Annotated in this window: 815 protein-coding genes, 4 tRNA genes, 5 rRNA genes, 1 other RNA gene, 7 pseudogenes and 2 riboswitches (1 of these 834 cut by a window edge); of the genes and pseudogenes, 428 read left to right on the plus strand and 404 right to left on the minus strand. The window is 59.9% G+C overall.

Going from position 1 to position 922,746, the window contains the following annotated elements:
* Both MHH62_RS21550 and tyrS read right to left on the minus strand, forming a co-directional pair.
* A 16S ribosomal RNA gene (locus MHH62_RS21550) occupies positions 1-675 on the minus strand (it extends 862 nt beyond the left edge of the window).
* 495 nt (positions 676-1,170) lie between these two features.
* On the minus strand, positions 1,171-2,370 hold the full coding sequence (gene tyrS / locus MHH62_RS21555; protein WP_038451711.1) for a tyrosine--tRNA ligase: 1,200 nt from the start codon (positions 2,368-2,370) through the stop codon (positions 1,171-1,173).
* 209 nt (positions 2,371-2,579) lie between these two features.
* On the opposite strand from tyrS, the gene MHH62_RS21560 reads away from it, so the two are divergent.
* Positions 2,580-3,992: a peptidoglycan DD-metalloendopeptidase family protein gene (locus tag MHH62_RS21560; RefSeq protein ID WP_014720159.1), complete on the plus strand. Its 1,413-nt coding sequence runs from the start codon at positions 2,580-2,582 to the stop codon at positions 3,990-3,992.
* Between the two features lie 3 nt (positions 3,993-3,995).
* Positions 3,996-5,087: an anhydro-N-acetylmuramic acid kinase gene (locus MHH62_RS21565; protein WP_339231863.1), complete on the plus strand. Its 1,092-nt coding sequence runs from the start codon at positions 3,996-3,998 to the stop codon at positions 5,085-5,087.
* Positions 5,088-5,152: 65 nt separating this feature from the next.
* Here MHH62_RS21565 and erpA read toward each other — a convergent pair whose 3' ends face one another.
* Entirely contained in the window at positions 5,153-5,503 is a 351-nt protein-coding gene (erpA, locus tag MHH62_RS21570; protein WP_003176443.1) for an iron-sulfur cluster insertion protein ErpA, read from the minus strand.
* Positions 5,504-5,668: 165 nt separating this feature from the next.
* On the minus strand, positions 5,669-6,703 hold the full coding sequence (gene argC, locus MHH62_RS21575; protein WP_014720162.1) for an N-acetyl-gamma-glutamyl-phosphate reductase: 1,035 nt from the start codon (positions 6,701-6,703) through the stop codon (positions 5,669-5,671).
* A gap of 134 nt (positions 6,704-6,837) precedes the next feature.
* On the opposite strand from argC, the gene hemJ reads away from it, so the two are divergent.
* The 6 genes from hemJ to coq7 all read left to right on the plus strand — a co-directional run bounded on the left by hemJ (position 6,838) and on the right by coq7 (position 11,245).
* Positions 6,838-7,266, plus strand: a complete 429-nt coding sequence (hemJ, locus tag MHH62_RS21580) for a protoporphyrinogen oxidase HemJ (protein WP_103452374.1) — start codon at positions 6,838-6,840, stop codon at positions 7,264-7,266.
* Positions 7,267-7,290: 24 nt separating this feature from the next.
* Positions 7,291-8,253 carry a nitronate monooxygenase family protein gene (locus MHH62_RS21585; RefSeq protein ID WP_014720163.1) on the plus strand — a complete coding sequence of 321 codons (963 nt, stop codon included), beginning with the start codon at positions 7,291-7,293 and terminating at the stop codon, positions 8,251-8,253.
* A gap of 68 nt (positions 8,254-8,321) precedes the next feature.
* Positions 8,322-9,278, plus strand: a complete 957-nt coding sequence (locus MHH62_RS21590; protein WP_032903899.1) for a DUF805 domain-containing protein — start codon at positions 8,322-8,324, stop codon at positions 9,276-9,278.
* Positions 9,279-9,339: 61 nt separating this feature from the next.
* A complete protein-coding gene (locus tag MHH62_RS21595) occupies positions 9,340-10,128 on the plus strand; it encodes an SDR family oxidoreductase (RefSeq protein ID WP_003194680.1) in 789 nt (262 codons plus the stop codon).
* 45 nt (positions 10,129-10,173) lie between these two features.
* Complete coding sequence (locus tag MHH62_RS21600; protein WP_003194682.1) at positions 10,174-10,512, plus strand: histidine triad nucleotide-binding protein; 339 nt, start codon at positions 10,174-10,176, stop codon at positions 10,510-10,512.
* A gap of 85 nt (positions 10,513-10,597) precedes the next feature.
* Positions 10,598-11,245 carry a 2-polyprenyl-3-methyl-6-methoxy-1,4-benzoquinone monooxygenase gene (gene coq7 / locus MHH62_RS21605; RefSeq protein WP_003194684.1) on the plus strand — a complete coding sequence of 216 codons (648 nt, stop codon included), beginning with the start codon at positions 10,598-10,600 and terminating at the stop codon, positions 11,243-11,245.
* A gap of 47 nt (positions 11,246-11,292) precedes the next feature.
* On the opposite strand, the gene MHH62_RS21610 is transcribed toward coq7, so the two are convergent.
* Positions 11,293-11,715, minus strand: coding sequence for an OsmC family protein (locus MHH62_RS21610; protein WP_003194686.1), 423 nt, complete (start codon positions 11,713-11,715; stop codon positions 11,293-11,295).
* A 245-nt stretch (positions 11,716-11,960) separates the two neighbouring features.
* Here MHH62_RS21610 and crp point away from each other — a divergent pair, with 245 nt between their 5' ends.
* On the plus strand, positions 11,961-12,605 hold the full coding sequence (gene crp / locus MHH62_RS21615; protein WP_014720166.1) for a cAMP-activated global transcriptional regulator CRP: 645 nt from the start codon (positions 11,961-11,963) through the stop codon (positions 12,603-12,605).
* Here the strand turns inward: crp and MHH62_RS21620 are convergent.
* The 4 genes from MHH62_RS21620 to MHH62_RS21635 all read right to left on the minus strand — a co-directional run bounded on the left by MHH62_RS21620 (position 12,602) and on the right by MHH62_RS21635 (position 15,926).
* Positions 12,602-13,297: a lipoate--protein ligase family protein gene (locus tag MHH62_RS21620; protein WP_014720167.1), complete on the minus strand. Its 696-nt coding sequence runs from the start codon at positions 13,295-13,297 to the stop codon at positions 12,602-12,604. The two genes, crp and MHH62_RS21620, sit on opposite strands and share 4 nt — an antisense overlap.
* A 143-nt stretch (positions 13,298-13,440) precedes the next feature.
* Entirely contained in the window at positions 13,441-14,277 is an 837-nt protein-coding gene (trpC, locus tag MHH62_RS21625) for an indole-3-glycerol phosphate synthase TrpC (RefSeq protein ID WP_014720168.1), read from the minus strand.
* Complete coding sequence (trpD, locus tag MHH62_RS21630; RefSeq protein ID WP_003194694.1) at positions 14,274-15,323, minus strand: anthranilate phosphoribosyltransferase; 1,050 nt, start codon at positions 15,321-15,323, stop codon at positions 14,274-14,276. Before trpD ends, trpC begins: the two co-directional genes overlap by 4 nt.
* Positions 15,324-15,332: 9 nt before the next feature.
* A complete protein-coding gene (locus MHH62_RS21635) occupies positions 15,333-15,926 on the minus strand; it encodes an aminodeoxychorismate/anthranilate synthase component II (RefSeq protein WP_339231867.1) in 594 nt (197 codons plus the stop codon).
* 412 nt (positions 15,927-16,338) lie between these two features.
* On the opposite strand from MHH62_RS21635, the gene estP reads away from it, so the two are divergent.
* Complete coding sequence (gene estP / locus MHH62_RS21640; protein ID WP_339231869.1) at positions 16,339-18,261, plus strand: esterase EstP; 1,923 nt, start codon at positions 16,339-16,341, stop codon at positions 18,259-18,261.
* Between the two features lie 122 nt (positions 18,262-18,383).
* Here estP and trpE read toward each other — a convergent pair whose 3' ends face one another.
* The 4 genes from trpE to MHH62_RS21660 all read right to left on the minus strand — a co-directional run bounded on the left by trpE (position 18,384) and on the right by MHH62_RS21660 (position 22,654).
* On the minus strand, positions 18,384-19,865 hold the full coding sequence (gene trpE / locus MHH62_RS21645; RefSeq protein ID WP_020302182.1) for an anthranilate synthase component I: 1,482 nt from the start codon (positions 19,863-19,865) through the stop codon (positions 18,384-18,386).
* Between the two features lie 66 nt (positions 19,866-19,931).
* Positions 19,932-20,750, minus strand: a complete 819-nt coding sequence (locus MHH62_RS21650; RefSeq protein WP_020302181.1) for a phosphoglycolate phosphatase — start codon at positions 20,748-20,750, stop codon at positions 19,932-19,934.
* Complete coding sequence (gene rpe / locus MHH62_RS21655; protein WP_003194703.1) at positions 20,747-21,421, minus strand: ribulose-phosphate 3-epimerase; 675 nt, start codon at positions 21,419-21,421, stop codon at positions 20,747-20,749. Before rpe ends, MHH62_RS21650 begins: the two co-directional genes overlap by 4 nt.
* An 84-nt stretch (positions 21,422-21,505) precedes the next feature.
* Positions 21,506-22,654 (minus strand): iron-containing alcohol dehydrogenase, encoded by a 1,149-nt coding sequence (locus tag MHH62_RS21660; RefSeq protein ID WP_014720173.1) that lies wholly within the window; start codon positions 22,652-22,654, stop codon positions 21,506-21,508.
* 213 nt (positions 22,655-22,867) lie between these two features.
* Between MHH62_RS21660 and MHH62_RS21665 the strand changes: the two genes are divergently transcribed.
* Positions 22,868-23,842, plus strand: a complete 975-nt coding sequence (locus tag MHH62_RS21665) for an alpha/beta hydrolase family protein (RefSeq protein ID WP_020302179.1) — start codon at positions 22,868-22,870, stop codon at positions 23,840-23,842.
* A gap of 76 nt (positions 23,843-23,918) precedes the next feature.
* Here MHH62_RS21665 and MHH62_RS21670 read toward each other — a convergent pair whose 3' ends face one another.
* The 3 genes from MHH62_RS21670 to MHH62_RS21680 are packed head-to-tail and all read right to left on the minus strand — an operon-like array spanning position 23,919 to position 26,384.
* The gene (locus MHH62_RS21670; protein WP_014720175.1) at positions 23,919-24,686 is read right to left on the minus strand and encodes a TerB family tellurite resistance protein; all 768 of its coding nucleotides are present in this window, start codon (positions 24,684-24,686) and stop codon (positions 23,919-23,921) included.
* Between the two features lies 1 nt (position 24,687).
* On the minus strand, positions 24,688-25,362 hold the full coding sequence (gene murU, locus MHH62_RS21675; protein ID WP_014720176.1) for an N-acetylmuramate alpha-1-phosphate uridylyltransferase MurU: 675 nt from the start codon (positions 25,360-25,362) through the stop codon (positions 24,688-24,690).
* Positions 25,359-26,384 carry a phosphotransferase gene (locus MHH62_RS21680; RefSeq protein WP_014720177.1) on the minus strand — a complete coding sequence of 342 codons (1,026 nt, stop codon included), beginning with the start codon at positions 26,382-26,384 and terminating at the stop codon, positions 25,359-25,361. Before MHH62_RS21680 ends, murU begins: the two co-directional genes overlap by 4 nt.
* A gap of 130 nt (positions 26,385-26,514) precedes the next feature.
* Here MHH62_RS21680 and MHH62_RS21685 point away from each other — a divergent pair, with 130 nt between their 5' ends.
* The 11 genes from MHH62_RS21685 to MHH62_RS21735 all read left to right on the plus strand — a co-directional run bounded on the left by MHH62_RS21685 (position 26,515) and on the right by MHH62_RS21735 (position 40,658).
* Complete coding sequence (locus MHH62_RS21685; RefSeq protein WP_339231873.1) at positions 26,515-29,292, plus strand: LPS-assembly protein LptD; 2,778 nt, start codon at positions 26,515-26,517, stop codon at positions 29,290-29,292.
* Positions 29,273-30,607 carry a peptidylprolyl isomerase gene (locus MHH62_RS21690; RefSeq protein ID WP_137271085.1) on the plus strand — a complete coding sequence of 445 codons (1,335 nt, stop codon included), beginning with the start codon at positions 29,273-29,275 and terminating at the stop codon, positions 30,605-30,607. The genes MHH62_RS21685 and MHH62_RS21690 overlap by 20 nt, the downstream gene beginning before the upstream one ends.
* The gene (gene pdxA / locus MHH62_RS21695) at positions 30,604-31,593 is read left to right on the plus strand and encodes a 4-hydroxythreonine-4-phosphate dehydrogenase PdxA (RefSeq protein ID WP_003194722.1); all 990 of its coding nucleotides are present in this window, start codon (positions 30,604-30,606) and stop codon (positions 31,591-31,593) included. The genes MHH62_RS21690 and pdxA overlap by 4 nt, the downstream gene beginning before the upstream one ends.
* The gene (gene rsmA, locus MHH62_RS21700) at positions 31,590-32,402 is read left to right on the plus strand and encodes a 16S rRNA (adenine(1518)-N(6)/adenine(1519)-N(6))-dimethyltransferase RsmA (RefSeq protein WP_014720181.1); all 813 of its coding nucleotides are present in this window, start codon (positions 31,590-31,592) and stop codon (positions 32,400-32,402) included. The genes pdxA and rsmA overlap by 4 nt, the downstream gene beginning before the upstream one ends.
* 237 nt (positions 32,403-32,639) lie before the next feature.
* Entirely contained in the window at positions 32,640-33,020 is a 381-nt protein-coding gene (gene apaG / locus MHH62_RS21705; protein WP_003194726.1) for a Co2+/Mg2+ efflux protein ApaG, read from the plus strand.
* Positions 33,020-33,871 (plus strand): symmetrical bis(5'-nucleosyl)-tetraphosphatase, encoded by an 852-nt coding sequence (locus MHH62_RS21710; protein WP_020302175.1) that lies wholly within the window; start codon positions 33,020-33,022, stop codon positions 33,869-33,871. Before apaG ends, MHH62_RS21710 begins: the two co-directional genes overlap by 1 nt.
* 9 nt (positions 33,872-33,880) lie before the next feature.
* On the plus strand, positions 33,881-34,210 hold the full coding sequence (gene glpE, locus MHH62_RS21715) for a thiosulfate sulfurtransferase GlpE (RefSeq protein WP_014720183.1): 330 nt from the start codon (positions 33,881-33,883) through the stop codon (positions 34,208-34,210).
* Positions 34,211-34,495: 285 nt separating this feature from the next.
* Complete coding sequence (locus MHH62_RS21720; RefSeq protein ID WP_003194732.1) at positions 34,496-36,418, plus strand: PrkA family serine protein kinase; 1,923 nt, start codon at positions 34,496-34,498, stop codon at positions 36,416-36,418.
* A 113-nt stretch (positions 36,419-36,531) separates the two neighbouring features.
* Positions 36,532-37,803 carry a YeaH/YhbH family protein gene (locus MHH62_RS21725; RefSeq protein WP_003194735.1) on the plus strand — a complete coding sequence of 424 codons (1,272 nt, stop codon included), beginning with the start codon at positions 36,532-36,534 and terminating at the stop codon, positions 37,801-37,803.
* Positions 37,800-39,365 (plus strand): SpoVR family protein, encoded by a 1,566-nt coding sequence (locus MHH62_RS21730; protein ID WP_003194736.1) that lies wholly within the window; start codon positions 37,800-37,802, stop codon positions 39,363-39,365. The genes MHH62_RS21725 and MHH62_RS21730 overlap by 4 nt, the downstream gene beginning before the upstream one ends.
* Positions 39,366-39,428: 63 nt before the next feature.
* Positions 39,429-40,658: a multifunctional CCA addition/repair protein gene (locus tag MHH62_RS21735; protein ID WP_198833711.1), complete on the plus strand. Its 1,230-nt coding sequence runs from the start codon at positions 39,429-39,431 to the stop codon at positions 40,656-40,658.
* A 118-nt stretch (positions 40,659-40,776) separates the two neighbouring features.
* Here the strand turns inward: MHH62_RS21735 and folK are convergent, their stop codons facing one another.
* Complete coding sequence (gene folK, locus MHH62_RS21740; protein ID WP_339231877.1) at positions 40,777-41,295, minus strand: 2-amino-4-hydroxy-6-hydroxymethyldihydropteridine diphosphokinase; 519 nt, start codon at positions 41,293-41,295, stop codon at positions 40,777-40,779.
* Positions 41,286-41,639, minus strand: a complete 354-nt coding sequence (folB, locus tag MHH62_RS21745; protein ID WP_014720186.1) for a dihydroneopterin aldolase — start codon at positions 41,637-41,639, stop codon at positions 41,286-41,288. Before folB ends, folK begins: the two co-directional genes overlap by 10 nt.
* Before the next feature lie 74 nt (positions 41,640-41,713).
* Between folB and plsY the strand changes: the two genes are divergently transcribed.
* A complete protein-coding gene (plsY, locus tag MHH62_RS21750; protein ID WP_014720187.1) occupies positions 41,714-42,283 on the plus strand; it encodes a glycerol-3-phosphate 1-O-acyltransferase PlsY in 570 nt (189 codons plus the stop codon).
* Between the two features lie 31 nt (positions 42,284-42,314).
* Here plsY and tsaD read toward each other — a convergent pair whose 3' ends face one another.
* The gene (gene tsaD / locus MHH62_RS21755; protein ID WP_003194748.1) at positions 42,315-43,340 is read right to left on the minus strand and encodes a tRNA (adenosine(37)-N6)-threonylcarbamoyltransferase complex transferase subunit TsaD; all 1,026 of its coding nucleotides are present in this window, start codon (positions 43,338-43,340) and stop codon (positions 42,315-42,317) included.
* Between the two features lie 203 nt (positions 43,341-43,543).
* Here tsaD and rpsU point away from each other — a divergent pair, with 203 nt between their 5' ends.
* The 14 genes from rpsU (at position 43,544) to pqqE (ending at position 61,079) form a co-directional block, all read left to right on the plus strand.
* Entirely contained in the window at positions 43,544-43,759 is a 216-nt protein-coding gene (gene rpsU / locus MHH62_RS21760; protein WP_002551877.1) for a 30S ribosomal protein S21, read from the plus strand.
* Positions 43,760-44,201: 442 nt separating this feature from the next.
* Positions 44,202-46,181: a DNA primase gene (gene dnaG / locus MHH62_RS21765; RefSeq protein ID WP_108538135.1), complete on the plus strand. Its 1,980-nt coding sequence runs from the start codon at positions 44,202-44,204 to the stop codon at positions 46,179-46,181.
* A gap of 67 nt (positions 46,182-46,248) precedes the next feature.
* Positions 46,249-48,096: an RNA polymerase sigma factor RpoD gene (rpoD, locus tag MHH62_RS21770; RefSeq protein ID WP_020302171.1), complete on the plus strand. Its 1,848-nt coding sequence runs from the start codon at positions 46,249-46,251 to the stop codon at positions 48,094-48,096.
* A 134-nt stretch (positions 48,097-48,230) separates the two neighbouring features.
* Positions 48,231-51,974 carry a bifunctional diguanylate cyclase/phosphodiesterase gene (locus tag MHH62_RS21775; RefSeq protein WP_020302170.1) on the plus strand — a complete coding sequence of 1,248 codons (3,744 nt, stop codon included), beginning with the start codon at positions 48,231-48,233 and terminating at the stop codon, positions 51,972-51,974.
* Between the two features lie 15 nt (positions 51,975-51,989).
* Positions 51,990-52,066 (plus strand) — tRNA-Ile (locus tag MHH62_RS21780).
* A 111-nt stretch (positions 52,067-52,177) separates the two neighbouring features.
* Positions 52,178-52,624 carry an Lrp/AsnC family transcriptional regulator gene (locus MHH62_RS21785; protein WP_003194755.1) on the plus strand — a complete coding sequence of 149 codons (447 nt, stop codon included), beginning with the start codon at positions 52,178-52,180 and terminating at the stop codon, positions 52,622-52,624.
* Positions 52,625-52,771: 147 nt separating this feature from the next.
* Positions 52,772-54,475 carry an NAD(P)/FAD-dependent oxidoreductase gene (locus MHH62_RS21790; protein WP_014720191.1) on the plus strand — a complete coding sequence of 568 codons (1,704 nt, stop codon included), beginning with the start codon at positions 52,772-52,774 and terminating at the stop codon, positions 54,473-54,475.
* A gap of 10 nt (positions 54,476-54,485) precedes the next feature.
* A complete protein-coding gene (locus MHH62_RS21795; protein WP_020302169.1) occupies positions 54,486-55,280 on the plus strand; it encodes a carbon-nitrogen hydrolase family protein in 795 nt (264 codons plus the stop codon).
* A 48-nt stretch (positions 55,281-55,328) separates the two neighbouring features.
* Positions 55,329-57,704 carry a pyrroloquinoline quinone biosynthesis protein PqqF gene (gene pqqF, locus MHH62_RS21800; protein ID WP_339231881.1) on the plus strand — a complete coding sequence of 792 codons (2,376 nt, stop codon included), beginning with the start codon at positions 55,329-55,331 and terminating at the stop codon, positions 57,702-57,704.
* Positions 57,705-57,862: 158 nt separating this feature from the next.
* The gene (pqqA, locus tag MHH62_RS21805; RefSeq protein ID WP_003194766.1) at positions 57,863-57,937 is read left to right on the plus strand and encodes a pyrroloquinoline quinone precursor peptide PqqA; all 75 of its coding nucleotides are present in this window, start codon (positions 57,863-57,865) and stop codon (positions 57,935-57,937) included.
* A 71-nt stretch (positions 57,938-58,008) separates the two neighbouring features.
* Positions 58,009-58,920, plus strand: coding sequence for a pyrroloquinoline quinone biosynthesis protein PqqB (gene pqqB, locus MHH62_RS21810; RefSeq protein WP_014720194.1), 912 nt, complete (start codon positions 58,009-58,011; stop codon positions 58,918-58,920).
* A gap of 11 nt (positions 58,921-58,931) precedes the next feature.
* Positions 58,932-59,684 (plus strand): pyrroloquinoline-quinone synthase PqqC, encoded by a 753-nt coding sequence (pqqC, locus tag MHH62_RS21815; protein WP_019817401.1) that lies wholly within the window; start codon positions 58,932-58,934, stop codon positions 59,682-59,684.
* Positions 59,681-59,956, plus strand: coding sequence for a pyrroloquinoline quinone biosynthesis peptide chaperone PqqD (gene pqqD / locus MHH62_RS21820; RefSeq protein WP_003194772.1), 276 nt, complete (start codon positions 59,681-59,683; stop codon positions 59,954-59,956). Before pqqC ends, pqqD begins: the two co-directional genes overlap by 4 nt.
* Complete coding sequence (gene pqqE / locus MHH62_RS21825) at positions 59,928-61,079, plus strand: pyrroloquinoline quinone biosynthesis protein PqqE (protein ID WP_339231884.1); 1,152 nt, start codon at positions 59,928-59,930, stop codon at positions 61,077-61,079. Before pqqD ends, pqqE begins: the two co-directional genes overlap by 29 nt.
* Before the next feature lie 5 nt (positions 61,080-61,084).
* Here the strand turns inward: pqqE and MHH62_RS21830 are convergent, their stop codons facing one another.
* The 4 genes and pseudogenes from MHH62_RS21830 to MHH62_RS21845 form a co-directional block, all read right to left on the minus strand.
* Positions 61,085-61,243: a YqaE/Pmp3 family membrane protein gene (locus MHH62_RS21830; RefSeq protein ID WP_003194776.1), complete on the minus strand. Its 159-nt coding sequence runs from the start codon at positions 61,241-61,243 to the stop codon at positions 61,085-61,087.
* A gap of 93 nt (positions 61,244-61,336) precedes the next feature.
* Entirely contained in the window at positions 61,337-61,654 is a 318-nt protein-coding gene (locus MHH62_RS21835) for a DNA-binding transcriptional regulator (RefSeq protein ID WP_014720197.1), read from the minus strand.
* Positions 61,638-62,003, minus strand: a pseudogene (locus MHH62_RS21840) (type II toxin-antitoxin system RelE/ParE family toxin). The gene MHH62_RS21835 and the pseudogene MHH62_RS21840 overlap by 17 nt, the downstream one beginning before the upstream one ends.
* 226 nt (positions 62,004-62,229) lie before the next feature.
* Complete coding sequence (locus MHH62_RS21845) at positions 62,230-63,492, minus strand: aminotransferase class III-fold pyridoxal phosphate-dependent enzyme (RefSeq protein WP_336826806.1); 1,263 nt, start codon at positions 63,490-63,492, stop codon at positions 62,230-62,232.
* Between the two features lie 209 nt (positions 63,493-63,701).
* Between MHH62_RS21845 and MHH62_RS21850 the strand changes: the two genes are divergently transcribed.
* Positions 63,702-64,601: a LysR family transcriptional regulator gene (locus MHH62_RS21850; protein ID WP_014720200.1), complete on the plus strand. Its 900-nt coding sequence runs from the start codon at positions 63,702-63,704 to the stop codon at positions 64,599-64,601.
* Positions 64,602-64,827: 226 nt separating this feature from the next.
* Here the strand turns inward: MHH62_RS21850 and MHH62_RS21855 are convergent, their stop codons facing one another.
* From MHH62_RS21855 to bioB, 10 genes are all read right to left on the minus strand, one after another.
* Positions 64,828-66,606, minus strand: coding sequence for an acyl-CoA dehydrogenase C-terminal domain-containing protein (locus MHH62_RS21855; protein ID WP_019817407.1), 1,779 nt, complete (start codon positions 66,604-66,606; stop codon positions 64,828-64,830).
* Between the two features lie 247 nt (positions 66,607-66,853).
* The gene (locus tag MHH62_RS21860) at positions 66,854-68,623 is read right to left on the minus strand and encodes an acyl-CoA dehydrogenase C-terminal domain-containing protein (RefSeq protein ID WP_103451776.1); all 1,770 of its coding nucleotides are present in this window, start codon (positions 68,621-68,623) and stop codon (positions 66,854-66,856) included.
* A 90-nt stretch (positions 68,624-68,713) separates the two neighbouring features.
* Entirely contained in the window at positions 68,714-70,003 is a 1,290-nt protein-coding gene (locus MHH62_RS21865) for a GGDEF domain-containing protein (protein WP_014720203.1), read from the minus strand.
* 220 nt (positions 70,004-70,223) lie between these two features.
* Positions 70,224-72,029, minus strand: a complete 1,806-nt coding sequence (locus MHH62_RS21870) for a phenylacyl-CoA dehydrogenase (protein ID WP_003194790.1) — start codon at positions 72,027-72,029, stop codon at positions 70,224-70,226.
* A gap of 322 nt (positions 72,030-72,351) precedes the next feature.
* On the minus strand, positions 72,352-72,633 hold the full coding sequence (locus MHH62_RS21875; RefSeq protein ID WP_020302162.1) for a hypothetical protein: 282 nt from the start codon (positions 72,631-72,633) through the stop codon (positions 72,352-72,354).
* A gap of 106 nt (positions 72,634-72,739) precedes the next feature.
* Positions 72,740-73,420 (minus strand): dethiobiotin synthase, encoded by a 681-nt coding sequence (gene bioD, locus MHH62_RS21880; RefSeq protein ID WP_014720205.1) that lies wholly within the window; start codon positions 73,418-73,420, stop codon positions 72,740-72,742.
* Positions 73,417-74,229, minus strand: a complete 813-nt coding sequence (gene bioC, locus MHH62_RS21885; RefSeq protein ID WP_339231889.1) for a malonyl-ACP O-methyltransferase BioC — start codon at positions 74,227-74,229, stop codon at positions 73,417-73,419. Before bioC ends, bioD begins: the two co-directional genes overlap by 4 nt.
* Complete coding sequence (locus MHH62_RS21890; RefSeq protein ID WP_014720207.1) at positions 74,222-74,953, minus strand: alpha/beta fold hydrolase; 732 nt, start codon at positions 74,951-74,953, stop codon at positions 74,222-74,224. The genes bioC and MHH62_RS21890 overlap by 8 nt, the downstream gene beginning before the upstream one ends.
* Positions 74,946-76,127: an 8-amino-7-oxononanoate synthase gene (bioF, locus tag MHH62_RS21895; protein WP_014720208.1), complete on the minus strand. Its 1,182-nt coding sequence runs from the start codon at positions 76,125-76,127 to the stop codon at positions 74,946-74,948. Before bioF ends, MHH62_RS21890 begins: the two co-directional genes overlap by 8 nt.
* Positions 76,128-76,192: 65 nt before the next feature.
* On the minus strand, positions 76,193-77,248 hold the full coding sequence (gene bioB / locus MHH62_RS21900; RefSeq protein ID WP_014720209.1) for a biotin synthase BioB: 1,056 nt from the start codon (positions 77,246-77,248) through the stop codon (positions 76,193-76,195).
* Positions 77,249-77,340: 92 nt separating this feature from the next.
* On the opposite strand from bioB, the gene MHH62_RS21905 reads away from it, so the two are divergent.
* The 5 genes from MHH62_RS21905 to rarD all read left to right on the plus strand — a co-directional run bounded on the left by MHH62_RS21905 (position 77,341) and on the right by rarD (position 83,107).
* Positions 77,341-78,078, plus strand: coding sequence for a ComF family protein (locus MHH62_RS21905; protein ID WP_073451751.1), 738 nt, complete (start codon positions 77,341-77,343; stop codon positions 78,076-78,078).
* A 58-nt stretch (positions 78,079-78,136) separates the two neighbouring features.
* Positions 78,137-78,901 carry a TOBE domain-containing protein gene (locus MHH62_RS21910; protein ID WP_069868804.1) on the plus strand — a complete coding sequence of 255 codons (765 nt, stop codon included), beginning with the start codon at positions 78,137-78,139 and terminating at the stop codon, positions 78,899-78,901.
* A gap of 79 nt (positions 78,902-78,980) precedes the next feature.
* The gene (locus tag MHH62_RS21915; RefSeq protein ID WP_020302158.1) at positions 78,981-80,879 is read left to right on the plus strand and encodes a PhoX family phosphatase; all 1,899 of its coding nucleotides are present in this window, start codon (positions 78,981-78,983) and stop codon (positions 80,877-80,879) included.
* A gap of 161 nt (positions 80,880-81,040) precedes the next feature.
* Positions 81,041-82,015 (plus strand): serine/threonine protein kinase, encoded by a 975-nt coding sequence (locus tag MHH62_RS21920; RefSeq protein WP_003194811.1) that lies wholly within the window; start codon positions 81,041-81,043, stop codon positions 82,013-82,015.
* Between the two features lie 207 nt (positions 82,016-82,222).
* On the plus strand, positions 82,223-83,107 hold the full coding sequence (gene rarD, locus MHH62_RS21925) for an EamA family transporter RarD (protein ID WP_020302157.1): 885 nt from the start codon (positions 82,223-82,225) through the stop codon (positions 83,105-83,107).
* Positions 83,108-83,329: 222 nt separating this feature from the next.
* Here the strand turns inward: rarD and MHH62_RS21930 are convergent, their stop codons facing one another.
* Positions 83,330-83,842: an ACT domain-containing protein gene (locus MHH62_RS21930; RefSeq protein ID WP_003194815.1), complete on the minus strand. Its 513-nt coding sequence runs from the start codon at positions 83,840-83,842 to the stop codon at positions 83,330-83,332.
* Between the two features lie 320 nt (positions 83,843-84,162).
* On the opposite strand from MHH62_RS21930, the gene MHH62_RS21935 reads away from it, so the two are divergent.
* Positions 84,163-86,340 (plus strand): malate synthase G, encoded by a 2,178-nt coding sequence (locus MHH62_RS21935; protein ID WP_019817415.1) that lies wholly within the window; start codon positions 84,163-84,165, stop codon positions 86,338-86,340.
* Positions 86,341-86,499: 159 nt separating this feature from the next.
* Here the strand turns inward: MHH62_RS21935 and MHH62_RS21940 are convergent, their stop codons facing one another.
* Positions 86,500-86,946, minus strand: coding sequence for a response regulator (locus tag MHH62_RS21940; RefSeq protein ID WP_019817416.1), 447 nt, complete (start codon positions 86,944-86,946; stop codon positions 86,500-86,502).
* A 246-nt stretch (positions 86,947-87,192) separates the two neighbouring features.
* Here MHH62_RS21940 and MHH62_RS21945 point away from each other — a divergent pair, with 246 nt between their 5' ends.
* The 8 genes from MHH62_RS21945 to MHH62_RS21980 all read left to right on the plus strand — a co-directional run bounded on the left by MHH62_RS21945 (position 87,193) and on the right by MHH62_RS21980 (position 96,230).
* Positions 87,193-89,115: a putative nucleotidyltransferase substrate binding domain-containing protein gene (locus tag MHH62_RS21945; protein ID WP_032902344.1), complete on the plus strand. Its 1,923-nt coding sequence runs from the start codon at positions 87,193-87,195 to the stop codon at positions 89,113-89,115.
* Entirely contained in the window at positions 89,112-89,819 is a 708-nt protein-coding gene (locus MHH62_RS21950) for a 3'-5' exonuclease (protein ID WP_014720216.1), read from the plus strand. The genes MHH62_RS21945 and MHH62_RS21950 overlap by 4 nt, the downstream gene beginning before the upstream one ends.
* A gap of 154 nt (positions 89,820-89,973) precedes the next feature.
* Positions 89,974-90,492, plus strand: a complete 519-nt coding sequence (locus tag MHH62_RS21955; RefSeq protein WP_019817419.1) for an RNA polymerase sigma factor — start codon at positions 89,974-89,976, stop codon at positions 90,490-90,492.
* The gene (locus MHH62_RS21960; RefSeq protein ID WP_072435419.1) at positions 90,489-91,457 is read left to right on the plus strand and encodes a FecR family protein; all 969 of its coding nucleotides are present in this window, start codon (positions 90,489-90,491) and stop codon (positions 91,455-91,457) included. Before MHH62_RS21955 ends, MHH62_RS21960 begins: the two co-directional genes overlap by 4 nt.
* Before the next feature lie 207 nt (positions 91,458-91,664).
* On the plus strand, positions 91,665-94,094 hold the full coding sequence (locus MHH62_RS21965) for a TonB-dependent siderophore receptor (RefSeq protein WP_339231894.1): 2,430 nt from the start codon (positions 91,665-91,667) through the stop codon (positions 94,092-94,094).
* 62 nt (positions 94,095-94,156) lie between these two features.
* Positions 94,157-95,260, plus strand: a complete 1,104-nt coding sequence (locus MHH62_RS21970; RefSeq protein ID WP_020302152.1) for a PepSY domain-containing protein — start codon at positions 94,157-94,159, stop codon at positions 95,258-95,260.
* The gene (locus MHH62_RS21975) at positions 95,257-95,439 is read left to right on the plus strand and encodes a hypothetical protein (protein WP_014720221.1); all 183 of its coding nucleotides are present in this window, start codon (positions 95,257-95,259) and stop codon (positions 95,437-95,439) included. The genes MHH62_RS21970 and MHH62_RS21975 overlap by 4 nt, the downstream gene beginning before the upstream one ends.
* 161 nt (positions 95,440-95,600) lie before the next feature.
* Positions 95,601-96,230: a glutathione S-transferase gene (locus tag MHH62_RS21980; protein ID WP_339231897.1), complete on the plus strand. Its 630-nt coding sequence runs from the start codon at positions 95,601-95,603 to the stop codon at positions 96,228-96,230.
* Positions 96,231-96,437: 207 nt separating this feature from the next.
* On the opposite strand, the gene creD is transcribed toward MHH62_RS21980, so the two are convergent.
* The 4 genes from creD to MHH62_RS22000 are packed head-to-tail and all read right to left on the minus strand — an operon-like array spanning position 96,438 to position 100,455.
* A complete protein-coding gene (gene creD, locus MHH62_RS21985; protein ID WP_014720223.1) occupies positions 96,438-97,787 on the minus strand; it encodes a cell envelope integrity protein CreD in 1,350 nt (449 codons plus the stop codon).
* 51 nt (positions 97,788-97,838) lie between these two features.
* Positions 97,839-99,278 (minus strand): two-component system sensor histidine kinase CreC, encoded by a 1,440-nt coding sequence (gene creC, locus MHH62_RS21990; RefSeq protein WP_019817424.1) that lies wholly within the window; start codon positions 99,276-99,278, stop codon positions 97,839-97,841.
* Positions 99,278-99,946 carry a two-component system response regulator CreB gene (gene creB / locus MHH62_RS21995; protein WP_019817425.1) on the minus strand — a complete coding sequence of 223 codons (669 nt, stop codon included), beginning with the start codon at positions 99,944-99,946 and terminating at the stop codon, positions 99,278-99,280. The genes creC and creB overlap by 1 nt, the downstream gene beginning before the upstream one ends.
* A gap of 8 nt (positions 99,947-99,954) precedes the next feature.
* Positions 99,955-100,455, minus strand: a complete 501-nt coding sequence (locus MHH62_RS22000; RefSeq protein WP_038451777.1) for an ATP-dependent zinc protease — start codon at positions 100,453-100,455, stop codon at positions 99,955-99,957.
* A 171-nt stretch (positions 100,456-100,626) separates the two neighbouring features.
* Here MHH62_RS22000 and MHH62_RS22005 point away from each other — a divergent pair, with 171 nt between their 5' ends.
* The gene (locus MHH62_RS22005; RefSeq protein ID WP_020302148.1) at positions 100,627-101,523 is read left to right on the plus strand and encodes an acyltransferase; all 897 of its coding nucleotides are present in this window, start codon (positions 100,627-100,629) and stop codon (positions 101,521-101,523) included.
* Positions 101,524-101,556: 33 nt separating this feature from the next.
* On the opposite strand, the gene MHH62_RS22010 is transcribed toward MHH62_RS22005, so the two are convergent.
* Both MHH62_RS22010 and MHH62_RS22015 read right to left on the minus strand, forming a co-directional pair.
* A complete protein-coding gene (locus MHH62_RS22010; protein ID WP_133633502.1) occupies positions 101,557-101,835 on the minus strand; it encodes a hypothetical protein in 279 nt (92 codons plus the stop codon).
* 173 nt (positions 101,836-102,008) lie between these two features.
* Positions 102,009-102,581, minus strand: a complete 573-nt coding sequence (locus tag MHH62_RS22015) for a DUF2780 domain-containing protein (protein ID WP_020302147.1) — start codon at positions 102,579-102,581, stop codon at positions 102,009-102,011.
* A 136-nt stretch (positions 102,582-102,717) separates the two neighbouring features.
* Between MHH62_RS22015 and MHH62_RS22020 the strand changes: the two genes are divergently transcribed.
* Positions 102,718-103,176 (plus strand): anti-sigma factor, encoded by a 459-nt coding sequence (locus MHH62_RS22020; RefSeq protein WP_019817428.1) that lies wholly within the window; start codon positions 102,718-102,720, stop codon positions 103,174-103,176.
* Positions 103,177-103,371: 195 nt separating this feature from the next.
* On the opposite strand, the gene fdhA is transcribed toward MHH62_RS22020, so the two are convergent.
* The 8 genes from fdhA to MHH62_RS22060 all read right to left on the minus strand — a co-directional run bounded on the left by fdhA (position 103,372) and on the right by MHH62_RS22060 (position 113,330).
* Positions 103,372-104,571, minus strand: a complete 1,200-nt coding sequence (gene fdhA / locus MHH62_RS22025; RefSeq protein ID WP_339231902.1) for a formaldehyde dehydrogenase, glutathione-independent — start codon at positions 104,569-104,571, stop codon at positions 103,372-103,374.
* A gap of 183 nt (positions 104,572-104,754) precedes the next feature.
* Positions 104,755-105,612 (minus strand): formyltetrahydrofolate deformylase, encoded by an 858-nt coding sequence (gene purU / locus MHH62_RS22030; RefSeq protein ID WP_014720231.1) that lies wholly within the window; start codon positions 105,610-105,612, stop codon positions 104,755-104,757.
* A gap of 125 nt (positions 105,613-105,737) precedes the next feature.
* On the minus strand, positions 105,738-106,370 hold the full coding sequence (soxG, locus tag MHH62_RS22035; protein ID WP_014720232.1) for a sarcosine oxidase subunit gamma family protein: 633 nt from the start codon (positions 106,368-106,370) through the stop codon (positions 105,738-105,740).
* 136 nt (positions 106,371-106,506) lie between these two features.
* Positions 106,507-109,524: a sarcosine oxidase subunit alpha gene (locus tag MHH62_RS22040; protein WP_198833696.1), complete on the minus strand. Its 3,018-nt coding sequence runs from the start codon at positions 109,522-109,524 to the stop codon at positions 106,507-106,509.
* Positions 109,521-109,823: a sarcosine oxidase subunit delta gene (locus MHH62_RS22045; RefSeq protein ID WP_003194855.1), complete on the minus strand. Its 303-nt coding sequence runs from the start codon at positions 109,821-109,823 to the stop codon at positions 109,521-109,523. Before MHH62_RS22045 ends, MHH62_RS22040 begins: the two co-directional genes overlap by 4 nt.
* A 15-nt stretch (positions 109,824-109,838) precedes the next feature.
* Entirely contained in the window at positions 109,839-111,089 is a 1,251-nt protein-coding gene (locus tag MHH62_RS22050) for a sarcosine oxidase subunit beta (protein WP_003176546.1), read from the minus strand.
* Positions 111,090-111,111: 22 nt separating this feature from the next.
* Positions 111,112-112,365 carry a serine hydroxymethyltransferase gene (gene glyA / locus MHH62_RS22055; RefSeq protein WP_017738444.1) on the minus strand — a complete coding sequence of 418 codons (1,254 nt, stop codon included), beginning with the start codon at positions 112,363-112,365 and terminating at the stop codon, positions 111,112-111,114.
* Between the two features lie 236 nt (positions 112,366-112,601).
* Positions 112,602-113,330 carry a TraX family protein gene (locus MHH62_RS22060; protein ID WP_014720234.1) on the minus strand — a complete coding sequence of 243 codons (729 nt, stop codon included), beginning with the start codon at positions 113,328-113,330 and terminating at the stop codon, positions 112,602-112,604.
* A gap of 90 nt (positions 113,331-113,420) precedes the next feature.
* Here MHH62_RS22060 and MHH62_RS22065 point away from each other — a divergent pair, with 90 nt between their 5' ends.
* From MHH62_RS22065 to MHH62_RS22075, 3 genes are all read left to right on the plus strand, one after another.
* A complete protein-coding gene (locus MHH62_RS22065) occupies positions 113,421-114,461 on the plus strand; it encodes a low specificity L-threonine aldolase (RefSeq protein ID WP_014720235.1) in 1,041 nt (346 codons plus the stop codon).
* A gap of 193 nt (positions 114,462-114,654) precedes the next feature.
* Complete coding sequence (locus tag MHH62_RS22070; protein WP_014720236.1) at positions 114,655-114,855, plus strand: hypothetical protein; 201 nt, start codon at positions 114,655-114,657, stop codon at positions 114,853-114,855.
* Between the two features lie 131 nt (positions 114,856-114,986).
* Complete coding sequence (locus MHH62_RS22075) at positions 114,987-115,520, plus strand: transposase (protein WP_072435407.1); 534 nt, start codon at positions 114,987-114,989, stop codon at positions 115,518-115,520.
* A 490-nt stretch (positions 115,521-116,010) separates the two neighbouring features.
* On the opposite strand, the gene gbcB is transcribed toward MHH62_RS22075, so the two are convergent.
* A complete protein-coding gene (gbcB, locus tag MHH62_RS22080; RefSeq protein ID WP_014720237.1) occupies positions 116,011-117,111 on the minus strand; it encodes a glycine-betaine demethylase subunit GbcB in 1,101 nt (366 codons plus the stop codon).
* Positions 117,112-117,393: 282 nt separating this feature from the next.
* Between gbcB and gbcA the strand changes: the two genes are divergently transcribed.
* The 3 genes from gbcA (at position 117,394) to MHH62_RS22095 (ending at position 121,028) form a co-directional block, all read left to right on the plus strand.
* On the plus strand, positions 117,394-118,689 hold the full coding sequence (gene gbcA / locus MHH62_RS22085) for a glycine-betaine demethylase subunit GbcA (protein ID WP_032902310.1): 1,296 nt from the start codon (positions 117,394-117,396) through the stop codon (positions 118,687-118,689).
* Between the two features lie 854 nt (positions 118,690-119,543).
* On the plus strand, positions 119,544-119,756 hold the full coding sequence (locus tag MHH62_RS22090) for a prepilin-type N-terminal cleavage/methylation domain-containing protein (RefSeq protein WP_014720239.1): 213 nt from the start codon (positions 119,544-119,546) through the stop codon (positions 119,754-119,756).
* Positions 119,757-119,807: 51 nt separating this feature from the next.
* A complete protein-coding gene (locus MHH62_RS22095) occupies positions 119,808-121,028 on the plus strand; it encodes a lytic polysaccharide monooxygenase (RefSeq protein WP_339231905.1) in 1,221 nt (406 codons plus the stop codon).
* Between the two features lie 73 nt (positions 121,029-121,101).
* On the opposite strand, the gene MHH62_RS22100 is transcribed toward MHH62_RS22095, so the two are convergent.
* From MHH62_RS22100 to MHH62_RS22125, 6 genes are all read right to left on the minus strand, one after another.
* On the minus strand, positions 121,102-121,878 hold the full coding sequence (locus tag MHH62_RS22100) for an electron transfer flavoprotein subunit beta (protein WP_165901703.1): 777 nt from the start codon (positions 121,876-121,878) through the stop codon (positions 121,102-121,104).
* Positions 121,879-121,882: 4 nt separating this feature from the next.
* Positions 121,883-123,103 (minus strand): electron transfer flavoprotein subunit alpha/FixB family protein, encoded by a 1,221-nt coding sequence (locus MHH62_RS22105; RefSeq protein WP_014720242.1) that lies wholly within the window; start codon positions 123,101-123,103, stop codon positions 121,883-121,885.
* Positions 123,103-125,046: a dimethylglycine demethylation protein DgcB gene (gene dgcB / locus MHH62_RS22110; protein WP_019817451.1), complete on the minus strand. Its 1,944-nt coding sequence runs from the start codon at positions 125,044-125,046 to the stop codon at positions 123,103-123,105. Before dgcB ends, MHH62_RS22105 begins: the two co-directional genes overlap by 1 nt.
* A 137-nt stretch (positions 125,047-125,183) precedes the next feature.
* Positions 125,184-127,244 carry a dimethylglycine demethylation protein DgcA gene (gene dgcA, locus MHH62_RS22115; RefSeq protein ID WP_003194876.1) on the minus strand — a complete coding sequence of 687 codons (2,061 nt, stop codon included), beginning with the start codon at positions 127,242-127,244 and terminating at the stop codon, positions 125,184-125,186.
* A 15-nt stretch (positions 127,245-127,259) separates the two neighbouring features.
* Positions 127,260-127,790, minus strand: coding sequence for a DUF5943 domain-containing protein (locus tag MHH62_RS22120; protein WP_008033249.1), 531 nt, complete (start codon positions 127,788-127,790; stop codon positions 127,260-127,262).
* Positions 127,791-127,868: 78 nt separating this feature from the next.
* The gene (locus MHH62_RS22125; protein ID WP_032879065.1) at positions 127,869-128,846 is read right to left on the minus strand and encodes a dipeptidase; all 978 of its coding nucleotides are present in this window, start codon (positions 128,844-128,846) and stop codon (positions 127,869-127,871) included.
* A 218-nt stretch (positions 128,847-129,064) separates the two neighbouring features.
* On the opposite strand from MHH62_RS22125, the gene MHH62_RS22130 reads away from it, so the two are divergent.
* On the plus strand, positions 129,065-129,466 hold the full coding sequence (locus MHH62_RS22130; RefSeq protein WP_014720247.1) for a lysozyme inhibitor LprI family protein: 402 nt from the start codon (positions 129,065-129,067) through the stop codon (positions 129,464-129,466).
* A gap of 43 nt (positions 129,467-129,509) precedes the next feature.
* Here the strand turns inward: MHH62_RS22130 and MHH62_RS22135 are convergent, their stop codons facing one another.
* Entirely contained in the window at positions 129,510-130,472 is a 963-nt protein-coding gene (locus tag MHH62_RS22135; protein ID WP_032902308.1) for a tyrosinase family protein, read from the minus strand.
* Between the two features lie 190 nt (positions 130,473-130,662).
* Between MHH62_RS22135 and MHH62_RS22140 the strand changes: the two genes are divergently transcribed.
* A complete protein-coding gene (locus MHH62_RS22140; RefSeq protein WP_014720249.1) occupies positions 130,663-131,079 on the plus strand; it encodes a DUF3010 family protein in 417 nt (138 codons plus the stop codon).
* A 31-nt stretch (positions 131,080-131,110) separates the two neighbouring features.
* On the opposite strand, the gene MHH62_RS22145 is transcribed toward MHH62_RS22140, so the two are convergent.
* Together MHH62_RS22145 and MHH62_RS22150 are read right to left on the minus strand one after the other, a co-directional pair.
* Positions 131,111-132,289: a hypothetical protein gene (locus MHH62_RS22145; protein ID WP_339231907.1), complete on the minus strand. Its 1,179-nt coding sequence runs from the start codon at positions 132,287-132,289 to the stop codon at positions 131,111-131,113.
* A gap of 68 nt (positions 132,290-132,357) precedes the next feature.
* A complete protein-coding gene (locus tag MHH62_RS22150; protein ID WP_019817453.1) occupies positions 132,358-133,302 on the minus strand; it encodes a GlxA family transcriptional regulator in 945 nt (314 codons plus the stop codon).
* Between the two features lie 195 nt (positions 133,303-133,497).
* Here MHH62_RS22150 and MHH62_RS22155 point away from each other — a divergent pair, with 195 nt between their 5' ends.
* The 5 genes from MHH62_RS22155 (at position 133,498) to MHH62_RS22175 (ending at position 137,611) form a co-directional block, all read left to right on the plus strand.
* A complete protein-coding gene (locus MHH62_RS22155; RefSeq protein ID WP_032902304.1) occupies positions 133,498-134,442 on the plus strand; it encodes a choline ABC transporter substrate-binding protein in 945 nt (314 codons plus the stop codon).
* An 88-nt stretch (positions 134,443-134,530) separates the two neighbouring features.
* On the plus strand, positions 134,531-135,418 hold the full coding sequence (locus tag MHH62_RS22160) for a 3-keto-5-aminohexanoate cleavage protein (protein ID WP_058410796.1): 888 nt from the start codon (positions 134,531-134,533) through the stop codon (positions 135,416-135,418).
* Positions 135,419-135,561: 143 nt separating this feature from the next.
* Positions 135,562-136,527 (plus strand): L-carnitine dehydrogenase, encoded by a 966-nt coding sequence (locus MHH62_RS22165; protein ID WP_014720254.1) that lies wholly within the window; start codon positions 135,562-135,564, stop codon positions 136,525-136,527.
* Between the two features lie 102 nt (positions 136,528-136,629).
* Complete coding sequence (locus tag MHH62_RS22170) at positions 136,630-137,124, plus strand: thioesterase family protein (RefSeq protein WP_014720255.1); 495 nt, start codon at positions 136,630-136,632, stop codon at positions 137,122-137,124.
* Between the two features lie 223 nt (positions 137,125-137,347).
* Positions 137,348-137,611 carry a hypothetical protein gene (locus MHH62_RS22175; protein ID WP_014720256.1) on the plus strand — a complete coding sequence of 88 codons (264 nt, stop codon included), beginning with the start codon at positions 137,348-137,350 and terminating at the stop codon, positions 137,609-137,611.
* 87 nt (positions 137,612-137,698) lie between these two features.
* Here MHH62_RS22175 and MHH62_RS22180 read toward each other — a convergent pair whose 3' ends face one another.
* Together MHH62_RS22180 and MHH62_RS22185 are read right to left on the minus strand one after the other, a co-directional pair.
* Positions 137,699-138,802, minus strand: coding sequence for a GlxA family transcriptional regulator (locus MHH62_RS22180; protein ID WP_003194907.1), 1,104 nt, complete (start codon positions 138,800-138,802; stop codon positions 137,699-137,701).
* 528 nt (positions 138,803-139,330) lie between these two features.
* Positions 139,331-140,707: an L-serine ammonia-lyase gene (locus MHH62_RS22185; RefSeq protein WP_014720257.1), complete on the minus strand. Its 1,377-nt coding sequence runs from the start codon at positions 140,705-140,707 to the stop codon at positions 139,331-139,333.
* 416 nt (positions 140,708-141,123) lie between these two features.
* On the opposite strand from MHH62_RS22185, the gene MHH62_RS22190 reads away from it, so the two are divergent.
* From MHH62_RS22190 to choV, 3 genes are all read left to right on the plus strand, one after another.
* A complete protein-coding gene (locus tag MHH62_RS22190) occupies positions 141,124-142,071 on the plus strand; it encodes a choline ABC transporter substrate-binding protein (protein ID WP_019817457.1) in 948 nt (315 codons plus the stop codon).
* A 69-nt stretch (positions 142,072-142,140) separates the two neighbouring features.
* Entirely contained in the window at positions 142,141-142,986 is an 846-nt protein-coding gene (gene choW, locus MHH62_RS22195; protein ID WP_003194913.1) for a choline ABC transporter permease subunit, read from the plus strand.
* Positions 142,983-144,161, plus strand: coding sequence for a choline ABC transporter ATP-binding protein (choV, locus tag MHH62_RS22200; RefSeq protein WP_014720259.1), 1,179 nt, complete (start codon positions 142,983-142,985; stop codon positions 144,159-144,161). The genes choW and choV overlap by 4 nt, the downstream gene beginning before the upstream one ends.
* A gap of 157 nt (positions 144,162-144,318) precedes the next feature.
* On the opposite strand, the gene MHH62_RS22205 is transcribed toward choV, so the two are convergent.
* A complete protein-coding gene (locus tag MHH62_RS22205; RefSeq protein WP_224796996.1) occupies positions 144,319-146,253 on the minus strand; it encodes a BCCT family transporter in 1,935 nt (644 codons plus the stop codon).
* Positions 146,254-146,642: 389 nt separating this feature from the next.
* Between MHH62_RS22205 and betI the strand changes: the two genes are divergently transcribed.
* The 10 genes from betI (at position 146,643) to yccS (ending at position 161,403) form a co-directional block, all read left to right on the plus strand.
* A complete protein-coding gene (betI, locus tag MHH62_RS22210) occupies positions 146,643-147,236 on the plus strand; it encodes a transcriptional regulator BetI (RefSeq protein ID WP_003194919.1) in 594 nt (197 codons plus the stop codon).
* A 110-nt stretch (positions 147,237-147,346) separates the two neighbouring features.
* Positions 147,347-148,819: a betaine-aldehyde dehydrogenase gene (betB, locus tag MHH62_RS22215; protein ID WP_014720261.1), complete on the plus strand. Its 1,473-nt coding sequence runs from the start codon at positions 147,347-147,349 to the stop codon at positions 148,817-148,819.
* 154 nt (positions 148,820-148,973) lie between these two features.
* Positions 148,974-150,677: a choline dehydrogenase gene (gene betA / locus MHH62_RS22220; RefSeq protein ID WP_339231911.1), complete on the plus strand. Its 1,704-nt coding sequence runs from the start codon at positions 148,974-148,976 to the stop codon at positions 150,675-150,677.
* 351 nt (positions 150,678-151,028) lie between these two features.
* Complete coding sequence (locus MHH62_RS22225; protein WP_339231912.1) at positions 151,029-152,471, plus strand: TldD/PmbA family protein; 1,443 nt, start codon at positions 151,029-151,031, stop codon at positions 152,469-152,471.
* On the plus strand, positions 152,471-153,787 hold the full coding sequence (locus MHH62_RS22230; RefSeq protein ID WP_339231914.1) for a TldD/PmbA family protein: 1,317 nt from the start codon (positions 152,471-152,473) through the stop codon (positions 153,785-153,787). Before MHH62_RS22225 ends, MHH62_RS22230 begins: the two co-directional genes overlap by 1 nt.
* A 72-nt stretch (positions 153,788-153,859) precedes the next feature.
* On the plus strand, positions 153,860-154,750 hold the full coding sequence (locus MHH62_RS22235) for an alpha/beta hydrolase (RefSeq protein WP_339231916.1): 891 nt from the start codon (positions 153,860-153,862) through the stop codon (positions 154,748-154,750).
* A 36-nt stretch (positions 154,751-154,786) separates the two neighbouring features.
* On the plus strand, positions 154,787-156,214 hold the full coding sequence (mdtD, locus tag MHH62_RS22240; RefSeq protein ID WP_333959097.1) for a multidrug transporter subunit MdtD: 1,428 nt from the start codon (positions 154,787-154,789) through the stop codon (positions 156,212-156,214).
* A gap of 130 nt (positions 156,215-156,344) precedes the next feature.
* Complete coding sequence (gene dbpA, locus MHH62_RS22245) at positions 156,345-157,682, plus strand: ATP-dependent RNA helicase DbpA (protein ID WP_229999345.1); 1,338 nt, start codon at positions 156,345-156,347, stop codon at positions 157,680-157,682.
* A gap of 150 nt (positions 157,683-157,832) precedes the next feature.
* A complete protein-coding gene (locus tag MHH62_RS22250) occupies positions 157,833-159,011 on the plus strand; it encodes an NAD(P)/FAD-dependent oxidoreductase (protein WP_058410843.1) in 1,179 nt (392 codons plus the stop codon).
* Between the two features lie 208 nt (positions 159,012-159,219).
* Positions 159,220-161,403 (plus strand): YccS family putative transporter, encoded by a 2,184-nt coding sequence (gene yccS, locus MHH62_RS22255; protein ID WP_014720269.1) that lies wholly within the window; start codon positions 159,220-159,222, stop codon positions 161,401-161,403.
* A 106-nt stretch (positions 161,404-161,509) separates the two neighbouring features.
* Here the strand turns inward: yccS and MHH62_RS22260 are convergent, their stop codons facing one another.
* Complete coding sequence (locus MHH62_RS22260; protein WP_014720270.1) at positions 161,510-162,247, minus strand: transporter substrate-binding domain-containing protein; 738 nt, start codon at positions 162,245-162,247, stop codon at positions 161,510-161,512.
* A 197-nt stretch (positions 162,248-162,444) separates the two neighbouring features.
* Here MHH62_RS22260 and MHH62_RS22265 point away from each other — a divergent pair, with 197 nt between their 5' ends.
* Positions 162,445-162,897 (plus strand): GNAT family N-acetyltransferase, encoded by a 453-nt coding sequence (locus MHH62_RS22265; RefSeq protein WP_014720271.1) that lies wholly within the window; start codon positions 162,445-162,447, stop codon positions 162,895-162,897.
* Positions 162,898-162,995: 98 nt separating this feature from the next.
* Here MHH62_RS22265 and MHH62_RS22270 read toward each other — a convergent pair whose 3' ends face one another.
* From MHH62_RS22270 to MHH62_RS22280, 3 genes are read right to left on the minus strand one after another with little or no spacing between them, the layout of a single operon-like run.
* On the minus strand, positions 162,996-163,292 hold the full coding sequence (locus tag MHH62_RS22270; protein WP_014720272.1) for a winged helix-turn-helix domain-containing protein: 297 nt from the start codon (positions 163,290-163,292) through the stop codon (positions 162,996-162,998).
* Between the two features lie 17 nt (positions 163,293-163,309).
* A complete protein-coding gene (locus tag MHH62_RS22275) occupies positions 163,310-163,810 on the minus strand; it encodes a M48 family metallopeptidase (protein ID WP_014720273.1) in 501 nt (166 codons plus the stop codon).
* 42 nt (positions 163,811-163,852) lie between these two features.
* Positions 163,853-165,958: an EAL domain-containing protein gene (locus MHH62_RS22280; protein WP_020302128.1), complete on the minus strand. Its 2,106-nt coding sequence runs from the start codon at positions 165,956-165,958 to the stop codon at positions 163,853-163,855.
* 312 nt (positions 165,959-166,270) lie between these two features.
* Here MHH62_RS22280 and MHH62_RS22285 point away from each other — a divergent pair, with 312 nt between their 5' ends.
* The gene (locus MHH62_RS22285) at positions 166,271-166,936 is read left to right on the plus strand and encodes a polysaccharide lyase family 7 protein (RefSeq protein ID WP_014720275.1); all 666 of its coding nucleotides are present in this window, start codon (positions 166,271-166,273) and stop codon (positions 166,934-166,936) included.
* 482 nt (positions 166,937-167,418) lie between these two features.
* Complete coding sequence (locus tag MHH62_RS22290; RefSeq protein ID WP_020301872.1) at positions 167,419-167,712, plus strand: hypothetical protein; 294 nt, start codon at positions 167,419-167,421, stop codon at positions 167,710-167,712.
* 59 nt (positions 167,713-167,771) lie between these two features.
* Here MHH62_RS22290 and fba read toward each other — a convergent pair whose 3' ends face one another.
* The 6 genes from fba to tkt all read right to left on the minus strand — a co-directional run bounded on the left by fba (position 167,772) and on the right by tkt (position 173,986).
* On the minus strand, positions 167,772-168,836 hold the full coding sequence (gene fba / locus MHH62_RS22295) for a class II fructose-bisphosphate aldolase (RefSeq protein ID WP_003177554.1): 1,065 nt from the start codon (positions 168,834-168,836) through the stop codon (positions 167,772-167,774).
* A gap of 124 nt (positions 168,837-168,960) precedes the next feature.
* Entirely contained in the window at positions 168,961-169,293 is a 333-nt protein-coding gene (locus tag MHH62_RS22300; protein ID WP_014720277.1) for an MliC family protein, read from the minus strand.
* A 61-nt stretch (positions 169,294-169,354) separates the two neighbouring features.
* Positions 169,355-169,582 (minus strand): hypothetical protein, encoded by a 228-nt coding sequence (locus MHH62_RS22305; RefSeq protein ID WP_003194953.1) that lies wholly within the window; start codon positions 169,580-169,582, stop codon positions 169,355-169,357.
* 31 nt (positions 169,583-169,613) lie between these two features.
* Positions 169,614-170,777: a phosphoglycerate kinase gene (locus tag MHH62_RS22310; RefSeq protein ID WP_003194956.1), complete on the minus strand. Its 1,164-nt coding sequence runs from the start codon at positions 170,775-170,777 to the stop codon at positions 169,614-169,616.
* Positions 170,778-170,794: 17 nt separating this feature from the next.
* Entirely contained in the window at positions 170,795-171,850 is a 1,056-nt protein-coding gene (epd, locus tag MHH62_RS22315; protein WP_003194958.1) for an erythrose-4-phosphate dehydrogenase, read from the minus strand.
* Positions 171,851-171,988: 138 nt separating this feature from the next.
* A complete protein-coding gene (gene tkt, locus MHH62_RS22320) occupies positions 171,989-173,986 on the minus strand; it encodes a transketolase (RefSeq protein WP_019817446.1) in 1,998 nt (665 codons plus the stop codon).
* A 260-nt stretch (positions 173,987-174,246) separates the two neighbouring features.
* On the opposite strand from tkt, the gene MHH62_RS22325 reads away from it, so the two are divergent.
* From MHH62_RS22325 to MHH62_RS22345, 5 genes are all read left to right on the plus strand, one after another.
* Positions 174,247-175,242, plus strand: a complete 996-nt coding sequence (locus MHH62_RS22325) for a metalloregulator ArsR/SmtB family transcription factor (RefSeq protein WP_003194962.1) — start codon at positions 174,247-174,249, stop codon at positions 175,240-175,242.
* A 19-nt stretch (positions 175,243-175,261) separates the two neighbouring features.
* Positions 175,262-176,452 (plus strand): methionine adenosyltransferase, encoded by a 1,191-nt coding sequence (metK, locus tag MHH62_RS22330; protein ID WP_003194964.1) that lies wholly within the window; start codon positions 175,262-175,264, stop codon positions 176,450-176,452.
* Between the two features lie 212 nt (positions 176,453-176,664).
* Entirely contained in the window at positions 176,665-177,015 is a 351-nt protein-coding gene (locus MHH62_RS22335; protein ID WP_014720281.1) for a DUF1090 family protein, read from the plus strand.
* A 96-nt stretch (positions 177,016-177,111) separates the two neighbouring features.
* The gene (gene ligB / locus MHH62_RS22340) at positions 177,112-178,776 is read left to right on the plus strand and encodes an NAD-dependent DNA ligase LigB (RefSeq protein ID WP_339231922.1); all 1,665 of its coding nucleotides are present in this window, start codon (positions 177,112-177,114) and stop codon (positions 178,774-178,776) included.
* Positions 178,777-178,814: 38 nt separating this feature from the next.
* Complete coding sequence (locus tag MHH62_RS22345; protein ID WP_014720283.1) at positions 178,815-179,210, plus strand: DUF1090 domain-containing protein; 396 nt, start codon at positions 178,815-178,817, stop codon at positions 179,208-179,210.
* A gap of 6 nt (positions 179,211-179,216) precedes the next feature.
* On the opposite strand, the gene MHH62_RS22350 is transcribed toward MHH62_RS22345, so the two are convergent.
* Complete coding sequence (locus tag MHH62_RS22350; RefSeq protein ID WP_019817443.1) at positions 179,217-179,666, minus strand: cytochrome c; 450 nt, start codon at positions 179,664-179,666, stop codon at positions 179,217-179,219.
* A gap of 129 nt (positions 179,667-179,795) precedes the next feature.
* Between MHH62_RS22350 and MHH62_RS22355 the strand changes: the two genes are divergently transcribed.
* Complete coding sequence (locus tag MHH62_RS22355) at positions 179,796-180,989, plus strand: MltA domain-containing protein (RefSeq protein ID WP_020301867.1); 1,194 nt, start codon at positions 179,796-179,798, stop codon at positions 180,987-180,989.
* Between the two features lie 208 nt (positions 180,990-181,197).
* Here MHH62_RS22355 and MHH62_RS22360 read toward each other — a convergent pair whose 3' ends face one another.
* Together MHH62_RS22360 and MHH62_RS22365 are read right to left on the minus strand one after the other, a co-directional pair.
* Complete coding sequence (locus MHH62_RS22360; RefSeq protein ID WP_014720286.1) at positions 181,198-181,584, minus strand: MAPEG family protein; 387 nt, start codon at positions 181,582-181,584, stop codon at positions 181,198-181,200.
* 29 nt (positions 181,585-181,613) lie between these two features.
* A complete protein-coding gene (locus MHH62_RS22365; RefSeq protein ID WP_339231925.1) occupies positions 181,614-182,174 on the minus strand; it encodes an EamA family transporter in 561 nt (186 codons plus the stop codon).
* Positions 182,175-182,277: 103 nt separating this feature from the next.
* On the opposite strand from MHH62_RS22365, the pseudogene MHH62_RS22370 reads away from it, so the two are divergent.
* Positions 182,278-182,790: pseudogene (locus tag MHH62_RS22370) on the plus strand (cation:proton antiporter); the annotation flags it as partial.
* 153 nt (positions 182,791-182,943) lie between these two features.
* On the opposite strand, the gene MHH62_RS22375 reads toward MHH62_RS22370, so the two are convergent.
* From MHH62_RS22375 to MHH62_RS22385, 3 genes are all read right to left on the minus strand, one after another.
* Entirely contained in the window at positions 182,944-184,071 is a 1,128-nt protein-coding gene (locus tag MHH62_RS22375; protein ID WP_095023257.1) for a hypothetical protein, read from the minus strand.
* On the minus strand, positions 184,055-184,699 hold the full coding sequence (locus tag MHH62_RS22380; protein WP_095023256.1) for a hypothetical protein: 645 nt from the start codon (positions 184,697-184,699) through the stop codon (positions 184,055-184,057). The genes MHH62_RS22375 and MHH62_RS22380 overlap by 17 nt, the downstream gene beginning before the upstream one ends.
* Before the next feature lie 326 nt (positions 184,700-185,025).
* Positions 185,026-185,280 carry a hypothetical protein gene (locus MHH62_RS22385; RefSeq protein ID WP_011167585.1) on the minus strand — a complete coding sequence of 85 codons (255 nt, stop codon included), beginning with the start codon at positions 185,278-185,280 and terminating at the stop codon, positions 185,026-185,028.
* Between the two features lie 774 nt (positions 185,281-186,054).
* Between MHH62_RS22385 and MHH62_RS22390 the strand changes: the two genes are divergently transcribed.
* Entirely contained in the window at positions 186,055-186,876 is an 822-nt protein-coding gene (locus MHH62_RS22390; RefSeq protein WP_070414817.1) for a hypothetical protein, read from the plus strand.
* A 270-nt stretch (positions 186,877-187,146) separates the two neighbouring features.
* Here the strand turns inward: MHH62_RS22390 and MHH62_RS22395 are convergent, their stop codons facing one another.
* From MHH62_RS22395 to arsN2, 5 genes are all read right to left on the minus strand, one after another.
* On the minus strand, positions 187,147-187,899 hold the full coding sequence (locus MHH62_RS22395) for a hypothetical protein (protein WP_153338151.1): 753 nt from the start codon (positions 187,897-187,899) through the stop codon (positions 187,147-187,149).
* A gap of 423 nt (positions 187,900-188,322) precedes the next feature.
* Positions 188,323-188,754, minus strand: coding sequence for a hypothetical protein (locus MHH62_RS22400; RefSeq protein ID WP_227496826.1), 432 nt, complete (start codon positions 188,752-188,754; stop codon positions 188,323-188,325).
* Between the two features lie 75 nt (positions 188,755-188,829).
* The gene (locus MHH62_RS22405; protein WP_131670581.1) at positions 188,830-190,002 is read right to left on the minus strand and encodes a DUF3800 domain-containing protein; all 1,173 of its coding nucleotides are present in this window, start codon (positions 190,000-190,002) and stop codon (positions 188,830-188,832) included.
* Between the two features lie 61 nt (positions 190,003-190,063).
* Complete coding sequence (locus tag MHH62_RS22410) at positions 190,064-190,432, minus strand: hypothetical protein (RefSeq protein WP_131670582.1); 369 nt, start codon at positions 190,430-190,432, stop codon at positions 190,064-190,066.
* Positions 190,433-190,504: 72 nt separating this feature from the next.
* Complete coding sequence (arsN2, locus tag MHH62_RS22415; protein ID WP_131670583.1) at positions 190,505-190,957, minus strand: arsenic resistance N-acetyltransferase ArsN2; 453 nt, start codon at positions 190,955-190,957, stop codon at positions 190,505-190,507.
* Between the two features lie 140 nt (positions 190,958-191,097).
* Here arsN2 and MHH62_RS22420 point away from each other — a divergent pair, with 140 nt between their 5' ends.
* The 7 genes from MHH62_RS22420 to MHH62_RS22450 are packed head-to-tail and all read left to right on the plus strand — an operon-like array spanning position 191,098 to position 195,983.
* Positions 191,098-191,520, plus strand: a complete 423-nt coding sequence (locus MHH62_RS22420; RefSeq protein WP_131670584.1) for an arsenate reductase ArsC — start codon at positions 191,098-191,100, stop codon at positions 191,518-191,520.
* An 8-nt stretch (positions 191,521-191,528) separates the two neighbouring features.
* Entirely contained in the window at positions 191,529-191,873 is a 345-nt protein-coding gene (locus MHH62_RS22425) for a metalloregulator ArsR/SmtB family transcription factor (RefSeq protein ID WP_007247283.1), read from the plus strand.
* Positions 191,874-191,897: 24 nt separating this feature from the next.
* The gene (locus MHH62_RS22430; protein WP_339231935.1) at positions 191,898-193,181 is read left to right on the plus strand and encodes an arsenic transporter; all 1,284 of its coding nucleotides are present in this window, start codon (positions 191,898-191,900) and stop codon (positions 193,179-193,181) included.
* Positions 193,182-193,197: 16 nt separating this feature from the next.
* Positions 193,198-193,668: an arsenate reductase ArsC gene (locus MHH62_RS22435; RefSeq protein WP_131670586.1), complete on the plus strand. Its 471-nt coding sequence runs from the start codon at positions 193,198-193,200 to the stop codon at positions 193,666-193,668.
* Positions 193,669-193,715: 47 nt separating this feature from the next.
* On the plus strand, positions 193,716-194,429 hold the full coding sequence (arsH, locus tag MHH62_RS22440; protein WP_131670587.1) for an arsenical resistance protein ArsH: 714 nt from the start codon (positions 193,716-193,718) through the stop codon (positions 194,427-194,429).
* A 20-nt stretch (positions 194,430-194,449) separates the two neighbouring features.
* A complete protein-coding gene (gene arsC / locus MHH62_RS22445; RefSeq protein ID WP_131670588.1) occupies positions 194,450-194,872 on the plus strand; it encodes an arsenate reductase (glutaredoxin) in 423 nt (140 codons plus the stop codon).
* A gap of 37 nt (positions 194,873-194,909) precedes the next feature.
* Positions 194,910-195,983: an ArsO family NAD(P)H-dependent flavin-containing monooxygenase gene (locus MHH62_RS22450; protein WP_131670589.1), complete on the plus strand. Its 1,074-nt coding sequence runs from the start codon at positions 194,910-194,912 to the stop codon at positions 195,981-195,983.
* Positions 195,984-196,009: 26 nt separating this feature from the next.
* Here the strand turns inward: MHH62_RS22450 and MHH62_RS22455 are convergent, their stop codons facing one another.
* Complete coding sequence (locus tag MHH62_RS22455; RefSeq protein ID WP_131670590.1) at positions 196,010-196,561, minus strand: arsinothricin resistance N-acetyltransferase ArsN1 family B; 552 nt, start codon at positions 196,559-196,561, stop codon at positions 196,010-196,012.
* Between the two features lie 808 nt (positions 196,562-197,369).
* Between MHH62_RS22455 and MHH62_RS22460 the strand changes: the two genes are divergently transcribed.
* Entirely contained in the window at positions 197,370-198,998 is a 1,629-nt protein-coding gene (locus tag MHH62_RS22460; RefSeq protein WP_153428071.1) for a methyl-accepting chemotaxis protein, read from the plus strand.
* 323 nt (positions 198,999-199,321) lie between these two features.
* On the opposite strand, the gene chrA is transcribed toward MHH62_RS22460, so the two are convergent.
* A complete protein-coding gene (gene chrA, locus MHH62_RS22465) occupies positions 199,322-200,539 on the minus strand; it encodes a chromate efflux transporter (RefSeq protein WP_131670591.1) in 1,218 nt (405 codons plus the stop codon).
* Between the two features lie 594 nt (positions 200,540-201,133).
* Between chrA and MHH62_RS22470 the strand changes: the two genes are divergently transcribed.
* The 3 genes and pseudogenes from MHH62_RS22470 (at position 201,134) to MHH62_RS22480 (ending at position 204,110) form a co-directional block, all read left to right on the plus strand.
* Positions 201,134-202,621 carry a SulP family inorganic anion transporter gene (locus MHH62_RS22470; protein WP_131670592.1) on the plus strand — a complete coding sequence of 496 codons (1,488 nt, stop codon included), beginning with the start codon at positions 201,134-201,136 and terminating at the stop codon, positions 202,619-202,621.
* Between the two features lie 11 nt (positions 202,622-202,632).
* Positions 202,633-203,484, plus strand: coding sequence for a universal stress protein (locus tag MHH62_RS22475; RefSeq protein WP_131670593.1), 852 nt, complete (start codon positions 202,633-202,635; stop codon positions 203,482-203,484).
* 92 nt (positions 203,485-203,576) lie between these two features.
* Positions 203,577-204,110: pseudogene (locus MHH62_RS22480) on the plus strand (NUDIX domain-containing protein).
* A 112-nt stretch (positions 204,111-204,222) separates the two neighbouring features.
* On the opposite strand, the gene nhaA reads toward MHH62_RS22480, so the two are convergent.
* The 6 genes from nhaA to MHH62_RS22510 form a co-directional block, all read right to left on the minus strand.
* Positions 204,223-205,425: a Na+/H+ antiporter NhaA gene (gene nhaA / locus MHH62_RS22485; RefSeq protein ID WP_106115699.1), complete on the minus strand. Its 1,203-nt coding sequence runs from the start codon at positions 205,423-205,425 to the stop codon at positions 204,223-204,225.
* Between the two features lie 310 nt (positions 205,426-205,735).
* Positions 205,736-206,266, minus strand: a complete 531-nt coding sequence (gene ppa, locus MHH62_RS22490; protein ID WP_131670594.1) for an inorganic diphosphatase — start codon at positions 206,264-206,266, stop codon at positions 205,736-205,738.
* A 2-nt stretch (positions 206,267-206,268) separates the two neighbouring features.
* Positions 206,269-206,622: a DUF190 domain-containing protein gene (locus MHH62_RS22495; RefSeq protein WP_131670595.1), complete on the minus strand. Its 354-nt coding sequence runs from the start codon at positions 206,620-206,622 to the stop codon at positions 206,269-206,271.
* 10 nt (positions 206,623-206,632) lie between these two features.
* Positions 206,633-207,016, minus strand: a complete 384-nt coding sequence (crcB, locus tag MHH62_RS22500) for a fluoride efflux transporter CrcB (protein ID WP_017337059.1) — start codon at positions 207,014-207,016, stop codon at positions 206,633-206,635.
* Positions 207,017-207,154: 138 nt separating this feature from the next.
* A riboswitch (Fluoride riboswitch) is annotated at positions 207,155-207,216 on the minus strand.
* 144 nt (positions 207,217-207,360) lie between these two features.
* Complete coding sequence (locus MHH62_RS22505) at positions 207,361-207,696, minus strand: hypothetical protein (RefSeq protein ID WP_339231939.1); 336 nt, start codon at positions 207,694-207,696, stop codon at positions 207,361-207,363.
* Positions 207,697-208,169: 473 nt separating this feature from the next.
* Positions 208,170-208,652, minus strand: a complete 483-nt coding sequence (locus MHH62_RS22510) for a helix-turn-helix transcriptional regulator (RefSeq protein WP_131670597.1) — start codon at positions 208,650-208,652, stop codon at positions 208,170-208,172.
* 230 nt (positions 208,653-208,882) lie between these two features.
* Between MHH62_RS22510 and MHH62_RS22515 the strand changes: the two genes are divergently transcribed.
* From MHH62_RS22515 to MHH62_RS22525, 3 genes are all read left to right on the plus strand, one after another.
* Entirely contained in the window at positions 208,883-209,275 is a 393-nt protein-coding gene (locus MHH62_RS22515; protein WP_131670598.1) for a hypothetical protein, read from the plus strand.
* Positions 209,276-209,316: 41 nt separating this feature from the next.
* Entirely contained in the window at positions 209,317-209,763 is a 447-nt protein-coding gene (locus MHH62_RS22520) for a hypothetical protein (RefSeq protein WP_131670599.1), read from the plus strand.
* Between the two features lie 90 nt (positions 209,764-209,853).
* Complete coding sequence (locus tag MHH62_RS22525; protein WP_131670600.1) at positions 209,854-210,237, plus strand: hypothetical protein; 384 nt, start codon at positions 209,854-209,856, stop codon at positions 210,235-210,237.
* 41 nt (positions 210,238-210,278) lie between these two features.
* Here MHH62_RS22525 and MHH62_RS22530 read toward each other — a convergent pair whose 3' ends face one another.
* Positions 210,279-210,887 carry a hypothetical protein gene (locus MHH62_RS22530; protein WP_131670601.1) on the minus strand — a complete coding sequence of 203 codons (609 nt, stop codon included), beginning with the start codon at positions 210,885-210,887 and terminating at the stop codon, positions 210,279-210,281.
* The gene (locus MHH62_RS22535) at positions 210,877-212,007 is read right to left on the minus strand and encodes an XRE family transcriptional regulator (protein WP_131670602.1); all 1,131 of its coding nucleotides are present in this window, start codon (positions 212,005-212,007) and stop codon (positions 210,877-210,879) included. The genes MHH62_RS22530 and MHH62_RS22535 overlap by 11 nt, the downstream gene beginning before the upstream one ends.
* A 235-nt stretch (positions 212,008-212,242) precedes the next feature.
* On the opposite strand from MHH62_RS22535, the gene MHH62_RS22540 reads away from it, so the two are divergent.
* Complete coding sequence (locus MHH62_RS22540) at positions 212,243-214,231, plus strand: ATP-binding protein (protein WP_131670603.1); 1,989 nt, start codon at positions 212,243-212,245, stop codon at positions 214,229-214,231.
* A gap of 126 nt (positions 214,232-214,357) precedes the next feature.
* Positions 214,358-215,005 carry a transglutaminase domain-containing protein gene (locus tag MHH62_RS22545; protein ID WP_131670604.1) on the plus strand — a complete coding sequence of 216 codons (648 nt, stop codon included), beginning with the start codon at positions 214,358-214,360 and terminating at the stop codon, positions 215,003-215,005.
* A 31-nt stretch (positions 215,006-215,036) separates the two neighbouring features.
* Here the strand turns inward: MHH62_RS22545 and MHH62_RS22550 are convergent, their stop codons facing one another.
* From MHH62_RS22550 to MHH62_RS22560, 3 genes are all read right to left on the minus strand, one after another.
* A complete protein-coding gene (locus tag MHH62_RS22550) occupies positions 215,037-215,513 on the minus strand; it encodes a hypothetical protein (RefSeq protein WP_131670605.1) in 477 nt (158 codons plus the stop codon).
* Positions 215,510-215,719 (minus strand): hypothetical protein, encoded by a 210-nt coding sequence (locus MHH62_RS22555; protein WP_127649286.1) that lies wholly within the window; start codon positions 215,717-215,719, stop codon positions 215,510-215,512. The genes MHH62_RS22550 and MHH62_RS22555 overlap by 4 nt, the downstream gene beginning before the upstream one ends.
* 191 nt (positions 215,720-215,910) lie before the next feature.
* Positions 215,911-216,591 carry a competence protein CoiA family protein gene (locus tag MHH62_RS22560; RefSeq protein ID WP_033898335.1) on the minus strand — a complete coding sequence of 227 codons (681 nt, stop codon included), beginning with the start codon at positions 216,589-216,591 and terminating at the stop codon, positions 215,911-215,913.
* A 547-nt stretch (positions 216,592-217,138) separates the two neighbouring features.
* On the opposite strand from MHH62_RS22560, the gene MHH62_RS22565 reads away from it, so the two are divergent.
* The 4 genes from MHH62_RS22565 to MHH62_RS22580 all read left to right on the plus strand — a co-directional run bounded on the left by MHH62_RS22565 (position 217,139) and on the right by MHH62_RS22580 (position 220,774).
* A complete protein-coding gene (locus tag MHH62_RS22565; protein WP_038448081.1) occupies positions 217,139-217,546 on the plus strand; it encodes a hypothetical protein in 408 nt (135 codons plus the stop codon).
* An 18-nt stretch (positions 217,547-217,564) separates the two neighbouring features.
* Positions 217,565-217,780, plus strand: a complete 216-nt coding sequence (locus MHH62_RS22570) for a hypothetical protein (RefSeq protein ID WP_007246723.1) — start codon at positions 217,565-217,567, stop codon at positions 217,778-217,780.
* Between the two features lie 518 nt (positions 217,781-218,298).
* Positions 218,299-218,466: a hypothetical protein gene (locus tag MHH62_RS22575; RefSeq protein ID WP_010203399.1), complete on the plus strand. Its 168-nt coding sequence runs from the start codon at positions 218,299-218,301 to the stop codon at positions 218,464-218,466.
* Positions 218,467-218,560: 94 nt separating this feature from the next.
* Entirely contained in the window at positions 218,561-220,774 is a 2,214-nt protein-coding gene (locus MHH62_RS22580; RefSeq protein ID WP_010203400.1) for a hypothetical protein, read from the plus strand.
* A 336-nt stretch (positions 220,775-221,110) separates the two neighbouring features.
* Here MHH62_RS22580 and MHH62_RS22585 read toward each other — a convergent pair whose 3' ends face one another.
* Positions 221,111-221,662 carry a hypothetical protein gene (locus MHH62_RS22585; protein WP_007246725.1) on the minus strand — a complete coding sequence of 184 codons (552 nt, stop codon included), beginning with the start codon at positions 221,660-221,662 and terminating at the stop codon, positions 221,111-221,113.
* Positions 221,663-222,334: 672 nt separating this feature from the next.
* On the opposite strand from MHH62_RS22585, the gene MHH62_RS22590 reads away from it, so the two are divergent.
* The 5 genes and pseudogenes from MHH62_RS22590 to MHH62_RS22610 all read left to right on the plus strand — a co-directional run.
* Positions 222,335-223,747 (plus strand): site-specific integrase, encoded by a 1,413-nt coding sequence (locus tag MHH62_RS22590; RefSeq protein ID WP_103452362.1) that lies wholly within the window; start codon positions 222,335-222,337, stop codon positions 223,745-223,747.
* A 326-nt stretch (positions 223,748-224,073) separates the two neighbouring features.
* Positions 224,074-225,666, plus strand: a complete 1,593-nt coding sequence (locus MHH62_RS22595) for a hypothetical protein (RefSeq protein WP_227496829.1) — start codon at positions 224,074-224,076, stop codon at positions 225,664-225,666.
* The gene (locus MHH62_RS22600; RefSeq protein WP_131670606.1) at positions 225,666-227,624 is read left to right on the plus strand and encodes a tyrosine-type recombinase/integrase; all 1,959 of its coding nucleotides are present in this window, start codon (positions 225,666-225,668) and stop codon (positions 227,622-227,624) included. Before MHH62_RS22595 ends, MHH62_RS22600 begins: the two co-directional genes overlap by 1 nt.
* On the plus strand, positions 227,621-228,019 hold the full coding sequence (locus MHH62_RS22605; RefSeq protein ID WP_095023237.1) for a hypothetical protein: 399 nt from the start codon (positions 227,621-227,623) through the stop codon (positions 228,017-228,019). The genes MHH62_RS22600 and MHH62_RS22605 overlap by 4 nt, the downstream gene beginning before the upstream one ends.
* A gap of 444 nt (positions 228,020-228,463) precedes the next feature.
* A pseudogene (locus MHH62_RS22610) lies at positions 228,464-229,195 on the plus strand (cation:proton antiporter); the annotation flags it as partial.
* Here MHH62_RS22610 and MHH62_RS22615 read toward each other — a convergent pair.
* Positions 229,179-230,054, minus strand: a complete 876-nt coding sequence (locus MHH62_RS22615) for a LysR substrate-binding domain-containing protein (RefSeq protein ID WP_020301866.1) — start codon at positions 230,052-230,054, stop codon at positions 229,179-229,181. The pseudogene MHH62_RS22610 and the gene MHH62_RS22615 sit on opposite strands and share 17 nt — an antisense overlap.
* A 92-nt stretch (positions 230,055-230,146) precedes the next feature.
* Between MHH62_RS22615 and MHH62_RS22620 the strand changes: the two genes are divergently transcribed.
* On the plus strand, positions 230,147-230,560 hold the full coding sequence (locus tag MHH62_RS22620) for a VOC family protein (RefSeq protein WP_019817440.1): 414 nt from the start codon (positions 230,147-230,149) through the stop codon (positions 230,558-230,560).
* 34 nt (positions 230,561-230,594) lie between these two features.
* Positions 230,595-231,884, plus strand: a complete 1,290-nt coding sequence (locus tag MHH62_RS22625) for a cation:dicarboxylase symporter family transporter (RefSeq protein ID WP_236598433.1) — start codon at positions 230,595-230,597, stop codon at positions 231,882-231,884.
* Positions 231,885-231,903: 19 nt separating this feature from the next.
* Here the strand turns inward: MHH62_RS22625 and MHH62_RS22630 are convergent, their stop codons facing one another.
* The 3 genes from MHH62_RS22630 to MHH62_RS22640 all read right to left on the minus strand — a co-directional run bounded on the left by MHH62_RS22630 (position 231,904) and on the right by MHH62_RS22640 (position 235,287).
* On the minus strand, positions 231,904-232,794 hold the full coding sequence (locus MHH62_RS22630; RefSeq protein ID WP_014720292.1) for a formate/nitrite transporter family protein: 891 nt from the start codon (positions 232,792-232,794) through the stop codon (positions 231,904-231,906).
* A gap of 71 nt (positions 232,795-232,865) precedes the next feature.
* On the minus strand, positions 232,866-234,782 hold the full coding sequence (locus MHH62_RS22635) for a patatin-like phospholipase family protein (RefSeq protein WP_339231946.1): 1,917 nt from the start codon (positions 234,780-234,782) through the stop codon (positions 232,866-232,868).
* 100 nt (positions 234,783-234,882) lie between these two features.
* Positions 234,883-235,287: a hotdog domain-containing protein gene (locus MHH62_RS22640; RefSeq protein ID WP_003194988.1), complete on the minus strand. Its 405-nt coding sequence runs from the start codon at positions 235,285-235,287 to the stop codon at positions 234,883-234,885.
* A gap of 199 nt (positions 235,288-235,486) precedes the next feature.
* Positions 235,487-235,593: riboswitch (S-adenosyl-L-homocysteine riboswitch) on the plus strand.
* Between the two features lie 21 nt (positions 235,594-235,614).
* On the opposite strand from MHH62_RS22640, the gene ahcY reads away from it, so the two are divergent.
* The 5 genes from ahcY to MHH62_RS22665 all read left to right on the plus strand — a co-directional run bounded on the left by ahcY (position 235,615) and on the right by MHH62_RS22665 (position 242,183).
* Positions 235,615-237,024 (plus strand): adenosylhomocysteinase, encoded by a 1,410-nt coding sequence (gene ahcY, locus MHH62_RS22645; RefSeq protein WP_003194990.1) that lies wholly within the window; start codon positions 235,615-235,617, stop codon positions 237,022-237,024.
* Between the two features lie 178 nt (positions 237,025-237,202).
* A complete protein-coding gene (metF, locus tag MHH62_RS22650) occupies positions 237,203-238,048 on the plus strand; it encodes a methylenetetrahydrofolate reductase [NAD(P)H] (RefSeq protein ID WP_014720294.1) in 846 nt (281 codons plus the stop codon).
* A gap of 79 nt (positions 238,049-238,127) precedes the next feature.
* Entirely contained in the window at positions 238,128-239,210 is a 1,083-nt protein-coding gene (locus tag MHH62_RS22655; RefSeq protein ID WP_019817436.1) for a hypothetical protein, read from the plus strand.
* Between the two features lie 63 nt (positions 239,211-239,273).
* Positions 239,274-240,077, plus strand: a complete 804-nt coding sequence (locus MHH62_RS22660; protein WP_339231948.1) for a transporter substrate-binding domain-containing protein — start codon at positions 239,274-239,276, stop codon at positions 240,075-240,077.
* 222 nt (positions 240,078-240,299) lie between these two features.
* The gene (locus MHH62_RS22665) at positions 240,300-242,183 is read left to right on the plus strand and encodes a DEAD/DEAH box helicase (RefSeq protein WP_014720297.1); all 1,884 of its coding nucleotides are present in this window, start codon (positions 240,300-240,302) and stop codon (positions 242,181-242,183) included.
* A 142-nt stretch (positions 242,184-242,325) separates the two neighbouring features.
* Here the strand turns inward: MHH62_RS22665 and MHH62_RS22670 are convergent, their stop codons facing one another.
* A complete protein-coding gene (locus tag MHH62_RS22670) occupies positions 242,326-242,925 on the minus strand; it encodes a YceI family protein (protein WP_014720298.1) in 600 nt (199 codons plus the stop codon).
* Between the two features lie 32 nt (positions 242,926-242,957).
* Positions 242,958-243,509 (minus strand): cytochrome b, encoded by a 552-nt coding sequence (locus MHH62_RS22675; RefSeq protein ID WP_014720299.1) that lies wholly within the window; start codon positions 243,507-243,509, stop codon positions 242,958-242,960.
* A 272-nt stretch (positions 243,510-243,781) separates the two neighbouring features.
* On the opposite strand from MHH62_RS22675, the gene MHH62_RS22680 reads away from it, so the two are divergent.
* Entirely contained in the window at positions 243,782-245,188 is a 1,407-nt protein-coding gene (locus MHH62_RS22680; RefSeq protein WP_032902293.1) for an adenosylmethionine--8-amino-7-oxononanoate transaminase, read from the plus strand.
* A gap of 88 nt (positions 245,189-245,276) precedes the next feature.
* Positions 245,277-245,996, plus strand: a complete 720-nt coding sequence (locus tag MHH62_RS22685) for a 16S rRNA (uracil(1498)-N(3))-methyltransferase (protein ID WP_014720301.1) — start codon at positions 245,277-245,279, stop codon at positions 245,994-245,996.
* A gap of 135 nt (positions 245,997-246,131) precedes the next feature.
* Here MHH62_RS22685 and MHH62_RS22690 read toward each other — a convergent pair whose 3' ends face one another.
* The 3 genes from MHH62_RS22690 to MHH62_RS22700 are packed head-to-tail and all read right to left on the minus strand — an operon-like array spanning position 246,132 to position 248,662.
* Positions 246,132-247,034 carry a transporter substrate-binding domain-containing protein gene (locus tag MHH62_RS22690; protein ID WP_339231949.1) on the minus strand — a complete coding sequence of 301 codons (903 nt, stop codon included), beginning with the start codon at positions 247,032-247,034 and terminating at the stop codon, positions 246,132-246,134.
* 25 nt (positions 247,035-247,059) lie between these two features.
* Entirely contained in the window at positions 247,060-247,410 is a 351-nt protein-coding gene (locus tag MHH62_RS22695) for a RidA family protein (protein WP_020301903.1), read from the minus strand.
* A gap of 10 nt (positions 247,411-247,420) precedes the next feature.
* Entirely contained in the window at positions 247,421-248,662 is a 1,242-nt protein-coding gene (locus tag MHH62_RS22700) for a D-amino acid dehydrogenase (protein ID WP_014720304.1), read from the minus strand.
* A gap of 108 nt (positions 248,663-248,770) precedes the next feature.
* On the opposite strand from MHH62_RS22700, the gene MHH62_RS22705 reads away from it, so the two are divergent.
* Positions 248,771-249,673 (plus strand): LysR family transcriptional regulator, encoded by a 903-nt coding sequence (locus MHH62_RS22705; protein ID WP_014720305.1) that lies wholly within the window; start codon positions 248,771-248,773, stop codon positions 249,671-249,673.
* A gap of 17 nt (positions 249,674-249,690) precedes the next feature.
* Here MHH62_RS22705 and MHH62_RS22710 read toward each other — a convergent pair whose 3' ends face one another.
* Positions 249,691-250,308, minus strand: coding sequence for a hemolysin III family protein (locus MHH62_RS22710; protein WP_014720306.1), 618 nt, complete (start codon positions 250,306-250,308; stop codon positions 249,691-249,693).
* Positions 250,309-250,452: 144 nt separating this feature from the next.
* On the opposite strand from MHH62_RS22710, the gene MHH62_RS22715 reads away from it, so the two are divergent.
* Positions 250,453-251,367 carry a LysR substrate-binding domain-containing protein gene (locus MHH62_RS22715; protein WP_060766828.1) on the plus strand — a complete coding sequence of 305 codons (915 nt, stop codon included), beginning with the start codon at positions 250,453-250,455 and terminating at the stop codon, positions 251,365-251,367.
* A gap of 124 nt (positions 251,368-251,491) precedes the next feature.
* Here the strand turns inward: MHH62_RS22715 and madM are convergent, their stop codons facing one another.
* The 10 genes from madM to MHH62_RS22765 form a co-directional block, all read right to left on the minus strand.
* The gene (madM, locus tag MHH62_RS22720; RefSeq protein ID WP_003195023.1) at positions 251,492-252,256 is read right to left on the minus strand and encodes a malonate transporter subunit MadM; all 765 of its coding nucleotides are present in this window, start codon (positions 252,254-252,256) and stop codon (positions 251,492-251,494) included.
* Positions 252,257-252,261: 5 nt separating this feature from the next.
* A complete protein-coding gene (madL, locus tag MHH62_RS22725; RefSeq protein ID WP_019817741.1) occupies positions 252,262-252,654 on the minus strand; it encodes a malonate transporter subunit MadL in 393 nt (130 codons plus the stop codon).
* 67 nt (positions 252,655-252,721) lie between these two features.
* Complete coding sequence (mdcH, locus tag MHH62_RS22730) at positions 252,722-253,621, minus strand: malonate decarboxylase subunit epsilon (RefSeq protein ID WP_020301909.1); 900 nt, start codon at positions 253,619-253,621, stop codon at positions 252,722-252,724.
* The gene (locus MHH62_RS22735) at positions 253,618-254,214 is read right to left on the minus strand and encodes a malonate decarboxylase holo-ACP synthase (RefSeq protein WP_020301910.1); all 597 of its coding nucleotides are present in this window, start codon (positions 254,212-254,214) and stop codon (positions 253,618-253,620) included. The genes mdcH and MHH62_RS22735 overlap by 4 nt, the downstream gene beginning before the upstream one ends.
* The gene (mdcE, locus tag MHH62_RS22740; protein WP_019817744.1) at positions 254,208-254,978 is read right to left on the minus strand and encodes a biotin-independent malonate decarboxylase subunit gamma; all 771 of its coding nucleotides are present in this window, start codon (positions 254,976-254,978) and stop codon (positions 254,208-254,210) included. The genes MHH62_RS22735 and mdcE overlap by 7 nt, the downstream gene beginning before the upstream one ends.
* The gene (locus MHH62_RS22745) at positions 254,975-255,817 is read right to left on the minus strand and encodes a biotin-independent malonate decarboxylase subunit beta (protein WP_014720311.1); all 843 of its coding nucleotides are present in this window, start codon (positions 255,815-255,817) and stop codon (positions 254,975-254,977) included. Before MHH62_RS22745 ends, mdcE begins: the two co-directional genes overlap by 4 nt.
* Positions 255,810-256,109: a malonate decarboxylase subunit delta gene (locus tag MHH62_RS22750; protein ID WP_014720312.1), complete on the minus strand. Its 300-nt coding sequence runs from the start codon at positions 256,107-256,109 to the stop codon at positions 255,810-255,812. The genes MHH62_RS22745 and MHH62_RS22750 overlap by 8 nt, the downstream gene beginning before the upstream one ends.
* On the minus strand, positions 256,109-256,942 hold the full coding sequence (locus MHH62_RS22755) for a triphosphoribosyl-dephospho-CoA synthase (RefSeq protein ID WP_019817745.1): 834 nt from the start codon (positions 256,940-256,942) through the stop codon (positions 256,109-256,111). Before MHH62_RS22755 ends, MHH62_RS22750 begins: the two co-directional genes overlap by 1 nt.
* On the minus strand, positions 256,943-258,613 hold the full coding sequence (mdcA, locus tag MHH62_RS22760; RefSeq protein WP_339231952.1) for a malonate decarboxylase subunit alpha: 1,671 nt from the start codon (positions 258,611-258,613) through the stop codon (positions 256,943-256,945).
* A gap of 266 nt (positions 258,614-258,879) precedes the next feature.
* Positions 258,880-259,116, minus strand: coding sequence for a DUF6124 family protein (locus tag MHH62_RS22765; RefSeq protein WP_020301912.1), 237 nt, complete (start codon positions 259,114-259,116; stop codon positions 258,880-258,882).
* Between the two features lie 377 nt (positions 259,117-259,493).
* Here MHH62_RS22765 and MHH62_RS22770 point away from each other — a divergent pair, with 377 nt between their 5' ends.
* Together MHH62_RS22770 and MHH62_RS22775 are read left to right on the plus strand one after the other, a co-directional pair.
* Positions 259,494-259,772: a type II toxin-antitoxin system RelE/ParE family toxin gene (locus tag MHH62_RS22770; RefSeq protein ID WP_056783018.1), complete on the plus strand. Its 279-nt coding sequence runs from the start codon at positions 259,494-259,496 to the stop codon at positions 259,770-259,772.
* A 14-nt stretch (positions 259,773-259,786) separates the two neighbouring features.
* Positions 259,787-260,074, plus strand: coding sequence for a HigA family addiction module antitoxin (locus MHH62_RS22775; RefSeq protein ID WP_020301914.1), 288 nt, complete (start codon positions 259,787-259,789; stop codon positions 260,072-260,074).
* A 136-nt stretch (positions 260,075-260,210) separates the two neighbouring features.
* Here the strand turns inward: MHH62_RS22775 and MHH62_RS22780 are convergent, their stop codons facing one another.
* The 6 genes from MHH62_RS22780 to pilG form a co-directional block, all read right to left on the minus strand.
* The gene (locus MHH62_RS22780) at positions 260,211-260,666 is read right to left on the minus strand and encodes a chemotaxis protein CheW (protein ID WP_003195048.1); all 456 of its coding nucleotides are present in this window, start codon (positions 260,664-260,666) and stop codon (positions 260,211-260,213) included.
* Positions 260,659-266,478: an Hpt domain-containing protein gene (locus tag MHH62_RS22785; RefSeq protein ID WP_339231955.1), complete on the minus strand. Its 5,820-nt coding sequence runs from the start codon at positions 266,476-266,478 to the stop codon at positions 260,659-260,661. Before MHH62_RS22785 ends, MHH62_RS22780 begins: the two co-directional genes overlap by 8 nt.
* 175 nt (positions 266,479-266,653) lie before the next feature.
* Positions 266,654-268,705: a methyl-accepting chemotaxis protein gene (locus MHH62_RS22790; RefSeq protein ID WP_038451842.1), complete on the minus strand. Its 2,052-nt coding sequence runs from the start codon at positions 268,703-268,705 to the stop codon at positions 266,654-266,656.
* A complete protein-coding gene (locus MHH62_RS22795; RefSeq protein WP_020301917.1) occupies positions 268,702-269,226 on the minus strand; it encodes a chemotaxis protein CheW in 525 nt (174 codons plus the stop codon). The genes MHH62_RS22790 and MHH62_RS22795 overlap by 4 nt, the downstream gene beginning before the upstream one ends.
* Positions 269,227-269,237: 11 nt before the next feature.
* Positions 269,238-269,603 (minus strand): twitching motility response regulator PilH, encoded by a 366-nt coding sequence (pilH, locus tag MHH62_RS22800; RefSeq protein ID WP_014720320.1) that lies wholly within the window; start codon positions 269,601-269,603, stop codon positions 269,238-269,240.
* 46 nt (positions 269,604-269,649) lie between these two features.
* On the minus strand, positions 269,650-270,057 hold the full coding sequence (gene pilG, locus MHH62_RS22805; protein WP_014720321.1) for a twitching motility response regulator PilG: 408 nt from the start codon (positions 270,055-270,057) through the stop codon (positions 269,650-269,652).
* Positions 270,058-270,296: 239 nt separating this feature from the next.
* On the opposite strand from pilG, the gene gshB reads away from it, so the two are divergent.
* From gshB to MHH62_RS22840, 7 genes are all read left to right on the plus strand, one after another.
* Complete coding sequence (gshB, locus tag MHH62_RS22810; protein WP_020301918.1) at positions 270,297-271,250, plus strand: glutathione synthase; 954 nt, start codon at positions 270,297-270,299, stop codon at positions 271,248-271,250.
* A 77-nt stretch (positions 271,251-271,327) separates the two neighbouring features.
* Complete coding sequence (locus tag MHH62_RS22815; protein ID WP_014720322.1) at positions 271,328-272,233, plus strand: energy transducer TonB; 906 nt, start codon at positions 271,328-271,330, stop codon at positions 272,231-272,233.
* A 173-nt stretch (positions 272,234-272,406) separates the two neighbouring features.
* The gene (locus tag MHH62_RS22820) at positions 272,407-272,976 is read left to right on the plus strand and encodes a YqgE/AlgH family protein (protein WP_019817750.1); all 570 of its coding nucleotides are present in this window, start codon (positions 272,407-272,409) and stop codon (positions 272,974-272,976) included.
* The gene (gene ruvX, locus MHH62_RS22825) at positions 272,976-273,413 is read left to right on the plus strand and encodes a Holliday junction resolvase RuvX (protein ID WP_003195067.1); all 438 of its coding nucleotides are present in this window, start codon (positions 272,976-272,978) and stop codon (positions 273,411-273,413) included. The genes MHH62_RS22820 and ruvX overlap by 1 nt, the downstream gene beginning before the upstream one ends.
* A 132-nt stretch (positions 273,414-273,545) precedes the next feature.
* On the plus strand, positions 273,546-274,052 hold the full coding sequence (gene pyrR, locus MHH62_RS22830) for a bifunctional pyr operon transcriptional regulator/uracil phosphoribosyltransferase PyrR (RefSeq protein WP_019817751.1): 507 nt from the start codon (positions 273,546-273,548) through the stop codon (positions 274,050-274,052).
* 24 nt (positions 274,053-274,076) lie between these two features.
* Positions 274,077-275,081, plus strand: a complete 1,005-nt coding sequence (locus MHH62_RS22835; protein WP_014720325.1) for an aspartate carbamoyltransferase catalytic subunit — start codon at positions 274,077-274,079, stop codon at positions 275,079-275,081.
* Positions 275,078-276,349, plus strand: coding sequence for a dihydroorotase (locus MHH62_RS22840; protein WP_014720326.1), 1,272 nt, complete (start codon positions 275,078-275,080; stop codon positions 276,347-276,349). Before MHH62_RS22835 ends, MHH62_RS22840 begins: the two co-directional genes overlap by 4 nt.
* Before the next feature lie 132 nt (positions 276,350-276,481).
* Here MHH62_RS22840 and MHH62_RS22845 read toward each other — a convergent pair whose 3' ends face one another.
* Entirely contained in the window at positions 276,482-276,910 is a 429-nt protein-coding gene (locus tag MHH62_RS22845) for a TM2 domain-containing protein (protein ID WP_003195076.1), read from the minus strand.
* Between the two features lie 249 nt (positions 276,911-277,159).
* Between MHH62_RS22845 and MHH62_RS22850 the strand changes: the two genes are divergently transcribed.
* The gene (locus tag MHH62_RS22850) at positions 277,160-277,798 is read left to right on the plus strand and encodes a C40 family peptidase (protein WP_339231959.1); all 639 of its coding nucleotides are present in this window, start codon (positions 277,160-277,162) and stop codon (positions 277,796-277,798) included.
* A 148-nt stretch (positions 277,799-277,946) separates the two neighbouring features.
* Here the strand turns inward: MHH62_RS22850 and MHH62_RS22855 are convergent, their stop codons facing one another.
* Positions 277,947-278,981 (minus strand): type IV pilus twitching motility protein PilT, encoded by a 1,035-nt coding sequence (locus tag MHH62_RS22855; protein WP_032902279.1) that lies wholly within the window; start codon positions 278,979-278,981, stop codon positions 277,947-277,949.
* Between the two features lie 57 nt (positions 278,982-279,038).
* Between MHH62_RS22855 and MHH62_RS22860 the strand changes: the two genes are divergently transcribed.
* From MHH62_RS22860 to MHH62_RS22900, 9 genes are all read left to right on the plus strand, one after another.
* Positions 279,039-279,725 (plus strand): YggS family pyridoxal phosphate-dependent enzyme, encoded by a 687-nt coding sequence (locus MHH62_RS22860; protein ID WP_014720328.1) that lies wholly within the window; start codon positions 279,039-279,041, stop codon positions 279,723-279,725.
* Between the two features lie 34 nt (positions 279,726-279,759).
* Positions 279,760-280,578: a pyrroline-5-carboxylate reductase gene (gene proC, locus MHH62_RS22865; protein WP_032902278.1), complete on the plus strand. Its 819-nt coding sequence runs from the start codon at positions 279,760-279,762 to the stop codon at positions 280,576-280,578.
* A gap of 25 nt (positions 280,579-280,603) precedes the next feature.
* Positions 280,604-281,191: a YggT family protein gene (locus MHH62_RS22870; RefSeq protein ID WP_003195087.1), complete on the plus strand. Its 588-nt coding sequence runs from the start codon at positions 280,604-280,606 to the stop codon at positions 281,189-281,191.
* 255 nt (positions 281,192-281,446) lie between these two features.
* Positions 281,447-282,586, plus strand: coding sequence for a homoserine O-acetyltransferase (locus MHH62_RS22875; protein ID WP_020301923.1), 1,140 nt, complete (start codon positions 281,447-281,449; stop codon positions 282,584-282,586).
* A gap of 7 nt (positions 282,587-282,593) precedes the next feature.
* On the plus strand, positions 282,594-283,214 hold the full coding sequence (gene metW / locus MHH62_RS22880; RefSeq protein ID WP_003195091.1) for a methionine biosynthesis protein MetW: 621 nt from the start codon (positions 282,594-282,596) through the stop codon (positions 283,212-283,214).
* Positions 283,215-283,235: 21 nt separating this feature from the next.
* Positions 283,236-283,670, plus strand: a complete 435-nt coding sequence (locus tag MHH62_RS22885; RefSeq protein WP_014720331.1) for a DUF4426 domain-containing protein — start codon at positions 283,236-283,238, stop codon at positions 283,668-283,670.
* Positions 283,667-284,263 carry an RdgB/HAM1 family non-canonical purine NTP pyrophosphatase gene (rdgB, locus tag MHH62_RS22890; protein ID WP_032902276.1) on the plus strand — a complete coding sequence of 199 codons (597 nt, stop codon included), beginning with the start codon at positions 283,667-283,669 and terminating at the stop codon, positions 284,261-284,263. The genes MHH62_RS22885 and rdgB overlap by 4 nt, the downstream gene beginning before the upstream one ends.
* Complete coding sequence (gene hemW, locus MHH62_RS22895; protein WP_032902275.1) at positions 284,260-285,462, plus strand: radical SAM family heme chaperone HemW; 1,203 nt, start codon at positions 284,260-284,262, stop codon at positions 285,460-285,462. The genes rdgB and hemW overlap by 4 nt, the downstream gene beginning before the upstream one ends.
* 19 nt (positions 285,463-285,481) lie before the next feature.
* Positions 285,482-285,805, plus strand: coding sequence for a DUF3392 domain-containing protein (locus tag MHH62_RS22900; RefSeq protein WP_003195099.1), 324 nt, complete (start codon positions 285,482-285,484; stop codon positions 285,803-285,805).
* A 138-nt stretch (positions 285,806-285,943) separates the two neighbouring features.
* On the opposite strand, the gene trmB is transcribed toward MHH62_RS22900, so the two are convergent.
* From trmB to MHH62_RS22920, 4 genes are all read right to left on the minus strand, one after another.
* Positions 285,944-286,669, minus strand: coding sequence for a tRNA (guanosine(46)-N7)-methyltransferase TrmB (gene trmB, locus MHH62_RS22905; protein ID WP_003195101.1), 726 nt, complete (start codon positions 286,667-286,669; stop codon positions 285,944-285,946).
* 9 nt (positions 286,670-286,678) lie between these two features.
* A complete protein-coding gene (locus MHH62_RS22910) occupies positions 286,679-287,473 on the minus strand; it encodes a thiazole synthase (RefSeq protein WP_014720334.1) in 795 nt (264 codons plus the stop codon).
* 54 nt (positions 287,474-287,527) lie between these two features.
* Positions 287,528-287,728: a sulfur carrier protein ThiS gene (thiS, locus tag MHH62_RS22915; protein WP_019817757.1), complete on the minus strand. Its 201-nt coding sequence runs from the start codon at positions 287,726-287,728 to the stop codon at positions 287,528-287,530.
* Positions 287,729-287,807: 79 nt separating this feature from the next.
* Entirely contained in the window at positions 287,808-288,182 is a 375-nt protein-coding gene (locus tag MHH62_RS22920) for a DUF423 domain-containing protein (protein WP_014720336.1), read from the minus strand.
* 74 nt (positions 288,183-288,256) lie between these two features.
* Here MHH62_RS22920 and mtgA point away from each other — a divergent pair, with 74 nt between their 5' ends.
* Complete coding sequence (mtgA, locus tag MHH62_RS22925; RefSeq protein ID WP_014720337.1) at positions 288,257-288,979, plus strand: monofunctional biosynthetic peptidoglycan transglycosylase; 723 nt, start codon at positions 288,257-288,259, stop codon at positions 288,977-288,979.
* Positions 288,980-289,167: 188 nt separating this feature from the next.
* Here mtgA and rpoH read toward each other — a convergent pair whose 3' ends face one another.
* The 4 genes from rpoH to ftsY form a co-directional block, all read right to left on the minus strand.
* Positions 289,168-290,022, minus strand: a complete 855-nt coding sequence (gene rpoH, locus MHH62_RS22930; RefSeq protein WP_003176698.1) for an RNA polymerase sigma factor RpoH — start codon at positions 290,020-290,022, stop codon at positions 289,168-289,170.
* 130 nt (positions 290,023-290,152) lie between these two features.
* Positions 290,153-291,175, minus strand: a complete 1,023-nt coding sequence (ftsX, locus tag MHH62_RS22935; protein ID WP_014720338.1) for a permease-like cell division protein FtsX — start codon at positions 291,173-291,175, stop codon at positions 290,153-290,155.
* Positions 291,172-291,843 (minus strand): cell division ATP-binding protein FtsE, encoded by a 672-nt coding sequence (ftsE, locus tag MHH62_RS22940; RefSeq protein ID WP_003195112.1) that lies wholly within the window; start codon positions 291,841-291,843, stop codon positions 291,172-291,174. The genes ftsX and ftsE overlap by 4 nt, the downstream gene beginning before the upstream one ends.
* Positions 291,840-293,240 carry a signal recognition particle-docking protein FtsY gene (gene ftsY / locus MHH62_RS22945; protein ID WP_032902274.1) on the minus strand — a complete coding sequence of 467 codons (1,401 nt, stop codon included), beginning with the start codon at positions 293,238-293,240 and terminating at the stop codon, positions 291,840-291,842. The genes ftsE and ftsY overlap by 4 nt, the downstream gene beginning before the upstream one ends.
* A 232-nt stretch (positions 293,241-293,472) precedes the next feature.
* Here ftsY and MHH62_RS22950 point away from each other — a divergent pair, with 232 nt between their 5' ends.
* From MHH62_RS22950 to MHH62_RS22965, 4 genes are read left to right on the plus strand one after another with little or no spacing between them, the layout of a single operon-like run.
* Complete coding sequence (locus tag MHH62_RS22950) at positions 293,473-294,828, plus strand: pitrilysin family protein (RefSeq protein WP_014720340.1); 1,356 nt, start codon at positions 293,473-293,475, stop codon at positions 294,826-294,828.
* On the plus strand, positions 294,821-296,311 hold the full coding sequence (locus tag MHH62_RS22955; RefSeq protein ID WP_019817760.1) for a pitrilysin family protein: 1,491 nt from the start codon (positions 294,821-294,823) through the stop codon (positions 296,309-296,311). Before MHH62_RS22950 ends, MHH62_RS22955 begins: the two co-directional genes overlap by 8 nt.
* The gene (gene rsmD / locus MHH62_RS22960) at positions 296,311-296,928 is read left to right on the plus strand and encodes a 16S rRNA (guanine(966)-N(2))-methyltransferase RsmD (protein ID WP_014720342.1); all 618 of its coding nucleotides are present in this window, start codon (positions 296,311-296,313) and stop codon (positions 296,926-296,928) included. Before MHH62_RS22955 ends, rsmD begins: the two co-directional genes overlap by 1 nt.
* A 51-nt stretch (positions 296,929-296,979) precedes the next feature.
* Complete coding sequence (locus tag MHH62_RS22965; RefSeq protein ID WP_020301929.1) at positions 296,980-297,978, plus strand: hydrolase; 999 nt, start codon at positions 296,980-296,982, stop codon at positions 297,976-297,978.
* 116 nt (positions 297,979-298,094) lie between these two features.
* Here the strand turns inward: MHH62_RS22965 and MHH62_RS22970 are convergent, their stop codons facing one another.
* Together MHH62_RS22970 and MHH62_RS22975 are read right to left on the minus strand one after the other, a co-directional pair.
* The gene (locus MHH62_RS22970; RefSeq protein WP_198832952.1) at positions 298,095-298,949 is read right to left on the minus strand and encodes a sulfurtransferase; all 855 of its coding nucleotides are present in this window, start codon (positions 298,947-298,949) and stop codon (positions 298,095-298,097) included.
* Positions 298,950-298,982: 33 nt separating this feature from the next.
* Positions 298,983-299,654, minus strand: coding sequence for a TetR/AcrR family transcriptional regulator (locus MHH62_RS22975; RefSeq protein ID WP_005792294.1), 672 nt, complete (start codon positions 299,652-299,654; stop codon positions 298,983-298,985).
* 145 nt (positions 299,655-299,799) lie between these two features.
* Between MHH62_RS22975 and MHH62_RS22980 the strand changes: the two genes are divergently transcribed.
* From MHH62_RS22980 to MHH62_RS23000, 5 genes are all read left to right on the plus strand, one after another.
* Positions 299,800-301,227, plus strand: a complete 1,428-nt coding sequence (locus MHH62_RS22980; protein ID WP_014720345.1) for a coniferyl aldehyde dehydrogenase — start codon at positions 299,800-299,802, stop codon at positions 301,225-301,227.
* Between the two features lie 29 nt (positions 301,228-301,256).
* A complete protein-coding gene (locus MHH62_RS22985; RefSeq protein ID WP_339231966.1) occupies positions 301,257-301,802 on the plus strand; it encodes a twin-arginine translocation pathway signal protein in 546 nt (181 codons plus the stop codon).
* 53 nt (positions 301,803-301,855) lie between these two features.
* Positions 301,856-303,451, plus strand: coding sequence for a GMC family oxidoreductase (locus MHH62_RS22990; protein WP_198832950.1), 1,596 nt, complete (start codon positions 301,856-301,858; stop codon positions 303,449-303,451).
* 103 nt (positions 303,452-303,554) lie between these two features.
* Complete coding sequence (coaD, locus tag MHH62_RS22995; RefSeq protein WP_003195136.1) at positions 303,555-304,034, plus strand: pantetheine-phosphate adenylyltransferase; 480 nt, start codon at positions 303,555-303,557, stop codon at positions 304,032-304,034.
* Between the two features lie 102 nt (positions 304,035-304,136).
* Positions 304,137-304,388, plus strand: coding sequence for a YfhL family 4Fe-4S dicluster ferredoxin (locus MHH62_RS23000; protein WP_003195146.1), 252 nt, complete (start codon positions 304,137-304,139; stop codon positions 304,386-304,388).
* Between the two features lie 123 nt (positions 304,389-304,511).
* On the opposite strand, the gene mutM is transcribed toward MHH62_RS23000, so the two are convergent.
* The gene (mutM, locus tag MHH62_RS23005; RefSeq protein ID WP_003195148.1) at positions 304,512-305,324 is read right to left on the minus strand and encodes a bifunctional DNA-formamidopyrimidine glycosylase/DNA-(apurinic or apyrimidinic site) lyase; all 813 of its coding nucleotides are present in this window, start codon (positions 305,322-305,324) and stop codon (positions 304,512-304,514) included.
* Positions 305,325-305,345: 21 nt separating this feature from the next.
* Positions 305,346-306,158 carry an HDOD domain-containing protein gene (locus MHH62_RS23010; RefSeq protein WP_177324614.1) on the minus strand — a complete coding sequence of 271 codons (813 nt, stop codon included), beginning with the start codon at positions 306,156-306,158 and terminating at the stop codon, positions 305,346-305,348.
* 277 nt (positions 306,159-306,435) lie between these two features.
* Between MHH62_RS23010 and MHH62_RS23015 the strand changes: the two genes are divergently transcribed.
* The 3 genes from MHH62_RS23015 to ilvD all read left to right on the plus strand — a co-directional run bounded on the left by MHH62_RS23015 (position 306,436) and on the right by ilvD (position 311,019).
* The gene (locus MHH62_RS23015; protein WP_005792302.1) at positions 306,436-307,632 is read left to right on the plus strand and encodes a class I SAM-dependent rRNA methyltransferase; all 1,197 of its coding nucleotides are present in this window, start codon (positions 306,436-306,438) and stop codon (positions 307,630-307,632) included.
* 125 nt (positions 307,633-307,757) lie between these two features.
* Entirely contained in the window at positions 307,758-308,948 is a 1,191-nt protein-coding gene (locus tag MHH62_RS23020) for an MFS transporter (protein ID WP_339231969.1), read from the plus strand.
* Between the two features lie 229 nt (positions 308,949-309,177).
* Positions 309,178-311,019 (plus strand): dihydroxy-acid dehydratase, encoded by a 1,842-nt coding sequence (gene ilvD, locus MHH62_RS23025; protein WP_003195159.1) that lies wholly within the window; start codon positions 309,178-309,180, stop codon positions 311,017-311,019.
* Between the two features lie 191 nt (positions 311,020-311,210).
* Here ilvD and MHH62_RS23030 read toward each other — a convergent pair whose 3' ends face one another.
* Positions 311,211-312,272, minus strand: coding sequence for a haloacid dehalogenase-like hydrolase (locus MHH62_RS23030; RefSeq protein ID WP_232104037.1), 1,062 nt, complete (start codon positions 312,270-312,272; stop codon positions 311,211-311,213).
* 242 nt (positions 312,273-312,514) lie between these two features.
* On the opposite strand from MHH62_RS23030, the gene MHH62_RS23035 reads away from it, so the two are divergent.
* A complete protein-coding gene (locus MHH62_RS23035) occupies positions 312,515-313,906 on the plus strand; it encodes an L-cystine transporter (protein ID WP_014720352.1) in 1,392 nt (463 codons plus the stop codon).
* Between the two features lie 85 nt (positions 313,907-313,991).
* On the opposite strand, the gene MHH62_RS23040 is transcribed toward MHH62_RS23035, so the two are convergent.
* Positions 313,992-314,504, minus strand: coding sequence for a dihydrofolate reductase (locus MHH62_RS23040; RefSeq protein WP_020301935.1), 513 nt, complete (start codon positions 314,502-314,504; stop codon positions 313,992-313,994).
* 69 nt (positions 314,505-314,573) lie between these two features.
* Between MHH62_RS23040 and MHH62_RS23045 the strand changes: the two genes are divergently transcribed.
* The gene (locus MHH62_RS23045; protein ID WP_339231972.1) at positions 314,574-315,953 is read left to right on the plus strand and encodes a DUF2868 domain-containing protein; all 1,380 of its coding nucleotides are present in this window, start codon (positions 314,574-314,576) and stop codon (positions 315,951-315,953) included.
* Complete coding sequence (locus MHH62_RS23050; RefSeq protein WP_103452186.1) at positions 315,946-317,313, plus strand: DUF3482 domain-containing protein; 1,368 nt, start codon at positions 315,946-315,948, stop codon at positions 317,311-317,313. Before MHH62_RS23045 ends, MHH62_RS23050 begins: the two co-directional genes overlap by 8 nt.
* Here MHH62_RS23050 and MHH62_RS23055 read toward each other — a convergent pair.
* The 7 genes from MHH62_RS23055 to MHH62_RS23085 form a co-directional block, all read right to left on the minus strand.
* A complete protein-coding gene (locus MHH62_RS23055; RefSeq protein WP_020301844.1) occupies positions 317,310-317,867 on the minus strand; it encodes a phosphonate degradation HD-domain oxygenase in 558 nt (185 codons plus the stop codon). The genes MHH62_RS23050 and MHH62_RS23055 overlap by 4 nt on opposite strands.
* Positions 317,864-318,994: a TIGR03364 family FAD-dependent oxidoreductase gene (locus MHH62_RS23060; protein ID WP_020301843.1), complete on the minus strand. Its 1,131-nt coding sequence runs from the start codon at positions 318,992-318,994 to the stop codon at positions 317,864-317,866. Before MHH62_RS23060 ends, MHH62_RS23055 begins: the two co-directional genes overlap by 4 nt.
* 123 nt (positions 318,995-319,117) lie before the next feature.
* Entirely contained in the window at positions 319,118-320,131 is a 1,014-nt protein-coding gene (locus MHH62_RS23065; RefSeq protein ID WP_020301842.1) for a putative 2-aminoethylphosphonate ABC transporter substrate-binding protein, read from the minus strand.
* 23 nt (positions 320,132-320,154) lie between these two features.
* Positions 320,155-321,867 carry a putative 2-aminoethylphosphonate ABC transporter permease subunit gene (locus MHH62_RS23070; RefSeq protein ID WP_339231975.1) on the minus strand — a complete coding sequence of 571 codons (1,713 nt, stop codon included), beginning with the start codon at positions 321,865-321,867 and terminating at the stop codon, positions 320,155-320,157.
* A gap of 1 nt (position 321,868) precedes the next feature.
* On the minus strand, positions 321,869-322,933 hold the full coding sequence (locus MHH62_RS23075; protein ID WP_003195180.1) for a putative 2-aminoethylphosphonate ABC transporter ATP-binding protein: 1,065 nt from the start codon (positions 322,931-322,933) through the stop codon (positions 321,869-321,871).
* A 236-nt stretch (positions 322,934-323,169) separates the two neighbouring features.
* On the minus strand, positions 323,170-324,033 hold the full coding sequence (locus MHH62_RS23080) for a LysR family transcriptional regulator (protein ID WP_038451885.1): 864 nt from the start codon (positions 324,031-324,033) through the stop codon (positions 323,170-323,172).
* 16 nt (positions 324,034-324,049) lie between these two features.
* Entirely contained in the window at positions 324,050-326,338 is a 2,289-nt protein-coding gene (locus MHH62_RS23085; RefSeq protein WP_339231977.1) for a heavy metal translocating P-type ATPase, read from the minus strand.
* 85 nt (positions 326,339-326,423) lie between these two features.
* Here MHH62_RS23085 and cadR point away from each other — a divergent pair, with 85 nt between their 5' ends.
* Complete coding sequence (gene cadR, locus MHH62_RS23090) at positions 326,424-326,864, plus strand: Cd(II)/Pb(II)-responsive transcriptional regulator (RefSeq protein WP_003195185.1); 441 nt, start codon at positions 326,424-326,426, stop codon at positions 326,862-326,864.
* Between the two features lie 129 nt (positions 326,865-326,993).
* Here cadR and MHH62_RS23095 read toward each other — a convergent pair whose 3' ends face one another.
* Both MHH62_RS23095 and lgt read right to left on the minus strand, forming a co-directional pair.
* Positions 326,994-327,827, minus strand: coding sequence for a thymidylate synthase (locus MHH62_RS23095; protein WP_014720362.1), 834 nt, complete (start codon positions 327,825-327,827; stop codon positions 326,994-326,996).
* Between the two features lie 51 nt (positions 327,828-327,878).
* Positions 327,879-328,691, minus strand: coding sequence for a prolipoprotein diacylglyceryl transferase (gene lgt / locus MHH62_RS23100; RefSeq protein ID WP_003195189.1), 813 nt, complete (start codon positions 328,689-328,691; stop codon positions 327,879-327,881).
* Positions 328,692-328,907: 216 nt separating this feature from the next.
* Between lgt and MHH62_RS23105 the strand changes: the two genes are divergently transcribed.
* Positions 328,908-329,654, plus strand: a complete 747-nt coding sequence (locus MHH62_RS23105) for an NRDE family protein (RefSeq protein ID WP_073843842.1) — start codon at positions 328,908-328,910, stop codon at positions 329,652-329,654.
* Between the two features lie 230 nt (positions 329,655-329,884).
* Here MHH62_RS23105 and ptsP read toward each other — a convergent pair whose 3' ends face one another.
* Positions 329,885-332,164 carry a phosphoenolpyruvate--protein phosphotransferase gene (ptsP, locus tag MHH62_RS23110; RefSeq protein ID WP_014720364.1) on the minus strand — a complete coding sequence of 760 codons (2,280 nt, stop codon included), beginning with the start codon at positions 332,162-332,164 and terminating at the stop codon, positions 329,885-329,887.
* A 22-nt stretch (positions 332,165-332,186) separates the two neighbouring features.
* Positions 332,187-332,666: an RNA pyrophosphohydrolase gene (locus tag MHH62_RS23115; RefSeq protein WP_003176750.1), complete on the minus strand. Its 480-nt coding sequence runs from the start codon at positions 332,664-332,666 to the stop codon at positions 332,187-332,189.
* Positions 332,667-332,809: 143 nt separating this feature from the next.
* On the opposite strand from MHH62_RS23115, the gene MHH62_RS23120 reads away from it, so the two are divergent.
* A complete protein-coding gene (locus MHH62_RS23120; protein WP_339231980.1) occupies positions 332,810-333,466 on the plus strand; it encodes an HAD family hydrolase in 657 nt (218 codons plus the stop codon).
* A 94-nt stretch (positions 333,467-333,560) separates the two neighbouring features.
* Here the strand turns inward: MHH62_RS23120 and MHH62_RS23125 are convergent, their stop codons facing one another.
* Positions 333,561-333,974, minus strand: a complete 414-nt coding sequence (locus tag MHH62_RS23125) for a DUF2269 family protein (RefSeq protein WP_014720366.1) — start codon at positions 333,972-333,974, stop codon at positions 333,561-333,563.
* 40 nt (positions 333,975-334,014) lie between these two features.
* Positions 334,015-335,529, minus strand: a complete 1,515-nt coding sequence (gene ilvA, locus MHH62_RS23130) for a threonine ammonia-lyase, biosynthetic (protein ID WP_020301835.1) — start codon at positions 335,527-335,529, stop codon at positions 334,015-334,017.
* 138 nt (positions 335,530-335,667) lie between these two features.
* Between ilvA and rpiA the strand changes: the two genes are divergently transcribed.
* Both rpiA and MHH62_RS23140 read left to right on the plus strand, forming a co-directional pair.
* Positions 335,668-336,339 (plus strand): ribose-5-phosphate isomerase RpiA, encoded by a 672-nt coding sequence (rpiA, locus tag MHH62_RS23135; protein ID WP_003195201.1) that lies wholly within the window; start codon positions 335,668-335,670, stop codon positions 336,337-336,339.
* 333 nt (positions 336,340-336,672) lie between these two features.
* A complete protein-coding gene (locus MHH62_RS23140; protein WP_339231982.1) occupies positions 336,673-338,619 on the plus strand; it encodes an autotransporter domain-containing protein in 1,947 nt (648 codons plus the stop codon).
* On the opposite strand, the gene MHH62_RS23145 is transcribed toward MHH62_RS23140, so the two are convergent.
* The 4 genes from MHH62_RS23145 to MHH62_RS23160 all read right to left on the minus strand — a co-directional run bounded on the left by MHH62_RS23145 (position 338,620) and on the right by MHH62_RS23160 (position 342,903).
* The gene (locus MHH62_RS23145; RefSeq protein WP_014720369.1) at positions 338,620-339,528 is read right to left on the minus strand and encodes an SdiA-regulated domain-containing protein; all 909 of its coding nucleotides are present in this window, start codon (positions 339,526-339,528) and stop codon (positions 338,620-338,622) included.
* Between the two features lie 121 nt (positions 339,529-339,649).
* A complete protein-coding gene (locus MHH62_RS23150; protein ID WP_014720370.1) occupies positions 339,650-340,573 on the minus strand; it encodes an SdiA-regulated domain-containing protein in 924 nt (307 codons plus the stop codon).
* A 247-nt stretch (positions 340,574-340,820) separates the two neighbouring features.
* A complete protein-coding gene (locus tag MHH62_RS23155) occupies positions 340,821-341,486 on the minus strand; it encodes a fumarylacetoacetate hydrolase family protein (RefSeq protein WP_014720371.1) in 666 nt (221 codons plus the stop codon).
* 22 nt (positions 341,487-341,508) lie between these two features.
* Positions 341,509-342,903 carry an FAD-binding oxidoreductase gene (locus tag MHH62_RS23160; protein ID WP_005792341.1) on the minus strand — a complete coding sequence of 465 codons (1,395 nt, stop codon included), beginning with the start codon at positions 342,901-342,903 and terminating at the stop codon, positions 341,509-341,511.
* A gap of 205 nt (positions 342,904-343,108) precedes the next feature.
* On the opposite strand from MHH62_RS23160, the gene serA reads away from it, so the two are divergent.
* Positions 343,109-344,338 (plus strand): phosphoglycerate dehydrogenase, encoded by a 1,230-nt coding sequence (serA, locus tag MHH62_RS23165; protein WP_003195214.1) that lies wholly within the window; start codon positions 343,109-343,111, stop codon positions 344,336-344,338.
* Between the two features lie 67 nt (positions 344,339-344,405).
* Here serA and MHH62_RS23170 read toward each other — a convergent pair whose 3' ends face one another.
* Positions 344,406-344,846 (minus strand): DUF4399 domain-containing protein, encoded by a 441-nt coding sequence (locus MHH62_RS23170; RefSeq protein WP_014720373.1) that lies wholly within the window; start codon positions 344,844-344,846, stop codon positions 344,406-344,408.
* A 134-nt stretch (positions 344,847-344,980) separates the two neighbouring features.
* Here MHH62_RS23170 and MHH62_RS23175 point away from each other — a divergent pair, with 134 nt between their 5' ends.
* Entirely contained in the window at positions 344,981-345,454 is a 474-nt protein-coding gene (locus MHH62_RS23175) for a transporter substrate-binding domain-containing protein (protein ID WP_198832944.1), read from the plus strand.
* Positions 345,455-345,562: 108 nt separating this feature from the next.
* Here MHH62_RS23175 and MHH62_RS23180 read toward each other — a convergent pair whose 3' ends face one another.
* Positions 345,563-346,045, minus strand: a complete 483-nt coding sequence (locus tag MHH62_RS23180) for a DUF523 domain-containing protein (RefSeq protein WP_032902258.1) — start codon at positions 346,043-346,045, stop codon at positions 345,563-345,565.
* A 2-nt stretch (positions 346,046-346,047) separates the two neighbouring features.
* Positions 346,048-346,680: a 2OG-Fe(II) oxygenase gene (locus MHH62_RS23185; RefSeq protein ID WP_003195222.1), complete on the minus strand. Its 633-nt coding sequence runs from the start codon at positions 346,678-346,680 to the stop codon at positions 346,048-346,050.
* Between the two features lie 131 nt (positions 346,681-346,811).
* Here MHH62_RS23185 and MHH62_RS23190 point away from each other — a divergent pair, with 131 nt between their 5' ends.
* The gene (locus MHH62_RS23190) at positions 346,812-347,564 is read left to right on the plus strand and encodes a DUF2059 domain-containing protein (RefSeq protein ID WP_003195224.1); all 753 of its coding nucleotides are present in this window, start codon (positions 346,812-346,814) and stop codon (positions 347,562-347,564) included.
* Between the two features lie 86 nt (positions 347,565-347,650).
* Here the strand turns inward: MHH62_RS23190 and MHH62_RS23195 are convergent, their stop codons facing one another.
* Positions 347,651-348,592, minus strand: coding sequence for an alpha/beta hydrolase (locus tag MHH62_RS23195; RefSeq protein ID WP_014720378.1), 942 nt, complete (start codon positions 348,590-348,592; stop codon positions 347,651-347,653).
* A gap of 98 nt (positions 348,593-348,690) precedes the next feature.
* Between MHH62_RS23195 and MHH62_RS23200 the strand changes: the two genes are divergently transcribed.
* Together MHH62_RS23200 and MHH62_RS23205 are read left to right on the plus strand one after the other, a co-directional pair.
* The gene (locus tag MHH62_RS23200; protein ID WP_020301831.1) at positions 348,691-349,266 is read left to right on the plus strand and encodes a DUF6436 domain-containing protein; all 576 of its coding nucleotides are present in this window, start codon (positions 348,691-348,693) and stop codon (positions 349,264-349,266) included.
* A 26-nt stretch (positions 349,267-349,292) separates the two neighbouring features.
* On the plus strand, positions 349,293-351,647 hold the full coding sequence (locus MHH62_RS23205) for a penicillin acylase family protein (RefSeq protein ID WP_339231984.1): 2,355 nt from the start codon (positions 349,293-349,295) through the stop codon (positions 351,645-351,647).
* Positions 351,648-351,766: 119 nt separating this feature from the next.
* Here the strand turns inward: MHH62_RS23205 and MHH62_RS23210 are convergent, their stop codons facing one another.
* Positions 351,767-352,732 carry a GlxA family transcriptional regulator gene (locus MHH62_RS23210; protein WP_014720381.1) on the minus strand — a complete coding sequence of 322 codons (966 nt, stop codon included), beginning with the start codon at positions 352,730-352,732 and terminating at the stop codon, positions 351,767-351,769.
* Positions 352,733-352,980: 248 nt separating this feature from the next.
* Between MHH62_RS23210 and MHH62_RS23215 the strand changes: the two genes are divergently transcribed.
* Entirely contained in the window at positions 352,981-353,622 is a 642-nt protein-coding gene (locus MHH62_RS23215) for an HD domain-containing protein (RefSeq protein WP_014720382.1), read from the plus strand.
* 138 nt (positions 353,623-353,760) lie between these two features.
* Here MHH62_RS23215 and MHH62_RS23220 read toward each other — a convergent pair whose 3' ends face one another.
* The 7 genes from MHH62_RS23220 to MHH62_RS23250 form a co-directional block, all read right to left on the minus strand.
* The gene (locus tag MHH62_RS23220; RefSeq protein WP_003195236.1) at positions 353,761-354,645 is read right to left on the minus strand and encodes an ABC transporter permease subunit; all 885 of its coding nucleotides are present in this window, start codon (positions 354,643-354,645) and stop codon (positions 353,761-353,763) included.
* Positions 354,642-355,562, minus strand: coding sequence for an ABC transporter permease subunit (locus MHH62_RS23225; RefSeq protein WP_003195238.1), 921 nt, complete (start codon positions 355,560-355,562; stop codon positions 354,642-354,644). Before MHH62_RS23225 ends, MHH62_RS23220 begins: the two co-directional genes overlap by 4 nt.
* Positions 355,559-356,701 carry a polyamine ABC transporter ATP-binding protein gene (gene potA / locus MHH62_RS23230; protein ID WP_003195240.1) on the minus strand — a complete coding sequence of 381 codons (1,143 nt, stop codon included), beginning with the start codon at positions 356,699-356,701 and terminating at the stop codon, positions 355,559-355,561. Before potA ends, MHH62_RS23225 begins: the two co-directional genes overlap by 4 nt.
* Before the next feature lie 66 nt (positions 356,702-356,767).
* The gene (locus MHH62_RS23235) at positions 356,768-357,862 is read right to left on the minus strand and encodes a polyamine ABC transporter substrate-binding protein (protein WP_014720384.1); all 1,095 of its coding nucleotides are present in this window, start codon (positions 357,860-357,862) and stop codon (positions 356,768-356,770) included.
* 211 nt (positions 357,863-358,073) lie between these two features.
* Positions 358,074-359,168 (minus strand): polyamine ABC transporter substrate-binding protein, encoded by a 1,095-nt coding sequence (locus MHH62_RS23240; protein ID WP_019817783.1) that lies wholly within the window; start codon positions 359,166-359,168, stop codon positions 358,074-358,076.
* A gap of 183 nt (positions 359,169-359,351) precedes the next feature.
* Positions 359,352-360,716, minus strand: a complete 1,365-nt coding sequence (locus MHH62_RS23245) for an aspartate aminotransferase family protein (protein WP_014720386.1) — start codon at positions 360,714-360,716, stop codon at positions 359,352-359,354.
* A gap of 57 nt (positions 360,717-360,773) precedes the next feature.
* On the minus strand, positions 360,774-362,132 hold the full coding sequence (locus MHH62_RS23250; protein ID WP_003195249.1) for a glutamine synthetase family protein: 1,359 nt from the start codon (positions 362,130-362,132) through the stop codon (positions 360,774-360,776).
* 597 nt (positions 362,133-362,729) lie between these two features.
* Here MHH62_RS23250 and MHH62_RS23255 point away from each other — a divergent pair.
* Positions 362,730-364,106 (plus strand): glutamine synthetase family protein, encoded by a 1,377-nt coding sequence (locus MHH62_RS23255; protein WP_003195252.1) that lies wholly within the window; start codon positions 362,730-362,732, stop codon positions 364,104-364,106.
* A gap of 244 nt (positions 364,107-364,350) precedes the next feature.
* Entirely contained in the window at positions 364,351-364,980 is a 630-nt protein-coding gene (locus MHH62_RS23260; protein WP_032902255.1) for a TetR/AcrR family transcriptional regulator, read from the plus strand.
* 122 nt (positions 364,981-365,102) lie between these two features.
* On the opposite strand, the gene MHH62_RS23265 is transcribed toward MHH62_RS23260, so the two are convergent.
* The 8 genes from MHH62_RS23265 to MHH62_RS23300 all read right to left on the minus strand — a co-directional run bounded on the left by MHH62_RS23265 (position 365,103) and on the right by MHH62_RS23300 (position 372,345).
* The gene (locus MHH62_RS23265) at positions 365,103-365,318 is read right to left on the minus strand and encodes a TOBE domain-containing protein (protein WP_003176783.1); all 216 of its coding nucleotides are present in this window, start codon (positions 365,316-365,318) and stop codon (positions 365,103-365,105) included.
* A 19-nt stretch (positions 365,319-365,337) separates the two neighbouring features.
* On the minus strand, positions 365,338-366,144 hold the full coding sequence (gene ssuB / locus MHH62_RS23270; protein WP_032902254.1) for an aliphatic sulfonates ABC transporter ATP-binding protein: 807 nt from the start codon (positions 366,142-366,144) through the stop codon (positions 365,338-365,340).
* Complete coding sequence (ssuC, locus tag MHH62_RS23275; RefSeq protein ID WP_003195258.1) at positions 366,141-366,926, minus strand: aliphatic sulfonate ABC transporter permease SsuC; 786 nt, start codon at positions 366,924-366,926, stop codon at positions 366,141-366,143. The genes ssuB and ssuC overlap by 4 nt, the downstream gene beginning before the upstream one ends.
* A 9-nt stretch (positions 366,927-366,935) precedes the next feature.
* The gene (gene ssuD / locus MHH62_RS23280; RefSeq protein ID WP_003195260.1) at positions 366,936-368,084 is read right to left on the minus strand and encodes an FMNH2-dependent alkanesulfonate monooxygenase; all 1,149 of its coding nucleotides are present in this window, start codon (positions 368,082-368,084) and stop codon (positions 366,936-366,938) included.
* 26 nt (positions 368,085-368,110) lie between these two features.
* Complete coding sequence (locus tag MHH62_RS23285) at positions 368,111-369,079, minus strand: sulfonate ABC transporter substrate-binding protein (RefSeq protein ID WP_106110880.1); 969 nt, start codon at positions 369,077-369,079, stop codon at positions 368,111-368,113.
* A 97-nt stretch (positions 369,080-369,176) separates the two neighbouring features.
* The gene (gene ssuE, locus MHH62_RS23290) at positions 369,177-369,770 is read right to left on the minus strand and encodes an NADPH-dependent FMN reductase (protein WP_014720392.1); all 594 of its coding nucleotides are present in this window, start codon (positions 369,768-369,770) and stop codon (positions 369,177-369,179) included.
* Between the two features lie 318 nt (positions 369,771-370,088).
* The gene (locus MHH62_RS23295) at positions 370,089-370,727 is read right to left on the minus strand and encodes a peroxiredoxin (protein WP_003195267.1); all 639 of its coding nucleotides are present in this window, start codon (positions 370,725-370,727) and stop codon (positions 370,089-370,091) included.
* 274 nt (positions 370,728-371,001) lie between these two features.
* The gene (locus MHH62_RS23300) at positions 371,002-372,345 is read right to left on the minus strand and encodes an OprD family porin (RefSeq protein WP_034128998.1); all 1,344 of its coding nucleotides are present in this window, start codon (positions 372,343-372,345) and stop codon (positions 371,002-371,004) included.
* Positions 372,346-372,715: 370 nt separating this feature from the next.
* On the opposite strand from MHH62_RS23300, the gene tauA reads away from it, so the two are divergent.
* Positions 372,716-373,702: a taurine ABC transporter substrate-binding protein gene (gene tauA, locus MHH62_RS23305; RefSeq protein WP_339231989.1), complete on the plus strand. Its 987-nt coding sequence runs from the start codon at positions 372,716-372,718 to the stop codon at positions 373,700-373,702.
* Positions 373,703-373,815: 113 nt separating this feature from the next.
* On the opposite strand, the gene argA is transcribed toward tauA, so the two are convergent.
* Complete coding sequence (gene argA, locus MHH62_RS23310; protein ID WP_014720395.1) at positions 373,816-375,114, minus strand: amino-acid N-acetyltransferase; 1,299 nt, start codon at positions 375,112-375,114, stop codon at positions 373,816-373,818.
* 133 nt (positions 375,115-375,247) lie between these two features.
* The gene (gene argE, locus MHH62_RS23315) at positions 375,248-376,396 is read right to left on the minus strand and encodes an acetylornithine deacetylase (RefSeq protein WP_014720396.1); all 1,149 of its coding nucleotides are present in this window, start codon (positions 376,394-376,396) and stop codon (positions 375,248-375,250) included.
* Positions 376,397-376,554: 158 nt separating this feature from the next.
* Between argE and MHH62_RS23320 the strand changes: the two genes are divergently transcribed.
* On the plus strand, positions 376,555-377,922 hold the full coding sequence (locus MHH62_RS23320; RefSeq protein ID WP_020301821.1) for a CYTH domain-containing protein: 1,368 nt from the start codon (positions 376,555-376,557) through the stop codon (positions 377,920-377,922).
* A 72-nt stretch (positions 377,923-377,994) separates the two neighbouring features.
* Here the strand turns inward: MHH62_RS23320 and MHH62_RS23325 are convergent, their stop codons facing one another.
* Entirely contained in the window at positions 377,995-378,465 is a 471-nt protein-coding gene (locus tag MHH62_RS23325; protein WP_003195279.1) for an Lrp/AsnC family transcriptional regulator, read from the minus strand.
* 127 nt (positions 378,466-378,592) lie between these two features.
* On the opposite strand from MHH62_RS23325, the gene MHH62_RS23330 reads away from it, so the two are divergent.
* The 6 genes from MHH62_RS23330 (at position 378,593) to MHH62_RS23355 (ending at position 383,849) form a co-directional block, all read left to right on the plus strand.
* Positions 378,593-378,931: a hypothetical protein gene (locus MHH62_RS23330; RefSeq protein WP_032902253.1), complete on the plus strand. Its 339-nt coding sequence runs from the start codon at positions 378,593-378,595 to the stop codon at positions 378,929-378,931.
* A gap of 79 nt (positions 378,932-379,010) precedes the next feature.
* Positions 379,011-380,705 carry a GspE/PulE family protein gene (locus MHH62_RS23335; protein WP_339231992.1) on the plus strand — a complete coding sequence of 565 codons (1,695 nt, stop codon included), beginning with the start codon at positions 379,011-379,013 and terminating at the stop codon, positions 380,703-380,705.
* A 76-nt stretch (positions 380,706-380,781) separates the two neighbouring features.
* Positions 380,782-381,702: an SPFH domain-containing protein gene (locus tag MHH62_RS23340; protein WP_003195285.1), complete on the plus strand. Its 921-nt coding sequence runs from the start codon at positions 380,782-380,784 to the stop codon at positions 381,700-381,702.
* Between the two features lie 10 nt (positions 381,703-381,712).
* Positions 381,713-382,159, plus strand: coding sequence for an NfeD family protein (locus MHH62_RS23345; protein WP_014720400.1), 447 nt, complete (start codon positions 381,713-381,715; stop codon positions 382,157-382,159).
* 68 nt (positions 382,160-382,227) lie between these two features.
* On the plus strand, positions 382,228-382,542 hold the full coding sequence (locus tag MHH62_RS23350) for a DUF2388 domain-containing protein (protein WP_003176799.1): 315 nt from the start codon (positions 382,228-382,230) through the stop codon (positions 382,540-382,542).
* A 164-nt stretch (positions 382,543-382,706) separates the two neighbouring features.
* On the plus strand, positions 382,707-383,849 hold the full coding sequence (locus tag MHH62_RS23355) for a DegT/DnrJ/EryC1/StrS aminotransferase family protein (RefSeq protein WP_014720401.1): 1,143 nt from the start codon (positions 382,707-382,709) through the stop codon (positions 383,847-383,849).
* A 130-nt stretch (positions 383,850-383,979) separates the two neighbouring features.
* Here the strand turns inward: MHH62_RS23355 and gcvH are convergent, their stop codons facing one another.
* The 9 genes from gcvH to MHH62_RS23400 all read right to left on the minus strand — a co-directional run bounded on the left by gcvH (position 383,980) and on the right by MHH62_RS23400 (position 393,377).
* Entirely contained in the window at positions 383,980-384,363 is a 384-nt protein-coding gene (gene gcvH / locus MHH62_RS23360; protein WP_020301818.1) for a glycine cleavage system protein GcvH, read from the minus strand.
* A gap of 52 nt (positions 384,364-384,415) precedes the next feature.
* The gene (gene gcvT, locus MHH62_RS23365; RefSeq protein WP_003195295.1) at positions 384,416-385,498 is read right to left on the minus strand and encodes a glycine cleavage system aminomethyltransferase GcvT; all 1,083 of its coding nucleotides are present in this window, start codon (positions 385,496-385,498) and stop codon (positions 384,416-384,418) included.
* Positions 385,499-385,654: 156 nt separating this feature from the next.
* Positions 385,655-387,271, minus strand: a complete 1,617-nt coding sequence (locus MHH62_RS23370) for an iron ABC transporter permease (protein WP_020301817.1) — start codon at positions 387,269-387,271, stop codon at positions 385,655-385,657.
* Positions 387,272-387,421: 150 nt separating this feature from the next.
* On the minus strand, positions 387,422-388,426 hold the full coding sequence (locus MHH62_RS23375) for an extracellular solute-binding protein (RefSeq protein WP_339231995.1): 1,005 nt from the start codon (positions 388,424-388,426) through the stop codon (positions 387,422-387,424).
* Positions 388,427-388,588: 162 nt separating this feature from the next.
* Positions 388,589-389,806, minus strand: a complete 1,218-nt coding sequence (locus MHH62_RS23380) for a 2-octaprenyl-3-methyl-6-methoxy-1,4-benzoquinol hydroxylase (RefSeq protein WP_175556219.1) — start codon at positions 389,804-389,806, stop codon at positions 388,589-388,591.
* An 8-nt stretch (positions 389,807-389,814) separates the two neighbouring features.
* On the minus strand, positions 389,815-390,300 hold the full coding sequence (locus MHH62_RS23385) for a DUF4442 domain-containing protein (protein WP_019817788.1): 486 nt from the start codon (positions 390,298-390,300) through the stop codon (positions 389,815-389,817).
* Entirely contained in the window at positions 390,293-391,480 is a 1,188-nt protein-coding gene (gene ubiH, locus MHH62_RS23390; protein ID WP_339231997.1) for a 2-octaprenyl-6-methoxyphenyl hydroxylase, read from the minus strand. Before ubiH ends, MHH62_RS23385 begins: the two co-directional genes overlap by 8 nt.
* The gene (pepP, locus tag MHH62_RS23395) at positions 391,477-392,799 is read right to left on the minus strand and encodes a Xaa-Pro aminopeptidase (RefSeq protein ID WP_014720408.1); all 1,323 of its coding nucleotides are present in this window, start codon (positions 392,797-392,799) and stop codon (positions 391,477-391,479) included. Before pepP ends, ubiH begins: the two co-directional genes overlap by 4 nt.
* A gap of 20 nt (positions 392,800-392,819) precedes the next feature.
* Entirely contained in the window at positions 392,820-393,377 is a 558-nt protein-coding gene (locus tag MHH62_RS23400) for a YecA family protein (protein ID WP_014720409.1), read from the minus strand.
* A 138-nt stretch (positions 393,378-393,515) separates the two neighbouring features.
* Here MHH62_RS23400 and MHH62_RS23405 point away from each other — a divergent pair, with 138 nt between their 5' ends.
* The 4 genes from MHH62_RS23405 to MHH62_RS23420 all read left to right on the plus strand — a co-directional run bounded on the left by MHH62_RS23405 (position 393,516) and on the right by MHH62_RS23420 (position 394,939).
* Positions 393,516-393,725 carry a TIGR02449 family protein gene (locus MHH62_RS23405; RefSeq protein ID WP_003177365.1) on the plus strand — a complete coding sequence of 70 codons (210 nt, stop codon included), beginning with the start codon at positions 393,516-393,518 and terminating at the stop codon, positions 393,723-393,725.
* On the plus strand, positions 393,722-394,039 hold the full coding sequence (locus tag MHH62_RS23410) for a cell division protein ZapA (RefSeq protein WP_014720410.1): 318 nt from the start codon (positions 393,722-393,724) through the stop codon (positions 394,037-394,039). Before MHH62_RS23405 ends, MHH62_RS23410 begins: the two co-directional genes overlap by 4 nt.
* A gap of 30 nt (positions 394,040-394,069) precedes the next feature.
* A non-coding RNA gene (gene ssrS / locus MHH62_RS23415) (6S RNA) lies at positions 394,070-394,248 on the plus strand.
* A gap of 58 nt (positions 394,249-394,306) precedes the next feature.
* Positions 394,307-394,939 (plus strand): 5-formyltetrahydrofolate cyclo-ligase, encoded by a 633-nt coding sequence (locus MHH62_RS23420; RefSeq protein ID WP_014720411.1) that lies wholly within the window; start codon positions 394,307-394,309, stop codon positions 394,937-394,939.
* 9 nt (positions 394,940-394,948) lie between these two features.
* Here MHH62_RS23420 and MHH62_RS23425 read toward each other — a convergent pair whose 3' ends face one another.
* The gene (locus tag MHH62_RS23425) at positions 394,949-395,098 is read right to left on the minus strand and encodes a hypothetical protein (protein ID WP_010207387.1); all 150 of its coding nucleotides are present in this window, start codon (positions 395,096-395,098) and stop codon (positions 394,949-394,951) included.
* Positions 395,099-395,293: 195 nt separating this feature from the next.
* Between MHH62_RS23425 and MHH62_RS23430 the strand changes: the two genes are divergently transcribed.
* Entirely contained in the window at positions 395,294-395,743 is a 450-nt protein-coding gene (locus MHH62_RS23430) for an EVE domain-containing protein (protein WP_014720412.1), read from the plus strand.
* Between the two features lie 115 nt (positions 395,744-395,858).
* On the opposite strand, the gene MHH62_RS23435 is transcribed toward MHH62_RS23430, so the two are convergent.
* Complete coding sequence (locus MHH62_RS23435) at positions 395,859-396,266, minus strand: flagellar basal body-associated protein FliL (protein ID WP_014720413.1); 408 nt, start codon at positions 396,264-396,266, stop codon at positions 395,859-395,861.
* Positions 396,267-396,416: 150 nt separating this feature from the next.
* Between MHH62_RS23435 and MHH62_RS23440 the strand changes: the two genes are divergently transcribed.
* Positions 396,417-397,394, plus strand: coding sequence for an NADPH:quinone oxidoreductase family protein (locus MHH62_RS23440; protein ID WP_019817790.1), 978 nt, complete (start codon positions 396,417-396,419; stop codon positions 397,392-397,394).
* Between the two features lie 291 nt (positions 397,395-397,685).
* Positions 397,686-399,023, plus strand: coding sequence for a glycerol-3-phosphate transporter (gene glpT / locus MHH62_RS23445; protein ID WP_014720415.1), 1,338 nt, complete (start codon positions 397,686-397,688; stop codon positions 399,021-399,023).
* Here glpT and MHH62_RS23450 read toward each other — a convergent pair.
* Both MHH62_RS23450 and MHH62_RS23455 read right to left on the minus strand, forming a co-directional pair.
* The gene (locus MHH62_RS23450) at positions 399,020-399,673 is read right to left on the minus strand and encodes a gamma-glutamylcyclotransferase (protein WP_014720416.1); all 654 of its coding nucleotides are present in this window, start codon (positions 399,671-399,673) and stop codon (positions 399,020-399,022) included. The two genes, glpT and MHH62_RS23450, sit on opposite strands and share 4 nt — an antisense overlap.
* A 27-nt stretch (positions 399,674-399,700) precedes the next feature.
* Positions 399,701-402,088, minus strand: coding sequence for a TonB-dependent receptor (locus MHH62_RS23455; RefSeq protein WP_339231999.1), 2,388 nt, complete (start codon positions 402,086-402,088; stop codon positions 399,701-399,703).
* Positions 402,089-402,415: 327 nt separating this feature from the next.
* On the opposite strand from MHH62_RS23455, the gene MHH62_RS23460 reads away from it, so the two are divergent.
* Positions 402,416-402,898: a hypothetical protein gene (locus MHH62_RS23460; protein ID WP_014720418.1), complete on the plus strand. Its 483-nt coding sequence runs from the start codon at positions 402,416-402,418 to the stop codon at positions 402,896-402,898.
* Between the two features lie 121 nt (positions 402,899-403,019).
* Here the strand turns inward: MHH62_RS23460 and MHH62_RS23465 are convergent, their stop codons facing one another.
* The 6 genes from MHH62_RS23465 to MHH62_RS23490 form a co-directional block, all read right to left on the minus strand.
* Positions 403,020-403,988, minus strand: a complete 969-nt coding sequence (locus tag MHH62_RS23465; RefSeq protein ID WP_339232001.1) for a CDP-6-deoxy-delta-3,4-glucoseen reductase — start codon at positions 403,986-403,988, stop codon at positions 403,020-403,022.
* Positions 403,988-405,454: a 4-hydroxy-3-polyprenylbenzoate decarboxylase gene (gene ubiD / locus MHH62_RS23470; RefSeq protein WP_003195329.1), complete on the minus strand. Its 1,467-nt coding sequence runs from the start codon at positions 405,452-405,454 to the stop codon at positions 403,988-403,990. The genes MHH62_RS23465 and ubiD overlap by 1 nt, the downstream gene beginning before the upstream one ends.
* A 59-nt stretch (positions 405,455-405,513) precedes the next feature.
* On the minus strand, positions 405,514-407,496 hold the full coding sequence (locus MHH62_RS23475) for an acyltransferase family protein (RefSeq protein WP_020301811.1): 1,983 nt from the start codon (positions 407,494-407,496) through the stop codon (positions 405,514-405,516).
* A gap of 156 nt (positions 407,497-407,652) precedes the next feature.
* On the minus strand, positions 407,653-408,912 hold the full coding sequence (gene rho / locus MHH62_RS23480; protein WP_003176825.1) for a transcription termination factor Rho: 1,260 nt from the start codon (positions 408,910-408,912) through the stop codon (positions 407,653-407,655).
* 234 nt (positions 408,913-409,146) lie between these two features.
* Positions 409,147-409,476 (minus strand): thioredoxin TrxA, encoded by a 330-nt coding sequence (trxA, locus tag MHH62_RS23485; RefSeq protein WP_014720421.1) that lies wholly within the window; start codon positions 409,474-409,476, stop codon positions 409,147-409,149.
* A gap of 120 nt (positions 409,477-409,596) precedes the next feature.
* Positions 409,597-410,292: an FCD domain-containing protein gene (locus MHH62_RS23490; RefSeq protein WP_014720422.1), complete on the minus strand. Its 696-nt coding sequence runs from the start codon at positions 410,290-410,292 to the stop codon at positions 409,597-409,599.
* A 256-nt stretch (positions 410,293-410,548) separates the two neighbouring features.
* On the opposite strand from MHH62_RS23490, the gene MHH62_RS23495 reads away from it, so the two are divergent.
* The 4 genes from MHH62_RS23495 to MHH62_RS23510 are packed head-to-tail and all read left to right on the plus strand — an operon-like array spanning position 410,549 to position 413,388.
* Positions 410,549-411,334: a transporter substrate-binding domain-containing protein gene (locus tag MHH62_RS23495; protein ID WP_014720423.1), complete on the plus strand. Its 786-nt coding sequence runs from the start codon at positions 410,549-410,551 to the stop codon at positions 411,332-411,334.
* Positions 411,335-411,348: 14 nt separating this feature from the next.
* On the plus strand, positions 411,349-412,017 hold the full coding sequence (locus MHH62_RS23500) for an amino acid ABC transporter permease (protein WP_014720424.1): 669 nt from the start codon (positions 411,349-411,351) through the stop codon (positions 412,015-412,017).
* A complete protein-coding gene (locus MHH62_RS23505; protein WP_020301810.1) occupies positions 412,014-412,664 on the plus strand; it encodes an amino acid ABC transporter permease in 651 nt (216 codons plus the stop codon). The genes MHH62_RS23500 and MHH62_RS23505 overlap by 4 nt, the downstream gene beginning before the upstream one ends.
* A complete protein-coding gene (locus MHH62_RS23510; protein WP_032902243.1) occupies positions 412,651-413,388 on the plus strand; it encodes an amino acid ABC transporter ATP-binding protein in 738 nt (245 codons plus the stop codon). Before MHH62_RS23505 ends, MHH62_RS23510 begins: the two co-directional genes overlap by 14 nt.
* Here the strand turns inward: MHH62_RS23510 and MHH62_RS23515 are convergent.
* The 4 genes from MHH62_RS23515 to MHH62_RS23530 all read right to left on the minus strand — a co-directional run bounded on the left by MHH62_RS23515 (position 413,360) and on the right by MHH62_RS23530 (position 417,864).
* Positions 413,360-413,869 carry a hypothetical protein gene (locus tag MHH62_RS23515; RefSeq protein WP_050587221.1) on the minus strand — a complete coding sequence of 170 codons (510 nt, stop codon included), beginning with the start codon at positions 413,867-413,869 and terminating at the stop codon, positions 413,360-413,362. The genes MHH62_RS23510 and MHH62_RS23515 overlap by 29 nt on opposite strands.
* A 31-nt stretch (positions 413,870-413,900) precedes the next feature.
* Complete coding sequence (locus MHH62_RS23520; RefSeq protein ID WP_339232006.1) at positions 413,901-416,402, minus strand: fimbria/pilus outer membrane usher protein; 2,502 nt, start codon at positions 416,400-416,402, stop codon at positions 413,901-413,903.
* Between the two features lie 7 nt (positions 416,403-416,409).
* The gene (locus MHH62_RS23525) at positions 416,410-417,039 is read right to left on the minus strand and encodes a fimbria/pilus chaperone family protein (RefSeq protein WP_014720429.1); all 630 of its coding nucleotides are present in this window, start codon (positions 417,037-417,039) and stop codon (positions 416,410-416,412) included.
* A 177-nt stretch (positions 417,040-417,216) separates the two neighbouring features.
* Positions 417,217-417,864: a DUF1120 domain-containing protein gene (locus MHH62_RS23530; RefSeq protein WP_014720430.1), complete on the minus strand. Its 648-nt coding sequence runs from the start codon at positions 417,862-417,864 to the stop codon at positions 417,217-417,219.
* Positions 417,865-418,342: 478 nt separating this feature from the next.
* On the opposite strand from MHH62_RS23530, the gene ppx reads away from it, so the two are divergent.
* The gene (gene ppx, locus MHH62_RS23535; protein ID WP_003195352.1) at positions 418,343-419,845 is read left to right on the plus strand and encodes an exopolyphosphatase; all 1,503 of its coding nucleotides are present in this window, start codon (positions 418,343-418,345) and stop codon (positions 419,843-419,845) included.
* Positions 419,846-419,973: 128 nt separating this feature from the next.
* On the opposite strand, the gene ppk1 is transcribed toward ppx, so the two are convergent.
* On the minus strand, positions 419,974-422,196 hold the full coding sequence (gene ppk1, locus MHH62_RS23540) for a polyphosphate kinase 1 (protein WP_014720431.1): 2,223 nt from the start codon (positions 422,194-422,196) through the stop codon (positions 419,974-419,976).
* 18 nt (positions 422,197-422,214) lie between these two features.
* Positions 422,215-423,228, minus strand: coding sequence for a porphobilinogen synthase (hemB, locus tag MHH62_RS23545; protein WP_019819828.1), 1,014 nt, complete (start codon positions 423,226-423,228; stop codon positions 422,215-422,217).
* A gap of 208 nt (positions 423,229-423,436) precedes the next feature.
* Here hemB and MHH62_RS23550 point away from each other — a divergent pair, with 208 nt between their 5' ends.
* Positions 423,437-424,072: a DedA family protein gene (locus MHH62_RS23550; protein ID WP_014720433.1), complete on the plus strand. Its 636-nt coding sequence runs from the start codon at positions 423,437-423,439 to the stop codon at positions 424,070-424,072.
* On the opposite strand, the gene MHH62_RS23555 is transcribed toward MHH62_RS23550, so the two are convergent.
* Complete coding sequence (locus MHH62_RS23555; protein WP_339232009.1) at positions 424,053-425,288, minus strand: sterol desaturase family protein; 1,236 nt, start codon at positions 425,286-425,288, stop codon at positions 424,053-424,055. The genes MHH62_RS23550 and MHH62_RS23555 overlap by 20 nt on opposite strands.
* Before the next feature lie 115 nt (positions 425,289-425,403).
* Here MHH62_RS23555 and elbB point away from each other — a divergent pair, with 115 nt between their 5' ends.
* Positions 425,404-426,069, plus strand: a complete 666-nt coding sequence (elbB, locus tag MHH62_RS23560; RefSeq protein ID WP_014720435.1) for an isoprenoid biosynthesis glyoxalase ElbB — start codon at positions 425,404-425,406, stop codon at positions 426,067-426,069.
* A gap of 34 nt (positions 426,070-426,103) precedes the next feature.
* Here the strand turns inward: elbB and MHH62_RS23565 are convergent, their stop codons facing one another.
* From MHH62_RS23565 to MHH62_RS23585, 5 genes are all read right to left on the minus strand, one after another.
* The gene (locus tag MHH62_RS23565) at positions 426,104-426,559 is read right to left on the minus strand and encodes a YaiI/YqxD family protein (protein ID WP_014720436.1); all 456 of its coding nucleotides are present in this window, start codon (positions 426,557-426,559) and stop codon (positions 426,104-426,106) included.
* 1 nt (position 426,560) lies between these two features.
* Positions 426,561-428,456, minus strand: a complete 1,896-nt coding sequence (locus MHH62_RS23570; protein ID WP_014720437.1) for an FTR1 family protein — start codon at positions 428,454-428,456, stop codon at positions 426,561-426,563.
* Between the two features lie 200 nt (positions 428,457-428,656).
* Positions 428,657-429,289, minus strand: coding sequence for a LysE family transporter (locus tag MHH62_RS23575; RefSeq protein ID WP_005792425.1), 633 nt, complete (start codon positions 429,287-429,289; stop codon positions 428,657-428,659).
* 96 nt (positions 429,290-429,385) lie between these two features.
* Positions 429,386-429,952 carry a mechanosensitive ion channel family protein gene (locus MHH62_RS23580; protein ID WP_003195372.1) on the minus strand — a complete coding sequence of 189 codons (567 nt, stop codon included), beginning with the start codon at positions 429,950-429,952 and terminating at the stop codon, positions 429,386-429,388.
* The gene (locus tag MHH62_RS23585) at positions 429,952-431,862 is read right to left on the minus strand and encodes an ATP-binding cassette domain-containing protein (protein WP_020301803.1); all 1,911 of its coding nucleotides are present in this window, start codon (positions 431,860-431,862) and stop codon (positions 429,952-429,954) included. Before MHH62_RS23585 ends, MHH62_RS23580 begins: the two co-directional genes overlap by 1 nt.
* A 50-nt stretch (positions 431,863-431,912) precedes the next feature.
* Here MHH62_RS23585 and MHH62_RS23590 point away from each other — a divergent pair, with 50 nt between their 5' ends.
* The gene (locus tag MHH62_RS23590) at positions 431,913-432,377 is read left to right on the plus strand and encodes a TIGR02444 family protein (protein WP_019819821.1); all 465 of its coding nucleotides are present in this window, start codon (positions 431,913-431,915) and stop codon (positions 432,375-432,377) included.
* Here MHH62_RS23590 and MHH62_RS23595 read toward each other — a convergent pair.
* Entirely contained in the window at positions 432,374-433,564 is a 1,191-nt protein-coding gene (locus MHH62_RS23595) for an AlgP family protein (RefSeq protein WP_339232013.1), read from the minus strand. The two genes, MHH62_RS23590 and MHH62_RS23595, sit on opposite strands and share 4 nt — an antisense overlap.
* Positions 433,565-433,756: 192 nt before the next feature.
* Between MHH62_RS23595 and MHH62_RS23600 the strand changes: the two genes are divergently transcribed.
* Positions 433,757-434,434, plus strand: a complete 678-nt coding sequence (locus tag MHH62_RS23600; protein WP_014720441.1) for an FKBP-type peptidyl-prolyl cis-trans isomerase — start codon at positions 433,757-433,759, stop codon at positions 434,432-434,434.
* 54 nt (positions 434,435-434,488) lie between these two features.
* Here the strand turns inward: MHH62_RS23600 and MHH62_RS23605 are convergent, their stop codons facing one another.
* The 7 genes from MHH62_RS23605 to MHH62_RS23635 all read right to left on the minus strand — a co-directional run bounded on the left by MHH62_RS23605 (position 434,489) and on the right by MHH62_RS23635 (position 440,877).
* Positions 434,489-434,947 carry an Rsd/AlgQ family anti-sigma factor gene (locus MHH62_RS23605; protein ID WP_014720442.1) on the minus strand — a complete coding sequence of 153 codons (459 nt, stop codon included), beginning with the start codon at positions 434,945-434,947 and terminating at the stop codon, positions 434,489-434,491.
* Between the two features lie 209 nt (positions 434,948-435,156).
* Positions 435,157-435,678: a disulfide bond formation protein B gene (locus MHH62_RS23610; RefSeq protein WP_014720443.1), complete on the minus strand. Its 522-nt coding sequence runs from the start codon at positions 435,676-435,678 to the stop codon at positions 435,157-435,159.
* Positions 435,679-435,914: 236 nt separating this feature from the next.
* On the minus strand, positions 435,915-437,156 hold the full coding sequence (locus MHH62_RS23615; protein ID WP_032901898.1) for a heme biosynthesis protein HemY: 1,242 nt from the start codon (positions 437,154-437,156) through the stop codon (positions 435,915-435,917).
* 5 nt (positions 437,157-437,161) lie between these two features.
* On the minus strand, positions 437,162-438,277 hold the full coding sequence (locus MHH62_RS23620; protein ID WP_339232016.1) for a uroporphyrinogen-III C-methyltransferase: 1,116 nt from the start codon (positions 438,275-438,277) through the stop codon (positions 437,162-437,164).
* An 18-nt stretch (positions 438,278-438,295) separates the two neighbouring features.
* Complete coding sequence (locus MHH62_RS23625; RefSeq protein ID WP_014720446.1) at positions 438,296-439,054, minus strand: uroporphyrinogen-III synthase; 759 nt, start codon at positions 439,052-439,054, stop codon at positions 438,296-438,298.
* Positions 439,051-439,992 carry a hydroxymethylbilane synthase gene (hemC, locus tag MHH62_RS23630; RefSeq protein ID WP_019819816.1) on the minus strand — a complete coding sequence of 314 codons (942 nt, stop codon included), beginning with the start codon at positions 439,990-439,992 and terminating at the stop codon, positions 439,051-439,053. Before hemC ends, MHH62_RS23625 begins: the two co-directional genes overlap by 4 nt.
* A gap of 138 nt (positions 439,993-440,130) precedes the next feature.
* Positions 440,131-440,877, minus strand: a complete 747-nt coding sequence (locus MHH62_RS23635) for a LytTR family DNA-binding domain-containing protein (protein WP_198832935.1) — start codon at positions 440,875-440,877, stop codon at positions 440,131-440,133.
* A 501-nt stretch (positions 440,878-441,378) separates the two neighbouring features.
* Here MHH62_RS23635 and argH point away from each other — a divergent pair.
* Positions 441,379-442,773, plus strand: a complete 1,395-nt coding sequence (gene argH, locus MHH62_RS23640; protein WP_032901897.1) for an argininosuccinate lyase — start codon at positions 441,379-441,381, stop codon at positions 442,771-442,773.
* A 96-nt stretch (positions 442,774-442,869) separates the two neighbouring features.
* Here argH and MHH62_RS23645 read toward each other — a convergent pair whose 3' ends face one another.
* Positions 442,870-443,529, minus strand: coding sequence for a glutathione S-transferase (locus MHH62_RS23645; RefSeq protein ID WP_073452479.1), 660 nt, complete (start codon positions 443,527-443,529; stop codon positions 442,870-442,872).
* Between the two features lie 125 nt (positions 443,530-443,654).
* On the opposite strand from MHH62_RS23645, the gene MHH62_RS23650 reads away from it, so the two are divergent.
* The 3 genes from MHH62_RS23650 to MHH62_RS23660 all read left to right on the plus strand — a co-directional run bounded on the left by MHH62_RS23650 (position 443,655) and on the right by MHH62_RS23660 (position 447,297).
* Entirely contained in the window at positions 443,655-443,939 is a 285-nt protein-coding gene (locus MHH62_RS23650) for a hypothetical protein (protein WP_014720450.1), read from the plus strand.
* Positions 443,940-444,034: 95 nt separating this feature from the next.
* Positions 444,035-444,289 carry a TIGR02647 family protein gene (locus MHH62_RS23655; protein ID WP_014720451.1) on the plus strand — a complete coding sequence of 85 codons (255 nt, stop codon included), beginning with the start codon at positions 444,035-444,037 and terminating at the stop codon, positions 444,287-444,289.
* Between the two features lie 167 nt (positions 444,290-444,456).
* Positions 444,457-447,297 (plus strand): class I adenylate cyclase, encoded by a 2,841-nt coding sequence (locus MHH62_RS23660; protein WP_339233040.1) that lies wholly within the window; start codon positions 444,457-444,459, stop codon positions 447,295-447,297.
* Here MHH62_RS23660 and rnk read toward each other — a convergent pair.
* From rnk to cyaY, 3 genes are all read right to left on the minus strand, one after another.
* Complete coding sequence (gene rnk / locus MHH62_RS23665; protein WP_014720453.1) at positions 447,294-447,707, minus strand: nucleoside diphosphate kinase regulator; 414 nt, start codon at positions 447,705-447,707, stop codon at positions 447,294-447,296. The two genes, MHH62_RS23660 and rnk, sit on opposite strands and share 4 nt — an antisense overlap.
* A gap of 131 nt (positions 447,708-447,838) precedes the next feature.
* A complete protein-coding gene (locus tag MHH62_RS23670) occupies positions 447,839-448,057 on the minus strand; it encodes a DUF1289 domain-containing protein (protein ID WP_032873896.1) in 219 nt (72 codons plus the stop codon).
* Positions 448,058-448,059: 2 nt separating this feature from the next.
* On the minus strand, positions 448,060-448,392 hold the full coding sequence (gene cyaY, locus MHH62_RS23675; protein WP_014720455.1) for an iron donor protein CyaY: 333 nt from the start codon (positions 448,390-448,392) through the stop codon (positions 448,060-448,062).
* Between the two features lie 238 nt (positions 448,393-448,630).
* Here cyaY and MHH62_RS23680 point away from each other — a divergent pair, with 238 nt between their 5' ends.
* Genes MHH62_RS23680 through MHH62_RS23705 form a run of 6 tightly spaced genes read left to right on the plus strand, consistent with a single transcriptional unit; the run spans position 448,631 to position 453,218 of the window.
* Positions 448,631-448,798, plus strand: a complete 168-nt coding sequence (locus MHH62_RS23680; RefSeq protein WP_003195417.1) for a lipoprotein — start codon at positions 448,631-448,633, stop codon at positions 448,796-448,798.
* Positions 448,799-448,812: 14 nt separating this feature from the next.
* Positions 448,813-450,060 carry a diaminopimelate decarboxylase gene (lysA, locus tag MHH62_RS23685; RefSeq protein WP_003195418.1) on the plus strand — a complete coding sequence of 416 codons (1,248 nt, stop codon included), beginning with the start codon at positions 448,813-448,815 and terminating at the stop codon, positions 450,058-450,060.
* A 3-nt stretch (positions 450,061-450,063) separates the two neighbouring features.
* On the plus strand, positions 450,064-450,894 hold the full coding sequence (gene dapF / locus MHH62_RS23690; protein ID WP_014720457.1) for a diaminopimelate epimerase: 831 nt from the start codon (positions 450,064-450,066) through the stop codon (positions 450,892-450,894).
* Positions 450,895-450,907: 13 nt separating this feature from the next.
* Positions 450,908-451,624 carry a DUF484 family protein gene (locus MHH62_RS23695; protein WP_014720458.1) on the plus strand — a complete coding sequence of 239 codons (717 nt, stop codon included), beginning with the start codon at positions 450,908-450,910 and terminating at the stop codon, positions 451,622-451,624.
* A gap of 2 nt (positions 451,625-451,626) precedes the next feature.
* Entirely contained in the window at positions 451,627-452,526 is a 900-nt protein-coding gene (xerC, locus tag MHH62_RS23700; RefSeq protein ID WP_339232022.1) for a tyrosine recombinase XerC, read from the plus strand.
* Positions 452,523-453,218, plus strand: a complete 696-nt coding sequence (locus tag MHH62_RS23705; protein ID WP_014720460.1) for an HAD-IA family hydrolase — start codon at positions 452,523-452,525, stop codon at positions 453,216-453,218. Before xerC ends, MHH62_RS23705 begins: the two co-directional genes overlap by 4 nt.
* A 127-nt stretch (positions 453,219-453,345) precedes the next feature.
* Here MHH62_RS23705 and sutA read toward each other — a convergent pair whose 3' ends face one another.
* From sutA to glnK, 4 genes are all read right to left on the minus strand, one after another.
* The gene (gene sutA, locus MHH62_RS23710) at positions 453,346-453,678 is read right to left on the minus strand and encodes a transcriptional regulator SutA (RefSeq protein WP_014720461.1); all 333 of its coding nucleotides are present in this window, start codon (positions 453,676-453,678) and stop codon (positions 453,346-453,348) included.
* A 102-nt stretch (positions 453,679-453,780) separates the two neighbouring features.
* Positions 453,781-454,206, minus strand: a complete 426-nt coding sequence (locus tag MHH62_RS23715; RefSeq protein ID WP_003195429.1) for a secondary thiamine-phosphate synthase enzyme YjbQ — start codon at positions 454,204-454,206, stop codon at positions 453,781-453,783.
* 209 nt (positions 454,207-454,415) lie between these two features.
* Complete coding sequence (locus tag MHH62_RS23720; protein WP_020302863.1) at positions 454,416-455,753, minus strand: ammonium transporter; 1,338 nt, start codon at positions 455,751-455,753, stop codon at positions 454,416-454,418.
* A gap of 34 nt (positions 455,754-455,787) precedes the next feature.
* A complete protein-coding gene (gene glnK / locus MHH62_RS23725; protein ID WP_002555808.1) occupies positions 455,788-456,126 on the minus strand; it encodes a P-II family nitrogen regulator in 339 nt (112 codons plus the stop codon).
* A gap of 423 nt (positions 456,127-456,549) precedes the next feature.
* Here glnK and MHH62_RS23730 point away from each other — a divergent pair, with 423 nt between their 5' ends.
* Both MHH62_RS23730 and MHH62_RS23735 read left to right on the plus strand, forming a co-directional pair.
* Positions 456,550-456,813: an accessory factor UbiK family protein gene (locus MHH62_RS23730; protein ID WP_003195432.1), complete on the plus strand. Its 264-nt coding sequence runs from the start codon at positions 456,550-456,552 to the stop codon at positions 456,811-456,813.
* Between the two features lie 155 nt (positions 456,814-456,968).
* Complete coding sequence (locus tag MHH62_RS23735) at positions 456,969-458,465, plus strand: YifB family Mg chelatase-like AAA ATPase (RefSeq protein WP_019819814.1); 1,497 nt, start codon at positions 456,969-456,971, stop codon at positions 458,463-458,465.
* A gap of 27 nt (positions 458,466-458,492) precedes the next feature.
* On the opposite strand, the gene MHH62_RS23740 is transcribed toward MHH62_RS23735, so the two are convergent.
* Together MHH62_RS23740 and MHH62_RS23745 are read right to left on the minus strand one after the other, a co-directional pair.
* On the minus strand, positions 458,493-460,469 hold the full coding sequence (locus tag MHH62_RS23740; RefSeq protein ID WP_014720464.1) for a methyl-accepting chemotaxis protein: 1,977 nt from the start codon (positions 460,467-460,469) through the stop codon (positions 458,493-458,495).
* 176 nt (positions 460,470-460,645) lie between these two features.
* Positions 460,646-461,566, minus strand: coding sequence for a LysR substrate-binding domain-containing protein (locus MHH62_RS23745; protein WP_014720465.1), 921 nt, complete (start codon positions 461,564-461,566; stop codon positions 460,646-460,648).
* Between the two features lie 152 nt (positions 461,567-461,718).
* Here MHH62_RS23745 and MHH62_RS23750 point away from each other — a divergent pair, with 152 nt between their 5' ends.
* On the plus strand, positions 461,719-463,122 hold the full coding sequence (locus tag MHH62_RS23750; protein ID WP_019819813.1) for a NorM family multidrug efflux MATE transporter: 1,404 nt from the start codon (positions 461,719-461,721) through the stop codon (positions 463,120-463,122).
* A gap of 64 nt (positions 463,123-463,186) precedes the next feature.
* On the opposite strand, the gene MHH62_RS23755 is transcribed toward MHH62_RS23750, so the two are convergent.
* Positions 463,187-464,851 (minus strand): bifunctional diguanylate cyclase/phosphodiesterase, encoded by a 1,665-nt coding sequence (locus MHH62_RS23755; protein WP_020302860.1) that lies wholly within the window; start codon positions 464,849-464,851, stop codon positions 463,187-463,189.
* A 266-nt stretch (positions 464,852-465,117) separates the two neighbouring features.
* Here MHH62_RS23755 and rep point away from each other — a divergent pair, with 266 nt between their 5' ends.
* Both rep and MHH62_RS23765 read left to right on the plus strand, forming a co-directional pair.
* On the plus strand, positions 465,118-467,127 hold the full coding sequence (rep, locus tag MHH62_RS23760; RefSeq protein WP_005792464.1) for a DNA helicase Rep: 2,010 nt from the start codon (positions 465,118-465,120) through the stop codon (positions 467,125-467,127).
* 58 nt (positions 467,128-467,185) lie between these two features.
* Positions 467,186-467,758 (plus strand): xanthine phosphoribosyltransferase, encoded by a 573-nt coding sequence (locus MHH62_RS23765; RefSeq protein WP_003195447.1) that lies wholly within the window; start codon positions 467,186-467,188, stop codon positions 467,756-467,758.
* Positions 467,759-467,874: 116 nt separating this feature from the next.
* Here the strand turns inward: MHH62_RS23765 and MHH62_RS23770 are convergent, their stop codons facing one another.
* The 6 genes from MHH62_RS23770 to dadA form a co-directional block, all read right to left on the minus strand.
* Positions 467,875-469,797, minus strand: a complete 1,923-nt coding sequence (locus tag MHH62_RS23770) for an acetyl-CoA hydrolase/transferase C-terminal domain-containing protein (protein WP_014720468.1) — start codon at positions 469,795-469,797, stop codon at positions 467,875-467,877.
* Positions 469,798-469,935: 138 nt separating this feature from the next.
* On the minus strand, positions 469,936-470,346 hold the full coding sequence (locus MHH62_RS23775) for a c-type cytochrome (RefSeq protein WP_019819811.1): 411 nt from the start codon (positions 470,344-470,346) through the stop codon (positions 469,936-469,938).
* Between the two features lie 182 nt (positions 470,347-470,528).
* Complete coding sequence (locus MHH62_RS23780) at positions 470,529-471,077, minus strand: cupin domain-containing protein (RefSeq protein ID WP_014720470.1); 549 nt, start codon at positions 471,075-471,077, stop codon at positions 470,529-470,531.
* A 116-nt stretch (positions 471,078-471,193) separates the two neighbouring features.
* The gene (gene alr / locus MHH62_RS23785) at positions 471,194-472,267 is read right to left on the minus strand and encodes an alanine racemase (RefSeq protein WP_339232027.1); all 1,074 of its coding nucleotides are present in this window, start codon (positions 472,265-472,267) and stop codon (positions 471,194-471,196) included.
* 80 nt (positions 472,268-472,347) lie between these two features.
* Positions 472,348-472,701: a RidA family protein gene (locus tag MHH62_RS23790; protein ID WP_014720472.1), complete on the minus strand. Its 354-nt coding sequence runs from the start codon at positions 472,699-472,701 to the stop codon at positions 472,348-472,350.
* Positions 472,673-473,974 carry a D-amino acid dehydrogenase gene (gene dadA, locus MHH62_RS23795; RefSeq protein WP_014720473.1) on the minus strand — a complete coding sequence of 434 codons (1,302 nt, stop codon included), beginning with the start codon at positions 473,972-473,974 and terminating at the stop codon, positions 472,673-472,675. Before dadA ends, MHH62_RS23790 begins: the two co-directional genes overlap by 29 nt.
* Positions 473,975-474,130: 156 nt before the next feature.
* Here dadA and MHH62_RS23800 point away from each other — a divergent pair, with 156 nt between their 5' ends.
* Positions 474,131-474,619 carry an Lrp/AsnC ligand binding domain-containing protein gene (locus tag MHH62_RS23800; RefSeq protein ID WP_003176896.1) on the plus strand — a complete coding sequence of 163 codons (489 nt, stop codon included), beginning with the start codon at positions 474,131-474,133 and terminating at the stop codon, positions 474,617-474,619.
* Positions 474,620-474,690: 71 nt separating this feature from the next.
* Here MHH62_RS23800 and MHH62_RS23805 read toward each other — a convergent pair whose 3' ends face one another.
* Positions 474,691-475,044 carry a YkgJ family cysteine cluster protein gene (locus MHH62_RS23805; protein ID WP_003195461.1) on the minus strand — a complete coding sequence of 118 codons (354 nt, stop codon included), beginning with the start codon at positions 475,042-475,044 and terminating at the stop codon, positions 474,691-474,693.
* Between the two features lie 115 nt (positions 475,045-475,159).
* On the opposite strand from MHH62_RS23805, the gene MHH62_RS23810 reads away from it, so the two are divergent.
* Positions 475,160-476,452 (plus strand): FAD-binding oxidoreductase, encoded by a 1,293-nt coding sequence (locus tag MHH62_RS23810; protein ID WP_058410134.1) that lies wholly within the window; start codon positions 475,160-475,162, stop codon positions 476,450-476,452.
* Here the strand turns inward: MHH62_RS23810 and MHH62_RS23815 are convergent, their stop codons facing one another.
* A complete protein-coding gene (locus MHH62_RS23815) occupies positions 476,453-476,677 on the minus strand; it encodes a DUF1127 domain-containing protein (RefSeq protein ID WP_198832929.1) in 225 nt (74 codons plus the stop codon).
* A gap of 166 nt (positions 476,678-476,843) precedes the next feature.
* Here MHH62_RS23815 and MHH62_RS23820 point away from each other — a divergent pair, with 166 nt between their 5' ends.
* Together MHH62_RS23820 and MHH62_RS23825 are read left to right on the plus strand one after the other, a co-directional pair.
* On the plus strand, positions 476,844-478,268 hold the full coding sequence (locus MHH62_RS23820; protein ID WP_003195467.1) for a PLP-dependent aminotransferase family protein: 1,425 nt from the start codon (positions 476,844-476,846) through the stop codon (positions 478,266-478,268).
* Between the two features lie 61 nt (positions 478,269-478,329).
* On the plus strand, positions 478,330-479,898 hold the full coding sequence (locus MHH62_RS23825) for a phospholipase D family protein (protein ID WP_032901893.1): 1,569 nt from the start codon (positions 478,330-478,332) through the stop codon (positions 479,896-479,898).
* A gap of 125 nt (positions 479,899-480,023) precedes the next feature.
* Here MHH62_RS23825 and MHH62_RS23830 read toward each other — a convergent pair whose 3' ends face one another.
* Both MHH62_RS23830 and MHH62_RS23835 read right to left on the minus strand, forming a co-directional pair.
* Entirely contained in the window at positions 480,024-481,166 is a 1,143-nt protein-coding gene (locus MHH62_RS23830; RefSeq protein ID WP_019819806.1) for an MFS transporter, read from the minus strand.
* A 177-nt stretch (positions 481,167-481,343) separates the two neighbouring features.
* Entirely contained in the window at positions 481,344-482,837 is a 1,494-nt protein-coding gene (locus MHH62_RS23835) for an aldehyde dehydrogenase (protein ID WP_003195472.1), read from the minus strand.
* Positions 482,838-483,067: 230 nt separating this feature from the next.
* On the opposite strand from MHH62_RS23835, the gene MHH62_RS23840 reads away from it, so the two are divergent.
* A complete protein-coding gene (locus MHH62_RS23840; RefSeq protein ID WP_014720478.1) occupies positions 483,068-483,430 on the plus strand; it encodes a cupin domain-containing protein in 363 nt (120 codons plus the stop codon).
* Between the two features lie 129 nt (positions 483,431-483,559).
* Here the strand turns inward: MHH62_RS23840 and rpmG are convergent, their stop codons facing one another.
* Positions 483,560-483,715 carry a 50S ribosomal protein L33 gene (gene rpmG, locus MHH62_RS23845; RefSeq protein ID WP_003176906.1) on the minus strand — a complete coding sequence of 52 codons (156 nt, stop codon included), beginning with the start codon at positions 483,713-483,715 and terminating at the stop codon, positions 483,560-483,562.
* Positions 483,716-483,726: 11 nt separating this feature from the next.
* Positions 483,727-483,960, minus strand: a complete 234-nt coding sequence (rpmB, locus tag MHH62_RS23850) for a 50S ribosomal protein L28 (protein WP_003176907.1) — start codon at positions 483,958-483,960, stop codon at positions 483,727-483,729.
* A 457-nt stretch (positions 483,961-484,417) separates the two neighbouring features.
* Between rpmB and MHH62_RS23855 the strand changes: the two genes are divergently transcribed.
* Positions 484,418-486,010, plus strand: coding sequence for an ABC transporter substrate-binding protein (locus MHH62_RS23855; RefSeq protein WP_339232031.1), 1,593 nt, complete (start codon positions 484,418-484,420; stop codon positions 486,008-486,010).
* Between the two features lie 54 nt (positions 486,011-486,064).
* On the opposite strand, the gene radC is transcribed toward MHH62_RS23855, so the two are convergent.
* Positions 486,065-486,739, minus strand: a complete 675-nt coding sequence (gene radC, locus MHH62_RS23860; protein WP_339232032.1) for a DNA repair protein RadC — start codon at positions 486,737-486,739, stop codon at positions 486,065-486,067.
* Between the two features lie 142 nt (positions 486,740-486,881).
* On the opposite strand from radC, the gene coaBC reads away from it, so the two are divergent.
* The 4 genes and pseudogenes from coaBC to argB all read left to right on the plus strand — a co-directional run bounded on the left by coaBC (position 486,882) and on the right by argB (position 491,138).
* Positions 486,882-488,090, plus strand: coding sequence for a bifunctional phosphopantothenoylcysteine decarboxylase/phosphopantothenate--cysteine ligase CoaBC (gene coaBC, locus MHH62_RS23865; protein ID WP_003195481.1), 1,209 nt, complete (start codon positions 486,882-486,884; stop codon positions 488,088-488,090).
* Positions 488,091-488,095: 5 nt separating this feature from the next.
* The gene (gene dut, locus MHH62_RS23870; RefSeq protein WP_014720481.1) at positions 488,096-488,551 is read left to right on the plus strand and encodes a dUTP diphosphatase; all 456 of its coding nucleotides are present in this window, start codon (positions 488,096-488,098) and stop codon (positions 488,549-488,551) included.
* A gap of 248 nt (positions 488,552-488,799) precedes the next feature.
* Positions 488,800-490,212, plus strand: a pseudogene (locus MHH62_RS23875) (phosphomannomutase/phosphoglucomutase); the annotation flags it as partial.
* A 20-nt stretch (positions 490,213-490,232) separates the two neighbouring features.
* Positions 490,233-491,138, plus strand: a complete 906-nt coding sequence (argB, locus tag MHH62_RS23880) for an acetylglutamate kinase (protein WP_003213275.1) — start codon at positions 490,233-490,235, stop codon at positions 491,136-491,138.
* A gap of 166 nt (positions 491,139-491,304) precedes the next feature.
* Here argB and pyrE read toward each other — a convergent pair whose 3' ends face one another.
* On the minus strand, positions 491,305-491,949 hold the full coding sequence (pyrE, locus tag MHH62_RS23885; RefSeq protein WP_014720483.1) for an orotate phosphoribosyltransferase: 645 nt from the start codon (positions 491,947-491,949) through the stop codon (positions 491,305-491,307).
* A gap of 82 nt (positions 491,950-492,031) precedes the next feature.
* On the opposite strand from pyrE, the gene MHH62_RS23890 reads away from it, so the two are divergent.
* The gene (locus MHH62_RS23890) at positions 492,032-492,811 is read left to right on the plus strand and encodes an exodeoxyribonuclease III (protein ID WP_003195493.1); all 780 of its coding nucleotides are present in this window, start codon (positions 492,032-492,034) and stop codon (positions 492,809-492,811) included.
* Between the two features lie 59 nt (positions 492,812-492,870).
* On the opposite strand, the gene MHH62_RS23895 is transcribed toward MHH62_RS23890, so the two are convergent.
* On the minus strand, positions 492,871-493,239 hold the full coding sequence (locus MHH62_RS23895) for a DUF4870 domain-containing protein (protein ID WP_003195495.1): 369 nt from the start codon (positions 493,237-493,239) through the stop codon (positions 492,871-492,873).
* A gap of 22 nt (positions 493,240-493,261) precedes the next feature.
* A complete protein-coding gene (gene rph, locus MHH62_RS23900; RefSeq protein WP_003195497.1) occupies positions 493,262-493,984 on the minus strand; it encodes a ribonuclease PH in 723 nt (240 codons plus the stop codon).
* 286 nt (positions 493,985-494,270) lie between these two features.
* Between rph and MHH62_RS23905 the strand changes: the two genes are divergently transcribed.
* From MHH62_RS23905 to MHH62_RS23930, 6 genes are all read left to right on the plus strand, one after another.
* Positions 494,271-495,134, plus strand: a complete 864-nt coding sequence (locus tag MHH62_RS23905) for a YicC/YloC family endoribonuclease (protein WP_014720484.1) — start codon at positions 494,271-494,273, stop codon at positions 495,132-495,134.
* Positions 495,135-495,144: 10 nt separating this feature from the next.
* Positions 495,145-495,765, plus strand: a complete 621-nt coding sequence (gmk, locus tag MHH62_RS23910) for a guanylate kinase (protein ID WP_019818119.1) — start codon at positions 495,145-495,147, stop codon at positions 495,763-495,765.
* A 167-nt stretch (positions 495,766-495,932) separates the two neighbouring features.
* Positions 495,933-496,196, plus strand: a complete 264-nt coding sequence (rpoZ, locus tag MHH62_RS23915; protein ID WP_003195508.1) for a DNA-directed RNA polymerase subunit omega — start codon at positions 495,933-495,935, stop codon at positions 496,194-496,196.
* 60 nt (positions 496,197-496,256) lie between these two features.
* Positions 496,257-498,362 (plus strand): bifunctional GTP diphosphokinase/guanosine-3',5'-bis pyrophosphate 3'-pyrophosphohydrolase, encoded by a 2,106-nt coding sequence (gene spoT / locus MHH62_RS23920; protein WP_003195510.1) that lies wholly within the window; start codon positions 496,257-496,259, stop codon positions 498,360-498,362.
* Positions 498,363-498,386: 24 nt separating this feature from the next.
* Complete coding sequence (locus MHH62_RS23925; RefSeq protein WP_003176922.1) at positions 498,387-498,767, plus strand: RidA family protein; 381 nt, start codon at positions 498,387-498,389, stop codon at positions 498,765-498,767.
* 56 nt (positions 498,768-498,823) lie between these two features.
* Positions 498,824-499,564 carry a hypothetical protein gene (locus MHH62_RS23930; protein ID WP_014720485.1) on the plus strand — a complete coding sequence of 247 codons (741 nt, stop codon included), beginning with the start codon at positions 498,824-498,826 and terminating at the stop codon, positions 499,562-499,564.
* A 125-nt stretch (positions 499,565-499,689) separates the two neighbouring features.
* On the opposite strand, the gene MHH62_RS23935 is transcribed toward MHH62_RS23930, so the two are convergent.
* Positions 499,690-500,541 (minus strand): SDR family oxidoreductase, encoded by an 852-nt coding sequence (locus tag MHH62_RS23935; protein WP_014720486.1) that lies wholly within the window; start codon positions 500,539-500,541, stop codon positions 499,690-499,692.
* A 188-nt stretch (positions 500,542-500,729) separates the two neighbouring features.
* Here MHH62_RS23935 and exbB point away from each other — a divergent pair, with 188 nt between their 5' ends.
* The 6 genes from exbB (at position 500,730) to MHH62_RS23965 (ending at position 507,527) form a co-directional block, all read left to right on the plus strand.
* Positions 500,730-501,713, plus strand: coding sequence for a tonB-system energizer ExbB (gene exbB / locus MHH62_RS23940; protein WP_032873316.1), 984 nt, complete (start codon positions 500,730-500,732; stop codon positions 501,711-501,713).
* A gap of 6 nt (positions 501,714-501,719) precedes the next feature.
* Positions 501,720-502,145 carry a TonB system transport protein ExbD gene (gene exbD / locus MHH62_RS23945; protein WP_003195519.1) on the plus strand — a complete coding sequence of 142 codons (426 nt, stop codon included), beginning with the start codon at positions 501,720-501,722 and terminating at the stop codon, positions 502,143-502,145.
* Complete coding sequence (locus MHH62_RS23950) at positions 502,142-502,888, plus strand: energy transducer TonB (RefSeq protein WP_003195521.1); 747 nt, start codon at positions 502,142-502,144, stop codon at positions 502,886-502,888. Before exbD ends, MHH62_RS23950 begins: the two co-directional genes overlap by 4 nt.
* Positions 502,889-503,044: 156 nt before the next feature.
* On the plus strand, positions 503,045-503,965 hold the full coding sequence (locus tag MHH62_RS23955) for a hydrogen peroxide-inducible genes activator (RefSeq protein ID WP_003195523.1): 921 nt from the start codon (positions 503,045-503,047) through the stop codon (positions 503,963-503,965).
* Between the two features lie 8 nt (positions 503,966-503,973).
* Entirely contained in the window at positions 503,974-506,049 is a 2,076-nt protein-coding gene (gene recG, locus MHH62_RS23960) for an ATP-dependent DNA helicase RecG (RefSeq protein ID WP_339232038.1), read from the plus strand.
* A gap of 77 nt (positions 506,050-506,126) precedes the next feature.
* A complete protein-coding gene (locus MHH62_RS23965; RefSeq protein ID WP_014720489.1) occupies positions 506,127-507,527 on the plus strand; it encodes an aminoacyl-tRNA deacylase and HDOD domain-containing protein in 1,401 nt (466 codons plus the stop codon).
* 129 nt (positions 507,528-507,656) lie between these two features.
* Here the strand turns inward: MHH62_RS23965 and MHH62_RS23970 are convergent, their stop codons facing one another.
* From MHH62_RS23970 to tagH, 13 genes are all read right to left on the minus strand, one after another.
* The gene (locus MHH62_RS23970; protein WP_003195530.1) at positions 507,657-508,031 is read right to left on the minus strand and encodes a hypothetical protein; all 375 of its coding nucleotides are present in this window, start codon (positions 508,029-508,031) and stop codon (positions 507,657-507,659) included.
* 124 nt (positions 508,032-508,155) lie between these two features.
* The gene (tagQ, locus tag MHH62_RS23975) at positions 508,156-509,079 is read right to left on the minus strand and encodes a type VI secretion system-associated lipoprotein TagQ (protein WP_060766894.1); all 924 of its coding nucleotides are present in this window, start codon (positions 509,077-509,079) and stop codon (positions 508,156-508,158) included.
* Between the two features lie 84 nt (positions 509,080-509,163).
* Positions 509,164-510,876, minus strand: coding sequence for an SUMF1/EgtB/PvdO family nonheme iron enzyme (locus tag MHH62_RS23980; protein ID WP_020302847.1), 1,713 nt, complete (start codon positions 510,874-510,876; stop codon positions 509,164-509,166).
* On the minus strand, positions 510,869-512,053 hold the full coding sequence (locus MHH62_RS23985; RefSeq protein WP_166406486.1) for an ABC transporter permease: 1,185 nt from the start codon (positions 512,051-512,053) through the stop codon (positions 510,869-510,871). Before MHH62_RS23985 ends, MHH62_RS23980 begins: the two co-directional genes overlap by 8 nt.
* Positions 512,053-512,757 carry an ABC transporter ATP-binding protein gene (locus MHH62_RS23990; RefSeq protein WP_014720492.1) on the minus strand — a complete coding sequence of 235 codons (705 nt, stop codon included), beginning with the start codon at positions 512,755-512,757 and terminating at the stop codon, positions 512,053-512,055. The genes MHH62_RS23985 and MHH62_RS23990 overlap by 1 nt, the downstream gene beginning before the upstream one ends.
* Entirely contained in the window at positions 512,757-515,735 is a 2,979-nt protein-coding gene (locus tag MHH62_RS23995; RefSeq protein WP_339232042.1) for a serine/threonine-protein kinase, read from the minus strand. Before MHH62_RS23995 ends, MHH62_RS23990 begins: the two co-directional genes overlap by 1 nt.
* Positions 515,732-516,451: a protein phosphatase 2C domain-containing protein gene (locus tag MHH62_RS24000; protein ID WP_339232044.1), complete on the minus strand. Its 720-nt coding sequence runs from the start codon at positions 516,449-516,451 to the stop codon at positions 515,732-515,734. Before MHH62_RS24000 ends, MHH62_RS23995 begins: the two co-directional genes overlap by 4 nt.
* Positions 516,452-517,105 carry a type VI secretion system-associated protein TagF gene (gene tagF, locus MHH62_RS24005; protein ID WP_014720494.1) on the minus strand — a complete coding sequence of 218 codons (654 nt, stop codon included), beginning with the start codon at positions 517,103-517,105 and terminating at the stop codon, positions 516,452-516,454.
* Complete coding sequence (gene tssM, locus MHH62_RS24010) at positions 517,102-520,602, minus strand: type VI secretion system membrane subunit TssM (protein WP_339232045.1); 3,501 nt, start codon at positions 520,600-520,602, stop codon at positions 517,102-517,104. The genes tagF and tssM overlap by 4 nt, the downstream gene beginning before the upstream one ends.
* Positions 520,599-521,888 carry a DotU family type VI secretion system protein gene (locus MHH62_RS24015; protein ID WP_014720496.1) on the minus strand — a complete coding sequence of 430 codons (1,290 nt, stop codon included), beginning with the start codon at positions 521,886-521,888 and terminating at the stop codon, positions 520,599-520,601. The genes tssM and MHH62_RS24015 overlap by 4 nt, the downstream gene beginning before the upstream one ends.
* Before the next feature lie 6 nt (positions 521,889-521,894).
* Positions 521,895-523,229, minus strand: a complete 1,335-nt coding sequence (gene tssK, locus MHH62_RS24020) for a type VI secretion system baseplate subunit TssK (protein ID WP_094774016.1) — start codon at positions 523,227-523,229, stop codon at positions 521,895-521,897.
* Positions 523,230-523,247: 18 nt separating this feature from the next.
* Positions 523,248-523,757, minus strand: a complete 510-nt coding sequence (tssJ, locus tag MHH62_RS24025) for a type VI secretion system lipoprotein TssJ (RefSeq protein ID WP_019818127.1) — start codon at positions 523,755-523,757, stop codon at positions 523,248-523,250.
* Positions 523,758-523,814: 57 nt separating this feature from the next.
* Positions 523,815-525,143, minus strand: coding sequence for a type VI secretion system-associated FHA domain protein TagH (tagH, locus tag MHH62_RS24030; protein ID WP_032901887.1), 1,329 nt, complete (start codon positions 525,141-525,143; stop codon positions 523,815-523,817).
* Between the two features lie 393 nt (positions 525,144-525,536).
* Between tagH and tssA the strand changes: the two genes are divergently transcribed.
* The 12 genes from tssA to MHH62_RS24090 all read left to right on the plus strand — a co-directional run bounded on the left by tssA (position 525,537) and on the right by MHH62_RS24090 (position 543,072).
* Complete coding sequence (gene tssA / locus MHH62_RS24035) at positions 525,537-526,556, plus strand: type VI secretion system protein TssA (RefSeq protein ID WP_014720499.1); 1,020 nt, start codon at positions 525,537-525,539, stop codon at positions 526,554-526,556.
* A 54-nt stretch (positions 526,557-526,610) separates the two neighbouring features.
* Complete coding sequence (gene tssB / locus MHH62_RS24040) at positions 526,611-527,117, plus strand: type VI secretion system contractile sheath small subunit (protein ID WP_003195557.1); 507 nt, start codon at positions 526,611-526,613, stop codon at positions 527,115-527,117.
* Between the two features lie 2 nt (positions 527,118-527,119).
* The gene (tssC, locus tag MHH62_RS24045) at positions 527,120-528,616 is read left to right on the plus strand and encodes a type VI secretion system contractile sheath large subunit (protein ID WP_003195559.1); all 1,497 of its coding nucleotides are present in this window, start codon (positions 527,120-527,122) and stop codon (positions 528,614-528,616) included.
* A 155-nt stretch (positions 528,617-528,771) separates the two neighbouring features.
* Positions 528,772-529,260: a type VI secretion system tube protein Hcp gene (locus tag MHH62_RS24050; RefSeq protein ID WP_003195562.1), complete on the plus strand. Its 489-nt coding sequence runs from the start codon at positions 528,772-528,774 to the stop codon at positions 529,258-529,260.
* Between the two features lie 72 nt (positions 529,261-529,332).
* Positions 529,333-529,848 carry a type VI secretion system baseplate subunit TssE gene (gene tssE, locus MHH62_RS24055; RefSeq protein WP_003195563.1) on the plus strand — a complete coding sequence of 172 codons (516 nt, stop codon included), beginning with the start codon at positions 529,333-529,335 and terminating at the stop codon, positions 529,846-529,848.
* Positions 529,845-531,704, plus strand: coding sequence for a type VI secretion system baseplate subunit TssF (tssF, locus tag MHH62_RS24060; RefSeq protein WP_339232050.1), 1,860 nt, complete (start codon positions 529,845-529,847; stop codon positions 531,702-531,704). Before tssE ends, tssF begins: the two co-directional genes overlap by 4 nt.
* A complete protein-coding gene (gene tssG, locus MHH62_RS24065; protein ID WP_014720501.1) occupies positions 531,668-532,711 on the plus strand; it encodes a type VI secretion system baseplate subunit TssG in 1,044 nt (347 codons plus the stop codon). The genes tssF and tssG overlap by 37 nt, the downstream gene beginning before the upstream one ends.
* The gene (gene tssH / locus MHH62_RS24070) at positions 532,704-535,364 is read left to right on the plus strand and encodes a type VI secretion system ATPase TssH (protein ID WP_032901883.1); all 2,661 of its coding nucleotides are present in this window, start codon (positions 532,704-532,706) and stop codon (positions 535,362-535,364) included. Before tssG ends, tssH begins: the two co-directional genes overlap by 8 nt.
* A gap of 156 nt (positions 535,365-535,520) precedes the next feature.
* Positions 535,521-537,467, plus strand: coding sequence for a type VI secretion system Vgr family protein (locus MHH62_RS24075; protein ID WP_339232052.1), 1,947 nt, complete (start codon positions 535,521-535,523; stop codon positions 537,465-537,467).
* Positions 537,468-537,482: 15 nt separating this feature from the next.
* A complete protein-coding gene (locus tag MHH62_RS24080; RefSeq protein ID WP_339232054.1) occupies positions 537,483-537,917 on the plus strand; it encodes a DcrB-related protein in 435 nt (144 codons plus the stop codon).
* A 14-nt stretch (positions 537,918-537,931) separates the two neighbouring features.
* On the plus strand, positions 537,932-542,314 hold the full coding sequence (locus MHH62_RS24085; RefSeq protein WP_038452012.1) for an RHS repeat-associated core domain-containing protein: 4,383 nt from the start codon (positions 537,932-537,934) through the stop codon (positions 542,312-542,314).
* Positions 542,311-543,072 (plus strand): pentapeptide repeat-containing protein, encoded by a 762-nt coding sequence (locus MHH62_RS24090; RefSeq protein WP_169855613.1) that lies wholly within the window; start codon positions 542,311-542,313, stop codon positions 543,070-543,072. The genes MHH62_RS24085 and MHH62_RS24090 overlap by 4 nt, the downstream gene beginning before the upstream one ends.
* A gap of 222 nt (positions 543,073-543,294) precedes the next feature.
* Here the strand turns inward: MHH62_RS24090 and MHH62_RS24095 are convergent, their stop codons facing one another.
* The 4 genes from MHH62_RS24095 to MHH62_RS24110 form a co-directional block, all read right to left on the minus strand.
* Positions 543,295-544,389 carry a type III secretion effector protein gene (locus tag MHH62_RS24095; protein ID WP_081036796.1) on the minus strand — a complete coding sequence of 365 codons (1,095 nt, stop codon included), beginning with the start codon at positions 544,387-544,389 and terminating at the stop codon, positions 543,295-543,297.
* Between the two features lie 274 nt (positions 544,390-544,663).
* A complete protein-coding gene (locus tag MHH62_RS24100) occupies positions 544,664-544,939 on the minus strand; it encodes an HU family DNA-binding protein (RefSeq protein ID WP_003195589.1) in 276 nt (91 codons plus the stop codon).
* Positions 544,940-545,129: 190 nt separating this feature from the next.
* A complete protein-coding gene (locus tag MHH62_RS24105) occupies positions 545,130-546,278 on the minus strand; it encodes an FAD-dependent oxidoreductase (protein ID WP_019818134.1) in 1,149 nt (382 codons plus the stop codon).
* A gap of 36 nt (positions 546,279-546,314) precedes the next feature.
* A complete protein-coding gene (locus MHH62_RS24110) occupies positions 546,315-546,482 on the minus strand; it encodes a rubredoxin (RefSeq protein ID WP_014720509.1) in 168 nt (55 codons plus the stop codon).
* Between the two features lie 195 nt (positions 546,483-546,677).
* Here MHH62_RS24110 and MHH62_RS24115 point away from each other — a divergent pair, with 195 nt between their 5' ends.
* Both MHH62_RS24115 and ubiA read left to right on the plus strand, forming a co-directional pair.
* Positions 546,678-547,241, plus strand: coding sequence for a chorismate lyase (locus MHH62_RS24115; protein WP_058410132.1), 564 nt, complete (start codon positions 546,678-546,680; stop codon positions 547,239-547,241).
* On the plus strand, positions 547,241-548,131 hold the full coding sequence (gene ubiA, locus MHH62_RS24120) for a 4-hydroxybenzoate octaprenyltransferase (RefSeq protein ID WP_014720511.1): 891 nt from the start codon (positions 547,241-547,243) through the stop codon (positions 548,129-548,131). Before MHH62_RS24115 ends, ubiA begins: the two co-directional genes overlap by 1 nt.
* A 121-nt stretch (positions 548,132-548,252) precedes the next feature.
* On the opposite strand, the gene MHH62_RS24125 is transcribed toward ubiA, so the two are convergent.
* A complete protein-coding gene (locus MHH62_RS24125) occupies positions 548,253-548,630 on the minus strand; it encodes a hypothetical protein (protein WP_014720512.1) in 378 nt (125 codons plus the stop codon).
* Positions 548,631-548,781: 151 nt separating this feature from the next.
* Between MHH62_RS24125 and phoB the strand changes: the two genes are divergently transcribed.
* The 3 genes from phoB to MHH62_RS24140 all read left to right on the plus strand — a co-directional run bounded on the left by phoB (position 548,782) and on the right by MHH62_RS24140 (position 552,436).
* On the plus strand, positions 548,782-549,471 hold the full coding sequence (gene phoB / locus MHH62_RS24130; protein WP_003195617.1) for a phosphate regulon transcriptional regulator PhoB: 690 nt from the start codon (positions 548,782-548,784) through the stop codon (positions 549,469-549,471).
* Positions 549,472-549,552: 81 nt separating this feature from the next.
* A complete protein-coding gene (phoR, locus tag MHH62_RS24135; protein WP_178123077.1) occupies positions 549,553-550,839 on the plus strand; it encodes a phosphate regulon sensor histidine kinase PhoR in 1,287 nt (428 codons plus the stop codon).
* A gap of 256 nt (positions 550,840-551,095) precedes the next feature.
* Positions 551,096-552,436, plus strand: coding sequence for a hemolysin family protein (locus MHH62_RS24140; protein ID WP_003195620.1), 1,341 nt, complete (start codon positions 551,096-551,098; stop codon positions 552,434-552,436).
* 132 nt (positions 552,437-552,568) lie between these two features.
* Here MHH62_RS24140 and MHH62_RS24145 read toward each other — a convergent pair whose 3' ends face one another.
* The 7 genes from MHH62_RS24145 to MHH62_RS24175 all read right to left on the minus strand — a co-directional run bounded on the left by MHH62_RS24145 (position 552,569) and on the right by MHH62_RS24175 (position 562,061).
* On the minus strand, positions 552,569-553,468 hold the full coding sequence (locus tag MHH62_RS24145; RefSeq protein WP_339232059.1) for a response regulator: 900 nt from the start codon (positions 553,466-553,468) through the stop codon (positions 552,569-552,571).
* Between the two features lie 164 nt (positions 553,469-553,632).
* Positions 553,633-554,394: a phosphate signaling complex protein PhoU gene (phoU, locus tag MHH62_RS24150; protein WP_003195624.1), complete on the minus strand. Its 762-nt coding sequence runs from the start codon at positions 554,392-554,394 to the stop codon at positions 553,633-553,635.
* A 70-nt stretch (positions 554,395-554,464) separates the two neighbouring features.
* Positions 554,465-555,298: a phosphate ABC transporter ATP-binding protein PstB gene (pstB, locus tag MHH62_RS24155; protein ID WP_003195626.1), complete on the minus strand. Its 834-nt coding sequence runs from the start codon at positions 555,296-555,298 to the stop codon at positions 554,465-554,467.
* A gap of 163 nt (positions 555,299-555,461) precedes the next feature.
* Entirely contained in the window at positions 555,462-557,132 is a 1,671-nt protein-coding gene (gene pstA / locus MHH62_RS24160) for a phosphate ABC transporter permease PstA (protein ID WP_020302831.1), read from the minus strand.
* A gap of 15 nt (positions 557,133-557,147) precedes the next feature.
* Complete coding sequence (locus tag MHH62_RS24165) at positions 557,148-559,181, minus strand: ABC transporter permease subunit (protein ID WP_172832677.1); 2,034 nt, start codon at positions 559,179-559,181, stop codon at positions 557,148-557,150.
* Positions 559,182-559,665: 484 nt separating this feature from the next.
* Entirely contained in the window at positions 559,666-560,652 is a 987-nt protein-coding gene (locus MHH62_RS24170) for a phosphate ABC transporter substrate-binding protein PstS (protein ID WP_003195633.1), read from the minus strand.
* Between the two features lie 119 nt (positions 560,653-560,771).
* Positions 560,772-562,061 (minus strand): MFS transporter, encoded by a 1,290-nt coding sequence (locus MHH62_RS24175; RefSeq protein ID WP_014720517.1) that lies wholly within the window; start codon positions 562,059-562,061, stop codon positions 560,772-560,774.
* Positions 562,062-562,467: 406 nt separating this feature from the next.
* Between MHH62_RS24175 and MHH62_RS24180 the strand changes: the two genes are divergently transcribed.
* Positions 562,468-562,872: an acyl-CoA thioesterase gene (locus MHH62_RS24180; RefSeq protein ID WP_003176975.1), complete on the plus strand. Its 405-nt coding sequence runs from the start codon at positions 562,468-562,470 to the stop codon at positions 562,870-562,872.
* 58 nt (positions 562,873-562,930) lie between these two features.
* Complete coding sequence (locus tag MHH62_RS24185; protein ID WP_020302830.1) at positions 562,931-563,830, plus strand: D-hexose-6-phosphate mutarotase; 900 nt, start codon at positions 562,931-562,933, stop codon at positions 563,828-563,830.
* A gap of 116 nt (positions 563,831-563,946) precedes the next feature.
* On the opposite strand, the gene MHH62_RS24190 is transcribed toward MHH62_RS24185, so the two are convergent.
* From MHH62_RS24190 to MHH62_RS24210, 5 genes are all read right to left on the minus strand, one after another.
* Positions 563,947-564,483, minus strand: a complete 537-nt coding sequence (locus MHH62_RS24190) for a DUF3299 domain-containing protein (protein ID WP_050585631.1) — start codon at positions 564,481-564,483, stop codon at positions 563,947-563,949.
* A 77-nt stretch (positions 564,484-564,560) separates the two neighbouring features.
* Positions 564,561-564,806, minus strand: a complete 246-nt coding sequence (locus MHH62_RS24195; RefSeq protein ID WP_005792540.1) for a GlsB/YeaQ/YmgE family stress response membrane protein — start codon at positions 564,804-564,806, stop codon at positions 564,561-564,563.
* 105 nt (positions 564,807-564,911) lie between these two features.
* Complete coding sequence (locus tag MHH62_RS24200) at positions 564,912-565,997, minus strand: 5-(carboxyamino)imidazole ribonucleotide synthase (protein ID WP_339232060.1); 1,086 nt, start codon at positions 565,995-565,997, stop codon at positions 564,912-564,914.
* An 11-nt stretch (positions 565,998-566,008) separates the two neighbouring features.
* Positions 566,009-566,500 (minus strand): 5-(carboxyamino)imidazole ribonucleotide mutase, encoded by a 492-nt coding sequence (gene purE / locus MHH62_RS24205; RefSeq protein WP_003195648.1) that lies wholly within the window; start codon positions 566,498-566,500, stop codon positions 566,009-566,011.
* Positions 566,501-566,831: 331 nt separating this feature from the next.
* The gene (locus MHH62_RS24210) at positions 566,832-567,740 is read right to left on the minus strand and encodes a LysR substrate-binding domain-containing protein (RefSeq protein WP_014720521.1); all 909 of its coding nucleotides are present in this window, start codon (positions 567,738-567,740) and stop codon (positions 566,832-566,834) included.
* 181 nt (positions 567,741-567,921) lie between these two features.
* On the opposite strand from MHH62_RS24210, the gene aspA reads away from it, so the two are divergent.
* The 8 genes from aspA (at position 567,922) to MHH62_RS24250 (ending at position 585,034) form a co-directional block, all read left to right on the plus strand.
* Positions 567,922-569,346 carry an aspartate ammonia-lyase gene (gene aspA / locus MHH62_RS24215; protein ID WP_003195657.1) on the plus strand — a complete coding sequence of 475 codons (1,425 nt, stop codon included), beginning with the start codon at positions 567,922-567,924 and terminating at the stop codon, positions 569,344-569,346.
* Positions 569,347-569,738: 392 nt separating this feature from the next.
* Positions 569,739-571,184 (plus strand): alanine/glycine:cation symporter family protein, encoded by a 1,446-nt coding sequence (locus tag MHH62_RS24220; protein WP_014720535.1) that lies wholly within the window; start codon positions 569,739-569,741, stop codon positions 571,182-571,184.
* Positions 571,185-571,260: 76 nt separating this feature from the next.
* Positions 571,261-572,238 (plus strand): asparaginase, encoded by a 978-nt coding sequence (locus MHH62_RS24225; protein WP_020302827.1) that lies wholly within the window; start codon positions 571,261-571,263, stop codon positions 572,236-572,238.
* Positions 572,239-572,288: 50 nt separating this feature from the next.
* Positions 572,289-573,281: an AraC family transcriptional regulator gene (locus MHH62_RS24230; RefSeq protein ID WP_014720537.1), complete on the plus strand. Its 993-nt coding sequence runs from the start codon at positions 572,289-572,291 to the stop codon at positions 573,279-573,281.
* A gap of 132 nt (positions 573,282-573,413) precedes the next feature.
* Positions 573,414-574,448: a histone deacetylase family protein gene (locus MHH62_RS24235; protein WP_020302826.1), complete on the plus strand. Its 1,035-nt coding sequence runs from the start codon at positions 573,414-573,416 to the stop codon at positions 574,446-574,448.
* Positions 574,445-575,536 carry a polyamine ABC transporter substrate-binding protein gene (locus tag MHH62_RS24240; protein WP_019818144.1) on the plus strand — a complete coding sequence of 364 codons (1,092 nt, stop codon included), beginning with the start codon at positions 574,445-574,447 and terminating at the stop codon, positions 575,534-575,536. Before MHH62_RS24235 ends, MHH62_RS24240 begins: the two co-directional genes overlap by 4 nt.
* A gap of 139 nt (positions 575,537-575,675) precedes the next feature.
* Entirely contained in the window at positions 575,676-580,274 is a 4,599-nt protein-coding gene (locus MHH62_RS24245) for a DUF6543 domain-containing protein (RefSeq protein ID WP_339232061.1), read from the plus strand.
* Between the two features lie 149 nt (positions 580,275-580,423).
* Complete coding sequence (locus tag MHH62_RS24250; protein ID WP_339232062.1) at positions 580,424-585,034, plus strand: DUF6543 domain-containing protein; 4,611 nt, start codon at positions 580,424-580,426, stop codon at positions 585,032-585,034.
* Positions 585,035-585,038: 4 nt separating this feature from the next.
* Here MHH62_RS24250 and MHH62_RS24255 read toward each other — a convergent pair whose 3' ends face one another.
* Positions 585,039-586,577: a PLP-dependent aminotransferase family protein gene (locus MHH62_RS24255; RefSeq protein ID WP_019818147.1), complete on the minus strand. Its 1,539-nt coding sequence runs from the start codon at positions 586,575-586,577 to the stop codon at positions 585,039-585,041.
* Positions 586,578-586,664: 87 nt separating this feature from the next.
* Between MHH62_RS24255 and MHH62_RS24260 the strand changes: the two genes are divergently transcribed.
* The 3 genes from MHH62_RS24260 to MHH62_RS24270 are packed head-to-tail and all read left to right on the plus strand — an operon-like array spanning position 586,665 to position 588,428.
* Complete coding sequence (locus MHH62_RS24260) at positions 586,665-587,303, plus strand: FMN-binding negative transcriptional regulator (RefSeq protein ID WP_116668494.1); 639 nt, start codon at positions 586,665-586,667, stop codon at positions 587,301-587,303.
* Positions 587,300-587,746: a GNAT family N-acetyltransferase gene (locus MHH62_RS24265; RefSeq protein WP_014720543.1), complete on the plus strand. Its 447-nt coding sequence runs from the start codon at positions 587,300-587,302 to the stop codon at positions 587,744-587,746. Before MHH62_RS24260 ends, MHH62_RS24265 begins: the two co-directional genes overlap by 4 nt.
* A 10-nt stretch (positions 587,747-587,756) precedes the next feature.
* Positions 587,757-588,428, plus strand: a complete 672-nt coding sequence (locus tag MHH62_RS24270) for a GNAT family protein (protein WP_014720544.1) — start codon at positions 587,757-587,759, stop codon at positions 588,426-588,428.
* Between the two features lie 115 nt (positions 588,429-588,543).
* Here the strand turns inward: MHH62_RS24270 and MHH62_RS24275 are convergent, their stop codons facing one another.
* Positions 588,544-589,446: a homocysteine S-methyltransferase family protein gene (locus tag MHH62_RS24275; protein WP_014720545.1), complete on the minus strand. Its 903-nt coding sequence runs from the start codon at positions 589,444-589,446 to the stop codon at positions 588,544-588,546.
* 114 nt (positions 589,447-589,560) lie between these two features.
* On the opposite strand from MHH62_RS24275, the gene MHH62_RS24280 reads away from it, so the two are divergent.
* Complete coding sequence (locus MHH62_RS24280) at positions 589,561-590,382, plus strand: ABC transporter substrate-binding protein (RefSeq protein ID WP_014720546.1); 822 nt, start codon at positions 589,561-589,563, stop codon at positions 590,380-590,382.
* Positions 590,379-591,149, plus strand: coding sequence for an amino acid ABC transporter permease (locus tag MHH62_RS24285; RefSeq protein WP_014720547.1), 771 nt, complete (start codon positions 590,379-590,381; stop codon positions 591,147-591,149). The genes MHH62_RS24280 and MHH62_RS24285 overlap by 4 nt, the downstream gene beginning before the upstream one ends.
* 3 nt (positions 591,150-591,152) lie before the next feature.
* Here the strand turns inward: MHH62_RS24285 and MHH62_RS24290 are convergent, their stop codons facing one another.
* The gene (locus MHH62_RS24290) at positions 591,153-591,431 is read right to left on the minus strand and encodes a helix-turn-helix transcriptional regulator (RefSeq protein ID WP_014720548.1); all 279 of its coding nucleotides are present in this window, start codon (positions 591,429-591,431) and stop codon (positions 591,153-591,155) included.
* Complete coding sequence (locus MHH62_RS24295) at positions 591,428-592,768, minus strand: HipA domain-containing protein (protein ID WP_019818154.1); 1,341 nt, start codon at positions 592,766-592,768, stop codon at positions 591,428-591,430. The genes MHH62_RS24290 and MHH62_RS24295 overlap by 4 nt, the downstream gene beginning before the upstream one ends.
* Before the next feature lie 223 nt (positions 592,769-592,991).
* On the opposite strand from MHH62_RS24295, the gene MHH62_RS24300 reads away from it, so the two are divergent.
* Together MHH62_RS24300 and MHH62_RS24305 are read left to right on the plus strand one after the other, a co-directional pair.
* Positions 592,992-595,958 carry an autotransporter outer membrane beta-barrel domain-containing protein gene (locus MHH62_RS24300; RefSeq protein ID WP_020302820.1) on the plus strand — a complete coding sequence of 989 codons (2,967 nt, stop codon included), beginning with the start codon at positions 592,992-592,994 and terminating at the stop codon, positions 595,956-595,958.
* 109 nt (positions 595,959-596,067) lie between these two features.
* The gene (locus MHH62_RS24305) at positions 596,068-597,369 is read left to right on the plus strand and encodes an autotransporter outer membrane beta-barrel domain-containing protein (protein WP_339232063.1); all 1,302 of its coding nucleotides are present in this window, start codon (positions 596,068-596,070) and stop codon (positions 597,367-597,369) included.
* A gap of 84 nt (positions 597,370-597,453) precedes the next feature.
* On the opposite strand, the gene oadA is transcribed toward MHH62_RS24305, so the two are convergent.
* Both oadA and MHH62_RS24315 read right to left on the minus strand, forming a co-directional pair.
* Positions 597,454-599,262, minus strand: a complete 1,809-nt coding sequence (gene oadA / locus MHH62_RS24310) for a sodium-extruding oxaloacetate decarboxylase subunit alpha (protein ID WP_339232064.1) — start codon at positions 599,260-599,262, stop codon at positions 597,454-597,456.
* Positions 599,263-599,273: 11 nt separating this feature from the next.
* Positions 599,274-600,689 (minus strand): acetyl-CoA carboxylase biotin carboxylase subunit, encoded by a 1,416-nt coding sequence (locus MHH62_RS24315; protein ID WP_003195732.1) that lies wholly within the window; start codon positions 600,687-600,689, stop codon positions 599,274-599,276.
* 196 nt (positions 600,690-600,885) lie between these two features.
* On the opposite strand from MHH62_RS24315, the gene MHH62_RS24320 reads away from it, so the two are divergent.
* Positions 600,886-601,860 (plus strand): LysR family transcriptional regulator, encoded by a 975-nt coding sequence (locus MHH62_RS24320; RefSeq protein ID WP_014720552.1) that lies wholly within the window; start codon positions 600,886-600,888, stop codon positions 601,858-601,860.
* On the opposite strand, the gene MHH62_RS24325 is transcribed toward MHH62_RS24320, so the two are convergent.
* The 3 genes from MHH62_RS24325 to MHH62_RS24335 form a co-directional block, all read right to left on the minus strand.
* On the minus strand, positions 601,790-601,987 hold the full coding sequence (locus MHH62_RS24325; RefSeq protein WP_020302818.1) for a hypothetical protein: 198 nt from the start codon (positions 601,985-601,987) through the stop codon (positions 601,790-601,792). The genes MHH62_RS24320 and MHH62_RS24325 overlap by 71 nt on opposite strands.
* A gap of 205 nt (positions 601,988-602,192) precedes the next feature.
* Positions 602,193-603,059: a transcriptional regulator HexR gene (hexR, locus tag MHH62_RS24330; RefSeq protein WP_003177007.1), complete on the minus strand. Its 867-nt coding sequence runs from the start codon at positions 603,057-603,059 to the stop codon at positions 602,193-602,195.
* Positions 603,060-603,221: 162 nt separating this feature from the next.
* Positions 603,222-606,095 (minus strand): EAL domain-containing protein, encoded by a 2,874-nt coding sequence (locus MHH62_RS24335; RefSeq protein WP_014720553.1) that lies wholly within the window; start codon positions 606,093-606,095, stop codon positions 603,222-603,224.
* 278 nt (positions 606,096-606,373) lie between these two features.
* Here MHH62_RS24335 and uvrD point away from each other — a divergent pair, with 278 nt between their 5' ends.
* The 3 genes from uvrD to MHH62_RS24350 all read left to right on the plus strand — a co-directional run bounded on the left by uvrD (position 606,374) and on the right by MHH62_RS24350 (position 610,184).
* Entirely contained in the window at positions 606,374-608,557 is a 2,184-nt protein-coding gene (gene uvrD, locus MHH62_RS24340; RefSeq protein ID WP_014720554.1) for a DNA helicase II, read from the plus strand.
* A gap of 217 nt (positions 608,558-608,774) precedes the next feature.
* A complete protein-coding gene (locus MHH62_RS24345) occupies positions 608,775-609,641 on the plus strand; it encodes a Tim44 domain-containing protein (RefSeq protein ID WP_003195740.1) in 867 nt (288 codons plus the stop codon).
* 135 nt (positions 609,642-609,776) lie between these two features.
* The gene (locus tag MHH62_RS24350; protein ID WP_014720555.1) at positions 609,777-610,184 is read left to right on the plus strand and encodes an SMI1/KNR4 family protein; all 408 of its coding nucleotides are present in this window, start codon (positions 609,777-609,779) and stop codon (positions 610,182-610,184) included.
* Between the two features lie 69 nt (positions 610,185-610,253).
* On the opposite strand, the gene MHH62_RS24355 is transcribed toward MHH62_RS24350, so the two are convergent.
* Complete coding sequence (locus MHH62_RS24355) at positions 610,254-612,014, minus strand: cation:proton antiporter (protein WP_103452133.1); 1,761 nt, start codon at positions 612,012-612,014, stop codon at positions 610,254-610,256.
* A gap of 282 nt (positions 612,015-612,296) precedes the next feature.
* On the opposite strand from MHH62_RS24355, the gene MHH62_RS24360 reads away from it, so the two are divergent.
* Positions 612,297-612,782 (plus strand): acyl-CoA thioesterase, encoded by a 486-nt coding sequence (locus MHH62_RS24360; protein WP_003195747.1) that lies wholly within the window; start codon positions 612,297-612,299, stop codon positions 612,780-612,782.
* 133 nt (positions 612,783-612,915) lie between these two features.
* On the opposite strand, the gene pdxY is transcribed toward MHH62_RS24360, so the two are convergent.
* Positions 612,916-613,788: a pyridoxal kinase PdxY gene (pdxY, locus tag MHH62_RS24365; protein ID WP_020302048.1), complete on the minus strand. Its 873-nt coding sequence runs from the start codon at positions 613,786-613,788 to the stop codon at positions 612,916-612,918.
* A 117-nt stretch (positions 613,789-613,905) separates the two neighbouring features.
* On the opposite strand from pdxY, the gene MHH62_RS24370 reads away from it, so the two are divergent.
* Entirely contained in the window at positions 613,906-614,301 is a 396-nt protein-coding gene (locus MHH62_RS24370) for a DUF3301 domain-containing protein (protein WP_003195752.1), read from the plus strand.
* Here the strand turns inward: MHH62_RS24370 and MHH62_RS24375 are convergent.
* Genes MHH62_RS24375 through dksA form a run of 4 tightly spaced genes read right to left on the minus strand, consistent with a single transcriptional unit; the run spans position 614,295 to position 617,583 of the window.
* Complete coding sequence (locus MHH62_RS24375) at positions 614,295-615,257, minus strand: CobW family GTP-binding protein (RefSeq protein ID WP_339233041.1); 963 nt, start codon at positions 615,255-615,257, stop codon at positions 614,295-614,297. The two genes, MHH62_RS24370 and MHH62_RS24375, sit on opposite strands and share 7 nt — an antisense overlap.
* A gap of 44 nt (positions 615,258-615,301) precedes the next feature.
* Positions 615,302-615,946 carry a DUF1826 domain-containing protein gene (locus MHH62_RS24380; RefSeq protein WP_032901865.1) on the minus strand — a complete coding sequence of 215 codons (645 nt, stop codon included), beginning with the start codon at positions 615,944-615,946 and terminating at the stop codon, positions 615,302-615,304.
* Entirely contained in the window at positions 615,946-617,151 is a 1,206-nt protein-coding gene (gene zigA, locus MHH62_RS24385) for a zinc metallochaperone GTPase ZigA (protein WP_019818158.1), read from the minus strand. Before zigA ends, MHH62_RS24380 begins: the two co-directional genes overlap by 1 nt.
* Positions 617,152-617,178: 27 nt before the next feature.
* Positions 617,179-617,583: an RNA polymerase-binding protein DksA gene (dksA, locus tag MHH62_RS24390; protein WP_003195761.1), complete on the minus strand. Its 405-nt coding sequence runs from the start codon at positions 617,581-617,583 to the stop codon at positions 617,179-617,181.
* Between the two features lie 126 nt (positions 617,584-617,709).
* On the opposite strand from dksA, the gene MHH62_RS24395 reads away from it, so the two are divergent.
* Positions 617,710-618,078, plus strand: a complete 369-nt coding sequence (locus MHH62_RS24395) for a hypothetical protein (protein ID WP_019818159.1) — start codon at positions 617,710-617,712, stop codon at positions 618,076-618,078.
* On the opposite strand, the gene MHH62_RS24400 is transcribed toward MHH62_RS24395, so the two are convergent.
* Positions 618,075-619,286, minus strand: coding sequence for an N-acetylmuramoyl-L-alanine amidase (locus MHH62_RS24400; protein ID WP_032901864.1), 1,212 nt, complete (start codon positions 619,284-619,286; stop codon positions 618,075-618,077). The two genes, MHH62_RS24395 and MHH62_RS24400, sit on opposite strands and share 4 nt — an antisense overlap.
* A gap of 128 nt (positions 619,287-619,414) precedes the next feature.
* Between MHH62_RS24400 and folE2 the strand changes: the two genes are divergently transcribed.
* Genes folE2 through MHH62_RS24430 form a run of 6 tightly spaced genes read left to right on the plus strand, consistent with a single transcriptional unit; the run spans position 619,415 to position 624,623 of the window.
* Entirely contained in the window at positions 619,415-620,305 is an 891-nt protein-coding gene (gene folE2 / locus MHH62_RS24405; RefSeq protein WP_020302044.1) for a GTP cyclohydrolase FolE2, read from the plus strand.
* Positions 620,302-620,970, plus strand: coding sequence for an ATP-binding cassette domain-containing protein (locus MHH62_RS24410; protein ID WP_014720564.1), 669 nt, complete (start codon positions 620,302-620,304; stop codon positions 620,968-620,970). Before folE2 ends, MHH62_RS24410 begins: the two co-directional genes overlap by 4 nt.
* Entirely contained in the window at positions 620,971-621,837 is an 867-nt protein-coding gene (locus MHH62_RS24415) for a metal ABC transporter permease (protein ID WP_014720565.1), read from the plus strand.
* 9 nt (positions 621,838-621,846) lie between these two features.
* Entirely contained in the window at positions 621,847-622,725 is an 879-nt protein-coding gene (locus tag MHH62_RS24420; protein WP_014720566.1) for a metal ABC transporter substrate-binding protein, read from the plus strand.
* Positions 622,722-623,282, plus strand: a complete 561-nt coding sequence (locus MHH62_RS24425) for a DapH/DapD/GlmU-related protein (protein WP_005792581.1) — start codon at positions 622,722-622,724, stop codon at positions 623,280-623,282. Before MHH62_RS24420 ends, MHH62_RS24425 begins: the two co-directional genes overlap by 4 nt.
* A gap of 3 nt (positions 623,283-623,285) precedes the next feature.
* Complete coding sequence (locus MHH62_RS24430) at positions 623,286-624,623, plus strand: dihydroorotase (protein WP_032901862.1); 1,338 nt, start codon at positions 623,286-623,288, stop codon at positions 624,621-624,623.
* On the opposite strand, the gene MHH62_RS24435 is transcribed toward MHH62_RS24430, so the two are convergent.
* Entirely contained in the window at positions 624,620-625,141 is a 522-nt protein-coding gene (locus MHH62_RS24435) for a DUF3617 domain-containing protein (RefSeq protein WP_014720569.1), read from the minus strand. The two genes, MHH62_RS24430 and MHH62_RS24435, sit on opposite strands and share 4 nt — an antisense overlap.
* Before the next feature lie 130 nt (positions 625,142-625,271).
* Between MHH62_RS24435 and cls the strand changes: the two genes are divergently transcribed.
* Positions 625,272-626,711 (plus strand): cardiolipin synthase, encoded by a 1,440-nt coding sequence (gene cls / locus MHH62_RS24440; protein ID WP_020302042.1) that lies wholly within the window; start codon positions 625,272-625,274, stop codon positions 626,709-626,711.
* A gap of 131 nt (positions 626,712-626,842) precedes the next feature.
* On the opposite strand, the gene cfaB is transcribed toward cls, so the two are convergent.
* The 8 genes from cfaB to MHH62_RS24480 all read right to left on the minus strand — a co-directional run bounded on the left by cfaB (position 626,843) and on the right by MHH62_RS24480 (position 636,025).
* Positions 626,843-628,027: a C17 cyclopropane fatty acid synthase CfaB gene (cfaB, locus tag MHH62_RS24445; protein WP_014720571.1), complete on the minus strand. Its 1,185-nt coding sequence runs from the start codon at positions 628,025-628,027 to the stop codon at positions 626,843-626,845.
* 87 nt (positions 628,028-628,114) lie between these two features.
* On the minus strand, positions 628,115-628,903 hold the full coding sequence (locus MHH62_RS24450) for a DNA-binding domain-containing protein (RefSeq protein WP_032901861.1): 789 nt from the start codon (positions 628,901-628,903) through the stop codon (positions 628,115-628,117).
* Positions 628,894-629,739 carry a DUF692 domain-containing protein gene (locus MHH62_RS24455; protein ID WP_014720573.1) on the minus strand — a complete coding sequence of 282 codons (846 nt, stop codon included), beginning with the start codon at positions 629,737-629,739 and terminating at the stop codon, positions 628,894-628,896. The genes MHH62_RS24450 and MHH62_RS24455 overlap by 10 nt, the downstream gene beginning before the upstream one ends.
* 67 nt (positions 629,740-629,806) lie before the next feature.
* Positions 629,807-630,058 (minus strand): membrane protein, encoded by a 252-nt coding sequence (locus MHH62_RS24460; protein ID WP_003195792.1) that lies wholly within the window; start codon positions 630,056-630,058, stop codon positions 629,807-629,809.
* A gap of 116 nt (positions 630,059-630,174) precedes the next feature.
* A complete protein-coding gene (locus tag MHH62_RS24465; RefSeq protein WP_032901860.1) occupies positions 630,175-632,061 on the minus strand; it encodes a cation-translocating P-type ATPase in 1,887 nt (628 codons plus the stop codon).
* The gene (locus MHH62_RS24470) at positions 632,058-633,092 is read right to left on the minus strand and encodes a protease modulator HflK (RefSeq protein ID WP_014720575.1); all 1,035 of its coding nucleotides are present in this window, start codon (positions 633,090-633,092) and stop codon (positions 632,058-632,060) included. The genes MHH62_RS24465 and MHH62_RS24470 overlap by 4 nt, the downstream gene beginning before the upstream one ends.
* On the minus strand, positions 633,089-634,090 hold the full coding sequence (locus tag MHH62_RS24475) for a protease modulator HflC (RefSeq protein ID WP_165901698.1): 1,002 nt from the start codon (positions 634,088-634,090) through the stop codon (positions 633,089-633,091). The genes MHH62_RS24470 and MHH62_RS24475 overlap by 4 nt, the downstream gene beginning before the upstream one ends.
* A 9-nt stretch (positions 634,091-634,099) precedes the next feature.
* The gene (locus tag MHH62_RS24480; protein WP_020302039.1) at positions 634,100-636,025 is read right to left on the minus strand and encodes a protease modulator HflK; all 1,926 of its coding nucleotides are present in this window, start codon (positions 636,023-636,025) and stop codon (positions 634,100-634,102) included.
* Positions 636,026-636,335: 310 nt separating this feature from the next.
* Here MHH62_RS24480 and MHH62_RS24485 point away from each other — a divergent pair, with 310 nt between their 5' ends.
* The 6 genes from MHH62_RS24485 to MHH62_RS24510 are packed head-to-tail and all read left to right on the plus strand — an operon-like array spanning position 636,336 to position 642,013.
* Positions 636,336-636,956 (plus strand): CDP-alcohol phosphatidyltransferase family protein, encoded by a 621-nt coding sequence (locus MHH62_RS24485; protein WP_014720578.1) that lies wholly within the window; start codon positions 636,336-636,338, stop codon positions 636,954-636,956.
* Between the two features lie 10 nt (positions 636,957-636,966).
* Positions 636,967-638,715, plus strand: coding sequence for a bifunctional alpha/beta hydrolase/class I SAM-dependent methyltransferase (locus MHH62_RS24490; RefSeq protein WP_060766921.1), 1,749 nt, complete (start codon positions 636,967-636,969; stop codon positions 638,713-638,715).
* Positions 638,716-638,717: 2 nt separating this feature from the next.
* Positions 638,718-640,016 carry a phosphatase PAP2/dual specificity phosphatase family protein gene (locus MHH62_RS24495; protein ID WP_339232066.1) on the plus strand — a complete coding sequence of 433 codons (1,299 nt, stop codon included), beginning with the start codon at positions 638,718-638,720 and terminating at the stop codon, positions 640,014-640,016.
* Positions 640,006-640,449, plus strand: coding sequence for a hypothetical protein (locus tag MHH62_RS24500; RefSeq protein ID WP_014720581.1), 444 nt, complete (start codon positions 640,006-640,008; stop codon positions 640,447-640,449). Before MHH62_RS24495 ends, MHH62_RS24500 begins: the two co-directional genes overlap by 11 nt.
* A 9-nt stretch (positions 640,450-640,458) precedes the next feature.
* On the plus strand, positions 640,459-641,079 hold the full coding sequence (locus MHH62_RS24505) for a lysophospholipid acyltransferase family protein (RefSeq protein ID WP_032901856.1): 621 nt from the start codon (positions 640,459-640,461) through the stop codon (positions 641,077-641,079).
* 1 nt (position 641,080) lies between these two features.
* Positions 641,081-642,013 (plus strand): phosphatidate cytidylyltransferase, encoded by a 933-nt coding sequence (locus MHH62_RS24510; protein ID WP_014720583.1) that lies wholly within the window; start codon positions 641,081-641,083, stop codon positions 642,011-642,013.
* A 167-nt stretch (positions 642,014-642,180) separates the two neighbouring features.
* Here the strand turns inward: MHH62_RS24510 and MHH62_RS24515 are convergent, their stop codons facing one another.
* From MHH62_RS24515 to mnmG, 17 genes are all read right to left on the minus strand, one after another.
* Positions 642,181-642,546: a hypothetical protein gene (locus MHH62_RS24515; RefSeq protein WP_014720584.1), complete on the minus strand. Its 366-nt coding sequence runs from the start codon at positions 642,544-642,546 to the stop codon at positions 642,181-642,183.
* Positions 642,547-642,630: 84 nt separating this feature from the next.
* On the minus strand, positions 642,631-644,463 hold the full coding sequence (glmS, locus tag MHH62_RS24520) for a glutamine--fructose-6-phosphate transaminase (isomerizing) (RefSeq protein WP_014720585.1): 1,833 nt from the start codon (positions 644,461-644,463) through the stop codon (positions 642,631-642,633).
* Positions 644,464-644,473: 10 nt separating this feature from the next.
* Complete coding sequence (locus MHH62_RS24525) at positions 644,474-645,241, minus strand: DeoR family transcriptional regulator (protein WP_032901516.1); 768 nt, start codon at positions 645,239-645,241, stop codon at positions 644,474-644,476.
* Between the two features lie 238 nt (positions 645,242-645,479).
* Positions 645,480-646,847 carry a bifunctional UDP-N-acetylglucosamine diphosphorylase/glucosamine-1-phosphate N-acetyltransferase GlmU gene (gene glmU, locus MHH62_RS24530; RefSeq protein WP_014720587.1) on the minus strand — a complete coding sequence of 456 codons (1,368 nt, stop codon included), beginning with the start codon at positions 646,845-646,847 and terminating at the stop codon, positions 645,480-645,482.
* 122 nt (positions 646,848-646,969) lie between these two features.
* Complete coding sequence (locus tag MHH62_RS24535) at positions 646,970-647,386, minus strand: F0F1 ATP synthase subunit epsilon (RefSeq protein ID WP_003195825.1); 417 nt, start codon at positions 647,384-647,386, stop codon at positions 646,970-646,972.
* Between the two features lie 44 nt (positions 647,387-647,430).
* A complete protein-coding gene (gene atpD / locus MHH62_RS24540) occupies positions 647,431-648,807 on the minus strand; it encodes a F0F1 ATP synthase subunit beta (RefSeq protein ID WP_339232068.1) in 1,377 nt (458 codons plus the stop codon).
* A 27-nt stretch (positions 648,808-648,834) separates the two neighbouring features.
* Entirely contained in the window at positions 648,835-649,695 is an 861-nt protein-coding gene (gene atpG / locus MHH62_RS24545; RefSeq protein ID WP_003195829.1) for a F0F1 ATP synthase subunit gamma, read from the minus strand.
* A gap of 50 nt (positions 649,696-649,745) precedes the next feature.
* Entirely contained in the window at positions 649,746-651,290 is a 1,545-nt protein-coding gene (gene atpA / locus MHH62_RS24550; RefSeq protein ID WP_003195831.1) for a F0F1 ATP synthase subunit alpha, read from the minus strand.
* Between the two features lie 21 nt (positions 651,291-651,311).
* Positions 651,312-651,848: a F0F1 ATP synthase subunit delta gene (locus tag MHH62_RS24555; RefSeq protein ID WP_003195833.1), complete on the minus strand. Its 537-nt coding sequence runs from the start codon at positions 651,846-651,848 to the stop codon at positions 651,312-651,314.
* Positions 651,849-651,860: 12 nt separating this feature from the next.
* Entirely contained in the window at positions 651,861-652,331 is a 471-nt protein-coding gene (locus tag MHH62_RS24560) for a F0F1 ATP synthase subunit B (RefSeq protein ID WP_003195835.1), read from the minus strand.
* Between the two features lie 55 nt (positions 652,332-652,386).
* Positions 652,387-652,644 (minus strand): F0F1 ATP synthase subunit C, encoded by a 258-nt coding sequence (gene atpE / locus MHH62_RS24565; protein WP_002555987.1) that lies wholly within the window; start codon positions 652,642-652,644, stop codon positions 652,387-652,389.
* 133 nt (positions 652,645-652,777) lie between these two features.
* Entirely contained in the window at positions 652,778-653,647 is an 870-nt protein-coding gene (gene atpB / locus MHH62_RS24570; RefSeq protein ID WP_014720589.1) for a F0F1 ATP synthase subunit A, read from the minus strand.
* Positions 653,648-653,663: 16 nt separating this feature from the next.
* Positions 653,664-654,071: a F0F1 ATP synthase subunit I gene (locus tag MHH62_RS24575; protein ID WP_010565865.1), complete on the minus strand. Its 408-nt coding sequence runs from the start codon at positions 654,069-654,071 to the stop codon at positions 653,664-653,666.
* A 148-nt stretch (positions 654,072-654,219) separates the two neighbouring features.
* Positions 654,220-655,092 (minus strand): ParB/RepB/Spo0J family partition protein, encoded by an 873-nt coding sequence (locus tag MHH62_RS24580; RefSeq protein WP_003195890.1) that lies wholly within the window; start codon positions 655,090-655,092, stop codon positions 654,220-654,222.
* 9 nt (positions 655,093-655,101) lie between these two features.
* Complete coding sequence (locus MHH62_RS24585) at positions 655,102-655,899, minus strand: ParA family protein (protein WP_003195891.1); 798 nt, start codon at positions 655,897-655,899, stop codon at positions 655,102-655,104.
* Positions 655,900-655,917: 18 nt separating this feature from the next.
* On the minus strand, positions 655,918-656,562 hold the full coding sequence (rsmG, locus tag MHH62_RS24590) for a 16S rRNA (guanine(527)-N(7))-methyltransferase RsmG (RefSeq protein WP_020302581.1): 645 nt from the start codon (positions 656,560-656,562) through the stop codon (positions 655,918-655,920).
* Entirely contained in the window at positions 656,559-658,451 is a 1,893-nt protein-coding gene (mnmG, locus tag MHH62_RS24595) for a tRNA uridine-5-carboxymethylaminomethyl(34) synthesis enzyme MnmG (protein WP_014720591.1), read from the minus strand. The genes rsmG and mnmG overlap by 4 nt, the downstream gene beginning before the upstream one ends.
* A gap of 541 nt (positions 658,452-658,992) precedes the next feature.
* On the opposite strand from mnmG, the gene MHH62_RS24600 reads away from it, so the two are divergent.
* The 3 genes from MHH62_RS24600 to MHH62_RS24610 all read left to right on the plus strand — a co-directional run bounded on the left by MHH62_RS24600 (position 658,993) and on the right by MHH62_RS24610 (position 662,969).
* A complete protein-coding gene (locus tag MHH62_RS24600) occupies positions 658,993-659,499 on the plus strand; it encodes a sigma-70 family RNA polymerase sigma factor (RefSeq protein ID WP_032901518.1) in 507 nt (168 codons plus the stop codon).
* Positions 659,499-660,443, plus strand: a complete 945-nt coding sequence (locus MHH62_RS24605) for a FecR domain-containing protein (RefSeq protein WP_339232070.1) — start codon at positions 659,499-659,501, stop codon at positions 660,441-660,443. Before MHH62_RS24600 ends, MHH62_RS24605 begins: the two co-directional genes overlap by 1 nt.
* Before the next feature lie 135 nt (positions 660,444-660,578).
* The gene (locus tag MHH62_RS24610) at positions 660,579-662,969 is read left to right on the plus strand and encodes a TonB-dependent siderophore receptor (protein ID WP_339232072.1); all 2,391 of its coding nucleotides are present in this window, start codon (positions 660,579-660,581) and stop codon (positions 662,967-662,969) included.
* A gap of 18 nt (positions 662,970-662,987) precedes the next feature.
* Here MHH62_RS24610 and mnmE read toward each other — a convergent pair whose 3' ends face one another.
* The 5 genes from mnmE to rpmH form a co-directional block, all read right to left on the minus strand.
* Positions 662,988-664,358, minus strand: a complete 1,371-nt coding sequence (gene mnmE / locus MHH62_RS24615; RefSeq protein WP_020302577.1) for a tRNA uridine-5-carboxymethylaminomethyl(34) synthesis GTPase MnmE — start codon at positions 664,356-664,358, stop codon at positions 662,988-662,990.
* A 79-nt stretch (positions 664,359-664,437) separates the two neighbouring features.
* Positions 664,438-666,120: a membrane protein insertase YidC gene (gene yidC, locus MHH62_RS24620; RefSeq protein ID WP_014720596.1), complete on the minus strand. Its 1,683-nt coding sequence runs from the start codon at positions 666,118-666,120 to the stop codon at positions 664,438-664,440.
* Between the two features lie 2 nt (positions 666,121-666,122).
* Positions 666,123-666,368 carry a membrane protein insertion efficiency factor YidD gene (yidD, locus tag MHH62_RS24625; protein ID WP_019816912.1) on the minus strand — a complete coding sequence of 82 codons (246 nt, stop codon included), beginning with the start codon at positions 666,366-666,368 and terminating at the stop codon, positions 666,123-666,125.
* Positions 666,361-666,765, minus strand: a complete 405-nt coding sequence (rnpA, locus tag MHH62_RS24630) for a ribonuclease P protein component (protein ID WP_003177079.1) — start codon at positions 666,763-666,765, stop codon at positions 666,361-666,363. The genes yidD and rnpA overlap by 8 nt, the downstream gene beginning before the upstream one ends.
* 16 nt (positions 666,766-666,781) lie before the next feature.
* Positions 666,782-666,916, minus strand: coding sequence for a 50S ribosomal protein L34 (gene rpmH, locus MHH62_RS24635; RefSeq protein ID WP_003213577.1), 135 nt, complete (start codon positions 666,914-666,916; stop codon positions 666,782-666,784).
* A 585-nt stretch (positions 666,917-667,501) separates the two neighbouring features.
* On the opposite strand from rpmH, the gene dnaA reads away from it, so the two are divergent.
* The 4 genes from dnaA to gyrB are packed head-to-tail and all read left to right on the plus strand — an operon-like array spanning position 667,502 to position 673,710.
* Positions 667,502-669,022, plus strand: coding sequence for a chromosomal replication initiator protein DnaA (dnaA, locus tag MHH62_RS24640; protein WP_032901521.1), 1,521 nt, complete (start codon positions 667,502-667,504; stop codon positions 669,020-669,022).
* Between the two features lie 38 nt (positions 669,023-669,060).
* A complete protein-coding gene (dnaN, locus tag MHH62_RS24645) occupies positions 669,061-670,164 on the plus strand; it encodes a DNA polymerase III subunit beta (RefSeq protein ID WP_003187250.1) in 1,104 nt (367 codons plus the stop codon).
* A 20-nt stretch (positions 670,165-670,184) separates the two neighbouring features.
* Positions 670,185-671,288 (plus strand): DNA replication/repair protein RecF, encoded by a 1,104-nt coding sequence (gene recF / locus MHH62_RS24650; protein ID WP_003187251.1) that lies wholly within the window; start codon positions 670,185-670,187, stop codon positions 671,286-671,288.
* 4 nt (positions 671,289-671,292) lie between these two features.
* Positions 671,293-673,710 (plus strand): DNA topoisomerase (ATP-hydrolyzing) subunit B, encoded by a 2,418-nt coding sequence (gene gyrB, locus MHH62_RS24655; protein WP_003187253.1) that lies wholly within the window; start codon positions 671,293-671,295, stop codon positions 673,708-673,710.
* Between the two features lie 105 nt (positions 673,711-673,815).
* On the opposite strand, the gene MHH62_RS24660 is transcribed toward gyrB, so the two are convergent.
* Positions 673,816-674,538 carry a response regulator transcription factor gene (locus tag MHH62_RS24660; protein ID WP_014716281.1) on the minus strand — a complete coding sequence of 241 codons (723 nt, stop codon included), beginning with the start codon at positions 674,536-674,538 and terminating at the stop codon, positions 673,816-673,818.
* A gap of 410 nt (positions 674,539-674,948) precedes the next feature.
* Here MHH62_RS24660 and MHH62_RS24665 point away from each other — a divergent pair, with 410 nt between their 5' ends.
* Positions 674,949-677,228: a CHASE2 domain-containing protein gene (locus MHH62_RS24665; protein WP_020302120.1), complete on the plus strand. Its 2,280-nt coding sequence runs from the start codon at positions 674,949-674,951 to the stop codon at positions 677,226-677,228.
* Positions 677,229-677,409: 181 nt separating this feature from the next.
* Here MHH62_RS24665 and MHH62_RS24670 read toward each other — a convergent pair whose 3' ends face one another.
* The 4 genes from MHH62_RS24670 to glyQ all read right to left on the minus strand — a co-directional run bounded on the left by MHH62_RS24670 (position 677,410) and on the right by glyQ (position 681,806).
* Entirely contained in the window at positions 677,410-678,180 is a 771-nt protein-coding gene (locus MHH62_RS24670; protein WP_003187258.1) for a lysophospholipid acyltransferase family protein, read from the minus strand.
* An 82-nt stretch (positions 678,181-678,262) separates the two neighbouring features.
* On the minus strand, positions 678,263-678,802 hold the full coding sequence (gmhB, locus tag MHH62_RS24675; RefSeq protein ID WP_173877514.1) for a D-glycero-beta-D-manno-heptose 1,7-bisphosphate 7-phosphatase: 540 nt from the start codon (positions 678,800-678,802) through the stop codon (positions 678,263-678,265).
* Positions 678,802-680,856, minus strand: a complete 2,055-nt coding sequence (glyS, locus tag MHH62_RS24680) for a glycine--tRNA ligase subunit beta (RefSeq protein ID WP_014716283.1) — start codon at positions 680,854-680,856, stop codon at positions 678,802-678,804. The genes gmhB and glyS overlap by 1 nt, the downstream gene beginning before the upstream one ends.
* A complete protein-coding gene (gene glyQ / locus MHH62_RS24685) occupies positions 680,853-681,806 on the minus strand; it encodes a glycine--tRNA ligase subunit alpha (RefSeq protein ID WP_003187265.1) in 954 nt (317 codons plus the stop codon). The genes glyS and glyQ overlap by 4 nt, the downstream gene beginning before the upstream one ends.
* Before the next feature lie 81 nt (positions 681,807-681,887).
* On the opposite strand from glyQ, the gene tag reads away from it, so the two are divergent.
* The gene (gene tag / locus MHH62_RS24690) at positions 681,888-682,445 is read left to right on the plus strand and encodes a DNA-3-methyladenine glycosylase I (RefSeq protein ID WP_014716284.1); all 558 of its coding nucleotides are present in this window, start codon (positions 681,888-681,890) and stop codon (positions 682,443-682,445) included.
* A gap of 40 nt (positions 682,446-682,485) precedes the next feature.
* A complete protein-coding gene (locus MHH62_RS24695) occupies positions 682,486-683,373 on the plus strand; it encodes a lysophospholipid acyltransferase (RefSeq protein WP_014716285.1) in 888 nt (295 codons plus the stop codon).
* A 131-nt stretch (positions 683,374-683,504) separates the two neighbouring features.
* Here the strand turns inward: MHH62_RS24695 and MHH62_RS24700 are convergent, their stop codons facing one another.
* From MHH62_RS24700 to def, 5 genes are all read right to left on the minus strand, one after another.
* A complete protein-coding gene (locus tag MHH62_RS24700) occupies positions 683,505-683,816 on the minus strand; it encodes a tetratricopeptide repeat protein (RefSeq protein WP_014716286.1) in 312 nt (103 codons plus the stop codon).
* 134 nt (positions 683,817-683,950) lie between these two features.
* Complete coding sequence (gene trkA, locus MHH62_RS24705; RefSeq protein WP_014716287.1) at positions 683,951-685,324, minus strand: Trk system potassium transporter TrkA; 1,374 nt, start codon at positions 685,322-685,324, stop codon at positions 683,951-683,953.
* A gap of 22 nt (positions 685,325-685,346) precedes the next feature.
* Positions 685,347-686,657: a 16S rRNA (cytosine(967)-C(5))-methyltransferase RsmB gene (gene rsmB, locus MHH62_RS24710; RefSeq protein WP_014716288.1), complete on the minus strand. Its 1,311-nt coding sequence runs from the start codon at positions 686,655-686,657 to the stop codon at positions 685,347-685,349.
* Positions 686,654-687,607 carry a methionyl-tRNA formyltransferase gene (fmt, locus tag MHH62_RS24715; protein ID WP_014716289.1) on the minus strand — a complete coding sequence of 318 codons (954 nt, stop codon included), beginning with the start codon at positions 687,605-687,607 and terminating at the stop codon, positions 686,654-686,656. The genes rsmB and fmt overlap by 4 nt, the downstream gene beginning before the upstream one ends.
* A 69-nt stretch (positions 687,608-687,676) precedes the next feature.
* On the minus strand, positions 687,677-688,183 hold the full coding sequence (gene def, locus MHH62_RS24720; protein ID WP_003187273.1) for a peptide deformylase: 507 nt from the start codon (positions 688,181-688,183) through the stop codon (positions 687,677-687,679).
* 135 nt (positions 688,184-688,318) lie between these two features.
* Here def and MHH62_RS24725 point away from each other — a divergent pair, with 135 nt between their 5' ends.
* From MHH62_RS24725 to MHH62_RS24735, 3 genes are all read left to right on the plus strand, one after another.
* A complete protein-coding gene (locus tag MHH62_RS24725; RefSeq protein WP_014716290.1) occupies positions 688,319-689,095 on the plus strand; it encodes a hypothetical protein in 777 nt (258 codons plus the stop codon).
* A 63-nt stretch (positions 689,096-689,158) separates the two neighbouring features.
* Positions 689,159-690,262 (plus strand): DNA-processing protein DprA, encoded by a 1,104-nt coding sequence (gene dprA / locus MHH62_RS24730; protein WP_020301424.1) that lies wholly within the window; start codon positions 689,159-689,161, stop codon positions 690,260-690,262.
* A 73-nt stretch (positions 690,263-690,335) separates the two neighbouring features.
* Positions 690,336-690,893 carry an L-threonylcarbamoyladenylate synthase gene (locus tag MHH62_RS24735; RefSeq protein WP_014716292.1) on the plus strand — a complete coding sequence of 186 codons (558 nt, stop codon included), beginning with the start codon at positions 690,336-690,338 and terminating at the stop codon, positions 690,891-690,893.
* Positions 690,894-691,003: 110 nt separating this feature from the next.
* Here MHH62_RS24735 and MHH62_RS24740 read toward each other — a convergent pair whose 3' ends face one another.
* Positions 691,004-691,981, minus strand: coding sequence for a quinone oxidoreductase (locus MHH62_RS24740; RefSeq protein ID WP_339232075.1), 978 nt, complete (start codon positions 691,979-691,981; stop codon positions 691,004-691,006).
* A 178-nt stretch (positions 691,982-692,159) separates the two neighbouring features.
* On the opposite strand from MHH62_RS24740, the gene hemF reads away from it, so the two are divergent.
* Together hemF and aroE are read left to right on the plus strand one after the other, a co-directional pair.
* Complete coding sequence (hemF, locus tag MHH62_RS24745) at positions 692,160-693,092, plus strand: oxygen-dependent coproporphyrinogen oxidase (protein ID WP_014716294.1); 933 nt, start codon at positions 692,160-692,162, stop codon at positions 693,090-693,092.
* Complete coding sequence (aroE, locus tag MHH62_RS24750) at positions 693,092-693,910, plus strand: shikimate dehydrogenase (protein WP_014716295.1); 819 nt, start codon at positions 693,092-693,094, stop codon at positions 693,908-693,910. Before hemF ends, aroE begins: the two co-directional genes overlap by 1 nt.
* Positions 693,911-694,038: 128 nt before the next feature.
* Here aroE and MHH62_RS24755 read toward each other — a convergent pair whose 3' ends face one another.
* From MHH62_RS24755 to betC, 3 genes are all read right to left on the minus strand, one after another.
* On the minus strand, positions 694,039-695,607 hold the full coding sequence (locus MHH62_RS24755; RefSeq protein WP_019816916.1) for a SulP family inorganic anion transporter: 1,569 nt from the start codon (positions 695,605-695,607) through the stop codon (positions 694,039-694,041).
* A gap of 222 nt (positions 695,608-695,829) precedes the next feature.
* Entirely contained in the window at positions 695,830-696,744 is a 915-nt protein-coding gene (gene choX, locus MHH62_RS24760) for a choline ABC transporter substrate-binding protein (protein ID WP_014716297.1), read from the minus strand.
* Positions 696,745-696,762: 18 nt separating this feature from the next.
* Complete coding sequence (betC, locus tag MHH62_RS24765) at positions 696,763-698,277, minus strand: choline-sulfatase (RefSeq protein ID WP_130174808.1); 1,515 nt, start codon at positions 698,275-698,277, stop codon at positions 696,763-696,765.
* 103 nt (positions 698,278-698,380) lie between these two features.
* On the opposite strand from betC, the gene MHH62_RS24770 reads away from it, so the two are divergent.
* From MHH62_RS24770 to MHH62_RS24795, 6 genes are all read left to right on the plus strand, one after another.
* A complete protein-coding gene (locus MHH62_RS24770; protein ID WP_339232077.1) occupies positions 698,381-699,331 on the plus strand; it encodes a LysR family transcriptional regulator in 951 nt (316 codons plus the stop codon).
* A gap of 30 nt (positions 699,332-699,361) precedes the next feature.
* A complete protein-coding gene (locus MHH62_RS24775; RefSeq protein ID WP_339232078.1) occupies positions 699,362-699,688 on the plus strand; it encodes a DOPA 4,5-dioxygenase family protein in 327 nt (108 codons plus the stop codon).
* A gap of 176 nt (positions 699,689-699,864) precedes the next feature.
* Positions 699,865-700,824: a 2-dehydro-3-deoxygalactonokinase gene (locus MHH62_RS24780; protein ID WP_038448344.1), complete on the plus strand. Its 960-nt coding sequence runs from the start codon at positions 699,865-699,867 to the stop codon at positions 700,822-700,824.
* Between the two features lies 1 nt (position 700,825).
* On the plus strand, positions 700,826-701,446 hold the full coding sequence (locus MHH62_RS24785) for a 2-dehydro-3-deoxy-6-phosphogalactonate aldolase (protein ID WP_014716302.1): 621 nt from the start codon (positions 700,826-700,828) through the stop codon (positions 701,444-701,446).
* Positions 701,447-701,494: 48 nt separating this feature from the next.
* Positions 701,495-702,643: a galactonate dehydratase gene (dgoD, locus tag MHH62_RS24790; RefSeq protein WP_003187297.1), complete on the plus strand. Its 1,149-nt coding sequence runs from the start codon at positions 701,495-701,497 to the stop codon at positions 702,641-702,643.
* 161 nt (positions 702,644-702,804) lie between these two features.
* Positions 702,805-704,109 (plus strand): MFS transporter, encoded by a 1,305-nt coding sequence (locus MHH62_RS24795; protein ID WP_038448346.1) that lies wholly within the window; start codon positions 702,805-702,807, stop codon positions 704,107-704,109.
* Between the two features lie 32 nt (positions 704,110-704,141).
* Here the strand turns inward: MHH62_RS24795 and MHH62_RS24800 are convergent, their stop codons facing one another.
* The 3 genes from MHH62_RS24800 to trpB form a co-directional block, all read right to left on the minus strand.
* A complete protein-coding gene (locus MHH62_RS24800; protein ID WP_339232080.1) occupies positions 704,142-705,800 on the minus strand; it encodes a BBE domain-containing protein in 1,659 nt (552 codons plus the stop codon).
* A gap of 184 nt (positions 705,801-705,984) precedes the next feature.
* A complete protein-coding gene (trpA, locus tag MHH62_RS24805) occupies positions 705,985-706,794 on the minus strand; it encodes a tryptophan synthase subunit alpha (protein ID WP_014716305.1) in 810 nt (269 codons plus the stop codon).
* Complete coding sequence (gene trpB / locus MHH62_RS24810) at positions 706,794-708,020, minus strand: tryptophan synthase subunit beta (RefSeq protein WP_014716306.1); 1,227 nt, start codon at positions 708,018-708,020, stop codon at positions 706,794-706,796. The genes trpA and trpB overlap by 1 nt, the downstream gene beginning before the upstream one ends.
* 108 nt (positions 708,021-708,128) lie before the next feature.
* Here trpB and MHH62_RS24815 point away from each other — a divergent pair, with 108 nt between their 5' ends.
* Positions 708,129-709,025, plus strand: coding sequence for a LysR family transcriptional regulator (locus MHH62_RS24815; protein ID WP_014716307.1), 897 nt, complete (start codon positions 708,129-708,131; stop codon positions 709,023-709,025).
* 8 nt (positions 709,026-709,033) lie between these two features.
* On the opposite strand, the gene MHH62_RS24820 is transcribed toward MHH62_RS24815, so the two are convergent.
* Positions 709,034-709,360, minus strand: coding sequence for a DUF883 family protein (locus tag MHH62_RS24820; RefSeq protein WP_003187304.1), 327 nt, complete (start codon positions 709,358-709,360; stop codon positions 709,034-709,036).
* 157 nt (positions 709,361-709,517) lie between these two features.
* Here MHH62_RS24820 and MHH62_RS24825 point away from each other — a divergent pair, with 157 nt between their 5' ends.
* Together MHH62_RS24825 and MHH62_RS24830 are read left to right on the plus strand one after the other, a co-directional pair.
* Entirely contained in the window at positions 709,518-709,733 is a 216-nt protein-coding gene (locus tag MHH62_RS24825; RefSeq protein ID WP_005783406.1) for a dodecin, read from the plus strand.
* A gap of 116 nt (positions 709,734-709,849) precedes the next feature.
* Positions 709,850-710,077, plus strand: coding sequence for a DUF1161 domain-containing protein (locus MHH62_RS24830; protein ID WP_014716308.1), 228 nt, complete (start codon positions 709,850-709,852; stop codon positions 710,075-710,077).
* 137 nt (positions 710,078-710,214) lie between these two features.
* Here MHH62_RS24830 and MHH62_RS24835 read toward each other — a convergent pair whose 3' ends face one another.
* A complete protein-coding gene (locus tag MHH62_RS24835; RefSeq protein ID WP_014716309.1) occupies positions 710,215-711,216 on the minus strand; it encodes an LLM class flavin-dependent oxidoreductase in 1,002 nt (333 codons plus the stop codon).
* A 218-nt stretch (positions 711,217-711,434) separates the two neighbouring features.
* Here MHH62_RS24835 and MHH62_RS24840 point away from each other — a divergent pair, with 218 nt between their 5' ends.
* Both MHH62_RS24840 and MHH62_RS24845 read left to right on the plus strand, forming a co-directional pair.
* A complete protein-coding gene (locus MHH62_RS24840) occupies positions 711,435-711,866 on the plus strand; it encodes an OsmC family protein (protein ID WP_003187311.1) in 432 nt (143 codons plus the stop codon).
* Positions 711,867-712,078: 212 nt separating this feature from the next.
* Positions 712,079-712,318, plus strand: a complete 240-nt coding sequence (locus tag MHH62_RS24845; protein WP_020301418.1) for a DUF1161 domain-containing protein — start codon at positions 712,079-712,081, stop codon at positions 712,316-712,318.
* 1 nt (position 712,319) lies between these two features.
* Here the strand turns inward: MHH62_RS24845 and MHH62_RS24850 are convergent, their stop codons facing one another.
* Positions 712,320-712,742, minus strand: a complete 423-nt coding sequence (locus MHH62_RS24850; protein ID WP_014716310.1) for a hypothetical protein — start codon at positions 712,740-712,742, stop codon at positions 712,320-712,322.
* Between the two features lie 110 nt (positions 712,743-712,852).
* Between MHH62_RS24850 and MHH62_RS24855 the strand changes: the two genes are divergently transcribed.
* Positions 712,853-713,896: an aminopeptidase gene (locus MHH62_RS24855; protein ID WP_014716311.1), complete on the plus strand. Its 1,044-nt coding sequence runs from the start codon at positions 712,853-712,855 to the stop codon at positions 713,894-713,896.
* Between the two features lie 95 nt (positions 713,897-713,991).
* On the opposite strand, the gene MHH62_RS24860 is transcribed toward MHH62_RS24855, so the two are convergent.
* Positions 713,992-714,651, minus strand: a complete 660-nt coding sequence (locus tag MHH62_RS24860; RefSeq protein ID WP_020301417.1) for an HAD family hydrolase — start codon at positions 714,649-714,651, stop codon at positions 713,992-713,994.
* Positions 714,648-715,190: a gamma carbonic anhydrase family protein gene (locus MHH62_RS24865; protein ID WP_003187318.1), complete on the minus strand. Its 543-nt coding sequence runs from the start codon at positions 715,188-715,190 to the stop codon at positions 714,648-714,650. Before MHH62_RS24865 ends, MHH62_RS24860 begins: the two co-directional genes overlap by 4 nt.
* A 101-nt stretch (positions 715,191-715,291) precedes the next feature.
* Between MHH62_RS24865 and prlC the strand changes: the two genes are divergently transcribed.
* Together prlC and MHH62_RS24875 are read left to right on the plus strand one after the other, a co-directional pair.
* A complete protein-coding gene (prlC, locus tag MHH62_RS24870; protein ID WP_032901551.1) occupies positions 715,292-717,343 on the plus strand; it encodes an oligopeptidase A in 2,052 nt (683 codons plus the stop codon).
* Positions 717,340-717,615 (plus strand): YheV family putative zinc ribbon protein, encoded by a 276-nt coding sequence (locus tag MHH62_RS24875; protein ID WP_014716315.1) that lies wholly within the window; start codon positions 717,340-717,342, stop codon positions 717,613-717,615. Before prlC ends, MHH62_RS24875 begins: the two co-directional genes overlap by 4 nt.
* A gap of 35 nt (positions 717,616-717,650) precedes the next feature.
* On the opposite strand, the gene MHH62_RS24880 is transcribed toward MHH62_RS24875, so the two are convergent.
* On the minus strand, positions 717,651-718,301 hold the full coding sequence (locus tag MHH62_RS24880) for a dual specificity protein phosphatase family protein (protein ID WP_032901552.1): 651 nt from the start codon (positions 718,299-718,301) through the stop codon (positions 717,651-717,653).
* A gap of 275 nt (positions 718,302-718,576) precedes the next feature.
* Between MHH62_RS24880 and MHH62_RS24885 the strand changes: the two genes are divergently transcribed.
* The 6 genes from MHH62_RS24885 to MHH62_RS24910 all read left to right on the plus strand — a co-directional run bounded on the left by MHH62_RS24885 (position 718,577) and on the right by MHH62_RS24910 (position 726,155).
* Complete coding sequence (locus tag MHH62_RS24885) at positions 718,577-719,329, plus strand: gluconate 2-dehydrogenase subunit 3 family protein (RefSeq protein ID WP_032901553.1); 753 nt, start codon at positions 718,577-718,579, stop codon at positions 719,327-719,329.
* A 2-nt stretch (positions 719,330-719,331) separates the two neighbouring features.
* Positions 719,332-721,116 carry a GMC family oxidoreductase gene (locus tag MHH62_RS24890; protein WP_014716318.1) on the plus strand — a complete coding sequence of 595 codons (1,785 nt, stop codon included), beginning with the start codon at positions 719,332-719,334 and terminating at the stop codon, positions 721,114-721,116.
* Positions 721,117-721,128: 12 nt separating this feature from the next.
* Positions 721,129-722,427: a cytochrome c gene (locus MHH62_RS24895; protein ID WP_020301413.1), complete on the plus strand. Its 1,299-nt coding sequence runs from the start codon at positions 721,129-721,131 to the stop codon at positions 722,425-722,427.
* Between the two features lie 82 nt (positions 722,428-722,509).
* Entirely contained in the window at positions 722,510-723,568 is a 1,059-nt protein-coding gene (locus MHH62_RS24900; RefSeq protein WP_014716320.1) for a PA0069 family radical SAM protein, read from the plus strand.
* Between the two features lie 228 nt (positions 723,569-723,796).
* Entirely contained in the window at positions 723,797-724,528 is a 732-nt protein-coding gene (locus MHH62_RS24905; RefSeq protein ID WP_003187331.1) for a carbonic anhydrase, read from the plus strand.
* An 85-nt stretch (positions 724,529-724,613) separates the two neighbouring features.
* Entirely contained in the window at positions 724,614-726,155 is a 1,542-nt protein-coding gene (locus tag MHH62_RS24910) for a SulP family inorganic anion transporter (protein WP_014716321.1), read from the plus strand.
* A gap of 68 nt (positions 726,156-726,223) precedes the next feature.
* On the opposite strand, the gene MHH62_RS24915 is transcribed toward MHH62_RS24910, so the two are convergent.
* A complete protein-coding gene (locus tag MHH62_RS24915) occupies positions 726,224-726,871 on the minus strand; it encodes a hypothetical protein (protein ID WP_003187334.1) in 648 nt (215 codons plus the stop codon).
* A gap of 369 nt (positions 726,872-727,240) precedes the next feature.
* Between MHH62_RS24915 and coxB the strand changes: the two genes are divergently transcribed.
* The 4 genes from coxB to MHH62_RS24935 all read left to right on the plus strand — a co-directional run bounded on the left by coxB (position 727,241) and on the right by MHH62_RS24935 (position 731,620).
* Positions 727,241-728,368 carry a cytochrome c oxidase subunit II gene (coxB, locus tag MHH62_RS24920; protein WP_014716323.1) on the plus strand — a complete coding sequence of 376 codons (1,128 nt, stop codon included), beginning with the start codon at positions 727,241-727,243 and terminating at the stop codon, positions 728,366-728,368.
* Positions 728,369-728,426: 58 nt separating this feature from the next.
* Complete coding sequence (gene ctaD / locus MHH62_RS24925; protein ID WP_003187339.1) at positions 728,427-730,010, plus strand: cytochrome c oxidase subunit I; 1,584 nt, start codon at positions 728,427-728,429, stop codon at positions 730,008-730,010.
* A gap of 135 nt (positions 730,011-730,145) precedes the next feature.
* Positions 730,146-730,697 (plus strand): cytochrome c oxidase assembly protein, encoded by a 552-nt coding sequence (locus MHH62_RS24930; RefSeq protein ID WP_339232083.1) that lies wholly within the window; start codon positions 730,146-730,148, stop codon positions 730,695-730,697.
* A gap of 35 nt (positions 730,698-730,732) precedes the next feature.
* The gene (locus MHH62_RS24935; RefSeq protein ID WP_014716325.1) at positions 730,733-731,620 is read left to right on the plus strand and encodes a cytochrome c oxidase subunit 3; all 888 of its coding nucleotides are present in this window, start codon (positions 730,733-730,735) and stop codon (positions 731,618-731,620) included.
* A gap of 6 nt (positions 731,621-731,626) precedes the next feature.
* Here the strand turns inward: MHH62_RS24935 and MHH62_RS24940 are convergent, their stop codons facing one another.
* Positions 731,627-731,830 (minus strand): twin transmembrane helix small protein, encoded by a 204-nt coding sequence (locus tag MHH62_RS24940; RefSeq protein WP_339232084.1) that lies wholly within the window; start codon positions 731,828-731,830, stop codon positions 731,627-731,629.
* A gap of 31 nt (positions 731,831-731,861) precedes the next feature.
* On the opposite strand from MHH62_RS24940, the gene MHH62_RS24945 reads away from it, so the two are divergent.
* The 5 genes from MHH62_RS24945 to MHH62_RS24965 are packed head-to-tail and all read left to right on the plus strand — an operon-like array spanning position 731,862 to position 735,785.
* Positions 731,862-732,626, plus strand: coding sequence for an SURF1 family protein (locus MHH62_RS24945; RefSeq protein ID WP_336827182.1), 765 nt, complete (start codon positions 731,862-731,864; stop codon positions 732,624-732,626).
* Complete coding sequence (locus MHH62_RS24950; protein ID WP_014716327.1) at positions 732,592-733,176, plus strand: hypothetical protein; 585 nt, start codon at positions 732,592-732,594, stop codon at positions 733,174-733,176. Before MHH62_RS24945 ends, MHH62_RS24950 begins: the two co-directional genes overlap by 35 nt.
* Before the next feature lie 10 nt (positions 733,177-733,186).
* Entirely contained in the window at positions 733,187-734,266 is a 1,080-nt protein-coding gene (locus MHH62_RS24955) for a COX15/CtaA family protein (protein ID WP_339232086.1), read from the plus strand.
* Complete coding sequence (cyoE, locus tag MHH62_RS24960; RefSeq protein ID WP_020301410.1) at positions 734,254-735,153, plus strand: heme o synthase; 900 nt, start codon at positions 734,254-734,256, stop codon at positions 735,151-735,153. The genes MHH62_RS24955 and cyoE overlap by 13 nt, the downstream gene beginning before the upstream one ends.
* The gene (locus MHH62_RS24965) at positions 735,150-735,785 is read left to right on the plus strand and encodes an SCO family protein (protein WP_168224387.1); all 636 of its coding nucleotides are present in this window, start codon (positions 735,150-735,152) and stop codon (positions 735,783-735,785) included. The genes cyoE and MHH62_RS24965 overlap by 4 nt, the downstream gene beginning before the upstream one ends.
* Positions 735,786-735,914: 129 nt before the next feature.
* Here MHH62_RS24965 and MHH62_RS24970 read toward each other — a convergent pair whose 3' ends face one another.
* From MHH62_RS24970 to MHH62_RS24980, 3 genes are read right to left on the minus strand one after another with little or no spacing between them, the layout of a single operon-like run.
* Positions 735,915-736,685, minus strand: coding sequence for a MetQ/NlpA family ABC transporter substrate-binding protein (locus MHH62_RS24970; RefSeq protein ID WP_014716331.1), 771 nt, complete (start codon positions 736,683-736,685; stop codon positions 735,915-735,917).
* 51 nt (positions 736,686-736,736) lie between these two features.
* On the minus strand, positions 736,737-737,411 hold the full coding sequence (locus MHH62_RS24975; protein WP_003187354.1) for a methionine ABC transporter permease: 675 nt from the start codon (positions 737,409-737,411) through the stop codon (positions 736,737-736,739).
* On the minus strand, positions 737,411-738,418 hold the full coding sequence (locus MHH62_RS24980; protein ID WP_014716332.1) for a methionine ABC transporter ATP-binding protein: 1,008 nt from the start codon (positions 738,416-738,418) through the stop codon (positions 737,411-737,413). The genes MHH62_RS24975 and MHH62_RS24980 overlap by 1 nt, the downstream gene beginning before the upstream one ends.
* 265 nt (positions 738,419-738,683) lie before the next feature.
* Here MHH62_RS24980 and katE point away from each other — a divergent pair, with 265 nt between their 5' ends.
* Positions 738,684-740,825, plus strand: coding sequence for a catalase HPII (gene katE, locus MHH62_RS24985; protein WP_060766945.1), 2,142 nt, complete (start codon positions 738,684-738,686; stop codon positions 740,823-740,825).
* Between the two features lie 86 nt (positions 740,826-740,911).
* On the opposite strand, the gene MHH62_RS24990 is transcribed toward katE, so the two are convergent.
* The 4 genes from MHH62_RS24990 to MHH62_RS25005 are packed head-to-tail and all read right to left on the minus strand — an operon-like array spanning position 740,912 to position 743,714.
* Positions 740,912-741,631 (minus strand): PA5502 family lipoprotein, encoded by a 720-nt coding sequence (locus tag MHH62_RS24990; protein ID WP_020301406.1) that lies wholly within the window; start codon positions 741,629-741,631, stop codon positions 740,912-740,914.
* A gap of 37 nt (positions 741,632-741,668) precedes the next feature.
* Entirely contained in the window at positions 741,669-742,457 is a 789-nt protein-coding gene (gene znuB / locus MHH62_RS24995) for a zinc ABC transporter permease subunit ZnuB (RefSeq protein ID WP_014716335.1), read from the minus strand.
* A complete protein-coding gene (znuC, locus tag MHH62_RS25000; protein WP_003187361.1) occupies positions 742,450-743,220 on the minus strand; it encodes a zinc ABC transporter ATP-binding protein ZnuC in 771 nt (256 codons plus the stop codon). Before znuC ends, znuB begins: the two co-directional genes overlap by 8 nt.
* Positions 743,220-743,714, minus strand: coding sequence for a Fur family transcriptional regulator (locus MHH62_RS25005; RefSeq protein WP_169921969.1), 495 nt, complete (start codon positions 743,712-743,714; stop codon positions 743,220-743,222). The genes znuC and MHH62_RS25005 overlap by 1 nt, the downstream gene beginning before the upstream one ends.
* 46 nt (positions 743,715-743,760) lie before the next feature.
* Here MHH62_RS25005 and MHH62_RS25010 point away from each other — a divergent pair, with 46 nt between their 5' ends.
* Positions 743,761-744,690, plus strand: a complete 930-nt coding sequence (locus tag MHH62_RS25010) for a zinc ABC transporter substrate-binding protein (protein ID WP_003187364.1) — start codon at positions 743,761-743,763, stop codon at positions 744,688-744,690.
* A 107-nt stretch (positions 744,691-744,797) separates the two neighbouring features.
* Here MHH62_RS25010 and MHH62_RS25015 read toward each other — a convergent pair whose 3' ends face one another.
* Entirely contained in the window at positions 744,798-745,751 is a 954-nt protein-coding gene (locus tag MHH62_RS25015; protein WP_014716337.1) for a homoserine kinase, read from the minus strand.
* Positions 745,752-745,807: 56 nt separating this feature from the next.
* On the minus strand, positions 745,808-746,098 hold the full coding sequence (locus tag MHH62_RS25020) for a DUF2782 domain-containing protein (protein ID WP_014716338.1): 291 nt from the start codon (positions 746,096-746,098) through the stop codon (positions 745,808-745,810).
* Positions 746,099-746,172: 74 nt separating this feature from the next.
* On the opposite strand from MHH62_RS25020, the gene polA reads away from it, so the two are divergent.
* Complete coding sequence (gene polA, locus MHH62_RS25025) at positions 746,173-748,968, plus strand: DNA polymerase I (protein WP_054920911.1); 2,796 nt, start codon at positions 746,173-746,175, stop codon at positions 748,966-748,968.
* 271 nt (positions 748,969-749,239) lie between these two features.
* On the opposite strand, the gene yihA is transcribed toward polA, so the two are convergent.
* Positions 749,240-749,881: a ribosome biogenesis GTP-binding protein YihA/YsxC gene (gene yihA / locus MHH62_RS25030; RefSeq protein WP_003187369.1), complete on the minus strand. Its 642-nt coding sequence runs from the start codon at positions 749,879-749,881 to the stop codon at positions 749,240-749,242.
* A gap of 192 nt (positions 749,882-750,073) precedes the next feature.
* Between yihA and MHH62_RS25035 the strand changes: the two are divergent.
* The 6 genes and pseudogenes from MHH62_RS25035 (at position 750,074) to MHH62_RS25060 (ending at position 755,556) form a co-directional block, all read left to right on the plus strand.
* Positions 750,074-750,281: pseudogene (locus tag MHH62_RS25035) on the plus strand (cytochrome).
* A 33-nt stretch (positions 750,282-750,314) separates the two neighbouring features.
* A complete protein-coding gene (locus tag MHH62_RS25040) occupies positions 750,315-750,941 on the plus strand; it encodes a cytochrome c4 (protein WP_014716340.1) in 627 nt (208 codons plus the stop codon).
* Positions 750,942-751,108: 167 nt separating this feature from the next.
* Positions 751,109-751,744, plus strand: coding sequence for a thiol:disulfide interchange protein DsbA (gene dsbA / locus MHH62_RS25045; RefSeq protein ID WP_014716341.1), 636 nt, complete (start codon positions 751,109-751,111; stop codon positions 751,742-751,744).
* 10 nt (positions 751,745-751,754) lie between these two features.
* Positions 751,755-752,633, plus strand: coding sequence for an endonuclease/exonuclease/phosphatase family protein (locus MHH62_RS25050; RefSeq protein WP_003187377.1), 879 nt, complete (start codon positions 751,755-751,757; stop codon positions 752,631-752,633).
* Positions 752,630-754,690: a diguanylate cyclase gene (locus MHH62_RS25055; protein WP_014716343.1), complete on the plus strand. Its 2,061-nt coding sequence runs from the start codon at positions 752,630-752,632 to the stop codon at positions 754,688-754,690. Before MHH62_RS25050 ends, MHH62_RS25055 begins: the two co-directional genes overlap by 4 nt.
* Before the next feature lie 89 nt (positions 754,691-754,779).
* Entirely contained in the window at positions 754,780-755,556 is a 777-nt protein-coding gene (locus MHH62_RS25060; protein ID WP_014716344.1) for an N-acetylmuramoyl-L-alanine amidase, read from the plus strand.
* Positions 755,557-755,588: 32 nt separating this feature from the next.
* Here MHH62_RS25060 and MHH62_RS25065 read toward each other — a convergent pair whose 3' ends face one another.
* Complete coding sequence (locus tag MHH62_RS25065; protein WP_038448375.1) at positions 755,589-757,376, minus strand: ATP-binding protein; 1,788 nt, start codon at positions 757,374-757,376, stop codon at positions 755,589-755,591.
* A 10-nt stretch (positions 757,377-757,386) separates the two neighbouring features.
* A complete protein-coding gene (gene algB, locus MHH62_RS25070) occupies positions 757,387-758,733 on the minus strand; it encodes a sigma-54-dependent response regulator transcription factor AlgB (RefSeq protein WP_014716346.1) in 1,347 nt (448 codons plus the stop codon).
* 389 nt (positions 758,734-759,122) lie between these two features.
* Here algB and MHH62_RS25075 point away from each other — a divergent pair, with 389 nt between their 5' ends.
* The 5 genes from MHH62_RS25075 (at position 759,123) to MHH62_RS25095 (ending at position 763,490) form a co-directional block, all read left to right on the plus strand.
* A complete protein-coding gene (locus MHH62_RS25075; RefSeq protein WP_014716347.1) occupies positions 759,123-759,407 on the plus strand; it encodes a hypothetical protein in 285 nt (94 codons plus the stop codon).
* Positions 759,408-759,484: 77 nt separating this feature from the next.
* Complete coding sequence (locus MHH62_RS25080) at positions 759,485-759,649, plus strand: DUF1328 domain-containing protein (RefSeq protein ID WP_003187386.1); 165 nt, start codon at positions 759,485-759,487, stop codon at positions 759,647-759,649.
* Between the two features lie 2 nt (positions 759,650-759,651).
* Complete coding sequence (locus MHH62_RS25085) at positions 759,652-760,119, plus strand: inhibitor of vertebrate lysozyme family protein (RefSeq protein WP_014716348.1); 468 nt, start codon at positions 759,652-759,654, stop codon at positions 760,117-760,119.
* Between the two features lie 712 nt (positions 760,120-760,831).
* A complete protein-coding gene (gene gltP, locus MHH62_RS25090) occupies positions 760,832-762,163 on the plus strand; it encodes a glutamate/aspartate:proton symporter GltP (RefSeq protein ID WP_003187390.1) in 1,332 nt (443 codons plus the stop codon).
* A gap of 97 nt (positions 762,164-762,260) precedes the next feature.
* Positions 762,261-763,490 carry a spore maturation protein gene (locus MHH62_RS25095; protein ID WP_014716349.1) on the plus strand — a complete coding sequence of 410 codons (1,230 nt, stop codon included), beginning with the start codon at positions 762,261-762,263 and terminating at the stop codon, positions 763,488-763,490.
* Positions 763,491-763,582: 92 nt separating this feature from the next.
* Here MHH62_RS25095 and lptE read toward each other — a convergent pair whose 3' ends face one another.
* The 19 genes from lptE to MHH62_RS25190 form a co-directional block, all read right to left on the minus strand.
* The gene (gene lptE / locus MHH62_RS25100; protein WP_102665870.1) at positions 763,583-764,194 is read right to left on the minus strand and encodes an LPS assembly lipoprotein LptE; all 612 of its coding nucleotides are present in this window, start codon (positions 764,192-764,194) and stop codon (positions 763,583-763,585) included.
* Positions 764,191-765,129, minus strand: coding sequence for an MlaD family protein (locus tag MHH62_RS25105; RefSeq protein WP_003187394.1), 939 nt, complete (start codon positions 765,127-765,129; stop codon positions 764,191-764,193). Before MHH62_RS25105 ends, lptE begins: the two co-directional genes overlap by 4 nt.
* A 1-nt stretch (position 765,130) precedes the next feature.
* Positions 765,131-765,934, minus strand: a complete 804-nt coding sequence (locus tag MHH62_RS25110; RefSeq protein WP_014716351.1) for an ATP-binding cassette domain-containing protein — start codon at positions 765,932-765,934, stop codon at positions 765,131-765,133.
* Positions 765,931-767,079, minus strand: a complete 1,149-nt coding sequence (locus tag MHH62_RS25115; RefSeq protein ID WP_198832892.1) for an ABC transporter permease — start codon at positions 767,077-767,079, stop codon at positions 765,931-765,933. The genes MHH62_RS25110 and MHH62_RS25115 overlap by 4 nt, the downstream gene beginning before the upstream one ends.
* Positions 767,080-767,133: 54 nt before the next feature.
* Positions 767,134-768,165, minus strand: a complete 1,032-nt coding sequence (locus MHH62_RS25120) for a DUF5924 family protein (RefSeq protein WP_003187399.1) — start codon at positions 768,163-768,165, stop codon at positions 767,134-767,136.
* A 68-nt stretch (positions 768,166-768,233) separates the two neighbouring features.
* The gene (locus tag MHH62_RS25125) at positions 768,234-769,616 is read right to left on the minus strand and encodes a pitrilysin family protein (protein ID WP_198832891.1); all 1,383 of its coding nucleotides are present in this window, start codon (positions 769,614-769,616) and stop codon (positions 768,234-768,236) included.
* 58 nt (positions 769,617-769,674) lie between these two features.
* Positions 769,675-771,333 (minus strand): Na/Pi cotransporter family protein, encoded by a 1,659-nt coding sequence (locus tag MHH62_RS25130; RefSeq protein ID WP_198832890.1) that lies wholly within the window; start codon positions 771,331-771,333, stop codon positions 769,675-769,677.
* A 272-nt stretch (positions 771,334-771,605) separates the two neighbouring features.
* Positions 771,606-772,373 (minus strand): TerC family protein, encoded by a 768-nt coding sequence (locus tag MHH62_RS25135; protein ID WP_014716354.1) that lies wholly within the window; start codon positions 772,371-772,373, stop codon positions 771,606-771,608.
* 67 nt (positions 772,374-772,440) lie between these two features.
* Complete coding sequence (locus MHH62_RS25140; RefSeq protein ID WP_003187405.1) at positions 772,441-773,748, minus strand: CitMHS family transporter; 1,308 nt, start codon at positions 773,746-773,748, stop codon at positions 772,441-772,443.
* 370 nt (positions 773,749-774,118) lie between these two features.
* Positions 774,119-776,080, minus strand: a complete 1,962-nt coding sequence (locus MHH62_RS25145) for a DUF4105 domain-containing protein (protein WP_019816933.1) — start codon at positions 776,078-776,080, stop codon at positions 774,119-774,121.
* Positions 776,077-776,397 carry a DUF2388 domain-containing protein gene (locus MHH62_RS25150; protein WP_003187408.1) on the minus strand — a complete coding sequence of 107 codons (321 nt, stop codon included), beginning with the start codon at positions 776,395-776,397 and terminating at the stop codon, positions 776,077-776,079. Before MHH62_RS25150 ends, MHH62_RS25145 begins: the two co-directional genes overlap by 4 nt.
* A 39-nt stretch (positions 776,398-776,436) precedes the next feature.
* Entirely contained in the window at positions 776,437-776,745 is a 309-nt protein-coding gene (locus MHH62_RS25155; RefSeq protein WP_014716356.1) for a DUF2388 domain-containing protein, read from the minus strand.
* Positions 776,746-776,851: 106 nt separating this feature from the next.
* Complete coding sequence (locus MHH62_RS25160) at positions 776,852-777,172, minus strand: DUF2388 domain-containing protein (RefSeq protein ID WP_020301396.1); 321 nt, start codon at positions 777,170-777,172, stop codon at positions 776,852-776,854.
* 330 nt (positions 777,173-777,502) lie between these two features.
* Positions 777,503-777,718: a DUF1127 domain-containing protein gene (locus MHH62_RS25165; RefSeq protein ID WP_003187413.1), complete on the minus strand. Its 216-nt coding sequence runs from the start codon at positions 777,716-777,718 to the stop codon at positions 777,503-777,505.
* A gap of 318 nt (positions 777,719-778,036) precedes the next feature.
* Positions 778,037-779,530 (minus strand): acetyl-CoA hydrolase/transferase family protein, encoded by a 1,494-nt coding sequence (locus tag MHH62_RS25170; protein WP_020301395.1) that lies wholly within the window; start codon positions 779,528-779,530, stop codon positions 778,037-778,039.
* A gap of 236 nt (positions 779,531-779,766) precedes the next feature.
* Positions 779,767-781,203: an NAD(P)(+) transhydrogenase (Re/Si-specific) subunit beta gene (locus MHH62_RS25175; RefSeq protein WP_014716357.1), complete on the minus strand. Its 1,437-nt coding sequence runs from the start codon at positions 781,201-781,203 to the stop codon at positions 779,767-779,769.
* On the minus strand, positions 781,203-781,523 hold the full coding sequence (locus MHH62_RS25180) for an NAD(P) transhydrogenase subunit alpha (RefSeq protein ID WP_003187417.1): 321 nt from the start codon (positions 781,521-781,523) through the stop codon (positions 781,203-781,205). Before MHH62_RS25180 ends, MHH62_RS25175 begins: the two co-directional genes overlap by 1 nt.
* 15 nt (positions 781,524-781,538) lie before the next feature.
* Positions 781,539-782,660, minus strand: a complete 1,122-nt coding sequence (locus MHH62_RS25185; protein ID WP_003187419.1) for a Re/Si-specific NAD(P)(+) transhydrogenase subunit alpha — start codon at positions 782,658-782,660, stop codon at positions 781,539-781,541.
* A gap of 452 nt (positions 782,661-783,112) precedes the next feature.
* Positions 783,113-784,012: a LysR family transcriptional regulator gene (locus MHH62_RS25190; protein ID WP_339232091.1), complete on the minus strand. Its 900-nt coding sequence runs from the start codon at positions 784,010-784,012 to the stop codon at positions 783,113-783,115.
* Positions 784,013-784,169: 157 nt separating this feature from the next.
* Between MHH62_RS25190 and MHH62_RS25195 the strand changes: the two genes are divergently transcribed.
* The 9 genes from MHH62_RS25195 (at position 784,170) to MHH62_RS25235 (ending at position 794,757) form a co-directional block, all read left to right on the plus strand.
* Positions 784,170-785,351 (plus strand): acyl-CoA dehydrogenase, encoded by a 1,182-nt coding sequence (locus tag MHH62_RS25195; RefSeq protein ID WP_003187423.1) that lies wholly within the window; start codon positions 784,170-784,172, stop codon positions 785,349-785,351.
* A gap of 13 nt (positions 785,352-785,364) precedes the next feature.
* Positions 785,365-786,585, plus strand: coding sequence for a CaiB/BaiF CoA-transferase family protein (locus tag MHH62_RS25200; protein WP_014716358.1), 1,221 nt, complete (start codon positions 785,365-785,367; stop codon positions 786,583-786,585).
* A 568-nt stretch (positions 786,586-787,153) separates the two neighbouring features.
* A 16S ribosomal RNA gene (locus MHH62_RS25205) occupies positions 787,154-788,690 on the plus strand.
* A gap of 124 nt (positions 788,691-788,814) precedes the next feature.
* A tRNA-Ile gene (locus MHH62_RS25210) sits at positions 788,815-788,891 on the plus strand.
* 10 nt (positions 788,892-788,901) lie between these two features.
* Positions 788,902-788,977 (plus strand) — tRNA-Ala (locus tag MHH62_RS25215).
* Positions 788,978-789,214: 237 nt separating this feature from the next.
* Positions 789,215-792,106 (plus strand): 23S ribosomal RNA (locus MHH62_RS25220).
* 156 nt (positions 792,107-792,262) lie between these two features.
* Positions 792,263-792,378: ribosomal RNA gene (rrf, locus tag MHH62_RS25225) — 5S ribosomal RNA — on the plus strand.
* 109 nt (positions 792,379-792,487) lie between these two features.
* A 5S ribosomal RNA gene (gene rrf / locus MHH62_RS25230) occupies positions 792,488-792,603 on the plus strand.
* A 273-nt stretch (positions 792,604-792,876) separates the two neighbouring features.
* Positions 792,877-794,757: a methyl-accepting chemotaxis protein gene (locus tag MHH62_RS25235; RefSeq protein WP_339232092.1), complete on the plus strand. Its 1,881-nt coding sequence runs from the start codon at positions 792,877-792,879 to the stop codon at positions 794,755-794,757.
* Between the two features lie 63 nt (positions 794,758-794,820).
* Here MHH62_RS25235 and MHH62_RS25240 read toward each other — a convergent pair whose 3' ends face one another.
* From MHH62_RS25240 to MHH62_RS25255, 4 genes are all read right to left on the minus strand, one after another.
* Positions 794,821-798,198 (minus strand): amino acid adenylation domain-containing protein, encoded by a 3,378-nt coding sequence (locus MHH62_RS25240; protein WP_339232093.1) that lies wholly within the window; start codon positions 798,196-798,198, stop codon positions 794,821-794,823.
* Entirely contained in the window at positions 798,195-799,142 is a 948-nt protein-coding gene (locus tag MHH62_RS25245) for a diiron oxygenase (protein WP_339232094.1), read from the minus strand. Before MHH62_RS25245 ends, MHH62_RS25240 begins: the two co-directional genes overlap by 4 nt.
* Positions 799,139-799,897, minus strand: coding sequence for a DUF3050 domain-containing protein (locus MHH62_RS25250; RefSeq protein WP_014716362.1), 759 nt, complete (start codon positions 799,895-799,897; stop codon positions 799,139-799,141). The genes MHH62_RS25245 and MHH62_RS25250 overlap by 4 nt, the downstream gene beginning before the upstream one ends.
* Positions 799,898-800,274: 377 nt before the next feature.
* The gene (locus MHH62_RS25255; RefSeq protein ID WP_339232095.1) at positions 800,275-800,985 is read right to left on the minus strand and encodes a GntR family transcriptional regulator; all 711 of its coding nucleotides are present in this window, start codon (positions 800,983-800,985) and stop codon (positions 800,275-800,277) included.
* A 250-nt stretch (positions 800,986-801,235) separates the two neighbouring features.
* Between MHH62_RS25255 and lapG the strand changes: the two genes are divergently transcribed.
* Together lapG and lapD are read left to right on the plus strand one after the other, a co-directional pair.
* Positions 801,236-801,928 (plus strand): cysteine protease LapG, encoded by a 693-nt coding sequence (lapG, locus tag MHH62_RS25260; protein WP_014716364.1) that lies wholly within the window; start codon positions 801,236-801,238, stop codon positions 801,926-801,928.
* A gap of 14 nt (positions 801,929-801,942) precedes the next feature.
* A complete protein-coding gene (lapD, locus tag MHH62_RS25265) occupies positions 801,943-803,889 on the plus strand; it encodes a cyclic di-GMP receptor LapD (RefSeq protein WP_339232096.1) in 1,947 nt (648 codons plus the stop codon).
* A 124-nt stretch (positions 803,890-804,013) separates the two neighbouring features.
* Here lapD and MHH62_RS25270 read toward each other — a convergent pair whose 3' ends face one another.
* Together MHH62_RS25270 and MHH62_RS25275 are read right to left on the minus strand one after the other, a co-directional pair.
* Entirely contained in the window at positions 804,014-804,352 is a 339-nt protein-coding gene (locus MHH62_RS25270; RefSeq protein WP_014716366.1) for a hypothetical protein, read from the minus strand.
* Between the two features lie 150 nt (positions 804,353-804,502).
* Positions 804,503-821,590 carry a retention module-containing protein gene (locus tag MHH62_RS25275; protein WP_339232097.1) on the minus strand — a complete coding sequence of 5,696 codons (17,088 nt, stop codon included), beginning with the start codon at positions 821,588-821,590 and terminating at the stop codon, positions 804,503-804,505.
* 336 nt (positions 821,591-821,926) lie between these two features.
* Here MHH62_RS25275 and MHH62_RS25280 point away from each other — a divergent pair, with 336 nt between their 5' ends.
* The 11 genes from MHH62_RS25280 (at position 821,927) to MHH62_RS25330 (ending at position 837,257) form a co-directional block, all read left to right on the plus strand.
* Positions 821,927-823,282: a TolC family outer membrane protein gene (locus MHH62_RS25280; protein WP_014716368.1), complete on the plus strand. Its 1,356-nt coding sequence runs from the start codon at positions 821,927-821,929 to the stop codon at positions 823,280-823,282.
* Between the two features lie 40 nt (positions 823,283-823,322).
* The gene (locus MHH62_RS25285; RefSeq protein WP_019819525.1) at positions 823,323-825,479 is read left to right on the plus strand and encodes a type I secretion system permease/ATPase; all 2,157 of its coding nucleotides are present in this window, start codon (positions 823,323-823,325) and stop codon (positions 825,477-825,479) included.
* Complete coding sequence (locus tag MHH62_RS25290) at positions 825,469-826,833, plus strand: HlyD family type I secretion periplasmic adaptor subunit (protein ID WP_014716369.1); 1,365 nt, start codon at positions 825,469-825,471, stop codon at positions 826,831-826,833. Before MHH62_RS25285 ends, MHH62_RS25290 begins: the two co-directional genes overlap by 11 nt.
* 215 nt (positions 826,834-827,048) lie before the next feature.
* Complete coding sequence (locus tag MHH62_RS25295; RefSeq protein ID WP_339232098.1) at positions 827,049-827,921, plus strand: TauD/TfdA family dioxygenase; 873 nt, start codon at positions 827,049-827,051, stop codon at positions 827,919-827,921.
* 60 nt (positions 827,922-827,981) lie between these two features.
* Positions 827,982-828,902: a LysR family transcriptional regulator gene (locus MHH62_RS25300; RefSeq protein ID WP_003187445.1), complete on the plus strand. Its 921-nt coding sequence runs from the start codon at positions 827,982-827,984 to the stop codon at positions 828,900-828,902.
* Positions 828,903-829,128: 226 nt separating this feature from the next.
* Complete coding sequence (locus MHH62_RS25305; protein ID WP_236466536.1) at positions 829,129-830,664, plus strand: MFS transporter; 1,536 nt, start codon at positions 829,129-829,131, stop codon at positions 830,662-830,664.
* A 15-nt stretch (positions 830,665-830,679) separates the two neighbouring features.
* Positions 830,680-831,738, plus strand: coding sequence for an HlyD family secretion protein (locus MHH62_RS25310; RefSeq protein WP_014716373.1), 1,059 nt, complete (start codon positions 830,680-830,682; stop codon positions 831,736-831,738).
* On the plus strand, positions 831,735-833,180 hold the full coding sequence (locus MHH62_RS25315; protein WP_014716374.1) for an efflux transporter outer membrane subunit: 1,446 nt from the start codon (positions 831,735-831,737) through the stop codon (positions 833,178-833,180). The genes MHH62_RS25310 and MHH62_RS25315 overlap by 4 nt, the downstream gene beginning before the upstream one ends.
* A gap of 74 nt (positions 833,181-833,254) precedes the next feature.
* Positions 833,255-833,764: a sigma-70 family RNA polymerase sigma factor gene (locus tag MHH62_RS25320; RefSeq protein WP_019819531.1), complete on the plus strand. Its 510-nt coding sequence runs from the start codon at positions 833,255-833,257 to the stop codon at positions 833,762-833,764.
* On the plus strand, positions 833,761-834,711 hold the full coding sequence (locus MHH62_RS25325; protein ID WP_014716376.1) for a FecR domain-containing protein: 951 nt from the start codon (positions 833,761-833,763) through the stop codon (positions 834,709-834,711). Before MHH62_RS25320 ends, MHH62_RS25325 begins: the two co-directional genes overlap by 4 nt.
* Before the next feature lie 92 nt (positions 834,712-834,803).
* Positions 834,804-837,257, plus strand: coding sequence for a TonB-dependent siderophore receptor (locus MHH62_RS25330; protein ID WP_339232100.1), 2,454 nt, complete (start codon positions 834,804-834,806; stop codon positions 837,255-837,257).
* A 62-nt stretch (positions 837,258-837,319) separates the two neighbouring features.
* Here the strand turns inward: MHH62_RS25330 and MHH62_RS25335 are convergent, their stop codons facing one another.
* The 4 genes from MHH62_RS25335 to MHH62_RS25350 all read right to left on the minus strand — a co-directional run bounded on the left by MHH62_RS25335 (position 837,320) and on the right by MHH62_RS25350 (position 841,241).
* Entirely contained in the window at positions 837,320-837,844 is a 525-nt protein-coding gene (locus MHH62_RS25335; protein WP_239688365.1) for a HipA domain-containing protein, read from the minus strand.
* A gap of 68 nt (positions 837,845-837,912) precedes the next feature.
* On the minus strand, positions 837,913-838,272 hold the full coding sequence (locus MHH62_RS25340) for a helix-turn-helix transcriptional regulator (RefSeq protein ID WP_014716379.1): 360 nt from the start codon (positions 838,270-838,272) through the stop codon (positions 837,913-837,915).
* A gap of 105 nt (positions 838,273-838,377) precedes the next feature.
* A complete protein-coding gene (locus tag MHH62_RS25345) occupies positions 838,378-839,082 on the minus strand; it encodes a DUF3142 domain-containing protein (protein WP_038448399.1) in 705 nt (234 codons plus the stop codon).
* Positions 839,079-841,241, minus strand: a complete 2,163-nt coding sequence (locus tag MHH62_RS25350; RefSeq protein WP_336827197.1) for an outer membrane assembly lipoprotein YfiO — start codon at positions 841,239-841,241, stop codon at positions 839,079-839,081. The genes MHH62_RS25345 and MHH62_RS25350 overlap by 4 nt, the downstream gene beginning before the upstream one ends.
* Positions 841,242-841,422: 181 nt before the next feature.
* Here MHH62_RS25350 and MHH62_RS25355 point away from each other — a divergent pair, with 181 nt between their 5' ends.
* The 25 genes and pseudogenes from MHH62_RS25355 to MHH62_RS25475 all read left to right on the plus strand — a co-directional run bounded on the left by MHH62_RS25355 (position 841,423) and on the right by MHH62_RS25475 (position 876,734).
* A complete protein-coding gene (locus tag MHH62_RS25355) occupies positions 841,423-843,003 on the plus strand; it encodes a glycosyltransferase family 39 protein (RefSeq protein WP_339232102.1) in 1,581 nt (526 codons plus the stop codon).
* Between the two features lie 32 nt (positions 843,004-843,035).
* Positions 843,036-843,281, plus strand: a complete 246-nt coding sequence (locus MHH62_RS25360) for a DUF2789 domain-containing protein (protein WP_014716383.1) — start codon at positions 843,036-843,038, stop codon at positions 843,279-843,281.
* Positions 843,282-843,437: 156 nt separating this feature from the next.
* Positions 843,438-844,373, plus strand: a pseudogene (locus MHH62_RS25365) (Fic family protein); the annotation flags it as partial.
* Positions 844,374-844,811: 438 nt separating this feature from the next.
* Positions 844,812-845,231 (plus strand): MarR family transcriptional regulator, encoded by a 420-nt coding sequence (locus MHH62_RS25370; RefSeq protein WP_003187465.1) that lies wholly within the window; start codon positions 844,812-844,814, stop codon positions 845,229-845,231.
* Entirely contained in the window at positions 845,228-847,306 is a 2,079-nt protein-coding gene (locus tag MHH62_RS25375; RefSeq protein ID WP_032902117.1) for an FUSC family protein, read from the plus strand. Before MHH62_RS25370 ends, MHH62_RS25375 begins: the two co-directional genes overlap by 4 nt.
* On the plus strand, positions 847,303-847,512 hold the full coding sequence (locus MHH62_RS25380) for a DUF1656 domain-containing protein (RefSeq protein ID WP_003187469.1): 210 nt from the start codon (positions 847,303-847,305) through the stop codon (positions 847,510-847,512). Before MHH62_RS25375 ends, MHH62_RS25380 begins: the two co-directional genes overlap by 4 nt.
* Positions 847,509-848,399, plus strand: coding sequence for an HlyD family secretion protein (locus MHH62_RS25385; RefSeq protein ID WP_032902118.1), 891 nt, complete (start codon positions 847,509-847,511; stop codon positions 848,397-848,399). Before MHH62_RS25380 ends, MHH62_RS25385 begins: the two co-directional genes overlap by 4 nt.
* Positions 848,396-849,838 (plus strand): efflux transporter outer membrane subunit, encoded by a 1,443-nt coding sequence (locus MHH62_RS25390; protein ID WP_339232104.1) that lies wholly within the window; start codon positions 848,396-848,398, stop codon positions 849,836-849,838. The genes MHH62_RS25385 and MHH62_RS25390 overlap by 4 nt, the downstream gene beginning before the upstream one ends.
* Positions 849,839-849,919: 81 nt before the next feature.
* Positions 849,920-850,552, plus strand: a complete 633-nt coding sequence (locus MHH62_RS25395) for a hypothetical protein (RefSeq protein ID WP_019819550.1) — start codon at positions 849,920-849,922, stop codon at positions 850,550-850,552.
* A gap of 147 nt (positions 850,553-850,699) precedes the next feature.
* Positions 850,700-852,196: a YdgA family protein gene (locus tag MHH62_RS25400; protein WP_339232105.1), complete on the plus strand. Its 1,497-nt coding sequence runs from the start codon at positions 850,700-850,702 to the stop codon at positions 852,194-852,196.
* Between the two features lie 337 nt (positions 852,197-852,533).
* Positions 852,534-855,014, plus strand: a complete 2,481-nt coding sequence (gene pgaA, locus MHH62_RS25405; RefSeq protein ID WP_339232106.1) for a poly-beta-1,6 N-acetyl-D-glucosamine export porin PgaA — start codon at positions 852,534-852,536, stop codon at positions 855,012-855,014.
* A 12-nt stretch (positions 855,015-855,026) separates the two neighbouring features.
* Positions 855,027-857,024, plus strand: coding sequence for a poly-beta-1,6-N-acetyl-D-glucosamine N-deacetylase PgaB (gene pgaB / locus MHH62_RS25410; protein ID WP_339232107.1), 1,998 nt, complete (start codon positions 855,027-855,029; stop codon positions 857,022-857,024).
* A 2-nt stretch (positions 857,025-857,026) separates the two neighbouring features.
* A complete protein-coding gene (pgaC, locus tag MHH62_RS25415; RefSeq protein ID WP_014716391.1) occupies positions 857,027-858,367 on the plus strand; it encodes a poly-beta-1,6-N-acetyl-D-glucosamine synthase in 1,341 nt (446 codons plus the stop codon).
* 2 nt (positions 858,368-858,369) lie between these two features.
* On the plus strand, positions 858,370-858,846 hold the full coding sequence (pgaD, locus tag MHH62_RS25420; protein ID WP_003187480.1) for a poly-beta-1,6-N-acetyl-D-glucosamine biosynthesis protein PgaD: 477 nt from the start codon (positions 858,370-858,372) through the stop codon (positions 858,844-858,846).
* A 492-nt stretch (positions 858,847-859,338) separates the two neighbouring features.
* Positions 859,339-861,060 carry a ShlB/FhaC/HecB family hemolysin secretion/activation protein gene (locus tag MHH62_RS25425; RefSeq protein WP_339232108.1) on the plus strand — a complete coding sequence of 574 codons (1,722 nt, stop codon included), beginning with the start codon at positions 859,339-859,341 and terminating at the stop codon, positions 861,058-861,060.
* Between the two features lie 30 nt (positions 861,061-861,090).
* Positions 861,091-870,132 carry a filamentous hemagglutinin N-terminal domain-containing protein gene (locus tag MHH62_RS25430; protein ID WP_339232109.1) on the plus strand — a complete coding sequence of 3,014 codons (9,042 nt, stop codon included), beginning with the start codon at positions 861,091-861,093 and terminating at the stop codon, positions 870,130-870,132.
* Positions 870,132-870,755, plus strand: coding sequence for a hypothetical protein (locus MHH62_RS25435; protein ID WP_014716394.1), 624 nt, complete (start codon positions 870,132-870,134; stop codon positions 870,753-870,755). Before MHH62_RS25430 ends, MHH62_RS25435 begins: the two co-directional genes overlap by 1 nt.
* Positions 870,756-870,852: 97 nt before the next feature.
* A complete protein-coding gene (locus tag MHH62_RS25440; RefSeq protein WP_014716395.1) occupies positions 870,853-871,230 on the plus strand; it encodes a hypothetical protein in 378 nt (125 codons plus the stop codon).
* 222 nt (positions 871,231-871,452) lie between these two features.
* Complete coding sequence (locus MHH62_RS25445) at positions 871,453-871,944, plus strand: pentapeptide repeat-containing protein (protein ID WP_339232110.1); 492 nt, start codon at positions 871,453-871,455, stop codon at positions 871,942-871,944.
* A gap of 297 nt (positions 871,945-872,241) precedes the next feature.
* Positions 872,242-872,838: a hypothetical protein gene (locus MHH62_RS25450; protein WP_019819566.1), complete on the plus strand. Its 597-nt coding sequence runs from the start codon at positions 872,242-872,244 to the stop codon at positions 872,836-872,838.
* A gap of 167 nt (positions 872,839-873,005) precedes the next feature.
* Positions 873,006-873,701, plus strand: coding sequence for a hypothetical protein (locus MHH62_RS25455; protein ID WP_019819568.1), 696 nt, complete (start codon positions 873,006-873,008; stop codon positions 873,699-873,701).
* 116 nt (positions 873,702-873,817) lie between these two features.
* The gene (locus tag MHH62_RS25460) at positions 873,818-874,261 is read left to right on the plus strand and encodes a hypothetical protein (RefSeq protein ID WP_072435749.1); all 444 of its coding nucleotides are present in this window, start codon (positions 873,818-873,820) and stop codon (positions 874,259-874,261) included.
* A gap of 210 nt (positions 874,262-874,471) precedes the next feature.
* Entirely contained in the window at positions 874,472-874,849 is a 378-nt protein-coding gene (locus tag MHH62_RS25465; RefSeq protein WP_081088332.1) for a hypothetical protein, read from the plus strand.
* A 668-nt stretch (positions 874,850-875,517) separates the two neighbouring features.
* Positions 875,518-875,925 carry an Imm63 family immunity protein gene (locus MHH62_RS25470; RefSeq protein ID WP_020302870.1) on the plus strand — a complete coding sequence of 136 codons (408 nt, stop codon included), beginning with the start codon at positions 875,518-875,520 and terminating at the stop codon, positions 875,923-875,925.
* Positions 875,926-876,068: 143 nt separating this feature from the next.
* Entirely contained in the window at positions 876,069-876,734 is a 666-nt protein-coding gene (locus MHH62_RS25475; RefSeq protein ID WP_032901603.1) for a hypothetical protein, read from the plus strand.
* A gap of 264 nt (positions 876,735-876,998) precedes the next feature.
* Here the strand turns inward: MHH62_RS25475 and MHH62_RS25480 are convergent, their stop codons facing one another.
* On the minus strand, positions 876,999-877,256 hold the full coding sequence (locus MHH62_RS25480; protein WP_005783616.1) for a hypothetical protein: 258 nt from the start codon (positions 877,254-877,256) through the stop codon (positions 876,999-877,001).
* A 474-nt stretch (positions 877,257-877,730) separates the two neighbouring features.
* Here MHH62_RS25480 and MHH62_RS25485 point away from each other — a divergent pair, with 474 nt between their 5' ends.
* From MHH62_RS25485 to MHH62_RS25520, 8 genes are all read left to right on the plus strand, one after another.
* Positions 877,731-878,123 (plus strand): DUF2846 domain-containing protein, encoded by a 393-nt coding sequence (locus MHH62_RS25485; RefSeq protein WP_171905465.1) that lies wholly within the window; start codon positions 877,731-877,733, stop codon positions 878,121-878,123.
* A gap of 73 nt (positions 878,124-878,196) precedes the next feature.
* Positions 878,197-878,889 carry a hypothetical protein gene (locus MHH62_RS25490; protein WP_166405487.1) on the plus strand — a complete coding sequence of 231 codons (693 nt, stop codon included), beginning with the start codon at positions 878,197-878,199 and terminating at the stop codon, positions 878,887-878,889.
* A gap of 1,019 nt (positions 878,890-879,908) precedes the next feature.
* Positions 879,909-880,589, plus strand: a complete 681-nt coding sequence (locus tag MHH62_RS25495) for a CsgG/HfaB family protein (RefSeq protein WP_005783620.1) — start codon at positions 879,909-879,911, stop codon at positions 880,587-880,589.
* Positions 880,590-880,618: 29 nt separating this feature from the next.
* Positions 880,619-880,981 carry a DUF4810 domain-containing protein gene (locus MHH62_RS25500; protein WP_005783622.1) on the plus strand — a complete coding sequence of 121 codons (363 nt, stop codon included), beginning with the start codon at positions 880,619-880,621 and terminating at the stop codon, positions 880,979-880,981.
* Positions 880,978-881,628 (plus strand): DUF799 domain-containing protein, encoded by a 651-nt coding sequence (locus MHH62_RS25505; protein WP_005783625.1) that lies wholly within the window; start codon positions 880,978-880,980, stop codon positions 881,626-881,628. The genes MHH62_RS25500 and MHH62_RS25505 overlap by 4 nt, the downstream gene beginning before the upstream one ends.
* A gap of 200 nt (positions 881,629-881,828) precedes the next feature.
* Positions 881,829-883,469 (plus strand): VWA domain-containing protein, encoded by a 1,641-nt coding sequence (locus tag MHH62_RS25510; protein WP_339232112.1) that lies wholly within the window; start codon positions 881,829-881,831, stop codon positions 883,467-883,469.
* A gap of 148 nt (positions 883,470-883,617) precedes the next feature.
* The gene (locus tag MHH62_RS25515) at positions 883,618-884,190 is read left to right on the plus strand and encodes an RNA polymerase sigma factor (RefSeq protein WP_034134586.1); all 573 of its coding nucleotides are present in this window, start codon (positions 883,618-883,620) and stop codon (positions 884,188-884,190) included.
* Positions 884,187-884,774 (plus strand): hypothetical protein, encoded by a 588-nt coding sequence (locus tag MHH62_RS25520; RefSeq protein WP_339232113.1) that lies wholly within the window; start codon positions 884,187-884,189, stop codon positions 884,772-884,774. Before MHH62_RS25515 ends, MHH62_RS25520 begins: the two co-directional genes overlap by 4 nt.
* A gap of 49 nt (positions 884,775-884,823) precedes the next feature.
* On the opposite strand, the gene MHH62_RS25525 is transcribed toward MHH62_RS25520, so the two are convergent.
* On the minus strand, positions 884,824-885,855 hold the full coding sequence (locus MHH62_RS25525) for an SDR family oxidoreductase (RefSeq protein WP_339232114.1): 1,032 nt from the start codon (positions 885,853-885,855) through the stop codon (positions 884,824-884,826).
* A gap of 116 nt (positions 885,856-885,971) precedes the next feature.
* On the opposite strand from MHH62_RS25525, the gene MHH62_RS25530 reads away from it, so the two are divergent.
* Positions 885,972-886,871 (plus strand): LysR family transcriptional regulator, encoded by a 900-nt coding sequence (locus MHH62_RS25530; RefSeq protein ID WP_339232115.1) that lies wholly within the window; start codon positions 885,972-885,974, stop codon positions 886,869-886,871.
* A gap of 298 nt (positions 886,872-887,169) precedes the next feature.
* Here the strand turns inward: MHH62_RS25530 and MHH62_RS25535 are convergent, their stop codons facing one another.
* Positions 887,170-887,820 (minus strand): hypothetical protein, encoded by a 651-nt coding sequence (locus tag MHH62_RS25535; RefSeq protein WP_339232116.1) that lies wholly within the window; start codon positions 887,818-887,820, stop codon positions 887,170-887,172.
* Between the two features lie 916 nt (positions 887,821-888,736).
* Between MHH62_RS25535 and MHH62_RS25540 the strand changes: the two genes are divergently transcribed.
* Positions 888,737-891,325 carry an N-6 DNA methylase gene (locus MHH62_RS25540; protein ID WP_339232117.1) on the plus strand — a complete coding sequence of 863 codons (2,589 nt, stop codon included), beginning with the start codon at positions 888,737-888,739 and terminating at the stop codon, positions 891,323-891,325.
* Positions 891,326-891,818: 493 nt separating this feature from the next.
* Here the strand turns inward: MHH62_RS25540 and MHH62_RS25545 are convergent.
* Positions 891,819-891,895, minus strand: a tRNA-Arg gene (locus MHH62_RS25545).
* Positions 891,896-892,091: 196 nt separating this feature from the next.
* On the opposite strand from MHH62_RS25545, the gene MHH62_RS25550 reads away from it, so the two are divergent.
* From MHH62_RS25550 to MHH62_RS25600, 11 genes are all read left to right on the plus strand, one after another.
* A complete protein-coding gene (locus MHH62_RS25550; protein WP_032904913.1) occupies positions 892,092-892,808 on the plus strand; it encodes a Crp/Fnr family transcriptional regulator in 717 nt (238 codons plus the stop codon).
* Positions 892,809-892,895: 87 nt separating this feature from the next.
* Positions 892,896-893,438: a sigma factor-like helix-turn-helix DNA-binding protein gene (locus tag MHH62_RS25555; RefSeq protein ID WP_177336910.1), complete on the plus strand. Its 543-nt coding sequence runs from the start codon at positions 892,896-892,898 to the stop codon at positions 893,436-893,438.
* A gap of 103 nt (positions 893,439-893,541) precedes the next feature.
* Positions 893,542-893,769 carry a RebB family R body protein gene (locus MHH62_RS25560; RefSeq protein WP_003187543.1) on the plus strand — a complete coding sequence of 76 codons (228 nt, stop codon included), beginning with the start codon at positions 893,542-893,544 and terminating at the stop codon, positions 893,767-893,769.
* A gap of 18 nt (positions 893,770-893,787) precedes the next feature.
* The gene (locus MHH62_RS25565) at positions 893,788-894,360 is read left to right on the plus strand and encodes a hypothetical protein (RefSeq protein ID WP_339232118.1); all 573 of its coding nucleotides are present in this window, start codon (positions 893,788-893,790) and stop codon (positions 894,358-894,360) included.
* Between the two features lie 82 nt (positions 894,361-894,442).
* Complete coding sequence (locus tag MHH62_RS25570; RefSeq protein WP_014716414.1) at positions 894,443-895,069, plus strand: hypothetical protein; 627 nt, start codon at positions 894,443-894,445, stop codon at positions 895,067-895,069.
* Positions 895,070-895,109: 40 nt separating this feature from the next.
* A complete protein-coding gene (locus MHH62_RS25575) occupies positions 895,110-895,421 on the plus strand; it encodes a hypothetical protein (protein WP_014716415.1) in 312 nt (103 codons plus the stop codon).
* 79 nt (positions 895,422-895,500) lie between these two features.
* Entirely contained in the window at positions 895,501-895,815 is a 315-nt protein-coding gene (locus MHH62_RS25580; RefSeq protein ID WP_003187550.1) for a RebB family R body protein, read from the plus strand.
* A gap of 50 nt (positions 895,816-895,865) precedes the next feature.
* A complete protein-coding gene (locus tag MHH62_RS25585) occupies positions 895,866-896,180 on the plus strand; it encodes a RebB family R body protein (protein ID WP_003187551.1) in 315 nt (104 codons plus the stop codon).
* A gap of 296 nt (positions 896,181-896,476) precedes the next feature.
* Positions 896,477-897,919: an NADP-dependent succinate-semialdehyde dehydrogenase gene (gene gabD / locus MHH62_RS25590; protein ID WP_003187552.1), complete on the plus strand. Its 1,443-nt coding sequence runs from the start codon at positions 896,477-896,479 to the stop codon at positions 897,917-897,919.
* 177 nt (positions 897,920-898,096) lie between these two features.
* The gene (gene gabT, locus MHH62_RS25595) at positions 898,097-899,374 is read left to right on the plus strand and encodes a 4-aminobutyrate--2-oxoglutarate transaminase (RefSeq protein ID WP_014716416.1); all 1,278 of its coding nucleotides are present in this window, start codon (positions 898,097-898,099) and stop codon (positions 899,372-899,374) included.
* A gap of 222 nt (positions 899,375-899,596) precedes the next feature.
* Positions 899,597-900,799, plus strand: a complete 1,203-nt coding sequence (locus tag MHH62_RS25600; protein WP_058410244.1) for an HDOD domain-containing protein — start codon at positions 899,597-899,599, stop codon at positions 900,797-900,799.
* A 99-nt stretch (positions 900,800-900,898) separates the two neighbouring features.
* On the opposite strand, the gene MHH62_RS25605 is transcribed toward MHH62_RS25600, so the two are convergent.
* On the minus strand, positions 900,899-901,900 hold the full coding sequence (locus MHH62_RS25605) for a sensor domain-containing diguanylate cyclase (RefSeq protein ID WP_014716418.1): 1,002 nt from the start codon (positions 901,898-901,900) through the stop codon (positions 900,899-900,901).
* 187 nt (positions 901,901-902,087) lie between these two features.
* Positions 902,088-903,272, minus strand: coding sequence for a delta-9 fatty acid desaturase DesA (desA, locus tag MHH62_RS25610; protein ID WP_003187559.1), 1,185 nt, complete (start codon positions 903,270-903,272; stop codon positions 902,088-902,090).
* A gap of 166 nt (positions 903,273-903,438) precedes the next feature.
* Between desA and dibA the strand changes: the two genes are divergently transcribed.
* The 6 genes from dibA (at position 903,439) to MHH62_RS25640 (ending at position 909,797) form a co-directional block, all read left to right on the plus strand.
* The gene (gene dibA / locus MHH62_RS25615; protein ID WP_019819917.1) at positions 903,439-905,355 is read left to right on the plus strand and encodes a phosphodiesterase DibA; all 1,917 of its coding nucleotides are present in this window, start codon (positions 903,439-903,441) and stop codon (positions 905,353-905,355) included.
* Positions 905,356-905,651: 296 nt separating this feature from the next.
* Positions 905,652-905,834, plus strand: coding sequence for a sulfur starvation response protein OscA (oscA, locus tag MHH62_RS25620; protein WP_003170956.1), 183 nt, complete (start codon positions 905,652-905,654; stop codon positions 905,832-905,834).
* A gap of 64 nt (positions 905,835-905,898) precedes the next feature.
* A complete protein-coding gene (locus tag MHH62_RS25625) occupies positions 905,899-906,909 on the plus strand; it encodes a sulfate ABC transporter substrate-binding protein (protein WP_014716420.1) in 1,011 nt (336 codons plus the stop codon).
* A 199-nt stretch (positions 906,910-907,108) separates the two neighbouring features.
* Entirely contained in the window at positions 907,109-907,927 is an 819-nt protein-coding gene (gene cysT / locus MHH62_RS25630; protein ID WP_003187564.1) for a sulfate ABC transporter permease subunit CysT, read from the plus strand.
* Positions 907,928-907,940: 13 nt separating this feature from the next.
* Entirely contained in the window at positions 907,941-908,813 is an 873-nt protein-coding gene (cysW, locus tag MHH62_RS25635; protein WP_014716421.1) for a sulfate ABC transporter permease subunit CysW, read from the plus strand.
* A 3-nt stretch (positions 908,814-908,816) separates the two neighbouring features.
* A complete protein-coding gene (locus MHH62_RS25640; protein ID WP_014716422.1) occupies positions 908,817-909,797 on the plus strand; it encodes a sulfate ABC transporter ATP-binding protein in 981 nt (326 codons plus the stop codon).
* A gap of 127 nt (positions 909,798-909,924) precedes the next feature.
* Here MHH62_RS25640 and MHH62_RS25645 read toward each other — a convergent pair whose 3' ends face one another.
* A complete protein-coding gene (locus MHH62_RS25645) occupies positions 909,925-910,449 on the minus strand; it encodes an Mpo1-like protein (RefSeq protein ID WP_058410246.1) in 525 nt (174 codons plus the stop codon).
* Positions 910,450-910,532: 83 nt separating this feature from the next.
* On the opposite strand from MHH62_RS25645, the gene MHH62_RS25650 reads away from it, so the two are divergent.
* Positions 910,533-911,219, plus strand: a complete 687-nt coding sequence (locus tag MHH62_RS25650; protein ID WP_032901753.1) for a Crp/Fnr family transcriptional regulator — start codon at positions 910,533-910,535, stop codon at positions 911,217-911,219.
* Here MHH62_RS25650 and uraH read toward each other — a convergent pair.
* The 3 genes from uraH to MHH62_RS25665 all read right to left on the minus strand — a co-directional run bounded on the left by uraH (position 911,214) and on the right by MHH62_RS25665 (position 913,339).
* Complete coding sequence (gene uraH / locus MHH62_RS25655) at positions 911,214-911,624, minus strand: hydroxyisourate hydrolase (protein ID WP_014716425.1); 411 nt, start codon at positions 911,622-911,624, stop codon at positions 911,214-911,216. The two genes, MHH62_RS25650 and uraH, sit on opposite strands and share 6 nt — an antisense overlap.
* Positions 911,625-911,651: 27 nt before the next feature.
* Positions 911,652-912,125 carry a heme-binding protein gene (locus tag MHH62_RS25660; RefSeq protein WP_166405700.1) on the minus strand — a complete coding sequence of 158 codons (474 nt, stop codon included), beginning with the start codon at positions 912,123-912,125 and terminating at the stop codon, positions 911,652-911,654.
* Between the two features lie 209 nt (positions 912,126-912,334).
* Positions 912,335-913,339, minus strand: a complete 1,005-nt coding sequence (locus tag MHH62_RS25665) for an AraC family transcriptional regulator (RefSeq protein ID WP_339232119.1) — start codon at positions 913,337-913,339, stop codon at positions 912,335-912,337.
* A gap of 101 nt (positions 913,340-913,440) precedes the next feature.
* Here MHH62_RS25665 and MHH62_RS25670 point away from each other — a divergent pair, with 101 nt between their 5' ends.
* Positions 913,441-914,511, plus strand: coding sequence for a fatty acid desaturase (locus MHH62_RS25670; protein WP_339232120.1), 1,071 nt, complete (start codon positions 913,441-913,443; stop codon positions 914,509-914,511).
* Here the strand turns inward: MHH62_RS25670 and MHH62_RS25675 are convergent.
* Both MHH62_RS25675 and MHH62_RS25680 read right to left on the minus strand, forming a co-directional pair.
* Complete coding sequence (locus MHH62_RS25675; RefSeq protein WP_339232121.1) at positions 914,498-915,313, minus strand: ABC transporter ATP-binding protein; 816 nt, start codon at positions 915,311-915,313, stop codon at positions 914,498-914,500. The two genes, MHH62_RS25670 and MHH62_RS25675, sit on opposite strands and share 14 nt — an antisense overlap.
* Entirely contained in the window at positions 915,310-916,908 is a 1,599-nt protein-coding gene (locus MHH62_RS25680; RefSeq protein WP_038448453.1) for an ABC transporter permease, read from the minus strand. The genes MHH62_RS25675 and MHH62_RS25680 overlap by 4 nt, the downstream gene beginning before the upstream one ends.
* A gap of 279 nt (positions 916,909-917,187) precedes the next feature.
* On the opposite strand from MHH62_RS25680, the gene MHH62_RS25685 reads away from it, so the two are divergent.
* On the plus strand, positions 917,188-918,189 hold the full coding sequence (locus MHH62_RS25685; protein ID WP_020302215.1) for an ABC transporter substrate-binding protein: 1,002 nt from the start codon (positions 917,188-917,190) through the stop codon (positions 918,187-918,189).
* 104 nt (positions 918,190-918,293) lie between these two features.
* Here the strand turns inward: MHH62_RS25685 and MHH62_RS25690 are convergent, their stop codons facing one another.
* Positions 918,294-919,214 carry a LysR family transcriptional regulator gene (locus MHH62_RS25690; RefSeq protein ID WP_019819896.1) on the minus strand — a complete coding sequence of 307 codons (921 nt, stop codon included), beginning with the start codon at positions 919,212-919,214 and terminating at the stop codon, positions 918,294-918,296.
* A gap of 184 nt (positions 919,215-919,398) precedes the next feature.
* Here MHH62_RS25690 and MHH62_RS25695 point away from each other — a divergent pair, with 184 nt between their 5' ends.
* The gene (locus MHH62_RS25695; protein ID WP_019819893.1) at positions 919,399-920,304 is read left to right on the plus strand and encodes a TauD/TfdA family dioxygenase; all 906 of its coding nucleotides are present in this window, start codon (positions 919,399-919,401) and stop codon (positions 920,302-920,304) included.
* 126 nt (positions 920,305-920,430) lie between these two features.
* Here MHH62_RS25695 and MHH62_RS25700 read toward each other — a convergent pair whose 3' ends face one another.
* Positions 920,431-922,038, minus strand: coding sequence for an alkaline phosphatase family protein (locus MHH62_RS25700; RefSeq protein ID WP_339232122.1), 1,608 nt, complete (start codon positions 922,036-922,038; stop codon positions 920,431-920,433).
* A gap of 242 nt (positions 922,039-922,280) precedes the next feature.
* A complete protein-coding gene (locus tag MHH62_RS25705; protein WP_058410252.1) occupies positions 922,281-922,742 on the minus strand; it encodes an HIT family protein in 462 nt (153 codons plus the stop codon).
* Between the last annotated feature and the right edge of the window lie 4 nt (positions 922,743-922,746).

Below are 922,746 nucleotides of genomic sequence, written 5' to 3' on the forward strand. Positions count from 1 at the left end.
GGAAATTCCACCACCCTCTACCATACTCTAGTCAGTCAGTTTTGAATGCAGTTCCCAGGTTGAGCCCGGGGATTTCACATCCAACTTAACAAACCACCTACGCGCGCTTTACGCCCAGTAATTCCGATTAACGCTTGCACCCTCTGTATTACCGCGGCTGCTGGCACAGAGTTAGCCGGTGCTTATTCTGTCGGTAACGTCAAAATTGCAGAGTATTAATCTACAACCCTTCCTCCCAACTTAAAGTGCTTTACAATCCGAAGACCTTCTTCACACACGCGGCATGGCTGGATCAGGCTTTCGCCCATTGTCCAATATTCCCCACTGCTGCCTCCCGTAGGAGTCTGGACCGTGTCTCAGTTCCAGTGTGACTGATCATCCTCTCAGACCAGTTACGGATCGTCGCCTTGGTGAGCCATTACCTCACCAACTAGCTAATCCGACCTAGGCTCATCTGATAGCGCAAGGCCCGAAGGTCCCCTGCTTTCTCCCGTAGGACGTATGCGGTATTAGCGTCCGTTTCCGAACGTTATCCCCCACTACCAGGCAGATTCCTAGGCATTACTCACCCGTCCGCCGCTCTCAAGAGAAGCAAGCTTCTCTCTACCGCTCGACTTGCATGTGTTAGGCCTGCCGCCAGCGTTCAATCTGAGCCATGATCAAACTCTTCAGTTCAAACATCTTTGGGTTTTTAAGAAACCCTAAACTTGGCTCAGCAATCGTTGGTTACATCTTTGATTTCTCGCGGAGTAACTTGTGATGCTGATAATCTTGTTGACTATCAGTCTGACTCCACAAGCACCCACACGAATTGCTTGATTCAGTTGTTAAAGAGCGGTTGGTTAAGATCTTTCGTCTCAACCGAGGCGCGCATTCTACAGCAGCCTCATTTGCTGTCAAGTGGTTATTTTCAGAAGTTTTCGAAGATTTCTTCAACAACTTCAACCACTTGCACTTGCGATCTCTCGTAAGCGGGAGGCGAATTCTACAGCGTTACACGCTGCTGTCAACACCTCTTTTTCAACTTCCTTTTGGCCTCAATGAACTGAAGCAACTTGCTGTCGAGAACTGCGTAACTCATTGTTTACCAAGAAGTTTTCCGTTTCGACTGCGCCGGAAGTGGGGCGAATTATAGACAGATATAATTCGCCGTCAACACCTATTTCAGACTTATTCGGATTTGAGCGTAATTCGCGCAAATGCCTTCTTGCCCGCCTGGCAAACGTGAGTGGCGCCCAGCTCGTATATAAAGGTGCGATCAACCACCTCACCATCTATACGCACACCGCCGGCCCCCAAAAGATCACGCGCGACCGCTGAATTCTTCACCAGGCCAGCTTTATTAAGCACAGCGGCAATCGGCATCGCCTCGGCAGCAGTCAGCTCAATCTCGGGCAGATCGTCAGGCAGCTCGCCATCTTTCATGCGATTACCTGCCGCACGGTGAGCGTTGGCCGCAGCCTCCTCACCATGGAAACGCGCAACGATTTCTTCAGCCAGCTTAATCTTCACATCGCGAGGATTAGCGCCCGCCTCGACATCCGCACGCAGCCCATTGATCTCGTCCATCGAGCGGAAGCTCAACAGCTCGAAGTAGCGCCACATCAGCGCATCCGGAATAGATACTAGCTTGCCGTACATCACACCCGGCGCTTCCTGGATACCGACATAGTTACCCAGGGACTTGGACATCTTCTTGACGCCATCCAAGCCCTCCAGCAATGGCATGGTCAGAATGCACTGAGCCTCCTGACCATAGGCGCGCTGCAATTCACGCCCCATCAGCAGGTTGAACTTCTGATCGGTGCCACCCAGCTCGACATCCGCACGCAGCGCCACCGAGTCGTACCCTTGAACCAGCGGGTAAAGGAACTCATGAATGGCGATTGGCTGATTGGTCGAGTAGCGCTTGTCGAAGTCATCGCGCTCGAGCATGCGCGCCACAGTGTACTGGGACGTCAGGCGAATGAAATCTGCCGGCCCCATTTTGTCCATCCAGGTGGAGTTGAACGCCACCTCGGTCTTGGCCGGGTCAAGAATCTTGAATACCTGGGTCTTATAGGTCTCGGCATTATCGAGCACCTGTTCGCGAGTCAGCGGCGGGCGCGTAGCGCTCTTGCCGCTTGGATCACCGATCATCCCGGTGAAGTCACCTATAAGGAAGATGACCTGATGGCCCAACTCCTGGAACTGACGCAGCTTATTAATAAGCACGGTATGACCCAGGTGCAGATCCGGCGCGGTCGGATCAAAGCCAGCCTTGATACGCAGGGGTTGGCCACGCTTGAGCTTTTCGATCAGCTCGGCCTCGACCAACAGTTCTTCCGCACCACGTTTTATCAGCGCTAGCTGCTCTTCAACCGACTTCATAACAGACCCGCAAGGCTCAGATTCAAAAGGGAACCAACCATACAAGATCAGGGACTAATTACAAGTTTTGCCCTGCGCACGGACACCGTTCAGCAAGCCCAGCGTTCGCGAGCTTGCGCCACAGATGATTTGGTTATATTTTATACAGTTATTTCATCTTCATCATGTCATTCATCTTTTCCATTTCATCTTCAAAGTCAAAATTACTTATGACCACTGAACCGTCTAAAGCGCCGCCGCTTTACCCGAAGACCCACCTGCTCGCCGCAAGTGGTATCGCCGCCCTTCTCAGCCTGGCACTGCTGGTATTCCCTTCCAGTGACGTTGAAGCCAAACGAACATCCCTGAGCCTCGATCTGGAAAGCCCAGTTGAACAACTGACACAAGATCAAGACGCTTCCGACGCTCAACAAGCCACAAACACAGCAACTGAGTCACCTTTCGCACAGATCGAAAGCACTCCCGAAGACACCCAGCAAGCCGCCCAGGAAGCACCTGCAGCAGCCGCAGCCAAGAATCCCCAGCATCGCGAAGTCATCGTGGGCAAAGGCGATACACTATCTACCCTGTTCGAAAAGGTTGGGTTGCCTGCCGCCGCTGTAAATGAAGTGCTCGCCAGCGATAAGCAAGCCAAGCAATTCACTCAGCTCAAACGTGGCCAGAAGCTTGAATTTGAGCTGACGCCAGACGGCCAGTTGAACAACCTGCACACCAGCATCAGTGACCTGGAAAGTATCAGCCTGAGCAAAGGCGCCAAAGGCTTCGCATTCAACCGAATCACCACCAAACCCGTCATGCGTTCCGCCTACGTACACGGCGTGATCAACAGCTCCCTGTCGCAATCGGCCGCGCGTGCGGGCCTCTCGCATAGCATGACCATGGACATGGCCAGCGTATTTGGCTACGACATCGACTTCGCTCAGGACATCCGTCAAGGCGACGAATTCGACGTGATCTACGAGCAGAAAGTAGCCAACGGAAAAGTGGTCGGCACTGGCAACATTCTGTCTGCACGCTTCACCAACCGTGGCAAAACCTACACCGCCGTGCGCTACACCAACAAACAGGGCAACAGCAGCTACTACACAGCTGATGGCAACAGCATGCGCAAGGCCTTCATCCGTACCCCCGTTGACTTTGCCCGTATTAGCTCGCGTTTCTCCATGGGCCGCAAGCATCCAATTCTGAACAAAATTCGCGCGCACAAGGGTGTCGACTATGCCGCGCCGCGTGGCACGCCAATCAAAGCGGCAGGCGACGGCAAGGTCTTGTTGGCGGGGCGTCGTGGTGGTTACGGCAATACGGTGATCATCCAGCACGGCAACACGTACCGCACGCTGTACGGCCACATGCAAGGTTTTGCCAAGGGCGTCAAGACTGGCGGCAACGTGAAACAGGGCCAAGTGATCGGTTACATCGGTACCACCGGCCTCTCCACCGGCCCGCACTTGCACTATGAGTTCCAGGTCAACGGCGTACACGTCGACCCACTGGGCCAGAAGCTCCCAATGGCTGACCCGATTGCCAAGGCCGAACGCGCGCGCTTCATGCAGCAGAGCCAGCCGCTGATGGCACGGATGGATCAAGAGCGCTCCACCTTGCTGGCTTCGGCGAAGCGTTAAGGTATGCCGCTCTATATCGGTGTGATGTCCGGGACCAGCCTCGACGGCCTGGATATCGCCCTTATCGAACAAGGCGCGGCGATCAATCTGATCGCCACTCGCTATATCCCAATGCCCGACGCCTTGCGCACAGAACTGCTGAGCCTATGCGCCAGCGGCCCGGATGAAATCGCCCGTTCGGCAATTGCCCAGCAGCAATGGGTGACGCTCGCTGCACAAGGGATCATCGCCTTGCTGGAGCAACAAAACCTCAAGCCTCAGGACATTCGGGCGATTGGTAGTCATGGCCAGACGATTCGCCATGAACCCGCCCGAGGTTTCACCGTTCAGATCGGCAACCCTGCCCTACTCACCGAACTGACAGGCATCACCGTCGTCAGCGACTTCCGCAGCCGCGATGTCGCTGCCGGCGGCCAAGGCGCTCCTTTGGTTCCAGCCTTTCATGAAGCCTTGTTCGGCGAGCAGACGGGCAATCGCGCGGTATTGAATGTAGGCGGGTTCAGCAACCTCAGCCTGATCGAGACGGGCAAGCCTGTCGCCGGTTTCGACTGCGGCCCGGGGAACGTGCTGCTCGATGCCTGGATTCACCTGCAGCGCGGCGAACACTTTGATCGGGACGGGCAATGGGCGGCCAGCGGCAAGGTCCAGCCCCAGCTGCTCAATACGCTGCTCAGCGATCCGTTCTTCATGACCAAAGGCCCGAAAAGCACGGGCCGAGAGGTGTTCAACCTGGCCTGGCTGCAGCAGCACCTTGGCCGTTTGCCCACCTTTGAACCCCAAGACGTACAGGCCGCCCTGCTGGAGCTGACGGCCCTGACCATCGTCGAGTCCCTGCAAAGCGCCCAGACTGACACAACAACCTTGCTGATCTGCGGCGGCGGCGCCCATAACGGGGCACTGATGGGCAGGCTGAGAACGTTGCTGCCTTCCACCCATGTCAGCACTACAGCGGCCTATGGCGTAGACCCTGACTGGGTAGAGGCAATGGCCTTCGCCTGGCTGGCCCATTGCTGCCTTGAAGGCATTGCCGCCAATCGTCCCAGCGTCACTGGCGCACGTGGGCTTCGAGTGCTTGGCGCGATCTACCCCGCCTGAACCCCAGACAGCAAAACGCCGCTTGGCCCATAAAAGCCAAGCGGCGTTTTTGTATCTGCTACCGATCAGATCGAGAACGAAGACCCGCAACCACACGTCGTGGTGGCATTAGGGTTCTTGATCACGAAACGCGAGCCTTCCAGACCTTCCTGATAATCCACCTCGGCACCTGCCAGGTATTGGAAGCTCATCGGATCCACGACTAGGCTTACACCCTCGCGCTCAACGATAGTGTCGTCATCGGCCACATCTTCATCGAAGGTAAAACCGTACTGAAACCCTGAACAACCGCCGCCCGTAACGAATACGCGCAGCTTCAAGCGATCATTACCCTCTTCATCGACCAGGCTCTTCACCTTGTGCGCAGCACCGTGGGTGAATTGCAAAGCCGTGGGGGTGAAGGACTCAACGCTCATGCTGATAATCTCCCGGCGTAGCGCCGCCATATGCGTAATGGCGGGTATTATCCGCTTCTCCTAGAAAAGCGGTCAACTATTGTTACGGTATATCAATCCGCCCAGCGACCATTAAAAATGCAAAAGGCCCGATCAAAGGGCCTTTTGCGCAACGGTGATCCCGCGTTAAGGCAACATCCCCGCGTGGGACAGGCCCAACTTCTCGTCCAGGCCGAACAGGATATTCATGTTCTGCACCGCCTGGCCCGAAGCGCCCTTGACCAAATTGTCGATCACCGACAACACCACCACCAGGTCGCCATCCTGCGGACGATGCACCGCAATACGGCACACATTGGCACCACGCACGCTGCGCGTTTCCGGATGGCTGCCGGCCGGCATCACATCGACGAACGGCTCATTGGCATAACGTTTTTCAAACAACGCCTGCAGGTCTACCGAGCGATCAGTGACAGTCGCATACAGCGTGGAGTGAATCCCGCGGATCATCGGCGTCAGGTGCGGCACGAAGGTCAGACCCACATCCTGGCCGGCAGCGCGGCGCAGGCCCTGGCGAATTTCCGGCAAGTGACGATGACCTTTTACCGCATAGGCTTTCATGCTTTCCGACGTTTCGGAGTATAGAGAACCGACCGCTGCGCCACGGCCCGCACCACTGACGCCCGACTTACAGTCGGCGATCAGCCGCGACGCATCCGCCAGGCCAGCTTCCAGCAGTGGCAGGAAGCCCAATTGCGTCGCCGTCGGATAGCAACCCGGCACCGCAATCAGGCGTGCTTGCTTGATCTGCTCGCGATTGACTTCCGGCAGGCCGTAAACCGCCTCTTCCAACAGCTGCGGCGCACCATGGGGCTGGCCGTACCACTTGGCCCACTCATCGGCGTCTTGCAGGCGGAAGTCTGCCGACAAGTCGATAACCTTGGTACCGGCCGCCAGCAACTCACCGGCCAGAGCATGGGCGACACCGTGAGGCGTGGCGAAGAACACCACGTCGCAGGCACCCAGGGTTTTGGTGTCCGGCACACTGAACGCCAGACCGTCATAGTGGCCTCGCAGGTTCGGGTACATATCGGCCACGGCCAGCCCGGCTTCGGATCGGGAAGTGATGACCACCACCTCAGCTTGCGGATGCTGAGCCAACAGACGCAGCAATTCGACACCGGTGTAACCCGTGCCGCCGACGATACCGACCTTGACCATAAACCTGCCCTCAACGAACCCACTGGAAAGCCGTCGATAATAGGGGCCGTATCGTCCTGCGACAACCGTCAACGTGACGTACGGGCGCATGAGCCACTACTATCTTCGCTACCGTGAACCTGGGAATAACTAAAATGCTCTATCTATGGGTCAAAGCCTTCCATATCGTCAGCATCGTTTGCTGGTTTGCCGGGCTGTTCTACCTGCCGCGCCTGTTTGTCTACCACGCCCAAAGCGAAGACACCGTCAGCAAGGAACGCTTCAGCATCATGGAGCGCAAGTTGTACCGGGGCATCATGGGCCCTGCGATGGTTGCCACACTGGTTTTCGGCATCTGGATGCTGGCCCTCAACCCCGGCATTTTCCAGTCGGGCGCCTGGATCCACGCCAAGTTGACCCTGGTCGTCCTGCTGATTGGCTACCATCACATGTGCGGCGCACAGTTAAAGCGCTTCGCCCGTGGCGAAAACACCCGCAGCCATGTCTTTTATCGCTGGTTCAATGAAGTCCCGGTTCTGATATTGCTGGCTATCGTAATTTTGGTCGTGGTCAAACCGTTCTAACGTCAATTACTCGGGGAACCTCCAATGTCGCTGCCCGCTCTGCTGGAACAACGTCTGCGCCTGCCCGTGGTGGCCGCGCCGATGTTTCTGATCTCTAATCCGCAACTGGTCCTGGCCTGCTGTCGCAACGGGGTAGTTGGGAGTTTCCCGGCGCTCAACCAACGCGAAAGCAGTGGCTTCAAGGCCTGGCTGGAAGAAATCGAAGCGGGCCTGGCTCAGTTGGACAACCCTGCGCCCTATGCCGTGAACCTGATCGTGCACAACAGCAACCCGCGCCTGGAGGCAGACCTGGCGATCTGCGTCGAGCACAAGGTGCCCATCGTCATCACCAGTCTCGGTGCGGTAAAGGAGTTGGTGGACGCGGTTCATAGCTACGGCGGCCTGGTATTTCATGACGTCACTACCCGACGCCATGCCGAGAAAGCCGCTGAAGCGGGTGTTGATGGCCTCATTGCCGTCGCCGCTGGTGCGGGTGGCCACGCTGGCACCTGGAGCCCCTTTTCACTGATTGCCGAAATTCGCCAGTTCTTCGACAAAACCCTACTGCTGGCGGGCTGCCTTAACCATGGGCACGAAATCCTCGCCGCCCAGGTGCTGGGGGCAGACCTGGCATATTTCGGCACGCGCTTTATCGGCACCACCGAAAGCCAGGCACCGGATGCGTATAAGGAGATGCTGCTCACATCGCGCGCCGCCGACATCGTGCACACTCCAGCAGTCTCCGGCGTACCTGCCAGCTTCATGCGCCAGAGCCTGGAAAATGCCGGGTTTGACCTCGCTGCGCTTCAAGGCAAAGGTGAAGTCAACTTCGGTTCCAAGCTCAAGCCATTGAGCGATGAGGCCAAAGCGTGGAAAACTGTATGGTCTGCTGGCCAAGGCGTCGGTGAGATCAATGATGTACCCAGTGTGGATGACCTCGTTGCCCGCCTGGATGCCGAATACCGCAAAGCACGCGAGCACGCCGCGCAACTGCGCTGGCCACGCTGACCCACTGGCAGGCCTGCCGATTGGACAGGCCTGCATACTCTCCCTGATTAAGTGACAAGGATGCCCGCATGAGCGACAGCCGTTTCAAGATTGTGTTTGACGGAGCCTTGCGCCCAGGTGTCGAAAGCACCACCGCCAAGCTGAACCTCGCCGAGTTATTCAAAAGCGATGTTGAAGCGATCGAAAAGCTCTTCACCGGCCGCCCCGTCGCGCTCAAGCGCGACCTGTCCCACCCCGACGCGCAAACTTACCTCACGGCACTGCACAACGCCGGGGTCGACGCTCGCATCGAGGCCGAACAACCTGTGGCATTCAGCCTGGCAGAAACCCACGAAACAAGCTCGTCAACCGCTGACCGCGCCGCCGCCTCACCTTATGCTCCCCCACGCGCTGCCGTTGGCGACGACCTGCCGGAGTTCGCAACCCTCAAGGTCTTCACCATCCACGGGCGCATCGGGCGCCTGCGCTACCTGGCCTGGACGCTGGCACTGACCGTCGCGATGTTGGTGGCAGCGGGCATCATCAGTACGGTGGGCTTCGCGGTGGCGACAGCCTCGCCAACCATCGCCATCATTATTGGCTCACTGCTGGGTTTCGCGCTGTTTGTGGCACTGGTAGTGGTGAGCGTGCAAATCGGCGTGCAGCGCCTGCATGACCTGGGCTGGTCTGGCTGGCTTTACCTGCTCAACCTGGTTCCGCTGGTTAACAGTGTTTTCCCGCTGCTGTTGCTGGTATTGCCAGGCAACACGGGCGCCAACCAATACGGCGCGCCACCACCACGCAACTCCACTGCGGTGAAAATCCTGGCCTCGCTGTGGCTGGCGTTCATTCCCTTGATGCTCATCATCGTCGTCACCCTGGGCATGAACGGCTACCTGGACCAGCTTGAAGCCAACATGGACAGCAGCTACGAAAGCAGCTCCATCACCTCCGATGCAGACGCCGATCAAAGCGCTATCGTTGACGAAGCCGCAGCGCAAAGTGCTGACGATGCAGCCGAACCTGTAGACTCTCCAGAACAGTGAAGAAACGCCGGCCGCCTGTGACGCACTGTCATGGGCCGGCGGCGTTGCGATGGAGAAAGGCATGACCCGTTACGCTCTGATCACCGGCGCCTCCAGTGGCATCGGCCTGGCATTGGCCGAAGCCTTGGCACGGCGTGGCCGTAGCTTGATCCTGGTGGCCCGCCAGCGTGATCAGTTGGAAAGCATTGCATTGGAATTGACCCAACGCTTCGGCGTCGAGGTACTGTTTCGCGCCTGTGATTTGGGCGAGCCGCTGCGCTTGTCCGGCTTTTTGCTGGAGCTCGAAGAGGGTGAGCGACAGATCGACCTGCTGGTCAACTGCGCCGGCATCGGCACCAGCGGGCCGTTCCTGGCCCAGGACTGGATGACCGAGCAGGACCTCATCGAAGTCAACATCCTGGCCTTGACCCGCATGTGCCACGCACTGGGCAATGCCATGGCCCTGCATGGCGGCGGGCAAATCCTCAATGTGGCTTCGGTCGCGGCCTTCCAGCCTGGGCCGTGGATGAGCAGCTACTACGCCAGCAAAGCCTACGTGCTGCACTTCTCCGAAGGGTTGCGCGAGGAATTGAAGACCTGCGGCATCAAGGTTTCAGTGCTGTGCCCTGGCCCTACGCGCACCGCATTCTTCGGCACCGCGCAGATGGATACGGCGAAACTCGACCGCAGCCAGCAACTGATGAGCCCGGAAGAAGTCGCGCTCTACACCGTGCGGGCGCTGGAAAAGAACAAGGCCATCATCATTCCCGGGCGCCGCAATCGTTGGCTGACGTTCAGCCCACGCCTGAGCCCCCGCTGGCTGACCCGCAAAATTGCCGGTGCCATCAACAAGGCCTATTGCCCGCGCTGACGGCCTACGTACACTTACCTCACTTTTCACGATGGAGATACAGCTGTGGATACTCTGTTCACCAAGATCATCAACAGGGAAATACCGGCGAAGATCATCTATGAAGATGACCAAGTCCTGGCTTTTCACGATATCGCCCCCCAGGCACCAGTGCATTTCCTGGTTATCCCGAAAAAACCCATTCGTACCCTCAACGACCTGACCGAGGACGATAAGGCGCTGGCCGGCCATATCCTGTTCACCGCCCAACGCCTGGCCGTGGAACAAGGCTGCGAAAAAGGCTTTCGTGTGGTGATGAATTGCAATGAAGACGGCGGGCAAACCGTTTACCACATCCATATGCACGTGCTGGGTCAGCGCCAGATGAACTGGCCACCGGGCTGAGTGCACAAGGGCAAATTGACTCAGCACAAACGCTGGACGCTCTCTTGCGGTAAACTGGCCGCCGAGATTCTTCCCGGAGGTCAGCATGACTACCCAACGTCACTACTCGCCAATTGACCGTCTGTTGCTGCAAGCCGACATGGCCATGCGCACCCTGCTGCCGTTCAGTGGCCAGCCCTACCGCCCATCGCCCGCCATCGTGCAGCCGGATGTACAGTTGAGCGAGACCGACACCCGTCACGTCGCAGGCCTGATGCGCATCAACCATACCGGCGAAGTCTGTGCCCAGGCGCTGTACCAGGGCCAGGCGCTGACCGCCAAGTTGCCACAGGTACGCACGGCGATGGAGCATGCGGCCGAGGAAGAGATCGACCATCTGGCCTGGTGCGAACAACGCATCCGCCAGTTGGGCAGCCATCCCAGCGTGCTCAACCCACTGTTTTATGGCTTGTCGTTTGGTATCGGCGCGGCTGCCGGGCTGATCAGTGACAAAGTCAGCCTGGGGTTTGTGGCCGCGACAGAACATCAGGTGTGCAAGCACCTGGATGAACACCTGGAGCAACTGCCGGCCGAAGACGAAAAGTCACGGGCCATTCTTGAGCAGATGCGCATTGACGAAGAGCACCATGCAGAAAGCGCGCTGGACGCGGGCGGCTTCCGCTTTCCAGCCCCGGTACGGTTCGGCATGAGCCTGTTGGCCAAGGTCATGACCAAAAGCACTTATCGAATCTGAACCGAAAAAAAGGGCGCCCGAAGCGCCCTTTCTTTTGCCTGCTGCAATCAACCCAGCTCGATGATTTCGTAGTCGTGGGTAATGACCACGCCCGCGGCCCCCAGCATGATCGATGCTGAGCAGTACTTCTCTGCCGACAGCTCGATGGCACGCTTGACCTGGGCTTCTTTCAGCGCCCGGCCCTTGACCACGAAATGCATATGGATCTTGGTAAAAACCTTGGGGTCTTCAGTGGCGCGTTCAGCTTCCAGGAAGGCTTCGCAGCTTTCTACGGCCTGGCGGGACTTCTTCAAGATGCTGACCACGTCAAAATTGCTGCAACCACCCACACCCAGCAGCAACATTTCCATGGGGCGTACACCCAGGTTACGACCGCCGGCTTCCGGCGGACCGTCCATGACCACCACATGGCCGCTGCCCGACTCACCGAGGAACATGGCTTCGCCCGCCCATTGGATGCGTGCCTTCATCGCCCAGACTCCACTGCTAAAAAAGGGTCGCCAGCTTAGCACAGGGCCTTGAAACAACAGCGCTCTGCATAAATTCGATAAATGACAGCGTTTGCCGCTAAATTGGCTAATCGCGACAGAAGGTGTCTGGTAAGCTGGCGCCAAATGAATGGCGCATTGCCATGACTTGTACAGCGTATATCAATGAGATGCCGCTGGATAAAAACAACGCCAACTACACCGCGCAGTCTTTTCGGGATACAACCATGGTTGCTCTTACTCCCACACCCAAGATCAAGAACCTCGACAAGCTGTTGCTGCATTGCCAGCGCCGACGTCATCCGGCCAAGCACAACATCATCTGCGCCGGCGAGCGCTCAGAAACCCTGTTTTTCATCATCAAGGGCTCAGTCACCATCCTGATCGAGGATGAGGATGGCCGTGAGATGATCATTGCCTATCTCAACGCCGGAGACTTCTTCGGGGAGCTGGGTTTGTTTGAACAAGCAGGCAAAGAGCAGGAACGCAGTGCTTGGGTACGAGCCAAAGTTGAGTGCGAAGTGGCCGAAATCAGCTATGCAAAATTTCGCGAATTGGCCCAGCATGATCCGGACATCTTGTACGCCCTGAGCGGTCAGATCGCCCAGCGCCTGCGCGACACCACCCGCAAAGTCGGCGACCTGGCGTTCTTTGATGTCACCGGCCGCGTCGCTCGCTGCCTGTTGGACCTATGCAAGCAACCCGATGCCATGACCCATCCCGACGGCATGCAGATCAAAGTCACGCGCCAGGAGATCGGACGTATTGTCGGGTGTTCACGAGAAATGGTCGGCCGCGTGCTCAAGGACTTGGAAGAACGCAACTTGGTGCACGTCAAAGGCAAGACGATGGTGGTGTTCGGTACCCGTTAAACCGGCAGGAAGCCAGCCAGCATCTGACGGTACAACGTGTCGAGCCGACGGATCGCATCCGGCGCCGTAAACGCTTCGTGCAGTGCGATATGGCTATCGGCGCGAACCCGCTGCTCCAAACCGCAGGCTTGATTGAAGCGGTTGACCGCCGCAATCAATTGCTCACGATCATTCTCCAGCAACATCGCCCCGTGCACCAACCCGACCGGGCGGCCACCGCTTTGTCGCCAACGCTGGGCAGTGCCCACCATTTTGCGGCCATTGAGGTTGACGTTGTAACGGCCGTCGCAAAAGGCACCGTCAATTTCGCCGACGGACGCATCGCCACCCAACTCGATCAACAGATCACAAATCGGTTGGCACAAGCGCTGATAGCCGGTTTCGATGCGCCCCTGGTCGCTTTCACTGCGCGGTGGGGCATAGACCAGGGCGATATTGACCGTGGCGCCGGACTGCGGCACCGGCTCACCACCGGTTTCACGCAGCAATACCGGCCAACCCGCATCGGCCGAAACCTGGCTCGCCACCGCGAATGCCGGCAGCCGGCTCAAACGGCGCGGCATGACCAGTGCTTGGTCACTGGGCTGCCAGAACAGCAATCCGAATGCCTGCTCACCCGCGCAAACGGCTGCCAATAGGTCTTGCTCGGCGGCAAGGCCTGCTTCGACAGTCATGATCACGGGCTGGAGCATCGAACACCTACCTACCTGAATAAACACAAAACCAATGTGGGAGCTGGCTTGCCTGCGATAGCGGTGTGTCAGCTACACAGAGGTTGGCTGACCCGCCGCTATCGCAGGCAAGCCAGCTCCTACAGTTCCGAGCGTATTTCAAATCAGTCTAGTGTCGAACCGCTGATCGTCGTACCGCGCTCCGGGAAGAACAAGCGCTGCAGCTCCGCCCCCGGGTTCTCTGCGCGCATAAACGTCTCGCCCACCAGGAACGAGTACACGCCACTGATTTCCATCAGTTCCACATCGGCGCGGTTGACGATGCCACTCTCGGTAATCACCAGACGATCGCGCGGGATACGCGGCAGCAGGTCGAGGGTGGTTTCCAGGCTGACGTCGAAGGTATGCAGGTTACGGTTGTTGACGCCCACCAGCGGAGTATCGAGGGTCTTCAATGCGCGCTCCAGTTCGTCGCCGTCGTGTACTTCGACCAGCACGTCCAGGCCGACGCTTTTGGCCACGGCCGCCAGCTCGGCCATCTTCACGTCATCCAATGCGGAGACAATCAGCAACACGCAGTCGGCACCCAAGGCTCGGGCTTCAACGATCTGGTACGGGTCCACCATGAAATCCTTGCGGATCACCGGCAACTTGCACGCGGCGCGCGCCTGTTGCAGAAACAGGTCTGAACCTTGGAAGTAGTCGATATCCGTCAGTACGGACAGGCAAGTCGCCCCACCCTTCTCATAACTGGCGGCGATCTCGGCGGGTACAAAGTTCTCGCGAATCACCCCCTTGCTCGGCGAGGCTTTCTTGACCTCGGCGATCACGGCCGGCTGCTTGAGCTTGGCCTGGGCGATCAAGGCATTGGCAAAGCCGCGTGGCGCATCGGCGCTTTTCGCCTGGGCTTCCAACTCGGCCAGGCCCACGCGGGCGCGGCGCTCGGCCACTTCTTCAGCCTTGCGGGCCAGGATCTTTTCCAGAACGGTTGGCACACTCATCCTTCATTCTCCATCTTGAATACGGCGGTGAATGCTCCCAGCTCTTCGAGCTTCTCACGAGCCAGGCCGGTGTGCAGCGCATCGTGGGCCAAGGCGACACCTTCCTTGAGACTATAGGCATGGTCGGCGGCGTAAAGTGCTGCGCCAGCGTTGAGCACAATCATTTCCGCAGCTTTCTGACCGTTTTCGGTCTTGCGACGCCCCAGAGCATCACGAATCAACTCCAACGAAGCCGCCGGGCTTTCCACCGCCAGGCCGTGCAAGCTCTGGCTTTTCATACCCAGGTCTTCAGGTTCGACCCAATATTCGGTGACCTCGTCGTTCTTCAGCTCCGCCACGAAGGTCGGCGCCGCCAGGCTGAATTCGTCGAGGCCATCCTTGGAGTGCACCACCAGCACGTGCTTGCTGCCCAAGCGTTGTAATACTTCGGCCAGCGGCCGGCACAGCGCCTGGCTGAACACGCCCACCACCTGATGCTTCACACCGGCCGGATTCGTAAGCGGGCCGAGCATGTTGAACAGGGTACGCAGGCCAAGGTCCTTGCGCGGGCCGGCAGCGTGCTTCATCGCGCCGTGATGGGACTGAGCAAACATGAAGCCAATGCCAACGCTGTCGATGCAGCGCGCTACTTGCACCGGCGTGAGGTTCAGGTAAATACCGGCAGCTTCCAGCAAGTCGGCACTGCCGCTCTTGCCAGACACCGCGCGGTTCCCGTGCTTGGCGACGGTGCAACCAGCGGCGGCCACCACGAAGGATGAGGCGGTCGACACGTTGAAAATATTCGCACCGTCACCGCCGGTGCCCACTACATCGACGACGCCGTCGAGGGTCTTGAGTTCGACCTTGTCCGCCAGCTCACGCATCACCGACACCGCACCGACGATTTCGTCGATGCTTTCGCTCTTCATGCGCATCGCCATCATAAAAGCGCCGATCTGAGCATCGGTGCATTGACCGGTCATGATCTCGCGCATCACATCGCTCATTTCCGCGGTGCTCAGGTCCAGATGGCCGACGATACGGCTCAGGGCAGTCTTGATATCCATGAAAAGTCCTTAGCGCGTGCCGCCGCTCTGCTTGAGAAAGTTGGCGAACAGCTCGTAGCCCTGCTCGGTCAGGATTGATTCAGGGTGAAATTGCACCCCTTCGACGTTCAGTGTCTTGTGGCGCAGGCCCATGATCTCGTCGACCGAGCCGTCTTCCAATTGGGTCCAGGCGGTCAGTTCCAGGCATTCGGGCAAGGTTTCACGCTTGACCACCAGAGAGTGGTAACGGGTCACGGTCACCGGCAGGTTCAAGCCATTGAATACACCCAAATCCCGATGGAACACCGGGCTGGTCTTGCCGTGCATGACCTCGCGCGCGCGCACCACATCACCGCCAAACGCCTGGCCGATGGACTGATGGCCCAGGCAGACGCCCAGGATCGGCAGCTTGCCGGCGAAATACTGGATAGCTTCCAGAGAGATGCCCGCCTCGGTCGGCGTGCACGGGCCAGGCGAAACCACGATGCGCTCGGGGTTCAGCGCAGCGATTTCAGCAACGGTAAGTTCATCGTTGCGCACCACCTTGACCTCGGCACCCAGTTCGCCCAGGTACTGCACAACGTTGTAGGTAAAGGAGTCGTAGTTATCAATCATCAGCAACATGTGGGTTCAAACCTCTTGAATTCACTGATTTCAAATGACCGCCTTCCAAGCGTGTGACCCGCTGCCAGACGCACGTTCCGGTTGCCAGGGTGAGTTGGCAAGGGGCGTCAGACAACGGGTGAAGAAGGCAAATCGGTACAGGTCCGGCCAGGCCGGCAGAGAAAAATGTCAGGCGCGCCAACGCCAACGGGCGTGTGCCTTGACTACTCGCATCAAGAGTTTGCTGATGATCAACACGGGGAGGGTCTCATTCATACGTTCAGGCACAGTAACGTAGGCTCGCCAGCGGTGCAATATGGAGCCGCAAATACGGGGACGCAACGTAGGTGGATTCCGGATTTCCCTACAGAAAATGCCAGAAATTTTGCTAGTGTTTCACTTCCGACATAAAAACAACCCAATGGAATCTTGCATGCTCAGACCAGCGTTTTTCGCGCCCCTTGCCGGCTGCCTCCTATCATTGGCCTGCGCCCAGGCGTTCGCAGCCCCGTCACCTTATTCAACCATGGTGGTTTTCGGCGACAGCCTGGCGGATGCAGGCCAGTTTCCCGACGGTTCGGCCGGCGCCACATTGCGCTTTACCAACCGAACCGGGCCGACCTTCCAGGGTGAATACGGCCTGGTCTCATCGACCCTGCTGGGCACGAAACTGGGCGTCACTCCCAACGACCTGAATGCTTCCACCTCACCGGTCCGCGCAGCCCAGGGTTTGCCAGACGGCAACAACTGGGCAGTGGGTGGCTACCGTACCGACAATATCCTCGACTCCATTACCTCAGTCTCCAATGCTGCGATTCCCCCAGGCAACCCCGGGGGCGGCACTGTGTTGCGCAGTCGGCAGGGCTATCTGCCGGCTAATGGTGGGAGAGCCGACCCGAACGCACTTTACTTCCTTTCCGGTGGCGGCAATGACTTCCTGCAAGGCCGGGTACTCAGCCCCGCTCAAGCGGTCGCCGCCGGTGGCAGGCTGGCGGACAGCGCCCAGGCCCTGCAACAAGCCGGCGCGCGTTACATTATGGTGTGGATGCTACCCGACCTGGGCCTGACGCCGGCCATCAACGGCACCCCACAGCAAGCAGCGACTTCGGCCCTGAGCACTATTTTCAACCAGTCCCTGGTACAGCGTCTGTCACAAGTGGATGCGCAGGTTATCCCGCTGAACATCCCGCTGCTGTTGAACGAGGCCTTCGCCGATCCAGCGCGCTTCGGCCTAGCCACCGAGCAGAACCTGACGGGCACCTGCTTCAGCGGTAACAGTTGCACCGCCAACCCAACCTATGGCATCGGCGGCACCAACCCGGACCCAACCAAGCTGATCTACAACGACTCGGTCCACCCTACCGTGGCCGGGCAACGCTTGATTGCCGACTACGCCTATTCGCTACTCGCCGCGCCGTGGGAACTGACCTTGCTGCCGGAAATGGCCCAAGGCACATTGCGCGCCCACCAGGACGAGCTGCGTAACCAATGGCAAGCAGACAACGGCAGCTGGCAAGCCGTCGGCCAATGGCGCGCCATAGTGGCCGGCGGAGGCCAACGCCTGGATTTCGATGATCAGAGCAGCTCGGCCAGTGGCGACGGCAGCGGCTATAACCTGAATATCGGTGGCAGCTACCGGCTCGATGAAAACTGGCGCGTAGGCGTTGCCGCCGGCCTGTATCGGCAGACTCTCGAAGCCGGCGCCAATGATTCGGACTACAAGCTCAACAGCTATATGGGCACGGCATTCGCTCAGTATCAGCAGAACCACTGGTGGGCCGATGCCGCATTGACCGGCGGCAAGCTGGACTTTGACAGCCTCAAACGCAAGTTTGCGCTGGGTGTCAGCGAAGGCTCGGAGAAAGGTGACACCGATGGCTGGCTCTGGGCCCTGAGCGGCCGCGTGGGGTATGACATCGCCGCGCCGGGCAGCGACTGGCACCTCTCGCCGTTCATCAGCGCCGATTACGCGCGGGTTGAAGTCAATGGTTACTCGGAGAAAAGCAGCCGCTCCACCGCCCTGACCTTTGACGATCAACAACGCGACTCCAAACGCCTGGGCGTCGGCCTGCAAGGCAGCTACCGCATCACGCCGCAAACCCAGGTTTTTGGCGAAGTGGCCCACGAGCATGAGTTTGAAAATGACACCCAGAAGGTGAACATTTCGCTCAACAGCGTGCAGGGGATCGACTTCAAGCTCGACGGGTATACGCCTCGCAGTAATTCTGACCGCTTGAGCCTGGGTGTCAGCCACAAGCTGACTCAGGACCTGGCACTGCGCGCGGCGTATAGCCTGAGGAAGGACGACAATTTGACCCAGCAAGGCATCAATGTCGGGGTCAGTCTGGATTTCTAAATACTGCGCAAAACAAATGTGGGAGCTGGCTTGCCTGCGATGGCGGTGGATCAGTCACTGAATATCTCAAGTGACACACCGCCATCGCGGGCAAGCCAGCTCCCACATTTTTTATTCCAGCTTCAGTCTTGTGGAGTTTGCTCTGCCAATGCCACGGCACGGAACATCGCCCGACGCTTGTTGAGGGTTTCTTCCCATTCAAGGGCCGGCACCGAGTCTGCCACAATCCCGCCACCAGCTTGCACATGCAGCTCGCCGTTCTTGATCACCGCCGTGCGGATCGCAATGGCGGTATCCATATTGCCGTTCCAGGCGAAATACCCGACGGCGCCGCCATAGACACCGCGCTTGACCGGCTCCAGTTCGTCGATAATTTCCATCGCACGGATCTTCGGCGCCCCCGACAATGTGCCCGCCGGCAAAATCGCTCGCAGGGCGTCCATCGCCGTCAGCCCGGCCTTCAGCTCGCCGGTGACGTTGGACACGATATGCATCACATTGGAATACCGCTCGATAACCATCTTCTCGGTCAGTTTCACCGAGCCGATTTCCGAGACACGCCCGGTGTCGTTGCGCCCCAGGTCGATCAGCATCAGGTGTTCGGCAATTTCCTTTTCGTCGCTGAGCAGGTCTTCTTCCAGCGCCACGTCGGCTTCTTCGGTCGCCCCACGGGGGCGCGTGCCGGCAATCGGGCGCACGGTGATCAGGTTGTCTTCAACCCGCACCAGCACTTCCGGCGAACTGCCCACGACGTGGAAGTCGCCGAAGTTGAAGAAGTACATATACGGCGTCGGGTTGAAGCAACGCAGTGCGCGGTATAGGTCAATCGGCGCCGCCTTGAAGTCGATGGACATGCGTTGCGACGGCACCACTTGCATGCAGTCACCGGCAAGGATGTATTCCTTGATGGTATCGACGGCGCGCTCGTAGTCATCCTGGGTAAAGCTGGAGCGGAACACCGGGTCGGCCGCCGGGGGGCGGCTGAGGTCCAGGCCGCGACGCGGGGTGATCGGCTGGCGAAGTTTTTCCAGCAACGCTTCCAGGTTGGCCTGGCCTTGTTCGAAGGCATCAGCCTGGGCGGGGTCGGCGAGGACAATCGCATGCATCTTGCCGGCGAGGTTGTCGAACACCACCACCGCGTCGGACACCATCAGCAAAATGTCCGGCACCCCCAGCGGGTCCGGGTTCGGGCATTTGCCCAGGCGTTTTTCCACATAGCGCACGCAGTCATAGCCGAAGTACCCCACCAGGCCGCCATTGAAGCGCGGCAGGCCAGCAATGGTCGGCACGTTGTAGCGCGCCTTGAAGGTTTCGACAAAGGCCAGCGGGTCTTCTACGTCATGGCTTTCGATCTCCACGCCGTCATGGGTGATGCTCACATGATGGTCGTGCACCCGCAGCACCGTGCGGCATGGCAGGCCAATGATCGAGTAACGGCCCCACTTCTCGCCGCCTTGTACCGACTCAAGCAGGTAAGAGTTGGGCTCATCGGCCAGCTTCAGGTAGATCGACAGCGGCGTATCGAAGTCGGCCAGGGTTTCGCAAGCCATGGGGATACGGTTGTAGCCGGCAGCGGCCAAACGCAGGAATTCTTCGCGGGTCATGAGGTGCCTCGTGGTGTGAGGGTCAAGTCAGGTAGGCAAACGTGCCGCACACGCGGCCTGGATCAGTCAGGCGCGCCAACGCCAGCGGGCCAAGGCCTTGATGACTTTCATCCAGAGTTTGCGAGTGACCACCACGATGGAATTTCCAGAAGGGGACGAATCAATGTCGGGCAACGTTATCTCAGCGCCCGCGCCCAAGCAACCGGGGATTAGCAGTCGCAGGTCATCAATGACCAGAGCGGGGGACTCCTCCGCAATCGGCCGGCCATGGTTGTAACCATAACTCAAGGCCACGCACTGCACGCCCGCCGCTTTAGCCGCCAACACATCACTGCGCGAATCGCCGACAAACAGCGACTGAGACGCCGGAATATTGGCCATTTTCATTACGAAAAACAGGGCCGCAGGGTCTGGTTTTTTCTGCGGCAAGGTATCGCCGCCGATGATCCAGCGGAAGTAGCGCCCGATTTTCATCTGGTCCAACAACGGCGCAACGAAGCGCTCCGGCTTGTTGGTGATCAGGGCCATTTCCACGCCCTGCTTGCTCAACCACTTGAGGGTGTCACGCACGCCGGGGTAAACCACGGTCAGTTCGTGGCTGCTTTCGTAAGCGGCATTGAACAGCTCCAAGGCATGTTCTGCCTCGGCCTCATCCACGCCCGTGGCATCGATGTCGTTGGCCAGGGCCCGGCGCACCAACATCGGCGCGCCATTGCCGACCCACTTGCGCACTGACTCGATGCCTGCCGGTTTGCGCCCCAGCTTGAGCAGCATCTGGTCCACCGCGGCCGCCAGGTCGGGCACCGAGTCGATCAAGGTACCGTCCAGATCGAACATCACCAGCCGTGGCAATTTGCCGGGGAACAACTGCTCAAAACCGCTCATGGACGCGCCAGCGCCAGTTCGGCACGCATCTTGTCAATGACGGCCTGGTAGTCCGGGGCATTGAAAATCGCCGAGCCGGCCACGAAGGTATCGGCACCCGCTGCGGCGATCTCACGGATATTGTTGACGTTAACGCCGCCGTCAATCTCCAGGCGAATGTCACGCCCCGACGCATCAATCAGCGCACGGGCCTCACGCAGCTTGTTCAAGGTGCCAGGGATGAACTTCTGCCCGCCGAAGCCTGGGTTGACGCTCATCAGCAAGACCATGTCGACCTTGTCCATCACGTACTCAAGCACGCTCAGCGGAGTGGCCGGGTTGAATACCAGGCCCGCCTTGCAGCCGCCTTCGCGGATCAGTTGCAAGGTGCGGTCAACGTGCAATGTAGCTTCCGGGTGGAAGGTGATGTAAGTCGCACCCGCCTCGATGAAGTCACCGACGATACGGTCTACCGGACTGACCATCAGGTGCGCATCAATCGGCGCGGTGATGCCGTACTTGCGCAACGCGGCGCACACCATCGGGCCGATGGTCAGGTTGGGTACGTAGTGGTTGTCCATGACATCGAAGTGCACGAAGTCGGCACCGGCGGCCAACACCTTGTCCACTTCCTCACCCAGGCGGGCGAAGTCGGCAGAGAGAATCGATGGAGCAATGACGAAGGGCTGCATGACGCACCTTTTTTGAGCTAAATCACGATGGCGCGCATTGTATACCTCATGCTTTGCTGCGCGCACCGTGACCTATCTCAACGGTTAGTAAGCTGCCCGGTAGATTTTTTCGATATCGGCGGCGCTGAGCTTGCGCGGGTTGTTACGCATCAAGCGTTCAATGCCTGCAGCTTCGCTGGCCATGGCCGGGATGGCGTCCTCGGGCACGCCGAAACTGCGCAGGCCGGACGGGATCTCCACTGCCGCACATAACCGCGTCATCGCCTCTACAGCCTGGTCGGCAGCGTCATTCACACTCAGCCCGGCGATATTGACGCCCATGGCCTGGGCGATGTCCTGCATACGCTCGACGCAGGCCAATTTGTTCCAGTGCATGACATACGGCAGCAACAGCGCATTACTGACGCCATGGGCAATATTGAAGCGCCCACCCAACGGGTACGCCAGCGCATGCACGGCACCGACGCCCGCGTTGCCAAAGGCCATGCCGGCCATCAGGCTGGCGGTGGCCATGTCGTCACGGGCCTGCAGGTTGGCCGGGTTGGCGTAAGCCTTGGGCAACGCGCTGGCAATCAATCTGATCGCACCGATGGCCAGGGCGTCGGTAATCGGCGAGGCATGCAGCGACAGGTAGGACTCGATGGCATGCACCAAGGCGTCCACGCCACTGGCGGCCGTGACACCTCGCGGGCAGGTCAAGGTCATTTGCGGGCTGATCAGCGCGACATCCGGCAGCAAGTAATCGCTGACGATGCCTTTTTTCAGCTGTGCAGCCTTGTCGGACAGTATCGCCACATTGGTCACCTCCGAGCCGGTACCGGCCGTGGTGGGGATGGCGATCAACGGCGGGCCTTTGCGCGGCACCTGATCGACGCCAAACAAGTCCGCCAGCGCGCCGTGATAACCGGCATAGGCCGCCACGCTCTTGGCGATGTCGATGGCACTGCCGCCGCCCACACCGATCAGGCCGTCATGCCCCCCTTCGCGGTACGCACGCATGCAGTCTTCGACGATGGCAATTTCCGGATCGGGCAGCACGCGGTCGAAGATTTCGTAGGCTCGATCACCCAGATGCTCCAAGGCCAGCGCCACGGTACCGGACTGGACCAGCGCGGCGTCAGTGACGATCAGTGGGTTATCCACATCCAGGCGCGTGAGTTCGGCAGCCAGTTGTTCGATGGCACCTGCACCGGTCAGCAGTTTGTGGGCGATCTTGAATGAGGAAGTACTCATGTGCGCGGCCTCTTATGAATGATGGGCTGGCACAAGAATAGCTGCCCCTGGCGTGTTGTCTGCCATTCATTGGTTGAATGGCCGCGCCGCGACCATCAAGACAGCTAACAAACCGCCGATAGCCTGTCGGTAGCGAGAACCGCGCCTCATACCCCTGACAAATACCGACCAACCCATTAGGCTGCTGGAATCACTTCTGGCCGGGAATCAACGATGCTTTTTCTTCACCGTTCGGCACTGCCAGCATTGTGCCTGTCACTGCTGTTTACCAGCGTCTTGCCTGTTCAGGCCGAGGATGCACCCTCGCCTGCCGTCGAAAAACCGGCTGAACGCCAGGCCTTGCCCGAGCGTAGCCAGCAAGAAGCCAGTGCGCTCGAACGGCAGGTGCCGCAGCAGGAGCAACAGCAATTGCAAGCTGGTAGCGATTCGTTCCTGGCGCTATGGAAACCCGCCAACAGCGCCGAAGCCGAGGGTGTGGTGATTCTCATACCAGGTGCCGGGGAGAACGCGGACTGGCCGCAGGCCATCGCGCCTCTGCGGCGCAAGTTACCGGACGCCGCCTGGGGCACCCTCAGCCTGTCATTGCCTGACGTCAGTGTGGACACCCTGCCGCCACGGCTCATCGAACCGCCGAAAGCGGCGGTCGATACCAGCAGCAAGGAAGGCAGCACCGCTGCCAAGCCGGTCGAACAGGCCGCCAGTGCCGAGGCCGAAGGCACTGACCCGGCGGTGGTGCCGGGGGCGGATGAGCAGGACAAGACCGACGCCAAGCGCATCTTCGACCGTATCGACGCCGCCGTCGCCTTCGCCCAGACCCAAAGCGCCCGCAGTGTGGTGTTGCTCGGCCATGGCACCGGGGCCTGGTGGGCGGCACGCTACCTCAGCGAGAAACAACCCTCCCAGGTGCAGAGGTTGGTGATGGTGGCCGGCAAGACGCCTGCGGCTCGCCAACCGGACCTGCAGCAACTGGCGCCGGCCTTGAAGGTACCCACGGCGGACGTGTTCTATCAAGAGGGCGCCCAGGATCGCAAGAACGCCCTGGAGCGACTCCAGGCGGCCAAGCGCTCGAAGAATGACAGCTATAAGCAGGTGTCGCTCACGGCGTTACCCGGCAATAGCGCGGCGGAGCAAGAGCAGTTGTACCGCAGGGTTCGCGGGTGGCTGAGCCCGAAGGGCAGCGCAGACTGATCACATAGTCGACCATGTCGCACAACGATGTGGCAGGGGCAAGCCCCCTCCCACATGGCGTTGAGTGGCGATAATCTCAACGAAAATCCCGCCGCTCGCGAATCAGCGCATAGGCGTTATGCAACTCTCGGGTTCGTTCGGTCGCCTCCCGCACTTGCGCGGGGCTGGCACCCGTGCCGGCGATCTTGTCCGGATGGTGACGGCTGAGCAGGCGGCGGTAGGCGCGCTTGATCACCGAAGGCTCAGTGGTTGCCGTCACCCCCAGGATACGCAACGCCTCCTGATAGGCACCGCCACGATTGGCCAATGGCTTGCGCTCCGGCGCGTAATCGGTCGCCAATGCCTGAAGCTGCTGTGGCGTCCAGCCCAACCACTTGCCCCACTGGTCGATCAGGTCGCGCTCGGCAGCATCCGCTCGACCGTCCGCCCACGCCATGCGCCAACAGGCGCGCAGCACGCCTTCCGCCGCATGGGGCTGCGTCTTGAGCACCCGCAGGTAACGGCGAACCCGGTCGCTGCCGGACTTGCCACGGTTGAAGGCGCTGATCGCGCGGCGCTGGGCCGGCTCACTCATGTCCAGTGCGCGCATCTCCTGGCGCGCTTGCTGGATATGTCCGTCGACAACCCGGCCATTACTCTTGGCCAGGCGTCCCAGCAGCACAAACAACAGTTCGTCGTTGCGCAAGGCCGGGCGCCCACCCAAGCGTTCACGTAACTGCGCCCAACTGTGCAGTTGCAGACGGCGATCCAGCGCCTGCCCCAGCAATGCCCCCAACAGAGCCCCCGGAATACTGGCAATGGCAAAGCCAGCCCCGGCGCCGATCAGCGTCCCTGGCCACAACATCCTACTGCCCCGCTGTCAGCAAGGTTTCGACCTGCGCCAGTCGCTCCAGCGTCCCCACATCCACCCAGCGTCCTGCCATGTGCTCCCCCGTTACCAAACCTTTGGCCATGGCCTCGCGCAAAAGCGGGGCCAGCTTGAAGGCACCGGCGCTGCAACCCGCGAACAACTTGGGGTCGAGCACTGAAATGCCACTGAAGGTCAGGTTATCGGCACCGGGCGCGGCATCATGAAGCACACCGTGATCCAGGTAGAAATCCCCGCCCGACGGGTGGTGCGCAGGGTTGTCGACCATCACCAAGTGCGCCAGGCCCCGGATCGGCTGCTTGAGCTGGATGAAATCGTAGTCGGTCCATATATCGCCATTGACCACCAGAAACGGTTCGTCGCCCAGCAGCGGCAACGCCTGGAATATCCCGCCCCCCGTTTCCAGCGGTTCACCCTCCGGCGAGTAGCGGATGCGCAGACCGAATTGGGCACCGTCGCCCAGGTAGCTTTCGATCTGCTCGCCGAGCCAGGCGTGGTTGATCACGATCTCGGTAAAGCCGGCCTTCGCCAAGGCTTCAAGGTGATACTCGATCAGCCGCTTGCCGCCGGCTTGCACCAGCGGCTTGGGCGTATGCAGGGTGAGCGGGCGCATGCGCTCGCCCTTGCCCGCCGCCAGGATCATCGCCTTCATACGCTGGCCTCGGCAGGTTCGCGCAGGCTGGCGAGTAACTCGCCCAGGTCACTCAACTCGGGTCGGTCGGCCAGCACCGCTTCTATATAAGCAAAGAAACGCGGCACGTCGGCTAGGTAGCGTGGTTTGCCGTCGCGGTGGCAGATACGCGAAAAGATGCCGATAACCTTGAGGTGACGCTGCACGCCCATCAGGTCGCTGGCACGCAGGAACTCCTCAAAGTCGTCCTGTACTGGAATCCCCAATTGTCCGGCACGCTGCCAATAGCCACGCTGCCATTCGCGCACGCGGGCCTGGGGCCAACTGAGGAAGGCGTCCTTGAACAGGCAGGTGATGTCATAGGTCACCGGGCCGTAGACCGCGTCCTGGAAATCCAGCACGCCAGGGCTTGGCTCACTGATCATCAGGTTGCGCGGCATGTAGTCGCGGTGCACCAGCACCTTGGGCTGGGCCAGGGCGCTGTCGATCAACTGCTGGCTGGCACGTTGCCAGAGGGCTTGTTGCTCAGGGTCGAGGTCGATGCCCAAGTGACGGCGCACATACCATTCCGGGAACAGCTCCAGCTCGCGACGCAATAAAGCAACGTCATAGCTGGGCAACGGTGCATCCATCGGCAATTGCTGGAAAGCCAGCAGCGCGTCGATGGCATCGGCAAATAATTGGTCGGCATTTTCACCGTCAATCACGTCCAGATAGGTTTTTGTGCCTAGGTCATTGAGCAAAAGAAAGCCACGGGGCAAATCTTCTGCATAAATTTTTGGCACATTTATTCCTGATTTCGCGAGCAAATGCGCAATATCGACGAAAGGTTTGCAGTTTTCCTGGGGGGGTGGCGCGTCCATGACGACGAACGTATGGGCACCGCCCTCCCATCGGAAGTAACGCCTGAAACTCGCGTCGCTGCTGGCCGCGGTCAATGTGGCCGGGGGCACGGGCCCCCAGTCCTGAGCGTTGAAAAGAATCGGCAACTGCTCATCCAGCCAGACTTCCAGCTGTTGTAAACGTAGATCGTGCTCGGGCATTACAAGGGTCTCCGACGGCGCTAGCCGTCAAGCGGGGCATGCTTTATTATCACGCATCTTTTTCAGACCATCGAGAGGCGTGCGGCCCAAACCGCGGGCAGATGGCACGCAGGAAGCCCGGACTAATAAGATGGCATTGAAATCCCCCGCGTTTCGTAGAAAATTTCCGTTGCTGGTAACCGGCAGTCTGCTGGCCTTGCAACCTTTCGCCACCTCATTCGTGGTCGCCGCGGAACAGTATGACTGCTCAGTCTCTGCTTCGGGTGCCTGGGATTGTGCGCCGAAGACGGCCTCCGCCCCATTGCCACCGCGCCCGGTGCATGACGGTGCTGCCGTCAGCTCGGCCAACAGCACGCCGCAAGGCAAAGCTGGCGGCAGCGTCGACGCCGAGCCCAAGACCATGCTGGTCACCGAAGCCAAGGGCCGTGGCCTGCGCTCGCGCAGCGCCGACTACAGCCACCTGGACTGGGTACCTCGCGACAAGCTGACCGCAGCACAGTTGGCCGAAACCGGCCCTTACTGCGGCGGCGCGTACATCGAGCCGACTCGTCCTGGCATGAACGACAAGACGAACAAGAGCGATGCGCCGACCTTCATCGGCGCCAAGGCCTCGCGTTACGAGCAGGAGCAGCAAGTCGCTACCCTGGCCGGTGACGTGGTCATGCGCCAGGGCAGCATGCAACTGGAAGCGGACGAAGCCAGCCTGTACCAGGCTGAGAACCGTGGCGAACTAAATGGCAAGGTGCGCCTGCGCGACAACGGCGCCCTGATCGTGGGTGACCACGCTCAAGTCCAGCTCGACACCGGCGCCGCCCAGATCGATAACGCCGAATACGTGATGCACAAGTCACGCATCCGCGGTAACGCGCTGTACGCCAAGCGTGCAGAGAATGCGATCATCCGTCTCAAGGACGGTACGTACACCACCTGCGAGCCGGACAGCAACGCCTGGCAGCTCAAGGGCAACAACATCACGTTGAACCCGGCCACCGGTTTCGGTACGGCGACCAACGCGACGTTGCGGGTCAAGAACATCCCGATCCTGTACACCCCGTACATCTACTTCCCGATCGACGACCGTCGCCAATCCGGCTTCCTGCCGCCGAGCTTCAGCACCGGTGGGGAAACTGGCTTTACGCTGGTAACACCGTACTACTTCAACCTGGCGCCGAACTACGATGCCACGTTGTACCCGCAGTACATGACTAAACGTGGCTTGTTGATGGAAGGCGAGTTCCGCTATCTGACCAAGTCGAGTGAAGGGCAGTTTGGTGGGGCGTACCTCAACGACGATAACGACGAGCGGAAGAACCAGACTGATTACGAAAAGACCCGCTATATGCTCAATTGGCAGCATAAGGGTGGGTTGGATTCACGTCTGACGTCGCAGGTGGATTACACCCGGATCAGCGATCCTTATTACTTCCAGGATTTGAAGTCGTTTGAGGAAGGGGTTGAGAGCCAAGACGCTCTGAACCAGCAGGGATCTTTGACATATCGGGGCGATTCTTATCAGGCCCGTTTGAATGTCCAAGCCTATCAACTGGCGACAATCACTCAGATCACACCGTATGACCGGTTGCCGCAACTCACACTGAATGGCCAACTGCCATTTCATCCGGGCGGGCTGGATTTCAGTTATGAAACCGAAGCCGTACGCTTTGATCGAGACTTGGAGAACGGTAACTTTACGGACGAAAATGGCTTGGTTTCGCGTCGTCTGGATACCAACGTTACCGGCCTGACCCGTGCAAACGGCACTCGTCTGAACCTTGCGCCAGCTGTCTCTTATCCGATGAACTGGTCCTACGGCTTTTTGACGCCGAAGTTGAAGTACGTTTATACCAAGTACGATCTTGACCTTGACGGTACAGGCAAGAGCCAAATGGCTGCAGGAGGTCAAACCTTCAATAGCTCACAGGACCGCTCAGTACCTATTGCAAGCATCGACAGCGGCCTGTACTTCGACCGTAAAACCAATTGGTTCGGCAAAGACTACAACCAGACCCTCGAACCTCGTGCGTTCTACCTCTACGTACCGAATAAAGACCAGACCGAGATCCCTGTCTTCGACACCAGCGAGAACTCGTTCAGCTACTCCTCGTTGTTCCGGGATAACCGCTTCAGCGGTTCCGACCGCATCGGCGACGAAAACAAGCTGTCCTTTGGTCTCACCAGCCGCTGGATTGAAGAGAACGGTTTCGAACGTCAACGCGCTTCCATCGGCCAAGCGGTGTACTTCAAGGATCGTGAAGTTCAATTGCCTGGCATCGACGCCAAGACACGTGATGACGCCCACTCGAACGTATCTCCTGTTGCACTGGAGTACGAGTTCCGCTTCAACCGCGACTGGCGCGCCACAGCCGACTACAACTGGGACACCGAGAGCCATAGCCCTCGCTCCGGCAGCGCGATGTTCCACTACCAGCCGGAAGACAACCCGAACAAGGTCGTCAACCTGGGCTACCGCTATCGCAACGACCAGGTTGTCTACAACCAACTGACCGGTAAATGGCAGTTCGGCGGAGACTTCGGCAGCCCGGGCCAAGAGAACTACGTGAAGGATTACTACAAAATCCAACAACACGACTTCTCGATGATGTGGCCGATCATTCCCCAGTGGAACCTGATCACGCGCTGGCAGTATGACTATGCTCGCAACCGTACCCTGGAAGCCTTTGGTGGTTTCGAGTACGACAACTGCTGCTGGAAACTGCGCGTCATCAACCGTTACTGGGTTTCCAACGACGAATACACGCAGATCGCCCCTCAGAACGAAAAGGGTGACCACGGGCTCTTCTTCCAGATCGTCCTTAAAGGACTCGGCGGCCTGACCGGCGCCAAGGTAGAGAGCTTCCTCGACAAAGGCATTGAAGGTTATCGTGAACGTGAAGACAAAGCTTTCTGAGTGTTTGCGCCCGCTAGTGCTGGGCGCGCTGTTCCTGGGTACTGTTTCGGCACACGCCGCAGTTCAACAGCTGGATAAAGTAGCGGCCATCGTCGACAACGACGTGATCATGCAGAGCCAGCTGGACCAACGGGTCAAGGAAGTTCAGCAAACCATCGCCAAGCGTGGCGGTGGTGTGCCACCGAGCAGCGTCCTGGAACCCCAGGTGCTGGAGCGTCTGATCGTCGAGAACCTGCAATTGCAGATTGGCGACCGTTCTGGCATCCGTATTTCAGACGAAGAATTGAACCAGGCCGTTGGCACCATCGCCCAGCGTAACAACATGAGCATTGATCAGTTCCGCGCCGCCCTGGCTCGCGATGGTTTGTCCTACGAGGACGCCCGTGACCAGATCAAGCGCGAAATGATCATCAGCCGTGTGCGCCAGCGCCGTGTGGCCGAGCGGGTTCAGGTGTCCGAGCAGGAAGTGAAGAACTTCCTGGCCTCGGACCTGGGCAAGATGCAGCTCTCCGAAGAGTTGCACTTGGCCAATATCCTGATCCCAACCCCGGACGGAGCCAACTCTGAGCAGCTTAATGCCGCCGCCGCTAAAACCCAGGCGATCTATGAGCGCCTGAAAGCGGGTGCAGATTTTGCCCAGATGGCCATTGCTCAGTCCGGCAGCGACAACGCCCTCGAAGGCGGTGACATGGGCTGGCGTAAAGCCGCTCAATTGCCACCTCCGTTTGATCGCGAATTGAGCGCCATGGAAGTCGGTGGCATTACCCAGCCAGCCCGCACCCCGGGTGGCTTCATCATCCTGAAGCTGCTGGAACGTCGCGGTGGCGAGACTTCGCTGAAAGACGAAGTCCATGTTCGTCACATCCTGGTCAAACCGAGCGAAATCCGCACCGAGGCACAAACCAAGGAACTGGCCCAGAAGATCTACGACCGCATTGAAAGCGGTGAAGACTTCGCCACCCTGGCTAAAAGCTTCTCGGAAGACCCAGGTTCTGCCCTTAACGGCGGCGATCTGAACTGGATCGACCCGAAAGCTCTGGTGCCTGAGTTCCAGCAGGTTATGGCCGAGACACCGCAAGGCGTATTGTCCAAGCCGTTCAAGACTCAGTACGGCTGGCATGTGCTGGAAGTGCTTGGCCGTCGCGCCACGGACAACACCACCCAGGCCCGCGAGCAGCAAGCCCTGAGCGTACTGCGTAACCGCAAATACGACGAAGAGCTGCAAACCTGGCTGCGTCAGATCCGTGACGAAGCGTATGTAGAGAACAAGCTGCCAGGCGCCGAGCAAACAGGCACCGACCAGGCACCCCAGTGAAACCCCAGCGTTTCGCGGTGACACCCGGCGAGCCAGCCGGCATTGGTCCAGACCTGTGCCTGCTGCTCGCCTCGCAACCCCAGCCACACCCCCTGATTGCCATTACCAGCCGCGACCTGCTCCTTGAGCGGGCCGCGCAACTGGGTGTGGCCGTCAACCTGCTGGACGTGGCGCCGGGCAACTGGCCCGACCTGCCGGCCCCCGCCGGCAGCCTGTATGTGTGGGACACCCCGCTGCAAGCCAAAGTGGTTGCCGGGCAGTTGAATACGGCCAACGCGGCATTTGTGCTGGAGACGTTGACCCGTGCGGGCCAAGGCTGCATCGACGGCGACTTCGCCGGCATGATTACCGCACCGGTGCACAAAGGTGTGATCAACGAATCCGGTATCGCCTTTTCCGGCCATACCGAATTCCTCGCGGAACTGACCCATACCGCTCAAGTGGTGATGATGCTCGCCACCCGCGGCCTGCGTGTGGCGCTGGTGACCACCCACTTGCCGCTGCGTGAAATCGCCGATGCCATCACTGCCGAGCGTGTGGAGCGTGTCACGCGCATCCTGCACAGCGACCTGCAACACAAATTCGGCATTGCCCAACCGCGTATCCTGGTCTGTGGGCTTAACCCCCACGCCGGTGAAGGCGGCCACTTGGGCCATGAAGAAATCGACATCATTGAACCGACATTAGAGCGCCTGCGCCAAGAAGGCATGGACCTACGCGGCCCATTGCCTGCAGACACTCTGTTCACCCCCAAATATCTGGAGCACTGCGACGCAGTGCTGGCGATGTACCACGACCAGGGGCTGCCCGTGCTGAAATACAAAGGCTTCGGCGCCGCAGTCAACGTGACACTGGGCCTGCCGATCATCCGCACCTCCGTCGACCATGGCACCGCCCTGGACCTCGCAGGCAGCGGCAAGATCGATACCGGCAGCCTGCACGTGGCCCTGGAAACCGCCTATCAGATGGCCGAGACCCGTATATGACTGAGCATTACCAACACCGGGCGCGCAAGCGCTTCGGGCAGAACTTCCTGCATGACGCTGGCGTAATCGATCGCATCCTGCGCTCCATCCATGCCAAGCCAGAAGACCGCCTGCTGGAAATCGGCCCGGGCCAGGGCGCACTGACACAAGGCCTGCTGGCCAGCGGTGGGCAACTGGACGTGGTGGAACTGGACAAGGACTTGATCCCGATCCTCAACCAGCAGTTCGCCGGCAAGTCCAACTTCAATCTGCACCAGGGCGATGCGCTGAAGTTCGACTTCAATAGCCTCAATGCCGCGCCCAATAGCCTGCGGGTGGTGGGTAACCTGCCGTACAACATTTCCACGCCGCTGATTTTTCACCTGCTGAACAACGCCGGGATCATCCGCGACATGCACTTCATGCTGCAAAAGGAAGTGGTGGAGCGCCTGGCCGCAGGCCCTGGCGGTGGTGACTGGGGCCGCTTGTCGATCATGGTCCAGTATCACTGCCGCGTAGAGCACCTGTTCAACGTCGGCCCGGGCGCGTTCAACCCGCCACCGAAGGTCGATTCAGCCATCGTGCGCCTGGTGCCGCATGCCGTACTGCCGCACCCGGCCAAGGATCACAAACTGCTGGAACGTGTGGTACGCGAAGCGTTCAACCAACGCCGCAAGACCTTGCGTAACACACTCAAAGCCCTGCTGAGCAATGCTGAAATCGAAGCCGCCGGCGTCGACGGCGGCCTGCGCCCCGAGCAACTGGACCTGGCCGCGTTCGTGCGCCTGGCTGACCAGCTTGCCATCCAGCCAGCGCCAACAGCGCAATAGGGTTCAACACCCTCCAATGTGGGAGCGGGCTTGCTCGCGAATGCGGTGGATCAGTTATAGATCAGTTGACTGACGCACCGCATTCGCGAGCAAGCCCGCTCCCACAGGTTTAACCGCGTTACGTTGATAGAGTCGTTTCATCAAGTTCAAGAGCCCAGACAGCATGTCTGGCCTAGTGCCCACCTCTTGGCCTAGACTGACCCGCATCTGCTGTCCTTCGCTTTTAAGGCCTCTTGCATGTCCGATCCTCGCTATCAGATAGACGTCAGCGTCGTCACCCGCTTCCTGGCGGACCAGTCGCAACCCGAACATAACCGCTTCGCCTTTGCCTACACCATTACAGTGAAGAACAACGGGCTGGTGCCGGCCAAGCTGCTGTCGCGCCACTGGGTCATCACCGATGGCGACGGCCAGGTCGAGGAAGTGCGCGGGGCAGGCGTTGTCGGCCAGCAACCGTTGATCGACAGCGGCGCCAGCCACACTTATAGCAGCGGCACGGTAATGACCTCCAAGGTCGGCACCATGCAAGGCTCGTATCAAATGAAGGCCACCGACGGCCAACTGTTCGATGCAATCATCAAGCCCTTCCGCCTGGCTGTGCCAGGAGCCCTGCACTGATGGCAACGTACGCGGTCGGCGACCTGCAAGGCTGCCTGGACCCTCTCAAGCGCCTGCTGGAGCGCGTAGCCTTCGACCCGGCAAATGATCGCTTGTGGTTGGTGGGAGACTTGGTTAACCGGGGCCCACAGTCCCTGGAAACCCTGCGCTACCTCTATGGCCTGCGTGATTCCTTGGTATGCGTGCTGGGCAACCATGACCTGCATCTGCTTGCGGCCGGCAACAATATCGAGCGCCTCAAAAAAGGCGACACCCTGCGGGAAATTCTCGAAGCCCCAGACCGCGCTCAACTGCTCGACTGGCTGCGCCGGCAAAAACTCATGCACTACGACGAGGATCGCAACATGGCCTTGGTGCATGCCGGTATCCCGCCGCAGTGGACGCTGAAAAAAGCCCTCAAGTGCGCCGCCGAAGTTGAAAGTGCATTGGGTGATGACAACCTGTACACCGCTTACCTCGACGGCATGTACGGCAACGACCCAGTGAAGTGGGACAACGACCTCACCGGCGTGGCCCGCCTGCGAGTCATCACCAACTACTTCACGCGGATGCGCTTCTGCACGGCCGAAGGCAAACTGGACCTCAAAAGCAAGGAAGGCGCCGACACCGCCCTGCCCGGCTACAAGCCCTGGTTCGCCTACAAGGAACGCAAGACCCGAGACACAAAGATCATCTTTGGCCACTGGGCCGCGCTGGAAGGCAAGTGCGATGAACCCGGCGTGTTCGCCCTCGACACCGGTTGCGTGTGGGGCGGTGCCATGACCCTGATGAACATCGACACGGGCAAGCGCCTCGACTGCCAGTGCGAATCGCCCCTTTCCATTACCCTGCCGGCCACCGCCAAGCAATAGGAGCCCGCCATGACCGAATTCAAACGTATCCCTCCCCAAGAAGCACAGACCCTGCGCGAGCAAGGTGCCGTAGTCGTCGACATCCGCGACCAGCCTACTTATGCCGCCGCTCACATCACCGGCGCCCAGCACTTGGACAACGTCAACATCGCCGACTTCATCCGCGCCGCCGACCTCGATGCACCGCTGATCGTCGCCTGCTACCACGGCAATTCCAGCCAGAGTGCAGCCGCGTATCTGATCAGCCAGGGTTTCTCTGACGTCTACAGCCTGGACGGCGGGTTTGAGCTGTGGCGTACGACCTATCCCGCGGAAATTTCCTCGGGCGATTCGCAATAATTTTTTTCACACCCCGCTACCCCGCGTGACGCTTGGGCTTGCGCCGTTTCTGACGAACGGCGCGGCTAAACTAATTGCGCATCGCGCCTTGACCTCCCGGATTCCGAACTATCCTTAAGCGCAGGCCATCCGAATCAGGGGAGAGCCGGTACACCGGCGTACGGGTCATCGGTAGCGTTTCAGGGTGTTCTGGGGGGAAAACAGCCATTGGCGTGCGTCAATGACTGCCAGCATCGACTGATTGATCCGGCGTCGGCTCCACGTATCGAGCGAGGTGACGACGTCATGAGTATCTTTAGCCACTTCCAACAACGCTTCGCGTCCACACAGCAGGAAGAACTCACGCTTCAGGAGTATCTCGAGCTGTGCAAACAGGACCGCAGCACCTACGCTTCTGCCGCCGAACGCTTGCTATTGGCGATTGGCGAGCCAGAACTGGTGGAAACCGCCAATAATTCGCGCCTGTCGCGGATATTTTCCAACAAGGTGATCCGCCGCTATCCGGCCTTTGAAGACTTCCATGGGATGGAAGAATGCATCGACCAGATCGTTTCCTACTTCCGCCATGCCGCCCAAGGCCTGGAAGAGAAGAAGCAGATCCTCTATTTGCTCGGCCCGGTCGGCGGCGGCAAATCGTCCCTGGCGGAAAAGCTCAAGCAATTGATCGAGAAGGTGCCCTTCTATGCGATCAAGGGCTCGCCCGTCTTCGAGTCGCCCCTGGGCCTGTTCAACGCCACGGAAGATGGCGCGATCCTCGAGGAAGACTTCGGTATCCCGCGGCGCTACCTCAACACCATCATGTCGCCCTGGGCCACCAAGCGCCTGGCCGAGTTCGGCGGTGACATCAGCCAGTTCCGGGTGGTGAAACTCTACCCGTCGATCCTCAACCAGATCGGCGTGGCCAAGACCGAACCCGGCGATGAAAACAATCAGGACATTTCGGCACTGGTGGGCAAGGTCGATATCCGAAAACTGGAAGAGTTTCCGCAGAACGATGCCGATGCCTACAGCTATTCGGGCGCATTGTGCCGGGCCAACCAGGGCCTGATGGAGTTCGTGGAGATGTTCAAGGCACCGATCAAGGTGCTGCACCCACTGCTCACCGCTACCCAGGAAGGTAACTACAACAGTACCGAAGGCCTGGGGGCGATTCCATTTACCGGGATCTTGCTGGCTCACTCCAACGAATCGGAATGGCATACCTTCCGCAATAACAAGAACAACGAAGCCTTCATCGACCGGATCTATATCGTCAAGGTGCCGTACTGCCTGCGGGTCAGTGACGAAATCAAGATTTACGACAAACTGCTGTTCAACAGCTCCCTGGCCAAGGCCCATTGCGCCCCCGACACCCTGAAAATGCTTGCCCAGTTCACCGTACTGTCGCGCCTCAAGGAGCCGGAGAACTCCAATATCTATTCGAAGATGCGCGTCTACGACGGCGAAAACCTCAAGGACACCGATCCCAAGGCTAAGTCGATCCAGGAATACCGTGATACAGCCGGTGTGGACGAGGGCATGAACGGTCTGTCGACGCGCTTTGCGTTCAAGATCTTGTCCAAGGTCTTCAACTTCGATCCCCACGAGATTGCCGCCAACCCGGTGCACTTGCTCTATGTGCTGGAACAACAGATTGAACAGGAGCAATTCCAGGCCGAAACTCGTGAGCGCTACCTGCGCTTCCTCAAGGAATACCTGGCGCCGCGCTACATCGAGTTCATCGGCAAGGAAATCCAGACCGCTTACCTGGAGTCCTACAGCGAATACGGCCAGAACATTTTCGACCGCTACGTCCTGTACGCCGATTTCTGGATCCAGGATCAGGAATACCGCGACCCGGAAACCGGCGAAATCCTCAATCGCGTGGCCCTCAACGAAGAATTGGAAAAAATCGAGAAACCCGCCGGCATCAGCAATCCGAAGGACTTCCGCAACGAAATCGTCAATTTCGTACTGCGCGCCCGTGCCAACAACAACGGCAAGAACCCCACTTGGCTCAGCTACGAGAAGTTGCGGGTGGTCATCGAGAAGAAAATGTTCTCCAACACCGAGGACCTGCTGCCCGTCATCAGCTTCAACGCCAAGGCCAGCAAGGAGGATCAGCAAAAACACAACGACTTCGTCACACGCATGGTCGAGCGAGGCTACACCGACAAACAGGTACGACTGCTCTCCGAGTGGTACCTGCGGGTTCGCAAATCGCAGTAAGGCAGCGGCAAGCGCGCACTGCCAGGCATCCGGCCTGGCAGTTGACCGCTTGTCTCTAAGCTTCCAGCCCGCGGCTTGAAGCTTGTAACGTGAAGCTGCCCGGAGGGCTCCCCATGAGCTATGTGATCGACCGACGCCTCAATGGCAAGAACAAGAGCACGGTAAACCGCCAGCGTTTCCTGCGGCGTTACCGTGACCACATCAAAAAGGCGGTAGAAGAGGCCGTCAGCCGCCGTTCCATCACCGACATGGAGCATGGCGAACAAATCAGCATTCCCGGACGGGACATCGACGAACCGGTACTTCACCATGGCCGCGGCGGCAAACAGACCGTGGTGCACCCGGGTAACAAGGAATTCACCACTGGCGAACATATCCAGCGCCCACAAGGCGGTGGCGGCGGCAAAGGCCCGGGCAAAGCCGGCAACTCTGGCGAAGGCATGGATGAATTCGTATTCCAGATCACTCAGGAAGAATTCCTCGAATTCATGTTCGAAGACCTCGAACTGCCCAACCTGGTCAAACGCAACCTGACCGGCACCGATACCTTCAAGACCGTACGTGCAGGGATCAGCAACGAGGGCAACCCGTCGCGCATCAACATCATCCGCACCCTGCGTTCAGCCCACGCACGGCGTATCGCCCTCTCCGGCAGCAGCCGCGCCAAACTCAAGCAGGCCAAGGAAGAGTTGGCACGCTTGAAGCGCGAAGAACCGGATAACTTCGGCGATATCCAGGAAATCGAGGCGGAAATCGAAAAACTCAGCGCGCGCATCCACCGCGTGCCGTTCCTCGATACCTTTGACTTGAAATACAACCTGCTGGTCAAGCAACCCAACCCCAGCTCCAAGGCGGTGATGTTCTGCCTGATGGACGTTTCCGGCTCCATGACCCAGGCCACCAAGGACATCGCCAAGCGCTTCTTTATCCTGCTGTACCTGTTCCTGAAACGGAACTACGACAAGATTGACGTAGTGTTCATCCGCCATCACACCAGCGCGCGAGAGGTGGACGAAGAGGAGTTTTTCTATTCGCGGGAAACTGGCGGCACCATTGTTTCCAGCGCACTGAAGCTGATGCAGGAGATCATGGCCGAGCGCTACCCCGCCAACGAGTGGAACATCTACGCCGCCCAAGCCTCCGACGGCGACAACTGGAACGACGACTCGCCGATCTGCCGGGACATTTTGATCAACCAGATCATGCCGTTCGTGCAGTACTACACTTACGTCGAAATCACCCCCCGTGAGCACCAGGCCCTCTGGTTCGAATACGAGCGCATCGGCGAAGCCTTTGCCGACACGTTCGCCCAGCAGCAACTGGTCTCGGCCGGCGATATCTACCCGGTCTTCCGTGAACTCTTCCAGCGCAGGTTAGTGACATGACCGCCAAAAAAGAGAACAAGCGCCAACCCATTTCCACCGGTTCCGAGTGGACCTTCGAACTGATCCAGGCCTATGACCGGGAAATCAGCCGTATCGCGGCGGGTTATGCCTTGGACACCTATCCCAATCAGATAGAAGTCATCACCGCTGAACAGATGATGGATGCCTATGCCTCGGTGGGCATGCCCCTGGGCTATCACCATTGGTCCTACGGGAAACACTTTCTCAGTACCGAGAAGTCCTACACACGCGGCCAGATGGGCCTGGCCTACGAGATCGTGATCAACTCCGACCCGTGCATCGCGTACCTGATGGAAGAAAACACCATCTGCATGCAGGCGCTGGTAGTGGCCCATGCCTGCTATGGGCATAACAGTTTCTTCAAGGGCAACTACCTGTTTCGCACCTGGACCGATGCCAGTTCGATCATTGATTACCTGGTGTTCGCCAAGCAATACATCATGCAGTGCGAGGAGCGCCACGGTATCGATGCGGTGGAAGACCTGTTGGACTCCTGCCACGCGCTGATGAATTATGGGGTCGATCGCTATAAGCGTCCCTATCCTATTTCCGCCGAAGAGGAACGCCTGCGCCAGAAGGAGCGCGAGGAGCACCTGCAGAAACAGATCAACGACCTGTGGCGCACCATCCCCAAGCGCGCCGACAAGAACAGCGACAAGGACAATGCCCGCTTCCCCGCCGAACCGCAGGAAAACATCCTGTATTTCCTCGAAAAGCACGCACCGCTGCTGGAGCCCTGGCAGCGCGAAATCGTGCGTATCGTGCGCAAGATCGCGCAATATTTTTATCCCCAGCGCCAAACCCAAGTAATGAACGAAGGCTGGGCAACCTTCTGGCATTACACCCTGATGAACGACCTGTACGACGAAGGCCTGGTCACTGACGGCTTCATGATGGAGTTCCTCACGTCCCATACGAGCGTGGTCTTCCAGCCAGGCTTCGACAGCCCGTACTACAACGGCATCAACCCCTATGCACTGGGTTTTGCCATGTACCGCGATATCCGCCGCATGTGCGAGCACCCCACGGAGGAAGACCGCCGCTGGTTCCCGGAAATCGCCGGCAGCGACTGGCTATCGACCATCAAGTTCGCCATGAGCAGCTTCAAGGATGAGAGTTTTATCCTGCAGTACCTGTCGCCTCAGGTGATCCGCGACCTCAAGTTGTTCAGCATCCTGGACGACGACCTCAAGGATGACCTGGTGGTGCCTGCCATCCACGACGAACCCGGCTACCGCATCATTCGCGAAACCCTGGCCGCGCAATACAACCTGGGTAACCGCGAGCCTAACGTTCAGATCTACAGCATTGATGTGCGTGGCGACCGTTCGCTGACCCTGCGTCACCAGCAACACGACCGCAAACCCTTGGGCGAATCCACTGAGGAAGTGCTCAAGCACCTGCATCGGCTCTGGGGTTTTGATATTCATTTGGAAACCCTGCAGGGCGACCAAGTGATGAAGACCCACCATGTACCACCGCGCAGCGATCATAACGACAACGACTATGGCCGCCTGGACATGGCCGTCGTGCATCTCTGAAACAGCAAAGCCTCCATTGGCCAGGCTCAGGCGTTATCCTGTGCCGCTAATGGAGGCTTTTTCATGAAAATCTACAAAGTCGGCGGCGCCGTGCGTGATCGCCTTCTGGGCATCGAGGTCACCGATATAGACCGCGTCGTCGTTGGCGCGACGGCTGAAGAGATGCTCGCCAAGGGTTATAAACCGGTGGGCGCCGATTTTCCGGTGTTTCTCGATCCGAAAAACGGTGACGAATACGCCCTCGCTCGCACCGAACGCAAGAATGGCCGGGGTTACGGTGGCTTTATATTCCATGCGAGCCCCGACGTTACGCTGGAAGAAGACCTGATCCGGCGTGACCTGACCATCAATGCCATGGCGGAGGATGACGAGGGTAACCTGACTGATCCTTATCAGGGACAACGCGATCTTGAAGCGCGTCTTTTACGGCATGTTTCTCCCGCGTTCGCCGAAGATCCCCTCCGCGTACTACGCGTTGCGCGTTTCGCCGCGCGCTATGCGCCTCTCGGCTTCACAGTCGCCCCTGAGACCCTCGAATTAATGCGCCAACTCAGTGAGTCCGGCGAGTTGGAGGCCCTTACCCCCGAGCGCAGTTGGAAGGAAATCTCACGGGCGCTGATGGAAGATCAACCCCAGGTATTTATCCAAGTACTGCGTGACTGCGACGCACTGAAAACCTTGATGCCGGAGGTGGATGCGCTGTTCGGCGTGCCGCAGCCCGCAGCTCACCACCCGGAAATAGACACCGGCGTGCATACCTTGAGCGTGCTGCAGCAAGCAGCCCTGCACAAGCAACCGCTGAGCGTGCGCTGGGCCTGCCTGCTGCACGACCTGGGCAAAGGCCTGACGCCTGTGGATAAATTGCCGCAGCACATTGCCCACGAACATCGCGGCTTGAAGCTGATCAAAGCGGTGAACGAGCGTTTCAAGGTGCCGAGGGATTGCCAGGAGTTGGCCTTGCTGGTGGGGCAATATCATACTCACGGGCATCGCGCGCTTGAACTCAAGGCCTCGACATTGCTGGAGTTGCTGCAAAGCTTCGACGTGTACCGTCGGCCGCAACGCTTTGAAGAGTTCGTGGCGGCCTGCGAAATGGACGCTCGTGGCCGCGAGGGTTTTGAGCAACGCAGTTATCCACAGGCCGATTATTTGCGCGGAGCGGCAAAGGTGGCACGCGAAGTGCCGGTCGCGCCGCTGCTAGAAAAGGGTTTCAAAGGCCCCGAACTGGGCGAGGCGCTCAAGCGCGAACGGCTCAAGGCGCTCAAAGCCTACAAGGAAAATCCCTCACCCTAGGCGATGGCCGTTGTGGCGAGGGAGCTTGCTCCCGCTGGAGTGCGAAGCGCTCCCAAGATAGTGGGGCTGCTGCGCAGCCCAGCGGGAGCAAGCTCCCTCGCCACAACAAGCTCGGCTCCTACAAAAGAGCTTGTGGCGTGAGTGGCTGACCCTGCCACTCGAACGCCACAGGCGCCAATACCTGATCAATTTGCGCGTCTCGCCACAACTCGGCCATTGTCTTGCCCGCCTCCGGGTGCAGACGCTCCGGCGCCATCATCGACAGCGGCCACAACACAAAGGCGTTTTTCAGAGTTTCGGCTCGCGGCAAGATCAAGCCATCGAAATTGCCCACCCAATCGCCATACAACAACACATCGATATCCAGCGGCAGGCCTTTGCGGTCGGGCGCGTAGCGGCCGTTGTCGGCCTCGATGGATTTCAACCGGCGATCGAGTTCCATCAACGGCAGGTCGGTATAAGCCGACACCACCAGATTGAAAAACGGCCCACTTTTGATCCCCACCGGCTGGCTTTCGAACACCGCCGAACAGCGCATATCCGTCAAGAAGCCCGCCAACGCATCCAAGCCGGCGCATAGACGAGCCTCGCGGTCGATATTGCTGCCAAGCCCGAGGTAAACCTGAGTCAACGACATCCGCGCTCGATCTCCACGCCCACGCCCTTGGCAGCCGGTACCGCGCCGGGCTTGGTCAACTTGAGGTGCAGCCAGGGAATCTGGAACTCACTCATCAGCACTTCGGCCAGACGCTCGGCAAAGGTTTCCACCAGTTGGTACTGGGAATGCTCGGCAAAGGCCTGGATACGCGCAGACACCCTGGCGTAATCCAGTGCCAGGGTCAGGTCGTCACCTGCCGCAGCTGGGCGATTATCCCAGGCGAAGCTCAGGTCCAGGCGCAGGCATTGCCGGATTCCGCGCTCCCAGTCGTAAGCCCCGATCACGGTGTCGACTTCCAGGCCTTCGATAAACACTCTGTCCAAGCACTTTTCTCCGCAGCACGACAAGGGCGCGATGCCCCGTTAGAATCAGGGCGTCCTCGCCCGGAATAGTTAGCATGTTTTGGTCACTGGCGATTTTCGCCTACCTGCTCGGCTCGCTGTCCTTCGCCATTTTGCTCAGCCGCTTGACGGGAAATCCCGATCCGCGAATGAGTGGCTCAGGCAATGCCGGCGCCACCAATATGTTGCGCCTGGCCGGCAAGAAACTCGCCGTCCTGACCTTGCTGGGCGACGTCTGCAAGGGCCTGCTGCCCGTGCTCATCGCCAGCCTCGTCGGCCTTAGCTTGCAACAGCAAGCCTGGGTGGGCCTGTGTGCCGTCCTGGGCCACCTGTTCCCGTTGTACTTCCGCTTTCGCGGCGGCAAGGGCGTCGCCACGGCGGCCGGCATGCTGCTGGGCATTTACCCCCCTGCGGCGTTACTGGCCATGCTCGCCTGGCTGCTGACGTTCTACCTGACCCGCACCAGCTCGCTGGCCGCGCTGATTGCCACGCCGCTGACCCTGCCGCTGCTGGCCTGGCAGGAACCAGAAGCGCTGCTACCGATGAGCGTGCTGACACTGCTGATCGTCTGGCGCCACCGCGGCAATCTACGCGACCTGTTTGCCGGGCGCGAACGGCATTTTTAAATACCCCGCCTGGACCCGGTGCCCTTGAACCTTACAACGGCGGCAATTGCTCCATCGGCCAGCGCGCCTGCACGCTGATCGCCAGACTTTCGTGCTGCCCGGCCTGCAAGCGCTGGCAACCGGCGTAGGCAATCATCGCGCCGTTGTCAGTGCAGAACTCAGGGCGTGCGTAAAACACGTTGCCATTCATGTCGCCGAGCATTTTTTCCAGGGAACTGCGCAACGCCTTGTTGGCGCTGACGCCGCCTGCGATCACCAGCCGCTTCATGCCCGCCTGTTTCAGGGCGCGCTTGCACTTGATGGTCAAAGTCTCCACCACAGCCTGCTGGAACGCCAGCGCGATGTCGCAACGGGCTTGCTGGCCGTCGTCCCCGGCGCTGACGCTCTGCTGCCAGGTGTTCAAGGCAGAGGTTTTCAAACCGCTGAAACTGAACATCAAGCCAGGACGATCACACATCGGGCGCGGGAAGGTGTAGCGACCGGCAACGCCGTTTTCGGCAAGGCGGGCGATTTCCGGCCCCCCCGGATAATTAAGCCCCATCATCTTCGCGGTTTTGTCGAACGCTTCACCGGCGGCATCGTCCAGCGACTCGCCCAACAGTGTGTATTGACCGATCCCATCCACCTGAACCAGCTGCGTATGCCCGCCCGAAACCAACAAAGCGACGAACGGGAACTCCGGCGGTGTTTTTTCCAGCATGGGCGCCAATAAGTGGCCTTCCATATGGTGCACACCAAGAGCAGGAATACCCCAGGCAAAGGCCAGCGCCTGGGCGCAAGAGGCCCCAACCAGCAGGGCTCCGACCAATCCGGGCCCTGCCGTATAGGCAATGGCATCGATCTCGGTTGCCACACAACCGGCCTCATCCAGCACCTGGCGGATCAATGGCAGCATGCGCTTGACGTGATCGCGGCTGGCAAGCTCCGGCACCACGCCGCCATAGGCGCGATGCAGGTCGATCTGACTGAACAGTGCATCGGCCAAAAGCCCGCGTTCACTGTCGTATAGTGCGACTCCGGTTTCGTCGCAGGAGGTTTCAAGTCCCAGTACTAGCATGGGTTTGCGCCTTGTAGAGGCTGAATTCGAAGGCGCGCATAATAGTCGCCACTCCCCCTCCCGACTAGCGGTTTTCGATCAGAGGCTTTGCATTCCGGGCAATGAGGGGTTAACATCCGCAACCCTTAAAAACCGACGACCTCAGCCGCGAATTTTTTGCGACGAGAACGTTGATTCCCGGTAATGAAAGAAGGTAGCTCTGGATGCCAGCCGTCAAAGTAAAAGAGAACGAACCCTTCGACGTAGCTCTGCGTCGTTTCAAGCGCTCCTGCGAAAAAGCCGGTGTTCTGGCTGAAGTTCGTAGCCGCGAATTTTATGAGAAGCCAACTTCTGAGCGTAAGCGCAAAGCAGCAGCCGCTGTTAAGCGTCACGCTAAGAAAGTTCAGCGCGAACAGCGCCGCGCCGTTCGTCTGTACTAATACACAGACGTTCGTAGCAAGCTTCTGCCAAGCCCGGCCCTCAGCCGGGCTGTTGGCATTTGCGGATATCGCTTGATGCTTCACCGTCGACGCCGCACACGCGACCGAGACACTGCTTCACACGTCAGGGCTGGCTCTTTTGCCAGCGGTGCACGTCTCTTCTGACGAGCCTAACAAGGCTACTGACGAGCACACCTATTCTTCAAACAGACGATCAACCGTGTCGGCTGTGCCCATCGATGCGTTTCCGAGGCTGCCATTGGCCAAGACCGGACGCCCGGGCAACATTTCCATGCCGAAGACTGATCAGAAACTACCCTCAGTGAATATTCGGCAGATACACTTCCTGATGACCCATGCAGACGATGATGATCAAGCCCCCTATACGTGCGCTTGAACACCTCACGGGTCCTCATTTACACGCAGTGATGACGAGAACGCCATGGCCGGGCTGATTCCCCAGAGCTTTATTGACGACCTTCTGAACCGCACCGACATCGTCGATGTTGTCAGCTCACGCGTACAGCTGAAAAAAGCCGGCAAAAACTACACCGCCTGCTGCCCGTTCCATAAAGAAAAAACCCCATCCTTCAGCGTCAGCCCCGACAAGCAGTTCTATTACTGCTTCGGTTGCGGGGCGGGCGGGAATGCCCTGGGTTTCCTGATGGACCACGACAACCTGGACTTCCCCCAGGCTGTCGAGGACTTGGCTAAAGCCGCAGGAATGGAAGTGCCCCGCGAAGAAAGTGGCCGCCCGCACAAACCCCGGCAACCCACCGATTCGCCGCTGTACCCGCTGCTTACCGCTGCCGCCGACTTTTACCGCCAGGCACTCAAGAGCCATCCGCAGCGCAAGGCCGCTGTCGACTACCTCAAAGGCCGCGGCCTCACCGGCGAAATCGCTCGGGACTTCGGTCTCGGCTTCGCTCCGCCGGGCTGGGACAATCTGTATAAACACCTTAGCAACGACACCCTCCAGCAAAAGGCCATGATCGACGCCGGCCTGCTGGTGGAAAACGCCGAGACCGGCAAGCGCTATGACCGCTTCCGCGACCGCGTGATGTTCCCGATCCGCGACAGCCGTGGCCGCATCATCGCCTTTGGCGGCCGCGTGCTTGGTGATGACAAACCCAAGTACCTGAACTCCCCGGAGACCCCGGTGTTTCACAAAGGCCAGGAACTCTACGGCCTGTTCGAAGCGCGCAAGAACAACCGCAACCTCGACGAAATCATCGTGGTTGAGGGTTATATGGACGTGATCGCCCTGGCCCAACAAGGCCTGCGCAACGCGGTCGCGACCCTCGGCACCGCCACCAGCGAAGAACATCTGAAGCGCCTGTTCCGTGTCGTGCCCAGCGTGCTGTTTTGCTTCGACGGCGACCAGGCTGGCCGCAACGCCGCCTGGCGCGCGCTCGAAGCCACGCTGTCGAGCCTGCAGGATGGGCGTCGCGCACGCTTCCTGTTCCTGCCCGAAGGCGAAGACCCGGACACGCTGGTGCGCTCGGAAGGTACCGATGCGTTCCGTGCACGCATCAATCAACATGCACAGCCGCTGGCGGATTATTTTTTCCAGCAACTGACCGAAGAAGCCGACCCGCGCTCCCTGGAGGGCAAGGCCCATATGGCAACCCTTGCGGCGCCGCTGATCGACAAAGTCCCCGGCGCCAATTTGCGCACACTGATGCGCCAGCGCCTGCTGGAGATCACCGGTTTGAGCGGTGAAGCCGTCAGCCAGCTGGTGCACAGCGCCCCGCAAGAGGCGCCGCCAGCCTACGACCCCGGCATGGATTACGACGCCATGCCGGACTACGCTGACTTTCACCAACCTCAGGAGGCCTTCGCGCCCCAGCAGGAGTGGACGCCAAAGAAGCCCGGCGCAGGTGGCAAGAAGTGGGATAAAAAGCCGTGGAGCAAAAACGGCAAGCGCGGTGATCGCGATGATCGCGATGAAGCCTACGCGCCACGCACGCCCGTAGCGGTGGAAGCCCCCACACTGATTGCACTGCGCACACTGATTCACCACCCGCAATTGGCCGGCAAGGTTGAAAGTGCCGACCACTTTGCCAACGAGAGCAATACCTATGCTCAGGTGCTTATTGCACTGATCGAAGCCGTGCAGAAAAACCCTAAGCTAAACTCAATCCAGTTGATGGCTCGCTGGCATGGCACGGAACAGGGCCGTTTATTGCGGGCACTGGCGGAAAAGGAGTGGCTAATTGACGGCGACAACCTTGAACAACAGTTTTTAGACACCATTAATAGGTTATCCGCGGGTCAACACACTCAGACCCTCGACGAACTTATCAAGAGAGCAAGGCAGCCGGGATTATCGGCTGAAGAGCAAATTCAGATAGCAAAACAGATGCGCGACCTCTTAAAACAGAATGTTTACGCATCAAACCCGACCTCAGCTGGCGTGTGAGGTCATAGCTCGGGTATAATCCTCGGCTTGTTTTTTGCCCGCCAAGACCTTCAGTGGATAGGGTGTTATGTCCGGAAAAGCGCAACAGCAGTCTCGTATCAAAGAGTTGATACTTCTTGGTCGTGAGCAGGGTTACCTGACTTACGCGGAGGTCAACGACCACCTGCCTGAGGATATTTCAGATCCTGAGCAGGTGGAAGACATCATCCGCATGATTAACGACATGGGGATCAACGTATTCGAAACTGCGCCAGATAAGGATTCCCTTATGCTGGCCGACGCCGATACCGACGAAGCCGCCGCTGAAGAAGCTGCCGCCGCGTTGGCTGCGGTGGAGACCGATATCGGTCGCACGACAGACCCGGTGCGCATGTATATGCGCGAAATGGGTACCGTCGAGCTGCTGACACGCGAAGGCGAGATCGAAATCGCCAAGCGTATCGAAGAGGGCATCCGTGAAGTGATGGGCGCCATTGCGCACTTCCCTGGCACGGTTGACCACATTCTCTCCGAGTACACTCGCGTCACCACCGAAGGTGGCCGCCTGTCTGACGTCCTGAGCGGTTATATCGACCCGGACGACGGCATTGCGCCGCCTGCCGCCGAAGTACCGCCGCCTGTTGATGCGAAAGCCGCAAAAGCGGACGACGACTCCGACGACGACGAAGCTGAAAGCAGCGACGACGAAGAAGAAGCCGAAAGCGGTCCAGACCCGGTCATCGCTGCCCAGCGCTTCGGTGCGGTTTCCGATCAAATGGAAATCACCCGCAAGGCCCTGAAGAAGCACGGTCGTGGCAACAAGCAGGCGATTGCCGAGCTGGTGGCCCTGGCTGAGCTGTTCATGCCGATCAAGCTGGTGCCCAAGCAATTCGAAGGCCTGGTTGAGCGTGTTCGCAGCGCCCTTGAGCGTCTGCGTGCACAAGAGCGTGCGATCATGCAGCTCTGTGTGCGTGATGCGCGCATGCCGCGTACCGATTTCCTGCGCCAGTTCCCGGGCAACGAAGTTGACGAAAGCTGGAGCGACGCACTGGCCAAGGGCAAGGCGAAATACGCCGAAGCCATCGGTCGCCTGCAGCCCGATATCATCCGTTGCCAGCAGAAGCTGACCGCGCTTGAGACCGAAACCGGCCTGACCATTGCAGAAATCAAAGACATCAACCGTCGTATGTCGATCGGTGAGGCCAAGGCCCGCCGCGCGAAGAAAGAGATGGTTGAAGCGAACTTGCGTCTGGTGATCTCCATCGCCAAGAAGTACACCAACCGTGGCCTGCAATTCCTTGATCTGATCCAGGAAGGCAACATCGGCTTGATGAAGGCGGTGGACAAGTTCGAATACCGTCGCGGCTACAAGTTCTCGACTTATGCCACCTGGTGGATCCGTCAGGCGATCACTCGCTCGATCGCCGACCAGGCCCGCACCATCCGTATTCCGGTGCACATGATCGAGACCATCAACAAGCTCAACCGCATTTCCCGGCAGATGTTGCAGGAAATGGGTCGCGAACCGACCCCGGAAGAGCTGGGCGAACGCATGGAAATGCCTGAGGATAAAATCCGCAAGGTATTGAAGATCGCTAAAGAGCCGATCTCCATGGAAACGCCGATTGGTGATGACGAAGACTCCCATCTGGGTGACTTCATCGAAGACTCGACCATGCAGTCGCCAATCGATGTCGCCACTGTTGAGAGCTTGAAAGAAGCGACTCGCGACGTACTGTCCGGCCTCACTGCCCGTGAAGCCAAGGTACTGCGCATGCGTTTCGGCATCGACATGAATACCGACCACACCCTTGAGGAAGTCGGTAAGCAGTTTGACGTGACCCGTGAGCGGATCCGTCAGATCGAAGCCAAGGCGCTGCGCAAGTTGCGCCACCCGACGCGAAGCGAGCATCTGCGCTCCTTCCTCGACGAGTGATACCAGAACCCCCGGCCCAGGCCGGGGGTTTTGCTTTCTACCGATTGCTTTGCACAGATTAACTGCCTCGCACACCCCGCCCTCGCAATGCCCGTCTACACTCGAGACATTCCCCGTGCCATAACGAGACCGTTATGCCCAGATTGCCGACCGTGATACTGCTGTCGCTGCTGACCTGGACCGCAACGGCTGGCGCGTTGACTCTTACGGATGATGAGCGTAGCTGGTTGGCGGACCATCAGGAGCTGCGCCTAGGCGTGGATGCGTCTTGGCCACCTTTTGAATATCGCGATGAAAATGGCCGATATCAGGGCTTGGCAGCCGATTACGTACGCCTGCTCCAGGACCGCCTGGGTGTGCGTATCAAACTGATCGAACCGGTTAACTGGACTGCGGTGCTTGAACAAGCCCGCAATAATCAGCTCGACCTGCTGCCTGGCATCATGTCCACCCCCGAACGCCAAAACTTCCTGGCGTTCACACGCCCCTATCTCGACTTTCCCATCGTCATCCTGGCCCATGAAGGCGGCGCGAAACCACGCAGCCTCAAGGATCTGTACGGGCTTAAAATTGCCGTGGTGGAAAACTACGCGCCCCATGAATTGCTCCGCACCCACCATCCGGACCTGAATCTGGTCGCCCTGCCCAACGTCAGTTCGACGCTGCAAGCCCTGGCCACCGATGAAGTGGATGCCGTGGTCGGCGACCTCGCCTCCAGCGTCTGGAGCCTGCGCCAACTCAAGCTCGACGGTTTATACGTCAGCGGCGAAACGCCCTACCGCTACCAACTGGCGATGGGTGTCCCGCGGGATGAAAAAATCCTGGTGGGCATCCTGGACAAAGTCCTCGCCGACCTCAGCTCAGCCGAAACGGATGCAATCCAGCAACATTGGGTCGGCAGCTTCACCGATCACCGCACCTTCTGGGCTGACTTGCTCACGTACGGCCTGCCAGCGGTGCTGCTATTGAGTACGGTGCTGGCCATCGTTATTCGGATCAATCGCCGGCTCAGTTCGGAAATTTCTCGCCGGGTCGCCCTTGAACAAGAACTGCGAAGCAGCGAGTACCACTATCGCGGCTTGGTGGAGAGCTTGTCCGCCATCGCCTGGGAAGCAAGCATCAGCGATTTCACCTACAGCTACGTGTCGCCCCATGCCGAAGACCTGCTCGGTTATCCCCGCGCCCATTGGCTGATTCCAGGCTTCTGGCGCAACATCATCCACCCCGCCGACCTGACCCGCGCCGAGGCCTATTGCTATCGGGAAACTCGCGCTAACCGTGATCACAGCATTGATTACCGGGTCATCACCGCTGATGGCCGCTGCCTGTGGGTACGTGACATTGTCAGCCTGATCGAACACGGCCACGAGCCAGTGCTGCGCGGCCTGATGATCGACATCAGCGAAGCCAAGCGCACCGAGGAAGCCCTGCAACTGTCCGAGCAGAAATTTGCCTCGGTGTTTCAGCAGTGCCCAGACATCCTGGTGATTGCCCAGTTGTCTGATGGCTGCCTGCTGGAGGTCAACAAGGCATTCGAGGACCAGATTGGGCTACGCGCCGACGAGGTGGTAGGCAAAACCGCCTCAGATCTGAATATATGGGGCATTCAGGGCGTCGGTCCGGATTTGCTGCAGCGGGTACAGACCACCAGTATCCGTAACCTGGAAATGTCCTTTCTGCGCAGCAATGGTCAGGCATTTACCGGGCTGATCTCAGCTGAGCCGTTCCAACTCGATACCACTGAAGCCCTGGTGGTGGTGGTGCGCGATATCACCGAGCTCAAGGAAACCCAACAGCAGCTGCAAACCTCCGAAGAGAAATTCGCCAAGGCATTCCATGCTTCCCCTGACGGTTTACTACTGAGTCGCCAAAGGGATGGCCTGCTGATTGAAGTGAACGAAGGTTTCAGCCACCTGACCGGTTTCACCAGCGCCTCCTCACTTGACCAATCAACCCTGGACCTAGGCATCTGGGTCGACCTCAACGAACGCAAGCACATGCTGGAGTTGATGCAGCGCGACGGCTTTGTGCGCGATTTCATCTGTCATATCCGTCGTGCCGACGGCCAGATTCGCCTGTGCGAAGTGTCCAGCCGCCCACTGCCGATTGGCGACGAAGATTGCATGCTGACCATCGCCCGGGACATCACCGAACGCCAGTTGATGCAGGAAAAACTGCAGCAGGCCGCCACGGTGTTCGAAAGCACCGCCGAAGGCGTCTTGATCACCGACACACGGCAGAACATCAGCGCCGTCAACCGCGCCTTCACTGAGATAACCGGCTACAGCGAGGTTGAAGCCCTTGGCCATACCCCGCGCCTGCTCGCCTCCGGCCTGCATGACAGCGCGTTCTATGCGGCGATGTGGCACCAGTTGACGGCCCACGGTCATTGGCAAGGAGAGATCTCCAACCGCCGAAAGAACGGCGAGGTGTATCCGAGCTGGCTGACCATCAGCGCCGTGCGTAACCGCGAGCAATTGGTCACCCACTTCGTTGCCGTGTTCGCCGACATCTCCAGCCTCAAGCTGGCCCAGGCACGCCTGGATTATCAGGCCCACCACGACCCATTGACCGGCCTGCCCAACCGCACCCTGTTTGAAAACCGGCTGCAGGCCGCCCTCAACGGCCAGCAGGAAAGTGGTAAACAGGGCGCGGTGTTGTTTCTCGACCTTGATCGCTTCAAACACATCAACGACAGCCTCGGCCACCCGGTCGGCGACCTGCTGCTCAAAGACATCGCCGTACGCCTCAAGGAGCAGTTGCGGGACGTGGACACCGTTGCTCGCTTGGGCGGCGACGAATTCATCATCCTGTTGCCCGGCTTGCAACAGGCCAGCGACGCCCAGCACTTGGCGAACAAACTGCTCGACTGTTTTACCCCGCCATTCCAAGCCGGCGAGCATGAGTTCTTTATCAGCGCCAGTATCGGCACCAGCCTGTATCCGCAAGACGGTACCGACGTCGCCACCCTGGTCAAAAATGCCGACGCCGCAATGTATCGCTCCAAGGCCAAGGGGCGTAACCGGGTCGAGCGCTATACCCGCGACCTGACTGCCCAAGCCAATGAACGCGTAGCGCTGGAGCACGAACTGCGCCGCGCCATCGAACGTGAAGAATTGAGCCTGTATTACCAACCCAAGCGCAACCTGGTCACCCAACAACTGATCGGCGCCGAAGCCTTGATCCGCTGGCACCACCCGACTCTGGGCGACGTCCCGCCCGAACACTTTATCGCCTTGGCCGAAGAGAACGGCATGATCCTGCAAATCGGCGACTGGGTACTGGAACAGGCCTGCCGGCAACTGCACGCCTGGCAAGCGGCTTTCGAGGATTTCGGCCCCCTGTCCGTCAACCTCGCAGGCGCGCAACTGCGTCACCCCAACCTGCTATCACGCATCGAACAACTGCTGCACGATTACCGCCTCGAACCCGGCTGCCTGCAACTGGAAATCACCGAAAACTTCATCATGAGCCAAGCCGAAGAAGCGCTCGCGGTGTTGCACCAACTCAAGCGCCTGGGCGTCCAATTGGCGATCGATGATTTCGGCACCGGCTACTCGTCCCTCAGCTACCTCAAACGCCTGCCCCTGGACTTCCTCAAAATCGACCAATCCTTCGTGCGCGGCTTGCCCGACGACCCTCACGATGCAGCCATCGTGCGCGCCATCATCGCCCTCGGCCACAGCATGCAATTCACCATCATCGCCGAAGGCGTGGAGACTCCGGCGCAACAAGCATTCCTCGCAAGCGAGGGGTGTGAACAGATGCAAGGCTACATCGTCAGCCTGCCCCTCCCGCCGGAGCTTTTTGCCGCCAGCTTCCTTCGTACACGGCACAAGGATTTTTCGGATGGCACAGTGAACAAACCATCGCTATAATCCGCGACCTACTGAGGGCCTATAGCTCAGTTGGTTAGAGCAGGGGACTCATAATCCCTTGGTCGTAGGTTCGAGTCCTACTGGGCCCACCACACAAAAAAAGCCGCGCATTGCGCGGCTTTTGCGTATCTGGCATCACGGTTCTTTCAGCCAGGCCAAGCCTGTACCATGCTTGCTCATTGCCCCCGCACTGGAGCCCCCCCTTGCCCGCCCTAGACGAAATCGACCGCCAACTGATCGCCGCCCTGCAGCTCAACGCCCGTGAAAGCGTGGCCATGCTCGCCAGGCAGTTGGGCATCGCGCGCACCACCGTCACGTCGCGTCTGGCCCGCCTGGAGAAAACCCAGGTCATCACCGGTTACGGCGTGCGCCTGGGCCAGCGCGTTGCGGATGGGGGGTTGCAAGCTTATGTGGGCATTACCGTGCAACCCCGTTCGGGCAAAGAGGTGTTGCGCAGGCTGAGCGCCATGGCGCAAGTGCAGCAGTTGTGCGCGGTAAGTGGAGAGTTCGATTACGTGGCTTGGCTGCGCACCGATTCGCCAGAGCAACTGGACCAATTGCTGGACCAGATCGGCAGTGTTGACGGCGTGGAAAAAACCACCACCTCGATCATCCTCAGTAACAAATTGGATCGCGGACAACCAATCTGATCACTACCTTCGTCATATTGACTAAAACCAGTACAATCCGACGACACATTGCGTCTTATTAACGAGCGCAACGCCCCCTAAACTGGCTGCCATCTTTTCCTATACTCAACGGGCCCTCCTCCCGCCGAGCCGTCAGTAAGGTCAGCCATGAGCATTCCGTCCAGCACCCTCAGCAAGCCCAATCGCCACCCGGGCGACGGTAAGAAACCCATCACCATTTTCGGCCCGGACTTCCCGTTTGCCTTTGATGACTGGATCGAACACCCCGCCGGGCTGGGCAGTATTCCTGCGGCCAATCATGGCGCCGAAGTGGCGATCGTCGGCGCCGGGATCGCGGGCCTGGTTGCGGCCTACGAGCTGATGAAACTCGGGCTCAAGCCCGTTGTGTATGAAGCCTCGAAGATGGGTGGCCGCTTGCGCTCGCAGGCCTTTGAAGGCGCCGAAGGCATCATCGCCGAGTTGGGCGGCATGCGGTTCCCGGTATCGTCCACGGCGTTCTACCATTACGTGGACAAACTTGGACTGGAGACCAAGCCCTTTCCCAACCCGCTGACACCGGCGTCCGGCAGCACCGTGATCGATCTGGAAGGCCAGACTCACTATGCGCAAAAACTCTCCGATTTACCGGCACTGTTCCAGGAAGTCGCCGATGCCTGGGCCGACGCCTTGGAGGCCGGTTCGCAGTTCGGCGATATCCAGCAGGCAATCCGCGACCGCGACGTGCCACGGCTCAAGGAACTGTGGAACAAGCTCGTGCCGCTGTGGGATGACCGTACCTTCTACGACTTCGTCGCCACCTCCAAAGCCTTCGCCAAATTGTCCTTCCACCACCGCGAGGTGTTTGGCCAGGTCGGTTTCGGCACCGGCGGTTGGGACTCTGACTTTCCCAACTCCATGCTGGAAATCTTCCGTGTGGTAATGACCAACTGCGATGATCATCAACACCTGATCGTCGGTGGCGTGGCACAAGTGCCCATGGGCATCTGGCGCCATGTGCCAGAGCGCTGCGCCCATTGGCCGGCCGGCACCAGCCTGAGCTCGTTGCATAGAGGCGCACCACGGGCAGGCGTGAAGCGCATTGCCCACGCCGCCGATGGCCGCTTTGCTGTTACCGACAACTATGGCGACACGCGCGAATACGCGGCGGTGCTGACCACCTGCCAAAGTTGGCTGCTGACCACACAGATCGAATGCGACGAAACCCTGTTCTCACAAAAAATGTGGATGGCCCTGGATCGCACTCGCTACATGCAGTCATCGAAAACCTTCGTGATGGTTGATCGCCCATTCTGGAAAGACAAAGACCCGCAAACCGGCCGCGACCTGATGAGCATGACCCTCACCGACCGCCTGACCCGGGGCACCTACCTGTTCGATAACGGTGACGACAAGCCGGGGGTGATCTGCCTGTCCTACTCGTGGATGAGCGACGCACTGAAGATGCTGCCCCAGCCTATCGACAAGCGGGTGAAACTGGCCCTCGATGCGCTGAAGAAGATCTACCCCAACGTTGATATCAAGGCGCGCATCATCGGCGACCCGATCACCGTGTCCTGGGAGGCCGATCCGCATTTCCTCGGGGCCTTCAAAGGCGCCTTGCCCGGTCACTATCGCTATAACCAGCGGATGTATGCGCACTTCATGCAGAAGGATATGCCCGCCGAACAACGCGGGATCTTCATCGCGGGTGATGATGTATCGTGGACGCCCGCCTGGGTCGAAGGCGCGGTACAAACCTCGCTCAACGCGGTATGGGGCATCATGAATCACTTCGGTGGCAGCACCCACCCGGAGAACCCAGGCCCAGGCGACGTGTTCGATGAAATAGGGCCAATCGCCCTGGCAGAATAAGGAGTTGAGCATGCGTGTCGCCCTGTACCAATGCCCGCCGCTGCCGCTGAATGTGGCCGCTAACCTGCAGCGCCTGCATCAACTGGCCCATGAGGCACACGGCGCCGATGTGCTGGTGCTGCCAGAGATGTTTCTCAGCGGCTATAACATTGGCGCCGAAGCCGTTGGCGCACTGGCAGAGGCACAGGATGGGCCATCGGCGCAGGCGATTGCCGAACTGGCGCAAAGTGCCGGGCTGGCGATCCTGTATGGCTACCCGGAGCGGGCCGAAGACGGCCAGGTCTACAACGCCGTGCAGTTGATCGACGCCCAGGGCAAGCGCCTGTGCAACTACCGCAAGACCCACTTGTTTGGCGATCTTGACCACTCAATGTTCAGCGCCGGCCCCGATGATTTCCCGGTGGTGGAATTGAACGGGTGGAAGGTGGGCATGCTGATTTGCTACGACCTGGAGTTTCCGGAAAACACCCGGCGCCTGGCCCTCGCCGGTGCCGAACTGATTCTGGTGCCCACCGCTAATATGGTGCCGTTCGACTTCGTTGCCGACGTCACCGTGCGGGCGCGAGCCTTTGAAAACCAATGCTTCGTGGCCTATGCCAACTATTGCGGGCACGAAGGCGAGATTCACTACTGCGGGCAAAGCAGCATTGCCGCGCCGGACGGCCAGCGAATTGCCCAGGCCGGCCTGGATGAAGCCTTGATCGTCGGCACCCTGGATCGCCAATCTATTGTCGACGCCCGCGCCGCCAACCACTACCTGCAAGACCGTCGCGCCGAACTCTACGGCGCACTGCACAAGCCCTGACCCATTGGGTTTGCTAGCATAGGCACTTCCCACGCCTCGGAAGTGCCCATGCCTGCGCCGGTTCACCCTCATCCCCTTCACCTGACTCTCGCTAATGGCCTGCGGGTTTGCCTGCGCCATGCGCCACGCTTGAAGCGCTGCGCCGCCGTTTTACACGTGGCTGCCGGCAGCCATGACGTGCCATTGGCCTGGCCTGGCCTGGCGCATTTTCTTGAGCACTTGTTGTTTCTCGGTACCGAACGTTTCCCAGTCGGCGAAGGGCTGATGGCCTACGTGCAGCGCCACGGTGGGCAGGTCAACGCCAGCACCCGTGAGCGCACCACCGAGTTCTTCTTTGAACTGCCGGTGCCGGCTTTTGCAGACGGGCTGGCGCGTTTGGCGGATATGCTGGCTCACCCGCGCCTGGCCCTCGACGATCAACAACGTGAACGCGAAGTGCTGGAGGCGGAGTTCATCGCCTGGTCCCAGGATGCCAAGGCCCAACAGCAAGTGGCGCTGCTGCAAGGCTTGGCGGCGGATCATCCTCTACGAGGTTTTCATGCCGGCAACCGCGACAGCCTGCCGGTGGAAAGCGACGAGTTTCAGCACGCCTTGCGAGGGTTCCACGCACGCTTTTATCAAAGCGGGCAGATGACCCTGAGCCTCGCCGGTCCACAATCGCTGGCCGACCTGCAGGCCTTGGCCCAGCAGTTCAGTGACCAACTGACGCCCGGCCCATTGCACCCGCAGGCCGCTCCACCGGCCTTGATGCCTGGCCCGGCGCGCCGTTATCAGCACGTCGCCGGCCAACACCTGCATCAGGTCATTACGTGTAACGCGCCACGGGAAGCGCTGGCGTTTCTCTGCACCTGGCTCAACGCCTCGGCCCCCGGCGGGTTGCTCGCTGAACTGCAAGCGCGACGACTGGCCGCCGCGCTGCAGGCGTCCGTGCTGTACCAATTCGCGGATCAAGCCGTGCTGGATATAGACTTCACCCTCGCCAGCGAACGCGAACCGGCTACGCAGATTGAAGAGTTGCTGCACGACTGGCTGGGTTTCTTCGCACACAGCGACTGGACAGCGTTACGCGAAGAGTTCGCCTTGCTCAATGCTCGCCAGCAACAGGTCCAAGGCGCCCTGGCGTTGGCGCGCAACGATGCCCAAGACCTGTCGGAACAAGGCGTCGTAGCCCTCAAGGCCATACTCGATTCACTGCACCTGCCCGCCTCCCGGCACCCTTGGCAACTGCCGCCCAATAACCCCTTGCTTCGTGCGCCCGCCAAGGAAGAACGCGCTGGCCTGATTCGTGGCCAAACCAGCGCCCACCGTGGCTTGCGCACCTTTGCCCAGGATCGCTCACGGGGCCGACGGGAGCTGTCAGCGTTGACCTTCAGCCAGGCGTTGGCGGATGACACTGGCGAAGGCGCGCTGTACCTGCACTGGCGGTTTGACTCGGCGGTACCCAGCGGGCTGGAAAGTCTGTTGCGGCCGTTGCGCGAGCAGGCACGCCAGGCCGGCGTCGAGTTGTCTTGCGAAACCTGCGCCACGGATTGGCAGGTGAAGATGCACGGCCTCCACGAGCCCATGCCGGCGGTGCTCGAAGCGTTGGCGCGGTGTCTGAGTGACTCGGATGAACCTTTGCCACCGACCGCTCCCGTGCCGATGATCGCCATCCGGGAACTGCTCAAGGCGTTGCCCGCTTGCTGCGCGGGTGTTCAGCCCCAGCCTCAGGAGACGACAGCATCATGGGCTACCGCGCGCTGGCAGGCGCTGGGCGCAGGCCTGCCACCCGCCTGTGAAGCCGCGATCAAAGCCGCAGCGGTCCGGCTGCCTGGGCAACCGGCAAGCGTGCCTTCTACACCTCAGTCCCTTGACGGACGAAAGCGCTGGCACGCAGTCAGCACCGAATCAAGCGAAGCAGCGCTACTGCTATTTTGCCCAACGCCGACTCAATCCCTCGCCGATGAAGCCCACTGGCGGTTGCTCGGGCACGTGCTCCAGGGGCCGTTCTACCAGCGTTTGAGAGTCGAACTGCAAATCGGCTACGCCGTGTTCAGCGGCATCCGACATATCAACGGCCAAACCGGCCTGCTGTTTGGGGTGCAATCGCCGAGCGCCTCCCTGGACGGCATCGTCCAACAGTTGCAGGCCTTCCTGGGGCAACTGCCGTCGTTGATCGAACGCAGCCCCGACTTGGGTAACCAGGCCCTCGCACAGCAGTTCGCGGCCCAGACGCTGCCCATCAACGAAGCTGCCGACTTGCTGTGGCATGCGCACCTGGCAGGTCATTCGTCGGGGTATCTGGATCAGCTTCAACAGTTGATCCAAGCGTGCACACGCGAGGATGTGCAGCGCGCCGCGCAACAACTCAATGACGCCGCAGGCGGCTGGCAATGCGTGGCCAACGGGCCGCGTATCAGCGACGACTGGCAAGCAGCGCCGTGATCATTGCCAACCCTGCAACAGGCTTTCTCCACCGAGACAGCGCTAACTTGAATAAAATTGCGTAACATTGCGCAGCAATATCTGAACATCTCCAACAGGAGGTGGACTATATGTATTACTTGGTAGTGAACGTCCCATCCCTTGATAGGAGTAAGAATATGACCTGGTCCAAACCTGCTTACACTGATCTGCGTATTGGTTTCGAAGTCACCATGTACTTCGCCAGCCGTTGATTGGCTGAGTGATACAACGCCTCGGTTCGCCCGGGGCGTTTTTGTTTTGAGCTGTGCTTGATGGAGCGATCATGTTTGTCCAGATTCTAGGTTCCGCCGCCGGCGGTGGCTTCCCTCAGTGGAACTGCAACTGCGTGAACTGCGCAGGTTTTCGCGATGGCAGCCTGCGGGCCCACGCGCGTACCCAGTCGTCCATCGCGATCTCCGACGATGGCGTGAATTGGGTGCTCTGCAATGCCTCGCCGGATATTCGCGCGCAACTCCAGGGCTTTGCGCCCATGCAACCGGGCCGCGCCCTGCGCGATACCGGCATCAGCGCAATCATCCTGATGGACAGCCAGATCGACCACACCACTGGCCTGCTGAGCCTGCGCGAAGGCTGCCCGCACCAGGTGTGGTGCACCGACATGGTCCACGAAGACCTGAGCACCGGTTTCCCGTTGTTCACCATGCTGACCCACTGGAACGGTGGCCTGGCCTGGAACCGCATCGAGTTGGACGCCAGCTTCACCATCCCGGCCTGCCCCAACCTGCGCTTCACCCCGCTGCCGTTGCGCAGCGCCGCACCGCCCTATTCGCCGCACCGTTTCGACCCGCACCCCGGTGACAACATTGGCCTGATCGTCGAAGACCTGCGCACCGGCGGCAAATTGTTCTACGCCCCGGGCCTGGGCAAGGTCGACGCACCGCTGCTGGACATCATGGCCGGCAGTGACTGCCTGCTGGTGGACGGCACGATGTGGGACGACGATGAAATGCAGCGCCGTGGCGTCGGCACCCGCACCGGGCGTGAGATGGGCCACCTGGCACAGAACGGCCCCGGCGGCATGCTTGAAGTGCTCGAGCAACTGCCCAAACAGCGCAAAGTGCTTATCCACATCAACAACACCAACCCGATCCTCGATGAAGACTCCCCCGAGCGAGCGGAGCTGGTGCGGCGCAATGTCGAAGTGGCTTACGACGGCATGAGCATTGAATTGTAGGAGCGATCGAAATGACCGACACACCGTTGAGCAAGGCTGAGTTCGAAGCCGCCCTGCGCGCCAAGGGCGCCTTCTACCATATCCATCACCCCTACCATGTGGCGATGTACGAAGGCCGCGCCAGCCGTGAGCAGATCCAGGGCTGGGTCGCCAATCGCTTCTACTATCAAGTGAATATCCCGCTGAAAGACGCGGCGATCCTGGCCAACTGCCCAGACCGTGAAATCCGTCGCGAATGGATCCAGCGCCTGCTCGACCACGACGGCGCGCCCGGTGAAGACGGCGGTATCGAAGCCTGGCTGCGCCTGGGCCAGGCTGTGGGCCTGGACCCCGACCAACTGCGTTCCCAAGAGTTGGTGCTGCCCGGCGTACGCTTCGCCGTGGACGCCTATGTCAACTTCGCCCGCCGCGCCAGCTGGCAGGAAGCCGCCAGCAGCTCGCTGACCGAGCTGTTCGCGCCGCAAATCCACCAGTCGCGCCTCGACAGTTGGCCGCAGCACTACCCGTGGATCGACCCGGCCGGTTACGAGTACTTCCGCACCCGCCTGGGCCAGGCCCGGCGCGATGTGGAACACGGCTTGGCGATCACCCTGCAGCACTACACCACCCGCGAGGGGCAGGAGCGCATGCTGGACATTCTCCAGTTCAAACTGGACATCCTCTGGAGCATGCTGGACGCCATGAGCATGGCCTACGAACTCAAACGCCCGCCGTATCACAGCGTGACCGAACAGCGGGTATGGCATAAAGGGATTACCCTATGAGCTTTGATCGCAGCAAAAAACCGACCTGGCGCCAGGGCTATCGCTACCAGTACGAGCCTGCACAGAAAGGCCACGTGTTGCTCTACCCCGAAGGCATGATCAAGCTCAACGACAGCGCCGCATTGATCGGCGGCCTGATCGACGGCGAGCGCGACGTGGCGGCCATCATTGCCGAGCTGGACAAGCAGTTCCCCGGCGTACCGGAGCTGGGTGACGACATCGAGCAATTCATGGAGGTCGCCCGTGCTGAGCACTGGATCACCCTTGCCTGAAAAACCCGCCATCGGCCTACCGCTGTGGCTGCTGGCCGAGCTGACCTATCGCTGCCCGTTGCAGTGCCCGTATTGCTCCAACCCGCTGGATTTCGCCGAGCAGGGCAAGGAGTTGAGCACCGAACAATGGATCAAGGTATTTCGCGAAGCCCGTGAAATGGGTGCTGCGCAGCTGGGGTTTTCCGGCGGTGAGCCGCTGGTGCGCCAGGACTTGGCCGAACTGATCGGCGAGGCTCGCAAGCTGGGTTTCTACACCAACCTGATCACCTCTGGCATCGGCCTCACCGAACAAAAAATCAGCGACTTCAAGAAAGCCGGCCTGGACCATATCCAGATCAGCTTCCAGGCCAGTGACGAACAGGTGAACAACCTGCTGGCCGGCTCCAAAAAAGCCTTCGCGCAAAAACTGGAAATGGCCCGAGCCGTGAAAGCCCAAGGCTACCCGATGGTGCTGAACTTCGTCACCCACCGGCACAATATCGACAAGATCGACCGCATCATCGAGCTGTGCATTGCGCTGGAAGCAGATTTCGTCGAGCTCGCCACTTGCCAGTTCTACGGCTGGGCACAGCTCAATCGCGTGGGTTTGCTGCCCACACGCGAGCAGTTGGTGCGCGCCGAACGCATCACCAATGAGTACCGCGCCAAGCTGGAAGCCGAAGGCCACCCGTGCAAGCTGATCTTCGTGACACCGGATTATTACGAGGAGCGCCCCAAAGCGTGCATGAACGGCTGGGGCAGCATCTTCCTGACAGTCACACCCGACGGCACCGCCCTGCCTTGTCACGGCGCAAGGCAAATGCCCGTACAGTTTCCCAATGTGCGCGACCACAGCATGCAGCACATCTGGTACGACTCGTTTGGCTTCAATCGCTTTCGTGGTTACGACTGGATGCCTGAGCCATGCCGTTCATGCGACGAAAAAGAAAAGGACTTCGGCGGCTGCCGTTGCCAGGCCTTCATGCTCACTGGTGACGCCAGTAATGCCGACCCTGTATGCAGCAAATCCGAGCAGCACGGCATCATCCTGCAAGCGCGGGAAGAGGCCGAACATGCCACCCAGACCATCGAGCAACTGGCTTTTCGCAATGAGCGCAACTCAAGGCTCATTGCAAAAGGCTGAGGGCCTCAACGCTTGGCGATGATGTACACCGCGTGGATGATGCCAGGGAAGTAACCGCACAGGGTCAGCAGGATATTCAGCCAGAATGCACCGCCGAAACCTACTTGCAGGAACACACCCAATGGCGGCAGCAGAATGGCGATGATGATACGAATGATGTCCATGGGTCAGCTCCAGAAAATCGGCTCGTGTGAGCCGTGTAGCTAATCGACCTTGGCGGTTCGTGAGGGTTCAGTGGATTCTGGCATTGGGCCATCTCAGGCCAGAATCTGCAGGCCATGCTTTTGCACGATGCTCAATAATTTGAGCGCCATGCCGCTAGGCCGTTTCTCTCCCGACTCCCATTTTTTGACGGTGGACGCGCTGGTGTTCAGGTAGCGGGCGAACACAGGTTGGCTGACATGGCTGCTTTCACGTAGTTGCTTGATCTGTTCGGCAGGTATTTGGTCTGGCATGGATAAGCACGCCTCATCATATTCTCGCAGAGTGGTTTTGCTGATGGCGCCGACAGCATGAAGTGCCTTGGCTGACTGGTGAATGGACTCAAACGCCTCGCTTTTATACTTCTTGGTCATGATGTATCTCCACAAACTCCTTGAGATCCAGCATTTGCTGAATCTGTGCTTCGTTTAACCTTTCATAAGTTTTGGCCAGTGATCGAAACCAAACAAGTTCGCTCTACGTAATGTTGCCTTGATCCTTCTTGGCGAACAGCAACTGATAAACCCAATAGTGCCTACCCTTGGCCAATATGATTGAACGATGTCGATTTTGGTTGAGGCGTTTTTTCCAGACACCACCGCCCAGATTATCTGCCTGCCCCCTCAGCATTTCGCCAAACGCCTCCCTCAACTCCGAATCGCAGATCCAGGCTTTGTTGGCCGCCTCGGCAAATCGCCGTGTTTTAAACAACCTGAGCTTCATGGAGGTCCCTTCACAAAAACATACCACCCAGTGGTATAGATTAAAAGTCGAGCACGCTGTGCCCCATCGGCGGTCCTTGCCGACGTCCGCTAAGAAACCACTGTTCCCAGGGAGGCTCAATCAACGTTTTCACACCAGAAATTACCCAGACAAAAAAAACGCCCCCAGCCAAAAGAATCAGGCTGGAGGCGCCGCGTATGCCGCGAGACGGTTCAGGAAACTGGGGTCAAACGGCGATGCCCTTGCGGCATTGCACTTGAGCGGTGCGCACCCGAGAAAAGGCGCGGGCAAGCCGCAGCAGCATTTCGTCGATGTGGGTTTTGCTGATATTCAGCGCAGGGGTAAAGCGCAGGCAGTCAGGTTGTGAGGAGGTGAGAATCAGGCCTTCGAGCAGCGCGGCCTTGACCACTGCTGCGGCGCAATCGTCCGACAGTGTCAGGCCCCAAAGCAGCCCGTTGCCGCGCAAGGGCCCATGGTCGTAACGGTAGGCAAGCCGGGCAAGGCCTTCTGCGAGGTACAAGCCGGATTCGCGTAGGTGCTCGAGAAAGCCGTTCTCCAATAGAGCGTCGAGTACGGCGATACCCGCAGATGCCATCAGTGCATTGCCGTGATGTGTACCGTCCAGCTCGCCCGGTTCGAAGCAACAGGCATTACCACGCGCCACCAGCGCCGCCAAGGGCACACCGCCGCCCAGGCCTTTGCCCAGGGCAATGATGTCGGCGCGCACGCCGTATTGCTGTTCGGCGAGCAGGCTGCCGCAGCGGCCGATACCGGTTTGCACTTCGTCGAAGATCAGCAGGATCCCGAGCTCACGGCACAGGCGTTCGACGCCTTTGAGGTAATGTTCTGTCGCAGGGACGACACCGCCGCCGCTTTGTATCGGCTCCAGCATGATGGCGACGGTCTGCGCATCGACCGCTGCATGCAGGGCCGGCAGATCGTTAAACGGCACCTGGCTGAAACCTGGCAGCTGCGGTTCGAACCGGTTTTCGCAGGCCATGGCCGACGCCGACATCGCCCCAAGGCTCCGGCCGTGGCAGCCATTGCTTACCGTGAGGATGTGGTAAGCGCCGCCACGATGCAACTGGCCCCACTTGCGTGCCAACTTGATGGCCGCTTCACAGGCTTCGGCACCCGTGTTGAGCAAGTAGGCCTGATCACTGCCGGTGTGGTGGCACAGACGGTCGACGAGGTCCAGTTGCGCGCGGTTGTGCAAACCCAGGCCAGGGTTGATCACGGTATGCATCTGTTCGGCAATGGCGTCGCGCACGGCCTGAGGACTGTGGCCCAGGCTGTTGGCGCCGCCGCCTTGACTGAAATCCAGATAGGCGCGGTCGTCAGCGTCCGAAAGCCAGGAGCCCTGCCCCTGCACAAACACCTGGGGCGGGCGCGCCACAGTGGGCATCAGGCACTGGCTGGAAACCTCTGCACGCGGGGCATGCACAAGCAGGTCATCCAGACTCGGCGCGAAGCGACGGAACAAGTTCACACTTCACCTCCGTTGGCAACCTGACCTTGGTCGATGCCGCCTGCCAATAAGGCCTTCAGATTTTTTGCGTTGCCTATGTAAACGCTATCAACAAAAACGCTGTTCATTGTCCGATCCGGCCCTGTAAGCCCTGCGAATAGGCGCTAGACTAGGCGCCTCGGGGGCCAGCGGCCATTTCGATTTTCCAGCTTTTTCGATAAGCAAACCTTATGGATTTCAAGCAGCTGCGTTATTTCGTCGCGGTGTATGAGGAAGGCCATGTAGGCCGTGCCGCGGAGCGTCTGTCGATCTCCCAGCCAGCGTTGTCGCAACAGATTCGCCAACTGGAACAGAACCTTGATGTAAGTCTGTTCGAACGTAGCAGCAAGCGTCTGCTGCCAACGCTGGCGGCGCACACTTTATACAACCACGCGTTGCCGCTCATTGATGGGATGCAGCAAGCCGTGGAGGCACTGCGCAACTTCAAGGGCCAGGCCATGCGCACCCTGGCCATCGGCGTGCTGCAAACCGTGCACACCAGCCTGGTACCGCAGATGCTTGAGCGCGTGCGCAAGGCCCAGCCCCATCTGGTGGTGCAGATCTACGAGCTGACCGGGCTTGAGATTGAGCGGCGGTTGCTCAATGGCTCACTCGATATCGGCATCAGCTACCTGCCACCCCGTCAGCCGGGCCTGCACGGCGTGTTGCTGTATGAAGACGAGCTGAAGGTGGTGATACCCGAAGATCATCCGTTGCGCGAGTTCAAGAAAGTCTCGCTCAAACAAGCCGCCGAATTACCGATGTTGCTGCTGGGGGAAGAGTTTCAGGTTCGGCAGATCTGGCAAGGCCAACTGTCCAACCTCGGGCGGCGTCCGCAAGTGCAGGCGGAACTCAATACCATGGTGGGCATTCTCGACAGCCTGCCTCACACCCGTTTGGCGACCGTGCTGCCTGGGCGGTCCCAGGATGAACACAACAGCAAGGCGCTGCTGTGGAAACCCTTGAGCGAGCCCAGGGTACCGCTGAAAGTAGGATTGGTATGCCGCGATGTGCAACGCCAGCAGGCGACGGTGGCGTTGCTGCGCACCCTGCTGGAAGACGTGATGAATGCCCCGTCGACAACCGCCTGACTTTTTCGCGGGCAAAAGAAAACCCCGCCGAAGCGGGGCTTTGCAGACTGTTTCCCTGACATCCATTTCACTCCGCCGTCCTGGCAGAATCCTACGTGTCCGTGTTGTTGCTTTGCGCTTCCTGCGCGACGTCCATGTGAAGTAGATTAGCCGTGGATCCAATGTGGCGATAGAGGACGATTAGCAGCACGTCATGTAAGAGAATGCTTACACGCCCTCCTCGCCCTTAAAACAGGGCTTCATCCATCAGGAACAGTGATTCGCTGCCGGCTTTTACCGATGCACTCAACGAGTGGATACGCGGCAACAGTCGGGCAAAGTAGAAACGCGCAGTTCCCAGTTTGCTGGCGTAGAAATCCTCTTCGCCTTCTTTGCCCCACGCCGCCTTGGCCATGCGCGCCCACATATAGGCATAGGCCATGTAGCCGAACGCATGCAGGTATTCCACCGAGGCCGCACCGATTTCATTGGCATTGCTCTTGGCGCGGTCCAGCACCCAGGCCGTCAACTCATCCAGGTTATCCACTGCCGCACTTAGCGGTTTGGTGAATTCGGCCAACTCAGGGCCCGATGCGGCGATGAACTGGCGGATCTCATCAGCGAACAAGGTATAGAACGCACCGCCGCTGCCAACGATCTTGCGGCCCATCAGATCCAGGGCCTGAATGCCGTTGGTGCCTTCGTAGATCTGAGTGATGCGCACGTCACGCACCAATTGCTCCTGGCCCCACTCGCGGATGTAACCGTGGCCACCAAACACCTGCTGGCCAAGTACGGTGGTTTCCAGGCCCAGGTCGGTGAGGAACGCCTTGGCCACCGGCGTCAGCAACGCCACCAGGTTATCGGCACGCTCGCGCGCCTGGGCATCGTCGCTGAACTTGGCGATGTCCAACTGCGTCGCCACGTAGGTGGAGAACGCCCGGCCGCCTTCGTTCGCCGCCTTCATGGTCAGCAACATGCGGCGGACATCCGGATGCACGATGATCGGGTCTGCCGGCTTGTCCTTGGCCTGCGCGCCCAGCGGGGAACGGCTCTGCAGACGGTCGCGGGCATATTCAATCGCGTTCTGATAGGACCGCTCACCCGACGCCAAGCCCTGAATGCCAACACCCAGGCGCTCATAGTTCATCATGGTGAACATCGCCGCCAAGCCACGGTTGGGCTCACCGACCAGGTAACCCACGGCTTCGTCGAAGTTCATCACACAGGTAGCGGAGGCCTGGATGCCCATCTTGTGTTCAATGGAGCCGCAATTTACCGGGTTACGCGCGCCCAGGCTGCCATCGGCATTTACCAGGAACTTCGGCACCAGAAACAGCGAGATGCCCTTGGGCCCGGCCGGTGCGTCCGGCAGTTTGGCCAGCACCAGGTGGATGATATTTTCGGTGAGGTCGTGCTCGCCACCGGTGATGAAGATCTTGGTGCCGCTGACCTTGTAGGAGCCGTCCGCCTGAGGCTCGGCCTTGGTGCGGATCATCCCCAGGTCGGTACCGGCATGGGCTTCCGTCAGGCACATGGAACCGGCCCACTCACCGGAATACATCTTCGGCAGGTAGGTAGCCTTGAGTTCTTCACTGGCGTGGGTGTTGATCGATACACAGGCGCCGGAGGTCAACATCGGGTACAGGCCGAAAGCCAGGCTCGACGAGTTGATCATCTCTTCAACCTGCGCCGACACGGCCTTGGGCATGCCCATACCGCCGTAGGTCGGGTCGCCGCCCACACCGACCCAGCCGCCTTCGGCGTAGGTGCTGTAGGCCTGGGGGAAACCGTCGGGAGTCGTCACGGCGCCGTCCGCCCAGTGGCAGCCTTGCTCATCGCCGCCGCGGCTGAGCGGGGCAATGGATTTGGCGGTGACCTTGCCCGCCTCTTCCAAAATCGCCTCGACGGTTTCGGCGTCAACGCTGTCTGCCAATGCCGGTAACTGGGCCCAAGTATCAGCGACCTCAAACACTTCGTTGAGGACGAAGCGCATATCACGCAACGGCGCTTTGTAATCAGCCATGGCAAACCTCGTGAGAACGTGAAAAGTAATTCGATAGGATCGGTTTTACAGACCCCGAGTGTACCCGAACAACTTTTCAGACACATAGGGTCAGTTCGTGACCGCTAAGTATTTATAAGTCACATAAACTCATTGTGGGAGCGGCCTTGGTCGCGAATGCGGCGTGCCAGTCGGTACATCTTTGACTGGATCAGCGCATTCGCGGGCAAGCCCGCTCCCACATTTTGCCCCGAGCAATCAGTGACCTCTACAGTGCGAAGGCCTGCGCTGGTAATTTCATCAGGCATTCGCTCCCTGCCTCTACCGCAGCACGGTGCATGGCCGTACGCGGCAACAAGCGCTTGAAATAAAAGTCGCAGGTCGCAAGCTTCGCCTGGGCAAACCCTTCGTCATCCTGCGCGTGCGCCGCGATCGCCATGCGCAGCCACAGGTAGGCAAGGATGATGTAACCGCTGTACATCAGGTAATCCATCGCCGCCGCGCCCACTTCGTCAGGGTTTTTCATCGCTGCCGTGCCGACCTTCAGGGTCAGTTCTCCCCATTGCTGGTTCAGTTCATTGAGTTGCGCCACATGGGCCTTGAGTTGCGCATGCTCGGCATTGACCGCGCAGAACTTATGCACAATCTTGGTAAACCCACGCAGCAACTTGCCCTGGCTGCCCAGGACCTTGCGCCCAAGCAGGTCGAGGGCCTGGATGCCGTTGGTGCCTTCATAGATCGGCGCAATCCGTGCGTCACGGGCCAGTTGCTCCATGCCCCACTCTCGAATATAGCCATGGCCACCGAATACCTGCATGCCGTGGTTGGTCACCTCCAGGCCGGTTTCGGTCATGAAGGCTTTACAGATCGGCGTGAGGAAGGCTAACAGGTCCTCGGCTTCCTGGCGTTGGCCAGCGTCGCGGCCCAGGTGCGCGGTATCGAGCAGTTGCGCGGTGAAATAGGTCAACGCGCGGTTGCCCTCGTTGAAGGCTTTCATGGTCAGCAGCATGCGGCGTACATCGGCGTGCACGATGATCGGGTCGGCAGCTTTCTGCGGAGCCTTGGCGCCGGTGAGCGAACGCATTTGCAGGCGGTCGTTGGCATATTTGATCGCGCCCTGGAAGCTCGCCTCGCCGTTGCACAGGCCCTGCATGCCGGTGCCCAGGCGTGCGTGGTTCATCATGGTGAACATGCAGTTGAGGCCCTTGTTCGCCTCGCCAATCAAATAGCCTTTGGCGCCATCGAAGTTCAACACGCAGGTGGCCGAGGCCTTGATGCCCATCTTGTGTTCGATGGAGCCGCAGTGCACCGCATTGCGCTCGCCGGAGTCGGCATGGAACTTGGGCACGATAAACAACGAAATGCCCTTGGTGCCCGCCGGCGCATCCGGCAGTTTGGCCAGCACCAGGTGGATGATATTGGCGCTCATGTCGTGCTCGCCGGCCGAGATGAAGATCTTGCTGCCGGTGACCGCGTAACTGCCGTCTGCCTGCGGTACGGCGCGGGTCTTGATCAAGCCCAGGTCGGTGCCGCAGTGGGCTTCGGTCAGGCACATGGTACCGGTCCATTCGCCGGCGGTGAGTTTGCTCAGGTAAGTGGCTTTCTGTTCGTCGGTGCCGTGGGCGTGGATGGCGGACATCGCACCGTGGGTCAGGCCAGGGTACATGCCCCAGGAGGTGTTGCTGGAACCGATCATCTCGCTCAGCACCAGGCCCAGGGAATGGGGCAGGCCCTGGCCACCGTAGGCTGGGTCTGCCGCCACGCCGTGCCAGCCGCCTTCCACATACTGGGCAAAGGCTTGCTTGAAGCCTTTGGGCGTGGTCACCACGCCATTATCGAAATGGCAGCCCTCTTCATCGCCGCTGCGATTGAGCGGCGCGAGTACGTTTTCGCAGAATTTGGCGCCTTCTTCGAGGATCGCACTGACCATGTCCGGGCTGGCATCCGTGGCGCCCAGGGCCGCGTAGTGGCCGTGGAAATCGAATACGTTGTCGATCAGAAAGCGCATGTCGCGCAGGGGAGCTTTGTACTCAGGCATGGCAATGTCTCCGGCAGCAGATAGGGTTAACCTACTGCCGGCCATGGCCGTGGACAATCACTGTAGCGCTGCTGAATACAGCGCCATTACTCAACCGGCAGCGCTCTCCATGCGCACCGCGCCACGGCGGGTTTGCCCGGCTGCGACCACACAGTTACGCCCCGCGCCCTTGGCGGTGTAAAGCGCCTGGTCGGCGGATTTGAGTACCTCGTCGGGGCTGCGTTGCTCGGCCTGGCGCTCGGCCACGCCGATGCTTACCGTCACCGACACGCTGGACGCGCCGCTGCCCGCACGGCGCTGGCGGCCTTGATGATCGTCCTGGGGGCGGTCCGGGTTGCGCAACTTGATGTCGTAGCTGGCGATGATCTCGCGGATCTCCTCCAGGTGCGGCATGCACTCATCCAGGGTCTTGCCGGCAAACACCACGGCAAACTCTTCACCGCCGTAACGGTAGGCCCGCCCGCCTCCATTGACCTTGGACAACTTGCTCGCCACCAGGCGCAGCACCTGGTCGCCCACGTCGTGGCCGTGGGTGTCATTGAAACGCTTGAAGTGATCGACGTCGCTCATCGCCAGCACATAGTTGCGACCTAGCCGCTGCATGCGCTCGTTGAGGGCACGGCGCCCCGGCAAGCCGGTGAGTTCATCACGGAACGCCATTTGATACGCCTCGTGCGCCACGCCCGCAGCGATCATCAGCATCACTTGGCTGCACATGATGTTGAGGGTGAACGGCAGGATGAAAGTTTGCGGCAACATCCAGAACATGCCCAGCAGCCCCACCAGTTGTGCGGCGTGCAGCGGGCGCGGCTGGTACCAGTATTGAGCGGCCAGGGTGAGAAAGCCGATCAGGAACATTGGGTACGAGAGTTGGATCAGGCTCATCCAGGCGCCATGCAGCATCGGCCAGCGAATCTCCGCTAGCCAGCCCAGCAAGGCTTGGGGGAAGCTTTGTTCCAGGGCCAGAGCCACACTGCCCACCGCCAGCAGCACCGCGCAGCGGGCGACGAAGTCACGAAACAGATGGGTTTTTTCCTGCCACAGCGCATAAATGCTGAACAGCAAGGGCAACAGCAGGCAACACAGGTGGAACACCACCGCAGCGTCTTCACGCACGCGGCCATTGTCGCGGTAGAAGTCGGTCTGGGTGTCCAGCAGGAAATAGGCGACGTACACCGTGACCATCAGGAACAGCTCACGCTGGCGTCGATACACCGCGCAATAGGCGCCGCCGAGCAACAGCACCAGGGTGGGCAGCACGTTAAACAGCGAGGTGAAGAAGACGCTGAGGTCCTTGACGTACGCAGCCGAGAGCCCGGCCAGCAACAGCAGCAGCGACGGTAGGAAATGGCTGAAACGTACAGCGGACACGCGTGACAAGGGTAAAGCTCCGACCCGCAAACAAATAATGGCACTGTGTTTCTAGGCGGTCAGTTAAGCACAACCGACCGGGCATGTATCACATTGCCATCACTGTAACGGCAGCTCATCGCAATCCCTGAGTGCATTGCTGTGGTTTTTTAGACTCGCGCCTACACACGTACAAAAAAACCGCCGCGTCCCGAAGGAGGCGGCGGTTTTCAGAAGAACCCGGTAAGGCTTAGTAAGCCAGGCCGAAGTCTTCTTCTTTCATGTCCATCAGGTTGTTGGCGCCCGACAGCATGGTTGCCACGTGGGTGCGGGTACGCGGCAGGATGCGCTGGAAGTAGAAGCGCGCAGTCTGCAACTTGGCGGTGTAGAACGCCTCTTCGCTGGTGCCAGCGGCCAGTTTCTCGGCGGCCAGGCGTGCCATGTCGGCCCAGAAGTACGCCAGGCACGCGTAGCCGGAGTACATCAGGTAGTCCACCGAAGCAGCACCGACTTCTTCACGGTCTTTCATCGCGGCCATGCCGACCTTCATGGTCAACTCGCCCCACTCTTTATTCAGTGCCGCCAGGGGTGCCACGAACTCGTTAACCGCTTCGTTGCCTTCGTTGGCCTGGCAGAACTTGTGCACGATCTTGGTGAAACCCTTGAGCGCTTCGCCTTGGGTCATCAGCACTTTACGGCCGAGCAGGTCCAGCGCCTGGATGCCGGTGGTGCCTTCGTACAGCATAGAAATGCGGCTGTCGCGAACGTTCTGCTCCATGCCCCACTCAGCGATAAAGCCGTGGCCACCGTAGATCTGCACGCCGTGGTTGGCCGATTCAAAACCGACTTCGGTCATGAATGCCTTGGCGATCGGGGTCATGAAGGCCAGCAGGGCATCTGCCTGTTTCTTGGCTTCGTCGTCGGTACCGTACTTGACGATGTCCACTTGCTTGGCAGTGAAGTACACCATCGCACGGTTACCTTCGGCGAAGGCTTTCATGGTCAGCAGCATGCGGCGTACGTCAGGGTGCACGATGATCGGGTCAGCAGCTTTATCTGGCGCTTTCGGGCCGGTCAGGGAGCGCATTTGCAGGCGATCACGCGCATATTTCAAGCCGCCCTGGAAGCCGATCTCGGCGTGAGCCAGGCCTTGCAGCGCGGTGCCCAGCCGAGCGGTGTTCATAAAGGTGAACATGCAGTTCAGGCCTTTGTTCGCCGGGCCGATCAGGAAACCGGTGGCCGCGTCGAAGTTCATCACGCAGGTGGCGTTGCCGTGGATGCCCATCTTGTGTTCCAGGGAGCCACAGGTGACCGCGTTGCGCTCGCCCACCGAGCCATCGGCGTTGGGCAGGAACTTGGGCACGATAAACAGCGAGATGCCTTTGGTGCCAGCCGGTGCATCCGGCAGGCGGGCCAGTACGATGTGGACGATGTTGTCGGCCATGTCGTGTTCACCGGCCGAGATGAAGATCTTGGTACCGGAGACTTTGTAGGAACCGTCAGCCTGAGGCTCGGCCTTGGTGCGCAGCATGCCCAGGTCGGTGCCGCAGTGTGGCTCGGTCAGGCACATGGTGCCGGTCCATTCGCCCGACACCAGCTTGGTCAGGTAAGCGTCTTGCTGCTCGGGAGTGCCGTGCTCGGAAATGGTATTCATCGCGCCATGGGACAGGCCAGGGTACATGCCCCACGACCAGTTGGCCTCGCCGACCATTTCACTCACAGCCAGGCCCAGGGATTCCGGCAGGCCTTGGCCACCGTGCTCCACGTCGTGGGCCAGGCTTGGCCAGCCGCCTTCGACGAATTGTTTGTAGGCCTCTTTGAAACCCGCAGGGGTCTTAACGCCTGACTCACTCCAGGTACACCCTTCGATGTCGCCCACGCGGTTCAACGGTGCCAGTACTTGCTCACAGAACTTGGCGCCTTCTTCGAGGATGGCGTCGACCATGTCCGGGGTAGCGTCCTGGCAAGCCGGCAGGCTCTGATAGTGCGCTTCATAACCGAGCAGTTCGTCACGAACGAAGCGAATATCACGCAAGGGGGCCTTGTAGTCAGGCATAGCGATAAACCTCTGCTGATGTAACTGGGATGAACAACCGCGTGGATTTGTTATGGCGGTCAAACAGGTGTTTGAAACATACGTTTACCACCCAGGGTTGTCAAGCGTCGGCCAGATGCCGTTTGTCTTGACGCAGGTCAGCCAGGCACGACAAGGCCTGCGGCGGGATGCCTCATGATTTAAAGAAAGCAGAATGTCGCGGAACGACTGTGGGAGCTGGCTTGCCTGCGATGCAGACGCCAGGGTGTATCAGGCAGTACGCGTTGATGCTCTCGCAGGCAAGCCAGCTCCCACAGAGAGGAGCGGGCAAGCGATAGAGAAGTTAAGCGTAGGTATCGATCAAGGTACCGAGCATTTCGTCCGAAGCCTTGGCGACTTTCGCCCCCAGCTCGACTTGAAACTTGCCCTGGGCCATTTCCACCATGTTGCTCGCCGAGTTGGACGCTTGGGCGCGGTCATTGGCTTGCAGACGGTCGCTTTGCGCGGCCGAAGGCTGGGTGGTCGCGGCGCTGGCAATCTTGCCGGCCGCCTGGTCGACGCGGTTCTGCCCGGTCTGAATAGTGCTCAGGCCCGAATAAAACGCGCTGCTTCCAGAGATGTCCATGGCGTAAGCCTGCCTTTAGAGAATCGTGAAGCCCGATTGAACCAGACATCCTGGCAAAAGGCCCGTCAAAAACACTAATGGCATATTGCCTTAGCGATAGCCAAAATCAGTCAAGCAGGTCCAGCTCCAAGTACTCGGCCACCGCGGCAGCCCCGGCATGCTTGAGTTTAGGCACTCGCCCCAGGCAAGGCGCGGGCAGGCGCTCAGCCAGGGTGGCGAGGTTTTCTTCCAGACGAGAGGTCTTGGGGTCGATGATATTTGCCACCCAGCCCGCCAGCGGCAAGCCATCCCGTGCGATGGCTTCGGCGGTGAGCAACGCGTGGCTGATGCACCCAAGGCGCACGCCTACCACCAAGATCACCGGCAGCTTGAGCGCCATGGCCAGGTCCGACAGGTTGGCCTGGTCGGCCAAGGGCACGCGCCAACCGCCTGCCCCTTCGATCAAGGTGAAGTCCGCGCCCCGTGCCAGGATCTGCTGCATCGGCTTGAGCAGCGATTGCACCGTGAGCCCGACGCCCGCCTCGCGCGCTGCCAGATGCGGCGCGATAGCTGGCTCGAAGGCCACCGGGTTGACCTCGGCATAACTGAGCGGCACGGAACACTCGGCCAGCAACGCCAACGCATCGGCATTGCGCAGGCCCTGGGCCGTCAGTTGGCAGCCCGACGCCACCGGCTTTCCGGCGGCCGTGCTTTTGCCGCAAAGCCTGGCCGCATGCAACAGGCCGGCGGCGATGGTGGTCTTGCCAACATCGGTGTCTGTACCGGTGATGAAGTAAGCGGCGCTCATAACGGTTTCTCCAGTACGGCATACACCACCTGGTACGTGGCGGGCAGGCCCTGGGCCTGGCGGAACTGCTCGTAGGCCTCTACCAGCGCGACAATCCGCGCACGGCCCGTCAACCCTCCCGGGCGGCCTGGGTTGAGGTTATGGGCGCCCAGTGCCTTGAGTTCATGGGTCAGGCTGCGCACATCCGGGTAATGCAATACGTGGGGCTTTCGCTCCAGGCTGATCACGCGCAAACCACTGGCCGCACACAGTTGCTGATAAGCCTCGAAGGTGCGGAAGCGATTGACGTGGACCAGGCCGTCCGCCGCCCGCCAACTCTCGCGCAACTCATCCAGGGTGCCTACGCACAGGCTGGCAAAGGCCAGCACGCCACCTGGTCGCAGCACACGTGTGGCTTCACTGAGTACCGCATCAAAATGGGCACACCACTGCACCGCGAGACTGGAGAAGAACAGCTCGAAGCTGTCAGCTGCAAGCGGCAAGCGTTCTGCATTGCCGGCTATAAAGTGCGCAGCGCCACCCAGTGGACGCGCGTGGTTGAGCATGCCCTCGGCAATATCCAACGCCACACCCTGGCTACCGGGCAAACGCTCGCCCAATACGCGGCTGAAGTAACCCGTGCCACAGCCCATGTCCAGCCAACGCTGGGGCACCAGGCCGTGCGGCAAGCGGCTGAGCAGTTCATGCCCGACCGCACGCTGCAACTCGGCCACGCTGTCGTAACTGGCCGCCGCACGGGAGAACGAGGCTGCGACCTGGCGCTTGTCCGGCAAGCCCCCAGGCAAGGGCGGGTGGGATAGGTCAGTCATCGACACACTCATGCAAAAAAGCCTGGATAGCCCCGGCTACTCCGTGAGGGTCTTCCAGAAGAAACGCGTGACCGGCCTGTTCAATCAGGCCGATTTCTACATCGGGGAGCAAGGCCAGCAGATCACTGGCGGCTTCGGCAGGCACCAACCCGTCCAGGCCGGCAAACAGGTGCAACTGCGGCCCGCGAAAAGCCTGCAAGGCCGCCCGCGTATCCAGTTGGGCCAGCAGCTCCAGGCCGGGCATCAAGACGCTGGGGGAGGTATTCGGCGCACCGCTGACCAACAACCGCGACAAGCCGCGCGGGTCTTCGGCACCCTTGGCGCACAACAGGCCAAAACGCTTGAGCGTGACCTGGGAGTCGGCGTGGCAGCCGGCCAGAAATGCATCGAAGGTTTCAGCAGGCATCCCATGGGGCCAGCCGTCATGGGCGACGAAACACGGGTTGCTCGCCAGGGTCAGCAAGCCGCAGCACCGCTCGCCACGGCGCGCCGCCAACTCGGACGCGAGCATGCCGCCCAGCGACCAGCCCCCGAGCCAGGCATTGTCCGGCAGCGTCGCATCGAGTTCATCGAGCCACTCACCGAGTTCGCTGGCTTGCAGCGCCGGCAAGGGTTCGATCTGTACCTGCAAATGCTCGTTCAGGCCGTGCAGCGCAGCGGCCAACGGTTCCAGCGGGGACACACCCAGTCCCCAGCCCGGCAGCAATATCAGTCGATTACGCATGGCCGGGCTCCGAGGCGTCTAACAAGCGAAAACACGCTTGCAACCCATCTAACAATAGCTGCACCTGCGCCTCGCTGTGGGCCGCCGTCAATGTCACCCGTAGACGGGCACTGCCGGCGGGCACGGTCGGTGGGCGAATGGCAGTCACCATCAAGCCACGCTCGCGCAGCATCTGCGACAGGCGCAGTGCCCGGGCGCTGTCGCCAATCAGGATCGGTTGGATCGGCGTAAAGCTGTCCATCAAGCCCAGGCCGATCTGCTCGGCGCCATGACGGAACTGGCGGATCAACGCGTTGAGGTGCTCGCGTCGCCAATGTTCGCTGCGCAGCAGTTCCAGGCTTTTGAGGGTGGCGCAGGCCAGTGCCGGTGGTTGGCTGGTGGTGTAGATATACGGGCGGGCGAATTGGATCAGGCTCTCGATCAAGTCCTCACTGCCGGCCACGAAGGCCCCGGCGGTGCCGAACGCTTTGCCCAAGGTGCCAACCAGCACGGGCACGTCGTCCTGGCTCAAGCCGAAATGCTCGACGATACCGCCGCCATTGGCGCCCAGCGGGCCGAAGCCATGGGCGTCATCCACCATCAGCCAGGCACCTTTGGCCCGGGTTTCACGGGCCAGCGCGGGCAGGTCGGCAAGGTCGCCGTCCATGCTGAACACACCGTCGGTGACCACCAAGGTATTGCCGGTGGCTTTCTCCAGGCGCTTGGCCAGGCTGCCTGCGTCGTTATGCAGGTAGCGGTTGAAACGCGCACCGGACAGCAAACCAGCATCCAGCAAGGACGCGTGGTTAAGCCGGTCTTCCAATACCGTATCGCCCTGCCCCACCAGCGCCGTGACCGCGCCGAGGTTGGCCATGTAGCCGGTGGTGAACAGCAAGGCACGCGGGCGACCGGTCAAGTCAGCCAGAGCTTCTTCCAGCTCATGGTGCGGGGTGGCGTGGCCCACCACCAAATGCGAAGCGCCACCGCCCACGCCCCAGCGGGACGCACCGGCGCGCCAGGCTTCGATCACTTGCGGGTGATTGGCAAGGCCCAGGTAATCGTTATTGCAGAAGGCCAACAACGGTTGCCCGTCCACCACCACATGCGGGCCTTGGGGGCTCTGCAGCAAGGGGCGCTGGCGGTAAAGATGGTCGGCACGGCGAACAGCGAGGCGCGCGGCGAGATCGAAAGACATGCTGGCCTCGATTTAACAGGTTCAACTCAATCCACTGGAGGAGCTGGAATGCATTCCAAAGGTGGTTACACCACAGCGTTGTAGAACTGCTCGCTGCTCTTTTGCTCCACCAACGCCTGCTCGATCGCCGCCTGGTGCACTTCATCGGCATGCTCTTCACGGGCTTCGGGCAGGATGCCCAGGCGTGCGAAGAGTTGCATGTCCTTGTCAGCCTGGGGGTTAGCGGTGGTCAGCAGTTTGTCGCCGTAGAAGATCGAGTTGGCGCCGGCAAAAAACGCCAGGGCCTGCATCTGCTCGTTCATGGCTTCGCGGCCGGCCGACAGGCGCACGTGGGACTGCGGCATCAGGATGCGCGCCACCGCCAGCATACGGATGAAATCGAAGGGGTCGATGTCATCGGCGTTTTCCAACGGCGTGCCCGCTACCTTCACCAGCATGTTGATCGGCACCGACTCCGGATGCTCCGGCAGGTTGGCCAGTTGGATCAGCAAGTTGGCACGGTCGTCGAGGGACTCGCCCATGCCGAGGATACCGCCCGAGCAGATCTTCATCCCCGAATCACGCACATAGGCCAGGGTTTGCAGGCGCTCGCTGTAGGTGCGGGTGGTGATGATCGAGCCGTAGAACTCCGGCGAGGTGTCGAGGTTGTGGTTGTAGTAGTCCAGGCCGGCCTGGGCCAGGGCTTCGGTCTGGTCCTGGTCGAGGCGACCGAGGGTCATGCAGGTTTCCAGGCCCATGGCCTTCACGCCTTTGACCATTTCCAGCACGTAGGGCATGTCTTTGGCCGACGGATGTTTCCATGCCGCACCCATGCAGAAACGCGTCGAACCGATGGCCTTGGCACGAGCGGCCTCCTCGAGGACCTTCTGCACCTCCATCAACTTCTCTTTTTCCAGGCCAGTGTTGTAGTGGCCCGACTGCGGACAATATTTGCAATCTTCCGGGCAGGCGCCGGTCTTGATCGACAGCAGGGTCGAGACCTGCACGCGGTTGGCGTCGAAATGCGCGCGGTGCACGGTCTGCGCCTGGAACAACAGGTCGTTGAAGGGCTGCACGAACAGGGCTTTGACTTCAGCTAAAGACCAATCGTGACGCAGGGTGGCAGAGGTGCTGGCGCTCATGGGCGATTCCTTGATTATGCTTTGGCAAGCGCTGTGGGAACGGCAATATCCACAGGCACGACACGGATGCTCGGCATATTTAAGGAAGATTCATGCACTGTCAACCTGAGCACAAACACCAAGTTTACATCTGGTTAAAAAGCATACAGACCTGTTTGATTTGCGATGAGTGCACCGACTCGGCCGAGGCCGTGTGCAACGCCTGCGAAACAGAATTGCCATGGCTGATGGAACAATGCGAGCGCTGCGCACTGCCCTTGCCCATGGATGGGTTGATCTGCGGCCAGTGCCAAAAACAGCCTCCGGCCTTTCACCAAGTGATCGCGCCATGGACCTATAGCTTTCCAGTGGACACCCTGATCAGCCGCTTCAAGCATCAGGCGCGTTGGCCGCTGGGGCATCTGTTGGCGCGCCTGCTGGGGCAGCACTTGCAGCATCGCTTCGATAACGCCGAACTGGAGCGCCCCGACTGCCTGCTGCCCGTGCCCATGGCGCGTAAACGCCTGCGCGAACGCGGCTTCAATCAAGCGTTGATGCTGGCCCGCTGGCTCAGTCACGCCTTCGACATTCCCTTTGATGAGCATGCGCTGTTGCGCCCCCATGAAACCGTGGCGCAGCAAGACCTCGATGCCAAGACCCGCAAACGCAACCTGCTCAACGCCTTCGCACTGGCCCCCGGCATCGGAGTTGCCGGGCAACATGTGGCGCTGGTAGACGACGTCCTCACCACCGGCGCCACCGCCCACAGCCTTGCGCGCTTGTTGATAAATGCCGGCGCACGCCAGGTGGACGTGTATTGCCTGGCCCGTACGCCCAAACCCGGCAGCTGACTTGACTCCCCTGCGCCAGCGCGGCAACGTCGGCGCATCTCACCCAAGCGTATCTGCCATGTCTGTGCCCAGCCCTCTCAGCCAACACATCATCCGCCGCCCCCAGCGTATTGCCTTGCTGGGGCATATCGCCGAGCAGGGCTCCATCACCCGTGCGGCCAAGAGTGCCGGGTTGAGTTACAAGGCCGCCTGGGACGCCATTGATGAGCTGAACAACCTGGCGCAAAAACCGCTGGTGCAACGCAGCGTCGGTGGCAAGGGCGGTGGCGGCGCCAAACTGACGCAGGAAGGGGAACGGGTCCTGCGCCTTTATCAGCGCCTGCAACTGCTTCAGGCCGAGATCCTTGGCTCGGACGAAGCGGCCAGCGACTTCAACCTGCTGGGCCGCTTGATGCTGCGCACCAGCGCGCGCAACCAATTGCACGGCCAGGTCAGTACCATAGAGAGCCATGGCCACAACGACATGATCCGCCTGCAATTGGCCGGCGGCCTGCACCTCGACGCACAGATCACCCACGACAGCACCCTGCGCCTGGAACTGCAGACCGGCGTGGAAGTAGTGGCCCTGATCAAGGCCGGGTGGCTTGAATTACTGGTGGACGGGCAAGCTGAAACACTTGGACACAATTGCCTGGAAGGCAGGATCGAGACCATTCTCGCCGCCGAAGACGGCCCCAGCGAGGTGCGTATTGCCCTGCCCAACGGCCAAGTGTTGTGCGCGCTGGCGCCGCCCGTCGCGCTCAAGGCCATTGATGCAGCGCAAGGCCAGCCGATCCGCGTGCAGTTTGCACCCAGCCATGTATTGCTTGGCACCCCGGTGTAACGGGCGCGCGTCTTCAAGCTGCAACAATTCGGTCACAAGCGCTGCTTAAGGTGTCTGCAAAAACCTTAAGGAGCCTGTGATGAGCCTATTAGAAGAAAACCAAGCCACCGACCTTGAACAGATGGTGGGCCTGACCCGCCGTCGCTTTATCGGCGCAGGCGCCCTGTGCGGCGCCGCGATGTTCCTCGGCGGCAACCTGCTGAGCCGCAGCGCCCTGGCCGTGAATGCCGCTACCGCCAGCCCGTTGCTGGGGTTCACCAGCATCGCCGCCGCCACCAGCGACACCATCACCCTGCCACCGGGCTACAGTGCTTCGGTGTTGATCAGTTGGGGCCAGCCCCTGCACAAGAACGCCCCGGCTTTCGACCCGTCCGGCCATGGCACCGCCAAGGCTCAGGAACAACAGTTCGGCGACAACAACGACGGCATGAGCCTGTTTCCATTCCCCGGTGACGACAACCGCGCGCTGATGGCGATCAACAACGAATACACCAACTATCGCTACCTCTACGCCCACGGCGGCGCGCCACAATCGGCCGAAGACGTGCGCAAGGCCCTGGCCAGCGAAGGCGTGTCGGTGATCGAAGTACGCCGCAAAGGCGACACCTGGCAATTCGTCCAGGATTCACGCTACAACCGGCGCATCCACGGCAATTCGCCGATCCGTTTGAGTGGCCCTGCCGCCGGCCATGACTGGCTGAAAACCACCGCCGACAAGAGCGGCAAAAAAGTCCTCGGCACGTTCCAGAACTGCGCCAACGGCAAGACCCCGTGGGGCACCTACCTGACCTGCGAAGAAAACTTCACCGACTGCTTCGGCAGCAGCAACCCGCAGCAAACCTTCGACGCAGGGCAGAAGCGCTACGGCGTGGTGGCCGCCAGCAAGGACATTAACTGGCATCAGCACGACCCGCGCTTTGATATGGCCAAGAACCCCAACGAACTCAATCGCCATGGTTGGGTGGTGGAAATCGACCCGTTCGATCCGCAATCCACCCCGGTAAAACGCACGGCCTTGGGCCGCTTCAAGCACGAGAACGCGGCCCTCGCCGAAACCCGTGACGGCCGCGCCGTGGTGTACATGGGCGACGATGAACGCGGTGAATTCATCTACAAGTTCATCAGCCGCGATCAGATCAACCACAACAACCCGAAGGCCAACAAAGACCTGCTCGACCACGGCACCTTGTACGTGGCGATCTTCGACGCGGGCGACGGCAACGCCGACCACCCCAAGGGCAAAGGCCAGTGGGTCGAACTCACCCATGGCAAAAACGGCATTGACGCCAGCAGCGGTTTCGCTAACCAGGCCGAGGTGCTGATTCATGCGCGCCTGGCCGCCAGCGTGGTGAAAGCCACACGCATGGACCGCCCGGAATGGATCGTGGTCAGCCCTACCGATGGCCAGGTCTATTGCACCCTGACCAACAACGCCAAGCGCGGCGAAGAGGGCCAGCCGGCGGGCGGCCCCAACCCACGGGAGAAAAACGTCTACGGCCAGATCCTGCGCTGGAAAGCCGACGCCGATAACCACGGTGCCACGGACTTCACCTGGGACCTGTTCGTGGTGGCCGGCAACCCCGGCGTGCATGCCGGTAACCCCAAGGGCGGCTCGTCCAACATCAACCCGCAAAACATGTTCAACAGCCCCGACGGCCTGGGCTTCGACAAAGCCGGGCGCCTGTGGATCCTGACCGATGGCGACTACAGCAACGCCGGCGACTTTGCGGGCATGGGCAATAACCAGATGCTGTGCGCCGACCCGAGCACGGGTGAAATCCGTCGCTTCATGGTGGGGCCGGTGGCGTGTGAAGTGACGGGGATCAGCTTTTCGCCGGACCAGAAAACCTTGTTCGTGGGCATTCAGCACCCAGGGGAAACCGGTGGTTCGACCTGGCCGGAACACCTGCCCAATGGCAAACCCCGGTCTTCGGTGATGGCGATTCGGCGGGATGATGGCGGGATCGTAGGCGCCTGATAGACCGCTATCGCAGGCAAGCCAGCACCCACATTTCGATGTGTAAATACATGCCAGTGTGGGAGCTGGCTTGCCTGCGAAGGCGTCCGCACAACCACCGGCTATCTATGCTGTTACCATACCCGGCCGGACGCGGCGCCCTGCTGCGCGCAGGAGTTCGCATGGCCCACCCGTTTGAAACACTCACCCCAGACCTGGTGCTCGACGCCGTCGAAAGCATCGGTTTCCTCAGCGACGCGCGGGTTCTGGCGCTCAACAGCTACGAAAACCGCGTGTACCAAGTGGGCATCGAAGACGCCGAACCGCTGATCGCCAAGTTCTATCGCCCCCAGCGCTGGACCAACGAGGCGATCCTGGAAGAACACCGCTTCACCTTCGAACTGGCCGAGTGCGATGTACCGGTGGTCGCCCCCTTGGTCCACAACGGCGAGAGCCTGTTCGAACATGCAGGTTTCCGCTTCACCCTGTTCCCCCGCCGTGGCGGCCGGGCGCCGGAGCCAGGCAACCTCGATCAGCTTTACCGGCTCGGGCAACTGCTGGGGCGTTTGCACGCGGTGGGCTCCACCCGCCCGTTCGAACACCGCGAAGCCCTGGGGGTGAAGAATTTCGGTCACGACTCCCTCACCACCTTGCTTGAAGGCAACTTCATTCCCAAAAGCCTGTTGCCGGCCTACGAATCCGTGGCCCGCGACTTGCTCAAGCGTGTGGAAGAGGTTTACAAGGCCACACCGCACAAGAACATCCGTATGCACGGTGACTGCCACCCCGGCAACATGATGTGCCGCGACGAGATGTTCCATATCGTCGACCTGGATGACTGCCGCATGGGCCCAGCGGTGCAAGACCTGTGGATGATGCTGGCTGGTGACCGCCAGGAATGCCTCGGCCAGCTCTCGGAGCTGATGGACGGCTATCAGGAATTCCACGACTTCGACCCGCGCGAACTGGCGCTGATCGAGCCGCTGCGCGCCCTGCGCTTGATGCACTACAGTGCCTGGCTCGCACGACGCTGGGACGACCCGGCGTTTCCCCATAGCTTTCCGTGGTTTGGCAGCGAACGGTATTGGGGTGACCAGGTGCTGGCGTTGCGCGAGCAACTGTCGGCGCTCAATGAAGAACCGCTGAAGCTCTTCTGACCTGGCCCTGCCTCCTGTGGGAGCTGGCTGTCCATGCTCGCCCCCACGCTCTGCGTGGGCGCGCATCCTGTGACACTCCGCGTCACGATTTAAGAGCAGACGCAGAGCGTCCAAGGCGGCGTTACCACGCAGAGCGTGGGAACGAGCGTTGTCTGACAAATATCCTTACAATTGCGCTTTGTTAGCTGCCTGAGCAAGGATTCTGCAATGCAAGCCGCCAACCCCCGCAAGGGGTACATCCTGGGCCTGAGCGCCTATGTCATCTGGGGTCTGTTCCCGCTCTACTTCAAAGCCATCGCCAGCGTGCCCGCCGCCGAGATCATCGTGCACCGCGTGTTGTGGTCGGCCCTGTTCGGTGGGCTGTTGCTGATGGTGTGGAAACATCCCGGCTGGTTTCGCGAACTGCGCGACAACCCCAAGCGCCTGGCGATCCTGGCCCTCAGCGGTTCGTTGATCGCCGCTAACTGGCTGACCTATGTGTGGTCGGTGAACACCGGGCGCATGCTTGAAGCGAGCCTGGGTTACTACATCAACCCACTGGTGAATGTGCTGCTGGGCATGCTGATCCTCGGCGAGCGCTTGCGCCGTTTGCAATGGGTAGCGGTGGGGTTGGCAGCGATAGGTGTGGCGCAGCAGGTGTGGCAAGTCGGTAGCCTGCCGTGGGTGTCGCTGGCGCTGGCGCTGACGTTCGGCTTCTACGGTTTGATCCGCAAGCAGGCGCCGGTCAAGGCGCTGCCAGGGCTGGTGGTGGAAACCTGGATGCTGGTACCCATTGCGGTCGCCTGGTTGTTGTTCAACCCGACCGCCCACAGCGCGCAACTGGCGTTCTGGAGCACCTCAGAGGCCTGGTGGCTGGTGGCCGCAGGCCCGGTGACGCTGATTCCCCTAGTGTGCTTCAACGCCGCTGCACGGCATTTGCCCTACACCGCCCTGGGCTTTTTGCAGTATGTGGCGCCGACGCTGGTGTTGCTCGAAGCCGTGCTGTTGTTCGGTGAACACCTGGCGCCGAGCACGCTGATCGCCTTCGCCTTTATCTGGGCCGGGTTGGTGGTGTACAGCCTGGATGCCTGGCTGACCGTGCGTAAACGCTGATCAAATAACGTACAAACCTCTACAAGCCACGGCTTTCGTGGCTTGTAGCGTTCGACCCCAAGGTTATCCACAACCTGATCCCCGCCATTTGTGCACAAGCCCTTGAAACTGCTCGTTTTTTGCTCAACTTGCGCAGAAGGCCGGCGGACGTGGCCTGGCGTCGGGTCTCTACAGGTTATCCACAGGCCCATGCAAGATTTCCCTGCATAACCTTGCGGATCGTTATTCCTCCTGACGCAACTCCACCATCAAGTCATCGGCCAAGGTTTCCAAAGCCTCTTGCAGGGTTTCCAGCGATAGCGTGGCCGGCACTTGCAACAACGCCTCGGCGTTGAACAGCGGATCACCGCTCATGGGCGCCGGGCGCACATCGGTGCTCAGGCGTTCCAGGTTGACGCCCTGCTGGCTCAGCAGCGCGGTGATCTCACGCACGATGCCCGAGCGGTCATTGCCCACCAGGGTCATCAGGATCGGCTTGGACGCCGATGCCTGGCCGCTGCTGCCCTCACCCACCAACACGCGAATGCCATGGGTGGATAAATCCTCCAATGCCCCCACCAATGCCTGGCGCTGCTCGCTCGGCACGCTGACCCGCAGGATCCCGGCAAACTGCCCGGCCATGTGCGCCATGCGGCTTTCCAGCCAGTTACCACCATGACTGGCAATGTTCTGCGCGATGCGTTCAACCAGGCCGGGTTTGTCGGCGGCGATAATAGTGAGTACAAGATGGTCCATGGCGCAGTCCCTCGGTTGGTTGATCCTCGATTATAGACATGCCGCGTTTATCCAGAAGGGACGCGTGATCGTTAACGTCCATGGCAGGCAAACCAGCTCCCCCAGACAAATCGTGTACCATTTTTATATTTATCTGGAACAATCCAATAGTTTTTTGAGAACATCTGGTTCTCCGCTGTGACCGTACGACCAAAGTGGGTCGCTAAACGACGTATTTAGTCTAATTTTCACAACCGCAAGTCATCATGTAGTATGCCCAACCGTGCACTACATAATGAAAATCTGATAAAGCGCATAAGCTCCGCAGAGTGAGGCAAGCAATGACTGAACACGTTCAAGTCGGTGGCCTGCAGGTCGCCAAAGTCCTGTTCGACTTCGTGAACAACGAAGCCATTCCCGGTACCGGCATCACTGCCGACCAGTTCTGGGCCGGTGCCGACAAGGTCATCCATGACCTGGCCCCGAAGAACAAAGCCCTACTCGCCAAACGCGACGACTTCCAGGCGCGGATCGATACCTGGCACCAGACCCACGCCGGCCAGGCCCATGACCCGGTGGCCTACAAAGCCTTCCTGCAAGACATCGGCTACCTGTTGCCAGAAGCCGCAGACTTTGAGGCCTCGACCCAAAACGTCGATGATGAGATCGCACGCATGGCCGGCCCACAGCTGGTCGTGCCGGTGATGAACGCCCGCTTCGCCCTCAATGCCTCGAATGCGCGCTGGGGCTCGCTGTACGACGCGCTCTATGGCACCGACGCCATCAGCGAAGCCAACGGCGCCGAGAAGGGCAAGGGCTATAACAAAGTGCGTGGCGACAAGGTCATTGCCTTCGCCCGCGCTTTCCTCGACGAGGCCGCACCGCTCAGCGCCGGCAGCCATGTCGATTCCACCGGCTACAAAATCGTCGACGGCAAGCTGATCGTCAGCCTCAAAGGCGGCAGCAACAGCGGCCTGCGTGACGATGCCCAGTTGATCGGTTTCCAGGGCCCTGCGGCCGAGCCGATTGCGATCCTGCTCAAGCACAATGGCCTGCACTTCGAAATCCAGATCGACGCCAGCACCCCAGTCGGCCAAACCGACGCCGCAGGCGTCAAAGACGTGCTGATGGAAGCCGCGCTGACCACCATCATGGACTGCGAAGACTCTGTGGCCGCCGTCGACGCCGATGACAAAGTGGTGATCTACCGCAACTGGCTCGGCCTGATGAAGGGCGACCTGGCCGAAGAAGTGGCCAAGGGCGGCCAGACCTTCACCCGCACCATGAACCCTGACCGCGTCTACACCGGCGTGGATGGCAGCGACGTGACCCTGCACGGCCGTTCGCTGTTGTTCGTGCGCAACGTTGGCCACTTGATGACCATCGACGCGATCCTCGATAAAGACGGCAACGAAGTACCCGAAGGCATCCTCGACGGCCTGATCACCAGCCTGGCGGCGATCCACAGCCTCAACGGCAACAACACCCGCAAGAACAGCCGTACCGGTTCTGTGTACATCGTGAAACCGAAGATGCACGGCCCGGAAGAAGCCGCGTTCACCAACGAACTGTTCGGTCGCATCGAAGAGGTGCTGAACCTGGCGCGCAATACCCTCAAGGTCGGGATCATGGATGAGGAGCGCCGCACCACGGTCAACCTCAAGGCCTGCATCAAGGCGGCCAGCGAGCGCGTGGTGTTTATCAACACCGGTTTCCTCGACCGCACTGGTGATGAAATCCACACCTCCATGGAAGCCGGCGCGATGGTGCGCAAGGCGGCCATGAAGGCGGAAAAATGGATCGGCGCCTATGAGAACTGGAACGTCGATATCGGCCTGAGCACCGGCCTGCAAGGGCGTGCACAGATCGGTAAAGGCATGTGGGCCATGCCCGACCTGATGGCTTTGATGCTTGAGCAGAAAATCGCCCATCCGTTGGCCGGTGCCAACACCGCCTGGGTACCGTCGCCGACCGCTGCGGCCCTGCATGCGTTGCACTACCACAAGGTTGATGTGTTTGCCCGCCAGGCCGAACTGGCCAAGCGCGAGCGCGCTTCGGTGGACGATATCCTCACCATTCCTCTGGCCAGCAACACCGATTGGTCCGAAGAAGAGATCCGCAACGAACTGGACAACAACGCCCAGGGCATCCTCGGCTATGTGGTGCGTTGGATCGACCAGGGTGTGGGCTGCTCCAAGGTGCCGGACATCAACGATGTCGGCCTGATGGAAGACCGCGCCACCCTGCGCATTTCCAGCCAGCACATCGCCAACTGGCTGCGCCACGGCATCGTCAACGAAGCTCAAGTGATGGACAGCCTCAAGCGCATGGCGCCGGTGGTGGACCGCCAGAATGCCGGGGATGCGTTGTACCGCCCACTGGCTCCGGACTTCGACAGCAACATCGCGTTCCAGGCAGCGGTGGAGTTGGTGATTGAAGGGACCAAGCAGCCCAATGGCTATACCGAGCCGGTGTTGCATCGCAGGCGTCGGGAGTTCAAGGCCAAGAACGGCCTGTAATGGAAAAAAGCCCTGATCGAAAGATCGGGGCTTTTTTATCAGGTGTGTCAGTTAGACCGCGTTGCCTGAATCGCAGGCAAGCCAGCCCCCACAGGGGGATGCATTTCAAATGTGGGAGCCGGGCTTACCCGCGAAGAGGCCAGGCCAGTCACCCCACACTCAGGGCACCATCCCCAACTCCCGCTTTACCAACTTCGCCAACTTCACGCTATCAATCGGCTTGAGCAAGAAATCCACCACGCTCAAATGCATCGCATCAATCACATCCGGCGCTTCCGCGTCTCCAGACATGATGATGATCGGCAACGCCGCACGGGTGGACTCACGCACCTGGCGGATCAATTCCAGGCCATTGCTGGGCGCCATGCGCAGGTCGGTGATCAGCAAACCGATGGAACTGCTCGTCTTCAACAAATCCCACGCAGCCTCGCCACTTTCGGCAGTCATGCAGCGAATACCATCGAGCCCAAGGATTTCCGCCAGCAATTCACGCGCGTCCTTGTCGTCGTCCACGATCAAAACGCGTTGGGGGGGTAAATCGGGCTCCAGCATCACGGCGCTCAGCGCCTCGCGCTCGGCATCACTCAAAATATCGTGGTCGGACATACGTTTCTCAGCAGTTCTCATCAATCTCCCAGCACACTCGTCAGACATCTGCGGAAGGGCGAACAATGTGCACTTCGTCGGAAAGTTTGCCTAGTGGGCTTTCTACGGGTTTTGGACGATTGTCATGTAAGGTTTTTCCCTAGTTTTGCGCGGTATTCCTCGACCTAGACTTACGTCCAATGGGCACCCACTGCGCAGGAGTCGACCATGCAGCACGATAACGACAAAAACACTGCGGTCACTGTTATGAGTAAAGCTGATGCATTCGCACAGGCGGGTAAAACCGCGGTGTTGCAGAACATCCACGGCACCCTGCAATTCCTGCAACGCTTCCCGCCGTTCAACCAGATGGAACAGGCGCACCTGGCCTTCCTGGTGGAACAGTGCCAACTGCGTTTCTACGGCCCCGGCGACAGCATCCTCAAACCGTCGGGCGGCCCGGTCGAGCACTTTTATATCGTCAAGCAGGGGCGGGTCGTGGGTGAGCGGCCAGACTCGGCAGACACCACCTTTGAAATCGCCACCGGCGAATGCTTCCCCCTCGCCGCCTTGCTGGGTGAGCGCGCGACCCGTACAGAACACAAAGCCGCTGAAGACACCTTTTGCCTGCAATTGAACAAACCGGCCTTTATCAAGCTGTTCGCCCTGTCCAGCCCGTTTCGTGATTTCGCCTTGCGCGGGGTCAGCAGCCTGCTCGACCAGGTCAACCAGCAGGTACAGCAAAAAGCCGTGGAAACCCTCGGCACCCAATATTCCTTGAATACCCGCCTGGGTGAATTGGCCATGCGCCACCCGGTCACCTGCAGCCCGCACACAGCGTTGCGCGAAGCGGTGACCTTGATGCACGAACAGCAAGTCGGCAGCATTGTGATCGTCAACGAACACAAAGCGCCCCTGGGCATCTTCACCCTGCGCGATCTGCGCCAGGTGGTCGCCGATGGCACCAGCGACTTCAGCCAGAGCATTGCCGGGCACATGACCCAGGCGCCGTTTTACTTGAGCCCGGAGCACAGCGCTTTCGACGCAGCCATCGCCATGACCGAGCGGCATATCGCCCATGTGTGCCTGGTGCAAGACCAGCGCCTGTGTGGCGTGGTCTCCGAGCGTGACTTGTTTTCCTTGCAGCGTGTGGACCTGGTGCACCTGGCCCGCACCATCCGCAACGCGCCCCGGGTGGAAAACCTGGTGGCGATTCGCGGTGAAATCGGCCAGTTGGTGGAGCGCATGCTCGCCCATGGCGCCTCATCCACCCAGATCACCCACATCATTACGCTGCTCAACGACCACACCGTGTGCCGGGTGATCGAGCTGACCCTCGCGGAAAAAGGCGACCCCGGCGTGCCCTTCAGTTGGCTGTGTTTTGGCAGTGAAGGCCGCCGCGAACAAACGCTGTACACCGACCAGGACAACGGCATCCTGTTCGAGGCCAAGGACGCCGTCGAAGCCGCCGAAAGGCGTGAGCGCTTGCTACCGCTGGCGCAGCACATCAACCAAAGCCTGGCGCTGTGCGGCTTCAGCCTGTGCAAGGGCAATATCATGGCCGGCAACCCCGAGCTGTGCTTGTCCCGCGTGGAGTGGGCGCGGCGCTTCGGCGCGTTCATTCGTGAGGCGACGCCGGAAAACCTGCTGGGCTCAAGCATCTATTTTGACTTGCGCGTGGTGTGGGGCGAAGAGCGCGGTTGCGAGCAACTGCGCCAGGGCATTCTCGATCAGGTGGCGGATAACCGCTTGTTCCAACGGATGCTGGCCGAAAATGCACTATTGCGACGCCCGCCGGTAGGGCGTTTTCGCGAGTTCGTGCTGACCCGCAAAAATGGCGAAAAGGCCACCCTCGACCTCAAGGTGCAGGGCCTTACGCCTTTTGTAGATGGCGCGCGCCTGTTGGCCCTGGCCAATGGCATCCACGCCAACAACACCCTGGAACGCCTGCGCCAGTTGGTGGACAAGGCCGTGATCGAACCCCTGGATGGCGCCGCCTATGAAGAGGCCTACCACTTTATCCAGCAGACCCGCATGCAGCAGCACCAATTGCAGACCCGCGAGAACCTGCCCTATTCCAACCGCGTCGACCCCGACAGCCTCAACCACCTGGACCGGCGCATCCTGCGTGAGTCCCTGCGCCAGGCCCAACGCCTGCAAAGCAGCCTGAGCTTGCGGTATCAGCTATGAGTTTGTTTGGCTGGCTGCGCGCGAAAAAGCCCGGGCTCAACGCTGCGCAACAGCAGCGCCTGGAGCATTTACCCAAGCCCGCCGAACTGGGCAACGGCCCATTGCGCAGCCAGCGCTGGGTAGTGGTGGACCTGGAAACCAGCGGCCTGAACCTTCACCGCGACCAGGTGCTGTCCATCGGCGCCGTGGTCATCGAAGACGGTGCGGTGGATTTCTCCCAACTGTTCGAACGTACCCTGCAGCGCACCGACACCAAGCTCAGCCCCAGTGTGCTGATCCACGGGCTGGGGCCCAGTGCAATTGCCGCCGGCAGCGACCCGGCCGAGGCGTTGCTGGATTTCATGGCGTTCGTGGGCGACAGCCCTCTGCTGGCTTTTCATGCGCCGTTTGATCAACACATGCTGTGCCGGGCGCTCAAGGACAGCCTGGGGTATCGCCTGGCCCATCCATTCCTGGATGTGGCAGACCTGGCTCCGCTGTTGTGCCCTGAGGCGCATATCCGCGAGGCCGGGCTGGATGATTGGCTCAACCACTTCAGGCTACAGGCTGGCGAACGCCACCATGCCAGCGCCGATGCACTGGCGACGGCAGAGCTGATGCTGATCCTGTTCAGCCGTGCGCGGCAGCAACAGATAGACACGCCCCAGACGCTGCAAGAGCGTTTGGCCCAATGGAAACGGCGCAAACAGTCCCCTTCCCTTTAACGCTTCGCGCCCGACGCGGAGCATCGCGGGATGCATTCCCACGCCGAGCGTGGGAACGATCACCCGACAGACGCCAATTGCGCCCACCCCACGCCTCTGCGACAATCGCGAATAATTCTCGTTAGTTTAAACCTCTTGTTTATTCGGTGATGCCTTGTCGTCGGTCCAGACCCCACGCAGTGAGCTTGTTGGTGCGTTGTATCGCGACCACCGTGGCTGGCTGTTGGCTTGGCTGCGACGCAACGTGGGGTGCCCAAGCCGCGCCGAAGACCTGAGCCAGGACACCTTCATGCGCCTGCTGGGCCGTGACGAGTTGCGCGAGCCCCGCGAACCGCGGGCGTTCCTGGTGGCCATCGCCAAGGGTTTGCTGTTCGACTATTTCCGACGTGCGGCCCTGGAACAGGCCTACCTCACCGAATTGATGCTGATCCCGGAAAGCGAACAGCCTTCGCCGGAAGCCCAGCAACTGATCCTCGAAGACCTCAAGGCCATCGACCGCCTGCTCGGCAAACTGTCGAGCAAGGCCCGCGCCGCGTTCCTCTATAACCGCCTCGACGGCCTGGGCCATGCCGAAATCGCCCAGCGCCTGGGCGTGTCGGTGCCCCGCGTGCGCCAATACCTGGCCCAGGGCATTCGCCAGTGCTACATCGCACTGTATGGCGAGCCGTCGTGACCGCGATCGGCTCCAAACCGGTGTCGTCGCGCGTGCTGGATGCCGCGATTGCCTGGCAGCTGTCCCTCGACTCGGGCGACGGCAGCGCGGTGGAACAGGAAGAGTTCAGCAAGTGGCTGGCCAGTGATGAGGAACACGCTCGCGCCTGGCGCCAGTTGGGCATGCTCGACCAGCGTTTCAGCGTGGCCTCGGGCCCGGCTCGGGCGGCGCTGCTGCAGTCGCGCCACGGCATTCGCCAGCGCGTGCGCAAACTGGGCCGGGGCCTGGCCAGTATCGTGCTGGTGTGCGGCCTGGCGCTGTTTGCCGGTGAGCGTTACGTGCCTATTCACTATTGGCTGGCCGACCAGCGCACCGCCACCGGTGAACAGCGCACGCTGAAGCTGGCGGATGGCACGCGGATCAACCTCAACACCCACAGCGCCATTGATGTGCGCTTCGACGAAACACGCCGCTTGATCGTGTTGCAGGCAGGCGAAATTCTCGTCGAAACCGGCCACGATGATTCACGCCCTTTCTACGTGCAAACCCGCGACGGCAGCCTGCGGGCGCTGGGTACTCGGTTTATCGTCAAGCGCGAAGACGACGCTACGCGCCTGAGTGTGTTGCAGTCAGCCGTGGCCGCCCAGCCCGAGGCGTTGCACCACGAACAGGTGTTCAAGGCGGGCCAGCAGGTGCTGATGCGCAGCGACGGCCTTGGCCCGTTGCTGGCCGTCACCCCGGCCACCGATGCCTGGACGCGCGGCATGCTGGTAGTGGACAACGCTCGGCTGGGGGATGTGATCGAGGAGTTGGCGCGCTATCGCACCGGCTACCTGGGGGTGGATAACAACGTGGCCGACCTGCGCATCACCGGCAGTTTCCCGCTGCATGACACCACGTTGGCATTGAATGCGCTGTTGCCGACCTTGCCGGTGCAGATTGAGCAGCACACGCCGTGGTGGGTGACCGTCAAGGGTAAGCCTTAGGTTCTGCAGCGCCTGGGCGATTGCTATCGCAGGCAAGCCAGCTCCCACATTTCGAATTGCGAACACCTTCAACTGTGGGAGCTGGCTTGCCTGCGATGAGGCCCTCAAGCACACCTGCGAAAAATATTTTCACTCCCCCCTATCACTTTTCGATTCTCGCTCGGCACCTAGGCAATTGAGAAATATTTCCATTCAGGAGCCGCCCTTATGTCCCGCACGCTAGACACCTTGTTGCGCCCCAGCCTGTTAGCCATGGCGATCGCCCTCAGCGCCCCGCTCGCCAGCACCCCGCTGATCGCCGCCGAACAAGCCTCCAGCGTGCGCGCCTATAACCTGCCCGCTGCGCCCCTGGCCACCACCCTGAACCAGATCGCCAGCCAGGCCGGCCTGGCGCTGACCCTCAACCCCGCACTCGCCGCCGGCAAGACCTCGGCACCGGTCAAAGGCCAGTTCGATGCGCAGGGCGCGTTGCGGGAAGCCTTGCGGGGGACGGGGTTGCAGTTGGAGCAGAGCAGTGCGGGCACTTACACCCTGATGCCGGTCCCGGAGGGCGTCGTTGCCTTGCCGACCACCAACATCACCGGCCAAGGCAGCTATGAAAGCGCTTGGGGGCCGGTGGAGGGATATGTTGCAAAGCGCACCGCCGCCGGCACCAAAACCGATACTGCGCTGGTCGAGGCACCACGCTCGATCTCGGTAGCCACCCGCGAGCAAATGCAGGACCGTAACGTGCAGAACCTCGACGATGCGGTCAAATACATGCCCGGTATCGTGTCTGCCAGCTACGGCAGCGACACCCGTTACGACTGGATGCGCGTACGCGGCTTCGAGCCGACGCAATTCCTCGATGGCCTGCCACTGCCCCGTGGCGTGTACGCCAACCCGAAAGCCGAAACCTGGAACCTCGACCGCCTCGCCCTGCTGCGCGGTCCGGCCTCGTCAGTCTATGGCCAGACCCCTCCGGGCGGCCTGCTGGATATGGTCAGCCGCCGCCCCAGCGCTGAATCGCGCCACGCCATCCAGATGCAATACGGCAGTGACAACTATCGCCAGATCAATTTCGAAAGCACTGGCAAGATCGATGATGAGGGCCAGTTTCTCTACAGCGTTGGCGGCGTGGTGCGCGATGCCGGTACCCAGGTCGATCACATCGACAACAAGCGGTACAACATCGCACCGAGCTTGACCTGGAATATCGACACCGATACCAAGTTGACCTTGCTGTCGCAGTTCACCCGCGACGATACCGGGGCGACCAGCCAGTTCCTGCCGATAGTCGGCACCAAGATCAAGTCGCCACTGGGTGACGTTTCGCATCATAAAAACCTGGGCGATCCGGACTACGAGTTCTACGACCGTACCTATTACGCACTCGGCTACGCATTCGAGCACCGCTTCAACGATACCTGGCAGTTCAAACAGAATCTGCGTTACACCAAATCAGAATTGTCGTTCCAACAATTGACCGTGGGCGCCTTTGCCTGGGCACCGGTCGACGCCGAAGGCAATATGGACCGTTCTTCGACCAACGTGGACGAGAACATCGGACAATTGGCGGTAGATAACAACTTTCAGGCCGACTTCTCCACCGGCGACGTCACCCACACCCTTCTACTCGGGCTTGACCACCAGCGTACCGATACCTCGTACCTGTCGATTTACGGACAGGCCGGACGAGTCAACATCTTCAACCCGGTCAACACCACGCCAGTTGAACGCCCCGCACGCTCCGGCGCTTTCTACGACTACAATCAGAAAACCGTCCAGACCGGCCTCTACGTCCAAGACCAGATGGCTCTTGATAACTGGCGCTTGACCCTGGGTGGCCGTGAAGACTGGGTGCACCAAGGCACTACGTACCTCAACAAAAACGACGCGACCAATACTGACCGCAGCAAGAATTTCAGCGGTAACGCGGCACTGAGCTATGTGTTCGACTCGGGCTTCGTACCGTATATCTCCTACGCCGAATCTTTCCAGCCGGCGAGCAACGCCAGCGCCTCTCCTACAGAATCCTATAAGCCCACCGAAGGCAAGCAGTGGGAATTGGGGATCAAGTACCAACCGCCGGGTTCGAACACGCTACTCAGTGCCGCGCTGTATGACCTGACCCAGAAGAACGTTCTGGTCAGCAGCTTCCAGTCCGGTGGTGTTTCTGTCACCGACCAGACCGGCGTAGTGAAAGTCAAAGGCCTGGAGCTGGAAGCCGTATCTGACGTGACCGAAAACCTCAAAGTGATCGCTGCCTACACGTTGGCCAAATCCGAAGTGCAAAAAGGCGAGTTCAAAGGCAACCGCCTGCAACTGATGCCTAACCAACAAGCGTCCTTGTGGACCGACTACACCTGGCACACCGGCGCGCTCGACGGTTTCGGTATCGGCTTCGGCGCCCGCTACACCGGCAACACCTACGGCGACCAGGCCAATACCTGGGCCGGCAAGGCCAACGCCTACACCGTCTTCGACGGCGCGCTGCACTATGACCTCGGCCGCCTGGACAACAGCCTCAAGGGCGCGTCGGTGAAAGTGAACGCGACCAACCTGTTCAACAAAGACTACATTTCCACCTGCGATGGCTCCTATTGCTACTTCGGCGACCAACGCAGCGTAGTCGCCAGCGCCACCTACCAGTGGTAATCAGCTGAGCTAACCACCAGGCCGCCCAACAGGGCGGCTTTGGTGCATCTGAAGGCTAGACAATGAAAAGCAAAACCATCCGCCGCTGGTCCTTCATCCACACCTGGACCAGCCTGATCTGCACCGTATTCCTGCTGCTGCTCGCCCTCACCGGCCTGCCGTTGGTGTTTCACCACGAGATCGACCACCTGCTGGGCAATGAACCCGAACTGGCGCAGATGCCTGCCGATACGCCCCGGCTCAACCTTGAGCAGCTTGTGGCTAAAGCCCAGGCCCATCGCCCCGGCGAGGCCATGCAGTACCTTGCCTGGGACGAAGACGACAAGAACGGTGTGATCGCGATCATGGCGGCCACAGCCGGCACTGAGCCGAACTCGTCGCACACCTTCATGCTCGACGCCCGCACTGGCCAAGCAGTGGAAACCCCCGCAGCCAATGGCGGGCTGACCCTGTTCCTGCTGCGCCTGCATGTGGATATGTTTGCCGGGTTGCCGGGCAAGTTGTTGCTGGCGTTCATGGGCCTTCTGTTTGTGCTGGCGATTATCTCGGGCACGGTGTTGTACCTGCCGTTCATGCGTCGCTTGAAGTTCGCCACGGTGCGCCAGGACAAGTCCACTCGCCTGCGCTGGCTCGACCTGCACAACCTGATCGGCGTGGTCACTTTGACCTGGGCGTTGGTGGTGGGGGTAACCGGCGTGATCAGCGCCTGCGCCGACCTGATCATCGCCGCCTGGCGCCAGGACAGCCTCAGCGCCATGATCGAACCTTACAAGAACGCCCCGCCGCTGACCCAACGCGCGCCCGCCACCGAGTTGTTGAGCATTGCCGCCAAGGCCGCTCCGGGTATGGAGCCAGACTTTATCGCCTTCCCCGGCACGCGTTTTTCCAGCGAACATCACTACGCCGTGTTCATGAAGGGCAGCACCCACCTGACCTCCCATTTGCTGACCCCGGTGCTGATCGACGCCAGCACCCTGGCCGTCACCGCCATCGCCGAACGGCCTTGGTACATGGACGCCATGGGCATGTCCCAACCCCTGCATTTCGGTGATTACGGCGGCATGCCAATGAAGGTCCTGTGGGCGGTGCTGGATGTGTTGACCATCATCGTGCTGGTGAGCGGCATTTACTTATGGATCGTACGGCGCAAGGCGGCCAAGGTATGAAGCCGCGGCAGTCGAATGTCTGGAAGGTCTTTGCCATACCGCTGGGGATCGGCCTGCTCAGTGCTGCCGGGTTGTTTGCGGCGTTGCTGGGCGATGGGTGGTGGGATTCGTTGAGTTGGATCGGGCTCGGGATACCGGCAATGATGGGGGTATGGGGGTTGGTTAAGCGGCGCGCCTGAGGTCGCTATCGCAGGCAGGCCAGCTCCCACATTTTGACCTGTGAACACAGTCCAATGTGGGAGCTGGCTTGCCTGCGATGAGGCCCGCAAAAACAACGCGGCCCCTCGCCAGGCACCGCACAACCCTCTAGGCTAGCCACACTTCACCTCGAGGAATGCCCATGTCCGCCCCCAGCATGACCTTGTTCCACAACCCCGCTTCGCCCTTCGTGCGTAAAGTGCGCGTGCTACTGATCGAGACCGGCCAGCAGGATCGTGTGGCCCTGCACGCGTGCCTGCCCACTCCGGTCAACCCGGATGCCGAAGTGCTGCAAGGCAACCCCGTGGGCAAGATCCCGGCCCTGCGCCTGGCCGACGGCTCGGTATTGCACGACAGCCGGGTGATTCTCGATTACCTCGACCACCAGCATGTCGGCAACCCGCTGATCCCCCGCGACGGCTCGGCCCGCTGGCGGCGCCTGACCCTGGCCTCGATGGCTGACGGCATCATGGATGCCGCCGTGCTGGTACGTTACGAGACCGCCATGCGCCCGCCAGAAAAACACTGGGCTCCCTGGCTGGATGAACAGCGCAACAAGATCCGCCGCGCCCTCGCCGAGCTGGAGCGGGACGCCATTGCTGAACTGGCCAGCTACTTCGACGTCGCCGCCATCAGCGTGGCCTGTGCCCTGGGCTATATCGACTTTCGCCACCCGGATATTCAGTGGCGCTCGGACACTCCCAAGCTCGCCGCCTGGTACGCCGAAGTCAGCCAGCGGGCTTCGATTCAGCAGACCCAACCCCCGGTTTGACCAGCCCCCTGTAGGAGCGAGCTTGTTGTGGCGAGGGAGCTTGCTCCCGCTCGACAGCGCAGCTGGAGCCGGCTTTATCAGGGGCGCTTCGCACCCCAGCGCAAGCAAGCTTGCTCGCCACCACAAGCTCGCTCCTACAGTGAGAGGCGGTGTGATTGAGGAAGTTGACCATCCTCGCTTTCATCCGCTGATCTTCGCGCAGCCCGATCATTGCACTTCCCCCACCTTACGCTTGCCCACCCCATACCAATCCAGTTTGCGCGTCAGCACCATCACCGTACCCAGCAGGCCAAACAGCAGCAGCGAGCCCATCAACAGTGCGTAATCCTCGGCACTGAGCAAGCCGTACAGCAAGCCATACAACGCCGCCAACCCTGCCGAAAACCCCAGGCCGTGGGCGACGCTGCGCAGCACATGGCACACGTAGAAGCCGATCAACACCACACAGGCGCTGGCCGATATCAGATAGGCCAGGGCAAAGCCCAGATGCTCGGACAACGACAACAGCAACAGATAGAAGAACGCCAGCGCCACGCCCACCAAGGCGTACTGAATCGGGTGCACCGCCAGACTCTTGAGCACTTCGAACAGAAAGAAACCAGCGAAGGTCAGCGCGATAAACAACAGCGCGTATTTGATCGCCCGGTCGCTCTTGAGGTATTGGTCTACCGGGTCGATGAAATTCACCCCGAAGCTGCGGTTGTTGAAGTCGTCACAACCCTGCCCGTCCAGGCAGTTCTGCAGGGCTTGTTCCAGGTTGGTGGAGAAGAAGGACGTCTGCCAGTTGGCGCTGAAGCCTTGGTCGGTAACTTCACGCTGAGCCGGCAGGAAGTTGCCGATAAAACTCGGGTGCGGCCAGTTGGACGCCAGTGATACCTGGCTGGTCTTGCCCACGGGCACCACTTGCAGTTGTTCGGTACCTTGCAGGCGCAGGTCGAAGGCGAAGTCCAGCACGGCCGCTTTCTTGCCGTCTTGCGCAGGCAACGTCACATGCACGCCCTCACCCAGCCAGTCCACTTGCGAACCCGGCGAGAACTCCAGGCGCTGATCGCCCAGTTCCAGCTTCAACGCGTTTTCAATACCACGAATATCGCTGATCCCCACCGCCAGAAACGCCGGCTCAAAGCGGTAGTCGGCAAAGTCTTCGGTGATCCCCAACTGCGCCGGCAACTCGAAACGCCCGCTGATACGGTTGTCGGCATGGAACAGCCGCGCCTGGTAAATGCCCCGCGCACGCAGTTCGGTTTGCACTTTGCCGTCGAGCTCAAAACGGTCCGGCAGGAAATACAGACGGCCGCGTTCTTCACGGGTTTCTTCGTAGCGCTTGTTGAGCTTCTCATTGAGCTTCCACTCGCGCACCGTCTTGCGAAACGGCACCACCATCACCGGCCCGGTGAGGCGCTGGGCAAAGCTTGAGCTGCGGGCAATGTCCATCAGTACGCCGTCGCGCAGTTGCTGACGGTCGCTGATGATGCCGTTGATCATCAACAATGGAATCAGCAACAGCAGGATCAGCAGCGCAATCGCGCCCAATTTGAAAAGCAGGTTGCGGTTCATGGGTCTCTCCCTGTTTTGATGGGGAGAGTCTGCCCAGTCGGTATGGGGGATTTATGTGGGCAATGTGGAGACTGTGTGGAGATGCAGCACCGCTTGCACGCCGCCCGGTACGTTGCCGATCTGCAACGAGCCGCCGTGCAGCTTCATCACCTCCTCGACAAAGTTGAGCCCCAGGCCCGTACTTTTGCGCCCGCTGGCCGGGCGCGGCAGCGAGTAGAAACGCTCGCTCAGGCGCGGCAAGGCGTAGTCGGGAATCGCCTGCGCCTGGTTGAACAGGCTGACCTGCACCTCGTGATGCCGCACCAGCGCGCTGAACCTCAGCGTGCCGCCGGGTGGGGTGAAATCCAGAGCGTTGTCGAGCAGGTTGCCCAGGGCCTGGCGCAGCAGGAAAGGTTCGCCAAATACCCGCACATCGGCGGCGATGGCCTGCTCGACGTGCAAGCCGGCGCCTTCGACCCGCGCACATTGAGCCTTCAACACATCCTCAACCAGGGCTGCCAAAGAAATGCTCGACTGCTCTTCCAGACCTTGGCGCTGTTCCACCTGGGCCAGGTTCAACAGGCGCTCGATCAGCTGTTGCAGGCGCGCACTTTCGCTGTCGATATTGCCGACAAACCGCTGCTGCTGCTCACGGCTCATGTCGCCCTGCAACAGCTCCGCCGCACCCCGAATCGCCGCCAGCGGGCTCTTCAATTCATGGGTCAGCGTATGCACGTAGCGCTCTACGTAAGCCTTGCCTTCCAGCTGCGTGCGCATGTGTTCCACGGCGCTGGATAACTGCTTGAGCTCGCCGCCGCGATAATGCGGCAACTCGGCGCGGCGGCCCTCGCTCACGGCTTCGGCATAGGCGGTAAGGCGTCTGAGGGCCGCCGTCAGCCACCACGACAATAGCGCGCCCAGCAGCAGCCCGAGGGTGACCAGCCCGGCGCCGTACCACAGCAGGCGCCGCTCGGTGCGATCCACGTAGGGTTGCAACGAGCTGTTGGGCTTGGCTACGGTGACCACGCCGATGATCTGCCCGTTGTCACGAATCGGCGCCCCCACGTGCATCACCGATGAGGTGGGGTCGTCTGCGTCGCTGCGGGTGGAGCGCGCACCGTATTCGCCGCGCAGGGTCAGGTACACGTCGTTCCATTTCGAATAGTCCTGGCCGACTGCTTCACCGCTGGAGTCGAGCAATACCCTGCCTGTGGCGTCGGTCACGTAGATGCGATGGTTGACCTGGTTTTTCGGCAGGCCCCAGATCGTCGCTCCCGGCTGGCGACTGCCATAAGCCTTGAGCAATTCGGGCCAATGGCTCTGGCCGAGGGTGCCGTTTTTAACGTCTGCACGCAGGATTTCAGCCAGCAGGTTGGCGGTGTCCACCAATGTTTCTTCGGTGGACTGGCGCACGCCGGGGCGGATTTCCTTCATCACGGTGTTGAGCACGAAGTAGCCGGTCAGGCCGATAAACAGCGCATACACCAGGAAAATCCGCAGCCCAAGGCGCATCAGCTGTGGCTCGGGCTGTAGCTGTAGCCGAGGCCGCGATGGGTCTGGATCGGCTCGGCATCCGCCGCCACACTCCTGAGCTTGCTGCGCAGGCTCTTGATATGGCTATCGATATTGCGCTCATAACCGGCATCAAAGGGTACGCCCACCGCATCCAGCAGTTGTTCGCGGCTGAACACGCGCTCGGGTTGGTCCAGCAGACTTTGCAGCAGGCGGAACTCATGCCGCGTGAGGCTCAAGGGTTGGCCGCGATAGAGAATCTGCATGCGTTCCAGATCCACTTGGAACAGGGTTGGCGCCACACCCGGGCCGACCCGCTTGAGAATCGCCCTGACCCGCGCCGCCACTTCCCGCGGGCTGAAAGGCTTGACCACATAATCGTCGGCACCGATCTCCAACCCCACCACCCGGTCGATCTCGGCATCCCGCGCACTGAGGAACATCACCGGCACTTCACTGAAGCGGCGCAATTGCTTGCAGGTTTCAAAGCCGGTGATGTCCGGCAGGCCGATGTCGAGGATGATCAGGTCAGCCGGGGTCTGGCGCTGATGCTCCAGCGCCGCCTGGCCGAGCGTCAGCCAAGTGGTGGTGAAGCCCTCGCCTTGCAGGGCAAAGATCAGCGTGTCGGCTATCGCCGCTTCGTCTTCGACAATCAGGATGTGCGGCATGGGTTCAATCAGCAGTCCGGTTTGTCCGCAGTGTAGCGACGTGCCGGGTTTACCGCAGCGCCAAATTCACGCAAGGCCTTGGCGCCGATCAGCAGCGGGTAGTTGAAGCTGCTGCGGTCGGTGAGGTTGACCTCGACGGTGCGCTTGACGTCGCCCAGGCACATCTCCAGATCGATCACCGGGCGCTTGGCCACGCTGGCTTCGTCCTTGTCATCGTCTTCGTCGGCGCGGCTCTTGATCTTGCTGATGCGCGATACCTTGTGCTCGTAGACCTTGTTGCCAGCGTCCTTGCCGCCGAGGCGGAAGCGCACCCAGTCGTCGCCATCACGGGTGAAGGTTTCGATGTCGCGGGCCGACAGCGAGGCGGTCAGCGCGCCGGTGTCCATCTTGGCCTTGAAGGTTTCGCCGATCTCCGGCAACTGGATGTATTCGTAGCGACCGTAGAGCGTGGGCTCGGCCGCCATGACAGGGACGGCAACCAGAGCGAACGCAGCAAGGAGTAATTTCACGGCAGGATTTCCTCGAAAGAAGTGGGCGGAGTCTAGACCGCAAACACGGCACTTAGTTGGCTGAGCGAGCATATCGCGCACAGTGTGAAACATTCGTGCGGCATTTTGCGATTTGGCCTCTAGACTCACCTTGCTTATCATGGCCCGCCCACAGAATTCCAAGAGTTGCTTATGCGCCGCCTGCTCACCGGCTGTCTGGTTACACTGCTGCTGTTACTCAACACGCTGATCCTGATCGGCCCCTTGATGGTCTTCGCCCTGCTCAAGCTGGTGGCGCCGGGCCGCTCGCGTGACTATGCGTCCTGGGCGGTGATGTGGATCGCCGAGACCTGGGCCGAGATCGACAAGCTGATCTTCTCGCTGTGCATTCCAACCCAATGGGATATTCGCGGCGGTGAGGACCTGCGCAGGGACACCTCCTACCTCGTCATCAGCAACCATCAATCCTGGGTGGATATCCCGGCGCTGATCCAGGCGCTGAACCGGCGCACGCCGTTCTTCAAGTTCTTCCTGAAAAAAGAACTGATCTGGGTGCCCTTCCTCGGCCTGGCCTGGTGGGCGCTGGATTACCCCTTCATGAAGCGCTACACCAAGGCATTCCTGGCCAAGCACCCGGAGCTGGCGGGGCAGGATCTGAAAATCACCAAAGAGGCCTGCGAGCTGTTCAAGCGTCAGCCGGTGACGGTGGTCAATTACCTGGAAGGCACGCGGTTCAGCGAGGCCAAGCGTGCGCAGCAAAGTTCACCCTTTACTCGACTACTCAAGCCCAAGGCAGGCGGCGTGGCGTTTGTGCTGGCAGCAATGGGTGAACAGCTGGACGCGGTACTCGACGTGACCGTGGCCTACCCACAACAAAAGATTCCAGGGTTCTGGGACCTGATCAGCGGCGCGGTGCCGAAGGTGATCGTGGATATCCGCACCCGCGAGCTGGACCCGGCGTTGTGGCAAGGGGATTACGAGAACGATCCGGCGTTTCGCCAGACCCTCCAGAACTGGGTCAACCAGCTCTGGAGGGAAAAGGACCGTCGAATTCACGAACTGCTGGAAAACAGTGGGGAGCAACGATGACCGCCTGGCCCCGCAAGATGCTACGAAACCTGACTATAGACAGCGGAAAGCGTGCTTTCGGGCAAGGCCGTTGAACAGAGCTGTCGCTGACCAAGCATTATCAATTCCACCCAGCACAATAGAACGAAGCCCAGGCGACAGATCTTCGACATTTTTTTTGAAGCGACTCGCCGATGCTGTGTAGCTGTCAGAGTGAATCCCCATCTCTTCCAGGCGCGAGCGCAACGCTTGATCATCAGCGCCACTGCGTGAAAGAGGAGGCGGACTGAAATAGTTTTTGATGTCTGGAGTTTGTGTCCCGTTGATATTCAAAACGCCACCACTCATAGGTCATTAATGAAACCTCCCAAGGTCGTCGTAAACGAGACCTTGGAAGGTACCTTTATTGTGGTGTCTTGCTTCTTACGGTTCCCTACAACCTTGTGATATTTACCGGTATGACATTTCAGTCTTGCTCGTTATAAAAACGACCTTTGCGCAGGTAACTAGCTACCGGTTCCCCAGGCTTGAGCCAATTTGCCCAATACGGAGCTGCTGGCGCCCTCGCCGCCGAGGTATTTCAGGATTACCGGGGCAAACTGGCCGATCATGCCGCTGTCCATGCCCAAGGCGCTGAAGGCGGTGTTCAAGTCATTGGTGCTTTTCACATTGCCCAATAGGCCGTCCAGGCCGCTGGTCTTGCTGCCGCCGGTTTGGCCGAGCATCCCGCTCAGGGCACCGAGGCTGCCCAATGCGTTATTACCTGACAACTTGTCGAGACCCGGCACAGTGCTGCTCAACTGCGAGAAGTCGTTGCCGCTGAGTTTGTTCTTGGCCAGGCCCAGCATGGCGCCCGTGCCGCCCACCGCTTGCTCGGGGGTGATGTTCAGTTGCGAGGTCAAGGCCGTCAGCAGGTCGGCCGTCTCCGACGTAGGCGCGGCGGCAGCGGCCTTGTTGTTGCCACCCTGCATGCCGGAAATGGCGTTGGCTGCATCGCCAAGGCTGAAACCTGCTGCGAACACCGGGCCAGCGGCCACGGTCAACAGGCAGGACAGGGCAAAACCGCGTGAAATCTTCATCGAAACAACCTCTGGGTATAGGGGTAAAAGCAGGCGTTGGACTGGGTAACCCGTCGGTTGTTCCGGAGCCCCTCAGGAACCCATCGAGGATAAGCGGGTCCATGAACTGACTATAGAATTTGTCGAGAAGAGACTTATGACTGCGATCCAACCCCCAGTGATTGAGCACAAGCCTGCGTTCTGGAGCCGCCCTCGCCTGTTCATCGGCGCCTGCGTGGTGGTGGTTGCCGGTATCGGCGGCGCGCTCTACACCCAGGACAGCGTCAAATCCGCGGCGACATTGGTGACCACGACCCAACAGCCGGCCGCACAGATCATGGCCCACAAGGACTACCTGGAAGTAGAACCGATTGCCTCCACGGCACCAGCACCGGACCAGAGCCTTGAACTCTGGGCGATTCCCAAAGACGGCACACCGGTGTCCCTTGGACTGTTGCCGGAGGATGGCAAAGGCATCATCGGCCTGAACCCACGCCAACAGGAAACCATCAGCAAGCCGGTGGAATTGATGGTGAGCTCGGAAACCAAGGGTGGTTCGGTGAGCAAGCAGCCAACAGGCCCGACCGTCTACCAGGGTGCATTGGCCACTCGCTGATCGGGCCGCACACTCGTTTCAAACTGTGGGAGCGGGCTTGCCCGCGATTGCGGTGGGTCAGCGACATAGATGTCGACTGATTAGCCGCTATCGCGGGCAAGTCCGCTCCCACATTGGCTCATCAGTGCGTTGAAAATTGGCTCCAGGCAACGAATAAGGGCGACCCATGGGTCGCCCTTTTCATTTGGCCAATGCTTATGCAGCGCTGAACAACTTGTGCGGATCAATCACAAACTTCTTCGGCACACCCGCATCGAACTCGCCATACCCGCGTGGCGCATCATCCAGGCTGATCACCTGCACACCGACGATTTCGGCGATGTTGATACGGTCCCACATGATCGCCTGCATCAGTTGACGGTTGTACTTCATCACGGGCGTCTGCCCGGTATGGAAGCTGTGGGATTTGGCCCAGCCCAGACCAAAGCGGATGCTCAGGCTGCCCATTTTCGCGGCGGCATCGACCGCACCTGGATCTTCAGTCACGTACAGACCTGGGATACCGATCTTGCCCGCCACGCGCACCACGCCCATCAGCGAGTTGAGCACCGTGGCAGGGGCTTCGGCCTTGACGCCGTCGTGGCCGTGGCCGCGTGCTTCAAAGCCCACGCAGTCAACGGCGCAGTCCACCTCCGGCTCGCCGAGCAACGCGGCGATCTGTTCGTGCAGCGGGGTGTCAGTGGACAGGTCGACCACTTCAAAACCCTGGGCCTTGGCGTGGGCCAGACGGATCGAGTTGACGTCGCCGATGATCACCACCGCTGCACCCAGCAAGCGAGCGGAGGCGGCAGCCGCCAGACCCACCGGGCCGGCACCGGCGATATAGACAGTGCTGCCTGGGCCGACGCCGGCAGTAACAGCGCCGTGGTAGCCGGTGGGCAGGATGTCGGAGAGGCAGGTCAGGTCACGGATTTTCTCCATGGCCTTGTCGCGATCCGGCAGTTTCAGCAGGTTGAAGTCGGCGTACGGCACCAGCACGTACTCGGCCTGGCCACCGGTCCAGTCGCCCATGTCGACGTAGCCATAGGCACCACCGGCACGGGCCGGGTTGACGGTCAGGCACACGCCGGTGTGTTGTTCCTTGCACGAGCGGCAGCGCCCGCAAGCAACGTTGAACGGCACGGAGACCAGGTCACCGATTTTCAGGTTCTCTACGTCGCTGCCCTTCTCGATCACTTCACCGGTGATTTCATGCCCCAGCACCAGGCCGGTCTGGGCCGTGGTGCGGCCGCGCACCATGTGTTGGTCGGAGCCGCAGATGTTGGTGGAGACCACGCGCAGGATGACGCTGTGCTCAATCTTCCTGCCGCGCGGGTCCTGCATTTTGGGATAGTCGATTTTCTGTACTTCGACCTTGCCGTTGCCGAGATACACGACACCACGATTACCAGACATGCTTTCACCTCGCTGTTGTTTTTATGGAACTGCGTTGCCCTTGGGGCAGCGCGTTAAGTGCTCGGGTACAGATGCTGTTTCTTGTGTTGCTTGTAAGGGCCTCATCGCAGGCAAGCCAGCTCCCACCGTGGATCGGGTTCACACATCCAGGAATGTGGGAGCTGGCTTGCCTGCGACAGCGATCTAGAGAACGACGGTGCGATTGGCATTCAGGAACACCCGCCGCTCGATGTGATACCCCACCGCCCGCGCCAATGTGAGCCCTTCGATATCCCGCCCCTTGGCAATCAAATCTTCGGGATAGTGGCTGTGATCCACCACCTCCACGCCTTGGGCGATGATCGGCCCTTCATCCAGATCGTTGTTGATGTAATGCGCCGTGGCGCCCACCAATTTCACGCCCTTGTTGTACGCCTGGTGATAGGGCTTGGCGCCCTTGAAGCCCGGCAGCAACGAGTGGTGAATGTTGATGGCCTTGCCGTCCAGCTTGCGGCACAGCTCTGGTGACAGCACTTGCATGTAGCGCGCAAGGATCACCAATTCGGCGCCGGTGTCTTCAATCACCTGCCACACCTGACGTTCCTGGGACGGTTTATCGTTGGGGTCCAGTGGGAAATGGTAGTAGGGAATCTGGTGCCAGTCGGCCAACGGTTTGAGATCAGGGTGGTTGGACACCACCGCGACCACGTCCATCGACAATTGGCCGATGCGCTGGCGATACAGCAGGTCGTTCAGGCAGTGATCGGCCTTGGAGACCATGATCACCACTTTGGGCCGGTAGTTCGGCGCCGTCAGTTCGAAGATCATGCCAAACGCTTCACCACGGGTCGCCAGACCTGCGCGAAAGGCTTGCTCGTCGAAACCGTCGGGCTGGCGGAACTCCACACGAATGAAAAACCGGCCAGAAAGGCGGTCATCGAACGAATGGTGCTCGGTGACGTAACAGCCCTGCTCGAACAGGTAGCGGGTGACCGCGTCCACCGTGCCGAGCACGCTTGGGCAGTCGGCGGTCAAAATCCATGTATCGGGTGCGCGGCTCATGGGTCACTCCTCAGGCTGATCGTTCCCACGCTTTGCGTGGGAATGCCGCCATGGACGCTCTGCGTCCGCTTTTGGGACGCGGGGCGTCCCGGTATGCATTCCCACGCGGAGCGTGGGAATGATCATCATGCGACAACGCTCAGGCCGAACTCAGCCGAGGCATCCTGCAACCACAACCACCAGTAATCCGAGAAGCTGCGGCGGATCAGCAGTTCCCAGGTGTCTTCAGCCGTATGACGGATCACCAGTTGCGACTTGGCGAACACCGTACCCACGGCTTTGCCAACCGGAAAGTTGTTGGGGTGTACGTCGTAGCTGGTGGACTTCATCAGCACATCGCGCACGTTAGGGCCGCTCAGTTCAAGAATCTGCTGGCCGCCGCTGACGTTGACGATCTGAATATGCAGGTCGCCCAGGGCGGCACGCAGGTTCTGTTCGGCGGCGAATTCTTCACCGCTCGGCACGATCAACAGCCACTCGTCCGGGCCGAGCCACTGAAGGCTGGTTTCACCTTTGAAGACCACACTCAACGGGCCGGGCAGTTCAATGCCGACGGCCTTGTGTACGCCAGCGGCGAAGGCGGCGTCGTGGCCATCGCCACGGATAGTCAGGTGGCCGAGGAGTTTCTTTTCACGCACGGTCACGCCGGCATTCTTGCGGCCCTTGCCGACCAGGCTGGCGAGGTCGGCATGGTGCAGCGACGACTCGGCCTTGGCGCCGGTGGTGGGGCGTTGTTGGTAAACATTGGCTGCTGTCATAAAGCACCTGTTCTGAATTCTGTTGATCGTTCCCACGCTCTGCGTGGGAATGCCGCCATGGACGCTCTGCGTCCGCCCTTGGGGCGCAGAGCGCCCCGGAATGCATTCCCACGCAGAGCGTGGGAACGATCAGGTGTCAGACGTTCTGCCGATCACCTTTGGGGTCAAAGAACACCGAAGACACAATCTCGGCTTCGATCACGCTGCCATCCGCTTGCGGCGAGAACACTCGCTCACCGATGCGCTTCAAGCCGCCCTTCACCACACCCATGGCAAACGAATAGCCCAGGGAGTTATGCGCATAACTTGAGGTAACGTGACCCACCATCTTCATCGGAATCGTCTGCTTCGGATCGAACACCAACTGCGCGCCTTCCGGCAGCCACACGTTCGGGTCGATCGGCTTGAGCCCCACCAACTGCTTGCGCTCTTCACGCACGCAGTCTTCACGGTTCATCCCGCGCCAGCCGATCCACGAGAACGGCTTGGTCCGGCCAACGCACCAGCCCATGTTCAGGTCGTCCGGGGTCATCGAGCCGTCGGTGTCTTGCCCGACGATGATGAAGCCCTTCTCGGCGCGCAGTACGTGCATGGTCTCGGTGCCGTACGGGGTCAGGTTGTACTGTTTGCCGGCCTCGACGATTTTTTCCAGCACGCCCATGGCGTAGTCGGCCTGCACGTTGACCTCATACGACAACTCACCGGTAAACGAGATACGGAACACCCGTGCCGGCACGCCACCCACAAGGCCTTCCTTCCAGGTCATGAACGGGAAGCCGTCCTTGTCCAGGTCGATGTCGGTGACTTCACTGAGCAGCTTGCGGCTGTTGGGGCCCGACAGGGTCATGGTTGCCCAATGGTCGGTGACCGAGGTGAAGTACACCTTGAGGTCCGGCCATTCGGTCTGCTGGTAGATTTCCAGCCACTGCAGCACGCGGGCGGCGCCGCCGGTGGTGGTGGTCATCAGGAAGTGGTTGTCGGCCAGACAGGCAGTGACGCCGTCGTCGAAGACCATGCCGTCTTCCTTGCACATCAGGCCGTAGCGCGCCTTGCCCACGTCGAGCTTGGTCCAGGCGTTGGTGTAGATACGGTTGAGGAACTCGCGGGCATCCGGGCCCTGAATGTCAATCTTGCCGAGGGTGGACGCGTCCAGCAGGCCGACACTGGCACGCACGGCCAGGCATTCGCGCTTCACCGCGGCGTGCAGGTCTTCACCGTTGCGCGGGAAATACCATGGGCGTTTCCACTGGCCGACGTCCTCAAACTCGGCGCCGTTCTTCACGTGCCAGGCTTGCAGGGCGGTGTAGCGCACCGGCTCGAAGATATGCCCACAGTGACGGCCCGCTACGGCGCCGAACGTCACCGGCGTGTAGTTGGGGCGGAACATGGTGGTGCCCATCTGCGGGATAGTCACGTTCAACGAACGGGCCGCGATGGCTAGGCCGTTGACGTTACCCAGCTTGCCCTGGTCGGTGCCGAAGCCCAGCGCGGTGTAGCGTTTGACGTGTTCCACCGACTCGAAACCTTCGCGGGTCGCGAGTTCGATGGCGGCCGCGGTGACGTCATTCTGAAGGTCGACAAATTGCTTCGGCGCCCGTGCAGTGGCTTTTTCGTGGGGCACCTGGAACAGCGCCAGGGTCGGTTCTTCCAGACGGCTCAAGGCTTTTGGCAGCGTGCCTTCAACCGGGGCAAAACCGGCTTCGCTGGCCGCACGCACGCCGCCTTCAAAGCCATCGGCGAGGGAATCGCCAAGGCCGTAGACACCGTTGATGCCGCCCACGCACACGCGTTTTTGCGGTGCTTCGCCCGGTACAAACCCGAGGATATCTTCACGCCAGGTCGGTTTGCCGCCCAAGTGCGAGGCCAGGTGCACCACCGGGCTGTAACCGCCGGAGCTGGCGACCAGGTCGCAGTCCAGCCACTCGCCGGGGCTGGTGACTTTATGCGCCTTGACGTCGATGGCTGCCACGCGGGCACCGGTCACGTGCTTACTGCCACGGGCCTCGATCACGGCGCTGCCGGTGAGGATGCGAATGCCTTTGGCGCGAGCTTCTTCAACCAGTGCCCCGCGTGGGTTGTGGCGCGCATCGGCCACCGCGACAACGGTGAGGCCCGCATCGAACCAATCCAGCGCAACGCGGTAGGCATGATCGTTGTTGGTCGACAGCAGCAGCTTTTTACCCGGTGCCACGCCGTAGCGACGCACGTAGGTAGACACCGCACCCGCGAGCATATTGCCCGGCACATCGTTGTTGCCGTACACCAGCGGACGCTCGCACGCACCGGTGGCCAGCACCACACGCTTGGCGCGTACGCGGTGAATACGCTGACGCACCACGCCAATCGGCGCACGGTCTCCCAGGTGGTCGGTCAGACGCTCGTGAATGGTCAGAAAGTTGTGGTCGTGGTAACCGTTGACGGTGGCGCGGGGCAGCAGCACCACGTCCGGCAGGGCTTTCAATTCGGCAATGACGCCGGCAACCCATTCAGTGGCGGGCTTGCCGTCGAGGCTTTCGCGGGAATCGAGCAGCGAACCACCGAACTCTTCCTGCTCGTCGGCGATGATCACCCGAGCACCGCTGCGCGCAGCGGCCAGCGCAGCCGCAAGGCCCGCAGGGCCTGCGCCCACGACCAGCACGTCGCAATGACGGTTGAAGTTGTCGTAGGTGTCCGGGTCGTTCTCGGTGGGCGAGCGGCCAAGGCCCGCCGCCTTGCGGATGTACTTCTCGTAGGTCATCCAGAACGATTGCGGGTACATGAAGGTTTTGTAGTAGAAACCCGGCGGCATCAGCTTGCCGCCGACCTTGCCGAGAATCCCCATCATGTCGTTGTTCACGCTCGGCCAGCCGTTGGTGCTGGTAGCAACCAAGCCCTGGTACAGCGCCTGTTGGGTGGCGCGCACGTTGGGGATCTGCGTGGCTTCGGTGGCGCCGATCTGCAGCACCGCGTTCGGCTCTTCGGCGCCCGCGGCAAAGATGCCCCGTGGGCGCGAATATTTGAAGCTGCGGCCAATGATGTCGACACCGTTGGCCAGCAGGGCGGCAGCCAGGGTGTCGCCTTCAAAGCCCTTGTAGCTCTGACCGTTGAACGTAAACGTCAGGACTTTATTACGGTCGATGCGGCCACCGTTGGACAGGCGATTGATCTGGCTCATACCTTCTCTCCAGAGGCCTTGGCGGTGAACTGAGGCTTCTCACCGATCTTGTAGGTTTCAAGAATTTCGTAGGTCACAGTGTCGCGGGTGGCGTTGAAATACTGGCGGCAACCGGCGGCATGGATCCACAGTTCGTGGTGCAGGCCGCGCGGGTTATCGCGAAAGAACATGTAGTCGCCCCACTGCTCGTCGGTGCAGGCATTCGGGTCTAGCGGGCGCGGGATGTGCGCTTGGCCGGACGCGTGGAATTCCTCTTCGGAGCGCAGTTCGCCACAGTGAGGACAGAAGATATGCAACATAGGGAATTTCTCCTGTTAGTGGGCGACGGCCGCAGCGCCGTGTTCGTCGATCAACGCACCGTTGTGGAAACGGTCGATGGAAAAAGGTGCGGCCAGTGGGTGCATTTCACCCTTGGCCAGGCTGGCGGCAAACACGTTGCCTGAGCCTGGGGTGGCCTTGAAGCCGCCCGTACCCCAACCGCAGTTGAAGAACATGTTCGGTACCGGGGTCTTGGAGATGATCGGGCAGGCATCCGGCGTGGTGTCGACGATGCCGCCCCACTGGCGGTTCATGCGCACCCGTGACAGCACCGGGAACATCTCGACGATGGCCTGGATGGTGTGCTCGATCACCGGGTACGAACCGCGCTGGCCGTAACCGTTGTAGCCGTCGATACCGGCGCCGATCACCAGGTCGCCCTTGTCGGATTGGCTGATGTAACCGTGCACGGCGTTGGACATGATCACGCTGTCGATAATCGGCTTGATCGGCTCCGACACCAGGGCTTGCAGCGGGTGGGATTCGATCGGCAGGCGGAAGCCCGCCAGCGAAGCCATGTGCCCGGAATTACCGGCAGTCACCACACCGACACGCTTGGCGCCGATAAAGCCCTTGTTGGTTTCCACGCCGATGCACACGCCGTTTTCCTTGCGGAACCCGATCACTTCGGTCTGCTGGATCAGGTCCACGCCCAAGGCATCGGCAGCACGGGCAAAGCCCCAGGCCACGGCATCGTGACGGGCCACGCCGCCGCGACGTTGCACGGTGGCGCCGAGCACCGGGTAGCGGGTGTTCTTCGAGCAATCCAGGTACGGAATCTCGTCGGCCACTTGCTGGGCATTCAGCAGCTCGCCGTCCACACCGTTGAGGCGGTTGGCACTCACGCGGCGCTCGGAATCACGGATGTCCTGCAGGGTGTGGCACAGGTTGTACACGCCACGCTGGGAGAACATCACGTTGTAGTTCAGGTCCTGGGACAAACCTTCCCAGAGTTTCATGGCGTGTTCGTACAGGTGCGCCGACTCGTCCCACAGGTAGTTGGAACGCACGATGGTGGTGTTGCGCGCGGTGTTACCGCCGCCCAGCCAGCCTTTCTCGACCACCGCCACGTTGGTGATGCCGTGTTCCTTGGCCAGGTAGTAAGCGGTCGCCAGACCATGCCCGCCGCCGCCGACGATGACCACGTCGTAGACCTTTTTAGGGGTCGGCGTGCGCCACATCTTCTGCCAGTTTTCGTGATGGCTGAGGGAGTGCTTGAAGAGGCCGAAGCCTGAGTAGCGTTGCATAGTCATTACTCCAAAACCGCGCTCAGCGATAAACCGGGAAATCAGCGCACAGGGCAGACACGTGCTTGGCCACGTTGGCCTCGACATCGGCGTCGCCGAGGTTGTCGAGGATGTCGCAGATCCAGCCGGCCAGCTCGATGCATTGCGGCACTTTGAAGCCACGGGTGGTCACCGCCGGGGTGCCGATGCGCAGGCCCGAGGTCACGAACGGCGACTGCGGGTCATTCGGCACCGCGTTTTTGTTGACGGTGATGTGGGCGCGACCCAGAGCGGCATCCGCCTCTTTGCCGGTGAGGCCTTGGCGGATCAGGCTGACCAGGAACAGGTGGTTGTCGGTGCCGCCGGAGACCACATCGTAGCCACGCTTGATGAACACTTCGGCCATGGCCTGAGCGTTATCGATCACTTGCTGCTGGTACGCCTTGAAGCCGGGCTCGAGCGCTTCCTTGAAGCACACGGCCTTGCCGGCGATCACGTGCATCAGCGGGCCGCCCTGGGCGCCGGGGAATACCGCAGCGTTGAGTTTCTTTTCGATTTCTTCGTTGGCCTTGGCCAGGATCAGGCCGCCCCGTGGACCGCGCAGGGTTTTGTGGGTGGTGGTGGTGACCACGTCGGCGTAAGGCAGCGGGTTCGGGTACAGGCCAGCGGCAACCAGGCCGGCAACGTGGGCCATGTCGACGAACAGCAGCGCGCCTACCTTGTCGGCGATCTGACGGAAGCGTGGGAAATCCAGGGTCTTGGAGTAGGCCGAGAACCCTGCCACGACCATCTTCGGCTTGTGCTCGACCGCCAGGCGCTCGACTTCGTCGTAGTCGATCAGGCCCGTGTCGGTATTGATGCCGTATTGCACCGCGTTGTACAGCTTGCCCGAGGACGACACTTTGGCGCCGTGGGTCAGGTGACCGCCGTGGGCCAGGCTCATGCCCAGGATGGTGTCGCCGGCATTGATCAGCGCCAGGTACACGGCGCTGTTGGCGGAGGAACCGGAGTGCGGTTGCACGTTGGCGTAATCGGCGCCGAACAGCTGCTTGGCGCGTTCGATGGCCAGGGCTTCGACCTTGTCCACATGTTCGCAGCCGCCGTAGTAGCGCTTGCCCGGGTAGCCTTCGGCGTATTTGTTGGTAAGGCCACTGCCTTGAGCTTCCATCACGCGCTTGCTGGTGTAGTTCTCCGACGCGATCAGCTCGATATGATCTTCCTGGCGCTGCTCCTCGGCATTCATCGCCGCCAGCAGTGCGTCGTCATATCCCTGGATCTGGTCTTGTTTGCTGAACATCGCGTCTCTCCCAGCCTTTCGTATTGTTGAGGCCCTCGCAGGACCCTTTGATGCGATGGTAGGGCTGGCGCGTGCGGGCCAAATGCCTGCGCACGCCACGCAAAGGTGCGTTTACGACATGGACTGAAGAATGTGCAAACGCTTGTGTGGGAGCTGGCTTGCCTGCGATGGCATCGCTGCGGTGCAACTGGCAGACCAAGGTGTGTGCATCGCAGGCAAGCCAGCTCCCACAGGGGTTAGGCGATGATCTGGCGGATGAGTAGCAGCAGCAAGAAATGCAGTGGATATAAGGCATAGGCCCAACGCCGCATCGCTGGTGGCGAGACATTTTTGGCATGTCGCAACAAGACCAAACCCACCCATGGCGCAATCAGGCATGTTGCCAACCCCAACAGCGCCACCGGTGTGCCGCTATTCAGCAAAATCTGCCATTGGTTGGCGGCAACACAAACCAAGCCTGGAAGCACACTGAAATACCAAGGGCGACTGAACACCAGCAACATCGCCACAGGCAGCAACACACCGAAAAAACCGAACATCAAATGTGTCGCAAACGCCCCCGCGATACTGAGCGCTAACAGCGCTAATCCTCGATCAAAAAGCGCCTTTTGCTGCCAACCTCGGGCAACCAGCAAACCTAACACCAAAGTCGGCAGCACATTCAACGTATCGGCGTCCTCGATAAATAGCCGATACGGCACTTCGCTGATCACGCTGAACAACAGCAACCAACCCAGGTAGCGCCAATGGCCGGTCACTGGGACGTAACGGACACGATGCACATTGGCCGCAATCGCCAGGCAAAACCATGGAAACGCCAGACGCCCCGGCACGTATAGCCCATCCAGGCTCAGCCCCACATAGCGCAGGTGATCGAGCACCATACTCAACAGCGCCAACCACTTGAGCAGATCCAAAGCGCCATCTCGGACAGGTCCGACAGGCAAGGTGTGAGTACCGTGCATAATTCCCCAACGACTTTGCATTTACAGTGCGTGCGTGCCCCCGGCAATCTTGGGTAAAGTGCGCACCAACATCGACCACAGGAACGGGCCATGACCGACAAGAGCCAACAATTTGCCAGCGACAACTATTCCGGCATCTGCCCGGAAGCCTGGGCCGCCATGGAACAAGCCAACCAGGGCCATCAACGCGCCTACGGCGATGATGAATGGACCCACCGCGCCGCCGACGGTTTCCGCAATCTGTTCGAGACCGACTGCGAGGTGTTCTTCGCCTTCAACGGTACGGCTGCCAACTCCCTGGCGCTGTCCTCGTTGTGCCAGAGCTACCATAGCGTGATTTGCTCGGAAACCGCCCACGTCGAAACCGACGAATGCGGCGCGCCGGAGTTTTTCTCCAACGGCTCCAAACTGCTGGTTGCCCGTACCGAGAACGGCAAGCTGACCCCGGAGTCGATCCGCGAAATCGCCCTCAAGCGCCAGGATATCCATTATCCCAAGCCGCGCGTCGTGACCCTGACCCAGGCCACCGAAGTCGGCAGCGTGTACACCCCGGAAGAAATCCGCGCCATCAGCGCCACCTGCAAGGAACTGGGACTGAACCTGCACATGGACGGCGCACGCTTCGCCAATGCCTGTGCATTCCTGGGCTGCTCACCGGCCGACCTGACCTGGAAAGCCGGCGTCGACGTGCTGTGCTTTGGTGGTACCAAAAACGGCATGGCGGTAGGTGAAGCCATCCTGTTCTTCAATCACAAACTGGCTGAAGACTTTGACTACCGCTGCAAACAGGCCGGTCAGTTGGCGTCGAAAATGCGCTTCCTTTCTGCGCCATGGGTGGGCCTGCTGGAAAATGACGCGTGGCTCAAGCATGCACGCCACGCCAACCATTGCGCGCAATTGCTCAGCAGCCTGGTGTCGGATATTCCCGGCGTGGAATTGATGTTCCCGGTACAGGCCAACGGCGTGTTCCTGCAACTCTCGGAACCCGCGATTGCAGCGCTGACCGCCAAGGGCTGGCGCTTCTACACCTTCATCGGCAAAGGCGGTGCGCGCTTCATGTGTGCGTGGGATACCGAGGAAGAGCGTGTGAGGGAATTGGCTGCCGATATTCGGGAAGTAATGAACGCTTAACGTACGAATTCGGCCAGTTGGTACTGGCCGATTGCCGAGACTGTTTTTTGATATTTCCGACCGCTACGTAGCTCGCTTTCATTGTCTAGCCTCTTGTTACCCGCAAGGAAAACGCAGCGATAACTGCCGCCTTTCGGGTTTCATCGCCAGCCGAATAATCGGCCGCAAAGGCACATCAATGGAGAGTTTTATCATGGAATATCAAAGTAATGGCAACACACTGCAAAGCGGCGGCGGCACTAGCACCACGGTCATAGACTGGGACGAGTTCAGGAAACACGCCAAGATCGGGGACACCATTCAGGAGCCCTCAAGGACGTTGACCATCTACGACAAAGCCTACGAATTGACAAACTCAGGCCAGCACTTCGTTGTTCATATCTATGCCCAATAACTGTTAACGCCTAAGCGCCGCGTCGCAGATTCATGGCCTGCGACGCGACGCTGAATCATGATCGTTCCCGCGCTCCGCGTGGGAATGCCTCCTCGGACGCTCCGCGTCCACCCGAAATCAAGGATGAACACGTGGGCAGAAGCCGCTATGTCATCACCGAACCCGAAAAACCCCACTTCCTCACCTGCACTGTCATGGAATGGCTCCCCCTCTTCACCTGCAACTACCTGGTGGACCATCTTCTGGATTGCTGGCGATATCAACAAAGCAACCACGCTTTAAACTTGTTTGGTTACGTCATCCTGGAAAATCACTTGCACTTTATTGCTCAAGCGCCAGATCTGGGAAAGTGCGTCAGCCAATTCAAATCCTTCACCGCCCGAACCATCATTGACGACCTGCAAAGCAAAGGCGCGGAGCGGGTATTGCAGCGCCTGCGTTTCTGCAAGCGTGCACATAAGACAGATCGTGTTTATCAACTGTGGCAGGAAGGCTCACATGCGCAATTGGTTTACAGCGAGGCAGTCATGCGCCAGAAGCTTGATTACATCCATCACAACCCCATAAAGCGAGGCTATGTGGACCTGGCTGAACACTGGCGTTACTCCAGCGCGCGCAACTATGCAGGTATGCCAGGCCTGATCGACATCCAACCTTGGCTCTGAAGATCCGCGTGCCCCTTCCCTTACGACGGGACGCGGAGCGTCCCAGGTGGCGTTACCACGCAGAGCGTGGGAACGAGCATGTGCCTGCTGCCGGGAAGATCGCTCCCGCGCTCCGCGTGGGAATGCAGCCCGTGACGCTCCGCGTCACACCCTCAATGCGGCCGGACGCGGAGCGTCCTGGGCGGCGTCACCACGCAGAGCGTGGGAACGAGCATGTGCCTGCTGCCGGGAAGATCGTTCCCCGCGCTCCGCGTGGGAATGCAGCCCGTGACGCTCCGCGTCACACCCTCAATGCGGCCGGACGCGGAGCGTCCCAGGTGGCGTTACCACGCAGAGCGTTGGGAACGAGTATGTGCCTGCTGCCGGGAAGATCGTTCCCGCGCTCCGCGTGGGAATGCAGCCCCGTGACGCTCCGCGTCACACCCTCAACGCGGCCGGACGCGGAGCGTCCTGGGCGGCGTTACCACGCAGAGCGTTGGGAACGAGCAGATCAGAATTCGATGCGTACATCACCCTTCGGCACACTGCAGCACGACAGGATGTAGCCTTCAGCCTCGTCTTCTTCGGTAATCCCGCCGTTGTGCTCCATCTCCACTTCGCCGCCCAGTTTCATCACCTTGCACGTACCGCAGATGCCCATGCCGCAGGCCTTGGGGATCAGCAGGCCGAGCTTGGCCGCCGCGGCATGCACCGTTTCCCCCGGTGCCACGCGAATGCTTTTGCCGGACGCGATAAATTCCACTTGATGCAGGTCTGCCAGGTCGATCTCCGGCGCATCCGCCGCTTGCTCGGCCTGCTCCACCGCATCGGCACGGGCTTCGGGCGGCGTCGCGCCAAACGATTCCTCGTGATAACGCGTCATGTCGAAACCGGCAACTTCCAGCAAACGCTTCACCGCGTTCATGTACGGCGTAGGGCCGCAGCAGAACACTTCGCGCTCCAGGAAGTCCGGCACCATCAGCTCCAGCATCTTGTGGTTCAGATAGCCGCGATACCCGGCCCAGGGTTCGCCCAGGCCGTGTTTTTCGCAAATCAGGTGCAGGCTGAAGTTGTCGATCCGCGACGCCATGTGCTCCAGCTCGCGGTGATAGATGATGTCCTTGGGCGAGCGGGCGCTGTGGATAAACGTCATGTCGACGTTCGCGTTGGTGTCGTAAAACCAGCGCGCCATGGACATGACCGGCGTGATCCCAACGCCGCCGCTGAGGTACAGCACTTTCGGGCTTGGGAAGTCGATGGCATTGAACAGCCCGACCGGGCCGTGCACCGCCAACTCCTGGCCTTCGTGCAAAGTGTCGTGCAGCCAATTGGAAACCCGGCCGCCCGGTACGCGCTTGATGGTCACCGAGAAGCTGTAAGGCACCGACGGTGAGCTGGAAATGGTGTACGAACGCATGATCGGCTGGCCTTCGATTTCCAGCTCCAGGGTGACGAATTGCCCCGGCTTGAAAAAGAACAGGATCGGCTGATCGGCCATAAAACAGAAGGTGCGCACATCCCAGGTTTCCTGGATGACTTTGACGCAGCGGACGATGTGCCGACCATTGGCCCAGGTCTGGGTGGTTACCGGATTCAGGAAATTATTGGACATGTTGTTCTCCACCGCCGACGTCGGCCTTATGGTGGCGATTCTGCGTAACGCGAGAACCACCCATTTACCTATCTGCGACATTCACATACTTACGGCGACCAGCCCCCAAAGACAGGGGCTTGCGCGTCGGGATCAGATTGGGCCATGTCGCCCATGGATAAGGTTCGACGTTACGCCGGGCCCACACTCGCTCCCAACAAAGACGCGTTCTTTACGCCTTGCACAGCACCAACCGTAGCCACTATTCGCCGGCCACACAGAATGGCCATGAGGACACACACGATGGACGTCACCGCAACCTTAAGCTTGGGCGATCCGCTGGAACCCGCACGCAAGGCCACCGCGCAAATGCTGCAAGAGCGCGAGCGCACTTTTTCGCTGCCGCAGCCGTTCTACTCTGATGAGCGGCTGTTCGATATCGACATGCAGGAGATCTTCCAGAAAGAGTGGTTGATCGCCGGCATGACCTGCGAAATTCCTACCAAGGGCAACTACCTGACCCTGCAAGTGGGCAAGAACCCAATCATCGTGATCCGGGGTGCCGATGGCGTGGTGCATGCGTTTCACAACGTGTGCCGCCACCGTGGTTCGCGCTTGTGCACCAGCGAAAAGGGCAAGGTCGCCAAGCTGGTTTGCCACTACCACCAGTGGACCTACGAGCTGGACGGCCGCCTGCTGTTCGCCGGCACCGAGATGGGCGCCGATTTCGACATGAAGCAGTACGGTTTGAAGCCGGTGAACGTGAAGACCGCTGGCGGCTATATCTTTATCAGCCTGGCCAAAAACCCGCCGGCCATCGATGACTTCCTATCGACGCTCAGCCATTACATGGAGCCCTACGACATGGAGAACACCAAGGTGGCGATCCAGACCACCTTGTTCGAAAAAGCCAACTGGAAGCTGGTGCTGGAAAACAACCGCGAGTGCTACCACTGCAACGCCTCGCACCCGGAACTGCTGAAAACCCTGCTGGAATGGGACGACGTTACCGACCCACGTGCCGACCAGGCGTTCAAGGACCACGTAGCCGCCTCCGCCGCCGCCTGGGATGCCGAGAAGATCCCTTACGCCCACGCCAGCTTCGGCCTGCGTAACCGGATTGTGCGCATGCCGCTACTCAAGGGCACCGTGTCGATGACCCTGGATGGCAAACAAGGTTGTGCCAAGCTCATGGGCCGCATCAAGAACCCGGACCTGGGCTCGATGCGCATCCTGCACCTGCCGCACTCCTGGAACCACTGCATGGGCGACCACATCATTGTGTTCACCGTGTGGCCCATCAGCGCCCAGGAAACCATGGTTACCACCAAGTGGATCGTGCACAAGGACGCCGTGGAAGGCGTGGACTACGACGTGGAACGCATGCGCCAGGTGTGGGACGCCACCAACGACCAGGACCGCCGCCTGGCCGAAGAGAACCAGCGCGGGATCAACTCCACCGCCTACCAACCCGGCCCGTACTCCAAGACCTATGAATTTGGCGTGGTGAATTTTGTGGATTGGTACAGCGAGCGCATGCTGAGCAACCTGGGTGCGGCGCCGGCGCCTTATCTCAAAGGCGTAGCTGCTCACGAATAACGCTTGTTTGGGAGCGGGCTTGCCCGCGATGGCATGGTGTCTGTCAAAGTCTGTATTGGCTGATAGACCGCTATCGCAGGCAAGCCAGCTCCCACATTAGGACAGATTAGCTGTTCAAAATTCGATCAGCTCTGATACAGCCCTTTACCACCCTGCCCTCCAGCCTTTACCCAACAACTTATCCACAAAGCCACCCACAGCAATTGTGGGCAATTGCGTCGTGGACGAAAATTAAATCAAGAAAATCCGTGACTTATTCAAACTTCCGGGTTTCAGCTCAAGCTGATCATTTATTGATCAAACCTCCAAGAGCCTTGTTTGGCGTGGCTTGCAGCGGTAAGCGAACACCTTATCCACAGATGCGCCAACAGACTTTGGGGGCAACTTTGTCTGGGCTGTGGAAAACCACCTAAAGTCGCTATTTCCGCGGGTCATGAGACGTTTTAAGGGTTAAATACAGTGTTTTGGTGATTTTTTAACCAACCCTCTGTAGGCCTCGTATTACCTGGCCTACAACGGATAGCGAACATCTTATCCACAGATCCGCCAACAGACTTTGGGGGCAAGTTATAAAATCCGCTTAGCTTTATCCACAGCAAAACCCTAGAGAAAACCGCCACTTAGCCTGATCATTTTTCAGCCAATAGCGCACAGGCCTTTAAATACGTGCCCTGCGGACAAACACAAACACCTTATCCACAGGCACGTGCACAGCGATTGTGGGTAATTGCCCGCTTGTCCGTTCCTTGCGCGGAAACGCTCAAATTTAAACTTCATCTACACTCTTTCTTGCAGTTATATCCATTGGCCCAGGTGAGTACAGAAGTCCTTGGCGCAAAAGAGGAGATAGACCGGTGACGTGGCAGGGCAATCCCAGCCATCACCGCGCCAAAGGTTTTACGCTGATTGAATTACTACTGACGCTGGCCTCACTGGCCACGCTTTCGACAGTGGCTTATCCGCTGACGGCGCTGATGGGTCAACACATTCGGGAACTCGACTTGCAGCGTTCGCTGCGAGACATTCGCTATGCCATCGATGCTTACAAAACGCTAACAACACACTGAGCGTTCCAGCAGTTCGGAACTTGTTTGTCTGAATTGAAGGTGGACTAGAGCATGAATAATTTACAGCAACATACGAACGTTCTCATCAAGTGGCTGCTGGCAGCGGTGCTTCTGGCCCCCCTGTTGGTCATGGCACACGGTGCCGTCGATGAGCCGGTATCACGCCAGGTTCATTGCAAAGCGCTTCCAGATTTCTGGTCGGGAAACCCCAGCGATCCAGGATGCGCGGCGTTAGCCAAAACAAGCGGACAGTATCCAAGCCAGCAATGGAATGAAGTTGCCCATTTAATTGCTGCCCCGGGGTATAACGACCCGGAAATCGTTAAAAAAGCAGTTCCAGATGGGCAACTATGTTCAGCAGGTGACAAGAAGAAAGACGGCCTTAACTTGGTGTCAAATGATTGGTACCGGACGGACGTCACGCCTCACGACGGTAAAATGAACGTTCGCATCATCGGTACGGCCCCTCACGTCCCCAGTTTTGCAAAGGTATTCCTGACAAAACCTGGCTTTGATCCGACCACAGCACCGCTGACCTGGAATGATTTGGTCCTTATCCATACCGAGCAACTGACAGTCGCTCAAACCGACTGGGGCACCAGGCCGCCTGCCATTTCGTCTTCGGGGTACTTCAGATTTCCAGTGCCTATCCCTGCAGAACAATTCGGCAACGCGACCCTCTTCGTGCAATGGCAACGAATTGACCCGGCCGGGGAAGGATTCTACAACTGCAGTGATATCAATATTATCGGGGCAGGCGTTCCCGAGCGGTGGTTTGATCTGGGGCAATTCATCGATGCCGTCATGAAAGACCTCACCCCAGGAAACGCCGTTCACTTCCGTATTCTGGACAACACGCCACAAGCGAAAGAGGTCGTAGACATTACCCTGCCCATTGACGCAAACAATCTGGACGCGAAGATATGGGGCCCGCAACTGGCCAATCAAATCCCTTCAAGCATCGCCAAAGTAGGGGAAAAAGACGGCAATGACATTGTGTTCAACACGGCTGATCCGCAGGTCAATTCGGTATTCGTACAGGTCAAGGGTTACTCCAAGGCCATGGCGATAGTCGAAGCGGGCGGTGGGGAATACCCCGCGTACGTGCCGAACAAGAGCCCCCCTTACAAGCCACGTGACGTTGTATCTAACAAGGGCGCCAATTATGTGTGCAAACCCTACCCAAATAGCGGCTGGTGCTCGCAATCACCCAGCTATTACGAACCTGGTGTAGGCAGCCAATGGAACGATGCGTGGGATAAGAAAGACTGAGAAGTAAAATGTCTGTTGCGAGACAAACGCTGTGGTGTATACAGCGTTTGCCTCGCTATCTTTTCAGACGAGCTTAGCGAACCACGCCTTCCTCTATCAGCAACTTGAGAATCGCCTGCGCGCCCTCTTCGGCGCTGACGCCCTTGAGCACCTGCCCCCCACCCCCACTGGCCTTGGCTGTGGCAGCTTTCATACGATCGGCGCCGCTCTTGGCCTTGATCACCTTGAGGCGCTTGGGCCGCGGTTTGGCCGGTTGCAGCAGTGCGTCTGTGAATAACTCATCCTGTTCAATCTCGACGTCATGGGCTGCCAACTCACCCCGTTGCGCCGGGCCGTAGGCGCTCTGGCGTGGTTTGGGCGCGGCGTTATCCACAGTGGCAAGAAACGGCAGGCGCACCTTCAAGCGCCGCCGCTGGCCGCGAGGCAGCGCCTGCAGCACCAGGGCTACGCCGGCGTCGATGGACTCCACCTGCGCCAGCCCCACAATCAGCGGCCAGCCCAGTTGTTCGGCCAACAGGAACGGCAGCATCCCCGAACCTTCGCCGGTTTCTGCCTGGCTTCCGGTCAGCACCACTTGGGCGCCCGCGTCGCGCAGATACTCGCTGAGCACCGGCAACGCATCGGCGCCCGCCGGCTGTTCGAGTACCTGCAGTTGCGGCAGGCCCATGCCCAGGTAGCTGCGCAGGGTCGGCTCGCTGACATCACCCGCGTGCAGCACCTGCAACTTATCCCCAGCCAGTTGCAGCCCCAACTCTACCGCGCGCGCGTCCTGCTCGGCACGGCGTGGACGCCCGGAGGTGGGGTGAGCGCCGATGGACACCAGGCTGAATACAGTGTTGGTCATGGTCATATCCTCAGGCTGCATCGCGCTTGGCGCCGTTGCGGTAGGTCTCGACCGCCGCGATCAAGGCGTGCAGTATCGCGGCGCTTTCGCCGATCACCGACAGGTCGGCACGCTTGATCATGTCGCACCCTGGGTCGAGGTTGATCGCCACCACCTTGTCGCAGGCACCGATGCCTTGCAGGTGCTGGATCGCCCCGGAAATCCCGACGGCCACGTACACCCGCGCAGTGACCCAGGTGCCGCTGGCGCCGACCTGGCGATCGCGCGCCATGAAGCCATCGTCCACTGCCACCCGCGAGGCGCCTTCGGTGGCGCCCAGGGCCGCGGCGGTCTGGTGGAATAGCGCCCAGTCCTTTACGCCGTTGCCACCGGAGAAAATGAACTCTGCCTCGGCCATCGGAATCGCTGCCGGGTCGACCGCCACCGCGCCGAGATCTTCGATACGCGGCAAACTGCGCGCCAGGCCTGTGGATAACTCCACGGGCAAGACTTCGTGGCGGGTTTCGCTGACCGGATCGGCACATTCGGCGGCGGCGAGGATCAGACGGGGCAACGGTCGCGCCAGGTCTTCCTGGCCGGCACCGGCACGGCCGATGCACTCCTCGCCCTTGATCTGCCACACCCGCGTCGCCGGGCGTTCCTTGAGGCTGGCGGCAAAGCGTCGCCCCAGTTCGCCACCACCGCTGCGGCTATCTGGCAGCAACCAGTGGCGCGGGCTGAATTGGTTATCCACAGCGCGCAGGCCCTGCACCCGTTGCTCCGGTGCATAACCCTCGAACTCATGCCCCTCCAGCACCAGCAGACGGTCGACGCCGGCCGTGGCAAAGGCGCTTTCCTTGTGTTCACCGAATACCACCGCCAATACCGCGCCGTCACTGCCAGCCAACTGGCGCGCCAGGCCAAGCAGGTCACGGTCGTGGCTGCTCAGACGGCCACCGACCATGTCCGGCACCACGTTGATGTAGAACGCCGGGGTCGGCACCTGATGCAGCGGCAATTGCACTTGCACTGCCGCGCTGCGCTTGGCCGCGCCGCCCTGCTGGGCACCGCTGCGGTCGATGCGCTTGATGCCGTTGGGCCCGATAAAACCAACACCATGCACGTTTTTGCGAATGATACCGTTGGGCCCCATCCAGCTGTGTTGCACCGGCTGCATCGCCGCGTGCAACGGGTGCAGGCGGTTACGGGCGATCCATTCGGCCCGGGGGTCGCGGCGGATAATATCGCTCATCAGTGCACCTCCGCAGGTTCACGCTTGAGGGGGACTTTGGCCGGCGCGGCGTCTTCAAGCAACGCGTCGGCTACCAGTTCGGCGATGTCTTTGATCAACGGGCGCGGTTCGACCACGCCTTCAAGCATCGCGGTGCATTGCGGGCAACCCACGGCCACCAGTTCGGCACCGGTCTCGCGGATGTCGTCCATGCGCATATCGGGGATACGTTGCTTGCCGGGGATGTCTGTGATCGGCGCGCCGCCACCGCCACCGCAGCAGCGTGAACGGAAGCCCGAGCGTTGCATTTCCTTGACCTCGATACCCAACGCCCGCAGCACTTGGCGCGGCGCCTCGTATTCACCGTTGTAGCGGCCCAGGTAGCAGGGGTCGTGGTAGGTCACGCTGTTGCCTTTGTGCTGGCCCAGGTTCAGCGCGCCCTCGCCAATCAGCTCGGCCATGAAGGTGCTGTGGTGCTGCACCCGGTAGTTGCCGTTGAAGGCACCGTATTCGTTTTTCAGCACATGGAAACTGTGCGGGTCGCAGGTGACGATGCGCTTGAAGCTGTACTTGGCCAGGGTCTGAATATTGCGCGTGGCCAGCAGCTGGAATGTCGCCTCATCGCCGAGGCGCCGCGCCACGTCACCGCTGTCGCGTTCTTCCAGGCCAAGCACGGCGAAGTCGACCTTGGCGGCCTTGAGCACTTTGACGAAGGCGCGCAGGGTACGTTGGTTACGCATGTCGAAGGCGCCATCGCCGACCCAGAACAGCACATCGCAACTGCCTTTGTCGCTGAGCAACGGCAAGTTCAGGTCTGCCGCCCAGTTCAGACGACCACCGGGTGCGAAACCGCCGGGGTTGTCGGTAGCGATCAGGTTTTCCAGGACTTCGGCGCCCTTGTTCGGCGTGGCGCCTTTCTCCAGGGTGAGGTGGCGACGCATGTCGACGATGGCGTCTACGTGCTCGATCATCATCGGGCACTCTTCCACGCAAGCGCGACAGGTGGTGCACGACCACAGGGTCTCGGCGTCCACCAGGCCGTTGACGATCGGCTGGTGCGGGTTGCCGCCGTGTTCGCCCACCGGTTTGCCGGGGTACGGGCTGCCGGCGAACTTGGCATCGGTGCCACCGGCCAAGCCGACCACCATGTCCTGGATCAGCTTTTTCGGGTTCAGTGGCTGGCCGGCGGCAAACGCCGGGCATGCTGCTTCGCACTTGCCGCACTGCACGCAGGCGTCGAAGCCGAGCAGTTGGTTCCAGGTGAAGTCCTTGGGTTTTTCTACGCCCAGCGGCGCGGTTTTATCACTGAGGTCCAGCGGCTTCAGACCGGTGGAGCGGCCACCGCCAAAGCGCTCGGCGCGACGGTGCCAGGCCAGGTGCAGGGCACCGGCGAAGGCGTGTTTCATCGGCCCGCCCCAAGTCATGCCGAAGAACATTTCGGACACGCCCCACAGCACGCCCACGCTCAGCAAAGCCGCGAGCAGCCAGCCGCCGAAATCGGCGGGCAGAATCCCGGCCACCGGCAAGGTCACCAGGAAGAAGCTCACCGAGAACGCCATCAGGCTTTTCGGCAGGCGCATCCACGGGCCTTTGGACAAGCGGGCAGGCGGATTGCGGCGGCGCAGGTACATGAAGATCGCGCCGACAAACATCAATGTCGATGCCAGCAGCAGCGCATAGCCAAGAATGCGGCTCTGCAGGCCGAAGCCGTGCACCAGGATCGCCAGCAGCGCCGACAGCACAAAGCCGAGCGCCGTGGCTACGTGGGTGTTGGCGATGTATTTGTCACGGGCGACCACGTGGTGCAGGTCGACCATGTAGCGCTTGGGCATGGCCAAAAGGCCGCCCAGCAGGTCGACTTTGGACGAGCGGCCACGGCGCCACATGTTCACCCGGCGCAAGGCGCCGAGGACGGCGAGGCCCAGGGCGGCAAAAAGCAGGATGGGAAGAAGGGTATTCAGCATGGTGAAGCTCCCACTAAGATCGTTCCCACGCTCTGCGTGGGCATGCATCCTGTGACGCTCTGCGTCACGACCTTAAAAGCAGACGCGGAGCGTCCAGGGCGGCATTCCCACGCAGAGCGTGGGAACGATCAGGTGCGTCAGAAATCCTTGCACAAGCGCAGGGCGTCATAGATGGCGGCGTGGGTGTTGCGCTGGGCCACACAGTCACCAATGCGGAACAGCAAGTACCCCTCGCCCGCCTCGCTCAGGCATGGCTGCGGCTTGATCGCAAACAGCGCTTCAACGTCGATCTGGCCCTTGTTGCGCGAACCTTCCTTGAGCCCGTAGTAAATGGCCTCGTCCGGACGCACGCCGTTCTCCACCACCACCTGGTCCACCACCCGCTCCTCTTTGGCGCCGGTGTATTCGTTTTCCAGCACGGCCACCAGCTTGTCGCCCTCGCGGTAGACCTTTTCCAGCATCATGTCGCCGGTCATGATCACTTCCTTGGGGTACATGCTGCGGTAGTACGTGGGGAACGACGTACCGCCGATTGCCACGCCTGGCTTGATGTCGTCGGTGACGATCTCCACCTGGCTGCCTTTGTCGGCCAGGAAGTCGGCCACCGACATCCCGGTGAATTCACAGATGGTGTCGTACACCAGCACGTTCTTGCCAGGCAGCACCTTGCCGTCGAGCACGTCCCAACTGCTCACTACCAAGCCTTCGGCGGCGCCCCAGTGTTCGTTCTGCTCGATGAACGGGTGCCCGCCCACCGCCAGCACCACCACGTCCGGACGCACGTCCAGGATGGTCTCGGCATCGGCTGCAACACCCAGGCGCAGGTCGACTTTCAAACGCGCCAGCTCCAGTTGATACCAACGAGTGATACCGGCGATCTGGTCACGTTGCGGCGCTTTCGATGCCGTGGTGATTTGCCCGCCGATAAACTCCTTTTTCTCGAACAGCGTCACGTCGTGGCCACGTTCAGCCGCCACGCGCGCGGCTTCCATCCCGGCCGGGCCGGCCCCCACCACAACCACCTTGCGCTTGGGCCCGGTGGACTTCTCGATGATGTGCGGCACGCCCATGTATTCACGGGAGGTCGCAGCGTTCTGGATGCACAGCACATCCAGGCCCTGGTACTGGCGGTCGATGCAGTAGTTGGCGCCCACGCACTGCTTGATCTGGTCGATCTGGCCCATCTTGATCTTGGCGATCAGGTGCGGGTCGGCGATGTGCGCACGGGTCATGCCGACCATGTCCACATAGCCGCCCTCCAGAATACGCGTGGCCTGGTTCGGGTCCTTGATGTTCTGCGCGTGCAGCACCGGAACCTTGACCACTTCCTTGATGCCGGCCGCCAGGTGCAGGAACGGTTCCGGCGGGTAGCTCATGTTCGGGATGACGTTGGCCAGGGTGTTGTGGGTGTCGCAACCCGAGCCCACCACGCCGATGAAATCGAGCATGCCGGTGTCGTCGTAATACTTGGCGATTTGCTTCATGTCCTCGTGGGACAAGCCGTCCGGGTGGAACTCGTCGCCGCACAGGCGCATGCCCACGCAGAAGTCATCCCCCACTTCGGCACGCACGGCCTTCAACACTTCCAGGCCGAACTTCATGCGGCCCTCGAAGCTGCCGCCCCACTCGTCGGTACGCTTGTTGACCCGCGGGCTCCAGAACTGGTCGATCATGTGCTGGTGCACAGCCGACAACTCCACCCCGTCCAGGCCACCGGCCTTGGCCCGACGCGCAGCCTGGGCGTAGTTGCCAATCACACGCCAGATTTCTTCCGGCTCGATGGTTTTGCAGGTGGCACGGTGCACCGGCTCACGCACGCCGGACGGCGACATCAGGGTCGGCCAGTTGAAGCCGTCCCAACGCGAGCGCCGGCCCATGTGGGTAATCTGGATCATGATCTTGGCGCCATGCTTGTGCATGGCATCGGCCAGATTCTGGAAGTGCGGGATGATGCGGTCGGTGGACAGGTTCACCGACGCCCACCATTCCTGCGGGCTGTCGATGGCCACCACGGAGGAGCCACCGCAGATCGCCAGGCCAATACCGCCCTTGGCTTTCTCTTCGTAGTACTTCACATAGCGGTCGGTGGTCATGCCGCCGTCGGTGGCATACACCTCGGCATGCGCAGTGCTGAGCACCCGGTTGCGGATGGTCAGTTTGCCGATCTGGATCGGCTGGAACATTGCTTCGAAAGCCATGGCACGGTCCTCGGCTTACAACGGTTTGACGGTGAACAAACCATCATCGTGGCCCTCTTCGGAGCCTCCGTAGACTTGTTCGGCGACAGTGCGAATCTTGCTGCCACGCGCTTGAAGGATCTGGTCCATGGCGCCGGCAAACCAGCCGGTGAACATGTAGTCCACCTTGCGGCCGACCTTGCCGTACACGTAGACGAACGCCGAGTGTTCCAGCTTGACGCTAGCGGTGCCTTTATCCAGGTCGATGTCCTGGATCTTGAACAGGCCCCAGCCGCGTTGCGACAGGCGCTTCATGTAGTGCTCGAACACCGCGACGCCTTCCAGGCCGTGGCATTCAGCTTCTTTTTCACACCAGTGCCAGGCGGACTTGTAGCCGGCCTTGTAAAGGATCTCGGCGTAGGCATCAGCGCCCAGCACTTCTTCGATACCCATGTGGTTGTTGACGAAGAAATGACGCGGCACGTACAGCATCGGCAGGGCGTCGGAGGTCCAGACACCGGTTTCGCTGTCGACTTCAATTGGCAATTGCGGGGCGATCTTGGCCATGGAAACTTAACTCCAGAAAATTCGTTTTGATGCCCGCCACGCGGATGGCGGCGGGTGAAGGATTAAGCGAGCAGTGGCTTATTCGCCCCAGACGTCCTTGAGCACGTTGACCCAGTTCTCGCCCATGATCTTGCGCACCACGCGCTCGCTGTGGCCGCGCTTGAGCAGGGTCTCGGTGAGGTTGGGGAACTCACCCACGGTGCGGATGCCAAGCGGGTTGATGATCTTGCCGAAGCTGGTCAGGCGGCGGGCGTAACCCTTGTCATGGGTGAGCATTTCGAAGAAATCCTGGCCATGGCCCTGGGTGAAGTCGGTGCCGATGCCGATCGCGTCTTCGCCGACGATGTTCATGGTGTATTCGATGGCTTCGGCGTAGTCGTCGATGGTCGAGTCGATGCCCTTGGCCAGGAACGGCGCGAACATGGTCACGCCGACAAAACCGCCATGGTCGGCGATGAACTTCAGCTCTTCATCGGACTTGTTGCGCGGGTGTTCTTTAAGCCCGGACGGTAGGCAGTGGGAGTAGCACACCGGCTTTTTCGATTCGAGGATGACCTCTTCGCTGGTCTTGGAGCCCACGTGTGACAGGTCGCACATGATGCCGACGCGGTTCATCTCGGCGACGATCTCGCGACCGAAACCCGACAGGCCGCCATCACGCTCGTAGCAGCCGGTGCCCACCAGGTTCTGGGTGTTGTAGCACATCTGCACCACCCCCACGCCGAGCTGCTTGAAGATCTCGACATAGCCGAGCTGGTCCTCAAAGGCATGGGCATTCTGGAAGCCGAAGATGATGCCGGTCTTGCCCTGCTCCTTGGCGCGGCGGATGTCGGCGGTGGTTTTCACCGGGATCACCAGGTCGCTGTTCTCACGGATCAGGGTCTGGCTGGCGACAATGTTATTGATCGTGGCCTGGAAGCCTTCCCACACCGACACCGTGCAGTTGGCGGCGGTGAGGCCACCTTTGCGCATGTCTTCGAACAGGTCGCGGTTCCACTTGGCAATAATCAGACCGTCGATAACGATGCTGTCGGCGTGCAACTCGGCTGGGCTCATCAGGCGTCCCCTTATTGGCGATTCATGCGCCGAATCGTCTGCCGGCGCTTTGGGGCCAGCATATGCCCAGGGACCGACGGAGCCGGGTGCAAAAACGACAGGGGAATTGCCGAAAGCGTCAATCCGCGACAAAGCCTGCGAAGACAGGCCCCACGGTCGGCTGTTCTTTGTCTTACGCTTGAGCCAGAATTGCGCATCACGTGATATGAGACGGCGCAATGAAATCGATTTTCCTGGCTTTGGCACTCATCGCAACCACCGCCCACGCGGCCGAAGACACCGACAGCACGCCGTGCGACGGTATCGAGAACGACCAGCAAACCTTGGAATGCGCCACCTACAACAAGACCACCGCCGAGCAATTGCTCAAAGATAACTATCAGGGGTTGCTGGAGCGCATGGGTTCGACCTACGGCAGCGACAAGACCAAACTGGCGGACATTACCGCCCGTCTGAAGGACGCGCAGCAAAAGTGGGAAAAACTGCGGGATGCCGATTGTGCGGTGGACACCTTCCCGGCAGTGACCGGCACCAAGGCCTATGCGATTGCGCACAACGACTGCCTGGCGCGGATGAGTGATGAGCGGTCGGAGTTTTTGGAGTCGATTGGCCAGGAGTAAACACCCTTCACGCGACCAGGCCGCGCAAAGGGCTGCGCCACGCTCAAGCCATGAAAGGTGACTTGAACGGCCTTTTGGTCAAGGGTGAGGCTGGCTCGTAGGCATACCCCAGCGCGGTGATATCCATCACCTCACGGATACGACGAGTCCAGGGCTTGATCACATCATCGTAATTATGCCCGGTGGGGCCATCCTGCATCGGGCAGTAATGAGGCGCCAGTGCGGGCTTATCCAGCATCATTTGCGCCTGCCAGTCGGCCCAGATTTTGTCGATGAAACAATGATGCAGAAAAAATACTGGATCTTCGGGCGAGGTCATCGCCAGCATGTTGCCGCCAATCCATAAATGGACGCGGTTGTGCAATTGAGAACCAGGGGTGGTGACTTGCGGATCGCCCTTCTGAGTGATCCAGCCTTCGAGTCGGTTTCTAAAGCCTCTATTGAACGGACTCGACGTGTAGTTCGGCTCGTCATACAGCTCTTCATTCATTGCCATCTGCAAGTCCGCGGCCGTCGGCAGCGAGTTGACCAAACGTGAGAACTGGCGCTTCAACCCCGCCCCCGGCAGCCCATCTTCCGGATAGGCAGGCACCGGCCAATTGCCGTATCGGTACGCGAAGGGTCCATCCTGCACCCTGAATTCATCGGCAGCGTCACCGTCCCCCCCCAGCAGGCTTTGCTCCCACACCGGCGAATTCGTCGGGTCTGCCGCGTCCAATGTCCAATCCCAGTAAGGCAGCGTGATACCGGGCGTGATGGCCTGAAGGTCGGCTTCCAACTGCAACAACATTTCACGATGCCAGGGTAAAAAAGCCGGCCCCAAGTGGGCGCCATTACGATAGTCGGGATCTTGGGGTTCATCAGGGTGAACGGTAGGTACCATCACTGCGTGATGCCAATGCACATACTTGTCGTATCCGCCATTACCCTTAAGGGCCAACAGCGTATTGGTAAACGCTAGCCGTTCAGGCCCGCTCAGTTTTCGAATTTCCTTGCGAATATTCATTGCCCGCCCCCCTCGTCGCAAAAACATGGGACCGCGTGCCGGCCCCTGCTGCGAATCTAGTTGGGGAACCCATCAAGATCTACTGTCAGATCTGACAGTATCAGCACTATCTCCGACGGATGGTCAGCTCCTCTCGAACGAACCGAGCCTGTTACCATCCGTGCCCTCTTTTCCTGCTCAAGGCAACGCCATGATTATTTGCGGCATCGAAATCAAAGGCAGCGAAGCCATCATCGCCCTCGCCGCCCTGGACAACCAGGCGCTGACCCACGTCGCCCTGGCGACCAAGAAAATCGCCCTCGACGATGACGATGAAGCGGCCAACGTCAAAGCCTTCGCCGCTCAGGTGAAAGCGTTTGTGCAGGACAACGCCATCACTCGCATCGCCATCAAGAAGCGCAGCAAAAAAGGTGAATTCGCCGGTGGCCCAACGACGTTCAAGATTGAAGGGGTGCTTCAACTGCTGGAGGGGGTGGAAGTGACGCTGTTGTCGCCGCAGACCATCAATGCGCAGAACAAAAAGCACACCTTTGATCTGCCAGCGACGCTTAACAAGTACCAGCATGAAGCCTACAAGGCGGCATGCTCGGCCCTGGTAAAGAAATAAACCACCTCCGCTCTCTTTAGAAGCCGGCCTTTTAGCGCGGTGTAAGGCTCTTGTGTTGCAGCCAATCACCGAAGGTGTTGTCCTCCAGGGCATAGCCGCCTCGGCTCGACTTCCACACCAGTTCCTTGTCGCGCAGGGCATCGATGCAGGCCTGGATGGTCTGGGTACCCGGCACCACGTCGCTACCCATCTTTTCCAGCGCCTTGCTGACCGCCGTGAGGGTGCTATCGGTGAATGGCGCGAAGGGTTCGTTGTTTTGAGAACGCTCCACCATCACCTCCAGCACGGCGCGCTGCGGGATGGTCAGGGCGTTCCAGACGCTTTCGAACTCGGTCCATACACCCGCGCGCAGCAGTTCTGCGCGACTGTGCAGCAGTTGGCCAAGATTGCTCGCCTCGCCCAACTCCAATGCGACTTCACCGATGATCGTGCGCAACATCTCGGGACGCCGACCTACCCGCTCAAACGCCTCATCAATATCAGCCGCGTTGAATTGGTTGTTCTGGGCCAGGTGCGCGTTGAGGTGCACGGTGTAGGCCTGGGTGAACGCTTTGCCCAGCAGCGGAAACGGCGTGATGCTGGAACCGAAGAATGGCTGGCTTTTACCCAGTACCAAATGGGCGAGTTTGTCGCGATTGGATCCGGTAAACACCAGGCGCAAACCGCTGCCCTCCTCGTCACGGCCTTGGTTGAGCTGATCCCGGGCAGCCTTCAACGCGAACATCGCATTGATACCTGACTCGGTGGTTATTGCGTGCTGTGCTTCGTCAATCACCAGTACAACGGGTTTTTCTGCAGCCCTGTGGAGCAATTCCAACGCTTGGGTCAGCGTCGCACCGACAGGCAATTGTGGCTTGGTAAAGTCCCAGGAAAGCGTACGCAGAAAGCTTAGTTTCTCGATGCCAATGTTCTTTGCCAGTTTGCGAATGCCCTTTTCAAACGGCACCAATGCCCCCGCAATGGCACTCGCAATCAGCTCGGCGGGGTCTTTTTCCTTGTCGGCCCACAGGTCGACATACACCGCCAGCCAGCCCCGCAGCTGACATTCCGGAATCAGGTCTTCGCGCAGAAAAGTGCTTTTGCCCGTGCGTCGGGGCGCCGCGAGAAACAGGCCGGAGGTGAAATCCTGAATACCGGCCCCCACCAGGCCATCGGCAATACTGCTTGCCAGGGTGGGGCGGCGAAACACAAAGCCGCTGTGCTTGGACATGGTTTTATACTCAATTATGGAAATGACTATAAATTATAGCCAAGAGTATAATTGACTATAATTGTCCGTCAAACCACCTCCCGTCGCCGATCCTCCCGCGGGCATTTGGCAAACCTTGCACGATAGCTCCTGGTGAAATACGACGGTGACTCAAACCCGCACGCAATACTCACTTCCAGCACGCTCATGTCGCTCTGGCGCAGCAGTTTTCGGGCTTTTTCCAGGCGCAGGCCCAGGTAGAAATTACTGGGGGTGTCATTCAGGTGCAGGCGAAACAGCCGCTCCAGTTGGCGTCGGGTGACCTTGATCGTTTCGGCCAGGGCCAAGGTGCTCAGGGGCGGTTCGGTGTGCTGTTCCATTTCGCCGATCACCTGCACCAGTTTCTTGTTATTGATGCCGTAGCGCGTGGCGATCTGCATGCGCTGGTGGTCCTTGCGGGGGCGGATGCGGCCAAGTACGAATTGCTCGGAAACCTGGATCGCCAGCTCCGGGCCGTGGGCCTGGGCGATGAGATCGAGCATCAAGTCGATGGACGCGGTCCCGCCGGCGCAGGTGATGCGGCGCCGGTCGATTTCGAACAGTTCCTGGGTCACGCTCAGGTGCGGATAGGCTTCCTTGAAGGCGTCGATGGCTTCCCAGTGCAAGGTCAGGCGGTGGCCGTCAAGCAGGCCCGCTTCGGCCAACACGCAGGCGCCGGTGTCGATGGCACCGAGGGTCACACCCTCATGGTCGAGGCGGCGCAGCCAATGCTCCAGGGCGGGCGTGGCGAACTGCAGGGGTTCGAAGCCAGCCACCACCAGTAAAGTCGCGCCTTTTTTCAACGGTTCCAGCGCGGCATCGGCGTTGACCGACATGCCGTTGCTCGCCAGTACCGCGCCGCCATCGGCACTCAAGATGTGCCAGCGGTACAGCTCGCCGCGAAAGCGATTGGCCACGCGCAACGGTTCCAGCGCGGAGATAAAACCGAGGGCCGAGAAACCCGGCATCAGCAAGAAATAGACATCCTGGGACATGGTGGCGCTCTCGTCGGACGGGCAGCGTGGTCACTGTGATACGCCAGTTCAACCGGCCATTCAAGAGCACAGGTCGCTGCAGTGCAAGAGCGGGTCGCCGCCGTGCGCTTTGCGGGGCGCCAAGCTGCGTAACGTGATCCCACGGCGCACAAAGACGCCGGCACCCACAATAACGACCTGCCGAGGGCTCCACCCATGAACCGACTGATCAGCCGCTGCGCACTCGCACTCAGCGCCAGCGCCATCTTGAGTAACACCGTCATGGCAGCGGACGCCGCTTCTTGCCAGAACGTGCGCATGGGCGTGGTGAACTGGACTGACGTCATCGCCACCAGCGCCATGGCTCAAGTACTGCTCGACGGCCTGGGCTATAAAACCAAACAAACCAGCGCGTCCCAGCAAATCATCTTTGCCGGTATACGTGATCAGCGCCTGGACCTGTTCCTTGGCTACTGGAACCCGCTGATGACCCAGACCATCACACCGTTCGTCGACGCCAAGCAAGTCAAGGTCCTCGAAAAACCCAGCCTGCAAGACGCCCGCGCCACCCTGGCAGTACCCACCTACCTGGCGGACAAGGGCCTGAAAACCTTTGCCGACATCGCCAAGTTCGAGAAAGAGCTGGGCGGCAAGATTTATGGCATCGAGCCGGGCTCGGGCGCCAATACGCAGATCAAGGCGATGATCGCCAAGAACCAGTTCGGCCTGGGCAAGTTCCAGTTGGTGGAGTCCAGCGAAGCCGGCATGTTGGCGGCCGTGGACCGTGCCGTGCGCCGCAAGGAAGCCGTGGTGTTCTTTGGTTGGGCGCCGCACCCGATGAACGTGAATGTGGCGATGACTTACCTCACCGGCAGCGAAGATGCCCTGGGCCCGAACGAAGGCATGGCCACCGTATGGACCGTGACCGCGCCGGCCTACGCCGAGCAGTGCCCCAACGTGCATAAGTTGCTGACCAACCTGACGTTCACCGCCGCCGACGAGAGCCGCATGATGCAACCGCTGCTGGATCACAAGGACGCCATCGAGTCCGCCAAGCAGTGGCTCAAGGATCACCCACAAGACCAGGCGCGCTGGCTGGAGGGTGTGACCACCTTCGACGGCAAGCCGGCTGCTGCCAACCTGCAACTGACCCGCAAATAACCCTATTTGGACCACCGTGTCGCAGCCGCTCCAGGCCGCGACACGGCGCCCTGCGCCTTGAAATCACCCGCCTGTAAGGAACCGCCTCATGAACCACGACGTCATCATCACCTGCGCACTCACCGGTGCTGGCGACACGACCGCCAGAAGCCCCCACGTGCCGGTCACACCCAAACAAATCGCCGCCGCTGCCGTGGAGGCCGCCAAGGCCGGCGCCACGGTCGTGCATTGCCACGTACGCGACCCCGAGACCGGCAAGTTCAGTCGCGACGTCGCGCTGTACCGCGAAGTGATGGAGCGCATCCGCGAGGCCGACATCGACATCATCGTCAACCTCACCGCCGGCATGGGTGGCGACCTGGAGATCGGTGGCGGCGAGAATCCCATGGAGTTCGGGCCCAATACCGACCTGGTGGGCCCGCTGACCCGCCTGGCCCATGTTGAAGAACTGCTGCCGGAAATCTGCACCCTGGACTGCGGCACGCTGAACTTCGGCGATGGCGACACCATTTACGTGTCCACCCCGGCGCAACTGCGGGCTGGCGCCAGACGTATCCAGGAATTGGGCGTAAAGGCTGAGCTGGAAATTTTCGATACCGGCCACCTGTGGTTCGCCAAGCAGATGATCAAGGAAGGACTGCTGGATAACCCGCTGTTCCAACTGTGCCTGGGCATTCCCTGGGGCGCACCGGCCGACACCACCACCATGAAAGCCATGGTCGACAACCTGCCCGCCGACGCGGTGTGGGCAGGGTTCGGGATTGGTCGCATGCAAATGCCAATGGCCGCGCAAGCCGTGCTGTTGGGGGGCAACGTACGGGTGGGCCTGGAGGATAACCTGTGGCTGGACAAGGGCGTGCTCGCCACCAATGGCCAACTGGTGGAACGCGCCAGTGAAATTCTCAGCCGGTTGGGCGCACGGGTCCTGACCCCAGCCGAAGGCCGCATCAAGATGGGCCTGACCCCACGCGGCTAACACAGACACCACACAACCCTGTGGGAGCCGGGCTTGCCCGCGATGAGGCCAGTAAATCTGCCACATCTTTGTAGCCTGCAATGCCGCCATCGCGGGCAAGCCCGGCTCCCACAAAGGCCCATCGAACACTTTAGGAATATGCCATGCGCTTTATCACCGAAATCAAAACCTTTGCTGCGTTGGGCAGCGGTGTCATCGGCAGCGGCTGGGTATCCCGTGCTCTTGCCCATGGCCTGGATGTAGTGGCCTGGGACCCCGCCCCCGGTGCCGAGGCGGCCTTGCGTAAACGCGTCGCCAACGCCTGGGGCGCCCTTGAACAACAGGGCCTGGCGCCCGGCGCCTCCCAGGACCGCCTGCGCTTTGTCGCTACCATCGAAGACTGCGTAAAAGACGCCGACTTCATCCAGGAAAGCGCTCCCGAACGCCTGGAGTTGAAGCTGCAATTGCACAGCCAGATCAGCGCCGCGGCCAAGCCGAATGCCTTGATTGGTTCGAGCACCTCCGGGCTGTTGCCCAGCGAGTTCTATGAGGGCTCTACCCACCCGGAACGCTGCGTAGTCGGACACCCCTTTAACCCGGTCTACCTGTTGCCGTTGGTAGAGGTAGTGGGCGGTAAAAACACCGCGCCAGAGGCGATCCAGGCAGCAATCAGCGTGTATGAATCCCTCGGCATGCGCCCGCTGCATGTACGCAAGGAAGTGCCTGGGTTTATTGCTGACCGCCTGCTGGAAGCGCTGTGGCGAGAGGCGCTGCACCTGGTCAATGACGGGGTGGCGACCACCGGCGAAATCGACGATGCCATTCGTTTTGGTGCCGGGTTGCGCTGGTCGTTCATGGGCACCTTCCTCACTTACACGCTGGCGGGCGGCGATGCTGGCATGCGCCACTTCATGGCCCAGTTCGGCCCGGCGTTGCAGTTGCCGTGGACTTATCTACCGGCGCCTGAATTGACTGAAAAGCTGATTGATGATGTGGTCGATGGCACCGCTGAGCAGTTGGGTAACCGCAGCATCTCGGCGCTGGAGCGCTATCGTGATGACTGCCTGCTGGCGGTGCTGGAAGCCGTAAAAACAACCAAGGCCAAGCACGGCATGAGCTTCGCCGAATAACCCTGTGGGAGCTGGCTTGCCTGCGATGGCGGTGGCCTCACCCTTGCTATCGCAGGCAAGCCAGCTCCCACATTTGACCGCATACCAAATTGGATTCATGCCATGCCCGCACTGACCACCTACACCACCAAAATCCTGCCCGACTGGGTTGACTACAACGGCCATCTGCGTGACGCGTTCTACCTGCTGATCTTCAGCTACGCCACCGATGCGCTGATGGACACCCTGGGGCTGGACAGCGAAAACCGCGAAGCCAGCGGCCACTCGCTGTTCACCCTAGAGTTGCACCTGAACTATCTGCATGAGGTAAAGCTCGGCGCCGAGGTTGAGGTGCATACCCAACTGATCGCCCACGACGCCAAGCGCCTGCACCTCTATCACAGCCTGCACCTTGTGGGCGAAGAGCGCGAGTTGGCGGGTAACGAACAGATGCTGCTGCATGTCGATCTGGCCGGGCCGCAGTCGGCGCCGTTTGCCGGCGCGACCCTGGAAAAACTCATCGCTCTCAGCCAGGCACACGCCGATCTACCCCGGCCAGCCCTACTCGGCCGGGTGATCGGGCTGCCCGCGCAAAAAAAAGCCCCGATCCAGCCGTGACGGGATCGGGGCAGAGTGCTTTGTGTGAGCCGTGCATTTCGAGGGTGACCAAACCTTCAAGCTGCGTGCCTGGGTTCAGTGTGCCCGTTACGGGCCGGGTCAAGCACCTCGAAAACGACCTGTTCATAGCCATCCGAGCCATCGGTGGATTCTGCCCTTGCCGCCAGTCCTGGGGCCTACCAGAATCCAAGTCATTCCCGCTCCCTACACCAGGATGACCGTCATGATGCACGCGGATTTGATTGACCAGGATGACCTGCTGAGCCAACTGCGCTCCCTGGGTTTTGACGTGTCCAGCGGCGCTACCGCCGAGCAGGCCTGCGAATGTGCGGTGCGCGGGTTGAGCGAAGCGCGGGCCAAGGCGCTCAAGGGCATGGTGGAACAGATGTACAGCGGCAGCGCGACGATTTTGCCGGCGGTGAGGCAGGCGATCGACAAACAGTTGCTGCCGGCGCTGATGCAGTTCAAACAGAACTCTGGCGCCTGAAACTCCGCCATCGCAGGCAAGCCAGCTCCCACAGGGGAACGCATTCCAAGGTGGGAGCTGGCTTGCCTGCGATGCAGACGGCTCGGTTTAGAGCCTTACACTGGCAAAGGTCGACTCATTGCGCGCCTGGCTCAACGCCGACATCGGCCCCGACAACGGTGACAACACCAGTGCCGGCGGAATCGGCATCATCGCCACTTGCTGGGTGGTGTTGGAGCCTACGCGTTCATCCCGTGGCGGAATGCCGAAGTATTCGCGGTAGCACTTGGAAAAGTGCGGCGTGGACACAAACCCGCACACCGACGCGACTTCGATGATCGACATGGGGGTCTGCTTGAGCAGCTGCCGTGCACGAATCAGGCGCAGCTTGAGGTAATAACGCGACGGCGAGCAGTGCAGGTATTTCTGGAACAGCCGCTCCAACTGCCGGCGCGACACGGCGACATACACCGCCAGTTCGTCCAGGTCGATCGGCTCTTCGAGGTTGGCTTCCATCAGCGCGACGATTTCTTGCAGCTTCGGCTGGTTGGTGCCAAGCATGTGCTTGAGCGGCACACGCTGGTGATCCTGTTCGTTGCGGATGCGTTCGTACACGAACATCTCGGAGATGGCGGCCGACAATTCACGGCCGTGGTCGCGGCTGATCAGGTGCAACATCATGTCCAGGGGCGCGGTGCCACCGGAGCTGGTGAAGCGGTTGCGATCGAGGGTGAACAGACGCGTGCTCATGGCCACCCGCGGGAAGGCTTCCTGCATCGACGCCAGGCATTCCCAGTGCACGCTGCAATCAAAGCCATCGAGCAAGCCGGCGCAGGCCAGGGCCCAACTGCCGGTGCACACCGCGCCAAGGCGACGAGACTGGCGTGCCTGGCTTTGCAGCCACGACACATGTTCACGGGTGACGGTGCGCTGGATACCGACGCCGCCGCACACGATGACCGTGTCCAGGACGGGGGCTTTGTGCATGGAGGCATCGGGTGTGATTTGCAGGCCATCACTGGCCCACACCTGGTTGCCGTCGACACTCAGGGTTGTCCAGCGATACAGCTCGCGGCCGGACAGCTGGTTGGCCATGCGCAGTGGCTCCACGGCTGACGCCAGGGAAATCAGCGTGAAATTGTCCAGCAGCAAAAAGCCGATGGATTGAGGCGCACGGTTCTGGGGTTGGGCCCCGGAGTTGGTCGACGTCATCGCGGTATCTCCTCACATCACACAAAGCGGGTGGTGGCCTCAGGCGAGGCTCTTGTTATTGCACTCGTCCTGGAAAGGCGAGGCTTTGAAATTGATAGAGCAAATGCCATGCCTAAAATTGAATGGCTATTCAAGAACTCCTGAAAACGACCTGTTTATGCGTCTATATGAGCCCACGCGTGAAGTGCGGGATATGACGCATAACGGGCGAGGTTCAAGGGGGGTGAGCAGATCGGTAGCACTTGTGGGAAGGCGCTTTGCGGGCGTAGGAGAAGTCTGTCACCCAAAGCACATCAGGCGTGTGATCGTGGAGGAATTCGTTCGGAAGCTACTTATCTATTTGCGACGCGCTAAAAGGTGGCGATTTTGGCTGGGGTGTTCACTTTGTGAGCAATGATGCTCCTCTGTTCAGCTCGTTCCCACGCTCTGCGTGGGCATGCATCCTGTGACGCTCTGCGTCACCCCTGGGACGCGGAGCGTCCGGGGCGGCATTCCCACGCGGAGCGCGGGAACGATCATGTCACTGACTCAACATTCAACCGCACTCACCGCCAACCCACCTCGTGATGTCTCTTTGTACTTGTCATGCATATCGGCCCCGGTATCACGCATGGTGCGGATCACCCGGTCCAACGAGATGAAGTGCTGGCCATCGCCCCGCAACGCCATTTGCGCCGCATTGATCGCCTTCACCGCCGCAATTGCATTGCGCTCGATACACGGCACTTGCACCAGGCCGCCCACCGGGTCGCAGGTCAGGCCGAGGTTATGTTCCAGGCCGATTTCGGCGGCGTTGCACAGTTGCTCCGGCGTGGCGCCGAGGATTTCAGCCAACCCGGCTGCTGCCATGGCGCACGCGGAACCGACCTCGCCCTGGCAACCGACTTCGGCACCGGAAATCGAGGCGTTCTTTTTACACAGGATGCCCACCGCCGCCGCGCCCAGCAGGTAGTCGACCACGTTGGCTTCGGTGACTTCTTCGCTGAACTTCATAAAGTAGTGCAGCACCGCCGGGATGATTCCCGCCGCGCCGTTGGTGGGCGCCGTGACCATGCGCCCACCGGCGGCGTTTTCTTCGTTGACCGCCAGGGCGAACAGGTTGACCCATTCCATGGCGCTCAAGGTCGAGCCGATCACATTGGGCTTGTTCAGCTCCTGCAAGCTGCGGTGTAACTTGGCAGCGCGACGGCGCACGTTCAAGCCGCCGGGCAGGATACCTTCGTGCTTGAGGCCCTGCTCCACGCAATCTTGCATGGCGCGCCAGAGTTTCATCAGGCCGCTGCGGATTTCTTCTTCGCTGCGCCAGGTTTTTTCATTCGCCAGCATCAGTTCGGCAACGCGCAGGTTGTGGGTCTTGCACAGCTGCAACAGCTCCACGGCACTGGAAAAATCATAGGGCAGCTCGGTACGGTCCATGTCCGCCACACCGCTTTGGGCCTGGGCTTCATCCACCACGAAACCGCCACCCACCGAGTAATAGGTGTCGCGGTGCAGCTCGCCGTTTTCGCCAAACACCACCAGGGTCATGGCGTTGGGATGGAACGGCAGGTTTTCGTCGAGCAAGCGCATGTCCCGCGCCCACACAAAGGGCACCGGCAAACGCCCGTCCAGCAGCAGCGTGTCGGTTTCGCGCAGGGTGTGAATGCGGGCGCCGATTTGCGTGGGGTCGATTGCGTCTGGCCATTCGCCCATCAGGCCCATGATGGTGGCGGTGTCGCTGCCGTGGCCGATGCCGGTGGCCGACAGCGAGCCGTACAGTTGCACTTCGACACGCTGCACCTGTTCCAGCCACCCACGCTCACGCAACCCTTGAACGAACAACGCCGCGGCGCGCATGGGCCCCACGGTGTGCGAACTCGAAGGCCCGATGCCGATCTTGAACAGGTCGAAAACGCTGATAGCCATTAACGTGAAACTCCTCGATAAGCACGGGCCGGGCTTGAACGAGGTGCTACGCTCAGATCGCCCAGATGGCGGCATCATCAAGCTTTTATTCGTCATCACGGCGTCTCACACCGACGCACTCATGCTCACCAGCGGCGCTCGCGTGCGAACGCCAGTTTTGGCCGTTTTTTGCGGTGCAGACGGGTAAAAACAGCAGTTTTACCTTAGGAAAAACCTGTAAGCGACGTCATCGGTACTGGATGCGACCCTCCCTGTACTGGATACGACGCCCCCTGTAGGCGTCAGATTTTCACTGGTACATGATCAGTCTCGACTCGTTTGCAAGGCACCGCGCCAGAGCTGTTGTCGCACGCTCCAACCGCAACACTTATAAAGCGCGGCGAATGCCGCCAGAAAAGACACAGGAGTCTACCCACATGAAAGGTTCACCCTCGTTGTTGTTGGCCGCCATGCTGAGTCTGCCAGTCGTGGCATACGCCGCAGAACCGGAACAGTGCAAGACCGTCAACTTCTCCGATGTCGGCTGGACCGACATCACCGTCACCACCGCGACCACCAGCGAGATCCTCAAGGGCCTGGGCTACAAGCCGCGCACCACGATGATTTCGGTACCTGTGACTTACAAGTCCCTGGCCGACGGCAAGAACATGGACATTTTCCTCGGCAACTGGATGCCGACCATGGAAAACGACATCAAGCAGTACCGTGATGCCGGCACCGTGGAAACCGTGCGCGCCAACCTGGAGAACGCCAAGTACACCCTGGCGGTCCCAGAGGCGCTGTATGAGAAGGGCCTGAAAGACTTCGCCGACATCGCCAAATTCAAGGATGAGCTGGGCGGCAAGATCTACGGCATCGAGCCGGGCAACGATGGCAACCGCACCATCCAGACACTGATCGACAAAGATGCCTTCGGCCTGAAAACCGCCGGCTTCAAGGTGGTCGAATCCAGCGAAGCCGGCATGCTCTCCCAGGTTGAACGCGCTTCCAAGCGCAACCAGGCCATCGTGTTCCTCGGCTGGGAACCGCACCCGATGAACACCCGCTTCAAGATGAAGTACCTGACCGGTGGTGACGACTCGTTCGGCCCCAATTACGGCCAGGCCACCATCTACACCAACACCCGCAAAGGCTACACCCAGGAATGCAGCAACGTCGGCCAGTTGCTGAAAAACCTGGTGTTCACCCTCGACATGGAAAGCACCCTGATGGGGAACGTCCTGGACGACAAGATGAAGGCCGACGCTGCCGCCAAGGCCTGGTTGCAGAAGAACCCGCAAGTGCTCGACACCTGGCTCGCCGGTGTCACCACCGTTGATGGCAAACCAGGGCTCGATGCCGTTAAAGCTTACCTCGCCAAATAGCACCCGCTGACCCCAGGCCGGTGCGCTGGCCTGGGATGTTTTCCCCTTCGCATGTGGACATTCACTACCATGCTGACTGAACAGAAAATCCCACTAGGCCAGTACATCGCTGCCTTCGTCGACTGGTTGACCCAACACGGTGCCAACTACTTCGACGCAATCGCATCGACACTGGAAACGATGATCCACGGCGTGACGTTTGCGCTGACCTGGTTCAATCCACTGGCATTGATCGGTCTGATTGCGCTGCTGGCTCACTTTATTCAACGTAAATGGGGACTGACTGTTTTTGTCATCGCCTCCTTCCTGCTGATCCTCAACCTGGGGTACTGGCAGGAAACCATGGAAACCCTCGCACAGGTGCTGTTCGCCACCCTGGTCTGCGTGGTCATCGGTGTGCCGCTGGGCATTGTTGCCGCGCATAAACCAATGTTCTACACCATGATGCGGCCGGTACTCGATCTGATGCAGACCGTGCCGACCTTCGTCTACCTCATCCCTACCCTGACCCTCTTCGGGCTGGGTGTGGTGCCTGGGTTGATTTCCACGGTGGTGTTCGCGATTGCCGCGCCGATCCGCCTGACCTACCTGGGTATCCGCGACGTCCCGCAAGAATTGATGGACGCCGGCAAGGCCTTTGGCTGCTCGCGCCGCCAGTTGCTCTCGCGCATTGAACTGCCCCACGCCATGCCGAGCATCGCCGCCGGCATTACCCAATGCATCATGCTGTCGTTGTCGATGGTGGTGATCGCGGCCCTGGTAGGCGCCGACGGCCTCGGCAAGCCGGTGGTCAACGCACTCAACACCGCCGATATTGCCCTGGGCTTTGAAGCGGGCCTGGCCATTGTGTTGCTCGCCATCATGCTCGACCGTATCTGCAAACAACCCGACGCTAAAGTAGGGGGTGATGCATGAGCATTATCCGATTCGACAAAGTCGACGTGATCTTTTCCAAAGACCCACGCGAAGCGCTCAAGCTGCTGGACCAGGGCATGAGCCGTAACGAAATTCTGAAGAAGACCGGGCAGATCGTCGGCGTCGAGAACGCCAGCCTGGATATCGAGAAAGGCGAGATCTGTGTGCTGATGGGCCTCTCGGGCTCAGGCAAATCCAGTTTGCTGCGCTGCATCAACGGCCTCAATACCGTCAGCCGTGGCCAGCTGTTTGTGGAGCATGAAGGGCGTCAGATCGACATCGCCTCCTGCACCCCCGCCGAACTGAAAATGATGCGCACCAAACGCATCGCCATGGTGTTTCAGAAGTTCGCCCTGATGCCTTGGTTGACGGTGCGCGAGAACATCAGCTTCGGCCTGGAAATGCAGGGCCGACCGGAGAAAGAACGGCGCACGCTGGTGGACGAGAAACTCGAACTGGTGGGCCTGAGCCAATGGCGCAACAAGAAGCCCGACGAGTTGTCCGGCGGCATGCAGCAGCGCGTCGGCCTGGCCCGCGCCCTGGCGATGGACGCCGATATCCTGCTGATGGACGAACCCTTCTCGGCCCTCGACCCGCTGATCCGCCAAGGCTTGCAAGATGAACTGCTGGAACTGCAACGCAAGTTGAGCAAGACCATCGTGTTCGTCAGCCACGACCTGGATGAAGCGCTGAAACTGGGCAGCCGTATCGCGATCATGAAAGACGGCAAGATCATCCAGTACAGCGTGCCGGAAGAAATCGTACTGAACCCGGCAGACGACTATGTGCGCACCTTCGTCGCGCATACCAACCCGCTGAACGTGCTGTGCGGACGTAGCCTGATGCGCACGCTGGACAACTGCAAGCGCGTGAACGGTTCGGTGTGTCTTGATCCGGGTGGCGACTCCTGGCTGGACCTGGCCGAAGGCAACACCATCCAGGGCGCACGCCAGAATGGCGTGGCGATGAACCTGCAAAACTGGGCGCCAGGGCAGGCCGTGGAAGGCTTGGGCCGCGTACCGACGCTGGTGGACTCGAACATCGGTATGCGCGATGCACTGCAGATTCGCTACCAGACAGGCAACAAGCTGGTGCTGCACGACAACAACAAGGTGGTGGGGATACTGGGGGACAGTGAGCTCTACCATGCCCTCTTAGGCAAGAACTTGGGCTAAGGCCCCAACTGAAGGAATGCGGTCAATGTGGGAGCTGGCTTGCCTGCGATAGCTATGCTGGATTCACCCTTGCTATCGCAGGCAAGCCAGCTCCCACATTCGACCGCATTCAATGCTTGCAACAGCGGCGCCAGTGAGGGCGCCGCCAGCTCAACTATCAGCTATAGACCCGGCCAAGGAGCTGCCGATGGCTTTCAAACTGATCGAGCACATCCCGGGTGATCTGTTCCTGGGTGAAGCCCATCAGGTCATACTCCTGCGGCCCGTTGTGCAGGTACACCTCGGCACGGTAGTAACGGGTGCGCTCTTCTTCAGGCAGGTCAGCCGGCGCCGCCGAGTAGCCATCCAGGCTCACTTCGTAGACAAACGGGTTACCCTCGTCCATCTCGATCCGCACGCCGATGCAGCGTTTGGATTTGCCCAGCAGGGTCTGCACTTCCAGGCCCTGATCACGCAACGCACTCGCGGCTTCTTCCAACGCCGGCGTTACGTGCTTGTCCATAAAGCGCTGCACGGTGGCCTGGCTCGGTTGCAGGTCCAGGGCGCTCAAGCGCTCGCTGAAACCACGACGCCCGCGTTCAGCCAATTGCGCCTGCTCCTGTTCGATGGCCACGTCCTGGCGCATGGCCTTGTGCAAACCGAACATAAAGAACACCAGCACCACCGAGAACGGCAGCCCCGCCAGCACCACCATGGTTTGCATGGCTTCGAAGTTACCGGCAAACAGCAGACCGATGGTCACCAGGGTGATCACCGCCGACCAGAAGATACGCAACCAGTGCGGCGCATCTTCATCCACGTTGCCGCCCTTGCAGGACAGGTTGGCCATCATCACCGCGCCGGAATCCGCCGGGGTCAGGAACAGCACAAAGCCCACGAAGATCGACACGCCGATCACCACTTTCGACGCCGGGTAATGCTCAAGCAGTTGGTAGATGGCCATGGACGGTTGTTCCAGCGCCGTCTTGCCCAACTCCACCGCCCCATGGTTCAACACCAGGTCCAGGGCCGAGTTGCCGAAGATCGACAGCCACGCCAGGGTAAAGCCCAGCGGGATCAGCAATACGCCAGCCACCAGCTCGCGCACGGTACGACCACGGGAAATACGCGCGATGAACATGCCCACAAATGGCGCCCAGGAAATCCACCAGGCCCAGTAGAACAGAGTCCACAGACCCATCCAGCGTTCGGTCTTGGCACCGTCGCCTTCGTACACATACAGGTCGAAGGTTTTCAGCACGATACCGTTGAGGTAATCACCGGTGTTCTGCACCAGGCCATTGAGCAGGTGCAAGGTAGGGCCGAACAACAGCACGAAGATCAGCAAACCGCTGAACAGCACGATGTTGAGGTTGGACAGGCGGCGAATACCGTTTTCCACACCCGACACGGCGGCGATGGTCGCCACGGTGCTCATCACGATGATCACTATCAGCAGGTTGGTATTGCTGTGCTCCATGCCGAACAGGTTTTCCAGCCCCGACGACACCTGCATCGAGCCGATCCCCAGGTTGGTCACCAGGCCCAGCAGGGTCACGAACATGCCGAAACCGTCTACCGCGTGGCCGGCCGCGCCCTTCACCCAACGCTCGCCCACCAGCGGGTACAGCGCCGAACGCAGTGCCAGCGGTTGGTTGTGACGGTACGCAAAGTACGCCACGGCCAGGCCGACCAGCGCATAGATCGCCCAGCCGTGCAGGCCCCAGTGCAGGAAGGTCAGTTGCAGCGCCTGGCGTGCCGCGCCATTGCTGGCGGCAGCGCCTTCGGGCGGGTTGAAGTAGTGGTCCAACGGCTCGGACGCACCGAAATACAACAGCGAGATGCCGATACCGGACGAGAACAACATGCCGGCCCAGGCGCCATAGCTGAAGTCTGGGGTATCGTCCTTCGCACCCAGCTTAAGTTTCCCATAGGACGAAAACGCCAGGCCGACCACAAACACCAGGTAGGCGGCGATGACCACCATGTAGTACCAGCCAAAGCTTTTCGACAGCCAGGCCTGTGCGACACCGAGCAGGCGCCCGGCCTCCTGCGGGGCGACGATCAGAATGGCGGTCAACAACAAAATCAGCGCGGTGGAGGTGTAGAACACCCAACCGTTGACCCGGACCTTTTCCGGTGGGGTCTTTATAAGAGAGGCAGAACTCATGGCGCAGATGCTCCAGGCAGTGCGAGAGAGAAACACAAGGCAACGGTTATCCCGGGACATCGATTTTTCGGCAGTCGACGGACGGGTGTTATAAAGACACCCCAAAATTCTTGAGCCCGCCTAAGCGGTGATCAGGCTCTGAAGTGGCCTGTTTCAAGGGTTTTTGCAGGTGTCGAAGGTTGCGGCTCGCAGGTAGGAAACATCTGTAGGCAGCGACCATTTGTCGCAGATCTTATTCTTTGTTGATTGAACGTTCAATCAAAACAAAATAGACTGGCCCTCAAGCCGACGGACGTGGATCGCCCATCGGCAGGCCTAAGGAGAGGTGCTACATGCCCAAGGTCGGTATGCAACCCATACGCCGCCAGCAGTTGATCGAAGCCACGTTGACGGCCATCGATCGGGTCGGGATGGGAGATGCCAGCATTGCGCTGATCGCCCGTCTGGCCGGCGTCTCGAACGGCATCATCAGCCACTACTTTCAGGACAAGAACGGCCTGATCGCAGCGACGATGCGCTACCTGATGAATGCGCTGATCGAGAACGTGCAAGAACGCAGGCGTGCCTTGAAGGATGACAGCCCACGGGCGCACCTTCAGGTGATCATCGAAGGCAACTTCGACGCCAGCCAGGTCAATGGCCCGGCAATGAAAACCTGGCTGGCCTTCTGGGCCACCAGCATGCACCACCCGTCATTGCACAGGTTGCAGCGGATCAACGATCAACGTCTGTATTCCAACCTGTGCTGCCAGTTCCGCCGAGTGCTGCCGCTGCCGCACGCACGCAAAGCAGCCCGAGGCCTGGCGGCCCTGATCGACGGTTTGTGGTTGCGCGGCGCCCTGTCGGGAGACGCTTTCGACACGGAGCAGGCGCAACGGATCGCTTACGAATACATGGATTTCCAATTGGCCAAGCAGGTGAGTTAGAGCACACATAACCGCTCAACCCCTGAACGTCCGCCGCTCAGTGTTGCCACACCCCCATGGCCCACTGTTCGGCGGGTAACGCCAACCACTTATGCACTTGCGAGGACTTTATGGCCCGTTTCGACCTGCAAAAACTCTACATTGACGGCGGCTACAGCGACGCTGGCAGCGATGCCACCTTCGAAGCCATCAACCCGGCTAACGGTGAAGTTCTCGCCCAAGTGCAACGCGCCACCAAAGATGACGTTGAACGTGCCGTGGTCAGCGCTGAAAAAGGCCAGAAAATCTGGGCCGCCATGACCGCCATGGAGCGTTCGCGCATCCTGCGTCGTGCCGTGGACATCCTGCGCGAGCGCAACGATGAACTGGCCGCCCTGGAAACCCTGGACACCGGTAAAGCCTTCTCGGAAACCAAGTACGTCGACATCGTCACCGGCGCTGACGTGCTGGAATACTACGCCGGCCTGGTGCCAGCCATCGAAGGTGAGCAGATCCCACTGCGCGACACTTCCTTCGTCTACACCCGCCGCGAGCCACTGGGCGTAGTCGCCGGTATCGGCGCGTGGAACTACCCGATCCAGATCGCCCTGTGGAAATCCGCACCGGCCCTGGCCGCCGGTAACGCGATGATCTTCAAGCCAAGCGAAGTCACCTCGCTGACCACTCTGAAACTGGCCGAGATCTACACCGAGGCTGGCGTTCCAGCGGGCGTGTTCAACGTACTGACCGGCAGCGGCCGTGAAGTCGGCACCTGGCTGACCGAGCACCCGCGCATCGAAAAAGTCTCCTTCACCGGCGGCACCGACACCGGCAAGAAAGTCATGGCCAGCGCGTCGAGCTCCTCGCTCAAGGACGTGACCATGGAGCTGGGCGGCAAGTCCCCGCTGATCATTTTCGACGACGCCGACCTCGACCGCGCCGCCGACACCGCCATGATGGCCAACTTCTACAGCTCCGGTCAGGTCTGCACCAACGGCACCCGCGTGTTCGTGCCCAAGCACCTGCAAGCCGCGTTCGAAGCCAAGATCGTTGAGCGTGTTGCGCGTATTCGCATCGGCAACCCGGAAGACGAAAACACCAACTTCGGCCCGCTGGTCAGCTTCGCCCACATGGAAAGCGTGCTGGGCTACATCGCCAAAGGCAAAGAGCAAGGCGCCCGTCTGCTGTGCGGCGGCGACCGCCTCACCGAAGGCGACTTCGCCAAAGGCGCCTTCGTGGCCCCGACCGTGTTCACCGACTGCACCGATGACATGGTGATCGTGCGTGAAGAAATCTTTGGCCCGGTGATGAGCATCCTCACCTATGAAACCGAAGAAGAAGTGATCCGCCGCGCCAACGACACCGACTTCGGCCTGGCCGCTGGCCTGGTCACCAAGGACCTGAACCGCGCCCACCGCGTGATTCATCAACTGGAAGCCGGTATCTGCTGGATCAACGCCTGGGGCGAGTCCGACGCGAAGATGCCGGTTGGCGGCTACAAGCAGTCGGGCGTGGGCCGTGAGAACGGCATCAGCTCGCTGAACAACTTCACCCGCATCAAATCGGTACAGGTTGAATTGGGCGATTACGCCTCGGTGTTCTAACACCCGAGCCTTGTATTGCCCGTGAGGCCATCGCGGGCAAGCCCGGCTCCCACATTTGTTCTGTGTGAACCCGATCAAATGTGGGAGCTGGTTTGCCTGCGATCGAGTGCTAAGCACTCGCCAGACCTGACCACACTTCAAAGAGGGTACATTCATGTCCCAAGAATACGATTACATCATTGTGGGTGCCGGCTCTGCCGGTAACACCCTGGCGACCCGTCTGACCGAAGACGAAGGCGTCACCGTTTTGCTGCTGGAAGCCGGTGGCCCCGACTACCGCCTCGACTTCCGCACCCAGATGCCAGCCGCCCTGGCCTTCCCGCTGCAAGGCCGCCGCTACAACTGGGCCTACGAAACCGATCCAGAGCCACACATGGACGGCCGCCGGATGGAATGCGGTCGCGGCAAGGGCCTGGGTGGCTCTTCCCTGATCAACGGCATGTGCTACATCCGTGGCAACGCCATGGACTACGACAACTGGTCGAAGCTGCCGGGCCTGGAAGACTGGACCTACCTGGACTGCCTGCCGTATTTCCGCAAAGCCGAAACCCGCGACATCGGCCCCAACGATTGGCACGGTGGCGATGGCCCAGTCAGCGTGACCACGCCGAAAGCGGGCAACAACCCGCTGTTCCACGCCATGGTTGAAGCGGGCGTACAGGCCGGTTACCCACGTACCGAAGACTTGAACGGCTACCAGCAAGAAGGCTTCGGCCCGATGGACCGTACCGTTACGCCGAACGGCCGTCGCGCCAGCACCGCACGCGGTTACCTGGACACGGCAAAAAAGCGTTCGACCCTGACCATCGTCACCCATGCCCTCACTGACAAAGTGTTGTTCGAAGGCAAGCGTGCGGTCGGTGTGCGTTACCTGATCGGCGCCGCCGAAGAGCGTGTTGAAGCCCGTGCGCGCAAAGAAGTGCTGGTGTGCAGCGGCGCAATCGCTTCGCCGCAACTGCTGCAACGCTCCGGTGTCGGCCCGGCCAAACTGCTGGAAAGCCTCGATATCCCGGTGGTCCACGACCTGCCGGGCGTGGGTGAAAACCTGCAGGACCACCTTGAGCTGTACCTGCAATACGCGTGCACCCAGCCAGTGTCGCTGTACCCGTCGCTGCTCTGGTACAACCAGCCGGCAATTGGTGCCGAATGGCTGTTCAACGGCACCGGCATCGGCGCCAGCAACCAGTTCGAAGCGGGCGGTTTCATTCGTACCCGTGAAGAGTTCGAGTGGCCGAACATCCAGTACCACTTCCTGCCGGTGGCGATTAACTACAACGGCAGCAACGGTGTGAAAGAGCACGGTTTCCAGGCGCACATGGGCTCCATGCGTTCGCCAAGCCGTGGCCGTATTCAGCTGAAGTCGAAGAACCCACGGGACTACCCGAGCATCCTCTTCAACTACATGGCCACCGAGCAGGACTGGCAGGAGTTCCGCGACGGCATCCGCCTGACCCGTGAAATCATGCAGCAGCCGGCACTGGACCCGTACCGTGGCCGCGAAATCAGCCCGGGTATCGAAGTGCAAACCGATGAGCAGTTGGACAAGTTCATCCGCGAGCACGCCGAGACCGCGTTCCACCCGTCCTGCTCGTGCAAGATGGGCACCGACGAGATGGCCGTAGTCGATGGCGAAGGCCGCGTACATGGTGTGCAGGGCTTGCGGGTGGTCGATGCCTCGATCATGCCGATCATCACCACCGGCAACCTGAACGCGCCAACGATCATGATCGCCGAGAAAATCGCCGACAAGATCCGTGGCCGCAAGCCACTGCCGCGCAGCACTGCGGATTACTACGTGGCAGGCGATGCGCCGGTGCGTGGCAAGCCGTTGCGTGAAGTGGGGCCGTTGGCGCAGTAACTCCAGCACCGCGGCGCCTGCATCGCAGGCAAGCCAGCTCCCACAGTTGACCGAGTTCGCCTGAACAACTCGGTCAACTGTGGGAGCCGGGCTTGCCCGCGATGAGGCCCGACCAGACACCGCAAAATTACCCGCCGACACTTTCCTTGATGATCGTTCCCACGCTCCGCGTGGGAACGCATCCTGTGATGCTCTGCGTCACGCCCTTCAAGAGCGGACGCAGAGCGTCCAGGGTGGCATTCCCACGCAGAGCGTGGGAACGATCACACAACAAAACCTCCCTTGATCAGCTCCTCGCCCAGGCCTACTCTGTTCGCCTGCCCGCGCCGAGCCGCCCACAAGGAAGGCCCCATGTTCGAACACCACGCCACGCTCAAGAAACACTTCGGTGCCCTGCGCACCACCGCCGAATTTTTCTCCCTGCGCTACGTGCGCGAATCCGGCCAGTACCTGTCGGTACGCAAGAACGTCGCCGAGCCGCCTCACCTGGGCCATGATGAAGGCGCCATGCTCACCGTGCGTCTCAACGGCGTGGAAGCCTACGCCGCGACCAACGATATTTCCCTTGCCGGTCTGCAGGCCGCCCTTGAGCGCGCTGAACAACAAGCCAGGCTTATCAAGCCCCACGCCCTGCTCGACCTGCACCAGCAACCGGTGTCCAGCGACGTCGCCGACTACCTGTCGCCCGACCTCGACCAGCCCTTCCCGTCCCTGAGCGACTGCTACCAATTGCTCGGCGATGAGTCCGCCGCCGTGCCCGAGGATGAGCGCCTGGTGAGCTGGGAAGTCAGCCTGGGGACCACGCGGGTTGAACAGATCTACCTCAACAGCGCCGGCGCCCAATTGCGTCAGGCCCAGCGCTTTGTCTTTCCGGGCCTGAGTGTGACCGCCTTCGACGGCAACGACAGCCAGACCCGTACCCTGGGCGGTACCAACTTCGGCCAGCAAGGCAGTGCCGGGGTGATCCAGCGTTTTGGCCTGGTGGGCGCCGCCCGCAAGGTGGCCGACGAAGCCCTGCAATTGCTGCTCGCACCGAATACGCCCCACGGCCCGCGTGACCTGCTGCTGATGCCCGACCAGATGATCCTGCAGATCCACGAGTCCATCGGCCATCCGCTGGAGCTGGATCGCATCCTCGGTGACGAGCGCAATTACGCCGGCACCAGTTTTGTGAAAGCCAGCGATTTCGGCCACCTGCAATATGGCTCGCCGCTGCTCAACGTCACTTTCGACCCGGACATCCCCGAACAGCTTGCCAGCTACGCTCATGACGACGACGGCACGCCTGCCAGCAAGCAATTTCTGATTCGCGAGGGCCTGCTGCTCAAGCCCTTGGGCGGGGCCTTATCGCAATTTCGCGCCAACCTGCCAGGCGTCGCCAACAGCCGCGCTTGCGGCTGGAACCGTGCACCCATCGACCGCATGGCCAACCTGAATATCGAGCCTGGGGATAAAAGCCTCGCGCAATTGGTGGGCGGCATTGAGAGCGGCATCCTGATGTCGACCAACCGCTCGTGGTCCATCGACGATGCGCGCAACAAGTTCCAGTTCGGCTGCGAGTGGGGCCAGTTGATCGAAAACGGCGAGCTCAAGGGCGTGGTGAAGAACCCCAACTACCGGGCGATTTCCGCGCAGTTCTGGCGCAAGCTCAGCGCGGTGGGCGACGCCAGCACCTTCAAGGTCTTGGGCACGCCGAACTGCGGCAAGGGCGAACCCAACCAGGTGATCCGTGTCGGCCATGCGTCGCCGGCCTGTGTATTCAGCAATGTGGATGTATTTGGGGGCGATGCCTGATGAACCATTTCAAGGCACTGGTGGACTGGCTCAAGCAGGCGGTCACCGATCAAGAACAATTTCACCTCGGCTACGCGGATGAGGCGTCCGAGTTCGTGCGCTTCAACCACGCGCAGGTACGCCAGGCCGGGCAGGTACAGCAGGCCAGCCTGAACCTCAAGCTGATCAACGATGGGCGCCACGCCGACCTGGGCATCACCCTGTCGGGCGAGGCGCAGCTGGATCGCCAGCGCCTGGCGAATGGCCTGCAACAACTGCGCGAAACCTTGCCGCTGTTGCCGCCTGACCCGTACCTGCTGCTGAACCCCGACGCCTGGCACAACCATAACGAACAGCTGCGCCCGCTGCCGGAACTGGCCCAAGTGCTGGACGATATCAGCCGGGCCGCCGATGGCGTGGACCTGGTTGGCTTCTACGCCTCCGGCCCGATCAGCCGCGGTTTCGCCAGCTCATTGGGTGCGTTCGGCTGGCACCGGGCTAACAGCTTCAATTTCGACTTCAGCCTGTTCCACGCCAATGGCGAAGCGGTAAAAGCCAGCTACGCCGGGCACACCTGGAACAGCGTCGAATTCGCCGCCCGTTTCCAACAGGCCCGTGAGCAACTGGCGTTTCTCGGTCGCCCGCTCCACACCCTGGCACCCGGCCAATACCGCGCCTACCTGGCGCCGGCAGCGCTGGAAGAAATCATCAGCATCATCACCTGGGGTGGTTTTTCGGCCCAGGCCATCGCGAGCAAAGGCAGTTCGTTGCAACGCCTGTACGCGGGTGATCAGTCACTGAGCCCGCTGGTGACGGTGGATGAGCAGATCAGCGGCTCCCTGAGCCAGGCGTTTTCCACTGAAGGCTACCCGCGCAAGGATGTCACCCTGATCAACGCAGGCAAGGCCGAGGGCCAGTTGATCAACTCTCGCAGCGCCGCCGAATACGGCTTGAGCACCAACGGCGCCAGCAGCGACGAGTCGCCCAGCGCCTTGCAAATGGCCGCAGGCAACCTGGCCCAGGCCGATATTCTCAAGCAGTTGGGCACAGGGCTGTATATCAGCAACCTCTGGTACCTGAACTACTCCGACCTGCCGGCAGCGCGCCTGACCGGCATGACGCGCTTTGCGACCTTCTGGGTGGAGAATGGCGAAATCAAGGCACCGGTCAGCACCATGCGCTTTGATGACAGTGTTTACAGCCTGCTTGGCTCACAGCTTGAAGCGTTGACCACTGATCGAGAACTGCTGCTGTCGCCCAGTACCTACAGCCAGCGTAATACTGCCTCCAACCTATTGCCGGGAGCCTTGATCAAGCGTTTGACCCTGACCTTATAAATCTTGCCACCCGCCCACGTGCCTGCACGTGATGCATGACCTTGCCTGGACTGGGCAAGCTGGAGTCTTGAGATGAACCATGGAAGTTTCGTCATAGAAAAACTGTTCAAGCAATACAACGTTCACGTGGAGCAACTTAGTAACGACCCACATAGAAAAACCGTACTGATGGTCAATGGCGCGTTATCCACCACGCGCTCCTTTGCCCGTACCAGCAAATGCCTGGCCGAGCACTTCAATGTGCTGCTGTTCGACTTGCCCTTCTCTGGCTTGTCACGCGAGCACAACACCGAACTCGACCTGGTCACCAAGGACGACGAGGTGCAAATCCTGCGTGCCTTGGTGGATCGCTTTGAGGTCAACCATCTAGTCTCGGCCTCCTGGGGCGGCATCTCCACGCTGTTGACCCTGGCGCATAACCCGCCCTCCATCGAAAGCTCGGTGGTGATGGCGCTGGCGCCCAACCTCAACCAGGCGATGCTGGAGTATGTCGAGCGTGTGCGTGTGCTGATCGAGGCCGATGACAAGTCGGCGGTCGGCCATCTGCTCAACGAAACGGTGGGCAAATACCTGTCGCCGCGCCTCAAACGCAATAACCATCGGCACCTGTCGACCATGGCCACCACCGAGTACCGCCAGGCGCGCTTTCATATTCATCAGGTGCTGGGCTTGGGTGATGGCAATTACCTGCCGGCGCTCAAGCAGATTGAAACACCGGTGCACTTTCTCAACGGCGCACTGGACGAATACACGCCGGCTGACGAGGCCCAGCTGTTCAAACACTACGTAGGCCGCAGCAGCTTTGCGGTGGCCGAACACACCGGCCATCTGCTCGACCTGGAGTCCCGCGAATCCGCGCTGGCAGTGCATCGGGCGTTGCTGGATTTCCTGGTGGGCGAACATGTGACATTGTCAGCTATAGACGAACCGCCAGTGGGAAAAGGCGCGACGGATGGCGCATAATCGCCGACACATAGCCTGCTAATTAAAAGGGATCCCATGCCGAATCGTGCCCCTCTCGATGCCAAGACTGCCCGCTGGCTCCCCTGGGTGGTAGCGATTGCCTTCTTCATGCAGTCGCTGGACGGGACGATTCTCAACACCGCGCTGCCGGCCATGGCGCAGGACCTCGCGGAAAACCCGCTGCGCATGCAAGGGGTGGTGATCGCCTACATGCTCACCGTTGCCTTGCTGATTCCGGCATCGGGCTGGATCGCTGACCGCTTTGGCACCAAGAAGATTTTCTTTGGCGCGATCATGCTGTTCAGCATCGGGTCGCTGCTGTGTGCGCTGTCCAGTAGCTTGAGCATGCTGGTGGGCGCACGGGTGATCCAGGGCCTGGGCGGTGCGCTGATGCTGCCGGTCGGGCGGCTGGTGGTACTGCGCGCTTATCCGCGTTCCGAGCTGGTGCGGATCATGGGCTTCATCACCATTCCCGGCCTGCTCGGCCCCTTGCTTGGCCCGACCATGGGCGGCTGGATGGTGCAATACCTGACCTGGCACTGGATCTTCCTGATCAACCTGCCGGTGGGCATGATCGGCTGCTATGCCGTGTGGAAATTCATCCCCGACCTGCGCGGCAGCGAGCGCACGCGCTTCGACGGCCTGGGCTTTCTGCTGTTCGGCGCGGCGATGGTACTGATCACCATCGCCATGGAGGGCCTGGGCGAACTGCACCTGCCGCACCTGCGGGTGATGTTGCTGTTGTTCGGCGGGCTTGCCTGCCTGGCGGCGTACTGGCTGCGCGCCGGGCACATCGACAACCCGCTGTTCTCGCCGGTGCTGTTCAAGACGCGCACCTTTGCCGTGGGGATCCTCGGCAACCTGTTTGCGCGCCTGGGCAGCGGCGCACTGCCGTTCCTGGTGCCGCTGCTGTTACAAGTGGCGCTGGGCTATTCGCCGTCAGAAGCCGGCATGAGCATGCTGCCGCTGGCGGCGGCGGCAATGTTCGCCAAATCCATCGCGCGCCCGCTTATCGAGCGCCTCGGCTACCGCATCGTCCTGACCGGCAACACCCTGGCCCTGGGCCTGATGCTGGCGAGCATGGGCCTGGTCAGCGAACAAACGCCCTACCCGCTGCTGTTGGCCATGCTGGCGGTACTGGGGGCCATCAACTCCCTGCAATTTACCGCGATGAACACCGTCACCCTGATCGACCTCGACGACGCCCAGGCCAGCAGCGGCAACAGCTTGCTGTCGGTGGTGGCGCAGCTGTCCCTCAGCCTCGGCGTGGCCTGTGCCGGCGCGTTGCTTGGCGGGTTTACTGCCGAGGCCGGCAATGACGGTGTGGAAAGTGTCCTCGGCGCGTTCCAGCTGACCTTCCTCACCGTGGGCATCATGGCGATGCTGGCGGCGGCGATCTTCCTGCAACTGTCGCCTAAAGACGGCAAACGGGTGGTCAGCCGCGAGCACGATATCGAGCACTAACGGGCGTCTCGTCGAGAACTTGCGAGGAAAATCCCACGAGACTGGTACACTGCGCGACATTTTGTTTTGCAGAGCCAGTCCCGTGACTACCATCGCCACCGCTTTTAATACTTTGCCCCTGTCCGCCGCCATGCTGGCTAACCTCGACTCGCTGGGTTACGTCGAGATGACGCAGATCCAGGCGCAAAGCTTGCCGGTGATCCTCAAAGGGCTGGACCTCATTGCCCAGGCCAAGACCGGCAGCGGCAAGACCGCCGCCTTCGGCATCGGCTTGTTGAACCCGATCAACCCGCGCTACTTCGGTTGCCAGGCGCTGGTGATGTGCCCGACCCGTGAGCTGGCCGACCAGGTCGCCAAGGAAATCCGCCGCCTGGCCCGTGCCGAAGACAACATCAAGGTACTGACCCTGTGCGGCGGCGTGTCCCTCGGCCCGCAGATCGCCTCCCTGGAGCATGGCGCCCACGTTATCGTCGGCACCCCGGGACGCATCCAGCAGCACCTGCGTAAAGGTTCTCTGGTGCTGGACGGCTTGAACACCCTGATTCTCGACGAAGCCGACCGCATGCTCGACATGGGCTTCTACGACGCCATCGAAGACATCATCAGCAAGACCCCACCGCGCCGCCAGACCCTGCTGTTCTCGGCCACCTACCCGGTGAGCATCAAGCAACTGGCCTCCAAGTTCATGCGTGCGCCTCAGCAAGTGAAAGCCGAAGCGTTCCACTCCGACGACCAGATCGAACAACGCTTCTACGAGATCTCCCCGGAAGAGCGCATGGACGCCGTGACCAAGGTGCTGGCGCACTTCCGCCCGGCCTCCTGCGTGGCGTTCTGCTTTACCAAGCAGCAAGTGCAGGAAACCGTCGACCACCTGACGTCCAAGGGCATTTCCGCTGTTGGACTGCATGGTGACCTGGAACAGCGCGACCGTGACCAGGTACTGGCGATGTTTGCCAACCGCAGCACCTCGGTGCTGGTGGCCACCGACGTCGCCGCTCGAGGCCTGGACATCGACGCCCTGGACATGGTGATCAACGTCGAACTGGCCCGCGACTCGGAAATTCACATCCACCGTGTAGGCCGTACCGGCCGTGCCGGTGAGACCGGCATCGCCATCAGCCTGGTGGCGCCGTCCGAAGCCCACCGCGCCCAGGCCATTGAGCAACTGCAGAAGTCGCCGCTGAACTGGGACCAACTGGACAACCTCAAGCCGCAAAGCGGTGGCCCGCTGTTGCCGCAGATGAGCACCCTGTGCATCGCTGCCGGGCGTAAGGACAAGGTTCGCCCAGGCGACATCCTCGGCGCATTGACCGGTGAAGCCGGCATTCCGGGTGCCCAGGTCGGCAAGATCGCTATCTTTGATTTCCAGGCCTTCGTGGCCGTGGAACGCGGCATCGCCAAGCAGGCGTTGCAGCGTTTGAATGACGGCAAGATCAAAGGCCGTTCGCTGCGCGTGCGCATTTTGTAATAACACCGAGTTCCCATTACAGGAACCGAATGAATGTGGGAGCTGGCTTGCCTGCGATAGCGACGGTGAATCCACTACCGCTATCGCAGGCAAGCCAGCTCCCACAGGGTTGATGGCATTTCAAATCAATAGTTTTGTGAGGACATGGCTGTGCGCTCGACCGAAGTTGTGATCATTGGCGCCGGCGCCGCAGGCTTGATGTGCGCGCTGACCGCCGCCGGGCGTGGGCGCAAGGTGATGTTGATCGACCACGCCAACAAGGCCGGCAAGAAAATCCTGATGTCCGGTGGCGGCCGCTGCAACTTCACCAACATGTACACCGAGCCGGCCAACTTCCTCTCGCACAACGCGCACTTCTGCAAATCGGCCCTGGCCCGTTATACACAGTGGGATTTTATCGGGCTGGTGGCCAAACACGGCGTGCCGTACCACGAGAAGAAACTCGGCCAGCTGTTCTGCGACAACAAGTCCAGCGACATCCTCGGCATGCTGCTCGACGAGTGCATCCAGACCGGCGCGAGCCTGCACCTGGACACCTCCATCGAGGCAATCGCCAAGCTCGAAAGCGGCTATCAACTGCAAACCACCCTGGGTGAACTGCGCTGTGAATCCCTGGTGATCGCCACGGGCGGTTTGTCGATCCCGACGCTGGGCGCCACCGGTTTCGGTTACCAAGTGGCCAGGCAATTCGGCCATGAACTGCTGCCAACCCGCGCCGGGCTCGTGCCGTTCACCATCACCGACCAGCTCAAGGAGTTGTGCGGCGAGTTGTCCGGCACCTCGGTCGACTGCCTGGTGAGCTGCAACGGCCAGAGTTTTCGCGAGAACATCCTGTTCACCCATCGCGGCCTGAGCGGGCCGGCGATCTTGCAGATTTCCTCGTATTGGCACCCCGGCGACACGGTGGAAATCAACCTGCTGCCCGACCACGACGCCCATGCCTGGCTGCAACAGCAACAGGCCGAACACCCCAACAGCGAGTTGAAAACCCTGCTGGGCGAGATCTTCACCAAGAAGATGGCCAACCTGCTGGCCCAAAGCTGGTTCGAATCCAAACCGATGAAGCAGTACACCCACGCTGAAATGGCCGATATCGCGCAAAAGCTGGGGAGCTGGCAACTGGTACCGGCCGGCACCGAGGGTTATCGCACTGCCGAGGTGACATTGGGCGGGGTGGATACGCGGGAAGTGTCGTCCAAGACCATGGAATCGCTGAAAAGCCCCGGCCTGTACTTTATCGGCGAAGTGCTGGATGTGACCGGCCACCTGGGCGGGTTCAATTTCCAGTGGGCCTGGGCCTCGGGTTACGCGGCCGCGCAATACGCCTGATGTGCACCTTGAGATGCAATCCCCCTGTGGGAGCTGGCTTGCCTGCGATAGCGGCAGTGAATCCCACATCGTTATCGCAGGCAAGCCAGCTCCCACATTGGTTTTGCAGTGATCCTGAAAATTTTGCTGTCCGATGTGATCGCCACGCTTGCCGTGGCGTCATTACTGGCTCAATTTAGCGACAACGTCCCGGAAGACTCCAGACTTCATGTCATCGACCTCGTTCAAGCAGTCCATGCGGCGCCTGTGGGCGCTGGATAAATTCAGCTACAGCGTACGGGTGTTCATCGCCCTCACCGGCAGCATGGCATTGTGTTGGTACCAGGATGAAATGACGCTGCTGATCCCGCTGTTCCTGGGGATTATCGCCAGCGCCCTGGCCGAGACCGATGACAGCTGGCAAGGCCGTCTCAATGCGCTGGCGGTGACACTGGTGTGTTTCAGCATCGCCGCGCTGTCGGTAGAACTGCTGTTCCCCTACCCCTGGATATTTGCCGTCGCCCTGGCCGTGGCCAGTTTCGGCCTGACCATGCTCGGCGCACTGGGCGAACGCTATGGCGCGATTGCCTCGGCCACCTTGATTCTGTCGGTCTACACCATGATCGGCGTGGACCAGCGCGGCGGCGCCGTCACGGATTTCTGGCATGAGCCGCTGCTGCTGGTCGCCGGTGCCGCCTGGTACGGCGTGCTGTCCGTGCTGTGGCAGGCGCTGTTTTCCAACCAGCCGGTGCAGCAGAGCCTGGCGCGGTTGTTCCGCGAGCTGGGGCGTTACCTCAAGCTCAAGTCATCGTTGTTCGAACCGATCCGGCAGCTGGATGTGGAAGCGCGACGCCTGGAATTGGCCCAGCAAAATGGCCGAGTAGTGGCTGCACTGAATGCCGCGAAGGAAATCATCCTGCACCGCGTCGGCAATGGCCGACCGGGCTCGAAGGTCAGCCGCTACCTGAAACTGTACTTCCTGGCCCAGGACATCCACGAGCGCGCCAGTTCCTCCCACTACCCCTACAACGCCCTTACTGAAGCCTTCTTCCATAGCGATGTGCTGTTTCGCTGCCAGCGCTTGCTGCGCCAGCAAGGCAAGGCCTGCCAGACCCTGGCTGAGTCGATCCAACTGCGCCAACCGTTCATCTATGACGACAGCTTTGCCCAAGCCCTGGGCGACCTCAACGCGTCCCTGGAGCACCTGCGCATCCAGAGCAACCCAGCCTGGCGTGGCCTGCTGCGTTCACTTCGAGCCTTGGCGGCCAACCTGTCCACCCTCGACCGCCTGCTGGGCGACGCCAGCAACCCCGATGCCCTGGCGGACGCCACCGACAGTAACCTGCTGGACCGCGCCCCGCGCAACCTCAAGGAAATGTGGACGCGCCTGCGCACCCAACTGACGCCCACCTCGCTGCTGTTTCGCCACGCCCTGCGCCTGTCCCTGGCGTTGACCGTCGGCTACGCCACCCTACACGCCATTCACGCGTCTCAGGGTTACTGGATCATCCTCACCACCCTGTTCGTGTGCCAACCGAGCTACGGCGCCACCCGGCGCAAGCTCGGCCAGCGGATTATCGGCACCGCCATCGGCCTCACCGTGGCCTGGGCGCTGTTTGATCTGTTCCCCAACCCAGTGGTGCAGTCGATGTTCGCTATCGCCGCAGGCCTGGTGTTCTTTATCAACCGCACCACCCGCTACACCCTGGCGACGGCGGCGATCACCCTGATGGTGCTGTTCTGCTTCAACCAGGTGGGCGATGGCTACGGGCTGTTCCTGCCGCGCCTGTTCGATACCTTGCTCGGCAGCCTGATCGCGGGCCTGGCGGTGTTCCTGTTCCTGCCGGACTGGCAAGGCCGACGCTTGAACAAAGTGCTGGCCAATACCCTGACCTGCAACAGCATCTACCTGCGCCAGATCATGCAGCAATACGCCGCCGGCAAGAGTGACGACCTGGCTTACCGCCTGGCCCGCCGCAACGCCCACAACGCCGATGCCGCGTTGTCCACCACCCTGGCGAATATGCTGATGGAGCCGGGGCACTTCCGTAAGGAAGCCGACGTGGGCTTCCGCTTCCTGGTGCTGTCTCACACCTTGCTCAGCTACTTATCCGGATTGGGTGCACACCGCGATACTCAGCTACCGACCGACGTACGCGAGCACTTGATCGAAGGCGCGGGCAACAGCCTGGCGGCGAGCATCGATGAGATCGCCACCGGCCTGGCCAATAAACAGCCGATTGCGATCCAGAGTGATGCCGAGGAAGGGTTGGCGGCCGAGCTGGAGCAAATGCCCGATGAGATCGATGAGGCGCAGCGGTTGGTGCAGACGCAGTTGGCGTTGATTTGCCGGCAGTTGGGGCCGTTGCGTACGTTGGCGGCGCATCTGATCAAGGAGACCGGCGCGGCTTAGACCGCTATCGCAGGCAAGCCAGCTCCCACATTTGACCGAGTTCCAATATAAGAAGGCGGGCAAAATGTGGGAGCCGGGCTGGCCCGCGATGAGGCCCGCAAGCACGCTACATCCCATGCGCCTTCATCAAGCGCGCATAACTGCCATCAGCCTTCATCCTGGCAATCTCCCGATCAAAGCTGGCAACGATTTGCGCATGCTCGGGGTTCTTCAAACTGACCAGAATATGCAGGCTGTTCTCGCTCAACGGCTTGCCCACAAACGCCACGGCATTGCGCACCCGCGGCGACTCCCGAGCCAGGTAATAGCGCGCTACGTATTCGTCTTCCAGCGTCAACCGCACACGCCGCGCCGCGAGCATGCGCACCGCCATGGCGAAGTTGTGCACCGGTACTTTCTGTAGCTGGGTGTCTTGATCGAACGCAGCCGAGTAAGCGTAACCGCGTACCACGGCGATGGTCTCGTCGTGCAGTCGGGCCAGGTTCTGATAAACGATGTCATCGTCGCTGCGCTTGAGAAAGCGCACACGGTTAAGCAGGTACTCAGCAGAAAATTGGCCAAACTGCGTGCGGGCCTCGTCGTACCAGGCGTTGATCAGCACATCGTAGCGCCCATCGCCCACGCCCTTGAGCGCACGAGCCCAAGGCACCTGTTCAAAATCACTCGCGTACCCCGCACGGGCCAGGGCCGTGCTGACGATATCCGTGGCCAAGCCGCCATTGATCAAGGTGGCATCGGTGAATGGCGGCCAGCCATCCGCCACCAGACGCAGACGCTGTGCCAGCACTGGTTGGGCCAGTAGCAGCACTGCGATCAAAGCAACGGCACGAGTCAATCGCGGCATGCTCAAAGTCCTTGGCGGGCAGGCGGTGGCCTGATAACAGTAGCTCATCAATAAGCTTGCATTGCAGATTACACAAAGAAGCCAACGGCGCACGCACTGAATGATGGCAAATTGACGCCATTCACACATTTGTCAATTTTAGACAGCGGCGCCCGTCACGCTTACTATCCAGGCACGTCTTTATAAGAGCACACATCATGACGGTTGATTGGGTTTGCAAACATCACGACGACTTGGGCAAGGACCAGCTGTATGCCGTCCTGCGCTTGCGCAGCGAGGTATTCGTCGTCGAGCAGAAATGCGCGTATCAGGACATCGACGGGCAGGACCTAGCGGGGGACACCCACCACCTGATGGCCTGGAATGATAACGAGCTGGTGGCTTACCTGCGGCTGCTGGACCCGGAGACCCAGGGCGGCGATGTGGTGATTGGCCGCGTCATCGTTTCGCCAGCGGCACGGGGCACCGGGCTGGGGCATCAAATGCTGGAAGAGGCGCTTGAGCGTATTGAGGATATCTGGCCGCAAACGCCGATTTTTCTCTCGGCCCAGGCGCACTTGCAGGGGTATTACGGGCGGTATGGGTTTGTGGTGGCGGGTGAGGAATACCTGGAAGATGATATTCCACATATTGGTATGCGGCGCCTCTGAGCGCGCCATCGCAGGCAAGCCAGCTCCCACATTGGAACGCATTCAACTGTGGGAGCCGGGCTTGCCCGCGATAGCGTCAGTCCTGCCAAAGCCGACCTTCAGGGATAGCCCAACACCTGCTTGATCGACGCCAGATTAGCCTCGATCCACCCCCGATCAATCGCCCCCCAGTCCCGGATCCGATAGCGCCCGGCATGGTGACGCGCACCGTCCTCCTGCTCGAACTCACACACAATATCCAGGTCGGCCAACGCCGCAATGGTGTCCTGGGCGGTACGCCGAGGCATGCCGGTGGCCTCGGTCAGCGCCGGGACGCTGCTGGCCAGTTGGCTGTCGATCAAGTACGCCACGTACAGGCGGCGGTAGAAGCTGCTTTTGGTCTTGCTCACATCCATGGTCAGTCGCCTTGGGGTTAGGGCTTGCCCTGCAAATCGCGCCAGGTGAGGTACACACGCAGGTCGAATTCCACCTGATGGTAGCCCGGCATCATGTATTGACAGAGTTTATAGAACGCCTTGTTGTGGTCCGACTCCTTGAAGTGAGCCAACTCGTGTACCACGATCATGCGCAGAAACTCCGGGGCCGCCTCCTTGAACAGCGACGCGATGCGAATCTCTTTCTTGGATTTGAGATTACCGCCTTGCACCCGGGAAATCGTGGTGTGCAAACCCAAGGCACGATGGGTCAGGTCCAGGCGGTTGTCGAACAGCACCTTGTCGATAGACGGCGCGTTACGCAGGTGCTCCTGCTTCAAGGCCAGGGCATAGGCGTACAGGGCCTTGTCGCTCTGCACCCCATGGCGTTCGGGGTAGCGCTGTTCCAGGTAAGCCCCCAACTGGTCCTTGGCGATCAGTTGGCGCACTTGCTCCTGGAGCGCGGCGGGATAGGCCTGGAGGTATTTCAACGCGGTCATGGGCTCTGCAACGCAATTGGGACGGGCGCCAGTGTAGCGAATTCAAAGCGCGCGAGGGTAAGACCAGCCGGCAACGTCTTCGGCCATCAACGGCAGCGCCGCCCACGGCCCCTGGATATACGCGCAGCCATTGGCCTTTAGCCACTGTGTTTGCTCAAGGGTCTCCACGCCTTCGGCGATCACCAGCACACCAAAATGCTCACACAGTTGGATGATGCTGCGCGCCATCGCCCCATCCCGCGCCGAGCCAGGCAGGCGCGCCACTAATTGAGGGTCAAGCTTGAGGGTATCGAATGCCAGGTCGCGCAAATGGGCCAGGGAGCACTGGCCGCAGCCAAAATCGTCCAGGGCAATCCGCACCCCGATCCGGCGCAGTAACTGGAGTTGCTTGGTAGACTCGGCAAGATTACTCATCAAGCAGTCCTCGCCGATTTCCACCTCCAGTTGCCGCGCCTGTAATCCATGCCGCTCCAGCATCTGCTGCAGTTGGTTGGCCAGGTTGGGCATGTTGAACTGGCTGCTGCTCAGGCTCACGCTCAACACCAGTTCGGGGTCGAAGGTGGCTTGCCAGGCCTGGCGCTGGGCAGCGACTTGCTGGTAGATCCAGGCACTCAACTGGTTGATCAACCGCGCCTCTTCCAGCAGCGGCAAGAACAGGCCCGGCGGCACATCGCCGACGCTGGGATGCTGCCAGCGCAACAGCGCTTCGACGCCGCGCAAACGCCCGTCTTCCAGGCAAACCTGAGGCTGGTACACCAAGGTGAAGTCCTTGTTGGCAATGGCGGTACGCACACTGTCTTCCAGCATCAACCGCGAGCGGGCGCGGCCGTTCATTTCCTGGTCGTAGTAACGATACTGCTGACGGCCGGCGCGCTTGGCTTCGTACATGGCAATATCCGCCGCCCGCAGCAGGCCGCTCAAGTCCGAGCCGCAATCCGGGAAGGTCGCGATGCCGATACTGACCCCAAGCATCACCTCCAGCCCATCGACCTGCTGGCACACAGAAACCCGCTCGATGAGCTTTTCCGCGATCTTCGCCGCCTGTTCGGGAAACTCCAGCTCCAGCAACGCGGTGAACTCATCCCCGCCCATGCGCCCCAGAATGTCGTAGGAACGCAGGCACGCCTGCATTTGCTCCGAAACCCAACGCAGCACGCGATCCCCGGCGTCATGGCCCAACGTATCGTTGACCCGCTTGAAGCCATCCAGGTCCAGGTACAGCAATACCAGCGCCTGCTCGCTACGTTCGCTGCGCAGCAACGTATTCTCCATCGCCTGATGGAAACCGCGCCGGTTCAGCAGCCCGGTCAACGGGTCGGTCACGGCCTGGAACTCCAGTTGCTGGTGCAGATGCCGTACTTCGGACATGTCCAGCACCGTCACCACCATCGCCTTCTGCTCCACAGGCAAGGGCGCGCAGGACAACGCTACCGGCACCTGCTGGCCCCGACCGGTGCGCAAAATGGCGTCGTGTTGGCGCCACGTCTCGCCCCGGCGATACGCCTCGTACATGGGGAAGCCCAACCAGGCTGGCACATGGGGCTTTTGCAGGAAACTGAGGAAACTCTCGCCCTGCAACTCAGCCATCGTCGCATTCAACAGCCGGGAAATGGCCGGGTTGGCGTACTCGATCACACTGTTTTCGCTCACCACTAAAATGCCCTCGGCGGCGTTATCCAGCACCGAGGCATTAAAAGCGCGGGCCAACTCCAGGTCATGGCTCAGGCGCTGCAAGGCACGGCGATTGCGCTGATGCTCGAGCAACGCCTGCACCTTGGGCTTGAGGATGTGCGGGTCAAAGGGCTTGAACAGATAGTCGATCGCCCCACTGGCGTAGCCTTCAAGCACCGCGTCGGGCGAATGGGCGGTGGCGGTCAGAAAGATAATCGGCGTCATGCGCGTGCGCTGGCTGCCCCGCATCAGGCGCGCGACCTCAAAGCCGTCCATGCCCGGCATGCGCACGTCCAGCAGCACCAAGTCGACGTCATGGGCCAGCAGTAACTCCAAGGCTTCCAGGCCAGACGCAGCAGTGATCACCCGCCAGTCGTCACGCTGCAACAGCGCACGCATGCTGACGAGGTTTTCCGGGTAGTCATCGACCACCAACAGAACCGAAATTGCATCGTCGTGTTGCGGAGCGCCATCCATGCTACGTCTCTTCCTTAGGGAGCTGCACCGGTCACTTTTGCTACCAAGGCCGGATAAACACTGAGGGCTCACTCTAGCCGCGCGGCCAAAAAAGCAGAAGTGACGTGGGTGCCCTCATTGTGCCAAAGACTAGGAAGCCGACTAACGGTAAGGCCCTGTAGCCCGCGGTTCACGGGCAACATGGCTTTTTGGCATTCCTCTGACGCCAATAAATTGCCAGCAATTGTTTAACAATCTCACCCGCACCGCCTATAAAGAACCTGGAAGGCCCTTTGGGCCAATGCCTACACCCTCTGTAAAAAGGCCAACACCATGATCGACCTTTCCACCTGGAACCTGAGCATCCCGGTCGGCTCCCCACCCACGACCATTGAAACGCCAAGGCTGATGAGCGGCTTCAACGATCAATACTTCCAGGCCGAAGGCAGCGATGTGCAGTTCTGGACGCCTGTGACGGGCTCGCGCACCGAAAACGCCATCTACCCACGCAGCGAATTGCGTGAAACCTACGCCGACGGCCGCCTGCGTAACTGGACCTACCCCGAAGCCGACAACTTCCTGCGCGCAACCCTCACCGTCAACCAGGTGCCCTCCTCCGGCAAGATCGTGATCGGCCAGATCCACGCCTACGACAGCCAGAAACCGTTGATCAAGCTGGAGTACCAATTCAAGGAGAAAACCCAGACCGGCAACATCGTCGCCAAAGTGCGCATGCGCCCGGACGAAGCCGAAAGCCAGGTGATCATCGTCGCCTCCAATGTGCCACTGCAGAAGAGCTTCACCTACGTGATCAACCTCAACAAAGCCGGGCTGCTGAGCGTGTATGCCGCCGACAGTGAGTGGAATGAACGCATAGGCGCGGCCTGGGGTGACAAGCCGTTGTACTTCAAGGCGGGGGTGTACGTGCAGGACAATTCGGGCGACACCAATGAGGGCGCGCGGGTGACGTTTGCGAAGTTGGATATTGATCATGAGTGAATCGTCCCGTGAGACACCGGATTTTTCCCAGATAAATCCAAAGCCTTAAACACACCGCCGCCCCCTGTGGGAGCCGGGCTTGCCCGCGATGGCGGCACATCAGCCACTATCCTAGGCGCCTGACACACCGCCATCGCGGGCAAGCCCGGCTCCCACATTGACCATGCATCGACTTCAAGGTCCGGTGTGAGTCCTACAGCACCGTTGCGGCCAGCCACATCGCCGCTTATAGTTCGCCCCGTCGCTGGCATTGATCGGCGATAGGGTTTCGCAGCCCTAACGATACGTGTGTAACCAAGCATCATGAATACAACGATGAGCGCTTCGGCGCCCGTCGTCTGTTTAATGGTGGCTGTGTGTGGGAGACCTTCGGGTCTGCCGGGTTCCTCGTATCCTCGGTCTGCGAACCTGCACACAGCTACCACCCACTTCGTTTCGCAGCGAATGGCGGTAGTCCTTTTCAGATACGAGGAATATTTGCCATGACCCAACAGCTTCCACCCCGCCGCTTTAGCCCCTGCACAGAAACCGCCACCGACTACCCCGTGCTGCTGATCGACAGTGAAGCCCCACTGCTCGAACTCCACGCCTGCCTGCGCGAACGCCTCAACGCCGCTCTGGAACACCTCAACCTGATGGCTTGCTCCAGCCTGCCGGATTTTGCCGAGCGCGACCTGAACAACATGGCCAATACCGCACGCATTCTGGTGCAGGACGTGAGTGATGTGTTTCGGGTCATTGAACACCGTGGTTTCGGCGCTTCATCTGCAAGTTGATTAAATGGTGTCCATAAAAAAGCCCGCATCGCTGCGGGCTTTTTATTAACACTTGAGGCTCAGTTCACCTTAGCGTTCAACTCACCTTTCAAATACCGCTGGTACATCGCTTCCAGTGAGATCGGCTTGATCTTCGAAGCATTACCCGCCGTACCAAACGCTTCATAACGTGCGATACACACATCACGCATCGCCGTCACGGTGGCGCCGAAGAATTTACGCGGGTCGAACTCGCTCGGGTTGGTGGCCATCAGGCGACGCATCGCACCGGTGGAGGCCAGGCGCAGGTCGGTGTCGATGTTGACCTTGCGCACGCCGTACTTGATGCCTTCGACGATTTCTTCAACCGGTACGCCGTAGGTTTCTTTGATGTCGCCGCCGTACTGGTTGATGATCGCCAGCCACTCTTGCGGTACCGAGGAAGAACCGTGCATCACCAGGTGGGTATTAGGGATGCGCTTGTGGATTTCCTTGATGCGGTCGATGGCCAGCACGTCGCCGGTAGGCGGCTTGGTGAACTTGTAGGCGCCGTGGCTGGTGCCGATGGCGATGGCGAGGGCGTCGACCTGGGTCTTCTTGACGAAGTCGGCCGCTTCTTCCGGGTCGGTCAGCATCTGGCTGTGATCCAGCACGCCTTCGGCGCCGATGCCGTCTTCTTCGCCGGCCATGCCGGTTTCAAGCGAACCCAGGCAGCCCAGCTCGCCTTCAACCGAAACGCCGCAGGCGTGGGCCATGGCCACGGTTTGTTGGGTGACGCGTACGTTGTACTCGTAGTCGGTTGGGGTTTTGCCGTCCTCACCGAGGGAACCGTCCATCATCACCGAGCTGAAGCCCAGTTGGATCGAGCGCTGGCACACGTCAGGGCTGGTGCCGTGGTCCTGGTGCATGCACACCGGGATGTGCGGGAATTCTTCGATGGCAGCGAGGATCAGGTGACGCAGGAACGGGGCGCCAGCGTATTTGCGAGCACCGGCCGAAGCCTGGACGATCACGGGGGAGTCGGTCTTGTCAGCGGCTTCCATGATGGCGCGCATCTGCTCAAGGTTGTTGACGTTAAAGGCTGGGACGCCGTAGCCGAACTCGGCTGCGTGGTCCAGCATTTGACGCATGCTGATAAGTGCCATTGTGTTGTCTCTCCCGGTCGAGGGTCGTTAATCGTGCAAGCCTGCCGTAGCGGCGGCTGCTATTCAAGTTATTGCAGATCAAGGGGTTGAGCCTTGTGCTGCTGAATCGTTATTGCTGTTGGGTTCAGTTGGCTTTGCAGCCGCGCCCAATCAAATCATCCGTCGCCACCCAGTACACCAGGCCTTCCTCACCTTTGGTGTGAAATGCCAACTGGCCGTCGCTATACAGCACGCCGGAGGCGGCTACCTCTTGCTTGAGCCGATAAACCTGGTCCGAACCGCCGAGGCGTACATCCACTTCGGAACGGGCCTGGTTGGCAAAGCGCCAGTTGACCTCGGCCTTGCTGTCGCAGGTCCAGGTGGTCCATTTGTCGGCTGGCTCTGCCTTGTTGAACAGGTTCATGCTGCTGCAGCCGGCCAACAGGGCCAGAGCTGCCAGGGCGAAAACGCCTTTCATTGCCAATCCTCGCAGGGAGGCCTATGGGCCGCCGTTGCTGTCGGTTAGTGGATCAGACCCGTCATGGGCAACCCTGTTCCTGACCGTTGGGCGCGGAGTCGTATTTCTCCAGCCGTTCGTTGCCGATGCGCTTGTTGATCACCGGCATGGTCTCGGCTTGCCAGTCAGCCTGGTAACAGCTTTTTCTCAACGGTGCCTTGGCATTATCCGCCTCGGGCGCCGCGCTGGGTGTGCTGCCGCAGCCGGCCAACAGGCCCGCTGCGATCACCAGTGCCAACGACTTGATCATGGGAACGCTCCTTTTCCTGATCACGCGAGCCTTAACCTTTGGCTCGGGTTTCCAGCACTTCCACGGCTGGCAACACCTTGCCCTCGACGAACTCGAGGAAAGCGCCACCACCGGTAGAAATGTAGGAGATCTGATCAGCCACACCATATTTATCGATTGCCGCCAGAGTATCGCCACCGCCAGCGATGGAGAACGCCGAGCTTTCAGCGATCGCTTTAGCCAGCACTTTGGTGCCGTTGCCGAATTGGTCGAACTCGAATACGCCCACCGGGCCATTCCACAGGATAGTCTGGGATGCCTTGAGCAGCTCGGCGAAGTTGGCTGCCGTTTGCGGGCCGATGTCCAGGATCATGTCGTCGTCGGCCACGTCAGCGATAAGCTTGACGGTCGCCGCGGCGCTTTCCGCGAATTCCTTGGCAACCACCACGTCCACCGGCAACGGCACGCTGACCTTGGCGGCGATGGCGCGGGCGGTGTCGAGCAGGTCTGGCTCGTACAGGGACTTGCCCACCGGGTGGCCGGCAGCAGCCAGGAAGGTGTTGGCAATGCCGCCGCCGACGATCAGTTGGTTGCAGATCTGGCTCAGGCTGTTGAGCACGTCCAGCTTGGTGGACACCTTGGAGCCGGCAACAATGGCCGCCATCGGTTGGGCCGGAGCGCCCAGGGCCTTGCCCAGCGCATCCAGCTCGGCAGCCAACAACGGGCCCGCCGCGGCGACCTTGGCGAACTTGGCCACGCCGTGGGTCGAACCTTCGGCGCGGTGGGCGGTGCCGAACGCGTCCATCACAAACACGTCGCACAGGGCGGCGTATTGCTGGGCCAGTTCGTCGCTGTTCTTTTTCTCGCCCTTGTTGAAGCGCACGTTTTCGAACAGCACGATATCGCCGGCTTTCACGTCCACGCCGCCCAGGTAGTCTGCGACCAATGGCACGTCACGGCCCAGGGCCTTGCTCAGGTACTCGGCGACCGGCTTGAGGCTGTTTTCGGCAGAGAACTCACCTTCGGTCGGGCGACCCAGGTGGGAGCAGACCATCACGGCCGCGCCTTTTTCCAGGGCCAGCTTGATGGTCGGCAGCGAGGCCAGGATTCGCGCATCGCTGGTGACAACACCGTCCTTGACGGGGACGTTGAGGTCTTCGCGGATCAGTACGCGCTTACCTTGCAGATCGAGGTCGGTCATCTTCAACACGGTCATGGGTCGCAGTTCCTGAATTACTGTTGAGGTTGTTTAGAAGCGATGTGCAGATAGTGTTCGGCAACATCCAGCATGCGGTTGGCAAAGCCCCATTCGTTGTCGAACCAGGCCAGAATGTTCACAAGCCTGGGGCCGGAAACGCGGGTCTGGCTGGCATCGACAATCGCCGAATGCGGGTCATGATTGAAATCGCAACTGGCGTGGGGCAGCTCGGTGTAGGCCAACAGACCTTTGAGCGGGCCGCTGGTGGCGGCGTCGCGCAGGATCCGGTTGACTTCGGCCGCGTCAGTGTCACTGACGGTTTGCATGGTGATATCCAGGCAAGACACATTCACCGTCGGCACCCGTACGGCTTTGGCCTGGATTCGCCCGGCAAGTTCCGGCAGCAGTCGCTCGATGCCACGCGCCAGGCCGGTGGACACCGGAATCACTGACTGGAACGCCGAACGCGTGCGCCGCAGGTCTTCGTGGTGATAGGCGTCGATGACCGGCTGGTCGTTCATCGCCGAGTGAATCGTGGTGATCGACACGTAATCCAGGCCGATCGCCTGGTCCAGCAGGCGCAGCAACGGCACGCTGCAGTTGGTGGTACACGACGCGTTGGACACCAGCAGCTCATCGCCGGTCAGGCAGTCCTGGTTGATGCCGTAGACGATGGTGGCGTCGACATCCGCCTCGCTGGCCATCGGCTGGGAAAACAGCACACGCGGTGCGCCGGCGTCGAGAAAACGCTGGCCATCGGCACGGGTGTGATAAACACCGGAGCATTCCAGCACCAGGTCGACGCCCAGTGCTTTCCAGTCGATGCCTTCGGGGGTGGCACTGCGCAACACTTGCACGCAGTTGCCATTGATATGCAGACAATCGCCTTCAACCCGCACTTCGCCAGGGAAACGGCCGTGGGTGGAGTCAAAGCGTGTCAGGTATTCGATGCTGGCCATGTCGGCCAGATCGTTGATCGCAACAATTTCAAACCCGGCCGCCGCCCCTCGCTCGAACAGAGCACGCAAGACGCAACGACCAATGCGGCCGTAGCCGTTGAGTGCAACTTTGTAGGGACGCGGTTGGGGCATGGGGTTCTCGATCAAGGTTAGTTCAGTGATGAATGTACTGGCGCCATCGCGGGCAAGCCCGCTCCCACAGTGGACCGCGATCCAAATGTGGGAGCGGGCTTGCCCGCGATGGCGCCAGTACAGACAACGCAGACTGACTTAGTCTTCCAGCAACTCTTCAGCCTGACCCAGGATGTTTTCCAGGGTGAAACCGAACTCTTCGAACAAGGCTGGCGCCGGTGCCGACTCACCGTAGGTGGTCATGCCGATCACGCGGCCTTCCAGGCCCACGTACTTGTACCAGTAGTCGGCGTGAGCCGCCTCGATGGCGATACGCGCACTGACCTGCAACGGCAACACCGATTGCTTGTAACCGGCGTCCTGGGCTTCGAACACGCTGGTGCAGGGCATGGACACAACGCGCACGTTGCGGCCTTGCTCGGTCAGCTTGTCGTACGCCTGAACGGTCAGGCCCACTTCGGAACCGGTGGAGATCAGGATCAGCTCCGGCTCGCCGATGCAGTCCTTGAGCACATAACCGCCACGGCTGATGTCGGCGATCTGCGCGTCGGTACGCACCTGGTGTTGCAGGTTCTGACGCGAGAAGATCAGCGCCGAAGGGCCGTCCTTGCGCTCGATGGCGTGCTTCCAGGCCACGGCGGATTCCACCGCGTCGGCTGGGCGCCAGCAATCGAGGTTCGGCGTGGTACGCAGGCTGGTCAGTTGCTCGACCGGCTGGTGCGTCGGGCCGTCTTCGCCCAGGCCGATGGAGTCGTGGGTGTAGACGTGGATCACGCGCTTCTTCATCAGCGCCGCCATACGTACGGCGTTACGTGCGTATTCCATGAACATCAGGAAGGTCGCGCCGTAAGGCACCAGGCCACCGTGCAGGGACACGCCGTTCATGATGGCGCTCATGCCGAACTCGCGCACGCCGTAGTACATGTAGTTGCCGCTGGCGTCTTCGGCAGAGACACCTTTGCACCCCTTCCACAGGGTCAAGTTGGAACCGGCCAGGTCAGCCGAACCGCCGAGGAACTCAGGCAGCAACGGGCCAAAGGCGTTCAGGGTGTTCTGGCTGGCTTTACGGCTGGCGATGGTCTCGCCCTTGGCCGCGACTTCAGCGATGTAGGCCGAGGCCTTTTCCGAGAAGTCGGCAGGCAGGTCACCGGCCAGGCGGCGTACCAGCTCGTTGGCCAATTCCGGGAATTCGGCGGAGTACGCAGCGAAACGCTGGTCCCACTCGGATTCAGCCGCCAGGCCTTTTTCCTTGGCATCCCATTCGGCGTAGATATCGGCCGGGATTTCGAACGGGCCGTGGTTCCACTTCAGTGCTTCGCGGGTCAGGGCGATTTCCGCGTCACCCAGTGGGGCGCCGTGGCAGTCTTCTTTACCCTGTTTGTTCGGCGAGCCGAAACCGATGGTGGTCTTGCAGCAGATCAGGGTTGGCTGCGCGCTCTTGCGAGCGGTGTCGATGGCGGTCTTGATCTCTTCCGGATCGTGGCCGTCGACGTTGCGGATCACTTGCCAGTTGTAGGCTTCGAAACGCTTAGGCGTGTCGTCAGTGAACCAGCCTTCGACTTCGCCGTCGATGGAGATGCCGTTGTCATCGTAGAAGGCAATCAGCTTGCCCAGGCCCAGGGTGCCGGCCAGGGAGGCGACTTCGTGGGAAATGCCTTCCATCATGCAGCCATCACCCAGGAATACGTAGGTGTGGTGGTCAACGATGTCGTGGCCAGGGCGGTTGAACTGCGCGCCCAGGACTTTTTCCGCCAGGGCGAAACCAACCGCATTGGCCAGGCCTTGGCCCAGGGGGCCGGTGGTGGTTTCCACGCCTGGGGTGTAGCCGAATTCCGGGTGGCCCGGGGTACGGCTGTGCAGCTGACGGAAGCTCTTGAGGTCGTCAATGGTGACATCGTAGCCGGTCAGGTGCAGCAGCGAATAAATCAGCATCGAGCCGTGGCCGTTGGACAGCACAAAGCGGTCACGGTCGGCGAACGACGGGTTGCTCGGGTTGTGTTTCAGGTAGTCACGCCAAAGTACCTCGGCGATATCCGCCATGCCCATCGGGGCACCGGGATGGCCGCTGTTGGCTTTTTGCACGGCATCCATGCTGAGGGCACGAATGGCGTTGGCACGCTCACGACGGCTGGGCATCGCTGATCTCCTGGAGTTTGCTTATAAAGAAACGGAAAAAAGGACCGGCATTTTCCCTCAGCCACCGCCTGCGGGCAATGACAGATAGTTACTTGTGGGCGTTTTTCCTGTGCTTTGGGCACCAATCCCTTGCAGAAACCTTTAACCGGTTCGTCTAAAGGTTATAGCGATGGCTTATAACCGCCACTTATCGATCAATATCAAAACTTTTTGATATTGGCCTTGCGGGGATCTACACCCGTCACTAGACTGCTGGCCTTATGAACCTACCCGTGCCCTCCCTGCGTCCTGATGACGGCGATGAACTGGCTGCCTTGTGCAAGGCCGCTGGCGATCCCTTGCGCTTGAACGTACTGCGCGCACTGGCCAACGATTCTTTCGGGGTACTGGAGCTGGCGCAGATCTTCGCCATCGGCCAGTCCGGCATGAGCCACCATTTGAAGGTGCTGGCCCAGGCCGACCTGGTGGCTACCCGTCGCGAAGGCAATGCGATTTTCTACCGGCGTGCCCTGCCCCATACCGAACTGCTTGGCGGCAAATTGCACGCTGCCCTGCTCGACGAAGTGGATAACTTGTGCCTGCCCGGCGATGTGCAATCGCGCATCGGCCAGGTGCACGGACAACGCGCCGCCGCCAGCCAGGATTTTTTCTCACGGGTGGCCGACAAGTTTCGCGCCCAGCAGGATCTGATCGCCGGCTTGGCCCAGTACCGCGAAAGCGTACTGGCGCTGCTGGACAAGCTGAGCTTCAGTGAAGAGGCCACGGCCTTGGAAGTCGGCCCTGGCGACGGCGGTTTCCTGCCCGAACTGGCGCGCCGCTTCGAGCAGGTCACCGCGCTGGATAACAGCCCGGCGATGCTTGAACTGGCGCGCCAACTCTGTGAGCGCGAAGCCTTGGGCAATGTGCGCCTGCAGTTGGCCGACGCCCTGAGTGACACCGGCCTGCGAGCCGATTGCGTGGTGCTGAACATGGTCTTGCACCATTTCGCCGCCCCGGCAGAAGCTCTCAAGCAAATGGCCGGGTTGCTGCACCCCGGCGGTAGCCTGCTGGTTACGGATTTATGCAGCCACAACCAGAATTGGGCCAAGGAGGCCTGCGGTGATCTCTGGCTGGGTTTTGAACAGGACGATCTGGCCCGTTGGGCCACCGCTGCGGGACTCGTTCCCGGGGAAAGCCTCTATGTAGGTTTACGTAATGGTTTCCAGATTCAGGTCCGCCATTTTCAGCGACCGGCTGGCGACACTCACCATCGGTAAATATCAGGAAAACATCGAGATGAGCGAATACTCCCTTTTCACCTCCGAGTCCGTGTCTGAAGGGCATCCGGACAAAATCGCCGACCAGATTTCTGATGCGGTGCTGGACGCTATCATCGCTGAAGACAAGTTCGCCCGTGTGGCGTGCGAGACGCTGGTGAAAACGGGCGTGGCGATCATCGCCGGCGAAGTTACCACCACTGCCTGGGTCGACCTGGAGCAGATCGTGCGTGACGTGATCACCGACATTGGCTACAACAGCTCCGACGTCGGCTTTGACGGCGCAACCTGCGGCGTGATGAACATCATCGGCAAGCAGTCCCCAGACATCAACCAGGGCGTTGACCGGGCCAAACCTGAAGACCAGGGCGCCGGCGACCAGGGCCTGATGTTCGGCTACGCCAGCAACGAAACCGACGTACTGATGCCCGCGCCGATCACCTTCTCGCACCAGCTGGTACAACGCCAGGCCGAGGCGCGCAAATCCGGCGTACTGCCATGGCTGCGCCCGGACGCCAAGTCCCAGGTGACCTGCCGCTACGAAGGCGGCAAAGTGGTGGGCATCGACGCCGTCGTACTGTCGACCCAGCACAACCCGGATGTGTCCTACGCCGACCTGCGTGAAGGCGTGATGGAACTGATCGTCAAGCACGTGTTGCCTGCCGAGCTGCTGACCAAGGACACCCAGTTCCACATCAACCCGACCGGCCAGTTCATCATCGGTGGCCCCGTGGGCGACTGCGGCCTGACCGGCCGCAAGATCATCGTCGACAGCTACGGCGGCATGGCCCGTCACGGCGGTGGTGCATTCTCCGGCAAGGACCCGTCCAAGGTTGACCGTTCTGCGGCTTACGCCGGTCGTTATGTGGCCAAGAACATCGTGGCTGCCGGCCTGGCCGAGCGCTGCGAAATCCAGGTTTCCTACGCCATTGGCGTCGCCCAGCCTACGTCGATCTCGCTGAACACCTTCGGCACCGGCAAGATCAGCGATGACAAGATCGTCAAGCTGGTGCGTGAGATCTTCGACCTGCGCCCTTACGCGATCACCACCATGCTCGACCTGCTGCACCCGATGTACCAGGAAACCGCAGCCTACGGCCACTTCGGCCGCACCCCGGCGCAGAAGACTGTGGGTGATGACACCTTCAGTACCTTCACCTGGGAAAAAACCGACCGCGCCAACGACCTGCGTACCGCCGCCGGCCTGTAATCGTTCGCGGTAAATAGAGCCCCGCCAGGTCTGCCTGGCGGGGCTTTTTGTTGCCTGCAGGGCCTCTTCGGGCTTTTTTGGATCCAAGGCTTGCAGGCAAAATGATGGCCCACTAGAATCCGCGCCCTCTCGGGCCCTTCACCTTATTTGGATATTGCACTGCGCCCGCCCGGGATGGATAAGCGCGCAGGCAATCGAACATTGAGGTTTTCATGCGCATTTCCACGCTCGCCCCTGCCGCCCTTCTGCTCAGCCTGTTCACCCTGTCGGCCCAGGCCGCTGACCTGAACGCGCTGAGCGGCGCCCTGAGTGCCCAGCTCGGTGGCGGCAACGCCGGCGACTGCCAGCAGCAACCCAAAGACCTGCAAGCCAAGATCGACGCGGCCAATGCCAAGAACGATCTGTTGAAAGTGCGGGCATATGAGGCTGCGCTGGAGCAGGTCAACAAAGCTTGCAACAAACTCGCCGACAGCCAGGCAAAAGTCGACGCCAAGCAGCAAAAACAGCAGGCCAAGGCTGAAAACAACGACGCTGTGAAGGCCTTGGGCGGCCTGTTCAAGTAAACAGAAATACCCGGTAAAAAGCCCCGCTCGGTCGGGGCTTTTTTGTGGGCGCGTGGATCACTTAGGCTGGGCGTCCCCTTTCGAGCAAGGATGCTCATGATGCACGTATTACTGGCTGCTCTCATAAGCGCCCTGCCAGCCTGGGCCTGGGCCGAAGCCTGTCCGGATAACGTTCACTTGCAGTTGGAAACCCTGTCCAGGCAAATCCAGCAGTGGGACGACAGCTACCATCGGCAGGGCCAATCCCTGATCAGCGATGAACTCTACGACCAGGCCCGCAAGCGCCTCGCGCATTGGCAAGAATGCGCCCGCCAGCAGCCCCCCAAGGCTGATAACCCGCTAGCCAGTGCGCGCGGCACCCTACGTCACCCGGTCGCGCACACCGGTCTGCAAAAGCTGCCGGGCGAGCCTGCCGTCAGTGACTGGCTTAGCACACGCCAGGATGTATGGGTCCAACCCAAGGTCGATGGCGTCGCGGTGACCCTGGTGTATCGCCAGGGCCGCTTGCACCAGCTCATCAGTCGGGGCGACGGCCTGCTGGGGCACGACTGGTCAGCCTCCGCCGCCAAGATCCCCGGCATTGTCCAACAGTTGCCCGACGCCGTTGACGTGGTGCTGCAAGGCGAACTCTATTGGCGCCTCAATCACCATGTGCAAGCGCTCAAGGGCGGGCTCAATGCACGCAGTAAAGTGGCTGGCCTGATGAACCGTCGCCAATTGAGCGACGCCGAGGCGGCAGGGATCGGCCTGTTCGTATGGGCATGGCCCGACGGCCCGAAGGACTTCACCGAACGCCTGGCCACCCTGGCGCGCTGGGGGTTTAGCGACAGCCAGCAGTACAGCCAACCCGTCGCTTCCATTAGCGAAGCTGCGCATTGGCGCACGCACTGGTACAACGCGGCATTGCCTTTCGCCAGCGATGGCGTGGTGCTGCACCAGGCTGCGCGAGCGCCCGCCGAGCGCTGGCAAGCCAGTGCGCCGTATTGGTCGGTTGCCTGGAAGTACCCTGCCATCAAGGCCCTGGCCCTGGTACGCAATGTCCAGTTCAGGGTGGGGCGCACCGGGCGCATTACTCCAATCCTCGAACTGGAACCCGTGCGGCTGGATGATCGGCAGATCAGCCGGGTCAGTGCCAGCTCCCTGAAACGCTGGCAAGCCCTGGATATCCGCCCCGGCGATCATGTGTCGATCAGCCTGGCGGGCCAGGTGATACCGCGACTGGACGAGGTGATCCTGCGCAACGAGACGCGCGTGGACCTGAAGGTACCCGACCCTCAAGACTTCCACGCTTTGAGCTGCTGGCAACTGGACCCCGGCTGCGAAGATCAGTTGCTCGCCCGCCTCACCTGGCTGAGCGGCAAACACGGCCTGGCCTTACCCCATATGGGCCGTGAAACCTGGAACGTATTGATTCAGGCCGGTCTAATCGCAGGCTTTCTCGATTGGTTGACCCTGGATGCGGCCGAGCTTGCTACCATTGAGGGCTTAGGCGAGCGGACCCGTGCGCGGGTGCTCGACAGTATTCAAAGCGCCCGGCAACGCCCTTTTTTACAATGGCTCCGCGCCTTGGGCATACCGCCAGCGGCGCGCAACAACCTGGAAGGTAACTGGCAGACGCTGGTCGCCAAAGACCCCCAAGCCTGGCTGGCCTCAGACGGCATTGGTCCGGGACGCGCGGCGCAACTCAGCGCTTTTTTTCGCGACCCGCAGGTACAAGCCTTGGCTGAAACATTACGCGTAGCCGGGATAGATGGGTTTTGAACACCCCCGGCCACCTGATTGCGAACTTGGAGCTTTATATGAAATTTCTCGCCCCCTTTGCCTTGCTGACCGTCGCAAGCTTCATGGCCACGCCGCTGTTGGCCGCCGAAGACGTACAACCCCTCACCGGCTGCGCCGCCAAGCGCCAGGCCATCAGCAGCCAGATCGAACAGGCCAAGGCCCACGGTAACCGCGCCCAGCAGGCCGGTCTGGAAAAAGCCTTGGACGAAGTCACTACCCACTGCACCGATGCCGGCTTGAAGAAAGAACGTGAAAACAAAGTGCTCGACGCCAAGCACGAAGTCAGCCGCCGTCAGGCCGACCTCGACAAGGCTATGAAAAAAGGCGACCCGGACAAGATCAACAAGCGTAAGGAGAAGCTGGCCGACTCGCGCAAAGAGCTGCAAGACGCGGTGGAAGAACTTGACCAGTAAAACCGGTCAATGATCGCGGAACTGTTTATGGCAGGCGCTGCAGGCATCTTCAACTTTTTGCACCGCAGGTTGCAGGCTGCTGGCCTTGTAGGGCTGCACTTGGCTGGCGATCACCAATTCACCGGTGGCCGCCTCAAGATCGCGGGCCAATTGTTGGAACTGCGCCTGTTTTTGCCACACATCATCTTTGGCACTGGTGTGGTCTTCTTCGCGCACGCTCGGGAAATGCTTCCACGGCTCATGGGACAACGCATCCAGTTTGACCGCACCCTCGGCGAACTTGGCGCCGTCAAATGGGATACGCCCGCGCAGCATCCCGCCCAGGTCTTCACCAGTCTTGAGCATCTGCTTGAAGATCGCCTTGCGCTGGCCCAGGGGGGAATTGGGATCAACACCGCCACAGGCAGACACTGCCAGGCAGGCCAGCAATACAACGGTCAATTTTTTTAACATCATCATGGCTTCAAGGTCACGGGAAACGGCGGCCAGTATCCTCGCACCGCCCGCAAAGACCAATAGCCCTATTAATAATAAGGGTTGCCCGAATGCAGTGAAGCACGGGCAATCGTTTCAGGAATTGCTTGCATGAATGTCACCTTCAAACCCTGGGGCCGGCGCCTGGCGTGGGCTCTGCCAATGTTCGCGCTACTGGCCGGCTGCGATGCCGGTAAAGACGCCGGCAAAGAAGCTGCCCAGGAACCCACCAAACCTCACGCCGTTGCCACCTACGTGAGCGCACCGTGGGAAGCCTTGCCGAGCGTTTCCGACAGCGACTTGCTCGCCGGCTTCGAATCCTGGCGCAGCGCCTGCCAGCGCCTCAAGGCCGACCCGATCTGGGGCCCGACCTGCGCGGCAGCGACCAGCGTTCCGGGCGATGCCGTGGCGGTTCGTGGCTTTCTCAAGGAACACCTGGATGTCTTCGGCCTGCGTTCGGCGGACAACACGCCAAACGGCTTGATCACAGGTTATTACGAGCCGGTCTACCCCGGCAGCCTGACCAAGACCGCCACCGCCCACGTGCCGGTATACGGCGTGCCGGACGACCTGATCATCGTCAACCTCGACAGCATCTACCCGGAACTCAAGGGCAAGCGTCTGCGCGGGCGCCTGGAAGGTCGTGTGCTCAAGCCGTATGACGACGCCAGCACCCTCAACAGCCAAGGCTCCACCGCCAAGCCGATCGCCTGGCTGACCGACCCGATGGACCTGCAATTTCTGCAGATCCAGGGCTCGGGGCGTATTCAACTGGCCGGTGGGCGCCAACTGCGTGTGGGTTACGGCGACCAGAACGGCTACCCGTACCGCCCCATAGGCCGTTGGCTGGTGGAACAAGGCGAACTGAAAAAAGAAGACGTGACCATGGCCGCCATCAGCGCCTGGGCCAAGGCCCACCCGCAGCGCATTCCAGAACTGTTGGCGAGCAACCCCAGCTACGTATTCTTCAGCGCCCGCCCCGACAGTAACGAAGGCCCGCGCGGTTCGCTGAACGTGCCATTGACCGCCGGCTACAGCGTGGCGGTGGATCGCAAGGTGATTCCGCTGGGCAGCCTGTTGTGGTTGTCGACCACCAAGCCGGACGGCACGCCACTGGCACGCCCGGTCGCCGCGCAGGACACCGGCGGCGCAATCACCGGAGAAGTGCGCGCAGATCTGTTCTGGGGCACAGGCAATGCCGCAGGCGAGTTGGCGGGGAACATGAAACAGCAAGGGCAGATCTGGATGCTGTGGCCCAAAGGCGTGGCGTTGCCACAGGTGCCGGATGCGCCTGCCGGCACCTGACAACCTCTGATAGTCAATGTGGGTGGGGGCTTGCCCTGATCCCAGCCAGTTATCGCAAATCCCCTGTGGGAGCGGGCTTGCCCGCGAAGGCGGTGTGTCAGTCAGTGCATCTGTTACGGCACGACCGCTTTCGCAGGCAAGCCAGCTCCCACATTTAATTGATCAACAGCAGGGCTTGCTCCCTCCCGCATAGCGACGGCGTCATCCCTCAGATCGAGACGAAGAAGAAACTCGCAATCAACGCCATACCCACGGCCCACACCAGCGAACGCAAGATCGCCCAGTCCGCCAGGTAGCAAATGATGTACAGCAGGCGGCTGGTGATAAACAGCACTGCCAGCACGTTGATCGTCACCAGTTCGGCGTTGCCGGCCAGGTGCGCAATGATGACTGCGGCGGCAAACGCCGGGGTCACTTCGAAACTGTTGAGTTGCGCGCTATGAGCACGCTTGGCGACGCCTTCCAGGCTCTCGAGGAAGGCACGCGGGTCGTGGTTATCCCGTGGCCCGAACTTGCCTGTACTGAACTTGGCCACACCGGTGCAGATGTACGGCAGAAAGATTGCGATCAACACACACCATAAAGCGACTGTCATCACCGATTCCTTTTAGTTTTATCCGACGGTTAGAGTTTCATCACCAACATGCCAATCAACACCAACCCACAGGCTATGAGCCGTGGACGGCCAAAAGGTTCTTTCAAGTAACGCATACCGAACAGCACCACCAGAATCACACTGACTTCGCGCAGCGCGGCGGCTTCGGCAATCGAGCCCAACTGCATGGCCCAAAGTACCAAAGCGTAGCTCAACAACACGCATAACCCCACGCTCAACCCCAACCGCCACTGGGTGCGCCAGAACAGGCTGAAGGCTGCACGCTTGCGCACCAGCACCACCAGCGGCGACAAACCGCGCATCAACGGATATACCAGGCCCAAGTCACCCACCCGATAGGCCTGGATCAACAAATAGCGATAGAGCAATTCAAACAGCGCCGAGGCAACGAGCCACGGCCAGAGTTCCAGCGGCGGCAAAGACACGAACCCCACCGCCAATACCACGAACAGCAGCGCCACACTGTCCATGCAAGCGATGACTAAAAGGCGCTCGCCACTGAACTTGATCAAGGCGTTCCACGTCGCATGCAACAGCGCCGCTACCAGCACCAGGGCTGTCGCTACCACCAGAACCTCCTTAATTGATACGTCATGTAACAGCACCTGTTTATACTAAACCCCGATTCGACGCACCCCGTGCGCCTATATTTCCCTGCTCCAAGGACCCCGGATGCTTGAACTTGTCGCCGCTTTCATCTGCCTCACCACCCTGCTCACTTATGTGAACTTCCGTTTTATCGGCCTGCCGCCCACCATCGGCGTGATGGTCACCGCACTGCTGTTCTCGCTGATCCTGCAAGGCCTGAGCGTGCTCGGCTACCCAGGCTTAGAGGAACGCGTCCAACAGCTGATCGGCCAGATCGACTTCGGCGATTTGCTGATGAACTGGATGCTGTCGTTCCTGCTGTTCGCCGGCGCCTTGCACGTCAACTTGAACGACTTGCGCAGCTACCGCTGGCCCATCGGCCTGCTGGCAACCTTTGGCGTGTTGATCGCCACCGTGGTGATCGGCAGTCTGGCGTACTACATCTTCGCCCTATTTGGCTGGCATGTGAGCTTCCTTTACTGCTTGCTGTTCGGCGCGCTGATTTCCCCCACCGACCCCATTGCGGTGCTCGGCGTGCTGCGGACCGCCAATGCCTCCAAACCGCTGAAAACCACCATCGTCGGCGAGAGTCTTTTCCCCCCATATGGCCGTATGGACAGACACCTGAACGTCCCGTTTTCATTGGCCTGCGTCTAAATAGGCACTGTCCATACGATATTTGGTTTCTATGGACACCCGTCGTTGTCTCAAGGTTGCGTGCATGCTTCCTCAATTCCCCACTGACTGCCTTTAAAAAATTAGCGCGTTGGTCACCGCTGCCCTACTGGCATCCAAGAGTGGTTTCTCGGATAAGCTCAGCAGGAAGCTTTGCTCTTTAGCGACCTCCCGAAGGAGACTGTCCATGGCCACGGAGAGATGCATCAAGCCGTTAAACTTGTCTTCCGTGTTAAATATAAAGCGAGATCCATCTGGCACTATCAGTCGCCTCGCTTCTTCCTTGTTGTTCCACAAGTAATCCAAATATCTTTGGGTCTCAGCTAATATCGCTAATTCATAGTAGGCGCCAACGGAGAGACTATGCATGTTGGCGTGGTACATTATTGAGGCAATATCAAAGCTGGAGATCGTTACAGCTTTTCCTTCCGCCTCGAGATCTGCCTTTATGTTTTTACATAATCTTATTGATTTGCGGAGCCCGCCACTCGTGGTTTCACATCGTTCTCGTATTTTTTTGATGTGCAGGAAAGGCCAGTTTTCAATCGTGGTGTTTTTATGCGAATCTAGGATGGTGACAGCACGGTCGTGTTTCTGACCAGATGCTTGATAACTAATAGTGTCATGCCAGTGGGAAGGCACGACATCAACTGGACGCGCTAACGACCCTCCTTGCAATTTAATGGCCTTGGAGCCAGAGGTGTCAATTGTCGCTGCGGGAAACGCATCGCGAAGAGCTTTACTAATTTCCCCCCTGCGAGCAGTCAACACGCCAACTGAGGTGCGTGAGGTCGGTGAACGATACTGACCCGATGTACTCATGTACCCACGCGCATCATAGGTATGAAAGTCAGCTTCTATCGCTAAAAGGTCGACATCACTGACCCCTCGAATATGGACATTAAGCGGTACTGAACCCTGTAGCTCGAATTCAAGATTGCCGCTTGTCCTCTTCGACAACTGGTTGCTAACCCGTTCTGCGGTTTCGATGCTGATGCGTGTGTAGGTAGGGTCTACCTCTTGCATAGCGCCTAAAGCAAATGTTGTATTCGGCTTGTCTTTAACCCTATGTTCCCACGCCTCTTTTGTAAGGCTTCGGTTCACGATGAAATCCTTCGCATCCATCGCGATTACAGCGGATCTATCAAGGCCCGAGCGTCTGGAGCGCAGACGATTGATTCGTTCGTTAATTGGTGTGTTCATTTTTTCTCCTAAGCTCCATTCGCCCATAGGTGGGCCGACCGTAACCGTTAAAATAGTCACCCTTTGCGCAATCTAGTGATTTAGCAAACAAAAGGTTTGCGCTGCCAACATGTCCCCGAAGCTCAGGTTCGCCGGGGTTAGGATCATTCTGGTAGTTATAAAGAAGGCGGTATCCGTCAGCTTCATCGTGAACCAATGCCGCAGTGATACTGTTGGAGCCTGATTGATGTGTCTTCAATCGCACTCTAATCTTGTCCCAAGTTTGACAAATATATACATCGGCTTGCCAAGAACGAATCGGATTTCCTTCGGTGTCCAGTGTTGTTCCAGTGCACTGCCACTCTCCCGAAAGATCAGGAACTTTTAGATATTTAACTGCCCAGCGCCATTTCCAAACTGTCTTATTGAATAGTGCGTACAGCAGGGCAAAAACTATACCTGCGCCAATTAGTGACAGGGCTGTCGGTGGAAGATTTACAGGCAGGTCATACTTTTTAGCCAAATCTTCAGCTGACAGCAGCAAAAAAACCGCAATGCCGGAAATCGCGCTTGCCAGTAGTGTCAAGTACCGGCCAATCAGAGCTCGATTTACCCCGCCCAATAGGCTGTATTCATGATCGTGAATCATTAGACGCAACCTTCATCAGACGCAACTTTGAATAGACTTAATGTCCCGGAAGCCCATTAACCTGCAGAAGATGGGCAGCAGCAAAGCCGCCCAGAGCTTCCGATGAGACTTCAAAAATTACTGGGTATGGCATACCGAGGAACACGTCCGGCAACCGTTCGACTGCTGGTAGGTGTTGCGAGCCTGGCGAACAGCGGTCACACAGGTGGTGTGATAGCCAAGATCAAGGCGGTTATGGAGTGCCGGCAAATAGATGCACGTACTGGTATGCACCTCGTGGTCACCATTGGTCTGTGCATTACGGTTCACGAAATACTGAGCCATTTTTACTCACCCCGCTCTTTGTTCGATTGGGCGAGTACCGAGGCCGCTAGGGTCTTGGTGGTGGCGTTGTACTTGTTGCTGTCGAGGACATGACTGGCTTTAGTCTCCATATCGGCACCGGTTTGCTTGCCGGTCGAAGCTTGAGCCATGGCCGACCCTGCCAATTCCTTCTGGATGGCCGAGGAGCTATCACTACGCAGGATTTTGGAGGCCAAGCTGGCCACGTGAGACGAAGTTTGTTTAGGATTTTTCGGCACGATTAGGTGCTCCTGTATCTAGAAAAAATCGAGTAGGCAGGAGCAACCCTTGAGCGGAAAGCCGAGCTGAATGGTTGACATCCAAAGTCGGTTTTTCTCTAATGCGCGTCCCACCAATGTCCGCATTGGCTCAGGGATTGGCGGGTATGTGTGCTCGGCGTCCAAACTTTGCACGCATACCCGCTGTGTTCACTGAAACCTCAGCCTCTCGCCAAAAACACAACATGTAGTGTTGTTGTCGAGATGACCTACAAGATAATGGGGTCAAAATGACATTGCAAGGCAACAAGCCTGTGGATAACTTGTGCGCAAATCAGTGGTTGGATCCACTTTGCCCCTGTATGCATGCCCAGCCCTTCTAAATCGCGGGCTACGACGTTTCGTTCTTGAAATATTTTGAAACACACTCATTTCGCATGTCTCTGTTCACTCTCGAACAGTGCCCCTCAGCGTTTAAAAGTGACAATCTAGTGGCGTCATTTCTTCGTTAAATCTAGTTTGGTTTTACCATCAGTTGCTGTTCTTGAACTCTTTCCACTGCCAGTAGGTGACGCTAAAAAACCGTCCATTGAAAACATTCGGGCGGGGTATTGCGGGGCTATTTCCTCTGACCTATGATCCCAATAGGCGGTGATGGTCGCCTGGCGCCTGTTTCGCGAAGCAATAGCCCATCTGTGACACCCTTCAGTTTTACATCGGCATGTCCCTAACCAGACGCTGCCCGGTGAACAGGCAATCGGACACCTAAGCGTCGTAGATTTAGGAACCATTGCCATGTCTGATTTTTCCCCGCTAAACATCTTTAAATCCCAAGCTAAACAGCTTGCTCGTGATCAGGGCCTGAAGCTTTCTGTCGCTCAAGAAACCCTTGTGCAAAAAGCGGGCTTCGCTGATTACCATGAGTTTTCTGTCGTCGCCCAACGGAACCTCAAGGATCCGCGTCTGATGTTGGCCGTTTTTGGGATCAAAGACTTTTCCCAAGCGATCCATGAGGATGATGTCTACGCCAACCTGGATCTAGAATTGGAGGATCAGCTCTCCGGCGCGATTGCGGATACCAATGCGAGTGGATTCACTATTGATGCTCTTGAAGTTGAAACCGCTGACTACAGCGACGCAACCGGGAAGCTTTCTTTAGAGGTTTCCCTGACCTACCAGGGGCAGCAAGATCAGGAGAGGATGTATCACGGTGCAGCGTTCTATCTCAAAGCCACGGTCGAATTGCTACGCCGTGATGGTATATGGCTGCTTGCTGAGAAAGGTGTGGTCATCTCCAGCGGTGAATCTGATGCTGACCGCGACCGTAGATCTGAGCAGGAGTATTGGGCAACCGTGGAAGAAGCCCGGAGTAGTAACCGGATGTCCATGGCTCAAGCGCTTGCTATTGAGCTGGGGATATCTGTCGATGACGCCGAGCTTTTGTCCGGAGCAGAGATCACGACTAACGAATCGGATGACGGGCTCGTATATAGCTACTGGATCAATCTCGAACCGGAAGCTGAAGGCGAGCTGAGAGCAGACCTGCTTGCGCGATTCGGCTCTCTGGAGTACGAGTTAGACCCAAACTTCTTCGATGATGTTGAGCACGAGTTCTGAAATCAATGAGGAAGTGGCCAGCTGAAAGCTGGCCATTCAAAACAACCTCACTCACATCTCTGCTCACAAAAAATGGCCCCTCTTTACCGGATTTACCTATCTTCTGGCCGACAGCCAGCAGATAGTGATCGACCTTTCGTGAGCGTTCCACGCAGCAGATTCTGCCAATGCGCTGAAGGGCTGTGTGAGCGCTTCGATCCTGTCCACGGGAGACACCATCGACGCTTCCCGTCGTAACAAGAAACCGGCCCGGTAGACCGGCTTCCTGAGTCATCTAAACTTTACGAACTGGGGATGAGCTTGCTGAAGGTAGTCTTTGACAAGACCCGTGATGAACTGATGGCCTTCATCAATCGTCATTGATACCTGCGCGGGCTGTTGCATCATTTCTTGAAAGCCGTGCCTAGCATCGAACCCGTTCAAACTGAAATTGTTGGCTGAACAGGTGAATTTCTTCTCTTTTCGCTTGCTTCTAAAAGCCTTTAGACCCTTCCGCCTTTCCCATGTCTCAAGAGTGTCCAGTATCTTGTAGTAGGTGATCCAACTGCTGTCTTGGTCGAGAAATTTGAGGAAGAGGTAAATATCCTCATGCTCAGCGGCCAGCATCATAAGGCTGATTTTCTGTGATGTGCCAAGAGCCTTCCTGAGATCATCGGCCCAAGCTTGGCTGGAGACAGCAGGCTTGGTAAGCATCCCCGGAATGTTCCTTTTTTCTTGCCTAGCGAGCTCGCCCCCCTCAAGCAGGATCTTGTAGATACTCAGCTTGTATGGTTCGCGCTCCAACAGCGTCGATGCACCATTGAAAAGACTCAAAAGCTCATAGGTGATCTGCCAGACTCCTTCCTGAGTTTGACCCTCGAACAGATTTGAATTAAATCGGAAGTCGTCGTTAGGGCAGTCGTTCCAGTCATCTACTCCCCCCCAGAGCCTGAAGTAATTGATGCTGTGCCCCCATGTGCAAAGCTGCCTGATCTCCTGCGGGTCGCCGTTGAGCAACACTTCCCAATCACCTTGCATTTGCATCAGATCCCCCCAAACTTGAGATCCAGATGCTAGCAAAAAAAGCAGTCAGTAACCGGCCCTCCTGGGCTCCCAAAGTTATCCGTAGCTGGCAACCGGAGATGATTGATCAAGAGCATCCCGTTTCCCGAAGCACATTGGATTGGATGCAAGCTATCTAACCGCGCACCTTGAAATCAGGCTTCGGTCTGGTGTTGTTTGGTTAGGTGAGATGCCAGCTGAGCAGTCATGGTGCAGGTCGCAGCTGGTGAGGGATGTGAAGCCTTCCTCTCATCGTAGTCTGCATTCCGTCGCTCAGCTTAATGTGCCCAAATAGGGTCATTAAGCCTAAAAATTGTGGTTAATGTGCCGTATTAGGGACATTAGCCTGGCTCGTCACACGGGGCATATCCACAGCATTCTGCGTCCAGACGGCGGTTAATACTCTTAGTCGCTAGGCTCATGGCGAGCCCAGCGCAACGTAGCTATCGACATGAATTGCCTAATAGCCAACGCACCACGTTCATTTCTGGCTTTCGACCCAGGCACGGTCAGCGCTGCCTCTACCTTGGCACGACTTGCTTCGTACATTGCAAATGCGTTGAACTCAGAATCAAGCAGTACCAAGAGCACAGTATCAAAGGGTTGTCGTAGATCAATTGCACCCATACGGCCCGTAATCTTTTGCGGGTTCAGGATACAGCGCCCCTTGATCTTGATTCTCGCGACGCCAACTTCCAGCGTCTCTGTAGCGTCGTAACCTGCCTGCCTTGCAGGATGTAGTAACAGGCCGAGTCTAGTGGCAGCTTCGTACTCTGCGATCTCGCCTGTCACGCCCAGCGGCTTGCCGGTCAGGCGATAGAATCTACGCGCGAGCACCTGGCCTCTTTCAAGATCTCTAGGATTTCATCCTGGATCAATGCAGCCTGCTGAGGTTCGTTGCCATGACTGAGCTCAGTCATCTGCAAACGCCTCGAGCGCAGTGAGCAGCTTGGCAAGCTCAGTCAGGTTGGCTGCAGTCACGATGTCATATTCTCCTCGACTACTCAGCCGATACACCTCTCGAGCCTTTTTGACACGTTCCAGCAGAGGGACGACTATGCCTGACGCCCTTTCCAGAAACTCGTTGATGTCAGCCCGTGTCTGAGGAATTTTGTAGCCTTTGGCCGCGCTTGTGATAATCACGTCCGAATCGCGAAGCTTGGCGATGCCGCTGGAGCGGATCCTCTGGTCGTTGATATCTCCGAAGCCGCTATCTTTTAGGTGGCCGACTATTTCTGCGGTTGGCACGTAGTCTTTGGTGACGAATTCGCTTTGGAATCTCAGGAACCGCAAGATGCTCAGCTGCAGGCGCTCATCCTCATTAGGGTGCTCACCAGCCCGTTCGCTAAAAAGGTCAGCCTGGCGGAGAGCTTCTTGGTGTACCTGGTAGTCTGCATACCCAGATTCATCCGCCGGCGGCGGCAGAAGAGACTGGTACTTGGATGGCCACTCAAGCATTCCAAGGGTCAGGCTTCGTAGAATCTTTTTGTAGGCAAGAACTGCTTCTTCCGATGCTTTCTCTTCGTAGATCTGAGCGACTGAGCCAGCAAAAAAATCTGCAACCTGAACCAAGACGTTGTCCTTACTGGCCATCGTCTGGAAGGCATCCTTATCGCCAAATAGGTCGTCCACGAATCGTTCTGCAACGTAGCTTTTGAGGCTCTCCTGAAATTCCTGGCCACCATGTTCGTCTACGACCATCTGGAGGTCAGGGTATGCGCGGAACAAACGTTCATAGAGCAACCCGTTCACGTATTTTATGAACGAGGTCTTGATACGGAGGCCGCCGTCTTTGTGAATTCGAGACTTATCAACGACGGTGAAATAGAGCTTGAATGGCAGCTCAGCTAGCTCGTTGAGGATTCGGGCACGGCGATCTGAATCTTTGGGCTTCAGATTGCTAGATTTGATCTCGCCTGTTTGAAAATGACGCATGCGGAGTGCTTCAGCTTGGGCATAAGCAGCTTCCAGATCTTTCTCTGCCACCAGAATGGAGCACACGATGAAGAAGCCCGAGCTTCCTCCCTTTGACGTATCAAGGTCGGAATTCCCGGACTCATCCACGAATGCATACGTTCTGTCCATGAGCTTGCTCCATCAACAACGTACTGAGTGCGGTGGGTCGCCCAATGGCAAGGTGGCGAACTTAGTTCGTCGCAGTGGTACTGCCTGGAGCGGGGCCTTCGCTGAACGTGTAGTTGATGACCACGTCATTTCGGATCAAGACGTCGAGAGTTTTCTGGGTGCCCCTAGTCGTCACCTTCATGGTGACCACGTAGCTTTGAGCATGGGCTGAGCCATTGGTGTAGGTGTAGATCCACTTTTCGTCAGTCTCGCTGACTGCGCTCTTGGCGTAGGGCTCACCAAACAGGGACTTCAACTCGGTAGTCGTCGTTTTGCCTTTGGTGATGCTAGCTACACTGGCCGACGGAAAGTCTCGTCCTGCGGTGTAGTGGGACGTAGCGCAACCGCCGAGCGCGACACACACACCCATTACTGCGATGAGCTTTTTCATATCCTTCCTTGATCGTAGAAAGCTTTAAATCTAGCTGGCATCGAGGCTAAAAGCCATCACCAAGGTGATCAGCTACTTTCGTGCATTCGCAGATAATGCTTTGCACATGTAGCAAGCCGAGCCAGGGCAAAGCCCCCTGAACTGCTCCGTCTGAGAAATAAGAGGTGGCGCAGAGCCTTGTTGATTTACTGCATAGCCCTGCTGCTTAAAAAAGCCTGAAGCAGTTGTTGTCAGCAAATGAAATCGAGCGATTCCCTGCTCGGCGGCTTTCGCTTCAATGACCCGAAGCACCGCGACACCGACCCCCTTCGATCTGAATGTCGACACTACGACCAGAGAACGCAACAACCCGTCCGTACCATGCGTTTCGAATCCTCCCCATGCGACCGTCTCGCTATCCAGTGTGAACTCAAAAAAGGTTCGGCCTGGAAGATCAATATCGCCTGCTGGAAGGTCAGCAGATTTCAGTGCATCGCGAAAGCGCTGCGACTGCCCTCCGGCTATTTCCGTTGCCTGGATCATCATACCCCCTCCCTCCTCTGATCACCGTTATGCCGACACGCATGGAACGTTAGAGCACATGCCGAAACAGCAGACATCATATTCGCTTTACCGAATATTCGCCAAAGCGTATATTCGATTTTCCATATGCGTCGAGTTCCACAATGAGCCCTGCTATCAAAGTGCTTTTCGTGTGCGTTGCCAACTCAGCCCGCTCCTTGCTTGCAGAGGCTTTGCTGCGGCACACCGACCCGCGCTTCGAGGCCTTCAGCGCAGGGTCTGAACCGTCTGAGGTTGATCCGCGCACGACTCAGGCATTGGAGGCAGTTGGAGCCGATGCAACGGGCCTGCGCAGCAAGTCCCTCAGCGAGTTTCAAGCTGATCGATTCGATTACGTAATCACTCTTTGTGATAAATCCGCAAGCGAGTGCCTACCAATGCCTAATGCAGGTGAAATCATTGCCTGGGATTTTCCTGACCCAGTAACCAGCGATGATCCTGGCGCATTTCGCCACACGCTCCACGACATCCACGAGCGCATCAAGCTCTTCGTTTTGGTCAAGACCAAACACCTGGAGGATCTGTGACAGAACCTATGAACCCCACCACCTTATTCAAGTGCCTGGCGGATGACACCCGAGCAAAAATTTCGCTGCTTGTCGTGAGTGAAGGTGAGCTGTGTGTTTGCGAGCTAACGGCAGCACTCGACCTGAGTCAGCCAAAGATTTCTCGTCATTTGGCGCTGCTGCGCTCTGCCGGTTTGCTGTTGGATCGTCGCCAAGGCCAATGGGTGTACTACCGGCTGAATCCTGATTTGCCCACGTGGGTGACTGCAGTTTTGAAGGAAGTGGTAGACGCCAATCAGCAATGGCTGGAAACCGAGGCTAAGCGCCTCTGCGGCATGAACGACCGTCCGATCAACCAAGCCGTGTGTAGCTGATTCACGCCCAACCGGATTAATGAAATGCTGATTGCCGTATTGATCTTTATCGCCACCATCGTCCTTGTCATCTGGCAGCCCAAGGGGCTTGGGGTGGGCTGGAGTGCGATGTTCGGTGCCATCGTGGCGTTGCTGGCAGGTGTCGTTACCCTTGCCGACATACCAGAGGTTTGGCGCATTGTCTGGAATGCCACTGGGACTTTCATCGCGGTCATCATCATTAGTCTGCTGCTTGATGAGGCAGGTTTTTTCAAGTGGGCTGCGCTGCATGTGGCCCGATGGGGAGGCGGGAGCACCCGCAAGCTGTTCGCATTTATCGTCCTGCTGGGCGCAGCGGTGTCGGCCCTGTTCGCCAATGACGGAGCAGCATTGATCCTCACACCCATTGTGATCGCGATGTTGCTGGCGTTGCGTTTTTCTCCTGCGGCCACTTTGGCATTCGTCATGGCAGCTGGTTTTATCGCCGATACGGCGAGCTTACCGCTGGTGGTTTCCAACCTGGTCAACATCGTCTCTGCCGACTACTTCGATATCGGCTTCAACGAATATGCTTCGATCATGATGCCGGTAAACATCGTCAGCGTGGCGGCGACATTAGCCATGCTGTTATGGTTTTTCCGCAAGGATTTACCAAAGACGTATGACCTCAACCAACTGGACAATCCGGACGAGGCAATCCACGACCGGGCCACTTTCGTAGCTGGCTGGTGGGTGTTGGCACTACTCCTGATCGGCTTCTTTGTCATTGAGCCACTGGGGGTGCCAATCAGCGCCATTGCAGCAGTCTGTGCATTCATTCTTTACATCATCGCGGCTCGTGGTCACGCCATCAATACAAGCAAGGTACTCAAAGAGGCGCCATGGCAGGTAGTGATCTTTTCTTTGGGTATGTACCTGGTTGTTTATGGTCTGAAGAACGCCGGTCTGACCGACCACATTGCACAGATCCTGAACGTGTTCGCCGGTTATGGCGTTTGGGGCGCGTCCCTTGGTACAGGGCTGCTAACAGCGTTGCTGTCTTCGATCATGAACAACATGCCCACCGTTCTGGTAGGTGCCTTATCCATTCATGCCGCTGAAGTCGATGGTGTAGTCCAGCAAGCGATGGTTTACGCCAACATCATCGGCTGCGATTTGGGCCCGAAGATCACTCCAATTGGGAGCTTGGCAACTCTGTTGTGGCTGCACGTGCTCGCCCGGAAAAACATAACGATCAGTTGGGGTTACTACTTCAAGACTGGGATCGTGCTGACCGTACCCATCCTCGTCGCCACATTGTCCGCCCTGGCACTGCGCCTCAGTTTCTGAATCAAGGAATCGTCTGATGAAAGTCTTGTTCATGTGCACCCACAACAGCTGCCGCAGCATTCTGTCCGAGGCGCTTTTCAACCACTTGGCGCCCGAGGGTGTAGAAGCAGTCAGCTCAGGAAGCTTTCCCAGTGGCCGGGTGAATCAACGGGCATTGCAAACGCTGGAGGCGGCGGGTATCTCCACGGCGGGCTTGAGCAGCAAGGCTTCGGATGCTTTTGAAGGCTCACCTCCAGACATCGTGATCACTGTCTGTGACCGGGCAGCGGGTGAGGCATGCCCAATCTTCTTTGGGCCAGCTTTGAAGGCGCATTGGGGTCTGGCCGACCCGTCTGACGCTAGCGGTTCGCAAGCCGAGATCACCGCAGCGTTTGAAACCACACTCGCCAAAATTCACGAGCGCGTGAGCGCGTTTCTTGCGCTGCCACTGAAGACCATCAGCGCTGAACAGTTGAAAGCTGAACTGAACCGCATCGGTTCGCTTTAAAGATCAACCGAGGCGGCACCCAACCAGGCGCCGCCTTAGGAGTTTATATGCAAGACACATTGCCGAACGTACACGCCGACCTGATCGACATTCCGTCGCTGGAGCAACTGTCGCCTCGCACGCCTTCGCTCCATAAACCTCGCATTCTTCTGCTGTATGGATCAACGCGAGAACGCTCATTTAGCCGATTAGTCACGCAAGAGGCGGCACGCCTGCTGAATGAGTTTGGTGCTGAAACCAAGATCTTTGACCCAGCGGGTCTGCCGCTGCCGGATGACGCTCCCGACACACATCCCAAGGTCGCTGAGCTGCGCGAGCTGATGCAATGGTCTGAGGGGCAGGTATGGTGCTCCCCTGAGCGTCACGGCTCCATGAGTGCAGTATTCAAAGCCCAAATTGACTGGGTTCCGCTGGCGATAGGTGCTGTACGACCTACGCAAGGAAAGACCCTTGCAGTGATGCAGGTATGCGGTGGCTCGCAATCTTTCAACGTGGTTAATCAGCTGCGCGTACTGGGCCGATGGATGCGGATGTTCACCATCCCAAACCAATCTTCGGTTGCCAAGGCATTTACCGAGTTCGACGAGGCAGGTCGTATGAAGCCGTCCTCGTACTACGACCGTCTCGTGGACGTGATGGAAGAGCTGATGAAGTTCACCCTGCTTTTGCGGGATCGCCAGGATTATTTGGTTGATCGGTACTCCGAGCGTAAAGAGTCCGCCGAAGAGCTTTCCAAACGCGTCAACCAGCGCTCCATCTAACGTCATTACGAGGAAGCGATATGAGCCAGATCACGATCTACCACAACCCAGAATGCGGCACCTCTCGCAACACCTTGGAGTTGATCCGTAACAGCGGGGAAGAACCGACGGTTATCGAGTACCTGAAGACCCCGCCTGATCGCACCACACTTGCAAGGCTCATCGGGGATATGGGTATCGGGGTGCGGGCTCTTTTGCGTATCAAAGGAACTCCGTACGAAGAGCTGGGATTGGGTGAAGCTTCGCTGACGGACGAACAGCTCATCGATGCCATGATGGCTCACCCTATCCTGATCAATCGCCCCATCGTCGTGACGCCTTTGGGGACGCGTTTGTGTCGTCCGTCAGAAGCTGTGCTCGATTTGTTACCGCAAGAGCAGCATGGGAGTTTCGCCAAAGAGGACGGCCAAGTGGTCATTGATGAGCACGGTCGCAGAGTCTGATACGACGACGGTGAGGTGCCGCGATTGAGCCTGGAGGATGCTGGTGAGTCAGAATTCGAAACTTGATGTTGTGGTCATTGGCGGTGGTCAATCAGCGCTCACAGTCGCCTATTTTTTGAAGCGGTCAGGCTTGTCTTACGTGCTGCTCGATGCGGAGTCGGCACCAGGAGGAGCCTGGCGGCATGGCTGGGACTCGCTGCGACTCTTCTCTCCATCGGCGTGGAGCTCGATTGCGGGCTGGCCGATGCCTGCCGTATCAGAAGAAACGCCTCAACGTGATGATGTTATCGACTATCTGACTCTGTACGAGCGTCGATATGACTTCCCCATCATCCGATCCACCAGGGTGACCCGTGTCGAGAAAATCGAAGAAGGATTACGGGTTGTCTCCGGGGATAGATACTGGGATGCCAAAGCAGTTATCAGTGCAACAGGCACCTGGAGCCGCCCATTTACCCCAAGCTATCCCGGACAGGAGTTGTTCGTAGGGCAGCAGCTTCATTCCGCTCATTACGTTGGGCCGGATGAGTTTGAGGGGAAAACCGTCCTTGTCGTGGGTGGCGGCAACTCGGGAGCCCAGATTTACGCCGAGGTATCTAAAGTGGCTCAGGCAACCTGGGTGACTCAAGAGGCTCCAAAGTTTCTACCTGATGAGGTTGATGGGCGCGTCCTGTTCGAACGAGCTACTGCTCGATTGAAGGCGCAACAGGAAGGTGTGGAGCCTGAACAACCCGCTGGGGGGCTGGGCGACATCGTAATGGTGCCATCGGTGAAGGACGCTCGTGAACGCGGTGTATTGAGCGCAGTACGGCCATTCACGCACTTCACTTCAACAGGCGTTGTCTGGTCATCAGGAGGCGAAACAACGGCGGATGTCGTCATCTGGTGCACTGGGTTTTCCCCAGCGCTCGACCACCTAAACAGCTTGGGCATTGTAGGCCAGGATGGCAAAGTGGCTGTGAACGAAAACCGGAGTGTTGCTTCACCCAATCTGTGGCTGGTGGGTTACGGCGATTGGACGGGGCTCGCCTCTGCGACATTGATCGGAGTAACCCGCACCGCTCGAGATGTAGTCAAGCAAGTGCAAAGCTATCTCATAAGCGAATCCTAGTGGCTCGCAACGCAAATCGAGTGAGCCTACTGTAATGCGACTTCCAGCTGGGGGAAGAGAATAGGCTCCAGTGGCGGAGTTGCCTGGCACAGTCCGAGCCGCCAGTAGCCGACGTCGTGCCATTTCCCAAGCTTGAAGCCAACCTCCGGATATGTACCGATATGGACGAATCCCAGCGACTCGTGCAGACCCACACTGCCTTCATTGGGCTGAGCAATTCCAGCGTAAGCTGCGCGAAATCTCTGTTTTTCAAGTATAGGAAGCAAAGTCTCATAAAGCTTACGGCCAACGCGCTGTCGGCGAGCCGATTCAGCTATGTATACCGTCACGTCCACCGCCCACCTGTAGGCCGGACGTGCGCGGTGCTGGCTGGCATAGGCGTAGCCCTTGATCTCCCCACCGTCTTCGGCCACAAGGTAGGGATATGTCTGAAGCGTTGTAGCTATTCGCTGAGCGATTTCCTCAGCGCTTGGCGGAATCTCTTCGAAGGAGATCGCTGTTTTAGAAACGATGGGGGCGTAAATGCGCTGTATGGCTACAGCATCTGCTACCGCCGCCGTACGGATTTTCAAAGCCATGTATGTCGTCCCTGATTCGAAAGCTGAACATTACCCTTTTTAGATCAGCCTTGGACATGCTCGAGATAGAGAAATGTTACGGGCGCTGCCATTCGCCTAAGTAGGGCAGATGGGGCGTCTGCAACGATTTGGTCGGAACTACGTCCACATACTTGCATTTCTTCTTAGTAGCCTTTAGAGCCGCTTGCCCAGCAATCAACGAGATCAACGTATCAGCCTAGTGAATCAACTCAATAATTTCCCCTCAAACCCATCCCCAACCGGAGAGTGCACATCGAACTACGAGACGCTTTTCGATACCATCATATTGTTTACTGGGTTTGCTCCAACGCTCCATCATCTGGGCAATCTACGAATCGCTGGTAATGACGCCAAAGTCGTCGTGTATGAAATTCGAAGTGTCGCCTCATTTGATCTGTGAATGGTGGCTTATGGAGATTGGGCGGAGCTTGCCTGGTCTACATTGATCGAATTAACACTCGCCGCTCTGAATATAGTGAAGCAAGTGAAAATACCTCACTGGGTGATGGCGAAAGCACTCATATGCAATGCGAATACCCTATAAATGATTTACTAGGTTATTACTTGGTAAGCGCTAATTTAAAATTTCTATATGTTCAAATGAAGCATGCCCTAAATCCTATTTCGGTCGACGCCTCCGCATAAATCCTCAATGCTCACATTCAGAAACATAATATCTAAAATAGAAGGCCAGCCTTCTCGAGCTACATTGAATTGCCCGACGAACGGTGCTCAAGCTCGCGTGGCGATTGACGACATTGCTGATAATTCACACGAGGCTCTAATTATGATACTGCGCAAACTCAACCTTGCTCCGCGCTCGGCTCTATGCTTTGGTTTCTTTTGCCTTATGATTATTGCACTTGGGATCATCGCCCTTAAGCAGACGTCAAGTTTGAAGGATTCTGAAAGTTTCGTTGAAACGAATGTTGTTCCCAGCATATCCATACTTGGGATAATTGACAGGGAGTTTGTAAGCATCAGAGGTAGCAACGCACGGTTGCGCAACCCTGTAGAGCCCGCAAGTCGCAAAACTCAAGCTCTAGAGGAATTAAATAAGGCTAGAGTTAATATCCAGAATTCGCTGACGAATTTGCAACCTCTAATCGTAACCCCGATAGGCAAGCAGAAAATTGATGAGCTTTCAAAAAGCCTTGCCAGCTATCAAACTGTTCAAGATCAATACTTATCTCTAATTTCCTCAGGAAGTTTAGATGAGGCAGTCAAGCTTTCCAGCGAGTCGATGAAACAATCTGCTGATGCTGTTGAAGGCCATATCGAAGAAATGATAGACGTTAATAATAACAAAGCTAAACGAGCCGGGGAGGAGGCGAGTCAAACTTATGAGCAAGCTAAGTTAATCGTTGGGGCATTTATATTGATAAGTACCTTGGCAGCTATTGCACTGGCCTTGATGTACACCCGGAGTATTACCAGCCCGATCAGCCAATTACTAGCTATTGCCGAGCGCATTGCTAAAAACGATCTCACCGGAGTTATCGAAGCTCAAGGACACGATGAGGTGGCTAGACTTATGCGAGCTTTAAGTGTAATGCAGCATGGTCTACGAAATACCCTTTCTTTGATATCTGATTCCTCCAACCAGTTGGCTTCGACGTCTGAAGAAATGCATGCTGTCACCGAAGACGCAAATAAAGGCATGCTGCGTCAAAATAACGAAGTTGAAATGGCAGCCACTGCCGTCACTGAGATGAGTGCAGCGGTAGAAGAGGTAGCTAGAAATGCCTCGCAAGCCTCTGAAGCAGCCAATCGATCCAACTCCGCCGCGTTGGCTGGTCGTGCACGCGTCGATGAAACCGTGCAGGCCATCAGCCTGATGGTCGCAAATGTTGAAGACGCATCCCAAGAGGTACAAGGGCTCGCCGTAATGGCCACCGACATCAGCAAGGTTTTGGATGTGATACGCGCTATCGCCGAACAAACCAATCTTCTTGCGTTGAATGCGGCTATCGAAGCCGCTCGTGCGGGTGAGGCGGGTCGAGGCTTCGCAGTAGTCGCTGATGAAGTCCGAGCTTTAGCTCATCGTACTCAGCAATCAACCAGTGAAATTGAGCAGATGATCAGCTCAATTCAAAAAGGCACTGGGTCTGCTGTGTCTGCAATGACTCACACAAACACCCAAGCCCAGAAAACACTGGACACTGCTCAAGGCGCTGGTTCCGCGTTGGTGGAGATTACCGAATCTATCGACAATATTACTGAGCGCAACGTTTTGATTGCGACCGCATCGGAGGAGCAGGCTCAGGTTGCAAGGGAGGTAGATCGCAGCCTGGTGAGTATCCGTGATCTTTCAAATCAAGCGGCAGAGGGCTCAAGTCAGACAGCTATTGCAACGTCCGAACTCACAAAACTAGCGGTCGAGTTGAACAGGCTGGTAAAGCAGTTTCAAATGTAGTTATAGCCCTCTTTACTGGAGCGTTACGTGCATAAACTATCAATTTTTATCAGGTAGTTCGCAACTTTCAAGTGGGGTTTAGGTGCTCCGGGCCTGCGGAGCACCGGTAGCTCGACTCTTTGATATCCGCCGTGGGATTGCCATCCTGTAGAAGTAGAACGTATCTGGGATTGATGAGCAGGCTGAGTTGGAGGATCGCTGGAGTCACTCACGCTGAGCTTAACAGTGTGTTGCAGTCAACGTCTGCTTGAGCGCGGTCGCAAAAATTGTGGGCACAGCGACTACCCAAAATTCGAGGCAAGCACATATCTGTTTAACCGACCTCAAAACTCTATGCTGAGTAACCATCCGAGAAGACCTCCCACCAGGACGACCAACCATGGAGGAACCTTCCAGAACATCAAAGCCACAAGCGCTATCAGCGCCAAGCCAAAGTCTGTAGGAGTCAATATGGCGCTCGTCCAGACTGGATTATACAAGGCTGCCAGGAGAAGACCTACAACTGCTGCGTTTACGCCTGAAAGTGCGGCTTGGGTGCGTAAGCTTTTCCGCAGTTGCTCCCAAAATGGCAACACGCCGATTACGAGCAAGAACGAAGGAGCAAAAATTGCAACGACGCACGCGGTAGCCCCGAGCCAACCAGAAGGTTGGGCATTCATGGACGCGCCAAGAAATGCTGCGAATGTAAAAAGCGGGCCTGGTACGGCCTGTGCTAAACCATATCCGGCAAGAAACGTGTCATTGGCTACCCATCCGTTCGGTACGGTAGCTGACTGAAGCAACGGCAGCACAACGTGCCCACCTCCGAAAACTAATGACCCAGTACGGAAAAAGACGTTTACCACAGCTAACGCTTGAGAGGGCCACACTTGAACCAGTAATGGCAAGCCAGCTAACAGGCCGAAGAACAGCAGCAATAACACCGCACCGACTTTCCTGCTCACCGATATCGGCAAAGACTCCGTAGTTTGGCTCTGATGGGTTTTGAAGAGCATCAATCCTATGACGGCACCGAAGAAAATCACGCCAATCTGCCCCCAAGCATGCGGCCAAAGCAGTGCAGCATAAGCAGCAAACACGGCGACGGCTATTCGAGGGGCATCAGTGCAAAGACTACGGCCCATTCCCCAGACGGCTTGAGCAACGACAGCCACTGCAACAATTTTAAGACCATGTAAAAGACCGCTCGGAAGAGCCCGTCCCCACGAGGACATGCCCTGAGCGAATAAAACCAGGATTGTTGCCGAAGGCAATGTGAAGCCTGCCCACGCAGCTACTGCTCCAGGAACCCCGGCACGAGATAGTCCTAAACCTATTCCAACCTGGCTACTGGCGGGCCCCGGTAAGAACTGGCACAGAGCAATCAAATCCCCATAACTACGCTCGCTCAGCCATTGGCGTCGAGCGACAAATTCTTCGCGAAAGTAAGCTAGATGTGCAATCGGGCCTCCGAAGGAGGTGAGCCCTAGGCGCAGAAACACCAGAAAAACCGCCCAAGGGGAGTCAGTCGTGACGGCCTTTACACTATCTTCGGCTGCCAATATCCATCCCTCCCAAAATGACTGCTGCACAAAACCAAATACTTTGGAGCCAACGGTATATAGGCTAACCGATGGCCTTCCTTAGGCATACGCGGCTAGCCCTGCGAGTGGATCAGAACTTGGTTTCATAATGATGTACCAACTCAGCGAAAACCAGTTCGAGCTCTAAGCGGGTCTCGCGAGATGCTTACCGCTTTCACCGTTGCCACCCGTAACAGAGCCATACTTGCAAATTAGACGTTGCTCAAAAACCAACTCTTCAGCTACCTCTCTTTTAGCATTAAATGTTCGTGGAGCTTGACACTGGGTCGCGATCAAGGGTGGATTTACTGTATACTGCCTGCTCTGCATACCCTTGAGCTACAGGAACACTCGCATGACTGTACTCCAAACGATCTACTGGCAGCCTACGCCGCCTTAGCGCTACGCCCCCTCGCAACATCCTGCTTCCGCTAGCCTCGCTCGCGGGTGCGCACTGCTGTACGCCTGGTTTTACACCTTAAGCACACAGCAAAAAATCCTCAAAATTTGAATTTGTATCGATTCGCTCGCCGTTCCCTTGGCGTGCGCGATGCTTTGCCTTGGATATTTTCTATGCTGCAAAAACTTAGACAAACGTGGTTTTCCAATGTCCGTGGCGACGTGCTCGCGGGGTTAGTGGTCGCACTCGCGCTTATCCCTGAAGCAATTGCCTTTTCCATCATCGCCGGTGTAGACCCCAAAGTCGGTCTCTACGCCTCATTCTGTATCTGTGCTGTCATCGCCTTTGTCGGTGGGCGCCCCGGAATGATCTCGGCGGCTACCGGCGCCATGGCACTGCTCATGGTTACGTTGGTTAAAGAGCACGGACTTCAGTATTTGCTGGCCGCGACCCTTCTATGTGGCGTACTTCAAATCCTTGCCGGCTACCTGAAGCTTGGCTCGTTGATGCGGTTCGTTTCACGGTCGGTAGTCACCGGTTTCGTAAACGCATTGGCGATCCTGATTTTCATGGCGCAGTTGCCGGAACTTACGAATGTCACCTGGCGCGTCTACGCCATGACGGCAGCGGGCCTCGGGATCATCTACCTGTTCCCATACGTACCGAAGATCGGCAAGCTGATTCCGTCACCGTTGGTGTGCATCCTGACGCTGACTGCCGTCGTCATTTACCTCGGTTTGGATATCCGCACCGTCGGTGACATGGGCCAACTGCCGGATACGTTGCCGATTTTCCTTTGGCCCGAAGTGCCGCTGAACTTTGAAACCCTGCGCATCATTTTCCCGTACTCGGCTGCCTTGGCCGTAGTGGGTCTACTCGAGTCAATGATGACCGCGACCATCGTCGACGACCTTACCGATACCACCAGCAACAAAAACCGCGAGTGCAAAGGCCAGGGTGTGGCCAACATCGCTGCCGGCATGCTTGGCGGCATGGCAGGTTGCGCCATGATCGGCCAGTCGATCATCAACGTGAAATCTGGTGGCCGCACCCGTCTCTCGACATTGTGTGCCGGCGTTTTCCTGCTGCTGATGGTGGTATTTCTTGGCGAATGGCTCTCCAAAATCCCTATGGCGGCACTCGTGGCTGTGATGATCATGGTGTCCATCGGCACCTTTAGCTGGGATTCTTTGCGTAATCTGAAAGAGCATCCGCTGTCGACCAACCTTGTCATGGTGGCGACCGTCGTGGTCGTCGTGGCTACTCACAACCTGGCCTACGGCGTACTGGTAGGTGTGCTGCTAGCTTCGCTGTTTTTTGCCAATAAGGTTGGGCACTACCTGGATATCAAGAGCACTCTGGAAGAGACGGAATCGCATCGGACTTACCACGTCGTGGGCCAGGTGTTCTTTAGCTCTGCGGACAAGTTCACTGAAGTTTTTGACTTCAAGGAAGCTCTCAACAAAGTCACCATCGATCTCACACAGGCGCATTTCTGGGATATCACCGCCGTCGCAGCCCTAGATAAGGTCGTGATCAAGTTCCGACGTGAAGGGGCTGAGGTTGAAGTGCTAGGTCTCAATGATGCCAGCGCAACAATCGTTGACCGCTTCGGCGTTCATGACAAACCCGGTGCCATCGACAAGCTCATGAGCCACTAAGGAGAACAACAATGACCCACGTAATGGCGTGCATTGATAACTCACAATCCTCACTGGCGGTCTGCGATTACGCAGCATGGGCCTCGCAACGACTCAGCGCTCCCCTGACCTTGCTTCATGTGCTGGATAAGGAGAAATATCCTGCATCCACTGACCTCAGCGGCAATATCGGTCTCGGTAGCAGAGAACATCTACTGGAGGAGTTGGCCACGCTGGATGCGCAGCGTGCAAAACTGGCCTTGGAGCATGGGCAGCACATGCTTGAAAAAGCTCGCGAGCGAACAGTCATCTCTGGCGCCATGTCACCTGATCTGAAGCAGCGCCACGGCCATCTCGTCGAGAGCCTGAGCGATCTCCAAGACGACATTCGATTGCTGGTGATTGGAAGAGTCGGTGAGGACAGCGCGCGCAGTGCCCAAAGTCTTGGCAGCCAGATTGAAGCGGTAGTCCGAACTATCCACCGCCCCATCCTGATTACAACCAGCCATTTCAGAAAACCTGAAACGGTCATGGTGGCATTTGACGGCAGCGCTGCAGGCCACAAGACCGTACAGATGCTTGCTTCAAGCCCGCTATGCGAGGGCCTGCCAATTCATATCGTCATGGTTGGTACGGACTCTGAAGAAAATCAAAACGAGCTGGAGAAAGCACGAGCCACACTTGCCTCTTCTGGCCTGCTAGTGCATGCCGAGATCCACCCAGGCGAAGTAGAGTCGGTACTGCATGCGTATCAGGCAGAGCATGGCATTGACCTCCTGGTCATGGGTGCGTACGGGCACTCACGCATCAGGCAGTTTCTTGTAGGCAGCACGACCACGACGATGCTGCGGACATCCACTTTACCCGTATTGCTGCTTCGCTGAGCCAGTGCCACTGGCCACAGTATTTCCAGAATTGCGGAAATGCCGTGGCCACCCTGGACGATGACTAACTGATCTTGCGGTAACGAAACTACATGCAACTCATAACTGAAATTGTTCACCCCGAGCTGAAATCCAAACAGGGCAGAGTATTCCGTCGACATGCAGCACGCGGCATCGTGATGCGGGATGAACAGATCCTGTTGCTGTTCACCGAGCGCTATAACGACTTCAGCTTTCCTGGAGGCGGTCTTGATGGTGACGAGAGCATTGTCACAGGCTTGAAGCGTGAGCTTGAGGAAGAGACTGGTGCCCGTGAAATACAGGTGCTCCAGCACTACGGTTACATCGAGGAGTACCGGCCCTATTGGAAGCCACAGTACGATCTGATGCACATGACCTCGCATTTTTATCAATGCGAAGTCGCGCCCCAGCTAGCGCCCGTAAGAATGGAAAGCCACGAAATCGCTAATGGTATGCGGCCTGTCTAGATCAACCTGCATGAAGCCATAACGCATAATGAAGCCGTGATGCAGCGTCAGGAGTCATCGATGGGGCAGTTCATTCAGCGCGAAACGTTCATGCTGAAAAAAATCGCGTCCGAGTTGATGCCGCCAATCAGCCTTTGAGGGGATATTTCAGCAACTTGTGGCGTAAAGCACGATGACCTCGCTTCGCGAGACGATGTTCCGGCCACAGGATTTCTGTCAGGGAGAAACTCCGTGGCCGGCTCGCTTACGCTTATTTAGAAACCGTGGCGGCGACAATGGCGGGCGCAGCGCTGCGTCGCAAAATCAGGACTCCACCGATTGCAGCCAGGGTCGAACCAATCAACACGCCGACTTTTACCTCATCGATCAGGTGAGCTGATCCAGCAAACGCCAGGTTTCCGATGAACAGGCTCATGGTGAAGCCGATGCCACACAAGAGCGCAACGCCGTAAAGCTGTGCCCAATTGCTGCCTTCCGGCAGTTTGGCCAAGCCCATACGAATGGCCAGAGCAGCCAATAGGAAGATGCCAATCTGCTTGCCCACCAACAAGCCGAGCGCAACACCCAGCGGAACCGGATCGACTAGGTTTTCCATCGAAATACCGGCCAATGAAACACCCGCATTGGCGAAGCCAAAAATCGGCACCACAGCGAACGCTACCCACATATGCAGCTTTTCTTCTAGGAACAGCAGTGGAGACCGGGCTTCCTCTTCAGGCTTACCCATTGGAACGCACAGCGCTACAGCGACACCCGCAAGGGTGGCGTGCACTCCCGATTGCAGCACGAAGAACCACAGCACACCACCTACCAGCAGATACGGGAACAATCGTCTGACGCCCAATCGATTCATTGCGATCAGAATGGCCAAGGTTGCAAGCGATGCCAGCAACATCGGCATGGAAAGACCAGAGGTGTAGAAAAAGGCAATGATGACTACAGCACCCAGGTCGTCAATGATCGCCAAGGCGGCGAGGAAGACCTTCAGCGACGTAGGGACTCGCCTCCCCAGCAACGACAAGACGCCCAAGGCGAATGCGATGTCGGTAGCGGCTGGGATAGCCCACCCCTTCAAAGTCTCAGAATTACCCCAGTTGATTGCGATGTAGATCAGCGCAGGCACAACCATGCCACCTAAAGCACCAAACCCCGGCAGGGCGCGCTGGCCCCAAGTAGAAAGCCCACCTGCCAGAACCTCTCTTTTGATCTCTAGGCCGACCATCAGGAAGAAGATGGCCATGAGGCCATCATTGACCCAATGCTCCACAGACATGCCCAACCAGACACTGTGCAAGGCGGCAAAATAACCTTGCGAGAGAGGCGAGTTCGCCACGATTAGGGCCGCGAGTGCTGCGCCCATCAGTACAAGACCGCCAGCGGATTCCGACGATAGGAAGCGAGCCAGAATCGCGGCTGCTCTAGGGGTTTCTGCGGGAGCTCTACTATGAGTCATCAGTGTCCTTGCGCTTTGATCCAAAGCGATTATTTTAACATCCGAGGTTTACCAGCGCGGCAGGGCACATAGCCTGTAACGATTTACACCGAGCCTTAATCAGCCTTCAGTGTGTTCCCAGGCACGGGCTCGCTCATGAAACGTAGGAGCGCGCTCCAAGCACATAGCCTCACTAGGCGAGCGAGCATCGATCCTTCTTTACAGGCGTGTGGCTCCTCGGATATTTGATGATTGAAGCAACTGAGGCCCAGCATAAATGCACGCACCTCAGCGCGATCCTACGACAGTGGCATTTGAATCTGGAGTAAGCCTATTTGGGGATATACGCCGCTACCGACTTGCGAATCTCTTCCCGCGCCTCATCCGCGCTCCCCCAACGCCCCATCTTCACCCACTTACCCGGCTCCAATGCTTTGTAGTTTTCGAAGAAGTGCTGGATCTGTGCGAGGAGTAACGCAGGGAGGTCTGAGCACTCTTTCACGTCGGTGTACATTGAACTAAGTTTTTCATGAGGCACTGCGATCACCTTGGCATCCGCACCAGCTTCATCCGTCATGTAGATCACACCAACCGGGCGACTGCGGATGACAACTCCAGGTGAGACGGGATATAGGCAAACCACCAGGACGTCCAGCGGATCGCCATCGTCGCTCAGCGTGTTCGGGATAAACCCGTAGTTGGCCGGGTAGAACATCGGCGTGCTGAGGAAGCGGTCAACAAAAATTTGTCCGCTCGGCTTGTCCACTTCGTACTTAATCGGCAAGTGGTTTGCAGGAATCTCGATAACGGTGAAAAAGTCATCGGGGATGGCGTTGCCAGCTGGGATGTCCGCGTAGCTCATGTTCATAGCTCCGAAGTTGTGGAGGGTGTTGAGCTGGAAGGTGTTTTTCCAAGGGTGCCCATCTCGATTGGCGTCTTCGTGAAAAACACCGATATTTCCTCAGAGTCCAATCGTTTGAACAATCGTTTTGCCTCATCTTCCGTGATTGCAAAGCGAATCTCCGTGGGTTGATCCGCCAGCTCAAAAAAGTGCGATGAATGCAGTTTTCCTGTGTGCCCAAACCCTTCGATTCCGGTGCAGAGCGTGGCGCCTCGCAACCCCATTTCTTTAGCCACGTCGACGATCCATTCGCCTAGCATCTTTCCCTGATAACGACGGTTTTGTTGGGTGAAGAAAACGACCATATAGCCTTTCATTTCTATCTCCTCAGCGAGTACCAATCATTTGGTAGGACAGAAGCCCGGCAGCGGTCATCGCTAACGAGCCTGCAACGTGCAACGAAATTGAGCCAAGCGCCCATACCAGTCTGCCCTCCTGAATCAAGGCAACCGTTTCGGCTGAAAATGTAGAGAAGGTAGTAAGCCCACCACAGAAGCCCGTGATGATCAGGAGACGCCACTCTGGACTAAGGGTAGGGGAAGCGGCCAAGAAGGCGATGGCCAGGCCGATGATGTAGCCCCCAACCATGTTCGCGACCACAGTACCTGGAGGAATCGTAGGAAACAGAGCATTCAGTTTCATGCCCAATATCCAGCGCAACCAGGCTCCAAGTGAAGCGCCAACGGCGATGACCATTAATGACTTCAGCATGGCGAGCCCACCTCATCAGACCTGAGTGGACTAACTCGCAAGCGGCTCGCGCTGAAAGAAAAGGGAAACTCGGAGGGTAAGATCATAGCCTGTCCTAAAATGGAGGACAGGGAGACGCACCTACGCACCCTGTCCAGGGTTCACGTAGGCATCATCAGCACGAAGGCGGTTAAAGGAGGAATGCCATCTCCTGATCTGATCCTATAGCATCAGCGCCAATGGCATCAAGAGGCATCAAGAGCAGTTGCATGTAAGCGATCTGAAGGCCCTTTAGCCATGCAAGATGTTTGATCAATGATCCATGTACGGGCCGACCCTTTGCACGATTAGGTCATTTGGCGCATTTACATGGATTTAACCGATACCACTGCCACGTACTTGTACTTCTTCCTAGCAGCCTTCACAGCCTCCTGCTCAGCAAGCAATGAGCTCAACGTATCAGCCTCGTGAATCAACTCGACCATTTTCCCTTCAAACTCGTTTCCAACGCGTAACGTGACCCTCAACCTGGGCGTGAATGCTTTCGCTACTTTCTTCTTGGCTGCTGGAGCGACCACCGGTTTCGCGAGCACAACTTCTTCCACTGGCTCCTCTACTACAGGAGCAGACATCTGCTCCTCGGACTGAGGCGTACCGAATAACGCACGACGCATTTCTTCTTCAGTTAATTCAGAGTTCATAGAACATCTCAAAGGGGGCCGTAATCAGCTCGACGAATTCTACTAGGATGGCTGCTCCAGCGTGTCCTCTGGAAGTATGTATGAATCACCCGTTGCTCGACCTACATTCCTAGATCGACCTCGAGCCTGGCCCCCTTCAAGCTGGGCGGCAGCTTTTCGACTGGCATGGCCTTCAACAACTTGTCGGCGAGATGCTCCGCGTGAGCCGAATAGATCGCGATCCTGTCTGGCTCTAGTGGCCTGTAAGGTACTACCGCACCGACAGATGCTTGGGCAATTCTCAGTATATTCAGCACGTCATTGCTAATGTGAAGACTTTCCAGGTACTCGACGGTTGCGCGTGCTCGCGGCTCTGCCTTTGTCCATAGTTCGACAACGATGTGATGAAGCCCTACGGGCCAAGGTGTTGCAGAGCACTCTTCCACAGCAAACCTTCTTGGGACATTTTCAGCCTGGTGCTGGTCATCCAGAAGTCACGGCTGTTCGGGCTTGGTTGTTTTCAAATACCTACGAACAGTCGCTTCAGAAAGCCCCAACCTTTCCGCGATCTCAGCAACAGAAATTCCCCACTGCTTCAATCGATTGGCCTCAATGGTATTTCTAGCCGCATCAGGACGAGCTGGCCGCCCAGGACGTGGCTTTCCAGTTCGAGCCTGCGACTCAATCTCAAGATCGATCCCTGCCTTCCTAATTCTTGCGAGTTGCTTCGTAAGACGTTTCTGACCGTCCTTGAATGACTCGTGATTTTGCATGGAGGTCGCCATCAGCAGGAGCGTAGCCGGATCGAGGTCTAGGATCCCGGCGAGCCTCACCAGGACGTCGAGTCCAATACTGACTTCTCCGCGCTCTATACGGCTGAAATGAGAGCGCCCAAGATTGTTGATGTCCTCTTGGGACAGACCTTGGCCTCTGCGAATTCCACGAACCACGACAGCCAGTGCTTCTGCCGCATCCATCGGTATTTTCCCCAACCAAATCTGAGGATAAAGCCACACCCAGTCGCTTCATAACACGCCCAATCAGGTTCGTTATGATTGCCTTGGGGCTTATCTAGAGGTTTAATAGCTTTACCCATGCGCCACGGCCACGAAAAAGCAGCCCTGTCGTGGATCAGCCAAGCCATCGTGAACGGCGGGCAGAGAGAGTTGAATTGTCAATTTGATGGTAATTACTGAGGGGAAGCCTTATGGCTAGCGTCGTAGAACCCGACTTTATGAAGGGGCCACGTACACCACTGGAAGGCCTGTCGAGCAGCTCTGATGCACGAGCGCTGGCGAACCAACGTTTTCCCGAAAAGCCTTACTGCTTGGTTCGAGACTGGACAATATTTCGCATTGAAGTCACCCGCGACGAACTCTTCAAATGCCAAGCAGCGGGCCAGCTCCCGATGATCCTGTTTGCTCACAACGTGGCAGAGGACAGCCAAGGTCGTTTCGAACGCGGCGATTGGGTTCGTTCAAGCATGTGCACAGGTCTCCACGACGGTGTTGCGTTCGAGACCAGAAACTCTATTTACGTGTTGATTGGCCCTGGTCATGAACAGCTCGCGAGCCTGAAAGACGTTTTCTCCCTCTTTTAACTGCGCTCTATATCGGAGCCCGTTCAGGCCAAGGACATACGATGTTTAGAACACACGACGCCGACATGCTCGGTCTACCAGGTATGTTTGGTGAAGGTCAGTACCAATGGCATCAGGTATCCAAAGTGCTTCGTAATCACTGGTATCACGTAACTGTCCAGGCCAAGTACGAGGACAGAATTTCAGAGGCGGTTCTGATGATCGACAGCGAACCACGGCTTCAGCAACTGCTGATTTCCCAGGACGCGGAGACGATCATCACAGAGGTGCAAGTAGTCACACCTGCCCACATGAATGGCACGGGAGTTTGGCGCATGGAGAAACTGACCAAAGTGACGCTTGGTGAAGACCAAAACGAGTGTGTTGTGTGCCTGCTAGAGGTGGAGACCGGCTCCAAATACCACAGCTCTCACCAACCTGGCTTCAACACTGATGTGCTGAGCAACCTTCGTCCGATCTATCACGCAAACATGATTCGTACAGCCTGAGATTTACCAAGATTCCTGCACGATACCAGCACAGTTGGTTGCGTGTGGTTTTCCTGGTAACGCCATACTGGCTGCGAAAGGAGCGCAATTATGCTGAACACTGTGGATGTGAATCTTCATGGAAAACGACATACAGATTTCGATCTTGCACGAATCCTAAAAGCACAGGCGCAAGGCTTCGACAAACCGATAACAGCCTATCTCTGCGGAGTATCCATAAAGGCTCGTGCTGGATTAGGCGTCGTGTTTGGTCACAACCGCAAAGACCAATATGGACGGTTCGGCGACGGTCACCTGATCCGGACTTCTGACGTGATTAAGGCGGAGCGCGAGGGCCGATTTTGGGTACTTACCACAGAGAATTCACGCTACGTGATCGCGACGTTTCAGCACGGTAATGGGCGTGCGAGTCTTCGCCAGTTTCTGCGATTGTCAGACGGCCAACACCATCTTTCCCCGCACTTACTGCAGTAGTGGCGCAGCCCTCAACGCCCTCATTCTGCGGTATGCCTTTTTCAAAGCAAGGCATCGAAATCTGGTGTCTTGTTGGAAGCATGGATGTTCAGCCGGCACTGCAGCGCCATACCGTAAGCTGTCTCCAGATGCGTAGCCAGCGAGCCACCCATTTCGATATGTTGAGATAAAACCACCTGGTGATCTGCATCTGTAAGAACATTGGTGAAAATGAGCCAGGAATGCATGTGTGGCGTTGTCTGGGTTATCGCTTGAGCAACACTTTCTGAGAGAGCTCTGGCCTTGCGATCATCAGTGATGAAGGCTTGGCGGATTCTGCTTGCGAAGGCGATTGACGACAGCTCGCCTTTTCCGAGTTTTTTTCGGCTTTCAAGGGCTGCGATGGCTTGGAGATCGTCAATGCTGCAGGAATGGGACGCGAATTTGCCCTTGGTCTGCTCTTGCTTGAGGCGCTCTCTCAACTCGAGGTCTGCTTCGGTGGCGGCTGTGCGGGGCTTGACCAGGCATTCGTATAGGACGAATCCAGTCATGCAGAACTCACACTTGGCTTCTTGAGCTGCCGCATACAGTCGGCGCGAAGACAAAATGTTCCACACCGAGCAGGTGTCGGCCACATTGATCTTGTGGAATTTCGATGGATCAATAGCCATGTATTGTCCTTCCATATAGAGAGGCAAGTGCTGCCAGTTCGCCATAGCCGCAGAGAAGAGCTTCGGCCAGCCTGCCGAGGCTGATGATGCCTTGGCTATGTGCGTCCAGGCAAAGCTTCACGTAATGGTCGGACAGACCGCGTTCGAGCAGAGCGACTTTTCTCGCGCGTTGCTGGAGGGTGAGGCTCTCAGGTAGTTCGGGGTCTATCTTGGCTTGTCGAGTAACACGGTAACCTCGGATTCGTCGACTGGTATCAATGTCGGCTCGCTTCGCGGCCTTCAAGGCTATACCCAAGGCGTCACAGCTCACTCGAAACTTATTAGCCCATCCTTGAGCTTCCTCTTCAGACCAAGTAGTTGGGTCAGGAAGCAAGCTGAGCGTTTCTGGAGGCATGAGGTAACAGGAGGCGAACCTATTCGCCCGCACCTCCCGGATGTCTTTGTCTCCCGGGATGGTTACGCTTGCTCCTTCTTCACTATCAAAAATGCAGTGAGCCATCTCGTGCGCTGCACTGAATCGCTGTCGGTAAACGTCCTCGGTGTAGTTAACTAAAATGCATTTGCCGGCGACGGGGTGCATCACAAAGAGGCCTGAGATTTTGGAGTTGTCTAGCTTTCGCCGGAACACATGCACACCGACTGAGCGAAACTCGGAGTAGATGTCTCGGGGCACCTCTCGGTCTGTATGACCCATTTGCCGGCGAAATGCCTTTGCCGCGCCCTCGGCATGAGATAGGAAGTAGTTACCCCGTGGGGTGTAGGCAAAGGTACTGACAGCACCACGGAGTTCTTGGGTTAAAAATTCTTCGGTTTCGCAGATGTACAGAAACTCTTGAATGGCAGAGCGATCTTCCTTCGAGAACTCACGGCCATGCGCCCGGTAGAGCGTTTCAGTTTGCTCAAATGGGGCGACCTGCTCGTTTGAAATAAAGAATTTGAAGTCGCATCGATAGTAGTCGGCAAGGATGAGCACCTCGTCTCCGGTAGGCTCCAACGCACCTTTCTCGATACTACTCAGGCGCTCAACGTTGATTGCTGTGAAAGCTGCGACTTCGTCAACGGTTCGCTGAAGCTGAATACGGTAGCGTTGAAGCTTGTCACCAAGGGCCTGGAGATTCATGCGCTGTTTGACGTCCTGTTAGGCAATGCACCGAGACATCATAGTCGGTTTTCAAGGCGCTCCACTTCTCGAGTCCACATCTATATCGCTTTATTGGAGCTTGAATCGCCGGATTGTTAGTTGGATCGCTGAGGGTGCGAGTCTTCCCCATCTCACCATTCGTTGAGGTAGCATCAGCAGCACAAACTGCGCTTACCAGCCCAAACCGCGCTATGCAATTTCCAGGAGGAAGTCCATGTCCGACGAATCTAGTCGTTTGTCTTTGTTTGAAGAGGACTATCTTCTACGTGAGCTTGGGCCTGTGGCCCATGTACCGCAGGTGGCGCTTACTGAGCTGGTCGCGAACGCTTGGGATGCAGGCGCAAGTCTAGTTGAACTGTTTCTTCCATCTGAACTGGGTGGCACCTTGACTGTGATCGACGATGGTCATGGCATGACGCCCAAACAGTTTAGTCGGCGTTGGATGACGCTTCGCTACAACCGACTGAAGCATCAAAGCTGGAAAGTGGAGTTTCCTAAAGGGAAGGATGGTAAAGCCAGAAAAGCTTATGGCCGAAATGGTGTCGGTCGCCACGGACTTCTCTGTTTCGCGGATGAGTACCGTGTAGAAACATGGCGAGATGGGATACTCAGCACATTTGTCGTGGGTACGGAATCAGGGCCGAGTCCATTTGTGGTTCGCTCTGAAGAGTTCAGTGAGCGAGAGGGTGAAGGCACTAGGTTGTCGGTTGTAGTCAATCGCAAAATGCCCGACCTTGAAGAAATCATCACCGTTCTTGCAGCACGCTTCATCCACGATCCTGGATTTCAGATCCGAGTTAATGGAACCCCCCTGACGTTAGCAAAGCTTGAGCAGCACGCCAGGTCGCACACGCTGACCCTCAGTGAGGGGCGGACGGCGAAGGTGATCGTTATTGATTCTACTCAGCAGAATCACTCATCGATTCATCAAGGCGTTGCGTTTTGGGTAGATCATCGACTTGTCGGTGATCCAACATGGGCTATCGGTCAGGTAGCAAATTTCGATGGCCGAACTCGATTCGCCAAACGGTACAAGATCATCGTCGACACTTTGGGTTTCGAGGATCACGTACTTGCGGACTGGACAGGATTTCGTACAACGCCAGCAGTAAAAGAGTTGTATCAGGCTACAGCCGACCACATCAGTCAGGTTGCTGATGAGTTAGCAGCAGAAGTTGTCGAGTCCACTTCAGAAGACGCTCTTGTCCAGAATCGTGCTGAACTCAAGTCGTTGGGCCAGGGGGCGCAGCTCGAAGTCACTGAATTTACCAAAGCTGTTGCTCAGGCGCATCCGATGGTATCTCCGGAGTTTTTGGCGACAGCAGTCAAAGCGGTGATCAATCTGGAAAAGTCCAAGAGTGGGGCTGCGCTCCTTCATAAACTCGCCAACCTAGATACAAAGGATGTTGAGGGACTCGATACGTTGTTGGCTGATTGGTCTGTCAAAGACGCACTTCGCGTGTTGGATGAGATAGATGACAGACTGAGCGTCATAGAGGCCATTGCTAGGCTGGCAGAGGATCCGAACACAGATGAGCTCCACACCCTCCACCCACTGATCCTGCGATCCCGCTGGCTTTTCGGCCCGGAGTTCGAATCAGTGGAATACTGTTCGAACACCACATTGCGAAGCGTAGCCAAACAGCTATGGGGCGACGGGGACGCATCGTTTCAGAACGAGAAAAAACGCCCAGACGTTGTTGTCTTGCCTGATCGCAGCATGGTGCAGCTGGTGGGTATAGAGCGATTTGATCCGCAAGACCCGACCATCGCGCAGATGCAGAACATCCTTCTGATCGAGCTGAAGAGAGGGGGATTCAAAATCAAGCGGGACGAGGTCAATCAGGCCGACGGTTATGTGCAGGATATTGCTAATTCTGGATATGTAAATGGCGCGCCCTTTGTCACGGCCTGGGTGGTCGGACAGTCAATTGCATCGGGAGTGGGTACCGAGAAAACTGTAGGTGATGACTCGCGCAAATATGGTCAAGTCAGAGCAACGACTTATGGGGCACTTGTGGGCACGGCTAACCTGCGACTGATGCGCTTGCGTAAGACGCTGGAGGAACGATATGACAACCTGCCAACCGACACGTTGCTCGCTAAGGTGTTATCGATCCAAGAACAGGCAACGCTCGATTTAAATACGTCAAACCCAGTGCAACATCAGGATGAGAGTGCTGCGCTGGCAGTCGCTCAGTGAAGCATCGTATCAATCTATGGGTTGATTACAGGTATTAGCGCCGTCGCAATTCCGGCCTGTCGTCAGCATCATAGATTTTTCCGCCTGTGCTGAAGCAATCAGCAAGGCTAGTTTTGCCAAAACCCAATGAAAGATACCTTCAAGCCGGTGTCAAATACTCAAGGACTCTTTGTGCCTTCAACTCTAGTAGACATTATCATCCGCGACCGAGGCGCGCAGGCTTATACCGATTACGCGGAGTTTCAAATTACCGATCCTGATGTGATCGTTAGTGCCGCTAGGCAAACGCTCGAATCGATCCCTCCATCATTTGGTTCTTGCGTCATGGTCAGTGCTGGCTTCACTGCAATTCTCAAATCTCAAGGGATACCCGCAGTTGTCGTCCTGGGAGACCTGCTGATTAACGGCCAGTATGCTTTCGAATGCAGGGGGAACATTCCAGGGGCAACCTACGAGGGAGAGTTTGTGGACGCCAAGTGGGACGGTCACGCCTGGGTAATGCTCGCAGGTGTCCTCTGCGACCTGTCGATCTTCCGAAGCGCCTACGCCACTAAAACGCCAAGCAACCTCAAAACCTTCATCAGCCAGCAGTTCGGTGAGGGTAAGGGAGCACTGATGTGTCCTCACGATAGCTTGCCGGTCGGCATGGAGTTTGTGCCCAAATTTGCGCTCAATGACGATCAGATTCTGGGGATTCTGGACGGTTTGTCCAGGCAGCACTTGAGACTAAGTGACGAAATTCGAGGCGGCATTCCCGGCTGTGTCGGGAGCTGAATACGGCTAGAAAATAAGGGCGGCGCTGACATCAGTGCGAGATTAGCCAGGCTTCCATTTTTTGCAGTCTGCCCATTTCGAGAAGCTTCGGTTTTCCTAAATCTAAAAGCATGAGTAGCTCTTGCCTGCACTCTGGTGATGAAAACCATTCAGCGACCTCGACATTGCAGTGCCTGGACTCACTCAGGGCCCATTTCACAACCATGTCCGCTGCTGCTCGGTAGTGATCCGCCATGAAGAGTCGTCGCCCCTCTGCAAACCAACCAAGCTTGGCTAGTTGTTCAGTGACGTCAATGACGCCCGCGTGATCAAAAAAACCGGTGGTGTCTGGATAGTGAATACCTGCCAGGGACACCTTCGCCGCCCCTGCTTCTCGGTCAAAGTAGGACAGAAAATGCCACCCACCTGTAGTGCTTCCAGCGTGCGGAAAGTTGATCGCGGCCTTGCCAGTGATGTAGTGCGTGCGGGAAACGCGTTTGAGATCAAAATCGAACAGTGGCTGCCTCATGGGAGCTTTTTGAGCCGGGCTAGACCCTGTTTGATATGACCAGCGTTCTCACCAATTGTGTAGAGCGCGCCACGAACGTTGTCCCCGACCTCCGCATGCCCCTGGGCTTCGACCTGGAGGGTCAGCTCCATGAGAGCAGCTTCAAGGGCGAGCTGATTTTGGTACATCCTTTCCAGCACATCTGATAGCGAGTATTCACTGGGCATCTACATGGACTCCTTGATGTCGACCCAGCATAGCTCGATGATGAGTCAGCAAGTGTCTTGCGGGTATAGGCATACCCTGAGAGCACCTTATGAGCGTCCCGTCCCTAAGTAGTCTCAAGGTGTTTGATTTGCAAGCTAGAACAGCAAGAAGCCCGAAGGACAGAGATGCCCGCTAGACACTTGGTCGGTTTTTATTGACCCGCCGTACCGGATTTATCAGAGGCCGGGCCTCCATTGAAGCTAAAATCGGTGGTGCCGTTGGTGATCCATTCGACCAGCTTTTCCTTGTGAGTGTAAGCCACCACTCCACGTTTTTGAGTCGGATCGAATCTTAAGACGCGCCATATACCGAAATCGGGGCCGAAGTCGATGAACACGGGTTTGGAAACCCACCAGCGAGCAAAAAGCTTGCTGCGGGAATGCCAGCTAAATGAAGCCAGTCCATTCTCCGACACTTTCGACAAACCCATTCTGAAGTTGTACCTGTCGAACTCAGTCCGCGTGCCATCGATCACCCAGATCATATTTTGATAGTAGTTTTGCCTCGCGATTACCTCTTCAGGATGTATCGTCGATCTCTGAAACTCAATAACCATCCCTGAAGGCGTTCGGACATCTGCTATATGTCTCTCCCCTGAGGACGCTTGCAACACAACTTCCTGCCACTCGGTTGGGAACATATTCTTCCAATCGCGATGCCATGCCGTTTCCGTTTCCCACCACGGATCGCAATTGTCCAAACGTTTATGAGCCCAATGCCAGACGACATGGTTCCCGCATTTAGCGACAGTCTGGGAACCACAAAAACTGCAAACACCACGTGCTTTTGGAGTGGCCTCTACACGAGCGCCTTCAAGCAATGAGTATTTCATTTTCTTCCTTGATGATAAAAATGAGGGGCGGTAGCTCTTAACTTCCTAGTTGTCAGTACCTTGTGACCCACAGGACGAAAGACAAATATCTGAACACGGTAGTCGTCGTGTCGCTCTGGCCTCTTTCAACAATTGCTCAGCGTACATAGCCGGATCATCATCTGGCAGCGGGTAGCCTGCAGCAGATAGAGCTTCGGCGCGCTCTTCAATGAGCAGACGCTCGGGATCGCGAACCGTTTGGTAGGCTCTGCCTGGTACGCGTCGAGTCGTGTCCATTCTCGGCTCCCCAGAAGGCTGATGGCTAAGAGCGACTAAATTACTTTTAGAACGATAACAGAACGCTCTGAATAGCGATGCTCCGCTGCGAGTCACGAGGGAGGGTGCGTTACGATCTATGTTTCACAGAGGCGCAAACACCAAGCAAGCGGAGCGCGCAGGCGTGAGGGATGCGAGCCCGCAGGGTCGAGACACGCCTTGGCGGGGCTCGATTTACGGCAGCCTGACGCCGCAGGCGGCACGCCATCAACGCCAACAAGAGGTAACTCAAATGCCCGACGATGAACTGCGCGAACTGGAGGCCAAGAGACGAAAGGCTTTGTGGATACTTGCGCACATATCTCCAGGCGATTCGAAGGCGTTCGATGCCTTATCCATCCTTGATGACCTTGACCTTCAAGAACGGAAATACTCCCCCAATGCTGACAAGGCACTTGATCTCAACCAGCTTCGGGATTGTGTCACGCTGCAGCATCACAACTCCGGAATCGACATCATTTTGGAGCAGACTATCCCCCAGCCCTGGAGGGAGCGCTTCAATCAGGCGAGTATCGGGTCGACCAGATTGTTAGATGGGCCTTACGCTGCGGACTGGTATAAATTCCTGGCTTGTTGGGAATCAGAGATGCAGCACCTCGAGGCACACAGAACTGCCAGAAGTAAGCCCAAGCTGGATTGATGCAGACGGAGAATAGACGTGGAACGAGACAGCGATGACACCGTGTATTGCGACATCCAAATGCCGGTGGCTCAAGGGCGTGAGCTATTGGCGTTAGTGAATGCCCTGCGAGAGTCGAAAGCTCATCCAAGTCTCGACAGAGTTTTTGAACACATGCAGGACGAGCTCAGCACCTCAATCGACATCGTTAAGAATCCTCCATCGTGGGGCCCATGGGGGCCGACGCATAACTGAGCCTTTAGTCGGCTATCCTTTCCATTCAGACGAGCAAACGCTGACTGGGAGCATGGAAGACTCAAAAAACGTCGCTCCGGCGCCCTATAAAGGGGCGAAAATAACGGCAAAATACACTTTAAGTGGGTGATTGCCATATGCCATACTCGGTTATCAACGATTTTTCGCCCAGCTTGGCCACCTCCCTGATGGAGGTTTTAGTCGCTATGGTAACGACTAGCAGGAGAAGAGCCTTAATGGCGTTCCTGAGAAGCGGAGCTGTGACGGGGCTGCCGTTTGCCGAGTTCTGAGGCTGCTTGTTTATTGAACCTTGGGGGCTTTCGCCAAGTCTGAACTATAGTCGTAAAGCCGCTTGTCGGCTGACGGCAGGTACTGCTTGTGAAGCTTGGTGAACGAGCTCGATAATCCGCACCGCTTTTGCTAGCGAGGCAGTATTACGTTTTTTTCCATTGAAAGCAGTGGTCGCGCATTGGAATTCGTTGATGCACCGTGGAACAAAATTCTTAGAGGATGGAGCTATGACTCTTGAGCGTATGATCGAAGAGGCCCGTAACCGTAACGGTTCTCATGAAGCCAGCCTAAAGGCGGCTCGTGATCGCATGGCCGCGACTAACCACCGTCTGGCACGTGAATTCGCTAAACAAGAAGTCACTGCGACGCTGCTTGCCAAGACCTGCAGCCTCTAATAAATCCCTTCATCCGAAAGCAGCCTAATGGGCTGCTTTTTTTTGCGCGATCACAATGACTCCATACCTCATCACCAGCTTCGAAGAGGCGACGATGGCAGCGTTGATTCATGAGCCATACGGCTATGATCACGCTGACATCTTCAAAAAACCTCAGATCAAGTACATCTATAACTACTTGAAGTCCTTCATGCCCGAGATTCCGAAGGGTAAGAAGACGGTAGGAAGCATCCTGCTTGAGCACGAATACATCGACCGAGACTTCCTCGAGGACTACTCGCGTTTTTACCTGGGGCGTTTCGGCAACGATGGCTACAAGTGCGCTCGGCTTCACTTCTTCAGTTGCGATCTGACTCACAAGCGGCTCGACGCTCTACTGGCGGGTGACGTGGGAGAAATGTTAGATGATGCTGAGGATGACAATGCTGTAAAAACTCTAGAGCAACTCCAGTCGCACTACCTCGGTTTCATGGTTATCAAACCTCTCACCAGGACATTCGTGGGGAAAACCTGCCTTCGTGTCAGTGGTGACCGAGGTGTGGGCAAGAAGAAAATTGACAAGCCTTATGATGTGAATCTCTTTGGCATCAAGCTGACAATCGACTCAATTGCATTCCAAGAACAGGACAAGGTGGTTGCCGCGTGTGCTACCACCGCCATTTGGACAGCGTTGCACAGTTCGCCTGGTCGTAGTGTTAAGGACATTAAATCCTGCAGTGAGATCACCACCGCCGCCCTGAATTTTGTGGACGGTTCCAGTAATGGATTCCCAAATAAAGAGCTTACCAATAAGCAGATCCAGCGAACGCTTGATATTGAGGGGCTGCGATATCACAACAATAGCCTTGAGGAATCAACTCCTGAATCTTTCCGAGAGTCCCTCGTTGCTCACATTAATAGCAACCTGCCCGTCATTTTGACGGGAAAAGTATACGGCGTGGAACCCAACGAAGCTGGTGAGTACGTCAAAGCTGGGCACGCAATTACCGCCCTTGGTTATGACTTCCGGGGTGATTCGAAATGGGTATACGTTCATGACGACCGACTCGGGCCGTACGCACGAGCAGAAATGGTCATGCTTGACGAATTTTTCGGGGAATCCACTCCTGAGGCCGTAAAAGGTCGTTGGGGGCTGGCGATGTCCATTCGAGAACCGGATGCCACTAACTGGGTGGCTCCCCATGAGATTATTGTTCCAGATATCTCGATCATCCCGGCAGATAGAAAGACGCGCATCGACTTCAAGTTCGCTCATGGCACAGCAGAGCGTATTCGTGATCAGGTATTGGGATACCTGGAAGATGAAATGTGTCCTCTGCTTGAGATCCCGGTTCCTTCGGTCAGGTACGAGATCAAACTGGCATCGATTGCTCAAGCGCGAGACGATGTCCGTAAACATTACACCCACCGCAAGGTCAATGACGTGTTGGGTACTTACACCCTCGATGAAGAGAGAATGATTCGCTGGCGTAAGGAAAAACTCAGTTTCTTGACTGGCAGCCTCGCACGCTTACAGTGGCAAATTGATGTCTACTGGGATTCCGAGTGTGCTTTCCAGGTGTTCTTGGATGCGACTGACATTCCCTTGGGCAACGCTGTATCTGGCATTTACATTCATGACCCAATTTATGCAGATGCGATGCTGGCCGGCTTCAAGGGGCAGGAGAGCCAGATCGCCGGTCTAGATGATCAGCACTTCTTCCCGGCGTTCACCAGGGCTGTGAAGCAGCGCCGAGATGACTACGAAAGTCATCTCAATAGCATGTATGGGACATTGCGTGCGCCCAACCACATTAAAGAGAACGAGGTCTCGCGGAACGGAAAAGGCACCAACAAGACCGCGAAAAAATTCTGGGATCCGCAACAAATCCGTTTGGTTGATGTTCACGAGGCCTACAAGAAAGTGGCCGATTCAGTGGCTAACGACCCATCCTCTGAGAGTAAGCTTATCTGGGCCATAGGTAAGGACGGCGTGTTATTCGTCGCTGAGGACATTCCAAAACCTGATGAGCTCGGTCACCCAAGTATGACTGGGATGCAGGCCGCTCGGATTGCGGGAGAAATACGGCCAAAGGCTGGCTATTGGGAGGTCAACTTCTTCTCTGGAAGGTACAGCGGTGATTACGCCGATATAGAGAAGACTCAGTTTCTTACAAACGCCGTGTACAAAATTCAGTCACTCTTCCCGTATGACAAGTTTGAAGCTTTTTACCCTTATGCCCCTTCCTCCCAAGGTCTGGTTTCGCCTGATCTAGCGGCACAGGGAGGCGGTGACGATACGGCGGAACCCGCTGCTGTGCTCGCTTAATCCGAATAAACCCGGCTTCAGGGCATCGCCCTCGGTCGGGTTCACTCCTATCAAGCTGTTCACCGCACTGGTGAATGCCCTTTTCTCAGCCTGCATCCAATCTGGGCGTTTATCCCTTCAGAAAGCCAGTGCCAGACTCACGTTTGACTTTTCAATGGATCAGAATGTGCGAGCTACAGGCACTGTCCAGGGAGGAACTGATCTCTGCATACCGCAAGCGGAGCGCGCAGGCGTGCGGGATGAAAGCCCGAAGGGCCGAGACGCAGGCTTTGCCAAGGCTCGGTTCACGACAGCCGCTACCCGCAGGGGCACGCCGTGACCGAAAACTCAGGGTCATCAGAGCTCCGCATTCCATGCATCCATAGCCTCGCTCACAGCCGCGTACCACTGGAGATCATCGAGCTGTAGGGCATTCGCGATTTGCCTGTTGGTATTGCCGTCGACCCAAGTCGGGAGACTCTCCATGGCCTCTGTGAACAGACTGGCTGTAGCGACAGCGAATCGCCCCGTACTTGTAGACTGGAGGCACACGTAGCGCACAGCAGCGCCACTATGGAGCCGACGCCAAGCCACCACCTCAATACAGTCCTGCAGCTCTACAGGGGCCTCAGCAGCGGGGTAAGCCTTCTGCCCCACCTCGTTCTCTGCCACAGGTTGGAATGGCCTGCTTGGCTTTCCTGGCTGGTGGACAAGGTGCTGCAACTGCTCGCGTGCCGCGATTATCTGATCTCGGAGTTCTTCGGGATCGATGGACATTCCGCCCTCTGGTGTCACCTTGAGGGTCTTCAAGGAGTTGGCCGCCTGGATGAACTCGCGTTCACGCACTTTCTCACGCTCGGGGCGGCGGTCAAGGAATAGCCAGGCGGCGAGTCGCTGGAAAGTGATCATCGATAATCCGGAGGTAACAATGGGATGAGCTGTTGTTAGCAAGTAGACTAACACCTGATACGAATGAAGGATTAACGGGCTTCATAAAGAGCATCCGTGTGCGGTGCCCGTAGGCCTCAGTGCGATGTGAAACACAGGCAGAACCCGCCATCAATGATGCACGCCGCCGGAAAGCTGCAGTGAACCTGAATTAGCAATCCTATCTGCTTCATCATAGGAAAAATAAGCTCGCGTCTACGATGCACAGCGGCCTCTGCCACCAAGCCGTCTTAGGCTGAAACCGTGCACCCCTCCCAGAAAGACAATCAAAACGGAAAAAATTCTCATAGATATGGGATATAAACATTTATCCACAAATTGACAATATATCTACTAGCCCTGACTTTTTAAGTTAACAACTATAGATTTCATCACCCCCCCTCAAGAACATTGGGCCCGCCTGAATACAAGCAGATAATCTCTCCTGCAAAGTCCTGCCAACCTCTGCTAGGAGACGGTAATCAGATCATATAAATATTTAACGGATATTGTCATACAAGTATATATTCTCTTAAAAAAACCTATTGCAAAGCCAATTACACGACGCTAGCCTTTTCAAATCACTTGAAACCTAAGCTACTCGCAGCGAGCACTCACTCGACTGCGCCCCTTGTGTATGGACATAAGAAAATCATGAGCAATGCAGGCCTGATCAGAATCGAAAACCGTCCTCCGACAGGGGAACTTTCGATTAAAAAAATTGCAAAACTAAAACTACTTCAAGCAGTAGAACTGGAAGAGCGTGAGCCTAAAAAAAATATAACTTACTACTCAGCCAGCAAATCTCCAGATAACTTGTTCCCCCTAATGCCTATGGAGAGTGTTGAGAAACAAATTTTCAGCCACTTTCCATGTTTGCTGCAACCGGACGGTTCTCCATGGGCACTTGGCAATCTTTACCTGCTCGATCTTGTGGCTACCGGCGCTACAGCCAGCCAGGCGACTGTAGAAAAGCATGCAATAGCTTTAAAAGACTTCTTTCGCATCATGTTGGATCTCGGCCTTAACTTTTTAAACTTCCCCCTAAGAAAGGCCAGAAGACCCACATACGCTTACTCGGACTATTATCGTGATGTCGTCAAAGAGTTCCCTAAAGAAGGACAAAAAGCCAATGCAATGATTCGAAAAATCATTGCATTCTATCGCTGGTTACTGCACAGAGGATTCGTTCCCGAGCAGGCTATGTGGAGGGAATCAACAGGATACATACGCATCAAGAACAAAGCAGGTATGTCTTATGACAAGAAAATCACACGCACCGATCTGACGCTAAAAGTTATAAAAAACCTAGGCGCTAAAGCTCTCAGGGCGTATGACGAAACAGAGCAAAAAGCACTCATTGAGACACTGCTCCAAATCGACAATACGGAGATGACCCTAGGTTTTCTTCTCGCAATCCTTACGGGAGCTAGGCTTCAAACAGTATTCACGCTACAAGCTAGTGCTTTGGATGACTACGACGGAAGTGACTACCATCCAGTAGTGGTCGGCGAACAGGGATTCGCAGATAGTAAATTTCAGAAAAGATTTCCGATACTGATCCCTGGATGGCTTGTGTTAGCTCTCAAAACATATCTCGTTTCTGAGAGGTACGCAGCACGCAAGGATAAATCCTTTTACTCTAATGCGAAGAGCACCTATATTTTTTTGACAAAAACCGGAGCACCGTATTACGCCAAGGGAGACGATACTTTCGCAAGTGAATATCGAAGTCAACGCGTAGGGAAGTCCGTACAAGCTTTTATCTTTCAGCAATTAAACCCTGCGCTAGCGCAATCGGGTAATACATTTAAAGTTCGCTTCCACAACTTGCGCGCATCGTTCAGTGAAAACGTAGTGATTGACAATCTTGATCGCCTCAACTCTGGTAGTATCACGTGGCTTGAACTCCTGAATATTGTTTCCGAAAGGCTTGCCCATTCAAGCATAGAGGAGACTGAAAACTATATTAATAGCGTACGCAAGAAACAAATAAAAGCAGTAGCTCAAAGAAAGTTCGAATCCTATTTGGAGGCAAAGCTCCGAACCACCTGGGAAGCGAATTAATGGCAGAACAAGTGGCTTTCGTTTCGCGCCAAATAAATCTGGACGAAAGTAGTTACGACGAATGCATGCGACTATTGGATGAAATTCCTGTCGCCTCATTGCAGTTGTCACTTCGATGTGGCGCGACTGTGCACCGGCTAAATGTCGGCGCGTATCTATATCACGTAAGAGTCAAGGCAAGGCCCTACAACCCAGCGTTCGTGGATCTCCAAACAGTCTCCTACAGCAGAATACAGGCTGTTCTAAACTGGGCTATAAGCATAGTAGAGCAATACTTTCGCATACTACGACCTGCATCTGTGCATGAGGATTGGAGTCGAACGGCTATGTTTTTGGACTGGTGCGATACAAATGGCCATCCAGCAGCGCTTGATAGTATTGAAGACTATCACCTTGCACTTGTGGAATACTCTCGCCACCTTTGTTCGACAGCAGATCCTGAGCGTCGAAACACCCCACAACGCAAACTCACGGTCGCAATGCAATCAGCTGAGAAGTTCTATCCAGAACATACTCATAACGTAGGTATTGGTATACAACATCCTGGATACAGTAATAATGAGAAAATCAATACTGAAGTTCCGTCCGAAGACGCATTTCTTCCGACCTTAGCAGGTGCGCGCGGCCTGTTTGACTCTATTAGCGCATTCATGGAGGGAACACAAAGTGTACCTGTCGCCCTGAAAGGTTTTGGGCATACTTATTGGTTTACTTCCTGCTATTACCCTGTGATGTCTGAGTCGGCGATCTTACATTACCAGACCAATAAAACACCGGGTAGGATTTTGAGCTCAATTAGGCGTGATGTGCTGAATCACGTGCAAGCAACAGGGAACGACGCTTCAGATGGATTCCAAATCGTATTTGACCTTCTAAAAGACAGAGGTTGGATCCAAGATGCAGCAAATAATGAAAAACTCATTTCCCTCGATAGAATACTGACCAAAACGGAGCAATTGCAGTTATGCAAAGTCGCTCACGACTGTTTCTTGTTCATGTTCATTTTGTACACTGAGGGAAACGAGTCTCCAGTGGGCGCAATACCTTGGGATGCAACATCGTCTGTTGATACGGTTATACAAAGTTTTCGAACGATCAAATGGCGTAGCCATACCGAGTTAGACTTGTCGTTCGAGGCGAGATTTCTTGTGCACTTTCGCGCATATCTGCGAATCAGGGAAACTCTCGTTGATGGTCACGATTTCAAGTATCTTTTTGGTACGTTTGGTCGCAAGAACGGCCCACTCCCTCTAGACAATGGCTACTCATCAACTGTAGGAAAACAGCTTAGGCGTCTGGTGGATCCAAATCTTACGATCTTTGGGTTTCGGGAGCTCCGCGCCTACCACCATCATTATAAAACCACGCATCATGGCATCGAAGCCGCCGCTGCGGATGCAAACCACACTCTGGGCACCGCCCTTGCCAGTTACCAGGCAGGTAACGTTGCAGACAACATTGCTCAAGCTGGAGCCTTCTTCACCAATTTGGGCTTGATTCTGGCCAGCGTAGAGCAGCAGCAGGCAGCTCGAACGACTCAAGCTGGGTCATGTGATGGTCAACTCATACCAGCAAAGCAGCTGGATGAAGTTTCAATTCAGCCAAACTGCCGCAACTTCCTTGGCTGCTTATTTTGTGATAGCAACTTAATTCATTTTAATGCCCAAGATGCCCACAAACTATTAAGCATGGCCTACATCATAGAACAGCTTCGGCTGATACAGATCAGCCCAACAGAACATGGCCAGGTTTTTGATCTCACCTTGAATAAGATCTACTGGATTATCAAGAAAATGGAGGGCAACCCCTCCCTCGCGGCAGAGATTACTCAGATTCGAATTGATGTTTTCGAATTTGAAAACCTGACTCCCTACTGGCAAAACAAGCTACGAATATTTTCTGAAATTGGGGTTCTGTAATGCAGTTTGCAAAATTTTTTCTAACTGAATATTTGGATTCCGAGCAAACACCTTGGTCGGCATCTGCTGAAGATTATGTATATCCATCGGATTATTTCGTGGTCGCGACCCAGGCTGACGGTACCCCAGTCGAATTTTGGGAGAACACTTGGCCGATTCAGGGGCGCGAGCGAGGGATATCGCAAAGAAAGGTTGTTTATTTGGGTTACGAGGGAGAGCACACCGAGACAAATTGGGGAACCAATCTGAAACAGTCCAAGAGCATTCTGCTTGCCTTGGACAGGCACGCTTATAAATCACCTGGAACACCGCTAGGTGTCGACTCCATGAACAGGTACAACCTGGTTCTGCAAAAAGCACGAAAGTATTGCTACCAAAACAACATATCGGTATTCCAAGCCTTGTCTTCAATCGAGCACGTAAAAGGCATCCATAAGCTGTGCCTTGAACAAGCTAAGAGCAATGCGGCAGCACTTGAAGACTTGCTGCCAAAGATTTCAATGCTGCCGTTTAGATACCTGGGATTTAAGCCTGCAGTGGCTAAATTCCAGGCACCGCCCCTCTCTAAAAACACTAAAAACGACCAAACACTGGTAATACCTACTGCCATCTACGTTGAGTTGCTTGTCGAGTACAAAAAGAAGATCGCCAATTACATGGAGCATCGCGGACAATTACAACAGCTGGCAGTGCTGATCTCATGGAATAACGACCACGGCACAGCTCCATCAGAAGACCATAAAGAAAGTTTCGTAAAAGCTCTAGCTCACTGCGATCTCGCTAACTACGCAGATGCCAACAATATCACGGACAAAAAGGAGCTGTTGGGACATTTTGGCGTCATAAACTATTGTTCAGCAATGTTGATTTACTCCTTCACAGGCATGAGGCGGTCTGAACTTTATTCCTTGCGGCTTAGCGCACTTCGGCAAGACATAAAAAATGGGGTGGTGATTTCTAGAAGTCTGCATGGTTTCACGACCAAACTGCATAAAAGAAGAAAACATGTGGACTGGTATTCATCATCTGACGTTGAGTTGCCATTTGCGGCAGCGTCTCACGTCTGTAAAACGATTTTAGCTTGTAACGGAATGTTCCCAGACGATCAGTATGTTTTTATCTCTACCGCGTATTTCCCTTTCAGCAACACTGTACTGGATGCGGCGACCATTAACTCAGATGAACCGGTCGCCGGGAACTATGAACCATCTCGTTTCCAACGGAGGCTTACCACTCCGACAATCAACTCCGCCGATATGGTGGAGCTTAAGAACGTTGATCCATTGCGCATCTGGAATGCAACCAGTGAAGTCAATATCGGAAACGCATGGCCTCTAAGCATTCACCAGCTTCGGCGCTCTACTGCAATTTACGCAATCAGAAGCGGAATCGTTACCCTTCCAGCCCTGAAGTCCATGCTCAAGCACATAAGTATAGTCATGACCAAATACTATAGTCGTGGATCTATCTACGCGCCCGACATCCTTAAAGCTTTTAGCGGCAAGAAAGATAGCATGGTAGCTCTTTTCCAAGAGTCTGAACGTCACGTTGCATCCTGGCAATATACTAATGAGGTGATTATGTCAGAAGAGGCTCTCTATGGCGCTCATGGCGTCTGGGCTCAAATCCATGGCAAGAAAGCGTTGCTCAAGTTGAACTATGCAGAGCGTTTCGATGAAACCCTCAAGCGAGTGAACAAAGGTCAGCTATCGTATCGCGCCACACCACTGGGCGGGTGTACGTCGAATAGCATTTGTACTAAACGTATTACCGTTGATCTCCTAGGCTGTGATGGCTGCGCTTCTGCAGTCGTTATCAAGCCAAAACTCCTCAAGCTTATTGCCCTTCAGAATGTGACCGTAGAGGCCTGCAACCAAGGAAGCATGGAGCACACTGCAGAGCTTCAGACGCAGTATGAGTTGTCATCCTTCGCTACTCGCCTGGGGATCCAAGCATGACCGAACTCTGCGATCTAATCATCTTTTGGGATGCCTTAAATAGAATCCTTGCTGGCAAACCGCTGATCGTCAGCAGAAACATGCCTATCACCTATGACTTGGTCGCGCTTGAGGCTGGGAGAACTAGGGGGTCGATCAGAGCTGATCGCCCTCAGTTCGCGGCGCTGAGGCAAGCCGTCAGGGACGCAGCGGCTGCGCAGAAGCCCCCACCAAAGAAAGCTTCCGCTCAGCAGGAAAAAGACAAACTCAAAGCTAAGAACCGGGAAATTGCCGACCTCAAAAATGAGTGCGACGGAGTTCGTAGTCGCGAGTTGATGCTTGTCCGATACATCGACGAGCTTGAAAGGGAGATTGTAAGGCTGCGTAAGCCAAGGCTGGTCAGTTCCATTGGCTGAGTCTCTTGGCAAAGTTTCCAGAGTACGAATGTTGGGATGCCTCATTGCCAACATTCGTTCTCCCGTCAGGAAGCTGGCAATGCACCTTGTCTCGCAATCGTCCAGTTCTAAGAAGGTTTAATATCAACTTCGCATCGGGCAATTCATTACGTCCGGTCGCCTACATCATGCAAGTTCTATTTTGACTCACAGGCTCATTCCTACTCTGGAATAGTGCCCCGAGTCCTGGAGCGCCGAGCTGCTAGAGCAATCGCCCAGCCAAATTCCATTGCCCCTCATCCTTCTAGTCATGTGTATAGGCTCTCTCCCTATGTCCATGCTTGCCTGAAGCTTTCTGAAGTCTGCTCTGATGCGCGTTCAAGGTAGCCGGCACGCTCCATGGAAAGGTGTCTGTCCACATGGTCACATGTACGGCATAGGTTTTAGGTGTCTATATAGACCGTATCGCTGTTCAATGACGGCACCGCCGTGGTGGTGTTTACCGTGCTGCTGGGCATCGCGCAGTTGGGTGAAACACCCACCGTGGGCGCCACGGCCATGCTGTTTGCCCACGAAGCCATTGGCGGCGTGCTGTTTGGCGGGCTGATCGGCTACCTCGTGTACCTGATGATCAAGAGCATCGAACAGCACCAGATCGAAGTCATGCTGACCCTCGCCCTGGTGATCGGCGGCTCGGCCATGGCTTCGGAGCTGCATGTGTCCGCACCGATTGCCATGGTGGTCGCGGGGCTGATCATCGGTAACCTGGGACGCAAGCTGGCGATGAACGACATGACGCGTCGCTACCTGGATGGTTTCTGGGAACTGCTTGATGACATGCTCAACGCCTTGCTGTTTGCACTGATCGGCATGGAGCTGCTGCTATTGCCATTCAACTGGCTGCACGTGTTCGCGGCCAGCCTGCTGGCGGTGGCGATCCTGCTCTCGCGCCTGCTGACCGTGGCCCCGGCGATCCTGTTGCTGCGCCGTTGGCGCTCGGTACCACGCGGCACTATCCGCATCCTCACCTGGGGCGGCCTGCGCGGCGGCGTCTCGGTGGCATTGGCCCTGGCCCTGCCCCTGGGCCCTGAGCGTGACTTGTTGCTGAGCATCACCTATATCGTGGTGCTGTCTTCGATCCTGTTGCAGGGGTTGACGATCGGTCGCGTTGTCAGCCGCGTTACTGGGCCGCAGTAACCGCGCCGCGCAACACTTCAAGTAGGTGCCGCATCGCCAGTGGACGGCGCGGTGTCGAGCCGTACATGACTACCAGCTCGCGCGCATAGCACTGCGGGTTGCCGGCCGGTAACACACTGATGCCGTTGGAGGGCATGCCCGCCCACTGCGGCACCAGCGAAACCCCCATCCCTTGGGCGACCAGCATCAGGATAGTTTCCAGCGCATCCAGCTCACATAGCACCTCTGGGTCGAAGGACTGTTCATCCAGAAAGCGCTGGGCAATCTGACCGCCCCAGGAGCGTGCGTCATAGCGGATGAATGGGCGTTCACGTAACAAGGCAGCCAGCGCCTGCGCACCCCACTGGGCGGGCGCAACCAGAATCAAGGGTTCGGCACGCAGCAAGGCCATCGACAAGGCTTTGGGCGGTTGAAACGGCGGCCGTACCAGTATCGCCGCATCCAACTCCTGGTTGAGTAACTTCTCATAAAGGCTTCTGGAGTCGCCGGGTGTGATCTTCAGCCTCAGCTTGGGTGCTGACATTGTCAGACGCTCGATCACCCCCGGCAAGACGCCGGTCAGCGCCGTGGAAATGGCCCCGATTTTAATTTCCCCCGATAACTCGTCCTGGCTCAGATGCTCCTGCAGCTGGCGCGCCTGTTCAATAACTGCCTGGATTCTGGGCAAGAGCAGCAAGCATTGATCCGAAGGCCAAGCGGCATGTGCCGTGCGCGTGAGCAGCGTACAACCCAGCGTGCGCTCAAGCGCCTTGACCCGCAGGCTGATCGCCGCGGCACTACGATTTTCACGGCGCGCAGCGGCGGCTATCGACCCGGTTTCAATGACAGCGACCAGGCTCCTCAGGAATCGAACATCCATAAGTTTTCCTTTCGCTCAGACCAAGGCAAACCCGTTTTACCCTGGCGGCATCGCCTGTTTAACCTGACAGTTCCCCATCTGGAGAACCAGCCATGAACAGACCCTTTCACGCTGCATACCATGTTTATGACTTAGACGAGGCGCGCATTTTTTATCGAGATGTTTTGGGTTGCACCGAGGGCCGGTGCAGCGAGACCTGGATCGACTTCGACTTTTTCGGCAATCAACTTTCACTGCACCTCGGTACGCCCTTCCCAACCACACGCACCGGCCTGGTCGGTGAGCACCAGGTACTGATGCCACACCTGGGCGTGGTGTTACCACTTGATGAGTGGCTGACGCTTGCCGAGCGCCTCACCCGCCTGGGCACGCGCTTCGAGATTCCACCCGTGACCCGCTTTGCCGGCGAACCTGGCGAGCAGCGCACGATGTTTTTTCTCGACCCCAGCGGTAACCCCATCGAAGTGAAAGGGTTCAAGCACTTCGAAGGGTTGTTCGCCCAGTAAATCCCTGACAATCACAACAATAAGGGACACCCCCATGACCACTAGAAAACCCACCAGTCTTATCACTCGCATCATGATCGGCCTGGCTGCCGGGATAATCGTCGGCCTCCTGCTCAATCAATTCCCCGAGCAAAAAACCTGGTTCATCGACAATCTGCTGCAACCGGCTGGCGACCTGTTTATCAAGCTGATGAAGATGATCGTCGTTCCCCTGGTATTTGCCTGCATGACCGTCGGCATCGCCGGCATGGGCAACCCGTCTGCCCTGGGTCGCGTCGGCCTGAAGACCTTCGTGTACTTCTTCACCATCACCAGCATTGCCATCGTCTTCGGGCTGTTGGTTGGCAATGTGGTGCAGCCCGGCTCGGGCGCCGAATTCGGCAGCACGCTGCAGGCACCGGCGACGGGACTGGCCTCCAGTGGCACCCCACAGAACCTGGGCCAGGTACTGCTGGCGATCGTGCCGGATAACATCGTCCTGGCCATGTCACAGGGCAAACTGCTGTCGGTGCTGTTCTTCGCGATCCTGTTCGGTTGTGCCTTATCGTTGTTGCCCGAGGAGCGCAAAGCGCCCTTGATCAATGTGATGCAAGGCGTCTCCGACACCATGTTCAAAGTCACCCATCTGGTCATGCATTACTCGCCTATAGGTATTTTCGGCCTGATCGCGGTCACCGTCGCCAGCTTTGGCCTCAGTGCGTTGTTGCCGCTGGCCAAACTGATCGGCACGACCTATGTCGCGGTGCTCTTATTTGCCCTGTGTGTATTGGGTGCAGTGGCACGCTTGGCCGGCGTCGGCTTTTTTCACCTGGTGCGGGAAATACGCAGTGAACTGCTGCTGGCCTTCAGCAGTGCCGCCTCGGCGACGGTCATGCCTCAACTGATCGAGAAGATGGAGCGCTATGGCGCGCCACGGCCCATTACCAGCATGGTGATCCCACTGGGGTACTCGTTCAATCTGGATGGTGCATCGCTGTTTGCCGCACTCGGCACGCTGTTCATCGCCCAAGCGTATGGCATCGACTTGAGCCTGGCGGATCAAGGCATGCTGGTCTTGATCATGGTGCTGACATCAAAGGGCGCGGCGGGCGTGCCAGGCTTCATGTTTATCATCCTGACCGCGACGTTGACCGCGGCCGGGCTTCCCGTGGAGGGTGTGGCAATCATCGCGGGCATCTATCGGCTGATGGATATGCCCGTCACAGCCCTGAATGTACTGGGCAACGCATTGGCCCCGCTGGTAATTGCTCGCTGGGAAGGTCAGCTCAAGGCACCCGACAGCACGCTGGCCTGCGAACCTCCCAGCGTGCCCTTCAAGGCCTGACGCGTCAGCCAGGGTACTGTCAGACTTTGCCCTTATCCTGACGGGGCTTCGCCTGTGTGTGAGATTGAGCAACAGCAGGCATGGACGCCTCGCTGCGAACCTGCGCATGGCTGATCAACGCAAAGATGAAGCTACCCCCGATGATGTTGCCGGCCAGGGTCGGCCCGGCGAAGACCAGCCAGAAATCCTTCCACGGCAACTCGCCGGCAAACACCAGGTAGGACACTTCCGCTGAACCGACGACGATATGGGTGAAGTCGCCCAGTGCCATGAAGTAGGTGATCAGGATGATAATCCACAGCTTGGCACTCTCCATCGACGGAATCATCCAGACCATGGTGGCGATCATCCAACCGGAGACGATGCCCTTGGCGAACATCTGCGCGGGGTCGTTCTCCATGACCTTGCGCCCGATCTCTAGGAAGGCCAGGTCGGTCTTGGTATCGAAGATCGGTAGGTGCAGCATCACGTAGGCCACCAGCAAGGTGCCGCACAGGTTGCCCACCAGCACCACCGTCCACAGCCGTAACAAGCGCCCGGCGTTGGCCAGAGTCGGTTTGCTCATCACCGGCAGCACGGCGGTCAGGGTGTTTTCGGTAAACAACTGCTGACGAGCAAGAATCACCGCGAGAAAGCCTGCGCAATAGCCAAAGCTGGCAATGACCTTGAATTCATCACCGTCCGGCAGGCGTGAATTGAGCAGGCCCATGCCCATTAGCGACAAGCCCATGGTCAGGCCAGCGGCCAGCGCCGACCACCACAACGCTGCCACACTGCGCTCTAGCTCCTGATCGCCCTGGGTGCGGATAATTTCGTGTAATACAGCCGCGCGAGGCGGCTGGTTCTCGTCAACGTTTTGCTGCTCTTCCTGCGACAGGTTGGGGGTCTTGCCGTCTGCTTGAGTGGCCATGATGTACCTGAGTCCAAGGGGTGCCTGTAGCTACGACACGCCGCGACGATGGCTGTTCAGTGGCACCGCAACTAAACCGGAATACGCCAGGCCTTGGCCTGCTCCACGGTGGTAGAGCTGAAGGGTTTACTCCAGGGTTTATTGCGCGCTCGGTAATGTTTGACGATGCCATCAAGCACACGGTTGAACTCCGCTGGCGTCGTCGCCTCGCCCAAATCCCGCACCGCACGTTGCAATAACTCAACGTTGGCAGCCGGTTGGCCAGGACGGTATAGCGAGGGGTAAATGACTTCGCGGATAAAATTCTCTGCCTTCACGCCGATATCGCGTTTTTGCATTTCCGCGACGGCGCTGGTCAACACTTTGGACAGGCCTGAGCCATTGTTCGACGCCTGCTTGGTGCCCACCTGCAGCAGTTGCTGGAAATTACGCTGGCCTGGCGCATTCAGGCGCTTGCCCAGCCACTCGATATCCTCGGGTCTACGGGCGAGCGCATCCAGATTGCGCAGCGCCGAGGCTAATTTCGGCGTGATCACCAGCGACGTGCTGGTTTGATTCGCCTCGGCAATCGCAGTGTCCAACGCCTGTAACGCTTGCTGCGCGTCTTTGCGAAAGCGCAACGCCTCGGCGCCGGCCGCATCGTTTTGCAGGTCAACTTGCACGCTGGCGAGCATTTGATCATCCATCGCCATCACGGCATCGTTCAGCGAGGGGAACTCATGACGCTCACGCTCCAGCTCACGCTGTTGCAGATGCCCTGACACCGTCTGGCGAGCCTGGGCCTGCAAATGCTGTTTCTGCTCGGGGGTCATGGTGAAGTTGACGGTACCACCGAGCAGGCCGCGAAAGTCGCCTTTGTCCGAGTTCAGCGGCAACGTGACCGTTTGTTCCGAGAACGCCTGGAGCCGGTCATTCTGGTAGCTTTCAGCGGCGGTGTGTGGCGTGCCGGTGAACGTGTCGGCCAGAAAGCTGAAAAAACCACCGCTCCTGGGCGGCGTTGATGCCTTGTCAGACTCGAACTTGACGATCAGCGCTTCGTCCTTGCCCAGGGGGCTTTCCGGGAACGAGCGCTCGATGACACCTGGCGCAGGGGTATTGAGCAGCAACCCGCCGTCCTGAAACGCCGTGACCTGCGACGCCGCCTGGAACCCGTGACCCTGCTCGGTGGGGCTCTTGAACAGCCCAGGCAGGGCGCCCGAAATAAGCGCGGCGCGGCCGATATCCATATCCGGTGTCAGGTTGGCATTGAACACCACCAACTGCGGGCGGCCATCGAACATGCCCGTGCCGGTGATGTTCAGTTGCTTGATCGCCGGAATATGCCGGCTCAACACTTCCAAGTCGCGAAAAGTCGCCCCACCACCAGCGCTGAGCCGTTCGGCAATTGCTGCAACTTCCGGGGGGCGGTTGGCTGGGGGCATACCGGCGATATGGGCGAGAATCGATTGACGCGATTCGTTGCGGATCAAGTCCTCCAGCGGCTGCCCCTCGGTTTGTAGGCGCGGCAGCAACGTCAGCAGCAGTTGAGAGATATTTCCAACCGGCCCGGGCAGACTTCTGACGAGCTTGCCGAGCTCGGAACTGGCTTCCTGCAACCAAGCCGTGACAGGGTCTTTGCTGTTGAGCAAGCGGGGCAGGTCTAGGTTATTCGACAGTTGCGTAAAGGCCTTGGCATCCATGCCGCTGGCGAGCAGTGCTGCGCAAATCGCACCGGCAGATGAGCCGGAAACCACTTTTACGCCTTTGAGTTTGTCGGCCTCTTCAAGCGCTTGCACCATGCCTGGAAAGGCGATGCCCTTGGCGCCACCACCACTGAGCACCAGGTGAGCGGGCGGCGGTGACACCACCACCTCCACACGCCCATCGCTGTGACGATAAATACTCAGGTTGCGCTCGCCCACACCTTTGACCAAGGGCACCTTGGCGCCCTGGTCGCTTATTTGCGGCGATGGGGGGTGATTCTCTACAACAGAACTGGAGACTTTCATACACAAGGCTCTCTCTACAGGATGTAGGCCTGAGTGATGAGAGAGCCTCAGATAGATCCACGCGGAATGATTTGGTAAAGCAAATCAGGCCGCGGGGTTGTTACTCGGGAAGACTGTCGTCCTTGAACTGGTCCTTCACGTACTTGATTTCGGTACGGCCGTGGGGCGCCGGCAAACCGTCTTCGCCCAGGTTGACGAAGACCATTTTTTCCACGGTCAGGATGCTTTTGCGCGTGATCTTGTTGCGCACTTCACAGGTCAGGGTGATGGAGGTGCGGCCGAACTCGGTGGCAGTGATGCCCAGTTCGATGATGTCGCCCTGGCGTGAAGCGCTGACAAAGTTGATTTCCGAGATGTACTTGGTGACCACGCGCTGGTTGCCGAGCTGGACAATCGCGTAGATGGCCGCTTCTTCGTCGATCCAGCGCAGCAAGCTACCGCCGAACAGAGTGCCGTTGGGGTTGAGGTCTTCGGGTTTTACCCATTTGCGGGTGTGGAAGTTCATGGTCACTCCAAAGCGTCTTGCGAAATGATGGGCAACATCATGGCAGAGCCCAGGCCCAAGCTCTATGAGCCATTGCCTATCAACCCCATGCGCGATCTTCATTGCCACCGACAGAAAGGCTTGGGAAGTGCCACATACACGGCTATAATCGCCTCCGTTTCAAAACGGTCATCTTCGATTGATACCGTTCTCCCGCCACCTGTCCGAGGGGCGCTGCAGCAGGTTAAACCTGTCAGGCTCGGATGGGGCGTTGTCCGGCCTGGTTGCCTTGGCCTGATACTAAACGCACAACGGCGCCCATTCGCACACTACGAATGGAGGCTCTCTATGAGCGCTGTAATGACGCCTGCTGATTTCAATGACTACAAAGTCGCCGATATGTCCCTCGCTGCCTGGGGCCGTCGCGAAACCTTTATCGCCGAATCCGAAATGCCGGCCCTGATGGGCCTGCGTCGCAAGTACGCCGCTGAGCAACCGCTCAAGGGCGCCAAGATTCTCGGCTGCATCCACATGACCATCCAGACTGCCGTGCTGATCGAAACCCTGGTTGCCCTGGGTGCCGAAGTGCGTTGGTCGTCGTGCAACATCTTCTCGACTCAGGACCAGGCCGCTGCCGCTATCGCTGCTGCCGGTATCCCCGTATTCGCCTGGAAAGGCGAGACTGAAGAAGAGTACGAGTGGTGCCTGGAGCAAACCATCCTCAAAGATGGCGCGCCTTGGGATGCCAACATGATCCTGGACGACGGCGGCGACCTCACCGAGTTGCTGCACAAGAAATACCCGCAGATCCTCGACCGCGTCCACGGCGTGACCGAAGAGACCACCACCGGCGTACACCGCCTGCTGGACATGCTGGCCAAGGGCGAGCTGAAAATCCCGGCCATCAACGTCAACGACTCGGTGACCAAGAGCAAGAACGACAACAAGTACGGCTGCCGTCACAGCCTGAACGATGCGATCAAGCGCGGCACCGACCACCTGCTGTCGGGCAAGCAAGCCCTGGTGATCGGCTACGGTGACGTGGGCAAGGGTTCGTCCCAGTCCCTGCGTCAGGAAGGCATGATCGTCAAGGTCTCCGAAGTTGACCCGATCTGCGCCATGCAAGCCTGCATGGACGGTTTCGAAGTGGTTTCGCCGTTCATCAACGGCCAGAACGACGGCACCTCCGCCTGCATCGACGCAGCCCTGCTGGGCAAGATCGACCTGATCGTCACCACCACCGGTAACGTGAATGTGTGCGATGCGAACATGCTCAAGGCCCTGAAGAAGCGCGCCGTTGTCTGCAACATCGGCCACTTCGACAATGAAATCGACACAGCTTTCATGCGCAAGAACTGGGCATGGGAAGAAGTGAAGCCGCAGGTACACAAGGTTCACCGTACCGGCGCTGGTGATTTCGACCCACAGAACGACGACTACCTGATCCTGCTGGCCGAAGGCCGCCTGGTGAACCTGGGCAACGCCACTGGTCACCCAAGCCGCATCATGGATGGCTCGTTCGCCAACCAGGTGCTGGCGCAGATCTTCCTGTTCGAACAGAAGTACGCCGACCTGTCGCCCGCCCAGAAAGCCGAGCGCCTGACCGTGGAAGTACTGCCCAAGAAACTCGACGAAGAAGTGGCCCTGGAAATGGTCCGCGGCTTCGGCGGCGTCGTGACTCAACTGACCAAGACCCAGGCCGACTACATCGGCGTGACGGTTGAAGGTCCGTTCAAGCCGCACGCTTACCGCTACTGATCGGCCTTGCTGGCGCCGGCTCTTCTGTGGGAGCCGGGCTTGCCCGCGATGCAGACGCCTCGGTGTTCCAGTAACACCGAGCTGATGCTATCGCAGGCAAGCCAGCTCCCACAGAAAGCCAGGCACCCGCATCGATTGCGTATGCCTTCCAGGCTTTCGAGTTTCCAAGGGTATTACCATGTCCCAAGACCGTCGCTACAGCTTCGAGTTCTTCCCGACCAAGACCGATGCTGGACATGAAAAACTGATGGCCACTGCCAAGCAGTTGGCCAGCTTCAACCCTGACTTCTTCTCCTGCACCTACGGCGCTGGCGGTTCGACCCGTGATCGCACGATCAACACCGTGTTGCAGCTGGAAAGTGAAGTCAAAGTTCCCGCCGCTCCGCATCTGTCCTGCGTGGGCGACAGCAAGGCCGACCTGCGTAGCCTGCTGACCCAATACAAAGCCGCCGGCATCAAGCGCATCGTTGCCCTGCGTGGCGACCTGCCATCGGGTATGGGCATGGCCAGCGGTGAGCTGCGCTACGCCAACGACCTGGTGAGCTTCATCCGCGAAGAAAGTGGCGATCACTTCCATGTCGAAGTAGCCGCTTACCCGGAGATGCACCCCCAGGCGCGCAATTTCGAAGACGATTTGCAGAATTTCGTGCGCAAGGCCAATGCCGGTGCCGACAGCGCAATCACCCAGTATTTCTTCAACGCCGACAGCTACTTCTACTTTGTCGAGCGAGTACGGGCGATGGGCGTGAACATCCCAATCGTGCCGGGCATCATGCCGATCACCAATTACAGCAAGTTGGCGCGCTTCTCCGACGCCTGCGGCGCCGAGATCCCACGCTGGGTGCGCAAGCAACTGGAAGCCTATGGCGATGACGTCAAAAGCATCCAGGCGTTCGGCGAGCAGGTTATCACCGAGATGTGTGAGCAATTGTTGCAAGGTGGTGCGCCAGGGTTGCATTTCTATACCCTGAACCAGGCTGAACCCAGCCTTGCCATCTGGAACAACCTCAAGCTGCCACGTTAACGCTTGACCGGTTGTACCAAGGCCCTCGTTCTGACGAGGGCCTTTGTCGTTTTACGTTACCCACGGAACCCCGCAGTCCATGAATACAGTGCCCCCGACGTCCCGCCCGCAACTGGTTTACCTGGTCTTCGGCGCCGACACCTACCATCAGGAAGCGGTATTCAGCATCGCCAGCGCACTGGCGTTCCTGCAGGACACACCGGATGCGAACATCGACATCCAGGTATTCAGCGACAACCCCGAGCCCTATCGCTTGCTGCCGGTGCGCGTGCGCCCACTGGACGAAGCCACCCGCAAACGCTGGAGCGAGCCCCACGGTTATCACTTTCGCACCAAGCACGTGGTGCTGCGCCAAGTCCTGCAAGAATCCCCCGTGGCGCTGCTGATCGACACTGACACCTTCTTCCATCATTCGCCCATGGCCCTGTTCGAACGCGTAGAGCCCGGCACCCTGCTGTGCAACGCCTTTTACACCAAGTACGGCGACAACCACGAAAGCATCCTCTACACCGCCCTGCGTCAGCGCCTGCTGGACATGGGCGTGGCCGACGATGACATGATGACCCTCAACTCCGGCGTCATGGGCCTGACCCAACAGGATGCGCACATCCTCGACCGCTCCATCGAGTTGATGGATGAACTGTTCCCCCATGCCCAAGGCGCCTACACCCTGGAAGAGTTCTGCCTGTCGATCGCCGCCTACCGTACCGTAAAGGTGCGCGAGTGCCCGGACCTGATCCACCATTACTGGAGCCGCAAACAGCTGTTCCGGGCCAAGGTCAAGGCGTGGATCGCCAAGCACGCGAGCGCCCCCACCAGTGCGCAGGCCCTGGCCGATACGCGTCAGGTCTCCTCGCACCTGCCGCGCCCGCCGCGTTTGCAACGCTTGATGTACAAGCTGATCACCCTGCTGCTGCCCAAGCACCAGCAACAATTCATCCGCGAAATCCTTTACGGCTGCTACGAACACGAAAACGAGTTCGACCAGGCCTGCGGTCCGGTCTGGTGGGACAAGGCCCGACAAAACCAGGAAGAACGCCAGAAGCGCCCGCTTGATGCACACCAGTTGGAACACTGGTTTGCCAACCCCCTGGTGCGCCTGATTCTGGGCGAGCGCCGCGCCGCGATCCACGAACACCTGCTGAACGCTCCCGCGAAGTAAGACCGCCCGCCAATGCGCGTGCCAGAGCTTCTCTTTCTTCGGGGAGCGTCGTAACCTCAGGCTATGCCCGTCCTCTTCAAGCTGTTGACCGCTGTGTTTTTTTCTTGCCTGAGCCTGGCCGCTCATGGCGAGAAACTGCGCATTGTCACCGAACCCTGGGCGCCCTATGTCTACGAAGACAACGGCACCATGGCCGGCCTGGATTATGAAACCACCCTGATCGTGTTCCAGCGCCTGGGGGTGGAGGTGCAATGGCAGTTCCTGCCCTGGAAGCGCTGCCTGGCGATGCTCGACCAGGGCCACGCCGACGGCGCGCTGGATATCTTTCACAGCCAGGAGCGCGATGCGTCGCTGCTCTATCCCAGCGAGCCGTTGTCGGAAGTCGAATTCGTTTTGTTCTATGCCAACGAACGCCCTCACCCCGCCGCCACGCTCGACGACCTGCGTGGCCTGACGGTTGGCGTTTCCCCGGGCTACCTTTATGGCGACGCGTTCAGTGAGGCCAACACCTTCCAGCGTGAACCCGCCCCCAGCCATGAAGCCAACTTTGGCAAACTCATGTTGGGGCGCATCGATATGGTGGTGACTGACCGGCGCGTGGGGCACCACGTGATCAAGGCGCTGGGCCTGGAAGGTAAAGTCAGCCAGGCGTCGGTGGTGGTCAGCCGCCAGCAGCAATTCCTTGCGGTACGCCGTGGCGCAGGCATGGACCTGCTGGTGCAACGCTTTGCCGCCGAGCTCAAGCGCTTCAAGCAAGAGCCCGCCTATGCCACATTGAGCGCCAAATATGGGCGGATGCACGAGCAAACAGCCCCCATACCAGCCCCCGAACACGCCGTTGAGCAGCAGGAAAGCAGCACGCGGTGATTGCTCTGTTATACTGCGGCCTTTCCGCCAGGCTTACGCCCGGCCGCTCGGGTCTTGAAAACGGCACCCAACCCAGCTACTGCGCAGCTTTGCAGCCCGCGCGAGCCGATGGAGTGCCCGCCAGACACAGCAGGACCGGACGGGGTTGCGCTCCCCTAAGCGCCATTCACGCCCGGCAAGATTATCCCTTTGGGCCAAGCCCTAACTAAAACAGGATTACTCATGTCCTTTGCTTCCCTCGGTCTCTCCGAGGCTTTAGTCCGCGCCATCGAGGCAGCGGGCTATACCGAGCCTACTCCGGTGCAACAGCGGGCCATTCCCGCCGTGTTGCAAGGTCGCGACCTGATGGTTGCGGCTCAGACAGGTACTGGTAAAACCGGCGGTTTCGCCCTCCCGATCCTGGAGCGGTTGTTTCCCAACGGTCACCCGGACAAATCCCAACGTCACGGCCCGCGCCAACCGCGCGTACTGGTCCTGACCCCAACCCGCGAACTCGCAGCCCAAGTGCACGACAGCTTCAAGCTGTATGCCCGCGACTTGAAGTTCGTCAGCGCCTGCATCTTCGGCGGCGTCGGCATGAACCCACAGGTTCAGGCCATGTCCCGTGGTGTCGACGTGCTGGTAGCCTGCCCGGGTCGCTTGCTCGACCTGTGCGGCCAAGGCAGCGTCGATTTGTCCCACGTGGAAATCCTCGTGCTGGACGAGGCCGACCGCATGCTCGACATGGGCTTTGTCCATGACGTGAAAAAAGTCCTCGCCCGCCTACCGGCCAAACGGCAGAACCTGCTGTTCTCGGCAACGTTCTCCCAGGACATCACCGCCCTGGCCGGCAAGCTGCTGCATAACCCGGAACGCATCGAAGTCACGCCGCCGAACACCACGGTCGAGCGTATCGAGCAACGCGTGTTCCGCCTGGCCGCCAGCCACAAGCGCTCGCTGCTGGCGCACCTGATCACCCACGGCGCGTGGGAACAGGTGCTGGTGTTCACCCGTACCAAGCACGGCGCCAACCGCCTGGCCGAGTACCTGGACAAGCACGGCCTCACCGCCGTCGCCATCCACGGCAACAAGAGCCAGAACGCACGCACCAAAGCCCTGGCCGACTTCAAGGCCGGCAGCGTGCGTATCCTGGTGGCCACCGATATCGCCGCACGCGGCCTGGATATCGACCAGTTGCCACACGTGGTCAACTTCGAGCTGCCAAACGTCGATGAAGACTATGTGCACCGTATCGGCCGTACCGGCCGTGCCGGTCGTTCGGGCGAGGCCATTTCGTTGGTCGCGCCGGATGAAGAAAAGCTGCTGAAAAGCATCGAACGCATGACCAAGCAGAAAATCGCCGATGGCGACCTGATGGGCTTTGATGCCAGCGCCGTGGAGGCCGAGAAGCCAGAAGCGCGCGAGCGTCCAGACGTGCGCAACCCTCGCAACCCACGCGGTCCGAAGGGCGATGGCCCGAACGGCGGTGGTGGTGGCGGTGGTCGTCGCGACAAAGGCAAGGACAAGGGCAAGGAAAAAACCGCGAGCAGCAGCCGTGGCGAACGCCCGGCTCGTGAGCAGAAGCCCCGTGAAGGCACACCGGCCCGCGAACAGCGCCAGCCGAGCCAGCCACCACGCGCCGCGGCCGACCGCGCCCCGGACGAGTTCCTTGACGACGATATCGATAACTTCGGTAACCGCGTCGACTACGTGCCCCAGGCCAAACCGGCCCAGGGCCGTGGCCGTCGTCCAGGGGCTCCTGCCCAGGGCGCAGGCGCTCCACGTAGCGGCCAGCCACAGGGCGGTCGCCAGAACGCCCCGCGCAACAGCAGCGGCGGCACCACTGGCACCCCGCCTGCCAAGCGCAGCGGCCCGCGTAATGGCGCACCGCGTGACGGCCAGGCCCGTCGCGAAGATTCACGCAGCAACAACCGCCGCCCTGCCCGTGACGATCAGCCTCGCTCGTCCGAGCCTGCAGTACAAAACCCACGGGGTGGCCCGGCGCCGAAGATCATCCACAAGGAGTCGAAAGCGGATCGCTTCCCGACACCTGAGCAGTTGGATCAACTGCCAGGCCGCCCTCGTGGTGAGAAACCAGCGCTGCTGACTCGCAACCGCGAAGCATAAAAAAAACCCGTATCGTGAGATACGGGTTTTTTTTGCCTGTAGGAGCTAGCTCGCGAAGGTCGTCAACGATAACGCGGGCATCCTGGTTTAACGCGGTGTCCTTGCGGCCTTCGCGAGCAAGCTCGCTCCTACATACGAAGCATTACTTCGCTTTCACACCTTCAAACGTGATGTACAACTGCACGTTGTCAGACTGTGGACCTACGTCCATGCCGTCCTTGTTGAATTCCTTGCGGCTGATGTTGGTGGTGCCTTCGAAGCCGGCACGGTAGCCGCCCCATGGATCCTTGCCTTCGCCCAGGAACGTGGCTTTGACCAGGATCGGCTTGGTCACGCCGTGGAAGGTCAGGTCCCCGGTCACATCAGCAGTCAGCTTGCCATCAGCATTTTTGCCAGTTGGCTTGACGCTGGTGGAAACGAACTTGGCATCAGGGAATTTGCCCGACTCCAGGAAGTCCTTGCTGTTGACGTGCTTGTCGCGCTCGGCGTGGTTGGAGAACACGCTGGCAGTACGCACGTTGACTTCAATCTTGGCGTCTTCGGGCTTGGCGGCGTCAAAGCTGAACTTGCCATCCAGGTCCTTGAAGGTTCCGGTGATGTAGCTGTAGCCCAGGTGGCTGATTTTGAAGTCGACGAAGGCGTGCTGGCCTTCCTTGTCGATTACGTAGTCAGCGGCCATCGCCGAACCTGCGGACAGCAGGGCAGAACCGATTGCCAGCGCAGCGAGTGTTTTTTTCAACATGCTTTCTATTCCTTGTGAGTCGAGGTTGAACATCAGGCTTTGCGTCCCAGCATTCGCGCAAGGGTCGCATCACGATCGATAAAATGGTGTTTCAGTGCCGCCACGCCGTGCAAGCCGGCGAAGACCACCAACACCCAGGCCAGGTACAGGTGCACCCAACCCGCGGTATCTGCCTGGTCCGGTAGACCGGAAACCACGGCAGGAATTTCAAACAGGCCAAACACCGGGATACCGACACCGTCTGCGGTGGAAATCAGGTAACCGGCAATCATCACGGCAAACAGCCCGACATAAAGGAACGCGTGCCCAAACGCGGCGCCGATCCGCGTCATGCGGCTATAGCTGGCCAGTGGTGGCGGCGGCGGGCTGACCAGGCGCCAGACGATCCGCACCAGCATGATGGCGAACAGCGTGATGCCAATGCTCTTGTGCAAGTCGGGCGCATCTTTGCGCCAGGCGCTGTAGTAATCGAGACCGACCATCCACAAGCCCAGGGCAAATAAACCGAACACCACCAGGGCTACGCCCCAGTGCAGAACCATGCTGACCCAACCATAGCGGGCCGGCGAATTACGTAGCTGCATGTACTTAATCCCGTAAGAACTGTGCCCAAGACTAGCGCTTTACCTATCGAATTAAAGCGGAAAATTTTGCTTTGAAATATCGAGAAATACGATAAAGAGGCTAGGCATCATAAATTAACAAGGGATTAAGACTATCCCTGGGAAACGTGACAGACCGTCCTGCATTTACTGCGAATTTCCCCACAATGGCTTGTGACCCGAGCCACCATTGCATAGGCTTGCGCGATTGTTTCGCCTGTGCCCGCCGCAGGACCGCTTCGAGGAGATCACCGATGGGCTTGAACAACCAGTGGATGCAACGCGACCTCGCGGTGCTGTGGCATCCCTGCACCCAGATGAAAGACCACCAGCAACTGCCGCTGGTGCCCATCAAGCGCGGTGAAGGCGTATGGCTGGAAGACTTCGAAGGCAAGCGCTACCTCGATGCCGTCAGTTCCTGGTGGGTCAACGTATTCGGCCACGCCAACCCACGGATCAACCAGCGTATCAAGGATCAGGTCGATCAGCTGGAGCACGTGATCCTCGCCGGTTTCAGCCATCAACCGGTGATCGAGCTGTCCGAACGCCTGGTCGCGATGACGCCCGAAGGGCTGACCCGCTGCTTCTACGCCGATAACGGTTCGTCCTGCATCGAAGTGGCGCTGAAGATGAGCTTCCACTACTGGCTCAACCGCGGCCAGCCGAACAAAAAGCGCTTCGTCACCCTCACCAACAGCTACCACGGCGAAACCATCGCCGCGATGTCGGTGGGCGACGTGCCGTTGTTTACCGAGACCTACAAGGCGCTGCTGCTCGACACTATCAAGGTGCCGAGCCCGGACTGCTACCTGCGCCCCGAAGGCATGAGCTGGGAAGAACACTCGCGCACCATGTTCCTGGCGATGGAACAGACCCTGGCCGAACATCACGACACCGTTGCCGCCGTCATTGTCGAACCGCTGATCCAGGGCGCCGGTGGCATGCGCATGTACCACCCGGTGTACCTCAAGCTGCTGCGCGAAGCCTGCGACCGCTACGGCGTGCACCTGATCCACGACGAAATCGCCGTGGGCTTCGGCCGCACCGGCAGTATGTTTGCCTGTGAACAAGCCGGCATCCGCCCGGACTTCCTGTGCTTGTCCAAGGCCCTTACCGGCGGTTACCTGCCGCTGGCCGCGGTGGTTACCACGGAAGACGTCTACAGCGCGTTCTACGATGACTACCCCACACTGCGCGCCTTCCTGCACTCCCACAGCTACACCGGCAACCCGCTGGCCTGTGCGGCGGCGTTGGCAACGCTGGATATCTTTGAAGAAGACAACGTCATCGAGAACAACAAGGCCCTGGCCCAGCGTATGGCCACCGCCACCGCGCACCTGGTGGACCATCCTCACGTGTCGGAAGTGCGCCAGACCGGCATGGTGCTGGCCATCGAGATGGTGCAGGACAAAGCCACCAAGGCCGCCTACCCGTGGCAGGAGCGCCGTGGCCTGAAGGTCTTCGAGCACGCGCTGGAGCGCGGTGCGCTGCTGCGGCCGTTGGGCAGCGTGGTGTATTTCCTGCCGCCTTATGTAATTACCCCCGAGCAGATCGACTTTCTGGCCGAGGTGGCCAGCGAGGGGATCGATATCGCCACCAACAGCAAGGTCAGTGTGGCGGTGCCGAAAGATTTCCATCCAGGCTTCCGTGATCCGGGTTGATTGCCTAAATCCTTGTAGGAGCGAGCTTGCTCGCGAAGGCATTCCAGGCGCGCCGCTGCGCCTACATAAACTTCTTCAGAGAACAGAAATGAGACTGTCCCGCTTTTTCACCGACACCCCGCTGAGCCTCGGCGATCACGAACTGCCCGAAGCCCAGGCGCATTACATCAGCCGTGTGTTGCGCATGGGTGAAGGCGATGCCGTGCAACTGTTCGACGGCTCTGGCCAGGAGTTTAGTGGCACCTTGCTGGAAGTCGGTAAAAAACGCGTCACCGTGCAACTCACCGATAGCTTTGCCGGCCAAGCCGAATCGCCCCTGCATATTCACCTCGGCCAGGGCCTGTCCCGGGGCGAGCGCATGGACTGGGCGATCCAGAAGGCCACTGAATTGGGCGTCAACGCGATCACACCGATCTTCAGCGACCGCTGCGAGGTACGCCTCAAGGACGAACGCGCCGACAAGCGCTTGCTGCACTGGCGCCAGGTGGCAATCAGCGCGTGCGAGCAATGTGGGCGCTCAACGGTGCCGGTGATTCACCCTCCGCTCTTGCTGGCAGACTGGCTCAAGCAAACCGAGGCGGACTTGAAGCTGGTGCTGCACCCGGTGGCAGAGCCGATGATCAGCCACGCCAAGCCATCGAGCCTGGCGTTCTTGATCGGTCCCGAAGGGGGGCTCACCGATAATGAAGTCGCGACCGCCCAAGACGCCGGCTACCACGCCGCTCGCCTCGGCCCGCGGGTGTTGCGTACCGAGACCGCCCCCGTCGTCGCACTCTCCGTCGCCCAACAACTCTGGGGCGACTTCTAACCTCACCCTGTAAACCCAATCAACTGTGGGAGCTGGCTTGCCTGCGATAGCGGTGTTTCAGGCAGTTAATTTACAACTGACAGACCGCTATCGCAGGCAAGCCAGCTCCTACAGTTTTATCGGGTTACCCAAGGCTTACTCCACTGGGTCACTCACCGGCTTGGCGATGATCGCTTTCAACTCGCTGGTCATCGGGAACTCCAGGTTCAAGCCCTTGGGCGGAATCGGCTGCTCGAACCAGCGCTGGTAAATCCCGTTGATCTCTCCCGAGCGGTACAGCTCGCCCAGGGTTTCGTTGACCACCGCGAGAAACTGCGGGTCATCCTTGCGCACCATGCAGCTGTAAATCTCCCGTGATTGCTCCTCGCCCACCACCACCCAATGATGCGGGTCCTTGGCCTTGGCGCGCTCGCCGTAGAGCAACGCGTCGTCCATATAAAACGCTACGGCCCGGCCAGTCTCGAGTATCTTGAACGCTTCGCCATGGTCCTTGGCGCTGATCACGAACATATTGGCTTTGTGTTCAGCGTTATAACTTTTGAGAAAGCGCTCATTGGTGGTACCGGCAGTGGTCACCACATTCTTGCCCGCTAGGTCGGCAAAGCCTTTGATCCCGCTGTCCTTGGCCGTCAGCAACTGGCCTTTTACGTAGATAAACCCGTAGGAGAACGCCACTTGCTTCTGCCGTTCAGCCGTCACGCCGGTTGAGCCGCATTCCAGATCGACAGTGCCGTTCTGCACCAGAGGGATGCGGGTTTGGGACGTCACCAGGTTGTATTTCACCTTGAGGTCGCCCACTGAGGTTTTCTGCTGGATACGCTCGACAATCTTGTTTGCCAGGTCCACCGAGTAGCCCATCGGTTTACCACTGCTATCCCCCACGTAGGAAAACGGCACCGACGCATCGCGGTAGCCCAGGGTGATGGACTTGGCGCTGGCGATCTTGCTCAAAGTGCCCGCCAGCGGCGCTTCGGTTGCATGCGCCTGCGCGCCCCACAAAAGGCCCAGGGTGCAGCCGGTCAACAGGATCTTTTTCATTGTTATTCTCCGTTGGTCTTTGAGGTTATTTACGTATTGCAATCACGCTGATTTCCACCAGCACACTCGGCCGCGCCAGCTCTGCTTGCAAGGTAGTGCGCGTGGGCGCCATGCCTGGCGAGAGCCATGCGGACCAGACATCATTCATCGGTGCAAAACCGGCACCGATGTCCTTCAGGTAAATCGTGGCGTTGAGTAAGTGATCCTTATCGCTGCCCGCCTCGGCCAACAGCGCGTCGATCCTGGCCAGCACTTGCCGGGTCTGAGTAGCCACATCCAGGCCGTCGCCCGGTACCTGGCCCGAAAGGAACACCAGGTCCTTGAACGTCACGGCGCCGCTGAGTCGTTCGTTGCTATTGATTCGGGTAATGGTCATGGCTGCATCCTCAAGCGGCGCGGGGCGTCAGGCCCTGCATATCAATGGAAGGGGGGCGCTGGTCGATCAGCTCGGCCAGCAGTTGGCCGCTGCCGCAGGCCAGGGTGAAGCCCAGTGCGCCATGCCCCAGGTTCAGCCACAGGTTGCGGTAGGCGCTGGCACCGATCAATGGCACGCCCGTCGGTGTTGCCGGGCGCATACCGGCCCATTCGACCGCCTGGGCGTAGTCACCGGCCAAAGGAAACGTTTCCAGCGCCTGACGCTTTATCAACGCCAGGCGCTTGGGCTCAAGACGCGCATCAAAGCCGACAATATCCACCATGGCCGCGATCCGCAGTTGCTCACCTATGCGTGCATAGACGATCTTGCGGTCGTAGTCGGTGATGCTTACGTTCGGTGCTTTGTGCTGCTCGCCGATCGGCACGCTCAGGCTGTAGCCCTTGAGCGGATACAGCGCCAGCGACAAGCGCGGCAATGCCAGCTCGGCACTGCGATGCCCGGCAGCCAATACCAGTTGATCGACCGGCATCACTTCATGGCCCAACTCGATGGCCTGCACCGCACCGTCGGCGTGACGAACCCCGGTAACCTTGCGCCCCAGCAAAAATGTGCAACGCCCGGACGCTTCCAACCTGGCGGCCAGGCGTTGGCAAAAGGCATGACAGTCCGCAACTTCTTCACTGGGCGTATAGATGCCTCCGACAAAATCCCGCGCCGCCAAGGAAGGTTCCAGGCGTTGGCAGTCGGCCATCGACAGTACCTGCTGCTGCAGGATGTCTGTGACGTTGGCGCGCGCACGCTCAAAGGTCCCGGCATTACGGAAGGTCACCAGCTTGCCGTTGCACCGCCAGTCGAAGCCGTCCAGCCGATCGTCGACACGCCATTGCTGCAAGGTGCCTTGGCTCAGGCTCGCCAGCCGCAGCAAGTGGGCAGCGTTGCGCTTGTTCACCGAGCCCCGGCATGCGCCGACGAATGCAGCCATCCAGCGCCATTGCCGGGGGTCGAGGCGAGGGCGCAGCTTGAGCGGAGAGTCCCCACGCAACAGCCACCCCATCGCCTGCAGCGGTACGCCCGCGTCGGCCAGCGGTGCAACATAGCGATAGGACAGCTGCCCACCGTTGGCGAAACTGGTTTCGCTCCCCAGGGTGTCACGGGCGTCTATCACCGTGACCTCGTGGCCTGCCCGCACCAGAGCGTAAGCACTGGCCAGGCCGATGACCCCACCACCGATGATGCAAACCTGCCTCGCCATCCCAGCCCCCGACCGTTGATTAACTGAAGGCCAAGCGTAGGCGCAGGTGACAGGCCACCGACAATGAATAAAGATGGGTCACCTATAAACAAAGGTTATGGACCTGCCATGCGCTTGCGTCATATCGAAATCTTCCAGGCCATTCGCCAGACTGGCTCGATCAGTGCCGCCGCGCAGTTGCTGCACGTCTCGCAACCGGCGGTGACCAAAGTGTTGCAGCACGCCGAATTGCAGCTGGGCTTTGCGCTGTTTCTGCGTGTACGCGGCAAATTGCAACCCACGCCGGAAGCCCTGGCGCTGGAACGCGAAGTCGAGAAAGTCACCGAGAGCTTGCAAGGTGTACGGCGCCTGGCCAAGAGCCTGCGCCGCGCCCCAGGGCAAAGCGTACGCATTGGTGCGATACCCGCGCTGGCCTTGTCGCTGCTGCCTCCAGCGATTCTGGAATGGAAGCGCGAATACCCCGACATGGCTTGCGAGCTGTCCAGCGACCATAGCCGTGAGCTGGTCCAGAAGCTGTTAATGCGCGAAATCGACCTGGCGCTGACCCTCAATTTTTCCGGCCATCCGGGGTTGACCACACAGGTGCTGGCCAATGGCGTGCTGGTTGCATTGGCGTCCAAGGGCTATTGGTCGGCGGCTGAAATCAACCGGCCATTGCCACTGAGCGAACTGGCGGGCGCGCCATTGATCGGGCTCTCCAGTGCCGATCCGCTGGCGACCAAGCTGGACAGCTACCTGGAGAACGTTGATCCACCGCCACGGGTGACCATCTCGGTGCAAACCTATTCCCTGGCCCGGGCGATGGTGGAGTCCGGTGCCGGCTTGACGGTGATCGACCCCTTTACCGCCCTCGGCGCATCGACGGCCACCACCTGTATCCGCACCCTCACGCCCCCCCTGCCGATCACCCTCTACGCCCTGACCCGCGGCGATGAGCCACCGCCGCATATGCTGGCCAAGCTGCTGCAGATTTTCGGCAATCGTGCCTGTGAGTTGCTCGAGCGCCTTTAAAGAGCAGCCACCAGCATTCACAGCACGTAATGCATGATCGCCACAAAATGCAGGAGGCTGCCGCCAATCACAAACAAATGCCAGATGCCATGGGAATGACGCAGGCGATCTTCCAGGGCAAAAAAGATGATGCCCACGGTGTACAACACCCCACCCGCGGCCAACCAGATAAACCCTGCCGTGCCCAGCGCCGCGATCAGCGGCTTGACCGCCACCAGCACGATCCAGCCCATTACCGCGTAGATCACGATGGACAGAATCCGCGCCTCCGAGCGCGGCTTGATCTCTTGCAGGATGCCAATCACCGCCAGCCCCCACACGATCCCGAACAGCGTCCAGCCCCACAGCCCGCGCAGGCTTACCAGGCAGAACGGTGTGTAGCTGCCGGCGATCAACAGGTAGATCGAGAAGTGATCGACCTTCTGCATGATCTCTTTTCGCCGCCCCCGCACGCTGTGGTACACCGTCGACGCGCTGTACAGCACCATCAGGGTAAAACCATAAATCGCCACGCTGACGATTTTCCAGGGGCTGCCGTCCAGGCTCGCCACCACCAACATCCACACGGCGCCAATACACGCCGCGACTGCACCGAGCAAATGGCTCCAGGCGTTGAACCGTTCCCCGTGATACATCTATCGTTGACCTCCCCTCACCGTTGACGACTGTCGGCAAGCCTCCAGCCTTGCGTATCAGAGTGCAAGCGGCGTGTGACGTTCCAGCGACGAGGGCCGCGTTTGCAGGCACAATCGAGCGCAATCGAACAAGAGCCCAAGGCCATGCTGATCGACGAAGAATTCACTCTCAAGAAGCTGGAGATTTTCCTGGCGTTCATGCGCACCGGCAACCTGGCCCGCGCGGCCGCCGAGTTGCAAACCAGCAATGTCAGCGTGCACCGCGCCATTCACTCCCTGGAAAGTGCCCTGCGCTGCCCGCTGTTCAAACACGAGGGGCGCAACCTCACCCCGCTGGAAAGCGCCTACGTGCTCGAAGAGCGTGCGCAAAAACTGGTGGCTGATGTGGTCGACAGCGTGCGCCTGACCCGCGAAGCCGCCGGGTTCTCGGCCGAACGCTTCAAGCTCGGCTCGCTGTATTCGCTGACGGTCAAGACCGTGCCGCAGTTGATCATGGGTCTGAAAATCAGGCGCAGCGAACTCAATATCGACCTGATCCTGGGCTCCAACTTCGACCTGCTCTACAAGCTCAAGAACATGGAGGTCGATGCGATCCTCATCTCCCTGGACGATCACGCCACCGATTCGGATTGTGAGCAGATCGCGCTGTTCAGCGATGACATCTTCCTTGCCACGCCGGCCGACTCCCCCTTGGACCGCAATCAGGAAATCGACCTGGCCGATGTACGGGATGCCACCTTCATCACCCTCACCCAGGGCTTCGCCACCCATCAGGACGGCAACCGGGTGTTTAAACAGGCAGGGTTCGAACCGAAGGTGGCGATGCAGGTAAACGACATCTTTACCTTGCTGAGCATGGTCAGTTCAGGGGTGGGTTATGCGCTGCTGCCAGGACGTATCGCAGCGGTGTATGAGAACCGCGTGAAGCTGATACCGCTGCAGCCCAGGTATCGGTTGCAGCAGCAGATCGGTGTGGTGTTTTTGAAAGCCAAGGAGCGCGACCCGAACCTGCTGGCGTTGTTGGCAGAGTGTCGGATGTATGCCAATCGCCAAAGCTGAGGACGATTGCTCCCACGCTCTGCGTGGGAGCGCAGCTTAGGACGCTCCGCGTCCGCTTTTTGACCGTGACGCAGAGCGTCACAAGAGGCGTTCCCACGCGGAGCGTGGGAACAATCATCCCCCGTCAGCCCACCAACCCACGCATCAGCAAAAACAACAACGACGGCCCCAACAAACACCCCAGCGCCGTATAGAACGCCGCCGTCAGACACCCATAAGGCACCAGCTTCGGATCAGTCGCCGCCAGGCCGCCCGCCACACCGCTGGAGGTGCCCATCAAGCCACCGAAGATCACCGCGCTGCGTGGGTTGTTCAGCCCGATCAGCGGCGCTACGAACGGCGTCATCACCATCACCAGAATGGCCTTGATCAACCCCGCGGCAATGGACAGCGCCATCACCTCGGAGCTGGCCCCAATCGCCGCACCGGTCACCGGGCCGACGATATAGGTCACGGCCCCGGCACCGATAGTGGTGAGGCTCACCGCATCGGTGTACCCGAACGCCATCGCCACCCCGACCCCGGCAACGAACGACGAGCCCACGCCGACAAACAGCGCCAGTACACCCACGTAGCCGGCGCGTTTGAGCTCATCGACACTCACGCCAAACGCCGTGGCGACAATGGCAAAGTCGCGCAGCATCGCACCGCCCAGCAGGCCGATGCCCGACAACAGTGGAATATCCACCACGCCCTTGGAACCACCGGTAAACGCACCGCCCACATACGACAGCGCCAACCCCAGCAGAATGGCAATGGCCGAACCATGCAGGCGGCCCTTGGTGAAGGTATCGGAGATCCAATAAGACACCCACATGGTCAGGCCGATCACGGCGAAACCACTGATCAAGCCGTAGCCGGTGATCACTTTCATCATCGATTCGTACATGGCGATCACCCGGCTTCTTTGGTGGGAACAGGAGCAACCGGCTCGCGGTTACCGATACGCACCAGCACGGGCACCAGGGCAAAGCCGAGCACCACGGCGAGGGTCCCGGCCAGAATCGCCATAGGCCCACCGCTGATGGCGCCATACACGTTTTGCTGGGCAGCCATCGCCACCACAATCGGGATATACACCGCCGCCCAGAAACTCACGCCTTGCTCTGACTTGCCGGTAAACAGGCCGCGTTTGCTCAGGTAGCTGCCCAGGCCGATCAACAGCAGCATGGCAATACCCACCCCGCCGACGTTGGCCGGGATACCCAACAGCTTGCCAAGCAGTTCACCCACCAACAGCCCTGCCAACGTGCAGAACGCCAAAAAAGCCACACCGTAGATAATCATGGTTGTTGTCCTCAAAGTGCTCGTTCGAAATTGTTGTTTTTGTGCTTCGAAAGCCTTGGGTACTGCGTTATCGGTGGCGGCGCTCCTCCTCTTGCAGCAGGGCCTGCAAGGTGTCCAGGCGGGCGCCTTCGCAGGCGATCACCGTGCCTTGTTCAAAAACACGGCGTGACAGACCGGTGAGCACCGCGCCCGGAGGCAGTTCGATTTGCAGTCGCACACCGCGCTCGTAGGCGCTCTGCACCGTGCCGCGCCAATCGACAACGCGGCACATATTGAAGGCCAGGTCGTCACGCAGTTGTTCGGGGTTGTGGATAGGTCGCGCGCGGGTGCTGCTCAGGTAAGTGATGCGCGGCGCCTTGAGTGGGACGAAGGCTTGGAACAGTGCCTGGGCGGGTTGCTCCAGCAACGGGCAGTGAGACGGCACGCTGACCGCCAGGCGCTTGGCGATGCCGTTGCCTTTGATGCGCTCGGCAACCCGCTTCATCCCCTCGTTGCTGCCGGCGATGACGGTCTGGTTATCGGCATTGATATTGGCCAGGTACACCGGCGTTTGCGCGTTGTGGATATCCGCCAGCAGCGCTTCGACACTGGAGAGATCAGGGCCGATCAGCGCCGTCATGCCATAGCCCTGTGGATAAGCCTGCTGCATCAGTCCGCCCCGCAGGCTGACCAGTTTTATCGCATCAGCAAAACCCAGGGAGCCGGCGATCACCGCAGCCGGGTAGGCGCCGATGGACAGGCCCGCCACGTAATCCGGCGTGCACGCCAATTGCCGGGCATGGGCCACGCCGGCGATCAACAGGCACAGTTGCACAGCCCGCGTCGATTCCAGCGCCTGCGCCGAGTCGAGCAGACGAACTTCTTCACCCAGGGCATCACTGGCCTCTTGCAGAATGTCGGCCGGCAGCCCCTGGAGCATGCCGCTGCGTTGGGCGCCCTGCCCCGGAAACACCAGAAGGCTGCTCATGCCACGGTCTGCCAAGGGTCGAGCACAAGGTGCGCACCGCTGACGGTCTTGAGCAGTACACGGCGTGAGGGCCCGGCCCATTCGCGCAAGGCGACGGCGCCGAACGGGGTTTGCAGTTGCAGGTCGACGGCGCAGGGCGCGGTGTCCAGGATCGCCAACAACGCTTGCGCCTCGCTACGACCTAAAGGATTGGGCGTGCACAGAATCAAATCCAGGTCACTGTTGGCATGCAGCGCTTCAATGCCACTGGCCAATTCAAACCCGGCACTGCCGCTGACGCCCCAGTCTTGCTGCGCCAGCACCGGCCGCAGTTGATCGAGGGCCCGCAGCGCCGGTAAATCCCGTGGTGAGAGCACCTCGCGCAAGGCTTGCGGCACCACCCGCCGATGCACCGCCGCCACAGGCATCCGGGCGGCAAAACGCTGCTCACGCAAACGCCCACGCACACCGACCGCCACATGGCCCGGCTCGGCGATGGCACGCCGCACCACCACCGGATGCCCGGCACGGATCGCGTCCCGCACCCAGACCGGGGCATCGGCAGGCAGATGCGCCAGGGTCATGCCCCAGAGCAAATCGTGGGCGTTCACCATTGCTCCCGCAACAGCTGGCGCACATGGCTGGAGGCGGCTCGGTTGGTGGCGCCGAGGCGTGAACTCAAGTCGGTACTGCCGATATCCTTGACCGCCTGCACCAGGCAATCGCTGACCCGCGCCACGTCATCCGCCGTGGGTTGTTCAATCTGGGTGACTGACAACGTCTCCCACAGCAATCCCAGGCTGGCATAGCTGTCGATGTCATAGGCCATCGGCGGCACGCTGGCGGCCAGGGTTTCCAATTCTTCGACGCTGCGCAAGGTCACCCGGGCGGCCGAGGCTTTGCCCATGGCATGCACCATCACGCCGGGGTCGCGCAGGGCAATCAGGCGATTGGCCTGGTAGCCGTGGGCGAGGAACGCGCCCGACATGGCCTTGCCCACCAGCAGGGCGATCACCGGGTGGCCGGCAAGCCGAGCGCGTGCGTAGCTGTCAGCCGCGGCGGCCAGGGCCTGATGAATGCCCAGGGCTTCTTCGCGGCGGCCATAGGCTTGGCTGGGTACGTCGACGATAGCGATGATAGGACGCTTGTCACCCCGGGCGATGGCTTCGTCCACCACCTTGGCCAAGCCCCAGCCTTCCAGCAGGCCGACTTCGCCATTGCGGGCGCGGGGGAAGCGGTTGTGCGGGTCGGGAACCACGGCGATATAGCGCACCGCCTGTTCACCCAAGACTCCATCCGCCACTTTCAATGAGCCCGGCAAACCTTCGACCGGCGTTGCGTTGGCGCTCAACGCGTTGAACCACTGCAAGCCTCTCATGAGCGTTCTCCCTCATACAGCGCGCGAACAGTGGCCGGCTCGATTTGCGCGCTCGCGTCCAGTTCGGCCAGGCGTGCCAGGTAAAAATCAGCGCGCCGGCTACGCGGTTGTGCGGGTACACCTTGCTGCAACAGTGTGCTGACGGTCTGCTGGATCTGCGCCACATCGTCCGCCACATAACGGTCGGCCAAGCCGCTGTTGAAGCGTTGCTCGCCACCGGTAAGGCTCCAGATAAAGGGGCGGTCACGGGAGTCGTATTCCTCCAGGCCAGCCTCCTGCTCAATCACCTGGGGGCCATTCAAGCCCAGGCGTGCTTCGCGAGTGACCACCAGGTAGCTGCACAAGCCAGCCGCAATGGACATGCCCCCAAAGCAACCGACACTGCCGGCCACCACACCGATCACTGGCTGGTACTGGCGCAGGTCGACAATCGCCGCGTGAATGTCGGCAATGGCGGCCAGGCCCAGGTTGGCTTCCTGCAAGCGCACCCCACCGGTTTCCAACAGCAACACGGCGCAGGTGGGGATGCCGTTGCGGTTGTCTTCGGCGGCCAGCTCCAAGGCGCCCGCGATTTTTGCGCCGCCAACTTCACCCAGGCTGCCGCCCTGGAAATTGCCTTCGATCGCGGCAATCACTACAGGCTTGGCGCCGATGCTGCCCTTGGCGATCACCACACCGTCATCGGCCTGGGACACCACGCCTTGGCGGCTGAGCCACGGCGACATGACCCGCTGGAACGGGTCAATCAACTCGCGGAACGTGCCCGCATCCAACAGCGCCTTGGCACGCTGCCGGGCGCCAAGTTCGACAAAGCTGTGTTTAGCGAGTAAGTCAGTCATGGCCGATCTCCTCGAAACCTTGCTCCAGGCGCAAGCGCACCACACCGGGCGTGGCACCGAAGTCGTGGATATCAATGTTCAGGGCCGGCGGCGTCTGCTCCTGGAAGATGCGTTCGAACAGGTGCTGCCAGCGTTGCTGCGCGCCATTGACCGAGGTTTGCACCTGGATGGTCAAGGTGCCGGGCGTGCCCGGCTCCAGCAGCACTTCCAGGTCGCCCGAGCCGACGCAACCCACCAGCGCACGGCCTTTGGGGGGCTGCCCGGCGGGGAATTCAAAGGACAAGGTTTCCATCACAACGCTCCGTCGAGGCGGTCGATAAACAGGCAGGCGGCCAACAGGTCGGCGGCGCCACCGGGGGAGGCATTCAAGGCCAGCAGTTGCAGGTCCAGCTCATGCAGTTGGCGGCGTCCGGCCAGGGTTGCGCTGCCACCGGCGTCGAGCACGGCCTGGGCGCCCTGTTGCATGGTGGCCAGGCCTTCGGTACCGGCGCGGTAGAGCACGCAGGTGTCTGCCAGGTCCGTCATGATCGCCAGCAAAGCATCCAGGCGGGCGTTCTGCTCACCGGCGTTTTCGCGGCGGCTCTTGTGCAGTTGCGGCAGGCCGCGTTGAATCACCGAAGGGAAGCCGAGCTGGGCTTCTTCACGGGCACCGCGTGCGCCGTAGCGCTGCGCAACCTGGGCCCCATGGCTCATGGGCTGCGGGGCGAAGCGGTCGTTGAGCAGGGCCAGCTTGGCGGCGGTCAGGGTTATGGCACGCGGTTCCAAGGCCGCCGCAGCGGCGAGCAACCCCAGCGCCCAGATCGCACCGCGATGGGTGTTCACGCCCTGGGTGGTGGCGAGCATGGCCTGCTCGCCTTCCCGGCCAATACGCCCGAGCGCCTCGCGCAGGGGCAGGCCGACTTCTCCGATGTCGAGCGCGGCCTCGGCCATTTCCTTGAACATCGGCCACAGCGACAGCGCCGAGGCGTGCATCAGCCCCAGGTGCAAATCGCTGTGGGCGCCGTTGCCGCGCCGGTCTACCAGAGCGGGTTTGGGCGACAAATCCGCTTCGTCGATCAGCGCATCCACGGCCATATCCGCCAGGCGATCGGCCAGGCTCAGTTCATGCTGTTTGAGCGCGCGCATTTACCAGCTCCTGAATTTGGCGGGCGGGTTGTAGAGGCCACCAGACCAGTCCACCAGGTCGGCCACGCTCTTGGCGGCCAACAACTCGCGGGTGGCGTCGGTGCGGCGAATACCCAAGTCTTCGGGCAAGGCAATCAAGCCTTCGCGGCGCATACGCGCAGTGTCCTTGGGGTTGTGGCGCATACCGATGGCGGTCACCCCGGCGACGGCGGCGATCATTGCCTGGCGTTCTTCCAGGGAGCGCGCCTTGTACAGGTAGGCGATGCCTTCTTCGGTGAGCAAGTGGGTGACGTCGTCGCCGTAGATCATGATGGGCGCCAGGGGCATGCCGCTTTTGCGGGCCACTTCCACTGCGTCCAAGGTGTCGACAAAGGTCGGTTTGCCGCCTTCCTGGAAGGTCTCGACCATTTGCACCACGAGTTTTTTGCCGCGTTCAAGCAAGGCCTCAGGCGCATCGTCGTGGCGCATATCCAGCCAGGCCGGTGTGCCATGACGGCGGCCCCGTGGGTCGTGGCCCATGTTCGGCGCGCCACCGAAACCGGCGAGGCGGCCACGGGTCACGGTGCTGGAATGCCCGTCGCCATCGACTTGCAGGGTGGCGCCGATAAACAGGTCCACGGCGTATTGGCCGGCGAGTTGGCAGAACATGCGGTTGGAGCGCATGGAGCCATCGCGGCCGGTGAAGAACACATCCGGGCGTGCGGCAATGTAGTTTTCCATGCCCAGTTCGGTGCCGAAGCAATGCACACTCTCCACCCAACCGCTTTCAATCGCCGGGATCAATGTGGGGTGCGGGTTGAGTGTCCAGTTGCGGCAGATCTTGCCTTTCAGACCCAGGGATTCGCCGTAGGTGGGCAGGATCAATTCGATGGCAGCAGTGTTGAAGCCGATGCCATGGTTGAGCGACTGCACATTGTGTTTTTCGTAGATGCCACGGATCGCCATCATCGCCATCAACACATGCACCGGCTTGATATGGCGCGGGTCGCGGGTGAACAGCGGCTCGATGTAGAACGGCTTGTCGGCCACCACCACGAAATCCACCCAACTGGCGGGAATGTCGACGCGAGGCAAGTCGGTAACGTCGTCCACCAACTGGTTGACCTGCACGATGACGATGCCATCGCTGAAGGCAGCGGGTTCGATCAGCGCCGGGGTGTCTTCGGTGCTGGCGCCGGTGTAGATATTGCCGGCGCGGTCAGCCATGAAGCCGGCAGAAAGCACCACGTTGGGGATCAGGTCCACCACCAGCCGGGCGTAAAGTTCGATGTAGGTGTGGATCGCGCCGATTTCCAGCAGGCCGTCTTCCAGCAACTGGCTGATGCGCAGGGATTGGGTGCCGGCGAAGGAGAAATCGAGCTTGCGAGCGATGCCCTTTTCAAACAGGTCCAAGTGCTCGGAACGCCCGACACTGGGCATGATCATGTGCAAATCGTGGAGCTTGGCCGGGTCGGCCTTGGCCAGGGAGCGCGAAAGGAAGTCGGCCTGCTTCTGGTTGTTGCCCTCCAGCACCACGCGGTCGCCGGGGAGGATCAGGGCTTCAAGGGCCTCGACGATCTTGTCACTGGGCAACACCGCCCCGTCTGCATACTGTTTGAGTAGCCCGAGCCGCCGCTGCTTCTCGTCGCGCCGCCGCGTCCAGCGCGAGTCGGGGGTGATGGTTGTTGTCATGGTCGCTCCACGGGGGGTTGCTGTCGTGGGGCTAACCTTAGGAGTGAAGCGCAAAGGCATCAATCAAGCTGGAGGACGAACCGTTACGCCTGGAGTAACGAAGATCAAACTGTGGGAGCTGGCTTGCCTGCGATAGCTGTAGGTCAGCTACTGAGATGTTGACTGACAGGCCGCTATCGCAGGCAAGCCAGCTCCCACATGGGTCGGTGGTGTTGGTTAGATAGCGGTCCCAAAGAGGGAACGATCAGTCCCTTTTTGGGACCGTTTCAAGTTGCTGGCGACGGGCTGATTTGCTCCAGTGCTCTATCGACCAGCAACTGACCCAGCTCGGCCATTTGCTGAATCCCCAGCATGATGGCGCGCTGGGAAGTGTCCAGGTCGAAGGCTAGGTTGCAGGTGAGTGCGTTGAGGGAGGACAGGGTTTCGCTGGCGTTGACCAGCAGGGTTTCGGTGTCTTGGTGCGGGTTTACGGTGAAGAGGTTGGATGAGGAGGAGTTCGACATGGTATGCGGTTCCTGAATGTCTCATTAAGGAACGCCTTTGGTTCTAGGCGTTTTGTGCGCCTAAACAGGTTTCTCGGACTTGCACGTCCGTGTCACCGTTTTTTGCGATGACGGGACGAAGACTAGGCGTGCGGACCTCTCACCACAAGTTCATGCATAGCCCAAAATCTTGCGGGAAAAATCCTAAGACCACCTCCACCGTCATCCTTCCGATAGTCAGCAAAGAATGCTCCGACAGGCTTTTCGGGTTGTTGCTCGGAACTCGCCTCTCTAGCCTTTTCCATCCGAATCGTGCCACGGGCAGACATCATGAATCCGACCGTTAAACCCGATGCAAGGCCATTGCAGAGTGTGATGCATCACATCACAATCATGCCATGATCGTTAGCTGGAAACATAAGGGACTCAGGGCCTTCTATGAGACCGGTTCAACCAGAGGCATCAACGCAAATCATGCAAAGCGCTTGCGCCGCGTTCTGCTCATTCTGGACAAAGCCGAGCATCCAGATGCACTGGACCTGCCCGGCTGGCGCTTCCATCGTTTGAAGGGCGACCTGCTTGACTACTGGTCCGTCAGCATAAGTGGTAACTGGCGCATTATTTTTCGGATGTTCGACGATCAGGTCGAACTAGTCGACTATCTTGACTACCACTGAGTAGAGGCATCGATATGGGTATGCACAATCCACCTCACCCAGGTGAGATCCTGCTTGAAGATGTGATCCCTGCCTTGGGCATCACCATCACCGAGATGGCGAGACGCCTGGGTTTCGCCCGTGAGACTTTTTCAAGGATCTTGCATGGCCACGCCCCGGTCAGCCCGGATCTTGCCGTTCGGTTGGAACGGGCCGGCGTGAGTACTGCCCAGTTATGGTTGTCGATGCAAAGTGCCTACGACTTATGGCAGGCCGAGCATCGGGAGCAGCCAGTGATTGAACGGTTTGCGCGGATTGATTGAGACCTGGAGATGAGCGCAGCTCAGTGTGGGAGCTGGCTTGCCTGCGATGGCGGTGGGTCAGTGTTTAATGCAGTGACTGAAACACCGCTATCGCAGGCAAGCCAGCTCCCACAGTAGATCTTCATAGGGCTCAGGATCAGGCCAGGCCGGACTCTACCAGCAGCGCTTCAAGCCCCATCAAATCGGGCACCTTCGCCACCTGCTCGCCCACTTGCACCGCCGCCAGTTCCAGCGGGCACAGGGGGACGTCCACGTAGCTCAATTCGCTGTCGAGCTTGTACGAGCGGGGAATACCCTGGATCACCAGAGCAATGAACTTCAAGGTCGGCCGCCCGCCCAGTGCATTCAACACCACGATGCGCGAGCGTTCGCCCGTCATGCTGGCTTCGCCGCAGGCCGCTTCAAAGCTGATCAGCGGAATCTGTCGATCGCGCCACGTGACCTGCCGCAGGTACCACGGCGGCGCGTCACTGGCCGGTTCGCCGCGCTGAAAGTCGATCAGTTCGGCGACGGCAACGTTGGGCAACACCAGGTGGCGGTCGGCCAGGGGCAGTAGCAGGCCGGTGAGTTGGCTGGTGCGGTGTTCAAGCATGGGACTTGCTCCAATAGGCGATGCTCTCCAGCAGCACCGACTCTTGGTACGGCTTGCCGAGGTAGTCGTTGACGCCAATGGCCATGGCGCGGTCGCGGTGTTTCTGGCCGGTGCGTGAGGTGATCATGATGATCGGCAAGCGCATCAGGCGTGGGTCGTTGCGTATCTGAATGGCCACTTCGAAGCCGTCCATGCGCGGCATTTCGATGTCGAGCAGCATCAGGTCCGGGGTGTGTTCTTCCAGGATGGCGAGGGCGTCGATACCGTCCTTGGCGGTGAGCACGTTCATGCCGTTGCGCTCCAGCAGGCGGCTGGTGACTTTGCGCACGGTGACCGAGTCGTCCACCACCAGCACCAGCAGCGGGCGTTTTTTCAGTGGGTCGTTGAGGACCAGCGGCGCATCCACTGCCTGGGCCGGCAAGGCCGGTTGCCGAGCGCGGATGTGCGCCAGCAGGTCGATGATCAGCACCACATGGCCGTCGCCCAGGATGGTCGCGCCGGTCACGCCCTGCACCCCGGAGAATTGCGGCCCCAAGCCCTTGACCACGATCTCGCGGGTACCGGCCATGGCATCCACGTGCACCGCCACGCGGCGTTCATTGCAATGCACCAGCAGCACCGGCACAGGCTGGTACTGGCCCAGCAGTTTCGGGCGGCTGGCGGTGTGCAGCAGGTCGCCGAGGTAGAACAACTCGTAGCGCTGGCCGCCATATTCATAGTGCGCCGGGTCTTGCTGGTAGTGCCCCGCCAACTCGTGGGGCAGCACGCGCACCAGGCCTTCGATGGTGTTGAGGGGAATCGCGTATTGGTCGTCCGCGCAGTGCACCATCAGCGCACGATTGACCGACACGGTAAACGGCAGGCGAATGCGAAAATGCACGCCCATGCCCGGCGTCGAGTCGATCACCATGGAGCCGCCGAGCTGGCGCACTTCTTCATGCACCACGTCCATGCCCACGCCGCGCCCGGAAATCTGGGTGATTTTTTCGGCGGTGGAAAAGCCCGGCTGCAGGATGAACTGCAACACGTCACGGTCGCTGATCTCTTGATGGGGCGCGAGCAGGCCGCGCTTGATCGCCTTGCGTCGCACCGCTTCAAGGGGCACGCCGGCGCCGTCGTCGCGCATGTCGAAGACGATGTCGCCGCCTTCGTGGGTCAGGTCCAGGGTGATGCGGCCCTTCTCCGGTTTGCCCGCCGCCAGCCGCACTTCGCGCGACTCCAGGCCGTGGTCGACGGCGTTGCGCAGCATATGCTCCAAGGGTGCCGCCATGCGCTCCAGCACATTGCGGTCCATCTCGCCTTCGGCATTGCCGACGATAAACTCCACGTCCTTGCCCAACTCGCCCGCCACTTGCCGCACGATGCGCTTGAGGCGTGGCAACATGCGCTCGAAAGGCACCATGCGCGTGCGCATCAGGCCTTCCTGCAACTCGGTGTTGATACGCGCCTGTTGCTGCAGCAGGTTGTGGGCATCCTGGTTGCGGCGCTCAAGGGTGTCCTTGAGGTCGAGCAGGTCGGAGGCAGATTCGGACAGCGCACGGGCCAGCTGTTGCAGCTGCGAATGGCGGTCCATTTCCAGCGGATCGAATTCTTCGTAGCCCAGGCGTTCGGCCTCGGCTTGCTGGCGGCTCAGGAGGCGGCCCTGGGTTTCGCTGTCGAGCCGGCGCAGCTGGTCGCGCATGCGCTCGATGGTGGTTTCCATCTCACTCAAGGCAATGCGCGCATCCTTGACTTGCTGCTCGATCCGCCCACGGAAGATCGAGGTTTCGCCGGCGAGGTTGACCAGGTCATCGAGCAAGTCGGCAGAGATTTTCACCATGTCGGCAGCCGGATCGGCGACCGCTTCGGCCTTGCCAGCCGGCAGCGCCACCGGTGTGACCGGCTCATCACTGGGGTGCACCAGGCTCTTGATGCGCTCGATGAGTTTATCCACCGAACCCACCGGCAGACCCTCGGCCACGGCGTCGATCATCTGCGCCAGGCGGTCATGGCAGCCTTGCAGCAGCGCGAACAACTCAGGGGTCGGCGCGAGCAAACCGGCGGACAGCCCTTCGTAAAGAAATTCCAGCTCATGGGCCAGATCGCCGATTGGCCCGATCTCGACCATGCGCGCACCGCCCTTGAGGGTGTGCAGGTCCCGCAGCAGGGTTTCCACTTCCTGGCGATTGCCCGGCTCGCCCTGCCAGCGCACTAACGCGCTGCCTGAGCTGTCGAGGATATCGGTGGCTTCTTCGAGGAAGATATCCAGCAATTCCGGGTCGGCACCCGAGGCGGCTGCCACCGCAGCCGGCGCTGCCGGGCTGCTGGCCTGGCGCAACTCCCGCAACCTTTCGACCAGCTCGGCGCCGTCACTCAAGGGTTGCTGCTGTTGCAGTTCGTCCAACTGTTGGGCCAAGCGTTCGTGGCTGGCCATCAGTGCCTGGGACAGCTCCACGGAATAACTGTAGCGGCGATCCACCAGCCCCTCATAAACGCATTCGAGCTCATGGGCCAAGTCGCCCACCGGGTCGATTTCGGCCATGCGTGCGCCGCCCTTGAGGGTGTGCAGGTCCCGCTGCAACGAGGACAAGGGCGCGGCGTTTTCGGGTTCCAGCAACCAGCGCTTGAGCGACTGCCCGGCGCTGTCGAGGATGTCTACGGCCTCTTCAAGAAAGATCTCGACAATCTCGTCGTCCATCGCGGTGGCGTGATCCAACTGCGCAGTAGCCGCGCCCAACTCGGAGATACTCAGGGCGCGGCTGCCGTCGCTTTTGATCAGGCCCGTGGCGGACGGGTCCAAGGCTTCGTCCAGCAACTCGCGCAACGCCTGCAGCCGTGCGGGCGCGGGGCTGACTTCCTGGCCGGCGGCCAACTGGTCGAGCATGTTGATCAGCGCGTCGTGGGCCTGTTCGGCCTCGTGGAAGAACCGGGCGCTGACCGCCAGGCTGCTTTCTTCTACCGCGCCATACAGGTCGAGCAAGGCCTCGCACAACGCGTCGATAGGGTGCAGGTCGGCAAGGTGAGCGCCCTCGCCCAACGTAGTCAGCTCGTCCAGCAATGCCGTGAGCTCCTGACGGTCGCCGGGGTGCTGCTGCCAGCGGCGCAGCAGGCTTTCGGCGTCGAGCAGGATGTCCATGCCCTGGGCCAGGAAGTTGGTGATCAAGTGCGGGTCACGCTTGACGCGCAGGCCGGTCGTGGGCGCGTCGAGCAAGGCGGCAAGTTGATGCTCCAGCAGGTGTTGGGTGCGGCTGATCACGCTGGCCGCACCGTGGATCGGTGCCAGGGGATTATTGTCCAGGTCACGCACCCCGCGCTGGAACAGCCCCTGTGCCTCAAGCAACAACGCCACTTCGTCCTTGTCCAGCGGCAGGCGGTGGGCCTTGTACTCACGGGTGAGGTGATCCAGCGGGCGCGCCAGCTCGGCGATGGGCAACACGCCAGCCATGTAGGCGCTGCCCTTGAGGGTGTGCAAGGCGCGTTGCAGTTCATCGCTGACCTGCAGCGGCACCTGCTCGGCGGCCTGTTGCAGGAAGTGGCCGAGGCTGTCCAGATGGCCCTGGGCTTCGTTGCGGAAGATCTCCAGCAGCATTGGGTCATGGGGCTCGGCGGTCGACGTTGCAGCGCCACTGGCCAGGGCATGGGCACGGGCGGCCAAGGCGTCGGCTTCATCGCGCTGGCGTTGATCGTCGCTGGCAAAATCGGCGATCAGCTCCGGCAGCAGGGCCACGGTCTCATCCAACACCTGCTGCACCTCAGGGCCAAGGACTAAGCTGCGTTCCAGCACGCGATTGAGCAGGTTCTCCACGGCCCAGGCCAGCTCGGCCAGCACCAGGGCGCGCACCATGCGGCCGCTGCCCTTGAGGGTATGGAAAGCCCGGCGCATTTCGCCCTGGGCGGCTTTGTCCGCGCTGTCGGGCAGGTAGCGATGCAACACGTCGAGGACTTCATCGGTTTCTTCAAGGAAGACTTCGCGCAATTCATCGTCAATCGGTTCCTCGCCGGCCGGCGGCGGCAACAGGCTGCCTGGACGCTGCAAGGCCGGAGGGTTGAGACGTGATGCAGGGCTGGCCAAGGCATCGAATTGGGATTGGTTTGATACGGCCTCGGAGGACAGTGCCCCCTCGGGCGCGACCAGGGCCTGGCGCCAGGGTTTTTCCACCGGCAGGTAGCCCAATGCATTCAAGCCCTGGGTGGCCAACTCCAGCACTTTTTCCCCTGCCGCGTCAGGGTCTTGAAGCATGCGTTCGAGGTAGTACTCCAGGCTACTGACCACCTCGGCAAAATGCGCCAGTTGTGTCGCCGAAGGGGCGGCTTCATTGACCATCAACTGCTCATCGACGTAGTCGGTGCAACCGCGCATCAGGCTCGCCGCACGCGGCAAGGGAATCATCGCCAGGGCACCACGTACCTGGCTCAGCAGCTCGGGCAAGGACTCCAGGCGCTGACGATCCCAATCAGCCTCAATGCAGTCGATCACCAGTTCCTTGGCTTGGCGCAGGCACTGGCACGACTCACGAATCACCAACTGATGGATCTGGGTCAGGTCGGTGGTGGGCAAGCGGCTGTCTTCACGGCTTTGCGGTTCGACAGTGCTGATCATCCCGGCCAACGTCGCTTCGACATACAGCAACGCACCGGCCACATCCATCAACACCGCGTCATTGGGTTCGCGCTGCCCCTGGACCAGGCTCAACACCACAGCGAGTTGGTCGATGATCACTTTGCGCGGCTGGCCGAAACCCAGTACCGCAAGGGTATCGGCGATCTGCCGCAGCGGCGCCAGCAAGGGGTCGAGGTCCTGGGTGTGCTGGCGATCACTGCGCACGAACAGATCCAGGCGCTCCTTGACCCGCACCAGCTCCTCACACAACGCGCCGAGCACCGAGCCCATGGCATTGCGATCCGGCCCGGCCAGCCGTGCACGTTCAGCGTCGACCACGGCGCTGTCGGGCAAGGCTTCGTCCAAGCCGTAGCGTTCCTTCAGGCTTTGCATGCGCGGCGTCGGCCGGGTGACTTTGGCGACGTAGAACAACAGGCTCTTGAGCAACTCGTCCGGCGCCGGCTGGTTGATACCATTGATGCCTTGAACCAGCAGGCGCTTGAGTTGCTTGTCGCTGGCCTTGAGCAGGCTGCGCAGCGCCGGGCTGTTGGCGACCACGCCGGTGAGCATGCCTTCGACCAGCGCCGAGGTGACCTGCCACAACGGCAGCAGCGGCGCACCCTGGCACAGCGCTTCAAGGCGTGCGAACACCCGCGCCATGTCTTCCAGGTTGCTGGGGCCGTGGTCTTCACGCAGCAACCCGGCGAGGGCTTGTTGCAGCAGGTGGCGCCATTGGCGCAACTGCTCATGCAGATCCGGCGTGGCACGTTGGGCCAGGGCTTGCTCAGGCAACGGCTCGATCGACAGCAGTTGCGGGCTGAACAAGCTGGTTTCCGATAGCAGGCTTTCACCACGGGCGCTGCGCAGGTCGTTGAGCAGCGGCAGCACCACCAGTGGCAGGTCGCGGCGGGCACTGTGCACGCGGTCGAGGTACAGCGGCAATTGGCCGAGGGCTTGTTGCAGCAGGCGGATACTTTCATCGCGCTGGCCGACGTGCCCGGCCTGGAGCGCAAGGGCCAGTTCTTCGATCTCTTCGGCCAGCAGCGCCGCGCCGTAGAACTCGACCATTTGCAGCGCGCCATGCACCTGGTGGATACCGGCCAGGCATTGGTTGAGGGCGTCGTCGTCAAGGGTTTCAACGTACGCGTCCAGCGCCGACCGGGCCTGTTTCAGGGTTTCGGCAATATCGCCCTTGACCCATTCGAGGGCCACGTAGTCGTGCCGATCAACCATAACTGCTCCGCTTAGAATTCATGAGTTGCTGGTATCTCACAAACAATGGAGATCCGATGTGGGAGCTGGCTTGCCTGCGATAGCGGTGGGTCAGCACTATATCTGTATCTGACAGACCGCTATCGCAGGCAAGCCAGCTCCCACAGTTGGACTGTGGTGTTCTTCAGGTCGTATTTCAATCATCGACCTGCTTGGGCGGCGGCAAGGTGAAACCCGATACTGACCTGCGCAACTGGCTGGCCATCTTCGCCAGGTTACCAATGCTTTCGGCGGTGGCGGTGGAACCCGACGACGTCTGGGTGGTGATCTGCTGGATCACGTTCATGGTCAGGGAAATCTGCCCCGCCGATGAGGTCTGTTGCTGCGCCGCGTTGGAAATACTCTGGATCAGCGCCGCCAGGGTTTTGGACACGCCTTCGATCTCTTCCAGCGCCACCCCGGCGTCCTGGGCCAGGCGCGCGCCGCGCACCACTTCCGTGGTGGTCTGTTCCATGGAGATCACCGCTTCGTTGGTGTCGGCCTGGATGGTGCGCACCAGGGTTTCGATCTGCCGGGTGGCCGCCGAGGAGCGTTCGGCCAACCGTTGCACTTCATCGGCCACCACCGCAAAACCGCGCCCGGCGTCACCGGCCATGCTGGCCTGGATCGCGGCATTGAGGGCGAGGATATTGGTCTGGTCGGCGATATCGTCGATCAGGCTGATGATGTCGCCAATTTCCTGGGACGACTCGCCCAAACGCTTGATGCGCTTGGCGGTGTCCTGGATCTGCTCGCGAATGTTGTCCATGCCGTGGATGGTGTTGTGCACCACCTCGTTGCCTTTGTTGGCGATCTCTACCGAACGTTCAGCTACCGCCGAGGATTCGGCCGCGTTGGCCGATACCTGGTCAATGGACCGCGCCATCTGGTTGATCGCCGTGGACGCTTCGGCAATCTGCTGGGCCTGATGCTCCGATGCCTGGGCCAGGTGCATGGCGGTGGCCTGGGTGTCCTGCACCGCACCGGCGACCTGCCCGGCAGTGAGGTTGATGGTGGCGACCAGGTCGCGCAGTTGGTCCACGGAATAGTTGATGGAGTCTGCGATGGTGCCAGTGAAGTCTTCGGTGACCGAGGCGGTGACGGTAAGGTCGCCGTCGGCCAGGTCTTCGATTTCATCCAGCAGGCGCATGATCGCGTTCTGGTTGCGCTCGTTCTTCTGCGCGGTTTCATGCAGTTGGCGGTTGGTCTCGCGCACCATGACCAGGCCGATCAGGATGATCGAGGCCAGCGCCAGCAAGCCCAGCACGTAACCACCGATGGTGTCGAAGCTGCGCCCGCTGGCGAGGTTTTCAAAACCCGTGGCCAGGTGCGAGGCTTCATCGAGCAAGGTTTGCGACAGGTTGAAAATATTGCTCGCCGAGGCGCGCACCTGGAACAACTGTGGCGAGGTCTCGAGAATTTCATCCACGGAGCCGGAGACAAATTCGAACAGCTCGGCGATGTCCGCCAGCCGCGCACGGGCGTCCGGGTCTTCGACCTGGGTGATACGCAGGCCCGGGTTGCCGTTGAGCATGCCATTGAGCACCACGCCAAAACGGTTGGCATCGCGGCCAAAGGCATCGGCGGCCTGCACGGCGGTTTCATCCCCCGCCAGCACCGTGTTGACCGCCCCCAGGATACGTTCGGCCAGCAGCGACTGGCGTTGGGCCAAGGCAACTTGGCTGGCCGGGGCGCCGCGTTGCAGCAGGATATCCACGACCTTTTCCGACTCGATCTGCAGTTGCGGCACGGTTTCGGCCAGGGTCGCCGCCACCTGGTGCAACGACAATACGGTCTGCTCGCTGGCCAGGATGGCGTCGGTGTTTTTGAGCAGCGCCTCCCAGTCGGTCTGCACCGCCCGCATTTCGGCGCGCACCGCACTGGGCGCCGCCGGCAAGCCAGTTTGCGGGTCACCTTTTTTCAGGTAACCCCAGCGCTGGGCAAAATCGTTGCGCGCATCGCCCAGCAGCTTGAACGCCGCCGCTTTCCCGGCAGCGGCCTCGGTGGCGTTCTTGGCAATGCGCTGGGACAGCACGCGCAGCTCACCGGCGTGGCCGATGTACTGTTTATCGTAGGTGGACTGGGTGTTGAGGTACGCGAAGTTGGCGAACAGCAACATGATGAACACGATCAAGGCGATAAACAGCACGATGATCTGCGAACGGCTGCGCGAAGCGGCCTGAGGTTTGGGCGTGGTAGCGGTACTCATGCGGCAACATCCATGAAGCCAGGGGCCTGGGCCAGGGCGAAGGGGCTGAAGACTTGCCATTGCGGCTCGCCGTCGAACTGGCCCTGGATAAACGGGGCGCTCGAGGCGGTGCTCGCCACCCAGGCGTCCAATGGGAAATGCTGCATGCCTACCACCTCGTCTACCAGCAGCCCGACAAACAGGTCGTTGAACTCCACCACCAGCACCCGCCGTTGCTTGCGCGCCCTGGACAACTCAAGGCCCAGGAAACCGCCCAGGTCCATCACCGGCAGCAAGCGCCCGCGCAGGTTGGCCACGCCCTTGACCCAGGGTTTGACCCCCGGCATCAAGGTGCAGCGCGGCTCATGCAACACCTCGGCGACTTCGCCCATGGGCGCCACGTAGGCGTTTGGCCCTACGCGGAAGGCGATGCCGCTCCAGCGTTGCAGGCGCGTTTCCTGGGACGGCAGGTCCGCGGCCAGCAAGCGGCAGCGGCGGTCGATGTCCAGCAACAGCTCAAAGGCGGTTTGCGACTCGGTCATGATCGCAAGCCTTAGCCGGCCAGCACCTTGTTCAGGGTGGCAATCAGGGTCTCTTCATCCACAGGCTTGGTCAGGTAATCCTTGGCGCCCTGGCGTGCGCCCCAGATCTTGTCGGTTTCCTGGTCCTTGGTGGTGATGATGATAATCGGGATACCGTTGGTTTCTGGCTCCTTGGACAACTGGCGCGTGGCCTGGAAGCCGTTGAGGCCGGGCATCACGATATCCATCAGCACCGCGTCGGGCTTTTCCTGGCGGGCCAGGGCCACGCCGTCCGCGCCGTTTTCGGCCTTGAGCACCTGGTGGCCATGCTTTTCCAGCATGCCGGTGAGTTTGTACATTTCAGTCGGCGAATCGTCGACGATCAGAACACGTGCCATGGTTTTCCCCGCTACATTGGTCGGCGCCGGCCCTCGTGAGGCGGCGTCAGTGTGCTTGTTCTACTGCGGCGAACCCAGGCACATAGGCCTTGATCGCCCCCAGCAGTTCTTCCTTGCTGAAAGGCTTGGTCAAAAATTGATCGACACCCACGATGCGCCCCTTGGCCTTGTCGAACAGGCCGTCCTTGGAGGACAGCATGATCACCGGGATCGACTTGAACGCCGGGTTGTTCTTCACCAGGGCGCAGGTCTGGTAGCCATCCAGGCGCGGCATCATGATGTCGACAAAGATAATGTGCGGGTGATGATCGACAATACGAGCCAGGGCGTCGAAACCGTCGATCGCCGTGATGACCTCGCACCCCATGTTCTTCAACAGCGTCTCGGCGGTGCGGCGGATCGTTTTCGAATCGTCGATCACCATCACCTTCAAGGCGTTGGAATGCTGTTCCATATCTGCTCTACCATCGCCACAGCGAATCGGTTTTCGGTGTGTACTGCCTGATGTTGCACAGGATGAACGCCGCAAGCCTTGGAATTCAAGGGCTGCTGCGCCGTGCCAGCCTTTTTAGCACAGTCTCCAAGCGCAATCTATCGAGGCACCCACCCAGTGGTTTTTCCTTGACCCACAACAGCCGCAGCGCCACTCTGACGCCACTTTTATGCGCCCCAATTTGCTAGAGGAAATCCCCCATGAGCGTTCGCGTCGGCATTGTCATGGACCCTATCGCCAGCATTTCCTATAAAAAGGACAGTTCGCTGGCCATGCTCCTGGCCGCCCAGGCCCGCGGCTGGACCTTGTTCTATATGGAGCAGCGCGACCTTTACCAGGGTGAAGGCGAGGCCCGCGCACGCATGCGCCCGCTGCAGGTGTTCGCCAACCCCGAGAAGTGGTTCGAGCTTTCTGACGAAATCGACAGCCCCCTTAGCGACCTCGACGTGATCCTGATGCGCAAGGATCCGCCGTTCGACATGGAATTTGTGTACTCCACCTACCTGCTGGAGCAAGCCGAACGGGCCGGCGTGTTGATCGTCAACAAGCCGCAAAGCCTGCGTGACTGCAATGAAAAGCTGTTCGCCACCCTGTTCCCGCAGTGCACACCACCGACCGTGGTCAGCCGCCGCGCCGATGTACTGCGTGAATTCGCCGCCAAGCATGGCGACGTGATCCTCAAGCCGCTGGACGGCATGGGCGGCACCTCGATCTTCCGTCACCGCGCCGGCGACCCGAACCTGTCGGTGATCCTCGAAACCCTGACCGCCCTGGGCACCCAGCAGATCATGGGCCAGGCCTACCTGCCGGCGATCAAGGACGGTGACAAGCGCATCCTGATGATCGACGGCGAGCCGGTGGATTACTGCCTGGCGCGCATCCCGGCAGCCGGCGAGACCCGTGGCAACCTGGCCGCCGGTGGTCGCGGTGAAGCGCGGCCGTTGTCGGACAAGGACCGCTGGATCGCCGCTCAAGTCGGTCCGACCCTGCGGGAAAAAGGCCTGCTGTTTGTCGGACTGGACGTAATTGGTGAGAACCTCACTGAAATCAACGTCACCAGCCCGACCTGTATTCGCGAGATCGACAATGCATTTGGTACGAACATCGGCGAAATGCTGATGGCCGCCATTGAGCGCAAGCTAAAAGCCAAGTGACATAGAACAGCCGGACACATACCAACATTGCGTTATCATGCGCCACCTGTGAAACGCGCGATGTTGGTTTTCTTGTCATGACACTCCCGTCCGATCTGCCCCCCGAATTCACCCATAGCGGCGTGCGCCCGGCTGATCGTCTCGGTTTTACCCTGTTTCTCGCTGCGCTGATTCACCTCGCCCTGCTCCTGGGCGTGGGGTTCACCCTGGTGGAACCCAAGCAGATCACCAAGACCCTGGAAATCACACTTGCTACGTTCAAGAGCGAAAAGAAGCCCGAAAAGGCTGACTTTCTCGCCCAGGAAAACCAGCAAGGCAGCGGCACCCTCGACAAGAAAGCCGTGCCCAAGACCACCGAAGTGGCGCCCTTCCACGACAACCAGGTCAAGAAGGTCACCCCACCGCCGGCGCCAAAGCCCGAGGTCAAGCAGGCCACGCCCAAGGCTGCGGTAGCCACCGTCGCGCCCAAGCCGCAAAAAGCCCCGACCCAGCGCGAAAAGGCCAAGACCGAACCCAAGCCCGAGCCAGTGAAACCTGCGCCGACGTTCGACAGTTCGACGCTGTCCGACGAAATTTCCAGCCTCGAAGCCGAACTGGCCCATGAACAACAGCTGTATGCCAAGCGCCCGCGCATCTACCGCCTGAACGCGGCCTCGACCATGCGCGACAAAGGCGCCTGGTATAAGGACGAGTGGCGCAAGAAGGTCGAACGCATCGGCAACCTCAACTACCCGGACGAGGCACGGCGCCAGCAGATTTATGGCAACTTGCGCTTGCTGGTGTCGATCAACCGTGACGGCTCGCTGTATGAAGTGCAGGTGCTGGAGTCCTCCGGCCAGCCGCTGCTGGACCAGGCCGCGCAACGCATCGTGCGCCTGGCCGCGCCCTTTGCGCCGTTCAGCGGCGACTTGAACGACGTGGACCGCCTGGAAATCATCCGCACCTGGCGGTTCGCCAAGGGCGACCGGTTGTCCAGCAACTGATCGCACAGATCGTTCCCACGCTCCGCGTGGGAATGCCGCCATGGACGCTCTGCGTCTGCTCTTGGGACGCGGAGCGCCCCGGGATGCATTCCGACGCAAAGCATGGGAACGATCAGCGACCAGGCTCGCGCCCGCACTTGTCAGTTCGTCCCTCCAACGCCACACTAGCGGACATGAAAAACGTCAGCCCGACTTACCTCAAGCACCAATTCCTGATCGCCATGCCCCATATGGCCGACCCGAACTTTGCGCAGACCTTGACCTACATCGTCGAGCACACGGCCAATGGTGCCATGGGGTTGGTGGTCAACCGCCCGCAGGAGCTGAACCTGGCCGATATCCTTGAGCAACTGCGCCCGGAAATCGACCCGCCAGCGCGCTGCCAGGGCGTACCGATCTACTTCGGCGGGCCGGTGCAGACCGATCGCGGTTTTGTACTGCACCCCACCGGGCCGACGTTCCAGGCCACGGTAGACCTTGATGGGGTGTCACTGTCCACATCCCAGGATGTGCTGTTCGCCATCGCCGACGGCATCGGCCCCGAGCAGAGTGTGATCACCCTGGGCTACGCCGGTTGGGAAGCCGGGCAACTGGAGGCCGAACTGGCCAGCAATGCCTGGCTGACCTGCCCGTTCGACGCTGATATTTTGTTCAACACCGCCAGCGAATTGCGCCTGGAAGCGGCAGCAGCCAAGCTGCGGGTCAACCTCAGCCTGCTGACCAGCCAGGCGGGGCACGCCTGATGGCCTTGCGTCTGATCCTCGGTTTTGACTACGGCACCAAACAGATCGGCGTAGCGGTTGGCCAGGTCATCACCGGCCAGGCCCGCGAATTGTGCACCCTCAAGGCCCAGAACGGCGTGCCGGACTGGAACCAGGTCGAAGCCCTGATTAAAGAGTGGAAGCCTGACGCGGTGGTGGTCGGCCTGCCCCTGAACATGGATGGCACCCCCAGTGACATGTGCCTGCGCGCCGAGAAGTTCGCGCGCCGCCTCAATGGCCGCTACAACCTGCCGTTCTATACCCACGACGAACGCCTCACCACCTTCGAAGCCAAGGGGGAGCGCCGCGACCGTGGCGGGCAAAAGGGCAGTTACCGCGACAACCCGGTAGACGCTATCGCCGCGGCCTTGCTGTTGCAGGGCTGGCTGGATGAAAACACCGCTTTATTTGAATCCTGACCCGCCGCGATCCTGTAGGAGCGGGCTTGCCCGCGAAGAACGTTAACGATACCGCGAGAAGGCTGGATGAACGCGGTGCCCATGAGTTTTTCGCGAGCAAGCTCGCTCCTACACACTTGATAAGGAGCCACTATGAGCTTGCCGAACCCTGCCGAACTGATCAGCCAGATGGCGATACGCCTCAAGGCGCACCTGGAACACCGTGCCATCAGCGAACCGCGTTTTATCGGCATACGCACCGGTGGCGTGTGGGTAGCCCAGGCATTGCTGGAAGCACTGGGCAGCGATTCGCCTCTGGGCACCCTGGACGTGTCCTTCTACCGCGACGACTTCAGCCAGAACGGCCTGCATCCACAAGTGCGCCCATCGGCCCTGCCCTTCGAGATCGAAGGCCAGCACCTGGTATTGATCGACGACGTGCTGATGAGCGGCCGCACCATCCGCGCCGCCATGAACGAATTGTTCGACTATGGCCGCCCTGCCAGCGTGACCCTGGTGTGCCTGCTGGACCTGGATGCTGGCGAACTGCCGATCAGCCCGGACGTCGTGGGTGCAACCCTGTCGCTTGCACCCCAGCAGCGGGTAAAATTGTCCGGTCCTACGCCGCTCGAACTCGAACTGCAAGACCTTGCCCTTTAAACCGCCTTGTAAAGAGTCCCCGCGATGACGCCTCTAGATGCCAAGCGCCCGCTGCAGCTCAATGCTCAGGGCCAGTTGCAACACTTCTTGTCCCTCGACGGTTTGCCCCGCGAACTGCTCACCGAAATCCTCGACACCGCCGACTCGTTCCTGGAAGTCGGTGGCCGGGCAGTGAAGAAAGTCCCGCTGTTGCGCGGCAAAACCATCTGCAACGTGTTCTTCGAAAACTCCACCCGCACCCGCACCACCTTTGAACTGGCGGCCCAGCGGCTGTCGGCCGATGTGATCACGCTGAACGTGTCCACCTCGTCGGCGAGCAAGGGCGAAACCCTGCTCGATACCTTGCGCAACCTGGAAGCCATGGCCGCCGACATGTTCGTGGTACGCCACGGCGACTCCGGCGCTGCGCATTTCATCGCCGAGCATGTGTGCCCGAACGTGGCGATCATCAATGGCGGCGACGGCCGTCACGCGCACCCGACCCAGGGCATGCTCGACATGCTCACCATTCGTCGGCACAAGGGCAGCTTTGAAAACCTCTCGGTAGCCATCGTCGGCGACATCCTGCATTCGCGGGTGGCACGTTCGAACATGCTGGCTCTCAAGGCCCTGGGTTGCCCGGATATCCGCGTGATCGCGCCCAAGACCCTATTGCCCATCGGCATCGAACAGTATGGCGTGAAGGTCTACACCGACATGGCCGAAGGCCTCAAGGATGTGGACGTGGTGATCATGCTGCGCCTGCAACGCGAGCGCATGGCCGGGGGCTTGTTGCCCAGCGAAGGTGAGTTCTACCGCCTGTTCGGCCTGACCACCGCACGCCTGGCCAAGGCCAAGCCGGATGCCATCGTGATGCACCCGGGGCCAATCAACCGCGGCGTGGAAATTGAGTCGGCGGTGGCCGACGGCCCACAATCGGTGATTCTCAACCAAGTGACCTACGGCATCGCCGTGCGCATGGCCGTGCTGTCCATGGCCATGAGCGGACAAACCGCGCAACGTCAATTCGAGCAGGAGCAGGCCCAGTGAAGCTCAGCATTCTCGGCGCCCGAGTCATCGACCCGGCCAGCGGCCTGGACCAAGTTACCGATCTACACCTGGACGCCGGCAAGATCGTCGCCATCGGCGCCGCCCCCGCCGGCTTCAACGCCGGCCAGAGCATTGACGCCAAGGGCCTGGTGGCCGCACCTGGGCTGGTGGACTTGAATGTCGCCCTGCGTGAACCGGGCTACAGTCGCAAAGGCAACATCGCCAGCGAAACCCAGGCCGCGGCAGCCGGTGGCGTGACCAGCCTGTGTTGCCCGCCCAATACCAAGCCGGTACTGGACACTTCTGCTGTGACCGAGCTGATCCTCGACCGCGCCCGCGAAGCCGGCAATTGCAAAGTGTTTCCCATTGGCGCCTTGAGCAAGGGCCTGGATGGCGAACAACTCGCCGAATTGATCGCCCTGCGTGACGCCGGTTGCGTGGCCTTCGGCAATGGCCTGGAAAGCTTTCGCAGCACGCGCACCTTGTGCCGCGCCCTGGAATACGCGGCCACGTTCGACTTGACGGTGATCTTCCATTCCCAAGACCGCGACCTGGCCGAAGGCGGCCTGGCCCATGAAGGCGCAGTGGCGAGCTTCCTCGGCCTGCCGGGCATTCCGGAAACCGCAGAAACCGTGGCCCTCGCCCGTGACCTGTTGCTGGTGGAACAAAGCGGCGTGCGTGCGCATTTCAGCCAGTTGACCAGCGCCCGGGGCGTGGCTCTGATCGCCCAGGCCCAGGCCCGTGGCTTGCGGGTAACTGCGGATGTCGCCCTGTACCAGCTGATCCTGACGGATGAGGCGCTGATCGACTTCTCCAGCCTTTACCACGTACAGCCCCCGCTGCGCACGAAGGCAGACCGTGACGGTTTGCGTGCGGCGGTGAAGTCGGGTGTGGTGTCGGCGATTTCCAGCCATCACCAACCTCACGAGCGAGACGCCAAGCTGGCACCGTTTGGCGCGACCGAGCCGGGCATCAGCAGCGTGGAGTTGTTGTTGCCACTGGCGATGACGCTTGTAGAAGACGGCTTGCTGGACTTGCCGACACTACTGTCGCGCCTGAGCGCCGGCCCGGCCGAGGCCCTGCGCTTGCCAGCGGGCCAGTTGGCGGTGGGTTCACCGGCGGACCTGGTGCTGTTCGACCTGGCAAGCTCGACGGTGGCTGGTGAGCGTTGGTTGTCCAAGGGCGAAAACTGCCCGTTCATCGGCCACAGCCTGCCGGCGACGGTGCGGTACACCTTGATGGATGGGCGGATCAGCTACCAGGCTTGATAACTCGCCTATCTAATGTGGTTACGGTCAATGTGGAAGCCGGCTTGCCTGCGATAGCATCACCTCGGTCTACCTGATACACCGAGGTGCCTGCATCGCAGGCAAGCCAGCTCCCACACTGCGCTATAGTGCTCAACGGCCGCTATTGCGCTCGGCATTGCGGATCGAAATCTGCGTGTTCAACGTCCAGAAGTCATACAGCACTCCGACCAGGAACAAACCGCCGGTCAGCAGGTAGATCAGGCCGGTGATCCATTTGCCCTGATACATGCGGTGCACACCAAACACCCCCAGGAACGCCAACAGAATCCAGGCCACGTTGTATTCAATCGGCCCAGCGGTAAACCGCAGGTCGGCCTCACGGTCCATGGCCGGGATCAGGAACAAGTCGATCAGCCAGCCAATACCCAGCAAGCCGAAAGTGAAAAACCAGATCGTACCGGTCACGGGCTTGCCGTAATAAAAGCGATGAGCCCCGGTAAAACCGAAAATCCACAGCAGGTAACCAATCGCCTTACTGTGGGTATCGTGCTGCTGACCAACCTGTTGATAGGTGTTCATGAAGGACCTCTTTTGCGTCGATAGATAAATTTTTTCATTTTCTTTGTGACTTTTTTACGGGCGCCCGACGTACGGTAAATGGTATCTTCCTGCCCTCAAAGCCTTGTACCGCCTGCCTTGTGTAGGACAATTGCGGCGAATCGTCGCGTTTTTCCTGAATTTGACCCCAAGGTTCAGTCGACAAACGGCCTGAGAACAGCACAAAAAGCTGTTATAAAGTTGCGCGCAAACCCATAAGAGCCACGCCTAATGCGACCATTTTTCAAGACATGGCTAACCATTTGCCTATTAATGCCACTGGCCGCCCACGCCACCAATCGTGAGCAACGACTTCCGAACGTTAACGGTTTCACCCCTAAAGTCCATAGCACGCCCAGCACTGCCAAAGCGGCAAAGCCGACCGTCAGCCGCCCGACTCAACTGAGCAAGGCCCACGGCAAAGTGCTTTCCACCCAGCTGGCCATGAACACCAAGCAAAGCAGCAACGTCTTGAGCCGTGCCGTCAACGTGCTCGGTACACCTTATCGTTGGGGCGGCAGCAGCCCAAGTAAAGGGTTCGACTGCAGCGGGCTGGTGAAATATGCATTTAACGATGTAAAAGCGGTGGACCTGCCACGCACCTCCAACGCCATGGCGGCCGGCCATGGGTTGAAGGTTGACCGCAAAGACCTGAAGCCGGGCGATCTGTTGTTCTTCAAGTTGAAGAGCCGCCAGGTGAACCACGTTGCCATCTACCTGGGCAATGACCGCTTTATTCACGCACCGCGCCGTGGCAAGTCGGTGAGCATCGACACGCTGAAAAAGCCGTTCTGGGACAAGAACTACGTGATTGCCAAGCGGGTACTGCCTAAAGAGCAGAACAGCAACCTGCGGATCGTGCAGCGCTAAGCCAGGCACCACTGAAGCTCCCCCTTTGAAATGCAATCAAATGTGGGAGCTGGCTTGCCTGCGATGACGGTGTGTCAGTTGGCAGACAGAGTGCCTGACAGTCCGCTATCGCAGGCAAGCCAGCTCCCACATTGTGTGTCTGTGCGTTTTAGATATCTGCCGGCACCCTCGCCTTCTCCCGCGCCTCTTCCCGACTGACCAGGCCCGCGCCCACCAACGCCTTCAAACTCATATCCAGGGTCTTCATCCCCAACGCCCCACCGGTCTGAATTGCCGAAACCATCTGCGCCACCTTGTCCTCACGGATCAAGTTACGAATCGCCGGCGTACCCAGCATGATTTCATGGGCGGCCACACGCCCACCGCCCACCTTCTTCACCAACACCTGAGAGACCACCGCCTGCAACGACTCCGACAGCATCGAGCGGACCATGGCCTTTTCCCCGGCCGGGAAGACGTCCACCAGCCGGTCTATCGTCTTTGCCGCCGACGAGGTGTGCAGAGTGCCGAACACCAGGTGCCCGGTCTCTGCCGCCGTCAGCGCAAGGCGGATGGTTTCCAGATCGCGCAATTCACCCACCAGGATCACATCCGGGTCTTCTCGCAGGGCTGAACGCAGGGCCACCGAGAAACTGTGGGTGTCACGATGCACCTGGCGCTGGTTGACCAGCGCCAGTTTCGGCCTGTGGATAAACTCGATGGGGTCTTCCAGCGTGAGGATATGCTGGCGTCGATGCCGGTTGAGGTCGTCGATCATCGCCGCCAGGGTCGTGGACTTGCCCGAGCCGGTGGGCCCGGTCACGAGCACCAGGCCGCGAGGAAGGCGGGCGATACGCTGGAACACCTCGCCCAATCCCAGCGCCTCCAGGCTCTGGACCTCAGTCGCAATAGCCCGGAACACTGCACCCACGCCGCGATCCTGGCGGAACACGTTCGCCCGGAACCGGGCGACGCCTGGCAATTCGAAGGCAAAATCCGTTTCAAGAGATGTTTCGAAATCCTTTTGTTGATGTTTATTCAGCAACGGGCTCAATAAGTCGACCACTTGGGTAGCGTTCAGCGCTGGCCCATCCAGCGGCCAAACCTCGCCATCAATGCGCAGCATCGGTGCCAGGCCAGCTGACAGATGCAGGTCTGAGGCGCCTCGGCTTACGCTGGCCGTCAGCAATTGCGTGATATCCATAGGGCTTTCCATTTCCAGTAGAATGCCGCGGACTCCATATCCACGGGCGCATCTTGAATGTCGACGATAGCAGACAACATCGGCCTGGTTAGCCAGCGCATCCGCGCCGCAGCCGACGCCGTGCAACGTGACGCAAGCAGCATCCACCTGCTGGCCGTGAGCAAGACCAAACCCGCGCAGGCAGTGCGCGAAGCCTATGCCGCCGGGCTGCGCGACTTTGGCGAAAACTACCTGCAGGAAGCCCTGGGCAAACAGGCGGATTTAACCGACCTGCCCTTGAGTTGGCACTTCATCGGCCCCATTCAATCGAACAAGACTCGCGCTATCGCCGAGCACTTCGCTTGGGTGCATTCCGTGGACCGCCTGAAAATCGCACAACGCCTGTCCGAACAACGCCCGGCCGACCTGCCGCCGCTCAATATCTGCATTCAGGTCAATGTCAGTGGCGAAGCCAGCAAGTCCGGCTGCACACCCGCCGACCTGCCGGCCCTGGCCACGGCGATCAGCGCCCTGCCGCGCTTGAAGCTGCGGGGCTTGATGGCGATTCCCGAGCCGACTGAAGATCGGGCAGAGCAGGATGCGGCGTTTGCCACGGTGCGCGACCTGCAAGCCAGCTTGAACCTGGCGCTGGACACACTTTCCATGGGCATGAGCCACGACCTTGAGTCGGCCATTGCCCAAGGCGCCACCTGGGTGCGGATCGGTACCGCGCTGTTTGGCGCCCGCGACTACGGCCAGCCGTGAAATGGCTGACATCCCTCGAAAATAAGGACCTGTCATGAGCAACACGCGTATTGCCTTTATCGGCGCCGGTAACATGGCGGCCAGCCTGATCGGTGGCCTGCGGGCCAAGGGCCTGGACGCCGAGCAGATCCGCGCCAGCGACCCGGGCGCCGAGACCCGCGAGCGCGTCAGCGCCGAACACGGCATCCAGACCTTCGCTGATAATGCCGAGGCCATCCACGGCGTCGATGTGATCGTGCTGGCGGTCAAGCCCCAGGCCATGAAGGCTGTGTGCGAGAGCCTGCGCCCGAGTCTGCAACCTCACCAATTGGTGGTGTCGATTGCCGCTGGCATCACCTGCGCCAGCATGACCAACTGGCTCGGCGCCCAGCCCATCGTGCGCTGCATGCCCAACACCCCGGCGCTGCTGCGCCAGGGCGTCAGCGGTTTGTATGCCACCGGCGAAGTCACCGCGCAGCAACGTGACCAGGCCCAGGAACTGCTGTCTGCGGTGGGCATCGCCGTGTGGCTGGAGCAGGAACAGCAACTGGATGCGGTTACCGCCGTTTCCGGTAGTGGCCCGGCCTACTTCTTCCTGCTGATCGAGGCCATGACCGCCGCCGGTGTCAAGCTGGGCCTGCCCCACGACGTGGCCGAGCAACTGGCGGAGCAAACCGCCCTGGGCGCCGCGAAAATGGCGGTCGGCAGCGAGGTGGATGCCGCCGAACTGCGCCGTCGCGTCACCTCGCCCGGTGGCACCACACAAGCGGCTATCGAGTCGTTCCAGGCCGGGGGCTTTGAAGCCCTGGTGGAAACAGCACTGGGTGCCGCCGCACATCGTTCAGCCGAGATGGCTGAGCAACTGGGCAAATAGTCGTCCCTTACCAAGGTAATCAAACATGCTCGGAATCAATGACGCTGCCATTTTCATCATCCAGACCCTGGGCAGCTTGTACCTGCTGATCGTGCTGATGCGCTTTATCCTGCAACTGGTGCGTGCAAACTTCTACAACCCGCTGTGCCAGTTCGTGGTGAAGGCCACCCAACCACTGCTCAAGCCGCTGCGCCGAGTGATCCCGAGCCTGTTCGGCCTGGACATGTCGTCGCTGGTGCTGGCGTTGCTGCTGCAAATCCTGCTGTTCGTGGTGATCCTGATGCTCAATGGCTACCAGGCCTTCACCGTCCTGCTGTTGCCATGGGGCCTGATCGGGATTTTCTCGCTGTTCCTGAAGATCATTTTCTGGTCGATGATCATCAGCGTGATCCTCTCCTGGGTCGCACCGGGCAGCCGTAGCCCAGGTGCCGAATTGGTGGCTCAGATCACCGAGCCCGTGCTGGCACCCTTCCGTCGCCTGATTCCGAACCTGGGTGGCCTGGATATCTCGCCGATCTTCGCGTTTATCGTGATTCAGTTGCTGCAAAGCTGGGTGATTCCGCGCCTGGCCTACTTTGCTTACATGCCAAAAGAGTTGTTTGGCCTGATCTGAATGCCGTAGCCCCTATGGGAGTTGGCTTGTGTGGGAGCTGGCTTGTCTGCGATAGCATGGCTTGTGCTGATCATTCCCACGCTCTGCGTGGGAATGCAGCCCGTGACGCTCCGCGTCACCAGGGCAGGACGCAGAGCGTCCCAAGAGGCATTCCCACGCAGAGCGTGGGAACGATCACGCTAACCCCCGACCATTGCTTGCCGCTAGGGTCCCCGCTCTTTAGACTTACGCCTCATTTAAACGAGAGCAGGGTCGATGCCAGCTGCCTTCCCCCCCGATTCTGTTGGACTGGTCGTGCCACAAGTGGCGCATTTCAGCGAACCCCTGGCCCTGGCCTGCGGCCGTTCGTTGCCAGCCTACGACCTGATCTACGAAACCTATGGCCAACTGAACGCCACGGCGAGCAATGCCGTGCTGATCTGCCATGCCTTATCCGGCCATCATCACGCCGCCGGCTTCCATAGCGTTGACGACCGCAAGCCCGGCTGGTGGGACAGTTGCATCGGCCCCGGCAAGCCCATCGACACCAATAAGTTCTTTGTGGTCAGCCTGAACAACCTCGGCGGCTGCAACGGCTCCACCGGCCCCAGCAGCCTCAACCCGGAAACCGGCAAACCGTTCGGCGCCGACTTCCCAGTGCTGACGGTAGAGGACTGGGTGCACAGCCAGGCACGCCTCGCCGACCTGCTGGGCATCAGCCAGTGGGCCGCCGTGATTGGTGGCAGCCTGGGCGGCATGCAGGCCCTGCAATGGACCATCACTTACCCAGACCGCGTGCGTCATTGCCTGGCCATCGCCTCGGCGCCCAAGTTGTCGGCGCAGAACATCGCCTTCAACGAAGTGGCGCGCCAGGCGATCCTCACCGACCCCGAGTTCCACGGCGGTTCGTTCCAGGAAGCGGGCGTGATCCCCAAGCGCGGCTTGATGCTGGCGCGGATGGTCGGCCACATTACCTACCTGTCCGACGATTCCATGGGCGAGAAATTCGGCCGAGGCCTCAAGAGCGAGAAGCTCAACTACGACTTCCACAGCGTCGAGTTCCAGGTGGAAAGCTACCTGCGTTATCAGGGCGAGGAATTCTCGGGGCGCTTTGACGCCAACACCTACCTACTGATGACCAAGGCTCTGGACTACTTCGACCCGGCCGCCAACCACGATGACGACCTGGCAAAAACCTTCGAGCACGCCACGGCCCAGTTCTGCGTGATGTCGTTCACCACCGACTGGCGCTTTTCGCCGGCACGCTCCCGTGAGCTGGTGGATGCCCTGATGGCCGCCAAGAAAGACGTCTGCTACCTGGAGATCGATGCACCGCAAGGCCACGACGCCTTCCTGATTCCGATCCCGCGTTACCTGCAGGCCTTTAGCAACTACATGAACCGAATCGCACTGTGAGAACGCCATGAGAGCCGACCTGGAAATCATCCAAGACTGGATCCCCGCCGGCAGCCGCGTGCTCGACCTGGGCTGCGGCGATGGCGAATTGCTGAGCTGGCTGCGTGACCACAAGCAAGTCACCGGCTACGGCCTGGAAAACGACCCGGATAACATCGCCCAGTGCGTGGCCAAGGGCATCAACGTGATCGAGCAGGACCTGGACAAGGGCCTGGGCAACTTTGCCAGCAACAGCTTCGATATCGTGGTGATGACCCAAGCCCTGCAAGCGGTGCACTACCCGGACCGCATCCTCGACGAAATGCTGCGCGTGGGCCGCCAATGCATCATCACCTTTCCCAACTTTGGCCACTGGCGCTGCCGCTGGTACCTGGCCACCAAGGGGCGCATGCCGGTCTCCGACTTCCTGCCGTACACCTGGTACAACACGCCGAACATCCACTTCTGCACCTTCGAAGACTTCGAAGCCCTGTGTGGCGAGCGTGAAGCCAAGGTGATCAACCGCCTTGCCGTCGATCAACAGCACCGCCACGGCTGGGCGAGTAAGCTATGGCCCAACCTGTTGGGCGAAATTGGTATCTACCGGGTCAGCAGCCCTGGCCTGACCGACCACAAAGTTGCCGTCTAATCATCTTCAAGAGGGACGTTCATGAGTCGTTTGGCTATTTTTCTATTGACCGCATGCCTGGGCGCCAGCGCCATGGCCGCCGACGCTATCGACGCTAATCGCAAAAAAGACTTCGGCGATATCACCGTTCATTACAACACCTTCACTTCAAGCTTCCTGCCCGCTGAGACCGCCCAAAAAGTCGGTGTGGTGCGCAGCAAGGAGAAGGGGTTGATCAACGTGACCGTGATCAAGGGCGTAAGCCCGGTGGCCGCGCAAGTCACTGGCACGGTCAAGGATTTGGGCGGCAAGAGCGAGATCCTGACGTTCAAGCAGATCGAAGAGAAAAGCGGCATCAGCTACCTCGCGCCCTACTCGGTGACCCAGCGGGAATACAAGACGTTTACCATCAACGTTGAAACCGGCGGCAAGGCCCACGGTTTCCAATTCAACCAAGAACTGTTCCCGGCCGAATGATGAACCTTACCCAACTCGTACTCGCCAGCCACAACGCCGGCAAACTCAAAGAACTGCAAGCCATGCTCGGTGAGTCTGTGCACCTGCGTTCGATTGGCGAGTTCAGCCAGGTCGAACCGGAAGAGACCGGCCTGTCGTTCGTCGAGAATGCCATCCTCAAGGCCCGCAATGCTGCGCGTATCTCTGGCCTGCCGGCCCTAGCGGATGATTCGGGCCTGGCCGTGGACTTCCTCGGCGGCGCCCCTGGCATCTACTCCGCCCGTTACGCCGACGGCAAGGGCGACGCAGCCAACAACGCCAAGCTGCTCGACGCCCTCAAGGACGTGCCGGAGGCCGAGCGTGGTGCGCAGTTCGTCTGCGTGCTGGCCCTGGTGCGGCATGCCGATGACCCGTTGCCGATTCTGTGTGAAGGCCTGTGGCAAGGGCGCATCCTGCAAGCCGCCAGCGGTGAGCATGGGTTTGGCTATGACCCGCTGTTCTGGGTGCCGGAGCGCAATGTCTCCAGCGCCGAACTGAGCCCGGCCGACAAGAACCAGATCAGCCACCGCGCCCGCGCCATGGCGTTGCTGCGCCAGCGCCTGGGCTTGAAATGACCCAGAACACCTCTGCGCAGCCGCTGATCCACGGTGGCGCGCAAACACCACGGGCGGCCCTGCCCCATCTGCCGCCCCTGGCGCTGTACATCCATATCCCGTGGTGCGTGCGCAAATGCCCGTATTGCGACTTCAACTCCCACACCGCCAGCAAAGTGCTGCCGGAAGAAGAGTACGTGGACGCCCTGCTGGCCGACCTGGACCAAGACCTGCACGCCGTGTATGGCCGTAAACTGAGTTCGATCTTCTTTGGCGGCGGCACGCCCAGCCTGTTCAGCGCTGCTGCACTGGGCCGCCTGCTCAAGGGCGTTCAAACGCGTATCCCGTTTACCGACGATATCGAGATCACCCTGGAAGCCAACCCCGGGACGTTCGAACAAGAGAAGTTCGTGGCGTACCGCAAGCTGGGGATCAATCGCCTGTCCATCGGCATCCAGAGCTTCCAGCAAGAGAAGCTTGAAGCTCTGGGCCGCATCCACAATGGCGATGAAGCCGTGCGCGCAGCCGGTATGGCGCGTCAGGCTGGGTTCGATAATTTCAACCTGGATTTGATGCACGGCTTGCCCAACCAGTCCCTGGAGGACGCCTTGGGCGACCTGCGCCAGGCCATTGCACTCAAGCCCACGCACCTGTCCTGGTACCAACTGACCCTGGAACCCAATACCGTGTTCTGGAACCAGCCACCCGCGCTGCCGGAAGACGACACGCTGTGGGATATCCAGGAAGCCGGCCAGGCACTGCTCGCCGAACACGGTTACGCACAATATGAAGTCTCGGCCTACGCCCAACCGGGGCGGCCGGCGCGGCATAACCTCAATTACTGGAGCTTTGGCGACTTTATCGGCATAGGCGCCGGCGCCCACGGCAAGCTCAGCCACCCGGACGGGCGCATCATCCGCACCTGGAAAACCCGTGCACCGAAGGACTACCTCAACCCGGCCAAAAGCTTCCAGGCCGGCGCGAAAGAACTGACCAACGATGAACTGCCGTTCGAGTTCCTGATGAACGCGCTGCGCCTCACCGAAGGGGTTGATGCCAAGCTCTACGCCGAGCGCACCGGCCTTGACCTGGCAAGCCTCGATGAAGGCCGCCGCGACGCAGAACAAAGTGGATTAATGCAGGTCGAACCGTCACGCCTGGCGGCCACCGACCGCGGGCAACTCTTTCTCAATGACCTGTTGCAGAAGTTTTTGAGCTGATAGCTCTTAAGGAAATCGAATGGATCTGGTACTCGACCTGCTCGCCACCGTATCCCGCTGGAGCCGTAGCAACCTGTCGGAAATCTCGTTGGCCCTTGTGGGCTGTTTGCTGGTGCTGTTCGGCGCCGACATCAAGGGCTGGGTCGAAGCACGCCTGGGCAGCATCGCCGGCGCCTTACGCGTACCCTTGATGGCCCTGCTGTGCCTGATCGGCAGTGGTGCGGCGTTGATCTACGCTACGCCGTGGATTGTGCGGGGATTGAGCCAGTTCAATAACTACAGCCTGGCGCCGGTGTTGATCGTGGTGCTGGTGTTGATTGGCGTGGTAGCAGACCGCCGCTGACCCAGCAGGCACTACAAAACACATGTGGGAGCTGGCTTGCCTGCGATACAGACACCTAGGTGTATCAGTGATACCGAGGTGATGTTATCGCAGGCAAGCCAGCTCCCACATTTGATTGCGTTTCAAGCGGATGACTGTTTAAGCCAGCTTCTCGAACTTCAAATCCCACACCCCATGCCCCAACCGCTCGCCACGGCGTTCGAACTTGGTGATCGGCCGCTCGGCCGGGCGTGGCACGCATTTGCCGTCTTCGGCCAGGTTGCGGTAGCCAGGTGCGACGTTCATCACTTCCAGCATGTATTCCGCGTACGGTTCCCAGTCGGTGGCCATGTGCAGGATGCCGCCCACTTTCAGCTTGCTGCGCACCAGCTCTGCGAAAGACGCCTGGACGATACGGCGCTTGTGGTGACGAGCCTTGTGCCATGGGTCGGGGAAGAACAGCATCAGGCGGTCGAGGCTGTTGTCGGCGATGCAGCGGTTGAGCACTTCAATCGCGTCGCAGTCGTAGACCCGCAGGTTTTTCAGGCCTTGGGTCAGCACACCGTTGAGCAGTGCGCCGACGCCTGGGCGGTGCACTTCCACACCGATGAAATCCTGCTCCGGCGCGGCTGCGGCCATTTCCAGCAGGGAATGGCCCATGCCGAAACCGATTTCCAGGGAGCGCGGGGCCGAACGGCCGAACACTTGGTCATAGTCCACCGGCGCATCGGCCAGGGGCAGTACGAACAGCGGCGTGCCCTGTTCCAGGCCCTTTTGCTGGCCTTCGGTCATGCGGCCGGCGCGCATCACAAAACTCTTGATGCGGCGGTGCTTGGACTCGTCGCCCTCTTCCACGGTGTTCGGCGTTTCGTTTGATTCAGTCATCAATAGCTCTTACTTGATCAGACCATCCAGCGGCGAAGAGGCGCTGGCATAGAGTTTTTTCGGCATGCGCCCGGCGAGGTAGGCCAGGCGGCCCGCGACGATGGCGTGGTTCATGGCTTGGGCCATCATGATTGGTTGCTGGGCATGGGCAATGGCCGAGTTCATCAGCACCGCGTCGCAGCCCAGTTCCATGGCGATGGTCGCATCGGAGGCAGTGCCCACACCCGCATCCACCAATACCGGGATCTTGGCTTCTTCGAGGATGATCTGCAGGTTATACGGATTGCAGATGCCCAGGCCGGAACCGATCAGACCAGCCAGCGGCATCACCGCGATGCAGCCGATTTCTGCCAACTGACGGGCGATGATCGGGTCATCGCTGGTGTAGACCATCACGTCGAAGCCTTCCTTGACCAAGGTCTCGGCGGCCTTGAGGGTTTCGATCACATTGGGGAACAGGGTTTTCTGGTCGGCCAGCACTTCCAGCTTCACCAGGTTGTGGCCGTCGAGCAGCTCACGGGCCAGGCGGCAGGTGCGCACGGCTTCGATGGCGTCGTAGCAGCCAGCAGTGTTTGGCAAAAAGGTGTAGCGCTCCGGCGACAGCACTTCGAGCAAGTTCGGCTCGCCCTCGATCTGGCCGAGGTTGGTGCGGCGTACGGCGAAGGTGACGATCTCGGCACCCGAGGCTTCGATGGCCAGGCGGGTTTCTTCCATGTCGCGGTACTTGCCGGTGCCGACCAGCAGACGGGACTGGTAGGTACGACCGGCCAGGACGAAAGGCTTGTCGCTACGAACGATGCTCATGGGAAATCCTCTGGTTGGATGAGGTTCTGCAGAATGCGTTGCGGCCGTGGCGGGCTAGCCGCCGCCGATGGCGTGGACCACTTCGATCTGGTCACCTTCGGTGAGCACAGTCTCGGCGTGCTGGCTACGCGGGACGATATCCAGGTTGAGCTCCACTGCGACGCGACGCCCGGTCAGGTCCAGACGGGTCAGCAGGGCCGCAACGGTTTCGCCGTCGGGCAGTTCAAAGGGTTCGCCGTTCAACTGAATGCGCATGCCACGGGCCGCCATCGTTTTTAGGGGCCCGCATTCTAGCGCGATTGGAACCTGAAGGTCAGCTCCAAGCGTCAAGCGGTCAAAGCTGCAAACGCCACGCCGCCAGGCCCAGGAAGAACCAGCCGAGCAGGAACGCCAGCCCGCCAAACGGCGTGATGATCCCCAGTTTACTGATGCCGGTCATCGTCAGCACATACAGGCTGCCCGAGAACAGCAGGATACCGACGGTAAACGAAATACCCGCCCAGGTGACCAACCGGCCCGGAATATGCGCCGCCAGCAAGGCCACGCCGAACAGTGCCAGGGCATGCACCAACTGGTAGGTCACGCCGGTATGGAAGATCGCCAGGTAGTCGGCGCTCAGGCGGTTTTTCAGGCCGTGGGCGGCGAAAGCGCCCAGCGCAACGCCGGTAAAGCCGAAAAAGGCAGCCAGCATCAGAAAGCTACGCAGCATGGGGAACTCCAGTCAGACTCATCGGGCAGGGTCTGTATAATGGCCCGCTCAACGGGTTCGGCCAAGCCATCTCTATGCTGCGTGTCCTCTTCAAACGCTTTCTCAACGTCGTGAAATGGTTTGCCATCGGCAGTGTGTTGCTGGTGCTGCTGTTTCGTGTGGTGCCGCCACCGTTCACTGCGCTGATGGTGGAGCGCAAGGTCGAGTCCTGGGTTGACGGTGAGCCTATCGACCTGCAACGCAGCTGGGTGCCGTGGGATGAAATCTCCGACGACCTTAAAGTGGCGGTGATGGCCGGTGAAGACCAGCGCTTCCCGCAACATTGGGGTTTTGATTTCGGCGCGATCCAGGCGGCGATTCTGCACAACGAACGCGGCGGCTCGATTCGCGGTGCCAGCACCTTGAGCCAACAGGTGTCGAAAAACCTGTTCCTGTGGGCCGGGCGCAGCTATTTGCGCAAAGGCCTGGAGGCGTGGTTTACCGGTTTGATCGAAGTGTTATGGCCCAAGCAGCGGATTCTTGAGGTGTACCTCAACAGCGTGGAATGGGATGAAGGTGTGTTTGGCGCAGAGGCGGCGGCGCGGCACCATTTTGGCGTAAGTGCCAAGGGGCTTTCGCGGCAGCAGGCCAGTTACCTGGCGGCGGTGTTGCCCAATCCACGGGTGTGGAGTGCCAGTCATCCGACCGCCTATGTGGCACGGCGAGCGGCGTGGATTCGCCAGCAGATGAGCCAGTTGGGTGGGGAGGGTTACCTGGTGGAGCTGAACAACTCTCGAAAGGCACCCTGGTCCGACTGACACAATACGAGACCTGTGGGAGCTGGCTTGCCTGCGATAGCGGTGGGTCAGTAACCCATGCTTCATCTGACACGGCCTCATCGCAGGCAAGCCAGCTCCCACATTAAACCGAGTTGTACTTGAGACTTTTCGAACACATACAAAAATGCCCCGATCTTTCGACCGGGGCATTTTTTGTTCGCTGCGTTTTAAGCGGCGATCGACAACTTCAGCTTGTTCATCGCGCTTTTCTCAAGCTGACGAATCCGCTCTGCCGACACGTTGTACTTCTGCGCCAGGTCGTGCAGCGTGGCTTTTTCTTCTGCCAGCCAACGCTGGTAGAGAATGTCACGGCTGCGGTCGTCCAGCACTTCCAGCGCTTCGTGCAGGTTGTGGTTGGAGTTGTCGCTCCAGTCGGCGTCCTCCAGTTGACGCGCCGGATCGTACCGGTGGTCTTCCAGATAGTTGGCCGGCGATTGGAAGGCGCTGTCGTCATCCGCTTCGGCGGCTGGGTCGAAGGCCATGTCATGGCCGGTCAGGCGGCTTTCCATCTCGCGCACTTCACGGGGCTCCACACCGAGGCTTTCGGCCACGCGGTGGACTTCTTCGTTGTTCAGCCACGCCAGGCGTTTTTTCTGGCTGCGCAGGTTGAAGAACAGCTTGCGCTGGGCCTTGGTGGTGGCCACTTTCACGATGCGCCAGTTGCGCAGGATGAACTCGTGGATTTCCGCCTTGATCCAGTGCACGGCAAACGACACCAGGCGCACGCCCATTTCAGGGTTGAAGCGCTTCACAGCCTTCATCAGGCCTACGTTGCCTTCCTGAATCAGGTCGGCCTGGGCCAGACCGTAACCGCTATAGCTACGGGCGATATGTACGACAAAACGCAGGTGGGCGAGCACCATCTGCCGAGCCGCCCCCAAATCCTGCTCATAGTAGAGACTCTCGGCCAGTTCACGCTCCTGCTCGGGCGTCAGCAATGGAATGCTGTTGACCGTGTGCACATAGGCTTCCAGGTTCGCACCCGGGACCAAGGCATAAGCAGGTTGCAAAGAAGTGGTCATACGAAAAAACCTCCGACTCACATAACTCGTGCAGTTCAGCACTGCGAAAATTGACCTGGGAACCGTAGGACAAGTTCCCTAAACCGCTGATACGGTCAATACAAACGAAACCACATTAATCTGGCATTAACTACTTCGGCGCCAGCTCACGTAAATGCCGTGCCACCGCAATCCACGCACCGATATACCCCAACAACACCGCGCCAAGCAAGAGACTCAGACCATCGGCTACCGGCACACCGGCCAACGCGAAATCACTGCCGTAGAGCCCCGCCAGGCCGACAACCGCGTCGTTCAACCAATCCAGGCCAAACGCCAGTACGCCCCAGGACAAGACCCCCGCACCCAGGCCATACAGCGCGCCCATGTACAGGAAAGGCCGACGCACATAGCTGTCTGTGCCGCCCACCAGTTTAATCACTTCTATCTCGGTGCGACGGTTTTCAATATGAAGACGAATGGTATTACCTATCACCAAAAGTAATGCAGACACTAATAACACCGTCAGGCCGAACACAAAGCGGTCGCCCAGCTTGAGGATCGCGGCCAGGCGCTCTACCCAGACTAGATCAAGTTGGGCCTGTTGCACCTTCGGCATCCCTGCGAGTTTTTGTCGCAGGGCTTCCAGCGCCGGCTTGTCGACCTCGTTCGGCGTTACCAGCACCACGCCCGGCAGCGGGTTCTGCGGCAGCTCCTTGAGCGCCTCGCCCAGGCCCGATTGCTGCTGGAACTCTTCGAGAGCCTGGTCGCGGCTGATGTACTCGGCCTCGGCTACCCCCGGGATGTTCTTGATGTCGTCACGCAGCGCTTCGCCCTCCTTGCTGCTGGTGTCCAGGTTCAGGTACAGCGAAATCTGCGCCGCCCGCTGCCAGGAACCGCCCAGGCGCTCCACGTTATTAAGCAACAGCGACAAGCCCATCGGCAGGCTCAAGGCCACGGCCATGACCAGGCAGGTGAAAAAGCTGCCGATCGGCTGCTTGCCCAGGCGACGCAGGCTGTCCAGCAGGCTGGCGCGGTGGCTTTCGATCCAGGCGTGCACCAGGGTGCCGAAGTCCGGGCCGTCGTCTTCGTCGTGTTTTTTCTTTTTCGGTTGCGGGTCGGCCGGCTTCGGAGCCACCCGTTCGGATACTTTAGGGCTGCGTGTAGCACTCATACGCCAGCCTCCCCATCGCCGATCAGGCGGCCGCGTTGCAGGGTGAGCATGCGATGGCGCATGCGGGCAATCAGGGCCAGGTCGTGGCTGGCGATCAAGACGCTGGTGCCCAGGCGGTTGATGTCTTCGAACACCCCCATAATCTCGGCCGCCAGGCGCGGGTCGAGGTTACCGGTGGGCTCGTCCGCCAGCAGCAAAGCCGGGCGATGGACGATGGCGCGGGCGATACCGACACGCTGTTGCTGGCCGGTGGACAGGTCGCCGGGGAAGAGGTCGGTCTTGTCCGACAAGGCCACGCGTTCCAGGGCCGAGTCCACGCGTTTGACGATCTCGGCCTTGGACAGCCCGAGGATCTGCAACGGCAGGGCCACGTTGTTGAACACCGTACGGTCGAACAGCAACTGGTGGTTCTGGAACACCACGCCGATCTGGCGGCGCAGGAATGGAATTTGCGCATTGCTGATAGTGGCCAGGTCCTGGCCCGCCAGCAGCAACTTGCCGGTAGTCGGGCGTTCCATGGCCAGCAGCAGGCGCAACAGCGTACTTTTGCCTGCGCCCGAATGGCCGGTGACAAACAAGAATTCGCCGCGACGCACTCGAAAGCTCAGCTCATGCAAGCCCACATGCCCGTTGGCATAGCGTTTACCGACCTGTTCGAATCGAATCATGAACGCTCCCGCTCGGCAAACAGTGCCTGTACAAAGGGTTCGGCTTCAAAGGTGCGCAGGTCGTCGATGCCTTCACCGACGCCGATATAACGAATCGGCAACCCGAACTGTTTGGCCAGGGCGAAAATCACACCGCCCTTGGCCGTGCCGTCGAGCTTAGTCAATGCCAGGCCGGTCAGCTGCACCGTCTGGTTGAATTGCTTGGCCTGGCTGATGGCGTTCTGGCCAGTACCGGCGTCGAGCACCAGCAGGACTTCATGGGGTGCATCGGCGTCGAGCTTGCCGATCACGCGGCGCACTTTCTTCAGCTCTTCCATCAAGTTGTCTTTGGTGTGCAGGCGACCGGCGGTGTCGGCGATCAGCACGTCAATGTTACGGGCCTTGGCGGCCTGCACGGCATCGAAGATCACCGAAGCCGAGTCGGCGCCGGTGTGCTGGGCGATCACCGGGATCTTGTTGCGCTCGCCCCACACCTGCAACTGCTCGACGGCGGCGGCACGGAAGGTGTCACCGGCGGCGAGCATGACTTTCTTGCCTTCACCTTGCAGCTTCTTGGCCAGCTTGCCGATGGTGGTGGTCTTGCCAGCGCCATTAACCCCTACAACGAGGATGACGAACGGCTTTTTCGGCGTGATCACCAGCGGCGCTTCAACCGGTTTGAGCATGGCGGCCAGCTCAGCCTGCAGGGATTTGTACAGCGCATCGGCGTCGGTCAACTGCTTGCGCGCGACCTTCTGCGTCAGGCTCTGGATGATCACGGCGGTGGCTTCGACGCCCACGTCGGCGGTGAGCAGGCGGGTCTCGATGTCTTCGAGCAACTCGTCATCAATGACTTTCTTGCCCAGGAACAGGCTGGCCATGCCTTCGCCAATACTGGCGCTGGTCTTGCTCAGGCCCTGCTTGAGGCGTGCAAAGAATCCGGTTTTGCTGGTTTCGGTGGTGGCGACGACAGGCTCTGGCTCGATAGCGGCAGGTGCAGCGACAACCGGTGCGGACACTTCAACGACGGGCGGTATTTCAGCCACAACCTCTACCGGCGCCGGCTCAACCACTGCAGGAATCGGCGGCACGACGTGCTCGGCCTGAACATCCTCAACCAATGCCACGGGTTCTTCGGCCACGGGCAGCTCTAACCAGGGCTTGTGCTCAGGCTCAGGCTCAGGTTCCGGCTCGGCCTCGACGACCGGCTGCAACACCGGCTCAGCCATCGGTAACACCACCGGAACTGGCGTCTCGGCAACCGGTTCGGCTTCTATTACGGGTTCAGGGGTCGGTTCAGCGTGAACCTGCGGCTGTTCGACGACGGGTTCCTGCGGCTTTTTGCGCAGCCATCCGAACAGGCCTTTCTTCTCGCCAGCCGCAGCTGGGGTCTTCTTGTCGTCGTTGGAACCAAACATGGAGACGGCTATCTCAAGGTAGCGACGCGCCACAGGGTGCGCCGGTAAATAAAATTCGATGCGTAACAGACTGTTTTTTAGCCAGCTCGTTCATGCGCAACATTTTGTAAGGCCTAAATAGGGCCTTCACAAGACAGCCGCAGTGGCCGTCCTTAAGTCGGACCAGTATCCTAGCACCTCCTCGCCCGCCGACGCTAAGACCAAGCGGGCAGCCCAACAGGTTTAAAAACGAATGAATGCTCTAGCCCGCCGCGCCGCAGGCCTGCTGTTCAGCACAGTTTGTCTGCCTCTCTCAGCTTTGGCTGCCGATCCACAACCCACCCATGAATTCACCCTCGATAACGGCCTTAAAGTGGTCGTGCGCGAAGATCATCGCGCGCCGGTGGTGGTTTCCCAGGTCTGGTACAAGGTTGGCTCAAGCTACGAAACCCCGGGCCAGACCGGTTTGTCCCACGCCCTGGAACACATGATGTTCAAGGGCAGCGCCAAGGTCGGCCCCGGCGAAGCCTCGCTGATCCTGCGCGACCTGGGCGCCGAAGAAAATGCGTTCACCAGCGACGACTACACCGCGTATTACCAGGTATTGGCCCGTGACCGCCTGGGCGTAGCCTTTGAGCTGGAAGCCGACCGCATGGCCAGCCTGCGCCTGCCGGCCGACGAGTTCAGCCGTGAAATCGAGGTAATCAAAGAAGAACGCCGCCTGCGCACCGACGATAACCCCATGTCCAAGGCGTTCGAGCGCTTCAAGGCCATGGCGTTCCCGGCCAGTGGCTACCACACGCCGACCATTGGCTGGATGGCCGACCTGGACCGCATGAAGGTCGAGGAACTGCGCCACTGGTACCAATCCTGGTACGTGCCGAACAACGCCACTCTGGTGGTGGTCGGCGACGTGACCCCGGACGAGGTGAAAAACCTCGCCCAACGTTACTTCGGCCCGATCCCCAAGCGTGACGTGCCGCCGGCAAAAATCCCGATGGAACTGGCCGAGCCCGGCGAGCGCCTGCTGACCCTGCACGTGCAGACCCAACTTCCGAGTGTGATCCTGGGCTTCAACGTGCCCGGCCTGGCCACCGCTGAAGACAAACGTTCGGTGCAGGCCCTGCGCCTGATCTCGGCCCTGCTGGACGGCGGCTACAGTGCACGGATCTCCGAGCAACTGGAACGCGGTGAGGAACTGGTGTCCGCGGCTTCCACCAACTACGACGCCTACACCCGTGGCGACAGCCTGTTTACCCTCTCGGCCACGCCGAACCAGCAGAAGAAGAAAACCGTGGCCCAGGCCGAAGCCGGCCTGTGGCGCCTGCTCGATGAGTTGAAGGCCAAGCCGCCGACCGCCGAAGAACTGGAGCGCATCCGTGCCCAGGTGATTGCCGGCCTGGTGTACCAGCGTGATTCCATCACCAGCCAGGCCACGGCCATCGGCTCCCTGGAAACGGTCGGCCTGTCCTGGAAACTCATGGACACCGAGCTTGCCGACCTGCAAAGCGTGACCCCGGAAGACATCCAGAAGGCCGCACGCACTTATTTCACCCGCGAACGTCTGAGCGTCGCCCATGTTTTGCCTGAGGAGACCGCTCATGAGTGATCGCAAAAACAGCCGCCTGATCCTGCCCGGCCTGATCGCCGTCACCCTGATGGCGGCCAGCGCCGTTTACTTCTTGCGCCCCAGCGAGTCGGTCGCCAGCCAGGCCCTGGACAAGGCTCAAACGGCCAGCACCCTGCAATCCCTGGCGGAACTGGATGGCAAGGCACCGACCAACCGCAAGCTCGACGTACAAACCTGGACCACCACCGAAGGCGCCAAGGTGCTGTTCGTCGAAGCCCATGAACTGCCGATGTTCGACATGCGCCTGCTGTTCGCCGCCGGCAGCAGCCAGGATGGCGACGTGCCAGGCCTGGCACTGATGACCAACGCCATGCTCAACGAAGGCGTGCCGGGCAAGGATGTCAGCCAGATCGCCAGCGGGTTCGAAGGCCTGGGGGCCGACTTTGGCAACGGCGCCTACCGCGACATGGCGCTGGTGACCCTGCGCAGCCTGAGCGACAGCGCCAAGCGCGACGCCGCCCTGTCACTGTTCAACCAGGTGATCGGCCAGCCGACATTCCCGGCAGACTCGCTGGCACGCATCAAGAACCAGATCCTGGCCGGTTTCGAGTACCAGAAGCAGAACCCCGGCAAACTGGCGAGCATCGAGCTGTTCAAGCGCCTGTACGGCGACCACCCTTACGCGCACCCGAGCGAAGGCACCCCCGAGAGCGTGCCGAAGATTACCCTGGCGCAGTTGCAGGCGTTCCACGCCAAGGCCTATGCGGCGGGTAACGCGGTAATTGCAGTAGTGGGCGACCTGACCCGCGCCGAAGCCGAAGCCATGACGGCCAAGGTCTCCGCCTCGCTGCCCAAGGGGCCGGCGATGGCCAAGATCGCCCAGCCGACCGAGCCAAAAGCCGGCCTGAGCCGTATCGAGTTCCCGTCCAAGCAAACCCACCTGCTGTTTGCGCAGTTGGGCATCGACCGTGCCGACCCGGATTACGCAGCCTTGTCCCTGGGTAACCAGATCCTCGGCGGCGGTGGCTTCGGCACTCGCTTGATGAGCGAAGTGCGTGAAAAGCGCGGCCTGACCTACGGCGTGTATTCCGGTTTCTCACCGATGCAGGTGCGCGGCCCGTTCATGATCAACCTGCAGACCCGCGCCGAAATGAGCGGTGGCACCTTGCGCCTGGTGGAGGACGTATTGGCTGACTACCTCAAGACCGGCCCGACGCAAAAGGAACTGGATGACGCCAAGCGCGAGCTGGCCGGCAGCTTCCCGCTGTCCACCGCCAGCAACGCCGATATCGTCGGGCAGTTGGGTGCCATGGGTTTCTACAACCTGCCGCTGAGCTATCTGGAAGATTTCATGAAACAATCCCAGGCCCTGACCGTCGATCAGGTCAAGGCTGCAATGAACAAACACTTGAGCGCCGACAAGATGGTCATCGTGACCGCCGGCCCGACGATTGCGCAAAAGCCACTACCGCCCCCCACTGATAAACCTGCCGAGCAGCCGCTCGGGGTTCCGGAGCATTAATGGCCAGTTCATCTCGCCCGAAAAAACCTGTCCACAACGTGCATAACGGTGTGGGCCAACTGCGCATCATTGGCGGTGAATGGGGCAGCCGCAAGCTGAGCTTCCCCGACGTTGTGGGCCTGCGCCCGACGCCTGATCGCGTGCGTGAAACCCTGTTCAACTGGCTCGCGCCGTACATAGGCGGGGCCAAAGTGCTGGACCCGTTCGCCGGCAGCGGCGCGCTGTTCCTGGAGGCGCTGTCCCGTGGCGCGGCCCAGGGCCAGGCGCTGGACGCCAGCAATGTGGCGGTGTCCAGCCTCAAGGAGCACCTGGGCACGCTGCGTTGCACCACCGGCCAGGTGCAGACGGCCGACGCGCTGCGCTACCTGGAAACCCAGGCGGCGACTGAATACGATGTAGTGTTCCTCGACCCACCGTTCAACCAGAACCTGCTACCGGCCGTCTGCACTCTGCTGGAAGAACGCCAGTGGCTGGCACCGGATGCCTGGATCTACACTGAGAGCGAGACCGCGCCCTCCACGCTCGGCCTGCCAAGTGGCTGGCGCCTGCACCGGGAGCAGAAGTCCGGGCGGGTGTATTACGCGTTGTGGCATCGTTTGGTCGAAAACGCCGCTTAACCTGTGGCTGGGGAGCTTGCCACGGCGAGCTCACTGGCTACCGAGAGTTTCATGACCCCCTCTTCCGATTTATTCAAACCCGCCTTCGGCCTCGGCAACCCCCACTTGCAGACACTGTGGGGGCCGCTGTGGCGGCCGACCACCCACATCGAGCGTCAGCGTGAGCGCCTGTGGCTGGAGGATGGCGACTTCCTCGATCTCGACTGGCATGGCCCCCATGACGTGCAAGCGCCCTTGGTGCTGGTGCTGCATGGGCTGACCGGTTCGTCCAATTCACCCTATGTGGCCGGCCTGCAAAAAGTCCTCGCGGCCCAAGGCTGGGCCAGTGCCGCGTTGAACTGGCGCGGCTGCTCGGGCGAGCCCAACCTGCTGGCTCGCAGTTATCACTCCGGCGCCAGCGAAGACCTGGCGGCGGCGATTGCTCATCTGCGCGCCAAGCGGCCGTTGGCGCCCTTGTATGCGGTGGGTTATTCCCTGGGTGGCAATGTGTTGCTCAAGCATCTGGGGGAAACCGGCAAGGCCTCGGGTCTGCAGGGCGCGGCGGCGGTATCGGTGCCGTTTCGCCTGGATCAATGCGCCGATCGCATCGGCCTGGGGTTCTCGCGGGTGTATCAGAAGCACTTCATGCGCGAGATGCTGGCGTACATCCGCGTCAAGCAACGCCAGTTCCTGCAGGACGGTCGTGAGGATGGGCTCAAAACCCTGGAGGCCCTTGGTTCCCTGGAAAAGATGCGCACATTCTGGGACTTCGACGGGCGGGTAACCGCGCCGCTGCATGGTTTCTTGAGTGCCGAGGATTACTATCGCCGCGCCTCCAGTCGCTATTACCTGGGCGGTATCCGCACGCCGACGCTGATTATCCAGGCGGCTGATGATCCGTTTGTGTTTGCGCACAGCTTGCCTGACTCCAGTGAGCTGTCGGCCTGCACCGAGTTCGAGTTGCTGGCCAAGGGCGGGCATGTGGGGTTTGTGGAGGGTTCGCTGAAGCGTCCTGGTTACTATTTGGAGCGCCGGATCCCGCAATGGCTCCAGACCCAATACGGTCAATAGTGTGGGAGCTGGCTTGCCTGCGATAGCGGTGGGCCAGCCAACGTTGAGGTGGCTGACACTCTGCTATCGCAGGCAAGCCAGCTCCCACACTTTGATGAAGTGCTCACACCTATCGTTTAATCGCCCTGCGCAATTTCCCGGGCTGGATCGGTAATCCACTCACTCCACGACCCCGCATACAACTTGCCCAACGGGTACCCCGCCAGGCTCAACGCAAACAGGTTATGGCACGCCGTCACCCCAGACCCGCAATACGCCACCAGCTCCTGAGCCGGGCGCCCTTGCAACTGCGCGGCAAAGCGTTGCTTGAGCTGATCAGCCGGCAAGAAACGACCATCACTGCCCAGGTTTTCACTGAACGCCGCACATTGCGCACCAGGGATATGCCCGGCAATCGGATCGATGGGCTCCACTTCGCCACGAAAGCGCGGCTGGGCGCGGGCGTCGATCAAGGTCAGGCCAGGTTGGCCCAGGCGTTTTTGCAGGTGTTCGGCATCCAGCAACAGACGATTATCCGGCGTACCGTCGAAGGTACCTGGCGCAACCACAGGCGCGTCCAGGCTCAAGGGGAAACCGGTGACATGCCAGGCCTTGAGGCCACCATCCAGAATAAACACGCCATCACGCTTGCCCAGCCAGGCCAGCAGCCACCAGGCACGGGCGGCGTAGGCACCGGGGCCGTCGTCATACAGCACCACATCGGTGTCGGCACTGATGCCCCAGGCCCGCAGTTGCCTGGCGAACGTGTCCGCCGCCGGCAAAGGATGACGACCGGTCACGCCCTTGGTCACCGGGCCGCTCAGGTGGCGCTCAAGGTCGGCGTATTGCGCGCCCTCGATATGCCCTTCGGCGTAACTGCACAAGCCGTAGTCCGGGTCTTCCAGGGCAAAGCGGCAATCCAGGATCACCCACCCGCTCGACTGTTGGCGCTCGGCCAATTGCGGGGGGCTGATCAGTTGGGCAAGCGGCATGACTGACTCCTGTGCATACAAAGGGGAAAGGTCTTACTTCACTTCTTCCAGTGCCTGATTCAACGGCACGTAAAACTCTTTGAACAAGGCATCCACCGCCTCTTTAGCCTGTGGCGTAACGAACCCCGCCTCCAGCACCAGCACCTGGTACACCCCGCGCTTGATCGCCTCGGCGCTCAGGTGGGTGGATTTTTCATTGGTGGTACACAAAAAACGCACCCACGAGGTAAGGATGATCCACGCATTCAGGGTCAGGGCTTCGGTTTGCACCGGGTCCATATTGAGAATGCCGGCATCGACAAAGCCTTGGTAGATCGCGCCGCCCTGGATCAGGCAACGCTGGGAAAACCGCCGGTAGCCAGTCGCCAGTTCCGGGTCGCTCTCCAGCAGGTGTTCGAGGTCGCGGTGCAGGAAGCGATAACGCCACATGCCGGCCAATACGGCTTGCAGATAAAAGCGTTTATCCTCCACCACCATCGTGCGTCCCTGTGGTGGGCGCAGGAAACTGTCTACCAGCGCTTCATATTCGCGGAACAGCACGGCGATGATCGCCTGCTTGTTAGGGAAGTGGTAGTACAGGTTGCCCGGGGAAATTTCCATGTGGGCGGCAATGTGGTTGGTACTGACACTGCGCTCGCCCTGCTGGTTAAAAAGCTCCAGGCTGGTTTGCACAATGCGCTCGCTGGTCTTTACTCGTGGTGCCATAGGGGATCAGCTTCTATACACGGGATGGGGCATCTTACGGCCTAACCCGGCCAGGATAAATCTGGATGTTACTGCAATGTTATTTGACAATTTAGAGCAATGACTCTAAAAATCCAGGCAGACCAATAACAATCGGTGCCGCGCCATGTCTGCCAACGTTGCCTACCTGCAAGATTCCCAGGCGCTGGATCAGCTCCAGAACCTGTTCAACGCCCAACGCCGCGCCTTCGTCGCCAACCCGATGCCGCCGGCCGGGCAGCGCCAGCAATGGCTCAAGGCTTTGCGGGATCTGCTGAGCGACGAACGCCAGGCGCTGATCAATGCGATCAGCCAGGACTTCAGCCATCGCAGCGCCGACGAAACCCTGTTTGCCGAATTGATGCCTAGCCTGCATGGCATTCACTACGCGAGCAAACACCTCAAGGGCTGGATGAAACCTTCCCGCCGCGCTGTAGGCATTGCCTTCCAGCCCGCCTCAGCCAAAGTCATTTACCAGCCATTGGGCGTCGTCGGCGTCATCGTGCCGTGGAACTACCCGCTATACCTGGCCATCGGCCCGTTGGTGGGGGCATTGGCGGCCGGTAACCGAGTGATGCTCAAGCTCAGCGAGTCCACGCCGGCCACCGGTGAGCTGCTCAAGGCGTTGCTGGCCAAGATCTTCCCCGAGGACCTGGTGTGCGTCGTGCTGGGCGAAGCTGACGTGGGCATGGCGTTTTCCAAGTTGCGCTTCGATCACCTGCTGTTCACCGGCGCTACCAGCATAGGCAAGCACGTGATGCGTGCGGCGGCCGAAAACCTCACGCCGGTGACTCTGGAGCTAGGCGGCAAATCGCCAGCCATTGTCTCGGCCGATGTGCCACTCAAGGACGCCGCCGAACGCATCGCCTTCGGCAAAACCTTGAACGCCGGGCAAACCTGCGTGGCGCCAGATTATGTGCTAGTACCGGAAGATCGCGTGGAAGGCTTTGTCGAGGCCTATTCCAAAGCCGTGCGCGGGTTTTATCCGACGCTGGTCGACAACCCGGACTACACCGCCATCATCAACGAACGCCAACTGGCCCGGCTCAATGCCTACGCCAAGGACGCCACCGACAAAGGCGCCACCTTGATCCCGCTGTACGAGCAGGGCCAGGCGCGGCGAATGGTCCACAGCCTGCTGTTGAATGTCAGCGACGACATGACCGTGATGCAGGACGAAATCTTCGGCCCGCTCCTGCCCATCGTGCCGTATCGCGGCCTTGACCAAGCCTTTGCCTACATCAACCAGCGACCTCGCCCACTGGCCTTGTATTACTTCGGCTACAACAAAGGCGAACAAGCGCGGGTGCTCCACGAAACCCACTCCGGTGGCGTGTGCCTGAACGATACCTTGCTGCACGTCGCTCAGGACGATATGCCGTTCGGTGGCATCGGCCCGTCAGGCATGGGCCATTACCACGGTCACGAAGGTTTCCTGACGTTCAGCAAGGCCAAGGGTGTGCTGGTCAAACAGCGCCTGAACGCAGCGAAGTTGATCTACCCGCCTTATGGCAAGTCGATCCAGAAGCTGATCCAGAAGCTGTTTATCCGCTGATAACCGCCACCTTCGGGACTATAAAAACAATGAACCCCAGCCTGACTGATTCACCCGCGCTGTCACGGCGCGGCGTCTTGAAAATCGGCCTGTGTGCCAGCGCCTTCCTCGCCACCGCCGGGTTGGGCGCCAGCCTCAGCGGTTGCTCCAGCAGTACGCCGGCCAGCGGCTTTGCGATGTTGCGCACCAGCGACTTGCCATTCTTGCGGGCGGTAATCCCGGTGCTGCTGGAAGGCGCGGCCAGTGCTGAACAAGTGCTTGCCGGTATTGAGGGCAACCTGAAAAAGCTCGATTACAGCCTGCAGCACTTGTCCCCCGAGATGTTCAAGCTCACCCAGCAATTATTCGACGTACTGGGCATGGGCATTACCCGCGGCCCGCTGACCGGTATCTGGGGCAGTTGGGAAAACGCCAGCAGCGAACAGATCCGCAATTTCCTGCACCGCTGGGAAAACAGCTACCTGAACCTGCTGCGCATGGGCCAGGGCTCGTTGCTCAAGCTAGTGATCATGGCCTGGTACTTCCGGCCCGAGTCCTGGGCCCATTGCGGCTACCCCGGCCCGCCCAAGATCTAGCCTGGGCAATCCCCCAAGATTGCATCTTCCGACAAGAATAAGAGAGCACACCTATGCCCGTACCCGATCTGTTCCGCGACGGCCTGGCCCGTGGCTGGAAAACCCACAATGGCGCCGCCCTGGATAACGACCTGACCCTGGAAGCGGATGTCGCCATCATCGGCAGCGGCGCCGGGGGCGGTACCACGGCTGAAATCCTCAGCGCCGCCGGCTACAAAGTGTTGCTGATCGAAGAAGGCCCGCTCAAGACCAGTAGTGATTTCAAACTGCTGGAAGACGAAGCCTACGCCAGCCTTTACCAGGAAGGCATCGGGCGGATGAGTAAGGACGGCGCTATCACCATCCTGCAGGGCCGGGCCGTGGGCGGTACCACCTTGATCAACTGGACCTCCAGCTTTCGCACCCCTGACGCTACCCTCGCGCATTGGGCCAGCGAATATGCGGTCAAAGGCCACAGCAGCGCCGAAATGGCGCCCTGGTTCGAAAAAATGGAGCAGCGCCTGGGCATCGCGCCGTGGGCGCTGCCGCCGAATGCCAACAACGATGTGATCCGCAAAGGCTGCGAAAAGCTCGGCTACAGCTGGCATGTGATCCCGCGCAATGTGCGCGGTTGCTTCAACCTGGGGTATTGCGGCATGGGCTGCCCGGTCAACGCCAAGCAGTCAATGCTGGTGACTACCATCCCGTCCACCCTGGAAAAGGGTGGCGAACTGCTTTACCTGGCCCGCGCCGAACGGCTGAAATACAGCGGCGACACCATCAGCAGCCTCGAATGCGTGGCCATGGACGAACGCTGCGTAGCGCCCACCGGGCGCAAGATCAGCGTGAAAGCCAAGCACTATGTGCTGGCGGGCGGCGGCATCAACAGCCCGGCCCTGATGATGCGCTCCGACGCGCCCGACCCACACTCGCGGCTGGGCAAGCGCACCTTCCTGCACCTGGTCAACTTCTCCGCCGGGCTGTTCGACGAGGTGATCAACCCCTTCTACGGTGCGCCGCAATCCATCTACTCCGACCACTTCCAATGGCAGGACGGCACTACCGGCAAAATGTCCTACAAACTGGAAGCACCGCCCCTGCATCCAGGCCTGGCGAGCACCCTGTTTGGTGGCTATGGCAACCAGAACGCCCTGGACATGAACCAATTACCCCACACTCACGCCATGCTCGCCCTGCTGCGCGACGGCTTTCACCCCGACAGCCCAGGCGGCACGGTGGAGTTACGCGGTGACGGCACCCCAGTGCTCGACTATCAGGTCTCGCCCTACGCCTGGGACGGCCTGCGCCGGGCCTTCCACAGCATGGCCGAGATTCAGTTCGCGGCGGGGGCCAAATCGGTCAAGCCCCTGCATCACGACGCGCGCTTTGTGAACAACTTGGCCGAAGCCCGCAGCGTGATCGACGGTCTGAACCTGGAACTGCATCGCACCACCCTGGGCAGCGCCCACGTGATGGGCGGTTGCGCCATGGGTGAAGACCCAAAAAATGCCGTTGCCGACAGCCTGGGTCGCCATCATCAGTTGCGCAACCTGTCGATCCACGATGGCTCGCTGTTCCCCACCAGCATTGGCGCCAACCCGCAATTGTCGGTGTACGGACTGACCGCGCAACTGGCGAGCGCATTGGCCGAACGTCTGAAAACGGCATGAAAAGACAGGGTATTCACGGTATCTATCTACATAAGTCGACTTGGCCCACCGGTAATGCTGCGATACCATCCGGTTCCCCAACGGACTCCGCCAGGACGACGCGATGAACCGAGTGTTGTACCCAGGTACCTTCGACCCGATTACCAAAGGCCATGGCGATCTGGTCGAACGCGCCTCTCGCCTGTTCGACCATGTGATCATCGCGGTCGCGGCCAGCCCCAAGAAAAACCCGCTGTTTCCCCTGGAACAACGTGTGGAGCTGGCGCAAGAGGTCACCAAGCACCTGCCGAATGTGGAAGTAGTGGGCTTTTCGACATTGCTGGCGCATTTCGCCAAGGAGCAGAACGCCAATGTGTTCCTGCGTGGCCTGCGTGCGGTGTCGGACTTCGAATATGAATTCCAGCTGGCCAACATGAACCGCCAATTGGCGCCGGACGTGGAAAGCCTGTTCCTGACGCCGTCGGAGCGTTATTCGTTCATTTCCTCGACGTTGGTTCGTGAAATCGCCGCTTTGGGCGGAGATATCACCAAGTTCGTGCATCCAGCCGTGGCCGATGCGCTGACGCTGCGCTTCAAGAAGTAAGGCTGCTCGGTCGGTGCCTGCTCGCACTGCGGGCGCCAATGCGGCACAATTGCGCGCATTAGTTTTCAGATGCCTTGGCAGAGTGCCCTGGCAGGAGTTTCCATGTCCCTGATCATCACCGACGATTGCATCAACTGCGACGTCTGCGAACCCGAGTGCCCGAACGCCGCCATTTCCCAGGGCGAAGAGATCTACGTGATCGACCCTAACCTGTGCACCCAGTGCGTCGGTCACTACGACGAACCGCAGTGCCAGCAGGTATGCCCGGTGGATTGCATTCCGCTGGACGAGGCACACCCTGAGACGGAAGAGCAGTTGATGGAGAAGTACCGCAAGATTACCGGTAAGGCCTAAGCCTCTTCATTGCCCCTAAGGGCCTCATCGCAGGCAAGCCAGCTCCCACACTTGGATATATGAATACATTCAAATGTGGGAGCTGGCTTGCCTGCGATAGCAATATCAGCCTTCACCCAGCAATCAGCTCTGACACCTGGGGCAAAACACACTCGCCCGCTGCCCCAGCACCACATTGCGCAGCTCAGTGCCGCAGACCTTGCATGCCTCGCCGCCCCGGCCATACACGAACAGTTCCTGCTGGAAATACCCCGGCTGCCCATCGCCGCCGATAAAGTCCCGCAACGTGGTGCCGCCCCGCTCGATGGCAGCGGCCAGCACCCGCTTGATCTCAATCGCCAGCTTCAAATAGCGCCCGCGTGAAATCCCGCCAGCGGCGCGGCGTGGGTCAATCCCCGCTGCAAACAGCGCCTCGGTCGCATAGATATTGCCCACGCCCACCACCACCGCGTTGTCCATGATGAACGGCTTCACCGCCATGGACTTACCGCGAGACAGCTGGAACAAGCGCTCGCCATCAAACAGGTCGGTCAACGGCTCCGGCCCCAGCCGCATCAGCAGCTCATGGTTGTGCGGGTCGAGGCTCCAGAGCATCGCACCGAAGCGCCGCGGGTCGGTGTAGCGCAGGGCCATGCCCGATTCCAGCTCGATATCCACGTGCTCATGCTTGGCCGCGGGCATGCCGACTTCCACCAGGCGCAAGTTGCCCGACATGCCCAGGTGGCTGATCAAGGTGCCCACTTCGGCATTGATCAACAGGTATTTGGCCCGGCGCTCCACCAGCACGATGCGCTGCCCTGACAGGCGCACATCCAGGTCTTCCGGAATCGGCCAGCGCAGGCGCCGCTCACGCACTACCACGCGGCTGACGCGCTGGCCTTCCAGGTGCGGGGCAATGCCGCGTCGGGTGGTTTCGACTTCTGGTAACTCGGGCATATGTACCTCTTGAATGACGGGTCAGTGCGCGCCCAGTTCGCGGATCGACAACTTCAGGCTCTCGAAGTCGTAGTCCGACAGGCCCACGTAATCCAGCACCAGATGGCCGATGGCGTTCCACTCATGATCCACTGGCTGATTGCCCAGTACGCGATAGGACGAACAGATATGCTCGGCCATCTTCAAAATGGCCAGCAGGTTCTTGAGCTGTGGGTTGCGCGACGTCTCATCGCTGAAAATCGCCAGGGCGTTATGGTGATTGGCGATGGCGTCGGTGACATGCTCCGGCAGGCGCCAGGACTTGGCGGTGTAGTAGCCGACTACCGCATGGTTGGTGTGGAACGCTTTGTTTTCGGTGTCGACCACGCGGCAATCCGGGGCGGCATTGGCGTATGCATCTTCCAGCACCGCCATGTAATTGGGGAAGCGCTTGAGCATCAGCGGCACGCCACAATCATGGAACAGGCCCAAGGCATAGGCTTCGTCCACGGCCTGGGAACCGGTGCGCTTGGCCAGGGTGAGGCAGGTCATGGCCACATCCTGGGCGGTGTCCCAGAAGCGGTTGAGGGTGACGATGGTGTCGTCGCACATCTCACCCTTGATCGACTGCGCGTTGATCAAATTGATGATCGAACGGCTGCCCAGCAGGTTCACCGCACGCTGGATCGAAGCGATTTTGTTGCTCAGGCCGTAATACGGCGAATTGACGATCTTGAGCAGTGCACCGGACAAGCCCGGGTCCTGGGAGATCAGCCGCGCAATCACTTCCAGGTCCGGATCGGGCATGTACTGCTCCATCTGCAAATCCACCATGATTTGCGGTTGAGGCGGCACGCTGATGCCTTGCAGGGCCTGTTGGATCTGCTCGGGGGAAAGCTCTTGGGACATAAGTACACACTCTGGGCTAGGCGCGAATTCTACCCCTTATGCCGATGTGGCCGACACCCAAAAACCCAAGTGAAACCCGATCGAATGTGGGAGCTGGCTTGCCTGCGATAGCATCACCACCGTACGTCTGATACACCGCGCCGCCCGCATCGCAGGCAAGCCAGCTCCCACATGAAAGAGTGCGCAAAGGGTATACTCCCGCTCTTTTTTCCGGAGCGACGTCATGTCCCTGCCAAGCCTGCGTCTCAAAGCCAACGCCGATCGTCGTTTGCGCAACGGCCACCTGTGGGTCTACAGCAACGAAATCGACGTGGCCGCCACCCCACTCCACGGCTTCCAGGCAGGCGACCAGGCTATCCTGGAAGCGGCCGGCGGCAAGACCCTGGGCATCGTGGCCATGAGCCCGAACAACCTGATCTGCGCCCGCCTGCTGTCGCGCGACATCAAGTTGCCGCTGGACAAGTCGCTGCTGGTGCACCGCCTCAACGTCGCGCTGTCCCTGCGTGACCGCCTGTTCGACAAGCCGTTCTACCGCCTGGTCTACGGTGATTCCGACCTGCTGCCGGGCCTGGTGGTCGACCGTTTCGGCGACATCCTGGTGGTACAGATCGCCTCGGCGACCATGGAAGCGCATAAAGAAGATGTGATCGCCGCGCTGACCCAAGTGCTCAAGCCCAGCGGCATCCTGTTCAAGAACGACTCCGCCGCGCGCGACGCCGAAGGCCTCAACCGCTACGTCGAAACCGTGTTCGGCCTGGTGCCGGAGTGGGTGGCGCTGGAAGAGAACGGCGTCAAGTTCGAAGCCCCGGTGATCCAGGGCCAGAAAACCGGCTGGTTCTACGACCACCGCATGAACCGCGCCCGCCTGGCCCCGTATGCCAAGGGCAAGCGTGTACTGGACCTGTACAGCTACATCGGCGGCTGGGGCGTGCAAGCTGCAGCCTTTGGCGCCAGTGAAGTGTTCTGCGTCGACGCTTCGGCCTTCGCCCTCGACGGCGTAGAGCGCAACGCCGCGCTGAACGGCTTTGCCGAGAAGATGACCTGCATCGAAGGCGACGTCTTTGAGGCGTTGAAAGAACTGAAAGCCAGCGAAGAGCGCTTCGACGTGATCGTCGCCGACCCACCGGCCTTCATCAAGCGCAAAAAAGACATGAAAAACGGCGAAGGCGCCTACCGCCGCCTCAACGAGCAAGCCATGCGCCTGCTCAGCAAAGACGGCATCCTCGTCAGCGCCTCGTGCTCCATGCACCTGCCGGAAGACGACCTGCAAAACATCCTGCTCACCAGCGCCCGCCATCTGGACCGCAACATCCAGATGCTCGAACGCGGCGGCCAAGGCCCGGACCACCCGGTGCACCCGGCGATTGTCGAGACGCGCTACATCAAGAGCATTACCTGCCGGTTGCTACCCAATAGCTGATGCTGTTCCCCTGTAGGGACTTGCGGGTTCCTACAGGCTTTTAGGAAATGTCGTACTGCCCCAGGCTTTGACTTTCCGTAGCGCAGACTCGATCCTCGCCCCTCTCATGGAACCGAGGCTCGCGCATGTCGAAGGCAATTACACAGGCTGAAAAACCGCTCTTGGTTTTCTGGCTGATGACCATGACTTTGCTGGGCGTCTTCCCCCTTGACGTCGTACTGCCCTCCTTTCCCGCCCTGGCTGAACACTTCCATACCTCGACCACCCATATCGCTCGATCCGTCAGCCTGTTCGCCATTGGATTTTCCTGCTCAATGCTGCTGATCGGCCCGCTGTCCGACAGAATCGGTCGCAAGAAGCTACTCCTGGCCAGTATGGTAGTAGCCATCCTGGGTGCAGTCGGGTGTCTGGCCGCCAGAAACACGCCCCAATTCCTGTTCTTTCGAGTCATTCAGGCCATAGGCTGCGGTGGTTTCATACTGTCCCAAGCGCTGGTGCAGGACCTTTTTTTCGGCAGGGAACAGGAGCGGTTGCGCATAGCAATGGCCACGGCCGGAGGCATTTTCATCTCGATTTCCCCAGTGCTGGGCGCATGGCTGCAATTGCACTGGGGATGGAAAGCCAGCTTCTACGCGTTTATCGCCCTCTGTGCCGCAACGTGGTTTATGGCTCACCGATTACTGCATGGCGGCTTCCCTCCAACCGCGCCAAGCGAGCGGGGTATTTTCAGGGCCTACGCCAAGGTTTTCGCCAACAGACATTTCGCCAGCTACGCCACGATCTCCTCGATCACCTTCGCCTGTCATTTCTCATTCATCGTTGTGTCACCGCTCATTTTCATGGACCAGTTAAAGCTGTCACCCCATGAGTACTCATTGACCTTGCTTCTCTACGGCGCCGCCTACGTAGTGGGAGGCCTCTGTGCCGGCGTCCTGCACAAACGGCTGGCGGCGGCTACCCAGATGGCAGTCGGGCTGGTTCTGATCGCTATCTCTGGCGTAGTCATGCTGCTGTTGGCCTACCTGTTCGGCTTATCAACCCCGACAGTGTTGGTGCCCATGCTGCTCTGCACGGCGGGCACCACCATCACCCGGCCCATTTCCAACTCCAAGGCCATGAGCCTGTTTCCAGACAATGCGGGAGCCGCAGCTTCCGCCGTTGCGGCAGCGCTGTTCATTGCTGGCGGCTGTATCAGTGCATTTATCAGCACCTTTACCCACCAGTTGAGTACTGCGCTTGGCTTGTGTTTTCTGATCCTGAGCCTTGCCGCCCTTGCGTTGAACTCATGGGCACGGCGGCGCCCGCACGTCCTGTAGCGGCTAACTTCAAGGTTGCGCCCATTCCCTCCAGCCGCCAGCGGTGTAGAATCGGCCCTATTCATCGCCAGTCATCCCCCGGCGGGTTTATGAGCTCGAGGCCCAAGCACGCGGCGATCCCGCGACGCGAGTGGCAACTTCCGGACACACGGCCATTTTCTGAGTGTTCCAGTCGTCAATTAGAAGCTCACTCCCCTTTAGTACTTGATTAGCCGCCCGGAGTGCTCCAATGCCTGATTACCGCTCGAAAACATCCACCCACGGCCGCAACATGGCCGGCGCGCGCGCGCTGTGGCGTGCCACGGGGATGAAAGATGACGACTTCAAAAAGCCGATCATCGCGATTGCCAACTCGTTCACCCAGTTCGTGCCGGGCCATGTCCATCTCAAGGACCTGGGCCAACTGGTCGCCCGCGAGATCGAACGCGCCGGTGGCGTGGCTAAAGAATTCAACACCATCGCCGTGGACGACGGCATCGCCATGGGCCATGACGGCATGCTGTATTCCCTGCCGAGCCGCGAGATCATCGCTGACTCCGTGGAGTACATGGTCAACGCCCACTGCGCCGACGCCATTGTGTGCATCTCCAACTGCGACAAGATCACCCCCGGCATGTTGATGGCTGCCTTGCGCCTGAACATCCCGGTGATCTTCGTCTCCGGCGGGCCGATGGAAGCCGGCAAGACCAAACTCGCCTCCCACGGCCTCGACCTCGTCGACGCCATGGTGATCGCCGCCGATTCCAGCGCTTCTGACGAGAAGGTCGCCGAATACGAGCGCAGCGCCTGCCCGACCTGCGGTTCGTGCTCCGGCATGTTCACCGCCAACTCGATGAACTGCCTAGTGGAAGCCCTGGGCCTCGCCTTGCCGGGCAACGGTTCCACACTGGCCACTCACAGCGACCGCGAGCAGTTGTTCCTGCAGGCCGGCCGCACCATCGTCGAGCTGTGCAAGCGTTACTACGGCGAGAACGATGAGTCGGTGTTGCCGCGCAATATCGCCAACTTCAAGGCGTTCGAAAACGCCATGACCCTGGACATCGCCATGGGCGGTTCCACCAACACCATTCTGCATTTGCTGGCTGCCGCCCAGGAAGCCGAGATCGACTTTGACCTGCGCGACATCGACCGCCTGTCCCGTCACGTGCCACAGCTGTGCAAAGTCGCGCCGAACATCCAGAAGTACCACATGGAAGACGTGCACCGCGCCGGCGGGATCTTCTCGATCCTCGGCTCCCTGGCCCGTGGCGGCCTGCTGCACACCGACCTGCCAACCGTGCACAGCAAGTCCATCGCCGAAGGCATCGCCAAATGGGACATCACCCAGACTGACGACGAAGCCGTGCACACCTTCTTCAAGGCCGGCCCGGCCGGTATCCCCACCCAGACCGCGTTCAGCCAGTCGACCCGCTGGGACACCCTGGACGACGACCGTGAAAACGGCTGCATCCGAAGTGTCGAGCACGCCTACTCGCAAGAAGGCGGCCTGGCCGTGCTGTACGGCAACATCGCCCTCGACGGCTGTGTGGTGAAAACGGCAGGTGTGGATGAATCCATCCACGTTTTCGAAGGCCGCGCCAAGATCTACGAAAGCCAGGACAGCTCGGTACGCGGCATCCTCGCGGACGAAGTCAAGGAAGGCGACATCGTGATCATCCGCTACGAAGGCCCTAAAGGCGGCCCGGGTATGCAGGAGATGCTTTACCCCACGTCCTATCTGAAATCCAAAGGCCTGGGCAAAGCCTGCGCCCTGCTGACCGACGGCCGTTTCTCCGGCGGCACGTCGGGCCTGTCCATCGGCCACGCTTCCCCGGAAGCCGCTGCCGGTGGCGCGATTGGCCTGGTGCAGGATGGCGACAAGGTGCTGATCGACATTCCGAACCGCTCGATCAACCTGTTGATCAGCGATGAAGAACTGGCAGCACGCCGGGTTGAGCAGGACAAGAAAGGCTGGAAGCCGGTGGAGAAGCGCCCGCGCAAAGTCACCACCGCGTTGAAGGCCTACGCGTTGTTGGCCACCAGCGCCGACAAGGGTGCGGTGCGCAACAAAGCCATGCTCGACGGCCTGTAAGCCCCGCGCATAAAAAAGCCCCGCCAGGTGCGGGGCTTTTTTTGTCTGCAGAAAAACCCCAAGACATTGGAGATCAAATGCGGGAGCTGGCTTGCCTGCGATTGCATCACCTCGGAGTACATGAAGTACCGAGGTGTCTGCATCGCAGGCAAGCCAGCTCCCACAGTGACTGCACTTCGACTTAAGGCTCTTTACTGAATCTCCTCCGGTTTCACGATCACCCAGTTCTTGTCCGCCGTCACCGGCAGCCCTTCCTTGGCTTGCGCCGCCGCGTGCTTGGCGATCATGCCGTTGAGTTGGGTCATGTACTTGTCTTTGCGGTTGATCCACAGGTGGACGCCGCCCTTGGCCACGTCCACATCGTGGAACAGCATGTAGCCATCGCTGGTCGGTGTGTCACCGCCGACAATCACTGGTTTTTTCCATTCGTCGATGTAGGTGAGGATCGCCGCGTGCTTACCGGCCATCCAGGTCGCCGGGGTCCACAGGTAGGGAGTCAGTTCCAGGCCGAGGTTGCTATTCTCGTCATACTTGCCGGCAGTGATCTGTTTGCGTGCGGTGGTCAGCTCGCCGGTCTTGCGGTCCTTGAGCATCGTGGTCACGCCGATAACGTTCTCGGGTTTGACGTTGTAGCCGTACTTCGGATCAGCCGCGACCATGCGCACCAGCTCCTCGGACGCGGCGGTCATCACATAGACCTCGATGCCGTTTTCCATCAGTTTGTTGTACAGCTCGGCCTGGCCGGTGAAGACTTTCGGCGGCTGTACCTCGGATTTTTTCACCACGTCGCCTTCGAAATAGCTGACCGGCACGGGCTTGCCGGAGGCCATCAGCTCGTCGACCTGCACTTTGAGCTCCTTGAGGGTAAAGCCGGAAAAAATCTGCGCAACCCAGGGGTAGCAGACCATGTCGTCGACTTCGCACAGGCGATAGTAGTAGCTGAACAGACTTTCCTTGTGGTCGGCGGTGTCTTTGAAGGGGATAAGCTTGAGCGAAGGGTCCATGGTTTCGCGGGTGATCAGGCCCTTGTTTTCCATGAACGGCAGCAAGGACTCTTCAAGGTCATAGCGGTAGCTGGTGTTGTCCATGTCGAACACCGCGTAGTTACCCTTGTTGGCATTGGCGGCGATCATTTCGTTGAGTTGTTTGGCGGCAGGTGCCGGCCAGTGTTTCAACTCGGTGGCGGCAAACGCCTGGCTGGCGAGCCCGAGGCAAAAGGCGGCGGATAACAGTAGTTTCGGCGCGAGCTTCATAGGCGTTGTCTCCCTCAAGTGAAAGACATCGACGCTAACAAATCCGTATGACAGTTATCGCCCGAGCGCGACCGCTGACGTCGCGATTGCGCCAAGGGCATACGCCTGGGCGTCAAACGCTTATTCCAAAAACGACAGTCGCCATTCCATATTGGTATTAAATCAATATATTTCAAGCTGTTAGGCTTCCCGGTTCGCAATCGCAGGCTCACGCGATTGGCTGCCTTCTCAACGGAGCTTCAATGAATCTGCCCCTGATTCTCAATTTATTGGTGTTCGTGGCCCTGTTGCTGGGCCTGGCACAAACTCGCCGTACTAACTGGAGCCTGGCCAAGAAGGTGCTGTTCGCCCTGGTGCTGGGCGTGCTGTTCGGCGCGGCGTTGCACACGATCTATGGCGACGGCAACCCGGTGCTCAAAGCCTCCATCGGCTGGTTTGACCTGGTCGGCAACGGCTATGTGCAGCTGCTGCAAATGATCGTGATCCCGCTGGTGTTCGCCTCGATCCTCAGTGCCGTGGCGCGCCTGCACAACGCCTCGTCCCTGGGCAAGATCAGCTTCCTGACCATCGGCACGCTGCTGTTCACCACGGCCATCGCGGCGCTGATCGGCATCGGCCTGACCAACCTGTTCGGCCTCACCGCCGAAGGCTTGGTGGCCGGCACCCAGGAAATGGCGCGCCTGCAAGTGATCCAGAGTGATTACGCTGGCAAGGTTGCCGACCTGAATATCCCGCAGTTGCTGCTGTCGTTCGTACCGGCCAACCCGTTCGCCGACCTGGCCCGGGCCAAGCCGACGTCGATCATCAGCGTGGTGATTTTCGCCGCGTTCCTTGGGGTTGCCGCGCTGCAACTGCTCAAGGACGACGTGGAAAAAGGCCAGAAAGTCCTTAACGCCATCGACACCCTGCAAGCCTGGGTGATGCGCCTGGTGCGCCTGGTGATGAAGCTGACCCCCTACGGTGTGCTGGCGCTGATGACCAAAGTGGTCGCCGGTTCCAACCTGCAAGACATCATCAAGCTGGGCAGTTTCGTGGTGGTGTCGTACCTGGCCCTGGGCCTGATGTTCGTGGTGCACGGCCTGCTGCTTTCCCTGGCCGGGATCAACCCGCTGCGCTTCTTCCGCAAGGTGTGGCCGGTACTGACCTTTGCCTTTACCAGCCGTTCCAGCGCTGCAAGCATCCCGCTGAGCATTGAAGCGCAGACCCGTCGCCTGGGCATCCCGCAATCCATCGCCGGCTTCGCCGCCTCGTTTGGCGCGACCATCGGCCAGAACGGTTGTGCCGGTCTTTACCCTGCGATGTTGGCGGTGATGGTCGCGCCGACTGTGGGCATCAACCCCTTGGACCCGCTGTGGATCGCGACCCTGGTGGCGATAGTGACCTTGAGTTCGGCGGGCGTTGCCGGCGTGGGCGGCGGTGCGACCTTTGCCGCGCTGATCGTGCTGCCGGCCATGGGCTTGCCGGTGTCACTGGTGGCGCTGTTGATTTCCGTGGAACCGCTGATCGACATGGGCCGCACGGCGTTGAACGTCAATGGTTCGATGACGGCGGGTGCGATTACCAGCCAGATCATGGGGCAGACGGATAAGGCCTTGCTGGATGCCGATGAGCATGCCGAGTTAGCGCAGGTCTGATAGACCGCTATCGCAGGCAAGCCAGCTCCCACATTTGAATGTATTCACACATCAAACTGTGGGCGCTGGCTTGCCTGCGATGCTTTCAGGCTTTTTCCCACACTTCGAAGTTGTAGGCCGGCTTATCACCTTCAGCCGGATTCTCGACATTCGACACCAGCTTCCACTGGTTCATATCAAACTCTGGAAACCACGCATCCCCTTCCGGGCTCAGCGCCACGCGGGTCAGGTACAAGCGATCGGCCTGTTCCAGCCCCTGTGCATACAACTGCGCGCCGCCGATCAGCATCAGCTCGTCCACGCCTTGCGCCTTGGCCCATTCCTCAGCCCGCTCTACCGCCGCGTCCAGTGACGGAAGCACTTGCGCACCTTCCAGCACAAGATCGGTCTGACGGCTGACCACCAGGTTCAAGCGCCCCGGCAGCGGTCGGCCCAGGGAATCCCAGGTCTTGCGCCCCATGATGATCGGCTTGCCAAGGGTGGTGGCTTTGAAATATTTGAAATCCCCCGGCAAATGCCAGGGCATGCTGTTGTCGACGCCGATCACACGGTTTTCACCGAGGGCTGCGATCAGGCTTAAGGGGAGAGTTTTTTTCATGGCGACGAGAATACCAGAGCGGCGAGCCAGCGGTTATGCTCCAACCTCATCAACACGACAGGACGGCGCGTGACTGCACTGAACCCGCTGCACAGACTTTGGCTGACAGAAACCGTGCGCCTGCGGGAAGAACACGCCGGCCCCCTGGAAGACCTGGAAGCCAACCGCTTGGCCCGCACCGCCGGGGGCGACCTGGCCACGCGCATCCAGCAGCGTGCGCTGCACTTGGCCGAGCGCGATGGTTTGGCCGCCGCGCTCAGCCGCTGGCTGCAAGGCGCACGCCTGGCGCTGTTGTTACTGGCGGCGGTCGCCGTCGTCAGCGGCGCCGGTTTGGCGTTCGCCGCGCTGGGTAATGGCCTGGCCCCGGTGAATGTGTTCTGGGCCTTGGGCAGCCTGCTCGGCCTGAACCTGATCTTGCTGATCAGTTGGGCCCTGGGCCTGCTGTTTGCCGGCGAACACAGCGCCAGCCTTGGCCGGCTGTGGTTGTGGCTCAGCGAGAAACTGGCCCGTGACGCCAAGGCCGCGCAACTGGCCCCGGCGTTGTTGCTGTTGCTGCAACGGCAAAAACTCAATCGCTGGGCGGTGGGTGCGCTGGTCAACAGCTTGTGGTTGCTGGCCTTGCTCAGCGCCCTGGTGATCCTGCTGACTCTGCTCGCCACCCGCCGCTACGGGTTTGTGTGGGAAACCACCATTCTCGGCGCCGATACCTTTGTCGCCGTGACCCAGGCCCTCGGCACACTCCCGGCTCTGCTCGGTTTCAATGTGCCCACCGTGGAGATGATCCGCGCCAGCGGCGACTCCGCGCTGAATATCGAAAGCGCCCGCCAGGCCTGGGCGGCCTGGCTGGTGGGCGTGTTGCTGGTCTACGGTCTGCTGCCGCGGTTGATCCTTGCCTTGCTGTGCCTGTGGCGATGGAAACGCGGGCGCGCAGCGTTGCACCTGGACCTCAACCTGCCCGGTTACGCCCAACTGCGCGAACGCCTGATGCCCAGCAGCGAGCGCCTGGGGGTCAACGATGTGGCGCCCGAACACCTGCACCCGATCAGCGGCGGCGCAAGTGAGCTGGAGAGTGATGGCGCCTTGCTGGTCGCCATCGAACTCGACGACCAACACCCTTGGCCCCCTAAACTGCCTGCCAACGTCAAGAACGCCGGCATCCTCGACAGCCGCGAATCACGCAACAAACTGCTGGAGCAACTCAGCCGTTTCCCACCCGCGCGCCTGGCCATCGCCTGTGACCCGCGCCGCTCGCCCGACCGTGGCAGCCTGGCGCTGATCGCCGAGCTGGCACGCAGCGCTACCGACACCCGCGTATGGCTGCTGCAGGCACCACCGGGCCAGGCGCTGGACGCCGAGCGCCTGGGCGACTGGCATGCCGCGTTGCAACAGCTTGAAGTGTCGTTTGCCGATTGTGCGCCGCTGAGCTGGCTGGAGACCGGTCATGACTAAACCGCTGAAACTCGCCGTGGTCGGCCATACCAACGTGGGCAAAACCTCACTGTTGCGCACCCTCACCCGCGATGTCGGCTTTGGCGAAGTGTCCCACCGCCCCAGTACCACGCGACATGTGGAAGGTGCGCGCCTATCGGTAGATGGCGAAGCCTTGCTGGAGCTGTACGACACCCCCGGTCTGGAAGACGCCATCGCCCTGCTCGATTACCTGGAGCGCCTCGACCGCCCCGGCGAACGCCTGGATGGCCCTGCACGGCTGGCGCGTTTCCTGGAAGGCAGCGAGGCGCGCCAGCGTTTCGAACAGGAAGCCAAGGTGTTGCGCCAGTTGCTGGCCTCCGATGCCGGCCTGTACGTGATCGACGCTCGCGAGCCGGTGCTGGCCAAGTACCGCGACGAACTGCAAGTGCTGGCCAGTTGCGGCAAGCCGTTGTTGCCGGTGCTCAACTTTGTCAGCAGCAGCGACCACCGTGAACCGGACTGGCGCGAAGCCCTGGCCCGCCTCGGCCTGCATGCGCTGGTGCGTTTCGACAGCGTGGCACCGCCCGAAGACGGCGAACGCCGGCTGTATGAAAGCCTGGCCCTGCTGCTGGAAAACTCACGGCCGCAGTTGGAACGCCTGATCCTCGATCAAGAAGCCCAGCGCCAGGCCCGCCAGCAAAGCGCCGCCCGCTTGATCGCCGAACTGTTGATCGACTGCGCGGCCTGCCGTCGCAATGTCGTCACCGAAGATGAACAGCAAGCCATCGGCGATTTGCGCAAAGCGGTGCGCCAACGGGAACAAAAGTGTGTTGATGCCCTGCTCAAGCTGTACGGCTTTCGCCCACAGGACGCGGCGGCCAGCGACCTGCCGCTACTGGATGGGCGCTGGGGCGACGACCTGTTCAACCCCGAAACCCTCAAGCAACTGGGCGTGCGGGTGGGTGGCGGGATCGCCGCCGGCGCAGCCGCCGGTGCGGGCGTGGACCTCCTGGTCGGCGGCCTGACGCTGGGCGCTGCTGCCCTGGCGGGCGCGATTGCCGGCGGTGCGCTGCAAACCGCGCGCAGCTACGGCAGCCGCCTGATGGGCAAGATCAAGGGCCAACGCGAACTCACCGTCGATGACAGCGTGCTGCGCCTGCTCGCCCTGCGCCAGCGCCAGTTGCTCAAGGCCCTGAACCTGCGCGGCCATGCGGCAATGCACAGCATCAAGGTCGACACGCCCCAGGACATAACCTGGCGCGAGGGCAAACTGCCCGACGCCTTGAACAAGGCCCGCGCCTATCCGCAATGGTCGTCCCTCAATCCCCACGCCAAACTAAGCCAGGCCGAGCGTCAAGAACAGGTCGAAGCCCTTGCCATGCGCCTCGACGAGACCTAAGCAGTCATCAGCACCTGCCGGGCCTTGGCCTTAAGCACCTCAAGGTCCAGCACCGGCGCCTGCATTTGCTTGGCCTGCTCGTCCCAGTGGCGCATACGCAAGCTCACGGCATACAACGGGTCTTGCTCAAAGGTCCGGGCCTCTTCTGCGCTCATGACGCCGCCTTGGTAACCCAGAGTGCGACGGCTGGCTTCGCTCAAGCGGGCGAAATAGTCCGGTTGGCTGAAGGTCAGGTAACGCTTGGCCTGGACGTGGTATTCCACCAGCCTGGCCAGGCGTTCGCTGAAGCCTGCCCGGCGCAGGTAATCGGCGCCCAGCCGCTCGTGGCTGACCACGCCATAACCGCCCATGTTCGCGCCGCCCTGGCCGCAGAGATGGCCGATGTCGTGGAAAAACGCCGCCAGCACCACCTCGTCGTCAAAACCTTCGGCCATGGCCAATTGCGCGGCCTGGGACATATGCTCGATTTGCGACACCGGCTCGCCGATGTAGTCAGCCGTGCCATGTTGCTCGTACAAGCCAAACACCTGGGCAATCGCCTGTTCCGGGCTCATCGCGTCGCGCCCCACAGTGTGCTGATATTACGCTCGGCCATCGCCGGCCCCACGCTCATCCCTACGCCGGTGTGCATCAAGGCAGCGCTGACGCCAGGTGCCGCCTGCACAAACGAAAACGGCCCAGGCCCGCGCGAACCGTAGACGCCCTGCCAGCGCTCCACCACTTGGACCTTGCAACCCAGGGTCTGTTGCGCCAGTTCGATCAGCCAGTCATCCACCTGCTCGGCGTTGAAGGGCGACGGATCGCTGTCGTAATGGTGGGAGTCACCGATGATCAACTCGCCATGGGGCGTAGGGCTGATCAACAGGTGAATGCCGTGCTCGTGCAGGTACGGCGTTTCGCGCAAGATCTGCGCCTGCACGGCGGCCGCTTCCGGCAGGTCGGCAAAGGCGCCGTAGTGCACGCAGCTCAAGCCGGTGAGCAAGGCATGTTGCAGGTTCAGGTTGAGCACTGCCCGGGCGCGCAGCATTTGCAGGCGACAGGTTTGCGGGTTGAGCGCGGCGATGGCGTCGGCCAGCAGGGTTTGATAGTCATGGCCGGAGCAAACAATGATCTGCTCGCCGCGAAAGCGGCCTGCCGTGCTGTGCAACTGGCCCGGTTCAACCTCGCGCACCAAGGTAGAGAAGTGAAACTCCACGTTAAGCGCCTGGCTCAGGTAATGGATCAGCGCCGGGATGGCCTCGCGGGAATACAGTTGCTGGTCGTCCTTGCCATGCAGTGCGGCGCGGTGATGGCGGAACTGGCCGGCGTACAGGTCGTTCATGGCAGCGCCCTGCAGCAGCTCGACGTTGTAGCCGTGCTCCCGCGCGCGCCCGGCGCAGAAGGCTTCGAGCAGATGCTCTTCGGCTTCGGTGCGGGCGAACAGGTACGAGCCATTGCGTTTGAGCGCCAGGCCCGCCGCTTGCGCCCACTGGCCCCATATTTCGCGGCTTTCCCGCGCCAGGTCGAGCATTGGCCCTGGTGGTTGACCGGTGACCAGCGCCTGGCCGAAGTTGCGCACTGAGGCGCCCAATGGCGTGGCGCTTCGCTCGAACACCTTGACCTTGAGGCCGCGCCTGGCGGCGGCATAGGCGTGGGAGAGACCGAGGATGCCGGCGCCGACGACTAACAGATCACTACTCATACTGTCCTCTGGTTCCCGCGCTCCGCGTGGGAATTCATCCGGTGACGCTCCGCGTCACGACCTTTAAAAGCGGACGCGGAGCGTCCAGAGCGGCGTTACCACGCGGAGCGTGGGAACGATCGGTTACTGTTTTTCCGACTTGCCGTCATAACGCTTACGCCATTCGGCCAAGATGCTGTCACGGTTCTTGGAAGCCCAGACAAAGTCGTTCTTGATCAACCGTTGCTCATAGTCGGCCGGCAATTCGGTCTGTGGCTTGGCGATTCCCGGTTGGGCGAGCACGGCGAAGTTGTCCTTGTACAGATCCATCGCCGCGGTGCTGGCGGAGAAGTCAGCGAGTTTTTTCGCCGCCTCGGCATGGGCCGTGCCTTTGATCACGGCGGTGGCTTCGATGTCCCAGCCCAGGCCTTCCTTGGGCAGGATGATGTCCAGCGGCGCGCCCTGGCGCTTGAGCTGAACCGCCGGGTATTCGAAGGAAATACCAATCGGAAACTCACCGGACGCCGCCAACTTGCACGGCTTGGAGCCGGAGTGAACGTACTGGCCGATGTTCTGGTGCAAGTCGTCCATGTACTGCCAGCCTTGCTTCTCGCCGAAGGTCTGGAGCCAGGCGCTGACATCCAGGAAGCCGGTGCCTGAAGACGCCGGGTTAGGCATCACGATCTTGCCCTTGTATTCGGGCTTGGTGAGGTCCTGCCAGCTCACCGGTTTGGTGAGGCCCTGCTTCTCGGCTTCGACGGTGTTGAAGCAGAGGGTGGCGGCCCACACGTCCATGCCGACCCAGGCCGGAGGGTTGGCGGCGTCGCGGTAATGCTTGCCGATCTTGTCCAGGTCCTTGGGCGCGTAGTTGTCGAGCATGCCTTGCTGATCAAGGATCGCCAGGCTGGAGGCGGCCAGGCCCCACACTACGTCAGCCTGGGGGCGGTCTTTCTCGGCCAGCAGTTTGGCGGTGATGATGCCGGTGGAGTCGCGCACCCACTTGATCTCGACGTCGGGGTTGGCCTGTTCGAAAGCTTTTTTGTAGGTCTTCAATTGTTCGGCTTCAAGGGCCGTGTACACGGTCAACTCGGTCTTGGCGAAGGCATTCAGACTGAATGCCGTGAGGACTGCAGCGACCAGCGCCAGGGGCTTGAACATGGAGCACCTCCTTCAGGGATGTTTTATTGGCCAGGTGCGCGCTGGCGCCAGGCTTGGGAGCGGCGCAGCGCGCCACGTGAGGCCCACGCCAGCAGCAGCGAGACGCTGGCCGAAGTGAACAAGATCAGGGTCGACATGGCCGCCGCACCGCCCACATTGCCGGCGTCGTCCATGTTCAGCACGGCGACGGCGGCGAGGATGGTGTCGGGGCTGTAGAGGAAAATCGCGGCGGACACGGTGGTCATCGCCGAGACAAACAGGTAGCGCAGGATGTCCAGCAGCGCCGGCAGACAGATCGGCACCGTGACGCGCAGATAATGGCGGTACAACGGTGCCTTGAGGGACAACGCGGCAGCTTCGAACTCGGCGTCCAACTGGCGCAAGGCGGTGGTCGCGGTCATCTGCGCGGTGGTCAGGTAGTGCGCAATGGTGCACACCACCAGCAACGCCATGCTGCCGTACAACACATGCAGCGGGTTGCCGTTGAGGTTGAAGAAGAACACGTAGCCCAGCCCCAGGACCAGGCCCGGCACGGCCATCGGCACGAAGCTGAGCATGCGCAGCGCCAGGTTGAGGTTCTTCTGGCCCTTGGTCTTTTCCATCAGGTAGGCGCCGGTGAAAATCAGCACGCTGCCGATCAACGCGGTGCACAGCGCCATGGTCAGGCTGTTGCGATAGGCCAACCAGCCGCCGCCGGCGGTGTCTTCGAACTGGTAGTGGTTGAGCGACAGCGACAGGTTGTACGGCCAGAATTTCACCAGCGAGGAGTACACCGCCATGCCGAACACCAGCAGCAACGCCGCGCAGATCAGCAGCACGATGGCCAGGTAGCAGCCGTCGCGCAGCCGCGATGGCGCTGGCTGGAACACCTGGGCGCGGCCGCTCATCGCGTCGCCATGCCGACGGCGCAACCACGCATCCACGCCAAAGCTGAACAGCGCCGGCAGCAGCAACACCATGCCGATCAACGCGCCGCGACCGAACTGTTGCTGGCCCACCACGGCCTTGTAGGCCTCCAGCGCCAGCACCTGGTAATCGCCGCCCACCACCACCGGTACCCCGAAGTCGGTGATGGTCAGGGTGAACACCAGGCAAAACGCGGCGAACACCCCCTGGCGCGTGGCCGGCCAGGTAATGCTGCGAAACGCCCGGGCCGGGCTGGCGCCCATGCTCGAAGCGGCGTCGAACAAACGCGCATCCGCCAGGGACAACGCCGACAGCAAAATCATCAAGGCATGGGGAAAGGTGTAAATCACCTCACCGAGCACAATGCCCCAGAACCCATAGATATTCTCCGAGAACAAGCCGCGCAGGAGGCCCTGGTTGCCGAACAAATAGACCAGGGCAATGCCCGGCAGCATCGACGGCGCCATCAATGGCAGCAAGGACAGGCCACGCCAGATGGACTTGCCGGGGATCAGCGTGCGTTGCAGGGCATAGGCAAACAAGTAGGCCAGCGGCACGACGATGGCCGCCACGCTGAGGGAAACTTTCAGGCTATTGCCCAGCAACCAGTGGAAGTTGGCGCTGCTCAGCAGTTCGCGAGCGGCTACCAGGCCACCGCCCTGCCCGGCTTCGCTGCTGAAGCCGCGCCAGAAGATCGCCAACAGCGGCAACAGCACCGCCACCACTAACAGGCCCAGCCAGAGCCACTTGCCGCCGACCACGAAGAGGCGGTCGCCCCACTCGGCGCGGGACACCTGGCGCGGTACCGGCAATGTCATCACCGCCCCCATCTCAGGCAAACACCTGCAGGCTGCGCGGCGGCAACGCCACCCAGATATCCTGTGCACCCAGGCGCGGCATGGCTTCCGGCGCCAGTTCAGCCAGCAACGGATGGCCTGGCAACTGCTCCAGCTCAAAGCTCATGCGGCAGCGGTTGCCGAGGAAGGTGATCTCGCGAACCTTGGCCGGGAACAGGTTTTCTTCATGCACCGGTGGGTTGACGCAGATCGCTTCCGGGCGGCAGAACAAGCGGCCCGATTGGGCGACACCCGCGTCCTCAGCCAGGCGCATGTTCAACCCACCCACCTGGGCATGGCTGGCGCTGTTACGGCTGAACGGCAACCAGTTGCCCTGGCCGACAAACTCCGCCACGAACGGCGTGGCCGGGCGGTCGTAGATTTCCTGGGGCGTGGCGTACTGCTCGACCTTACCGTTGTTCATCACGGCAATGCGGTCGGCCATCAACATGGCTTCGTCCTGGTTGTGGGTCACCATCAAGGTGGTGATGCCCAGGCGCCGCTGCAGTTGGCGCAGTTCGGTGCACAGGTGCTCGCGCACGCGGGCATCGAGGGCCGACATCGGCTCATCCAACAGCAATAACGACGGCGCCGGCGCCAGTGCGCGGGCCAGGGCGACGCGCTGTTGCTGGCCGCCGGAGAGTTGGCCGGGGTACTTCTTTTCGCTGCCCACCAGGCCCACCAGCTCAAGCATCTGCGCGACCCGCTTGCGCACTTCATCGCGGCCGCTGCCCGTAAGGCCGTAGCCGATGTTCGCTTCAACGCTGAGGTTGGGAAACAACGCATAGGACTGGAACAGGATGCCGTAGTCCCGCGCCTGGGGTGGCAGCAGGGACACGTCCCGCTCGCCCAGGTAAAGCTCACCGCTGTCCTGGCGCTCCAGGCCGGCGATGCAACGCAGCAGTGTGGTCTTGCCGCAGCCGGACGGGCCCAGCAGGCACACCAGCTCGCCGGCGGCGACGTCCAGGGAGACGTTGTCCAGCGCGGTGAAGGCGCCAAAGCGTTTCTGGATTGCGCGCACTTTCATCGGTGCGCCGGGTTGGGTCAGGGCTGTGTGCATGGTGGCACCTCATCGAACGGATGAAGGCCATGCTAGGGAGGGAATGCGTAGCGGGTGTGGCAGGAAGGCAAAAGGAGGTGATAGTGGTATTGGTGGATTTGTGTAGGACTCAAGGAGATGGGTGACTCATGGTCCGCTATCGCAGGCAAGCCAGCTCCCACACTTGAATAGGTTCACACATCAAAATGTGGGAGCTGGCTTGCCTGCGATGGCCATTTAAAAGCCGCCATCCATGTTCAGAGGGGTGACATTTCCTGAGCCAAACCAAGAAACGCCGCCGGCAGGCGCGCACCTTTGCGCTCCTTGAGGCAATACAGATACTCCGGAATCTGCGGTGCATTCTCGATGGTCAGCACGCGCAACTGCGGGTCATGGGGCACTTCCTGGCGGGCGATGATGCTAATGCCGATGTTGCGCAGCACCGCCTCGCGAATCGACTCACGGCTGCCAATCTCCAGCAACGGCCCGTACCCCACGCCGGCGTTCTTCAACATCTCTTCCGTCAGCCGGCGGGTGGTGGAGCCCGCTTCACGCATCAGCAAGGTGTGCCCGATAAGCGCGCTCAACGGTACGTGATCGAGCTTGGCCAACGGGTGATTGCGGTGCACCGCCAGCACCAGCGGGTCCGTGCCCAGCACGCGGCGGATCAGACGGGCATCTTCCAGCAATTGCGATGAGGCCGCGACATCGACGCGGTAATCGTCCAACGCCTCAAGCACCTGTTGGGAATTGCCGATTTCCACCGAGACTTCCACCTGGGGCAGTCGCTCACGAAAAGCTTTGACCAGATCGAGGATGTAATACGGCGCCGTTGCTGCAATTCTCAGCGCACCCTGGACCTGGCCGTTGTTGCGCAGGAAAAACTCGATATCCGCTTCCTGCTGCAACAGCGCCTTGACCATCGGCAACAGCCGCGCGCCCTCGTCGCTGACGGTGAGGCGGCGGCCGCCACGGTAGAACAACTCGACGCCGTAGTGGCCTTCGAGGTTGCGAATCTGGGTGGTCACCGTGGGCTGGCTCAAGCCGAGTTTCTTCGCCGCCTGGGTAATGCTGCCCAGGCGGGCGACCATGAAAAACGCCTTTAACTCAGCACTCAGCACACCACCCTCTCATCCACTATTTGCGCACCAGGCGCAGGCCATTGAACACCACCAGCAGGCTCACGCCCATGTCGGCGAAGACCGCCATCCACATGGTCGCCATGCCCATGAACGTGACGGCCAGGAAGATCGCCTTGATCACCAGCGCCAGGGCGATGTTCTGCTTGAGGATACTCGACGTTTGCCGCGACAACCGAATGAAAGCCGGAATCTTGCGCAAATCATCGTCCATCAGCGCCACGTCGGCGGTCTCGATAGCGGTGTCGGTGCCCGCCGCGGCCATGGCGAAGCCGATCTCGGCACGGGCCAGGGCCGGGGCGTCGTTGATACCGTCACCGACCATGCCCACCCGACGGCCCTGGCCGTAGAGGGTTTCGATGGCTTGCAGTTTGTCGGTGGGCAACAGGTCGCCCTGGGCCTGGTCGATACCCACCTGGGCCGCAATGGCCTTGGCAGTGTGGGTGTTGTCGCCGGTGAGCATCAGGGTCTTGATGCCCAGGTCGTGCAACTGCTGAATGGCTTCGCGGCTGCTCTCCTTGACCGTGTCGGCCACGGCAAACAGCGCCAGCGGGCCAGACTTGTCCAACAGCAACACCACGGACTTGCCTTGTTTTTCCAGGGCGAAGAGTTTTTCTTCCAACGCCTCTGAGCACAAGCCCAGGTCTTCCACCAGACGGTGGTTACCCAGGTGATAGGTCTGGCCGTTGATATCACCCCGCACACCGCGCCCGGCCAGGGCCTCGAAGTTATCCACAGCGTGAGTCGACAGGTTTTTATCCACAGCTGCGTTGGCAATCGCCAGGGACACCGGGTGATCGGAGCGCGATGCCAAGCTGGCCGCCAGGGCCGGCGCGCTGTCTTCGATGTTCGGGAACAGCGGCAGATAGTCGGTTTGCACCGGTTTGCCGTGGGTGATGGTGCCGGTCTTGTCGAGGGCCAGGTAGTCGAGCTTGTAGCCGCCCTCCAGGTACACGCCGCCCTTGATCAGGATGCCTTTGCGCGCCGCTGCCGCCGTGCCGCTGACAATGGTCACCGGGGTGGAGATCACCAAGGCACAAGGGCAGGCCACCACCAGCAGCACGAGGGCGCGGTAGATCCAGTCAAACCACACGCCCGCCATGAACAGCGGCGGAATCACCGCCACACCGAGGGCAAACAGGAAGACAGCCGGGGTGTAGACCTTGGAGAAACTGTCAACAAAGCGCTGGGTTGGCGCCCGTGCCCCTTGGGCCTGTTCCACGGCGTGAATGATCCGCGCCAGCGTGGAGTTGTTGGCCGCGGCGGTGACCTTGTACTCCAGGGCGCCGGCCTGGTTGATGGTGCCGGCAAACACTTTATCGCCCACGGTTTTTTCTATCGGCAGGCTTTCCCCGGTGATCGGTGCCTGGTCGATGGTGGACTGGCCGGCCGTGACTTCCCCGTCGAGCCCGATGCGCTCTCCAGGCTTTACCCGCACAATCGCCCCAAGATCAATGCTTTTGACCTCCTGTTCCAGCCAGGAACCGTCAGCCTGGCGCACCGTGGCCCGTTCCGGAGTCATCTGCATCAGGCCGCTGATGGCGTTGCGCGCACGGTCCAGGGACTTGGCCTCGATCAACTCGGCCACGGTGAACAGGAACATCACCATCGCCGCTTCGGGCCACTGGCCAATCAGGATCGCGCCCGTCACCGCGATGCTCATCAAGGCATTGATATTGAGGTTGAAGTTCTTCAGGGCAATCCAGCCCTTCTTGTAGGTGGTAAGGCCGCCGCTGAGAATCGACACCAACGCCACCAGCGCGATTACCCAGGTGGGCGCCACACCAGTGAAGTGCAGCACCTCGGCCCCCAGGGCACCCACGCCCGACACCGCCAGCGGCCACCAATGTTTCTTGGCGGGCGGCGCGGCGGCAGGGCTGCCTTCTTCGATAGGGTCGGCCTGCATGCCGATGGACTTGATTGCCTCAATGATCGGCGCGGTGTTCGGCAGGTCATGGGTGACGCCGAGGATGCGGTTGATCAGGTTGAATTCCAGTTGCTGCACGCCAGCGAGCTTGCCCAGCTTGTTCTGGATCAGCGTCTGCTCGGTAGGGCAGTCCATGGCCTCGATACGGAAGGTGCTCAGGCGCGAGCCGGCGGTGGGCGCCTCACTCAGGGTCACGATGGCAGGCCCGGCAGCGCCGGAGCAGCAGGAGCCGGAATGGCCGTGGTTATCCACAGGCGTGAGTTTGGCGGACCCATGGTCATGTTTGTGATCATGACCGTGATCGTGATCGTGATCATGCTTGTGGTCGTGCTTGTGCGGGGTATGAATGGAGTGGCTCATCAGGTCGCGTCCGTAAAGGTGCCTGTTGCCAAGTAAAGACCCTGTAGCCACTATAGGGTCAAGCGCCCATTTGGAGATTGCTGCGATGAAGATCGGCGAACTGGCCAAACTCACCGATTGCCCGGTGGAAACCATCCGTTATTACGAGAAGGAAAACCTGCTGCCGCCCCCGGCACGCACCGACGGCAACTACCGCGTGTACACCCAGGCGCACACCGAGCGGCTGACCTTTATTCGCAACTGCCGCAGCCTGGACATGACCCTCGAAGAAATCCGCAGCCTGCTGGGTCTGCGCGACAGCCCCCAGGACCAATGCGAAAGCGTGAATGCCTTGATCGACGAGCATATCCACCATGTGAAAGCGCGGATCGACGGGTTGTTGGCCTTGCAGGAACAACTGCTGGACCTGCGCCAACGTTGCGGCGGTGGGAACCAGTGCGGGATCTTGCAGCAGTTGGAAGTCAGCGGCGGGATTGCGGCCAGCGAGGCCGAGCCTTCGCATGTGGGCAGAAGCCACGGCCATTAACTCAAGCGAACACCAAACCCCTGTGGGAGCTGGCTTGCCTGCGATACGGCGGGCCCGCGACATTGATGTCGCCTGACACTGCGCTATCGCAGGCAAGCCAGCTCCCACAGTTTTTCACCGAGTAAGGCTTTAGATAGCTACGTCGGCCTTGATGCTTGGGTCGGCGTCGTAGCCCACAATCTCAAAATCTTCGAACTTGTAGTCGTAGATCGACGCAGGCTTACGCTTGATCACCAGTTCCGGCAGTTTTTTCGGCGTACGCGCCAACTGGGTCTGGATCTGTTCCATGTGGTTGCTGTAGGCGTGGGTGTCGCCCGTGGTGACGATGATCTCGTGGGGGATCAGGTCGCACTGCTGGGCCAGCATGTGGGTCAGCAACGCCAGCGCGGCAGTGTTGTACGGCAGCCCCAGGAATACGTCGGAGCTGCGGATATACAGCTGCATCGACAGATGGCCGTCATGCACGAACGCCTGGTACAGCAAATGGCACGGCGGCAGGGCTTGCTTGCCGTTACGCGCGTTTTCCTGCGGGCTCTGGGTTTCGTCCGGCAGGTATTCGACGTTCCAGCCGTGGAACAGGATGCGGCGGCTGTTGGGGTTGGTCTTGAGCGTGTGCACCATGTAGTCGATCTGGTTGATCGTGCCGCCGTCCTTGGTCGGCCAGGCGGTCCACTGCTCGCCGTACACGGGACCCAGGTCGCCGTCTTCGGTGGCCCACTCATCCCAGATCTTCACGCCATTTTCGTTGAGCCACTTGATGTTGGTGTTGCCGCTCAACATCCAGATCAGTTCGTTGGCGATGCTTTTGAAGTGCAGCTTCTTGGTGGTCAGCAGCGGGAAGCCGTCGGCCAGGTTATGCCGATACTGACGCGCAAACACAGCCTTGGTGCCGGTGCCCGTGCGGTCGCCCTTGGTCAGGCCATTGGTCACGACGTCCTGCAGCAGTTCGAGATATTGCTTCATGTTTTTACCCGTATCGTTGAAGCCAAGACCTCCTGGTCTTGGCATTCGAATTTAAAGCGCGGCGTTCTTCAGCGGCTGCGGGCGATTGTACGCCCACCACAGCATGCCCAGGCCCGCCAGGATCATTGGCAAGCTAAGCACCTGACCCATGGTCAGCCAGCCCCATGCCAGGTAGCCCAACTGCGCATCCGGTACCCGTACGAATTCGACGATAAAGCGGAAAATCCCGTAGAACAGCGCGAACATGCCCGACACGGCCATGGTTGGGCGTGGCTTGCGCGAGAAGATATAGAGAATAAGGAACAGCGCCACACCTTCCAATGCGAACTGGTACAGCTGCGACGGGTGGCGCGGCAGTTGCGCCGGGTCGCTGAACGGCGGGAACACCATCGCCCACGGCACGTCGGTCGGCTTGCCCCACAGCTCGGCGTTGATAAAGTTACCAATGCGCCCAGCACCCAGGCCGATCGGCACGAAGGGGGCGACGAAGTCCATCAGCTGGAAGAACGACTTGCCATTGCGCCGGCCAAACCACCAGGCGGCGATCATCACGCCGATAAACCCGCCGTGGAACGCCATGCCGCCCTTCCACACTTCGAAGATCAGGGTCGGGTTGGCGAGATACGCAGACAGGTCGTAGAACAGCACATACCCCAGGCGCCCGCCGACGATCACCCCCATCGACATCCAGAACACCATGTCGGAGAGCTTCTCCTTGGTCCAGGTCGGGTCGAAACGGTTCAGGCGCCGGGAAGCCAACAGCCAGGCGCCGCCGATGCCGATCAGGTACATCAACCCGTACCAATGGATTTTCAGCGGACCGATGGCCAGGGCCACCGGGTCGATCTGCGGGTAAGGCAGCATTGCGACTCCTCGTTAAAACATTTAGTCATGACGCACCGGACCATGCCGATGTGCGATTAAGCCTGCGTTACAGCGGCGAGATCAAATTAAGAAGTTCACATACACGCCAAATAGCCCGGCATGTTAACGGATCAGAGGTGCACGGCCCAACTTCGAGACGATGGAACACCGGCGCGTCTGTGGGTAGAGTGGCAAAAACACAAAAGGGGTCACCCGATGTGCCTGATTGTTTTCGCCTGGCGACCGGGCCATGCCCTGCCGCTGATCGTCGCGGCCAACCGCGATGAGTTCTACGCCCGCCCCAGCCTGCCGCTGGCCCAGTGGGCGGATGTGCCCCAGGTTTATGCCGGTCGCGATCAGGAGGCCGGGGGCACCTGGCTGGGGGTGAACGCGGATGGGCGCTTTGCCGCCTTGACCAACATCCGCGACCCGCACCAGCCACCGGCACGCAAGTCTCGCGGCGAACTGGTTGCGCGGTTTCTCAGCGGTTCGCTGCCGATCGACGATTATTTGGCCGATGTGAACGGCCGCTCGATTGAATATGCCGGGTTCAACCTGCTGGTGGGCACGCGGGATGAGCTGTGGCACTACAACGCCAATGACACCGAGCCGACGTTGCTGAAGGCTGGGGTGTATGGATTATCCAATGCCGGGCTGGATACGCCCTGGCCGAAGCTGGTGAAGGCCAAAGCAGCGTTCAGCGCCGTGCTGGAGAACCCCGAGCCTGAGGCACTGCTGGGGATTCTCAGCGACCCGCAGACCGCGCCGTTTGCTGAGCTGCCGGACACCGGCGTAGGCCTGGCGACCGAAAGCCTGCTGTCGAGCGTGTTTATCGCCAGCCCCAGTTATGGGACACGGGCGAGCACAGCGCTGATCGTGAATGCCGATGGGACGCGGCGGATGCTGGAGCGCAGCTTTGGCCCGCACGGGGGGCGGCTGGGTGAGGTGGACCTGATGTTTTAGCGCTGCTTGGACCACCGCTATCGCAGGCAAGCCAGCTCCAACAGGGGAATGCATTCCACAGGTGGGAGCTGGCTTGCCTGCGATGAAGGCGCCTCGGTCTTTGATCGTTCCCACGCTCTGCGTGGGAACGCCTCTTGTGACGCTCTGCGTCACGCTCTAAAAGCCGACGCGGAGCGTCCAGGGCTGCCTTCCCACGCAGAGCGCGGGAACGATCTGCTAGAAGCTCGCTCCTACAGGGTTTTGGCCGAGGCCGGGTTGATCATCCGGGTCAACCCCAGGTTTTTCAGCGCCAATTGCAGCGAGCTGTGGATAACTTGCGGGTTGTCGATGGTCATCAACTCGGCGAGCAAATCCTTGGCCCTGCTCAATTCCACCTGGCGCAGCATCCACTTCACTTTCGGCAAGTTGGTGGCGTTCATCGACAGGCTGTCAAAGCCCATCGCCATCAACAGCACCGCCGCCGCCGGGTCGCCGGCCATTTCGCCGCAGATACTCACCGGCTTGCCTTCGGCATGGGCGTCGCGCACCACGTGTTGCAGCGCTTGCAGCACCGCCGGGTGGAGGTAGTCGTAGAGGTCGGCCACCCGTGGGTTGTTACGGTCCACGGCCAGCAGGTACTGGGTCAGGTCGTTGGAGCCTACCGACAGGAAGTCCACCTGCCGCGCCAGTTCCTTGGCCTGGTACACCGCCGCCGGTATTTCGATCATCACGCCAATCGGCGGCATCGGCACATCGGCGCCTTCATCGCGCACTTCGCCCCAGGCACGGTGGATCAGGTGCAGGGCTTCTTCCAGCTCATGGGTGCCGGAGATCATCGGCAGCAGGATGCGCAGGTTGTTCAAGCCCTCGCTGGCCTTGAGCATGGCGCGGGTCTGGACGAGGAAGATTTCGGGATGGTCGAGGGTAACGCGAATACCGCGCCAGCCAAGGAAGGGGTTGTCTTCCTTGATGGGGAAATAGGACAGTGACTTATCGCCGCCAATATCCAGGCTGCGCATCGTCACCGGTAACGGGTGGAAGGCTTGCAATTGCTCGCGATAAATCGCCAGCTGCTCCTTCTCGCTCGGGAAACGCTGGTTGATCATGAACGGCACTTCGGTGCGGTACAGACCCACCCCTTCGGCGCCGCGCTGTTGCGCACGGGCTACATCCGCAAGCAGGCCAGTGTTGACCAGCAGCGGTACCCGGTGGCCATCGGGGGTCACACACGGCAGCTCGCGCAGCGAATCCAGGCCCTGGGCCAGTTGCTTCTCTTCTTCCACCACCTCGGCGTATTGCTTGCGCAGCACGTCGCTGGGGTTGGTGAACACCTCGCCGCGATGCCCATCGACGATCATGTCGATGCCATCGACCTTGGAGTACGGCAGGTCCACCAGGCCCATCACCGTCGGGATACCCATGGCCCGGGCCAGGATCGCCACGTGGGAGTTACCCGAACCCAATACCGAAACCAAGCCCACCAGCTTGCCTTCAGGCACTTCGCCAAGCTGGGTGGCGGTCAACTCTTCACTGACCAGGATGGTGTTATCGGGGAAGACCATGTTGGTGCTGCGGTCTTCCTGCAGGTACGCCAACAGACGTCGCCCCAGGTCGCGCACATCCGATGCGCGCTCGCGCAGGTAGGCGTCGTCCATCATTTCGAAACGGTTGACGTGATCGGTGACCACCTGGCGTAACGCGCCCTGGGCCCACTGGCCGGTCTTGATCACAGTCTTGACTTCGTTACCCAGGGACGCGTCGTCGAGCATCATCTGGTACACGTCAAACAGCGCACGCTCTTCGGGGCGCAGCTGGGTGGCCAGCTTGGTCGACAGGTTGCGCATGTCGGCGCGCACGCCTTCGAGGGCGGTCTTGAACAGTTTGATTTCGGCGTCGATGTCACTGACGGTCTTGTCCGGCACCACATCGAGGTCGGCTGGCGGCAGCATGACCACCGCGGTACCCACCGCAGCGCCTGGCGAACCCGGTACGCCGACGAACTTGGCTTCCTGGATACCCTTGCCCTGGCGCCCCAGGCCGCGAATCGAGCCGGTCGCTTCGGCGTGGGCGATAACCCCGGCCAGTTGCGCGCTCATGGTCACCAGGAAGGCTTCTTCGCCTTCGTCGAACTGGCGACGCTCTTTTTGCTGGATAACCAACACGCCGACAACGCGGCGGTGGTGAATGATCGGCGCACCAAGGAACGAGGCGTAGCGCTCTTCGCCGGTTTCGGCAAAGTAGCGATAACGCGGGTGATCGGCCGCGTTCTCGAGGTTCAGGGGTTCTTCACGCGTCCCCACCAGGCCCACCAGACCTTCATTGGGCGCCATGCTGACCTTGCCGATGGAGCGCTTGTTCAAGCCCTCCGTGGCCATCAGCACAAAACGGTTGGTCTCGGGGTCCAGCAGGTAAACCGAGCAGACCTGGCTGCCCATGGCTTCCTTGACGCGCAACACAATAATCCCCAACGCCGCCTTGAGATCCTTGGCGGAGTTAACTTCCTGGACGATCTTGCGCAGCGTATTGAGCATGGCTCGGGGTCGAACTCCGTCGTCAGTCGCGCGCTAAAAGGCGCGGGGCAAGCTCTTTGAGAGCGCGACGATAAACCTCGCGCTTGAATGTCACCACCTGGCCCAACGGATACCAATAGCTGACCCAGCGCCAGCCATCGAACTCCGGTTTACCGGTCAAATCCATCCGCACCCGCTGCTCGTTGGAGATCAGGCGCAAAAGAAACCATTTCTGCTTCTGGCCGATGCACAGCGGTTGGCTGTGGGTACGCACCAGGCGTTGCGGCAAACGATAGCGCAACCAGCCACGGGTACAGGCCAGAATTTGTACATCTTCGCGCTCAAGGCCGACTTCTTCGTTCAACTCACGGTACAAGGCGTCTTCAGGGGTTTCGTCGGGGTTGATTCCACCTTGAGGAAACTGCCAGGCATCTTGGTTGATTCGGCGAGCCCATAGCACCTGTCCGGCATCATTCGTCAGAATAATGCCGACATTAGGACGGAAACCATCGGGGTCGATCACGGCAACAACCTCGCAAACGCATGTCGCCGCATTGTTCCACAAAGGTTGTTCCAGCGGCAACGAGGCTTCTTACCTTATGTGCACTCTTGTGAAAAGACCGTATTCTGGACGCCTTTTTACAGACTTTTCAGCGAGTAACTGCAATGCGCCTGGCTTTATTCGACTTGGACAATACCCTTCTGGGCGGTGACAGCGATCACGCCTGGGGCGATTACCTGTGTGAACGCGGGATTCTCGACGCGGTAGCCTACAAGGCCCGCAACGACGAGTTCTACCAGGAATACTTGGCCGGCACGCTGGATAACGCCGCCTACTTGAACTTTTGCCTGGAAATCCTCGGGCGCACCGAGATGGCCCAGCTGGACGCGTGGCACAACGACTACATGCGCGACTGCATCGAGCCCATCATGCTTCCCAAGGCCGTTGAACTGCTGGCCAGGCACCGCGCCGCCGGTGACAAGCTGGTGATCATCACCGCCACCAACCGCTTCGTCACCGCGCCGATTGCCGAACGCCTGGGCGTCGAGACCCTGATCGCCACCGAGTGCGAAATGGTGGATGGCCGCTATACCGGGCGCAGTACCGATGTGCCGTGCTTTCGCGAGGGCAAGGTGACGCGTTTGAACCGCTGGTTGGAAGAAACCGGGCATAGCCTGGAAGACAGCTACTTCTACAGCGATTCGATGAATGATTTGCCGTTGCTGGAGCAGGTGACGCACCCGGTGGCAGTGGATCCGGATCAGAATTTGCGCGCCGAGGCTGAAAAGCGTGGTTGGCCGGTGATTACACTGCGCAGCTGATGACGCTATCGCAGGCAAGCCAGCTCCCACATTTGGAATGCATTCCCCTGTGGGAGCTGGCTTGCCTGCGATGAACGCGACGCGGTCTAACGCTTTAAACCGGCTTGGCGCCCATCAGCCCTGCAATCGCCACAAACCCCACCAGGCTGACCACCGCCAGCACCAGGGTGAAATTCAGGCTCCCGCCCTCGCCCTTGCGCAGCCGATTGAGCCGCGCCACCAGCCAGAACCAGGCCAGCGCCGCCACGGTGTAGAGGATGCTGGAGCCCAAGATCCAGGTTTGCCCCAATGGCCAGCCGAGCAGGTGCACCAGCCACCAGCCGGTGAAGGGCATGCTCACCAGGCAAATCCCCATCAGCAGCCATACAAATGCCCAGGGGCGCTGCACGGTCGCGGCCGGGCCGGCGCTGCGTTTACGCCACGCCAATACCGCCAGGCCCAGGCCGCTGAGCAGCAGCAATACGGTGGCGGTGATGTGGATCACCTTGAGGGTGGTCAGCGTTTCCATGGTCTCTATTCCTTATAGGCCGCTCAGTCAGCGTAGTCGCTCAACCGAGGAACAGCTGGTAAGCCGGGTTTTCGCTTTCATCCCAGTACGGGTAACCGATTTGCGCCAGCGCGGCAGGCACCAGATGGCGCTCGTCCGCCGGCACTTGCAAGCCCGCCACCACTCGGCCGTCAGCCGCGCCGTGGTTGCGGTAGTGGAACATCGAGATATTCCAGCGCCCGCCGAGTTTGTTGAGGAAGTTGAACAACGCCCCCGGCCGCTCCGGGAATTCGAAGCGAAACACCAACTCGTCGCTGACTTTGGCCGCATGCCCACCGACCATATGGCGAATGTGCAACTTGGCCAGTTCGTTCTCGGTGAGGTCCAGCACCGGGAAACCCTGGCTGGTCAGGCTGGCCACCAACGCGCTGCGCGGGTCGTTCTCCGGGTGGGTCTGCACGCCGACGAAAATGTGCGCTTCGCTGCCGGAGTGGTAGCGGTAATTGAATTCGGTGATCTGGCGCTTGCCCACCGCTTCGCAGAAGGCCTTGAAGCTGCCCGGCCGCTCGGGGATGGTCACGGCGATGATAGCCTCACGGCCTTCACCCAGTTCGGCGCGCTCGGCCACATGGCGCAAACGGTCGAAGTTGACGTTGGCGCCCGAGTCGATGGCGACAAAGGTCTGGCCGCTGACACCGCGGGTCTCGACGTATTTTTTGATCCCGGCCACGCCCAGCGCGCCGGCCGGCTCGGTGATGGAGCGAGTGTCGTCGTAGATGTCCTTGATCGCCGCACAGATTTCATCGGTGCTGACGGTGATCACTTCATCCACATAGTCCTTGCAGATGTCGAAGGTGTGCTGGCCGATCTGCGCCACTGCCACGCCGTCGGCAAAGAGGCCGACGGTCGGCAATACCACGCGCTCGCCCGCCGCCATGGCGGCTTGCAGGCAGTTGGAATCGTCCGGCTCCACGCCGATGATCTTGATCTCCGGGCGCAGGTATTTCACGTACGCCGCAATCCCGGCGATCAGACCGCCGCCGCCCACCGGTACGAAAATCGCGTCCAGAGGCCCGGGGTGCTGGCGCAGGATTTCCATCGCCACGGTGCCCTGCCCGGCAATGGTGTGCGGATCATCGTAGGGGTGGATGTACACGTAGCCTTTTTCGTCGACCAGCTTGAGCGAGTAGGCCAGGGCTTCCGGGAAGGAATCACCGTGCAGCACCACTTTGCCGCCACGGGAGCGCACGCCTTCGACCTTGATCTCCGGGGTGGTCTTGGGCATCACGATGGTGGCCTTGACCCCCAGCACCTTGGCCGCCAGGGCCAGGCCCTGGGCATGGTTGCCGGCCGACGCGGTGACGACGCCGCGTGCACGTTCTTCGGCACTGAGCTGGGTCAGCTTGTTGTAGGCGCCGCGAATCTTGAACGAGAACACCGGCTGCAAGTCTTCGCGCTTGAGCCAAATCTTGTTACCCAGCCGCTCGGAGAGCTGGCGGGCAGTCTGCAAGGGGGTTTCCACGGCGATGTCGTAAACACGCGAGGTGAGGATTTTTTTGACGTAGTGTTCAAGCATCGGCAGGCATCTACTTCACGGGTTGGGCAGGGCCAAGGAGTCTAACCCAGCGTTTGGCCGGGCGACCACACGAATCCCGAGGTTTTGTTGGGTTATACTCGCCGCCCTCGTTAATTCCCCGCCCGTTCCGGAGCCCGCATGACCCAGGATCAACTCAAACAGGCAGTGGCCCAGGCCGCTGTCGATTTAATCCTTCCTAAACTCGACGACAAGAGCATCGTCGGTGTCGGCACCGGTTCCACCGCCAACTGCTTCATCGACGCACTGGCCCAGCACAAGGGCGCGTTCGACGGCGCCGTGGCCAGTTCCGAAGCCACCGCCGCCCGTCTCAAGGGCCATGGCATTCCGGTGTACGAGCTCAACACCGTGAGCGACCTGGAGTTCTACGTCGACGGCGCCGATGAAAGCGACGAGCACCTGAACCTGATCAAAGGCGGCGGCGCGGCCCTGACCCGCGAGAAGATTGTCGCGGCCGTGGCCAAGACCTTCATTTGCATCGCCGACGCGAGCAAGCTGGTACCCGTGCTGGGCACGTTCCCACTGCCGGTGGAAGTCATCCCCATGGCCCGCAGCCATGTGGCCCGCGAGCTGGTGAAACTGGGCGGCGACCCGGTGTACCGCGAAGGTGTGTTGACCGACAACGGCAACATCATCCTCGACGTGTTCAATATGCAGATCACCAACCCGGTGGAGCTTGAGACGCAGATCAACGCCATTGTGGGTGTGGTCACCAACGGCCTGTTCGCGGCGCGCCCGGCGGATGTATTGCTGCTGGGTACCCCGGAAGGCGTGAAAACCCTCAAGGCCTGACCCTGTGGGAGCCGGGCTTGCCCGCGATGCAGACGACTCGGTGTATCAATGAATACCGAGGCGATGCCATCGCAGGCAAGCCAGCTCCCACATGTGTTTGCGCTCGACTCTAGAGCGATGTAACAAAAACGCTACTTTTCGCAGCACTCCTCGCCAAAACCGTGCGCTCTGTCACGGCACCCCCTGCCCCGCCTGGTATCCAATCCGTTACAAATTACAGCCACGCGACCCACGCGTTTAACAATGCGCCAATTCGCAGCCGCCCATGGAATGAGGCGCGCATTGTGCAAAGGGTCTGGGCTTGCACATTCCCATCACCTCAAGGAAGACCTTGTGATAAAGCCTCTAGCCTTCGCCATCAGCGTTGCCGGTGCCCTGCTGTCCACGCCTACCCAGGCCTACGATTACGGCCAGCACGCCAACACCACCCTGGAAAAACTGATCAACGACTACCCTGGCCGATATCGCGGCACGGCAAATTTTGCCGGGGCAGCCGACTGGATGCAGAGGCAGATGGGCACGGCCTATAGCATCAGCCGTCAGGACTTCACCTGGAACAACGGCAGCCGGGCTTCGCAAAACGTGGTGGCCTCTGCCGCTGGTACCAAGGCCCAGTACGTGGTGATTGGCGCGCATTTCGACACTTACTTCGGCCGCCCGACCCTGCAAGGCCTGGATGACAACGGTTCCGGCGCCAGCGTGCTGACCGAGGTGGCGAAGAACCTCAGCGGCTTGTCACTGGAAAATGGCCTGCAGGTAGTGGGCTTCGGCGCCGAAGAAGAAGGCCTGCGCGGCTCCCGTGCCTTTGTCGACTCACTCAACACCAGCCAGCGCGCCAACATGCTCGCGATGATCAACCTCGACAGCCTGATCACCGGCGACATGATGTACGCCCACGCCGGCCAGAACAGCACCGCCAACCCGGCCTTGGCCTCCTTGCGCGAGCACACCTTCCAGATCGCCAGGGAATTGAACATCCCCTTATTCAGCAACCCCGGCCTGGACCCGCAGTACCCGAAGGGCACCGGCTGCTGCAGCGATGGTGAAGCGTTTGAACCGCTGAATATCCCGATCCTTTATATAGAGGCCACCAACTGGGAACTGGGCGACCTGGACGGCTACACCCAGACCGACAACCCGAAAATCCCCGGCGGCTCGACCTGGCACGACCCGAACGAAGACAACAAAGCCGTGCTGACCGATGCATTCGGCCAGGCGCGCATCGACCAGCGCCTGCGCGACTATTCACGCCTGCTCAGCCGCCTGGTGCTGGAACTGACCAACGCCGACCTGATGGCCTCGACCGCTTCTGGCGGTGCCGTTGCGCGCAATATGCAAGACAACCTGCAGCGCCAGCATCAGGCCCTGGTGCGCCTGCATGATCGCCGTTGGCTGACCCTGCAAGCGGGCAGCCGCGGGGTCGGCAGCTTCGATGGCGAGATCGGCGTGGATGGCGAATACAACCCGGACAGCGGCTTCGACACGGCCCCCAACCCCGAAGCCCGGCGCGTGGGCCTGCATGCCCTCGGCGACTACCAACTGACTTCAAGCCTGAATATCGGCGCCAGCCTCAGCTACCTCAATGGGCGCGACAAACTGGAGCATCGCGGCAAGCTCGACAGCGACACCTGGCAGGCAGCCGTCTATGCACTGCTCAACGATGGCGGGCCACGCTGGCTGGCCGGTGACCTGAGCGTGGGCCACACGCGCTTCGACTCCAAGCGCAACCTGGTCATCCAGGCCAATGGCGGGCCGATCCTGCTCAACCAGCAACTGACGGGCGATACCGATGCCCTGGCGTTGGGCGCACGGGTGCTGGGTGGCTATGACTTTGACTTTGGCGCGATCAAGAGCGGGCCGTTCGCCGGCCTGGACTACAGCCATTACCGCATCGACAAGTTCCACGAAAAGCAGAACCTGCGCACGGCCCTGGAGTACGAAGAGCAGTCTTTCGACTCCCTGGAAGCCAGCCTCGGCTGGCGCGTGCGCGGCGCTGTTGCCCTGCCCTATGGCCTGAACCTGATGCCCTACGGCGACATCGCCTGGGTCAAGGAATTGGCCGACGGCCGCCTGGACGACCTGCAACTCACCGCACGCGCCGATGGCCAGGCCCGCACCGCCAGGCTGGGCTCAGTGGATAAGAGCTTCGCTCGCGCACAACTGGGCAGCCAACTGGCGATCACCCCACAGTTGGGCGTGTTTGCCGAGGTCAATGGCCGCCTCGGGCATGCTGAAGGCAGCCAGACCGGTTATTCGCTGGGTGTGCAATGGATGTTCTGATCAGGGTTTCTTGAACACGTAAAACAGGTTGGGCTCGCTGACCATGTACAGCGTGCCGTCGTCATCCATGGCGATCCCTTCGGCCTGGGGCACGCGCTTGCTCAGGCCATGGCGCCCTTTAAGCAACGACAGACTGCTTAGAGGGCGACCATCAATATCCAGCTCCAAGACCAGGAACGACTCATCCGACAGCGCCAACAGATGGCCACTGCGCTCGTCGTATTGCAGGCTCGACAGGTCGCGCACAAACAGGCCGGCATCGCGCTTGGGGTTGTTGATCACATGTACCGAATAGGTTTTTTCCGGCTTGAAATGGGGAAACCCGTGCACCTCGTAGATCAGCATGGGGTCGCGTTCCTTGGCCACGAACAAGCGCTTGCCCACCGAGTCGTAGGCCAACCCTTCAAAGCCCTTGTTGCCGCCGACGTGCACGCCCAGGGTCATTTGCTCCGCATCGGCGGCGTCGAGGAACTTGGTGTCATCGTCCACATGCACTTTGATCAAGCGCTGCTGGCGCTCATCGCTGATGACGTAGATGTTGTCGCTGATAAATTCCACCGCTTCGGCATCGCCAAAGCCCACCAGCGGAATGCGCCGCAGGATCTTGCCCTCCAGCGACAACTCGACCAGTTCGGCGTTTTTATTGGTGACAGTAAACAGGCTTTTGCGCACGGGGTCGTAGGTCAGGGCCGAGACATCGTCGTCGAGCCCTTCGATCACCTGGCCTTCGAGGGTGACACGGTAGTCCGCCAGGCCAATGGCGCGCTCATCCGCAGGCTGGTACCACACCTGCCAGTTGAACCAGGCGCGTTCGAACAGACGGAACTGCTGTGCCACCAGCCCGGCAGTGACCAGGGCGAGCAACAGCAGGATAAAAACAGCAGGTTTAGGGCGGGCAAGTCGACGCATCGGGGCGGGCTCAGAGAAAAAACTGGCGAATAGATATCAAGGTCACCTGAATTTAAACTTAAACGCACCGGACTGCCTGGCGAATGCCGTTTATAAAGAAAACTCTGACGTAATTCGTCAGTTATTTCTGCTTTTCAAAGCGATAGAACAGGTTTGGCTCACTGACCATGTACAGGTTGCCGCTCTCGTCCATGGTCACGCCTTCGGCACGGGGGATCGTGTCTTTCAGGCCATTGAAGCCGCCAAGCAAGGTCATGAAGCTGACTTGCTCGCCCGTTTCATCCAGTTCCAGCAGCAGGTGGGAATCGGCCGACAGCACCAGCAAATGTCCGGTACGTGGGTCGATGGACAGGGCCGACAGGTTGCGCACATCCAGTTCGGTGCTGGCCAGTTTTTGCTTGTCGCCGGTCAGCGTATTGCCATCGCTTTTCCAGGTGAACAGGGCCGGGGGACGTTCTTCGCCCAGCACCAACTGCTGGTTGCGCTTGTCCCAGGTAACGGCCTCAAAGGCTTTGTTCTGATCTTTGGACGGGCCCAGGTCATAACTGGGGAAATCGGCCTTGTTCAGCGCCGTAGTGCCGGCGTCGACCTTGACCACGGTCAGGCTGTGATCGCGTTCATCGACCACCGCCATCAAGCCGTTTTCCATCACTGCCACGCCTTCCGGATTGTTCCAACCGTTGAGCGGCATTTTGCGCAACACATCGCCTTGCAGGCTCAGTTCGACCAGGAAGGGATTCTTGCCCATCACTGAAAACAGGGTTTTGGTCTGCGGGTTATAGGACAGGTCTGATGCCTCGTCCTTCTCCATACCGGGCAGCAACTTGGCGTCGATCACCGCGTGATAGTCCGGCAGCCACACACTTTCCCGGCGCTCGGCCGAACTCTCGAAACGCTCCAGCACCCACAGCAGGCCGCGATCATCCCAGTGCATGGCCCAGGCGATGCCATACAAAATGGCACCAGCCAAAAATACCCAGGAATACCAGCGCATGGACAAGCGAGAGCGAAGCGAGGTTTTCGAAGTGGGCAGAGGCACGACCATTGAGCGCTTTTCCGGAAAGTCAGCTGTAGGGGATAGCACAGGATTCAAGGACCCGCGCGCAAGAGCAGGGAATTATCCGGATAGTGTGTGAAAAAAATGCAAAACGCTGGATCCTGCAGATGTACACAAACAACTGTGGGAGCGGGCTTGCCCGCGATTAAGGGCGTTCAGTCAACTATTCAGTGACTGTCACACCGCCATCGCGGGCAAGCCCGCTCCCACAGTTTGATCGCAGTTTGGCAGTGATTTAGCGCACAACGCTTTCGAAGCGATTGACACCCGCCAGCTCCAACACCACTTCATCCCCCACATTCAAAGGGCCAACGCCCGCCGGGGTGCCGGTCAGGATCACGTCGCCCGCTTGGAGGGAGAAGCAACCCGCCATGTACTGAATCATCGGCACAATCGGGTTAAGCATCTGCGCGCTGTTGCCGTCCTGGCGCAATTCGCCGTTGATGCTCAGGCGAATGCCGATATCGGTCACGTCCGCAAAGGTACTGCTGACCACGAAGGGGGCAATCACCGCCGCGCCATCGAAAGACTTGGCGATTTCCCACGGCAAGCCCTTGGCTTTGAGCTCGGCCTGTTTGTCGCGCAGGGTCAGGTCCAGGGCCGGAGCGAAGCCGGAGATGGCGTCCAGCACTTCTTCCCGGCTCGGCTTGGCGGACAAAGGCTTGCCGATCAATACGGCGATTTCCGCTTCGTAGTGCACCGAACCACGCTCGGTCGGAATGGCAAAGCCACCTTCCAACGGCACCACGCAGCTGCCCGGCTTGATGAACAGCAGCGGCTCGGTGGGTACCGGGTTGTCCAGTTCCTTGGCGTGTTCGGCGTAGTTACGCCCGATGCACACCACTTTACCCACCGGGAAGTGGATGTTGGTGCCGTCGACATACTTGTGCTGGTAGCTCATGGAACGACTCCTTCAGGTGCGGTTAAACAGCGAAGATCTTGCCGGGGTTCATGATCCCGTTAGGGTCGAACACGGCTTTGACGGCCTTCATGTATTCGATTTCAACCGGTGAACGGCTGTAGGTCAGGTAATCGCGCTTGGTCATGCCCACGCCGTGTTCGGCGGAGATCGAGCCGTTGTACTTGGCGACGGTCTCGAATACCCACTTGTTAACGGTGGCGCACTTGGCGAAAAACTCATCCTTGCTCAGGTTTTCCGGCTTGAGGATGTTCAGGTGCAGGTTGCCGTCACCGATATGGCCGAACCAGACGATTTCGAAGTCCGGGTAGTGTTCACCGACGATCGCGTCAATTTCGCTCAGGAACGCTGGCACTTTCGACACGGTCACCGAGATGTCGTTCTTGTACGGCGTCCAGTGGGAAATGGTTTCGGAGATGTACTCGCGCAGTTTCCACAGGTTGTGCAGCTGGGTTTCGCTCTGGCTCATCACGCCATCCAGCACCCAGCCCTGCTCCACGCAATGTTCGAACGTTTCCAGGGCGTGGTTGGCGACTTCTTCGGTGGTGGCTTCAAATTCCAGCAACGCGTAGAACGGGCACTCGGTTTCGAACGGCGCCGGCACGTCGCCACGACCAAGGACTTTGGCCAGGGCTTTGTCCGAGAAGAATTCGAAGGCGGTCAGGTCCAGTTTGCTCTGGAAGGCGTGCAGCACCGGCATGATCGAGTCGAAATCAGTCGTGCCGAGCACCATTGCCGTGAGGTTCTTTGGCGCACGGTCCAGGCGCATGGTGGCTTCGACCACAAAACCCAGGGTGCCTTCGGCGCCGATAAACAGCTGGCGCATGTCGTAGCCGGTGGCGTTTTTGATCAGGTCGCGGTTCAGCTCCAGCACATCGCCTTTGCCGGTGACGACCTTCATGCCGGCCACCCAGTTGCGGGTCATACCGTAGCGAATTACTTTGATCCCGCCGGCATTGGTGCCGATATTGCCGCCAATCTGGCTGGAACCGGACGAGGCGAAGTCCACCGGATAATACAGGCCGTTTTCTTCAGCGACGTTCTGCAGTTGCTTGGTCACCACACCCGGCTGGCACACGGCGGTGCGGTCGGTGAGGTTCACGTCGAGGATCTGGTTCATATAGTCGAACGACACCACCACTTCGCCATTGGCGGCAACGGCAGCAGCCGACAGACCGGTGCGCCCGCCCGAGGGCACCAGCGCCACCTTGTGCTCATTGGCCCACCGCACGATGGCCTGTACCTGCTCGGTGGTCTTGGGGAACACGATGGCGCTAGGTGCGGGAGCGAAGTGCTTGGTCCAATCCTTGCCGTAAGCCTCCAGGGAGTCGGCGTCGGTCAGCACTTTGCCGGGCTCAACCAGGGTCTTTAGCTCATCAATCAGGGCAGGATGGGTCATCGACAGAACTCTCGAACAATTCATGGTCATCCTGAGAACGCTTCACGTCGCAGGAATAGGTGTTTAGCGGGGTGCGTATGCTAGCATACCGCCCCCGCAGGACAGACCCAAAGGGCGTTTCTGCGGTGACGGCTTTCCTGCCGTCCGGGTCAGCTTGCGCTGCTCGACTCCCTGCCAATTTTCTCCGGGATACAGGTTTACGCAGATGAGCAAGACTTCTCTCGATAAGAGCAAGATCAAGTTCCTTCTTCTGGAAGGCGTCCACCCATCGGCTGTCGACGTTCTGAAAGCCGCCGGGTACACCAGCATTGAGTACATCACCAGTTCTCTGCCGGAAGCCCAGCTCAAGGAAAAGATCGCCGACGCGCACTTTATCGGCATTCGCTCCCGCACTCAGCTGACCGAAGAGATCTTCGACCACGCCAAGAAACTCGTGGCTGTCGGCTGTTTCTGCATCGGCACCAACCAGGTCGACCTCAATGCAGCGCGCGAGCGCGGCATCGCGGTGTTCAACGCACCGTACTCCAACACCCGTTCCGTGGCGGAGCTGGTGCTGGCCGAGGCCATCCTGCTGCTGCGCGGTATCCCTGAGAAGAACGCTTCCTGCCACCGTGGCGGCTGGATCAAGAGCGCGGCCAACTCCTTCGAAATCCGCGGCAAGAAGCTGGGTATCGTCGGCTACGGCTCGATCGGCACGCAACTGTCGGTGTTGGCTGAAGGCCTGGGCATGCAGGTGTTCTTCTACGACACCCTGACCAAGCTGCCATTGGGCAACGCCACCCAAGTGGCCAGCCTGACCGAGCTGCTGGGCATGTCCGACATCGTCACCCTGCACGTTCCGGAAACGGCCGAGACCCAGTGGATGATCGGTGAGAAGGAAATCCGCGCGATCAAGAAAGGCGGGATCCTGATCAACGCCGCTCGCGGCACCGTGGTCGAGCTGGATGCCCTGGCCGACGCGATCAAGGACAAGCACCTGATCGGCGCTGCCATCGACGTGTTCCCGGTGGAGCCGCGCTCCAACGATGACATCTTCGAAAGCCCGCTGCGTGGCCTGGACAACGTGATCCTGACCCCGCACATCGGCGGCTCCACCGCTGAAGCCCAAGCCAACATCGGCCTGGAAGTCTCGGAAAAACTGGTCAAGTACAGCGACAACGGTACCTCGGTATCGTCGGTCAACTTCCCGGAAGTGGCCCTGCCGGCTCACCCGGGCAAGCACCGTCTGCTGCACATCCACCAGAACATCCCTGGCGTGATGATGGAGATCAACAAGGTCTTCGCGGAAAACGGCATCAACATCTCCGGTCAGTTCCTGCAGACCAACGAGAAGGTCGGCTACGTGGTGATCGACGTCGACGCCGAGTACTCGGACCTGGCGCAAGAGAAGCTGCAGCACATCAACGGCACTATTCGTAGCCGCGTGTTGTTCTAAGGCTTCAAGCGCTGGATAAAAAATGGGAGACCCGCAGGGGTCTCCCATTTTTTTGCCCGAATAACGCTTATTTGACGTTAATGGTGATCACTTTCGAGGCGACTGTGGGTTCGAACTGGCGATGCACGTTGTCGCCGGCCACCAGTTGCAGGGTGTGCTTGCCTGGCGTCAGGGTCAGCTCGGTTTCGGTCTGCGCCTTGCCGAAGTGAATCGAAGTAGGCGTGGCCGGGATCGCCTCATTGGCGTTGAGCGACTCCACCTTCTGGTCTACCAACAGGTGGTGGTGCCCGGCGTTAGGCACTTGTTTGTCGATCGGTTCCAGGTCCAGCTTCTTGACGCCGAATTTGACGGTGAAGGTTTTATCAACGGTGGCGCCATCTTTCGGCGAGACGATGAACACTTCGGCACCTTCAGGCGCAGGTGTACGAGGAAGGTCTGCGGCACTGGCCAACATCGAGGTACCCAGCAAAAGGCTGGCAATCGTTGCACGGGACAAAAGGGCTTTCATTCGCTTCTCCAGTTTTTCGGTGAAATCTGTAGGGTTATGACAACTTCGCGATAAATTGCGGTCCAAGGCACCCGACACCATAACAAAACGTTGCTGAACGGCGCCTCGCCTGTACGAATTCTTTAGGAGTGACCATGCGCTTTTCGCCTGGCCTGTTGCTGTTGCTTCCTCTTCTGAGCCCCTTGGCTCATGCCGAACTGATTGACGACGTCAACGATCGCGGTGAACTGCGCATCGCCCTGGAAGCCAACACCCCGCCGTACAATTTCAAAGAGGGCGACAAACTCGCCGGCTTTGAAGTGGAGCTGGGTGACCTGCTGGCCAAGGAGATGGAGGTGCGCTCCTCGTTTATTACCACCGATAACGCGGACCTGCTGTCCGGTGTGGAAACCGGCAAGTACGACGTGGCCATTAACCATATGGCTATGACTGCCGAGCTTGAGGATCGTTTCGATTTCAGTGAGCCTTACCACCAGAAGCCGGCATTGGCGATCCCGTTCCAGAAGGGCAACCCGGCGTTCAAGACCAGTTTGAACGGGGCGTTGAAGCGGGTTAAGGACGATGGCCGGTTGAAGGCGCTGGCGCAGAAATGGCTCAAGGTGCAATAAATGTGGGAGCTGGCTTGCCTGCGATAGCGGTCTGTCAGTTACACATAAGGTGCTGATACACCGCTATCGCAGGCAAGCCAGCTCCCACACTTGATCTGTTTAAACTTCTTAAAGCTGCGTGAGGGCAATCGCCGCCTGTGGCAACTCCAACTCACTGAACACCTGCACACCATGGCGCTTGAGCAGCGCCGCCGTGACGCCTTCGCCACTGACCTTCACCCCGCTGAAGGTGCCGTCATAGGTCAACAGATTGCCGCAGGATGGGCTGTTGGCCTTGAGAATGGCGATGCGGATGTGATGACGCTGCACCAGCGCCAAGGCTTGGCGGGCACCGTCGAGAAAGGCGCTGGTGAAGTCTTCGCCCTCGGCCGTCAGCACCTGGGCGCGGCCTTCCCACACGTCGATCCCCTGCCCGCCTGGGATTTCGGCCGGCGGGCGCGGTGTGGGCAAGCCCCCCGCCACTTCCGGGCAGATGGCAACCACGCGGCCTTCAGCTTGCCAAGCTGCCAGTGGGTCGAATGGGCCGCTGGCCCCGCCGTCATAGCGCACCTTGTGCCCGAGCAGGCAGCGGCTGACCAGAATCTTTTCCATGTTTAAAACGGCTCGTTGCCCCGCCGGCGAAACCAGCCCGTCAAGGACAGGCGTTCGCGCGTAGCGGGCAGGACTTCGTGAGGCACCTCGCCCGACAGGAATACCACCAGGCAGCCCCCGGTGGGCACCACGTCGTATTCGACACCGCCCTTGAGGTACATGCGCAGTTGGCCGCCATGCTCGGGCAGCCAGGCGTCGTTCAAGTAGATCACCGCCGAGACCATGCGCCGGTCATCGTCGCGAAAACGGTCTACATGCTTGAGGTAAAACGCGCCCGGCGGGTACATCGCGAAGTGGCTTTCGAAATCTTCCAGGCCCAGGAACAGGCTGCGATTCATCGCCAGGCGCAGGCCGTCCATCACGCCCATGTAGGTGTCGCAGATAGGCGCGTCCCCCTCCTCCAACCACTGGATATGGTCACCGCGAATGCCTTCGCGAATCTCCTGGGCCGGCCCACGCCCTACCGCTGCGGGCGCCAGCTCACCCTGCGCCGCACGTTTACGGCACTCAGCCGCCAGCTCCAGGGTCAGAGCCTGGGGCAGGAAGCCATTTTGCTGCGACCAGCCTTTTTCGGCCAAGTCGTCGACGATGCGTTGCAGCAGCGGGTGATCGAGGGGTATTTGCATGGCGCGCATAGTATCCATACGCCTGAAAATCCGACAGCGCCGTTGAGCGTCTGAATGCACTTTAGTCAGGTGACCGATAGGACTTCTCGACAAATCCTACGCCCGACACGGACAATAGTGGCCGACTGACAGGAGTCCTTATGCGTCGTTTGTTTTTTTCTGTGTTGATGTTCTGCGTTTTGCCCGCCTGGGCAGACGGCCATGACCAGTTGTACAAGGTCGCCGGCTGGGCCGAACAACGTGCGCACTTCAATGACGCCCTCAGTGCCGCCCAGCAGCGCTACCGCAATAGCCTGCCGCCGGTGGTGTACCAGGCGCTGGTGGACAACAGCAATAAACGCTTTGCCGCCCAGGCCATGGACCAGCGTGCCGAGGCGCAACTGCGCAAGCACTTGCCCGACCCGAAACCTGCCCTGGCGTTTTTCCAGTCGCCCCTGGGCCGCAAGATCGTCGCCGCTGAGTTGCTGGCCACGCGCCGCGATCAACTGGCGAAAAACGCACAGGGCCTGCCCAAACTCGAAGCCGATGCCACCCGCAGCCTGATCATCGGCCACCTGGCCCAGGCCCTGCCCGCCCGCGAGGCCGGTGCCGAGGTCAGCCTGGCGATTGCAGGCGTGGCGGCCGACAGCTTGAGCCAGATGATCCCCGGCCTGCTCGGCGGTGGCCAGGCGCAAGGAATGTTGAATGGCCAGCGCGAGCGGTTGATGCAGCAGATCGACAAGGATTTGAACAATACCTTGCTGTATGTCTATCGGGATTTGTCCGACCCTGAGCTGGAAGAGTTCGCCACCTTTGCCGAGTCGCCGGAGGGCAAGGCGTATTACCAGGCTGCCCTGGCGGCCATTCGCGCAGGGCTTGCCGTTGGTCAAAGCACCTCAAGCCTGACGCAGTAAACCCTGTCGGAGCTGGCTTGCCTGCGATTGCGCTGTGTCAGTGACACCGCTATCGCAGGCAAGCCAGCTCCCACATTTGGACTGCGTTATTTCAGGTGATCCGTGAGGAAGTTAAAATATGCTTCGCGAATCTGCGGAATTTCATTGGCCAAGTGATGCCGACCCCGCTTGAGCATCAACACCTCAGGCCGGTCGAACTTACCCCGCAACACCTGCAAATTGTGCTGCCAGTCCACCGTCATATCTTCCTCACCCTGCACGATCACCGGGCGCCGGGGGCTGCGTGGTGCGGCTTCGATGCGTTTGATCCAGCGCGCCAGCGACCCCACCCAGGCGGTAGGCAGCTGGCGAGGCTGTAGCGGGTCGGCTTCCAGGAACGGCTTGAACGCAGGGTCGTTGGAGTTATCGCTGAAACGCCGGGCGATGCCTTTGACGAACGGGCGCAGCAGGTAATAGCTGACCTGGGACCAACCCCAGGCACGCGGCCGCACCAAAGGCGACAGCAGGAAAGTCTTGCCCTGGGCCGGACTCTGGGCGCCGTGGTGGAGCAGGTGGTCCACCACGATGGCGCCGCCGGTGCTTTGCCCGAACAGGTGCCAGGGTTGCGGCAATTGCAGCGCCTTGGCCTCGACGAACAACGCCTGCACTACGCTCTGGTACACCGCAAAGTCATCAATGCTGGCGCGCACGCCGCTGGACAAGCCATGGCCCGGCAGGTCGCAGGCGATCACCACGAAGCCCTGGTCCAAGGCCCAATCCACCACATGGCGATACAGCCCCATGTGATCGTAGAAACCGTGGAACAGGAACATGGTCGCGACCGGCGCTGGCGGCCACCAGACCTGGGCCACCACCTCGAACCCATCCACCTGCAAGCGCCCCAGGCGGCTCACCGCCGGCACCTGGCGTGCGGCCAGGTCGAGCCCGTAGAAACGCTGGTAAACCCTCGCCTCGGCTGACAGCGGCTGCGCATCCACCAGGGGGCGCAAGCTTTCGCGCAGATGATCAGGGTCAAAGGTGACGGGCATAAAGGCTTCCAGACTTGCGGTGAAGATGAATATCGAGCTGCGATATTCATCTGTCAGGACAAGCATGGCAAGCTACGCGACCTGCGAGGATACATCCAATGCGACCGCCCTACCGTAACGCCCTGTTCGCCAGCCTGATCCTGGTTATCTGCGCCGGGGTGCTGTGGGCGGCCTATGACTGGTTCCAAGGCCGCTACCTGCGTGCCTTCAGCGAACACACCGCGGTATTTTCCGGCGATGCGCTGCAACTGCCCGCCGCCCTCAGTGGCCCGGGCCCGATTCGCCTGGTGCACTTCTGGGACCCGGCCTGCCCGTGCAATGTCGGTAACCAGCAGCACCTGGGCGAGTTGATCGAGCAGTATGCGCCCCAAGGGGTGGAGTTCTATGCCCTGCAAAAACCCGGCAGCCACGGCCAGTTGCCCGAGAACCTGCGCCACATGAAAGTCCTCGATGCCCTGCCCGGCGCGGACCAGATCCCCGCCAGCCCGGCCGTGGGCATTTGGGATCGCACCGGCAAGCTGGCGTATTTCGGCCCCTACAGCGAAGGCCTCACGTGCAACGCCAGCAACAGCTTTATCGAGCCGATCCTCAAGGCGCTTGGAACCGGACGCGAAGTGAATGCCACTCACACCCTCGCGGTAGGCTGCTATTGTTCGTGGCCTAAGGATCTGTAGCCCGTCCACTTTGGTAAGGAATGTTCATGAAGCGCGTCCTGCAGGTTTTTGCGGTGCTGATTGTGCTGGTCGCCCTGGGCGCCGGTTGGTACGTCTTCAGCAAACAACCCACGCGCCAGGGCACGGTGACGCTGGCGCACCTGCAAGGTTCGGTCACGGTGCGCTACGACGACCGTGGCGTACCGCATATCCGCGCCGAGAATGAGGCCGATCTGTACCGCGCCCTGGGCTATGTGCATGCCCAGGACCGGTTGTTCCAGATGGAGATCATGCGGCGCCTGGCCCGTGGCGAACTGGCCGAGGTACTGGGGCCCAAGCTGCTGGAGACCGACAAACTGTTTCGCAGCCTGCGCATTCGCGAGCGTGCCTTGAGCTATGTGGAGCACATGGACCCTGACTCGGCCTCGTCCAAGGCCCTGCAAGCCTACCTGGACGGGATCAACCAGTATCAGGACAGCCACGCCAGCCCCATGGAGTTCGATGTGCTGGGCATCGCCAAGCGCCCGTTTACCGCCGAAGACAGCATCAGCGTCGCCGGGTACATGGCCTACAGCTTTGCCGCAGCCTTTCGCACCGAGCCGGTACTGACCTATGTGCGCGACCGACTGGGCAGCGCCTACTTGAACGTCTTCGATCTCGACTGGCAACCCAAGGGCGCTCTCAACCTGGCCGCCAGCGATTGGCAGACCCTTGGCGCCATCGCCGCCCTGGGCGAACAGGCCCTGGCCGACAACGGCCTGCCGCAGTTCGAAGGCAGCAATGCCTGGGCCGTCAGCGGCAGCCATACCCAAAGCGGCAAACCATTGCTGGCGGGTGACCCTCATATCCGCTTCTCGGTGCCTTCGGTGTGGTACGAAGCGCAGCTGTCGGCGCCAGGCTTCGAGTTGTACGGTTACCACAACGCGCTGGTACCGGTGGCGTTTCTGGGGCACAACCTGGACTTCGGCTGGAGCCTGACCATGTTCCAGAATGACGATCTCGACCTGATCGCCGAAAAGGTCAATCCGGACAACCCCAACCAGGTCTGGTATCACGGCCAATGGGTGGACATGAGCAGCAGCGAGCAGCAGATCCAGGTCAAGGGCCAGGCGCCGGTGACCCTCACCCTGCGCCGCTCGCCCCACGGCCCGATCATCAACGACGTGCTCGGTGAGAACGCCGGCAGCACACCGATTGCCATGTGGTGGGCGTTCCTCGACAGTGAAAACCCGATCCTGGATGGTTTCTACCAGCTCAACCGTGCCGACACCCTGGCCAAGGCACGTGCCGCAGCCGCCAAGGTCTCGGCACCGGGCCTGAACATCGTGTGGGCCAATGCCAAGGGCGATATCGGTTGGTGGGCAGCGGCGCAGTTGCCGATCCGCCCGGCCGGCGTTAACCCTGCGTTCATCCTCGACGGCAGTACTACCCAGGCCGACAAGCTGGGTTTCTACCCCTTCAGTGCCAACCCCCAGGAAGAAAATCCGCCGCGCGGCTATGTGGTGTCCGCCAATGCCCAGCCGGCATCGCCCACCGGCATGCCGATTCCCGGCTATTACAACCTGGCTGACCGCGGCCAGCAGTTGAACGCGCAGTTGAGCGACACAAGCGTGAAGTGGGATGTGACCAACAGCCAGGCCCTGCAACTGGGCACCACCACCGCCTACGGCCCACGCCTGCTGGCGCCGCTGTTGCCGGTGCTGCGCGAGGTGGTCAAGGACCCGGCGCAACTCAAACTGGTGGAACAGCTTGCCAACTGGAAGGGTGACTACCCACTGGACTCCACCAATGCCACGCTGTTCAACCAGTTGCTCTTCAACCTCAGCGACGCAACCTTTCACCCCAAACTCGGCGATGCCTTGTTCAAGACCCTGCTCGGCACCCGCGTGATCGACGCCGCCTTGCCACGCCTGGCCGCGTCGGCAGACTCACCCTGGTGGAACGGCAATCGGGCCGATACCGTCAAGCTCGCCTGGGACAACAGCCTGGCCCATCTCAAGGCTGCGTTCGGCGATGACCCGGCACAGTGGCAATGGGGCAAGGCGCACACCCTGACCCACGGCCACCCGCTGGGCCTGCAAAAACCGCTGGATAAAATCTTCAACGTCGGCCCGTTCCCGGCACCGGGCAGCCATGAGGTTCCGAACAACCAGACCTCTCCGATTGGCCCAGCACCGTGGCCGGTAACCTACGGCCCGTCGACACGACGCCTGATCGACTTCGCCGACCCGGCCCACGCCCTCACCATCAACCCGGTGGGGCAAAGCGGTGTGCCCTTTGATACGCACTATGGCGACCAGGCGCAGAGCTATATCGAGGGCAGGTATGAGCAGGCGCATTTCAGTGAGGAGGAAGTGACGGCCAATACCCGCGGCACCTTGAAACTGCTGCCCGCCCGATGATCGTTCCCACGCTCCGCGTGGGAATGCAGCCATGGACGCTCCGCGTCCGCCCTTAGAATCGGGACGCAGAGCGTCCCAAGAGGCGTTACCAGGCAGAGCGTGGGAACGATCACGCACGCTCAAACCGGCGCTGCAAAGTTAAGCCTGAACTGTTGCGGCGTGACGCCCAGCCGGCGGTTGAACACACTGCGCATGTGCTGGGCGTCGCGAAAGCCGCATTGATAGGCCACGGTCTTAAGCGGTGCGTGGCTGCTTTCAAGCATCACCCGCGCTGCATCCACGCGCGCCCTCTCGACAAATTCCGCTGGCGTAATCCGCGCTTCACGGGCAAACACCCGGGAGAAATTGCGCGCACTCATATTGGCCGCCTTGGCCAGGTCGGCAATGGTCAAGTCTCCCGTCAGGTTGGCCAGCACGTACAGCTGCACCAGCGCCACCGCCGAGGTGGTTTCGGCATGGGGCGTGAGGAACGGGCTGAACTGCGATTGCCCGCCCGAGCGCTGGGTGAACACCACCAGGCGCTTGGCCACGCTCAGGGCCACTTCCGGGCCGTGATCCTGGGCCAGCAAGTACAACGACAGGTCGATACCTGCCGTGACCCCGGCGGAGGTGTAGAGCTTGCCGTCCTGCACATAGAGACGGTCGGCTTCGACCTGGGCCGAGGGGCACAGGCGCGCCAGGCTGGCGGCATCGTTCCAATGGGTCGTGACGGTCTTGCCGTCCAGCAGACCTGCGCGGGCCAGCATGAAGGCGCCATTGCAGATCGAGCCGAAGCGCTGCGCCTTCGCGGCGGCCGCGCGCAGCCAAGCGTCAAACTCGAAGCCGAAATCCTCGAAGGGTAACTGCGGGCCGCCGGCGACCAGCAACAGGTCATAGGGTTGCCGGGCTTCGCTGTAGTGCTTGTGCGCCTGCAGTGACAAACCGTTGGAGGCCGCCATGGCGCCGTGGCCAAAGCCGAGTACTTCCAGCCGATAGTGATCCTCGGGCGCCAGGAAGCGGTTGGCCTCGCAGAACACATCCATCGGCCCGGTCACGTCCAGCGACTGGACACCGGGGAAGATCAGGATGGCGACGGTTTTGCCCATGGTCACAAACACCTTTTTCCAACTGGATAAACGCGACCCCCTTGTGGGAGCTGGCTTGCCTGCGATGCAGACGACTCGGTACCTCAGGTACACCGAGGTGATGCTATCGCAGGCAAGCCAGCTCCCACAGGGGATCGCCTACATGCTTGGCACGATGTGGCGGCACATTGGCCGGGATCGCCTCCCTGTGGCGATAGCCGCTTCAGGGTCATGGGACCAGACTGGAATCTTTCCAGAGGAGATCCACCATGAGCACCACCATAGCCGGTATCCAGATCCCTGACAGCACCTTGGCCAGGGCCACCACCGAATACATCCGCGACGTCGAATCGGACCTGCTCTACCACCATTCGCGCCGCGTCTTCCTGTTCGGCGCCTTGAGCGGTGAGCGCAAGCAATTGGCCTACGACCCGGAGTTGCTCTACGTCGGCGCGATGTTCCATGACCTGGGGCTGGTGGAAGGCCACCGCAGTGACGACGAGCGCTTCGAAGTGGACGGCGCCAACGCCGCCGCCGCATTTCTCAAGCCCTATGGGTTGAGCGATGACGATATCGAACAAGTGTGGTTGTCCATCGCACTGCACACCACGCCGGGTGTGCCGAAACACTTGCGTCCCACCGTAGCGCTGGTGACCGCTGGTGTGGAGATGGATGTGCTGGGCATGGACTACGCCGCGTTCAGCAGCGCGCAGCGCGAAGCGGTGGTGCATGCGCATCCACGGGGTGAAGGGTTCAAGGAGTGCATCATCTGCGCGTTCGCCGACGGCTTGCGCCATCGCCCGCAGACCACGTTTGGCAATGTTAAGACCGACGTGCTGGTGGACCAGGAGCCGGGGTTCAAGCCGATGAATTTTGTGCAGGTGATCCGCACGTCGCCGTGGGCTGACTGAAACCCGATGTTATAAGCACCGCAAAACTACTGTGGGAGCTGGCTTGCCTGCGATGACGGTGAGTCAGCACCTTATAAGTGACTGATACACCGCCATCGCAGGCAAGCCAGCTCCCACATTTTCACCCTGCTCCGGCAGTCAGACCGGCGCTGGCGCCCGGCGCTTGTCCGGCTGCTGCCAGCCATCCGCTGCGGCTTCTTCAATCGCTTGCTGAATAGCCTTCTTGCGATGCTCTTCGGCCCGACGGCTGAAGAACCACACCAGGAAGGTCACCAGCGACACCGCCAACAGAATCAGGCTCGCCACGGCGTTGATCTCGGGTTTAACCCCCAGACGCACCGCCGAGAACACTTCCATCGGCAAGGTGGTGGAACCAGGGCCCGACACGAAGCTGGCCAGTACCAGGTCGTCCAGCGATAGCGCGAACGACATCATGCCGCCCGCTGCCAGCGATGGCGCGATCATCGGGATGGTGATCAGGAAGAACACCTTCCACGGCCGTGCGCCCAAGTCCATCGCCGCCTCTTCGATCGACAGGTCCAGCTCACGCAAGCGCGCCGACACCACCACCGCCACATACGCCGCACAGAAGGTGGTGTGGGCGATCCAGATGGTGACGATGCCACGTTCCTGGGGCCAGCCGATCATCTGCGCCATGGCCACGAATAGCAGCAACAGCGACAGACCGGTGATCACTTCGGGCATCACCAACGGTGCCGTCACCAGGCCACCGAACAGCGTGCGGCCCTTGAACTGGCTGATGCGCGTCAGCACGAAGGCCGCCAGGGTACCCAACGCCACCGCCGCCACCGCCGTGTAGCAGGCAATTTCCAGGGAGCGGGCCACCGAGCCCATCAACTGGGTGTTGTCCAACAGGCCCACGTACCACTTGATCGACCAACCGCCCCACACTGTCACCAGCTTGGATTCGTTGAACGAGTAGATCACCAGGATCAACATTGGCAGGTAGATGAACAACAGGCCTGCGACCAGCATGAAGCTGGAGAAACGAAAGCGCTTCATATCTTGCCCTCCAGCTCTTTGGCCTGGCTGCGGTTGAACAGGATGATCGGCACGATCAGGATCGCCAGCATCACCACCGCCAGGGCAGACGCCACCGGCCAGTCACGGTTGTTGAAGAACTCTTGCCACAACACCTTACCGATCATCAGGGTTTCCGGGCCGCCGAGCAGTTCAGGAATCACGAACTCGCCCACCACCGGGATAAACACCAGCATGCAACCGGCGATGATGCCGTTCTTGGACAGCGGCACGGTGATTTTCCAGAAGCTGTTGAAGGTACTCGAACCGAGGTCCGAAGCAGCTTCCAGCAGGCTCTGGTCGTGCTTCACCAGGTTGGCGTACAGGGGCAGGATCATGAACGGCAGGTACGAATAGACCACGCCGATGTACACCGCGATGTTGGTGTTGAGGATCTGCAGCGGCTCGTTGATCAAGCCCATGGACATCAGGAAGCCATTGAGCAGGCCGTTGTTGCTGAGGATGCCCATCCACGCATACACCCGGATCAGGATCGCGGTCCAGGTGGGCATCATGATCAGCAGCACCAGCACGGTCTGCATCTCTTTGCGCGCGGTGGCAATGGCGTAGGCCATCGGGTAGCCGATCAGCAGGCACAGCAGCGTGCTGAAAAACGCCATCTTCAGCGAGCCCAGGTAGGCGGCGATGTACAACTCGTCGCCCGCCAGCAAGCTGTAGTTGGCCAGGTTCAGCACCACCTCCAGCTTTTGCTCAACGTAGGTATAGATCTCGGTATAGGGCGGGATCGCCACATCGGCTTCGGCAAAGCTGATTTTCAGCACGATGAAAAACGGCAGTGCGAAAAACAGGAACAGCCAGAGGAAAGGAATCCCGATGACCACCTGCTTGCCATTGGGCACGATGCGATCCAAGCGCCGCTTGAATTTCTTCATGTTCATGAGCGAAGTACCACGCCGCTGTCGTCTTCCCACCACACGTACACCTGGTCACCCCAGGTTGGGCGCTGGCCACGGCGTTCGGCGTTGGCAACGAAAGACTGCACCAGCTTGCCGCTCGGCAGCTCCACGTAGAACACCGAGTGGCCGCCCAGGTAGGCGATGTCGTGCACCTTGCCGCTGGACCAGTTGTGCTCGCAGGTCGGCATTTCAGTGGTCACCAGCAGCTTTTCCGGGCGAATCGCGTAGGTCACCGACTTGTCTTCCACCGAGGTGGCGATGCCGTAGCCCACGTAGATGTCGCGGTCCAGGTCCGGGCACTTGAGCACCGCGTGGCCTTCAGCGTCGTCCACCACTTGGGTGTCGAAAATGTTGACGTTGCCAATGAACTCGCACACCAGGCGGCTGGTGGGCGTTTCGTAGATATCGATGGGGCTGCCGATCTGGGCGATCCAGCCCAGGTGCATGATCGCGATGCGTTCGGCCATGGTCATGGCCTCTTCCTGGTCGTGGGTCACCATCACGCAGGTCACGCCGACGCGCTCGATGATTTCCACCAACTCCAGTTGCATCTGCGAGCGCAGCTTCTTGTCCAGGGCGCCCATCGGCTCATCGAGCAGCAGCAGTTTCGGGCGCTTGGCCAGGGAGCGGGCCAGTGCCACGCGCTGGCGTTGACCGCCGGACAGTTGGTGCGGCTTGCGCTTGGCATATTGGCTCATCTGTACCAGCTTGAGCATCTCGGCCACGCGTGCGTCGACTTCAGCCTTGGGGATCTTGTCCTGTTGCAAGCCGAAGGCGATGTTCTGCGCCACGGTCATGTGCGGGAACAAGGCGTAGGACTGGAACATCATGTTGATCGGCCGCTCGTAGGGCGGCATGTCGGTGATGTCCACACCGTCGAGGTAGATGCGACCTTCGGTTGGGCGCTCGAAACCTGCAAGCATGCGCAGCAAGGTGGATTTGCCCGAACCCGAACCGCCGAGCAAGGCGAAGATCTCGCCTTTCTTGATTTCCAGGGACACATCGTCCACGGCAATCGTCTCGTCGAACTTCTTCGTGACCCGGTCGATTTTGACCAACACCTTTTTCGGTGTCTGGTCGCCCTCGAGGGCTTTCTTATAGGCGCCGGAGGCAACTGCCATTTACGAAACTCCCAAAAAAAACTGTGCAGCCGGCCCAATGCGGGCCAGCCTTGGATAGTTTGAGCCTTACTTGCCCGTCTTGACCTTGGTCCAGCTACGGGTCATTAAACGCTGCACTTTCGGGGGTAGCTCAAAGTTGACGAATGTCCGCTCGAGAACCGCCTGCGGTGGGTAAACCGCTGCGTCGGTGCGTATCGATTGCTCCATCAGTTTGTCCGCCCCTGGGTTAGGGTTGGCGTAACCGACTTGATCGCTGACCTGAGCGATCACCTCAGGCTGCAGCAAATAGTTGATGAAGGCATGGGCTTCCTTGACGTTGCTGGCATCCTTGGGAATCGCCAGCACGTCGAACCACAGGTTGCCGCCTTCTTTGGGAATCGTGTAGGCGATGTTCACGCCTTTGCCCGCCTCCGCCGCACGGGCCTTGGCCTGGAACACATCGCCGGAGAAACCGGCCGCCACGCAGATGTTGCCGTTGGCCAGGTCCGAAATGTATTTGGAGGAATGGAAGTAGGTCACGTAGGGCCGCACTTTCAGCAGTTTTTCCTCGGCCTTCTTGTAGTCGGCCGGGTTGGTGCTGTTGGGGTCCAGGCCCATGTAGTTGAGTACTGCGGGCAGCATTTCATCGGCCGAGTCCATGAACGACACACCGCAAGTGGCCAACTTCTTCATGTTTTCCGGTTCGAACAACACGGCCCAGGAGTCGATCTTGTCGACCCCCAGCACTTCCTTGACCTTGTCGACGTTGTAGCCAATGCCATTGGTGCCCCACAGGTACGGCACCGCGTACTGATTGCCCGGGTCGTTCTTTTCCAGGCGCTTGAGCAGCACCGGGTCGAGGTTGGCGTAGTTTGTCAGCAGTGACTTGTCGAGCTTCTGGAATGCCCCGGCCTTAATCTGCTTGCCCAGGAAATGGTTGGACGGCACCACCACGTCGTAGCCGGTGCGCCCGGCGAGCAACTTGCCTTCCAGGGTTTCGTTGGAGTCAAACACGTCATACACAGGCTTGATACCACTGGCCTTTTCGAAGTTGGCGAGGGTGTCGGGGCCGATGTAGTCCGACCAGTTATAAATATGCACCGTCGGTGCGGCCTGTACGCTGGCAGCCAGCGTGATACCTGCACCCACCAGCATGGCTTTGCGAAATAAAGAAATTGGCAAGTGGAGGTCCTCTTGAATAGTTGGGGCCTTGAAGTTGTTGCCCGGCAACAAAACCGGCGCGCAACTTACCGTCGATAAACCGATCCGGCAAAACTTTCTTTGATCTAATTTGTGGGAGGGGGCTTGCCCCCGATGGCGATGCACCATCCGAGAGAATCGCCGACTGACACTCCGTCATCGGGGGCAAGCCCCCTCCCACAGGTTTTGAGGCTTACTTGCCCGATTTGATCTTGGTCCAGCTACGGGTCATTTCACGCTGAGTTGCCGCTGGCATGTCGGCAATGGCGTAGAGCTTGGATTGCACTTCGGCCGACGGATAAATACCCGGGTCGCTGGTGATGTCTTTATCGACCAGGGCAGTGGCTTTCTCGTTACCGTTCGGGAAACGCACACTGTTGGTGATCGCGGCCATGACGTCTGGCTTGAGCAGGTAGTTCATGAATGCGTAGGCAGCCTCGACGTTTTCGGCATCCTTGGGAATGGCGACCATGTCGAAGAAGCTGCCAGCACCTTCCTTGGGAATGTCGTAGGCGATCTTGACCTTGCCACCGGCTTCAGCCGCGCGGGTTTTGGCCTGTTCGATGTCACCCGAGTAGCCCACAGCCACGCAGATGTTGCCGTTGGCCAGGTCGGAGATGTACTTGGAGGAGTGGAAGTAGCCGATCGAAGGACGGATTTTCATGAACAGGTCTTCGGCCTGTTTCAGATCAGCCTTCTTCGTAGTGTCGGTCGGCAGGCCCAGGTAATGCAGCGCTACCGGCAGCATTTCGGTCGGCGAATCGAGGAAGCTCACGCCGCAGCTTTTCAGCTTGGCGATGTTTTCCGGCTTCATCAGTACGTCCCACGAGTCGATCTTGTCCACGCCCAGTGCGGCCTTGACCTTCTCCGGGTTGTAGCCGATGCCCATCGAGCCCCACATGTACGGGAAGGCGTGCTTGTTGTCCGGGTCGCTGACCGATACGGCCTTGAGCAGGGATTTGTTCAGGTTGCCGTAGTTGGACAGCTTGGACTTGTCCAGCTCCTGGTAGACACCGGCCTTGATCTGCTTGGCGAGGAAGCTGTTCGACGGCACGACGATGTCGTAGCCGGACTTGCCTGCCAGCAACTTGGCTTCCAGGGTTTCGTTGCTGTCAAAAACGTCGTACACCACTTTGATGCCCGACTCTTTTTCAAAGTTGGCGATGGTGTCCGGTGCAATGTAGTCGGACCAGTTGTAAACGTGCAGCACTTTATTGTCTGCCTGGGCCGCGCCCGCCATTGCACCCATCAGGGACAAGGCGAGGAGGGTCTTGCCAGCGTTCTTCAAACCTAATGCCTTCATTTGGTGATGCTCCAATTTTTTCTTTTTTGGGCCACAAGCGTTGTATGTTTTACGGCCCAACCGAAGGGCAACAAAACAGGGCGACAGTCTGGCAAGTTCAGGGGCTGGCTTTCAACCAAAGCCCCTGCCTTTTTAACTGCCCAGTGCACCGCGCACTGAGCCTAGCACTTAGCCCTGCAAGGCAGCCAAAGTCAGGTCCAGGCAATGGCGGGCCTTGGTGACCAGCTCGTCGATTTCAGCCTTGCTGATGACCAGTGGCGGCGAAATGATCATAGTGTCGCCCACGGCGCGCATGATCAGGCCATTTTCAAAGCAGAAGGTTCGGCAGATCATGCCGGCGCCTTTGCCTTCGTGACGCTTGCGCGTCGCCTTGTCCTGCACCAGCTCGATCGCACCGAGCATACCGACGCCGCGTACTTCACCCACCAGCGGATGATCGCCCAGTTCCCTCAGACGTTTCTGCAAATACGGTGCCGTTTCGTCGTGCACTCGGTTAACGATTTTTTCATCGCGCAGGATGCGGATGTTTTCCAGCGCAACAGCCGCGGCCACCGGGTGGCCGGAGTAGGTAAAGCCGTGGTTGAAATCGCCCCCTTCGTTGAGCACCGCCACCACTTCGTCACGCACGATCAGGCCGCCCATGGGCACGTAGCCCGAGGTCAGGCCCTTGGCGATGGTCATCATGTGCGGCTTGAGGTCGTAGAAATCGCTACCGAACCACTCACCGGTACGGCCGAAGCCGCAGATTACTTCGTCGGCGACAAACAGGATGTCGTACTTGGCGAGGATTTCCTTGATGCGCGGCCAGTACGTGGCAGGCGGCACGATCACGCCACCGGCGCCCTGGATCGGCTCGGCAATAAAGGCGCCGACGTTGTCCACGCCCAGCTCCAGGATTTTCTCTTCCAACTGGTTTGCGGCCCACACACCGAATTCCTCGGGGCTCATGTCGCCGCCTTCGCCAAACCAGTACGGCTGCGCGATGTGGGTAATGCCCGGGATCGGCAAGTCGCCCTGCTCGTGCATATAGGTCATGCCGCCCAGGCTGGCGCCGGCCACGGTAGAGCCGTGGTAGCCATTCTTGCGGGCAATGATGGTTTTCTTGTTGGGCTGGCCCTTGATCGCCCAGTAGTGGCGGACCATGCGCAACATGGTGTCGTTGCCTTCGGAGCCGGAGCCGGTGAAGAACACGTGATTCATGCCTGCCGGCGCGACATCGGAAATGACCTTGGCCAACTCCAATACCGGCGGGTGTGCGGTCTGGAAGAACAGGTTGTAGTACGGCAGTTCTTTCATCTGTTTGGCGGCGGCATCGGCCAGTTCATCGCGACCGTAACCGATCGCCACGCACCACAGGCCGGCCATGCCGTCGAGGATCTTGTTGCCTTCGCTGTCCCACAGGTAAACACCGTGGGCTTTGGTGATGATCCTTGGGCCTTTCTCTTTCAATTGCTTGAAGTCGCTGAACGGCGCCAGGTGGTGATCATTGCTCAAGGCTTGCCATTCACGGGTTTGCGGGTTGTTGCTGGACATACCAATCTCCTAGACTTTTCAGTGAAGGCGCGCCATTTAAAAGGCGCGCCCGGCGCATCAGACGGCGAAGAGCAGGAATTCCCGCTCCCACGAACTGATCACGCGCTTGAAGTTTTCATGCTCGGCCCGCTTGACCGCGACGTAGCCTGTGATGAATTTTTGCCCCAGGTATTTCTCGATGGTCTTGCTGTTTTCCATGCGTTCCAGAGCGTCTTCGATGGTCAACGGCAGGCGCAGGTTGCGCCGCTCATAACCACGGCCCACCACCGGCGCGCTCGGGTTATGGCCTTCGACCATGCCGATGTAGCCGCACAACAGGCTGGCGGCAATCGCCAGATACGGGTTGGCGTCGGCTCCCGGCAGGCGGTTTTCCACGCGGCGGTTCTGCGGGCCGGCATCCGGTACGCGCAGGCCGACGGTGCGGTTTTCTTCGCCCCATTCCACGTTCACCGGCGCCGAGGTATCGGGCAGGAAGCGGCGGAACGAGTTCACGTTGGGGGCGAATAAAGGCAGCAATTCAGGGATGAACTTCTGCAGGCCGCCGATGTGGTTGAGGAACAGCTGGCTCATGGTCCCGTCTTCATTGGAGAAGACGTTCTTGCCGGTGGCAATGTCGATGATGCTCTGGTGCAGGTGCATCGCGCTGCCGGGCTCGCCGGTCATGGGCTTGGCCATGAAGGTGGCGGCCACGTCGTGCTTGAGCGCGGCTTCACGCATGGTGCGCTTGAACACCAGGATCTGGTCGGCCAGGGACAGGGCATCGCCGTGACGGAAGTTGATTTCCATCTGCGCGGTGCCGTCCTCGTGGATCAGGGTGTCGAGGTCCAGCTCCTGCAGTTCGCACCAGTCGTAGACGTCTTCAAACAGCGGGTCGAATTCGTTGGCTGCTTCTATAGAAAAGGACTGGCGACCGGTTTCCGGGCGGCCGGAGCGGCCAATCGGCGGTTGCAGCGGGAAGTCCGGGTCTTCGCAGCGCTTGGTCAGGTAGAACTCCATCTCCGGCGCCACGATGGGCTGCCAGCCGCGGTCGGAGTAGAGCTTGAGGACTTTCTTAAGCACGTTGCGCGGCGACAGCTCGATCGGGTTGCCTTGCTTGTCGTAGGTGTCGTGGATCACCTGGGCGGTCGGTTCGATGGCCCAGGGCACCAGGAATACCGCGTTCTGGTCGGGGCGGCAGATCATGTCGATGTCGGCCGGGTCGAGCAATTCGTAATAGATGTCGTCTTCGACATAATCGCCGGTCACGGTCTGCAACAGAACGCTCTCGGGCAGGCGCATGCCTTTTTCGGCAATGAACTTATTGGTCGGCGAGATCTTGCCCCGGGTAATGCCGGTGAGGTCGCCAATCATGCATTCGACTTCTGTGATCTTGTGGTCTTTCAACCAATCGGTGAGCTGGTCGAGGTTGTTACTCATAAATGCCTCTGGGCTGGGTTTCCTGGCATCCATTAAAGGCCAGGCGTTGGTTGACGCAGCATCCGCGTCGTTTTTTCATTCAGGGTAGGAGCTTACCTGCCATTTGCCCGCAGGTTGCATTCCTCAGGCCAAAGTTGTGCGCAATTATGATCGGCACGGCGGATGAGGGTCGCTCAGTGGCGTCGGAGATGGCAAAAAGGAGATCGGCCGGGCCGTCAAGAATATTGGCCGGTGCCTGAGCATTCACACGGGGCGAACGAGCTGCGGACAAAGCCTGGCTGAAGCAGGCGCAGACGCCGATTGGCGGCAGGTGAAACATGAAGCACCCCGGTATTATTGCTGTTATGGGTTTGAATCGAGCTTAGCCTTGTTCATTTTTTTACACAACACCCCCGTAAAAAATCCTACACGGCCCGCTCAAGCCTGCAGGTCCCAAGCCCCTAAAACCCAAAAAACCGCCCCAAAACCCCGCAAAAAAGGCTCCATGGCGCTTTTTTAGGGCAAAAAATGCCTCGCTTGACTTCGGCAGGCCGTTCGGGTTGACTGAAACCAGAAAAGATCAATGATTGATATTTTTAACAACAAAGGTGTTGCATCATGTCGGTACCCCCGCGTGCCGTTCAGCTTAACGAAGCGAACGCGTTCCTTAAGGATCATCCTGAGGTTCTGTACGTAGACCTTCTAATTGCGGATATGAATGGTGTGGTGCGCGGTAAGCGCATCGAACGCACCAGCCTCCACAAGGTTTACGAGAAGGGCATTAACCTGCCTGCCTCTTTATTTGCCCTGGATATCAACGGCTCTACGGTGGAAAGCACCGGCCTGGGCCTGGACATCGGTGATGCTGACCGAATCTGTTATCCAATCCCCGACACCCTGTGCAATGAACCCTGGCAAAAGCGCCCTACCGCGCAACTGCTGATGACCATGCACGAACTTGAAGGTGAACCTTTCTTCGCCGATCCGCGCGAAGTGCTCCGCCAAGTTGTTACCAAGTTTGACGACCTCGGTCTGACCATCTGCGCCGCCTTCGAGCTTGAGTTCTACCTGATCGACCAGGAGAACGTGAACGGCCGGCCACAACCGCCCCGCTCACCGATTTCCGGCAAACGCCCGCACTCGACACAGGTCTACCTGATCGACGACCTCGACGAATACGTCGACTGCCTCCAGGACATTCTGGAAGGTGCCAAGGAGCAAGGCATCCCAGCGGACGCCATCGTCAAGGAAAGTGCCCCGGCGCAGTTCGAAGTGAACCTGCATCACGTTGCCGACCCGATCAAGGCCTGTGATTACGCGGTACTGCTCAAGCGCCTGATCAAGAACATCGCCTACGACCATGAGATGGACACCACCTTCATGGCCAAGCCTTACCCAGGCCAGGCAGGCAACGGTTTGCACGTGCACATCTCCATTCTGGACAAGGACGGCAAGAACATCTTTGCCAGCGAGGATCCCGAGCAGAACGCCGCATTGCGTCACGCGATCGGCGGTGTGCTGGAGACCCTGCCCGCCCAGATGGCGTTCCTGTGCCCCAACGTCAACTCCTACCGTCGTTTCGGCGCACAGTTCTACGTGCCGAACTCGCCGTGCTGGGGCCTGGATAACCGCACCGTGGCGATTCGCGTACCCACTGGCTCGTCCGATGCCGTGCGTATCGAACACCGTGTGGCTGGCGCCGATGCCAACCCTTACCTGCTGATGGCCTCGGTATTGGCGGGCGTGCACCACGGCCTGACCAACAAGATCGAGCCGAACGCTCCGGTGGAAGGCAACAGCTACGAGCAGAACGAGCAGAGCCTGCCGAACAACCTGCGCGATGCCCTGCGTGAGTTGGACGACAGCGAGGTAATGGCCAAGTACATCGATCCTAAATACATCGATATCTTCGTCGCCTGTAAGGAAAGTGAGCTGGAGGAGTTTGAACACTCCATCTCCGACCTTGAGTACAACTGGTACCTGCATACCGTGTAAGCGGTTGCTGCAATAAAAGAACGCCGCTGATTTTGGTCAGTGGCGTTTTTTTATGGGTTTATTTTGGAAACCGGGTTCGCCTCATCGCAGGCAAGCCAGCTCCCACATTTGATCGCGTTCCAACCTTCAAATGCGTTCCATTGTGGGAGCTGGCTTGTCGGGTCGCCGCATCGCTGCGATAGCGGCCTGGCAGACAACACACCTTCCTGCTCATACAATGCCCGCTGCCTTGTAGGAGACATCCATGACCACCCGCCCCGCCGCCCCTCGCAAACCCCGCGCCCGCAGCCAGGCCCGGATCGATGCGATCCTTGAAGCCGCCCGCACCTTGCTGGCCGCCGGAGGTGTGGCCAGTTTGTCGATCTACAGCGTGGCCGAACGAGCACAGATACCACCGTCATCGGTGTACCACTTTTTCGCCAGTGTGCCGGCGTTGCTGGAGGCGTTGACCGCTGACGTTCACGCAGCCTTTCGCGCCGCCATCCAGGCACCCATCGAGCATGAATCGCTCAAGCATTGGCGCGACCTGTCCTACATCGTTGAACAACGCATGCTCAGCATCTACAGCAACGATGCCGCGGCACGCCAGTTGATCCTCGCTCAGCACGGGTTGGCCGAAGTGACCCAGGCCGACCGCCAGCATGATCTGGAATTGGGCGACTTGATGCTGGCGGTGTTCAATCGCCACTTTGAAGTGCCAACGCTTCCGAGCGATGTGGACGTGTTTGCCCTGGCATTGGAGTTGAGCGACCGCGTGTACGCGCGGTCGGTGCATCAGCATGGGCTGATTACGCCGCGCATGGCGGAGGAAGGGATGCGGGTGTTTGACGCGTATGTGGGGCTTTATTTGCCGGCCTATCTGCCCAAGCGCTGATCGTTCCCACGCTCTGCGTGGGAATACATCCCGTGGCGCTCTGCGTCACCTTTGGCACAGCGGGGCGCGGAGCGCCCCAGGCGGCATTCCCACGCAGAGCGTGGGAACGATCAGTGGCGTTATCACAACTTGGCAATCGACACCTCAGTGGATTTCACAAAGGCAATCACTTCACTGCCGATCACCAGCTCCAACTCCTTGACCGAACGGGTGGTGATCACCGAGGTGACAATGCCGGACGCGGTCTGCACGTCAATTTCCGACAGCACGTCGCCAACCACGATTTCCTTGATGGTGCCTTTGAACTGGTTACGCACGTTGATGGCTTTAATAGTCATGGTGTTTTTCCTGTGTGAGTTATTGAGCCCAACGCAATTGCGTCGGCAGCGGTGAAACAGGTTCGGGTTCCGGTGGGGAACCGGGTAGCGACAGCACGCGGTTGAGCACTTCGGCTTCCAGCGCGGCCAGGCGGTGTGAGCCACGGGCCCGTGGGCGTGGCAGGTCGATGTTCAGGTCGAGGCCGATTTCGCCGTTTTCAATCAGAATCACGCGGTCGGCAATCGCCACGGCTTCGCTGACGTCGTGGGTCACCAGCAACACCGTGAAACCGTGCTTGCGCCACAGGTTTTCGATCAGTTGCTGCATCTCGATGCGGGTCAGGGCATCCAGTGCGCCCAGCGGCTCATCGAGCAGCAACAGGCGCGGCTGGTGGATCAACGCCCGGGCGAGTGCCACGCGCTGTTTCTGGCCACCGGACAACGCCGCCGGCCATTCATTGGCGCGCTCGGCCAGGCCAACCGCTTCCAGCGCATCCAGCGCTTTGGGCCGCCAGTCGCCCTTGAGGCCCAGGCCGACGTTATCGATGATCTTTTTCCAGGGCAGCAAACGCGCTTCCTGAAACATCAACCGTGTATCTTCAATCGCTTCGTGCAGTGGCGCGGAGCCGGCCAGCAGCTCGCCGCCACTGGCTTTGTCCAGCCCCGCCAACAGGCGCAGCAAGGTACTTTTGCCGCAACCGCTGCGGCCGACCACAGCCACGAACTGCCCCGCAGGAATATGCAGGTCGATCTCTTTGAGCACTTCGCGGGTACCAAAGGCCTTGCGCAATTTGCGCACCGCCAGTGGGATACCCTTCAACAGACGCGGAGGTTGTTGGGCCGTCATGCTGCACCTCCTTTGACTTGATACGCCGGGTGCCAGCGCAGCCACACACGTTCCAGCCCACGGGCTGCCAGGTCGGCCAGTTTGCCGAGGATGGCGTACATGACGATGGCCAGTACCACCACGTCGGTTTGCAGGAATTCACGGGCATTCATCGCGAGGTAACCGATGCCGGAACTTGCCGAAATGGTTTCCGCCACGATCAGCGTCAGCCACATGAAGCCCAGGGCGAAGCGCACCCCCACCAGGATCGACGGCAGCGCGCCCGGCAAAATCACTTGCCAGAACAGGCTGAAACCGGACAAGCCATAGCTGCGCGACATCTCCACCAATGCCGGGTCGACATTGCGAATGCCGTGGTAAGTGTTCAGGTAGATCGGGAACAAGGTCCCCAGGGCCACCAGGAAAATTTTCGCGGTCTCATCAATGCCGAACCACAGGATCACCAGCGGAATCAGCGCCAGGTGCGGCACGTTGCGGATCATCTGCACGGAGCTGTCGAGCAAGCGCTCGCCCCACTTCGACAAGCCGGTGATAAAGCCCAGGGCCAGACCGATGCTGCCTCCGATCACAAAGCCCAGGCCGGCGCGCCAGCCGCTGATGGCCAGGTGCGTCCAGATTTCGCCGCTGACCACCAGGTTCACCCCGGCTTCGATCACTGCACTCGGCGCTGGCAGAATGCGCGTCGACAACCAACCCGCCGACACCGACAACTGCCACACCGCCAGCAATAAGATCGGCAGCACCCAGGGCGCCACGCGATGGCTGATTTTTTCTAAGTCCATAACGGCGCCTCAGCTCTGTGACGCAGCTTTGGGAAGGATGTCGTTGGCCACCATCTCGCCAAACGGACTGACGTAGCCGGCGCTTTTTGGCAGCTCGGGACGTTCGATATCCAGGTGCGGGAACAACAGCTCGGCGACCCGATACGACTCTTCCAGGTGTGGATAACCGGAGAAGATAAAGGTATCGATACCCAGGTCCGCGTACTCCTTGACCCGTGCCGCAACCGTGGGGCCATCGCCCACCAGCGCCGTCCCTGCGCCGCCACGTACCAGGCCGACGCCGGCCCACAGGTTGGGGCTGACTTCCAGGTTGTCACGGCTACCGCCGTGCAAGGCTGCCATGCGTTGCTGGCCCACCGAATCGAAGCGCGCCAAGGACGCCTGGGCGCGGGCGATGGTCTCGTCGTCCAGGTGGGAGATCAGTTTGTCGGCGGCTTTCCAGGCTTCGTCGTTGGTTTCGCGCACGATCACATGCAAGCGAATGCCAAAGCGCACCGTGCGTCCCAGTTTTGCAGCCTTGGCGCGTACCTGCGCGATCTTTTCCGCAACGGCTGCCGGCGGCTCGCCCCAGGTCAGCACCATCTCCACCTGTTCGGCCGCCAAGTCCTGGGCGGCCTCGGAGGAACCGCCGAAATACAGCGGCGGGCGTGGCTGCTGGATCGGTGGGTAGAGCAATTTGGCGCCTTTGACGCTGATGTGCTCGCCGTCGTAATCCACGGTCTCGCCTTCCAGCACACGGCGCCAGATGCGGGTGAATTCCACCGACGCCTGGTAGCGTTCTTCATGGCTCAAGAACAATCCGTCGCCAGCCAGTTCTTCCGGATCGCCACCGGTGACCAGGTTGAACAGCGCACGGCCACCAGACAGGCGATCCAGGGTCGCGGCCTGACGCGCGGCCACGGTCGGGGAGATGATCCCAGGGCGCAGGGCAACCAGGAATTTCAAGCGCTGGGTCACGGGGATCAGCGAGGCGGCCACCAACCACGAGTCTTCGCAAGAGCGGCCCGTAGGGATCAACACCCCGCCGAAACCCAGGCGGTCGGCAGCCTGGGCCACTTGTTGCAGGTAACCGTGGTCGACAGCGCGGGCGCCTTCGGCGGTGCCAAGGTAATGACCGTCGCCGTGGGTGGGCAGGAACCAGAAAATATTGAGGCTCATGGAGTTGTCTCCTGAATGAAGTCGGATTACGGCGCTTTGGCAACCGCGGCGGGTGGCGTCCAGATCACGTCCTTGATGCTCAAGGGCTTGGGGATCAATTTGAGTTGGTAGAAGGTGTCTGCGATTTTCTGCTGGGCGGCGACCACTTCCGGGGTCAGGAACAGCGCGCCGTAGCCCTGGCGTTTCACCGATGTGAGGGTGATATCTGCCGGCAGGCCGAGCAGTGGGGCGACCTGCTCAGTCACTTCCTGCGGGTTGGCCTTGGACCATTCGCCTACCGCACGCACCTCTTCCACCAACGCCTTGATCACTTGCGGGTGCTGTTCGGCGTAGGGTTTGGTGGCCAGGTAAAACTGATGGTTGTCGGCAATTGCGGTGCCGTCTCGCAGGGTGCGCGCTTGCAGTTGCTTCTCGGCGGCGGCCTGGTACGGGTCCCAGATTACCCAGGCGTCCACGCTGCCACGCTCGAATGCGGCACGGGCATCGGCGGGGGGCAGGAACACGGTCTTTACGTCGGTGTAGTTGAGGCCGGCATCTTCCAGGGCACGCACCAGCAGGTAGTGCACGTTGGAGCCTTTGTTGAGCACGACCTTTTTACCCTTGAGCTCGGCCACCGATTTGATCGGCGAGTCCTTGGGCACCAGGATCGCTTCGCTGGTAGGCGCGGGTGGTTCGTAGGCGACGTAGAGCAGATCGGCGCCAGCCGCCTGGGCAAACACCGGTGGGGTTTCGCCGGTAACGCCGAAGTCGATGGAGCCGACGTTCAGGCCCTCGAGCAATTGCGGGCCACCGGGAAACTCGGTCCACTGCACCTGCACGCCTTGGTCGGCCAGGCGTCTTTCCAGGGTGCCCTTGGCCTTGAGCAGCACCAGGGTGCCGTACTTCTGATAACCGATCCGCAAGGTCTCGGCGGCTTGGGCTTGAACGATGGCGCCGAAGGACACAGCCGCAGCAAAGAGTGCGACCAGACCACGACGCAAGATGACAGTGCGCATGGCGCTCTCTCCAACTGTGCGATTAGGGTTTTGGCTGCACCTGCTTGGCCGTTGTCGGCTGAGTAAGGTGAGGGTTTCCAGCTTTTCGGGGTGAGGCTCAGATGCTCCAGCGAGCACTCAACAAACGTTCATTCAATACGTCAGGGTCCAAAGGTTTTGGCCGTCGCGCCATGGCGCTGTAGAGCTGCTCCAGGGCTTCGTGCAGACGCTGTTCAAGTACCGGCACCAGTTGCGCCTGAACACTGCCTTCGCCATAGGCGATCTGGCTGTCTTCGGCAAAAATACCGTGGAGCAATTCCTGCGCCTTGAGGGCAGACAGCACCGGCTTCAGGGCGTAGTCCACCGCCAGCATGTGGGCGATGCTGCCGCCGGTCGCCATCGGCAGCACCACCTTATGGGCCAGCGCACGCTCCGGCAGCAGGTCCAGTACGGTTTTCAACGCCCCGGAAAACGACGCCTTGTACACCGGCGTGGCGATCACCAGCCCGTCAGCATTGGCAACTTGTTGCAGCAGGTCGATGACCTTGGGGCTGTCGAAGCGTGCGTGCAGCAAGTCTTCAGCCGGGAAGTCCCGTACCTGGTAACTCACCACTTCCACGCCCTGCTGTTGCAGCCACTGACGGGTTTTATCCAGCAAGACCCCAGAGCGGGAACGCTGGCTGGGACTGCCTCCAAGTGTTACGACCAGCATGCAGGAGATTCCTTGAGCAAGTGTCGGCGGTTCGCTGTGCGGCGATGGCGCCAAGATGGGATAGACCTTATCAGCAGATTTATATATCTATAAATCTTATTTATTCATTTGTTTATTCCATAAATACATAAGCGTTTAACCAATCGCCAGGCGAAAAAAAAGGCCGTCGAAACGGCCTGAAAACCCCTGCTGTGTGAGACGGTTTGCAACTTGAAGCCTGTGCTGTTCATCAGGCCGCCATCGCGGGCAAGCCCGGCTCCCACAGGGGAATGCGGTCAACTGTGGGAGCCGGGTTTGCCCGCGATGGCGATATCAGCCTTAACGATTGGGTTGTGGGGTAAGACGCAGGTACGGCTTCACCGCGCGATAGCCCTTGGGAAAGCGTTTCTTGATCTCTTCCTCGTCCTTGAGTGACGGCACGATCACCACTTCATCCCCATCCTGCCAGTTGGCCGGCGTCGCCACCTTGTGGTTGTCGGTCAGTTGCAGCGAGTCGATCACCCGCAGGATTTCATGGAAGTTACGCCCGGTACTGGCCGGGTAGGTGATGGTCAGGCGGATCTTCTTGTTCGGGTCGATCACGAACAAGGAGCGCACGGTGAGGGTATCGCTGGCATTCGGGTGGATCAGGTCGTAGAGGTCCGAGACCTTGCGGTCGGCGTCGGCCAGGATCGGGAAGTTGACCACGGTGTTCTGGGTCTCGTTGATGTCTTCGATCCACTTGTGGTGCGAGTCCACTGGGTCTACCGACAGGGCGATGGCCTTGACCCCACGCTTGGCGAATTCGTCCTTGAGCTTGGCGGTGAAACCCAGTTCGGTAGTGCACACCGGCGTGAAGTCCGCCGGGTGGGAAAACAACACTCCCCAGCTGTCGCCCAGCCATTCGTGGAAGCGAATCTTGCCGGCGCTGGAATCCTGCTCGAAGTCGGGGGCGATGTCGCCCAGTCTTAGGCTCATGGTGTGGCTCCTGATGAGTGCTTATGGAGCCCACTGTGCATGGATTTTTGCTGATTTAAAAAGAATAAATATCGATTTATCTAGACGATAAAGGAATATTAAAAATCAGTTCATTGGACTTGGGAACGGCCTGAGGCCAACATCGCTTACAAGGTTCGAGAAGGCCTTGAGACGCTGCAAAAAAGAGGAACTCAGGAAGGGCTTGCGGGGGTTGAGCCCGACTTGAACAGCAAGACACCTTGCCCGGCATTGCGCCGGGCAAGGTTTTACAGTCTTACAACAGCGGGATCGAGTAGCTGACGATCAGGCGGTTTTCGTCCTGGTTACGTGCGTTGGCGATGTCGCTGCGCCACATAGCGTTTTTCCACGCCACGCCGACGTTTTTCAGCGGACCTTCCGGTACGACGTAGGCAACAGTGATGTCACGTTCCCACTCGGACTGGCCGGTGAACTCGGTACGGTTGCTGGCGACGGTGTCGATATGATCACCTTTCAGGTAAACCACACCCGCGGTCAGGCCAGGTACGCCCACCTTGGCGAAGTCGTAGGAGTAGCGAGCTTGCCAGGTGCGCTCGCCGGCACGGGCGAACTTCTGGATCTGCATGTCGGTGGTGATGTAAGCCGACGAGCCGTCACCCTGGTTCAGCCAAGGGAAGTCGCTGCTGCCGTTGCTGACCTGGTAACCGCCACCGAAGGTGTGGCCGGCAACCGAGTACAGGAACAGGCCGCTGTACAGGTTGTTGTCGACTTTGCCACGGCCGGAGTTCACGCCGCTGTAGTTGCCCGTCGAGAAGTAAGCGGACTGGTTGCCGTTGTTACCATCGTCGGAGCTGTTGAAGTAGCGCAGGTCAGACTTCAGCACGCCTGGACCAATGGCCCAGTTGTGGGTCAGGCCCAGGAAGTGTTGCTTGTAGAAATCTTCCAGGTTGCCGTAGTAGTACTGGGCGGTCAGATCCTTGGTGATCTTGTAGTCGCCACCGGCGTAGTAGAACTTGTTGCTCGAACGCCAGTTCACACCACGGCTGTTGGCGCCGGAGATGGACAGGCTTTCGTTGTTGCTGGAGTTACGGCCCTTGGCCTTTTCGATCTGGCCAGCAACCAGGGTCAGGTCCTTGATATCGCTGGAGGTGATCTGGCCACCCTGGAAGGTTTGCGGCAGCATACGACCATCGTTGGTGACGATGACCGGCAGCTTGGGCTGCAAGGTACCCAGCTTCAGTTCGGTTTGAGAGATCTTGGCTTTGGCAGTCAGGCCCAGGCTGGAGTAGTTATCAACGGCTTCGCCATTGGACTTGCTCGGGAAGATCGTGCCGCCGTAGGAGCTGGCAGTCGCGCCGTTGGTGCCACCGCCGGAATCCAGGCGAACACCCAGCAGGCCGATAGCGTCCAGACCGAAGCCGACGGTGCCTTGGGTGTAACCGGAGATGAAACGCAGATCGAAGCCTTGGCCCCATTCTTCGTTGCGGCTCGGGTTGGCCGTGCCTTCGCGGTTATCGGTGTTGATGTAGAAGTTACGCAGGCCCAGTGTGGCCTTGCTGTCTTCGATGAAACCGGCAGCGCCTGCTTGCTGGGCGATTGCGCCCAACGTTACAGCCACAGCCAAGGTGGACTTCTTCATGTACCGCTCCTCTCATTTCTAATTTTTGTATTTCTTTGGTCTCGGGTCTGACGCCCTCGATCCACAGATGCGCGATTAGCGCCAGATAGTGACCACCAAGTCAATCGTAACCTTGTGTGTCTACTACCTTCGTCTAATCGCAGTTGATTTGGTCCCTGCAGGGTAATGAGTTTTTCATACACCCAAAAAGAATTATTTCATTCTTTTTCATACGATCCAGGAATAAGACTTTCCGTGAAGCTGGCCGGTCAGGATAGACGCGCCGCTCCATAAGCTAATTCCTAAAGGGTATTTACTGGTGCTTTTTTAGATCGATTAGTGTTGGCGTATGGTTGCATACGTCACTCACGATCAAAAAGGCGACGCCATCATGGCCAAACGCACATCCTCCCGTCAATTTGTTACAGTTTTTGTATCGCTATTACTTTCTTTGGGTGTCAACGCCGCCGACCTGACGGTGGGCTATCAGACCGGCATCGATCCCAGCAAGGTTCCCCAGGCCGACGGCCTGTACGAAAAAGCCATCGGCGAAAAAATCGCCTGGCGCCGCTTCAACAGCGGGCCAGAGGTAGTCACGGCCATCGCTTCCGGTGATGTACAAATCGGCAACCTCGGCTCCAGCCCGCTCGCGGCGGCGGCCTCGCGCACCCTGCCGATTGTGGCGTTTATCGTATCGGCACAGATCAACGCTTCTGAAGCCTTGGTGGTGCGCAACGGCAGTGGCATCGATAAACCCCAGGACCTGATCGGCAAAACCATCGCCACGCCCTTCGTCTCCACCTCCCATTACAGCCTGCTCGGCGCGCTGAAACACTGGGGGCTGGACACCAAACAAGTCAAAGTGGTCAACCTGCAACCGGCCGAAATCGCCGCTGCGTGGAAACGCGGCGATATTGATGGGGCTTTTGTGTGGTCCCCGGCCCTGGGTGAAATCCGCAAGAGCGGCAAGACCCTGACAGACGCGGCGCAGGTGGGCCAATGGGGCGCGCCGACGTTTGAGGTATGGGTGGCGCGCAAGGATTTTGCGCAAAAACATCCTGAGGTAGTGGCCAAGTTCGCCAAAGTTACCCTGGATGCCTTTGCCGACTATGCCGCCCACAAAGACAGCTGGACGGTGGATTCCGAGCCAGTGCAGAAAATCGCCAAATTGACAGGTTCAAATGCCGACGACATTCCGGAACTGTTGGCCGGTACGACGTTTCCGGATGCGCAGGCACAGCAAACCGCTGCGCTGCTCAAGGGCGGCACGGCGAAGGCGATTGAGGAAACGGCGAAGTTCCTGAAGGAACAGGGGAAGGTAGAGACGGTGCTGCCGGATTATTCGGCCTATGTGACCGACAAATTCATCCCACAATAAATACAGTCTTTGGTGGGAGCTGGCTTGCCCGCGATGCCAGCAACTCGGTCCTGCAGTTAAACCGAGGCGCCGCTATCGCAGGCAAGCCAGCTCCCACACAGAGCAGTATTCTTTTACAGGGCCTTCTCGAAAATCTTCGAGTTGCGCTGATAGTTGTACAGCGACGCCCGCGCCGACGGCAGGCGGTCCACGCTGCTCGGCACAAAACCGCGTTCGCGGAACCAGTGGGCCGTACGGGTGGTGAGTACAAAGAGGGTTTTCAAGCCCTGGGCGCGTGCCCGGGTCTGGATGCGTTCGAGCAACACATCGCCTCGCGCGCCGTGGCGGTACTCCGGGTTCACTGCCAGGCACGCCAACTCCCCCGCATCCGAATCCGCGATCTGATACAGCGCCGCGCAGGCGATGATCATGCCTTCGCGCTCGACCACGCTGAACTGTTCGATCTCACGCTCCAGCACTTCCCGCGAACGGCGCACCAGAATGCCCTGCTCTTCCAGCGGGCTGATCAGGTCCAGCAAGCCGCCGACGTCTTCAATCGCCGCTTCGCGCACCAGTTCGAATTGTTCCTGGGCCACCAGCGTACCGCCACCATCGCGGGTGAACAGTTCGGTAAGCAAGGCGCCATCTTCGGCGTAGCTGACGATATGGCTGCGCCCTACTCCACCCCGGCAGGCTTCGGCAGCGGCATCGAGCAGTTCGGCTTGATAGTTGCTGCCCAGGCGCTGCAGGTGCGCGGGTACTTGCTGTGGGCGCAATTCACGCACCAGGCGGCCGTTCTCATCGATCAGACCGGGATCGGCGCCGAACAGCAGCAATTTGTCGGCGCCCAGGTCGATGGCGGCGCGGGTGGCGACGTCTTCGCAGGCCAGGTTGAAGATCTCGCCGGTGGGCGAATACCCCAACGGCGACAGCAGCACGATAGAGCGCTCATCCAACAGGCGGTTGATGCCCTTGCGGTCGACCCGGCGCACTTCGCCGGTGTGGTGGTAGTCCACGCCTTCAAGCACGCCGATTGGCCGTGCGGTGACCAGGTTGCCGCTGGCCACGCGCAGGCGCGAGCCCTGCATCGGCGAGGACGCCATGTCCATGGACAAGCGCGCCTCGATGGCAATACGCAGATGGCCCACCGCGTCGATCACACACTCCAGCGTCGCAGCATCGGTGATGCGCAAGCCTTCGTGGTAAGCCGGGGTAAGGCCGCGTGCTTGAAGGCGGGTTTCGATTTGCGGGCGCGAGCCATGCACCAGCACCAGGCGCACACCCAGGCTGTGAAGCAGCACCAGGTCGTGGACGATATTGCCGAAGTTGGGGTGGTCCACACCATCGCCGGGCAGCATGACCACAAAGGTGCAGTCGCGGTGGGCGTTGATGTAGGGCGAAGCGTGACGAAGCCAATTGACGTATTCGGGCATAACACCTGGGCCTGTAATAAAAAGCAGCCAAATAAAGGATCAATCGTGAAAGCGCACAGCGGCTGATGGTTATCGTCGGAACAGGCTTGGCGACACGCTCACTCTCCTTATGTACGAATGGGCAAGGGCAAATTTATGCAGGTTTCAGGCAGTAGTGTTCGATCAGTTCCCGCAATAGACGCACTGTAGGCGTCAAGCGTGACATTTCAAGGTATTCGCCCGGCTGGTGAGCGCAGGCAATGTCGCCAGGCCCGAGCACCAGGGTTTCGCAACCGAGGCGCTGAAGATAAGGCGCTTCGGTGCCGAACGCTACTGCTTCGGCACGATGACCGGTCAAACGTTCCGCCACCCGCACCAACTCGGCGTCTTCGGGCTGCTCAAAGGGGGGGACTTCGGGGAACAACGGCGCATAGTCGATCTTGACCTTATGCCGCTCGGCCACGGGTTCGAGCTTCTGGCGAATCGCGGCGCGCAGCACCTCGGGGTCCATGCCCGGCAGGGGGCGCAGGTCGAACTCCAGGGAGCATTGGCCGCAGATGCGATTGGGGTTGTCGCCGCCGTGAATGCAGCCGAAGTTCATCGTCGGCTGCGGCACGCTGAATTGCGCGTTGCGGTACTCGCGCTGCCACGCCAGGCGCAGGCCGCGCAGTTCGCCGATGGCGTCATGCATGGCTTCCAGGGCGCTGTGGCCCAGGCTGGGGTCCGACGAGTGGCCGCTGCGCCCGAGGATGTCGATGCGCTCCATCATCACGCCTTTGTGCAAGCGGATAGGCTTGAGCCCGGTCGGCTCGCCGATCACAGCTGCACGACCTAATGGGCGCCCCGCCTCGGCCAGCGCACGGGCACCGGACATAGAGCTTTCCTCATCACAGGTGGCCAGGATCAACAGCGGTTGCTTGAAGGGTTGGTCCAGCAGCGGCAACACCGCGTCGATAACCAGTGCGAAGAACCCCTTCATGTCACAACTGCCCAGCCCTACCCAGCGACCATCGACTTCCGTCAGCTTGAGCGGGTCGGTCTTCCACAGCGCCGCGTCATACGGCACGGTATCGCTATGCCCCGCCAACACCAAGCCACCGGGGCCGCTGCCGAAACTGGCCAACAGGTTGAACTTGCCGGGGCTGACTGGTTGGATATCGATGGCAAAGCCCAGGTCGCCCAGCCAAGCGGCGAGCAGGTCGATCACCGGGCGGTTGCTCTGGTCGAGAGACGCCTGGGTGCAGCTCACCGACGGCGCGGCGATCAAGGCGGCGAACTGCTCTTTCATGGACGGTAACGGCATGCGCGGTCTCCCAACTTCCCGGATGAACCTCACTATAGAGGCATCTGCGCAACACAATAAACCGTTGCGGCACGTTGCCGGGCTCAGTCCTGTACACTGCACGACCTTGGCAGCCACACTTTTCCCCGGCTGCGCTCCCGATCCTGGATTTTCCGGCCATGCAGAAAGAAACCGAAATCAAGCTACGCGTCAGCCGCGAAACACTCGCCGCGCTGCGTGAGCACCCGTTACTGAAAAAACGCAACAAAAGTGGCTGGGAACGCCGTGAGTTGATGAACCAGTACTTCGACACCCCCGAGCGTGACCTGGCCCAGGCCAAGGTTGCCCTGCGCCTGCGCAAGGACGGTGACGACATCATCCAGACCCTCAAGACCCGCGGCCAAAGCGTCGCCGGCCTGTCGGAACGCAACGAATACAACTGGGACCTGCCCAAAGCCAAGCTCGACGTGAAGAAACTCGATGGCGAGTGCTGGCCCGAGCAACTGGCCGAGCTGGACAAAAAGACCCTCAAGCCGATCTTCACCACCGACTTCGTGCGTGAACGCGCCGAGATCGCCTGGGGCCGTGGCAAGGCCAAGGTGGTGATCGAAGCCGCCCTGGACCTGGGCCATGTGGTGGTCGGCAAGCAGAAAGAAGAAATCTGCGAGCTGGAACTGGAACTGCGCGAAGGCGAACCGGCGGCCCTGCTGGAACTGGCCGCCGAGCTGGCCGCAACCCTGGCCCTGATGCCGTGCGACATCAGCAAGGCCGAACGCGGCTATCGCCTGTATGACGCCAGCAGCTACTCCCTGAGCCTGCCGGCGCCACAGATCCACGCCGAAATGCCATTGGACGACGCCTTCGCCGCGATCCTGTGGCACCTGCTGGGCAGCAGCCAGCGCCTGGCTGAGCAATACCGCTTCAATGGCCACTGGCGCCTGCTGCAGGACTGGGTCGAGAACCTCGGCGAGTTGCGCGCCCTGATCGGCAGCCTCGGTCAGGCCGCGCCGCGCCAATCCACCAGCGAACTGCGCAGCGCCCTGGATGCGTTGCTGGAAGACTGGCGCCCGCTGGTCCAGGCCGGTGACGACGATGAAGACATTCGCAAAGCCGCGCCCGAGCAGTTCATCGAAGAGCTGCAAGACGTGCGCTGGGGCCTGTTCTCACTCAACCTCTCGCGCTGGCTGCTGGCCCGCACCTGGACGGCCGAGCGTAATGTGCGTGGCAACCGCCAGGGCGCTGCGCAAATCACCAACTGGCTGCCACGCCTGTTGGCTGACGACGCCGTCGCCCTGCAACTGCAGCGCTACCAGCAACAGCCGGAAGATCTGGCCGAGCAACTGCCGCGTATCGAACGCATCCAGGCCTGGCTGCACCATGCGCGCCATGTGGTGGACATTCCTGAGCTGGACCGTTTGTACGGCGAACTGAACAAGCTGGCGCACCTGGCCAACCAGCCGATTACCGATGAATCCCTGGATGCGCGTATGCATCAGGCGATTGCGGTGTATCAGAATCGTGCCTGGAAGACCCTTCTGCGCCTGTAATACCGCTATCGCGGGCAAGCCCGCTCCCACATTTCCTGTGGAAGCGGGCTGCCCGCGATGAGGCCCTCCCTGTCAGCGCAAGACTGGCAGGCTGGTGGTGGACTTGATCTCCGACAGCGCCACAATCGAGTTGACCTCCTGGATCCCCGGCACCATCGACAACTTCTCGAAGAAAAACCGCTCGTACGCCTCGATATCCGAGGTGACGATACGCAGCAGAAAATCCACCGCCCCCATCAGCACGTAGCACTCCAACACTTCCGGAAAACCGCGAATCGCCTCGGTGAACTCAGTGAAATTGGAGCGACCGTGGGCGTTGAGTTTGACCTCGGCGAAAATCTGCGTGTTGAGCCCGATTTTCTTGCGGTCCAGCAGGGTGACCTGGCCGCGGATCACGCCCTCCTCCTTGAGCCGCTGAATACGCCGCCAGCATGGCGACTGCGAAAGGCCGACCTGCTCGGCAATCTGTGCACTGGAGAGCGAGGCATCCTCTTGCAGCAAGGCCAGGATGCGGCGGTCGTAGGCGTCCAACTCACTGTGCATAAAAGTACCCATGAATAGGCTTATCTTGAATTGTTCTGGTCGATTTATCGCGAAACAGGCTTATTTTAGATAAGAAATCTCCCCAGGCGAATGTAAAAATTTCTCCAGTCTAAACTGGAGAGTCAGCATGCATGCCGTCGAAACCGCCTACCCCGCCACCCGCGTCGATGCGTGGGCCGCCAATAGCAGCCACTGCCAGGCGCACTATCGCATCGTCGCCGAGGCTGAACCGGACGTGCTGTGCCGGGTGCTGAACTACTTCGCGCTGCAATTGCTCACGCCCACCCAGGTCAGCATGAACCGGGAAGCCGACCTGCTGAGCATCGATATCGTGATGACCGGCCTGAGCTGGCACCGCGCCCAGGTGATCGGTGAAAAGATTCAAAACCTGATCAGCGTCTGCACCCTGGAACTGTGGTCCGCTGATTCCGAGCGGCCTCAAGCGCTGCCGGCGATGGCGCAGTAAAAACCGGCAATACAAGCGCCAGCAGGATCTTCAGCGGCTGGCTAGCCTGGGATTACCCCCACGCCCCAGGAAAACCTGCATGCCCGTCGCCGCTCACGATCACCTCTTGGAACTGCAGCAATTGTTGCCGGCGCTGGTCGAGCAAGGGTTGATCACGGCGCAGGCGGCGCAAAAGGTAGCGCCAGCGTCCGGCAGCCAGCATCCCTTGGAATGCATCGCAGCCCAGGGCCCTTGTCTGGAGATCTTGATTCAATGGCTGGCCCGGCAGGTCGGCCAACCTTACCTGCGCATCGACCCATTGAAGATTGATGTGGCGGCCGTGGTGCCCTTGATGTCCCACGCCTTTGCTCAGCGCCACGGCATTCTTGCAGTCGCGGTGGATGCCCACAGCGTGACGGTCGCCAGTGCCCAACCCCATATCACCACTTGGGAAGCCGGGCTGTCCCAGGTACTCAAACGCACGATCAAGCGCGTGGTTGCCAACCCTCAGGATATTCAGCGCTGTATCAACGAGTTTTACCGCTTGGCCAAGTCCGTCAGCGGTGCGGATCAAAAAATGACGGCGCCTGGCAATGTCGACTTGCTCAGCCTCGGCGCCAGCGACAAGGAGCCGGACGCCAACGACGCGCATATCGTCAACATCGTCGACTGGCTGCTGCAATACGCCTTTGGCCAACGAGCCAGCGACATCCATATCGAGCCCTGCCGCGACCAGGGTCGGGTGCGCTTTCGCATTGATGGGCTGCTGCATGACGTCTATCAATTTCCCCCGCAGGTCACCATGGCCGTGGTCAGCCGCCTGAAAAGCCTGGGGCGAATGAACGTGGCCGAAAAACGCAAGCCCCAGGATGGCCGCGTCAAGACCAGGAACCCTGCGGGTGTCGAAGTGGAATTGCGGCTTTCCACCCTCCCCACGGCATTCGGCGAAAAACTGGTGATGCGAATTTTCGACCCACAGGTGCTGCTCAAGGATTTCGACCAGTTGGGTTTGTCCAGCGCCGACCAGCAACGCTGGCACGCCATGACGCGACGCACCCACGGCATCATCCTCGTCACAGGCCCGACCGGCTCAGGCAAGACCAGCACCCTCTACACCACCCTCAGGCAACTGGCGACCCGCGAGGTCAACCTGTGCACGGTGGAAGACCCGATTGAAATGGTCGAGCCGGCCTTCAACCAGATGCAGGTCCAGCACAACATCGACCTCACCTTCGCCAGCGGCATCCGCGCCCTGCTGCGCCAAGACCCGGACATCATCATGATCGGCGAAATCCGCGACCAGGAAACCGCAGAGATGGCTATCCAGGCCGCGCTGACCGGGCACCTGGTGCTCTCGACCCTGCACACCAACGATGCACCCAGTGCCATCAGCCGTCTGCAGGAACTGGGCATTGCTCACTATTTGATCAAAGCCACGCTCATAGGTGTGATGGCGCAGCGCCTGGTGCGGCTTCTGTGCAGCCACTGCAAGCACCCCGCGGGCCTGGAGGACGATGGCGGCTACGAAGCTGTCGGCTGTGCACACTGCCGTGACAGCGGTTATCGAGGCCGGGCCGGACTGTATGAAATCATGCTCATGGACTCGGCACTCCAGGCGCTGGTCACTCCAGGCGCGGACGTACAAGCCCTGCGCCGTGGGGCACTGGCGCAGGGCATGAGCAGCCTGCGCATGGCCGGCATCGAGAAAGTGAAGGCCGGGCTGACCACGATGACGGAGGTGTTGCGGGTCACGCCAGGGGATTCAGAAACAAATCCTTTGTTTGTTGGGCCATGAAACCGTCCTTATCCGTGACCAGACCGTTACAATCGGCCTAATGTCATTCACTGACACCTTCAGATAGGGAATCGCTATGCAGATCGGAACCGTACTGCTTCTTTTCGTGGGCTTGGCCATCGCCATCCTGTTCATGGGGTTCAAAGTGGTGCCCCAGGGCTACCAATGGACCGTCGAGCGTTTCGGCCGCTACACCAACACCCTCAAGCCCGGCCTGAATATCATCATCCCGGTCATGGACCGCATCGGTCGCAAGATCAACGTGATGGAAAGCGTGCTGGATATCCCGCCTCAAGAAGTCATCACCGCCGACAATGCCACCGTGCAGATCGATGCCGTGTGCTTCTTCCAGGTGGTCAACACCGCCCAGGCCGCCTATGAGGTCAACAACCTCGAACATGCTATCCGCAACCTGCTGCAGACCAATATCCGTACCGTACTCGGCTCCATGGAACTGGACGCCATGCTGAGCCAGCGCGACGGCATCAACGAAAAACTCCTGCGCACCGTGGATGAAGCCACTGCGCCATGGGGCATCAAGATCACCCGTATCGAGATCAAGGATATCAGCCCGCCTGCCGACCTGATGGCCGCCATGTCCGGCCAAATGAAAGCCGAACGGATCAAGCGCGCACAGATCCTCGAAGCCGAAGGCCTGCGGGCGTCGGCGATCCTGACAGCGGAAGGCAAAAAGCAGGCGCAAATCCTTGAAGCCGAAGGCAGCCGCCAGGCAGCGTTCCTGGAGTCCGAGGCCCGCGAGCGCCAGGCCGAAGCCGAAGCGCGGGCGACACAAGTGGTGTCCGAAGCCATTGCGTCGGGCAACGTGCAGGCGGTGAACTACTTCGTCGCGCAAAAATACATCGACGCCCTGGGCAAGCTTGCCTCGGCCAACAACAGCAAGGTCATCCTGATGCCGCTGGAAGCCAGCCAGGTGATTGGCGCCGTGGGCGGTATCGGCGAAATCGTCAAGGCAACCTTCGGCAACCAGAAAGGCTGAGGCCAACACCATGTGGGACTTTTTGCTGCATTTGTCGTTTTGGGACTGGTTAGCCCTAGGCACCGTGCTGTTGATTCTCGAGGTGTTCGGTGCCGGAGGCTACCTGCTCTGGATGGGCATCGCCGCCGCAGCCGTGGGCGTGATCAAGTTCCTGTTCCCGCCGCTGGGGCTGGAATGGCAACTGCTGCTGTTTGCGGTGTTGTCGATACTGACCGCCGTGTACTGGTGGAAACGCCAACGCAGCAGTGCCAAGGCCAGCGATCAACCGGGGTTGAACGAGCGCGGTTCAGAGTTGGTCGGGCGCACTTTCGTGGTGCATCAAGCCATAGTGGATGGCCGCGGCAAGGTCAAAGTCGGCGATGGCGTGTGGATGGTCACCGGTGCAGACGCCCCCGTGGGCGCTCAAGTCCGCGTGGTTGGGCAGGATGGGGTGATTTTAAAGGTTGAAACTGTTTAGTCAGTGATGGAACTGGATCGGGTTAACTACAATCAAAACGTACAGATAACCCACCGGAGTCACCCATCATGCGTCTCAAATATGCTGTCGCAACCCTCGCTGTGCTTTCCCTACCTGTCGGCTCAGCCATGGCCGATAGCTTCTGGCGTAATGTCATCTCGTCGGGCGCCACCACTGGCTCGACTTACCTGACGTTCAAGGACCACAAGCTGGTGGTCGCCGCCCAGGACGACGCAGGCAGCTTCGTCGCCAGCGACGGCGGCATTCGCGGCCCGTACCTGGAAGCGGCCATGCAGAAGGTCCGCGCCGACAACCCTGGCCTCCAAGCCACCGACATGGAACTGGCTAACGCCATCCTGGCGAAGAATGCTGTAACCGAGTAACAACTGCCCTCATAAAAAATGCCGCTTTTTCAAGCGGCATTTTTTTGCCTGCTGCATGACGAATCGTTCATGGATGACAGGCTATATTCAGTCTCAGCGTGCAACCATGCCCTACTGACACGTCTATTTTTCATTGCCTACCTGAAACGGATGCCTTCTTCGTCATGAGCCAACAGCCCTTCCTGCCGTTTTCCAAACCGACCATTGATGAAGCCACCATCGCGGCGGTCGGCGATGTTCTGCGTTCCGGCTGGATCACCAGCGGGCCAAAGGTGCAGGCGTTCGAAGCACAGTTGTCAGACTATTTTGGCGGACGTCCGGTGCGCACCTTCAACTCGGGCACCTGCACCATGGAGATCGCCTTGCGCATCGCCGGGATCGGGCCTGGGGATGAAGTCATCACCACGCCAATCTCCTGGGTTGCCACGGCCAACGTGATTCTCGAAGTGGGTGCCACTCCCGTCTTCGCCGACATCGACCCGGTGACGCGCAATATCGACCTGGCCCAGGTGGAAGCCGCCATTACTCCGCGCACCAAGGCGATCATCCCGGTCTACCTGGCCGGCTTGCCCCTGGATATGCCGATGCTCTACGCGCTGGCCAACAAGTACAACCTGCGCATTGTCGAAGATGCTGCCCAGGCCCTGGGGTCCAGCTGGGATGGAGAACGCATCGGCGCAACTGGCGACTTCGTGTCCTTCAGCTTCCAGGCGAACAAGAACATTACGTCGTCCGAAGGCGGCTGCCTGGTGTTGAACAATGCCGAGGAGGCCCGTCTGGCAGAGAAGTACCGCCTGCAAGGCGTCACCCGCAGCGGCTTCGATGGCCTGGATGTGGATGTGCTGGGTGGCAAGTTCAACATGACCGACATTGCCGCCGCCATCGGCCTGGGGCAATTTGCGCACATCGAGAAAATCACCGCCCATCGTCAGAACCTGGCACGGCACTACTTCAAATGCTTCGGCAGCAATTTCGAAGCCCAATACGGCGCGCAACTGCCGCCGGCCGACTTCGAAAACAGCAACTGGCACCTGTTCCAACTGGTATTGCCGGAGCGCCAGGATGGCCTGCCAGCCCGTGCGACGTTCATGGAGCAGATGCAGGCCCACGGCGTGGGTATCGGCTATCACTACCCGCCGATCCACCTGCTGAGCCTCTATCGGGCACAGGGTTTCAAGGAAGGCATGTTCCCGGTGGCCGAACGTGTTGGGCGTTTGATCGTGTCGTTGCCGATGTTCACGGCGATGACAGAGGCGGATGTGGAGCGGGCTGTAGCGGCGGTTAAAGCCGTACTGAAAAAAGACTGATCACAACAAATCAACTGTGGGAGCTGGCTTGCCTGCGATGCTGGCACCTCGGTGTATCGGTGATACCCGGGTGATCCAATCGCAGGCAAGCCAGCTCCCACATTGAGGTGTGCTGTTGCAGCTGTTGCGTTTATTCGCCGATCGCGGCTTTGTAGCCGGCGGCATCCAGCAGTTTGTCCAGCTCGGCCTTGTCGCTTGGCTTGAGCTTGAAGATCCAGGCGCCGTACGGGTCAGAGTTCAACAGCTCAGGACTGCCACCCAATTCTTCGTTGACGGCAAGCACTTCGCCCGCAATCGGCGAGTAAATATCCGAAGCGGCCTTGACCGACTCCACCACGCCCGCCTGGTCTTGAGCGGCAAACACCTTGCCCACTTCGGTCAGTTCAACAAACACCACATCACCCAAAGCTTCCTGTGCATGGTCGGAGATCCCGACGGTCACGGTGCCGTCAGCTTCCAGACGGGCCCATTCGTGACTTTCGGCAAAACGCAGGTCGGCAGGGATATTGCTCATAGTCTGTGTCCTCAAGATGAAATGTCAGCGGCCATTGGCCTGCCGAAATTGGTTAGATCAGGGTTTTGCCATGACGCACGAAGGTCGGCTTGACCACTCGAACCGGATACCACTTGCCGCGGATTTCCACTTCGGCCCGGTCGGCAGTCGCCGTCGGCACACGCGCCAGCGCAATGGATTTGCTTAGCGTAGGCGAGAAACTACCACTGGTGATCTCTCCTTCGCCAACATTGGCGATACGAACCACTTGGTGAGCACGCAGCACACCACGCTCTTCAAGGACGAGCCCGACCAGTTTGAACTGCACGCCGGCTGCTTTTTCTGCTTCCAGCGCAGCGCGGCCAATGAAGTTACGCTCGACAGGTTCCCAGGCGATGCTCCAGGCCATGTTGGCCGCCAGCGGCGAGACGGCCTGGTGAATATCCTGGCCATACAGGTTCATGCCGGCCTCCAGGCGCAAGGTATCGCGCGCACCGAGGCCGATGGGGGAAATGCCAGCGCCCACCAGGTCGTTGAAAAAGCCCGGTGCCTGATCGGCCGGCAGCACGATTTCGAGGCCGTCTTCGCCGGTATAGCCGGTGCGGGCGATATACCAGTCGCCATCGGCCCGGCCTTCGAACGGTTTGAGCTGATGGATCAGGATGCCACGGGACTGGGTCACCAGTTCGGCGATTTTCTGCCGGGCGTGGGGGCCTTGGATGGCGAGCATGGCCAACTCGGAGCGCTCATGCAGTTGCACTGAGTAGCTGCCCAGTTGCGCCTGCATCCAGGCCATGTCCTGATCGCGCGTGGCGGCGTTGACCACCAGGCGGTAACCGGTTTCGGTGCGGTAGACGATCATGTCGTCCACCACCCCGCCCTGCTCGTTGAGCATGGCGCTGTATAACGCACGGCCACAGCCGTGCAGTCGGTCGACATCATTGGCCAGCAGGTACTGGAGCCATTCCTTGGCCTGGGGGCCGGTGACATCGATCACGGTCATATGAGATACATCGAAGACCCCGCAGTCGCGTCGCACCTGGTGGTGTTCTTCAACTTGCGAGCCGTAATGCAAAGGCATATCCCAACCGCCAAAATCGACCATTTTCGCGCCGAGGGCGAGATGCAGGTCATACAGAGGCGTACGCTGTCCCATGGGTTTCTCCTTCCGGGCTTGGCGAAGGCGCGCAGAGCTGCCACGCGCGCCGAACACCTTGTACTACAAGGCCCGCAGCCACATACAGCAGGTCGATCCGAAAGACGGAGCGCACCGAATGCCGCGCATTGTAGCCTCAAGCCGTAGGACTGGCACCTAACCGATTTGCCGAGCCGAGCGACGAATCAGCCCGATGACCGGCAACAAGCCGACCAGCACAAGGGTCAGCGCCGGCAAAGACGCCCGTGCCCATTCGCCTTCACTGGTCATTTCAAAGATGCGGACCGCCAGGGTGTCCCAGCCAAACGGGCGCATCAGCAAGGTGGCCGGCATTTCCTTGAGCACATCCACGAACACCAGCAGCGCTGCGCTCAACGTGCCCGGCAGCAATAACGGCAGATACACTTTGCAAAACAGTCGTGGGCCGCTCACCCCAAGGCTGCGTGCCGCTTCGGGCAAAGACGGACGGATTCGCGCCAGGCTGTTTTCCAGCGGCCCGTAGGCCACCGCCAGGAACCGCACCAGATACGCCAGCACCAGTGCCGACAGGCTGCCCAGCAGCAAAGGCTTGCCCGCCCCGCCCAGCCATCCGGAGAGCGGCACCACCAACTCGCGGTCCAGGTAACTGAACGCCAGCATGATCGACACCGCCAGCACCGAGCCTGGCAAGGCATAGCCGACATTGGCCAGGCTGATACCGGAGCGAATCGCCCGGGTGGGCGCCAGACGGTTGGCAAAGGCCAGTATCAGCGCGACGCTGACGGTGATCAGGGCTGCGATACCGCCCAGGTAGAGGGTATGCACGATCAGCCCGGTGTAACGTTCATCCAGGTCGAAGCGGCCACGCTGCCAGAACCACGCCACCAGTTGCAGCATCGGAATCACGAACGCACAAGCGAAGACCAGGCTGCACCACGCACTGGCCGCCACGGCTTTGAACCCGCGCAAGTGGTACAACGCCTTGCCCCGCGGGCGCTCATTGCTCGGTCGACTGGCCCCGCGCGCACGTCGCTCGCCATACAGCACCAACATCACTACCAGCAGCAGCAGACTCGCCAGTTGCGCGGCACTGGACAGGCTGAAAAAGCCGTACCAGGTTTTATAGATAGCGGTGGTGAAGGTGTCGAAATTGAACACCGAGACCGCGCCAAAATCCGCGAGTGTCTCCATCAACGCCAAGGCCACACCAGCACCAATCGCTGGCCGCGCCATTGGCAATGCCACACGCCAGAACGCTTGCCATGGCGATTGCCCCAGCACCCGCGCCGCTTCCATCAAGCCTTTGCCCTGGGCCAGGAACGCGCTGCGCGCCAGCAGGTAGACATAGGGGTAGAACACCAGCACCAACACAATGACCACGCCGCTGGTAGAGCGTACCCGCGGCAAACGCAGCCCGGTGCCGAACCACTCGCGCAGCAGGGTTTGCACCGGACCGGCGAAATCCAGCAGGCCCACGAACACAAAGGCCAGCACATAGGCAGGGATTGCAAAGGGCAACATCAGTGCCCAGTCGAGCCAGCGCCGCCCGGGGAACTCGCACAGGCTGGTCAGCCAGGCCAGGCTGACGCCCAGCAGCGTCACGCCCAGGCCGACACCGAGCACCAGGGTCAAGGTGTTGCCCAGCAAGCGGGGCATCTGAGTGTCCCAGAGGTGCGACCAGATCTGCGGGTCGATGCTTTGCCAGGACAGCAGCAGCACGCTCAGCGGCAACAGCACCAAGGCGGCGACGCTGAAAACCGGCAGGTACCAGCGACGTTGGGCGGGGTGGGCCAAGGAAAAGCTCTCAGAAAAATAAAGATGTTGAAGCGGCCACTAACCAATGTGGGAGCTGGCTTGCCTGCGATACAAGCACCCCGGTGTATCAGTGATACCGACGTGATGCAATCGCGGGCAAGCCAGCTCCCACAGTCGAGCGGCGCAGCTTCAGTTCCAGCCAGCGCGATCCATCAGGCGAATCGCTTCGGCCTGGCGCTTGCCTGCCACTTCCACTGGCAAGGTATCGGCCACGAACTTGCCCCAGGTCGCCACTTCCGCCGATGGCGGTACCGCCGGGTTGGCCGGGAACTCCTGGTTGACGTCGGCGAAGATCTTCTGCGCCTCAGGCGTGGTCATCCACTCCACCAGCGCCTTGGCCGCTTCCGGGTGTGGTGCGTGCTGGGTCAGGCCGATGCCGGAGAGGTTCACATGCACGCCGCGGTCGCCCTGGTTCGGCCAGAACAACTTCACTGCCAGGTCTGGCTTCTGCTTGTGCAGGCGACCGTAGTAATAGGTGTTGACGATACCCACGTCGCACTGCCCGGCGTTGATGGCCTCCAGCACGGCGATGTCATCGGAGAACACGTCGGTGGAGAGGTTATTCACCCAACCCTTGATGATTTCTTCGGTCTTGGCCGCGCCATGGGTCTCGATCAACGTGGCGGTCAGCGACTGGTTGTAAACTTTTTTCGCCGTGCGCAGGCACAGGCGGCCTTCCCACTGCTTGTCGGCCAGGGCTTCGTAGGTGGTCAGGTCGCCCGGTTTTACCCGGTCGGTGGAATAGGCGGTCGTTCGCGCCCGCAGGCTCAAACCGGTCCAGGCGTGGGCCGATGAGCGGTATTGCAGAGGAATATTCTTGTCGATCACAGGAGAGGTGAACGGTTGCAGGATGCCCATCTGCTCGGCCTGCCAGAGGTTGCCGGCGTCAACGGTGAGCAGCAGGTCGGCGGTGGCGTTCTCGCCCTCGGCCTTGATGCGCTGCATCAACGGGGCTTCCTTGTCGGTGATGAACTTGACCTGTACGCCGGTCTTTTTGGTGTAGGCGTCGAACACAGGCTTGATCAGTTCGTCGATACGCGAGGAGTAGACCACGACTTCGTCGGCCGCCTGCACGGTGGTGCTGCCGATCAGGGTGAGTGCCAGGGCAGTCAGGAGGCGCTTGGGTGCCAACATGGGTGCGGTCTCTCATTTGCAAATGGAGGGCAAATGATAAGGACTCACATTTGGTAACGCTTGGTGGAGGCGTTACCAGATGTTGCACAGCCAGAATATGCGCCGGAGCTGACGGCCTCATCGCGGGCAAGCCCGGCTCCCACAGAGGGTTGTATTGTCAGTTCAGGGTTTGGCGAGTTCGGGGAGATCGCCAGTCAATCCGAGTGCCTGGCGCACAAACACGGCTTTGGCTTCGGGCATCTGGTCGACGATTTTCAAACCCGCGTTGCGCAACCAGCGCAGCGGCAGTTGATCGGCCTGGAACAAGCGCTCAAAGCCTTCCATCGCCGCCATCAGCGCCAGGTTATGGGGCATGCGGCGCCGCTCGTAACGGCTCAGCACTTTCACATCGGCCAGGCGCTCGCCGCGCTCGGTCGCCGCCAACAGCACTTCGGCCAGCACGGCTGCATCGAGCAAACCCAGGTTGACGCCCTGCCCCGCCAACGGGTGGATGACGTGAGCGGCGTCGCCGATCAATGCCAGGCCTTCGGCCACATAGCGTTTGGCATGGCGCTGGCGCAACGGTACGCACACACGCGGGTCAGCACTGAGCACGGTGCCCAGGCGCCCCTCGAAAGCACGCTCCAGCTCACGGCAGAAGCCTTCGTCATCCAGCGCCATCAAACGCTCGGATTCGGCGGGCGTGGTCGACCAGACTATCGAACACCAGTCTTCCTGCCCATCGCGCACCAGCGGCAGGAACGCCAGCGGACCGGTGTCGGTGAAGCGTTGCCACGCGGTACGCTGGTGCGGCTGACTGCTGCGCACGCTGGTGACGATGGCGTTATGCAGGTAATCCCATTCACGGGTAGGTGTACCGGTCAGGCGGCGTACGGCGGAGTTGGCACCGTCGGCAGCCACCACCAGCGGCGCGCGCAGCTTGCGGCCGTCGGCCAGGGTCAGCAACCAGTCATCGCCGGAGCGGCGCATCTGTTCCAGGCGCGCACCGGCAAGCAGGCCGAGGTCGCAGTCATGCAGGCGATCGAGCAAGGCATCCTGCACCACGCGGTTCTCGACGATATGCCCAAGCACCTCGGCATGCACACTGGCCGCCGAGAAGTGGATCTGCCCGGTGCCGCTGCCGTCCCATACCTGCATTTCGCCATAGGGGCTTGCACGCCGCTCTACGATACCGTCCCACACGCCCAGGCGCTCAAGAATGCGCTGGCTGGCCGCCGACAACGCGCTCACCCGCGGTTCAAACGCCGCAGCCGGGTCAAATGGCTTGACGCTCAACGGGCTGCCGTCGAGCAGCAGTACTTGCAAGCCACTGCCCTGCAACGCCAGCGCCAGGGCGCTTCCGACCATTCCGGCCCCGACAATCAGCACATCTGCGCGCATGTCCATATTCAAGCCTGTCTCGCTGGCGGCTTGCGCCGCACATAAAGGGTTTTGTCGACCCGCGCCACCAGAGTGCCGGAGCCGTCATGAATCTCGACTTTGAGGTGGGGCAGATATTTCTCGCCACCTTCAGTCTGGCGCCGGATCTGATCGAGCAAAGCGTCGTCGATGGAGAATTCGGCATACACCGGGCCTTTGCCCGGCGAGATGAAGTCGATACTCGCAGCCTTGTCCCACACGATGTAGTCGCGGCCCAGGTTCTCGATCAACAGCAACATGTAGAACGGATCGACCATCGAATACAGGCTGCCGCCAAATTGCGTACCGACGTAATTGCGGTTGTACCAACCCAGGCCCATGCGCACCTTGGCATGTCGGAAATCGGCACTCAATGCCTGCACCCGCACCCCGGCGCCGAGGTACGGCGGGTACAGGGTGAGGAACCAGCGCAACAGCCGCGCCTTGCCCACACGTTGGGTTAGCCACTTACGCATCGGAACGCGTACCCAGGCCCATGGCCTGACGGGCGAACCAGCGTTTGGCCGGTGGTAACAGGTCGAGGCCAAGCAAGCCCATATTGCGGCCCAGCGCCATCAACGGTTGGGCACTGCCAAACAGGCGCGTGACCTGGTCGGAGAAGCCTACGGTGAGTTGCTGGTCCAGGCGCTGGCGCTCGCGATAGCCTTGCAAGGTCGCCAGGTCACCCGGCACAGCAGGCCCGGCCAACAGGGCTTCGGCCAAGGCATTGGCATCGCGCAGGGACAGGTTGAACCCCTGCCCGGCAATCGGGTGCAGGCTGTGGGCGGCATTGCCGAGGACCACCAGGTGCGAACGCACTTGCTCTTCGGCTTCCACCAGGGTCAACGGGTACAGGTGGCGGGCGCCCACTTGCTTGAGGGTGCCCAGGCGATACCCGAACACACCCTGAAGTTCGCTCAGGAAGCTACGCTCGTCGAGGCTGGCCAAGCGCTGGGCGTCCATGCCGATGCGGGTCCAGACCAGCGCGCAACGGTTGTCCGGCAGCGGCAGCAAGGCCATGGGGCCTTCATCGGTAAAGCGCTCGAACGCCTCGCCATTGTGCGCTTCGCTCGGCGTGATGTTGGCGATCAGCGCGCTCTGGTTGTAGGGCCGGGTTTTCACGCCGATGCCCAGCTGCTCACGCAAGCCGGAACGGCCGCCATCGGCCAGTACCGCAAGGTCGCATTCCAGCACGGTTTCATCGTTGAGGGTCAGGCGATAGCCATCGGGCAGAGGCTCCATGTGCGTGACTTCTGCCGGGCAACGCCAACTCACCACGTCCTTGTCCAAGCCTTGCCACAGGCATTGGCCGAGCCAGGCGTTTTCCACCACATAACCCAGGGCTGGCACGCCCTCCTCCATCGCGGACAAACGCGCGGTGGAGAAGCGCCCACGGTCCGATACATGGATCTGCTTGATCGGCTCCGCCCGTCGGGAAATGGCCTGCCACAGGCCCAGACGCTGGTAAATCTGGCGCGCGCCAAACGACAGCGCGGAAGAGCGCGCATCGTAGCTCGGCTGGTAGCTGTCGCCCGGTGCAAAGGGTTCGATCAGCACGATCTTCCAACCCCGCGCCTTGGCCCCGGCTTGCAACGCCAGGGCCAGGCTGGCCCCCACCAGGCCGCCGCCGACAATCGCCAGGTTGACCCGGCTCATCGGGCAGCCGCCATCAACGCTTCGATCTCGGCAACGGTCTTGGGCACGCCGCCGGTCAGGATTTCACAGCCTTGCTTGGTCACTACCACGTCGTCCTCGATGCGCACGCCAATGCCACGCCATTTCTTTGCCACAGTCTGGTTGTCCGGGGAAATATAGATACCCGGCTCCACGGTCAAGGCCATGCCCACTTCCAGCACGCGCCATTCACCGCCCACTTTGTACTCGCCCACATCATGCACATCCATGCCCAGCCAGTGGCCGGCACGGTGCATGTAGAAGGCGCGGTAGGCTTCGCTGGCGATCAGTTCGTCAACGTCACCTTGCAACAACCCCAGCTTCACCAGGCCGGCGGTGATGACCTGCACGGTCGCCTCGTGGGCCTGGTTCCAATGTTTGTTCGGCGCGATCTGCTTGAAGGCGGCTTCCTGGGAGGCCAGCACAATCTCGTAGATCGCCTTTTGCTCGGGCGAAAACTTGCCGTTGACCGGCCAGGTACGGGTGATATCGCTGGCGTAGCAATCGATCTCACACCCGGCGTCGATCAGCACCAGGTCGCCGTCCTTGAGCACCGCGTCATTCTGCTGGTAATGCAGGATGCAGCTGTTGCGCCCAGCAGCGACGATGGAGCCATAGGCCGGCATCTTCGCGCCGCCTTTGCGAAACTCGTAATCCAGCTCGGCTTCCAGGCTGAACTCATGCAGGCCGGCACGACTGGCCTGCATCGCCCGCACATGGGCCGCACAGGAGATTCGCGCCGCCTCGCGCATCACCTTCACTTCTGCCGCCGATTTATACAGGCGCATATCGTGGAGCAAATGATCCAGGGCAACGAATTCGTTCGGCGGCTGGGCGCCCAGGTGTGCTTTGGAACGGATCACGTTGATCCACTCCATCACGTGCCGGTCGAACTCGGCATTGCTGCCCATGGCCGAGTACACGCGGTCGCGACCTTCGATCAGGCCGGGCAGGATGTCGTCGATATCGGTAATGGGGAAGGCGTCATCCGCGCCAAAGTCACGAATCGCGCCCTCGGTGCCCGCACGCAGGCCGTCCCACAATTCGCGCTCGGCATTGCGCTCGCGGCAGAACAGCACGTACTCGCCGTGCTGGCGACCGGGCATCAGCACGATCACCGCTTCGGGCTCGGGGAAACCGCTCAGGTACTGGAAATCGCTGTCCTGGCGGTACACATGCTCGACATCGCGGTTGCGGATGGCCACGGCGGCGGCCGGCAGGATCGCGATGCTGTTGGGTTCCATCTGCGCCATGAGCGCCTTGCGGCGCCGGGTGTATTCCGCTTTGGGGATATGGATCATGGGCAGATGGGTGTCCTTTCTCAGTGCAACGACGGCTTGGGAGCAGCGGGCTCAGCGGACTTGCGGGTCTCGGTGAACAGCAGCAGCGGCGCGACGCGCAGGTACTCCATGACTTCCATGTAGTCGCCTTCGCCGTCTTCGGATTCTTCCAGGGCATCTTGCACCTGGGAGATGGCCGCCAGGTCCTGCAGCACTTCCTTGGCGTCGGTGCTCAGCTCCAGGCCGCCGGCATTCACGCCGAAACCGTGGAGGAAACCCTGGCACCATTGGCCCAGCGCGGCAGCGCGATCGGCCAGCGGGGCGTCGTCGGTGGGCAGCAGCAGGACCACGGTGACGTCATCACCGGTCAGTTCGCCCTTGACCATTTCTTGCAGGCCGATCAATGCGTTGCGCACATTGTCGGTGGGTTCGGTTTCCAGCAGCTCGGCCACATCGGCCAGCCAGTTGTCGGCATCAAAGCCGACACCGGTGCAACTGCGGCCCAACAGCACGCCGTGCAGTTCAGCAGGCGAGCATGGATGGCCGCTGGCGCTCAGCAGTTTGGAAAAAGCATCGTACGGGGAGTTCTGAATGGGCATGGTGAGCTAGGCGCCAGACGGCGCAATGTCTAGAATGGAGCGCTGTATCCTAGCACCGGCAGACGCACCAAGACTATCGAGGGCGTCAGATCGTTTATCCTGCAGTTGCCATTCATCAGACAAATCCAGTGGAACCCAATGGAAGACACCGACCTGCAAGCGCTGATGGCCAGACTCGAACTGCTAATTGATCGGGTCGAGCAACTTAAGAGTCAAAACGGACTCCTATTAGCTCAGGAAAAGACCTGGCGCGAGGAACGCGCTCACCTCATTGAAAAAAACGAAATCGCCCGGCGTAAGGTCGAATCGATGATTTCGCGCCTGAAGGCCCTGGAGCAAGACTCATGAGTTCAAGCAATAGCGTTACCGTGCAGATCCTCGACAAAGAATATTCGATCATCTGCCCCCAGGAAGAACGCAGCAACCTGGTGAGCGCTGCCCGCTACCTGGACGGCAAGATGCGCGAAATCCGCAGCAGCGGCAAAGTGATCGGCGCCGACCGCATCGCCGTGATGGCCGCGCTGAATATCACCCATGACCTGCTGCATAAGCAGGAGCGCCCTGACGTACAGGCCAGCGGCTCGACGCGCGAGCAGGTGCGTGACCTGCTCGATCGCGTGGATCTGGTGCTTTCCACCGATTCAGACACACCCAAGGGCTGATTGCCGAGCAGGTTTAAGGTATACTCGCCCCACTCCCTGGCGTGTTTGCCAGTCGGCGATGTCCCTGAGCCGATTCGCACTACCCTGGAAGTTGCACGTTGGGCTGGTGTGCATGTCCGCTAGACGGAAAGCCTTAAAGCCTACTGCTTCTTCCACCTTGAACTTTCGGGTTCAAGGGCTAAGTCGACAGCGGCTCTGTCGGGGAGCCTGAATTCCCAAACTCAATGCCAGTCCCCGGACTGGCATTGTTTTATGAGCCGAAAAATCATGACCGAACCTGCGCCGCTTTCCCGTCCGCAACTTCGACGCATGTTGCGCAAGGCCCGCCGCGCGCTCACGCCAAGCGAGCAGCGCCAGGCCGCTCAGGGTCTGTACCGGCAACTGGCACAGCACCCGCTGTTTCGCCGGGCCAAACATATCTCTTTATATCTGCCCACGGACGGTGAAATCGATCCGCGCCTGCTGCTGCGTGCGGCCCAGCGTCGCGGCAAAGCCACTTACCTGCCGGTGCTCAGCGCCTGGCCGCGCACCAAGATGGTGTTCCAGCGCGTACGCCCTGGGGATAGGTTGTTGCCCAACCGCTTTCGCATCCTTGAGCCACGGGTCAATGCCCATCACCAGCGCCAAGTCTGGGCGCTGGACCTGGTGTTGTTGCCGTTGGTGGGGTTCGATGATGTGGGTGGGCGCCTGGGCATGGGCGGCGGGTTCTACGATCGCAGCCTGGCCTATCTTGCCCGCCGCCAGAGCTGGCGCAAGCCAACGCTGCTGGGGCTGGCCCATGAATGCCAGAAAGTCGAACGCCTGGCGCAGGCAAGCTGGGATGTGCCGTTGGCGGGGACGGTGACTGATAAGCAGTGGTATGTCGCACAAACGCCGCTGGAAACAGCGGCGCCTTGGTGAATGCTTGAGTTAACGCTTGAACGGTTGCGGCTGCTGCTGAGCCAGTTCAACCGGTGCATCGGTCTTGTTCGACCACAGGCTCTGGGCATAACCGGTGGTCACGACGCCCAGACCAAACAAAATAACCAAAATCCATAGTAAATCCGGCTTACGTTGCATCGATTGCCCCCCTTTCAGGCACCTCGTACACGATGACAACAACGTTCCAAAGTAGTCCGTTGCAGCTGCGTCAAGCTTAAAAGCGCGCATTCTGCGGTAACGTGAACCAACACGCAAACCTTGACGCCAACCGACTGTCGGTTTGTCATGCAATTGCCCGACAACTTACCCAATGCCTTTTTCAGGAGCCCAACCATGGCCTACTGGCTGATGAAATCCGAGCCCGACGAACTCTCCATCAACGGCCTGGAAAAGCTCGGCGAAGCGCGCTGGGACGGGGTACGCAACTATCAGGCGCGCAACTTTTTGCGCGCCATGGCCGTGGGCGACGAGTTTTTTTTCTATCACTCCAGTTGCCCGGAGCCAGGGATTGCCGGCATCGGCAAAATCATCCGGGCCGCCTATCCGGACCCCACTGCGCTGGAACCAGAAAGCCACTATTTCGACGCCAAGGCCACCCCGGAGAAAAACCCGTGGAGCGCGATCGATGTCGCACATGTGCAAACCTTCTCCAAGGTGCTGGGGCTCGGCTATCTAAAACAGCAAACTGCACTGGCTGAAATGCCGCTGGTGCAAAAGGGCAGTCGGCTTTCGGTCATGGCGGTCACACCGGAGCAGTGGGCAGCGGTCCTCCAGTTGCTTTAATTGAAACTGGCTTCTTGCGGTGCCTGTCAGGGCCTCTTCGCGGGCAAGCCCGCTCCCACACTGGAAATGCGAACCCCTCTGGGAGCGGGCTTGCCCGCGATAGTCGCGCAGCGACTTACTGGATGATCAGGTTGTTGAACAGCAGGTCTTCTACCACTGGCTTGCCGGTTTCATCATTCATCACCTGCTGCGTTTGCTTCAACGCTTCCTGACGCAGCTTTTCCTTGCCTTCCACACTGCTCATGGTCTCGTTGGTCTGCTGGGTAAACAGCGCCACCAGTTGGTTGCGAATCAACGGGTCGTTGGCCTTGACCAACTTCGCCGCCTCATCACCCGTCACGCGCAGTGCAATGTCGGCTTTGTAGACCTTGAGCTTGGCGGTGCCATCCAGGCCGTAATTGCCCACGAACGGCGGGCTCAGGCTGATATAGCTGACCTTCGGCGCCTCGCCCTCTTTGGCCTCTTCGGCCTGGGCTGCCATCGGCAAGGTCAGGGCCAGCATCAACAGGATCCACGCTTTCACAGTTCATTCCTCGAATTCGGTTGCCGGGTAGCATAACGCTAGCAAGGCTGAGCACAAGCTTATGGGGGCTTATCAGGCGCGGGCATGCTCGTTGACCCACGGGCGTACCCTCCTACACTTATCGGCCACGACGCCAAAAGGAATAGTCCGATGAAAGCTGTGCTGTGCAAAGCCTTCGGCCCCGCCGAAACCCTGGTGCTGGAAGAGATCGCCAGCCCCGCGATCAAGAAGAACGAAATCCTGTTGGACGTGCACGCGGCCGGGGTGAATTTCCCAGACACGCTGATCATCGAAGGCAAATACCAGTTCAAGCCGCCCTTTCCGTTCTCACCCGGTGGTGAAGCGGCAGGCGTGGTCAGTGAAGTGGGTGAGAAAGTCAGCCATCTGAAAGTCGGTGACCGTGTGATGGCGCTGACCGGCTGGGGCAGCTTTGCCGAGCAGGTCGCGGTGCCCGGCTATAACGTGCTGCCGATCCCGCCGAGCATGGATTTCAACACCGCCGCCGCCTTCAGCATGACCTACGGCACCTCCATGCATGCGCTGAAACAACGCGCCAACCTGCAACCTGGCGAGACCCTGCTGGTGCTTGGCGCGTCCGGCGGCGTGGGCCTGGCCGCCGTGGAGATCGGCAAGGCCATGGGCGCCCGGGTGATTGCCGCCGCCAGCAGCGCCGACAAGCTCGCAGTGGCCAAGGCGGCCGGCGCCGATGAGCTGATCAACTACAGCGAAGCCAGCCTCAAGGATGAGGTCAAGCGCCTGACCGATGGCAATGGCGCTGACGTGATTTACGACCCGGTGGGGGGTGACCTGTTTGACCAGGCCATTCGTTCGATCGCCTGGAATGGGCGCCTGTTGGTGGTGGGTTTCGCCAGCGGGCGTATTCCTGAACTGCCGGTGAACCTGGCGTTGCTCAAGGGCGCAGCGGTGGTCGGGGTGTTCTGGGGTTCGTTTGCCCAGCGCCAACCGCAGGACAATGCAGCGAATTTCCAGCAGTTGTTCACCTGGTATGGCGAGGGCAAGCTCAAGCCGTTGGTGTCGCAGGTGTATCCGCTGGAACAGGCCGCCCAGGCGATCAATGATCTGGGACAGCGCAAGGCAGTGGGTAAAATAGTTGTCCAAACCCGATAACACACCTGAAATGCAATCCATGTGGGAGCTGGCTTGCCTGCGATAGCGGTGGGTCAGCTGCTACAGATGAAGCTGACCCACCGCTATCGCAGGCAAGCCAGCTCCCACAGTAGTTACTTCGCGGTCTTAGGACCTAACCACGACCATCACTTATCTATAGGCGACATGTTCGTAAAAGAACATGCAATTGCTCTCGTTTCCTGTGTTTGCGGATAAGAGGCGATGCTATTTTCGGTAACGAAACTGTAACATTCGCATCCGCAGTCAAAACAAGAAATTTGGAGCTCTTGAATGTTTGCTTTCTTTCGTCCTGCCGCACACCAGGCGCCCCTGCCTGAAGAAAAAATAGACAGTACCTACCGACGGCTGCGCTGGCAGATCTTCGCGGGTATTTTCTTTGGTTACGCCGGCTACTACCTGCTGCGTAAAAACTTCTCCCTGGCCATGCCCTACCTGATCGACGAGGGTTACACCCGCGGTGAACTGGGCCTGGCGATGTCGGCGATCGCGATTGCCTACGGCTTGTCCAAGTTCCTGATGGGCCTGGTGTCCGACCGCTCCAACCCACGTTACTTCCTGCCCTTCGGCCTGCTGGTTTCGGCGGGGGTGATGTTCATTTTCGGTTTCGCGCCTTGGGCAACCTCCAGCGTGACCATGATGTTCATTTTGCTGTTCATCAACGGCTGGGCCCAGGGCATGGGCTGGCCGCCAAGTGGGCGGACCATGGTGCACTGGTGGTCGCAGAAAGAACGCGGCGGCGTGGTGTCCGTGTGGAACGTGGCGCATAACGTCGGGGGTGGCTTGATCGGCCCGCTGTTCCTGCTCGGCATGGCGTGGTTCAACGACTGGCATGCGGCGTTCTACGTGCCGGCCACCGTGGCCCTGGCGGTGGCGGCGTTTGCCTTCATCACCATGCGCGACACCCCGCAATCGGTGGGCCTGCCGCCTATCGAGCAGTACAAGAACGACTATCCGGAAGGTTACGACGCCAGCCACGAAGACGAATTCAGCGCAAAGGAAATCTTCGTCAAGTACGTGCTGCGCAACAAAATGCTCTGGTACATCGCCTTCGCCAACGTGTTCGTCTATCTGTTGCGTTACGGCGTACTGGACTGGGCGCCGACCTACTTGAAAGAAGCCAAGCACTTCACGGTCGATAAGTCGTCCTGGGCGTACTTCTTCTACGAGTGGGCAGGTATCCCGGGTACGCTGCTATGCGGCTGGATGTCGGACAAGATCTTCCGTGGCAACCGCGGCCTGACCGGCATCGTGTTCATGGCCCTGGTGACAGTGGCAACCCTGGTTTACTGGCTCAACCCGCCGGGCAACCCGATGATCGACATGATTGCGCTGTTCTCCATCGGCTTCCTGATCTACGGCCCGGTGATGCTGATCGGCCTGCAGGCACTGGAACTGGCTCCGAAGAAGGCCGCCGGTACCGCAGCGGGCTTCACCGGCTTGTTCGGTTACCTGGGCGGTTCGGTAGCGGCAAGTGCCGCCATGGGCTATACGGTTGACCATTTCGGCTGGGACGGCGGCTTTGTACTGCTGATCAGCGCCTGCGTACTGGCGATCGCGTTCCTGATCCCTACGCTGTGGCACACCAACAGTGTCAGCTCGGCGCGTTAACCGCCCAGGCAATCCTTGGCACAACGCTTGAGCCGCGCCTCCAGGTTTTTATCTGGCATGGCGTGGCTACGCAGGGCGTTCACGGTCTGCTCGACATAATCGCGAGTCGTACCGTAACGCCCGCAAGCGCTTTGCAGTACATGATTAAGCACGATATCGGGCAAGTTGCCGGCATAGCTGGGCAAATGCCGCTCCAACACAAACCCCAACGCCTGCACGGTGCTGCCATCTTCCAATCGGCAACTGAGCCAGTGCGGCCGGTACGAGGGGTAAGGCATCTCACGCTGCCACAGGGCGTAAAGCGAGGCCTCCAACTGGTCCTCCGGCAAGCGGTAGGCAAACCCGCTGCAGGAACCACCGCGATCCAACCCAAACACCAGCCCCGGCAGCTCCGGCGTACCGCGATGCTCGTGTGACCACAAATACAAGCCACGGTGATAACCGTGAACCCGTGCACGTACCCGCTCGGTCGACGAGCATTCAGGGCGCCAGATCAGCGAACCATACGCAAACAGCCACACCGGCCCACCCTTGTGCCGAGCCATGGTGGCTTGCATCGAGCTCATCAATTGTTCGTGAGTGAGTTGCGGCCCCAGATCGAGCCGCGGAGGGTAAGCCAATTGCAGAAGATCGGTTTCAATGGCGGTCATGGCGAAAAGCGGTGCGCCTCCTGTGTGTTACCAGTTGTAAGCGACTTTACCGTAATAGAACGCGCCGCTGTAACCGTACGGCGAAAAAGTGCTGTAGGCGAGGTTGCCGCCGCTGCTGGCGAAGGCGTTAACGTTCTCCGGGTACTTATCGGTGACGTTGTCGCCACCCAGGGTGAAGGTCCAGTTCTTCAACTTGTAATCCGCTGACAGGTCCAGCACCCAGGCGGCCTTGAAGGTCTGATCGTTGACCTTGTCCGTCTGATAACTGGTGAACTCACCATAGCGCACCAGGTTAGTGTGCAGCGCCCAATTACCGAAGGTGAAGTCATTGCCCAGGCTCAGCTTGTGCTGGGGCGTGGTATCGCCCAGCAAACCGATACGCTCGCGGCGGTCCACCCGCACCAGGTTGGCCCCCAGGCTGTCGAGAATCGCGGGGTTGGCTTTCACGTCGGTGACTTTGGTGTGGTTGTAGTTGTAGCCCACGGTACTGTTCCAGCGAATGCCGTTATCGAGCTGGTAGCGATAGTTGGCTACCAGATCGACGCCATCGGTGCTGGTGTCCGTGGCGTTGGTGAAGTAACGGGCCGTGGTGTAGTTGATATTGCCGACGCCATTGGCTTGCAGGTAGGCCACCGTGGCCGGGTTGAGATTGAGGTTGGACGACAGGCTGATGCGGTCGCGGATGTCGATGCGGTACACATCGAGCGTGACGGTCAGGTCATCGGCCGGCTCGAGCACCAGGCCGAGGCTGTAGTTGCGCGACTTTTCGGCCTTGAGGTCTTCGGCACCCAGCAGGCGCGCGACCTGACTGTTGGCCGGGAAAGTGCCGGCTTCCTGGATGGTGCTACCGATCAACTGCGATGAGGTGTAGGCAAAATTCTGCTGGGCCAGGGACGGCGCACGGAAACCGTTGGAGATGCTGCCGCGCACGGCCACCTGGGGGGTGAAGTCGTAGCGGGCCGACAGCGAGCCGCTGACGTTGGAACCAAAGTCACTGTAATCCTCATGGCGCACGGCAGCCGAGGCGCTGAGCTTTTCGGTGAAGTTGGTTTCCAGGTCCAGATACTGCGCCCAGTTATGCCGCGTGCTGGTACCGGCATCGGCATCGCGGAAACCACCCAGGCCGGAGCTGCCGGTCTGGTAATAGGACGCGGGCTCGCCCGCCTCGATTTCATAGCCCTGATGCAGGTACTCACCGCCGAACGCCACAGAGACCGGATACGGCAGAAAGCCCACATCGAATTCACGGGACAGGTCCAGGCTGACTTGCTTCTGATCGTTGCTCAGTGTGCCGTTATTGAATTTACGCGGCGTCGCGAGGCCCAGTGAGGTGTTGATGGTTTCAGTCCCCAATTCGTACTGGTTCTTGCCGTAGTTGGCCGACAAGTCGTAATGCCAGTCGTAGGCCAGCAGGCCGCGCAAGCCCACTACCAGCGAGGTGTCTTCCAGGTTGCCTTTGATCAGTGGCAGGTAGCCGTTGGGGTTGAGCGCCTTGATGTTGTTGGACGCGTTGCTTGCCCGGTAGAAGGCTGCCGTTTCACCGCGCCGCTTGCTGTAGCCACCGAAGGTGTAGAACTCGGCGGCATCGTTGAAGGCATACTCCGAGTTGAACTGGAATTTGCCTTCATTGGTGGCCGGCTCACCTTGGCGGAACACACGCTGGCCGTAAGTAGTAGAGCCGATGCTGCCGGGGCGGTAGTCGTTGCCGGCGCGGTTGGTGTAATCGTTGTCGGCGCCTTCGGCAGACAGGTTGATAAAGCCATTGTCGCCCAATGCCAGGCCCGTATTACCGCTGACATTACGCTGGATGCCGTCACCCTTTTTGTACTCGCCAAACTTGCTGGAAACCGAGCCGCCATGGTCGGCGTGCTTGAGGATCACGTTGATCACCCCGGCGATCGCATCGGAGCCGTAACGGGCAGAAGCGCCGTCGCGCAGCACCTCGATATGGTCCACCGCCGACAGCGGGATGGCATTCAAGTCTGCCGGAGCCGAACCGCGCCCAACCGCACCGCCCAGATTGACGAAGGCACTGGTATGGCGACGCTTGCCGTTGACCAGTACCAATACCTGGTCCGGCGACAAGCCGCGCAACTGCGCCGGACGCACGAGTTCGGCGCCGTCCACCAGGCCTGGTCGGGGGAAGTTGATCGACGGAATCAGGCGCGCTAATACGGCACCCAGCTCATCGGAGCCGGTGCTGCGCAGGGTTTCACCGGAGATAACGTCGATTGGCGACAGCGATGCACTGGCGGTGCGCTCTTGGGCGCGGGTGCCGGTGACGATCACGGTGTCGAGTTTAGGTGCATCAACCGCAGATGTTTCGTCTGCCAGAACTGGATTGAATCCCACAACGGTCAGCAAATTTGCCGACAAAATCGCCGTGTATAGCGCGTGTTTCCTGTAGCTGCCCATACCGCTCCCCTTTGAATCAAAAATAGAACTGCAATGCGCGAAGTTCGTACGATCGATCCGGCTGGCGGGCGGTGGCGGTCAGTATCTGGTTATGGTCGATGAAGTCGGTAGTCCGTTGCGATATAGCTTAAAGATATTCATCAACCAGAATAAATACCTTAAAAGAATAAGCAAAAGCATAAGCACACTCGCCCATTCGTCAGGATCCACGCGGCTAATCCCGGTACTTTCAGCCCCGGTTCAGCCTGGGCGGGTGCCAAGCCGTCAAACTGACGCGCCTATAACGACCCACTTAGCCGCTCATCAAATCGACTACCGAGGTCGCCCATGAAAAAATTCCGATTGCCTGGCCTGCTATTGCTTGCCCAGGCCACCACAGCACTGGCTAGCGAAACGCCAACGGTCACTGACGACAAAGGCTTCTGGTACGCCCAGACCAGCATCTACACCCGGCACTTTGCACCCGACCCGCAACACAACAACAAGCAGGACTTGATCGGCCTGGAGCGCAATGAGGCGTCGGGCCTGGTGTATGGCGGGGTGACCTTTCGCAACTCGTTCCGCCAACGCTCGTACTACGCCTATGCGGGCAAGCGCTATGACATGGCCGACTATCCGGTGTATGCGAAGTTGACCGGCGGGCTGATCCAGGGCTATCGCGGCGAGTACCGCGACAAGATCCCGTTGAACCGATTCGGTGTGGCGCCGGTGATCATTCCATCGGTGGGAACGCATTACGGGCCGGTGGCGGCGGAGCTGGTGCTGCTCGGGTTCAACGCAGCAATGGTGACGACTGGCGTGCGCTTCTGACACAGCACGGTCCTGGGTGGGAGCTGGCTTGCCTGCGATAGCGGTGTGCCAGGCGGCAAATGAGGCGCTGACCCACCGCTATCGCAGGCAAGCCAGCTCCCACATTTTGCAGCGCAAGGTCTTAGGGCCGTGGGGCATAGGCGAAGACATCGGCGCGCATCCGGTGCGCATCCATGCCGGCGTTGACCAGTGCGTCCAAGGTGCCGTAGATCATCGCCGGCGAACCGCTGGCGTAGACGTGCACGCTATTGAGGTCGGCAATGTCTTCGCACACTACCTCATGCAGCAAACCGCAGCGCCCTTCCCAGCCACACAGGTCGCTGACCACTTTGTGCAGGAACAGATTGGGCAATTGCAGCCACTGATCCCAGTGCTCGATCTGGTAGAAATCTTCCGGGCGCCGTACGCCCCAATACAGGTGCACCGGGTGCTTGAAGCCCGAAGCGCGGCAGTGCTCGATCAGGCTGTGCATCTGCGCCATACCGGTACCGGCGGCCATCAGCACCAGCGGCCCGTCCGGCAACTCGGCCAGGTGGGTGTCACCGAACGGCAGTTCCACACGAGCCATCTGGTTGCGCTGCAATTGTTCGATCAGGTTGCGCGCACTGTCTTCGCGCACCAGCACATGCAGCTCCAACTCACGCCCGGCATGGGGCGCAGAAGCCAGAGAAAACGCCGACTTTTCGCCGCTCTCCCGTTCGAGCATCAAGTATTGCCCGGCGTGGTAACGCACCGCCTTACCGGCCGGGGCGCGCAGGCGCACACGCCAGACATCGCCGCCGACTTCCACGCACTCGATCAATTGGCATGACAATTTGCGCAACGGCAACTCTCCTGGCGCCAGTACGCCATCCCACAACACAATGCAGTCTTCCAGGGGCTCGGCGATGCAGGTGTAGAACTCACCATGATCGCGCACTTCCCCGGCTTGGCGTACCCGGCCCTCCACCAGCAACGCCGCGCAGACATGGCACACGCCATTGCGACAGGCCTGAGGGCACTCATAGCCCAGGCGACGGGCGCCCTCGAGGATTCGCTCGCCAGGGACCAGTTCCAGCACAGCACCGGAAGGTTGCAGGGTTACACGCATCAATCTATTCCCAATTCTTTCCAGATCGCATCGACCCGCGCCGTGACGGCTTCATCCTTGACGATCACCCGGCCCCACTCACGCGTGGTTTCGCCCGGCCATTTGTGCGTGGCATCCAGGCCCATCTTTGAGCCAAGGCCCGATACCGGCGACGCGAAGTCGAGGTAGTCGATAGGCGTGTTGTCGATCATCACCGTGTCGCGCTTGGGATCCATGCGCGTGGTGATGGCCCAGATCACGTCGTTCCAGTCCCGGGCATTGATGTCGTCGTCGGTGACGATAACGAACTTGGTGTACATGAACTGTCGCAAAAACGACCACACACCGAGCATTACCCGCTTGGCATGCCCCGGATACGACTTCTTCATGGTGACGATGGCCATGCGATACGAACAGCCCTCGGGCGGCAGGTAGAAGTCGGTGATCTCAGGGAATTGCTTTTGCAGGATCGGCACGAACACTTCGTTGAGCGCCACACCGAGGATGGCCGGCTCATCGGGCGGACGGCCTGTGTAGGTACTGTGGTAGATCGGCTTGACCCGATGGGTGATGCGCTCGACGGTGAACACCGGAAAGCTGTCGACTTCGTTGTAGTAACCGGTGTGGTCGCCGTACGGGCCTTCATCGGCCATTTCACCTGGGTGAATCACGCCTTCAAGGATGATTTCGGCGGTAGCCGGCACTTGCAGGTCGTTACCGCGGCACTTCACCAGCTCCGTGCGATTACCGCGCAACAAGCCGGCGAAGGCGTACTCGGAGAGGCTGTCAGGTACGGGAGTGACGGCACCGAGAATGGTCGCCGGGTCGGCACCCAGGGCCACGGACACCGGGAACGGCTTGCCGGGATGCTTCTCGCACCACTCACGAAAGTCGAGGGCGCCGCCACGGTGGCTGAGCCAGCGCATGATCACTTTGTTACGGCCAATGACTTGCTGACGGTAGATACCGAGGTTCTGGCGATCCTTGTTCGGGCCCTTGGTGACAGTCAGGCCCCAGGTGATCAACGGGCCGACGTCGCCGGGCCAGCAGGTTTGCACCGGGAGCATGGCCAGGTCGACATCATCGCCTTCAATGACCACTTCCTGGCACACCGCGTCCTTGACCACCTTGGGGGCCATGGCGATGATCTTGCGGAAGATCGGCAGTTTGGACCAGGCGTCCTTCAAGCCCTTGGGCGGCTCGGGCTCCTTGAGAAAGGCCAGCAGCTTGCCGATCTCACGCAGCTCGCTGACGGACTCGGCGCCCATGCCAAAGGCCACGCGCTCGGGAGTACCGAACAGGTTGCCCAGCACCGGGATATCAAAGCCGGTCGGGTTTTCGAACAACAGCGCCGGGCCCTTGTTGCGCAAGGTGCGGTCGCAAATCTCAGTCATTTCCAGCACCGGAGAAATCGGCATCTGGATACGTTTCAACTCTCCGCGCTGCTCAAGTTGCTGCACGAAATCCCGAAGATCCTTGAATTTCATTAACCATGCCACCCGTAAAATAGGCGTACATCCTACCTGCTCTGAGGGCGGCTGGCAGCTTAATTGGCCGTCAATCCACGTGATTGCAACGAACTGAACAACGGTTCCAGGAAGGCTTCGATGTGTCGCGCGCCGACGTCCGAAAGATGGTTATCGTCGGTATACAACGCGCGGCCATTGAGTTCGACCCGGCACAACCCATCGGCGCCGCACAGTAATGGCGCGGGGTCCAGCACCGCGACACCGCTGTCGGCAGCCGCCAATTCATCAAACAATTGCGTGATAAAGGCCTGGCGCTTCACATGCTCGGCCACGGCGAGCCCTTCACCGTCCACGGGCCGGTTCATCATGGCCAGGCGGCTGAGACGGTAAGGCACGATGATTTCCTGCAGCGGCACTTCCTTGACCAACCAGACCTTGTGGCCGGCAGCGCGCAAGTCCCGAATGCGCTCGCGCAGGCCCTGGGCAAAGCGTTGTTCGGCGACGGCACGCACATACTGGCCGGTGCCAGGATCTTTGAGTGCATGCTCCTTGTCACCGGACATTTGCCCATACACATACAGGCTCCAGCGGGCGGCCAACACCACATCGCTGAACGTCTGCTCGGCCATGGCCTTCTCGACGCGCCGGTTGAAATGCGCGCAGCGGGCAATATTTTCCAGGCCATCGAGGGGAATACAGCCGGCAAAACTGGCTTCGACCAGGCTGATATCGTGACGATCAGCGCCCTCTTTGAGTGCCGGTATCAGCGCGGTAGCGTGACTGTCACCCCATACCAACGCCGAAACCGATTGGTCTTTCGGGCCGAAATGGCAGAACAAGCGTTCATCGGGCGTATCTTTGTCGGCCATGCACGCCAGCAGGTCAGGGCTCCACTTCTTGGCCTGGGCAAAACGCAACGCCTGTTCGGACAAGCGCGAAGGCACGCCGTCAGCTTCGCGTATCGCAAGGCCAGTGAAGCCCAGCCCCAGAATGCCGACCATGGCTGACGCCAGAATCGCCTTACGCGAAGCCAGCAAACGTTTTTCCCGGAACGGCGTTTCCACGAAGCGCCAGGACAGATAGCCCAGCACCAGCGAAAGCAGCATCAGCCCCCCCAGTTCCAGCGCGCTCAAGCCATCCACCGCGGCGTAGTTGGCGTACACGAATACCGGCCAGTGCCAGAGGTACCAGGAATAAGAGATCAGCCCGATACCCACCATGATCCGCGTGCCCAACAGGCGAGCGACCCAAGTCTGTTGCTGGCCGTTGGCCCAGATCAACCCGACCACACCCAGCACAGGCAACAACGCAGTCGCGCCTGGGAACGGCGTTTTCGCGTCGTAGCCCAGCACAGCGATGAGGATCAATGCCAGGGAAGCCAGGCTGATCCCTTGCGCCAAGGCCCGCGACGCGCGCCACTCACGCTTGGGCTGCACCGCCAGCATCGCACCGGCCAGTAGCTCCCAGGCCCGCAGATGCAACAGGAAGAAAGCTTTCTGTGGCTCATGCTGAACCGCCCAGACGCTCATGCCAAACGACGCCAGCAGCACCGCGAACAATGCCAGGCGCCAGTGCTTCAAACGGCTGGAGAGCAAGGTCAACAGCAATGGGAAGAAAATATAGAACTGCTCTTCTACTGCCAATGACCAGGTATGCAACAGGGGTTTGATGTCTGATGAAGCATCGAAATAGCCGTGCTGGCGCGAGAACAACAGGTTCGAGGTAAAGGTCACCTGATAATGCGCAGACCGCCCCAACTCTTCATAGTCCTTGGGCGCCAACAGAAACCAACCCACTGCCAGTGTCGCCGCGATCATCACAAACAGGGCCGGCAAGATACGCCGGGCACGGCGAGCCCAGAAGTCGATGAAGCTGAAGCGTCCGGCTTGACGCTCACGCCAGATAATTGACGTGATCAGGAAGCCCGAGATGACGAAAAAGACGTCAACGCCAACAAAACCGCCAGTAATGCCAGGGACACCAAAGTGGAACAACACGACTGCAAGGACAGCGATGGCACGCAGGCCATCGATGTCTCTGCGGTAAGCAAGGGTGGTCATAAGAATGTGGTCAGTCTGCGACGAAAGGGATGAGCGAAGTCACGCGTCAATTTTTGTTACTTAACGGATACTTATGCCACAAAAATCGCAGAATCTCGACGCAAAAAAAATGGCGCCCCATTAAGGGCGCCATTTTTTTGGACCTGAAACGCTGTATTACTTGCGTTTCATCGACAGGAAGAACTCGTCGTTGGTCTTGGTGGTTTTCAGCTTGTCGATCAGAAACTCGATGGCAGCGACTTCGTCCATCGGGTGCAGCAGCTTGCGCAGGATCCACATACGCTGCAGTTCGTCGTCTGCGGTCAGCAGCTCTTCGCGGCGGGTGCCGGAGCGGTTGATGTTGATCGCAGGGAACACACGCTTTTCAGCGATGCGACGGTCCAAAGGCAGTTCCATGTTGCCGGTACCCTTGAACTCTTCGTAGATCACTTCGTCCATCTTCGAGCCGGTTTCAACCAGCGCGGTGGCGATAATGGTCAGCGAGCCGCCTTCTTCGATGTTGCGCGCAGCGCCGAAGAAACGCTTTGGTTTTTCCAGGGCGTGGGCATCGACACCACCGGTCAGCACCTTGCCGGAGCTCGGGATCACGGTGTTGTAGGCGCGGGCCAGACGAGTGATGGAGTCGAGCAGGATCACCACGTCTTTCTTGTGTTCGACCAGGCGCTTGGCCTTCTCGATCACCATTTCGGCAACCTGCACGTGGCGGGTTGGCGGCTCATCGAACGTCGAGGCAACCACTTCGCCGCGCACGGTGCGCTGCATCTCGGTCACTTCTTCCGGACGCTCATCGATCAACAGTACGATCAGGTGAACTTCAGGGTTGTTACGTGCGATGTTCGCTGCAATGTTCTGCAGCATGATCGTTTTACCGGCTTTCGGCGGTGCGACGATCAGGCCACGCTGGCCTTTGCCGATTGGAGCGCAGAGGTCAATCACACGACCGGTCAAGTCTTCGGTGGAGCCGTTACCGGCTTCCATCTTCATGCGCACGGTCGGGAACAGCGGCGTCAGGTTCTCGAAGAGAATCTTGTTTTTCGCGTTCTCGGGGCGATCGAAGTTGATCGTGTCGACCTTGAGCAGGGCGAAGTAACGCTCGCCTTCCTTCGGAGGACGGATCTTGCCAACGATGGTGTCACCGGTGCGCAAGTTGAAGCGACGGATCTGGCTCGGCGAGACGTAGATATCATCTGGGCCGGCGAGATAGGACGCATCTGCAGAGCGGAGGAAGCCGAAGCCGTCCTGGAGAATCTCCAGCACGCCATCACCGGAGATTTCCTCGCCGCTTTTCGCGTGCTTCTTGAGCAGGGAGAAAATCACGTCCTGCTTGCGCGAACGGGCCATATTTTCTATGCCCATTTCTTCGGCCAGTTGGAGCAGGTCGGTAATCGGCTTTTGCTTGAGTTCAGTCAGATTCATATAGGAATGACGTAATCATTTATGGAGGGGGGAAATTAAGCTTTTGGCTTAATGAGGCCGCGCCGCAGAGAAGGCGACAGGATCGCGTACTAATCGAAAAGGAATGCGTCGGCGACGGCTTGCAGGGGGCAGTGGAGAAACCACTGCGGGGCCGAATGTACCACCTGGATTTCGGAGCGTCTAGCCCTGTTTTACGAAAAAGCCCCGCAATTTGCGGGGCTTTTTTGACGACGCTTAGAGGCTCGCGTCGAGGAAAGCTTGCAACTGGGACTTCGACAGAGCACCCACTTTAGTCGCTTCGACATTGCCGTTCTTGAACAGCATCAGGGTCGGGATACCACGCACGCCATGCTTGGCCGGGGTGTCCTGGTTCTCGTCAATGTTCAGCTTGGCAATGGTCAGCTTGCCTGCGTAGGTGGTTGCAATGTCGTCCAGGACCGGAGCGATCATTTTGCAAGGGCCGCACCATTCAGCCCAGTAGTCAACCAGCACCGGGCCGTCAGCCTTGAGGACTTCGGCTTCAAAGGTCGCGTCGGTGACGTGCTTGATAAGATCGCTGCTCATGGATGTCTCCGGATTGTAAGCAAAAAAAACGTTGCCCATCATAGCCGCCCTTCCCCTGTTCAGGAAGCCGCGTCTGATTGAGTCTTGCTATGAGGTTGAATGAGCGTGGGTATGACTCTGTCACGGCGTGGCGGGCGTCATGAACGCAATGCCCGTGCGCAACGCTGCATTACGTATATGTTCCTGCATGGTTTTCTGCGCCGCCGTACTGTTGCGGCGGGCCAGGGCGCGCAGGATTCTGCGATGTTCCTGCCAGGTTTCCATGGCCCGTTCCGGCCGGATGAACGGTAGCTTCTGACTTTCCAGAAACACCTCGGCGCTGGCGCTCAGGATGCTCACCATGGCCTGGTTACCGCTGGCCAGCAGAATACGCTGATGAAATTCGAAGTCCAGGCGGGCGGCCGCTTCGAAGTCGCCCGCCTTGAGCACTTTGCGCATGGCTTGGACGTTGTCTTGCAGGCTGTCCAGTGCATCGAGGGTCAGTGTCACTGCTGCCAACCCCGCCGCAAACCCCTCCAAGGCGTAGCGCAGCTGGAAGATATCCGGCGGCGTGGCCTGCGCCGCGAAGGGCCAGGCGAACCCCGGTGCCTCTTGCACGTCCTGCACGAACACGCCCTTGCCCGGCTGCACGTTGACCACGCCCAAAGCGCTGAGGGACGACAGCGCCTCACGCAACGACGCCCGGCTCACCCCCAATTGCAGGGCCAGGTCGCGCTGGGATGGCAGCGCGTCGCCCGGCCCAAAGCCTTGCTCCTTGATCAGTTTGCGGATGGCCTGCAAGGCCGCTTCCGGTACGGCTTGGGCAATGGAATTCATAAAAAGCTCAGGGTTCCCGATAGCGTGTGTGACCCGTTGTAAAACTATTCATAGCTGGCTGCAAGCCACGCCCCAAAGGCGCTCGCGGCTTTTTGCAAACGCTCGAAAAGGGTGCGGGAAACCTGACCACTGTTCAGACCAGTAAGACCACTGCACCTCAACAAAAATCAGCCTTGCAGACGATCCGAACGGTGCTGGCATGGGCTGTGCACTGGGCAAACTCAGAAAATTCCTTCGCCTTTTTCGGAGAGTTGCCATGACCAAGCGCTACAGCGCCCTGCTCACTGCCCTGTTTGCCAGCCTGATGCTGAGCCAGGCACCCGCCCAGGCGAGTGGTCTGGATGACATCGTCGCCCGTGGCACCCTGAAGGTTGCCGTCCCCCAGGACTTCCCGCCGTTTGGTTCGGTCGGCCCTGACATGCAACCCCGGGGCCTGGACATCGACACCGCCAAGCTGCTGGCCGACCAACTCAAGGTCAAGCTGGAACTGACGCCGGTCAACAGCACCAACCGCATACCGTTCCTCACCACTGGCAAAGTCGACCTGGTTATTTCCAGCCTGGGCAAGAACCCCGAGCGCGCAAAGGTCATCGACTTCTCCAACGCCTACGCGCCGTTCTACCTTGCCGTGTTTGGGCCGCCTGATGCCGCCATCGCCAGCCTCGACGACCTCAAGGGCAAGACCATCAGCGTGACCCGTGGCGCCATCGAAGACATCGAGCTGACCGCGGTAGCGCCCAAGGAAGCCACGATCAAGCGTTTTGAAGACAACAACTCCACCATCGCCGCCTACCTGGCCGGCCAGGTCGACCTGATCGCCAGTGGCAACGTGGTCATGGTGGCCATCAGCGAACGCAACCCCAAGCGCGTACCGGCACTGAAGGTGAAACTCAAGGATTCGCCGGTGTACGTAGGCGTGAACAAGAACGAGCCGGCGCTGCTGGAAAAGGTCAACCAGATCCTGGTGGCAGCCAAGGCTGACGGCAGCCTTGGGAAAAACGCGATGCAGTGGCTCAAAGAACCGCTGCCTGCCGACCTCTGACGCGGAGCTCAAAGATGGCCTATCAATTCGACTTTGTGCCGGTGCTGGCCAATACCGACCTGCTCCTGCGTGGCGCGCTGTTCACCCTTGAGCTGACGGCCATTGGCGCCATCCTCGGCGTGGCCCTGGGCACTGTCGGCGCCGTGGTACGGGCGTGGAAGATCCAACCGTTTGCGTGGGTCTTTGGTGTGTATGTCGAGTTGATCCGCAACACGCCGTTCCTGGTGCAACTGTTCTTCATCTTCTTCGGCCTGCCATCCCTCGGGTTGAAAATTACCGAGTGGCAAGCCGCCGTGCTGGCGATGGTGATCAACCTGGGGGCCTACTCCACCGAGATCATCCGTGCCGGCATCCAGGCCATCCCACGGGGGCAACTGGAGGCGGCCGCGGCACTGGCAATGACGCGCTTTGAAGCGTTTCGCCATGTGGTGCTGCTGCCGGCCCTGGGCAAGGTGTGGCCCGCCCTGAGCAGCCAGATCATCATCGTGATGCTCGGTTCGGCGGTGTGTTCGCAGATTGCGACTGAAGAATTGAGCTTTGCCGCCAACTTTATCCAGTCGCGTAATTTCCGTGCCTTTGAAACCTATGCCCTGACCACCCTGGTGTACCTGTGCATGGCGCTGATGATTCGCCAATTGCTCAACTGGATCGGCCGACGGTTTGTCATGAGGAACAGCCGATGAGTGATTTTTCGTTCTGGGACATTGTGCGCAACCTGCTGACCGGCCTGCAATGGACGCTGTTGCTGTCATTGGTGGCGTTTGTGGGCGGCGGCCTGATCGGCTTATTGGTGATGACCCTGCGCATCAGCCGCAAAGCGTTCTCACGCAATATGGCCCGCACCTATATCGAACTGTTCCAGGGCACGCCACTGCTGATGCAGCTGTTCCTGGTGTTTTTCGGCGTTGCCCTGCTTGGCGTGGACATATCGCCCTGGCTGGCAGCGGCAATTGCCTTGACCCTGTTTACCAGTGCCTACCTGGCTGAAATATGGCGCGGTTGCGTCGATTCCATTGCCCACGGCCAATGGGAAGCCTCGGCCAGCCTGGCCCTCAACCCGCTTGAACAACTGCGCTATGTGATCCTGCCCCAGGCGCTGCGCATTGCTGTCGCGCCGACGGTGGGCTTTTCGGTGCAGGTGGTCAAAGGCACCGCCGTGACCTCGATCATCGGCTTCACCGAACTGACCAAGACGGGCGGCATGCTCGCCAACGCCACCTTTGAACCCTTCATGGTCTACGGCCTGGTGGCCCTCGGTTACTTTTTGCTCTGTTACCCCTTGTCCCTCAGTGCGCGCTACCTGGAAAGGAGACTGCATGCCTCTGCTTAGAATTTCTGCCCTGCATAAGTATTACGGCGATCACCACGTACTCAAGGGCATCGACTTAACGGTGGACGAAGGCCAGGTGGTCGCGATCATCGGCCGCAGCGGCTCGGGCAAGTCCACCTTGCTGCGCACCCTCAATGGCCTGGAGTCGATCAACGACGGTGTAATCGAAGTCGATGGCGAATACCTCGACGCCGCCCGCGCCGACCTGCGCAGCCTGCGGCAGAAGGTCGGCATGGTGTTCCAGCAATTCAATCTGTTCCCGCACCTGACCGTGGGCGAGAACGTGATGCTGGCGCCGCAAGTGGTGCAGAAAGTGCCCAAGGCCAAGGCCGCCCAACTGGCCAGGCAGATGCTGGACCGGGTCGGGCTGGGCGAAAAATTCGACGCCTTTCCCGATCGCCTGTCCGGCGGCCAGCAACAACGCGTCGCCATTGCCCGCGCCCTGGCCATGTCGCCCAAGGTGCTGCTGTGCGACGAGATCACTTCAGCCCTGGACCCCGAACTGGTCAATGAAGTGCTGAGCGTGGTGCGCCAACTGGCTCAGGACGGCATGACCCTGATCATGGTGACTCACGAAATGCGTTTTGCCCGTGAGGTCGGCGACAAGCTCGTGTTCATGCACCAGGGCAAGGTACATGAAACCGGTGACCCGAAGGTATTGTTCGCCAACCCGAAAACGGCCGAGCTGGCTAACTTCATTGGCTCGGTGGAACAGCCGGGCTAACCAGTTCGAAACGGCCCTGCCCTTCAAGGTGGGCCTGCGTGCGTACCATCAACGCGTCGAAGGGCAGTTCGGTGTCGATATCGACCTGGGCGGTGAGCCTGCGCCCTGTCACCGGCACACCTGAGACTCGCGCAATCAAGGCCTGGCCGGGTAACAACTGGCCGCTGGCCGACTCATCAGGTGCTTGAGCAGACGACCAGCCGACTGCTCGCCCGTCGACCTGGGCATGCTTGAGACGCAAGCGCAAACGCCCCTCACGACCAAACCGAAACCCTTGCCCATCGGCAGGCGCTGCGACAAAACGCAGGGCCATTGCCGCCGGCTCCGCGCAGAGCACGGTCATGCTGAACGTGCGGGTAGCCAGCACCACAGCGGCATTTTCAACCACTGCATCCCGGTATATCGGCCCATAGTCGATGCGCGACTGGCTCAGCGATAGCCGACAGTTTTCAGCTTGCGCATCAAGTGCTGCCAGCAACATGCATAACAGGGCCAAGGGCAGGCTTGCACGCTTAACTACCCTGGCACACAGCCGATACCGCTTCATAGAATTTGTCATTGTCAGGCTTGGCCTCGGGGTCGATGTGCAACAGGCAAGTGGAAGAGTCCGGCAATGAAACTTTCAGGCTTTGCGACTCGGAGACGTCGTTGAAGAAAATCATGCCCTCGCCCACCACACTGGTGATGAAGCGATTGCCCTTGCCCAAGACCGAGGCGCCCTGAGGCAATGGTCGGCCGTGCTGATCGTTGGCGGTTACCAGCATCCGGCGTACTTTCACCACGTCAAAATCCACGTTATTGAACGAGCCTCGGCCTGCCGCAAGGACCTGGGTGCCGTTTTTCAGGTCCACCCGTTTGGGCAAGGAAGGGGTCTGCACCTGGACGCGGCTGTTGGTGTAGGCCGGCAAGCCGGCGATTACCGCCTGGCCGCTGAAGTCGGTCCATACCGGGCCTTGTGGCGTCTCGACTTTCGCCGAGCCGATATCGCCGACCGAGACGATGCCGAACGTGTCCTGCACGCTGTAGGGCGAAAAGGTCAGCCCGCCTTCGTGAGCCACCGCACCACCCTGCCATTGGCCGGTGTAGCTGGTGCCCAGCGGGTCACGACTAACGCCCAGGCCCACTCGCGTATAGCGTGGCAACAAGTCCACTTGCCCACGCAACGATTGCTCCCTGGCCCGCATGTCACGCTCAACTCCCACTTCGTAGTTCACATACTCGTTGACCCGCTCGCTCAGTGCAGTGCCAGCGGTAAATTGCTCCCCACGGCGGCTGGTGTAGCTGCTCACACGGCGATCGCCGCCCAGCGGCACGCTGACCTGCAACCGCAGGGACACATCGTTATCCACGGCACGATCACGCCGGCTGCCTGTATAGGTGGCGTCACGGCCAGCCCGTGAACCCCCTACCTGTGAATCAGCGATCAGCGCCACATCGGCATGGCCAAACGACTTGTTCCATGAGGCAAACACATGCTCGCTGGTTTGCCCGCCAAACTGAGCGCTGCGGGTGTAATTCAAAGAAAATACGCCCAGCGTGGGGTCGGCCCAGCTCACGCCCGCGGTGTACTGGTTTTTAAAGTGGGAATCGAGATCATCGGCCCTGAGCGACTGGCCCACTTCAGTGACTTCACGGTAACCACGCGTCTGGGTAGTGGCGCTGAGGTTGACGTCGATATTGGCCCCGACCGGGCTGCTCAGTGACAGGCTGCTGCGTGAGCCGGACACGGCCTTCTGGCTGTCCCGGGACAGGTTATGGCGTGCGTTGACAGAAACCCGCTGGAAAAACACGCTGCTCAGGGTGCCCCCTGCCGCCCAATAGTCATCGGTACTCAACAAGCCAAAACCCGCAGACGAGTGGCTCCCCAGCCCCCAGGTACCACTGCCCATGGCGATCACCGGTGAAGGCCCTTCCTCACCCGCCGTTCTGCGCAACTCGCCCACCGACAAATAGTATCCAGGCGCCGCGGGGGTAGCCCCCGCGAACGATGCCGCCGGCACCACGAAACTGCGCTTGGCACCCCGCACGTCAATTACACTGACCTCAAGGTCGCTGGTGGTGTTAAGCAGGGGCAAGCCCGTCAGCCGGAACGGTCCTTCAGGCACCAACGTACTGTGGACCAACACACCGGACTGGCGTATTTCAACCCGCGATTGGCTTTGGGCCAACCCCTCGACCACTGCGTTATTGCCGCCTGCGGGTGTTCTGGCCTGCCCATCGGGGGAGAACTGCACGCCCGACAGTTGGATCCCGCCAAACAACGGGTTATTGCTGGAGATCTGGCCTGTCTGGAACGTCGACTGCAACCCGGCGATATCCCGCTGGGCATAAGCGTGCAAGTGTTCGGTACGGGTCTGGCCGTTGTCAGACACATAGAACTGGCGGCTGCGGACAATCCAGTCGTCGAGGTTGAAGCCCGCCTCTGTATAAGCCGACACGAACCGGCTGGGCCCACTGCGCAAATGGCTGTCGTAACCCAGCACGTCATAGTTGAACAACGCTGCCGCGCCGCCGTGGGAAAAATTCCCGCTTTCCCACTGGGATTCGCGCAAGGCCTGTGTCGGCACCACCAGTACCACTTCGTCGTTACCGGGGCGCAGCCGCACCATCGTCGCCGGGAATGCGCCGAGAAAGTCATGGCAGGCCTGGTCGGGCCTGGCGCCGGGCTGCAGGATTGTGCCGGGTTTAACCAGCCCGGCCTTCTCAAGTAAACCTGGGGTGAAACACAACTCACCCTGCGAACCAAACCGGGCATCCACCCGCCCAAGCGGGTTGCCATTGACCCGCAACCCCACCACCTGGACACCTTCGCGAAAGCGCGCCGCACTGCGAAAGTAATCGGCAACCTTGGGGTCTATGCCGTGGGTTGTGAGGGCCGCCAGGTCAAACCCTTCCCCGAGTTCCAGCGCGGTCGCCATACCAGGCAGACTCCAGAGCGCCGCAAAGCCGATGGATAACGTGGATCGACCGGGCCAGGCAGTACCGGCAATGTCGCGCCTCGAAGGAAGCCTCATGAACCGATCAACCTTCATCGGTGATGACCGGCGCTCGGTAGCTGTCTACCGAAAACCCGTAGACCGTGGCGGGCTGGATCTCTACTTGAGCCACATTGCCCAGAGTACCTTCGCCCTTCGCCACCAATGCCTCACCCGGCAAGATGTAAGTGCGCGGCAATGTCGCCAGTGTGCCTTGTGGCAGCAGCTGCACATCTGGCGCCAGGCGCACCACATAGGCGCTGTCGTTGTGGACGCTGAGCCGGTCCCCGACGCGCTTCCAGGTCAACAATTCCCACGGCGTATGGTGTCGCGGCAGGCCTTGGGGGTGCAGGATAAGCGGCAAATTCTGCCGCAGGGTGATGCCAATGGTCGCACCACCCGCAGCCCGCGCCTGGGGGATGCCCTCAAACGACACGCGCTTGAGCCGCTGGGTCTTGAGCGGCTGTTTCAGGGTGCTGATAAAACGCACCAGCTGGGTGTCGCCTGCCTCCACACGGGTAACTGGCGGTGTGACAATCAGTAGCGGCTCCAGGTCTTCAGGCACATTCTCAACCACGGAATGCAGCAGCGCGGGCCCCGCATCGGTGTTCTTGATACTCAGGGTGGCTTCGCCGTCCTCTTCATAAAGCACCACCACTGTTGTTTCCGGCAACATACCGTCGGCGGTGGCAACAGCACTAAAAAAAAGATGCCACAGCCATACACAACTTATTAAAAAACCACGCACTCAGTATTCCCCTCAACTCATGCCATTGACGATTGGCAATCGCGCAGCCATAGAAAAACAGCCAATAAGAAAGGGTTAGTTTCTTGATCGGCTGCTTTCAGTTATTTAGATGTAACTCAATACAAGCGTGGCGCGCCCATCAATGGAAATGTCGCGGCTTAAATCCAGATCCCGAGCCTTGTTGATTACCGCTTTCACCGCGAGCGTACCGGTCAATTGGCTGATAGCGGCAGGGGTAATCGTCGTGCCATTACGCCAAGAGTACTGGCTCGGCGACTGGGCCACTTTGCCATCGCTGTTGTACCAGGCCCCCAGGCCGCTGCGCATGATCGGAAACAGCGTTGTGCCGGAGGACCTGAGGTCCTTGAGAGTCACCGAATAGCCACCGGTACGCCGGGCGCCTACCATACCCAAACCATAGTTCTGTGCTTCGGTGAAGCCCGCGCCGAGGATGCCCGTCACCTTGCTGCCCGCTTGCAGGTCGGTAAACGTGAGCCCGAACCTGGCAGGCGTGGTGCCGCAATTGATCACCAGCGAAGTGGTCCTCTCTTCGCGCGGGTTAAACGCTGTTTGGGACAATTCGCCCGAGCGAATCGTGCCGTAGTCGATGATGCCACTGCCCGCCAGGCTGAGGTTGCAGGCAGCAGGTGTAATGGTGCCCCTGACGACCAACTGCGCACTGGTGGTTGCCTGGGCATTGAGGGTTGCAGCCAGGCACACCATACCGACGGTTAATCCAATAATTTTTTTCATGCTCGTCCTGTCATTAGGAATTAACAGGCGTTCTTTATTTTGGTTTCAGCGACTCCGTCGCTCAACGCTTTATCTTCCGTAACACAAAACTATAAATAAATAACACCCAGGCAGAATTGCCGAATGACAGTCTGGCGCCTTGGTGCCTGGCAAAAAAATCAGACAACACGGTATTTGCTGTGGGCCCTATTAAATTAGGCAACGGCTTTAATCGATCAGCAAAGTAGTCCTCTGACTGAAATCGCATGATCTACAGCCCCGATCACTGTAAGCAATGTCATACACAACTTACGACGACATACAGTTAAAACGTCTTACGGTATCGGTTTACCTATTCGTTTAAAGCTTGCGAAGCTGCCCTACACTTCCCAGAGATTTCCCTACAGACAGCATCGGTCCAATTACCGAAGCACAACGCGTTGGCGTCAGCGGTCGATCGTGGCACGATGGCAAGGTTATCGACCGAGATCCTCAAACCATGCCGCAATCCCAAGCCAAGAATCTGTCCTTGATCGCCGCCATCGACCTGGGCTCCAACAGCTTTCATATGGTCGTGGCCAAGGCCCAGAACGGTGAGATCCGCATCCTTGAGCGGCTCGGCGAAAAAGTGCAACTGGCCGCCGGGATCGACGACGAGCGCAAGCTCAATGAAGAATCCATGCAGCGCGGCCTCGATTGCCTCAAGCGTTTTGCGCAACTGATCAACGGCATGCCCCCTGGCGCAGTGCGTATCGTTGGCACCAATGCCTTGCGCGAGGCCCGCAACCGCAACGAGTTCATCCATCGCGCCGAGGAAATCCTCGGGCATCCGGTGGAGGTCATCTCGGGCCGTGAAGAGGCTCGCCTGATCTACCTCGGCGTGTCACACACACTGGCCGATACGCCCGGCAAACGCCTGGTGGCAGACATTGGCGGCGGTAGCACCGAGTTCATCATCGGCCAGCGTTTCGAACCGCTGCTGCGTGAAAGCCTGCAGATGGGATGCGTGAGTTTCACCCAGCGTTATTTCAAGGATGGCAAGATCACTCCGGCGCGCTATGCCCAGGCCTACACCGCAGCGCGTCTGGAAATCATGAGCATCGAACACGCCTTGCACCGACTGACCTGGGATGAAGCCATCGGCTCGTCCGGCACCATCCGTGCCATCGGCCTGGCCTTGAAAGCCGGTGGCCATGGCACCGGCGAGGTGAACGCCGAGGGCTTGGCGTGGCTCAAGCGCAAGTTGTTCAAGCTGGGGGATGCAGAGAAAATCGACTTCGATGGCATCAAGCCCGATCGCCGTGCGATTTTCCCTGCGGGCCTGGCAATTCTCGAAGCCATCTTCGACGCCCTCGAACTGCAACGCATGGACCACTGTGACGGCGCCCTGCGCGAAGGCGTGCTCTACGACCTGCTGGGCCGGCACCACCACGAAGACGTGCGCGAGCGCACCCTCAGCTCGCTGATGGAGCGTTATCACGTTGACCTGGAACAAGCCGCACGCGTGGAGCGCAAAGCCCTGCACGCGTTCGACCAGGTGGCCGAGGACTGGGACCTGGAAGACGGCGTCTGGCGCGAGTTACTCGGCTGGGCAGCCAAGGTGCATGAAGTCGGCCTGGACATCGCCCACTACCATTATCACAAGCACGGCGCCTACCTGATCGAACACTCGGACCTGGCCGGTTTCTCCCGGGAAGACCAACAGATGCTCGCGCTGCTGGTACGCGGCCATCGCCGTAATATTCCCAAGGACAAGTTTGCCGAATTCGGTAAAGACGGCATCAAGCTGATCCGCCTGTGCGCGCTGCTGCGCTTTGCGATCCTGTTCCACCACATCCGCGGCACCCAGGAAATGCCCCAGGTCAAACTGCACGCCGATGGCGATAGCCTGGAAGTGATGTTCCCCAAAGGCTGGCTGGATGAAAATCAGCTGACCCAGGCGGACTTCGCCCAGGAAGCGGAATGGCTGACACGGGTGGGGTTCAGCCTGAACCTGCGCTAAAGCCCACTGCAAAACAAATGTGGGAGCGGGCTTGCCCGCGAATGCAGTGGATCAGTCACCAGATGCATTGACTGACACACCGCATTCGCGAGCAAGCCCGCTCCCACATGGAGTTGCGTATGCCTGGGCTAGTTCACCGTCAGAATCGGGCTACCCAACTTCTCCAATAATGTCGCCTGCGCGCTGCGCGGGTTCTGGTTGCCGGTCGGGGTGTTACGCACGTAGCGACCATCCGACTGCAGGCTCCAGCTGTGGGTGTTGTCGGTGAGGTAGCTTTCCAGCTCCTTCTTGACCCGCATGATCAGCTTCTTGCCTTCCACCGGGAAGCAGGTCTCCACGCGCTTGTCGAGGTTGCGCTCCATCCAGTCGGCACTGGAGAGGAACATCTGTTCTTCGCCGCCGTTAAGGAAGTAGAACACGCGGGTGTGCTCCAGGAAGCGGCCGATGATCGAGCGCACATGGATGTTATGCGACACGCCCACAATGCCGGGGCGCAGGCAGCACATGCCACGTACCACCAGGTCGATGCGCACACCGGACTGGCTGGCCTTGTACAGAGCACGGATGATCTTCGGATCGGTCAGCGAGTTGAACTTGGCGATGATGTGCGCCGGCTTGCCATCGAGGGCAAACTGGGTCTCGCGGGCAATCATGTCGAGCATGCCCTTCTTGAGCGTGAACGGCGCGTGCAACAGCTTCTTCATGCGTAGGGTCTTGCCCATGCCGATCAACTGGCTGAACAACTTGCCGACGTCTTCGCACAGCGCGTCGTCGGACGTCAGCAAGCTGTAGTCGGTGTAGAGCTTGGCGTTGCCGGCGTGATAGTTGCCGGTACCCAAGTGGGCGTAGCGCACGATCTCACCGGCTTCACGGCGCAGGATCAGCATCATCTTGGCGTGGGTCTTGAAGCCGACCACGCCGTAGATCACCACCGCACCGGCCGCTTGCAGACGGCTGGCCAGTTGCAGGTTGGACTCTTCGTCGAAACGCGCACGCAACTCGATCACCGCAGTGACTTCTTTGCCATTACGCGCCGCATCCACCAGCGCATCGACGATTTCCGAGTTCGCGCCGCTGCGGTACAGGGTCTGGCGCACGGCCAGGACGTGCGGGTCCTTGGCAGCCTGGCGCAGCAGGTCGACCACCGGGGTGAACGACTCGAAAGGGTGCAGCAGCAGGATGTCCTGCTTGCTCACCACGCTGAAGATGTTCTCGCTGTTTTGCAAAAGTTTCGGGATCTGCGGCGTGAACGGCTTGTATTGCAGCTCCGGGTGGCTGTCCAGGCCGGTAATGCTGAACAGGCGCGTGAGGTTCACAGGGCCGTTGACCTGGTACAGCTCCGATTCTGCCAAGTTGAACTGCTTGAGCAGGTAGTCCGACAGATGTTTCGGGCAGGTGTCCGCCACTTCCAGGCGCACCGCATCGCCATAGCGCCGTGAGAACAGTTCGCCGCGCAGGGCACGTGCCAGGTCTTCAACGTCTTCGGAGTCCAGCGCCAGGTCGGCGTTACGGGTCAGGCGGAACTGGTAGCAGCCCTTGACCTTCATGCCCTGGAACAGGTCGTCGGCGTGCGCGTGAATCATCGATGACAGGAATACATAGTTGTCGCCAGCGCCCCCTACCTCTTCCGGTACCTTGATGATCCGAGGCAACAGACGCGGCGCCGGGATGATCGCCAGGCCCGAATCGCGGCCGAAAGCGTCGATACCTTCGAGTTCGACGATGAAGTTGAGGCTCTTGTTCACCAGCAAGGGGAACGGGTGCGTCGGGTCGAGGCCGATAGGCGTGATGATCGGCGAAATCTCGTCCCGGAAGTAACGGCGCACCCAGGTCTTGATCTTGGCGGTCCAGTGACGACGACGAATGAAGCGGACTTGGTGCTTTTCCAGCTCCGGCAGCAGGATGTCGTTGAGGATCGCATACTGGCGGTCTACATGGCCGTGCACCAGCTCACTGATACGCGCCAGGGCCTGGTGCGGTTGCAGCCCATCGGCACCGGCTTGTTCACGGGCAAAGGTGATCTGCTTCTTGAGGCCGGCAACACGGATCTCGAAGAACTCGTCCAGGTTACTGGAGAAGATCAGCAGGAATTTCAGCCGCTCCAGCAAGGGGTAGGACTCATCCAGCGCCTGCTCAAGCACGCGGATGTTGAATTGCAGTTGTGACAACTCGCGGTGGATGTACAGGCTGCTGTCATCCAGGTTGGTGACCACGGCCACCGGCGCCGGCGCAGGCGCTTCGGCCACCACCGCAGGCGGTGCGGGCTCCAGCTCCGGCGGGGTCTGGGCGACTTGTTCAACCACCGGGTGAGCGTCTTTTACGGCAACTTCTGAGAGTCCTTCGGTATTCATCGAGTGTTCCTGTGAGGGCTATTGTTGCTCTCTAAGCAATTGGGCGGCGCGGGCGGCGAAGTAGGTCAGAATGCCATCAGCGCCGGCACGTTTAAAGGCAGTCAGGGATTCGAGGATCACCCCTTCACTCAACCAACCATTCTGGATGGCCGCCATGTGCATGGCGTATTCACCGCTGACCTGATAGACAAAGGTCGGCACTTTGAATTCCTCTTTGACCCGGTAAAGAATGTCAAGGTAGGGCATCCCCGGCTTGACCATCACCATATCGGCGCCTTCGGCCAGGTCGGCAGCCACCTCGTGCAGGGCTTCCTGGCTGTTGGCCGGGTCCATCTGATACGAGGCCTTGTTGGCCTTGCCCAGGTTCAGCGCCGAGCCTACCGCATCGCGGAATGGGCCGTAGTAGGCGCTAGCGTATTTGGCCGAGTAGGCCATGATCCGCACATTGACGTGACCGGCCAGCTCAAGGGCTTCGCGAATCGCCTGGATGCGCCCGTCCATCATGTCCGACGGTGCAACCACCTGGGCGCCCGCAGCCGCGTGTGATAACGCCTGCTTGACCAGTGCATCGACGGTGATGTCGTTCTGCACATAACCGTCTTCGTCAAGAATGCCATCCTGGCCGTGGGTGGTGAACGGGTCCAGGGCCACGTCGGTGATCACCCCCAGTTCCGGGAAGCGCTCGCGCAAGGCACGGGTGGCGCGCTGGGCAATCCCGTCGGGGTTCCAGGCTTCAGCGGCGTCCAGGGACTTGAGTTCCGCCGGGGTCACCGGAAACAGCGCCAGCGCCGGAATGCCCAACTCGACCCAATTCGCCGCTTCTTCAAGCAACAAATCAATGGTCAGACGCTCCACACCCGGCATCGACGCCACCGCTTCCCGGCGATTTTCGCCGTCGAGCACGAAAACCGGCAGGATCAGATCATTCGTGGTCAGTACATTTTCACGTACCAGGCGACGAGAAAAATCATCACGACGATTGCGACGCAGACGGGTGGCAGGGAACAGGCGATTGGCAGGGGTAAAGCTCACGACAGACTCCTGAGCCCGTGTTTACGGGCGAGCGTTGCAGTTATAAGCGGCCATTATGACGAATGAATGACAGTTGTGCTTATCGACGCGACCTGTAGTCCCATTCGTCATTTGCATAGGAATTGTTCACTTCGTGACACATCTCGATACTTTCATGAATCTTCGTGAAGGCGTAGGCTGCGCGTTCATTTCGCCAGCACCCTAGACCATGCTTCAACAATTTCTGCATGACTTCGGCTACTTTGCCCTCTTTCTCGGCACGTTCTTCGAAGGCGAGACCATCCTTGTACTCGCAGGCTTCCTGGCGTTCCGTGGCTACATGGATATCAACCTGGTGGTGGTCGTTGCCTTTTTTGGCAGCTACGCCGGCGACCAGCTCTGGTACTACATGGGGCGCAAGCACGGCCGCAAGTTGCTGGCGCGCAAACCGCGCTGGCAATTGATGGGCGACAAGGCGCTGGAACATATCCGCAAGCATCCGGATATCTGGGTATTGAGTTTCCGCTTCGTCTACGGCTTGCGCACGGTGATGCCCGTGGCGATTGGCCTGTCCGGCTATCCACCGTTGCGCTACCTGGTCCTCAACGGTATTGGCGCGGCGATCTGGGCCGCGGCACTGGGGGCGGCGGCCTACCACTTTGGCGCGGTGCTGGAAGGGATGCTCGGCAGCGTCAAGAAATACGAGCTGTGGGTACTGGGCGCCTTGCTGGTGCTGGGCTTTGGCCTGTGGCTGCGCCGTCGCTTCAAGAATGCCCGCATCGCCCGCCAAGCCTGTGCCGAGGCCAAGGCTCGGCTGGCTAACGAGCCAGCCCCGATCGAAACGCCTAAGACACCCACCGAGTAAGCCGGCTTCTGCAACAGTAGAGGCCGATGAGGCTGAGCAGGCTGTAGCTCGCCAGGCCCAGCCAGCCCAGGTTGCTGGCGGGCCACAACCCTGCCAGCGGCGCCAGCCATACCAAGGGAACATTCAGCACCAGGCGCGCCAGCTCGGCCTTCAGTGCCCATGGGCGATTCTCCAGCGCAACCCCCAGGGTAAACAATCCCAGTGCCATTGCGCCCCAACCGAGGACCAGCGCCGACGTGGGCGAGCCCTCACCCACATTCATCAGATAGCTGCCAAACCCCACATAAGCCGCAAACTGCAAGGCGATGTAGACCTGTTGGCGCATGTCCAGTGGCACCTCGAATTTGCGGAACTGGCTCAGGTCCGGCTTGGCCATCGGGTACTTGGCCTTGACGTCCGCCGGCCGCCAACCGGTGCGCATGAACCAGATGCGCAGCGTGTCCCACCAACGCTCAGTACGCCTGGCGTCGCTCCAGAGCTGCGCATAAAACTGCAGGTTGGCCCACAGCGGATTCCAACTGGCCAGGGGTGTGGTTACGCCGAAAATCACCGGTTCGTTATCGTCTTCCTCTTGGAAGGTGCCAAACAGCCGGTCCCAAATAATGAACACCCCGCCGTAGTTGCGATCCATGTAGAGAGCGTTCTGTGCATGGTGGGCCCGATGATTGGACGGTGTGACGAAAAACCATTCGACCCAGCCGAGCTTGGGAACATGGCGTGTATGGACCCAGAATTGATACAGCAGGTTGAGCGACGCTACGCTGATAAACACCACCAGCGGCACACCAACCACCGCCAGGGGCAAGTAGAAGATCCAACTCAGCAGGAAACCGGTGCTGGTCTGGCGCAAGGCAGTGCTGAGGTTGTAGTCCTCGCTCTGGTGATGCACCGAATGCGCGGCCCACAGGATGTTGCGTTCATGCCCCATGCGGTGCAGCCAGTAGTAGCAGAAATCATAAAACACAAAAGCGAATACCCAGGTCCAGACGCTCTGGGTCGGCAACTCGAACAACGCCAGGTGCTTGAGGGCGAAGGCGTAGGTCAGCAGGCCCACACCCTTGGTGAGCAAGCCGGTGGTGGTAGACAGCACACCGGTGCTGAGGCTGTTGATGGCATCCGCCACTCGGTAGTTGCGCGCGCCGCGCCAACGGTCGGCCAGCAACTCCACCACAATCAGGGCGATAAAAAACGGTACTGCGTAAGGCACGAAGTCCATGGGCTAGTCCGGTCTATTTTTGTTACATCAAGATTAGGTGCAGCGACGTGAGATCCCATTGGCAACAGGTTACAAATTAGTAGACATTTAACGCCATGAATCAGGAGAAATGCCCATGAGCAAAAAGATTGCAGTGATCCTTTCCGGCTGTGGCGTCTACGACGGCGCAGAGATCCATGAAAGCGTGATCACCCTGCTGCGCCTGGACCAGCGCGGCGCTCAAGTGGAATGCTTTGCACCCGACGTTGCGCAGTTGCACGTGATCAACCACCTCACGGGCGAAGAAATGCCCGAGTCGCGCAATGTGCTGGTGGAATCGGCGCGCATTGCCCGCGGCGCCGTGAAGGATATAGGCCAAGCCAACGCCGCAGACTTTGACGCGCTGATCGTGCCGGGCGGGTTTGGTGCGGCCAAGAACCTGTCGAACTTTGCCGTGGAAGGCGCCGGTTGCAGCATCAACCCCCAGGTGCTGGCACTGGCTGAAGCCTTTGCCGAAGCGGGCAAGCCGGTGGGGTTGATCTGCATTTCGCCGGCCCTGGCCGCCAAGATCTACGGCCCTGGCGTGACCTGTACCATCGGCAACGATGCCGACACCGCGGCAGTCCTGGACAAGATGGGCGCCACCCACCTCGAATGCAGCGTGGAGGACATCGTCGAAGACCAGGCGCGCAAGCTGGTGAGTACGCCGGCCTACATGCTGGGCAAGAACATCAGCGAGGTGGCGTCAGGCATCAACAAGCTGGTGGATCGGGTGTTGGAGTTGACTCACGAGAACGACTGACGCCCTCTTTCTGTAGGAGCGAGCTTGCTCGCTCCTACAGTGGTTTCATCAAGCGGGTAAGGATTCGGTCCAGCGCATTGGCAAACGCCTGCTTGTCCTTTTCGCTGTGGGGCGGTGGGCCGCCGCCCATCTGGCCTTGCTCGCGCAGGTCGGTAAACAGGTTACGCACCGCCAACCTCTCGCTCATGTTCGCTGGGCTGAATTCCTTGCCACGCGGGTCAAGGGCCGTCACGCCCTTCTTCACCAGGCGGTCGGCCAAGGGCACGTCGCTGCAAATCACCAGTTCGCCGGGCACGGCGTGCTCCACCAGGTAATCATCGGCGGCATCCGGCCCGCTGGGCACCACGATCAGCTTCACACAGGCAAAGCTCGGTTTGATCTGGCTTTGCCCTGCCACCAGCACTACCTCAAACTGGCGCTTGAGGGCGAACTTCACCACTTGGTCCTTGGCCGCCCGAGGGCAGGCGTCGGCGTCGATCCACACGCGCATGCTACGCCGCCACCCGGCGCTTTTCGGTCAGGCGGCTACGGCCATACAACACCACAATCGCCAGGATCGCCACGGCCTGTGCCCCCAACGAGTACGCATCGGCGTGGATGCCCAGCCAGTCGAAGTCAAAGAACGCCACCGGCCGCGTGCCGAAGATGCCTGCTTCCTGCAAGGCTTTCACACCGTGCCCGGCAAACACCACCGACAGCGCACACAGCAGCGCGGCGTTGATGCCGAAGAACAGCGCCAGGGGCAACTTCGCCGAACCGCGCAGGATCACCCAGGCCAGGCCCACCAGCAGCACCAACGCCGTGGCACCACCGGCCAGCACCGCGTTGTGCCCGGCAGGGCCGGCTTGCAGCCACAGGGTTTCGTAGAACAGGATGACTTCGAACAGTTCGCGGTACACCGAGAAGAACGCCAGCACGGCAAAACCGAAACGCCCACCGCCGCCCACCAGGCTGCTCTTGATGTAGTCCTGCCAGGCTGCCGCGTGACGCCGGTCGTGCATCCACACGCCGAGCCACAGCACCATCACACTGGCGAACAACGCCGTGCAGCCTTCAAGCAACTCACGCTGGGCACCGCTGACGTCAATGACATAGGCCGCCAAAGCCCAGGTACCCAAGCCTGCCAACAGCGCCAGGCCCCAGCCGACGTTGACGCTGCGCACCGCCGATTGCTGGCCGGTGTTACGCAGAAAGGCGAGGATCGCTGCCAGCACCAGAATCGCTTCCAGGCCTTCGCGCAGCAGGATCAGCAAGCCGGAGATATAGCTCAACGACCAGCTCAGGCCATCGCCGCCCAGCAAACCGGCCGATTCAGTGAGTTTGCCTTTGGCCAAGTCCAAGCGCTGCTGCACCTGCTCGATAGGCAAGCCGTCCTGCAACGATTGCCGATAGGCCATCAGGGCCTTCTCGGTGTCTTTGCGCACATTGGCATCGACGTTATCCAGGGAGCTTTCCACCAGTTCGAAGCCTTCCAGATAGGCCGCGACGGATAGATCGTAAGCCTGCTCATGGTCGCCGTTGCGGAAGGCCGCCAGGCTCTTGTCCAGGGTGGCGGCGGTGTAGTCGAGCAACTGCGCAGGGCCACGCTGAACCTGCGGAGGCTGCGCACGCTGGGCGCGGAACGTCGCCGCAGCGCCAGGGCCGTCAGCGGCGAGCACTTCATTGGGGGTCTGGCGGGCCAGGTCGGCAAGGTTGAATGTCTGCTCGCCTTTGGCGGCGGCCGGGTCGGCCGTGAAGCCGGCGATATAGGTTGCCAGGTCCCAGCGCTGGCGGTCGTCCAATTGGTCAGCGAACGACGGCATGTCGGTGCCCTCCACGCCCAGGCCGAGGGTGTTGTAGATCGCGTAGAGGCTCAGGCGATCCAGGCGCGTGGCATCGCGCAGGTTAGCGGGTGGTGGCGTCATGCCCATGCCTGCGGGGCCATCGCCGGCACCTGCTGTGCCGTGGCACACCGAACAATGCTGGGCGTAGAGCGGCGCGCCGCGCGTCGGGTCCGGCGTGATGGCCGGGGCCTGGCTGACTTCATACGCCACGGCCAGCTTGGCACCCAATTGGCGGGCCTGGCGGGCAACGCTTGCGCCATCCTGGTGGGCAGTGACCGCGGCCAGCAGTTCATCAACGCCCTTTATCAGCTCGGCGCGCTCGGGTTTGTCTGGCAAATCCGCCACCAGCCCCTGCAACACCCCGAGAAATTCCACTTGTTCACGGTATTCCGAGTCATCCACCACCTTGCCCGCCTCCACCGTGGGTGGGTAGTCGGCGCCAATGTAGTCCAGCAAATGCAGGGCTTGCGGCGCGCCCTCGGCGGTCGCGGCCAACAGATTGAAGCTGCACGACAGCAACGCCGGCAACAGCAGCCAGGCGAGAAAGCGGAAAGGGGCGGTCATGAATGAATCTCAAGTGGAAATACGAAGTAACACTATTGTTGAGCTTTAATGGATTCGACTCAAGGTGTTATTTCATATCACCCTAAAACCAATGTGGGAGCGGGCTTGCTCGCGAACGCGGTGCTTGAGTCACTATTTTCTTTGACTGATACCGTATTCGCGAGCAAGCCCGCTCCCACATTTTTGAGCCAGTCGCTTGGTCAGGCCGTGGCGCGATGCAGGCTCGCCAGGAAACCGGCAGCGCCGACAAACAAGCCAGCAAAGGTGCGGTTTACGCGTTTCTGTTGTTTGGGCGTACGCAACAGGCGCAAGACTTTCGACGCCAACCCTGTGTAGCCCGCCATCACGATCATATCGACGCTGATCATAGTGGCACCGAGGATCAGGTACTGGATCAACAACGGCGCCTGCGGGTTCACGAACTGCGGCAGCACCGCCAGCATAAACACCAGCGCCTTGGGATTGCTGGCGTTAACCAGGAAGCCGCGGAACATCATCGCCATCGGTTTGCCGATCGGGCGCACGGCGGCGTCATCGGTCATGTCCATGGGCAGGGCACGCCATTGTTTGATGGCCAGATACACGAGGTAGGCCACGCCAAACCATTTGATCGCATAGAACGCAGTAGACGAGGCCGCCAGAATGGCACCCAAACCACCGGCGACCACCGCAATCTGCATCGCCAGGCCCAGTTGCAGACCGATGGCGTTCCAGTAGCCACGCACAAAACCGTATTGCAGGCCGCTGGACATCGAGGCGATGGCACCGGCGCCAGGAGAAAGGGAGATGATCCAACTGGCCAGGAAAAAGGCCAGCCATGTATCGAGAGCCATTGCACACCTCGTAAGGGAGTTAGCGGTTGTGCCTTAAGCTAACTCCAGCGACCAAAGGCTGGCTATAGATTTCTGTAGGAGCGAGCTTGCTCGCGCCTACAGGATATTAGTGCCAGAGCCGGGCCAACGGCGTACCGAACGCTGGAAGAACAGACTATTGGGCACCTGCACCATCGCGCTGTTGGTCCCGGCTTCCTCGACTTCGATCAGCGTGGTGTAGAGCAAGTTGATCGCCACGACCCGGCCCTTCACGCCCGGTTTGTCGACGGTGTCCACCAACTCGACGATATCACCGAGGCGAAACGGCCCGACCGTGAAGATCAGGATCGCGCACAGCAGGTTGGACAGCACCGACCACATGGCGAAGAACGCCACGGCCGCCACCGCGACAAAGCCTGACAGGGCCGTCCACAACACCGTGGCAGACACACCCAGGCGGCCCAGCACAAAGATCAGCGCACTGCCCATGATCAGCCAGCGCAAGCCGCCCCGCAGGGGCATCAGCAATTGCGGCGGGAACGGGTAGCGCTCACCCAGGCGCGTAAGGCCTTTTGCGACGAAGCGCTGAGCCAGGTAGCCAGCCAGCAGGATCAGCAGGATTTGCACGCCGATCCAGATGGGTTCGATCCATTGCACCGGTACCGGTAATTGCAACGCCTCCATCAGGACAGCGCCTCCAGCTCCGCTTGCAGGGTTTCGAGCAATTCGAGGGCCTCCATCCAGGTTTCCTCCAACTGCCCCTCGCGCACCTTGAGCTTGGCCTGTTCGGCCAGCAGGTCACGCAGCTCGTCCTTGCGCGCCGCCTCGTACACGGCGCTGTCGCCCAGGCTGGCTTCGATCTTGGCCAGGCGCTCATGCACCTTGCCCAGATCGGCTTCCAGCTTGTCGGCCTCACGCTTGTGCGGCGCCAACTGCTGGCGCAGCGCGGCGGCGGCCTGGCGCTGGGCTTTCTTGTCGGTCTTGTCCGGGTTGACCGGCGTGTTGCTGGCCGGCGCATTGCGCAGACGGTACTCCGTCAGCCAGCGCGCGTAGTCGTCCAGGTCGCCATCGAACTCTTCGACCTTACCGTCGGCCACCAGCAGGAAGTTGTCGGTGGTGCTCTTGAGCAGGTGACGGTCGTGAGACACCACCAATACCGCACCGCTGAACTCCTGCAGGGCCATGGTCAGCGCCAGGCGCATTTCCAGGTCCAAGTGGTTGGTCGGCTCGTCGAGCAGCAACAGGTTCGGGCGATCCCACGCGATCAGGGCCAGGGCCAGTCGGGCTTTTTCGCCACCGGAAAAATTCAGCACAGGTTCGTCAATGCGCGCGCCACGGAAGTCGAAACCGCCAAGGAAGTCGCGCAGGGTCTGCTCGCGCTCGGTCGGCGCCAGGCGTTGCAGGTGCAACAACGGGCTTGCCTTGGCGTCCAGCGAGTCCAGTTGATGCTGGGCGAAGTAACCCACCACCGTGTTCTCGCCACGAGTGAGGCGACCGGCCAGCGGCTCAAGCTCACCCGAAAGGTTCTTGATCAGTGTCGACTTGCCTGCGCCGTTCGGGCCGAGCAAACCGATGCGTGCGCCCGGCGTGAGCTGCAGCTTGACCTTCTCAAGGATGGTTTTGTCGCCATAGCCAAGGCGAGCGTCCGAGAGGTCCAACAGCGGGCTGGAGATCTTCACCGACTCACGGAAGACAAAGTCGAACGGCGAATCGACGTGGGCCGCCGACAGCTCTTCCATGCGTTCCAGGGCCTTGATCCGGCTCTGGGCCTGGCGGGCCTTGGTAGCCTGGGCCTTGAACCTTGCGATGTAGCTTTCCATGTGCGCACGTTGCGCCTGTTGCTTTTCAAAGGCCTGTTGCTGCTGGGCCAGGCGTTCGGCGCGGGCGCGTTCGAACGCGGTATAGCCGCCACGGTAAAGGGTGATTTTCTTCTGTTCGACATGGGCGATGTTATCGACCACGGCGTCGAGGAAATCCCGGTCGTGGGAGATCAGCAGCAAGGTGCCCTGGTAACTCTTGAGGAAATCTTCCAGCCACAGGATCGCATCGAGGTCCAAGTGGTTGGTCGGTTCGTCGAGCAGCAGCAGGTCAGAGGGGCACATCAGCGCTTGAGCCAGGTTCAGGCGCATGCGCCAGCCACCGGAGAAGTCGGCGACCGGGCGGTCCATCTGTTCGTTGGTAAACCCAAGGCCAGCGAGCATCTTGCGAGCGCGAGCGTCGGCCGTGTAGCCGTCGGCGCTGTCCAGCTCCGAGTGCAGGCGCGCCTGGGCGGCACCGTCCTGGGCTTTTTCGGCCTCAGCCAGGTCGTGTTGCACCTGGCGCAGGCGCAGGTCGCCATCGAGCACGTAGTCGATGGCGATACGGTCCAGGGTGTCGATCTCCTGGCGCATATGGGCAATGCGCCAGTCGGCAGGCAGCAGGCAGTCCCCGGAATCCGGGGTCAGCTCCCCCAGCAACAGGGCGAACAACGTGGATTTGCCGGCGCCGTTGGCACCGATCAGGCCGGCTTTGTGACCGGCGTGCAGGGTCAGCTCGGCGTCTTCAAGAAGACGTTGCGGGCCACGCTGTAATGTTAGGCTTTGAAGTCGGATCATAATGGCGGCGGAGTCTACCAGCTTCGTTGGCCGCTGGCTTGGGTGTGAATATGTGCGCTGACCTGTGGAGCTTTGCCCTTTCGACCTATGCCCGCCCAGGCGTGGAGGCCGCGTGCCTGCGCTTGCAGGAGCAAGGGGCAGACGTGTGCCTGTTGTTGTGTGGTGCTTGGCTGGAGCAACGAGGTGTGGCGTACAAGCCCGAACGCGTTCAGGCACTGCAACAGATGGCTCATCCGTGGCGGGTGCAGGTAGTCGAACCGCTACGACAAGTGCGCGTGCAATGGCGAGCCTTGGCCCAGCAGGATGCGCAATTGGCATCGCTACGCGAGCAGATCAAGACACTGGAGCTGGAGGCCGAAAGAACGTTGCTGGCGCGCTTGGAAGCGCTGGCGCAGACATGGCCGATCAATGAGGTGGTGGATCAGCAAGACTGGCTTGAAGGCCTGGCGACCGAAGCCGCCAACCTTGACCACGACGCGCTGCTGCAATTGCGCGTCATGGCCACCAACACTTAGGAAGCGCTGGTTGGGGTGGTGCTTGGCGCTACCGGTGCAGGGGTGCTGCTGGCCGATGCAGTTGGAGCGGTGGCTGCTGCCGGGGTGGCAGTGGGTGCTGCTGGAGCGGCTGGCTTTGCGGGCGCTGGCTTGGCGGCTGGCTTCACGGCTGGTTTAGCAGCCGCAGGTTTAGCGGCTGGCTTGGCAGCCGGTTTGACAGCAGCGGTTTTAGCGGCTGGCTTCGCGGCTGGTTTGGCAGCAGCGGTTTTAGCGACTGGCTTGGCAGCTGGTTTGGCGGCAGCAGTTTTAGCAGCTGGCTTCGCGGCTGGTTTGGCAGCAGCGGTTTTAGCGACTGGCTTGGCAGCTGGTTTGGCAGCAGCAGTTTTAGCAGCTGGCTTCGCGGCTGGTTTGGCAGCAGCGGTTTTAGCGACTGGCTTGGCAGCTGGTTTGGCAGCAGCAGTTTTAGCAGCTGGCTTCGCGGCTGGTTTGGCAGCAGCGGTTTTAGCGACTGGCTTGGCAGCTGGTTTGGCAGCAGCAGTTTTAGCAGCTGGCTTCGCGGCTGGTTTGGCAGCAGCGGTTTTAGCGACTGGCTTGGCAGCTGGTTTGGCAGCAGCAGTTCTAGCAGTTGGCTTCGCGGCTGGTTTGGCAGCAGCGGTTTTAGCGACTGGCTTGGCAGCTGGTTTGGCGACAGCAGTTTTAGCAGCTGGCTTCGCGACTGGTTTGGCAGCAGCGGTTTTAGCGGCTGGCTTGGCAGCTGGTTTGGCAGCAGCAGTTTTAGCAGTTGGCTTGGCGGCTACTTTTGCAGGCGTACGAGCACCCAGTGCTTTAGCTACGGCTTCCTTCACACGGCCAACACCTTGGGCCAGTTTCAGGCTTTCTTGAGCGTCTTTTTTGAGTTGGGAAATGTAGCTGCGGGTTTCGGCTTGGCGATCCTTGAGAGCATCCAGCAGCTCTTCAAGTTCTTTGACCGCGCCTTTGGCTTTGGCTTGTGCCTTGGACTTGCCGGCAGTGGCGGCGTCTTGCAGTTTGGTGCGGGATTTGTGCAGCTTTTCTTGCGCTTTACCGCGTTGCTTTTCCAGTTTGGCGAGCAGCTTTTCTGCATCAGCCAAGGCTTGGGAGCACGCGCTTTCCAGATGTTCGAGCAGGCTGCCCGAAAGTTGTTGGAGCAAGTGCAACGGGGTATTTACAGGCTTCTGTTTGGCCGACATGGTTTACCTCCTGGCTGACGTGGGTGCGGCTCATACTAGCCCTCTGCTCTTACCGCCGCTAGGGCATGTTGACAGTATCCTTTGCGTTGCGTTGCAGCGTGCGAAAATTCTTATCGATATAACGGAAAACCGCGCCACTTTTTACGCACTCGCACTGGCATAATCCGTCGCACTTTCGCCGGGAGAATGCCCATGTCGCGTTACCTTTTTCTAGTGTTCGGCTTGGCGATCTGCGTGGCCGATGCAAGCGAGCAACCCTCGTCAAACACCACCGCCGCAACCCCGCACGATCTTGCCTATAGCCTGGGCGCAAGCCTTGGCGAACGGTTGCGCCAGGAAGTCCCCGACCTGCAGATACAGGCCCTGCTCGACGGACTCAAGCAAGCCTACCAAGGCAAGCCACTGGCGCTGGATAACGCGCGCATCGAACAGATCCTCGCGCAGCACGAAACGCAGAACGCCGCCGACGCCCAACGACCTCAAAGCGAAAAAGCACTCGCTGCCGAGCAGCAATTTCTCTCAAGGGAAAAAGCCGCAGCCGGCGTTCGTCAGTTGGCCGATGGGATCCTGCTCACCGAGCTGACACCCGGCACTGGCAACAAGCCGTTGGCCAGCGATGAAGTGCAGGTTAAATACGTGGGCCGACTGCCTGATGGAACTGTCTTCGACAAAAGTACGCAACCGCAATGGTTTCGCCTCAACAGCGTGATCAGCGGTTGGAGCAGTGCATTACAACAGATGCCGGTGGGTGCGAAATGGCGTCTGGTGATTCCTTCAGCCCAGGCCTATGGCGCAGACGGCGCAGGTGAGTTGATCCCCCCCTATACGCCGCTGGTGTTCGAGATCGAACTAATCGGCACTCGCCACTGACCCATAAAAAAACGGTGCGACATGCGCACCGTTTTTCTTACCTCGCCACCAGCTTCAAGCCTGGGTGGCGGGTTCTTCCTTATGAGCGTTGTGCAGCACTTCGATCAAGCAATCTTCCAGCTCGAAACGCTCATGCAACAGCGCCCCCAACTCTTTGAATTTTTCCGCGACACATTTCCCGGCATCACACAGGTCGGTGAACGCCAGCAGCTTTTCAGTGATCACATCGATGCGCGGATAAAGCGTCTCAGCCAACTCCAGGCCACGCTGATCATCGAAGGCTTCGGCCTCCTTGGTCAGTTGCTCGTAGACGCCGAAATGGCCGGCAGACACGTAGTCCACCAACACCTCACAGAACTCCTGCAACGGCTTGCGATTCTCGCCCAACGCTTCGGGCTTGGCGCCGAGAGCATCAAAGGCCCGAACCAGTTCGTGACGTGCCTTCAACCAGCTGTCGATCAGCTTGTGCACCCCACCCCAGCGTTCCTGAGCATTCTGACAACTTTCCAACATGATGATCTCTCTTCCCTATTGGGGCGCCGCAGCTCTGTACCTGCGCAACACTTCAAGGATGAAGCAGCAGACGGACAAGGCCGCGTCTGACAAGCGGTTTGGATAACGCGTGCGGGCCAGATTATGCCCGCATGACTATGGCTTCAAGGTACGCAGGAGAGAATGTTCATACAAGTGTTTAATCCGCTCCTACAATCTGAGTCTCGTTTTCAAGGTGTTGCGAGGCGCAAATGCCTGCCGAACAACAGCCGTGACACCTGCATGAACCCCAGGATCAGCATCGCCACAAAAAACAGCAGGCTCCACTCAGGCAGGCTCAAGTCAAACAGCGTCCAGTTGATTTCAACGCAATCGACCGTGCCATTGAACACCGAGCGCATTGCCTGCCAGACAGACAGGTTTTCAAGCATGTCCTGCAGGCTGGGCCAGCAATCCCCCACCTGGCTTGCCGGCCTGTTCTGCAACAGGACTTGCCGGCCTGCGGTGATGGCGCCCAGCAACGCACAGCCCATGCTCGCCAACCCATAAAGACAAAGGCCGGAACGCCCAGGTTTGTGAAGCGCGGCAATCAGGTTGATCAAGGCAAAAGAGGCGAGGAACAGGCGTTGTACCTGGCATAGAAAACAAGGTCGTAGCAGCGCACCGTATTGAAGGTAGTAAGACGCGCCCAACGTCAGCGCACCCGCCATGAACGCCAGGAAAAACAAAGAGCGTAAAGGGGCCAGAGACATTGTTTATCCGCACTGCAAGAGATAGGTCGCTACGGTAGAGGAAAGGCCCGACCCCTTTCAATACGCCCTAGAGCGGACTTTTCCTCGAAAACATAAGGACATCCCGCCACGGGCCCGAGGAAAATCAGCCAAGACAAGTAGGAATTAGTAACAAAGCCAGTTAAGCCGAGGGGTTGCAGGGTTTGAAGGGTTGGGTGTCAGATCGGTCCTAGCCAACCCATCCACCCTTTCCTACTTCAAACTCGCGCAGGCACTGGCAGCGGCGAGGACAGCAGACGATTGTCGAGCAACCCCAAGCCCTCCTGAAACAGCTGGTTGCTGCGCTCGGTATCGCCCAATTGGGCCAGCAGGCGAGCCAATTCGGCGCAGGCTTCGGGATTGCGCTGTACTTGCAGGCTGCTTTCCAGATAATCCCGCGCCTTGCCCCACAGACTGTTTTGCAGGCACAGACGACCCAGCGTCAGCAGCAGGCTGGCATCGCCTGGATGGTCCTTGAGCCAGCCTTCGGCAAACTTCAGTTGCCGCGCAGGATCACTGCCGCGCAGCAGGCCATACAACCGGATCAGGTGACTGTCATAACCGCGTTTAAGGGCGCCACGCAGCACTTCTTCGGCCTTGGCATCTGCGCCCAATCGACGCAGTTGGTCGGCATACGCCAATACCAGTTGTGGCTGTTGGCGCTGGGCTGCGGTCAGTTGCTCCCATGCGCGCTCCAGAGACTGCAATCCTGCTTCGCCTTGCTCTTCACGCTGGGCCGCCAGGCTCAGATTCTCGCCCCAGGCGCGACGCTCCAGCTCGGCCAGCTCATTGGCGGGCAAGACTTTGTCCTTGCGCAGCTCAGGCAGCAGGCGAATCACAGACGACCAATCGCCGCGCTGCTGATGCAGACGTTGCAACTGTCGCAGTACTTGCGCGTTATGCGGATGACGCTCATGCATCGCCTGAAGAGTGACCAGTGCGCCTTCCGTATCGCCACGGTCCATCTGCAACTGCGCATGGCTCAGTGCAATGGCCAGTTCGGCCTGGGGCTGGCGTTCCAACGCACGCTCCAGCAAGCCGTCGGATTCCTCATAACGGCCCTGTTCATTGGCCGCACGGGCGGCACCGATGTAATACAGCAGGGGTTGGCGCTCTGCTTCGGCGGCGCGGTGCAGGTGGCGTTCGGCGCTGGCCCAGCGGCCCTCGGCGAGGTCCATCTGGCCTTGCTCGATAGCGATCTGCACACGACGGCTGCGGTTGCGTCGTGACCAGGGGTTGACCACGCCACCGGATGTGCTGACCAGGCTCCATAACACGCGGATCAGGTAAATCGCCAGGCCAATGGCGAACACCGCCACCAATGTCGCCCACAGGCTTGATTCGTAATGCAGCAGGTGAGGATAAGTAATCAACACGTAGCCGGTGTGTTTCGAAATGCCCACACCCAGGGCCAGCGCGAGCGCAATCGCGAGCACCAGGATCACATAGAAACGCTTCATCAGCTCTACTCCTGGGTCGCCGGTTTGCCAGCCGAAGCCTTGGCTTCGTCGGCAGACTGATGACGGCGTTCAAGGTACGCCTGCACAGCAGCCAGGCTCGCGGCCAGGTCAGGCGTGACCACCGACACCGCCTTGGGCTCAAGCTCGGCAATACGCGCCAGCATCGCCTTGCTCTGCGGGTTGTCCTGGTTGAAGTTGTCCTGCAATACGCTGCGCGCTTCTCCCAACGAGCGGCTGTACACCGCCGCCTCGCCGTTAAGCGCAGCCCATTGGGCTTGCTCCAGCGCCAGGCTCAAGGCCAGCCGCACTTGGTTCAGGCCTTGGCCTGCCAACAAGGGACGGATGTTGTCATCCGGGTTGAAGTCGATGCGGAAATAACGGGAGATCTGCTCCCACCACTGGCTCAACTGGTTCTGCGTATCGCTGGTGGGACGCCCCTGGGAAGCAGGCTCCTTGAGCTGATACTCCGGGGCAATCGCCGCCAGTTGCACCACCTGGTCACGCAAGGCAGCCAATTGCAGGTACAGGCCGGTACGGTCCGGTTGCTCGGTGCTGCGCAGCGCGGCCAGGCTCTTGGCCAATTGCTCCCGTGCAGCGAAAGCCCCTGGGTCGCTCTGCTCGCGAAGAATTTCGTCGGCCCCCTGCACCAGCGACTGGGCGCTGTTGATGTCTTGCAAGGCGGACAAACGCAAGCTGGCCAGACGGATCAGATGCTCGGCCTCTGCCAGGCGCCAGTCCTTACGGCTGGCACCCAACACGGTTTCCAGACGCTGGTTGAGACGCTGCTGATCACCCTGCAACTGAGTGACCAGGCGGCGACGCTCTTCCAGCTCATCCGCACCCGGCAACTGCGCCAGGCGGGCGGCCAGCTGTTGCTGGCCTTGCTTGAGGCTCTGGGACTGGTCATCCAGGGTCTGCACCTGGCCCAGTTGGTGCTGGCTGCTGGCTTGCAGGGCACGGACCTGCCAGATCCCCCAGCCGCCGGCGGCGACGCCCGCAGCGCCCAACAGCAAGGCGACGACTGCCAGGCCATTGCCACGGCGTGGCGCGCTGACCGGTGTCTCGACCGGCGCATCAAGCGCGGGCTGAGCTTCATCTTTAGGCAAGGCTGTTTCGCTCACGTATCCGTCCTTTGCGTATCAGAGAGTGGGAACGGGATAGCTCCCTAACGCCACTAACAAAGCCGCGGCACTCGCGCCGCGACAATCCACAACTTTTTCTGCACCCGCGGCCCGCGCCATTTCATATACACGCGGGCTGGGCACGAACAACGGCAGCTGTGCCACCTCTGGCCAATCGGGGCCGGCTAACGCGTGCAGGTGTAAAAAACCCTGCCCACTGCTGACCACCAGGCCGTTCAAGCGTTCCAACTGGATGCGTTGCATCAACGCGCCCTTCTCATACACCGGAAGAAAACGCCGATACAATTCCAGGTAATCGACACTAGCACCTTGCTCGCGTAAACGCTCTGCCAGCAACTCACGCCCGCCCTCGCCGCGCAGGATCAACACCCGGGCACCCGGCGCTGCAATAGCCTCGCGCAAGGCGGGCAGTTCAAGCAAGGCCTCGCTGTCATCGCCCGTGGCGGGAAAGTGAACGTTGAGGCCATGATCGGCCAATATCTGGGCCGTGGCCGCGCCGACACTGAACCAGGGCATTGGCGGCACACTGCCCCCCAACCGCAGCAACGCCAGGCGCGCAGCCGGCTTGCTCACCACGATGACGGCGCGATAGCGCGGCAGCGCGCCGAACACCGCGTGTTGCTCTGCGGTCACCGGCAAGGCTTCAGTCTCCAGCAAAGGCAGGCAGTTGCTGTGAATACCGCTCTGGGCTAATAACGCCGCCAGGGCCGTCGACTCCTCGGCAGGCCGCGTCAGCAGCACTCGCCAGTCGGTCACTGCGGGCCGGCCTCGCCATAGACTTTTTGCAAAATGGTACCCGCGCCTTTTTCCAGCAACGCTTCGGCGACCTGAATCCCCAAGGCCGTGGCATCACGTTGCGGCCCACGTACCTCGGCGGTCAGCAGGTTACCGCCGTCCGGATCACCAACCAGGCCACGCAGCCACAGGTTCTCACCCTCGAGTACGGCATAGCAGGCGATGGGCACCTGGCAGCCACCGTTGAGGTGTTTGTTCAAGGCACGCTCGGCGGTGACGCGCACTTCGGTGTCTGCGTGATCGAGAGGTTTTAGCAGCGCATGAATTTCGCTGTCGGCGGTGCGGCATTCGATTCCGACTGCGCCCTGCCCGCCAGCGGGCAGGCTGTCTTCGACGCTGATGGCCGAGGTGATGCGGTCTTCAAAGCCCAGGCGGATCAAGCCGGCAGCGGCGAGGATGATCGCGTCGTATTCGCCGGCGTCGAGCTTGGCCAGGCGCGTGTTGACGTTGCCACGCAAAAAGCGGATCTGCAGGTCGGGACGCCGCGTCAGCAACTGGGCCTGGCGACGCAGGCTGGAGGTGCCAACGATACTGCCCAGCGGCAATTCGTCCAGGGACGCGAAGGTGTTGGAAACGAAGGCGTCGCGCGGGTCTTCGCGCTCGCAGATACAAAAAAGGCCCAGGCCTTCAGGGAAGTCCATGGGCACGTCTTTCATCGAATGCACGGCGATGTCGGCTTCGTTGTCCAGCAGCGCAGTTTCCAACTCCTTGACGAACAGGCCCTTGCCGCCGATTTTCGACAATGGCGAGTCCAGCAGCTTGTCGCCGCGACTGACCATGGGCACCAGGGAGACCTTGAGGCCGGGATGGGCCTGTTCAAGGCGTGCTTTGACGTATTCGGCCTGCCACAAGGCCAAGGCGCTTTTACGGGTGGCGATGCGGATTTCGCGAGAGGACATGGATCAATCCGTACTGAATAGATACGGCGGATAATAACAGCTCAGGCAAATACGCTTTGATTTGAATCAGCAAGTGCGGGGCCTCCCTGGCCACGTCGCACCGGGATAAGGAATGCAGACCGCGCCGCAACCCTTGGGCTAAAGCTGCTGCATCATCTTGCGCACGCCAGCGACATGGCGTCGGCTGACGATCAACGCATCGCCATTGAGCCCCTTCAGGAATAGCTGAAAGTGCCCCAGGGGCGTGCGCTGCAGGCGCTCGATGCGTTCACGGGCGACCAGCGCGTTGCGATGAATGCGCACGAAACGCTCGCCAAACTCGTCTTCAAGCGCCTTGAGCGGTTCATCAAGCAACACTTCACCGGTCTCGTGGCGCAAGGTCACGTATTTGTGATCGGCAATAAAGTAAACCACCTGGCCGAGTGGGATCAGCTCGATGCCCTTGCGGGTACGTGCGCTGATATGGCTGCGTGGCCCGTTACCACTTTGCGCAGCCGGTTGCGTCAAGGCAGCCAGTTGGGCGCGGCTGGGACGCTCGGCTTTTTTCAAGGCTTTGAGCAAGGCTTCGGCAGTGGCCGGCTTGACGAGAAAACTGACACCGCTGTCTTCCAGCGCTTGTGCAGAAAACTCATCCTGCACCGCACACAACACCACGGCGGGCGGCGATTCGCGTTCGCTCAAGCGGGCGGCGACCTGCAGGCCATCAAAGCCCGGCATGCGGATATCGAGCAGCACTACATCCGGCTTGTGGCTGTCGATCAGCGTCAACGCCTCTTCGCCGCTGGTGGCGCTCGGTTCAAGGACTGTATAACCCTCGAGTTCACTGACCAGACGGCTCAGTCGCTCGCGGGCTTGGGGTTCGTCATCAACGATCAGGACATTCATATTGCGCTGGATTCCTGCGTGAGTCTCGCACAAGGATAGCGTAGACAGGTGCGGTGACTGACGTCACAGCGATCCACGCTAAGACTAGCGCGAGCGGCAAAAAGTGCCCTGAGAATGGCACCCAAATTTACCCGGACCTGTTCAATAGCGCCCAAGACCCGCTGCCTTCGGGCATCGTCGTAGGGTTCACTGATAAACAATCCGAATACCCCCCTGTTTAATGGATAGTCTGGTTATGACCGCATCACCCGACTTTGGTGCATTCACACACTATCAGTCCAACTGTAGACGCTCACTGAGGCGACATTGCTCAATCGTCAAATATCGTTTCAATAAGTACCTGCCCCCAGTCTCGTCCCGGATGCGGTCGGCGGCAAGGCACTTAGCCATCTCTTACACAAATAAAATTGCCGATCACCCGCAGCACCGCCTCCACGGGCAACCCTGTTATGATCGCCGGCACACCTTCATGCCTCTTTTAAGCAGATCACGAGCGAATCCATGAGCACCGACAAGACCAACCAGTCCTGGGGCGGCCGCTTCAGTGAACCCGTCGACGCCTTCGTCGCGCGCTTCACCGCCTCCGTCACCTTCGATCAACGCCTGTACCGCCACGACATCATGGGCTCCATCGCCCACGCCACGATGCTGGCCAAGGTCGGCGTGCTGACCGACGCCGAGCGTGACAGCATCATCGACGGCCTGACCACCATCCGCGGTGAGATCGAGGCAGGGACGTTCGACTGGCGCGTCGACCTGGAAGACGTGCACATGAACATCGAGGCACGCCTGACCGATCGCATCGGCGTGACCGGCAAAAAATTGCACACCGGTCGCAGCCGTAACGATCAGGTCGCCACCGATATCCGCCTGTGGCTGCGCGATGAGATCGACCTGATCCTGGGCGAAATCACCCGCCTGCAAAAAGGTTTGCTGGAGCAGGCCGAGCGTGAATCGGACACCATCATGCCCGGCTTCACTCACCTGCAGACCGCACAGCCTGTGACCTTCGGCCACCACCTGCTGGCCTGGTTCGAAATGCTCAGCCGCGACTACGAGCGCCTGGTCGATTGCCGCAAGCGTGCCAACCGCATGCCGCTGGGCAGCGCTGCACTGGCCGGCACCACTTACCCGATTGACCGTGAGTACACCGCACAGTTGCTGGGCTTTGACGCCGTGGGCGGCAACTCCCTGGACGGCGTGTCGGACCGGGACTTCGCCATCGAATTCTGCGCCGCCGCCAGCATCGCGATGATGCATCTGTCGCGCTTCTCCGAAGAGCTGGTGCTATGGACCAGCGCGCAATTCCAGTTCATAGACCTGCCGGACCGCTTCTGCACCGGCAGCTCGATCATGCCGCAAAAGAAAAATCCCGACGTGCCAGAGTTGGTGCGTGGCAAGAGCGGCCGTGTATTTGGTGCACTGATGGGCCTGCTGACCCTGATGAAAGGCCAACCATTGGCCTACAACAAGGACAACCAGGAAGACAAGGAACCGCTCTTCGACGCCGCCGATACCCTGCGCGACTCGTTGCGTGCCTTTGCCGACATGATTCCGGCGATCAAGCCCAAGCATACGATCATGCGTGAAGCGGCCCTGCGCGGGTTCTCTACCGCGACCGACCTGGCGGACTACCTGGTGCGCCGGGGCCTGCCGTTCCGTGACTGCCACGAAATTGTCGGCCACGCCGTGAAGTACGGTGTGGACACCGGCAAGGACTTGGCGGAAATGAGCCTGGAAGAACTGCGCCAGTTCAGCGACCAGATCGAGCAGGATGTGTTTGCCGTGCTGACCCTGGAAGGCTCGGTGAATGCCCGTAATCATGTGGGCGGCACTGCGCCGGCACAGGTCAAGGCGGCGGTCGCGCGCGGCCAGCAATTGCTCGCCAGCCGCTAAAATTGTGGGAGGGGGCTTGCTCCCGAAGACGGTGTATCAGACAAGAAAATCTTAGCTGACCCACCGCCTTCGGGAGCAAGCCCCCTCCCACATTGGTTATTTCTTGGCCGCAATCATCGCCATGAATGCCGGCATCGCCGCCTGCCTGTCCGCCTCTATCTTCTGCGCATTGGGCATCCCATTCAGGCGCGCCAACAAGGCTTTCGCCTTCGGCAACTGCTCCAGCAGGTCCAGCCCAAACAGCTTCTCGCCCACACCGCAGGCCAGGTTCAGGCTGTACATGAAATACAGGTCCGCAAGGGTGAAGCTCTCACCTGCCACATAAGGCGCAAACTGACCGTGCCGACCTAACGTACCCATCCCAAGCAACAGCTCGGCCCTGGACTTCTCCTTGATCGCCTCCGGCACCGCCATGCCGAAAAAAGCCTCGGCGAAACACGCCCGCGCAGGCAGTTCGATGTACAGCTCGATCTCACGGCACAGCGCCAGCACCTGAGCCCGCGCAAACGGGTCGGCGGGCAACAGCGCCGGACCTTCCTGGGTCTGTTCGAGGTATTCGAGAATGACGCTGGTTTCGTTGATGAACCCCTGCTTCACACCCAGCACCGGCACTTTGCCGCGGGGGCTTACCGCCAAGGCTTCGGGAGTTTGCCCAGCATAAAAAGGCACCTCTTCGAAGGGCAGTCCTTTCTCCAATAGCGCCAGCTTGACCATGTTGTAGTAGTTGCTGACCGAAAATCCGTAAAGCTTGAGCATCGCAAAGCCTCCAGGCCGGGTGTGGGGTTGGCTGCAAGAGTTATAGATCCTCGAGGGCACCCTGACCAGCAGCATCACCCACCTGAATGGGGGTAGACTGACGCCCTTTCCTTGAGGAGCCTGCCATGAGCGAGCCGACCGATATCGACAACGACGAAGAAGAATTCACCGAGACCACGCTGATCGAAGCCATCGAGAACCAGATCGAGAGCGATAACCCGCCAGCGGCCAAGGCTACGTTCAACAAACTGACCCTGGTGGGTTACGAGCGCGAAGATATCCTGAATCTGATGGCTCACGTGCTGGCGTTCGAGATCGACGCCATGCTCGAAGATGACCGCGCCTTCAATACCGAGTGGTATGAAACGGCACTGCGGGCACTGCCCGAGCTGCCGCCGGAAAAGGAATAACCCCGGCACGCAGCAACACGCTGGACAGTTCGGCAAAGTGCGTTCACCTTATGGCCTGCTAGCCTCTAATAAATTTTAGAAAGTCTGGAGTCCTTATGTCGTATACCCCTGAGTTGGTTGCCGAACTGGAAATCCTTGTACTCTTCCCCTTGGACAGCACCAAGGAAGGCTTGAAAGTCCATCAGACTGCCGCCCCTACTGCCATCGCCGCTGCCAAGCGCCTCCATGCCAAAGGGCTGATTGACCAACCGGACGGGGGCTACCTGACGAGCCTTGGCCGGGACGCTGCCGAGCAAGCCCAAACCCTGCTGACCATCCTGACCACTGCCAACACCAAAGAAGCCGCCTGATACTTGATACCGCCCATGGAGTCCGCCGCCTGCGGATTCCGCGGGTGTTGCTGCGCGGCATACGAAATTCTGACGCCAAAAAGCCACTTCCCTCTAAAACTCCTACGCTACTGTCTGTAAACTCCTGCATGGCCGCCCGCGTCGGGCTGCGAGCCACCGAGTTCGACATGACCCGCACCCATGAAATCCGCCCCGATCTGGACGAAGGCATCGACCGTAAGGTGCTGACCCAACTGCGCGCGCGTTTCATGACCCTCAATCAAGGCCGCATGGCCCGGGCCGTCGAGGGGCTGACGCCACGCCAGCAAAGCGTGCTGGCTTTGTTGCCGCTGTTTTTCCACGTCAATCATCCGCTGTTGCCGGGCTATGTCTCCAGTAACACACCGGCTGGCCTGTCGAATTTCGAACCGGACGCCCAGGCCTTGGCCGATGCCCAACGCCTGACCCGCTCGTTCTCCTATAAACCGCGCCATGGCAACCCGCCTACGCCGATCCACGGTTTGTTCCTGATGGGCAGCCTTGGCACGCTGGCGCAGGCCGATCAAAGCGATATGGACGTGTGGGTATGCCACGCTCGCGACCTGAGCGAGACCGAGCTGGCCGAGCTGCGCAAAAAGTGCCAACTGCTGGAAACCTGGGCCTTGAGCATGGGCGCCGAGGCGCATTTCTTCCTGATCGAGCCGACGCGCTTTGTGTTGGGTGATCGCGATACGCCACTGAGTTCCGACGACTGCGGCACCACCCAGCACTACCTGCTGCTGGATGAGTTCTATCGCACCGCGATCTGGCTGGCCGGGCGCACCCCCATCTGGTGGCTGGTACCGGTCTACGAAGAAAACCGCTACGCCGAATTTACTCACGCCCTGGTGTCCAAGCGCTTTATCCGCGCCGATGAAACCCTCGACCTCGGCCATCTGGCTCATATTCCTCCGGGGGAGTTTATTGGCGCCGGGCTGTGGCAACTGTTCAAGGGCATCGAGTCGCCCTATAAATCGGTGCTCAAGCTGCTGCTGACCGAGGTCTACGCCAGCGAACACCCGAAGGTGCAATGCCTGAGCCTGCGCTTCAAACAGGCGGTGTTCAGCCATCAGGTAGACCTGGATGAGCTGGACCCGTACATCATGGTCTACCGCCGTATCGAGGAATACCTCAAGGCCCGCAACGAGCTGGAGCGCCTGGAACTGGTGCGCCGCAGCCTGTACCTGAAGGTCAACCGCAAGCTCAGCGCCGGCCAGCGCACTGCCGGTTGGCAACGGCAGCTGCTGGAACGCCTGGCGCATGAGTGGGGCTGGGACACGCGCCAACTGGCCCTGCTGGACAGCCGCAGCCAATGGAAAGTGCGCCAGGTCGCCTCCGAGCGCCGTGCTCTGGTCAATGAGTTGAACTACAGCTACCGCTTCCTCACCCAGTTCACCCGCAGCGAACACACCGCCAGCGCGGTCAATAAACGCGAACTCAATGTACTGGGCCGCCGCTTGTATGCGGCGTTCGAGCGCAAGGCCGGCAAGGTCGAGTTCATCAACCCCGGCATCGCCCCGGACCTGGCCGAAGACACTTTGACCCTGGTGCAGTCGCCCAACCGCAAGGAGCCGGGCCAGCACCATTGGGGCCTGTATAACGGCAACCTTACCGCTCTGGAGTGGGAACACTTCGCCCCGATCAAACGCAGCCGCGACCTGCTGGAAATGCTCACCTGGTGCCATCGCAACGGCGTGATCGACAGCAGCACCCGCCTGGCGCTGCACCCCGGCACCAGCGACATGACCGAGTTCGAGCTGTTCAACCTATTGGGCAGCCTGCAACAGACCATCGCCCTGCCCCTGTCCAGTGTCGATGAGAGCCGCTTGCTGCGCCCGGCAGTGCCGGAAGAGGTGCTGCTGTTGATCAACGTTGGGGTTGACCCGCTCAAACATCATCGCGACCTGAATATCCTGATGACCACAGAGCGCACCGACTCCCTGAGCTATGCCGGCGTGCGCGACAATCTGGTGCTGACCCTGGACCAGGTCACGCTCAACAGCTGGAACGAAGTGATGGTCAGCCGCTATGACGGCCCCCACGCCCTGCTCGACTGCCTGCGCGACTACCTCAACCAACTGCCCTCGAACCATCTGCCACGCCTGCGAGTGCGTTGTTTTTGCCACAACCGGGCACAGTTCATTGCCCAGCGGGTGGAAGAGGTATTCGACACCGCGCAGCATCTGCTGCTCGGCCAGGGCAATCATCGCTACCTGCTCCAGGTGCAGCAGCATTATCACGTCATGGAACTGGTACCGGGCCAGGCCACCCATGTGTCACTGCCGACCCAGGACGCGCTGATCGCCTACCTCAGCGAGGAGCTGGTCAGCTATAGCCCGTGGCACCTGGACGCCATGGCCTTGGAAGACCACGACCTGGCGCTGCTGCTGCCCATGGGCCAAGCCGAGTGTGTGCAGGTGTTCTACCGCGTCAATGAAGGCTTCGCCGACGTCTACGTGCTCGACGAATTCAACGCGCTCTGGCAACAGCGCTTGCCATTTCATGATGAGCAAAGCCTGTTGGCGCCGTTGCAGCGCTTTTTGCAATCGATCCTGTATCGCCGCGAAGCACTATCGTCCCTGGACACCCAGCAACCCGCGGGCGAGATACAGATCCTGTATTACCAACTGTTGCCATCGGGCAGCGGCCGTGCGCGGGGCGTTGAGCCAAGGCCGGCCCCGCAAGACCCGGCCAACAAGGCGTTTTATGACGTGCAGGCCATTATCGGCAAAGGCACGCCAGGCCACGTAGGGATCACCCTGTACTGCAATCAGCGGGAGTTTTGCGAACTGGAATTTGGCGACCAGCTGTTTACGGTGGTCGCCCGGGAGATCGTCGGGCAACGTCGGGAAACCGAGCGTTACCGCTGCTATATCACTGATCTGGATCTGTCGGGACTGCTCGGTGATGTGCAAAGCCCAAGCAATCTGTACCTGCGCTATAAAGCCGAACTGGAACAGTCACTCAATGCGGCCTTGAATCAGGTTTAGAGCGGGAAGGCGCCGCCATCTTTGGGCTGGCCTTCGACGCTGAGCAATTCCAGCTTCAAGGTCTTGCCGCCTGGCGCCGGCCAGTCGATGTGCTGGCCCACTTGCAGGCCGAGCAATGCGCTGCCCACGGGTGCCATGATCGAAATCTTGCCTTCGTCGGCGTTCGCGTGCTTGGGGTAGACCAGCGTCAGGTGATAGTCCTTGCCGCTGCTTTGCTCACGGCAATGCACGCTGGAGTTCATGGTCACGACACCCGCAGGCACTTCATCGTGACCAACCACGTCTTCGGCGCGGTCGAGTTCGGCTTGCAACGCTCGGGCGCCGGGAAACTCGTCGCCCAAGCGGTCGATCAGTTGCTCCAGACGCTGCACGTCAAGACGGGTAAGAATGATGGACGGTGCGGTGGTCATGATTCAGGCAGACTCCTTTTTTCTGCACAAAAAAGCAAAACCCCGCCAGGAAAAGGCGGGGTTCTCACGGACCTCGATGAATGGAGGTGTATCCGGACACTACCACAGCGACACAAATAAACAAGACGCCGTCAGGCGCTCGCCTTGCGCTGTTCAGCCTCGGCGCAGATCACCCGGCGCCGCGCATCGTCGGCAGAGCGCCATTCCCGGATGTCTTCCACGTGGCGGAAGCAGCCCAGGCAGACTTTCTGCTCGTCCAGGCGACACAAACTGATACAAGGTGACGGCACTGCCGGGCTGACATTGCTGAACAGCGGCTTGGGCGGGCGTACGGTTGCAGGCTCACTCACCATCAGACCTCGTCGAAATCCAGCTCGACGCCGGTGTATTCCTGGACCAGTCGGGTGAGCATCTCACCCAGCAACTCTTCACTCTTGTCGCACTGCCATTTGCCGCTTTCTTCATCGTAGTCGAAGTGAACGCCACCGGAACGCGCCGCCAGCCACAGCTGACGCAGAGGCTCCTGGCGACTGAAGATCAATTGCGGGCCAGTCTCGAACTTGACGGTCAGCACACCGGCCGAGTTTTCCAGATCCACATCCAGGTCGCTGTCGTCGAAAATATCTTCCAGCTTCTCCTGGGTGGCATCCACCAGGTCGTGAAAACGGGCTTCGGTCAAACTCATTGTGGCAACCTCAAAAGTGTCTGGTTTTGCTCAAGCGCCGCACGATACGGGCGAGCCTCGCCGATTGCAAAGGATACTGATTTCATCACGGATGACGGTACGAAATATCCCCAGGCATCGTAGCCTGCTTCCCTACTGTCTCGGCAAACCCCCGCCGGACGGGTGTTGCGGCGCATAGGCAAGCTGGCGGGTGGTCGGTATACTCGGGCGCAATTAATGCATATTCAAGGATTTCGCCATGAAGCGCCTGATCTCTTCCCTTGCTGCGCTCGTCGCGGTCGCTTGCCTCGTTAGTGCCTGTGGCCAGAAAGGCCCGTTGTACCTGCCGGATGACAGCAAAGATCCAAACGAACAGGCGCAATCGTCGCAAAAGCCGTCAAAAGCCCATAAGCACGACACCTACTAAGTTAAGGGAAACTTATGGACGCTTTTAACTACCGGGACGGCGAGCTGTTCGCGGAAGGCGTGGCCTTGTCCGCGATTGCCCAGCGCTTCGGCACCCCGACCTATGTGTACTCGCGTGCGCATATCGAAGCCCAATACCGCTCGTTCACCGACGCCCTCGACGGCGTGCCGCACCTGGTGTGCTACGCAGTCAAGGCCAACTCCAACCTGGGTGTACTCAATGTCCTGGCGCGTCTTGGCGCTGGTTTTGACATCGTGTCCCGTGGCGAGCTGGAACGCGTACTGGCCGCCGGTGGCCAGGCGGACAAAATCGTCTTCTCCGGCGTCGGCAAGAGCCGCGAAGACATGCGCCGCGCCCTGGAAGTCGGCGTGCATTGCTTCAACGTCGAATCCACCGACGAACTGGAGCGCCTGCAAGTCGTTGCCGCCGAAATGGGCGTTCGCGCGCCGATCTCCCTGCGCGTCAACCCGGATGTCGACGCCGGCACCCACCCGTACATCTCCACCGGTCTCAAAGAGAACAAGTTCGGCATTGCCATCGCCGACGCCGAGGACGTGTACATCCGCGCAGCCCAACTGCCGAACCTGGAAGTGCTGGGCGTCGACTGCCATATCGGCTCGCAACTGACCACCCTGCCACCGTTCCTGGATGCCCTCGACCGCCTGCTGGCCTTGATCGACCGCCTCGGCGAGTGCGGCATCTACCTGCACCACATCGACCTCGGTGGTGGCGTGGGCGTGCGTTATCGCGATGAAGAGCCGCCACTGATTGCCGACTATATCCAGGCCGTGCGCGAACGCATCGAAGGCCGCGACCTGACGCTGATGTTCGAGCCGGGCCGCTACATCGTCGCCAACGCTGGCGTGTTGCTGACCCAGGTCGAGTACCTCAAGCATACCGAACACAAGGATTTCGCCATCGTCGATGCGGCGATGAACGACCTGATCCGCCCGGCGCTGTACCAGGCCTGGATGGATGTCACCGCCGTGACGCCGCGCACAAGCGAAGCCCGCGCCTATGACATCGTCGGGCCCATCTGCGAGACCGGCGACTTCCTCGCCAAGGATCGTGAGTTGGCGCTTGAGGAAGGTGATCTGCTGGCCGTGCATTCGGCCGGTGCCTACGGGTTTGTCATGAGTTCCAACTACAACACCCGCGGGCGTACCGCCGAGGTGCTGGTGGACGGTGATCAAGCATTTGAAGTGCGTCGCCGCGAGACGGTAGCCGAGTTGTATGCTGGCGAAAGCCTGCTGCCGGAGTAAGCCATGCTGCTGCGTTTTACCAAGATGCACGGGCTGGGTAATGATTTCATGGTCCTCGACCTGGTCAGCCAGCACGCGCACATCCTGCCCAAGCACGCCAAACAGTGGGGTGATCGCCACACCGGGATCGGTTTCGACCAGTTGCTGCTGGTCGAGGCGCCGAGCAACCCGGAGGTGGATTTCCGCTACCGGATCTTCAACTCCGACGGTTCCGAAGTGGAACAGTGCGGCAACGGCGCGCGCTGCTTTGCGCGCTTTGTGCTCGACAAGCGTCTGACTGCCAAACGCCAGATTCGCGTCGAAACCAAAGGCGGCGTGATCGAACTGGACATCCGCAACGATGGCCAGATCAGCGTCAACATGGGCGCCCCACGCCTGGTGCCGGCGGATATTCCGTTCCAGGCCAGCGAGCAGGCCACCAGTTATGCACTGGATGTAGACGGCAAGACCGTCGACATCGCCGCCGTGTCCATGGGCAACCCTCATGCAGTGCTGCGGGTCACCGACATCAATAACGCCCCCGTGCACGAACTGGGGCCGAAGATCGAACATCACCCGCGCTTTCCGGCAAGGGCCAATGTGGGCTTCCTGCAGGTGATCGACCGCAACCGTGCGCAATTGCGCGTATGGGAACGCGGCGTCGGCGAAACCCAGGCTTGCGGCACCGGTGCTTGCGCCGCTGCCGTGGCTGCGATCAGCCAGGGGTGGATGGATTCGCCGCTGTTGATCGACCTGCCCGGCGGACGTTTGTCCATCGAATGGGCAGGCCCTGGCCACCCGGTGATGATGACCGGGCCGGCCTCGCGCGTATACGAAGGACAGGTCCGTCTATGAGTGAGCCAAGCTAATGACCGATAAGCCTCAAGTACCCGCACACGCTACCCCGAGTGAAAGCCTGGAGGCCGCTGCTGTCGCGGCGTACCTTGAGGCTAACCCGGACTTCTTCGTCGAGCACGAAGAACTGCTGCCGGCCCTGCGCATCCCTCACCAGCGCGGCGATACCGTATCGCTGGTGGAGCGGCAGATGAAGATCCTGCGCGAGCGTAATATTGAAATGCGCCACCGGCTCTCGCATCTGATGGACGTGGCCCGCGACAACGACCGCTTGTTCGACAAGACCCGCCGCCTGATTCTGACCCTGATGGATGCCACCAGCCTGGAAGAAACGGTGATCGCCGTGGAAGACAGCCTGCGTGAGGATTTCCAGGTGCCCTTCGTCAGCCTGATCCTGTTCAGCGACAACCCGATGCCGGTGGGCCGCTGGGTCACAGGTGGCGAAGCGCAGACGGCCATCGGCGGCCTGCTGTCCGAAGGCAAAACCGTCAGCGGCACCTTGCGCGAGCATGAGCTGGACTTCCTGTTTGGCGCCGAACAGCGCAAGCAGATCGGCTCTACGGCTGTCATCGCCCTCAGCCATCAAGGCTTGCACGGGGTACTGGCCATCGCCAGCCGCGACCCGGCGCACTACAAAAGCTCGGTGGGCACGTTGTTCCTGACCTATATCGCCGAAGTGCTGGGCCGCGTCCTGCCACGCCACACCACCACCCTGCGCGCGGTGCGCTGATCATGGAGCGGCAACTGGACGCTTACTGCGCTCACCTGCGCAATGAGCGCCAGGTGTCGTCCCACACGCTGGAAGCTTATCGGCGGGACTTGAACAAGGTCCTGGCCTATTGCGAAAAGCAGCACGTCAGCAGCTGGAAGGCCCTGGATATCCAGGCCCTGCGCAGCCTGATCGCCCGGTTGCACCAACAGGGCCAATCCTCCCGCAGCCTGTCTCGCCTGCTGTCGGCGGTGCGCGGCCTCTATCACTACCTCAATCGCGAAGGGCTGTGCGACCACGACCCGGCCAATGGCCTGTCACCGCCCAAAGGCGAACGGCGCCTGCCCAAGACCCTGGACACAGACCGCGCCCTGCAATTGCTCGACGGTGCCGTCGAGGATGACTTCCTGGCCCATCGCGACCAGGCAATCCTCGAGCTGTTCTATTCCTCGGGCCTGCGCCTGTCGGAGTTGACGGGCCTGAACCTGGATCAACTGGACCTCGCCGATGGCCTGGTGCAAGTGCTCGGCAAAGGCAGCAAGACGCGCGTACTGCCCGTGGGCAGGAAAGCCCGCGAAGCCTTGCAGCTATGGCTGCCGCTACGCCTTCTGACCAACCCGGCAGACGATGCCGTGTTTGTCAGCCAGCAAGGCCGGCGCCTGGGGCCGCGGGCGATTCAGCTGCGGGTCAAGGCTGCCGGCGAGCGCGAGCTGGGGCAGAATCTGCACCCGCACATGTTGCGTCATTCCTTTGCCAGCCACCTGCTCGAATCCTCCCAGGACCTGCGCGCCGTACAGGAGCTGCTCGGGCACTCGGATATCAAGACCACGCAAATCTACACCCACCTCGACTTCCAGCACCTGGCAACGGTGTACGACAGCGTCCATCCACGGGCCAAACGCATCAAGGGCGGCGACTCATGAGTATCAAGCTGATCACCTTCGACCTGGACGACACCCTCTGGGACAACGTCCCCGTCATCATCAGCGCCGAAGCGTCGATGCGCGAATGGCTGGCGACCCACGCGTCCAAGGTCGGCGACCTGCCCCTTGAGCATTTTGCCAGCCTGCGCCAGCAGGTGCTGCAGCGTCATCCCGAACTCAAACACCGTATCAGCCTGCTGCGCCACCGCGTGTTGATGCATGCGTTCGAGGAGGCCGGTTATCCCCAACCTGAGGCCACAGAGATGGCGGATGTCTGCTTCGAAGCGTTCATCCACGCACGCCACCAACTCACCGTGTTTCCGGAAGCCGAGCCGATGCTCAAGGCGCTGCGCCAGCACTTCCTGCTCGGCGTGATCACCAATGGCAATGCCGATGTGCAGCGTGTGGGCCTGGCGGACTACTTTCACTTTGCCCTGCGCGCTGAAGATATCGGCATCGCCAAGCCGGACGCACGGCTGTTTCATGAAGCACTGCAACGTGGCGGTGTGGACGCCAGCGCGGCAGTGCATGTGGGCGATCATCCTGGGGATGACATCGCCGGCGCGCAGCAGGCGGGACTGCGGGCAGTGTGGTTCAACCCCACGGGCAAGGCCTGGGAGGGTGACAAGCGCCCGGATGCGCAGATTCGCAGCCTGACGGAGTTACCGCCACTGCTGAGTCGCTGGAGCTAACACTGGCCCCAATGTGGGAGCTGGCTTGGCTGCTCCCACAGGGTATTGCAGCAAACCGGTAAATTGCTCCAGGCATGAAAAAGCCCGCAGCGACGGCGGGCTTTTTCTTACAAGCAGGAGGCAGACCTCAGATAGGTCGGCTTCCGTACTTGTTATCCGGCTTCTTCGGTGGATCAGCCACCACGTTGGCCTCGACTTCCTGCACTTTGCCGCCTTTAGCGAGGAATTCTTCCATCGCACGGGCCAGGGCATCGCGCTCTTTGTTCTTGGCTTCAACGCTCGGCAACTCGTCTACCGACACAGCCGCCTTGGCTTTGCCTTTGGCTTTGGGAGCCGCGTCATCGCCAACACTGTCATCGACGTCCTCAGCAACGTCTTCGGCCGCAACTTCAAGACCGTCTTCGGTGTCGTCTTCATCACCTACTTCGAGGTCGTCTTGTTCCAGATCATCGTCGCTCATGTTCTACCTCATGACTTGCGAAAAGCAGATTAGTTATAGCCCAGCTTCACCCTCTGTCGAGGTTGCCGGAAAAAAATCAACATCCACTGAATCACCAGTGGCTTATGCCCCTTCACCGTGCAAGGTGGCGAGGACTTTACGAGCACCGCCATGATCACGGTGCTCGCCCAGATAAACACCTTGCCAGGTCCCTATCGCCAAGCGGCCGGCCTTGACCGGCAAACTCAGCTGGCAGCCCAGCAGACTGGCCTTGAAGTGCGCCGGCAGATCATCCGGACCTTCGTCGTTATGTTCAAACCCTGCGCGACCTTGTGGCACCAGCAGGTTGAAAAAACGCTCGAAGTCACGGCGAACCGCCGGGTCGGCATTCTCGTTGACGGTCAACGAGGCCGAGGTGTGCTGCAGCCACAAATGCAACAGGCCCACACGGCACGCCTTCAATTCAGGCAAGCCGGCAAGCAACTCGTCCGTTACCAAGTGAAAGCCCCGGGGCTTGGCCCGCAGGGTAATCAGGGTCTGTTGCCACATACAGTTCTCCGCCCATCGGCGCGCATTCTAGCGCGCTCTGGGAAAAAACAAAGTGCCGAATACGCCTTCATGCCTGTAAGACATTTGCACCCTTAAAAGTGCTGTGTGGATCCCATCACAAAGTCGATAAAAAACCCATGCGCCTTTAGCCACAGACAAACGCCAGGCAAAAAAATGCCCGGCAAGCCGGGCATGTTTTTTTCGCCTGGTTACAAGTTGTAGCCGCGCTCGTTATGTTGCGCCAGGTCGAGGCCAACCGCCTCTTCTTCCTCGGTGACACGCAGGCCCATGACCATGTCGAGCACCTTGAGGATGACGTAGGTCACGATCGCCGTGTAGATCACGGTAAAGCCCACGCCTTTGCACTGGATCCAGACTTGGGCTGCGATGTCGGTCACGGTGCCGAAGCCGCCCAGCGCCGGGGCAGCGAACACACCGGTAAGGATCGCACCGACGATGCCGCCGATACCGTGCACGCCGAAAGCGTCCAGGGAGTCGTCATAACCCAGCTTGCGCTTGAGGCTGGTAGCACAGAAGAAGCACACCACACCGGCGACCAGGCCAATCACCAGGGCGCCCATCGGGCCCACGGTGCCCGCCGCAGGCGTCACGGCGACGAGGCCGGCGACCACGCCCGAGGCGATACCCAGTGCGCTGGGCTTGCCGTGGGTGATCCACTCGGCAAACATCCAGCCCAGGGCCGCAGCTGCTGTAGCGATTTGAGTTACCAGCATCGCCATGCCCGCGGTGCCGTTGGCCGCCGCGGCGGAACCGGCGTTGAAGCCAAACCAGCCGATCCACAGCATGGCCGCGCCCACCAGGGTATAGCCCAGGTTATGCGGTGCCATCGGGGTGGTCGGGAAGCCTTTGCGCTTGCCGAGCACGATGCACGCCACCAGGCCAGCCACACCCGCGTTGATGTGCACAACGGTGCCGCCAGCGAAGTCCAGCACGCCCCAGTCCCACATCAGGCCGCCGTTGCCGCTCCAGACCATGTGCGCAATCGGCGCGTAGACCAGGGTGAACCAGATAGCCATGAAGATCAGCATTGCGGAGAACTTCATACGCTCAGCGAAAGCACCGACGATCAGCGCCGGGGTAATGATGGCAAAGGTCATCTGGAAGGTGATGAACACGGCTTCCGGAAACAGCGCCGCCGGCCCGGTGATGCTGGCCGGGGTGACACCCGCCAGGAACGCCTTGCCCATGCCGCCGAAGAAGGAATTGAAGTTGACCACGCCTTGTTCCATACCGGTGGTATCGAACGCGATGCTGTAGCCGTAGACGACCCAGAGGATGCTGATCAGGCCAGTGATGGCGAAACACTGCATCATCACCGACAGAATGTTTTTGGAGCGGACCATGCCGCCGTAGAACAGCGCCAGGCCAGGGATGGTCATGAACAGCACCAGCGCGGTGGCGGTAAGCATCCAGGCGGTGTCGCCGGAATTGAGGACTGGAGCAGCCACTTCATCTGCCGCCATGGCCAGGCTTGGCATTACGATGGACAGCAGGGCTCCGAGCCCTGCGAATTTACGCAGAGTCATATTGTTTTCTCCTGGGGCGTTGGGGTTTGGCGGCTTAGATTGCGTCGGTATCGGTTTCGCCGGTACGGATGCGAATAGCCTGTTCCAGATTGACCACGAAGATCTTGCCGTCACCGATCTTGCCGGTGTTGGCCGCCTTGGTTATCGCCTCGATAACCCGGTCAAGATCCTTGTCGTCAATGGCGACATCGATCTTCACCTTCGGCAGGAAATCGACCACGTATTCCGCGCCGCGATACAGCTCGGTATGACCCTTCTGCCGACCGAAGCCCTTGACCTCAGTAACGGTAATGCCCTGCACGCCGATCTCGGACAGTGACTCGCGTACATCGTCCAACTTGAACGGCTTGATGATGGCAGTGACTAGCTTCATGAAAACTCTCTCCCGAATTTGGTGGACTTGCCCCAGGAAAACAAACCCGTCTCAAGTCTAAGCGCAGTGCCTGGCTTTGTAACGCATCGTCGCCTCGGCATTTGCCGTCGCGACGCCAGCGAACCACTGGTGACGAGCCCTGTACCCCGGATCCGTCGGCGCACTGCATTCGTCACAGCGACTGCATCAGTGCATGGGTCATGATCGTCTAAGCAGAAACCTTGCCAGCTCCGTAAAAACCACCGAAATCAATCCTTTACCCGCTTGTGCCCACCTACGGGGCGCCTGCGCGGCCGCAATGCGCATCAAAACAGTGCGAGGCCGCCCGCCCCAATGCGCGAAAACCGTGCGCAAAGGGGCCTGGAAATGACTATAGACGCTGCGTGATACACTGCCGGCCAACTGTTTTCCGGAATATGTCCAATGCTCGCGCCCAAAGACTTCCTCGACGCCCTGAGCGGCCACGCCTCTCGCCTGTTCAGCGGCGACACCCCACTGCCCCGCAATGAAATCGAAAGCCAGTTCAAGGCTTTGCTACAGAGTGGTTTCAGCAAGCTCGACCTGGTCAGCCGAGAAGAGTTTGACAGCCAGATGGTGGTGCTGGCCCGCACACGTGCGCGGCTGGAGAGCCTGGAGGCGAAGGTGGCTGAACTTGAAGCCCGGTTGACGCCACCTTCTGCTGAGTGAACGCAATTGTTGTGGGAGCTGGCTTGCCTGCTCCCACACTTGTTTTGCGTTGCCGCCCGGATACGTTCTGTAAAACCTCCCCCGCCCCGCTCCATCCCACCTCGTCTACCCTTGAAAAAACCGCAGGAAGCGGCCCTCCCATTCAAGGAACGAGCATGTCCCTCGCCATTGTCCACAGCCGCGCACAGGTCGGTGTGGAAGCCCCAGCCGTCACTGTCGAAGTGCATATGGCCAATGGCCTGCCGTCTCTCACCTTGGTGGGTTTGCCCGAAACCGCAGTGAAGGAAAGCAAGGACCGCGTGCGCAGTGCCATCCTCAACTCGGCGCTGCAATATCCGGCCCGGCGCATCACGCTCAACCTCGCGCCCGCCGACCTGCCCAAGGACGGCGGGCGTTTTGATCTGGCGATTGCCCTCGGCATCCTGGCGGCCAGTGTGCAAGTGCCGGCCTTGATGCTCGATGACGTGGAGTGCCTTGGGGAATTGGCGCTGTCCGGCGAGGTGCGCGCGGTGAAGGGGGTATTGCCGGCCGCGCTGGCGGCGCGCAAGGCCGGGCGCACCGTGATAGTGCCGCGCGCCAACGCCGAAGAGGCGTGCCTGGCATCGGGGTTGAAGGTGATTGCGGTGGACCACCTGCTGCAAGTGGTGGCGCACCTGAATGGGCACGTGCCGATTGAGCCCTACAGGTCCGACGGCTTGCTGTACGTGAACAAGCCTTACCCAGACCTGCGTGAAGTGCAGGGCCAACTCGCGGCCAAGCGAGCATTGCTGATCGCGGCGGCGGGCGCGCATAACCTGCTTTTCAGCGGGCCACCGGGCACCGGCAAGACGTTATTGGCCAGCCGGCTACCGGGCTTGCTGCCGCCGTTGAGCGAGCAGGAAGCACTGGAAGTGGCCGCGATCCAATCCGTGGTCAGCCTGGCACCGCTGAGCCATTGGCCAAACCGCCCGTTTCGCCAGCCGCACCACTCGGCATCCGGGCCGGCGCTGGTGGGGGGCGGCTCGAAGCCACAACCGGGGGAAATCACCCTGGCCCATCACGGGGTGTTATTCCTGGATGAGCTGCCAGAGTTCGATCGCAAGGTACTGGAGGTCCTGCGCGAACCATTGGAGTCGGGGCATATCGTGATCTCCCGAGCCCGAGACCGGGTGAGCTTCCCGGCTCGCTTTCAACTGGTCGCGGCGATGAATCCCTGCCCCTGCGGCTACATGGGCGAACCCAGCGGGCGTTGCCGGTGTACGCCGGAGCAGATCCAGCGTTATCGCAACAAGCTATCCGGCCCTTTGCTGGACCGGATTGATTTGCACCTGACCGTCGCGCGGGAGGCCACTGCGCTGAGCCCCACTCAACCGGCGGGCGATACAACGGCCGATGCCTCGGTGCGGGTAGCCGAAGCACGCGAGCGTCAACAGCAACGCCAGGGGTGTGCCAATGCTTTTCTGGACCTGCCGGGGCTGCGCCAGCACTGCAAGCTGCCAAAGGTCGACGAGGGTTGGCTAGAGACCGCCTGCGAGCGACTGACACTGTCACTGCGGGCGGCCCATCGGCTGCTGAAGGTGGCGCGCACCTTGGCGGACCTGGACCAGATGGACGCCATCACCCGTGATCATCTGAAGGAGGCCCTGCAATACCGCCCAGCATCTCTCAGCTGAGCCTCCCACAATTTGTTTGGCGGTGCTTCAGCGAAACCGATCCACCTCATGTCGCAAACCTGCCGCCAAGGTCTCCAGCTCCTTGGCGGTAACCGCCAGGTTGGACACCACTTCACGCTGCTCGCTGTTGGCCAGCGCAATGCTCTGCAGGTTGCTGCTGAGCAAGGTCGCGGTACTGCTCTGTTCCTGGGTGGCGGTGGTGATCGCCGCGAACTGCTGACCGGCCGAGCGGCTTTGCTCGTCGATACGCGCCAGGGCCGAGGCCACGTCGGCGTTGCGCGACAAGCCTTCCTGCATCAGCGCATTGCCGTGTTCCATGGTGCTGATGGCGTTGCCAGTTTCCTGCTGGATGCTCTGGATCATGCCGGAGATTTCATCGGTGGCCTGGCGGGTACGCGAAGCCAAATTGCGCACTTCGTCGGCGACCACGGCAAAACCACGGCCTTGCTCACCGGCGCGGGCGGCTTCGATGGCGGCGTTGAGCGCCAGCAGGTTGGTCTGTTCGGCGATGGCGGTAATCACGCCGACGATCCCGCCGATTTCCTGGGAACGCTGGCCCAGGGTGTTGATCACTGCAGCGGTGCTGTTCAGCGCAGTGGCGATATGTTCCAGGGACGATGACGCTTCTTGCATCGAGGTGCGGCCGATACGAGTTTGCTGGGCATTCTCTTGGGCCAGGCGCTCGGTGTTGCCCATGTTGTCGGCAATGTTCAGCGAGGTGGCACTGAACTCTTCCACCGCGCCGGCCATGCTGGTGATCTCACCGGACTGCTGCTCCATACCTTCATAGGCTCCACCGGACAAGCCCGACAACGCCTGTGCGCGGCTGTTGACCTGTTCGGCCGCGGTACGGATATGCGACACCATGGTCGACAGCGCTTCACCCATCTGGTTGAAACTGCGCGCCAACTGGCCGATTTCGTCATGGCTGGAAACGTTGAGGCGCGCACTCAAATCGCCCGCGCCCAGCGCCTGGGCCTGGCGCACCAGCTCGCTCAATGGCGCCAGCTTGCTGCGCAACAGCCACACCGTGGCGCCCACTGCCAGCAACATCGCCAACACACTGCCGATCACCAGGCGGATGCCGACTTCCCAGGTCACTGCGCGAATCTCAGCCTTGGGCATGCTCGCTACCACCGCCCAAGGGCCGCCTTCGAACGGCACCGATACGCTATAGAAATCTTCGTTCTTGTCGCTCCAGAAACGGCCTGCGCCCGGCTTTTTCGCCAGGTCGAGCATCACGGCAATCGCCTGATCCGGCGCTTGCACGCCAGCCGGCGGCACCAGCCAGTGCTTTTGCTCATCGAGCAGCGCGAGGGAGCCGGTCTGGCCAATGCGGAAGCGCTTGAGGTTTTCAAACTGGGCGTTCTGAGCATCGGTGTAATCGAAACCGATGAACAGCACGGCGATGACCTGGCCACTGCTGTCACGCACGGGGCTGTATTGGGTCATGTAGGAGCGGTCGAACAACACGGCACGGCCGATGTAGGTCTGGCCGCCCACAACGCGCTGGTAGGCCGCGCCCTGACGGTCGAGCACGGTGCCAATGGCGCGATTGCCATCCTGCTTGGTCAGGGAGGTGCTGACGCGGATAAAGTCGTCGCCGCTGCGCACGAATACCGTGGCCACGCCGCCGGACATCTGCTTGAACTCATCCACCTCTTCGAAGTTGTTATTCAATACCTCGTTGCCCAGGTAGAGGCTTGGCGTCTGCACGCCGGCCACGGCCACGGGCTGGTCCGCACGCACACTCAAGCCGGCACCGAAGCGCTTTTCAAACAGCCCGCTCAAACGCTGGGTGCTTTCGCGCAAGGTGCTGTGGAAGGTGTTGAGTTGGTCGGCGAGCAGACGCGCCTCGCTGGCCAGGTGTTCCTCGCGGGTGGCGAGGTTGGCGGAGTCGAGGGTACGCAAGGCAAAGACCGTACTGCCGCTGATGACGACAGCGAGAATCACGGCGAGTGCAAGGCCTAACTGGGAGGCAATCCGGGCGCGAGGTTGAGACATGACAGCTCCTGGCCGAGGCCAGGATCATCCTGATCTCATAGCGCTGCTCGGCAAATTATCTAGTGGGAAACGTTGATGCACGATGGTTCCAACCTCCTTCTTCGGCGGCATTTGGCAATACTTGAGCGAATCACAGGGGTATCCCGCAAACGATTGCACACCCGGTCCGGCCCTACTCAATCGAGGCGTTCAACCTGGGGCAATTCCATCGCCTTGACTTCGCCCTGAAGAAATTCCGCCAGCCGTCGCAAACGCTCCCCGCCCGGGCGAGTTTTCGGCCACACCAGGTAGTAGCTTTCCCCACTGGCGACCGCCGTGGGCCACGGCAGGCTCAAGCGTCCCTGCGCCACGTCTTCGGCCACCATCAGCAAGTCACCCATGGAGACGCCATAGCCACGGGCGGCAGCGATCATGCCCAGCTCGAGCGTGTCGAACACCTGCCCACCCTTGAGTGAAACGTGAGATGACAACCCCATGCGCTGCAGCCAGTAACGCCAGTCGCGGCGGTCCGGGGTCGGGTGCAGCAGTTCGGCGGTTGCCAGCCGCGTCACGTCCCAGGGACCGTCGTCCAACAGATTCGGCGCTCCCACCGGGATCAGCATTTCCGCAAACAGATAACTGGCCTCCCAGTCCGCCGGAAAGTGCCCGTTGCTGAGCAACACTGCACAGTCGAACGGCTCTTGGTTAAAGTCCACTTCATCGATGCTCATCCACGCACTGGTGAGCTGTACCTCATTGCCTGGCTGCAATGCGCGGAAGCGACTCAACCGCGCCAGCAGCCAGCGCATGGTCAAGGTGGACGGCGCCTTCATACGCAGGATGTCATCTTCGGCATTCAAGGTATGGCAAGCACGCTCCAGGGCAGCGAAGCCTTCCCGTACGCCAGGCAGCAACAACCGCGCCGCTTCCGTGAGCTGCAATGTGCGACCGCTGCGCTGGAACAATCGGCAGGCGAAATAATCTTCGAGCGTACGGATATGCCGGCTGATCGCACTTTGGGTAATCGACAACTCCTCAGCCGCGCGGGTAAAGGAGTGGTGCCGGGAGGCGGCTTCAAATGCCCGCAAGGCATAAAGAGGAGGAAGACGACGGGACATTCTGAAAGCTCCGACTGCGCAATCTGGAAACCCTACCAGAATCGCTCAAGCATGAGTTTTAATCATGCCAACGATCGCTTTTATCCTTTTGTGCAATGCGCTGAATGCGCCGAGAATCAACCCTTCCCCACCTTCCTGACTATTCGAGTGTGATGATCATGCAACATCCGGCACGTACCGAACTCTGGGCCATTCTGCGGCTGTCGGGGCCGTTGATTGCCTCACAGTTGGCGCACATGCTGATGGTGCTGACCGACACCCTGATGATGGCGCGCCTGAGCCCCGAGGCCTTGGCAGGCGGCGGCCTGGGCGCGGCGAGCTATTCGTTCGTGGCGATCTTCTGCATCGGCGTGATCGCAGCCGTGGGCACCCTGGTCGCCATTCGCCATGGCGCGGGCGATATCGACGGCGCCACCCGCCTGACCCAGGCCGGGCTGTGGCTGGCGTGGTTGATGGCGCTGGCGGCGGCGTTGCTGTTATGGAACTTGAAGCCGGTACTGCTGATGTTTGGCCAGACCGAAACCAACGTGCAAGCAGCCGGGCAATTTCTGACGATCCTGCCCTTTGCCCTGCCCGGCTACCTGAGCTTCATGGCTCTGCGCGGCTTTACCAGCGCCATCGGCAAGGCCACTCCGGTGATGGTGATCAGCCTGTGCGGCACCGTGGTCAACTACCTGCTCAACCATGCCTTGATCGAAGGCATGTTCGGCCTGCCGAAACTGGGCCTGATGGGCATCGGCCTGGTGACTGCCATCGTCGCCAACGGCATGGCGCTGGCATTGATGTGGTACATCCGCAGCAACCGGGCCTACGCCGCTTACCCGCTGGGCACCGGCCTGCTGCGCCTGAATACCCATTACCTGCGCGAGCTGTGGCGCCTGGGCCTGCCGATTGGCGGCACCTATGCGGTAGAGGTCGGGTTGTTTGCCTTTGCGGCGTTGTGCATGGGCACCATGGGCAGCACGCAGTTGGCGGCGCACCAGATCGCCCTGCAGATTGTCTCGGTGGCCTTCATGGTGCCGGCGGGGATGTCCTACGCGGTGACCATGCGCATCGGCCAGCATTACGGCGCCGGGCAGTTGCTGATGGCACGCCTGGCCGGGCGAGTCGGCATAGGATTCGGGGCCATGGTGATGTTGGGATTCGCAGCAGTGCTGTGGCTGTTTTCCGACCCACTGATCGGGCTGTTCCTCGACCATGACGACCCGGCGTTCCATGACGTCATCGTCCTGGCGGTGAGCCTGCTGGCCGTCGCCGCCTGGTTCGAATTATTCGACGGTGTGCAGACCATCGCCATGGGTTGTATCCGGGGTTTGAAGGACGCCAAGACCACCTTCCTGGTGGGGCTGGGTTGTTATTGGCTGATTGGCGCACCGTCGGCCTGGTTGATGGCGTTCACCCTGGGCTGGGGGCCCACCGGCGTCTGGTGGGGCCTGGCACTGGGCCTGGCGTGTGCGGCGGTGAGCCTGACCTGGGCGTTTGAGGCGAAGATGAAGCGGATGATTCGGCAGGAGCCAGATGCTCCTGTTGGTTTCCAAGCGGCACTGCCTGACTAGCGAGTGCACGCGGTCCATGTGGGAGCTGGCTTGCCTGCTCCCACATTTGAACCACTTTGAAGGCTTAGCCCAACAGCGCCTGCTGGCTTTGACCAAACAGCAGATATTCCACCAGCTCCGGCAACGGCAACGGCTTGCTGATCAGGTAACCCTGGACCTGATCGCACCCAAACAAGCGCAAAAGTTCAAGTTGCTCAGGGGTTTCCACGCCTTCGGCGACCACTTCCAGGTTGAGGTTGTGGGCCAGGTTGATCATGGCGTGCACCAGCTTGCGGTTTTCTTCGCGCTCTTCCATGCCGCCGACAAAGCTCTTGTCGATCTTCAACAAGGCAATCGGCAGGCTGTTGAGGTGCACAAACGACGAAAAACCGGTGCCGAAGTCATCCAGGGAAAACCGCACACCCAGCCGGCCAAGGGCGTCCATGGTCTGCTTGACCAGGTCGCTGCGGCGCATCACGGCGGTTTCGGTCAATTCGAACTCCAGCCATTGCGCTTCCACGCCGCGCTCGGCAATCAGGCGGCTGAGGGTAGACAGCAACTGACTGTCCTGGAACTGGCGAAACGACAGGTTGACCGCCATGTGCAGCGGCGGCAGGCCGCGTTCACGCAGGTCTTGCATGTCGCGCAGGGCTCGGGAGATGACCCAGTAGCCCAATGGCACGATCAAGCCACTCTGTTCGGCCAGCGGCACGAACTCGCTGGGCGGCAACAAGCCGCGCTCGCCGTGACGCCAGCGCACCAGGGCTTCGAGGCCAACGATATGACCGTCGTCCAGGTCCAGGCGCGGCTGGTAATGCAGCTCCAACTCATCGCGACGCAAAGCCCGGCGCAGTTCACTTTCCAGGTCGGCCAGGCTGCGGGCGTTGCGGTTGATGCGCTCATTGAAGATATGGAAGGTGCAGCCCTGGGTACTTTTGGCCTGCTGCATGGCGATATGGGCGTGCCACATCAACGGGTCGGCGCCAGCGCGGGCTCGAGCATGGGCCATACCCAGGCTGCAACCGATCAACAGGCTTTCACCATCCACCCAGTAGGGCTCGGCCATCACTTCGGTGATGCGCTCAGCCATCCACTCGGCGCGCTGAGGTGCCCGGCGGGTATCGATCAACAAGGCAAACTCATCGCTGCCCAGGCGCGCCAGTTGGTCCCCGGCTTCGAGCTGGCTCTTGAGCCGCGACACCACTTGCAGGATCAACCGGTCGCCCGCCTGATGGCCGAGGGCATCGTTGGCATGACGAAAATTGTCCAGGTCCAGATGGCCGAGGGCCAGGCCACGGCCGTCATTGTCGGCCAAGCGTGCAGCGAGCAAGGTCTGGAAGCCCTGACGGTTGGCAATACCGGTGAGCGGGTCCTGCTCGGCCAGGCGCTGCAAGGTATTCTCCAGCACGCCGCGCTCGCGCACATGGCGCAGGCAGCGGCGCAATGTGTCGGCGTCCAATGCCTCCAGCACCAACCAATCGCTGACACCCAGCGGCGACACCAGTGGCTCCTGCTCCAGCAGCAATACACACGGCAGGCTGCACCGGCCAGGGCCTGGCTGCAGGCTGGGCGTGGTCAATAACACAGCACCCTGGTCGTCATCGAACAGGCGGCTTACCGAGTCCCAGTTGGGCGCACTGATCAGCACAGCCCCTTCGCCCATCGGCGCCAGGCACTCGCGCAACAACGCTGCCCACTCAGGCTCATCGGCCAGCAGCAGCAAACGCAAGGGTTCGACAGGCGTAGACACGCTAACTCCCTAGACTCTGCAAAATTTCATTAGCGGTGCCATTATGACGTGCGGCCTGACAATGACAAAGGATGACAAATGATAGGTGTTATCAAATACGCAGACTGTAAATAATCGTCTCGGATATTCCTCCACATCCTGCGGCAAAGTAGCAAAACCGGCAAATTTAGATCGAGTGGTACGTCACACCGTCGTTCTATGGCAGCAGAATCTTTCCAGCCTGTTAAAATGCCCGCCCTTTTGAACAACGACCCCTAAAATTCCGTATGTCCCGACTCAATCCCCGGCAGCAAGAAGCCGTGAACTACGTCGGCGGCCCTCTATTGGTGCTCGCCGGTGCAGGCTCCGGCAAGACCAGCGTGATCACGCGCAAGATCGCGCACTTGATCCAGAACTGCGGCATCCGCGCCCAGTACATCGTCGCCATGACCTTCACCAACAAGGCGGCACGGGAAATGAAAGAGCGGGTCGGCACCCTGCTCAAAGGCGGCGAAGGCCGCGGCCTCACCGTGTGCACCTTCCACAACCTGGGCCTGAACATCATCCGCAAGGAGCATGTGCGACTGGGCTACAAGCCCGGCTTCTCGATCTTCGACGAGACCGACGTCAAGGCCCTGATGACCGACATCATGCAGAAGGAATACGCGGGCGACGACGGCGTAGACGAAATCAAGAACATGATCGGCTCGTGGAAAAACGACCTGATCCTGCCCGCCGAAGCCCTGGAGGCCGCACGCAACCCCAAGGAGCAGACCGCCGCCATCGTCTACACCCACTATCAGCGTACGCTCAAGGCGTTCAACGCGGTGGACTTCGACGACCTGATCCTGCTGCCGGTCAAGCTGTTCCAAGAGCACAAGGACATCCTGGAGAAGTGGCAAAACAAGGTGCGCTACCTGCTGGTGGACGAATATCAGGACACCAACGCCAGCCAATACCTGCTGGTGAAGTTGCTGATCGGTACGCGCAACCAGTTCACCGTAGTGGGCGACGACGACCAGTCGATCTACGCTTGGCGCGGCGCCCGCCCGGAAAACCTGATGCTGCTCAAGGAAGACTACCCCTCCTTGAAAGTGGTGATGCTGGAGCAGAACTACCGCTCCACCAGCCGCATCCTGCGCTGCGCCAACGTGCTGATCTCCAACAACCCCCACGAGTTTGAAAAACAACTGTGGAGCGAGATGGGCCATGGCGACGAGATCCGTGTGATCCGCTGCCGCAACGAAGACGCCGAAGCCGAGCGCGTGGCCGTGGAAATCCTCAGCCTGCACTTGCGCACCGACCGGCCCTACAGCGACTTTGCGATCCTGTATCGCGGCAACTACCAGGCCAAGCTGATCGAGCTGAAATTGCAGCATCACCAGGTGCCGTATCGCCTGTCGGGCGGCAACAGCTTTTTCGGACGCCAGGAAGTCAAAGACCTGATGGCCTACTTCCGGCTGATCGTGAACCCGGACGACGACAACGCCTTCCTGCGCGTGATCAACGTGCCACGCCGGGAAATCGGCTCCACCACCCTGGAAAAGCTCGGTAACTACGCCACCGAACGCAAGATTTCCATGTATGCCGCCACCGACGAAATAGGCCTGGGCGAACACCTGGATACGCGCTTCACCGATCGCCTGTCGCGCTTCAAGCGTTTCATGGACAAGGTGCGCGAGCAGTGCGCCGGCGAAGACCCGATCAGCGCCTTGCGCAGCATGGTCATGGACATCGACTATGAAAACTGGCTGCGCACCAACAGTTCCAGCGACAAGGCCGCGGATTACCGCATGGGCAACGTCTGGTTCCTGATTGAAGCGCTGAAGAACACCCTGGAAAAAGACGAAGACGGCGAGATGACCGTCGAGGACGCCATCGGCAAGCTGGTGTTGCGCGACATGCTCGAGCGCCAGCAAGAAGAGGAAGACGGTGCCGAAGGCGTGCAGATGATGACCTTGCATGCCTCCAAGGGCCTGGAATTTCCCTACGTGTTCATCATGGGCATGGAAGAGGAAATCCTCCCGCACCGCTCCAGCATCGAAGCCGACACCATCGAGGAAGAACGCCGCCTGGCCTACGTGGGCATTACCCGAGCACGTCAGACCCTGGCCTTCACCTTTGCCGCCAAGCGCAAGCAATACGGTGAAATCATCGATTGTGCCCCCAGCCGGTTCCTGGATGAACTGCCGCCGGACGATCTGGCCTGGGAAGGCAATGACGACACGCCCACCGAGGTGAAGGCCGTTCGCGGCAACACCGCCTTGGCGGACATACGCGCGATGTTAAAGCGCTAGAATCGACTACTTTTTAATCTACTTTCGGCGCACAACGCGCCATTAGAGGAAGCTTTCCGTGGAAGCACTGCACAAGAAAATTCGCGAAGAAGGCATCGTGCTTTCCGATCAGGTCCTCAAGGTTGACGCCTTTCTGAACCACCAGATCGACCCGGCACTGATGAAACTGATCGGCGACGAGTTCGCCGCACTGTTCAAGGATTCGGGCATCACCAAGATCGTCACCATCGAAGCGTCGGGCATTGCCCCGGCGATCATGACCGGGCTGAACCTGGGTGTGCCGGTGATCTTCGCCCGCAAGCAGCAGTCGTTGACCCTCACGGAAAACCTGCTGTCGGCCACGGTGTATTCCTTCACCAAGAAAACCGAAAGCACCGTGGCGATCTCCCCGCGCCACCTGACCAGCAGCGACCGCGTGCTGGTGATCGATGACTTTTTGGCCAACGGCAAGGCGTCCCAGGCGCTGATCTCGATCATCAAGCAGGCCGGCGCGACCGTCGCCGGTTTGGGCATCGTGATCGAGAAGTCGTTCCAGGGTGGGCGTGCAGAACTGGATGCACAGGGTTATCGGGTTGAGTCGCTGGCGCGGGTGAAGTCGCTGGCCGGTGGTGTCGTGACCTTTATCGAGTAATCACTGTGTGGGAGCTGGCTTGCCTGCGATAGCGGTGTGTCAGTCGACAGAGATGTCGACTGACAGGCCCTCATCGCAGGCAAGCCAGCTCCCACATTAGCTTTTGCGTTGCGCTGTCAGTGGGCGGTGGCCTGCAGTCCGGCCAGCAGCAAGCGTTGATACAGGTCTTCCTTGATGCCCTCCGGCTTATCCAAGCGCATCCGCTGCAAATGCTCGGGAAACGCCTCCGGCTCCGGCGCGTCGAGTGCCGCCTTGCCCAACTCCAGAATTTCCGTGAGCTTGAATTTGCTCTTGAGCCAGTTCAGCGCTCGTAACAAATCCCGCTCTTCATTCGTGAAGTCGCTGCCCAGGGGGTATTCCGGGAACAGGCGACGATGCCTGGCCTGAATCGCCTGAAGCCGCTCTGGCGTGTTGTCGGCAAAACGCGGATCCAACTGGAAATCCTTGGGCAGTTTGCCGGCCTTTTGCGCCTGCTCAATCAAGTCGTGCTGGAACCTTGAGTCAGTGATGTTCAGCAACGCTTCGATCACCTTGGCATCCGTCTGACCGCGCAAGTCGGCAATACCATATTCGGTAATGACGATATCCCGCAGGTGCCGGGGAATGGTGCAGTGGCCGTACTCCCAGACAATATTGGAACTGACCTCACCCGCCGACTCACGCCAGCTGCGCAAAATCAGGATTGAGCGTGCACCTTCCAGCGCATGCCCCTGGGCCACGAAATTGTATTGCCCGCCCACACCACTGAGCACGCGACCGTCTTCCAACTGATCAGCCACGCCAGCACCGAGCAAGGTGACCATGATGGCGCTGTTGATAAACCGAGCATCCAGGCGCTGCAGGCGCTTGAGTTCTTCCTGCCCGTACAGCTCGTTGATGTAGCTGATGCGGGTCATGTTGAATGCCTGGCGCTTGGCATGGGTCATTTCCTGCAGGCGCTGGTAAAAACTGCGCGGTCCCAGGAAGAAACCGCCATGAATCGACACGCCATCAGGTTGCGCCGCGTCGTCCAGGGTGCCCGCGTTGGCCTGCATCTGGGTCGCCACATCCGGGTAGACCTTGCGCCGCACGATCCCGGCATCGGCCAATACCAGCAGGCCGTTGACGAACATCTCGCTGCAACCGTAAAGGCCACGGGCAAACGGCTCAACGCCGCCTTCGCGGCTGATCAACGGTGCCCACTGGTACACATCCAAGTCGGTGAGCAACAGGCGATAGGCTTCGTTGTCGGCCTGGCGCGCCAGCAGGGCAGCCGTCAGGGCATCGCCCATGGAGCCGATGCCAATCTGCAACGTACCGCCATCACGCACCAGGGTGCTGGCATGCAGGCCGATAAAATGATCCTGAAAGCCCACCGGCATATTCGGGGTGGAGAACAACGTGGTGCTGTCTTTTTCATCCAGCAGGTAGTCGAACTCATCCATGCCCAACTCGGCATCGCCAGGCATGTAGGGCAAATCGCTATGGACCTGGCCGACGACCAGGATGGTCTCCCCGGCCGCGCGGCGCTTGGCGATCATGGGCAGCAGGTCGAGAGTGATATCCGGGTTGCAGCTCAGGCTCAGGCGGTCGGGATGCTCGCTGCTACTGGCAACCAATTGCGCCACCAGGTTCAGGCCGGCGGCATTGATGTCGCGGGCCGCATGGCTGTAGTTGCTGCTGACGTAATCCTGCTGCGCCGCGGCGCTGTGGAGCAGGCTACCGGGCTGCATGAAGAATTGCTGCACACGGATATTCTTCGGCAGGCTGCCCCTGTGCAGGTCCGCGAGGAAATCCAGTTCGGGGTAGTCGCCAAACACCCGTTCGATGAAGGGTTCGAGAAAGCGCTTTTGAAGACCATCACCCTGCGTAGGCCGACCCAGGCTCAGCGCGGTATAAAGCGTCAGCGCCCGTTCGGGCAACTTTGCGATACGCCGGTACAGCGCGTTGACGAACAGGTTGGGCTTGCCCAGCCCCAGCGGCATGCCCATGTGGATATGCGCCGGCAGGCGCTCCAGTACGTCGTCAACTGCTTGCTCGATTGAACACAACTGCACCATCCGACTGCTCCCGAACATTCCATGAATTAGGGGTTGGACCGAGCTTGCCGGGTCTTTGCTGCAATGAACAGCCTGAATACCAAATCGCGGGCACAAAAAAGCCGCTCGTAAGCGGCATTTTTGACGAAGATCGACCGATTACAGCCCGGACATCTTCTTGATCGCACCCTTGAGGTCGTCGTCCGAGCAATCAGCGCAGGTGCCTTTGGGCGGCATGGCGTTGATACCGGTGATGGCCTTTGCCAGGATGCCATCGAGGCCACCTTGATGGTCGGCGCGCTCTTTCCATGCGGCGGTGTCGCCAATTTTTGGCGCACCCAAAAGGCCGCTGCCGTGGCACGCGTTACAGTGCTTGGCGATGATATCATCGGGGGTTTTCGCGCCGCCGCCGCCGGCTGCCACGGCAACTTCCATGCCCTTGCATTCCTGGCCCTGGACGCAAACCTGGCCCACAGGCTCCAGGCGCTTGGCAATGTCATCATTGGTCGCAGCTTGAGCGCTGACAGCCCATAGGGCCAGTACGGTTGCTGGTGCAGCCAGCATTTTCATAATTAGGTTCACGCGTTCACCCTCAATGGTGGCTATTCACGCCTGCGGCCACGGTTTCGCAGGCGGCGAAAGTATAACGGTTAGCCCGCCTGGCCGAAACAACCCTATTAAATAAAGGGAGATTCGGCCTCACGGTGTACAGCTGCGGGAACCTCTGCAACGCTGGCAGGGCGCCTCTATTCTTAAAAGTTCGCGGGTGTGGCTGCGCTGATTAGTCGCGCCGGCACGTCGAACGGATTGCGAAAACGATGAGGCCTGGTGCTTTCAAAGTAGTAGCTATCGCCCGCTTCGAGCACAAAAGTTTCAAGGCCGACCACCAATTCCAGGCGCCCTTCCACCAGAATTCCGGTTTCTTCGCCTTCATGAGTGAGCATTTCTTCGCCCGTGTCGGCACCCGGAGGGTAGATTTCATTGAGAAATGCGATGGCCCGGCTTGGGCGCGCCCGGCCCACCAGTTTCATGGTGACGGCACCGTCAGAGATGTCGATCAGCTCATTGGCTTTATAGACGATCTGCGTCGGTATTTCCTGGAGGACTTCTTCGGAAAAGAACTCGACCATGGACATGGGGATACCGCCCAGCACCTTGCGCAGGGAGCTGATCGAGGGGCTGACGCTGTTTTTCTCGATCATCGAAATGGTGCTGTTGGTGACGCCCGCACGCTTGGCGAGCTCACGCTGGGAAAGACCTTTGAGTTTACGGATGGATTGCAGTCGTTCGCCGACGTCCAATGCAGGAGCCTCCTAGGATTCAGGCTTTGTTGTAATTGAGCGTTATCATGGCGACAGCGTTCAGTATTTACAACACTTGGGCCTAAATCCCGGCGTGCTCGGTTCGTTGCCGGCGGCTAAGCGCCGCTATAGAGCCTTGGCACTCGGCGCAGATTGCAGAAAATCTGATAAGGGATGGTCTCGGCGGCCACGGCCACATCGCTGGCGAGGATGTGTTTGCCCCACAACTCTACGGTGGAACCAAGGCCCGCCTGGGGCAAGTCGGTGAGGTCGACACACAGCATGTCCATGGACACGCGCCCCAGCAGCCGGCTGCGCTGGCCAGCGACCAGCACCGGTGTGCCGGTAGGCGCATGGCGCGGGTAACCGTCGGCATAGCCCATGGCAACCACGCCGATGCGCATCGGCTTGGACGTGACGAACCTGGCGCCATAGCCCACCGGCTCACCGGCCGGCAATTCGCGTACGCAGATCACTTTGGACTCCAGGGTCATCACCGGCTGCAAGCGCGCCGCAATGGCCTGGTCTTCGCCAAAGGGCGTTGCGCCGTAAAGCATGATACCGGGGCGCACCCAGTCGCTGGACACGCTCGGCCAGCCCAATACAGACGGTGAGTTGCGCAGGCTGACCTCAGCCGCCAGCCCCTGACGCGCCGCCTCAAACACCGTTACTTGTTCGTTGCTGCTGACGCAATCGAGCTCATCGGCGCGGGCAAAATGACTCATCAGCACGATTTTCGCCACTTTGCCACTCGCCAGCAGGCGCTGATACGCTTCCTGGTAATCCTTGGGGTGCAGGCCCACACGGTGCATGCCCGAGTCCAGCTTCAGCCACACTGTCAGCGGCTTGCTCAAACGAGCTTGCTCGATGGCGTCCAACTGCCACAGCGAATGCACCACGCACCACAAATCCTGCTCGATGATCAGCGGCAACTCGTCGGCTTCGAAAAAACCTTCCAGCAGCAACACCGGCGCACGAATGCCGGCGGCGCGCAGTTCCAGCGCTTCCTCGATGCACGCCACCGCGAACCCGTCGGCTTGCGCCTCCAGTGCCTGGGCCACGGGCACCGCGCCATGGCCGTAGGCATCGGCCTTGATCACGGCGAGGGCCTTCGCCCCGGTGACTTCTCGGGCCAATTGGTAGTTATGGCGCAGGGCTTGGAGATCGATCAGGGCACGGGCTGGACGCATGTCGGCAGGCTTCTAGGCAGCAAAGTCAATAAAAAAACCGGTGCAGACCAACGACGTCGGCACCGGGAGAGGGATCTTTGTTAAGGCAGCGCAGCCACGACAGACAGCTCTACCAGTATCTCGGGTTCGCACAGCTTGGCTTGCACAGTGGCGCGGGCCGGGGCGACGCCTTTGGGCAGCCACTTGTCCCACACCGCGTTCATGCCGGCGAAGTCGGCGTCGATGTCTTTCAGGTAGATCGTCACCGACAGCAACCTGGACTTGTCGGTACCGGCCAAGTCCAGCAAGCGCTCGATATTGACCAGGGTTTCACGGGTTTGCTGTTCAATCCCGGCGCTCATGTCGTCGCCTACCTGCCCTGCCAGGTACACGGTACCGCTGTGGACAACGATCTGGCTCATGCGCTCATTGGTGAGCTGGCGCTGGATTGACATGTTGTGCGGACTCCTGGTGGTTGCCATAACGGGAAATATCGAGGCCTGCGGCGCTGATCTGCGGCGTTTTCTTCGCCATCAGGTCGGCCAGCAAGCGACCCGAACCACAGGCCATGGTCCAACCGAGGGTACCGTGGCCTGTATTCAGGAACAGGTTCTTGAACGGCGTGGCACCCACAATCGGCGTGCCGTCTGGGGTGGTCGGGCGCAGGCCGGTCCAGAAACTGGCTTGGGCCAGATCGCCGCCCTGAGGATAAAGGTCGTTGACGATCATCTCCAGGGTTTCACGTCGCCGCGGGTTCAGCGACAGGTCAAAACCGGCTATTTCAGCCATGCCACCGACGCGAATACGGTTGTCGAAACGGGTGATCGCGACTTTGTAGGTTTCATCGAGAATGGTCGAGGTCGGCGCCATTGCCGGGTTAGTGATCGGCACGGTCAGCGAGTAGCCCTTGAGCGGGTACACCGGCGCCTTGATGCCCAATGGCTTGAGTAACTTGGGCGAGTAACTGCCGAGGGCCAGTACATAGCGGTCGGCGGTTTCCAGCTTGCCGTCGATCAGCACACCATTGATGCGGTCGCCTGCGTAGTCCAGGCGCTGGATGTCTTGTTCGAAGCGGAATTCCACGCCCAATTGTTTGCACATGTCGACCAGGCGCGTGGTGAATATCTGGCAATCGCCCGTCTGGTCGTTGGGCAGGCGCAAGGCACCAGCGAGGATATCGGTGACGCTGCCCAGAGCCGGTTCAACCCGGGCAATGCCGGCGCGGTCGAGCAATTCGAATGGCACGCCGGACTCTTTCAGCACGGCGATGTCCTTGGCGGCACCATCGAGTTGGGCCTGGGTGCGGAACAGTTGGGTAGTCCCGAGGCTGCGCCCTTCGTAGGCAATGCCGGTCTCGGCGCGCAATTCGTCGAGGCAGTCGCGGCTGTACTCGGACAGGCGCACCATGCGTTCCTTGTTCACCGCGTAGCGGCTGGCCGTGCAGTTGCGCAGCATCTGCGCCATCCACAGGTATTGGTCGATATCAGCAGTGGCCTTGATTGCCAACGGCGCGTGGCGTTGCAACAGCCACTTGATCGCCTTGAGTGGCACACCCGGCGCGGCCCAGGGCGAAGCATACCCAGGGGAGACCTGGCCGGCGTTGGCGAAACTGGTTTCCATGGCAGCGGCAGGCTGACGATCAACCACCACGACATCAAAGCCGGCCCGCGCCAAATAATAGGCACTGGTCACCCCAATGACGCCGCTACCCAAGACCAGAACGCGCATTTTTATATCCTCATCGCGGGCTTGGCCGCTGACGTGTGTTATTCGAGCAATGATGAGCGCAGTGTAAAAAACAATCGACAGTGCATTTCACTATATAAATGCCTATATTTGGCGACAATTCTTGGCAAAAACCCTTTTGACAGAGGCGTATCCCCTATGCGTACCAACACCCAGACCAAACGGGAGCTGGACAAGATCGACCGCAATATCCTGCGCATCCTGCAAACCGACGGGCGCATCTCGTTCACGGAGCTGGGGGAAAAGGTCGGGCTGTCCACCACGCCCTGCACCGAGCGCGTGCGGCGCCTGGAGCGCGAAGGGATCATCATGGGCTACAACGCACGGCTCAATCCCCAGCATTTGAAGGGCAGTTTGCTGGTATTTGTCGAGATCAGCCTGGATTACAAGTCGGGTGACACCTTTGAAGAATTTCGCCGAGCCGTGCTGAAACTGCCTCACGTGCTGGAGTGCCATCTAGTGTCGGGTGATTTCGACTACCTGGTGAAAGCGCGAATCTCGGAGATGGCTTCGTACCGCAAATTGCTGGGCGATATCCTGCTCAAACTCCCCCATGTGCGCGAATCCAAGAGCTATATCGTGATGGAAGAGGTGAAAGAAAGCCTGAACCTGCCGATCCCTGACTGACCCACTGACACAACACGGTCAAATGTGGGAGCTGGCGTGCCTGCTCCCTTGGTTTTAACCGAGTACATCCGCTAGACCAACACCTGCCGGGTACTCGCCATGTACTCATGAATCTGCTTCTCCACCCGCGGATGAATCAGCTCCACTGGCCGGCGGCCATTAGGGCACGGCAAGGTCTTGGTGGTGCCGAACAGGCGACAGATCAGCGGCCGCTCGTCATACACCGTGCAACCCTTGGGCCCCAGGTGCACGCAGTTCAGCTCGTCCATCGCCGCCTCTTGCTCGGCAGCGGTCTTGCGCGGCAGGCGCGACATTTCCTCGGGCGAGGTGGTCACCGGCCCACAGCAGTCGTGGCAACCGGGGACGCACTCGAACGAAGGAATCTGGCGACGCAGCGCGCTGATTTTCTGACTGTTGCAACTCATCGAAACCCATACCGAACGGCGAATAGACGTGGATTCTGACGCAAAACGCCCCGCGCAGACAGCGTCGTGCGACCACTGTATCCTGCGTCAAATTTTCCAGACAGGGAGGTTCCCCATGACCGCCAGCGCCCGGCACACCGCTTCCTACTACGCCGCCAGCAGCGTGCCGCAACCGGATTACCCGACGCTGACCGGTGAGGTAAACGCCGATGTCTGTGTGATCGGCGGGGGGTTCTCCGGGCTCAACACCGCCTTGGAATTGGCCGAGCGCGGCTTTCGCGTGGTGTTGCTGGAGGCGCGCAAAATCGGTTGGGGCGCCAGCGGGCGCAATGGCGGCCAGTTGATTCGCGGTGTCGGCCACGGGCTGGATCAGTTCACCCAGGTGATCGGCAGCGACGGCGTGCGCCAGATGAAGCTGATGGGCCTGGAAGCCGTGGAGATCGTGCGCGAGCGTGTGGAGCGCTTCCAGATCCCCTGTGACCTGACTTGGGGCTACTGCGACCTGGCCAATAAACCCCGCGACCTGCAGGGCCTGGCCGAGGATGCCGAAGAGCTGCGCAGCCTGGGTTACCGCCACGAAGTGCGCCTGTTGCAAGCCAGCGAGATGGGCACCGTAATCGGCTCTGATCGCTATGTAGGCGGCATGATCGATATGGGTTCCGGCCATCTGCACCCGCTGAACCTGGCACTGGGTGAGGCTGCCGTTGCCCAGCAGTTGGGCGTGGCGCTGTACGAGCAATCCCAAGTGACCCGTATCGACTATGGCCATGAGGTCAAGGTGCACACCGCCCAAGGCACTGTGCGCGCCAAGACCCTGGTACTGGCCTGCAACGCCTACCTGAACGGGCTCAACCCGCAACTGAGCGGCAAGGTGTTGCCCGCCGGCAGCTACATCATTGCCACCGAGCCCTTGAGCGAGGCGCAAGCCACCAGCCTGTTACCGCAGAACATGGCCGTGTGTGACCAGCGCGTGACGGTGGATTACTTCCGCCTGTCCGCCGACCGTCGCCTGTTGTTCGGCGGCGCCTGCCACTACTCCGGTCGAGACCCCAAGGACATCGGCGCCTACATGCGGCCGAAGATGCTGCAGGTATTCCCCCAATTGGCAGACGTGAAAATCGACTACCAATGGGGCGGCATGATCGGCATCGGCGCCAACCGCCTGCCGCAGATTGGCCGCCTGGCCGATCAACCCAACGTGTATTACGCCCAGGCCTATGCCGGCCATGGCCTCAACGCCACGCACCTGGCGGGCAAGCTGCTGGCCGAGGCCATCAGCGGCCAGCAACAGGGGCGCTTCGATCTATTCGCTCAGGTGCCACACATCACCTTCCCCGGCGGCAAACACCTGCGTTCGCCGTTGCTGGCCCTGGGGATGCTCTGGCACCGCCTCAAAGAACTGCTCTGATCAATCGCGCCAGAAGGGTTTCACACCCTCACGGCGCGCCTGCTCGGCGGTCAGCCCGATGTCGCGTAACTGCTCGCGGCTCAGGTCCAGCAGGGCCTTGCGCGTATGGCGACGGCGCCAGAACAGATGCCAGCGGCCAGGCGCCGGAGCAGTGAGCGCCTGCTCCTGCCCCGCTTCCAGTTCCTGACTGCGTAACGCCAGCCGTACATCGCTCATGCCGCTCATTTGACTGCCCCTCATTGGCCTGTTGCCTTGAGTGACCAGCATGCGCGGGCGGCCAGAACCATTACAGATTCAGCCAACTTTTATTAGATCCATACAGATACTCCCTATGCGTGGCTGAATCCTGTATTTTCCCTCTATCTGTACTGGTCCCTCGGGAGCGACCACCATGACTCTTTACGTCAACCTCGCCGAATTGCTCGGCACCCGCATTGAGCAGGGCTTCTATCGTCCGGGCGATCGACTGCCCTCGGTGCGGGCCTTGAGTGTGGAACATGGGGTGAGCCTGAGCACCGTGCAGCAGGCGTATCGGTTGCTCGAAGACAACGGCCTGGCGATGCCCAAGCCCAAGTCGGGCTATTTTGTTCCGGTGGGCCGTGAACTGCCGGCACTGCCCGAGATTGGCCGCCCGGCCCAACGCCCAGTGGAAATCTCCCAGTGGGACCTGGTGCTGGAACTGATTCGTGCGGTGCCGCGCAAAGACGTCATACAGATGGGTCGGGGCATGCCGGATGTATTGTCGCCCACCTTGAAGCCGCTGCTGCGTAGCCTCGCCCGTGTCAGCCGGCGCCAAGACCTGCCGGGGCTGTATTACGACAATATCCTCGGCTGTATGGAACTGCGTGAGCAAATCGCCCGGCTTTCATTGGACTCCGGTTGCCAACTGAGCGCCGAAGACATCGTGATCACCACCGGCTGCCACGAAGCCCTCTCCGCCAGCATTCACGCCATTTGTGAGCCTGGCGATATCGTCGCGGTGGATTCGCCCAGCTTCCACGGTGCCATGCAGACCCTCAAGGGCCTGGGCATGAAAGCCCTGGAAATCCCCACCGACCCGCTCACCGGCATCAGCCTGGAGGCCCTGGAACTGGCGCTGGAACAGTGGCCGATCAAAGTCATCCAGCTCACCCCAAACTGCAACAACCCCTTGGGCTACATCATGCCGGAAGCGCGCAAACGCGCCTTGCTGACCCTGGCCCAGCGCTTTGACGTGGCGATTATCGAAGACGATGTGTATGGCGAGCTGGCCTACAGCTACCCACGCCCGCGCACCATCAAATCCTTCGATGAAGACGGGCGTGTGCTGCTGTGCAGCTCGTTCTCCAAAACCCTGGCGCCCGGTCTGCGCATTGGCTGGGTCGCACCGGGACGCTATCTGGAACGGGTGCTGCACATGAAATACATCAGCACCGGTTCTACGGCTACACAGCCGCAGATTGCCATTGCAGAATTCCTCAAAGGCGGTCATTTCGAGCCGCATTTACGCAGGATGCGCACCCAATACCAACGTAATCGCGACTTGATGCTGGATTGGGTCAGCCGTTATTTTCCCGCTGGTACGCGTGCCAGCCGGCCCCAGGGCAGCTTTATGTTATGGATCGAGCTGCCGGAGGGCTTCGACACCTTGAAGCTCAACCGCGTGCTGGTGGAACAAGGCGTACAGGTGGCGGTAGGCAGTATCTTCTCCGCTTCCGGCAAGTACCGTAACTGCTTGCGCATGAACTACGCTGCCAAGCCAACAGCGCAGATTGAAGAGGCCGTGCGCAAGGTAGGTGCTGCCGCTGGCAAGATGCTGGAAGAGACGGCGGACTGACCTTTCCCGAGCAATTGCCGTCATATGCCACAACCGCCCTGACCTGGAAGCAGTTTCCTTGATGATTCGACGGCTTTTACCGTTTTGCCTGCTGGCCGCCCTGGCCCTGGGCGGCTGCGCCACGGTCGACACCCCGCGCATCCCCAGCGATGCCCTGCCGGCGAAGGACTCCTCGTTCGGTCGCTCGATCCAGGCCCAGGCCGCCCCCTACCAAGGGCGCTCGGGCTTTCGTTTGCTGCCCAACAGCAGTGAAGCCTTCATGGCCCGCGCCGAGTTGATCCGCAACGCCCAGACCAGCCTCGACTTGCAGTACTACATCGTGCACGACGGCATCAGCACACGCATGCTTGTGGACGAACTGCTCAAGGCCGCCGACCGCGGGGTGCGCGTACGCATTCTACTGGACGACACCACCAGCGATGGCCTCGACCAGATCATCGCCACCCTCGCCGCCCATCCCAAGGTGCAGATACGCCTGTTCAACCCGCTGCACCTGGGGCGCAGCACCGGCGTTACACGCGCCATGGGCCGTGTATTCAACCTGTCGCTGCAACACCGGCGCATGCATAACAAGCTGTGGCTGGCCGATAACAGCGTGGCCATCGTTGGCGGGCGCAACCTGGGCGACGAGTATTTCGACGCCGAACCCAACCTGAATTTCACCGACATCGACATGCTCAGCGTCGGGCCGGTAGCCGAGCAATTGGGTCACAGCTTCGACCAGTACTGGAACAGCGCCCTGAGCAAGCCTATCGATGACTTCGTCTCGAACAAACCCTCCAAGGTCGACCTCGCCGTCGCCCGCGGGCGCCTTGAAGCCTCGCTGGCTCAGTCCCGTCAGCAGAACCACGCGCTGTATAACCGCCTGCGCACTTACCAGACCCAGCCCCGCATGGACATCTGGCGCCGCGAGTTGATCTGGGCCTGGAACCAGGCGCTGTGGGACGCACCGAGCAAGGTACTGGCCAAGGCCGACCCCGACCCGCGACTGTTGCTGACCACCCAGCTGGCGCCAGAGCTGGCGGGGGTCAGCCATGAGCTGATCATGATTTCGGCTTACTTCGTACCGGGCCAACCTGGGCTGGTCTACCTCACAGGGCGTGCCGATGCGGGTGTTTCGGTGCGCCTGCTGACCAACGCCCTCGAAGCCACCGACGTACCGGCCGTGCACGGCGGTTATGCGCCGTATCGCAAGGCACTGCTGGAGCACGGGGTGAAGCTCTATGAGCTGCGCCGGCAGCCGGGCGATCCCAGCGCAAGCAGCGGCCCGCACCTGTTTCGGCATGGCAGCTGGCGCGGCTCGGACTCCAGCCTGCACAGCAAGGCGATGATTTTCGATCGAGAAAAGTCGTTTATCGGCTCATTCAATTTCGACCCGCGCTCAGTGCTGTGGAACACCGAAGTCGGCGTACTGGTGGACAGCCCCGAACTGGCCGAACACGTGCGCAACCTGGCGCTGGAAGGTATGGCGCCAGCGTTGAGCTATGAGGCCAAACTGCAGGACGGCCAAGTGGTGTGGGTGACAGAAGACAACGGCCAGATGCACACTCTGACTTGCGAACCGGGCAGTTGGTGGCGGCGGTTCAACGCTTGGTTCGCCACCAGTGTTGGCCTGGAACGCATGCTCTAAAACCCCTGCGGATCACCTGTGGGAGCCGGGCTTGCCCGCGATAGCGGTGTGCCAGACAACAAATCAGCTGGCTGACAAACCGTCATCGCAGGCAAGCCAGCTCCCACATTGGCCGCGTTTAAAGGTCAGGCCGGCTGCGTAGCGCCGAAAGCCCCCTGGCGCAGCAACAGCACCACCAACCCCAGCGCCCCGGCCGCCATCAACAGCGGCAGCGCATGCCCACTGATCCACTGGCTGCCCGCTCCTGCCACCAGCGGCCCGATCAGGCAGCCAATGCCCCACAGCTGCGCCACGTGAGCGTTGGCACGCACCAACGCATCGTCGCGGTAGCGCTCGCCAATCAAAATCAGCGACAAGGTGAACAACCCGCCGGCACTGGCGCCGAACAGCACCCACACCGGCCAGATCAGCAAGGTGTGCATCAATAACGGCACCGCCAGGCTCGACGCCAGCAACAGCAGTGCACAGGCCAGAAACAGAGTGCGTCGCGGCAGATAGTCGGCCAGCGCGCCAATGGGCAATTGCAGCAACGCATCGCCCACCACCACCGTGCTGACCATCGCCAAGGCGATCTCAGCGGTAAAACCCTGTTGCAGGCAATACACCGGCAACAACGTCAGAATCATCGCTTCGAAGGCAGCGAACAACGCCACAGCCCAGGCAATCGCCGGCAGGCCCAGGCAAAAGCGCCACAGGTCGCCAAACGTCACGCTGAACGAATCCGCTGTCGGCGCCCCGGTACGTCCTAGCAACAGTAACGGCGCCACCACTAAAAGGCCTGCGCCGACCCAGAAGCCATAGTCATGATCGGTGCCTATCAGGCCCAGCAGCAACGGCCCCGACAGCTGGCTCAAGGCATAACTGCAGCCGTAGAGCGCCACCAGGCGGCCACGCCACTGCTCGACCACCAATTGGTTGATCCAGCTTTCACCCAGGATAAATACGATGGTCAGGATCACCCCGATCATCAGCCTGAGCACCAGCCACACCGGGTAGCTGGGCAGGATCGCCAGCAAGCCGATGGACACCGCACCGGCCCACAGGCACAGGCGCATCAGGTTGGCAGTGCCGAGCCAGGACGCCATGCGGCTGGAGACCTTGGCGCCCAGCAGGACGCCGAATGCCGGCATCGCCGCCATCACGCCAATGGCGAAACTGCCATAACCCCAACCTTCAAGACGCAGGGATACCAACGGCATGCTGACACCCAGGGCCAGGCCAACGCTGAGTACCGAGGCCAGCACGGCGAAATATGTCGCCCAACGCATTGCCACGCTCCTGTGGATAATTCTGCTTCGCAAAACGAACTGTAGGAGCGAGCTTATGTGGGAGCTGGCTTGCCTGCGATACAGACGCCTCGGTGTGTCAGCCACACCTCAGTGATGCTATCGCAGGCAAGCCAGTTCCCACACAGGCTCGCTCCTACAGGGGATCAGCAGTGTTGCTTAGAGCTTGATCCAGGTCGCCTTCAGCTCGGTGTACTTGTCGAATGCATGCAGCGACTTGTCGCGGCCATTACCCGACTGCTTGAAACCACCGAACGGTGCGGTCATGTCGCCGCCGTCGTACTGGTTAACCCACACGCTGCCGGCGCGCAGAGCCTTGGCCGTCAGGTGTGCCTTGGAGATATCCGCCGTCCACACCGCCGCAGCCAGGCCGTATTGGGTGTCGTTGGCGATGGCGATGGCTTCTTCGGCGCTGTCGAAAGTGATCACCGACAGGACCGGGCCAAAGATCTCTTCCTGGGCGATCTTCATGGCATTGGTCACGCCGTCGAAAATCGTCGGCTCGACGTAGGTGCCGCCGGACTCTTCCAGGGTGCGCTTGCCACCCGCGACCAGCTTGGCGCCGTCGGCGTGGCCGGCTTCAATGTACGAAAGCACGGTGTTCATCTGTTGCGTATCCACCAATGCACCCACAGTGGTGGCTGGGTCCAGTGGATTGCCGGGTTTCCAGCCCTTGAGGGCCTCGATCACCAGCGGCAGGAAGGTGTCTTTGATCGAACGCTCGACCAGCAGGCGCGAGCCGGCAGTGCAGACTTCGCCCTGGTTGAAGGCAATGGCGCTGGCGGCGGATTCGGCCGCCGCTTGCAGGTTCGGCGCGTCGGCAAACACGATGTTCGGGCTCTTGCCACCGGCTTCCAGCCATACACGCTTCATGTTCGACTCGCCGGAGCGGATCAACAGTTGCTTGGCGATCTTGGTGGAGCCCGTGAACACCAGGGTATCGACGTCCATGTGCACCGCCAGGGCGTTACCCACGGTGTGGCCATAGCCAGGCAGCACGTTGAACACGCCTTTTGGAATACCAGCCTCAACGGCCAACGCGGCGATGCGGATGGCGGTGAGCGGGGATTTTTCGGACGGCTTCAGGATGACAGAGTTGCCGGTGGACAGCGCCGGGCCGAGTTTCCAGCACGCCATCATCAACGGGAAGTTCCACGGCACGATGGCGCCAACAACACCGACGGGCTCGCGGGTCACCAGGCCCAGTTGATCGTGGGGCGTGGCGGCGACTTCGTCGTAGATCTTGTCGATCGCCTCGCCGCTCCAGCTCAGGGCTTGCGCCGCGCCGGGGACGTCGATGTTCAGGGAATCGCTGATGGGCTTGCCCATATCCAGGGTTTCAAGCAGCGCCAGCTCTTCGGCGTTGGCCTTGAGCAGCGCGGCGAAACGGATCATGACGGACTTGCGCTTGGCCGGTGCCAGGCGCGACCACACGCCGGAATTGAAAGTGGCACGCGCATTTTCCACGGCGCGCTGGGCATCGCTGGCATCACAGCTGGCGACAGTGGCCAGCAAGCGCCCATCCACCGGGCTGATGCATTCGAAGGTGTCACCGGAAACGGCGGCGGTGTATTCGCCATTGATATAGGCGCGGCCTTCGATCTTCAGAGCCTTGGCGCGTTGTTCCCAGTCGGCACGGGTCAGGGTGGTCATGCGAGTGTCCTCCTCTTATTGAATACAAGGGCCTGGGAGGTTTATCCCGGCGCCATCACGAATGCTTGCCCGACCAGCCTGCTGTTCGGCTCAAGGCAGCTGCCACCCTAAACCAGCGGCTGGGGATGTTTCAATATATTTGACATAACGGCGGCAAACGCCCTTGCGATGTTCATTTTAATAAACATAGACTTTGGACTCTCCAACCGCAGGCCAGACGGGAAATGCACATGAGCATCCAGGACATCGTCGATTTCAGCCAAGCCAACACCGCCCCCGAACGCTACCGCCCTGCCGCCGAGAAAATCCTCAAGGGCGATCCCGAGCAGACACTCTACAACCACTACAACAGCCCATGCGGCCAGATGAACGCCGGCGTCTGGGAAGGTGAAGTGGGCCAGTGGAAGGTCAACTACACCGAGCATGAGTACTGCGAGATCGTGCAAGGCGTGTCGGTGTTGCGTGATGCCGAGGGGAATGCCAAGACCCTGCGGGCCGGCGATCGCTTTGTGATCCCTGCCGGTTTCAGCGGTACCTGGGAAGTGCTGGAAGCGTGCCGCAAGATCTACGTGGTGTTTGAAGAGAAAGCCTGATCATTGATTGATCGACAACGGGACGCTAAGCGTCCGAGACGGCATTCCCACGCAGAGCGTGGGAACGATCAGGCAAAAAAAAGCCCGCATCGTGAGATACGGGCTTTTTTTCACAAGGAGGAAAATCAATTACTTGATTTTGCCTTCTTTGTAGATCACGTGCTTGCGAACGCGCGGGTCGAACATTTTCTTTTCGAGCTTGTCCGGGGTAGTACGCTTGTTCTTGTCGGTAGTGTAGAAGTGACCAGTACCGGCGCTAGAGATCATTCGAATCAATTCACGCATGATAGAGCTCCTTAGATCTTGCCAGCGGCGCGGATTTCGGCCAGCACGACAGTGATGCCACGCTTGTCGATAATACGCATGCCTTTAGCAGATACGCGCAGACGCACGAAACGTTTCTCTTCTTCAACCCAGAAGCGGTGATGCTGCAGGTTCGGCAGGAAACGACGACGGGTTTTGTTATTTGCGTGGGAAATGTTATTCCCAGTCACCGGACCCTTACCGGTAACTTGACAGACTCTCGACATGCCTCAGCCCTCTAAAACCACATGCCCAACCCGGCATGGGTTGGCCGCTTAATCTCTCAGTCATTTGGCGCCAGGCGCCGCGTTTCTTTAGGGTCTTACCGGCTACACCTACAGTGAAGGAACCGGGCCCCTAGAAAAGAGCGCTGCTTTATACCAGAAAGACCCCAGTGCAACAACAACCTGTGTACTTTTAGCAGCGTAAATCTTGGCCACAAGTGCCTGAACCGCTGCCAGGAGGGGCCGCTGTAACAGCCGACCGCTCGTCGCACAGAATGATTTACAACGCCTGCGGTCACAGGGAAGTGCACGGCGAAACACGCTGAGGCGCCATCAAAACAGCATTTTGGCCAAAAGCACAGGCAAAAATGGGCTAGTCATTTATCAATCAGACCTCTACGGTAGGCTTTTTCCAGACTGCACTCGCAGATGGGCCTTCGATCTGCACAGGAAACCGAATATGCGCCTCGCTGCCCTACCGCTATTGCTTGCCCCTCTCTTTATTGCGCCGATGGCCGTTGCGGCCACCAACTTGAGCGTATGCACCGAGGCCAGCCCCGAAGGCTTCGATGTGGTGCAGTACAACTCACTGACCACCACCAACGCCTCGGCCGACGTGCTGATGAACCGTTTAGTGGAATTCGACGCGGCCAGTGGCAAGTTGGTACCGAGCCTTGCAGACAGCTGGGAAGTGTCGCCCGATGGGCTGACGTACACCTTCAAACTGCACCCCGATGTGAAATTCCATCGCACCAGTTATTTCAGCCCAAGCCGCACCTTGACCGCCGAAGACGTGCGCTTCAGCTTCGAGCGCATGCTCGACCCGGCCAACCCGTGGCACAAGATCGCCCAGAGCGGCTTTCCTCACGCCCAATCCCTGCAATTGCCCACACTGGTCAAGAAAATCGACGCCCTTGACCCACTGACCGTGCGCTTCACCCTCGACCATGCCGATTCCACCTTCTTACCAGCACTGAGCATGGGCTTTGCCTCGATCTATCCGGCTGAATATGCCGATAAATTGCTCAAGGCCGGCACACCCGAGAAGCTCAACAGCCAGCCAATCGGCACCGGCCCGTTTGTGTTCGTGCGTTTCCAGAAAGATGCCGTGGTGCGTTACAAGGCCAACCCGGACTACTTCGCCGGCAAACCGGCGGTGGATAACCTGATTTTCGCCATCACCCCGGACGCCAACGTACGCCTGCAGAAGCTGCACCGCGATGAATGCCAGATCGCCCTGTCACCCAAGCCCCTGGATGTGGGCGAGGCCGAAAAAGACTCGGCGCTGAAGGTGGAAAAAACCGCCGCCTTCATGACCGCGTTCGTCGCCATCAACAGCCAGCACCCACCGCTGGACAAGCCCGAAGTGCGCCAGGCGATCAACCTGGCCTTTGATAAGGGCAGCTACCTCAAGGCCGTGTTCGAAGGCACCGCCGAAGCAGCCAACGGTGTCTACCCGCCGAACACCTGGAGCTATGCCAAGGAGTTGCCAGGCTACCCGCAGGACCTCGCCAGAGCCAAGGCGCTGCTGGGCCGCGCCGGGCTCAAGGACGGCTTCAAGACCACAATATGGACCCGCCCTACGGGCAGCCTGCTGAACCCCAACCCGAACCTCGGCGCCCAACTGTTGCAGGCCGACCTGGCCAAGGTTGGCATCCAGGCCGAGATTCGCGTGATCGAATGGGGCGAGTTGATCCGCCGCGCCAAGGCCGGCGAGCACGACTTGCTGTTCATGGGCTGGGCCGGCGACAACGGCGACCCGGATAACTTCCTGACGCCGCAGTTCTCCTGCGCCGCGGTGAAGTCCGGCACCAACTTTGCCCGCTATTGCGACCCTACCCTGGATAAGTTGATCAGTGCGGGCAAAACCACCAGCGAGCAAGGTGTGCGCAGCAAGCTGTATCAGCAGGCCCAGGCGCAGATCCAGCAACAGGCGCTGTGGCTGCCACTGGCGCATCCGACGGCGTTTGCCTTGACCCGCAAGAACATCCAGGGGTACCAGGTAAGCCCGTTCGGGCGCCAGGACTATTCGAAAGTCAGCCTCAAGCCCTAAGGCACACTCCCACCTGTAGGAGCGAACTTGCTCGCTCCTACAGAGGCAGGGCCGTTACAGCCAACCGTATTCAGCCATCGACAGCGGGTCGCCATCGCCCACGATGATATGGTCCAGCACCCGCACATCCACCACGTCCAGCGCCTTCTGCAGCAGCTTGGTCAATTTTCGATCAGCCGCGCTGGGCTCCGCGTTCCCCGACGGGTGGTTGTGGCACAGGATCAACGCCGCCGCGTTGTACGCCAAGGCGCGCTTGACCACTTGTCGCGGATAGACAATCGCAGCGTCGATGGTGCCCTGGGAAATGACCTCGAACCCCAGCACCCGATGCTTTGAGTCCAGAAACAGGCAGCCGAATATCTCATGGGGCTCATGGCGCAGCAGCGCCTTGAGGTACTCGCGCACGGCCAACGGGCTCTCCAGCATCGAGTCAGCCCGCAAGCGCTCAGCCAAGTGGCGCCGGGACATTTCCAGCACCGCCTGCAGTTGGGCAAACTTCGCCGGGCCCAGCCCTAGATGCTGGCTGAACAACGTCTGGCTGGCCTCCAGTAACGGGCGCAGCCCACCGAATTGCGCCAACAGATGGCGCGCCAGATCCACCGCACTTCGGCCGGCAACCCCCGTACGCAGGAAAATCGCCAACAGCTCGGCATCGGACAGGATCGCTGCGCCGCCTTCCAATAATTTCTCCCGCGGACGCTCCGCCACGGGCCAATCACGAATACTCATCCCACCTCCCTGTATCTGCTCCGCTGTTGCCCGGCGGGCGCTGTGTTATCGTAGGGCCCTCTTTTTTGCCGGCGATTTCACCTGGGGAGGGGTCATCGCAGGCGTCACTGAACTGGCATCACTGAACTGGAAAGGCAAACCAATGCAGCGTCTGTATCGGAAACGCATCGTTCTCGGCGTCGGCGGCGGCATTGCCGCCTACAAGAGCGCAGAGTTGGTTCGCAGGCTCCTGGACCAGGGCGCCGAAGTGCGCGTGGTCATGACCCGTGGTGGCAGTGAGTTCATCACCCCGCTGACCATGCAAGCCCTGTCCGGCCACCCGGTTCACCTCGACCTGCTGGACCCGGCCGCAGAAGCCGCCATGGGCCATATCGAACTGGCCAAATGGGCCGACCTGGTGCTGATCGCCCCGGCCACTGCCGACCTGATCGCCCGCCTGGCCCAGGGCATTGCCGATGACCTGCTCACCACCCTGGTATTGGCCACCGACGCCACCGTCGCTATCGCTCCGGCCATGAACCAGGCCATGTGGCGCGACCCGGCCACCCAAGCCAATACCCAACTCCTGCAAACCCGCGGCCTCAAGGTGTTCGGCCCGGCATCCGGCAGCCAGGCCTGCGGCGACGTCGGCCTGGGCCGCATGCTCGAAGCCACGGACCTCGCACAATGCGCCGCCGAGTGCTTCCAGCACCTGGCCCTGACCGGCAAGCACGTGCTGATCACCGCTGGCCCAACCCAGGAAAACATCGACCCGGTCCGCTACATCACCAACCATAGCTCAGGAAAAATGGGCTTCGCGTTGGCAGAAGCCGCGGTCGAGGCAGGCGCACGGGTCACACTGATCACAGGTCCCGTGCATCTGCCGACCCCTGATCGCGTCACGCGGATCGACGTAGTCAGCGCCCGGGACATGTTGGCGGCCTGCGAAGCCGCCATTCCCTGCGACCTGTTTATCGCCTCGGCAGCGGTTGCGGATTACCGCCCGGAGGTCGTGGCCCCGCAGAAGCTCAAGAAAGACCCTACGAGCGGCGACGGCCTGCTCCTGCAAATGGTGCGTAACCCGGACATCCTGGCCACCATCGCAACCCGTCCAGACCGTCCGTTCAGCGTCGGCTTCGCTGCCGAGACCGAGCACCTGCTGGACTACGCCGCACGCAAACTGAAAGACAAAAACCTCGACCTGATCGTTGCCAATGATGTCGCCAACCCGAGCATCGGCTTCAACAGCGAGGAAAATGCGTGCAGCGTGATCGACCGCGAACTGCACGCCACCCTTTTCGCCCAGACCAGCAAGGGCAAGATTGCCCGCCAACTGATCTCTTTTATCGCCCAACGGCTGAACCAGGTTTAATGTCCATGCACGCTTTGCAAGCCAAGATTCTCGACCCACGCCTCGGCAACGAATTCCCTCTGCCGGCGTACGCCACGCCGGGTTCCGCCGGCCTGGACCTGCGCGCCATGCTCAAGGAGGACACCGTCCTTGAGCCGGGCCAAACCATCCTGATTCCCACTGGCCTGTCGATCTATGTCGGCGATCCTGGCTTGGCGGCGCTGATCCTGCCGCGCTCCGGCCTGGGTCACAAACATGGCATCGTGCTCGGCAACCTGGTCGGCCTGATCGACTCCGACTACCAGGGCGAGTTGATGGTGTCGTGCTGGAACCGTGGCCAGACTGCTTTCAACATCGCCGTCGGCGAGCGCATCGCCCAACTGGTATTGGTGCCGGTGGTGCAGGCGCATTTTGAATTGGTGCAGGAATTCGACGAAACCCAACGCGGCGCAGGCGGTTTTGGGCATTCCGGCAGTCACTGACTAAGCTGAACGTGGCCGGATGCAATCGTCCGGCCACGCGCCACCGCCCGGCTTTTCAGGATGAAGAATGCGCGGAAATAATCATCGAGATTTCTCTAATGAAATCAAAGGACTACGTAAAAATAATGCTAGCGCCGAAGCGCCGATGGCATTTTTACACCACGAACTCTCTGCCGAAAACGCCGTCATACCCTTCAGTTTGAGCCTGCCGGCCAGCCACATCAGGCCCGCCTTGCCCCCTTTCAGATGGAGTTTCCCCCGCGATGAGTACCGCAGCCCGCGTAGCCCCGACCTTTCCCGACAGCATTTTTCGCGCCTATGACATCCGTGGTGTGGTCCCCAAGACCCTGACCGCCGAAACCGCCTACTGGATCGGCCGCGCCATCGGCTCCCAGAGTCTGGCCCAAGGCGAACCCAACGTTTCGGTGGGCCGTGACGGCCGCTTGTCTGGCCCGGAGCTGGTCGAGCAACTGATCCAGGGCCTGGCTGACAGCGGCTGCCACGTCAGCGACGTCGGTCTGGTGCCAACCCCCGCGCTGTACTACGCCGCCAACGTACTGGCGGGCAAATCCGGGGTCATGCTTACCGGCAGCCACAACCCGTCGGACTACAACGGCTTCAAGATCGTCATCGCTGGCGACACCCTGGCCAATGAGCAGATCCAGGCCCTGCACACCCGCCTGAAGACCAACGACCTGACCCGCGGCACAGGGACCATCACCAAGGTTGACATCCTGCAACGCTACTCCGATGAAATCACCCGTGACGTCAAGCTCGCCCGCCGCTTGAAAGTCGTGGTGGACTGCGGCAACGGCGCAGCGGGTGTGATTGCCCCGCAATTGCTCGAAGCCCTGAACTGCGAAGTGATCCCACTGTTCTGCGAAGTGGACGGCAACTTCCCCAACCATCACCCAGACCCAGGCAAGCCGGAAAACCTGGTGGACCTGATTGCCAAGGTCAAGGAAACAGGCGCCGACGTCGGCCTGGCCTTCGATGGCGACGGGGACCGTGTGGGCGTGGTGACCGAAACCGGCGAGATCGTGTTCCCGGACCGCCTGTTGATGCTGTTTGCCCGCGACGTGGTTGCGCGCAATGCCAACGCCGAGATCATCTTCGACGTGAAATGCACGCGTCGCCTGACGCCATTGATCAAGGAGTACGGCGGTCGCCCGCTAATGTGGAAGACCGGTCACTCGTTGATCAAAAAGAAAATGAAGGAAACCGGCGCGCTGTTGGCCGGTGAAATGAGCGGCCACGTGTTCTTCAAGGAGCGCTGGTTCGGGTTTGATGATGGTATTTACAGCGCCGCTCGCCTGCTGGAGATCCTCAGCAAGGAGAAATCCACGGCCGAAGAGCTGTTTCAGACCTTCCCGAATGATATTTCTACGCCAGAAATCAATATCCATGTGACCGAGGAGAGCAAATTCAGCATCATTGACGCATTGCACGATGCGCAATGGGGTGAAGGCGCCAACCTGACCACCATTGATGGTGTGCGAGTCGATTACGCCAAAGGCTGGGGCCTGGTTCGCGCGTCCAACACCACACCGGTGCTGGTCCTGCGTTTCGAGGCGGATACCGAGGCTGAGTTGCAGCGCATCAAGGACGTGTTCCACGCCCAGTTGAAACGTGTTGCCCCTGATCTCCAATTACCGTTCTGATTTTTTGCCCGGAGCCCTGAATGACCCTCGAACGCGAAGCCGCTGCCAACACCGCCAAGGTCCTGTCCGAAGCGTTGCCTTATATTCGACGCTACGTCGGCAAGACGCTGGTGATCAAGTACGGCGGCAATGCCATGGAAAGCGATGAGCTGAAAACCGGCTTTGCGCGCGACATCGTGCTGATGAAGGCCGTAGGGATCAACCCCGTGGTCGTCCACGGCGGCGGCCCGCAAATCGGCGACCTGCTCAAGCGGTTGTCCATCGAGAGTCACTTCATCGATGGCATGCGCGTCACTGACGCGCAAACCATGGACGTGGTGGAAATGGTCCTCGGCGGCCAGGTCAACAAAGACATCGTCAACCTGATCAACCGCCACGGCGGCAGCGCCATCGGCCTGACCGGCAAGGATGCGGAACTGATCCGCGCCAAGAAACTGACCGTGACCCGCAAGACGCCGGAGATGACCCAGCCGGAAATCATCGACATCGGCCAGGTGGGCGAAGTCATCGGCATCAACACCGATTTGCTCAACCTGCTGGTCAAGGGCGACTTCATCCCGGTAATTGCGCCGATCGGCGTGGGTGCTAATGGCGAGTCCTATAACATCAACGCCGATCTGGTAGCCGGTAAGGTGGCGGAAGCACTGAAGGCTGAAAAGCTGATGCTGCTGACCAACATCGCCGGCTTGATGGACAAGGAAGGCAAGGTACTGACCGGCTTGACTACCCAGCAGGTAGACGACCTGATCGCCGACGGCACCATCTACGGCGGCATGTTGCCGAAGATCCGTTGCGCACTGGAAGCGGTGCAGGGCGGCGTCGGCAGCTCGCTGATCCTGGATGGCCGCGTGCCAAATGCAATCCTGCTGGAAATCTTCACCGATACTGGTGTGGGCACGCTGATCAGTAACCGCAAGCGTCCTTAACCGCTGCAAAGCAAAAAGCCCCGCTCAATCGAATTGAGCGGGGCTTTTTGTTTGTACACAGTTCAAATGTGGGCGCTGGCTTGCCTGCGATGACGGCAGTACATTCTAAAATGCACCGCCTGACACACCGCTATCGCGGGCAAGCCCGCTCCCACAGGATTCAGTGTCAGACGCCGAACTGCTCGCGGTAGGCACGCACCGCCGGCAAATGCTGCTTGAGCTGCGGGTCATCTTCCAGGAACTGCAACACCTGGTTCAACGACACGATGCTCACCACCGGAATGCCGAAGTCACGCTCCACTTCCTGGATCGCCGACAACTCACCGTTGCCGCGTTCCTGACGGTTCAAGGCGATCAGTACACCGGCAGCCTTGGCGCCGTCCTGGGAAGCGATGATCTGCATCACTTCACGGATAGCAGTACCCGCGGTGATCACGTCATCGATGATCAGCACCTCGCCGGTCAATGGCGCGCCGACCAGGCTGCCACCTTCACCATGGGCCTTGGCTTCCTTACGGTTGAAACACCACGGCAAGTCCTGCCCGTGATGCTCCGCCAGCGCTACCGCCGTCGCCGCTGCCAGGGGAATACCCTTGTAGGCCGGGCCAAAGAGTACGTCGAAGGAAATACCGCTCTCAACGATGGCTGCCGCATAGAAACGGCCCAGCTGAGCCAGGGCCGAACCTGAGTTGAACAGGCCCGCATTGAAGAAGTACGGGCTGGTGCGCCCGGACTTGAGGGTGAACTCACCGAAGCGTAAAACGCCGCGATCGATGGCAAAACGAATGAAATCGCGCTGATACGCCTGCATGAAAAAAGCCTCAGATACCACGGATTTAGCTAATTGGGTGGACGGCGTGTATCATACACGCACGCGATTTTTGGGGCCATTTATGCGGATCATCAGTGTGAACGTTAATGGTATTCAGGCTGCAGTCGAGCGTGGTTTGCTCAGTTGGCTGCAAGCACAGAATGCCGACGTCATCTGCCTGCAGGACACCCGTGCCTCCGCCTTTGAACTGGACGACCCAGCCTTCCAACTGGATGGCTACTTCCTTTATGCCTGCGATGCCGAAGTGCCCACCCAAGGTGGCGTGGCTTTGTACTCGCGGTTGCAACCCAAGGCGGTCATCAGCGGCCTCGGCTTCGAGACAGCCGACCGCTACGGGCGTTACCTGCAAGCCGATTTCGACAAGGTCAGCATCGCGACCTTGCTGCTTCCTTCCGGGCAGAACGGCGATGAAGACTTGAACCAGAAATTCAAGCTAATGGACGATTTCGCCCGTTACTTGGATAAACAGCGACGTAAACGTCGCGAGTACATTTATTGTGGCTCGCTGTACGTGGCGCAACAGAAGCTGGATATCAAGAACTGGCGCGACAGCCAGCAATCCCCAGGCTTCCTGGCGCCGGAACGCGCCTGGATGGACGAGATTGTCGGCAACATGGGCTATGTCGATGCCCTGCGCGAAGTCAGCCGCGAAGGCGACCAGTACAGCTGGTGGCCAGATAACGAACAGGCTGAGATGCTCAACCTGGGCTGGCGTTTCGACTACCAGCTGCTGACCCCAGGCCTGCGCCGGTTCGTACGCAGTGCACGCCTGCCGCGCCAGCCGCGCTTCTCGCAGCACGCGCCGCTGATCGTGGACTACGACTGGACATTGACCATCTGAGGTCGTTTTCCAGGCACAAAAAAACCGACACTGATGTCGGTTTTTTTGTGGCCGTTCGGTTACTTGACCAGGCGCCAGGTCCACGGATAGCGATAGGCAATGCCTTTGTTGGCCTTGATACCGGCGATGATCGTCAGTATCAACGCCCCGATCACCAGCACGGTCATCAGCAAGAAGCCAACAACCACGAAGCCCAACAAGAGGCACACCAGCCAGGCGATCGCCACGGTGATCTGGAAATTCAGCGCCTCCTTGCCCTGGTCATCGATGAGCGGGTCCATGTCCTTCTTGAATTGCCACAGGATCAACGGCCCCAGCAAGCTGCCGAAGGGGAATACCAACCCCAGGAATGCCGCAAAATGACACAACATTGCCCACTGGCGTACTTCCTTGGACGGGGCCGGGACCGGCAACTGGCTGTCATTCATGGCGCTTCTCCTTGGGGCCGGCTCAGTCAGCCAGCGCGGCGTTCTGCAATTCAAAGATTTCGGTCATGCCTTTCTGGGCCAAGGCCAGCATGGCGTTCAGCTCAGCCGGCTGGAATGGCGCGCCTTCGGCAGTGCCCTGCACTTCGATGAAACCACCGGTGCTGGTCATGACCACGTTGAGGTCGGTCTCGGCGGCCGAGTCTTCCAGGTAGTCCAGGTCCAACACAGGCTCGCCCTGGTACATGCCAACCGACACAGCGGCGATCATCTGCTTGAGCGGGTCACCCGCTTTCAGGCCGCCACGCTTCTTGATCACTTTCAGTGCGTCGACCAGGGCCACCATGGCGCCGGTGATGGACGCCGTGCGGGTGCCGCCATCTGCCTGGATCACGTCGCAGTCGACGTAGAGGGTCACGTCACCCAGCTTGGACATATCCAGGGCAGCACGCAGGGAACGGCCGATCAAGCGCTGGATTTCCAGGGTACGCCCGCCTTGCTTGCCACGGCTGGCTTCACGCTGGTTACGCTCGCCAGTCGCGCGCGGCAGCATGCCGTATTCAGCGGTCAACCAACCCTGGCCCTGGCCCTTGAGGAAGCGCGGCACGCCGTTTTCGACGCTGACAGTGCAGATGACCTTGGTATCGCCAAACTCGACCAGTACGGATCCCTCGGCGTGTTTGGTGTAGTTGCGGGTGATGCGGATCGAGCGGAGCTGATCGGCAGCGCGACCACTTGGACGTTTCATAGGGGATACCTGTACTGAGGACGAAAAACTGCCGAGCATTATAGAGCCGCAAGCCGGTTCGGGGCACTTCTAAAAAATCCGGTTACCAATGCCCGGGTTTGGGCGCCTACCTCCCACTGCGCTACAATCCTGCGCCTCCAGACTGTAGGAGCGAGCTTGCTCGCGAAAAACGCCAACAATTACGGGGGCTTCCTGATTCAGCGCGGCGCCTTGCGTTCTTCGCGAGCAAGCTCGCTCCTACAGGTCGGCCTGGCCAATTTCTATTTATCCAACGCGAGGTACCTCCATGGTGCACAGCATGACCGCCTTCGCCCGTGTCGAAAAAGCCGGGACCCAAGGCACCCTCAGCTGGGAACTGCGCTCGGTCAACAGCCGTTACCTGGAGCCGCACCTGCGCCTGCCAGAGTCGTTCCGCGACCTCGAAGGCGCCGTGCGTGAAGCGCTGCGCCAGGGCATTTCCCGTGGCAAGCTGGAATGCACCCTGCGCTTTACCGAAGAAACCACCGGCAAGCCGCTGCAGGTCGACCGCGACCGCGCCGCCCAACTGGTGGCCGCTGCCGAAACCATCGCCGGCCTGATCAAGCAGCCGGCCGCATTGAACCCTCTGGAAGTATTGGCCTGGCCCGGCGTGCTGGTGGCCGACGCGGCTGACCCACAGGCCCTGAATGCCGAAGCCCTCGCCCTGTTCAACCAGGGCCTGAAGGAACTCAAGGCCGGCCGTGAGCGCGAAGGCACCGAACTGGCGCGCCTGATCAGCGAGCGGCTGACGTCGATCGAAGCCGACGTAGTGACCCTGCGTGAACTGGTACCGCAGATGCTCGCCACCCAGCGCCAGAAGGTCCTCGACCGCTTCACCGACATGAAGGCCGACCTCGACCCGACGCGCCTGGAACAGGAAATGGTCCTGCTCGCACAGAAGAGCGACGTGGCCGAAGAACTCGACCGCCTGAGTACCCATATCCTTGAAGTGCGCCGCGTACTCAAGTCGGGCGGTGCCGCCGGTCGGCGCCTGGACTTCCTGATGCAGGAACTCAACCGCGAAGCCAATACACTGGGCTCCAAGGCGTTCGACCCGCGCAGCACCACGGCGGCGGTCAACCTCAAAGTGTTGATCGAGCAAATGCGCGAACAAGTACAGAATATTGAGTAAGGCACCCTCCATGACCCACAGCACCGGCACCCTTTACATCATTTCCGCCCCTTCGGGCGCGGGCAAGAGCAGCCTGGTCAAGGCCTTGACCGACGCTGACGAGCAGATCCGCATTTCGGTCTCGCACACCACCCGCGCCATGCGCCCGGGCGAAGTGGACGGCGTGCACTATCACTTCGTCGAGCGTACCGAGTTCGTCAAGATGATCGAACACGGTGACTTCCTGGAGCGCGCCGAAGTGTTCGGCAACCTCTACGGCACCTCGCAGAGCCACCTGCAACAGACCCTGGACGAAGGCCACGACCTGATTCTGGAGATCGACTGGCAGGGCGCCGAGCAAGTGCGCCAGCTGATGCCCAAGGCGCGCTCCATCTTCATCCTGCCGCCCTCGCTCCAAGCCCTGCACCAGCGTCTGACCAACCGTGGCCAGGACAGCGACGAGATCATCGAAGGTCGCATGCGTGAGGCCGTCAGCGAAATGAGCCACTACGTCGACTACGACTACCTGATCATCAATGACGACTTTACCCACGCATTGGACGATTTGAAGGCGATTTTCCGCGCCAACCAACTGCAGCAAAAGCGCCAACAGCAACGTTTCGGCAAATTACTCGCCGAATTGCTCGGCTGATTGGCTCTTCCCAAAACAGCTGCAAGGGCCTTACATTGGCACTTGTAGCGGTTTTGCGAAGGCCTGCCAAAAATCAGCGCTTCCCTAAACGCTGGTGATTTTTTAAACTGCTCAGTCCGCTCGCCCAACCGGGCAGCGCGCATCTTGCATTCGCTCCGAGGAATACCATGGCCCGCGTAACCGTTGAAGACTGCCTAGAACACGTGGATAACCGCTTTGAGCTGGTCATGCTCTCTACCAAGCGTGCCCGTCAACTGGCCACTGGCGGCAAAGAGCCCCTGGTCCAGTGGGAAAACGACAAGCCTACCGTTGTAGCCCTGCGTGAAATCGCTGAAGGCCTGATGAGCTACGAGTTCATCGCCAACGCCGAAATCGTTGAAGACGAACCGCTGTTTGCAGCGTTCGAAGGCGAGTCCAACGAGGACGTCTAAGCCTATGCCTGGTCGACGTAGCACGGCACGGGGTCACAGCCATCGGCAGGAGTTCACACTTTGCCGAGCATAGACGCCCTCGCCGATCGCTTATCGGCCTACCTCGGCGCCGACCAGGTCAACCTGGTTCGCCGAGCGTATTTCTACGCCGAACAAGCCCACGACGGCCAACGCCGCCGTAGCGGCGAGGCGTATGTCACCCATCCTCTTGCGGTGGCCAATATTCTTGCCGACATGCACATGGACCATCAGAGCCTGATGGCCGCGATGCTGCATGACGTGATCGAAGACACCGGCATTGCCAAGGAAGCGCTCAGTGCGCAATTTGGCGAAACCGTGGCCGAACTGGTCGATGGGGTCAGCAAGCTGACCCAGATGAACTTCGAGACCAAGGCCGAAGCCCAGGCGGAAAACTTCCAGAAGATGGCCATGGCCATGGCCCGAGACATTCGGGTGATCCTGGTCAAGCTGGCCGACCGGCTGCACAACATGCGCACGCTGGAAGTGCTGTCCGGCGAAAAGCGCCGACGCATCGCCAAGGAAACCCTGGAAATCTATGCGCCCATCGCCAACCGGCTGGGTATGCACGCCATTCGTATCGAATTCGAAGACCTCGGTTTTAAAGCCATGCACCCCATGCGTTCGGCGCGCATCTACCAGGCGGTCAAGCGCGCACGGGGCAATCGCAAGGAAATCGTCAACAAGATCGAAGAGTCCCTGAGCCATTGCCTGGCGATCGACGAGATCGAGGGCGAGGTCAGCGGTCGGCAAAAGCACATTTACGGCATCTATAAGAAGATGCGCGGCAAGCGCCGGGCCTTCAACGAGATCATGGACGTGTACGCGTTCCGGATTATCGTCGACAAGGTCGATACCTGCTACCGCGTGCTGGGCGCTGTACATAATTTGTACAAGCCGCTGCCGGGCCGCTTCAAGGACTACATCGCAATTCCCAAGGCCAACGGCTACCAGTCGCTGCATACCACCCTGTTTGGCATGCACGGCGTGCCGATCGAGATCCAGATCCGCACCCGCGAAATGGAAGAAATGGCCAACAACGGCATTGCCGCCCACTGGCTGTACAAGTCCAGCGGCGACGAGCAGCCCAAAGGCACCCATGCTCGCGCGCGCCAATGGGTCAAGGGCGTGCTGGAAATGCAGCAACGTGCCGGCAACTCCCTGGAATTTATCGAAAGCGTGAAGATCGACCTGTTCCCGGACGAGGTCTACGTGTTCACGCCCAAAGGCCGGATCATGGAGCTGCCCAAAGGCTCCACGGCGGTCGATTTTGCCTACGCAGTGCACACCGATGTCGGCAACAGCTGCATCGCCTGTCGCATCAACCGGCGCCTGGCCCCGCTGTCCGAACCACTGCAAAGCGGTTCCACGGTGGAGATCGTCAGCGCACCGGGCGCTCGCCCCAACCCGGCCTGGCTCAACTTTGTGGTCACCGGCAAGGCGCGTACGCATATTCGCCACGCGCTGAAATTGCAGCGCCGCTCCGAATCCATCAGCCTGGGCGAACGCCTGCTGAACAAGGTGCTCAACGGCTTCGACAGCGCCCTGGACAAGATCCCGCAAGAGCGCGTGCAAGCGATGCTCCACGAGTACCGCCAGGAAACCATCGAAGACCTGCTGGAAGATATCGGCCTGGGCAACCGCATGGCTTACGTGGTTGCGCGCCGCCTGCTGGGCGAAGGTGAACAGTTGCCGAGCCCTGAAGGCCCGCTGGCAATTCGCGGCACCGAGGGCCTGGTGCTCAGCTACGCCAAATGTTGCACGCCGATCCCGGGTGACCCGATTGTCGGCCACTTGTCCGCCGGCAAAGGCATGGTGGTGCACCTGGACAACTGCCGCAACATCACCGAAATCCGCCACAACCCGGAAAAATGCATCCAGCTCTCGTGGGCCAAGGATGTCACCGGCGAATTCAACGTCGAGCTGCGGGTTGAGCTGGAACACCAGCGCGGCCTCATCGCCCTGCTGGCCAGCAGCGTCAACGCCGCCGACGGCAATATCGAGAAAATCAGCATGGACGAACGCGATGGTCGCATCAGCGTGGTCCAACTGGTGGTCAGCGTGCACGACCGTGTGCACCTGGCCCGCGTGATCAAAAAGTTGCGCGCCTTGACCGGTGTGATCCGCATCACCCGCATGCGTGCATAACCGATCCATTACAAGGAGTCATTCATGACCAAGACAGTTATCACCAGCGATAAAGCTCCAGCCGCCATCGGCACTTATTCCCAGGCGATCAAGGCGGGCAACACCGTCTACATGTCCGGCCAGATCCCGCTGGACCCAAAGACCATGGAACTGGTTGAAGGCTTCGAAGCCCAGACCGTACAGGTCTTTGAAAACCTCAAGTCCGTGGCTGAAGCTGCCGGTGGTTCGTTCAAGGACATCGTCAAGCTGAACATCTTCCTCACCGACCTCAGCCACTTCGCCAAGGTCAACGAGATCATGGGCAAGTACTTCGAACAACCTTACCCAGCCCGCGCCGCCATCGGCGTGGCCGCCCTGCCAAAGGGTGCACAGGTTGAGATGGACGCCATTCTGGTCATCGAGTAAAACACCCGGCGCAGCCCCAAAAGGCTGCGCCGACTTCGTTTCAGAAGGATTTCGTAATGCGCAAAGCGCTTGTAGCCTCTTCGTTGCTCGCCCTGTTGCTCGGTGGCTGTGCCAGTAACCCCGCCGACCTGGATGTAAGCGGTACCTGGATCAACCAGGCCGCCATCGACGCGGCGGCCAAGGGCGGCCCTTTGCGTGAAGCCCTGCAGTCTTATGGCCCCAACCTTGAGTGGGAGGTCAACACCAAGGCCTTGCAGGCCCGCTACTACAACGGTTTTGAAGTGGCGGAAGGCAAGTTGTCGGGTGAAGAGCCCGGCGCATGGAACGTGGATTTCTATGGCAGCTCTGCCACTGAACTCAAGCGCAAAGGCAAGCAACTGCTGCAAGTGGCCAACGACAACGAGCCCGAGCAGCTGTTTGCCCGCGCCAAAGACCCGGCCCCAGAAGGCGCGCCACTGGGCGCCAATTTCGAACGCGCGCTGTACGCGGCCTATATGGGCGGCGACTGGAAGATCAGCGACGGCACCGGCAGCGGCGCCACGGTGCAGTTCCAGGCAGACGGCAAGGTCGCCGGCCTACCGGGGGTTGATCGTTATTCACTCTGTCTGGCAGGCGATTGCGCCTCCATGAGCGGCGGCTATGACAGCATCTGGCTGCAACTGAACGGCCAGGGCAACCCTTGGATCTTCGCGCGCAAGGGTGAGCAACTGGAGATCTTCCAGGCGATCAATACCGCACAGGCCGATGAAGTGCCTTCGTTTACGCCAGGCCCTCGCCAATGGTTGCTTGAAAAGTAATAAAAGCCTCACCCAAATCCAAATGTGGGAGCTGGCTTGCCTGCGATGACGGTATTACATCCAACAAAGATGTGATTGATATACCGCTATCGCAGGCAAGCCAGCTCCCACATTTTTTGCGCGCTTCAGCCTTTCAGAATCGCCGCATAGCCTTCCCGGTAAGTCGGGTATGTCGGCATCCAGCCAAGCGCCTTGATACGCGCATTACTGCATTGTTTGCTGCCAGCACGGCGCACACTTGCATCTTCAGCCCACTCGGTCACACCCAGGTACTCGCGCAACCAGGCCACCACCTCGGCCAGTGGTGCCGGCGCATCGTCAACGCCGATGTAGACCTTGTCCAGCGAACCGCCCTTTTCCACATGCCGCAGCAAAAAGGCGAGCAGGCCCGCGGCGTCATCGGCGTGGATACGGTTGCCATACAACGGCGGGTCAACCGCTACGCGATAGCCTTGGCGAACCTGAGTGAGCAGCCATTCACGACCCGGGCCGTAAATCCCGGTCAGTCGCACGATGGTCGCTGGAATACCGCTGTTGAGCGCCACCTGTTCAGCCTCCAGCATCACCTGCCCGGAATAGCCCTTCGCTTGCGTCTCGGACGTTTCGTCGACCCACTCGCCGTTTTGCTGCCCATACACACTGCTGCTGGAGACAAACAGCAAATGCTTGGGCGTCTGGCCGTAGTCTTCCAGCCACTCCAGCACATGCAGCAACCCTTGCACGTAGGCGGCGCGATAGCCGGCTTCGTCGTGGTCAGTGGCAGCGGCGCAGTACACCAGGTAATCCACCCCGCCGATGGGCCAGGTGTCAGGGCAGTCCTTTTTGAACAGGTCGCCGGCGATGCCGATCACCCCGTCGGGCAGGCGCGAAATATCGCGGCGCAGGCCATGAACCTCCCATTCCGAGGCCAGCAATTGGCTAGCCAGCCGACTACCCACATCACCGCAACCGGCAATCACAACAGAAGGCACAGACATCACAAAACTCCATTCTCAAAGGCGCAGATTAGCCGCGCGAGTGGATCAACGGCCAGTAAAAAGCGAAATAAAGTAACAGTGCCACTTTAGTTAACAAGAATTACTTGCAATAATAACCGCCCATTTGTCCTCGACCCGAAATGGTCTGGAAGGACGATCACCCATTTTTTCTCTCAGGTCCGGCCAGCATGACACGTCATACAAACCCCGCTTCGCCAACCAAGCTTCACAGCCCCTCCCGCGCCTGGCGTGCGATTGCTGCGATGCTGTTCAGCGTATTGCTGGCACCGACCGCCGCATTCGCTGACGCCACTGCCCCCGCCGCTCCGGCAGCTGCCGAGCAAAATGCCGCTACTGCGGCAACGCCTGCCGTCGCGCCAGTGGCCACCGACCCGGCCCAGGCCGCCGGCGCCGCCGCACCTGCCGACGAAACCGGCGTGGTGCTTGAGGAAGACAACACCCTGGGCATGGCCCACGACTTGTCACCATGGGGCATGTACCAGAATGCTGACGTGGTGGTGAAAGCCGTCATGATCGGCCTGGCCATTGCCTCGATCATCACCTGGACCATCTGGATTGCCAAAGGCTTCGAGCTGTTGGGCGCCAAGCGTCGTCTGCGCGCTGAAATCGTCCACCTGAAAAAAGCCACCACCCTCAAGGAAGCGAGCGAAACCGCGACCAAGAAGGGCACCCTGGCTAACCTGCTGGTGCACGACGCACTCGAAGAAATGCGCCTGTCGGCCAACACTCGCGAAAAAGAAGGCATCAAGGAGCGCGTCAGCTTCCGCCTGGAGCGCCTGGTTGCCGCCTGCGGCCGTAACATGAGCAGTGGCACCGGCGTACTCGCCACCATCGGTTCCACTGCGCCCTTCGTCGGCCTGTTCGGTACCGTGTGGGGCATCATGAACAGCTTCATCGGCATCGCCAAAACCCAGACCACCAACCTCGCCGTCGTTGCCCCTGGCATCGCCGAAGCCCTGCTGGCTACCGCCCTGGGCCTGGTTGCCGCGATTCCTGCGGTGGTGATCTACAACGTCTTCGCCCGTTCGATTGCCGGCTACAAGGCTCAGGTATCGGATGCATCGGCTGAAGTCCTGTTGCTGGTCAGCCGTGACCTCGATCACCTGCCTACCGAGCGCAGCTCGCAACCGCACATGGTGAAAGTGGGGTAATCGGCCATGGGCCTGCATTTGAATCAAGGCGACGACGAACTCGTCGAGAACCACGAAATCAACGTCACGCCGTTTATCGACGTGATGCTGGTGCTGCTGATCATCTTCATGGTGGCGGCACCGCTGGCGACCGTGGACATCAAAGTGGACCTGCCCGCGTCCAGCGCCAAGCCGGCGCCGCGGCCAGAGAAACCGATATTCCTCAGCGTCAAGGCGGACCAACGCCTGTTCCTGGGCGAAGAAGAGGTCAAGGCTGAAACCCTGGGGCCGGTGCTGGATGCCAAGACCCAAGGCAAGAAAGACACGACGATCTTCTTCCAGGCCGACAAAGGCGTGGACTATGGCGACCTGATGAGCGTGATGGATGCCCTGCGGGCAGCCGGCTACCTCAAGGTAGGCCTGGTCGGACTTGAGACGGCAGCCAAGAAATGATCACGACGCGCCACAAACTGACGCGTTATGGCACCAGCCTCGCCGTCGTGCTGGGCGTGCATGCCGTCGCGATCATCATCGCGCTCCAATGGTCCGCGCCGCAGGCGATCCAGCTGCCACCTGCCGCCATGGTCATCGACCTGGCGCCGCTGCCAGCGCCACCGCCGCCTCCAGCACCGCCCAAGGTCGTTGCGCCGCCGCCACCACCGGTCGAAGAGCTGCCCCTGCCGAAGCTGGCCGAGGCGCCCAAGCCAACGATCCAGGTGCCCAAGCCGGTCAAGCCCAAGCCTAAGCCACAACCGCCAAAGCCGGTGGAGAAGAAGCCCGAGCCGCCCAAGGAGAAACCTTCCGAGGAGCCACCGAGCGAAACGCCGCCGAGCAACGCACCTGCGCAGAAGTCCGCCCAGCCTACACCGGGCCCGTCGGCACAGCAGCTGGCCGCCCAGGCATCCTGGCAAAGCACGTTGCTGGCGCACCTGCAGAAGTACAAGAAGTACCCGCCCGGCGCCCAACGCAGTGGCAAGGAAGGTATGAACCGCTTGCGCTTCGTGGTCGATGGCGAAGGCAATGTGCTGTCCTACGAACTGGAAGGCCGCTCCGGCAACGCCGACCTGGACCGTGCAACGCTTGAGATGATCCGCAAGGCTCAGCCGCTACCCAAGCCACCGGCAGACCTGTTGAAAAACGGCAGCGTCGAACTGGTCGCGCCGTTCGTCTACAACATCGACAAGCGTCGCCGCTGACAGAGCACTGTGGGAGGGACTGGTGCCCTCCCACATTCGCTTTATTACCTCAGCAAAATTCCGACACTCCCCACTCAATCCCCAGCAAAGTTCTGATAACGTGCGTCTATCGATTGCAGCCGGTATGCTTGGCCCGCAACCTCATGGACGCCCGCTATGACTCTCACAGAATTACGCTACATCGTGACCCTCGCCCAAGAACAGCACTTCGGCCATGCAGCCGAGCGTTGCCACGTCAGCCAGCCGACGCTGTCGGTGGGTGTGAAAAAGCTTGAAGACGAACTCGGTGTGCTGATTTTCGAGCGCAGCAAGAGCGCCGTTCGCCTCACCCCGGTGGGCGAAGGCATCGTTGCCCAGGCGCAGAAGGTCCTGGAACAGGCGCAAAGCATTCGCGAATTGGCCCAGGCCGGCAAGAACCAGCTGACCGCGCCGCTCAAGGTCGGCGCGATCTATACGGTCGGCCCCTACCTGTTCCCGCACCTGATCCCGCAACTGCATCGCGTCGCGCCGCAGATGCCGCTGTATATCGAAGAAAACTTCACCCACGTGCTGCGCGACAAACTGCGCAACGGCGAGCTGGACGCGATCATCATCGCCCTGCCCTTCAACGAAGCGGACGTGCTGACCCTGCCGCTCTACGACGAGCCGTTCTATGTGCTGATGCCAGCCTCTCACCCGTGGACCAAGAAGGACACCATCGACGCCGGCCTGCTCAACGACAAGAGCCTGCTGCTGCTCGGTGAAGGCCACTGCTTCCGCGACCAGGTGCTGGAAGCCTGCCCGACCCTGACCAAGGGCAACGACGGCGCCAAGCACACCACGGTGGAATCCAGCTCCCTGGAAACCATTCGCCATATGGTCGCTTCCGGCCTGGGCATTTCGATCCTGCCGCTGTCTGCGGTAGACAGCCATCACTACGCCCAGGGCGTGATCGAAGTTCGCCCACTCACGCCGCCGGTGCCGTTCCGTACCGTGGCGATTGCCTGGCGCGCCAGCTTCCCGCGCCCCAAAGCGATTGAGATTCTCGCGGACTCGATCCGTCTGTGTTCGGTGGCCAAGCCGCCCGTTGCGAGCTAACCCACGGTATGACTGAGCTGTCGCAGGTGTCGGTGACGGCACTCAAGGGTGTCGGTGAGGCCATGGCCGAGAAGCTGGCCAAGGTCGGCCTGGAGAACCTTCAGGACGTGCTGTTCCACCTGCCCCTGCGCTACCAGGACCGCACCCGCGTGGTGCCCATCGGCCATTTGCGCCCTGGGCAAGACGCGGTGATCGAAGGCACCGTCAGTGGCGCCGACGTGGTGATGGGCAAGCGCCGCAGCCTGGTGGTGCGCCTGCAGGACGGCACTGGCGGCTTGAGCTTGCGCTTCTACCACTTCAGCAACGCGCAGAAGGAAGGCCTCAAGCGTGGCACCCGCGTGCGCTGCTATGGCGAGGCGCGCCCAGGCGCATCGGGCCTGGAAATCTACCACCCGGAATACCGCGCCATTACCGGCGATGAGCCGCCGCCGATGGACACCACGCTCACGCCGATCTACCCGCTGACCGAGGGCCTGACCCAGCAACGCCTGCGCCAGTTGTGCATGCAGACCCTGACCATGCTCGGCCCGCAAAGCCTGCCCGATTGGCTGCCCCTGGAGCTGGCCCGCGACTATCAGCTGGCGCCCCTGGCCGATGCGATCCGGTATTTGCATCACCCGCCCGCCGATGCCGATGTGGACGAACTCGCCCTCGGTCATCACTGGGCCCAGCATCGCCTGGCCTTTGAAGAACTGCTCACGCACCAGCTGTCCCAGCAACGCCTGCGCGAAAGCATGCGTTCCCTGCGCGCCCCGGCGATGCCCAAGGCCACGCGGCTGCCTGCGCAATACCTGGCCAACCTCGGCTTTGCGCCGACCGGCGCGCAACAGCGCGTGGGCAATGAAATCGCCTACGACCTCAGCCAGCAAGAACCGATGCTGCGGTTGATCCAGGGTGACGTAGGCGCCGGCAAGACCGTGGTCGCTGCCCTCGCCGCCCTGCAAGCCCTGGAAGCTGGCTATCAAGTGGCGCTGATGGCACCGACGGAAATCCTCGCCGAACAACACTTCATCACCTTCAAGCGCTGGCTCGAACCGCTGGGCCTGGAGGTGGCGTGGCTGGCTGGCAAGCTCAAAGGCAAGAACCGCGTGGCCGCCCTGGAGCAGATCGCCGCCGGCGCACCGATGGTGGTGGGCACCCATGCGCTGTTCCAGGACGAAGTGCAGTTCAAGAACCTTGCGCTAGTGATCATCGACGAACAGCACCGATTTGGCGTGCAACAGCGCCTGGCCCTGCGCCAGAAAGGCGTGGGCGGGCGCATGAACCCGCACCAGTTGATCATGACCGCCACGCCGATCCCACGCACCCTGGCCATGAGCGCCTACGCCGACCTCGACACCTCGATCCTCGACGAACTGCCGCCGGGGCGTACGCCGGTCAACACCGTGCTGGTCACCGACACCCGACGTGTCGAAGTGATCGAGCGCGTGCGCGGTGCCTGCGCCGAAGGCCGCCAGGCGTACTGGGTGTGTACCCTGATCGAAGAGTCCGAAGAACTGACCTGTCAGGCCGCCGAAACCACTTATGAAGACCTCACCAGTGCCTTGGGTGAGCTCAAGGTGGGGTTGATCCATGGCCGTATGAAACCGGCGGAAAAAGCCGCGGTAATGGCCGAGTTCAAGGCCGGCAACCTGCAATTGCTGGTGGCTACCACCGTGATTGAAGTGGGCGTGGACGTCCCCAACGCCAGCCTGATGATCATCGAAAACCCCGAACGCCTGGGCCTGGCGCAACTGCACCAGCTGCGCGGGCGGGTTGGCCGGGGCAGTGCCGCCAGCCACTGCGTGCTGCTCTATCACCCGCCACTGTCGCAGATCGGTCGCCAGCGACTGGGCATCATGCGCGAAACCAACGACGGTTTTGTTATCGCCGAAAAAGACCTCGAACTGCGCGGCCCCGGTGAAATGCTCGGCACGCGCCAGACCGGCCTGCTGCAATTCAAGGTCGCCGACCTGATGCGCGATGCCGACCTGCTGCCCGCCGTGCGCGATGCTGCGCAAGCATTGCTCGAACGTTGGCCCGATCACGTCAGCCCCTTGCTCAACCGCTGGCTGCGGCACGGCCAGCAATACGGCCAAGTGTGACGCCTGACGCACTTATCCGACCAACACCCGTATCAAGCTGGTTATACTCCAATGAATGTAAGAAATTGGATCAGGCCATGTCAGAAGTTGCCCTCGCCACAGCCCCACTGACCGCCCCGCCGGTCATTCGGGCGCTGCTCGCAAAGCTCGCCATCCCCTACACGGAAGTCATCGAACAGCCTGGCCTGAACCCTGCACAAAAGGTCCAGGCGGTGTTGCTTGAAGATGCGGTTGGCGCGCTCATGGTGCTGTTCCCCCAAAGCCAGTTGCTGGACCTCAACCGCCTCGCCGAACTCACCGGTCGCCGCCTCACGGCCGTCGCCCCCGAGCGTGTCGAGCGCATGCTGGGCAAGCATGACCTGAGCCTGCTGCCGGGTTTGCCGCCCCTGACCAGTTCGCCGTGCCTGTACGAGGGCCGCTTGCTCAATGAGCCGAGCCTGCTGGTGCATTCGGGCGAAGCCGGGCTGTTGCTGGAAATCCCCAGCGACGCCTTCAAGAGCCTGCTCACCAAGGCCAGCGCCGCGCAGTTCGGGGAACCCTTGAGCAACATCCGCCCGAATCTCGACCGCCCCAATGATGACCGTGAGGAAATCACCCAGGCGATGCAAGCCTTCACCGCGCGTCGTATTCAGCAGCGCCTGGAAGCGACCATCGAGATTCCACCGCTGGCCGACACCGCGCAGAAGATCATCAAGCTGCGCGTCGATCCCAATGCCACCATCGACGACATCACCGGCGTGGTGGAAACCGACCCGGCCCTCGCCGCCCAGGTCGTAAGCTGGGCCGCGTCGCCCTACTACGCTTCGCCGGGCAAGATCCGCTCAGTCGAAGACGCCATCGTGCGCGTGCTGGGCTTTGATCTTGTGATCAACCTGGCGCTGGGCCTGGCCCTGGGCAAAACCCTGAGCCTGCCCAAGGACCGCCCGCACCTGTCCACGCCGTACTGGCACCAGTCGATCTACACCGCCGCCGTGATTGAAGGCCTGACCCGTGCCATGCCCCGCGCCCAGCGCCCGGAAGCCGGCCTGACCTACCTGGCAGGTTTGCTGCACAACTTCGGCTATCTGCTGCTGGCCCACGTGTTTCCGCCCCACTTCTCGCTGATCTGCCGGCACCTGGAGGTCAACCCGCACCTGTGCCACAGCTACGTCGAGCAACACTTGCTGGGCATCAGCCGCGAACAGATCGGCGCCTGGCTGATGCGCTATTGGGACATGCCGGACGAATTGTGCACCGCCCTGCGCTTCCAGCACGACCCGACGTACGACGGGCAATACGCCGAGTATCCGAACCTGGTGTGCCTGGCGGTGCGCCTTTTGCGCAGCCGGGGGATTGGCTCCGGGCCGGATGAATCCATTCCGGACGCATTGCTTGAGCGCCTGGGCTTGAGCCGCGAGAAGGCGGAGGATGTGGTCGGTAAAGTGCTGGATGCCGAAGTGCTGTTGCGCGAATTGGCTTCGCAGTTCAGCCAGGGGTAAATCTGGCGCTTGTTACACCGCTATCGCAGGCAAGCCAGCTCCCACAGTGACCGCGTTCCAACGTTGAAATAGGGTCAACTGTGGGAGCTGGCTTGCCTGCGATGAATTCAACTCGGTCTACCTGACCGCCTACTTCTTTTTCTTCGGCTTCAAATACTTGGTCAGCCCCTGGAACCAGATCACCAGTGCCGGGTTGCCCTTGATCTGGATCGACTTGTCCTGAATCCCCGTCATGAACGCCAGTTGCTTGTTCTTCGCCTGCATCGTGGCGAAGCCGTAGGCGGCATCCTTGAAGGCAATGGCGAAGGCCGGCGCCGGGTGGACACCTGAGCGGCTGGTGATGCGCTGGTCTTTGACGATGAAGTGACGGGCAACCTTGCCGTCGAGGGTCTGCAGCTGGAAGGCCAGGTCTTTGTCACCCAGTTGCTGCTGGAAGGCGGGGTTGGTGCGGCTGGCTTTGCCCATCATCAGGCCCAGCACCCACAGGAGAAGACGAAATTTCATGCACACGGCCTCGGTGTATTTATTGGAGTGGCCGCAGCAGTGTAACGATTTGCAAAAAGAACGCCACCGATCTCGCGCTTTAGGCGCAGATCGGTTGGCGTTTAACGCTTATAGCAACAAGTACTTAAACGTTAGGACATGGCACTGGCGCCCAATCGGCCAGGTTTGGATTGCGGCAGGTTGCTTCGATCTGGGTCTTGCCCGCACTGGCGACCTGCTTGCTTTCAGCTTGCTTGGCCTGCACGGTCTGGATGCTACGTTCGGTGGTTACCGCTTCTTTCGGCACTGTCGGCAGCACCGGCTTCTTGGCTGGCTTGACGGCTTTCTTGCCCTTGGCCGGAGCGGCCACTGGCGTGGTATCGGCGGTGGCCACGGTCACCACATCGCTGCGCTGTACGCCGACCTGTTGCAGGTCTTTCTCGTACGCCTGGGTGTAGTTGTTCAGGTCTTCGCTGGCCTTGCCGTTGACCGTCACGATCAGGTCATTGGATTCCTTCAGGCCCGCGACGATTTCCGCCAGGCGCTTGCGGCCTTCGGTGTCGTTGACGGTCTTGGCCTTGCGATCAGCCACCAGCTTGGTGAATGCGCTCTGGTAGCACTGCTGCGAGGCCTTGGCATAGGCGGTGCTGCGGTCGATGTCCGAGGCGCTTTTGTTGAAGTCGGTGGAGTAGGACGCGATGCGCTGGTTGTCATCGGTGATCTGTTTCTGGCGCTCGGTGTAGTAACCCGCCGCACCGCCAGCCAGGGCGCCGCCTGCGGCACCGATCGCGGCATTGCGGCCACGGCTGTCCTTGTCGCCGGTCAGCGCGCCCAGCAGGGCACCGCCGGCCGCGCCGATCGCGGCACCGGTGACGACCGATTTGGTCATGTCCGAATCGGTGGCGCGCAGGTGCTGCACCGGCTCGTAGCAGTTGGGGTAGTACTCGACCTTGGTGCTCGACGCCACCTTGGATGCAGGCGACGTAGCGCAACCAGTCAACACGGTACTGAAACCAGCTGCGATCAGCAGCAGGTGACGCTTGGAAACCGCCTTACGGGAAAAAAGCATAGATGTGATCTCTGTTAAGTTTGACTTGCCCAGCACGGCCCACCGCCGCCTGAGTCCCTTCCAAGCTCGCTAGACAGCCAACGATCAAGACCGCTGACCGCTCGCTGCGAGCAATTCCTTCAAGATCGTTGCCGGGTCGGCCCGCTGTTGCTTGCGGTAGTTGCCGACATGGCGAACGAACAGTGTCGCGCGCGTCACCAGGCTCTTGCCGAGCACTGGCTTGCGATCCAACTCTTCCTTGATCCGTTGAAACTGCGCCTGGATCACCGCATCGGTGTAGCGCGTGCCGGTGGCCAGGTTGTCGATGTAAATCGCCACCGCGCCGTCCAACGCGCTGCGTCCATTGGTAATGGCCATGTCAAACAGCTGCGCGCTGGCCTCGTCCTTGCTGTCCACCGCCTGCTGGCGACTCTTCTGCAGGTTGGCCAGGCGGATGTTGTAGTTGCTGATGGTCTCGGCCACCAACGCCGCCGACTGGATCAAATTGCCCGCGGCTTCTTCGCGTTGCTGGGCGATCAGCGACACGTTGCGCTTGAGCTCTTCGTTGACCAGGCCCAGCTCGGCTTGAAGCTTGGGATCGACACTGGCGGCGATGATGCTGTCCAGGCGCTTGGTCGGGTCCTGGGCGTCGTCGATGGCATCGGTCAGCGCGGCCAGGCGGCCTTCCTTCTGCCATTGGGCAAACAATTCCTTGTAGCGCGAGCGCGGCGCCGACAACGCGCCAATCGCCACGCGAAAGCCGGTGGTCTCGTTGCTTTGCTCGGTGCCATCAGCGGCAAACAACGGATATTCGCGGCGCATGCCGGTGAACAACGTGCCCTCGCCTTCCAGGTAGTTGCCGCCCTTGACCACAAAGCCGCCGTAGGTGCCCTGGCGGCGGCCAGCGTGTACCAGCTGGAAGGATTCCTGGACCATTTCCGCGGCGTTGCCGATCACGTCGAACATGCCGATGGGGTTGGGCAACTTGGTACCGATGGGCATCAACCGCGCCGCCTGGCCGGTGCCGCCGGCCACTTGGTTGAACACCGCGTAATCGGCCAGCGGACCATCGCTTTCACTGCCCTCGGCGCGCCGTGGATACAGACGGCCTTCGAGGTCCTGGCGGCTCACCGCCTGGCCGCCGCGTGCGGCGTACTCCCACTCCACTTCGGTGGGCAGGCGCACAAAACCCAGGCCGCCGTCTTCGGCCGACGCACCGCGCCCGCTTACCGGCAGCAGTTCGCGGTGGTATTTCATCAGCCAGGCGCTGTACACCGCCGAGAAACGCTCGGCTTCAAAGCGCGACAGTTTCACCTTGGGCAAACGCCCGGCCATGCCGCTGGGCGCCTCACATGCGGGAGCCGGTTCTCCGCTGGCCAGGGATTGCGCCTGGGCCATCACCTGGGCGTACTGGCGAGCAGTCACTTCGTATTTGCCGATAAAGTACAGCATGGGCTTGAGCGGGGTCTTGGCGTCGGTCTTCGGCATCTGCGGCGCGATGACCTTGCTCCAGTCCTTGGGCAAGTCCTTGAGGGTGAACTGGCCGTTGATGAAGTCGCGCCGGTAGCCGGAAATAAACGACTGCTGATAACCCGCCTCGCCTTCGGCAAAGGGGTAGCCCAGGTTGATTTCACGGTCATCCAGGGTGCCCTGGGCCAGAATGTAGGCGTAGCGGAATACCATGTTACCTTCGCAGGGCAGCGGCAGGCTCACGTCGTCCGGCAACGGCTTGGGGTTGTCGAGCTTGTCACTTGCCTCATCGGCCCAGGCCAGCGAGGCCAGGCTCAGCGCCACGCAGGCGCCCAGTAATTTATACATCTCTGATTCCTTCAGAAGCCTGGATACGTGCCACCCGCCAACCACCACAGGCGGCCGCCACGGCACTGACACCGAGCACCGCCACCAGGGCCAGGCCATAATGGCGCGCCAACAGGTGGCTGGCGTACTCGCCCGGCACCTGCACAAAAAGCTTGTTCAACCCCGCCTCAGCCAGGCCATACAGCCCAACGCTGAGCACAGCGGCAAAACCCGCGCTGTATAGCGCTTGCAGCAGCACAAACAGCAACAAGGCGGCGGTGGAAAACCCCAGCAGGCGCAACACCGAGAGTTCACGGTGCTTACGCGCTACCGCCGCCAGGGTGCCCGCGAAAATCGCCGCAAACGCCCCGGCCAACGCCAACCCGGCGATGATCCAGAACACAATCGACAGGTTGCGGCTCAACGATTGCACTTGAGCGATGGTGTGCGCCTGGGTTGAAACCAACAGGTTCTGCCCGGCGAAATACACCCGCAACGGTTCCACATCACTGAGGCTGCGCGCGTACAGGCGAAACGCCGGGTAGATACGCTGTTCGCTCACGCTCGCCGCTTCACCGGCCCAACCCAACGCCGGCACCGCACGGCCATCGCGATAATCTTCCGCTGCCTCCAACAACGCCAGATCGGCAAACAGGCCCTCGCGAACGAAGGCCTCCAGCGGCAACACCGCCAGCACCTGCAACCGCGTGCGCTGGGCCTCGACGCGCCCCGCCACTTGCCGCGCAAAGCTGGTTTCCAGCCAGTCACCGGGCCTTGCCGCGAGTTTTTCGGCGGCGGTATGGCTGAGCACGATCTGGTCCAGGCCGTGGGGCATCGGCAAGCCAGCCAACAACGGGTCGCCTGCGGCAGTCGGCAGCATTTCCAGGGTCAGGGTGCCCACCTGCGCCGTGGCGGCAATTTGCCGTGTGCGCGGCACAGCAAACGCCACCTCGCTGCGCTCACCCAGTTGGGCGATAAACGCCGCGCTGAATCGACCACCGCCCAATGGGATGATTTCACGGCTGGCGGGGTCGGTCTCCAAGCGTTCGGTCAAACTGCTAACCAGTCCAAATTTCAGCCCGAATAACACCAGCAATGGCGCGATAACCGCCACCAATGCCAACACCGAACAGGCCGACAACCACCCATCGTTGCGGTAGTCCTGCCACGCAAGCGAAGCAACCAGGCCGATGCGCATCAGCACGCCTCCCCGAGGGTTGCGGTGATACCGCCGTCTGGATCGCGCTGGCAACTGATACGCCGCACCTGCAAGCCACTGGCGCGGGCCAGCGGTTCATCATGGGTGGCGATCACACAGGCCGTACGGTGTTCGCGGGCCTGGGCCAGCAGCGCCTGCATCACGCGTTCGGCGTTGAGCGGGTCCAGGGACGCCGTCGGCTCATCAGCCAGCACCAGTTGCGGCCCATGGGCCAGGGCCCGTGCACAGCTGACCCGCTGGCGTTGGCCCACCGACAACGCCGCCGGGCGCTTGGCCAACTGATCGCTGATCTGCAACTGCTCAGCCAGGCGCGCCACGCGGCCGTCATCCTGCAAGCCCAGCAGTTGGCGCGACAGCGCGATATTGCCGCGCACGTCCAGAAACCCCAGCAACCCCCCGGTCTGCGGCACATAGCCCAAGTGCTGGCTGCGTAACGCGGCCAGCGCCGATTGCCGGTCGGCACGCCACAGCGCGCCGACGTCGTGTTGGTTGAATGCAAACTGCCCCACCTGATCCGGCGCCAACACCAGCGCCAGCAGGTCGAGCAAGGTGCTCTTGCCGCAACCACTGGGGCCGACAATTGCCAGTTGTTCACCCGCGCCCAGCTGCAACGCAGGGATCACCAGGCTGTAGCGCTGGCTACCGACGCCCCGGCTCTTGTGCACCGCGCTCAGGTTCAACATTACGGCAGCGTCGACAGCGGCACGCGATACAACGCATCGCCCGGTTCGGCATCGCCGAAACGGACCCAGTTGGCCACGTCGTTATGGAAGGTTTCATACAGACGGATTTTCGAATCCAGCTCGTCGATAAAGTCTTCCTGCTCGGCCACGCTCAATGACAACCACAGGTCCTGGGTCATGTTCAGCGACTTGCTGCGGTACGGCAGGCCCTCCAGGTATTCACCGAGCAGGCCGCCGTCAGCCAGGTTGCCGCCCTTGCGCAGGGCCTGCGGGTCGCGGCTCATATAGGCCGAGGCGCTGGCGATTTCCTGGAAGAAATCCTTGGGCGAGCTTTGGGTCTTGCGCGCCGCATCCACGATCAACTTCAACGATTGTTGCAGGTCGTTGAGTTGCAGCTTGGTCAACATCACGCACACCTGGAACGCTGGCAGCGCCGGGTTGGTCAGGTCGCGGTCCGCCGTCCAGGCGCTGACCAATTGCGGTGCCTGGCTCGCGGTCTTGCGCCCGAGAAAGTCCATGTGCATGGCATAGCCGACGGCGGCGGACTTGTCCGCCAGGCTCGGCGCGGCACTGAGCAACGGCACGGGCTGCGGCGTGTTGCTGCGCACCTGATGCACCAGGTTGGCGAACACCGTGCCGATCTCATCGACGCGCTCACCCAGCTTGCGCACATCGCCCCCTGGCACCGGCGTGTACAGGTCGCCGATCTGCGGGTTGGCGTCGGCGGTGAGGACGCGATACTGGCTCTCGGCGCCGGCATGGGTTTTCTTGCCGGCATCGGTGCGCAGGTGCAGCGCGTAGATCTTGATCTGCTTGCCCAGCGCCGCCTGGCGCACTTCCGCTTCGTTCATCTGGGTGGCGGCGAACGGGTCGTTCTTGCGCAGCGCGCCGGCATCGGAGACCAGCAGGATGATGCGCCCGCCGTAGCCGGACCAATCCATGCCGTCCACTGCCTGCATCACCCCGGCAAACGCATCTTCGTTGAACGAGTGGCTGGACACCGTCGACGCTTTGACCTGGCGCGCCATATCCAGAAAGCGCTGCGGGTCGCGGCCTTGGTCGAGGCTGATCAGGGTCTTGGCGACATACTCAAGGCCCGGCGTTTTCTGGATGCTGCTGCGAAAGCCGACCATGCCGAAGCTGACGCTGTCCAACTCGCCACGCTCAGCAATGCGGGTTTGCAGCTCATGCACCACGTCGCGAATCTGGTCGATGTAGGGCTGCATCGACACGGTGGTGTCCACCACCAGCACCACCGCCGTGCGGAACGCGTCGGCATTGGCGCTGAGCGTCGGGCTGGCGGGTCTGGCAGCGGCGCGGCTGCCTGGGTCGATGGAGGCCACGTTGAGCAACTGCACCGGCTGGCCGTTGTCGTCGAAGCTCTCCTTGGAATCGAAGATCGGCAACAGGTAGAACTGGTTCTGCGGCACCGCGCTGGCGGTGGGTTCCAGGGCCAGGACTTGCTGGTTGTCTTCACGGTTGTTCTGCGCCTTGGCCAAGGCGCTTTTCGCTGCGGCAGGGTCGGCCAGCAGTTTTTCCACCTCACCGGGCTGGCGCAGGAACATCACGGGAGCCCGGCCGGAGCGCTCGGTGAACTTGAGCACCAGGCTTTGTTTCCAGTCGCTGACCTGGGAGGCTGGCAGCCAACCGTCGCTGCGACCATCAGTGGCCGCGCCGACGCGTACCCACTGGCTGCCATCGACCTCTTTGCGCTGGTACACGTAGAGCACGGAAAACGCCGGCAGCGCTTTATCCGGCGTACTCCCGGCGTCCGCTGAAAGCTGGGCGCCGGGTTTGCTGAGTACACGCTGGAACAAGGTTTTCTTGCCTGCCATCAGCAACGGGCGCTGACCGCCATCCACTTCAGCGACAGCCACGGGCGGCGTCACCTTGGGCACCACGGCGGCTGGCGGCTTGGCCGGTTCATCGCCGCCGCTCAACCACCAGTAGCTGGCGCCACCAATGGCCAACGCGACGGCGACTGCCACGGCGGCCAAAGCCAATACCGGCCCACGGCGCTGCTCGGACGGGGCATTGTGCTGCGTCGGCGTCACCACCGGTTGACGCACTATTGGCTGCGGCTGCGGTTTATCCGTCGGAATGTCGATGGTGACAGGGGTCATACCCGCCAGATCAAAGCTCAATGGAATCGGCAGCGGCCGCACCAGCGTGGCATCCGATTCATCAGCCGGCAGTTGATCCAGCGCCAACAACAACGCTGCCGCATCCGGATAACGTTCCGCCGGGTCCTTGGCCAACAACTTGCGCAGCACGCCCTGATAGCGCCCATGGTGCACAGGCAATTCCGGCAAGGGTTCGGTCAGGTGCGCCAGCGCCGTGGAAAGCGCATCGGTGCCGTTATAAGGCAGCTTGCCGACGAGGATTTCATACAGCACCACGCCCAGCGCGTAGAGGTCGGCGCGGCCATCGATCTCCTGGCCCCGCGCCTGCTCCGGGCTCATGTAGCTCGGCGTGCCCACGGCAAACCCGGCCTGGGTGAACTGGGTGCGATCGTCCAGCGACTTGGCAATCCCGAAGTCCGACAACACTGCCGTGCCATCGGCGCGAAACAGAATGTTCGCCGGCTTGACGTCGCGGTGCACCAGCCCTTGGGCATGGGCATAGCCCAGGGCCGAGGCAATCTGGCGGATCAGCGTCACGCCCTGCTCCGGGGTCAGCCCAGCAGCGATGCGCTCCTTGAGCGTGCCGTTGGGCAGGTATTCCATGGCCATGTAATACAGCTCACCGACGTTGCCGATGTCATGGATGGTCACCGTGTGCGGGTGCGACAAGCGCGCCAGGGTCTTGCCCTCGCGCAGGAAGCGTTCGCAGAAACTCGGGTCGGCCGCCAAAGCCGCCGCCATCACCTTCAACGCCACCTTGCGCTCCAGCGAGCGCTGGGTCGCCAGGTACACGCTGGCCATGGCGCCTTCGCCAATCTCGCCTTCGATGTCATAACCCGGGATGACGATGTTCATGACGAGACCTTCACGACGAGGGTGGTGATGTTGTCCGGTGCGCCGCGATTTAGGCCCAAGTGCACCAGGCTGCGCACGATTTCATCCGGTGCGTCATGGCTGAGCACCTCGCGGATTTCATGGTCTTCGACGGTTTTGTTGAGGCCATCGCTGCACAGCAAATAGCTGTCGCCGGGAGCGATCAACAGGTCCACCGAGGCGACGTCCAACTGGGCCTCAACGCCAATGGCGCGGGTGACGATATTGGAGCGCGGGTGGGTGCGGGCGTCGGCTTCGCTGAGCAGGCCGCTGTCTTGCAGGTCTTGCACGTAGCTGTGGTCGCGGGAAATGCTTTCCAGCACGCCGTCGCGCAAGCGGTACAGGCGGCTGTCGCCGGCCCACAGGCACACCCCGCGCAAGCCGCGCGCGGCAAACACCACCACGGTGCTGCCCATCATGGTCACGCCACGGTTGGCGGTTTCTTCGCGCACGGCCGCGTTGATGCGCAGCAGGTCATTGCGCAGCGCCGCCGAGTATTCTTCCAGAGAGCGGCCCAGCGGCACATGGCGCAGGCTGTCGACGATCAAGCTGCTGACATAGTCGCCCGCCGCGTGCCCGCCCATGCCATCGGCCACCACCCACAGGCGGTTTTCCGGCAGATCCAGAAAGGCATCTTCGTTGACTTGGCGAACCATGCCCACATGGCTTTTGCTCGCGGATTCGTACGTCACGCCCATCTACACCACACCTTCTTGTCCGAGCAAAAACTGCGCAAAATCGCTGGCGGCAGGCAGGCCCTGGCACCGTAATAAACCGGGGGAGATACGCTGCGAGCCTCGCCCCCACCACAGGCTTGCGCCCTCGCACGCCTGTTCGGCCAGTGCGGTCATACGCTGGTGCGGCACGGTGGCTGCCACCCTTTGCAGGCCGGCGAAACGGCTGTCCACCGCCCGCGGCTCGCTGGCCGGCACACCCAACTCGTCGAGCCCGGCGTTGAAGCTTTCGAAGGTCGCGCCGCTGTCGAGGGTGCTGAGCAACAAGGTTTCAGCCTGCTCGAACCAGGCGTCCGAACCGCCCACCAGCGACGCCGGGTTGGTGTCGTGATCCAGCAAGGTCACCACCGCCAGCGGAAAGTAACGCCCGACCCGGTCAATGCTCGGCATCACCACGCCCGCCGCCGCGTCCGGCCCGCACACGCCCGGGGCCAGCACAAAGCGCCACAACGGGCTGACCAGGTACGCATTCAGCCAGTCAGCGCCGAGGCTGTTCTGGCTGGCGAGCAAACCCGCCGCCAGCCAGCTGTCCCACGGGCCGATAAAGCTCTGCGGCAAGGCGCGGCTGACGAAGTCCCCGCGGCTGGCCAACTTGCCGTAGAAACCCAGGGCCGTCATAGCCGCTCCGGCAGGCTGAAGCCACTGAGCACGCGGCTCTTGAACGGGTTGAAGGCACTGTTGGCGCGCAACTCGTAGGCGATGCTCGCGCCATCGACTCGCAGGCGCAGGTTGAAACGATCCGGCGAGTTGCCTGCGGTGAGGTCTGATTGCTCCAGCAGACGGAACCAGGCCCACGGGCCGTCCAGAGTGATGCCGGAGCGACCACTGGCCGACGGGGGCATGATGGAAATACGCACCACGCCAATGCTGCCCGGGTTCGGCCATTGCATCGCCACCGGCCGGCTCGGGCCGTGGTCGTAGCTCAATTGCTGGCCGTCCAGGTCAAGCAGAAACTGAGTGATGGTAGGGTCCATCGACACCGGCTTGAGTTCGAAACGCACGATGGGTTGGGTGCCACCGGAGCGGAAGAACGCGTCCCGAATCGACGCCGCACGCTGGAAGGTTTGCAGCACGCCAGGAGCAATCCCCAGCTTCTGCGCCGCCCCAGGTTGCCAGCGCCAGGTCTGTGCCGATGTGTCCACATAGGGCTGCAGGTATTTGCGGAAGTAGTTGTCCATCACCCCGCCCACGCCGAAGAACTGGCCGAAGTCATCCAGGGTGGCGTCCCGCGCACTGCCCGGCGACATCGGGTAACGCCCGGCCAACGACTGGCGATACACGTTGACCACCTCACTGACCCAGGCCGCGTTCAGCTGGTTACGCACCCCGCCCATCATGCTGTTGGTGGTGGAATTGACCACCGACTTGACCATGCCCTGCACCAGCGGCGGCTGACGCTCGGCGTTCAGGCTGACCCGCGTGGCCGCAGCCGCCGCCTGGTTCTTGGCCTCACCGAGCAAGGCATCGCCGCTGGCACCGACCATGGCACTGACCTGCACATACAGTGCATTCATGTCCGACAGCAGGCCGTCGATGGCCGCCGGCTCACCTTCGTTTTTGCTGACGATGCTGTTGAGTTCGGCAAAGTGCGCGGTCACGGGATCATCCGCCGGTGCCGGTGCATTCGCCGTCGGTTGCGCCTCGCCCAGCAAACTGCCGAGGCGCTCCTTGAGCTTGTCCACGCCGCCTTCCACCGGCACGCCTTTGGCGGCCAGTTGGCGTTCTTCGGCTTGCAGGTCGGTTTCCCTGGCAACCGCCACCAGCAGCTTTTTCAGCGGCGAGGTGGGACCGGAAATCACCCGCAGCACATCGGCGGCCTGTGCCACGCTGGTGATCGGCACAAAGTCGATGTCGGCGAGCAACGCGTCCCACTGGCGCTGGTAATCCTGGAAGTACAAACGGCGCACGTCGGCGGCCAGGCTCACCACGTTCTGCTGGTCGGCCTGTTCATGGCCCAGCACCCATTGCTCTTCGGCCAGGGTGCCGGTCTGGTTCAAGCTGCTGAGCAAGAACGCCTGGCGATAGCCTTTGGCGGTAAAGAAACCACTCAACGGCTCACCCAACGGCTTGCCGCTCTTGCGGCTGAACACTAGCGCGGCATCGCGACCGGCGGCTTCGTTGAGGCGAAAGTCCGGGATACCTTCGGGCAGTTTCTGGCGCTTGACGCGGTCGTACACGCGCTGGGCTACCGGCAATTGCTGCAACTGCCGACGCAAATCGTCGATCAGCCGTGGGTCCAGGCGTGCGCTCGGCGGGTGGCGTTCGAACAGCGCCTGCAAGTGCCCGGCCAGGGCCTGACGCTGGTCGGCCGGCAGGTCGCGGGGCAGGTTGCGGTCCCAGTCCAGGGCGATCCAGGCCTTGATGAAGTCCGGGTCGTAATGCTCGGTGTCGGCGAGCATCAGGTAAGCCTTGAGGCCCTCGTAGAGAAAGTCCGAGTTACCGCCGCCGTGCAGTTGCTCTTCGATACGCGTCACCAGGCGTGGCGCGAACACGGCGATCAACAGTTTGCGGTACACGCTGGCGGACTCGGCTTCGAGCATATCGCCCTGGTACAGCCCCAGCCCTTCGGACCAGCTCGGCGAATCCCCCGCCAGGTTCTTCACCGCATTGAGCAACGGCAGCACGGCGAGCACTTCCCGCTGTGCCGGGCTCAGGTTCTGTACGGTCTGGCCCAGGGGCGCGACCTTCTGATCGACCTGGGCGATATATGCCTGGTTGGCGCGATAGCTCACCCACCACAGGCCGCTGACCACCACCACCAGCGCGACGGTGGCCGCCAGTACGCCACGGGCGATCCACTTGCGGCGCCGCTCGACTTTCGGGTTCACCCCCACCAGGCCGCGCTCGGCAAAGGCCACGGCGGTGAACAGTTTTTCGATGAAGTAACTGCGCCCGGTGCCGCTCTGGCGCGCCAGGTGCTGGCGGTCCAGGTTCATGCTCTGGGCCATGGCACCGATCAGGCGGTCAATCGGGCTGCCTTCCTGGGTGCCGCTGGTGAAGTACACGCCACGCAGCAACACGCGCTCTTCAAAGGCGTTGGGTTTGAACACGCCTTCGAGGAAGCTTTGCAGGCAATCTTTCAACGCGCCGAACTGCTGCGGGAAGCCGTAGATCAGGTCGCGTCGTGCCGGGTCGCGTTCCTGTTGCAAGCGCTCGACCAGGCGTTCGTTGAGGCGCTGCTCCAGGCCGGCGAATTCGCTTTGCAGGTGCGCCAGCGGGCTGTCGCTGTTTTTGCCGTCGTCCAGGGCAAAGGTCATGCCCCACACCTGGGCGCGCTCTTCCTTGCTCAGGTTGTCGAAGAACTCCATGAAGCCCGGCACCAGGTCGAGCTTGGTGAGCATCAGGTAGATGGGGAAACGTACGCCCAGTTGCGTATACAGCTCCTGGATGCGCAGGCGAATCGCGGCAGCATGGGCTGCGCGCTCGGCGTCGGTGCCCAGCAGCAGATCCGAGAGGCTGATGGCGATAAAGGCACCGTCGATAGGCCGGCGCGCACGCTGCTTTTTCAGCAAGTCGAGAAAGCCCAGCCAGGCGGCTTTGTCCACCGTGGAGTTGCTGTCCTGGGTGGTATAGCGGCCAGCGGTGTCGAGCAATACGGCCTGGTCGGTAAACCACCAGTCGCAGTTGCGCGTCCCCCCCACGCCCCGCACCGCACCGGCGCCCAATTGCGCCGCCAGTGGGAAATGCAGCCCGGAATTGACCAGCGCGGTCGTCTTGCCCGAGCCCGGCGGGCCGATGATCACATACCACGGCAACTCGTAGAGGTTGCGGCGCTCATCGCCGCCCAGCTTGGCCTTTTTCAGCAGTGCCAGGGCTTCGTCCATGCGCTGGCGCAGCGTGGACAGCTCTTCGGCGGTCGCAACGCTGTTGGGGTCGACCGGGGTTTCTGCGGCCAGGCTGCGCATCACTTCGGCGGCCTGGCGACGGGCCTGGATAATGCGGAACACGCGGTAGGCCACCCACAGCGCAAACCCCAGCACGATCAGCGCCCAACGGCGCCCTTCGGGCACCAGCACGTCCAGCAGCGGGCCAACAAACCAGATGATCAGGCTCAGGGCAATCAGGCCCAGCACGGGGATCACCCAGCGAATCATGAAACTGAAAAACGCCTTCACTCGACGCCCTCCGCCAATACGGTGATTTCAACCCGACGATTGCGGGCACGGCCTTCGGCAGTACTGTTGGTGGCCAACGGCTCGGTGTCGCTGCGGCCTTCGGCGCTGAAGCGTTCGGCCTGGCCGGTCTTGGCGGCGAGAATCGCCAGCACCGACTTGGCCCGGGCTTCGGACAACGCCCAGTTGGACGGGAAACGCAACGTGGCAATCGGGCGGTTGTCGCTGTGCCCGGTGACACGCACCTGGCCCTTGACCTTGCGAATGGCGTCAGCGATGCGCAGCATCAGCGGCTGGTAATCATCGACGATGCTGGAGCTGGCCGAGGCGAACAGCTCATCGCCACGAATGGTCACGACAGAGCGGTCGACCTTGTCTTCCACCGCCACGCGGCCGGCCTTGATGTCGTCGGCCAGGAACCCGGCCAGGCGCGGGCGCTCAATCACTTTGGGCTGCGCCACCGGACGGTCGATGGCCTGCACCGGGATCTCGCCCAGGGCATGAATATTCTTGAACACCGGCTCGGCGTCCGAGGCCAGCTTCAGGCGCAGGCCGAACAGCAACGCCAACAGCAGCGCCAAGCCAATCGCCACGGCAATCCATGGCGGCATGAATTGCGCCAGGCGATCACGGGCCACGGTTACACCGCGCCAGTGCGGCGACAGCTCACGCTCGTGCTCGCCACGGGCGCTGCGTATCGCTGCGGCGGTGCGTTCACGCAAGGCTTCCAACTGGCTGCGCCCGTCGGTCATCACGCGGTAACGCCCTTCAAAACCCAGGCACATGCACAGGTACAACAGCTCCAGCAGGTACAGGCGTTCCCGTGGGCTTTGCAGACAGTGGTCAAGCAACTGGAAAACCTTTTCGCCACCCCAGGCTTCGTTGTGCACGGTGATCAGCAGGCTCTGCTTACCCCAGTCACTGGTGCTGCCCCACGGCGTGCTCAGCACCGCTTCATCCAAGGCAGTGCACAGCGCGTAACGGGCCAACAGCACTTCATTGCGTGCCACACCGGCGGCTTCGGCGCGTTCTTCGAACTGGCGCAGGTACGCCAGCAACTGCGCACGCAGGCTGGCCGGCGCGGGATGGGCGATGGTGTTGCGCAACCGCGTCAACAACGCCAGCAACGGGCCGGCGGCACTTTCCAGCGGGTTGAGGCCCTGGCTCTTGCCGGTGAGGATCGGCGCAGCCGGCATCGACAGCGGCGCAGGTTCGGCACGCGCGGGTGCAGGTTCTCGGCCACCCGGGCGCGGCATGAACTGGGTGCGGTCATCATCATTGGGATGCATCGCCAATTATCCTCGGATCGCCCAGAAGGCCAGGTTCAAGCCCGGGAACTGCCCGGCGATATGGAAGGCGAAACCGCCGGAATTATTCAGCTGCTGCCAGTGCTCGCTGCCACGGTCCAGCTCGTAGTAGGTGCTGCCAGCGTGGTAAGGCAACTGGCGTGGCGCCACCGGCAACGGCAGCAGGCCGATGCCCGGAAGTTGCAGGTTGACCATGTCGCGGATGTGCTCCACCGAGCCGACCTTGCTCTGCTGGCCGAAACGCGCACGCAGGGTTTCGCCGGGCACATCGGCGCGTACCACGAGGATGAAACTGGCGTTGTCGAGCAGGGTCTTGTCGGCCAACATCGCCACATGGATGCCGTAGGCTTTCTCCACAATGGGGATCGGCGTGGCCTTGCTGTCGATGAGCATCGACAGCGCTTCACGCAGGGCCGCCATCACCGGCATGAAGCTCAGGGCCAGGTCGTCGTGCTGGTACTGCGGGTATTCGTGTGGACGGCGGCTGGAGGTTGAGAAGGTGGAAAACTCACCGGCCAGGCTGACCAGTTCGCTGAAGAAGCGCTCCGGGTGCAACGGGCTCAACTGGCTGAAGTGCTGGATCAGCGGCTGGGCGCGGTTGACCAGTTGCAACAGCATGAAGTCGGCGATCTCAGAGGCCCCCCCGGCACCCGAGGCCACAACGCGGCCGGCCAGGGCTTCGCCACGCTGGTGCAACAGGCCCAGCAGTTCGCTGCGAAAGGCCGTCAGCGGCTTGCTTGCGGCCACGTCCAGCACGGGCGGGATGTAAGTGTCATCGAGCACCAACGCACGGTCGGCACGCTTTTCCTTGATGCGTACCAGGCCGATGGCGGCGTAGTCGCTGATGCCGTCCTGCGCCGTCAGCAGGCGCAATGCCCGCGAGCCCACCGCCACCGGTGCACGGTTTTCGAACGGGGCGTTGTCGTCGCGCACTTCACGCACCTTGCTCACGTAGCGCGCCGCTTCCAGGGCTTCACCCTCGTCCACCGTGTCACGGGCGCCGGCGCGCTTGAGCGGCAGGGCCAGGTACACCAGGCCGTCGCGCAGGTTGTCGTCGATGTTCAACGGGCTCGGCGCCAGGTCGTCCTGGGGAATATTGAACGGCGTGCCATCGGGCAGCAGGCCGCGGGCCGACACAATCGCCAGCTTGCCCTGGGCCAGCAGGCCCTGGTCGATCAGCAGTTCGGAGAACCCCCAGGCACCCGCTGACAACGGACGGCTGCGGGCATCGATCAGGTTTTCCAGGTAACGGTCATGCTGCTGGAAGTGCTGCGTTCCGATGAACATGCCTTCCGACCAGACCACGCGATTGTTCCAGGACATGGGGGCTCCGATTGCTTGTTATTGGGCTGGGCTGGATGGGGAAGCCACGACGTCGGCGCGCACGGCATGCACGTCGAGGCTGATCTGGTATTCGCTGTATTGGCGCGGCGGCACGTTGATGACCGTGCGCCATTGCGCACGGTCCAACTCGCGGTAGCCCACCAGCAAGCCGATCTGGCGCGTGGACGGGTCGAGATCGCGCTGCAGGCTCAGTTGTTGGCCGGGCTGCACCATCACTTCGTCCTGGTCCAGCAGGTCGAGGCCGAGGGTCGATTGCGCACGGTCCGCCAGGGCGAAGTAATCGGAGCGTGAAAAGGTCGCGGCGTTTTTCAATTCGAAAATGCGCACCCGCACCGGCGCGGCCTGGCCGTTGGCACCGGGGTTAAGCCCGGCAATCGCATGAAAATGCAGCTCAACGGCGGCCGTGTCAGCTTCGGCCTCGGCAGCCGCCTGGGGTTTGGCAGTGTCGTTGGCACACGCCGTCAGCAGCAGCGCGGTGGCGGCTGCGAGTAAAAACCTGGGAATCATCCTGCGTCCTCAATGACGTATTTAGCTATCCGTTTTATCCATTGGTGCGAGGCGTTTTCAGCGTCGCTGTCGTGCACTGTGTTCTTCGTAGGCCCGGCTGAATTCGCGACCGAACAGGTCCTGGAAATCGTCCTGGGCCTCGCGGGAAATGTTGCTGTAGAGCTCGGTGAACTGCTGCCAGTACTGGGCCTGGCGCGAACCGTTGAACAGACTCGAGAGGCCGCCGGGTTTGCCCATGCGCTCCTCCAATTGCGCCGGTTCAAAGCGCGTGAGCAGGTGTTTGATCGCCGCTTCCACGCCAGCCATCACGGCCAACTGGTGGGCGCGCAGGTCGTCGAAACTGTCACGTACGGCGAGGTCCGGCGCCATAAACGCCTGGTTGCCATGACGCAGCAACAGCAGTAACGCTTCATCGGCATTCGGGGCGAATTTCAACGGGTTGTTTTCGGCGGGGCGGATCATCGTCTGCTGCATGCGAAACTCGCCCTTGAGGCTGGCACGGGCGCGCAGTACGTCGATCAGGCCCTCGACCATCAGCCGGTAGCTGCGGCCGATGCTTTCCATCTGCGCGCAAGCGTCGGCTTTGTCCAGGCGCAACTGGTCCAGGCCCGCACCGCGCAGAAAGGCTTGCAGGAGGTCCGGTTGTGGCTCGGCATTGGCCACGGGGAGCGCAACAGGCTCGACCACAGGTGGCGGCGGGATGATCGAGTCTGGGGCGGGCGCAGCATTGACCACGGGCGCGGGCGCGTCGCCGAACAGGTCCCAGTCTTCGGGAATCACCGAGCCTTGCACCAATGGCTTTTCGGGCGCCGGTACGGCCACTGGGGCCGGGGGGCGAAAATCGTGTTGCTCGGACGGCACATGGTCCGCCACGGTGGGCGGCGGCACGGCGGTGGGGCTGAGGAAGTCGAACAGGTCTGGCAAAGTTTCCATGGCCGAGGCGCCCTGGAATTGCGGCGCGATCATCGGCGTGGGCGCAGGTTGGCTCGCCACGGCGCCCATCAGCGCTTCAAAGCTATTGGGTGAGTCGCCGGCAAATGGCTGGCTGTCGATGGCCTGCACGTTGAAGTCGATACGCGCCTGGATTTCGTAATCGCCGATGCGGATCAACTCGCCATCTTGCAACGGCTCGCTGTTACCCCGACGCATACGAATACCCGCCTTGACCAACTCCACACCATTGGTGCTGTTATCGGTCAAATAATAACGGCCATCTTTGTATTGAATAACGCAATGTTGCGAAGAGACGAGACGCTCAGGGTCGGGCAATACCCAGTCATTGTCAGAACTGCGGCCAATCGCCATCACGCCCTGATCCATGGACTTTTCGGGGCATTGCCCAGGTGTGATCTTGTGATAACTAGTGATAGTCAAACACAGCGACATCTTGCCTCCTTGCTGATACATCGCGCGCAGTCTACCCAGGAGGCAGCACCGCCCTGGAGAGTCCCGTCCTGTCGTACAAACGACCGCCAAAATCTGCTTTTACCAGCATGATCGCTGATCTTAACTGGCTTCCATGACAAAAATCCGCTCTGGGCGCGCCTTTCGACTCGCCAGTCGCGCAGGTTGTTAAACACCGCACATCTGTCACAGAGGGCGAATAGCTTACCTTGACAAGCCATAAGTACTACACCAAAAATGCACAACTTCTTGAACATCAGTGATGGCGCAGTAGTGGCACGCTGAGTATATGACCAAGAAAACATGCAAAGTTCATTACGCAACTAATGCATGCGTTGCCCGCCATCCAGCGGGCCGATAAGGAGATCGAATTCAGTGGATGTGCCGTTGCTGCTCACCGCCGTTTCCGCGACGTCGCCCTGTGGCGAGGACATGGAATATGACGCGCAATTTCTGCAATTGGAACGTGATGCCAAGGGCCAACCCGAACGCAGCATGGGCGACTCGATCCTGCCCGCTGAGCCGCCCGAGTGGCGCAGCATCCAGCAGCAAAGCCTCGACCTGTTGCAGCGCAGCAAAGACCTGCGCATCACCCACTTTCTGCTGCAAAGCACACTCGCCCTCCAGGGTGTGGCCGGGCTGGCCGAAGTCCTCACGCTGATCGACACCTTGCTGCGCCAATACTGGGCCGATCTGCACCCGCGCCTGGATGCCGACGATGACAACGACCCCACCGTGCGCATCAACGCCCTTACCGGCCTGACCTGCGAGACCAATATTCGTCTGCTGCGCGAAAGCATCCTGACGCGCTCGCGCACCTTCGGGCCCGTGACCCTGCGCGCAGCGCTCAACGCCAGCGGCCTGCAGAGTTTTGCCGATGAGCAGTTGGGCAACCAGCAACTCAACGCCGCGTTCCTGGACAGCGACCCCGAACAACTGCAAGCCACCCGTGACGCCTTGAGCGCGGCGCGTGCGGCGTGCGAGGCCATTGAGCAACAGGTCAATGACCAAGTCGGTTCCGCCCAGGGCGTGGACCTCAGCGCCTTGAAGCAGCCGCTCAAACAGGCCCTGCAACTACTCAACCAAGCGGTGCCAGGCACCGACAGCAGCAGCGATCCCGAGGCCGTCAGTGAAGACAATGCCCCCTCGGTCGATAACGCCGCCGCGCCCGCAGCTCCTCGCCCTTCTGGCGACATCGCCACCCGCGACGATGTGCTGCGCAGCCTCGACAAGATCCTTGCGTACTACACCCGCCACGAGCCTTCGAGCCCGCTGCCGGTGCTGTTGAACCGAGCCAAGAATCTGGTACATGCCGACTTTGCGGCCATCGTGCGCAATCTGATTCCCGATGGCATGTCCCAATTTGAAAACCTGCGCGGCCCCGAAAGCGAGTAAGCCGCCGGACCGTGCAGTAACAACACCGTCGCTCAAGCGACCAGGAGCAGCAACGTGGCGAAGCAAAGTTCTCAGAAATTCATCGCGCGCAACCGTGCGCCTCGAGTGCAGATCGAGTACGACGTCGAGCTTTACGGCGCCGAGAAAAAGGTCCAGCTGCCCTTCGTGATGGGCGTGATGGCCGACCTCGCCGGCAAGCCTGCCGAGCCGCTGGCACCCGTGGCCGACCGCAAGTTCCTTGAGGTGGACGTCGACAACTTCGACTCACGCCTCAAGGCCATGCAGCCACGCGTCGCGTTCCACGTACCCAATGAGCTGACAGGCGAAGGCAACCTGAGCCTGGACATCACCTTCGAAAGCATGGACGACTTCAGCCCGGCCGCCGTGGCCCGCAAGGTCGACTCCCTGAATCAGCTGCTCGAAGCCCGCACCCAATTGGCCAACCTGCTGACCTACATGGACGGCAAGACCGGCGCTGAAGAAATCATCATGAAGGCGATCAAGGACCCGGCATTGCTTCAGGCACTTGCCAGCGCGCCCAAGCCTGCAGGGGAGCAGTAATCATGACGGACAATACCGCCCGCGAAGGCAGCCAGATCCTGGGTACCACCGAAGAAGCCAGCGAGTTCGCGAACCTGCTGCTGCAAGAATTCAAACCCAAGACCGAGCGTGCCCGCGAAGCCGTTGAAACCGCGGTGCGCACCCTGGCTGAACAGGCCCTGGCGCAAACCGACCTGGTGTCCAACGACGCGATCAAGTCGATCGAATCGATCATCGCCGCCATCGACGCCAAGCTCACCGCCCAGGTCAACCAGATCATCCACCACCAGGATTTCCAACAACTGGAAAGCGCCTGGCGTGGCCTGCATTACCTGGTCAATAACACCGAGAGCGATGAGCAACTGAAGATTCGCGTGCTCAACATCTCCAAGCCAGACCTGCACAAGACCCTGAAGAAATTCAAGGGCACCGCGTGGGACCAGAGCCCGATCTTCAAGAAGATGTACGAAGAAGAATACGGCCAGTTCGGTGGCGAACCTTACGGCTGCCTGGTGGGTGACTACTACTTCGACCAGTCGCCGCCCGACGTGGAACTGCTGGGCGAGCTGTCAAAAGTCTGCGCCGCCATGCACTCGCCTTTCATCGCTGCGGCCTCGCCGACCGTGATGGGCATGGGTTCGTGGCAGGAACTGTCGAACCCACGCGACCTGACCAAGATCTTCACCACCCCGGAATACGCCGGCTGGCGCTCGCTGCGTGAATCGGAAGACTCGCGCTACATCGGCCTGACCATGCCGCGCTTCCTGGCACGCCTGCCGTACGGCGCCAAGACCGACCCGGTAGAAGCCTTCGCCTTCGAAGAAAACACCGACGGCGCCGACAGCTCCAAGTACACCTGGGCCAACGCCGCCTACGCCATGGCAGTGAACATCAACCGTTCGTTCAAGCACTACGGCTGGTGCTCGCGCATCCGCGGTATCGAGTCTGGTGGTGAAGTGGAAAACCTGCCGGCCCACACGTTCCCTACCGATGACGGTGGCGTGGACATGAAGTGCCCGACCGAAATCGCCATCAGTGACCGCCGTGAAGCGGAACTGGCGAAGAACGGTTTCATGCCGCTGCTGCACAAGAAAAACACCGACTTCGCCGCGTTCATTGGCGCCCAGTCGCTGCAAAAGCCTGCCGAATACGACGACCCGGACGCCACCGCCAACGCCAACCTGGCCGCACGCCTGCCGTACCTGTTCGCCACCTGCCGTTTCGCCCACTACTTGAAGTGCATCGTGCGCGACAAGGTCGGCTCCTTCAAAGAGAAGGACGAAATGCAGCGCTGGTTGCAGGACTGGATCCTCAACTACGTCGACGGCGACCCGGCGCACTCCACCGAAACCACCAAGGCCCAGCACCCGTTGGCGGCGGCCGAAGTGATCGTGGAAGAAGTCGAAGGCAACCCGGGGTATTACAACTCCAAGTTCTACCTGCGCCCGCACTATCAGCTTGAAGGGCTGACGGTGTCGTTGCGCCTGGTATCGAAGCTGCCCTCGGCAAAAAGCGCATAAGTAACGGTTGAGCTAGCTCGTTCCCACGCTCCGCGTGGGAGTGCCGCCCGGGACGCTCTGCGCCCCGGTGACGCGTAGCGTCACAGGATGCGTTACCACGCAGAGCGTGGGAACGATCACCCAATCAAGTGGCATGGGCCACACAGGGAGAAAACATGGCTGTTGATATTTTCATCAAGATCGGCGACATCAAGGGCGAGTCCATGGACAAGGCCCACAAGGACGAAATCGATGTGTTGAACTGGAGCTGGGGCATGTCCCAGTCCGGCAACATGCACGTCGGCGGTGGCGGTGGCGCGGGCAAGGTGAATATCCAGGACCTGTCGCTGACCAAGTACGTCGACAAGGCTTCGCCCAACCTGATGATGCACTGCGCCAGCGGCAAGCACATCGACAAGGTCAAGCTGACCGTGCGCAAGGCCGGTGGCGAGAGCCAGGTCGAGTACATGGTGATCAACCTGGAAGAAGTGCTGGTCACCTCCTTGAGCACCGGCGGTTCGGGCAGCGATGATCGCCTGACCGAAAACGTCACCCTGAACTTCGCCCAAGTGATGGTCGACTACCAGCCGCAGAAAGCCGACGGCACCAAAGACGGCGGCGCCATCAAGTTTGGCTGGAACATTCGCTCCAACACCAAACGCTGATAGCCCTTGTGGCCGTGGCCCGGTGCCACGGCCATTGTGTCCCTCTCGCAACCCGTCCGTGGAGCTGCTTTGGTGGTAACTGAAATCGCTTCCCGCGACCGTCTGCAACCGTCCCTGCTGGACCGGTTGACCGACGACGACCCGACCAACCCCAAGGAAAGCGCCGACAAACGCGTGCTGTCCCTGACCCAATTGAAGGCCTCGGTGCTGCGTGACCTGGCGTGGTTGCTTAACACCACCTCGTTACTCGATACCGATGCCACGCTGCACACCCCGGCCGGCACTTCGGTGGTCAATTACGGCCTGCCAGCACTGGCGGGCAACAGCGCGTCGAGCGTCGATATCAAAGCCCTGGAAGCCTTGATTTACCAGGCCATCGCCACTTTCGAGCCGCGTATTTTGCGCCACACATTGCGGGTCAAGGCGCGCATGGGCCATGGCGAGATGAATCACAACGCCCTGAGTTTCGAGATTGAAGGCGACCTGTGGGCACAGCCGGTGCCGTTACGTTTGCTGTTGCAGACCGACGTGGACCTGGAGTCCGGCCATGTGCGCGTGCTCAATGCCGACCAGCGGAGACGCCCATGAACCCGCGCCTGCTGGAGCTGTACAACCAGGAACTGCACCACGTGCGCGAAAGCGCCGCCGAGTTCGCCAAGGAATACCCGAAGATCGCCAGTCGGCTGACCCTGTCCGGCATGGACTGCGCCGACCCGTACGTCGAACGTTTGCTTGAAGGCTTCGCCTATCTCACGGCCCGCGTGCAGCTCAAGCTCGACGCCGAGTACCCGACCTTCACCCACAACTTGCTGGAAATCGCCTACCCGCACTACTTGGCACCGACGCCGTCGATGACCGTAGTGCAATTGCAGACCGACCCCGATGAAGGCTCCCTGGCCGGCGGTTTCCCGCTGCCCCGGGACACGGTGCTGCGTGCCGCCCTGGGCCGTGAAACCCAGACCTGCTGCGAGTACCGCACCGCGCACCCGGTGACGCTGTGGCCGTTGCAGGTCAGCAACGCCGAATATTTCGGCAACCCCGCCGCCGTGCTCGGACGCCTGGCCGCCAGCGAACCGAAAGCCAAGGCGGGCCTGCGCCTGACCCTGCGCACCGGTGCCGAGCTGCCGTTCAACAGCCTCGACCTGGATACCTTGCCGCTGTACCTGAGCGGCGCTGATGAACAACCGTTTCGCCTCTACGAACAACTGCTGGGCAATGCCTGCGCGGTGTTTGCGCGCCAGCCCGGTGGCGATTGGGTCGAGCGCCTGCCCCAGGGCGCGTTGCGCTCGCGGGGGTTCGATGATGCCGATGCGGCCATGCTGGTGGTGGCACGGGCGTTCCAGGGCTATCGCCTGTTGCAGGAGTACTTCGCCCTGCCCCATCGCTTCCTGTTCGTTGAGTTCGCCGAGTTGAGACGCGCGGTCAAGCGGTGTGACGGCCAGGAGCTGGAACTGATCGTGTTGTTCGACCGCCACGAACCGAGCCTGGAAGGCAGTGTCGGCGCGGCGCAGTTCTTGCCGTTCTGCACGCCCGCCATCAACCTGTTCCCCAAGCGCGTGGACCGCATCCACTTGTCCGACCGGGTCAATGAACACCATGTGATCGCCGACCGTACGCGGCCGATGGATTTCGAGATTCACTCCTTGAGCGGCATTACCGGCCATGGCACCGGACCGGAGCAGCCGTTCTTGCCGTTCTACGCAGTGCGCGATCCGTCGCGCTATGGCCGCGACCAGGCGTATTACAGCGTGCGCCGCGAGCCACGGGTGCTGTCCAGCGACCAACGCCGCAATGGCCCACGCTCCACTTATGTGGGCAGTGAAACCTTCGTCAGCCTGGTGGACAGCCGCCAGGCGCCGTATCGCCATGACCTGCGCCAACTGGGCGTGACGGCGCTGTGCACCAACCGGGACCTGCCGCTGTTCATGAGCGTGGGCAACGGCAAGACCGACTTCACCCTGGCCGACAGCGCGCCGGTACTGGCCGTGCGATGCGTCGCCGGGCCAAGCCGCCCGCGTGCCAGCCACGCACATGACGCCAAGGCCTGGCGCCTGATCAGCCAGTTGTCGCTCAACTACCTCTCCTTGAGCGAACAGGGCCAGGGCGCCGGCGCCTTGCGCGAATTGCTGCGCCTGTACGGCGACAGCAATGACGCCGCCCTGCAATTGCAGATCGAAGGCCTGCGCGAAGTCAGCAGCAAGGCGGTGACCCGACGCCTGCCGATGCCTGGCCCGATTGTGTTTGGCCGCGGCCTGGAAATCACCCTGGAGTTCGATGAAAACGCGTTTCGCGGCACCGGCGTGTTCCTGCTCGGTGCAGTGCTGGAGCGCTTCCTGGCACGCTACGTGTCGATCAACAGCTTTACCGAGACGGTGATCCGTACCACCGAACGCGGCGAGATCATGCGATGGAAAGCCAAGCCCGGACGGCGTCCGACCCTGTGAGAACCCTGGACGCGATGCACCAGGAGCCCTGGGAATATGACTTCTTCCAGGCATTGCGGCGCATCGAGTGCGAAACGCCCGAGCTGCCACGCCTGGGCCATTCCCTGCGCCTGGCCGATGATCCGCTGCGCCTGGGGCAGCAGGCCGATTGCACCTTCGCACCCGCCACCCTCGCCTCGGTCGCCCCCGGTGGCGACGGCAAGCCGGCGCGGTTGGAGCAGTTCTTCTTCGGCCTCGGCGGCCCCAACGGGCCGCTGCCGCTGCACATCACCGAGTACGTACGCGAGCGCCAACGCAATAACGCCGACAGCACCAGCAAGCAGTTCCTGGATGTATTCCACCATCGCCTGCTGACCCTGTTCTATCGGGCCTGGGCCGAGGCGCGGCCAACGGTCAGCCATGACCGCCCGGACGATGACTACTGGTCCGCCCGCCTCGCCGCCCTGAGTGGCCGCGGGATGCCGAGCCTGCTCAATCAAGGGCTGATCCCCGATACCGCGAAGCTACATTACAGCGGCCATCTGTCGGCGCAAACCCGCTACCCGGATGGCTTGAAAGCGATCCTGGGCGAGTACTTCGGCCTGCCGGTAGAGATCGAGGAATACGTCGGCCAATGGCTTGAACTGCCCGAACGCAGCCGCGTGGGGGTCAGCGCCAACCAGTTGGGCGTGGACTTCTGCCTGGGCAGCCACGTATGGGACCGCCAGCACAAATTCCGCATCCGCCTGGGCCCGCTCACGCTGGATAACTACATGGGCATGCTGCCCGGCCAACAGCCGTTCAACGAGCTGGTGGCGTGGGTGGCCGAGTACCTGGGCCATGAATTGGACTGGGACTTGAACCTGGTTTTGCAACAACCCGAAGTACCGGCGCTGCAACTCAACGGCCAGTTCCGCCTGGGCTTCAACACCTGGCTCGGCCAACCTGCGCATGACGCCAACGACCTAATCCTGGCCCGGCATTACGCCGACCACGCCACCACCTCAAGGAATCCAGAGCATGGGTGAAATCAGTCGCGCCGCACTGTTCGGCAAACTCAACAGCGTGGCCTACAAAGCCATCGAAGCCGCCACCGTGTTCTGCAAATTACGGGGCAATCCGTATGTGGAACTGGCCCACTGGTTTCACCAGTTGTTGCAACTGCAGGACTCCGACCTGCACCGCATCATCCGCCAGTTCAACGTGGAGCCGGCGCGCCTGGCCCGCGACCTCACCGAAGCCCTGGACCGCCTGCCGCGCGGCTCCACGTCGATCACCGACCTGTCCTCCCATGTGGAAGAGGCCGTAGAACGCGGCTGGGTGTATGGCAGCCTGATGTTCGGCGAAAGCCAGGTGCGCACCGGTTATCTGGTGCTGGGCATCTTGAAGACACCGAGCCTGCGCCATGCGCTGCTGGGCCTGTCCGGCGAGTTCGACAAGATCAAGGCCGAGGCCTTGAGCGAGCGCTTTGACGAATACGTCGGTGACTCGCCGGAAAATGCCTTGAGCGCCAGCGACGGTTTCAATGCCGGTGTGCCAGGCGAGGCCAGCGGTGCCATGGCGCCCAGCGCGATGGGCAAGCAGGAAGCGCTCAAGCGTTTCACTGTGGACCTGACCGAACAGGCCCGCAGCGGCAAGCTCGACCCAATCGTGGGCCGTGACGAGGAGATCCGACAACTGGTGGACATCCTCATGCGTCGGCGCCAGAACAACCCGATCCTTACCGGTGAAGCCGGGGTGGGCAAGACCGCCGTGGTCGAAGGTTTCGCCCTGCGCATCGTCGCCGGTGACGTGCCGCCTGCGCTCAAGGACGTGGAGCTGCGCAGCCTCGACGTGGGCTTGCTGCAAGCCGGCGCCAGCATGAAAGGCGAGTTCGAACAGCGCCTGCGCCAGGTCATCGAAGACGTGCAGGCCTCGCCCAAGCCGATCATCCTGTTTATCGACGAAGCCCATACCCTGGTGGGTGCCGGTGGCGCTGCCGGCACCGGTGACGCAGCCAACCTGCTCAAGCCTGCCCTGGCCCGTGGCACCTTGCGTACCGTGGCTGCCACCACCTGGGCCGAGTACAAAAAGCACATCGAGAAAGACCCGGCCCTGACCCGCCGCTTCCAAGTGGTGCAGGTTGCCGAACCGTCGGAAGACAAGGCCCTGCTGATGATGCGCGGCGTGGCTTCCACCATGGAAAAACACCATCAGGTGCAGATCCTCGACGAAGCTCTGGAAGCCTCAGTGAAGCTCTCCCACCGCTACATTCCGGCGCGCCAGTTGCCGGACAAATCCGTGAGCCTGCTCGACACCGCCTGCGCCCGCGTCGCCATCAGCCTGCACGCGGTACCCGCGGAAGTGGACGACAGCCGTCGCCGTATCGAGGCCCTGGAAACCGAGCTGCAAATCATCGCCCGCGAACAGGCCATCGGCATTGCCATTGGTACGCGCCAAAGCAACAGCGAAGCCTTGTTGAGCAGCGAGCGCGAGCGCCTGGCGACCCTGGAAAACCGTTGGGCCGAAGAGAAAGCCCTGGTGGATGAGCTGCTCGCCACCCGTGCCACCTTGCGCGAAAAGGCCGGTGTAGTAGACAGCGGCAGCGATGAGTTGCGCCTGCAACTGATCGACCTGCAACAGCGCCTCACCGCCCTGCAAGGCGAAACCCCGTTGATCCTGCCGACCGTGGATTATCAGGCCGTGGCCTCGGTGGTCGCCGACTGGACCGGCATCCCGGTGGGCCGCATGGCGCGCAATGAGCTGGAGACTGTGCTCAACCTCGACCAACACTTGAAGAAACGCATCATCGGCCAGGACCATGCCCTGCAGATGATCGCCAAGCGCATCCAGACCTCCCGCGCCGGCCTCGACAACCCGAGCAAGCCGATTGGCGTGTTCATGCTGGCCGGCACCTCGGGTGTGGGCAAGACCGAAACCGCCCTGGCCCTGGCCGAAGCCATGTATGGCGGTGAGCAGAACGTCATCACCATCAACATGAGCGAGTTCCAGGAAGCCCACACCGTGTCCACCCTCAAGGGCGCGCCACCGGGCTATATCGGCTACGGCGAAGGCGGTGTGCTGACCGAAGCGGTACGGCGCAAACCCTACAGCGTGGTGCTGCTCGATGAGGTGGAGAAAGCTCACCCGGACGTGCATGAGATCTTCTTCCAGGTGTTCGACAAGGGCGTGATGGAGGACGGCGAGGGCCGGGTGATCGACTTCAAGAACACCTTGATCCTGCTGACCACCAATGCCGGGACAGAGCTGATATCCCAGGTGTGCAAAGACCCGGCGAACATCCCCGAGCCCGAGGAAATCGCCAAGGCCCTGCGCCAGCCACTGCTGGAGATTTTCCCGCCGGCCTTGCTCGGCCGCCTGGTGACCATCCCGTACTACCCGCTGAGCGATGAGATGCTCAAAGCGATCACGCGCCTGCAACTGAACCGCATCAAGAAACGTGTGGAGAACACCCACAAAGTCGCGTTCGAGTATGACGACGCAGTGGTCGACCTGATCGTCTCGCGCTGCACCGAGACCGAAAGCGGCGGGCGCATGATCGACACCATCCTGACCAACAGCCTGCTGCCGGACATGAGCCGCGAGTTCCTCACGCGCATGTTGGAAGGCAAGGCACTGGCGGGGGTGCGGATCAGTAGTCGGGATAATGAACTGCACTACGACTTCAGCGACACCGAATAACTATTGTTGGAATACGGTCAGTGTGGGAGCTGGCTTGCCTGCGATAGCGGTCTGACATTCAGCATTGATGTTGACTGATCCACCGCTATCGCAGGCAAGCCAGCTCCCACAGTTGATCCGGTTCCGTCAGTGATGACGGTATTTACGGGACTACCGATGCTATTCAACCAAGCCTCACGCCTGGCCAAGATCAACAGCCCCCTCGGGCCGGATGTGCTGCTGCTCAACGAAATGGGCGGCGGTGAAGAGTTGGGCCGGCTGTTCAACTATGAGCTGCAACTGACGTCCCTGGACGCCAACATCGACCTGAACCAATTGCTGGGTAAACCGATGAGCGTCGGCCTGCAACTGGCGGACGGCGGCGAGCGGCATTTCCACGGGATCGTTGCGCGGTGCAGCCAGAACATCGACAAAGGCCAGTTCGCCAGTTACCAAGTCACCCTGCGCCCTTGGCTGTGGTTGCTCAGCCGCACCTCCGACTGCCGGATTTTCCAGAACCTGAGCATCCCGCAGATCATCAAGCAGGTGTTCCGTGACCTGGGTTTTTCCGACTTTGAAGACACCCTCAGCCGGCCGTATCGCGAGTGGGAGTACTGCGTGCAGTACCGCGAGACCAGCTTCGATTTCGTCAGCCGACTGATGGAACAGGAAGGCATCTACTACTTCTTCCGCCATGAACAGGACCGCCATGTGCTGGTGCTGGCCGACGCCTATGGCGCCCACACCAGCGTGCCCGGCTACGCGTCGATCCCCTACTACCCCAAGGACGAGCAGCAGCGCGAACGCGACCATATGCACAATTGGCACCTGGCGCAGGAGGTGCAGCCGGGCTCGCTGGAGCTCAACGACTACGACTTCCAGCGCCCCAGCGCGAGCATCGACGTGCGCTCGGCCATGCCGCGCCCGCACACCGCCGGCGACTACCCGCTGTACGACTACCCCGGTACCTACGTGCAAAGCGCCGACGGCGAACACTATGCGCGCACCCGCATCGAGGCCCTGCAAACCCTGCATGAACAGATTGAGTTCAGCGGCAATGCGCGCGGGCTGGGCTCGGGCCATCTGTTCAGCCTCACCGGTTTCAGTCGCCAGGACCAGAACCGCGAGTACCTGATCGTCGGTTGCCGCTACTTCATCGTGCAAGAAAGCCTGGAAAGCGGTGGCGGTTCAGGCTCGGCGCAGTTTGAAAGCAGCCTGACCTGCATCGACGCCCAACAGAGTTTCCGCCCGCTGGCCAATACTCACCGCCCCATCGTCAAAGGCCCGCAGACCGCCTTGGTGGTAGGCCCCAAGGGCGAGGAAATCTGGACCGACCAGTACGGCCGCGTGAAGGTGCATTTCTACTGGGACCGCCATGACCAATCCAACGAGAACAGCTCGTGCTGGATTCGTGTGTCGCAATCCTGGGCCGGCAAGAACTGGGGCTCGATGCAGATTCCGCGCATCGGCCAAGAGGTGATCGTCAGCTTCCTCGAAGGCGACCCCGACCGACCGATCATCACCGGGCGGGTGTACAACGCTGAGCAGACGGTGCCCTACGACTTGCCGGAGAACGCCACCCAGAGCGGCATGAAAAGTCGCTCCAGCAAAGGCGGCACGCCGGCCAACTTCAATGAAATCCGCATGGAGGACAAGAAGGGCTTGGAGCAGTTGTATATCCATGCCGAGCGTAACCAGGACATCGTGGTGGAGGTGGATGAAAGCCACTCGGTGGGGCATGACCGCAACAAGAGTATTGGGCATAACGAGACGGTGACCATTGGCAGTAACCGCCTGCGGGTTGTGCGCAATAACGACACGGTGATCGTGGGCGGTGCCAAGTCCGACAGCGCCGCCACGAGTTACACCATCGAGGCCGGCGAGAGTCTTCGCCTGGTGTGCGGCGACAGCGTGATTGAGCTCAAGGCTGGCGGCGACATCAACCTGACCTGTGGCTCGTTCAACCTGTTTTCCACCGGCAGCAGCAAGATCCAGACGAAGGGCAAGCTGGACATCAACCTGGGCAGCGACAAAGGCACTTCGCCGGGTGCCCAGGGCGTGCAAAGCACGATCAAGTCCGCCGTCGAGTCAAAATTCCCCGGTAAGCCCGGTGCTGGTCAATAACGAGATTTTGTCACCATGAACTACCTGATCAACGAAGCCCAATTCACCCTTCCCGACGCCGAGCTACAGGACACCTCCATCAATATCCTCAAGTTCGCCAAGCTGGGCACCACCCTGGTGGTGAGCCGCAGCCCGTTGGCGGACGGCGAAAGCCTGCAAAGCAATTTTGAAGGCCAGCTGAAAAAACTCGAGCAGCAGGTCAAAGATCTGCGCTATAGCCCTGCACAAGCGGTCAAGGTCGGCCCAGCGCAGGACATCGATGCGTTTGAAGTGCAGAACCACTTCAACAAAGGCAGCGACAACATTTACCAGTATCAGCTGGCGATGCAGATACCTGGCACCCGCAATCTGATTGCCCTGAGCTACGTCAAGACCCAGCCCCTGGGCCCTGCCGAAGCGGCACACTGGGCAACGCTGAAAAACACACTCCACTTCCTCGCCACGCCCTGAGTCGAGTCTGAGCAATGAGTGAGGATCTTTGGGCGGCCCGCGAAGGCGACGCACTGCTGCACACCTCGGTGATGGCCGATATTCTCGGCGGCGTGCTGGAAGTGGCCGCCTATGCGGCGCTCACCACCGTGGGCTGCCTGGCCGTTGCCGGGGCGGTGTTCCTCGCGACGGGTGCAACCATCGCCACCGGCGGTGTAGCCCTGGTGTTGGTGGTGGGCGCGGTCGTCGGTATTACCGCTGGCCTCACGGGGGCGGACTTGAAGATATCCAGTTGGTGCGAGTCCGCCGCCAACTGGGTGTTCCCGCCGGTGATCGATGCCTTCATCACCAGCGGTTCGCACAACGTGTTCATCAATGGCAAAAAGGCCGCCCGCGCCGCAGGCAAGATGACGGCTGTACCGGTCGCGCCCAGCGAGCCGGCAGCGCCGAGCTTCCTGGATATGGCCGGGGAGTTTTTCTCGCAGATGTGGCGCCCGACCGTCGCCTCGCCCGCCCCCGGCACCGAGCCGTGCCCGCTGGACACCGTGGCGTGCAACAAGCATCCGCCCATGCCCCTGCAGTTTATTGCCGAAGGTTCCAGCTCGGTGTTCATCAACGGGCAGCCTGCGGCACGCAGCGGTGATCGCAGTACCTGTGACGCCAAGATTGGGACGGCTGAGGGCCTGATTTCGCCGGATGTGCGCATTGGTGGTGAGACCATTGTGGTGCAGGAGATTCGTAGCGGGAAAACGCCGGGGGTGGGGCTGGCGATTACTGCCTTGTTGATGCTACGCGGCAATGTGAAGTGCTTTTGGAGCAAACTGCCCTGCCTGTTCGGCAGTGTGGTGGTAGGGGCTGGAGTCTCCTATGGCACCAGCAAAATAACCTCTGCGCTCAAGAGCGCCATGAACGGCTCCCCCAACCCCGTGCACAGTGCGACCGGCGCTAAGATTCTAGGTGATGAGGATGAACTGGATTTCGTGCTTCCTGGGCTGTTTCCCATCGATTGGCAGCGTTTCTACAGCAGCCTCGACGCACGGACCGACGGTCTCTTTGGCGCGGGCTGGAGCGTTGCCTATGAGGTATCGGTCGAGATCGATAAAGACGAAAACTTGTTTTATATCGATGAACAGGGAAGGCGCTTGGAGATCGGTTACATCCCTGCGTCCGGCGGAGCATTCGACCCAGTCGAAGGTCTTGCGGTCAGGCGCAGTGGTGACGCAGCGGTCTTGATCGAGAGTACCGACGGCCTGTATCGGCTGTTCGAACTCGACCCGCAGAACCACTCTCGAATGCGTCTGCAACTGCTAGGTGATCGCAATGAAGGGCGGATCTTCCTTGATTACGATGCCCAAGGACGGCTGTGCCGCCTGCGCGACACCCATGACTTGATGCACGTCGACCTAAGCTACACCGCAGAGCATCCTGGGCGTGTAAGCCATATCGAACGCCGTTACCTGCGCCAAGACCATTTCGATGGGCGCTGCGACGTGCTCGTCAGCTATCGCTATGACAGCAACGGCGATCTTGCCGAAGTCTTGGACGCCCAGGGCACGACCCTTCGCAGCTTTGCCTACGACAGCGGCAGGCGCATGACCGTGCACCGATTGCCGAGTGGCATGCGCTGCTTCTACCAATGGGCTCAAGTACCTGGACCAGACGGCTCGGAATGGCGCGTCAGTCGGCACTGGACAGATGCGGGTGATGAATACACCTTCGACTACGACTTGGATGCGGGCATTACGCGCGTCACCGACGGGTTGAGGCGCGTCAGCACTCGGCATTGGAATCCGCAGTTCCAGATCACTCGCTACATCGATAACCTCGGCCATACGTGGCAGTTTGAATGGAGCGAAGATCGCCAACTGCTCGGTGCGATTGACCCGCAAAACGGCCAGTGGCGTTTCAACTATGACGCGTGCGGCAACCTGAGCGCCGTCATCGATCCACTGTCCAGAACCAGCAGCACGCAGTGGCTGGCGCATTGGGCATTGCCCGAGGTGGAAACCGATACTGCGGGCCACAGCTGGCATTATCGCTACGACCAGCGTGGTAACTGCATCGAGGAAATCAACCCCCTGGGCAACCGTACGCGCTATGTCTATGACGGTTTCGGCCAGCCGGTACGCATCATCGATGCGACCGAAAAAACCAGAACATTGCATTGGAACGAATGGAGCCAACTGGTCGAAGAAGTGGACTGCTCGGGTTATCCCACTCGCTATCAGTACGACGCCTTCGGCAATTTGGTGGTGCAGACCAATGCCGAGGGTGAATCGGTGCGCTATCGGTACGGTCCTCAGGGGCTACTACTGGAATGCCAGCTTCCAGATGGCCGCGTCGAACTGTTCCAGCGCAGCGCAAATGGTTATCTGACTGCCCACGTTGACCCTGCCGGCAGCACCACACGCTATGACTATGACGTTCGTGGCTTGGTCAAACAACGCCGGGATGCGCATAACCGTTCGGTGATGTTCGATCATGATGCCTACGGACGACTCCGCAAGCTGACCAACGAGAATGGCGAGAGCTATCGCTTTGAGTGGGACGCAGCCGACCGCATGGTGCAGCAGCAGGATCTGGATCAAAGCCGACGCTGCTACACCTACGATTCACTGGACGATATTGTTGCCGTGGACTATCTACCGGGAACAGAGGGCGAGCCGGTAGCGCCGTTGTCGCACCAGTTTCAGCGCGATCCTGTTGGCCGCCTGGTCAGTAAAACCACCGCGGACGGCACCACGGTCTATGAACACGACCTGAACGACCAGTTGGTCGGTGTCACCTTCACCGCCCTTGATGGCCGCCAGCAGCTACTCGGTTTCAGCTATGACGCGCTGGGGCAACTGCTTGAGGAGCAAAGCTCGGCAGGGTCTGTGCAGCATCGTTACGACGAGCTGGGAAACCTGGTTCAAACCGGCTTGCCCGACGGTCGATGGTTGAACAGGCTGTACTACGGTAGCGGCCACCTGCATCAGTTGAACATCGATGGAAAAGTCATCAGCGACTTTGAGCGTGATCGCTTGCATCGCGAAGTACAGCGTACCCAGGGCCAACTCAAAACGAGTACCGCATACGACCGAAGTGGCAGGGTTCGCTCACGACAGCGTCGCAGCATTGACCAGCCTTGGCAGTTGCCTCCCCTGGTCGAGACGGACTATAGCTTCGACCCCAGTGACAACCTGATCGGGCGACGTCGTATAAACCACCAACATGATCATCAAGAACATCTGGGTTACGACAGCACCGACCGAATCCTTTTAAGCCACCAAGTTGGCCGGACCGAAACATACGCCTATGACGCTGCGGCCAATCTGCTGGACCGCCCAAATCAAGGTGGTCTCATACGACATAATCGCCTGCTCGTCTATCAAGACATACGGTATGCCTATGATGCTTTAGGAAGAATGATCGAAAAACGCAGCTCTGCTCGTGGCTTGCAGCGCTTTGCCTACGATGCGGAAAGCCGGCTGGTTGAAGTGCGAAATGAGAGCGGCCACGTGGTCAGGATGACCTATGACCCCCTAGGGCGGCGGATCGAAAAAACCGAGCATGATTACAATGGCCGCCCGTTGGGCCAGACGAGTTTCACCTGGGATGGTTTACGTCTGTTGCAGGAGTTCAAACACAGCCAGACCAGTCTGTATCTATACGAAGGTGAAAGCTACGTGCCCCTGGCCAGGATTGACGGCATCGGCCCACTGCAAAAAACCCGCTACTACCACAATGATCTTAACGGACTGCCGGAGCGACTGACCGAGGCCGATGGGCAAATTACCTGGCGTGCGACTTATCAGGTGTGGGGCAATACCTTGGAAGAGGTGCGGGAGCCACATTACATTGAAGAGCAAAATCTACGATTCCAAGGGCAGTATCTGGATCGGGAGACGGGGCTGCATTTTAATACATTCCGGTTTTATGATCCCGACGTGGGGCGTTTTACAACGCCGGACCCTGTCGGGCTAGCAGGAGGTTTTAACCTTTATCAGTATTCTCCTAACCCCTCGGGATGGATCGATCCGTTGGGATGGGCACCGTGCGGCTCAACCACTGCTAAGCTTCAAGCGCATGCCAATGCAGCGAAGAAGGCTGTCTACAGTAACCCCCAAAGGTCATTGACCCCGAGGCAAAGAGCAGCGGTGAAACGAGCCTATGATAGAGGCGATCTCGGACAAGCACGCTCTCGCTATCGCAGGTATGTAGGGCAGAGAATTGATGCAAACTTCAAAACCAGAGTAAAAAATGATCCATCATTGGGACACCTGGAGGTATCGAAATCAGGGCAGCGTCTTCCCGATGTGTATGAAACTAAAACTAAAACCTGGTGGGACCTCACGACTAAGGCTGATTGGAAAAGAGGCACGCATCAGCGGCGTTATGGGGACTGGGGCAATGGTTATGAAGGAATATTATGGTGAATGACAAAATGCCATCATTCGTACTGTCAGGCATACAGCAGGACGGGCTTGTGTTACCTAAAAAAACGCGTTTTGAAAAAGAACGTGTTATCGATTGTAAATTAAAAGATGCGAAGCTCTCCGATCCGATTTTCGATCAGTGTATATTGGAAAGCTGCAGCTTTGAGAAAAGTGATTTTTCCGGTTCAAGATTTTTCAATAAGACCTTATTAGCCCATTGTCACTTCAAGACGGTTGACTTTCAGGCTTCAGGCTTCAGCAACAGCAAATTCGAGAACTGCACTTTCATAAAGTGCAACTTTCGAGAAGCGTCTTTAAAAGATTGCGAATTCAGCAACTGCATATTTACCCAGTGCAAGATCATTGACAACTCGTTCAATGCCAGCAAAATAAAAAACCTCAAGTTTTCGGGAAAATTACAAGAGGTAAGTTTCATATCCGAACCGCCCAACACCCCCCTTCTTGTTGATTTTGAATTGTGCAAACTGGATTGGGTAACGTTTACAGACTGTGATCTTGAGCAGATCATTCCCCCTGCAGATCCCCAGCACATTTTTTTCAAAGACGTGTCTGTTCGCGCCCGCAAAGCGCTCGCATTGATTATCTCTGAGCCAGAAAACCCGATCAATAAGTTATTGAAACGCCGTCTGCAAAAGCTCACAACGCAACGAGGCGCACTCTTCAATATCAAGAATCTTGAAGAGTACGAAGGGCCGGAATTCACCAAACAATTTATCGAGTTTCTTCAGGGCACTTAAAAACAGAGGGGCAATCCTGAATTAAAAGTTCTGATGATCGGAGCCAAAATTAATGACAGGACGCTAAAAATGGGCAGATCACTCAGATCAAAGTCGACACAAAAGTCAGATAAACCTGTCACCTTCATTGGTGCTCTTGCCCATAAAAAGAGACAACGTTATTTAAGCCAATAACGCTCGTCGCATTGCCTGCCCACTTGTTAAATAAACACTATACCTCCCTTACACGCCAGGTGTTTTCTGCGATCTCTGATTCTGAACAATCTTCAATAAATTGATCATTTCATTTATGTGTTCCTGACGTTTTTCAATATTGTCCATACGAGATTCTTCAGTCGGCGCCACTGATGATTCGGCCGCTTCGTACGGTTCGTAAAGAAGTTTGAAACGTTTAGCGAGCTCCGGCATTTGCTCTTCGATTGCATCCATCGACGCCTCAAGGTTCTTCAGGCGCCCATCTGTGTCCTTAGGCGCTTGATCGCTCGGCTGCACCGCATTTGCTTCTGCTCCTAAGTTGAGAAAAATAAACAGGTTGGCCGTTGCCTCATTTTTTATTTCAGCACCGGTGAGGCGAGCCTCCATTTTTTGCTCTTTCGTCGCGGAAGGGTCTACGGTTCCAATCGTGCCATCTGCATTCTGTACTGGCGCTCCTGGCATCTGACTTTGCGCTGTAAATTTATTCTGGAAGTAGTTAGACGTGAATTGCTGGCCGACAGTGAAGGGGCTGCTGATTATGTTGTTTGCACTGGCCGTTATAAAAGCATTACGCACACTGGCCGCTACTGATGGAGGGGCCGGCGGCAAGTTCTGTGGCTGACTCACAATGTTTTGCGCGGTGCTCACTACACCACTCGGAGTGTTCGGCACAGCCGTTGGTTTTGTTGGAGTAGGTGTGATTGGCTTAGGCTTCACAGTTGGCTTAGGCGTTACCGTTGGCTTAGGCTTCACAGTTGGCTTAGGTGTGGACACGGCAGGGGAAGATCCACCATTAGTTCCGCCAGTTCTAGGTTTGCCTGGAGTGTGAGGTTTGCCTGGAGCGCCAGGTTTGAATTTAAGATCTTCGGGGGCAGGAAGGTCTAATTGATCGGGTCCCAAATTATTAGCAATCGCAGCACCCATTTGCCTTTTTTTAGCAGCGATCTCCTCCGGGGTCGCTGCTATGCATTTAAATACCTGCTCGTCCGCGCCACTCGAAACGCCCTCAACGTTAGCGGTGGCTGCTCCGGCAGCACCCGACGCCGACGGAGCCTTCGCTTCTACTTTTTTCTCGTGGGGTAATTGGACAGGTGGAACAAAAGGCAGATCAAGAACTTTCATATATACACCTCTAAATGAGTTTAGAGAGCGCTCCCTGCAGTCTCGCGCTATATGTGTCCTGTCGTTTGGATGTAGTTCCACACTGAGTCAATATAGAAACTCTATAACATCGATTCGATCAATGGCTACTGTACTCACTTATATCTACGCAAGAGGCAACGTCTGTTGTGGTGGCAAAAATGCTTCTCTCGCACAATAAAAATGGGCACCCGACCCAGTCGGCGTGCCCATTTTCTTTACCGCCCCGCCTCCCTTCGAGACGGTACCGCTTAACTTACGGGTTGACGCTGTCTTTGAGCGACTTGCCCGGCTTGAACGCTACCGTGTTGCTCGCCTTGATTTTCACTGGCTCACCGGTTTGCGGGTTTTTGCCGGTGCGGGCGCCGCGGTGGCGTTGCAGGAAAGTGCCGAAGCCGACCAGGGTGACGCTGTCCTTGCGGTGCAGGGCGCCGGTGATTTCTTCGAGGACGGCATTGAGGACGCGGTTGGCCTGTTCTTTGGTGAGATCGGCTTTTTCAGCGATGGCGGCTGCGAGATCTGGTTTACGCATATGTGAAGCCTCTTTGACGGTTTTTTGTTGTTATGTCCGTGCTGCTCTCTGGTGGAGCAGCGCCAAGGCGCCGCAGGCTCTACTCTGCGGCAGACGGGAGTGAGGATGGCACGCCCTCGGGCGCCGCGCCAGTCTCGCGGCGGCCTTTCTACGGGTATGAACGTGATGTTTGCGACAGAACGGGTGGTATTTACGCCAGTAACGGCGGAAGTTCTTTGTTCAGCGCCAGTTTTTCCATGACAGCGCTGCCGGTCAGTGCATAACCCAGCAGACGGCCGCTGGCATCGCGGCACAGGGCCTTGATGTCGGCACCCTGCCCTTCGACGCTCCAGACGCCTTCGGTGCCTCGTGGCGCAGGTGATACCACCAGCGGGCAGACCGGGGTTTTCACGGTGATGGGCATCGGCCCATAGCTCACCGCCGTGGCATTGCCAGCCAAGGTTTGTGCCAGGGCGCGAGCGCAGCTCATCAGCGGCATCACGTACAACAGGTTCAGGCCATCGACCTCGGCGCAGTCGCCCAAGGCGTAGATATTAGCGTGGGAGGTCTTGAGGTGACGGTCCACCATGATTCCGCGGTTGATTTGCAGGCCAGCGGCTGCGGCCAGGTCTACGCGTGGGCGCAGGCCGATGGCGGACACCACCAGGTCACAGTGGATCACTTCGCCGTCCGAGAGGTGCGCTTCAAGGCCATCAGCGGCGCGTTGCAGGCGATTGAGCACCGGGCCCAGGTGAAAGCGCGCGCCGATGCCTTCGAGCCCGGCTTGCACCGCGGCGGCCGCCGCCGGGTGCAGCAGGGTCGGCATGACTTGCTCACAGGGCGCGACCAGGTCGATTTCATAGCCGCCCAGGATCAGGTCGTTGGCAAATTCGCAGCCGATCAGGCCGGCGCCGAGCAGCAGCACGCGCCGTTTGCCAGCAGCAGCGGCACGAAAGCGTGCGTAGTCTTCCAGGTCGTTGATCGGGAAAATCAAATCAGCCGCATCGCCTTCGACCGGTACGCGCACGGTTTCTGCGCCCCAGGCCAGGACCAGGTCGCGATAGGTCACCGCTTCCTCGCCGATCCACAGACGCTTGTGGCCTGGGTCGATGCCGCTGATACGCGTATGGGTGCGCACCTGGGCCTTGAGCTGCTCGGCCATGGCGCCGGGTTCGGCCATGCTCAGGCCATCGGCTTCCTTGTTCTTGCCAAAGCCGGTGGAGAGCATGGGCTTGGAGTAGGAGCGTCCGTCATCGGCAGTGATCAGCAGCAATGGGGTCTCGCTGTCGAGCTTGCGAAACTCCCGGGCGACGTTGTAACCGGCCAATCCTGTGCCGATGATCACGACAGGTGCGTTCATTCCTTTCTCCTTGTAGTACGTTTCTTAAATTCGGGATTACGCGATTTCGATCATTTCGAAGTCCGACTTACCCACGCCGCAGTCCGGGCACAGCCAGTCTTCCGGGACGTCCTGCCACAGAGTGCCTGGTGCAATACCGTCATCCGGCCAGCCGTCCGCTTCGTTGTAAATAAGGCCACAGACGATACATTGCCACTTCTTCATTACGTGCTTCCTCAGGTTCAGGCGTGTTGGCCGGCGGTCGATGGATCCAGCGTTGCCGCGCGGCTCAGGGCGTTTTGTACTGATCGGGGCCGGCAGATGCAAGCACGTTCGACGCAAACGGCCGGTTTGGCGCGGCAAAAGTTCAGGGTGCCATGGTAAGCTCGCCGCCTCTTTTGCTGCCAATACTGACTCACCGTGCCGCACTCAATCGCCCTTCCCGATGCTTGCCAATGGCTGACCCAGAGCCTTCTGAGCCCCTTGCCCACGCCCTTGACCCTCAACTGGCTATTTGACGAAGGCTCGCTGACGCGACGGCTGACGTGGCTGTCCAACGAGGGTTTCAGCGTGACGCCGCTGTTCGAAGGCTGGCAACCGTTGCGCGATGATGAATGCGCCGCCCTGGACCTGCCGCCGGCCAGTATCGGCTGGGTACGCGAGGTGTATTTGCGCGGGCACGGCCTGCCTTGGGTGTTCGCCCGCAGCGTGGCGGCCCGCAGTGCTTTGCAGGGCGATGGCCTGCACATGGACGAGCTGGGCAGCCGTTCGCTGGGCGAGTTGCTGTTCTGCGACCGCGCCTTCACCCGCCAGGCCATTGAAGTGTGTCACTACCCTCGTGCCTGGCTGCCGACAGCGGACCAGTCCGATAATCTGTGGGCACGCCGCTCGCGCTTCGACCGCGGAGCGCTGAGCGTGCTGGTGGCGGAAGTCTTTTTGCCGAGTTTCTGGCGCGCGTTGCACGATCATCCGGAGAACTGCTGATGTACCAACGTCTGCTCAAGTCCTTGAACCGCCTGAACCCCAGGGCCTGGGATTTCATTCAGTTGACGCGCATGGACAAGCCCATCGGCATCTACCTGCTGCTGTGGCCGACGCTGTGGGCCCTGTGGATCGCCGGCAAGGGTTCGCCGTCGCTGATCAATATCGTGATTTTCGTGCTGGGCGTGGTGCTCACCCGGGCCGGCGGCTGCGTGATCAACGACTGGGCCGACCGCAAGGTCGATGGCCATGTGAAACGCACCGAGCAACGCCCGCTGGTGAGCGGCAAGATCAGTTCGAAAGAAGCGCTGGTGTTTTTTGCCGTGCTGATGGGCATCAGTTTCCTGCTGGTGCTGCTGACCAACGCCAGCACCATCCTGCTCTCCTTGGGCGGCCTGGCTCTGGCGGCGAGCTACCCGTTCATGAAGCGCTACACCTACTACCCCCAAGTGGTGCTGGGCGCAGCGTTTTCCTGGGGCATGCCGATGGCGTTTACCGCCGAGACCGGCCATTTGCCTGCCACCGCGTGGCTGCTGTACATCGCCAACCTGTTATGGACGGTGGGCTACGACACCTATTACGCCATGACCGACCGCGATGACGATTTGAAGATCGGGGTGAAATCCACCGCCATTCTGTTCGGTGACGCTGACCGCGTGATCATCCTCACCCTGCAAGGCCTGGCGCTGGCGTGCCTGTTGCTGGCCGGCGCACGGTTCGAGCTGGGCGGGTGGTTCCACCTCGGGTTGCTGGCGGCAGCGGGCTGTTTTGTCTGGGAGTTCTGGTACACACGGGACAGGGACCGCATGAAGTGCTTCAAGGCGTTCTTGCATAATCACTGGGCGGGGTTGGCGATTTTTGTCGGGATCGTGGTGGATTACGCGGTTCGCTGAGGATTCTGTGGTGGCTGTTGGGACGCCATCGCAGGCAAGCCAGCTCCCACATTTTGACTGTATTCGCAGATCAAAAAATGGGGAGGGGCTTGCCTCCGATGGATTCAGCAGCGCCGCAGACTTAAGGCTTGATGATGTGCCAAACGCTACCCTTGCCATCACCGGTCTTGTCACCGGCTTTCTTGTCGTCCTTGTAGGTGTAGACAGGCTTGCCTTTGTAGGCCCACTGGCTGGTCTGGTCGTCGCGGGTGATCACCGTCCAATCGCCGGTCTTGGTGTCAGTGGACTCTGCCTTCAGCGGTGGCCAGTTGGTCGCGCACTGGTCCTTGCACACTGATTTGCCATCAGCGTCCTTGTCGAAGGTATAGAGCGTCATCCCCTTGTGATCCACTAACATCCCGTCTTGGGTCATCGCCGGCTCTGCCGCAAACGCCAGGCCTGGCAGCGTCAACACCGCAGATACCAGCAGGGCTTTCCAGGAAACAGTGCTGTAAGTCATCGGAACCTTCCTTTGTGGTTGTCAGGATTCGGACCCAAAGGGTAGTCCAGAGTGCCGATAATTGCCCAAGCGACTAAATTACTGTCACACGACTGCAATAATTCCGTTATCTAATGCGGCGCAAGACAGTTAAATGACAAGAGGATTGAGCATGGTTGGCAGGAGCATTCTGATCGTTGACGACGAAGCGCCCATTCGCGAAATGATCGCCGTCGCGTTGGAAATGGCCGGCTATGACTGCCTGGAGGCGGAGAACTCCCAGCAGGCCCACGCCATTATCGTCGACCGCAAGCCGGACCTGATCCTGCTCGACTGGATGCTGCCCGGCACCTCAGGCATCGAGTTGGCCCGCCGTCTCAAGCGTGACGAGCTGACCGGGGACATCCCGATCATCATGCTCACCGCCAAGGGCGAAGAGGACAACAAGATCCAGGGCCTGGAAGTCGGCGCCGATGACTACATCACCAAGCCGTTCTCCCCACGGGAACTGGTGGCGCGCCTCAAAGCCGTGCTGCGCCGCGCCGGCCCGACCGATGGCGAAGCGCCTATCGAAGTCGACGGCTTGATCCTGGACCCGATCAGCCACCGCGTGACCATCGACGGCAAGCCTGCCGAGATGGGACCGACCGAATACCGCCTGCTGCAGTTCTTCATGACCCACCAGGAGCGTGCCTACACCCGTGGCCAACTGCTCGACCAGGTATGGGGCGGCAACGTCTATGTGGAAGAGCGCACTGTGGATGTGCATATCCGCCGCCTGCGCAAAGCCTTGGGCGATGCGTACGAGAATCTGGTACAAACCGTGCGCGGCACCGGCTATCGGTTTTCTACCAAAGGCTGAGCCAGTCCCTTCCTCCCTAAACAGCTGACAAGGACGCATGTTTAAGTGAACCAGAACTGGCACGGCACCCTGATCCGCCACATGCTTCTATTGATCACTGCCTGCCTGCTGGTCGGGCTGATCAGTGGCTATTACGGCTGGAGCCTGGCCGCCGGCATCGCGTTGTACCTGGGCTGGACCCTCAAACAATTGCTGCGCCTGCATGAATGGCTGCGCCAGCACAAACCCGACGAAGCACCGCCCGATGGCTATGGCCTGTGGGGCGAGGTGTTCGACAGCATCTACCACCTGCAACGCCGCGACCAACGGGTACGCGGGCGCCTGCAAGCGGTGATCGACCGGGTGCAGGAGTCCACCGCCGCACTCAAGGACGCGGTGATCATGCTCGACAGCGACGGCAACCTCGAATGGTGGAACCGCGCCGCCGAGACTCTGCTGGGCCTCAAGACGCCCCAGGACAGCGGCCAGCCGGTGACCAACCTGGTACGCCACCCGCGCTTCAAGGAGTACTTCGAGCAGGACAACTACGAAGAAGCCCTGGAAATCCCCTCGCCCACCAACGACCGCGTGCGCATCCAGCTGTACCTGACCCGCTACGGCAACAACGAACACTTGATGCTGGTACGTGACGTGACCCGTATCCACCAGCTGGAACAGATGCGCAAGGACTTCGTCGCCAACGTCTCCCACGAGTTGCGCACGCCCTTGACGGTGATCTGCGGCTACCTGGAGACGTTGCTGGACAATGTCGATGAGATCAACCCGCGCTGGAGCCGCGCCCTGCAGCAGATGCAGCAACAAGGCTCACGCATGCAAACCCTGCTCAACGACCTGCTGTTGCTGGCCAAGCTTGAAGCCACGGACTACCCCTCGGATAACCACCCCGTGGCGGTGCAGAGCCTGTTGCAGACGATCAAGAACGATGCCCAGGCGCTCTCAGGCGAACGCGGGCAGCAGATCACGCTGGAGGCCGACCCAACCGTATTGCTCAAGGGCAGTGAAGGCGAACTACGCAGCGCCTTCTCCAACCTGGTGTTCAACGCGGTGAAGTACACCCAGGACAAGGGCAATATCCGCATTCGCTGGTGGGCCGACGAGCATGGCGCACACCTGAGTGTGCAGGACTCGGGTATCGGTATCGACGCCAAGCACCTGCCGCGCCTGACCGAGCGCTTCTACCGTGTCGATTCCAGCCGTAACTCCAATACCGGCGGCACCGGGCTGGGCCTGGCCATCGTCAAACATGTGCTGTTGCGCCATCGGGCCCGCCTGGAAATCAGCAGCGTGCTGGGGCATGGCAGTACCTTTACCTGTCACTTTCCGCCGGCGCAGGTAAACCGTTCGCGAGCGGTCGAGGCCGATGATTAAGTGGAAGTGAGCACGGCCCACTGTGGGAGCTGGCTTGCCTGCGATGGCGGCGGGTCAGCCAAATTATCGGTAGCAGGCAGACCGCCATCGCAGGCAAGCCAGCTCCCACACGGGTTCTGCGACACGACTTTGCAGCCCCGCCCGGCAGCGGGCACTAGGCAAGCGCCCCGTCAGCCGCTACATTGGCCGACTTGTGCCTGCCTTTCAGGCCTACCTGTCACCCTTATTGAACACACGGAACCTGCAAAACCCCATCATGGACCCTTCCCCTGGCATTACCCTCGCTACACTCTTCGCCGATTTCGGCATGATTCTTTTTGCACTGATCCTGGTACTGCTCAACGGTTTCTTCGTTGCGGCGGAATTTGCCATGGTCAAACTGCGCGCCACCCGCGTCGAGGCCATCGCCCATAAGAACGGCTGGCGCGGGCAGATCCTGCGTACCGTGCACAGCCAGCTCGACGCCTACCTGTCGGCTTGCCAGTTGGGTATCACCCTGGCGTCCCTGGGCCTGGGCTGGGTCGGTGAACCGGCCTTTGCGCACATCCTCGAGCCGATGCTGGGCGCGGTCGGCGTGCAGTCGCCTGAAGTGATCAAGGGCGTGTCGTTCTTTGCCGCCTTCTTCGTGATTTCCTACCTGCACATCGTGGTCGGTGAGTTGGCCCCAAAATCCTGGGCGATTCGCAAACCCGAGTTGCTGTCGCTGTGGACGGCCGTGCCGCTGTACTTGTTCTACTGGGCGATGTACCCGGCTATCTACCTGCTCAACGCCAGTGCCAACGCCATTCTGCGTATCGCGGGCCAAGGCGAGCCTGGCCCCCACCATGAGCACCATTACAGCCGCGAAGAACTCAAGCTGATCCTGCACTCCAGCCGTGGCCAGGACCCCAGCGACCAAGGCATGCGCGTACTGGCCTCCGCCGTGGAAATGGGCGAGCTGGAAGTAGTGGACTGGGCCAACTCCCGGGAAGACCTGGTGACCCTGGACTTCAACGCCCCGCTCAAGGAAATCCTCGCGCTGTTCCGTCGCCATAAATTCAGCCGCTACCCAGTGTATGACGCGGTGCGCAACGAGTTCGTCGGCTTGCTGCACATCAAGGATTTGCTGCTGGAACTGGCGGCCCTGGACCATATCCCCGAATCGTTCAACCTGGCCGAATTGACCCGTCCATTGGAACGCGTATCGCGACATATGCCGTTGTCGCAACTGCTGGAGCAGTTCCGCAAAGGCGGCGCGCACTTCGCCCTGGTGGAAGAGGCCGACGGCAAGATTATCGGTTACCTGACCATGGAAGACGTGCTGGAAGTGCTGGTGGGCGATATCCAGGACGAACACCGCAAGGCCGAGCGCGGCATCCTCGCCTACCAGCCCGGCAAACTGCTGGTGCGTGGGGACACGCCGTTGTTCAAGGTGGAACGCCTGCTGGGCGTCGACCTGGACCACATCGAAGCCGAAACCCTGGCCGGCCTGATCTACGACACGCTCAAGCGCGTGCCGGAAGAAGAAGAAGTGCTGGAAGTTGAAGGCTTGCGGATCATCATCAAGAAGATGAAAGGGCCGAAGATCGTGTTGGCCAAGGTCTTGCTGCTGGACTGACTGCAAGCGCAGTGCTGTGTGTGGGAGCGGGCTTGCCCGCGATAGCGGTGGGTCAGCCAGCGCATCGTTGACTGAGAGATTGCTATCGCGGGCAAGCCCGCTCCCACATGGACTAAGCGTCGCCTTGAAGGGTCACGCACCCGGCACGAAATGCTTCTGCGCCGTGCCACGGGCGATCAGGCGGGAAATGTAGTCCAGCTTCTGCGCATCCTGGTCGATAAAGCGGAAGGTCAGCTGCAACCAGTCGCTGTCGGGCTTGGGCTCGTAGGCGACGATGGCGTGCAGGTAGCCGTTGAGCCGTGCGACTTCGGCGTTGTCGCCCTGCTCAAGGTCGAGCACGGCGCTTTCCAGCACCTGAGGCAGGACCTCGCCACGCTTTACCACCAGCAACGCTTCCTTGATGCTCAGGGCCTTGATCACGCATTGCTGGGTGCCGCTTGCGAGGCGCAACTGGCCCTGACCGCGACTGCCAGCCGGCGCCGCTGCGGCGGGGGCCTTGACTGGCGGTGTATTGAGCAAACCTTTGCTGGGCGCCGCCACCGGGGCCGGCTTGACCGCTTCGGGTTTGCCGCCGGTCAGGGCGCTCAGGGAGTCGTTGCCAAAGGCTGAGTTCATCTTGGTCGGCGCGCTGGCAATCAGCGCATCGAGGCGACCGATCTTGTGCAGGGCTTGCTTGACCTTGTTCAGCAACTGCTCGTTGGTGAACGGCTTGCTCACGTAGCCGGAAACGCCGGCCTGGATGGCCTGCACCACGTTTTCCTTGTCGCCACGGCTGGTCACCATCACGAACGGCATGGCCTTCAGGCGCGCTTGCTCGCGGCACCAGGTCAACAGCTCAATACCGGACATTTCCGGCATTTCCCAGTCACACAGCACCAGGTCGAAGGTTTCGCGCATCAGGATGGATTGCGCCTTTTTGCCGTTCACCGCATCTTCGATCTTGATTCCGGGGAAGTAATTGCGCAGGCACTTCTTCACCAGGTCGCGAATAAACGAGGCGTCATCCACCACCAACACACTGACTTTACTCATCGACCCTTCATCCTATAAAAACGTCTGCAAAACGCCTGACTGATGGCATTTTGCCAAAACTCGCGGGTCACAGAAGGACTTTATGGCGCCTGCTGTGCAAAAAATTCAGATGCCACAAACGAAAACGCCCGGCCAGAGGCCGGGCGTTAATTTCTCGGGCAACCTTACTTATCGTCAGATTCGCCCGAAACATTAGGGATTAGATCAGCAGTCCCTTCAACTTCGGCTTTCATGCGCTTGAGGCCCATGTGCCGCACATCGGTGCCGCGCACCAGATAAATCACCAATTCCGAGATATTGCGCGCGTGGTCGCCGATACGCTCCAGGGAACGCAGCACCCAGATAATGTTCAAGACCCGCGAGATCGAGCGCGGGTCTTCCATCATGTAAGTGGCCAACTCGCGCAGCGCGGTCTTGTATTCGCGGTCGATGATCTTGTCGTACTGTGCCACCGACAACGCCAGTTCGGCGTCAAAGCGGGCGAAGGCGTCGAGGGCATCGCGCACCATGTTGCGTACCTGATCGCCGATATGGCGCACCTCCACGTAGCCACGGGGGGCTTCACCCTCTTCGCACAGCTGGATGGCGCGGCGGGCAATCTTGGTGGCTTCGTCACCGATGCGTTCCAGGTCGATCACCGACTTGGAAATGCTGATGATCAAACGCAGGTCCGAGGCCGCCGGCTGGCGACGGGCGAGAATGCGCAGGCACTCTTCGTCGATATTGCGTTCCATCTGGTTGATCTGCTCATCAATCTCACGCACTTGCTGGGCCAGGCCCGAGTCGGCCTCGATCAGCGCGGTGACCGCATCATTGACTTGCTTCTCCACCAGCCCGCCCATCGCCAGGAGGTGGCTGCGCACTTCCTCAAGCTCGGCATTGAACTGCGCGGAGATGTGGTGGGTAAGGCCTTCTTTGCTAATCATGTTGGCGTCCTTGGAGCGTCCGGTAAGGTGCGGAAAACCGCAGCGTCAGTGCAATCAGAACCACAGCTTCCTAGCCGTAGCGACCGGTGATGTAGTCTTCGGTCTGCTTCTTCGCCGGATTGGTGAACAGGGTGTCGGTGTCGCCGAACTCCACCAGCTTGCCCATGTACATAAACGCGGTGTAGTCGGAAACCCGCGCCGCCTGTTGCATGTTGTGGGTCACGATGACGATGGTGAACTTGGACTTGAGCTCGTAGATCAGCTCTTCGACTTTCAGGGTGGAGATCGGGTCGAGGGCCGAGCACGGTTCGTCGAGCAGCAGCACTTCCGGCTCTACGGCGATGGTACGGGCGATCACCAGACGCTGCTGCTGGCCGCCGGACAAGCCGAGTGCCGATTCGTGCAGGCGGTCCTTGACCTCGTCCCACAATGCCGCGCCCTTGAGCGCCCACTCAACGGCTTCATCGAGGATGCGTTTCTTGTTGATACCCTGGATACGCAGGCCGTAGACCACGTTTTCGTAGATGGTCTTGGGGAACGGGTTGGGCTTCTGGAACACCATGCCCACGCGGCGACGCAGCTCGGCCACGTCCTCGCCCTTGCGGTAGATATTGGTGCCGTAGAGGTTGATCGCGCCTTCCACACGGCAACCGTCCACCAGGTCATTCATGCGGTTGAAGGTACGCAACAACGTCGACTTGCCGCAGCCCGACGGGCCGATAAAGGCGGTCACACGCTGTTTTGGGATGTTCATGCTGACGTCGAACAGCGCCTGCTTGTCACCGTAGTACAGACTCAGGCCCGGTACTTCGATGGCCACGGTTTCCTGGGCCAGGCTCAGGCTCTGCTTGTCGCGACCCAGGGCAGACATGTTGATGCCGTGGGATTGGGTTTCGTGTTGCATGGGATGCTCCCTGTGCTACCAATTCATTCGTTGAACCGCCGGGGCGGCTTACTCAAATTCTGTGTCTGTGGGAGCTGGCTTGCCTGCGATGGCATCACTGCGGTCTTACTGATACACCGCGTCGTCTGCATCGCAGGCAAGCCAGCTCCCACATTGGATCGCATTAGCTGTCCAGCGCTTTGTATTTTTCGCGCAGGTGGTTACGAATCCACACTGCCGACAGGTTGAGCGTGGCGATCACCAGCACCAGCAGCAACGCGGTGGCGTACACCAGAGGCCGTGCCGCTTCGACGTTGGGGCTCTGGAAGCCGACGTCATAAATATGGAAGCCCAGGTGCATGATCTTCTGGTCCAGGTGCAGGTACGGATAGTTGCCGTCCAGCGGCAGCGACGGCGCCAGTTTCACCACACCCACCAGCATCAGCGGCGCCACTTCACCGGCGGCGCGGGCCACGGCGAGGATCATGCCGGTCATCATGGCCGGGCTGGCCATTGGCAGCACGATCTTCCACAACGTTTCCGCCTTGGTCGCGCCGAGCGCCAGGGAGCCTTCACGCACGGTTCGAGGGATCCGCGCCAGGCCCTCTTCGGTGGCCACGATCACCACCGGCACCGCCAGCAGCGCCAGGGTCAGCGAAGCCCAGAGCAGCCCCGGCGTACCGAAGGTCGGCGCAGGCAGCGCTTCAGCGAAGAACAGACGATCGACCGAGCCCCCCAATACATACACGAAGAAGCCCAGGCCGAACACGCCGTAGACGATCGCCGGTACACCGGCCAGGTTGTTCACGGCGATGCGGATGATGCGCGTCAAGGTGTTCTGCTTGGCGTATTCACGCAGGTACACCGCGGCCAGTACGCCAAACGGGGTCACGATCATTGCCATGATCAGGGTCATCATCACGGTGCCGAAGATGGCCGGGAAGATCCCGCCTTCGGTGTTGGCTTCCCGTGGGTCATCGCTGAGGAATTCCCAGACCTTGCTGAAGTAGAAACCGATCTTGGTCATCGTGCCCATGGCGTTCGGCTGGTAGGCGTGCACCACTTTGCCGATGCCGATTTCCACTTCCTTGCCGTTGCCGTCACGCGCCGTCAGGGCGTCGCGGTTGAATTGGGCATGCAGGTCGGCCAGGCGCGCTTCGATGTCCTGGTAGCGCGCATTCAGCTCGGCGCGGTCGGCGTCCATGTCGGCCTGGGCGGCAGCGTCGAGCTTGCCTTCCAGTTCCAGTTTGCGACCGTGCAGGCGGATGCGCTCCAACCCGGCGTTGATCGCGCCAATATCGGTTTTTTCCAGGCTCTTGAGCTGAGCGGCCAGCTTGTTCACGCGGTCCACGCGAGCTTGCAGCTCCGGCCACGCGGCCTCGCCTTCGGCAATCACCTTGCCGTCCTGCTTGACGTTGACCAGGGTGCCGTAGAAATTGCCCCATTCACGGCGCTCAATGGCCATCAGGTTGGTCGGTTTGGTCTGGTCCTTCAACCATTCGCCGACGATCCAGGTGAAGTCGTTGCCGTTCAAATCGCGGTTGCCGACCTTGATCAGCTCACGGGTCATGAATTCCGGGCCTTGGTCCGGCACTGGCAGGCCCGCGCTTTTCAGACGCTCACGCGGCACTTCTTCTTTCTGGACCACTTCGCCGATGACGATGTGGTTGGCCTGGCCTGGCACGTTGTAGTTGGCCTGGATCAGGTCGGCCGGCCAGAAATGGCCCAGGCCCCGCACCGCAATCACAGCCAGCAAACCAATGGTCATGATGACCGCGATGGACACCGCGCCACCGCTGATCCAGACGCCGGGGGCGCCGCTCTTGAACCATCCATTCAGGGAGTTCTGTTTCACAGACTTCTACCTTTCTTAAAGCGACGAGTATTTCTTGCGCAGACGCTGACGAATCAGCTCGGCGAGGGTGTTCATGATGAAGGTGAACAACAGCAGCACCAGCGCCGAGAGGAACAGCACGCGGTAATGACTGCCGCCCACTTCCGACTCGGGCATCTCCACCGCAACGTTGGCCGCCAGGGTGCGCAGGCCCTCGAACAGGTTCATCTCCATCACCGGGGTGTTACCGGTGGCCATCAGTACGATCATGGTCTCGCCCACGGCGCGGCCCATGCCGATCATCAGCGCCGAGAAGATGCCCGGGCTGGCGGTGAGGATGACCACGCGGGTCATGGTCTGCCACGGCGTGGCGCCCAGTGCCAGGGACCCCAGGGTCAGGCCGCGTGGCACGCTGAACACGGCGTCCTCGGCGATGGAGTAGATGTTCGGGATCACGGCAAAACCCATGGCCAGGCCGACCACCAACGCGTTGCGCTGGTCGTAGGTAATGCCCAGATCGTGGGAGATCCACATGCGCATGTCACCGCCGAAAAACCAGGTTTCCAGGTACGGGCTCATGTACAGCGAGAGCCAACCCACGAACAGGATCACCGGAATCAGGATCGCGCTTTCCCAGCCATCGGGAACGCGCAGGCGGATCGACTCAGGCAAGCGGCTGAAGACAAAGCCGGCGACCAGGATGCCAATCGGCAACAGCATCAACAGGCTGAAAATGCCCGGCAGATGCCCTTCCACATACGGCGCCAGGAACAGGCCGGCGAAGAATCCGAGGATCACCGTCGGCATGGCTTCCATCAGTTCGATCACCGGCTTGACCTTGCGGCGCAGGCTCGGCGCCATGAAGTAAGCGGTGTAGATCGCTGCAGCAACCGCCAGTGGCGCCGCCAGCAACATGGCGTAGAACGCGGCCTTCAAGGTGCCGAAGGTCAGCGGGGCCAGGCTCATCTTGGGTTCAAAATCGGTGTTGGCGGCCGTGGATTGCCAGACGTATTTAGGCTCGTCGTAGTTCTCGTACCAGACCTTGCTCCACAACGCGCTCCACGACACTTCCGGGTGCGGGTTGTCGAGCAACAACGGTTGCAGCTTGCCACCCGCCTCGACGATCACACGGTTGGCCCGTGGCGACATGCCGAACAGACCCTGACCGTCGACCACCGGGTCCACCAGCAAGGTGCGATGAGCGGTGCTGTGGAACACGCCGAACTGGCCAGCAGCATCCAGGGCGGTGAAGCCTTTGCGGCGCTCTTCAGCGCTGATTTCGACGATGGGTGCAGTGCCCATCTGGAAGGTGCGGATCTGCTTCAGGCGTTGCTCGCCATCCGGGTCACGGGCCATGAACCACTGGGCCAGGCCGCCTTTGGAGTTACCCAGGATCAGCGAGATGCCGCCGACCAACTGGGTGCTGGCGGTGATTTCCGTGTCGGCGTCTTCCAGCAGCTTGTAGCGCCCGTTGAGGCTCTTGTCGCGCAGGCTGAACACGTCGGCCAGGGCACGGCCGTTGATCACGTACAGCCACTGCTGGCGTGGGTCGATGAAGATCGCCTTCACCGGCTCGGTCATCTGCGGCAGCTCGACACGCTTCTGCTCGCTGGTGACCTCACCGGTCATCATGTTTTCTTCGCGGCTCAGGGTCAGCACGTTCAAGTGCGAACCGGCGGAACCTGCCACCACCAGGGAGGTGTCGGTGGCGTTGAGCGCGACGTGCTCCAGCGGGCGACCGGCGTCATCCAGCACGATCGGCGTTTCGCCGTAGGGGTACTCGATCGCTGGGGTGATGGTTTTCTTGCCGTCGGGGTACGACACCTTATAGGTGTGGCGGAACACCAAAGACTGGCCATTGGACAAGCCGAGAATCACCAGCGGGCTGCCCGGCTGATCTTCACCAATGGAAGCAACACTGGTACCGGCCGGAATCGGCAGGTCGACACGCTTGAGCTCGGCACCGGTGTCCACGGCAAAGAACAGCGCCTGGCCCTTGTCGGAAACCCGCATGGCGACCTGGTTCTGTTCTTCGAGGGAGATCATCAACGGCTTGCCGGCGTCCTGCATCCAAGCGGGCGTCAACGCGTCTTCCTTGGTCAACGAGGCGCCCTGGAACAATGGCGCAACCACATAGGCGAGGAAGAAGAAGATCAGGGTAATGGCGGCCAGCACGGCGAGGCCGCCGACCAGCACATACCAACGGGTGAAGCGATCCTTGAGCGCGCGGATGCGGCGCTTGCGTTGCAGCTCAGGCGTATTGAAATCAATGCGCTTGGGAGGGGAAGTCGTCGTCATGGTGGAATTGGCCAGATCATTCATGCGCACACCCTAGCGATCCTGTATGACAGAAAGATGACAGTGCAGTGACGCAACAAATCCGCCGCGAAGCAGGGCTGGCAGCGGATAAAAAATTAGGGATGCAGACTGCTTATGTGGGAGCAGGCTTGCCCGCGATGGCATCAACACGGTTTCAACGCTAAACCGCGTCGCCAGCATCGCGGGCAAGCCCGCTCCCACAGAAAAGCATGCGTCTACATCAGGTATCGCAGGCTTAGTTGCCTTCTTTCAGACCCAGGTCAGCCAGGGCCTTGGCGGCGACTTTGGCTGGCAGCGGGATGTAGCCGTCTTTGACCACCACTTCCTGGCCCTGCTTGGACAGCACCAGTTTCACGAACTCAGCTTCCAGCGGCGCCAGTGGCTTGTTCGGGGCTTTGTTGACATACACGTAGAGGAAACGCGACAGCGGATACTTGCCGTTCAGGGCGTTTTCTTCAGAGTCTTCGATGTAGTCAGTGCTGCCTTTCTTGGCCAGTGGCACGGTCTTCACGCTGGCGGTCTTGTAGCCGATACCCGAGTAACCGATGCCGTTCAGCGAGGAGCTGATCGACTGCACGACCGAAGCCGAGCCCGGTTGTTCGTTCACGTTTGGCTTGTAGTCGCCTTTGCACAGGGCTTCTTCCTTGAAGTAGCCGTAGGTGCCGGATACCGAGTTACGCCCGAACAGTTGCACTGGCTTGTTGGCCAGGTCGCCGGTCACGCCCAGGTCACCCCAGGTTTTCACATCGGCTTTGGCGCCGCACAGACGCGTCGAGGAGAAGATCGCATCGACCTGTTCCATGGTCAGGTGCTGGATCGGGTTGTCCTTGTGCACAAATACCGCCAGAGCATCCACCGCAACCGGGATTGCCGTTGGCTTGTAGCCGTACTTCTGCTCGAAGGCAGCCAGTTCGGTGTCCTTCATCTTGCGGCTCATCGGGCCCAGGTTGGAGGTGCCTTCAGTCAACGCAGGTGGCGCAGTGGCAGAGCCGGCAGCTTGAATCTGGATGTTGACGTTCGGGTATTCCTTTTTGTAACCCTCGGCCCACAGGGTCATCAGGTTAGCCAGGGTATCGGAACCGACGCTGGACAGGTTGCCCGACACACCAGTGGTCTTGACGTAAGCCGGGATTGCCGGATCAACACCAGCGGCCACCGCGTTGGCGGTCGCAACGCCAGCAGCGACAAAAGTCATTGCCGCCATCAAACGTTTCAGTTTCATGCCTTGCTCCTAGCAGATAGGGATAATTGGATCGGGGCCAAGTATCGGCAGGCCGTGTGAACACTCTATGTCTGAAATATGACAATTAGATGAAAGGCCACTATCTGAATGTGCAGGCTTCAGCGACCGCGTTTCCACAGATACCCGCCCACCAGCATCCCCATCACACACAGGACGGCCACATAGTAAGCCGGGCCCATCGGGCTCTCCTTCATCAGCAGCGACACCGCCAATGGCGTCAACCCGCCGAACACGGCATAAGCAACGTTGTAGGAGAACGACAGACCGCTGAAGCGCACCACCGGCGGGAAGGCTTTGACCATCACGTAGGGCACCACGCCGATGGTGCCGACAAACAAGCCGGTCAGGGCATACAACGGGAACAGCCAGTCCGGGTGGGCCATCAGGCTGTGATACAGCGTCCAGGAGGTCGCCAGCAGCAGTGCGCAACCGGTGACCAGCACGCGACCGGCACCAAAACGGTCGGCCAGCGCGCCTGCGGCGATGCAACCCAGGCTCAAGGTCACGATGGCCAGGCTGTTGGCCTGCAGTGCCACCGTGGGGCTGAAGTGATAGATAGTTTGCAACACGGTCGGGGTCATCAGGATGACTACCACCACGCCGGCCGACAGCAGCCAGGTCAACAGCATCGACAGCACAATGGCGCCACGGTGATCGCGCAACACTGCGCGCAAGGGCAGTTCAGCGGCCAGGCTCTTGCGTTGCTGCATCTCGGCGAAGATCGGGGTTTCATGCAGCCAACGACGCAGATACACCGACAGCAGGCCGAATACGCCGCCGAGCAGGAAAGGAATCCGCCAGGCGTAATCAGAGACCTGTTCCGGTGTATAGGCGCTATTGATGGCGGTAGCCACCAACGAGCCCAGCAGAATACCGGCGGTGAGGCCGCTGGTCAGGGTGCCGCAGGCGTAGCCGATGTGGCGCGGCGGCACGTGCTCGGAGACGAACACCCAGGCGCCCGGTACTTCACCGCCAATCGCAGCGCCCTGGATGATGCGCATCAGCAGCAACAGGACCGGCGCCCACAGGCCGATCTGCGCGTAGGTCGGAAGCAAGCCCATGATCAGGGTGGGCACGGCCATCATGAAGATGCTCAGGGTGAACATTTTCTTGCGGCCCAGCAGGTCACCAAAGTGCGCCATGATGATGCCGCCCAAGGGGCGGGCCAGGTAGCCGGCGGCGAAGATGCCGAAGGTCTGCATCATGCGCAGCCATTCGGGCATGTCGACGGGGAAGAACAGTTTCCCGACCACGGTGGCGAAAAACACAAAGATGATGAAGTCGTAGAACTCCAGCGCCCCGCCCAAGGCAGACAGCGACAGGGTTTTGTAGTCGTTGCGGGTCAGCGGGCGCGAGGGTTGCGCACTGCTTGCAGGCACGGAGGACATGGCAAGGCTTCTCTTATAGTAATCATCGTAAAGGACTGCACGCCCGTGACTTGCGGCGGGTTTGGCAAGATAGCAAATCGCCTGAAAAAGCACAGCGCCAGGAGCACAGTTGCGCGCAAAAGCCCCGATACAGCGTCTATTTACCGACCAAATGAGCGTCGGGAGGTCGTCGTGGCGCCAGGGTCTCGATATACTCGCCGGTGCAAGCGCCAGACCCGCTGTCTTGAGGGGCTGCTGTGCCAAAACGCTGTTGGGTACCATCCAGCCGATTTGGCAGAGTTTCCCTTTAGTTCGCCTTACGAGAAACGCATCGAGCGGTGTATGTTGGTGCTGAAACGTTTTTCTGAGAAGACGGCTATCCACTTGAAATACCCATGAAGCGTCACGGGTCAGAGGCACCCTCGGCATGATCGAACTCGAACAAGAAGATCCTATCCCGCAAGGCGACCTCGCCCTGCAAATCACCGCGCTTCCGCGTGAAACCAACGGTTTTGGCGATATCTTCGGCGGCTGGCTGGTCGCGCAGATGGACCTGGCCGGCACGGCAATGGCCAGCAAGGTCGCCGGTGGGCGCGTGGCCACCGTGGCCATTGATCGCATGGCGTTCCTGGTGCCGGTAGCCGTGGGCGCGCAGCTTTCCTTCTATACCCAGGCCCTGGAAATCGGCCGCAGCTCGATCCAGATGATGGTCGAAGTGTGGAGCGACGATCCGTTGTCCAGCGAATGGCGCAAGGTGACCGAAGCCGTATTTGTGTTCGTCGCCATCGATGGCAGCGGCCGCACGCGCTCGGTACCGTCACGGGCGCGTTAAACCTCGCCGGGTTTTAACGGTCAATTGCCCCATTGCCTGCCACTAAGAGAGCTTTGTCATGCCTACGCCCCACGTTGAGACGGTAAAAATCGACGAGCTGGACTGCTGGCGCATCCGCCACAACGGCGCCGAGTTGATGGTGGCCCAACAGGGTGCGCATATCTTCAGTTACCAGCGCGAGGGCGAACAGCCGCTGATCTGGCCGAACCCTGAGGCCGTGTTCAAGCAGGGCAAAGGCATTCGTACTGGCGTACCGGTGTGCTGGCCGTGGTTCGGGGTGTTCGACCGCAACCCGCAAAGCGTCAAAGCCATGCGTCAGAGTAATCAGCCTGCCGGCGCCCACGGTTTTGTGCGCACCGCCCGCTGGGAATTGGCCGCCACCGAACTCGACGGCCAGACGCTGCGAGTGGACCTGGTTTTGCCGGTGCCGGCTGGCGGCTTTCCAGGCTGGCCCCATCAGGTAGACCTGACGCTGAGCCTGCTGTTGGATGACCAACTGCACATCCGCCTGACCAGCCACAACCGCGGCGCCGACATCGTGACCCTCAGCCAGGCATTGCACACCTACTTCGCCGTGAGCGATGTGCGCAAGGTTCAGGTCGAGGGCCTGGATGGCGTGGCTTACATCGATACCGCCGACGGGTGGGCCGAGAAACAACAAGCCGGGCTGCTGCACTTCAGCGCCGAAACAGACCGCATTTACCTGAATACGCCGGCACAGCTGAATATCGTCGATAGCGATTGGCAGCGCCGTATCCAGCTCACCAGCGAAGGCTCGAAAACCACCGTGATCTGGAACCCCTGGACCGAACGCGCCAAGGCTTTCGACGATATGGCCGATGACGGCTGGCAGGGGATGTTGTGCATCGAGACGGCCAACGTGCTGGACGATGTGGTGAACCTGGCGCCCGGGGAAAGCCACACCTTGGGCGTGAGCATCACGGCCCAGGCCTTGTAAACCCAACCCAATGTGGGAGCTGGCTTGCCTGCGATGCAGACAACTCGATGTGTCAGGAACACCGAGGCGCTGCTATCGCAGGCAAGCCAGCTCCCACAGGGGTTATGCTTTGGGCTTTAGAGATCAGACTCCTGCACCACCCGAACCTTCCCGGCCTCCAGCGCATACGCGGCATCCGCCAAGTCGTTATTGACCTTCTCCACCTTCAACGTGCCCGTGACCCACAGCGGCGTGTAGATATCATCCAGCTTCAGCCCCTTGGGATAGCGCACCAGCACCAGTTGATTAGGCGGCGGTGGCGGCACGTGTATGCAGGCGCCCGGGTAAGGCACCAGGAAGAACAATGTGCTGCGGCCCTTGGCGTCCGTTTCAAGCGGCACCGGATAGCCGCCAATGCGGATATTCTTGCCGTTCATGGCTGCGACGGTCTTGGTGGAATACATCACCGCAGGCAGGCCCTTGCTCTGCTTCAAGCCACCCTTTTCGGTGAACGTGCCTTGAGCTTCGGGAGAGTTATGGTCGATCTCGGGCATGGCTTCGAGAGCTTTCTGATCCGACAGCGGCATCAGGTCCAGCCAGTCGGTTTCCGGCAGTTCGCCAGCGTGCGCCAGGCCAGAGCCCAGCAGAAGAAGCATTAACAGAAGACGGCGCATGGAGAGGCTCGGCAAATACAAGTGCCGAGCATTCTAGCCCTCTGCGCCTGCGCAGCGCAGAGGACTTTGTCGGCTGATTACTTCTTTTTGATCAGGCCGTAGATCACCAGCAACACGATGGCACCCACCAGCGCGCCGATGAAACCTGCGCCCTGGCCTGCCTGGTAGATCCCCAGGGCCTGACCGCCGTAGGTCGCGGCCAGGGAACCGGCGATACCCAGCAGGATGGTCATGATCCAGCCCATGCTGTCGTCGCCAGGCTTGAGGAAGCGCGCCAGAAGGCCGACGATCAAGCCGATAAAGATGGTTCCGATGATACCCATGGCATTTCCCTCTGATTGGTATAAGTCATGCCAAAGCCTAGTCAGGCTTTGGCATCCTGCAATCAGAGAGACGCAGAACCCCAATGGTTCCCGCCGTGGCCAGGCTTATTGTTCGGCGATCAGCGCTTCAACCTTGAGAATCTGCGCTTGCAACGTCGCACGATCCTTGCAGCGCAGGTTGGCGTGGCCGACCTTGCGCCCGGCCTTGAAGGCCTTGCCGTAGTGATGCACGTGGCAATCGTCGATCGCTATCACACGCTCCACCGGCGGTACAGAGCCGATGAAGTTGAGCATGGCGCTCTCGCCGACCTTGGCCGTGGAGCCCAACGGCAAGCCCGCCACCGCCCGCAGGTGGTTTTCGAACTGGCTGCACTCGGCGCCTTCAGTGGTCCAGTGTCCGGAGTTGTGAACGCGCGGGGCGATTTCATTGGCCTTGAGGCCACCGTCGACTTCAAAGAACTCGAACGCCATCACGCCGACATAATCCAGCTGCTTGAGCACACGGCTGGAATAGTCTTCGGCCAGGGCCTGCAGCGGGTGGTCAGTGCTGGCTACCGACACTTTCAGGATGCCGTTGACGTGAGTGTTGTGCACCAACGGGTAAAAGCGGGTTTCGCCATCACGGGCGCGTACGGCAATCAGCGAGACTTCGCCAGTAAACGGCACGAAGCCTTCCAGCAGGCAGGCAACGCTGCCCAGCTCGGCAAAAGTGCCGACCACATCGGCCGCGGTACGCAGGACTTTCTGACCCTTGCCGTCGTAACCCAGGGTGCGGGTTTTCAACACCGTCGGCAGGCCGATGCTGGCGACCGCGGCGTCCAGGTCTGCCTGGGACTGGATGTCGGCGAAGGCCGGCGTCGGAATGCCCAGGTCCTTGAACATGCTCTTTTCGAACCAGCGGTCGCGAGCGATGCGCAAGGCTTCGGCGCTCGGGTACACCGGCACGAACTGCGACAGGAAGGCCACGGTTTCGGCCGGGACGCTTTCGAATTCGAAGGTCACCAGGTCGACTTCATCGGCCAGTTGGCGCAGGTGGTCCGGGTCGCTGTAGTCAGCGCGCAGGTGTTCACCCAGGGCCGCAGCGCAGGCGTCCGGCGCCGGGTCCAGGAAAGCGAAGTTCATCCCCAGCGGCGTACCCGCCAAAGCCAGCATGCGGCCCAGTTGGCCGCCACCGATTACACCGATTTTCATCAATAACAACCTCAGGCGATGCGTGGGTCTGGATTGTCCAGCACGCTGTCTGTCTGCTCAGCACGGAATTTTTTCAGCACCGCATGAAACTGCGGGTGCTTGGCGCCCAGGATGCTGGCGGACAGCAAGGCTGCGTTGATCGCGCCGGCCTTGCCGATCGCCAGGGTTGCCACCGGAATGCCAGCCGGCATCTGCACGATGGACAACAGCGAATCCACGCCCGAGAGCATCGACGACTGCACCGGCACGCCAAGCACGGGCAGGTGAGTCTTGGCCGCGCACATGCCAGGCAAGTGCGCCGCGCCGCCGGCACCGGCGATGATCACCTCGATGCCACGGGATTCTGCTTCATCGGCATACTGGAACAGCAAATCCGGGGTGCGGTGGGCGGAGACCACCTTCACTTCGTACGGAATGCCGAGTTTTTCCAGCATATCGGCGGTGTGGCTAAGGGTGGACCAATCGGACTTGGAGCCCATGATCACGCCAACCAATGCACTCATCGTCGTGCCTCTTCTCTCTGGGCGCCCGCAGGCGCGTCAAAAAACAACAAGCCACGCGGGAGACCGGCGTGGCTTGGTGTACGAATTAAGGCCGGTTGGACCGGCCGAAGGCCGCGCAGTATACCGTAATAATCCAGATAAACAGCCCCTGGGATGACCATCTGTCTAGCGGCGCAACGTGGCGGTTTTATTGACTTAAGAGTCAGCGAAAACACCACGAAATCCTGTGGGAGCTGGCTTGCCTGCGATAGCAGTGGATCAGCGCAAAATAGGTTGGCTGACACACCGCTATCGCAGGCAAGCCAGCTCCCACATGTGTTCTGCGCTGGGCTCAAGCGCTTTGCGCCGCCCCACCTTCAAGCTTCCTCCACAACAACCGCACATTCGCCTTGCGCACCAACGCGCAGCGATACAGACGAATCTCCAGCGGCACGTGCCATTGCGGCCCGCCACACACCACCAGTTCGCCGCGCGCCAACTCTGCACGTACGCTCAACTGCGGTACCCAGGCGATTCCCAAGCCTTCGAGCGCCATGCTCTTGAGGCTGTCGGCCATGGCGGTTTCATAGATGGTGGTAAAGCGCAGAGCCCTCTGGCGCAGCAGCAAATTCACCGAGCGGCCAAGGAACGCGCCGGCGCTGTAGGCCAGCAGTGGCACGCTGCCCTCGCCTTCCAGGTCGAACAGCGGCTTGCCGTCGGCATCGGCGGCGCACACCGGGAGCATTTCAGTGTTGCCCAGGTGCAGCGACGGGAAAATCTCGGCGTCCATTTGCATCGCCGCGTCCGGGTCGTAGAACGCCAGCATCAAGTCGCAACCGCCTTCGCGCAGGGCGTGCACGGCGTCGCCGACGTTGGTGGCCACCAGCCGCGTGGCGATATTCAAGCCCTCGTTGCGCAACTGCGCGATCCAGCGCGGGAAGAACCCCAAGGCCAGGGAGTGGGCGGCCGCCACTTGCATGACTTCGCCCTGCCCGCCTTCCAGGTGATGCAAATGGCGCAGTACTTCACCGAGCTGTTCGACCACGGTGCGCGCCGTCACCAGAAACAACTGCCCGGCCGCTGTCAGTTCCACCGGCGTGCGTGAACGGTTGACCAACGTCAGCCCCAACGCGGCTTCCAGGCTGCGGATACGCCGACTGAACGCCGGCTGGGTGACAAAGCGCCGCTCAGCCGCCTGGGAAAAACTACGCGTCGCCGCCAGGGCGCTGAAGTCTTCCAACCACTTGCTCTCAAGGTTCATCACTGCCTCCCACGGAATGCACCATTTTGGCACACACGCCCGCCAAGATAACCGGGTCACATCCACATTATGCCGTTTGTGCATAGGCCAGTGTTTAACAGCATTGGCCCAAAAAGTTCTACAAGCCTAGCATTCGCAGCGTTCCGGCCAGTTCCGGGTCCATATTGAGATGATTTCCGTCATGTCCTCTGCTGCATCATTCCGTACCGAAAAAGACCTGCTTGGCGTACTCGAAGTACCGGCTCAAGCGTATTACGGCATCCAGACCCTGCGAGCGGTGAATAACTTCCGCCTCTCGGGCGTTCCGATTTCGCATTACCCGAAATTGGTGGTCGGTCTGGCAATGGTCAAGCAAGCGGCCGCTGACGCCAACCGCGAGTTGGGCCAGCTCAGCGAAGCCAAGCACGCTGCCATCAGCGAAGCCTGTGCGCGTCTGATCCGCGGCGATTTCCACGAAGAGTTCGTGGTGGACATGATTCAAGGCGGCGCCGGCACTTCAACCAACATGAATGCCAACGAAGTCATCGCCAACATCGCGCTGGAGGCCATGGGTCACCAGAAAGGCGAATACCAGTACCTGCACCCCAACAACGACGTGAACATGGCGCAGTCGACCAACGACGCCTACCCGACCGCGATCCGCCTGGGTCTGCTGTTGGGCCATGACGCGCTGCTGGCCAGCCTCGACAGCCTGATCCAGGCGTTCGCCGCCAAAGGCGCCGAGTTCAGCCATGTGCTGAAAATGGGCCGCACCCAGTTGCAAGACGCCGTGCCGATGACCCTCGGCCAGGAATTCCGCGCCTTCGCCACTACTTTGGGTGAAGACCTGGCCCGCCTGAAAACCCTGGCACCGGAGCTGCTGACCGAAGTGAACCTGGGCGGCACCGCCATCGGTACCGGCATCAACGCCGACCCACGCTACCAGGCCCTGGCCGTACAACGCCTGGCCACCATCAGCGGCCAGCCGCTGGTACCGGCGGCCGACTTGATCGAAGCCACCTCCGACATGGGCGCCTTTGTACTGTTCTCCGGCATGCTCAAGCGTACCGCCGTGAAGCTGTCGAAGATCTGCAACGACTTGCGCCTGCTGTCCAGCGGCCCACGCACCGGCATCAACGAGATCAACCTGCCGGCTCGCCAGCCAGGCAGCTCGATCATGCCCGGCAAGGTCAACCCGGTAATCCCGGAAGCGGTCAACCAGGTAGCGTTCCAGGTCATCGGTAACGACCTGGCCCTGACCATGGCAGCCGAAGGCGGCCAACTGCAGTTGAACGTGATGGAGCCGCTGATCGCCTTCAAGATCTTCGACTCGATCCGCCTGCTGCAACGCGCCATGGACATGCTGCGCGAGCACTGCATCGTCGGCATCACCGCCAACGAAGCGCGCTGCCGCGAACTGGTGGAGCATTCCATCGGCCTGGTCACCGCGCTGAACCCGTACATCGGCTATGAAAACGCCACCCGCATTGCGCGTATCGCTCTGGAAAGCGGGCGCGGCGTGCTGGAACTGGTGCGTGAAGAAGGCTTGCTCGACGACGCCATGCTCGACGACATCCTGCGCCCGGAAAACATGATTGCCCCACGTTTGGTCCCGCTGAAGGCCTAAGCGTTTGTTGCACCGCTCACCAGGTTGAGGGACTAGACACCTCTCACCTTTTGAGGGCCTGAAGGCTCGTTCTTCAGGCCCTTTTTTTTGCCTTGAGGTTGCTCCATGACGCCCATAAAAAATCTAATATCGCACCGCAAACCTTCCTCGCCTTGCGCGACCGCGCTGAAACCTTTAATCGCCCCGTGCAGACGGATCACGCTCGCCTAGGTATAGTGCCGCCCCTCTTCGCGTCTGCGGCTGTCGGTAACGAGGCCCGGGAACCACGCGAAAGCGCATGAATAACAACACCCGCAAAAGGATGGGGATCGAGCGTCGTGCACTGCCTGGTGCCGAGCGATGCGTCGGACCGTCCTGCGTTTGCCATTAGAAAAATCAGCGAGGAACACTCCATGCTCGAAGTCATCAACGACTTCCTCTCAGGGAAAGTACTGATCGTGCTCATAGTCGGGCTCGGCGGTTATTTCACGATCCGCTCGCGTTTCGTGCAGTTGCGTCACTTTTTCCACATGTTCTCGGTGTTTAAAGACAGCCTCAAGAGCAGCGCCGGCCAACTCAGCTCGTTCCAGGCGCTGATGCTCAGCCTGGCCGGCCGGGTGGGTGCCGGTAACATCGCCGGAGTCGGCATTGCCGTGACGTTGGGTGGCCCGGGTGCCGTGTTCTGGATGTGGGTCACCGCGCTGGTGGGCATGTCTTCGAGCTTTATCGAGTGCTCCCTCGGCCAGTTGTACAAGCGCACCGACGCTGAAGGCACCTACCGTGGCGGCCCGGCGTATTACATCCAGCACGGCCTGCAGAAACGCTGGCTGGGGATGGTCATGGCGTTCCTGCTGCTGGTGACCTTCGGCTTTGCCTTCAATGGCCTGCAAGCCCACGCTGTAACACACTCGTTGAATAACGCGTTTGGCCTCGACACCACCTACACCGGCCTGGCGCTGGCGGTGTTGCTGGGCCTGGTGTTCATTGGCGGGATCAAGCGTATTGCCTCGATTGCCGACCTGCTGGTACCGGTCAAGACTCTGGTGTACATCGCCGTGACCCTGTACGTGATCGTGCTGCAATTCGACCACGTACCGGCCATGCTCGCGACCATCGTCAAGAGCGCGTTCGGCCTCGACCAAGCCTTCGGTGGCCTGGTGGGCAGCGCGATCATCATGGGTGTAAAACGCGGCGTGTTCGCCAACGAAGCAGGCTTGGGCAGTGCGCCTAACGTGGCGGCAGTGGCGTCGGTAGAACACCCTATCGCCCAAGGCGTGGTGCAAGCGTTCAGCGTGTTCCTCGACACCTTCGTGATCTGCACCTGTACTGCGTTGCTGATCCTGCTGTCGGGTTTCTACACCCCAGGCTTTGAAGGCGACGGCATTGCCCTGACCCAGAACTCCCTGGCGGCGGTGGTGGGTGACTGGGGCCGCATGTTCATCTCGGTGGCCCTGGCGTTGTTCGTGTTCACCTCGATCATGTACAACTACTACCTGGGCGAGAGCAACCTGCGCTTTCTGGTCGGCAATAACCGCAAGGTGCTGATGGGCTATCGCGCCTTGGTGCTGGTGCTGATTTTCTGGGGCTCGATCGAGAACCTGAGCACCGTGTTCGCCTTCGCCGACATCACCATGACCATGCTCGCGTTCGTCAACCTGTTTGCCCTGGCGTTCCTGTTCAAGATTGCCATGCGCATCCTCAATGACTACGACAACCAGCGCGCAGCGGGCATCAAGACCCCGGTGTTCGACTCCAGCCAGTTCCCCGACCTGGACCTGGACCGCAAGGCATGGCCAGCCAACCCGGTGCAAACCGAGGCGGCTCCGGCAGCTGAACTGAGCGCTCAAGCGCAACGTTAATCACGGTTAGATGACACGCCGCCCGGCCTTGGGCATGCTCTGGGCCCGGCGGCGTTTTTCGTTCAGGAGATTTTCGATGCAATCAGCTAACAACGTCATGGTGCTCTACACCGGCGGCACCATCGGCATGCAGGCCAGCGCCAATGGCCTGGCGCCCGCGTCTGGTTTTGAAGCGCGTATGCGAGAACAGTTTGCCGACGCAGACCTGCCCGCGTGGCGCTTCCGGGAAATGTCACCACTGATCGACAGCGCCAACATGAACCCCGCCTACTGGCAACGCCTGCGCAGCGCCGTGGTCGAGGCGGTAGACGCCGGCTGCGATACCGTACTGATCCTGCACGGCACCGACACCCTGGCCTACAGCGCAGCGGCCATGAGCTTCCAGCTGCTGGGCCTCCCGGCGCCGGTGGTGTTCACCGGTTCGATGCTGCCGGCCGGTGTGCCCGACAGCGATGCCTGGGAAAACGTCAGCGGTGCGTTGACGGCCTTGGGCGAAGGCCTGAAGCCGGGTGTGCACCTGTACTTCCACGGCGCGCTGATGGCGCCGACTCGCTGCGCGAAGATTCGCAGTTTTGGGCGCAACCCGTTTGCCGCACTGCAGCGCAACGGCGGTGTCGCCCTGGCAGACAGGCTTCCCGCCGCGCTGGCCTACCGCAACGACAAGGCCCCGGCCAACGTTGGCGTCCTGCCGCTCGTTCCGGGCATTGCTGCCGCGCAACTGGATGCATTGATCGACAGCGGCATCCAGGCATTGGTACTCGAATGCTTCGGCAGCGGCACCGGGCCAAGTGACAATCCGGCCTTCCTCGCCAGCCTGCAACGTGCGCAGGATCAAGAGGTGGTAGTGGTTGCAATCACCCAATGCCATGAAGGCGGCGTGGAACTGGATGTCTACGAAGCCGGCAGCCGCCTGCGCAGCGTGGGTGTACTGTCCGGCGGCGGCATGACCCGAGAAGCAGCCTTCGGCAAGCTCAACGCCTTGATCGGCGCGGGGCTGGACAGCGAAGAAATCCGCCGCCTGGTGGAATTGGACCTGTGCGGCGAGCTGAGCTGACCGGCATGTAACTTGCTCCACTTCCAGCCATCCCCTGGCTGGAAGTTCCCATGCTGCATTCCCACCTCACCACCCTCAATGCCGTGTCCCTGGTGCTGCGTACCTTCGAGGCCGAAGGCTTGCCCCACGAAGCATTGCTGGCGGGCAGCGGCATCTGTGCGGCGGATTTGAGCCGCGCCGACACGCGTATCGCCACACATCAGGAGATGCAAGTGTGCGCCAATGCCGTGGCCCATCAGCGTGATATCGGCTTGATCGTTGGGCGGCGTATGCATGTTTCCTCGTACGGCCTACTGGGCTATGCCCTGCTCACCAGTGCCACTTTCGGTGACGCTTTGCGCCTGGCCCTGCGGTATCCGGCGCTGTTGGGAACACTCTTTGAACTGAGCCTGGACGAAGACGGCGAACGCATCTGGTTCACGGCCGGCGACTACCGCGAAAACCCGGCACTGACTGCCTTCAATGTCGAGCTGTGCCTGGGATCACTGAAGGTCATTTGCGACGACCTGCTCGGCCATCCCCTGCCGTTGTTGGGCGCTCGGTTCGAGCACGAGGCGCCGGATTATCAGGCCCGCTACGCCGAGAGCTTCGACTGCCCGCTCCAGTTTCAGGCTATAGCCAACGCGTTCGCCTTTGATAAACGCTGGCTCGCCCAACCTTTGCCCCTGGCCGACGCGGTCACCCACCAGGCCATGGTCGAACGTTGTCGCAAACAGAACACCGAATTCACCGGGCGCGAGGCCTGGCTGGGGCGAATCCGCCAGTTGCTGGCTGCACAATTGCACGCCGCACCTGGGCTCGATGGCCTGGCCCAGCAGATGAACTGTTCGGCGCGCACCCTGCGCCGGCACCTGCACAACCTGGGTTGCAGCTATCAGGAACTGCTCGATGAGCTGCGCTTCGAACGCGCCAAACAGTTGTTGGCTAACGACCTGTGGCCAATCCACCGGATTGCCGAGACGCTGGGGTTCAGCGAAACGGCGAGCTTCAGGCATGCGTTCGTGCGCTGGAGCGGCGTCACGCCGAGCCAATTTCGAGCATGACGCGCCAATAAGGGGCGAATTGCGGACACACACTTTGGCCATATTTATCTCCTTTTGGCCGCTCCTGTCGTTCTCATAAAGCGCGTGCGCCGCAAGACTGCACTCACGAATACAGCCTGCGGAGAACAACAAATGCTGACGATCTACTCGGACGATCACCACCTGCACCATGGCCGCTGTGAACTGATGGACGGGCAACTGATGCCCTGCTTCGAAATGCCCTCGCGTGCCGATCACGTGCTGCAACGGGTCAAGGACCGTGAACTGGGCCCCGTGCAGGCCCCTCAGGACTTCGGCCTGGCGCCGCTGCAACGTATTCACAGCCGCGACTATCTCGACTTCTTCAAAGGCGCCTGGCAACGCTGGACCGAGTATGGCCAGGACGGCGACCTGTTGCCCTACACCTGGCCCGCTCGTACGTTGCGCCGTGTGCTTCCCACCAGCCTGCACGGCCAATTGGGCTATTACAGTTTCGATGGTGGCGCGCCGATCACCGCCGGCACCTGGCAAGCGGCCTACAGCGCGGCGCAAGTGGCCCTTACCGCGCAGGCCGCCATCGCCCAAGGCGCCCACAGTGCCTTCGCCCTTTGCCGCCCGCCGGGGCATCACGCCGCCAGCGATTTGATGGGAGGTTATTGCTACCTCAACAACGCGGCCATCGCAGCCCAGGCATTCCTTGATCAAGGCTGCAAAAAGGTCGCGATCCTCGACGTGGACTACCACCACGGTAACGGCACGCAGTCGATTTTTTATGCGCGCAGCGACGTGCTGTTCACCTCGATTCACGGCCATCCGGAGGCAGAATTTCCGTTCTTCCTTGGCTACGCCGATGAGCATGGCGAGGGCGCCGGCGTTGGTTTCAACTTCAACTATCCGTTGCCGGCCGGGTCCGGCTGGCAGGCCTGGAGCGCGGCGCTGGAACAGGCCTGCGCCGAGATCGAGCGCTACGCCGCCGATATCATCGTGGTGTCCCTGGGCGTGGACACGTTCAAGGACGACCCTATCTCGCAGTTCAAGCTCGACAGCCCGGACTACCTGGCCATGGGCGCGCGCATTGCCCGTCTGGGCAAGCCCACGCTGTTCGTGATGGAAGGCGGCTACGCGGTGGAGGAAATCGGCATCAACGCCGTCAACGTGCTGGAAGGTTTCGAGGAAGCAGCCCAATGAACATACTCAAGTCGCTCGCCCTGTGCGCCGTGGTTGTCAGCGGCGCAGCCCAGGCCGAAGAAAAAACCCTGAAGGTCTACAACTGGTTCGACTACATCACGCCCAAGGCGCTGGAAGACTTCAAGGCCCAGCACCCGTCGATCAAGCTGGTGTACGACATCTTCGACACCAACGAAGCCCTGGAAGCCAAACTGCTCACCGGCAACTCCGGCTATGACGTGGTGGTACCCTCCAACGTGTTCCTGGCCAAACAGATCGAAGCCGGCGTGTTCCAGCCCCTGGACCGCAGCCAACTGCCCAACTGGAACCACCTCGATCCCAAGCTGATGAAGCTGATCGAGGCCAACGACCCCGGCAATCAATACGCCGTGCCCTACATGTACGGCACCATCCTGATCGGCTTCAACCCAGCCAAGGTCAAGGCGGCCCTGGGCGACAACGCCCCCGTGGACAGCTGGGACCTGATCTTCAAAGAAGAGAACATCAGCAAGCTCAAGCAATGCGGCGTCGCGCTGCTGGACTCGCCCTCGGAGATCCTGCCCCTGGCGTTGCAGCACCTGGGCCTGGACCCCAACAGCAGCAACCCCAAGGACTACGACAAGGCCGAAGCGCTGTTGATGAAGATCCGCCCGTACATCACCTACTTTCACTCTTCCAAATACATGGCGGACATCGCCAATGGCGATATCTGCGTGGCGGTGGGCTACTCCGGCAGTTTTTCCCAAGCCGCCAACCGCGCCAAGGAAGCCAAGAATGGCGTGACCGTGGACATGCGCTTGCCCAAGGAAGGCGCGCCGATCTGGTTCGACATGCTCGCCATTCCCAAGGGCGCTAAAAATCCGGGCGACGCCTACACCTTCATCAACTATTTGTTGCAACCCGACGTCATCGCACCGGTCAGCGATTTTGTCGGTTATCCCAACCCGAACAAGGACGCTACCGAGCGGGTCGACCCGGCCATACGCAACAACCCCAACCTGTACCCGACCGACACGGCCATGACCACGCTCTACACCCTCAAACCCCTGGACAGCAAAGCCGAACGCGCCAGGACAAGGGCCTGGACCAAGATTAAGTCCGGGAGGTGAAGCGCTGTACTGGCGTACGTGCATTTAACAGCAGGCCTATGTAAGCACCGCCTACCTGTCTGGCCGAGCCCTAGCATGGAAATTCCGAACCTATACCTCGGGCTATCTCCATCAACCGGTCAGACAGGGAAGCCACTCTATGACCTCACCCGCTGCAAATAACCACACGAACGCCAAACGGCTGGATGAGCGCTCAGCGCTGTTCACCCAACTCTATGTCGGCCCTTCATTCAGGGAGACCGCATCGGCTCTGTTGCGCCAGTCACTTCGGGAACAGTACCCGACGCTGGATATCAACCCGGACATCGCCATGGTCGGCACGCCGACCTGGCGACTGATTGACGACGAGATTGTCGCGGGGCCCACGGAATATCAGGCACTCAGCGACATCCTCGCTCAACAGGCAGTTCTGTCAGTGCCGACCCTGTACATCGAGGGCGAACACTTTCTCACCCAGCAACCGATCGTCGAGCCGACGGTTCACTTGCCCGTGCGTATCTGTGAAATCGCCAAAACCCTCAACCTGCTGGCTCCTGTCATGCTGCGGGCCTTCCAGCAACAGTTGGTCGCCTACTGGAATCAAACCAACGGCAGCGGCCCCCATTGGCACGAGTTGTCGAGCATGTTGCGGGCAGTCTGGAATGTCGAGACCGCAGACGACTGGAGCGCCACCGAGTGCGCCATGGCGCGCACCCTGTTCACCCACCCCGATAAAGCCGACAGGAAGGGCAAAGACCCTTACAACCTCAAGGCCTGCCTGATCGATATCGACCGCGTCGACGCTGACCACGTGACGCACCAGAATGAAGTGGTGATCGCGGTACTGCTCGGCGAACATGAAGGGCAGCGTTCGATCCTCATGTATTCACTGCTCAAGGGCTATGAAAAATTTCCTTCGCTGGAGCACCTGGGCAATTCATTGTCGTTGCACCTGCCAGCCTCTGCTTCGAACCAGGAAATTCATTGGCGGCTGTTCGAGCCTGATGGCGACTTTTTTGATCATCAGGCCTGCGCAATGGTGTCCGTGCTGGTCGAGGCCGTGGGTGCAATCGACTTCTCGGACCTGCGCCAGACCCATAACGCCGATGTCGTCCTCGGCACGCCGCCAGCCATCGCCCCGCTTGCCCCTGAAAAGGGCCCAGGGCTTGCCTGGTATCAGAACCAGTTGCCCGACTGGCTGACGAAGGCGTCCGTCGCCGACCAGAACTTCTTTGCCCGGCACTTGAAGGACCTCGCCGCCCTGCACAACCAGAACGCCGGCCGCTCTTACCTCGACGACGTTCCCTCCATCGAGGCTTACGCGTTGAAGGTGATCAAGGCGCAAATGATCAAGGATCATCCTGCCAGCGCCAACGTTCCCTTGGATAAAATCCGCCTGACGGTGAAAAGCCCGGTCATCTGGGGCACCTTCGTGGTGCCGGGTCAGTTCGAAACCACCTCTTTGAGCGTGGTAGAACTGGCCTTGCAAAACCTGATTGCGCTGCCGACCGGCAATCGATCTGTCGAGATCGATAAGGGGTTCAGCCTGCCTGGATGGATGACCTCAGGCTATTTTGTAGACTTGGTCACCGATGCCGATATCGGCAGTGCCTATCCCGCGTTGATCAAACAAAAACTGCTGGACGACCCGCAGGAGTCATTACGCCGTAAAACCCTCTATAGCCAGCACCTGCGTATCCAACTGCCTATGCAGGCCTTGCAAGCCAAGATTCGCCAGCAAGAAGGCATTGACGAGCGAGGCTACCGCTATGTGGCGGCGGTGTTACAAGACGAGGCCACTGACCGCCAGGTTGACGGGCAAACCATTGTGCTCAGGCCATTGGCGTTTCGGCCCCTGCGGCGCGCGGAAGCGACATTGGACACCGTTGCCAACATGTACGTGATCGGCCCCGAGGACCTGACGGCCGGCCCATGCCTGTTGTATCGACCGATGTTCACACCACCCCTGATGCAGTTCCCGACTCCGGCCAATCTGATCTATGGGATTTCGCAATCGAGCACCCTGCGCGAGTCGGTACTGGCCTGGCTACCGGATGCGGTGCGTAACGACTACGCCAATTACGTATTCCCCGGCGCACTGCCTACGCCTTGGCAGGTGGCCGATTACCTGATCGAGCCTGACAAACTATGGACCATGAGCGGCCCCATGGCGCTGGGTGAACAAGTGCTTAACGGCGACCGATTTTCCACTCTGTTCAAAGCCAACGCCAATGCCTTGATCGAACTGTCGGATCGGCAATCGGTTTCCAATGCCGAAAACCGTTGGGCCACGTTCAAGCAAGCCGGCTGGCTGATATTCAACGCCGTGCTGCCTTTTCTCGGTCGTACCGTGGGCACGGCGGTGTGGATCTGGCAGGTGGTCGATCAACTGCAGAACTTTATCGAGGCCCAGGAGCACGGTGAGCAGCAAGCCGAGTGGTCGGCGCTCACCGATGTCCTGCTCAACCTTGGCATGGCCATCACCCTGCATGTCGCCAGCCGCAGCCACCGTCCAGGCTACCCACGCAAGGCCCAGCCAACCCTGCCGCAGCCGACAAGCGCCACGGACGTCACCGTCAAACAACAGCCGTCCCTGACCCAGGCGTTGGCGTCCAAACATTCACCTCACTTGCACATCAGTGGCGCAATCAAGCGCGCCCCTGGCGAACTTGCCACCCTGCTCGACAGCTTCAAAATCAATAAGCCCGACGGCCTGGGCCCCGCTGAAAGCGCGGCAGGCCAGCACCAGCACCTATTCCGGCATGCACAGCGCTACTACGCCCCCGTGGGGGAGCGCTGGTTTGAGGTGAACACCGATGACGATGAAACAGTAGTCATCATCGACCCCAAGCAACCGGAGCGCACAGGCCCGACGTTGATTCACAACGCCCAGGGCCAATGGTTCATCGACACGCGTCTGCGTCTGCGCGGCGGCGGCCCGAAAAAACAACAGCAAAGGTCCAAATCCGAAGCGGACGTCAAGACAGTGGAAGCCCAGCGGCGATTGTCAGAATTTGAGCGAGACAAGAGCGCCACGCAATTGGAGATACAGGCGGCCCGCGCTGAGATGGAGGACCCCCAGGCCAGCACTTCGGCCGATGCCCGCCGTGAGATCTACCTGCAAAAGCTCGAGGCCCAGCGAAATAACTACGAAACGGCGCTGCAACAACTCAAGATCTTGAATGTGTTTGCCCCGACTGCGAATTATCAAGAGCAAGTCGTGCGCTACGTCGGCGCCCAGTTGGACCTGACGGAAACCGGTATACGCGAAGCTCAAGTCACGTTCACACCGAAGCTTAAAACCGTGCTGGACCAGATTGAGCGCCAGGCCAGCCATACCGAGGAGCGTCATATCGAGGACGCCCAAACCTTGACCGAGATGAGCCAGGACATGATCGCACGCCTGAACTACACAGAGTCGCGGTTCGCTCAACTTAGAACGATGGGGCGATCCGGCTTCAAGGCTATCTGCCAACACCGCAAAAGCTTGCCGATTTACACGGCCCGCGACCTCAGGTTCCTGCAAGTGACCCTGGCGCGCAATCTGTGCGTGGACGAAAACAGCATGACCACGGCTCCGGATGCCTGGAACGCCATCGACCGTATTGTCGACAGCGCCAATCTGTCGATTCAGACCTTGCGTGAAACCCTGTTCGAACGCAGCGAGTCGCGTCTGGACGAACGCATCGAAACCGTGGGCAGCCTGGTCGAACAGTTCAATGTCCTTGATGAACGCCTGCAGGACTTTCCAGCGGAATTTACCAACGTTGCACTGACCACCCCCCTTACGCGCCTGCGTGAAAAAATCCGCAGCTTCTACAACGAAACCGTTGGCCACCTGGAGCTGCTGCACAGTGACCGGGACGCCATCAGAAACCGGCCAACTCCGCCGCCGACCCCGCCTAAAGCCAGGAAAAAAGTCATTTATACGCGTTACAACGGTGTGCTGGTCGGTGACCCACGCCTGTCAGCAACAGGCGAGGAAACCGGTCTGGTAGATATCAGATCTCCACTGACTCAGGACATCATGGCGACCTTCCACGAAAAGCCCGCAGGCGTCTGGGTACAGCGCGTAACGCCCGCCGAAACACAACCCAGTGTTGTCGTGGACGTTGCCACCCGCATCAAACAGGCACAGGACCTGTTGGACGCACTGGAGACTTTCAAGCAGCGGACCGCCGAACAAGCGGCCAAGCCGGAGCGCACGGCCATCGGCATAGAAACGTTGTTTCACCAGCACGCATTGGCGCTGGAACAGGCGTCTTCGAATATTAAAGAGGCCCTCACCCAAGGCAACGCAACCGAGAGCCACAAGGACTCGGCTGCGCTTGTGGACAGAAAGCTCAACGAGGCGGCCCAAGCCCTCTACAAGGAGGCTTCACGCTACAAGTCGTTGTTGTTCAAAAAGCATCCACCCACCGTGCATGCTCTGGAATGGCTGCTGAAAAACCAAGAGGTCGTCATCAAGAAAACCGTCACGCGGCGACGGCTCAAAGGCCCGGAGAAGGACTATCTGGACGAGTACACCATCCACAACCGCGAAGACCATAGCGTGCTGTGGTATGCCCACTTTCATTACTCAACCGACTGGGTGCCCGCCAAGGCATTCCTGCGCGCGCGCCTGAAAACCCCGCAGGAGCACGCCCGTGGCGCGGAGTCCGACACCCTCAACGGCCTTGGCGAGAAGCAGAAAACCGCGGTGTATCTCAGTGACATCAATCTAGACCAGGCCCGGCGGTTGTTTTTCACGGTGAAATGACTCCCCCTGAGGCGGGGGCGTTCGCGCCCTCGACTCATGACCGCAGCCAGCCGCAGCGCGACGTATCTACCACCCCTGCGGTAACGTCGCTCGCTACCTTGCGCGTTCCTTAAAGCCCGTACGGGCCATTGAATGCAAAGGAGCTGCGCATGCCCAATGACACTGTCAACAATCACCGTCCACCTACTACCTATGAACTGCTGACCCAGTTAACCAGTGGCCCCACTATCCGCGAAGTGGCCGCAACGGCATTGCGCTCAGCTATCAAGGCGCTATATCCCACGCTGGATATCGAACCCGACCTGGCCATGGTCGTCAGCCCTCAATGGGTGGTGGTCGGCAACGACGTCGTGCGTGCGCCGGCCACTGTCGAATCGCTCACCTCAGTGCTGGCCCGCCAGGCACTATCCAGCGAGAGAGTGACCTATATCGACGGCCAACATTTCCTCACCTTGCAGCCGTACGCTCTGATTCCTGTGCATCTGGCAGTGAAAATCGATGCCATCGCACGCCTGATCAACGAGCTATCCGACCTGCTGTTCACTGCATTCCAGGAACAGCAACTGGACTTCTGGAACGCGTCCAATGGCACCACCGGTCCGCGCTGGCAATCCTTATCCAGCACACTGAGGAAGGTGTGGAACATCACCGAAGAGCAAGGCCTGAGTGAGCACGAAAGCGCGATGGCACGTGCATTTTTCCAGGAACCCGACCTGGCCAGACGCTCGCTGAAAGACCCTTACAAGACCCACGCGTACCTGGTCGACGTGGACATTCTTGAAGCCGGCCGGTCCACCCATGCCAGCTTCCTGGATATCACCGTATTGGTGGGCGAGCACGCCAATCGCCCGATGATCCTGACGCACTCGTTGGTGAGCGGGTATGAAACGTTCGAGTCACTGGCACAATTGGGTGCCGCGCTGCCTGCGCGAATGAGTGCGCCCGCCAGCGACGCCACCTTGCAATGGCGCTTGTATGAACCCGACGGCAACTTCTTCGATACGCTGGCCTGCAATCTGATCTCGTTGCAAATCTACGCCATAGGCAGTTATGGCGAATCCGGCCTGGGTAACCTGGCCGAAGCAAAGGTGCCCGCGACCACGGTTGCCCGCATCGTGCCCAGTATCGAAGAAATGAGCGATCACCAGCTGTCGAATATCCGCGATATTCACCGACAACTTCCAGACTGGCTGGCTTCGGCAACGGACTCCGATATCGCCGCCTACGGCCGCTATATGATCAACCTGGCCCAACTGCACAGCCATTATCACGGCGAAACGTTTCAGGACGGCATTCCAGCCATTCGTGACTACGCCCGGACACAGCTGCAAAACCTTATCCGCTCCCCCCAAGCGGGGGCGCGCCTGAACCTGGATAACATCGAAATCGTTATCGAGAGCCCAGTGCTGTGGGGCACGTTTATCGTCCCCGGAGCCGTGGACACCACACGACGCAGCCTGATCGACCTGGCCTTGGAAAACCTCACCGGCCTGCCCACCGGCAACGTGACAGTGCACTACAACGGTAGGGGCGGTGACGTGCCCGCATGGCTGACCTACAGCTACCTGAAAGACGTGATCGAGGACATCGACATCGGTCAGCGCTACCCCGCGCTGGTCAAACAGCAACTGCTCGATGACACCACCCAGTCGAGTCACCGCCAACAGCTCTACATCCGCCACCTGCAGATTCAACTGCCGTTGCTGGCCCTGCAGATGAAAATCCGCAGCCAGGGCGGCTTCGATGAGCTGGGTTATCGCTACGTCGCCGCCGTCATGCATCCCGATGAACATGCGCGCCGTGTCGACGGGCACCCCATTGTCATCCGCCGCCTGGCCTTCGTGCCCAGTCTGCGCCCCGGGCCTGAGCAAGACGTGGTCACCAATATGTTCGTGATTGGCCCGAAGCATTCCGGCAACGGTCCCTGCGTACTCTATCGGCCATTGCTGGAGCCGGCCCTGATGCAATTTGCGTCGCGGCAAAACCTGCTCTATGCCATCAAACATGAGCGCTCCTTGCGCGAGTCGGTGTTGGCCTGGCTACCTGAACCGCAAAGATTCAACTACGCCCAATACGTTTTCCCCGACACCCTTCCTTCGCCCTGGACCGTGGTGCGCGCACTGGTCGAACCGCTCACCGTGCTGTACATGAGTGGCCCGGTGACGTTGAGCGATGAAGAAATGGGCAATGACATTTTTGCCACGCTGTTCAAGGCCAACGCCAATGCCATGGTCGAGTTGGCGACACGCCAGTCGGTGTCCAACGTACAGAAACGCTGGGCGACCTTTCGACAGGCCGGCTGGCAAATTTTCAACGCCGCCCTGCCCTTCCTGGGCCGCACCCTTGGCATCGCCGCTTGGGTCTGGCAAATCATGGACGACCTGCAGGCCGCTGAGGAGGCCGTGAACAAGAGTGACCAGCCCGCCTCCTGGACAGCGTTGGTGGATGTCTTCCTCAACCTCGGCATGGCCCTAACGCTGCACATCGCCCTGCGCCACCCTCGAGCGTCCAAGCGATCCGCTTCCCCCAGGGTTGGCACTGAACCCACGGAAACGGTAGGCAGGCCGTCCGTTACCGAGAAGACATTTACTTCAGTCCAACAGGCCACTATTTCCGACAGCCAACTTTCAGCCAAGCATCAAGGCCCCGTGCACACTCGCGGAGCCCTCAGTCACAGCCGCCTCGGACTGGCCAAGACGCTCGACAGCTTCAAGGTCGCCAAGCCCGAAAAACTCGGTGAACAAAATAAAAACCCCGGTCACCATCTCAATCTCTATCCGCTTGCAGATAAGTGGTACGCACCGGTCAGCGAGCGTTGGTTCGAGGTCACGGTGGATGACAACGACAGCGTCGTCATCATCGACCCGAAGGAACCTTCGCGTACCGGCCCACCGCTGATCGGCAACCTCGCGGGGCAATGGTTTGTCGATGTCCGTTTGCGGCTACGCGGCGGCGGTCTTCGAAACCGGCGGCGTGCGGTCAAGATCGATCAGCCGGCGCGCATTGCGGCACTTATGACTCAACTCAACGCCTTCGACGCGGTCGCCGCCCGCCAACAGCTGGACGTGCTTGAGGCAAAGCCTGCGCTGGACGCTGCCCCTGGCCCGTCCACGGACCTGCGACGTACAACGTTCATCGGTAAAGTCGACAGCCGGCTGGCGGCGTATGACGAAGCGATCAGCCAACTGAAGTCCTTGAGCATCATCGACACGGTGCCCACCTACCAGAGCACTATGAGCGGTTACCTGAAACAGCAATTGCAACTGACTCAGATCGCTTTGGAGCAACAAGTGGTGAGTTATAGGGAGGCCCTGAAGTCGTCGTCCCCAATCCTCGACGCCGAGGTGGACATCGACTATAAAAACCAGGCTCGCAGCGCCCAAGACCTGTCCACCCAGAACCAGGCAATCATCAAGCGCCTGCAGTTCATCAACGACCGTTTCAACGATCTCAGAGCATTGGGAGATGAGGGTGCAGCCGTCATTCGTAAAACCATCGGGGAGTTGCCACAGCTGACCCTCACTGAACTCAAATCCCTGGAGATCATCCTGGGCCGCTACTTGTGTATCGATGAAGAGCAACGCCAGATCCCCGCCACGCTGCGCGAGCGGATGGGCCAGATCGTCGATAGCGCCGAACTGAACGTCGAGAGTTTCAATGAGATTGTGGAACGCGGTAATGGCGCATCGCTGGATGAGCGCATCGATGTACTCAACAGCCTGGTAGAGCAATTTTCCAGTGCCGACCAGCGCCTGCTCGATCTTCACGCCGATTACCCACAACACTTGCACAAAAGCCGCCTGGAAAGTTTCCGCCAACAGATTGGCGAGTTCAGCCAAAGGGCCGTGCACGACCTGGCGCAATTGCTGCGAACGAAGAAAGCCCTGGAGCCCAAGCCCGGCAGCTCGAAGACCGAGCCCCGCCCGCGGCGCAAAGTAATCAAAACACGCCATCACGGCTTGGTAATGGGTGAACCGCGTGAAACCGACAGTTCCCTGGTAGACGTCAGGGCCGGCATGACCGGCAAGGTGATCGCCACATTCCATGAAAAGTCGCCAGGGGTGTGGGTCACACGGCACAAAACTGCGCTGCACCCACCCGTGCCTGTTTCGGTGGACCTGGACACCAGCATCAACGCTGGGCAAACGCTATTGGAGGGCGAACACGCCGAAATTCGCAAATACAAGGGTTTCTCAACAAAGCCCTGGCATGCTCCGCAAGACATTCAAGATATGTTCGATGACTATGCGAAGACGCTGGAAGACGCGTCAAAGAACATCGAAGAAGCGCTGACCCAGCGCAATCTCACAGAAAGCGAACATACCTCCGCTGCTGTGACCAATCGTCATCTCAAAGACGCGGCACAACGTTTCTATCGGCAGGGCAAAGAAACCTACATCGACATGATCAAGCGCCAGCCCCCAACCGCGGAACGGGTGAACTGGCTGCACAGCCAGGGGCTGATCACCATCGTCAAGGTCATCACTCGGCGTGCCCTCAAGGGGCCCAGAAAGGACTTTCTGGACGAGTACGAGATTCGCGATAACGAGAATGGCACGGCGCTGTGGTACGCGCACTTTCACTATGAAACCAAGAACGCTGCATTGGAGAATTTCACCAAGGATCATCTCAAGACCCGCGAACAACATCGGCTCGGCGGCGCCCACCAACGTACCGGGCCCAGTGACTGGGACATCATAGAAATCCACCGCCGCAGTATCGGTGAGCAACTGGCCAAGTCGCTGTTCTTCAAGAACTGATCGGCTACGCCTTCCACGCTTGACGCAAACGCGCCAGCGCCTGCGCAATGGCCGCCTCCGGCACGGCGGCAAACCCCATCACCAGGCCAGCATGCTGGTCCGGTGGCGGGCGTGTGCCAGCCAGCCAATAGCTGCTCAAACCATTGATCTCGACATCCACTGCACGGGCCTGAGCGAGCAACGCCTGCTCCCGGGCCAGGCTGTCCACCCGCACCGTGATGTGCAAACCCGCCGCGGCATTTGGCAACGCGCCGACCCCGGGCAACCCGGTGGGCCATCCGGCCAACAACGCATTGCGCCGGCTGAGCGCGGCGCGACGCATCCGACGAATGTGGCGCTGGAAGTGCCCCGCCGCCATGAACTCGGCCATCACCGCCTGGGTGCTGACTTCGGAGTGACGCACGTCCACGGCGCGGCGCCGGGTGAAGGCTTGCACCAGGCCCGGTGGCAACACCAGATAACCCAGGCGCAACGCCGGGAACGCCACCTTGCCGAAGGTGCCCACATACAGCACGCGGCCACTGCGATCCAGCGCGGCCAACGGTGACAGCGGCGCGCCGCTGTAGCGGTACTCGCCGTCGTAATCGTCTTCCACGATCCAACCGCCTGAACGTTCGGCCCAGGCCAGCAATTCCAGGCGCCGAGCCAGGCTCATCACCACGCCCAGCGGGTACTGATGGGAAGGCGTGACATACGCCACGCGGCAATCATTGAGGGTACTGAGCACCTGGCAATCCATGCCCTCGCCGTCGACCGGCACGCCATGCAGTCGCCCGCCGGCCAAAGCGAATGCATGGCCGGCCGCGCGATAGCCAGGGTTTTCCACCGCCACGCCATCCCCAGGCTCCACCAGCAACTGTGCACAAAGGCTAATGGCCTGCTGTGCGCCGCTGGTGATCACAATTTGTTCAGCCGTGCATTGCATGCCGCGCGAGCTGCGCAGGTACGCGGCGATCAAACCGCGCAGGCGACCGTCACCGGCCGGGTCGCCATAGCACAGCTGTTCCAGGTCGGGTTTGCGCCAGAACGCCCCATTCAGCTTGGCCCATACCTCAAACGGGAACAGATCGAAGGCGGGTACGCCCACGCGAAATGCCCGGGGCGGTCCCAACGGCGGCTGAGGCAGATGATGGTCTTTTACCCGTGCCAAACCGGCGCTGTGGATAACTTCGTCATCTAAATCCTCGGGCAAATTCGCCCATTTTGTGGATAAGCCTGGGGATAAGCCTGTTGACAACCCTGTGGATACTTTTGTGGATAGTTTTTCGGCCATCGGCAATTGGGCAACATAGGTGCCATCACCGACCCGGCTTTCGATAAACCCCTCCGCGTACAGCTGATCGTAGGCGCGCACCACGCTGTTGCGGGAAATCGACAAGGCCGCCGCCAGATCACGGGTAGCGGGCAGCCGCGTGCCACTGACCAATCGCCCATCCAATACCCGCTGGCGCAGGGCCTCATACAGCTGGCGCGTGAGGCCCTGGCGGCGGTCCAGCTCGATACCGGCGGGGTTGAAGGACAACGGTGGCGAAACAGGCGGCATATTGGACCTATAAAAATAGCGCTAGATGGCTCTTACAACGAACCAATAGCCTGCCTAGGATGCAGGCATTCGCCAAGGAAAATCTCCATGTACACACCCCGCGCCTTTGCTCTCGATGACTTGCCCGAAATCCAGCAACTGATCCAGCACACCCGTCTGGCGCAGTTGGTAACCGTGGGTGAAAACGGCCTGCAAGCCAGCCACTTGCCCTTGCTGCTCAACCCCGATGAAGGGCCCAATGGCACGCTGTACGGTCACTTGGCCAAAGCCAACCCGCAATGGCGCGAGCTGCAAAATGGCGGTGAAGCGCTGGTGATCTTCGCCGGTGCCGACGCCTATATCAGCCCGGCGTTTTACCCCGCCAAGGCCGAGCACGGCAAAGTGGTCCCGACCTGGAACTACATCGCCGTGCACGCCTATGGCACGCCTGCGGTATTCAGCGACGCCGAGCGCTTGCTCAAGGTGGTCACCGCCCTCACCGACCGCCATGAAAGCGGCCGCGCCCAACCCTGGCGTGTCAGCGACGCACCGGCGGACTACATTGACGGCATGCTCAAGGCCATCGTCGGCTTTGCCCTGCCGATCGAGCGCCTGGTGGGCAAACGCAAGCTCAGCCAGAACCGCAGCGCCGCCGACATGGCCGGTGTGCGTGACGGCCTGGCCGCCAGTGCCGATGTACGTGACCAGACCCTCGCCCGCTTTATTCCCCAAGGAGCTTCAGAATGAGCTTGATCGACATTCGCCAGGTTACAGCCGCCGACCAAGCCGCCTGGCTGCCGCTGTGGCAGGCCTACTTGGCGTTCTACAACACCGAACTGCCGGACGCCGTCAGCCAAAGCACCTGGCAACGCCTGATCGACCCCCGCGAGCCGACCCATTCGGCACTGGCCTGGCAGGACGGCAAGGCGGTGGGCATGGTCAACTTCATCTACCATCGCTCCAACTGGAGCATCGAGAACTCCTGCTACCTGCAGGATTTGCTGGTGGACCCGACCCAACGTGGCACGGGCGTAGGTCGCAAGCTGATCGAATTCGTCTACGCCACCGCCAAGGCCGATGGCTGCTGCAAAGTGCACTGGTTGACCCACGAGACCAACGCCACCGCGATCCAACTCTACGAGCGCATCGCCGAACGCCCAGGCTTCATCCAATTTCGCAAAGGTCTTTAAGGAGCACAGCATGATCACTTCCCTCGCTGATTGGAAAGGCGTCCCGGCGCCGACTGCGCAACTGCTTGAAGGGCGTTTTATCCACCTGGAAAAGCTCGACCCGGCGCGCCATGCCGATCAACTGTGGCAAGCCCTTGAAGGCCCAGGGGCCGACCCGAAGCTGTGGGATTACTTGCCCTACGGCCCGTTCACCGAGCGCAGTGCCTTCGACGCCTGGTTGAACAACCACGCCGCCCACAGCGACCCGTACTTTTTCAGCGTGATCGACCGCGCAACGGGCCAGGTTCAGGGCATCCTCAGCCTGATGTCCATCGTCCCGGCGCAAGGCCGTATCGAAATCGGCCACGTCACCTTCGGCGCACCGATGCAGCGCTCGCCGAAAAGCACCGAAGCGGTGTACCTGCTGGCCAAATATGCGTTCGAGCAGGGCTACCGTCGGCTGGAGTGGAAGTGCAACAACGGCAACGCGCGGTCCAAGTACGCAGCCGAGCGCTTGGGGTTCAGTTTTGAAGGGGTGTTCCGCCAGCACATGGTGGTCAAAGGGCAGAACCGCGATACGGCGTGGTATTCGATCCTGGATTCGGAATGGCCGAAGGTCGGTGCCGGGTTTGAGGCGTGGTTGTCGCAGGCGAACCAGAGTGGGTCGGGCCAGTTGAAGACACTCACAGAGTGTCGGGGTTAATACTCACATGTGTGGGAGCTGGCTTGCCTGCGATACAGACACCTCGGTGTATCAGGCAAAACCAGTTGATGCCATCGCAGGCAAGCCAGCTCCCACAGGTTTGACTAGCGGTGAATCAGTCGGTCAGGCGCTGCGCCAGCACCGCAATATGCTCCGGTCCGATGCCGCAGCATCCACCCAGATGGCTAGCGCCGCGCGCTTGCCAATCGGCCGCCCATTGCAAGTAGCCGGGTGGGTCGAGGTCATCGCGCAACGGGTCCAGGCCATCGTTGGCCGTGGCTTCCTTGGGTTGCGGCGGGAAAGCGTTGGCGTAGGCGCCGATCTGAATCGCTACACCCAAACGGTCGAAGGTCTGGCGGGCAGCGTCAATCGCCGCGCCGATCACTTCCGGCTGGCTGCAGTTGAACAGCAATACCTGCACCCCCAGTTGCGCCGCCGCCTCGGCTGCGTCCGCCACCGGTTCGCCGGAGCGCAGGCGCGGCACCTCGTCGGTGTCTTCGTCTTTCAAGGTAAACGACAGCCAGAACGGCTTGCCATCCTTAGGCAGCCCGGCATGGATCGCCCGTGCTTCAGCGATTGAGCTCTGGGTTTCCGCCAGCCACAGATCGACATGCGGGGCCAGGCCGTTCACCAAGGGGGTGAGCAACTCACTGACGCGCTCGGCCTGGAACAGATCTGGGCGATAAGAGCCAAATAGCGGCGGCAGTGAGCCGGCTACCTGCACGGCTTTACCGGAGGCCTGCACCGCCCGTCGCGCCAACTCACCGGCCAGGGCGGCGAGCGCCTGCCCTTCTTGGGCGAACCGCGCTTCGCCGATATGGAACGGCACCACCGCGTAACTGTTGCTGGTGATCACATTGGCGCCGCTGTCGATGTAGGCCGCGTGCACCGCCTCCACCGCTTGCGGCGCTTCGCTCAAGGCCAGTGCCGACCATTCCGGCTGACGGAACGGCGCCCCACGGCGTTGCAGTTCACGGCCCATGCCACCATCGAGAATTACTGTGCTTACTGCACCCATATGCTTTTTACTCATATGCTTATGAAAATAACTCACTATGAGAGTCGTTCTTATAACTATTTAATGCGTACCGTTCGGTTAATAACAACCTCTTTTTTATTCAGGTGTTCGATTTTGAAATTCAGACCGCTGTTGGCCCTGGGCCTGACGATGTTGGCTGCTTCAACCCAAGCCTTTGGCGGTGCCACGTTGGATCGTGTCGAGCAGAAAAAAGAACTGGTCGGCGTGCTGATGGAAAGCTATCCGCCGTTTTCATTTCTCAATGACCAGAACCAGCTCGACGGTTTCGACGTGGACGTGGCCAAGGCCGTGGCGCAAAAACTGGGCGTGAAGTTGCGCCTGGAAACTCCGTCCTGGGACGTGATCGCCGCCGGCCGCTGGAGCGGGCGCTACGACATCTGCATCTGTTCCATGACCCCAAGCAAGGCACGCGCCGAGGTGTTCGACTTCCCGGTGGAGTACTACGCCTCGCCCGCCGTGATTGTGGTCAATGCCAAGGACGACCGCATCCACGACGCCCGGGACCTGAGCGGCAAGAAGGTCGGCCTCACCAGCGCCTCTAGCTACGAAAGCTACCTGAACAAGAACCTGGTGATCGAAGGCGCCGAAGACACGCAGTTGCAGTACCCGTTCGAGGAGGTGCAGATCGCCCCGTACGACACCGACAACGTGGCGTTCCAGGATCTGGGCCTGGGCGCTGGCGTGCGCCTGGATGCGATCCTCACCAACCTGGTCACCGCACAGCCGCGCCTGACCCAGGACAAGCGTTTCAAGCTCGCCGGTGCGCCGCTGTACTCGGAGCCCAACTCGGTGGCCATCGAGAAAGGCGACCCGCAGTGGGACAGCAAAGTGCGTGAGGTCTTCGCCCAGCTCAAGCAGGACGGAACCTTGAGCGCGCTGTCGCAAAAATGGATCGGCGCCGATATCAGCCGATGAGTTTTCGCCTACGGCTTTACCTGACCTGGGCGGCGCTGTTCGCGCTGTTTGCGAGTTTCTTCCTGAGCTTTGACCTGAAGTTCTCGATCATCCTCGACAAGCTGCCCAACCTGGTCGGCCTGCACCTTGCGCCCAACGGCTTCCTGCAAGGCGCGGCGCTGACGCTGTTCTTGTGCCTGTGCGCCATTGTCGCGTCGTCGGTGCTGGGCTTTATCACCGCGTTGGGGCGCCTGTCCAAAAGTGCCGTGGCGTTCGGCATCGCCAGTTTCTACGCCTCGTTCTTTCGCGGCACGCCGCTGCTGATCCAGATCCTGTTGATCTACCTGGGCCTGCCGCAATTGGGGCTGGTGCCAGGCGCCATCGTCGCCGGGATCATCGCGTTGTCACTGAATTACGGCGCCTACCTGAGCGAGATTTTCCGCGCCGGCATCCTCGGCGTGCCCCACGGCCAACGCGAGGCCGCGCTGGCCCTGGGCATGCGCGACAGGGCGATCTTCTGGCACGTGACCCTGCCCCAGGCCATGCGCACCATCATCCCGCCGGCCACCAACCAGTTCATCTCGATGCTCAAGGACTCCTCCCTGATCTCGGTGATGGGCGTGTGGGAAGTGATGTTTCTGGCGCAGTCCTATGGCCGCTCAAGCTACCGCTATATCGAGATGCTCACGACGGCGGCGATCATTTATTGGGTGATGTCCCTGGGGCTCGAATTGATCCAGGCGCGGATGGAGCGGCATTTCGGCAAGGGCTACGTGCGGCGCGGTTGACGGTCAGGGCCTGTTGCGCCGCACCTTGACCACGCCCATCTGCAAACCGAAGGGCCGAAACACGGCATTCAGCGATTTCAGGGTTGGGTTGCCATCGCCATGTTCGATATGCACCAGGGTACGCACCGAAATTTTGCACATTCTGGCGAACTGGCTTTGGTGCAGGCCGGTCACTTCGATGCGCAGGCGGCGTACGGCGGAGCCCAGCTCAAGCGAGCCACCGGCCAAGCCTTGTTCGACGCTGTCGATCAACAACGCACGAGCATCCATGCTAATCGTCATCTCAACCCCCACTGCCTGAGACGCAGGTCCAGTTTCCCTAATGGGATGCTTGGGTGATTCAAGGTCACAGCGGGCACGCCACTGGCCACCAGAAGATCCGGTAATGCACGCAGGTGCTCGGCTGTTTGTCGCAGGCGTTCAAAGCTTTGCTCGGGGTCGACGAGGTCGGCCAGAGCCTCGCATACCGCTCGCCAATTGATATCCCCGGCGAGTTCCAAGGGTTTGGGCCATTTGGTGGTTCGAGTGACGGCTTCAGCGTCCATTACCATGGGTGCCAAATCATAAATGGGGGCCAGGCGCAGCGCCTTGGGCTCGCGGATGATCGATGTATTGCGGCCGTGGTTATCCGAATTACCCAGCACTTTATTCAGCAAATCCCGGCGCAGGTACTCTGCGACCAGATCTGCGACGTGGTCCTCTTGTCCCACCGCTCGCCATTGATCGACCAACAGCCTCACCACCTCCAGATGATCCATGTAGCTGCCAGGGGTGGTCACACCGGCCAAGGAATAGATCGACTCGACGGCCAGCCGTTCAACACCGCCCTCACCCAGCCTGCGATCAAAACGATGCATCCACAGGCTGGGTTTTGTCGCCTCTTCCAGCGCCAGCCCTTGGGTGGCGACCGTTTCGATGCCAAGAGACTCAAGCGCCCGGTAATAGTGGTACTCACTTCGCAGGATATCTTGATCAGTCTGCGTAGCCTGGTTGCGCGCGAACTTGATGAACCAGTGCTGAGCGACGTCAGCGTCATTCAGGATCGCGTCTGGATACAGCAAGCCATCTACGCCTTGGGTCATCAACAATTTCGGTGCCTCGCCCCCTGCTCCGGTAGCACCGCCGATGGCAGCACCTTGTTCATAGGCATATTCCAGGAAACGGCTATCGCGACTGACGACCTCATGTCGTGCAAACCCCATCGGGGTTTCACCGCCCAGGGCTTGGATGGACTCCTTGATCCGCATGTTGCCAATCGGCGCCGGCGTACTGCGCCCCAGCAAGAACAAGTCGTCATCGATGGCCTGGGGTTTCTCACGACCAAGACGCTGCATCAAAAAGCGCTTGGCCGCGCCGGCTGGCGCGATATCGTGCAAAAAAGCGGGGGCTGACTTGAGCACCGTAACGTCCCAATCCAGCGGGAACCGGGCACTGGCCGCGTAGCAAAAAGGCTGCTGGATCTCTTCGAGGTGATCGGCCAGATAATCCTGGCGGTAATGAAACCTGCAGGGCCCGACAAAACCCCGTTGCGGTTCAGGAAATTCAAGCCGCATAGCATCATGCCAGTGCCCGGCGGTGAAAATTTGCAGCGTCAAAGAGTAAGCGGTGTCTTTCTGCAATTTAGTGCACCTGCTAAGCAGTGATGAGAGCGACACATGCAATATAGTGCATTTCTCACTCATAGAGTGTCTTTATATATGCATTAAAATGCAGATATGGAGGGGAAAGACCTGGAGATATGCAATTTAATGCATACGACTTGACCGTCATCACTGCGACACATTTCTGCAACGACCTTGCGCTATACCAGTCGACTCGCTTGCCATAACAAGGTCGCCCAGCATGCCCCCGTGTCCACAACGCCTCGCGCTCGCCATCACCCTGTTGGCCAGCGGCGGTTTCATTGAAGCAGCCGCAGCCAAGACCCTGCAGATCGACACGCCTACGACACAGGGGCAAACCCTGGGTGGCAGTGATACGTTGACCACGTCGGCGCCTGGCAGCATTACAACCTCCGGGGTGGCGGTGACGCTCAAGGACGGCACCCGCGGTGCGGGGGTGGTGGTGACTAACGCGGGCAAGCTGGTCTCCAGTGGCGGTCGGGGTATCGACAGTTCGGGGAACGTCAGCGGGGAGCGCAGGTACAGCATTTACAACCTTGCCGGTGGGGTGATTCAAGGTGCCAATGATGCGTTGCGCATCAACAGTAACGTTGTCAGCGGCAGCGTGCTGATCGACAACAGCGGCACCCTTCGCTCGGCCACCGGCCAAGGGCTGGACCTGGATGCGCTGCGCAGCAGCAACGTCACCACCACGATCATCAACCGTGCCGGTGGCTTGATTCGCGGGGAGGCCAGCGACGGCATGAAGACTGGCGCCAACGCCTCTATCACTAACTACGGTGAGATCTCCACCGGCAACACCTTCTCCCGCGATGACAAGTTCGATGGCGTGGACATCGACTCCGCCAGCGGCGTGACGGTGACCAACTATGGCCTGATTTCCGGTGGCCGCCATGGCATCACCACGGACGAGGGCGCCACGCTGACCAACTACGGCACGGTGATCGGCCGCAACGGCTCGGGCTTTGGTTCCGATGGCGACGGCACTGTGATCAACCACGGCACCATCACCGGCGCGTTCTCCGGGCTGCAACCGGATGGCGACGGTGACGGCGTGGACATCGACAAGATCGCCCATATCGAAAACTACGGCGTCATCCAGGGTGTCGGCGCCGGGGGTGTCGACAAGAACGGCTTTGCCAACGGCAGCGAAGGGATCGCCCTGGGCGGTGGCTCTCTCTACAACGCCAAAGGCGCGTTGGTCAGTGGTGCCAACAATGCCATCCTGGTGGACGACGGCAGCGACGGGCCGGGGCTCGCGGCCACCACCCTGGAGAACCACGGCACGATTCAAGGCTTGGATGGCTTTGGCGTGAAGTTCGTCGGCAACTACGCCGACACGGTTATCAATAGCGGCACGATCAGCGGCAGTAATGGCCTGGCCCTGGATTTGGGCGGCGGCGATGACCAACTGATCTTGCGCAACGGCAGCCGCTTTATCGGCTCGGTGGACGGCGGTAGCGGTTACGACCGACTGACCCTGGACGACGTCGCAGGGGGCAATTTTGGCGACAGCCGCAACCTTGAATGGCTGGAGGTCAAGCAAGGTACCTGGACGTTGACCGGCCAGGGTGATTTCAGCGACGGCGGCAAGATTTCCACCGGTGCCAAGCTGGTCAACCAAGGCGGGATTACCGGTAACGTGACGGTCGACACAGGCGGTGTGTATGCCGGCGGCGGCTCGGTGGGCAGCCTGGTGGTGAACGGCACCCTGCAGACCAACACCGCGTTGGGCACCGCCACCATCAACCGCGACTTGCGCATGGGCAGCGGCTCGATCCTGGCCTATGGCGTCAACGCCGACGGCAGCAGCGCGCCGATCAAGGTCGGCGGCACCGCTTACCTCAATGGCGCGACCCTGGCGGTCAACCCCGGCGAAGGCACCTACCCCTGGCAAAGCCATTACAGCGTGCTGCAAGCCGGCAGCATCAATGGCACGTTTGGCAAGGTCACCAGCGACTACGCCTTCCTGACCCCAACCCTGGATTACAGCGCCACTCAGGTCGGCCTTACATACACCCGTAACGACATCGCCTTCAACCAATTCGCCAGCACCGGCAATGGCGCCAGCGCCGCCAACAGCCTGGCAGGCCTGGGCACGAACAACCCGCTGTACAACGCCCTGCTCAATACCACCAGCGCCACAGCCGGGGCAGCCATCGAGCAACTGGCGGGCAGTAGCACCGCCAACCTCACCAGCGCCACCCTCAATGCCAGTGCGCAAGTGGGCCACAGCATGCTCGCCGCCATGCACCAGGTGGGTGGCGGTGCGGGACTGCTGGTGGGGCTCAATGACCAAGATACGCCGGTACTGGCCGCCACCGGCGTGCCCGCCGAGGTGCGCAACCTCAATGACCCGAACGCGCGCGGCCGCCTGTGGCTGCAAGGCATCGGCAGCTACGGCAAGCTCGATGGCGAGCACGGCAGTAACGGCTTGACCCAACGCACCAAAGGTACAGTGCTCGGCGCCGATTGGGCGCTGGATAGTGACTGGCGCCTGGGTGTGCTGGGCGGTTACTCCAAGACCGACCTGGACACCACCGGTGTGGACGGCAGCGTCGACAGCTGGCACGCCGGCGTCTATGCCCTGCGCCAGAGCGGCCCACTGGCCTTGCGCCTGGGTGCGGCCTACAGCGGGCATCAGGGCGACAGTAAACGCACGGTGGCCTTCAACGGTTTTAACGACCGCCCCAAGGGCGACTATGACGCCAACAGCCAGCAGGCTTTCGCTGAACTGGGCTACGCCATGGGTAGTGGCCGCTTGAGCGCAGAACCGTTCGCCAACCTCGGCTACCAGCGCTACCAACGCGACGGCTATAACGAAAAAGGCGGCGCCGCTGCGTTGCATGTCGAGGGCCAGACCCAGGACAACTTCAGCAGCACCTTCGGCCTTCGCCTGGCGCACCTGAGCCAGCTGGACAACGGCGTCAGCCTCACACCCCGTGCCAGCGTTGGCTGGAAGCACACCTATGGCGATGTCGACAGCACCACACGCCAGGCTTTCCTGGCCGGTGGCACCGTCTTCAATGTGCAAGGCAGTGCGCTGGATCGGGACAGCCTGTTGCTCGAAGCGGGCCTGGACGTCGGCTTATCCGTCCGTCATCGCCTGGGCCTGGGCTATACCGGCGAAGTGGGCAGCAACAGCCGCAACCATGCGCTGACCGGCCAATGGCAGATGAGTTTTTAATCGCACCGTACTAGAGACAACTCCCGCAAAACGGTGGTCGATAGCCTGACAGTTATCCCCCCGCACCTCGCCTAAATTCCCGGCCTCATTCATCAGAGGTTGGGAATTCATGCCCTTTACACTTCAAAGAACCGCAATCGTCATCGGCCTGGCAGTGGCCGCGAGTTTTCAGCCCGCCCACGCGCGAGGCGATATCGAATACAAGCCCTATGAGAACCATCCCTACGACGCCACCGACTATAGCGGGGCGTTTATACCCAAGTTCGAAGCGCCGCCCATTCCACCGCCCTTCGACGGATTCCTCACCCAGCAGGCCACTTCGCACAACGGCCTGCAGGTCGCCAAGGTGCTGGAGCCGGCAGTGATTCAACTGGTGGCCTCCGGCGAGTTGGACTCGGAAGACCTCAAGGAGCTGCAAAAATCACTTGAGCAATTGAGCAAGCAACCCGGAGGGGTCGGCGCAGCCCTTGAGCAACTGGCCGCCAGCCAAAACGCCAACCTGGCCACCGCAACCCAGGCCACCACCCAGCACCTGAGCCGCCAATTGCTCGCCACCCTGCGCACACTGCCTACTGACGACGACGGCCACTTCTGGGTGCAAGGCCTGGGCAACGGCGGCAGCCTAGACGCACAACACGGCAGCGCCGGCTTGAAGCACGATACCCAAGGCCTGTTGCTGGGCGCCGACTGGGCGCTCGACCATGCCTGGCGGGTGGGTGTCATGGGCGCCAAGACCTCCAGCCACTTCGATGCCCCGCGTTATGCCGCCAACCTGGACAGCTGGCACTTGGGCGGCTACGCCGTGCGCCAGGACGGCCCCTTCGCCCTGCGCCTGGGGGCGATCTACAGCAACCATGCCGGGCAGAACAAACGCAGCGTCAGCCTGCTCAATTACCACGACTCGCTCAAAAGCAAATACAACGCCAGCAGCCAGACACTGTTCTCCGAACTCGGCTATCAATTGGGCAGCGGTGATTCCACTGTCGAACCCTTCGTCGGCCTCGGCTACCAACGCTATCAGCGCGACCGTTTCAAAGAGAGCGGCGGCGTAACCGCATTGAACGTCGGCCCACAAACCCAGCGAAACTTGAACAGCACCTTTGGCCTGCGCCTGGCAACGCTGTATCGCTTCGACAACAACATGAGCCTCACGCCTCACCTAAGTACGAGCTGGAAGCACCTGTATGGCGACGTCAATAGCCAGGTCCGCCAAACCTCGCGCTATGCGCCAGGCCTGATCGACGGTTACACCATCACTGGCACCGCCCTGGACCGCGATAGCTTTGACTTGCAAGCAGGCCTGGACCTTGCCTTGTCCACCCAACACAGCGTCGGCCTGACCTATACCAGCCAAGCCGGCAACCATGGCCACGACCAAGGCCTGATGGGCCAGTGGAAAATGAGCTTCTAAGCCCGGGAACGCCTGAATTTCAGGCGAAAAAAAAGGGGAGCACCTGCCCCCCCGAGGATTAAACGTCAGTCTCGAAGGCTGTGATCAGCCTTCGATCTCAATCAGGATTTCGCCAGGATTCACCCGGTCGCCCTTGGCCACATGTACAGCGCTCACCTTGCCGGCAATCGCTGCCTGCACTTCGGTTTCCATCTTCATGGCTTCGGTAATCAGCACGGCCTGGCCGGCCTTGACCACGTCGCCGACCTTGACCAGCACATCGACGATATTGCCCGGCATCGCCGTGCTGACATGGCCCGGTTCGGTGGCATGCTTGCGCTTGCTGCCGCCGCTGCTGACAAACTCGTTGAGCGGTTCGAACACCACTTCTTCCGGCATGCCGTCGATGGACAGGTAGAAGTGACGCTTGCCTTCGGCCTTCACGCCGACACCGGTGATATCCACGCGGTAGCTTTCGCCGTGCACGTCGATAACGAATTCGGTCGGTACGCCTTCGCCGCCAGCACGGGCCATGCCGCCCGCTTCAGGGATCGGCAACAGCACTTCAGGAGCCAAGGTGCCGGCGTCGCGCTCTTCGAGGAACTTGCGCCCGATGTCCGGGAACATGGCGTAGGTCAGCACGTCTTCTTCGGACTTGGCCAATGCGCCGATTTCACCGCGCAGCTTGGTCATTTCCGGCTTGAGCAAATCCGCCGGGCGCACGTCGATCACGTCTTCGCTGCCGATGGCCTGGCGGCGCAGTTTTTCGTTCACCGTGCCCGGCGCCTTGCCGTAACCGCCTTGCAGATAGAGCTTCACTTCGTTGGTGATGGTCTTGTAGCGCTCACCGGCCAGCACGTTGAAGAACGCCTGGGTACCGACGATCTGCGAGGTCGGCGTTACCAGCGGCGGGAAGCCAAGGTCTTCACGCACTCGTGGAATCTCGGCCAACACTTCGCTCATGCGGTTAAGAGCGCCCTGCTCTTTGAGCTGGTTGGCCAGGTTGGAGATCATCCCGCCCGGCACCTGGTTGACTTGCACACGGGTGTCGACGGCGGTGAATTCGCTCTCGAACTGGTGGTACTTCTTGCGCACGGCATAGAAGTACAGGCCGATCTCTTGCAGCAGTTCCAGGTCGAGGCCGGTGTCGAACTCGCTGCCTTTAAGGGCCGCTACCATCGACTCGGTGCCCGGATGGCTGGTGCCCCAGGCAAAGCTGGAGATGGCCGTGTCGATATGGTCGGCACCGTTTTCGATGGCCTTGAGTTGGCACATCGCGGCCAGACCGGCGGTGTCGTGGGAGTGGATGAAGATCGGCAGATTCTGCTCGGCTTTGAGTGCCTTGACCAGTTCGCCAGTGGCGTAGGGCGTGAGCAGGCCGGCCATGTCCTTGATCGCGATGGAGTCGCAGCCCATGGCTTCCAATTGCTTGGCCTGGGCCACGAACGCTTCCACGGTATGCACTGGGCTGGTGGTGTAGGCGATGGTGCCTTGTGCATGTTTGCCAGCGGCCTTGACCGCTTCAATGGCCACGCGCAGGTTACGCACATCGTTCATCGCATCGAAAATGCGGAACACGTCGATACCGTTGACCGCCGCCTTGGCCACGAAGGCCTTGACCACGTCGTCGCTGTAATGGCGGTAGCCCAGCAGGTTCTGGCCGCGCAGCAGCATTTGAAGGCGCGTGTTAGGCAGTGCGGCGCGCAGTTGGCGCAGGCGCTCCCACGGGTCTTCCTTGAGGAAGCGCACACAGGCGTCGAAGGTTGCGCCGCCCCAGACTTCCAGGGACCAGTAGCCGACTTTGTCGAGCTTGTCGCAGATCGGCAGCATGTCGTCGGTGCGCATGCGGGTGGCCAGCAACGATTGGTGGGCGTCGCGCAGGATGGTGTCGGTTACGAAGATCTTCTTGCTCATTGTTATATTCCTCACAGGCCTGCGTGGGCGGCGATGGCGGCGGCGATGGCCAGGGCCAGCTCTTCGGGTTTGCGCTTGATCGAGTAGTTGGTCAGCTCAGGGTGGCTTTCCACAAAGCTTGTATTGAACTGGCCGCTACGGAATTCCGGGTTGCGCAAGATTTCCTGGTAGTAGGCGGCGGTCGTCTTCACGCCTTGCAGGCGCATGTCGTCCAGGGCACGCAGGCCGCGGTCCATGGCTTCTTCCCAGGTCAACGCCCACACCACCAGTTTCAGGCACATGGAGTCGTAGAACGGCGGGATGGTGTAACCGGTGTAGATCGCCGTGTCAGTCCGCACGCCGGGACCGCCGGGGGCGTAGTAACGGGTGATCTTGCCGAAGCTTGGGAGGAAGTTGTTCTTCGGGTCTTCGGCGTTGATACGAAACTGCAACGCGAAACCCCGGTGCTGGATGTCTTCCTGCTTGACCGACAACGGCAGGCCGGAGGCGATGCGGATTTGCTCGCGAACGATATCGATGCCGGTGATTTCTTCGGTGATGGTGTGTTCCACCTGCACCCGCGTGTTCATCTCCATGAAGTACACCTCGCCCTCGGCGAGCAGGAACTCCACGGTACCGGCGTTCTCGTAGCCCACAGCCTTGGCCGCGCGCACCGACAGGTCGCCGATGTAGGCGCGCTGTTCGGGGGTCAGCTGTGGGCTGGGGGCAATTTCGATCAGCTTCTGGTTGCGACGCTGGATCGAGCAATCACGCTCGAACAGGTGCACCACGTTGCCAAAGCTGTCACCGAGGATCTGCGCCTCGATGTGCTTGGGATTGACGATGCATTTTTCCAGGAACACTTCCGCCGAACCGAAGGCCTTGGTGGCTTCGGAAATCACGCGGGGGAAGGCTTGCTCGAGTTCTTCGCGACTGTTGCAACGACGAATGCCACGGCCGCCACCACCGGAGGTGGCCTTGAGCATCACCGGGTAACCGATACGGTCGCCTTCGGTGAGGGCTTCATGGATGTCGGCAACGTTGCCTTCGGTGCCCGGCGTGACTGGCACACCGGCCTTGATCATGCTGCGGCGCGCTTCGGTCTTGTCGCCCATGCGGCGAATCACTTCTGCCGACGGGCCGATGAACTTGATGCCGCGCTCGGCACAGATATCTGCCAATTCGGCGTTTTCCGACAGGAAGCCGTAGCCGGGGTGTAGCGCATCGCAGCCGGTTTCCACCGCCAGGTTCACCAGCTTGCGCGGGTTCAGGTAACCGGCCAGTGGCTCGGCACCGATGCTGTGGGCTTCGTCGGCACGCTTGACGTGCAACGCGTGGCGGTCGGCGTCCGAATAAACCGCGACCGAGCGAATGCCCATCTCGGCGCAGGCACGCACGATTCGTACGGCAATTTCACCACGGTTGGCGATCAGGATCTTTTTTATCACTTGGAAATTCCCTTGAGCCGATTGCTGCGTTCTTCGACCCGCTTGAGGCGGGTCGGCGCGTGACCAAATGTTTCATGACAGTCGCGAGACACACACTATGCGCACAGGAGAATTAACAAAAATCAATAATTATTGGGTTGTGTATAAGTAAAGACTTATAGTTGGCCGGACGACCGAAGAGCCAAGGGCTTATAAAATGCGTAAGTCATTGATGCGTATGACATTGCGTCAATTGCAGATCTTCAATGAAGTGTGTGATTTGCGTTCCTACAGCCGTGCCGCCGAGGAAATGTCACTCACCCAACCGGCGGTCAGCCTGCAAATTCGCCAGCTGGAAGAACTGGTCGGCCAGCCGCTGTTCGACTATGTCGGCAAAAAACTCTACATGACCGAGGCCGCCGAAGCCTTGCAACGGGCCAGCCGCGATATTTTCGGGCGCCTGGAAAACCTCGATATGCAGCTGTCGGACATGCAGGGTTCACTGCAAGGCCAACTGAAACTGGCGGTGGAGTCCAGCGCCAAGTATTTCGTGCCGCACCTGTTCGCCGCCTTCAAGCGCCAGCATCCGGAAGTGCAATTGCAGCTCACGGTGGTCAACCGTGCCCAGGTAATCCGCCGGCTCTCGGACAACCGTGATGACCTGGTGATCATGTCCATGGTGCCCCAGGACATGGGCCTGGAGTTCCTGCCGTTTCTCAACAACCCGATTGTGGCCGTGGCATTGCCGGATCATCCCTTGAGCCTGCAAGGGCCGCTGCGCCTGCAAGACCTGGAGCCTTATACCCTGCTCATCCGCGAACCGGGCTCTGGCACGCGGCTGGCCTGCGAAGAATACTTCAAGGAAAAACGCGTGCACTTCACCCAAACGGTAGAGGTGGCCTCGGCGGAGGCGCAGCGTGAGTGTGTGGCGGCAGGGTTGGGCGTGGCCCTGCTGACGCGCCACGCCTTGAACCTGGAGCTGGCCACCGGCGGGCTCAAGGAGCTGCCGGTGGAAGAACTGCCGCTGTACCGCAGTTGGTGCCTGGTGCAGGCCAAGGCTAAACGCCTGTCACCGGTGGCCCATGCGTTCCTGGGCTTTATTCGCAGCGAACGGGTGCAGATCAGCGCGTTGGCTGAGCGTTTCGCTGGGCAGCCACGGGTGCCTGCCAATGCAGTTCCGGGTAGTCACTGATGCTCTGGAGCAACTGGCGCTCCTCGCAACGGTCTTCGATGGCGCGACGGAACGCCATGCGGCGCTGGTCTTCCTGCTGACGACGGGTCTTGACGGTGCTGTTGCTGTCTTCGTAGGGCCGGGTCATTTGGAGTCTCCCAATGCGAGTACGGGGAGTACAGGATGGGCGCGGGGGATGACGGTTTGGCGGCGCGGGGGTTACAGGATGATGAATCTTGCGAAGCTGGCGCAAATCCATGTGGGAGCTGGCTTGCCTGCGATGGCGGTGTATCAGGCAATGAAGAGGGTAACTGGCAGACCGCTATCGCAGGCAAGCCAGCTCCCACAGACCCTCAGTCGTCGAGGGCTTTGACGGATTTTGGCGAGAGGCGAAGGCTGCGCAAACTGCGCTTCACGCTCTTGAGGTGGTTGACCAGGCTCGGGCCACGGGCCATGGCCACGCCCATCGCCAACACGTCGATGACCACCAGGTGGGCAATGCGCGAGGTCAGCGGCGTGTAGATTTCGGTGTCTTCATGCACGTCGATCGCCAGGTTCACCGTGGAGAGCTCCGCCAATGGCGTCTGGCTTGGGCACAGGGTGATCAACGACGCACCGCTCTCACGCACCAGGTTGGCGGTGATCAGCAGGTCTTTGGAACGACCTGATTGGGAAATGCAGATGGCCACGTCTGTGGGCTTCAAGGTCACCGCCGACATCGCCTGCATGTGCGGGTCGCTGTAGGCCGCGGCGGTCAGCAGCAGGCGGAAGAACTTGTGCTGGGCATCGGCCGCCACCGCGCCGGACGCACCGAAGCCGTAGAACTCGACGCGCTGGGCCTGGGACATCGCGGTCACGGCCTTTTGCAGCTCCACCGGGTCGAGCTTCTCGCGCACTTCCATCAAGGTGTGCAAGGTGGTGTCAAAGATTTTCAGGCTGTAGTCGGCGACGGAGTCGTCTTCATGGATTGCAAACTGGCCGAAGCTCGCACCAGCAGCCAGGCTTTGCGCCAGCTTGAGTTTCAGATCCTGAAACCCGGAGCACCCAATGGCGCGACAGAAGCGCACGATGGTCGGCTCACTGATGCCCACGCTGTGGGCCAGGTCGGCCATGGAACTGTGCATCACGGCCGCAGGGTCAAGCAGCACATGATCGGCAACCTTGAGTTCCGATTTGCGTAACAGGTGGCGCGACTGGGCGATATGTTGCAACAGGTTCAAAGGGCAGGACTCTTGTTATTGGCAGGCGCCAGGGATGTAGCAAGCTTGTAGTTATACTACAAGAATTGTCGTTTTGCCCGTGTGATGCATCACTAAATCGCCCTACTCCCCCCTGATTCAGCGGGCAGGCGCTATGTAGCCATAAAGGCGGCCTACGCTGCGCTAAGAAAAATCTGCATTTTTACGTAACAAATCTGCCAGCCCCTCGGCCCGCATGGGCGGGCTGATCAGGTAACCCTGTACCTCGTCACACTGCTCGCCGCGCAGGAAATCCAGCTGCTGCTGATCCTCCACGCCTTCGGCCACTACCTTGAGCGCCAACCCGTGAGCCATGGCGATGATCGCACGGGTGATCGCCGCATCTTCGCGTCCCTGACCAAGCCCGCGAATAAAGGCCTGGTCGATCTTTACGTAGTCCACCGGGATGCGTTTGAGGTAGCTGAGGGATGAGTAACCGGTGCCAAAGTCGTCGATGGCCAGCTTCACCCCCAGGTCACGCAGTTGCTGGAAGGTGGCGATGATGTGTTCAACGCTGTCGAGCAACTGGCTTTCGGTCAGTTCCAGCTCCAGGTATTGCGGGTCCAGTGCGGTTTCTTCCAGCACTTGGCGTACCAGGCTGACCAGCTTGCCCTGGCGCAGCTGATGCACCGACAAGTTGACCGACACGCGAATCGGCGCCAGCCCCTGACGCTGCCATTCGCAGGCCTGCCAGCAGGCCTGGCGCAGCACAAACTCGCCCAACGGCACGATCAAGCCGGTTTCTTCCGCCAAACCGATAAAGTCGCTCGGCGGCACCATGCCCCACTGCGGATGCTCCCAGCGGACCAACGCCTCGGCAGCCTTCAGCTTTCCCGTCGCCAGGCACAGCTTGGGTTGGTAAAACACCGTGAGCTGACGCTCGTCGATGGCTTTGCGCAGGTGGTTTTCCAGCTGCAAACGCTCCAGGGTGCTGGCTTGCAGGCTGTCGGTGAAGAACTGGAAATTATTCCCGCCCAAATGCTTGGCGTGCTGCATCGCCATATTCGCCTGGCTGACCAGTGCAGAAATTTCCCGTGCGTTATCCGGCAACAGGCTGACGCCCATCGAGGCGCTGACCACCAGTTCATGCCCCTCCACATTCACCGGCACGCGCAATTTCGCCAGCAGCCGGGTCGCCACCCGCGCCAGGCTCGATAGGTTGCCATAGGCGTCAAACAACACGGCGAATTCATCACCGGACAGGCGCGCAATGGTGTCGGCCTCCGGCAGCGCGTTGATCAAGCGTCGCGCCATTTTCTGCAGCAGTTGGTCGGCCACTTCATGGCCCAGGCTGTCATTAAGCAATTTGAAGCGGTCGAGGTTGATATGCAGCAGCGCAAGGCTGCGACCGCCTTGGCGCACGCGCTGGTGAGCCTCGCGCAGCCGTTCGCGAAACAGCGAACGGTTGGCCAGGCCCGTCAACTCGTCGTAGTGGGTGAGGTAGCGCATGCGCTCCTCCGACTCGCGCCGGGCGGACAGATCGGCGAAGAAGCCTACGATATGACTGACGTTTCCCCGCACATCGCGCACCACGTTCAGTTGTAGCCACTGCGGGTACAGTTCGCCGTTCTTGCGCGTCTCCACCAATTCGCCCTGCCAGGTGCCATGGCTGAGCAATGCCTGGCGGATCAGCGGGAAGTGGCGCCGCGCATCGCGACTGCAGGGCAGTTCCACGACGTTGCGGCCAAGCATGTCGTCGATGTCAAAGCCGGTGACGCGGCTGAACGCCTGGTTCACGGCGATCAGCGCGTAGTTCGGGTCGAGGATCACAATGCCTTCGCTGGCCGCCTCGAACACCGTCGAAGCCAGGCGTTGCTGCTCTTCTACGGCCTTGCTGGCACTGATATCGCGACGCGTGCCCAGCATACGGATAACGCGGCCACTGGGCGTGCGCTCCACGGCGCGCCCGCGGTCTTCGATCCACACCCAATGCCCATCGCCATGACGTATCCGGTATTCCACCTGATAGTCCTCGCTGCGACCCTTGAGGTGCTCTACCAGCGCGTGCTTGAGCAGTGGCAGATCGTCGGGGTGCAAGCGCGGTTTGAGGTGGCTGAGCATCGCCGTGACGTATTCGGGCTCCAGGCCAAACAACTCCTTGAGTTGCGTGTGGTGGACCTCGTCGGTTTGCAGGTTCCAGTCCCACAGGCCCAGTTCACTGGCTTGCAGGGCCATGGCCAGGCGCGCTTCGCTTTTACTCAAGGCGAGGCTGGCAGCATCCAATTGCTGGCTGCGTTGCGCCACACGGTCTTGCAAGCCGACTTGGGCTTCACGCAAGTTCTGCTCCACCTCGCGGCGCTGCTCGACTTCGCGCACCAGGTCTTGGTTCAACTGCTCACTGCGTTGCTGCGCCTGCTGTAAATGCTCGATCAGGGCCTGGTTCTGGAAACGGCGCAACAACCCGCGCTGGATCAGGCGGTTGACCTGCCACGCCACCAGGCTCAGGGACGCCAGCAGGATCAGCCCGAGCACGCCCCAGCCTTGTTGCTGCGGTGTGCCATTCCAGAACAGGTAGACGATGGCCGGCACCAGGCACGGCAAGGCAAACGACAGGTAGGCCCAAAAGCTCACGGCATAGGCAACGCTGGCCGACAAGGTGGCGGCGCCGATCAGGCCAAACACCCAGGCTTGATGCATGAAACTGTCCGTGGGCACCAGGGCAATGGCCGCAGCCGAGAGGGTCAGGCCACTGACCGCCGAGCCGAGCATGAACATACGGCGCCACACGGGCTGGGCCTGCCGGCTGGGCATGGCCGAGTCAAAGGCCGCTACTTGAATCACGCGCATCGCCACCAGGGCCAGCAGCCAGAGCAGCCAGACGCTGTCCAGCAGGTATTGATTGGGGTTCCACAGCAACCAGGCGCAGACCAGGCCGTTGACCAGCATCAGCAGCGTCGGCAGCAACGAGCCCTGATAGAGCAGGCGCGTGCGCTCAACCGCGATTTGGGTTGCATAGTGTTTACGGATGACCTGTGCTGGGGCCGGCGAGGGGCCAAACAGGTCGGTGCTAAGGGTCATAGGCGGTGTTCTTATAATGGTGAGCCCGAAACGTCGACGGAGCATACACAAGCAAGCGCCTGGGCCAAACTGCTACAAGTCATAAAAAACCTGCTGCGATTGGCCGCAAACCTTTGGTCCAGACCGCTTGAGCAAGACACGGCACGGGTTGCGGCCGATGACCAACCGGTCATCACCCCCGTCAGAATGTTCGCCGCGTCGCTAGCCTGCAGGCGTTTTGCATCGACCATCCGGCATTGGGATTTGCCCAGGCCCCCCAAGGCCCATAGAATGCGTCGATGCGCGATGATCTCTCTCTTTTGCTGAACTCCCTCAACGATGCCCAACGCCAGGCCGTAGCGGCCCCCGTTGGCCGTCAGTTGGTCCTGGCCGGTGCTGGCTCCGGTAAAACCCGAGTGCTGGTGCACCGTATCGCCTGGTTGATCCAGGTCGAAAACGCGTCCCCGCATTCCATCCTGTCGGTGACCTTCACCAACAAGGCCGCTGCCGAGATGCGTCATCGCATCGAGCAGTTGATGGGCATCAGCCCGGCCGGCATGTGGGTAGGCACTTTCCACGGCCTGGCACACCGCCTGTTGCGGGCGCATTGGCAGGAAGCGGGGCTGAGCCAGACCTTCCAGATTCTCGACAGCGACGACCAGCAACGCCTGGTCAAGCGCGTGATCCGCGAACTGGGCCTGGACGAACAACGCTGGCCGGCGCGTCAGGCGCAGTGGTTTATCAACGGCCAGAAAGACGAGGGCCTGCGCCCGCAACATATCCAGGCCAGCGGCGACCTGTTCCTGGCCACCATGCGCAGCATTTATGAGGCCTATGAAGCGGCCTGCGTGCGCGCCGGCGTCATCGACTTCTCCGAACTGCTGCTGCGTGCCCTCGACCTGTGGCGCGACAACCCCGGTTTGCTGGCCCATTACCAGAAACGCTTCCGCCATATCCTGGTGGACGAGTTCCAGGACACCAACGCCGTGCAGTACGCCTGGTTGCGCCTGCTGGCCAAGGGCGGCGACAGCCTGATGGTGGTGGGCGATGACGACCAGTCGATCTACGGCTGGCGCGGCGCGAAAATCGAGAACATCTACCAGTATTCCGAAGACTTCCCGGACGCGGTGACCATCCGCCTGGAGCAGAATTACCGCTCCACCGCCGGGATCCTCAAGGCGGCCAACGCCTTGATCGCCAACAACACCGGGCGCCTGGGCAAAGAGTTGTGGACCGACGGCGGGGAAGGCGAAGCGATCAACCTGTACGCGGCGTTCAATGAGCACGATGAAGCGCGCTATGTGGTGGAAACCATCGAAAGCGCACTGAAAACCGGCCTGGCCCGTAGCGATATCGCGATTCTGTACCGTTCCAACGCCCAATCGCGGGTGCTGGAAGAAGCGTTGCTGCGCGAGCGCATCCCCTACCGCATCTATGGCGGCCAGCGCTTCTTCGAACGTGCCGAAATCAAGAACGCCATGGCCTACCTGCGTTTGCTTGAGGGCCGTGGTAACGATGCGGCGCTGGAGCGGGTGATCAATATCCCGGCGCGTGGCATTGGCGAGAAAACCGTTGAAGCGATCCGCGACCATGCGCGCCATGCCGATGTGTCGATGTGGGAAGCCATGCGCTTGCTGATCGCCAACAAAGGCCTGACTGGCCGTGCTGCCGGGGCGTTGGGGGTGTTTGTCGAGCTGATCGAGAACCTGGCCGCCAAGTGCGCAGAGATGCCACTGCACCTGATGACTCAGACCGTGATCGAGCAGTCCGGGCTGATCGCCTATCACGAAGCGGAAAAGGGCGAGAAAGGCCAGGCCCGGGTAGAAAACCTTGAGGAACTGGTCAGCGCTGCTCGTGCGTTCGAAAACACCGAGGACGACGAAGAGCTGACGCCGCTCGCCGCCTTCCTGGGCCACGCCTCGCTGGAAGCCGGCGATACCCAGGCCGACGAGCATGAAGACAGCATCCAGCTGATGACCTTGCACAGCGCCAAAGGCCTGGAATTCCCTTACGTGTTCCTGGTGGGCATGGAAGAAGGCCTGTTCCCTCACAAGATGAGCCTGGAAGAACCCGGCCGCCTTGAAGAAGAACGCCGCCTGGCCTACGTGGGCATTACCCGGGCGATGCAGAACCTGGTGATGACCTACGCCGAGACCCGACGCCTGTACGGTAGCGAAACCTACAATAAGGTGTCGCGCTTCGTACGTGAGGTGCCCAAGGGGCTGATCCAGGAAGTGCGCTTGTCCAACAGCGTCAGCCGCCCGTTCGGCGGTGGCCAGCAACAGAACTCCAGCAGCATGTTTGCCGGTTCCGAAATACCGGAAACCCCGTTCAGCCTGGGCCAGCAGGTCAAGCATGCGATCTTCGGCGAAGGCGTGATCCTCAACTTCGAAGGCGCCGGCGCCCAGGCCCGGGTGCAGGTGAACTTCGCCGAGGGCAGCAAGTGGCTGATGATGGGTTACGCCAAGCTCGAAGCGGTCTGAGCTGGCCACAATAAGCCCACCATCATGAAACACTGCGTAACATGAAGATTATTGGCCCTCCCTTGTTTTAGAGGCGTGCGGGCCAATATCTGTAATTAGTCCTACAGACCCTTCGGATTTGGTCTTACGCAAAAGCCCGAAACATTATGCCGCTAGCCACTGCCACGACACCTGTGCAACATGGCGCGCGTGCAATCCACAAATGGGAATTCCCTATATGAAACGTTTTCTTAGCATCGCCATGGCGTTGTGCATCGGCCTGACGATGAGCCTCGACGCCAACGCCAAACGCTTCGGTGGCGGCAAAAGCTCGGGCGCGGCACCGACTCACCAGACCAGCCAAATGGCTCCATCCGCCGGTGCGGGCGGTGCTGCGGCTACTGCAGGCGCAGCCGGTGCCGCTGGCGCTGCTGCCAAGGCCGGCGGTGCTTCGCGCTGGCTGGGCCCACTGGCCGGCATCGCCGCCGGTGGCCTGCTCGCGTCCATGTTCATGGGCGACGGCTTCCAGGGCATGCAGATCTTCGACATCCTGATCATGGGCGTCATCGCCTTTTTGGTCTTCCGCTTTATCGCCGCCCGTCGCCGCAAGCAGCAGGAGCACCTGGCTCCAGCCGGCGCGCCGATGCAGCGTGAAGCGTTCGAACAGAAGCCTGCCATGGGTTCGATCTTCGGTGGTTCGGCAGCCCCTGCCGCCCGTCCGGTGATCAACGCACCGGCCTGGTTCAACGAAGAGCGTTTCGTCGAAGCGGCCCGCAGCCACTTCCAGTCCCTGCAACAGCATTGGGACGCCAACGAAATGGACAAGATCTCCGAGTTCGTGACCCCGCAACTGCTGGAGTTCCTCAAGCGCGAACGTGCCGAGATCGGTGACGCCTTCCAGTCGACCTACATCGACGACCTGCGCGTACAGCTCGACGGCGTGGATGATCGCGCCGACAAGACCATCGCCACCCTGACCTTCAGTGGTGTGTCGAAGTCCTCGCGTTTCGACCAGGGCGAAGTGTTCAGCGAAAGCTGGAACATGGAACGCGCCCAGGGCGACGACCAGCCATGGCTGGTCGCCGGTATCCGCCAGAACGGCTAATACCTGCGCGTTTGAGCAAGCGGTAACAAAAACCCCGGACATGTCCGGGGTTTTCTATTTCACGGTTGCACTTATAGCGAGCTACTGTATAAAACGCCCCTATAAACCGCGCCATCTAGCAAGAGGATCCCGGCCGTGGAAGAAATCATCGAACAACTGCGTGAAGCCAACGAACCGGTCCCGGTTCCTTTGGAGCTACCTGACGAAGACCTGCTGGTGGAAATCGAGGAACAACTGTTCATCGACATCCCCTTTGTCTTCCGTGAATTCTTGCTGACCGTCAGCGACGTAGTCTATGGCAGCCTGGAGCCAGTGACCGTCACCGACCCGCAGTCCCACACTTACCTGCCGGACGTTGCGGCCAACGCCTGGGATGCCGGTGTTGATCGCAGCCTGATCCCTATCTGCCAGGACGGCGACGACTACTACTGCGTCGAAGAAGACGGCACCGTGGTGTTGTGGTCCGCCGAAGAAGAATTGGTCACCGAAGAAACCTGGGAATCGGTGTGGCACTGGGCACGGGACGTCTGGCTGGAAAGCTGATACTTGATAGCTTTTGTGGCGAGGGAGCTTGCTCCCGCTGGGCTGCAAAGCAGCCCCCGCCAACGCCAGTCAGTGTTCCGTATCCTTGTGGTTGTCCAGCGTCTCCAGCAACGCAACCTGCATCCGCGTATGCACACGGATAAACCAGCGCCAGAGCACTGCAGCCACCGCCGCCGTGACCACGGCAATCAACACCAGCAACTTGTTGGTCGGCAGAATACTGGCCGACAAGGCTGCCAATAGCAGGAAGATCACCAGCAGCGACAAGAGAGGGATCAGCTCCGCAATCACCCTTCGCACACGCTGGGTATGACGCCCGGCCATCTCTGGCTTCACGCTCATCTCCGCCAGCAGCATCGACAGCGCCTTGAGCTTGCGATACGCCGCAATCAGAAACGGCAACGACACTAGCAGCGCCCCGCCCCAGATCAACGCCTTCTGCCAGCTTTGATCGCTGACCCAGCCTTCCAGATACCCACCGATGCGCCCTGCGAAAAAGCTGCCGGCAAAGAAGATTGCGATCACCAATGCCAGGTTTACCCCGACTTGCAGGATGATCTTGCGGATCATAGCGGCCAACATCGCCCCCTCGCCCTGGGGCTGAATGCTGCGCAACCATTCTCCATACATGCCGAACACTCGGCTCATTCGCGTGGGCATCAGTGCGGCGATCTTCAATGATAGCGGGTCGGCCCCGCGAATCAGGTAGGGCGTCAGCAGTGTGGTGATCGCCGAAACGGCCACCGCCACGGGATACAGAAAGTCGCTGGTGACCTGCAGGGTCATCCCCAGCGCCGCGATGATGAAAGAAAACTCGCCAATTTGTGACAGCCCCATACCAACCCGCAGCGAGGTGCGACCATCGTTGCCGGCGATAAACGCGCCCAGCCCGCACGACAGCATCTTGCCCAGCACCACGGCCACGGTGATCACCGCAATGGGCCAGGCGTATTGCAGCAGAATCTGCGGGTCGATCATCAAGCCAATCGCCACGAAGAAAATTGCGCTGAACATGTCGCGAACGGGCTCGATCAGGCTCTCGATCTTAATCAACTGGCGGGATTCAGCCATGATTGCGCCGATCAAAAAGGCTCCGAGCACCATGCTGTATTCCAACTTCACCACCAACAGGCAGAAACCGAAGCACAGCCCCAATACAGTGATCAGCAGCATCTCGTTGCTTTCAAACTTGGCCACATAAGCCAGCAGGCGCGGCACCAGCAAAATACCAATCACCAGGGCGACAATCATGAACAGCGAGAGCTTGCCGACCGTGGAGAACACCTCGCCGGAGCTGACCGTGCCACTCACCGCAATGCTCGACAGCAACGCAATGATGCCGATACCCAGGATGTCCTCCACAATCAGCACGCCGAAAATCAGCTGGGCGAACCGCTGGTCTTTCATCTTCAGGTCGTTGAGGGCCTTGACGATAATGGTGGTCGAGGAGATTGCCAGGATCGCGCCGAGGAACAGCGAGTCCATAGTGCTCCAGTCGAACCAGCGGCCGATCTCGTAGCCGATCCAGATCATCAACACGATTTCCAGGAACGCCGCGATAAACGCCGTGGCCCCTACCTTGAATAGCTTGCGCAGGCTGAATTCCAGGCCCAGGCAGAACATCAGGAAGATGACCCCCAGCTCCGCCAGGGTCTTGATCGTGTCTTCATCGTGGATCAGGCCAAACGGCGGGGTGTGGGGGCCGATAATGAAGCCGGCAACGATGTAGCCCAGCACCACCGGCTGCTTGAAGCGGTGAAACAGGATAGTGACCACCCCTGCCACCAGCATGATCACGGCCAAGTCCTGGATAAAGCTGATGGCGTGCATGGCGAGGGGCTCCTTGAGGGTGCCGGCGCTTTTCCCACTTCTGGCCGCGCCTTTGAAGGGTCGGAAAAGTCTGCCTTGATCGTAAGAAAAGCCCTGAGAAGGGCTTTTGAAGGGTAACACCGCGACTTCTGCTGGAAAGCCGGTGCAATATATGGAAACAGATCGCTGCGCGCGTGACGGCAAGCCGCCTGACGGCGTCCCGTTAGGGATGGCGCTGCAAAGACTTTGAGTACCCGCAGAGGTGCCTCCCCCCAACCAATGCCTACAACCCGTGAGTGTGCTATGGAACCCGGAAACGCCCAGCTGTCGATGACGGTACTGATGACCCCTGACATGGCCAACTTCTCTGGCAATGTGCACGGCGGCACGCTGCTCAAGTACCTCGACGAAGTGGCCTACGCCTGCGCCAGCCGTTATGCCGGTCGTTATGTGGTCACGCTGTCGGTGGACCAGGTGATTTTTCGCGAGCCGATTCATGTCGGTGAGCTGGTGACCTTCCTGGCGTCAGTCAACTACACCGGCAATACGTCGATGGAAGTGGGCATCAAGGTGGTGACCGAGAACATCCGTGAACGCTCGGTGCGCCATACCAACAGCTGCTTCTTCACCATGGTGGCCGTGGACGACCAGCGCAAACCTGCCGCCGTACCGCCCTTGCAGCCGCAGAACAGCGAGGACAAGCGCCGCTTTGTGCAGGCTCAGCAACGTCGGCAGATTCGCCAGGAACTGGAAAAGCGCTACCGGGAAATCAAAGCCGACGCGCCGTAAACTCCAAGCGGCGAATCAACTCAAAAAAATGTGAGAGCGGGCTTGCCCGCGATAGCAGTGGTTCAGTCGACATCGCTTTGACTGAGATACCGCCATCGCGGGCAAGCCCGCTCCCACATTGGGTTTTGTGTGCTTACAGGCTGATCGGTGTAGCTTCGAAGCGCACACGAGGGTGGGCAATACGGTCCTGGGCCCGCACCAGTTCCAGTTCATAACTGGCGCAGGCCTGGGTTTCCAGCAGCACTTCATGCACGGCCGCAGCGGTGAACTCAAAAGCGGCCACCAGGCTATCCCCCAACAGTACCCGCGCCAGGAACAGCCCGGACGTCAGGTCGCCCACGCCCACTGGCTGACGCGGAAACGCCAGCAGGGGCCGACGCAAGTGCCAACTGCCGTCGGCCGTCACCAACAGCATTTCAAACCCTTCTGGCAGTTTGCCTGGGTAATCCAGGTGCTTGACCAACACAGCCTTGGGCCCGCGCGCCAGCAAGGCCTTGGCCATCGCCAGGCAATCGAACAGCGATTGCGGCTTGCGCCCGGCAAAACTGTCCAGCTCCAGTTGGTTGGGGCACAGGAAGTCCGCCATGGCGGCAGCCTCATCCAAGAGGAAATCGCTGACCTCCTGCGGCACGATGCAACCCTTTTCCGGGTGGCCCATCACCGGGTCGCACAGGTACAGCGCCTTGGGGTTGATCGCCTTGATGCGCGCCACACCGCTGAGGATGGCACGGCCCTGGCCTGCACTGCCCAGGTACCCGGACAGCACCGCATCACAGTTGCCCAGCTCGCCAATCGCGGCAATACCCTCCACCAGCGCAGGAATTTGCAGCGGCGCCAACACTTCGCCCGCCCACTGTCCATACTGTGTGTGGTTGGAAAACTGCACCGTGTTGAGCGGCCAGACATTCACCCCGACCCGCTGCATGGGGAACACGGCGGCGCTGTTTCCGGCGTGGCCGAAGACCACATGAGACTGGATCGCAAGCAGGTGAGGTGTACGTTTCATGCGGGAGATTTCCGTAAAACCGTTGAATTTCTGGCCGAGCAGTATGCGACTAAACGCAGCCTGTACGACAGACCGGCGACACAGTTAAGCTGCGCTCACTTTGTTGGAGTTCATGGAATGCTGACCCTGGGAAACATCTTCGTCTTGATGCTGCTGGCCACCGGCGCCGCCTGGGTTTGGCACAACCACGGCTTGCGTGAACGGGCGTTGGCGCGGGTCAAGCAGCATTGCGCCAAGCTCGATATCGAGCTGCTCGACGGTGCCGTGGCGCTCAAACGCATCGGTTTCGTCAAGGATGCCAATGGCCGCCGACGCCTGGCGCGCATCTATAATTTCGAGTTTACGGTGACCGGCGAAACCCGGCATGCCGGGGTCATCACCCAATTCGGCGCCCACAGCGCGCAGATCGAACTGGCGCCCTACCCGTTCGAAACCAAGGAGCCGCTGCCCAGCGCCGAGATCATCGAATTGAGCCAGTGGCGCCAGGACCACGCCAGCAAGAAACATCAGTAACGGCAGGCTGCCAGGGCGCTTTGCAATGCGGCCACGTCCTGTGGTGCGCTGAAGATCAACTCAACACGTGAATCGCGCCGCCAAGCGCTGGGTTGCCAGTGCAGTGGGCTGTCATCCACAGCGTTGGCGGACACCCAGCCGTCAACGCTGTGGATAACCAATTTGGCACGGCGCCAGTCGATACTCGATAGCCACTGATGCAGACGGCTGACATCGAATCGCTGGCTTGGGTGCCAGCGCCAGCCAATGCTCCAGCCGCCCTCCTGGCTCTGGCTCAAACAGATCGGCAGCCCAGGGTCGCTCCAGATCGCCGGCATTTGCCCCACTGCTTCAGGCACCGCAAAGTTATCCACAGCGCTTTGGGCCTGTGCCTTCAAACCGGGCAACCGATTAAGTGGCAATTGCGCCTGGCGTGTCCAATGGAGCGGGCAATCGGGTAATTGCGCTTCAATCGCCTGACGTTGCGTAGCAGTCAGCGTCTCGTCCTTGTTCAGCACCAGCAGGCCGGCACTGGTCAACGCCTCCTGCTGTGCCTGGGGCAACGGCCTGCCCGCCGCCAACGCCTGGGCATCGAGTACCAGCACACAAGGCTGCACGGCCAGCACGTTTTGCCATGGCGCCTGCCGCAGTTGCTTGAGCAATTGCGCCGGATGGCCCAGGCCTGAGGGTTCAATAAACAGCCGGTCCGGCTTAGCCTTACGCAACAAGCGGCCCAGCCCTACCTGGAACGGTGCGCCGTTCACACAACACAAACAGCCGCCTGCCACCTCGCCCAGGGCGATACCGTCATCGTCTTGGGTGAGTAAGGCTGCATCCAGGCCGATCTGGCCGAACTCGTTGATCAGCACCGCCCAGCGCTCGTTGGCCGGGCGCTGGGCAAGCAGGTGCTTGATCAGGCTGGTCTTGCCGGCGCCCAATGGCCCGGCAATCACATGGGTAGGAATGTTCTGCAGCATAAGAGGCATGGTTCAGGTCGTGTAGAGCGTTTGATCCTACGCGGTTATGCCAGCCAATCCAGCGTCAGGATCAACCGTCGCTCATCGGCCTTGAGCGCTGGCGAACGATGGATCAGGCCGTGCCCTTCATTGCCGTGCCATTTGGTGCCTTTGAGCAGCGCCACTTCACCGCAGTGGATCTGCTCGATGCGCTCAGTGGGCTCGGCATCCGCCTGGCCCAATGTGCGCCGGTCCATGACGCCTTCACGCAACCATTGGCTACCGATACCGGCGTAGGTGGTGATCAGCCGAACCGGCACGTGATCGACGTGAAAGCGCGGGCACATGGCCTTGTCCAACAGCCGTAAACGCACGCCGATGCGCTTGGCGCCCAGCAGACAGGCGAATGCACTGACCAGCCACGACACATCGGCGATAAACCCATCGTAGCCTTCAAGATCGCGACAACTGGACGCCAAACCTTGCAAGTTCGGCACGCAGTCTTCGTTAACCAACTCGACCACCAAGGACTCGGCCAACGGTTCATTGAGCGCCACCAGCAAAGCGCCAAACTCAGCGATATGCAGGGGCAGTTGGCGCTGCCAGATGGCCAGGTTGACGCCGTCATTGAGGATATCGGACAGCGCCAGCGGCGTTTCCCCATGTGTCTGGCGGATGACGGGCCGCAGGGGAATGACCGGGGCCAGCATTAGGCGACCTGCTCATACCAAGGGCCAAACGGGTCGGGCAGCTGGCGCCAACCTTCGACGCCCAGGGCCATTTCTTCATCGTTGAGCAAGCAGGCGTCCAACTCGGTACGCATCTGGACAAAATCGATGTTTTGCCCGATAAACACCAGTTCCTGACGGCAGTCACCCGTGCTCAACTGCCAGTTAGTCATGATCGCCGCCACGCTTTCTTCGTCCTGAGGCCACTGGCTTTTCGGCACAAACCGCCACCAACGCCCGGCAAACCCATGACGCATCAGCCCGCCCGCCTGGGACCAACTGCCCGCATCCTGATGTTTGCTCGCCAACCAGAAGAAACCCTTGGAGCGCAACAGCTTGCCGTTGACCCAGGGGCGGTCGATAAAGTCGAAAAACCGCTGTGGATGGAAAGGCCGGCGCGCACGGTAAGCCGTGGACGCTATGCCGTATTCTTCGGTTTCCGGCACATGCTCACCGCGCAATTCCTGCAACCAGCCCGGGGCCTGGGCGGCGCGTTCGAAGTCGAAACGGCCAGTGTTGAGGATCTTGTTCAGCGGCACTTCGCCCATAACCATCGGGATGATTTCCGCCTGGGCGTTGAGGCGCTCGAGGATGGCCATCAGTTCTTCGCGCTCGCGGCTGCTGATCAGGTCGATCTTGCTGATCAGGATGACATCGGCGAATTCGATCTGTTCGATCAACAGGTCGGTGATGGAACGTTCATCCTCCTCACCGAGGGTTTCGCCCCGTGAAGCCAGGCTTTCTGCAGCCTGGTAGTCGAGCAGGAAATTCATACCGTCGACCACCGTGACCATGGTGTCCAGGCGTGCAATGTCGGCCAGGCTTTGCTCGTTTTCATCGCGAAACGTGAAGGTTTCGGCCACGGGCAAAGGTTCGGAAATACCGGTGGATTCGATCAGCAGGTAATCGAAACGACCTTCTTTGGCGAGTTTTCCCACCTCTTCAAGCAAGTCTTCACGCAAGGTGCAGCAAATGCAGCCATTGCTCATCTCCACCAGTTTTTCTTCCGAACGATTGAGCGTGACATCACGCTGCACCTCGCTGCCGTCGATGTTGATCTCACTCATGTCGTTGACGATCACCGCCACCCGCAGGTTGTCGCGGTTGCGCAGGACATAATTGAGCAGCGTGCTTTTACCGGCGCCGAGAAAGCCGGACAACACGGTCACAGGGAGACGATTGGGCATCAGGTATTCCTCATCAAGGTTGGCCGGTCAAACTGCCCGTTTATGGCGTTCGCGCAGCTCTTCACGTTCTTTGGCTTCGATACACAAGGTGGCGGTGGGGCGCAGCAGCAGGCGTTGCAGGCCGATGGGTTCGCCGGTTTCACGGCACCAGCCGTATTCGCCACGGGCCAGCAATTCCAGGGCATCGTCGATCTTGTCCAACAGCTTCTTTTCGCGCTCGAGCAGGCGCAATTGCCATTGGCGTTGCTCTTCGGCACTGCCGATATCCGCCAGGTCGCTGTTGGTTTCCTGCTCGCGCAGTGCCTGGAACTCAGCATCGATACGGGCTTGCAGGTCATCACGCTGAGCCAGCAGCAGTTCGCGGAAGAAGCGCTGCTGGGCCTCATTCATGTAGTCGGCCGCTGGTTGGGCCAAAAGATCGTGTTCGGTCATGGGAAGGGGTTCGCGGGTCGGGCTGTACTTTTATGTTATAGTATAACAATACAAATAAGCCAATCCCTCTTGCTCGCCGCGACGAAGGGCGCAATGCTGGGTCACCTTCTTACGCTGAGAAACCCGATGAGATACCTGCTGTGCGCCCTGCTATTGGCAGCCGCCGGGCCTGCCTGCGCCCAGGCACCCAGCCTGTTGGCCAAGTGCACACGCAGCGCAAACCTGCTGGCGTGTGTAGACCCGTTGGGCAATGCCTATAGCGTGGCAACCGTCGGCAGCACCACCTACTTGCGCGGTTTCGAAGTGATCGGCAAACGCTATTGGGCGCAGACCAACAGCCGTTATGGGCAACTGACGTTTTTTACCGGGTTGGCATCGGATGGCGAGGCGTGGGTTGGCTACACGCGGCGCGTAGGCTGGACCACCATCAATCGGTTTTCCAGCTCTGGGGGCGCCAGCGCCAAGTTCACCTGCAGCCGAATGACCGGCTGTTAGGCCTGGCTGTTTTTCTGCGCCTGCACCCAGGCCATGTAGCTGTTCATGGGTGGGTTCTTCTGGAAGTAACGCTTGAGTCCTTCGAAAAGGCCATCCGCCACCGCCTGTTGATGGCGCGCCGTCACCAGCCGCTGGGCATCCCGAGGGTTGGAAATGAATCCCGTCTCCACCAGGATCGAAGGGACATCCGGTGACTTGAGCACGGCGAACCCCGCCTGCTCCACCCGTTTCTGATGCAGGCTGGTGATGCTTTGCAGGCTGCCCAATACCGAGCTGCCCAGTTGCAAGCTGGAGGCGATGGTCGCGTTCATCGACATGTCGAGAATCACTCCGGCCAGCATCGGGTCCTTGTCCTTCAGATTGAGCAAGGTGGTGGCGCCCAGCAAGTCGGCGCCATTTTCGCGCTGGGCCATGAAACGCGCTGTGGCCGAGGTGGCGCCGCCTTCAGACAACGCATACACCGAGGCGCCCGACGCGGTCAGCCGTGGCGCGGCGTCGGCATGTACCGAAATAAACATATCGGCCTTGTGCTGACGGGCAATGTCCACGCGCTTGCGCAGCGGCACGAAGAAGTCGTCGTTGCGCACCAGTTTCACGTCAAAACCCTTTTCGCGTTTCAAGCGTTTAGCCAGTAACTGGGCGATGGACAGCACCACATCTTTTTCGCGCTGGCCCTTGGAGCCGATGGCGCCGGGGTCTTTGCCGCCATGGCCGGGGTCGACCACCACGATGATGTCGCGCTTGGGATGCGCCTTGTCTACCGGCGCCACCAAGGGTGCTGGCTCAGCGGCGATTTGACGGGGCGCACGGGTCGCGTTGGTCAAGTCCAGCACCAGGCGATGGCCTTGTCCCTCCTGCGGCGGCAACACGAAACTGTTGAGCTGCATGGGCTCGACCAGGTCCAGCACGATGCGCGTGTCGCTCTGGCCGAAATGCCCGGAACGGATCGAGGTAATCCCACTGTTCTTCAACGCCAACTGGGAAAAGTCGCCGCTGAGCCCGGCGCCACTCAAGTCGATGATCAATCGGTCGGGTGAGGTCAGGGAAAAGGTCTTGTATTGCACCGGGCCGCTGAGGTCGAACACCAGGCGCAGCTTGTCGTCTGAGCGCCACAGGCGTGCATTGCGAATCTGCGTGGCGTGAGCCCCCAAAGGCAAGGCAAACAAGGGGCTGACCAGCAGCAGGTTGAGGAGCTGACGTCGGTGCATGGCATATACCGCAGATAAAGGAGCATCCCTACTCGACGTGACTGAACAAAGGCAGGTGCAGAAAATTCATCGTGGCTCTTATTGTTATACTATAACATGTCGAATTATTTCCAACGATGGACCTGCTTATGAATGCGCTGACTCTGCCGGATATCGCCGCGCAGGCTTCACGCCAAGCCTTGCCACTCGACTGGGTGGGGATGCGCGGCATCGCCTTGCCAATCCTGATTGACGGTCAACACCTGACCGCCACCGCTGATGCGGGCGTAAGCCTGGACGACGGCACGGCCCGTGGCATTCATATGTCACGCCTGTACCTGGCTCTGGAAATGCTCGATCAACAGCCGCTGACATCTGCACTGCTGCGTAATGTACTGCAGCGTTTTCTCGACACACATGAAGGTTTATCTAAGAACGCTTACCTGCGCATCCACACCCAGCTGCTGCTTAAACGCCCTGCCCTGGTCAGCCCATTAGCCGGCTGGAAAACCTACCCCGTGAGCATCGAAGCGCGCCTGGAAAACCAGATGTTCCACGTGGAACTAAAAATTGACGTTACTTATTCCTCAACCTGCCCTTGCTCCGCCGCCCTCGCCAGGCAGTTGATTCAGCAGCAATTTGTGGATGATTTCGCCAATACGCCGTTACAGCATGAAGCGGTGCTGGCCTGGCTCGGCACTGCCGACGGCATCGTCGCCACACCCCATAGCCAGCGCAGCAGCGCGCAGTTGCACGTCCAGTTGCAAGGTACTGACCTGCCGATAGTCGGCTTGATCAACGCTGCCGAAGCCGCGCTCGGCACCGCCGTACAAACCGCGGTGAAACGCGCAGACGAACAAGCCTTCGCCCTGGCCAACGGGCAGAACCTGATGTTCTGCGAAGACGCCGCTCGCCGCCTGAACCTCGCCTTGAAACGCTCGGATGCCATCAAAGCCTTCCACCTCAAAGTGATCCACGCCGAAAGCCTGCACGCGCACGATGCCGTGGCTGAAAGCCGCTGGACGAGAGACTTTGCATGATCACCTGTAACTCTTTGCGCTGGGGTGCCCCCGGGCAACCGCTCACCCCGGCACTGGATTTGACCCTGGAAAAAGGCAGCCTCACCGGCATCATCGGCGCCAATGGCACAGGCAAAAGCAGCCTGCTCAAGGTCATTGCCGGCCTGCAAAAACCGCTGGCGGGAAAGGTCATTGTGGATGTTCCACGCCGTGGCGGCCTGGCCTTCTTGCCCCAGCAGCAACACTTGGACCGCCAGTTCCCCATCAGCCTGCAAGAGCTGGTCGCTGCCGGTTTCTGGGGCATCCAACACACCCCGCAACAACGCAGCCAACGCCTGCAAGCGGTACTCGAAGACTGGTGCCTGACTGGCTTGGAACACCGACCGTTGATGGCATTGTCCGGCGGCGAATTGCAGCGCGCCCTGCTGGCACGCATGAGCCTGGCCGACGCACCCGTCCTGCTGCTCGACGAACCTCACGCAGCTCTCGACGAGGATGGCCAGGCGCTGTGCTGGAAACACATCCACGCCTGGCACAACGAAGGCCGCACCCTGGTGATCGTCTGCCATGACCTGGCCTCCGTGCGTCACCACACCCAGCACGTACTGCAGATCAAAAACACCGGCTGCGTATTCGGCCCCAGCAAAGAGCTGATCCGCCCGCAACCGCAGATGCAGGTGGCCTGAATGCACTTCACTGCCCACTTATGGATGCCGTTTCATGAGTTCGTCTTTATGCGCCGCGCACTCCTCGGCGGTTTGGTACTGGCTTGCAGCACCGCGCCGCTAGGAGTGTTTCTGATCCTGCGGCGCATGAGCCTGATCGGTGATGCGGTGGCCCACGGCATCCTGCCCGGCGCCGCCCTGGGTTTCTGGTTCGCCGGCCTGAGCCTGCCCGCGCTGACCCTCGGTGGCCTGGGTGCAGGCCTGAGCATGGCCGGCCTGGCCGCGTGGATCACCCGCCGCACCGGGCTGCGCGAAGACGCCAGCCTCGCCGCCATCTACCCCATCTCTTTGGCCGCCGGCGTGCTGATCCTGGGCCTTGCCGGCAAGCGTCTGGACCTGCTGCACCTGCTGTTCGGCTCCGCCCTGGCCGTGGATCAAACCACCCTGACCGGCATGCTCTGGGTCTCGGGTTTCAGCCTGATCGCCATGGCGCTGATCTACAGACCGCTGTTGCTGGACACCCTCGACCCGCTGTTCCTGCAAACCGTCAGCCGCCTCGGCCCCCTCGCCCATGGCGTGTTCCTGACCCTGGTGGTGCTGAACCTGGTGATTGGTTTCCAGGCCATCGGTGCGCTGATGGTGGTCGGCTTGATGATGTTGCCGGCGATCGCCTCACGCTTCTGGAGCCGACGCCTGCCGGTGCTGATTGCGGTATCGGCGCTGCTGGGCTGCCTGTCGGTGTGGTTGGGTCTGCTGCTGTCGTTCTACTACTCACTGCCCAGCGGCCCGGCCATCGTGCTGGTGGCGGGCGCTGGGTATTTGTTGTCCGTGGTGTTCGGTCCGGTGCACGGTTTGTTGCGCCGCCCGCCTTTGCTCACATCCCAATGAGGTGTTCCGATGCGCGCTCTACTCGTGCTGTTCAGTCTGCTGCTGCCGCTTTCGATGGCCCACGCCGCCGACAAACTCCAAGTAGTCACCAGCTTCAGTATTCTCAATGACATCACCCACCAGATCGGTGGCGAGCATATCCAGATCAGCAACATGGTCGGCCCGGACGCCGACGCCCATACCTATGAACCCACGCCGGATGACGCCAAGGCATTGCTCAAGGCCAAGGTCATCATCAAGAACGGCCTGGGTTTCGAGCCGTGGCTGGACCGCCTGGTTACCAGCACCGAAACCAAGGCAACGGTGGTCACCGCCAGCAAAGGCGTGATTTCCCACACCATGGACGAGGATGGCGAAACCATTCCCGACCCGCACGCCTGGCACAACCTAGCCAATGCCGAGATCTATGTGAGCAACATCACCAAGGCCCTGGTGGCCGCCGACCCGGCCAACAAGACCGCCTACCTGCGCAACAGCCAGGCCTACCTCAAACAAATCCATAGCCTGCTGGACGAGGCCAAGGCCAAGTTCGGCGCCCTGCCACCGGGTAACCGCCGCATCGTCACCTCCCATGACGCCTTCGGCTACCTGGGCCAGGCCTATGGCATCCAGTTCCTCGCGCCCCAGGGCTTGTCCACTGAACGTGACCCTTCGGCCGCTGAAGTTGCCGCGCTGATCACCCAGATTCGCAAGGACAAGGTCAAAGCCGTGTTCATGGAAAACATCAAAGACTCGCGCCTGCTCAAGCAGATCGCTGACGAAAGCGGCGCACAGATCGGCGGCACGCTGTACTCCGACGCCCTCGCCGCAGAAGGCCCGGCCAGCACCTTTATCGGGCTGTTCGAATACAACCTCAACACCCTGTGCGCCGCACTGAGCCAGCCATGATCCGCAAAAATCCTTCCGGCGACCTGCCGGTGATTGCCGAATCGGCCTACGTCGACAAGACCGCGATCATCTGCGGCAAAGTCATCATCGGCGAGAACGTGTTCGTCGGCCCTTACGCCGTGATCCGCGCCGACGAAGTGGATGCCAGCGGCGCCATGGACCCGATCACCATCGGCGCCAACTCCAACATCCAGGACGGCGTGGTCATCCACTCCAAATCCGGCGCAGCAGTGACCATCGGTGAATTCACCTCCATCGCCCACCGTTCCATCGTCCACGGCCCCTGCACGGTGGGCGACCGCGTGTTTATTGGCTTCAACAGTGTGCTGTTCAATTGCGCCGTGGGCGATGGGTGCGTGGTGCGCCACAACTCGGTGGTCGACGGCCGCGACCTGCCCGCCGCTTTCTACGTGCCCTCCACCACGCGTATCGGCCCCAACACCGACTTGTCGCAATTCCCACCGGTGAGTGTCAGCGCCTCGGAGTTTTCCGAAGACGTGGCACGCACCAACGTCGACCTGGTGCGGGGCTACAAAGCCCTGCAAAACGAGTTCTGAACCATGAGCCGCCTGCTGATCCGCAACGCCCGCCTGGTCAACGAGGGCCAGGTATTCGACGCCGACGTACTGATCGCTAATGGTCGTATCGAGAAGATTGCCGCCAGCATTCAAGGCGATAACGAACCGGTGGAAATCGATGCCAACGGCCAGTGGCTACTGCCAGGGATGATCGACGACCAGGTGCATTTTCGCGAACCCGGCGCGCCGGAAAAAGGCAGCTTCTACAGCGAATCCCGCGCGGCGGTGGCCGGTGGTATTACCAGCTTCATGGACATGCCCAACACCCACCCGGCCACGTTGAATCTGGAAGCCCTTGCCGATAAAAAGCGCCGTGCCGCACTGCATTCAGTGGCCAACTACGGCTTCCATTTTGGCGTGAGCAACGACAACCTCGACACCGTCGCGGCCCTCGCTCCTCGTGAAGTGGCTGGGGTCAAAGTGTTCATGGGCGCCTCCACCGGCAATATGCTGGTGGACGACCCACGCGTTCTGGAGCGCCTGTTTGCCGAGGTGCCGACCATCCTGCTCGCTCACTGCGAACACACGCCCAGCATCCTGGCCAACGAGCAACGCCTGCGCGAACGCTTCGGCGAGCATATTCCCGCAGTCGCCCACCCGCTGATCCGTGATGCCGAGGCCTGCTATCGCTCGTCATCGTTTGCCGTGGAATTGGCCAAACGCCATGGCACGCGCCTGCATGTGTTGCACCTGACCACCGCGCGGGAACTGGCGTTGTTCGAAGACAAGCCCCTGGCCGACAAGCACATCACCGCCGAGGTCTGCCTGCACCACCTGCTGTTCGATGACCGCGATTACCACCACCTCGGCCACCAGATCAAATGCAACCCGGCGATCAAGACCCGCACCGACCGCGACGCGCTGCGCCTGGCATTATTGAGTGATCGTCTGGATGTGATTGGCACCGACCATGCGCCGCATACCTGGGCGCAAAAACAGTTGGGCTATCGGCAAGCACCCTCGGGCTTGCCTCTGGTGCAGCATGCCCTGCCGGCGTTACTGGAGTTGGTGGCCGACGGGCATTTGCCCTTGACCACTCTGGTAGCCAAGACCAGCCACCGCGTGGCCGACCTGTTTGCCATCGCTGATCGCGGCTACGTGCGCGAAGGCTACTGGGCCGACCTGGTACTGATCAAACCGGAGCCTGCCGGCAAGCCGGTCAACAGCCAGCCTATTCTCGCCCGCTGCGGCTGGACACCCTTTGCAGAACGCAGCTTTCGCCACAGCGTGAGTACCACACTGGTCAGCGGCCACCTGGCCTGGCACAACGGCCAGGTGGTCAACAGTTGCCAGGGCTTGCCCCTGCAGTTCGGGCGTTAAGCGCGGGGTTTGACCGAACCGCAATCGTTGCCCAGCCACTGAGCGTGGCTGTCCAGGCTACCCTTCTGCTGGATCCCGGTGGCATTGAAGGTACCGTTGACGCTGGTGGTGAATTCTTTCTGGCTCTGAAACGTTGCCACCCCAGTGCCCTGGGCTTTCGGGCAACTGAAGCGGAACTTCCACTGGTTGCCGCTCTTGTCGGTGACTTCCTGTTTGCAGCCCGATTGAGGGTCGGTCAGGGGGATCGAATCGGAGGCCACCTGGGCCGGGGTCAGGCACACCTGTACGCCTTTACCGGCCATGTTAATGCCTTGTTTTTCGAGCATGGCGCGCTGTTCAGGGGTCATCTGTTGCTTGAGTTGACCGAGGATCAGCGACAAGTCCGGCAGGTCCTGGTTATCGACTTTCATATTGCTGGTGGTCAATTCCCACAAGCCCGGCGCCAGCATCTGCGCCTGTGCCGCCACAGGCAGCGACAAACCAACAACCATGGCCAAACCAAGCAGACGAGCATTCATCGGGTAACTCCTGGGTAATTGTGGGCGTTAGACGTCGCAAAGCAGCCAGTGTTGCATGGCAAATAAAATAGCGACATTCACAGCCGTTCATGGTCTGTTACGCACTGGACTGCCTGGAGTTACGTCGTTCATGGATTTCTTTGGCCCGCACCTGCTCGCCTACGTCATTGCCACGCTGCACTTTCTTGGAACGCTCGCCGCGATCCACGCAGTACTGACCGTGCGCACCGCACAAGGCTCGATCGCCTGGGCGTTGTCACTGATGTTCATGCCCTACCTGACGCTGATCCCCTACCTGATTTTTGGCCGCAGCACCTTCGACGCGTACATCCAGGCCCGTCGCCAGGCCAACCAGGAAATGCACACGGCCATTACCGAATTGAACTGGCGCCCCTGGGTGGAGGAAGCGCTCGCGGCGCGCAATTCCAGCGCCTATGCCTCCTTGCGCGCCATGCCCAAGCTGGGCCGCATGCCGTGCCTGGCCAACAACGAAGTGCGCCTGTTGATCAATGGCGATGCCACGTTCGGCGCGATCTTCGAGGCTATCCGTCACGCAAAGACCGCCGTGCTGTTCCAGTTTTTCATCATTCACGATGACGAACTGGGCCGTCAATTGCAGGCCCTGTTGAGGGAAAAAGCCGCTCAGGGCGTGGCCATTTATGTGCTGTACGACCGCATCGGCAGTCACGCCCTGCCCCATCGTTATGTGCAAGCGCTGCGTGACGCTGGCGTGCAGGTCAAGGCATTCGCCACCCGCAGTGGCTGGCTCAATCGCTTCCAGGTCAACTTCCGTAACCATCGCAAGATCGTCGTGGTGGACGGCATCACCGGTTTTGTCGGCGGGCATAACGTAGGCGATGAATACCTGGGTAAAAAACCGCCGCTGGCGCCATGGCGCGATACCCATGTGCAGGTCGCAGGCCCAGTGGTGGCATGCCTGCAGGAGTCGTTTGCCGAGGACTGGTTCTGGGCCGCACGGGAACTGCCGCCGCTGATCCTGCCGGACGCCTACCCGGAAGACGGCGTGCTCTGCCAGTTGCTTGCCAGTGGGCCAGCGGACCCTTATGAAACCTGCTCGCTGTTTTTCGTCGAGGCCATCCATGCCGCGACCAAGCGGGTGTGGATCACCAGCCCCTATTTCATCCCCGACGAGGCGGTGTTTGCCGCCCTGCGCCTGGCGGTATTGCGCGGAGTCGATGTGCGCCTGCTGCTGCCGTCACGGCCCGACCACCGCATCGTATATGCCGCATCCAGCCTGTACGCCAACGAAGCGGTGCGAGCAGGCGTGCGAGTGTTTCGCTACACACCGGGCTTTTTGCATCAGAAGGTGGTGTTGGTAGACAGCGAAATCAGCGCCATTGGCAGCGCCAACATGGACAACCGTTCGTTCCGGCTGAATTTTGAAGTGATGCTGCTGACGGTGGATGAAGCCTTCGCCAGCCAGGTTGAACAAATGTTGCTGGATGACTTTGCCCTGGCCCATGAAGTCAGCCAGGAAGAAAGCCGCGAGACCCGTCGCCTGCAACAACTGGGGATGCGCATTGCACGCCTGATCTCACCCATCCTCTAACCGCCAATACAAAACCAATGTGGGAGCTGGCTTGCCTGCGATAGCGGTGTTTCAGTCGACTCATCCGGTCCTGATACAACGCTATCGCAGGCAAGCCAGCTCCCACAGTTTTGAGCTTCAGTGCCTGGTGGTCAACGGTAGAGATCTTCCCGCGTCCACGGCAGTTCATGCCCGCCATCAGCATGGGGTTTCACTGCCAGTATCTGGTGCAGGTTGATCCAGCCACGGGCAAATGCATAAGCGCAACCGGCCAGGTACAGCCGCCAGATGCGTAGCGCCTGCTCTGGCACCATCTTCGCCGCTGCTTCCAGGTTGTCTTCCAGGCGTTCGCTCCAATGGTCCAATGTGCGGGCGTAATGCATACGCAGGCTTTCGACATCGACCACTTCCAGCCCTGCTTCGCTGATCTCGGCGGTCATCATGGCCAGGTGCGGCAGTTCACCATTAGGGAACACGTAGCGCTCGATAAACTCGCCGGCTCCACGGCCTACGGGGCGGCCATCGGTGTGCTTGGCGGTGATGCCATGGTTCATCACCAGGCCGCCTTCACGCACTGCGCCGAACAGGGTCCGGCAGTATTGCGCCAGGTTGGCGTGGCCGACGTGTTCGAACATGCCCACGCTCACGACTTTGTCGAAACGACCGTCCTGGGGCAGGTCGCGGTAGTCGAGTAATTGCAGGTCGACCTGGTCTTCCAGGCCTTCGGCTTTCACCCGCTCCTTGGCCAGCGCCAGTTGTTCCTTGCTCAAGGTGATGCCGAACACCTTGACCCCGAACTCACGTGCGGCATAACGCGCCAGCCCGCCCCAGCCGCAGCCCACATCGAGCAGATACTCACCCGGCTGCAGCCGCAACTTGCGGCACAGGTGGCGGAATTTGTCTTGTTGGGCCTGATCGATCGACTCGCTGCCGGTTTCGAAATAACCGCAGGAGTAGGCCATGTCCTGGTCCAGCCATAGCTGGTAGAACTCGTTGGACAGGTCGTAATGGTAGGAAATGGCCGCCGCGTCGGTGGCCTTATCGTGAATCGAGCGCACCGGACGACTCTCCTCGTCGTCATCGACCAAAGCGTGACTCAACTCGTCACATACCCTGATCACTTCGGTGATGGAGCCTTCCAGCTCCAGCTTGCCCTCGACGAAGGCTTCGCCCAGTGAGTCGAGTGTTGGATGGGTCAGCCTGGATACAACCGTGGGGTCCTTGACCACGATGGTGACACTGGGCTCAGGGCCCAAGTTGAATTCATGGCCGTCCCAGAGTCGAAGACGCAGCGGTAGCTGAAGATTCTGTAAGGCCGGTGGAAGTTGCGCGAGCATGAGTAGTCCCCCCTTGTTTCAGACGTCTGCTGTGAGGGTAGACCATGCCAAACAAAGTAGGAAGCTATCGAATGAATAGCTCCCCTTCTATGGCGCTCGGCGCTCGAGCAAACCTTCCTGGACCCACTGTTTCAGCCAAGTGGCCGCTTGCAGCGACGCCCCCTCTGAATAAGTGACCGTCAGCTCAGTACACAGTTCTGAAAAATTCCAGCCCATGGTCACCATGCCCGACAGCGCACAGGCTTCAGCGGCTTCCAGGCTGCGGTAGTGGCAGCGGTTCTGGTTGCGCCACACCAGGCAGATCTGCGCCGGCTCCAGCGCCTGGCTGCCGGGGAAATCCGACTCATCCTTGCTGGCTCGCCAGATCGCCACCGTGTTGAAACGGCAAAGCAACTGCTGCACCGAAGGCGCCAGCGCAACCTGTAAGGTGGGCCAGTCTTCAGGCGCCAGATGCGCCATGCCATTCAAGGTTAGCGGCTCCCCTTCGGCGGCGTCAAACGCCAAGGTGAACGCCCACTCCAGACGTGCCAACTCAGCCAAAGGCGCACTTTGCGCAGCCATGAAATGCTCAACGATAAACATCGCAAAGCGCTCGCCCAACCAGCGCACGCTGTAATGGGCCGAGGGATAACGGCGGATGTAGGCCTCGGTCAGCGAGCAAAACTGCTCATCTCCCAGCCAATACCAGATGGCACCGAAATCATGGCGCAGTACCTCTTGCAGACGCGACAGGTAGGCGTTGTGGTAAATCGCCAGGCCGGTGTCCACATCCAACGTCGGCCCTCCCAGCAAGGTAGCGGCAAAGCCACTGTTGGCCGGGGGCGCTTCGGATAATAGATGCTGTTCAAACGCCAACTGCCAGTCGATCAGGCGCATAACGCTCTCCGGGCCAAGGCGCTGGCACCCAACTCACGGGCTTTGTTCAACTCGGTGAGTAATTCTTCGAAGGGTGGAAAATGGTCATCGCGTTCCAGTAACGTCGACACGGGGCCCAGATGTTCGAGAGTCTGCTGATACAGCGCCCACACCGGGTCGCACACTGGATGGTCATGGGTATCGACCACATAGTCGCCATAGTCCATATGCCCTGCCAAATGCAGCTGGCGAATGCTTTCGGGTGGCAGGTTGCGAATGAAGGTCCAGGCATCAAAACCATGGTTACGTGCGCTGACATAGACGTTGTTGACGTCCAGCAGCAACTGGCATCCGCTCAGGTGGGCCAAGGCATTGAGGAATTCCCACTCGGTGAATTCATCCGCCTTGGAACGCACGTAGCTGGAGACATTTTCCAGTACCAGCGGTCGCTGCAACACGTCCTGCACCTGACGTACACGGCCGGCCACGTGGTAAAGGCTTTCTTCGGTGTAAGGCAGGGGTAACAAATCATGTAACTGGTGCGCGCTGCCACGGCTCCAGCACAGGTGATCGGAAATCCATGCCGGCTGAATGCGCTCTGCGAGCTGTTTGATGTGATTCAGGTAATCCATATCGAGGGCATGTGGCCCGCCGATGGACAACGACACACCGTGCATCACCAAGGGGTAACGCTCGGCTATCGCATCCAGGTAGTACAAGGCCTTGCCGCCCTGCACCAGGTAGTTCTCGGAGATCACTTCGAACCAATCCACGGCCGGCGACTGTTCAAGGATCTGGTGGTAGTACTCACTGCGTAAACCCAGGCCGTAACCCAGACTTGGAAGGGACGCGGACATGACTCACTCCAGGGCAAAGTGTCCGCAGCGGTGGCAGGCAGCCGCCGCGGTTGCACTCGTTTGCCGGTTACTCGCCGACTTTACCGCCAGCGGCGTCACAGGCCGATTTGGTCATGGCCTTGAAGCCCATCCCTTTGCACTCGCCCTGGCCCTTGCACGCGTGGTCCTTGGTTTTGCAGTCGTTCATGCCTTTGCAGGAGGTCACGCCGTAGCAGTGAACGGTGGCGTCTGCCGCTTGTACCTGGGTGGCCACACCCGCGAACAGAGAAGCAGCGGCCATTGCGAGGGCGGCACCAGCAGCAGCGGATTTAATGCTCATTGTTGTATTCCTCATGATCAGTAGTGGAGCCGATCTGAACGGATTGTTCAGTCTCGACACAGCACTAGAGTGAGGCCCCCTGTCGGCGTTACAGCCGTGTGCAAATATTTGTGAAATTATTCGTCGAGCTTCAACAGCGGCTCCTGGAAGCGCAGTAAACGCCCGGCGTTCCCCAATACCAACAAGGTGCTGAGGTTATGCAGCACCGCCGCGATCATCGCGCCCGCCGCCCCCAGCCAGCCAAATGCGGCGAACACCACGATGGCCAGTGTCCAGCCCAAGCCAATGATCACATTGACCTGCAACGTCTGCCGGCACTGGCGACTCAAGCGCACACAGGTGCCCAAGCGGCGCAAGTCGCTGCCGATCAGCACCACGTCCGCCGAGGCCAGGGCGATGTCGGCACCGCCCGCGCCCATGGCCACGCCGACCACGCCGGCCTTGAGCGCCAGGGAGTCGTTGATGCCATCGCCCACCACCATTGGCCGGAAGCCACTGCTGATTTCGCCCAGCACGCGGTTGAGCTTATCTTCCGGCAGCGCTTGGGCTTCGACATCACTGATGCCCACGTCCAGCGCCAGGCTGTCGGCCACGCTTTGGCGGTCGCCGGTCAGCAGCAGTTGGCGGCCCAGGCCCAAGTCACGCAGCTCTTGCAGGGCCTGGCGCGCTTCGGGTTTGACGCTGTCGGCCAACAGCAGCCAGGCGAGGAACTCGCCGTTCAACGCCAGCCCGGCAATCGGGCCATCATGGGCGGGCACGGCGGTGGTGACGATGCCCAACTGTTCAAATAACTCCGGCCGCCCTAGCGCCGCTTCGCCCTGCTCGGTCTGGGCGACCACGCCCAGGCCCTGACGCTCGCGGATGTCGCTAAGCACCCGCATCTGCTCCTGGCTCGCCAACCCCGCCAACGCTCGGCTGACCGGGTGACTGCTTGCCGAACCAAGGCTGGCCGCCAGGTTCAGCAGCTTTTGGCGATCCGGCGCGGTAGTCTCGATGGACTGCAAGCGCAGGGTGCCAAAGGTCAGGGTGCCGGTCTTGTCGACCACCAGTGATGTCAGGTCGGCCAGTTCTTCGAGGAACGCCGAGCTGCGAATCAGGATGCCATGGCGCGCCGCCACGGCAATCCCGGCAATCGCCGTGGCCGGTGCCGACAACACCAAGGCACAGGGGCACGCAGCCACGAGCACCGCGAGCATCGCCTGGGCGTCATTGGTGACAAACCAGGTGACGGCCGCCAGCAGCAACACCAGCACCATGTAGCTGCCGGCATAGCGCTCCAGCAGCCGGGTGATCGGCGGCTTGGACCGCTCGGCGTTCTGCATCAGCGCAATGACTTTGCCCAACGTCGATTCGTTACCGGTGCGCGTGACCTCAAGGCGCAGCAGACCATCGAGGTTGATCGCCCCACCAAACACCTGCACGCCCACGCTGGCTTCCAACGGCACCGACTCGCCGGTGATCGGCGCCGTGTCCAGGCTCGCCTGGCCGGACAACACCACGCCATCGGCCGGCACGCGGTCACCGGCTCGCACTTCGACGATATCGCCGGTGTTCAAGGTGCCGTTATCCACTTCGGTGATGCTGCCGTCCGCCTGCACCAGGCGTGCATGGCTGCGGGTGAGTTTGCCCAGGGCATGGATCGCTTCCTGGGAGCCAATCACGCTGCGCTCTTCCAGCACATGGCCGAAGATCATGATGATCGGCAGCAACGCGGCGGTGAGCAGATCGCCCGTGGCCCAGGCGCCGAGCATGGCCAGGGCGATCAATTGATCGGTGATGCCGTGCAGGCTTGGAAAGCGCAGGCTGTACCAGGCTGAACGCATCACCGGCACCGCCACCAACAGCGAAGCCACGCCCAGCAGCAGCTGGCTGACGCCGCTCTGGTCCGGCGCGAGCCAGCGCCACACCAGGCCCAGCACGAGCAAGCCCAGGGCGAGCATCGCCAAGGTCAATTGCCGGGCAGCGCTGCGCTGTTCGGCAGAGGTCAGCATGGGTGCGCTCATTGTTCGGCTCCCTGGATGATCAAGCGGGAGTCGTCTTTGGGATCGACAGTGGTCACTGAACCGGCCTGGCCGAGAATCTTCGGCAAGCGTTCACGGTACAGGCGCAACAGCAAACCGGGATCTTTGACCTGGGCCAGGCTGGCAACGGTAGCGGTCTGCGCCTGGGCATTGGCCAAGCGCTCACTGGCCTGGGCATGGGCGACTTGCACCTGGCGATCAGCTTCCTGGTTGGCGGTCTGGGTGAGTTTTTCCGCTTCAGTGCGGGCGTTGGCCACGGCTTTATCGGCTTGCTGGCTGGCGGTCAGTACCGCGTTGAACGCATTCACCGCAGGCCCAGGCAGGCTCGACTGCACATCGACGCGGGTGGCTTCGATACCCAGCCCCAAGCCGCTGGCCGCCAACTCCGCCAGGCGTTTGTTGATGCCTTGCACCAGGTCGCCGCGCAGCCGCTCACGCCGTTCGGCGGCGCCATTGTCGCTGCCGATCAGTTCCGGGCGGGCTACCAGGATGGTGTCCAGATCCCGCGCTGCGGTGAGGGCCACGGCGCTGCGTGTCACCAGCCGATCCAGGGCAGGCAGCACGTGGTCGCCCTGCAACACAAAGGCGTAGGGCTCGGTCACCTTGTAGAACACCCGCACGTCCAGTTGCACCACCCCGGCATCACCGGTCAGCAGGTAGCCGGAACCGGCCAGGGCATCGCTTAACGGCGTGGCGAAACTGGCCACGCGATCGGCCTGCAACGCCGCGTCGGAACGCAGCAGGTTTTCCACCCGGCGTTCGATCACCCGGTCGGCCGCTGGCAGCAGGATGACTTGCTCAAAAGGTTGCGGCCAGGCCAGCAACAACCCGGCGTTCTGAATGCGATCAAGGGCGCCGAAGTGCAAGACCACGGCGCGATTCTGCGGGTCGATCTGGCGCACATTGGAAAAGGCCCAGGCCAACGCCGCCAATACGGTGACCGCGTACAGTGCCAGGAACGTCAGGCGCCCGGCCTGGATCCACGGGCTGTCCGGGCTTTCAGGCTCGCTCATGGCTGCAGGTCCTTCGGCCCATCCACCAGGGCGCGGAACGGCGCAGCGTCGGTGCGCAGGATGATCTTGGTCCCCGGCGTGACCACCGTGCCCAAGGTATCCAGCGAACGCAGCAGGTTGTACAGCTGCGGATTGCCAGCGTAGGCGCGGCCATAAATCTGCGCGGCTTCAACCCGCGACTGCGCTTCGATATCGGCGGCTTTCACGGTGGCATCGGCCTGCATGATGCGCGCATCTCGCTCGGCAGCGGAGCGGATCTGCGCCGCTTCGCGCTTACCCACGGCGGTGCGTTCGGTGGCGATGGTCTCACGCTCGGCGCGCATGCGGTCAACCGTGGCGGTGAGGGTCACCGATGGCAACGTCAAACGCTCGATACCGACCTGCGCCACGCGCACACCATAGGTGGTGAGCAATTGTTGATCAATCTGCTGGCGCAACTGCGCTTCAAAATCGGAAATGCGCACTTGGCTGGCGTCGGTGTTGATCAAGCTGGACAGGTCAAAGCTGGCCGCCGTGGTTTCCAGCGCCGAGCCGACAAAGGTGCGAATCTGCCGCGCCGCCTCATCCGGCTGGTTCTGCACCGCACGCATAAAGCGCTGCACGTTGTCGGCATCGCCCTGCACCTGCCACGCCACATAGGCCTGCACAATAATCCGCAAGCCATCGCGGGTGCCCACATCCTGCAGGCCGCTGGAGGTGGTGCGCAGACGCAGGTCCACCGGGATCGCCGCTTCGAACGGTGCCGGCCAGCGCCAGCCCAGGCCCGGCTCCAGCAGCACGCGCGCCGGGTTGCCGAAGCGGGTAATCACCGTGGCCTCACCGGAACGCACTTGCACCAGGCTTGCCGCTGCCATGGCAAACAGCACCAGCAACACCGCCCACGCCATGCGACGCCAGGGAAAAGGCCCGGCCGCCTGCTCATCGCCGTGATGGTGATGGTGGTGGCCGTGATGGTGGTGATGACCGTGATCATGATCGTGGGAATGAGCGCTCAACAGACAGACTCCTTATTGAACGGCTTTGCGCGGCGCCGACGGGTCGGCGGGCAAGGTAAAAGAACGCAGATCGATCGTCGGCGCACTGTCGGCACCCAAACGATGATCCAGAATAAGCAGCTTGGCCTGGGCCAGGCCCTGGCTCAGTTGGCCCAGGTACTGTTCCAGCACGAAGGCTTGGCCCGCAGCGGCGTAGGCCTTTTGTTCGGCGGCAAAGCGCAGGTTCGCTGCTTGGGCGCCGGCATTCACTTCGCGGGCACTGGCCTGGGCCTGATCGCGGGCGGTACTGGCTTGAAGCAGCGCCTGGTTGGTCTGTTCGCTGGCTGCACCGCGTTCACGGGCGATCAGCGCCTGGGCGCCGATCTGCGCGGCCTGCACACCGTGATAAGCATTGGCGGCACCGGCCGGCGGGTGGATCGCCTCGACCACCGTGGCGAGGATTTCCACTCCGCTGTCGAGGGTTTGCAGGTCGGCTTGCACGCTGCGACCAATCTCGTCCGCGAGGCTGGTGCGCTCTTCCCCGAGCAATTCATCCAGGGTGCGCGAGGCAAAATCGTGCACCAGGATGCGGCTGGCGGTGCTGCGGATCAGGGTCGGGATATCCGCGCTGTTGTAGGTGGCGGCAAGCGCGGCCTGATCGGTGAGGCCGATGCGGTAGACAAAGCGCACGTCCATGTTGACGATCTGGAAGCCCTGCTTGTCGCCGCTGCTGCTGGCAATAACCTGGGATTTGTCATTCACATGGCTGGCGTCCCACAGGCGGTTGGCGATCAACGGCGCCGGGCCTTCGGCGGCGGCCAGCTGCGGTGTGGCGGCGTCACTGACGCTGGTCGCCAGCTCATGCACCACGCCGTTTTCCACGTTCAGCACGCGGCCCAACGGCCACGGCAAACCGGCATGCAGGCCGGGGCCGAACACCTCGACCGGTTTACCAAAACGCTCGTAAATCCCACGGCCTTGCAGGGGCACTTCATGCAGACCGGTCAGCGCCCAACCTACCGCCAGCACCACCAGCAACACCGGGAAAAACGCCCGGCGCATGTAGGTAAAGGCCCAGATCTGGCGCAGGTCGATGCCAAAGCGGTTGTGCAACTCATGCTGCAACGCCAGCAAGGGCTGAGGCGGCCAACGCAGCAGGCCGGCAATGAAACTCTGCGCCATCAAGCGCGGCTCAAGGCGCGGCTGACGCGGGCTGAACAGCGACAGCACGCCCCTGAGCAGGAACTCCAACGCTACCAACGCTGGCAACAGCCCGATGAGAGTGGCCAGGCGCAGCGGCCAGACCGACTCCGCATTGGCAAACAGCAGGCAGATCGCGCTGAGCACCAGACAGATAATTGCCATCCGGCTCAACTGCGCCAACTGTGAGGCTTCCGGCCATTGGGCAGCGGTTTCCTGGGCCAGGCGGCGTTCGAATACCAGCAGGCCAAACGCCAGGGCCAAAGCGAGCGCTGCGCCAATACTTGCCGATTGCCCGATGGCAGCAGCGGGCAAGCCCAGGTTCCAGAACTGCAGGATGCTGACCAGCGCCAACAGCGACCAGCCGCCCAACCACAGCACCGGCGCGCCAATCTGCGCCAACAAGCCGTTGCCGAACCGGTTGATCAGGCCCTTATGCCAGGGTGTGGTCTCGATGGATTGTTCGACCGCTTCACCGCTCGGCGCTTCCAGCACCTGGGCACGCCAATCGGCCACCCACCAGGCCGACTGCAAACCGGCCACCAGCAGCAGCAAGGCCGACGCGCAGTTGATCAATACCACCGGCCAGATCGACAGCGGGGCAAACAACGCTACGAACAGCGCCAATATCCAACCACTGAGGGCCAGGGTTGTCAGGCCGATACCGGCTTGGCGCAATCGACGGGCGTGGAACAGCCCCTGCTGAAAACGCGCGAGGCCTTCAACCGAAGCCCCGTCAGCCTCTAGATCCACTTGCATCTGCTCAACGCCCACTTGTACACAATTCGTTACGATATAACACGAAGCGTGAAATTTTTGTTCGCTTTTGAATTCACCCTGAATCCCTTGTGGGAGGGGGCTTGCCCCCGATAGCAGTGTGTCAACCGACTGATTAGTTACTGGTACACCGCAATCGGGGGCAAGCCCCCTCCCACATTTGTTCTCATGGTGTTCTTCTGATTGTGACTAACCCCCTATAAACACGAGCCATCACTGGTGTCGGCTGCGATTAGTCGGCACACTCCAAAACAGTTTTTCGCGGGTTCACGGACAAGGAAGCGCCACCCCCATGATTTCCATCTACCAACTCAAACCGCGTTTTCAAAACCTGCTGCGGCCTCTCGTGCAGCGTCTTTATGACAACGGCACCACCGCCAACCAGATCACCGTGCTGGCCGGGGTTGTTTCCCTGCTGGTGGGGCTGTTGATCGCGGGCTTTGCCCAACACCTCTGGCTGTTTGCACTGATCCCGCTGTGGATGATTGTGCGCATGGCGCTCAATGCCATCGATGGCATGCTGGCCCGGGAATTCGGCCAACAGTCGCGCCTCGGTGCTTACCTCAATGAATTGTGCGACGTGATCGCCGATAGCGCGCTAATCCTGCCCTTTGCATTGATCCCCGATGTGAGCCTGGCGCCGGTGCTGCTGGTGACGCTGCTGGCGGTATTCAGCGAATACGCCGGGGTGCTGGGGCCGATGGTGGGCGCGTCGCGCCGTTATGACGGGCCCATGGGCAAGAGTGATCGGGCGTTCGTACTCGGTGTGTTGGCCACTGGCGTGGCGCTGGGCTGGCTCGGCGCCGGTTGGGTGGAGGCGGTGATGTGGCTGGTGGCCGCCCTGCTCGCCTATACCTTGGTCAACCGGGTGCGTCAGGGCCTCAAAGAACAACAATCTCTCCCTTCTGCATAAGGATTTTGCGATGCGCGAACAGCAAGAGCACACCTTCAGTACCCATGATGGCGTCGAGCTTTTCTACCGGCACTGGCCGGCCACGGCAGGCGCCGGGCCGCGCAAGGCGATCCTGTTGTTCCATCGCGGCCATGAGCATTCGGGGCGTATTGCCCACCTGGTGGATGAACTGGGCCTGCCTGAATTCGACTTCTTCGCCTGGGACGCCCGTGGCCACGGCCAATCCCCAGGCGAGCGCGGCGACAGCCCCAGCTTTGCCACCAGCGCCCGCGACGTGCAGACGTTCTGTGATCACATCAATGCCACCTACAGCATCGAAGAGGAAGACATCGCCGTCATCGCCCAAAGCGTCGGCGCGGTGATTGCGGCCACCTGGGTTCATGATTACGCGCCAAAAATCCGCGCCCTGGTGCTCGCCTCGCCAGCCTTCAAGGTCAAGCTGTATGTGCCCCTCGCCCGCCCGGGCCTGGCACTGATGCGCAAGTTTCGTGGCAACTTTTTCGTCAACAGTTACGTCAAGGCCAAGTTCCTCAGCCATGATCCGGAACGGGTGGCGTCCTACGACAGCGACCCCTTGATCACCAAGGCCATCTCGGTGAATGTGCTGCTGGGCCTGTACGAAGCCGCCGACCGGGTTGTAGCCGATGCCCAGGCAATCCAAGTGCCGACCCAGCTGCTTATCTCCGGCTCCGATTTTGTGGTGCACCGCAAACCCCAGCAGCAATTTTTCGACCGCCTCGGCAGCCTGAAAAAAGAGCTGCATATCCTCCCCGGCTTTTTCCACGACACCCTTGGCGAACGTGATCGCGCCGTGGCTGTGACCAGCGCCAAGCGCTTTATCTTGCAGAACTTCGCCCACCCGCTGGACCGCGCTTCTCTACTGGACGCAGACAAACTTGGCGCCACGTGCGCCGAATCCGAATCCCTCGCCGCGCCGTTGCCACGCAATTCACTGCGCGACCTGTACTGGCGCATGACCCGCGCCAGCATGGGCCTGGGCAAGAACCTGTCGGATGGGGTGAAGCTGGGCTTCGACACCGGCTTCGATTCCGGCAGCACCCTGGACTACGTGTATCGCAATAAGCCTGCCGGCAAGGGCGGGCTGGGGCGGATGATCGATACCAACTACCTCAATTCCATTGGCTGGCGCGGTATTCGCCAACGCAAGCTGAACGTCGAAGAGCTGCTGCGCCTGGCCATGGCCAAGCTGCGTGATGACCAACGCGAAGTGCGCATTGTCGACATCGCCGCCGGCCACGGCCGCTACATCCTGGAAGCCTTGCAAGGCGTATCGCCGCTGCCGGAATCGATCCTGCTGCGCGACTACAGCGACATCAACGTGCGCGACGGTGGCGCGCTGATTCGCGAGAAGGGCCTGGGGGACATCGCCCAGTTCGTCAAAGGCGATGCGTTCGACCGCGCTGACCTGGCTGCCCTGGCCCCTAAGCCGACGCTGGCCGTGGTATCCGGCCTGTACGAATTGTTCGCCGATAACGCCATGGTCGGCGGCTCGCTGGCGGGCTTGGCCGAAGCCGTGGAGCCAGGTGGTTACCTGGTCTACACCGGGCAGCCATGGCACCCGCAGTTGGAGCTGATTGCCCGTGCGCTCACCAGCCACCGGCAGGGCCAGGCCTGGGTGATGCGCCGGCGCAGCCAGGCGGAAATGGACCAACTCGTCGAAGCGGCGGGCTTTCGCAAGATCACCCAGCGCGTGGATGAGTGGGGCATTTTCACCGTGTCCCTGGCACAGAAGATCTGAACATGCGCGAGCCCGGTTTATTGAAACCTGCGGTGCTCTGGCTGCTGCTGTTGGCGCCGCTGTTTTTCAGCACCTATGGCTTTGCCACCTGGGTCACCAGCCAGCGCAGCGACGTCGGCACCCTGGTGTTCGGCTGGGAAACACACATGCCGTTCTGGGCCTGGACCATCGTGCCCTACTGGTCCATCGACCTGCTCTACGGCTTCTCCCTGCTGCTGCCCAATACACGGCATGAGTTGAAACAACATGCACTGCGCCTGCTGAGTGCGCAGGTGATTGCCGTGAGTTGCTTCCTGATCTGGCCATTGCGCTTCACCTTCGAGCGACCGGAACTGGACGGTGTGTTCGGCTGGCTGTTCGCCGTGCTGGCCGGTTTCGACAAACCGTTCAACCAGGCGCCTTCACTGCATATCGCGCTGCTGGTGATCCTGTGGGTCATGTATCAGCGGCACACCCAGGGGATTTGGCGCTGGGTGGTGCATGGCTGGTTTGCGCTGATCGGCATCTCGGTGCTGACTACTTATCAACATCACTTTATCGACTTACCCACAGGCGCCCTCGCGGGGTGGTTGTGCGTGTGGTTATGGCCGGTGGAACACCCGAGCCCATTGTTGAGTGCCCGGTTAACGCGCGATACCCAACGCTGGCGCCTGGCTGTTCGCTATGGGCTGGGTGCGATAGTACTGCTGACGCTGGGTTTGTTACTTCGCGGCGGCTGGCTGTGGTTGCTGTGGCCAGCGGTTTCCCTTGGCTTGATCAGCGCCAACTACCTGGTGATCGGCGCGCCGGGCTTTCAAAAACGTACAAATGGCCGCCTGACGCCTGCCGCTCGCTGGCTGTATGCGCCTTACTTGGCAGGGGCGTGGACCAATTCGCGGCTGTGGACACGCAAACATCCACAGCCGGATCTGATTGTGGATAACGTCTGGCTGGGGCGTGTTCCTACAACCTCTGAGCAAGGCCCGTTCAAAGCCATTGTCGATCTGTGTGCCGAACTGCCGATTAATCCACAGGGCCGTGCTTATGCCTGCGTGCCGGTACTGGACCTGATCACCCCGACAGCCGACGAATGCCTGAAGGCCGCGCACGCCATTGAACGTCTGCGAACGAGTGGCCCCTTGCTGGTGTGCTGCGCCCTCGGTTATTCCCGTAGCGCGACTGCCGTCGCCGCCTGGCTGCTGACCACCGGGCGCGCCGCAACGGTTGACCAAGCACTGGCTATTATTCGTACAGCACGGGCCACTGTGGTCCTGCACCCCGCACACCGTAAAGCGTTGGAGGGTTTGCATTATGCCCGCTGATATGGAACTCCAGGTAGTCGCCAGCCTGCTACGTCGTGGCCGTTCCCTGGATCAGTTATCCACAGGCCTGACGTTGCTCGGCGTACTGTTCGGCCTTGCCCAACTGTTGTTGGCCAGTATTTCGACGACCTGCCTGCTGCTGGCCCTGTGGATGATCGTGCTGGGCCTGCTGCAAAAATACTGGGCGCTACGGGTGGCCTTTGACGCCGATCTGTTCGCCTTGCTGGCCCGCGACGTTACCCGCACGCCAGACCTTGACCAAGCCTTGCAAACCCTTGGCCTGCAATTGCCCAAGCGAGCCGGTCGGCCATGGAGCGAACGCCGGCGCGGCGCTCTCAAACTGTTGCGTAAACAAGCCTGGCTACTGGGCGCGCAAGCGCTGCTGACCCTGGGCGTCATCCTTGCCAGCCCTTGGCTGCCTTTTGCCGGATAAGGAATCCTCATGTTCGAACCCGTGGTCGCCACGCTGATTACCTCCATGGCCCGCACCGTCACCGGCGCTCGCAGCCTGTGGCTGGGGTGCGCGCCAGTGCCGGTGCAGCGCATCTATTTCGCCAACCACAGCAGCCACGGCGACTTTGTGCTGGTGTGGGCGTCGCTGCCGCAGAACCTGCGCAAGTTCACACGCCCGGTGGCCGGCAGTGATTACTGGAACAAGAGCGCGTTGCGCCGCTACATCATCAACCGCGTATTCAATGGCGTGCTGATCGACCGCGAGCGCAAAGAGCCTGTGGATAACCCACTGATGCCCATGCTCGCGGCCCTGGAAGGCGGCGATTCGTTGATCATCTTTCCCGAAGGCACGCGCAATCTCGAGGATGGCTTGCTGCCGTTCAAAAGCGGCTTGTATCACTTGGCAAAGAGTTACCCACAGGCCGAGTTGGTCCCCGTGTGGATAGCCAACCTGAACCGGGTCATGCCCAAGGGTCGCGTATTGCCATTGCCGTTGTTATGCACCACCAGCTTCGGTGCCCCCCTGCAATTGGAAGAAGGCGAAGATAAAGCCGCCTTCCTCGCCCGCACTCGCGACGCCCTGCTCGCCCTTGCCCCGGAGCATTCCTGAGATGGATAGCCAAACCCTGATGTTATTTGGCGGCATCGGCGCGATCCTGGTCATCGCCTCGCTGATCGGCCTGATCCTCAAGCTGCGCACCCGTGGCAGCCCGAATGCAGTGATCGACAACCTCAACGCCCGCATCAACGCCTGGTGGGTGATGGTGGTGGTCATCGGCATCGCCTTCTGGCTCGGCACCGGCGCGGTGATCCTGCTGTTCTACGCGGTGTCGTTCTACGCCCTGCGCGAATTTCTCACCCTCACCCCGACCCGGCGCAGCGACTACCCGGCCCTGGTGGCCGCGTTTTACCTGGCCCTGCCGCTGCAATACCTGCTGATCTACGCCGACTGGTATGGGCTGTTCTCGATCTTCATCCCGGTGTACGTGTTCCTGCTGCTGCCGATCCTCGCCTCCCTGGGCGGCGACAGTACGCACTTTCTGGAACGGGCATCGAAGGTGCAATGGGGGTTGATGATCGCCGTGTTCTGCGTGTCTTTCGTCCCGGCGCTGCTGACATTGGACATACCGGGTTACGAAGGCCGTAACCTGCTGCTGATCGCCTATCTGGTGATCGTGGTGCAACTGTCGGACGTGCTGCAGTACGTGTGCGGCAAGCTGTTCGGCAAACACAAGATCGCGCCCAACCTGTCACCGTCGAAAACCGTGGAAGGTTTTGTCGGCGGGATCCTGTTGTCGTCGCTGATCGGCGCAGCGCTGTGGTGGACCACACCGTTCAATCCCTGGCAATCATTCCTGATCGCGCTGCTGATCAACCTGCTGGGGTTTGCGGGAGGGATTGTGATGTCGGCGATCAAGCGTGACCGCGGGGTGAAAGACTGGGGCCACATGATCGAAGGGCACGGCGGGATGCTGGATCGGCTGGATTCGGTGTGCTTTGCGGCGCCGATCTTCTTTCATCTCGTGCGCTACTGGTGGACCTAACCCACCCCTTTCTCAAACCCGATGGAGATCAAATGTGGGAGCTGGCTTGCCTGCGAAGGCGGTGGTGCAGTAACAGATGCAGCGACTGACACGCAGCCCTCGCAGGCAAGCCAGCTCCCACAGGGGATATGCGCCTACCTGTAGGTTTTATGGTGCTTTCAATACCTCTAGCCAGTGATCTCGATATAGCTAGACTCTCCGCCTCCGGTCGCACCCGATAGCCAGCCCCAAACGAAACTCAGGGTAGTGCGCCCGGCGTGATCAACACCTACCGTGCCTCGTGACCACCCTGCGAGCAGCTCCCCGTCCAGGGTGACGCACTGATAAAGCAGCTCGATAGTATCTGGGCCGGTCACCCGCCCGACCTGCGTTCCCAGGCGAATTCGGCCACCTTGGTAAGTGCTCGAAATCACCCCGCCTTCGACTTCGTAATGAAACACGGTGCCGGTACCGGACAACCCTTGGGCGTTGTTGGCGACCACGAACCGGCGATTGTGCAAACGTGCGTGGACGGTAGCAGGAGGGTTTTGCATCAATACGCATCCTTGAATTGAGCGAATTCAAAACACAAAAAAGGGGCTGTTGAAAACAGCCCCTTTTGGGTACGCCAGTGAGGCTTACTCCACCGTCACCGACTTCGCCAGGTTACGCGGCTGGTCAACGTCGGTGCCCTTGAGCACCGCGACGTAGTACGACAGCAACTGCAGCGGGATGGTGTAGAGGATCGGCGACAGGGTGTCGTGGATGTGCGGCATGTTGATTACATGCGTGCCTTCACCATTGGTCATTCCCGCCTTCTCGTCAGCGAAGACGATCAGTTGGCCGCCACGGGCGCGTACTTCCTGCAGGTTGGACTTGAGCTTCTCCAGCAGTTCGTTGTTCGGCGCCACGGTGACCACTGGCATGTCGTCATCCACCAGGGCCAACGGGCCGTGCTTCAGCTCGCCGGCCGGGTAGGCTTCGGCGTGGATGTACGAGATTTCCTTGAGTTTCAGCGAGCCTTCCATCGCAACCGGGTACTGCGCACCACGGCCGAGGAACAGGGTGTGGTTCTTGTCGGCGAACAGCTCGGCGACTTTTTCCACGGTGCCGTCCATGGCCAAGGCTTCGCCCAGGCGGGTCGGCAGGCGGCGCAGTTCTTCCACCAGAGTGGCTTCGACACCGTCGGCGAGGGTGCCGCGTACTTGGCCCAGTGACAGGGTCAGCAGCAACAGGCCCACCAGTTGGGTGGTGAAAGCCTTGGTGGAGGCGACACCGATTTCACGACCGGCCTGGGTCAGCAGGGTCAGGTCGGATTCACGCACCAGGGAGCTGATGCTGACGTTGCAGATCGCCAGGCTGCCGAGGAAGCCCAGTTCCTTGGCGTTGCGCAGGGCGGCCAGGGTGTCGGCGGTTTCGCCGGACTGGGAAATGGTCACGAACAGGGTGTCGGGCTGCACCACCACCTTGCGATAGCGGAACTCGCTGGCGACTTCGACCTGGCATGGGATGCCGGCCAGTTCTTCCAACCAGTAACGCGCCACCATACCGGCGTGGTAGCTGGTGCCGCAGGCGACGATCTGCACATTGCGCACTTTGGCGAACAGTTCAGCGGCTTGCGGGCCGAAAGCATTCACCAACACTTGGTTCTGGCTCAGGCGACCTTCCAGGGTGCGCTGTACCACGGACGGCTGCTCGTGGATTTCCTTGAGCATGAAGTGGCGGAACTCGCCCTTGTCGGCGGCTTCGGCACCGTCGCGGTATTGCACGGCTTCACGTTCCACGGACTGACCGTTCACGTCCCAGATCTGCACGCTTTCACGGCGGATGTCGGCAATGTCGCCTTCTTCCAGGTACATGAAGCGGTCGGTCACTTGGCGCAGGGCCAGTTGGTCGGACGCAAGGAAGTTCTCACCCAGGCCCAGGCCAATTACCAATGGGCTACCGCTGCGGGCGGCCACGACGCGGTCAGGCTGGCTCGCGCTGATCACGGCCAGGCCGTAGGCGCCGTGCAGCTCTTTGACCGTGGCCTTGAGGGCGGTGGTCAGGTCGCTGTGGTCCTTGAGCTTGTGGTTGAGCAGGTGGGCGATCACTTCGGTGTCAGTGTCCGAGGTGAAGACGTAGCCCAGGCCCTTGAGTTGTTCACGCAGCACTTCATGGTTTTCGATGATGCCGTTGTGCACCACCGCCAGGTCGCCCGAGAAGTGCGGGTGAGCGTTACGCTCGCACGGAGCACCGTGGGTGGCCCAACGGGTGTGGGCGATCCCTAAGCGACCTACCAGCGGCTCACCGGCCAGGGCCTGGTCCAACTCGCTGACCTTGCCCGGGCGGCGCATGCGCTCCAGCTTGCCGGCGTTAGTGAAGACGGCCACACCGGCGCTATCGTAGCCGCGGTATTCGAGGCGCTTGAGGCCTTCGATCAGGATGGCAGTAACGTTACGTTCGGCGACTGCGCCAACAATTCCACACATGGTGCTTCTCCTAGATGACTGCCGCGCATATCAGCGTAATGCCGCGGGCTTGGATCTGGTCGCGGGCCTCGAGCGGCAGGCGATCATCGGTAATAAGGGTATGGACGCTGCTCCAGGGCAGTTCCAGGTTGGGAATCTTGCGGCCGATCTTGTCGGATTCGACCATCACCACCACTTCACGGGCGACCTCGGCCATGACGCGGCTCAAGCCCAGCAGTTCGTTGAAGGTGGTGGTGCCGCGCTGTAAATCGATGCCATCGGCACCGATGAACAGCTGGTCAAAGTCGTAAGAACGCAGGACCTGCTCGGCGACCTGGCCCTGGAACGAATCCGAATGCGGGTCCCAGGTGCCCCCGGTCATCAACAGCACCGGTTCGTGTTCCAGTTCGCTCAAGGCGCGGGCCACGTTCAGGGAGTTGGTCATCACCACCAGGCCCGGCTGATGCCCCAGTTCGGGGATCATCGCGGCGGTGGTGCTGCCGCTGTCGATGATGATGCGCGCATGTTCACGCAAACGCTTCACGGCCGCACGGGCGATGGCGCGCTTGTAGACCGAGATGGGCTGGGCAGCGTCACCCACCAGCTCTTGGGGCATAGTGATTGCGCCGCCGTAGCGACGCAGGAGCAAGCCGTTACTTTCGAGGGCAGCAAGGTCCTTGCGGATGGTCACTTCCGAAGTTTCGAAATGTTTGGCCAATTCGTCCACGCTGACTTCGCCCTGTTCGTTGAGCAAGGTCAGGATATTGTGGCGTCGTTGGGGGGTGTTTCGTTTCGACATGGTAGTGATAAGTTTCGTTTCGAAAGATAACGAAGGCAATCAAAACCTATTGGTGAAAGATCGTCAAGAGGCGGAAGGCATTTTTGTAGAGCTTTCGGACATGCCACTAAACAACTGTGGGAGCTGGCTTGCCTGCGATAGCGGCGTGTCAGGCGACATCATGATGAATGTCAGACCGCTATCGCAGGCAAGCCAGCTCCCACAGGAGTGAATCTCAACCTATCGAGTTGTGGATAACTCAGCTCTTCTTGATTTTGACCGGGCGTTTCCAGCCGTCGATGTTGCGTTGGCGAGCCCGGGCAACCGCCAGTTGGGACTTATCCACATCCTGGTTGATGGTTGAGCCCGCTGCGGTGTTGGAACCATCGCCGATGGTCACCGGAGCAACCAGCGAGTTATTGGAGCCGATGAACACGTCTTCACCAATGGTGGTCTGGTACTTGTTGGCACCGTCATAGTTGCAGGTGATGGTGCCGGCGCCGATGTTGGTGCGGGCGCCGATGACGGCATCGCCCAGGTAAGTCAGGTGGCCGACTTTGGCGCCTTCGCCCAGGTGAGCGTTTTTCAGTTCGACAAAGTTCCCCACATGGGCCTTGGCCCCCAGCTCGCTACCCGGACGCAAGCGCGCAAACGGCCCGGCATCGCTGCCCTCGCCCATCACCGCACCGTCGATATGGCTGTTGGCCTTGACCACCACGCCTTTGCGCAAGGTGCTGTCCTTGATCACGCAGTTCGGGCCGATCACCACACCGTCTTCAATGATCACGCGGCCTTCGAGGATCACATTGATATCGATCAGGATGTCGCGGCCCACCGTGACTTCGCCACGTACATCGAAACGCGCCGGGTCTCGCAGGGTCACACCCTGGGCCATCAGGCGCAGGCCTTCGCGCAGTTGATAGTGACGTTCCAGCTCTGCCAGTTGTTTGCGGTCGTTGGCGCCCTGCACTTCCATCGGATGGTGGGGCTGCTCGGTGGCGACCAGCAGGCCATCGCTGACGGCCATCTCGATGACGTCGGTGAGGTAATACTCGCCCTGGGCGTTGTTGTTGGACAGGCGGCTCATCCAATCGGCGAGCTTGTTGGCAGGCACCGCGAGAATGCCGGTGTTGCCTTCAGTAATCGCGCGCTGGGCTTCGCTGGCATCTTTGTGTTCAACGATGGCAGCCACCTTGCCGTCGGCGTTGCGCACAATGCGGCCGTAGCCCGTAGGGTCGTCCAGCTCAACGGTCAGCAGGCCCATCTGGCCAGGCACCACGTGCTTGAGCAGGCGTTGTAAGGTTTCCACTTCAATCAGCGGTACATCGCCGTAGAGGATCAATACCGTGTCCGCGGTGATGAAAGGCACAGCCTGCGCGGTCGCGTGGCCGGTGCCCAGTTGCTTGTCTTGCAATACGAAATTCAGGTCGTCCGCGGCCAGACGCTCACGGACCACATCGGCACCGTGGCCAATCACCACATGAATACGTTGTGGGTCCAGTTGCCGGGCGCTGTGGATAACATGACCCAGCATGGAATTGCCCGCGACCGGGTGCAGCACCTTGGGCAGGGCCGAACGCATACGAGTGCCCTGGCCTGCGGCGAGAATGACGATTTCAAGAGACATGAATGGCTACCAATCCTGGGCGGTCCGGGTTCAGACCAAAGAAGTGTTTTGCAAAAAAGAAAAAGGGTAGCCGAGGCTACCCTTTTTAATCAATCACGCATCAAGCAAAACGGCGTGGCCGCTTACTTCTTGCGGATCTGCTGGAGAGTACGCAGCTGGGCTGCGGCCTCGGCCAGACGGACTGCAGCAGCGCTGTAGTCGAAGTCTGCGCCTTTTTCGTTCAGCGCCTTCTCGGCAGCCTTGACGGCTTCCTGAGCGGAGGCTTCATCCAGGTCGCCAGCACGTTGCACGGTGTCGGCAAGTACCTTGACCATGTTCGGCTGAACCTCGAGGAAACCACCGGAGATGTAAAACACCTCACGTTCCCCGCCTTGCTTGGTCAGAGTGATCGGACCTGGCTTCAAGCTTGTGATCAGCGGGGCGTGACCCATGGCGATACCAAGATCACCCAAGTCGCCGTGCGCTGTTACAAACTCGACCAGACCGGAGAAAATTTCCCCTTCCGCGCTGACGATATCGCAATGGACTGTCATAGCCATCTGATTGCCTCAACCTGATGAGCGCCCGTTTCCGGGCGCCAGGATTACAGTTTCTTGGCTTTCTCGATCGCTTCTTCGATGCCGCCGACCATGTAGAACGCTTGTTCTGGCAGGTGGTCGTAGTCACCGTTGAGGATGCCTTTGAAGCCAGCAATGGTGTCTTTCAGGGAAACGTATTTACCCGAAGCACCGGTGAAGACTTCAGCCACGAAGAACGGCTGCGACAAGAAACGCTGGATCTTACGAGCACGGTTTACCAACTGCTTGTCGGCTTCCGACAGCTCGTCCATACCCAGGATCGCAATGATGTCCTTCAGTTCTTTGTAACGCTGCAGCACGTACTGAACGCCGCGAGCGGTGTCGTAGTGCTCCTGGCCGATCACGTTCGGGTCCAGCTGGCGCGAAGTCGAGTCGAGTGGATCGACCGCTGGGTAGATACCCAGGGAAGCGATGTCACGGGACAGAACGACGGTGGCGTCCAAGTGGGCGAAGGTGGTAGCTGGCGACGGGTCGGTCAAGTCATCCGCAGGTACGTATACCGCTTGGATCGAAGTGATCGAACCTTCCTTGGTCGAAGTGATACGTTCTTGCAGAACGCCCATCTCTTCAGCCAGGGTCGGCTGGTAACCTACTGCAGAAGGCATACGGCCCAGCAGTGCGGATACTTCAGTACCGGCCAGGGTGTAACGGTAGATGTTGTCGACGAACAGCAGAACGTCGTTACCTTCGTCACGGAATTTCTCGGCCATGGTCAGGCCAGTCAGGGCTACGCGCAGACGGTTTCCCGGCGGCTCGTTCATCTGACCGTAAACCAGTGCCACTTTGTCCAGAACGTTGGAGTCCTTCATCTCGTGGTAGAAGTCGTTACCCTCACGAGTACGCTCACCCACACCTGCGAACACGGAATAACCGCTGTGCTCGATGGCGATGTTACGGATCAGTTCCATCATGTTTACGGTCTTGCCTACACCGGCACCACCGAACAGACCGACTTTACCGCCTTTGGCGAACGGGCAAACCAGGTCGATAACCTTGATGCCGGTTTCCAGCAGGTCGTTGCCGCCCGCTTGTTCTGCGAACGAAGGTGCTGCGCGGTGAATGCCCCAGCGCTCTTCGGTGGCAATCGGGCCAGCTTCGTCGATCGGGTTGCCCAGTACGTCCATGATCCGGCCCAGGGTCGCTTTACCGACCGGTACGGAGATGGCAGCGTCAGTGTCGACAACGTCCAGACCGCGCTTCAAGCCTTCGGTGGAACCCATCGCAATGGTACGAACTACGCCGTCGCCCAGCTGCTGCTGAACTTCCAGGGTAGTTTCCGCGCCTTGTACTTTCAGCGCGTTGTAGATGCTCGGTACGCTGTCGCGTGGAAATTCCACGTCGATAACGGCGCCGATGATTTGAACGATACGTCCGCTACTCATAGCTGGATCCTCTGAATATTTGAACCGTTAAACCGCGGCAGCGCCGCCGACGATTTCCGAGATCTCTTGGGTGATCGCAGCCTGACGCGCCTTGTTGTAGATCAGCTGCAAATCGCTGATCAGATCACCGGCGTTATCGGTAGCGTTTTTCATCGCGATCATCCGCGCCGCTTGTTCAGCTGCGTTGTTCTCGACCACCGCCTGGTACACCTGCGACTCCACGTAGCGCACCATCAAGCCGTCAAGCAGCTCTTTGGCGTCTGGTTCGTAGAGGTAGTCCCAGTGGTGCTTGAGTTCCTGATCCGGGGTTGCCACCAGTGGAATCAATTGCTCCACGGTTGGCTGCTGGGTCATGGTGTTGATGAACTTGTTGGATACCACGGACAGGCGGTCAATCCGGCCTTCCAGGTACGCATCCAGCATCACCTTCACACTGCCGATCAAATCATTGATCGACGGCTCTTCACCCAGGTGGCTGATAGCTGCAACGACGTTACCGCCGAAGTTGCGGAAAAAGGCCGCACCCTTGCTACCAACAACACACAGATCGATCTCGACGCCGTTTTCGCGGTTTACCGCCATGTCCTTGACCAGGGCCTTGAACAGGTTGGTATTCAGACCACCGCACAAACCACGGTCACTGCTCACTACCACATAACCCACACGCTTGACGGCGCGCTCGATCATGAACGGGTGGCGGTATTCCGGGTTGGCGTTGGCCAGATGCCCAATTACCTGGCGGATACGCTCCGCATAAGGACGGCTAGCAGCCATGCGCATTTGTGCCTTGCGCATTTTGCTGACCGCCACTTTTTCCATGGCGCTGGTAATTTTTTGCGTGCTTTTGATGCTCGCAATCTTACTGCGAATCTCTTTTGCGCCTGCCATGTAACACCTATCAGGTTAGCAAGCGGAAGCCTTGCGGCTCCCGCTGCGGCTTACCAGGTTTGGGTGGCCTTGAACTTCTCGATACCGGCTTTCATGCCAGCGTCGATATCGTCATTGAAGTCACCCTTCACGTTGATCTTCGCCATCAATTCGGCGTGATCGCGGTTGAAGTAAGCAATCAGCGCTTGTTCAAAGCTGCCGACCTTGGCGATTTCAACGTCGGTCAGGAACCCACGCTCAGCGGCATACAGCGACAACGCCATGTCAGCGATCGACATTGGGGCGTATTGCTTCTGCTTCATCAGCTCGGTAACGCGCTGACCATGCTCAAGTTGCTTACGGGTCGCTTCGTCCAGGTCAGAAGCGAACTGGGCGAATGCCGCCAGTTCACGGTACTGAGCCAGAGCGGTACGGATACCACCGGAGAGCTTCTTGATGATCTTGGTCTGAGCGGCACCACCCACACGGGATACCGAAACACCGGCGTTCACTGCAGGGCGGATGCCCGAGTTGAACATGGCCGATTCCAGGAAGATCTGACCGTCGGTGATGGAAATCACGTTGGTCGGAACGAACGCGGAAACGTCGCCAGCCTGGGTTTCGATGATCGGCAGTGCGGTCAGGGAACCGGTTTTGCCGGTCACTGCGCCGTTGGTGAACTTCTCTACGTATTCTTCCGAAACGCGGGATGCGCGCTCCAGCAGACGGGAGTGGAGATAGAACACGTCGCCTGGGTAGGCTTCACGGCCTGGTGGACGGCGCAGCAGCAGGGAAATCTGGCGGTAAGCCACTGCTTGCTTGGACAGATCGTCATAAACGATCAGCGCGTCTTCACCGCGGTCGCGGAAGAATTCACCCATGGTGCAACCGGAGTACGGTGCCAGGAATTGCAGCGCAGGAGATTCCGAAGCACTGGCAGCCACGATGATCGTGTTGGCCAGGGCGCCGTTTTCTTCCAGCTTGCGAACTACGTTGGCGATGGTCGATTGCTTCTGACCGATGGCTACGTAGACGCAGAAAATGCCGCTGTCTTTCTGGTTGATGATCGCGTCGATCGCCAGAGCGGTTTTACCGATCTGACGGTCACCGATGATCAGCTCACGCTGGCCACGACCGACCGGGATCATGGCATCGACAGCCTTGTAGCCAGTCTGTACAGGCTGGTCTACCGACTTACGCCAGATCACGCCTGGAGCAACTTTCTCGACCGCATCGGTCTCGGTGTTGCCCAGTGGACCTTTACCGTCAACAGGGTTACCCAGTGCGTCGACAACGCGACCCAGCAGTTCCTTACCAACCGGAACTTCCAGGATGCGGCCTGTGCACTTGGCGCTCATGCCTTCAGCCAGACTGGTGTACGCGCCCAATACAACGGCACCTACGGAGTCTTGCTCCAGGTTGAGGGCCATACCGTAGACGCCGCCCGGAAACTCGATCATCTCGCCGTACATGACGTCGGCCAGACCGTGAATCCGCACGATGCCGTCAGATACGCTGACGACAGTGCCTTCGTTACGGGCTTGGGAGGTCACATCGAGCTTGTCGATGCGGCCCTTGATAATTTCACTTATTTCGGAAGGATTGAGTTGCTGCATTGCTCTGCTGCCCCTTCAAACTCAAGATTTCAATGCTTCGGCAAGTTTCGCGATTTTGCCGCGAATCGAGCCATCGATAACCAGGTCGCCGGCACGGATAACAACACCACCAATAAGCGATGCGTCCTCCGAAGCTTGCAGGCGCACTTCCCGATTGAGTCGTGCACTGAGAACCTTGGCGAGTTTGTCTTGCTGTTCTTGGTTCAATGCGAAAGCACTGGTCACTTCAACGTCTACCGATTTCTCTGCTTCGGCCTTGTACAGGTCGAACAGAGCGGCGATCTCCGGCAATAGCGGGAGACGGTCGTTTTCGGCAATGACGTGGATGAAGTTCTGCACCTTCACATCAAACTTGTCGCCGCACACTTCAATAAAAGTGGCGGCCTTGTCTGCGCTCGTCAGGCGCGGGGCCTTGAGCACGCGCTGCATGGTGTCGTCTTGCGACACTGCTGCAGCCAGGCCGAGCATGGCTGACCAAGAGGCCAGCTGCTGGTGGGCCTGGGCGTGCTCGAAGGCTGCCTTAGCGTAAGGTCGGGCCAACGTGGTCAGTTCTGCCATGATCGCCCTCGCTTAAATTTCAGCAGCCAGTTTGTTAACCAGCTCCGCGTGCGCGTTTTGATCGATTGTGGCACCGAGGATCTTCTCAGCACCGCCAACGGCCAGAGCACCCAGTTGGGCACGCAGCGCGTCTTTGACACCGTTCAGTTCCTGTTCGATCTCGGCATGAGCCGAAGCCTTCACACGGTCAGCTTCGACGCGGGCTTTTTCAACAGCCTCTTCGACGATCTGGTTACCGCGTTTCTTGGCTTGCTCAATGATCTCGGCTGCCTGTGCTTTAGCTTCGCGCAGTTGCTGACCCACTTTCTCGTGGGCCAACTCCAGGTCGCGAGCTGCACGGCTGGCAGCGTCCAAACCATCCGCGATCTTCTTCTGACGTTCGTGCAAAGCCGCGATGACCGGAGGCCACACGAACTTCATGCAAAACACTACAAAAATGAAGAACGCAACGGATTGGCCAATCAGGGTTGCATTAATGTTCACGCCAACACCTCGCTCATTCGTTGTCCATCACCCCAATCACTCGAAAATCGAGTGATTAGCCAGCGAGTTGACCAACGAAGGGGTTCGCGAAGGTGAAGAACAGTGCGATACCAACGCCGATCATGGTCACGGCGTCGAGCAGGCCGGCGACGATGAACATTTTAACTTGCAGCATTGGGACCATTTCTGGCTGACGCGCTGCGCCTTCCAGGAATTTGCCGCCCAGCAGGCCGAAACCAATGGCAGTACCCAGGGCGCCCAGGCCGATCAACAGTGCAACAGCGATAGCGGTTAGACCAACTACAGTTTCCATCTTTCCTCCCGACTTTTACGTCGTATGGTTTAGGTTTTTTAGATTTTAAAGCGGTAAAACAAATCGTTTCATAGCCCTGTTGGGCCACCTTCCCGTTTGACCGGGAAGGACATCAGACTAGTCGAGACTGGTCTTAATGGTTCTCTTCGTGCGCCATCGACAGGTAGACGATGGTCAGCATCATGAAGATGAAGGCCTGCAGGGTAATGATCAGGATGTGGAACACAGCCCACGCCCACTGCAGAACTACGCCCAGGCCGCTAAGCCAGAGCAGGCCGCTGCCGAACATCACAGCGATCAGAATGAACACCAGCTCGCCGGCATACATGTTGCCGAACAGTCGCAGAGCCAGGGAAATCGGCTTGGCGACCAGGGTGACGAATTCCAGCAGGAAGTTCACCGGGATCAGCAGGGCTTGAACGAAGATGTTCTTGCTGCCGAACGGGTGCAGGGTCAGTTCGCCGATGAAGCCGCCGATGCCCTTGACCTTGATGCTGTAGAAAATGATCAGCGCGAATACCGACAGAGCCATGCCCAGTGTGGCGTTCGGGTCAGTGGTGGATACGGCGCGGAATGGAATGTGCGGGTCGCCGGAGATCGCCATGGCCAACTGAGGAATCCAGTCCACCGGGATCAGGTCGACGGCGTTCATCAGGAACACCCAGACGAAGATGGTCAGTGCCAGCGGTGCAATCACCGGGCTACGGCCATGGAAGCTGTCTTTCACGCTGCCATCGACGAATTCGACCAATACTTCAACGAAGTTCTGCAAAGCACCTGGCTGACCCGAAGTCGCCTTCTTTGCCGCCATGCGGAAAATCAGGACGAAGATCAGACCCAATGCGACCGACCAACCCAGAGTATCCAGGTGGAAAGCCCAGAAACCCATTTCTTTGGCTTCTGCTGCGGTGTGGGCAAAGCCCCAGCCGCCATTAGGAAGCTGACCGAAGGTCAGGTTCTGCAAGTGGTGCTGGATATAGCCCGAAGCGGTTGTTTCTGCCATGGTTGCCTCAAACGCCCTAAGGTTTCGAAAGTCTTGTTTTCATTAGCAGGGGAGCGAACCAGCTGACCAGTTGGGTCAACACGAAGACGCCGAATACAGCCAGCGGCGCCAATGGCTTCACACCTGCAAAGGTCAGTGCAAACAGCACTGCCGTCAAAATCAGTTTCCCCGCCTCGCCGGCATAAAAAGACCGGACGATAGCCTGGGCTGCTCGGGCGCCGGAAAACCGAAAGGCCCTGTGAGCAAAATACATATTGGGCAGCAAGGCTATCAGGCCTCCGCAGAGTCCTGAATACCCGGCTACGACTCCATGCCAATACCAAAGCGCCAATGCGGCGATCAGCAAAATGACAAATTGAGCCAGTAGAACCGGAAAAACAGCCAAGCGATGGAACGGCAACGTGTTTGGCGTGCGGGTTTCCATCACTCTTGCTCCTCAATGGTCGGCTGCCGGAAATCAATAACTTGGCATAATTTGTGCCGACAAAATGCGCGCAGAGTATAGGGGCGGTTCAGCCCCTATTCAACTGTCGGGTAGTGATTTCCGATCACGCGCTACATAAGCAAATGTTTCAGCGGATGTGGGCAAGGACGCCTTGAAGCTCGTCAAGGGAGTTATATCCGATGACCAATTGCCCTTTGCCCTTCTTGCCGTGACGAATTTGCACCGCAGAGCCCAGGCGCTCGGCCAGGCGCTGCTCGAGTCGCGCGATATCCGGATCAGGTTTGGCGGTTTCCACCGGTGCAGGTTTGCCGCTGAGCCATTGGCGCACCAGCGCTTCAGTCTGACGTACGGTCAGGCCTCGTGCGACAACGTGTCGCGCCCCTTCAACCTGTTGATTTTCCGGCAAACCGAGCAACGCACGGGCATGGCCCATTTCCAGGTCGCCGTGGGACAACATGGTCTTGATCACTTCCGGCAGCGCGATCAAACGCAACAAGTTGGACACGGTGACGCGGGACTTGCCCACTGCCTCGGCCACTTGTTGCTGGGTGAGCTGGAATTCCTGCTGCAAACGCTGCAACGCAATCGCTTCTTCGATCGGGTTGAGGTCTTCACGCTGAATATTCTCGATCAGTGCCATGGCGATCGCGGTTTCATCCGGCACGTCGCGCACCATCGCCGGGATAGTCTCCTTGCCTGCCTGCTGGCTGGCACGCCAGCGGCGCTCCCCGGCGATAATCTCAAAGCGGCCACCGCCAATGGGGCGCACCACGATGGGCTGCATCACGCCCTGAGCCTTGATCGAGTTGGACAGTTCTTCCAGGGCCTGGGGGTCCATGTCCCGACGTGGCTGGTATTTGCCGCGCTGGATCAGGTCCAGCGGCAAGTGCTGCAGCTCGCGCTCGTCGGCCTGCACCGCTTGTTCTTCAAGCGATGTGACGGTCGGACCACTCAACAGTGCATCCAGTCCACGTCCGAGACCTCGTTTCTTGACGGCCATGGGGATTCCTTAAGTTGGCTGGGCTGCAGCGGTGCGTGAATTACGGCGTTGGCGGCGAACCATCTCGCCAGCCAATGCCAGGTAGGCGATGGCGCCACGCGAGGATTTGTCGTACGCCAGCGCCGGCATGCCATAGCTTGGCGCTTCGGCCAGACGGATGTTGCGTGGAATCACGGTGTCGTACAGCTGGTCACCGAAGTGTTCCTTGAGCTGCGCCGACACATCGTTCATCAGGCTCAGGCGCGGGTCGAACATGGTCCGCAACAAGCCTTCGATCTGCAGTTTCGGGTTGAGCAACTCGGCAATGCGCTTGATGTTATCCACAAGGTCGCTCAGGCCTTCCAACGCGTAGTACTCGCACTGCATGGGGATAATTACCCCATCGGCGGCCACCAGCGCGTTAAGCGTGAGCATCGACAGCGACGGTGGGCAGTCGATCAAGATGTAATCGTAGTTGTCGCGAATGGGCGCCAGGGCGCTGCGCAGACGGCTTTCTTTCATCTGCATTTCCAGCAACACCACTTCCGCCGCGGTCAGATCGCGGTTGGCCGGCAGCAGTTGGTAACCGCCGTGCTCGGAATAATGCATGGCCTGGGCAAGGTCGCATTCGCCAATCAGCAAATCGTAGACCGAGTTTTCCAGGCCGTGTTTATCCACACCGCTACCCATGGTGGCGTTGCCCTGTGGATCGAGATCGATCAACAGCACCCGACGCTTGGTCGCGACCAGGGATGCTGCGAGGTTGATACAGGTGGTGGTTTTACCCACGCCACCTTTCTGGTTCGCTATCGCGAATACCTTAGCCATTCTTGCTTGTGTTCCCAATCATGCCGTGCGGCGCAGTATCAGCAGATGGCGTTGGCCTTGGCAACCAGGTACGGCCAAGGCGTGTTCGCTATCGAGGTGGAAGTCTGCCGGCAATGCTAACAGCTCGTCGCTTGGATGGACGCCCTTCATTGCCAGCCAGCGCGTGTCGCGATCGCCAAGGTGGCGGGTCCAGTTGCTGAAGTTCTCCATGCTGCTGAACGCCCGGGAAACAATTCCGTTGAAGGGCTGTTCAGGCGTGAAGGCTTCGACGCGGCTGTGGATAACTTGCAGGTTGTCCAGCTTGAGTTCGAGTTTGACCTGGGTCAGGAAGCGGGTTTTCTTGCCGTTGCTGTCCAGGCAGGTCACTTGCGACTCGGGAAACAGAATCGCCAGCGGAATACCGGGCATTCCGCCGCCGCTGCCGACATCCAGCCAGCGACCATTTTCGATGAATGGCATAACACTAAGACTATCGAGCAGATGGCGCGAGACCATTTCGTCCGGATCACGCACTGCGGTCAGGTTGTAAGCCTTGTTCCATTTGATCAACAGGGCGAGGTAGCCCAGCAGTAGCTCATGCTGGGCTTCGGTCAGCGCAACGCCCAACTGGCGCGCTCCTGTGGATAACTCTTCGGCGTGTTGCGAGGTGACCAACGAACTCAAGCGCTTTGCTCCAACTGACGGCCCGCGCCGCGTTTTTTCAAATGAATCATCAACAGCGAGATGGCTGCCGGGGTGACGCCAGGAATACGTGAAGCCTGCCCGAGGGTTTCCGGACGAGTTATCCCCAACTTGCTTTGGATTTCTTTCGACAACCCGGAAATCCCGGTGTAGTCGATATCCACAGGCAGCTTGGTGTCTTCACTGGCGCGCAGGCGAGCAATTTCGTCCTGCTGGCGATCAATGTAACCGGCGTACTTGGTCTTGATCTCAACCTGTTCGGCAACTTGTGGGTCCTCAGCGCCCTGGCCTGTCACTTCGACCAAACCAGCGTAGTCGATTTCCGGACGGGAAAGCAGGTTGAGCAAGTTGTACTCATGGGTCAACGGCGTGCCGAATTTTTCTGCGATGGCGTCGCCCTGCTCCGTGCCCGGGCGAACCCAGGTACTTTTCAGACGCTGTTCTTCGAGCGCAATGCTTTCGCGTTTCTTGCAGAAGGCCGCCCAGCGGGCGTCATCGACCAGGCCCAGCTCGCGACCTTTTTCGGTCAAGCGCAGGTCGGCGTTGTCTTCGCGCAGGATCAGACGGTATTCCGCCCGAGATGTGAACATCCGGTACGGTTCCTGGGTACCCAGAGTAATCAGGTCGTCGACCAATACGCCGATGTAGGCTTCATCGCGACGCGGGCACCAGCTGTCTTTGCCCTGTGCACGCAATGCTGCGTTGGTCCCGGCCAGCAAACCTTGGGCCCCGGCTTCTTCATAACCGGTGGTGCCGTTGATTTGGCCGGCGAAGAACAGGCCACCGATCACTTTGGTTTCCAGGCTGTATTTCAGGTCGCGCGGGTCGAAGTAGTCGTACTCGATGGCGTAGCCCGGACGCACGATGTGCGCGTTTTCCATACCGCGAATCGACTGCACGATCTGGATTTGCACATCGAACGGCAGCGAAGTGGAAATTCCGTTGGGGTACAGCTCGTGGGTGGTCAGGCCTTCGGGTTCGATAAAGACCTGGTGGCTTTCCTTGTCGGCAAAGCGGTGGATCTTGTCTTCGATCGACGGGCAATACCGCGGGCCGATGCCTTCGATCACCCCGGAATACATCGGCGAACGATCAAGGTTCGCGGCAATGATTTCGTGGGTACGGGCGTTGGTGTGGGTGATCCAGCAGCTGACCTGTTTCGGGTGCTGTTCTTTGGAACCCATGAACGACATGACCGGGATCGGCGTGTCGCCGGCTTGCTCGGTCATCATCGAGAAATCCACAGAACGCCCATCAATACGTGGCGGGGTCCCGGTTTTCAAGCGGCCGACGCGCAGCGGTAGTTCACGCAGACGTTTTGCCAGGGCGATCGACGGCGGGTCACCGGCACGGCCACCGGAATAATTTTGCATACCGATGTGGATAAGTCCGCCCAGGAACGTGCCCGTGGTCAGTACGACCGAATCTGCATGAAAACGCAGACCCATTTGCGTAACAACACCACGTACCTGGTCCTGCTCGACGATCAAGTCATCGGCGGCCTGCTGAAATATCCACAGGTTCGGCTGGTTTTCCAGGGTTTCGCGTACCGCTGCCTTGTACAGGATGCGGTCGGCCTGAGCCCGGGTAGCACGTACGGCCGGGCCTTTACGGCTGTTGAGCACGCGAAATTGAATACCACCCTTGTCGGTGGCCATCGCCATTACCCCGCCAAGGGCATCGATTTCCTTGACCAGATGGCTTTTGCCAATCCCGCCAATTGCGGGGTTGCAACTCATGGCACCGAGGGTTTCCACGTTATGCGTCAGCAACAGGGTTTTTACACCCATGCGTGCTGACGCCAGTGCTGCCTCGGTACCGGCATGACCGCCGCCGATGACGATCACTTCAAAACGGGAAGGGAAATCCACCACGCACCTCGTGCCTGCTTATGTAGGTAATCAGGAATTGTTTGTTGAAAGGGTTTTAGAGCTTTGCGGGCAAGTATAGGGACTTAGGGCTTCCTAAAGAACCCTTTGCACAAAATTTAACCAGCTGTGGATGAATCACAGACAATAGAAATTAAAAGAGAGAAATTTATTAAATCTTTGTTTTTATGTTTATTTATACTGAGCAACATTTCTGTGGATAGATCTCTACAGGCCTTTATTTTCAATGTGTACAGCGATTCAAAACGTTGTGGTCATCTGCCAATGAGGCCCTTGGATAAGTGCTTTAAGCCTGTGGATTAAACGACCGGTTATCCACAGATGGGTTTTTACGCAGGTTTCACGCCCTGTTATCAACTGGGCACAGGAGCGGTTATTCACAGGGCTTAATCCACAGAAACGGCCGATTTCGTCCACGGCAAAGCTGGGAATTAATCCCGGGTGGGACAAAAACAGATCTATTGTGGGAAAACACTGGGCCAGTTAATAATAGCGATTATCATTAACCTGCCTTGTCGCGCCTATGCCTCCCTCCTCACATACCGCAGCGGTCCACCACATCTATGAACAGCACCATTCGTGGTTGCGCGGATGGCTCAAGGGAAAATTGCATAACGCCAGCGATGCAGCCGATGTGGCCCACGACACGTTCGTGCGCATGCTCGGTGGACGACATGCGGCGCAGATCCTCGAACCACGGGACTATCTGGCCACCATCGCCAGGGGCCTGGTGATTGATCGGTATCGCCGGCATGCCATCGAGCAGGCCTACAGGCAGACCCTGGCAGAGCGTCCTGAAGCCACGGCTATCAGTGAGGAAGACAAGGCAATCATCATCGAAACCCTGGTGGCTGTGGATAAAGCGCTGTCTGGGCTGGGTGAGCGTGCACGGCGAATTTTCATGCTGGCACAGATTGAAGGGCTGACTTATCAACAGATCGCCGATCTACTGCAGGTATCGCTGACCACGGTGAAGAAACACATGATCCGTGCCCTCACCGAGTGCTCCCTGATCATGGCCAGCCGGTAATGGTCAGCCCTGACCGCAAGACGTTCGAGGTCGCTGCCAGTTGGTATGTGCAATTCCAGTCGCAATCACCGACGCCCGCACAACATCAAGCGTGGCAGCAGTGGCTTAATCATGACCCGTCCCACCAGGCGGCTTGGGACCAGATGGAGCAGTTGCAACGCAGCCTCGGTGGCCTGCCCCCTGATCTCACACGCCGCGCGTTATCCACCACGCAACAGCGGCGCCAGGTACTCAAGTGGATGCTGGTGCTTGGCGGCAGTGGCTACCTGGGCTGGAACGTCCAGCAACATACGTCGTTGGGTAACGCATGGGCTGATTACCGCACGTCGGTGGGCCAGAGGCGGCGCATCGAGTTGGCGGATGGCACGCAGATCAATCTCAATACTCATACCGCTATCGATGTGGCCTTTGACGGGCACCAACGTTTGATCCGTCTGCGCGAGGGTGAAGTACTTATCCACACCGGCACGCGGGGTGGGCACTTACCGTTTTATGTAGAAACTCGCCAAGGCCGGGTCCAGGCGCTGGGCACTCGGTTTACTGTGCGCCAACTGCCGGACGCCACGCGGGTGGGCGTCTTGGAAGAACGGGTTGAGATATCCCCCGGCGACCAACCCGAACTTCGCCGCACTATTGGCGCGGGTGAGAGCGCAGAGTTTGATCGGCACAATGTGCGCCCTGCCCAGCGATATGGCGGTGTACAGGCCGCCTGGGTCGATGGCCAACTGATCGTGCTCGATGCTCGGCTAGGAGAAGTTATCGATGAGTTGGCGCGCTATCGGTCGGGCGTATTGCACTGCGACCCAGCCTCTGCGGGCCTACGCGTTTCCGGGACATTCCGTCTGGACTCAACCGATGCCGTCCTCGCTAACCTGCAAGCGAGCCTGCCGATTCAAGTGAAATACTTTACGCGCTATTGGGTGTCGGTCACCCGGATCGGCTAATCGAAAAATAATCCACAGAGGGGTTATCTTTTTTTGACCTGGTGCGGCCCTACAGGTAATCACGACGCTACCTTCAGGGCTTACTCACCTATGCGCCTTCCCACCCCGCTCCGCAAACGACTTTCCTGCCATGGCATGACGTACGGTCTGCAGTTCATCACCGCTACGACCGGTGTGTTGTTATCCACCACCGTCATGGCCGCCAGCGCAACGCAACACTTTGCCATTGCCGCAGGCCCGCTGGACAAGGCCTTGAGCCAGTTTGCCGCCAAGGCCAATGTGATTCTGTCCTTCTCGCCACAGCAAACGGCGCGTTTGAATACGCCAGGGCTGCAAGGTGACTATTCGGTGGACCAGGGCTTTGCGCTACTGTTGCAGAACTCGGACCTGCAGGCGGTCGCACAGGCTCCCGGCAGCTATGTATTACAGGCGGCACCTGCTGGCCAATTGACCTTGGCCCCTACCACCGTGAGCGCTTATCAACAGGGCGGCTTCAATCAAGAGATCGCCGGGGATGTAGGCTACAAGGCTCAGAGCAGCCGGATCGGCACGAAGACCAGCACACCGCTGTCCGAGACCCCGCGTTCGGTGTCCGTTGTCACTGGCCAGCGTATCAAGGACCAGAAGTCCCAGACCCTGACAGAAGTGCTGGGCTACGTACCGGGAATCTTCGCCCCACCGTTCGCGGCGGGCGACGGCTTGGCAGGCGATCTGTTTTTCATACGCGGTTTCAACGCCACGGATTACGGCTACGGCCTGCTGCGAGATGGCCTGCGAGTTCAAGGCAATCGATACGACACCACCAGCGAACCCTACGGCCTGGAACGGGTCGAGATTTTCCGCGGTCCTTCTTCCCTGCTCTACGGTGAAAACGCACCCGGTGGCTTGGTTAATCTGGTGAGTAAACACCCGACTGCAACCCCGCAAGGCGAGGTGCAGGTGAGTTATGGTTCGAATAATCGACGCCAGTTGGGTGTGGATATCTCGGGCCCGCTCAACGACAGTGACACTATCCTGGGCCGGGTGGTGATGCTGGGGCGTAAATCCGACACGCAGACCGATCACGTTCCGGACGATCGTCTGTATATCGCGCCATCCCTGACCCTGAACTTCGACGACTACAACACCCTGACGCTGCTGGCCAACTATCAGAAAGACCATACCAACCTGGAACTCGGCCTACCCGCCGCCGGTACCCTGCTTACAAATCCCAACGGCAAGCTGTCCAAACACACCTTGCTGGGCAACCCGGACTGGAACACCTTTGAACGCGAAGCGTGGAGCACCGGCTATGAGTTCAGCCACAGCTTCAATGATGACTGGCAGTTCCGTCAGGACTCGCGCTATATGCAGTCACGTATCAACCGGCACGAAACCTGGCCTGGCTCATTGAATAACGGTGGCTTCGGCACCCGGCTGAACATGAACGCCTACGACCGCTACAACAAGTCGATGGTCTATTCCCTGGATAACCAGCTCGAAGGCAAGTTCCAGTTGGGCAGTGTGGAAAACACAGTGCTATTGGGCGCCAGCTATGACCGAACCTCGTTCAATCAAGACTGGGATGCGGGTTTCGCCGGCACCATCGATGTGTATAACCCGGTGTACCTGCGCGACCCGCTCACTCCCCTGGCAGTGCAAAACACTTTGCTTGAACAGCAGATGAAAGGGGTTTATGCACAGATCCAAAGCAAATACGACCATTGGCTCTTTCTGCTCGGCGGCCGCCAGGACTGGGTCGACAGCGATTACCGAGACAAGGTCAAGCCATCGAGCAATATCAACTCACAGGATCGGAAATTCACTTACCAGGGCGGGGTGATGTACCAGTTCGACAACGGCCTTACGCCGTATGTCAGCTATTCCACCGCGTTTGTCCCCGTGCAGCAGATCTCCAACGCCGGCTCGCCGTTGAAACCGATCACCAGCAGCCAATACGAAGTGGGCGTTAAGTACGAACCGATCGGCTGGGATACGGCGATGACCGTGTCGGTGTATGACCTGCGCAAGCAGGACGATACCTACCTTGATGCCACCACCAACAGCTATCGCCAAGTCGGTGAAAGTCGCGCCAAGGGCGTGGAAGTCGAGGTCAACAGTAACATCAGCTCCAACTTCAACGTGACGGCAGCCTATACCTACACCGACGCCCGGATAACCAAGGATTCGGCCACTTCGCTGGTAGAAGGCCGTCAGATGACGGGCGTGCCGCGTAACCAGGCTTCGGTGTGGGGCAAATATCGCTTTCTCGACGGCCAACTCAAGGGTTTCTCCGTGGGCGGCGGGGTGCGCTATTTCGACAGTACCTTTTCCTACACCCCGCCTACGCTCTACGGGAAGCTGGACGCAGGTAGCGTCACCTTGGTGGATGCGGCACTGGGTTATCAGATCAACCCACACTGGTCGGTGGACCTGAACGCCAAGAACCTGTTCGACAAGGAATATGTATCCGGTTGCAACGATGCGGGGCGTTGCTATTGGGGCGACAGCCGTACCTTGCTCGGTACGGTGTCTTACAACTGGTAGACGGTGTGGATAACTCGGTTACTTGCCAATGCAAAAGCTGGAGAAAATCCGTCCCAGCAAATCATCCGAACTGAAAGCGCCGGTGATTTCACCCAGCAGCTGCTGCGCCTGACGCAGATCTTCAGCCAGCAGCTCCCCAGCCCCCGCCAAGGTCAGCTGGGCCCGCCCGTGCTCCAGGGCCGCGCTGGCATGACGCAACGCTTCCAGGTGCCTGCGCCGCGCACTGAAGCTGCTTTCCGACGTCTGTTCGTAGCCCATGCAGGCTTTAAGGTGTTCGCGCAGCAATTCCAGACCCTCACCGGCCGATTTCGCGCTCAAGCTGATCGTGACGTGGCCATCTTCACTGGTTTCCAGGGTGATGGCGTCACCCGTAAGGTCGGCCTTGTTACGGATCAAGGTGACTTTGGCCGGGTCTGGCCGTTGTTCAAGGAATTCGGGCCACAAGGCAAAAGGATCCACAGCTTCCGGTGCAGTGGCATCCACCACCAGCAACACCCGATCGGCTTCGCTGATCGCCTTGAGCGCACGTTCCACGCCGATCTTTTCCACCTGGTCGTCGGTGTCGCGCAGACCAGCGGTGTCGACCACGTGCAGCGGCATACCGTCGATGTGGATATGCTCGCGCAAGATATCCCGTGTAGTGCCGGCGATCTCGGTGACGATGGCCGCCTCGCGCCCTGCAAGAGCATTGAGCAGGCTGGATTTGCCGGCATTGGGCCGGCCGGCAATTACCACCGTCATACCATCGCGCAGTAAGGCGCCCTGCCCGGCTTCACGCAGCACTGTGGATAACTCATCGCGGACTTTGTCCAGCATCGCCAATACATGGCCATCCGCCAGAAAGTCGATTTCTTCTTCCGGAAAATCAATCGCGGCTTCGACGTAGATGCGCAGACTGATCAACTGCTCGGTCAAATTATGCACACGCAGGGAAAAAGCCCCCTGCAATGAGCGCAACGCGTTACGTGCAGCCTGTGCAGAACTGGCTTCGATCAAATCAGCGATAGCTTCGGCCTGGGCCAGGTCGAGCTTATCGTTCAAGAATGCGCGTTCGCTGAATTCCCCGGGTCTGGCCAGGCGGCAACCCAATTGCAAGCAGCGCTGCAGCAGCATGTCCAACACCACAGGACCACCGTGCCCTTGTAGTTCAAGGACATCTTCACCGGTGAACGAGTTTGGCCCTGGAAAATAGATGGCCAGCCCCTCGTCCAATACGCTGTGGTCGGCATCCAGGAACTGGCCGTAATGGGCATAACGGGGTTTCAGCTCCCGGCCGCTGATAGCCTTGGCTGCCACGCCCGCCAATGGCCCGGAAATTCGAACGATGCCGACACCGCCCCGACCTTGAGCGGTAGCGACAGCAGCGATGGTTTCACGAGGAGCGCTCATCAGCAGGTTCCAGAACAAAAGTGACGGAAAGCAAAACGCCCCACTAGGGGGCGTCTTGAGTGGTTATCCACAGAGTAAATTACGCCTCGGCTTTTTTGGTAGCCGCTTCGATTTTACGTGTGATGTACCACTGTTGAGAGATCGACAACACGTTGTTGACCACCCAGTACAGTACCAAGCCAGCAGGGAACCACAGGAAGAAGAAGGTGAAGATGATTGGCATCATTTTCATTACCTTGGCCTGCATCGGATCCGGCGGGGTTGGGTTCAGACGCTGCTGGATAAACATGGTAGCGCCCATGATGATCGGTAGGATAAAGAACGGGTCTTTGATCGACAGGTCAGTTATCCACAGCATGAACGGCGCCTGGCGCATTTCAACGCTTTCCAGCAATACCCAGTAAAGCGACAGGAACACCGGCATCTGTACCAGAATCGGCAAGCATCCACCCAGCGGGTTGATCTTCTCTTTCTTGTACAGCTCCATCATGGCTTGCGACATTTTCTGCCGGTCATCACCATGTTGTTCTTTCAGCGCGGCCAGTTTCGGGGCCACGGCACGCATACGCGCCATCGATTTGTAGCTGGCTGCCGACAGAGGGAAGAAAAGCCCTTTGATCAGCATGGTCAGGAAGATGATCGACCAGCCCCAGTTACCGACGATGCTGTGGATATGCTGCAACAGCCAGAAGATCGGCTGGGCAATGAACCACAGGAAGCCGTAGTCCACAGTCAATTCCAGGCCTGGGGACAACTCTTTCAGTACCGCCTGGCTTTTAGGGCCGGCGTACAGGGTAGCGCTGGTTTCAGCCTTGGCACCTGGAGCGACGGTCAACGCCGGGCCAGTGAAGCCAATGATGTAGTTGCCCTGGCTGTCCTTGCGGGTCTGAACCAGGTTCGCGTCACCCTTGTTAGGAATCCAGGCGGTCACGAAATAGTGCTGCAGCCACGCTACCCAGCCACCTTGGACGGTTTCTTTCAGCGAGCCCTTGTCGATATCTTTCATCGACACTTTTTTGTACGGCTCGTTACTTGTCCACAGGGCGGCGCCCAGGTAAGTGGCGGTACCGGTGGCGGTGCTGGAAGACGGATCGGAGCTGGCGTCACGCTTGAGCTGGGCAAACAGGTTGCCGCTCCAGGCTTTGTCGCTGGTGTTGTCGATCAGGTAAGTGACCTTCAAATCGTACAAACCGCGGGTAAAGCTGAAACGCTTGATGTAGTTGACACCGTCGAGGCTGAATTTCAGGTCGACGTTCAACTGGTTCTGGCCGTCTGCCAGTTGATAAGTCTTCTGCTCGGTCGAATAAACCGGACGACCGGTAGCACGTGCATCCGGACCATTGGTGCCGGTCAGGCCGCTTTGCGCCAGATAGGTACGTTCACCGCCGTTATCGAACAGTTGGAACGGCACATCCGGATGGTCTTGGCGACGTGGATAAAGCGGCAGCTTCAGCTGTGCGATATCACCACCTTGTGGGTCGATAGCCAGGTCGAGCACATCCGTTTTTACGTGGATGAGGTCTTTGTTGGTGACCACTGGCGTTTCTAACGGGGCACTTGTCTCGCCATTCGCGCTGGGAACATCGGCACTCGCGGACGCATTGTTACCCAGCGGGGTGTCCGGAATAGCCGGCGCAGCCTGATTGGTAGCAACATTCTGAGTCGGCAGGGCAGCCTGACCGTAGTCCTGGTTCCATTTAAGGACCATGACATAGGACACGATTGCCAGGGCGACGATCAGGATTGTGCGTTTAATATCCATGATTACTCGGCCATCGAAGAAGAACGGGAGGTAGGGATAGGTGGAACCGGGTCATAACCACCGGGATTCCACGGATGACAGCGACCTAAACGACGAAAGGTCAGCCAGCCACCGCGCAGAAGACCATGATTTTCTATGGCCTCTAACGCGTAGCAGGAACAACTGGGGTAGAAACGACAGTGGCTGGCCATCAGAGGACTAATGGCATAGCGATAAAACTGGATCGGAACGATTGCCAGTTTACGCATCAAGGCTGTCTACCCCTACAGTTTCGGTGCTGACTGCTGGTGCTGGCTTGTGGGTACGCGCCAAACGTTTCCAGAGCTTGCCGAAATGCTGAATCAATTCGGGGTTTTCTACATCACCCAAGCCTTTGCGCGCGACGATAACAATATCCCAACCAACCAGAGTGTCCTGGTGGAGGCGAAACGATTCGCGCATCAGACGCTTGAGGCGATTGCGCTCAACGGAGAGCTTTACGCTCTTCTTGCCGATCACCAACCCGAGACGGGGGTGATCAAGATCGTTGTTACGCGCAAGGAGCAGGAGATTTTTCCCCGGAACCTTGCCGGTGGGGGAGTCAAAGACTGCCTTGAAATGCCGGGGGGTTAGCAGACGCTTTTCCCGACTGAAGTCCTGACTCACCACCAGTACCGGATTATCAAACTGCCAGACGCGCACGACCTTTGGCGCGGCGACGCGACAGGACAGCACGGCCGTTCTTGGTAGCCATGCGAGCACGGAAGCCGTGAGTACGGGCGCGTTTGATGGTGCTTGGTTGGAAAGTACGTTTCATGGCGTTGTTACCTGGTTCGTCCACAACGGGCCGGAATGGCCCCCGTTTTAAGAGACCGGCGATTCTAGAGAAAGCAAGCCTCTAGGTCAATTTCCAACCAGCTTTTCCTTTAATTAGATGTCGACGGGGTCCTGGCGCCCTTCTCCCCGTCTGACTTCCATCTGCCATGCGATAGATATAAAAATAAAGAAGGAAGTTATTTAAAGCTTTTCTGTAAAGCTTATAAAAGCTAGGGACGCGATCATCTGTGGATAACTGCCTTGAGCCCTTGTTCCACGTGTTGTACAGAGAATGACAACACGGGGGAGAAGCGGTGCTCTGCCTGTGCTGCGCTATCGGATAAGCTGTGTGTGGAACAGCCACTTATCCACAGGTCGGTTACCCACAGACTTTCGACCCCACTTGTACAACGAGCTTAGGTGGGCTTATCCACAGAGCTTATACACAGACCACTGGTCGCATTTTTTGCGGTTAAGGCGTTGATTTTGGGTGGCCTGTGAACAACCTACATGTGGATAAGTGGACGGCTGGCCGCTACAATGGCGGCTGTTTTTGCCTCACCGGCTTTCAACTTAGGGGATATCCGTGTCAGTGGAACTTTGGCAGCAGTGCGTGGAGCTTTTGCGCGATGAGCTGCCTGCCCAGCAATTCAACACCTGGATCCGTCCGCTACAGGTCGAAGCCGAAGGCGACGAGTTGCGTGTCTATGCGCCCAATCGTTTTGTCCTCGACTGGGTCAACGAGAAGTACCTGGGCCGCGTTCTCGAATTGCTCGACGAACATGGCAACGGCCTGGCGCCTGCTCTCTCCTTATTAATAGGCAGCAAGCGCAGCTCAGCTCCTCGCGCCGCGCCGAATGCGCCATTGGCCGCCGCCGCGTCGCAAGCCCAAGCTGCAGTGGCGCCTGTCGCCGCAGCACCTGCACCGACAGCTGCGCCGTCCAAGCCGTCGTCGCGCAAAAATAATGCGCCAGAGAATGAAGAGCCGTCCCGCGACAGCTTCGACCCGATGGCCGGTGCCAGCTCTCAACAGGCGCCCGTGCGCTCCGAGCAACGTACTGTGCAGGTAGAAGGCGCGCTCAAGCACACCAGTTACCTGAACCGCACGTTTACCTTCGAGAACTTTGTCGAAGGCAAGTCCAACCAGCTGGCCCGAGCGGCCGCCTGGCAGGTCGCCGATAACCCCAAGCATGGTTACAACCCGCTCTTCCTTTATGGCGGCGTGGGCTTGGGTAAGACGCACTTGATGCACGCCGTCGGTAACCACCTATTAAAGAAGAACCCGAATGCCAAGGTGGTTTACCTGCATTCGGAGCGCTTCGTGGCCGACATGGTCAAGGCCTTGCAGCTCAACGCCATCAACGAGTTCAAGCGTTTCTACCGCTCCGTTGATGCCTTGTTGATCGATGACATTCAGTTCTTTGCCCGCAAGGAACGTTCCCAAGAGGAGTTCTTCCACACCTTCAACGCCCTGCTCGAAGGTGGCCAGCAGGTCATCTTGACCAGTGACCGTTACCCGAAGGAAATCGAAGGCCTGGAAGAACGTCTGAAGTCGCGTTTCGGCTGGGGCCTGACGGTTGCCGTGGAGCCACCGGAGCTGGAAACCCGCGTTGCGATCCTGATGAAGAAGGCCGACCAGGCTAAAGTCGATCTGCCTCACGATGCTGCGTTCTTCATCGCCCAACGCATCCGTTCCAACGTGCGTGAGCTGGAAGGCGCGCTCAAGCGGGTCATCGCCCACTCCCACTTCATGGGTCGCGATATCACCATCGAGCTGATTCGCGAGTCCTTGAAAGACTTGTTGGCCTTGCAGGACAAGCTGGTGAGTGTGGATAACATCCAGCGCACCGTGGCCGAGTACTACAAGATCAAGATTTCCGACCTGCTGTCCAAGCGCCGTTCGCGCTCGGTGGCACGTCCACGCCAGGTTGCCATGGCCCTCTCCAAGGAGTTGACCAACCACAGCCTGCCGGAAATCGGTGATGTGTTTGGCGGACGCGACCACACCACGGTCTTGCACGCATGCCGCAAGATCAATGAACTTAAGGAATCCGACGCGGATATTCGCGAGGACTACAAGAACCTGCTGCGTACACTGACTACGTGATGACACCAGCGCAGCTTATTAAGGCAAGGGACTAGACCATGCATTTCACCATTCAACGCGAAGCCCTGTTGAAACCTCTGCAACTGGTCGCAGGCGTCGTCGAGCGCCGACAGACCTTGCCGGTGCTTTCCAACGTATTACTGGTGGTCGAGGGGCAACAGTTGTCCTTGACCGGTACCGACCTGGAAGTCGAACTGGTGGGTCGTGTCCAGCTCGAAGAGCCTGCCGAACCCGGCGAGATCACGGTGCCGGCGCGCAAGCTGATGGATATCTGCAAAAGCCTGCCTAACGATGCGCTGATCGACATCAAGGTGGATGAGCAGAAGTTGGTGGTCAAGGCAGGCCGTAGCCGTTTCACCCTGTCGACCTTGCCGGCCAATGACTTTCCAACCGTAGAAGAAGGCCCTGGCTCGCTGACGTGCAGCCTGGAGCAAAGCAAGCTGCGTCGTTTGATCGAGCGCACCAGCTTCGCAATGGCCCAGCAGGACGTGCGTTACTACCTCAACGGTATGCTGCTGGAAGTCTCGGAAGGCATCATCCGTGCTGTAGCCACCGACGGTCACCGCCTGGCGATGTGCTCGATGCGTGCCGATATCGGTCAGCCGGATCGTCACCAGGTAATCGTTCCACGCAAAGGTATCCTTGAACTGGCGCGCTTGCTCACCGAGCCGGACGGCAATGTCAGCATCGTGTTGGGCCAGCACCACATTCGCGCGACCACCGGTGAGTTCACCTTCACCTCCAAGTTGGTAGACGGTAAGTTCCCGGACTACGAGCGTGTGTTGCCTAAAGGTGGCGACAAGCTGGTGGTCGGTGATCGTCAGGCTCTGCGTGAAGCCTTTAGCCGTACTGCGATTCTGTCCAACGAAAAGTACCGTGGTATTCGTCTGCAGCTGGCCAACGGTCAGCTGAAAATCCAGGCCAACAACCCGGAACAGGAAGAGGCGGAAGAAGAAGTGGGTGTCGACTACAACGGCGCATCGCTGGAAATCGGCTTTAACGTGAGCTACCTGTTGGACGTGCTGGGTGTTATGACTACCGAACAGGTTCGTCTGATCCTGTCGGACTCCAACAGCAGCGCCCTGGTGCAAGAATCCGACAACGACGACTCGGCTTACGTTGTCATGCCGATGCGCCTGTAATCATGCTCAGCAGAAGCTAGATGTCCCTCAGTCGCGTCTCGGTCACCGCGGTGCGCAATCTGCACCCGGTGACCTTCTCCCCTTCTCCCCGCATCAATATCCTCCATGGCGCCAACGGCAGTGGCAAAACCAGTGTGCTGGAAGCCATCCATCTGCTGGGGCTTGCGCGTTCCTTCCGCAGTGCCCGTTTGTTACCCGTGATTCAGTACGAACAATTGGCGTGTACCGTATTTGGCCAAGTGGAACTGGCTGAGGGCGGTCATAGCAGCCTGGGGATATCGCGTGATCGTGGTGGGGAATTTCAGATCCGAATCGACGGGCAAAATGCGCGCAGCGCAGCGCAACTGGCAGAGATCCTGCCGTTGCAACTGATCAACCCCGACAGCTTTCGATTGCTGGAAGGTGCCCCGAAAATCCGTCGGCAATTCCTCGACTGGGGCGTGTTCCACGTGGAACCCCGCTTCATGGCCACTTGGCAGCGGCTGCAGAAGGCCCTGCGGCAGCGGAACTCATGGCTGCGGCATGGTACACTTGACGCCGCTTCGCAAGCAGCCTGGGACCGTGAACTGTGCCTGGCCAGCGACGAAATAGATGAATACCGCCGCGCCTATATCAAAGCCTTGAAACCAGTCTTTGAGCAGACCTTGAGCGAGTTGTTGGACCTCGAGGGCCTGACGCTGAGTTATTACCGGGGTTGGGACAAAGAACGTGAGCTGAGTGCAGTGCTCGCAACGTCCTTGCAACGGGATCAGCAAATCGGACACACCCAGGCCGGCCCCCAGCGCGCTGATTTGCGCCTTAGATTAGGTGCACACAATGCTGCGGATATCTTGTCTCGCGGCCAGCAGAAGCTAGTGGTCTGTGCGTTGCGTATCGCGCAGGGCCATTTGGTTAGCCAGGCTCGACGCGGTCAGTGTATTTATTTGGTGGATGACTTGCCGTCAGAACTCGACGAGCAGCACCGCCGCTCGCTATGCCGCTTGTTGGAAGACTTACGCTGCCAGGTGTTTATCACCTGTGTAGACCACGAATTATTGAGGGAAGGCTGGCAGACGGAAACGCCAGTCGCTTTGTTCCACGTGGAACAAGGCCGTATCACCCAGACCCACGACCATCGGGAGTGAAGGCATGAGCGAAGAAAACACGTACGACTCGACCAGCATTAAAGTGCTGAAAGGTTTGGATGCCGTACGCAAACGTCCCGGTATGTACATTGGCGACACCGATGATGGTAGCGGTCTGCACCACATGGTGTTCGAGGTGGTCGATAACTCCATCGACGAAGCTCTGGCCGGTCACTGCGACGACATCAGCATTATCATCCACCCGGATGAATCCATCACCGTGCGTGACAACGGTCGTGGCATCCCGGTAGACGTGCACAAAGAAGAAGGCGTTTCGGCGGCAGAGGTCATCATGACCGTGCTCCACGCTGGCGGTAAGTTCGACGACAACTCCTATAAAGTATCCGGTGGTTTACACGGTGTAGGTGTGTCGGTAGTGAACGCCCTGTCCGAAGAACTGATCCTCACTGTCCGCCGTAGCGGCAAGATTTGGGAGCAGACCTACGTCCACGGCGTACCACAGGAGCCGATGAAAATCGTCGGTGACAGTGAAACCACCGGTACCCAGATCCACTTCAAGCCATCGGAAGAAACCTTCAAAAACATCCACTTCAGCTGGGACATCCTGGCCAAGCGGATTCGCGAACTGTCTTTCCTTAACTCCGGTGTCGGCATCGTCCTCAAGGATGAGCGCAGCGGCAAGGAAGAGCTGTTCAAGTATGAAGGTGGCCTGCGAGCGTTCGTTGAATACCTGAACACCAACAAGACCGCGGTCAACCAAGTGTTCCACTTCAACATCCAGCGTGAAGATGGCATCGGCGTGGAAATCGCCCTGCAGTGGAACGACAGCTTCAACGAGAACCTGTTGTGCTTCACCAACAACATTCCACAACGCGATGGCGGTACTCACCTGGTGGGTTTCCGTTCTGCGCTGACGCGTAACCTGAACACCTACATCGAAGCGGAAGGCTTGGCGAAGAAACATAAAGTCGCCACCACCGGTGACGATGCCCGTGAAGGCCTGACGGCGATCATCTCGGTCAAGGTACCGGATCCGAAGTTCAGCTCCCAGACCAAAGACAAGCTGGTGTCTTCCGAAGTGAAGACTGCGGTTGAACAGGAAATGGGTAAGTACTTCTCCGACTTCCTGTTGGAAAACCCGAACGAAGCCAAGCTGGTCGTCGGCAAGATGATCGATGCTGCACGCGCCCGTGAAGCCGCGCGAAAAGCCCGTGAAATGACCCGCCGCAAAGGCGCGCTGGATATCGCCGGCTTGCCAGGCAAACTGGCTGACTGCCAGGAGAAGGACCCTGCCCTCTCCGAACTGTACCTGGTGGAAGGTGACTCTGCTGGCGGTTCCGCCAAGCAGGGTCGTAACCGTCGCACCCAGGCCATCCTGCCGTTGAAGGGTAAGATCCTTAACGTTGAGAAGGCCCGCTTCGACAAGATGATTTCCTCCCAGGAAGTCGGCACCTTGATCACGGCGTTGGGCTGCGGTATTGGCCGCGATGAGTACAATATCGACAAGCTGCGCTACCACAACATCATCATCATGACCGATGCTGACGTCGACGGTTCGCACATCCGCACCCTGCTGCTGACCTTCTTCTTCCGTCAGTTGCCGGAGCTGATCGAGCGTGGCTACATCTACATCGCCCAGCCGCCGTTGTACAAAGTGAAAAAGGGCAAGCAAGAGCAATACATCAAAGACGACGACGCCATGGAAGAGTACATGACGCAGTCGGCCCTGGAAGATGCCAGCCTGCACTTGAATGACGAAGCGCCGGGTATCTCCGGTGAGTCGCTGGAGCGACTGGTCAACGACTTCCGTATGGTCATGAAGACACTCAAGCGTTTGTCGCGCCTGTACCCTCAGGAGCTGACCGAGCACTTTATCTACCTGCCGGCCGTGAGCCTGGAGCAGTTGGGCGATCACGCCGCCATGCAGGATTGGCTGGCCCAATACGAAGTGCGCCTGCGTACTGTGGAGAAGTCTGGCCTGGTGTACAAAGCCAGCCTACGTGAGGACCGTGAACGTAACGTATGGCTGCCAGAGGTCGAACTGATCTCCCACGGCCTGTCCAATTACGTCACCTTCAACCGCGACTTCTTCGGTAGCAACGACTACAAGACCGTGGTTACCCTCGGCGCGCAATTGAGCACCCTGCTGGACGACGGTGCTTACATTCAGCGTGGCGAACGCAAGAAGCAGGTCAAGGAGTTCAAGGAAGCCTTGGACTGGTTGATGGCGGAAAGCACCAAGCGTCATACCATCCAGCGCTATAAAGGTCTGGGCGAGATGAACCCGGATCAGCTGTGGGAAACCACCATGGACCCTGCTCAACGTCGCATGCTGCGCGTGACCATCGAAGACGCCATTGGCGCCGACCAGATCTTCAACACCCTGATGGGTGATGCGGTCGAGCCTCGTCGTGACTTCATCGAGAGCAATGCTTTGGCGGTGTCTAACCTGGACTTCTGATCAGGAACATCTGCTAAAAACAAAAGGCCAACGCTTAGCGTTGGCCTTTTTTGTTGGTTCGTAGTCGCGCATTTTTTAAATGCTCCACGTGGAACATCAGGCTATTTAACTTTCCACAGCGGGTGTCACACTCTCCAACCGATACCCGTACCCATAGATCGTCAACAGCTGCCAACCGCGATCCGCGGTCAGCCCTAGCTTGTTGCGCAGGCGGTAGATATGCGTGTCCAACGGCCGCGACGACACCATTTCTTCGTGGCTCCAGAACCGCTCATAGAGATACTCGCGAGACAACGGCCGGGCCAGGTTGGCAAATAGACAACTTGCCAAACGGTATTCCCGTTCTGTCAGGTTAATGGGCTTGCCCGCTCGGGTGACGGTCAGTTCGGCATCGTCGAACGTCAGATCGTTAAAGCTCTGCACTTCCTGGGTAGCCGACTTTTGCAAACCGTGGCGCCGCAGCACGGCGCTGACTCGGGCTTTGAGTTCGTTGGGCCGAAACGGCTTGCTGACATAGTCGTCCGCCCCGCTGTTCAACGCCGTCACGATATCGCTTTCGGCATCGCGACTGGTGAGCATGATAACGGCGGGAGGCGACTCCATGTGCTCGCGGGTCCAGCGCAATAACGCGATCCCGGAGATATCCGGCAGTTGCCAGTCGAGGATCAGCAGGTCAAAGGTTTCCCGACGTAGCTGGCGTAGCAGGTCTTCGCCACGTTCAAAAAAATGCAGGGACCAGGGCTGTTCAGCCGGACCGGGAATCTGTCGCAGTGTCTGTTCCACCCGTCGCAACTCTGCGGGTTCGTCATCCAGTATTGCGACACGCATGGGCGGGGTCCTTCCTACAAAAATACGAGAGCTTGAATGGGGGGCACATGCTGTACAAATGCCGACCTATGAATCTGAATAATTATGGACGGATTCTACAGTGCCTGGATCTCTCGATACGCTGAAAGCGCCGTAAACTCAATCCACTACGATCCTCAAAGAAGATACCGGCTCCTGTCGTTCCGGAAAAGGGTCGGTGTGATCGCCTCGCCGGGGCGTTATGCCCGCTCCAATGTGCGGTATCGTTCATTGCGCGGTCGTGGGAAGTCCTCCAATGAGACCGAAATAAGCTTCACTGGTTTCAGAACACCGCATGCACTTCATCGCAACCCCATGGAGAGGGATCCTGGGCTTATGACATCTTTACTTAACGACCATCAATGCCTTGGCCCCCTCATGGCGCTAGCCCTGTGAAGCTCTGGCGCAAAACCGAGAAACGCCAACCTACCCAGGCCCAGCTTTTGTTCCATGGGTTGGTTCGTGAATGGCTGCTGATCGGTTTGGTACTCCTGCCCTTTACGGCCTACTTATCCTTGAGCGCTGGCTTAGCGCTCAATAATCCGCTCTATGACAGCCTGCGCCGCCTCACGCCCTTGCCGGTAGATCCACGCATCGTCCTGGTGACCATCGACGCACCCAGCCTGGAAGCACTTGGCCCATGGCCTTGGCCGCGCAGCGTACATGCCGAGCTGATTGAACGCGTGAACGCCGCACAGCCGGCGGGCATTTTGTTGGATGTGATCTTCAGTGAGACCGACCACAGTAATGACGACCAGCGCCTGGCCGATGCCGTATGCAAAGCCGGCAATGTATTGCTGCCCATCGCCGGAGACAGCAGCGTCAGCCCCAAGGCTCCCATAGCGCCGTTGTCGCCACTGCTCAAGTGCGCCAAGGGTGTCGGTCACATCAACGTCGAAGCGGACAACGACGGTGTGGTGCGCAGCGTGTATCTACGTGAAGGCCCGCCGGGGAGCACGCTTCCTCAGTTGGCGTGGCTGGCGTTCGCCATGAGCGAGCATGCCGAGACGATGCCGGGCCTGCCACAAGAGCCTACTGGAGGGCACTGGCATCAGGAACATGAGATTCGTGTGCCGTTCACTTCGGAACCAGACCATTTTCCCAGTCTGTCCTACGTCAGCGTACTACGCGGCGAGGTAGCTCCCGAGTCGCTGCGGGGTCGCCTGGTTCTGATCGGCGCCTCAGCCTATGGCATGGCCGATCGTTTCGTGACGCCGCTCTCTTCCACCGTGGGCACCACTGCGGGGGTTGAGATCCAGGCTGAAGTACTGAATGGTTTATTGCAGGGTCGCAGCATCGTCGATCTGCCCGGCTGGTTCGCGGCGTTGCTGGCAACGTCCCTGGTGGCCCTGCTGCTGGGCCTTCTGCTTGTGCGCCCCCGTTACGCCCTGTGGATGACCTTGGCGTGCATGGCCGTGGCTTTGCTGGGCTCATGGGGCTTATTGCGCCTGGGCCACTGGTGGAGCCCCGCAGCATGCCTGATCGGTTTGTTGCTGAGTTACCTGATCTGGAATTGGCGACGTCTGAGCGTAATTCTCGCCTACTTTGGCTGGGAACTGGCACGTCTGGATAACGAACCCAAGGTGCTTCCGGAACGTCGTCGCGCGCCCGCCAGTAAGGGCGATGTGCTGCAAGGGCGGATCTTTGCCCTTGAACAAGCCGTCAGTCGTACACGCGATACGCGGCGCTTTATGGCTGATGGGCTGGAGTGCCTGCCGGTAGCAACGCTGATCACCGACCCTCAGGGCAGCATCCTGTTGGCCAACCGCGTGGCCCGTGAAGTATTCGGCAATGACCTGGTCGGCGAAAACCTCGTCGAACAGCTCGCCGATCTAGGCTATCCCCCGCTGCACAATGGTGTACGCCCTGCCCTATCGGCACTGGAACTGGTCGAGTTTCGCGATATCCACCAACGCAGTTTGCGCATGGAGCTAGCCCCTTTGCTGCCTGCCGAAGGGGATTTCGCCCTCGGCTGGTTGTTGAGCCTCACGGACCTGAGCAAGGAGCGTGAAGCCCAGCAGCACCGCGAGACGATGCTGCGTTTCCTTTCCCACGACCTGCGTGCACCGCACTCAGCGATCCTTGCCCTGTTGGACGTGCACAACGGGGAGTCCCCGGTGTTTACCCAGATCGAACAGCAGGTGCGGCGGGCCTTGAGCCTGACTGAATCCTTTGTGCAATTGGCCAAGGCTGAAGCGGACGGTTACCAGTTCCAGCCCACCCTGTTTGCCATGCTGGTGATGGACGCTTTTGATCAAGTGGCGGTGATTGCGCAGTTGAAGGGCATCCATTTGGTTCACGACCTGGATGAGGCGGACGAGGCCATGGTCTACGCCGACCAATCGCTGCTCACCCGGGCGTTGTTCAATGTGCTGGAGAACGCGATCAAATACTCCCCATCCGGTACCACCGTCAGGTTGAGGCATGGCAGTGCGCAAGGTTGGTTGGAATGCAGGATAAGCGACCAGGGACCGGGGATTGCGCCTGAGGATCTGCCGGAGTTGTTTAACCAATACCGACGTTTCGATTCGGCTCAAGGCAGTGAGGGGCTTGGACTGGGGCTGACCATGGTTAAAGCAGTGTTGGAGCGGCACGGTGGGCGCATCGTGTGTGAAAGTGAGCTGGGCAAGGGCTCGACGTTTATCCTGCTGCTGCCGTTATTGGAGGACTGAAAAAGCGGCTTTTCTGCTGTGCATAAAAAACCGGTCACAAGGACCGGTTTTTTTATGAAGAAAAAACTTATGCACGTTTTTCTGAATTTTATGAACTTCAGAAATATGTAAGTAAATCAGCTTGTTATGAAGCAAAAAAGCCAATTCGCCAACAAAGCGTACACAGGTTATCCACAGATGCTCAAACGGCCGGCGTCTCCACCACCACCGGTTCCGGAGGCAGGGAGCCCATGGCCCGTTGCTGCGCCTCATTCCACGCCGCAGCGCGGTCGTTCAGGGCGGCGATGGCACGTGGTCCTTCGCCTTCTGCGTACATCGGTTCGCCGATCACTACGGTGATAGTGCCTGGGCGTTTAGCCCAGCCAGTCTTGGGCCAGAACTTGCCGGCGTTATGCGCAATTGGCAGCACAGGCAGGTTGGCGTTGACCGCCAGGGCGGTACCACCCCGTGAGAACTTACCCACGGTGCCGTAGGGCACCCGCGTGCCCTCCGGGAAGATCAGCACCCAGACGCCGTCCTTGAGCAACTCATCGCCCTTCTTGGCGACATGCTTGAGCGCAGCCTTGGGGTTGTCCCGGTCGATGGCGATCGGACGCAACATGGCCATGGCCCAGCCGAAGAATGGCACATACAGCAACTCGCGCTTGAGCACCTGGCTCAACGGCGAGAAATACGCCGAGAGGAAGAACGTCTCCCAGGTGCTCTGATGGTTCGAGAGAATCACGCACGGTTGATCAGGAACGTTTTCAGCGCCCTTGACCTCGAAACGAATATTCAGGAACACCTTGCTCAGCCACAACGCGCAGCGGCACCAGTAGACGTTGATAAAGCGATAGCGCGCCTTGAAGGGCAGGAACGGTGCAATAAAAAAGCTCAGGGTGCACCAGAGAAACGAACTGGTGCCCAGCAGCAGGTAAAAGAAAAAGGTTCTGATGGCCTGCAAGATCGACATGGCGGCATTTACCGTTGCGGGACACGGCCCGCCTGCTAAAAGCGCACTCCCGAACAGTCCTTGGTCAGGAAGTCGAGGGCGGCTAGTTGTTGATAAGTTCTGCGGCAACGGCCGCCAGATCGTCAAAAATCAAGGTGCCTACCGGCAGGTTTTTAGCCTGGGTCTTTTCGCCTTTTCCGGTTTTAACCAAAACTGGCTGAGAGTCGACGGCTTTGGCCGCCTCCAGGTCACCGAGGCTGTCCCCGACGAACCATATCCCAGCCAAGGGCACCTTGTAATGTTCTGCAATAATTTTCAACATGCCAGGCTTGGGCTTGCGGCAATCGCAGCCTTCGTCCGGCCCGTGGGGGCAGTAGACCACCAACCCCACCTCGCCGCCCTGCTCGGCCACTAACGCGCGCAAACGCGCGTGCATGGCCTCCAGGGTCGCGATGTCGTAGTAACCGCGGGCGATGCCGGACTGGTTGGTGGCGATGGCCACCGTCCAGCCGGCTTTGCTCAACTGCGCGATGGCCTCGATCGAACCGGGCAGCGGGATCCACTCCTCCACCGACTTGATGTAAGCGTCGGAGTCGTAGTTGATCACCCCGTCCCGATCGAGAATCAGCAGTTTCAACATGATCAGCCCAGTACGGAGATGTCGGCGATATTGATGAACAAGCCACGCAGGCGCGCCAGCATGGCGTAGCGGTTTTTGCGCACGCCAGCATCATCGGCATTGATCATCACCGCTTCGAAGAACGCATCCACCGGCTCACGCAAGGACGCCAGGCGCGCCAACGCTTCAGCGTAGTTACGCTCAGCGATCAGCGGCTTCACGGCGTTCTCGGCCTTGGCGATGGCTGAGTTCAGCGAGAACTCCTTGGCATCGGCAAACAGGCCCGGGTCGACTTCGGCAGTGCCGAGGTTGTCGGCCTTGCTCAACAGGTTCGACACGCGCTTGTTCACGGCGGCCAGGGCATCGGCTTCCGGCAGCTTGCGGAACGCTTGCACGGCTTGTACACGCTGGTCGAAGTCCAGTGCCGAGCCCGGTTGCAGGGCACGTACCGACAGGTAGACGGAAACGTCCACGCCTTCGTCTTCATAACGCGCACGCAGGCGATCGAACACAAACTCGAGCACTTGCTCGGCCAGGCCGGCTTGCTTGACCTTGGTGCCGAACTGGCCGACGGCAAATACCACGGCCTGGGTCAGGTCGAGGTCCAGCTTTTTGTCGATCAGGATACGCAGCACGCCCAAGGCCGCACGGCGCAGGGCATACGGGTCTTTGCTGCCGGTGGGCAGCATGCCGATACCGAAGATACCCACGAGGGTGTCCAGCTTGTCGGCAATGGCCACGGCCGCACCGGTCAGGGTGCTCGGCAGTTCTGCACCGGCACCGCGCGGCATGTACTGCTCGTTCAGGGCCAGGGCGACATCATCCGGCTCGCCGTCGTTGAGGGCGTAGTAGTAACCGGCCACGCCTTGCATCTCTGGGAACTCGCCGACCATCTCGGTGGCCAGGTCGCACTTGGACAGCAAGCCAGCACGCGCTGCCCACGCGGCATCGCCGCCAATACGTGGGGCAATGTAGGCCGCCAGCTTGGAAACACGCACGGCCTTGTCGTAGACGCTGCCGAGTTTTTCCTGGAACACCACGTTTTGCAGGCGCAGGTTGAAGTCTTCCAGCTTCTGCTTCTTGTCTTGCTTGAAGAAGAACTCGGCGTCGGTCAGGCGCGGGCGCACGACTTTTTCGTTACCGGCGATGATCTGCTGTGGGTCTTTGCTTTCGATGTTGGCCACGGTGATAAAACGCGGCAACAACTTACCGTCCACGTCCAGCAGGCAGAAGTACTTCTGGTTGTCCTGCATGGTGGTGATCAAGGCTTCTTGCGGCACGTCGAGGAAACGCTCTTCGAACGAGCACACCAGCGGCACCGGCCATTCCACCAGGGCGGTCACTTCGTCGAGCAGGCTTGGCGGCACGATGGCGGTGCCTTCCTGCAGACGGGCCAGCTCTTCGGTGCGCTTGCTGATCAGCTCGCGACGCTCATTGGCGTCGGCCAGCACGTAAGCAGCGCGCAGGTCGTTGAGGTAGTTGGCCGGCGAAGTGATGCGCACGCTTTCTGGATGATGGAAGCGGTGACCACGGGAGTCACGACCGGCCTTCTGGGCGAGGATGGTGCAATCGATGACCTGGTCGCCGAGCAGCATCACCAGCCATTGGGTTGGGCGCACGAACTCTTCCTTGCGCGCACCCCAGCGCATGCGCTTGGGGATAGGCAGGTCGTTCAGGGAATCTTCAACGATGGTCGGCAACAGGCTGGCGGTTGGCTTGCCGGTGATGACCTGGCTGAAACGCAGTTTCGGGCCGCTCTGGTCGATCTCGCTCAGCTCCACGCCACACTTCTTGGCAAAGCCAAGGGCCGCCTGGGTCGGGTTGCCTTCGGCGTCGAAAGCCGCCTGGCGCGGTGGGCCGTCCAGGTTGATGCTGCGATCCGGCTGCTGGGTTTCCAGCGCGGTCAGCAGCACAGCCAGGCGGCGCGGCGCGGCGTAGACCTTCTTGGCTTGAAACTTCAGGCCAGCGGTCTGCAGGCCTTTTTCGATACCGGCCAGGAATGCATCGGCCAGGGTATTGAGGGCCTTGGGTGGCAGCTCTTCGGTGCCCAGTTCAACCAGGAAATCTTGAGCACTCATTGTGCAGCCTCCAGCTTAGCCAACACTTCATCACGCAAATCCGGGGTTGCCATCGGGAAGCCCAGCTTGGCGCGAGCCAGCAGGTAGGCTTGGGCGACGGAACGCGCCAGGGTGCGCACACGCAGGATGTATTGCTGGCGCGCAGTAACCGAAATGGCACGGCGGGCGTCCAGCAGGTTGAAGGTATGGGAGGCCTTCAACACCATTTCATAGCTTGGCAACGGCAGCGGCTGGTCGAGTTCGATCAGACGCTTGGCTTCGCTTTCATAGAAGTCGAACAGTTCGAACAGTTTGTCGACGTTGGCGTGTTCGAAGTTGTAGGTGGACTGCTCCACCTCGTTCTGGTGGAACACATCGCCGTAAGTCACCTTGCCGAACGGGCCGTCAGCCCATACCAGGTCGTAGACCGAGTCCACGCCTTGCAGGTACATGGCCAGGCGCTCAAGGCCGTAGGTGATTTCGCCGGTGACCGGGTAGCACTCGATGCCGCCGGCTTGCTGGAAGTAAGTGAACTGTGTCACTTCCATGCCATTGAGCCAGACTTCCCAGCCCAGGCCCCAGGCGCCCAGGGTTGGCGATTCCCAGTTGTCTTCGACGAAACGAATGTCGTGCACCAGTGGGTCCAGGCCGACATGTTTCAGCGAGCCCAGGTACAGCTCCTGGAAGTTGTCCGGGTTGGGCTTCAATACCACCTGGAACTGGTAGTAGTGCTGCAGACGGTTCGGGTTTTCGCCGTAGCGGCCGTCAGTCGGGCGGCGACTGGGCTGCACATAAGCGGCGTTCCAGGTTTCCGGGCCGATGGCCCGCAGGAATGTAGCGGTGTGGAAAGTGCCGGCGCCTACTTCCATATCGTAGGGCTGAAGTACCACACAACCTTGCTCGGCCCAGTATTGCTGGAGGGCGAGGATCAAGTCTTGGAAGGTACGCACGGCTGGCGTAGGCTGGCTCACGAAATTCACCTGTTACTTGGGCTGCGATTTAAAGAGCGGGAGTATACCCGATTCGGCCCCGCCACCACTCCCTGGAGCCTTATGCCACGCTGCTTTTGGTGTTCTGAAGATCCGCTGTACATGGCTTATCACGATCAAGAGTGGGGAACGCCGCTGCGCGATGCGCAGGGTTTGTTCGAGTTGCTTTTGCTCGAAGGGTTCCAGGCAGGCCTGTCCTGGATCACCGTTTTACGCAAACGCGAGCATTATCGAAAGGTGTTGTTCGGCTTTGACGCGCAGCGTCTGGCGCAATTGAGCGATGACGAAATCGAGGTGCTGATGCAGGACCCGGGTATCGTGCGCAATCGCTTGAAGCTCAACGCTACCCGGCGCAACGCCGCGGCCTGGCTGGCGCTGGAAGATCCCGTGGGGTTGCTGTGGTCGTTTGTCGGCGGCAAACCCAAGGTCAATCACTTCAAGGATCGCAGCGACGTCCCGGCGATCACGCCCGAAGCCCAAGCCATGAGCAAAGCCTTGAAAAAGGCCGGCTTCACCTTCGTCGGGCCGACCATCTGCTACGCCTTCATGCAGGCCTCGGGCATGGTCATGGACCACACCCAGGACTGCGACCGTTACGCGGACTTGGTCAACGCCGGTTAGAATGCCGGCTTTGCGCACCACACACGATCAGGAGTGACCTGTGGAAAAGTTTAAAGGCGCCTTGCTGGTAGGCGCTCTTCGGTTGTTTGCCCTGCTGCCCTGGCGCGCCGTACAAGCCGTCGGCACGGGGATCGGCTGGATCATGTGGAAAACCCCCAACCGTTCCCGCGATACCGTGCGGATCAACCTCTCCAAATGCTTCCCGGACATGGACCCTGCAGAACGCGAGCGCCTGGTGGGCCGCAGCCTGATGGACATCGGCAAGTCCCTCACCGAAAGCGCCTGCGCGTGGATCTGGCCGGCGCAGCGCTCCATCGACCTGGTCCGCGAAGTCGAGGGCTTGGAAGTGCTGCACGAGGCCCTGGCTTCTGGCAAAGGCGTGGTGGGCATCACCAGCCACCTGGGCAACTGGGAAGTGTTGAACCACTTCTATTGCAGCCAGTGCAAACCGATCATTTTCTATCGCCCCCCCAAGCTCAAGGCGGTGGACGAACTGCTGCGCAAACAACGCGTGCAGCTGGGCAACCGCGTGGCGGCTTCCACCAAGGAAGGCATTCTCAGCGTGATCAAGGAAGTGCGCAAAGGCGGCCAGGTGGGCATTCCTGCCGACCCGGAGCCGGCTGAGTCCGCCGGGATCTTCGTACCGTTTTTTGCCACCCAGGCGCTTACCAGCAAGTTCGTGCCGAACATGCTCGCGGGCCACAAGGCGGTGGGTGTGTTCCTGCATGCCCTGCGGCTGCCGGACGGCTCGGGCTACAAGGTGATCCTGGAAGCGGCGCCGGAGGACATGTACAGCACCGACACCGCGACGTCCTGTGCGGCGATGAGCAAGGTAGTTGAGCGCTATGTAGGTGCTTACCCAAGCCAGTACATGTGGAGCATGAAACGCTTCAAGAAACGCCCGCCGGGTGAGGCGCGGTGGTACTGACTCACCGCTGACCTCCAGCCCAATGGAGATCAAATGTGGGAGCTGGCTTGCCTGCGATAGCATCACCTCGGAGTGCCTGATATACCGAGGTGTCTGCATCGCAGGCAAGCCAGCTCCCACAGGTGATCACCTCAGGTTTGGCGATCAAGTTTCTTCAGGAACACCGTCATTTCTTTTTCGGCCTGTTTGTCGCCATGGGCCTGGGCGGCTTCGATGCCCTTCTCCCATGCCAGGTGTGCTGCCGCGCGATCTTCCAATCCCAGCCGCGCCTTGCCCAACAACTTCCACGCCGCCGAATACTTCGGATCGAACTCGACGCATCGCTGCAAATGCTCGGCCGCCGTTGCGTTGTCCTTCAGGTCCAGATAACCCTTGCCCAGGCCAAAGCGCAGCAATGAATTATCCACACCCTTGGCGAGCATTTTTTCCAGGGATTCGAGCATGACTGTGCGTCCTTTAGCTATATAGCGGTTTCGATATCGTCATCGCGGGCAAGCCCGCTCCCACACTTGGAACGCGATCACATGTGGGAGCGGGCTTGCCGCGATGGCGGCGGCAGGCTCACTCAAATTTTTAATCAGAAAAAGCTCAACCCCACGTGGAACAGCTTCTCCACATCGCGGATATGTTTCTTGTCCACAAGGAACAAAATCACGTGGTCTCCGGTGGCGATCACCGTGTCGTCGTGGGCAATGATCACTTCTTCATCGCGAATGATCGCGCCAATGGTGGTACCGGGCGGCAGGCCGATATCGCGGATCGCCTTGCCAATCACTTTGCTGGACTTGGAGTCACCGTGGGCAATCGCCTCGATGGCTTCCGCTGCGCCACGGCGCAACGAGTGCACGCTGACAATGTCGCCACGCCGTACGTGGGCGAGCAAGGTACCGATGGTCGCCAACTGCGGGCTGATGGCAATGTCGATATCGCCGCCCTGGATCAGGTCCACATAGGCCGGGTTGTTGATGATGGTCATCACCTTCTTCGCCCCCAGCCGCTTGGCGAGCAAGGACGACATGATATTGGCTTCGTCATCGTTGGTCAGGGCCAGGAAGATATCCGCGTCGGCGATGTTCTCTTCCATCAGCAGGTCACGGTCCGAGGCGCTGCCTTGCAGTACGACAGTGCTGTCGAGGGTGTCGGACAAATGCCGACACCGCGTCGGGCTCATCTCGATGATCTTCACCTGATAGCGGCTTTCGATGGCTTCGGCCAAACGCTCGCCAATCTGCCCACCGCCGGCGATGACGATGCGTTTGTAGCTTTCGTCGAGCCTGCGCATTTCGCTCATGACCGCACGAATGTTCGCCTTGGCGGCGATGAAAAACACTTCGTCGTCAGCCTCGATCACCGTATCGCCCTGGGGCAGGATCGGCCGGTCACGGCGGAAAATCGCGGCGACGCGGGTTTCCACATTCGGCATGTGCTCACGCAGCTGGCGCAATTGCTGGCCAACCAGCGGCCCGCCGTAATAGGCCTTCACGGCTACCAGTTGCGCTTTGCCTTCAGCGAAGTCGATAACCTGTAGCGCACCTGGAATTTCGATCAGGCGCTTGATGTAGTGGGTCACCACCTGTTCCGGGCTGATCAGGACGTCTACCGGGATGGCGTCGTTGTCGAACAGCCCGGCGCGGGTCAGGTAAGCCGCTTCGCGCACCCGAGCGATCTTGGTCGGGGTGTGGAACAGGGTGTGGGCGACCTGGCAGGCGACCATGTTGGTCTCGTCGCTGTTGGTCACAGCCACCAGCATGTCGGCATCGTCGGCACCGGCCTGGCGCAGCACCGTCGGAAACGACGCGCGGCCTTGCACCGTACGAATGTCCAGGCGGTCGCCCAGGTTGCGCAAGCGCTCGGCATCGGTGTCGACCACGGTGATGTCGTTGGCTTCACCGGCCAAATGTTCGGCCAGCGTGCCACCCACCTGCCCTGCTCCAAGGATGATGATTTTCATCCGGTCACTCCCTTAAAACCATTCAGCCGCGCGCGGCGGCAATCTTGATCAGTTTGGCGTAGTAGAAGCCATCGTGCCCGCCTTCCTGCGCGAGCAGTTGGCGGCCGTGGGGCTGCTTGATGCCGGCGCTGGTGGCGAGGTCCAGTTCGCGCGCGCCGCTGGTGCGGGCGAGGAAGGCTTGGATGACCTCGGTATTTTCGGTGGGCAGCGTGGAGCAGGTGGCGTAAAGCAGGATGCCGCCCACTTCCAGGGTTGGCCACAGCGCGTCGAGCAGTTCGCCTTGCAACACCGCCAGGGCGGCGATGTCGTCGGGCTGGCGGGTCAGCTTGATGTCCGGGTGCCGACGGATCACACCGGTGGCGGAGCAAGGAGCGTCCAGCAGGATGCGCTGGAATGGCTTGCCGTCCCACCACGTCGCGGTGTCGCGGCCGTCGGCGGCGATCAGGTCGGCGCTGAGGCCCAGGCGTGCAAGGTTTTCCCGCACGCGCACCAGGCGCTTGGCCTCAAGGTCCACAGCCACCACACCGGCCAGGTCTTTTTCAACCTCAAGGATGTGACACGTCTTACCGCCTGGCGCGCAGCAGGCGTCGAGTACGCGCTGGCCTGGGGCCAAATCGAGCAGATCGGCAGCCAATTGCGCGGCCTCGTCCTGCACGCTGATCCAGCCTTGGGCAAAGCCCGGCAGGCTGCGCACATCGGCGGCGGCTTCCAGCACGATACCGTCCGTGCTGTACACGCACGGGGTGGCGTTGATGGCCGCGTCGGCGAGTAATTGCAGGTATGCATCCCGGCTGTGGTGGCGACGGTTGACCCGCAGGATCATCGGCGGGTGCGCGTTGTTGGCCGCGCAGATAGCCTCCCATTGCTCGGGCCAAAAGGCCTTCAGGGATTTTTGCAGCCAGCGCGGGTGGGCGGTGCGCACCACCGGATCATGTTCCAGCTCGGCCAACAGCGTTTCGCTTTCACGCTGGGCGCGGCGCAGCACGGCATTGAGCAGGGCCTTGGCCCAGGGTTTTTTCAGCTTGTCGGCGCAGCCGACGGTTTCACCAATGGCGGCGTGGGCGGGCACGCGGGTGTAGAGCAACTGGTAGAGACCCACCAGCAACAGCGCCTCGACATCCGCGTCCGCCGTTTTGAACGGTTTTTGCAGCAGCTTGGCGGCCAACGCAGACAACCGTGGCTGCCAACGGGCGGTGCCAAAGGCCAGGTCCTGCGTAAACCCCCGATCGCGGTCTTCAACCTTATCCAACTGCGTGGGCAATGAACTGTTCAGCGAAGCCTTGCCGTTGAGCACGGCGGCGAGAGCCTTGGCGGCGGCCAGACGTGGGTTCATTGAGTGACCACTCCAAGCGTGGTGCCCAGGGCGAATTTCTCACGACGACTGTTGAACAAATCACTGAAGTTCAGCGCCTTGCCGCCGGGCAATTGCAGACGCGTCAGGCACAGCGCCTGTTCACCGCAAGCCACCAACAGGCCGTCTTTGCTGGCGCCGATGATCTCGCCGGGAGCGCCTGCACCATCGGCCAGGGTCGCGGCCAACACTTTCAAAGCCTCGCCGTTCAGGGTGCTGTGGCAGATCGGCCACGGGTTGAAGGCACGTACCAGGCGCTCAAGCTCCACGGCTGGGCGGCTCCAGTCGATGCGTGCTTCGTCTTTGTTCAATTTGTGCGCGTAGGTGGCCAGGCTGTCGTCCTGTACCTCGCCTTCCAGTGTGCCGGCAGCCAGGCCAGCGATGGCCTGGATCACGGCGGGCGGCCCCAATTCAGCGAGGCGGTCGTGCAGGCTGCCGCCGGTGTCTTGGGCGGTGATCGGTGTGGTGACTTTGAGCAGCATCGGCCCGGTATCCAGGCCGGCTTCCATGCGCATCACGGTCACGCCGCTCTCGCTGTCGCCTGCTTCAACGGCACGTTGAATCGGCGCCGCACCGCGCCAGCGGGGCAGCAGTGAAGCATGACTGTTGATGCAACCCAGGCGCGGTATATCCAGCACAGCCTGAGGCAGGATCAAACCGTAAGCCACCACCACCAGCAGGTCCGGCTTCAGCGCGGCCAGTTCGGCCTGGGCGTCGGCGTTACGCAGGGTCGGCGGTTGCAGCACCGGAATGTTGTGCTCCAGTGCTAATTGCTTGACCGGGCTCGGCATCAGTTTTTGCCCGCGACCGGCCGGGCGATCCGGTTGGGTGTACACCGCGACGATGTCATAAGGGCTGGCAAGCAGCGCCTTGAGGTGTTCGGCGGCAAATTCAGGAGTGCCGGCAAAAACAATGCGCAATGGCTCGGTCATGGGAGTTCTCGGTTAAAAACAGTCACAAAAGAAAAAGGCTTGCCGCAGCAAGCCTTTGGAAGAAGGGCATCAAGCTTGCTGGCGATGCTTTTTTTCCAGCTTTTTCTTGATCCTGTCCCGCTTGAGCGTGGACAGGTAATCGACAAACAGTTTGCCGTTAAGGTGGTCGCATTCATGCTGGATGCACACCGCCAACAGACCTTCGGCAATCAGCTCAAACGGCTTGCCGTCACGGTCCAGCGCCTTGATCTTAACGCGCAGCGGGCGTTCAACGTTCTCGTAGAACTCCGGCACCGACAGGCAGCCTTCCTGGTATTCGCCCATCTCTTCGGTCAGCGGTTCGAACTCAGGGTTGATGTACACCCGAGGTTCGCTGCGATCTTCCGACAGGTCCATGACCACGACACGCAGGTGCACGTTGACCTGGGTAGCGGCGAGGCCGATGCCCGGGGCTTCATACATTGTTTCAAACATGTCATCGACCAACTGACGAACCTTGTCGTCCACTACGGCCACCGGCTTGGCGATCGTGCGCAGGCGCGAGTCGGGAAATTCGAGGATGTTCAAAATAGCCATAAGCGTAATTGCTGCACATGTGAGGAAGAGACAAATCGGCGGTGGGATGGACCCATACGGCCGGTGTGAAACGCTCGGAAGCCGCGAAGGCTATGGCATTTCACGCGAACGCACATAATAAAGGAGATTCACCCCATGAGGAAATCGCTACTCGTCTTGCTGCTGTGGGCCCCGTTCGCCACGGCATTGATTGTGCAACCCACTGAGCGTCTGGATCAGGCCGCGCAACAGGCCATTCAGCATTTTTTACTGCACAACCGTATTTTTGACTCCCCCCACGACCTGGACAACGCGCCTTATATTATTGCGGCTCAAGGCGGGCGCGTGCTGGGTGCCAACGACGAGCGTGTGCATGCGCGCGGGCATCTGGACCCGGCCCAGCCCAGCTACGGGATCTTTCGGCGGGGCAAGGCCTACACCGACCCCGTTACCCAGGAATTACTCGGCATCAATGCCGACGACATCGGCACTGCACGCTTTGTGCTTGCCGACAGCCTCACCACCTTGGCAGTGCAACGGGTGACCCAGGAAATTCGCCCGGGTGACCGTTTGTTGCGCGCCGAGCCTCCCGTTGCTTTGGCCAGCCTGGAACCCTGCAAACCCGCACCCTTGATTACAGGGCACATCATCGACATCCCCAAGGGCGTCACGCAGATTGGCGTGCTCGATGCTGTGACCCTGAACAAGGGCCGCCGCGATGGCCTGATGGAAGGCCAACTGCTCACGGTGATCAAGGCTGGCGCCACCGTGCGAGACGCCCTCACCGGTACGCCCACGCCGCTCCCGGATGAGCGAGCGGGCACCCTGCTGGTGTTTCGCACCTACGAAAAGCTCAGCTATGCCCTGGTGCTCAGTGCTTCAAGGTCGTTGGCCGTGCAAGACCGTTTCGAGACGGCTCAACAAGCGCAATAAATAGCCTGCTAAATAAGTTACCAACAGAGTTATCCACAGCTTGTTCCGGTCAAGGATGATCATATGAATCCGATAAACAGTAGCGATATTTCCCCGGCAGAGCTGGAAGCCCGGCTACGCTTGCACAGGCTGCCAGAACTGGGGCCCAAGCGTTTTCACGTGTTGATCGAAGCCTTTGGTTGCGCTTCCAAGGCCCTGAGTGCTCCCGCCAGCGCCTGGCGTTCCCTCGGTTTGCCCGCCATCAGTGCCGAGGCCCGACGTAGCCCCAAAGTCCGTGACGGTGCCAGTGAGGCGTTGGCCTGGCTGGCGCGCCCGGCCCAGCATTTGCTGATGTGGGACCAACCAGAGTACCCGGCGTTGCTCGCGCAGATCGACGATGCGCCGCCGTTGTTATTCGTGGCGGGCGACCCCGGTATTCTGGAAAAACCACAGTTGGCCATGGTCGGAAGCCGGCGTGCCTCTCGCCCAGGCATGGACACGGCAGCGGCCTTTTCCCGCAGCCTGGCGAGCGCCGGTTTTGTCATCACCAGTGGGCTGGCGGTGGGCATTGACGGCGCAGCGCACCAGGCGGCATTGGACGTGGGCGGCCATACCATCGGCGTGCTTGGCACTGGCCTGGAAAATTTTTATCCACAGCGCCATCGCAAGCTTGCTGCGGCGATGATCGCCCAAGGCAGCGCCGTGGTTTCCGAGTTTCCGCTGGATACCGCGCCCCAGGCCGGTAATTTCCCACGGCGCAACCGGATTATCAGCGGGTTGTCGTTAGGCGTGCTGGTGGTGGAGGCCAGTATGTCCAGCGGCTCGCTGATCACCGCACGCCTGGCGGCGGAGCAAGGGCGTGAGGTGTACGCGATTCCGGGTTCCATCCACCACCCCGCCGCCAAGGGCTGTCATCAACTGATCCGTGATGGCGCGGTGCTGGTGGAAACCATCGAGCACATTCTTGAAGGCCTGCGCGGTTGGCAGCGGTTGCCCCCTGCTGCGCCGGTGCCCGTGACCCATCCGCTGGTGGCGCTGCTGCACGCGGCACCGCATAGCAGCGAAGCCTTGGCGATTGCCAGCGGCCGGCCGTTGTCCCAAGTGCTGGCCACCCTGACGGAGCTGGAGTTGGAGGGCCAGGTGATTTGCGAAAGCGGGCGCTGGCTGGCGCGGTGTCCGCTTTTGTAGTGGACGTTTTTGGCGCTAGGTTTTGTAACGAAGATCGGTAAACTGCCCAGAGCTTTAGTCCGGAGAGTAAACAATGGTCAACAGGTGGCGTGTGCTGGAAGCCGCACGGGAAATTCGCGCAGGCGCGGTGATCGCCTATCCGACCGAAGCGGTCTGGGGCCTGGGCTGCGACCCGTGGAACGAAGAAGCAGTGGATCGGCTGCTGGCGATCAAGAACCGCTCGGTCGACAAAGGCCTGATCCTGGTGGCGGACAATATTCGTCAGTTCGACTTTCTGTTTGAAGATTTCCCGGACACATGGATCGAACGCATGGCCAGCACCTGGCCAGGGCCGAATACGTGGCTGGTGCCCCATCAAGACTTGCTGCCCGAATGGGTCACGGGTGTGCATGACACCGTAGCGCTGCGGGTCAGTGATCATCCGTTGGTGAGAGATTTGTGCGCCGAGGTCGGCCCGTTGATTTCCACCTCGGCCAACCCACAGGGCCGTCCGGCAGCCCGCACGCGGATTCGCGTGGAGCAGTATTTTCGCGGGCAAGTGGACCTGGTGTTGGGCGGCGCCTTGGGTGGGCGCAAGAACCCGAGCCTGATTCGGGACCTGGTGACGGGTGATGTGGTGCGCCCCTCCTAGGTGCAGCTCGTTCCCACGCTCTGCGTGGGAACGCCGCATTGGACGCTCTGCGTCCGCTTGTGACGCAGAGCGTCACGGTATGCATTCCCACGCAGAGCGTGGGTACGATCTTAAGGCAGCAGGATGGTCGATCCAGTCGTGCGCCGCGCCGACAACTCCGTCTGCGCTTTGGCCGCCTCTGCCAGCGAGTAGCGCTGGTTGATATCAATGCGCACCTTGCCACTTTTGATCATCGAAAACAGATCGTCCGCCATCGCCTGCAAGTTCGCCGGGTTGTTCGCGTAGGTCGCCAAAGTAGGCCGGGTCACGTACAGCGATCCTTTCGCCGACAGAATCCCCAGGTTCACCCCATCCACTGCACCCGACGCATTGCCGAAGCTCACCAACAAGCCCCGCGGTGACACGCTGTCGAGCGAGGTCAGCCAGGTGTCTTTGCCGACGCCGTCATATACCACCGGGCACTTCTTGCCGTCAGTCAATTCCAGTACGCGTTGTGCGACATCTTCCTTGCTGTAGTCGATGGTTTCCCAGGCGCCCAGCGATTTGGCCAAAGCGGCTTTTTCCGGGGAGCTGACCGTACCGATCAACTTCACGCCCAGGGCCTTGGCCCATTGGCAGGCCAGGGAACCCACGCCACCGGCGGCGGCGTGGAACAAAATGGTTTCACCGCCTTTGAGCTCATAGGTCTGGCGCAACAGGTATTGCACGGTCAGGCCTTTGAGCATGGCACCGGCGGCCTGTTCAAAGCTGATCTCATCCGGCAGGTGCACCAAGTTGGCGGCAGGCAACACATGTAGCTCGCTGTAGGCACCCAGCGGGCCGCTACCGTAGGCCACGCGGTCGCCAACTTTGAATTGGCTGACTTCACTGCCCACCGCGTCCACCACGCCAGCGCCTTCCGCACCCAGGCCCGATGGCAGGGCGGGCGGCGCGTAGAGACCACTGCGGAAATAGGTGTCGATGAAGTTCAGGCCGATGGCCTCGTTGCGCACCCGAACCTGCTGTGGGCCAGGCTCCGCTGGCGTGTAGTCCACATATTCAAGTACTTCGGGGCCGCCATGGGCGCTGAACTGGATACGTTTGGCCATCTGCACTTCTCCTTGGGTTCGAATCTGCGTAGCCCCCTATCGGACTCCTAAGCTTGATCCTCGTCAACTGCTGTGCACCTAAGTGCAGTGGCATGTAGGCGCAGTGGTATCCTGTGCGCCCATTTGCCGCCGACGCCCCATGGGCCTCGCGTAGCTTTGCCCGATTCAAGGTGATGCCATGACTACCCGCACCGAGGCCGTTAAAGCCTACCTGCTTGACCTGCAAGACCGCATTTGCAGCGCCCTGGAAACCTTCGAGACGGACACTCGCTTTATCGAAGACGCCTGGACCCGGCCAGCCGGCGGTGGCGGTCGTACCCGTGTGATGGAAAACGGTTCGGTGATCGAAAAAGGCGGTGTCAACTTTTCCCACGTGTTCGGCAGCGGTCTGCCACCGTCTGCCAGTGCCCATCGCCCTGAACTGGCGGGCCGTGGGTTTGAGGCCCTGGGTGTGTCGCTGGTGATCCATCCGCATAACCCTCATGTACCGACTTCCCACGCCAATGTGCGGTTTTTCATCGCTGAAAAAGAAGGTGAAGAACCGGTGTGGTGGTTCGGTGGTGGCTTCGATCTCACCCCGTATTACGGCAATGAAGAAGACTGCATTCACTGGCACCGCGTGGCCGAGCAGGCCTGTGCACCGTTTGGCCCGGATGTGTACTCCCGCTACAAGGCCTGGTGTGACACCTACTTCCACATCAAGCACCGCAACGAGCCCCGTGGCATCGGTGGGCTGTTCTTCGATGACTTGAACGAGTGGGGCTTTGACACCTGCTTCGCCTTCATCCGCGCCATCGGCGATGCCTACATCGATGCCTATCTGCCGATTGTGCAGCGTCGCAAGGCCATGGCGTACACCGAGCAACAACGCCAGTTCCAGGAGTTCCGCCGGGGCCGCTACGTTGAGTTCAACCTGGTCTATGACCGGGGCACCCTGTTCGGCCTGCAATCGGGCGGGCGTACGGAGTCGATCCTGATGTCGCTGCCACCTCAGGTACGCTGGAGCTACGACTGGAAGGCCGAAGCCGGCAGCGAAGAGGCGCGCCTCACCGACTACTTCCTGCAAGACCGTGACTGGCTCGGCGTTGCCGCGCCCAAGGCGGCGGTGTGATGGACCGTTATGTGGTGTTCGGCAACCCCATCGGCCATAGCAAGTCGCCGCTGATTCATCGTCTGTTCGCCGCCCAGACCGGCGAGCAACTGGACTACAGCACGATGCTCGCGCCGTTGGAGGACTTCACCGCCTGTGCCCGTGAGTTTTTCCAACAGGGCCGTGGCGCCAACGTGACCGTGCCGTTCAAGGAAGAGGCCTATCGCTTGGCCAATACCCTGACCGAACGTGCCCAGCGCGCCGGCGCCGTGAACACCTTGAGCAAACTGGCTGACGGCACGTTGTTGGGCGACAACACCGACGGCGCGGGCCTGGTGCGCGACTTGACGGTCAATGCCGGGCTGAGCCTGCAAGGCAAACGCATTCTGTTGTTGGGCGCCGGTGGCGCGGTACGCGGTGCGCTGGAGCCGTTGCTGGCGCAGCAACCCTCGTCGTTGATCATCGCCAACCGCACCGTGGAAAAGGCCGAGCGGCTGGCTGAGCTGTTCGATGACCTGGGCCCGGTGTCTGCCAGTGGTTTCGACTGGTTGCGTGAGCCGGTGGATGTGATCATCAATGCCACGTCGGCCAGCCTGTCAGGCGATGTACCGCCGATTGCCGGCAGCCTGATCGAGCCGGGCAAGACCTTCTGCTACGACATGATGTACGCCAAGGAACCCACCGCATTCTGCCGCTGGGCGAGCGAGCAAGGCGCGGCGGTGGCGATGGATGGCCTGGGCATGCTGGTGGAGCAAGCGGCGGAAGCCTTCTTGCTGTGGCGCGGCGTGCGTCCGGATTCGGGCCCCGTACTGGCCGAACTGCGCCGGCAATTGGCCTGATCCCACACGCTGATGTGGGCACACTTAATGTGGGAGCTGGCTTGCCTGCGATAGCAATAGGTCAGTTACCCATGTGCTGGCTGATCCACCGCTATCGCAGGCAAGCCAGCTCCCACAGTTGATCGGGTTTAATCTTCGAAATGGAGGGGGCAGTTATCCGGCCCCTCCAGCTTCATCAATTCCTCGACCACCTGCGGCCTGGCCCCACGCAACGTCAAGCTACGGCCCAACCCCGCCAACCGCCGCGCCTCCTGGTGCAGCATCTCCACCCCGGAATAGTCGATAAAGTTGATCTGCTGCGCCTCGATCACCACCCGCTCACCCTGCAGACGTTGCAGGCGCACTTGCAGGTAATGGCTGGCGCCAAAAAAGATCGAGCCGCCCACCCGCAACACATCCGCTTCACCGTCGCGCCAGTGTTGCACCCGTGGCTGCGAGGTGCGTTTGAGGTAGAAAAACAGCGACGCCAGCACCCCGGCATAGATCGCCGTTTGCAGCTCCAGCAACAAGGTGGCGACACAGGTCAGGCTCATCACCACAAATTCGGCGCGGCTGACCCGGAACAGCGCACGGATGCCGCGGTGGTCCACCAGGCCCCAGCAGATCAGCAGGATGCTCGCCGCCATGCTCGGGATCGGAATATGCGCAATCAACGCTGCGCCAAATAACGCGAATAACGCCACCCACAGAGCCGAAAAAACCCCCGCCAATGGCGAACAGGCACCCGCCTCATAACTGAGGCCCGAGCGGGTGAACGATCCGGCTGACAGGTATCCGGAAAAAAATCCGCCCACGATGTTGGATAAACCCTGGGCGCGTACTTCCTGGTTGGCGTCGAGCAGTTGTTGCGAGCGGGCGGACAGCGAACGGGCAATCGACAGGCTGGTCACCAACCCCAGCATTCCCACCGCTACGGCACTGGGCAGCAGGCGTAGTACCAGATCCAGATCCATCGGCAACGGGCTGAACGGCGGCAGTTTGCCAATAAACGAACTGACCCGTGCCACATGCCCGAACATCGCCGGCAACAGCCATGCCGCCAGGCTGCCCAACACCAAGGCGATCAACAATGTCGGCCAACGTGGCACGAGGTACTTGAGCAGCATACCTGCCAGCAATGTACCCAGCCCCAGGGCCAGGGACGCGTGGTCCCACTCGCCACGATGGTCGATCAGCGCCAGCAGGCCATTGATAGCCGTGGCCTGGCTCGGTAAATCCAAGCCGAGCAGGTTGGGCAATTGCCCCAAGGCGATCACTACGGCGGCACCCAGGGTGAAACCCAGCACCACCGAATGGGAGACAAAGTTCACCAACGCGCCGAAGCGCAGCAGGCCGAGCAACCATTGGAATACCCCGGCGAGAAAGGTCAGCAACAGGATGAGGGTGATGTAGTCCTGGGAGCCTGGCACGGCCAGTGGGCTGATGCTGGCGTAAAGCACGATGGAGATGGCGGCCGTGGGCCCGCAGATCAGGTGCCAGGACGAGCCCCACAGGCAGGCGATCAATACTGGGATGATGGCTGCGTAGAGCCCATATTCGGGTGGGAGACCGGCGATCAGTGCGTAGGCAATCGACTGCGGCAGCGCAAGCACAGCGCCGCTGAGGCCGACGATCGCGTCCCGGCCGACGCTGGCGCGGGTTTGGCGCGGCAGCCAGCGCAGGAAAGGCAAGAGTGTATGGCGGTTGGGCCGGGGCATCGCAGGCTCGGATAAAGGGTTTTGGCAAGAGTATCAATATGCATGGGTACCTGTGGGAGCTGGCTTGCCTGCGATGCTGGCGCCTCGGTGTGAGAGGCATACCGGGGTGATGCTATCGCAGGCAAGCCAGCTCCCACGGGGTCGCCGGCAAGCGTCAGAGTTGATCGTTCCCACGCTCTGCGTGGGAATGCTGCTCGGGACGCTCTGCGTCCGATTTTAACGTCAGAGTTTGGCTTTTACCGCCGGCAACGCCTCCTGGCCGTCCAGGGTTTTCACCCCCTCCAGCCATTGGTCTAGGACCGCCGGGTTGGCCTTGATCCACGTCTTCGCCGCCTGCGCATTGCTGACCTTGTTGTTCGCCACGTCAGCCATGATGCTGTTCTCCATGGCCTGGGTAAAACTCAGGTTGGTCAGCAGTTTGCCGACATTGGGGCACGCTTGTGCGTAACCCTTGCGAGTCAAGGTATAGACGCTGCCGGTGGCACCAAAGTACTGCTCGCCGCCCTTGAGGTAGCGCATTTTCAGTTGCACGTTCATCGGGTGCGGGGTCCAGCCGAGAAAGGTGATGAAACGCTGTTTCTTCACCGCTCGCGAGACCTCTGCGAGCATCGCCTGTTCGCTGGACTCGATCAGCTTCCACTGCCCCAGGTCGAAATCATTTTTCTTGATGATCTCCTGCAACGAGATATTGGCTGGTGCGCCGGAGCCGATGCCGTAGATCTTCTTGTCGAACTTGTCGGCAAATGTGTTCAGGTCGGCAAAGTCATGCACCCCGGCGTCCCACACATAGTCCGGCACGGCGAGGGTGAACTCGGTGCCCTCCAGGTTCTTCGCCAGTTGCACCACATCGCCGTTGGCCACGAACTTGTCGTAGAAGCCCTGCTGCGCCGGCATCCAGTTGCCGAGGAAGACATCCACCTGGCCGTCCTTGAGCCCGCCGAAGGTAATCGGCACCGCCAGGGTGTCGACCTTGGGTTGATAGCCCATGCCCGTCAGCAGGAAACTGGTGATAGCGTTGGTGGCGGCAATATCGCTCCAGCCTGGATCGGCCATCTTTACCGTTTCGCAGCGAGTGTCTGCGTACACCTGGGCGCTGCTGAGCACCACCAAACTCAGTACCACGGTCAACTTTTGCATGGCCTTCCCTCTGTCTACTTATTGGTTTTGGCAGGGTTGTGGAAAACGTGCTTTGCGCTCCAGGTCATCAAGGTCGATATGGTTGCGCATGTACTGCTGACTGGCGTCTACCAGTGGCTGGTGATCCCAGCTCTTGAGCTTGCCTTGGGTCAGCGCTTCAAACACCAGGCGGCGACGGCGTTGGCTGGCGAGCACCTGTTGATGGATCGCCGGGATGTCCCATTTAGCCCGCGCTTCGCGCAAGAACGCCTCGAACAATGGCCGATGTTCAGCTGACTGGCTGAGGTTTTCCTGCTCGTTCGGGTCGTTGTACAGATCGAACAATAGGCAAGGATCGTCCTCGCTGTAGATGAATTTGTAGGCGCCCCGGCGAATCATCATCAATGGGCTGACGGTGCCTTCGGCCATGTATTCGCCAAACACTTCGTCATGCCCGCCCTGCCCCTGCAAGTGCGCGACCAGCGAGCGGCCGTCCAGCGGCAAGTGCGGATCCAGTTCGCCGCCGGCCAATTCCACCAGGGTCGGCAACAAGTCGGCGGTCGACACGGCCTGGGCGACGCGGCCAGCGGCGAACTGCCCCGGTGCACTGATCAGCAGCGGCACGCGGGCGGCCATTTCAAACCAGTGCATTTTGTACCAGAGGCCGCGCTCGCCAAGCATGTCGCCGTGGTCGCCAGAGAAAATGATCAGGGTGTCGTCGGCCAGGCCGGTGTCTTCCAGGGTCTGCAGCAGCTTGCCGACGTTGCTGTCGATGTAGCTGCAGGCACCGAAGTAGGCGCGGCGGGCGTCGCGGATCTTATCCACAGGCAGCGGTTTGTCCCACAAGTCATAAACCTTGAGCAGCCGCTGGGAATGCGGGTCGAGATCGGCCTGGGGCGGCGTCGCGGGCATTGGGATCTCGGTGTCGGCGTAGAGGTCCCAGAACGGCTTGGGAATGGTGTAAGGGTCGTGGGGATGAGTCATCGACACGGTCAGGCAGAACGGCTGGTCGCCCGGCTCGCGGATGTGGTCGAACAGATATTGCTGGGCCTTGAACACCACCTCTTCGTCGAAATCCAGCTGGTTGGTGCGTACACACGGACCGGCTTGCAGCACCGAGGACATGTTGTGATACCAGGTAGGGCGTACGTCTGGCTCATCCCAGTTCACCGCCCAGCCGTAGTCGGCGGGGTAGATGTCGCTGGTCAGGCGTTCCTCATAGCCGTGCAACTGGTCGGGGCCGCAGAAGTGCATCTTGCCCGACAGTGCGGTGCGGTAGCCCAGGCGGCGCAAGTAGTGGGCATAGGTCGGCACGTCGGCGGGGAAATCGGCGGCGTTGTCGTAGGCGCCGATCTTGCTCGGCAACTGGCCGCTGACCAAGGTGAAGCGCGACGGTGCGCACAACGGGCTGTTGCAATAGGCAGCGTCGAACACCACGCCTTGTGCCGCCAGGCGGCTGAGGTTGGGCAGCTTGATCGGGGAAGGCCCGTAGAACGGCAGCATCGGCGCGGCCATCTGATCGGCCATGATGAAAAGAATATTCTTGCGCTTCATGGTTTCTCGGCATTCCATAGGCAGTGTTTATGCCAATGAGCATGCGGGCCTTAAATTATGGGGTAAAGCCCATGCACAGCAATGACTAGGATAAGTTGAGCTTATGTATGAAGCGTTGGGTGGCCTCTCTCTCGATTTGCTGCGCGCCTTTGAGGCGGCGGCGCGTCATCGCAGTTTCACCGCGGCCGCGATGGAGCTGGGTACCACCCAACCGGCGGTCAGCCAGCAAATCAAACGCCTTGAAGAGCAACTGGCGATCCGCCTGTTTGATCGCATTTACCGCGGCATCGAACTGACCGACGCTGGCGCCCTGCTGTTCGAGCATGTGCAAGGCGGCCTGCAGAACATCAACCAGGGCCTCGGCGCCATCACTCAACAAAGCCAGCATGAAGTGCTGCAAGTCGCCACCGACTTTGCCTTCGCCGCCTATTGGCTGATGCCACGCCTGCATCGCTTTCACCAGGCCAACCCGCAGGTGGATGTCAGCCTGGTCACCAGTGAGCGCAACCACGCCACGCTGCGCAGCGATATTGATGTGGCGGTGCTGTTTGGCGATGGCCGTTTCAAGCAGGGCGAAAGCCTGTGGTTGTTCAATGAGGAAGTGTTCCCGGTGTGCAGCCCGCAGTGGCTCAAGGAGCAGGTCGCGCCCCTGACGGTGCAGACCTTGCAAGACTGCCCGTTGCTGCACCTGCGCCAGGAAAACAACAGCCAGTGGTTCGACTGGAATGGCGTGTTCCGTGAATTGGGTATCACGGCTGCGCCGACCCCTGGGCAATTGCGCTTTGACAACTACACCTTGCTGATCCAGGCCGCGATTGCCGGCCAGGGCGTCGCCATCGGCTGGCGCCACCTGGTGGATAACCTGCTGGAGCAGAATTGGCTGTGCCGGCCGATCAGCCACACGGTGACGTCGCGCTTGGGCTATTACGTGGTGCAGCCCCAGCGCAAACGCCGTGGGCAGTTGGTGGACCGCTTTGTCGAGTGGCTGGTGGCGGAACAGGCCAACAGTGCGCAGTCGTTGACCGGGCTGGCCCTGCCGTCGATTGCGGTCTAGGATCGGCGCACAGTGGAACCGGAGTCTGTCATGCAACGTATCAAGGGCTACCACGCCCATATCTACTTCGACGCCAGCACGATTGAGCAGGCGCGCGCGCTCTGTGAAGACGCCGCCAAGTTGTTCCCGCTGCGCATGGGCCGCGTGCACGAGCGGCCCGTGGGCCCGCACCCGGATTGGAGTTGCCAGTTGGCGTTCGAGCCGGAATATATCGGCGTGGTGTTGCCGTGGCTGGCGCTGCATCGCAATGGTCTGGTGGTGTTCCTGCACCCTGAAACCGGTGATGACCTCAAGGACCACACCGATTACGCCATCTGGATGGGTGCGATGCGCGAACTGGACCTGTCTATTTTTTAGCCTTTCCTACCCGATAATCCCGCGTCTTTCCCTAAGTAAAAACAGGATGAGTTGTAGGATTTATCTTGTCTTGTCTCATTATATGGGATTGATATTTATATATTGAGATATTCCGCGCCCTAGGTTTATATTCGCCCATCTGCTTTTATCAGCACCCACTCATTTCAGGTGAAGCGATGCAGGCGCAATTGATCGCGCTCGATTGGGGGACCAGCTCCCTTCGTGCTTACAAACTCGGCCCCGCGGGGGTTGTGCTGGAACAGCGCTCGCTGGCTACGGGCATCATGCATTTGCCCACAGCGTCCCGGGAAATAGCCGGTGTGCTGTGCACCGATGGCTTTGAACTGGCGTTCGATAGCGCCTGTGGCGATTGGCTTGATGCCCAGCCCGAGCTGCCGGTGATCGCTTGCGGCATGGTCGGCAGCGCACAGGGTTGGAGCGAGGCGGCCTATCGCAGCACGCCCGTGGATGTCGCCAGTCTCGGCCAGGCATTGCATGGCATACGCAGCCTGCGTGGGGTGCAGGTGCATATCGTGCCGGGGGTGATCGAGCAAGTGGGTCTGCCCAATGTCATGCGTGGCGAAGAAACCCAAGTGCTCGGCGTACTGCAAGGGCTAGGGCCCCAGGTGTTGATCGGCCTGCCCGGCAGCCATTCCAAGTGGGTCGAGGTGGTGGAAGGCCGCATTACCCATTTCGATACCTTCATGACTGGCGAAGTGTTTGCGGTGTTGAGCAAGCACAGCATTCTGGGGCGTACCCAACAAGCAAGCGAGCAGTTCCAGGCCGAGGCGTTTGATCGAGGCGTGCGCGTGGCGCTGTCCAACGATGGTCAGCGTGGCGTACTTTCGACCCTGTTCAGTGCCCGTACCCTTGGGCTGACCGCGCAGCTGGCGCCCGACCAGCAACCCGATTACCTGTCTGGCCTGCTCATCGGCCATGAGCTCGCCGGCTTGCCAGATTCGGCCAAACATCAGCCGATCATCCTGGTCGGCGCTGCTGCACTTTGCGCCCGCTATCAACGCGCCCTCGCCCTTTGCGGATTTGCCCACGTCAGCCTGGCGCAAGAAGCCACCGAGCGTGGCCTGTGGCAACTGGCGCAAGCCGCCGGGCTCATTCGACCTGTACTGGAGGCCTGACATGCTCAAGCAAGCACTCGCACAAAACGGTTTGATCGCCATCCTGCGCGGCCTACGCCCCGACGAAGCCCAGGCGGTCGGCCAAGTGCTGTACGACGCGGGGTTTCGCGTGATCGAAGTGCCGCTCAACTCGCCAGACCCTTACACCAGCATCCGCATCCTGCGCGACAGCTTGCCCGCCGATTGCCTGATCGGTGCCGGCACGGTGTTGACGCCTGAGCAGGTCGAACAGGTCAAGGCCGCCGGAGGCCAGGTGATCGTCATGCCCCACAGCGATGCCAAGGTGCTGCGTGCCGCTAAAGCGGCGGGCCTGTACTTGTCGCCTGGGGTAGCCACGCCTACGGAGGCCTTTGCCGCACTGGCCGAAGGCGCCGATGTGTTGAAGCTGTTCCCGGCCGAGCAGATGGGCCCTTCAGTGATCAAGGCATGGCTGGCGGTATTGCCGGCGGGCACATTGCTGCTGCCGGTGGGCGGCATCACCCCGGACAACATGCAGGTGTTTACCGACGCCGGCGCCAAGGGCTTCGGATTGGGTTCCGGGCTGTTCAAGCCGGGCATGACAGTGGATCAGGTTGCGAGCCGTGCCCAGGCTTATGTCGCCGCCTGGAAAGCCCTCGGCTGAGAGCATATTCCGCGCCCACAGGCGCTGCATCTATAAGAGAGACAAGAGATGAAAATCACCAAACTGACGACCTTTATCGTTCCGCCGCGCTGGTGCTTCCTCAAGGTCGAAACCGACCAGGGTGTGACCGGCTGGGGCGAGCCGGTGGTCGAGGGCCGCGCTCACACGGTGGCCGCCGCCGTGGAAGAACTGTCCGACTACCTGATCGGCAAAGACCCACGCAATATCGAAGATATCTGGACCGTGCTCTATCGCGGCGGCTTCTACCGAGGCGGCGCGGTGCACATGAGCGCCCTCGCCGGTATCGACCAAGCGTTGTGGGACATCAAGGGCAAAGCCCTCGGTGTGTCGGTCAGCGATCTGCTGGGCGGCCAGGTGCGTGACAAGATTCGCGTGTACTCATGGATCGGCGGTGACCGCCCCGCCGACACCGCCCGTGCTGCCAAAGAGGCCGTAGCGCGTGGCTTCACGGCGGTAAAAATGAACGGCACCGAAGAATTGCAGTTCGTCGACAGCTTCGAAAAAGTCGACCTGGCCCTGGCTAACGTCGCTGCCGTGCGCGATGCGGTCGGCCCTAACGTGGGTATCGGCGTCGACTTCCATGGCCGCGTGCACAAGCCGATGGCCAAGGTGCTGATGAAAGAGCTCGACCCATACAAACTGATGTTCATTGAAGAGCCGGTGCTGAGCGAAAACTACGAAGCACTGAAAGAACTGGCGCCGCTGACCAGTACGCCGATCGCCCTGGGCGAGCGCCTGTTCTCGCGCTGGGATTTCAAGCGGGTGCTCAGCGAAGGCTACGTCGACATCATTCAGCCGGACGCCTCCCACGCCGGTGGGATTACCGAAACCCGCAAGATCGCCAACATGGCCGAAGCCTACGACGTGGCCTTGGCCCTGCACTGCCCACTGGGCCCGATTGCCTTGGCGGCATGCCTGCAATTGGATGCGGTTTGCTACAACGCGTTTATCCAGGAGCAGAGCCTGGGTATTCACTACAACGAAAGCAATGATCTGCTCGACTACGTGCGAGACCCGGGCGTATTCGACTATGACCAGGGCTTTGTGAAGATCCCCAACGGCCCAGGTCTGGGCATTGAGATCAACGAGGAGTATGTGGTTGAGCGCGCGGCCATCGGCCATCGCTGGCGCAATCCGATCTGGCGCCATGCCGATGGCAGCTTTGCCGAGTGGTGATTTCCACTTGATTGAAACGCGCTAAAAATGTGGGAGCTGGCTTGCCTGCGATGGCGGTGGGCCAGTCACCGCAGCGGTGCCATTCATGCCGCCATCGCAGGCAAGCCAGCTCCCACATTGAGCGCGTTCCTTCCTCAACAAATATAAAAAGAGGCACCCCCATGCACCCTGAATCCCTCACCGGGCAGGCTTCTTTAGTCACGCCTAGCAGAAAGCGCTTTTTCATCATGGTGCTGCTGTTCATCACCGTGGTCATCAACTACCTCGACCGTAGCAACCTGTCGATTGCCGCGCCCGCGCTGACCAGCGAGCTGGGGATCGACCCGGTGCAAGTCGGGCTGATTTTCTCTGCCTTCGGCTGGACGTACGCGGCCATGCAAATCCCGGGTGGCTGGCTGGTAGATCGGGTGCCGCCGCGCATTCTCTACACGGCCGCCCTGCTGCTGTGGTCGATTGCCACCGTGATGCTAGGTTTCGCCGCCAGCTTTATCGCGCTGTTCGTGCTGCGCATGGCCGTGGGCGCGTTGGAGGCGCCGGCCTATCCCATCAACAGCCGTGTGGTCACCACCTGGTTTCCCGAGCGCGAGCGTGCCACGGCTATCGGCGTCTATACCTCCGGGCAATTCGTCGGCCTGGCGTTCCTCACTCCGGTACTGGCGTGGCTGCAGCACCAGTACGGCTGGCACATGGTGTTTGTGGTGACCGGGGGCGTCGGCATCCTGTGGGCCGCGATCTGGTACGCGGTGTACCGCGAGCCCAAGGATTTCAAAGGCGTCAACGAAGCCGAAGTCCAACTGATCCGCGACGGTGGCGGGCTGGTGGACATGCAGGCTAAAACCGTCAAGGCACCCTTCAGTTGGACCGACCTCGGCATCGTGCTGAGCAAGCGCAAGCTGTGGGGCATCTACCTGGGCCAGTTTTGCCTGAACTCCACGCTGTGGTTCTTCCTGACCTGGTTCCCGACGTACCTGGTGAAATATCGCGGCATGGACTTTATCCAGTCTGGCTTGCTGGCCTCCTTGCCGTTCCTGGCCGCGTTTGTGGGCGTGCTGTGTTCGGGGGTGTTTTCCGATTGGCTGATTCGGCGTGGGGCGTCAGTGGGCTTTGCGCGCAAGTTGCCGATCATCAGCGGGCTGCTGATTTCCACGGCGATCATCGGGGCCAACTACGTGGAATCGACGGGGTGGGTCATCGCGTTTCTGGCGGTGGCGTTTTTCGGCAATGGCCTGGCGTCGATCACCTGGTCGTTGGTGTCGACCTTGGCGCCTGCCCGTCTGCTGGGGCTGACCGGCGGGGTGTTCAACTTCATTGGCAACCTGGCGGCGATTGCCACACCTATCGTGATTGGTTTTCTGGCCAGTGGCTCATCGTTTGCGCCGGCCATCACCTATATCGCGGTCTTGGCGTTGCTCGGTGCGCTTTCCTACATATTGCTGGTCGGCAAAGTCGAGCGGATCGAGCTGTAAAAAGGGCGACCTTCGGGTCGCCTTTTTTTGTTCTACGGCACCGACATCTCGTTGCGAAATATATTGTGCGGGTCCCAGCGCTGCTTGGTACGGCGCAAGCGGCTTTCGATCATCAGATCGGGAAAGAAGATTTTGTACCACTGGGGGTTTTTGCCGTTGGCCGGGTTACCCCCTTTGTAAGTCATGTCGAGGTCGGGGTAATTGATGTAGCAGCCTTCGAACGCATCGTTGAGCGGCACGCCTTGAGCGTCGGCAAACGCGTTGAAGTACAGCCCCCGGATCCAGTCAGCATGGACTTGGTCCGCAGCGGCGCTGTCGCCGTGCCAGTAACATTGGGGTTGCCACTTGAGGAAGGACGACCGCTGGGCGGCCGACGACTCCTTGCGTACGGGCGCACTGGCGGCGTTGATCTGGCCGCCGAAGGACTGGATCTGGATCAGGCTTTGTGTCAGGTGGTTGTCTGGGTCTGGCCAGGTCAAGGCCCGCCAGATGGCCTCTAATACGTGAGGGCTGAATTCACCTTTCTGATAGGCCGATTTGTAGCGCCCACGCTGATTGTCTCCCGAACCATTCAATGTTTGCTGGCACGCCAGCCAATCCAGGCGCCGCGCCGCAGCCTGGGCGGATGACACTGAGTCGATGGGGCGCCCGCCGGCTGTGCCAGGCGGCAAATGGACCACATGAAACGGCACCAGCGACTCGGTGGCAGGTAAGCCGATGGCCGTGAGCATCTTGTCGACAAAATCATCGAAGGGCGCAAGGTCGTTCAGCTCACCCTCCTTGTCCACATAATGGATGCCCAGGGTGATATTGCCTGTGTGCTCGTGGCGCATTTCCAGTTTGGTCGCCAGGCCCCAGGTGTCCGGGTTGTTCTGATGGCTGGCAAACCATAGCTGGTAAGCCACCAGCAGATTGTTCAGTGCATCCTGGGTCAGTACTGACCAATCCCATTCCAACACCAGCCACAGTACTTCTTTGGGGGCCGGTGGCAGGTCTTCGAAGTAATAGCTGGTGATAATGCCGAATTGCCCACCCCCCGCACCGCAGCACGCGGCGAACAGGTCCAATTCGTCCTGTTGCGTGCTGTCCCGGCTGACATGGCGCGGTTCGAGCCCTTTGCCTTGGCTGTCAGGCACCAGGATATCGACCCCGCTGAGCCAGTCACACACCAGTCCATACTTGCGCGACAGCAGCCCGTAGCCGCCACCACAAATGTGCCCGCCCAGGCCCACTGAGTAACATGACCCGCCGGGCAGGGTCTTGTTGGCTTGCTTGTACAACGCGCTATAGCTGTCCCAGACCTGGCTGCCGGCCTCGAGGCGAAAGCGGTAGCGAAAGGGCTGCGTGGGATTCAGCTCGGAACCGATCTGGCCGCTGGCATCGTAGACCACTCGGTTCAGCGCGCTGATATCCAGGATCGATAGCACCTCATGCGGGCTGTCGGGCATCTTGTTGGCGACAAACCCTTCGTAGCAATGACCGCCGCTGCGTACGGTGATGCGCCCATTGGGCAGGGCCAATGCCTGGGCGGCGGCGTCCATGATGTCTTGCGGGCTGCGGCACAGGTAAATCAGATTGGCGCCCTTGTTCGACGACTGGCCCTGCACGTTTCCCAAGGGCCAGCGCAGGTTGAAGCCTTTTTGTAGGGCTGAGTGACGACGGTCTGAAACCGTGACGAGATCAAATGCCATGATGTACTCCTTAAAGAGACAAGAATGACTTCTGATGCGGCTAACTTAACGACCGAGGGGCAAGGACTGCAGGACTTGCGAAGGTGGTTAGACGGCAAAGGGCACGAAGTGCGATAAAAAAGGAGGTGGGCGACATGCCCACCTCCTTTGAAGCCTAGCGTATGAGCTGCGGTCGTTGTGCAGTTTACTTGCGTGCGTTGCGAACACCTTCCGACAGCGCCGCGCACAGGGTCAGTACGCCATCAATGGCTTGCTGGTCGTTCTTGGCCGTGGCGATGTGATCGATCAGCGCCGAACCCACTACCACCCCGTCTGCCAGGCGTGCGATGGCCGCTGCCTGGTCCGGTGTGCGGATACCAAAGCCGATGCTGATCGGCAGGTCGGTATGACGGCGCAGGCGGGTCACGGCTTCTTCGACGTGTTCCAGAGTGGCGGCGCCCGCCCCGGTAACACCGGCGACCGACACGTAATACACAAACCCGGAGCTGCCATTGAGCACAGTAGGCAGGCGCACATCATCGGTGGTCGGCGTGGTCAGGCGGATAAAGTCGATGCCTGCGGCCTGGGCCGGGTCGCACAGCTCGCCGTTGTGCTCGGGGGGCATGTCCACCACGATCAGGCCGTCGACGCCAGCTGCCTTGGCATCGGCAATGAACTGCGACACGCCATATTTATGGATCGGGTTGAAATAGCCCATCAACACCAGCGGCGTGTCGTTGTTGTCCTGGCGGAACTCGCGAACCATCTGCAGGGTTTTCAACAGGTTCTGTTTGGCGGCCAGCGCGCGGATATTGGCCAGTTGAATGGCCGGGCCGTCGGCCATCGGGTCGGTGAAGGGCATGCCCAGTTCGATCACGTCGGCGCCAGCGGCCGGCAAGCCCTTGAGGATCGCCAGCGAGGTGTCATAGCCGGGGTCGCCAGCGGTGACGAAGGTCACCAGGGCGGCGCGGTTTTGTTCTTTAAGTTGCGCAAAGCGCGTTTGCAGGCGGCTCATCAGTGTTTCTCCTGCTTGGACTGTTCCATATGGTGCATCACGGTCTGCATGTCTTTGTCGCCACGGCCCGAGAGATTGACCACCATCAGATGATCCTTGGGCAAGTTTGGCGCGCGCTTGAATACTTCAGCCAGGGCGTGGGCGCTTTCCAGGGCAGGAATGATCCCTTCCAGGCGGCAGCATTTGTGGAAGGCTTCCAGGGCTTCGTCGTCCGTTACCGAGGTGTATTGGACGCGGCCAATGTCATGCAACCAGGCGTGTTCCGGGCCGATGCCGGGGTAGTCCAGGCCTGCGGAAATCGAGTGGGCGTCGATGATCTGGCCGTCGTCGTCCTGCAGCAGGAAGGTGCGATTGCCGTGCAGCACGCCCGGGACGCCGCCGTTGAGGCTGGCGGCGTGCTTGCCGGTTTCGATGCCATGGCCTGCGGCTTCAACGCCGATGATCTCGACGCTGGTGTCATCCAGGAACGGGTGGAACAGGCCCATGGCGTTGGAACCGCCGCCGATGCACGCCACCAGGCTGTCCGGCAGGCGGCCTTCCTGGGCTTGCAGCTGGGTGCGGGTTTCCTTGCCGATCACGGCCTGGAAGTCGCGCACCATCGCCGGGTATGGGTGTGGGCCGGCCACGGTGCCGATCAGGTAGAAGGTGCTGTCGACGTTGGTGACCCAGTCGCGCAGGGCTTCGTTCATGGCGTCTTTGAGGGTGCCGGTGCCGGCGACCACGGGGATGACCTCGGCGCCCAGCAGCTTCATGCGAAACACGTTGGCCTGCTGGCGCTCGATGTCGGTGGTGCCCATGTAGATCACGCATTGCAGGCCAAAGCGCGCCGCCACAGTTGCGGTGGCCACGCCGTGCATGCCGGCGCCGGTCTCGGCGATGATGCGTTTCTTGCCCATGCGCCGGGCCAGCAGGATCTGGCCGATGCAGTTGTTGATCTTGTGCGCGCCGGTGTGGTTGAGCTCTTCGCGCTTGAGGTAGATCTTGGCGCCGCCGCAGAACTCGGTGAGGCGTTCGGCAAAGTACAGCGGGCTTGGGCGTCCGACATAATCGCGCTGAAAGTAGGCCAATTCTTCGTTAAACGCCGGATCTACCTTCGCCGCTTCGTATTCACGGGCCAAGTCGAGAATCAACGGCATCAGGGTTTCAGCGACGTAGCGGCCGCCGAACGCACCGAACAGGCCGTTGGCGTCGGGGCCGTTGCGTAGATCGGTCTGGGACTGAGTCATGGGACGCTCCAGGAAAAATGTGTTTAAAGGCAATGACGGTCACTCTACTCGTGACGCCCTGGCCTGAAAACCGATAAGATCGCCGTAACCTGTCAGGAAAACTCACAGATGAGTCGTAATCTCCCGCCCCTTAATGCCCTGCGCGCTTTTGAAGCCACTGCTCGCCTTAACAGCGTCAGCCAGGCTGCGCAGCTATTGCACGTGACCCACGGTGCTGTCAGCCGGCAGTTGAAAGTACTGGAGGAGCATTTGGGCGTGAGCCTGTTCGTCAAGGATGGACGCGGCCTTAAACTCACAGATGCTGGCGTCAGGCTACGAGATGCCAGCAGCGAGGCTTTTGAGCGGTTGCGCGACGTGTGCGCTGAACTCACCCAACGCGGCGCTGATGCGCCCTTCGTTCTTGGCTGTTCAGGCAGCTTGCTGGCGCGTTGGTTTATCCCTCGGCTGGGGCGGTTGAATGCCGACTTGCCGGATTTACGCCTGCACCTGTCGGCGGGCGAAGGCGATCTGGACCCGCGCCGTCCGGGGCTGGATGCCCTGCTGGTATTCGCTGAGCCGCCTTGGCCGGCGGACATGCAAGTGTATGAATTGGCCAGCGAGCGTATCGGCCCGGTCTTGAGCCCCCGTTTCGCCGGTTTTGAACACCTGCGTCAGGCCCCAGCGTCGGAACTGCTGGAGCAACCCTTGCTTCACACCACGTCAAGGCCGCAAGCCTGGCCCAGTTGGGCACGGCAACACGGCATCGAACCCGGTGCGCTGAAGCTCGGCCAGGGGTTTGAGCATTTGTATTATTTACTGGAAGCGGCGGTTGCCGGCTTGGGAGTGGCAATTGCGCCAGAACCGCTGGTGGCAGAGGACCTGCGAGCGGGTCGCCTGGTGGCGCCGTGGGGGTTCAGTGAAACCCCGGCGCACCTGGCGTTGTGGCTACCCAAGCGCGCCGCAGACGGGCGCGCCGGGCAGTTGGCGCAATGGCTCAAGGCTGAGCTGTTGCGTCAACCGGTGTAACCGGTCAATCAGTCACCGCGCTTGCACAGCAGGTAAGCCGCCAGCAGGCCCAGCGCGCCCACGGCGACGCCAGCGGTCGTCCATGGGTGCTCTTGTGCGTAGTCACGGGTGGCAGCGCTGGTTTCGCGGATTTTGACTTTGCTTTCTTCGTAGGCGTCGCTGATCAGATGGCGAGAGTGCTTGAGCGCGTTCTCGGCATTGCTCTTCAAGGCCTTCAGCGTTTTGCGCGACTCATCGGACGCGTCGTCCTTGAGGCTCTCCAGAGATTTGAGCAGGCTCGAAATCTCGGCTTCCATGCTTTCCAGCGACGCTTTGCGTAAAGAAGTGTTGGCCATGTGGACATCTCCTGAAGTGATTGAGTGGCGTGTGTAGATACCGACTGCGCCGGTTTCAGAAAGTGCAGTAATTCTGAACTTTCGCCTCCCAACGGTCGCCTGAAGCAGTACGCACATTCGCTGCTAGTCTTGATTGACGACCTAAAGGAGAAACGCCATGAGTGATCATCACACGTACAAGAAAGTCGAACTGGTAGGCTCTTCCACCACCAGCATCGAAGACGCGATCAACAATGCCCTGGCCGAAGCCAACAAGAGCATCAAGCATCTGGAATGGTTTGAGGTGACCGAAACCCGTGGTCACATCAAGGATGGCAAGGCTGCACACTTCCAGGTCACGCTCAAAGTGGGATTCCGCATTGCCAGTAGTTGATCGGCAGAGTTGAACTTTGCCCGCTGGCCGATTGCCATAACCTGCGCTACAAACAACGGGTGCCGACGCGATGAGCGTCGGCACGCTCTTTTTGATCAGCGCAAGGAAAGTAACGGATGAAGAAGTTTCTGTTAGCGGTAGGGTTGTTGAGCATTGCGGGTACCGCTATGGCGGCGGGCAAGCCTTGTGAAGAGCTGAAAAGCGAAATCGCAGCGAAAATCGACGCCAAGGGTGCTTCGGGGTATTCGCTGGAAGTGGTGGACAAAGGTGCTACGCCAAGTGACCACACAGTAGTTGGCACCTGCGAAGGTGGCACCAAGGAAATTGCCTACAAGCGCGGCTAACCTCGTGCTGTATAAGCGACGCACCTGTGGCGAGGGAGCTTGCTCCCGCTGGGCTGCGTAGCGGCCCCAAAAAAATGGGAGCGCTGCGCACTCCAGCGGGAGCAAGCTCCCTCGCCACAGGTATATCGTTTTACCATTCAGCCCTTCATCACTTGTGCGAGCAGCTCGTAGGAATGAATCCGGTCGGCGTGCTCATACAGGTCACTGGTAAAAATCAGCTCATCAGCGCCGGTCTGCTCGATCAACACCTCCAGCTTGCCGCGAATCTTCGCCGGGCTGCCCACCATGGCCAGGCCGAGGAAGCTGCCCACCGCGTCTTTTTCGTGAGGTAACCACAGGCCGTCCATGGTTTTTACTGGAGGGCGCTGCACCAGGCTCTGGCCGCGCATCAACGCGAGAATACGCTGGTACACCGAGGTGGCCAGGTAATCGGCCTGCTCATCGGTGTCCGCGGCCACCAGCGGAATGCCGAGCATCACGTAGGGCTTGTCCAGCACCGCCGAAGGCTTGAAGTGATTGCGGTACACGCGAATTGCTTCGTGCATCAGGCGCGGCGCGAAATGGGAGGCGAAGGCGTAAGGCAAGCCACGCTCACCGGCCAATTGCGCGCTGAACAGGCTTGAACCCAGCAGCCACACTGGCACATTGGTGCCGGTGCCCGGTACCGCGATAACCCGTTGGTCGGGCGTACGCGGGCCCAAGTAGGCCATCAGCTCGGCCACATCTTCGGGGAAGTCATCGGCACTGCCGGAGCGCTCACGGCGTAGGGCGCGGGCGGTCATCTGGTCGGAACCGGGGGCGCGCCCCAGGCCCAGGTCGATACGGCCAGGGTAGAGGCTTTCCAGGGTGCCGAACTGCTCGGCGATCACCAGTGGCGCGTGGTTAGGCAGCATCACCCCGCCGGAACCCACGCGAATGGTCGAGGTGCCGCCTGCCAGGTAACCGAGCAGTACCGAGGTAGCCGAACTGGCGATACCGTCCATATTGTGGTGCTCGGCTACCCAGAAACGGTGGTAACCGAACTTCTCCACATGCTGGGCCAGGTCCAGGGAATTACGCAGGGACTGCGCCGGGTTGCCGTCGGCGCGCACGGGCACGAGGTCAAGGGTCGAGAATTTTACGTCGGACAGCGATTTCATCAGCCTGCTTCTCCAATAGGGCGTACAGGCTTTTTTAAACGAGCCAAAACCTGCCGCTGCATGTGCATACCCTATGCAATGAGGGCATATACCCGAGATTCAATAGTAACCGCCAAATTTCCTACTTAATCACTAGGTTTTTCTTACAAGTGAACTTTGCCGCGGCGTCTATCCTCAGAACCCTTACCGACGCAAAACCACCGTTCGAGGAGAAAGCTATGAGTATCGTTAAAAAGGCATCCGCGCATTGGGAAGGTGACCTGAAGACTGGCCTGGGCTCCATTTCCACCGAAACCGGCGTGCTGCGCGAAGCGCCCTACGGCTTCAAGGCCCGCTTCGAGGGCGGCAAGGGTACCAACCCTGAAGAATTGATCGGCGCGGCTCACGCCGGCTGTTTCTCCATGGCGTTTTCCATGATTCTTGGCGACGCCGGGCTCAAGGCTGACAGTATCGACACCCAGGCCGAAGTGACCCTGGACCAGGTCGAGGGCGGCTTTGCGATTACAGCAGTGCATCTGATCCTGAAGGCCAAAATTCCAGGCGCGAGCCAGGCGCAGTTCGATGAACTGAGCAAAAAGGCCAAGGAAGGGTGCCCGGTGTCCAAGGTGCTGAATGCAACCATCACCTTGGATGCCACGCTGGTCAACTGACACAGCAGTCATCTTGTGTGGGAGCGGGCTTGCTCGCGAATGCGGTGGATCAGCCGATATCTTCGGTGCCTGATACTGCGTATTCGCGAGCAAGCCCGCTCTCACATTTTTGGTGCTGCGTTAAATTAGAACTCGTGTTTGCAAAATGTGGTCGAATAGCCCATGCAGCCTAGGCGCACACTCGTGCGCAGCGCATTCAGGGAGCTCCACACATGAAACGTTTTGCCTTGGCAATCATCTGCGGTGTATTGGCCACTTCGGCCGTGGCCGCGCCAAAAGATTGTGAAGAGCTCAGGAAAGAAATCGAAGTGAAGATCCAGGCCAAGGCGATTCCGTCCTACACCCTGGAAATCATCACCGCCGAAGAAGCCAAGAACCATGACGAAGCCATGATTGTCGGCTCATGCGAAAGCGGCACCAAGCGCATCATCTATCAAAAGAACAACGACTGATTCAGATGCAGTTCACGCTGCGCTCTTCGGCCAATAGCTGGCGGGTTGAGTCGTACAGCCGGATGTTGGGCGTGAACGCCAGTGATCGCCCTTCCAGCACATAGTGCTGGCCGGCCTGAAAGTGGTCGTACTGCAGCGTCATGAAGCAGGTGCGATACATCATCTGGCTGAGGCCACCCAGGCCGCCGCCGGCGGGCACTTCAAAGTCAAAGCGCACCATCAGCTCGTGAGGGCCGGGAGGCATTTGAAAAAAGCGCCCGTCGTCGAGGTTTTTCCCGTCCAGGCGCTGAGCCATCACCAACTTGGAACCCGGTGTCGGCGTGGTGAAATCCACCCAGGCCTGCTGCGGGTCCACAGGGGGGATGGGGGTATAGGCGCAAGCGCTGAGGAACACAGCGGCGAGGGGAAGCACAAGCTGGCGCATGGCAGGTACTCAACACGAAGAGAGGCTTGAGTATAAACACGCCATGCCGTGGAAAAATCCCCTGCAAGCGCGATAGTCTGGCGAACCCATCATCCAGGAGCAGTCAGGGCATGATCAGGCGTTTTCTTCCAGGGCTGATGGTTGTGCTGCTCAGCGGCTGCTCCAGTGTCAGTTATTACAGCCAGTTGGCGAGTGGCCAGTGGCAGCTGTTGCGGGCCCGGGAGCCGGTTGCCGAGGTCATCGCCGACCCTGCTCGCCCGCCAGTGCTGCGCGAGCATCTGGCTCAATCGCAGAGAGCCCGAACCTTTGCCAGTGAACAACTGCATCTGCCTGACAACCAAAGTTATCGGCTGTATGCCGATATCGGCCGGCCCTATGTGGTCTGGAATGTCTTTGCCACGCAGGAATTTTCTCTGTCACCACAGAACCATTGCTTTCCCATCGCCGGTTGCGTCGCCTATCGCGGCTACTACAACCAAGGCGCTGCGCGGGGCGAGGCGGCGCTGTTGCGGCAGCAGGGCATGGATGTGTCGATTGGTGGCGTGGAGGCCTATTCCACCCTGGGCTGGTTCAACGACCCGATCATGAGTTCGATGATGAGCTGGGGCGATGAGCGCCTCGCCACGCTGATCTTCCATGAGCTGGCCCACCAGCGCTTCTACGTGAAAGACGACACCGAGTTCAACGAGTCCTATGCCAGTTTTGTCGAGCAGGAAGGCACCCGACAATGGCGTGCGGCGCGGGGCCTGGCGCCTGTCGGCGATGCGGCGTTGAAGCAACGCGATCAATTTATCCGGCTGATTCTCGATACCCGCAAACGTCTGGAGGCGTTGTACGCGCAGCCGTTGGCGGCGGACGCCATGCGCCGGGCCAAAGCGGCGCAATTCGAGCAGTTGCGTAGCGAATACCGGCACCTGCGCGATAGCCAATGGGGTGGTGACAAGCGTTATGACGCCTGGATCAACCAGCCGATGAATAACGCGCGGCTTTTGCCGTTTGGGTTGTATGACCAATGGGTGCCGGCGTTTGCGGCGTTGTTTGCGCGGGAAGGCGGGGATTGGGTGAGGTTTTATGCGGCGGTGGAGAAGTTGGGTGAGCTGCCGGTGGAGCAGCGTAAGGCGGCGTTGAGGCAGTTGGAGAGGGTTGGCCGTTAGGGCCTTATCGCAGGCAAGCCAGCTCCCACAATTGACCGATTTTCAACATGAGAATGCGGTCAACTGTGGGCGCTGGCTTGCCTGCGAAAGCGGTCTCAAGGACGCTGCAAAAACGCCTGATGCATCTGGTCCAACGTCTCGAAATGCCAGGTTGGCGCCTCGGCATTCAGCTCTTCAAAACTACCAAACCCATACCCCACGGCGACCGAATCCAGACCATTACTGCGTGCCCCGATCAGGTCATGCTTGCGATCACCGATCATCAGGGTGGTGGCTGGGTCCAGCCTTTCCTCACGCATCAAATGCGCGATCAATTCGACCTTGTTGGTGCGCGTACCGTCCAGTTCGCTGCCGTAGATCACCTTGAAGTGCTTGGCAAAGTCGAAATGCCGCGCAATCTCGCGGGCAAATTCCCACGGTTTGGAGGTGGCGATGTACAGCTGGCGCCCTTGGCTGTTCAACTCTTCCAACAACGGCATGACCCCGTCGAACACGCGGTTTTCATACAGTCCGGTAATCTTGAAGCGCTCGCGGTAGAAATTCACCGCCTCCCATGCCTTGGCCTCGTCGAAGGCGTAAAACTGCATGAACGCCTGCAACAAGGGCGGGCCGATGAAGTGTTCGAGCTTGGTCAGGTCGGGCTCATCAATGCCCAGTTTGGCCAGGGCGTACTGGATCGAACGGGTAATGCCCTCGCGCGGGTCGGTGAGGGTGCCGTCCAGGTCGAACAGGACGGTGGGGTGATGCAGGGTCATTGATCGAATCCTTCGGCCAGGTGCAGGTCTTTGAGCTTCACGTAGTTCGCCGCGCTGTAGGTGAAAAAGGCGCGCTCTTTGTCAGTCAATGCGCGAACCTGCTTAACCGGGCTGCCCACATACAAAAAACCGCTGTCGAGTTTCTTGCCTGGCGGCACCAGGCTGCCGGCACCGATGATCACGTCGTCTTCAACCACGGCGCCATCCATCACGATGCTGCCCATGCCGATCAGGACGCGGCTACCTACGGTGCAGCCATGCAGCATGACCTTATGGGCGATGGTCACATCGTCGCCGATCAGCAACGGGTAACCCTGCGGATTGAACGGCCCGGCATGGGTAATGTGCAGCACACAGCCGTCTTGCACGCTGGTGCGCGCACCGATGCGGATGCGGTGCATGTCGCCGCGAATCACGGTCAGCGGCCAAACCGAGCTGTCAGTGCCGATTTCGACATCGCCGATCACCACCGCCGAAATATCGACAAACGCCCCGGCGCCGAGGGTTGGCGTGTGGTTCTGATAGGTGCGAAGGGTCACGATAGCCTCTCTCTGTTGTGCTGATAGCTGCGGTGGGTGTTGATTGTAATTAAGATGGCCCCATCTTTGTTCTACATGTTTCTTCAGCCAAGGTGCCCACCGTGAGCGCGAACAACCCTCTTTTGCAGTCGTACGACCTGCCGCCGTTCTCGGCGATCCGTGCCGAGCACGTCCAGCCGGCCATCGAACAGATCCTCGCCGACAACCGCGTGGCAATCGCAGAGATCCTGCAAAGCCAGGGTAAAAATCCGACGTGGGCCGGCCTGGTCCTGGCCATGGATGAACTCAATGATCGCCTCGGCGCGGCCTGGAGCCCGGTCAGCCATCTCAATGCCGTGTGCAACAGCGCCGAACTGCGCGAAGCCTACGAGGCGTGCCTGCCGGCCTTGAGCGCTTACTCCACCGAAATGGGCCAGAACCGTGAGCTGTTCCAGGCCTTCGAAGCCCTGGCCAACAGCCCGGAAGCTGCCGGTTTCGATGTGGCACAAAAAACCATTCTGGAGCACTCCCTGCGTGACTTCCGCCTGTCGGGTATCGACTTGCCGCCGGAGCAGCAAAAACGCTACGCCGAGGTACAGAGCAAGCTATCCGAGCTGGGCAGCAAATTCTCCAACCAGTTGCTGGACGCCACCCAGGCCTGGACCAAACACATCACCGATGAAGCCACCCTCGCCGGCCTGACCGATTCGGCCAAGGCGCAAATGGCCGCCGCCGCTCAGGCCAAGGGCCTCGACGGCTGGCTGATCACCTTGGAATTCCCCAGCTACTACGCCGTCATGACCTACGCCCAGGACCGTGCCCTGCGTGAAGAGGTGTACGCCGCCTACTGCACCCGTGCCTCGGACCAAGGCCCGAATGCCGGTCAGAACGATAACGGCCCGGTGATGGAACAGATCCTCGACCTGCGTCAGGAACTGGCCCAATTGCTGGGTTATGCGTCGTTCTCCGAGCTGAGCCTGGCCACCAAGATGGCCGAGTCCAGCGACCAGGTGCTCAGCTTCCTGCGTGACCTGGCCAAGCGCAGCAAGCCGTTTGCCGCCCAGGACCTGCAGCAACTCAAGGCCTATGCCGCCGAGCAAGGCTGCGCCGATCTGCAAAGCTGGGACAGCGGTTTCTACGGCGAAAAACTGCGTGAGCAGCGCTACAGCGTGTCCCAGGAAGCGCTACGCGCCTACTTCCCCATCGACAAAGTGCTGGGCGGCCTGTTTGCCATTGTGCAGCGCCTGTACGGCATCGAGATCGCCGAGCTTAAAGGCTTCGACACCTGGCACCCGGATGTGCGCTTGTTCGAGATCAAGGAGAACGGCGAGCACGTCGGACGTTTCTTCTTCGACCTGTACGCCCGCGCCAACAAGCGTGGCGGTGCCTGGATGGATGGCGCCCGTGACCGCCGCCGTACCGTTGATGGCGTGCTGCAAAGCCCCGTCGCCAACCTGGTGTGCAACTTCACTCCGGCCGACAGCGGCAAGCCTGCCCTGCTGACCCACGATGAAGTCACCACCCTGTTCCACGAATTCGGCCATGGCCTGCATCACCTGCTCACCCGCGTGGAACATGCCGGGGTATCCGGTATCAACGGTGTGGCGTGGGACGCGGTGGAACTGCCGAGCCAATTCATGGAGAACTGGTGCTGGGAGCCTGAAGGCCTGGCGCTGATCTCCGGCCACTACGAAACCGGCGAGCCCCTGCCCCAGGACTTGCTGGAGAAAATGCTCGCGGCGAAAAATTTCCAGTCCGGCCTGATGATGGTGCGTCAGCTGGAGTTCTCACTGTTCGACTTTGAACTGCACGCCACCCATGGCGATGGTCGCAGTGTGGCCCAGGTGCTTGAAGGCGTGCGCGATGAAGTCTCGGTCATGCGCCCACCGGCCTACAACCGCTTCCCCAACAGCTTCGCTCACATCTTCGCCGGCGGTTATGCGGCGGGCTACTACAGCTACAAGTGGGCCGAAGTGCTGTCGGCGGATGCGTTCTCCAAGTTTGAGGAAGACGGCGTGCTCAACGCCCAGACCGGGCGTGCCTTCCGTGAAGCCATCCTGGCGCGTGGCGGTTCCCAGGCGCCGATGGTGCTGTTCGTCGACTTCCGCGGACGCGCGCCGTCGATTGACGCACTCTTGCGCCACAGCGGCCTGAGTGAGGACGCAGCAGCATGAGTGAAGGGCCTGTGATCACCAAAAAGCAATTTATCGCCGGGGCGGTCTGCCCGGCGTGCAGCGAGCCGGACAAGTTGAAGATGTGGACCGAAAACAGCGTGCCGCACCGCGAATGCGTGGCCTGCGGGTATACCGATACGCTGAATGATCAAGGCCTGTCGGTGCCCAAGGAATTGGGCACTAGGGTCAATACCACCGCGTTGAAAGCGCCGGCGGATCCTAAAGTGCAGGCAGTGCAGTTCTTCCCGAACCCGAAGCTGAAAAAAGACTAAAACCGCACTCACTGTAGGAGCGAGCAAGCTCGCTCCTACAATTTTTTCTCTTGCTGGCCCGTTGTGGTGATCCAGTCTTTCATTGAGCACAACGCAAAGGCGCTGGTGCTGCAATCCCCATTCGCCAAAGCTGTACGCAACTTGTCGACATCAGCTTTTATCATGTAGCGAACGCCGTCCTTGAAACCATTGCTGCTGCCAAAGCCGCCCAAGGTCATTTCGTTCAGCGCGTCCTCCTTGCTCCACCCTTGAACCACCACCCGATACATCGCTGCCATCAGGCCGGTGCGGTCGGCGCCGTGCTTGCAATGCATCAACACCGGGCCATCGGCCTCTGCTGCCTGAATCGCCCTGATCGCCGCCAGCACGTCGGCATCGTCGACGTGGTTGGTGCGATAACTCAACTGCACCTGTTTGATATCAGATGACTGGAGCCACTGCGCATCAGGTTCCGGCAGGAAGTTGATGACCGTAGCGATCTTGAGCGTTTGCAACAGCGGCAGCGCACGCTCGTCCGGCAATGCACTGCGATAGAGCGTGGGTGTCATTTGATGCAGGTTGTATTGGTTACCCACCGGCTGGGCCCATTCCGGCGAGCGGATCGACGCAGCCTCATCGGCTTGTACGGTGTTGAGCAGGCTCATGAGCGCCAGGCCGAGAGCGAGCAGTATGCGTGTGTTGAACATGAACGTTGTGACCGAGCGAGGAAGTGGTTGATGGGCCACAGACTCACTCACGGCGGGTCAATAAGGCGTGAGGTTCGCGTCAAAGAATCGTGATACTTGCTATCTGATCCGGTGTTTTTGTCGCCGAATTGACGCCTCTGAATTCTTAGCCTGCTATCATTTGTAACTAATGTTTGCCATTGTGCTGTATCTGCTTGGATCCAATTAGCCGCAAAGCCTTCACGCTGCTCCCAGAAGCGGCGGATAAACCCGTGACCACATGATGAGGTGTACCTATGTCTGATCAAGATCAAGACAACCCCCGGCGTGACTTTTTACGCAAATCCTTGACCTTGATCCCGGTGGTCACGGTCGCCAGCACTGGCCTTGGCGGTTCGATGTTGATGGCCACTGCGGAACCGGCCCAGGCCGAGCCGGCCAAACCTGCGGCGAGCGATAAAGCCTATGAGCCGAGCTATTTCACGGCCGAGGAATGGGCGTTTATCAACGCCGCCGTCGAGCGCTTGATTCCCGCTGACGCCCAGGGACCCGGTGCCTTGGAGGCTGGCGCGCCGGAATACATCGACCGCCAGATGAACACCCCTTACGCCAGTGGCGCCCTGTGGTTCATGCAAGGCCCGTTCAACGCCGATGCGGCGCCGGAGATGGGCTGGCAGAGCAAATTGGTGCCCAAGGAGATCTATCGCCTGGGTATTGCTGCGACGGATGCCTGGTCGAAAGCGTTCAACGGTAAAGCTTTTGCTGCGCAAGACAGCGCTACCCGAGACGATATGCTCAGGCGTCTGGAGGCTGGCGGTAGCGAAGTGGCGGCGCACTTCGACGCGGTGCCGCCCAAGATGTTCTTCAACCTTTTGCTGCAAAACACCAAGGAAGGCTTCTTCTGCGACCCTATCCACGGCGGTAATAAAGGCATGGTCGGCTGGACCATGATCGGCTTCCCCGGCGCCCGCGCCGACTTCATGGATTGGGTGGAACGCAACGAGCAATACCCCTTCCCGGCTGTTTCCATTCGCGGTGAGAGGGCATAAACGTGGCGACCATCATGAAGAAAGTGGATGCAGTGATTGTGGGCTTCGGCTGGACGGGCGCGATCATGGCCAAGGAGCTGACGGAAGCGGGCCTCAACGTGGTAGCGCTGGAGCGCGGCCCGATGCAGGACACTTACCCAGACGGCAACTATCCCCAGGTCATCGACGAATTGACCTACAGCGTGCGTAAGAAGCTGTTCCAGGACATCTCCAAAGAAACGGTGACCATTCGCCACAGCGTGAATGACGTTGCCCTGCCCAATCGCCAGTTGGGCGCATTCCTGCCGGGTAACGGTGTTGGTGGTGCGGGGCTGCACTGGTCGGGCGTGCATTTTCGCGTCGACCCGATTGAGCTGCGCATGCGCAGCCATTACGAAGAGCGCTACGGGAAGAACTTCATTCCCAAGGACATGACCATCCAGGACTTCGGCGTCAGCTATGAAGAGCTGGAGCCGTTTTTCGATTATGCGGAAAAAGTCTTTGGCACCTCCGGGCAAGCCTGGACGGTCAAGGGCCAACTGGTCGGCGAGGGCCGTGGCGGCAACCCCTACGCGCCGGATCGCTCCAACCCGTTCCCGCTTGCGGCGCAGAAAAATACCGTCTCCGCCCAGCTGTTTCAGAAAGCGGCGACCGACGTAGGTTACAAACCTTACAACCTGCCTTCGGCCAACACGTCGGGGCCGTACACCAACCCCTACGGTGCGCAGATGGGCCCGTGCAACTTCTGCGGTTTTTGCAGTGGCTACGTGTGCTACATGTATTCCAAAGCCTCGCCGAACGTGAACATCCTGCCGGCCTTGCGCCAGGTGCCCAACTTCGAGCTGCGGCCCAATTCCCACGTGCTCAAGGTCAACCTCGACAGCACCAAGAAGAAAGCCACCGGCGTGACCTACATCGACGCCCAGGGTCGCGAATGTGAACAACCGGCCGACCTGGTGATTCTTGGCGCATTCCAGTTCCATAACGTGCGCCTGATGCTGCTGTCGGGCATCGGCAAGCCCTATGACCCGATTACCAACGAGGGTGTGGTAGGCCGCAACTTCGCCTACCAGAACATGGGCACCATCAAGGCGTTCTTCGACAAGGACACCCACACCAACAACTTTATCGGCGCGGGCGGCAATGGCGTGGCCATCGACGACTTCAACGCCGACAACTTTGACCATGGCCCCCATGGCTTTGTGGGGGGGTCGCCGATGTGGGTCAACCAGGCGGGCAGCCGGCCGATTGCCGGTACGTCCAACCCGCCGGGCACCCCGGCGTGGGGCAGTGCCTGGAAGCGCGCCACCGCCGATTACTACACCCATCAAGTCTCAATGGATTCCCACGGTGCCCATCAGTCCTACCGCAGCAACTACCTGGATCTGGACCCGGTTTACCGCGATGCCTACGGCCTGCCGCTGCTGCGCATGACCTTCGACTGGCAAGAAAACGACATCAAGATGAACCGCTTCATGATGGAAAAAATGGGCAAAGTGGCCCAGGCCATGAACCCCAAGGCCATCGCCGTGCTGGGTAAAAAGGTCGGTGAGCATTTCAATACCGCCTCCTACCAGACCACCCACCTCAACGGTGGCGCGATCATGGGCACCGACCCGAAAACCAGTGCGTTGAACCGCTACTTGCAGAGCTGGGATGTACACAACGTCTTTGTCCCTGGTGCTTCCGCTTTCCCACAAGGCTTGGGCTACAACCCTACCGGCCTGGTGGCAGCGTTGACCTATTGGTCGGCTCGCGCGATTCGCGAGCAGTACCTCAAAAACCCCGGCCCACTGGTTCAGGCATAAGGAGCGATGACCATGAAAGCATTCGTTATTGCCTCCCTGGCGCTGTTCAGCAGCTGCTCGATCAGCGCTGCCGAAACCGATCTGATCAAACAGGGTGAATACCTGGCGCGGGCCGGCGACTGTGTTGCCTGCCATACCGCCAAGGGTGGCAAGCCCTTCGCTGGCGGCCTGCCGATGGAAACACCGATTGGCGTGATCTATTCCACCAACATCACCCCGGACAAGACCGGCCTGGGCGACTACAGCTTCGAGGATTTCGACAAGGCCGTGCGCCATGGCGTCGCCAAGAACGGTAGTACGCTTTACCCGGCGATGCCCTACCCGTCTTACGCGCGCGTCAGCGACAGCGATATGCAAGCGTTGTATGCGTACTTCATGAAGGGGGTCGAACCGGTCGCCCAGGAAAACAAGGAAAGCGATATACCCTGGCCCCTGAGCATGCGTTGGCCGTTGGCGGCCTGGCGCTGGATGTTTGCCCCGGCAGTCGAGGCGCATCAGCCGCAAGCCGCTGCCGACCCGGTGATCGATCGCGGTGCCTACCTGGTGGAAGGTCTCGGACATTGCGGCGCCTGCCATACGCCGCGTGCCCTGACCATGCAGGAAAAAGCCCTGAGTGCCACGGACGGCAGCGCCTTCCTCTCTGGCAGTGCGCCATTGGAAGGCTGGATTGCCAAAAGCCTGCGCGGCGACCACAAGGACGGCCTCGGCAGCTGGAGCGAGGAGCAGTTGGTGCAGTTCCTCAAGACAGGTCGCAGCGACCGCAGCGCGGTATTCGGCGGCATGAGTGATGTGGTCGTGCACAGCATGCAGTACATGTCGGAAGATGACCTGACCGCCATCGCCCGTTACCTCAAGAGCCTGCCGGCGGTCGATCCCAAGGATCAGCCGCACCAGTACGACAAGCAGGTAGCGCAAGCGCTGTGGAAGGGGGATGACAGCAAACCGGGTGCGTCGGTGTACATCGACAACTGCGCGGCCTGCCACCGTACCGACGGCCATGGCTATACGCGGGTATTCCCGGCGCTGGCGGGCAACCCGGTGTTGCAGACGGCAGATGCCACGTCGTTGATCAACATTGTGTTGAACGGCGGCACCTTGCCGGCCACCCATGCGGCGCCGTCAACCTTCACCATGCCGGCGTTTGCCTGGCGTCTGTCGGACCAGGAAGTGGCGGATGTGGTCAGTTTTATCCGTGGCAGTTGGGGCAACCAGGGCGCACCGGTCAAGGCGAGCGATGTGGCGGATCTGCGCAAAAACGATCTGCACACCACCTCGGGCGATGACCTGGGGCAGGTGACGCAAAAGCACTGATAAGTTCGCTGGCCGCCCAACGGCACTGGTCAGAAGCTTCGCGCCTCGATACTGTATATAAAAACAGTATCGAGGCGTTTTCATGTCTACTGCGCTGCCGCCCCGTGGCCGGGGTACGGCCACCAACCTGCACAATCGCTTTGCACCCACCGTCAGCGTGGCCGAGGATGACGGTTGGTACCAGGAAGTGCCGCCGACCCAAGGCACCGAAGTGCGTATCGAAACGGCCAAGACCATCATCACCCGCAACACCTCCCCGGACTTGCCGTTTGATCGGTCCATCAATCCGTATCGCGGTTGTGAACATGGTTGCATCTACTGCTATGCACGGCCAAGCCACGCCTATTGGGACATGTCGCCCGGGCTGGACTTTGAAACCAGATTGATTGCCAAGAGCAACGCGGCCGATGTGCTGGAACAGCAGTTGTCGAAGCCGGGCTACGTGTGTGCGCCGATCAACCTGGGCTCCAATACCGATCCGTACCAGCCAATTGAGCGCGAATACCGGATCACCCGGCAAACCCTTCAAGTCCTGCTGCGCTACCGCCACCCAGTGACGATCATCACCAAGGGCTCGCTGATCCTGCGCGACCTCGACCTGCTGACCGAGTTGGCCCGCCAGCGCCTGGTGGCGGTGATGATCAGCCTCACCAGCCTGGACGATGAGCTCAAGCGCATCCTGGAACCGCGCACCGCAGCGCCCAAGGCACGGCTGCGGGCGATTCGGGTAATGCGCGACGCGGGTATCCCGGTGGGCGTGCTGTGCTCGCCAATGATCCCGATGATCAACGACAGCGAGCTGGAGAGCCTGCTTACCGAAGCTCACGCGGCCGGCGCACAAAGCGCGGCGTATATGATGCTGCGCCTGCCGTTGGAGGTGGCGCCGTTATTCGAGGAGTGGTTGGCGGCCCATTACCCCCAGCGTGCGGCCCATGTGATGAGCCTGGTGCGCCAGGTGCGCGGGGGTGAGGTGTATGACAGCCGGTTTGGCGTGCGCATGCGTGGTGAGGGGCCGTTTGCCGATTTGCTGGCGCAGCGTTTCAGCAAGGCGATCAAGCGCCTGGGGCTGAATCGGCGGGAAGGGTTCAACCTCGATTGCACGGTGTTTTGCCCACCGGGCAGGCAGATGGCTTTGTTGTAGACTGATGGAGAGACGTGCACCTTTGCTGTAGGAATAGTCGCGTTTTGACATCACTGAAACCCGCGTTCTAGAGCGGTTCATTCAGTTTGAGTTAAGTTTCGACGGTTACCTTGTTCAGCGAGTGACTGATGAGTCGGCGGCCTGGCCGGTGCTTGTTTTACAACTATTTCACCGCCATGGCGTCGAACTGACCTGAACCCTCCCCTGCATTGATCAAGAGGATGAATCATGAGTGACAAGGATAAACAGCCGTTGGCTGCGTCGGCTTCAGCCCCTCAGGTGGCGGAATCCGCCGATGCAGCGCTGCAGCATATCGTTGACGGCTTTTTGCATTTCCATCACGACGTCTTCCCCCAGCAGGAAGAACTCTTCAAGAAACTCGCCACCGCCCAGAGCCCACGGGCGATGTTCATCACCTGCGCCGACTCGCGTATCGTGCCCGAGCTGATCACCCAAAGCTCCCCAGGCGACCTGTTCGTGACCCGTAACGTCGGTAACGTGGTGCCGCCTTACGGCCAGATGAACGGTGGTGTTTCCACCGCTATCGAGTACGCGGTGCTCGCCCTTGGCGTACAGCACATCATCGTGTGCGGGCATTCGGACTGCGGCGCCATGCGTGCGGTGCTCAACCCCGACAGCCTGGAGAAGATGCCAACGGTCAAGGCCTGGTTGCGTCACGCCGAGGTCGCCAAGACAATGGTCCATGACAACTGCGACTGCGCCAACGAAGGCGAGAGCATGGCGGTGCTGACCGAAGAAAACGTTATCGCCCAACTGCAACATTTGCGCACCCACCCTTCCGTGGCTTCGCGCATGGCCAATGGTCATTTGTTTATCCATGGTTGGATCTACAACATCGAGACCAGCGAAATCCGGGCCTACGATGCGGACAAAGCGGCGTTCCGACCGCTGAACGGCACCGAGCCGATCCCTTCAGCGACGCCTAAAGCGCGCTTCTAAAACACTTCCCTGCCGGGTAATGCGGTGGCTGCCATGGATGCAGCCAGGCTTTACCGCGCCCGGCGAATGCCTCGGGAGAGTCATCATGCGTGCTGCTCAATTGAAAGCTGTATTGCCACGGGAGCTGCTCGCCTCGGTGGTTGTTTTTCTGGTCGCCTTGCCACTGTGCATGGGCATCGCGATTGCGTCCGGCATGCCGCCGGCCAAAGGCCTGATCACTGGCATCATCGGCGGCTTGGTGGTGGGCTGGTTGGCCGGCTCGCCGCTGCAAGTCAGCGGCCCGGCGGCGGGTCTGGCGGTACTGGTGTTCGAACTGGTGCGCCAGCACGGCATGCTGATGCTGGGGCCGATCCTGTTGCTGGCCGGCTTCCTGCAATTGGTGGCCGGGCGTTTGCGCCTGGGCTGCTGGTTTCGCGTCACCGCGCCGGCGGTGGTCTACGGCATGTTGGCCGGCATTGGCGTGTTGATCGTGCTGTCGCAGATCCATGTGATGCTCGACGGCGCGCCCAAGCCGTCAGGGCTGGATAACCTGGCTGGCTTCCCGGCAGCGCTGGCTGAAGCGATTCCTACCTTCGGCGGCGGTCTCGGCTGGCAGGCTGGCGTACTCGGCCTGTCGACGATGTTGGTGATGTACCTGTGGGACAAATTCCGCCCGCAACAACTGCGGTTTGTGCCTGGCGCGTTGCTTGGCGTGGGCCTGGCGACCGTCGCCAGCCTGGTGCTGGCGTTGCAGGTCAAGCGCGTGGAAGTCCCGGAAAACCTGGCGGACGCTATCGACTGGCTGCGCCCCAGCGACCTGCTGAACCTGGCAGATCCACAGCTTTTGATCGCGGCATTCGCCGTGGCGTTTATTGCCAGTGCCGAAACCCTGCTGTCTGCCGCAGCGGTGGACCGTATGCACAGTGGTCAACGTTCCGATTTCGACAAGGAATTGTCGGCCCAAGGCGTGGGCAACATGCTCTGCGGCCTGGTGGGTGCATTGCCAATGACCGGTGTGATCGTACGCAGCTCGGCTAACGTCCAGGCTGGTGCTACCACGCGTCTGTCGGCGATGTTCCATGGCCTGTGGTTGCTGGGTTTCGTGCTTTTGCTGTCGAGCGTGCTGCAGAGCATTCCGGTCGCGAGCCTGGCGGGTGTGCTGGTATACACCGGGATCAAGCTGGTAGACGTCAAGGCGTTCAAGGCGCTGGGGCGCTATGGGCGGATGCCGATGTTCACCTATGCGGCCACCGCGCTGGCAATCATCTTTACCGATTTGCTGACCGGCGTGCTGGTGGGCTTCGGGCTCACATTGCTCAAGTTGGCCTTCAAGGCCTCGCGCCTGAAAGTCAGCCTGATCGACCTGCCCCAGGAAGGTGAGATGGAGCTGCGTTTGACGGGGGCGGCGACCTTTCTGAAGGTGCCGGCGTTGACTCAGGTGTTGTCGGCGGTGCCTGCGGGGACCACCCTGCATGTGCCGTTGAGCAACTTGAGTTACATCGACCACTCTTGCCTGGAGTTGCTGGAAGAATGGGGCCGGGCCAATGCGGCCAAGGGCTCGACGTTGGTGATCGAGGCGCGTGGGTTGAAGCGTCGGCTGGAAGGTCGGGTGCGAACGACAGTGGGGATCGGCTCAGCGCCTGCCTGACCCTTCAAAAAACTGTGGGAGCCGGGCTTGCCCGGCTCCCACATTGAATCCCCTATCGGATCTGAAGTCTATGCCGGCTGATCCAGCGACAGCTCAACCCCAAGCTGGCGCGACAGGCATGGCCAGCGCTTCCAGGACGCTTCGGTCTGCGGGCTCTTGAGCTGTTCGCGATAGGCCTCGACCGACTCCAGCGCAAAGCTTTCCTCGTTAAGCATCTCATCCACCGCCAGGTGCACGGCTTCATCCAATTGGTTGGCGAAGTCTTCACCGATCAGTTGATGGGCGATCACGTTGGCCACGGTGGTATCCGCTGGAATCAACGGCTGGCCAAAATGCTTGATATACAGATCGTTCACTTCTTCGACCAGGCGATGCGCCAGGTAGGCCTCATCCAGCAGGCCATCAAGGCCGTCGTGTCCGGCCAGAATCGCTGGCGGCTGCAGGAAGAAATGTTCAGCGATTTTCAGTACCGGTTTGATCTGGCTTTCAATCCCGGCCTCACGGGCCACGTCATTGGCGGCGTCGAGCAAATCAGGAACCAGGTCGATGTAAGCGGTCACAAAACGGGTCATGACCATGTTGCGATCACCGTCAGCCAGGGCGATGGACGAATGCAGGTGCGGCACTTGTTTTTTCAGCTGGCTGACGAGCTGGCCGGTGCTGGCTTCGTGTTGATGGGCACGGGAAATCTGCTCGCGCAATGCGGCGGTGTTCATGAGGGCTCCAGTGAAGCAGGCGTAGGAAAAGGGAGAAGATAAAGTAGTTCGTTTATACGAGCGCCTAAGACGCATTTGTCATAATTATTTCATGGTTATAGGCAGGGGTTATATCGAAATGCCATCGTTCGTCGGATAAACGATTCCGCTGCCTATTTTACGGGCTCCGTCTGTCTGTTTCTATTCATTTGCCCCCACACATTGCGGGGTTGCTACGGCTGTCTATACTCGATTTTGTACGCAATTAGCTGATGACGCCCAACTGCATGACGCAGGCAAGGCTTGGCGGTTGTAAGCAGTATGGAAGCCGCTCCCTTCGCCGCAGGTGCAAACCGGCGGGATAACAAGAAACATAAAGGGGAACCCGCAATGACGCGACATCCACACGTTTGGATGGGCCTCCTGTTGTGGTCGGTATTCGGCCAGGCGCACGCCGCCTGGACTACGAATATGGCGCCAGGGGCTACTGAAGTCAGCCACGCTGTGTTTGACCTGCACATGACCATTTTCTGGATCTGTGTGGTGATCGGCATCGTCGTGTTTGGCGCGATGTTCTGGTCGATGATCCTGCACCGTCGGTCCACGGGCCAGGTAGCGGCCAAGTTCCACGAAAGCACCACCGTGGAAATCCTCTGGACCGTGGTGCCCTTGCTGATCCTGGTGGCCATGGCTATTCCGGCCACCAAGACCCTGATCAACATCTACGACAGCAGTGAGTCGGATATCGATATCCAGGTCACCGGCTATCAGTGGAAGTGGCACTACAAATACCTGGGTCAGGATGTGGAGTTCTTCAGCAACCTGGCCACCCCCGCCGAGCAGATCCATAACCAGGCCACCAAGGGTGAGCACTACCTGTTGGAAGTCGACCAGCCGCTGGTATTGCCGGTGGGCGCCAAGGTGCGCTTTCTGGTGACCGCTGCCGATGTGATCCACTCCTGGTGGGTGCCGGCCTTTGCGGTCAAGCGCGATGCTATCCCTGGCTTCGTCAACGAGGCCTGGACCCGCGTCGAGAAGCCCGGCATCTACCGTGGCCAGTGCGCCGAACTGTGTGGCAAGGACCATGGCTTCATGCCCATCGTGGTGGAGGTCAAGTCCAAGGCCGACTACGACACCTGGCTGGGGGAGCGCAAGGAGGAGGCCGCCAAGCTCAAGGAGTTGACCTCCAAAGAATGGACACTGGACGAACTGGTGGCACGTGGCGACAAGGTCTATCACACCACTTGCGTGGCCTGTCACCAGGCCGAGGGCCAAGGCTTGCCACCGATGTTCCCAGCGCTCAAGGGCTCGAAAATCGCCACCGGGCCGGCCAAAGACCATCTGAGCATCGTGTATCACGGCAAGCCCGGCACCGCGATGGCAGCCTTCGGCAAGCAGCTCTCTGAAGTGGATATCGCCGCTGTGGTGACCTATGAGCGTAACGCCTGGGGCAATAACAAAGGCGACATGGTCACGCCCAAAGACGTGCTGGCTCTGAAACAGGCCCAAAGCAAATGACGACTTTCATTGCCAATGCCCTGAATCGCCCCGCTCACTCGCTTGCAGGAGAACGGCCATGAGCACTGTGATCGACCACGGTCATGCCGACCACGCCCACGGCCCCGCCAAAGGCTTGATGCGCTGGGTGCTGACCACCAACCACAAAGACATCGGCACCATGTACCTGTGGTTCGCCTTCACCATGTTCCTGCTCGGCGGCTCGTTCGCCATGGTGATCCGCGCCGAGTTGTTCCAGCCGGGCCTGCAGATCGTGCAGCCGGCGTTCTTCAACCAGATGACCACCATGCACGGGTTGATCATGGTATTCGGCGCGGTGATGCCGGCGTTTGTCGGCCTGGCCAACTGGATGATCCCGTTGATGATCGGCGCGCCGGACATGGCCCTGCCGCGCATGAACAATTTCAGCTTCTGGCTGTTGCCGGCGGCGTTCCTGTTGCTGGTGTCCACCTTGTTCACGCCCGGCGGCGGGCCGAATTTCGGCTGGACCTTCTACGCCCCGCTCTCCACCACTTATGCGCCGGAAAGCGTGACGTTCTTTATATTTGCCATCCACCTGATGGGCATCAGTTCGATCATGGGCGCGATCAACGTGGTCGCCACCATCCTCAACCTGCGTGCGCCGGGCATGACCCTGATGAAAATGCCGCTGTTCGTGTGGACCTGGCTGATCACCGCATTCCTGCTGATCGCGGTGATGCCGGTACTGGCGGGCTGCGTGACCATGATGCTGATGGACATTCACTTTGGCACCAGCTTCTTCAGTGCGGCCGGTGGTGGTGATCCGGTGCTGTTCCAGCACGTGTTCTGGTTCTTCGGGCATCCCGAGGTGTACATCATGATCCTGCCGGCCTTTGGCGCCGTCAGCTCGATCATCCCTACCTTCTCGCGCAAGCCGCTGTTCGGTTACACCTCGATGGTCTACGCCACCGCGAGCATCGCGTTCCTGTCGTTCATCGTGTGGGCGCACCACATGTTCGTGGTGGGCATTCCGCTGGTGGGTGAGCTGTTCTTCATGTACGCCACCCTGCTGATTGCCGTGCCCACGGGCGTGAAGGTGTTCAACTGGGTCAGCACCATGTGGCAAGGCTCACTGACGTTCGAGACGCCGATGTTGTTTGCGGTGGCCTTTGTGATCCTGTTCACCATCGGCGGCTTCTCCGGGCTGATGCTGGCGATTGCCCCGGCGGACTTCCAGTACCACGACACCTACTTTGTGGTGGCGCATTTCCATTACGTACTGGTGCCCGGCGCGATCTTCGGGATCTTCGCTTCTGCCTACTACTGGCTGCCGAAATGGACCGGCCATATGTACGACGAAACCTTGGGCAAGCTGCACTTCTGGTTGTCTTTCGTGGGCATGAACATGGCGTTCTTCCCCATGCACTTTGTGGGGCTGGCCGGTATGCCGCGCCGAGTGCCGGACTACAACCTGCAGTTCGCTGACTTCAATATGGTCTCGTCCATTGGTGCCTTCATGTTCGGCGCCACGCAGATCTTCTTCCTGTTCATTGTCATCAAGTGCATCCGTGGCGGCCCGCCTGCGCCGGCCAAGCCGTGGGATGGCGCCGAGGGCCTGGAATGGAGCGTGCCCTCACCCGCGCCGTATCACACCTTCACCACGCCGCCGGAGGTCAAATGAAGCCCTCCCTATACTCCCCCTGTGGGAGCGGGCTTGCCCGCGATGGCGGTAGGTCAGGCGCTGAATCTACCAACCCTCAGGCCCTCATCGCAGGCAAGCCAGCTCCCACAGAAAGTCCAAAGCCAGGTGGGCGCCATGGCTGACTCCGTCCCGCTCAAGCGCCTGGTCACCCGCCTGCTAATCCTAGTGCTGGCGATGTTCGCCTTTGGCTTCGCCCTGGTGCCGATCTACGACGTGATGTGCAAGGCGTTCGGCATCAACGGCAAGACCGCCGGGCAGTACGAGGGTGAGCAAATGGTTGACCCCTCGCGCCAGGTGCGGGTGCAGTTTCTGTCCACCAACGCCATCGACATGGTCTGGGAATTCCACTCCAAGGCCGATGAGATTGTGGTCAACCCCGGTGCAGTCAACGAGATGGTGTTCGTGGCCTACAACCCCACCGATAAGCCGATGACAGCCCAGGCGATACCCAGCATTTCCCCGGCCGAAGCGGCGATGTACTTCCACAAGACCGAATGCTTCTGCTTCACCCAGCAAGTGTTGCAGCCCGGTGAGCGCATTGAGATGCCCGTACGTTTCATCGTCGACCGCGCGATGCCCAAGGATGTGAAGCATTTGACCCTGGCGTACACGCTGTTCGATATCACTGCGCGCCAGCCGCCCGTGGCCGTCAGGACCGGGGGCTAGCTACTGTTTGCCCCCTCAATCAGGAGAGCGAATACATGTCGACTCATGATACGTACTACGTACCAGCGCAAAGCAAATGGCCAATAATTGCCACGATTGGCCTGCTGGTCACCGTGTATGGCCTGGCCGTGTGGTTCAACGACTTGAAGGCCGCGCGGCCCGAATCCCACGGGCCGTGGATCTTTTTCGTCGGCGGTTTGTTGCTGGCCTATATGCTGTTTGGCTGGTTTGGCGCGGTGATCAAGGAAAGTCGCGCCGGGCTGTACAGCGCGCAGATGGACCGCTCGTTCCGCTGGGGCATGACCTGGTTCATCTTTTCGGAGGTGATGTTCTTCATCGCCTTTTTTGGTGCGCTGTTCTACGTGCGCGTCTGGGCCGGGCCTTGGTTGGCGGGCGAGGGGCCCAAGGGCATTGCCCACATGCTGTGGCCGAACTTTGAGTTTGCCTGGCCCCTGCTGAACAACCCCGACCCTAAGCTCTACCCTGCGCCCAAAGGCACCATCAGCCCCTGGGGCCTGCCATTGGTGAACACCATCTTGCTGGTGAGTTCCAGCGTGACCATCACCATTGCCCACCATGCCCTGCGCAAAGGCCATCGTGGTGCGCTGAAAGTCTGGCTGGCGATCACCGTGCTGCTGGGCTTGGCGTTTCTTGGATTCCAGGCCGAGGAATACATCCACGCCTACAAAGAGTTGGGCCTTACCTTGGGTTCGGGGGTGTACGGCGCGACGTTCTTCATGCTCACGGGCTTTCACGGCGCCCACGTGACCATCGGCACCATCATTCTGTTTGTGATGCTGATGCGTATCCTGCGCGGGCATTTCAATGCCGAGCACCAGTTCGGTTTTGAGGCGGCCAGTTGGTATTGGCACTTTGTGGACGTGGTGTGGATCGGGCTGTTTTTCTTTGTCTATGTGCTGTGACGCCGCTTACCACGGCGCATGAGAGACCAATTGGCCGCTGAAAAAGCCCCAGGCGATCAAGCCCACGGTGATCATGGCCAGCGTGACACGCACGGTCAAGGCAGTGACGAGGCGGTTGGAGTTGCCCTCGTCCTTGACCAGGAAGAACAAGCCACTGAACAGGCTCACGACGGTCGCGATCAGCATCAGGGCAATGGCGGCTTTGAGCATGGTCTGGCTCCGGGCTAATTGGGGAGGGGCGATGAGATCGAGTATAGCCAGTGCCATGCAACGCTTTCGCCCGGGCATCGCGCCGACGCTGGTGGTACTGGTGTTGCTGCCGTTGATGGTGGGCCTGGGGTTTTGGCAATTGTCCCGCGGGCACGAAAAGCAACTGTTGGTAGACCGTTATGCCGAGCGCCGCGCCGCCGAGCCGGTCAGCAGTGCTCAGCTCAATGACATGGCTGATCCAGCCTTCCGTCGCGTTCACCTTCGCGGGCAACTGGATGATGCACACAGCGTATTGCTGGATAACCGCATGCGTGACGGCAAGGCCGGTGTCGAGTTGCTGCAACCCTTTCATGACCAGGCCAGCGGCCTGTGGCTGTTGCTCAATCGCGGCTGGCTGCCCTGGCCGGACCGGCGTATCGCGCCCGCCTTTACAACCCCTGAACAGACGCTGAACCTCGACGCCTGGGTGTACGTCGCCCCCGGCGAGACCTTCCAACTGCATGCCGACCCGGCCAGCACGCAATGGCCGCGCCTGCTGACCGCGCTGCACCCTGCCGCCTTGTGGGGCGAGCTGGGGCGCAGTGGCTTTGCCTATGAGCTGCGTGCCGAAGCGGGCCCCGGTACCTACGAAACCAGCTGGCCTGTGGTCGCCATGGGCCCGGAAAAACACCTGGCCTACGCTGTGCAATGGTTCGCCATGGCCATGGCGTTGCTGGCGCTTTACCTCTACCTCGGATGGCATAACAAAAAGGAGAAGCCCCATGGGAGCGGTCATGAATCCACCCAGCACATCTGACACGCCTGATCGGCGCAAGGGGCGCTGGCAGCTGATTTTGATCCTGATGATGGTGATCGGCCCGATGGTGCTGGCCACCTTCATGTACAAATTGCAGTTCTGGGTGCCGGACAGCCGCAGCTATCACGGCGAACTGATTGGCAACGGCCAGACCCGCGCCGACATCGGCGTGCAGGCCGATGAACAGCGCTGGCAACTGCTGGTCACCGCCCCCACCGCCTGTGCTGCCAATTGCCAGCAACTGGTCTACCTGGCGCGTCAGCTGCAGATCAGCCTTGGCCGTGATGCATCCCGTGCCAGCCATGCCCTGGCGGGTGCGCAACCGTTGAGCGGCGAATACGAGGCCAAGCTCAAAGCCGAATATCCACAGCTGCAGCGCTACCCGCTGGATGTGTCGACCTTTACCAGGAACGCTGCCGCGCCTGGCGATGCGCAATTGTGGATCGTCGACCCCCACGGCAATCTGGTGCTGCGCTACGACGCCAAGGTCAAGGGCAAGGACTTGCTCAACGATCTGCGCTTGCTGCTGAAACTGTCGAACATCGGATAAGGGCACCCTCATGGCCAAGCCTGGATTTCGCCTCGCGCTGCTTGCCACGTTACTGGCGTTGTTTGTCGTGCTGCTCGGTGCTTATACCCGCCTGACCCACGCCGGCCTCGGCTGTCCGGACTGGCCGGGCTGCTATGGCTTTATCAGCGTGCCGCAAAGCGAAGCCCAACTGGCTCATGCCGAGTTGCACTTTCCCGACACGCCGGTGGAGGCCGACAAAGGCTGGGCCGAGATGACCCATCGCTACTTCGCGGGCAGCCTGGGCCTGTTGATCGCGCTGCTGGCGGCGCGTTCGTGGCGTCATCGACGCGATCCGGGCCAGCCGGTGAAGCTGCCGCTGTTCCTGCTGGCGGTGGTGTTCGCCCAAGCGGCGTTTGGCATGTGGACCGTGACCTTGAAGCTCTGGCCGCAAGTGGTCACAGGGCATCTTTTGGGCGGCTTTGCGACCTTGAGCCTGCTGTTTCTGCTGACCCTGCGGCTGTCCGGCGTACTACCGGCGCTGGTCGTGCCCAAGCGCCTGCAATATTGGGCGACGGCGGGGCTGGTGCTGGTGATCGGGCAGATCGCCCTGGGCGGCTGGGTCAGTTCCAACTACGCCGCGGTGGCCTGTGTCGATTTGCCCACCTGCCACGGCCAATGGTGGCCGGCAGCGGACTTCGCCAATGGTTTTCACCTGACCCAGCACATCGGCCCCAATTACCTGGGGGGCCAGCTCGACAGCGAAGCGCGCACCGCCATCCACCTGACGCATCGCATCGGCGCCGTGCTGGTCACGCTGGTGCTGCTCGGTTTGGCCTGGCAACTGCGGGCAGTGGGGATGACGCGCCTGGCCGGCTTGTTGTTGATCGCCCTGGCCGCGCAGATCTGCCTGGGGGTGAGCAATGTGGCGTTCGGCCTGCCGCTGCCGGTGGCGGTCGCGCACAACGCTGGCGGGGCAACGTTGTTGATGACGCTGGTGCTGGTCAATTATCACGCGCGCACCAGCCTGGTTCGGGTGCGTCACTCGCGCCTGTTCGGCTGGCGTTTTATCCCGCGCAAACAGGTGTCAGGCCTGATCACCCTTAAAGGAGAACTGCCATGGCGGCCGTGATCGGCGCACGTCGCGACCGGGCGATCTGGCGTGACTATTTGGAGCTGACCAAGCCCAAAGTGGTGGTGCTGATGCTGATCACTTCGCTGGTGGGCATGTTCCTTGCCACCCGCGCCGGTGTGCCCTGGACAGTGCTGGTGTTCGGCAACCTCGGCATTGCCCTGTGTGCCGGCGGCGCGGCGGCGGTCAATCATGTAGTGGATCGACGGATTGATGCCGTGATGGCGCGCACTCACAAGCGGCCGATGGCTGAGGGGCGTGTCTCGCCGATGGCGGCGTTAGCGTTTGCGTTGTTCCTGGCGATTGCAGGATTGGCCCTGCTGCTGGCGTTCACCAACCCGCTGGCGGCCTGGCTGACCTTGGCTTCGCTGCTGGGTTATGCGGTGGTCTACACCGGCTTTCTCAAGCGAGCGACGCCGCAGAATATTGTCATCGGCGGTCTGGCCGGTGCGGCGCCGCCGCTGCTGGGTTGGGTGGCTGTCACTGGGCATGTGAGTGCCGAACCCTTGCTGCTGGTGCTGATCATCTTCGCCTGGACTCCGCCACACTTCTGGGCCCTGGCTATTCACCGCAAAGAGGAATACGCCAAGGCCGACATCCCGATGCTGCCGGTCACCCATGGCGAGCACTACACCAAGGTGCATATCCTGCTGTACACCTTCGCCCTGCTGGCGGTGAGCCTGATGCCCTACGTTATCCACATGAGCGGGCTGCTCTACTTGGGCTTTGCGCTGGTATTGGGGGCGCGCTTTCTGCAATGGGCCTGGGTGTTGTACCGTGGCAGCCAGCCGCACGCGGCGATCAACACGTTCAAGTACTCTATCTGGTACTTGCTGCTGCTGTTTATCGCCCTGCTCGTAGACCACTACTTATTGTTGAACCTATGACTCGAACTCAAAAAACCGTCTTCATCCTCGTGGCCCTGGTGGCGTTGATCATGGGCCTGACCGTCAACAAAGTGCTCTCGGGCAAAGGCCAGGGCGACCCCACTGCGCTGATCGACGCCGGCATCATTCTGCTGCCGCAAAGCCGCCAGTTGCCAGCGGTGACCATGACTGACCAGGAAGGTCAGCCGGTGGTGGTCAATGAGTTGAAGGGCAAGTGGAGCCTGCTGTTTTTCGGTTACACCTTCTGCCCGGATATCTGCCCGACCACCCTCGCCCAGCTTCGCCAGATCAAGAGCGAACTGCCCAAAGAGGCTGTGGATAAGTTGCAGGTGATCCTGGTGAGCGTCGATCCGAACCGCGATACCCCGGCGCAGCTCAAGCAGTACCTGGGTTACTTCGACCCACAGTTCCAAGGCCTGACTGGCGCGAATGTGGAGGATGTACAGAAGGTTTCGAATGCGGTGAGCATTCCCTTCATTCCGGCGGATACCAACAAGCCGAACTACACTGTCGACCACAGCGGTAACCTGGCACTGATCGGCCCGGATGGTACCCAGCGTGGGTTTATTCGTGCGCCGTTGAACAACCAGAAGCTGGTGGCGCAGTTGCCGGGGTTGCTACAGCGCAAGTGAGCACCTGATGATCGTTCCAACGCTGAGCGTGGGAATGCAGTTAGGGGCGCTCTGCGTCCCCAAGCGTGACCCAGAGCGTCACAAGAGGCGTTCCCACGCGGAGCGTGGGAACGATCAGATCAGGAGATATCAGAACGCTGGCTTGATCGCGCCTTTGTACTTCTCTTCGATGAATTTCTTCACTTCAGGCGTGTGCAAGGCTGCAACCAGCTTCTTCACCGCGTCTGCATCCTTGTTGTCTTCGCGGGTCACCAGGATGTTCACGTAAGGCGAGTCGTTGCCTTCGATCACCAGGGCATCCTTGGATGGGTCCAGCTTGGCTTCCAGGGCGTAGTTGGTGTTGATCAGCGCCAGATCGACCTGGGTCAGCACGCGCGGCAAGGTAGCGGCTTCCAGTTCACGGAATTTCAGGTTTTTATCGTTGCCGGTGATGTCCTTGATGGTCGACAGGATGTTGGTCGGGTCCTTCAGGGTGATCAGGCCGTTCTTGGCCAGCAGCAACAGCGCACGGCCGCCGTTGGTGGCGTCGTTCGGGATCACCACGTTGGCGCCGTCAGGCAGGTCGGCCAGTTTTTTGTACTTGCTGGAGTAAGCGCCCAGAGGTTCCAGGTGCACAGCGCCGACGCTCACCAGGTGAGTGCCTTTGGCTTTGTTGAATTCATCCAGGTACGGCTGGTGCTGGAAGAAGTTGGCATCCAGGCGCTTTTCAGCCACCTGTACGTTCGGCTGCACGTAGTCGGTGAAGACTTTGACCTTCAGATCCACGCCTTCTTTGGCCAGGGCAGGCTTCACGAATTCGAGGATTTCGGCGTGAGGCACCGGCGAAGCAGCGACCGTAATGGTCTCGGCGTGGGCGGAAAACGCAGCCACGGCGGCGAAGGCAACCAGTAGTTTTTTCATCCAGCAAGCTCCTTGTTCGGGCATCTGCCGGCTGCGCGCCGGCAATGGCCGTTATTTACGAGAAAAGTGCACCACCAGCCGGTCGCCGACGGTTTGCAGAATTTGCACCAGAATCAACAGCATCACCACAGTGACCACCATCACATCGGTCTGGAAGCGCTGGTAGCCAAAACGGATTGCCAGGTCGCCCAGGCCGCCAGCACCGACCACACCAGCCATCGCGGTGTAGGAAACCAGTGTAATAGCCGTCACCGTAATCGCCGCGAAGATGCCAGGGCGGGCCTCGGGCAATAGGGCATTGGTGATGATCTGGCGGGTGGTGGCGCCCATGGCCTGGGTGGCTTCGATGATGCCACGGTCCACTTCGCGCAGTGCGGTTTCCACCAGGCGCGCAAAGAATGGCGTAGCGCCGACGACCAACGGTGGGATCGCACCGGCAACACCCAGCGACGTGCCGGTGATCAGTACCGTGAACGGAATCATCACGATCAACAGAATGATGAACGGCAGCGAGCGCAAGATATTCACGATCAGCGACAACAGCGCGTACAGGCCTTTTTGTTCGAACAGCTGGCGCGGGCTGGTCAGGAACAACAGCACGCCCAGGGGCAGGCCCAGCAGCACGGTGAAGAACAGCGAGCCGAACAGCATGGTCATGGTGTCGCCGGTGGCGAGCCAGATTTCAGACCAGTCGATATTGGCGAAGAAACTCAGGAACACGTCCATCAGCGCAGCACCTCCATGTGAACGTCTGCGGCGGTGAAGCGTGCAAACGCAGCTTCCATGTCACCGCCGGTGACGGCGAGGGTCAGTTGCCCGTAAGGGATGTCTTTGATGCGGTCGATACGACCGGCAAGAATGCTGTAGTCCACACCGGTTTCCCGTGCGACGGTACCCAGCAGTGGCGCGTAGGTCGCGTCCCCTTGGAACGTCAGGCGCACGATACGGCCTGGCACATGGGCAAAGTCGTCGCGCTGCTCGCCTTCGTCCACCTGTTCGGCTTCTTGTACGAAGCGTTTGGTGGTCGGGTGCTTGGGGTGCAGGAACACGTCGGCCACCGAGCCTTGCTCGACGATCACCCCGGCGTCCATCACGGCGACCTGGTCGCATACGCGGCGGATCACGTCCATTTCATGGGTGATCAACACGATGGTCAGGTTCAACTCGCGGTTGATCTCGGCCAGCAGTTGCAGGACCGACGCCGTGGTTTGCGGGTCGAGGGCGCTGGTGGCTTCGTCACAAAGCAGGATTTTTGGCTTGGTCGCCAGGGCTCGGGCGATGCCGACGCGCTGTTTCTGGCCGCCGGACAACTGCGCCGGGTACTTCTTGGCGTGGTCCGACAAGCCGACGCGGGCGAGCAGCTCAGCCACACGTTGGTCGATTTCCTTGCGCGACAGTTCACCGGCGAGCGTCAGCGGCAGCGCGACGTTGTCGGCCACGGTCTTGGACGCCAGCAAGTTGAAGTGCTGGAAGATCATCCCGACCTGCTGACGGAAGCGGCGCAGGCCGTTGGCATCCAGGGCGGTGACTTCTTCACCGTCGACCGTGATCTGCCCGCCGCTGGGTTCTTCCAGGCGGTTGATCAGGCGCAGCAGCGTGCTTTTACCCGCACCCGAGTGGCCAATCAGGCCAAACACCTGGCCATTGGCGACGCGCAGGCTGGTGGGGTGCAGGGCGGGGATATCCTTACCGGCGACGCGGTAGGTTTTATGGACGTTTTGAAACTCGATCACGTAGCGAACCTTGTGGGGCGCATTGAAAAGGGATCAGCGGTTAGCCGGGCGCGCATTTTAGCCTGTCCGTATAGCGTTTCTTAGCATTTATTTCGTATTCATCCAGTCATTTGGCAATAACGCGATCAAAGGTCATAAAAAAGGAACGGTGCAAAACCCAGTCAGTCACTACTTAAGCAACTCGATTTCCCAGGTGCCGTGCCTGGGGTTTTGCTCAAACGAGCCGGGGACCGCTCTGGCCACTTTGAATAAGGAGTTTTGACTGATGAGTACCAAGAAGCCAGCCACCCCGCCGAAGAGTGAACTCGCGGGCACTGATACCCTGGACCGTGGCAACACCAACGCCAAGCTGCAGGCGTTGGAAGAATTCCGTTCCGATGCAACCGGCCAGGCCCTGCGCACCAACCAGGGCGTGAAAATTTCCGATAACCAGAACAGCCTGAAAGTCGGCGCTCGCGGCCCGTCGCTGCTGGAAGACTTCATCATGCGTGAAAAGATCACGCACTTTGACCATGAGCGCATCCCGGAGCGCATCGTGCATGCCCGTGGTACGGGGGCCCATGGCTATTTCCAGAGTTACGGCGACCATTCGGCGCTGACCAAGGCAGGTTTCCTGCGCACGCCTGAGCATAAAACCCCGGTGTTCGCGCGTTTTTCCACGGTGCAGGGCCCGCGTGGCTCCGGCGACACCGTGCGTGACGTTCGCGGTTTTGCCGTGAAGTTCTTCACCGACGAAGGCAACTTCGACCTGGTGGGCAACAACATGCCGGTGTTCTTCATCCAGGATGCGATCAAATTTCCTGACTTCGTCCACGCGGTGAAACCCGAGCCTCATAACGAGATTCCTACCGGCGGTTCGGCCCACGATACGTTCTGGGACTTTGTTTCGCTGCAACCGGAATCCGCGCACATGGTGATCTGGGCCATGTCCGACCGCGCCATTCCAAAAAGCCTGCGCGCCATGCAGGGCTTTGGGGTACACACCTTCCGTTTGATCAATACCGAAGGTAAGTCCAGCTTCGTGAAGTTCCACTGGCGTCCAAAAGTCGGCACCTGCTCGCTGGTATGGGATGAGGCGCAAAAGCTGGCCGGTAAAGATACGGACTACCACCGTCGTGACCTGTGGGAAGCGATTGAAAGCGGCGATTACCCCGAGTGGGAGCTGGGCGTACAGATCGTGGCCGAAGAAGACGAGCACAAGTTTGATTTCGACTTGCTCGACCCGACCAAGATCATTCCAGAAGAACTGGTACCGATCACGCCGCTGGGCAAAATGGTGCTCAACCGTAACCCGGACAACTTCTTCGCTGAAGTCGAGCAGGTTGCGTTCTGCCCGGGCCACATCGTGCCGGGCATCGACTTCACCAACGACCCATTGCTGCAGGGCCGTCTGTTTTCCTACACCGATACCCAGATCAGCCGACTGGGCGGGCCGAACTTTCATGAGATTCCAATCAACCGGCCTGTCGTGCCTTTCCATAACGGCCAGCGCGACGCTCAGCATCGCACCGTGATTGATAAGGGTCGTGCGTCCTACGAGCCAAACTCTATTGATGGTGGTTGGCCGAAAGAAACCCCTGCTGGTCCTACCGATGGTGGCTTTGAGTCCTACTACGAGCGCGTCGATGCCAACAAAGTACGTGAGCGCAGCGAATCCTTCGGTGACCATTTCTCCCAGGCGACGCTGTTCTACAACAGCATGAGCCACCACGAGAAAGAGCACATTATCGCGGCCTACAGTTTTGAGCTGGGCAAGGTGGAGCGCGAGTTCATCCGTGCGCGCCAGGTCAACGAGATCCTGGCCAATATCGACCTGGAGCTGGCCAAGCGCGTTGCGCAGAACCTCGGCTTGCCGGCGCCGACCAAGGGCACCGTGCCTGCACGTGAAACGTCGTTGAAAGAATCGCCAGCCTTGAGCCAGGTGAATTTGCTATCGGGTGATATCAAAACGCGCAAAGTGGCGATTCTGGCAGCCAACGGCGTTGATGGTGCGGCCATTGACGCGTTAAAAGCCGCGCTTGAAGCTGAAGGCGCCCATGCCAAGTTGCTGGGGCCTACTTCGGCGCCGGTAACCACCGCGCAGGGCAAGACGCTGCCGGTCGACGCCTCCATGGAAGGCATGCCGTCCATTGCCTTCGACGCAGTGTTTATCCCGGGTGGCAAAGAGTCCGTGAAGGCGCTGAGCGGTGATGGCGTGGCGTTGCATTACGTACTGGAAGCCTACAAACACCTGAAGGCGATTGCGGTAGCCAGCGATGTGAAGCCGTTGCTGGACCTGCTGAAACTGGAGGAGGATGCGGGGTTGATCGTGGGCGCGGATGCCAAGGCGTTCAAAGCGTTTTTTGCGGCGATTGCCCAGCATCGGGTGTGGGAGCGTGAGCCGAAATCCAAGGCGATTCCGGCTTAACTTATCGGTTGTTTGTTAGGTCGTCATCGCAGGCAAGCCAGCTCCCACACTGTTCAAATGTGGGAGCTGGCTTGCCTGCGATGCTTTTAGTCCGCCTTGCGCGGAATCAGCACAACCTGCGCCGGAATACGTTTCAGGATTTGCCGGTGAATCTTCAGGTCATACCCCGAATCAATCCGCTTGACCCGCTTGGTCAGTAACGTGGCCAGCCACGGGTAATCCTGGGTGCGTGGCACCTGGATGCTGACGTCGCACTGGTAATTCACCACATCGGTGGCGATGGCGTCCAACTGATGGCGCATGTCTTCAACATCCGCAAGGTTCAGCGCCACGGTGGTGCTCGGCGCTGCCGGGTCGATGACCTTGGCGGCAGGCTTGGCCTCAGCGGCTTTCAACGCAGCTTCTGCCTGGTCCAATTCGGCTTTGCGCGCATGGCTGATGGCGCTGTTGACGCCACCGGTCAGCGCAGGGGCCTTGGGCATCAAGGCGCGGGCGCGGCTCAGGGCCGTGGCGGCAGCGTTGACGTCGCCTTTTTGCAACACGATCTGGCTGCGTTGCAGGTAGGCTTCGGCCAATTGACGCTGGTAGGCCTCAAGTGCCGGGTCATTGGGCGATTGGGCCTGCAATGCAGCCAGCTGGTCTTCGGCGGTGGCCAATTCGCTGCTGGCCAGGTTTTGTTCCAGTTGCGCGATGGCCGCAGCCCGCGGATCCGGAGCCTGGGGGGCAGCGGGCGGCGTACTTTGGCAGGCGCCCAGCAGCAGTGAAAATGCGGCAAGGAGCAGATAACGGGAGGTGAACGGCTTCATTCCTGCGACTCTCTATTTGCGCAAAAAGCGAGCAAGTCTACACCCCTCGACGGGGCAGGACAAAACTCAGCAGAAACAGGGCGGCCGCCGTAACCACAATCGACGGCCCGGCCGGTGTGTCCTTGAACCAGGACAGCGCCAGGCCACCACACACTGCAAGCATCCCCAGGAGGCTGGCGCCAATCGCCATCTGCTCCGGAGAGCGAGCGTGGCGCTGGGCGGCGGCGGCTGGAATGATCAGCAGCGACGTGATCAACAATACGCCGACAATCTTCATCGCGACAGCAATCACCACGGCGATGAGCAACATCAAGGCCATACGCAGGCCTGCGACGGGCAAGCCTTCTACCTTGGCCAGTTCTTCATGCACGGTGATCGCCAGCAACGGGCGCCACAGGGCCACCAGCAACGCCAGCACCGCAGCGCTGCCGCCGAGGATCCAGGCCAGGTCGGTCGGGCTGATCGCCAGCAGGTCGCCGAACAGGTAGGCCATCAGGTCGATGCGCACTTCATGCATGAAGCTCAGCACCACCAGGCCCAGAGACAAGGTACTGGGCGCAAGGATGCCCAGCAGTGTGTCGGAAGCCAGTGGCTGGCGTTGCTGCAGGGTCACCAGCAGCACGGCTAGCAGCAGGCAGCCGACGGTCACGGCGATGGCCGGGCTTACATCCAGCAGAAAGCCCATGGCCACGCCCAGCAAGGCAGCATGGGACAAGGTGTCGCCGAAATAGGCCATGCGTCGCCACACCACGAACGAGCCCAATGGGCCCGCCACCAGTGCCAAAGCCAAGCCTGCCAGCAGGGCGTAGAGCAGAAAATCAGCCATGCTTGCAGCTATCTCCATGAACGTGGGGGGTATCGACGACGGCGCCATGCAGGTCATGGGCGTGGTCATGGTGGTGATGGTAGATCGCCAGGCTCTGGGCGTTCTTGCCGAACAGCTCCACGAACGCCGGGTCGCCACTGACCTGTTCCGGGTGGCCGGAGCAGCACACGTGGCGGTTGAGGCAGACCACTTGGTCGGTGGTGCTCATGACCAGGTGCAAGTCGTGGGAGACCATCAGTACGCCGCAACCATGGCGGTCGCGCAGGCGGGTGATCAGGCTGTACAGCTCGGCCTGGCCGGCGACATCGACACCTTGCACGGGTTCATCGAGTACCAGCAGCTCGGGCTCGCGCAGCAGGGCGCGGGCCAGCAGCACGCGCTGCATTTCGCCACCGGAGATGCTTTGCACCGGGTTGTCGATGACGTGTTCGGCGCCGACTTCCTTAAGCGCAGCCTGGGCGCGGGCGCGGTCTACGCCAGGCACCAGGCGCAGGAAGCGCAATACGGAGAGCGGCAATGTCGGGTCCACGTGCAGCTTTTGCGGCATATAGCCCACGCGCAGCTTGGGCTTGCGCCAAACCGTGCCGCTGTGGGGCTTGAGCAGCCCGAGCACGGCGCGCACCAAGGTGGTCTTGCCGGCGCCGTTGGGGCCGATCAGGGTGACGATTTGCCCCGGTTCCACGCTCAGAGCGATGTTCTCCAGCACGTTTTGCCCGGCGAACGTGACCCCGACCTGCTCCAGGCGGATTAACGCATTGCTCATCAAACCCCCTGGCAGCCTGCGCACAGGCCGACCACTTCGACCGTTTGCCCTTCGACCTTGAAGCCGACGTCGGCAGAGCTTTTGATAATGGCGTCGCTGATGCTTTTTTGCTCAAGCTCGATGGCGGCGTGGCACTCGCGGCAGATCAGGAACTGGCCCTGATGCGCGTGCTCCGGGTGGTTGCAACCGACAAAGGCGTTGAGCGAGGCGATACGGTGCACCAGGCCATTTTCCAGCAAGAAATCCAGTGCACGGTAAACGGTAGGCGGTGCGGCGCGGCGGCCGTCCTGCTCGCTGAGGACGCCAAGAATATCGTAAGCGCCCAAAGGCTTATGGCTCTGCCACACCAGCTCCAGCACCCGGCGACGCAAGGCGGTCAGGCGCAAGCCTTTCTTTGCGCACAGGGTGTCGGCCTCTGACAATGCGGTGTGCACGCAGTGAGAGTGGTCGTGGGGACGGCTGGCAAGCGGTGTTTTAGGCATGAGCGGCGACAGATATTTGATAGAGACGTTATTATGTTACCCGTTCCTACGCCATCGAGTGGTCATCGTGTCCCGACTTTTTCCCGTTTTTGTCGTATTTGTCACCAGTTTGTTCGTTGCGGGTGCCGCTCAGGCCGAGGTCAAGGTACTGACGAGCATCAAGCCGTTGCAACTGATTGCCGCTGCCGTGCAGGACGGCGTGGCTGTTCCAGAGGTATTGCTGCCGCCGGGGGCGTCGCCGCACAACTTCGCTTTACGCCCATCCGACGTACGGCGTGTGCAGTCGGTGGACCTGCTGTACTGGATCGGGCCGGACATGGAAACGTTTTTGCCGCGTGTGCTCAAAGGCCGTACGGCGCCAACGGTGGCCGTGCAGGACCTGCCAGGCATGAAACTGCGCATCTTCGGCGAAGATAGCCATTCACATGCCGATGAAGCCGACGAACATGACCATGATCACCGCCCAGGCAGTGTGGATGCGCACCTGTGGCTGTCCACGGTCAATGCACGTGTGATCGCCGCTCGGATGGCGGCCGATCTGAGCGCTGCCGACCCAGCCAATGCCGAGCGTTATCAGAGCAATGCGAAGGCCTTCGAAGAACGCCTGAACGCGCTGGATGCGCGCCTGAAGCAGCGTTTGGCGGGCGTTGATGGCAAACCATACTTCGTGTTCCACGAAGCCTTTGATTACTTCGAAGAGGCGTACGGTTTGAAGCATGCTGGCGTGTTCAGCGTGGCCGCCGAAGTGCAGCCGGGCGCGCAGCACGTAGCGGCGATGCGCGCGCGTTTGCAGGAAGTGGGCAAGACTTGCGTGTTTAGCGAGCCGCCGTTGCGACCTCGCTTGGCCGAAACCCTGGTGGCCGGGTTGCCGGTGAAGTTGGCGGAATTGGATGCGTTGGGTGGCTATACGCCGGCTACCGCGCAGGGTTATGAGCAGGTGCTGGAAAAACTCGGCAATGATCTGGCCGGTTGCCTGGAGTCGCTCTAACAGGTAACACAAAACTCCTGTGGGAGCGGGCTTGCCCGCGATAGCGTTGGCTCAGTTGATACCGCTATCGCAGGCAAGCCAGCTCCCACATTGACCGAGTCGGTCTTTTAAAGCGCGAACGGTAGGTGGAGCGTGACCTGCTGACGCTGCGCTAGGCGATGCTCGAACTCAGCCGGGTCGTGAATCAACACATCCTGCCCGGCAAATGACTCGGCCGCGATCAGCCGGGACAGCCAGAACCGTACGCACGCCACGCGCAGCATGGTCGGCCATAGCTCGGCTTCCTTCGCGGTAAACGCTCGTAGCCCCGCGTAAGCGCCCAGCAGCGCCCGGGCACGGTGACCGTCAATCACGCCATCGGCATCCGAGCACCAGTCATTCAAGGCGATTGCCACGTCGTAGAGCATCGGCCCCGAACAGGCGTTGTAGAAGTCGATCAGGCCCGTCAGGTGCGTGCCTTCAAACATCGCGTTATCGCGAAACAGATCGGCGTGCACATTCGCTCGTGGCAGGCCGAGGATGTCAGCCTTGTGAGCGTCGATCTCGGCCAGCGCATCGCGCAACAGGCGTTGCTGGGCCTCGTTGAGGTGCGAAATAAGCTGCGCGCCCTCGCTGAGCATCCACGCCAGGCCGCGGTCGGTCTTGCGTTCAAGTACCTTTTCGCCCTGGGTGGCCAAGTGCAGGTGGCCGAGCAGTTCGCCAACCTGGGCGCAATGCTGCGCATTGGCCTCCTTGATGTGCTTGCCCGCCAGGCGCGGTTGCAGCAAGGCCGGTTTGCCCTTGAGTTCGCGCAAAGCGATACCGTCGGTGGTACGCAGGGCGTACGGCACAGGCAGGTCGGCGTCGTGGAGCACGTCAAGCAGTTCGATGAAGAACGGCATTTCTGCCACCGGGCCACGCTCAACCAGGGTCAGGACGAATTCACCCTGTTCCAGGCTGATAAAGAAATTGGTGTTTTCGCTGCCGGCGGCAATCCCCTGGAAATCAAGCAGGCGGCCGAGCCCGTAAGGGGCGAGAAAGGTTTCCAGCTCGGGCCGAGCCAGGGGGGTGAACACAGACATGGTTAAAACTGCCGTTACGGGCGCTGCGGTGGGCAGCGCCGGTTAAAATTAAGAAATCATTTCCATTCGAAGATCTTCCATGACGGGATCAGCATATCCGGCTGGTCAGAGCGGATGAAGTTCGCGTCGGTGCCGTCCGCACGTACCAGAAAGTACGGTGGTGCGCCCTTCGGGGTGACTTTGATTGCGTACAGAAAGCCGTTTTGGCGGTATTCCTGGATGGTTTTGTCGCCTTCCGTGCGAATGGTAACTTCCGGATCACCTCCAGGGGCACTGTCTGCCGCCGTGGCAGCCATCGGAGCGAGTGCAATCAAACCGGTCAACAGCAGGCGATTGAATGTACGCATGATAACCTTGTCCCTTTGTTTTCATTGGTCCGGCTATTCTAGCGCCTGACCCGCCGAAAAGGTTGATCCTGCTCATGAGCCAAGCGCCCCTCGTCCTGGTGGACGGTTCTTCTTATCTGTACCGCGCCTTCCACGCGCTGCCACCGCTGACCACCTCCAAAGGCCTGCCCACCGGTGCGGTCAAGGGCGTGTTGAACATGCTCAAAAGCCTGCGCAAGCAGTACCCGGACAGCCCATTTGCCGTGGTTTTCGACGCCAAGGGTGGGACGTTTCGCGATGAGATGTACGCCGAATACAAAGCCAACCGCCCGAGCATGCCCGATGACATGCGCCTGCAGATCGAGCCGCTGCATCAAAGCGTGATCGCTCTTGGCTTCCCGTTGCTGTGCGTCGAGGGCGTTGAGGCCGATGACGTGATCGGCACTCTGGCCCGCAGCAGCGCGGCCGCCAGCCGCCCGGTGGTGATCTCGACCGGTGACAAAGACATGGCGCAGTTGGTGGACGGCCACATTACCTTGGTCAACACCATGACCGGTAGCTCGATGGACATCGAGGGCGTTAAGGAGAAATTCGGTGTCGCTCCGGAGCAGATCATCGATTATCTGGCGTTGATGGGGGATTCGTCCGACAACATTCCCGGCGTTCCGGGCATTGGCCCCAAGACCGCCTCCGGCTTGCTGGTAGGGGTCAATGGCGGCCTCAAAGAGCTTTATGAGCAGCTGGATATTGTGCCGACCCTGCCTATCCGTGGGGCCAAGACCCTGCCGGCCAAGTTGGAAGAGCATAAGGAGATGGCATTCCTGTCTTATCAGTTGGCGACGATCAAGATCGATGTGCCGCTGGATATCGGGTTGGATGATTTGCACCTGATCGAACCGGATCGCGAAAAGCTGCTGGAGCTGTACACGCTGCTTGAGTTCAAAAGCTGGTACGACGAGATCCAGCGCGATGCCAAGCGTGTCGAGCTCAAATCGGCGAGCGAAGTTGCGCCTGCCGCCGAAATGCCGGTCGAGGCTGTTATATCGGTACCGGTAGAGGCCGTTTACACCACCATTCTGGACCAGGCCACCTTCGACGTGTGGCTGAAAAAACTCCACGATGCGCCGTTGTTTGCTTTCGACACCGAAACCACCGGCATCGACGCCCAGCAGGCGCAATTGGTCGGGGTCTCGTTTGCTGTGCAGCCTCATGAAGCCGCCTACATCCCGCTGACCCATTCCTATATCGGCGCGCCGGATCAATTGGATCGCGACACCGTGCTGCTGGCCCTGAAACCGCTGCTGGAAGACCCGACCAAACTCAAGGTGGGCCAGCACGCCAAGTTCGATATGAACATCCTGGCCAACTGCGCCATTGGCGGCGACCCTGCCCAGGGCATTACCGTGCGCGGCATCGCCTTCGACACCATGCTCGAATCCTACGTGCTCAATTCCACCGCGACGCGGCACGATATGGACAGTCTGGCGAAGAAGTACCTGGACCACGACACGGTCAGCTTCCAAGACATCGCCGGCAAAGGTGCAAAGCAACTCACGTTCGACCAGATCGCCCTTGAGCAAGCCGGCCCCTACGCGGCCGAAGATGCCGACGTGACCTTGCGCCTGCATCAGCACTTGTACGCGCAACTGGCCGCGATCCCGAGCCTGGCCAGTGTGCTGACGGACATCGAGATCCCGCTGGTGCCGGTGCTGGCACGCATCGAGCGCCAGGGCGCACTGGTAGACAAGGACCTGCTCGGCATCCAGAGCATCGAGTTGGGTAACAAGATGGTCGAGCTGGAGCGCCAGGCGTACGAGATCGCCGGTGAAGAATTCAACCTGGGTTCGCCCAAGCAGCTCGGGGCGATCCTGTACGAGAAGCTCGGCATGCCGGTGCTGAAGAAAACCGGCAAGGGCCAGGCATCCACGGCTGAGGAAGTACTGGCCAAACTGGCCGAGGATGATTTCCCGCTGCCCAAGGTACTGATGCAGTACCGCAGCATGAGCAAGCTCAAAAGTACCTATACCGACCGCCTGCCGGAACAGATCAACCCGCGTACCGGGCGTATTCATACGTCCTACCATCAGGCCGTCGCGGCGACCGGGCGCTTGTCCTCCAGCGATCCGAACCTGCAGAACATCCCGGTGCGCACCGCCGAGGGGCGGCGCATTCGCCAGGCGTTTGTCGCGCCCAAGGGCTACAAGCTGCTAGCGGCGGACTATTCGCAGATCGAGCTGCGGATCATGGCGCATTTGTCCAAGGACGAAGGCTTGATGAACGCCTTCCGCAATGACCTGGACGTGCATACGGCCACGGCGGCCGAAGTGTTCAAGGTCGAGTTGAATGAGGTCACGTCCAACCAGCGCCGCAGCGCCAAGGCGATCAACTTCGGCCTGATTTACGGCATGGGCGCCCAGAAGCTGGGTAAGGACATCGGCGTCGATACCAAGACCGCCAAGGCTTACATCGATGTGTACTTCGCCCGCTACCCAGGGGTGCGCGAATACATGGAGCGCACCCGCGCCCAGGCGGCGGATCAGGGGTATGTCGAAACGTTCTTCGGACGACGGCTGTACTTGCCGGATATCAACTCCAACAAGCCCCAAGAGCGCGCGGCGGCCGAGCGCACGGCGATCAACGCGCCGATGCAGGGCACGGCGGCGGACATCATCAAGAAAGCCATGGTGCAGGTGGATAACTGGCTGACCGAGTCGGGCCTGGATGCCAAGGTTATCCTTCAAGTGCACGACGAATTGGTGCTGGAGGTGCGTGAAGACCTGGTCGCGCAGGTCAGTGAGAAGATTCGCGAGCATATGAGCGCGGCGGCGCAGTTGGACGTGCCTTTGGTGGTGGACGTAGGCGTAGGCGATAACTGGGACGAGGCGCACTGATTCTGCGGCTTTGCCATCATCGCGAGTGGTGGCGAAGCGGTTTAGAGCGCAAACGGGGGTCAGTTATTTCCAATAGTTTTTTGAGCCTGTCGGAACTTAACCTGTGAACTGCCACTCAGAGTTACTGAATGGGTGGTGAAGCCCTTCAATGCTCCTATGTTGTGTTAAGTGTTGGCAGATAATTCCGGACCCCGCCCTAGCGGTCCGGAACTTGAACCCCGAACTTCCCCTCCCCAAAAGAAGTCCGGGGTTTTTTTTGCCCGCAGAAAAGTTATTCGGCGATTTCTGCGCCCTTGTCCGCCAATTCCATCCAGCCGGCCAGTACGGTGTAGGCTTCTTCCAGGCCCATGCGCTTGGGGGCGGAGAACAGTTGAATCGTGATGGTATCGCCCCAGCCCTTACGGATTTCGGACTGCACTTTGAGCAGGGTGTTCTTGGCTGCGCCGTAGGTGAGCTTGTCGGCCTTGGTCAGCAAAATGTGCATCGGCATGCCGCTGGCGACAGCCCAGTCGAGCATCAGCAAGTCGAAGTCGGTCATTGGATGACGGATATCCATCATCAGAATCAAACCCTTCAAACTCTCGCGACCACCCAGGTAAGCCTCAAGGTGACGCTGCCAGTGCAGCTTCAGCGGGATAGGTACTTTCGCATAACCGTAGCCCGGCAGGTCGACCAGACGCCGATCATCGTCTAGCTTGAAGAAATTGAGTAGTTGCGTGCGGCCCGGGGTTTTCGAGGTGCGCGCCAGGCTGGCGTGAGTCAGGGTGTTCAGTGCGCTGGATTTACCGGCGTTGGAACGGCCGGCAAAGGCGACTTCAAAGCCCTCGTCATCGGGGCATTGGTCCACTTTGGCGGCGCTGAGCATGAAGGTGGACTGTTGGCACAGGCCGAGGATGGGGTTCTTGAGTTGCATGAGATTTCCGATGTGGGCGGTGCCGAGAAAGGGTGCGGCAAGCGGTGTCGTTTCCGTTTCAGTAGCGCCAGTATATAATGCCGCAGATTTTGTGTGTGCTTTGTCCCAGCGAAGGATGAGGTTCACGGGAGCGAAAGACCTTTATTGCGCATTAGAACGCAAAACGCTCTCAAACCCTGAATAGGTCGATGTATGGACCGACGGTTGCTCGCTTCTGCTGCCCTGATTCCGCTTTACGGCGCTCAGGCTACACAGGATCAACCGAGTTTGCATGGTCAGGCTGACGCAGTGCGTGACCCAGGGTTTCAAGGCAATGCCGCCGCGTGGTTTGTGCATGGACTGCAGTACTGAGGATTACCAGGCCGTCATTGATTTGATGGTGAGTAAACCCGGTAGATAACTCTTAAACCCTTAGCCGTAGTTGGATTAGCTGATGAACAAACTGATCGTGAGTCTGCTGTTGACCTTGGGCATCACAGGCGCTGCCGTCGCTGCAGAGGGCCCCGTCAAAGGTGATGCCACTGCCGGTCAAGCGAAGGCCGCCGTGTGTGGTGCCTGCCACGGGCCGGATGGTAACAGCCCGGCGCCGAACTTCCCCAAACTGGCCGGCCAGGGTGAACGTTACCTGAGCAAGCAGATGCACGACATCAAGGACGGCAAGCGCACGGTGCTGGAAATGACCGGCCTGCTGACCAATCTCAACGATCAGGACCTGGCGGACCTCGCGGCGTATTTTGCCAGCCAGAAGGGCAGCGTGGGAGCTGCCGACCCTAAACTGGTCGCCCGCGGAGAGCAGTTGTTCCGTGGCGGTAACCTGGAAAAAGGCTTACCTGCCTGCACCGGTTGCCACTCGCCCAATGGTGCAGGCAACGCTGCCGCAGGCTTCCCGCACCTGAGCGGCCAGCACGCCACCTACATCGCCAAGCAGTTGACCGACTTTCGCAAAGAAGAAGCCGGCCGGGCCAACGATGGGGACGCCATGACCATGCGCACCATCGCTCGCAAGCTGAGCGACGAAGACATCGCAGCCCTCTCCAGTTATATCCAGGGCCTGCACTGACGGGGCTGGGCGTTAACGCTCGATTAATCCCGCGATGCAAGCATAAAAAGGGTGGCTCAGGCCGCCCTTTTTTGTGGCCGCTGCCGTTACACTAACGAACTCATGTCCGCGTAGACCTGTCACAACAAAGGTCGCGTGAGGCGACTTTATTTGTCCAGGAGTAAAGCATGCGTAATCTGATCCTCAGCGCCGCTCTCGTCACTGCCAGCCTCTTCGGCATGACCGCACAAGCTGCCGATGTGCCGCTTGAAGCCGGTAAAACCTATGTTGAGCTGTCTAATCCGGTTCCGGTTGCGGTACCCGGCAAGATCGAGGTGGTGGAGCTGTTCTGGTACGGTTGCCCGCATTGCTACGCGTTCGAGCCGACTATCAACCCATGGGCTGAAAAGCTGCCCAAGGACGTTAACTTCCGTCGCATTCCCGCCATGTTCGGTGGCCCATGGGACGCCCACGGCCAACTGTTCCTGACCCTGGAAGCCATGGGTGTTGAGCACAAGGTCCACAACGCCGTCTTCGAAGCGATCCAGAAACAGGGCAAGCGCCTGACCAAACCGGACGAAATGGCTGACTTCGTTGCTACTCAAGGTGTCGACAAGGACAAGTTCCTGGCGACCTTCAACTCTTTCGCTATCCAGGGCCAGATCAAACAGGCCAAGGAACTCGCGCAGAAGTACGGCGTGCAAGGCGTTCCCACGCTGATCGTCAACGGCAAATACCGTTTCGACCTGGGCAGCACCGGTGGTCCTGAAGCGACCCTCAACGTTGCTGACCAACTGATTGCCAAAGAACGCGCTGCCAAGTAAGGGGCTCGCCATGCGCCGCTGGGGTACCGAGCGTGTCGTTGGCCTGCATGAACCGCAGGTCAACGAGCATCACCTGGAGTCCACAGGCCTGCCGGCAGATAGCCGCTTGCGCCTGCTCAGTTTCAATATCCAGGTGGGCAACAGTACCGAGAAGTATCGGCATTACCTCACGCGTGGCTGGCAGCACCTGCTGCCCCACAAGGGGCGTACCGGTAACCTGCAGAAAATCGGCGACCTGCTCAGCGACTTCGACTTGGTCGCGCTGCAGGAAGCCGACGGCGGCAGCCTGCGCTCCGGCTATATCAACCAGGTGGAACACCTGGCTCAGCTGGGCGCCTTCCCGTACTGGTATCAGCAACTCAACCGCAACCTGGGGCGCCTGGCGCAGCACAGCAATGGCGTACTCAGCCGCCTCAAACCCACGGCTATCGAAGATCACCCCTTGCCAGGCCCCAAAGGGCGCGGGGCGATCCTTGTGCGTTTTGGCGAAGGCCCGGAAGCCTTGGTGGTGGTGATGATGCACCTGGCCCTCGGGGGGCGTACGCGCAACCTGCAACTGGCTTATGTGCGTGAATTGATTGGCAACTACAAGCACCAGGTGCTCATGGGTGACATGAACACCCATGCCAACGACCTGCTGCAGAATTCTCCGCTGCGCGACCTGGGGTTACTGGCGCCGCAAGTCGAAGCCACGTTTCCCAGCTGGCGCCCGCAGCGCTGTCTTGACCATATCCTGCTCAGCCCAAGCCTCACACTGGAAAGTGTGCAAGTGCTGGCGCAGCCCATTTCCGATCACCTGCCGGTCGCGGTAGAGATTCGTCTGCCGGGTTCGCTCACGGCTGATGCATTACCCGCGTTGAGCCCAGGCCCTCGCGGACCCCTTGCATGAGCGACGACGCCCAGCGCTGGAAAGAGAAATACCTCCAGAGCATCGAGCAACAAGACAAACTCGAACGCCGCTGGGCTGCCCGCCTCGATTTGCTGCGCCGCGGGCTGGTGCGCAGCACGCTGGCCGCCGAAGGCACCGACCGAGCTGTCGACCAATGCATGAAGGAAATGCGCGATGTCGTGCGCACGGACGACATGGATGCTGCCCTCGCCGCTTTACTGCCACGCCTGGAAAAGGCCGTGCTGGATTCGGAGCAGCGCCGCGAAACCCGCGTCGACCAGATCAGCGCCGCGCTCACCGCCTTGGTCACCCAGTTGCAAAAGCTGCCGCTGCCCCGCGAGGTGGCTCGTCCGCTGAAAACCTTCGCCAAGCAACTCGATGGTCGCGTGGCGCAAGCGCGGGAGATACCGCTGCTGCTCAGTGAGCTGAGCAGCCTGCAGGGGCAGGCGCTGAATAATCTGGAGCCTGAAGGCGAACCCGCACGCCCAGGCCCGGGTCTGTTGCAACGCCTGTTCGGTAGTAAAGAGGCCGCCAGTGAAGCGCTCCCGGTTGACGCGGAGCCACTGCCGGCAGCGCAATTGGCACCGCCAAAGCCTGCAGCGCCCACACCCGCGCCCGAACCGGAAGAACCTGCGCAATCGGAAGAATTGACCCAAGCCTTGCGTGCCTTTGCACCGCTGTCACCTACGCCCGTGGCCTTGAAGCCTGCGCCTGTTGCAGCGGCCGGAGGGCAAGAGGTCGCCAGCGACACGCCGTTATTCGACGCTCCAGAGCTGCCGTCGATTGCGGCGCCTGCGCAATTATCTGAACCCGACGTGCAGGCGCCTCCGGTTGCGGAGCCTGCTCAAGAAAGCGCACTCGCCGCCTTTATCGAACCGCCGCCGGTTCCAGTCGAAACGCCGGATGAAACCACCATCGGCAGCCTGTCGCTGCCCCCTGTGCTGGAAGGTCCCGAGCCCGACGAACTGCAACCGGACGGCACCTACGCCCTGCCTGATTCGCCTGAACCGTCCTATAGTTCGGTGGCCAAGCACATTGAAGGCACTTTGCTCGGCCTGCTGGAAGACCTTTCCCTGCCTGAACGTCACCAGCCCCAGGCCGAGGCGATGCGTGAACGTCTCGCCCATGGTTTGAATTGGTACGAACTGCTGCCGATCCTGGATGACCTGGCCGTGCTGATGCTGGCGGTCACCGACAGTGGCCAGCATGAGTTCGAGGCTTATCTCAAGCAGCTCAACGAGCGTCTCGAGGCATTCCAGGGTCATCTGCAGGTCGCCAGCGAGGGCCACGCCGACAGCAGCCTGGCCGCGCGGGAGTTGGACACGCAGATTCGCGAGCAGGTCGACGGCCTGCAAAGCAGCGTGCAGGACGCCGCCGACCTGGACAGCCTCAAGCAGGTGCTCGAAAGCCATCTTGAAGGCTTGCTCGGCACCATGGATGAACACCAGCAACAGCGTGACCTGCGCGAACAGGAAGTGGCCGCACGCCTCAAAGGTCTGGCTGAACGCGTGGCCCATATGGAGCAGGAGGCCCAGGGCTACCGCGAGCACCTGGAGGTACAACGCCAGAAGGCCTTGCTCGATCCGCTCACCGGGTTGCCCAACCGTGCGGCGTGGAGCGAACGCCTCGATTACGAAGTCAACGCCTGGCATCAGCGCGGTAACAGCCTGTCGCTGGCCATGCTCGACCTGGACCACTTCAAACGCATCAACGACGGCTACGGTCACCTGGCAGGGGACAAAGTCTTGAAGATCATCGCCAATGTGCTGAGCAAGCGCCTGCGGCCGACGGACTTCATCGCGCGTTTCGGAGGTGAAGAGTTTGTGCTGCTAATGCCCGACTCGGCCTTGGCGGATGCCTTGGCCGTAGGTGAAGTATTGCGTGAGGCTATTGCAGCGTGCCCGTTCCACTTCAAGGGTGAGCCGGTAACGATCACGGTGTCCATGGGCGTGGCGCAGTTTCAACCCGGCGAGCGCAGTGACCTAGCGCTCAAGCGTGCCGATGAAGCGCTCTACAGGGCAAAAGCTGCGGGACGTAATCAGGTGCAGGCGGCATAAAAGATGTTCCATTTTGTAATTTGACCGCTTGGCCGTGAGCCGTACGTTACACTGTTGCATTATCGTCTTTCAGTGTAATGCCTCTCGCCATGAAATCCTTGTATATCGCTTTAGCGTTTCTTCTGCTCGCCGGCTGCGCCAGTGGCCCGCGCCTGAACACCAGCCATCCTTCGGTTAACCACGACAACCGCGTGCAGTTCGTTGTGGTGCATTACACCTCGACCAACCTTGAACGTTCCCTGGCGCTGTTGACCCATGGCCAGGTCAGCAGTCATTACCTGATCGGCGACGACGCCTCCGGCACCATCTACAAGCTGGTGGATGAAAGCCAGCGCGCCTGGCACGCGGGGGAAAGCGAGTGGATGGGGCGCACCTGGCTCAATTCCAGCTCCATCGGCATCGAGATCGTCAACCCAGGGTTCAGTGATACTCCCACGGGGCGTGTGTGGTACCCGTATTCCGAAGCGCAGGTGCAGTCGCTGATCGTGCTGCTCAAGGACATCAGCAAGCGCAATGGCATCGACCCCAAGAACATCATCGGGCACAGCGACATCGCCCCACTGCGCAAGCTGGACCCAGGCCCGTTGTTCCCTTGGAAACGCTTGGCGGCAGAAGGTCTGGCCGTGTGGCCGGATGCCCAGGCAGTGGCCCGGTTCCAGGTGCAGTACGCCGCGCAGTTACCAAGCATTACCTGGTTCCAGGAAGAGCTGGCGCGCCTGGGCTACCAGACGCCGCAGACTGGCGAGTTGGATGTGGCCACGCGGCACGTCATCGCCGCGTTCCAGATGCGCTTCCGGCCATCGCTGTTTGATGGCACTCCGGATGCTGAAAGTGCCGCAATCCTGCGGGCCTTGAATCACCGCTGATGGTGTACAGGTAGGAGCGAGCAAGCTCTCTCCTACAGGGGTAATGCCATATAGAACTGCGTACCCTGCCCCGGCCGCGAGTACACACCCATGCGGCCGCCGTGCAATTGCACGATTTCCTTGCACAGTGCCAAGCCCAGGCCCGCACCGCCCTTCTTGCGGCCCACCTGTACAAAGGGTTCGAAGATCCGCCCTTGCTGGCCGTAGGCAATGCCTTCGCCGTTATCCTCGACGCTGATAATCACCCGCTCACCATGCCGTCGTGCCTGCAGACGAATCTGCCCGCCTTCGGCGGTGTGGCGCAGGGCATTACCCAGCAGGTTGTCGAGCACCCGCTCCAGTTGCACTTGGTCGGCATACAGCCGTGGCAATTCAGGTTGAGCTTCTACCAGCAACTCAATGTGCTGGGCGTTCGCAGGCTCAGCAAATCGGGCCCGTGCGTGCTCCAGCAAGTCGGTGACATCGCACGTGCCCAAGGTGAGTTTTTGCAGGCCGTTCTGATAGCGCGAGAAGTTGAGCAGGTCATTGATCAACTGCATCAGGCGCTGCATCTCTTCATTGACCGTATCCAGCAGGTCCGCCTCGCGGGAGTCCGGTGGGAACTTGGCCCGCTCACGGAACAAGCCGAAGGCCATGTGCATGCCGGTAACCGGGGTGCGCAGCTCATGGGAGGCGCGCAACACGAACTCGCTGCGCACCCGTTCGAAGGCGCGCTGTTCCGTCACGTCATGCAGCACCATCACGGCCCCGAGAATGTGCCCCTGTGTATGGCTAACCGGGGTCAGGCTGTAGGTCAGCAGGCGTAACTCACCCTCGACTTCCACCTCCAGATCATCCGGGGCCCGCTCCAGGTTGCCGCCGCGTAGCACCAGTTGCAGCTGTTCATCCATTTCCGCGCGACCCATGGCTTCGCCAAGCCCTTGACCCAGCCGCTCCTCATCCCAGCCCAATTGGCGCTGCGCCACAGGGTTGAGGTGCTCCAGGCAGCCTTGGCGATCAATCATCAACAGGCCGTCATCGATACTGTCGAGCACCGCTTGCAGGCGCTGCTGGCCGGCCAGCAGCTCATCGATGTTAGTGGCCTGATGTTGGCGCAACGCTTCGGCCATGATGCCGAAACGGCGGGTCAGCAGGTTCATTTCCGCTGCGGAGGAGATCGGCAGCGTGACTTCAAAGTCGCCCTGCCCGATCTTGTCGGCGGCCTTGGCCAGGGCCTCGATGGGACCACCGAAACGCCGGGCGATGCCATGGGCCGTGACGAAACCGATGATCAGCACCGCGAGCCCCACCAGCCCGAGCAGGCCCGCTATCAACAACGCGCGCTCACGGGATTTATGCTCACTGGTACTGATATTTTCCAGCGCCCGCTTGTGTTCGGCAATCAAGCCGTTGCGCAGTATGTTGAAGGTTTCGGTGAGCCTTTCCTTGCTGCCCGCAGGCGGTGATGCCTGTTGGGATTGGTCAAACGCATTGAGCAGATTCTGGTAATCCGAGCGTGCCTGGCTGAAACCATGGTTTTTGCCGTCGACCTGTTCATGGGCGATGCCCTGGTCCAACAGATCGAAATAATGCTGCTTTGAGGCTTGCAGGGCGTCTGGGTCGGGACGCTTCTCCAGCATCATGATCAACTGGTCGCCCAGGCTCTGACGCAACTTGAGCCCCAGGTCCAGGGTGATGAAATTACTGCGGATCAACGATTCCTGGGTCTTGGCCATTTGCATGACGCTGACCAAGCCCAGGATCAACCCCAGCAAAGCCACGGTAATCAACGCTGAGATGCTCAGGAATAACCGGGTGCGCAGTTTCATCGCGAGCTTCATAAAGTCCTGTTCAAAGGTTGTACTGCTTGCGTTTGCGGTACAGCGTCGACGCATCGATGCCGAGTGTGCGGGCCGCTTGGTCCAGCGTGTCGCTGGTCGCAAGTACGGCGCCGATATGAGCCTTTTCCAGCTCGTCCAGGCTCAAAGCCGCTCCGATACGCGGTGCATTGTTGGCCGGTTGCTCGGCCATCCCCAGGTGGCTGATCTCCACCTTTTCCTGAGGGCAGATGATGCTGGCGCGTTCCACCACGTTACGCAGTTCGCGGATGTTGCCGGGCCAGCGATAGTTGAGTAGCGCTTCGCGGGCATTATCACTGAAGCCGCGTGCCGGGCGTGCGTATTCCTTGACGAAGCGGGCAAGGAAGCGGTCAGCCAGGGTCAGGATGTCTTCACTGCGTTCGCGCAGCGGCGGCAAGTGCAAGGTGATGACATTCAGGCGGTAGAGCAAGTCTTCACGGAACCGGCCATCGCGCACCATGTCTTCCAGGTTCAGGTTGGTGGCTGCGAGGATGCGCACGTCGGCGCGGCGAGTGACCGGGTCGCCCACGCGCTCATACTCTTTGTCCTGGATAAACCGCAGCAACTTGGGTTGCAACGTGAGGGGGAAATCGCCGATCTCGTCGAGAAACAGCGTGCCGCCGTCCGCCTGATTCACTCGGCCCAAGGTGCTTTCACTGGCGCCGGTGAACGCGCCACGGCTGTGGCCGAACAGTTCGCTTTCCATTAGTTCGGCGGTCAGTGAGGGGCAGTTGATGGTCACGCAGGACTTCTTCGAGCGTTTGCTCCAGCCATGTATCGCCCGGGCCAACTCACCTTTACCGGTGCCGGACTCGCCGAGGATCAAGATGTTGGCGTCCGTTCCGGCCACCTGCCGCGCGGTTTCCAACACCACCATCATGGCCGGACTATGGGAGTCGAGGCCGTCTTTGGGCTGGCGCACTTCGCCTTCCAGTGCTTCCAACCGCGCTGAGAGCTGACGCACTTCCAGTTGCTTGGCGGTAGCCAAGCGCAGTTGGTCTGGGCTGCAAGGTTTGACCAGGTAGTCGGCGGCGCCAGCCTGGATGGCGTCCACGGCGGTATCCACAGCCGAATGGGCGGTCACAATCACCACGCGCATCCACGGAGCCTGCACGCGCATCTGGGCCAGCACGTCCAGGCCATTGTCCTCGCCCAGCCGCAGGTCGAGGAAGCACAGGTCGAACACCTGACGCTGCATCAGGGCATCGGCCTGTGCGGCGCTGTTCGCGGTGGCGACGGTGTAGCCCTCATCTTCCAGGCAATAGCGGAAGGTGCGCAGGATCGCGGATTCGTCATCCACTAAAAGAATGCGGCCTTGAAGTTCCTTGGCTGAATCCATCTGTCCCGCACTCCTTAACTATAAATGTGATGGTGTTTAGTCCCGGAATAATCGGGCAAGTTGCATGGTTTATTCTGATTCATAAAAGGCTTCTTCGTGCAGCTATCTGCGCGCCTTCCTACAGACGTGGTTTGCGGACATTTTAAGGCCTTATTGCTCTTCGACCCTTCGATGTGCGCGCCAAGTGTCTGGTTCCGTCTACTGGGCATCGTGCATTTCGCACGGCCTATACCGAGGCATCGTGCAGGATGCTAGGCGATGATTCCATCGATCAAGTATAACTTATTGATTTTATTAGGTTTTATTTTGCAATAAAGCTGGCATGCACTCTGCAATATCTCCCCCAAGAGCGTCATGAACGAATAATCAGAATGCGGGAGTAATGCTGTATGACTCGCCAAAGCTTCAGCCAATTGCGTGTATCGCCGCTGCGCTTGCAGCAGGGCCTGTTCGCCAGCCTGGCGTTGATGGTCACGTTGATTGCCGGCCAGCAGTTGCAGCATTGGCAGGAGCGTGCGCAGCCAGCCCCGCAATTTGAACGTCCCGTCATGACCCAGACCCATTTCCGTTCCATTGGCAGCGCCAGCGCCGATGTGACTGCCCCGCAATTGAGCCTGGTAGATCAGGGTTCCACTCTGGACGAACTGCCGGCCCATGACCGTTGGGTGTTCTAGGCAAAAAACGTCGCTTATGTTGAGCGACTGCACGGCATCACCGCTGTTACCCCTATAGAAGCATAAGGAGAATCACCATGTTGAGTTGGGCAATCACATTTCTGATCATCGCCATTGTGGCCGCAGTCCTGGGCTTCGGTGGTATCGCGGGCACCGCCACCGGCATCGCCAAGATCCTGTTTGTGGTCTTCCTGGTGATGTTTATCGCTTCGTTCTTCTTTGGTCGCAAAGGCCGAGGTTGAATATGGTCAGCCTGCCTTTTAAAGCCCTTGCTGCTGCCCTGCTGTTGGGCGGCAGTGGCCTTGCCTTGGCCGCCAATGACGGCCAATCCCGGGCTAACGAATTGCTCAGCGCGGATCCGCAGTACCGTGAAACCTGGCAAGACGTGGTGAAGAAAGAGGAACGCCTGCCCGAATGGGTGATGAACCTGTCGGGCACGGCCGAGCAAATGAATGCCGTTGAGGAAGATGGCGACAAGTATTTGGTCGGGCCGCTCTGCGAAACCGCAGACACCTGCCTGAACAAGCGCCTGATCGTCGCCTTCAGCCTCGACAAGGAAGATGCCTACGCCATGTTGGTGGAAGTCCCGGCTGGTTTGCCAGCGGACAAGTCGCCGACACGGCACGCCGATTACCGTTTTCTCGGTAAGCCGGACGAGGGTATGCAAAAGCTGCTGATGGAGCAGCTCAAGAAAGACCCGAATTGGTACTAGGTTCCGTCTGACGGAGCTGGCGTCCATAGAAGGAAGCCCTTGTGCTTCTTTCTGTTTGCATCGCTCCTTGAGTGATGCATGACCAGGGGGCCGGGTTGCTCTGATCGATCAGGATCGGCGTGACCTACGGGTACAGGGAGTACCTGCGCAAGGGCCGGGTCAGGCGAAAAGCTGCGACGCAAGTTCACAAGACCTCAAGCTTGCTGAACTTGCGGCGGGCTTACGACTCTCATCCCCGCGTTTCATGCCGCTCATAGCCGCCGTTTTGCTTTTTGCCTCTGGCCAACCATTACCGGGTATGTCGGTGTGACCATCTATCGAGAATTTTTCCTCGGCGCTATAGGATCTTTCTGGCGCTAGGTGATGGATTTCTCAGACATTTCTGCCAATCAATCCGAGTCGTCCAGTATCTCTGCGCGAGCCTGATTTAGCCGCTCAACGGCATATTCACCCGCCGGAATGGCAGATACGAACTGACCGTTTGGACAAATTATTTCAAAAAAAGCCATGCCGATTCGGCATGGGGTAGGCGTTTACGGCATTAGACGTCGCTCCCTTGCATGGGAATAGTTGCGCCTTTTTTCGCCTGCCAGTAAGCCATTTCGGCCACGCTGCGGTGACCTTCCATGGAGGCAGATGCACACACTTTTTCGCTTTCGAGCGTTGCAGCTGGCGCATTTGCCGTAAGTCCACTTGAAGCAAGGGTAATGACATGAAGAAGGCAAAGCTAAGCCTCGCCTGGCAGATCCTCATCGGTTTGGTACTGGGCATTGCAATCGGTGCAGTACTCAACCATTTCAGTGCTGAAAAGGCCTGGTGGATCAGCAATGTGTTGCAGCCGGCGGGCGATATCTTTATCCGCCTGATCAAGATGATCGTGATCCCGATTGTGATTTCTTCGCTGATCGTCGGTATCGCCGGTGTAGGCGACGCGAAAAAGCTCGGTCGTATCGGCGTCAAAACCATCCTCTACTTCGAAATCGTCACCACCATCGCCATCGTGGTGGGCCTGTTGCTCGCCAACCTGTTCCACCCAGGCGCTGGCATCGACATGAGTACCCTGGGTACCGTGGATATCTCCAAGTACCAGGCGACTGCCGCCGAAGTGCAGCATGAACATGCGTTCATCGAAACCATCCTCAACCTGATCCCCTCGAACATCTTCGCCGCTGTTGCCCGTGGCGAGATGCTGCCGATCATCTTCTTCTCGGTGCTGTTCGGCCTGGGGCTGTCGAGCCTCAAGCCTGAGCTGCGCGAGCCGCTGGTGACCATGTTCCAGGGCGTGTCCGAGAGTATGTTCAAAGTCACCCACATGATCATGAAGTACGCCCCTATCGGTGTATTCGCGCTGATCGCGGTGACGGTCGCCAACTTCGGCTTCGCCTCGCTGCTGCCGCTGGCCAAGCTGGTGATCCTGGTTTACGTCGCGATCCTGTTCTTCGCCTTCGCGGTCCTGGGTTTGATCGCCCGCCTGTTCGGCTTCTCGATCCTCAAGCTGATCCGCATCTTCAAAGATGAGTTGGTATTGGCTTACTCCACCGCCAGCTCCGAAACCGTGCTGCCGCGTGTGATCGAAAAGATGGAAGCCTACGGCGCGCCGAAAGCGATCTGCAGCTTCGTGGTGCCGACCGGTTATTCGTTCAACCTCGACGGTTCGACCCTGTACCAGAGCATCGCAGCAATCTTCATTGCCCAGCTGTATGGCATCGACCTGTCGATCGGCCAGCAATTGATGTTGGTACTGACCCTGATGGTGACCTCCAAAGGCATCGCCGGCGTGCCGGGCGTGTCCTTCGTGGTGTTGCTGGCGACGCTGGGCAGCGTGGGCATCCCACTGGAAGGCTTGGCGTTTATCGCCGGTGTCGACCGTGTGATGGACATGGCGCGTACCGCTCTGAACGTGATCGGCAACGCCTTGGCCGTACTGGTTATCTCCCGTTGGGAAGGCATGTACGACGACGCCAAGGGCGAGCGCTATTGGAATTCCTTGCCGCACTGGCGCAGCAAGGAAGCCCTGCCTACGGCACAAGCCACCCGTAGCTGATTGCAGATTGATCGAAAACAAACCCCGGAGAATTCCGGGGTTTGTCGTTTCTGCCAGCCCCGTTATCATTCGCCCCATCTTTCGGGGGATTTATCTGATGCTCAATGGCCTGTGGCTTGGCTTCTTTGTCGTGGCAATGGTGTCAGCGCTGGCGCAATGGCTGGTGGGCGGTAACGCCGGGATCTTCGCGGCGATGGTCGAAAGCATTTTCGCCATGGCCAAATTATCGGTGGAAGTCATGGTGCTGCTGTTCGGTACCCTGACGTTATGGCTGGGCTTTCTGCGGATCGCCGAAAAAGCCGGGATCGTCGATTGGCTGGCCAAGGCCCTCGGCCCGCTGTTTCGCCGCCTGATGCCGGAAGTGCCCGCCGGGCACCCCGCGATCGGTTTGATCACCCTCAACTTTGCCGCCAACGGCCTGGGCCTGGACAACGCCGCCACGCCCATCGGCCTGAAAGCCATGAAGGCACTGCAAGAGCTCAACCCCATCCCCAATACGGCGACCAACGCTCAGATCCTGTTCCTGGTGCTCAACGCGTCCTCGCTGACGCTGTTGCCGGTGACTATCTTCATGTACCGCGCCCAGCAAGGCGCTGCGGACCCGACGCTGGTGTTCCTGCCGATCCTGCTGGCCACCAGCGCCTCGACGCTGGTGGGCCTGCTGTCGGTGGCGGTGATGCAGCGCCTGCGTTTGTGGGACCCGGTGGTGCTGGCCTATCTGATCCCCGGCGCGCTGGTACTGGGCGGCTTCATGGCGCTGCTGGCGACCCTGTCTGCCACAGCGCTGGCCGGTTTGTCGTCGATCCTGGGCAACCTCACGCTGTTTGGCTTGATCATGCTGTTCCTGGTGATCGGCGCGTTGCGCAAGGTCAAGGTGTACGAGGCCTTTGTCGAAGGCGCCAAGGAAGGCTTCGACGTGGCCAAGAACCTGTTGCCCTATCTGGTGGCGATGCTGTGCGCGGTTGGCGTGTTGCGTGCCTCGGGCGCCTTGGAGTTCGGCCTGGAAGGGATTCGTCATGTGGTGGCCTGGACGGGCCTGGATACGCGCTTTGTCGACGCGCTGCCGACCGCGATGGTCAAGCCGTTCTCCGGCAGCGCGGCGCGGGCGATGCTGATCGAGACCATGCAGACCCAGGGTGTGGACAGCTTCCCGGCCTTGGTGGCGGCGACGATTCAGGGCAGTACGGAAACCACTTTCTATGTGTTGGCGGTGTACTTTGGTTCGGTGGGGATCCAGCGGGCTCGGCATGCGGTGGGATGTGCGTTGTTCGCGGAGTTTGCTGGTGTGGTCGCGGCTATTTCGGTGTGCTACTGGTTTTTTGGTTAAGGCCACAATCGTTATCGCAGGCAAGCCAGCTCCCACATTTGACTGTGTTTACAAATCAAACTGTGGGAGCTGGCTTGCCTGCGATGAGGTCCTCAAGGTTTCAGTGCTGTATTGCCCTGACTCACCACCCAATCCACCACCTGCTTATTCAACTGATCCCCAGCCTGGCTAAAAGCAGCCACCACCGCTGGCACCTGGGTGTCACTCACCGGCTGCCTCACTTCAAACCGACGGCTGGCGATAATCCTTTGATCACGCCCACGCACCAATCGCGCGTCGAGGCGAATCACCACCTCCACCGTCTTGCCCCGATACTCGCTCTGAAACGCCTGCAACTGCCCGCCCAGTTCATAGTCGGCTTGCAGGTTGGTCTCGTCAGTGCTCAACAATGTCACGCGCCCGTCGCGCTGGAAGCCATCCAGCAGGCGATTACGCAGCAGCACCGGCGCCGGGTCACTCCAGCGCGAGTTCGCGTAGTTGCTGATCAAGTTGCCATCTGGCACCACGGCGATGCGCGGGCTGTCGAGAAACTCGCTGGTCTGCGGCTTGGTCACGCGCAGCGACCAACTCACCGGCGTGCCTTGGCTGGCCGGCTGGGTGGACGCCAGGCGGTACACGTCCGAAGGGTCCGGCTTGGGTAGGATCGAGCACGCGCTGACCAGTGCCAGGGCCATGGGGACGATCATGTGATACGCACGCTTCATGGCGTGAACTCCTTGTTCTTGTCGCTGCCCAGCAGGTAACCGCTGGGGTTGGCTTCCAGACGGCGGGAGATGGCGCGCAGCGAGCCGAGGGTTTCACGCAACTCGCGCACGGCTGGCGCCAGTTCGTTGAGGCCCTGCATGCCGCTGTTCACCGAGTCCTGGTTATTGGTCAGCAAGGTATTGATGGTGGCGGTGCTTTGCTCCAGGGATTTCATCGCCTGCTCGGCGCTGCCGAAGGCTTGCTTACCTTGTTCACTGAGCAAACCATTGGCGCTGCGCATCAGCACGGTGGTTTGCTCCAGCGCCGCGCCCGCCTGTTTGCTCACTTGCATCAATTGCTGCATCACCACCTTGATGTCGCCGCGTTGCTCGGCAATGGCGCCGGTGGTTTGTTGCAGGTTGTCCAGGGTGTTGCTCAGGCGTTCGACGTTTTCCCGCGAGAACAGGTGGTTGGCGTTGTGCAGCAGCAGGTTGACGCTGGTCATCAGGTCGTTGCTGTTATTGAGCAGGCGTGCGATAGGCGATGGCGACGCGATGATTTCCGGCAGGTTGCCGTCCTTGCCCTTGAGCTCCGGGCTCTGCGGGGTGCCGCCACTGAGCTGGATGATCGAGGTGCCGGTGATACCGGTCAGGGCCAGTTTGGCCTGGGTGTCTTCCTTGATTGGCGTTTGCCCGGCCAGGCGGATGCGCGCCAGGACGCGGCGTGGGTCTTTGGGGTCCAGGCGCAGGCTGATCACGTCGCCCACCTTGATGCCGCTGTACTGCACCGCACTGCCCTGGGACAGGCCGCTGACCGCTTCGTTGAAGATCACTTCGTAATCCTGGAAGGCGGTATCGACGCTGGACTTGGCCAGCCACAGGCCAAACAGCATCGCGCCGACCACCACAATTACGCTGAACAGTCCGATCATCACATGATGGGCTCGGGTTTCCATGTCATACCTCGTTGAGCGATTGAGCGGCATCCAATGCCGCGCGGCCCCGGGGGCCGTGGAAATATTCGTGAATCCAGGCGTCGTCCGTTTCCGAAACGACATCGATGGCGTCGGCCACCAGCACTTTCTTCTGCGCCAGCACCGCCACACGGTCGGTGATGGTGTACAGCGTGTCGAGGTCGTGGGTGACCAGGAACACACTCAAGCCCAGCGCATCGCGCAGGGTGAGGATCAGTTGGTCGAACTGCGCCGCGCCAATCGGGTCGAGACCGGCGGTGGGTTCGTCCAGGAACAGGATGTCCGGGTCCAAGGCCAGTGCGCGGGCCAGAGCTGCGCGCTTGATCATGCCGCCGGATAACGAGGCCGGGTATTTGTCGGCCGCCGACAGCGGCAACCCCGCCAGGGCCAGCTTGACCGCCGCCAGGTGCTCGGCATCGGCGCGGCTGAGGCCGGCGTGCTCGATCAATGGCAGAGCCACGTTCTCGGTCACCGTCAGCGAGGAAAACAGCGCGCCCTTCTGGAACAGTACGCCAAAGCGGCGTTCTACCAGTGAGCGTTCATGTTCAGGCAGGCTCGGCAGGTTTTTGCCGAACACCCGCACTTCGCCCTCGCTGGGGCGCCGCAGGCCAACGATGCTGCGCAACAACACGGATTTACCGCTGCCAGAGCCCCCCACCACCGCCAGGATCTCGCCCTTGTACAAATCCAGGTCGAGGTTCTCATGCACGCTTTGGCTGCCGAAACGGTTGCACAGGCCACGTACTTCAATCACCGCCTCAGTGGGCGCACGGTGTAGACGACTCACCAGCCCATCTCCATGAAGAACATCGCCGCGACCGCATCCAGCACGATCACCACAAAGATCGATTGCACCACGCTGGACGTGGTGTGCGCGCCGACCGACTCGGCACTGCCGCTGACTTTAAAACCTTCCAGGCAACCAATGGCCGCGATCAAAAACGCAAAGATCGGCGCCTTCACCATGCCCACCAGAAAGTGCTGCACGCCAATGTCCGATTGCAGCAGCGAAAGAAACATCGCTGGCGAAATATCCAGGGCCACCGCACACACCACACCACCGCCGACGATCCCCGAGAGCATCGCCAGGAAGGTCAGCATCGGCAACGCCACCAGCAGCGCCAACACGCGGGGCAATACCAACAGCTCCATAGGGTCCAGGCCCAGTGTGCGGATGGCGTCGATTTCTTCGTTGGCTTTCATGGAGCCGATTTGCGCGGTGAACGCACTGGCGGTACGGCCGGCGATGAGGATTGCGGTGAGCAATACGCCGAATTCACGCAGGAAGGAGAACGCCACCAGGTCCACGGTAAAGATCGTCGCGCCGAAGCTCTTGAGCACAGTGGCGCCGAGGAAGGCCACGACGGCGCCGACCAGAAAGGTCAGCAGAGCGACGATAGGCGCCGCATCCAGGCCGGTCTGTTCGATGTGGGCGACCACGGGCGTCAGGCGCCAGCGTTTGGGCCGCCAAATGCCGCGGGCGAAGGTTTCGAGGATCAGGCCGATAAAGCCCAACAGCTTCATTGCGTCTTGCCAGACCGTGTCTACTGCACGGCCGATGCGAGCCAACACTTGAATGCCGGCGGCCTCTTCCGGCTCTTTGATCGGTACGCAAAAGTCATTCAGGGAGCGGTAGACGGTCTTGAGCAGTGCACGGTCGGCGGCTGCCAGGGTGCAATCGGTCTGTTCGGCAGAGTGTTCGATGCGTGCAGGGCCCAGCAGCTCTACCAGCAGCGAGGCGCCGGCGGTATCCAGCGCGCCGAGGCCGTTGAGGTCAATGCGGGCGCCGGCGTCGTATTGGCCGTCGAGTGCGGCCGACAGCTTCTTCAGGTCGGCGTAGTGGGCCAGCGTCCAGTCGCCGGTAATCCGTAGCGAAGGCGGGGTGCTGGACGTATCTAGATGGGCCGCGCCGGCCGTCGTGCGAGTGGTCATAAGCTCCGAGCTTGTTTGGCTATCCACAATTGCTACGTAATAGCACGATCCGGCTTACTTTGGGTTGTCCGCTTGTGCTGTGTCTATCACCTTGAAGCGCAGAACGCCGATGACTTGCCCGTCTTCGGTGAGCACCTGCACCTGCCAGCGCCCTACGGCGTCACCGGGGAAGTTCTGCTTGTGGGTCCAGGCGCGATAGCCTTCCTTGCGCCCACCATGGATGTCCAGGGCAATGCGGTCGACTTCCTGGCCGTTGAATTTCCACACATGGTAAATCCGCTCATCCAGCCCGCGTGGTGCGTTGATGGCGGTGTACGCATACAGCCCACCGCTGCGCAATTGGGCGGCGGTGACTTGCTTGAGGTCGTCGCCCGGCGTGCGGTCTTGCAGTTGGGTGCTGATGGCGACTTCGGTCATCCACAGGGTGGCGGGCGGTACCCAGCTGCGCAGGAACCAGCCGGCGCAGCCGATGGCGGCCGTTACCCCCAGCAGCATCGCCCAGCCCTTGAGGCTACGCAGCGGCAGGCTGACGGCCAGGCTCGGGATCGACAGGACCATGGCCACGCCCAACGCCAGTTTGTAACTCTGGGCGGTGGTCAGGTGCATGATGATCGGCAGCGCGGTCAGCAACGCGGCGAATAGGGTCAGGGTGTGCAGGGCCAGGAATAGCGAGCGTTTGGGCGCCAGCCATTTGTAATACAGCGGGTCGATGATCGACACCAGCGCCGCTGCGCCGAGCAGGCCAGTGAACAACGATTGGCCGCTGTTCCAGGCGGTGGTGACGAAAAAGAAGGGCAGGACGAAAAACAGACTTTCCTGGTGGATCATCTGGGTGGCGTAGCGCAGCAGCGGTTCAGGGATCTCGCGATTGAAGACTTTGGTGAACAGTTGCGTAAAGCTGTTCTCCAGCATCAGCCACAACCAGCTCACCAGCATGATCACCGCGATCCAGCTGGCCATGCCCTGCTGGCGGTCTACCAGGATGAAGCTGCCCACCCCCGAGATGAAACCGCCGAGTGCAATCACCCCTGGGTAGCGCTTGATCAGTTCTATAACGCGCTGGATGAGGGGCGGCAAGTTCGGCATGGGCGGTTCACTGGTTGTGGGAAAAATCTCAGACAGAATAACGCCTTGGCCCGATATTCTGTGCCTCATTACTCAACAGGTTTGCGATAAAGCCTCAGGCCGATCAAACCAAGGATGATCAGGCCCAGTACGCCCGCACCGATCCAGGTCAAGGCGTCATAACTCAACAGCGGTTTTTCGATGCGCCAGTAGCCCGGCTGCTGGAACGCTTCGCGCATGGCCTGGTTGGTTTGCGCCAGGCTCACGGCCTTGATGCGTTTGACCGGGTCGCTGAAACGTCCATTGGAGTAGTCGCCGGCCGCACTCCAGTAATAGTCGGCCAGTGCGCTGTTGCCCTGCACTGCCCAGGCTTGGCGGGCAATGGCGGCTTGTTGCAGGCGTGTGAATACTGTTGGGTCGAGGCCATCCTTGAGCAGTTGGGCCTTGAGGTCTTGCAAGACCTGCTCGGCTTCAGGGAGGTTTTCTCGCTCAAGGTCGGCATTCAGGCTGAGGAACCCAACGCCGCCGAGCACTTCGCGTTCTACCCACGGGCCGTAGGACAAACCGTGCTTGAGGCGCAGTTGCCGGTACAGCGCCCAGTCGAGGTAGTCCTTGAGCAGGTTGTAGGTTTCATCATGCTGGTCGTCCAGCACAGGCTCTGGGAACAGCCAGTGCAGCTTGGCGCCATCGCCCACCCAGCCGCGGATCAGGTCGCGGTGGCTGGCGGCGGTATGCTGGATTTCCGGGAGGGGGCGATGTTCGCTCGGCTCCACTGGGTCGAGTTGACCATAGGTGCGTTCCAGGTAGGCGGGCAGCAGTTTGTCGAGATCGCCGACGACGATCAGGGTCATGTTGTTCGGCGCGTACCATGCTTTGCGCAGCTTCTCCAACGAGTCGCGGGTGAGGTGGCTGACCTCGGCGCGTTCGGCGCACTTGAGGCCCAACTCCACGGCCAATTGGTTACTGGCGCTGTGACCGAGGTCTTGGCGATCCAGCAGGCGTTGCAAGTGTGAATAATGGCCGCCGTCTTCGCGCTCCACCACCTGTTTGGCGGCGTTGATATGAGCGTCGGTCAGTTGCGTGCGCGTGAGGATTGCCAGCAGCAGGTCCAGTACTTTGCGTTGGTTCTGCGCGGGCGCCTCGATCACGAAGGTAGTGTCGGCGTTGCTGGTGTAGGCGTTCCACTCGCCGCCCAGGGCTTGCATGCGGTCTTCGAGGTCGCCTTCGCCGCCGCCATCGATGCCGCTGAACAGCAAGTGCTCGAACAAGTGCGGCAGTTCTTTTTCTTCGCAACCGAAGTCGTCCAGGCCCACCCCAACCACCAGGCGAATAGCCACGTGCCCACGCTCGGTACCCGGTTTGAGCAGCAGTTGCAGGCCGTTGGGCAAGGTGTAGCCCTCGACTTGCAGGCGGTCAAAGGCAAAGGTGTGTACCGAGCCCAAGAGCAGGCAGGCGAGTAACAGGCGACGCATAACAAGCTTCCTGGCGAATGAGGTCCATTGTTAACTGACTTCGCTCGCGGGCGTACGTTCAGGGTGAATGGGTGATGTCGGCAATACTTTCGGCGGAGAGCGCGCCAGTGTCGGACGTTTCCAACACTACATAAGCACTGCTGCAAAACAACGAGTTCAAGCGTTTCATGTCGGCAATCAGTTCCAGATGCAGGGAGCTGGTTTCCAGGCTCTGCACGATCTTGCGCTGCAAGCGGCTGACATGGGCGTGGGCCAGGCGGCGTTCCTGGGCACGGAAGCGGCGCTTTTCTCGCAGTAATTGACGGGCGCTTTCCGGGTCGCCGCTGAGAAACACCGACAGGCCCAGGCGCAGGTTGGCGATCAACTGGCTGTGCAGGCCACTGAGTTCCTCCAGGCCCACTTCGGAAAATTGCCGGCGTTGCGAGGTCTTCTGTTGCTGGACCTTGCGCAGCATGCGTTCGATCAGGTCACCGGCCAATTTCAAGTTGATCGACAGCTCGATGATCTCGGCCCAGCGGCGGTTGTCCTGTTCACTCAGGTCTTCACGAGGCATTTGCGCCAGGTAGAGTTTGATCGCGCTGTAGAGCGCTTCGACGTCATCGCTCAGGCTGCGCATTTCTTGGGTAACGGCGGTTTGGTTGCCGCGCAGCACTTCCTGCATCGAAGTGAGCATATTGTCGATCAAGTCACCCAGGCGCAGGGTTTCGCGGGCGGCGTTCGCCAGGGCCAGGCTTGGGGTATTCAATGAGGCCAGGTCCAGATGGCGTGGCTTGGCCTTGCCGTTGGTTTCGGGGCGTTCCGGCAGCAGCCATTCGCACAGGCGTGCCATGGGCCCGATGGTGGGCAACAGGATCAGGCAACGGCTGACGTTGTAGAGCAGGTGGAAGGTGATGACCATGCCCTGAACGCTGTAGTCCAGGCCGTCCATCCAGCCCACGAGCGGGTCAAGCACCGGAATGATCAGCAACAGACCGATCAATTTGTACAACAGGCTGCCCAGGGCCACTTGGCGACCGGCAGTGTTTTGCATGCTGGTACTGAGAAACGCCAGCACCCCGCTGCCGATGTTGGCGCCGATTACCAGGCCGATGGCCACGTGCAAGCCGATCACGCCGGCACCGGCCAGGGTGGCCGTGAGCAGCACCGCAGCGAGGCTGGAGTAGGAAACCATGGCGAACAGCGCGCCCACCAGGGCGTCCAGCAAGATATCGCCGGTCAGCGAAGCGAAGATGACTTTCACGCCCTGGGCATGGGTAATGGGCCCGGCGGCTTCGACGATCAATTGCAGCGCGAGGATGATCAGGCCCAGGCCGATCCCCACCCGGCCCAACTGTCCTGCCCGCGTCTGCTTGCGCGACAGGAAGAAAATCACCCCGAGGAAGATCAGCAGCGGCGACAGCCAGGACAAATCGAACGTCAGCACCCGCGCCATCAAGGCCGTACCGACGTCGGCGCCAAGCATGGTGGCCAAGGCCGGCGTGAGGCTCATCAGCCCTTGGCCGACGAACGAAGTCACCAGCATCGCGGTGGCGTTACTGCTTTGCACCATGGCCGTCACCAGGATACCGGCGACAAATGCCAGCCAGCGCTTGGACATGTTCTGCCCGATGACTTGGCGCAAATTGGAACCGTAGACCCGCAGGATGCCGGTTCGGACGATATGCGTGCCCCAGATAAGCAGGGTCACGGCGGAAAGCAGATTGAGCAAGGTCAGCATGCTCGGCCCCCCGTGTGGGTGCGCTCCAGCAGGAGCGAAGGAAAGTTACCGCGTGCCGCTCTACGTCTTGTACCTAAGCTGTAGTTGGCGAATGGGCTCTGCGCCAGCATCGCATAGCTAAACTTGGGATTGAAACAAAACTGTCATGAAGATCGTTCCCCACGCTCGGCGTGGGAACGCATCCTGTGACGCTCTGCGTCACTTTGCGGACGCGGAGCGTCCGAGAGGGCATTCCCACGCGGAGCGTGGGAACGATCACTCGCGGGTCAAGTTTACTGACCCGGAATGTCCTTGCGCAGTTTCACTGGGTCCTGCTGTTTCTTCTTTTTCGCGATGGCGGTACGCATCTTGATGTTCACCGCTTCCACCGCCAGCGAGAACGCCATGGCGAAGTAGACGTAGCCTTTTGGCACGTGTACGTCGAAGGATTCAGCGATCAGTACGGTACCCACGACCAGCAGGAACGACAGCGCCAGCATTTTCAGCGACGGGTGCTTGTCGATGAACTCGCTGATGGTGCCGGCAGCCAGCATCATCACCAATACCGCAACGACGATGGCGGCAACCATCACCGGCACGTGGGAAACCATGCCGACGGCGGTAATCACCGAGTCCAGGGAGAACACGATGTCGATGATGGCGATCTGGATAATGGTGTAGATGAACTTGCCACCGGCGCCTTTGGGCTCGTCGTGGGTTTCATCTTCACCTTCCAGCGCGTGGTACATCTCCTGGGAGCTTTTCCACAGCAGGAACAGGCCACCGAAGAACAGGATCAGGTCACGACCGGAGATGCCTTGGCCAAACACGACGAACAGGTCGGCGGTCAGTTGCATGACCCAGGTGATCGACAGCAGCAACAGGATGCGCGTGACCATGGCCAGTGCCAGGCCGAAGATCCGGGTGCGCGCCTGCATATGCTTGGGCATGCGGCTGACCAGGATCGAAATCATGATGATGTTATCGATGCCCAGGACGATCTCGAGAGCCGTCAGGGTGAAGAAGGCAATCCAGATTTCCGGATTGGTCAGCCATTCCATGTGTATTCCTTTGAGCAAGTGTTAACCGCGCAAGCTGTAGCGCCGCGCGGTGAGTGAGTCGGTACGATTATAGAGTGCTGAACAGCGGAAAAATCCCCATCAGCAGTGCGGCGAACATTATGCACAGGCACACCAGCACTGCCCACTTGAGCGTGAAGCGCTGGTGATCGCCGAATTCGATACCCGCCAGGGCAACCAGCAAGTACGTCGAGGGTACCAGTGGGCTGAGCAAATGCACGGGCTGCCCGACGATCGACGCCCGCGCCATTTCCACCGCGGTGATGCCGTAATGGCTGGCAGCTTCGGCCAGTACCGGCAGTACGCCGTAGTAGAACGCATCGTTGGACATGAAGAAGGTGAACGGCATGCTCACCAGCGCGGTGATCACCGCCAGGTAAGGGCCCATGGCTTCGGGGATGACTGCCAACAGGCTCTTGGACATGGCGTCGACCATGCCGGTGCCCGACAGGATGCCTGTGAAAATACCGGCGGCGAAGATCAAGCCCACCACCGCCAATACGCTACCGGCGTGAGCCGCGACGCGGTCTTTCTGCTGCTGCAGGCACGGGTAGTTGACGATCATGGCGATACTGAACGCCACCATGAACAGCACCGGCAGCGGCAACAGGCCGGCAATCAGGGTGCACATCAACGCCAGGGTCAGGGCGCCGTTGAACCAGATCAATTTCGGACGGCGGGCGTCGGGGAATTGCGACACGCTGATTTCGCTGTGGTCGATCTCGTCGCCCTGCAGGTGCAATTCACCCAGGCGCGCACGTTCGCGCTTGCCGTACATGTAGGCAATCACCAGGATCGCCACGACACCGGCGGCCATGGCCGGGATCATCGGTACGAAGATGTCCGACGGGTCTACATGCAGCGCACTGGCGGCGCGCGCCGTCGGGCCGCCCCAGGGGGTCATGTTCATCACGCCACCGGCGAGAATGATCAGGCCGGCCATGATCCTTGGGCTCATGCCGATGCGCTGGTACAGCGGCAGCATGGCCGCGACGCAGATCATGTAGGTGGTAGCCCCGTCACCGTCCAGAGATACCACCAGGGCCAGTACGGCGGTGCCGACCGACACCTTGAGCGGGTCGCCCTTGACCATCTTGAGGATCTTGCGCACGGCCGGGTCGAACAGGCCGGAGTCGATCATCAAGGCAAAATAGAGGATGGCGAACATCAGCATCACGCCGGTCGGCGCAAGCTTGGTGATGCCTTCGAGCATCATCGGGCCGATCTTCGGTGCGAAACCGCCGAACAGCGCGAACAGGATCGGCACGATGATCAAGGCGATCAGCGCGGACAGGCGCTTGGTCATGATCAGGAACATGAACGTGATGACCATGGCAAAGCCAAGGAAAGTCAGCATAGGAATACTCCAGGCGTAGCGCGGCTAGGGAATGGCGGACCGAGTGGCGGTCAGCGCAGAACGAAAGGCACGAGGCGTACGGGTGGAGTCGGAGCGAACAGGCGGGTACGAGCGGACATCGGGAATCACCATTGTTGTTGTTAACAGCCGGTCTGTTGCCGGCAGTGAGGGCGATCCTAGACGGGGAAGCTTTCAGCCAGCTTTCGCTGAGAAAACAGCTGACACGCGGCCTTGGGGTTTATGCAGATAAAAACTGTGGGAGCTGGCTTGCCTGCGATGGCGGTGTATCAGCCAACATCTCTTATGGCTGTGACACCGCCATCGCAGGCAAGCCAGCTCCCACATTTGGATAGTGGTCGCTGCCAGACTATCAGGGTAGTTCCAGGCCGCCGGCGGCTTTGTGCAAGGCCCGCAAATGCTCACCCACCTGCTTGAGGTTGGCTTCACACGCGGCGATCTCGGCGGCGCGGGAAGGATCGAGCAGCGCCCTCACCTCCTTATCCAGCTCGCCGGTCAACGACTGCAACTGTTTCTGGCGTTCGGCGCTTTCTGATTCAAGGCGCTTGGCTTCCGAAGGTTGCGGCAGGCCATAACCCCCACTGTCCAGCAACTCGGCCGGGCGACTCAGGAAGCCGCTGTTGGCGAGAATTTGCTGCAGCGTGTTGTTGGCTTTCTCCATGCCGCCGTATTTCAGCTCGCGGGCATTGAGGTAGCGTTGTTTGACCTCATCCTGGGCGAGCATCAGTTGTTTGCGATAGCTGGCCTGCTCCAGCAGCAACAGCGCGGCGCTGGTGCGCAGGTCGGCCTGGCTGAACCATTGGCGACGCGCTTGCGCATCCAGGGACAACCAGTCTTCGACCTGGGTCTGCTTGATCGGCAGTTGCTTGCGCAGCACATCGAACATGGCCTGGTAGCGCTCGCGGAACGAGTCGAAGTGATACCCCAGCCGCAGTGCCTCGCGCTTGTCATTCAATACGCTGGTATCGGCCAGGCCGCGGGCGCTGAGCACTTCCAGCAAACCGTTGGGGGTGATGTTGTCCAGGCCGGTCAATTGCGGGTTGGCGCTGCCGCTGCGCAACAGTTTCAGGCTTTCGACCGCACAATTGTTGGAGATAAAGAAGTAGTTGCCGTCATAGCTCCAGTGCATCTGCGCCGCATGTTCGACGGTGTCGTTGATTTCCTGACGGCTGAGCTTCAGCGGCACCGACGCCAGGCCACGCAGTTCGGTCTTGGTGTATTCATCAATGACCTGGGCCAACGGCAGTACGAACAGCCGCGACGGGTATTTACCCACCAGGCCATCCCAGCTCGACAGCTGGACGTCACCGACGAAGGCGCGGTAGGACAGCACCAGATGCCGGTCCAGGTCCAGCCGGCAATCCGGGCCACGCGGGCGGCCCGGCGCACAAATCACCAGGCGCAACATGCTATGGCCCCAACGGCTCACCAGGTTCTGGTTGGCTTCGGCCAGCAGATAGTCGATTTCATACACGCGCTCCGGATCGATCTGGCCCAGGGGCGTCTTGGCGAAATCGTTGCCCGCGTTCAGGAAGGCATAGGTACTGGCGCAGGTGTCCTGTTCAGGCGGGGCCCAGCCGAAGTGATCCTTGTAATAACGGAACAGCGCGGGGCGGCGACAGGCGTAGCTGGGGTCCAGGAGGAAATACTCCATGTTGACCGCCACGAACTCCAGCGGGCTGGTGGTTTCGTAGATGTCCGGGCTGCGCACCACCTGATGGTTGTGCTGCTCACGCTCTCCGCGCCGACCCACATACTGTGGCCAGCCGGCAAGATCCAACAGGCGTGGGTCGTCACTGAGGGTAAAGCGGCGGTCGTTCTGGCCACGGCACTGGTCGGGCAAGCCGATCAAGCCGGTAATGTTGTTCTGACGGCTGCAGCGCTGGATCAGCGTGCGCTCGTCCTGGGACCACAGGCGCGCACGGTCATAGATGTGGGTCAGTTCATGCAGCACGGTGGCGAGCATTTCCCGGCGCACAGTACCGTGGGGGCGATTGGTTTTCTGGGTGGCGGCGCTGCCGTCAGTCAGGCTGGCGAGCAGGTTCTGGTTGAGGTCCAACTCGGACACCAGGGACGCCTGGCCGTAGGCGTTGTCAGGCATCTTGTCGGTCCAGCCGACATCAATACGTCGGTCCAATTGCTCGACAAAGCGCGGCGGCAAGGAGCGCAGCGCTTCATCCAGCAATGCCTGGCTGGCCTGCTGTTCGGCCGGGCTCAAGCCTTCGGTCTTGAGCCGCAGTTGCAGGCCGGCCTGGGCCGTACTCGCGCACAGCAGCACAGCCCCGGCCAGGAGCCAGGTTTTGAGGCGCCTCACAGAGCGAGGATAGCTTCTGCGAGGGTCTGGTCGCTGGCATCACGGGCTTCTGGCACGCGGGTGCGAAGGGTATCGAACGCTGCTTCCAGCTGGGCGCCACGGATCTCGCCATTGGTGGCGACGAAACTGGCGGCGTCATCGTGGGCTTCGCGCACGATCTTGGAGTCGCGGATGGAGGTGGTGGTGTCCGAGGTGAAATCAATGGTGCGCGCCGAGGCACGCACGACGATGTTGCTGGTGGCCTTCAAGGTTTGCGCCTGGGCGACATCGGCCAAAAACAGCAGGCCGAGGGCGGCGACGATCAGCGGGCTACGCATGGGGTGACTCCAATGACAAAGATAGAAATACAACGATGATTATTGGACGAGAATTGCTTGCGCCAGTTCAAGGTCGCTTGCATGAAGTTTTGGCTGGGTGCGGCGCAGATAGTCCAGCGCGGACTCCAGGCGTGCGCCCCGCCATTGGCCGTCAGTGGCAATGAAAGCGGCAGCATCATCCCGAGCGGCCAGGACCAACTTATTGTCGAACGGCGCAGAGGTCACTTTGCTGGTGGCATACACGCTGACAACCGTGCTCTGGGTGGACACATCCAACGCTGAAGCCATGGGTGACCAGCAGGCGCAAAACAGTACAGGAACAATCAATAAACGGTATGAAAAAGCCATGGGACTCGACAACTGAAAGCGAGCGCCAAGGCTAGCGCAACCGCCGGGCGAGAGCCAGCGCCGAGCCATCCGGGAGCGGCAGGCGCTCCCGTCTGGTTGCCGTGGGTCAGATAGCCAGGATGGCCTGTGCCAGCTGCGTATCGGTAGCGGTATTCAACTGCGGCGCTTGTTGGCGGATCTGGGCCAGGGCGCTTTCCAGTTTCACGCCACGGATGGCGCCTTGGCTGGCGACAAAGCTGGCGGCGTCGTCACGGGCCGCTTGTACGACCTTGTTGTCGCGCAGGGATGAGGTGGCATCAGACGTGGCATCGGAGGTTGCCTTCAGAGCGCCGACGATCGAGTCAGTCGTCATGATCAGGCTGCTCGCGTTGGCATTGGCAGCCAGAGTCAGCACAGCGGCAGTGCACAGCAGGCGAAGACGGGACATGGGGTAACTCCTGTAGACGAATAATAAGGTGGCGCGAAACGGCCACAATGAAACGGACTGGGACTGTCGAGCATCAGACGCACGCTCTACAGGGTTCGCCACGTGGTGAACCGATATTAGGCGTGTGCAGGACTATTCGGAAGCCTGTAATTAAACTGTACCTGTCATATTTTATAAATTTAAAACTGTATCTGTGTGCTTGAATCGAGCCAATCCAATGCGCTATCGCAGATACAACAAAGCCCGCCTCCGGTTACCCGGGGCGGGCTTTGCTTTGACAAATCAGGGTGCTGGCAGTGGACCCGTCAGGTCAGGGCCAGCGGGCGCCACTTAGCGCCAGAACGGCTTGCTCAGCTCTTCGTAGCGTTGAGCTTCGCTGATACCGGCGTCAGCCAGCAGACGCGAATCCAGGCGAGCCAACTGGTGGCGGCTGGAGATGCGGCGCTGCCACAACATCAGGTTGGCGAGAACGCGCAAAGGCAGGGAAGCCTGGGTGTTTACAGCTTTTTCTTCAAAGAACAGTTCGGAACTGAGTGTACGTTCCATGATGACATCCTTCCGCTTGTGGCGGGATTAGGTAGTGGTTTAACTGATGCCAATGATCCTCCTCCGAGGCAAGACTCTCTAGATACAGTTCACCTGTATTGTGAGAGGCCAGTTAACTGTTTAGCGAGGCTGTACGGTACGAAATTGGGGCAACTGTACCTGTGCGCACTTAAAAGGTGCGAAATCGGCATTTTTGAGTTGGTGTGTGGGATATTTCGGTAGGAAATGACCAGTACAGCAGTACAGTTTTTTCCATAAGTGCGGGTGGGTTCACCGAGCTGATGAAACTGTATTTGCATCAGCCCGGATCTGTATTCATCAAGCCTTGAGCATGTGCCCGGTTTCTTCCAGGTTAATGTGCCAACTCAGTGCTTCGCGCAAGATGTGCGGCGTATGCCCACCGAGGGCGCAGGCGGCATCGAAGTAAGTGTTGAGGGCATCGCGGTAGGCTGGGTGCACGCAGTTATCGATGATCACCCGAGCGCGCTCCCGTGGCGCCAGGCCCCGCAGGTCGGCAAGGCCTACTTCGGTGACGAGAATGTCCACGTCATGCTCGGTGTGGTCCACATGGCTGACCATCGGTACCACGCTGGAAATTGCGCCGCCCTTGGCAATGGACTTGGTGACGAAGATCGCCAGGTGCGCATTGCGGGCGAAATCCCCGGAGCCGCCGATGCCGTTCATCATCCGCGTGCCGCAGACGTGGGTGGAGTTGACGTTGCCGTAGATATCGAACTCCAGCGCGGTATTGATACCGATGATGCCCAGGCGCCGTACCACTTCAGGGTGGTTGGAAATTTCCTGCGGGCGCAGCACCAATTTGTCCTTGTAGTGCTCCAGGTTGCCGAACACATCGGCATTGCGTCGCTCCGACAAGGTAATCGAACTGCCGGAGGCAAAGCTCAGCTTGCCGGCGTCGATCAGGTCGAAGGTCGAATCCTGCAACACTTCCGAGTACATGGTCAGGTCTTCGAACGGCGACTCGATCAATCCGCACATCACCGCGTTGGCAATATTACCGATGCCGGCTTGCAGCGGGCCGAGCTTGTTGGTCATGCGCCCGGCATCGACTTCTTGCTTGAGGAAGTTGATCAGGTGATTGGCGATGCCTTGGGTGTCGCTGTCAGGCGGCGTTACCGTGGAGGCGGAGTCCGCCTGGTTGGTGATGACGATGGCGACGATTTTCTCGGGCGGGATCGGAATCGCGGTGCTGCCGATACGGTCGTCGACTTTCACCAGCGGGATCGGCGTGCGCGTCGGCCGGTAGGTCGGGATGTAGATGTCGTGCAGCCCTTCCAGGTTCGGGTTGTGCGCCAGGTTGATCTCGACGATCACCTGTTTGGCAAAGATCGCGAAGCTGGCCGAGTTGCCTACGGAAGTAGTGGGCACGATATGGCCCTGCTCAGTGATCGCGACGGCTTCGATCACGGCGATGTCGGGCAATTTGAGCTGATTGTTGCGCAGTTGCTCGACGGTTTCCGACAGGTGCTGGTCGATAAACATCACCTCGCCGGCATTGATCGCCTTGCGCAGAGTGCTGTCGACTTGAAAGGGCATGCGTCGTGACAGTACGCCGGCTTCGGTCAACTGCTTGTCCAGGTCATTGCCCAGGCTGGCGCCGGTCATCAGCGTGATTTTGAGTGGCGAAGTCTTGGCGCGTTCGGCCAGGGCGTGGGGGACGGCCTTGGCTTCACCGGCACGGGTGAAGCCGCTCATGCCGACGGTCATGCCGTCCTCGATCAGTGCAGCGGCGTCTGCCGCGCTCATGACCTTGTTCAACAACGAAGGCAAGCGGATACGATCACGGTACATGAATTGTTATCTCTGGCTACGGAAAGCAAGGTGGGCAGTGTAGTGATTTCAAAAAGTTTCGGCCCGCTACCATGGTCGAATGCCAGGTCGCGATTTAGAGCCTTTGGTCGGGTTTCATGTGTGTGCAAAGCGGAACGCAGAGCATCCCTGGATGCGTTCCCACGCGGAGCGGGGGAACCATAAAAAAACCCCAGCCTACGTGAGGCCAGGGTTTCAGGTATTGCGCTGGCGCAGTGTTATTCGACGGCCTTGACCATGTCTTCGATGACCTTCTTGGCATCACCGAACACCATCATGGTCTTGTCCAGGTAGAACAACTCGTTATCCAGGCCGGCGTAGCCGCTGGCCATCGAGCGCTTGTTGACGATGATGGTCTTGGCCTTGAACGCCTCGAGAATCGGCATGCCGGCGATGGGTGAGTTCGGGTCGTTCTTGGCGGCCGGGTTGACCACGTCGTTGGCGCCCAATACCAGCACCACGTCGGCCTGGCCGAACTCGGAGTTGATGTCTTCCATCTCGAACACCTGGTCGTAAGGCACTTCGGCCTCGGCCAGCAATACGTTCATGTGCCCCGGCATACGGCCCGCCACCGGGTGGATCGCGTACTTTACGGTGACGCCGTGGTGGGTCAGCTTCTCGGTCAGCTCCTTGAGCGCGTGTTGTGCCCGCGCGACCGCAAGGCCGTAGCCTGGGACGATAATCACGGTGTCGGCGTTGGTCAGCAGGAAGGTGGCGTCATCAGCGGAGCCGGACTTCACCGGGCGTGCTTCTTTGGAGCCCGCCGCAGCGCCAGCATCCGGCGCGTTGCCGAAACCGCCCAACAGCACATTAAAGAAGGAGCGGTTCATCGCCTTGCACATGATGTACGACAGGATCGCGCCGCTGGAGCCCACCAGGGAACCGGCGATGATCAGCATCGAGTTGTTCAGCGAGAAACCGATGCCCGCCGCTGCCCAGCCGGAATAGCTATTGAGCATCGACACCACCACGGGCATGTCGGCGCCGCCAATCGGGATGATGATCAGCACACCCAGCACGAAGGCCAGGGCCAGCATCAGTGCAAATGCGCTGAGATTGCCGGTGAACATGAACGCCAGGCCCAGGCCCAGGGTTGCGAGACCGAGCACCAGGTTCAGTTTGTGTTGGCCGCCGAACTGTACCGGTGCGCCCTGGAACAGGCGGAACTTGTACTTGCCCGACAGCTTGCCGAATGCGATCACCGAGCCGGAGAAGGTGATTGCACCGATAGCGGCACCGAGGAACAGTTCCAGGCGGTTACCGGCCGGTATCGAATCGCCCAAGTGCTTGACGATGCCCAGGGACTGCGGCTCGACCACGGCGGCAATGGCGATGAACACCGCTGCCAGGCCGATCATGCTGTGCATGAAGGCGACCAGCTCGGGCATCTTGGTCATTTCAACACGCTTGGCCATGATCGAGCCGGCGGTACCGCCAACCAATAGGCCAACGATGACGTAGCCGATACCGGCAGTCGCCAGTTCAGCCCCCAGCTTATAGATGAGGCCGACGGTAGTGAGTACCGCCAGCGCCATGCCGAGCATGCCGAACAGGTTGCCGCGCCGCGAAGTGGTCGGGTGCGAGAGGCCTTTGAGGGCCTGGATGAAACAGATCGACGCGATCAGGTAGAGCGTCGTCACGAGGTTCATGCTCATTACTTGGGCGCCTCTTCTTTTACTTTTGGGGCTTTCTTCTTGAACATTTCAAGCATTCTGCGGGTGACCAGAAAGCCACCGAAAACATTCACCGCCGCCAAGGCCACGGCCAGTGTGCCCATAGTCTTGCCCAACGGGGTGACGGTCAGCGCGGCAGCCAGCATGGCGCCGACGATGACAATCGCGGAAATGGCGTTGGTCACGGCCATCAGCGGCGTGTGCAATGCAGGTGTTACGTTCCAGACCACGTGATAACCGACATAAATCGCCAGCACAAAGATGATCAGGTTGTAGATACCGGGGGAGATAAGCTCTTCCATCGTCTGAATCCCTGCTTAGGCGTTTTTGCGGATGACTTGGCCGTCGCGGCACATCAGGCACGCGGCGACGATGTCGTCTTCGAGGTTGATTTCAAACTGCCCTTCCTTGGTGAAAACCAGCTTCAGGAAGTCCAGCAGGTTGCGCGCATACAAGGCCGACGCATCGGCGGCGACAGCGCCCGCCAGGTTGGTCGGGCCGCAGATGATCACGCCGTTTTCCACCACGACCTGGTCGGCCACCGTCAGCGGGCAGTTGCCACCTTGGGCTGCAGCGAGGTCGATGACCACCGAGCCGGGTTTCATCTGCGCCACGGTATCGGCGCTGAGCAGGGTCGGCGCCTTGCGGCCCGGGATGAGGGCGGTGGTGATGACGATATCGGCCTGTTTGGCGCGTTCGTGCACGGCCAGGGCCTGGCGTTGCATCCAACTGCTGGGCATCGGGCGCGCGTAGCCACCGACACCGACGGCGCATTCACGCTCTTCATCGGTTTCGTACGGTACGTCGACAAACTTGGCGCCCAGGGATTCGATCTGCTCCTTAACCGCCGGGCGTACGTCGGACGCTTCGATCACCGCGCCCAGGCGCTTGGCCGTGGCGATGGCTTGCAGGCCCGCCACACCGGCGCCGAGGATCAGTACGCGCGCGGCTTTTACGGTGCCGGCAGCAGTCATCAGCATCGGCATGAAACGCGGGTAGTGATGAGCGGCGAGCAACACGGCCTTGTAACCGGCGATGTTGGCTTGCGAAGACAGCACATCAAGGCTTTGAGCGCGTGAAGTGCGCGGCGCGGCTTCCAGGGCGAAGGCGGTGATGCCGCGCTCGGCAAGCTTGGCGATGGTTTCGTTGCTGAACGGGTTGAGCATGCCCACCAACACGGTGCCACTTTTGATCAGCGCAAGTTCGCTGTCGCTGGGGGCAACCACTTTGAGAATCAGCTCGGCGCCAAACGCGTCGTTGGCACTGCCAATGGTGGCGCCTGCCGTTTCATAGGCACTGTCGACGATGCTGGCATTGATGCCTGCGCCGCTTTGTACAGTGACCTTATGGCCCTGGCCGATCAGCTTCTTGATGGTTTCTGGGGTGGCAGCCACCCGCGTTTCACCGGTCTGGGTTTCGAGAGGAACACCAATGTGCACGTCAAATCTCCTGCATGATCTTTTTGCTTTTGATCTTTTTGTAAAAAGGCCAGTGCACCGCGAGTGGCGCAACTGGGGCGGCCGATCAGCACGATCCCGCTGAAATGACAGCGGGGCGCGGCATTTTGCAGGCGAACTTTACGGCCATCAAGGGATTATGACGGGTGACGAAAAATTAACTACAAGTCACCCTGTGACTGATTGTCGCAACAAGCTGAAATAACCTCTTTAAATACAGGTCATTAAAGGCGTTCAGGCGTTTTCGGTGCGTTTTTCCATTGCCAGTGTGAATAGTCGTGCATTGGCCGGTAAGAGTCGCTACGAGCCATGAAATACATGGCTTTTAGCCTTATTTTTGGCTGACAAGTGCAGTCTGTTTAAATGCGACATATACGTACATCTGTAGGTTATTAATTTATTTGACTACAAAGTCAGTAATTGCGCTTTGTCCTTCATTTACTTGGGTTGTAGCGTCTTGACTGGTCGACCAGCCAGTCCCTGAATGCATGCAGAGAGGCGGATTCGACCTTTCTGTCAGGAATCATCAGGTAATAAGCCTTTTCGCTGGTCAGTGCTTCGGTGCTCGCGATTACCAGTTGTTGCTCCTTCAGCTCCCGTTGTATGAGGAAGGGAGGAATCAGTGCGATGCCCATGTCATGCATGGCCGCTTGAGACAGCATCGAGAATAGCTCGTATCGAGGGCCTGTCATGTCGCGTGGGATGTTCAGCTGTTGGGCGTTGAACCATTGGCGCCAGGCATAGGGGCGCGTGGTCTGTTGCAGCAGCGGCAGCTCTGCGATCTGTTGAGGGGTGAAGTGCGTGCGGTCGCCGAGTAAGCGCGGGCTGCAGACCGGTACTGGGTTTTCGCCCATTAACCTGTGGGATTGCGTACCCGACCAATCGGCATCTCCGAAGTAGATCGCCGCATCGAACTCAGTATCGGCGAACAGGAAGGGGCGTGTGCGGTTCGTCAGGTTCACCGTGACTTCCGGGTGCTGATGTTGAAAGTCCTTCAGGCGGGGGATCAGCCACTGCGTGCCGAAGGTGGGCACCACCGCCAGTTCGATCACATTGGCGCCTTGCTGGCCCATTACCGACAAGGTGTCGCGCTCCACCGCGTCCAGCTGTGTTGCAACCCTACGGCTATAAGACAGCCCCGCCTCCGTCAGCTTCACGCCGCGGCGTGAGCGGCGAAACAGCTCGACACTCAAAAACTCCTCCAGGCTGGCGATCTGTCGGCAAATCGCGCCTTGGGTGATGGAAAGCTCCATTGCTGCCTTGGTGAAGCTCTCGTGGCGGGCTGCTGCCTCAAAGCTGATGAGTGCGGTCGTACTGGGGATTTTTCGGCGCATGTACATTGCCCTCACAGATAAAGCGCATTTATGGGCTTTTTGAGTGTTACGAAGTGAGAAATTAGCACAAGCCTATGCAAAAACCTCGTTTGCCCTCTGCGCTGACCGCGCCTAGTCTGGTTCCACGACTTCTGATTTTTTCCGCGAGGACTTATTCATGGCTGGCAAGGCAAGCTTCAACTGGATCGATCCACTGCTGCTGGATCAACAGCTCACCGAAGAAGAGCGCATGGTGCGTGACAGCGCCGAGCAATTTGCTCAGGACAAGCTGGCTCCCCGCGTGCTCGAAGCCTTTCGCCACGAAAAGACAGACCCTGCTATTTTCCGCGAGATGGGCGAGACCGGTTTGCTGGGGGCGATGATCCCTGAGCAGTACGGTGGCAGTGGCTTGAACTATGTCAGCTACGGTTTGATTGCTCGGGAGGTGGAGCGTGTCGACTCCGGCTATCGCTCGATGATGAGTGTGCAGTCTTCCCTCGTCATGGTGCCGATCAATGAGTTCGGTACCGAGGCGCAAAAACAGAAGTACTTGCCCAAACTGGCCTCTGGTGAATGGATCGGTTGCTTCGGGCTGACCGAGCCCAACCATGGTTCCGACCCAGGTGCGATGATTACTCGTGCACGCAAAGTGGATGGCGGCTACAGCCTGACCGGCGCAAAGATGTGGATCACCAACAGTCCGATTGCGGATGTGTTTGTGGTGTGGGGCAAAGATGATGCCGGGGACATCCGTGGCTTTGTCCTGGAAAAAGGCTGGAAAGGTCTGAGCGCTCCGGCTATCCACGGCAAGGTGGGGCTGCGGGCCTCCATCACCGGTGAAATCGTGATGGATAACGTATTTGTGCCCGAAGAAAATATCTTCCCGGATGTACGGGGTTTGAAAGGGCCGTTTACCTGCCTTAATTCGGCACGGTACGGGATTTCCTGGGGGGCGCTGGGGGCTGCTGAGTTCTGCTGGCATACCGCACGCCAGTACACACTTGATCGCCAGCAGTTTGGTCGCCCACTGGCTGCCACTCAGTTGATCCAGAAGAAGCTGGCAGACATGCAGACCGAGATTACCTTGGCCCTGCAAGGTTGCCTGCGCCTGGGTCGGATGAAGGATGAGGGGACGGCGGCGGTTGAGATCACTTCGATCATGAAGCGTAACTCGTGTGGCAAGTCATTGGATATCGCGCGCATGGCCCGGGACATGCTGGGCGGCAACGGTATCTCCGACGAATTCGGAGTGGCGCGCCACTTGGTCAACCTTGAGGTGGTCAACACCTATGAAGGGACCCATGACGTGCATGCCTTGATCCTGGGGCGCGCGCAAACCGGTCTTCAAGCGTTCTATTAATAGGAGCATGGGCATGGGCGCGCTTTCGCATCTGCGAGTGCTGGATTTGTCGCGAGTACTCGCGGGCCCCTGGTCCGGGCAGATTCTTGCAGACCTTGGGGCTGAGGTGATCAAGGTCGAAAGGCCGAGCAGCGGCGATGACACGCGCGCTTGGGGGCCGCCCTTCCTTAAGGATGCGGATGGCGAAAATACCAGTGAGGCGGCGTATTACCTGTCGGCCAACCGTAATAAAGAGTCGGTGACCATCGACTTTACGCGGCCGGAAGGCCAGAAGCTGGTGCGTGATCTGGCCGCCAAGTCGGACATCCTGATCGAAAACTTCAAGGTGGGCGGCCTTGCAGCGTATGGGCTGGACTATGAATCCCTCAAAGAGGTCAACCCGGAGCTGATTTACTGTTCCATCACGGGGTTTGGTCAGACGGGCCCCTATGCGATGCGTGCCGGCTACGATTTCATGATCCAGGGTCTGGGCGGGCTCATGAGCCTGACCGGGCGGCCTGAAGGGGATGAAGGTGCCGGGCCGGTAAAGGTTGGCGTAGCCTTGACCGACATCTTGACCGGACTTTATTCGACCGTCGCGATCCTGGCTGCGCTAGCTCATCGCGACCACGATGGTGGTGGGCAACATATCGACATGGCGTTGCTGGATGTGCAGGTGGCATGCCTGGCGAATCAGGCGATGAATTACCTGACAACCGGGGCGCCGCCCAAGCGCCTGGGGAATGCTCACCCTAATATCGTGCCTTATCAGGATTTTCCTACGGCCGATGGAGATTTCATCCTCACCGTAGGCAATGACGGGCAGTTCCGTAAATTCGCTGAAGTCGCTGGGCAACCGCAATGGGCGGATGACGTGCGTTTCGCCACCAATCGCGCACGGGTAGCTAATCGTGCGGAGCTGATTCCTTTGATTCGCCAGGCGACGGTCTTCAAGACGACCGCTGAGTGGGTGTCGCAGCTGGAGCAAGTGGGCGTGCCGTGTGGGCCCATCAATGATCTGGCGCAGGTGTTCTCCGATCCTCAGGTCCAGGCGCGGGGTTTGGCGATTGAGTTGCCTCACGCATTGGCGGGGACGGTGCCCCAGGTTGCGAGCCCGATACGCTTATCCAAGACGCCTGTGGAGTACCGGAGTGCGCCTCCTCTATTGGGGGAGCATACGCTTGAGGTGCTGCAGGGAGTTCTGGGGCTGGGAGCTGCTCATGTGGCTGCGTTGAAGGAGGCGGGTGTTATTTGAGTTTTCCCTTCTATATAGAGGCGCAGTGGAGGAGTTGGTTGTTTTTTAACCGAAGCTAACTTATTGATAGAAAAGCAAAATTAAGAGTTGACGGCGAATTATATCTGTCTATAATTCGCCCCACTTCCGGCGCAGTCGAAACGGAAAACTCCTTGGTAAACAATGAGTTACGCAGTTCTCGACAGCAAGTTGCTTCAGTTCATCGAAGCCAAAAGGAAGTTGAAAAAGAGGTGTTGACAGCAGCGTGTAACGCTGTAGAATTCGCCTCCCGCTTACGAGAGATCGCAAGCGCAAGTGGTTGAAGTTGTTGAAGAAATCTTCGAAAACTTCTGAAAATAACTACTTGACAGCAAATGAGGCTGCTGTAGAATGCGCGCCTCGGTTGAGACGAAAGATCTTAACCAACCGCTCTTTAACAACTGAATCAAGCAATTCGTGTGGGTGCTTGTGGAGTCAGACTGATAGTCAACAAGATTATCAGCATCACAAGTTACTCCGCGAGAAATCAAAGATGTAACCAACGATTGCTGAGCCAAGTTTAGGGTTTCTTAAAAACCCAAAGATGTTTGAACTGAAGAGTTTGATCATGGCTCAGATTGAACGCTGGCGGCAGGCCTAACACATGCAAGTCGAGCGGTAGAGAGAAGCTTGCTTCTCTTGAGAGCGGCGGACGGGTGAGTAATGCCTAGGAATCTGCCTGGTAGTGGGGGATAACGTTCGGAAACGGACGCTAATACCGCATACGTCCTACGGGAGAAAGCAGGGGACCTTCGGGCCTTGCGCTATCAGATGAGCCTAGGTCGGATTAGCTAGTTGGTGAGGTAATGGCTCACCAAGGCGACGATCCGTAACTGGTCTGAGAGGATGATCAGTCACACTGGAACTGAGACACGGTCCAGACTCCTACGGGAGGCAGCAGTGGGGAATATTGGACAATGGGCGAAAGCCTGATCCAGCCATGCCGCGTGTGTGAAGAAGGTCTTCGGATTGTAAAGCACTTTAAGTTGGGAGGAAGGGTTGTAGATTAATACTCTGCAATTTTGACGTTACCGACAGAATAAGCACCGGCTAACTCTGTGCCAGCAGCCGCGGTAATACAGAGGGTGCAAGCGTTAATCGGAATTACTGGGCGTAAAGCGCGCGTAGGTGGTTTGTTAAGTTGGATGTGAAATCCCCGGGCTCAACCTGGGAACTGCATTCAAAACTGACTGACTAGAGTATGGTAGAGGGTGGTGGAATTTCCTGTGTAGCGGTGAAATGCGTAGATATAGGAAGGAACACCAGTGGCGAAGGCGACCACCTGGACTAATACTGACACTGAGGTGCGAAAGCGTGGGGAGCAAACAGGATTAGATACCCTGGTAGTCCACGCCGTAAACGATGTCAACTAGCCGTTGGAAGCCTTGAGCTTTTAGTGGCGCAGCTAACGCATTAAGTTGACCGCCTGGGGAGTACGGCCGCAAGGTTAAAACTCAAATGAATTGACGGGGGCCCGCACAAGCGGTGGAGCATGTGGTTTAATTCGAAGCAACGCGAAGAACCTTACCAGGCCTTGACATCCAATGAACTTTCTAGAGATAGATTGGTGCCTTCGGGAACATTGAGACAGGTGCTGCATGGCTGTCGTCAGCTCGTGTCGTGAGATGTTGGGTTAAGTCCCGTAACGAGCGCAACCCTTGTCCTTAGTTACCAGCACGTTATGGTGGGCACTCTAAGGAGACTGCCGGTGACAAACCGGAGGAAGGTGGGGATGACGTCAAGTCATCATGGCCCTTACGGCCTGGGCTACACACGTGCTACAATGGTCGGTACAGAGGGTTGCCAAGCCGCGAGGTGGAGCTAATCCCATAAAACCGATCGTAGTCCGGATCGCAGTCTGCAACTCGACTGCGTGAAGTCGGAATCGCTAGTAATCGCGAATCAGAATGTCGCGGTGAATACGTTCCCGGGCCTTGTACACACCGCCCGTCACACCATGGGAGTGGGTTGCACCAGAAGTAGCTAGTCTAACCTTCGGGAGGACGGTTACCACGGTGTGATTCATGACTGGGGTGAAGTCGTAACAAGGTAGCCGTAGGGGAACCTGCGGCTGGATCACCTCCTTAATCGACGACATCAGCTGCTCCATAAGTTCCCACACGAATTGCTTGATTCATTGAAGAAGACGATAGAAGCAGCTTTAAGCTCCAAGCTGATAGCTCTTAGCTAATCAGTTACGCGCTCGAAATTGGGTCTGTAGCTCAGTTGGTTAGAGCGCACCCCTGATAAGGGTGAGGTCGGCAGTTCGAATCTGCCCAGACCCACCAATTTTGTTATGGGGCCATAGCTCAGCTGGGAGAGCGCCTGCCTTGCACGCAGGAGGTCAACGGTTCGATCCCGTTTGGCTCCACCATTAACTGCTTCTGCTGTTAGAGTTTAGAAATGAATATTCTGAAGCGAATATTGATTTCTAGTCTTTGATTAGATCGTTCTTTAAAAATTTGGGTATGTGATAGAAAGATAGACTGAACGTTACTTTCACTGGTAACGGATCAGGCTAAGGTAAAATTTGTGAGTTCTCTTAATTGAGAAATTCGAATTTTCGGCGAATGTCGTCTTCACAGTATAACCAGATTGCTTGGGGTTATATGGTCAAGTGAAGAAGCGCATACGGTGGATGCCTTGGCAGTCAGAGGCGATGAAAGACGTGGTAGCCTGCGAAAAGCTTCGGGGAGTCGGCAAACAGACTTTGATCCGGAGATGTCTGAATGGGGGAACCCAGCCATCATAAGATGGTTATCTTGTACTGAATACATAGGTGCAAGAAGCGAACCAGGGGAACTGAAACATCTAAGTACCCTGAGGAAAAGAAATCAACCGAGATTCCCTTAGTAGTGGCGAGCGAACGGGGACTAGCCCTTAAGTGGCTTTGAGATTAGCGGAACGCTCTGGAAAGTGCGGCCATAGTGGGTGATAGCCCTGTACGCGAAAATCTCTTAGTCATGAAATCGAGTAGGACGGAGCACGAGAAACTTTGTCTGAATATGGGGGGACCATCCTCCAAGGCTAAATACTACTGACTGACCGATAGTGAACTAGTACCGTGAGGGAAAGGCGAAAAGAACCCCGGAGAGGGGAGTGAAATAGATCCTGAAACCGTATGCGTACAAGCAGTGGGAGCCCACTTTGTTGGGTGACTGCGTACCTTTTGTATAATGGGTCAGCGACTTATTTTCAGTGGCGAGCTTAACCGAATAGGGGAGGCGTAGCGAAAGCGAGTCTTAATAGGGCGTCTAGTCGCTGGGAATAGACCCGAAACCGGGCGATCTATCCATGGGCAGGTTGAAGGTTGGGTAACACTAACTGGAGGACCGAACCGACTACCGTTGAAAAGTTAGCGGATGACCTGTGGATCGGAGTGAAAGGCTAATCAAGCTCGGAGATAGCTGGTTCTCCTCGAAAGCTATTTAGGTAGCGCCTCATGTATCACTGTAGGGGGTAGAGCACTGTTTCGGCTAGGGGGTCATCCCGACTTACCAAACCGATGCAAACTCCGAATACCTACAAGTGCCGAGCATGGGAGACACACGGCGGGTGCTAACGTCCGTCGTGAAAAGGGAAACAACCCAGACCGTCAGCTAAGGTCCCAAAGTTATGGTTAAGTGGGAAACGATGTGGGAAGGCTTAGACAGCTAGGAGGTTGGCTTAGAAGCAGCCACCCTTTAAAGAAAGCGTAATAGCTCACTAGTCGAGTCGGCCTGCGCGGAAGATGTAACGGGGCTCAAACCATACACCGAAGCTACGGGTATCACGTAAGTGATGCGGTAGAGGAGCGTTCTGTAAGCCTGTGAAGGTGAGTTGAGAAGCTTGCTGGAGGTATCAGAAGTGCGAATGCTGACATGAGTAACGATAATGGGTGTGAAAAACACCCACGCCGAAAGACCAAGGTTTCCTGCGCAACGTTAATCGACGCAGGGTTAGTCGGTCCCTAAGGCGAGGCTGAAAAGCGTAGTCGATGGAAAACAGGTTAATATTCCTGTACTTCTGGTTATTGCGATGGAGGGACGGAGAAGGCTAGGCCAGCTTGGCGTTGGTTGTCCAAGTTTAAGGTGGTAGGCTGGAATCTTAGGTAAATCCGGGATTCTAAGGCCGAGAGCTGATGACGAGTTACCTTTCAGGTAACGAAGTGGTTGATGCCATGCTTCCAAGAAAAGCTTCTAAGCTTCAGGTAACCAGGAACCGTACCCCAAACCGACACAGGTGGTTGGGTAGAGAATACCAAGGCGCTTGAGAGAACTCGGGTGAAGGAACTAGGCAAAATGGCACCGTAACTTCGGGAGAAGGTGCGCCGGTGAGGGTGAAGGACTTGCTCCGTAAGCTCATGCCGGTCGAAGATACCAGGCCGCTGCGACTGTTTATTAAAAACACAGCACTCTGCAAACACGAAAGTGGACGTATAGGGTGTGACGCCTGCCCGGTGCCGGAAGGTTAATTGATGGGGTTAGCTAACGCGAAGCTCTTGATCGAAGCCCCGGTAAACGGCGGCCGTAACTATAACGGTCCTAAGGTAGCGAAATTCCTTGTCGGGTAAGTTCCGACCTGCACGAATGGCGTAACGATGGCGGCGCTGTCTCCACCCGAGACTCAGTGAAATTGAAATCGCTGTGAAGATGCAGTGTATCCGCGGCTAGACGGAAAGACCCCGTGAACCTTTACTATAGCTTTGCACTGGACTTTGAATTTGCTTGTGTAGGATAGGTGGGAGGCTTTGAAGCGTGGACGCCAGTCTGCGTGGAGCCATCCTTGAAATACCACCCTGGCAACTTTGAGGTTCTAACTCAGGTCCGTTATCCGGATCGAGGACAGTGTATGGTGGGTAGTTTGACTGGGGCGGTCTCCTCCTAAAGAGTAACGGAGGAGTACGAAGGTGCGCTCAGACCGGTCGGAAATCGGTCGTAGAGTATAAAGGCAAAAGCGCGCTTGACTGCGAGACAGACACGTCGAGCAGGTACGAAAGTAGGTCTTAGTGATCCGGTGGTTCTGTATGGAAGGGCCATCGCTCAACGGATAAAAGGTACTCCGGGGATAACAGGCTGATACCGCCCAAGAGTTCATATCGACGGCGGTGTTTGGCACCTCGATGTCGGCTCATCACATCCTGGGGCTGAAGCCGGTCCCAAGGGTATGGCTGTTCGCCATTTAAAGTGGTACGCGAGCTGGGTTTAGAACGTCGTGAGACAGTTCGGTCCCTATCTGCCGTGGACGTTTGAGATTTGAGAGGGGCTGCTCCTAGTACGAGAGGACCGGAGTGGACGAACCTCTGGTGTTCCGGTTGTCACGCCAGTGGCATTGCCGGGTAGCTATGTTCGGAATAGATAACCGCTGAAAGCATCTAAGCGGGAAACTAGCCTCAAGATGAGATCTCACTGGAACCTTGAGTTCCCTGAAGGGCCGTCGAAGACTACGACGTTGATAGGTTGGGTGTGTAAGCGCTGTGAGGCGTTGAGCTAACCAATACTAATTGCCCGTGAGGCTTGACCATATAACACCCAAGCAATTTGCGAACTCGAGAGAGGCCAGATTGCGGTGTGTGAAGACGCAATGAACCGAAAGTTCGACGCTCACAAAACACCGAAAACTATCCCATACCCAATTTGCTGAAGCGAGGCCAGTTGGCCACGACTCAGTACCCGAATTTCTTGACGACCATAGAGCATTGGAACCACCTGATCCCATCCCGAACTCAGCAGTGAAACGATGCATCGCCGATGGTAGTGTGGGGTTTCCCCATGTGAGAGTAGGTCATCGTCAAGATTAAATTCCGAAACCCCTGTTTGCTAACACAAACAGGGGTTTTGTTTATGTAGAAGCTCATGAATTTCACCGGCACGTTGCCAACACAACGGTCTGGTACACAGAATTTCTTGACGACCATAGAGCATTGGAACCACCTGATCCCATCCCGAACTCAGCAGTGAAACGATGCATCGCCGATGGTAGTGTGGGGTTTCCCCATGTGAGAGTAGGTCATCGTCAAGATTGAATTCCAAAACCCCTGTCTGCTAACGCAGACAGGGGTTTTGTCGTTTAGGGCAGCCATCACAGCGAATCTGCCTTATCCCTACCGCCTGTCGGTTTCCTACGCTAAAAGAAGATGCTTCTCACAAATTTCTAAGATTTGTCGAAGTTTGGCCGAAAGCCTGACGAGCCATGCGTGCACCGAAATAGAGCGACCGCAGAGTCCGCCTATCCCGTTACATGGAATGTTCCACTCGGCACGCTCACCCCCCTTTGGCAAAAGAAGTCGATGAAATGAATCTCAAGTTCAGTCATAAAATTCTGTTGGCCGCGTCAGGCGTCGTGGTTTTAGCCTTCGCGCTATTTACGCTCTACAACGACTACCTGCAGCGCAGTACCATCAGGCAAAACCTGACATCGTCCATCCAGCAATCCGGCGAGCTGACCGCCAGCAGTGTGCAGAACTGGCTCAGTGGTCGCATCCTGGTCCTCGAGAATCTGGCGCAGAACGTTGCCCACCAAGGCAGTGCGGCCGACCTTCCTGGTTTGGTCGATCAGCCAGCATTCACCACCAATTTCCAGTTCACCTATGTAGGTCAAACCAACGGGGTATTCACCCAGCGCCCTGACGCGAAGATGCCTGACGACTATGACCCTCGTCAGCGCCCTTGGTACAAGCAAGCAGTAGTGGCGGACAAAACCATGCTTACTCCGCCTTATATGGCGGCTGTGGGCGGTCAGATCGTGACAATTGCCATGCCGGTGAAAAAGAATGGCGAGTTGTTGGGTGTTGTCGGTGGTGACCTGAGCCTGCAGACACTGGTGAAGATCATCAACTCGGTAGACTTCGGTGGTATCGGCCATGCGTTCCTGGTCAGCGGTGATGGCCAGATCATCGTCAGTCCGGACCAGGACCAGGTGATGAAGAATCTCAAGGACATTTATCCCGGCACCAACGTGCGCATTGAGAAGCTCAATCAGGACGTCGTACTCAAAGGACAGGATCGCATCCTTTCCTTCACGCCTATCAGCGGCTTGCCTGGCGCTGACTGGTACATCGGCCTTTCGATCGACAAAGAAAAAGCCTATGCCCCGCTGGGCAAGTTCCGTACTTCGGCCTTGATTGCGATGTTGATTGCCGTTGTCGCCATTGCGGTACTCCTGAGCCTGTTGATTCAAGTCCTGTTGCGCCCGCTGACCACCATGGGCGTGGCCATGCAGGACATTGCCCAAGGCGAAGGTGATTTGACCCGACGTCTCGACGTGACCAGCAAAGACGAGTTCGGCGAGGTCGGCAGCGCATTCAATCAGTTCGTCGAGCGAATCCACGCGTCGATTTCCGAAGTGTCTTCGGCAACGCGCCAGGTGCACGATTTGTCCCAGCGTGTGATGGCTTCATCTAATGCGTCGATCATCGGTTCTGACGAACAGAGCGCGCGTACCAACAGCGTGGCCGCAGCCATCAACGAACTAGGGGCTGCCACCCAGGAAATCGCGCGCAACGCCGCGGATGCGTCCCAGCACGCCAGTGGTGCCAGCGAACAAGCTGACGATGGTCGTAAAGTGGTGGAGCAAACCATCCAGGCGATGTCTGAGTTGTCGCAGAAGATCAGCCTGTCCTGCACTCAGATCGAGACCCTTAATGCCAGTACCGACAACATCGGGCACATCCTGGATGTGATCAAAGGTATTTCCCAACAAACCAACTTGCTCGCCCTCAACGCGGCGATCGAAGCGGCCCGTGCTGGTGAAGCCGGGCGTGGTTTTGCCGTGGTGGCGGATGAAGTGCGTAATTTGGCGCACCGTACCCAGGAGTCGGCAGAAGAAATCCACAAGATGATCACTTCGCTGCAAGTGGGCTCGCGTGAAGCTGTGACCACCATGAACGCCAGCCAGGCTTCCAGCGAAGAAAGTGTCGAAGTCGCCAACCAGGCCGGTGAGCGTCTGGTCAGCGTGACGCAACGTATCGTTGAGATCGACGGCATGAACCAATCCGTCGCGGCCGCCACCGAAGAGCAGACCGCAGTGGTTGAAACCCTCAACGTCGATATCAACCAGATCAACTTGCTAAACCAGCAGGGTGTGGCCAACCTCAACGAGACGCTCAAGGACTGCGATGCGCTGTCCCAGCAGGCCAGCCGACTGAAGCAATTGGTCGATAGCTTCAAGATCTGATCCTGACCGCATCGGAGCGAGGCCTCTCGCTCCGATCGCTTGGCCTCACGTCCAGGGTGCTATTCAGAGGAAGTTGATAGCGCTCAGGTAGTCGCAGCCTTTGCGTAACAGCGCCTGGCTCTTGGGTGGATAGCACATCCCCATTTTTTCCAAGCCCCACCGGGCATTGTCGTAACGGATCATCGATGTATCACCGATGTCTTCGCCCAGTCCGTCCAGGTAAAAGCCCAGCACCCCGAACAGTGCGTTATCGCGACTTACGTTGCGCAACGCCCGTTGCCAGTGTTCAACGCTGACTCGGTCAAAAACGTGCCCAGCCTCGCTGAAGGCGTCGAGGTACTGGTCCCAACTCAAGGGCAGCGGGTTGTGCAGGTTGAACACATGTCGCCCAGGGTCAAAGTGAGCGCTGTGGAAGGCGATGAAACGCGCCAGGAAGTCCACCGGCATCAGGTCGAAATTGGCGTCCAGTCGGGGGACCATCCCTAATTGCAGAGACCCCTTGAGCATCAACATCAAGCGGTTTTTCTGTGGCTGGCAAACGCCGTTCTGGCTGTTGAAGCTGATATTTCCCGGCCGATGAATATTGACCCAGGCCCCTTGCTCAACTGCCCGTCCTAATAGCCGCTCGGCTACCCACTTGGAGAGGTTGTAGCCATTTTTCACATAGAGCGGCAGTGCGCGTCGGGCAGGCGCTTCAAGCACGTACCCGTCGACGTCTACGCTGCTGCAGGCTGAGAGCGTCGAGATGAAATTGAGGACCTTCTTGCAATGGGTCTCGCAAAGACGCAGGCATTCCAGCACCGGCTCGACGTTGTCCTTTGCGAGTGAGGCGTAATCCCTCACATGATTGACCTGCGCGGCGTTATGCACCAACACGCCGTAATGACGGGCGAGGTGCTCGTACACGTCGTCGGCCAAGCCCAGGCGAGGTTTACGAATATCGGCGGCGTATACCTGTACTCGGCTCAGGTCCAGATGTTCCAAGCGGTATTCACGTAATGCCTGGGCGAACCTTGCCGCCGCCGAATGGCCGGGCAACTCACGCACCAGGCACGCCACGTCCTGCGCCCCGCCAGCCAGCAGTGCCTGGACGATATGCACCCCGACAAAGCTGTTTGCGCCAGTAACGATGGCTTTGCGCGAATCTCCCGCAAGGGTGTCGGGCAGAACCTCGACCTTCAGTGCGCGCGTCGCATCTTGCTCCATCTGGTTGGACGGTTTATCCGGCAGCGTGCCGCCATCCATGAGTGCGGCCAATGTGCGAATGGTCGGCGTCTCAAAAAAGGGGCTCAGGCAGAAGCTGCGGCCAAACTGCTCGCGCAGGCGTAGCAACAGAGTCGACAACAGGATGGAGTGGCCACCGAGGTTGAAAAAACTCTCATCAATCGAGAGTTCGCCTGCGGGTAATCCCAGCAGCTCACCCCACACGTCAGCCAGTTGTGCCTGCAAAGGGTCTTGTATGCGACAGCGATCCCTCCCGATGGGTATGGGTATTGGCATGGCCAACAAGGCCTTGCGATCGATCTTGCCGTTATTCGAACGGGGCATGCATGCCAGTTCGCTCCAAGCGCTGGGCTGCATATGCACGGGCAACCACTGCCGAGCATGTTCCTTCAGGCTTGCCAGCGTAGCGCCAGATTCCGGCTGGGCGGCAAAGCCGATGACTCTGTGTGCCGTATCGATCACCACTGCCACTTGGCGAAACAAGCGACTATCGCGCAAGCACTGTTCAATATCCTGAGGCTGAACTCGAAACCCGCGGATCTTGACTTGCTCATCCCTGCGGCCGCCCAGCTCGATGCCCTCTTGCGTCCATTTTGCCAAGTCGCCGCTGCGATAAGCCTGTAGCACTTGGCCATTTGGCAGTGTCAGCGCCACGAACGGATTGTCGGGCCGCGATGGTGTATTTGAATAACCCAGGCTTACTCCGGGACCGACAATGTACAAGTCGCCCATTACCTGTTCATCCACGGGCTGCAGGTTCTCGTCGAGAATCAGCACCTGGCTGTTAGCGATGGGGAGGCCGATATTGCGATGGCTGTCACCTCGTTGGAATACCCGATGGGTCGCCAACACAGTGGCCTCGGTCGGCCCATAGAGGTTATGCAGCTGGCATTGACCGGCCAGTTGTTCGATCACGCAGGGCTCGCAGAAATCACCTCCGGTCAGTAAATGAGTCATGCCCAATGGCTGATCCAGCGGCAGGATGCTGAGCAGTGCCGGTGGCACAAACCCATGAGTGACGCGTTGCTTGCGAATCAGCTCTACCAGTTGCTGAGGGTCGTGACGTTGGTCTGGGCTGGGGACAATCAACGCGGCGCCAACGATCAATGCAGGGAAAATATCGATCAGTGAAGAATCGAAGCCCAGTGGCGAAAACTGCAGGACGCGACTGTGTTGATCCAACGCCACGCAACTGACGAGCCAGGCCGTGAAATGCGCCAGGTTGTATTGGCTCAGCAGTACCCCCTTGGGCTGGCCCGTCGTACCCGAGGTGAACAGTGCCACGCACGGCTCGTCGGCACGGGGATGACGGTGCATCAGCGGTTGCGTCATGTCGGCGCTGTGCGCGGCAACCTGGCTCACATCAAGTGAAACGAAACGCTCTCGCAATGGGTGCTGGCCATTCTCCAGCAGCACACAGGCCTTGAGGCTGGTCAGCATGCAGTGCTGGCGTTGCTCCGGGTGGTCAGGCACCAGCGGCAAATACACGGCGCCACAGCCAAGCACCGCGAGAATGCTGGCGTACAACTCGGCGGATTTCTCCAGGCATACGCCGACCACTTGTGGAGCCTCGGCATCCTCCAGCAAGGGAAGCAGGCGTTGTTGAATAGCCATGGCTTGTTGCTGGAGCTGCCGATAAGTCAGCGCATGACCGGCGATGTTCAGTACTGTTCGATGTGCGAAGGTATTGAGGCTGGCCTGCAGCCGTTCGATCATGGGCGTTCGGGCCGCTTGCAACAAGGCAGGGTCCGCCGTGTGGTTGAACCGGTGCATGAAAGCCAAGGCATCCAACTCCTGCAGGCCCTGTTCAGGCCAGGCGTTAGCAGCGGCCGTTGCCGAGAAGTAGGCGGGGTCTCTTGAAAAACCGCAGACCAACAAAGCAGCCCACTCCACCACTGCATTCGTTGCCTGCTGACGCAACCGCTGCCCATTGCCGCTGGGTTCCTGGGCAACGTCGTGCACCGTCAGCAGGCGCCGCTCCCGGTCATAGCAGCGCAACTGCAATGAGGGCAGCCCGTGTTCGCAGAGCGGGCCGATACCCACGCGCAAGCTTAACCATGGCGCACTGGCGGGCGAGGGCGGCAGCGGCTGACTCCCGTCTTCAATAACCAGATCCACAGACCCCGCTCCTGCCACATGCCCATACTGCTCCAGCTCCTGCTTGAGCGCCGCCAGAGCGTTAGTGGTACCACGCCACTCGATCTGCAAGCGCCTCATGCCAACCTCATCGATACGGGCAGATAGTCGCGCAGGGCTCGTGCCACGCTGGGGGTTTGCAGTACGCCGCTGTGGTGCAGAAAGCCCATGATATTGGCCACCAGCGGATGTTGGTGGGTGATGGGAAAATCCAGCGCCCGGATTTCGTCGCGCAGTGCCACGCGAGTGTGGGCACTGATCGTCAAGTGTTCGATCAGTTGCAGATCGAAGTCTTTTTGTAGCTCGTTGGTCAGGTAGTGCGTCAGGAATACGGGCAGGGCTTGAGCAATGTGGTCGCGATCTTGCGAGCTTGCCGACTGCCAGTAGAGGCGCACCAACTGTGTCCAGAACCGCGCATGCCGCCCTTCATCAAACAGATGATCGGCCATCAGGCCGCGGACAGAGGATTTGACGCTGGCGTCTTTGGAAAACGCTGCGACGTCATGGGTGACGGTGTTCTCGGCGATGGCGACGCCGATCAGCTCAACGGCATCGTGCAAATATGTCGGTACCTGCGCCTGGGCTGCCGGAAGCGCGCGGCTCAGTTCAATTTGCCCGGGTAGATCGAGCGGTTGAATCCCGGTCATTGCCACGGCTTGCTGAAGGAAATCCAGGGCTACCAGCGCGTGGTAATCCTCGTCGACAACGACCGTCATCGCGTCGTAACGGCAGGCGAGCGGGAAGGGCAGGGAGAAGCGATTTTTAGCAATGCTGCGCGCGGTTTTGTCGACGATCTCGGTTTCGAAAATCACCACGTCATTGATGAATTTGTAGAAGCTTTGCACCAGCACGAAGTTGCGCCATTGCGGGCAGTGCTTGAGAAAGGTTGCACTCAGCACCAGAGGCTGGCGGCACAGGGGGAAGATGAGTTTGTCGTCGTCTTCCAACATCCGCCGGGGGCGTGTGCGGATGGTTGCGCGACGTTCCCAGTCATCGGCAAAGGATTGGTAGTTGACGGCGTTCACGGACGTACCTCTTGCATCGAGGCCAGCACGTCGTCCCAGAGGGTAATACGACTTTCCACGGCGCCCAGGGCGGCGCTATCGGCTTGTTGCTGACGACTGGGGTCGGCGTCGATCAGGTGCGTTAGCAACTGTTGCGCCGCAGGGCCGTGGTCATCGCCGTCCAATTCGATATGGCGGTTGAGGTAGTAACATAACGTAGGGGCCTGCCGACCTATGAAAGCATGGCTATGCAAAAGCCCCTTGAACATTGACGGAATCACACTCTCGCGGCCATGCAGGAACGCCGCCGCCACACAGTGGGTCGGGGCGCTCAAGGCGATTTGTAAGGTGCTGTCGACGAAGCGGGCCACGCCCAGGGGAGCATCGCTCATTTGCAAGGCTGCGCTTACCTCCACTCCCTGGCTTTGCAGGTCGATGAAGCGAGTGATTGCGACGGTGCTGGCGCCCACTTCCGTCATCGCGTCAAGGTACAGCTCGAAGTGGCTGCAATAGCCCCGTGTCGGGTGTTCGTCCGTCTCTTCAGCCAGCACGATTTCATTGATCAGGCGGGCAGCGCGGGGGGCAGCGCAGGGGAGCCAGGGTAACTGCGTGCACGTGAGGTCCTGTTGCAGGCGTTTGGTCAGGCTCATGAAGTCCCAGACCGCAAATACATGGTGTTCCATAAAGTGTTGTAACTTGCCAACGGTGGTTATTTCTATAAATAACGGGTGATCGAACAGTTTTTGTTTTTTTTGCTCAAGTAAATAGTGATGCATGGTTGACGCCTATAGTTGTTGCGAGTGCTTTAAAAGCAGTGTTGGACTGTTATAGTTGTGGGTGCAAGAGTAACTTGATCGCGTTCACGCGCACGGCGCTACCATTTAAATAGGCGGCCGCAGCGGTATGGGAAGGCGTGGCTTGCTGAGCGAAGATAATAAGCTGATTGAATGTTTGAACCGGTATGCAAATGTATTAAAGGACTTTGCCGATGTTTATATGTGCGGTAAATTGCCCGGCTATAGGTGGGATTTTTCCGTGCACTAAGTCGGCGTTAATCGTTCTTTAGTTATTTTTTAAATATTTCTGATGGAGCAACAACCCTGATAGGGAAGCTGCTCCATCACCTGAGGGTTAAGGGCAAAAGCAAAAAAACTTACTGCACGGCTTTTTTGTCGGCGCTCTCAAGGCTGCTGAGGTAGGTGGCGATCACCTCCATGCCTCGCATCAAGTGGTTACGCAACGTCAGGATGCTCTCCTCGACCTTCTTCTGCGCCACCAGGCTCAGCAGTTCGCGGTGATCTTCCTGGGAGGTCTCGCCCAGCCCCATCGCCTCAAGGTTGAAGCGCAGGAAGCGTTCCTCCTCATTCAACCCGTGCTCGACCAGGGTGAGCAGTCGCTGGTTGGGCGCCTTGCCATATAGCACCATGTGAAACAGGCGATTGAGGCGACCAATCTCGGTGTAGTCTTTTTCGCTTTCCAGCGAATTGATACAAGCCTCGGCTTGAGCAAGGTCCGCGTCGGTGAGCAGCGGAATCGACAGGCGCAAGGCTTCGGCCTCCAGCAACATGCGCAAGGCATAGGTCTCTGCCGAATTGTCCTCGATCAAGGGGGCAACGACGGCACCCTTGTGAGTCACCACATGCAGCAAGGATTGCGCCTCCAGCTGGCGCAAAGCTTCGCGCACGGGCATGCGGCTGACGCCGAACAGGCTGGCCAGTTCTTGCTGGCGCATGGCGGTGCCACAGGGCAATCGCCCATCGAGGATGGCATTACGCAAGGTTTCTTCAATAACGGAGCGCGCAAGATGGGCGGGAATAGGCCCGCTGATTTTGATGCTGCTTAATGGGTTCGGCTTCTGCGTCACGGTTGCGCTATCCTCCTTTCTTGAATAATAGGTTGGCTAATTGGATCCAAAGAACACTAAAGATGGGCCAGGCGCTTGTCAAACAGCCAGAGTTTCCGTTTGTAAGGGCTTACACAGCATACTTTGTGTCTCTCACAGGAGGCGGTTATAAAATCACCGCCTACTGTGATGATTGCACTGTGCCATTGTTTTTTGTAGGGCCAGGCTTCACCATTCCTTGAAATTCCGTCTCTTTCATGGACTGAACACTTTGGCGGTAAGTTTTATTCCCTATCGACTGCTGTGCTGGCTTTTATCAGCAATTTTACTGGCTGGCCTGATGCTCGGCGGGCTGCGTGCCGATTGGGATTTCTCGCAGATCAGCCGCAAGGCCACCGCCGTCTACGGCCCGTTGGGGCAAGGCCAGCAACGTATCGACGCCTGGCAGCGGCTATTGGCGAGCGAAAAACAGGTCAGCGAGCAGGACCAGCTCAAGGTCGTCAATTTGTTCTTCAACAAGCAAATGACCTACGTGGAAGACATCGATCTCTGGCACGTTGTCGATTATTGGGAGACACCCGTCGAAGCACTTTGGAAAGGCGCCGGTGACTGCGAAGACTACGCCATCGCAAAGTATTTCAGTTTGCGTCACCTGGGGGTGTCCAGCGACAAATTGCGCATTACCTACGTCAAGGCCTTGCGGCAGAATCGGGCGCACATGGTCCTGACCTATTATTCGACCCCAGACGCTGTCCCACTGGTGCTCGACAGCCTGATGGATGAGATCCTGCCGGCCACCCGTCGCACCGATCTAGTCCCGGTGTACTCATTCAACGCCGAGGGGCTGTACTTGCCCGGTGCCAAGGGCAACAAGAAAGTCGGTGATACCAAACGCTTGTCGCGCTGGCAGGATGTGTTGAGAAAAATGCGTGCGGAAGGCTTCCCAGCCGAGCCTGCCAACTAGGAGTAACTGATCGGATGTCTCTGTTCAAACAGCTATTGATTGCAATCTGTCTGTTCCTGGTGGTCGCCTTCAGCGGCAGCTTCATGGTCAGCCTGGAAAGCTCGCGCACCCAATACGTCAACCAACTGCGCTCCCACGCCCAGGATGCCGCAACGGCGTTGGCGCTGTCGCTGACTCCGAATATCGATGACCCGGCCATGGTGGAGCTGCTCGTCAGCTCGATCTTCGACAGCGGTTACTACGCCAGCATCCGCGTCGTGGACCTGGCCACCGACAAAACCATCGTCGAGCGCAGCGGTATTCCTGACAACAACGGCGTGCCCAACTGGTTCGTCAACCTGATCGGCCTGGAGCCGGCCGGTGGTGATGCGCTGGTCAGCCGTGGCTGGGAACAGGCCGCACGGGTAGAAGTGGTCAGCCATCCGATGTTCGCCCTGGCCAAGCTCTGGCAAAGCGCCCTGGGTAGCCTGGGCTGGTTGCTGCTGTGCGGCGCGGTCAGCGTGGTGCTCGGTGGGCTGTTGCTGCGCCGGCAATTGAAGCCGTTGGACTATATGGTCAAACAGTCCCACGCCATTGCCCGCCGCGAGTTCCTCAGCCTGCCTGACTTGCCCCGCACGCCAGAGCTGCGGCGCGTGGTACAGGCCATGAACCAGATGGTGGAAAAGCTCAAGGCGCTGTTCCAGGAACAGGCCGAGCGTAGCGAAAAACTGCGCACCGAATCCTATCAGGACAACCTCACCGGCCTCGCCAACCGCCGTTATTTCGAGATGCAGCTCAACGCCCGCGTCAGTAACCCGGAAGAGACCAACTCCGGCTACCTGCTGTTGCTGCGGGTCAAGGACCTGGCCGGCCTCAACCAGCGCCTGGGTGGCCAGCGCACCGACCAGTTGCTGCAAGCGGTTGGCCAACAACTGCTGCGCCAGTGCGCGCCGTATCCGGAAACCCATAACCTCGTCACCCGTATTCGTGGCGGTGAGTTCGCCGTGCTGGCGCCGGGGTTGATGCGTGAAGAAGCGGTGCAACTGGCGCAAAACCTCGAGAGCACCTTGCTCAGCCTGCAAGCGACCGGCGCCAGCGACGTTACACCGGTCGCCTATATCGGCCTGGCGCCGTTCAGCCATGGCGACGCACCCCAAGCCCTGTTGGCCCTGGCCGACCAGGCCCTGGCCCAGGCCCAAGCGCAGGGCGACACCAGTTGGGTGTGCCTGGACCGCAGCGCCGCCGCCAGCGTGGGAGACGATCACCATGCCTGGCACACCTTGTTGGACCAGGCCCTGACCCAGCAGCGCTTCCAGCTGTATTTCCAGCCGGTGGTGGCCAGCCAGGACCCGCAGTTGGTCCTGCATTACAAAGTGCTGTCGCGCTTGCAGGGCGAGGACGGCCACCCCATACCGGCCGGGCGCTTCCTGCCGTGGCTTGAGCGCTTCGGTTGGTCGGCCCGCCTGGACCGCCTGATGCTGGAGCAGGTGCTCAAGCAGATGAGCAGCCACACCGAGAACCTTGCGCTGAACCTCTCGGCCGCGACCCTGCAGGACCCCCAGGCTCTGAACCGCATCTATGACCTGCTACGTCAGCACAGCAACCTGGGCCCGCGCCTTACCCTGGAGATCGGTGAAGAGCAACTGCCTGAGCAGCCCGTGCTGGAACAGATGACCCAGCGCCTGCGCGAGCTGGGTTTCTCCCTCAGCCTGCAACGTTTCGGTGGGCGGTTCAGCATGATCGGGAACCTGGCGCGCCTGGGCCTGGCGTACCTGAAGATCGACGGCAGCTACATTCGCGCCATCGACCAGGAAAGTGACAAGCGCCTGTTTATCGAAGCTATTCAGCGAGCGGCCCATAGCATTGACCTGCCGCTGATTGCCGAGCGTGTAGAGACCGAGGGCGAACTGAAGGTGATTCGTGAGATGGGGATTTTCGGCGTGCAGGGCCAACTGTTTGGCGAGCCCGCGCCCTGGAAATAATTTACCTGTAGGAGCGAGCTTGCTCGCGAAGATCTCCAACCATAACGCGCGAAGCCTGACACCCCGTGGCGATTTCAGTTTTTTCGCGAGCAAGCTCGCTCCTACAGGGGTAGGAGCGGTTGGATTAAATCAATCCTTTCTCGTCATCATCGATCAACTGGCTCAACCCACCCAACGCTTCCCGCGCCTGGTTACGGTCCATCAACTTGGCCTGGGCTGCCGGCGGCAGGTCGGTCACGCTGATCACCCCTTTGCGGGTCAGCACCTGGATCAAGTCATCCAGCACCCGGATCATCTCCAAGTCGCTCTGTTTGAGCTGGGCCAGGCTGGTTTCCACCACTTCGTTGGCGTACCAGGCCTGGATCTCATGGTGATCGGCCGGCAGGGTTTCAGTGGATTCGGTAAAGGCGATAGCCTCTACGCGAACCAGTGCGCCCTGTGCATCACGTTGCACGTAAAACATAACAACCCCTCGAAAATGCGCCACAGGCGTTCAACAGCATAGGTCAACGCTGCGTGTATGGGCGTGAGTATGCGATGCACCGTCCGCCAGGGCCAGCGACCCGCAGGCCAAAAAAACGGCCGCCTGAAAGGGCGGCCGATTAATCGTGTCTTAAGTGTGGTCGATCTTGATGGTCGGGTCGGCACCACTGATCAGCGAGTTGATGCTGGTGTGGGACCAGTCGTTGCCTTCCAGCTTGATCGTCACATCGGCATTGGCCAGGCCACCGGCGGCGTTGAGCTTGCCTTCACTGCTCACTTGCAGGGTCGACACGCCGTCTACCGTGGTGATCTTGAGGTAGTTGTCGATGGTACTGTCGGTTTCACCTTTCAACAAATCACGCAGATCAATGCGGTCGCCTTCCGAGGCTTTGAAGTCCTTGATCACATCGTTGCCGATGTCGCCAGACTTCCACACAAAGGTGTCGGCACCCGAGCCACCGATCAGGATGTCGTTGCCCTGGCCGCCAATCAACGTGTCGTTACCCGTGCCACCCAGCAGGATGTCATTGCCTTTGCCGCCATCGAGCGTGTCGTTGCCGCCTTGGCCGAACAAGATGTCATCGCCAGCGCCGCCCAACAGTGTGTCGCCGGCATCTTTGGCGCCGGAGACGTCGAAGTCCACATAGTGCTCGGTGACGTACTGGTGAACGTTAGAGGCGGTCACCGCAGAGACAGCCACGCCGGTTTTCTGCGCGACAAAGGCCTGCAGTGCGTTGTAACCCTCGCCATTGATCCCGCTGAAACTCACCAGGTCGCCGAACAGGATGTCGTTGCCGTCGCCACCGCTGACGGTGTCCGCGCCCGGCAACGTCGCCTCGGTGTGGCCGAGGATAGCGTTGGCGAGGTCCTTCGGATCGATGTTGGCCTGTGGCTTGCCATCGCTGTCGTACGGTGCCAGCTGATTCAAGCTGACCCCACTATTGAGGCCGATGGCTTCTACGCCACCTGTGGACAGACCTTTAAGCAGTGCGAACGCGCTGTTGGAGTTGAGGGTGGTGGAGTAGTCGGTATCGTATCCGAGGCCGCCTTGCACCGATATTTCATAGGTGCCATCCCCTTGGGCGTGGATGATTCCCTTGTTGTATCCCCAGCCGTAAGACCAGAGGGTCACCTTGCCGGCAGAGTTGATATCAAGGTAGTTATTCGAATCGATGTTGATCCGGGTGGCGGTACCTATGGTGTAGTTGTTCATGGTGACGACATCATCGAGCCTGACGTTGCCGTACAAGTACGGGTTGGTCTGCTCGGACGCTTGGTAAAACGTCGGCTGACCATCGGTGATGAAGTACGTTGTATTAATAGCGCCAGTGTTGCCAGTCGCCTGGGCACTTTTGAAGAAGTTGGACGCGGCCTTGAACACGTCTTCGTAGTTGGTCCCGCCGGTAGACACCATGGAGTCCAGGACTTTCTGCAGCGAGTCCAATGCACCTGGGTCTTTCAGGTTGACTGTCACCGTGCGATTGACCTGGTCGCTGAAATCCGCCAGGAAGATATTCACAGTGCCGGAGGTGCTGGCGCCGATACTGTTTTTCAGCGAGTTGAACGTGGTAGTCAGCGAGGTTTTTGCCGCTGCTATCGAGTCCGCACCCATACTGCCCGATGTATCGATCATGAACGCGATGTTGTAGTTCTTGCCCTGCACCACGTTCAGGCCGGCGATGTCGGCCACGACGATGTCGTTGCCATCGCTGCCATTGATGGTGTCGCTGCCCGAGGTGCCGGTGACCGAATTGTAGGTCGCCGGATGCACCGTGACTGGCAATTGCGCGGTGGTGGTCGCTGAACCGCCGATGCTCTCGGTGGAAGTCGAGGTGACTGTCAGGTTGAACTGGCCGCTGTAGTAGGTCGGCGGCTTGATGCTCAGCGTGTTCAGGTCCCAGCCGGTGACATTCACTTCGCCCACGGTTTTACCCGCAGTAAAGGTGTGCCCCGATGCGTCGGTAAGCACCGAGCCTGCCGGAATGCCGCTGATCTTCACGCTCAGGGTTTCGGAGCCGTCGGTGTCGGTCAGCGCGGTGGTGACCTTGGACAGTTTGACCGTCCCGTTCTCCTGGCCTTCGTTGAGCTTGTAGCCCACGTAGTAACCGTCGCCGTTGCTGCCATGCAGGTCGGATACGGTGACGCCGGCGTTGGTCAGGTCGGTAAGGCCGGTGTACAACGGCACGGTGCTGGTGCTCAGGTTCTGCACCGCCCCGCCGTTGATCGACAGGTTAACGTCGAAGCTGCCTGGGCCCGCCTGGTTGGCCTGGTAGATCTCAAGGCTGTAGTAACCGGTGGTGGTTGGCGTGAACGAGCCGCTGAACTTGCCGCTGTTGGTGCCCCACAAACCGCTGGCAACATCTTTACCGCCAACGTTGACCACCACGCTGTCATCGGCGATACCGCTGAAGGTGTAGCTCTTGCCCGCTTCCATGTAGATCAGACCGGAGATCTTGGAACCAGAACCGGCGGTGACGTTGTCGACGGACTCGACGTTGGTCACCACGGAGGTGTTGTTGGGGGTGCCCGCGTTGTCGATGGCTTTTTTCAGTACGTCTGGCGCAGCGCCATTGCCGTTGTTTCCAAGGCCGGCGATGTTGTTCCAGCCCTGTTTGACCAGCCCGGTCGAGGCAACGTTGTTGTCCGCCACGCTGAGGGTCGGTGCGTCGGCCACTGGGGTGATATCCACTTTCACCGTGGCGCTGGTGCCCAGGTCCTTGCCATCGGTTGGCTGGAACTTGAACTGCGCGTAATCCGCCTGCTTGTTACCCACGCCAGTGCCGCCGTAACCGTCGGCGCCGGACTCGTTGGCATTCGGCGTAAAGCGCAGTTGGCCGCCATCGATCTGAGCCTTGGTAAAGGTCTGGCCGCTGCTCACGTTGGTCCAGGTGGTGCCATCCGCCGCCAGGTATTGCAGCTTGCCGGCTACCGGCAGCTCGGTGATTTTCACCCCGAGGCTGGCTTGTGGCGAGTCCACATCGCTCACGCCGAAGTTGGCCCAGGTCAGGGCCAGCGCGGTGTCTTCCGTACCGGTCACGGCACCGCCAGTGGCCACTGGTGCATCGTTGACCGCTACCACGTTGACGGTGGTGGTGGCCACGTTGGAGTAGTTGCCGCCATCGGTCACCGTCACGGTGATGGTGCGGGGCGTGGTGCTCGGGTCGTGGCTGTTGTTGGTGAACGTGATGTTCTGGATACGCTGCATGTAGTCAGCCAGCGTCGCACTGCCGGACAACGTCAGGGTAATAGTGCCCGTCTGGTTGTTGGTGCTGACGCTGATGCCATTCACGCTATTGCCCAGATTGAGGGCATCACCAGCCTGTGCGTTGGTCAGCGTGACCGTCGCGCCCGTCAGCAGTGTGCTGTCTGGGTCAGTGATCTTGATGTCCGTGTCGGCGATCGACACGCCCGGCCCGGCGGTACCCTCGGTGAATGTCGTCTTGTAATCGGCACCCGTGGCGCCGCTGGAGTTGTTGGCATCCAGGTCGAGCACCGGCGGCGCATCGTTGTCGAGGATGTTGGTGGTGACAGTGCCTTTGTCGATCACCAGGTTCTCGAAGTTGCCTCCGGTGACCTTGTCGATGGTGATGACGATCTGTTCCGTAGGCTCGGTAATCTTGTCGTCGAGCGTGCGGATATCAAACGGCACACTGCTGGAGCCTGCCGGGATCTTCACGGTATACACGCCAGTGAAGTCCGAACCGTCAGTGGCGGTGCCGCTGTATTTGAGCGTCACGGTCACATCCGTTTGCGGCGGGTTGGTCAAGGTCAGGGTGTAGTGGGCGGTGCCACCTTCAGTGACCGAACCGTCGCCCGTAATGCTGATTTTGGTATCAGTCACTACATCCGTGACCTTGGTGACTGCGGGGCTGCCATCAACAATCAGATGCTCGTACTTGTCGCCACCGCTGACCACGCCGGTGATCTTGGCGCTGACATCATTGGCGCCGACATAGGCATCGTTCGGTGCGGTAGCCGTCGTGAAGCTGGTGGACTTGCCGCTGCCAATGGTGATGGTCGAGCCGTTATCCAGCCTTACCACCAGGTCGGAGCCCACGTTGTTCACGGCCGCGCCGTTTTTGTCGACCAGGGACGCGGTGTAGACGATCTGCCCGCCCTCGCTGACCGAGCCAGTGGCCTTGAGCACCACGGTCACATCATCGATGGTGTCGTTGATGGTGGTGGTGGCGCCCGCAGGTGTGATGGTCACACCCTCGAAATTGCCGCCGGTGGTGCCGGTGATCTTGACGGTCTGGGTGCTCTTGTCGATGAACACGTCATCGGTAGGCGCCGGGACGGTCACCGTGCCCACGGTCTCACCTTGCTTGATGGTGATGCTCGAACCGTTGTCGAGCTGCACCACCATTTCACTGCCGGCCTTGTTGCTCAAGGTGGCGGTGTAGGTGATCTGGCCGCCTTCGTTGACCGCGGTTGGGGCGGTCAGGGTGACGGTGGTCAGGTCGGTGGTGCCCGGTGTGTCGGTGACGGTGGTGTTCACCGCCGTCGTGCCCGGCACCAGGTTCTCGAAGTGCTCGCCGCCAGTCACGCCTTTGATGGCGGTGGTGACGGTTTGGTCGCCTTTGTAGACGTCGTTTGGCGCTACGGTGGTGATGGAACCGCTCGACTGATTGACACCGATGGTGATGGTTTTGCCGTTATCCAAGGTGACGGTCAACGGGTTGGTGATGTTGGTCACCGGTGCGCCGTTTTTATCCACAAGGCTGGCGGTGTAGACGATGTTGCCGCCTTCGCCGACGGTGGTGGTGGCGGTCAGGACTACATCGACCTTGTCGATGGTGTCGTTGATCGTGGTGGTGGCGCCATTGCCTGCAACTTCGAGTTTTTCGAAATTGCCGCCAGTGGTTTCGGTGATCTTGACGGTCTGGGTGCTCTTATCGATAAACACGTCATCGGTAGGCGCAGGCACGGTCACGGTGCCGACGGTTTCACCGGCCTTGATGGTGATGCTTGAACCGTTGTCGAGTTTCAGCGTGACGTCGGTGCCGGCCTTGTTGCTCAAGGTCGCGGTGTACGTGATCTGGCCGCCTTCGTTAACGGTACTTGGCGCAGTCAGCGTCACGGTGGTGGTGTTATCGGTACCCGGTGTGTCCGTAACGGTGGTGTTCACCGCGGTAGTGCCAGGGACCAGATTCTCGAAATGCTCGCCGCCGGTCACGCCTTTGATGGCGGTGGTGACGGTTTGGTCGCCTTTGTAGACGTCGTTTGGCGCTACGGTGGTGATGGAACCGCTCGACTGATTCACACCGATGGTGATGGTTTTGCCATTGTCCAAGGTGACGGTTAGCGGATTGGTGATGTTGGTCACCGGCGCGCCGTTTTTATCCACAAGGCTGGCGGTGTAGACGATGTTGCCGCCTTCGCCGACGGTGTTGGTGGCGGTCAGAACCACATCGACTTTGTCGATGGTGTCGTTGATCGTGGTGGTGGCGCCATTGCCTGCAACTTCGAGTTTTTCGAAATTGCCGCCAGTGGTTTCGGTGATCTTGACGGTCTGGGTGCTCTTATCGATAAACACGTCATCGGTAGGCGCAGGCACGGTCACGGTGCCGACGGTTTCACCGGCCTTGATGGTGATGCTTGAACCGTTGTCGAGTTTCAGCGTGACGTCGGTGCCGGCCTTGTTGCTCAAGGTCGCGGTGTACGTGATCTGGCCGCCTTCGTTAACGGCACTTGGCGCAGTCAGCGTCACGGTGGTGGTGTTATCGGTACCCGGTGTGTCCGTCACGGTGGTGTTCACCGCGGTAGTGCCAGGGACCAGATTCTCGAAATGCTCGCCGCCGGTCACGCCTTTGATGGCGGTGGTGACGGTTTGGTCGCCTTTGTAGACGTCGTTTGGCGCTACGGTGGTGATGGAACCGCTCGACTGATTCACACCGATGGTGATGGTTTTGCCATTGTCCAAGGTGACGGTCAGCGGATTGGTGATGTTGGTCACCGCTGCGCCGTTTTTATCCACAAGGCTGGCGGTGTAGACGATGTTGCCGCCTTCGCCAACGGTGTTGGTGGCGGTCAGAACCACATCAACCTTGTCGATGGTGTCGTTGATCGTGGTGGTTGCGCCGTTGCCTGCAACTTCTAATTTTTCGAAGTTGCCGCCGGAAGCGTCAGTGATCTTGACGGTCTGAGTGCTCTTATCGATGAACACGTCATCGGTAGGCGCAGGCACGGTCACAGTGCCAACAGTGTCGCCAGCCTTGATGGTGATCGACGAACCGTTATCCAACTTCAGCGTTACATCAGTGCCAGCTTTGTTGGAGAGCGTGGCGGTGTACGTAATCTGTCCACCTTCGTTAACAGCGTTAGGCGCTGTCAGCGTCACAGTGGTGGTGTTGTCGGTACCTGGTGTGTCCGTGACGGTGGTATTCACCGCCGTAGTACCCGGCACTAGATTTTCAAAGTGCTCGCCACCGGTTACGCCTTTGATAGCGGTGGTGACAGTTTGGTCGCCCTTGTACACGTCATCTGGAGCAAGAACCGAAACGCTACCGCTCGATTGATTTACACCGATGGTGATGGTTTTGCCGTTATCCAGGGTCACGGTCAACGGGTTGGTGATGTTAGTCACCGGCGCACCGTTTTTATCCACAAGGCTGGCGGTGTAAACGATGTTGCCGCCTTCGCCGACGGTGGTAGTGGCGGTCAGGACCACATCAACTTTGTCGATAGTGTCGTTGATCGTGGTCGTTGCGCCATTGCCGGCAACTTCGAGTTTTTCGAAGTTGCCGCCGGAAGCGTCGGTGATCTTGACGGTCTGAGTGCTCTTGTCGATGAACACGTCATCAGTAGGGGCGGGCACGGTCACAGTACCGACGGTCTCGCCAGCTTTGATAGTGATCGAAGAACCGTTGTCCAACTTCAACGTAACGTCAGTGCCCGCTTTGTCGGAAAGTGTGGCGGTGTACGTAATTTGACCACCTTCGTTCACTGCGCTAGGCGCGGTTAGCGTGACCGTCGTGGTGTTATCAGTGCCGGGGGTATCTGTGACGGTGGTGTTTACCGCCGCAGTGCCCGGTACCAGGTTTTCAAAATGCTCGCCGCCCGTCACACCCTTGATCGCGGTGGTGACAGTCTGATCGCCTTTGTACACATCATCAGGAGCAATAACCGAAACGCTACCGCTCGACTGATTCACACCAATGGTGATGGTTTTGCCGTTATCCAAGGTGACGGTCAGCGGGTTGGTGATGTTAGTCACCGGCGCACCGTTTTTATCCACAAGGCTAGCGGTGTAGACGATGTTGCCGCCTTCACCTACGGTGGTGGTGGCGGTCAGAACCACATCGACCTTGTCGATGGTGTCGTTGATCGTGGTGGTCGCACCGTTGCCCGCAACTTCGAGTTTTTCGAAATTGCCGCCAGTGGTTTCGGTGATCTTGACGGTCTGAGTGCTCTTATCGATAAACACGTCATCGGTAGGGGCAGGCACGGTTACGGTGCCAACCGTGTCGCCAGCCTTGATGGTGATGCTTGAACCGTTGTCGAGTTTCAGCGTTACGTCGGTACCGGCTTTGTTGCTCAAGGTCGCGGTGTAGGTGATCTGGCCGCCTTCGTTAACGGCACTTGGCGCAGTCAGCGTAACCGTGGTTGTGTTATCGGTGCCTGGGGTATCCGTAACGGTGGTGTTCACCGCCGTAGTACCCGGCACCAGATTTTCAAAGTGCTCGCCGCCGGTTACGCCTTTGATAGCAGTAGTGACGGTCTGATCGCCCTTGTAAACATCATCAGGAGCAAGAACCGAAACGCTACCGCTCGATTGGTTTACGCCAATGGTGATGGTCTGGCCGTTATCCAAAGTCACGGTCAACGGGTTGGTGATGTTGGTCACCGGTGCGCCGTTCTTATCCACAAGGCTGGCGGTGTAAACGATGTTGCCGCCTTCGCCAACGGTGGTGGTCGCGGTCAGGACTACATCGACCTTGTCGATGGTGTCGTTGATCGTGGTCGTTGCGCCGCTGCCTGCAACTTCCAGTTTTTCGAAGTTGCCGCCGGAAGCGTCGGTGATCTTGACGGTCTGCGTGCTCTTATCGATAAACACGTCATCGGTAGGCGCAGGCACGGTTACGGTGCCAACGGTGTCGCCAGCCTTGATGGTGATGCTTGAACCGTTGTCGAGTTTCAGTGTTACGTCAGTGCCCGCTTTGTTGGAAAGCGTGGCGGTGTACGTGATCTGCCCACCTTCGTTTGCCTCGGCCGGAGCGGTCAGCGTCACCGTAGTGGTGTTGTCAGTGCCTGGTGTATCCGTAACGGTGGTATTAACCGGGGTAGTACCTGGAACCAGATTCTCAAAGTGCTCGCCGCCGGTCACGCCTTTGATGGCGGTAGTGACGGTCTGGTCGCCTTTGTAGACATCGTCTGGCGCGATGGTGGTGATAGAACTGCTCGACTGGTTTACGCCAATAGTGATGGTCTGGCCGTTATCCAAAGTCACGGTCAACGGGTTGGTGATGTTGGTCACCGGTGCGCCGTTCTTATCCACAAGGCTGGCGGTGTAGACGATGTTGCCGCCTTCGCCAACGGTGGTGGTCGCGGTCAGGACTACATCGACCTTGTCGATGGTGTCGTTGATCGTGGTGGTCGCGCCATTACCTGCGACTTCCAGTTTTTCGAAGTTGCCACCAGTGGTCTCGGTGATCTGAACGGTCTGCGTGCTCTTATCGATAAACACGTCATCAGTAGGGGCGGGCACGGTCACAGTACCGACGGTCTCGCCAGCTTTGATGGTGATCGACGAGCCGTTATCCAACTTCAAGGTGACGTCGGTGCCGGCCTTGTTGCTCAAAGTTGCGGTGTAGGTGATCTGACCACCTTCGTTAACGGCACTTGGCGCAGTCAGCGTAACCGTGGTGGTGTTATCGGTGCCCGGTGTGTCCGTAACGGTGGTGTTCACCGCGGTAGTACCCGGCACCAGATTTTCAAAGTGGTCGCCGCCGGTCACACCCTTGATGGCGGTGGTGACGGTCTGGTCGCCTTTGTACACATCATCCGGCGCGATGGTAGTGATGGTGCCGCTCGACTGATTCACGCCAATGGTGATGGTTTTGCCGTTGTCCAAGGTGACGGTCAACGGATTGGTGATGTTGGTCACCGGCGCGCCGTTCTTATCCACAAGGCTGGCGGTGTAAACGATGTTGCCGCCTTCGCCAACGGTGTTGGTGGCGGTCAGAACCACATCAACCTTGTCGATGGTGTCGTTGATCGTGGTGGTTGCGCCGTTGCCTGCAACTTCTAATTTTTCGAAGTTGCCGCCGGAAGCGTCAGTGATCTTGACGGTCTGAGTGCTCTTATCGATGAACACGTCATCGGTAGGCGCAGGCACGGTCACAGTGCCAACAGTGTCGCCAGCCTTGATGGTGATCGACGAACCGTTATCCAACTTCAGCGTTACATCAGTGCCAGCTTTGTTGGAGAGCGTGGCGGTGTACGTAATCTGTCCACCTTCGTTAACAGCGTTAGGCGCTGTCAGCGTCACAGTCGTGGTGTTGTCGGTACCTGGTGTGTCCGTAACGGTGGTGTTCACCGCGGTAGTGCCAGGGACCAGGTTTTCGAAGTGCTCGCCGCCAGTGACGCCTTTGATGGCGGTGGTGACAGTCTGGTCGCCTTTGTACACATCGTCTGGCGCGATAGTGGTGATAGAACCACTCGACTGATTCACACCGATGGTGATGGTCTTGCCGTTATCGAGGGTGACGGTCAGCGGATTGGTGATGTTGGTCACCGGTGCGCCGTTCTTATCCACAAGGCTGGCGGTGTAGACGATATTGCCGCCTTCGCCGACGGTGGTAGTGGCGGTCAGGACCACATCGACTTTGTCGATGGTGTCGTTGATCGTGGTGGTGGCGCCGTTGCCTGCAACTTCCAGTTTTTCGAAGTTACCGCCAGTGGTCTCGGTGATCTGAACGGTCTGGCTGCTCTTATCGATAAACACGTCATCGGTCGGGGCGGGCACGGTCACAGTGCCCACAGTGTCGCCAGCCTTGATGGTGATCGAAGAACCGTTGTCGAGTTTCAGCGTTACGTCAGTGCCCGCTTTGTTGGAAAGCGTGGCGGTGTACGTGATCTGCCCACCTTCGTTTGCCTCGGCCGGAGCGGTCAGCGTCACAGTAGTGGTGTTGTCGGTACCCGGTGTGTCCGTAACGATGGTGTTCACCGCGGTAGTGCCCGGCACCAGGTTCTCGAAATGCTCGCCGCCGGTTACGCCTTTGATGGCGGTGGTGACAGTTTGGTCGCCCTTGTACACGTCATCAGGAGCAAGAACCGAAACGCTACCGCTCGACTGATTCACACCAATGGTGATGGTCTCGCCATTGTCCAAGGTTACGGTCAGCGGGTTGGTGATGTTAGTCACCGGTGCGCCGTTTTTATCCACAAGGCTGGCGGTGTAGACGATGTTGCCGCCTTCGCCAACGGTGGTAGTGGCGGTCAGGACCACATCGACTTTGTCGATGGTGTCGTTGATCGTGGTCGTTGCGCCATTGCCTGCAACTTCCAGTTTTTCGAAGTTACCGCCAGTGGTCTCGGTGATCTGAACGGTCTGGCTGCTCTTATCGATAAACACGTCATCGGTCGGGGCGGGCACGGTCACAGTGCCAACAGTGTCGCCAGCCTTGATGGTGATCGAAGAACCGTTGTCGAGTTTCAGCGTTACGTCAGTGCCCGCTTTGTTGGAAAGCGTGGCGGTGTACGTGATCTGCCCACCTTCGTTAACGGCACTTGGCGCTGTCAGCGTCACAGTAGTGGTGTTGTCGGTACCCGGGGTGTCCGTAACGATGGTGTTCACCGCGGTAGTGCCCGGCACCAGGTTCTCGAAATGCTCGCCGCCGGTTACGCCTTTGATGGCGGTGGTGACAGTTTGGTCGCCCTTGTACACGTCATCAGGAGCAAGAACCGAAACGCTACCGCTCGACTGATTCACACCAATGGTGATGGTCTCGCCATTGTCCAAGGTGACGGTCAACGGGTTGGTGATGTTAGTCACCGGCGCACCGTTTTTATCCACAAGGCTAGCGGTGTAGACGATGTTGCCGCCTTCACCAACGGTGGTGGTGGCCGTCAGGACCACATCGACCTTGTCGATGGTGTCGTTGATCGTGGTGGTTGCGCCGTTGCCTGCTACTTCGAGTTTTTCGAAGTTGCCGCCGGAAGCGTCGGTGATCTTGACGGTCTGAGTGCTCTTATCGATGAACACGTCATCGGTAGGTGCCGGCACAGTTACGGTGCCGACGGTTTCGCCGGCTTTGATGGTGATCGACGAGCCGTTATCCAGCTTCAGCGTGACGTCGGTGCCGGCCTTGTTGCTCAAGGTCGCGGTGTAGGTGATCTGGCCACCCTCATTCGCTTCCGTCGGAGCTGTCAGCGTTACGGTAGTGGTGTTATCGGTGCCTGGTGTATCAGTAACGGTGGTGTTCACCGCGGTAGTGCCAGGGACCAGATTCTCGAAATGCTCGCCGCCGGTCACACCCTTGATAGCGGTGGTGACGGTTTGATCGCCTTTATAGACATCATCAGGAGCCAGAACCGAAACGCTACCGCTAGTCTGGTTTACGCCGATGGTGATGGTCTGGCCGTTATCCAAGGTGACGGTCAACGGGTTGGTGATGTTAGTCACCGGCGCACCGTTTTTATCCACAAGGCTAGCGGTGTAGACGATGTTGCCGCCTTCACCAACGGTGGTGGTGGCCGTCAGGACCACATCGACCTTGTCGATGGTGTCGTTGATCGTGGTGGTTGCGCCGTTGCCTGCTACTTCGAGTTTTTCGAAGTTGCCGCCGGAAGCGTCGGTGATCTTGACGGTCTGAGTGCTCTTATCGATGAACACGTCATCGGTAGGTGCCGGCACAGTTACGGTGCCGACGGTTTCGCCGGCTTTGATGGTGATCGACGAGCCGTTATCCAGCTTCAGCGTGACGTCGGTGCCGGCCTTGTTGCTCAAGGTCGCGGTGTAGGTGATCTGGCCACCCTCATTCGCTTCCGTCGGAGCTGTCAGCGTTACGGTAGTGGTGTTATCGGTGCCTGGTGTATCAGTAACGGTGGTGTTCACCGCGGTAGTGCCAGGGACCAGATTCTCGAAATGCTCGCCGCCGGTTACGCCTTTGATAGCGGTGGTGACGGTTTGATCGCCTTTATAGACATCATCAGGAGCAAGAACCGAAACGCTACCGCTAGTCTGGTTTACGCCGATGGTGATGGTCTGGCCATTATCCAAGGTGACGGTCAACGGATTGGTGATGTTAGTCACCGCTGCGCCGTTCTTGTCCACAAGGCTGGCGGTGTAGACGATATTGCCGCCTTCGCCAACGGTGGTGGTCGCGGTCAGGACTACATCGACCTTGTCGATGGTGTCGTTGATCGTGGTCGTTGCGCCGGAGCCTGCCACTTCGAGTTTTTCGAAGTTGCCGCCAGAAGTCTCAGTAATCTTGACTGTCTGGGTGCTCTTATCGATGAACACGTCATCGGTAGGGGCGGGCACGGTCACAGTGCCAACAGTGTCGCCAGCCTTGATGGTGATGCTTGAACCGTTGTCGAGTTTCAGCGTTACGTCAGTGCCCGCTTTGTTGGAAAGCGTGGCGGTGTACGTAATCTGCCCACCTTCGTTAACGGCACTTGGCGCTGTCAGCGTCACAGTAGTGGTGTTGTCGGTACCCGGGGTGTCCGTAACGATGGTGTTCACCGCGGTAGTGCCCGGCACCAGGTTCTCGAAATGCTCGCCGCCGGTTACGCCTTTGATAGCGGTGGTGACGGTTTGATCGCCTTTATAGACATCATCAGGAGCAAGAACCGAAACGCTACCGCTAGTCTGGTTTACGCCAATGGTGATGGTCTGGCCGTTATCCAAGGTGATGGTCAACGGGTTGGTGATGTTAGTCACCGGCGCACCGTTTTTATCCACAAGGCTAGCGGTGTAGACGATGTTGCCGCCTTCACCAACGGTGGTGGTGGCCGTCAGGACCACATCGACCTTGTCGATGGTGTCGTTGATCGTGGTGGTTGCGCCGTTGCCTGCTACTTCGAGTTTTTCGAAGTTGCCGCCGGAAGCGTCGGTGATCTTGACGGTCTGAGTGCTCTTATCGATGAACACGTCATCGCTAGGAGCGGGCACGGTCACAGTGCCAACCGTGTCGCCAGCCTTGATGGTAATCGACGAGCCGTTGTCCAACTTCAGCGTGACGTCAGTGCCCGCTTTATTGGAAAGCGTGGCGGTGTACGTAATCTGTCCACCCTCATTCGCTTCGGCCGGAGCGGTCAAGGTCACGGTAGTGGTGTTGTCGGTACCGGGTGTATCGGTAACGGTCGTGTTAACCGGGGTAGTACCTGGAACCAGATTTTCAAAATGCTCGCCGCCGGTCACGCCTTTGATGGCGGTAGTGACGGTCTGGTCGCCTTTGTACACATCGTCTGGCGCTACGGTGGTAATGGAACCGCTCGATTGGTTTACGCCGATGGTGATGGTCTTGCCGTTATCGAGGGTGACGGTCAGCGGATTGGTGATGTTAGTCACTGGTACGCCGTTCTTATCCACAAGGCTGGCGGTGTAAACGATATTGCCGCCTTCGCCAACGGTGGTAGTGGCGGTCAGGACCACATCAACTTTGTCGATCGTGTCGTTGATCGTGGTGGTCGCACCGTTGCCCGCAACTTCGAGTTTTTCGAAATTGCCGCCAGTGGTTTCGGTGATCTTGACGGTCTGAGTGCTCTTATCGATAAACACGTCATCGGTCGGGGCGGGCACGGTTACGGTGCCAACAGTGTCGCCAGCCTTGATCGTGATCGACGAGCCGTTATCCAGCTTCAAGGTGACGTCAGTACCGGCCTTGTTGCTCAAGGTCGCGGTGTAGGTGATCTGGCCACCTTCGTTAACGGCACTTGGCGCTGTCAGCGTAACGGTGGTGGTGTTATCGGTACCCGGTGTGTCCGTAACGGTGGTGTTCACCGCGGTAGTACCAGGCACCAGGTTCTCGAAATGCTCGCCGCCGGTCACTCCTTTGATGGCGGTAGTGACAGTTTGATCGCCCTTGTAAACATCATCCGGCGCGATGGTGGTGATAGAGCCACTCGACTGATTCACACCGATGGTGATGGTCTTGCCGTTGTCCAAAGTCACGGTCAACGGATTGGTGATGTTGGTCACCGGCGCGCCGTTCTTATCCACAAGGCTGGCGGTGTAAACGATGTTGCCGCCTTCGCCAACGGTGTTGGTGGCGGTCAGAACCACATCGACTTTGTCGATGGTGTCGTTGATGGTGGTGGTTGCGCCGCTGCCTGCAACTTCCAGTTTTTCGAAGTTGCCGCCAGCGGTTTCGGTGATCTGGACGGTCTGGGTGCTCTTATCGATGAACACATCATCGGTAGGTGCAGGCACAGTTACGGTGCCGACGGTTTCGCCGGCTTTGATGGTGATCGACGAGCCGTTATCCAGCTTCAGCGTTACATCAGTGCCCGCTTTGTTGGAAAGCGTGGCGGTGTACGTGATCTGCCCACCTTCGTTTGCCTCGGCCGGAGCGGTCAGCGTCACCGTAGTGGTGTTGTCAGTGCCTGGTGTATCCGTAACGGTGGTATTAACCGGGGTAGTACCTGGAACCAGATTTTCAAAGTGCTCGCCGCCGGTCACGCCTTTGATGGCGGTAGTGACGGTCTGGTCGCCTTTGTACACATCATCAGGAGCAAGAACCGAAACGCTACCGCTAGTCTGGTTTACGCCGATGGTGATGGTCTGGCCATTATCCAAGGTGACGGTCAACGGATTGGTGATGTTAGTCACCGCTGCGCCGTTCTTGTCCACAAGGCTGGCGGTGTAGACGATGTTGCCGCCTTCGCCAACGGTGGTGGTCGCGGTCAGGACTACATCGACCTTGTCGATGGTGTCGTTGATCGTGGTGGTTGCGCCATTACCTGCGACTTCCAGTTTTTCGAAGTTGCCACCAGTGGTCTCGGTGATCTGAACGGTCTGCGTGCTCTTGTCGATGAACACGTCATCAGTAGGGGCGGGCAGGGTCACAGTACCGACGGTCTCGCCAGCTTTGATGGTGATCGAAGAGCCGTTATCCAGCTTCAAGGTGACGTCAGTACCGGCCTTGTTGCTCAAGGTCGCGGCGTAGGTGATCTGGCCGCCTTCGTTAACGGCACTTGGCGCAGTCAGCGTAACCGTGGTGGTGTTATCGGTGCCTGGGGTATCCGTAACGGTGGTGTTCACCGCCGTAGTACCCGGCACCAGATTTTCAAAGTGCTCGCCGCCGGTCACGCCTTTGATGGCGGTAGTGACGGTCTGGTCGCCTTTGTAGACATCGTCTGGCGCGATGGTGGTGATAGAACCGCTCGACTGGTTTACGCCAATAGTGATGGTCTGGCCGTTATCCAAGGTGACGGTCAACGGGTTGGTGATGTTAGTCACCGGCGCGCCGTTCTTATCCACAAGGCTAGCGGTGTAGACGATATTGCCGCCTTCACCAACGGTAGGAGTTGCCGTCAGCACCACATCAACTTTGTCGAGGGTGTCGTTGATCGTGGTGGTTGCGCCATTGCCTGCAACTTCCAATTTCTCGAAGTTGCCGCCAGAGGTCTCAGTGATCTGGACGGTCTGCGTGCTTTTGTCGATGAACACATCATCGCTAGGCGCAGGGACAGTTACGGTGCCAACGGTCTCGCCAGCCTTGATGGTGATCGACGAACCGTTATCCAACTTCAGCGTGACATCTGTGCCAGCTTTGTTGGAAAGCGTGGCGGTATACGTAACCTGCCCACCTTCGTTCGCCTCGGTTGGCGCTGTCAGCGTCACAGTGGTGGTGTCGATCGAATCGGTAATGGTGGTAATCGCTGGCGTGGTGCTCGGCACCAGGCTCTCGAAATTGCCGCCAGTCGTACTCGTAATCGTCGTACTGACGGTGCTGCCGTTGACGTAGACGTCATTAGCCGGCGTATCAACGACAACGCTGCCTGTCGATTCGCCGGCCTTGATGGTGATCACCGAGCCATTGCTCAAAGTGACGTTCACCGGCGTTTGCGCCGGGTTGGTCAGCGTGGCGGTATAGGTGATCTGGCCGCCTTCAGTCACGGTCGAACCTGCGGTCAGGGTGACCGTGGTGGCATCGATCGAATCGGTAATGGTGGTGACCGCAGGCGTGGTATTCGGTACCAGATTCTCGAAGTTACCGCCCGTTGCGCCCGTGATCGTGGTGCTGATCGTCGAACCGTTGTTGTAGACATCGTTAGCCGGCGTATCAACGACAACAGTGCCTGTCGACTCACCAGCCTTGATGGTGATCACCGAGCCATTGCTCAAGGTGACGTTCACCGGGGTCTGCGCTGGATTGGTCAGGGTGGCGGTGTAGGTGATCTGGCCGCCTTCGGTCACGGTCGAACCAGCGGTCAGGGTGACGGTGGTGGTGTCGATGGTGTCGGTGATCTGCGTCACGGCCGGGTTAGGGTCGATGGTCAATACCAGGTTGCCGCCGCCGGTGGTACCGGTAACGCCGACGCTTATCTGGCCCGGGTCGATGTACGGGCTGTCATTGGGGGCCAAGGGCACATTGACGGTGCCGGTCAACTGGCCCGACGGGATGGTAATCACCGCGCCATTGGTCAAGGTGACGGTCAGGTCACTGGTGGATGGCCGGGTCACGGTAGCGGTGTAGGTCAGCACGCCGCCCGCTTCGGTGATGGTCGGCGTCGCGCTCAGGGTCAGGGTCGAAGGCTGCAGCACTTGGTTACCCGAGTCTGCCGAGCCTGGTGCTCCGCTCAGGGCGTTGAGTGCCGAAGTGCCTTGGCCGATGGGTGCGGTGGGGAAGCCGATGGTCGGGTCTACACGGCCGGCGGTCGCGTCCAGCACCACGAAGCTGTGGCCGCCCCCGGCAGCACCATTACCGGCAGCGTTTGCGCCGGCGGCAGTGGCTTCCAGGTCGGTGGTCGGGTCGGCGCCGGCGGCGATGGCTTGTTGCAGCTCGGCCACCGAGGGTGCGGCTTGCTCGCTGGCCGCTGCCAGGTCGGCGGTGGAGTCCGGCATATCGGCGCTCCACTGGGTGTCCCGGCCCAGGTCCAGGATGCGACCGTCGGCCAGTTCCAGGCTCACGGCGCCCGACAGACCGGTGTCGATCTGGTCGCCGGCAAACAGACGATCACCTTCTACAAGGACGCGACGGGCACCTTCCGGAGAAATTACGAAAACTTGACCAACAATGCTTTTGACGGTGGCAACAACACTGCTCATTAAAATTTTCTCCGGCGATCCGTTTCGACAAATCCATTTCGCAGCGCGCTATTAGCGCTGCCAATCTGGGGGCGTAGTCTATAAATGCATTGACGTCAAATATTTGGCTGGATTTTTTAGCTATCTAGTTTGTGCCAAACTATTGACCTTATGGGCGTCATCCTAAACAATCGCCCTAGTAATGTCACATTGATATTTATGCGGCGAACCGTCCTACATGTGTGAAGCAGTTCCGCTTTTCGAACTTTCCGACGTACGGTCATTACGGTAGCCATTATCCGACGCAGCGGTGCTAATCGCTGTGATTTAAGACAAGAAGTCTTGGGGAAATTTTAAATGCGTCTGCACCTGTTCAAGGCAATACCGTTCGCTCTCGCCGCCAGTTTCGTACAAGCCCAGACACTGCCCCAAGCCATGCAACAGGCATTGGATGTACACCCGGAAATCCAGGCGGGTGTTAACAGCCGCATCGCCGCCGATTACCAATTGCGCGCCGCACAAGGTGGCTACCTGCCGCGTGTCGATCTGAACGCCGGATACGGCCGCCAAGGAACCGACAACGCCACCACCCGCGCCAACAACCCTGGCGGCAATCACTGGGACACGCTCAATCGCGGCGAATCCAGCCTGCGCCTGCAGCAAATGATTTTTGACGGTTTTGCTACCTCCAGCGAAGTCGGGCGTCAACAAGCCAACGTTAATTCCCGCGCTTACTCCTTGCTGGGGACTTCCGAGCGCACTGCGCTGACCGTTGCCCAGGTTTACCTGGAAGTATTGACCCGCCGTGAGTTCGTACGCCTGGCCGAAGACAACCTGCGCAACCACGAGCGCATCTACGACCAGATCAAGTTGCGCACCGAGCGCGGCGTCGGCAACGGTGCCGACCAGGACCAGGCTGAAGCCCGCCTGGCCCAGGCCCGTAACAACTTGATCACCGAGCAGACCAACCTGGCCGATGCGCAGGTCAACTACCTCAGCGCCGTCGGCCAGATGCCCGACGAACTCGAGCGTCCGGCCCCGTTCATGGCCATGCTGCCGGCAGACCTGAATGAAGCCCGTCGCCAGATGCTCGACAACAGCCCGGTACTGCGTTCGGCCGAGTCGGATATCTCTGCCGCCGAGAAGCAGTACGACGCCGCCAAATCCACCTTCTACCCACGCTTTGACGCTGAGCTGGGCACCAACGCCGACAACAACGTCTCCGGTGACCCCAACCACAGCAATGGCTGGGAAGCCATGGTGCGCATGCGCTTCAACCTGTTCGCCGGTGGCAGCAACAAGGCCGACCTGCAATCGAAGTCCTACCAGGCCAACCAGGCGTTGGACATTCGCAACAACGCCTTGCGCCAACTCAATGAAGAGCTAGGCTTGGCTTGGAACGCCCTGAACAACGCCAACGCGCAATTGCCGGTTGCCCAGCAGTACGTGGATCACAGCACTCGCGTACGTACGTCCTACCAGCAACAGTTCAGCCTTGGTCAACGTACCCTGTTGGATTTGCTCGACAGCGAAAATGAATTGTTCACCGCTTCCCGCCGCCTGGAAGAAATCAAGAACATTCAGTTATTTACTCAGTACCGAATCAAGGCGACCATGGGCGAATTGCTCAAGAGCCAGGGAGTGGTTGCACCAATGGCCTCCGTCGTGCAGAACGACGTGAAACCTAAAGTCCAACTGCCTGGGATGAATTGAGCCACCCCAATAGCCCCATCTGTTAGTCGAGAGTGCCCGCGTGGAACCTGAAGTCAGTCGAGTTCATCTCAGTCATGATCCACGCGCACTGCACGACGACCCGTTACTCGACGGGTTGTTGGCGCTCTGCGCCCTGCATCAAAAACCGGCCAGTGCGGCCATGCTCACCACCGGCCTGCCGCTGCCTTCGCAACGGTTGAGTGCCGAGTTGCTATCGCGTGCCGCTGCGCGGGCCGGGTTGCAAGGCCGGCTGCTGCAACGCAAGCTGGAACAGATCCCGACCATTGCACTGCCGGCGCTGCTGTTGCTCAAGGACGGTCGCAGTACCGTGCTGGTGGGCTGGGAGGGCGAAGATCAAGCGCGGATCCTGCTCAGCGAAAGCGACGGCGGTGAAGTGCTGATCAAGCGCGAAGCACTGGCCGACGACTACATCGGCAAAGTCTTCTTTGCACAACCGCAGCACAAGTTCGACGTCAACCACGGCAGCCTGATTCCGCGGGCACGCTCGTGGTTCCGTGACACCCTCATGCGTTCACGCTGGCTCTACACCGACGCCATCGCCGCCAGCTTCCTGATCAACATCATCGCCATGGCCGCGCCGCTGTTCGTGATGAACGTGTACGACCGCGTCGTGCCGAACCAGGCCACCGCCACCCTGTGGGTGCTGGCCGTGGGTATCTGTGGTGCCTACCTGTTCGACCTGATCCTCAAGAGCCTGCGCAGCCTGTGCCTGGACCTGGCCGGTAAAAAAACCGACCTGATCATCTCGGCCACGCTGTTCGAGCGCATCGTCGGCATGTCCATGAAATACCGCCCGGCGCGGGTCGGCAGCTTCGCGCAGAACATCCACGAGTTTCAAAGCCTGCGCGACTTCCTCGCGTCGCTGACCCTCACCAGCCTGATCGACCTGCCGTTTACGCTGCTGATCTTCCTGGTCATCGCCATTCTCGGCGGGCACCTGGTGTGGATTCCAGTGTTGGCGTTCCCGCTCGCCCTGGGCATCGGCTACGCCTTGCAGAAGCCCCTGGTCGCGACCATGGAACGCACGATGGCGCTGGCCGCCGAGCGCCAGTCGAGCCTGATCGAAACCCTCGCCGGGCTCGATGCGGTCAAGGTCAACAATGCCGAAAGCGAGCGCCAGTATGGCTGGGAGCAGACCATCGGCACCCTTAGCCGGCTTGAGCTGCGGGTGAAGTTGCTGTCGGGCCTGTCGATGAACATGACCCTGCTGATCCAGCAACTGGCCGGCGTGATCATGATCGTGTTCGGCGTGTACCAGATCATCGACGGCAACCTCAGCATGGGCGGCCTGATTGCCTGCTACATGCTCAGTGGCCGCGCCTTGAGCCCGTTGGCCTCGCTGTCGGGCCTGCTGACGCGCTACCAGCAAGCCAAGGTCACCATGACCTCGGTGGACCAGATGATGGAGCTGCCCCAGGAGCGCAACTTCGAAGAGCGCCCCATGAGCCGTCGCACCCTGCAAGGCGCCATCGAGTGCCGGGGCCTGAACTTCACTTACCCGAACCAGCAGAACCTGGCGCTGAAGAACATCAACCTGGTGATCAAGCCAGGGGAGAAAATCGGCATCATCGGCCGCAGCGGCTCGGGCAAAAGCTCCCTGGCCAAGTTGATCGTCGGCCTTTACCAACCCGACTCCGGCTCCTTGCTGGTGGACGGCGTGGACGTGCGCCAGATCGACGTGAGCGAGCTGCGCCACAACATCGGCTATGTCGCCCAAGATATTCAATTGCTGGCCGGCACCCTGCGTGACAACCTGGTCAGCGGTGCGCGCTACGTCGAGGATGAAATGGTTTTGCAAGCTGCCGAACTGGCCGGCGTGCACGAATTTGCCCGTCTGCATCCCCAAGGCTACGAACTGCAAGTCGGCGAGCGTGGGCAGAACCTGTCCGGCGGCCAGCGCCAGAACGTTGCCCTGGCCCGTGCGCTGCTGCTCAACCCGCCCATGCTGCTGCTGGACGAACCCACCAGCGCCATGGACAACACCGGTGAAGAACGCTTGAAGCAACGCCTGCAAGCCGTGGTGCAAAACAAAACCGTGGTGCTGGTCACGCACCGAGCCTCACTGCTCTCCCTGGTTGATCGCCTGCTGGTGGTCGACCGTGGGCAGATTCTCGCGGACGGCCCGAAAGCCGTGGTCATGGAAGCGTTGAAGAAGGGGCAGATCAGTGTTGCTTAACTCCATCAAGAGTGCGGTCGGCCGCTACTTCAAAGGCTCCGATTCGCTGCAGGGCCAGCCGCTGCCCGAGGTCAACAAGGCGCTGATCGAAGATGCGCCACGGGTCATCCGCCTGACCATCTGGGCGATCATCGCGTTCTTTGTATTCCTGGTGGTGTGGGCCGGTTTCTCCCAGATAGACGAAGTGACCCGTGGCGACGGCAAGGCGATTCCGTCGTCCAAGTTGCAGAAAATCCAGAACCTGGAAGGCGGTATCGTCGCCGAGTTGTACGTCAAGGAAGGCCAGATCGTAGAGGCCGGCGCGCCGTTGATTCGTCTCGACGACACGCGGTTTGTCTCCAACGCCGGGGAAACCGAAGCCCTGCGCCTGGCCATGCAACTGCGCGTCGAGCGTTTGAGCGCGCAGGTGGATGACCGTCCGCTGAACATCCCTGACGAGGTGTTAAAGGCCGCGCCGAGCCAGGCCGCCAACGAGCGCTCCTTGTATGAAAGCCGCCGTCAACAGTTGAAGGATGAAGTGGGCGGTTTGCAGGAACAACTGGTACAGCGCCAACAGGAACTGCGCGAGTTCACTTCCAAGCAGGGCCAATACCGCAGCCAGTTGTCCCTGCAACGCCAGGAAATCAACATGTCCGAGCCGCTGGTGGCCCAGGGCGCGGTGTCGCCGGTAGAAGTGCTGCGCCTCAAGCGCGCCGAAATGGAAACCCGCGGACAGTTGGACGCTACCACTCTAGCGATCCCGCGTGCTGAATCGGCGATCAAGGAAGTGCAACGCAAGATCGATGAAACCCGCGGCAAATTCCGCAGCGAAGCCCTGACCCAACTCAACGAAGCCCGTACAGAACTGAACAAGGCCGAGTCCACCGGCCGCGCGCTGGAAGACCGGGTCAGCCGCACCCTGGTCACGTCGCCCGTGCGCGGGATCGTCAAGCAGTTGCTGGTCAACACCGTTGGCGGTGTGATCCAGCCGGGCAGCGACATGGTCGAAATCGTGCCGCTGGACGACACCCTGCTGGTAGAAGCCAAGATCCGCCCGCAAGACATCGCCTTCCTGCACCCAGGGCAGGAAGCGGTGGTCAAGTTCACCGCTTACGACTACACGGTCTACGGTGGCCTGAAGGCCAAGCTCGAACGCATCGGCGCCGACACCATCACTGATGAAGACAAGAAGACCACCTACTACATGATCACTCTGCGCACCGACCGCAGCCACTTGGGCACCGATGAGAAGCCGCTGCTGATCATCCCCGGCATGGTTGCTTCGGTGGATATCATCACCGGCAAGAAAAGCATCCTCAGCTATCTGCTAAAACCGATCATCAAGGCGCGGGCCGAGGCGTTGCACGAGCGTTGATTTTTATCGCTGGTACTGACGCCTTCGCGAGCAAGCCCGCTCCCACCTTGGAATGCATTCCAAATGTGGGAGCGGGCTTGCTCGCGAAAGGGCCATCAGCGTCACCGCGTATAAAATGTCTACCTCAAAACGCCATATCAATATGCTCTAACGGTATTTAAAGTCCGGTTGTTATACCTATAAATTCACTCCCCTGTCCGCCGGGAATGAATCAAATGTCTGCCACCACCGCCCTCCAAAGCTTCGACATCCACCCGTTCCCCGGCAGCGTCGGCGCCGAGATCATCGGCCTGGACTTATCCCGTCCAGTCAACGAGCAGGACTTCGCCCGCATCCACCGCGCACACTTGGAGCATCACGTCATCGTGTTCCGCGACCAACGCATCACCCCCGAACAACAGATCGCCTTCAGCCGCCGTTTCGGCGTGTTGCAGATCCATGTGCTCAAACAGTTCCTGTTGGCCAACCACCCCGAGATCCTGATCGTCTCCAATATCATCGAGAATGGCCAATCCATCGGCCTGGGGGATGCGGGCAAGTTCTGGCATTCGGACCTGTCATACAAAGAACTGCCCAGCCTGGGTTCGATGCTGCATGCCCAGGAACTGCCATCTGAAGGCGGCGACACCCTGTTCGCCGATATGCACAAAGCCTGGGAGCACTTGCCAGGCCACCTGCGCAACGCCGTCGAAGGCCGCAGCGCCGCGCATTCCTACACGGCGCGCTACAGCGAAACCAAATTCGAAGGCAACTGGCGCCCAACCCTCACCCCGGAACAGCTCGCCCAGGTTGCCGAAGTGGTGCATCCGGTGGTGCGCACCCACCCGGAAAACGGCCGCAAGGCGCTGTTCGTCAGCGAGGGCTTCACCACCCGTATCGTCGGCCTGCCCGATGATGAAAGCCGTGACCTGCTGGCCCAGCTCTACGCCCATAGCGTGCTGCCGGAAAACATCTACCGCCACCAGTGGCAGCCCCACGACCTGGTGTTCTGGGACAACCGCTCGCTGATCCACCTGGCCGCCGGGTGCCCAAGCCACCTGCGGCGCAAATTGTTCCGCACCACCATTCAGGGTGACGCGCCTTTCTAACCCGATAAAGCCTGCTAGGATTGCGCCCAGTTCACTCCCAACGAACCACGAGTGCTTGGCATGCAACTACCGGACATGAACCTGTTGGTCGCCCTCGACGCGTTGCTCGACGAGGGCAGTGTGGTGGGCGCCGCGCGGCGGATGAACCTCAGCCCGGCCGCCATGAGCCGCACCCTCACGCGTATCCGTGAAGCGGTCGGTGACCCGATCCTGGTGCGTGCCGGCCGTGGCCTGGTGCCGACGCCCAAGGCGCTCGAGCTGCAAGGCCAGGTGCGCAATGTGGTGGAGCAGGCTGCGTTGTTGTTCCGTTCGGCGGACCAAGTCGATTTGAGCACCTTGCGCCGTCGTTTCAGCGTGCGCGCCAATGACTTTTTCATCGGCGTGTATGGCGGGCGACTGTTCGACACCATGGAGCGTGTGGCGCCGCTGTGTGAGCTGCGCTTTGTGCCCGAAGGCGACACTGACGATGAAGCCCTGCGCGAAGGGCGGTTGGACTTGCGGGTGAGCAACACCATGCCGGCCAGCCCGGAAGTGAAGGTGCAGAACCTGTTCTCCACCACCTTTGTCGGTCTGGCGCGGCAAGACCACCCGTTGTTCGACGAAGAAATCACGGCGGCACGCTTTGCCAGCTATTCCCACATCAGTATCTCCCGGCGTGGCATCGCCCGTGGGCCCATCGATACAGCGTTGAATGCTCAAGGCCTGGAGCGCCGTGTGGCCATGATCGCCCCAGGCTTTCACGGTGCGATGTTCATGCTGCCCGATTCCGACCTGCTGTTGCCGGTACCCAAGGAAGCCCTCCTGAGCGCCAAGCGTCTGAACCTGCCACTGCGCGCATTTGCCTTGCCGATTCCACTGCAAACCCTGGTTCTGGCCCAATCCTGGCACCCACGCTTCGACAAAGACCCGGCCCATAAGTGGCTGCGCGAAACCATGCGCGAGAGCTGTCATGCCACCTGGCTAGAAGCCCAGCCGGTATAAAGCGAACGCAATCAATGTGGGAGCTGGCTTGCCTGCGATAGCGGCGCGTCAGACAACACATTTTCATCTGTCAGGCCGCAATCGCAGGCAAGCCAGCTCCCACAGGGTTCAGTGTTGATGTTCAAAGTTGCGTCTGACGCACTTATAACCTGCTAACAAGTAACTTTTTGTCATGAGAGTGCCTGATTAAACTGCTCGGGTATTTCTTATTCCGAGTTACCTGTTCATGACGTCCCTCGCTGCCCCCGTCCTCCAGGCCGCAGCCAAACCTACGGCTCTGAGCCCACCCGTATTCGGCCCGCGCATCATCATCGGCTTGCTCGGCGTATTGCTGGCGGTACTGGTCTCCGGTCTCAACGAAATGGTCACCAAGGTCGCCCTCGCCGATATCCGTGGTGCGCTATACATCGGCTTTGATGAAGGCACCTGGCTGGTCGCCGCCTACACCGCCACTTCCGTGGCAGCCATGGCGTTTGCGCCGTGGTGTTCGGTGACGTTTTCCCTGCGCCGTTTCACGCTGTGCGCCATCGGCTTGTTCACCGTGCTGGGCATCCTCTGCCCGTTCGCACCCAACTACGAAAGCCTGCTGCTGCTGCGTACCGTGCAAGGTCTGGCCGGTGGCGCGCTGCCGCCGATGCTGATGACCGTGGCACTGCGTTTCCTGCCGGCCAACGTCAAGCTGTATGGCCTGGCCGGTTACGCACTGACCGCCACCTTCGGCCCCAGCCTGGGCACGCCGCTGGCGGCGTTGTGGACCGAATACGTCGGCTGGCAGTGGGCGTTCTGGCAGATCGTCGCGCCGTGCCTGCTGGCCATGGCGGCCGTGGCCTACGGTTTGCCACAAGACCCACTGCGCCTGGAGCGCTTCAAGCAGTTCAACTGGCGTGGTTTGCTGTTGGGCTTCCCGGCGATTTGCATGCTGGTGATCGGCCTGTTGCAAGGCAATCGCCTGGACTGGTTCGAGTCGGGCCTGATTACCTTCCTGCTGTGTGGCGGCACAGTGTTGCTGGCGCTGTTCATGCTCAACGAATGGTCACAGCCACTGCCCTTCTTCAACTTGCAGATGCTCGGCCTGCGCAACCTGGCGTTTGCCTTGATCGTGCTGGCCGGCGTGCTGATGGTGCTGACCTCGGTGATCATCATCCCGTCCAGTTTCCTCGCTCAGGTTCAGGGCTACCGGCCGCTGCAGACCGCACCGGTGATGCTGCTGATGGCGTTGCCGCAGTTGATCGCGCTGCCGCTGGTGGCGGCGCTGTGCAACCTGCGCTGGGTCGATTGCCGCTGGGTGCTGGGCATTGGCCTGAGTATGTTGGTGCTGTGCTGCCTCGGCAGTTCCCACCTGACCTCGGCGTGGATTCGTGACGACTTTTATGGCTGGTACCTGCTGCAGATTTTCGGTCAGCCCATGGCCGTGCTGCCGCTGCTGATGCTGTCCACCGGCAGTATCCAACCCATCGAAGGGCCGTTTGCCTCGGCCTGGTTCAACACCGTCAAGGGCCTGGCCGCTGTGATCGCCACTGCGGTGCTGGATACATTGACCACCCAGCGCGGGCATTTCCATTCAACCATGTTAGTAGACCGCCTGGGCAATTCGCCCCTTGCCGACGCTGACGCGCCGGGCCTCGCCCAACGCTTGCACGAGCAGACCGTGGTGCTGACCTCTTCGGATCTTTACGTCGTCATGGCCGGTGTCGCGGTGGCGTTGATCCTTCTGATTTTCTGGATGCCCACGCGGATCTTTCCGCCTCGCGCTCCGGCCTGACCACAAGGACTTTCCATGAAACGCAAAGATAAAATTGCCGTCTCCGTTATCGCCGTATTTGCCGTCGGTGTGCTGGTTTACCTGGTTGCGCCGGGCGTACTGGGCAGCAAGCACCAGACCACCAACGACGCCTTCGTCGCGGCGGATTTCACCCTGGTCGCTCCCCGCGTTGCCGGCTTTATCAAGGAAGTGCTGGTGGAAGACAACCAGCGTGTCAAAGCCGGGCAACTGTTGGCGTTGATCGACGACCGCGATTTTCGCGCCGCCGCCCAGGCCGCCGATGCCGACACCCTGGTCGCCCAGGCCCAGCTGAAAAACGCCAGCGCGACCCTGGAGCGCCAAAGCTCGGTGATCGCCCAGGCCCAGGCCACCGTGGCAGCAGATCGCGCCGAAGTGGCCTTTGCCGAACACGAACTGAACCGCTACAACCACCTTGCCGGCGTCGGTGCGGGCACCGTGCAGAACGCCCAGCAAGCCAAGACGCGCATCGACCAGGCTACTGCGCGCCTGGCTAAATCCACCGCCGTGCTGGCCGCCGAACGCAAGCAGGTGGAAATCCTCACCGCCCAGCGTGACGCCGCCGAAGGTGGACTCAAACGCGCCCAGGCCGCGCTGGAAATGGCCAGTTATCAGCTGTCTTACACGCGCATTGTCGCACCGGTGGATGGCATGGTCGGTGAGCGTGCGGTGCGGGTCGGCGCCTACGTGACACCGGGCAGCAAGATCCTTGCGGTCGTGCCGCTTTCTGAAGCCTATGTGGTGGCCAATTTCCAAGAGACCCAACTGTCGCATATGCACGCGGGGCAAGCGGTGCAAGTCAGCGTCGACAGCCTTGACGGCGAACTGCTCAAAGGCCATCTGGAAAGCCTTGCGCCAGCCACGGGAGTGACCTTCGCCTCGGTCAAACCCGACAACGCCACCGGCAACTTCACCAAGGTGGTGCAGCGTATTCCGGTGAAGATCGTGCTTGAGCCGAACCAGCCATTGACTGAGCGCCTGCGCGTGGGCATGTCGGTAGAAGCCAGCGTCGATACCCGACCCGTCGAGCAGCAGCGTGAGGTGGCCCAGCAATGAAACACGTTGCCTGGCTCACCTTGAGCCTGATCACCCTGAGTGCCTGCACGGTCGGTCCCGACTTCCAGCGGCCCGAGAGCCCGCAGATCAATCAATGGAGCGAACCTCAGGGCCGACAAGCTGCCAGCCGTGCCGTCAGCGATCCCTTGCAGGAGCGCTGGTGGGACGTGTTCCACGACGCGCAGCTCTCAGCCCTGACACGCCGCGCCCTCAGCGATAACCTCGACCTGAAGTTGGCCAGCAGCCGCCTGCAACAGAGCCGCGCGGTACGTCAGGTAACCACCGCCGAGCGCTACCCGAATGTCGATGCGGGCGGCGGCTACCAGCGCAAACGTAACAGTGGCAAAGGCTTGAACGACCCCTCCGGCGAGAATGGCCGCGCAGCCTTCAACCAATGGGACATGGGCTTCTCGGCCTCTTGGGAGCTGGATTTCTGGGGCCGGGTCAAGCGTGAAACCGAAGCAGCCGACGCCACGCTGGAAGTTGCCGAAAACGACCGTCGCGCCGTGTTGTTATCGGTGCTGGCCGAGACTGCCCAGGACTATATCCAACTGCGCGGCGTCCAAAACACCCGTGCCGTCACCGAGCAAAACCTTGATGTTGCGCGCCACAGCCTCAAGCTCTCGCAATTGCGGTTGGCCGACGGCGTGGCCACCGACCTGGATGTGGCCGAAGCCGCCGCCCAGGTCGCGGCTATCGAAGCGCGCCTGCCGGATTTACAACAGCGCCAGGACCAATTGATCAACGCCCTTAGCCTGCTGATGGGCGAGCCGCCGCAGGCCTTGCACGCGCAGTTGTCCAAAGACGCTCCCGTGCCGCAAACCCAACGCCAGGTCGCGATCGGCCTGCCATCGGAACTCGCCGAGCGTCGCCCCGACATCCGCCAAGCCGAAGCCCGCCTGCACGCTGCCACTGCCAGCATCGGCGTGGCCAAGGGCGACTTCTACCCGCGCATCACCCTGTCTGGCAGCCTCGGCTCCCAAGCCATGCAGCTCTCGGATTTCGGCTCCTGGGGTTCCCGTGCCTTTGCCTTCGGCCCGCAGTTGAGCCTGCCGCTGTTCAACGGCGGGCGCCTGCAAGGCATGGTGGATTTACGCGAAGCCCAGCAACAGGAAGCGGCCCTGGCCTACCAGCAAACCGTGCTGCGTGCCTGGCATGAAATCGACGACCAACTGACCCGCTACAACGCCAGCCAACTGCGCCGCGACAGCCTCGCGGAAGCCGTGCGCCAGAACCAAATTGCGCTGACCACCGCCCAACACCAGTACGTCGAAGGCGTGGCGGATTTCGTCAACGTACTCACCGTGCAGAGTGCGTTGTTGGCGACTCAGGAGCAGTGGGTAGAGAGCTCCACCGGCGTGTCATTGGCCATGGTCGGGCTGTACAAAGCGTTGGGAGGAGGGTGGGAGTCGGTGTATCCGTTGCAGGCCGCTGGGCGCTGAGTGAGAAAGAGTTTTTGTCAGTCGTCAAATAAGATGTAATGATAATTGCTCTCAATAACACTTCTGAGCTTTTCATGGGCATCGCGACTGACGGCCAGCAACAGCTTCACATCCTGTACCGTGACCATCACGGCTGGCTGCAAGGCTGGTTGCGCAAGCGCCTGGGCGACCGTGAGCAGGCCGCCGATGTGGCGCAGGACACCTTCCTGCGCCTGCTGGTGGCCGGGCGTTTCCCGGGTGACAAGGAAAGCCGCAGCTATTTGGCGCAGATCGCCCGTAACCTGGTGATCGACCAATGGCGCCGCCTGCGCATCGAACGTGCGTACCTGGAAAGCATCGCGCACCTGCCCGAGCCCGAGTCGCCTTCCCTGGAAACCCGCGCGCTGATCCTCGAAACCCTGATGCAGATCGACGCCATGCTCGACCGCATGCCCGACAATGTACGCCGTGCGTTTTTACTTTCGCAGTTCGAAGGCTTGAGCTATGCGCAAATCGCCGAACGCCTGGGCGTCACCGTCAGCTCGGTGCAGAAGTACATGACCCGCGCCATCGTCGCCTGCTACCAGGTGGTGTACGAAGAATGAAGCACGACGCGCCCATCGCCCCCGCGATTGTCGAGCAAGCCAGCGAGTGGTTGATGCTGCAATGGGGCGGCGAGCTCAAGGGCGAGCAGCGCCAGGCGTTTGCCCGCTGGCAGGCCGCTGACCCGGAACACCGCCGCGCCTGGCAGCGCTTGCAGCAGCTGCAACACACCCTGGGCGGTGTACCTGCCGACAGCGCTCGCGCGGTATTGCGCGACACCCCGGATACCCAGCGTCGGGCCGCGCTCAAACTGCTCGGCCTGCTGTTGGTGGCCGGTGGCAGCGGCTACCTGGTGCAACGCAGCGAACCCTGGCGAGCGGCCTTTGCAGAGCTGCGTACCGCCACGGGCGAAATTCGCCATATGACCTTGAGCGACGGCACGCAACTGGACCTCAACAGTGACAGCGCCGTAGACCTGCGTTTCAGCGCTACCGAACGACGTATTCGGCTGATCCGAGGCGAGGTCTTGCTGACCAGCGGCCACGATGCCTCGCGCCCGCTGATCGTCGAAACGCCTGCCGGTGATGTACAGGCGTTGGGCACGCGCTTTGCGGTACGTGAATTGCCCGACGGCAGCCGTGTGGATTTGTATGAAGGTTGCCTGCGGGTCACGCCGTTGCAGGGTGCGCCGGTGCATATGCAGGCAGGGGACAGCCTGTGGTTCAACGCGCGTCAAAGCACCGCGTTGCCGGCAGTGAGCGCCAATGCCAGCAGTTGGACCGAGCATCGTCTGGTTGCCGAACGTCAGCCGTTGGGTGAGTTCGTGGCGCAACTGAGTCGCTACCGCCCGGGCCTGTTGCGCTGTGATCAGGCGGTGTCGAACCTGCTGTTGACCGGCGTGTTCCCGCTGAACGACACCGACGCGATCCTGGCCGCCTTGGAGCGTTCGTTGCCCGTGCACGTGCAGGCGGTGACCCGTTATTGGGTAACGATCAAGGCGCGGATCTGAAAATACTTTGTACAGGGCTTGTCGGTTTTTGCGGCCCGTTCGGGATACCTCTTGAAAGCCAATCAAGAAGCGTTCTCACGGGGAGTCCTGCCATGTCGCACCACCCAATCCAACCTTTGGCCCGCGCGCTGCGTCGTGGCCTGTTTGCCGGCCTGCTGGCAACGGCTTCTGTACTGCCGAGCATGGTTCAAGCCGAAGAAAGCACCGAAGCGCTGCGCAGCTATGACATCCCTGCGGGCAGCCTCGACCAGGCGTTGAACCGTTTCGCCAGTGCCTCAGGCATCCTGCTGTCGGTTGACGCTTCGCTCACCGACGGCAAGCGCAGCGCCGGCTTGAAAGGGCGTTATGGCGTAGGGTCGGGGTTGCAGCGCTTGCTGGCGGGCAGCGGTTTGGCGGCTGTGCAGTCCCAGGGCGGTTGGTCGTTGCAGGCCCTTTCCGGCGACGGAGCCTTGCAGTTGGGCGCGACCCAGATCAGCGGCCGGCAGGCGCAGGAAAGCGCCTGGGGTCCGGTGGACGGTATTGTCGCCAAGCGCAGCGCCTCGGGCAGCAAGACTGACTCGGCGCTGGTGGAAATCCCCCAGACCATCAACGTGATCACCGCCGCCGAGATCAAGGCACGCGGCGCCCAGAGTGTCACCCAGGCGTTGCTCTACACCCCAGGCATGAGCGCCGGCGGTTTTGCCGACCGGGTCAAATTGTTCGATGAGCCGACGTCACGCGGCTTCTCGCCTACGCCGTTGTATCTTGACGGCTTGCACTTGCCCTACGGCGGCGGCAGCACAGGCGGTGCGTTGCAGATCGAGCCGTATTCCCTGGAACGCATCGAAGTGCTCAAAGGCCCGGCGTCAGTGCTTTACGGCCAGAACCAGCCGGGCGGCATCGTCAATATGGTCAGCAAGCGCCCCAGCGAAACCCCGATACACCAAGTGGTACTGGAAGCCGGTACCTACGAACACAAAAGCGCGGCCATCGACCTGAGCGGCCCGCTGGACGAGGAGGGCCAGTTTCTCTACCGCCTGACCGGCCTGGCGAATGACGCGCAAGACGAAATCAATTACGTCGAAAACAAGCGCCAGTTCATCGCCCCCAGCCTCACCTGGCGCCCCAACGACGACACCAGCCTGACCCTGTTCGCCCAATACCAGAAAGATAAAGGCGTGCCCGAAGCCCAAGGCCTGCCGGCGTCCGGCACGCTGTGGGACAACCCCAACGGCAAGATCAAGCGCGATGTGTTTATCGGCGAGCCGGGCGTCAACCAGTACAACCGCGAGCAATACGTGCTGGGTTACGAAGTTTCCCATCGCCTCAACGACATCTGGACCCTTAAGCAAAACGCCCGTTACGCCGAGGTCGACGACCGCTACACCGCGCCCTTGCACGGCTACCGTTTCGTCGCCAACCCAAACACCGGCGTGCAAGACCAGCGTTACCTGCAACGCTTCGGCGTGGACTGGTCGCAGACCAACAAAGTGTTCGGCGTGGACAGTATCGCCCAGGCCGAATTTGACACGGGCGCGCTGTCCCACACCTTCATCGTTGGCCTGGACTACTACCATTCCAACTCGCAGTTCCATGGCCTGTACGACCGCAACCCGCCGATCATTGACCTGTTCAAACCGGTGTACGGCCAGCCCTTGAACTTCGGCCAACCGTACCGCTGGGATCGCACCATCACCCAGACCGGCCTGTATCTGCAGGACCAGATCAAATTGGATAAATGGGTACTGGTACTCGGTGGCCGCTATGACTGGGCGAATGTGGTGAACAAGGAGCCGATACAGGACACCCGCTTTGCCAGCAAAGACCAGGCGTTCACCGGCCGTGCGGGCCTGGTGTACCTGTTCGATAACGGCTTGTCGCCCTTCGTCAGCTATTCGGAATCCTTCCTGCCGCTGGCCGGCACTGATGCGAACCGAAAACCCTTCGAACCCTCCACCGGCAAACAGTACGAAGTCGGCGTGAAGTTCCAGCCACCGGGCCAGAAGAGCTTCATCCAGGCTTCTGTGTACCAACTGGACCAGGAAAACGTGCTGACCACCAACCCGGTGGATACCACCTTCAGCACCCAAAGCGGCGCCCTGCGCTCGCGAGGTGTTGAACTGGAAGCCAAGGCCGTCTTGAGCGATGCCTGGGACGTGGTCGCCTCGGCTGCGCGCAATGACGTCAAATACACCAAGGACAACGATGGCCGCCAAGGTCGCCACCCGGCCGGCATCTCCCCACTCACCGCCTCGATGTGGGTCAACTACACCGTGCTCGGCGACACGCCCTTGGCAGGGTTGGGCGCGGGCTTGGGCGTGCGTTATGCCCGTCAAAGCCTGGGCGACGACTACGAAGGCGCTTTTAATGTGCCGTCCTACAGCGTCTACGATGCAAGCCTGAGCTACGACCTGGGCGCCTCGCCGCTCAAGCTCAAGGGCGTGAAACTGGCGATGAACGTGCAGAACCTCAGCAACAAGACCTACGTCTCGCAGTGCACCAGTGATTTGGATTGCTACTACGGGGAAGGACGCACGGTGGTGTCGAGCCTGACGTACGATTGGTAACTTAGCGTTTAGGTGATATTTGCTGCGGCGCGCACCCTTCAAGGGTGCGCTCTGTTGCCGCCCTACACCAGGTCCGCTGCAAATCGTGTACACACATTGGAAAGCATGCGTACCTCGGCACCGCTACAGCCTGCCGCTTCGAAAAAGCCGGAGGCTTCTCGCACGACGGCATACATATCCGTGACGATGGACCTTGCTTCATCCGCCCCCAACCCAAAGCGTTCAGGCGTACTCAGCAAATTACTGACAGACGATACCCGGCCTTCATTGCCGATGATGAGCGCCTGCAAGCCTAGTTGGGTAGGGTGGGGCAACACGTCAAATACTGGCGCAAGGGAATAGCCCGAGGCGCTGGTCAGCAGCAGCCCGGTTTGTTTCAGGTGGTCGTCGCTATTGCCGATGAGCACATTGAAGGCCATGCGCTTGTAAAGCTCACGCATATCAAACGTTGCATCGTCGCTGACCTTCTTCAAAACGTCTGCGATCCTGTAATAGGAAACGGCACTTTCAACCGCGTCGACGCGGGTCAATCGCAAATGCGTCGGGCCGCGCGAGCCAACTGTTGGCGTAGCGAAAAACGAATCCATTCCCATGCATGGCCACTTCGCCAACAGGGACCGGGTCACCGACTAAGTGAGCTGAAAAAACAAAGGCATTACCAATCGGCTTCCAGGACATCGTGTTCTCCTTCAGTGCGAATGCGCTCAGGCTCACGGGCGAGGCTCATGGTAATCCCAACCTGGTCAAGTTCTGGTGACGCAATGCTCGCCATACCTTCTTCCAAGTCCATCGCGCTAAGCACATTCATCAGCACGCCGAGGGATACGCCGGCCTCGCCCTGCCTCAGCCGCTGATACGTCTGCCGCGTAATGCCCGCGCGGCTGCATATGGTGGAAATTTTCAACCGGCGACGAATGCGGGCTATTTCGATACCGTTCCCGATACCTCTCATCAGCTCAGCGCTTCTCTCAGAGATGTACCCTTTGTGCGGGTAGGGCTTCGCTGTTTCTTGCATGATATATCACCCTTTAAAGCAATAAAGGTAACTTATATCATCCAAGCCTCTAAGGCCACCTGCAAAAAACCGGCTCGAGGCCGGCTTTTTGCAGGGTTGGAAGAATCAAAGGTTTTGCAAAAACACCACATACCCCCGAAACCACTCATCGGCCCCCAGATACCCCGGCTCTTGCCACTCCCCGCCCTGAATCAAGCCAATCTTGAACGGCACGCCCAGCCGATTCATCCGCGGCAAATACGCGGCATAGTCAGGGATGCTGTGACGCCCTTGATACGTCTGCACCACCACTTCATCCACCACGCCCTTGAGTTGGGCGATAGCGGCCGGGTCGGCGTTGCTGCTCCAGTCCATCAGGCCGGTGATGCTCAACCGCAGGTCGGCAGGCAGGCGCTGGCGCAGGTCGCGCAGAAAATCGGCGTATTCGTGCAGATATTGGGTGCGGGCGTCGAAGTCGATCTGGATGCCGATCACCGGGTTGCCGGCGTCACGCCAGCGTTGCACCTGGCCCAGCACCTGGGTGTAGACCCGTTCCGGCCAGCGCAAGGTGTGGGCGCGGTACACCACCCAGACGTGGCCTTGAGTAATACGCGGCACGCTCATGCCCTGGGCGATCAATTGCACGCCGCGCTGGGGCGCGCGACGAGTGGAGTTGATCTGGCCTTGCAGGATGTACAAGGTTTTTGCCTGCTTGATCACCGGCTGAGGCTCGACGCCACTCCACAGCCAAAAGGCGTCATAGTCGCGGGCGTCCACGGCACCAAAAGCCGGGCTTGCCAGCAACAGCAAGCCCAGCCACAGCGGCTTCACCAGTAGTACTGCAGCGATTTGCCCCACTGGGTATCGGCAAAACCGCTCTTGAGTTGGCGGAACCAGGCTTTGCGCACCGCCGGCGCCACGTCTTCGCCGCCGCAGCTGTTGTAGCCGGCCGGCGCGTAGCAGTTGATGGCGCGGAACAGCGCATAAGCCTTGTCGGTTTTCGGCGCCTTGGCGTTGGCGATCACCTGTTTGTAGCCGTCCAGGCGCGAGAAGGTTTCACCCTTGAAGTCCGAGGCGGTACTGCCCAGGCTGCCGGCGGCGCGGGGTTGTTCCAACGGCATGCCGTCCAGGCCGTTGCGCAGGATGAACTCACCGAAGCAGTTCAACGCATGCGGGTTTTTGGCCTCGTTCTGCAAGGTCGCCGCGATTTGCGCGATGCTTGGGCAGGCGTAGCCGGATTCGGCCTTGTCTCCGTTCCATTGGAACAGCTTCAAGGTCTGGCCACTGGTATAGGTGTAGCCCAGGCTGGTGCCGAGTTTGTCGTCAGAGAACGAGGCCTGCTTGAGGTCATCGGCGAAGGTGGCGTACTGGCCGCGCAGCAGGTCTTTGTAGAGGAGCACGAATTGCGCGCTCTGACGCTCGGTCGGGTCGCTTGCGTTGGCGATCTGCTGGCGCAGCAGGTCGGGGCCTGCGACGTTACGCAGCAGGATGTAGCGCACTTGCTTGGCGCTGATCGGTGAGTCGGCGGCGAACACCTTGGCCAATTGGCCGCTGCGCTCGTAGTTCATGGCCAATGCCAGCTCGAGCTGGTCACGTTGCAGCGGTTGCTTGGCCAGCGGCAGCAGTTGCAGCCACAGGGCTTCGGCGGCCTTCCAGTCCTGCTTGGCTTCCAGAGCCAGGGCGCGCAGGGTCTGTTGGCTGAAGGCGAAGTAATCCAGGCTCGACGGCACATCCGCCGGCAGGTGCTTCAAGGCCGCGTCGGGTTGGTGTTCGACGTACAGGGCATAGCTGGCTTGCAGGAAGTCAAAAAGCGCCGGCTCACTGGCGAAGGTGCTCTTTTGCTTATCCAGGTCTTCACGGCTCAACAGCGGCGGGGTGTGGGCGCGCATCGCCATCAGGTCGCTGACCACTTGCAGCATCGGGCTGTTCGCCGCTTTATTGCCGACCATCAGCAACTTGAGGTCGGCCTCTTCCACCAGTTCGTCCACGCTCACATTGCGCTGGGCCTCAGTGGCCTCGGTGAACTGCCAAGTGAAGTCTTCGGCAAGCCTGGCGTCGTCGTTCGCCAGCCAGTGCACACGGCGCAACAGGCCACGGGCCGATGCAACGTAATCGCCCTGTGGATAATGTTTCAGGTAACTGAGAAAACCTTCTTCGGCATCGCTCAAGGCCGACTTATCCACATGCTCGCGTTGCGGCATGCCGTATTCGTCGAAGGCTTCGGCCTGGGCCTGATTCAGTGAAGTACGCGCAGTCATGTACAGCGCCGTTTCCTTCAGCCACGGCACATCGCTGGTGGCGGCGGCGGCGAACCCGCGCTCGGCGTAATCGAAGCGCCCGCTGTAGAAGTCGCCGGCGGCCTGCAAATAGGTGCGAAACAACTGGGCGTTGGCCGAGGGGGTCAACTGCGCGTCCACGACCTGGCGGCTCCAGTCACAGGTGGTCAGCAGCTGCAGGCGTGCTTTTACCAACACATCGCGCTCGGCGGGCGGCATCTGGGCCTTGATCACCTGGCTGATAAACGCCGTGGCGCTGTCATCGTCATTGCTGCGGCAACGGCTGCCTTCGCCATTCAGGAAGGCCTGGCCTGCGGTCTTGTACTCCTCGCGCTTGATGCCCAGGGGCTGGAGCAGCGTGTCGAGTTCGGCTGTGCGTGAATCGTCAGCCTTGTTGTCAGGCTCCTCATTCGTGGCCGGAACCGGCACCAGGCGGTACACCGGAAACGGCACCGGGCCAAAGCCTTGCGCCAAATCGTCTTCGCCCAAGGCATTCGGAGCCAGGGGCGCAGCTTTTTTGTCGGCCAGCAACAGACGCAGGTTCACCCGGCTGTCGTTGCCAGGGCTGAGAAACGGCTGGTTGCTGCACGGCTCGTAGCTGTCACGCGATACCCGCCAATCGGGGTAACACGAGTCGTCAGAGCTGGCCTGGGCCGGTAGGGAAAAACCGGCCAACAGGGCCAGGGCCAGAGGTGACAGCAAACCGATGCGCATAACGTTTCCTTGATCCTGAGTCCTTGGAGAAGGGGCAATAATAGCCTGATCCGACGAGTGCTTCGGTGAAGGCCTACACAAATTGCTGATTTGTCCGATTCCAGCGGCGAGGCCAGGGCTTTTGGCCTAGAGTGGCGGTGTTTGCGCATAGGCAAGCAGGGTCATGCCGGGAGAATTTGAGGTGCGTCGGTCTGTGGTAGAGCAAAACGAAACAGTTGGGGCATTGCCTGCCTTGCATCGCTCGACCTGGGAAGGTGCCGGCTGGCTCAGCCGTCTGTGGTGGGTGCCGATCCTGGCGCTGGCCATGGCCCTGCGGTTTTACCACCTCACCTCGGCGGCGATCTGGGGCGACGAAGGCTCAAGCCTGTTACTGAGCGAATACGCCCTGGCCGACCTGTGGTTTCACGCGGCCCATGATGTGCACCCACCGCTGTATTTCTTGCTGCTGCGCGGTTGGATCGAAGTATTCGGCGACAGCATCGGCTCAATTCGCAGCCTGAGTGCAATCCCCGGCGTGGCCGTCGTGGGCCTGGGCATCTGGCTGACACGGCAACTGTCCACCCGACGCGCAGCCGTGCTGGCGGGGATCCTGTTGGCGCTGCTGCCGACCGCAGTGCGCTACAGCCAGGAAGTGCGCATGTATTCGCTGCTGGGCGTGTGGCTACTGGGCGCCACGCTGGCCCTGGTGTACTGGGTGAAGCAGCCCGAGCGCGTGCGTTATTTGGCTGTGTATGTGCTGTTAATGAGCGCCGCGTTCTATACCCACTACTTCACCGCGCTGTGCGTGCTGGTGCATTGGGCGTACCTGGGATTGCAGGCGCCAGCTCAACGCCTGATCACGCGACCTGCCTGGTGGGTCGCTAACGTAGCGATAGTGTTGTTGTATCTGCCCTGGCTACCCAACCTGCTGGATTTGGTGCAGCACGTCGAACAGCTCAAAGTCGGCGGCGACATTGGTTGGGAAGAGCCGGTCAATCTACTGTCGCTGCCATCGATGGTCTGGCAGTTCCTGTTGCAGGATGACGGTCTCGGCCTGTGGCCGCCGCTGTTCTGGCTGTTCCCCCTGCTGCTCGCCGGGGTGGTTGTATCGACGGCCTGGCGCAACCACGCGGCGCGCCTGCCGGCACTGTTTTGCCTGCTGCCGCTGCTGCTGGTCTATGGCGTGTCCTTTATCTCGCCCGTGTTTATCGAGCGCTACCTCACGGTGTATGCGTTAGGCCTGCCGATAGTCCTGGCGCTTGCCATCGACCGTTTGCCGCTCCGTTTGTGCTGGCTGGGCGTGGCGTTGTTCGCACTGTTTGTTGGCGTAGAACTGTTGGGGCTAAAGAACAACTTCGAAGTGGATGAGCACGACCAGTTCAACGTGCCGGTGGAGTTCGTCAATCGCAACTACCAGGAAGGCGACCGCATCGTCCTGAGTGACATGATGTGGTACCTCAGCTACGTGTATTACGACCAGACCGACGCGCAACTGCAGCTCTTCACACCGCCCAAACCCGACGGCACCGCGACGCGCCCGAACGCCTATGGTTTCGGCACACTGGTGGACCAGGACGGTGGCCGCATCTATCTGGACCGCCTCTCAGCACTGCCTGCTCAAACGCGGCGGGTATGGTTGATCAGCAGCAACGAAGCCCCAGATGAATTCGCGCCACTGCCCAACGGCTGGCGCGAGCTCAGTCGCCAGGACGGCGGTGGCGCCAGGGCGCGGTTGTTCGTGCTATGCAACGCACCGGCGCCGCAACCTGAAGGCTGCCGCTAGACTCACTTGAACCTACTTATGAGGAGCCTTTCATGGAATCGCCACTGCACAGCTTGCCGGCTTTGTTCAAACAGCTTGGCCTGCCGGACGACCCGGTCAGCATTGAGCAATTTGTCGCCTCTCATTCGCCGCTCAAGCCGGAGTTGAAACTGGCGGATGCGTTTTTTTGGAGCGACGCCCAGAAGACATTTTTGCGTGAAGAGATTCTGGAGGATGCGGATTGGGCGGTGGTGGTGGATGAGTTGAATTTGATGTTGCGGGGTGGGCGAGGGGTGTAAAAAAATATCCCAAGAAATGCGAGTATGTAAAAAAAATGGTGAGCGGTAAAAAAAACTGGGCTTTAATCGCTTAAGTGAATTTTTTCTGGAAAAGCTTGCCCTGCCAACAGTCGGATACGCTCATCTGTGTGAGGCGCTCGATCTAAAGGTTATCGCACCCTCCCTCCCGAAATGATGGACCGCGCCATCCAGTGGGCTTACCTGCACGAAACCCGCGATTCATTTGCCATCGAAAAAGAACAACCCAGCGAAGAAAAATCTCGTCGCCTCGTTCAACTCCTGCGCCAGGCCCACGAAGGCCGTTTGCTCACCGAAGACTACTTGGTCGAGCTGCAAAACAGCACAGTCTCCAACCCCTTCGACAAAGCCGTCGCGTTTCGCCACGAACAGAACCATCTGCATAACGGGCTGCGCGGCGCAGCCGGTGTGAGCTACGTACCGCCAACCCCCGCGCTTTGCCAGGAATCGATGGAAGAGCTGATGGCCTTCGCCAACCAGCCCGTACGAGACGTCGATCCTTTGGTTGCGGCCGCGGTCACCGCTTTCGGTTTCGTCTTCCTGCACCCGTTCATGGACGGTAATGGGCGCCTGTCTCGCTTCCTGATTCACCAGACGCTTTGCCACTACGGCGCACTGGAAAATGGTTTGCTGCTACCGGTTTCTGTCGCCATGAAGCATGAAGAACAAGCCTACCTGCAAGCGCTGAAAACCTTTTCCCAGCCAACCCGTGAGTTCTGGAACGTCACCTGGCTGGATGCGGACCACATGGCGTTCGACTTCATCGGCCACCCCTCGATCTATCGCTACTGGGATGCGACCCGCTGCGTCGAATTCACCCTGCAAATGGCCCGCCGAGCCCTGGAAGTGGAACTGCGCGAAGAAACCGAACTCCTCGACCGTTATGACCAAGTGATCAAAGCAGTGAACCAACGCTACGACGTGCGTGGCAGTGATTTGTCGAAGCTGGTGATGATGTGCCTGGATAACGGTGGGAAGCTTTCCAAGCATCGGCGTAAGCAGTTTCAATACAGCGTGGCGGATGAGGTGTTTGGGTTTATTGAGGAGGAGAGCTTGAGGTTGATGGGCGAGTAAGAGGTGATCCAGACACTTCGTGAAAAGATGGGAAACGTCCTATTTCTCTAGGTGAAACGGACTATAGATGCAGCAGACGTTTTTTCTTATCAAAGGGATATCGCCTATTGATGAGTGGGTGCGACTAATTCCGCGTGGAAGACTACGTCGTCTGGGCGGGCAGGCTGAGCAGCAAGCATGAAGCCGACGCTGACCTAATGTGGGAGCGGGCTTGCCCGCGAAGGCGGCGTGTCAGTCACTGAATATTCAACTGAACCACCGCTTTCGCAGGCAAGCCAGCTCCCACATTTTGTTTGTTGCATGGCGAACGCGCATCCCACCACTCATCTGCGAAATTGTTTCAAAACTTGACGGCAAACCCTTCCTCCACCATATTGATAGTTAGCAAACTAACTGTATGCGAACTATCCAGTGCCTCAATCCCTCGAACAACTCCAGATGAGCCTCAGCAGCAGCATGGTGGTGGGCGCCCGTAATTGGCGCAAAATCTGCCAGACCACGCTGGTGAGCTATGGCATCTCCGAAGCCTGCGCCGTGCCGTTGTTGATGATCGGCCGCTTGGGCGACGGGGTACACCAGGTCAAAGTAGCCCAGGCTTCCGGTATGGAAAGCCCATCACTGGTGCGCCTGCTCGACCGGCTGTGCGGTGACGGCTACGTCTGCCGCACCGAAGACATCCACGACCGCCGCGCCAAAGCCCTGAGCCTTACCGAGCGTGGCCGTGAGTTGGTGCAGGCGGTGGAAGCGCAACTGGTGCGCCTGCGCAAAGACGTGTTGGCAGATATCGCCCCTGACGATCTGCAAGCCGCACTGCGCGTACTGCGCGCCTTCGAAGCGGCTGAGGCTGTGTCGTCTTGAACGGATTTTTTACCGGCTTCCCGCCTGCCCGCGATTGGTTCTACGGGGTGCGTACCTTCGCCGCGTCGATGATCGCGCTGTACATCGCCATGCTCATGCAAATGCCGCGTCCGTACTGGGCGATGGCCACGGTGTATATCGTCTCCAGCCCGTTTGTCGGCCCAACCAGTTCCAAAGCCCTGTACCGCGCCATCGGCACCCTGATGGGTGCGGCGGCGGCGGTGCTGTTTGTGCCGATGTTCGTGCAGTCACCCTACATTCTGGTGGTGGTGATTGCGCTGTGGACGGGCACCTTGCTGTTCTTGTCCATGCACCTGCGCACCGCGAATAACTATGCCCTGATGCTGGCCGGCTACACCTTGCCGCTGATTGCCCTGCCGGTGGTGGATAACCCTTTGGCGGTCTGGGATGTGGCGGAGGCGCGTACCGAAGAAATCTTCCTCGGCATTGCGGTCGCGGCGGTGGTGGGCGCGATGTTCTGGCCCCGGCGCCTGATGCCGGTGTTCGATGGCTCGGTGGCCAAGTGGTTCAGCGACGCCCAGGTCTACAGCCAGCGCTTTCTCAGCCGCAAGGTCGACCCCGAAGAAGTCAGCAACCTGCGCGGCGGCATGGTCGCCACTTTCAATACCCTCGAATTGATGATCGGCCAACTGCCCCACGAAGGCGCGCGCCCGCAGACAGTACGCAACACCAAGGAACTGCGCGGGCGCATGATTCACCTGCTGCCAGTGATCGACGCTCTGGATGATGCGGTGTACGCCATCGAGCACCGTGCGCCGGAGTTTCTCGACCAGCTCACGCCGTTATTGGAAGCGGCCAACGCCTGGCTGCAAAGCACTACCGAACAAGCGCCCCTGGAACGCTGGCGCGTATTGCGTGACAAGATCGACGCCGCCCAACCCCAAGGCGAAGCGCTGGATGACCGTCACACCTTGCTGTTCTCCAACGCCCTGTACCGCCTGGGCGAATGGGTCGATTTGTGGCAAGACTGCCGCAGCCTGCAAGCCGCCATCCAATGTGAAAGTCAGGACACCTGGCGCGCCGTTTACCGGCACTGGCGCCTGGGCCGGCTCACGCCGTTCCTCGACCGTGGGCTGATGTTCTACTCGGCGTTTTCCACCGTCACCGCAATCATCGTCGCCTCGGTATTGTGGATTCTGTTGGGCTGGACCGACGGCGGCAGCGCCGTGATCCTTGCCGCTGTGGCGTGCAGCTTTTTCGCCTCGATGGACGACCCTGCACCGCAGATCTATCGGTTCTTTTTCTGGACCGCCATGTCGGTGCTGTTCGCCAGCCTGTATCTGTTTCTGGTGCTGCCCAACCTGCATGATTTCCCCATGCTGGTGCTGGCCTTCGCCGTGCCGTTTATTTGCATCGGTACCCTCACGGTGCAGCCACGGTTTTACCTGGGCATGTTGCTGACGCTGGTGAACACCTCATCGTTCATCAGCATCCAGGGCGCTTATGACGCGGACTTTCTCAACTTCGCCAACGTCAACCTGGCCGGGCCCGTGGGTCTGCTGTTCGCGTTCGTTTGGACCTTGATCGCCCGACCCTTCGGCGCCGAACTGGCGGCCAAGCGCCTCACCCGTTTCAGCTGGCGCGACATCGTCAGCCTCACCGAGCCCGCCACCCTGGCCGAGCACCGGCACATGGCCGTACAAATGCTCGACCGCCTGATGCAACACCTGCCGCGCCTGGCGCTCACCGGCCAGGACACTGGCATCGCCCTGCGCGACTTGCGCGTGGCTTTGAACCTGCTCGATCTGCTGGCCTACTCGCCGCGCATCCTCGGTGTGCCACGGGTGTTGCTCAACCAGGTGGTGGAAGGCGTGGGCGGTTACTTCAAGGCCTGCCTGAAGGCGGGTGAACGCTTGCCCGCGCCCAGCGGTCTGCTGATGACCCTGGACCGCACGCGTCGCGCCCTCAACGGCCAGGGCCTGCAAGACGAAGACGACACCCGCCTGCACCTGCTGCACGCCTTGGCCGGCCTGCGCCTGGCGCTGTTGCCCGGGGTGGAGTTCATTGGCGGTACAGAAATGGAAGCGCCGTTACCTGATGGAGCGCCTTTATGATCGGTGACCTGGATATCAGCGGGGTATTCCTGCCCACGCTGCTGGTGCTGATGGGCATTACTTATGTGTTGTTTCTGGTGGTGCACGGGCTGTTGACGCGCATGCACTTCTATCGCCTGGTCTGGCACCGGGCATTGTTCAATGTGGGGCTCTACGCGCTGTTGCTGGGCGCGGTGGACTCACTCAGTCGATATTTGATGACATGAAAAAACCTTTTTTGACTATCGGCCGTGTCGTCCTGACGTTGTTGATCGTGAGTTTCGCGGTCGTCGTTGTGTGGCGCATGGTCATGTACTACATGTTTGCGCCCTGGACCCGTGACGGCCACATCCGTGCCGACATCGTGCAGATCGCCCCGGACGTGTCCGGGCTGATCCAGCGCGTGGACGTGCGCGACAACCAGTTGGTGACCAAGGGCCAGGTGCTCTTCGCCGTCGACCAGGACCGCTTCAAGCTGGCCCTGCGCCAAGCCCAGGCCGCCGTGGCCGACCGCCAGGAAACCCTGGCCCAGGCCCAGCGCGAGTACAAGCGTAACCGGGGCCTTGGCAACCTGGTGCCCAGCGAGCAACTGGAAGAGAGCCAGTCCCGCGTCGCCCGCGCCCAATCGGCCCTGGCCGAAGCCCAAGTGACAGTCGACTCCGCCCAACTCAACCTCGACCGCTCGGTGATTCGCAGCCCCGTGGACGGCTACGTCAACGACCGCGCACCGCGTACCCAGGAGTTCGTCACCGCCGGGCGCCCGGTGCTATCGGTGGTGGACAGCAATTCCTTCCACATCGACGGCTATTTCGAAGAGACCAAGCTCGACGGCATTCACGTAGGCATGGGTGTGGATATCCGTGTGATCGGCGACAACGCGCGCCTGCATGGCCACGTGCAGAGTATCGTCGCCGGTATCGAAGACCGCGACCGCAGCAGCGGCTCCAATCTGTTGCCCAACGTTAACCCGGCGTTCAGTTGGGTGCGCCTGGCCCAGCGGATCCCCGTGCGCATTGCCTTCGATGACGTGCCGGCGGACTTTCGCATGATCGCCGGGCGCACGGCGACGGTGTCGATCATTGACGACAAAGTTGAAGACGGGGGCAAACCATGAAGCGGCTTCTGGCAACCGCTTCCCTGGGGTTGTTGCTGTCGGCCTGCCAAGTAGTAGGCCCGGATTACAAACTGCCGGAGCAGGCTGCGGTCAACCGTGGCGACCTTCAAGGGCCGATCATGGGCGAAGGCAAAAATGTAGTCTCGGCGCCAGTGCCAGCGGATTGGTGGAAGCTGTACAAAGACCCGCGCCTGGACGAACTGGTGCGCCAGGCCATGGCCTCCAACACCGACCTGCGCGTGGCCGCCGCCAATCTGCAGCGCTCGCGTTATCAGGTGCAGCAGGCCGAATCCGCTGGCGGCTGGAGTGCCGGCGTCAAGGCCGAGGCCCAGCGTTTGCAGGAGTCTGGAGAGGCCTTCTTGCTGCCGGACAAAGTCCCGGTGGGCAATATCGGTAGCGTCGGGATTACCACGTCCTATCAATTCGACCTGTTCGGCACCTTGCAGCGTGGCATCGAGAGCGCCCAGGCCAGCGCCGACGCCACCCAGGCTGCGGCGGATATCGCCCGCATCACCCTGGTGGCCGATGTGGTGCGCTCCTATACCCAGGTGTGCGCGGTCAACGAAGAGCTGGCGATTGCCAACGAGTCCCTCGACCTGCAAGCCCAGAGCACCAAACTGACCCAGCGCCTGCGGGATGCCGGGCGAGGCGACGAAACCCAGGTGACTCGCTCGCAAACCCAATACAAATCCCTGCGCGCCGACATACCGCGCTATGAAGCCTCGCGTCAGGCGGCGCTGTTTCGGCTGTCGATGTTGCTGGCCAAACCGGTCGACCAACTGCCAGCCGGCACGGGCACCTGCGCTGAGCTGCCGCATATCGCTCAACTGCTGCCGGTAGGCGATGGCGCCACGCTGCTCAAGCGCCGCCCTGATGTGCGCCAGGCCGAACGCCAGCTGGCCGCCGCCACCGCACGCATCGGCGTGGCGACCGGCGCGTTGTACCCGGACATCAGCATCGGCGCCACGGTAGGCACCGTGGGCCTGCTGGAAAACCTCGGCACGCCTGCCACTAATCGCTGGGGCTTTGGCCCAATGATCAGCTGGACTGTACCGACCAACGGCGCCCGCGCCCGCGTGCATGAAGCCGAAGCCGCGACCCAGGGAGCCCTGGCCCACTTCGACGGCGTGGTGCTCAACGCCATCCGCGAAACCCAGACCGGCCTGGCCCAATACACCGCCGTGTTGCAACGCCGCGACGCCCTGGCCGACGCCGAACAGTCGGCCCGAGAAGCGGCGGGCCAGACCCACCGCTTCTTTCAGGCCGGCCGCGAATCCTTCCTGGCCGACCTGCAAGCCACGCGCACCTACACCGATATGCGTGCGCAATTGGCGGCGGCCAACACCCAGGTTGCCATGAGCCAGATCGACCTGTTCCTGGCCCTGGGCGGCGGTTGGGAAAGCGGACGAACGCAAGGGCAAAAACCCGGCAAACCGTGAGGTGATTGCTATGCTTTCTTGGGTGAGGCCCGCTGGCGCCTCACCCGACAAAGCTCGCGTTTGCTCATGGGGATTCCAAGAATGAAAAACCCTTATGCTCCCGCTTTCTGGTGCGTGCTCTTCGCACTGGTTTTGTTATCGGCCGCGTATTTTTACGGCGTCATGCTCGCCCATCAACTCGACAAGGCGATGGTGTTCCTCGACAGCGCCTGCCTGGTGATCGGCACCTTGTCCATCGGCGTGGTGGCCTGGGCGTCGTATCAAAACCAGCGGGTGAAGAAAAAACTCCTCGAGCAGGGCAAGACCCGCGTGGCGATCTGGGACACCAAGGTCGCCCTGCGCCGCGTCGAAACCGTGTTCGACCGCTATTTCTGGGGCAGTTACTGGCAGCCGGGGCGCACGTTCCAGGAAGTCATGGGTGACCTCACCGGCACGCCGCTGGAAAAAAGCCTCGAAGTCCTGAAAAAACAATGCGTGCTGCTGGACCGACAGGTTGCCGACGGTAGGCATTGGCTGGATAACGCGCGGGAATTGTCCGACGTGGCCACGCAAATGGCCCGCGAGCGCTACCAGCTGGATTTTTGCGACCCCAAGGCCGACACCCCCGGCAACGCCGTGATACACCGCGAGTTCGAGGTGTTGGTGTACACCTGGACCGCGCGCTTGAAGAGTTTTGATCACCAACTGGATGAAGTCGAACAAGAGTACTCCTGAACTCCTGCTGAACTGATCCCTCTGAAAGGCTGGGCCGTTTACGCCCGCCAGTGCTAATCTTCCCCCGTTTTCGGCGGGCTTGAGCCAATCCCCTCAGGGGTTCAAGGAAGACAGCCCACTTCTCACAGGATTTGATCAGGTCACTTCATGAATAAGCCAGCCGTTGTTTTCTTGGGTTTTGTTGTCGCCGTCGGCGCCGTCAGTGCGGGCGGTGCCTGGTACACCGGTAAACAACTGGACCCGGTCCTGCAAACCGCTATCCAGAGCGCCAATAAAGAACTGCAGACCTCCATGGCCGGCGTCGATGGTAGCGTGACCCTGGAGCTGGTGTCCCTGGACCGTGGCGTGTTCAGCAGCACCGCGCACTATCGCCTCAAGGGCCAAGGCAGCGTGTTCGGCGAAGACAACCCGAACCCCGAATTGCTGTTCGTCGACCATATCGAACACGGCCCGCTGCCGTTCTCGCGCCTGGTGACCCTCAAGTGGTTGCCGGTCATGGCCACCAGTCACTACGAACTGGAAAAGAACCCCACCACCGAAAAATGGTTCGCCGCCAGCAAAGACGTGTCGCCGCTCAAAGGCGTGGCGAATATCGGCTACAGCCGTTCGGTCAGCGGCAACATCGAATTGCTGCCCCTGGAGTTCAAGGACGCCACTTCCTCGGTGAGCTTCTCCGGCGCCAACCTCAACTTCGACAGCAGCGCCGAAGGCCAGAAGGTCAAGGCTGATGGCTTCATGAACAGCCTCAAGGTTGCCGCAGTGGACGCCGAAGGCGCACCGTTCGAAGCGGAGCTGGCCGGCCTGACCGTCGCCAGCAACCTGGAAAAAACCACCTTCGGTTTCTACACCGGCCAGAACACCGTGGAGCTGACCGACACCAAGGTCACCTTCGGCCCGCAGAAAGCCGTGCTGACCCTCAAGGGTTTCGAGCAGAAAGACTCCAGCGAGACCAAGGACAACAACCTGGCTGGCCGCGTCGACTACAAGATCGACGAGATCGGCTACCAGGGCAAAGCAGTCGGTTCGGCCGCCATGGCCGTGAGCATGAAGAACGTCGACATTCCGGCGATGCTGGTGCTGACCAAGCTCTACCAGGACAAAATGCAACCGGTGCAAGCCGCTGCCGCTGCCGGCCAACCGGTACCGGAACTGCAATTGACCGAAGCCGAGCAGGCCCTGGCCGAAGCCAACGTCAACCAGGTATTGGCTGCCAAGCCGCAACTGGCGGTGGAAAACCTGTCGCTGAAAACCACCCACGGCGAAAGCAAGTTCAACCTGGTGGTCGACCTGGCCAAGCCAACGTCTATGGAGCTGCCGCCGGTTGAGCTGGGCAAGCAGATGATTGCGCTGCTCGATGCCAACCTGACCCTGTCCAAGCCGATGATCAGCGACGTGGCCGCCCTGCAAGCCCAGGTCGGCGGCGTGACTGACCCCAAAGCCATCGAGCAGCAATCGCAGATGGCGGCCGAGATGGTCAGCGGCATGGCCGTCGGCACCCAAATGGCAACCCTGGTGGGCACCGATGTGGTTTCCAAGCTGCACTACGCCAATAACGAAGTGACTTTCAACGGCCAGAAAATGACCGTTGAGCAGTTCCTCAGCTTTGTGATGTCCAAGGCCGGTGCGGTCAGCGGCGCCCAGTAAGCGCTGAAAATGCAGTAAAAAATGTGGGAGCTGGCTTGTGTGGGAGCTGGCTTGCCTGCGATAGCATCGCCCCGGTCTGGCTGAACGACCGCGGTGCCTGCATCGCGGGCAAGCCCGGCTCCCACACAAACCCGGCTCCCACATTCGTTTTGTGTGAGGGCAAAAAATCGCGCTCGCACAATTCTGAACAATTGTTCTGAATTGCACTTCCCCCTACTTCGCTAAGAGATAGTTCCTACAGGAAAGCTAGGTCGGGTCCCGAGACGCCGACACCCTGATGCGTTTCGCTCAGGATCACCTATCGTTAAGGCTTTCCGTGTGTAAGGAAGCTCACGATATGCTGCGAAACCACCCCTACAGTGCCTCCGGCCGGTTGCGTCTGCTTATCGGGGCCGCCCTGTGCAGCCAGTTGCTGGTTCCAGGCCTTGCGTTTGCCGACCCAGCCTACGACGCCCTGATCATCCAGGCCCGCAACGGCCACTTCACGCCGGCGCTGACCCAACTGCGCCAACTCTCCGCCGAACGCCAGACCCCAGGCCAGGTCAGCGACCACCTGGTGATCGCCGGCTGGGCCGGGCAAGACGCAGAAGTGCTTAAGGTGTACGAGGCGCAAGGCAAGCATCGCAACCTCACCACCCAGGCACTCGCCACGGTGGCGCGCACTTATCGCAATCAAAAGCAGTGGGCTCAGGCCGAAGCGGTCTATCGCCAGGCGTTGCTGCGTGAACCCCATAACGTCGACCTGCAACTGGGCCAGGCCCTCACCCAGGCCGATGGCGGCAAAGCCAACGAGGCGGTGCAACGCCTGCGCACGCTGGTGGCGGCCCAACCCAATGACCCCAACCGCCGCATGGCCCTGGGGTATGCGCTGACACGTGCCGGTTTGAACTACGACGCGCTATTCGAATTCGACCAAGCCTTTATCCGCGCCGGTGACAAGCCCGAAGTGGCCCGTGAATACATCGTTGCCCTGCAAAAGGCTCGGCTGCCGGAGCCAGCACTGCGCCTCTCGGCCAAGCGCCTGGGGTTGGTGGACGCCGTCACCCAGCGCCGCCTCGAAGGCGACCTTGCCGCCGAGCGTGTGCGCATGGCCGAGTTCGCCACGCGTACAGAAAAAGAACGCTACGTCATCGCAGACCGTGCCCTGCAGGACTACGACAAACTGATCAGCCGCTGGGCTCCCGACGCCACAGCCAAGGACGATGTCATCCGCTGGCGCATCGACCGCCTGGGTGCGCTCAAGGCGCGAGCACGGCATGCCGAGGTGATCCGCGATTACCAAACCCTCACCAGCGAAGGCGTGCAACTGCCCACCTACGCGTTGCGTTGGGTCGCCGGGTCTTACCTGGAACAGCGCCAGCCGGAAAAGGCCGAGCCGTTGTACCGCCAGGTACTCACCGCCCCTGACACCGACGCCAGCTATCGGGTCGATGACAGCACGGCGCTGTTCTACGCCTTGTTGGAAAGCGACAAGGTCGAAGAGGCCCGCCAGGTCGCCAACAACCTGGCCAAGGAGCAAAACCCCCGCGTTGAGCTCAAGGGCTTGCCCATTGGTAACCCCAATGACAACTGGATGGACGCCCAACAATTATCCGCCCAGGCCGGTACCTATGGCGGTGACCTGCCCGGTAGCGAGGCCAGCCTGGAAGCCCTGGTGGCCAAGGCACCGGGCAACGTGGGCCTGCGCCTGGCCCAGGCCGACATGTACCGCGCCCGCGACTGGCCGCGCCGCGCCGAAGGCACGCTCAAGGAAACCGAAACCCAGGCCCCCCGCGACATCGGCCTGGAAGTCTCCCAAGCCTATACCGCCATGGACTTGCAAGAATGGCGGCAGATGGACGCGCTCACCGACGACGTGCTCGCCCGCAACCCGGACAACCGTCAGGTGCAGCGCCTGAGCCGCCTGCGCGATGTGCACGACATGGCCGAGCTGCGTGTCGAAGCCTACACCGGCAAAAGCTACGGTGGCGGCAATAACAACGACGCCGGTGCCGTCTCCGGCAGCCGAGACTGGGGCATTGAAAGCGTGATCTACACGCCGCCCATCGACGAAGACTGGCGCCTGTTCGCTGGTGCCGGCTATGCCACCGCCGACTTCCAGGAAGGCACTGGCCAACATCGCTGGCAGCGCGTGGGCGTGGAGCGTCGCACCCGTGACATGACCATCGAAGCCGAAGTGTCCAACCATTCCTATGGCGACGGTTCCAAGCAAGGCGCCAGCGTGTCGATTGCCCGCGACATCAACGACCACTGGCAATACGGCGGCAGCCTCGGCTATTTGCTCAGCACCACGCCGTTGCGGGCCCTGAATGACGGCGTCACAGCCAACGGCGGCAGCGGTTTTATCCGCTGGCGCGCCAACGAAAGCCGCGAGTGGAAACTGACCCTCAGCCCGTCCCATTTCAGCGACGGCAACGATCGCTTCGAAGCCTTGCTCACCGGCCGCGAAGGCCTATACAGCTCGCCCCATGTGCAAGTGGACCTGGGCCTGGAAGTGGGCGCCAGCCGCAACAGCAAGGAAGACACCGTGTACTTCAACCCGAAGTCGGACTTCACGGTGTTGCCCATGATCAACGTCAATCACGTGCTCTATCACCGCTACGAAACCCAGTGGAGTCAGCAGTTCCAAATCGGCGCGGGTACCTACAGCCAGCGTGACTACTCCACCGGCGGTATCGGCCTGATTGGCTACGGCCAACGCTATCGCTGGAACGACGTACTGGAAATGGGCGCCAACCTCAGCCTGATCAGCCGACCTTATGACGGTGATCGCGAACGCGATCTGCGCCTGCTCGTCGACCTCACTTACCGTTTCTAAAAGAGCCTGACCATGACCGTCCTCAGCCGTTGCTTGTTGGTCCTGGGTGTAATGCTGGCCGCCGCCTGCGCCCAACAACCCGCGCCCTACACTCCACCCGCCGAACGGCCGATAGCGCCCAACGAAGCGCCGTGGCCGAAGAACCACTTCCTGGGCATTGCCTATCACGACGTAGAGGATCGCGACCCCGATCAAGCCGTGGTGGCGGTGCGCACCGAGCGTTTGATCGAGCAGCTGGCGTGGCTGCGGGAGAATGGCTACCAGGCGGTCAGCGTCGATCAGATCCTGGCGGCCCGGCGCGGCGGCCCGGCATTGCCACCCAAGGCGGTGATGCTCAGCTTCGATGACGGTTATTCCAGCTTCTACACCCGCGTGATGCCGATTCTGCGTGCCTACCACTGGCCTGCATTGCTGGCACCGGTGGGGTCCTGGATCGACACGCCGTTGAACCAACCGGTGGATTTTGCCGGTACGCCACGACCACGGGGAGAGTTCCTGACGTGGCAGCAGATTCGTGAAGTGTCCCAGTCTGGCCTGGTGGAAATCGCCGCTCACACCGACGCCAATCACAAGGGCATCCTGGCCAACCCCCAGGGCAACCTGGAACCGGCCGCCACCACGCGAAGTTTTGATCCCAAGACCAACGGCTACGAAAGCGAAGCGCAGTTCCAGGCGCGTATGCGGGCTGACGTCGCCGCGATTTCGAACAAAATCCGTACCGTCACCGGCAAGGCACCGCGTGTGTGGGTGTGGCCGTATGGGGCGGCCGATGGCACCTCGTTGGCGGTAGTCGGCGAGCACGGCTACGAGATGGCGCTGACCCTGGAAGACGGGCTCGACGACCTCGGTAACCTGATGAACAGCCCACGCTTTCTGGTGGCCTCCGACCCGGACGGCGAGCATTTTGCCAACAGCATGGTGGCCGTGCAGACCAAAGCGCCGATGCGCGTGCTGCACGTAGACCTGGACAACGTGTACGACCCCGACCCGGCCCAACAGGCGCGCAACCTCGACGTGCTGGTTCAGCGCGTGGTGGACATGGGCGCCGGCACCGTCTTCCTGCAAGCCTTTGCCGACCCCAAGGGCGACGGCCTGGTGCATTCGCTGTACTTCCCCAACCGCCATCTGCCGATGCGTGCTGACCTGTTCAACCGGGTTGCCTGGCAATTGCACACCCGCGCCCATGCCAGTGTGTACGCCTGGATGCCGGTGCTGAGTTTTGCCCTCGACCCCAAGCTGCCGCGTGTCACCCGCTGGGATCCGAAAACCGGCCAGGTCGGCCCCGACCCGGATCAATACAAACGCCTGTCGCCATTTGATCCCAAGGTGCGGCAGGTCATCGGTGAGATCTACCAAGACCTGGCGCGTGTAGGGCCGATTGACGGCATCCTCTACCACGATGATGCGGTGTTCAACGACTTCGAAGACGCCAGCCCCGCAGCGCTCAAGGCCTACGCGGCCCAAGGTTTGCCGGACAGCATCGCGGCCCTGCGTGCCGACCCTGCCGTGATGCAGCGCTGGACCCGTTTCAAAAGCCGTTACCTGATCGACTTCACCCATGAGCTGACCGCCAAGGTCCGCGCCATCCGTGGCCCGCAGGTGCTGACGGCGCGCAATATCTTCGCCGAGCCCATGCTCAACCCTGGCAGCGAAACCTGGTTCGCGCAGAACCTCGATGATTTCCTCCAGGCCTACGACTGGACCGCGCCGATGGCCATGCCGTTGATGGAAGGCCAGGAAGTGAAAGCCTCCAACGCCTGGCTGGAAAAACTCATCGCCACGGTCAAGACGCGCCCCGGCGCGATGCAAAAAACCATCTTCGAATTGCAAGCCAAAGACTGGCGCACCCAGGCCGCACCGGATATCAGCGCTGAGCAATTGGCAGAGTGGATGGGTGTACTCAAACGCCAGGGCGTCACCAGTTTCGGCTACTACCCGGACAACTTCCTGGAAAACTCCCCGGAATTGAAGACCATCCGTCCGGCCCTCTCCAACCAATGGAACCCTTGATCATGGTTGACAGAATCCTGGCTCTATTCGTGTTGGCACTGGTACTGGGCTTGCCCCTGGGCCTGATATTCCTGGTGACCGGGCAGTTCCTGATGGACTTCGTGTTCTTCTACCCGCTGTTCATGTCGGCGCTGTGGATCGCCGGTGGCCTGTATTTCTGGCTGCACTGGGAACGCCACTGGCCGTGGGAAGAAGACACGCCGGCGCCGACCCTGGCCGGCGAGCCGCTGATCTCGATCATCATCCCTTGCTACAACGAGGGCGATAACGTCGCCGACACCATTGATGCGGCCCTCGGCCAGGTGTACCCGAACATCGAAGTGATCGCGGTCAACGATGGCTCCAGCGACAACACCGCCGCAGTACTCGATGCCCTTGCGTTGCAACACCCGCGCCTGCGCGTGCTGCACCTGGCGCAGAACCAGGGCAAAGCCGTGGCCCTGCGCATGGGCGCCGTGGCCGCCCGCAGCGAATACCTGGTGTGCATCGACGGCGATGCCTTGCTCGACAAAAACGCGGCCGCCTACATGGTCGCGCCGATGCTCGACAACCCGCGCCTGGGCGCCGTCACCGGCAACCCGCGCATTCGTACCCGCTCGACCCTGATCGGCCGAGTGCAGGTCGGCGAGTTCTCCTCGATCATCGGTTTGATCAAGCGTACCCAGCGGGTATTCGGTCGGATCTTCACGGTCTCCGGTGTGGTGGTGGCGTTTCGCAAGAAGGCCCTGGACCGCATCGACTACTGGAGCACCGACATGATCACCGAGGACATCGATGTCAGTTGGAAGCTGCAACTCGATCACTGGGCGATCTTCTACGAGCCGCGCGCGCTGTGCTGGATCCTCATGCCCGAAACCGTCGGCGGCCTGTGGAAACAACGCCTGCGCTGGGCCCAGGGCGGCGCCGAAGTGCTGTTCAAGAACATCCGTGGCATCTGGCAATGGCGCCACCGCTACCTGTGGCCGCTGTTGTTCGAATACTGCCTGTCCACCGGCTGGGCCTTCACCTTCCTGCTGTCGGTGATCTTCTGGGCCGTGGGTAAATTCGTCACGCTGCCGGCGGCGATCACCGTGAGCTCGTTGGTGCCGCCCGCGTTCACCGGGCTGGTGCTGGCGATGGTGTGCCTGCTGCAGTTTGCGGTGAGCATCCTGATCGACCGGCGCTACGAAAAAGACCTGTGGAAAACCCTGTTCTGGACCGTGTGGTACCCGATGGTGTTCTGGCTGGTCAGCCTGCTCACCACCCTGGTCAGCTTTCCCAAGGTGTTGTTCAACCAGCATCAGAAACGCGCACGCTGGGTCAGCCCGGACCGCGGTATCAAACCTGCACAAGAGGAGGCGTGATCATGAAACTGGTCAGAACTCGCCAAAACACACTGATGTGGATCGTCGATGTGCTGCTGACCCTGCTGGCCTGGGGTGGGTTGATCTGGTTGCTGGCGCGAGGCATCAGCGCCATGCTTGAAACCCATGGCGGCCCGCGCATCGAGGCGCCTATCTTTGCTGCGCTCAACACCTTGCAGGTTTACCTGTGGATCGCGCTGTTCAATGCGGTGATCCTGATCAGTTGGGCACGTTATCAGCAGCATCGCGGGCGCAAATTCGCCCAGCGCCGCGCCGAGGCCAATGCGCTGAGCGACCAGCACCTGAGTGAAAGTTTCAACTTGGGCGATGGCGACCTCGAACAACTGCGCCGCCCCGGCGTGCTGGTGATCCACAACGACGAAGAAGGCGGCGTCGAAGAAGTGAAATCCCATGTCTCCCGCGACGTCGAACGCCCCGGCCTGACCCTGGTACCCGACAAAGACAAGGGCATTGGCTAGACCTAAGCGAACGCAATGCCCAAAGCAATGAAGACCCAATGTGGGAGCTGGCTTGCCTGCGAAAGCGATAGTGCAGTAACAGTTGCAGTGACTGACACACCGCCTTCGCGGGCAAGCCCGCTCCCACAGGTAGTATTTCCACCCATGGGTTGCAGTGGTTCACTCCTCTTGTTGGAATTCCGATAAATGGGATCCAATTCACAAAACCCCCGCGAACTTTTCCCCCTTCTCCGGTACTAACCTAACTCGACGAACACCTGATGGCTAAATAATGGCAGTCGGAAAGTCATTCGTCGAATCGCCATCAAAACAGTTGCCGCTTGTCGGAATAATCACCGTAGGTGCCCGACTTAAACTCTTTTGATGAAAAATTATTATTAATAATCAACAGGTTAGAAAACTAATCAGTCGAGCGGCCCCACTTCGCCCGTTTCTAGGCGAGCTGGAAGTTCGATGTTAGTTTCGCGGCCCTTGATTTTCGATGGATCGAACATGTCTTCGTTATTGCCATGGACCCGGTTATTGCTCTGCACCCTCGTGCTCACCTGCATGGGCCTGAACAGTGCATCCGCCGCCCCCACGCCTGGCGATCAGGACTTGATCCGCGACCGGCAGAACCGCCTGCTCGAAGAGCAGCAGCGGCGCCTCCAGGAGCTTCAGGACCTGCCCGGCAAAGCGGACAAGCCCCAAGCCCCGGCAACCCCGGCCGACACCCGTTGCTTCCCGATCAAAACCATCGAACTCAAAGGCGCCGACAGCCTGCCGGCGCCCGACCGCGAGCGCTTGCTCAAGCCCTACATCGGCCAGTGCCTGGGCGTGTCCCAGCTGAACGACCTGCTCAAAACCATCACCGACTACTACCTCGGCAAAGGCCGCGTCACCAGCCGTGCCTACCTGCCGCAGCAAGACCTCTCCACCGGCCATCTGCAAGTGCTGGTGGTGGAAGGCAAACTCGAAGCGTTGCGCAGCGCCGAAGGCAGCACGGTGACCGACCGCGAACTGGCCATGGCCTTTCCCGGCAAAGTCGGTGAAGCATTGAACCTGCGTGAAATCGAGCAACTGGTGGACCAGCTCAACCGCCTACCGTCCAAACAGGCGCAGATGGAACTCACCCCCGGCCAGCAAATCGGCGGCAGCGACGTGGTGGTCAAGAACACCGCGCAAAAGCCCTGGCGCGCCAGCCTGTCGCGCAACAACGACGGGCAGAAAAGCACCGGCGAACAGCAATGGGGCGCTGGCCTTGAGTGGGACAGCCCACTGGGCCTGGGTGACCAACTGATGCTGCGCGGCGGCCATGACGCCATCAGCGACCACCAGAAAACCTCGAAAAACACCATGCTCTACTACAACCTGCCCTGGGGCTGGTGGAACTTCAGCTACACCTACAGCGAAAGCGACTACCGCACCTACGGCGTCACCGACGGCTTCAAATACAAGCAGGACGGCGACAACCAGAACCACCAACTGCGCGCCGAGCGGGTGATCCATCGCGACGACGTCAGCAAGACCTCGGTCAACGTCGGCCTGGCGCACCTGCGCACCAACAACTACATCCTCGACGTGCGCACCGCCCCCAGCAGCAACCGCCTCAGCGAACTGCAACTGGGCGTCAACCACGGTCGGCGCATCGGCAGTGCCTTCGTCAACCTGGACCTGGGCATGCAAAGCGGCATCGGCCTGCTCGACGCCCAGGCCCAAGACGAGCGTGACCCAGCAGGCCGTCGCCAGCCGAACGCGCGCTACCGCAAATACACCGCCACCGTCAGCTACCTGCAACCCTTCAGCCTGTGGGGCGAGTCGTTCAGCTTCAGCAGTTTGGCCACCGGCCAACGCAGCGAAGACCCGCTGTTTTCGCCGCAGCGCATGAGCCTTGGCGGCTCGGCCTCGGTGCGCGGTTTCAAGGACCAGTTGCTGACCGGCGACAGCGGCGGCTACTGGCGCAACGAAGTGCGCTGGGCGCGCCCGGTGACCCTCGACTGGATGCGCCCGGCCTTCGCCGAGTACGGCGCCAGTGTCGGCTACGACCAGGGCGTGATCCGCAACGACCGCTACAACGACAACGTTCATGGCCGGGTGTCCAGCAACTCCCTGGAGCTGTTCGCCCGTGGCAAACACGTCAGCACCAGCGTGACCTTTGCCCATTCGTTAGAAAGACCCGGTGTGGTGACCGAGCGCGAAGCGCCGATCTATTTCCGCATGGATTTTTTCCTGTAATTCAACGCCCCGCTGCATGAGAGCCTGACAATGGATGTTCGCCAATTCGCCTTCCTGGCCCGCCAACCTTCTGCCGCCCTGAAGCGCCGGGACGCGTTCTTCGGCCTGCCCAAGCGCGGGCTGGCCTTGATCCTCGCCAACGCATTGTTCTGGCAGCCGCTGCTGGCCCAGGCTGAGGGCATCGTGGTCAGTGCGCCGGGCACCACCGTGGGCGCGGCGGGCAATGGCGTGCCGGTGGTCAACATCGCCACCCCCAATGGCGCGGGCCTGTCCCATAACCAGTTCAAGGACTACAACGTCGGCCCCAACGGCGTGATCCTCAACAACGGCAACAGCGCCATGGTCAACACCCAACTGGGCGGGATCATTGTCGGTAACCCCAATCTCAAGGGCGGCGCGGCGAACGTCATCCTCAACGAAGTCAACGGCGGCAGCCCCAGCCAGTTGCGCGGCTACACCGAAGTGGCGGGGCAGTCGGCCAAGGTCATTGTCGCCAACCCGTACGGCGTGACGTGCAGCGGTTGCGGCTTTATCAACACCCCCAACGTCACCCTCACCACCGGCAAACCGGTGCTCGACGCCAGCGGCCAATTGCAGCGCTATGAAGTGGATGGCGGCGCCGTGACCATCGACGGCGAAGGCTTGAACGCCAGCAACGTCGAACGTTTCGACATCATCACCCGCTCGGCCAAGATCAACGCACAAATCAACGCCCGCGAACTCAACGTGATCGCCGGGCGCAACGACGTCGATGCGCAAAGCCTGAAAACCACCGCCCGTGCCGATGACGGCAGCACCAAGCCCGAGTTGGCAATCGACTCCTCGGCCTTGGGCGGCATGTATGCCGGCGCAATCAAACTGGTGGGCACCGAAGCCGGCGTGGGCGTGAAGCTCGACGGCACCCTGGCCGCCAGTGGTGGCGATATTCAGCTCGACGCCAACGGGCGCCTGAGCATGGCGCAGGCGGCGGCCACCGGTAACGTCAAAGTCACCGCGCAAAACGTCGACCTCACCGACAAGGTCTACGCCAACGGCAACGTGCAGGTCACCAGCGCCCAGGCGCTGGTCAACCGCAAGAGCATCGCCGCCGGCCAGCGCATCGAGATCAACGCGGCCAGCGTGAACAACCCCGGCATCATCGAAGCCGGCGTCGCCGCTGATAACAGCCGCAACACCATCGGCGATCTGGTGGTGAACGCGCAAACCGTCACCACCAGCGGCAACCTGTTGGCCAGCCGCGCCCTGGCGATCACCGCCGCACAAGCGCTGACCAACCAGGGCGCGATCATCCAGGCCAAGAGCGTCGAGGTCAGCAGCGCCAAGCTCACCAACCAGGGCGCCACTGCGCGCCTGTTCGGTGAGCAGAGCCTGGCGATCAGCTCACCGGCCATCGTCAACCTTGGCGGCCTGATCCGCTTCGGCGAAGGCCAGGCCGCCACGCTCAACAGCGCGTCCCTGGACAACCGCCAGGGCCGTATCGAAATGGCCGGCGGCAGCCTGGTGCTCACCAGTGCCGACCTGAACAACAGCGGCGGGCAAGTCATCGCCAACGACCTGACCGTCAACGCCGGCAGCCTGAACAACCAGAACGGCGTACTGGTGGCCAGGACCGCGACCGTCACTGCCAGCAACCTCGACAACAGCCTCAAGGGCCTGATCCAGGCCGACGGCGGCGCGCTCAACCTCGCCGTTTCCAACACCTTCAACAACAATCAGGGTTTCGCCCAGGCCAGCACCGATCTGAACGTTACGGCCGGCACCCTCAGCAGCAACGCAGGCGGCGTACTGAGCGCCGACACCGGCAAGCTCACCCTCACCGCCGCACAACAGCTCAACAACGCCCAGGGCCGCTTGCAGGCCGGGCAGGGCGATATCGAACTGCACGCCGCCAACCTGGATAACCAGGGCGGCACGATCGTCGGCAAGCAACTGCTGCTCGACGTGGCCGGCGGCGACATCGACAACCGCGCCGGGCGCGTGTTGGGCGACCACCTCGACGTGCGTGCCTCGGGCCTCGACAACCGCAACGCCGGCCTGCTGGCCGGTGGCGCCCAGGGCGTAAGCCTGCTGCTCAAAGGCCCGGGCCAGTTGCTCAACGCCCAGGGCCGCATCCAGAGCGAGGGCCTGCTGCAACTGCAAGGCGAGCGCTTGGACAACAGCGCCGGCATCCTGCTGGGCCAGACCGTCGACGTCACCGCGCAGACCTTCACCAACAGCAAAAAAGGCGCGCTGATCAGCGATGGCGGCGACGTGGTGCTCAAGGTCAGCGACCTGCTCACCAACGTCGGCGGCCAGATCGACGCGGGCGAGCGCAGCGTGCTGGTCAAGCAACTCACCACCCTCAATAACGACGGCGGCACCCTGCGCGGCAAGCGCCTGGACATCGCCGCTCAGCACCTGAACAACGACAACGGCCAACTGTTGGCCGGCGCCGAAGGCCTGAGCTACAGCGGCCAGGATGTGAGCAACCGCAAGGGCCTGATCCTCAGCGGCGGCGCGCTCACCGAACTGAACACCACCCGCCTGGATAACCAGGGCGGTACCGTGCAGGGCGACAGCCTGACCGTCACCGCCAACAGCGTCGACAACGCCAGCGGCGGCCTGATGGCAAGCCTGGTCGGCAACCTGCAACTGACCGTAGAAGCCCTGGCCAACCGTGGCGGCAAACTGTTCGGCAAAGAACAAGTGACCGTCAGCGGCGCCACCCTCGACAACAGCGCGGGCGGCCAGGTCAGCGGCAATCAGATCAACCTGACCTCACGCGACACCCTCAGCAACCAGGGCGGCCTGATCGAAGCCAACCAGGGCCTGACCCTCACCGGCGGCAACCTGGACAACAGCGCCAGCGGGCAACTGCGGGCCCTGGGCGGCGCCAGCAGCAAACTCAACCTCAGCGGTGCGTTGAACAACCAGAACGGCACCCTCGAATTCGGCAGCCAGGCCTTCAGCCTTGACGCCGCCAGCCTCAACAACCAGAACGGCATGCTGCAACACGCCGGCACCGGCCTGTTCCACCTCAACACCGCCAGCCTCGCAGGCAGCCAAGGCAATATCCAGGGCATGGGCAGCGCCGACTGGGCATTCGGTAAAGTCGACGGCCTGGGCCGCGTGCAACTCAACGACGTGCTCACCTACAAGAGCGACCAAGGGCTGGCCCTCAAGGCCGGCGACCGCATGGCCAGCGCCAAGGGCTTGATCCTCAACGTGGCCAGCCTGGACAACGGCGGCGAACTGCTCAGCGACGGCGACATCAGCATCACCACCGGCGATATGAGCAATAGCGGCCGCGTCTCGGCCCTGCAAACACTCACCGTCGCCGCCAACAACCTCAGCCAGAACGGCGGCCGCCTGGCAGCCACCAATGCGCGCCTGACCCTGGGCGGCACCCTGGACAACCTCGGTTTCCTCACCGCCCGCCAGCAACTGGACATCGCCGCCGCGCAAATCAACAACCGTGGCACCCTCGGTGCCCAGGGTGCAGTGAACCTCACCGCAGTCAACAGCATCACCAATGCCGCCAACACGCTGCTGTTCAGCGGCGGCGACATGACCTTGCGCAGCAATGGCTTCAGCAACAGCTATGGCGATGTCTACAGCAAAGGCAACCTGAGCTTCGCCGCTCGCGATGGCGGGCGTGCCGTGCTGTTCAGCAACCGCTCCGGTACCGTTGAAAGCGAAGGCTCGATCGGCATCAATGCGGGCTTTATCGAAAACGCCAAAGATGAATTCGAACTCGGGCAAACGCTGACCACCGGCAGTTTGAGTTGGATCTGTGGCCAGCACTGCGGCGAGAGCGACAACTGGGAACGTGGCGAGATCACCATCTACGAGACGTACCTTGAGGCGGCGACCAAGGACTCGGTAGCGGCGCGCCTGGTGGCGGGCAAAAACATGCTGCTGCAAGGCGACACGGTGCAGAACCGCTACAGCCTGATGGCCGCCAATGGCGACCTGAGCATCACCGCCGGTGACCTGCTCAACCAGGGCGCCGCCACGCGCACGGGCCAGCGCAAGCTTGTCATCGGCACGCCAGGTCACGTCTCCGACGATTTGTTTGAACGCATGCAATACGTCGACGTGCCCGCGTTCAATGCGGCCACGGCGGCTGGGAATTTCGACAAGGCGCGCTTCGAAGAACTCAAAAGCCGCTCACCCAATAGCCTGCCGTTCGCCTACGCAAGTGACGTCACCACCTGGACCAACAACAGCGGCCCCGGCTACGACGCCACCCTGCAAGCGGGCGGCACGGTCAACCTCAACGTCGCCCGCACCCTGCAAAACGGTACGCTGCACAACAACACCCTGGCCCAGTTGACCGGCACCCTCGGCGACGACCAGACCGGCATCCCCGTCGGCGGCATCAATATCAACCTGAGCAAACACGTCAACGACCCGAGCGCCCAGGCGCCGGGCAGCGTATTGCCCGTCGTGGGCGTGGCCCCCGGTGGCGGCTTCGTACCGGTGGACTACACCGGCACCGCCTTCGCCCCGGTCGACCCCACCACCTCGCCCACCTTCCAACTGCCCAAGGGCGAGTACGGCCTGTTCGTCAAAAACGCCGACCCTACCAGCCACTACCTGATCGAGACCAACCCCGAGTTCACCTCGGTGTCGGGCTTCTTCAGCTCCGACTACATGCTCGGCAAACTCGGCTTCACCGCCGACAACGCCTGGCGCCGCCTCGGTGACGGCCAGTACGAAACCCGCCTGATCCGCGACGCCGTCCTCGCGCAAACCGGCCAACGCTTCCTCGCCGGCGGCCTGTACAGCGACGCCGACCAGTTCCGCTACCTGATGGACAACGGCCTCGCCAGCAAAGACGCCCTGCGCCTGAGCCTGGGCGTGGCCCTCACCGACCAGCAAGTCGGCGCCCTGACCCACGACATCGTGTGGATGGAAAACCGCGTCATCGAAGGCCAGACCGTGCTCGTGCCGGTGCTGTACCTGGCCCAGGCCGACTCGCGCAACGTGCGCGGCAACAGCCTCATCCAGGGCCGCGACCTCAACCTGGTCACCGGCGGCGACCTGATCAACGTCGGCACCCTGCGCGCCAGCAACAACCTCTCCGCCATCAGTAGCGGCAGCATTTATACCGGCGGCCTGGTCGAAGCCGGCAACAACCTCAACCTGCTGGCCCAGGACAGCATCCGCAACGCCATGGCCGGCGAAATCCGCGGCAAGCAAGTCAGCCTCACGGCGCTCAAAGGCGACATCACCAACGAGACCACCGCCATCCAGGTACGTGACGGCGCCGGCATGCGCACCCTCACCGACACCAGCGCCGGCACCATCGTCGCCCGCGAAAACCTCGCCATCGACGCCGGCCGCGACCTCACCAACCGAGGCGCACTGGTAGCGGGCAACGACGCTAACTTAACCGCCGGCCGCGACCTCAACCTCATCGCCGCCAGCGACACCAGCGTCAAACACGAGACCCGCAACGGCGGCGAGAAATCCAGCATCACCACCGACGTCAAAAACCTCGCCGCCAGCGTCACGGCGGGCGGCAACCTCAACATGCAGGCCGGGCAAGACGTCAACATCATCGGCAGCACCGCCACCGCCGGCAAAGACCTCAACATCGCCGCCGGCCGCGACCTCAACGTCGCCTCGGTCAGCGACATGCACAACGTTGAGGGCAAGGAAAAGGACGGCAAAAAACGCATCAAGACCTCGGACGACCAGACCACTCAAGTGGCGAGCGTGCTGACGGCGGGTGGGGATTTTGTCAGCCAGGCGGGGCGTGACACCACGATCGTGGCGAGCAGGATCAGTGCGGGGAATGAGGCTTATCTATATAGCGGGGATAAGTTGAGTTTGTTGGCTGCGCAGAACAGCACCTACAGCCTTTACGACATGAAGGAGAAGGGGGGCTGGGGCGCGAAGAAGACCAAGCGTGATGAGGTGACCCACGTTACAAATGTGGGGACTGAGATCAAGACTGGTGGTGATCTGTCGCTGGTCAGTGGCGGTGATCAGCTGTATCAGCGGGCCAAGCTTGAGAGCGGTAAGGACCTGGCCATCACCAGTGGCGGCGCGGTGACCTTCGAGGCGGTCAAAGACCTGCACCAGGAGAGCCACGAGAAGAGCAAGAGTGACCTGGCGTGGACCAGCGCGAAGGGCAAGGGGAATACCGACGAGACGTTGCGCCAAAGTGAGTTGAAGGCACAGGGTGAGTTGGCGATCAAGGCGGTTAACGGGCTGAAGATCGACATTAAACAGATTGATCAGAACACGGTTAGCCAGACGATTGATGTGATGGTCAAAGCAGACCCACAGTTGGCTTGGTTGAAAGAAGCCGAGAAGCGTGGGGATGTGGATTGGCGGCATGTGAAGGAGTTGCACGACTCCTTTAAATACAGCCACTCCAGCCTCGGCCAAGGCGCAATGCTGGCAATTATCATCGTTGTCACCGTGTTGACGGCGGGAGCGGCCAGTGCGCTAGCTGCTTCGGCAGGTAGCGCTGTAGGGGCCGGCTCCACTATGGCTGCCGCGACAGCCGCTACCGCTGCGACGTCGACCACCGCAGCAGTCGCAGGAACTGCAGCAGGGTTGGGCAACGTCATCGCGACTGCCTCGTTGACCTCGCTTGCCAGTACCGGCGTCGTCAGCACCATAAACAATAAAGGCAACTTGGGGGCCGCATTCAAGGAAACCTTCAGCAGCGACAGCTTGAAGCAGTCACTGATCGCGGGCGCTTCTGCGGGCTTTGTGAATTACGCCAGTGGCAATTGGTTTGGCGCGCAGAGCGACCCTGTAACTAACAAGGTAAGTGGACCAAGCGTCGTACCCCATTGGAATGACCCCGCAGCGATTGGCCGTTTTGGAACGATCCAATTGGCTGGCGGTGCCGTGCGCGGAACGCTCTCTGAAGCTCTTGGACAAGGCAGCTTCAAGGATGCAATGAAGGGCAGCCTTTTCGATGTAATGCAGGCGACCGCGTTCACCGGCGTTGGTGATTTTGGTAATGCCTTCAAACTTCAAGACAGCGACCTGAGCAAAACTGCACTGCATGCTGTTGTAGGTGGTTTGCTTTCAGAAGCAATGGGCGGCGACTTTAAAACGGGAGCGATGGCTGCGGGTGCTAACGAAGCCCTTATTGTGGCGTTGGATAAGTCGCCTTTGCTCAGTGGCAATGATCCAGCGGAACACGATCGTCTGGTCAATGCGGCTTCGAAACTGGTGGGATTGCTCGCTGCCGCGAGTGTTGATGGCGATGTCGCCATGGGCTCGGAAATCGCTGGGAATGCACAGTCATACAACCGCAAGTTGCACGTTCAAGAAGAGAAACGACTGGCCCAAGAGGCCAAGAGTTTAGATGCCACCAAAGGTCAAAGCCGATCTGGTTTTGAGTGGGATGCGCTCCTAACGTTTGTTGCCGGAGGCGAGGTCGATCAGAAAACCAACAATGAGCTTCAAGGGATTCTGGCCGGTTACGGTCCTTCTAACCCTGAAGGGCAAGCATTAGGTGACGACCTGACTGTTGCGCGGGGAGTTATCACCAAGCTGCAAAACGAGAAAGTCCTGCTGACCTGGGGAGATGGCAGCCCCATTGTTGCCAACGGGGATCAGGTCGTTGCGTTCAAGTCCACAGAAAAGCAGTACAAGGATTCGCTGCTGTTCAATCCTTCAAGTAACACAACCTACAACAACGAACCTGGTGGCATGGGTGTTGTGCCTGATGCGTGGTCCGAGCAATACGGAGAGCGTACGGCTATCACGAAACTCCCTGAGATCGCCGCGCTCAGTTCTGACGCCGCCTCCCAAGCAGAGCAAATAGACCGGCTACGTGTTTTGGCAAGTGGTGGCATTAATTCAGATATTGATCTCAAGCTGCTTGCTGAGCTTATGCCCATAGGTGGAGTAGGCAAGGGAGCATTGTTAAGCGCAATCAAAGAGTTGGCCGCGCGCGACGCATTAGCGGTTAAAGGTACGGAGGCTATCGCTGGCAAGGCTGCAGAAACTGTTGCCGGAAAGGGCATTGAGTCAGCCGCTGGTAAAGGCTTGGATGCGGCGGCGGGTAAGGGGACTGAACAGTTTGCCAACCAAGCACAGGCCAAATTAGCAGGCTATAGCCCATGCTGTTTTGCAGCCGGGACTATGGTCGCCACCCCTGATGGTGAACGAGCCATTGACGCGCTCAGGGTGGGCGACGTCGTCTGGACTAAACCTGAAGAAGGCGGTGAGCCGTTCGCGTCGAAGGTCTCAGCAACCCACATTCGCACGGATCAACCGATCTATCAGCTGACGCTTGTGAAGAACGGCAGTGCCGGTCAAGGTATCACTGAGACTCTGCAAGTGACGCCGGGTCATCCGTTCTACGTGCCTAAGCGCAAAGGCTTTGTGCCACTTATAGAGCTCAAGCCGGGTGATCAACTGCAGTCGTTGGGGGATGGGGCGACTCAAGAGGCTTCGATCTCCGTTGTATCAATAAAGCTGCTGCAGTCGCAGGGTAAAACGTACAACCTGACGGTGGATATTGGACATACGTTCTATGTTGGCAAGCTAAGTACCTGGGTACATAACATTGGGCCTTGTTATACCTGTAATGCGGGAAGCTGTTCGATTCATGAGGTGCCTTCTGCCGGATCGCCTGTAAGCGAAAGCCACACTGACCGGACGTTTCAAGAGCTTGTGCCTGACGGCAAAGTGCCTAGCGTTCGTAACGGCGCTTTCACACGTTGGTTTGACGACCTGTCGCCAGCAGAGCTAGACGTGCTTTGGGAAAACAGGGCTACCCGAGAGGCAATTGAGGCGAGAATTCGTCAGCCAGGAGGTTTGCATGAGTGGTGTATGGTTTGTCGCGCTCCTGAATTCAAACAATGGGGGGTGCCGATGAGTGAAATTCAGCGTTTCAGAACAAAAACATCCGAATTGACATGGGTCAACCCTATTGATGGGGTACCAGGCGGTCACGGTGGGAATGCTTCAGGTGCTTTCCATAATGAGCTAAAAGCTGTTATTGATAACAGTAAGTCCCTAAACGAATTTAATAAGGGCGTAACGGCATTGCGCGATCGATGGAAAATCGATCCTTCTCTTTTGCCGGAGTTACCAAGAGGAAGAAATTAATGCCTACCCTTTTAAATGACTGGTGCGCTTTTTGTGAGGGAAGAACTTATTTTGATAAGTCGCATTTTTTAGCTCTGTTCAAAGTACATTCTTCTCTAACTGAAATTACTGAAGCGTTAAGCTATTTTCCTCAAGCTGACAGTTTGGTATCGCGCGTGAATGAGGTGATCCAAGCTGGTACGCTTGAAGATAAGTTATATCTATGCCCGACGATTGAATCTAGCGACTTTGAATTGATGCAAAAGGCAAAACTCTGGTTGCAAGCTCAGGCAAGTTTCTGTAAGTCTCTTGGAGACGACGAGTTATACGGGATATGCCAACGTGCAAAACTGTTGTATGGAAGTAAAGATCAATTTAACGATTATGATAAATTAGACGTTCCCAGCAACTGGATACTTGAACTGGTGGGGGATCAGGTCAGGGATTGCAGGTTGCTAAAAACAGAGCAAGAGTACGCACTGTTTGAGGCCCTTTACGGAGTTGCCGCTGATTATTATTTGGCTTGGTATATGGGGCAGCCTTTAATAAATCTGGATTTTGACTTTCGTTCATATTTCGAATTTTGGCGCTTAGGCGGTATTGGGTATCTCAGTGAAGATAAGTTCTTTGTTTGTCGAAAATAAAAGAGTGGGGGAAATGTATTTAGATCTGTTATGGCAGTACAAGACCTATTAGATAATATCTATCCCCCCTAAAAAAGGGGAGATTCGAGGGCGGAAAGTGATTACAGAAAGAACTGATCGTTACAGTGATGAACTTTTAGGGTTTGTAATCACCTGTCTGTTCTGCGAGGCTATTGATAGATTGGAGTTACAATCGTGGTGCGCAGGATTTTTAGGGGAGGAGGGAGCTCCAGATTTTTTATATGATTTGATTGAATTTGATGAGCCTATTTTCAAGATCTACAAAGTAATTGGCTATGTTCCAAATTGGAGTCGCTCTAAAAACGAGGAATATGCTTTATATGGAATAGCACTGCTCCGTGGCACGGTACCCTACGATATGCCGCTTTCGGCTACCGAAATGTTGGACGAGCTAGCCCGGTTGCCAGCGATACAGCATATGTTTCGTAAAGTATTTCCAAGTGTTGTATTTTAAAAGGTAGGATAGATTTTTTTGGGGTAGAGATGAGGGTGTGTTAGCAATAATGTGGAAATGAAAAAAAGGGGACTAAAAAATGGGACAAATTTATTTAAATTAAAGTTGAAAAGCCTATTAAATAAATCTGTCCCATTTTGTTGGAACATTACCGCCGAATAAAGCTGGCTTAACTAAGCCAATGTCTGAGGTGAAGGTGGATCCGGTGGATTGGGGGGATAAATGATTAATGTTAATTTTGAGACGGGCGAGATATTAACTCTACCTTTAAATGGTTTTGTTGGTGCAAGTTTGAAAGGGTTGCAGTTGCATCGCGCTATATTTGATGAGCTTAATATTGGAAGTGCCGACTTTTCTGGTTCGAATCTGAGAAGTGCCTCATTTGTTAACGCGTTTATAGATCGAGCTATATTTGATCGAGCAGCTCTGATGAATTCAAATTTTATGAATTCAGTTATGAGTAATACTTCTTTCGCAGGCGCAATGGCAGCATTTGCTGATTTTGCCGGTGCAAATCTTTCATGTGCAAGTTTTGATGGTGCTGATATTGGTGGTGCTAGCTTTATTAGATCAAATTTATGTGGCGCTGATCTTTGTGCAAATAGAATCGAAGAGGCGTTTTTTTTGGGCGCTACGTATAATGACGCTACTGTCTGGCCAAGTGGGTTTCGACCAGAAAGTTATGGTGCGATTAAAGTGCTTAAACGAGAGTAGAAAAGGGGGGCGTTATTTATGTTAGAGTTGAAAAGCATATTAAATAAATCTGTCCCCTTTTTCTATCGTGGTTGTATTTGATGTCGATGCTAAACTCCATAGTGAAATTATGGCTAACGCAGTTCCTCAACGTCCGATTCCAGGAGTCAACCGAGACCCGTCAGCGCCTAAAATTGTAGATCCGACCAAGCCTGGGACAGCCCTGGAACTTCCTAAGGTGTGGGAATCGTTGCTTGAAAAGCACTCAAGCAACGCCCGCATTTACGCTCATGAAGAATTTTTAAAGGAGTTCGGGAATTGAATTTAAATAAAGAAGTGCTTGATGGTTTATGGTCTGGTGAGAAAAGTATCTGTTTTTTTGTAAGTGGTGCTAAGTGTTATTGGGTTTTGGATTATAAGTATAACTTTTCATTGGATGCGGAAAAAGACTATCGCGCATATTTGGATAAAGGGCATATAACCCAGGCGCAGTATGAAGAAGCGTGTAGGGTGTTCCGTGGTGGAATTTTAAAGCTAACAGCCGATAATTTTTCGCAGTATCTAAATAGTGTTAGTGAAGGTGTGTTGACGGGTGAAGACCTTTCAAAAATTTTTGAGCTGGATGACGACTGTAGTTTACCCCGGTTGTTGAAAGAGGTTGAGGGCTACTTTTTGTCAGGCGCGAGTTTGAGTGCGGATATATTCGGTCTTGTTGGCCGTGTAGCGTCTAGGTTGCCCGTATTCTATATTAATTTTGATAGAAGAATATATATGCATATGGATCAAGACCGATTCCACGAGGAACTCTCATATTCTGATTGGACATCCAAGTGTTCAGATTTTAGTTTTTTAATACCAGATGCTGAGAGATATTGGATGAAGAGCGGTGATCTCTGGAAGTTTCGCTATGTTTAGTCGTGGTGTTGAGGCGATTTATTCGTGAATCTGACACAAAAATGGCCTTTCGTCGTGCTATAACTAAGGTGGGCGTCAAGATTTGATGGGCGAAGTTGCGTTTATTTAGGGGGGTAAGCCTTTTGGGTTTAGTTTTCAAGTTCGCCTAACTTTCAAGAGTGTTATGTATGAAAAAAATTTTCGTAGTTTTTTGCACTTTATTTCTGCTGGTTGGCTGCGTAACACAAGACCTGAGCATTGAAAACCGCCATAAAATCACGACTGTCACTATTTTGCCTGCCTCGTTTTCGGAGCAGCAGTTCAAGTACACCAGCATGGATCAAGCCTGGGGGGCCGGCTTAGGTGCCGGTGCCGGGGTGGCTGTGGGAATGGCATCGGATTCGTCCAAAGTCGCTACCAGTGCTATGGCTGGCGTGGGTGTGGCAGCGGGCGCGAAAGTGGCTGATGGTGGAGCTTCAAGTCCACGGCAGGCAATTTTGTTGAACTTGCAGCGTAACGAAATAGATCCAAGGCAGTTGTTCAAACAACTGTTGGAGGCACGGATCAGTGCTGAGCATTTATTCAAAGTTGAACCGGAGGGCGGCCGGGCCGATGCGCATATAGAATTTGTCGTGTCCGAATGGGGCTTTGCCTTGAAAAACTACAGTGCAGAGCTTTATCCCACAGTGGGCATTGTAGCGACCATGAAGCTCGGCGACGCAGTAGTTTGGAGGAATTTCGAAACTGTAACAGCGTTCAGTGAGGGAAATGTCCAGGCGTATACACCTCAGGAGTACGCAACAAACCCTGAAGCTCTCCGTAGCGCTTTGCAGAATGCTTTCGAGTTAGTGATAGCTAAACTAATGGCTGACTTAAACCAATAGGCGCTATAAGGGATAGAGAGAAAATGGCACAGATTTATTTAAATTTTAGCTGGGAAAGTGTATCAGATAAACCTGTCCTATTTTGTTGTGCTTAATTGCATAGGGCGCGGCGAGTTATGACGGATAAACAAGTATGTGAGCTGACGATTGATGATCTTGGTAGTTATAGCGTTTGGTTCTTTCCGATGGACGACACCGTGGAGGACGAATTAACTATACGCCCCCTCGCCGAACAGGAAACGTGCTCAGACTTTCAGATTATCGTTCGAGCTGATTTTTTTGGTGAAAATGGCTCTGTGTATTGCGGTTATTTGTATTGGGACTCCAATCTTGCAGTTGAATACTTGAGGCCTGTTGTATTGTCTGGAACGGGAGAGGCCGTAAGTTTTTGGAACGGTATAGTAACTCCCGCGTGGGAAAGTTCGGAGTTCGCCGATTTGATTAGATCCGAGTTGCCTATTTCTTATACCTCAGAACCGATTTTTGGTCTTCCTTCCATTTGCGGAAAACTGGAGGGACTTTATTATCTTTCTGATGATCAAGTTTGCTGCGTGAAATGACGAAAAAAGTGGACCGGTTTTTTGGTTGGATTGCTCACGCACAAAGCGGGCGACACAAAGGCCGCCCGATTTTCACTCAAGGAAAAGGGGACAGATTTATTTAAGTTAGAGTTGAAAGGTATATTAAATAAATCTGTCCCCTTTCGTTCAGTCCCCTTTTGTTCACAGCAAAATTGGACACATAGGTGGTGAAGCTATGGGGGGCGGAAAGTGATTATAGAAAAAACTGAGCGTTACAGTGATGAGCTTTTAGGGTTTGTAATTACCTGTCTGTTCTGCGAGGCTATTGATAGATCAGAGTTACAATCGTGGTGCGCAGGATTTTTAGGGGCGGAGGGAGCTCCAGATTTTTTATATGATTTGATTGAGTTTGATGAGCCTATTTTCAAGATCTACAAAGTAATTGGCTATGTTCCAAATTGGAGTCACTCTAAAAACGAGGAATATGCCTTATATGGAATAGCACTGCTCCGTGGCACGGTACCCTACGATATGCCGCTTTCGGCTGCCGAAATGTTGGACGAACTAGCCCGGTTGCCAGCGATACAGCATATGTTTCGTAAAGTATTTCCAAGTGTTGTATTTTAAAAGGTAGGATAGATTTTTTTGGGTTAGAGATGAGGGTGTGTTAGCAATAATGTGGAAATGAAAAAAGGAGACTGAAAAAAAGGGGAAGAATTTATTTAAGTTAGAGTTGAAAAATACCTATTAAATAAATCTGTCCCCTTTTGTTCGTGCCGCCTGCTCTGCTTGTAAATTATGGAGCACTGTACGATAAGTAGCGCCCAGCAATTGAGTCGGAGAAAAAGCGTGAAAATTAATAAATGGCTTTTAGTAGTATTATTGTCGGCCTTGGCTGGCTGCGCACCTTCCCATTCCAATTGGGAAAATGGAATGAATCTATGGGTAGGTACTCATTTCGATTCCCACCTTTACAAAGACTGCACTCGAGGATGTGGCGACTCATATTGGTCGCCTGTAAATAAAAATAAGACCTTTGATAAGGTTGTTGATGAAAACGGAGGCAGGCGGTATTACATAACTTGGATTAGAGATTGCCGATATTCGGTTTTTGTCGCTGCGGATCGGCTAATAAAGTCATGGAGATACGAAACTTCTAACGTAAAAGGATGTTATGTCTTTTAACTGCTGTTTTAAGGGTAAAGAAAAGAGAGAAAAGGGGGCGGATTTATTTAAATTAGAGTTTAAAGGTGCATTAAATAAATCAGTCCTTTTGTTGAGACGAACGAATTAGTATGGTTTCCAATTTCGGTGAGCTGCAGAAAACCGTGAGTTTGATAGGCGCTAAGTTGGGAGCGCCTAAGTCTATGCTGTTGGTTAGAGAGAGCTCCCCCGAAGATGGTACTCCTCACGTGGAGTTTAAAAGTGAGGGTTTTGAATATGTCTCCTCAGAAAGAGGTTATGAGATTTTCAGAAAGCACACGCATTCGCTGGATGAACTTCTCTTTTGGATAATCAGTCGTGTAGCTTTCAATATGGCGGTAGATTACGAGCTCTCCCATCGTGCTGCCGGAAAAGACTCCAGAATAATGATTTTTGAAAAGTACCTCTCGGAACTTAGTAGGATTAATAAGGAATGGGGAAAAAAAGCGTCTGATGAAATCGAGGCGGTACTGCTCGCCGCTCCATTTTCAGATAGTTGAAGTCGATGGGAATGATCAGGAAAGGTTAAGGGTTTGAGAAAAGGTGAGAAAAGGAGACAGATTTATTTAAATTAGAGTTGAAAAGCATATTAAATAAATCTGTCCCCTTTTGTTCGAAATATTTCTGTAAGGGTGGCACGGTAATGACTAAATATAAGCTTGAGTTTCGGCATAGACCTAGTGTTTCAGAGTCTATCGAAGAGAGGCATAAAGATTTTTTGAGAGCTATAGGCGATTTGGGCGTTCCGTGGAGTTTGAACGATGCCTTTGAAGTTCCCCCTATTGGAAGCGAGTTGGTGACCTCGGTGTCATTGGATAAGCTACTTCCAGTCGGCGTTAAAGGTCGAATTTCATATGCTCTGCGAGATCAGAAGTATCTCCAAGATGATGCGCAGTTTGATGATACGCTATTTATTGAATTTACAGACTCCAAAGTCGACTATTCGTATTTGTTGAAGGTTGTTTTTCCTGTTTATATAAAGGCGTTTGGCTCCTATCGCTCAGCTTTACATGATTGGAGTGTTACGAGGAGCGATTGGCCTTTAGTGTTGGAAGCTTGTGATGCTACAAAAAAAGACGTTAACGGTAGGGATGGCGTTTTTCGTATAAATGCAGCGAATTATTTCGATAAGGAGTTGTGTTTTCGCGCCTTTGAAAAAGGGCCTCGTGAACTTGTTGATTTGTTGAATGGTTATGTAGAAGAAGTGTGTGAGTTTGAAGAGGGGGTTTTGATTGTAATTAGTTATACTCCGCTTTCTGCCGACGAACTACTCAGTGCGGGTGATCGAATAAAGAGCTTAGTGGTTTGATTTTTTGTCTAGTCAAATTGGTTGGTGTATTGCAGTTTTGATTGCAAACGAAAAGGGGGCAGATTTATTTAAATTAGAGTTTAAAGGCGCACTAAATAAATCTGTCCCCTTTTTCACCTTTTTCATTTACGCAATACCTACTGGGGTAGGAGTTTGGATACAGTCCTGGTTGAAAAATCGTAAAGAGCGTGAGTCTAACGATAAAGACAGGGGCCAAGGGAATTGAGCACAAAGCGGGCGACACAAAGGCCGCCCGGTTTTCACTCAGGACGGATCGGCATTAAGCCTGCGACTGATGACATCCAGCAAATCACACCCATCGCGCAGCGGAATGGCCAGCAAGTGGGCGAAGTCTGAAAGCACTACGGCATCGCTGCTGAGTTGTTCGCGGAAGGCCAGGTTTTCCAGCAGTTGGGTGACGGCCCGAATGCGGTGCACGGCGGCGTCGTGAAGGACGTCGAGAGGTGCCTGGGTGTCGATGATCAGGGCTGGGACGGTGCAGTCGTGGCCGGTTAGGGGCATGTATCTATTCATACTTAACACTCTGTTTTTGGTGGTTGAAGCCACCACTCAATCGTCGCCAAACGAATGGGTGGCAGCTGTACGCAGGTTGGCGAACCGGCAACAGAGTAAACCGGCAGACCCGAAGGTCTCCCGCGCACAGCCGCCATAACGAGCACAGCTTTGCGGGTGCAAAAACACCTGCATGAAGCGGATTGCTTTTGCACTCTGTTGTCAGGTCGCCAAACCTGATCGCCGTATGGGCGACGGCCGGACTATAAGCCCCTCACCCAAAACCGCGCAAGGCATCACAGCAATGGCACAATGCTTCGGGCCATGCCATAAAAATGAGATCCCGCCATCATCGGCACTCTCAAAACCGCTCCACCGTTACCCACAAGGAAGAAATACATGATCAAGTTGTTCTGCAAAGCCGCTGTCGTTCTGTCCCTTGCCACGCTGTTTGGCTGTTCCTCGACGCCGTCGGTGGAGAAGATGCAGGCTGACGTGGCGAACTATTCGCTGCCCAAGGCCGCCGTGGCCGATAAAGGTTTGGTGTACGTCGTGCGCCCTAGCAATGTCGGGATGATGGTGCGGTTCAACGTGTTCCTGGATGACAAGGAAGCCGACTCGGAGATGGGTTACAACCGTGGTAACCAGTACATCTATTTTTTCGTGACGCCGGGCAAACACGTGATCAGCTCCAAGGCTGAAAACTGGGCGGATATGCCGATTGATGTAAAGGCGGGTGAGGTGGTTTACCTCAAGCAGGAGGTCGAAATGGGCTTCGCCGTGGCGCGTAACAGCCTCAAAGCGCTGAGCGAAGTCGAAGGCCGTTATCTGGTCAAGGATGCGTCCTTGGGCACCATTGCCAAAGAAAGCAAATGAGTTGAGCCAGTGTGTCGGCAGGGCCCAGGCTCTGCCGACTTTTCGTATTCACTGCAAACATTAAAGGACTGATGTGAAAAACCTCCTTTTCATTCTCCTCACCACCCTCATCCTCGGCGGCTGCGTCAGCCACCCCCTCACTCCCGAAAACCGCGCGCAGATCAAGACCGTCAAAGTCCTGCCCGTGAAGTGGGAAAAGAACATGGTGTACTTCGGCCGCGAACAGGCCTGGGGCGCGGCCCTGGGTGCCGGGGTTGGCGCCGGTGTTGGCATGGCCAGCGGGGCGTCCAAGCTGGGTACTGCGGCGTTGAGCGGCGCCGGGTTTGCCGGCGGCATGAAGCTTGGGCAGTTGGCCGAGATGCCGACGCCGGTGGCTATTCTGACGGTGATGGAGGCGGAAAAACTCGATGTAGGCGTGTTGCTCAAGCAGGGCTTTATCGATGAGTTGGGTAAGATTTCGACGCTCAAGGTGGTCGGCGATGATGAGCCCGCCGATGCGCAGATTCAACTGACCGTGTCCGAGTGGGGCTTTCGCCTGACCCAGGGTTTCAGCAGTGTGATTTATCCGACCCTTAACGTGTTAGCGCAGATGGATCGCGGCGATGAGATGGTCTGGCGCACCTTTGAAGCGGTCACGCCGTTTAATGGTCAGAACGTTTATGGCTATACACCGTTAACCTACCGCACGGACCCTGAAGCCTTGCGCCGGGCGTTGACCGGGATTACGCAGATTTCTGCGCAGTACCTGGTGAAGGAGCTCAAGTAGGGCTGTGCGAAGGCTGGCGGCTGTTGGTGTGCGGGCTTGGGCTAATGCCAGTCAGGGTTAAGCGCAGTTCCCCTGTGGGAGCGGGCTTGCCCGCGAAGGCGGTGTGTCAGTCACCGCAACTACTACTGCACTAACGCTATCGCAGGCAAGCCAGCTCCCACATTGGATCTTCGTTGCTTTGGGCATTGCGTTCGTTTAATTGATCGGCATTGGGCTTGCCCGCGAAGGCGGTGTGTCAGTCGCTGCATCTGTTGCTGCACTATCGCTTTCGCAGGCAAGTCAGCTCCCACATTGGATCTTCGTTGCTTTGAACATTGCGTTCGTTTAATTGATCGGCATTGGGCTTGCCCGCGAAGGCGGTGTGTCAGTCGCTTCATCTGTTGCTGCACTACCGCTTTCGCAGGCAAGCCAGCTCCCACATTGGATCTTCGTTGCTTTGGGCATTGCGTTCGTTTAATTGATCGGTATTGGGCTTGCCCGCGAAGGCGGTGTGTCAGTCGCTGCATCTGTTGCTGCACTACCGCTTTCGCAGGCAAGCCAGCTCCCACATTGGATCTTCGTTGCTTTGGGCATTGCGTTCGTTTAATTGATCGGCATTGGGCTTGCCCGCGAAGGCGGTGTGTCAGTCGCTGCATCTGTTGCTGCACTACCGCTTTCGCAGGCAAGCCAGCTCCCACATTGGATCTTCGTTGCTTTGGGCATTGCGTTCGTTTAATTGATCGGCATTGGGCTTGCCCGCGAAGGCGGTGTGTCAGTCGCTGCATCTGTTGCTGCACTATCGCTTTCGCAGGCAAGCCAGCTCCCACATTGGATCTTCGTTGCTTTGAGTATTGCGGTCGGCAGTAGGGTAAGCCCCCCACCTATGGCCGAAACAACTTGAGAACCGCTCTCAACCCCGTAAAATGCCGCAGCCGTTGCATCACCGTCTTTCAGGGAAGAATCCAGGCCAGCGCGTTTTCAGGCTGCCTTTCTCCTTGGAAAACCCAGCAACGCTGATTTCCTCACCCAAGGAGCACCCTGTGAAGACACTGTCCAAAATCCTGCTGTCGGGCCTCACCGCCGCGGCGCTGTTGACCGTGGCCGGTTGTGCCACCGAGAGCAACCGCGCGATGCCGGTGGAGCAAGTCGCCAGCGCCCACGTTGCCTATTCCGGCGTGCGTGTGCCGATTGCCGTGGGTAAGTTCGATAACCGCTCCAGCTACATGCGCGGCATCTTCTCCGATGGCGTTGACCGTCTCGGCGGCCAGGCCAAGACCATCCTCATCACCCACTTGCAGCAGACCAACCGCTTCAGCGTGCTGGACCGTGACAACATGGGTGAAATCTCCCAGGAAGCCAAAATCAAAGGCACCGTGCAGAAGCTCAAGGGCGCTGACTACGTAGTGACTGGCGATGTAACCGAGTTCGGCCGCAAAGAAACCGGCGACCGCCAGTTGTTCGGCATTCTCGGCCGTGGCAAGACCCAAGTGGCCTACGCCAAAGTCGCGTTGAATATCGTCAACATCAACACCTCTGAAGTGGTGTATTCCACCCAGGGCGCTGGTGAGTACGCGCTGTCCAACCGTGAAGTGATCGGCTTCGGCGGCACCGCCAGCTATGACTCCACCCTCAATGGCAAGGTGCTGGACCTGGCCATGCGCGAAGCGATCAACCGCCTGGTCGACGGCATCAACGCCGGCGCCTGGAACCCGCGTAACTGATCAGCCAAACCACAAGGAGCAGTACACGGATGAGCAAGGCAGTGAAGTTAGCGCTGACGCTGGCAGCAATCGCGACGGTAGCCGGGTGCCAAACGGCGCCCCAGCCCCTGTATCAATGGGAAAGCTACCAGCCGCAGGTTTACGAGTACTTCAAGGGCGAGCCCAAGGAAGCGCAGGTGGAAGCACTGGAGCGCGATCTGCAGAAGATCAACGCCAGTGGCCGCAAGGCACCGCCGGGTTACCACGCGCACCTGGGCATGCTGTACATGAACATGGGCAAGGATGACCAGATGGTGCAGGAGTTTCGCACCGAGAAGGCGTTGTTCCCTGAGTCTGCTGCGTACATGGACTTTCTGTTGAAAAACGCCAAAGCCGGAGTCGCCACCAAATGAGCCTGTTAAAACTCACCGGCGCCTTGCTGGCCCTGGCGTTGCTCGGCGGTTGCGCCGCACCCAAGACGGTTGATTATTCGGCGTACAAACAGGCGCGGCCCAAGTCGATCCTGGTACTGCCGCCGATCAATGAATCGCCGGAAGTGCAGGCGTCTTACAGCCTGGTGTCGCAAGTCACCTACCCGCTGGCCGAAGCCGGCTACTACGTGTTGCCGATTGCCCTGGTGGACGAAACCTTCCGCCAGAACGGCCTCACCACCGCCAACGATATCCAGGCCGTACAACCGGCCAAGCTGCATGACATCTTTGGTGCGGACGCGGCGCTGTACATCACCATCAGCGAGTACGGCACCCAGTACATGCTGATCTCCAGCGACACCTCGGTGACGGCCTCGGCCAAACTGGTGGACCTGCGCACCGGCACCACCTTGTGGACAGGTTCTGCGCGGGCGTCGAGCGAGGAGGGCAACAACAACGGCGGCGGCCTGGTGGGCATGCTGATCACGGCGGCGGTCAAGCAGGTGATCAACAGCTCTACCGATGCGGCGCACCCGATTGCCGGTATCACCAGCGCGCGGTTGCTGTCGGCAGGGCAACGCACCGGCATCTTGTACGGCCCGCGTAACCCGAAATACGGCACGGACTAAGAGAACACCGCCATTCAACTGTGGGAGCTGGCTTGCCTGCGATAGCGGTGGACCAGTGCTGGAAAGGCTGCCTGACACACCGCTATCGCAGGCAAGCCAGCTCCCACATTGATCGGGGTGAATTTCCAAGGTTTAACCCGAACCCAACCTTCCTCGCGTCTGACCTTGTGAACGGACTATTCATTCACGAGGTTCAGCCCATGTCCCGCCCTCTGCTCTGCCTGCGTCCCGCTGCCCAAGGCTTCACCGTTACCCTGCTGGTAGCGCTGGCCGGGTGTGGGCTGTCTTCCTCTCCCGAGATGGCCAAACCCGCACAACCCATCGCCGAGTTGCACAGCGCGCCGGTTGAGGGCGCGATGGTCAAGCGGATGGCCATGCCGACACCGATGGCGGTGCGAGAAATGGCGACGATGGACTACCGCAGCGAACCCCGCGAGCAATACGCCAACCTGCCCGACAACCCCGTGCACCGCGTCGCCGAAACTCCGGTCTCCACCTTCAGCGTGGATGTCGACACGGGCAGCTACGCCAACGTACGGCGCTTCCTCAACCAAGGCCGTCTACCGCCCGAAGGCGCGGTGCGATTGGAGGAAATGGTCAACTACTTTCCCTACAATTACGCGCTGCCCACCGATGGTTCGCCCTTTGGCGTCACCACCGAAGTCGCCACCACGCCATGGAACCCGCGCACAAAACTGCTGCGCATCGGCATCAAGGCCTCCGATAAACCCGTGGCCGAACTGGCGCCCGCCAACCTGGTGTTCCTGGTGGACGTGTCCGGCTCCATGGACCGTCGCGAAGGCTTGCCGCTGGTCAAAAGCACGCTGAAATTACTGGTGGATCAACTGCGTGATCAGGACCGCGTGTCACTGGTGGTCTACGCCGGTGAATCCCGCGTGGTGCTCAAGCCCACCTCGGGCAGTGAAAAAGCCAAGATCCGCAACGCCATCGACCAACTCACCGCCGGCGGTTCCACGGCGGGCGCGTCCGGCATCGAACTGGCCTACCAGATGGCCCGCGAAGGCTTTATTGCCAACGGCATCAACCGCATCCTGCTGGCTACCGACGGCGACTTCAATGTGGGCATCAGCGATTTCGACAGCCTCAAGCAAATGGCCGTGGCTCAGCGTAAAAGCGGCGTATCCCTGACCACCCTCGGCTTTGGTGTGGATAACTACAACGAACACCTGATGGAACAACTGGCCGACGCGGGCGACGGCAACTACGCCTACATCGACAACCTGCGCGAAGCGCGCAAAGTGCTGGTGGAGCAACTCAGTTCTACCCTGGCCGTGGTGGCGCGGGATGTGAAACTGCAGGTGGAATTCAACCCGGCCCAGGTCAGCGAATACCGCCTGCTGGGTTATGAAAACCGCGCCCTGAAACGTGAGGATTTCAACAACGACAAGGTCGATGCCGGCGAGATTGGCGCAGGGCACACGGTGACCGCGCTGTATGAAATCGTGCCCAAGGGCGAGAAGGGCTGGTTGGAGCCTCTGCGTTACGCCGCCGCACCTGCGACCGAAGGCCAATCCGATGAGCTGGCGATGCTGCGGGTGCGCTACAAACCAGCTGCGGGCGGTAACAGCCAGTTGATCGAACGCCCTATCGCCAACCAGGCCACCCCAGCCAGCGACGACCTGCGCTTCTCGTCTGCCGTGGCCGCCTTCGCCCAACAGCTCAAGGGCGATGGCCGCTACACTGGCACCATGAGCTTGCAAGACACCGCCAAATTGGCGCGCTCGGCCCGCGGCGATGACCCGTTCGGGCTGCGCAACGAATTCGTGCAACTGGTGGAGTTGGCCCAAAGCCTCAAACCAGAATCCCGAACACAACAATGAACCAATGTGGGAGCTGGCTTGCCTGCGATGCAGACAACTCGGTTCACCAGGCACACCGAGTGGATGCCATCGCAGCGTTGCGACGATTCGACAAGCCAGCTCCCACACTAACCCTGCTTCGGCTGACCAAAAGGAGTTCGCCCACTACATGGCCGTTCCAGACGACTCACCCAGCGACGAATCGCTGCTGGCCCGCTACCGAACCGGTGACGCGGGCGCCTTCGAAACCTTGTACACGCGCCATCGCCAGGGCCTGTACCGCTTCCTCGTGTCCCTGTGCAACAAAGCCGAACTGGCCGAAGAAATCTACCAGGACACCTGGCTCAGCCTCATCCGCAGCACCACCCAGCCACAAGGCCGGGCGAGTTTTCGCACCTGGTTGTTCCAGATCGCCCGCAACCGCCTGATCGACCATTGGCGCAAGCACGGCATCCACAACCCCCTGCATGACAGCTACGATGAACAGCTGCACGCCCAGGCCGACGACAGCGACGGCCCCGAGCAGCAACTGACCCTCAGCCGCGACCAGGCGCGCCTCGACGCGGCCCTGCAAGCGTTGCCCGAAGACCAGCGCGAAGTGTTTCTGCTGCGCCTGCACGGCGACCTCGAAGTACCGCAAATCGCTACCCTCACCGGCGCCCCGCTGGAAACCGTAAAAAGCCGCCTGCGCTACGCCCTGCAAAAATTGCGGCGCCTGCTGGCCGAGGAGGTATCCGTATGACTGACTCCCGACACACCCCAGACGACGCGCTGCTCCAGCACTATCGTCAACACAACACGGGCGAGCCGCCCGCGTCCCTCGACGCCTTCATCCTCAACGCCGCCCGCCGCGAAGCCCCGCAGCCGCAACCCAGCCTGTGGCAACGCTGGCTGCAAGCCTGCCAACGCCCGCGCTGGCAAATGGCATTCGCCACCGTCGCCGGGTTGGCACTGATGATCGGCGTGGTCATGCGCTCCCCGGTGCAGCAACCTGAAATCTCCACCGCGACATTCTCCGCGCCGCGCCACGAAGAAGCCGCCCAGCCAGCGCCGCAAGCCTTCTCCGCCCCCGCGCCCATGGCCCGGATGGCGATAGCGCCACGGGTTGAAAGTGCGCCAGCTCAAGCCGAAAGCGCAGTGGCGGATCAGCCAGCGCTGAAACTCAGCAAACGGGCGCTGCCGACGTTGGAAGAGGGTCTGCAGGAAATTGTGAACCTGCGTCGAGCGGGGGAAACCAAGGCGGCGGACGAGAAACTGCTGGCGCTGTACCAACGCTTCCCGCAGGAGGATTTGCCGGCACGGTTAGAAGCACTGCAAACGCGTTAAATCTGCCGCCACGAAAAAAGCCCCAGGCCTGTCGACCTGGGGCTTTTTATTACAACCCGCCGTAGGCTCGGTACCAGCCCACCGTGTCCGCTAGGGTCTGCTCCAACCCGCGAAAGCTCAGCCCCAGTTCCTCTTCACTTTTACGGTGGTCAAAGCGGGTACGGTGCTCCTCGCGTATCAACAGCCGCAACGTCGCCATGCTCAGCAAGATGGGCTTGCCGGTCAGGTACGCGTAGGCCTCTTGCACCGCTGCCAACAGGTACAGCGCGGGCAGCGGCAGCTGGCGGGAGGGCACCTTGACCTCGGCAATACGCCCCAGCACCGGCATCAGCTGGCGCATGGTCAAGTTGCGACCGGCCGCGAGATAACGCTCGCCCCGACGCCCGCTCTGGGCGGCAGCAATGTGCGCCCAGGCCACATCGCGGGCATCGACCAGCGAAAAGGTGCCAGGAATCAGCCCCGGCAACTTGCCGTTGATCACGTCCCTCACCAACTGCCCCGAAGACGTCGGCCCACGGTCGCCCGGCCCCCACATCCAACCGGGCAACACCATGCAAGCGTGCATCTGCGGGTGGCTTTCAAGAAACCTCAACACCTCCCGCTCAGCCAGGATCTTGCTGCGATAGTAGTCGTCCGCATCGGCTTCGGCCCGCAGGCACGTCTCGTCGATCGGCGTACCGGGGGCACCGTCGAGCACGGCAATCGACGAGGTATGCACAAACCGTCGCACACCGGCGTCATAGGCCTGTTGCAGCAGCGCTCGCGTACCGACGACATTGATCTTTTCCAGCTCCTCCCAATGGCTGCCGCCCTTGTAGTTATCCCGAAAAAACGCCGCGCAGTGAAACACCGTATCGCAGCCTTGCAACGCTGCCGCGAAGGCATCCACATCCGCCATGTCTCCCACCACCTGCTCCACGCCCGGCACATCGCCGAACTGCTGCGCACCCTTGGCCACCGAGCGAACCAGCGCCTTCACCGCATAACCCCGTGCGACCAACTCCCGTACCAGGTTATTGCCCAGCAAGCCGGTGGCACCGGTCACAAAGGTGCTGTGCAAGCGATTGGGGTTCGTGTTCATACAGGCCATTCCATTTATTGAGAAGGCCAGTAGATATACCCGCGAGCCCGCGCCGTAAAAACAGCGCCTGCGGCATAATGGCTTTGCACATCTGCACACCAGGGAAGCGCGGAGATATGGCATTGCAGGCAAATTGGGACGATCTTCGACTGCTGCTGGCAGTCTCACGGCGCGGCAGCTTTTTACAGGCAGGCCAGTTACTCGACATCGCGGCCTCTACCGTCTCCCGCCGCCTCACCCAACTGGAAACCGCCCTGGGCGAACCACTGGTGGAACGCGGCGTGGAAGGCTGCCGGCTCACCTCCCGAGGCCAAGCCCTGGTAGACGTCGCCCTGGCAGCCGAATCCGGCCTGCGCCGCCAGGCCCCCGTCGACGGCACGCCAGCAGCCCTCAGCGGCACCGTGCTGGTGAGCGCCGGCGAAGGCTTTTCTGCCAGCGTGCTCGAAGCCGCCAGCCGCTTCACCGCGCAGCACCCAGGCTGCTCCGTAGAACTACAGGTCACCACCGACTTCCATAAAATCGTACGAGGCGTGGCCGATATAGCCATACGCACCGCACACCTGGGCGAACCCTCCCTGATCTACCGAGGGCTCGGCAAACTGGACTACGGGTTCTTCGCTACCGCCGAATACCTGCAACGGTTTCCTGCGCTAACTCCCGCCACTGCCGCCAGTATTGCCTTGCTGCCACCGCTGGATCTGCTACCGCAAATGCGCGCCGCGAAAGCTGCCGGGCTGGACCATGCGCCGATTAGGGTTAGTTCGTTCGCGGTGCAGCTTGAGTCGGTGAGGCGCGGGATGGGGGTGGCGGTGTTGCCGCGTATTTTGGCTACGGGGTTGAGTGAGGTTTTTCAGGAGATAGAACTGCCGGCGATGGAGGTTTATTTGGTGACGCGGCCGCAGGCGTTGAAGCAGGGGCATATTCAGGGTTTTTTTGGGGTGTTGGAGGGGGTGTTGCTGGATGAAATTTCTAGCCTGGATAAGCAGCATTTCAGGAATTCATCGAGTTCTTCGTAAGACCCAACTCATCGGGATGTGGAGGCTCCGCCGCTCGTAGCAATTTCTAGTCGCGCGTGTAACTCGCCTACAAAAAAGCCCCAGTTCTCCCGACCTGAGGCTTTTTCATTTCATGTTTGGTGCCCGGCGTCGTTTGAACTGGGCAGTCATATGCCCGCGTTTACTGGGTCTTCCTGATGGTCCGTCGGTTAGGCATACACATGGGCATACACCAGCTAAATTGCTGGAGTACATATTCATTTTGGAATGCAGCTGTTTGCCGTGTCGCGGCAACCGGTTCACCAATGCAAATACTTACTCAATATTCGCCGCGATATTCCCTTTCCATCTCGTGTTTAAATTGGAGTTGTTCGTCAACTACGCAGCCAGCCCCTGAAAGCATCGTTGCGATTTTCTCAATTACCTCACGCACGTTCCGAAGGTTAATGGTCGCGAGGCCAGGCAGCGACGGCTTCCCATCTCTGTCCTCTGGATAGCGAAATGCCTGAGACGTAGGGTCTATCGATGCAAATTCGTCGATGAGGCGGCCTGCTTCTTTTAGCTTCTCAACTGAATCACCTGGTGCTATTTCAGCTAGGAGGGGATAACAGATCGCCCACAGTTTTCCGATATGGTGATCTTTCGGAAAGCCTTTCTCCTTACCGATGACTGACCTACCCATCTGAATGAGCTCTTTGAGCTGTAGTTCCAGATACTGTCGGTATAGAAATAAAATAGGATAGACCTGAGTGTCTTGACCTGAGCTGCGCTCCTCAATGCGCTGAACCAGAATATCGGCAGCGTCCTTGTACCCTGACGCATAAAGCGTCCAACGATACCCCCCTCCCCAATTTACACACGCGTTGTTCCACCAGTCCTCCTGTGACTTAAACAGTCCGTCTTCTGAGGACGGGAACGCGGACGGTCGTATGAAAAAATCAGGGTCAAGCAAAGAGTCTGGATCGCTCATTTTGAAGCCTCAATTAGGGGGGGTTAGTGGCGAGTATAGAAGCTCAGTCGAAGCTCTGGAAAAGTGACGAGCGCTGTAAGCTTTCATTCGCGCTGGCTGTCCGATGTGGTTTCCCGGTTGCTCAGAGCGAGTGATGTACCAAGCAGGCAGCAAAAAAATTGCCGGGGCCCCTGGAGAGTTTTGCTAGGTACGGGGCATGAAACCCGAGGGATCGTGGTAGCGGCAACCACACCAGCTTACTGAAATTCGTGTGGTTTGGAAGGCCTCAGGGGGCCCGACTCATATGGGAATCTCTCGCTGACGGATACGTTTTCTAATGGGGTGGCGGGGCAGGCAACGAATTAAAGCGGTGTAACTCGTGTTACTGATGTAACTCTAATCCATAACCTATTGAATTTACGGAGAATAACGATGTTAAACGAGCCTGAAGCCCGTTATGTCCGAGTTGTAGCAGTAGAAAAACGTGTAATGCGTTCAGTCTTTTGGAGGCTCAGCTCAGATGGTTTTGCGAGCAGTGAAAAGCGCCGATAAACGTGGGACTACCTGAGTGCCTGTTCTCGAGTAGGTTTTTCGCGGTCGGGACAATTGGCGCGCCTGCCATTGCTTTAGCAGATCATCAAGAGGACCTCTGCCGCATTTTCGTACCCAAAGTCGCCGAAGGACGTGGCCGCAGCTAAGGGGTGGCCAGTGAAAGCGATAGAATTTTTACTGGTTGCATGTACAGTTATTTCAATGCGAACATTCGTTGCGAGGGGAGGCTGACATAAGCAAAAGCTCCTCCTTACCAGCAGGAGATAGGACGGCAAAGGTCTGAGGCTTCAGGTAAGCTCTCCCTTTTTTCATGTCGGCGACTGTGCGAGCAGATTTACCATTGGTTCATGCTTGAACGAACCACAGCAACCCACACAGGTATTATATGAGCGAATTTTTAACGTCTGAGAGAGATGTCGAAGTTAAGATCGTAACTCCACTCTTCTTAGATGTACTCGGCTACTCTGAAAAAGAAATGAATTGGGCTGTCCCCGTAAAAATGAATATGGGGCGAGAAGTAAGAACGAAAGAGGCTGATCTTGTCATAAAAAGGCAGGGCGAAATATTAGTAGTGGTAGAAGCGAAAAAGCCTACGGAGGCAATCTCTGGAGCAACTGGCCAGACTGACTCTTATGCCTTCGCATTACATGCACCATTTAGCTTCATAACAAATGGCAAAGAGTATCGTCTGCGCGCCTACTACCATGGGAACAAACGTGTAGATCTTCTTACAGGAGTAATCGGTAAGCTTGTAAAAAAAGATTTTGCTAAGCTTGTCAAGTTGATTGGTTCCAAGGAGATTTCCGGTACAAAGTCTGAGTCAGCGATTTCTATTGATGAGCCAGATTATGAAAAAATTAGAGACTACAGAAGGTTCTTTAAGGGGCTTCATAATACAATCAGAGATGGCGACAAGCTTGATCCCGCTGCCGCATTTGATGAACTAAGCAAAACATTGTTAATGAGTGCTGCAGACGAAGCATTAACTATAACCAATCCGAAGCACAAGCGTCTCACAGCAGATGACGTTAAAGGTTATGCGGAAACCTCAAATGCAAAAGCTATTAAGTCAGTAAATATCCATTTCAAAGAAGTCGTTCATGCAGCCTTTCCGTTGCTATCCGATGAAACTTCGGAATTAAATTTATCTCCGGAAACAATTGAAGCGATTCTTCGTAAGCTGCAGCCATTCAGTCTAAAAAGCGAAGATATTGATGTAAAGGGTCGAGCGTTCGAAGAGTTTTTACCTTCGCAACTAAGAGGGAAAGGTTTAGGGCAATATTTTACCCCTAGACCGGTCGTAAACTTTATGTGTGAATTGGCCGATATTTCGTTGAACGATGTAGTGGTTGATTTCGCTTGCGGCTCAGGTGGCTTTCTCATTAAAGCATATGAAAAAATGCGAAGTGAGGTTGAGGTGTTGCCTGCCGGCACTATCAAAAGATTAGGTACGACGCGGCATGCTCTGATTGAAGATATCAAAAATTCTCAAATTTTCGGAATTGATGCAGAGCCCCGCGCAGCACGCACTGCACGAATGAATATGCTCCTTTGGGGGGATGGAAAATGTGTAGTGCGTGGTAACGCCCTAGCTACGACGGATTTCTCTGGTAGTCCGTATCAGGTTAAAGAGTATGATTCCGCAAAAGAAGGAAGTGGTTGCTCGTTAATACTTGCAAACCCACCTTTTGGGGCTAGAGAAAAAGACACAGGCATCCTTGATAGGTATGATTTCGGTTCTCGAAAAAAGACAAGGAAGTCTCAGAAGACGGAAGTATTATTTGTAGAGAAGGCGCTGCGACTTTTGCGTCCAGAAGGTCGGCTTCTCATCGTGTTACCGACCGGTTTGCTGAGTGCGGACTCCTACGAAAGCCTTAGAATGCATATTTTGCGAAATGCTTGGGTGCGTGGCATTGTCAATTTGCCTACCCATACTTTCGTTCAGTCTGGCGTTCCTACTGTTAACACCGTTGTTCTGTATCTTCAAAAATATACAGAGGATGTTAAAGAGTTTTTTGATAGTCAAGATATTGGTGAAGACTTTTCGGAGTTTAAATCATTGCTTTCGAAAAATCCGCAGTATGATTATGAGATTTTCATGGCTGACTGTGAGGATGTTGGATTCGAGCCAAACGGAAAAGCATCTAAAAGAAATGGCGAGCCTAGCGATTTAGATTTGATTCTTAAGGACTTTGTTGAGCAGTCTGATGGTGATTTAGAAAATTTGGATGTTTTTGACTTTGCCGAGCGGTTGTACGGAATAAAAAGTTTCCGTAGGCGGGATCAGTCTATAAGAGGATCCAGGAAAGCAGGGAAAGTTTCGTTTAAATTACGCGCCAGTGCTTTGATGGGACGAATGGATCCATCCTATTATGTTTTTTCAGAGAAGACTCGCTTCTTCGAAGCGGATATGGAACCTATAGGGCAAAGAGTTAAAACAGTGTCCAGTCGATTCCGTCCAAAAACGCCGGAAGAGTTGGACGAAGAGTTTCCTCTTCTGTCTGTTTCAAGTGATGGGAAAGTCACTATGCGGGAAGTCCTGCGTGGTGAGGATATCCTTACTCCTCAGAAAATGGTCCAGACCGGAGACATAGTCTATAACCCAATGCGCGTAAATATTGGGAGTATAGGTATAGTTGATGAGGAGAATTCTGGTGGGCTGGTTAGTCCTGACTATCACGTTATACGGCCAGACGGAATAGATGCCGAATATTTTATTGGTTTGCTTCGGACGCCATTCTATAAATTCTACATAGATATTATCACGACAGGTTCCATCAGAGATCGTCTTTACCCTCAAGACCTTCAGAAGATGCTAATACCTAAAACAGATGCCGGGAAAAGAAAAAAGATCAAGGATCTACAGGCCGCAATAGGCGACGAAGTGGATAGATCTCACGCAGCCATATCCCAGTTGTCTATAAACTTAAATGAGACTATTCGCGAAATGCTCCCGACTTCACCGGCGTCTTGATAATATAGCTTTCAGAGTGTAGGAGGTTCAGAAGAACTGCGACTATTACAAATAGTCGCAGTTGCTTTGAAGATGTCTGAAAGATTACGTTTTAATAAGTTTTATTGGTCCGAAATTTAAATGGCTTTCGGGTTGTAGTTGTTCTTGTTGTTAGGTGGCGCTAAGTTCAAGTTCGTTGAAGATTTGCATCGGATCTTCGGGCTGGGTCAAAAGGGGACAGATTTATTTTCACCCAAGCTGAAACCGCAGAGCTACTGGTGGGTATACCAGCGGCGAAACCTAGCAGGTCCGGCAGCTTACATTGCACGTTCAATACTCGCGGGCCATCATGAAGCTGCATAAAACACGGCAGCCGATGAGAAGCTGCTGGTGCTGCGTGGGCGCTTTCCGAATTACGATTTGCCGGCGCGGCTTGAGGTGCTGCAGAAACGCTAAATCACCACCCACAAAAAAGCCCCAAATCTCTCAACCTGAGGCTTTTCCATTCCAAATCTGGTGCACCCGGCGGGATTCGAACCCACGACCCCTGCCTTCGGAGGGCAGTACTCTATCCAGCTGAGCTACGGATGCTTGTGCGGGCGACATCATACCCATGTCGACCTGATGCGTCCATTCCAGCGTTTTCCCCGCCCCCTGTCGTCCATTTCCGACAAAAAATGGCTAATCGCCACCCTCATTCACAACTCCCCGCGCTGCACGTCCCTTTGTTTGCTTTGCTCTTGTGGCTTTAACCCCGCTTCCACGCCGCAATTCCTCAGGTGAACGCATGCATTCCAAAGGAACCGTGATGCTCGATCTCCCGCTCAGACAAACCCTGCTGGCTCGCTCCGATTTGTTTCGAGGTATGCCGGAGCATCTCTTGCGCTACGTCGCCACCCATATGGTGGAGCGCACGCTGGATGATCGTGAGCTGTTGTATTTCAAGGACGACACCCTCGAATTCATTGCGTTGGTGGTGGAGGGGCGGATTTATTCGGTGGTGCATGGGCCGGATGGGCGCGAGCAGATTATCGGCAGCACTGGGGTCGGGCAGGTGGTGGGGGAGACGGCGTTGATCAAGGATCATGGGCGCGAGTCTTCCACCTTCGCCAGCGGGCCCACGCGCTTGTTGCAGTTGGGTAGTCGGCATTTTGCTGTGTTGTTTGAGGAGCCGGTGTTTCTGCGGCGTTTGTTGATGCTGATGATGCTGCGGTTGCTGCACGCCATCGAGTTGTTGGAGTTGGTGTGCCTGCATCGGCTGGAGTCGCGGTTGGCGCGGTTTTTGTTGGCCAACCTGGGCGAGATCGACCTGGCGTTGGCTTTGCCCAGTGTGTCGTTGCCCGCGAGCCAGGGGGTGTTGGCGTCGATGCTGAATACCAGCCGCCCCAAGTTGAATGTGCAGCTGCAAGTGTGGCGGCGCAGTGGGGTGATCAGCGGCGGTCTGGAGCGCATGGTGATCAATGATGTCGAGCAGTTGCGGCGCAAGGCTTTTGCGCTGAATTAGTTGTGGCGGTGTTCCCCAGGTAACAGCGTACCCCCGTCGAGCCCTCGCAGACTGGCCCTTCATCAAGGATGCACAGGAGTGCTGGCGATGGGGATGACTGTTCAGTTCAAGGATCAATGGGCCGCCGATGACCGTTTGTTCGAAGCGAGTTGGCGCGCTGTGCACGGCGAGCTCAGGCGCCGAGCGTTGCGGCGGGCCAAGGGCAATCTGGATCAGGGCCAGGAGTGGTTGGCGGCCACGGCGATTAAGGCCCTGCTGTTTTTTCGGCGCTCGCCCGAGCGCATTCGTGACCCTGAGGGGTTTCTGTTTTTAGTGCTCGATCATGTGTTTCTCGACAGCGTGCGGCGCAGCAAGCGCGAGGGGCGGTTGTTCGATGATTCGGTGGACCTTGAACACGATCACCTGGCCGCGCTCGCCGCGCCCTGCGCCTCGGTGCTGGAGCGGGTGGAATGTTATGAACGCCTGGAGCAGATCAAGGCGCATGTCGCACGGTTACCGCTGTTGCAGCAGCGATTGTTCGAGATGCGTTTTGTCGACGACCTGCCTTACCCGCAAATCGCCGCCGAGCTGCACGTCAAGCTGCCGTTGGTGCGTAAGCGTGTGCAACTGCTGCGCGATGCTTTGCGCTGAACGTAATTCACACACCTTGGCGTGGGGCGTTCTAGTGGTATGAGCGCAGCACGCCGCCGCTATCCACACCCAAACCTGGGTGAATGCCATCAAGGAGAGATGTATGACAGAGGTCAACAGCCAGATCACCGACGCGGTCACTCAAACCAACGTCAAGGTGGTGGCCGAGGCGCCGGCCCAGGCCATCGCGTCGCTGTACCAGGTGGCCAGCAGCGCGGCGGGCCTGTCGTTGCAGAACGCGGTCAACAGCCAGCAGGCGATGAACCAGATTTCCAACGCGGTGATCTCCAAGGCCGTGGCGCTGATCATGCAGATTGGCGAGAAGGGCTGAGCCCTCGGGAGATCGATTATGTCGTGGTTCAGCAGAAAGAAAACCGCCGCCTCCCAAGCAACGCCCGCCGCCGATCCACCTGCGCCGGCACCCGCTGCACCGGCCTCGCGCTCAATCATGGCGCGCATGAACGAGCACCTGCTCAACCAGGTGAGCACGCCGTCATCCGACAGCACGGCGGCGCTCAATAGCCAGATCGTGCAGGCGGTGCAGTTCACCAACGCGCAGAACTTTGCCTATGCGCCGGCGCAGATCGCGGTGCCGGCCGACATGATGATCAGCCAGGCGGCCGGGCTGGTGGCGCAAGCGGCGGCGGGGTACTTCGATGGGGTCAGCAAGATCGCCCTGGCGGCCCAGGCCGTGCTGCTCCAGCAAATGACCGAGAACATCGTCAAGGACAACCTGCCGGCCGCTGCCGAAGATGCCTTGGGCGCCCTGGCCACCGACCTGCTGGTGGGCGCCGCTGCCGCCGTGGCTGCCGCTGCCGGTGCGATGGAGGCCGAAGCCGCCAGCGTGGCCATCGACAAGATCGACCAGAGCATCGCCAAGTACGCCGACACCCTGGCCAACCGGGCCGCGCCAGCGGCCTGAACCGAGCACAGCGCTCCAGCGTTCTGCTGGGGCGGTGCAACAGCAACTTGAAAGCAACTTTTCTTGAGTGAGGAGCGACATCATGCAGCCTGGAGATATTATTTTTTCTGTCAAACAAGATGACGACAGCGCAACGCGGGCGTTTATCAAAGCCGGTCAACTGGTCAAGGCCAAGGTGTTCTCGCAGGACACGACCTACTTGAATGTGGTTCACCCGGCGATTGCGGTGAGCGACACCCTGGTGATCGAAAGTGTCGGCAGTGGCCTGGCCCTGACCGACCTGAGCCTGGAAAAACCGCCACGCTCGGCGATGGTGTTTTCCTGCGTGGATACCGAACTGGGCGAGGCAGCGACGGTGGCTGCCAAGCAGTTCTACTTCGACAAGATCGGTGGTGATATCCGGGGCCGCTACAGCGTGTGGAACGCGATGATTTCAGCCTTTCGGCGCTGGACTTCCGATACCAGCCTGGTGACGCGGATCAACGAGTCCATCGACATCGGCAGCGGGTCCTTTTGTTCGCAGTTCGCGGCCAACTGCTATGAGGTCGGCAACCTCTACAACGAGGCGAATCTGCTGCCGCCTCCGCCGGCCATTTTTCCCAACCAGCCCAGCGCCATAACGCCTGCGGAGTTGGCGACCTTCTGTGATTCGTCGCCGCATTTTTACTTTGCCGGTTTCTGGCAGGACAACGTTGAGGTGCGGCTTTAGCGGGCGTGTCGCCGCCAAGGCAGCCCCTAAGGAGCTCGATATGCAACCCTCGGTCCTGTCCACCGACGACCGCCAGCGGCTCGAAGCGATGCTGCGCAACCCGCAGGTATTCGCCGGCACGCCCCAGGCCATCGTCGACGAAACCCTCAAGCGTGCCACCCAGGTGCTTGAGCAATCGAAGGCCAACGAACAAGCGCTCAAGACGGCTGCCCAGCAGCGTGAAGCGGCGCTACGCCAAATGCTGAACGGCGCGGCCTCGGACCAGGACGCGCAACGCAAGGAAGTGCAGGCACTGATCCAAGGGTTGATCGCCCAGATTGAAGCGGCGCTGGGCCCCGCAGCGAAACCCTAAACCAGGTTTCACAGCGCCTGTTTCGCAACGTTCATTGATGAACACGGAATGCACCGTGTACTAAATAAGGAAATTGATCATGCCATTAGTCAACGAGCAAATTACCGACGCGGTCACCCAGACCAACGTCAAAGTGGTGGCCGAATCGCCTGCGATGGCGATGAGCACTATCTATCAATCCATGGCGCAGGCCACGGCGATTCTGTTCCAGAACGCGGTGTCGGCCCAGCAGCAGCAAAACACCCTGGCCCAGGCGGCCACCAACCAGGGCGTGATGCAGATCTACAGCGTCGATACCACCGCAGGTGCGGCGGCCACCGAGAAAGTCGCCCAGGGCGGCGTGTCGGATAACCTCACCAGCCTGTTGACCGTGCTCAAGTCGTTCCAGCCTTAAGCACTGAGCAATAACGGATGTTGTTCTTTCTCAACCCAGGAGTTTCAACCATGAGTACAGTCAGCCCGCAAATCACCGATGCCGTCACCCAGACCAACGTCAAGGTGGTTGCCGAATCACCCGCGATGGCCATGAGCACTATTTACCAATCCATGGGCCAGGCCACGGCGATTCTGTTCCAGAACTCGGTCTCGGCCCAACAGCAACAAAACACCCTGGCTCAGGCGGCTACCAACCAGGGCGTGATGCAGATCTACAGCGTCGACACCACCGCTGGCGCCGCCGCCACCGAGAAAGTCGCCCAGGGCGGCGTGGCCGACAACTTGACCAGCCTGCTGGCCGTGCTCAAGTCGTTCCAACCTTAAGCTGCAAGGCCCCCAACAGCCCCGGCGCCCACAAGGCTCCGGGGCTGTTGTCGTGTGTGCGTTTGATCCGAAAGATGAATCGGATGCGCCATATTCGTTCTTTTTTTCGAACATCCTATTGCCCTGTACCCCCATTGATCCTAGGATTCGTTTGAGATTTCAAACGCTCTGTCTCCCGTGCGCTCTTTCATTTCTTCTGCGCGCTGGGGCTGATTTCCCTGACGGCAGCCCACAAGGCGCCTTTCAACAACTCTAATTCGCTCCGCGTGCGCGCGGTGCTGTTAAGGAAAGCCGACATGCAGCTTAAAGACACCCAGTTGTTCCGCCAGCAAGCCTTTATCGATGGCGCTTGGGTCGATGCGGACAATGGTCAAACCATCAAGGTCAACAACCCGGCCACGGGCGAGATTCTCGGCACCGTGCCGAAGATGGGCGCCGCGGAAACCCGCCGCGCCATCGAAGCCGCCGACAAGGCCCTGCCAGCCTGGCGTGCACTCACCGCCAAGGAGCGCGCCAACAAGCTGCGCCGCTGGTTCGAACTGCTGATCGAAAACCAGGACGACCTCGGCCGCCTGATGACCCTCGAACAAGGCAAGCCGCTGGCCGAAGCCAAGGGCGAAATCGTCTACGCCGCCTCGTTTATCGAGTGGTTCGCTGAAGAAGCCAAGCGCATCTATGGCGACGTGATCCCCGGCCACCAGCCCGACAAGCGCCTGATCGTGATCAAGCAGCCCATCGGCGTGACCGCAGCCATCACCCCGTGGAACTTCCCTGCGGCGATGATTACCCGCAAAGCCGGCCCGGCCTTGGCCGCCGGTTGCACCATGGTGATCAAGCCCGCCTCGCAAACCCCTTTCTCGGCCCTGGCCCTGGTTGAGCTGGCGCACCGCGCCGGTATCCCCAAAGGCGTGCTCAGCGTAGTCACCGGCAGCGCTGGCGACATCGGCGGCGAGCTGACCAGCAACCCGATCGTGCGTAAATTGTCCTTCACCGGCTCGACCGAAATTGGTCGCCAGCTGATGGCCGAATGCGCCAAGGACATCAAGAAAGTCTCCCTGGAGCTGGGCGGTAACGCACCGTTCATCGTGTTCGACGACGCCGACCTGGATAAGGCCGTCGAAGGCGCGATCATCTCCAAGTACCGCAACAACGGCCAGACCTGCGTCTGCGCCAACCGCCTGTACATCCAGGATTCGGTGTACGACGCCTTCGCTGAAAAGCTCAAGGTGGCGGTGACCAAACTGAAGATCGGTAACGGCCTGGAAGACGGCACCACCACCGGCCCGCTGATCGACGAAAAAGCCGTGGCCAAGGTGCAGGAACATATCGCTGATGCCCTGAGCAAAGGCGCCAAGCTGTTGGCCGGTGGCAAGGTGATGGAAGGCAACTTCTTCGAACCGACCATCCTGGTTGACGTGCCGAAAAACGCCGCCGTGGCCAAGGAAGAAACCTTCGGCCCGCTGGCGCCACTGTTCCGCTTCAAAGACGAAGCCGAAGTGATCGCCATGTCCAACGACACCGAGTTCGGCCTGGCCTCCTACTTCTACGCCCGCGACCTGGGCCGGGTGTTCCGTGTGGCCGAGGCCCTGGAATACGGTATGGTCGGCGTCAACACCGGGTTGATCTCCAACGAAGTGGCGCCGTTCGGCGGCATCAAGGCATCGGGCCTGGGCCGTGAAGGCTCCAAGTACGGGATCGAGGACTACCTGGAAATCAAATACCTCTGCCTGGGCATCTAAGGCACGGGATTGCAGCAAACGCAGAGGGCACGAGAGCGCTGCCCCTTTGCGTGTTTCACATGGTTATTCGCAGTGGCCGGGAAAGCTGTGGCAGTCGATCATCGCATGCTGCCGTAGTTGCCTCCCCGCCACCTATCCTTGAGCCACGCCGCCCGATGAGCGGCGAATGAGGACTTTATGAGCAAGACCAACGCTTCCCTGATGAAACGCCGCGAAGCCGCTGTACCGCGCGGTGTTGGCCAGATTCACCCGATCTTCGCTGACTCCGCGAAGAACGCCACCGTGACCGACGTTGAAGGTCGCGAGTTCATCGACTTCGCCGGCGGTATCGCCGTGCTGAACACCGGCCACGTGCACCCGAAAATCATCGCGGCCGTGACCGAGCAGCTCAACAAGCTGACCCACACCTGCTTCCAGGTATTGGCCTACGAGCCCTACGTAGAAGTGTGCGAAAAAGTCGCCGCCAAGGTGCCAGGTGATTTCGCCAAGAAAACCCTGCTGGTCACCACCGGTTCCGAAGCCGTGGAGAACGCCGTGAAAATCGCCCGCGCCGCCACCGGCCGTGCCGGTGTGATCGCCTTCACCGGCGCTTACCACGGCCGCACCATGATGACCCTGGGCCTTACCGGTAAGGTCGTGCCTTACTCGGCCGGCATGGGCCTGATGCCGGGCGGTGTGTTCCGTGCGCTGTACCCCAACGAACTGCACGGTGTGAGCGTCGACGACTCCATCGCCAGCATCGAGCGTATCTTCAAGAACGACGCCGAGCCGCGTGATATCGCTGCAATCATCATCGAGCCGGTGCAGGGCGAGGGCGGTTTCTACGTCGCGCCGAAAGCCTTCATGAAGCGCCTGCGCGAACTGTGCGACAAGCACGGCATCCTGCTGATCGCCGACGAAGTGCAAACCGGTGCCGGGCGTACCGGCACCTTCTTCGCCATGGAACAGATGGGCGTTGCCGCCGACCTGACCACCTTCGCCAAATCCATCGCGGGCGGCTTCCCGCTGGCCGGTGTGTGCGGCAAGGCCGAGTACATGGACGCCATCGCCCCAGGCGGCTTGGGCGGCACCTATGCCGGTAGCCCGATTGCCTGCGCCGCGGCCCTGGCCGTGATGGAAGTGTTCGAAGAAGAGCACCTGCTGGACCGCTGCAAGGCCGTGGGCGAGCGCCTGGTGACTGGCCTCAAGGCCATTCAGGCCAAGTACCCGGTGATCGGCGAAGTGCGTGCCTTGGGCGCGATGATCGCGGTCGAGCTGTTCGAAGACGGCGACACCCACAAGCCAAACGCTGCCGCCGTTGCCTCCGTGGTGGCCAAGGCACGTGACAAGGGCCTGATCCTGCTGTCCTGCGGTACCTACGGCAACGTATTGCGCGTACTGGTGCCCCTGACCTCGCCGGACGAGCAGTTGGACAAGGGCTTGGCGATCATCGAAGAGTGCTTCTCCGAACTCTGACCAACCTTAGTCACTGTGGCGAGGGAGCTTGCTCCCGCTGGGGCGCGAAGCGGCCCCGCTCTTTGATTTGGGACTGCTGCGCAGTCCAGCGGGAGCAAGCTCCCTCGCCACAGGTTACAGCCCGTACAAAAAAACCGCTTCGGCGGTTTTTTTGTGCCTGCTTCATTGTACGCACGCGCCTGCATTGTCTAAGGTGCAAGCATTGCCGATGGAGCGTGCTGGATGACTGCTGTTGATTTACCCGCTGTACCCCGAGTGTTAATCGCCGAAGCAGACCCTTGGTCGCGGGACCTGCTCAAGCAAGTGCTGTTGAATGTGCGCTGTGACGCACGGCTGGATGTGTGCGCCGATGGGCAACACGCCGCCACGCTGTTGGGCGAAAAAACCTATGACCTGATCTTGGCCGATTGGGAGCTGCCGGGCGTGGATGGCCTGAGCCTGCTGCGCAGCGTGCGCCAGAAACGCCGTTCGCTGCCGTTTATCTTGCTGAGCAGTCGCAACGACAGTGCCAGCGTGCGCGAAGCCTTGCCCTTGGCGCCCACCGCCTACCTGACCCGCCCGCTGAACATGGAAAGCCTGACCCAGCGCCTGCAAGACCTGCTGCTCAACGAAGGCGAAAGCGTGTACTGCGAAATCCCACCGCTGGCGCCGGGCATGACCTTGCCAGCCTTCCTTGAGCGGCGCCGCGAGGTCTGCGATGGCGCGCCGTTGCGCGTGGATGTGAAAGCCGCCGTGCAACACAGCCTCGGCCCCGAAGGCCTGGACCTCAAGCAGTTGGAAGACCAGGTGCACAGCGACCCGCAAATCACCGCCGTACTCATCGCCGCCGCCAACAGCGCCGGCTACCACGGCACGCCGGTGCAGACCCTGTCAGAGGCCCTGCATAAGTTGGTGCCCGGCCAGAGCATGAATCTCATCCTGGGCCTGGCGCTCAAGCACAACGTGGTGTTGGGCGACCCTGGGCTGGTGGCCTACGCCGAGCGGCACTGGCAACTGTCCCAGGACAGCGCCGACTACGCCCGGCGCCTGGCGCGCATGCTAGAGCTCGATCACGAGCGTTGCTACAGCGCCTGCATCCTGCACCGCTTGGGCGACCTGGCCTTGTTGCGCTGCCTGGAAGACTGGCGCCAGGGCGGCGGCGCCCTGGATGACGAAGCCATAGGGGAATCCCTCGACGCCTTTGGCGCCGCCTACGGTTCGGCATTGCGCACACGTTGGCGCTTGCCGCTGGAGTTGCGGCAGTTGATCGCGGGGATCTATTCACTTGAAGGCGGGGTGTATTCGCGCGAAGCCCTGGTGGTGAACCTGGCGGTGCAAATGGCGCGGCTGACCGAGCACGAAGGGCTGGAAGAACTGGCAGGCAGCAAGACCGCGCGGCTGCTCAAGGTAGGCTTGTCGGAACTGACCCGAGTGCGCAAAACCTGAAACACACACCGACCCACTGTGGGAGCTGGCTTGCCTGCGATAGCGGTGGGTCAGTCAAGACGCCATCGCAGGCAAGCCAGCTCCCACAGTGGGTCGGTGTTAACCGGCGATAACGCGGTTCTTGCCCTGGCGCTTGGCCTCGTACATCGCCGCATCCGCTCGCGCAAACAGGCTGTCGAGGGTGGAGTCATCTTCGCGCAGGCCGGCCAGGCCTTGGCTGACGGTCACATTGAATTCATGCCCTTCGTAGCTGAACACCAATGCCTGGATTTCCTTGCCCAACCGCTCGGCAACCTGCAGGGCCATCTCCGGTGGGCAACCCGGCAGCACAGCAGCAAATTCTTCGCCACCAACGCGCCCGAACAGGTCGCCACGGCGCAATACCCCGCGACCGCTCTCGGCGATGCGCCGCAGCACCTGGTCGCCCTCCAGGTGGCCATAGGTGTCGTTGATGTCTTTGAAATCATCGATGTCCAGCAACAGGAACGCCAGCGGCGTGCCCTGCGCGCAGGCATTGTCGAAGGCCTGGTTGGCGAGTTCGAAGAAGTGTCGGCGGTTGCTGCTTTGGGTCAGTACGTCGGTGGTGGCGAGGCGATGCAGTTCCAGCTCAAGTTGCTTCTTTTCGGTGATGTCTTCGGCGATGCCCACCACGATCATCGCTTCACCGGGCACCACCTGCTGGTTGATGTAGCACTTGTCGCTCAACCAGCGGATCTGCCCGTCAGCGGTGATGATGCGGTACTCGCGGTCCTCCACGGCGCCCTGTTCCAGCACGCGGGCCAGGCTGTGTTCGGCGTAGTCGAGGTCTTCGGGGTGAACGCTGTTGCGCCATTCACGGTGGTCGGCCAGCAGCAGGCCGGCAGAGCGGCCAAACAGGCGCTCGTAGGCCGGGCTCACATACAGCACGCGGCGTGTTTCCCAATCGATGGCCCAGAGCACGGCGTTCACGCTGACCAGCAGGGAACTGAGCAGTTGCTCACGCTCACTCAGCCGCTCGACTTCACCTTGAGCATGCATAAGCGCCAACAGGGTCGCCGCCGCGGCCGGGCGCGGCGGCTCTGCGGTGGGCACATCGGGCAGGCTGGGCTTTTCGTGAACCATCGGTACAACTCTCTCTGGGCGCGCCGCAGGTGCAAAAGCGGTCACTACAAGGGGTCACCATGATGGCGAAGTGTTCTTTGAGAGAGGGGAATTGCGGTGAAGTTCCGTGAACGGCGTGGATTGACGGTGCCCGGAAAATGACGCCAAAAAGCCAGTGCGTGGGAGGGCGAACCCTCCCACGGTGCCCTCACGCTGCTGTAGGACGCAACGAGTAAGTCTTCAACTGGTGGGCAAAATCGCGCAGGGATTGGATGCCACTGGCCTCGGCTTCATGCACCCATTCCTTGATCGCGGCCAGCATGTCGTGGCCGTTGGAACTGGTCTTGAGCCAGATCTGCTGCAGCGCCAGGCGCTTTTCGTAGATCACGGTCAGGGCATGGCTGTGTTCCAGCATGCTCTGGATGCGCAGGTGATGGCGGTCTTCCAGCAAGCTGGTTTCCCGCGACAGCAGGCGCTTGGCGCGGTGGAACTGGTGGCGTACCGAATGATCGACCTTCTCCAGCTCCTGCTTGACCAGCGGGCCAATCACCAACTTGCGGTATTGGGCCATGATCTGGAAGCGGTTGTTGAGGATCGCCATGGCGGTGTCCATGTCCAGGCTGCCCTTGCCTTCGACGCGGTGGGCGATGGGCGCTACACGCTGCACCTTGGCCAGGCGCAGGAAGCTGAACACCTTGATCCAGGCCCAGCCCAGGTCGAACTCCCACTTCTTCACCGACAGCTTGGCCGAGTTAGGGTAGGTGTGGTGGTTGTTGTGCAGCTCTTCGCCGCCGACGATGATGCCCCACGGCACCAGGTTGGTGGCGGCGTCACGGCATTCGAAGTTGCGATAGCCCACGGCATGCCCCAGGCCGTTGATCACGCCGGCGGCCCAGAACGGGATCCACATCATCTGGATCGCCCAGATAGTGATACCGATGGTGCCGAACAGCAGCAGGTCGATCACGCCCATGAGCGCCACGCCCAACAGCGGGTAGCGCGTGTAGAGATTGCGTTCGATCCAGTCGTCCGGGCAGTTTTTGCCGTAGATACGCAGGGTCTCGGGGTTTTCCGCCTCGGCGCGGTACAGCTCGGCACCTTTGCGCAGCACGGTGGACAAGCCCTTGATCACCGGGCTGTGCGGGTCATCGACGGTTTCGCACTTGGCGTGGTGCTTGCGGTGGATGGCGGTCCACTCGCGGGTGTTCTGCGCCGTGGTCAGCCACAGCCAGAAGCGGAAGAAGTGTTTAAGGCCGGCATTGAGCTCGAGCGAGCGATGGGCCGAATAACGGTGCAGATAGACAGTGACCCCAATAATGGTCACGTGGGTCATCAACAGCGTGACTGCCACCAGTTGCCAGGCGGACAGATCAAGAAAACCGTTGTACCACATAGGCTGTATGGCCCTCAGATAAAGAAAAAAACAGCACCCGCATTATCACTTCCTTTGCAGATAAAACCAGTCACCGTTTCAGATAAGACTTACAAAGTGTTTCCTCCTCTATAATCCTGATCCTTTGTAGGGCGATTCTGGTTATTTAGTAAGGATTACTAAGCATATGCTGTTTTCATACCGAGGTGCCCTACGTGCGGGGTTGGTGTACCTGCTGGTTTCCATCCTTTGGCTCCAGCTCAGCCATTACCTATTAATCAACTTTATCGATGAACCCTTGGAGCAGGGACGCTGGCTGCAAGCGCGCGGTTATGTGTGGGTCAGCCTCAGCGCCTTGCTCATTTACTGGATAGGCTGGCGTTTTGCCCGTGCCCATGCGTTGCAACAACCGCTGAAAGAGAACCGCGAGCGCCTGCGTCAGGCCGCTGCGGTGTTCGATTGCACCCGCGAAGGGGTGCTGGTCACCGATACCCAGGGGCTGATCGTGCACGTCAACCGCGCGTTTATGGAGATCACCGGCTACCAGCGCGACGACGTGATGGGCCAACGGCCAAGCCTGTTCAAGTCCGGGCGCCACTCGGCGCATTTCTACCAGCAAATGTTCCATGCCCTGCAAAGCACCGGCGAGTGGAGCGGCGAAATCTGGAATCGACGTAAAAGCGGCGAGGTGTACCCCCAGTGGCAAACCATCCGCGTGATTCACGATGACCAGGGCCAGGTCAGCCACTACGTGGCGGTGTTTTCGGACATCAGCGCCATGAAGAACTCCGAGCACGAATTGGCGCACCTGGCCCATCACGACCCGCTCACCGACCTGCCCAACCGCCTGCTGTTCACCGATCGCGCCGAGCAGGCCCTGGCCTCCGCGCAGGTGCATAAACGTGGCTGCGCCCTGCTGTTGATGGACCTGGACCACTTCAAGATCATCAACGACAGCCTGGGCCATAACGTTGGCGATCAATTGCTCAAGTTGGTGGCCGAACGCCTCAGCGGCCTGTTTGGGCCGGGGGTTACCCTGGCGCGCCTGGGGGGCGACGAGTTTGCCGTGCTGGCAGAAAGTTGCCCGCAGGTGGTGCAAGCGGCGGCCTTGGCGCAGCGCATGCTCAACGCCATGAAGGATCCGTTCATTTTTGACGGCAACCAGCTGTTTATCAGCGCCAGTATCGGTATCAGCCTGTTCCCCAGTGACGCCCTGAGCGCCGAGCAATTGCTGCGCAACGCCGATTCCGCGTTGTTCAAGGCCAAGAGTGCTGGGCGCGAAGGCTACGCGTTGTATACCGAAGAGCTGACCGCCCACGCCCAACACCGGGTAGAAATCGCCGGCGAGCTGCGTCGCGCCCTCGACCAACATGAGCTGCGCGTGTATTACCAGCCGGTGCACGACCTGCACGACAGCCGTTTGGTCGGCGTTGAAGCACTGGTGCGCTGGCAGCACCCGGAACGCGGCCTGGTACCGCCGGGCGAGTTCATCCCCATCGCCGAGCGCACCGGGTTGATTGCCGACATCGATGCGTGGGTGATGGACCAGGCCTGCCGCCAGATGTGCCAATGGCTGGCCGACGGCGCGCCGCTGAGCTTTATCGCAATCAATGTCTCCAGCCGCCTGTTTGCCCGGCGCGAGCTGTATGAGCAAGTGGCCCAAGTGCTGCACACCACTGGGCTGGACCCGGCCTTCCTGGAGCTGGAAGTCACCGAGAGCGCCGTGATGGACGACCCGGAAGTCGCGTTGGAGCAACTGCACCGCCTGCGCGAACTGGGCCTGCGCCTGGCGATCGACGACTTTGGCACCGGCTATTCCTCGTTGCTGCGCCTCAAGCGTCTGCCGGTGCAGAAGCTCAAGATCGACCAGGGCTTTGTGGCGGGCTTGCCGTGGGACGAAGACGACGCGGCGATTGTGCGCGTGGTGATCGCCCTGGCCAAAAGCATGGGCATGCAGGTGCACGCCGAAGGAATTGAGCAGGTGGAACAGGCGCGGTTCCTACTGGATCAGGAATGCGACATGGGCCAGGGGTATTGGTTTGGACGGCCCATGCCGGCTGATGAAATCGACTGGACCCGAGCACCTCTGATCCGCCAGGACTGACGCGGTCAATGTGGGAGCCGGGCTTGCCCGCGAAGGCGGTGTGTCAGTCGCTGCATGTGTTACTGCACCACCGCTTTCGCAGGCAAGCCAGCTCCCACAGGGTTCTGCGGCGACTGTGCATGAGCGTTTTTTCTGTGGAAACCCTTGCAACCCCATGCCCTATCAGAAAATTCTTTCTGGTTATATAAACATTCTTAAATAGTATTTTTAAGAATATCCGCGCTTATCTACTATCGCCCTCACGCCGCAAGCAGTGCCGCCACTGCCAGGCACTACTCATTTTCAGGAGCGAGACCATGAGCGCATCTCTACGTAGCGTTGACGGCCAGGACGAAGCAGCCATTTTGCGTGAAATCCAGAGCGCCCTGCGCGACCTGCGGTTTGGCGCGGTGGAAATCACCGTACACAACGCCCAAGTGGTACAGATCGAACGCAAGGAAAAATTCCGTCTGCAGAACCCCGGTAACAAACCGAGCTGAGCAAGAACGGCGATAGACCCGCAATTACAAGAAAAGCCAACACTCAAGAATTTCAGGAGCTTCTATGTCGTCGATTCGCCGTTATGCCTTGGCCGCATTGGCCAGTGCCGTGTTTGCCGGTTCCGCCGTTGCCAAGGACTACGAGTTGCTCAACGTCTCGTACGACCCCACCCGTGAGCTGTACCAGGATTACAACGCTGAGTTCACCAGCTTCTGGAAACAGTCCCACCCCGGCGACAACGTCAAGATCCAGCAGTCCCACGGTGGCTCGGGCAAGCAAGCACGCGCAGTGATTGACGGCCTGCGCGCCGACGTAGTGACCCTGGCCCTGGCCGGTGACATTGATGAAGTCGCCAAGCTGGGCAAGACCCTGCCGGAGAACTGGCAGACCCGCCTGCCGGACGCCAGCACCCCATACACCTCCACCATCGTGTTCCTGGTGCGCAAGGGCAACCCCAAAGGCATCAAGGACTGGGGCGACCTGATCAAGAAAGACGTGTCGGTGATCACGCCCAACCCGAAAACCTCCGGCGGTGCACGCTGGAACTTCCTCGCCGCCTGGGCCTACGGCCTCAAGGCTGGCGGCAGCGAAGCCAAGGCCCAGGAATACGTCAAAGAGCTGTTCAAGCACGTGCCGATACTGGACACCGGCGCGCGCGGTTCTACCATTACCTTCGTCAACAACGGCCAGGGTGACGTGCTGCTGGCGTGGGAAAACGAGGCGTTCCTGGCCTTGAAGGAAGACGGCGGCGCCGACAAGTTCGACATCGTCGTGCCTTCCCTGTCGATCCTGGCGGAACCGCCTGTGGCCGTTGTGGACAAGAACGCCGAGAAAAAGGGCAACACCGAGATCGCCACCGCGTACCTCAACCACCTGTACAGCCCGGCGGGCCAGGAGATTGCGGCGAAGAACTTCTACCGTCCACGGGATGAAAAAGTCGCCGCCAAATACGCCCAGCAGTTCCCGAAACTGGACCTGGTGACTATCGACAAAGACTTCGGCGGCTGGAAAACTGCCCAACCGAAATTCTTCAATGACGGTGGCGTGTTCGACCAGATCTACACGGCGCAATAAGCCAAAGTACCTGTAGGGGCCTGACTTTCTGTAGGGACTGGGCGGGTGTGGGAGCTGGCTTGCCTGCGATAGCATCACCATGGTGTGGCTGATACACCGAGGTGCCTGCATCGCGGGCAAGCCCGGCTCCCACAGAAAAGCCAGCTGCCACAGAACGCACGCTCCTACAGTGGTTTCTACCCTTTAACCAAGGACTCTTATGTCGCGTCGTATCTCCCCCGTCATACCCGGCTTCGGGCTGACGCTGGGCTACACCGTGGTGTACCTCAGCCTGATCGTACTCATCCCCCTGGCGGCGATGTTTGTACACGCTGCTCAACTCACTTGGGATCAGTTCTGGAACATCATCTCCGCGCCTCGCGTGCTGGCGGCCTTGAAGCTGAGCTTCAGTACCGCGCTGTACGCCGCACTCATCAACGGTGTGATTGGCACTTTGTTGGCCTGGGTGCTGGTGCGCTACACCTTCCCCGGGCGCAAGGTCATCGACGCGATGATCGACCTGCCGTTCGCCCTGCCCACCGCCGTCGCCGGTATCGCGCTGACGGCGCTGTACGCGCCCAACGGCCTGGTCGGCCAGTTTGCCGCCGACCTGGGTTTCAAGATCGCCTACACCCCCCTGGGTATCACCCTGGCGCTGACCTTCGTCACGTTGCCCTTCGTGGTGCGCACGGTGCAGCCGGTGCTGGCCGATATCCCCCGGGAAATCGAAGAGGCCGCCGCCTGCCTCGGCGCCAAGCCGTTGCAGGTGTTCCGCTACATCCTCGTGCCGGCATTGTTGCCCGCCTGGCTGACCGGCTTCGCCCTGGCGTTTGCCCGAGGCGTGGGTGAGTACGGGTCGGTGATCTTCATCGCTGGCAACATGCCGATGAAAACCGAAATCCTGCCCTTGCTGATCATGGTCAAGCTCGACCAATACGACTACCGCGGCGCCACCTCCATTGGTGTGCTGATGCTGGTGGTGTCCTTTGTCTTGCTGCTGCTGATCAACCTGTTGCAGCGGCGCATCGAACGTCCATAAGGAGGCGCGGAACATGTCCCAATCGTCTATTTCCGCCGCGTCCTCGGCCAACGCCGCCCGGCGTGGCAGTGCGACCTCGCGACGTATCCTGATCGGCCTTGGCTGGCTGGTATTCGTCCTGTTTCTGCTGCTGCCATTGCTGGTGGTGGTGTCCCAGGGCTTGAAGAACGGCCTCGGCACGTTCTTCACCGCAATCCTTGAACCCGACGCGCTGTCGGCGCTGAAACTCACGGTGATCGCCGTGCTGATTTCGGTGCCGCTCAACCTGGTGTTCGGCGTCAGCGCCGCCTGGTGCGTGAGCAAGTACTCGTTCCGTGGCAAGAGCATCCTGGTCACGCTGATCGACCTGCCGTTCTCGGTCTCGCCGGTGATCGCCGGCCTGGTGTACGTGTTGATGTTCGGCGCCCAGGGCTTCTTCGGGCCGTGGCTGCAAGAGCATGACATCCAGATCGTGTTCGCCCTGCCGGGCATCGTGCTGGCGACCATCTTCGTCACCGTGCCGTTCGTGGCCCGTGAGTTGATCCCGCTGATGCAGGAGCAGGGCACCCAGGAAGAAGAAGCCGCGCGCCTGCTGGGCGCCAATGGCTGGCAGATGTTCTGGCATGTCACCGTGCCGAACATCAAGTGGGGCCTGATCTACGGCGTGGTGCTGTGTACGGCGCGGGCCATGGGTGAGTTCGGCGCGGTGTCGGTGGTGTCCGGCCACATTCGCGGCGTCACCAACACGCTGCCGCTGCATGTCGAGATTCTCTACAACGAATACAACCACGTTGCCGCGTTTGCGGTGGCCAGCCTGTTGCTGATCCTGGCGCTCTTCATCCTGCTGCTCAAGCAGTGGAGCGAGAACCGAATCAACCGCCTGCGCAACAGCGCGGGTGAGGAATAAGTCATGTCGATCGAAGTCCGTAATGTCAGCAAGAACTTCAACGCCTTCAAGGCCCTGGACAGCATCAACCTGGATATCCAGAGTGGCGAGCTGGTGGCGTTGCTGGGCCCGTCCGGCTGTGGCAAGACTACGTTGCTGCGCATCATTGCCGGCCTGGAAACTCCGGATGCCGGCAGCATTGTGTTCCATGGCGAAGACGTTTCCGGCCACGATGTGCGTGATCGCAACGTGGGCTTCGTATTCCAGCACTACGCGTTGTTTCGCCACATGACCGTGTTCGACAACGTCGCTTTCGGCCTGCGCATGAAACCGAAAAACCAACGCCCCACCGAAAGCCAGATCGCGAGCAAGGTTCACGAGCTGCTGAACATGGTGCAGCTCGATTGGTTGTCCGACCGCTACCCGGAACAACTTTCCGGTGGCCAGCGCCAGCGTATCGCCCTGGCCCGCGCCTTGGCGGTGGAGCCCAAGGTTCTGCTGCTCGACGAGCCGTTCGGCGCCCTTGATGCCAAGGTGCGTAAAGAACTGCGCCGCTGGCTGGCGCGCCTGCACGAGGACATCAACCTGACCTCGGTCTTCGTGACCCACGACCAGGAAGAGGCCATGGAAGTCGCCGACCGTATCGTGGTGATGAACAAGGGCGTGATCGAGCAGATCGGTTCACCGGGCGACGTCTACGAAAACCCGGCCAGCGACTTTGTCTATCACTTCCTGGGGGACTCCAACCGCCTGCATTTGGGCGAAGACAAGCACCTGCTGTTCCGTCCCCACGAAGTGTCGTTGTCACGCCATGAACTGGAAGATCACCATGCGGCGCAAGTGCGGGATATTCGGCCGTTGGGCGCGACTACTCGCGTGACCTTGAAGGTCGAAGGCCAAAGCGAGTTGATCGAGGCCGAAGTGGTGAAAGACCATGACAGCCTCACCGGGTTGGCGCGGGGCGAGACCCTGTTCTTCAAACCCAAGGTCTGGCAAAAAGCCTAATAACACTGCAAAACCCTTGTGGGAGCCGGGCTTGCCCGCGATGGCGGTGGATCAGTCGACAGTTATGCCAACTGATCCACCGCCATCGCGGGCAAGCCCGGCTCCCACATTGGATGTTCAGTACTTGTTAGACCGTGGCGTTTTTCCCGCGTACTCCCACCGGCCCCGAACGCTCTTCAATCTGGCGCTTGAGGTCCTGCCGCAACCCCAGCAAAAACGCCAACTCCGCCACCACAAACAACGGCCCTACGATCAGCCCCGACACATCATCCACAAACGCAGGCTTCCTGCCTTCGTAGTAATGCCCGACGAACTGAATCACCCAGCCCACCACAAACATGCCCACGCCGCTGCTCAGCCACACCGCCGTGCTTTGCGCCGCCAGCACATGCCCGGCCCACACCGACAAGCCCATCAGCACCGTCATCAACACGCCCAAGGCCAGTTCCAGGCGCAGATAAAACCACGCCGAAAACAACGCCAGCAGTACCGCAGGTGATAGCCAGAGCCCGCCCACCGACCATTCGGGGCGCGACAGCAGCACGGCCACCGCCACCACAATCAACGGAATACCGATGAAGTGGCTGGCGATGTTGCGTGGGTCGCGGTGGTACGCGGCGTATTGACTGAGATGGTCGACGAGGCTTTTCATTGTTGTTCCTCCTGTAGGATGTTTGATCATGCCCTGTCAGTCGGTGCCTAACTGTCAATTGGGCGACAATCTTCGGAGTTCGCATGGACACAGGGACATGGCACGCGCAATTGGCTCGCGGTCATTGGTTCAGCCATTTGCCGCCTGACTTGCAGCGTAGCCTGCTGGGGGCGGCGCGGTTGCGTGTGCTGACGGCGGGGCAGTACCTGTTCAAGCGCGGTGACCCGCCGTGCGGCGTGTATGCGGTGCTGGAAGGCACGGTGCGTATCAGTGCGGTCAGTGCCCAAGGCAAGGAAGCGGTGTTGAGCCTGGTGGAAACGCCCTACTGGTTCGGCGAGATTTGCCTGTTCGACAACCTGCCGCGCACCCACGATGCCTTGGCCACGGGTGCTTGCAGACTGCTGCAGGTGCCGCAGGCGGCGATGCTCGGCATTCTCGAACAGCATCCGCTGTTCTGGCGGGAGATGGCACTGTTGATGAGCCATAAACTGAGGCTGTCGTTGATCAATATCGAACACATGAGCCTGATGCCCGCTTCAAAGCGCCTGGCCCATCGGCTGCTGATGATCGCCCAAGGCTACGGCGAAGTTGAGCAGGCGCGCCGCGTGCTGCAACTGCCCCAGGAGGATCTGGCGGCGATGCTGGGCCTGTCGCGCCAGACCATCAACAGTCTGCTCAAAGCGCTGGAGCAACAGGGCATTATCGGCTTGAGTTACGGCGCCATCGAGATACGCGACCTCAATGGGCTGCGGCTGGCCGCGGGCCTATGAACCGCGATAGGTGGAGAAGCCGTAAGGGCTGAGCAGCAGCGGAATGTGGTAATGCTGGTCGGCCTGCTTGACCTGGAAAATCACCGGCACCTCGGGGAAGAACGTCTCGCGGTTCGCCTTCTTGTAGTAATCGCCGGTCTTGAACACCACGCGGTACTCGCCCGGCTGCATGCTGCGGTTGGCCGGGAACAGCTCGGCGATGCGGCCTTGCTGGTTGGTCACACCTTCAGACAGCGACTGCCATTTATCGCCCACGTGCTGTTCCAGGGTCACGTTGACACCGGCGCTTGGCAGGCCGTTTTCCAGGTTGAGTACGTGCACGCTCAGGGGGTTGCCGTCGGCCAGGGCCAGGTTGCACAGGCCACTCAAGCTCAGTGCGGCAAGGGTCATGCTCAAGGTTTTCATCGCGAAGTCCTTTTGAGGGAAGTGGAATCAAGGGGTGATTTTCAAGCCCAGTTGCTCGGCGGCTTGTACGGCGCAGGCTTCATCCTGCGCGGCGCCACCGGCACCGGCGATGCCCAGCGCACCGACCAGTTCGGCATCGGCAAACAGCGGCACGCCGCCGCCGAGCAACAGCAACTCGGGCACGCTGTTGAGGTTGGCGGCCTCGGGGTTATTACGCGCCCGTTCGGCAAACAGCCGGGTCGGGGTTTTTGTCGACAGCGCCGTGTACGCCTTGCGTTGGCTGGCGAGGCTGTTGTGCGGGCCGACACCGTCAGCGCGCAGGCCCAGCAACAGGTTGCCACCGCGGTCGAGTACGGTCAGCGCCGCGGTGCAGTGGGCCAGGCTGGCGTCGGCCAGTTGGCGAGCGGCGTGCAGATCCAGCTCGGCGTGGCGGGGCAGTTGTGGCGTCGCCTGGGCGACGGTGGCCACGGCGAGGCTCAGGAACAAGGCAGTGCGGTACATAGTGAGGGCTCCAGAAAGCAGGCCCACACGGTAACCAGCGGACGCGGACAAAAGCCGCACAATTGGATGACAGGTTTGTAATCAAACTCAGGAGTTTGTGGTGGTTGTACCGGCCTCATCGCAGCGATGCGGCGACCCGACAAGCCAGCTCCCACATGATGTGAACCCATTCCCCTGTGGGAGCTGGCTTGCCTGCGATGAGGCCCTTCCTACTGCAACCCCTCGCGAAACTGCCCCGGCGTCATCCCCGTCCAGCGCTTGAACGCACGATTGAAACTGCTGGTATCGGCAAACCCCAGCAAATGGCTGATCTGGGCCAGTGAGCACTGCGGGTCACGCAGGTGCAATAACGCCAGGTTTCGCCGGCACTCATTGAGCAAGGCGTCGAATCGACAGCCTTCATCGGCCAGATGCCGCTGCAAGCTGCGCAAGCTCAAGTGCAGCGCTTGGGCAATACGTTCGGCGCTTGGCTCGCCGTCTGGCAATTGCGCCTCGATGGCGGCGCGCACCTTGCGTTCCCAGGTCAACGGTTGCAGTTGGGCGAGGGTGCGCTTGAGCACGGTTTCGTTGTGTTCGGCCAGCTCCGGGTTGGCGTCGTCCAGATGGCTGTCGAAATCGCTGGCGGCGAATTCCAGGCGGTCTTCGTCGGCGGCAAACCATACCGGCGCGCGAAATACCCTGTGCCACGGCTCGGGGTCGGCGGGTTCCGGGCGCCGCAGGTAAACGGCCAACGGCGCATAGTCGCGACCCAGGCGGTTGCGACAGGTGCGTACGTAGATCGCCGCAAAGGCATCAATCGCTTCCGGCGCGGGCGCGGGGCTGCCTGGGGGTTGGAGCAGGCGAAAACGGTAGATGTCGCCGTGGCGGCTCAGCTCCAGGTCCAAGGCATCACTGACCACCTGGTGATAGCGCACGATGCGCTCGAACACCTCGCGCAAGCTGCCGCTGGCCACCAATGCGTAACCCAGCGCATGAAAGGTGGTGGGGCTGACAAACCGCGACACCCGCAGCCCAATCGCCGGGTCGCCACTGGCCTGTACCGCCAGCGTCCATAGGCGCGTGGTGGCCGACAACCGATAGCGGGCGTTGGGGTCGTCCATCTGCTGCGGGTCCAGCCCGGCTTCGGCGCACAGCGCGGCGCTGTCGAGGCCCAGGGCGTCGAGCTGCTTGCGCAGGGCACGGGTCCAGCTGGCGAGGGAAGTGGGTTCGGTCATGGCAATTGGCGCTTGTGGTCAACAGATTGGCGTGCGCGGCTAGCGTCCTGCGCTAGGGTTAGGTGCAGGATTCAGGCATCACTTCACAAGAGAATGGAAGCATGGACGGTACTTCTGCAAGCCCCCAGCCGTTGAACGCGCAACAGCGTTCGGCGCATATCCGCGAGGTCGTGATGGCCGAAGGCGTGCGCTTGCGCCAGCGGCACCCCTGGTTGTTGCATCAGGACGCACTGGGCGCAGGCATCCTGGCCTTTGCCCTGCTGGGCATGTTCGGCTCGGCAGCGCTCTATATCAGCGGTCATATGGCCTGGTGGGTGTGTCTGCTGCTCAATGCCTTCTTCGCCTCGCTCACCCATGAGTTGGAACACGACCTGATCCACAGCATGTACTTTCGCAAGCAACGCGTGCCCCACAACCTGATGATGGGCCTGGTATGGCTGGCGCGGCCAAGCACCATCAACCCATGGATACGCCGGCACCTGCACCTCAACCATCACAAGGTCTCGGGCACCGAGGCCGACATGGAAGAGCGCGCGATCACCAATGGCGAACCCTGGGGCATCGCGCGGTTGCTGATGGTGGGGGACAACATGATGTCGGCCTTGATCCGTCTGTTGCGCGCCAAGACCTGGCCGCACAGGTTCAGTATCCTCAAGCGCGTGCTGCGGGTGTACGCACCGCTGGCCTTGCTGCATTGGGGCGCGTGGTACGTCTTCCTGGGCTTTCATGCCGCCAATGGGATTGCCAGTTTGATGGGCGCGCCCATTCAGTGGTCAGCCGGTACCTTGCAGGTGATGCAGGTGATCGATATCGCTGCGGTGGTGATCATCGGCCCGAACGTGTTGCGCACCTTCTGCCTGCACTTTGTCAGCTCCAACATGCATTACTACGGCGATGTGGAACTGGGCAATGTGATTCAGCAAACCCAAGTGCTGAACCCTTGGTGGCTGTGGCCGTTGCAGGCGTTCTGCTTCAACTTCGGCAGCACCCACGGCATCCATCACTTTGTGGTGAAAGAACCGTTCTACATCCGCCAGATGACCGCCAAGGTGGCGCACAAGGTCATGGCCGAGATGGGGGTGCGCTTCAATGATTTGGGCACGTTTGCGCGAGCCAATCGCCTGGAGCCCCAGGAACACCCGCGCACTGAGCTTTCTTTCAGCAAGCAATGAACGCCAATGGCAGGTCACGGATCTGTTCGCGCACTGGCGGTTGGTAATGGTCGTCGCTGGTTAATTCGTGCAACAGCTCTTCGCGTAGCTGGTGGAATTCAAAACTGCTGCGCTGGCGCGGATGAGGCAGGGCGATCTCGACGACCTGCTTGATTCGCCCCGGACGCGGCTCCATCACCACCACGCGGTCGGCGAGGAAAATCGCCTCTTCCACGTCATGGGTGACCAGCACCGTGGTGATTCTGGCGCGGGCGCGAATGGCCAACAGTTCATCCTGCATCTGCTGGCGGGTCAGCGCGTCGAGGGCGCCGAAGGGTTCGTCCAGCAACAGGATGCGCGGGCTGGCCACCAGGCCGCGGGCAATCGCCACCCGTTGCGCCATGCCGCCGGAGAGTTGGTGGGGATAGGCGCGGGTGAAGTCAGTCAGGCCCACCAACTCGATAAAATCACCGATGCGCCGCGTGCGTTCGGCTTCGCTCAGCGGCTCGTTGACCAGGCCCAGGCCGATGTTTTGCGCCACGGTCAGCCACGGGAACAGGCGGTGCTCCTGGAACACAATACCGCGTTCGCCGCCGATCCCGCTGACGGCGTTACCATCCACCTGGATCTCGCCGCGATACTGCGTATCGAGCCCCACCAGCAGGCGCAGCAGGGTGGACTTGCCGCATCCACTGGAGCCGACAATCGCAACAAATTCCCCTTCGGCCACCTCCAGGTTGAATTCACGGATGGCTTCCAGTTCGAAGCCATCGACGTCGAAGGACTTGCCCACGTGGTTGAAGCTGACAATTGGTGCGTTCATGCGTGTCTCCAGCGAGTGGCGCGGGTTTCGAGGCGTTGGCCGAACAGGTTGAGGGTGGCGCCGGTGAGGCCGACCAGCAGCATGCCGCTCATGATCAGGTCCATGCGCAGCAGCTGTTGGGCGCCGATCATCAGGCTGCCGATGCCGCCATTGGAGGGCATGAAATATTCGGCGCCGAGGGTGCCCATCCACGCGTAGATCAGGCTCAGGCGCAGGCCGGCGAAAATCCCCGACGCGGCACCCGGCAGCACCAGGCGGCGCAGGCGTTGCCAGAGGTTCAGCCGCAGCACCTGCGCGGCTTCGCGCAGCTGGGGTGACAGGTTGAGCACGCTGCGCTGGGTGGCAATAAACAACGGGAAGAAGGCGGCGAGGGCGATAAACACCCACTTGGCCAACTCACCCAGGCCGAACCAGGCGGTCAACAGTGGCACCCAGGCGAAAATGGCAATCTGGCGCAACGCGGACAAGGTTGGGCCGAGCAGTCGTTCACTGCGCCGCGACAACCCCAGCCACAAGCCCACGGCAAAGCCCAGGCTGCCGCCGAGCAACAAGCCGCCCAGGGCCCGTCCCAGGCTTTTGCCCAGGGCGGTGGTCAAGCTGCCATCCAGCACGCCGGCCAGGATGGTTTGCAGCACGGCCCAGGGGCTGACCAGAATGTTCGGGTCTACCCAGCCCTGTTGCGTCGCGGCCTGCCACAGCGCCAACAACAGCAAAGGTAACAACCAGGGCTGCAGGCGTTGCCAGCCTTCATAGCGTGGCCCGCGGCGGATCTGCGCGGTGGCGGGGTGGGGCCAGTGCACCCACTTGCGATCCAGCCAGCCGATGCCGCGGTCCATCACCACACCCAGCACGCCAATGACCACGATGCACACGAAGACGATATCGAGCATGAACAACTGGCGCGCCCACACCATCAGGTAGCCGATGCCTTCGCTGGAGGCCAGCAGCTCCACGGCCAGCAGGGAGGTCCAGCCGGCGGCCAGGGCCAGGCGTACGCCGGCCATGAACGCAGGCAGTGCGGCGGGCAGGACCAGGCGGCGGATCAGCAAGTGGCCAGGCAGGCGCAGTACACGGGCGGCTTCGCGCAGGTTGGGCTGGGCGTCGCGCACGCCCACCAGGGTATGCAGGGTCACGGGCACCACGATGGCCTTGACCAACACCACCAGCTTGAGGGTTTCGCCAATGCCGAAAAACACCATGAACAGCGGGATCCAGGCGAGGGTCGGCACTTGCGCCAGCGCGCTGAACGTCGGGAACACCAAGCGCTCGGCGCGCGCACTGAAACCCAGGGACGCGCCCAGTATCGCGCCGGCACTGACACCGGCCAGCAGGCCCCAGAACAAGCGCTGCAAGCTGATCGCCAGATGGCTCCATAACTCGCCAGCGGCCAACTCCACCGCGCTGTTCCACACCAGGGCGGGGGTGGGCAGAATCTGCTCGCTCATCCAATGATTGCGGCTGGCCAGCCACCATAAGGCAAACAGCGTGAGCGGCAGCAGCCACGGCAATAAACGCTGGCCCAGCTGCGCCCAGCGCGGCGCGATGCCTTTAGACGGGGCCGCCAGCGGCAGGCTCAGAAGTGAAATCCGGGCCATGGAAGACCTCCGAATGCGTTATGTGATTTCGATCTTACAAAAGCGTGATCAAGATGATTGTGAGATAAGAAAAGTCATTTAAAGCCTCACACCGCCACGCATCCAATGCATTCGAAGAATATTTTCGATGCTGTTTATGCATATGCCTCTGGAGGCTACGGGTTAGCTTGCATATTTCTAAATGCTATTAAATTGTGAATTTATAGTATTTAAAGTTTTGTTCAGTCTATGCCTACTTTTTGCTCCCCAGGCGACCGTCGCCCACCAGGAGCTGCGCTTATGAAACTGCCCTTTAAACGTCTGATCAGCCTGTTCGCCGGCACCGCCCTGGCCGGGTTGGTGCATGCCGCCGACCTCAAGGAAATCCGCATCGCAGTGCCCGACCTCAGTGCCGGCAGCCAGCACAGCGGCGGTGGCATCACCGACGTGTTGCGTGAACAGCAGATCTTTGAAAAAGCCTTTGCCGACCAAGGCATCAAGATCCAGTGGAATTACTTCAAGGGCGCCGGTCCGGTGATCAATGAAGCGTTCGCCAACGGCCAGGTGGACCTGGCCTATCTGGGCGACCTGGCAGCGATCATCGGCCGCTCCAATGGCCTGGATACGCGGCTGCTCAGCGCCTCTGCACGGGGAGTGAAACACTACCTCGGCGTGGTGCCGGGCTCCGGCATCAAGACCCTGCAAGACCTCAAGGGCAAGCGCGTGGCGGTGTTCCGAGGCACGGCCAGCCAGTTGTCGTTCGACAGCGCATTGGCCAGCCAGGGCTTGAGCGAGAAGGACCTTAAGGTGATCAACCTGGACTTCAACGCGGCCGCTGCCGCCCTGGCCGCCAAGCAGATTGACGCCACCTGGGGCGGGTCCACCCTGACGGCGTTGCAGGCCAAAGGTTTGGCAGAAATACCGCTGACCACCAAAGACCTGGGCGATGCCGGCAGCATCCAGGCCGTGCTGGTGGGCAGCTCCAAATTCGTCGATGAACACCCAGACGCCGTGGCCACGTTGCTCAAGGCCCAGCAGCAAGCGGTGCAGTGGTTGACCGATGACAACAACAAACAGGCGTACATCGCACTGGTATCAGGGCTGGCCAGTTACCCCCCGGTGATCCTCACCAATGATTTGAAAGACCAGAAACTCAGCGAAGTTTTCCCCTCGACCCTAGACCCGGTGTTCCTGGGCAAATTGCAGGATGCGGTGGACTTGGCGTCCAGGGAGAAGTTGATTCGCAAGTCGTTTCAGGTGAGTGATTGGGTGGCGCCTGGGCTGGTGGCGGCAGGGCTCTGAGCTTGTCGGTGCCTGGGCTATCGCTATCGCAGGCAAGCCAGCTCCCACACTTGAATGTGTTCAACGCTCAAATGTGGGAGCTGGCTTGCCTGCGATGAGGCCCGTCAAACCGCCACACTCACCTGCTGACTATCCACCTCCACCAAGGTCTCAATCATCGCCTTCGCCGCCGGCGACAACCGCGACCCCGTGCGGCTGACGATCCCGCAGCGTGCGCTCAGGGTGTCCATGTGCTGCGGCAAGTTGCGCCAGTGCAGCAGCACCAGCGCCCCCTTGGCGATGTCCTCGGCAAAGGCTTCTTCAGTGCCGACGCCGATGGCATTGGTTTGCAGCACGATGCTCACCAGTGCCGGGAAGTGCTCGGTCTGAATACTGGGTGAAAAATCCATACGCCCACTCAGGTTCGCCAGCAGTTTGCGAATGCCTTGGGAGATCAGCGGCGCCGCCAGCGGGTAGTCGAACATATCGTTGGTGGACAGGCTGTCCTTGGCCAGCAAAGGGTGGCCGGGTCGGCAGAAAAACACCCCGCGTTTGGGGGTGAGTGCGCGGGTCTGGAAATTCGGGTCGGCCTCGAACTGACGGATGTCAGCGATAAAAAATTCGATCTCTTCACGGCTCAGGCGGCGGCTGAGGGTTTCCCAGTTATCCACCTGAAACGTGGTACGGATTTTCGGGTGGGCGTTGATAAACCGCGCCACCGCATCCGGCACCAGTTTCACGGCTGGCGCCGGGCCGCAGCCGAAACGCAGGTCGCCGGCGTCGAGCTTGGTCATGCGCGTCACTTCACTGCTCAGCAGCGCTGCACCATGCACCAGGCTCAGGGCGTGCTGCAACACCACCTGGCCTTCCGGCGTGGGGCGCAAGTCCTTGTGGCCACGGTCTACCAACACGCAACCGAACTCCTGTTCCAGCCCCTGGATACTGCGGCTGAACGCTGGTTGGGTGATGCCCATAGCGTCCGCGGCACGCACGAAACTGCGGTGTTCGTTGAGGGCGATGAAGTAGCGCAGTTGGCGAAGATCCATATGCTTTCCCGGCATTTTAAAAATAGGTCGAAGGCATTTGCGACCGAGCAAGCTGAGGTTTTAAATGCAAGCTCTTATTCCGTCAACGAAGCATTCATTCATTTGCTAGACCTAAATTGCATATGGATAGAGCGTTGCTGGAAGCGTCCCCCCACCGTTTCGCAGGCACATGAGGGTCATCACAATGAGCAACGCCGCATTAGCCGTTCAATCCGTCGCCCAACCACTCGATATTCACCCGGTAGCCGGGCGGATCGGCGCCGAAATCCGTGGCATCAAATTGTCCGGTGAGCTGGATGCCGCCACCGTCGAGGCCATTCAGCAGGCGCTGGTGCAGTACAAGGTGATCTTCTTCCGCGAACAAACCCATCTTGATGACCAGAGCCAGGAAGCCTTTGCTCACCTGCTCGGTGAGCCGATTGCCCACCCGACGGTGCCGGTGCGGGACGGCACGCGCTTCTTGATGGAGTTGGATGGCACCCGTGGCCAGCGCGCCAATTCCTGGCACACCGACGTGACTTTCGTCGATGCGTACCCAAAGGCCTCGATCCTGCGTTCGGTGCTGGCGCCTGCTTCCGGTGGCGACACCGTATGGGCCAACACCGCCGCTGCCTACAACGACCTCAGCGTGGAGCTGCGCGCATTGGCTGACCACCTCTGGGCGGTGCACAGCAACGAATACGACTACGCCGCACGCAAGCCGGATGTGGCGGTGGAGAAGCTGGAGGAATACCGCAAGGTCTTCACCTCCACAGTGTATGAAACCGAACACCCGGTGGTGCGCGTGCACCCGGTCAGCGGTGAGAAAACCCTGCTGTTGGGGCACTTCGTCAAACGCCTGAAAGGCTACTCCCAGGCAGAGTCGGCGCAGTTGTTCAACCTGCTGCAAGGCCACGTCACTCGCCTGGAAAACACCGTGCGCTGGCGCTGGAACACCGGCGACGTGGCGATCTGGGATAACCGTGCCACCCAGCATTACGCGGTGGACGACTACGGCACCCAGGAGCGCATCGTGCGCCGGGTTACGCTCAAGGGGGATGTGCCGGTGGGGGTGCAGGGGCAATCAAGCAAAACCACTAAAGGTCTTTAATCTGAGTGAAGATTAAAAAATGTGGGAGCGGGCTTGCCCGCGAATGCGCAGTGTCAGTCGACGTATTCATCAACTGACCCACTGCATTCGCGAGCAAGCCCGCTCCCACATTTGGATTCGTGGTGTTTACCAGACTCCGATCTTCACCACTTTCTCTGCCTCTGGCTCACCATAACGAAACCATTGCCCGCGCACCTCAACCTCCGTGTGGCTGATGGTGGTGCGCCGCTTCAACCCGCGCAGCCAGTCGAACAGATAACCCAGGTGCGTCTCGCGTACCTCGGCATAGGCGGGATCGCTGCCCAGGTCGTGCAGTTCTTGCGGGTCGTTTTCCAGGTCGAACAGTTGCGGGCGAAAGCCGTCGTAGGCCAGGTACTTCCAGCGCTCGCTGCGCACCATGGTCATGCGGCAACGGTCGATCGGTTGCTCCAGGCGCTCACGAGCCGGGGCCTGGAAGGCGTAGTCGTATTCGGCAATGGCATAGCGGCGCCAGGTGGGTTGTGCGCCCTGCAGCAATGGAATCAATGAGCGGCCTTCCAGGCGATGGTCGGCGGCGGGCAAGCCCAAGGCGTCGAGGAAGGTGGGCAGGGCGTCGATGGTTTCCACCAGGCGCTCGTCTACGATGCCGCGGCTGACATCGGCGCCGGCACGCGGGTCGCGCACGATCAACGGAATGCCCACCGCAGGCTCCAGCAAAAACTCTTTTTCGCCAAGGAAGTGATCGCCGAGGAAGTCGCCGTGGTCGCTGGTGAACACGATCAGCGTGTCATCCCAACGGCCAGTGCTTTGCAGAAAATCAAACAGCCGCCCGAGTTGATCGTCAATCTGTTTGATCAGGCCCATGTAGGTCGGAATCACCGTGAGGCGCACCTCGTCACGGGAAAAATTCTGGCTCTCCTGGTGTTGGCGAAATGCCTGGTACACCGGGTGATCGCTGGTGTGCTCAGGTTGAATCGGCGCCTGCACATGCTCGGTTCCGTACAGCGCGTGATACGGCGCCGGCGCGATGTAGGGCCAGTGCGGCTTGATATACGACAGGTGCAGGCACCAAGGCTGTTCACCTTGTTCGTCGATAAAGTCGATGGCACGGTCGGTGGTGTAGACGGTTTCCGAATGCTCCTCGGCCACCCTTGCAGGCTTGCCGGCGTTGCGCATATGCCAGCCGCTGAGCACTTCGCCGTTCTCACCTTCGGCGGCGTTGGCCCATTCATGCCACGGGTTGCTGCCGTTGTAGCCGTGATCACGCAAGTACTGGGTGTAGGGCGCGGACTCGCGCTTATCCTCGAACAGCGGGCTGTCGGGATAGATGCCGTCGTGACGCAGATACGCGTCGAAACCAACCTCATTGAGCGGCTCGGCCTGGGCACTGTCGGGGTCGATCTGCAGGCGCTGCAAGGCCTCAAGGTTCGGCGTGGCGTGGGTCTTGCCCACCAATGCGGTGCGGATGCCATGGGGGCGCAGGTAGTCGCCGATCGTTAGCTCTTCGAGCGGCAGCGGCACTGCGTTCCACGCCACCTGATGGCTACTGACATAGCGCCCGGTGTAGGCCGACATGCGCGACGGGCCGCAGATGGTGCCTTGTGTATAGGCCCGACTGAAACGCACGCCAGCGTCGGCCAGGCGGTCGATATTCGGGGTGTGCAAATGGGCATGGCCGTAGCAGGACAGGTAGTCGCGGCGCAGTTGGTCGCACATGATGTAGAGCACGTTGCGCACGGGTTTGGCGTCAGACATAGGAATTTACCGAACGGAGGACAGGTGGGTTTTTTCGCCGTTCGAGGGGCGCTCTGGCAAGTGCATTTGGGGACTGGGTTCTATGCATTGAGTGCATGGGTGTGGCTGCTGGCGTCATCGCAGGCAAGCCAGCTCCCACAGTTGAAATGCATTCCCCTGTGGGAGCTGGCTTGCCTGCGATGACGGCCTGACAGCAGACCCATATCTACCTGGCACCCCGCGATCAAATGGTGGGAGCAGGCTTACCAGGCGAAGGACCTGATGTGAGCGGCCAGTCCTGCCAGCGCTTTATCATCTGCCCTGGCCGCGTCATGGGAGGAGACATAGCCTTCATAACGCTCAAAATATTTGTCCTGGGTCGAACTGATTTTTTTGAAGGCGCTATCTTCCCCGGTCCCGTGCATCGGGAATAATTTGGCGTGCAGATGATCGACGCCATAACCCTCCAGAATCATGCCTGTTCTAGCCACACCTTTTAGTGCTTTGTCCAAAAGCTTCGCCGTCTTTTTGGCTGCGATGACCAAGTCACACAGCACGGCGTCCGGTTCGGCAAACGCATAGCTGCCGTGATGGGTTTTGGGGATAACGACACTGAACCCCGGGGTGTTGGGAAATATGGAGAGAAAGGCCATGTGGGTCTGGTCTTCCCATAGGAGGTGGCAGGGTGCAGTACGGCGGGCAATACTGCAAAAAATACAGTCCATCAGA

This window comes from Pseudomonas sp. FSL L8-0168 (assembly GCF_037976155.1).
Classification (GTDB): Bacteria; Pseudomonadota; Gammaproteobacteria; order Pseudomonadales; family Pseudomonadaceae; genus Aquipseudomonas; species Aquipseudomonas paracarnis.

Excerpts from the sequence above, each read along its gene's own strand:
- MHH62_RS24435 (WP_014720569.1), bottom strand. The coding sequence starts at position 625,141 with ATGAATGCTCGTCTGCTTGGTTTGGCCATGGTTGTTGGTTTGTCGCTG.
- MHH62_RS22390 (WP_070414817.1), top strand. The coding sequence starts at position 186,055 with ATGTCTGATTTTTCCCCGCTAAACATCTTTAAATCCCAAGCTAAACAG.
- MHH62_RS25455 (WP_019819568.1), top strand. The coding sequence starts at position 873,006 with ATGAAAAAAATTTTCGTAGTTTTTTGCACTTTATTTCTGCTGGTTGGC.
- MHH62_RS22510 (WP_131670597.1), bottom strand. The coding sequence starts at position 208,652 with ATGGATGCGGCAGAAGCACTGGCTGTCGTGGTTCGTGGAATTCGCAGA.
- MHH62_RS22070 (WP_014720236.1), top strand. The coding sequence starts at position 114,655 with ATGGAATATCAAAGTAATGGCAACACACTGCAAAGCGGCGGCGGCACT.
- MHH62_RS22350 (WP_019817443.1), bottom strand. The coding sequence starts at position 179,666 with ATGATGTTAAAAAAATTGACCGTTGTATTGCTGGCCTGCCTGGCAGTG.
- trpA (WP_014716305.1), bottom strand. The coding sequence starts at position 706,794 with ATGAGCCGCCTGCAAACGCGCTTTGCGCAACTTAAAGAACAAAACCGC.
- MHH62_RS23330 (WP_032902253.1), top strand. The coding sequence starts at position 378,593 with ATGCATGCCGTCGAAACCGCCTACCCCGCCACCCGCGTCGATGCGTGG.
- MHH62_RS25125 (WP_198832891.1), bottom strand. The coding sequence starts at position 769,616 with ATGCGTCGCCTGTTACTCGCCTGCCTGCTCTTGGGCTCGGTACACACC.
- hemJ (WP_103452374.1), top strand. The coding sequence starts at position 6,838 with ATGCTCTATCTATGGGTCAAAGCCTTCCATATCGTCAGCATCGTTTGC.
- yccS (WP_014720269.1), top strand. The coding sequence starts at position 159,220 with ATGTCATCGACCTCGTTCAAGCAGTCCATGCGGCGCCTGTGGGCGCTG.
- katE (WP_060766945.1), top strand. The coding sequence starts at position 738,684 with ATGAGTACCAAGAAGCCAGCCACCCCGCCGAAGAGTGAACTCGCGGGC.
- elbB (WP_014720435.1), top strand. The coding sequence starts at position 425,404 with ATGAGCAAAAAGATTGCAGTGATCCTTTCCGGCTGTGGCGTCTACGAC.
- MHH62_RS21940 (WP_019817416.1), bottom strand. The coding sequence starts at position 86,946 with ATGTCCGACCACGATATTTTGAGTGATGCCGAGCGCGAGGCGCTGAGC.
- atpB (WP_014720589.1), bottom strand. The coding sequence starts at position 653,647 with ATGGCAGAAACAACCGCTTCGGGCTATATCCAGCACCACTTGCAGAAC.
- MHH62_RS23565 (WP_014720436.1), bottom strand. The coding sequence starts at position 426,559 with ATGCGCGTGTGGATCGACGCCGACGCCTGCCCTCGGGCGGCCAAGGAC.
- MHH62_RS25340 (WP_014716379.1), bottom strand. The coding sequence starts at position 838,272 with ATGCAAGAAACAGCGAAGCCCTACCCGCACAAAGGGTACATCTCTGAG.
- MHH62_RS24755 (WP_019816916.1), bottom strand. The coding sequence starts at position 695,607 with ATGCCCCGGCCCAACCGCCATACACTCTTGCCTTTCCTGCGCTGGCTG.
- MHH62_RS22600 (WP_131670606.1), top strand. The coding sequence starts at position 225,666 with ATGCAGTTTGCAAAATTTTTTCTAACTGAATATTTGGATTCCGAGCAA.
- MHH62_RS25575 (WP_014716415.1), top strand. The coding sequence starts at position 895,110 with ATGCAACCCTCGGTCCTGTCCACCGACGACCGCCAGCGGCTCGAAGCG.
- creD (WP_014720223.1), bottom strand. The coding sequence starts at position 97,787 with ATGAACCGCAACCTGCTTTTCAAATTGGGCGCGATTGCGCTGCTGATC.
- MHH62_RS22450 (WP_131670589.1), top strand. The coding sequence starts at position 194,910 with ATGCTGGTGAGTCAGAATTCGAAACTTGATGTTGTGGTCATTGGCGGT.
- MHH62_RS25075 (WP_014716347.1), top strand. The coding sequence starts at position 759,123 with ATGACTCGCCAAAGCTTCAGCCAATTGCGTGTATCGCCGCTGCGCTTG.
- MHH62_RS25200 (WP_014716358.1), top strand. The coding sequence starts at position 785,365 with ATGGGCGCGCTTTCGCATCTGCGAGTGCTGGATTTGTCGCGAGTACTC.
- pilH (WP_014720320.1), bottom strand. The coding sequence starts at position 269,603 with ATGGCACGTGTTCTGATCGTCGACGATTCGCCGACTGAAATGTACAAA.
- MHH62_RS23790 (WP_014720472.1), bottom strand. The coding sequence starts at position 472,701 with ATGTCAATCCAGCGCCAGCTCACCAATGAGCGCATGAGCCAGATCGTT.
- gbcA (WP_032902310.1), top strand. The coding sequence starts at position 117,394 with ATGGACGTCACCGCAACCTTAAGCTTGGGCGATCCGCTGGAACCCGCA.
- yidD (WP_019816912.1), bottom strand. The coding sequence starts at position 666,368 with ATGCGTAAACTGGCAATCGTTCCGATCCAGTTTTATCGCTATGCCATT.
- MHH62_RS24400 (WP_032901864.1), bottom strand. The coding sequence starts at position 619,286 with ATGCACCGACGTCAGCTCCTCAACCTGCTGCTGGTCAGCCCCTTGTTT.
- mdcE (WP_019817744.1), bottom strand. The coding sequence starts at position 254,978 with ATGAGAGGCTTGCAGTGGTTCAACGCGTTGAGCGCCAACGCAACGCCG.
- ppx (WP_003195352.1), top strand. The coding sequence starts at position 418,343 with ATGCCGCAATCCCAAGCCAAGAATCTGTCCTTGATCGCCGCCATCGAC.
- MHH62_RS21790 (WP_014720191.1), top strand. The coding sequence starts at position 52,772 with ATGAGCATTCCGTCCAGCACCCTCAGCAAGCCCAATCGCCACCCGGGC.
- MHH62_RS23175 (WP_198832944.1), top strand. The coding sequence starts at position 344,981 with ATGCGCTTTTCGCCTGGCCTGTTGCTGTTGCTTCCTCTTCTGAGCCCC.
- MHH62_RS23160 (WP_005792341.1), bottom strand. The coding sequence starts at position 342,903 with ATGACCCATCCTGCCCTGATTGATGAGCTAAAGACCCTGGTTGAGCCC.
- MHH62_RS25360 (WP_014716383.1), top strand. The coding sequence starts at position 843,036 with ATGGAATCGCCACTGCACAGCTTGCCGGCTTTGTTCAAACAGCTTGGC.
- MHH62_RS21635 (WP_339231867.1), bottom strand. The coding sequence starts at position 15,926 with ATGTTGCTGATGATTGATAACTACGACTCCTTTACCTACAACGTTGTG.
- MHH62_RS22095 (WP_339231905.1), top strand. The coding sequence starts at position 119,808 with ATGAATAATTTACAGCAACATACGAACGTTCTCATCAAGTGGCTGCTG.
- MHH62_RS23105 (WP_073843842.1), top strand. The coding sequence starts at position 328,908 with ATGTGCCTGATTGTTTTCGCCTGGCGACCGGGCCATGCCCTGCCGCTG.
- MHH62_RS23285 (WP_106110880.1), bottom strand. The coding sequence starts at position 369,079 with ATGCGCACTGTCATCTTGCGTCGTGGTCTGGTCGCACTCTTTGCTGCG.
- MHH62_RS23505 (WP_020301810.1), top strand. The coding sequence starts at position 412,014 with ATGAGTGATTTTTCGTTCTGGGACATTGTGCGCAACCTGCTGACCGGC.
- MHH62_RS25705 (WP_058410252.1), bottom strand. The coding sequence starts at position 922,742 with ATGGACTGTATTTTTTGCAGTATTGCCCGCCGTACTGCACCCTGCCAC.
- creB (WP_019817425.1), bottom strand. The coding sequence starts at position 99,946 with ATGCCGCACATCCTGATTGTCGAAGACGAAGCGGCGATAGCCGACACG.
- crp (WP_014720166.1), top strand. The coding sequence starts at position 11,961 with ATGGTTGCTCTTACTCCCACACCCAAGATCAAGAACCTCGACAAGCTG.
- rep (WP_005792464.1), top strand. The coding sequence starts at position 465,118 with ATGTCCCGACTCAATCCCCGGCAGCAAGAAGCCGTGAACTACGTCGGC.
- MHH62_RS22700 (WP_014720304.1), bottom strand. The coding sequence starts at position 248,662 with ATGGCGAGGCAGGTTTGCATCATCGGTGGTGGGGTCATCGGCCTGGCC.
- MHH62_RS24360 (WP_003195747.1), top strand. The coding sequence starts at position 612,297 with ATGGAACCCGGAAACGCCCAGCTGTCGATGACGGTACTGATGACCCCT.
- gltP (WP_003187390.1), top strand. The coding sequence starts at position 760,832 with ATGAAGAAGGCAAAGCTAAGCCTCGCCTGGCAGATCCTCATCGGTTTG.
- MHH62_RS25530 (WP_339232115.1), top strand. The coding sequence starts at position 885,972 with ATGGCATTGCAGGCAAATTGGGACGATCTTCGACTGCTGCTGGCAGTC.
- MHH62_RS24495 (WP_339232066.1), top strand. The coding sequence starts at position 638,718 with ATGCGCGAGCCCGGTTTATTGAAACCTGCGGTGCTCTGGCTGCTGCTG.
- tssK (WP_094774016.1), bottom strand. The coding sequence starts at position 523,229 with ATGTCCTGGAACAATCGCGTGGTCTGGTCGGAAGGCATGTTCATCGGA.
- MHH62_RS22305 (WP_003194953.1), bottom strand. The coding sequence starts at position 169,582 with ATGATCAAGTCGTTGGCACTGGTGATCGCAGCGGGCCTGTTGGCCGGC.
- MHH62_RS24460 (WP_003195792.1), bottom strand. The coding sequence starts at position 630,058 with ATGAGCATTAAATCCGCTGCTGCTGGTGCCGCCCTCGCAATGGCCGCT.
- MHH62_RS23810 (WP_058410134.1), top strand. The coding sequence starts at position 475,160 with ATGACCGCCAGCGCCCGGCACACCGCTTCCTACTACGCCGCCAGCAGC.
- MHH62_RS21980 (WP_339231897.1), top strand. The coding sequence starts at position 95,601 with ATGTCCGCCCCCAGCATGACCTTGTTCCACAACCCCGCTTCGCCCTTC.
- epd (WP_003194958.1), bottom strand. The coding sequence starts at position 171,850 with ATGCCCCAACCGCGTCCCTACAAAGTTGCACTCAACGGCTACGGCCGC.
- MHH62_RS25280 (WP_014716368.1), top strand. The coding sequence starts at position 821,927 with ATGCGTCTGCACCTGTTCAAGGCAATACCGTTCGCTCTCGCCGCCAGT.
- MHH62_RS21905 (WP_073451751.1), top strand. The coding sequence starts at position 77,341 with ATGCACTGTCAACCTGAGCACAAACACCAAGTTTACATCTGGTTAAAA.
- rpsU (WP_002551877.1), top strand. The coding sequence starts at position 43,544 with ATGCCAGCCGTCAAAGTAAAAGAGAACGAACCCTTCGACGTAGCTCTG.
- MHH62_RS23605 (WP_014720442.1), bottom strand. The coding sequence starts at position 434,947 with ATGTTGGAAAGTTGTCAGAATGCTCAGGAACGCTGGGGTGGGGTGCAC.
- MHH62_RS24575 (WP_010565865.1), bottom strand. The coding sequence starts at position 654,071 with ATGGAAACCCGCACGCCAAACACGTTGCCGTTCCATCGCTTGGCTGTT.
- MHH62_RS22885 (WP_014720331.1), top strand. The coding sequence starts at position 283,236 with ATGAGTCGTTTGGCTATTTTTCTATTGACCGCATGCCTGGGCGCCAGC.
- MHH62_RS25570 (WP_014716414.1), top strand. The coding sequence starts at position 894,443 with ATGCAGCCTGGAGATATTATTTTTTCTGTCAAACAAGATGACGACAGC.
- MHH62_RS23825 (WP_032901893.1), top strand. The coding sequence starts at position 478,330 with ATGATTCGACGGCTTTTACCGTTTTGCCTGCTGGCCGCCCTGGCCCTG.
- MHH62_RS23155 (WP_014720371.1), bottom strand. The coding sequence starts at position 341,486 with ATGAGCTACCAGCACAAGTATGTCGACGGCACCAACATCCACTTCCCG.
- MHH62_RS23680 (WP_003195417.1), top strand. The coding sequence starts at position 448,631 with ATGAAGCGCCTGATCTCTTCCCTTGCTGCGCTCGTCGCGGTCGCTTGC.
- MHH62_RS22955 (WP_019817760.1), top strand. The coding sequence starts at position 294,821 with ATGAGTGATCGCAAAAACAGCCGCCTGATCCTGCCCGGCCTGATCGCC.
- MHH62_RS25065 (WP_038448375.1), bottom strand. The coding sequence starts at position 757,376 with ATGAAGCTCGCGATGAAACTGCGCACCCGGTTATTCCTGAGCATCTCA.
- MHH62_RS22705 (WP_014720305.1), top strand. The coding sequence starts at position 248,771 with ATGCGCTTGCGTCATATCGAAATCTTCCAGGCCATTCGCCAGACTGGC.
- madM (WP_003195023.1), bottom strand. The coding sequence starts at position 252,256 with ATGTACGAATCGATGATGAAAGTGATCACCGGCTACGGCTTGATCAGT.
- MHH62_RS24255 (WP_019818147.1), bottom strand. The coding sequence starts at position 586,577 with ATGCCGCCTGTTTCGCCACCGTTGTCCTTCAACCCCGCCGGTATCGAG.
- MHH62_RS25560 (WP_003187543.1), top strand. The coding sequence starts at position 893,542 with ATGACAGAGGTCAACAGCCAGATCACCGACGCGGTCACTCAAACCAAC.
- MHH62_RS23950 (WP_003195521.1), top strand. The coding sequence starts at position 502,142 with ATGATCACGACGCGCCACAAACTGACGCGTTATGGCACCAGCCTCGCC.
- MHH62_RS24835 (WP_014716309.1), bottom strand. The coding sequence starts at position 711,216 with ATGAAATCGCTGTCCGACGTAAAATTCTCGACCCTTGACCTCGTGCCC.
- MHH62_RS25155 (WP_014716356.1), bottom strand. The coding sequence starts at position 776,745 with ATGGCTTTTTCATACCGTTTATTGATTGTTCCTGTACTGTTTTGCGCC.
- MHH62_RS25565 (WP_339232118.1), top strand. The coding sequence starts at position 893,788 with ATGTCGTGGTTCAGCAGAAAGAAAACCGCCGCCTCCCAAGCAACGCCC.
- rpe (WP_003194703.1), bottom strand. The coding sequence starts at position 21,421 with ATGCAGCCCTTCGTCATTGCTCCATCGATTCTCTCTGCCGACTTCGCC.
- MHH62_RS24840 (WP_003187311.1), top strand. The coding sequence starts at position 711,435 with ATGAGTATCGTTAAAAAGGCATCCGCGCATTGGGAAGGTGACCTGAAG.
- MHH62_RS22660 (WP_339231948.1), top strand. The coding sequence starts at position 239,274 with ATGCCCGTCCTCTTCAAGCTGTTGACCGCTGTGTTTTTTTCTTGCCTG.
- MHH62_RS24305 (WP_339232063.1), top strand. The coding sequence starts at position 596,068 with ATGCCCTTTACACTTCAAAGAACCGCAATCGTCATCGGCCTGGCAGTG.
- MHH62_RS24910 (WP_014716321.1), top strand. The coding sequence starts at position 724,614 with ATGCGTGCTGCTCAATTGAAAGCTGTATTGCCACGGGAGCTGCTCGCC.
- tyrS (WP_038451711.1), bottom strand. The coding sequence starts at position 2,370 with ATGAAGTCGGTTGAAGAGCAGCTAGCGCTGATAAAACGTGGTGCGGAA.
- MHH62_RS22020 (WP_019817428.1), top strand. The coding sequence starts at position 102,718 with ATGACTGCGATCCAACCCCCAGTGATTGAGCACAAGCCTGCGTTCTGG.
- dnaG (WP_108538135.1), top strand. The coding sequence starts at position 44,202 with ATGGCCGGGCTGATTCCCCAGAGCTTTATTGACGACCTTCTGAACCGC.
- ppa (WP_131670594.1), bottom strand. The coding sequence starts at position 206,266 with ATGAGCTACGCGGACATCCCAGCTGGCAACGCCATCCCCGATGACTTT.
- argE (WP_014720396.1), bottom strand. The coding sequence starts at position 376,396 with ATGCCGTTACCGTCCATGAAAGAGCAGTTCGCCGCCTTGATCGCCGCG.
- choV (WP_014720259.1), top strand. The coding sequence starts at position 142,983 with ATGAGCATTATCCGATTCGACAAAGTCGACGTGATCTTTTCCAAAGAC.
- glyS (WP_014716283.1), bottom strand. The coding sequence starts at position 680,856 with ATGAGTGCTCAAGATTTCCTGGTTGAACTGGGCACCGAAGAGCTGCCA.
- MHH62_RS24950 (WP_014716327.1), top strand. The coding sequence starts at position 732,592 with ATGGGAGCGGTCATGAATCCACCCAGCACATCTGACACGCCTGATCGG.
- MHH62_RS23490 (WP_014720422.1), bottom strand. The coding sequence starts at position 410,292 with ATGAATTCCATTGCCCAAGCCGTACCGGAAGCGGCCTTGCAGGCCATC.
- MHH62_RS24015 (WP_014720496.1), bottom strand. The coding sequence starts at position 521,888 with ATGCATCCCAATGATGATGACCGCACCCAGTTCATGCCGCGCCCGGGT.
- MHH62_RS24500 (WP_014720581.1), top strand. The coding sequence starts at position 640,006 with ATGCCCGCTGATATGGAACTCCAGGTAGTCGCCAGCCTGCTACGTCGT.
- MHH62_RS23015 (WP_005792302.1), top strand. The coding sequence starts at position 306,436 with ATGTCCCTGCCAAGCCTGCGTCTCAAAGCCAACGCCGATCGTCGTTTG.
- MHH62_RS22280 (WP_020302128.1), bottom strand. The coding sequence starts at position 165,958 with ATGGATGGCGCTCCGCAACACGACGATGCAATTTCGGTTCTGTTGGTG.
- MHH62_RS24975 (WP_003187354.1), bottom strand. The coding sequence starts at position 737,411 with ATGGACGTGTTCCTGAGTTTCTTCGCCAATATCGACTGGTCTGAAATC.
- coq7 (WP_003194684.1), top strand. The coding sequence starts at position 10,598 with ATGACTACCCAACGTCACTACTCGCCAATTGACCGTCTGTTGCTGCAA.
- gbcB (WP_014720237.1), bottom strand. The coding sequence starts at position 117,111 with ATGTCCAATAATTTCCTGAATCCGGTAACCACCCAGACCTGGGCCAAT.
- MHH62_RS23800 (WP_003176896.1), top strand. The coding sequence starts at position 474,131 with ATGCGTACCAACACCCAGACCAAACGGGAGCTGGACAAGATCGACCGC.
- ilvD (WP_003195159.1), top strand. The coding sequence starts at position 309,178 with ATGCCTGATTACCGCTCGAAAACATCCACCCACGGCCGCAACATGGCC.
- MHH62_RS22655 (WP_019817436.1), top strand. The coding sequence starts at position 238,128 with ATGAATACAGTGCCCCCGACGTCCCGCCCGCAACTGGTTTACCTGGTC.
- tkt (WP_019817446.1), bottom strand. The coding sequence starts at position 173,986 with ATGCCCAGCCGTCGTGAGCGTGCCAACGCCATTCGTGCCCTCAGCATG.
- MHH62_RS21665 (WP_020302179.1), top strand. The coding sequence starts at position 22,868 with ATGCTTTTTCTTCACCGTTCGGCACTGCCAGCATTGTGCCTGTCACTG.
- MHH62_RS25675 (WP_339232121.1), bottom strand. The coding sequence starts at position 915,313 with ATGAACGCACCAATTGTCAGCTTCAACCACGTGGGCAAGTCCTTCGAC.
- MHH62_RS23500 (WP_014720424.1), top strand. The coding sequence starts at position 411,349 with ATGGCCTATCAATTCGACTTTGTGCCGGTGCTGGCCAATACCGACCTG.
- lptE (WP_102665870.1), bottom strand. The coding sequence starts at position 764,194 with ATGAAGCGTGCGTATCACATGATCGTCCCCATGGCCCTGGCACTGGTC.
- alr (WP_339232027.1), bottom strand. The coding sequence starts at position 472,267 with ATGCGTCCAGCCCGTGCCCTGATCGATCTCCAAGCCCTGCGCCATAAC.
- argA (WP_014720395.1), bottom strand. The coding sequence starts at position 375,114 with ATGCCCGAATACGTCAATTGGCTTCGTCACGCTTCGCCCTACATCAAC.
- MHH62_RS25175 (WP_014716357.1), bottom strand. The coding sequence starts at position 781,203 with ATGAGCATGAACCTCGTGACGACGCTCTACCTGATCGCGTCGATCTGT.
- ftsY (WP_032902274.1), bottom strand. The coding sequence starts at position 293,240 with ATGTTTGGTTCCAACGACGACAAGAAGACCCCAGCTGCGGCTGGCGAG.
- MHH62_RS25520 (WP_339232113.1), top strand. The coding sequence starts at position 884,187 with ATGACTGACTCCCGACACACCCCAGACGACGCGCTGCTCCAGCACTAT.
- MHH62_RS24335 (WP_014720553.1), bottom strand. The coding sequence starts at position 606,095 with ATGACCCTTAGCACCGACCTGTTTGGCCCCTCGCCGGCCCCAGCACAG.
- pqqC (WP_019817401.1), top strand. The coding sequence starts at position 58,932 with ATGACCGACACACCGTTGAGCAAGGCTGAGTTCGAAGCCGCCCTGCGC.
- ptsP (WP_014720364.1), bottom strand. The coding sequence starts at position 332,164 with ATGCTCAATACGCTGCGCAAGATCGTCCAGGAAGTTAACTCCGCCAAG.
- tssC (WP_003195559.1), top strand. The coding sequence starts at position 527,120 with ATGACGGACAATACCGCCCGCGAAGGCAGCCAGATCCTGGGTACCACC.
- MHH62_RS24820 (WP_003187304.1), bottom strand. The coding sequence starts at position 709,360 with ATGGCCAACACTTCTTTACGCAAAGCGTCGCTGGAAAGCATGGAAGCC.
- MHH62_RS24165 (WP_172832677.1), bottom strand. The coding sequence starts at position 559,181 with ATGCAGGACGCCGGCAAGCCGTTGATGATCTCCCTCGAAGAACAGAAC.
- MHH62_RS24485 (WP_014720578.1), top strand. The coding sequence starts at position 636,336 with ATGATTTCCATCTACCAACTCAAACCGCGTTTTCAAAACCTGCTGCGG.
- MHH62_RS23585 (WP_020301803.1), bottom strand. The coding sequence starts at position 431,862 with ATGATCCGACTTCAAAGCCTAACATTACAGCGTGGCCCGCAACGTCTT.
- argB (WP_003213275.1), top strand. The coding sequence starts at position 490,233 with ATGACCCTCGAACGCGAAGCCGCTGCCAACACCGCCAAGGTCCTGTCC.
- MHH62_RS25335 (WP_239688365.1), bottom strand. The coding sequence starts at position 837,844 with ATGGATTCGTTTTTCGCTACGCCAACAGTTGGCTCGCGCGGCCCGACG.
- MHH62_RS22005 (WP_020302148.1), top strand. The coding sequence starts at position 100,627 with ATGCGCCGCCTGCTCACCGGCTGTCTGGTTACACTGCTGCTGTTACTC.
- MHH62_RS23895 (WP_003195495.1), bottom strand. The coding sequence starts at position 493,239 with ATGAATGACAGCCAGTTGCCGGTCCCGGCCCCGTCCAAGGAAGTACGC.
- MHH62_RS25390 (WP_339232104.1), top strand. The coding sequence starts at position 848,396 with ATGAAGCGGCTTCTGGCAACCGCTTCCCTGGGGTTGTTGCTGTCGGCC.
- MHH62_RS25430 (WP_339232109.1), top strand. The coding sequence starts at position 861,091 with ATGGATGTTCGCCAATTCGCCTTCCTGGCCCGCCAACCTTCTGCCGCC.
- MHH62_RS25550 (WP_032904913.1), top strand. The coding sequence starts at position 892,092 with ATGCATTCCAAAGGAACCGTGATGCTCGATCTCCCGCTCAGACAAACC.
- MHH62_RS23180 (WP_032902258.1), bottom strand. The coding sequence starts at position 346,045 with ATGGAAAAGATTCTGGTCAGCCGCTGCCTGCTCGGGCACAAGGTGCGC.
- MHH62_RS22425 (WP_007247283.1), top strand. The coding sequence starts at position 191,529 with ATGAACCCCACCACCTTATTCAAGTGCCTGGCGGATGACACCCGAGCA.
- MHH62_RS22715 (WP_060766828.1), top strand. The coding sequence starts at position 250,453 with ATGCTGATCGACGAAGAATTCACTCTCAAGAAGCTGGAGATTTTCCTG.
- MHH62_RS24370 (WP_003195752.1), top strand. The coding sequence starts at position 613,906 with ATGCTGACCCTGGGAAACATCTTCGTCTTGATGCTGCTGGCCACCGGC.
- glmS (WP_014720585.1), bottom strand. The coding sequence starts at position 644,463 with ATGTGTGGAATTGTTGGCGCAGTCGCCGAACGTAACGTTACTGCCATC.
- coaBC (WP_003195481.1), top strand. The coding sequence starts at position 486,882 with ATGCAGCGTCTGTATCGGAAACGCATCGTTCTCGGCGTCGGCGGCGGC.
- MHH62_RS24885 (WP_032901553.1), top strand. The coding sequence starts at position 718,577 with ATGTCTGATCAAGATCAAGACAACCCCCGGCGTGACTTTTTACGCAAA.
- MHH62_RS22160 (WP_058410796.1), top strand. The coding sequence starts at position 134,531 with ATGAACCACGACGTCATCATCACCTGCGCACTCACCGGTGCTGGCGAC.
- MHH62_RS22530 (WP_131670601.1), bottom strand. The coding sequence starts at position 210,887 with ATGGCTATTGATCCATCGAAATTCCACAAGATCAATGTGGCCGACACC.
- MHH62_RS24490 (WP_060766921.1), top strand. The coding sequence starts at position 636,967 with ATGCGCGAACAGCAAGAGCACACCTTCAGTACCCATGATGGCGTCGAG.
- MHH62_RS22165 (WP_014720254.1), top strand. The coding sequence starts at position 135,562 with ATGCGCTTTATCACCGAAATCAAAACCTTTGCTGCGTTGGGCAGCGGT.
- MHH62_RS25295 (WP_339232098.1), top strand. The coding sequence starts at position 827,049 with ATGTCTGCCACCACCGCCCTCCAAAGCTTCGACATCCACCCGTTCCCC.
- trpE (WP_020302182.1), bottom strand. The coding sequence starts at position 19,865 with ATGACCCGCGAAGAATTCCTGCGTTTGGCCGCTGCCGGCTACAACCGT.
- MHH62_RS25250 (WP_014716362.1), bottom strand. The coding sequence starts at position 799,897 with ATGCATCACTATTTACTTGAGCAAAAAAAACAAAAACTGTTCGATCAC.
- MHH62_RS22345 (WP_014720283.1), top strand. The coding sequence starts at position 178,815 with ATGAAATTTCTCGCCCCCTTTGCCTTGCTGACCGTCGCAAGCTTCATG.
- MHH62_RS22355 (WP_020301867.1), top strand. The coding sequence starts at position 179,796 with ATGAATGTCACCTTCAAACCCTGGGGCCGGCGCCTGGCGTGGGCTCTG.
- MHH62_RS23580 (WP_003195372.1), bottom strand. The coding sequence starts at position 429,952 with ATGGAGGCGTTGCAATTACCGGTACCGGTGCAATGGATCGAACCCATC.
- MHH62_RS24555 (WP_003195833.1), bottom strand. The coding sequence starts at position 651,848 with ATGGCAGAACTGACCACGTTGGCCCGACCTTACGCTAAGGCAGCCTTC.
- MHH62_RS22230 (WP_339231914.1), top strand. The coding sequence starts at position 152,471 with ATGAACCATTTCAAGGCACTGGTGGACTGGCTCAAGCAGGCGGTCACC.
- rpmG (WP_003176906.1), bottom strand. The coding sequence starts at position 483,715 with ATGCGTGAATTGATTCGAATGATCTCTAGCGCCGGTACTGGTCACTTC.
- MHH62_RS22605 (WP_095023237.1), top strand. The coding sequence starts at position 227,621 with ATGACCGAACTCTGCGATCTAATCATCTTTTGGGATGCCTTAAATAGA.
- MHH62_RS24725 (WP_014716290.1), top strand. The coding sequence starts at position 688,319 with ATGAGGAAATCGCTACTCGTCTTGCTGCTGTGGGCCCCGTTCGCCACG.
- hemW (WP_032902275.1), top strand. The coding sequence starts at position 284,260 with ATGACCCAGAACACCTCTGCGCAGCCGCTGATCCACGGTGGCGCGCAA.
- MHH62_RS22545 (WP_131670604.1), top strand. The coding sequence starts at position 214,358 with ATGAAAGATACCTTCAAGCCGGTGTCAAATACTCAAGGACTCTTTGTG.
- MHH62_RS23150 (WP_014720370.1), bottom strand. The coding sequence starts at position 340,573 with ATGGTCGTGCCTCTGCCCACTTCGAAAACCTCGCTTCGCTCTCGCTTG.
- MHH62_RS24275 (WP_014720545.1), bottom strand. The coding sequence starts at position 589,446 with ATGGGTGCAGTAAGCACAGTAATTCTCGATGGTGGCATGGGCCGTGAA.
- sutA (WP_014720461.1), bottom strand. The coding sequence starts at position 453,678 with ATGAGCGACGATGATCTGGAACAAGACGACCTCGAAGTAGGTGATGAA.
- estP (WP_339231869.1), top strand. The coding sequence starts at position 16,339 with ATGCTCAGACCAGCGTTTTTCGCGCCCCTTGCCGGCTGCCTCCTATCA.
- MHH62_RS25195 (WP_003187423.1), top strand. The coding sequence starts at position 784,170 with ATGGCTGGCAAGGCAAGCTTCAACTGGATCGATCCACTGCTGCTGGAT.
- MHH62_RS24800 (WP_339232080.1), bottom strand. The coding sequence starts at position 705,800 with ATGGCATTTGATCTCGTCACGGTTTCAGACCGTCGTCACTCAGCCCTA.
- MHH62_RS23260 (WP_032902255.1), top strand. The coding sequence starts at position 364,351 with ATGACCACCCGCCCCGCCGCCCCTCGCAAACCCCGCGCCCGCAGCCAG.
- MHH62_RS23295 (WP_003195267.1), bottom strand. The coding sequence starts at position 370,727 with ATGAGCCTAAGACTGGGCGACATCGCCCCCGACTTCGAGCAGGATTCC.
- MHH62_RS24300 (WP_020302820.1), top strand. The coding sequence starts at position 592,992 with ATGCCCCCGTGTCCACAACGCCTCGCGCTCGCCATCACCCTGTTGGCC.
- pepP (WP_014720408.1), bottom strand. The coding sequence starts at position 392,799 with ATGATCCATATCCCCAAAGCGGAATACACCCGGCGCCGCAAGGCGCTC.
- MHH62_RS23510 (WP_032902243.1), top strand. The coding sequence starts at position 412,651 with ATGCCTCTGCTTAGAATTTCTGCCCTGCATAAGTATTACGGCGATCAC.
- MHH62_RS23410 (WP_014720410.1), top strand. The coding sequence starts at position 393,722 with ATGAGTTCAAGCAATAGCGTTACCGTGCAGATCCTCGACAAAGAATAT.
- trpB (WP_014716306.1), bottom strand. The coding sequence starts at position 708,020 with ATGACTCAGTCCCAGACCGATCTACGCAACGGCCCCGACGCCAACGGC.
- MHH62_RS23060 (WP_020301843.1), bottom strand. The coding sequence starts at position 318,994 with ATGAGTAGTGATCTGTTAGTCGTCGGCGCCGGCATCCTCGGTCTCTCC.
- ftsX (WP_014720338.1), bottom strand. The coding sequence starts at position 291,175 with ATGAGTGCTACACGCAGCCCTAAAGTATCCGAACGGGTGGCTCCGAAG.
- MHH62_RS22875 (WP_020301923.1), top strand. The coding sequence starts at position 281,447 with ATGCCAGCTGCCTTCCCCCCCGATTCTGTTGGACTGGTCGTGCCACAA.
- MHH62_RS22710 (WP_014720306.1), bottom strand. The coding sequence starts at position 250,308 with ATGTATCACGGGGAACGGTTCAACGCCTGGAGCCATTTGCTCGGTGCA.
- MHH62_RS22815 (WP_014720322.1), top strand. The coding sequence starts at position 271,328 with ATGACACTCCCGTCCGATCTGCCCCCCGAATTCACCCATAGCGGCGTG.
- ftsE (WP_003195112.1), bottom strand. The coding sequence starts at position 291,843 with ATGATTCGATTCGAACAGGTCGGTAAACGCTATGCCAACGGGCATGTG.
- MHH62_RS23375 (WP_339231995.1), bottom strand. The coding sequence starts at position 388,426 with ATGTTGGCACCCAAGCGCCTCCTGACTGCCCTGGCACTCACCCTGATC.
- arsH (WP_131670587.1), top strand. The coding sequence starts at position 193,716 with ATGCAAGACACATTGCCGAACGTACACGCCGACCTGATCGACATTCCG.
- MHH62_RS24425 (WP_005792581.1), top strand. The coding sequence starts at position 622,722 with ATGATCCGCAAAAATCCTTCCGGCGACCTGCCGGTGATTGCCGAATCG.
- MHH62_RS24105 (WP_019818134.1), bottom strand. The coding sequence starts at position 546,278 with ATGAACGCACCTGTCGTGATCATCGGCACAGGATTGGCCGGTTACAAC.
- MHH62_RS23125 (WP_014720366.1), bottom strand. The coding sequence starts at position 333,974 with ATGGAAACGCTGACCACCCTCAAGGTGATCCACATCACCGCCACCGTA.
- MHH62_RS24825 (WP_005783406.1), top strand. The coding sequence starts at position 709,518 with ATGAGTGATCATCACACGTACAAGAAAGTCGAACTGGTAGGCTCTTCC.
- MHH62_RS25645 (WP_058410246.1), bottom strand. The coding sequence starts at position 910,449 with ATGAAAAGCCTCGTCGACCATCTCAGTCAATACGCCGCGTACCACCGC.
- MHH62_RS23985 (WP_166406486.1), bottom strand. The coding sequence starts at position 512,053 with ATGCGCATCGGCCTGGTTGCTTCGCTTGCGTGGCAGGACTACCGCAAC.
- MHH62_RS23065 (WP_020301842.1), bottom strand. The coding sequence starts at position 320,131 with ATGTTCAAGCCCCTGGCGCTGGTCGCTGCAGTCCTCACGGCATTCAGT.
- MHH62_RS22360 (WP_014720286.1), bottom strand. The coding sequence starts at position 181,584 with ATGACAGTCGCTTTATGGTGTGTGTTGATCGCAATCTTTCTGCCGTAC.
- MHH62_RS25470 (WP_020302870.1), top strand. The coding sequence starts at position 875,518 with ATGGTTTCCAATTTCGGTGAGCTGCAGAAAACCGTGAGTTTGATAGGC.
- MHH62_RS22765 (WP_020301912.1), bottom strand. The coding sequence starts at position 259,116 with ATGTCGAACTCCTCCTCATCCAACCTCTTCACCGTAAACCCGCACCAA.
- atpA (WP_003195831.1), bottom strand. The coding sequence starts at position 651,290 with ATGCAGCAACTCAATCCTTCCGAAATAAGTGAAATTATCAAGGGCCGC.
- MHH62_RS22285 (WP_014720275.1), top strand. The coding sequence starts at position 166,271 with ATGATCGACCTTTCCACCTGGAACCTGAGCATCCCGGTCGGCTCCCCA.
- MHH62_RS22755 (WP_019817745.1), bottom strand. The coding sequence starts at position 256,942 with ATGCGCGCGCTCAAACAGCATGAACTGAGCCTGGCCGATCGCCTGGCG.
- MHH62_RS21850 (WP_014720200.1), top strand. The coding sequence starts at position 63,702 with ATGGATTTCAAGCAGCTGCGTTATTTCGTCGCGGTGTATGAGGAAGGC.
- MHH62_RS22820 (WP_019817750.1), top strand. The coding sequence starts at position 272,407 with ATGAAAAACGTCAGCCCGACTTACCTCAAGCACCAATTCCTGATCGCC.
- hemF (WP_014716294.1), top strand. The coding sequence starts at position 692,160 with ATGACTACCCGCACCGAGGCCGTTAAAGCCTACCTGCTTGACCTGCAA.
- dbpA (WP_229999345.1), top strand. The coding sequence starts at position 156,345 with ATGCTGGCTAACCTCGACTCGCTGGGTTACGTCGAGATGACGCAGATC.
- MHH62_RS25350 (WP_336827197.1), bottom strand. The coding sequence starts at position 841,241 with ATGCGCATCGGTTTGCTGTCACCTCTGGCCCTGGCCCTGTTGGCCGGT.
- MHH62_RS24455 (WP_014720573.1), bottom strand. The coding sequence starts at position 629,739 with ATGTCCGCGTCCCTTCCAAGTCTGGGTTACGGCCTGGGTTTACGCAGT.
- MHH62_RS24480 (WP_020302039.1), bottom strand. The coding sequence starts at position 636,025 with ATGCAAGTGGATCTAGAGGCTGACGGGGCTTCGGTTGAAGGCCTCGCG.
- folE2 (WP_020302044.1), top strand. The coding sequence starts at position 619,415 with ATGAATGCGCTGACTCTGCCGGATATCGCCGCGCAGGCTTCACGCCAA.
- trmB (WP_003195101.1), bottom strand. The coding sequence starts at position 286,669 with ATGACTGAATCAAACGAAACGCCGAACACCGTGGAAGAGGGCGACGAG.
- MHH62_RS25425 (WP_339232108.1), top strand. The coding sequence starts at position 859,339 with ATGTCTTCGTTATTGCCATGGACCCGGTTATTGCTCTGCACCCTCGTG.
- arsN2 (WP_131670583.1), bottom strand. The coding sequence starts at position 190,957 with ATGATGATCCAGGCAACGGAAATAGCCGGAGGGCAGTCGCAGCGCTTT.
- purE (WP_003195648.1), bottom strand. The coding sequence starts at position 566,500 with ATGAGTGCATTGGTTGGCGTGATCATGGGCTCCAAGTCCGATTGGTCC.
- MHH62_RS23000 (WP_003195146.1), top strand. The coding sequence starts at position 304,137 with ATGTCCCTGATCATCACCGACGATTGCATCAACTGCGACGTCTGCGAA.
- MHH62_RS25460 (WP_072435749.1), top strand. The coding sequence starts at position 873,818 with ATGACGGATAAACAAGTATGTGAGCTGACGATTGATGATCTTGGTAGT.
- pstB (WP_003195626.1), bottom strand. The coding sequence starts at position 555,298 with ATGCAACACGAAACCCAATCCCACGGCATCAACATGTCTGCCCTGGGT.
- MHH62_RS22790 (WP_038451842.1), bottom strand. The coding sequence starts at position 268,705 with ATGAGTACCGCTACCACGCCCAAACCTCAGGCCGCTTCGCGCAGCCGT.
- MHH62_RS21710 (WP_020302175.1), top strand. The coding sequence starts at position 33,020 with ATGGCAACGTACGCGGTCGGCGACCTGCAAGGCTGCCTGGACCCTCTC.
- nhaA (WP_106115699.1), bottom strand. The coding sequence starts at position 205,425 with ATGACTCATAGTAGAGCTCCCGCAGAAACCCCTAGAGCAGCCGCGATT.
- MHH62_RS25700 (WP_339232122.1), bottom strand. The coding sequence starts at position 922,038 with ATGTCTGACGCCAAACCCGTGCGCAACGTGCTCTACATCATGTGCGAC.
- tagH (WP_032901887.1), bottom strand. The coding sequence starts at position 525,143 with ATGTCGCTGTGTTTGACTATCACTAGTTATCACAAGATCACACCTGGG.
- MHH62_RS23035 (WP_014720352.1), top strand. The coding sequence starts at position 312,515 with ATGAATCTGCCCCTGATTCTCAATTTATTGGTGTTCGTGGCCCTGTTG.
- MHH62_RS23220 (WP_003195236.1), bottom strand. The coding sequence starts at position 354,645 with ATGAAGCGCTTTCGTTTCTCCAGCTTCATGCTGGTCGCAGGCCTGTTG.
- MHH62_RS23425 (WP_010207387.1), bottom strand. The coding sequence starts at position 395,098 with ATGCAACGTAAGCCGGATTTACTATGGATTTTGGTTATTTTGTTTGGT.
- MHH62_RS25105 (WP_003187394.1), bottom strand. The coding sequence starts at position 765,129 with ATGGAAACCCGAGCCCATCATGTGATGATCGGACTGTTCAGCGTAATT.
- MHH62_RS25325 (WP_014716376.1), top strand. The coding sequence starts at position 833,761 with ATGAAGCACGACGCGCCCATCGCCCCCGCGATTGTCGAGCAAGCCAGC.
- MHH62_RS24940 (WP_339232084.1), bottom strand. The coding sequence starts at position 731,830 with ATGCTCAAAGCCGCCATTGCCCTGATGCTGATCGCGACCGTCGTGAGC.
- MHH62_RS22690 (WP_339231949.1), bottom strand. The coding sequence starts at position 247,034 with ATGAAAAAGATCCTGTTGACCGGCTGCACCCTGGGCCTTTTGTGGGGC.
- argC (WP_014720162.1), bottom strand. The coding sequence starts at position 6,703 with ATGGTCAAGGTCGGTATCGTCGGCGGCACGGGTTACACCGGTGTCGAA.
- MHH62_RS25540 (WP_339232117.1), top strand. The coding sequence starts at position 888,737 with ATGAGCGAATTTTTAACGTCTGAGAGAGATGTCGAAGTTAAGATCGTA.
- MHH62_RS22675 (WP_014720299.1), bottom strand. The coding sequence starts at position 243,509 with ATGCAGCTACGTAATTCGCCGGCCCGCTATGGTTGGGTCAGCATGGTT.
- MHH62_RS24945 (WP_336827182.1), top strand. The coding sequence starts at position 731,862 with ATGAGATCGAGTATAGCCAGTGCCATGCAACGCTTTCGCCCGGGCATC.
- phoB (WP_003195617.1), top strand. The coding sequence starts at position 548,782 with ATGGTTGGCAGGAGCATTCTGATCGTTGACGACGAAGCGCCCATTCGC.
- MHH62_RS24395 (WP_019818159.1), top strand. The coding sequence starts at position 617,710 with ATGAGATACCTGCTGTGCGCCCTGCTATTGGCAGCCGCCGGGCCTGCC.
- MHH62_RS24660 (WP_014716281.1), bottom strand. The coding sequence starts at position 674,538 with ATGCGTGTCGCAATACTGGATGACGAACCCGCAGAGTTGCGACGGGTG.
- MHH62_RS23525 (WP_014720429.1), bottom strand. The coding sequence starts at position 417,039 with ATGTTGCCGGAAACAACAGTGGTGGTGCTTTATGAAGAGGACGGCGAA.
- MHH62_RS25330 (WP_339232100.1), top strand. The coding sequence starts at position 834,804 with ATGTCGCACCACCCAATCCAACCTTTGGCCCGCGCGCTGCGTCGTGGC.
- rarD (WP_020302157.1), top strand. The coding sequence starts at position 82,223 with ATGCAAGCCGCCAACCCCCGCAAGGGGTACATCCTGGGCCTGAGCGCC.
- proC (WP_032902278.1), top strand. The coding sequence starts at position 279,760 with ATGAGCAACACGCGTATTGCCTTTATCGGCGCCGGTAACATGGCGGCC.
- pqqB (WP_014720194.1), top strand. The coding sequence starts at position 58,009 with ATGTTTGTCCAGATTCTAGGTTCCGCCGCCGGCGGTGGCTTCCCTCAG.
- MHH62_RS24220 (WP_014720535.1), top strand. The coding sequence starts at position 569,739 with ATGCTCGAAGTCATCAACGACTTCCTCTCAGGGAAAGTACTGATCGTG.
- MHH62_RS23185 (WP_003195222.1), bottom strand. The coding sequence starts at position 346,680 with ATGCGCGCCATGCAAATACCCCTCGATCACCCGCTGCTGCAACGCATC.
- znuC (WP_003187361.1), bottom strand. The coding sequence starts at position 743,220 with ATGAGCAATGCGTTAATCCGCCTGGAGCAGGTCGGGGTCACGTTCGCC.
- MHH62_RS23075 (WP_003195180.1), bottom strand. The coding sequence starts at position 322,933 with ATGCACACAGCCCTGACCCAACCCGGCGCACCGATGAAAGTGCGCGCA.
- MHH62_RS24290 (WP_014720548.1), bottom strand. The coding sequence starts at position 591,431 with ATGACGATTAGCATGGATGCTCGTGCGTTGTTGATCGACAGCGTCGAA.
- MHH62_RS22475 (WP_131670593.1), top strand. The coding sequence starts at position 202,633 with ATGACCCACGTAATGGCGTGCATTGATAACTCACAATCCTCACTGGCG.
- MHH62_RS24740 (WP_339232075.1), bottom strand. The coding sequence starts at position 691,981 with ATGGCCAAACGTATCCAGTTCAGCGCCCATGGCGGCCCCGAAGTACTT.
- MHH62_RS24355 (WP_103452133.1), bottom strand. The coding sequence starts at position 612,014 with ATGCACGCCATCAGCTTTATCCAGGACTTGGCCGTGATCATGCTGGTG.
- MHH62_RS24965 (WP_168224387.1), top strand. The coding sequence starts at position 735,150 with ATGACTCGAACTCAAAAAACCGTCTTCATCCTCGTGGCCCTGGTGGCG.
- MHH62_RS22325 (WP_003194962.1), top strand. The coding sequence starts at position 174,247 with ATGAACCTACCCGTGCCCTCCCTGCGTCCTGATGACGGCGATGAACTG.
- murU (WP_014720176.1), bottom strand. The coding sequence starts at position 25,362 with ATGAAGGCGATGATCCTGGCGGCGGGCAAGGGCGAGCGCATGCGCCCG.
- MHH62_RS25150 (WP_003187408.1), bottom strand. The coding sequence starts at position 776,397 with ATGCGTAGCCCGCTGATCGTCGCCGCCCTCGGCCTGCTGTTTTTGGCC.
- fba (WP_003177554.1), bottom strand. The coding sequence starts at position 168,836 with ATGGCACTTATCAGCATGCGTCAAATGCTGGACCACGCAGCCGAGTTC.
- MHH62_RS23650 (WP_014720450.1), top strand. The coding sequence starts at position 443,655 with ATGAGCGAGCCGACCGATATCGACAACGACGAAGAAGAATTCACCGAG.
- MHH62_RS24410 (WP_014720564.1), top strand. The coding sequence starts at position 620,302 with ATGATCACCTGTAACTCTTTGCGCTGGGGTGCCCCCGGGCAACCGCTC.
- MHH62_RS24855 (WP_014716311.1), top strand. The coding sequence starts at position 712,853 with ATGATCAGGCGTTTTCTTCCAGGGCTGATGGTTGTGCTGCTCAGCGGC.
- mutM (WP_003195148.1), bottom strand. The coding sequence starts at position 305,324 with ATGCCCGAGTTACCAGAAGTCGAAACCACCCGACGCGGCATTGCCCCG.
- rph (WP_003195497.1), bottom strand. The coding sequence starts at position 493,984 with ATGAAACGTCCAAGTGGTCGCGCTGCCGATCAGCTCCGCTCGATCCGC.
- MHH62_RS21930 (WP_003194815.1), bottom strand. The coding sequence starts at position 83,842 with ATGGACCATCTTGTACTCACTATTATCGCCGCCGACAAACCCGGCCTG.
- glpT (WP_014720415.1), top strand. The coding sequence starts at position 397,686 with ATGTTTGCTTTCTTTCGTCCTGCCGCACACCAGGCGCCCCTGCCTGAA.
- MHH62_RS22835 (WP_014720325.1), top strand. The coding sequence starts at position 274,077 with ATGACGCCTCTAGATGCCAAGCGCCCGCTGCAGCTCAATGCTCAGGGC.
- MHH62_RS23120 (WP_339231980.1), top strand. The coding sequence starts at position 332,810 with ATGCGCCTGGCTTTATTCGACTTGGACAATACCCTTCTGGGCGGTGAC.
- MHH62_RS23335 (WP_339231992.1), top strand. The coding sequence starts at position 379,011 with ATGCCCGTCGCCGCTCACGATCACCTCTTGGAACTGCAGCAATTGTTG.
- ligB (WP_339231922.1), top strand. The coding sequence starts at position 177,112 with ATGATGCACGTATTACTGGCTGCTCTCATAAGCGCCCTGCCAGCCTGG.
- desA (WP_003187559.1), bottom strand. The coding sequence starts at position 903,272 with ATGTGGTACAACGGTTTTCTTGATCTGTCCGCCTGGCAACTGGTGGCA.
- ssuB (WP_032902254.1), bottom strand. The coding sequence starts at position 366,144 with ATGACGGCCCAACAACCTCCGCGTCTGTTGAAGGGTATCCCACTGGCG.
- MHH62_RS22420 (WP_131670584.1), top strand. The coding sequence starts at position 191,098 with ATGAGCCCTGCTATCAAAGTGCTTTTCGTGTGCGTTGCCAACTCAGCC.
- MHH62_RS23770 (WP_014720468.1), bottom strand. The coding sequence starts at position 469,797 with ATGGTGCAGTTGTGTTCAATCGAGCAAGCAGTTGACGACGTACTGGAG.
- MHH62_RS23955 (WP_003195523.1), top strand. The coding sequence starts at position 503,045 with ATGACTCTCACAGAATTACGCTACATCGTGACCCTCGCCCAAGAACAG.
- MHH62_RS24525 (WP_032901516.1), bottom strand. The coding sequence starts at position 645,241 with ATGTCGAAACGAAACACCCCCCAACGACGCCACAATATCCTGACCTTG.
- MHH62_RS22015 (WP_020302147.1), bottom strand. The coding sequence starts at position 102,581 with ATGAAGATTTCACGCGGTTTTGCCCTGTCCTGCCTGTTGACCGTGGCC.
- MHH62_RS22045 (WP_003194855.1), bottom strand. The coding sequence starts at position 109,823 with ATGTTGCATATCTTCTGTCCTCACTGTGGCGAACTGCGCTCCGAAGAG.
- MHH62_RS23250 (WP_003195249.1), bottom strand. The coding sequence starts at position 362,132 with ATGAGTAACAACCTCGACCAGCTCACCGATTGGTTGAAAGACCACAAG.
- MHH62_RS22290 (WP_020301872.1), top strand. The coding sequence starts at position 167,419 with ATGACCCAACAGCTTCCACCCCGCCGCTTTAGCCCCTGCACAGAAACC.
- MHH62_RS21975 (WP_014720221.1), top strand. The coding sequence starts at position 95,257 with ATGAAGCCGCGGCAGTCGAATGTCTGGAAGGTCTTTGCCATACCGCTG.
- MHH62_RS22550 (WP_131670605.1), bottom strand. The coding sequence starts at position 215,513 with ATGAGGCAGCCACTGTTCGATTTTGATCTCAAACGCGTTTCCCGCACG.
- xerC (WP_339232022.1), top strand. The coding sequence starts at position 451,627 with ATGGAGCGGCAACTGGACGCTTACTGCGCTCACCTGCGCAATGAGCGC.
- MHH62_RS25320 (WP_019819531.1), top strand. The coding sequence starts at position 833,255 with ATGGGCATCGCGACTGACGGCCAGCAACAGCTTCACATCCTGTACCGT.
- MHH62_RS23645 (WP_073452479.1), bottom strand. The coding sequence starts at position 443,529 with ATGCTCAAGCTTTACGGATTTTCGGTCAGCAACTACTACAACATGGTC.
- MHH62_RS23245 (WP_014720386.1), bottom strand. The coding sequence starts at position 360,716 with ATGTCCAGCAACAACCCGCAAACCCGTGAATGGCAAGCCTTGAGCAAT.
- MHH62_RS24770 (WP_339232077.1), top strand. The coding sequence starts at position 698,381 with ATGTATGAAGCGTTGGGTGGCCTCTCTCTCGATTTGCTGCGCGCCTTT.
- cadR (WP_003195185.1), top strand. The coding sequence starts at position 326,424 with ATGAAGATCGGCGAACTGGCCAAACTCACCGATTGCCCGGTGGAAACC.
- MHH62_RS25660 (WP_166405700.1), bottom strand. The coding sequence starts at position 912,125 with ATGTACCGCACTGCCTTGTTCCTGAGCCTCGCCGTGGCCACCGTCGCC.
- mdtD (WP_333959097.1), top strand. The coding sequence starts at position 154,787 with ATGCCGAATCGTGCCCCTCTCGATGCCAAGACTGCCCGCTGGCTCCCC.
- MHH62_RS22170 (WP_014720255.1), top strand. The coding sequence starts at position 136,630 with ATGCCCGCACTGACCACCTACACCACCAAAATCCTGCCCGACTGGGTT.
- MHH62_RS23735 (WP_019819814.1), top strand. The coding sequence starts at position 456,969 with ATGTCCCTCGCCATTGTCCACAGCCGCGCACAGGTCGGTGTGGAAGCC.
- atpE (WP_002555987.1), bottom strand. The coding sequence starts at position 652,644 with ATGGAAACTGTAGTTGGTCTAACCGCTATCGCTGTTGCACTGTTGATC.
- uvrD (WP_014720554.1), top strand. The coding sequence starts at position 606,374 with ATGCGCGATGATCTCTCTCTTTTGCTGAACTCCCTCAACGATGCCCAA.
- MHH62_RS25395 (WP_019819550.1), top strand. The coding sequence starts at position 849,920 with ATGAAAAACCCTTATGCTCCCGCTTTCTGGTGCGTGCTCTTCGCACTG.
- ruvX (WP_003195067.1), top strand. The coding sequence starts at position 272,976 with ATGGCCTTGCGTCTGATCCTCGGTTTTGACTACGGCACCAAACAGATC.
- MHH62_RS24450 (WP_032901861.1), bottom strand. The coding sequence starts at position 628,903 with ATGCGCCTGATCGACTGGCAGTTGGCGTTTGAACAGCATCTATTATCC.
- ssuE (WP_014720392.1), bottom strand. The coding sequence starts at position 369,770 with ATGCTGGTCGTAACACTTGGAGGCAGTCCCAGCCAGCGTTCCCGCTCT.
- MHH62_RS24140 (WP_003195620.1), top strand. The coding sequence starts at position 551,096 with ATGGACCCTTCCCCTGGCATTACCCTCGCTACACTCTTCGCCGATTTC.
- dsbA (WP_014716341.1), top strand. The coding sequence starts at position 751,109 with ATGCGTAATCTGATCCTCAGCGCCGCTCTCGTCACTGCCAGCCTCTTC.
- dadA (WP_014720473.1), bottom strand. The coding sequence starts at position 473,974 with ATGCGCGTTCTGGTCTTGGGTAGCGGCGTCATTGGGGTGACCAGTGCC.
- betI (WP_003194919.1), top strand. The coding sequence starts at position 146,643 with ATGCCCAAGGTCGGTATGCAACCCATACGCCGCCAGCAGTTGATCGAA.
- MHH62_RS23745 (WP_014720465.1), bottom strand. The coding sequence starts at position 461,566 with ATGTCCCGTCGTCTTCCTCCTCTTTATGCCTTGCGGGCATTTGAAGCC.
- MHH62_RS21855 (WP_019817407.1), bottom strand. The coding sequence starts at position 66,606 with ATGGCTGATTACAAAGCGCCGTTGCGTGATATGCGCTTCGTCCTCAAC.
- mtgA (WP_014720337.1), top strand. The coding sequence starts at position 288,257 with ATGCTGCGTGTCCTCTTCAAACGCTTTCTCAACGTCGTGAAATGGTTT.
- MHH62_RS22665 (WP_014720297.1), top strand. The coding sequence starts at position 240,300 with ATGTCCTTTGCTTCCCTCGGTCTCTCCGAGGCTTTAGTCCGCGCCATC.
- tssJ (WP_019818127.1), bottom strand. The coding sequence starts at position 523,757 with ATGATTCCCAGGTTTTTACTCGCAGCCGCCACCGCGCTGCTGCTGACG.
- MHH62_RS22430 (WP_339231935.1), top strand. The coding sequence starts at position 191,898 with ATGCTGATTGCCGTATTGATCTTTATCGCCACCATCGTCCTTGTCATC.
- MHH62_RS22990 (WP_198832950.1), top strand. The coding sequence starts at position 301,856 with ATGCCCGTACCCGATCTGTTCCGCGACGGCCTGGCCCGTGGCTGGAAA.
- MHH62_RS23020 (WP_339231969.1), top strand. The coding sequence starts at position 307,758 with ATGTCGAAGGCAATTACACAGGCTGAAAAACCGCTCTTGGTTTTCTGG.
- MHH62_RS22640 (WP_003194988.1), bottom strand. The coding sequence starts at position 235,287 with ATGAACTTCCACACCCGCAAATGGGTAAAACCCGAAGACCTCAACCCC.
- MHH62_RS22310 (WP_003194956.1), bottom strand. The coding sequence starts at position 170,777 with ATGACCGTGTTGAAGATGACCGACCTCGATCTGCAAGGTAAGCGCGTA.
- MHH62_RS25160 (WP_020301396.1), bottom strand. The coding sequence starts at position 777,172 with ATGTCCCGTCTTCGCCTGCTGTGCACTGCCGCTGTGCTGACTCTGGCT.
- MHH62_RS22595 (WP_227496829.1), top strand. The coding sequence starts at position 224,074 with ATGTTTTTGGACTGGTGCGATACAAATGGCCATCCAGCAGCGCTTGAT.
- MHH62_RS23190 (WP_003195224.1), top strand. The coding sequence starts at position 346,812 with ATGCGTCGTTTGTTTTTTTCTGTGTTGATGTTCTGCGTTTTGCCCGCC.
- MHH62_RS25315 (WP_014716374.1), top strand. The coding sequence starts at position 831,735 with ATGAAACACGTTGCCTGGCTCACCTTGAGCCTGATCACCCTGAGTGCC.
- MHH62_RS24125 (WP_014720512.1), bottom strand. The coding sequence starts at position 548,630 with ATGACTTACAGCACTGTTTCCTGGAAAGCCCTGCTGGTATCTGCGGTG.
- MHH62_RS23775 (WP_019819811.1), bottom strand. The coding sequence starts at position 470,346 with ATGAAAATGCTGGCTGCACCAGCAACCGTACTGGCCCTATGGGCTGTC.
- MHH62_RS23655 (WP_014720451.1), top strand. The coding sequence starts at position 444,035 with ATGTCGTATACCCCTGAGTTGGTTGCCGAACTGGAAATCCTTGTACTC.
- MHH62_RS23595 (WP_339232013.1), bottom strand. The coding sequence starts at position 433,564 with ATGTCGGCCAAACAGAAGCCTGTAAATACCCCGTTGCACTTGCTCCAA.
- pgaB (WP_339232107.1), top strand. The coding sequence starts at position 855,027 with ATGACCGTCCTCAGCCGTTGCTTGTTGGTCCTGGGTGTAATGCTGGCC.
- gabD (WP_003187552.1), top strand. The coding sequence starts at position 896,477 with ATGCAGCTTAAAGACACCCAGTTGTTCCGCCAGCAAGCCTTTATCGAT.
- MHH62_RS22560 (WP_033898335.1), bottom strand. The coding sequence starts at position 216,591 with ATGAAATACTCATTGCTTGAAGGCGCTCGTGTAGAGGCCACTCCAAAA.
- pgaA (WP_339232106.1), top strand. The coding sequence starts at position 852,534 with ATGCTGCGAAACCACCCCTACAGTGCCTCCGGCCGGTTGCGTCTGCTT.
- apaG (WP_003194726.1), top strand. The coding sequence starts at position 32,640 with ATGTCCGATCCTCGCTATCAGATAGACGTCAGCGTCGTCACCCGCTTC.
- MHH62_RS22050 (WP_003176546.1), bottom strand. The coding sequence starts at position 111,089 with ATGCAACGCTACTCAGGCTTCGGCCTCTTCAAGCACTCCCTCAGCCAT.
- MHH62_RS22965 (WP_020301929.1), top strand. The coding sequence starts at position 296,980 with ATGACCCCCTCTTCCGATTTATTCAAACCCGCCTTCGGCCTCGGCAAC.
- dut (WP_014720481.1), top strand. The coding sequence starts at position 488,096 with ATGCACGCTTTGCAAGCCAAGATTCTCGACCCACGCCTCGGCAACGAA.
- MHH62_RS24325 (WP_020302818.1), bottom strand. The coding sequence starts at position 601,987 with ATGACCCGGCCCTACGAAGACAGCAACAGCACCGTCAAGACCCGTCGT.
- MHH62_RS22590 (WP_103452362.1), top strand. The coding sequence starts at position 222,335 with ATGAGCAATGCAGGCCTGATCAGAATCGAAAACCGTCCTCCGACAGGG.
- metF (WP_014720294.1), top strand. The coding sequence starts at position 237,203 with ATGTCCCAAGACCGTCGCTACAGCTTCGAGTTCTTCCCGACCAAGACC.
- MHH62_RS23590 (WP_019819821.1), top strand. The coding sequence starts at position 431,913 with ATGTGCGCTGACCTGTGGAGCTTTGCCCTTTCGACCTATGCCCGCCCA.
- MHH62_RS23420 (WP_014720411.1), top strand. The coding sequence starts at position 394,307 with ATGACCGAACCTGCGCCGCTTTCCCGTCCGCAACTTCGACGCATGTTG.
- MHH62_RS23930 (WP_014720485.1), top strand. The coding sequence starts at position 498,824 with ATGCGCAAAGCGCTTGTAGCCTCTTCGTTGCTCGCCCTGTTGCTCGGT.
- MHH62_RS25400 (WP_339232105.1), top strand. The coding sequence starts at position 850,700 with ATGAATAAGCCAGCCGTTGTTTTCTTGGGTTTTGTTGTCGCCGTCGGC.
- rpoD (WP_020302171.1), top strand. The coding sequence starts at position 46,249 with ATGTCCGGAAAAGCGCAACAGCAGTCTCGTATCAAAGAGTTGATACTT.
- MHH62_RS24930 (WP_339232083.1), top strand. The coding sequence starts at position 730,146 with ATGGCTGACTCCGTCCCGCTCAAGCGCCTGGTCACCCGCCTGCTAATC.
- oscA (WP_003170956.1), top strand. The coding sequence starts at position 905,652 with ATGAGCGCATCTCTACGTAGCGTTGACGGCCAGGACGAAGCAGCCATT.
- MHH62_RS21730 (WP_003194736.1), top strand. The coding sequence starts at position 37,800 with ATGACCGCCAAAAAAGAGAACAAGCGCCAACCCATTTCCACCGGTTCC.
- MHH62_RS22535 (WP_131670602.1), bottom strand. The coding sequence starts at position 212,007 with ATGAATCTCCAGGCCCTTGGTGACAAGCTTCAACGCTACCGTATTCAG.
- MHH62_RS25300 (WP_003187445.1), top strand. The coding sequence starts at position 827,982 with ATGCAACTACCGGACATGAACCTGTTGGTCGCCCTCGACGCGTTGCTC.
- MHH62_RS22620 (WP_019817440.1), top strand. The coding sequence starts at position 230,147 with ATGAACAGACCCTTTCACGCTGCATACCATGTTTATGACTTAGACGAG.
- MHH62_RS22750 (WP_014720312.1), bottom strand. The coding sequence starts at position 256,109 with ATGGAAACCTTGTCCTTTGAATTCCCCGCCGGGCAGCCCCCCAAAGGC.
- MHH62_RS25165 (WP_003187413.1), bottom strand. The coding sequence starts at position 777,718 with ATGGAACGTACACTCAGTTCCGAACTGTTCTTTGAAGAAAAAGCTGTA.
- rho (WP_003176825.1), bottom strand. The coding sequence starts at position 408,912 with ATGAATCTGACTGAACTCAAGCAAAAGCCGATTACCGACCTGCTCCAA.
- MHH62_RS24200 (WP_339232060.1), bottom strand. The coding sequence starts at position 565,997 with ATGAAAATCGGTGTAATCGGTGGCGGCCAACTGGGCCGCATGCTGGCT.
- betB (WP_014720261.1), top strand. The coding sequence starts at position 147,347 with ATGGCCCGTTTCGACCTGCAAAAACTCTACATTGACGGCGGCTACAGC.
- plsY (WP_014720187.1), top strand. The coding sequence starts at position 41,714 with ATGTTTTGGTCACTGGCGATTTTCGCCTACCTGCTCGGCTCGCTGTCC.
- yihA (WP_003187369.1), bottom strand. The coding sequence starts at position 749,881 with ATGCAACTCAAGAACCCCATCCTCGGCCTGTGCCAACAGTCCACCTTC.
- MHH62_RS23660 (WP_339233040.1), top strand. The coding sequence starts at position 444,457 with ATGACCCGCACCCATGAAATCCGCCCCGATCTGGACGAAGGCATCGAC.
- MHH62_RS24110 (WP_014720509.1), bottom strand. The coding sequence starts at position 546,482 with ATGAAGAAGTGGCAATGTATCGTCTGTGGCCTTATTTACAACGAAGCG.
- MHH62_RS21915 (WP_020302158.1), top strand. The coding sequence starts at position 78,981 with ATGAGCCTATTAGAAGAAAACCAAGCCACCGACCTTGAACAGATGGTG.
- atpG (WP_003195829.1), bottom strand. The coding sequence starts at position 649,695 with ATGGCAGGCGCAAAAGAGATTCGCAGTAAGATTGCGAGCATCAAAAGC.
- MHH62_RS24900 (WP_014716320.1), top strand. The coding sequence starts at position 722,510 with ATGTCTACTGCGCTGCCGCCCCGTGGCCGGGGTACGGCCACCAACCTG.
- glmU (WP_014720587.1), bottom strand. The coding sequence starts at position 646,847 with ATGTCTCTTGAAATCGTCATTCTCGCCGCAGGCCAGGGCACTCGTATG.
- gcvH (WP_020301818.1), bottom strand. The coding sequence starts at position 384,363 with ATGAGCAATATCCCTGCCGACCTGCGTTTTGCCGAAAGTCACGAATGG.
- MHH62_RS22980 (WP_014720345.1), top strand. The coding sequence starts at position 299,800 with ATGTCTGCCAACGTTGCCTACCTGCAAGATTCCCAGGCGCTGGATCAG.
- metK (WP_003194964.1), top strand. The coding sequence starts at position 175,262 with ATGAGCGAATACTCCCTTTTCACCTCCGAGTCCGTGTCTGAAGGGCAT.
- MHH62_RS23070 (WP_339231975.1), bottom strand. The coding sequence starts at position 321,867 with ATGGGGGCGGTGATGACATTGCCGGTACCGCGCCAGGTGTCCCGCGCC.
- MHH62_RS22685 (WP_014720301.1), top strand. The coding sequence starts at position 245,277 with ATGAGACTGTCCCGCTTTTTCACCGACACCCCGCTGAGCCTCGGCGAT.
- MHH62_RS23265 (WP_003176783.1), bottom strand. The coding sequence starts at position 365,318 with ATGACTATTAAAGCCATCAACGTGCGTAACCAGTTCAAAGGCACCATC.
- MHH62_RS25625 (WP_014716420.1), top strand. The coding sequence starts at position 905,899 with ATGTCGTCGATTCGCCGTTATGCCTTGGCCGCATTGGCCAGTGCCGTG.
- MHH62_RS21970 (WP_020302152.1), top strand. The coding sequence starts at position 94,157 with ATGAAAAGCAAAACCATCCGCCGCTGGTCCTTCATCCACACCTGGACC.
- madL (WP_019817741.1), bottom strand. The coding sequence starts at position 252,654 with ATGATTATCTACGGTGTGGCTTTTTTGGCGTTCTGCACGTTGGCAGGG.
- MHH62_RS23475 (WP_020301811.1), bottom strand. The coding sequence starts at position 407,496 with ATGACCACCCTTGCTTACCGCAGAGACATCGATGGCCTGCGTGCCATC.
- MHH62_RS22985 (WP_339231966.1), top strand. The coding sequence starts at position 301,257 with ATGAACCCCAGCCTGACTGATTCACCCGCGCTGTCACGGCGCGGCGTC.
- MHH62_RS24585 (WP_003195891.1), bottom strand. The coding sequence starts at position 655,899 with ATGGCTAAGGTATTCGCGATAGCGAACCAGAAAGGTGGCGTGGGTAAA.
- yidC (WP_014720596.1), bottom strand. The coding sequence starts at position 666,120 with ATGGATATTAAACGCACAATCCTGATCGTCGCCCTGGCAATCGTGTCC.
- trxA (WP_014720421.1), bottom strand. The coding sequence starts at position 409,476 with ATGAGCAGCGATCTTATCAAGCACGTCACCGACGCGACCTTTGAAGCC.
- polA (WP_054920911.1), top strand. The coding sequence starts at position 746,173 with ATGAGCCAAGCGCCCCTCGTCCTGGTGGACGGTTCTTCTTATCTGTAC.
- lapD (WP_339232096.1), top strand. The coding sequence starts at position 801,943 with ATGTCTCTGTTCAAACAGCTATTGATTGCAATCTGTCTGTTCCTGGTG.
- tsaD (WP_003194748.1), bottom strand. The coding sequence starts at position 43,340 with ATGCTAGTACTGGGACTTGAAACCTCCTGCGACGAAACCGGAGTCGCA.
- MHH62_RS21835 (WP_014720197.1), bottom strand. The coding sequence starts at position 61,654 with ATGACCAAGAAGTATAAAAGCGAGGCGTTTGAGTCCATTCACCAGTCA.
- dibA (WP_019819917.1), top strand. The coding sequence starts at position 903,439 with ATGCTGTTTTCATACCGAGGTGCCCTACGTGCGGGGTTGGTGTACCTG.
- MHH62_RS25240 (WP_339232093.1), bottom strand. The coding sequence starts at position 798,198 with ATGAGGCGCTTGCAGATCGAGTGGCGTGGTACCACTAACGCTCTGGCG.
- rnk (WP_014720453.1), bottom strand. The coding sequence starts at position 447,707 with ATGACCACCGCACCGTCCATCATTCTTACCCGTCTTGACGTGCAGCGT.
- MHH62_RS25305 (WP_236466536.1), top strand. The coding sequence starts at position 829,129 with ATGACGTCCCTCGCTGCCCCCGTCCTCCAGGCCGCAGCCAAACCTACG.
- MHH62_RS23385 (WP_019817788.1), bottom strand. The coding sequence starts at position 390,300 with ATGCGTAAGTGGCTAACCCAACGTGTGGGCAAGGCGCGGCTGTTGCGC.
- MHH62_RS22135 (WP_032902308.1), bottom strand. The coding sequence starts at position 130,472 with ATGAATATTCGCAAGGAAATTCGAAAACTGAGCGGGCCTGAACGGCTA.
- MHH62_RS25535 (WP_339232116.1), bottom strand. The coding sequence starts at position 887,820 with ATGAGCGATCCAGACTCTTTGCTTGACCCTGATTTTTTCATACGACCG.
- MHH62_RS24935 (WP_014716325.1), top strand. The coding sequence starts at position 730,733 with ATGTCGACTCATGATACGTACTACGTACCAGCGCAAAGCAAATGGCCA.
- MHH62_RS21685 (WP_339231873.1), top strand. The coding sequence starts at position 26,515 with ATGGCATTGAAATCCCCCGCGTTTCGTAGAAAATTTCCGTTGCTGGTA.
- coaD (WP_003195136.1), top strand. The coding sequence starts at position 303,555 with ATGAACCGAGTGTTGTACCCAGGTACCTTCGACCCGATTACCAAAGGC.
- MHH62_RS22150 (WP_019817453.1), bottom strand. The coding sequence starts at position 133,302 with ATGTCCCAGGATGTCTATTTCTTGCTGATGCCGGGTTTCTCGGCCCTC.
- MHH62_RS23465 (WP_339232001.1), bottom strand. The coding sequence starts at position 403,988 with ATGCGTGTAACCCTGCAACCTTCCGGTGCTGTGCTGGAACTGGTCCCT.
- MHH62_RS24050 (WP_003195562.1), top strand. The coding sequence starts at position 528,772 with ATGGCTGTTGATATTTTCATCAAGATCGGCGACATCAAGGGCGAGTCC.
- MHH62_RS24670 (WP_003187258.1), bottom strand. The coding sequence starts at position 678,180 with ATGTCGATCTTGCAGGCCATCAGAACCTTTTTCTTTTACCTGCTGCTG.
- MHH62_RS23905 (WP_014720484.1), top strand. The coding sequence starts at position 494,271 with ATGGTGCACAGCATGACCGCCTTCGCCCGTGTCGAAAAAGCCGGGACC.
- MHH62_RS24510 (WP_014720583.1), top strand. The coding sequence starts at position 641,081 with ATGGATAGCCAAACCCTGATGTTATTTGGCGGCATCGGCGCGATCCTG.
- cysW (WP_014716421.1), top strand. The coding sequence starts at position 907,941 with ATGTCCCAATCGTCTATTTCCGCCGCGTCCTCGGCCAACGCCGCCCGG.
- MHH62_RS23750 (WP_019819813.1), top strand. The coding sequence starts at position 461,719 with ATGATCATGCAACATCCGGCACGTACCGAACTCTGGGCCATTCTGCGG.
- aroE (WP_014716295.1), top strand. The coding sequence starts at position 693,092 with ATGGACCGTTATGTGGTGTTCGGCAACCCCATCGGCCATAGCAAGTCG.
- bioB (WP_014720209.1), bottom strand. The coding sequence starts at position 77,248 with ATGAGCGCCAGCACCTCTGCCACCCTGCGTCACGATTGGTCTTTAGCT.
- MHH62_RS23965 (WP_014720489.1), top strand. The coding sequence starts at position 506,127 with ATGTCAGAAGTTGCCCTCGCCACAGCCCCACTGACCGCCCCGCCGGTC.
- tag (WP_014716284.1), top strand. The coding sequence starts at position 681,888 with ATGCCACGCTGCTTTTGGTGTTCTGAAGATCCGCTGTACATGGCTTAT.
- MHH62_RS24285 (WP_014720547.1), top strand. The coding sequence starts at position 590,379 with ATGAGTTTTCGCCTACGGCTTTACCTGACCTGGGCGGCGCTGTTCGCG.
- MHH62_RS24850 (WP_014716310.1), bottom strand. The coding sequence starts at position 712,742 with ATGCGCCAGCTTGTGCTTCCCCTCGCCGCTGTGTTCCTCAGCGCTTGC.
- pqqD (WP_003194772.1), top strand. The coding sequence starts at position 59,681 with ATGAGCTTTGATCGCAGCAAAAAACCGACCTGGCGCCAGGGCTATCGC.
- choX (WP_014716297.1), bottom strand. The coding sequence starts at position 696,744 with ATGCAAAAGTTGACCGTGGTACTGAGTTTGGTGGTGCTCAGCAGCGCC.
- MHH62_RS24270 (WP_014720544.1), top strand. The coding sequence starts at position 587,757 with ATGATCACTTCCCTCGCTGATTGGAAAGGCGTCCCGGCGCCGACTGCG.
- MHH62_RS22575 (WP_010203399.1), top strand. The coding sequence starts at position 218,299 with ATGACTCTTGAGCGTATGATCGAAGAGGCCCGTAACCGTAACGGTTCT.
- MHH62_RS24845 (WP_020301418.1), top strand. The coding sequence starts at position 712,079 with ATGAAACGTTTTGCCTTGGCAATCATCTGCGGTGTATTGGCCACTTCG.
- MHH62_RS24095 (WP_081036796.1), bottom strand. The coding sequence starts at position 544,389 with ATGAAAGTTCTTGATCTGCCTTTTGTTCCACCTGTCCAATTACCCCAC.
- MHH62_RS25095 (WP_014716349.1), top strand. The coding sequence starts at position 762,261 with ATGCTCAATGGCCTGTGGCTTGGCTTCTTTGTCGTGGCAATGGTGTCA.
- gyrB (WP_003187253.1), top strand. The coding sequence starts at position 671,293 with ATGAGCGAAGAAAACACGTACGACTCGACCAGCATTAAAGTGCTGAAA.
- MHH62_RS25515 (WP_034134586.1), top strand. The coding sequence starts at position 883,618 with ATGGCCGTTCCAGACGACTCACCCAGCGACGAATCGCTGCTGGCCCGC.
- pgaD (WP_003187480.1), top strand. The coding sequence starts at position 858,370 with ATGAAACTGGTCAGAACTCGCCAAAACACACTGATGTGGATCGTCGAT.
- MHH62_RS23460 (WP_014720418.1), top strand. The coding sequence starts at position 402,416 with ATGAAAAAATTCCGATTGCCTGGCCTGCTATTGCTTGCCCAGGCCACC.
- MHH62_RS23455 (WP_339231999.1), bottom strand. The coding sequence starts at position 402,088 with ATGGGCAGCTACAGGAAACACGCGCTATACACGGCGATTTTGTCGGCA.
- dprA (WP_020301424.1), top strand. The coding sequence starts at position 689,159 with ATGAATCCGATAAACAGTAGCGATATTTCCCCGGCAGAGCTGGAAGCC.
- MHH62_RS22795 (WP_020301917.1), bottom strand. The coding sequence starts at position 269,226 with ATGACCGAGTCGCAAACCGCCTTTGAGCTGTTGCTGGACATCGACCGC.
- MHH62_RS22860 (WP_014720328.1), top strand. The coding sequence starts at position 279,039 with ATGTCGACGATAGCAGACAACATCGGCCTGGTTAGCCAGCGCATCCGC.
- MHH62_RS24240 (WP_019818144.1), top strand. The coding sequence starts at position 574,445 with ATGAACATACTCAAGTCGCTCGCCCTGTGCGCCGTGGTTGTCAGCGGC.
- MHH62_RS22520 (WP_131670599.1), top strand. The coding sequence starts at position 209,317 with ATGTTTAGAACACACGACGCCGACATGCTCGGTCTACCAGGTATGTTT.
- MHH62_RS22625 (WP_236598433.1), top strand. The coding sequence starts at position 230,595 with ATGACCACTAGAAAACCCACCAGTCTTATCACTCGCATCATGATCGGC.
- MHH62_RS23530 (WP_014720430.1), bottom strand. The coding sequence starts at position 417,864 with ATGAAAAAAATTATTGGATTAACCGTCGGTATGGTGTGCCTGGCTGCA.
- gshB (WP_020301918.1), top strand. The coding sequence starts at position 270,297 with ATGAGCGTTCGCGTCGGCATTGTCATGGACCCTATCGCCAGCATTTCC.
- ubiA (WP_014720511.1), top strand. The coding sequence starts at position 547,241 with ATGTACCAACGTCTGCTCAAGTCCTTGAACCGCCTGAACCCCAGGGCC.
- MHH62_RS23325 (WP_003195279.1), bottom strand. The coding sequence starts at position 378,465 with ATGCACAGTGAGTTGGACGCCTACGACCGCCGCATCCTGGCCTTGCTG.
- MHH62_RS22185 (WP_014720257.1), bottom strand. The coding sequence starts at position 140,707 with ATGGCTATCAGCGTTTTCGACCTGTTCAAGATCGGCATCGGGCCTTCG.
- hemC (WP_019819816.1), bottom strand. The coding sequence starts at position 439,992 with ATGTCCTCTCGCGAAATCCGCATCGCCACCCGTAAAAGCGCCTTGGCC.
- dnaN (WP_003187250.1), top strand. The coding sequence starts at position 669,061 with ATGCATTTCACCATTCAACGCGAAGCCCTGTTGAAACCTCTGCAACTG.
- MHH62_RS22855 (WP_032902279.1), bottom strand. The coding sequence starts at position 278,981 with ATGGATATCACGCAATTGCTGACGGCCAGCGTAAGCCGAGGCGCCTCA.
- MHH62_RS25670 (WP_339232120.1), top strand. The coding sequence starts at position 913,441 with ATGGACGGTACTTCTGCAAGCCCCCAGCCGTTGAACGCGCAACAGCGT.
- MHH62_RS25050 (WP_003187377.1), top strand. The coding sequence starts at position 751,755 with ATGCGCCGCTGGGGTACCGAGCGTGTCGTTGGCCTGCATGAACCGCAG.
- MHH62_RS21965 (WP_339231894.1), top strand. The coding sequence starts at position 91,665 with ATGTCCCGCACGCTAGACACCTTGTTGCGCCCCAGCCTGTTAGCCATG.
- MHH62_RS23195 (WP_014720378.1), bottom strand. The coding sequence starts at position 348,592 with ATGCCCGTCACCTTTGACCCTGATCATCTGCGCGAAAGCTTGCGCCCC.
- MHH62_RS21935 (WP_019817415.1), top strand. The coding sequence starts at position 84,163 with ATGACTGAACACGTTCAAGTCGGTGGCCTGCAGGTCGCCAAAGTCCTG.
- MHH62_RS21725 (WP_003194735.1), top strand. The coding sequence starts at position 36,532 with ATGAGCTATGTGATCGACCGACGCCTCAATGGCAAGAACAAGAGCACG.
- MHH62_RS23055 (WP_020301844.1), bottom strand. The coding sequence starts at position 317,867 with ATGAGCCCGGAACAGGCGATTGCCCAGGTGTTTGGCTTGTACGAGCAA.
- MHH62_RS22460 (WP_153428071.1), top strand. The coding sequence starts at position 197,370 with ATGATACTGCGCAAACTCAACCTTGCTCCGCGCTCGGCTCTATGCTTT.
- rpiA (WP_003195201.1), top strand. The coding sequence starts at position 335,668 with ATGACCCAGGATCAACTCAAACAGGCAGTGGCCCAGGCCGCTGTCGAT.
- MHH62_RS25695 (WP_019819893.1), top strand. The coding sequence starts at position 919,399 with ATGAGCAACGCCGCATTAGCCGTTCAATCCGTCGCCCAACCACTCGAT.
- MHH62_RS21590 (WP_032903899.1), top strand. The coding sequence starts at position 8,322 with ATGAGCGACAGCCGTTTCAAGATTGTGTTTGACGGAGCCTTGCGCCCA.
- def (WP_003187273.1), bottom strand. The coding sequence starts at position 688,183 with ATGGCTATTTTGAACATCCTCGAATTTCCCGACTCGCGCCTGCGCACG.
- MHH62_RS22950 (WP_014720340.1), top strand. The coding sequence starts at position 293,473 with ATGAATGCTCTAGCCCGCCGCGCCGCAGGCCTGCTGTTCAGCACAGTT.
- MHH62_RS22065 (WP_014720235.1), top strand. The coding sequence starts at position 113,421 with ATGACCGACAAGAGCCAACAATTTGCCAGCGACAACTATTCCGGCATC.
- MHH62_RS22635 (WP_339231946.1), bottom strand. The coding sequence starts at position 234,782 with ATGAAAGTCTCCAGTTCTGTTGTAGAGAATCACCCCCCATCGCCGCAA.
- MHH62_RS24700 (WP_014716286.1), bottom strand. The coding sequence starts at position 683,816 with ATGCTCGAATCCCTGGAAAAAATGCTCGCCAAGGGTGTGGATAATTCA.
- MHH62_RS22225 (WP_339231912.1), top strand. The coding sequence starts at position 151,029 with ATGTTCGAACACCACGCCACGCTCAAGAAACACTTCGGTGCCCTGCGC.
- algB (WP_014716346.1), bottom strand. The coding sequence starts at position 758,733 with ATGGATTCAGCCAAGGAACTTCAAGGCCGCATTCTTTTAGTGGATGAC.
- MHH62_RS22395 (WP_153338151.1), bottom strand. The coding sequence starts at position 187,899 with ATGCAAATGCAAGGTGATTGGGAAGTGTTGCTCAACGGCGACCCGCAG.
- MHH62_RS25475 (WP_032901603.1), top strand. The coding sequence starts at position 876,069 with ATGACTAAATATAAGCTTGAGTTTCGGCATAGACCTAGTGTTTCAGAG.
- MHH62_RS23570 (WP_014720437.1), bottom strand. The coding sequence starts at position 428,456 with ATGACCGCCCCTTTCCGCTTTCTCGCCTGGCTGCTGTTGCCGGCGTTG.
- MHH62_RS22060 (WP_014720234.1), bottom strand. The coding sequence starts at position 113,330 with ATGCACGGTACTCACACCTTGCCTGTCGGACCTGTCCGAGATGGCGCT.
- MHH62_RS24470 (WP_014720575.1), bottom strand. The coding sequence starts at position 633,092 with ATGAGCGAGCCTGAAAGCCCGGACAGCCCGTGGATCCAGGCCGGGCGC.
- MHH62_RS25275 (WP_339232097.1), bottom strand. The coding sequence starts at position 821,590 with ATGAGCAGTGTTGTTGCCACCGTCAAAAGCATTGTTGGTCAAGTTTTC.
- MHH62_RS22265 (WP_014720271.1), top strand. The coding sequence starts at position 162,445 with ATGACGGTTGATTGGGTTTGCAAACATCACGACGACTTGGGCAAGGAC.
- MHH62_RS21735 (WP_198833711.1), top strand. The coding sequence starts at position 39,429 with ATGAAAATCTACAAAGTCGGCGGCGCCGTGCGTGATCGCCTTCTGGGC.
- phoR (WP_178123077.1), top strand. The coding sequence starts at position 549,553 with ATGCTTCTATTGATCACTGCCTGCCTGCTGGTCGGGCTGATCAGTGGC.
- MHH62_RS23990 (WP_014720492.1), bottom strand. The coding sequence starts at position 512,757 with ATGTTGAACCTGAGCGCGGTGCACAAGAGCCGGGGCGTCGGTAGCCAG.
- MHH62_RS23200 (WP_020301831.1), top strand. The coding sequence starts at position 348,691 with ATGCGACCGCCCTACCGTAACGCCCTGTTCGCCAGCCTGATCCTGGTT.
- recG (WP_339232038.1), top strand. The coding sequence starts at position 503,974 with ATGACTGAGCTGTCGCAGGTGTCGGTGACGGCACTCAAGGGTGTCGGT.
- MHH62_RS22125 (WP_032879065.1), bottom strand. The coding sequence starts at position 128,846 with ATGAGCCCAGCCGAGTTGCACGCCGACAGCATCGTTATCGACGGTCTG.
- glnK (WP_002555808.1), bottom strand. The coding sequence starts at position 456,126 with ATGAAGCTAGTCACTGCCATCATCAAGCCGTTCAAGTTGGACGATGTA.
- MHH62_RS24415 (WP_014720565.1), top strand. The coding sequence starts at position 620,971 with ATGCACTTCACTGCCCACTTATGGATGCCGTTTCATGAGTTCGTCTTT.
- MHH62_RS22525 (WP_131670600.1), top strand. The coding sequence starts at position 209,854 with ATGCTGAACACTGTGGATGTGAATCTTCATGGAAAACGACATACAGAT.
- MHH62_RS22850 (WP_339231959.1), top strand. The coding sequence starts at position 277,160 with ATGCGACCATTTTTCAAGACATGGCTAACCATTTGCCTATTAATGCCA.
- bioF (WP_014720208.1), bottom strand. The coding sequence starts at position 76,127 with ATGTCTTTCGATCTCGCCGCGCGCCTCGCTGTTCGCCGTGCCGACCAT.
- mdcA (WP_339231952.1), bottom strand. The coding sequence starts at position 258,613 with ATGACAACAACCATCACCCCCGACTCGCGCTGGACGCGGCGGCGCGAC.
- MHH62_RS23440 (WP_019817790.1), top strand. The coding sequence starts at position 396,417 with ATGAAAGCTGTGCTGTGCAAAGCCTTCGGCCCCGCCGAAACCCTGGTG.
- MHH62_RS22920 (WP_014720336.1), bottom strand. The coding sequence starts at position 288,182 with ATGCTGCGTAGCTTTCTGATGCTGGCTGCCTTTTTCGGCTTTACCGGC.
- MHH62_RS23215 (WP_014720382.1), top strand. The coding sequence starts at position 352,981 with ATGAGCACCACCATAGCCGGTATCCAGATCCCTGACAGCACCTTGGCC.
- MHH62_RS21875 (WP_020302162.1), bottom strand. The coding sequence starts at position 72,633 with ATGGACATCTCTGGAAGCAGCGCGTTTTATTCGGGCCTGAGCACTATT.
- MHH62_RS25040 (WP_014716340.1), top strand. The coding sequence starts at position 750,315 with ATGAACAAACTGATCGTGAGTCTGCTGTTGACCTTGGGCATCACAGGC.
- MHH62_RS21595 (WP_003194680.1), top strand. The coding sequence starts at position 9,340 with ATGACCCGTTACGCTCTGATCACCGGCGCCTCCAGTGGCATCGGCCTG.
- pqqF (WP_339231881.1), top strand. The coding sequence starts at position 55,329 with ATGCCTGCGCCGGTTCACCCTCATCCCCTTCACCTGACTCTCGCTAAT.
- serA (WP_003195214.1), top strand. The coding sequence starts at position 343,109 with ATGAGCAAGACTTCTCTCGATAAGAGCAAGATCAAGTTCCTTCTTCTG.
- znuB (WP_014716335.1), bottom strand. The coding sequence starts at position 742,457 with ATGGCTGATTTTCTGCTCTACGCCCTGCTGGCAGGCTTGGCTTTGGCA.
- MHH62_RS22780 (WP_003195048.1), bottom strand. The coding sequence starts at position 260,666 with ATGCTTGAACACCGCACCAGCCAACTCACCGGCCTGCTACTGCCCCTG.
- MHH62_RS25480 (WP_005783616.1), bottom strand. The coding sequence starts at position 877,256 with ATGCCCCTAACCGGCCACGACTGCACCGTCCCAGCCCTGATCATCGAC.
- MHH62_RS25135 (WP_014716354.1), bottom strand. The coding sequence starts at position 772,373 with ATGGAATGGCTGACCAATCCGGAAATCTGGATTGCCTTCTTCACCCTG.
- MHH62_RS21610 (WP_003194686.1), bottom strand. The coding sequence starts at position 11,715 with ATGAAGGCACGCATCCAATGGGCGGGCGAAGCCATGTTCCTCGGTGAG.
- MHH62_RS22105 (WP_014720242.1), bottom strand. The coding sequence starts at position 123,103 with ATGAGCGATATTATCCGCCGCGACCCCCGGGCCGAATGGATCGCCCGT.
- MHH62_RS23610 (WP_014720443.1), bottom strand. The coding sequence starts at position 435,678 with ATGTCTCTGGCCCCTTTACGCTCTTTGTTTTTCCTGGCGTTCATGGCG.
- MHH62_RS24515 (WP_014720584.1), bottom strand. The coding sequence starts at position 642,546 with ATGCAAAACCCTCCTGCTACCGTCCACGCACGTTTGCACAATCGCCGG.
- MHH62_RS24180 (WP_003176975.1), top strand. The coding sequence starts at position 562,468 with ATGATCGAACTCGAACAAGAAGATCCTATCCCGCAAGGCGACCTCGCC.
- MHH62_RS23380 (WP_175556219.1), bottom strand. The coding sequence starts at position 389,806 with ATGCGCGCAGATGTGCTGATTGTCGGGGCCGGAATGGTCGGAAGCGCC.
- MHH62_RS23520 (WP_339232006.1), bottom strand. The coding sequence starts at position 416,402 with ATGAGGCTTCCTTCGAGGCGCGACATTGCCGGTACTGCCTGGCCCGGT.
- uraH (WP_014716425.1), bottom strand. The coding sequence starts at position 911,624 with ATGAAAACCTTGAGCATGACCCTTGCCGCACTGAGCTTGAGTGGCCTG.
- MHH62_RS22470 (WP_131670592.1), top strand. The coding sequence starts at position 201,134 with ATGCTGCAAAAACTTAGACAAACGTGGTTTTCCAATGTCCGTGGCGAC.
- MHH62_RS25370 (WP_003187465.1), top strand. The coding sequence starts at position 844,812 with ATGAGCCTCAGCAGCAGCATGGTGGTGGGCGCCCGTAATTGGCGCAAA.
- rpmH (WP_003213577.1), bottom strand. The coding sequence starts at position 666,916 with ATGAAACGTACTTTCCAACCAAGCACCATCAAACGCGCCCGTACTCAC.
- MHH62_RS25600 (WP_058410244.1), top strand. The coding sequence starts at position 899,597 with ATGACTGCTGTTGATTTACCCGCTGTACCCCGAGTGTTAATCGCCGAA.
- phoU (WP_003195624.1), bottom strand. The coding sequence starts at position 554,394 with ATGATTAGCAAAGAAGGCCTTACCCACCACATCTCCGCGCAGTTCAAT.
- fmt (WP_014716289.1), bottom strand. The coding sequence starts at position 687,607 with ATGACCGAGCCATTGCGCATTGTTTTTGCCGGCACTCCTGAATTTGCC.
- MHH62_RS22145 (WP_339231907.1), bottom strand. The coding sequence starts at position 132,289 with ATGTCCAAGCACAGCGGCTTTGTGTTTCGCCGCCCCACCCTGGCAAGC.
- MHH62_RS21680 (WP_014720177.1), bottom strand. The coding sequence starts at position 26,384 with ATGCCCGAGCACGATCTACGTTTACAACAGCTGGAAGTCTGGCTGGAT.
- MHH62_RS23495 (WP_014720423.1), top strand. The coding sequence starts at position 410,549 with ATGACCAAGCGCTACAGCGCCCTGCTCACTGCCCTGTTTGCCAGCCTG.
- MHH62_RS24265 (WP_014720543.1), top strand. The coding sequence starts at position 587,300 with ATGAGCTTGATCGACATTCGCCAGGTTACAGCCGCCGACCAAGCCGCC.
- dgcA (WP_003194876.1), bottom strand. The coding sequence starts at position 127,244 with ATGGCTTTCGAAGCAATGTTCCAGCCGATCCAGATCGGCAAACTGACC.
- MHH62_RS25380 (WP_003187469.1), top strand. The coding sequence starts at position 847,303 with ATGATCGGTGACCTGGATATCAGCGGGGTATTCCTGCCCACGCTGCTG.
- MHH62_RS23980 (WP_020302847.1), bottom strand. The coding sequence starts at position 510,876 with ATGTATAAATTACTGGGCGCCTGCGTGGCGCTGAGCCTGGCCTCGCTG.
- MHH62_RS25525 (WP_339232114.1), bottom strand. The coding sequence starts at position 885,855 with ATGAACACGAACCCCAATCGCTTGCACAGCACCTTTGTGACCGGTGCC.
- MHH62_RS22565 (WP_038448081.1), top strand. The coding sequence starts at position 217,139 with ATGCCCGACGATGAACTGCGCGAACTGGAGGCCAAGAGACGAAAGGCT.
- MHH62_RS23550 (WP_014720433.1), top strand. The coding sequence starts at position 423,437 with ATGCTTCAACAATTTCTGCATGACTTCGGCTACTTTGCCCTCTTTCTC.
- MHH62_RS21890 (WP_014720207.1), bottom strand. The coding sequence starts at position 74,953 with ATGCGTAATCGACTGATATTGCTGCCGGGCTGGGGACTGGGTGTGTCC.
- MHH62_RS25690 (WP_019819896.1), bottom strand. The coding sequence starts at position 919,214 with ATGGATCTTCGCCAACTGCGCTACTTCATCGCCCTCAACGAACACCGC.
- MHH62_RS24225 (WP_020302827.1), top strand. The coding sequence starts at position 571,261 with ATGCAATCAGCTAACAACGTCATGGTGCTCTACACCGGCGGCACCATC.
- tagQ (WP_060766894.1), bottom strand. The coding sequence starts at position 509,079 with ATGCTTTTTTCCCGTAAGGCGGTTTCCAAGCGTCACCTGCTGCTGATC.
- MHH62_RS22375 (WP_095023257.1), bottom strand. The coding sequence starts at position 184,071 with ATGAACACACCAATTAACGAACGAATCAATCGTCTGCGCTCCAGACGC.
- MHH62_RS22775 (WP_020301914.1), top strand. The coding sequence starts at position 259,787 with ATGGGTATGCACAATCCACCTCACCCAGGTGAGATCCTGCTTGAAGAT.
- MHH62_RS22130 (WP_014720247.1), top strand. The coding sequence starts at position 129,065 with ATGAAATCGATTTTCCTGGCTTTGGCACTCATCGCAACCACCGCCCAC.
- arsC (WP_131670588.1), top strand. The coding sequence starts at position 194,450 with ATGAGCCAGATCACGATCTACCACAACCCAGAATGCGGCACCTCTCGC.
- MHH62_RS24380 (WP_032901865.1), bottom strand. The coding sequence starts at position 615,946 with ATGCTGGCCCCGGTCATTCCCCTGCGGCCCGTCATCCGCCAGACACAT.
- MHH62_RS23210 (WP_014720381.1), bottom strand. The coding sequence starts at position 352,732 with ATGGGCAAAACCGTCGCCATCCTGATCTTCCCCGGTGTCCAGTCGCTG.
- MHH62_RS25650 (WP_032901753.1), top strand. The coding sequence starts at position 910,533 with ATGGACACAGGGACATGGCACGCGCAATTGGCTCGCGGTCATTGGTTC.
- rdgB (WP_032902276.1), top strand. The coding sequence starts at position 283,667 with ATGATGAACCTTACCCAACTCGTACTCGCCAGCCACAACGCCGGCAAA.
- MHH62_RS24210 (WP_014720521.1), bottom strand. The coding sequence starts at position 567,740 with ATGAACCTTGAGAGCAAGTGGTTGGAAGACTTCAGCGCCCTGGCGGCG.
- tssH (WP_032901883.1), top strand. The coding sequence starts at position 532,704 with ATGGGTGAAATCAGTCGCGCCGCACTGTTCGGCAAACTCAACAGCGTG.
- MHH62_RS22630 (WP_014720292.1), bottom strand. The coding sequence starts at position 232,794 with ATGGCCACTCAAGCAGACGGCAAGACCCCCAACCTGTCGCAGGAAGAG.
- MHH62_RS22695 (WP_020301903.1), bottom strand. The coding sequence starts at position 247,410 with ATGACCATTACCCGAATCAATAGCAACGAACGACTCAGCGGCGCCGTG.
- MHH62_RS23600 (WP_014720441.1), top strand. The coding sequence starts at position 433,757 with ATGTCGCGTTACCTTTTTCTAGTGTTCGGCTTGGCGATCTGCGTGGCC.
- ubiD (WP_003195329.1), bottom strand. The coding sequence starts at position 405,454 with ATGAAATTCAAGGATCTTCGGGATTTCGTGCAGCAACTTGAGCAGCGC.
- MHH62_RS22140 (WP_014720249.1), top strand. The coding sequence starts at position 130,663 with ATGATTATTTGCGGCATCGAAATCAAAGGCAGCGAAGCCATCATCGCC.
- MHH62_RS25085 (WP_014716348.1), top strand. The coding sequence starts at position 759,652 with ATGGTCAGCCTGCCTTTTAAAGCCCTTGCTGCTGCCCTGCTGTTGGGC.
- MHH62_RS23705 (WP_014720460.1), top strand. The coding sequence starts at position 452,523 with ATGAGTATCAAGCTGATCACCTTCGACCTGGACGACACCCTCTGGGAC.
- ssuD (WP_003195260.1), bottom strand. The coding sequence starts at position 368,084 with ATGAGCCTCAATATTTTCTGGTTCCTGCCCACCCACGGCGACGGTCAT.
- potA (WP_003195240.1), bottom strand. The coding sequence starts at position 356,701 with ATGGCAGTTGCCTCCGGCGCCTATAAGAAAGCCCTCGAGGGCGACCAG.
- MHH62_RS22670 (WP_014720298.1), bottom strand. The coding sequence starts at position 242,925 with ATGTTGAAAAAAACACTCGCTGCGCTGGCAATCGGTTCTGCCCTGCTG.
- cyoE (WP_020301410.1), top strand. The coding sequence starts at position 734,254 with ATGGCGGCCGTGATCGGCGCACGTCGCGACCGGGCGATCTGGCGTGAC.
- MHH62_RS24100 (WP_003195589.1), bottom strand. The coding sequence starts at position 544,939 with ATGCGTAAACCAGATCTCGCAGCCGCCATCGCTGAAAAAGCCGATCTC.
- mnmE (WP_020302577.1), bottom strand. The coding sequence starts at position 664,358 with ATGAGCGCTCCTCGTGAAACCATCGCTGCTGTCGCTACCGCTCAAGGT.
- tauA (WP_339231989.1), top strand. The coding sequence starts at position 372,716 with ATGGCCAAACGCACATCCTCCCGTCAATTTGTTACAGTTTTTGTATCG.
- MHH62_RS24085 (WP_038452012.1), top strand. The coding sequence starts at position 537,932 with ATGAGTGAGGATCTTTGGGCGGCCCGCGAAGGCGACGCACTGCTGCAC.
- recF (WP_003187251.1), top strand. The coding sequence starts at position 670,185 with ATGTCCCTCAGTCGCGTCTCGGTCACCGCGGTGCGCAATCTGCACCCG.
- MHH62_RS25015 (WP_014716337.1), bottom strand. The coding sequence starts at position 745,751 with ATGTCTGTGTTCACCCCCCTGGCTCGGCCCGAGCTGGAAACCTTTCTC.
- MHH62_RS22910 (WP_014720334.1), bottom strand. The coding sequence starts at position 287,473 with ATGAGCATCGTTCGTAGCGACAAGCCTTTCGTCCTGGCCGGTCGTACC.
- MHH62_RS22770 (WP_056783018.1), top strand. The coding sequence starts at position 259,494 with ATGATCGTTAGCTGGAAACATAAGGGACTCAGGGCCTTCTATGAGACC.
- MHH62_RS23615 (WP_032901898.1), bottom strand. The coding sequence starts at position 437,156 with ATGAAGCGTTTCTATGTGATCCTGGTGCTCGCGATTGCGCTCGCGCTG.
- MHH62_RS22505 (WP_339231939.1), bottom strand. The coding sequence starts at position 207,696 with ATGAACTCTGAATTAACTGAAGAAGAAATGCGTCGTGCGTTATTCGGT.
- ssuC (WP_003195258.1), bottom strand. The coding sequence starts at position 366,926 with ATGGACTTAGAAAAAATCAGCCATCGCGTGGCGCCCTGGGTGCTGCCG.
- metW (WP_003195091.1), top strand. The coding sequence starts at position 282,594 with ATGAGAGCCGACCTGGAAATCATCCAAGACTGGATCCCCGCCGGCAGC.
- MHH62_RS23890 (WP_003195493.1), top strand. The coding sequence starts at position 492,032 with ATGCGGATCATCAGTGTGAACGTTAATGGTATTCAGGCTGCAGTCGAG.
- MHH62_RS25435 (WP_014716394.1), top strand. The coding sequence starts at position 870,132 with ATGCCTACCCTTTTAAATGACTGGTGCGCTTTTTGTGAGGGAAGAACT.
- MHH62_RS22435 (WP_131670586.1), top strand. The coding sequence starts at position 193,198 with ATGAAAGTCTTGTTCATGTGCACCCACAACAGCTGCCGCAGCATTCTG.
- MHH62_RS25505 (WP_005783625.1), top strand. The coding sequence starts at position 880,978 with ATGAGCCTGTTAAAACTCACCGGCGCCTTGCTGGCCCTGGCGTTGCTC.
- MHH62_RS22680 (WP_032902293.1), top strand. The coding sequence starts at position 243,782 with ATGGGCTTGAACAACCAGTGGATGCAACGCGACCTCGCGGTGCTGTGG.
- MHH62_RS21650 (WP_020302181.1), bottom strand. The coding sequence starts at position 20,750 with ATGAGCGGTTTTGAGCAGTTGTTCCCCGGCAAATTGCCACGGCTGGTG.
- MHH62_RS23515 (WP_050587221.1), bottom strand. The coding sequence starts at position 413,869 with ATGTTGCTGGCAGCACTTGATGCGCAAGCTGAAAACTGTCGGCTATCG.
- MHH62_RS24230 (WP_014720537.1), top strand. The coding sequence starts at position 572,289 with ATGCTGCATTCCCACCTCACCACCCTCAATGCCGTGTCCCTGGTGCTG.
- MHH62_RS24970 (WP_014716331.1), bottom strand. The coding sequence starts at position 736,685 with ATGAAAAAACTACTGGTTGCCTTCGCCGCCGTGGCTGCGTTTTCCGCC.
- MHH62_RS22455 (WP_131670590.1), bottom strand. The coding sequence starts at position 196,561 with ATGGCTTTGAAAATCCGTACGGCGGCGGTAGCAGATGCTGTAGCCATA.
- MHH62_RS23720 (WP_020302863.1), bottom strand. The coding sequence starts at position 455,753 with ATGACTCTGCGTAAATTCGCAGGGCTCGGAGCCCTGCTGTCCATCGTA.
- rsmB (WP_014716288.1), bottom strand. The coding sequence starts at position 686,657 with ATGAACCCACGTCTGGCCGCCGCCAAGGCTCTCGCCGCCGTGCTCAAC.
- glpE (WP_014720183.1), top strand. The coding sequence starts at position 33,881 with ATGACCGAATTCAAACGTATCCCTCCCCAAGAAGCACAGACCCTGCGC.
- tssG (WP_014720501.1), top strand. The coding sequence starts at position 531,668 with ATGGAAAGCCAAGCCCGGACGGCGTCCGACCCTGTGAGAACCCTGGAC.
- ilvA (WP_020301835.1), bottom strand. The coding sequence starts at position 335,529 with ATGCTTGAACACTACGTCAAAAAAATCCTCACCTCGCGTGTTTACGAC.
- MHH62_RS23555 (WP_339232009.1), bottom strand. The coding sequence starts at position 425,288 with ATGGACTTCGTGCCTTACGCAGTACCGTTTTTTATCGCCCTGATTGTG.
- fdhA (WP_339231902.1), bottom strand. The coding sequence starts at position 104,571 with ATGTCTGGTAATCGTGGTGTCGTGTATCTCGGCAACGGCAAGGTCGAA.
- MHH62_RS24000 (WP_339232044.1), bottom strand. The coding sequence starts at position 516,451 with ATGGGCGTGACGTACGAATCCGCGAGCAAAAGCCATGTGGGCATGGTT.
- MHH62_RS23450 (WP_014720416.1), bottom strand. The coding sequence starts at position 399,673 with ATGACCGCCATTGAAACCGATCTTCTGCAATTGGCTTACCCTCCGCGG.
- MHH62_RS23935 (WP_014720486.1), bottom strand. The coding sequence starts at position 500,541 with ATGTCTGTGCCTTCTGTTGTGATTGCCGGTTGCGGTGATGTGGGTAGT.
- pdxY (WP_020302048.1), bottom strand. The coding sequence starts at position 613,788 with ATGAAACGTACACCTCACCTGCTTGCGATCCAGTCTCATGTGGTCTTC.
- MHH62_RS23400 (WP_014720409.1), bottom strand. The coding sequence starts at position 393,377 with ATGCCCATTCAGAACTCCCCGTACGATGCTTTTTCCAAACTGCTGAGC.
- MHH62_RS24735 (WP_014716292.1), top strand. The coding sequence starts at position 690,336 with ATGGTCAACAGGTGGCGTGTGCTGGAAGCCGCACGGGAAATTCGCGCA.
- MHH62_RS25140 (WP_003187405.1), bottom strand. The coding sequence starts at position 773,748 with ATGCTGACTTTCCTTGGCTTTGCCATGGTCATCACGTTCATGTTCCTG.
- MHH62_RS22380 (WP_095023256.1), bottom strand. The coding sequence starts at position 184,699 with ATGATTCACGATCATGAATACAGCCTATTGGGCGGGGTAAATCGAGCT.
- MHH62_RS22585 (WP_007246725.1), bottom strand. The coding sequence starts at position 221,662 with ATGATCACTTTCCAGCGACTCGCCGCCTGGCTATTCCTTGACCGCCGC.
- MHH62_RS22785 (WP_339231955.1), bottom strand. The coding sequence starts at position 266,478 with ATGGTTGATCGGCACGACTACGTGGCCCTCGAATGGGTCAAGGGCGAT.
- MHH62_RS22970 (WP_198832952.1), bottom strand. The coding sequence starts at position 298,949 with ATGCCGCTTGCCCAACTGATCAGCCCCCCGCAATTGGCCGAGCGCCAA.
- aspA (WP_003195657.1), top strand. The coding sequence starts at position 567,922 with ATGTCCTCTGCTGCATCATTCCGTACCGAAAAAGACCTGCTTGGCGTA.
- MHH62_RS23830 (WP_019819806.1), bottom strand. The coding sequence starts at position 481,166 with ATGCGTTGGGCGACATATTTCGCCGTGCTGGCCTCGGTACTCAGCGTT.
- MHH62_RS23030 (WP_232104037.1), bottom strand. The coding sequence starts at position 312,272 with ATGAAGCTCGCGCCGAAACTACTGTTATCCGCCGCCTTTTGCCTCGGG.
- MHH62_RS25680 (WP_038448453.1), bottom strand. The coding sequence starts at position 916,908 with ATGGCCCGGATTTCACTTCTGAGCCTGCCGCTGGCGGCCCCGTCTAAA.
- MHH62_RS21830 (WP_003194776.1), bottom strand. The coding sequence starts at position 61,243 with ATGGACATCATTCGTATCATCATCGCCATTCTGCTGCCGCCATTGGGT.
- MHH62_RS22540 (WP_131670603.1), top strand. The coding sequence starts at position 212,243 with ATGTCCGACGAATCTAGTCGTTTGTCTTTGTTTGAAGAGGACTATCTT.
- MHH62_RS25665 (WP_339232119.1), bottom strand. The coding sequence starts at position 913,339 with ATGACCGAACCCACTTCCCTCGCCAGCTGGACCCGTGCCCTGCGCAAG.
- MHH62_RS22515 (WP_131670598.1), top strand. The coding sequence starts at position 208,883 with ATGGCTAGCGTCGTAGAACCCGACTTTATGAAGGGGCCACGTACACCA.
- MHH62_RS23835 (WP_003195472.1), bottom strand. The coding sequence starts at position 482,837 with ATGACCACCCTGACCCGTGCCGACTGGGAACAACGCGCCAAGGCTCTG.
- erpA (WP_003176443.1), bottom strand. The coding sequence starts at position 5,503 with ATGAGCGTTGAGTCCTTCACCCCCACGGCTTTGCAATTCACCCACGGT.
- folK (WP_339231877.1), bottom strand. The coding sequence starts at position 41,295 with ATGTCGTTGACTCAGGTTTACCTCGGGCTTGGCAGCAATATCGACCGC.
- soxG (WP_014720232.1), bottom strand. The coding sequence starts at position 106,370 with ATGACAGCAGCCAATGTTTACCAACAACGCCCCACCACCGGCGCCAAG.
- MHH62_RS25485 (WP_171905465.1), top strand. The coding sequence starts at position 877,731 with ATGCAGGCTGACGTGGCGAACTATTCGCTGCCCAAGGCCGCCGTGGCC.
- exbB (WP_032873316.1), top strand. The coding sequence starts at position 500,730 with ATGACACGTCATACAAACCCCGCTTCGCCAACCAAGCTTCACAGCCCC.
- MHH62_RS24145 (WP_339232059.1), bottom strand. The coding sequence starts at position 553,468 with ATGAGTAAAGTCAGTGTGTTGGTGGTGGATGACGCCTCGTTTATTCGC.
- MHH62_RS24190 (WP_050585631.1), bottom strand. The coding sequence starts at position 564,483 with ATGCGCCGTCTTCTGTTAATGCTTCTTCTGCTGGGCTCTGGCCTGGCG.
- coxB (WP_014716323.1), top strand. The coding sequence starts at position 727,241 with ATGACGCGACATCCACACGTTTGGATGGGCCTCCTGTTGTGGTCGGTA.
- MHH62_RS22615 (WP_020301866.1), bottom strand. The coding sequence starts at position 230,054 with ATGGATGTTCGATTCCTGAGGAGCCTGGTCGCTGTCATTGAAACCGGG.
- MHH62_RS24345 (WP_003195740.1), top strand. The coding sequence starts at position 608,775 with ATGAAACGTTTTCTTAGCATCGCCATGGCGTTGTGCATCGGCCTGACG.
- MHH62_RS23345 (WP_014720400.1), top strand. The coding sequence starts at position 381,713 with ATGTGGGACTTTTTGCTGCATTTGTCGTTTTGGGACTGGTTAGCCCTA.
- MHH62_RS23840 (WP_014720478.1), top strand. The coding sequence starts at position 483,068 with ATGAGCATCCAGGACATCGTCGATTTCAGCCAAGCCAACACCGCCCCC.
- MHH62_RS23255 (WP_003195252.1), top strand. The coding sequence starts at position 362,730 with ATGTCGGTACCCCCGCGTGCCGTTCAGCTTAACGAAGCGAACGCGTTC.
- MHH62_RS24600 (WP_032901518.1), top strand. The coding sequence starts at position 658,993 with ATGCCTCCCTCCTCACATACCGCAGCGGTCCACCACATCTATGAACAG.
- MHH62_RS23730 (WP_003195432.1), top strand. The coding sequence starts at position 456,550 with ATGCTCGCGCCCAAAGACTTCCTCGACGCCCTGAGCGGCCACGCCTCT.
- MHH62_RS22100 (WP_165901703.1), bottom strand. The coding sequence starts at position 121,878 with ATGACCATGACCAACACTGTATTCAGCCTGGTGTCCATCGGCGCTCAC.
- MHH62_RS24605 (WP_339232070.1), top strand. The coding sequence starts at position 659,499 with ATGGTCAGCCCTGACCGCAAGACGTTCGAGGTCGCTGCCAGTTGGTAT.
- MHH62_RS25120 (WP_003187399.1), bottom strand. The coding sequence starts at position 768,165 with ATGCCGAACTTGCCGCCCCTCATCCAGCGCGTTATAGAACTGATCAAG.
- MHH62_RS25585 (WP_003187551.1), top strand. The coding sequence starts at position 895,866 with ATGAGTACAGTCAGCCCGCAAATCACCGATGCCGTCACCCAGACCAAC.
- MHH62_RS23095 (WP_014720362.1), bottom strand. The coding sequence starts at position 327,827 with ATGAAGCAATATCTCGAACTGCTGCAGGACGTCGTGACCAATGGCCTG.
- cyaY (WP_014720455.1), bottom strand. The coding sequence starts at position 448,392 with ATGAGTTTGACCGAAGCCCGTTTTCACGACCTGGTGGATGCCACCCAG.
- MHH62_RS22120 (WP_008033249.1), bottom strand. The coding sequence starts at position 127,790 with ATGGCCAAGATCGCCCCGCAATTGCCAATTGAAGTCGACAGCGAAACC.
- MHH62_RS24235 (WP_020302826.1), top strand. The coding sequence starts at position 573,414 with ATGCTGACGATCTACTCGGACGATCACCACCTGCACCATGGCCGCTGT.
- MHH62_RS22180 (WP_003194907.1), bottom strand. The coding sequence starts at position 138,802 with ATGACGTCGACCAACTCCGGGGCCCAACCCCAGAACCGTGCGCCTCAA.
- MHH62_RS24170 (WP_003195633.1), bottom strand. The coding sequence starts at position 560,652 with ATGAAACTGAAACGTTTGATGGCGGCAATGACTTTTGTCGCTGCTGGC.
- MHH62_RS25640 (WP_014716422.1), top strand. The coding sequence starts at position 908,817 with ATGTCGATCGAAGTCCGTAATGTCAGCAAGAACTTCAACGCCTTCAAG.
- MHH62_RS25510 (WP_339232112.1), top strand. The coding sequence starts at position 881,829 with ATGTCCCGCCCTCTGCTCTGCCTGCGTCCCGCTGCCCAAGGCTTCACC.
- pyrE (WP_014720483.1), bottom strand. The coding sequence starts at position 491,949 with ATGCAGGCGTATCAGCGCGATTTCATTCGTTTTGCCATCGATCGCGGC.
- tagF (WP_014720494.1), bottom strand. The coding sequence starts at position 517,105 with ATGACGGCCCTGGGTTTCTACGGCAAGTTGGCCAGCCGCGGGGACTTC.
- gmk (WP_019818119.1), top strand. The coding sequence starts at position 495,145 with ATGACCCACAGCACCGGCACCCTTTACATCATTTCCGCCCCTTCGGGC.
- MHH62_RS24260 (WP_116668494.1), top strand. The coding sequence starts at position 586,665 with ATGTACACACCCCGCGCCTTTGCTCTCGATGACTTGCCCGAAATCCAG.
- MHH62_RS24245 (WP_339232061.1), top strand. The coding sequence starts at position 575,676 with ATGACCTCACCCGCTGCAAATAACCACACGAACGCCAAACGGCTGGAT.
- MHH62_RS22335 (WP_014720281.1), top strand. The coding sequence starts at position 176,665 with ATGCGCATTTCCACGCTCGCCCCTGCCGCCCTTCTGCTCAGCCTGTTC.
- MHH62_RS23815 (WP_198832929.1), bottom strand. The coding sequence starts at position 476,677 with ATGAGCGGCATGAGCGATGTACGGCTGGCGTTACGCAGTCAGGAACTG.
- MHH62_RS24830 (WP_014716308.1), top strand. The coding sequence starts at position 709,850 with ATGAAGAAGTTTCTGTTAGCGGTAGGGTTGTTGAGCATTGCGGGTACC.
- MHH62_RS23995 (WP_339232042.1), bottom strand. The coding sequence starts at position 515,735 with ATGAACATCGTCATCCCGGGTTATGACATCGAAGGCGAGATTGGCGAA.
- MHH62_RS21565 (WP_339231863.1), top strand. The coding sequence starts at position 3,996 with ATGCCGCTCTATATCGGTGTGATGTCCGGGACCAGCCTCGACGGCCTG.
- mdcH (WP_020301909.1), bottom strand. The coding sequence starts at position 253,621 with ATGAGCAGCCTTCTGGTGTTTCCGGGGCAGGGCGCCCAACGCAGCGGC.
- MHH62_RS24185 (WP_020302830.1), top strand. The coding sequence starts at position 562,931 with ATGCCTACGCCCCACGTTGAGACGGTAAAAATCGACGAGCTGGACTGC.
- MHH62_RS25180 (WP_003187417.1), bottom strand. The coding sequence starts at position 781,523 with ATGGAAGAGCTTATCTCCCCCGGTATCTACAACCTGATCATCTTTGTG.
- pgaC (WP_014716391.1), top strand. The coding sequence starts at position 857,027 with ATGGTTGACAGAATCCTGGCTCTATTCGTGTTGGCACTGGTACTGGGC.
- MHH62_RS21950 (WP_014720216.1), top strand. The coding sequence starts at position 89,112 with ATGAGTTTGTTTGGCTGGCTGCGCGCGAAAAAGCCCGGGCTCAACGCT.
- ahcY (WP_003194990.1), top strand. The coding sequence starts at position 235,615 with ATGAGCGCTGTAATGACGCCTGCTGATTTCAATGACTACAAAGTCGCC.
- gabT (WP_014716416.1), top strand. The coding sequence starts at position 898,097 with ATGAGCAAGACCAACGCTTCCCTGATGAAACGCCGCGAAGCCGCTGTA.
- MHH62_RS22975 (WP_005792294.1), bottom strand. The coding sequence starts at position 299,654 with ATGGCACCACGAGTAAAGACCAGCGAGCGCATTGTGCAAACCAGCCTG.
- MHH62_RS24780 (WP_038448344.1), top strand. The coding sequence starts at position 699,865 with ATGCAGGCGCAATTGATCGCGCTCGATTGGGGGACCAGCTCCCTTCGT.
- exbD (WP_003195519.1), top strand. The coding sequence starts at position 501,720 with ATGGGCCTGCATTTGAATCAAGGCGACGACGAACTCGTCGAGAACCAC.
- MHH62_RS24775 (WP_339232078.1), top strand. The coding sequence starts at position 699,362 with ATGCAACGTATCAAGGGCTACCACGCCCATATCTACTTCGACGCCAGC.
- MHH62_RS21870 (WP_003194790.1), bottom strand. The coding sequence starts at position 72,029 with ATGCCTGACTACAAGGCCCCCTTGCGTGATATTCGCTTCGTTCGTGAC.
- tssF (WP_339232050.1), top strand. The coding sequence starts at position 529,845 with ATGAACCCGCGCCTGCTGGAGCTGTACAACCAGGAACTGCACCACGTG.
- MHH62_RS24175 (WP_014720517.1), bottom strand. The coding sequence starts at position 562,061 with ATGTCCTCCGTGCCTGCAAGCAGTGCGCAACCCTCGCGCCCGCTGACC.
- MHH62_RS22190 (WP_019817457.1), top strand. The coding sequence starts at position 141,124 with ATGAAAGGTTCACCCTCGTTGTTGTTGGCCGCCATGCTGAGTCTGCCA.
- MHH62_RS25055 (WP_014716343.1), top strand. The coding sequence starts at position 752,630 with ATGAGCGACGACGCCCAGCGCTGGAAAGAGAAATACCTCCAGAGCATC.
- MHH62_RS25190 (WP_339232091.1), bottom strand. The coding sequence starts at position 784,012 with ATGCGCCGAAAAATCCCCAGTACGACCGCACTCATCAGCTTTGAGGCA.
- atpD (WP_339232068.1), bottom strand. The coding sequence starts at position 648,807 with ATGAGTAGCGGACGTATCGTTCAAATCATCGGCGCCGTTATCGACGTG.
- MHH62_RS23430 (WP_014720412.1), top strand. The coding sequence starts at position 395,294 with ATGGCCTACTGGCTGATGAAATCCGAGCCCGACGAACTCTCCATCAAC.
- MHH62_RS22260 (WP_014720270.1), bottom strand. The coding sequence starts at position 162,247 with ATGCCGCGATTGACTCGTGCCGTTGCTTTGATCGCAGTGCTGCTACTG.
- MHH62_RS23715 (WP_003195429.1), bottom strand. The coding sequence starts at position 454,206 with ATGTGGCAACAGACCCTGATTACCCTGCGGGCCAAGCCCCGGGGCTTT.
- rpoH (WP_003176698.1), bottom strand. The coding sequence starts at position 290,022 with ATGACCACTTCTTTGCAACCTGCTTATGCCTTGGTCCCGGGTGCGAAC.
- dapF (WP_014720457.1), top strand. The coding sequence starts at position 450,064 with ATGCTGCTGCGTTTTACCAAGATGCACGGGCTGGGTAATGATTTCATG.
- thiS (WP_019817757.1), bottom strand. The coding sequence starts at position 287,728 with ATGCGCATTCAGTTGAACGGCGAACCCTTTGAACTGCCCGACGGCGAA.
- creC (WP_019817424.1), bottom strand. The coding sequence starts at position 99,278 with ATGCGCCTTGGGCTGCGGATTTTCCTGGTGTATGCGCTGTTTATCGGC.
- MHH62_RS24250 (WP_339232062.1), top strand. The coding sequence starts at position 580,424 with ATGCCCAATGACACTGTCAACAATCACCGTCCACCTACTACCTATGAA.
- MHH62_RS23085 (WP_339231977.1), bottom strand. The coding sequence starts at position 326,338 with ATGAGCCACTCCATTCATACCCCGCACAAGCACGACCACAAGCATGAT.
- dgcB (WP_019817451.1), bottom strand. The coding sequence starts at position 125,046 with ATGCTGAATACCCTTCTTCCCATCCTGCTTTTTGCCGCCCTGGGCCTC.
- MHH62_RS24420 (WP_014720566.1), top strand. The coding sequence starts at position 621,847 with ATGCGCGCTCTACTCGTGCTGTTCAGTCTGCTGCTGCCGCTTTCGATG.
- MHH62_RS21775 (WP_020302170.1), top strand. The coding sequence starts at position 48,231 with ATGCCCAGATTGCCGACCGTGATACTGCTGTCGCTGCTGACCTGGACC.
- MHH62_RS24875 (WP_014716315.1), top strand. The coding sequence starts at position 717,340 with ATGAGTGAAGGGCCTGTGATCACCAAAAAGCAATTTATCGCCGGGGCG.
- MHH62_RS23340 (WP_003195285.1), top strand. The coding sequence starts at position 380,782 with ATGCAGATCGGAACCGTACTGCTTCTTTTCGTGGGCTTGGCCATCGCC.
- MHH62_RS24195 (WP_005792540.1), bottom strand. The coding sequence starts at position 564,806 with ATGGGTATCATCGGAACCATCTTTATCGGCTTGATCGTCGGCCTTCTG.
- MHH62_RS23205 (WP_339231984.1), top strand. The coding sequence starts at position 349,293 with ATGAAGCGCGTCCTGCAGGTTTTTGCGGTGCTGATTGTGCTGGTCGCC.
- MHH62_RS21585 (WP_014720163.1), top strand. The coding sequence starts at position 7,291 with ATGTCGCTGCCCGCTCTGCTGGAACAACGTCTGCGCCTGCCCGTGGTG.
- purU (WP_014720231.1), bottom strand. The coding sequence starts at position 105,612 with ATGAGCCGCGCACCCGATACATGGATTTTGACCGCCGACTGCCCAAGC.
- betC (WP_130174808.1), bottom strand. The coding sequence starts at position 698,277 with ATGAAGCGCAAGAATATTCTTTTCATCATGGCCGATCAGATGGCCGCG.
- MHH62_RS22235 (WP_339231916.1), top strand. The coding sequence starts at position 153,860 with ATGAACCATGGAAGTTTCGTCATAGAAAAACTGTTCAAGCAATACAAC.
- MHH62_RS22040 (WP_198833696.1), bottom strand. The coding sequence starts at position 109,524 with ATGAGCCAGATCAATCGCCTGTCCAACGGTGGCCGCATCGACCGTAAT.
- MHH62_RS22580 (WP_010203400.1), top strand. The coding sequence starts at position 218,561 with ATGGCAGCGTTGATTCATGAGCCATACGGCTATGATCACGCTGACATC.
- MHH62_RS22275 (WP_014720273.1), bottom strand. The coding sequence starts at position 163,810 with ATGACCGCGTTGAAATACCTCCAGGCCTATCCCGCCGCGCTCCAGGAG.
- MHH62_RS23355 (WP_014720401.1), top strand. The coding sequence starts at position 382,707 with ATGAGCCAACAGCCCTTCCTGCCGTTTTCCAAACCGACCATTGATGAA.
- MHH62_RS23695 (WP_014720458.1), top strand. The coding sequence starts at position 450,908 with ATGACCGATAAGCCTCAAGTACCCGCACACGCTACCCCGAGTGAAAGC.
- rpmB (WP_003176907.1), bottom strand. The coding sequence starts at position 483,960 with ATGTCGAGAGTCTGTCAAGTTACCGGTAAGGGTCCGGTGACTGGGAAT.
- oadA (WP_339232064.1), bottom strand. The coding sequence starts at position 599,262 with ATGAGCAAGAAGATCTTCGTAACCGACACCATCCTGCGCGACGCCCAC.
- cfaB (WP_014720571.1), bottom strand. The coding sequence starts at position 628,027 with ATGCTCGCGCAACTTCCACCGGCCTTACAGAATCTTCAGCTACCGCTG.
- MHH62_RS22405 (WP_131670581.1), bottom strand. The coding sequence starts at position 190,002 with ATGGACAGAACGTATGCATTCGTGGATGAGTCCGGGAATTCCGACCTT.
- MHH62_RS24990 (WP_020301406.1), bottom strand. The coding sequence starts at position 741,631 with ATGAAGCCGTTCACCTCCCGTTATCTGCTCCTTGCCGCATTTTCACTG.
- MHH62_RS21910 (WP_069868804.1), top strand. The coding sequence starts at position 78,137 with ATGTCTGTGCCCAGCCCTCTCAGCCAACACATCATCCGCCGCCCCCAG.
- crcB (WP_017337059.1), bottom strand. The coding sequence starts at position 207,016 with ATGCTGAAGTCATTAATGGTCATCGCCGTTGGCGCTTCACTTGGAGCC.
- MHH62_RS25605 (WP_014716418.1), bottom strand. The coding sequence starts at position 901,900 with ATGGTTCACGAAAAGCCCAGCCTGCCCGATGTGCCCACCGCAGAGCCG.
- MHH62_RS23970 (WP_003195530.1), bottom strand. The coding sequence starts at position 508,031 with ATGAAATTTCGTCTTCTCCTGTGGGTGCTGGGCCTGATGATGGGCAAA.
- MHH62_RS23405 (WP_003177365.1), top strand. The coding sequence starts at position 393,516 with ATGGAAGACACCGACCTGCAAGCGCTGATGGCCAGACTCGAACTGCTA.
- ppk1 (WP_014720431.1), bottom strand. The coding sequence starts at position 422,196 with ATGAATACCGAAGGACTCTCAGAAGTTGCCGTAAAAGACGCTCACCCG.
- MHH62_RS23740 (WP_014720464.1), bottom strand. The coding sequence starts at position 460,469 with ATGTCTCAACCTCGCGCCCGGATTGCCTCCCAGTTAGGCCTTGCACTC.
- MHH62_RS24815 (WP_014716307.1), top strand. The coding sequence starts at position 708,129 with ATGAGTCGTAATCTCCCGCCCCTTAATGCCCTGCGCGCTTTTGAAGCC.
- MHH62_RS21560 (WP_014720159.1), top strand. The coding sequence starts at position 2,580 with ATGACCACTGAACCGTCTAAAGCGCCGCCGCTTTACCCGAAGACCCAC.
- MHH62_RS23635 (WP_198832935.1), bottom strand. The coding sequence starts at position 440,877 with ATGAATGTCCTGATCGTTGATGACGAACCCCAAGCCCGCGAGCGACTG.
- MHH62_RS23050 (WP_103452186.1), top strand. The coding sequence starts at position 315,946 with ATGACTAAACCGCTGAAACTCGCCGTGGTCGGCCATACCAACGTGGGC.
- cysT (WP_003187564.1), top strand. The coding sequence starts at position 907,109 with ATGTCGCGTCGTATCTCCCCCGTCATACCCGGCTTCGGGCTGACGCTG.
- zigA (WP_019818158.1), bottom strand. The coding sequence starts at position 617,151 with ATGCCCAATCGTCTCCCTGTGACCGTGTTGTCCGGCTTTCTCGGCGCC.
- MHH62_RS24580 (WP_003195890.1), bottom strand. The coding sequence starts at position 655,092 with ATGGCCGTCAAGAAACGAGGTCTCGGACGTGGACTGGATGCACTGTTG.
- MHH62_RS22870 (WP_003195087.1), top strand. The coding sequence starts at position 280,604 with ATGCTCGGAATCAATGACGCTGCCATTTTCATCATCCAGACCCTGGGC.
- pyrR (WP_019817751.1), top strand. The coding sequence starts at position 273,546 with ATGAGCTTGCCGAACCCTGCCGAACTGATCAGCCAGATGGCGATACGC.
- MHH62_RS25115 (WP_198832892.1), bottom strand. The coding sequence starts at position 767,079 with ATGACCACTCGCACGACGGCCGGCGCGGCCCATCTAGATACGTCCAGC.
- MHH62_RS24430 (WP_032901862.1), top strand. The coding sequence starts at position 623,286 with ATGAGCCGCCTGCTGATCCGCAACGCCCGCCTGGTCAACGAGGGCCAG.
- MHH62_RS22270 (WP_014720272.1), bottom strand. The coding sequence starts at position 163,292 with ATGGATGTGAGCAAGACCAAAAGCAGCTTCTACCGCCGCCTGTACGTG.
- MHH62_RS22495 (WP_131670595.1), bottom strand. The coding sequence starts at position 206,622 with ATGAAAGGCTATATGGTCGTTTTCTTCACCCAACAAAACCGTCGTTAT.
- MHH62_RS23855 (WP_339232031.1), top strand. The coding sequence starts at position 484,418 with ATGCGCCTCGCTGCCCTACCGCTATTGCTTGCCCCTCTCTTTATTGCG.
- dgoD (WP_003187297.1), top strand. The coding sequence starts at position 701,495 with ATGAAAATCACCAAACTGACGACCTTTATCGTTCCGCCGCGCTGGTGC.
- MHH62_RS23225 (WP_003195238.1), bottom strand. The coding sequence starts at position 355,562 with ATGAACATGAAGAAATTCAAGCGGCGCTTGGATCGCATCGTGCCCAAT.
- radC (WP_339232032.1), bottom strand. The coding sequence starts at position 486,739 with ATGAGTATTCGTGATTGGCCCGTGGCGGAGCGTCCGCGGGAGAAATTA.
- MHH62_RS22175 (WP_014720256.1), top strand. The coding sequence starts at position 137,348 with ATGATGCACGCGGATTTGATTGACCAGGATGACCTGCTGAGCCAACTG.
- betA (WP_339231911.1), top strand. The coding sequence starts at position 148,974 with ATGTCCCAAGAATACGATTACATCATTGTGGGTGCCGGCTCTGCCGGT.
- MHH62_RS21795 (WP_020302169.1), top strand. The coding sequence starts at position 54,486 with ATGCGTGTCGCCCTGTACCAATGCCCGCCGCTGCCGCTGAATGTGGCC.
- MHH62_RS25310 (WP_014716373.1), top strand. The coding sequence starts at position 830,680 with ATGAAACGCAAAGATAAAATTGCCGTCTCCGTTATCGCCGTATTTGCC.
- ctaD (WP_003187339.1), top strand. The coding sequence starts at position 728,427 with ATGAGCACTGTGATCGACCACGGTCATGCCGACCACGCCCACGGCCCC.
- MHH62_RS23170 (WP_014720373.1), bottom strand. The coding sequence starts at position 344,846 with ATGAAAGCCCTTTTGTCCCGTGCAACGATTGCCAGCCTTTTGCTGGGT.
- MHH62_RS24860 (WP_020301417.1), bottom strand. The coding sequence starts at position 714,651 with ATGACCCTGCATCACCCCACCGTCCTGTTCGACCTGGACGGCACCCTC.
- MHH62_RS23320 (WP_020301821.1), top strand. The coding sequence starts at position 376,555 with ATGCAGAAAGAAACCGAAATCAAGCTACGCGTCAGCCGCGAAACACTC.
- lgt (WP_003195189.1), bottom strand. The coding sequence starts at position 328,691 with ATGCTGCCTTACCCGCAGATCGACCCGGTGGCCCTGGCCATCGGTCCG.
- MHH62_RS24375 (WP_339233041.1), bottom strand. The coding sequence starts at position 615,257 with ATGCTGCAGAACATTCCTACCCATGTGATTGCCGGGCCATTGGGCGCC.
- pilG (WP_014720321.1), bottom strand. The coding sequence starts at position 270,057 with ATGGAACAGCATTCCAACGCCTTGAAGGTGATGGTGATCGACGATTCG.
- MHH62_RS25500 (WP_005783622.1), top strand. The coding sequence starts at position 880,619 with ATGAGCAAGGCAGTGAAGTTAGCGCTGACGCTGGCAGCAATCGCGACG.
- rsmD (WP_014720342.1), top strand. The coding sequence starts at position 296,311 with ATGGCCAGTTCATCTCGCCCGAAAAAACCTGTCCACAACGTGCATAAC.
- argH (WP_032901897.1), top strand. The coding sequence starts at position 441,379 with ATGAGCACCGACAAGACCAACCAGTCCTGGGGCGGCCGCTTCAGTGAA.
- MHH62_RS23925 (WP_003176922.1), top strand. The coding sequence starts at position 498,387 with ATGACCAAGACAGTTATCACCAGCGATAAAGCTCCAGCCGCCATCGGC.
- MHH62_RS25170 (WP_020301395.1), bottom strand. The coding sequence starts at position 779,530 with ATGTACCGTGATCGTATCCGCTTGCCTTCGTTGTTGAACAAGGTCATG.
- MHH62_RS25080 (WP_003187386.1), top strand. The coding sequence starts at position 759,485 with ATGTTGAGTTGGGCAATCACATTTCTGATCATCGCCATTGTGGCCGCA.
- MHH62_RS23575 (WP_005792425.1), bottom strand. The coding sequence starts at position 429,289 with ATGGCTCTCGATACATGGCTGGCCTTTTTCCTGGCCAGTTGGATCATC.
- MHH62_RS25130 (WP_198832890.1), bottom strand. The coding sequence starts at position 771,333 with ATGCTGACCTTGCTCAATCTGCTTTCCGCCGTGACCCTGCTTATCTGG.
- MHH62_RS24785 (WP_014716302.1), top strand. The coding sequence starts at position 700,826 with ATGCTCAAGCAAGCACTCGCACAAAACGGTTTGATCGCCATCCTGCGC.
- MHH62_RS23820 (WP_003195467.1), top strand. The coding sequence starts at position 476,844 with ATGACTCTTTACGTCAACCTCGCCGAATTGCTCGGCACCCGCATTGAG.
- MHH62_RS24535 (WP_003195825.1), bottom strand. The coding sequence starts at position 647,386 with ATGGCTATGACAGTCCATTGCGATATCGTCAGCGCGGAAGGGGAAATT.
- gcvT (WP_003195295.1), bottom strand. The coding sequence starts at position 385,498 with ATGGGACAGCGTACGCCTCTGTATGACCTGCATCTCGCCCTCGGCGCG.
- MHH62_RS23350 (WP_003176799.1), top strand. The coding sequence starts at position 382,228 with ATGCGTCTCAAATATGCTGTCGCAACCCTCGCTGTGCTTTCCCTACCT.
- MHH62_RS25270 (WP_014716366.1), bottom strand. The coding sequence starts at position 804,352 with ATGTTTTACGTGCAACGTGATGCACAGGGCGCACTGGTTCGCGTAGAG.
- MHH62_RS22845 (WP_003195076.1), bottom strand. The coding sequence starts at position 276,910 with ATGAACACCTATCAACAGGTTGGTCAGCAGCACGATACCCACAGTAAG.
- MHH62_RS23805 (WP_003195461.1), bottom strand. The coding sequence starts at position 475,044 with ATGAGTTGCAACAGTCAGAAAATCAGCGCGCTGCGTCGCCAGATTCCT.
- MHH62_RS25445 (WP_339232110.1), top strand. The coding sequence starts at position 871,453 with ATGATTAATGTTAATTTTGAGACGGGCGAGATATTAACTCTACCTTTA.
- MHH62_RS24895 (WP_020301413.1), top strand. The coding sequence starts at position 721,129 with ATGAAAGCATTCGTTATTGCCTCCCTGGCGCTGTTCAGCAGCTGCTCG.
- MHH62_RS24905 (WP_003187331.1), top strand. The coding sequence starts at position 723,797 with ATGAGTGACAAGGATAAACAGCCGTTGGCTGCGTCGGCTTCAGCCCCT.
- lysA (WP_003195418.1), top strand. The coding sequence starts at position 448,813 with ATGGACGCTTTTAACTACCGGGACGGCGAGCTGTTCGCGGAAGGCGTG.
- MHH62_RS21660 (WP_014720173.1), bottom strand. The coding sequence starts at position 22,654 with ATGAGTACTTCCTCATTCAAGATCGCCCACAAACTGCTGACCGGTGCA.
- MHH62_RS22900 (WP_003195099.1), top strand. The coding sequence starts at position 285,482 with ATGGATCTGGTACTCGACCTGCTCGCCACCGTATCCCGCTGGAGCCGT.
- trpC (WP_014720168.1), bottom strand. The coding sequence starts at position 14,277 with ATGAGTGTGCCAACCGTTCTGGAAAAGATCCTGGCCCGCAAGGCTGAA.
- MHH62_RS24075 (WP_339232052.1), top strand. The coding sequence starts at position 535,521 with ATGCTATTCAACCAAGCCTCACGCCTGGCCAAGATCAACAGCCCCCTC.
- MHH62_RS24915 (WP_003187334.1), bottom strand. The coding sequence starts at position 726,871 with ATGAACACCGCCGCATTGCGCGAGCAGATTTCCCGTGCCCATCAACAC.
- MHH62_RS24320 (WP_014720552.1), top strand. The coding sequence starts at position 600,886 with ATGCGTAAGTCATTGATGCGTATGACATTGCGTCAATTGCAGATCTTC.
- MHH62_RS21920 (WP_003194811.1), top strand. The coding sequence starts at position 81,041 with ATGGCCCACCCGTTTGAAACACTCACCCCAGACCTGGTGCTCGACGCC.
- ubiH (WP_339231997.1), bottom strand. The coding sequence starts at position 391,480 with ATGAGCCGGGTCAACCTGGCGATTGTCGGCGGCGGCCTGGTGGGGGCC.
- MHH62_RS23300 (WP_034128998.1), bottom strand. The coding sequence starts at position 372,345 with ATGAAGAAGTCCACCTTGGCTGTGGCTGTAACGTTGGGCGCAATCGCC.
- MHH62_RS24610 (WP_339232072.1), top strand. The coding sequence starts at position 660,579 with ATGACGTACGGTCTGCAGTTCATCACCGCTACGACCGGTGTGTTGTTA.
- bioD (WP_014720205.1), bottom strand. The coding sequence starts at position 73,420 with ATGAGCGCCGCTTACTTCATCACCGGTACAGACACCGATGTTGGCAAG.
- trpD (WP_003194694.1), bottom strand. The coding sequence starts at position 15,323 with ATGGATATCAAGACTGCCCTGAGCCGTATCGTCGGCCATCTGGACCTG.
- MHH62_RS22735 (WP_020301910.1), bottom strand. The coding sequence starts at position 254,214 with ATGGTGAACGCCCACGATTTGCTCTGGGGCATGACCCTGGCGCATCTG.
- MHH62_RS24505 (WP_032901856.1), top strand. The coding sequence starts at position 640,459 with ATGTTCGAACCCGTGGTCGCCACGCTGATTACCTCCATGGCCCGCACC.
- MHH62_RS25060 (WP_014716344.1), top strand. The coding sequence starts at position 754,780 with ATGAAATCCTTGTATATCGCTTTAGCGTTTCTTCTGCTCGCCGGCTGC.
- MHH62_RS22300 (WP_014720277.1), bottom strand. The coding sequence starts at position 169,293 with ATGAAAGGCGTTTTCGCCCTGGCAGCTCTGGCCCTGTTGGCCGGCTGC.
- MHH62_RS21945 (WP_032902344.1), top strand. The coding sequence starts at position 87,193 with ATGAGTAAAGCTGATGCATTCGCACAGGCGGGTAAAACCGCGGTGTTG.
- MHH62_RS21720 (WP_003194732.1), top strand. The coding sequence starts at position 34,496 with ATGAGTATCTTTAGCCACTTCCAACAACGCTTCGCGTCCACACAGCAG.
- MHH62_RS25020 (WP_014716338.1), bottom strand. The coding sequence starts at position 746,098 with ATGCGTACATTCAATCGCCTGCTGTTGACCGGTTTGATTGCACTCGCT.
- MHH62_RS21620 (WP_014720167.1), bottom strand. The coding sequence starts at position 13,297 with ATGCTCCAGCCCGTGATCATGACTGTCGAAGCAGGCCTTGCCGCCGAG.
- trkA (WP_014716287.1), bottom strand. The coding sequence starts at position 685,324 with ATGAAAATCATCATCCTTGGAGCAGGGCAGGTGGGTGGCACGCTGGCC.
- MHH62_RS22410 (WP_131670582.1), bottom strand. The coding sequence starts at position 190,432 with ATGAAAAAGCTCATCGCAGTAATGGGTGTGTGTGTCGCGCTCGGCGGT.
- MHH62_RS23040 (WP_020301935.1), bottom strand. The coding sequence starts at position 314,504 with ATGAAAAAAACTCTCCCCTTAAGCCTGATCGCAGCCCTCGGTGAAAAC.
- MHH62_RS24880 (WP_032901552.1), bottom strand. The coding sequence starts at position 718,301 with ATGTTCAACACACGCATACTGCTCGCTCTCGGCCTGGCGCTCATGAGC.
- MHH62_RS22745 (WP_014720311.1), bottom strand. The coding sequence starts at position 255,817 with ATGACTGACTTACTCGCTAAACACAGCTTTGTCGAACTTGGCGCCCGG.
- rsmA (WP_014720181.1), top strand. The coding sequence starts at position 31,590 with ATGACTGAGCATTACCAACACCGGGCGCGCAAGCGCTTCGGGCAGAAC.
- MHH62_RS24955 (WP_339232086.1), top strand. The coding sequence starts at position 733,187 with ATGGCCAAGCCTGGATTTCGCCTCGCGCTGCTTGCCACGTTACTGGCG.
- MHH62_RS23145 (WP_014720369.1), bottom strand. The coding sequence starts at position 339,528 with ATGCGTCGACTTGCCCGCCCTAAACCTGCTGTTTTTATCCTGCTGTTG.
- MHH62_RS25555 (WP_177336910.1), top strand. The coding sequence starts at position 892,896 with ATGGGGATGACTGTTCAGTTCAAGGATCAATGGGCCGCCGATGACCGT.
- MHH62_RS24465 (WP_032901860.1), bottom strand. The coding sequence starts at position 632,061 with ATGAGCGCACCCATGCTGACCTCTGCCGAACAGCGCAGCGCTGCCCGG.
- glyA (WP_017738444.1), bottom strand. The coding sequence starts at position 112,365 with ATGTTCAGCAAACAAGACCAGATCCAGGGATATGACGACGCACTGCTG.
- MHH62_RS24080 (WP_339232054.1), top strand. The coding sequence starts at position 537,483 with ATGAACTACCTGATCAACGAAGCCCAATTCACCCTTCCCGACGCCGAG.
- MHH62_RS22555 (WP_127649286.1), bottom strand. The coding sequence starts at position 215,719 with ATGCCCAGTGAATACTCGCTATCAGATGTGCTGGAAAGGATGTACCAA.
- choW (WP_003194913.1), top strand. The coding sequence starts at position 142,141 with ATGCTGACTGAACAGAAAATCCCACTAGGCCAGTACATCGCTGCCTTC.
- rpoZ (WP_003195508.1), top strand. The coding sequence starts at position 495,933 with ATGGCCCGCGTAACCGTTGAAGACTGCCTAGAACACGTGGATAACCGC.
- MHH62_RS22155 (WP_032902304.1), top strand. The coding sequence starts at position 133,498 with ATGAACCGACTGATCAGCCGCTGCGCACTCGCACTCAGCGCCAGCGCC.
- dksA (WP_003195761.1), bottom strand. The coding sequence starts at position 617,583 with ATGACCGAACACGATCTTTTGGCCCAACCAGCGGCCGACTACATGAAT.
- MHH62_RS25685 (WP_020302215.1), top strand. The coding sequence starts at position 917,188 with ATGAAACTGCCCTTTAAACGTCTGATCAGCCTGTTCGCCGGCACCGCC.
- bioC (WP_339231889.1), bottom strand. The coding sequence starts at position 74,229 with ATGACTGACCTATCCCACCCGCCCTTGCCTGGGGGCTTGCCGGACAAG.
- MHH62_RS21860 (WP_103451776.1), bottom strand. The coding sequence starts at position 68,623 with ATGCCTGAGTACAAAGCTCCCCTGCGCGACATGCGCTTTCTGATCGAC.
- MHH62_RS25580 (WP_003187550.1), top strand. The coding sequence starts at position 895,501 with ATGCCATTAGTCAACGAGCAAATTACCGACGCGGTCACCCAGACCAAC.
- cls (WP_020302042.1), top strand. The coding sequence starts at position 625,272 with ATGGATTTCTTTGGCCCGCACCTGCTCGCCTACGTCATTGCCACGCTG.
- MHH62_RS24795 (WP_038448346.1), top strand. The coding sequence starts at position 702,805 with ATGCACCCTGAATCCCTCACCGGGCAGGCTTCTTTAGTCACGCCTAGC.
- MHH62_RS25235 (WP_339232092.1), top strand. The coding sequence starts at position 792,877 with ATGAATCTCAAGTTCAGTCATAAAATTCTGTTGGCCGCGTCAGGCGTC.
- MHH62_RS21670 (WP_014720175.1), bottom strand. The coding sequence starts at position 24,686 with ATGTTGTGGCCAGGGACGCTGATCGGCGCCGGGGCTGGCTTTGCCATT.
- MHH62_RS25385 (WP_032902118.1), top strand. The coding sequence starts at position 847,509 with ATGAAAAAACCTTTTTTGACTATCGGCCGTGTCGTCCTGACGTTGTTG.